This is a genomic window from Janthinobacterium svalbardense, from assembly GCF_002327145.1.
Taxonomy (GTDB): Bacteria; Pseudomonadota; Gammaproteobacteria; order Burkholderiales; family Burkholderiaceae_D; genus Janthinobacterium; species Janthinobacterium tructae.
In genome coordinates, this window is the sequence record NZ_CP023422.1 from 2,857,930 (window position 1) to 3,780,675 (window position 922,746).

794 protein-coding genes, 3 tRNA genes, 12 pseudogenes and 2 riboswitches (2 of these 811 cut by a window edge) are annotated in these 922,746 nt (G+C 62.9%); of the genes and pseudogenes, 472 read left to right on the plus strand and 337 right to left on the minus strand.

Features of this window, described 5'->3' with window-relative positions; genetic code table 11:
• The 15 genes from CNX70_RS12850 to CNX70_RS12920 all read left to right on the plus strand — a co-directional run.
• A protein-coding gene (locus CNX70_RS12850; protein ID WP_096234997.1) for an ABC transporter permease crosses the window boundary here: on the plus strand, positions 1-1,120 show its 3' portion. It extends 2 nt beyond the left edge of the window; 1,120 of the gene's 1,122 nt are visible here — the last part of the coding sequence; the start codon is cut by the window's left edge — 1 of its three bases falls inside, at position 1; it ends in the stop codon at positions 1,118-1,120.
• A 3-nt stretch (positions 1,121-1,123) separates the two neighbouring features.
• Positions 1,124-1,909: an ATP-binding cassette domain-containing protein gene (locus tag CNX70_RS12855; RefSeq protein WP_071077878.1), complete on the plus strand. Its 786-nt coding sequence runs from the start codon at positions 1,124-1,126 to the stop codon at positions 1,907-1,909.
• A gap of 8 nt (positions 1,910-1,917) precedes the next feature.
• Entirely contained in the window at positions 1,918-3,864 is a 1,947-nt protein-coding gene (locus CNX70_RS12860; RefSeq protein WP_096234998.1) for a bifunctional 5-dehydro-2-deoxygluconokinase/5-dehydro-2-deoxyphosphogluconate aldolase, read from the plus strand.
• Positions 3,861-5,690: a 3D-(3,5/4)-trihydroxycyclohexane-1,2-dione acylhydrolase (decyclizing) gene (iolD, locus tag CNX70_RS12865; protein ID WP_096234999.1), complete on the plus strand. Its 1,830-nt coding sequence runs from the start codon at positions 3,861-3,863 to the stop codon at positions 5,688-5,690. Before CNX70_RS12860 ends, iolD begins: the two co-directional genes overlap by 4 nt.
• Position 5,691: 1 nt before the next feature.
• Positions 5,692-6,606 carry a myo-inosose-2 dehydratase gene (gene iolE, locus CNX70_RS12870; protein ID WP_096235000.1) on the plus strand — a complete coding sequence of 305 codons (915 nt, stop codon included), beginning with the start codon at positions 5,692-5,694 and terminating at the stop codon, positions 6,604-6,606.
• Positions 6,603-7,400 (plus strand): 5-deoxy-glucuronate isomerase, encoded by a 798-nt coding sequence (gene iolB, locus CNX70_RS12875; protein WP_096235001.1) that lies wholly within the window; start codon positions 6,603-6,605, stop codon positions 7,398-7,400. Before iolE ends, iolB begins: the two co-directional genes overlap by 4 nt.
• A gap of 10 nt (positions 7,401-7,410) precedes the next feature.
• The gene (locus CNX70_RS12880; protein ID WP_096235002.1) at positions 7,411-8,910 is read left to right on the plus strand and encodes a CoA-acylating methylmalonate-semialdehyde dehydrogenase; all 1,500 of its coding nucleotides are present in this window, start codon (positions 7,411-7,413) and stop codon (positions 8,908-8,910) included.
• 70 nt (positions 8,911-8,980) lie between these two features.
• Entirely contained in the window at positions 8,981-9,619 is a 639-nt protein-coding gene (locus tag CNX70_RS12885) for an ANTAR domain-containing response regulator (protein WP_096235003.1), read from the plus strand.
• Positions 9,620-9,776: 157 nt separating this feature from the next.
• A complete protein-coding gene (locus CNX70_RS12890) occupies positions 9,777-10,955 on the plus strand; it encodes a CmpA/NrtA family ABC transporter substrate-binding protein (RefSeq protein WP_096235004.1) in 1,179 nt (392 codons plus the stop codon).
• Between the two features lie 26 nt (positions 10,956-10,981).
• Positions 10,982-11,743, plus strand: a complete 762-nt coding sequence (cobA, locus tag CNX70_RS12895; RefSeq protein WP_096235005.1) for a uroporphyrinogen-III C-methyltransferase — start codon at positions 10,982-10,984, stop codon at positions 11,741-11,743.
• A gap of 203 nt (positions 11,744-11,946) precedes the next feature.
• Entirely contained in the window at positions 11,947-14,925 is a 2,979-nt protein-coding gene (locus CNX70_RS12900) for a CHASE domain-containing hybrid sensor histidine kinase/response regulator family protein (protein ID WP_244199135.1), read from the plus strand.
• 75 nt (positions 14,926-15,000) lie between these two features.
• Entirely contained in the window at positions 15,001-18,420 is a 3,420-nt protein-coding gene (gene recC / locus CNX70_RS12905) for an exodeoxyribonuclease V subunit gamma (RefSeq protein WP_096235007.1), read from the plus strand.
• Entirely contained in the window at positions 18,417-22,091 is a 3,675-nt protein-coding gene (gene recB / locus CNX70_RS12910) for an exodeoxyribonuclease V subunit beta (RefSeq protein WP_096235008.1), read from the plus strand. The genes recC and recB overlap by 4 nt, the downstream gene beginning before the upstream one ends.
• The gene (recD, locus tag CNX70_RS12915; protein WP_096235009.1) at positions 22,081-24,039 is read left to right on the plus strand and encodes an exodeoxyribonuclease V subunit alpha; all 1,959 of its coding nucleotides are present in this window, start codon (positions 22,081-22,083) and stop codon (positions 24,037-24,039) included. Before recB ends, recD begins: the two co-directional genes overlap by 11 nt.
• A gap of 172 nt (positions 24,040-24,211) precedes the next feature.
• On the plus strand, positions 24,212-26,161 hold the full coding sequence (locus CNX70_RS12920) for a methyl-accepting chemotaxis protein (protein ID WP_096235010.1): 1,950 nt from the start codon (positions 24,212-24,214) through the stop codon (positions 26,159-26,161).
• Here the strand turns inward: CNX70_RS12920 and CNX70_RS12925 are convergent.
• Positions 26,158-27,057 carry a LysR family transcriptional regulator gene (locus CNX70_RS12925; RefSeq protein WP_096235011.1) on the minus strand — a complete coding sequence of 300 codons (900 nt, stop codon included), beginning with the start codon at positions 27,055-27,057 and terminating at the stop codon, positions 26,158-26,160. The two genes, CNX70_RS12920 and CNX70_RS12925, sit on opposite strands and share 4 nt — an antisense overlap.
• A 109-nt stretch (positions 27,058-27,166) precedes the next feature.
• On the opposite strand from CNX70_RS12925, the gene CNX70_RS12930 reads away from it, so the two are divergent.
• Positions 27,167-28,099: a DMT family transporter gene (locus tag CNX70_RS12930; RefSeq protein WP_096235012.1), complete on the plus strand. Its 933-nt coding sequence runs from the start codon at positions 27,167-27,169 to the stop codon at positions 28,097-28,099.
• On the opposite strand, the gene CNX70_RS12935 is transcribed toward CNX70_RS12930, so the two are convergent.
• On the minus strand, positions 28,100-28,978 hold the full coding sequence (locus CNX70_RS12935) for a serine hydrolase (protein WP_096235013.1): 879 nt from the start codon (positions 28,976-28,978) through the stop codon (positions 28,100-28,102).
• Between the two features lie 417 nt (positions 28,979-29,395).
• Between CNX70_RS12935 and CNX70_RS12940 the strand changes: the two genes are divergently transcribed.
• Both CNX70_RS12940 and CNX70_RS12945 read left to right on the plus strand, forming a co-directional pair.
• On the plus strand, positions 29,396-30,655 hold the full coding sequence (locus tag CNX70_RS12940; protein ID WP_096235014.1) for a sensor histidine kinase: 1,260 nt from the start codon (positions 29,396-29,398) through the stop codon (positions 30,653-30,655).
• Positions 30,652-31,401 carry a LytR/AlgR family response regulator transcription factor gene (locus CNX70_RS12945; RefSeq protein ID WP_096235015.1) on the plus strand — a complete coding sequence of 250 codons (750 nt, stop codon included), beginning with the start codon at positions 30,652-30,654 and terminating at the stop codon, positions 31,399-31,401. The genes CNX70_RS12940 and CNX70_RS12945 overlap by 4 nt, the downstream gene beginning before the upstream one ends.
• Positions 31,402-31,467: 66 nt before the next feature.
• Here CNX70_RS12945 and CNX70_RS12950 read toward each other — a convergent pair whose 3' ends face one another.
• Both CNX70_RS12950 and CNX70_RS12955 read right to left on the minus strand, forming a co-directional pair.
• Positions 31,468-31,686 carry a TOBE domain-containing protein gene (locus tag CNX70_RS12950; protein WP_034757699.1) on the minus strand — a complete coding sequence of 73 codons (219 nt, stop codon included), beginning with the start codon at positions 31,684-31,686 and terminating at the stop codon, positions 31,468-31,470.
• Between the two features lie 163 nt (positions 31,687-31,849).
• Positions 31,850-32,905: a sulfate ABC transporter substrate-binding protein gene (locus CNX70_RS12955; protein WP_096235016.1), complete on the minus strand. Its 1,056-nt coding sequence runs from the start codon at positions 32,903-32,905 to the stop codon at positions 31,850-31,852.
• A 302-nt stretch (positions 32,906-33,207) separates the two neighbouring features.
• Between CNX70_RS12955 and CNX70_RS12960 the strand changes: the two genes are divergently transcribed.
• Positions 33,208-33,738: a GNAT family N-acetyltransferase gene (locus CNX70_RS12960; RefSeq protein WP_096235017.1), complete on the plus strand. Its 531-nt coding sequence runs from the start codon at positions 33,208-33,210 to the stop codon at positions 33,736-33,738.
• Between the two features lie 65 nt (positions 33,739-33,803).
• On the opposite strand, the gene CNX70_RS12965 is transcribed toward CNX70_RS12960, so the two are convergent.
• Positions 33,804-34,616, minus strand: coding sequence for a class II glutamine amidotransferase (locus CNX70_RS12965; RefSeq protein ID WP_096235018.1), 813 nt, complete (start codon positions 34,614-34,616; stop codon positions 33,804-33,806).
• Positions 34,617-34,848: 232 nt separating this feature from the next.
• Between CNX70_RS12965 and CNX70_RS12970 the strand changes: the two genes are divergently transcribed.
• The 3 genes from CNX70_RS12970 (at position 34,849) to CNX70_RS12980 (ending at position 37,472) form a co-directional block, all read left to right on the plus strand.
• The gene (locus CNX70_RS12970) at positions 34,849-35,700 is read left to right on the plus strand and encodes an EAL domain-containing protein (RefSeq protein ID WP_096235019.1); all 852 of its coding nucleotides are present in this window, start codon (positions 34,849-34,851) and stop codon (positions 35,698-35,700) included.
• Positions 35,701-35,784: 84 nt separating this feature from the next.
• Positions 35,785-36,534: a YcbK family protein gene (locus CNX70_RS12975; protein WP_425269240.1), complete on the plus strand. Its 750-nt coding sequence runs from the start codon at positions 35,785-35,787 to the stop codon at positions 36,532-36,534.
• A gap of 56 nt (positions 36,535-36,590) precedes the next feature.
• Positions 36,591-37,472 (plus strand): LysR family transcriptional regulator, encoded by an 882-nt coding sequence (locus tag CNX70_RS12980; protein WP_096235021.1) that lies wholly within the window; start codon positions 36,591-36,593, stop codon positions 37,470-37,472.
• Here the strand turns inward: CNX70_RS12980 and CNX70_RS12985 are convergent.
• The gene (locus CNX70_RS12985; protein ID WP_071077852.1) at positions 37,448-37,915 is read right to left on the minus strand and encodes a PACE efflux transporter; all 468 of its coding nucleotides are present in this window, start codon (positions 37,913-37,915) and stop codon (positions 37,448-37,450) included. The two genes, CNX70_RS12980 and CNX70_RS12985, sit on opposite strands and share 25 nt — an antisense overlap.
• Before the next feature lie 194 nt (positions 37,916-38,109).
• Between CNX70_RS12985 and CNX70_RS29205 the strand changes: the two genes are divergently transcribed.
• From CNX70_RS29205 to CNX70_RS12995, 3 genes are all read left to right on the plus strand, one after another.
• Entirely contained in the window at positions 38,110-38,370 is a 261-nt protein-coding gene (locus CNX70_RS29205; RefSeq protein WP_341865567.1) for a hypothetical protein, read from the plus strand.
• Positions 38,331-38,567, plus strand: a complete 237-nt coding sequence (locus tag CNX70_RS29210) for a hypothetical protein (RefSeq protein ID WP_341865568.1) — start codon at positions 38,331-38,333, stop codon at positions 38,565-38,567. The genes CNX70_RS29205 and CNX70_RS29210 overlap by 40 nt, the downstream gene beginning before the upstream one ends.
• A 117-nt stretch (positions 38,568-38,684) precedes the next feature.
• Entirely contained in the window at positions 38,685-40,856 is a 2,172-nt protein-coding gene (locus CNX70_RS12995; RefSeq protein ID WP_244199136.1) for a putative bifunctional diguanylate cyclase/phosphodiesterase, read from the plus strand.
• On the opposite strand, the gene CNX70_RS13000 is transcribed toward CNX70_RS12995, so the two are convergent.
• From CNX70_RS13000 to flgB, 13 genes are all read right to left on the minus strand, one after another.
• Positions 40,841-41,941 carry a glycosyltransferase family 9 protein gene (locus CNX70_RS13000; RefSeq protein WP_157751001.1) on the minus strand — a complete coding sequence of 367 codons (1,101 nt, stop codon included), beginning with the start codon at positions 41,939-41,941 and terminating at the stop codon, positions 40,841-40,843. The genes CNX70_RS12995 and CNX70_RS13000 overlap by 16 nt on opposite strands.
• A gap of 148 nt (positions 41,942-42,089) precedes the next feature.
• Complete coding sequence (locus CNX70_RS13005) at positions 42,090-43,136, minus strand: hypothetical protein (RefSeq protein WP_244199137.1); 1,047 nt, start codon at positions 43,134-43,136, stop codon at positions 42,090-42,092.
• Between the two features lie 5 nt (positions 43,137-43,141).
• On the minus strand, positions 43,142-44,053 hold the full coding sequence (flgL, locus tag CNX70_RS13010; RefSeq protein WP_096235023.1) for a flagellar hook-associated protein FlgL: 912 nt from the start codon (positions 44,051-44,053) through the stop codon (positions 43,142-43,144).
• Positions 44,054-44,063: 10 nt separating this feature from the next.
• On the minus strand, positions 44,064-45,434 hold the full coding sequence (gene flgK / locus CNX70_RS13015) for a flagellar hook-associated protein FlgK (protein ID WP_096235024.1): 1,371 nt from the start codon (positions 45,432-45,434) through the stop codon (positions 44,064-44,066).
• Between the two features lie 81 nt (positions 45,435-45,515).
• The gene (locus CNX70_RS13020) at positions 45,516-45,908 is read right to left on the minus strand and encodes a rod-binding protein (protein WP_096235025.1); all 393 of its coding nucleotides are present in this window, start codon (positions 45,906-45,908) and stop codon (positions 45,516-45,518) included.
• Complete coding sequence (locus tag CNX70_RS13025; RefSeq protein ID WP_096235026.1) at positions 45,908-47,020, minus strand: flagellar basal body P-ring protein FlgI; 1,113 nt, start codon at positions 47,018-47,020, stop codon at positions 45,908-45,910. The genes CNX70_RS13020 and CNX70_RS13025 overlap by 1 nt, the downstream gene beginning before the upstream one ends.
• Positions 47,021-47,029: 9 nt before the next feature.
• Entirely contained in the window at positions 47,030-47,704 is a 675-nt protein-coding gene (flgH, locus tag CNX70_RS13030; RefSeq protein WP_244199138.1) for a flagellar basal body L-ring protein FlgH, read from the minus strand.
• The gene (gene flgG / locus CNX70_RS13035) at positions 47,704-48,492 is read right to left on the minus strand and encodes a flagellar basal-body rod protein FlgG (RefSeq protein ID WP_167389655.1); all 789 of its coding nucleotides are present in this window, start codon (positions 48,490-48,492) and stop codon (positions 47,704-47,706) included. Before flgG ends, flgH begins: the two co-directional genes overlap by 1 nt.
• Positions 48,493-48,524: 32 nt before the next feature.
• On the minus strand, positions 48,525-49,253 hold the full coding sequence (locus CNX70_RS13040; protein ID WP_096235027.1) for a flagellar basal body rod protein FlgF: 729 nt from the start codon (positions 49,251-49,253) through the stop codon (positions 48,525-48,527).
• 26 nt (positions 49,254-49,279) lie between these two features.
• Entirely contained in the window at positions 49,280-50,458 is a 1,179-nt protein-coding gene (locus tag CNX70_RS13045) for a flagellar hook protein FlgE (RefSeq protein ID WP_096235028.1), read from the minus strand.
• 58 nt (positions 50,459-50,516) lie between these two features.
• Entirely contained in the window at positions 50,517-51,170 is a 654-nt protein-coding gene (locus CNX70_RS13050; protein ID WP_096235029.1) for a flagellar hook capping FlgD N-terminal domain-containing protein, read from the minus strand.
• A 3-nt stretch (positions 51,171-51,173) separates the two neighbouring features.
• A complete protein-coding gene (gene flgC / locus CNX70_RS13055; protein WP_071077840.1) occupies positions 51,174-51,590 on the minus strand; it encodes a flagellar basal body rod protein FlgC in 417 nt (138 codons plus the stop codon).
• A gap of 8 nt (positions 51,591-51,598) precedes the next feature.
• Positions 51,599-51,961: a flagellar basal body rod protein FlgB gene (gene flgB, locus CNX70_RS13060; RefSeq protein WP_034758109.1), complete on the minus strand. Its 363-nt coding sequence runs from the start codon at positions 51,959-51,961 to the stop codon at positions 51,599-51,601.
• A 305-nt stretch (positions 51,962-52,266) separates the two neighbouring features.
• On the opposite strand from flgB, the gene flgA reads away from it, so the two are divergent.
• Entirely contained in the window at positions 52,267-52,863 is a 597-nt protein-coding gene (gene flgA / locus CNX70_RS13065) for a flagellar basal body P-ring formation chaperone FlgA (RefSeq protein ID WP_244199139.1), read from the plus strand.
• A 6-nt stretch (positions 52,864-52,869) separates the two neighbouring features.
• On the opposite strand, the gene CNX70_RS13070 is transcribed toward flgA, so the two are convergent.
• The 17 genes from CNX70_RS13070 to fliE all read right to left on the minus strand — a co-directional run bounded on the left by CNX70_RS13070 (position 52,870) and on the right by fliE (position 66,589).
• Complete coding sequence (locus CNX70_RS13070; RefSeq protein ID WP_096235031.1) at positions 52,870-53,622, minus strand: glycoside hydrolase family 73 protein; 753 nt, start codon at positions 53,620-53,622, stop codon at positions 52,870-52,872.
• On the minus strand, positions 53,609-54,049 hold the full coding sequence (gene flgN, locus CNX70_RS13075; protein WP_096235032.1) for a flagellar export chaperone FlgN: 441 nt from the start codon (positions 54,047-54,049) through the stop codon (positions 53,609-53,611). Before flgN ends, CNX70_RS13070 begins: the two co-directional genes overlap by 14 nt.
• Positions 54,046-54,336, minus strand: coding sequence for a flagellar biosynthesis anti-sigma factor FlgM (gene flgM, locus CNX70_RS13080; RefSeq protein WP_071077837.1), 291 nt, complete (start codon positions 54,334-54,336; stop codon positions 54,046-54,048). The genes flgN and flgM overlap by 4 nt, the downstream gene beginning before the upstream one ends.
• A 16-nt stretch (positions 54,337-54,352) precedes the next feature.
• Positions 54,353-55,357, minus strand: a complete 1,005-nt coding sequence (locus tag CNX70_RS13085; RefSeq protein WP_242428449.1) for a flagellar motor protein MotB — start codon at positions 55,355-55,357, stop codon at positions 54,353-54,355.
• Entirely contained in the window at positions 55,341-56,255 is a 915-nt protein-coding gene (gene motA / locus CNX70_RS13090) for a flagellar motor stator protein MotA (RefSeq protein WP_096235033.1), read from the minus strand. Before motA ends, CNX70_RS13085 begins: the two co-directional genes overlap by 17 nt.
• A gap of 69 nt (positions 56,256-56,324) precedes the next feature.
• Positions 56,325-57,068 (minus strand): FliA/WhiG family RNA polymerase sigma factor, encoded by a 744-nt coding sequence (locus CNX70_RS13095; protein ID WP_096235034.1) that lies wholly within the window; start codon positions 57,066-57,068, stop codon positions 56,325-56,327.
• A 33-nt stretch (positions 57,069-57,101) separates the two neighbouring features.
• Entirely contained in the window at positions 57,102-57,578 is a 477-nt protein-coding gene (locus tag CNX70_RS13100) for a flagellar basal body-associated FliL family protein (protein ID WP_096235035.1), read from the minus strand.
• Positions 57,578-58,741 carry a flagellar hook-length control protein FliK gene (locus tag CNX70_RS13105; RefSeq protein WP_096235036.1) on the minus strand — a complete coding sequence of 388 codons (1,164 nt, stop codon included), beginning with the start codon at positions 58,739-58,741 and terminating at the stop codon, positions 57,578-57,580. Before CNX70_RS13105 ends, CNX70_RS13100 begins: the two co-directional genes overlap by 1 nt.
• Positions 58,738-59,046, minus strand: a complete 309-nt coding sequence (locus tag CNX70_RS13110; protein WP_096235037.1) for a hypothetical protein — start codon at positions 59,044-59,046, stop codon at positions 58,738-58,740. The genes CNX70_RS13105 and CNX70_RS13110 overlap by 4 nt, the downstream gene beginning before the upstream one ends.
• A complete protein-coding gene (gene fliS / locus CNX70_RS13115) occupies positions 59,039-59,425 on the minus strand; it encodes a flagellar export chaperone FliS (RefSeq protein WP_425269241.1) in 387 nt (128 codons plus the stop codon). Before fliS ends, CNX70_RS13110 begins: the two co-directional genes overlap by 8 nt.
• 72 nt (positions 59,426-59,497) lie before the next feature.
• Entirely contained in the window at positions 59,498-60,913 is a 1,416-nt protein-coding gene (gene fliD, locus CNX70_RS13120) for a flagellar filament capping protein FliD (RefSeq protein ID WP_096235039.1), read from the minus strand.
• An 86-nt stretch (positions 60,914-60,999) separates the two neighbouring features.
• A complete protein-coding gene (gene fliJ, locus CNX70_RS13125) occupies positions 61,000-61,437 on the minus strand; it encodes a flagellar export protein FliJ (protein ID WP_096235040.1) in 438 nt (145 codons plus the stop codon).
• Between the two features lie 8 nt (positions 61,438-61,445).
• The gene (gene fliI / locus CNX70_RS13130; RefSeq protein ID WP_096235041.1) at positions 61,446-62,756 is read right to left on the minus strand and encodes a flagellar protein export ATPase FliI; all 1,311 of its coding nucleotides are present in this window, start codon (positions 62,754-62,756) and stop codon (positions 61,446-61,448) included.
• Positions 62,753-63,442: a flagellar assembly protein FliH gene (fliH, locus tag CNX70_RS13135; RefSeq protein WP_034787861.1), complete on the minus strand. Its 690-nt coding sequence runs from the start codon at positions 63,440-63,442 to the stop codon at positions 62,753-62,755. The genes fliI and fliH overlap by 4 nt, the downstream gene beginning before the upstream one ends.
• Positions 63,439-64,479 (minus strand): flagellar motor switch protein FliG, encoded by a 1,041-nt coding sequence (locus CNX70_RS13140; protein WP_096235042.1) that lies wholly within the window; start codon positions 64,477-64,479, stop codon positions 63,439-63,441. Before CNX70_RS13140 ends, fliH begins: the two co-directional genes overlap by 4 nt.
• Positions 64,457-66,190 carry a flagellar basal-body MS-ring/collar protein FliF gene (gene fliF, locus CNX70_RS13145; RefSeq protein WP_096235043.1) on the minus strand — a complete coding sequence of 578 codons (1,734 nt, stop codon included), beginning with the start codon at positions 66,188-66,190 and terminating at the stop codon, positions 64,457-64,459. The genes CNX70_RS13140 and fliF overlap by 23 nt, the downstream gene beginning before the upstream one ends.
• A gap of 60 nt (positions 66,191-66,250) precedes the next feature.
• The gene (gene fliE, locus CNX70_RS13150; RefSeq protein ID WP_096235044.1) at positions 66,251-66,589 is read right to left on the minus strand and encodes a flagellar hook-basal body complex protein FliE; all 339 of its coding nucleotides are present in this window, start codon (positions 66,587-66,589) and stop codon (positions 66,251-66,253) included.
• A gap of 551 nt (positions 66,590-67,140) precedes the next feature.
• Here fliE and CNX70_RS13160 point away from each other — a divergent pair.
• Genes CNX70_RS13160 through CNX70_RS13190 form a run of 7 tightly spaced genes read left to right on the plus strand, consistent with a single transcriptional unit; the run spans position 67,141 to position 73,480 of the window.
• Positions 67,141-68,016: a FliM/FliN family flagellar motor switch protein gene (locus CNX70_RS13160; RefSeq protein WP_244199140.1), complete on the plus strand. Its 876-nt coding sequence runs from the start codon at positions 67,141-67,143 to the stop codon at positions 68,014-68,016.
• A 1-nt stretch (position 68,017) separates the two neighbouring features.
• Complete coding sequence (locus tag CNX70_RS13165) at positions 68,018-68,383, plus strand: FliM/FliN family flagellar motor switch protein (RefSeq protein WP_071077826.1); 366 nt, start codon at positions 68,018-68,020, stop codon at positions 68,381-68,383.
• A complete protein-coding gene (gene fliP / locus CNX70_RS13170; RefSeq protein WP_096235047.1) occupies positions 68,380-69,150 on the plus strand; it encodes a flagellar type III secretion system pore protein FliP in 771 nt (256 codons plus the stop codon). The genes CNX70_RS13165 and fliP overlap by 4 nt, the downstream gene beginning before the upstream one ends.
• A gap of 3 nt (positions 69,151-69,153) precedes the next feature.
• Positions 69,154-69,426, plus strand: a complete 273-nt coding sequence (locus tag CNX70_RS13175; protein WP_034757874.1) for a flagellar biosynthetic protein FliQ — start codon at positions 69,154-69,156, stop codon at positions 69,424-69,426.
• Positions 69,427-69,438: 12 nt separating this feature from the next.
• Entirely contained in the window at positions 69,439-70,236 is a 798-nt protein-coding gene (locus CNX70_RS13180; protein ID WP_096235048.1) for a flagellar biosynthetic protein FliR, read from the plus strand.
• Positions 70,237-70,256: 20 nt separating this feature from the next.
• On the plus strand, positions 70,257-71,396 hold the full coding sequence (locus CNX70_RS13185; protein WP_096235049.1) for an EscU/YscU/HrcU family type III secretion system export apparatus switch protein: 1,140 nt from the start codon (positions 70,257-70,259) through the stop codon (positions 71,394-71,396).
• Entirely contained in the window at positions 71,393-73,480 is a 2,088-nt protein-coding gene (locus CNX70_RS13190; RefSeq protein WP_096235050.1) for a flagellar biosynthesis protein FlhA, read from the plus strand. Before CNX70_RS13185 ends, CNX70_RS13190 begins: the two co-directional genes overlap by 4 nt.
• 67 nt (positions 73,481-73,547) lie before the next feature.
• Here CNX70_RS13190 and CNX70_RS13195 read toward each other — a convergent pair whose 3' ends face one another.
• From CNX70_RS13195 to CNX70_RS13265, 14 genes are all read right to left on the minus strand, one after another.
• On the minus strand, positions 73,548-74,648 hold the full coding sequence (locus CNX70_RS13195) for a hypothetical protein (RefSeq protein WP_208624535.1): 1,101 nt from the start codon (positions 74,646-74,648) through the stop codon (positions 73,548-73,550).
• Between the two features lie 97 nt (positions 74,649-74,745).
• On the minus strand, positions 74,746-75,912 hold the full coding sequence (locus tag CNX70_RS13200) for a flagellin N-terminal helical domain-containing protein (protein ID WP_096235051.1): 1,167 nt from the start codon (positions 75,910-75,912) through the stop codon (positions 74,746-74,748).
• A gap of 117 nt (positions 75,913-76,029) precedes the next feature.
• Positions 76,030-78,945, minus strand: coding sequence for a tetratricopeptide repeat protein (locus CNX70_RS13205; protein WP_096235052.1), 2,916 nt, complete (start codon positions 78,943-78,945; stop codon positions 76,030-76,032).
• 415 nt (positions 78,946-79,360) lie between these two features.
• Positions 79,361-80,461: a class I SAM-dependent methyltransferase gene (locus CNX70_RS13215; RefSeq protein ID WP_096235053.1), complete on the minus strand. Its 1,101-nt coding sequence runs from the start codon at positions 80,459-80,461 to the stop codon at positions 79,361-79,363.
• Positions 80,462-80,489: 28 nt separating this feature from the next.
• Positions 80,490-81,509: a fatty acid desaturase gene (locus CNX70_RS13220; RefSeq protein WP_157751002.1), complete on the minus strand. Its 1,020-nt coding sequence runs from the start codon at positions 81,507-81,509 to the stop codon at positions 80,490-80,492.
• Between the two features lies 1 nt (position 81,510).
• Positions 81,511-82,254 carry a class I SAM-dependent methyltransferase gene (locus tag CNX70_RS13225; protein ID WP_157751003.1) on the minus strand — a complete coding sequence of 248 codons (744 nt, stop codon included), beginning with the start codon at positions 82,252-82,254 and terminating at the stop codon, positions 81,511-81,513.
• Positions 82,255-82,271: 17 nt separating this feature from the next.
• A complete protein-coding gene (locus CNX70_RS13230) occupies positions 82,272-83,393 on the minus strand; it encodes an FkbM family methyltransferase (RefSeq protein WP_096235056.1) in 1,122 nt (373 codons plus the stop codon).
• Between the two features lie 39 nt (positions 83,394-83,432).
• A complete protein-coding gene (locus CNX70_RS13235) occupies positions 83,433-83,675 on the minus strand; it encodes an acyl carrier protein (protein WP_096235057.1) in 243 nt (80 codons plus the stop codon).
• 21 nt (positions 83,676-83,696) lie between these two features.
• Positions 83,697-84,848, minus strand: coding sequence for a Gfo/Idh/MocA family protein (locus CNX70_RS13240; protein WP_096235058.1), 1,152 nt, complete (start codon positions 84,846-84,848; stop codon positions 83,697-83,699).
• A gap of 3 nt (positions 84,849-84,851) precedes the next feature.
• Complete coding sequence (locus CNX70_RS13245; protein WP_096235059.1) at positions 84,852-86,405, minus strand: class I adenylate-forming enzyme family protein; 1,554 nt, start codon at positions 86,403-86,405, stop codon at positions 84,852-84,854.
• Positions 86,402-87,082, minus strand: coding sequence for an acetyltransferase (locus CNX70_RS13250; protein ID WP_096235060.1), 681 nt, complete (start codon positions 87,080-87,082; stop codon positions 86,402-86,404). The genes CNX70_RS13245 and CNX70_RS13250 overlap by 4 nt, the downstream gene beginning before the upstream one ends.
• Entirely contained in the window at positions 87,079-88,221 is a 1,143-nt protein-coding gene (locus CNX70_RS13255) for a DegT/DnrJ/EryC1/StrS family aminotransferase (protein WP_096235061.1), read from the minus strand. The genes CNX70_RS13250 and CNX70_RS13255 overlap by 4 nt, the downstream gene beginning before the upstream one ends.
• Positions 88,218-90,821, minus strand: coding sequence for a tetratricopeptide repeat protein (locus tag CNX70_RS13260; RefSeq protein ID WP_167389656.1), 2,604 nt, complete (start codon positions 90,819-90,821; stop codon positions 88,218-88,220). The genes CNX70_RS13255 and CNX70_RS13260 overlap by 4 nt, the downstream gene beginning before the upstream one ends.
• 230 nt (positions 90,822-91,051) lie before the next feature.
• Positions 91,052-92,728, minus strand: coding sequence for an electron transfer flavoprotein-ubiquinone oxidoreductase (locus CNX70_RS13265; protein WP_208624536.1), 1,677 nt, complete (start codon positions 92,726-92,728; stop codon positions 91,052-91,054).
• Positions 92,729-92,979: 251 nt separating this feature from the next.
• Here CNX70_RS13265 and CNX70_RS13270 point away from each other — a divergent pair, with 251 nt between their 5' ends.
• On the plus strand, positions 92,980-93,756 hold the full coding sequence (locus CNX70_RS13270; protein WP_034752351.1) for an SDR family oxidoreductase: 777 nt from the start codon (positions 92,980-92,982) through the stop codon (positions 93,754-93,756).
• On the opposite strand, the gene CNX70_RS13275 is transcribed toward CNX70_RS13270, so the two are convergent.
• Entirely contained in the window at positions 93,753-94,319 is a 567-nt protein-coding gene (locus tag CNX70_RS13275; protein ID WP_096235064.1) for a LuxR C-terminal-related transcriptional regulator, read from the minus strand. The two genes, CNX70_RS13270 and CNX70_RS13275, sit on opposite strands and share 4 nt — an antisense overlap.
• Before the next feature lie 147 nt (positions 94,320-94,466).
• Here CNX70_RS13275 and CNX70_RS13280 point away from each other — a divergent pair, with 147 nt between their 5' ends.
• Positions 94,467-95,168, plus strand: a complete 702-nt coding sequence (locus CNX70_RS13280) for a CoA transferase subunit A (protein ID WP_096235065.1) — start codon at positions 94,467-94,469, stop codon at positions 95,166-95,168.
• A gap of 20 nt (positions 95,169-95,188) precedes the next feature.
• Positions 95,189-95,839 carry a CoA transferase subunit B gene (locus tag CNX70_RS13285; RefSeq protein ID WP_071077802.1) on the plus strand — a complete coding sequence of 217 codons (651 nt, stop codon included), beginning with the start codon at positions 95,189-95,191 and terminating at the stop codon, positions 95,837-95,839.
• A gap of 51 nt (positions 95,840-95,890) precedes the next feature.
• Here the strand turns inward: CNX70_RS13285 and CNX70_RS13290 are convergent, their stop codons facing one another.
• On the minus strand, positions 95,891-96,301 hold the full coding sequence (locus CNX70_RS13290) for a DoxX family protein (protein WP_096238437.1): 411 nt from the start codon (positions 96,299-96,301) through the stop codon (positions 95,891-95,893).
• A gap of 236 nt (positions 96,302-96,537) precedes the next feature.
• Positions 96,538-97,875 (minus strand): dicarboxylate/amino acid:cation symporter, encoded by a 1,338-nt coding sequence (locus CNX70_RS13295; protein ID WP_244199141.1) that lies wholly within the window; start codon positions 97,873-97,875, stop codon positions 96,538-96,540.
• 338 nt (positions 97,876-98,213) lie between these two features.
• Between CNX70_RS13295 and CNX70_RS13300 the strand changes: the two genes are divergently transcribed.
• From CNX70_RS13300 to CNX70_RS13310, 3 genes are read left to right on the plus strand one after another with little or no spacing between them, the layout of a single operon-like run.
• The gene (locus CNX70_RS13300; protein ID WP_096235067.1) at positions 98,214-99,095 is read left to right on the plus strand and encodes an alpha/beta fold hydrolase; all 882 of its coding nucleotides are present in this window, start codon (positions 98,214-98,216) and stop codon (positions 99,093-99,095) included.
• Positions 99,096-99,149: 54 nt separating this feature from the next.
• Positions 99,150-99,500, plus strand: a complete 351-nt coding sequence (locus tag CNX70_RS13305; protein WP_096235068.1) for a RidA family protein — start codon at positions 99,150-99,152, stop codon at positions 99,498-99,500.
• Positions 99,501-99,538: 38 nt separating this feature from the next.
• The gene (locus CNX70_RS13310) at positions 99,539-101,791 is read left to right on the plus strand and encodes a RelA/SpoT family protein (protein WP_096235069.1); all 2,253 of its coding nucleotides are present in this window, start codon (positions 99,539-99,541) and stop codon (positions 101,789-101,791) included.
• A gap of 80 nt (positions 101,792-101,871) precedes the next feature.
• Here the strand turns inward: CNX70_RS13310 and CNX70_RS13315 are convergent, their stop codons facing one another.
• From CNX70_RS13315 to CNX70_RS13325, 3 genes are all read right to left on the minus strand, one after another.
• Positions 101,872-102,822 (minus strand): cation diffusion facilitator family transporter, encoded by a 951-nt coding sequence (locus tag CNX70_RS13315; protein WP_096235070.1) that lies wholly within the window; start codon positions 102,820-102,822, stop codon positions 101,872-101,874.
• A gap of 117 nt (positions 102,823-102,939) precedes the next feature.
• On the minus strand, positions 102,940-103,815 hold the full coding sequence (locus CNX70_RS13320; RefSeq protein WP_096235071.1) for a pirin family protein: 876 nt from the start codon (positions 103,813-103,815) through the stop codon (positions 102,940-102,942).
• 57 nt (positions 103,816-103,872) lie between these two features.
• Positions 103,873-104,472, minus strand: coding sequence for an FMN-dependent NADH-azoreductase (locus CNX70_RS13325; protein WP_096235072.1), 600 nt, complete (start codon positions 104,470-104,472; stop codon positions 103,873-103,875).
• A 113-nt stretch (positions 104,473-104,585) separates the two neighbouring features.
• Here CNX70_RS13325 and CNX70_RS13330 point away from each other — a divergent pair, with 113 nt between their 5' ends.
• On the plus strand, positions 104,586-105,491 hold the full coding sequence (locus tag CNX70_RS13330) for a LysR family transcriptional regulator (protein WP_096235073.1): 906 nt from the start codon (positions 104,586-104,588) through the stop codon (positions 105,489-105,491).
• Between the two features lie 21 nt (positions 105,492-105,512).
• Here the strand turns inward: CNX70_RS13330 and asd are convergent, their stop codons facing one another.
• Entirely contained in the window at positions 105,513-106,361 is an 849-nt protein-coding gene (gene asd / locus CNX70_RS13335) for an archaetidylserine decarboxylase (protein ID WP_096235074.1), read from the minus strand.
• A gap of 374 nt (positions 106,362-106,735) precedes the next feature.
• Between asd and CNX70_RS13340 the strand changes: the two genes are divergently transcribed.
• From CNX70_RS13340 to CNX70_RS13360, 5 genes are all read left to right on the plus strand, one after another.
• Positions 106,736-108,823 (plus strand): TonB-dependent receptor plug domain-containing protein, encoded by a 2,088-nt coding sequence (locus CNX70_RS13340; protein ID WP_244199142.1) that lies wholly within the window; start codon positions 106,736-106,738, stop codon positions 108,821-108,823.
• A 117-nt stretch (positions 108,824-108,940) separates the two neighbouring features.
• Positions 108,941-110,179, plus strand: coding sequence for a DEAD/DEAH box helicase (locus tag CNX70_RS13345; RefSeq protein ID WP_096235076.1), 1,239 nt, complete (start codon positions 108,941-108,943; stop codon positions 110,177-110,179).
• 53 nt (positions 110,180-110,232) lie between these two features.
• Entirely contained in the window at positions 110,233-110,850 is a 618-nt protein-coding gene (locus CNX70_RS13350; RefSeq protein ID WP_096235077.1) for an LON peptidase substrate-binding domain-containing protein, read from the plus strand.
• A 142-nt stretch (positions 110,851-110,992) separates the two neighbouring features.
• On the plus strand, positions 110,993-111,736 hold the full coding sequence (locus tag CNX70_RS13355; protein ID WP_096235078.1) for a DNA-binding protein: 744 nt from the start codon (positions 110,993-110,995) through the stop codon (positions 111,734-111,736).
• A 216-nt stretch (positions 111,737-111,952) separates the two neighbouring features.
• Positions 111,953-112,900, plus strand: coding sequence for a cupin-like domain-containing protein (locus CNX70_RS13360; protein WP_096235079.1), 948 nt, complete (start codon positions 111,953-111,955; stop codon positions 112,898-112,900).
• Here the strand turns inward: CNX70_RS13360 and CNX70_RS13365 are convergent.
• Positions 112,897-113,703, minus strand: a complete 807-nt coding sequence (locus CNX70_RS13365; protein WP_482793347.1) for a DMT family transporter — start codon at positions 113,701-113,703, stop codon at positions 112,897-112,899. The genes CNX70_RS13360 and CNX70_RS13365 overlap by 4 nt on opposite strands.
• A 155-nt stretch (positions 113,704-113,858) precedes the next feature.
• Between CNX70_RS13365 and CNX70_RS13370 the strand changes: the two genes are divergently transcribed.
• Together CNX70_RS13370 and CNX70_RS13375 are read left to right on the plus strand one after the other, a co-directional pair.
• Entirely contained in the window at positions 113,859-114,416 is a 558-nt protein-coding gene (locus CNX70_RS13370) for a helix-turn-helix domain-containing protein (protein ID WP_208624537.1), read from the plus strand.
• Between the two features lie 15 nt (positions 114,417-114,431).
• Positions 114,432-115,346 carry an ADP-ribosylglycohydrolase family protein gene (locus CNX70_RS13375; RefSeq protein WP_096235080.1) on the plus strand — a complete coding sequence of 305 codons (915 nt, stop codon included), beginning with the start codon at positions 114,432-114,434 and terminating at the stop codon, positions 115,344-115,346.
• 24 nt (positions 115,347-115,370) lie between these two features.
• Here the strand turns inward: CNX70_RS13375 and CNX70_RS13380 are convergent, their stop codons facing one another.
• From CNX70_RS13380 to trpS, 3 genes are all read right to left on the minus strand, one after another.
• Complete coding sequence (locus CNX70_RS13380; protein ID WP_096235081.1) at positions 115,371-116,612, minus strand: voltage-gated chloride channel family protein; 1,242 nt, start codon at positions 116,610-116,612, stop codon at positions 115,371-115,373.
• A 33-nt stretch (positions 116,613-116,645) separates the two neighbouring features.
• Positions 116,646-118,235, minus strand: a complete 1,590-nt coding sequence (locus CNX70_RS13385; protein WP_096235082.1) for a pyridoxal-dependent decarboxylase — start codon at positions 118,233-118,235, stop codon at positions 116,646-116,648.
• Positions 118,236-118,397: 162 nt separating this feature from the next.
• Positions 118,398-119,474 carry a tryptophan--tRNA ligase gene (trpS, locus tag CNX70_RS13390; RefSeq protein ID WP_244199143.1) on the minus strand — a complete coding sequence of 359 codons (1,077 nt, stop codon included), beginning with the start codon at positions 119,472-119,474 and terminating at the stop codon, positions 118,398-118,400.
• 297 nt (positions 119,475-119,771) lie between these two features.
• On the opposite strand from trpS, the gene CNX70_RS13400 reads away from it, so the two are divergent.
• On the plus strand, positions 119,772-121,718 hold the full coding sequence (locus CNX70_RS13400) for a CocE/NonD family hydrolase (protein ID WP_096235084.1): 1,947 nt from the start codon (positions 119,772-119,774) through the stop codon (positions 121,716-121,718).
• A gap of 121 nt (positions 121,719-121,839) precedes the next feature.
• Here CNX70_RS13400 and CNX70_RS13405 read toward each other — a convergent pair whose 3' ends face one another.
• From CNX70_RS13405 to CNX70_RS13425, 6 genes are all read right to left on the minus strand, one after another.
• Positions 121,840-123,498, minus strand: coding sequence for a hypothetical protein (locus CNX70_RS13405; RefSeq protein ID WP_157751004.1), 1,659 nt, complete (start codon positions 123,496-123,498; stop codon positions 121,840-121,842).
• 128 nt (positions 123,499-123,626) lie between these two features.
• Complete coding sequence (locus CNX70_RS13410; protein WP_096235086.1) at positions 123,627-124,484, minus strand: EamA family transporter; 858 nt, start codon at positions 124,482-124,484, stop codon at positions 123,627-123,629.
• Positions 124,485-124,491: 7 nt separating this feature from the next.
• Positions 124,492-124,929, minus strand: a complete 438-nt coding sequence (locus CNX70_RS28880; protein WP_244199144.1) for a hypothetical protein — start codon at positions 124,927-124,929, stop codon at positions 124,492-124,494.
• Positions 124,930-124,964: 35 nt separating this feature from the next.
• Positions 124,965-125,312, minus strand: a complete 348-nt coding sequence (locus tag CNX70_RS28885) for a transporter substrate-binding domain-containing protein (RefSeq protein ID WP_244199145.1) — start codon at positions 125,310-125,312, stop codon at positions 124,965-124,967.
• Positions 125,313-125,412: 100 nt separating this feature from the next.
• Positions 125,413-126,681 (minus strand): TCR/Tet family MFS transporter, encoded by a 1,269-nt coding sequence (locus tag CNX70_RS13420; RefSeq protein WP_096238441.1) that lies wholly within the window; start codon positions 126,679-126,681, stop codon positions 125,413-125,415.
• 119 nt (positions 126,682-126,800) lie between these two features.
• Positions 126,801-127,451: an HD domain-containing protein gene (locus CNX70_RS13425; protein ID WP_096235087.1), complete on the minus strand. Its 651-nt coding sequence runs from the start codon at positions 127,449-127,451 to the stop codon at positions 126,801-126,803.
• Between the two features lie 331 nt (positions 127,452-127,782).
• Between CNX70_RS13425 and CNX70_RS13430 the strand changes: the two genes are divergently transcribed.
• The 3 genes from CNX70_RS13430 (at position 127,783) to CNX70_RS13440 (ending at position 131,810) form a co-directional block, all read left to right on the plus strand.
• Positions 127,783-128,274: a chemotaxis protein CheW gene (locus CNX70_RS13430; protein WP_035818113.1), complete on the plus strand. Its 492-nt coding sequence runs from the start codon at positions 127,783-127,785 to the stop codon at positions 128,272-128,274.
• A 217-nt stretch (positions 128,275-128,491) separates the two neighbouring features.
• A complete protein-coding gene (locus tag CNX70_RS13435; protein WP_096235088.1) occupies positions 128,492-130,099 on the plus strand; it encodes a methyl-accepting chemotaxis protein in 1,608 nt (535 codons plus the stop codon).
• Between the two features lie 73 nt (positions 130,100-130,172).
• The gene (locus tag CNX70_RS13440; protein ID WP_096235089.1) at positions 130,173-131,810 is read left to right on the plus strand and encodes a methyl-accepting chemotaxis protein; all 1,638 of its coding nucleotides are present in this window, start codon (positions 130,173-130,175) and stop codon (positions 131,808-131,810) included.
• A gap of 53 nt (positions 131,811-131,863) precedes the next feature.
• On the opposite strand, the gene CNX70_RS13445 is transcribed toward CNX70_RS13440, so the two are convergent.
• From CNX70_RS13445 to CNX70_RS13470, 6 genes are all read right to left on the minus strand, one after another.
• Positions 131,864-132,385, minus strand: coding sequence for a ribonuclease HI family protein (locus CNX70_RS13445; protein ID WP_096235090.1), 522 nt, complete (start codon positions 132,383-132,385; stop codon positions 131,864-131,866).
• Entirely contained in the window at positions 132,382-132,723 is a 342-nt protein-coding gene (locus tag CNX70_RS13450; protein WP_096235091.1) for a hypothetical protein, read from the minus strand. The genes CNX70_RS13445 and CNX70_RS13450 overlap by 4 nt, the downstream gene beginning before the upstream one ends.
• Positions 132,724-132,759: 36 nt before the next feature.
• Positions 132,760-135,444 (minus strand): magnesium-translocating P-type ATPase, encoded by a 2,685-nt coding sequence (mgtA, locus tag CNX70_RS13455; RefSeq protein ID WP_096235092.1) that lies wholly within the window; start codon positions 135,442-135,444, stop codon positions 132,760-132,762.
• Between the two features lie 383 nt (positions 135,445-135,827).
• The gene (locus CNX70_RS13460; RefSeq protein WP_096235093.1) at positions 135,828-136,487 is read right to left on the minus strand and encodes an Asp/Glu/hydantoin racemase; all 660 of its coding nucleotides are present in this window, start codon (positions 136,485-136,487) and stop codon (positions 135,828-135,830) included.
• Positions 136,488-136,493: 6 nt separating this feature from the next.
• Positions 136,494-137,099 carry a TetR/AcrR family transcriptional regulator gene (locus CNX70_RS13465; protein ID WP_096235094.1) on the minus strand — a complete coding sequence of 202 codons (606 nt, stop codon included), beginning with the start codon at positions 137,097-137,099 and terminating at the stop codon, positions 136,494-136,496.
• Positions 137,100-137,135: 36 nt separating this feature from the next.
• The gene (locus tag CNX70_RS13470) at positions 137,136-138,353 is read right to left on the minus strand and encodes a Bcr/CflA family efflux MFS transporter (RefSeq protein ID WP_096235095.1); all 1,218 of its coding nucleotides are present in this window, start codon (positions 138,351-138,353) and stop codon (positions 137,136-137,138) included.
• 146 nt (positions 138,354-138,499) lie between these two features.
• On the opposite strand from CNX70_RS13470, the gene CNX70_RS28185 reads away from it, so the two are divergent.
• On the plus strand, positions 138,500-138,658 hold the full coding sequence (locus tag CNX70_RS28185; RefSeq protein WP_157751005.1) for a hypothetical protein: 159 nt from the start codon (positions 138,500-138,502) through the stop codon (positions 138,656-138,658).
• Between the two features lie 185 nt (positions 138,659-138,843).
• Here the strand turns inward: CNX70_RS28185 and gcvP are convergent, their stop codons facing one another.
• The 3 genes from gcvP to gcvT all read right to left on the minus strand — a co-directional run bounded on the left by gcvP (position 138,844) and on the right by gcvT (position 143,439).
• Entirely contained in the window at positions 138,844-141,744 is a 2,901-nt protein-coding gene (gene gcvP / locus CNX70_RS13475; protein WP_096235096.1) for an aminomethyl-transferring glycine dehydrogenase, read from the minus strand.
• A gap of 112 nt (positions 141,745-141,856) precedes the next feature.
• Positions 141,857-142,237 (minus strand): glycine cleavage system protein GcvH, encoded by a 381-nt coding sequence (gene gcvH, locus CNX70_RS13480; protein ID WP_096235097.1) that lies wholly within the window; start codon positions 142,235-142,237, stop codon positions 141,857-141,859.
• 80 nt (positions 142,238-142,317) lie between these two features.
• On the minus strand, positions 142,318-143,439 hold the full coding sequence (gene gcvT, locus CNX70_RS13485; protein WP_096235098.1) for a glycine cleavage system aminomethyltransferase GcvT: 1,122 nt from the start codon (positions 143,437-143,439) through the stop codon (positions 142,318-142,320).
• Positions 143,440-143,518: 79 nt separating this feature from the next.
• Positions 143,519-143,624, minus strand: a riboswitch (glycine riboswitch).
• A gap of 27 nt (positions 143,625-143,651) precedes the next feature.
• A riboswitch (glycine riboswitch) is annotated at positions 143,652-143,738 on the minus strand.
• A 169-nt stretch (positions 143,739-143,907) separates the two neighbouring features.
• Between gcvT and CNX70_RS13490 the strand changes: the two genes are divergently transcribed.
• From CNX70_RS13490 to def, 7 genes are all read left to right on the plus strand, one after another.
• Positions 143,908-144,492 carry an ATP-dependent Clp protease proteolytic subunit gene (locus CNX70_RS13490; protein WP_244199146.1) on the plus strand — a complete coding sequence of 195 codons (585 nt, stop codon included), beginning with the start codon at positions 143,908-143,910 and terminating at the stop codon, positions 144,490-144,492.
• Positions 144,493-144,640: 148 nt separating this feature from the next.
• Positions 144,641-145,276 carry a phosphatase PAP2 family protein gene (locus CNX70_RS13495; RefSeq protein ID WP_244199147.1) on the plus strand — a complete coding sequence of 212 codons (636 nt, stop codon included), beginning with the start codon at positions 144,641-144,643 and terminating at the stop codon, positions 145,274-145,276.
• Between the two features lie 182 nt (positions 145,277-145,458).
• Complete coding sequence (smc, locus tag CNX70_RS13500) at positions 145,459-148,986, plus strand: chromosome segregation protein SMC (protein ID WP_096235101.1); 3,528 nt, start codon at positions 145,459-145,461, stop codon at positions 148,984-148,986.
• A complete protein-coding gene (locus CNX70_RS13505; protein ID WP_096235102.1) occupies positions 148,983-150,149 on the plus strand; it encodes a cell division protein ZipA C-terminal FtsZ-binding domain-containing protein in 1,167 nt (388 codons plus the stop codon). Before smc ends, CNX70_RS13505 begins: the two co-directional genes overlap by 4 nt.
• A gap of 14 nt (positions 150,150-150,163) precedes the next feature.
• Entirely contained in the window at positions 150,164-152,515 is a 2,352-nt protein-coding gene (ligA, locus tag CNX70_RS13510) for an NAD-dependent DNA ligase LigA (RefSeq protein ID WP_096235103.1), read from the plus strand.
• A 24-nt stretch (positions 152,516-152,539) separates the two neighbouring features.
• Positions 152,540-153,433: a UTP--glucose-1-phosphate uridylyltransferase GalU gene (galU, locus tag CNX70_RS13515; protein ID WP_096235104.1), complete on the plus strand. Its 894-nt coding sequence runs from the start codon at positions 152,540-152,542 to the stop codon at positions 153,431-153,433.
• Positions 153,430-153,966, plus strand: a complete 537-nt coding sequence (gene def, locus CNX70_RS13520; RefSeq protein ID WP_096235105.1) for a peptide deformylase — start codon at positions 153,430-153,432, stop codon at positions 153,964-153,966. The genes galU and def overlap by 4 nt, the downstream gene beginning before the upstream one ends.
• Positions 153,967-154,103: 137 nt before the next feature.
• Here def and CNX70_RS13525 read toward each other — a convergent pair whose 3' ends face one another.
• The 4 genes from CNX70_RS13525 to map form a co-directional block, all read right to left on the minus strand.
• On the minus strand, positions 154,104-154,868 hold the full coding sequence (locus CNX70_RS13525) for a flagellar brake protein (protein WP_096235106.1): 765 nt from the start codon (positions 154,866-154,868) through the stop codon (positions 154,104-154,106).
• 128 nt (positions 154,869-154,996) lie between these two features.
• Positions 154,997-155,746: a pseudouridine synthase gene (locus CNX70_RS13530; protein WP_096235107.1), complete on the minus strand. Its 750-nt coding sequence runs from the start codon at positions 155,744-155,746 to the stop codon at positions 154,997-154,999.
• A gap of 41 nt (positions 155,747-155,787) precedes the next feature.
• Positions 155,788-158,355, minus strand: coding sequence for a [protein-PII] uridylyltransferase (locus tag CNX70_RS13535; protein ID WP_096235108.1), 2,568 nt, complete (start codon positions 158,353-158,355; stop codon positions 155,788-155,790).
• Positions 158,356-158,391: 36 nt separating this feature from the next.
• A complete protein-coding gene (gene map / locus CNX70_RS13540) occupies positions 158,392-159,204 on the minus strand; it encodes a type I methionyl aminopeptidase (protein ID WP_096238442.1) in 813 nt (270 codons plus the stop codon).
• A 389-nt stretch (positions 159,205-159,593) separates the two neighbouring features.
• Here map and rpsB point away from each other — a divergent pair, with 389 nt between their 5' ends.
• The 17 genes from rpsB (at position 159,594) to CNX70_RS13625 (ending at position 176,479) form a co-directional block, all read left to right on the plus strand.
• The gene (gene rpsB / locus CNX70_RS13545) at positions 159,594-160,346 is read left to right on the plus strand and encodes a 30S ribosomal protein S2 (RefSeq protein ID WP_096235109.1); all 753 of its coding nucleotides are present in this window, start codon (positions 159,594-159,596) and stop codon (positions 160,344-160,346) included.
• A gap of 158 nt (positions 160,347-160,504) precedes the next feature.
• Positions 160,505-161,416, plus strand: a complete 912-nt coding sequence (gene tsf, locus CNX70_RS13550) for a translation elongation factor Ts (protein ID WP_010397617.1) — start codon at positions 160,505-160,507, stop codon at positions 161,414-161,416.
• A 147-nt stretch (positions 161,417-161,563) separates the two neighbouring features.
• Complete coding sequence (gene pyrH / locus CNX70_RS13555) at positions 161,564-162,280, plus strand: UMP kinase (protein WP_096235110.1); 717 nt, start codon at positions 161,564-161,566, stop codon at positions 162,278-162,280.
• 185 nt (positions 162,281-162,465) lie between these two features.
• Positions 162,466-163,026, plus strand: a complete 561-nt coding sequence (gene frr, locus CNX70_RS13560) for a ribosome recycling factor (protein WP_071077757.1) — start codon at positions 162,466-162,468, stop codon at positions 163,024-163,026.
• 99 nt (positions 163,027-163,125) lie between these two features.
• Positions 163,126-163,893, plus strand: a complete 768-nt coding sequence (gene uppS / locus CNX70_RS13565; protein WP_096235111.1) for a polyprenyl diphosphate synthase — start codon at positions 163,126-163,128, stop codon at positions 163,891-163,893.
• Positions 163,893-164,726: a phosphatidate cytidylyltransferase gene (locus CNX70_RS13570; RefSeq protein ID WP_096235112.1), complete on the plus strand. Its 834-nt coding sequence runs from the start codon at positions 163,893-163,895 to the stop codon at positions 164,724-164,726. Before uppS ends, CNX70_RS13570 begins: the two co-directional genes overlap by 1 nt.
• An 8-nt stretch (positions 164,727-164,734) precedes the next feature.
• Positions 164,735-165,919, plus strand: coding sequence for a 1-deoxy-D-xylulose-5-phosphate reductoisomerase (ispC, locus tag CNX70_RS13575; protein ID WP_096235113.1), 1,185 nt, complete (start codon positions 164,735-164,737; stop codon positions 165,917-165,919).
• Positions 165,916-167,277, plus strand: coding sequence for an RIP metalloprotease RseP (rseP, locus tag CNX70_RS13580; RefSeq protein ID WP_096235114.1), 1,362 nt, complete (start codon positions 165,916-165,918; stop codon positions 167,275-167,277). Before ispC ends, rseP begins: the two co-directional genes overlap by 4 nt.
• 83 nt (positions 167,278-167,360) lie before the next feature.
• Positions 167,361-169,697, plus strand: coding sequence for an outer membrane protein assembly factor BamA (bamA, locus tag CNX70_RS13585; protein ID WP_096235115.1), 2,337 nt, complete (start codon positions 167,361-167,363; stop codon positions 169,695-169,697).
• 51 nt (positions 169,698-169,748) lie between these two features.
• On the plus strand, positions 169,749-170,267 hold the full coding sequence (locus CNX70_RS13590) for an OmpH/Skp family outer membrane protein (RefSeq protein WP_071077751.1): 519 nt from the start codon (positions 169,749-169,751) through the stop codon (positions 170,265-170,267).
• A gap of 25 nt (positions 170,268-170,292) precedes the next feature.
• Positions 170,293-171,348: a UDP-3-O-(3-hydroxymyristoyl)glucosamine N-acyltransferase gene (gene lpxD, locus CNX70_RS13595; RefSeq protein WP_096235116.1), complete on the plus strand. Its 1,056-nt coding sequence runs from the start codon at positions 170,293-170,295 to the stop codon at positions 171,346-171,348.
• Positions 171,345-171,839 (plus strand): 3-hydroxyacyl-ACP dehydratase FabZ, encoded by a 495-nt coding sequence (gene fabZ / locus CNX70_RS13600; RefSeq protein ID WP_071077748.1) that lies wholly within the window; start codon positions 171,345-171,347, stop codon positions 171,837-171,839. Before lpxD ends, fabZ begins: the two co-directional genes overlap by 4 nt.
• Before the next feature lies 1 nt (position 171,840).
• Complete coding sequence (gene lpxA / locus CNX70_RS13605; protein WP_096235117.1) at positions 171,841-172,632, plus strand: acyl-ACP--UDP-N-acetylglucosamine O-acyltransferase; 792 nt, start codon at positions 171,841-171,843, stop codon at positions 172,630-172,632.
• On the plus strand, positions 172,616-173,800 hold the full coding sequence (lpxB, locus tag CNX70_RS13610; RefSeq protein WP_096238443.1) for a lipid-A-disaccharide synthase: 1,185 nt from the start codon (positions 172,616-172,618) through the stop codon (positions 173,798-173,800). Before lpxA ends, lpxB begins: the two co-directional genes overlap by 17 nt.
• A gap of 44 nt (positions 173,801-173,844) precedes the next feature.
• On the plus strand, positions 173,845-174,483 hold the full coding sequence (gene rnhB, locus CNX70_RS13615; protein ID WP_096235118.1) for a ribonuclease HII: 639 nt from the start codon (positions 173,845-173,847) through the stop codon (positions 174,481-174,483).
• Complete coding sequence (locus CNX70_RS13620) at positions 174,480-175,265, plus strand: TrmH family RNA methyltransferase (protein WP_096235119.1); 786 nt, start codon at positions 174,480-174,482, stop codon at positions 175,263-175,265. The genes rnhB and CNX70_RS13620 overlap by 4 nt, the downstream gene beginning before the upstream one ends.
• An 11-nt stretch (positions 175,266-175,276) precedes the next feature.
• Positions 175,277-176,479, plus strand: a complete 1,203-nt coding sequence (locus tag CNX70_RS13625) for an aminotransferase class V-fold PLP-dependent enzyme (RefSeq protein ID WP_096235120.1) — start codon at positions 175,277-175,279, stop codon at positions 176,477-176,479.
• Positions 176,480-176,591: 112 nt separating this feature from the next.
• Here the strand turns inward: CNX70_RS13625 and ppsR are convergent, their stop codons facing one another.
• The gene (gene ppsR / locus CNX70_RS13630) at positions 176,592-177,440 is read right to left on the minus strand and encodes a posphoenolpyruvate synthetase regulatory kinase/phosphorylase PpsR (RefSeq protein WP_096235121.1); all 849 of its coding nucleotides are present in this window, start codon (positions 177,438-177,440) and stop codon (positions 176,592-176,594) included.
• Positions 177,441-177,592: 152 nt separating this feature from the next.
• Between ppsR and ppsA the strand changes: the two genes are divergently transcribed.
• The 5 genes from ppsA to CNX70_RS13655 all read left to right on the plus strand — a co-directional run bounded on the left by ppsA (position 177,593) and on the right by CNX70_RS13655 (position 183,136).
• Positions 177,593-180,025: a phosphoenolpyruvate synthase gene (ppsA, locus tag CNX70_RS13635; protein WP_096238444.1), complete on the plus strand. Its 2,433-nt coding sequence runs from the start codon at positions 177,593-177,595 to the stop codon at positions 180,023-180,025.
• A 139-nt stretch (positions 180,026-180,164) separates the two neighbouring features.
• Complete coding sequence (locus tag CNX70_RS13640; protein WP_071077742.1) at positions 180,165-180,662, plus strand: Dps family protein; 498 nt, start codon at positions 180,165-180,167, stop codon at positions 180,660-180,662.
• A gap of 175 nt (positions 180,663-180,837) precedes the next feature.
• Positions 180,838-181,254, plus strand: a complete 417-nt coding sequence (locus CNX70_RS13645) for an NfeD family protein (RefSeq protein ID WP_096235122.1) — start codon at positions 180,838-180,840, stop codon at positions 181,252-181,254.
• A 15-nt stretch (positions 181,255-181,269) separates the two neighbouring features.
• Entirely contained in the window at positions 181,270-182,214 is a 945-nt protein-coding gene (locus tag CNX70_RS13650) for an SPFH domain-containing protein (protein WP_096235123.1), read from the plus strand.
• Between the two features lie 613 nt (positions 182,215-182,827).
• Positions 182,828-183,136: an H-NS histone family protein gene (locus CNX70_RS13655; protein ID WP_071077739.1), complete on the plus strand. Its 309-nt coding sequence runs from the start codon at positions 182,828-182,830 to the stop codon at positions 183,134-183,136.
• 320 nt (positions 183,137-183,456) lie between these two features.
• On the opposite strand, the gene smpB is transcribed toward CNX70_RS13655, so the two are convergent.
• A complete protein-coding gene (gene smpB, locus CNX70_RS13660; RefSeq protein ID WP_034752217.1) occupies positions 183,457-183,906 on the minus strand; it encodes an SsrA-binding protein SmpB in 450 nt (149 codons plus the stop codon).
• 93 nt (positions 183,907-183,999) lie between these two features.
• On the opposite strand from smpB, the gene CNX70_RS13665 reads away from it, so the two are divergent.
• From CNX70_RS13665 to CNX70_RS13685, 5 genes and pseudogenes are all read left to right on the plus strand, one after another.
• Positions 184,000-184,431 (plus strand): type II toxin-antitoxin system RatA family toxin, encoded by a 432-nt coding sequence (locus tag CNX70_RS13665; RefSeq protein WP_071077738.1) that lies wholly within the window; start codon positions 184,000-184,002, stop codon positions 184,429-184,431.
• Positions 184,424-184,720, plus strand: a complete 297-nt coding sequence (locus CNX70_RS13670; protein ID WP_096235124.1) for an RnfH family protein — start codon at positions 184,424-184,426, stop codon at positions 184,718-184,720. Before CNX70_RS13665 ends, CNX70_RS13670 begins: the two co-directional genes overlap by 8 nt.
• A 132-nt stretch (positions 184,721-184,852) precedes the next feature.
• Positions 184,853-186,313, plus strand: coding sequence for an IMP dehydrogenase (guaB, locus tag CNX70_RS13675; protein WP_071077665.1), 1,461 nt, complete (start codon positions 184,853-184,855; stop codon positions 186,311-186,313).
• 66 nt (positions 186,314-186,379) lie between these two features.
• Positions 186,380-187,990, plus strand: coding sequence for a glutamine-hydrolyzing GMP synthase (guaA, locus tag CNX70_RS13680; protein WP_071077664.1), 1,611 nt, complete (start codon positions 186,380-186,382; stop codon positions 187,988-187,990).
• Between the two features lie 133 nt (positions 187,991-188,123).
• A pseudogene (locus CNX70_RS13685) lies at positions 188,124-188,993 on the plus strand (IS256 family transposase); the annotation flags it as partial.
• 132 nt (positions 188,994-189,125) lie between these two features.
• Here CNX70_RS13685 and CNX70_RS13690 read toward each other — a convergent pair.
• The 5 genes from CNX70_RS13690 to CNX70_RS28540 form a co-directional block, all read right to left on the minus strand.
• Positions 189,126-189,563, minus strand: coding sequence for a hypothetical protein (locus tag CNX70_RS13690; protein ID WP_096235125.1), 438 nt, complete (start codon positions 189,561-189,563; stop codon positions 189,126-189,128).
• A 50-nt stretch (positions 189,564-189,613) separates the two neighbouring features.
• On the minus strand, positions 189,614-193,420 hold the full coding sequence (locus tag CNX70_RS13695; RefSeq protein ID WP_096235126.1) for a type VI secretion system Vgr family protein: 3,807 nt from the start codon (positions 193,418-193,420) through the stop codon (positions 189,614-189,616).
• Positions 193,420-194,199, minus strand: a complete 780-nt coding sequence (icmH, locus tag CNX70_RS13700) for a type IVB secretion system protein IcmH/DotU (RefSeq protein WP_096235127.1) — start codon at positions 194,197-194,199, stop codon at positions 193,420-193,422. The genes CNX70_RS13695 and icmH overlap by 1 nt, the downstream gene beginning before the upstream one ends.
• 9 nt (positions 194,200-194,208) lie before the next feature.
• On the minus strand, positions 194,209-195,555 hold the full coding sequence (gene tssK / locus CNX70_RS13705; RefSeq protein ID WP_096235128.1) for a type VI secretion system baseplate subunit TssK: 1,347 nt from the start codon (positions 195,553-195,555) through the stop codon (positions 194,209-194,211).
• A 350-nt stretch (positions 195,556-195,905) separates the two neighbouring features.
• Positions 195,906-196,082 carry a hypothetical protein gene (locus CNX70_RS28540; RefSeq protein ID WP_167389585.1) on the minus strand — a complete coding sequence of 59 codons (177 nt, stop codon included), beginning with the start codon at positions 196,080-196,082 and terminating at the stop codon, positions 195,906-195,908.
• Between the two features lie 58 nt (positions 196,083-196,140).
• Between CNX70_RS28540 and CNX70_RS13710 the strand changes: the two genes are divergently transcribed.
• The 24 genes and pseudogenes from CNX70_RS13710 to CNX70_RS13815 all read left to right on the plus strand — a co-directional run bounded on the left by CNX70_RS13710 (position 196,141) and on the right by CNX70_RS13815 (position 222,888).
• Complete coding sequence (locus tag CNX70_RS13710; protein ID WP_244199148.1) at positions 196,141-196,497, plus strand: hypothetical protein; 357 nt, start codon at positions 196,141-196,143, stop codon at positions 196,495-196,497.
• 69 nt (positions 196,498-196,566) lie between these two features.
• The gene (tssB, locus tag CNX70_RS13715) at positions 196,567-197,076 is read left to right on the plus strand and encodes a type VI secretion system contractile sheath small subunit (protein ID WP_096235129.1); all 510 of its coding nucleotides are present in this window, start codon (positions 196,567-196,569) and stop codon (positions 197,074-197,076) included.
• A gap of 4 nt (positions 197,077-197,080) precedes the next feature.
• Positions 197,081-198,565 (plus strand): type VI secretion system contractile sheath large subunit, encoded by a 1,485-nt coding sequence (gene tssC / locus CNX70_RS13720; RefSeq protein WP_096235130.1) that lies wholly within the window; start codon positions 197,081-197,083, stop codon positions 198,563-198,565.
• Between the two features lie 29 nt (positions 198,566-198,594).
• The gene (locus CNX70_RS13725; protein ID WP_034752191.1) at positions 198,595-199,086 is read left to right on the plus strand and encodes an Hcp family type VI secretion system effector; all 492 of its coding nucleotides are present in this window, start codon (positions 198,595-198,597) and stop codon (positions 199,084-199,086) included.
• A gap of 146 nt (positions 199,087-199,232) precedes the next feature.
• Positions 199,233-199,721, plus strand: a complete 489-nt coding sequence (gene tssE, locus CNX70_RS13730; RefSeq protein WP_096235131.1) for a type VI secretion system baseplate subunit TssE — start codon at positions 199,233-199,235, stop codon at positions 199,719-199,721.
• A 2-nt stretch (positions 199,722-199,723) separates the two neighbouring features.
• Complete coding sequence (gene tssF / locus CNX70_RS13735; RefSeq protein ID WP_096235132.1) at positions 199,724-201,568, plus strand: type VI secretion system baseplate subunit TssF; 1,845 nt, start codon at positions 199,724-199,726, stop codon at positions 201,566-201,568.
• Entirely contained in the window at positions 201,532-202,626 is a 1,095-nt protein-coding gene (tssG, locus tag CNX70_RS13740; protein WP_096238446.1) for a type VI secretion system baseplate subunit TssG, read from the plus strand. The genes tssF and tssG overlap by 37 nt, the downstream gene beginning before the upstream one ends.
• Positions 202,627-202,672: 46 nt before the next feature.
• Complete coding sequence (tssH, locus tag CNX70_RS13745) at positions 202,673-205,360, plus strand: type VI secretion system ATPase TssH (protein ID WP_096235133.1); 2,688 nt, start codon at positions 202,673-202,675, stop codon at positions 205,358-205,360.
• A 72-nt stretch (positions 205,361-205,432) separates the two neighbouring features.
• Positions 205,433-207,970 carry a type VI secretion system Vgr family protein gene (locus CNX70_RS13750; RefSeq protein ID WP_096235134.1) on the plus strand — a complete coding sequence of 846 codons (2,538 nt, stop codon included), beginning with the start codon at positions 205,433-205,435 and terminating at the stop codon, positions 207,968-207,970.
• Positions 207,971-208,007: 37 nt separating this feature from the next.
• Positions 208,008-208,256 carry a hypothetical protein gene (locus tag CNX70_RS28190; RefSeq protein ID WP_157751006.1) on the plus strand — a complete coding sequence of 83 codons (249 nt, stop codon included), beginning with the start codon at positions 208,008-208,010 and terminating at the stop codon, positions 208,254-208,256.
• Entirely contained in the window at positions 208,253-209,167 is a 915-nt protein-coding gene (locus CNX70_RS13755; protein ID WP_157751007.1) for a DUF4123 domain-containing protein, read from the plus strand. The genes CNX70_RS28190 and CNX70_RS13755 overlap by 4 nt, the downstream gene beginning before the upstream one ends.
• Positions 209,164-209,640, plus strand: coding sequence for a hypothetical protein (locus CNX70_RS13760; protein WP_096235136.1), 477 nt, complete (start codon positions 209,164-209,166; stop codon positions 209,638-209,640). Before CNX70_RS13755 ends, CNX70_RS13760 begins: the two co-directional genes overlap by 4 nt.
• A gap of 308 nt (positions 209,641-209,948) precedes the next feature.
• A complete protein-coding gene (locus tag CNX70_RS28195; RefSeq protein ID WP_157751008.1) occupies positions 209,949-210,455 on the plus strand; it encodes a hypothetical protein in 507 nt (168 codons plus the stop codon).
• 1 nt (position 210,456) lies between these two features.
• Positions 210,457-212,574 carry a phospholipase effector Tle1 domain-containing protein gene (locus CNX70_RS13765; RefSeq protein ID WP_167389657.1) on the plus strand — a complete coding sequence of 706 codons (2,118 nt, stop codon included), beginning with the start codon at positions 210,457-210,459 and terminating at the stop codon, positions 212,572-212,574.
• A 1-nt stretch (position 212,575) separates the two neighbouring features.
• On the plus strand, positions 212,576-212,842 hold the full coding sequence (locus tag CNX70_RS13770) for a PAAR domain-containing protein (RefSeq protein ID WP_096235138.1): 267 nt from the start codon (positions 212,576-212,578) through the stop codon (positions 212,840-212,842).
• 289 nt (positions 212,843-213,131) lie between these two features.
• Complete coding sequence (locus CNX70_RS13775) at positions 213,132-214,190, plus strand: hypothetical protein (protein WP_157751009.1); 1,059 nt, start codon at positions 213,132-213,134, stop codon at positions 214,188-214,190.
• 109 nt (positions 214,191-214,299) lie between these two features.
• The gene (locus tag CNX70_RS13780) at positions 214,300-217,101 is read left to right on the plus strand and encodes a type VI secretion system Vgr family protein (protein WP_096235140.1); all 2,802 of its coding nucleotides are present in this window, start codon (positions 214,300-214,302) and stop codon (positions 217,099-217,101) included.
• Positions 217,102-217,121: 20 nt separating this feature from the next.
• Entirely contained in the window at positions 217,122-218,021 is a 900-nt protein-coding gene (locus CNX70_RS13785; RefSeq protein WP_244199149.1) for a DUF4123 domain-containing protein, read from the plus strand.
• Positions 218,022-218,058: 37 nt separating this feature from the next.
• Positions 218,059-218,478 carry a hypothetical protein gene (locus CNX70_RS13790; RefSeq protein ID WP_157751010.1) on the plus strand — a complete coding sequence of 140 codons (420 nt, stop codon included), beginning with the start codon at positions 218,059-218,061 and terminating at the stop codon, positions 218,476-218,478.
• A gap of 70 nt (positions 218,479-218,548) precedes the next feature.
• On the plus strand, positions 218,549-219,049 hold the full coding sequence (locus CNX70_RS13795) for a DUF3304 domain-containing protein (protein WP_096235143.1): 501 nt from the start codon (positions 218,549-218,551) through the stop codon (positions 219,047-219,049).
• Between the two features lie 244 nt (positions 219,050-219,293).
• Positions 219,294-219,599: pseudogene (locus CNX70_RS13800) on the plus strand (DUF3304 domain-containing protein); the annotation flags it as partial.
• 56 nt (positions 219,600-219,655) lie between these two features.
• A complete protein-coding gene (locus CNX70_RS13805; protein WP_096235145.1) occupies positions 219,656-220,150 on the plus strand; it encodes a DUF3304 domain-containing protein in 495 nt (164 codons plus the stop codon).
• Positions 220,151-220,204: 54 nt separating this feature from the next.
• On the plus strand, positions 220,205-220,702 hold the full coding sequence (locus CNX70_RS13810) for a DUF3304 domain-containing protein (RefSeq protein WP_096235146.1): 498 nt from the start codon (positions 220,205-220,207) through the stop codon (positions 220,700-220,702).
• Positions 220,703-220,737: 35 nt separating this feature from the next.
• A complete protein-coding gene (locus CNX70_RS13815; RefSeq protein ID WP_096235147.1) occupies positions 220,738-222,888 on the plus strand; it encodes a T6SS phospholipase effector Tle1-like catalytic domain-containing protein in 2,151 nt (716 codons plus the stop codon).
• A gap of 65 nt (positions 222,889-222,953) precedes the next feature.
• On the opposite strand, the gene tssA is transcribed toward CNX70_RS13815, so the two are convergent.
• The 7 genes from tssA to CNX70_RS13850 are packed head-to-tail and all read right to left on the minus strand — an operon-like array spanning position 222,954 to position 232,371.
• On the minus strand, positions 222,954-224,000 hold the full coding sequence (gene tssA / locus CNX70_RS13820; protein WP_096235148.1) for a type VI secretion system protein TssA: 1,047 nt from the start codon (positions 223,998-224,000) through the stop codon (positions 222,954-222,956).
• A gap of 19 nt (positions 224,001-224,019) precedes the next feature.
• Positions 224,020-224,814: an OmpA family protein gene (locus CNX70_RS13825; protein WP_096235149.1), complete on the minus strand. Its 795-nt coding sequence runs from the start codon at positions 224,812-224,814 to the stop codon at positions 224,020-224,022.
• A 2-nt stretch (positions 224,815-224,816) separates the two neighbouring features.
• Complete coding sequence (gene tagF / locus CNX70_RS13830; protein WP_096235150.1) at positions 224,817-225,803, minus strand: type VI secretion system-associated protein TagF; 987 nt, start codon at positions 225,801-225,803, stop codon at positions 224,817-224,819.
• Entirely contained in the window at positions 225,800-229,705 is a 3,906-nt protein-coding gene (gene tssM, locus CNX70_RS13835) for a type VI secretion system membrane subunit TssM (RefSeq protein ID WP_096238447.1), read from the minus strand. The genes tagF and tssM overlap by 4 nt, the downstream gene beginning before the upstream one ends.
• Positions 229,706-229,751: 46 nt before the next feature.
• A complete protein-coding gene (locus tag CNX70_RS13840; protein ID WP_096235151.1) occupies positions 229,752-231,209 on the minus strand; it encodes a hypothetical protein in 1,458 nt (485 codons plus the stop codon).
• A gap of 31 nt (positions 231,210-231,240) precedes the next feature.
• Positions 231,241-231,510 (minus strand): PAAR domain-containing protein, encoded by a 270-nt coding sequence (locus CNX70_RS13845; RefSeq protein ID WP_096235152.1) that lies wholly within the window; start codon positions 231,508-231,510, stop codon positions 231,241-231,243.
• 15 nt (positions 231,511-231,525) lie between these two features.
• The gene (locus CNX70_RS13850) at positions 231,526-232,371 is read right to left on the minus strand and encodes a M15 family metallopeptidase (RefSeq protein WP_244199150.1); all 846 of its coding nucleotides are present in this window, start codon (positions 232,369-232,371) and stop codon (positions 231,526-231,528) included.
• A 372-nt stretch (positions 232,372-232,743) separates the two neighbouring features.
• Between CNX70_RS13850 and CNX70_RS13855 the strand changes: the two genes are divergently transcribed.
• From CNX70_RS13855 to CNX70_RS13915, 15 genes and pseudogenes are all read left to right on the plus strand, one after another.
• Complete coding sequence (locus tag CNX70_RS13855; RefSeq protein WP_157751011.1) at positions 232,744-233,373, plus strand: hypothetical protein; 630 nt, start codon at positions 232,744-232,746, stop codon at positions 233,371-233,373.
• Positions 233,370-236,183 (plus strand): type VI secretion system Vgr family protein, encoded by a 2,814-nt coding sequence (locus CNX70_RS13860; RefSeq protein WP_096238449.1) that lies wholly within the window; start codon positions 233,370-233,372, stop codon positions 236,181-236,183. Before CNX70_RS13855 ends, CNX70_RS13860 begins: the two co-directional genes overlap by 4 nt.
• 4 nt (positions 236,184-236,187) lie before the next feature.
• Positions 236,188-237,027 carry a DUF4123 domain-containing protein gene (locus CNX70_RS13865; RefSeq protein WP_096235154.1) on the plus strand — a complete coding sequence of 280 codons (840 nt, stop codon included), beginning with the start codon at positions 236,188-236,190 and terminating at the stop codon, positions 237,025-237,027.
• 82 nt (positions 237,028-237,109) lie between these two features.
• Entirely contained in the window at positions 237,110-237,796 is a 687-nt protein-coding gene (locus tag CNX70_RS13870) for a DUF3304 domain-containing protein (protein WP_157751012.1), read from the plus strand.
• Positions 237,797-237,863: 67 nt separating this feature from the next.
• A complete protein-coding gene (locus tag CNX70_RS28200; RefSeq protein WP_157751013.1) occupies positions 237,864-238,238 on the plus strand; it encodes a hypothetical protein in 375 nt (124 codons plus the stop codon).
• Entirely contained in the window at positions 238,235-238,963 is a 729-nt protein-coding gene (locus CNX70_RS13875) for a DUF3304 domain-containing protein (protein ID WP_096235156.1), read from the plus strand. The genes CNX70_RS28200 and CNX70_RS13875 overlap by 4 nt, the downstream gene beginning before the upstream one ends.
• Positions 238,960-239,334, plus strand: coding sequence for a hypothetical protein (locus CNX70_RS13880; RefSeq protein WP_096235157.1), 375 nt, complete (start codon positions 238,960-238,962; stop codon positions 239,332-239,334). The genes CNX70_RS13875 and CNX70_RS13880 overlap by 4 nt, the downstream gene beginning before the upstream one ends.
• Positions 239,331-240,059, plus strand: a complete 729-nt coding sequence (locus tag CNX70_RS13885; protein WP_096235158.1) for a DUF3304 domain-containing protein — start codon at positions 239,331-239,333, stop codon at positions 240,057-240,059. The genes CNX70_RS13880 and CNX70_RS13885 overlap by 4 nt, the downstream gene beginning before the upstream one ends.
• Positions 240,056-242,200, plus strand: coding sequence for a T6SS phospholipase effector Tle1-like catalytic domain-containing protein (locus CNX70_RS13890; protein WP_096235159.1), 2,145 nt, complete (start codon positions 240,056-240,058; stop codon positions 242,198-242,200). Before CNX70_RS13885 ends, CNX70_RS13890 begins: the two co-directional genes overlap by 4 nt.
• A gap of 181 nt (positions 242,201-242,381) precedes the next feature.
• A pseudogene (locus tag CNX70_RS29335) lies at positions 242,382-243,122 on the plus strand (type VI secretion system Vgr family protein); the annotation flags it as partial.
• 71 nt (positions 243,123-243,193) lie between these two features.
• Positions 243,194-245,191: a type VI secretion system Vgr family protein gene (locus CNX70_RS29340; RefSeq protein ID WP_482793348.1), complete on the plus strand. Its 1,998-nt coding sequence runs from the start codon at positions 243,194-243,196 to the stop codon at positions 245,189-245,191.
• Positions 245,178-246,113 carry a DUF4123 domain-containing protein gene (locus tag CNX70_RS13900; RefSeq protein WP_157751014.1) on the plus strand — a complete coding sequence of 312 codons (936 nt, stop codon included), beginning with the start codon at positions 245,178-245,180 and terminating at the stop codon, positions 246,111-246,113. The genes CNX70_RS29340 and CNX70_RS13900 overlap by 14 nt, the downstream gene beginning before the upstream one ends.
• Positions 246,114-246,158: 45 nt before the next feature.
• Positions 246,159-249,053 (plus strand): T6SS effector BTH_I2691 family protein, encoded by a 2,895-nt coding sequence (locus tag CNX70_RS13905; RefSeq protein WP_096235161.1) that lies wholly within the window; start codon positions 246,159-246,161, stop codon positions 249,051-249,053.
• Entirely contained in the window at positions 249,050-249,850 is an 801-nt protein-coding gene (locus CNX70_RS13910) for a hypothetical protein (protein ID WP_096235162.1), read from the plus strand. The genes CNX70_RS13905 and CNX70_RS13910 overlap by 4 nt, the downstream gene beginning before the upstream one ends.
• A gap of 93 nt (positions 249,851-249,943) precedes the next feature.
• Positions 249,944-250,639, plus strand: coding sequence for a putative type VI secretion system effector (locus CNX70_RS13915; RefSeq protein WP_096235163.1), 696 nt, complete (start codon positions 249,944-249,946; stop codon positions 250,637-250,639).
• 263 nt (positions 250,640-250,902) lie between these two features.
• On the opposite strand, the gene CNX70_RS13920 is transcribed toward CNX70_RS13915, so the two are convergent.
• Both CNX70_RS13920 and CNX70_RS13925 read right to left on the minus strand, forming a co-directional pair.
• Positions 250,903-251,436: an ankyrin repeat domain-containing protein gene (locus CNX70_RS13920; protein WP_096235164.1), complete on the minus strand. Its 534-nt coding sequence runs from the start codon at positions 251,434-251,436 to the stop codon at positions 250,903-250,905.
• Between the two features lie 39 nt (positions 251,437-251,475).
• Entirely contained in the window at positions 251,476-252,675 is a 1,200-nt protein-coding gene (locus CNX70_RS13925) for a YbfB/YjiJ family MFS transporter (protein WP_096238450.1), read from the minus strand.
• A gap of 315 nt (positions 252,676-252,990) precedes the next feature.
• On the opposite strand from CNX70_RS13925, the gene CNX70_RS13930 reads away from it, so the two are divergent.
• The 6 genes from CNX70_RS13930 (at position 252,991) to CNX70_RS13955 (ending at position 257,444) form a co-directional block, all read left to right on the plus strand.
• The gene (locus CNX70_RS13930) at positions 252,991-253,665 is read left to right on the plus strand and encodes a CsgG/HfaB family protein (RefSeq protein WP_096235165.1); all 675 of its coding nucleotides are present in this window, start codon (positions 252,991-252,993) and stop codon (positions 253,663-253,665) included.
• Positions 253,666-253,673: 8 nt separating this feature from the next.
• Positions 253,674-254,042, plus strand: a complete 369-nt coding sequence (locus tag CNX70_RS13935) for a DUF4810 domain-containing protein (protein WP_425269243.1) — start codon at positions 253,674-253,676, stop codon at positions 254,040-254,042.
• On the plus strand, positions 254,039-254,701 hold the full coding sequence (locus CNX70_RS13940) for a DUF799 domain-containing protein (protein WP_046684982.1): 663 nt from the start codon (positions 254,039-254,041) through the stop codon (positions 254,699-254,701). Before CNX70_RS13935 ends, CNX70_RS13940 begins: the two co-directional genes overlap by 4 nt.
• A gap of 173 nt (positions 254,702-254,874) precedes the next feature.
• A complete protein-coding gene (locus CNX70_RS13945; protein ID WP_096235166.1) occupies positions 254,875-255,291 on the plus strand; it encodes a hypothetical protein in 417 nt (138 codons plus the stop codon).
• A gap of 183 nt (positions 255,292-255,474) precedes the next feature.
• Positions 255,475-256,137, plus strand: coding sequence for a response regulator (locus tag CNX70_RS13950; protein WP_167389658.1), 663 nt, complete (start codon positions 255,475-255,477; stop codon positions 256,135-256,137).
• The gene (locus CNX70_RS13955) at positions 256,137-257,444 is read left to right on the plus strand and encodes an ATP-binding protein (RefSeq protein ID WP_096235167.1); all 1,308 of its coding nucleotides are present in this window, start codon (positions 256,137-256,139) and stop codon (positions 257,442-257,444) included. The genes CNX70_RS13950 and CNX70_RS13955 overlap by 1 nt, the downstream gene beginning before the upstream one ends.
• A 56-nt stretch (positions 257,445-257,500) precedes the next feature.
• On the opposite strand, the gene CNX70_RS13960 is transcribed toward CNX70_RS13955, so the two are convergent.
• Both CNX70_RS13960 and CNX70_RS13965 read right to left on the minus strand, forming a co-directional pair.
• Positions 257,501-258,139 (minus strand): NAD(P)H-dependent oxidoreductase, encoded by a 639-nt coding sequence (locus CNX70_RS13960; protein WP_096238452.1) that lies wholly within the window; start codon positions 258,137-258,139, stop codon positions 257,501-257,503.
• Positions 258,140-258,246: 107 nt separating this feature from the next.
• On the minus strand, positions 258,247-258,681 hold the full coding sequence (locus CNX70_RS13965) for an aldo/keto reductase (protein WP_244199151.1): 435 nt from the start codon (positions 258,679-258,681) through the stop codon (positions 258,247-258,249).
• Here CNX70_RS13965 and CNX70_RS28890 point away from each other — a divergent pair.
• Positions 258,680-259,351 (plus strand): annotated as a pseudogene (locus tag CNX70_RS28890) (LysR substrate-binding domain-containing protein). The gene CNX70_RS13965 and the pseudogene CNX70_RS28890 overlap by 2 nt on opposite strands.
• Here CNX70_RS28890 and CNX70_RS13980 read toward each other — a convergent pair.
• Both CNX70_RS13980 and CNX70_RS13985 read right to left on the minus strand, forming a co-directional pair.
• Positions 259,352-260,437, minus strand: coding sequence for an ATP-binding protein (locus CNX70_RS13980; RefSeq protein ID WP_096235170.1), 1,086 nt, complete (start codon positions 260,435-260,437; stop codon positions 259,352-259,354).
• Positions 260,437-261,183, minus strand: coding sequence for a response regulator (locus CNX70_RS13985; protein ID WP_096235171.1), 747 nt, complete (start codon positions 261,181-261,183; stop codon positions 260,437-260,439). The genes CNX70_RS13980 and CNX70_RS13985 overlap by 1 nt, the downstream gene beginning before the upstream one ends.
• 163 nt (positions 261,184-261,346) lie before the next feature.
• Here CNX70_RS13985 and CNX70_RS13990 point away from each other — a divergent pair, with 163 nt between their 5' ends.
• The 8 genes from CNX70_RS13990 (at position 261,347) to CNX70_RS14025 (ending at position 273,836) form a co-directional block, all read left to right on the plus strand.
• Positions 261,347-262,474: an efflux RND transporter periplasmic adaptor subunit gene (locus CNX70_RS13990; protein WP_244199152.1), complete on the plus strand. Its 1,128-nt coding sequence runs from the start codon at positions 261,347-261,349 to the stop codon at positions 262,472-262,474.
• Between the two features lie 33 nt (positions 262,475-262,507).
• Positions 262,508-265,654: a multidrug efflux RND transporter permease subunit gene (locus CNX70_RS13995; protein ID WP_096235173.1), complete on the plus strand. Its 3,147-nt coding sequence runs from the start codon at positions 262,508-262,510 to the stop codon at positions 265,652-265,654.
• Positions 265,654-267,021 carry an efflux transporter outer membrane subunit gene (locus CNX70_RS14000; RefSeq protein ID WP_096235174.1) on the plus strand — a complete coding sequence of 456 codons (1,368 nt, stop codon included), beginning with the start codon at positions 265,654-265,656 and terminating at the stop codon, positions 267,019-267,021. The genes CNX70_RS13995 and CNX70_RS14000 overlap by 1 nt, the downstream gene beginning before the upstream one ends.
• Before the next feature lie 163 nt (positions 267,022-267,184).
• Positions 267,185-269,947, plus strand: a complete 2,763-nt coding sequence (locus CNX70_RS14005; protein ID WP_167389659.1) for a heparinase II/III domain-containing protein — start codon at positions 267,185-267,187, stop codon at positions 269,945-269,947.
• A 133-nt stretch (positions 269,948-270,080) separates the two neighbouring features.
• The gene (locus CNX70_RS14010) at positions 270,081-271,361 is read left to right on the plus strand and encodes an arsenic transporter (protein ID WP_096238454.1); all 1,281 of its coding nucleotides are present in this window, start codon (positions 270,081-270,083) and stop codon (positions 271,359-271,361) included.
• A gap of 45 nt (positions 271,362-271,406) precedes the next feature.
• Positions 271,407-272,036, plus strand: a complete 630-nt coding sequence (locus CNX70_RS14015) for a Rossmann-fold NAD(P)-binding domain-containing protein (protein ID WP_096238455.1) — start codon at positions 271,407-271,409, stop codon at positions 272,034-272,036.
• Between the two features lie 47 nt (positions 272,037-272,083).
• The gene (locus CNX70_RS14020; RefSeq protein WP_096235176.1) at positions 272,084-272,383 is read left to right on the plus strand and encodes a hypothetical protein; all 300 of its coding nucleotides are present in this window, start codon (positions 272,084-272,086) and stop codon (positions 272,381-272,383) included.
• Between the two features lie 163 nt (positions 272,384-272,546).
• Positions 272,547-273,836, plus strand: a complete 1,290-nt coding sequence (locus CNX70_RS14025; RefSeq protein WP_167389660.1) for a glycosyltransferase — start codon at positions 272,547-272,549, stop codon at positions 273,834-273,836.
• On the opposite strand, the pseudogene CNX70_RS14030 reads toward CNX70_RS14025, so the two are convergent.
• From CNX70_RS14030 to CNX70_RS14045, 4 genes and pseudogenes are all read right to left on the minus strand, one after another.
• Positions 273,833-274,776 (minus strand): annotated as a pseudogene (locus tag CNX70_RS14030) (DUF2145 domain-containing protein). The gene CNX70_RS14025 and the pseudogene CNX70_RS14030 sit on opposite strands and share 4 nt — an antisense overlap.
• Positions 274,776-275,207 carry a hypothetical protein gene (locus tag CNX70_RS14035; RefSeq protein WP_096235178.1) on the minus strand — a complete coding sequence of 144 codons (432 nt, stop codon included), beginning with the start codon at positions 275,205-275,207 and terminating at the stop codon, positions 274,776-274,778. Before CNX70_RS14035 ends, CNX70_RS14030 begins: the two are co-directional and overlap by 1 nt.
• A gap of 92 nt (positions 275,208-275,299) precedes the next feature.
• Positions 275,300-276,133 (minus strand): HDOD domain-containing protein, encoded by an 834-nt coding sequence (locus CNX70_RS14040; protein ID WP_244199153.1) that lies wholly within the window; start codon positions 276,131-276,133, stop codon positions 275,300-275,302.
• 373 nt (positions 276,134-276,506) lie between these two features.
• On the minus strand, positions 276,507-277,613 hold the full coding sequence (locus CNX70_RS14045; RefSeq protein ID WP_096235179.1) for an acyl-CoA dehydrogenase family protein: 1,107 nt from the start codon (positions 277,611-277,613) through the stop codon (positions 276,507-276,509).
• Between the two features lie 61 nt (positions 277,614-277,674).
• Between CNX70_RS14045 and CNX70_RS14050 the strand changes: the two genes are divergently transcribed.
• A complete protein-coding gene (locus tag CNX70_RS14050) occupies positions 277,675-277,998 on the plus strand; it encodes a PaaI family thioesterase (RefSeq protein WP_425269244.1) in 324 nt (107 codons plus the stop codon).
• 22 nt (positions 277,999-278,020) lie between these two features.
• On the opposite strand, the gene gstA is transcribed toward CNX70_RS14050, so the two are convergent.
• Together gstA and CNX70_RS14060 are read right to left on the minus strand one after the other, a co-directional pair.
• The gene (gstA, locus tag CNX70_RS14055) at positions 278,021-278,635 is read right to left on the minus strand and encodes a glutathione transferase GstA (protein ID WP_096235180.1); all 615 of its coding nucleotides are present in this window, start codon (positions 278,633-278,635) and stop codon (positions 278,021-278,023) included.
• A gap of 99 nt (positions 278,636-278,734) precedes the next feature.
• Entirely contained in the window at positions 278,735-279,595 is an 861-nt protein-coding gene (locus CNX70_RS14060) for a LysR substrate-binding domain-containing protein (RefSeq protein ID WP_096238458.1), read from the minus strand.
• A 141-nt stretch (positions 279,596-279,736) separates the two neighbouring features.
• On the opposite strand from CNX70_RS14060, the gene CNX70_RS14065 reads away from it, so the two are divergent.
• The 7 genes from CNX70_RS14065 (at position 279,737) to CNX70_RS28545 (ending at position 285,044) form a co-directional block, all read left to right on the plus strand.
• Positions 279,737-281,248 carry an MFS transporter gene (locus CNX70_RS14065; RefSeq protein WP_096238459.1) on the plus strand — a complete coding sequence of 504 codons (1,512 nt, stop codon included), beginning with the start codon at positions 279,737-279,739 and terminating at the stop codon, positions 281,246-281,248.
• Positions 281,249-281,295: 47 nt separating this feature from the next.
• Entirely contained in the window at positions 281,296-282,090 is a 795-nt protein-coding gene (locus CNX70_RS14070) for a TOTE conflict system archaeo-eukaryotic primase domain-containing protein (RefSeq protein ID WP_096235181.1), read from the plus strand.
• A gap of 178 nt (positions 282,091-282,268) precedes the next feature.
• Positions 282,269-282,787 (plus strand): DUF1579 domain-containing protein, encoded by a 519-nt coding sequence (locus tag CNX70_RS14075; protein ID WP_096235182.1) that lies wholly within the window; start codon positions 282,269-282,271, stop codon positions 282,785-282,787.
• A gap of 469 nt (positions 282,788-283,256) precedes the next feature.
• Positions 283,257-283,556 carry an Imm32 family immunity protein gene (locus tag CNX70_RS29265; RefSeq protein ID WP_157751017.1) on the plus strand — a complete coding sequence of 100 codons (300 nt, stop codon included), beginning with the start codon at positions 283,257-283,259 and terminating at the stop codon, positions 283,554-283,556.
• 135 nt (positions 283,557-283,691) lie between these two features.
• On the plus strand, positions 283,692-284,216 hold the full coding sequence (locus CNX70_RS29270; protein WP_096235184.1) for a cold shock domain-containing protein: 525 nt from the start codon (positions 283,692-283,694) through the stop codon (positions 284,214-284,216).
• Positions 284,217-284,418: 202 nt separating this feature from the next.
• Positions 284,419-284,700: a hypothetical protein gene (locus CNX70_RS28205; protein ID WP_157751018.1), complete on the plus strand. Its 282-nt coding sequence runs from the start codon at positions 284,419-284,421 to the stop codon at positions 284,698-284,700.
• A 113-nt stretch (positions 284,701-284,813) separates the two neighbouring features.
• Positions 284,814-285,044: a hypothetical protein gene (locus tag CNX70_RS28545; protein WP_167389661.1), complete on the plus strand. Its 231-nt coding sequence runs from the start codon at positions 284,814-284,816 to the stop codon at positions 285,042-285,044.
• Positions 285,045-285,175: 131 nt separating this feature from the next.
• Here CNX70_RS28545 and CNX70_RS14095 read toward each other — a convergent pair whose 3' ends face one another.
• A complete protein-coding gene (locus tag CNX70_RS14095) occupies positions 285,176-286,237 on the minus strand; it encodes an NAD(P)H-dependent flavin oxidoreductase (protein ID WP_096235186.1) in 1,062 nt (353 codons plus the stop codon).
• An 87-nt stretch (positions 286,238-286,324) separates the two neighbouring features.
• Here CNX70_RS14095 and CNX70_RS14100 point away from each other — a divergent pair, with 87 nt between their 5' ends.
• Both CNX70_RS14100 and CNX70_RS14105 read left to right on the plus strand, forming a co-directional pair.
• Positions 286,325-287,200 (plus strand): LysR family transcriptional regulator, encoded by an 876-nt coding sequence (locus CNX70_RS14100; RefSeq protein ID WP_096238460.1) that lies wholly within the window; start codon positions 286,325-286,327, stop codon positions 287,198-287,200.
• Positions 287,197-288,327 carry a YbfB/YjiJ family MFS transporter gene (locus tag CNX70_RS14105; protein WP_244198792.1) on the plus strand — a complete coding sequence of 377 codons (1,131 nt, stop codon included), beginning with the start codon at positions 287,197-287,199 and terminating at the stop codon, positions 288,325-288,327. Before CNX70_RS14100 ends, CNX70_RS14105 begins: the two co-directional genes overlap by 4 nt.
• 3 nt (positions 288,328-288,330) lie before the next feature.
• Here CNX70_RS14105 and CNX70_RS14110 read toward each other — a convergent pair whose 3' ends face one another.
• The 3 genes from CNX70_RS14110 to CNX70_RS14120 are packed head-to-tail and all read right to left on the minus strand — an operon-like array spanning position 288,331 to position 291,181.
• Positions 288,331-289,374, minus strand: a complete 1,044-nt coding sequence (locus CNX70_RS14110; protein ID WP_096235187.1) for a serine hydrolase domain-containing protein — start codon at positions 289,372-289,374, stop codon at positions 288,331-288,333.
• Entirely contained in the window at positions 289,365-290,168 is an 804-nt protein-coding gene (locus tag CNX70_RS14115; protein ID WP_096235188.1) for an alpha/beta fold hydrolase, read from the minus strand. Before CNX70_RS14115 ends, CNX70_RS14110 begins: the two co-directional genes overlap by 10 nt.
• Positions 290,165-291,181: a M14 family zinc carboxypeptidase gene (locus tag CNX70_RS14120; protein WP_096235189.1), complete on the minus strand. Its 1,017-nt coding sequence runs from the start codon at positions 291,179-291,181 to the stop codon at positions 290,165-290,167. The genes CNX70_RS14115 and CNX70_RS14120 overlap by 4 nt, the downstream gene beginning before the upstream one ends.
• Before the next feature lie 209 nt (positions 291,182-291,390).
• Between CNX70_RS14120 and CNX70_RS14125 the strand changes: the two genes are divergently transcribed.
• From CNX70_RS14125 to CNX70_RS14180, 12 genes are all read left to right on the plus strand, one after another.
• A complete protein-coding gene (locus CNX70_RS14125) occupies positions 291,391-292,131 on the plus strand; it encodes a hypothetical protein (RefSeq protein WP_096235190.1) in 741 nt (246 codons plus the stop codon).
• A complete protein-coding gene (locus CNX70_RS14130; RefSeq protein ID WP_096235191.1) occupies positions 292,128-292,703 on the plus strand; it encodes an RNA polymerase sigma factor in 576 nt (191 codons plus the stop codon). Before CNX70_RS14125 ends, CNX70_RS14130 begins: the two co-directional genes overlap by 4 nt.
• Before the next feature lie 8 nt (positions 292,704-292,711).
• Positions 292,712-293,692 carry a FecR family protein gene (locus CNX70_RS14135; protein WP_096235192.1) on the plus strand — a complete coding sequence of 327 codons (981 nt, stop codon included), beginning with the start codon at positions 292,712-292,714 and terminating at the stop codon, positions 293,690-293,692.
• Between the two features lie 144 nt (positions 293,693-293,836).
• Positions 293,837-306,463 (plus strand): filamentous hemagglutinin family protein, encoded by a 12,627-nt coding sequence (locus tag CNX70_RS14140; protein ID WP_096235193.1) that lies wholly within the window; start codon positions 293,837-293,839, stop codon positions 306,461-306,463.
• Positions 306,460-307,173 (plus strand): RNA polymerase sigma factor, encoded by a 714-nt coding sequence (locus CNX70_RS14145; RefSeq protein WP_096235194.1) that lies wholly within the window; start codon positions 306,460-306,462, stop codon positions 307,171-307,173. Before CNX70_RS14140 ends, CNX70_RS14145 begins: the two co-directional genes overlap by 4 nt.
• Before the next feature lie 76 nt (positions 307,174-307,249).
• Complete coding sequence (paoA, locus tag CNX70_RS14150; RefSeq protein WP_096235195.1) at positions 307,250-307,909, plus strand: aldehyde dehydrogenase iron-sulfur subunit PaoA; 660 nt, start codon at positions 307,250-307,252, stop codon at positions 307,907-307,909.
• Positions 307,906-308,865: an FAD binding domain-containing protein gene (locus CNX70_RS14155; RefSeq protein ID WP_096235196.1), complete on the plus strand. Its 960-nt coding sequence runs from the start codon at positions 307,906-307,908 to the stop codon at positions 308,863-308,865. Before paoA ends, CNX70_RS14155 begins: the two co-directional genes overlap by 4 nt.
• 4 nt (positions 308,866-308,869) lie before the next feature.
• Positions 308,870-311,068 carry an aldehyde oxidoreductase molybdenum-binding subunit PaoC gene (gene paoC / locus CNX70_RS14160; RefSeq protein ID WP_096235197.1) on the plus strand — a complete coding sequence of 733 codons (2,199 nt, stop codon included), beginning with the start codon at positions 308,870-308,872 and terminating at the stop codon, positions 311,066-311,068.
• 112 nt (positions 311,069-311,180) lie between these two features.
• A complete protein-coding gene (locus CNX70_RS14165) occupies positions 311,181-312,818 on the plus strand; it encodes a response regulator (RefSeq protein WP_244198793.1) in 1,638 nt (545 codons plus the stop codon).
• Entirely contained in the window at positions 312,815-313,843 is a 1,029-nt protein-coding gene (locus tag CNX70_RS14170; RefSeq protein ID WP_096235199.1) for an ABC transporter substrate-binding protein, read from the plus strand. The genes CNX70_RS14165 and CNX70_RS14170 overlap by 4 nt, the downstream gene beginning before the upstream one ends.
• 10 nt (positions 313,844-313,853) lie before the next feature.
• Positions 313,854-316,367 (plus strand): ATP-binding protein, encoded by a 2,514-nt coding sequence (locus CNX70_RS14175; protein ID WP_096235200.1) that lies wholly within the window; start codon positions 313,854-313,856, stop codon positions 316,365-316,367.
• 151 nt (positions 316,368-316,518) lie between these two features.
• On the plus strand, positions 316,519-317,505 hold the full coding sequence (locus CNX70_RS14180) for a magnesium and cobalt transport protein CorA (RefSeq protein WP_096235201.1): 987 nt from the start codon (positions 316,519-316,521) through the stop codon (positions 317,503-317,505).
• 3 nt (positions 317,506-317,508) lie between these two features.
• Here the strand turns inward: CNX70_RS14180 and CNX70_RS28895 are convergent.
• Positions 317,509-317,724 (minus strand): annotated as a pseudogene (locus tag CNX70_RS28895) (lipase family protein); the annotation flags it as partial.
• Between the two features lie 254 nt (positions 317,725-317,978).
• On the opposite strand from CNX70_RS28895, the gene CNX70_RS14190 reads away from it, so the two are divergent.
• The gene (locus tag CNX70_RS14190; protein ID WP_096235202.1) at positions 317,979-318,290 is read left to right on the plus strand and encodes a hypothetical protein; all 312 of its coding nucleotides are present in this window, start codon (positions 317,979-317,981) and stop codon (positions 318,288-318,290) included.
• An 8-nt stretch (positions 318,291-318,298) separates the two neighbouring features.
• On the opposite strand, the gene CNX70_RS14195 is transcribed toward CNX70_RS14190, so the two are convergent.
• The 6 genes from CNX70_RS14195 to CNX70_RS14220 are packed head-to-tail and all read right to left on the minus strand — an operon-like array spanning position 318,299 to position 325,227.
• Positions 318,299-318,805, minus strand: a complete 507-nt coding sequence (locus tag CNX70_RS14195; RefSeq protein WP_157751019.1) for a hypothetical protein — start codon at positions 318,803-318,805, stop codon at positions 318,299-318,301.
• Positions 318,806-318,822: 17 nt separating this feature from the next.
• A complete protein-coding gene (locus tag CNX70_RS14200; RefSeq protein ID WP_096235204.1) occupies positions 318,823-319,365 on the minus strand; it encodes a cytochrome b in 543 nt (180 codons plus the stop codon).
• 49 nt (positions 319,366-319,414) lie between these two features.
• Complete coding sequence (locus tag CNX70_RS14205; RefSeq protein WP_096235205.1) at positions 319,415-320,641, minus strand: TolC family protein; 1,227 nt, start codon at positions 320,639-320,641, stop codon at positions 319,415-319,417.
• Positions 320,638-320,964, minus strand: coding sequence for a DUF3240 family protein (locus CNX70_RS14210; RefSeq protein ID WP_096235206.1), 327 nt, complete (start codon positions 320,962-320,964; stop codon positions 320,638-320,640). Before CNX70_RS14210 ends, CNX70_RS14205 begins: the two co-directional genes overlap by 4 nt.
• Positions 320,951-324,055, minus strand: a complete 3,105-nt coding sequence (locus CNX70_RS14215) for an efflux RND transporter permease subunit (protein ID WP_096235207.1) — start codon at positions 324,053-324,055, stop codon at positions 320,951-320,953. Before CNX70_RS14215 ends, CNX70_RS14210 begins: the two co-directional genes overlap by 14 nt.
• Positions 324,055-325,227, minus strand: a complete 1,173-nt coding sequence (locus tag CNX70_RS14220; RefSeq protein WP_244198794.1) for an efflux RND transporter periplasmic adaptor subunit — start codon at positions 325,225-325,227, stop codon at positions 324,055-324,057. The genes CNX70_RS14215 and CNX70_RS14220 overlap by 1 nt, the downstream gene beginning before the upstream one ends.
• 125 nt (positions 325,228-325,352) lie before the next feature.
• On the opposite strand from CNX70_RS14220, the gene CNX70_RS14225 reads away from it, so the two are divergent.
• The 3 genes from CNX70_RS14225 to CNX70_RS14235 are packed head-to-tail and all read left to right on the plus strand — an operon-like array spanning position 325,353 to position 328,151.
• Positions 325,353-326,048 (plus strand): response regulator, encoded by a 696-nt coding sequence (locus CNX70_RS14225; RefSeq protein ID WP_096235208.1) that lies wholly within the window; start codon positions 325,353-325,355, stop codon positions 326,046-326,048.
• A complete protein-coding gene (locus CNX70_RS14230) occupies positions 326,048-327,442 on the plus strand; it encodes an ATP-binding protein (protein WP_244199181.1) in 1,395 nt (464 codons plus the stop codon). The genes CNX70_RS14225 and CNX70_RS14230 overlap by 1 nt, the downstream gene beginning before the upstream one ends.
• Before the next feature lie 10 nt (positions 327,443-327,452).
• Complete coding sequence (locus CNX70_RS14235; RefSeq protein ID WP_071077573.1) at positions 327,453-328,151, plus strand: VIT1/CCC1 transporter family protein; 699 nt, start codon at positions 327,453-327,455, stop codon at positions 328,149-328,151.
• Between the two features lie 5 nt (positions 328,152-328,156).
• Here CNX70_RS14235 and CNX70_RS14240 read toward each other — a convergent pair whose 3' ends face one another.
• From CNX70_RS14240 to CNX70_RS14270, 8 genes are all read right to left on the minus strand, one after another.
• Positions 328,157-329,002, minus strand: coding sequence for a universal stress protein (locus CNX70_RS14240; RefSeq protein ID WP_096235210.1), 846 nt, complete (start codon positions 329,000-329,002; stop codon positions 328,157-328,159).
• A 31-nt stretch (positions 329,003-329,033) separates the two neighbouring features.
• Positions 329,034-330,851: a PHA/PHB synthase family protein gene (locus tag CNX70_RS14245; protein WP_208624415.1), complete on the minus strand. Its 1,818-nt coding sequence runs from the start codon at positions 330,849-330,851 to the stop codon at positions 329,034-329,036.
• Between the two features lie 62 nt (positions 330,852-330,913).
• Positions 330,914-334,462 (minus strand): response regulator, encoded by a 3,549-nt coding sequence (locus CNX70_RS14250; protein ID WP_096235211.1) that lies wholly within the window; start codon positions 334,460-334,462, stop codon positions 330,914-330,916.
• Complete coding sequence (locus tag CNX70_RS14255; protein WP_096235212.1) at positions 334,459-335,604, minus strand: FIST signal transduction protein; 1,146 nt, start codon at positions 335,602-335,604, stop codon at positions 334,459-334,461. The genes CNX70_RS14250 and CNX70_RS14255 overlap by 4 nt, the downstream gene beginning before the upstream one ends.
• Complete coding sequence (locus CNX70_RS29225) at positions 335,586-336,155, minus strand: HD-GYP domain-containing protein (RefSeq protein ID WP_341865507.1); 570 nt, start codon at positions 336,153-336,155, stop codon at positions 335,586-335,588. Before CNX70_RS29225 ends, CNX70_RS14255 begins: the two co-directional genes overlap by 19 nt.
• A complete protein-coding gene (locus CNX70_RS29230) occupies positions 336,134-336,676 on the minus strand; it encodes a response regulator (RefSeq protein WP_341865508.1) in 543 nt (180 codons plus the stop codon). The genes CNX70_RS29225 and CNX70_RS29230 overlap by 22 nt, the downstream gene beginning before the upstream one ends.
• 181 nt (positions 336,677-336,857) lie before the next feature.
• Positions 336,858-337,229, minus strand: coding sequence for a chemotaxis protein CheW (locus CNX70_RS14265; RefSeq protein ID WP_341865509.1), 372 nt, complete (start codon positions 337,227-337,229; stop codon positions 336,858-336,860).
• Positions 337,230-337,289: 60 nt separating this feature from the next.
• Entirely contained in the window at positions 337,290-338,192 is a 903-nt protein-coding gene (locus CNX70_RS14270) for a GGDEF domain-containing protein (protein WP_167389662.1), read from the minus strand.
• On the opposite strand from CNX70_RS14270, the gene CNX70_RS28550 reads away from it, so the two are divergent.
• Together CNX70_RS28550 and CNX70_RS14275 are read left to right on the plus strand one after the other, a co-directional pair.
• A complete protein-coding gene (locus tag CNX70_RS28550; protein ID WP_167389663.1) occupies positions 338,193-338,546 on the plus strand; it encodes a hypothetical protein in 354 nt (117 codons plus the stop codon).
• Positions 338,547-338,583: 37 nt separating this feature from the next.
• A complete protein-coding gene (locus CNX70_RS14275; protein ID WP_157751020.1) occupies positions 338,584-338,847 on the plus strand; it encodes a hypothetical protein in 264 nt (87 codons plus the stop codon).
• On the opposite strand, the gene gcvA is transcribed toward CNX70_RS14275, so the two are convergent.
• Positions 338,844-339,755, minus strand: coding sequence for a transcriptional regulator GcvA (gene gcvA, locus CNX70_RS14280; protein ID WP_096235215.1), 912 nt, complete (start codon positions 339,753-339,755; stop codon positions 338,844-338,846). The two genes, CNX70_RS14275 and gcvA, sit on opposite strands and share 4 nt — an antisense overlap.
• Positions 339,756-339,878: 123 nt before the next feature.
• On the opposite strand from gcvA, the gene CNX70_RS14285 reads away from it, so the two are divergent.
• Both CNX70_RS14285 and CNX70_RS14290 read left to right on the plus strand, forming a co-directional pair.
• The gene (locus CNX70_RS14285; RefSeq protein WP_096235216.1) at positions 339,879-341,282 is read left to right on the plus strand and encodes an MFS transporter; all 1,404 of its coding nucleotides are present in this window, start codon (positions 339,879-339,881) and stop codon (positions 341,280-341,282) included.
• Positions 341,279-341,902, plus strand: a complete 624-nt coding sequence (locus tag CNX70_RS14290) for a glutathione S-transferase family protein (RefSeq protein WP_096235217.1) — start codon at positions 341,279-341,281, stop codon at positions 341,900-341,902. The genes CNX70_RS14285 and CNX70_RS14290 overlap by 4 nt, the downstream gene beginning before the upstream one ends.
• On the opposite strand, the gene CNX70_RS14295 is transcribed toward CNX70_RS14290, so the two are convergent.
• The 8 genes from CNX70_RS14295 to CNX70_RS14330 all read right to left on the minus strand — a co-directional run bounded on the left by CNX70_RS14295 (position 341,899) and on the right by CNX70_RS14330 (position 352,040).
• Positions 341,899-343,185, minus strand: coding sequence for a DUF445 domain-containing protein (locus CNX70_RS14295; protein WP_096235218.1), 1,287 nt, complete (start codon positions 343,183-343,185; stop codon positions 341,899-341,901). The genes CNX70_RS14290 and CNX70_RS14295 overlap by 4 nt on opposite strands.
• Before the next feature lie 76 nt (positions 343,186-343,261).
• On the minus strand, positions 343,262-344,659 hold the full coding sequence (bcaP, locus tag CNX70_RS14300) for a branched-chain amino acid transporter BcaP (RefSeq protein WP_096235219.1): 1,398 nt from the start codon (positions 344,657-344,659) through the stop codon (positions 343,262-343,264).
• Between the two features lie 211 nt (positions 344,660-344,870).
• Positions 344,871-346,658: an MFS transporter gene (locus CNX70_RS14305; RefSeq protein ID WP_096235220.1), complete on the minus strand. Its 1,788-nt coding sequence runs from the start codon at positions 346,656-346,658 to the stop codon at positions 344,871-344,873.
• 50 nt (positions 346,659-346,708) lie between these two features.
• Complete coding sequence (locus CNX70_RS14310; RefSeq protein ID WP_071077562.1) at positions 346,709-347,803, minus strand: N-acetylglucosamine-6-phosphate deacetylase; 1,095 nt, start codon at positions 347,801-347,803, stop codon at positions 346,709-346,711.
• A gap of 3 nt (positions 347,804-347,806) precedes the next feature.
• Positions 347,807-348,574: a DeoR family transcriptional regulator gene (locus CNX70_RS14315; RefSeq protein ID WP_096235221.1), complete on the minus strand. Its 768-nt coding sequence runs from the start codon at positions 348,572-348,574 to the stop codon at positions 347,807-347,809.
• A gap of 34 nt (positions 348,575-348,608) precedes the next feature.
• On the minus strand, positions 348,609-349,952 hold the full coding sequence (locus CNX70_RS14320; RefSeq protein ID WP_208624562.1) for a D-tagatose-bisphosphate aldolase, class II, non-catalytic subunit: 1,344 nt from the start codon (positions 349,950-349,952) through the stop codon (positions 348,609-348,611).
• A complete protein-coding gene (locus tag CNX70_RS14325) occupies positions 349,952-350,905 on the minus strand; it encodes an ROK family protein (RefSeq protein WP_096238465.1) in 954 nt (317 codons plus the stop codon). The genes CNX70_RS14320 and CNX70_RS14325 overlap by 1 nt, the downstream gene beginning before the upstream one ends.
• Positions 350,892-352,040 (minus strand): AgaS family sugar isomerase, encoded by a 1,149-nt coding sequence (locus CNX70_RS14330; protein ID WP_096235222.1) that lies wholly within the window; start codon positions 352,038-352,040, stop codon positions 350,892-350,894. The genes CNX70_RS14325 and CNX70_RS14330 overlap by 14 nt, the downstream gene beginning before the upstream one ends.
• A 347-nt stretch (positions 352,041-352,387) precedes the next feature.
• On the opposite strand from CNX70_RS14330, the gene CNX70_RS14335 reads away from it, so the two are divergent.
• From CNX70_RS14335 to CNX70_RS14355, 5 genes are all read left to right on the plus strand, one after another.
• Positions 352,388-355,738 (plus strand): TIM-barrel domain-containing protein, encoded by a 3,351-nt coding sequence (locus CNX70_RS14335; RefSeq protein WP_096235223.1) that lies wholly within the window; start codon positions 352,388-352,390, stop codon positions 355,736-355,738.
• Between the two features lie 108 nt (positions 355,739-355,846).
• A complete protein-coding gene (locus CNX70_RS14340) occupies positions 355,847-358,792 on the plus strand; it encodes a TonB-dependent receptor plug domain-containing protein (RefSeq protein ID WP_096235224.1) in 2,946 nt (981 codons plus the stop codon).
• 493 nt (positions 358,793-359,285) lie between these two features.
• On the plus strand, positions 359,286-362,330 hold the full coding sequence (locus CNX70_RS14345) for a TonB-dependent receptor (protein WP_096235225.1): 3,045 nt from the start codon (positions 359,286-359,288) through the stop codon (positions 362,328-362,330).
• Positions 362,331-362,396: 66 nt separating this feature from the next.
• Positions 362,397-363,788: a Gfo/Idh/MocA family protein gene (locus tag CNX70_RS14350; protein ID WP_208624416.1), complete on the plus strand. Its 1,392-nt coding sequence runs from the start codon at positions 362,397-362,399 to the stop codon at positions 363,786-363,788.
• A 63-nt stretch (positions 363,789-363,851) separates the two neighbouring features.
• Complete coding sequence (locus tag CNX70_RS14355) at positions 363,852-365,126, plus strand: DUF3472 domain-containing protein (RefSeq protein WP_096235226.1); 1,275 nt, start codon at positions 363,852-363,854, stop codon at positions 365,124-365,126.
• 10 nt (positions 365,127-365,136) lie between these two features.
• Here CNX70_RS14355 and CNX70_RS14360 read toward each other — a convergent pair whose 3' ends face one another.
• Entirely contained in the window at positions 365,137-365,649 is a 513-nt protein-coding gene (locus CNX70_RS14360; RefSeq protein WP_096235227.1) for a hypothetical protein, read from the minus strand.
• Positions 365,650-365,919: 270 nt separating this feature from the next.
• On the opposite strand from CNX70_RS14360, the gene CNX70_RS14365 reads away from it, so the two are divergent.
• Positions 365,920-366,561, plus strand: a complete 642-nt coding sequence (locus CNX70_RS14365; protein ID WP_157751021.1) for a hypothetical protein — start codon at positions 365,920-365,922, stop codon at positions 366,559-366,561.
• A 59-nt stretch (positions 366,562-366,620) separates the two neighbouring features.
• Here CNX70_RS14365 and CNX70_RS14370 read toward each other — a convergent pair whose 3' ends face one another.
• Positions 366,621-366,998: a SirB2 family protein gene (locus CNX70_RS14370; RefSeq protein ID WP_096235229.1), complete on the minus strand. Its 378-nt coding sequence runs from the start codon at positions 366,996-366,998 to the stop codon at positions 366,621-366,623.
• An 87-nt stretch (positions 366,999-367,085) separates the two neighbouring features.
• Positions 367,086-367,532, minus strand: a complete 447-nt coding sequence (locus CNX70_RS14375; protein ID WP_096235230.1) for a GNAT family N-acetyltransferase — start codon at positions 367,530-367,532, stop codon at positions 367,086-367,088.
• Between the two features lie 283 nt (positions 367,533-367,815).
• On the opposite strand from CNX70_RS14375, the gene CNX70_RS14380 reads away from it, so the two are divergent.
• From CNX70_RS14380 to CNX70_RS14390, 3 genes are read left to right on the plus strand one after another with little or no spacing between them, the layout of a single operon-like run.
• On the plus strand, positions 367,816-369,060 hold the full coding sequence (locus CNX70_RS14380; protein WP_096235231.1) for an MFS transporter: 1,245 nt from the start codon (positions 367,816-367,818) through the stop codon (positions 369,058-369,060).
• The gene (locus tag CNX70_RS14385) at positions 369,057-370,454 is read left to right on the plus strand and encodes a NarK family nitrate/nitrite MFS transporter (RefSeq protein WP_208624417.1); all 1,398 of its coding nucleotides are present in this window, start codon (positions 369,057-369,059) and stop codon (positions 370,452-370,454) included. Before CNX70_RS14380 ends, CNX70_RS14385 begins: the two co-directional genes overlap by 4 nt.
• Positions 370,455-370,510: 56 nt before the next feature.
• Entirely contained in the window at positions 370,511-371,206 is a 696-nt protein-coding gene (locus CNX70_RS14390; protein WP_096235233.1) for a carbonic anhydrase, read from the plus strand.
• Here CNX70_RS14390 and CNX70_RS14395 read toward each other — a convergent pair.
• Entirely contained in the window at positions 371,192-371,563 is a 372-nt protein-coding gene (locus CNX70_RS14395) for a ribonucleotide reductase subunit alpha (protein ID WP_096235234.1), read from the minus strand. The genes CNX70_RS14390 and CNX70_RS14395 overlap by 15 nt on opposite strands.
• Before the next feature lie 251 nt (positions 371,564-371,814).
• Between CNX70_RS14395 and CNX70_RS14400 the strand changes: the two genes are divergently transcribed.
• The 9 genes from CNX70_RS14400 to CNX70_RS14440 all read left to right on the plus strand — a co-directional run bounded on the left by CNX70_RS14400 (position 371,815) and on the right by CNX70_RS14440 (position 384,299).
• Positions 371,815-375,513, plus strand: coding sequence for a nitrate reductase subunit alpha (locus tag CNX70_RS14400; protein ID WP_096235235.1), 3,699 nt, complete (start codon positions 371,815-371,817; stop codon positions 375,511-375,513).
• Position 375,514: 1 nt separating this feature from the next.
• Positions 375,515-377,065: a nitrate reductase subunit beta gene (narH, locus tag CNX70_RS14405; protein ID WP_096235236.1), complete on the plus strand. Its 1,551-nt coding sequence runs from the start codon at positions 375,515-375,517 to the stop codon at positions 377,063-377,065.
• A 9-nt stretch (positions 377,066-377,074) separates the two neighbouring features.
• Entirely contained in the window at positions 377,075-377,743 is a 669-nt protein-coding gene (gene narJ, locus CNX70_RS14410; RefSeq protein ID WP_244198795.1) for a nitrate reductase molybdenum cofactor assembly chaperone, read from the plus strand.
• A 34-nt stretch (positions 377,744-377,777) separates the two neighbouring features.
• Positions 377,778-378,464: a respiratory nitrate reductase subunit gamma gene (gene narI / locus CNX70_RS14415; protein ID WP_096235238.1), complete on the plus strand. Its 687-nt coding sequence runs from the start codon at positions 377,778-377,780 to the stop codon at positions 378,462-378,464.
• Between the two features lie 25 nt (positions 378,465-378,489).
• Entirely contained in the window at positions 378,490-379,251 is a 762-nt protein-coding gene (locus tag CNX70_RS14420; RefSeq protein WP_096235239.1) for a peptidylprolyl isomerase, read from the plus strand.
• A gap of 102 nt (positions 379,252-379,353) precedes the next feature.
• Entirely contained in the window at positions 379,354-380,340 is a 987-nt protein-coding gene (moaA, locus tag CNX70_RS14425) for a GTP 3',8-cyclase MoaA (protein WP_096235240.1), read from the plus strand.
• Positions 380,341-380,384: 44 nt separating this feature from the next.
• Positions 380,385-382,271 (plus strand): type IV pili methyl-accepting chemotaxis transducer N-terminal domain-containing protein, encoded by a 1,887-nt coding sequence (locus CNX70_RS14430; protein ID WP_341865510.1) that lies wholly within the window; start codon positions 380,385-380,387, stop codon positions 382,269-382,271.
• A gap of 24 nt (positions 382,272-382,295) precedes the next feature.
• A complete protein-coding gene (locus CNX70_RS14435) occupies positions 382,296-382,958 on the plus strand; it encodes a response regulator (RefSeq protein ID WP_096235242.1) in 663 nt (220 codons plus the stop codon).
• A gap of 129 nt (positions 382,959-383,087) precedes the next feature.
• Positions 383,088-384,299, plus strand: coding sequence for an NnrS family protein (locus CNX70_RS14440; RefSeq protein WP_096235243.1), 1,212 nt, complete (start codon positions 383,088-383,090; stop codon positions 384,297-384,299).
• A gap of 260 nt (positions 384,300-384,559) precedes the next feature.
• On the opposite strand, the gene CNX70_RS28210 is transcribed toward CNX70_RS14440, so the two are convergent.
• The 9 genes from CNX70_RS28210 to CNX70_RS14480 all read right to left on the minus strand — a co-directional run bounded on the left by CNX70_RS28210 (position 384,560) and on the right by CNX70_RS14480 (position 396,359).
• Positions 384,560-384,715 (minus strand): hypothetical protein, encoded by a 156-nt coding sequence (locus CNX70_RS28210; protein WP_157751022.1) that lies wholly within the window; start codon positions 384,713-384,715, stop codon positions 384,560-384,562.
• A gap of 25 nt (positions 384,716-384,740) precedes the next feature.
• On the minus strand, positions 384,741-387,770 hold the full coding sequence (locus CNX70_RS14445) for an ATP-binding protein (RefSeq protein WP_096235244.1): 3,030 nt from the start codon (positions 387,768-387,770) through the stop codon (positions 384,741-384,743).
• 48 nt (positions 387,771-387,818) lie between these two features.
• Positions 387,819-389,528, minus strand: a complete 1,710-nt coding sequence (locus tag CNX70_RS14450) for a sensor histidine kinase (protein WP_244198796.1) — start codon at positions 389,526-389,528, stop codon at positions 387,819-387,821.
• A gap of 160 nt (positions 389,529-389,688) precedes the next feature.
• Positions 389,689-391,914, minus strand: a complete 2,226-nt coding sequence (locus tag CNX70_RS14455) for a hybrid sensor histidine kinase/response regulator (protein ID WP_096235246.1) — start codon at positions 391,912-391,914, stop codon at positions 389,689-389,691.
• Positions 391,911-392,273 (minus strand): Hpt domain-containing protein, encoded by a 363-nt coding sequence (locus CNX70_RS14460; RefSeq protein ID WP_096235247.1) that lies wholly within the window; start codon positions 392,271-392,273, stop codon positions 391,911-391,913. The genes CNX70_RS14455 and CNX70_RS14460 overlap by 4 nt, the downstream gene beginning before the upstream one ends.
• Positions 392,274-392,308: 35 nt before the next feature.
• Positions 392,309-392,935, minus strand: coding sequence for a response regulator (locus CNX70_RS14465; RefSeq protein ID WP_071077537.1), 627 nt, complete (start codon positions 392,933-392,935; stop codon positions 392,309-392,311).
• A 74-nt stretch (positions 392,936-393,009) separates the two neighbouring features.
• Positions 393,010-393,924, minus strand: coding sequence for an HDOD domain-containing protein (locus tag CNX70_RS14470; RefSeq protein ID WP_096235248.1), 915 nt, complete (start codon positions 393,922-393,924; stop codon positions 393,010-393,012).
• Positions 393,921-394,562 (minus strand): hypothetical protein, encoded by a 642-nt coding sequence (locus tag CNX70_RS14475; RefSeq protein WP_096235249.1) that lies wholly within the window; start codon positions 394,560-394,562, stop codon positions 393,921-393,923. Before CNX70_RS14475 ends, CNX70_RS14470 begins: the two co-directional genes overlap by 4 nt.
• A gap of 93 nt (positions 394,563-394,655) precedes the next feature.
• Positions 394,656-396,359, minus strand: a complete 1,704-nt coding sequence (locus tag CNX70_RS14480) for a methyl-accepting chemotaxis protein (RefSeq protein WP_096235250.1) — start codon at positions 396,357-396,359, stop codon at positions 394,656-394,658.
• Positions 396,360-396,696: 337 nt separating this feature from the next.
• On the opposite strand from CNX70_RS14480, the gene CNX70_RS14485 reads away from it, so the two are divergent.
• Positions 396,697-399,111 (plus strand): membrane-bound PQQ-dependent dehydrogenase, glucose/quinate/shikimate family, encoded by a 2,415-nt coding sequence (locus CNX70_RS14485; RefSeq protein ID WP_341865511.1) that lies wholly within the window; start codon positions 396,697-396,699, stop codon positions 399,109-399,111.
• Positions 399,112-399,180: 69 nt separating this feature from the next.
• Here CNX70_RS14485 and CNX70_RS14490 read toward each other — a convergent pair whose 3' ends face one another.
• Positions 399,181-402,645, minus strand: a complete 3,465-nt coding sequence (locus CNX70_RS14490) for a DUF748 domain-containing protein (RefSeq protein ID WP_244198797.1) — start codon at positions 402,643-402,645, stop codon at positions 399,181-399,183.
• Between the two features lie 243 nt (positions 402,646-402,888).
• On the opposite strand from CNX70_RS14490, the gene CNX70_RS14495 reads away from it, so the two are divergent.
• From CNX70_RS14495 to CNX70_RS14505, 3 genes are all read left to right on the plus strand, one after another.
• A complete protein-coding gene (locus CNX70_RS14495; RefSeq protein ID WP_208624418.1) occupies positions 402,889-405,033 on the plus strand; it encodes a TonB-dependent siderophore receptor in 2,145 nt (714 codons plus the stop codon).
• A gap of 55 nt (positions 405,034-405,088) precedes the next feature.
• Positions 405,089-405,484 (plus strand): DUF2946 domain-containing protein, encoded by a 396-nt coding sequence (locus CNX70_RS14500; protein WP_096235253.1) that lies wholly within the window; start codon positions 405,089-405,091, stop codon positions 405,482-405,484.
• 98 nt (positions 405,485-405,582) lie between these two features.
• Entirely contained in the window at positions 405,583-407,667 is a 2,085-nt protein-coding gene (locus CNX70_RS14505; RefSeq protein WP_096235254.1) for a TonB-dependent receptor, read from the plus strand.
• A gap of 297 nt (positions 407,668-407,964) precedes the next feature.
• Here the strand turns inward: CNX70_RS14505 and CNX70_RS14510 are convergent, their stop codons facing one another.
• Positions 407,965-408,189, minus strand: a complete 225-nt coding sequence (locus tag CNX70_RS14510; RefSeq protein ID WP_096235255.1) for a hypothetical protein — start codon at positions 408,187-408,189, stop codon at positions 407,965-407,967.
• Between the two features lie 272 nt (positions 408,190-408,461).
• Between CNX70_RS14510 and CNX70_RS14515 the strand changes: the two genes are divergently transcribed.
• The 4 genes from CNX70_RS14515 to CNX70_RS14530 all read left to right on the plus strand — a co-directional run bounded on the left by CNX70_RS14515 (position 408,462) and on the right by CNX70_RS14530 (position 412,414).
• A complete protein-coding gene (locus CNX70_RS14515) occupies positions 408,462-409,199 on the plus strand; it encodes an NYN domain-containing protein (protein ID WP_096235256.1) in 738 nt (245 codons plus the stop codon).
• Between the two features lie 119 nt (positions 409,200-409,318).
• Positions 409,319-410,638 (plus strand): D-serine ammonia-lyase, encoded by a 1,320-nt coding sequence (locus CNX70_RS14520; RefSeq protein WP_096235257.1) that lies wholly within the window; start codon positions 409,319-409,321, stop codon positions 410,636-410,638.
• Complete coding sequence (dsdC, locus tag CNX70_RS14525; RefSeq protein ID WP_096235258.1) at positions 410,638-411,558, plus strand: DNA-binding transcriptional regulator DsdC; 921 nt, start codon at positions 410,638-410,640, stop codon at positions 411,556-411,558. Before CNX70_RS14520 ends, dsdC begins: the two co-directional genes overlap by 1 nt.
• A gap of 43 nt (positions 411,559-411,601) precedes the next feature.
• The gene (locus tag CNX70_RS14530; RefSeq protein ID WP_096235259.1) at positions 411,602-412,414 is read left to right on the plus strand and encodes a ferritin-like domain-containing protein; all 813 of its coding nucleotides are present in this window, start codon (positions 411,602-411,604) and stop codon (positions 412,412-412,414) included.
• Positions 412,415-412,878: 464 nt separating this feature from the next.
• On the opposite strand, the gene CNX70_RS28215 is transcribed toward CNX70_RS14530, so the two are convergent.
• Both CNX70_RS28215 and CNX70_RS14535 read right to left on the minus strand, forming a co-directional pair.
• Complete coding sequence (locus CNX70_RS28215; protein WP_157751023.1) at positions 412,879-413,541, minus strand: hypothetical protein; 663 nt, start codon at positions 413,539-413,541, stop codon at positions 412,879-412,881.
• Between the two features lie 415 nt (positions 413,542-413,956).
• Positions 413,957-417,343 carry a hypothetical protein gene (locus CNX70_RS14535; protein ID WP_096235260.1) on the minus strand — a complete coding sequence of 1,129 codons (3,387 nt, stop codon included), beginning with the start codon at positions 417,341-417,343 and terminating at the stop codon, positions 413,957-413,959.
• Positions 417,344-417,571: 228 nt separating this feature from the next.
• On the opposite strand from CNX70_RS14535, the gene CNX70_RS14540 reads away from it, so the two are divergent.
• Entirely contained in the window at positions 417,572-417,832 is a 261-nt protein-coding gene (locus CNX70_RS14540) for a hypothetical protein (protein ID WP_167389664.1), read from the plus strand.
• Positions 417,833-417,988: 156 nt separating this feature from the next.
• Complete coding sequence (locus CNX70_RS14545) at positions 417,989-418,372, plus strand: YkvA family protein (RefSeq protein WP_096238468.1); 384 nt, start codon at positions 417,989-417,991, stop codon at positions 418,370-418,372.
• Here CNX70_RS14545 and CNX70_RS14550 read toward each other — a convergent pair.
• The 3 genes from CNX70_RS14550 to CNX70_RS14560 form a co-directional block, all read right to left on the minus strand.
• Positions 418,369-419,565: a serine hydrolase domain-containing protein gene (locus CNX70_RS14550; RefSeq protein WP_096235262.1), complete on the minus strand. Its 1,197-nt coding sequence runs from the start codon at positions 419,563-419,565 to the stop codon at positions 418,369-418,371. The two genes, CNX70_RS14545 and CNX70_RS14550, sit on opposite strands and share 4 nt — an antisense overlap.
• Before the next feature lie 122 nt (positions 419,566-419,687).
• Positions 419,688-420,983, minus strand: a complete 1,296-nt coding sequence (locus CNX70_RS14555) for a cation:proton antiporter (RefSeq protein ID WP_096235263.1) — start codon at positions 420,981-420,983, stop codon at positions 419,688-419,690.
• 51 nt (positions 420,984-421,034) lie between these two features.
• Complete coding sequence (locus tag CNX70_RS14560; RefSeq protein ID WP_096235264.1) at positions 421,035-422,150, minus strand: mechanosensitive ion channel family protein; 1,116 nt, start codon at positions 422,148-422,150, stop codon at positions 421,035-421,037.
• A gap of 240 nt (positions 422,151-422,390) precedes the next feature.
• On the opposite strand from CNX70_RS14560, the gene CNX70_RS14565 reads away from it, so the two are divergent.
• The 5 genes from CNX70_RS14565 (at position 422,391) to CNX70_RS14585 (ending at position 429,053) form a co-directional block, all read left to right on the plus strand.
• Positions 422,391-424,679 carry an alpha,alpha-trehalose-phosphate synthase (UDP-forming) gene (locus CNX70_RS14565; protein ID WP_167389665.1) on the plus strand — a complete coding sequence of 763 codons (2,289 nt, stop codon included), beginning with the start codon at positions 422,391-422,393 and terminating at the stop codon, positions 424,677-424,679.
• Positions 424,679-425,470, plus strand: coding sequence for a trehalose-phosphatase (gene otsB / locus CNX70_RS14570; protein WP_096235266.1), 792 nt, complete (start codon positions 424,679-424,681; stop codon positions 425,468-425,470). The genes CNX70_RS14565 and otsB overlap by 1 nt, the downstream gene beginning before the upstream one ends.
• Positions 425,442-427,328, plus strand: a complete 1,887-nt coding sequence (locus CNX70_RS14575; protein ID WP_096235267.1) for a glycoside hydrolase family 15 protein — start codon at positions 425,442-425,444, stop codon at positions 427,326-427,328. The genes otsB and CNX70_RS14575 overlap by 29 nt, the downstream gene beginning before the upstream one ends.
• Before the next feature lie 200 nt (positions 427,329-427,528).
• Entirely contained in the window at positions 427,529-428,785 is a 1,257-nt protein-coding gene (locus CNX70_RS14580) for an IS4 family transposase (protein WP_096235268.1), read from the plus strand.
• Positions 428,786-428,795: 10 nt separating this feature from the next.
• Positions 428,796-429,053: a S41 family peptidase gene (locus CNX70_RS14585; RefSeq protein WP_157751025.1), complete on the plus strand. Its 258-nt coding sequence runs from the start codon at positions 428,796-428,798 to the stop codon at positions 429,051-429,053.
• A 15-nt stretch (positions 429,054-429,068) separates the two neighbouring features.
• On the opposite strand, the gene CNX70_RS14590 is transcribed toward CNX70_RS14585, so the two are convergent.
• A complete protein-coding gene (locus tag CNX70_RS14590; protein WP_096238469.1) occupies positions 429,069-430,337 on the minus strand; it encodes a PepSY-associated TM helix domain-containing protein in 1,269 nt (422 codons plus the stop codon).
• 791 nt (positions 430,338-431,128) lie between these two features.
• On the opposite strand from CNX70_RS14590, the gene CNX70_RS14595 reads away from it, so the two are divergent.
• The 3 genes from CNX70_RS14595 to CNX70_RS14605 all read left to right on the plus strand — a co-directional run bounded on the left by CNX70_RS14595 (position 431,129) and on the right by CNX70_RS14605 (position 433,033).
• Positions 431,129-431,527, plus strand: a complete 399-nt coding sequence (locus tag CNX70_RS14595; RefSeq protein WP_096235270.1) for a DUF8788 domain-containing protein — start codon at positions 431,129-431,131, stop codon at positions 431,525-431,527.
• A 368-nt stretch (positions 431,528-431,895) separates the two neighbouring features.
• A complete protein-coding gene (locus CNX70_RS14600) occupies positions 431,896-432,405 on the plus strand; it encodes a hypothetical protein (RefSeq protein ID WP_096235271.1) in 510 nt (169 codons plus the stop codon).
• A gap of 223 nt (positions 432,406-432,628) precedes the next feature.
• On the plus strand, positions 432,629-433,033 hold the full coding sequence (locus CNX70_RS14605) for a hypothetical protein (RefSeq protein ID WP_096235272.1): 405 nt from the start codon (positions 432,629-432,631) through the stop codon (positions 433,031-433,033).
• 60 nt (positions 433,034-433,093) lie between these two features.
• Here the strand turns inward: CNX70_RS14605 and CNX70_RS14610 are convergent, their stop codons facing one another.
• Complete coding sequence (locus tag CNX70_RS14610; RefSeq protein ID WP_096235273.1) at positions 433,094-434,311, minus strand: MFS transporter; 1,218 nt, start codon at positions 434,309-434,311, stop codon at positions 433,094-433,096.
• A 285-nt stretch (positions 434,312-434,596) separates the two neighbouring features.
• Positions 434,597-435,070 carry a DUF6328 family protein gene (locus CNX70_RS14615; protein ID WP_096235274.1) on the minus strand — a complete coding sequence of 158 codons (474 nt, stop codon included), beginning with the start codon at positions 435,068-435,070 and terminating at the stop codon, positions 434,597-434,599.
• A gap of 373 nt (positions 435,071-435,443) precedes the next feature.
• Between CNX70_RS14615 and CNX70_RS14620 the strand changes: the two genes are divergently transcribed.
• The gene (locus tag CNX70_RS14620; RefSeq protein ID WP_096235275.1) at positions 435,444-435,863 is read left to right on the plus strand and encodes a YidB family protein; all 420 of its coding nucleotides are present in this window, start codon (positions 435,444-435,446) and stop codon (positions 435,861-435,863) included.
• Between the two features lie 53 nt (positions 435,864-435,916).
• On the opposite strand, the gene CNX70_RS14625 is transcribed toward CNX70_RS14620, so the two are convergent.
• Both CNX70_RS14625 and CNX70_RS14630 read right to left on the minus strand, forming a co-directional pair.
• On the minus strand, positions 435,917-437,014 hold the full coding sequence (locus CNX70_RS14625) for a LacI family DNA-binding transcriptional regulator (protein ID WP_096235276.1): 1,098 nt from the start codon (positions 437,012-437,014) through the stop codon (positions 435,917-435,919).
• Positions 437,015-437,180: 166 nt separating this feature from the next.
• The gene (locus CNX70_RS14630; protein WP_096235277.1) at positions 437,181-439,115 is read right to left on the minus strand and encodes an Ig-like domain-containing protein; all 1,935 of its coding nucleotides are present in this window, start codon (positions 439,113-439,115) and stop codon (positions 437,181-437,183) included.
• Positions 439,116-439,299: 184 nt separating this feature from the next.
• On the opposite strand from CNX70_RS14630, the gene CNX70_RS14635 reads away from it, so the two are divergent.
• From CNX70_RS14635 to CNX70_RS14655, 5 genes are all read left to right on the plus strand, one after another.
• Positions 439,300-440,550: an Hsp70 family protein gene (locus CNX70_RS14635; protein ID WP_096235278.1), complete on the plus strand. Its 1,251-nt coding sequence runs from the start codon at positions 439,300-439,302 to the stop codon at positions 440,548-440,550.
• Positions 440,551-440,588: 38 nt separating this feature from the next.
• Complete coding sequence (locus CNX70_RS14640; RefSeq protein ID WP_170846245.1) at positions 440,589-441,218, plus strand: 3'-5' exonuclease; 630 nt, start codon at positions 440,589-440,591, stop codon at positions 441,216-441,218.
• Positions 441,219-441,396: 178 nt separating this feature from the next.
• Positions 441,397-442,785 (plus strand): tetratricopeptide repeat protein, encoded by a 1,389-nt coding sequence (locus tag CNX70_RS29125; RefSeq protein WP_096235279.1) that lies wholly within the window; start codon positions 441,397-441,399, stop codon positions 442,783-442,785.
• A 95-nt stretch (positions 442,786-442,880) separates the two neighbouring features.
• Positions 442,881-443,360 carry a DUF4262 domain-containing protein gene (locus tag CNX70_RS14650; protein ID WP_096235280.1) on the plus strand — a complete coding sequence of 160 codons (480 nt, stop codon included), beginning with the start codon at positions 442,881-442,883 and terminating at the stop codon, positions 443,358-443,360.
• Positions 443,357-443,800, plus strand: a complete 444-nt coding sequence (locus CNX70_RS14655; protein ID WP_096235281.1) for a DUF6386 family protein — start codon at positions 443,357-443,359, stop codon at positions 443,798-443,800. The genes CNX70_RS14650 and CNX70_RS14655 overlap by 4 nt, the downstream gene beginning before the upstream one ends.
• Before the next feature lie 45 nt (positions 443,801-443,845).
• On the opposite strand, the gene CNX70_RS14660 is transcribed toward CNX70_RS14655, so the two are convergent.
• Positions 443,846-445,633: a GGDEF domain-containing protein gene (locus CNX70_RS14660; protein ID WP_096235282.1), complete on the minus strand. Its 1,788-nt coding sequence runs from the start codon at positions 445,631-445,633 to the stop codon at positions 443,846-443,848.
• A gap of 415 nt (positions 445,634-446,048) precedes the next feature.
• On the opposite strand from CNX70_RS14660, the gene CNX70_RS14670 reads away from it, so the two are divergent.
• Positions 446,049-448,244: a prolyl oligopeptidase family serine peptidase gene (locus CNX70_RS14670; RefSeq protein WP_096235284.1), complete on the plus strand. Its 2,196-nt coding sequence runs from the start codon at positions 446,049-446,051 to the stop codon at positions 448,242-448,244.
• A gap of 15 nt (positions 448,245-448,259) precedes the next feature.
• Here the strand turns inward: CNX70_RS14670 and CNX70_RS14675 are convergent, their stop codons facing one another.
• From CNX70_RS14675 to CNX70_RS14700, 6 genes are all read right to left on the minus strand, one after another.
• Positions 448,260-449,180, minus strand: coding sequence for an STM4011 family radical SAM protein (locus tag CNX70_RS14675; RefSeq protein ID WP_096235285.1), 921 nt, complete (start codon positions 449,178-449,180; stop codon positions 448,260-448,262).
• Complete coding sequence (locus CNX70_RS14680) at positions 449,174-450,553, minus strand: STM4012 family radical SAM protein (RefSeq protein ID WP_208624420.1); 1,380 nt, start codon at positions 450,551-450,553, stop codon at positions 449,174-449,176. Before CNX70_RS14680 ends, CNX70_RS14675 begins: the two co-directional genes overlap by 7 nt.
• A complete protein-coding gene (locus CNX70_RS14685; protein WP_096235286.1) occupies positions 450,550-451,398 on the minus strand; it encodes an STM4013/SEN3800 family hydrolase in 849 nt (282 codons plus the stop codon). Before CNX70_RS14685 ends, CNX70_RS14680 begins: the two co-directional genes overlap by 4 nt.
• Positions 451,391-452,467, minus strand: a complete 1,077-nt coding sequence (locus CNX70_RS14690) for an STM4014 family protein (protein ID WP_096235287.1) — start codon at positions 452,465-452,467, stop codon at positions 451,391-451,393. The genes CNX70_RS14685 and CNX70_RS14690 overlap by 8 nt, the downstream gene beginning before the upstream one ends.
• Before the next feature lie 6 nt (positions 452,468-452,473).
• Entirely contained in the window at positions 452,474-453,400 is a 927-nt protein-coding gene (locus CNX70_RS14695; protein WP_096235288.1) for an STM4015 family protein, read from the minus strand.
• 91 nt (positions 453,401-453,491) lie between these two features.
• Positions 453,492-454,067, minus strand: coding sequence for a helix-turn-helix domain-containing protein (locus tag CNX70_RS14700; protein WP_034751403.1), 576 nt, complete (start codon positions 454,065-454,067; stop codon positions 453,492-453,494).
• Between the two features lie 200 nt (positions 454,068-454,267).
• On the opposite strand from CNX70_RS14700, the gene kbl reads away from it, so the two are divergent.
• The 3 genes from kbl to CNX70_RS14715 are packed head-to-tail and all read left to right on the plus strand — an operon-like array spanning position 454,268 to position 457,926.
• Positions 454,268-455,491, plus strand: a complete 1,224-nt coding sequence (kbl, locus tag CNX70_RS14705) for a glycine C-acetyltransferase (RefSeq protein WP_096235289.1) — start codon at positions 454,268-454,270, stop codon at positions 455,489-455,491.
• A gap of 20 nt (positions 455,492-455,511) precedes the next feature.
• A complete protein-coding gene (locus CNX70_RS14710; protein ID WP_096235290.1) occupies positions 455,512-456,477 on the plus strand; it encodes an NAD-dependent epimerase/dehydratase family protein in 966 nt (321 codons plus the stop codon).
• A gap of 48 nt (positions 456,478-456,525) precedes the next feature.
• On the plus strand, positions 456,526-457,926 hold the full coding sequence (locus tag CNX70_RS14715; protein WP_096235291.1) for an L-serine ammonia-lyase: 1,401 nt from the start codon (positions 456,526-456,528) through the stop codon (positions 457,924-457,926).
• A 219-nt stretch (positions 457,927-458,145) separates the two neighbouring features.
• Here CNX70_RS14715 and CNX70_RS14720 read toward each other — a convergent pair whose 3' ends face one another.
• Positions 458,146-458,886 carry an AAA family ATPase gene (locus CNX70_RS14720; RefSeq protein WP_167389666.1) on the minus strand — a complete coding sequence of 247 codons (741 nt, stop codon included), beginning with the start codon at positions 458,884-458,886 and terminating at the stop codon, positions 458,146-458,148.
• Between the two features lie 288 nt (positions 458,887-459,174).
• Here CNX70_RS14720 and thrC point away from each other — a divergent pair, with 288 nt between their 5' ends.
• Genes thrC through moaD form a run of 3 tightly spaced genes read left to right on the plus strand, consistent with a single transcriptional unit; the run spans position 459,175 to position 462,147 of the window.
• On the plus strand, positions 459,175-460,656 hold the full coding sequence (gene thrC, locus CNX70_RS14725; protein ID WP_096235293.1) for a threonine synthase: 1,482 nt from the start codon (positions 459,175-459,177) through the stop codon (positions 460,654-460,656).
• Positions 460,656-461,882 carry a molybdopterin molybdotransferase MoeA gene (locus CNX70_RS14730; RefSeq protein ID WP_096235294.1) on the plus strand — a complete coding sequence of 409 codons (1,227 nt, stop codon included), beginning with the start codon at positions 460,656-460,658 and terminating at the stop codon, positions 461,880-461,882. Before thrC ends, CNX70_RS14730 begins: the two co-directional genes overlap by 1 nt.
• A 10-nt stretch (positions 461,883-461,892) precedes the next feature.
• Positions 461,893-462,147, plus strand: a complete 255-nt coding sequence (gene moaD, locus CNX70_RS14735) for a molybdopterin converting factor subunit 1 (RefSeq protein WP_096235295.1) — start codon at positions 461,893-461,895, stop codon at positions 462,145-462,147.
• 46 nt (positions 462,148-462,193) lie between these two features.
• Here moaD and CNX70_RS14740 read toward each other — a convergent pair whose 3' ends face one another.
• Positions 462,194-462,436: a hypothetical protein gene (locus CNX70_RS14740; protein ID WP_096235296.1), complete on the minus strand. Its 243-nt coding sequence runs from the start codon at positions 462,434-462,436 to the stop codon at positions 462,194-462,196.
• A 155-nt stretch (positions 462,437-462,591) separates the two neighbouring features.
• Here CNX70_RS14740 and CNX70_RS14745 point away from each other — a divergent pair, with 155 nt between their 5' ends.
• Entirely contained in the window at positions 462,592-463,833 is a 1,242-nt protein-coding gene (locus CNX70_RS14745) for a TIGR03862 family flavoprotein (protein ID WP_096235297.1), read from the plus strand.
• Positions 463,834-463,864: 31 nt separating this feature from the next.
• Here CNX70_RS14745 and CNX70_RS14750 read toward each other — a convergent pair whose 3' ends face one another.
• From CNX70_RS14750 to hpnC, 6 genes are all read right to left on the minus strand, one after another.
• Positions 463,865-464,671: a head GIN domain-containing protein gene (locus CNX70_RS14750; RefSeq protein ID WP_096235298.1), complete on the minus strand. Its 807-nt coding sequence runs from the start codon at positions 464,669-464,671 to the stop codon at positions 463,865-463,867.
• A gap of 10 nt (positions 464,672-464,681) precedes the next feature.
• A complete protein-coding gene (locus CNX70_RS14755) occupies positions 464,682-465,473 on the minus strand; it encodes a DUF1700 domain-containing protein (RefSeq protein WP_244198798.1) in 792 nt (263 codons plus the stop codon).
• A 24-nt stretch (positions 465,474-465,497) separates the two neighbouring features.
• On the minus strand, positions 465,498-465,653 hold the full coding sequence (locus CNX70_RS28220; RefSeq protein ID WP_157751026.1) for a hypothetical protein: 156 nt from the start codon (positions 465,651-465,653) through the stop codon (positions 465,498-465,500).
• Positions 465,654-465,783: 130 nt separating this feature from the next.
• The gene (gene hpnE, locus CNX70_RS14760; protein WP_341865512.1) at positions 465,784-467,148 is read right to left on the minus strand and encodes a hydroxysqualene dehydroxylase HpnE; all 1,365 of its coding nucleotides are present in this window, start codon (positions 467,146-467,148) and stop codon (positions 465,784-465,786) included.
• Between the two features lie 7 nt (positions 467,149-467,155).
• Positions 467,156-467,989 (minus strand): presqualene diphosphate synthase HpnD, encoded by an 834-nt coding sequence (hpnD, locus tag CNX70_RS14765; RefSeq protein ID WP_096235300.1) that lies wholly within the window; start codon positions 467,987-467,989, stop codon positions 467,156-467,158.
• Positions 467,990-468,035: 46 nt separating this feature from the next.
• Positions 468,036-468,917 (minus strand): squalene synthase HpnC, encoded by an 882-nt coding sequence (gene hpnC, locus CNX70_RS14770; protein ID WP_096235301.1) that lies wholly within the window; start codon positions 468,915-468,917, stop codon positions 468,036-468,038.
• Between the two features lie 289 nt (positions 468,918-469,206).
• Here hpnC and CNX70_RS14775 point away from each other — a divergent pair, with 289 nt between their 5' ends.
• The 3 genes from CNX70_RS14775 (at position 469,207) to CNX70_RS14785 (ending at position 473,723) form a co-directional block, all read left to right on the plus strand.
• Entirely contained in the window at positions 469,207-470,370 is a 1,164-nt protein-coding gene (locus CNX70_RS14775; protein ID WP_096235302.1) for an efflux RND transporter periplasmic adaptor subunit, read from the plus strand.
• Positions 470,367-473,465, plus strand: coding sequence for an efflux RND transporter permease subunit (locus CNX70_RS14780; protein WP_096235303.1), 3,099 nt, complete (start codon positions 470,367-470,369; stop codon positions 473,463-473,465). The genes CNX70_RS14775 and CNX70_RS14780 overlap by 4 nt, the downstream gene beginning before the upstream one ends.
• Positions 473,466-473,640: 175 nt before the next feature.
• Positions 473,641-473,723, plus strand: a tRNA-Leu gene (locus tag CNX70_RS14785).
• A gap of 46 nt (positions 473,724-473,769) precedes the next feature.
• Here the strand turns inward: CNX70_RS14785 and CNX70_RS28225 are convergent.
• Positions 473,770-474,201 (minus strand): hypothetical protein, encoded by a 432-nt coding sequence (locus CNX70_RS28225; RefSeq protein ID WP_157751027.1) that lies wholly within the window; start codon positions 474,199-474,201, stop codon positions 473,770-473,772.
• 247 nt (positions 474,202-474,448) lie between these two features.
• On the opposite strand from CNX70_RS28225, the gene tig reads away from it, so the two are divergent.
• From tig to CNX70_RS14825, 8 genes are all read left to right on the plus strand, one after another.
• Positions 474,449-475,789, plus strand: coding sequence for a trigger factor (gene tig, locus CNX70_RS14790; RefSeq protein WP_096238472.1), 1,341 nt, complete (start codon positions 474,449-474,451; stop codon positions 475,787-475,789).
• Positions 475,790-475,874: 85 nt separating this feature from the next.
• Entirely contained in the window at positions 475,875-476,492 is a 618-nt protein-coding gene (gene clpP, locus CNX70_RS14795) for an ATP-dependent Clp endopeptidase proteolytic subunit ClpP (protein WP_373629889.1), read from the plus strand.
• A 200-nt stretch (positions 476,493-476,692) separates the two neighbouring features.
• Complete coding sequence (gene clpX, locus CNX70_RS14800; protein WP_010398446.1) at positions 476,693-477,961, plus strand: ATP-dependent Clp protease ATP-binding subunit ClpX; 1,269 nt, start codon at positions 476,693-476,695, stop codon at positions 477,959-477,961.
• A 273-nt stretch (positions 477,962-478,234) separates the two neighbouring features.
• Complete coding sequence (gene lon / locus CNX70_RS14805; RefSeq protein WP_096235304.1) at positions 478,235-480,646, plus strand: endopeptidase La; 2,412 nt, start codon at positions 478,235-478,237, stop codon at positions 480,644-480,646.
• A gap of 204 nt (positions 480,647-480,850) precedes the next feature.
• Complete coding sequence (locus CNX70_RS14810) at positions 480,851-481,123, plus strand: non-specific DNA-binding protein Hbs (RefSeq protein WP_010398442.1); 273 nt, start codon at positions 480,851-480,853, stop codon at positions 481,121-481,123.
• 125 nt (positions 481,124-481,248) lie between these two features.
• A tRNA-Asp gene (locus tag CNX70_RS14815) sits at positions 481,249-481,325 on the plus strand.
• 17 nt (positions 481,326-481,342) lie between these two features.
• Positions 481,343-481,419 (plus strand) — tRNA-Asp (locus CNX70_RS14820).
• Between the two features lie 422 nt (positions 481,420-481,841).
• A complete protein-coding gene (locus CNX70_RS14825; RefSeq protein ID WP_167389667.1) occupies positions 481,842-483,764 on the plus strand; it encodes a SurA N-terminal domain-containing protein in 1,923 nt (640 codons plus the stop codon).
• Between the two features lie 69 nt (positions 483,765-483,833).
• Here CNX70_RS14825 and CNX70_RS14830 read toward each other — a convergent pair whose 3' ends face one another.
• The gene (locus tag CNX70_RS14830; RefSeq protein ID WP_096235306.1) at positions 483,834-484,523 is read right to left on the minus strand and encodes an arylesterase; all 690 of its coding nucleotides are present in this window, start codon (positions 484,521-484,523) and stop codon (positions 483,834-483,836) included.
• Between CNX70_RS14830 and CNX70_RS14835 the strand changes: the two genes are divergently transcribed.
• On the plus strand, positions 484,522-485,274 hold the full coding sequence (locus CNX70_RS14835) for an ABC transporter ATP-binding protein (RefSeq protein WP_425269187.1): 753 nt from the start codon (positions 484,522-484,524) through the stop codon (positions 485,272-485,274). The two genes, CNX70_RS14830 and CNX70_RS14835, sit on opposite strands and share 2 nt — an antisense overlap.
• 8 nt (positions 485,275-485,282) lie before the next feature.
• On the opposite strand, the gene CNX70_RS14840 is transcribed toward CNX70_RS14835, so the two are convergent.
• Positions 485,283-486,833, minus strand: coding sequence for an NAD(P)H-hydrate dehydratase (locus tag CNX70_RS14840; protein WP_096235307.1), 1,551 nt, complete (start codon positions 486,831-486,833; stop codon positions 485,283-485,285).
• A gap of 130 nt (positions 486,834-486,963) precedes the next feature.
• Between CNX70_RS14840 and CNX70_RS14845 the strand changes: the two genes are divergently transcribed.
• Complete coding sequence (locus CNX70_RS14845; RefSeq protein ID WP_096238474.1) at positions 486,964-490,536, plus strand: hydantoinase B/oxoprolinase family protein; 3,573 nt, start codon at positions 486,964-486,966, stop codon at positions 490,534-490,536.
• On the opposite strand, the gene CNX70_RS14850 is transcribed toward CNX70_RS14845, so the two are convergent.
• Positions 490,518-491,543: an AraC family transcriptional regulator gene (locus CNX70_RS14850; protein WP_244198799.1), complete on the minus strand. Its 1,026-nt coding sequence runs from the start codon at positions 491,541-491,543 to the stop codon at positions 490,518-490,520. The genes CNX70_RS14845 and CNX70_RS14850 overlap by 19 nt on opposite strands.
• Positions 491,544-491,653: 110 nt before the next feature.
• On the opposite strand from CNX70_RS14850, the gene CNX70_RS14855 reads away from it, so the two are divergent.
• Entirely contained in the window at positions 491,654-492,706 is a 1,053-nt protein-coding gene (locus tag CNX70_RS14855) for an NAD(P)-dependent alcohol dehydrogenase (protein WP_096235308.1), read from the plus strand.
• Between the two features lie 164 nt (positions 492,707-492,870).
• Here CNX70_RS14855 and CNX70_RS14860 read toward each other — a convergent pair whose 3' ends face one another.
• From CNX70_RS14860 to CNX70_RS14880, 5 genes are all read right to left on the minus strand, one after another.
• Complete coding sequence (locus CNX70_RS14860) at positions 492,871-493,434, minus strand: metal-dependent hydrolase (protein ID WP_096235309.1); 564 nt, start codon at positions 493,432-493,434, stop codon at positions 492,871-492,873.
• Between the two features lie 200 nt (positions 493,435-493,634).
• The gene (locus CNX70_RS14865; protein ID WP_096235310.1) at positions 493,635-494,459 is read right to left on the minus strand and encodes a hypothetical protein; all 825 of its coding nucleotides are present in this window, start codon (positions 494,457-494,459) and stop codon (positions 493,635-493,637) included.
• Between the two features lie 155 nt (positions 494,460-494,614).
• Entirely contained in the window at positions 494,615-494,974 is a 360-nt protein-coding gene (locus CNX70_RS28910) for a DUF6434 domain-containing protein (RefSeq protein ID WP_341865573.1), read from the minus strand.
• A 195-nt stretch (positions 494,975-495,169) separates the two neighbouring features.
• Positions 495,170-496,831 carry a PAS domain-containing hybrid sensor histidine kinase/response regulator gene (locus CNX70_RS14875; protein WP_096235311.1) on the minus strand — a complete coding sequence of 554 codons (1,662 nt, stop codon included), beginning with the start codon at positions 496,829-496,831 and terminating at the stop codon, positions 495,170-495,172.
• Between the two features lie 334 nt (positions 496,832-497,165).
• Positions 497,166-498,791: a response regulator gene (locus tag CNX70_RS14880; protein WP_096235312.1), complete on the minus strand. Its 1,626-nt coding sequence runs from the start codon at positions 498,789-498,791 to the stop codon at positions 497,166-497,168.
• A 351-nt stretch (positions 498,792-499,142) separates the two neighbouring features.
• Here CNX70_RS14880 and CNX70_RS14885 point away from each other — a divergent pair, with 351 nt between their 5' ends.
• Together CNX70_RS14885 and purL are read left to right on the plus strand one after the other, a co-directional pair.
• Positions 499,143-500,210, plus strand: coding sequence for a GGDEF domain-containing protein (locus tag CNX70_RS14885; protein ID WP_157751028.1), 1,068 nt, complete (start codon positions 499,143-499,145; stop codon positions 500,208-500,210).
• Positions 500,211-500,400: 190 nt separating this feature from the next.
• A complete protein-coding gene (gene purL / locus CNX70_RS14890) occupies positions 500,401-504,438 on the plus strand; it encodes a phosphoribosylformylglycinamidine synthase (protein ID WP_096235314.1) in 4,038 nt (1,345 codons plus the stop codon).
• A 103-nt stretch (positions 504,439-504,541) separates the two neighbouring features.
• Here purL and CNX70_RS28700 read toward each other — a convergent pair whose 3' ends face one another.
• The gene (locus CNX70_RS28700) at positions 504,542-506,233 is read right to left on the minus strand and encodes a cytidine/deoxycytidylate deaminase family protein (protein ID WP_208624422.1); all 1,692 of its coding nucleotides are present in this window, start codon (positions 506,231-506,233) and stop codon (positions 504,542-504,544) included.
• Positions 506,234-506,267: 34 nt separating this feature from the next.
• Entirely contained in the window at positions 506,268-507,074 is an 807-nt protein-coding gene (locus CNX70_RS14900) for a lipid II flippase Amj family protein (RefSeq protein ID WP_096235316.1), read from the minus strand.
• A gap of 315 nt (positions 507,075-507,389) precedes the next feature.
• On the opposite strand from CNX70_RS14900, the gene CNX70_RS14905 reads away from it, so the two are divergent.
• Positions 507,390-507,845, plus strand: coding sequence for a tellurite resistance TerB family protein (locus CNX70_RS14905; protein ID WP_096235317.1), 456 nt, complete (start codon positions 507,390-507,392; stop codon positions 507,843-507,845).
• A gap of 34 nt (positions 507,846-507,879) precedes the next feature.
• Here CNX70_RS14905 and CNX70_RS14910 read toward each other — a convergent pair whose 3' ends face one another.
• From CNX70_RS14910 to CNX70_RS14925, 4 genes are all read right to left on the minus strand, one after another.
• Complete coding sequence (locus tag CNX70_RS14910) at positions 507,880-508,377, minus strand: hypothetical protein (protein ID WP_096235318.1); 498 nt, start codon at positions 508,375-508,377, stop codon at positions 507,880-507,882.
• 90 nt (positions 508,378-508,467) lie between these two features.
• Positions 508,468-508,860 (minus strand): hypothetical protein, encoded by a 393-nt coding sequence (locus CNX70_RS14915; RefSeq protein ID WP_157751029.1) that lies wholly within the window; start codon positions 508,858-508,860, stop codon positions 508,468-508,470.
• Positions 508,861-508,892: 32 nt separating this feature from the next.
• Positions 508,893-509,342 (minus strand): hypothetical protein, encoded by a 450-nt coding sequence (locus CNX70_RS14920; RefSeq protein ID WP_157751030.1) that lies wholly within the window; start codon positions 509,340-509,342, stop codon positions 508,893-508,895.
• A 185-nt stretch (positions 509,343-509,527) separates the two neighbouring features.
• On the minus strand, positions 509,528-510,247 hold the full coding sequence (locus CNX70_RS14925) for a helix-turn-helix transcriptional regulator (protein WP_157751031.1): 720 nt from the start codon (positions 510,245-510,247) through the stop codon (positions 509,528-509,530).
• Between the two features lie 281 nt (positions 510,248-510,528).
• On the opposite strand from CNX70_RS14925, the gene CNX70_RS14930 reads away from it, so the two are divergent.
• The 7 genes from CNX70_RS14930 to CNX70_RS14960 are packed head-to-tail and all read left to right on the plus strand — an operon-like array spanning position 510,529 to position 517,016.
• On the plus strand, positions 510,529-511,212 hold the full coding sequence (locus CNX70_RS14930; protein WP_096235322.1) for a vWA domain-containing protein: 684 nt from the start codon (positions 510,529-510,531) through the stop codon (positions 511,210-511,212).
• A 3-nt stretch (positions 511,213-511,215) separates the two neighbouring features.
• Entirely contained in the window at positions 511,216-511,974 is a 759-nt protein-coding gene (locus tag CNX70_RS14935; protein WP_096235323.1) for a PP2C family serine/threonine-protein phosphatase, read from the plus strand.
• The gene (locus CNX70_RS14940) at positions 511,971-513,968 is read left to right on the plus strand and encodes a hypothetical protein (protein ID WP_096235324.1); all 1,998 of its coding nucleotides are present in this window, start codon (positions 511,971-511,973) and stop codon (positions 513,966-513,968) included. The genes CNX70_RS14935 and CNX70_RS14940 overlap by 4 nt, the downstream gene beginning before the upstream one ends.
• Positions 513,968-514,315 (plus strand): energy transducer TonB, encoded by a 348-nt coding sequence (locus CNX70_RS14945; RefSeq protein ID WP_096235325.1) that lies wholly within the window; start codon positions 513,968-513,970, stop codon positions 514,313-514,315. Before CNX70_RS14940 ends, CNX70_RS14945 begins: the two co-directional genes overlap by 1 nt.
• A 9-nt stretch (positions 514,316-514,324) precedes the next feature.
• Positions 514,325-514,954: a hypothetical protein gene (locus CNX70_RS14950; protein ID WP_096235326.1), complete on the plus strand. Its 630-nt coding sequence runs from the start codon at positions 514,325-514,327 to the stop codon at positions 514,952-514,954.
• Positions 514,951-515,670, plus strand: coding sequence for a toxin-antitoxin system YwqK family antitoxin (locus tag CNX70_RS14955; protein WP_167389668.1), 720 nt, complete (start codon positions 514,951-514,953; stop codon positions 515,668-515,670). The genes CNX70_RS14950 and CNX70_RS14955 overlap by 4 nt, the downstream gene beginning before the upstream one ends.
• On the plus strand, positions 515,655-517,016 hold the full coding sequence (locus CNX70_RS14960) for a toxin-antitoxin system YwqK family antitoxin (protein ID WP_096235328.1): 1,362 nt from the start codon (positions 515,655-515,657) through the stop codon (positions 517,014-517,016). Before CNX70_RS14955 ends, CNX70_RS14960 begins: the two co-directional genes overlap by 16 nt.
• Positions 517,017-517,276: 260 nt before the next feature.
• Here CNX70_RS14960 and CNX70_RS14965 read toward each other — a convergent pair whose 3' ends face one another.
• From CNX70_RS14965 to nadB, 5 genes are all read right to left on the minus strand, one after another.
• Positions 517,277-517,579 carry a hypothetical protein gene (locus CNX70_RS14965; protein ID WP_096235329.1) on the minus strand — a complete coding sequence of 101 codons (303 nt, stop codon included), beginning with the start codon at positions 517,577-517,579 and terminating at the stop codon, positions 517,277-517,279.
• 60 nt (positions 517,580-517,639) lie between these two features.
• Positions 517,640-518,164 carry a hypothetical protein gene (locus tag CNX70_RS14970; protein WP_096235330.1) on the minus strand — a complete coding sequence of 175 codons (525 nt, stop codon included), beginning with the start codon at positions 518,162-518,164 and terminating at the stop codon, positions 517,640-517,642.
• A 120-nt stretch (positions 518,165-518,284) separates the two neighbouring features.
• The gene (locus CNX70_RS14975; RefSeq protein WP_096235331.1) at positions 518,285-518,695 is read right to left on the minus strand and encodes a GNAT family N-acetyltransferase; all 411 of its coding nucleotides are present in this window, start codon (positions 518,693-518,695) and stop codon (positions 518,285-518,287) included.
• A 292-nt stretch (positions 518,696-518,987) separates the two neighbouring features.
• Entirely contained in the window at positions 518,988-520,067 is a 1,080-nt protein-coding gene (locus tag CNX70_RS14980) for a hypothetical protein (protein WP_096235332.1), read from the minus strand.
• A 431-nt stretch (positions 520,068-520,498) separates the two neighbouring features.
• The gene (nadB, locus tag CNX70_RS14985; RefSeq protein WP_096235333.1) at positions 520,499-522,112 is read right to left on the minus strand and encodes an L-aspartate oxidase; all 1,614 of its coding nucleotides are present in this window, start codon (positions 522,110-522,112) and stop codon (positions 520,499-520,501) included.
• A 167-nt stretch (positions 522,113-522,279) separates the two neighbouring features.
• On the opposite strand from nadB, the gene CNX70_RS14990 reads away from it, so the two are divergent.
• From CNX70_RS14990 to CNX70_RS15020, 7 genes are all read left to right on the plus strand, one after another.
• Entirely contained in the window at positions 522,280-523,668 is a 1,389-nt protein-coding gene (locus CNX70_RS14990) for a TIGR03013 family XrtA/PEP-CTERM system glycosyltransferase (protein ID WP_096235334.1), read from the plus strand.
• Positions 523,665-525,716, plus strand: a complete 2,052-nt coding sequence (gene prsK, locus CNX70_RS14995) for an XrtA/PEP-CTERM system histidine kinase PrsK (protein WP_096235335.1) — start codon at positions 523,665-523,667, stop codon at positions 525,714-525,716. The genes CNX70_RS14990 and prsK overlap by 4 nt, the downstream gene beginning before the upstream one ends.
• Positions 525,717-525,728: 12 nt before the next feature.
• Positions 525,729-527,084: a PEP-CTERM-box response regulator transcription factor gene (gene prsR / locus CNX70_RS15000; protein ID WP_096235336.1), complete on the plus strand. Its 1,356-nt coding sequence runs from the start codon at positions 525,729-525,731 to the stop codon at positions 527,082-527,084.
• 118 nt (positions 527,085-527,202) lie between these two features.
• A complete protein-coding gene (locus CNX70_RS15005; protein ID WP_096235337.1) occupies positions 527,203-528,102 on the plus strand; it encodes a hypothetical protein in 900 nt (299 codons plus the stop codon).
• 206 nt (positions 528,103-528,308) lie between these two features.
• Positions 528,309-528,878 carry a DUF1439 domain-containing protein gene (locus CNX70_RS15010; protein WP_096235338.1) on the plus strand — a complete coding sequence of 190 codons (570 nt, stop codon included), beginning with the start codon at positions 528,309-528,311 and terminating at the stop codon, positions 528,876-528,878.
• Between the two features lie 108 nt (positions 528,879-528,986).
• Entirely contained in the window at positions 528,987-529,757 is a 771-nt protein-coding gene (locus CNX70_RS15015; RefSeq protein WP_096235339.1) for a hypothetical protein, read from the plus strand.
• A gap of 119 nt (positions 529,758-529,876) precedes the next feature.
• Positions 529,877-531,922 (plus strand): M13 family metallopeptidase, encoded by a 2,046-nt coding sequence (locus CNX70_RS15020; protein ID WP_096235340.1) that lies wholly within the window; start codon positions 529,877-529,879, stop codon positions 531,920-531,922.
• A gap of 42 nt (positions 531,923-531,964) precedes the next feature.
• Here CNX70_RS15020 and fdx read toward each other — a convergent pair whose 3' ends face one another.
• The 5 genes from fdx to lpxO all read right to left on the minus strand — a co-directional run bounded on the left by fdx (position 531,965) and on the right by lpxO (position 536,933).
• Positions 531,965-532,297 (minus strand): ISC system 2Fe-2S type ferredoxin, encoded by a 333-nt coding sequence (gene fdx / locus CNX70_RS15025; RefSeq protein ID WP_096235341.1) that lies wholly within the window; start codon positions 532,295-532,297, stop codon positions 531,965-531,967.
• 60 nt (positions 532,298-532,357) lie between these two features.
• Complete coding sequence (locus CNX70_RS15030) at positions 532,358-532,756, minus strand: DUF6331 family protein (RefSeq protein WP_096235342.1); 399 nt, start codon at positions 532,754-532,756, stop codon at positions 532,358-532,360.
• Between the two features lie 85 nt (positions 532,757-532,841).
• Positions 532,842-535,181, minus strand: a complete 2,340-nt coding sequence (locus tag CNX70_RS15035; protein WP_208624566.1) for a glucose/quinate/shikimate family membrane-bound PQQ-dependent dehydrogenase — start codon at positions 535,179-535,181, stop codon at positions 532,842-532,844.
• A gap of 255 nt (positions 535,182-535,436) precedes the next feature.
• Positions 535,437-535,892, minus strand: coding sequence for a MarR family winged helix-turn-helix transcriptional regulator (locus tag CNX70_RS15040; protein ID WP_096235343.1), 456 nt, complete (start codon positions 535,890-535,892; stop codon positions 535,437-535,439).
• A 141-nt stretch (positions 535,893-536,033) separates the two neighbouring features.
• Positions 536,034-536,933, minus strand: a complete 900-nt coding sequence (gene lpxO, locus CNX70_RS15045; protein WP_096235344.1) for a lipid A hydroxylase LpxO — start codon at positions 536,931-536,933, stop codon at positions 536,034-536,036.
• A 145-nt stretch (positions 536,934-537,078) separates the two neighbouring features.
• Here lpxO and CNX70_RS15050 point away from each other — a divergent pair, with 145 nt between their 5' ends.
• The 3 genes from CNX70_RS15050 to CNX70_RS15060 all read left to right on the plus strand — a co-directional run bounded on the left by CNX70_RS15050 (position 537,079) and on the right by CNX70_RS15060 (position 539,954).
• The gene (locus tag CNX70_RS15050) at positions 537,079-537,504 is read left to right on the plus strand and encodes a hotdog fold thioesterase (RefSeq protein WP_096235345.1); all 426 of its coding nucleotides are present in this window, start codon (positions 537,079-537,081) and stop codon (positions 537,502-537,504) included.
• Positions 537,505-537,756: 252 nt separating this feature from the next.
• On the plus strand, positions 537,757-539,337 hold the full coding sequence (locus tag CNX70_RS15055; RefSeq protein ID WP_096235346.1) for a methyl-accepting chemotaxis protein: 1,581 nt from the start codon (positions 537,757-537,759) through the stop codon (positions 539,335-539,337).
• An 80-nt stretch (positions 539,338-539,417) separates the two neighbouring features.
• Complete coding sequence (locus CNX70_RS15060; protein ID WP_096235347.1) at positions 539,418-539,954, plus strand: CPBP family glutamic-type intramembrane protease; 537 nt, start codon at positions 539,418-539,420, stop codon at positions 539,952-539,954.
• A 100-nt stretch (positions 539,955-540,054) separates the two neighbouring features.
• Here the strand turns inward: CNX70_RS15060 and CNX70_RS15065 are convergent, their stop codons facing one another.
• Positions 540,055-541,554 carry an MFS transporter gene (locus tag CNX70_RS15065; RefSeq protein WP_096235348.1) on the minus strand — a complete coding sequence of 500 codons (1,500 nt, stop codon included), beginning with the start codon at positions 541,552-541,554 and terminating at the stop codon, positions 540,055-540,057.
• A 109-nt stretch (positions 541,555-541,663) separates the two neighbouring features.
• Between CNX70_RS15065 and CNX70_RS15070 the strand changes: the two genes are divergently transcribed.
• The 5 genes from CNX70_RS15070 to CNX70_RS15090 all read left to right on the plus strand — a co-directional run bounded on the left by CNX70_RS15070 (position 541,664) and on the right by CNX70_RS15090 (position 545,689).
• A complete protein-coding gene (locus tag CNX70_RS15070; RefSeq protein ID WP_096235349.1) occupies positions 541,664-542,551 on the plus strand; it encodes a LysR family transcriptional regulator in 888 nt (295 codons plus the stop codon).
• Positions 542,552-542,659: 108 nt separating this feature from the next.
• Positions 542,660-543,157: a VOC family protein gene (locus CNX70_RS15075; RefSeq protein WP_096235350.1), complete on the plus strand. Its 498-nt coding sequence runs from the start codon at positions 542,660-542,662 to the stop codon at positions 543,155-543,157.
• 111 nt (positions 543,158-543,268) lie between these two features.
• Positions 543,269-544,504, plus strand: coding sequence for a formate-dependent phosphoribosylglycinamide formyltransferase (purT, locus tag CNX70_RS15080; RefSeq protein WP_096235351.1), 1,236 nt, complete (start codon positions 543,269-543,271; stop codon positions 544,502-544,504).
• Positions 544,504-544,935 carry a DUF6678 family protein gene (locus tag CNX70_RS15085; protein ID WP_096235352.1) on the plus strand — a complete coding sequence of 144 codons (432 nt, stop codon included), beginning with the start codon at positions 544,504-544,506 and terminating at the stop codon, positions 544,933-544,935. The genes purT and CNX70_RS15085 overlap by 1 nt, the downstream gene beginning before the upstream one ends.
• Positions 544,936-544,951: 16 nt before the next feature.
• Complete coding sequence (locus tag CNX70_RS15090; protein ID WP_096235353.1) at positions 544,952-545,689, plus strand: hypothetical protein; 738 nt, start codon at positions 544,952-544,954, stop codon at positions 545,687-545,689.
• Here the strand turns inward: CNX70_RS15090 and CNX70_RS15095 are convergent.
• From CNX70_RS15095 to CNX70_RS15120, 6 genes are read right to left on the minus strand one after another with little or no spacing between them, the layout of a single operon-like run.
• Positions 545,676-546,383: an ABC transporter permease gene (locus CNX70_RS15095; RefSeq protein ID WP_208624423.1), complete on the minus strand. Its 708-nt coding sequence runs from the start codon at positions 546,381-546,383 to the stop codon at positions 545,676-545,678. The two genes, CNX70_RS15090 and CNX70_RS15095, sit on opposite strands and share 14 nt — an antisense overlap.
• Positions 546,380-547,681: a glycosyltransferase gene (locus tag CNX70_RS15100; protein WP_244198800.1), complete on the minus strand. Its 1,302-nt coding sequence runs from the start codon at positions 547,679-547,681 to the stop codon at positions 546,380-546,382. Before CNX70_RS15100 ends, CNX70_RS15095 begins: the two co-directional genes overlap by 4 nt.
• Complete coding sequence (locus CNX70_RS15105) at positions 547,675-548,562, minus strand: hydrolase 1, exosortase A system-associated (RefSeq protein WP_096235355.1); 888 nt, start codon at positions 548,560-548,562, stop codon at positions 547,675-547,677. Before CNX70_RS15105 ends, CNX70_RS15100 begins: the two co-directional genes overlap by 7 nt.
• Positions 548,559-549,428 carry a hydrolase 2, exosortase A system-associated gene (locus CNX70_RS15110; RefSeq protein ID WP_244198801.1) on the minus strand — a complete coding sequence of 290 codons (870 nt, stop codon included), beginning with the start codon at positions 549,426-549,428 and terminating at the stop codon, positions 548,559-548,561. Before CNX70_RS15110 ends, CNX70_RS15105 begins: the two co-directional genes overlap by 4 nt.
• Positions 549,425-549,667: an acyl carrier protein gene (locus tag CNX70_RS15115; protein WP_096235356.1), complete on the minus strand. Its 243-nt coding sequence runs from the start codon at positions 549,665-549,667 to the stop codon at positions 549,425-549,427. Before CNX70_RS15115 ends, CNX70_RS15110 begins: the two co-directional genes overlap by 4 nt.
• Positions 549,646-550,377 (minus strand): GNAT family N-acetyltransferase, encoded by a 732-nt coding sequence (locus tag CNX70_RS15120; RefSeq protein ID WP_244198802.1) that lies wholly within the window; start codon positions 550,375-550,377, stop codon positions 549,646-549,648. The genes CNX70_RS15115 and CNX70_RS15120 overlap by 22 nt, the downstream gene beginning before the upstream one ends.
• A gap of 210 nt (positions 550,378-550,587) precedes the next feature.
• Between CNX70_RS15120 and CNX70_RS15125 the strand changes: the two genes are divergently transcribed.
• From CNX70_RS15125 to CNX70_RS15135, 3 genes are read left to right on the plus strand one after another with little or no spacing between them, the layout of a single operon-like run.
• On the plus strand, positions 550,588-552,186 hold the full coding sequence (locus CNX70_RS15125) for an acyl-CoA ligase (AMP-forming), exosortase A system-associated (RefSeq protein WP_096235357.1): 1,599 nt from the start codon (positions 550,588-550,590) through the stop codon (positions 552,184-552,186).
• Positions 552,183-553,442: a pyridoxal-dependent decarboxylase, exosortase A system-associated gene (locus CNX70_RS15130; RefSeq protein ID WP_096235358.1), complete on the plus strand. Its 1,260-nt coding sequence runs from the start codon at positions 552,183-552,185 to the stop codon at positions 553,440-553,442. The genes CNX70_RS15125 and CNX70_RS15130 overlap by 4 nt, the downstream gene beginning before the upstream one ends.
• Positions 553,439-555,370 carry an asparagine synthetase B family protein gene (locus CNX70_RS15135; protein WP_096235359.1) on the plus strand — a complete coding sequence of 644 codons (1,932 nt, stop codon included), beginning with the start codon at positions 553,439-553,441 and terminating at the stop codon, positions 555,368-555,370. The genes CNX70_RS15130 and CNX70_RS15135 overlap by 4 nt, the downstream gene beginning before the upstream one ends.
• Here CNX70_RS15135 and CNX70_RS15140 read toward each other — a convergent pair.
• Both CNX70_RS15140 and CNX70_RS15145 read right to left on the minus strand, forming a co-directional pair.
• Positions 555,279-556,214 carry a polysaccharide deacetylase family protein gene (locus tag CNX70_RS15140; RefSeq protein WP_096235360.1) on the minus strand — a complete coding sequence of 312 codons (936 nt, stop codon included), beginning with the start codon at positions 556,212-556,214 and terminating at the stop codon, positions 555,279-555,281. The genes CNX70_RS15135 and CNX70_RS15140 overlap by 92 nt on opposite strands.
• Positions 556,211-557,515, minus strand: a complete 1,305-nt coding sequence (locus tag CNX70_RS15145; protein ID WP_096235361.1) for a putative O-glycosylation ligase, exosortase A system-associated — start codon at positions 557,513-557,515, stop codon at positions 556,211-556,213. Before CNX70_RS15145 ends, CNX70_RS15140 begins: the two co-directional genes overlap by 4 nt.
• 112 nt (positions 557,516-557,627) lie before the next feature.
• Between CNX70_RS15145 and CNX70_RS15150 the strand changes: the two genes are divergently transcribed.
• The 7 genes from CNX70_RS15150 to CNX70_RS15180 all read left to right on the plus strand — a co-directional run bounded on the left by CNX70_RS15150 (position 557,628) and on the right by CNX70_RS15180 (position 567,639).
• Entirely contained in the window at positions 557,628-559,736 is a 2,109-nt protein-coding gene (locus CNX70_RS15150; RefSeq protein WP_244198803.1) for a glycosyltransferase, read from the plus strand.
• Positions 559,737-559,751: 15 nt separating this feature from the next.
• On the plus strand, positions 559,752-561,224 hold the full coding sequence (locus CNX70_RS15155) for a lipopolysaccharide biosynthesis protein (protein WP_096235362.1): 1,473 nt from the start codon (positions 559,752-559,754) through the stop codon (positions 561,222-561,224).
• Positions 561,225-561,226: 2 nt separating this feature from the next.
• Positions 561,227-562,300: a glycosyltransferase family 4 protein gene (locus CNX70_RS15160; protein ID WP_244198804.1), complete on the plus strand. Its 1,074-nt coding sequence runs from the start codon at positions 561,227-561,229 to the stop codon at positions 562,298-562,300.
• A complete protein-coding gene (locus CNX70_RS15165) occupies positions 562,290-563,831 on the plus strand; it encodes an MBOAT family O-acyltransferase (RefSeq protein WP_096235364.1) in 1,542 nt (513 codons plus the stop codon). The genes CNX70_RS15160 and CNX70_RS15165 overlap by 11 nt, the downstream gene beginning before the upstream one ends.
• A gap of 2 nt (positions 563,832-563,833) precedes the next feature.
• A complete protein-coding gene (locus tag CNX70_RS15170; protein WP_096235365.1) occupies positions 563,834-565,024 on the plus strand; it encodes a hypothetical protein in 1,191 nt (396 codons plus the stop codon).
• Positions 565,025-565,353: 329 nt separating this feature from the next.
• Complete coding sequence (locus CNX70_RS15175; RefSeq protein ID WP_096238479.1) at positions 565,354-566,547, plus strand: hypothetical protein; 1,194 nt, start codon at positions 565,354-565,356, stop codon at positions 566,545-566,547.
• Positions 566,548-566,634: 87 nt separating this feature from the next.
• Entirely contained in the window at positions 566,635-567,639 is a 1,005-nt protein-coding gene (locus tag CNX70_RS15180) for a 2-hydroxyacid dehydrogenase (protein ID WP_096235366.1), read from the plus strand.
• Here the strand turns inward: CNX70_RS15180 and CNX70_RS15185 are convergent.
• Positions 567,628-567,990 (minus strand): TfoX/Sxy family protein, encoded by a 363-nt coding sequence (locus CNX70_RS15185; RefSeq protein ID WP_096235367.1) that lies wholly within the window; start codon positions 567,988-567,990, stop codon positions 567,628-567,630. The two genes, CNX70_RS15180 and CNX70_RS15185, sit on opposite strands and share 12 nt — an antisense overlap.
• Positions 567,991-568,073: 83 nt before the next feature.
• Between CNX70_RS15185 and CNX70_RS15190 the strand changes: the two genes are divergently transcribed.
• The 5 genes from CNX70_RS15190 to CNX70_RS29130 are packed head-to-tail and all read left to right on the plus strand — an operon-like array spanning position 568,074 to position 572,250.
• Positions 568,074-568,322 (plus strand): hypothetical protein, encoded by a 249-nt coding sequence (locus tag CNX70_RS15190; protein WP_244198805.1) that lies wholly within the window; start codon positions 568,074-568,076, stop codon positions 568,320-568,322.
• The gene (locus tag CNX70_RS15195) at positions 568,319-568,777 is read left to right on the plus strand and encodes a MepB family protein (RefSeq protein ID WP_096235369.1); all 459 of its coding nucleotides are present in this window, start codon (positions 568,319-568,321) and stop codon (positions 568,775-568,777) included. The genes CNX70_RS15190 and CNX70_RS15195 overlap by 4 nt, the downstream gene beginning before the upstream one ends.
• A 17-nt stretch (positions 568,778-568,794) precedes the next feature.
• Positions 568,795-569,652 (plus strand): L,D-transpeptidase, encoded by an 858-nt coding sequence (locus CNX70_RS15200; RefSeq protein ID WP_157751035.1) that lies wholly within the window; start codon positions 568,795-568,797, stop codon positions 569,650-569,652.
• Between the two features lie 46 nt (positions 569,653-569,698).
• The gene (locus CNX70_RS15205; RefSeq protein ID WP_279629314.1) at positions 569,699-571,984 is read left to right on the plus strand and encodes a cation-translocating P-type ATPase; all 2,286 of its coding nucleotides are present in this window, start codon (positions 569,699-569,701) and stop codon (positions 571,982-571,984) included.
• Complete coding sequence (locus tag CNX70_RS29130) at positions 571,882-572,250, plus strand: cation transporting ATPase C-terminal domain-containing protein (protein ID WP_279629315.1); 369 nt, start codon at positions 571,882-571,884, stop codon at positions 572,248-572,250. Before CNX70_RS15205 ends, CNX70_RS29130 begins: the two co-directional genes overlap by 103 nt.
• 6 nt (positions 572,251-572,256) lie before the next feature.
• On the opposite strand, the gene CNX70_RS15210 is transcribed toward CNX70_RS29130, so the two are convergent.
• The 5 genes from CNX70_RS15210 to CNX70_RS15230 all read right to left on the minus strand — a co-directional run bounded on the left by CNX70_RS15210 (position 572,257) and on the right by CNX70_RS15230 (position 577,360).
• Complete coding sequence (locus tag CNX70_RS15210; RefSeq protein WP_244198806.1) at positions 572,257-573,213, minus strand: FAD:protein FMN transferase; 957 nt, start codon at positions 573,211-573,213, stop codon at positions 572,257-572,259.
• Positions 573,197-575,416 (minus strand): PepSY domain-containing protein, encoded by a 2,220-nt coding sequence (locus CNX70_RS15215; protein ID WP_096235372.1) that lies wholly within the window; start codon positions 575,414-575,416, stop codon positions 573,197-573,199. The genes CNX70_RS15210 and CNX70_RS15215 overlap by 17 nt, the downstream gene beginning before the upstream one ends.
• 10 nt (positions 575,417-575,426) lie before the next feature.
• Positions 575,427-575,897: a DUF2271 domain-containing protein gene (locus CNX70_RS15220; protein WP_096235373.1), complete on the minus strand. Its 471-nt coding sequence runs from the start codon at positions 575,895-575,897 to the stop codon at positions 575,427-575,429.
• Positions 575,894-576,235, minus strand: coding sequence for a PepSY domain-containing protein (locus CNX70_RS15225; protein WP_244198807.1), 342 nt, complete (start codon positions 576,233-576,235; stop codon positions 575,894-575,896). The genes CNX70_RS15220 and CNX70_RS15225 overlap by 4 nt, the downstream gene beginning before the upstream one ends.
• A 243-nt stretch (positions 576,236-576,478) precedes the next feature.
• On the minus strand, positions 576,479-577,360 hold the full coding sequence (locus CNX70_RS15230) for an MBL fold metallo-hydrolase (RefSeq protein ID WP_096235375.1): 882 nt from the start codon (positions 577,358-577,360) through the stop codon (positions 576,479-576,481).
• 229 nt (positions 577,361-577,589) lie between these two features.
• Here CNX70_RS15230 and CNX70_RS15235 point away from each other — a divergent pair, with 229 nt between their 5' ends.
• The 7 genes from CNX70_RS15235 (at position 577,590) to CNX70_RS15265 (ending at position 584,518) form a co-directional block, all read left to right on the plus strand.
• Positions 577,590-578,915, plus strand: coding sequence for a sigma-54 interaction domain-containing protein (locus CNX70_RS15235; RefSeq protein WP_096235376.1), 1,326 nt, complete (start codon positions 577,590-577,592; stop codon positions 578,913-578,915).
• A gap of 229 nt (positions 578,916-579,144) precedes the next feature.
• Positions 579,145-579,336: a YgaP family membrane protein gene (locus tag CNX70_RS15240; protein ID WP_096235377.1), complete on the plus strand. Its 192-nt coding sequence runs from the start codon at positions 579,145-579,147 to the stop codon at positions 579,334-579,336.
• 22 nt (positions 579,337-579,358) lie between these two features.
• Entirely contained in the window at positions 579,359-579,715 is a 357-nt protein-coding gene (locus tag CNX70_RS15245) for a carboxymuconolactone decarboxylase family protein (protein WP_096235378.1), read from the plus strand.
• A 52-nt stretch (positions 579,716-579,767) separates the two neighbouring features.
• Positions 579,768-579,965: a YeeE/YedE family protein gene (locus CNX70_RS15250; RefSeq protein WP_341865513.1), complete on the plus strand. Its 198-nt coding sequence runs from the start codon at positions 579,768-579,770 to the stop codon at positions 579,963-579,965.
• A gap of 10 nt (positions 579,966-579,975) precedes the next feature.
• A complete protein-coding gene (locus CNX70_RS15255; RefSeq protein WP_096238480.1) occupies positions 579,976-580,395 on the plus strand; it encodes a YeeE/YedE family protein in 420 nt (139 codons plus the stop codon).
• Positions 580,396-581,383: 988 nt separating this feature from the next.
• Positions 581,384-582,943, plus strand: coding sequence for a M28 family metallopeptidase (locus CNX70_RS15260; protein WP_096235379.1), 1,560 nt, complete (start codon positions 581,384-581,386; stop codon positions 582,941-582,943).
• 261 nt (positions 582,944-583,204) lie between these two features.
• The gene (locus CNX70_RS15265; protein WP_244198808.1) at positions 583,205-584,518 is read left to right on the plus strand and encodes a chitinase; all 1,314 of its coding nucleotides are present in this window, start codon (positions 583,205-583,207) and stop codon (positions 584,516-584,518) included.
• 36 nt (positions 584,519-584,554) lie between these two features.
• Here CNX70_RS15265 and CNX70_RS15270 read toward each other — a convergent pair whose 3' ends face one another.
• Positions 584,555-585,139, minus strand: a complete 585-nt coding sequence (locus CNX70_RS15270) for a TetR/AcrR family transcriptional regulator (RefSeq protein ID WP_096235380.1) — start codon at positions 585,137-585,139, stop codon at positions 584,555-584,557.
• Between the two features lie 92 nt (positions 585,140-585,231).
• On the opposite strand from CNX70_RS15270, the gene CNX70_RS15275 reads away from it, so the two are divergent.
• The 5 genes from CNX70_RS15275 to CNX70_RS15295 all read left to right on the plus strand — a co-directional run bounded on the left by CNX70_RS15275 (position 585,232) and on the right by CNX70_RS15295 (position 589,129).
• Positions 585,232-585,633 carry a nuclear transport factor 2 family protein gene (locus tag CNX70_RS15275; protein WP_096235381.1) on the plus strand — a complete coding sequence of 134 codons (402 nt, stop codon included), beginning with the start codon at positions 585,232-585,234 and terminating at the stop codon, positions 585,631-585,633.
• Between the two features lie 196 nt (positions 585,634-585,829).
• A complete protein-coding gene (locus tag CNX70_RS15280; RefSeq protein WP_157751036.1) occupies positions 585,830-586,864 on the plus strand; it encodes a sensor histidine kinase in 1,035 nt (344 codons plus the stop codon).
• Positions 586,865-586,874: 10 nt separating this feature from the next.
• Positions 586,875-587,672 (plus strand): LytR/AlgR family response regulator transcription factor, encoded by a 798-nt coding sequence (locus tag CNX70_RS15285; RefSeq protein WP_096235383.1) that lies wholly within the window; start codon positions 586,875-586,877, stop codon positions 587,670-587,672.
• A 166-nt stretch (positions 587,673-587,838) separates the two neighbouring features.
• Positions 587,839-588,561: a DUF4386 family protein gene (locus CNX70_RS15290; RefSeq protein WP_096235384.1), complete on the plus strand. Its 723-nt coding sequence runs from the start codon at positions 587,839-587,841 to the stop codon at positions 588,559-588,561.
• A 145-nt stretch (positions 588,562-588,706) separates the two neighbouring features.
• On the plus strand, positions 588,707-589,129 hold the full coding sequence (locus CNX70_RS15295; protein WP_096235385.1) for a DUF2061 domain-containing protein: 423 nt from the start codon (positions 588,707-588,709) through the stop codon (positions 589,127-589,129).
• A gap of 14 nt (positions 589,130-589,143) precedes the next feature.
• Here CNX70_RS15295 and CNX70_RS15300 read toward each other — a convergent pair whose 3' ends face one another.
• Complete coding sequence (locus CNX70_RS15300; protein WP_096235386.1) at positions 589,144-590,580, minus strand: amidase; 1,437 nt, start codon at positions 590,578-590,580, stop codon at positions 589,144-589,146.
• Positions 590,581-590,681: 101 nt separating this feature from the next.
• Here CNX70_RS15300 and CNX70_RS15305 point away from each other — a divergent pair, with 101 nt between their 5' ends.
• The 3 genes from CNX70_RS15305 to CNX70_RS15310 all read left to right on the plus strand — a co-directional run bounded on the left by CNX70_RS15305 (position 590,682) and on the right by CNX70_RS15310 (position 593,207).
• The gene (locus CNX70_RS15305) at positions 590,682-591,605 is read left to right on the plus strand and encodes a LysR family transcriptional regulator (RefSeq protein WP_096235387.1); all 924 of its coding nucleotides are present in this window, start codon (positions 590,682-590,684) and stop codon (positions 591,603-591,605) included.
• Between the two features lie 96 nt (positions 591,606-591,701).
• Positions 591,702-591,923, plus strand: coding sequence for a hypothetical protein (locus tag CNX70_RS28235; RefSeq protein WP_157751037.1), 222 nt, complete (start codon positions 591,702-591,704; stop codon positions 591,921-591,923).
• Between the two features lie 3 nt (positions 591,924-591,926).
• Positions 591,927-593,207, plus strand: coding sequence for an NRAMP family divalent metal transporter (locus CNX70_RS15310; protein ID WP_096235388.1), 1,281 nt, complete (start codon positions 591,927-591,929; stop codon positions 593,205-593,207).
• 3 nt (positions 593,208-593,210) lie between these two features.
• Here the strand turns inward: CNX70_RS15310 and CNX70_RS15315 are convergent, their stop codons facing one another.
• Positions 593,211-594,005, minus strand: coding sequence for an SDR family NAD(P)-dependent oxidoreductase (locus CNX70_RS15315; RefSeq protein ID WP_096235389.1), 795 nt, complete (start codon positions 594,003-594,005; stop codon positions 593,211-593,213).
• 71 nt (positions 594,006-594,076) lie between these two features.
• Between CNX70_RS15315 and CNX70_RS15320 the strand changes: the two genes are divergently transcribed.
• The 6 genes from CNX70_RS15320 to CNX70_RS15345 all read left to right on the plus strand — a co-directional run bounded on the left by CNX70_RS15320 (position 594,077) and on the right by CNX70_RS15345 (position 598,371).
• Entirely contained in the window at positions 594,077-594,469 is a 393-nt protein-coding gene (locus CNX70_RS15320; protein ID WP_096235390.1) for a MerR family transcriptional regulator, read from the plus strand.
• Between the two features lie 3 nt (positions 594,470-594,472).
• Positions 594,473-595,123, plus strand: coding sequence for an SMI1/KNR4 family protein (locus CNX70_RS15325; RefSeq protein ID WP_096235391.1), 651 nt, complete (start codon positions 594,473-594,475; stop codon positions 595,121-595,123).
• A 76-nt stretch (positions 595,124-595,199) separates the two neighbouring features.
• The gene (locus CNX70_RS15330) at positions 595,200-595,331 is read left to right on the plus strand and encodes a DUF4142 domain-containing protein (protein ID WP_096235392.1); all 132 of its coding nucleotides are present in this window, start codon (positions 595,200-595,202) and stop codon (positions 595,329-595,331) included.
• A 102-nt stretch (positions 595,332-595,433) separates the two neighbouring features.
• Entirely contained in the window at positions 595,434-595,814 is a 381-nt protein-coding gene (locus CNX70_RS15335; RefSeq protein WP_096235393.1) for a hypothetical protein, read from the plus strand.
• 442 nt (positions 595,815-596,256) lie between these two features.
• Positions 596,257-596,724 carry a cache domain-containing protein gene (locus tag CNX70_RS15340; RefSeq protein ID WP_096235394.1) on the plus strand — a complete coding sequence of 156 codons (468 nt, stop codon included), beginning with the start codon at positions 596,257-596,259 and terminating at the stop codon, positions 596,722-596,724.
• A 96-nt stretch (positions 596,725-596,820) separates the two neighbouring features.
• On the plus strand, positions 596,821-598,371 hold the full coding sequence (locus tag CNX70_RS15345) for a methyl-accepting chemotaxis protein (RefSeq protein ID WP_244198809.1): 1,551 nt from the start codon (positions 596,821-596,823) through the stop codon (positions 598,369-598,371).
• Here the strand turns inward: CNX70_RS15345 and CNX70_RS15350 are convergent.
• Both CNX70_RS15350 and cadR read right to left on the minus strand, forming a co-directional pair.
• A complete protein-coding gene (locus tag CNX70_RS15350; RefSeq protein ID WP_096235395.1) occupies positions 598,368-599,411 on the minus strand; it encodes a hypothetical protein in 1,044 nt (347 codons plus the stop codon). The two genes, CNX70_RS15345 and CNX70_RS15350, sit on opposite strands and share 4 nt — an antisense overlap.
• 12 nt (positions 599,412-599,423) lie before the next feature.
• Positions 599,424-599,855, minus strand: coding sequence for a Cd(II)/Pb(II)-responsive transcriptional regulator (gene cadR, locus CNX70_RS15355; protein WP_034787498.1), 432 nt, complete (start codon positions 599,853-599,855; stop codon positions 599,424-599,426).
• Between the two features lie 98 nt (positions 599,856-599,953).
• On the opposite strand from cadR, the gene CNX70_RS15360 reads away from it, so the two are divergent.
• The 3 genes from CNX70_RS15360 to CNX70_RS15370 all read left to right on the plus strand — a co-directional run bounded on the left by CNX70_RS15360 (position 599,954) and on the right by CNX70_RS15370 (position 604,843).
• Entirely contained in the window at positions 599,954-602,212 is a 2,259-nt protein-coding gene (locus CNX70_RS15360) for a heavy metal translocating P-type ATPase (RefSeq protein WP_096235396.1), read from the plus strand.
• Positions 602,213-602,297: 85 nt separating this feature from the next.
• The gene (locus tag CNX70_RS15365) at positions 602,298-603,761 is read left to right on the plus strand and encodes an alpha/beta fold hydrolase (protein ID WP_096235397.1); all 1,464 of its coding nucleotides are present in this window, start codon (positions 602,298-602,300) and stop codon (positions 603,759-603,761) included.
• 29 nt (positions 603,762-603,790) lie between these two features.
• Entirely contained in the window at positions 603,791-604,843 is a 1,053-nt protein-coding gene (locus CNX70_RS15370; protein WP_096235398.1) for an alpha/beta fold hydrolase, read from the plus strand.
• A gap of 4 nt (positions 604,844-604,847) precedes the next feature.
• On the opposite strand, the gene CNX70_RS15375 is transcribed toward CNX70_RS15370, so the two are convergent.
• Together CNX70_RS15375 and CNX70_RS15380 are read right to left on the minus strand one after the other, a co-directional pair.
• Positions 604,848-606,332 (minus strand): MFS transporter, encoded by a 1,485-nt coding sequence (locus CNX70_RS15375; protein ID WP_279629356.1) that lies wholly within the window; start codon positions 606,330-606,332, stop codon positions 604,848-604,850.
• 125 nt (positions 606,333-606,457) lie between these two features.
• Entirely contained in the window at positions 606,458-607,048 is a 591-nt protein-coding gene (locus CNX70_RS15380) for a GNAT family N-acetyltransferase (protein ID WP_157751038.1), read from the minus strand.
• Between the two features lie 97 nt (positions 607,049-607,145).
• On the opposite strand from CNX70_RS15380, the gene CNX70_RS15385 reads away from it, so the two are divergent.
• From CNX70_RS15385 to CNX70_RS15395, 3 genes are all read left to right on the plus strand, one after another.
• Positions 607,146-608,027, plus strand: a complete 882-nt coding sequence (locus tag CNX70_RS15385) for a LysR family transcriptional regulator (RefSeq protein ID WP_167389669.1) — start codon at positions 607,146-607,148, stop codon at positions 608,025-608,027.
• Between the two features lie 73 nt (positions 608,028-608,100).
• Positions 608,101-608,322 (plus strand): DUF6434 domain-containing protein, encoded by a 222-nt coding sequence (locus CNX70_RS15390; protein WP_096238483.1) that lies wholly within the window; start codon positions 608,101-608,103, stop codon positions 608,320-608,322.
• 31 nt (positions 608,323-608,353) lie between these two features.
• Entirely contained in the window at positions 608,354-608,812 is a 459-nt protein-coding gene (locus CNX70_RS15395; protein WP_096235402.1) for a hypothetical protein, read from the plus strand.
• Between the two features lie 17 nt (positions 608,813-608,829).
• Here CNX70_RS15395 and CNX70_RS15400 read toward each other — a convergent pair whose 3' ends face one another.
• Positions 608,830-610,389 (minus strand): FAD-dependent oxidoreductase, encoded by a 1,560-nt coding sequence (locus tag CNX70_RS15400; protein WP_096235403.1) that lies wholly within the window; start codon positions 610,387-610,389, stop codon positions 608,830-608,832.
• Positions 610,390-610,489: 100 nt separating this feature from the next.
• Between CNX70_RS15400 and CNX70_RS15405 the strand changes: the two genes are divergently transcribed.
• The 6 genes and pseudogenes from CNX70_RS15405 to CNX70_RS15430 all read left to right on the plus strand — a co-directional run.
• Positions 610,490-611,662, plus strand: a complete 1,173-nt coding sequence (locus tag CNX70_RS15405) for a citrate synthase (RefSeq protein WP_244198810.1) — start codon at positions 610,490-610,492, stop codon at positions 611,660-611,662.
• 45 nt (positions 611,663-611,707) lie between these two features.
• Positions 611,708-612,232, plus strand: coding sequence for a MarR family winged helix-turn-helix transcriptional regulator (locus CNX70_RS15410; protein WP_096235405.1), 525 nt, complete (start codon positions 611,708-611,710; stop codon positions 612,230-612,232).
• 72 nt (positions 612,233-612,304) lie between these two features.
• Positions 612,305-612,757, plus strand: a complete 453-nt coding sequence (locus tag CNX70_RS15415) for a PaaI family thioesterase (RefSeq protein ID WP_046685238.1) — start codon at positions 612,305-612,307, stop codon at positions 612,755-612,757.
• A 218-nt stretch (positions 612,758-612,975) separates the two neighbouring features.
• The gene (locus CNX70_RS15420; protein WP_096235406.1) at positions 612,976-613,560 is read left to right on the plus strand and encodes a LysE family translocator; all 585 of its coding nucleotides are present in this window, start codon (positions 612,976-612,978) and stop codon (positions 613,558-613,560) included.
• Between the two features lie 10 nt (positions 613,561-613,570).
• Positions 613,571-615,037, plus strand: a complete 1,467-nt coding sequence (locus CNX70_RS15425) for an aminotransferase-like domain-containing protein (protein ID WP_096235407.1) — start codon at positions 613,571-613,573, stop codon at positions 615,035-615,037.
• 347 nt (positions 615,038-615,384) lie between these two features.
• Positions 615,385-616,237: pseudogene (locus tag CNX70_RS15430) on the plus strand (IS3 family transposase); the annotation flags it as partial.
• Between the two features lie 7 nt (positions 616,238-616,244).
• Here CNX70_RS15430 and CNX70_RS29275 read toward each other — a convergent pair.
• The 3 genes and pseudogenes from CNX70_RS29275 to CNX70_RS15450 form a co-directional block, all read right to left on the minus strand.
• Positions 616,245-616,400, minus strand: a pseudogene (locus CNX70_RS29275) (IS30 family transposase); the annotation flags it as partial.
• Positions 616,400-617,114 (minus strand): annotated as a pseudogene (locus CNX70_RS28915) (IS5 family transposase). The pseudogenes CNX70_RS28915 and CNX70_RS29275, both read right to left, overlap by 1 nt.
• 165 nt (positions 617,115-617,279) lie before the next feature.
• Complete coding sequence (locus tag CNX70_RS15450; protein WP_096235411.1) at positions 617,280-618,299, minus strand: tyrosine-type recombinase/integrase; 1,020 nt, start codon at positions 618,297-618,299, stop codon at positions 617,280-617,282.
• A 221-nt stretch (positions 618,300-618,520) separates the two neighbouring features.
• Here CNX70_RS15450 and CNX70_RS15455 point away from each other — a divergent pair, with 221 nt between their 5' ends.
• On the plus strand, positions 618,521-619,543 hold the full coding sequence (locus CNX70_RS15455) for a DNA-binding protein (protein WP_244198811.1): 1,023 nt from the start codon (positions 618,521-618,523) through the stop codon (positions 619,541-619,543).
• Positions 619,544-619,588: 45 nt separating this feature from the next.
• Here CNX70_RS15455 and CNX70_RS15460 read toward each other — a convergent pair whose 3' ends face one another.
• On the minus strand, positions 619,589-620,098 hold the full coding sequence (locus tag CNX70_RS15460; protein ID WP_157751040.1) for a hypothetical protein: 510 nt from the start codon (positions 620,096-620,098) through the stop codon (positions 619,589-619,591).
• Positions 620,099-620,272: 174 nt separating this feature from the next.
• Positions 620,273-620,881 (minus strand): hypothetical protein, encoded by a 609-nt coding sequence (locus CNX70_RS15465; RefSeq protein WP_096235414.1) that lies wholly within the window; start codon positions 620,879-620,881, stop codon positions 620,273-620,275.
• A 188-nt stretch (positions 620,882-621,069) separates the two neighbouring features.
• Between CNX70_RS15465 and CNX70_RS15470 the strand changes: the two genes are divergently transcribed.
• The 3 genes from CNX70_RS15470 (at position 621,070) to CNX70_RS15480 (ending at position 624,918) form a co-directional block, all read left to right on the plus strand.
• Positions 621,070-622,056, plus strand: a complete 987-nt coding sequence (locus tag CNX70_RS15470; protein WP_157751042.1) for a VirK/YbjX family protein — start codon at positions 621,070-621,072, stop codon at positions 622,054-622,056.
• Between the two features lie 11 nt (positions 622,057-622,067).
• The gene (locus CNX70_RS15475; RefSeq protein ID WP_096235416.1) at positions 622,068-623,441 is read left to right on the plus strand and encodes a serine hydrolase; all 1,374 of its coding nucleotides are present in this window, start codon (positions 622,068-622,070) and stop codon (positions 623,439-623,441) included.
• Between the two features lie 124 nt (positions 623,442-623,565).
• The gene (locus tag CNX70_RS15480; protein WP_096235417.1) at positions 623,566-624,918 is read left to right on the plus strand and encodes a serine hydrolase; all 1,353 of its coding nucleotides are present in this window, start codon (positions 623,566-623,568) and stop codon (positions 624,916-624,918) included.
• 3 nt (positions 624,919-624,921) lie between these two features.
• Here CNX70_RS15480 and CNX70_RS15485 read toward each other — a convergent pair whose 3' ends face one another.
• The 3 genes from CNX70_RS15485 to CNX70_RS15495 form a co-directional block, all read right to left on the minus strand.
• A complete protein-coding gene (locus tag CNX70_RS15485) occupies positions 624,922-625,275 on the minus strand; it encodes a hypothetical protein (RefSeq protein WP_096235418.1) in 354 nt (117 codons plus the stop codon).
• Complete coding sequence (locus tag CNX70_RS15490) at positions 625,272-626,825, minus strand: EAL domain-containing protein (RefSeq protein ID WP_096235419.1); 1,554 nt, start codon at positions 626,823-626,825, stop codon at positions 625,272-625,274. Before CNX70_RS15490 ends, CNX70_RS15485 begins: the two co-directional genes overlap by 4 nt.
• A 92-nt stretch (positions 626,826-626,917) precedes the next feature.
• Positions 626,918-628,423 (minus strand): MFS transporter, encoded by a 1,506-nt coding sequence (locus CNX70_RS15495; RefSeq protein ID WP_096235420.1) that lies wholly within the window; start codon positions 628,421-628,423, stop codon positions 626,918-626,920.
• A 63-nt stretch (positions 628,424-628,486) separates the two neighbouring features.
• Between CNX70_RS15495 and CNX70_RS15500 the strand changes: the two genes are divergently transcribed.
• On the plus strand, positions 628,487-629,383 hold the full coding sequence (locus tag CNX70_RS15500; RefSeq protein WP_244198812.1) for a LysR family transcriptional regulator: 897 nt from the start codon (positions 628,487-628,489) through the stop codon (positions 629,381-629,383).
• Between the two features lie 2 nt (positions 629,384-629,385).
• Here CNX70_RS15500 and CNX70_RS15505 read toward each other — a convergent pair whose 3' ends face one another.
• A complete protein-coding gene (locus CNX70_RS15505) occupies positions 629,386-629,952 on the minus strand; it encodes a helix-turn-helix domain-containing protein (protein ID WP_096235421.1) in 567 nt (188 codons plus the stop codon).
• Between the two features lie 91 nt (positions 629,953-630,043).
• On the opposite strand from CNX70_RS15505, the gene CNX70_RS15510 reads away from it, so the two are divergent.
• Positions 630,044-630,574, plus strand: a complete 531-nt coding sequence (locus CNX70_RS15510) for a GNAT family N-acetyltransferase (protein ID WP_096235422.1) — start codon at positions 630,044-630,046, stop codon at positions 630,572-630,574.
• Positions 630,575-630,587: 13 nt separating this feature from the next.
• On the opposite strand, the gene CNX70_RS15515 is transcribed toward CNX70_RS15510, so the two are convergent.
• Positions 630,588-631,778, minus strand: coding sequence for a low temperature requirement protein A (locus CNX70_RS15515; RefSeq protein ID WP_071077348.1), 1,191 nt, complete (start codon positions 631,776-631,778; stop codon positions 630,588-630,590).
• Between the two features lie 168 nt (positions 631,779-631,946).
• Between CNX70_RS15515 and CNX70_RS15520 the strand changes: the two genes are divergently transcribed.
• The 5 genes from CNX70_RS15520 (at position 631,947) to CNX70_RS15540 (ending at position 649,208) form a co-directional block, all read left to right on the plus strand.
• A complete protein-coding gene (locus tag CNX70_RS15520) occupies positions 631,947-632,405 on the plus strand; it encodes a hypothetical protein (RefSeq protein ID WP_157751044.1) in 459 nt (152 codons plus the stop codon).
• 460 nt (positions 632,406-632,865) lie between these two features.
• Positions 632,866-633,243: a hypothetical protein gene (locus CNX70_RS15525; RefSeq protein ID WP_096235424.1), complete on the plus strand. Its 378-nt coding sequence runs from the start codon at positions 632,866-632,868 to the stop codon at positions 633,241-633,243.
• A 180-nt stretch (positions 633,244-633,423) separates the two neighbouring features.
• Entirely contained in the window at positions 633,424-637,098 is a 3,675-nt protein-coding gene (locus tag CNX70_RS15530) for a hypothetical protein (RefSeq protein WP_096235425.1), read from the plus strand.
• Positions 637,095-638,594: an endonuclease/exonuclease/phosphatase family protein gene (locus CNX70_RS15535; protein ID WP_096235426.1), complete on the plus strand. Its 1,500-nt coding sequence runs from the start codon at positions 637,095-637,097 to the stop codon at positions 638,592-638,594. Before CNX70_RS15530 ends, CNX70_RS15535 begins: the two co-directional genes overlap by 4 nt.
• A 66-nt stretch (positions 638,595-638,660) precedes the next feature.
• Complete coding sequence (locus CNX70_RS15540; protein WP_208624424.1) at positions 638,661-649,208, plus strand: LysM peptidoglycan-binding domain-containing protein; 10,548 nt, start codon at positions 638,661-638,663, stop codon at positions 649,206-649,208.
• Positions 649,209-649,223: 15 nt separating this feature from the next.
• Here the strand turns inward: CNX70_RS15540 and CNX70_RS15545 are convergent, their stop codons facing one another.
• Positions 649,224-650,174, minus strand: a complete 951-nt coding sequence (locus tag CNX70_RS15545; RefSeq protein WP_096235427.1) for a 2-hydroxyacid dehydrogenase — start codon at positions 650,172-650,174, stop codon at positions 649,224-649,226.
• 113 nt (positions 650,175-650,287) lie between these two features.
• On the minus strand, positions 650,288-650,953 hold the full coding sequence (locus CNX70_RS15550; protein WP_157751046.1) for a hypothetical protein: 666 nt from the start codon (positions 650,951-650,953) through the stop codon (positions 650,288-650,290).
• Positions 650,954-651,186: 233 nt separating this feature from the next.
• On the opposite strand from CNX70_RS15550, the gene CNX70_RS15555 reads away from it, so the two are divergent.
• From CNX70_RS15555 to CNX70_RS15595, 9 genes are all read left to right on the plus strand, one after another.
• Entirely contained in the window at positions 651,187-653,397 is a 2,211-nt protein-coding gene (locus tag CNX70_RS15555) for a TonB-dependent receptor (protein WP_096235429.1), read from the plus strand.
• Positions 653,398-653,499: 102 nt separating this feature from the next.
• Positions 653,500-654,375 (plus strand): hypothetical protein, encoded by an 876-nt coding sequence (locus CNX70_RS15560; protein WP_157751048.1) that lies wholly within the window; start codon positions 653,500-653,502, stop codon positions 654,373-654,375.
• A 68-nt stretch (positions 654,376-654,443) separates the two neighbouring features.
• On the plus strand, positions 654,444-655,601 hold the full coding sequence (locus tag CNX70_RS15565; RefSeq protein ID WP_096235431.1) for a sensor histidine kinase: 1,158 nt from the start codon (positions 654,444-654,446) through the stop codon (positions 655,599-655,601).
• 128 nt (positions 655,602-655,729) lie between these two features.
• Entirely contained in the window at positions 655,730-657,184 is a 1,455-nt protein-coding gene (locus tag CNX70_RS15570) for a circularly permuted type 2 ATP-grasp protein (protein ID WP_096235432.1), read from the plus strand.
• Positions 657,178-658,122, plus strand: a complete 945-nt coding sequence (locus CNX70_RS15575; RefSeq protein ID WP_096235433.1) for an alpha-E domain-containing protein — start codon at positions 657,178-657,180, stop codon at positions 658,120-658,122. The genes CNX70_RS15570 and CNX70_RS15575 overlap by 7 nt, the downstream gene beginning before the upstream one ends.
• Positions 658,122-658,931, plus strand: a complete 810-nt coding sequence (locus CNX70_RS15580; protein ID WP_096235434.1) for a transglutaminase family protein — start codon at positions 658,122-658,124, stop codon at positions 658,929-658,931. Before CNX70_RS15575 ends, CNX70_RS15580 begins: the two co-directional genes overlap by 1 nt.
• Before the next feature lie 89 nt (positions 658,932-659,020).
• On the plus strand, positions 659,021-659,899 hold the full coding sequence (locus CNX70_RS15585) for a proteasome-type protease (RefSeq protein WP_096235435.1): 879 nt from the start codon (positions 659,021-659,023) through the stop codon (positions 659,897-659,899).
• A gap of 106 nt (positions 659,900-660,005) precedes the next feature.
• Positions 660,006-661,346, plus strand: a complete 1,341-nt coding sequence (locus CNX70_RS15590; protein ID WP_096235436.1) for an alpha/beta hydrolase — start codon at positions 660,006-660,008, stop codon at positions 661,344-661,346.
• A 103-nt stretch (positions 661,347-661,449) separates the two neighbouring features.
• On the plus strand, positions 661,450-661,875 hold the full coding sequence (locus tag CNX70_RS15595) for a Fur family transcriptional regulator (protein ID WP_096235437.1): 426 nt from the start codon (positions 661,450-661,452) through the stop codon (positions 661,873-661,875).
• 13 nt (positions 661,876-661,888) lie between these two features.
• Here the strand turns inward: CNX70_RS15595 and CNX70_RS15600 are convergent, their stop codons facing one another.
• Genes CNX70_RS15600 through zigA form a run of 4 tightly spaced genes read right to left on the minus strand, consistent with a single transcriptional unit; the run spans position 661,889 to position 665,478 of the window.
• Positions 661,889-662,404 carry a GNAT family N-acetyltransferase gene (locus CNX70_RS15600; protein WP_096235438.1) on the minus strand — a complete coding sequence of 172 codons (516 nt, stop codon included), beginning with the start codon at positions 662,402-662,404 and terminating at the stop codon, positions 661,889-661,891.
• A 44-nt stretch (positions 662,405-662,448) separates the two neighbouring features.
• On the minus strand, positions 662,449-663,237 hold the full coding sequence (locus CNX70_RS15605; RefSeq protein WP_096235439.1) for a HoxN/HupN/NixA family nickel/cobalt transporter: 789 nt from the start codon (positions 663,235-663,237) through the stop codon (positions 662,449-662,451).
• On the minus strand, positions 663,234-664,232 hold the full coding sequence (locus CNX70_RS15610; protein WP_096235440.1) for a CobW family GTP-binding protein: 999 nt from the start codon (positions 664,230-664,232) through the stop codon (positions 663,234-663,236). The genes CNX70_RS15605 and CNX70_RS15610 overlap by 4 nt, the downstream gene beginning before the upstream one ends.
• Before the next feature lie 13 nt (positions 664,233-664,245).
• Positions 664,246-665,478, minus strand: coding sequence for a zinc metallochaperone GTPase ZigA (gene zigA, locus CNX70_RS15615; RefSeq protein ID WP_096235441.1), 1,233 nt, complete (start codon positions 665,476-665,478; stop codon positions 664,246-664,248).
• Between the two features lie 263 nt (positions 665,479-665,741).
• Here zigA and CNX70_RS15620 point away from each other — a divergent pair, with 263 nt between their 5' ends.
• The 4 genes from CNX70_RS15620 to CNX70_RS15635 all read left to right on the plus strand — a co-directional run bounded on the left by CNX70_RS15620 (position 665,742) and on the right by CNX70_RS15635 (position 671,454).
• A complete protein-coding gene (locus tag CNX70_RS15620) occupies positions 665,742-666,788 on the plus strand; it encodes a hypothetical protein (protein WP_096235442.1) in 1,047 nt (348 codons plus the stop codon).
• A 114-nt stretch (positions 666,789-666,902) separates the two neighbouring features.
• Entirely contained in the window at positions 666,903-669,002 is a 2,100-nt protein-coding gene (locus CNX70_RS15625; protein WP_096235443.1) for a bifunctional 2',3'-cyclic-nucleotide 2'-phosphodiesterase/3'-nucleotidase, read from the plus strand.
• 56 nt (positions 669,003-669,058) lie between these two features.
• Positions 669,059-669,751: a tetratricopeptide repeat protein gene (locus CNX70_RS15630; RefSeq protein ID WP_096235444.1), complete on the plus strand. Its 693-nt coding sequence runs from the start codon at positions 669,059-669,061 to the stop codon at positions 669,749-669,751.
• Between the two features lie 266 nt (positions 669,752-670,017).
• A complete protein-coding gene (locus CNX70_RS15635; RefSeq protein ID WP_096235445.1) occupies positions 670,018-671,454 on the plus strand; it encodes a catalase in 1,437 nt (478 codons plus the stop codon).
• Positions 671,455-671,524: 70 nt separating this feature from the next.
• Here CNX70_RS15635 and CNX70_RS15640 read toward each other — a convergent pair whose 3' ends face one another.
• On the minus strand, positions 671,525-671,860 hold the full coding sequence (locus CNX70_RS15640; protein WP_096235446.1) for a hypothetical protein: 336 nt from the start codon (positions 671,858-671,860) through the stop codon (positions 671,525-671,527).
• Positions 671,861-672,030: 170 nt separating this feature from the next.
• Positions 672,031-673,212, minus strand: coding sequence for a chymotrypsin family serine protease (locus CNX70_RS15645; RefSeq protein WP_243136423.1), 1,182 nt, complete (start codon positions 673,210-673,212; stop codon positions 672,031-672,033).
• 276 nt (positions 673,213-673,488) lie between these two features.
• Here CNX70_RS15645 and CNX70_RS15650 point away from each other — a divergent pair, with 276 nt between their 5' ends.
• The 3 genes from CNX70_RS15650 to CNX70_RS15660 are packed head-to-tail and all read left to right on the plus strand — an operon-like array spanning position 673,489 to position 678,181.
• Positions 673,489-675,468, plus strand: a complete 1,980-nt coding sequence (locus CNX70_RS15650; protein ID WP_096238486.1) for a serine protein kinase — start codon at positions 673,489-673,491, stop codon at positions 675,466-675,468.
• Positions 675,469-675,470: 2 nt separating this feature from the next.
• The gene (locus CNX70_RS15655) at positions 675,471-676,655 is read left to right on the plus strand and encodes a DUF444 family protein (RefSeq protein ID WP_096235448.1); all 1,185 of its coding nucleotides are present in this window, start codon (positions 675,471-675,473) and stop codon (positions 676,653-676,655) included.
• The gene (locus tag CNX70_RS15660) at positions 676,652-678,181 is read left to right on the plus strand and encodes a SpoVR family protein (RefSeq protein WP_244198813.1); all 1,530 of its coding nucleotides are present in this window, start codon (positions 676,652-676,654) and stop codon (positions 678,179-678,181) included. Before CNX70_RS15655 ends, CNX70_RS15660 begins: the two co-directional genes overlap by 4 nt.
• Before the next feature lie 105 nt (positions 678,182-678,286).
• Here CNX70_RS15660 and CNX70_RS15665 read toward each other — a convergent pair whose 3' ends face one another.
• Both CNX70_RS15665 and CNX70_RS15670 read right to left on the minus strand, forming a co-directional pair.
• Positions 678,287-679,486, minus strand: coding sequence for an SDR family oxidoreductase (locus CNX70_RS15665; protein ID WP_096235449.1), 1,200 nt, complete (start codon positions 679,484-679,486; stop codon positions 678,287-678,289).
• Positions 679,486-680,790, minus strand: a complete 1,305-nt coding sequence (locus CNX70_RS15670) for a nucleotide sugar dehydrogenase (protein WP_096235450.1) — start codon at positions 680,788-680,790, stop codon at positions 679,486-679,488. The genes CNX70_RS15665 and CNX70_RS15670 overlap by 1 nt, the downstream gene beginning before the upstream one ends.
• A 219-nt stretch (positions 680,791-681,009) precedes the next feature.
• Here CNX70_RS15670 and prsT point away from each other — a divergent pair, with 219 nt between their 5' ends.
• The 3 genes from prsT to CNX70_RS15685 are packed head-to-tail and all read left to right on the plus strand — an operon-like array spanning position 681,010 to position 687,095.
• Positions 681,010-683,793 (plus strand): XrtA/PEP-CTERM system TPR-repeat protein PrsT, encoded by a 2,784-nt coding sequence (gene prsT / locus CNX70_RS15675; RefSeq protein WP_096235451.1) that lies wholly within the window; start codon positions 681,010-681,012, stop codon positions 683,791-683,793.
• Between the two features lie 3 nt (positions 683,794-683,796).
• Positions 683,797-686,316, plus strand: a complete 2,520-nt coding sequence (locus tag CNX70_RS15680) for a hypothetical protein (RefSeq protein WP_096235452.1) — start codon at positions 683,797-683,799, stop codon at positions 686,314-686,316.
• Positions 686,313-687,095, plus strand: coding sequence for a S1 family peptidase (locus CNX70_RS15685; protein ID WP_096235453.1), 783 nt, complete (start codon positions 686,313-686,315; stop codon positions 687,093-687,095). The genes CNX70_RS15680 and CNX70_RS15685 overlap by 4 nt, the downstream gene beginning before the upstream one ends.
• A 1-nt stretch (position 687,096) precedes the next feature.
• Here the strand turns inward: CNX70_RS15685 and CNX70_RS15690 are convergent, their stop codons facing one another.
• Together CNX70_RS15690 and CNX70_RS15695 are read right to left on the minus strand one after the other, a co-directional pair.
• Entirely contained in the window at positions 687,097-687,843 is a 747-nt protein-coding gene (locus tag CNX70_RS15690) for an N-acyl amino acid synthase FeeM domain-containing protein (RefSeq protein WP_096235454.1), read from the minus strand.
• 200 nt (positions 687,844-688,043) lie between these two features.
• On the minus strand, positions 688,044-688,667 hold the full coding sequence (locus CNX70_RS15695; protein ID WP_096235455.1) for an XrtA/PEP-CTERM system exopolysaccharide export protein: 624 nt from the start codon (positions 688,665-688,667) through the stop codon (positions 688,044-688,046).
• 252 nt (positions 688,668-688,919) lie between these two features.
• On the opposite strand from CNX70_RS15695, the gene CNX70_RS15700 reads away from it, so the two are divergent.
• From CNX70_RS15700 to CNX70_RS15770, 16 genes are all read left to right on the plus strand, one after another.
• Positions 688,920-690,449 (plus strand): XrtA system polysaccharide chain length determinant, encoded by a 1,530-nt coding sequence (locus CNX70_RS15700; protein ID WP_096235456.1) that lies wholly within the window; start codon positions 688,920-688,922, stop codon positions 690,447-690,449.
• A 19-nt stretch (positions 690,450-690,468) separates the two neighbouring features.
• Entirely contained in the window at positions 690,469-691,311 is an 843-nt protein-coding gene (locus CNX70_RS15705; RefSeq protein WP_096235457.1) for an XrtA-associated tyrosine autokinase, read from the plus strand.
• Complete coding sequence (locus CNX70_RS15710) at positions 691,295-692,839, plus strand: TIGR03016 family PEP-CTERM system-associated outer membrane protein (protein ID WP_096235458.1); 1,545 nt, start codon at positions 691,295-691,297, stop codon at positions 692,837-692,839. The genes CNX70_RS15705 and CNX70_RS15710 overlap by 17 nt, the downstream gene beginning before the upstream one ends.
• A 10-nt stretch (positions 692,840-692,849) precedes the next feature.
• Entirely contained in the window at positions 692,850-693,986 is a 1,137-nt protein-coding gene (wecB, locus tag CNX70_RS15715) for a non-hydrolyzing UDP-N-acetylglucosamine 2-epimerase (protein WP_208624425.1), read from the plus strand.
• Positions 693,983-694,834, plus strand: coding sequence for an XrtA system polysaccharide deacetylase (locus tag CNX70_RS15720; protein ID WP_096235460.1), 852 nt, complete (start codon positions 693,983-693,985; stop codon positions 694,832-694,834). Before wecB ends, CNX70_RS15720 begins: the two co-directional genes overlap by 4 nt.
• Positions 694,834-695,913, plus strand: a complete 1,080-nt coding sequence (locus CNX70_RS15725; RefSeq protein WP_096238488.1) for a FemAB family XrtA/PEP-CTERM system-associated protein — start codon at positions 694,834-694,836, stop codon at positions 695,911-695,913. The genes CNX70_RS15720 and CNX70_RS15725 overlap by 1 nt, the downstream gene beginning before the upstream one ends.
• A gap of 15 nt (positions 695,914-695,928) precedes the next feature.
• Entirely contained in the window at positions 695,929-697,230 is a 1,302-nt protein-coding gene (locus CNX70_RS15730) for a TIGR03087 family PEP-CTERM/XrtA system glycosyltransferase (RefSeq protein ID WP_096235461.1), read from the plus strand.
• On the plus strand, positions 697,227-698,813 hold the full coding sequence (xrtA, locus tag CNX70_RS15735; RefSeq protein ID WP_096235462.1) for an exosortase A: 1,587 nt from the start codon (positions 697,227-697,229) through the stop codon (positions 698,811-698,813). Before CNX70_RS15730 ends, xrtA begins: the two co-directional genes overlap by 4 nt.
• Positions 698,803-700,017: a TIGR03088 family PEP-CTERM/XrtA system glycosyltransferase gene (locus CNX70_RS15740; RefSeq protein ID WP_096235463.1), complete on the plus strand. Its 1,215-nt coding sequence runs from the start codon at positions 698,803-698,805 to the stop codon at positions 700,015-700,017. Before xrtA ends, CNX70_RS15740 begins: the two co-directional genes overlap by 11 nt.
• Positions 700,018-700,027: 10 nt before the next feature.
• Positions 700,028-701,980, plus strand: coding sequence for an XrtA/PEP-CTERM system amidotransferase (locus tag CNX70_RS15745; RefSeq protein WP_096235464.1), 1,953 nt, complete (start codon positions 700,028-700,030; stop codon positions 701,978-701,980).
• Positions 701,981-701,984: 4 nt separating this feature from the next.
• On the plus strand, positions 701,985-703,214 hold the full coding sequence (locus CNX70_RS15750) for a TIGR04063 family PEP-CTERM/XrtA system glycosyltransferase (protein WP_096235465.1): 1,230 nt from the start codon (positions 701,985-701,987) through the stop codon (positions 703,212-703,214).
• Positions 703,211-705,646 (plus strand): glycosyltransferase, encoded by a 2,436-nt coding sequence (locus tag CNX70_RS15755; RefSeq protein WP_096235466.1) that lies wholly within the window; start codon positions 703,211-703,213, stop codon positions 705,644-705,646. The genes CNX70_RS15750 and CNX70_RS15755 overlap by 4 nt, the downstream gene beginning before the upstream one ends.
• 114 nt (positions 705,647-705,760) lie before the next feature.
• Positions 705,761-705,970, plus strand: coding sequence for a hypothetical protein (locus CNX70_RS28560; protein ID WP_167389670.1), 210 nt, complete (start codon positions 705,761-705,763; stop codon positions 705,968-705,970).
• Positions 705,971-705,978: 8 nt separating this feature from the next.
• Positions 705,979-707,016 (plus strand): zinc-dependent alcohol dehydrogenase, encoded by a 1,038-nt coding sequence (locus CNX70_RS15760; RefSeq protein ID WP_244198814.1) that lies wholly within the window; start codon positions 705,979-705,981, stop codon positions 707,014-707,016.
• Positions 707,017-707,110: 94 nt separating this feature from the next.
• On the plus strand, positions 707,111-707,815 hold the full coding sequence (locus CNX70_RS15765; protein ID WP_096235468.1) for a hypothetical protein: 705 nt from the start codon (positions 707,111-707,113) through the stop codon (positions 707,813-707,815).
• Between the two features lie 114 nt (positions 707,816-707,929).
• A complete protein-coding gene (locus CNX70_RS15770) occupies positions 707,930-709,873 on the plus strand; it encodes a cytochrome c/FTR1 family iron permease (RefSeq protein WP_208624426.1) in 1,944 nt (647 codons plus the stop codon).
• A gap of 40 nt (positions 709,874-709,913) precedes the next feature.
• Here CNX70_RS15770 and CNX70_RS15775 read toward each other — a convergent pair whose 3' ends face one another.
• Positions 709,914-711,302, minus strand: a complete 1,389-nt coding sequence (locus CNX70_RS15775) for an amidohydrolase family protein (RefSeq protein WP_096235470.1) — start codon at positions 711,300-711,302, stop codon at positions 709,914-709,916.
• Positions 711,303-711,450: 148 nt separating this feature from the next.
• On the opposite strand from CNX70_RS15775, the gene CNX70_RS15780 reads away from it, so the two are divergent.
• The 7 genes from CNX70_RS15780 (at position 711,451) to CNX70_RS15810 (ending at position 722,417) form a co-directional block, all read left to right on the plus strand.
• Positions 711,451-712,335 (plus strand): LysR family transcriptional regulator, encoded by an 885-nt coding sequence (locus CNX70_RS15780; protein WP_096235471.1) that lies wholly within the window; start codon positions 711,451-711,453, stop codon positions 712,333-712,335.
• 43 nt (positions 712,336-712,378) lie between these two features.
• Entirely contained in the window at positions 712,379-712,984 is a 606-nt protein-coding gene (locus tag CNX70_RS15785) for a TetR/AcrR family transcriptional regulator (RefSeq protein WP_425269188.1), read from the plus strand.
• Between the two features lie 96 nt (positions 712,985-713,080).
• Positions 713,081-713,890: an oxidoreductase gene (locus tag CNX70_RS15790; protein WP_096235472.1), complete on the plus strand. Its 810-nt coding sequence runs from the start codon at positions 713,081-713,083 to the stop codon at positions 713,888-713,890.
• A 34-nt stretch (positions 713,891-713,924) separates the two neighbouring features.
• On the plus strand, positions 713,925-714,932 hold the full coding sequence (locus CNX70_RS15795) for an NADP-dependent oxidoreductase (protein ID WP_096235473.1): 1,008 nt from the start codon (positions 713,925-713,927) through the stop codon (positions 714,930-714,932).
• Between the two features lie 109 nt (positions 714,933-715,041).
• Entirely contained in the window at positions 715,042-716,199 is a 1,158-nt protein-coding gene (locus CNX70_RS15800; protein WP_244198815.1) for an ABC transporter substrate-binding protein, read from the plus strand.
• Positions 716,200-716,226: 27 nt separating this feature from the next.
• Positions 716,227-719,880: a response regulator gene (locus tag CNX70_RS15805; protein ID WP_096235474.1), complete on the plus strand. Its 3,654-nt coding sequence runs from the start codon at positions 716,227-716,229 to the stop codon at positions 719,878-719,880.
• Entirely contained in the window at positions 719,877-722,417 is a 2,541-nt protein-coding gene (locus CNX70_RS15810; RefSeq protein ID WP_096235475.1) for an EAL domain-containing protein, read from the plus strand. Before CNX70_RS15805 ends, CNX70_RS15810 begins: the two co-directional genes overlap by 4 nt.
• A 13-nt stretch (positions 722,418-722,430) precedes the next feature.
• On the opposite strand, the gene CNX70_RS15815 is transcribed toward CNX70_RS15810, so the two are convergent.
• Positions 722,431-723,936 (minus strand): anion permease, encoded by a 1,506-nt coding sequence (locus CNX70_RS15815; RefSeq protein ID WP_096235476.1) that lies wholly within the window; start codon positions 723,934-723,936, stop codon positions 722,431-722,433.
• Between the two features lie 288 nt (positions 723,937-724,224).
• On the opposite strand from CNX70_RS15815, the gene lodA reads away from it, so the two are divergent.
• The 3 genes from lodA to CNX70_RS15830 all read left to right on the plus strand — a co-directional run bounded on the left by lodA (position 724,225) and on the right by CNX70_RS15830 (position 728,566).
• Complete coding sequence (gene lodA / locus CNX70_RS15820) at positions 724,225-726,435, plus strand: CTQ-dependent lysine 6-oxidase LodA (protein ID WP_096235477.1); 2,211 nt, start codon at positions 724,225-724,227, stop codon at positions 726,433-726,435.
• 14 nt (positions 726,436-726,449) lie between these two features.
• Complete coding sequence (locus CNX70_RS15825; RefSeq protein WP_096235478.1) at positions 726,450-727,547, plus strand: FAD-dependent oxidoreductase; 1,098 nt, start codon at positions 726,450-726,452, stop codon at positions 727,545-727,547.
• A 245-nt stretch (positions 727,548-727,792) separates the two neighbouring features.
• Entirely contained in the window at positions 727,793-728,566 is a 774-nt protein-coding gene (locus CNX70_RS15830; protein WP_096235479.1) for a ferredoxin--NADP reductase, read from the plus strand.
• 69 nt (positions 728,567-728,635) lie between these two features.
• On the opposite strand, the gene CNX70_RS15835 is transcribed toward CNX70_RS15830, so the two are convergent.
• Complete coding sequence (locus CNX70_RS15835) at positions 728,636-730,285, minus strand: phosphoethanolamine transferase (protein WP_096235480.1); 1,650 nt, start codon at positions 730,283-730,285, stop codon at positions 728,636-728,638.
• Between the two features lie 199 nt (positions 730,286-730,484).
• Here CNX70_RS15835 and CNX70_RS15840 point away from each other — a divergent pair, with 199 nt between their 5' ends.
• Together CNX70_RS15840 and CNX70_RS15845 are read left to right on the plus strand one after the other, a co-directional pair.
• The gene (locus CNX70_RS15840; RefSeq protein WP_096235481.1) at positions 730,485-731,063 is read left to right on the plus strand and encodes a type 1 glutamine amidotransferase family protein; all 579 of its coding nucleotides are present in this window, start codon (positions 730,485-730,487) and stop codon (positions 731,061-731,063) included.
• 106 nt (positions 731,064-731,169) lie between these two features.
• On the plus strand, positions 731,170-732,519 hold the full coding sequence (locus CNX70_RS15845; protein ID WP_096235482.1) for a S41 family peptidase: 1,350 nt from the start codon (positions 731,170-731,172) through the stop codon (positions 732,517-732,519).
• Here the strand turns inward: CNX70_RS15845 and CNX70_RS15850 are convergent.
• From CNX70_RS15850 to CNX70_RS15860, 3 genes are all read right to left on the minus strand, one after another.
• Positions 732,516-733,919 (minus strand): serine hydrolase domain-containing protein, encoded by a 1,404-nt coding sequence (locus tag CNX70_RS15850; RefSeq protein WP_208624427.1) that lies wholly within the window; start codon positions 733,917-733,919, stop codon positions 732,516-732,518. The genes CNX70_RS15845 and CNX70_RS15850 overlap by 4 nt on opposite strands.
• 148 nt (positions 733,920-734,067) lie before the next feature.
• The gene (locus CNX70_RS15855) at positions 734,068-734,397 is read right to left on the minus strand and encodes an immunity protein Imm33 domain-containing protein (protein WP_096235484.1); all 330 of its coding nucleotides are present in this window, start codon (positions 734,395-734,397) and stop codon (positions 734,068-734,070) included.
• A gap of 7 nt (positions 734,398-734,404) precedes the next feature.
• Entirely contained in the window at positions 734,405-734,797 is a 393-nt protein-coding gene (locus CNX70_RS15860; RefSeq protein ID WP_096235485.1) for a hypothetical protein, read from the minus strand.
• 330 nt (positions 734,798-735,127) lie between these two features.
• Here CNX70_RS15860 and CNX70_RS15865 point away from each other — a divergent pair, with 330 nt between their 5' ends.
• The 10 genes from CNX70_RS15865 to CNX70_RS15910 all read left to right on the plus strand — a co-directional run bounded on the left by CNX70_RS15865 (position 735,128) and on the right by CNX70_RS15910 (position 741,727).
• A complete protein-coding gene (locus CNX70_RS15865; RefSeq protein WP_096235486.1) occupies positions 735,128-735,313 on the plus strand; it encodes a hypothetical protein in 186 nt (61 codons plus the stop codon).
• 238 nt (positions 735,314-735,551) lie between these two features.
• On the plus strand, positions 735,552-735,740 hold the full coding sequence (locus CNX70_RS15870; RefSeq protein WP_096235487.1) for a hypothetical protein: 189 nt from the start codon (positions 735,552-735,554) through the stop codon (positions 735,738-735,740).
• A 225-nt stretch (positions 735,741-735,965) separates the two neighbouring features.
• The gene (locus tag CNX70_RS15875; RefSeq protein WP_096235488.1) at positions 735,966-736,160 is read left to right on the plus strand and encodes a hypothetical protein; all 195 of its coding nucleotides are present in this window, start codon (positions 735,966-735,968) and stop codon (positions 736,158-736,160) included.
• A gap of 66 nt (positions 736,161-736,226) precedes the next feature.
• Entirely contained in the window at positions 736,227-737,240 is a 1,014-nt protein-coding gene (locus CNX70_RS15880; RefSeq protein ID WP_096235489.1) for an ATP-grasp domain-containing protein, read from the plus strand.
• Positions 737,222-738,100 carry an SDH family Clp fold serine proteinase gene (locus CNX70_RS15885; protein WP_096235490.1) on the plus strand — a complete coding sequence of 293 codons (879 nt, stop codon included), beginning with the start codon at positions 737,222-737,224 and terminating at the stop codon, positions 738,098-738,100. The genes CNX70_RS15880 and CNX70_RS15885 overlap by 19 nt, the downstream gene beginning before the upstream one ends.
• On the plus strand, positions 738,070-738,630 hold the full coding sequence (locus CNX70_RS15890) for a MauE/DoxX family redox-associated membrane protein (protein WP_157751052.1): 561 nt from the start codon (positions 738,070-738,072) through the stop codon (positions 738,628-738,630). Before CNX70_RS15885 ends, CNX70_RS15890 begins: the two co-directional genes overlap by 31 nt.
• The gene (locus tag CNX70_RS15895; protein ID WP_096235492.1) at positions 738,630-739,184 is read left to right on the plus strand and encodes a TlpA family protein disulfide reductase; all 555 of its coding nucleotides are present in this window, start codon (positions 738,630-738,632) and stop codon (positions 739,182-739,184) included. Before CNX70_RS15890 ends, CNX70_RS15895 begins: the two co-directional genes overlap by 1 nt.
• The gene (locus tag CNX70_RS15900; RefSeq protein WP_096235493.1) at positions 739,181-740,953 is read left to right on the plus strand and encodes an ABC transporter ATP-binding protein; all 1,773 of its coding nucleotides are present in this window, start codon (positions 739,181-739,183) and stop codon (positions 740,951-740,953) included. Before CNX70_RS15895 ends, CNX70_RS15900 begins: the two co-directional genes overlap by 4 nt.
• Before the next feature lie 11 nt (positions 740,954-740,964).
• Positions 740,965-741,366 carry a GFA family protein gene (locus CNX70_RS15905; RefSeq protein WP_096235494.1) on the plus strand — a complete coding sequence of 134 codons (402 nt, stop codon included), beginning with the start codon at positions 740,965-740,967 and terminating at the stop codon, positions 741,364-741,366.
• A 112-nt stretch (positions 741,367-741,478) separates the two neighbouring features.
• On the plus strand, positions 741,479-741,727 hold the full coding sequence (locus CNX70_RS15910; protein ID WP_010398340.1) for a DUF3297 family protein: 249 nt from the start codon (positions 741,479-741,481) through the stop codon (positions 741,725-741,727).
• Positions 741,728-741,791: 64 nt separating this feature from the next.
• Here the strand turns inward: CNX70_RS15910 and CNX70_RS15915 are convergent, their stop codons facing one another.
• From CNX70_RS15915 to CNX70_RS15935, 6 genes and pseudogenes are all read right to left on the minus strand, one after another.
• Entirely contained in the window at positions 741,792-742,454 is a 663-nt protein-coding gene (locus CNX70_RS15915) for a hypothetical protein (RefSeq protein WP_096235495.1), read from the minus strand.
• Complete coding sequence (locus tag CNX70_RS15920) at positions 742,451-743,317, minus strand: hypothetical protein (RefSeq protein WP_096235496.1); 867 nt, start codon at positions 743,315-743,317, stop codon at positions 742,451-742,453. The genes CNX70_RS15915 and CNX70_RS15920 overlap by 4 nt, the downstream gene beginning before the upstream one ends.
• Positions 743,318-743,398: 81 nt before the next feature.
• The gene (locus CNX70_RS15925) at positions 743,399-744,211 is read right to left on the minus strand and encodes a glutaminyl-peptide cyclotransferase (protein WP_096235497.1); all 813 of its coding nucleotides are present in this window, start codon (positions 744,209-744,211) and stop codon (positions 743,399-743,401) included.
• 26 nt (positions 744,212-744,237) lie between these two features.
• Complete coding sequence (locus CNX70_RS15930; protein ID WP_244198816.1) at positions 744,238-744,597, minus strand: LysR substrate-binding domain-containing protein; 360 nt, start codon at positions 744,595-744,597, stop codon at positions 744,238-744,240.
• Positions 744,579-744,716: pseudogene (locus CNX70_RS29280) on the minus strand (transposase); the annotation flags it as partial. The gene CNX70_RS15930 and the pseudogene CNX70_RS29280, both read right to left, overlap by 19 nt.
• A 28-nt stretch (positions 744,717-744,744) precedes the next feature.
• A complete protein-coding gene (locus tag CNX70_RS15935; RefSeq protein WP_244198817.1) occupies positions 744,745-745,119 on the minus strand; it encodes a LysR family transcriptional regulator in 375 nt (124 codons plus the stop codon).
• 103 nt (positions 745,120-745,222) lie between these two features.
• Between CNX70_RS15935 and CNX70_RS15940 the strand changes: the two genes are divergently transcribed.
• From CNX70_RS15940 to CNX70_RS15995, 12 genes are all read left to right on the plus strand, one after another.
• Positions 745,223-745,681 carry a CidA/LrgA family protein gene (locus tag CNX70_RS15940; protein ID WP_096235498.1) on the plus strand — a complete coding sequence of 153 codons (459 nt, stop codon included), beginning with the start codon at positions 745,223-745,225 and terminating at the stop codon, positions 745,679-745,681.
• Positions 745,678-746,367, plus strand: a complete 690-nt coding sequence (locus CNX70_RS15945; protein ID WP_096235499.1) for an LrgB family protein — start codon at positions 745,678-745,680, stop codon at positions 746,365-746,367. The genes CNX70_RS15940 and CNX70_RS15945 overlap by 4 nt, the downstream gene beginning before the upstream one ends.
• Before the next feature lie 66 nt (positions 746,368-746,433).
• On the plus strand, positions 746,434-747,513 hold the full coding sequence (gene mnmH / locus CNX70_RS15950) for a tRNA 2-selenouridine(34) synthase MnmH (RefSeq protein ID WP_096235500.1): 1,080 nt from the start codon (positions 746,434-746,436) through the stop codon (positions 747,511-747,513).
• Between the two features lie 104 nt (positions 747,514-747,617).
• On the plus strand, positions 747,618-748,682 hold the full coding sequence (gene selD / locus CNX70_RS15955) for a selenide, water dikinase SelD (protein WP_096235501.1): 1,065 nt from the start codon (positions 747,618-747,620) through the stop codon (positions 748,680-748,682).
• Between the two features lie 25 nt (positions 748,683-748,707).
• A complete protein-coding gene (locus CNX70_RS15960) occupies positions 748,708-749,574 on the plus strand; it encodes a putative selenate ABC transporter substrate-binding protein (RefSeq protein WP_071077281.1) in 867 nt (288 codons plus the stop codon).
• A 124-nt stretch (positions 749,575-749,698) separates the two neighbouring features.
• Positions 749,699-750,511 carry a phosphonate ABC transporter ATP-binding protein gene (locus tag CNX70_RS15965; RefSeq protein WP_096235502.1) on the plus strand — a complete coding sequence of 271 codons (813 nt, stop codon included), beginning with the start codon at positions 749,699-749,701 and terminating at the stop codon, positions 750,509-750,511.
• Positions 750,505-751,341, plus strand: coding sequence for a PhnE/PtxC family ABC transporter permease (locus CNX70_RS15970; RefSeq protein ID WP_096235503.1), 837 nt, complete (start codon positions 750,505-750,507; stop codon positions 751,339-751,341). The genes CNX70_RS15965 and CNX70_RS15970 overlap by 7 nt, the downstream gene beginning before the upstream one ends.
• Entirely contained in the window at positions 751,338-752,141 is an 804-nt protein-coding gene (gene phnE, locus CNX70_RS15975; protein WP_096235504.1) for a phosphonate ABC transporter, permease protein PhnE, read from the plus strand. The genes CNX70_RS15970 and phnE overlap by 4 nt, the downstream gene beginning before the upstream one ends.
• 27 nt (positions 752,142-752,168) lie before the next feature.
• Positions 752,169-752,534, plus strand: coding sequence for a hypothetical protein (locus tag CNX70_RS15980; RefSeq protein ID WP_157751056.1), 366 nt, complete (start codon positions 752,169-752,171; stop codon positions 752,532-752,534).
• 837 nt (positions 752,535-753,371) lie between these two features.
• Entirely contained in the window at positions 753,372-753,869 is a 498-nt protein-coding gene (locus CNX70_RS15985; RefSeq protein ID WP_244198818.1) for a GNAT family N-acetyltransferase, read from the plus strand.
• 36 nt (positions 753,870-753,905) lie between these two features.
• The gene (locus CNX70_RS15990; RefSeq protein WP_208624428.1) at positions 753,906-754,133 is read left to right on the plus strand and encodes a hypothetical protein; all 228 of its coding nucleotides are present in this window, start codon (positions 753,906-753,908) and stop codon (positions 754,131-754,133) included.
• Positions 754,134-754,270: 137 nt separating this feature from the next.
• Entirely contained in the window at positions 754,271-755,023 is a 753-nt protein-coding gene (locus CNX70_RS15995; protein ID WP_157751058.1) for a hypothetical protein, read from the plus strand.
• Here the strand turns inward: CNX70_RS15995 and CNX70_RS16000 are convergent, their stop codons facing one another.
• From CNX70_RS16000 to cyoA, 7 genes are all read right to left on the minus strand, one after another.
• Positions 755,024-755,560, minus strand: coding sequence for a response regulator transcription factor (locus CNX70_RS16000; RefSeq protein ID WP_096235507.1), 537 nt, complete (start codon positions 755,558-755,560; stop codon positions 755,024-755,026).
• Positions 755,550-756,899 carry an ATP-binding protein gene (locus CNX70_RS16005; RefSeq protein ID WP_096235508.1) on the minus strand — a complete coding sequence of 450 codons (1,350 nt, stop codon included), beginning with the start codon at positions 756,897-756,899 and terminating at the stop codon, positions 755,550-755,552. Before CNX70_RS16005 ends, CNX70_RS16000 begins: the two co-directional genes overlap by 11 nt.
• Positions 756,883-757,707 (minus strand): SURF1 family protein, encoded by an 825-nt coding sequence (locus CNX70_RS16010; protein WP_096235509.1) that lies wholly within the window; start codon positions 757,705-757,707, stop codon positions 756,883-756,885. Before CNX70_RS16010 ends, CNX70_RS16005 begins: the two co-directional genes overlap by 17 nt.
• On the minus strand, positions 757,704-758,090 hold the full coding sequence (gene cyoD / locus CNX70_RS16015; protein WP_071077270.1) for a cytochrome o ubiquinol oxidase subunit IV: 387 nt from the start codon (positions 758,088-758,090) through the stop codon (positions 757,704-757,706). Before cyoD ends, CNX70_RS16010 begins: the two co-directional genes overlap by 4 nt.
• Positions 758,087-758,725: a cytochrome o ubiquinol oxidase subunit III gene (cyoC, locus tag CNX70_RS16020; RefSeq protein WP_096235510.1), complete on the minus strand. Its 639-nt coding sequence runs from the start codon at positions 758,723-758,725 to the stop codon at positions 758,087-758,089. Before cyoC ends, cyoD begins: the two co-directional genes overlap by 4 nt.
• Positions 758,718-760,721: a cytochrome o ubiquinol oxidase subunit I gene (cyoB, locus tag CNX70_RS16025; RefSeq protein ID WP_096235511.1), complete on the minus strand. Its 2,004-nt coding sequence runs from the start codon at positions 760,719-760,721 to the stop codon at positions 758,718-758,720. The genes cyoC and cyoB overlap by 8 nt, the downstream gene beginning before the upstream one ends.
• 92 nt (positions 760,722-760,813) lie before the next feature.
• Positions 760,814-761,797, minus strand: a complete 984-nt coding sequence (gene cyoA / locus CNX70_RS16030; protein WP_244198820.1) for a ubiquinol oxidase subunit II — start codon at positions 761,795-761,797, stop codon at positions 760,814-760,816.
• Positions 761,798-762,014: 217 nt separating this feature from the next.
• On the opposite strand from cyoA, the gene CNX70_RS16035 reads away from it, so the two are divergent.
• The 5 genes from CNX70_RS16035 to CNX70_RS16055 all read left to right on the plus strand — a co-directional run bounded on the left by CNX70_RS16035 (position 762,015) and on the right by CNX70_RS16055 (position 772,026).
• Complete coding sequence (locus CNX70_RS16035; protein ID WP_096238493.1) at positions 762,015-763,361, plus strand: MFS transporter; 1,347 nt, start codon at positions 762,015-762,017, stop codon at positions 763,359-763,361.
• Between the two features lie 231 nt (positions 763,362-763,592).
• Positions 763,593-767,072 carry a response regulator gene (locus tag CNX70_RS16040; RefSeq protein WP_096238494.1) on the plus strand — a complete coding sequence of 1,160 codons (3,480 nt, stop codon included), beginning with the start codon at positions 763,593-763,595 and terminating at the stop codon, positions 767,070-767,072.
• The gene (locus CNX70_RS16045) at positions 767,072-767,950 is read left to right on the plus strand and encodes a CheR family methyltransferase (protein WP_096235513.1); all 879 of its coding nucleotides are present in this window, start codon (positions 767,072-767,074) and stop codon (positions 767,948-767,950) included. The genes CNX70_RS16040 and CNX70_RS16045 overlap by 1 nt, the downstream gene beginning before the upstream one ends.
• Positions 767,947-769,137, plus strand: a complete 1,191-nt coding sequence (locus CNX70_RS16050; RefSeq protein ID WP_096235514.1) for a hybrid sensor histidine kinase/response regulator — start codon at positions 767,947-767,949, stop codon at positions 769,135-769,137. The genes CNX70_RS16045 and CNX70_RS16050 overlap by 4 nt, the downstream gene beginning before the upstream one ends.
• A 51-nt stretch (positions 769,138-769,188) precedes the next feature.
• The gene (locus CNX70_RS16055) at positions 769,189-772,026 is read left to right on the plus strand and encodes a response regulator (protein ID WP_096235515.1); all 2,838 of its coding nucleotides are present in this window, start codon (positions 769,189-769,191) and stop codon (positions 772,024-772,026) included.
• A 3-nt stretch (positions 772,027-772,029) separates the two neighbouring features.
• Here the strand turns inward: CNX70_RS16055 and CNX70_RS16060 are convergent, their stop codons facing one another.
• Positions 772,030-775,230 carry a PAS domain-containing protein gene (locus CNX70_RS16060; protein ID WP_244198821.1) on the minus strand — a complete coding sequence of 1,067 codons (3,201 nt, stop codon included), beginning with the start codon at positions 775,228-775,230 and terminating at the stop codon, positions 772,030-772,032.
• A 140-nt stretch (positions 775,231-775,370) separates the two neighbouring features.
• Between CNX70_RS16060 and CNX70_RS16065 the strand changes: the two genes are divergently transcribed.
• The 6 genes from CNX70_RS16065 to CNX70_RS16080 all read left to right on the plus strand — a co-directional run bounded on the left by CNX70_RS16065 (position 775,371) and on the right by CNX70_RS16080 (position 779,725).
• Positions 775,371-776,276, plus strand: a complete 906-nt coding sequence (locus tag CNX70_RS16065; RefSeq protein ID WP_096235517.1) for an alpha/beta hydrolase — start codon at positions 775,371-775,373, stop codon at positions 776,274-776,276.
• Entirely contained in the window at positions 776,273-776,782 is a 510-nt protein-coding gene (locus CNX70_RS16070; RefSeq protein ID WP_096235518.1) for a hypothetical protein, read from the plus strand. The genes CNX70_RS16065 and CNX70_RS16070 overlap by 4 nt, the downstream gene beginning before the upstream one ends.
• A 206-nt stretch (positions 776,783-776,988) precedes the next feature.
• Positions 776,989-777,159 carry a hypothetical protein gene (locus tag CNX70_RS28245; RefSeq protein WP_157751060.1) on the plus strand — a complete coding sequence of 57 codons (171 nt, stop codon included), beginning with the start codon at positions 776,989-776,991 and terminating at the stop codon, positions 777,157-777,159.
• 146 nt (positions 777,160-777,305) lie between these two features.
• Positions 777,306-778,547: a hypothetical protein gene (locus tag CNX70_RS16075; RefSeq protein ID WP_096235519.1), complete on the plus strand. Its 1,242-nt coding sequence runs from the start codon at positions 777,306-777,308 to the stop codon at positions 778,545-778,547.
• Between the two features lie 395 nt (positions 778,548-778,942).
• The gene (locus tag CNX70_RS28565) at positions 778,943-779,170 is read left to right on the plus strand and encodes a hypothetical protein (protein WP_167389671.1); all 228 of its coding nucleotides are present in this window, start codon (positions 778,943-778,945) and stop codon (positions 779,168-779,170) included.
• A gap of 3 nt (positions 779,171-779,173) precedes the next feature.
• Positions 779,174-779,725 carry a hypothetical protein gene (locus CNX70_RS16080; RefSeq protein WP_096235520.1) on the plus strand — a complete coding sequence of 184 codons (552 nt, stop codon included), beginning with the start codon at positions 779,174-779,176 and terminating at the stop codon, positions 779,723-779,725.
• Between the two features lie 160 nt (positions 779,726-779,885).
• Here the strand turns inward: CNX70_RS16080 and CNX70_RS16085 are convergent, their stop codons facing one another.
• Entirely contained in the window at positions 779,886-780,416 is a 531-nt protein-coding gene (locus CNX70_RS16085; protein ID WP_096235521.1) for an SRPBCC family protein, read from the minus strand.
• A 189-nt stretch (positions 780,417-780,605) separates the two neighbouring features.
• Entirely contained in the window at positions 780,606-782,714 is a 2,109-nt protein-coding gene (gene fusA / locus CNX70_RS16090) for an elongation factor G (protein WP_096238495.1), read from the minus strand.
• Between the two features lie 287 nt (positions 782,715-783,001).
• Between fusA and CNX70_RS16095 the strand changes: the two genes are divergently transcribed.
• Positions 783,002-784,120 carry a phospholipase A gene (locus tag CNX70_RS16095; RefSeq protein ID WP_244198822.1) on the plus strand — a complete coding sequence of 373 codons (1,119 nt, stop codon included), beginning with the start codon at positions 783,002-783,004 and terminating at the stop codon, positions 784,118-784,120.
• A 65-nt stretch (positions 784,121-784,185) separates the two neighbouring features.
• Here CNX70_RS16095 and CNX70_RS16100 read toward each other — a convergent pair whose 3' ends face one another.
• The 7 genes from CNX70_RS16100 to CNX70_RS16130 form a co-directional block, all read right to left on the minus strand.
• Positions 784,186-784,383: a hypothetical protein gene (locus tag CNX70_RS16100; protein ID WP_096235523.1), complete on the minus strand. Its 198-nt coding sequence runs from the start codon at positions 784,381-784,383 to the stop codon at positions 784,186-784,188.
• 163 nt (positions 784,384-784,546) lie between these two features.
• A complete protein-coding gene (locus CNX70_RS16105; protein WP_096235524.1) occupies positions 784,547-784,795 on the minus strand; it encodes a hypothetical protein in 249 nt (82 codons plus the stop codon).
• 100 nt (positions 784,796-784,895) lie between these two features.
• Positions 784,896-785,819, minus strand: a complete 924-nt coding sequence (locus tag CNX70_RS16110; RefSeq protein ID WP_096235525.1) for a class I SAM-dependent methyltransferase — start codon at positions 785,817-785,819, stop codon at positions 784,896-784,898.
• Between the two features lie 267 nt (positions 785,820-786,086).
• Positions 786,087-786,737, minus strand: coding sequence for an ankyrin repeat domain-containing protein (locus CNX70_RS16115; RefSeq protein WP_096235526.1), 651 nt, complete (start codon positions 786,735-786,737; stop codon positions 786,087-786,089).
• A gap of 16 nt (positions 786,738-786,753) precedes the next feature.
• Positions 786,754-787,533 (minus strand): TatD family hydrolase, encoded by a 780-nt coding sequence (locus tag CNX70_RS16120; protein ID WP_096235527.1) that lies wholly within the window; start codon positions 787,531-787,533, stop codon positions 786,754-786,756.
• A 78-nt stretch (positions 787,534-787,611) separates the two neighbouring features.
• The gene (locus tag CNX70_RS16125; protein WP_096235528.1) at positions 787,612-788,244 is read right to left on the minus strand and encodes a carbonic anhydrase; all 633 of its coding nucleotides are present in this window, start codon (positions 788,242-788,244) and stop codon (positions 787,612-787,614) included.
• Positions 788,245-788,301: 57 nt separating this feature from the next.
• On the minus strand, positions 788,302-788,688 hold the full coding sequence (locus tag CNX70_RS16130; RefSeq protein ID WP_096235529.1) for a VOC family protein: 387 nt from the start codon (positions 788,686-788,688) through the stop codon (positions 788,302-788,304).
• Positions 788,689-788,842: 154 nt separating this feature from the next.
• Between CNX70_RS16130 and CNX70_RS16135 the strand changes: the two genes are divergently transcribed.
• Complete coding sequence (locus tag CNX70_RS16135; RefSeq protein WP_096235530.1) at positions 788,843-789,202, plus strand: hypothetical protein; 360 nt, start codon at positions 788,843-788,845, stop codon at positions 789,200-789,202.
• Between the two features lie 70 nt (positions 789,203-789,272).
• On the opposite strand, the gene CNX70_RS16140 is transcribed toward CNX70_RS16135, so the two are convergent.
• From CNX70_RS16140 to mltG, 3 genes are all read right to left on the minus strand, one after another.
• Complete coding sequence (locus tag CNX70_RS16140; protein WP_096235531.1) at positions 789,273-790,301, minus strand: DNA polymerase III subunit delta'; 1,029 nt, start codon at positions 790,299-790,301, stop codon at positions 789,273-789,275.
• 12 nt (positions 790,302-790,313) lie between these two features.
• Complete coding sequence (tmk, locus tag CNX70_RS16145; protein WP_096235532.1) at positions 790,314-790,955, minus strand: dTMP kinase; 642 nt, start codon at positions 790,953-790,955, stop codon at positions 790,314-790,316.
• Positions 790,956-791,020: 65 nt separating this feature from the next.
• Entirely contained in the window at positions 791,021-792,007 is a 987-nt protein-coding gene (mltG, locus tag CNX70_RS16150; RefSeq protein ID WP_096235533.1) for an endolytic transglycosylase MltG, read from the minus strand.
• A 176-nt stretch (positions 792,008-792,183) separates the two neighbouring features.
• On the opposite strand from mltG, the gene ygfZ reads away from it, so the two are divergent.
• The 9 genes from ygfZ to CNX70_RS16195 all read left to right on the plus strand — a co-directional run bounded on the left by ygfZ (position 792,184) and on the right by CNX70_RS16195 (position 801,688).
• Positions 792,184-793,290 carry a CAF17-like 4Fe-4S cluster assembly/insertion protein YgfZ gene (gene ygfZ, locus CNX70_RS16155; protein WP_096235534.1) on the plus strand — a complete coding sequence of 369 codons (1,107 nt, stop codon included), beginning with the start codon at positions 792,184-792,186 and terminating at the stop codon, positions 793,288-793,290.
• 7 nt (positions 793,291-793,297) lie between these two features.
• Positions 793,298-793,588: a DUF4936 family protein gene (locus CNX70_RS16160; protein WP_096235535.1), complete on the plus strand. Its 291-nt coding sequence runs from the start codon at positions 793,298-793,300 to the stop codon at positions 793,586-793,588.
• Complete coding sequence (locus CNX70_RS16165; protein ID WP_096235536.1) at positions 793,579-794,316, plus strand: NRDE family protein; 738 nt, start codon at positions 793,579-793,581, stop codon at positions 794,314-794,316. Before CNX70_RS16160 ends, CNX70_RS16165 begins: the two co-directional genes overlap by 10 nt.
• 296 nt (positions 794,317-794,612) lie before the next feature.
• Entirely contained in the window at positions 794,613-795,620 is a 1,008-nt protein-coding gene (locus CNX70_RS16170) for a LacI family DNA-binding transcriptional regulator (protein ID WP_096235537.1), read from the plus strand.
• A 30-nt stretch (positions 795,621-795,650) separates the two neighbouring features.
• On the plus strand, positions 795,651-797,135 hold the full coding sequence (gene xylB, locus CNX70_RS16175; RefSeq protein WP_208624571.1) for a xylulokinase: 1,485 nt from the start codon (positions 795,651-795,653) through the stop codon (positions 797,133-797,135).
• A gap of 2 nt (positions 797,136-797,137) precedes the next feature.
• Positions 797,138-798,088: a transaldolase gene (gene tal / locus CNX70_RS16180; protein ID WP_096235539.1), complete on the plus strand. Its 951-nt coding sequence runs from the start codon at positions 797,138-797,140 to the stop codon at positions 798,086-798,088.
• Positions 798,089-798,141: 53 nt separating this feature from the next.
• Complete coding sequence (locus CNX70_RS16185; protein ID WP_096235540.1) at positions 798,142-799,077, plus strand: ABC transporter substrate-binding protein; 936 nt, start codon at positions 798,142-798,144, stop codon at positions 799,075-799,077.
• Between the two features lie 77 nt (positions 799,078-799,154).
• Positions 799,155-800,654, plus strand: a complete 1,500-nt coding sequence (locus CNX70_RS16190) for a sugar ABC transporter ATP-binding protein (RefSeq protein ID WP_096235541.1) — start codon at positions 799,155-799,157, stop codon at positions 800,652-800,654.
• 26 nt (positions 800,655-800,680) lie between these two features.
• The gene (locus tag CNX70_RS16195) at positions 800,681-801,688 is read left to right on the plus strand and encodes an ABC transporter permease subunit (RefSeq protein WP_096235542.1); all 1,008 of its coding nucleotides are present in this window, start codon (positions 800,681-800,683) and stop codon (positions 801,686-801,688) included.
• A 70-nt stretch (positions 801,689-801,758) separates the two neighbouring features.
• On the opposite strand, the gene CNX70_RS16200 is transcribed toward CNX70_RS16195, so the two are convergent.
• The 4 genes from CNX70_RS16200 to CNX70_RS16215 form a co-directional block, all read right to left on the minus strand.
• A complete protein-coding gene (locus tag CNX70_RS16200) occupies positions 801,759-802,184 on the minus strand; it encodes a GNAT family N-acetyltransferase (protein WP_096235543.1) in 426 nt (141 codons plus the stop codon).
• Between the two features lie 60 nt (positions 802,185-802,244).
• Entirely contained in the window at positions 802,245-803,240 is a 996-nt protein-coding gene (locus CNX70_RS16205) for an NADP-dependent oxidoreductase (RefSeq protein ID WP_096235544.1), read from the minus strand.
• 99 nt (positions 803,241-803,339) lie between these two features.
• On the minus strand, positions 803,340-803,642 hold the full coding sequence (locus tag CNX70_RS16210) for a Dabb family protein (RefSeq protein ID WP_096235545.1): 303 nt from the start codon (positions 803,640-803,642) through the stop codon (positions 803,340-803,342).
• A gap of 74 nt (positions 803,643-803,716) precedes the next feature.
• Positions 803,717-804,895: an acetyl-CoA C-acyltransferase gene (locus tag CNX70_RS16215; protein ID WP_096235546.1), complete on the minus strand. Its 1,179-nt coding sequence runs from the start codon at positions 804,893-804,895 to the stop codon at positions 803,717-803,719.
• A gap of 227 nt (positions 804,896-805,122) precedes the next feature.
• Between CNX70_RS16215 and CNX70_RS16220 the strand changes: the two genes are divergently transcribed.
• A complete protein-coding gene (locus tag CNX70_RS16220) occupies positions 805,123-806,823 on the plus strand; it encodes an MFS transporter (protein WP_096235547.1) in 1,701 nt (566 codons plus the stop codon).
• 97 nt (positions 806,824-806,920) lie between these two features.
• Here CNX70_RS16220 and CNX70_RS16225 read toward each other — a convergent pair whose 3' ends face one another.
• Positions 806,921-807,124 (minus strand): hypothetical protein, encoded by a 204-nt coding sequence (locus CNX70_RS16225; protein ID WP_096235548.1) that lies wholly within the window; start codon positions 807,122-807,124, stop codon positions 806,921-806,923.
• Between the two features lie 191 nt (positions 807,125-807,315).
• Between CNX70_RS16225 and CNX70_RS16230 the strand changes: the two genes are divergently transcribed.
• Positions 807,316-808,065, plus strand: coding sequence for a nucleotidyltransferase domain-containing protein (locus CNX70_RS16230; protein ID WP_208624429.1), 750 nt, complete (start codon positions 807,316-807,318; stop codon positions 808,063-808,065).
• Here CNX70_RS16230 and CNX70_RS16235 read toward each other — a convergent pair.
• Complete coding sequence (locus tag CNX70_RS16235) at positions 808,062-808,967, minus strand: LysR family transcriptional regulator (protein WP_096235550.1); 906 nt, start codon at positions 808,965-808,967, stop codon at positions 808,062-808,064. The genes CNX70_RS16230 and CNX70_RS16235 overlap by 4 nt on opposite strands.
• Positions 808,968-809,078: 111 nt before the next feature.
• Here CNX70_RS16235 and CNX70_RS16240 point away from each other — a divergent pair, with 111 nt between their 5' ends.
• From CNX70_RS16240 to CNX70_RS16265, 6 genes are all read left to right on the plus strand, one after another.
• The gene (locus CNX70_RS16240) at positions 809,079-809,318 is read left to right on the plus strand and encodes a DUF2798 domain-containing protein (protein ID WP_096235551.1); all 240 of its coding nucleotides are present in this window, start codon (positions 809,079-809,081) and stop codon (positions 809,316-809,318) included.
• 101 nt (positions 809,319-809,419) lie between these two features.
• On the plus strand, positions 809,420-809,818 hold the full coding sequence (locus tag CNX70_RS16245) for a VOC family protein (protein ID WP_096235552.1): 399 nt from the start codon (positions 809,420-809,422) through the stop codon (positions 809,816-809,818).
• Between the two features lie 107 nt (positions 809,819-809,925).
• Entirely contained in the window at positions 809,926-810,774 is an 849-nt protein-coding gene (locus CNX70_RS16250; RefSeq protein WP_157751062.1) for an alpha/beta fold hydrolase, read from the plus strand.
• A 12-nt stretch (positions 810,775-810,786) separates the two neighbouring features.
• A complete protein-coding gene (locus CNX70_RS16255; RefSeq protein ID WP_279629357.1) occupies positions 810,787-811,377 on the plus strand; it encodes a DDE-type integrase/transposase/recombinase in 591 nt (196 codons plus the stop codon).
• A gap of 76 nt (positions 811,378-811,453) precedes the next feature.
• Positions 811,454-811,801, plus strand: a complete 348-nt coding sequence (locus CNX70_RS16260) for a FlxA-like family protein (RefSeq protein ID WP_096235554.1) — start codon at positions 811,454-811,456, stop codon at positions 811,799-811,801.
• 86 nt (positions 811,802-811,887) lie between these two features.
• Positions 811,888-812,688: an IS5 family transposase gene (locus tag CNX70_RS16265; RefSeq protein ID WP_096235555.1), complete on the plus strand. Its 801-nt coding sequence runs from the start codon at positions 811,888-811,890 to the stop codon at positions 812,686-812,688.
• 80 nt (positions 812,689-812,768) lie between these two features.
• On the opposite strand, the gene CNX70_RS16270 is transcribed toward CNX70_RS16265, so the two are convergent.
• Complete coding sequence (locus CNX70_RS16270) at positions 812,769-814,856, minus strand: 3-hydroxyacyl-CoA dehydrogenase NAD-binding domain-containing protein (RefSeq protein WP_096235556.1); 2,088 nt, start codon at positions 814,854-814,856, stop codon at positions 812,769-812,771.
• A gap of 552 nt (positions 814,857-815,408) precedes the next feature.
• Between CNX70_RS16270 and CNX70_RS16275 the strand changes: the two genes are divergently transcribed.
• The 5 genes from CNX70_RS16275 to CNX70_RS16290 are packed head-to-tail and all read left to right on the plus strand — an operon-like array spanning position 815,409 to position 820,342.
• Positions 815,409-817,472: a methyl-accepting chemotaxis protein gene (locus CNX70_RS16275; protein WP_096235557.1), complete on the plus strand. Its 2,064-nt coding sequence runs from the start codon at positions 815,409-815,411 to the stop codon at positions 817,470-817,472.
• Between the two features lie 3 nt (positions 817,473-817,475).
• Positions 817,476-818,300: a CheR family methyltransferase gene (locus CNX70_RS16280; protein WP_096235558.1), complete on the plus strand. Its 825-nt coding sequence runs from the start codon at positions 817,476-817,478 to the stop codon at positions 818,298-818,300.
• The gene (locus tag CNX70_RS28920) at positions 818,297-818,512 is read left to right on the plus strand and encodes a hypothetical protein (RefSeq protein ID WP_244198823.1); all 216 of its coding nucleotides are present in this window, start codon (positions 818,297-818,299) and stop codon (positions 818,510-818,512) included. The genes CNX70_RS16280 and CNX70_RS28920 overlap by 4 nt, the downstream gene beginning before the upstream one ends.
• Positions 818,509-818,832, plus strand: a complete 324-nt coding sequence (locus tag CNX70_RS28925) for a hypothetical protein (protein WP_244198824.1) — start codon at positions 818,509-818,511, stop codon at positions 818,830-818,832. Before CNX70_RS28920 ends, CNX70_RS28925 begins: the two co-directional genes overlap by 4 nt.
• A complete protein-coding gene (locus tag CNX70_RS16290) occupies positions 818,819-820,342 on the plus strand; it encodes a chemotaxis protein CheW (RefSeq protein WP_244198825.1) in 1,524 nt (507 codons plus the stop codon). The genes CNX70_RS28925 and CNX70_RS16290 overlap by 14 nt, the downstream gene beginning before the upstream one ends.
• A gap of 568 nt (positions 820,343-820,910) precedes the next feature.
• Here the strand turns inward: CNX70_RS16290 and CNX70_RS16295 are convergent.
• Together CNX70_RS16295 and CNX70_RS16300 are read right to left on the minus strand one after the other, a co-directional pair.
• Positions 820,911-821,843, minus strand: coding sequence for an IS5 family transposase (locus CNX70_RS16295; RefSeq protein ID WP_096235559.1), 933 nt, complete (start codon positions 821,841-821,843; stop codon positions 820,911-820,913).
• 450 nt (positions 821,844-822,293) lie between these two features.
• A complete protein-coding gene (locus CNX70_RS16300; RefSeq protein ID WP_096235560.1) occupies positions 822,294-823,946 on the minus strand; it encodes a 3-(methylthio)propionyl-CoA ligase in 1,653 nt (550 codons plus the stop codon).
• Between the two features lie 297 nt (positions 823,947-824,243).
• Between CNX70_RS16300 and CNX70_RS16305 the strand changes: the two genes are divergently transcribed.
• The 7 genes from CNX70_RS16305 (at position 824,244) to CNX70_RS16335 (ending at position 829,551) form a co-directional block, all read left to right on the plus strand.
• A complete protein-coding gene (locus tag CNX70_RS16305; RefSeq protein ID WP_244198826.1) occupies positions 824,244-825,638 on the plus strand; it encodes a protein adenylyltransferase SelO in 1,395 nt (464 codons plus the stop codon).
• Positions 825,639-825,647: 9 nt separating this feature from the next.
• Positions 825,648-826,049, plus strand: coding sequence for a peptide-methionine (R)-S-oxide reductase MsrB (gene msrB / locus CNX70_RS16310; RefSeq protein WP_096235562.1), 402 nt, complete (start codon positions 825,648-825,650; stop codon positions 826,047-826,049).
• An 84-nt stretch (positions 826,050-826,133) separates the two neighbouring features.
• Positions 826,134-826,763: a septation protein A gene (locus tag CNX70_RS16315; RefSeq protein ID WP_046682773.1), complete on the plus strand. Its 630-nt coding sequence runs from the start codon at positions 826,134-826,136 to the stop codon at positions 826,761-826,763.
• Complete coding sequence (locus CNX70_RS16320; RefSeq protein WP_096235563.1) at positions 826,760-827,047, plus strand: BolA family protein; 288 nt, start codon at positions 826,760-826,762, stop codon at positions 827,045-827,047. Before CNX70_RS16315 ends, CNX70_RS16320 begins: the two co-directional genes overlap by 4 nt.
• 84 nt (positions 827,048-827,131) lie before the next feature.
• Positions 827,132-827,911 (plus strand): peptidylprolyl isomerase, encoded by a 780-nt coding sequence (locus CNX70_RS16325; protein ID WP_096235564.1) that lies wholly within the window; start codon positions 827,132-827,134, stop codon positions 827,909-827,911.
• A gap of 116 nt (positions 827,912-828,027) precedes the next feature.
• On the plus strand, positions 828,028-828,804 hold the full coding sequence (locus tag CNX70_RS16330; protein WP_096235565.1) for a peptidylprolyl isomerase: 777 nt from the start codon (positions 828,028-828,030) through the stop codon (positions 828,802-828,804).
• Between the two features lie 66 nt (positions 828,805-828,870).
• Entirely contained in the window at positions 828,871-829,551 is a 681-nt protein-coding gene (locus CNX70_RS16335; protein WP_096235566.1) for a DNA alkylation repair protein, read from the plus strand.
• Here the strand turns inward: CNX70_RS16335 and CNX70_RS16340 are convergent.
• Complete coding sequence (locus CNX70_RS16340; protein WP_096235567.1) at positions 829,514-830,188, minus strand: TetR/AcrR family transcriptional regulator; 675 nt, start codon at positions 830,186-830,188, stop codon at positions 829,514-829,516. The two genes, CNX70_RS16335 and CNX70_RS16340, sit on opposite strands and share 38 nt — an antisense overlap.
• Before the next feature lie 107 nt (positions 830,189-830,295).
• Between CNX70_RS16340 and CNX70_RS16345 the strand changes: the two genes are divergently transcribed.
• Entirely contained in the window at positions 830,296-830,994 is a 699-nt protein-coding gene (locus CNX70_RS16345; protein WP_096235568.1) for a DAPG hydrolase family protein, read from the plus strand.
• A 6-nt stretch (positions 830,995-831,000) separates the two neighbouring features.
• Here CNX70_RS16345 and CNX70_RS28930 read toward each other — a convergent pair whose 3' ends face one another.
• Positions 831,001-831,894, minus strand: a complete 894-nt coding sequence (locus CNX70_RS28930) for a GNAT family N-acetyltransferase (RefSeq protein WP_096235569.1) — start codon at positions 831,892-831,894, stop codon at positions 831,001-831,003.
• A gap of 154 nt (positions 831,895-832,048) precedes the next feature.
• Here CNX70_RS28930 and ypfJ point away from each other — a divergent pair, with 154 nt between their 5' ends.
• Entirely contained in the window at positions 832,049-832,954 is a 906-nt protein-coding gene (gene ypfJ, locus CNX70_RS16355; RefSeq protein ID WP_096235570.1) for a KPN_02809 family neutral zinc metallopeptidase, read from the plus strand.
• Positions 832,955-832,996: 42 nt separating this feature from the next.
• On the opposite strand, the gene CNX70_RS16360 is transcribed toward ypfJ, so the two are convergent.
• From CNX70_RS16360 to CNX70_RS16375, 4 genes are all read right to left on the minus strand, one after another.
• A complete protein-coding gene (locus CNX70_RS16360) occupies positions 832,997-833,761 on the minus strand; it encodes a substrate-binding periplasmic protein (protein WP_096235571.1) in 765 nt (254 codons plus the stop codon).
• Complete coding sequence (gene nadC, locus CNX70_RS16365; protein ID WP_096235572.1) at positions 833,761-834,627, minus strand: carboxylating nicotinate-nucleotide diphosphorylase; 867 nt, start codon at positions 834,625-834,627, stop codon at positions 833,761-833,763. Before nadC ends, CNX70_RS16360 begins: the two co-directional genes overlap by 1 nt.
• Entirely contained in the window at positions 834,624-835,757 is a 1,134-nt protein-coding gene (gene nadA, locus CNX70_RS16370) for a quinolinate synthase NadA (RefSeq protein ID WP_070218383.1), read from the minus strand. Before nadA ends, nadC begins: the two co-directional genes overlap by 4 nt.
• 111 nt (positions 835,758-835,868) lie before the next feature.
• Entirely contained in the window at positions 835,869-837,467 is a 1,599-nt protein-coding gene (locus CNX70_RS16375; RefSeq protein WP_096235573.1) for an ABC-F family ATPase, read from the minus strand.
• A 216-nt stretch (positions 837,468-837,683) separates the two neighbouring features.
• Here CNX70_RS16375 and CNX70_RS16380 point away from each other — a divergent pair, with 216 nt between their 5' ends.
• Together CNX70_RS16380 and CNX70_RS16385 are read left to right on the plus strand one after the other, a co-directional pair.
• Positions 837,684-838,232, plus strand: a complete 549-nt coding sequence (locus tag CNX70_RS16380) for a DUF2939 domain-containing protein (protein ID WP_157751064.1) — start codon at positions 837,684-837,686, stop codon at positions 838,230-838,232.
• A gap of 70 nt (positions 838,233-838,302) precedes the next feature.
• Entirely contained in the window at positions 838,303-838,956 is a 654-nt protein-coding gene (locus CNX70_RS16385; protein ID WP_096235575.1) for a hypothetical protein, read from the plus strand.
• 109 nt (positions 838,957-839,065) lie between these two features.
• Here CNX70_RS16385 and CNX70_RS16390 read toward each other — a convergent pair whose 3' ends face one another.
• Both CNX70_RS16390 and CNX70_RS16395 read right to left on the minus strand, forming a co-directional pair.
• Positions 839,066-839,758, minus strand: coding sequence for a DUF3334 family protein (locus CNX70_RS16390; RefSeq protein WP_071077212.1), 693 nt, complete (start codon positions 839,756-839,758; stop codon positions 839,066-839,068).
• A gap of 301 nt (positions 839,759-840,059) precedes the next feature.
• A complete protein-coding gene (locus CNX70_RS16395; protein WP_096235576.1) occupies positions 840,060-841,697 on the minus strand; it encodes a methyl-accepting chemotaxis protein in 1,638 nt (545 codons plus the stop codon).
• 136 nt (positions 841,698-841,833) lie between these two features.
• Between CNX70_RS16395 and CNX70_RS16400 the strand changes: the two genes are divergently transcribed.
• The gene (locus tag CNX70_RS16400) at positions 841,834-842,652 is read left to right on the plus strand and encodes an AraC family transcriptional regulator (RefSeq protein WP_096235577.1); all 819 of its coding nucleotides are present in this window, start codon (positions 841,834-841,836) and stop codon (positions 842,650-842,652) included.
• On the opposite strand, the gene CNX70_RS16405 is transcribed toward CNX70_RS16400, so the two are convergent.
• Entirely contained in the window at positions 842,649-842,906 is a 258-nt protein-coding gene (locus tag CNX70_RS16405; protein ID WP_096235578.1) for a DUF1488 family protein, read from the minus strand. The two genes, CNX70_RS16400 and CNX70_RS16405, sit on opposite strands and share 4 nt — an antisense overlap.
• Before the next feature lie 336 nt (positions 842,907-843,242).
• Here CNX70_RS16405 and CNX70_RS16415 point away from each other — a divergent pair, with 336 nt between their 5' ends.
• The 11 genes from CNX70_RS16415 (at position 843,243) to CNX70_RS16465 (ending at position 850,876) form a co-directional block, all read left to right on the plus strand.
• Positions 843,243-843,560, plus strand: coding sequence for a hypothetical protein (locus CNX70_RS16415; RefSeq protein ID WP_096235580.1), 318 nt, complete (start codon positions 843,243-843,245; stop codon positions 843,558-843,560).
• A 112-nt stretch (positions 843,561-843,672) separates the two neighbouring features.
• Positions 843,673-845,343 carry a DUF6138 family protein gene (locus CNX70_RS16420; RefSeq protein WP_096235581.1) on the plus strand — a complete coding sequence of 557 codons (1,671 nt, stop codon included), beginning with the start codon at positions 843,673-843,675 and terminating at the stop codon, positions 845,341-845,343.
• Between the two features lie 97 nt (positions 845,344-845,440).
• Positions 845,441-846,121, plus strand: a complete 681-nt coding sequence (locus tag CNX70_RS16425; RefSeq protein WP_096235582.1) for a hypothetical protein — start codon at positions 845,441-845,443, stop codon at positions 846,119-846,121.
• Positions 846,122-846,146: 25 nt separating this feature from the next.
• The gene (locus CNX70_RS16430; RefSeq protein ID WP_096235583.1) at positions 846,147-846,467 is read left to right on the plus strand and encodes a hypothetical protein; all 321 of its coding nucleotides are present in this window, start codon (positions 846,147-846,149) and stop codon (positions 846,465-846,467) included.
• An 84-nt stretch (positions 846,468-846,551) separates the two neighbouring features.
• The gene (locus tag CNX70_RS16435; protein WP_096235584.1) at positions 846,552-847,193 is read left to right on the plus strand and encodes a hypothetical protein; all 642 of its coding nucleotides are present in this window, start codon (positions 846,552-846,554) and stop codon (positions 847,191-847,193) included.
• An 86-nt stretch (positions 847,194-847,279) separates the two neighbouring features.
• Positions 847,280-848,146 carry an alpha/beta hydrolase gene (locus tag CNX70_RS16440; RefSeq protein WP_096235585.1) on the plus strand — a complete coding sequence of 289 codons (867 nt, stop codon included), beginning with the start codon at positions 847,280-847,282 and terminating at the stop codon, positions 848,144-848,146.
• Between the two features lie 94 nt (positions 848,147-848,240).
• Complete coding sequence (locus CNX70_RS16445) at positions 848,241-849,095, plus strand: undecaprenyl-diphosphate phosphatase (RefSeq protein WP_096235586.1); 855 nt, start codon at positions 848,241-848,243, stop codon at positions 849,093-849,095.
• A 58-nt stretch (positions 849,096-849,153) separates the two neighbouring features.
• Positions 849,154-849,723 (plus strand): manganese efflux pump MntP, encoded by a 570-nt coding sequence (gene mntP / locus CNX70_RS16450; RefSeq protein WP_096235587.1) that lies wholly within the window; start codon positions 849,154-849,156, stop codon positions 849,721-849,723.
• Between the two features lie 106 nt (positions 849,724-849,829).
• Positions 849,830-850,036: a hypothetical protein gene (locus CNX70_RS16455; protein ID WP_096235588.1), complete on the plus strand. Its 207-nt coding sequence runs from the start codon at positions 849,830-849,832 to the stop codon at positions 850,034-850,036.
• Between the two features lie 236 nt (positions 850,037-850,272).
• Positions 850,273-850,566 carry a hypothetical protein gene (locus CNX70_RS16460; protein WP_096235589.1) on the plus strand — a complete coding sequence of 98 codons (294 nt, stop codon included), beginning with the start codon at positions 850,273-850,275 and terminating at the stop codon, positions 850,564-850,566.
• A gap of 64 nt (positions 850,567-850,630) precedes the next feature.
• Positions 850,631-850,876: a hypothetical protein gene (locus CNX70_RS16465; protein WP_096235590.1), complete on the plus strand. Its 246-nt coding sequence runs from the start codon at positions 850,631-850,633 to the stop codon at positions 850,874-850,876.
• A 19-nt stretch (positions 850,877-850,895) separates the two neighbouring features.
• Here the strand turns inward: CNX70_RS16465 and CNX70_RS16470 are convergent, their stop codons facing one another.
• On the minus strand, positions 850,896-851,117 hold the full coding sequence (locus CNX70_RS16470) for a hypothetical protein (protein ID WP_096235591.1): 222 nt from the start codon (positions 851,115-851,117) through the stop codon (positions 850,896-850,898).
• A 140-nt stretch (positions 851,118-851,257) separates the two neighbouring features.
• Here CNX70_RS16470 and CNX70_RS16475 point away from each other — a divergent pair, with 140 nt between their 5' ends.
• Entirely contained in the window at positions 851,258-851,974 is a 717-nt protein-coding gene (locus CNX70_RS16475) for an SOS response-associated peptidase (protein WP_096238497.1), read from the plus strand.
• Here the strand turns inward: CNX70_RS16475 and CNX70_RS16480 are convergent.
• The 8 genes from CNX70_RS16480 to queE all read right to left on the minus strand — a co-directional run bounded on the left by CNX70_RS16480 (position 851,971) and on the right by queE (position 860,726).
• Positions 851,971-853,149 (minus strand): DUF418 domain-containing protein, encoded by a 1,179-nt coding sequence (locus CNX70_RS16480; RefSeq protein ID WP_096235592.1) that lies wholly within the window; start codon positions 853,147-853,149, stop codon positions 851,971-851,973. The two genes, CNX70_RS16475 and CNX70_RS16480, sit on opposite strands and share 4 nt — an antisense overlap.
• A gap of 14 nt (positions 853,150-853,163) precedes the next feature.
• Positions 853,164-854,081 (minus strand): muramoyltetrapeptide carboxypeptidase, encoded by a 918-nt coding sequence (gene ldcA, locus CNX70_RS16485; RefSeq protein WP_096235593.1) that lies wholly within the window; start codon positions 854,079-854,081, stop codon positions 853,164-853,166.
• A 41-nt stretch (positions 854,082-854,122) separates the two neighbouring features.
• Positions 854,123-855,040: an alpha/beta fold hydrolase gene (locus CNX70_RS16490; RefSeq protein ID WP_096235594.1), complete on the minus strand. Its 918-nt coding sequence runs from the start codon at positions 855,038-855,040 to the stop codon at positions 854,123-854,125.
• Between the two features lie 270 nt (positions 855,041-855,310).
• Positions 855,311-856,468, minus strand: a complete 1,158-nt coding sequence (locus tag CNX70_RS16495) for a hemin-degrading factor (protein ID WP_096235595.1) — start codon at positions 856,466-856,468, stop codon at positions 855,311-855,313.
• Between the two features lie 61 nt (positions 856,469-856,529).
• The gene (locus tag CNX70_RS16500; protein WP_096235596.1) at positions 856,530-858,893 is read right to left on the minus strand and encodes a TonB-dependent hemoglobin/transferrin/lactoferrin family receptor; all 2,364 of its coding nucleotides are present in this window, start codon (positions 858,891-858,893) and stop codon (positions 856,530-856,532) included.
• A gap of 239 nt (positions 858,894-859,132) precedes the next feature.
• On the minus strand, positions 859,133-859,642 hold the full coding sequence (gene tadA, locus CNX70_RS16505; protein WP_096235597.1) for a tRNA adenosine(34) deaminase TadA: 510 nt from the start codon (positions 859,640-859,642) through the stop codon (positions 859,133-859,135).
• Positions 859,635-860,081, minus strand: a complete 447-nt coding sequence (gene queD, locus CNX70_RS16510) for a 6-carboxytetrahydropterin synthase QueD (protein WP_035819191.1) — start codon at positions 860,079-860,081, stop codon at positions 859,635-859,637. The genes tadA and queD overlap by 8 nt, the downstream gene beginning before the upstream one ends.
• Positions 860,082-860,090: 9 nt before the next feature.
• Positions 860,091-860,726 (minus strand): 7-carboxy-7-deazaguanine synthase, encoded by a 636-nt coding sequence (queE, locus tag CNX70_RS16515; protein WP_096235598.1) that lies wholly within the window; start codon positions 860,724-860,726, stop codon positions 860,091-860,093.
• A gap of 289 nt (positions 860,727-861,015) precedes the next feature.
• Between queE and CNX70_RS16520 the strand changes: the two genes are divergently transcribed.
• The 6 genes from CNX70_RS16520 (at position 861,016) to CNX70_RS16545 (ending at position 869,165) form a co-directional block, all read left to right on the plus strand.
• Positions 861,016-861,906, plus strand: coding sequence for a sensor histidine kinase (locus tag CNX70_RS16520; RefSeq protein WP_096235599.1), 891 nt, complete (start codon positions 861,016-861,018; stop codon positions 861,904-861,906).
• A gap of 92 nt (positions 861,907-861,998) precedes the next feature.
• Entirely contained in the window at positions 861,999-862,985 is a 987-nt protein-coding gene (locus CNX70_RS16525) for a sensor domain-containing diguanylate cyclase (RefSeq protein ID WP_244198827.1), read from the plus strand.
• Between the two features lie 72 nt (positions 862,986-863,057).
• A complete protein-coding gene (locus CNX70_RS16530) occupies positions 863,058-863,345 on the plus strand; it encodes a type II toxin-antitoxin system Phd/YefM family antitoxin (RefSeq protein WP_096235600.1) in 288 nt (95 codons plus the stop codon).
• Position 863,346: 1 nt separating this feature from the next.
• Complete coding sequence (locus CNX70_RS16535; RefSeq protein WP_096235601.1) at positions 863,347-863,679, plus strand: type II toxin-antitoxin system RelE/ParE family toxin; 333 nt, start codon at positions 863,347-863,349, stop codon at positions 863,677-863,679.
• An 81-nt stretch (positions 863,680-863,760) separates the two neighbouring features.
• Positions 863,761-866,637 carry a M16 family metallopeptidase gene (locus CNX70_RS16540; RefSeq protein WP_096235602.1) on the plus strand — a complete coding sequence of 959 codons (2,877 nt, stop codon included), beginning with the start codon at positions 863,761-863,763 and terminating at the stop codon, positions 866,635-866,637.
• A 185-nt stretch (positions 866,638-866,822) separates the two neighbouring features.
• The gene (locus CNX70_RS16545) at positions 866,823-869,165 is read left to right on the plus strand and encodes a M28 family metallopeptidase (RefSeq protein ID WP_157751066.1); all 2,343 of its coding nucleotides are present in this window, start codon (positions 866,823-866,825) and stop codon (positions 869,163-869,165) included.
• A 15-nt stretch (positions 869,166-869,180) separates the two neighbouring features.
• Here the strand turns inward: CNX70_RS16545 and CNX70_RS16550 are convergent, their stop codons facing one another.
• Positions 869,181-869,435 (minus strand): nucleotidyltransferase family protein, encoded by a 255-nt coding sequence (locus CNX70_RS16550; protein ID WP_096235604.1) that lies wholly within the window; start codon positions 869,433-869,435, stop codon positions 869,181-869,183.
• Between the two features lie 11 nt (positions 869,436-869,446).
• Positions 869,447-870,235 carry a DNA/RNA non-specific endonuclease gene (locus CNX70_RS16555; RefSeq protein ID WP_096235605.1) on the minus strand — a complete coding sequence of 263 codons (789 nt, stop codon included), beginning with the start codon at positions 870,233-870,235 and terminating at the stop codon, positions 869,447-869,449.
• Positions 870,236-870,462: 227 nt separating this feature from the next.
• Between CNX70_RS16555 and CNX70_RS16560 the strand changes: the two genes are divergently transcribed.
• Positions 870,463-870,990 carry an SRPBCC family protein gene (locus tag CNX70_RS16560; RefSeq protein ID WP_071077181.1) on the plus strand — a complete coding sequence of 176 codons (528 nt, stop codon included), beginning with the start codon at positions 870,463-870,465 and terminating at the stop codon, positions 870,988-870,990.
• Positions 870,991-871,065: 75 nt separating this feature from the next.
• On the opposite strand, the gene CNX70_RS16565 is transcribed toward CNX70_RS16560, so the two are convergent.
• The 6 genes from CNX70_RS16565 to CNX70_RS16590 all read right to left on the minus strand — a co-directional run bounded on the left by CNX70_RS16565 (position 871,066) and on the right by CNX70_RS16590 (position 878,063).
• Positions 871,066-872,079 carry a response regulator gene (locus tag CNX70_RS16565; protein WP_096235606.1) on the minus strand — a complete coding sequence of 338 codons (1,014 nt, stop codon included), beginning with the start codon at positions 872,077-872,079 and terminating at the stop codon, positions 871,066-871,068.
• Positions 872,072-873,169: a hybrid sensor histidine kinase/response regulator gene (locus tag CNX70_RS16570; protein ID WP_096235607.1), complete on the minus strand. Its 1,098-nt coding sequence runs from the start codon at positions 873,167-873,169 to the stop codon at positions 872,072-872,074. Before CNX70_RS16570 ends, CNX70_RS16565 begins: the two co-directional genes overlap by 8 nt.
• Positions 873,169-874,512, minus strand: a complete 1,344-nt coding sequence (locus CNX70_RS16575) for a sensor histidine kinase (protein WP_096235608.1) — start codon at positions 874,510-874,512, stop codon at positions 873,169-873,171. Before CNX70_RS16575 ends, CNX70_RS16570 begins: the two co-directional genes overlap by 1 nt.
• Entirely contained in the window at positions 874,512-875,906 is a 1,395-nt protein-coding gene (locus CNX70_RS16580) for a class I SAM-dependent methyltransferase (protein WP_096235609.1), read from the minus strand. Before CNX70_RS16580 ends, CNX70_RS16575 begins: the two co-directional genes overlap by 1 nt.
• Before the next feature lie 229 nt (positions 875,907-876,135).
• Positions 876,136-877,161 carry an AraC family transcriptional regulator gene (locus CNX70_RS16585; RefSeq protein ID WP_096235610.1) on the minus strand — a complete coding sequence of 342 codons (1,026 nt, stop codon included), beginning with the start codon at positions 877,159-877,161 and terminating at the stop codon, positions 876,136-876,138.
• Positions 877,161-878,063: a GGDEF domain-containing protein gene (locus tag CNX70_RS16590; RefSeq protein WP_096235611.1), complete on the minus strand. Its 903-nt coding sequence runs from the start codon at positions 878,061-878,063 to the stop codon at positions 877,161-877,163. The genes CNX70_RS16585 and CNX70_RS16590 overlap by 1 nt, the downstream gene beginning before the upstream one ends.
• Positions 878,064-878,369: 306 nt before the next feature.
• On the opposite strand from CNX70_RS16590, the gene CNX70_RS16595 reads away from it, so the two are divergent.
• Both CNX70_RS16595 and CNX70_RS16600 read left to right on the plus strand, forming a co-directional pair.
• Positions 878,370-880,907, plus strand: coding sequence for a TonB-dependent receptor (locus CNX70_RS16595; RefSeq protein WP_096235612.1), 2,538 nt, complete (start codon positions 878,370-878,372; stop codon positions 880,905-880,907).
• A 17-nt stretch (positions 880,908-880,924) separates the two neighbouring features.
• Positions 880,925-882,778, plus strand: a complete 1,854-nt coding sequence (locus tag CNX70_RS16600) for a phytase (RefSeq protein WP_096238499.1) — start codon at positions 880,925-880,927, stop codon at positions 882,776-882,778.
• A gap of 43 nt (positions 882,779-882,821) precedes the next feature.
• Here the strand turns inward: CNX70_RS16600 and CNX70_RS16605 are convergent, their stop codons facing one another.
• Complete coding sequence (locus CNX70_RS16605; RefSeq protein WP_096235613.1) at positions 882,822-883,106, minus strand: hypothetical protein; 285 nt, start codon at positions 883,104-883,106, stop codon at positions 882,822-882,824.
• A gap of 87 nt (positions 883,107-883,193) precedes the next feature.
• Here CNX70_RS16605 and CNX70_RS16610 point away from each other — a divergent pair.
• Positions 883,194-884,445: pseudogene (locus CNX70_RS16610) on the plus strand (IS3 family transposase).
• A gap of 163 nt (positions 884,446-884,608) precedes the next feature.
• Here CNX70_RS16610 and CNX70_RS28570 read toward each other — a convergent pair.
• From CNX70_RS28570 to CNX70_RS16620, 3 genes are all read right to left on the minus strand, one after another.
• Positions 884,609-884,785, minus strand: coding sequence for a hypothetical protein (locus CNX70_RS28570; protein ID WP_167389672.1), 177 nt, complete (start codon positions 884,783-884,785; stop codon positions 884,609-884,611).
• A 193-nt stretch (positions 884,786-884,978) separates the two neighbouring features.
• Positions 884,979-887,003 (minus strand): DNA recombination protein RmuC, encoded by a 2,025-nt coding sequence (locus tag CNX70_RS16615; protein WP_208624431.1) that lies wholly within the window; start codon positions 887,001-887,003, stop codon positions 884,979-884,981.
• A gap of 75 nt (positions 887,004-887,078) precedes the next feature.
• A complete protein-coding gene (locus CNX70_RS16620) occupies positions 887,079-887,279 on the minus strand; it encodes a KTSC domain-containing protein (RefSeq protein WP_096235614.1) in 201 nt (66 codons plus the stop codon).
• A gap of 226 nt (positions 887,280-887,505) precedes the next feature.
• On the opposite strand from CNX70_RS16620, the gene CNX70_RS16625 reads away from it, so the two are divergent.
• Both CNX70_RS16625 and CNX70_RS16630 read left to right on the plus strand, forming a co-directional pair.
• Positions 887,506-888,384, plus strand: a complete 879-nt coding sequence (locus CNX70_RS16625) for an EamA family transporter (protein ID WP_167389673.1) — start codon at positions 887,506-887,508, stop codon at positions 888,382-888,384.
• 139 nt (positions 888,385-888,523) lie between these two features.
• Entirely contained in the window at positions 888,524-888,928 is a 405-nt protein-coding gene (locus CNX70_RS16630; RefSeq protein WP_208624432.1) for a c-type cytochrome, read from the plus strand.
• A 195-nt stretch (positions 888,929-889,123) separates the two neighbouring features.
• On the opposite strand, the gene CNX70_RS16635 is transcribed toward CNX70_RS16630, so the two are convergent.
• Entirely contained in the window at positions 889,124-889,387 is a 264-nt protein-coding gene (locus CNX70_RS16635) for a DUF378 domain-containing protein (protein ID WP_205704572.1), read from the minus strand.
• A 321-nt stretch (positions 889,388-889,708) separates the two neighbouring features.
• Here CNX70_RS16635 and CNX70_RS16640 point away from each other — a divergent pair, with 321 nt between their 5' ends.
• A complete protein-coding gene (locus tag CNX70_RS16640) occupies positions 889,709-891,106 on the plus strand; it encodes a methyl-accepting chemotaxis protein (protein ID WP_096235616.1) in 1,398 nt (465 codons plus the stop codon).
• A gap of 21 nt (positions 891,107-891,127) precedes the next feature.
• On the opposite strand, the gene CNX70_RS16645 is transcribed toward CNX70_RS16640, so the two are convergent.
• Genes CNX70_RS16645 through CNX70_RS16655 form a run of 3 tightly spaced genes read right to left on the minus strand, consistent with a single transcriptional unit; the run spans position 891,128 to position 893,164 of the window.
• Positions 891,128-891,652, minus strand: a complete 525-nt coding sequence (locus CNX70_RS16645) for a GNAT family N-acetyltransferase (RefSeq protein WP_096235617.1) — start codon at positions 891,650-891,652, stop codon at positions 891,128-891,130.
• 7 nt (positions 891,653-891,659) lie between these two features.
• Positions 891,660-892,232 carry a helix-turn-helix domain-containing protein gene (locus tag CNX70_RS16650; protein WP_096238503.1) on the minus strand — a complete coding sequence of 191 codons (573 nt, stop codon included), beginning with the start codon at positions 892,230-892,232 and terminating at the stop codon, positions 891,660-891,662.
• 32 nt (positions 892,233-892,264) lie between these two features.
• A complete protein-coding gene (locus CNX70_RS16655) occupies positions 892,265-893,164 on the minus strand; it encodes a LysR family transcriptional regulator (RefSeq protein WP_096235618.1) in 900 nt (299 codons plus the stop codon).
• A gap of 105 nt (positions 893,165-893,269) precedes the next feature.
• Here CNX70_RS16655 and CNX70_RS16660 point away from each other — a divergent pair, with 105 nt between their 5' ends.
• Both CNX70_RS16660 and CNX70_RS16665 read left to right on the plus strand, forming a co-directional pair.
• Complete coding sequence (locus CNX70_RS16660; RefSeq protein ID WP_244198828.1) at positions 893,270-894,352, plus strand: YeiH family protein; 1,083 nt, start codon at positions 893,270-893,272, stop codon at positions 894,350-894,352.
• Between the two features lie 106 nt (positions 894,353-894,458).
• The gene (locus CNX70_RS16665) at positions 894,459-895,100 is read left to right on the plus strand and encodes a LysE family translocator (protein ID WP_096235620.1); all 642 of its coding nucleotides are present in this window, start codon (positions 894,459-894,461) and stop codon (positions 895,098-895,100) included.
• Between the two features lie 2 nt (positions 895,101-895,102).
• On the opposite strand, the gene CNX70_RS16670 is transcribed toward CNX70_RS16665, so the two are convergent.
• Positions 895,103-895,867 (minus strand): alpha/beta fold hydrolase, encoded by a 765-nt coding sequence (locus tag CNX70_RS16670; protein WP_096235621.1) that lies wholly within the window; start codon positions 895,865-895,867, stop codon positions 895,103-895,105.
• Between the two features lie 85 nt (positions 895,868-895,952).
• On the opposite strand from CNX70_RS16670, the gene CNX70_RS16675 reads away from it, so the two are divergent.
• The gene (locus tag CNX70_RS16675) at positions 895,953-896,714 is read left to right on the plus strand and encodes an AraC family transcriptional regulator (RefSeq protein WP_096235622.1); all 762 of its coding nucleotides are present in this window, start codon (positions 895,953-895,955) and stop codon (positions 896,712-896,714) included.
• On the opposite strand, the gene CNX70_RS16680 is transcribed toward CNX70_RS16675, so the two are convergent.
• The 4 genes and pseudogenes from CNX70_RS16680 to CNX70_RS16695 all read right to left on the minus strand — a co-directional run bounded on the left by CNX70_RS16680 (position 896,711) and on the right by CNX70_RS16695 (position 900,919).
• Positions 896,711-897,352, minus strand: a complete 642-nt coding sequence (locus tag CNX70_RS16680; RefSeq protein WP_096238504.1) for a CatA-like O-acetyltransferase — start codon at positions 897,350-897,352, stop codon at positions 896,711-896,713. The genes CNX70_RS16675 and CNX70_RS16680 overlap by 4 nt on opposite strands.
• 144 nt (positions 897,353-897,496) lie before the next feature.
• Positions 897,497-898,369: a hypothetical protein gene (locus CNX70_RS16685; protein ID WP_244198829.1), complete on the minus strand. Its 873-nt coding sequence runs from the start codon at positions 898,367-898,369 to the stop codon at positions 897,497-897,499.
• Between the two features lie 228 nt (positions 898,370-898,597).
• Positions 898,598-899,817: pseudogene (locus tag CNX70_RS16690) on the minus strand (MFS transporter).
• A gap of 76 nt (positions 899,818-899,893) precedes the next feature.
• Entirely contained in the window at positions 899,894-900,919 is a 1,026-nt protein-coding gene (locus CNX70_RS16695) for an ice-binding family protein (protein ID WP_157751068.1), read from the minus strand.
• 485 nt (positions 900,920-901,404) lie between these two features.
• On the opposite strand from CNX70_RS16695, the gene CNX70_RS29235 reads away from it, so the two are divergent.
• Both CNX70_RS29235 and CNX70_RS29240 read left to right on the plus strand, forming a co-directional pair.
• Positions 901,405-901,803, plus strand: coding sequence for a hypothetical protein (locus CNX70_RS29235; protein WP_341865518.1), 399 nt, complete (start codon positions 901,405-901,407; stop codon positions 901,801-901,803).
• On the plus strand, positions 901,749-902,183 hold the full coding sequence (locus tag CNX70_RS29240) for an EAL domain-containing protein (protein WP_341865519.1): 435 nt from the start codon (positions 901,749-901,751) through the stop codon (positions 902,181-902,183). Before CNX70_RS29235 ends, CNX70_RS29240 begins: the two co-directional genes overlap by 55 nt.
• 33 nt (positions 902,184-902,216) lie before the next feature.
• On the opposite strand, the gene CNX70_RS16705 is transcribed toward CNX70_RS29240, so the two are convergent.
• The 4 genes from CNX70_RS16705 to CNX70_RS16720 form a co-directional block, all read right to left on the minus strand.
• Complete coding sequence (locus CNX70_RS16705; RefSeq protein ID WP_096235623.1) at positions 902,217-902,513, minus strand: pentapeptide MXKDX repeat protein; 297 nt, start codon at positions 902,511-902,513, stop codon at positions 902,217-902,219.
• Positions 902,514-902,603: 90 nt separating this feature from the next.
• Positions 902,604-903,335, minus strand: coding sequence for a molybdopterin-dependent oxidoreductase (locus CNX70_RS16710; RefSeq protein WP_425269255.1), 732 nt, complete (start codon positions 903,333-903,335; stop codon positions 902,604-902,606).
• A 50-nt stretch (positions 903,336-903,385) separates the two neighbouring features.
• Complete coding sequence (locus tag CNX70_RS16715) at positions 903,386-903,991, minus strand: cytochrome b/b6 domain-containing protein (protein WP_096235625.1); 606 nt, start codon at positions 903,989-903,991, stop codon at positions 903,386-903,388.
• The gene (locus tag CNX70_RS16720; protein WP_096235626.1) at positions 903,991-904,797 is read right to left on the minus strand and encodes a DUF1223 domain-containing protein; all 807 of its coding nucleotides are present in this window, start codon (positions 904,795-904,797) and stop codon (positions 903,991-903,993) included. Before CNX70_RS16720 ends, CNX70_RS16715 begins: the two co-directional genes overlap by 1 nt.
• Positions 904,798-904,925: 128 nt before the next feature.
• Here CNX70_RS16720 and CNX70_RS16725 point away from each other — a divergent pair, with 128 nt between their 5' ends.
• From CNX70_RS16725 to CNX70_RS16750, 6 genes are all read left to right on the plus strand, one after another.
• On the plus strand, positions 904,926-905,525 hold the full coding sequence (locus CNX70_RS16725; RefSeq protein ID WP_096235627.1) for a sigma-70 family RNA polymerase sigma factor: 600 nt from the start codon (positions 904,926-904,928) through the stop codon (positions 905,523-905,525).
• On the plus strand, positions 905,512-906,159 hold the full coding sequence (locus CNX70_RS16730; protein WP_096235628.1) for an NrsF family protein: 648 nt from the start codon (positions 905,512-905,514) through the stop codon (positions 906,157-906,159). The genes CNX70_RS16725 and CNX70_RS16730 overlap by 14 nt, the downstream gene beginning before the upstream one ends.
• Before the next feature lie 119 nt (positions 906,160-906,278).
• Positions 906,279-907,775, plus strand: coding sequence for a DUF4331 domain-containing protein (locus tag CNX70_RS16735; protein WP_096235629.1), 1,497 nt, complete (start codon positions 906,279-906,281; stop codon positions 907,773-907,775).
• A 13-nt stretch (positions 907,776-907,788) separates the two neighbouring features.
• Complete coding sequence (locus CNX70_RS16740) at positions 907,789-908,031, plus strand: hypothetical protein (RefSeq protein ID WP_096235630.1); 243 nt, start codon at positions 907,789-907,791, stop codon at positions 908,029-908,031.
• 67 nt (positions 908,032-908,098) lie between these two features.
• Positions 908,099-909,310, plus strand: a complete 1,212-nt coding sequence (locus tag CNX70_RS16745) for a tetratricopeptide repeat protein (RefSeq protein WP_244198833.1) — start codon at positions 908,099-908,101, stop codon at positions 909,308-909,310.
• On the plus strand, positions 909,307-910,428 hold the full coding sequence (locus tag CNX70_RS16750) for a HupE/UreJ family protein (protein ID WP_096235631.1): 1,122 nt from the start codon (positions 909,307-909,309) through the stop codon (positions 910,426-910,428). The genes CNX70_RS16745 and CNX70_RS16750 overlap by 4 nt, the downstream gene beginning before the upstream one ends.
• 12 nt (positions 910,429-910,440) lie before the next feature.
• Here the strand turns inward: CNX70_RS16750 and CNX70_RS16755 are convergent, their stop codons facing one another.
• A complete protein-coding gene (locus CNX70_RS16755) occupies positions 910,441-910,986 on the minus strand; it encodes an RNA 2'-phosphotransferase (RefSeq protein ID WP_096235632.1) in 546 nt (181 codons plus the stop codon).
• Between the two features lie 17 nt (positions 910,987-911,003).
• On the minus strand, positions 911,004-913,076 hold the full coding sequence (locus tag CNX70_RS16760) for a TonB-dependent receptor (protein WP_096235633.1): 2,073 nt from the start codon (positions 913,074-913,076) through the stop codon (positions 911,004-911,006).
• A 95-nt stretch (positions 913,077-913,171) separates the two neighbouring features.
• Between CNX70_RS16760 and CNX70_RS16765 the strand changes: the two genes are divergently transcribed.
• Complete coding sequence (locus tag CNX70_RS16765) at positions 913,172-914,386, plus strand: response regulator (protein ID WP_096235634.1); 1,215 nt, start codon at positions 913,172-913,174, stop codon at positions 914,384-914,386.
• Here CNX70_RS16765 and CNX70_RS16770 read toward each other — a convergent pair.
• On the minus strand, positions 914,371-914,751 hold the full coding sequence (locus tag CNX70_RS16770; RefSeq protein ID WP_157751070.1) for an immunity 22 family protein: 381 nt from the start codon (positions 914,749-914,751) through the stop codon (positions 914,371-914,373). The two genes, CNX70_RS16765 and CNX70_RS16770, sit on opposite strands and share 16 nt — an antisense overlap.
• A gap of 2 nt (positions 914,752-914,753) precedes the next feature.
• A complete protein-coding gene (locus tag CNX70_RS16775) occupies positions 914,754-917,447 on the minus strand; it encodes a polysaccharide deacetylase family protein (protein ID WP_096235636.1) in 2,694 nt (897 codons plus the stop codon).
• 161 nt (positions 917,448-917,608) lie between these two features.
• Here CNX70_RS16775 and CNX70_RS29135 point away from each other — a divergent pair, with 161 nt between their 5' ends.
• Positions 917,609-917,731, plus strand: a complete 123-nt coding sequence (locus tag CNX70_RS29135; protein WP_255206395.1) for a hypothetical protein — start codon at positions 917,609-917,611, stop codon at positions 917,729-917,731.
• A 22-nt stretch (positions 917,732-917,753) separates the two neighbouring features.
• Here the strand turns inward: CNX70_RS29135 and CNX70_RS16780 are convergent, their stop codons facing one another.
• The 5 genes in view from CNX70_RS16780 to CNX70_RS16800 are tightly spaced (at most 48 nt apart) and all read right to left on the minus strand, a layout consistent with a single transcriptional unit that may run on beyond the window.
• Complete coding sequence (locus tag CNX70_RS16780) at positions 917,754-918,806, minus strand: ABC transporter substrate-binding protein (protein ID WP_157751072.1); 1,053 nt, start codon at positions 918,804-918,806, stop codon at positions 917,754-917,756.
• Positions 918,807-918,854: 48 nt separating this feature from the next.
• Complete coding sequence (locus tag CNX70_RS16785; RefSeq protein WP_096235638.1) at positions 918,855-919,916, minus strand: ABC transporter substrate-binding protein; 1,062 nt, start codon at positions 919,914-919,916, stop codon at positions 918,855-918,857.
• 39 nt (positions 919,917-919,955) lie between these two features.
• Positions 919,956-920,837, minus strand: a complete 882-nt coding sequence (locus CNX70_RS16790; RefSeq protein WP_096235639.1) for an ABC transporter ATP-binding protein — start codon at positions 920,835-920,837, stop codon at positions 919,956-919,958.
• A complete protein-coding gene (locus CNX70_RS16795) occupies positions 920,834-922,087 on the minus strand; it encodes an MFS transporter (RefSeq protein ID WP_096235640.1) in 1,254 nt (417 codons plus the stop codon). The genes CNX70_RS16790 and CNX70_RS16795 overlap by 4 nt, the downstream gene beginning before the upstream one ends.
• Positions 922,088-922,091: 4 nt before the next feature.
• On the minus strand, positions 922,092-922,746 hold the 3' portion of the coding sequence (locus CNX70_RS16800) for an ABC transporter permease (protein ID WP_096235641.1). The gene runs 110 nt beyond the window's last position; 655 of the gene's 765 nt are visible here — the last part of the coding sequence; its start codon lies beyond the right edge, outside the window; its stop codon occupies positions 922,092-922,094.

The window sequence follows — 922,746 nt, forward strand, 5'->3', positions numbered from 1 at the left end:
GGCCGCCTCGGGCACGCCGCCGCAAAAGCAGGGCTTTGACGAGCGCGTGGGGCAGGTCAGCTGGCTCAAGCGGCTGTTCAGCCGTCCGGAATTCGCCTCGATCTCGGGCGCCATCCTGGTGTTCGCCTTCTTCATCCTGACGGCCGGCGACTCTGGCATGTTCAACCTCGACGGCGTGATCAACTGGGCGCAAGTGGCCGCCTACCTGGGCATCATCGCCATCGGCGCCTGCGTATTGATGATCGCCGGTGAATTCGACCTGTCGATCGGCTCCATGATCGGCTTTTCCGGCATGATGATCGCCATCCCTTCCGTGTATTTCCACTGGCCCGTGTGGGCCGCCATCCTGTTCGCCTTTGCCGGCTCGATGGCGCTGGGCTGGCTCAACGGCTACCTGGTCATCAAGACGCGCTTGCCGTCGTTTATCGTCACCCTGGCCTTTTTGTTCATCTTGCGCGGCCTGACCCTGGCCCTGTCCATCATGTTTGCCAACCGCACCATCGTCAGCGGCATCGGCGCGCTGGCTGCCGACGACTGGCTGGCCACGACCCTGTTCCATGGCGAAGTGGGCACCTCGCTGTTCGCCTGGATGGCCAAGGCGGGCTGGATCACGGCGCTCGACAATGGCGCGCCGCTGGTCAAGGGCATCCCCAAGGTCATCGTCTGGTGGGCCGGCCTGGCGCTGGTGTCCGGCTTTGTCCTGGCCCGCACCCGCATCGGCAACTGGATCTTCGCCGTCGGCGGCGATGCCAATGCGGCCAAGAACGTGGGTGTGCCCGTGAAAACCATCAAGGTATCGCTGTTTGTCTTCACCGCCTTCTGTGCCTGCCTGTTTGCCACGCTGCAAGTATTTGACGTGGGATCGGCTGCCGCCGACCGCGGCATGCAAAAGGAATTCGAAGCCATCATCGCGGCCGTCATCGGCGGCGCCTTGCTGACGGGCGGCTACGGTTCCGTCGTCGGCGCCTGCTTCGGCGCGCTGATCTTCGGCGTGGTGCAGATCGGCATTACTTATACCAATATCAATTCGGACTGGTTCCGCGTCTTCCTCGGCGTCATGCTGCTGATCGCGGTACTGTTCAACAACTTTGTCCGTGCACGTGTCACGGAAGCGAGATAAGCCATGAGCGAATACATCCTTGCGCTGGAAAATATCAGCAAACGTTTCGGCTCCGTCATCGCCCTGCAAAACGTCACCCTGCGCTTGAAACCGGGCGAAGTGCATTGCCTGCTGGGCGACAATGGCGCCGGCAAGTCGACCCTGATCAAGACCCTGGCCGGCGTGCACCGGCCTACCAGCGGGCAATACCTGGTCGATGGCCAGAGCGTCAGCTTCAATTCGCCGAAAGAGGCGCTCGACCTGGGCGTGGCCACCGTCTACCAGGACCTGGCGCTGGTGCCCTTGCTGTCCGTGGCGCGCAATTTCTTCATGGGCCGCGAACCGATCAAAAAAATGTTCGGCGTGCTGCCCGTGATGGATATGGAGTATGCGGCCACCACGGCGCGCGACAAGCTGGCCGAAATGGGCATCATGGTGCGCGACCCGCACCAAGCTGTGGGCACCATGTCGGGCGGCGAGCGGCAATGCCTGGCGATTGCCCGTGCCATCCACTTCGGCGCGCGCGTGCTGATCCTCGACGAGCCGACGGCCGCGCTGGGCGTGAAACAGTCGTTCAATGTGCTGAAACTGATCTACAAGGCGCGCGAGCGGGGCTTGTCCGTGATCTTTATTACCCATAATGTGCACCACGCCTACCCCGTGGGGGACTCGTTCACCCTCTTGAACCGGGGCAAGTCACTGGGCACTTACACCAAGGAAACCGTTTCCAAGGATGAAGTACTCGACATGATGGCGGGCGGTGCGGAAATGCAAACGCTGATGGCTGAACTCGACGGTGTCACGATTTAAGGATAACCATGAATAACCCGACACAATTTGCCCAGGGCCGCGCGCTCGACGTGATTTGCCTGGGCCGCCTGGCGGTGGACCTGTATGCGCAGCAGATCGGCAGCCCGCTGGAAGACGCGAGCAGTTTCGCCAAATACCTGGGCGGCTCGTCGGCGAACATCGCCTTCGGCACGGCCCGCCTGGGCCTCAAATCGGCCATGCTGTCGAAAGTGGGCGACGACCACATGGGACGTTTCCTCACCGACACTTTGTCGAAGGAAGGCTGCGACGTCAGCCACGTGGGCATCGACCGCGACCGCCTCACCGCCCTCGTCATGCTGGGCATCAAGGATAAAAACACCTTCCCCCTGATTTTTTACAGGGAAAATTGCGCCGACATGGCCATCGACCTGGCGTCGGTGGATGCGGCCTTCATTTCCTCCAGCAAAGCGCTCCTGATCACTGGCACGCATTTTTCTACCAGTGCCATGCACGCCGTCAGCACGCAAGCATTGAAACTGGCCCGTGCCAACAACGTGCGCACTGTGCTCGACATCGATTACCGGCCCGTGCTGTGGGGCTTGTCGGGCAAGGCGGACGGCGAAACGCGCTTCGTTTCGAACGAAGGCGTGACCCGCCATTTGCAGGCGATCCTGCCGCAATTCGACCTGATCGTCGGCACGGAAGAGGAATTCATGATCGCCGGCGGCGGCGCGGACATCATGGCGTCCCTGCGCGCCGTGCGGGCCGCCACCCTGGCCACCCTGGTCGTCAAGCGGGGCCCGCTGGGCAGCGCCGTCATCGACAGCGTGATACCGGCCAGCTTGGATGATGCGTATAACTACCGTGGCGTGCGCGTGGAAGTGCTGAACGTGCTGGGCGCGGGCGATGCGTTTCTGTCCGGCTTCCTGAAAGGCTGGCTGCGCGGCGAGGATTACGAAGCGTGCTGCCGCTACGCGAATGGCTGCGGCGCCCTGGTCGTATCGCGCCACGGCTGCGCACCGGCCATGCCGTCGCCCGTCGAACTCGATTATTTCCTCGCCAATGCGGCAAAACTGACGCAGCCGGACCAGGACGCCACCTTGTCCCGCTTGCACCGCACGACGGTAGCGCGCCAGCAATGGGATGAATTATGCGTGTTTGCCTTCGACCACCGCACGCAGTTCTTTGAGCTGGCGCAACAGACGGGCGCAGCCGAATCGCGTATCTTAGCCCTGAAGCAACTGATGGTGCAAGCCGTGGCGCAGACGGAAACGGCCTTGCAGCTGGCCGGCAAGACGGGCGTGCTGATCGATGGCCGCTATGGCGTCGACGCGCTCAACGATGCGACGGGGCGGGGCTGGTGGATAGGCCGTCCCGTGGAATTGCCTGGCTCGAACCCGCTGCAATTCGACTGGGGCCGCTCCATTGGCTCGCATCTGCTCAGCTGGCCAAAGGAACACGTGATCAAGTGCCTGGTGCAGCTGCACCCGGACGACGCCGTGGAAAACCGGCTGGAACAGGAAGCGCAGATCAAGGCTCTGTACGACGCGGCGCAAGTGAGCGGTCACGAACTGCTGTTGGAGGTGATCCCGTCGGAATCCCTGCCGCACAGTGACGATACCGTCTTGCGCGCCGTCAAGCGCCTGTACAACCTGGGCATTTACCCCGAATGGTGGAAGCTGGAAAGCATGTCGGCCAAGCAATGGCAAGCCATCGATGCCCTGGTGCACGAGCGCGATCCATATTGCCGTGGCGTTGTCTTGCTGGGCTTGAATGCCCCGATCGAAAAACTGGCCGCCAGTTTTGAGCAAGCCAGTGCCAGCACCACGTGCCGCGGCTTCATGGTGGGCCGCACCATCTTCCAGGAACCGAGCCGCCGCTGGCTGGCCGGAGATCTTGACGATGCGGGCCTGATCGCCGCCGTGCGCGCCAACTTCGAACAACTCATCAGCTTGTGGCAACGCACGCGCAATCGGCTGGAGCGTGCGGCATGAGCGCCACCATCCGTTTGACCATGGCCCAGGCCTTGGTGCGCTATCTGTCGGTATTGCGTACCGATGACGGCCAGCCCCTGTTCGGCGGCGCCTTCGCCATCTTTGGCCACGGCAACGTGGCTGGCCTGGGCGAAGCGCTGTACCAGTATCGCGATACTTTTCCCACCTATCGCGCACACAACGAGCAGGCGATGGCGCACTCGGCGATTGCCTACGCGAAGGCGCACATGCGCCGGCGCATGATGGCCGTCACCAGTTCCATCGGCCCGGGCGCGACGAATTTGCTGACGGCCGCCGCGCTGGCGCACGTGAACCGCTTGCCCGTGCTCTTGCTGCCGGGCGACGTATTCGTCTCGCGGGCGCCGGACCCGGTGTTGCAGCAGCTGGAAGATGGCAGCGACGGCAGCGTCTCGGTCAACGATGCGTTCAAGCCACTGTCGCGTTACTTTGACCGCATTATCTATCCGGAACAGTTGCTGACGGCCTTGCCACGCGCCATTGCCGCCTTGACGGACCCGGCCGCCTGTGGTCCCGTCACCTTGTCCCTGCCGCAAGACGTGCAAACGATGGCGTATGACTATCCGGCCGACTTTTTCGAGCCGCGCATCGTGCGTTTCCGCGCCTTGCCCGCCATCGAGCAGGAACTGGAAGAAGCGGTGGAATTGCTGAAAAACGCCAGACAGCCGCTGATCGTGGCCGGTGGTGGCGTGCTGTACGGCAAGGCCAGCGCCGCCCTGCAGGCGTTTGCCGAGCGGCATGGCATTCCCGTGGCGGAAACCCAGGCCGGCAAGAGCGCCTTGCCGTGGAACCACCCTTTGCAACTGGGCGCCATCGGCGTGACGGGCTCGCCTGCGGCGAACGCGCTGGCGTTTGATGCGGACGTGGTGCTGGCCGTCGGCACGCGCCTGCAGGATTTCACCACGGGCTCGAATTCCCTGTTTGCGCAAGCGCAACTGGTGAGCCTGAACGTCAACAGTTTTGATGCCTTGAAACGCCGGGGCCTGGGGCTGCAGGCGGATGCGACGCTTGGCTTGCAGGGCCTGTCGCGGCTGCTGGGCAGCTGGAACAGCGCGGGCCACTGGCTGGACCGGGCGCAGCAGGCGGGCCATGCCTGGCGCGCGACAGTCGCAGACATCACCGGCCAGCGGGAAGTCGCCGGCTTGCCGTATGACGGCGAAGTCATCGGCGCGGTGCAGCGTTCATCCAGGGACTCCACCACCCGCGACATCGTCGTCTGTGCGGCAGGCACCTTGCCGGCCGAACTGCACAAGCTGTGGCGAACGGAAACACCGGGCGGCTACCACATGGAATACGGCTACTCATGCATGGGTTACGAGATTGCCGGCGGCCTCGGCGTCAAGATGGCGAAACCGGATGCCGAGGTGATCGTCATGGTGGGCGACGGCAGCTACCTGATGATGAATTCGGAAATCGCCACTTCCGTCATGCTCGACAAAAAACTCATCATCGTCGTGCTCGATAATCGCGGTTACGGCTGCATCAACCGATTGCAGCAGGCGTGCGGCAATGCCTCGTTCAACAATATGTTGCCCGATAGCGCCCCCGTGATCGACTTTGCCCTGCATGCGCAGTCGCTGGGCGCGCTCTCCGAACACGTTGGCAATATCTCCGAACTGGAACAGGCCATGCTGCGCGCCCGCGCCGCACCGCGTACGTATCTGATCTGCATCAATACGGACGACACGCGCACGACAGAAGAGGGTGGTTGCTGGTGGGAAGTGGCCGTGCCCGAAGTCTCCACCCAGCCCGGCGTGCAAGCTGCGCGTGCCCGTTATGAACTTGACCGTCTGAAACAAAGGAATTGAGATGACTACCTGGAATGTCAAGATCGGCATCAACCCGATCTCGTGGATGAACGACGATTTGCCCAGCCTGGGCGGCGAGACGCCCCTGGAGACAGCGCTGAAAGAGGGCGCCGAGATCGGCTACGTGGGTTTCGAGCTGGGCAACAAGTTTCCAAAGGATGCGCCGGCCCTGAACGCCGTGCTGGGAAAATATAATCTTGCCTGTGTTTCCGGCTGGTATTCGGGCCGCCTGGCGCACCGCTCCGTCGAGGAAGAGATCGCCTCCGTGGCATCTCACTTGCGCCTGCTTGCCGACAGCGGCGCGACCGTCATGGTGTACGGCGAAGTGGCCGACGCCATCCAGGGCGAAGCGCGCCCCCTGTACAAACGCCCGCGTTTCCAGACGCAGCAGCAATGGCAGGCCTATGCCGACAAATTGACGGCCTTCGCCAGGCACTTGCTCGACAATGGCGTGCGCCTGGCGTATCACCACCACATGGGTGCGTATGTGGAAACCCCGGCCGACGTGGATCAGCTGATGGCCTTGACCGGGCCGGAAGTGGGCTTGCTGTTTGATACGGGGCATATCACGTTTGCCGGCGGCGATGCGCTGGCGGTGCTGAATAAACATATCGACAGGATTTGCCACGTGCATTGCAAGGATGTGCGCCCGAATGTGGTGAAACTGGCCCGCAACGGCCACTGGAGTTTCCTGCAAGCCGTCATCAATGGCGCCTTCAGCGTGCCTGGCGACGGCTGCATCGACTTCCCGGCCATACTCACGCGTTTGTATCTGCATGGTTACGAGGGCTGGCTGGTGGTGGAAGCGGAGCAAGACCCGGCCGTGGCGCCCAGTTACCAGTATGCAAAGATGGGCCACGATTACCTGGCGCATCTCGTCGAGGCCATTCCCCGGCTGGGCAGGGAAGCGGCATGAGCCCGCTGCTGGTGAAAGCAGGGCAGGGACAGACCATCGTCGAAGTCACGCCCGAGTCGGCCGGCTGGACGCATGTGGGCTTTGCCGCGCACCGTCTGGCTGCCGGCGAGCACATCAGCCTGGAGACGAACAGCCGCGAACTGTGCCTCGTCGTGCTGACGGGCACGGTCACCGTGCAGGCGGGCGAGCAGCGCTGGGAAGCCATCGGCAATCGCGCCAGCGTCTTCGAGGACGTCTCGCCCTACGCCGTGTATGTGCCGCTCGATACCCGGGTCAGCATTACGGCCGTGAGCGCTGCCGAAGTGGCCCTGTGCAGCGCGCCGGCCACCACGCACCGTCCGGCGCGCCTGATCGAACCGGCCAGCATGACGCGTTCCGTGCGCGGCAAGGGCGCTAACACGCGCTATGTGTGCGACATCCTGCCGCAGACAGCCGAGGCCGATGGCTTGCTGGTAGTCGAGGTAGTCACGCCGTCCGGCCACTCGTCCAGTTATCCGCCGCATAAACACGATAGCGACAATGTGCCGCTGGAAAGTTCGTTGGAAGAAACGTATTACCACCGCCTCAATCCGGAGCAGGGCTTTGCCTACCAACGAGTCTACACGGATGACCGTTCCATCGACGAAGCCATGGCCGTGGAAAACCACGACGTGGTGATGGTGCCCAGGGGTTACCACCCCGTCACCGTGCCGTATGGCTATGACGGCTACTACCTGAACGTGATGGCCGGCCCGAAACGCGTGTGGCATTTTAAAAACGACCCGGCCCATGAGTGGCTGATGCATACCAAATAGAGGATTCAAGATGACAACGCAACAGATCGGCCACTTTATTGGTGGCAACCCCATGGCTTCGCGCTCCGAGCGCACGAGCGACGTCTTCAATCCCGCCACGGGCGCCGTCACGGCCAAGGTGTCGCTGGCGACTGCCGCCGAGCTGAACGCGGCCGTGGCCGCCGCCCACGCGGCGTTTCCTGCCTGGTCGCAAACCTCGCCCCTGCGCCGCGCCCGCGTCATGTTCAAGTTCAAGGAATTGCTGGAAGAACATGCGGATCAATTGGCCGCCCTGATCACGGCCGAACACGGCAAGGTGTTTACCGATGCGAAAGGGGAAGTGACGCGCGGCATCGAGGTGGTGGAGTTTGCCTGCGGTATCCCGCAGATGATGAAGGGCGAATACAGCGAGCAAGTGGCCGGCGGCATCGACGCCTGGTCGATCCGCCAGGCGCTCGGTGTCTGCGTCGGCATCACGCCGTTCAATTTCCCCGTGATGGTGCCGATGTGGATGTTCCCGATGGCGATTGCCTGCGGCAATACGTTCGTACTCAAACCATCGGAGCGCGACCCGTCCGCCAGCCTGCTGCTGGCGCAGCTGTTGACGGACGCGGGCTTGCCCGACGGCGTCTTTAATGTGCTGCAGGGAGATAAAGAGGCCGTCGACGGCTTGCTGCACCATCCGGACGTGCGCGCCGTCAGCTTTGTCGGCTCCACGCCGATCGCCGAATACATCTACGCCACCGGCTGCGCGCAGGGCAAGCGCGTGCAAGCGCTGGGTGGCGCGAAAAACCACATGGTCGTCATGCCGGACGCAGATATTCCCCAGACGGTGGACGCCCTGATGGGCGCCGCCTTCGGTTCGGCGGGCGAGCGCTGCATGGCCATTTCTGTCGTCGTGGCGGTGGGCAATGTGGCGGACCAGCTGGTCGAAGCCTTGGTGCCGCGCATCGCCGCCTTGAAAATTACGCAAGGCATGGATTTGTCGGCCGAGATGGGGCCTGTCGTCACGCAAGTGCACAAGGAGAAGATCGCCGGCTACATCGCCACCGGTGTCAAGGAAGGCGCCAAGCTGGTCAGTGATGGACGCGGTTTCGTGCTGCCCGGCCATGAAAACGGCTTTTTCCTCGGTGGCAGCCTGTTCGATCACGTCACGCCTGAGATGACCATCTATAAAGAGGAAATCTTCGGCCCTGTCCTGTGTATCGTGCGCGTGCCCGATTTTACGACGGCGCTGGACCTGGTCAACGCCCACGAATATGGCAACGGCACGGCCATCTACACGCGCGACGGCAACACGGCGCGCGAATACACGCACCGGGTGCAGGTGGGGATGGTGGGGGTCAACGTGCCGATCCCCGTGCCGATGGCTTTCCACAGCTTCGGCGGCTGGAAGCGCAGCCTGTTTGGCGACCACCACGCGCATGGCCCGGAATCGGTGCGCTTTTACACGAAACAGAAGGCTGTGACGCAGCGCTGGCCAGCCTCGACGGCTGCCGGCGCGGAGTTTGCCATGCCGACCCTCAAGTAAATGTAAAATCAGCTGGTTCGCTTCTTGCTTACTGCAATGGTTAATCGTTTAGCCATTGCAGATCGCTCCCATGACGTCCAGCCGTACCCAGCCTTTGCGCATCGTTGTCGTCAACACCATTGTCGAGCACGGCGTGCACGCGGACGCGGCCTTGGCGGCCCAAGTGCTGCGCGGCAATGCCTTGCGCATCGGCTTGCTGGAATCGGGTTTCGACATCATCGCCTCGCTGCCAGCCGACCTCTACCTTCCCGAGCGCATCGCGCAACTGCAGCCTGACCTCATCATCATCGATGCCGAATCGGACGCGCGCGACGTGCTCGAACACATCGTCATCGCCACGCGCGACGAGCGCCGCCCCATCGTATTATTTACCGAAGACGGCGCCACGGCCAGCATCGACGCGGCCATGGCGGCCGGCGTGTCCGCCTACATCGTCGCCGGCCTGCAGGCCGAGCGCATTCAACCCGTGCTGAACGTGGCCTTGGCGCGCTTTCGCCAGGAAGAAAAACTCCGCGCCGAATTGCTCGACACGCGGCACAAGCTGCTGGAACGCAAGGTGATCGAACGGGCCAAGGGCCTGTTGATGACGCATCAGGGCTTGACGGAAGAGCAGGCTTACCAGCGGCTGCGCAGCATGGCGATGAATAAAAAGCTGAAGTTGGCGGAAATTGCCCAGCGCATCCTCGACGTGGAGGACTTGCTGGGATGAAGCGCCCATTTTCTGACACATGCTGGTGCAGCGCACCATCGCGGTGCGTTTCCAGCCTCCATGAACCGGACATGCACGGGCACGTTCCTTGCTGCCGGACGGGGAGAGCCTTGCCCACGGTGGCGCGGAATAACAGTACTTATCAGCAAGGAATGGTATGACACAGCAAGCGGGCGCCAATGCCCAGGCGATGCGCTCCATGCATCCGGAAAAACAGACGATACGCATCGGCTACCTGCCGCTGGCCGATTGCGCCTCGCTGGTGATGGCCTCAAAGCTGGGCCTGGATGAAAAATACGGCATCAAGATCGAACTGAGCCGGGAGATGTCGTGGGCCGGCGTGCGCGACAAATTGCATAATGGCGAACTTGATGCGGCCCACGTGTTGTACGGTCTCGTGTATGGCGTGCAGATGGGCATCGGCGGTCAGCAGCGCGACATGGCAGTCTTGATGAACCTGAATCACAGCGGCCAGGCCGTCACCCTGTCGGCGGCGCTGGCGCGCGAGGGTGCCCACGATGGTCCCACACTGGCGCGGCATATGCGCGGCGCGGCGCGGCCCTTTGCGTTTGCGCATACTTTCCCGACCGGCAACCACGCGATGCTGCTGCAATACTGGCTGGCCGCGCATGGCATCAATCCGCTGCGCGACGCGCGCGTGATGACGGTGCCGCCGTCGCAGATGGTGGCGGCCTTGCGCGCGGGCCAGATGGATGGCTTTTGCGCGGGTGAACCGTGGGGCTACAAGGCCATCGTCGATGGCGTGGGCGTGACGGCCGCCAGCAGCGGCGCCATCTGGCCCGATCATCCGGGCAAGGTGCTGGGCACCAGCGCCGCGTTTGCGCGCCAGCATCCGAACAGCTGCCGCGCCCTGATCGCCGCCGTGCTCGAGGCGGGCCGCTGGATCGACGCCAGCGATACCAACCGGCTGGCCATGGCGGCTACCCTGGCCGAGCCCGCTTACTTGAATACACCGCAGGAAATGCTGGCGCCGCGCATCCTCGGCCATTATCAGGATGGCCTGGGCAAGACCTGGGACGAGGCCCACGGTTTGAAGTTCTACCGGGACGGCGCCGTGAATTTCCCCTACCTGTCCGACGGCATGTGGTTCATGACCCAGCACCGGCGCTGGGGCTTGTTGCGCGACGAACCCGATTACCTGGCGGTGGCACGGCAAGTCAACCGCATCGACCTGTACCGCCAGGCGGCGGAGATGACGGCTACGCCAGTACCAAAGGCCGCCATGCGCAGCTCGACCCTGTGCGACGGCGTGGTGTGGGACGGCAGCGCGCCGGAAGCGTACGCGGCATCGTTTGCCATCGGCCATTGTTTTTGACTCAATTTCTGACTGGAGACTGCATCATGGCGCAACTTGGAAGCGTGACCCTGGTCGGCGCCGGTCCCGGCGATCCGGACTTGCTGACGATCAAGGCAGCAAAGGCCATCGCGCGGGCCAACGTGGTGCTGATCGACGACCTCGTCAACCCGGCCATCCTCGCGCATGCGGCGCCCGGCGTGCGCGTGGTCGAGGTGGGCAAGCGGGGCGGCTGTGCTTCCACGCCGCAAGCCTTCATCGAGCGCCTGATGCTGGCCGAAGCGCGCGCCGGCCTGCACGTGGTGCGCCTGAAAGGGGGCGACCCTTACCTGTTCGGACGCGGCGGCGAAGAGCGCGCCTACCTGCGCAGCCACGGCGTGGCCGTCGAGGTCATACCCGGCATCAGCAGCGGCCTGGCCGCGCCGGCCAGCATCGGCGTGCCGCTGACGCACCGTAGCTGGAGCCAGGGCGCTATCTTCGTTACGGGCCACGGCAAGGATAGCGCCTCCGAGCCGAACTGGGCGGCCTTGGCGCAAAGCAAGCTCACCCTCGTCATCTATATGGGCGTGGCGCGGGTGGCAGCCATCCAGGCGGGCTTGCTGGCCGGCGGCATGGCGCCCGGCACGCCCGTGGCCGTGGTGCAATCGGCCAGCTTGCCCGCCCAGCGCGAGTTGCTGAGCACTTTGCACGCTTTGCCCGCCGACTTGCTGGCCAGCGGCCTGGGCAGCCCCTGCATCATCGTCGTGGGCGAGGTGGTGCGCTGCGCCGATGCCTGGGATGACCATGGTGCCAGCGCCTTGCTGGCTTAAGCACCAGGCGTTTTCCAGTGCAACCATCATGCGCGCTTTTTTTCTTGCACAAGCGCGTCGGGCGTGAGCTTTGATAGTATCCTCGTGCTTGCTGGGTGGCAGGAGTGCCGCACATTCGAGGAAACCGGAATAAGCGATCGACAATGCACACTTTGAGCAAGGGCGGGGCGGGATCAGGCATCAGAATTTGGGCAGGCGGCCTGTTGCTGGCCTTGGCGGTGGGCGGCGCCTTGTATGCGGGCGCGGTGCGCACGGTCGATGACGACGCCGAACAGCGTTTCGACAACCTCACGCACGCTGCCCAGCATAGCCTGGCCACGCGCGTAAAAAGCTATTCCGACCTGCTGCGCGGCCTCGAAGCGCTGTTTCGCACCAGCGAGCAGCTGACGCGTCGCCAGTTCCACGATTACGTGGCCGGCCTCGATATCGCGCGCCAGTTCCCCGCCATCGAATCGGTCAATTATGCGGTGGCGCTGACGCAGGCGCAGCGCGCGGCCTATGTCGCCGATGTGCGCAGTGACACCAGCCTGGCGCCGCGCGGCTATCCCGCTTTCACCATCCGCCCGCCCGGCGAGCGGCCAGAATACACAGTGCTCACTTACCTCGAGCCCGATTCGCTGCTGGCCGAACGCATGGGCGTCGATATCGGCGCCAACCCGCTGGTGGCGCAGGCCCTGGCGCAGTCGCGCGACAGCGGCGAAGTCAGCGCGTCGGGGCAGGTGATCATGATCAAGGGACCGCCCGCGCATGTGGGCCTGGGCATGCGCCTGCCCGTGTACCGTAATGGCATGCCGCAAGGCAGCGTGGCCGAGCGCCGTGCCGCCTACCAGGGGTCCGTGGGCATCGGCTTTGGCGTGGCGCAGCTGGTGCACAGCGCGCTCGAACGCAGCGCCCTGGAGCCGCTGCACCTGACTCTGTACAGCGCGGTCGAGCCTCTGCCGGCCCAAGGCGTCCTGCGCATCACGCCGCAGGACCGTCTGCTGTTCAACGATGGCGGCGACCTGGCGGTGGCGCCGCCGCAACCGGGCAGCGATGCCGCATATTTCGACCAAGTGCTGCCCATCGTGTATCAGGGGGGCGTGTGGAAAGCCCATTTCCGCGTGCGCAAGGCGGAGCTGTACAGCCCCTTTGACCGCTATTTCCCGTGGCTGGCGCTGGCCGTCGGCGTGGCCGGCACCCTGCTCGGTTATGGCTATATCTTTACCCTGTACCGTTCGCGCCGCAACGCGGTGGCGCAGCGCACACTGCTCGATACGGTGCTCGACAGCGTCGATGCCTACGTCTACATGAAGGATGCCGATCTGCGCTACCGCTACGTGAATGCGCGCACGGCGAAGATACTGGGCCGCTCGGCGCAGCAGTTGATCGGCCGCCAGGATGGCGAGTTGATGCTCGGCGATGCGGCCGCCGCCGCGCAGCTGACCGAACGCCAGGTGTTCGACAGCGGCACCAAGTTCGTCGGCGAAGAGCGCTTCGTCGATGCGCAGGGTCAGGTGCATCACCTGTGGAGTGTGAAGGTGCCGCTGGGCTTGCCCGGTCCCGTCACGGGCCTGATCTGCCTGTCCACCGACGTGACGGAACTGCACCGCCTGAAGGAGCAGGCCGACGCGGCCAGCCAGGCCAAGAGCGACTTCCTGTCGAACATGAGCCATGAAATCCGCACGCCGATGAACAGCATCATCGGCATGGCGCACCTGGCGCTGAAATCGGTGGCCGATGCGCGCCAGCGCGATTATCTGCAAAAAATCTTCCATTCGGGCCAGCATTTGCTGGGCCTGATCAACGACATCCTCGATTTCTCCAAGATCGAGGCGGGCAAGCTGGAACTGGAAGTGCTGGACTTCCGTCTCGACACCCTGCTGGCGAACATCGCCAGCCAGCTCGGCGATGCGGCCGCCGTCAAGGGCCTGGCGCTGCAGTTCGATATCGCGTCCGAGCTGTCGCAGCGCTGGCGCGGCGACCCGCTGCGTCTGGAGCAGGTCTTGCTGAACCTGACCAGCAACGCCATCAAGTTTTCCGACAATGGCAGCATCTTCGTGCGCGTGCGCCAGTCGGAGGAGCGCGGCAGCCACGCCATGCTGCGCTTCGAGGTGCAGGACAGGGGCATCGGCATGAAGCAGGAAGAAGTGGCGCAGCTGTTCCGCTCCTTTCACCAGGCCGACCCCTCAACCACGCGCAAGTATGGCGGCAGCGGCCTGGGGCTGGTGATCAGCAAGCAGCTGGTTGAACTCATGGGCGGCAAGGTGGGCGTGTACAGCCAGCCGGGCCAGGGCAGCACCTTCTGGTTCACGGCGCGCCTGGAGAAAAGCGCGCAAGCGGGCGATGAGCGCATCGCCGAAGTGGAGCCCGACGTCTTGGGCGTGATCCGTGGCGCATCCATCCTGCTGGTGGAAGATAACATCTTCAGCCAGCAGGTGGGCTGCGAATTGCTGGAAGACGCAGGCGCCACCGTCTGCGTCGCCTGCAATGGCCGCGAAGCGCTGGAATTGCTGGCCCACCAGCGCTACGACTGCGTGCTGATGGACGTGCAGATGCCGGAAATGGACGGCTTCGAGGCGACGCGCCGCATCCGCGCCGACCCAAAGCTCAGCGGTCTGCTGGTGATCGCCATGACGGCCAATGCGGGCAGCGAAGACCGCGCCCGCTGCCTGGCGGCAGGCATGGATGAATTCGTGACCAAGCCGATCGCCCCGAATCTGCTGTTTCACCTGCTGGCGAAATGGTTCCGTCTGCGCGGCGGTATCGGCAGCCTTGGCCATGCGCGCGTGGGCGACAGGCTGGCGGCGCTGCCGAAAGCGCCGCCGTCAAACGCCGCGCCGGAGTTGCGCGACATGGCCATCCTCGATCTGGCCACCCTGGCGCTCACGTTCAGCAATGACGCCGTGAAGATGCGCAAATACACCCAGCTGTTTCTCGATACGGCGCGTGACGGCATCGCCGAAATGGAGCAGGCCATGGCGCTGGAAGATCTGGGGCGCCTGGCCGACCTGGGGCACCGCAGCAAATCGTCGGCGCTGGCCGTGGGTGCGCATGCCTTCGCCAGCCTGTGCACCTCGATCGAAGGCTTGCGCCTGGGTGGCGACCTGCAGCAGGCGCGCGCCTTGCTGGCTGCGCTGGAGCCGGCGCTGGCGCAGGTGGCAGAACAAATTTCGCTGGAATTTGTCTCCAGCGACGCCCCCTGACGCAGGCAGCGGCGATAATATGCCTTTGACGTCTCTGGCCACCAGGCCGGAGGCGCGGCAACCCATCGGATCAGCATGCATACTCCCGTCACGCCCGGCCTTCTCATCCTGCATGGCAACCAGCTGGAACAGCTGCGCGCCGCCGTCTTTCAGTGGCTGCGCCAGCATCCGCTGGCGCCGCTGGAAACGGATATCTTCCTGGTGCAGTCGAACGGCGTGGCCGAATGGCTGAAGATCGCCCTGGCCGAGGAGATGGGCGTGTGCGCCGCCACGCGCATCGCGCTGCCGGCGCGCCTGCTGTGGGAAAGCTACCGGGGCATGCTGGGGCGCGAGCGGGTGCCGCGCGTGTCGCCATTTGATAAATCGCCGCTGACCTGGCGTTTGATGCGTCTTTTACCCTCCTTGCTGGCCGACCCGGTGTTTGCGCCGCTGCGCTACTTCCTTGCCGATGGCGATTGCGAACGCCGGCTGCAACTGGCCGAGCGCCTGGCCGATTTGTTCGACCAGTACCAGGTCTACCGCGCCGACTGGCTGGCTGACTGGGCTGCCGGGCGCGACCAGTTGCGCACGGCGCGCGGCGAAGCTATGGTCTTGAAGGAAGACCAGCGCTGGCAGGCGCAGTTGTGGCGCGCCGTGGCTGCCGACGTGGAACCGTTTGAACGCGACACGGGCCGCGCCGACATCCACGACGCTTTCCTGGCGGCGATCGCCGCCGGCGAGCAGCCTGCCGGCAAGCTGCCGCGCAGAGTGGTGCTGTTTGGCGTGTCGGCCCTGCCGTACCAGACCTTGCAGGCGCTGGCCGCGCTGGCGCGCCACACGCAGGTGGTGCTGGCCGTGCCCAATCCATGCCAGTTCTACTGGGGCGACATCATCGACGGGCGCGACTTGCTGCGCGCGGAAAACAAGCGCCAGCGGCAGCGCAATGGCACCGACCTGGCGCACATTCCGCTCGAAGCACTGCATGCGCACAGCCATCCGCTGCTGGCCAGCTGGGGCAGGCAAGGGCGCGATTTCATCCGCATGCTCGACGAGTTCGACGAACACGCGCAAGCCGAAGGACGCGACGACAGCCTGCGCATCGACCTGTTTGGCGAGGAAACGGGCGAAACCCTGCTGCAGCAGGTGCAGGTGGCCATCCGTGAACTGCGTCCGCTGGCCGAACACGCACAAACGCCGCCCGAGGCCGGCGACCGCTCGATCGAATTTCACGTGGCGCACAGCGTGCAGCGCGAAGTGGAAGTGCTGCACGACCAGCTGCTGGCCATGTTCGCGCATAGCGCCGAAACGCTCTTGCGTCCACGCGACGTGGTGGTGATGGTGCCCGACATCGACACCTTTACGGCCGCCATCCACGCCGTCTTCGGCCAGTACCGGCGCAATGACGAGCGTTTCATCCCGTTCGAGATCGGCGACGTGAAGGACCGCAGCGTCAATCCGCTGCTCGTCGCGCTCGAGTGGCTGCTGCAGCTGCCGCAGCAGCGCTGCCGCCAGAGCGAAGTGCGCGACCTGCTCGACGTGCCGGCGCTGGCGGCACGCTTCGGCCTGCAGCCGGACGACCTGGCCACCCTGGGCGCCTGGATCGAAGGGGCGGGCGTGCGCTGGGGCCTGGACCAGGCGCACCGCGCCGGCCTGGGGCTGGGCGCGGCCGGGGAACAGAATGCGTGGATTTTCGGCGTGCGGCGCATGCTGCTCGGCTATGCCAGCGGCAGTGGCGCCAGCTTTGGCGGCATCGAGCCGTATGCGGAAGTGGGCGGCCTCGATGCGGCGCTGGCGGGCTCGCTGGCGCAGCTGGTCGAGGCGCTGCTGCACTGGCGCAGCGTGCTGGCCAACGCACACACGCCAGCCGAATGGGGCGTGCAGGCGCGTGCGCTGCTGGCCGCCTTCTTTGATGCCGACGACGAGGGCGACCGCCTGACCCTGGCGCAGCTGGAAGGCGCCTTGCAGGGCTGGCTGGAAACCTGCGAGCATGCGGGCTTTGTCGAGCAGGTGCCGCTGTCCGTGCTGCGCGTGGCGTGGCTGGGCGCGCTGGACGAGCCGACCCTGAACCATCAATTCGTCTCCGGCGGCGTCACCTTCTGCACGCTGATGCCGATGCGCGCCGTGCCGTTTCGCGTGGTGTGCCTGCTGGGCATGAACGATGGCGACTTCCCGCGCCGCGCGCAAAAAGCCGATTTCGACTTGCTGGCGCTGCCCGGCATGGCGCGCCCGGGCGACCGCTCGCGCCGCGACGATGACCGCTACCTGATGCTCGAAGCCTTGCTGGCCGCGCGCGACAAACTGTACGTGAGCTGGGTGGGGCGCAATGTGCGCGACAATTCCGAGCAGCCGCCGTCCGTGCTGGTGTCGCAGCTGCGCGATTACCTGGCCGCCGGCTGGTCGCTGGACCGGCATTTGGCAAGCCTGACGACCGAGCACGCGCTGCAGCCGTTCAGCCGCCGCTATTTCGAGGCCGATGGCTTGCTGACCTACGCGCGCGAATGGCGCGTCGCGCATGCGGATGCGCAGGCGCAGGCCGCCGTGCTGCCGCTGGGCCCCTACGAGCTCGATCCCGGCACGCGTTTGAAACTGGGCGAGCTGGCCAGCTTTTTGCGCCAGCCCGTCAAATACTTTTTCCGCCGCCGCCTGAGCGTGTATTTTGCCGACGCGGCCATGCTGGGCGAGGATGAAGAGCCGTTCGGCCTGAATGCGCTCGAACGCTATCTGCTGGAAGACACCATGCTGGACGATGGCGGCGCCGTCGAAGCGCTGGACGACGTGCGCGCCAGCCTGCAAGCGCGCGCGCAGAAGCTGGCGCGCGAAGGCGTGCTGCCCATCGGCCTGATCGGCCAGCAGGTGCAGGCGCAGCTGGTCGAGGCGCTGGTGCCCGTGCGCAGCGCGTGGCTGTCGCTGCGCGCCTCGTTCCCGCTGGCGGCCGACAAGCGCGCCATCAATTTGCCGTTCGGCGAGTTGCAGATCGACGACTGGCTCGACAAATTGTGCAGCAACGGGCAGGAGACGGCCTGGCTGATGCAGATTTCCTCGAAGGTGACGGACAAGAGCGGCCTGGCGCGCGGCGACAAGCTGATGCTGATGTGGCTGCGCCAGCTGGCCGCCGCCGCCCTCGGCTTTCGCGTCACCGGCTATCTGGTGGCGCGCGACGCCATCGTCAGCATGGCGCCGCTCGATTCCGCCACGTCGCGCGATGCGCTGGCCACCTTGCTGGCGCTATGGCGCGAAGGCATGAATCATCCGCTGCCCACGGCGTGCAAGACGGGCCTGGCGCTGGTGCAGCAGGGCGACCCGCGCGCCGTCTACGATGGCGGTTTTGAACTGTCTGGCGAGCGCGATGAACTGTGCCTGGCGCGCCTGTGGCCCGAGTTTTCCGCACTGGCGGCCGAGGAAGCGTGGCAGGACTGCACGCGCGAGCTGTATGGCCCGCTGGCCGAGTGGCTACAACAACATATCACGATCGACCCGATCAGCGCGCCCGATGACGGCGCGGGAGAAGAACAATGACGAGCCATCTGCTCAACCCCCTGGCGTTCCCGCTGCACGGCTCGCGCCTGATCGAAGCCTCGGCCGGCACGGGTAAAACCTGGACCATTGCCGCGCTGTACGTGCGTCTCGTGCTGGGGCACGGCGACGACGACAGCCGCTTTACGCGCCCGCTGCTGCCGGCCGACATCCTCGTGATGACGTTTACCCGCGCCGCCACGCGCGAATTGTCGAACCGCGTGCGCGAGCGCCTGATCGAGGCGGCCGCCTATTTCCGCCACGAGTCCGGCATTGAATCCGGCGGCCGCGATCCGTTTCTCGACGCCTTGCTGGTATCCTATCCGGACGAAAGCGAGCGGCAAAAGGCCGCGCACCGGCTGATGCTGGCCGCCGAGACGATGGATGAAGCGGCGATTTTCACCATCGACGCCTGGTGCCAGCGCATGCTGCGCGAGCACGCGTTCGACAGCGGCAGCCTGTTCGATGAAGAACTGGTTAGCGACGAGCAAGCCCTGTTCGAGGATGCGGCCCACGATTACTGGCGCCAGCAAGTCTATCCCCTGGCGCCGCAGGCGCTCGACGTGCTGCTGGCCTGCTGGCCCGACGTGGGGGCGCTGAAGAAAGGCGCGCGCGAGCTGGCGCGCCGTGCGGACATCATGGGCATGGCGCACGAGGAACCGTTGTCCGCGCTGATCGCGCGCGAACAGCGGGCGCTGGCCGCGCAGCTGGCCAGCCTGAAGGCGGGCTGGGTCGAACGCACGGACCAGATGGCTACCTGGATCAACGACCACCGCGCCGCCAATCCCAAGTGTTTTAACGGCGTCAAGATGAAGCCGGAGAACCTGGCGAAGTGGTTCGACGGCTTGCGCCGCTGGGCGCAGGACCCGCTGTTGCTGCTGCCCGCCATCACGGCCAAGGCGTGGGAACGTTTGACGCCGTTCGGCATCGAGGATGCGTTTGCCAAGAGTTTCGCGGCCCCGGTGCCCGAGTGCTTCGAGCATACCGAGGCGCTGGGGATCGCCCTGGCGGGAATTACGCCGCTGGGGCACAAGCTGCACCTGCATGCGGCGGCGGCCATCGCGCGGCGCATGGATCAGTTAAAACGCCAGTCGCGCCAGTTCGGCTTTGCCGACATGCTGCAGCGCCTGCACGACGCGCTGGCGGGCGAGAATGGCGCGGCCCTGCGCCAGCGCATCGTCGATCAATACCCGCTGGCGATGGTCGACGAATTCCAGGATACGGCGCCGGCCCAGTACCAGATCTTCAATCTGCTGTACCGCATCGCCGACAACGACCCGGCGCAAGGCCTGTTTCTGATCGGCGACCCGAAGCAGTCGATCTACGGCTTTCGCGGCGCGGACATCCAGAGCTACCTGGCGGCGCGGCGCGCCACGGCAGGACGCCACTACCAGCTGGGCACCAACTACCGCTCGACGGCGCCGCTGGTGGCGGCCGTCAACCAGCTGTTCCTGCATGCCGAGCGCGCCGAAGTGCCGGCTGGCGCCTTTCGCTACCGTAAAGGGGGCGAGAATCCGCTGCCGTTCGATGCGGTCGACGCCAAGGGCCGCGATGAATGGCTGGTGAACGCAGGCGGTCCGCTGCCGGCACTGCTGGCCGCCTGCGCCAGCGATGAAGGGCTGCGCGGCGACAGCTACCGCGAGTACTTTGCGCAGCATTGCGCCGAGCATATCGTCGCCATGCTGGGCGATGCGCAAGCCGGTTTTGCCGGCCCCGACGGTTTCACGCGCCTGGAGCCGGCCGATATCGCCATCCTCGTGCGCGACCGCAAGGAAGCGGCGGCCATCCGCCGTGCGCTGGCGCGCCGCCGGGTCGCCAGCGTCTACCTGTCCGACAAGGATTCCGTCGTCGACAGCGAGGAGGCGCAAGACGTGCTGCGCTGGCTGGCGGCTTTGGCCAACCCGCTTGACGGGGGGCTGGCGCGCGCCGCGTTTGCCACGCGCACCATCGGCCTGTCGCTGGGCGAGCTGGCGCGTCTGTCCAGCGATGAACTGGAATGGGAGCGCCGCGTCGAGCAACTCAAGGCCCTGCATTTGATCTGGCAGCGCCAGGGCGTGCTGGCCATGCTGCGCCGCTTCATCCACGAATTGCAGCTGCCGGCCATGCTGCTGCAGCAGACGGGCGGCGAGCGGCGCTTGACGAATCTGCTGCACCTGGCCGAACTGCTGCAATCGGCCAGCCGCCAGCTCGATGGCGAGCAAGCGCTGATACGCTGGCTGGCCGAGCAGATTGCCGGTGAAGGCGAGGGCGGCGACGAGCGCGTGCTGCGCCTGGAAAGCGATGCGGAACTGGTGAAGGTCATCACCGTGCACAAATCCAAGGGACTCGAATATCCGCTCGTGTATCTGCCGTTCGCCGTCACGGCGCGCAAGGTGGATAAACGCAACCGCAGCTTCTTCGACTATGCGGGGGGCAATGGCGAACGCCGCCTCGACCTGTCGCTGTCCGACGAGGCCATGGCCGCGGTCGAAGAGGCGCGCATCGAGGAAGACTTGCGCCTGCTGTACGTGGCACTGACGCGCGCGCGCCACTTTTTGTGGCTGGGCGTGGCCGCCCAGGCGGCGCGCAAGGCGGGCGAGAATACCCTGCACGAATCGGCGCTCGGCTATCTGCTGACGGGCGGCGACAAGCTGCCGGCGGAGCAGTTGCTGCTGCGCTGGCAGCAGGTGGCGGGCGATTGCGAGGCCATTTACGTGAGCTCTTTGGCGCAGCCCGATGCCTGCACGGTGCTGGACCGCATCGAGCGGCGCCCGGAGTTGCGTCCGGCCCCCGTTTTTACTGGAGAGTTCGAGCGCGACTGGTCGGTGGGTAGTTTTACCTCGCTGACGCGGCAGATCGGTGCCGTGGCGGCCGCGCACGTGCCGCAGCGGGCGCTGGAAGAGACCTTGCTGGAAGACGGCAGCGGCGTGCCAGCCGCGTCGCCGCTGCAGACGGGCGACGCGCCGTGGCACCGTTTCCCGCGCGGCTCCGTGCCCGGCAATTTCCTGCACGAGCAGCTCGAGTGGATGGGCGGCGAAGGTTTTGACAGCGTCCACGAAGCGCACTTTGACACGCGCCTGGCGGCGCGCTGCGAGCGTGCGGGCTGGGGCCACCGCCAGGACGACGCCATCGCCTGGCTCAGGGAAATCGCCATCACGCCGCTGCCGCTGCTCGATGCCTCGCTGTCGCAGTTGGACAGCACGCTATCCGAGATGGAGTTCTGGTTCCCCAGCGAGCATTTGTCCACCGCAGCGCTCGACCAGTTGTGCACGCGCTTGCTGTTGGGCGGCGCGCCGCGTCCCGCGCTGCCGCGGCGCCAGCTGCACGGCATGCTGAAAGGCTTTGCCGACCTGGTCATCGAACGCGATGGCCGCTATTGGGTGCTCGACTACAAGTCGAATGCGCTGGGCGCCAGCGACGCCGCCTACCATACGCAGGCGCTGGCGGCCGGCATGGCGCAGCACCGCTACGATATCCAGGGTGCCATCTACATGCTGGCCCTGCACCGGCTGCTGAAAAGCCGGCTTGGCGACGCGTACGATCCGGCCGAGCACCTGGGCGGCGCCATCTTCCTGTTCCTGCGCGGCATAGCGAATGCAGATACGCACGGCTGCTACTGGCTGGCGCCGCAACTGGAACTGCTCGATGGACTTGATCAACTGTTATCTGAGGAAGCGGAACATCATGCAGCATAGTGAGCAAATGAATGCCTTGTTCAGCCACGTCGACGGCGTTGCCGGGGATGGCCATCTGCGCCGCCTGAGCGCCGCCTTTGCCCGCTTCATCGCCAGCCTGGACGAGCAGGCGCCGGATGCCGCCGCCGTGGCCGTGGCCTGCGTGGTGCTGTCCGAGCTGGAAGGGCGGGGGCACAGCTGTCTGATGCTGGCGGATCTGGCCGACGAGCCGTCGCAGCTGCTGGGCTGGAGCGAGGAGCTGTGGCATGCCGTGCTGGCCGTTTCCGGCCCGCTGCCCGCATCGCTTGACGGCTGGCGCGCGCTGCTGGCCGGCGCGCCGCAGGTGTGGCAGGTGGGTGCGCCCGATGTGCGCCAGCCGCTGGTGCTCGATGGCGATCGTCTGTACCTGCGCCGCTACTGGCGCGACGAGACCCTGGTCGGTGAAAAGATCGCCGTGCGGGCGCAGGATTTGAGCACGCCGCCGCTGGTACAGGTGCGGCAATGGCTCGACATCCTGTTCGACCAGCCCACGCAGGATGGTGGCCCGGACTGGCAAAAGGTGGCGTGCGCCATCGCCCTGCGCGGCAAGGTGGCCATCATCACGGGCGGTCCCGGCACGGGCAAGACGTACACGGTGGCGAGCCTGTTGACCCTGCTGTTTGCCGTCTCGCCACAACCGGAGCAGTTGCGCATCGCGCTGGCCGCGCCGACGGGCAAGGCGGCCGCGCGATTAAAACAGTCGATCGACAAGGCTTTGAGCGGCCTGGCGGAAAAGGTTGGGGAAGCCTTGCCACTGCTGGAACTGGCGCGGCGCATGGGCGCGGCGCGCACCCTGCACAGTTTGCTGGGCGCGCGGCCCGATACGCGCGCCTTTGCCCACCACGCGGGCAATCCGCTCGACGTCGATGTGCTGATCGTCGATGAAGCGTCGATGGTGCACCTGGAGATGATGGCCTCGGTGCTCGACGCCTTGCCGCCCACGGCGATATTGATACTGCTGGGCGACAAGGACCAGCTGGCGTCGGTGGAAGCGGGCGCCGTGCTGGGCGACTTGTGCCACGATGCGCAGGCGGGCGGCTACACGGAGGCCACCATCGCGTATGCGCAGGCGGCCAGCGGCGTGGCCATTCCGCCTGACTTTGCAGGTAGCGCCGGCGCGCTGGCGCAGCAGACGGTGATGCTGCGCCACAGCCACCGTTTCAGCGGCCCGATTGGCGAGCTGGCGTTGGCCGTGAATGGCGGCAGGCCCGATCTGGTCAATGCGTGTTTTGCCAGCGATAGCGGCGGCCAGCTGGCGTGGAGCGTGCCGGCGCAGCAGGAAGAGGTGCTGCGCCTGGCCTTGCGCGGACGTGCGGATGCACCGGGCGGTTATCAGCCCTATCTGGAACTGGTGCATGCCGGTGAAGCAGCGTATGGGCAGCATGGCGACTGGGTGCGCGCCGTGCTGCACGCTTTTGAAGCATTCCGCATCCTGTGCGCCGTGCGCGAAGGCGAGTGGGGCGTGGCGGGCCTGAACACGGCCATCGAACTGCGACTGGAAAAGGAAGGCTGGATACGCCGCAGCGAATGGTATGTGGGGCGCCCCGTGATGGTCACGCGTAACGACTACGGCACGGGCGTGTTCAATGGCGACATCGGCCTGACCTTGCGCGACCCTGCGCGGCCCGGCTCCCTGCGCGTGTACTTTTTGGAAGGCGAGAACGTGCGCAGCGTGCTGGCCACGCGCTTGCGTCACGTGGAAACGGCGTTCGCCATGACGGTGCACAAGTCGCAGGGCTCGGAATTTCGCCACACGGTGCTGGTGCTGCCGCAGGAGGGCGGCGCCATGCTGGCGCGCGAACTGGTCTACACGGGCATCACGCGCGCGCGCGACTTCTTTACCCTCGTCTCGCCCACGCAGGCCGTGCTGTTCGATGCGATTCTGCGCCGCACGCAGCGCGCCAGCGGCTTGAGGGGGCTGATCGGCTGACGGTTTGACCGGTCTCTGCAGGTTTCCATATAGAAATATATGTGTTGTATTCCGAATATTGATGATAATTGTTCCGATTTTTGTGTGAGAATACTTTCGTAGAGAAAGTGGTGCAAAAGCACTGTTTTTTGCCACTATTTCTCGCCACTAAAATCGAAACGAGGAGTCCATCATGTTGTCTTCCCTTCGCACGCGGCTGGTGCTTATTTGCGTTTCCATCGTTGTGCTGTCCATGCTGGCCTTGTCGGTCGCCAATTACATCACGACGCGCAGCAGCATGCTGGCCTCGGCTGACCAGCAGATGCAGCAACTGCTGCACAGCCAGTCGGCCGTGCTGGCGCAATGGGTCGATGGCAAGAAAAAAGTCATGGCGTCCGTCGTCATGTCGGCCGAGACGCCCGATCCGCTGCGCGCTTTCCAGATCGCGGAAAAGGCCGGCGATTTTGCCGAAGTGTTCATCGGTTATGCGGACAAGCGCTCCGTGTTTACCCATCCAGGGCGCCCGGCCGATTTCGATCCCACCGTGCGCGCCTGGTACACGGACACTGTCAAGGCGGGCGTGCCCATGCTGACGCCGCCGTACGTGGACGCGGCCAGCCACAAGCTGGTGGTGTCGTTTACGGCGCCCGTCGGCCCGAAAGAGGCATTGGTCGGCGTGGCGGGGGCGGACGTGCTGCTCGATACGGTGATCGCCAATGTGGTGGCGATCAAGCCCACGCCGCACAGTTTTGCCTTTCTGGTCGACCAGGCCGGCACCATCATCGCCCATGCGGACAAGGACCTGAGCCTGCAGCCGCTGGCCAAAATCGATGCGGCGCTGTCGGCCGCGCAGGTGAACCGGCTGGAAAGCACGCGCACGAGCGATGCCGTGCGCCTGAACGACCGCGATGGCATGCTGTACGTCACGCGTGTGGCCGGGACAAGCTGGCTGCTGGCCGTGGTGCTGGACCAGCAGGAAGCCATGCAAGCCTTGCAGACGATGCTGACGACGGCCACCATCACGGCCGTGCTGCTGGCCGGCGCGGCGGCGGTGCTGCTGTCGCTGCTGGTCTTTAAAATGCTCAAGCGCCTGGAATTGGTGCGCGACGCGCTCGATGATATCGCCTCGGGCGAAGGCGACCTGACGCGCCGCCTCGACGCTTCCGGCGTGGATGAACTGGCGCAGATAGCGGACGCCTTCAACCGCTTCATCGACAAGATCGCCGCCGTGCTGGTGAAAATCCGCACGGCCAGCGAATCGGTCAAGGTGTCATCAATGGAAATCGCCGCCGGCAACCAGGACCTGTCGTCGCGCACGGAACAGCAAGCGAGCTCGCTGGAAGAAACGGCCGCCTCGATGGAGGAGCTGACTTCCACCGTGAAACAGAACGCGGACAATGCGCGCCAGGCCAACCAGATGGCGCAATCGGCGTCCGGCGTGGCCAGCAAGGGCGGGCAAGTGGTGGCGCAGGTGGTCGAGACCATGGCCTCGATCAACGATTCGTCGAAGAAGATCGTCGACATCATCAGCGTCATCGATGGCATCGCCTTCCAGACGAATATCCTGGCCCTGAATGCGGCCGTGGAAGCGGCGCGCGCGGGCGAGCAGGGACGCGGCTTTGCCGTGGTGGCGACGGAAGTGCGTAATCTGGCTCAACGATCCGCTGGCGCAGCGAAGGAAATCAAGCTGCTGATCGACGATTCGGTGGGCAAGGTCGATTCGGGCGCGCGCCTGGTCGACGAGGCCGGCACGACGATGCAGGAAATCGTCGACAGCGTGCGCCGCGTGACCGACATCATGGGCGAGATCACGGCCGCCAGCGTCGAGCAGAGTTCCGGCATCGAGCAGGTGAACCAGGCGATTGCGCAAATGGACCAGGTGACGCAGCAGAATGCGGCCCTGGTGGAAGAGGCTGCGGCTGCGGCGGAAAGCCTGCAAGACCAGGCCAGCACCCTGGCGCAGGTGGTGGGCGTGTTCAAGCTCGATGAAGGGCAAGCAGCGCAGCAGCAGCAGAAGCCGCAGCCGCAGCCGCAGCCAGTCCGGCCCGTGGCGCGGGCAGCCATCGCGCCGCGCCTCGCCAGCCGTCCGGCAAAGGCGGCCGCCGCCAAGCCGGAACGCAGCGAGGAGTGGGAGTCGTTCTAGGCGCGCCGGGGCGCCAGGGTCGGCGCCATCTGCTTCGCCACCGCAAAAAAAGCGTTGGTGGCCGGCGTGTTCTGGCGCCGGTCACGCACGGCCAGGCCCACCTTGCGGCTGACGGGCGGATGTAACGGCAAGGCGACCAGCTCCGGATACTGCTCGCGCAGGCGCTGCGGCAGGGCCAGTTCGGCGACGATGGACAGGCCGTCGCCGCGGCTGACCATGTCGAGGATGGTGATCACCTGGCTGATACGGTAGGGGACATTTGGCTGCAAGCCCGCGTTGGCGAACAGCGGTTCGATCAGGCAGGCGCAGCCCGCCTCGGACATGATGAACGGCCCTTCGCACAGCTGCGCCAGGGTGATGGCCGTTTCGCTGGCCAGCGGGTGGCTGCGCGGCACCAGCGCCATCATCTGGTCTTCCACCAGCGGCGCCGTATCGAAGCGCTCGTCGGGCAGTACGACGAAGCCGACGTCGACGCGGCGTTCGCGTATCCACTGCACCACCTCGTGGTCGGCGCCTTCGTCGATGCGCAGGGTGATGCCCGGATAGCGCAGACGGAACTGCGCCGTGATGGCCGGCAGCAGATTCAACGACGAGGTGGGGCCGAAGGAGCCGATGCGCAGGCTGCCCTGGCGCTGGCCCAGCACGTCGGCCGCTTCCTGGCGCATGGCTTCGGATAGTCCCAGGATTTCACGTGCGCGCAGCAGCAGCTGGCGGCCCACGTCAGTCAGCTCGGCCGACGCCTGGTGGCGCACGATCAGGTCCACGCCCATTTCCTTTTCCAGCGCTTTTAACGCATGCGAGACGGCCGACTGGCTGATGCCCAGCTGCGCCGCAGCGGCGGAAAAGCCGTGCAGTTCGGCCACCAGGGTAAAGATTTCCAGTTGCGTGAAGGTCATGCTGTGGTTTTCCTGACTTATGAGTATTTACTCATTATTTCATGAGTTGATATTAGCTTTAATATATACGTTCAGCGTCCGCTGCACAAGTGACATCATAGGACTTTCCATGCGTACTACCGCCATACCCTCAGCCGCCTTGCCTGCCGTGCAATCGCCGCTCGTCTACCTGAAACTGATCTTCGTCGCCCTGTTCTGGGGCGGTACCTTCATCGCCGGGCGCGTGCTGGCGCAGCAGATGCCGCCGATGACGGCCGCCAGCGGGCGCTTTGGCGTGGCCGTGCTGCTGCTCGTCGTGCTGGCGTGGAAACTCGAAGGGGGCTTGCCGCGCCTGGACCGCAAGCAGCTGATGACGACGGCGGCGCTGGGCCTGACGGGCATCTTCTTGTACAACCTGTGCTTCCTGGCAGCGCTGTCGCGCATGCCGGCCGGGCGCACGGCGCTGTTCGTGGCGCTGAACCCCATCGTCACGGCGCTGGCCTCGGCCATGCTGTTCCGCGAACGGCTCGGTTCCTTCAAGTGGCTGGGTATCATGCTGGCGTTTTGCGGCACGGCCATCGTCATCACGCGCGGCGATCTCTCCGGCGTGCTGCACGGCACGGGCGGCGGCATCGGCATGGGCGAAGTATTCATGTTTTGCGGCATTTCCAGCTGGGCCGCCTATACCCTGATCGGCCGGGTCGCGCTGAAGGGCTTGAGCCCGATCGCCGCCACCACGTATGCGTCGATGTGGGGCCTGGCCTTTTTGCTGGTGGGGGCGGTGGTGGAGTTCCCGACGGTGCCGTGGCGCAGCTTCGGCTGGCAAGTGTGGGCCGCCATCGGCTACCTGGGCGTGTTCGGCACGGTGATCGGCTTTGTCTGGTATTACGAGGGCGTCAAAGCGCTGGGCCCGTCGCGCACGGCCGTGTTCAACAACCTCGTGCCCGTGTTCGGCATCGTGCTGGCGGCGGTGCTGCTGGGCGAGCCCGTGCTTGCCTCGATGCTGGTGGGCGGCGCGGTGACGATTGCCGGCGTGGTCATGACCAACCGGCAAGCGAAATAATTATTTGGCGCGGCGGCGCTTCGATGGCTTCGCCGGCGCTTTTTTATGCCGGCTGACGGAAGCGCGCATCACTTTCGGCTCTTCGATGCCGTTCTCGGCCGCCAGCATGCGGCGGATGTTGACGGCGTCCATGGCGCGCACGGAATTGGCGCGCGCATTGAGCAGGATCATGGTGGCGAACTTGCCGGCCGACTTGATGCGCATGATCAGGCAACGCCCCGCTTCATTCGTGTAGCCCGTCTTCGACAGGCCGATGTCCCAGCCCTTGGCGCCCACCAGGCGGTTCGTGTTGTGGTATTCCACGTCGCGCCCCTTGATCTGGATCACGTCCTTCGAATCGGTGGTGATGCGGCTGATTTCCGGGTAGCGCGAGGCGGCCACGGCCATTTTGACCAGGTCCGCCGCCGTCGACTGGTTGTTCGGCGACAAGCCCGTCGGCTCTTCGATCACGGTCTGGCGCATGCCCAGAGCCTTGATCTTGGCGTTCACGGCCACGGCGAACGCCGTGGGGCCGCCGGGGAAGGTGCGCGCCAGCGAGGCGGCGGCGCGGTTGTCGGACGACATCAGCGCCAGTTGCAGCACGTCGTGGCGGCTCAGGGTCGTGCCCACGGGCACGCGCGAGGTGCTGTGTTTCAAGGTGTCGACATCCTCGCGGTCGATGCTGATCTCTTCCTGCATATTCGCCTTGGAGTCGAGCACGACCATGGCCGTCATGAGCTTGGTCAGCGAGGCGATGGGCACCACCACGTTGGAATTTTTTTCAAGCAAGATTTTGCCTGTGCCGTCTTCGACTACCAGGATCGACTGGGAACCGAAGGGCACGGCGATGGCCGCTGTCGAAAGCGTCATCAGCACCGCGGCGAACATTTTTTTGAGCATGGGATTTGTATGTGGGAAAGCAGTTTTGGGGCGCCATCAAGGGCGCTGCGCGCAAATCCGGAACGGGGCCGCGCGGGGACGCGGCGTGTATCTCGGAGGCAATATTTGCCAAGCTTAAACAATACCATTAAAGATCAAGCGATGTCTACGGTACAAGCCCGCAACAGGCGGCGTTGCGGCCAATTTGGCAAATAAATGGGGCTATTCTTGCCGTAGTGAAAATTGTTGTGCGATTATTGATTTCGTCCTGGAAACTTCGTATTATTTCAGCAATATTGGCAGCGAGGGTTTTGCAGGCGCCGCGCGCTTCGTCGTTGATGCCTGCCCCTTCGTGCTTCGTCGCCCCGCGCTATGCCCTGCAACGGGGGCGCCGTAGACTGCGTTCATGCCTGAATCACAGACTACGGAGAACACATTGTGTTAAAAAAATATACAGACTGGTACCGCAGCATCGACGAAGAATCGCTGCGGGTGCTGCAACATCCCGAGCTGGCGGAGCAAGTCCAGGGAAAGGTGCGCCGCTACGTCGCCATGAAGCTGGTCAAGCTGACGCCGATCGAGCGCCAGCAGTTGCACGCTTTCCTGCTCAAGTATCGTGGTGCCGGTTTTTACATTGCCGCGTTCAAGCTGATGCTGCTGTTCAGCGCCATCGGCGTCGTCCTGCACCTGCTGCTGCCGGTCCGGTTCGAATTGCTCAAGGCCCTGGTCTTCAGCAACGGCCTGGGTTTTGCGCTGGCGTGGGGCCTGGTGGGCGTCTGGTTCAATTACCGCAGTTCCGTGCGTAACAAGTTCAAGAAACTCTTGCTGATCATCTCGACCTGCGCGGCAGGGGTCGCGGCCGGCGTGCTGCTGGCCGGCTTCAGCGAGTCCGGTTCCATGGAGATGGCCTTCGAGCGCTTGCTGCGCGTGGGTGGCATGGCCTTGCTGGTGGCCGGTTTGTTTTACATGGTGCCGCTGGCGATCGTCACCAGCTGGCGCAACCGCCAGTACGAAGCGCTGACCCTGCAGCTGCAGCAGGATGCCGAGCGCGACCGACTGGCGCGCGAACTGAGCGAATCGCAACTGCGCCTGCTGCGCGCGCAGATCGAGCCGCATTTCCTGTTCAATACCCTGGGCGCCGTGCAGCAACTGGCCGAGCAGGGAGCGCAAGGCGCGGGCAGGGCCGCGGCATTGACGGCCGACCTGATCGCGTTTTTGCGCGCCAGCCTGGCCGAGATGCGCAGCGAGCAAGTGCCGCTGCAAAGCGAGTTCGACATGGTTGCCGCCTATTTGCGCGTGATGCAGGCGCGTATGGGCTCGCGCCTGCGCTATGTGCTGGACTTGCCGGCCGAGTTTGCGCACGCGACGATACCCAGCATGATCTTGCTGACCCTGGCGGAAAATGCCATCAAGCACGGTATTGAACCATCGTTGCGCGGCGGCGAGATCCGCCTGTCGGCGCTGCGGGTGGACGGCATGCTGCGCCTGCGCGTGCAGGACACGGGCATGGGCTTGCCGGCCAGCGGCGCGGGCAGTGTGCCTGAAAGCGGCCTGGGCCTGGAAAACGTGCGCAGCCGGCTGTTGCTATCCGATCCGTCTGCCAGCTTGAGCCTGCGCGACGGCGAAGAGGGCGGCGTGATCGCTGAAATAGTGTTGCCCATTAATATTGTATCCAGCCTGAAAGAACCTGCCGCATGAACACCACCATCCTGATCGCCGAAGACGAACCCTTGATGCGCGAGCGCCTGCAAATGCTGCTGGCGCAAGCCTGGCCCGAAGCAGAGGTCGTGCTGGTGGCGGAAAACGGCAACGACGCCTGGGACGGTTTCCTTGAGCACGAGCCGGACGTAGTTTTCCTCGACATCCGCATGCCTGGCCTGTCGGGCCTGGAAGTGGCCGAGCGCATCGGCAAGCGCGCCCACGTGGTGTTCGTCACGGCCTACGACCAGTACGCCGTCGATGCGTTTGACGCGGGCGCCGTCGATTATCTGTTGAAACCCGTGCAGGCCGAGCGGCTGCAGCGGGCGCTGGCCCGCCTGCGCGAGAAGCTCGGTGCGCAACCGGCCGACATGGCCAATTTATTGCAGTCGCTGCGCGCCGCCTTGCCGGCGCCGCCGCGCGAAAAACTGAAATGGATCAAGGCCAGCGTGGGCAAGCAGATCCGTCTGATCAATATTGACGACGTGCTGTTCTTCCAGGCCGACACCAAGTACACGCGCGTGGTGCTGGCCGGCTCGGAAGCGCTGGTGCGCACGCCGCTGAAGGATTTGCTGGGCGGGCTTGATCCGGACCAGTTCTGGCAAATCCACCGTGGCACCATGGTCAACGTGAAAGCCATCGAGGCGGCCGAGCGCATCGATGCCGAGCGCATGCAGGTACTGGTGCGCGGTAGCACGGAAAAGCTGCCCGTCAGCCGCACGTTTACGTATCTGTTTCGCGATTAGCCTGCAATGCAAACGCCGCGCCGCTGCCGGATGGCAAGGGGCGCGGCGTCAGTGGCTGGGCGACGCTTACTGGATCTTGGCGATCGACACTTCCGTCGATTTGACCAGCGCGATGACTTCGCTGCCCACTTTCAAGTCCAGGTCCTTGATCGAGCGCGAGGTGATCACCGACGTGACAATGCCGTGCGGCGTTTCCACGTCGACTTCCGAGACAACGGGGCCAAAGATGATTTCCTTGATCTTGCCGCGAAACTGGTTGCGTACATTCACTTCCGAGATAGCCATGATGTTTCCTTTGTGCCTGTAATACGCCATGCGGCGCGACAAGGCCAGAGTACGGCGCGCGCGCGCTTTTGACCACGAATCGATGCGCATATCGATATGCGCAAACAGGCGCGGACATGAAAAAACCGGGACAAGTCCCGGTTTTTGTTGATATGGCGCAAACTTACTTCTGATAAATCTTATCGAACTCACCGCCATCGTCAAAATGTTTCTTTTGCGCCTGTTTCCAGCCGCCAAACACGTCATCGATGGTAAACAGGCTGATCGGCTTGAAGCTGGCCGCATACTTCTTCGCGACTGCGGCCGAACGGGGACGCAGGTAGTGCTTGGCGACCAGTTCCTGGCCCGGCTCCGAATACAGGTATTGCAGGTAGGCCGTGGCTTCCTTGCGCACGCCGCGGCGGTCGACCACCTTGTCGACGACGGCCACGGGCGACTCGGCCAGGATGGAGATGCTTGGATATACCACTTCGAAGTTGTCGCCGAATTCGGCGCGCACCAGTTGCACTTCATTTTCAAACGTCACCAGCACGTCGCCGATTTCACGCTGGGTAAACGTGGTGGTGGCGCCGCGGCCGCCGCCGTCAAGCACGGGCACGTTCTTGAACAGCTTGGTGACGAGGTCGCGCGCCTGCGCTTCGCTGCCGCCTTTTTTCACGGCATAGCCCCAGGCTGCCAGATACGTGTAGCGGCCGTTGCCCGAGGTTTTCGGGTTCGGCACGATGACCTTGATGCCGGGCTTGGCCAGGTCGTCCCAATCCTTGATGTGTTTCGGGTTGCCTTTGCGCACCAGATACACCATGGTGGAATAGAACGGCGCCGCATTGTTCGGGAATTTCTTGGCCCAGTCGGCCACGACCAGGCCGCGGTCGACGAGGATATCGATGTCATTCGCCTGGTTCATGGTCACGACGGACGCTTCCAGGCCATCGGCAACGGAGCGCGCCTGCTTGCTGGAACCGCCGTGCGATTGCTTGATGGTAATGGTTTCGCCCGTTTTGGCTTTCCAATCAGCAATAAACGCGGGATTCACATCCTTGAACAGTTCGCGCATCACGTCGTACGAGGCGTTCAGCAAGACCACCGGTTCGGCGGCGCTGGCGGCCATCGGCAGGCTCATGGCGGCAGCGGAAGCGGCCAGGGCGCTGGCCAGGAACCAGCGGCGCGAGCGTTGGGTGAGCGTCGCTGCGGTGGTCGATACGGCGTTGGAATGGGTCATGTTGAACTCTTGTTGTGAGAATAGACAGTCATAGTCTAAAATTCCGGCCGGAAAAGAAACGAATTTTTCGTAATATGCTTAGATCCGATTCCCGTTTGCGCTAAAAAACAGATATCGATTTCTGGAAACATTCGTGGGCAAGATGCGCATCAGCACTTAGTCTGCAGGCATTGCGTCATAGGCAAAACCGTCCTGTGGCGTGGCGCGAAAAAACCCGATCGCGCTGCTTGGTGTATAGTCGAATCGCGCGATACAGGGGTGAAACCGTCTGCATCGGCAACTGGAATATTTTGTGAGCGTACATGAGTCTTGAAATTCGTATTGCAACATCGACCGACGCTTTCGAGGCGTGCAACGTATTACGACGCTCCATCGTCGAATGCTGCAGCCTCGATCATCGGGACGATCCAGCCATCCTGGAAGCCTGGCTGGGCAATAAAACACCGCAGATGGTGGCGTGCTGGTTTGCGTCGCCTACCAATTTTTCGCTGGTCGCAGTCGAGCAGGGCGCCGTTGTCGGCGTCGGCTTGCTGACGCGCGCCGGCAAGCTGGCCCTGTGCTACCTGCTGCCCGAGGTGCAAGGCCAGGGGGGCGGCAAGGCCCTGGTGGAACAGCTGGAAGCGCAGGCGCGCGAGTGGGGCATCAAGGCCCTGCAACTGCACAGCACGGCCAGCAGCCAGGCCTTTTTCGTCAGGCAGGGGTATCTCGAGGCGGGCAATGTGCGTTCGCCGTATGGGGTGGAAACGATTTTTTGCTGGAAACAGATTGACCCCGCAGGCATCTCCAGCGGCGACCCCAAGCGCAAGCGTTTTTGCAACTGCAATTCGGCCTGACGGCTATACCGCACTTCAGCCCGCCCATCCGGCGGCGGGCCATCTCCTCCTGTTGAATAATTCCCTCAGTAACTGATCTGGATATACACACCTTGCGGCGCGGCTTCGTCTGCCAGCAGCAAGGTGCCGCCCGTAAACAGTTTCAGTTCGCCGGGCGCGAACGCGAGCCAGTCTTCGTTTTGCGTCAGGGGATGCGTGGCGATGACGGCGATGCGGTCGTCCAGGTGGTTGTGCTGGCGAAAGTCGATGCTGCGCTCGCAGTCGATCAGTTGCGCCACGGAAAACGGGTATTCGCGTATCACATAGTGCAAATGCGTGGAACAGTGGGCAAACAGCAGTTCGCCGTCCGACAGGATGAAATTGAAGCTGCCGTGCGCGGCAATCTCGCGCGCCACGTCGCCGATGGCGGCGCGCAATGCGGTGCGCGCGGGTTCACCTGCGGGAAACTGCGTGCGCAAGCGGGCCAGCAGGTGGCAGAAGGCCTGTTCGCTGTCCGTGTCGCCGCTGGCGCGGTAGCAGGCATTGGCGGGCGCGCGCCACGTCTTCAAGTCGCCATTGTGGGCGAAGGACCAGGTCTTGCCCCACAGTTCGCGGGCGAACGGGTGGGTGTTTTCCGGCGCGATGCGGCCCTGCGTGGCCTTGCGGATGTGCGCGACGATGTTTTTCGCCTTCACGGGATGCTGCTGCACGGTGGCGGCCAGCGGCGAATCGATGGCCGCCAGGTGGTCCGTCAGCAGCGTGCAGCCACTACTGGAATGATAGGCGATGCCCCAGCCGTCGCGGTGCTCGTCCGTGCGTCCGCCCCGTTCGACAAAACCGGCAAAGGAAAATCCCAGCGCGGCCGGCTTGCTGCTGTTCATTGCGAGTAACTGGCACATGGCGGCCCTTCCTGATGGTATCGGTACACGCCCACAGTAAAGGCCGGGGCAGGGTGCTGGAACGAATGTTTCCGACTATCGTTATGCGCTGGCCGTCGTATCCCTTATGTGCTGGGTGCATATCAAATGGCGAAACCATTCGTTCTCCTTTGCCTGGCGCTGCCTTACTCTGCACACTTTGGCGCCGTCTTCCCCATGAGGGCAGCCGGCGCAGCCCGATGAAGGAGCACGTATGCCATTTCCCGTCCTGAAAAATTACCTGGCCCGCCTGTCGCACCAAACCCAGGCCGGCACCAGCGTCTGGCTCGACGGGGAGGGCAGGGCGCTGGGGCGCTTTTTCAATTGCACCATGACCAGCGCCTTCCAGCCGTTGCGCGAACTGGACAGCGGCAAGCTGGTGGCGTTCGAGGGGCTGGCGCGCAGCGTGTCGAAGGCGGACGAGGGCTTATCGCTGTGGCGTTTGCTCGATCACGCGGCCAGCGACGACGAATCCGTGGAGCTGGACCGGCTGTGCCGCATGCTGCACGCCATCAATTTCTTTCGCCAGGGCGAAGCGGAGCAGTCCGACCTGTACCTGAACGTGCATGACCGCCTGCTGAGCGCCGTCAGCAGCAATCACGGCCACGCCTTCCAGCGCATCCTCGACGCGCTGGGCTTGCCCATCGAGCGCATCGTGCTGCAATTGCCGACGGTGACGCCGAACCAGGGCTGGCTGCTCAACTACGTGGCCGACAATTACCGGCGCAACGGTTTCCGCCTGGCCATCAACGTGGCCAGCGTGCAAGAGGCCACAGGCATGCTGGAGCGTTTGCACCCGCATGCGTTCAAGCTCGACGCGGGCAACCTCAGCGACGAGCAAGCCGTCGCCAGCTTCGTCACCGTGTGCCATGCGGCGAAAATTCGCGTCATCTTCAAGCGCCTCGACACGCCGGCCGCGCTGGCCGCGCTGCAGCGCGTCGCCGCCACCACGGTTTTGCCCATCGTCGCCCAGGGCTATTTATTGGATAAACCGTTGACGGCGCTGGCGCAGGCAAATCAGGGCATCCCGTCCAGCGCGGCCGCCGCCCAGGGTGTCCAATGCTGAAATGAGGGCGACACGATAGGCATTGAGGGTTTTTCTTCGCAGCACAATACGCTATAGTATTCCCATCGTTAAATTGGACTGACTATGGCATCGCGCAGAAACTTTCTACACCACGGTATGGGCCTGGCCGCGCTGGGCCTGGTAGCCACCCCGCTCATCGGCTGCGCCTCGCGCACGGCCGCTCCCGCCGTAGCTTCGGCCAGCGCCAAGCCGCGCGCGCCGCGCACGGGCGTGCCGCCCCAGCCGACGCAACTGGCCAGCGTCGACCGTTCGATCACGTCGCAATCGCGCCAGATCATCACGGAGATGGAACCGCCTCCCGACATCTTCGATGCGCAGGCGCTGGACCTGGAATTCTGGCTCAAGCCGCGCACCCTGGAAGTGGTGCGCCCGGCCAGCAATGAAAAGGCCAGGCTGCTGTACTGGAAAGATGGCGAAGTCATCGATTCGGCTTACCAGGAACTGTGCCACTTGCTGCGCGACGTGAACGGCAAGAAGACGGCCCCCATCGACCCGAAACTGCTGGAAACCCTGTGGGGCACGCAAGCGTTCGTGGCCCGCTACGGCATCGAGCAGCCGCTGGAGATCCTGTCTGGCTACCGCACGGCCGAGTCGAACAGCCGCCTGCGCGAAGCGGGCGTGCCGGCCGCGCGCCAGTCGCTGCACATTTCGGGCCGCGCCGCCGACATCCGCGTGGCCAATCTGAACGCGGAAGTGCTCGGTTCGCTGGTGCGCAGCTTCAAGCAGGGTGGCGTGGGCTTTTATTACCGCTCCGGCCCGCGTGGCGGCTGGATTCATGCGGATACGGGCTTGCAGCGCGTCTGGAAAGGCTAAGGCAGTCGTAGTGAGTCAGCGACGCGCGCAAACGTGCCGCTTTGATCGTCCACCCCATGAAACTGTCCAGTCATAACATCGAACTGTTCCTGGCCGTCGTCGACGGCGGTTCGTTCTCGGCCGCCGCGCGCGCCTTGCGCCGGGCGCCGTCAGCCGTCAGCATGGCGATGGCCAACATCGAGGCGGAACTGGGCATCGCCCTGTTCGACCGGGGCGCGCGCGAAGCCGTGCCCACGCCGGCCGCACTGGCGCTGCTGCCCCACGCGCGCCTGATTGCCGAACAGCTGAAGCAGTTGCACCTGCACGTACAGGAATTGTCGCAGGGTCTGGAAAGCCGCATTTCGCTGGGCATCGCGGCCGAGCTCGACCATGCACCTTTCCTGGCCGCCGTGCGCGCGCTGTCGCAGCGCCATCCGCTGCTCGACATCGAGGTGCTGACGGCGCCGCAGGACGATGTGCTCGACATGCTGCACCGGGGCCGCATCAGTGCCTGCATGGCCTTCGCAGGCGGGCGCATCAATCACGAGGAACAGTTCCAGCTGGTGGGCAGCGATGCCTTGCTGGCGATTATTTCCACCCAGCATCCGCCCGACGTGGCGGGGCGGCCCCTGTATATCGAGGAATTGGTGAATTTGCGTCAGATCATCGTCGCCAGCCGCGAACTCGACCTGGCCGATGCGCGCCCCGTGGTGGGCTTGTCTTACTGGCGCACGGACAGCTTGCCGATGGCGCTGTCCATGGTGGAGGCGGGACTGGGGTGGGGCAACTTTGCCGCCTCGGCTATCGCTCATTCACTGGCGGCGGGGCGGGTGCGCCGCGTGGCGTTCAAGAATACGGGCAATGGCCTGGTCGTGCCCATCCACCTGGTGTGGATGAAGGACCGGCCGCTGGGCATGGCGGCGCGGTCCTTTCTTCAGTTGCTCAACGACGCTGCCTGAACGTTGCTGGGCTCTTCCTTCGGCTGCTGCGCCGACAGCGGCACGCCGAACAGGCCGTCGAAGAAGTAATTGAAGATGAAGCTGTAGCACGGGATGATCAGCATCAGGGCGAAGTCCAGCACGAAGGCTTGCCACAGGCTGATATCGAGCCACCAGGCGATCAGCGGGATCAGGTAGATCACCAGCGTGATCTGGAAGCCGATCGCGTGCAGGATGCGGCGCCAGACGGTGCGCGTGCGCGACACTTGCCGGATTTCCCAGTATTCGAAGGCCGTGTTGTAGAGCAGGTTCCAGATCACGGCGATGGTCGTGATCATGAGCGCCAGCGGGCCCGTACTGGTGGGCGACTCGCCGGAAAGCAGGGTCAGCCAGGCCGTGGAAATGGCCATGCCGATGATTTCAAAGGCGGTGACGTAGACGATTTTGCGTTTGATGCCTTGCATGTAAAGCCTGTAAAGAAGAGATGGCGCGTATTTTAAGTCAGGTATGCTGATGTTAAAAGTTGATAGCTGTCAGTTTTTCTGATGAATGTGCGTCAGCAATACCCGGCTGGCCATGAACGGTGGATAATGGCGGCTGGCGGGCAACCGGTCCCGTGCATCACCGCAGAACATCACCGCAGAAAAGGTCAACGAGCATGCAAGGCGCAGCAGACAGCAACATCCCCGACATTCCCGACACGGCGGCCAGCCCGGATGAACGTCCCCGTTTTCGCCCCGTTCCGTGGCAGCACCTGGAAACGCCGTACGATGTGGAAGTATGGATCGAGGAACATAACCGCAGCATGCAAGACAATATCCGCGCCACGGAAACGGGCGTGGGCATCTGCTTTACCCTCGCCGAAGGGGGGATATTTATATGCAGACCAGCGCCGACGGCGCCGTCGTGCTCGACGTGACGCCGGACGCGGCCTGGGTCGCGCCCCTCATCAGTGCTGCGACGGGTTGCGAGGCGCCGGACTCGTCGTTGTGGATCTTGCCTGACGACAAGCTGATCCAGCTGATCGTGGGTCTGTCCAGCCTGGTGGCCAGCACCTTGCTGGTGGTGGGCCATGATTTCGGCTTGCGCCGGCGCAGTATGCGGCAGGGCCGCTGATCGGCCTTGTGGCAGAAACGTTATCTGTGGCAGGCATCGCTCGACACTGCGCGTGGTGCGTGCTAGTCTCGTTACTGCACCCACCTGGTAGCCAGGGCGGCCGTGCAAAGGACAGCCATGGATACACCACCGCAAGCGGTACCTGCTCCGGATTGCTCCCCGCCCTGCCACGACGGCGTGCCGCAGCATGCCGCGCCCCTGCTTGACGATGGCGTTTTCAGCCCGGAACGGGTGAAAGCGGAACGCGAACAAGCGTATTTCAACGATTTATACCTGCTGGCCCCCGTCGCCTATTTCGTGCTCGGTCTCGATGGCGTCATCGTGCAGATGAACCTGGTGGCGGCCGAATTGTTCGGCCTGCCGCGGGAACGACCGGGCCACGTGCTGTTCCGTTTCTATATCCACGAGGCCTTTCGTCACGATTACGAGCAGTTCGTGCAGCGCGTGCTCAATAGCAGCGAGCCCGAGCGCATACAGCTGCAGGTGCAGTTGCCGTCCCGTCCCGGCGCGCGCGAGGCCGGCTTGCCCGTCAGCCTGCTGGGCAGCGCCGATCCGAACGGCCAGGCGCTGCGCCTGGTGCTGGAGCAGGCCGAGGGCAAGCTGGCGGCGCTTGAACGCAGCGAAGAGCGCTTCCGGCGCATCGTGCACAGTGCCGAGGAGGGGATCTGGGAAATCGATGCGCAGGCGCTGACCAGCTTTGTCAATCCGAAGATGGCGCAGATGCTGGGCTACCAGATCGAGGAGATGCTGGGCCAGCCGCTGGCGGCCTTCATGGATGACGAGGGACGCGCCATCCTGGAGCGCAACATTGCGCGGCGCCAGGATGGCATTACCGAACGCCATGAATTCAAGTTCCTGCGGCGTGACGGCAGCACCTTGTGGGCCACCCTGGCCACCAACCCCATCTTTGACTCCGGCGGCACCTACCTGGGTGCGCTGGCGCTGGTCAGTGACATCACGGCGCAGCGCGCAGCGTCCGAACGCATCTGGCGGCAAGCCAATTACGATCAGCTGACGGGCTTGCCGAACCGCCACATGTTTCTCGACCGGCTGCAGCACGAGGCGCACCACGCCAGGCGCGAAGGCGCTTGCCTGGCCCTGCTGTTCATCGACCTCGATCATTTCAAGCAGGTAAATGACCGCCTGGGCCACGAGAAGGGCGACATGCTGCTGCGCCAGGCGGCGCGGCGCATCAGCGAACGCGTGCGCGCCACCGATACGGTAGCGCGCCTGGGCGGCGACGAGTTCACCGTCATCCTGGCCGGCGTGGGGCAGCTGGGCGGCATCGAGCGCGTGCTGCAGGAACTGACGGCGGCGCTGGCCCTGCCTTTCTTGCTCGACGGCGATACCGCGCAAGTGTCCGCCAGCGTGGGCGTGGCGCTGTATCCGGCTGACGGCGAGGCGCCGGACAGCTTGCTGCGGCATGCCGATCAGGCCATGTATGCGGCCAAGAGCGCGGGACGCAACGGTTACAGCTATTTCACGCCGGCGGTGCAGCAGGCGGCCGAATTGCGCCGCAACACGGTGCGCGAGATGCGCCTGGCGCTGGCACAGGACCAGTTCGAAGTGCATTACCAGCCCATCATCCGCCTGTGCGATGGCGTCGTCGAGCGGGCCGAGGCGCTGCTGCGCTGGCGCCATCCGCTGCGTGGCCTGCTGCTGCCCGCCGATTTCATCGCCTTTGCCGAGGCGAACGGTCTGATCATCGATATCGGCGAGTGGGTGTTTCGCCAGGTGGTGCGCCAGGCACGGCAGTGGCAAGACGAGCATGGCAGCGCGTTCCAGATCAGCATCAACAAGTCGGCCGTGGAATTTCGTTGCGACGCCGCGCTGTACCAGGACTGGGGCGGGCATCTGGCGCGCCAGGGCCTGGCGCCGGGCGCCATCGTCATCGAAACAACAGAAGCGGTGCTGCTCGACGAGGCCCGCCAGGTGGTCGACCGGCTGCGCCAGTTCCGCGCCATGGGCCTGGTGCTGGCGCTCGGCGATTTCGGTAGCGGCCAGGTATCGCTCGCGTGCCTGAAAACAGCCGATATCGACATTCTCAAGATTGACCGTTCGCTGGTGGGCGAACTGGGACGCGATGATGCCGGGCCGGGCCTGTGCGAGGCGCTCATTGCGCTGGCGCAGCGGCTGGGGGTGAAAGTCGTGGCCGAAGGCGTGGAGACGGCGTCGCAGCGCGACCTGCTGCGCGCCGCTGGCTGCGATTATGCGCAGGGGTATTTCTTTTCCCGCGCGTTGCCGGCAGGGCAGATGGACCGCCTGCTGGCGGCTCAGCCGGCTGCCTGAACGGTCGCCTGCGCCTGCCCGCCGCCTTGCATCAGCTGTTGCACGGCAGCCAGGGTCTCGGCGGCGCTGACCTTGGCCAAGGTCAGGCCCGGTGCCAGGATCACGCGATAATGGCGGCTGGCCGGATAAAACCACCGGTAGTTATCGGTACGGATGTAGTAGCCGACGATTTTCTTGTCATACGCCGAGGCGATGTGGATCACCGAGGTGTCGGGCGAGAGTACCAGTTCGCAGCGGCGTATCAGGGCCGCCAGCGCCAGGATGTGGCCGGTGGGTGGCGCGGCCATCACGTTGGCATGGCCGGCACCGTCCACGATCTCGGCGGCGCGCGCCTCGGTGCCCGGTGCGGCGATCACCAGCAGTGCATGGCGTGGATAGCGGGCCGCCAGGGCGGCGCAGCAGCGCTGGGCGTCGGCCACGCTGACCGTGCGTTGCGCATTGCTGCCCTGGAAATTGAGGCAGAACAAGCCTTCATAGGTACGCAGCAGAGTGTCGCAGGCGGGGTCGACCTGTGCCGCGTGCGCATCCACGCCGAACAGTTCATAGCGCAGGTCGATGTCGCGCAAGCCAAAGGCCTCGAATGTGGCAAAAAAGCTGTGCAGGATGTGGCGGCTGCGATCGCAGGGTACGGTATGGTCGAACATGCCCAGATTGGCTGTCGAAGTGCCATATTTGGGAATGGCAAAGCCCGTCAAATAGCGCGCGCCCAGCCATTTTATGCGCAGCAGCAAGGGAATCGAAAAGCGGTTGTAGGGGTTGAAAATGACGTCGTAGCGGCGCCGGCGCAGCTCGGCGATGCTGGTGCGCAAGTCGCGCAGCAGCGGCTGCTTGTCCCAGATGAGGATGTCGCTTACATGCGGATTATCGGCGATGATGTCGCGGTTGGCGCTGCTGGCTGCCACGTCGATCTGCCAGTGCGGATAGTTCTTTTTCAGCTCGCGCAGCAGGGCCGAGGTGACGATCATGTCGCCGATTTTGTCGTTGCGCAAAATCAATACCTTGCGCACGCGGGAGATATCGAGCGGCTGTTTGTCGGATTTGCCCAGCAGGGCGTAACTGATCAGCCGGGCGGCAGTTTTTATCAAGGGAGCTCCGGAAGTGGATGACGGGATGCACTGGCATACTGGCGAATCAGCAAGCGACAGCAGCATCTTACGGATTTCCACCGTCCTGAGCCAGGGGGCGTGCCGCATGATTGCTGCGCGCGCCAAGGCAGCGCACGCGGGGGAGAGCTTACTTCAGGCCCAGCAGGGCGACGACGCGCTCGCGGCTGATGCCGACCAGCGCCGAGCTGATGGCCAGCAGCGATTCATAGCCGGGCTGGCTGGCCTTTTGCGTGAAGTTTTCCGCCAGGGTATCCATGCTGACGCTCTCTTGCACCGGCTGCGCCTTGGCCACCCGTCCCGTCGCTTGCGCCAGGGCCAGGCTGACAGAACTGCGCGCCGCCTGCAACTGCGCCAGCGCCTGGACCACTTGCTGCAAGGTGGCGCGCAAGGCTTCCACGTCGCCGGTATGCCAGTCTTCCGGGGCGATGGCGGCCGGTTCCGCATCCGTGCGCACGCGGCTCATCTGGCCGGTCGGATAGCGGATGCCGTTGCCGCGCACGGACAGGCTGTCGCGCACGTTGGCCCAGGCCGCTTCTGACGTGCTGAACACCAGCTCGCCATTCTCGCCCAGCTTGACGCCTATGCCTGACGGCATGAGTGCGCGGTCGAAGCGGGACACGATTTCGCTCTCGCTCAGGCCAGGTTCGATATTCACCGAGCGCAAGGCCTGGTTCGCGCCGCCGACGGAAAACGCCAGCACTTCCTGCGGACCTTCCTGCAGGCTGGCCATGGTCAGGCCGCGGATGCTGAACTGCTGCTGTGCCGACTGCGGGCTGGTATAGCCGAGCTGCGCGTCGAGCGAGCCAGCCGAGGCGCTGGCGCGCTGGCGCCAGGTATTGCTGAACTGGCGCACGCGCGCCTCCACTTGCCCCTCGCGGCCCTGGCGCGCGGCCAGCTTGGCCGCCAGCTCGCTTTTCAGCGCTTGCAGCTGGCTGCTGCTGCGTTCCAGGTAATCGAGCGTTTGCTGCGCGTTAGAAATTTCTCCCTGTAGCTGGTGATCCCAGTTGTTCAGGCCGCGCTTCAGGCTTACCGTCGAACTCCTCGCCGCCGCCGGCGCCTCGCTGCGCGTGCTGGCGCTGCCATTGATGGTCGCGGACGCGTCATCAACGACGCGGGCTGTGCCGGCGCCTTTGGCATTGACGCCGGAAGAGGAAGAGGTCTGAACGATTTGCATGATGGTCAGAGAAGATCGAACAGGGAAATGGTACCCACCTTGGCATAGGCCTTGTACGTGGCCTGCAGCGCCGTCTGGTAGCCGTTCAGGTCAATGGCGGCCGCGCCCATGTCGGTCTTCTTCAGATCTGACAAGGCCATGTCGTTCGACAGCGAGACGTTGCTCAGATTGCCGGACAGCGTGGAAAGGATGTTTTGCGCGCCGCCGAAGATGGCAATCTTGCCTGAAAGCAATTCCATGCCATCATCGGTGCCATCAAGCGCGGCGACGACCACGCCGCGTACGGCCGGATCGCTGGGGTTGAGGCCGGGCTTGCCCAGCGTGTCGATGGCCTGGTCGATCTTGTTTAGCCATACTTGCAGCTTGTCCACATCGACGTTGGCCGTTTGCGTCACGCCATTGCCCACCACCACGGTCTGCGTGTCGGTATTGCCGATGTAGGTGTAGCGCGAACCGGCAGTTGCCAGCGGATCGAATTTGATTGCGGGCTGGTCGGTAGCGGTGCCGGAAAACATGTAGCGGCCTTCCTGGTCCTTCAGGTTGGCCGTGTACAGTACGCTGTCGCGCATGGCGATCAGCGATTGCGTCATCGCCTTCAGGTCGTCCGGCGCATTGCTGCCGTCCGCGGCCCATACCAGCAGGTCGCGCGCCTGGCCCATGTCGGTGACCATGCTCGACAGGTAGTTTTCGTTTTTCAGCAGGCGCACTTTCACCGTCGCGATATTGTCCTGGTACTGAGCCACCATGGCTTGCTCGCGCGTCAGGCGCGAAATGCGCACATTGCCGATAGGATCGTCCGATGGCAGCTGAATGCGCAAGCCCGAGGACATCTGCTGGGTCAGGTAATTGATGCGTTCCTGATTTTGCTGAAGAGAAATATTAATCAGCGTTTGGTACTGGCTGCTGGCGACACGCATGCTCTTCTCCTTAACCCATCATTTGCAAAGTGGCATCAAACAAGGTATTCGCCACGGAAATGACTTTCATGTTTGCCTGGTACATATTCTGGAATTCGACCAGGTTCATCGCTTCTTCGTCCTTGTTCACGCCGCTGGTGGATTTCCAGTCGTCGACGGCTTGCGCACGCACGGTGTTGGAAGTCTTCAGCAGGGCCTGGTTCTGCTGGCTGTAGATGCCCAGTTTGCCGACCAGCTGCGTGTCCGCATCGCTCATCAGGACATCACCCACCCAGCTGACGCTGATCGGCTGATTCTTGATGTCGATCAATTTCTGCAAGTTACCGCTGTCGCCAGCGGCGCCCGTCAGCGACAGGGCCAGGTCCTTCGCGTTGAAGCCGGGAGTAATGCCCAGCTTGCCATTTGCGTAGACCAGCAGGGGGGTGCCGTTATTGCCAGGAGGCGGGGCCATGGTCGTGCCCAGGGCCAGCTGCGTGTTGACCTTGCTGGTTAACTGGGTGGCCATGTCTTGCAGCGACTGCTGCAGCGGTTTCAGGGTATTTTGTTCGAAGTCGCCCAGGCCACCCATCTGGCCGCCGATGGCGACCGGATCGAGGGTGTACGACGATTTGGCGAAATCGAGGGTCAGGGTTTGGTCGCCCGTGTTCGTCATGTTGCTGCTGAGGGTAGCGGCCAGGCTGCCGATGACCAGCGGCTGGCCCGATTTCAGTGCGATATTGCGCGAGCCGTCCGGCTGGTCAAGCACGTCGATGCCCATTTGCGCGGCCAGGCCATCGATCAGCTGGTCGCGCGCATCCATCAGCGACGACACATTCGTGCCCGAGGCCGCGGAGGTGCTGATGCGCTGGTTCAGCACGGCGATGTTGGCCAGGGCGGTATTGGCTTGCGGCACGATCGCCGACCGTTGCTGCTGCACCGACAGCAGCTGGTTGCCCATGACGGTGCTGATGCTGTTGAAGCGTTGCGCCATGGCGTCGGCCGAGGTGACGATCTGCTGGCGCAGCGGCGTCGACGTCGGGTCGACGGCGGCCGCGTTCAGGGACTTGAAGAAACCGTCGATGCCGTTGCTGATGCTGGAGGCGTCGTCACCCATCACGCGCTCGAGCTGCGTCAGGTAAGGCTGGGTCTGCGCACGGGCGCCCTGGTCGGACGCGGCGCGCCACATTTGCTGGCTTTTATACGCATCGGCAAAGCGCAGCAGGGCCGACACTTCCACGCCATTGCCGGCCGAGCGCACGCCTGCGCCGGCGCCAAGCGAGGACAACAGCACGCCCTGGCGGGTATAGCCCGCAGTTTGCAGGTTGGCGATGTTCTGGCTGGCCGCATTCAGTGCGGCCTGGGCGGCGATGCTGCCTGACAATGCATTGCTGATGATGCTCATTGGGCAATTTTCTTTCGTGAAGAGTGTGGCGCGTGCGGGTGGGCAGGCAGTGAATCGTTGTTACCTGGTACAGGCGACGTTTCAGGCAGGTTTATTAAGCGGCGCCGCAATATTGTCGGTCTGAACAGTACTTTTGGCCGAAACGGGCGCGCTGGCCGCCGGCAGCAGCTGGCGCAGGATGGCGTCGGCGATGCCGAAGGCGCGCTGGCCGGCCATCTTGTCGGCCACCAGGTTGTCGGCCATTTCCAGCATGTCGCTGTTGATGGGGTCCTTGAAGACACTGTCTTCACCCGCCATCTCGCGCGTGCCCGAACGCATCTGGCGCAGCATGTGCGAGATGAAGAAGGCTTCGAACTTGACGGCCGCCTCGGTGGCCTTGGCCGCATAGCGGGGATCGGCCGGCGTGGCCGCGGCGGGGGTCTTGTCATCGAGCGCCGAGGGCAGGGCGCTGCTGCTGTCGTTGATATTAAGCATCAGATTACCACCAGTTCGCCTTCGATGGCTCCCGCCTGGTCGAGGGCTTGCAAAATTGCCATGATGTCATCGGGCGAAGCACCCAGGCTGTTGACCACGTCGATGATGGACTGCAGCTTGGCGCCGGCCGGCCATTTGAACATATTGCCATTGCCCTGGTCGACGGATACTTTTGATTGCGGCGTGACGGTGGTCTGGCCGCGGCCGAACGGCGCCGGCTGGCTGACCGCCGAGCTTTCGGAAATGACCACCTTGAGCGAGCCGTGCGTGACGGCGGCCGCCTTCACGCGCAAGCCTTCGGCGATGACCACGGTGCCGGTGCGCGAATTGAAGACCACTTTCGGCGTGTCGACGCCCACATCGACGGTCAGCGCTTCCAGCTTGGCCATGAAAGCCACGCGCTGGGTCGGGTTTTCCGGCGCCAGCACGTCCACGCTGGTGGCGTCGCGCGTGGTGGCGACGGCGCCGAAGCGGCGGTTCACGGCTTCGACGATATTGATGGCGGTCTCGAAATGCGGGTGGCGCAAGTTCAGGGTGACGGAAGGCTTGGTGGAAAAGTCGCTGAGAATCTCGCGCTCGATGTTGGCGCCGTTGGGAATGCGGCCCGAGGTGGGCGTGTTGACGGTGACGGACGAGCCGCTCTTGCCGGTGGCGTTCAAGCCGCCGACGACCACGTTGCCTTGCGCCAGCGCATACGTTTCATTATCGGCCGCGCGCAGTTGCGTCAGCAGCAAGGTGCCGCCGCGCAAGCTTTTCGCATCGCCCAGGGACGAGACGGTGACGTCGATGGCCTGGCCACGGCGGTATCCTGGTGGAAATACGGCGCTGACCATGACGGTGGCGACGTTCTTGCTTTTCGCTTCGGCGCCGTCCGGCATCTTCACGCCGAACTGCTTGAGCATGTTGACCACGGACTGGCTGGAAAACTTCACCTGGGTGGTGTCGCCGCTGCCGTTCAGGCCGACGACGAGGCCGTAGCCGATCAGCGGGTTGTCGCGCACGCCCTCGATGCTGACCAGGTTGCGCAGCACTTGCGCAGCGCTGGCGGGCAGGGCAAGGCCGGAGAGCACGGCCAGCATGGCTGCCAGGGGCAGGGCGGAACGAAATTTCATGAGGTCACCTTAAAACGGCATCCATGGGCCGACGAAGAAACGCGTCAGCCAGCCCGGTGTATTGGCTTCGGCCAGGGTGCCCTGGCCGGAATAGGCGATCTGTGCATTGGCGATGCGCAAGGAAGATACCTGGTTGTTGGAATCGATGTCGGCCGCGCGCAGATAGCCGCGCAGGCGCACGAATTCCTCGCCCTGGTTCAGGGTCAGCGTTTTCTCGCCCTGCACGCGCAGCAGGCCGTTCGGCAGCACTTCCTGCACGATCACGGTGATGGCGCCGGACAAGGCATTTTGCTGCGTGCTGGTCGAGTCGCCGGCGAAGTTGCGGTCGGCCGACAGGTCGATGCCCGTCTTGGGGAAGGTCTTGCCGAGGATGTTGGCCGCATTCACGCCGACGGACGAGCCCTTGTTGAACGAGGTGCCCGCCTTCTTGCTGGCCTGCGTGGTCTCCTGCAGGGCTACCGTGACGACGTCGCCCACGCGGAAGGCGCGGCTGTCCGAGATCAGGTCCAGGCCCGCATCGGGATTGAACACGCCGCCGCCCACGCCGCCGCGCGCCGCGCTGCGCGGCGCCACGGGCAACGGCGTGTCGGAAAAGCTGGGCGCCACCGGTGCGGCCGGCTGGCTGGCGCAACCGGCCATCAACACCAGCAGCAGGGCCGCCGTGGCTTTCATGGCGACTGTCATCAGCGTGCCGCTTGCGCCAGGTATTGCAGCATATTGTCGGCGGCCGACAGCACCTTGGTGTTCATTTCATAGGTGCGCTGGGCCGCGATCATGTCGACCATCTCTTCGACCACCTGCACGTTCGAGCCTTCCAGCGCGAACTGCTTCAGCTTGCCCAGTGCGCCTTCGCCGGGACGGCCTTCCGTCGGCGTGCCGCTCGATGCCGTTTCCTGGAACAGGTTTTCACCGAGTGCCAGCAAGCCCGTCGGGTTGATGAAGCTGGACAGGTTCAGCTGGCCCAGCTGGGTGCCGTTGACATTGCCCGGCACGGTGGCCGTGACCATGCCGTTTTCGCCGATGGTGATCGCCGTGGCATTGTTCGGTACGGTGATCTGCGGCACCAGCGGCAAGCCCTGGGCGTTGACCATCACGCCGTTTTCATTGATGCCCAGCTGGCCGGCGCGCGTGTAGGCCGCTTCGCCGTTCGGGCGCAGTACTTGCAAAAAGCCGTTGCCGGTGATGGCGACGTCAAATTCGCGGCTGGTCGTTTGCAGGCTGCCGGTGGTAAACACCTTTTGCGTGCCCACCATGTGGGTACCGTTACCCAGCTGTACGCCCGATGGCGAAAGGGTATTGTCGGCGCGCTGCGTGCCCGGCTGCTGCTCGACCTGGTAAAACAGGTCTTCGAAGACGACGCGGTCGCGCTTGAAACCGACGGTGTTGACGTTGGCCAGGTTATTTGCGATGGCTTGCAGTTTGGCATCTTGTGCCTGCACGCCGGTCTTGCTGATCCACATTGCTGGATTCATGTGTTGCTCCTAGTAATAGATTGGCGTTGGGCTTAGGCGCCCAGCAGGCGGTTGCCCGATTCCGTCATGGAATCGCTGGCCTTGAATACTTTCATTTGCATCTCGAAACTGCGGTTCAGGCTCATGGTGGCGACCATTTCCTCGACCGCCGAGACGTTGCTGCCTTCCAGGTGGCGGTCGCGCAGGCGCACCGTGGGATCAGCCTGCAAGTCTTCGCCGCTGCGCGCCACGATCAGGCCCGCCTCGTTCTTGGTCAGCTCGCCGCCTTCGGCGTTGACCAGCTTGAGCTTGTCGACGGTCTGCATCTGCGCGGTGCCTGGCACCTGGATGGAAATCGTGCCATCGGCGCCGATCGACAGGCTGGTGTGCTCGGGAATCGTGATGGGGCCGCCTTCGCCCAGCACGGGCCGGCCGTTGATGGTCAGCGCGCCCGTTTCATCGAGGTCCATGGCGCCGGCGCGCGTGTAGGCTTCGCCGTTTTGCCATTGCACCGCGAGAAAGCCGGGTCCCGTGACGGCAACGTCGAGCTCGCGTCCCGTTTCCTTGATGGCGCCCGTGCGCGTGCCGATGGCGCTCGACTGCGTCTGCGTCATGTGGCGGTCGTCGTAGCCATAGCCGTTTTGCAACGGCTGGGCAGTGGACACTTCCAGGTTGGCGCGGAAGCCGCCCGTTTCGATGTTGGCCAGGTTGTTGGCGTGTACCTGCTGTGCCCGCAGGGCACGGTCGGCCCCGCTCATGGCGGTATAAATCAGCGCATCCATTGCTCTTTACCTTTGCGTCTCGTGGATTACAGCGCTTGCATCAGCGATTGCAGCATGGCGTTCTCGGTCGAGATAACCTTCGAGTTCGCCTGGTAATTGCGCTGCGACGTCATCAGACCCACCAGTTCGGAGGTGATGTCGACGTTCGACTGTTCCAGCGAGCTCGTCACCAGTTTGCCGGCCATGCCGACGCCCGGACGGTCATACATGGCGGTGCCGGACGTGGTCGAGGCGACCCAGCTGGTATCGTTGACGGCCGTCAAGGCGCCTTCGTCGGGGAAGGTGGCCAGGGCGATCACGCCGATGCTTTGCTTCTGGCCGTTCGTGTATTTCGCCACGACGGAGCCGTCAGTGGCCAGTTCCACGCCCGTGTAGGTGCCCGAGGCATAGCCGTCGGCGCGGTCGGTCGAGGTCGTCGATTCGCCGGCGAACTGGGTGGTGCCCGTGTAGTCGATGGCGACCGACATCGGTGCTGCGCCAGGCGGCGTCGGCAGGACCGGCGTGGCAGACGTGCCCGTCACCAGCTTGCCGTTCGTGTCGAAGGTCATGTTCGTCACCGGCGTCACATCGACGTTATCGAAGGTGTAATGCACGTCCACGCCCGCCGCCGTCTTGACGAAGTACTGGCCCAGCGAGTGCTTGGCGCCCAGGGAATCGTAGAGGATCGAGGACTTGCCGCTGTTGTAGCTCAGTTCGTTGGTCTTGTCGAAGGTCACGGCCTTGATGGGCCATTCGGACGACATGTTGGCGGCATACGCCAGCTTGGTCGACGCCACGGCGGGAATCTGGCCGGTTGGAATCAGCATGTCGCCCATGGTGCCCAGCGCGGTGCTGCCCTTGACGGACGCATAGCCCTGTACCAGGCGGCCGTTCGCATCGATCAGCTTGCCTTCATTGCTGGCCGAAAAGATGCCGACGCGGCTGTAGCTCATGGTGTTTTGCGCGTCGCGCGAGACGAAGTAGCCGCGGCCGTCAATGGCGGCGTCGAGCGCGCGGCCGGTGTTCAGCACGCCGCCGTTGAGCGACATGCTTTGCGTCAGCGAACCGATTTCCGTACCCGTGGCGCGCGAACCGGCGTACATGGCCGAAAAGTTGGCGCGGCTGCTCTTGAAACCGTAGGTGCCGGCGTTGGCGATATTGTTACTGGTGCTGTTCAACTGTTGGTTGATGGACTGGATACCGGACAGGGCGATGTCGAAACTCATGTTGACTTCCTTTAGTGAAGGACGAGATTAGTGTTCAGGAAACGAAGGGGCGAGCGGATCAGACCGTCTTACCGTTGAAGCCGGTGATCGCGCCAGGGTTGACTTCGCCCAGGTTCGACACGCTCAGAATCATGCTGCCGCCGGACGACAGGCGCACGCTGTTGAGCTTGCCTGCGATGTCGACCGATGGCTTTTCGGTGCCGTTGGTGGTGACTGCCATGCTATACGTGCCAGCAGGCAAGCCCAGCGCAACGGGGTCGATGGTGAAGGGAACGGTACCGGCCGACTTGGCGCCCAGTTCGATCTTGTATTCCTTGTCGTCAAGGCCTTTCAGGGTCACGGTGGTCTTGGTGGTGCCGGCGGCCAGCGCAATGCTGCCGCTGACCTTGCTTTTGTCGAGCTGCACCGTTTCGCTGTTGACCATCACTTCGGAGCCCACTTGCGCACCCAAGGCCAGCACTTGCATCGATTGCAGCACGCTGGCATTGGCGCTGGTCAGCGCCGACAGGTTCTGCATCGCTTCCGTTTGCGCCTGCTGCGTCAATTGATTGACGAACTGGCTCGGATCGGTGGGCGCGAGGGGATCCTGGTTCTTGATCTGCGCGACCAGCAATTTGGTGAACATATCCTGGGTGGCACTGCCTTGCGACTTGACGGCATTGCTGCCGCTATTGTTGCTGCTGGTGTTGTTTGTAAAGAGATTGGTTTCCATGGATTATGCTTCACCTAATTTGAGGAGCGATTGCTGCATCGACTTGATGCGGCCCAGAACTTCGACATTGGTTTCAAACGCGCGCGAAGCCGACATCATGTCGGTCATCTCGGCAACCTGATTGACGTTGGGGTAGAACACCATGCCATCGGCATTGGCCATCGGGTGGCCCGGTTCATACACCTTGCGCAGCGGCTCATCGCTTTCCACCACGTCGAGCACTTGAACGCGTCCGCCTGCGCCGCTGGCACCGGAACCATCCATCACGGCCGCAAACACGGGCTTGCGTGCGCGGTAGGTTTCGCCTTCGGAACCGGCAACGGAATCGGCATTGGCCAGATTGCTGGCGATGGTATTGAGGCGCACGGTCTGCGCCGCCATCGCCGAACCGGCGATCTTGGAAATATCCTGGAAGCTCATGCTGATCCTTATTGTCCGGAAATGGCCTTGGACAGACCCTTCAGTTTCATGTTGACGAAAGTCAGGCTGGTCTGGAAGTCGGTGGCATTCTGCGAGAACGCCGCCTGCTCGACGCCGATTTCGACGGTATTGCCGTCGCGGCTGGGGTGGTAAGGCACGCGGTACAGGGCGCTGGCATCGTCATCGGTCGACAGCAGGCCCGCTTCGTTATCCTGCAACTGCTGCAGGGCGCTGCCGAAATCCATGTCCATGGCCTGGAAGCCGGGCGTATTTTCATTGGCGATATTGGCCGCCAGCACGCGGGTACGGTCGGCGCGTAGCGCGAGTGCATCGGCATGCACGCCCAGCGCATCCTTGAAATTAATCCCCATGGTCATCCTTTGTATTGAATTCGATCGTGCTTTTTGCGGTTCGGGCTAGAAAATAGGTGGTGCAGAGGTAAAATCCCAGCCTGGTCATGTTGACGCATGGTAAGGTCATGCCGCTTCAGTGTCTTTGATTAAGGTTAGCAATGATTCATTTCAACAACATTACGATGATCCGAAACAAGGTGCCACGTCCTCATATACTGCTTCCTGGCCTATTTTTACTGACCAGCCTATATAGTAGTGCAGGTCGCGCAGAATTGCCAGCCGACAATATATTTTCGCGTGTGGAACAGCTGGCGCGAGAGCAATTGGCGCAGCAGGCAGCCACGGCAGGATTGCTGGAACCGCAGTTCCAGGTGGCCGTGGTGAAAAGCACGCGCCCCGTGCCCGCTTGCGCGGCGCCTGTCACGCTGGAGACGGCGGACAGCCGTTCGGCGCAGCGCATGCGCTTTGTGGCAGTGTGTCCTGGAAGCAACGGTTGGCGTTATGAAATGTTGGCGCGCGGTAGCATCACTGCCCAGGTGGCCGTCACCAGCGCACCCGTCACGGCCAATACGCCGTTGCAGGCGGCCGACGTGACGCTGGCACGGCGCGATGTGACGATGGTGCCGGATAGTATTTCCTCCTTGCCCGGCGCCGTCGGCCTGTCGAGCCGGCGCAGCTTGCGTGCCGGTGAAGTGCTGCGCCAGGGGCAGCTGGCCGCACCCATGCTGATCAAGCGGGGCAGTGCGGTGAATATCGTGGCGCGCAAGGAGCAGGTGGAAGTGAGCATGGCCGGCGAAGCGCTGGACCCGGGCGCGCTGGGGGCGGTGATCCGCGTGCGCAACGCCACCAGCGGCACGGTGATACGTGCCAGGGTGGTCGATGCGGGCGTGGTGGAACCAGCCGATATTGCCGGCCGTTAAGGAAGGTCAGTCTGCGGCGGCCGTGCGCTGCAAGCGTGTCGCCAGCTGCGTCAGCTTGGTAGCGTAGTTGGGGTCGGTGGCATAGCCGCCGCGCGCCAGGCCTTGTGCAAAGGCGCCCGCGTCGGCGCCCGTGTTCAGGGCGGCGCGGTAGCGTGGATTGTCGAGCAACACTTGCGCATAGTCGCGGAAGGCGCTGGCCTGGTCCGGATAGCTGCGGAAACGCTCGGTTTTCTTCAGCGCCGCGCCGCTGCCGGCCTCGTACTCGGTGGTGACATTGCTGGCCACGTCGCCTTGCCATTTGCCGCCGGCCTTGATGCCGAACAAGTTATTCGTGTCCGTACCCGTGCCCTGGCGCAACGGACGCTGGCCCCAGCCCGATTCCAGCGCGGCGTGGGCGGCGACAATTTCCGGCGCCACGCCCAGGCGCGCGCCCGTTTCTTCCGTCCACGGCTTGATCGAGGCAAGAAATTGCTGCTGCACTTCACCGATCTCGCCGCCCTGGTTGATGCTGCCCAGCACATTCACGGGCTGGCTCTGCTCCAGGTAGGCGCGTCCTTGCGGGCTCAGGCTGGTGGCGTTGCCGCCGCCCTGTTCGATGAAACGGGCCACTTCGCCCTGCACCTGTCGGAACACGCTGCTGAAGTTGCCGCCGGCGCCGGTGGCGTCGGTGGCGCGCATATTGCTCTGCACGGCCGATGTGGCCGCCGTCGATGGCGTCGCCGCCATGGCGCGGGGTGTGGCGAAATCAGCCTGGCGCATACGTATCTTCCTCGCCATGCAGCACGCGCTGCATGATGCTGTACTGCTCTGTTAATAAATCGCTGTTGCGGGCATTCAGGCGCTTGCATTCCAGCACCATCTGCTCCAGCGCGACCCAGTCGCGTTCGGCGGTGGCGCGCGCGTCTTCTTGCAACAACGCAAACAATTGCGGCATATCGCCTTGCGGGCCCAGCAGGGCAGTGACCAGGCTGACGCGCTGGCGGCGGCGTGCATCGAGGGGCTCGACGGCGGCGATGACCTGGTCGGCCAGTGCCGTCAGCCGGGTGCTCTGGTGCTGCAAGATGGCCTGGAATTGCTCTTCCAGCAAAGTTTTCAAGGCGGCGTAGCCGACGCTGTCGTCCGTCATGCCTTGCAGCACGCGGCGCACGGCTTCCTGGCGCGTGATCCCCTTGCGCGCTGCGGTCACGATTCACCGCCGTGGAAACGCTGGATCAGGCCTGCCAGTTTTGCTGGATCGAATGGCAATTCGCCCTTGGCCAGCGCATCGCGCAGCATGGCCACGCGCTCATGGTCGATCTCGGGCATGGCGCGCAGGGCGGCCATGGCCGGTTGCAGCACCGCCGATTGCAGTTCCGCCCCGGCCGACGAGCCACCCATGGCGCCGGCGGCGCCCGCGTTCTCGGCGATCGCCTCGGCCGGTGCGATGGCGCTGCTGCGTACGGCAGCGCCGGTATTGCCGGAGGAGATTTTCATACGTTGTCCCTTGCCCTTAATTTGCATGCTCATCGCGCTCCTTCTTTGCGGGCAGGCCCAGTTTGTCGCGCAGGCGCTGCAAGGTTCCCGAGTCCGGTTCACCCACTTGCAGCTCTTCGCCTTGCGCCTTTTGCCCGGCCATGCCGAACATGGCGGCGATGCTGTCGGCCTGGCCACGCGTCAATATTAACAGTTCGATGCGCCGGTTGATGCCGGCGCTGGCATTTTTCACGTCCAGCGGCGCGCGGTCGGCCATGCCCACCACTTGCAGCACGCTGTCCGGACTCATGCTGCCGATCAACAATTGCGCGCGCGCCGACATGGCGCGGTTGGCCGACAGGGTCCAGTTCGAATAGCCTTCATAGCCGTTATTGGCGTATTGCAGCGAGTCGGTGTGGCCGACGATCAGCATCTGGTTGTCCATCTGCGCGAAGACGGGTCCCATCTGGCGCAGCAGCTTGCGGAAACGGTCGGTCGGCACGGCGCTGCCACGCACGAACATGCCTTGTTTGTCCGTATCGTGCAGCATGACGCGCAAGCCATACGGCGTAATCACCGATTGCAGATTGCTCTTCAATCCCGCTTCGTCGCTGAGCTTGTCGAGCGCGCGCGACAGCGACAGCAGGTCTTCCGGCGACTGGTAGCTGACCTTGGTCTGGTTTTGCGGCGCCGCGCCGGCCTTGCCGTCCTGCGTCTGCTTGCCTTCCGTGCGCGTGTCGCCCGAGCCTTTGCGGGGCATGGGGAAGCGCTCGATCAGGCTGCCGCGCGGACCGCCACTCTGTTCCGGCATGACGCCCTGGCCTTCACCCTGGCGGCTGCTGGCCGATGCGTCCATCATGATTTCCTTCATCGCCTGCTGCTCGCGTGCGGCCATCAGCCACAGCACGAGGAAGAGCGACAGCAGGGCCAGGCAAAAGTCGGCGAACGCTACTTTCCAGGCGCCGCCATGGGCATCGTCGTCATGCTTGCGACCGGCACGCTTGATGATGGCCTGTTCATGTTTCTCATGCGGCTTTAGCACGGCGGCCTCCCCGGCCTTGGCCCTGCTCTTGTTCGGCGCCGCCACCTTCGAGCGCATTGATCCAGCTTTCCAGCTGGGCGAAGCTCGGCTTGATGTTCAGTTGTACCAGGCGGCGGCCAGCATCGATGGCCAGCAGGGGCGGCTTGCCCGCCACGTGCGTGACCAGCACGACCTTCACGCATTCCATGGTCGAGCCTTCCTCGCCCACCAGCTGTTTCATCATGTTGCACATCGGATCGAGCACGCCGTAGCAAAAGAAGATGCCGATGAAGGTGCCGACCATGGCGGCGCCCACTTTTTCCGAAATTTCCGCTGCATCGGCGCCGTCGGCCACGGAATTCATGGCCATCACGATACCCAGAACGGCCGCCAGGATACCGAAACCGGGCATGGCTTCGGCGATCTTGTGCAGGGACTTCGACGGTTGCAGCAGCTCGTCGTGGATGGCTTCGAGTTCCTGTTCCAGCACGCCTTCGAGCTCATGCGCGTTGATCTTGCCCATCGCCATCAAACGGAAGTTGTCGACGATGAAGGCCAGCAGCTTCGGCTCTTCCAGCACCAGCGGATAGCGCTGGAACAGGGCGCTTTCACGCGGCGCCTCGACGTGCGCGTCGAGCGCCTTCAGGCCGCCGGCGGCCGTTTGCAGCAGTTCATACATCAGCAGCAGCAACTGGCGCTGGAATTCCGAACCTTGCTTTTTGTGCGTGACGATCTTGCGCATCTGGTGCAGCATTTCCCCGAGGACATGCTTCGGGTTGCCCAGCACCAGGGCGCCGACGGCGGCGCCGATGATGATGATCAACTCGACCGGTTGCCAGATCGCGTGGACGGTGCCGCCCATCAGGGCGAAGCCTCCGAATACACACCCCATCACGATTAAGATACCGATAATTACCATGTCAACTGCCTTTCTGCGTCATTGTGCTACATCAATTTGATGGGTCTTGCTGAAACTACTGCTTCACTTTTATGTGTCTTGCAGCATGGCTTTCATCTTGCCCAGTGCCGTCTTGTTCAGCTGGCAGACGCGGGCGTCGCTCAGGTCCAGCACGGCGGCAATTTCTTTATAGCTCAGTTCGAATTCGTAATACATCTGGATCACGCGCTGCTCGCGTTCGTCGAGTGCACGCAGCGCCTGTTCCAGGCTGCGCCGCACCATCAATTGCTCTTCCGGGCTCGGTGCGCTGTCGGCCTGCCCCAGGCTTTCCTGCAGCACTTCGTCGAAGCTGACGATCAGCTCGGCGTTTTCCGCCAGCTGGTATTCCTGGAAGGCTTCCGGCGTCAGCTTCAGGGCGGCCATGATTTCCGCTTCCAGCGGCTCGCGCCCCAGGCGCCGGGTCAGGGCGCGCACGCTGTCGCGCAAGCGATGGCTTTCCTGGCGCACGGCGCGCGGGCGCCAGTCCTGGCGCCGCAGCTCATCGAGGATGGCGCCACGGATGCGCAGGCTGGCATAGCTGCCGAAAGACTGGTCCGGCACGCCGTAGCGGCGCAGCGCCTCCAGCAAACCCATCAGGCCGATCTGTTCCATGTCGTCGCGGTCGATGGCGCCCGACACCTGCGAGTTGAGCTGGCGCACGATGCGTTTCACCAAAGGGGCGTACGCCACCAGATGTTGTTGCTCTTCAGTAACGCTGAGCACGGCCGCGCAAGCGCTGGCGGCGGCGTATTCGCCGGCGCCATACGCTTCCTGGTATTGCTCTGCATAGGCCACGGGGTCTCCCACTAGGTCGGCTGGCGTGTTGGCTTATTCAATGATCAACTTGCCGACCATGACTTCGGTGTAGGGTTTTTCCATCTGCTCGCGTTCATAGCTGACATTGAAGGCCTTGTTGATCTGTTCGGCAAATTGCTCCACCGTCATCGTCTGTGCCTTGTCCATCGGAAAGCTCGACAAGGTACTCACGGCGATCGAGCGCATCAGTGGCAAGTGATCCTTGGTCAGCTTTTCCTTTTCCTCGGTGGTGGCAATCACCAGGTCGGCCGACAGGTAATGCGTATCGCTGTCGCCGGGGCTGCGGCGCAGCATCACGATGACCTTGTCCAGGGTGATGAACTTGCGCGCCTTCTTGCCCGTGGCGGGCGGTGGCGGGGCTTTTGCGTCGGCAACCTCGGCATGGCCGGCGACCGGCTTGGCCAGGTACCACATGGCGCCGCCAGCCGCACCGGCGGCCAGCACGGCCACGGCGACAAAGCCACCGATCAGTTTCATTTTCATATTCATCAGGCGTTTTCTCGCTCGTGCATGGCGTAAGTGGTGCTGGAAGAAGTGCCGGACGGCGTGCCGTCGGACAGGGCGCGCCCCGGCTCGGCGTCGTCGTTCTGGCGGCCGGGCTGACGCTGGCCACGTGCATCGCCTTCGGCAAACGCCTGGGCGGCAGGGCTGCGCGGGGTGGCGCTGATATTCACGGCCACGTCGGTGTACTGGCGCTGTGCCAGGTCGCTGCGCATGTTTTCGCCGATGCCTTGCAACTGGCGCAACACTTCCGAGTTCGACGCCGTGACGTTCACTTGCAGCGCGCCGCCCGTGTGGCGGATGGAAATTTCAATGCGGCCCAGCATGGGCGGATCGAGGCGGATCGTCGCGTGTTCGCTGTTGCGGCCGATCTGTGTCTGCAGGCGTTCGCCCAGCGCTTCGCGCAACGGTTCCTGCCATTGCTGGGCAGGGCCGTTGAGTTTGATCGTCTCGGCGCCAGGTGCTGTAGCGACGCCATTATTCACGCCGGCGGCTGGGCCCGGGCTGACGGGCGTGGCCGCAACGAGGCCGCGCTCGCCATCTTGCTTTGTCGCGGCGGCAGGCGTGGCCATTGCCGGCACCGCATCGAAACTGGCGGCTGGCAGCGCGGTTTTGCTGCCGGCCGAAGAGGCTGGCGTTGGCTGGGCTGCCGCGACCGGCTCGCCCAGATCGCGTGCTGGCGCCATCCTGGCGGTCTGCACATTGAAAGCAAGGGCATCGGGATGCAGGCGGCTGTTCAGGTCCAGGGTCTGCTGTGCATTGCCTTGCTGCGTAGCCGCTACGCCATCGTTCGCCTTGGCTGCTGCAGCGGCAGCGTCGGCTTGAGGCGAGACGGGCAGCATGGGCGCCATCAGCGGCGGCGTCATGGCGGGCAGGCCCGCGTCCTGCGTTGTCGCAGCCTGAGTGATGTCGGCGGGCAAGTCGGTGCCGGTGGCGGGGGTGCCATCCTCCGTCAGGTCTGCGGCAAGGTCTTGTGCCAGGGCGGCATCGCTGGCGACCGTTCCCTGCGCTGGCGCGGGCAGTGAGAACAGCATGTTGCGCGGGGTGCCACTCTCGGGCGCGCCCTTGCTCACGGACGCATTAACGCCCGCATCGGCGTTCCTCGGTGGCGTGGTCGCACTGCTCGGTGTTGTGTTGATGCTCATTTTCATGCTGGATTCTCATCTTGATACATGGCATTTTCAATCGCATACGCGACCCAGCCTTCTTGTTTCGAATGGATTTCGCCCAACTGCATGCCCAGGCGATGTTTTTCGTCGGAACACGCCTGGTATGCCTGCGCATGCGCCTTGCGCAAAGCGAGCAGGGCGGCTTTTTCACGTTCGCTCAATATGCCCAGGCTGGCAAGGTGCTGCGCCAGCTTTCTGTCGAGTAACTCCAGCGCGTCCCAGTTCTGGCTGGCGGTGGCCGCCAGCACTTCGCGCGTCAGCTGGAGCGACAAGGGGCTGCTATCCATTCTTGGCCTGGACGCCGAGCCAGCCTTGTTTGATCGTCGTCAACAGCGTGCTCACCTCGTCGATCAGGGTCGGATCGAGCGTGATGCCGGCCGAATACAGGCGGCCGGTGCAGTACTCGTACAGACGGCCCAGATTGGCGACGACTTCGCCGCCGTTCTCGAAATCGAGCGAGCTCGACAGTCCATTGATGATTTCCGTACATTTGTTCAGGCTGATGGCCTTTTGTTCATAGCGCTTGCCGACGATATGTCCGCGCGCGCGCGCCAGTTCTTCCAGCAAGCCGTCGGTGAGCAGCAAGACCAGTTCGACCGGGGTGGCGCGCGACGTCTGCGCATCCAGGTTGACGGCGTGGTAATTACTGTATGCATCGTGATTCATTATTTTTTCTCACTGTAAAAGCTTGGTGCGGCTGGAAGGCCGGCGCCGCCGTCATGCAGACGGCGCCGGCCTCTATTTAGTCTTGTCGCTGCTGAACAGGGCATCGAACATATCGGTCGTTTGCGCCATGCGTGCCTGCAAGGCTTGCAGTTGTGTAAATTGCGCCTTGTAGCGGTTGTACATCGCCGTGTAGTCAGCCTCGAACTTGGTCTGGCGTTCACCCAGCGATTTTTGCAGCTTGGCCACCGATGTCTCGCGCTGTGACAGCTGGCCATTGGTCGAGGTCCAGGTTTCGATGAATTTATCGAGCTTGCCGGCGATGCCGCTGGGCGCGCTGGCGGAATTGTTGCCGATTGCCTTGTCCAGGCCGCCCGGATTCGTCTTCAGCGCTGCCGCCAGCTTGGTGGCATCGAGGGCCAGCGTGCCGTTGCGCTGAGCGGTGATGCCGAAATTGGCGAGGGCGCCCGTCGCCGTTTCGCGCAGGGTGCGCACCAGCTGGTCACGCAGCACGCGCACGCCGCTGTCGGTGGAAAATACGCCGGCAGCCTTGGCCGATGCGGGATCGCCCGGGTCGGTCAAGCCGTCCAGCACGGCCTTGAGTTTGTTGTAGGCAGTAACAAAGCTTTGCGCATTGGTCGTCGTGGCGGACGAATCGAGGGCCACGGTCAGGGTCATGGGCGCGTCGCCGCTGGCCTGTGCCTTGGTGAAGGTCATCTTCACGCCATCGATATTGCTGAAGGTATTTGACGATTGCTTGACGCGGTTGCTGGTGTCGAGCGGATCGGCTGGCTTGCCGCCGACCCAGATGACGGCATCCTGGGCAGCGACCAGTTGCTTGGGCGCGACATCGAGCGCATCTTTCAGCGCGCCCGGGTCCATCGCGCTCGTATCGAGCGACAGCGCGCCTTCCTCGCCGCTGACATTCGACGTCAGCACCAGTTGGGCGATACCGCCGATGGTGATGACGGACGCCGTCACGCGCGAGTTGTTTTTCGGTTCCGCATTGATGGCGGCGGCGATATCCTTGGCTGACAGGGTGGCGCTGTCGGCATCCGTATTGGCCTTGCTCAAGTCCACCGTGAAATCGGTATTGTTGGCCAGCTTGATTTTCAGCGTGCCTTTGTCGGCAGCCGGCATGGCCATGTTGCCCAGCCCGCCCAGCGAAACCTGGTTGTTTGTGGCAACCTTTTCCACGAATAGCGAATACGTGCCGGCGGCAGCCGATTCCGACGCCGTGGCGCTACCCAGCGCCGTATTGCTGAAGGTGGCACCTTGCACCAGCATGGACTTGCCACTCGTCAGGCTCAGCAAGCTGGAGCTGAAGGAGGTCAAGGCCATTTTCAGGTTCACCAAACCACCCGAAGTGGCCGTGGCGGCCTTGGTCTGGGCAGTGATGCGCGCCTGCAGATCGGCCGTGTATTTGTCGGTCAATGCCTGGGCCGACGCCGTCGGGTCGTAGGTATTCGAAGCGGAAGTGGAAAAGGCCATGTCAAACTCCTAAAATTAGCATGCAGGATATACCCAATGACAAGGCGACCAAATATTCACTTTTCTGAAATTATTTCTGTAAAACATCATTTTACCTGCCCGCGGAACCAGAACTGCGTCGCCAGCTCATCTTGTCGCTTGGCGTCAACGCGCTGTTGCTCGTTTGCAACATGTTTCTGCTTTTGCGTCAGCACCTGGTCGAGTACCTCGCGTTTGGCCCAGGCCGTATTCAGGGCGCGCTGCGAGACGGCCATGTTGGCTTCGTGCAGGTGCAAATCGGTACGGTGCTGGTCGGCCATCTGCATGACGGCCTGCTTGAAGTTGCCGCAATTGACGGACAGGGCCAGGGGCAGGGCGCCGCTGGGGCCGCTATCCGTGTACAGGCCCGTCAGGCGCTCCAGGTTTTTCTGGTAGCGTTCGCGCACGGCCGTCTGCGCCGCCATGTCACTTTGCAGGCGTTCCACTTCCGTGCTGCGCAGGCCGACCAGGGTGGTCAGGTTGCGGATGGTATGCGCGTCGCTCACATATGCTCCTAGGCCATGATCTGTTCAAGTTGGGTGATGCACGGCCCCATCGGCGCTTCTTCCTTGGTGCCCTGGCACAGGAAGGCTTCGATGGGGGCGTGCAGTTGTACCGCGCGGTCGGTGATCGGATCGGCGCCGGGCACATAGGCGCCCAGCGGGATCAGGTCGCGCACGCGCGCATGGCGCGCCATCGACGCTTTCAGCGCGCGCGCCGCCTGCATGTGCTCGGGCGTGATCACCTGCGCCATGCAGCGGCTGATCGAGGCGGCGATGTCGATGGCGGGGTAGTGGCCCCGCTCGGCCAGTTCGCGCGTGAGCACGATGTGGCCGTCGAGAATCGCGCGCGCCGTGTCGACCACCGGGTCTTGCTGGTCGTCGCCTTCGGCCAGCACCGTGTAGATGGCGCTCATGCTGCCGTCAGGGTGGGCGCCGTTGCCGGCGCTCTCCACCAGTTGCGGCAGGTTCGAAAAGACGGAGGGCGGATAGCCGCGCGTGGCGGGCGGCTCGCCCAGGGCCAGCGCCACTTCGCGCAAGGCCATGGCATAGCGCGTCAGCGAGTCGACCAGCAGCAGCACGTGCTTGCCCTGGTCGCGGTAATGCGCGGCAATCGAGTGGCACAGCTCGGTGGCCATGATGCGCATCAACGGCGATTCGTCGGCCGGCGCGATCACCAGCACGGCTTTCTTCAAGCCTTCGGCGCCCAGCGATTTTTCCACGAATTCGCGCACTTCGCGGCCCCGTTCGCCGATCAGGCCGACGACGACCACATCGGCCACCGTCTGGCGCGTGATCAGGCCCAGCAGCACGCTCTTGCCCACGCCGGAACCGGCCATCAGGCCCACGCGCTGTCCCTTGCCCAGGGTCAGCATGCTGTTAATCGCCCGCACGCCCACGTCCAGCGGTTCGATGACGGGCTGTTTCTTCAGGGGGTTGATTTTCGGCGGCGTCACTTCCAGTATGTGTTCGCCGCCGAGGCGGCCCAGGTCGTCGATCGGTTCGCCCAGGCCATTCACCATGCGGCCCAGCCACGAGGGGCCGATCTGCAGGCTGGCCTTGTCGGGCAGGGGCAGTACGCGCGCGCCCGTGGTCAGGCCGGTGGCTTTCTTGAAGGGCATCAGGTAGGAGAGTTTTTCGCGGAAACCGACGACTTGCGCATCGAGCCACTCGCCGCTTACAGTTTCAATTTGACAACGCTGCCCCGTGTGCAGGCGGCAACCGGCGCTTTCCAGCAGCAGGCCGGAGGCGCCGACCAGGCGGCCGGTGGGTGTCGCAACCGGGATATCGCCGATCTCGAAGCTGCGCAGCGTGTCGGCGATCATGCAGGCGCGCCCTGGTCTGCATGTTCGGCGGCCAGCGCCAGATGGCTGCTGACCTGTTCCATGCAGGCCGACAGGCGCTGATGACAGCCCGCGTCGACTTCATTGTCGCCCGCCTTGATGCGGCATTCGCCCGCGTCGAGGCGCGCGTCGGCGATCAGGTTCCAGCGCTTGGCGCGCTTCGGATCGAGTTCGCTGATGCGTTTGAGTTCTTCCGGATTGAGGAAGACGTCGATTTCTTCGCGCGTGGGCGGCATCGAGGCCAGGGTCTCGTCGACCAGTGCCAGCAATTGCACCGGCTGCAGCGCCAGTTCGGCGCGGATCACCTGGCGCGCCACCTTGGCCACCAGGTCGACCACTTCCTTGCGCTGTGCTTCGCGGTAATCGGCGCGTACTTTTTTCAGGTCGCGCAAGATGGCGTCGACGGGACGCGCCAGGCGGTCCAGCGCCACCAGGGTTTCATTGCGGCCTTCTTCGCGGCCCTGCGCCATGCCATCGTTGCGTCCGGTGTCGTAGCCGTCCTGCTGGCCTTGCACCAGGCCCACTTCGTAGCCATCGCGCTGGCCCTGCTCGAAACCTTCCGAGACGGACGCCTGCCACTGGCCATCCGTATCCTCGTTGGAGGCACGCTGGCCGGCGGCGATGAATTGCGACAGGGGCGGGAAACGATACGAGCGGAAGTGTTTCATTCGATCACCGCTTCGGCAAACAGCTGCACTTCGATCTCGCCCGCATCGGCGAGGCCCTTGACGGTGGCCATGATTTCCTGGCGCGTCTGTTCGATACGGGACAGTGGCACGGGGCCGGAACGGCGCATCATGTCTTCGAAGCTCTGTGCCTGGCGGCGCGGCATGGTTTTCAGCACGGCGTCGCGGATCGATGGTTCCGCGCCCTTCAGGGCGATGGCCCATTGTTCCATCGGCACGTCTTCCAGGATGCGCGTGAGCGTGACATCGCTCTGCGTGGCCAGGATCAGGAAGTCGTACATGCTCAGTTCGATTTCCGACACCACGTCCGGATCGTGCGCGCGCAGCAGTTCGACCAGCGCGGCGCGGTTGCCCGGCATGCGGTTGAGGATTTCGGCGGCCTGGCGGATGCCTTCCACGCTGGTGCTTTGCGTGTCGAGCGTGCCCAGGCAACGGCCCACCAGTTCATCGAGCTCGACCAGCAGGTCGCGGTCAATCTCGTCCAGGCGCGCCAGGTTCAGCAAGACCAGGTCGCGGCCTTCGACGGGCAGGGCGTCGAGGATCTGGCCCGCCAGCGCGGGCGGCAAAAAGGCCAGGAACACGGCTTGCATCTGCACGTGCTCGTTGACGATGTATTCGGCCAGCCATTTCGGCGAGGCCCACTGCAGGCGTGCCATTTTCGGACGGATGGCGTCGCCATAAATGTTGTTCAGCACGCTATTTGCGATATCGCTGCCCAGCGCCATGTCCAGCGAGCGCTTCAGGTAGCTGCGCGAGGCGCCGTGCACGCCGCTTTGCTGGCGGTAGTCGTCGAAGAAGGTCTGCATGGCCGTTTTCACGGATTCGACCTTGATGCCGCTCATGCGCGACATCACTTGCGTGACTTCCAGCAATTCTTCGCGCGACAGGCAGCGCAGTACGTTGGCTGCCTGTTCTTCGCCTATGCTCAGCAGTACGATGGCGGCCTGCTCCACGGGATTCAGGCTGACGCTTTCGTACTCGGCGCCGTCGGAGGGATTACTGTTGTTGAGTTCGGCCATTTTTCTGCATCCATTGTTTGACGACTTCGGCGACACGCTCGGGTTCTTTTTCAGCCAGCACTTTCAGGTGATCGACCATCACGTCGACCGCCGAGCCTGGTGGCGGTAAATTATAGTTTTCCAGCAGCGGCACGACCGGCATGCTGCCAGTGCCGGTCGCTTCACCTTCGAGCGCCAGCGGGCTGCCATTCACGCCTAGGGCAGGCGCGCCGTCGGCGGCCGCGCCATTCGCGCTGGCGGCGCTGCTGCCGCCCAGTGCAAGGGCAGGATCGAGCTGTTTCAGTGCCGGCGGCGCCAGGCGCGTGGTCAGCAAACGCATCAGCGGACGCAGGATCAGGAAGTAGCCGAGCACGGCGCCCAGGGCGTACAGCAGCCAACTGCTGAAATCGACGACGGTATCGCGCTCTTCCCACCATTGCGCCACGGGCGGCTTGGCAGGGAAGGCCAGTGCAGTCAGGCTCAGGCTGTCGCCGCGCTGGGCGTTGATGCCCAGGCCGCTGTTGAGCATTTTTTCAATATTGCCCAGTTCGGCAGGGGTCCAGCCGGTTTTCGGATTCGGCGCGGCGGCGCTGTTGAGCACGACGGCAACGCTGAGTTTTTCCAGGCGGCCACGGCTGCGCTTGATCTGCGTGATGCTGCGGTCATACGCGTACTGGCGCGTGGTGGCGTTCTTGCGCGCAGTGCCGTCGTCGGCCGCTCTCGGTGCGCCATTGGCCGGTGCGGCACCTGCGGCGTCGGCCGGTGCCGGCACGGCCGCCGCCGGTGGGCGGTTCGACAGACTGCCGGGGATGCCGGCCACGGTGCGGTTGCGTTCCTGCTCTTCGCGCATCGCTTCGCTCGTCACTTTGGGGGCTTCGCCGTATTTTTCCAGCGTTTCGTCGACACGGTCGTTGTTCACGGCGGCCGTCACGCTGAGCTTGAAGTTGTCTTCGCCGATGACGGGGCCAAGCAGGCCTGTGACGTTGCGGCGGATTTCATCTTGAAAACGTTTCGCGCCTTCATTGCCAGCGGCCGAGGCGTCGAAGCCGTCCGTCAGGTCGATGTGCGAGGACAGCAGGTTGCCGCCCTGGTCGACCAGGCTCACGCGCGTAGGCGCCAGGCTGGCGACGCTGCCGGCCACCATGTTGATGACGGCGGCGATCTGTTCCGGCGCCAGGGTGCGGCCCGGTTTCAGTGCCACCACCACGGAGGCGGACGATTTGTCGCCGTCGCTGGCGACAAACGAGGTCGACTTGGCAATCGACAGATGGACGCGTGCCGAAGCGATCGCATCCATCGTCATGATACTTTGCGCCAACTCGCCTTCCAGGCCGCGGCGGAAGCGCACGTCCTGCACGAATTGCGATACGCCCAGCGGGTCATTCTTGTCCATCAGTTCCAGGCCGGCCGGCAGCTGCGCCGTCACGCCCTTCGAGGCCAGCAGCATGCGCACCTTGCCCAGCATGGCGTCGGGCACCAGCACCTGGCCGCTGTCCGGATGCAAGCGGTAGGGGATGTGCTCGGCGTCCAGGGTGGCCATCATGTCCGTCACGGCCACTTTTTCGCGCGCGCCAAACACCGGCTTGTAGTTGGCCTGGTCGCGCCAGGCATACATGGTCAGCATGGCGGTGATGCCGATGGCCAGCACGACGATGGGAACCAGGTTTTTCAGCAGGGCGGGCGGGATGGCGGGCTGGGCACCAAGGCGCCAGCGCGCAAATGCGGACTTCATGGGGGTAATCACTTGGGGTAACTTTCGCTGGGAGGCTGGGCGTGGATCAGGGCGTGAAGATTACAGAGGCAGCTTGATAAGCTCATCGACGGCGCCCATGACCTTGTTGCGCACTTGCATCAACATGGAGAAGGACAGGCTGGCTTCCTGGCTGGCCAGCATGGCGCCGACCATATCATCACTCTTGCCACTGTCGACGTCGCTCATTTTCTGCGCTGCCATGCGGTCGTCGCCATTCACCTTGCCGATGGCGTCTTTCATGCTTTGCGCGAAGGAAAAGCCGGATTGTTCCGGCGCGCCGAACTGTGCGGCGGGCGCGATGCTGGCGCCCAGGGCGTGCGCGTCATTGCTCAGTGCTGCCAGATCGGCCTTGATCAGACCTGCGAGTTCGTTGCTCATCTTGCCCTCTACTTTCAATATACGGTGGCGTATCAATCAGAATTACTGGTGTTGCCAATCCGGCAGTAGTGCATGTAAGTGCCATCCAGCCCGGCCCGATCCGCAGGGCCCATCAGTTTTATCAGTTGCCACACCATCCGCTCAAGCAGACTCAAACAAACTCAGTAAACCCACGCCGATATGATTTACATGACCATGACAACTAATGTTTATCTGATAAAAGTTTCTGCTGGTGGCAATAAGAAGGACTGAAAACTGCCATAAAAACCGGAATCAGGTAAGCGGAATGGCGCACTGCAAATCACTATTTTGTCACTATAAGCTTACCTCGCGGCAACTATAAAGTAAAGAGAGGATTGGCTCAAGAAATATTGATACATGGCAATATTTAGCTTTTTCATGTATTGTTCAGCACCGTAATCATCTAGCATGCGATACGATGCGCAATCGTTTGCTTGCACACCTGTCGGCAAAGCCAAGATGATGCTGTATTTAATTTCGGGCGATCCGTATAATTTGTTCTGCCACCGCAATACCGACATGACCACTACATGACAATCATTACCAAGACAGATCAAACTGTGCGCCATCAAGTCCTCGATTCCTGTCTGCTCGGACGTCCTGTCCATTTGCTGCATGTATTCGGCGCCCAGCTGCGCGACGACCTGGCCGCGGCCCTGCGCCAGCCGATGAGCCGTCGCTACTGGGGTAATTTCCAGATTGACGCCGTGACGTTGTCGCGCACGGAAAACGAGGACAGCGTGAATCGCTGGCTGAGTTTTTCTACGCCGGCCGGCCAGACGGGCTTTACGCTCGAACGGCAGATACTCTTGAGCGTGCTGAACTATCGTTACGGTAGTGCCGGCGCCAAAGGCGTGCTGCCCGATCCGGCGCAGGTGCGCGTGACGGCCACGGAAGAGCGCCTCGCTGTGGTGCTGGGACAACAGTTGGTGAACAGTTTGTTCGCCCGCATCCACAAAAACCTGCAAAGCGTGGGCAAAAGCAGCGATATCGACACCAGTGCCGAGGTTGCCGTGCAGTCGGGCGTGCAGCCGTCGCGCGGCAGCTGGATCGTCAGCGTGGCGCTCAGCGATGTCGGGGCGGGGCAGAGCGGCCACTTCTGGTTTTCGCTGGACAAGCGCCTGATGGCCGACGTGCTGCGCGGCTTGCTGCCCGAGCGCGCGCAGGCAAAAAAGGCGCTGCGCAGCGTGCGCCCGCTCGCTTCGCGCCTGCAAGTGACCCTGGAAGGCCGGCTCGTCAGCAAACAGGTGCAGCTGGGCGCCTTGTTCGACTTGCGCGTGGGCGACGTGATTCCCGTCAGCCTGAGCCGCACCGACGTCATGCTCGACGATTCCCGTTTATTTACAGCGGCTGTTTCCGAACACAAGGGCAAGCTCTGTTTAACCTCATTTGAAGATGTCGAATAATATGAATATCACCGATACCAACCAGAGCGAAACCCTGCTGGAAGACCTGGGCGATGACATGATCATCGACCAGGGCGACATGTCCGACGTGGCCAGCACCCGCGCGCGGCGCGACATTCCTCAGATGATGCGCAAGATTCCCGTTACCCTGACGCTGGAAGTGGGCTCGGCCCGCATTTCGCTGGAAGAATTGATGGCCATCGGCCCGGAAAGCGTGATTGAACTCGACATGCTGGCCGGCGAACCGCTGGTGATCAAGGTCAACGGCACGCCGATCGGCCGTGCCGAAGTGGTGGTGGCCGGCGAGAACTATGGCCTGAAAGTCATCGACCTCGACGGCCTCAATCTCGACCTGATGACAGCATGAAGCTGGCGGTACCCGGTTTGAGCCAGCGCCGCGGCGCGCTGGCTGCCGCGCTGGCTGTTCCCGTTCTGATGCTGTGCTGCAGCGCCGCCGGGGCGCAGGATTTGTTGTCCGGCGTGGTGCCGGGCGCGAAGACCGACCTGTCGGTGAAGATGCAGATCCTCGTCGTCATGACCCTGTTCGGGCTGTTGCCCGTGATGGTCATGATGATGACCAGCTTTACCCGCTTCGTCATCGTGCTGTCCCTGCTGCGCCAGGCCTTGGGCCTGCAGCAGGGGTTGCCCAACCGTATCGTCACGGGCATCGCCCTGATTCTCACCTTGCTGGTCATGCGCCCCATCGGCGACCAGGTGTGGAAGGACGCGTTCGTCCCCTACGACCGCGACCAGATCGGCATGCAGGAAGCGCTGAAGATCGCCGAAGTGCCGATTTCGCGCTTCATGCTGGCGCAGACCAGCAAGGCTGCGCTGGCGCAGATCGCACACCTGGCCGGCGAGCCGTCGACGATGCGCCCGCAAGACCATAGTTTCACGGTCAAGCTGGCGGCGTTTGTGTTGTCCGAACTCAAGACGGCGTTCCAGATCGGCTGCATGCTGTTCATCCCGTTCCTCATCATCGACTTGGTGGTGGCGTCCGTGCTGATGGCGATGGGCATGATGATGCTCTCGCCGCTGGTCATTTCGCTGCCTTTCAAGCTGCTGCTGTTCGTGCTGGTCGACGGCTGGACCCTGACCGTCAACACCCTCGTTACCAGCATACAGGGCTATTGAGCGATGTTTACCCCTGAAGTCGCCGTCGACCTGATCATCGAAGCGTTGCATGTCGTCATGCTGCTGGTGGTGATCCTGGTCGTGCCAGGTTTGCTCATGGGCCTGCTGGTCGCGCTGGTGCAGGCGGCCACCTCGATCAATGAACAGACCATGAGTTTCCTGCCGCGCCTGCTGGTCACCCTGTTGGCGCTGATCCTGGCCGGACGCTGGATGGCCGGTTACCTGATGGATTATTGCGTGTCCATTTTTCAGCGCGCGGCCACCCTGGTCGGATAGCGCCGCGCGCCCATGGATCAGATTTTCAATCAGGTGCTGCCGTTTCTGCTGGCCGTGTGGTGGCCGTTCTGCCGCATCCTGGCCATGCTCAGCGCCTCGCCCGTGATCGGCGACGGTGTCGTGCCCGTCACCGTGCGCATCCTGCTGTCGCTGGTGTTGGCGATCCTGATGCTGCCCGTGATGCAGGCCTCGGGCATCTCGCAGGACTTGTTGAAAATCGATCCGTTTTCCCTGTACGCCATCGTCGCCACCCTGGAGCAGGCCGTCATCGGTTTTGTCCTCGGCCTGGCCTTCCACTTCGCCATGTCGGTGATGTCGGTGCTCGGCTACCTGGTGTCGAGCCAGGTGGGCTTTTCCATGGCCGTCATGAACGATCCGCTCAACGGCACCTCGTCGGACGTGATCACGGGTCTGCTCACCATCATGTGCATGATCGTCTTTTTTGCCATCGATGGCCATCTGGTGCTGACGGGCGTGATCGGCGCCAGTTTCAAGGCCTGGCCCGTGGGGCAGGGCTATGCCCCGCTGCTGCTGCAGACGGTGGCGTATAACGTGGCGTGGATCTTCGCCGCCGCCATGCTGCTGGCCTTGCCCATCGTTTTTTCCACCATGGTGGTGCAGCTGGGCTTCGGCTTCCTGAACCGCGTGGCGCCGTCGCTGAACCTGTTTTCGCTGGGTTTTTCCATGATCACCGTGTTCGGCCTGCTGATGCTGGCGCAGATCGTGCGCTTTATTCCCGAACACTACATCGGCATGACGAATCGCGTGCTCGACATGATCGCCGAACAGATGCGGATGGCCCATGGATAGCGTGCGGAAAGGGGTGGCGCATGGCGGATAACAGCAGCGGCGACAAGACCGAAAAGGCGTCACAGCAAAAGCTGAAGAAGTCGCGCCAGGAAGGGCAGGTGGTGCGTTCGCGCGACCTGTCGACGGCGCTGGGCATCCTGATCAGCATGAAGCTGTTCGTGTTTCTGCTGCCTTCTTATCTGGATACCTTCCGCGGACTGTTCGCCATGGCGTTCATGCCGCTCGACAGCAAGGGCGCGCTCGACAATGCCATGTCGATGGCGTTTACCACCTCGGTGGGCTTGCTGATCAAGATGATCGTGCCGCTGTTTTGCGTGCCCCTGTTTGTCGTGCTCGGCTCCTTGATTCCCGGCGGCTGGGTCATCAGCGGCAAGAACTGGATGCCGAAGATGGAGCGCCTGAGCCCGGCCAAGAATCTGGGCCGCCTGGTGTCGCCCAAGCATGGCTTTGAATTCGGCTTGTCCATCGCCAAGGCCGCCGTGCTGGGCATGGTGATCGTGCATGTCTGCCGTTCCAGCCTGGTGCAGTACGTGGACTTGCAACACCGGCCGCTGCAGCAAGCCATGCTCGATGGCTCGGCGCTGATGCTCGACGGCTTGATGGCCCTCATTTCCGTCTTCGTGCTGTTTGCCATCATCGACGTGCCGGCGCAGGCCTTCTTTTTTGCCCGCGACCAGCGCATGAGCAAGCAGGACGTCAAGGAAGAGCATAAAAGCAGCGAAGGCCGGCCCGAAGTGCGCCAGCGCATTCGCCAGTTGCAGCAGCAGATCGGCCGGCGCAGCGTGCGCAAGACCGTGCCCGACGCCGACGTGGTGATCGTCAACCCCGAGCATTACGCCGTTGCATTGAAGTATGACCAGGACCGCGCCGAGGCGCCGTTTGTCGTTGCCAAGGGCGTCGACGAGATGGCGCTGTATATCCGGCAAGTGGCGAAGGAGCACCATATTGAGACGCTGGAGTTGCCGCCGCTGGCGCGCGCCATCTACAACACCAGCCAGGTACAGCAGCAGATTCCCGTGCAGTTGTACCAGGCCGTGTCGCAGGTGCTCAACTACATACTGCAACTGAAAGCATTCCGGTCCGGGCAGCGTGCTGCCCAGCCCGTATTACCCACCGAGATGGCCGTGCCATCTCATTTGAGCGAGGTAGTCCCTTCATGAATTTCCTGAACCGAGTGGTTGCCGAAATGCGCCGCCACAAGTTCGCCACGCCGCTGTTCCTGCTGGTGATCCTGGCGATGATCATCCTGCCGCTGCCGCCTGTGCTGCTCGATATCTTGTTCACTTTCAATATCGTGCTGGCCCTGATCGTCATCCTGGTCAGCGTGTCGGCCAAGCGACCGCTCGATTTCTCCGTCTTCCCGACGGTGATCCTGGCCACCACCATGCTCAGGCTGACGTTGAACGTGGCGTCGACGCGCGTGGTGTTGCTGCACGGCCATACGGGCGCGGACGCGGCCGGTAAGGTGATCGAGGCCTTCGGTAACGTGGTGATCGGTGGTAACTTCGTCGTCGGTATCGTGGTCTTCGTGATCTTGATGATCATCAACTTCGCCGTCGTCACCAAGGGTGCCGAGCGCATCTCGGAAGTGTCCGCGCGCTTTACCCTCGATGCCTTGCCGGGCAAGCAGATGGCCATCGACGCCGACCTGAACGCCGGCCTGATCAACCAGGAAAAAGCCCAGCTGCGCCGCAAGGACGTGGCCGCTGAAGCCGATTTCTATGGCGCCATGGACGGCGCGTCGAAGTTCGTGCGCGGCGATGCCGTCGCCAGTATCCTGATCCTGATCATCAACATGGTCGGCGGCGTGGCCATCGGCTCGCTGATGCACGACCTGTCGTTCGGCGATGCTTTCCGTCAATACGCACTGCTGACCATCGGTGATGGCCTGGTGGCGCAGATCCCGGCGCTGCTGCTGTCGGCCGCAGCCGCCATCCTGGTGACCCGTATCAGCGATTCGGGCGACTTTGAACAGCAAGTGGCGGGTCAGGTGCTGACTTCGCCAACGGTGATCTTCAGCGCGTCCGGCATGATGGTGGCGCTGGCCTTGATCCCGGGCATGCCGTGGTTCATGTTCATGTCCTTTGCCGGCGTGCTGGCCTTCGTCGCCTGGCGCCTGACCAAGCGCGTGACGGGGCCCGATACGGCCGGCATGGCGGCCATCGAGGCGGCCTTGCGCGACGACAAGCCTGCCGAGATGGAGTGGCAGCAACTGCCTGCCGTGCAACCGCTGATGGTGATGCTCGGCTATAAACTGGTGGGCATGGTGGACAAGACACAAGGCGAACCCTTGACCAAGCGCGTCAAGGGCGTGCGCCAGAGCCTGTCCGAATCGATGGGCTTGCTGCTGCCGAACATCGGCGTACGCGACGACCTGGCCCTGAAGCCGTCGCAGTACGCCATTGTGCTGTCGGGCACCGTGGTGGCGCAGGCGGAAGTGCAGGCCGACCGCCTGATGGCGATCCCGTCGCCGAACGTGTATGGCCAGCTCGATGGCATTCCCGGCATCGAACCGGCCTACGGCATGCCCGTCACCTGGATACAACCCGGTGAAAAGGCGCATGCGCTGGGCCTGGGCTACCAGGTCATCGAGGCGCCCAGCGTGATCGCCACGCACTTGTCGAAGATGGTGCGCGAATATTTGCCGGAACTGTTCCGCCACGAAGACGTCTCGAACATGATGGAGCGCTTGACGGCCCTGTCGCCCAAGCTGGCCGGCGCGCTGGACAAGGCCCTCACGCACACGCAGCTGCTGCGCGTGTTCCGCGTCTTGCTGGCAGAAAACGTGTCACTGAAGGATATCGTGCCCATCGCCACCACCTTGCTCGACAGTTCGGAAACCACCAAGGATCCGATCCTGCTGGCGGCCGAGGTGCGCTGTGCGCTGCGGCGCCAGATCGTCAGCGGCCTGTTTGGGCAGAAGATGGAAATGCAGGCGTTTAACCTCGGCGGCGAGCTGGAAAACATGCTGCTCGGTTCGCTGAACCAGGCGCGCCAGTCGGGCAAGGTGACCCTGGATAATTACCCGATCGACCCGCACCTGCTGTCGCAACTGCAGGTGAACATGCCGGTGGCGCGCGAGCAGATGAAGCAGCAAGCCACGCCGCCGCTGCTGCTGGTGCTGCCGCAGATCCGTCCGCTGCTGGCCCGCTATGCGCGCCTGTTTGCGCCGGGCCTGCATGTGCTGTCGTATAACGAAATCCCGGAAAACCGCGAAGTGAGCATTATCGGCACGGTGGGGTAAATTGCAGGAACGATAAAAAAACGGCGCTGCGGGCGCCGTTTTTTTATGTTGTATCAATTATGTTGTATCAATCCTGCTCGTCGATGGGCGGCAGCAGCTCGTGCTCCTGGCCGTCGGCCAGCAACAGCACGGTGCGGCCTTGCGCCGTTTCTTCCTCATCGCCATAGTCGTAACCGAGCGGCGCCGCCACTTCCTTCGAGACGATGATGGGCTCCTCTTCGGCAACGGCTGCGTGTGTTGCGGGCGCTTCGGGATCGGCCGCCACTTCCGCTTCCGGCTGCGTGAGCAACAGCGCCACTTCGGCCATGGCGCGGAACAGGGACAGCGACAGCGAGGCGGCGCCCGCTTGCATCGGGTAATTGCCATGCACGCGCTGTGCGTGCAGCTGGCGGTTCAGGCGGCAGCGCAGCACGCGCAAGCCCGCGCGCCGCACGGCGGCGGCAATCTCGGGCAGGGCCAGGCGCAAGTGGCGCAGCGCGGCTTCCTCGTCGGCCGCCAGTTCCAGCAGCACGCCGTCGCCGGACGGTTCCATCTGGATCACCACCCGGCCGATGCCGGCAATCAGCAGTTCGACGCGCAGCGCCACCTTGCCGCGCCGCCTGGGCGTTGTCTCTTCGTCTTCGTCGCTGGCAAGTACGCGCAGCAGCAGGCGTTGGCCGCCCCAGCCATACACGGCAAAGCGCCACGCTTCGCTGTCGACCGTCAACGGTGGACGGGCACCTTCGCGCAGCAGGGCCGGTTGCTGCTCGGCCATGAACAGATTGCCCGGTACATGCTGGCCGCGCGCCTGTTCCTGCAGGGCGGCATATTGCTCGCCATACGTCTTGACCATCACGCGCCACGAAGCGGCCAGCTGCGCCGCGTCGGGCGGTTGCCAGACCAGCTGGCGCGTGAAGAACAGTTGATTGACCTGCATGGCACTGCTGTCGCGCGGCATGGCGCCGCCCGTGCCATCGGCATTCGGTTTGATCAGGGATGCCAGGCTGTCCTGGCCTTTTTGCGCCAGTTGCGCGGGTAGGGTGCCGGCGTCGGGCGCGGGCGCCATGTAGGGCCCGATGGGCACCAGCGGCTGCACCACGCCGGGTGTCATCGGCGTAGCAGGGCTGACGTCGAAGCGCTGGGTAATCAGGGGCAGGGGATTGCCTGCGGACACACGCTCTATCGCCATTGCTGCTCCTCCCGCATGGGATGAATAAAAAAAGCCAACTGCTTGCGCAGTTGGCTCTGGTCGGCCTGACCTGAGCCAGGTCAGGACGCGCTTACTATTATTGCAGCAGGGACATGACCATCGAGGACATGCTGTTGCTTTGTTTCAGCATCGCGGTACCAGCTTGCAGCAGCATTTGCGAAGCGGTCATGTTCGAGCTTTCGGTCGCGAAGTCGGTATCCATGATGCGGCCCGATGCAGCTTGCGTGTTGGTGCTGACGTTGGCCAGGTTGGTAGCGACGTGGTCCAGGCGGTTACCTGCTGCACCCAGTGCCGAGCGGGTCGTGCCCACAGCGTCGATTGCCGTTTGCAGTTTGTCGATCGTGGTCGAGGCTGTGCCAGCGGTGGTCAGTTCAGCACCTTTCAGGTTGGCGGCCAAGCCGAAGGCATTGTACTCACCGGTCGCGGAGCGGATTGCAGTGTGCATCGAGCTCAGTTCTGTCGACAGATCCAGGCCCATTTTTTCAGTGGTCGAAGCGCCGATCTGGAAGTCCAGCGCAGCGTTGAATTTGCCACCAGTATCGCTGCTGGCAACCGAAGTGGTCACAGCAGTCGAGAATGCAGCTGCAACGTCGGATACTTTGGCTGCATCGTCCATGGCAATTTTGCCGACGCGCATGTTTTCTGCCGTGGTTGCCACAGCGTTCAGTTGTGCCGCGGTGCCGCCGGTGTTAGCAGCAACAGCATCATTGTAGGCCTTGACCATGCCGGTGGAGGCATCGCCGTAAGCGGTAGTCTTGGTCGTTTTGTCAAGCAGAGCAGCTGTGTAAGCGGTACCGGCGGCAGTCGCGTCGGTCGCGGTTGCTTTGCTCGTCAGCAGCTTTGCGCCACCGAAAGAGGTATTGCCAACCACGTTGGTCAATTCGGCGGTCAGGGTGTCGAATTCCGCTTGCATTGCTTTTTTATCATCTGTGGTGGCCGATGCGTCAGCAGCTTGCGTCGCCAGGTCTTTCATGCGCACCAGGATGTTGACGGTTTCACCCAAGGCGCCGTCGGCGGTCTGGATCATCGAGGTAGCGTTTTGGGTGTTGCGCATGGCCATGGCCATACCGCTGGTTTGTGCTTTCAGGCGGGTTGCAATTTGCAGGCCGGCGGCGTCGTCCATTGCCGAGTTGATGCGGAAGCCGGTGGACAGGCGGGTCATCGAAGTCGACAGCGATTGTTGGGTTTTCGAGATCGAATTTTGTGCAGACAAGGCTGCGGAATTGGTGTGAAGGCTCAGCATGAAAGATACTCCAGTTAGTTGGTTGCGTTTCGGAGCAGCATTTTTGCGCTCTCCCAAGTACAAGACGACCATTCCCTCAGGAAAATTAAATTCTTATGAGAAATTTTTTAAATATATTTAGCAGTCAGGATTCGGATGGCCTTGCGCCAGCGCTTGCGCACGCGAAAAACTGGCATGCGCTTCTTCAATGCAGCCCATTGCCTGCAGTACCTGGCCCAGGTCGTGATGTAATTGTGGGTCGTCGGGAACCAATGCGAGTGCCTGCTGATAATGCGTGACCGCGCTATCGAAGTCGTTCATGGCTGCCAGTATGTTGCCGAGATTGGCATGCGCCAGCGCATCATCAGGGTCGAGCAGCACGGCTTGGCGGAAGCTGTCAACTGCGCCGACAGTATCTCCCATAGCGTATTGGGCGCTGCCCATATTGGCCGATGCTTCGGCCAACGTTGGCTCAAGCTCCAACGCGCGCCGATAACATTCAATGGCGGCGCGGTAATCTCCGGCATCCTGGCATGCATTGCCCAGGTTGCCATGCGCCTGGGCGTCTGCGGGACTGAGTTGTACCGCGCGTTGCAGCACCGCCAAGGCGTCCTTGCCCTGCGCTTGCAGAGCGGTGCCGAGGGCGCTCCAGGCGAAGCCTGAGTCCGGGTAGCGGCCGATCAGCAAGCGTACCGCGTCTTCCATATCGACCAGATGCCCAGTCTGATACAGTCGGACGATATGCTCCGTTTCCAGTTGCGTAGGCGCAGGCGACTCGTCTGCCGCTGCCTGCCTTGCCTTGGACAGGATAGGCTGTAAAGCGGCGCCCTTGATACCTCTGGCAATAGCTTGCGTAATCACATCGACGGCGGTGTCGGCCTGTCCGGCGTGCAGCAGCGCTTGCGCATACGAGAGAACGAACTGCATTTCATCGGGACGGGCCAAGGTTGCCGCCCGCAGGTGGGGCAGCGATTTGTCATGGTAGCCGAGCTGTGTCGCGAGCAGACCCATATTATGGTGGGCGATGGCATGCTGGGGCTGACGATGAATGATGGCCAGATACAGTGTTTCGGCTTCGGCAAATCGACTGGCCTGGTGATGTTCGATGGCCAACAACAAGGCGGCATCGACATTGACGCTGTACAGCGCCTGCAGGCTCGCAGCGCGTTTTGCAAGGGAGCTTTGTGACGGATCGGCTTCGAATGGCACCGCAGGCAGGCCGGCGCACCAACGCTGCCAGGCGGTGCGCAGGGCACTGTCCAGGCCTGCTGCAATCAGCGCCGGTTGTCCGGCAGCGGAGTTGGCCAGTCGGGTGCGCATGCTCATGCGCAATTTGACCAAAGCATCGAGGTCGTTGGCAAGCTCCTGGCCTTTTTGTATGAGATCGGACAAGTCCTGCGCAATGAACTGCGTCAGTCCCAAGTGCCCCAAGATGGTAGCGCCTACACGGCTTTGCAATGTCTTGCCGGCCATTGTCAGGGTAGGTACCCCCATCCATAGTGCATGCAAGGTCGTCGTGCCGCCGTTGTAGGGCCAGGTGTCGAGGCAGACGTCAACCAGCCGGTGCAAAGCCAGATAATCAGATGTACTGGTGATGTCGTGAAAATTCAGGCGTTCGGCCGTGATGCCTTCTTCTGCAAACCACCCCATCAGCACGTTGCGGAACTGTTCACTGGGCATGGCTGCTACGACCATTCGGGCTTGCGGTATGGCACGTAGCAGCGCAGACCAGCCAGCGATTACTTCGCGGCTGAGCTTGTTGGCGCGATTGAAGCTGCCAAAGGTGAGGTGGCCGTGCGCCAACGCTGGTGCCGGGGCGATCTCTGGTGCCTCGGGGGATGGCACATACGGCGCACAGGCCGGCAAGGCCAGTAGTTTTTCCGTGAATTGCTCGTCCAGCAAGCCCGGCGGCGAGAAATAGCGGTCGGTCAGATAGTAATCCATGGCCTGCAGGCCCGTCGTCATCGGATAGCCCATCCAGGTCATTTGTATTGGCGCCGGCTTGCGTGCAAACGCCAGCAAACGATTCGAACCCGTGTGACCGGACAGGTCAATCAGGATATCGATGCCGTCCTTGGTGATTTGCTCGGCTAACTGTTGGTCGGACAGCGCCTGAATCGCCTGCCATTGGCGAACTACCCCTTTCAGGTAGGCAGTGGTGCGGTCGTCGACCCGGTTGTTACAGTACACATATATTTCCAGGCGCGTTGCATGCATGAGATGTTCCAGCACGGGCGTGATGAAATTGGCCATCGCATGATTGTTCAAATCCGCCGAGACAAAGCCCACCCGCAGCACGCGGTCCGGATCCCGCTTGTTTGCGTGCTGCGGCCACGCCGATTGCAACGGCGCTTCGAACTGCCGGCCGAAATGCAGATGTTCTTCGAGGAGTCTGGCCGGAGTGATTGCTGCATTATGCGTGAGCGAGAACAGCAGATTGCTGTGCATCTCGTTCCATTGCGGATTGATGGCAAGCGCATGCCGGCAAGCCTCTGTTGCCTCATCGATACGACCGGCCCTGCTCAGCGTGGTGGTGAGATTGTTGTGGGCCAGATAGAAATTGGGATCACATCGAATGGCGGCGGAAAAATGCACCAGCGATTCATCGACTTTTTCCAACAACAGCTTGCAAGTCCCCAGGTTGAAATGGGCGGCCGCGAAATCGGGCGCGATAGCCAGTGCCACCTGGTATCGTTGCATTGCCAGATCGATTCCTCCTTGCGCCTGAAGTACTGACCCGATATTGCTTTCAGCAAGCGCATTCTGGGGTGAGAGCAGCAGCATGTGCCTGTAAGCGTCGAGCGCCTCATCAAGACGGCCGGCTTTTTGCAAGGCATTGCCAAGATCGTTATGAATCGATGGCTCGTCAGCTTGCAGCAGCAAAGCGGCATTGTAGGCAAGGATGGCTTCTTCGTGGCGGTCCGCAGCGCTCAGCCGTTCTGCCAGTTTGCACTGCGCTACGGCATCTTGAGGCAGCGCACTTTGCGCCTGCTGGTTCTTGTCGACAGCAGATTCTGAGCGGCGGCCGATAGGTGACGAATTGTTTGCGCGCATAGGGATGGACTGTTATAGGAGGAAGGGTAGAACCACCGGATTGTACGTTATTAACATGCCACGGAGAAACTTTTCGCCAGTGAGCGCCCGGCAAATCATCGTGGTCGAACGCTCGCTGGCGAAGTGGCGTGCCCAAGCCGACTTTTGCTCAGGCAGCCGACTTTTCTGTCACCAACGCTGGTGCTGACGACTCACACAACAAAAAAATGCTGGAGCACAAATCAGGGTACTGCTGCCCCAGCTGATAGCAACCTTCCAGGTAAGCAGGCGAAATGATATCGGTCTGCAGCAATCGGTCCCATTGAAAATTGGCCAGTGCCTTGAAAAATATGCTGGCGCAATGGGACATGCGCATTCGGACGGGCGAGAGGCAGGCGTTCACACAGCCTGGCGTGCCGGATGCGCTTCAAGCGGTTCAGCGCAGTTGCAGGAACAAGGCCGTGCCCATCACAAATGCCGAGCTGATCCGTTGTTGCTGTTGCGCCAGGAACTCGTCGCCGGCCCGCTGCGGCCCGTCGCCATACGGCCAGACATAATCGTCAATGATGATCCAGCCGCCGGCCACCACATGCTTCTCCCAGGCGGCGATATCGGCCTGGGCTGCCTCGTAGGCATGGTTGCCGTCAATGTGTAGCAGTGCAATACTGCCGGCATAGTTGGTGGTGCCGAAGGACGGGCTATACACGGCTGCCGCTTGGCGGTACTGCTGTTCCGCCGCGACCGAGGGCAGGCGCAGATAGTTGATATCGTTGGCGCTGTAAGGCAGCAGGTTCATCTCGAATACGCGCAGCGCTTCATCGTAATCGTAATGGTGGATGCAGTTGTCGACCAGGCCGCCAGTGTCGTTTTGCACCACGTACTCACTTTGCCAGGGGTCGATGCACAAAGTGTGGCCGATGTCATGCAGGCGCGCCAGGCGAGCCAGCACAAACGCCGACTTGCCCCATGCGCTGCCGATCTCGACCACGTCGCCGCGCACGCTGTGGCGGGCAATTTCGTAGAGGGCGCTGATTTTCTCGTCATCGCACATGCCTGGCATCACATTGGCATGGCGGAAAAGGGTGGCCAGCTGCAGTTCCGGCAAAGCCGGCTTTGTGTCGACCACCGAAGCGATCGGCAGCGGCGTCGCCAGTGTCTTGCGTGCATGCGCCATGGCCGAACGGTAGCCGCTCATTTCATCATGTACCGGTGAAGCGTTGATCAGGGGAATTGCGGGTTGCAGGTTCTTGAGTACTTCATTCAGATAGCTCCAGACGACGGGATTGGGGGTATAAATGCTGGCAATGCCGCGCTGCGTGATCAGCAGTTGCAAGGCCTCCAGGAAGCCCGGATCGTTTACATACGGCAAGAAGGCCCATTCCGGATAGGCAGGCTTGCTGACATCGTAGGCGAGCGACGAGGCGCCGATCACGGTTTGTCCATCGCGCTTGCAGCGCTCCAGATAGTCGAGCGAGCGAGGCATACCTGCGGGAAAAATCAAGATCGGTTTGTTGAGTGCCGTGGGCGAGGCATGCATGGAGATTCCTTGTTGGGTAAGTCGGACGTTACTGAAGGGCGCTGTCAGCCTGGTTGCGCGGTGGCATGGCCGAGTCGCGCTCCTGTTGCCGCTTGATGGCGGCGATGTCGTGCAGCAGGGCGCGCATGCCGCGCGATGCCGGCGGCAGGTCGTGCTCGATCTGGCCGCGCAGCGCTTTCAGCTGGTAGAACGGTACCGCCGGGTACATATGATGTTCGATGTGGAAATTCATCTGCCAATACAAAAAAGCCAGGAAAGGGTGCAGCAGGACCGTGCGGCTGTTCAGGCGGAAATCGTCGACATCGGGCTGCATGCCGAAGTGCTGCGCCAGCGCCAGTGTCTTGTTGAGCCAGTCCGCGATAAAGGTGGCGAATGTGACGAGCAATAATAGCGGCCAGTGGCCACTGGCAACAAAGGCGGCGGCCATGGCAAGATGGCCGAACAGGATGATGCGGGCAAACCGGATGACGGCCCGGCGCGATGCCTGGTCCGGGAACAGCTGGGCACCCCACTGGCCGCGAATGATGCCCAGGCTGTTTTCCACCACGATCTTGATGGCCCGGTAGCAGGCCGGCAAGTCGAACGACAGCGCCCAGAACCATTCCCTGTAGCGCAGCGTCTGCGGCAAGCGGACTTCTCCGTCCTGGCCGCTGAGCACGGTTTTCTGGTGATGGCGCATATGGCTGGCCCGGAAATACACATAGTTATTCCAGGTCAGGAACGCGAACAAGGCCAGGAAGACATCGTTGTACACACGCGTCTTGAAGACAGTGCGGTGTACCAGTTCATGCCCTGCCCCAGCCCAGCCCAGGAAGGAAAAAAAGCTGCCATGAAGGAGGAGTGCTGCCAGGGCCAAGCCATGATGGCCGTTCAGGAAGGCACAGTACGCCAGCGTTCCGGTGCCGCAGAGCAGCAGCAGATGGCTTGCGACATGTAATGCCCCCTGCATGTCGCTGCGCCGCATCAAGGCCGACAGTTCGGTGCCTGTCAGCTTGCTGCGGTACCAATTGACCCGGGTTGGTGGCTTTGCACCGATTTTTTCTGTCATGTTATCGTGCGAGCAGGTGCTTGAAGTTGCCATTCAGTATAAAGGCCAGCATGGTATTTTCAATATGGATCACGGCACGGTCGCCACTGAAATCATCGACAAAGCGGGTCACGTCGCCATGGATCTTCGAGCGGTAGTCGTGCCACAGGATAACGGAGTCAGGCTTGGCCATGGCCAGTGCGTTGGCGGTATCGATCGCCACCGTCTCGTAGTCATGGCCGCCATCGATGAAGATGAAATCGAATTGACCGCTCAATTGCTGCGCTTGCGGATTGAGCTTGCGGCTGTCCAGGTGCAGACGGGTAATTGCGGACTGGACGTCGGCTGGCGCGCGGTCGATGTAGAACGCGCCTTTTTCCGCAAACTGGCGGCGCAGGAAATTGTCGTTTTCCGTGTCATTTTGCAGGATCAGGGCGGCCGTGTCGCCGCTGGCGGCGGTCAGGTCGATCTCGGCAGGCGGCAGGTCCAGCGTGGTGACATGGGCGCCGGGCGGCGCGTTGCTCGCCAGTAAAACCGAGGTGGCGCCCATGTAGGTGCCGAATTCAAAAAATGTCTGCGCCCCGGTCAGCTTCGCAAGGCTGACCAGGATCGAGCTTTCCAGCAGCGTCATGCCGCCGATGGCGCTGCTGGGGATGCTGACGCTGAACATGATGTTTGCGTCGGGAAAGGTCGTTTCAACCTTCTGGAAAAGAACCTTGGGGCGTATCGCGCTGACCTGGGGGGCGCTGGTGGTGGTCGTAGGCATGATGGGTCCTGTCATTGTTAAGCTGCTGATTCCGCCGGGGATTGAGCGGTATTGCGACGTGGCACGAAGTACATGATCGTTTCCGACCAGCCTTGCGTGTAATGGCGCAAATACAGGTCGTAGTCCTGGCGGATGCTGGCTATATAGTCGGGAATGCGATGGAAATCGGCGGCGTTATGGTAGACGGAAATGGCCAGCTTGGGATGCTCGTCGCGGATATGGCGCTGCGAGCCGGCCAGGGCCTGCATTTCCCAGCCCTCCAGATCCATCTTGATGAAACTGACGGCCTGCGTGACGGCCAGGTCGAGGGTGGTTACCTCTATACTGCTCGAACCGGCCGCACTGACTGCGCTGGCCGAACCTGCATCGGGATTGAACCACAAGGTACCGGCCTGGTCGGAAATGCCTTGTTCGATAAAGTTGATACCGTGCCGCTGCGCCAGGCGCGTTTTTGCGTCCTGCATGTTCTTCGCTGACGGTTCGAACAGGAACACGGCCCGGTAGTCGGGATAGCGTTCGCAGAACAGCTCGGTCGTATCGCCGTCGAATCCGCCGGCGTCGACAAACACTTCGCCCGACAAGCACAGGAAGTCCTCGAAATACTGCTCCGAGAATCGCACCTCGTAGCTTGCCATGTGGCGGGGGTCGGCAGTGAGCCGGTATTGCACCACATGGTCGAAGACCGCCCTTGACTCCTCATCGGCAAATTGGGCGCGCAAGTGATCCCAGCGGGGGCGGTTGGCGGCGACATCGGCACGCATTTGCGCGACGAAGGCGGGTACCGGCACCAGGTCGGGGCGCGCTGCCAGCAGGTCAGCATAGCTGAGCCTAGCCTTCACTGGCTGCTGCGCCAGCTTGCGGGCGGCCGCAACCGGTGCAATCGACATGGCGCAATTGACGACCATGGCATCGGGCGGGAGTTGCTGCATGGCGATGACCGGCTTGCCATGCCATTGCGTGCCACTGGCGCCGTCGTCGACGATGCCGTCAATCGGGGTGTCCAGCGTCGACAGCAGCGCCAGTGCATGTTCATTGCGTCCCAGCAGGAAGCGCGGCGCGCTCACCGAGGCCGATAGAAACGCCTGCGCCTGTTCGTCCGCGACGGCGTGCCGCGTGATCGGTATTGCTTTAGCTGACATGGTTAGTCTCCGTGCATGGGATGCGCGATGCGCATCTCTTCAGGCGGTTTTGTTGTCGATCAGGGCAAGCAAGCCCCGTACCGAGCGGAATTGGTCCGACTCGATATCATCGTCGTCCAGGGTGATATCGAAGCGCGCTTCCAGTTCCAGGATAAATTTGATGATGGCCATCGAGTCGATGATGCCGGCGGCAAGGAAGTCGTCGTCGTCAGTGAAATCCGCAGGCAACGGTGATTTCCTGGCCAGCAGGGTGAGGATGAATGCACGGATATCGTCTTGCATGGTGTTGCTTTCTTGGTGGGTTCAGGCCTGGATGGTTTCCCAGCGGCGGCTTTGCGAGGATGCGACCATGGCTTCGAGGAAATGCATGCCTTCCAGTGCCAGTTCCGCACTGTAGACGGCGCCGCCCTGCCATGGTAGGCCTTGTTGAAATTGTCTTATTCCAACGGCTATATCGCCGTACAAATTGGCGAAGGCTTCGATGAACCCCGCCGGGTGGCCGGCCTTGAAGCGGTTGTAGCGCAGGGCGTTGGTGACTTCGACCTGGCCTGCCCGGTCGATGATCTCGCGCCGTCCGTCAACATGCGACAGGGTCAGTTCCTCAGGCTGTGCCTGATACCACTCGGCAGCGGCCAAGTCGCCATAGATACGGATGCGCAAGCCGTTGCGATGGCCAAGCGCCGACTTGCTGAACCAGAACTGGCCTTGAATGTTGCCGCTGTACTGGCACAGGCAGCCCGCGTTGTCGACCACCCCGGCAAACCAACCATAGTGATTCTGGTCCGATACCAGTTCCAGCGGCTTTTCGCCTGTCAGGTAGGCTACCATCTGGTGCAGGTGGACGCCGAGATCCAGATGCAAGGTCGGGATGGCGCCATCGGCCAGTCGCCACGCCTGCGGTGTCGGCTTGTTGCCCCTGGCGTCGACGCGGACAAAGCCTTCCTGCGGCATTTCGGCCTGGAAGTGCAGGATCTTGCCCAGTTTTCCATCGCGGATCTTGCGCTCGAGTTCGCGCAACATCGGATAGCCCGCATAGTTATACGTCACTGCCAGGAAGGCCTGGTGTTCGTCGCGTACGGCGATGATCTGGCGCGCCTGCTCACTGCTGACGGCAAGCGATTTTTCGCAGATGACGGCGATGCCGGCACGCATGCAGGCCAGTACGCTGTCGACATGTGACGGAGTCGGGGTCAGGATCACGACAGCATCGATGTTGCCCTGTTCGCTGGCCAGCAACGCTTGCCAGGTGTCGTAGATGCGTTCCGGATGGACGCCGTACACCTGTCCGCTTTCCTGGTTGGACTCGGCATGACGGCTGAAGCAGCCAGCCACCAGCGTCCACAGCCCATCCATGGCGCTCGACACAAAATGAGAATAGCCAACGGCGGAACTGCGCGAGCCGCCGATAAACGCCAGCCGCAGCGGTGCAGGGGGCGCGGTGTGTGTATTTTCCATGTTCTATTCCCGCTCCGGGGAGCTTGCGTATGCCTGGACAAGCTGAAATTTCATCAGCTTGCCCATGCTGTTTTTCGGTAGCTGCTCAACAACAAAAAAGCGCCGCGGTTGCTGGAAGTCCGCCAGCGCATGGGCGCAGTGAAAGCGCAGCTGGCGCAGGTCGAAGCTGGCGGGATCCCTGGCGACCAGGGCCACGGCCACCACTTCGCCCAGCCTGGCGTCGGGAAAGGCAAAGGCGGCGCTTTCCGTGACGGAACCGTGCGAGCCGATCGCTGCCTCGATGTCCGCAGGATAAATATTGATGCCGCCGCTAATGATGACGTCTTTTTTTCGTCCCAGAAAATACAGATAGCCGTCTTCGTCCAGCTTGCCGATATCGCCGGTACGGAAATATTCGCCACACATCGCCGCGCGGGTCAATTCGGGCAGTTGAAAGTAGCCGCCAAACAACATGGTGGTCTTGCAGACGATTTCGCCGGCCTGGCCAGACGGCAATTCCACATCGTTTTCGCCCAGGATGCGCAGTTCGACCCCGGGCGCAGGGCGGCCCACCGATTGCAGTTTGGTGCGCGCCGCATTGCCATCGAGATTGGTGGCGATGGCGATTTCCGAGGTGCCATAGCATTCATGGAAATCGCAGGCAAAGCGCGCCAGCAGATCGACTTTCACGGCGTTTTCCAGCAGCGCCGAGGATGACACCAGGCAGCGCAGGCTGCTCACGTCGTGTTCTTCCTGCGCCATGTGGGCGGCAATCTGCTTGAGTTGCGAGGACACCGCAATCGTGAAACTGACCTGTTGCGCCTGCACGCAGCGCAACCAGGCCTGGGCCGAGAAATGGGCCATCAGCACGGCGCTGCCGCCGGTCAGCAGCGGCAGCAGTACCAGCCGCTCGGCCAGGGAATGGTACAGCGGCGTGGCGGCCAGGGTGCGATCCTGCGCCGTGATGCCATACAGCTGGACCGCCGCGCGTACGCGGTTGAGTTTGGTGCGCTGGGTCAGCACGATGGGCTTGGGGCTGCCGGTCGAGCCGGAGGTCATGGTCAGGATCAGGGCGTCATCGGCCTGGCCCGCATGCAAGGGCCGGGCATCGACCGGCGCCGCCTGCAGCAGCTGCTCCAGCGTGCTGGCGCCGGCGCCAGCGGCATCGATGCTGAGCCAGCAGCCAGGCACGGCGGCGCTGCCCGGCTGCGCGCGCAGCACCGCCAGTTGGGTCGAGGTCGACACCAGGTGTTGCGCCTTCGCCGCCTGCAACGCGTGCAGGGCGACCGCCGGCGGCAAGGCCGGACTGAGCGGTACCAGCCCGGCGCCCAAGTCGGCGGCCACCAGTATCAGGGCAACAAATTCCACATTGTTGGGCAAGATGACGCCGATCTGGTCGCCGCGTCGCACGCCGTTGGCCGCCAGCGCGTTCGACCAGCGCGCCACCAGTTGCGCCAGCGCCGCGTAACTGATTTCCCGGCCTTCGCAGGCAATCGCGATTTTTTCCGGCGTGGCCGCGGCGTGGGCAAAGAAAATACCGCTGATGCTCTCCGGCGCTGACTGTCGAGGCTGCATCATTCCTGTCTCGCCATGCCGGAAAATTTAAGGAAGGAACTGCTTTTCAGGCGGAACAACTGGCCTGCTTCGGACAGGTAGACCTGGTCGTCGAGGGTGTCCCGGTTGATCAAGGTATTGGCGGCAATGAAATTGCGCGCACCCAGCCGCAAGCCGTGCGCGGTCGAGGAGTTGACGCCGAAAAAGCAGGCGTCACCAATGTTGCAGCCACCTGCGATAGCGATGCCGGCGTTGATCCAGTTGTAGGCGCCGATCACGCAATCGTGGCCGAGATTGACGTTGCTCGAAATAAAAGTGCCACGTCCGATGCGGCAGCCGGGATGGATAGCCACATGGTCCAGGATGATGCAGCCCTCCTCGATCAGCACGTCGTCGTGACGCAGCACGGAGGCGTGCACGAAACTGGCAAGGCGGTAGCCTTTTTCCTCGGCTTCGCGGTGCTTGCGCGCCCGTAAGGCGTTCATTTCCAGGAATCCCACCGCGATCAGCATGTCGTGCTCATCGGGCGGCAGCTGCAGCGCAACCTGGCTGAACGGCAGCAATGGCAATCCCAGGAAACTGGTCGTGGCGTCGTCGATACAGGCGTCGTCGACGGTGAAGGCGACGATGTCCATGCTGTGGCGTGCGTAGGAATATAACAGTCTGGCGATGGCGCCATTGCCGTAAATAATGGTTTTCATGATGGCTTGAGAATGGAACTGGCCAGGCGGATGACATCGACCACGCGATCTTGCTGCTCCGCCTGCAGCTCGGGATAGATCGGCAGGCAGATGACCTGGTTGGACATGTCACCGGCCAGCGGCAAATTCGCGCGGGCCGCCGAGGGCATGTTGCGGTACATCGGAAAATCGCTGATCAGGGGGTAAAAGTAACGGCGTGCGATGATGCCGGCCTGGCGCAAGGCGTCGAACAGCGCATCGCGCGACAGCGCGTAGCCTGGCTGCACCAGGATCGGGAAGTACGAGTGGTTGGCGCTCGTCTCGGGCGCATCGGGTGGGCAATAGATGCCGGCGATCCCTGCCAGCTGTTCGCGATAGCGGTGCGCAACCTTGGTGCGCTCGCGCAGCGCGGCGTCGATGTTTTTCAATTGCAGCAGCCCGAACGCGGCGCTGACTTCGTTCATCTTGCCGTTGATGCCGGCCGCGACCACCGTCACTTCATCGATAAAGCCGAAGTTTTTCAGGTGGTCGATATGGCGCTTCATCTTGGCGTCGCTGCAGACGATGGCGCCACCTTCGAAGGTGTTGAATACTTTGGTTGCGTGAAAACTCAATACCGACAGGTCGCCATGTGTGAGCAGGCTGTTGCCCTGGTAGTTGACGCCGAATGCATGGGCCGCGTCATAGATGACTTTCAAGCCGTAATTGGAGGCAATTTCATCGATCGCGGCGACGTCGCATGGCCTGCCATAGCAGTGCACGGGCATGATGGCGGTGGTCTGCGGCGTGATCGCCGCCTCGATTTTCCTGGGGTCGATATTGAAGGTACCCGGTTCAATATCGACAAAGACGGGCTTGATGCCATTCCATAGCAGGGAATGCGCAGTGGCGACGAAAGAGTAGGGCGAGGTGATCACTTCGCCCGTGATCCGTAGCGACTGCAAGGCGGTCATCAGCGCCAAGGTACCGTTGGAAAACAGCGAAATGTATTTCACACCCAGATAATCGGCTAGCGCCTGCTCCAGCTGGCGATGGAAAGGCCCGCCGTTGGTGAGAATCTTGTTATTCCAGATCTGCTCCAGGTAAGGAATGAATTCCTCCAGGGGCGGCAGCGTGGGCTGTGTGATGTAGACAGGCGTATTTTTTTCTTCTTGCGTCATGGTTGCGCTTCCTTTTGCGGTTCCCCTACAATACCGCTACTTGTCGCTTCAAAACTAGCCGGCATCTCTCCCGCACACCAGCGTTGCCACATATGACGCAGGGCCACTTCCAGGCCCTGGGCAATCTCGTCCGGCCGCCCGCTGGCCGCGTTGCGCATTCGTTCGCGCATTTCCTTGCGCATGCCGGCAAGCCGGCCGGGATCGCTGGCGTGCGCCACTCCTTTGGCGAGGAAATCTTCTTCTCCGTAGGCGATGAAATCCTGTAATCCCGCATGGGACAGGATGGCGGCACTGACGTAGCCTGGCAAGGTGGAACCCACCATGGTCAGGGTAGGCACGCCCATCCACAAGGCGTGAAAGCCGGTGGTGCCGCTGGTGTACGGGTAGGTGTCGAGGCAGAGGTCGACCTGACTGTGCAATGCCAGGTAGTCGTGCATATTGGTGTAGCCATGAAACGTCAGCCGCCCGGCGTCGATGCCCTCGCGGGCAAACCACGAACGCAGCTTGTCGCTGGCCTGCTTGTTGGGCATCGCTGCGAGCAGCATTTTTGCCTCTGGCACCATGCGCAACAATGCGGACCAGCGGGCGATGACTTCGCGGCTCAATTTGCCCGCCCGGTTGAAACTGCCAAAAGTGATGTAGCCATTTTCGATCGCCGCTGCCGGGCTGATCGCAGGCGCTTCGGGAGATGGCAGAAAAGGCGCGGTAGCGGGCAAGCGCAGCAGCTTCTCGGTGAACTGGTCGTCAAGTTCACCGGGAGGTGAAAAATAGCGATCCGTCAGAAGATAATCCATCGCCTGCAAGCCCGTCGTCCCTGGGTAACCGATCCAGGTAAGCTGCAACGGTGCCGGCTTGCGCGCAAAAGTGGGCAGGCGATTGAAGCCGGTATGGCCCGACAGGTCGATCAGGATGTCGATCGCGTCGCTGGTGATGACCTGGGCCAGCTCCGGGTGGGTCAGCTTTTCGACCTGGCGCCAGATGCTGGCCAGGCCGTGCAGGTGCCGGCTGACATGGTCATCGTGGAAGCTATTGGCGTAAATCACAAGCTCCAGGCGCGGCGACAGCGCCAGGTGTTCCAGAATAGGGGTGATGAAATGCGCGACCGCATGGTTGTACAGATCGGCTGACACGAAGCCGATACGCAGGCGCCGCTCCGGGTCGCGCGTGTTGCCATGCTGCGGCCAGGAGGCGCGCAACGGCGCCTCGAAATGCTCGGCATAGCGCACATGCTCCGCAAACAGGGCTGCGGCATCGATATCCTGACTATGCGTCAGGTAGAACAGCAGGTTGCTGTGCAATTCATCCCAGTCCGGGTTGATCTTCAGTGCTTTGCGGCAATGCATGATGGCTTGGTCGATGCGGCCCAGGCGGGTCAATGCGGCACTGATATTGACATACGCCCGACGGTGATGCGGATCGAGTTTGACCACGGTTTCAAAACTGTTGACGGCTTCGCTCAGGCGGCCCATCTCCATCAGGCAAGTGCCCAGGTTGACATGCGCGGCGGTCGATTTTGGCCCCAGTTTCACGGCGCGCCGGCAGCTTTCCAGCGCGGCTTCGCGCTGTCCCATATCGTTCAGGGCGGCGGCGATATTGCTGTGGGTGACAGGATTGTCCGGTGCCAGCAGGGCCACTTGCCGGAAGGACGCCAGCGCCGCCTCCAGTTGGCCGTCTTCCTGCAAGGCCATACCGAGGTTGTTGAGGGCGTCGATATTATTGGGTTCCAACAGTAGCACCGCCTGGTAGATGGCGATGGCCGGCTCCTTGCGCCGGGTTTCACGCAACAGGTCGGCGTAATGCAGCATGGGTGCGGCGAGCGAGGCGTCGAGTGCGATCGATTGCCGGTACGCGCTCTCGGCGTCGGCCGTTGCGCCGAGCGCATGCAAGCTGCGCCCCAAGCCATGGTAGTGTGCCGCGTTTGCCGTCGGCAGCGCGGTGGCGCTGCGATAGCTGGCCGCCGCCTGCGCATTGCGATCCAGCCGGAACAGCACATTACCCATGCCGCCATGCGCCATGGCGTTTTCAGGATCCATTTCCAGCGCTGCCGCATAGCTTTGCAGTGCCGCATCGGGCCGGTTCAGGGCGACGTGCACGTCACCCAGCTTGCGATGAATGTCGGCTGCGCCCGGTTCCAGTGTCAGCGCCTGGCGATAGCTCGACTGCGCCGACTGAAATTGTTGCTGTGCCACCAATACATCGCCCTTGCCACGATGCGCCATGGCCAGCGCGGGATCGATGTCCAACGCGCCGCCATAGCATTCCCCGGCTTCCTTCGGGTGACCTTGCGCTTGCAGCACGTCGCCCAGGCGGCTGAGCGCTTCGGCAAAGGTTGGCGCCAGTTCCAGGGCGCGCATGAAATATGGCATGGCCAGGTCGGGATGGCCGCCATCCATATGGGCATTGCCCAGGTGCAGATGGGCTTCGGCGTCGTCGGGTGCCAGTTCCACCGTCTTCTGCAGGGCCGGCAAGGCGTCCTTGCCCTGCAGCCGCAAGGCCATGCCCAGCACGCTCCAGGCCAGCGCCGACATGGGGTAGGCGTCCACCATGGCGCGTGTCGCCTCCTCCATCTGGACTTGCTCACCGCTTTCATACAGGCGCACGATGTGATCGATTTCCTGTTGACTCGGCTGTTGAACGTCGCTCGGCGGCGATGTTGCGGGATCGGTAGCGTGCATGAGAGGAGGGGAGAGTGTATGCCACCTTCAATTGTAACGGTTGGCAGTGCTTTATAGAAACATCTTCTTCAGAAAGTTCAGTTTCAAAAAAAATGGCATGGACATCTTGCGACATCCACGCCATTCTGCATACCAGCTTGCCAGGAATCAGCAGTTTACATATTCGGATAATTCGGTCCGCCGCCGCCTTCCGGCGTCACCCACACGATGTTCTGCGTCGGGTCCTTGATGTCGCAGGTCTTGCAGTGCACGCAGTTTTGCGCATTGATCTGCAGGCGTTCAGCGCCGTCGTCGTTCTTCACGAACTCGTACACGCCAGCGGGACAGTAACGCGCTTCCGGACCCGCATACATGGCCAGGTTGACATCGACGGGCACGCTGGCGTTCTTCAACGTCAGGTGGATCGGCTGGTCTTCCGCGTGGTTGGTGTTCGAGATGAAGACGGACGACATCTTGTCGAAAGTCAGCTTGCCATCGGGTTTCGGATACACGATCTTTTTCGACTGGGCTGCCGGCTTCAGACATTCGTGGTCGCCATGCGTGTGATGCAGCGTCCATGGCGCCTTGCCACGGAAGAGGAGCTGGTCGACGGCCGTCATCACGCTGCCCAGGTACAGGCCTTTCGACAGCCACGGCTTGACGTTGCGCGCCACGTGCAGCTCTTCATGCAGCCAGGATTGTTCAAACGCGACAGGGTAGCTGGACAGTTCGTCGTGCTGGCGCTGTTCGCCCAGCGCGCCGAAGGCCGCGTCCGCTGCCAGCATGCCGCTCTTGATGGCCGCGTGGCTGCCCTTGATGCGGCTCATGTTCAAAAAGCCCGCATCGCAGCCGATCAGCGCGCCGCCGGCAAACACCAGTTTCGGCAACGATTGCAGGCCGCCGGCCGTGATCGCGCGCGCGCCGTACGAGATGCGCTTGCCGCCTTCGAAGAACTTGCGGATTTCCGGATGCGTTTTATAGCGCTGGAATTCCTCGTAGGGCGACAGGTACGGGTTTTCGTAGTTCAGGCCGACCACATAACCGACCATGACTTGGTTGTTTTCCAGGTGGTACAGGAAGGAGCCGCCATAGGTCTTCGCGTCCAGCGGCCAGCCCGTCGAGTGGATCACCAGGCCCGGCTGGTGCAGGGCGGGGTCGATTTCCCACAATTCCTTGATGCCGATGCCGTACGATTGCGGGTCCTTGCCGGCGTTGAGGTCGTATTTGGCCATCAATTGCTTGCCCAGGTGGCCGCGCGCGCCTTCGGCGAACAGGGTGTACTTGGCGTGCAATTCCATGCCCAGCTGGAAGTCGGGACCCGGTTCGCCGTCGCGCTTGACGCCCATATTGCCGGTCGCCACGCCTTTCACGGAGCCGTCGTCGTTGTAGAGGATTTCCGCGGCAGGGAAACCGGGGAAGATTTCCACGCCCAGGTTTTCCGCCTGCTGGCCCATCCAGCGCACCACATTGCCCAGCGAGACGATGTAGTTGCCGTGGTTTTCAAAGCAGGCCGGCACGGCGAAGTTCGGCGTTTTATACGCTTTGGTTTCCGTCAAGAACAGGATGCGGTCTTCCGTCACTGCCGTGTTCAGGGGCGCGCCCAGTTCTTTCCAGTTCGGAATCAGTTCGCTCAACGCTTTCGGGTCCATGATGGCGCCGGACAGGATATGCGCGCCCAGTTCGCCGCCTTTTTCCAGCACGCAGACGGACACTTCCTGGCTTTTTTCAGCGGCCAGCTGCTTCAGGCGGATGGCCGCCGCCAAGCCTGCGGGGCCACCGCCGACGATCACCACGTCATACTCCATGGTCTCGCGCGGTCCGTACTGTTCAACTAAGTTATTAGGCTGTGTCATGGTCTCAATTATGTGTTCACGAGTGGGTGGGTGAGGAATCTTCGAATACATTTAAGCACGAGTGTGCTTGTTTTTGGCGAGGATTGCAACTTTGGCGCCATTTTGCGTGACATTGCCCCTCGCCGCAATCTAAATCCAGCCATTTTGTGTAATGATGGCGTTTACCTTTGCTCAAGTGTGACGCAGGGTATTTTGCCCCTGTGCCAGTGGCACGGTGTAAAGTGTTATCTAAAACAAAACAGGAGTAGCTCGTGGGCATAGAAGTCAATTTCGAGGGCAAGATTGCCCTGATTACCGGCGCATCGAGCGGCCTCGGCGCGCGCTTTGCGAAAGTACTGGCCCAGGCGGGCGCGCAGGTCGTGCTAGCGTCGCGCCGCACCGAACGCCTGAAGGAATTGCGCGCCGAAATCGAAGCCGATGGCGGCGCCGCGCACGTGGTGTCGCTCGACGTGACCGATTTCGCCAGCATCAAGTCGGCCATCGCGCATGCGGAAACGGAAGCGGGCCCCATCGATATCCTCGTCAACAATTCCGGTGTCTCCACCACGCAACGCCTGGTCGACGTCACGCCCGAAGATTACTCGTTCGTGATGGATACCAATCTGCGCGGCTCGTTCTTCGTGGCCCAGCAGACGGCCAAGCGCATGATCGCGCGCGCCAAGGGCGACCCGAAGAAACAGCACCGCATCATCAATATCGCCTCGATGGCGGGCTTGCAGGTGCTGCCGCAGATCGGCGTGTATTGCATGAGCAAGGCGGGCATGGTGCACATGACGCGCGCCATGGCCGTGGAGTGGGGCAAGTATGGCATCAACACCAACGCCATCTGCCCCGGCTACATCTCCACCGAGATCAATGAAGATTACTTTGCCACAGAGCAGGGCAAGAAGCTGATCGAGATGCTGCCGAACAAGCGCCCGGGCAAGCCGGAAGACCTGGACGGCCTGCTGCTGTTGCTGGCGGGCGAGGATTCGCATTTTATCAACGGCGCGATCATTTCCGCAGACGGTGGAATGAGTACCTTCTAACCCTGCAGCTGCAGCCCCACCAGCTTGTGCACCAGCTCGGATGAGGTCGCGGCGGCGAATTTGCGCATCAGCTTGGCGCGGTGCATTTCCACCGTGCGGGGGCTGAGGTCGATCTGGCGGGCGATGACCTTGCTGGTCTTGCCTTCCACCAGCAGGGCGGCGATTTCGCGCTCGCGCGGGGTCAACTGGGCCGTCACGGGGCGTTTCTCGCTGACATCCTCGAACGTCCAGATGCCCGCTCCCAGTGGCTGGCCCGGCAGCATGGCGTGGCCCGTCACATGGCACCAGAACAATTCACCATTACTGCGGCGCATGATGCGCTCGTCCGAATAGCGGCCCTTGGCGTTCATGATGGGGATGATGCGGTCACCTGTGCGCAGGAATTCGTCGTGCGTGGGGTAGAGTACTTCGAACGACTGATCGTCCATCTGGGCGCGCGCATAGCCGAACATGGATGCCAGCGCCTCGTTGCAGCTGCGCATGATGCGGTTTTCCGACATGCACATGCCCACGGGCGCGTGCAGGAAGATGCTTTCATAATCGATGGCTGACGCGGCGTTCATCTGATACGTATCACTCTCACAGGGGGATTGCTGGCACGGCGCCGGTAGTTCTACGGTATTGTACTTTCCACTCGCGTATTTTATGCTGAGTCGCTGCCTGAGTCATGGACTCAAGACCAAAGCTTAACAAAAGATAGAGGGACACTCATGAATAAAGTTTATCCTGACGCCGCCTCGGCGCTGGCCGGTATCGTCCAAGATGGCCAGACCATCGCCGTTGGCGGCTTCGGCCTGTGCGGCATTCCCGAAGCCCTGATCGCTGCCTTGCGCGATTCGGGCGTGACGGGCCTGACGGCCATTTCCAACAACGCCGGCGTGGACGGCTTCGGCCTGGGCCAGCTGCTGACCACGCGGCAGATCAAGAAAATGATCGCCTCCTATGTGGGCGAAAACAAGGAGTTCGCGCGCCAGTACCTGGCCGGCGAACTGGAACTGGAATTCACGCCGCAAGGTACCCTGGCCGAGAAACTGCGCGCCGGCGGCGCCGGTATTCCCGCCTTCTTCACCAAGACGGGCGTGGGCACCATCGTTGCCGACGGCAAGGAACTGCGCGAGTTCGACGGCGAACAATACGTGATGGAACGCAGCCTGGTGGCCGATGTGTCGCTGGTAAAAGCCTACATGGCCGACCGCGCCGGCAATTTGGTTTACCGCAAGACGGCGCGCAATTTCAATCCGAACGTGGCCATGGCCGGCAAGATCACCATCGTCGAAGTGGAAAAACTGGTCGAAGTGGGCGAGATCGACCCGGACCAGGTGCATACGCCAAGCATTTTCGTGCACCGCATCGTGGTCAACGCGAACCCGGAAAAACGCATCGAGCAGCGCACCGTGCGCACTGACGCATAAAAAAGAATACGGAGATTATTATGGCTTGGACACGTGACGAAATGGCCGCGCGCGCGGCAAAGGAATTGCAGGATGGCTTTTATGTGAACCTGGGCATCGGCTTGCCGACCCTGGTGGCGAACTATGTGCCGGACAATATGGAAGTGTTTTTGCAGTCGGAAAATGGCTTGCTGGGCATCGGCCCGTTCCCCACCGACGCGGAAGTCGATGCCGACCTGATCAACGCCGGCAAGCAGACGGTGACGGCCTTGCCCGGCGCTGCTTACTTCAGCTCGGCTGACTCGTTCGGCATGATTCGTGGCGGCAAGATCAACCTGGCCATCCTGGGCGCCATGCAAGTGTCGGAAAAGGGTGACCTGGCGAACTGGATGATTCCAGGCAAGATGGTCAAGGGCATGGGCGGCGCCATGGACCTGGTCGCCGGCGTCAAGCGCGTCGTCGTGCTGATGGAGCACGTGGCCACGGCCAAGGATGGCACGACGTCGCATAAATTGCTGAAACAGTGCGACCTGCCACTGACGGGCGTGGGCGTGGTGGACGTCATCATCAGCGACCTGGGCGTGATCGACGTGACGGAAAATGGCTTGAAGCTGGTGGAACTGGCGCCGGGCGTCACCAAGGAGCAGGTGCAGGCGGCCACGGGCGCTGAGCTGGACGTTTCGGCCGTATAAATGGCTTGTTGTATGGAATGAAAGGGCGGACAGCGATGTCCGCCCTTTTTTTTACGCGCTGGCCTTGCCGCGCAAGCCGTCCAGGCTGTAGGCGCCGGCGCCCGCAGCGGCGAAGTACAGGAAGGTGAAGCAGTACATCACGGCCATTTCGCCGCCGTTCAGGATAGGCAGGAAGCCGTTTGGCGCATGCGCCATGAAGTAGGCGGCCGCCATCTGGCCCGACAGGATGAAGGCGACGGGGCGTGTGAACAGGCCCACCAGCAGCAAGCTGCCGCCGACCAGTTCGATGACGCCAGCCGCACCCATCACGGACAACAGTTGCAAGCCATCGAACATGGCCACGTGCGGCGCGCCGAACAGCTTGGCGGTGCCGTGTTGCAGGAAGAGGAAGCCGAGGATGATGCGCAGCAGGCCCAGCAAGCGTGGAGACCAGGTGGCGTAGAGGGCGGGCGAGAGGGACATGACGTACTCCATTCAAAAAGGTGGATGGTTCGGTGTCAGGCTTGCATTAACGCAATGTCATTATGCGCGAGCCTGGCGGCGAACAGGTGACAGCACTGTAATGCTTTTTTATTCATTGATCATCATGATAAATATTGATGCATGATTTACTATTGGTTGATGATGCGATCAAACTTGCGCGCAACGAAAAAAGCCCCGTGGATCGCTCCGCGGGGCTTTTCCAGTGAATGAGGCGCTTACTTGACGATATTCACGGCCGGTGCGACGTAGGCGTCGTCGGTCGGGTGGGTGGGATGGGCCAGCTCGCTGTGCAGCTTGTCCATGTCCAGTTCTTTTTCCCATTTCGACACGACGATGGTGGCTACGCCGTTGCCGATGAAGTTGGTCAGCGCGCGGCATTCGCTCATGAAGCGGTCGATGCCCAGGATCAGCGCCATGCCGGCCACGGGAATCGTCGGCACCACGGCCAGGGTGGCGGCCAGGGTGATGAAGCCGGCGCCCGTGATGCCGGACGCACCTTTCGAGGTCAGCATCGCCACGCCCAGGATGGTCAGTTCCTGCCAGATGGTCAGTTCCGTGTTGGTCGCTTGTGCCACGAACAGGGCCGCCATGGTCATGTAGATATTGGTGCCGTCCAGGTTGAACGAGTAGCCGGTAGGCACGACCAGGCCGACCACCGGTTTCGAGCAGCCCAGGCGCTCGAGTTTTTTCATCAGGGCCGGCAGGGCCGATTCCGACGAGCTCGTGCCCAGCACGATCAGCAGTTCTTCCTTGATGTACAGCAAGAAGCGGCCGATGGAGAAGCCCGTGTACTTGGCGATGGCGCCCAGCACGACGAAGATGAACAGGAAGCAGGTCAGGTAGAACGAACCCATCAGTTTAGCCAGCGGGATCAGCGATGCCAGGCCGTATTTGCCGATGGTGAAGGCCATCGCACCGAACGCGCCGACGGGAGCGACTTTCATGATGATGTTGACCATGCCGAAGATGGCATGCGACAGCTCGTCGATCAGCTTGGTGACCGGACGGCCGCGCTCGCCCAGCAGGGACAGCGAGAAGCCGAACAGGATGGCGATCAGCAGCACTTGCAGGATGTCGCCCTTGGCGAAGGCGTCGACGAAGGTCTTCGGGATGATGTTCATCAGGAAGTCCACCGTCGTCAAGCCTTCGGCGTGCGTGTATTGCGCGATCGACTTGGCATCCAGGTGGGCCGGATCGGCGTTGAAGCCGGCGCCCGGTTTGAGGATATTGGCAACCAGCAAGCCGATGGCCAGCGCGAAGGTGGAGACCACTTCGAAGTACAGCAGCGCTTTGCCGCCTACACGGCCGATCTTCTTGACGTCCTGCATGCCGGCGATGCCGGAGACCACGGTACAGAAGATCACCGGGGCGATGATCATCTTGATCAGTTTGATAAAGCCGTCGCCCAGCGGTTTCATGTCGACGGCGTTCGATGGGTAGAACACCCCCAGCAGCACGCCTGCCACGATGGCGAACAGCACCTGTACATACAGGATTTTATAGAATGGTTTTTTCACGAGTGGTCTCCTCTTGCGGGTTGATGCTGCGATCATCCGCCCATTGCCGGGCCGCCTCAATTGTGGATAACCGCAGATATGCAGTTTCGCTATATCGGGTATTGCGCCATGACTGGCGTGTTGCGGCGCAGCATTTCAGGTGTGCGCTTGGAGCATTGCCCGCGCTGCGCTACACTGCCGTAGCGTCGCGCGCGAGGCAGCCGGCAAATCGCCGGTTTCTTTGTTTTTTACTACCAAATAACGACGCCGGACAAAACCGTAGCGAGCGGAAGGGAGTTGTGGCCGAGAAGCGCAACCGTACTGAAGTACGGTGAGCATCGCAGGCCGCAACCACCGACGCGCAGTAGGTTTTCTCCGGTGTTATAAGGAATGGCATGATCGAAGCGAGCATCAAATCCGTCCAGTGCATCTCCCCCGCAGGCTTGCATACCATGTCGTACAAGGAGTGGGGTGCGCCCGACAATCCGAACGTGCTTGTCTGCGCCCATGGCGTGACGCGCGTGGCGGACGACTTCGACAACCTGGCGCGCGCCATGGCCAGCGATTACCGCGTCATCTGCCCCGATGTGGTGGGACGCGGGCGTTCGGGCTGGCTGGCCAATCCCCAGTTTTACCGCGTACCGCAATATGTGAGCGACATGGTGACCCTGCTGGCGCGCGTGCTGGCCAACGGCGAGCGCCAGACGGTGGACTGGTTCGGCACCTCGATGGGCGGCTTGATCGGCCTGGGCCTGGCATCGTTGCCGGACAGCCCGATCAGCAAACTGGTGCTGAACGATATCGGCCCGACCCTGGCGCCGGAAGCCTTGCAGCGCATCGGCGACTACATCGGCCAGGACTTGCGTTTCGAAACCTTCGAGCAGGGCGCCAGGTTTGTGCGTGACGTGTCCGCCAGCTTCGGCCCGCACACGGACGCGGAATGGCATAAACTGGCGGTGGATGTGTTGCGCCAGGATAAGGATGGCCATTGGCGCCGCCACTATGATATGGGACTGGCCATGCCGTTCCGTTCGGCCACGCCGGAATCGGCGGCCAGCGACGAAGCCATGCTGTGGGCCGCGTATGATGCCGTGCGCTGCCCCACCTTGCTGGTGCGCGGGTCGGAATCCGATTTGCTGTCGCATGAAACTGCCACGCTCATGCTGGGCCGCGGCCCGAAGGCGCAGTTGGTGGAAATCGCCGGCGTGGGCCATGCGCCCACCTTCGTGCACGACGATCAGATCGCCATCGCGCGCACGTTTTTGCTGGGCAAGTAACCAGGCAACAAGCAACACCGCTGTACAGATTTTGAAACAACCGAAAGAAGAAGCATGGAAATTACACGACTGCACGTAGGCAAACGCCTCTCCGAAGTAGCCATACACAACAACACCATCTACCTGGCTGGCCAGATCGCCGAAGACACGACGCAAGATATCGTCGGCCAGACGCGCGAAGTGCTCGGCCATGTCGACCGTTTGCTGGCGGAAGCGGGCAGCGACAAGACCTGCATCCTGTCGTGCCAGATATACATCGCCGACATGAAAGACTTCGATGGCATGAATGAAGTATGGGATGACTGGGTCGCGTCAAGCCACACCCCGCCGCGCGCCACCGTAGAGGCGAAGCTGGCCAATCCGGCATGCCTGGTTGAAATCGTCGTCATCGCTGCAGAGCGCTAGGTTCCAGTTATTTAGTTTTTTAGTTTATAAGGCAATACATGGTTTCCATCTCGGCCCCGAATAGCGTCACCTCGGAACAACTGGTAGAGGGCTTGAGTGCGCCGGACAGCGCGCGCGTGCTGGACGCGTTCGCGTATGCCACCGAAGCGTATGGCGACAAGCAGACCTTTGCCGGCCGTTCTGCGCTGGAATTCGCCATCGGCGTGGCCACCACCCTGGCTTTCCTGCGCAGCGATGCGGAAACGCGCATTGCCGGCCTGATGTTCGAGCTGACCCTGCTGGAGCCGGATACGGCGGCCGATATCGAGCCGCGCTTCGGCAAGCAGGTGTGCGACCTGGCAACAGGCGTGCGCCAGCTGATCCGTTTGCGCGCGCTGACCCAGGCGCAGCACGGCAGCGTTGCCGGTCGCGGCAAGAATGCGGCGCAGCAAGCCGTGGCCCAGGTGGAAACCTTGCGCAAGATGCTGCTGGCGATGGCGTCCGACATGCGTGTCGTGCTGGTGCGCCTGGCCGCTTGCGTGACGACCTTGCGTTACTTTGCCGAACTAAAACTGTTCAACGAAATGACGCGCGAATACGGCAAGGAAACGCTGGATTTGTACGCGCCGCTGGCCAACCGCCTCGGCATCTGGCAGCTGAAGTGGGAACTGGAAGACTTGTCGTTCCGCTTCATCGAACCGGAAGCGTATAAACGCATCGCCAAGATGCTGGAAGAAAAGCGCATGATGCGCGAGGGCTTTGTGTCCTCGGCGATCCTGCGCCTGCAGACGGAACTGGCTTCGGCCGGTATCGAGGCGGAAGTATTTGGCCGCCCGAAACACATTTACAGCATCTGGAACAAGATGCGCGGCAAGGAACTCGATTTCACGGCCCTGTACGATGTGCGCGCCTTCCGCGTCATCGTTTCCGATGTGAAAACTTGCTACACGGTGCTGGGCGTGGTCCACAATATCTGGACCCCCATCCCGAAAGAATTCGACGATTACATTTCGCGGCCGAAACCCAACGGCTATCAGTCGCTGCACACGGTGGTGACGGCCGAGGATGGCCGCCCGCTGGAAGTGCAAATCCGCACGAATGAAATGCACAGCTTTGCCGAATACGGCGTGGCTGCGCACTGGCGCTACAAGGAAGAGGGCGGCTCGAACTTTGCAGGCCAGAAATACGACGAAAAGATCGCCTGGCTGCGCCAGTTGCTGGCGTGGAAGACGGAAGTGGCCGACGCCGTCGTGGGCCAGGAAGAACTCCAGCGCGAATGGGTGGAAAAGCTCAAATCGGCCACGCTGGACGACCGCATCTTCGTCATGACGCCGCAGGCGCGGGTGCTGGAATTGCCCGTGGGCGCCACGCCCGTCGATTTTGCCTATCACCTGCACACGGACGTGGGTCACCGCTGCCGCGGCGCCAAGGTCGACGGCATCATGGTGCCCCTGAATACGCAATTAAAAAACGGCCAGACCTGCGAAATCATCACGGCCAAGGGCGCGCCGGGCACGGCCGGTCCATCGCGCGACTGGCTGGGCGCCGGCTACGCCGTCAGCACGCGCACGCGTTCCAAAATTCGTGCCTGGTTCCACGCCATCGACATGCAGGAAACCCTGGCCCACGGCCGCGCACTGGTAGAGAAATCGCTGCAGCGCGAAGGCAAGACGGCCGTCAATCTGGAGGCGCTGGCGCAAAAGCTGGGCTTTGCGAAAGTCGACGAGCTGTTCCTGTCGGTGGGCAAGGATGAATTCAGCCTGCGCCACGTGGAGCAGGCGCTGCACGACAATGGCGAAGTGGTGGTGCCGGAAGACGCCGTGCTGGTGGGGAAAAGCCGCGCGTCCAGCGTGGAGCAGGGCGCCAAGTCCGGCGTGCTGGTGGTGGGAACCGAGGGTTTGATGACGGTGCTGGCCAAGTGCTGCAAACCGGCGCCGCCTGACAGCATCGTCGGTTTCGTCACGCGCGGCAAGGGCGTGTCGATTCACCGCGCCACCTGCAAGAATTTCGAGGAAATGCGCGCCAAGGCGCCCGAACGCGTGATCTTCACGGAATGGGGCAGCACGGGCGGGCACGACACGGTATATCCGGTCGACGTCTTCATTCTCGCCGGCGACCGCCAGGGCTTGTTGCGCGACATCTCCGAAATCTTTTCGCGAGAGAAAATCAACGTCATCGGCGTCAACACCCAAAGCGCCAAGGGCCAAGCCCGCATGACCTTTACGGCCGAGATCAGCTCGACGGCGCAGTTATTAAAAGCGCTGAATGTGATCAAGGATGTGAGTGGCGTGTTAGAGGCGCGCAGAAGTTAGCGTATCTTGGGGTCAGACCCCCAAGCCTGCTAACGCAGAGCTCTGCGCTAACGTCACGGGGGGTCTGACCCCAGCCCTTGCTAGTGGGTTTTGTCACCCGCATGCAGTCCCGCCATCGTGGCGGTTTCAGGCTGCAGAGTAATATGATCGATGCCATGCTTGGCCAACAGCATCTTCTTGATCGCGCGCAAGACCTTCGGCCAATGGTCGAGGTGTTCGATTTCCACGTGGCCGATCAGGGCCGGCTGGCCTGGCGACATGTCCCACACATGCAGATCGTGCACGGCAATCACGCCGTCCACTTGCTCCACGTCGGTGCCCACGGCGATGTAGTCGATGTGCATGGGCACGCCTTCCATCAGGAAGTGATACGACTCGCGCAGCACGCCGAAGGTGGATTTCAGAATCAGCAGCGACACCAGCACGGACAGCAGCGGGTCGATCTGCATCCAGCCCGTGAAGTAAATCACGGCGCCGGCGATGATGGCGGCAACCGAGCCGAGCAAATCGCCCATCACGTGCACGAGGGCGGCGCGCGTGTTGACGCTTTGCTTGTCTTTCGACAATACCCATGCCACCACCACGTTGATCGCCAGGCCGATGAAGGCGACGATGAAGACCATGCCGCCCTTCACAGGTTGCGGGGCGGAAAAGCGCAGCGCGGCTTCATAGCAGATCCAGCCCACCACGCACAGCATGGCCAGGCCGTTGACGAAGGCGGCCAGCGCCTCGGCACGGCCGAAACCGAACGAGTGGCGCGGCGACGGCGGGCGGCGCGCGATGATCTGCGCCAGCAGGGCCAGGCCCAGCGCGGCCGCGTCCGTGACCATGTGGCCCGCGTCGGAAATCAGGGCCAGCGAATTGGACAGGAAGCCGGCGATGACCTCGATGCCGGCAAACGACAGCGTCAGCCCCAGCGCCCACGCGAGGATGCTCTGGCTGCGCCCCTCGAACGAGTGGGTGTGCTGGGCGTCGCCCTTCAGGTGGGCGTGCAAATGGGTGGCGTCGTGTTCGGTGTGCGTCGGCTGCATGGAATGCTTTGTGGAATGAGGTTGCCGTCAGTGTAATTGAAAAGCAACAACATAGTCGGCACGTCAAAAAACCTGCAGGCCCGGAGGCGCTGCAGGTTTTTCCTGAAGCAGACTATGTTACTGCGCTGCCGTCTCGCCAAACTTGCCTTCGCGGAAGTCCTGCACTGCCTGGAACACTTCCGCCTGGGTATTCATGACAAACGGGCCATACTGCGCGATGGGCTCGTTCAAGGGCTGGCCGGCGACGAGGATCACGCGGCCGCCTTGCGGTGCTTCGATGCGCACGCCATCGCTGCCCGGCGTGTTGGCGAAGATTGCCATGCGCAGGGCGGGCACGGCCTTGCCGTCCACCTGCACTTCGCCACGGAAAGTGTAGATGAAAGCGTTATGGCCTGGCGGCAATGGCTGCTCGAAGCTGCTGCCGGCCGGCAAGTCGATGTCGAGATACAGCGGTTCTGTCAGCTCACGCTGCACGGCGCCCGTCACGCCATGGCTGCTGCCGGCGATCACTTGCACGGCCACGCCGTCGTGCGTCGTGTAGCGGGGGATGTCGGCGCTGGTGAAATCGCGGTACCACGGCGTGCGCATCTTGTCGCGCGCGGGCAGGTTCAGCCACAGCTGAAAGCCTTCCATCACGCCTTCTTCCTGTTCCGGCATTTCCGAGTGGATTACGCCGCTGCCGGCCGTCATCCATTGCACGCCGCCCGAGGTCAGCAAGCCTTCGTGGCCTGCGCTGTCCTTGTGGCGCATGCGCCCAGTGATCATGTACGACACCGTTTCGAAACCCCGGTGCGGATGCTCGGGAAAGCCGGCGATATAGTCGTTTGGCTTGTCGCTGGCAAAATTGTCGAGCATCAAAAACGGGTCGAGGCGGCGCTGCAGCTGCTGCGTCAGCACGCGGTTGATCTTCACGCCGGCCCCATCCATGACGGCCTGGCCGGCGATCACGCGCTCGACGGCGCGTGGCTTGTTGACGCTGGTGATGTCGCTCATTGTTCTCTCCTCTAGGCCAGGACGGCGCCAGTGCGCCGCCCCTTTCACTGCTGGGAATTACACCAGAATCGCGTTGATCTCGGCGTCCGCTTGGGCTTGCGCCTTGGCCACGGCTTCCGGGCCCATGCCCATGCCTTCCGAATACACGTATTGCACGTCCGTCAGGCCCAGGAAACCGAACATGGTGTTCAGGTAAGGCACCTGGCTATCGTTGGCGCTGTCGCGGTGCAAGCCGCCGCGGGACAGGCCCACGTAGACTTTCTTGCCGGTCAAGAGGCCCACGGGGCCGTTTTCCGTGTACTTGAAGGTGACGTTGGCGCGGGCAATCGCGTCGAACCAGCTTTTCAGTTGCACGGTGATGCCGAAGTTGTACATGGGCGCGCCGATGACGATCACGTCCGCTGCTTGCACTTGCGCAATCAGCGCATCGTCCAGGGCGATGCGGGCCGCCTGTTCCGGCGTGCGCTTGTCGGCTGGCGTGAACAGCGCTTGCAGGGTCGGCTCGTCGAGCACGGGGTGCGGTGCGGCAGCCAGGTCGCGGCGCGCCAGGGTGGCGCCGGCGTTGGCGGCTTGCACGCGGGCAACGATGGCGTCAGCCAAACGGGTCGAGGCGGAACCGGTGCTGCGGGCGCTGGAATTGATTTGCAGGATGTTCATCTTGTTTTCTCCGTGTGAGGTGTCTTGCGATGGATGAACTATAGCAATTCCAAAATCGATGCGGAAGGCGTTAAAATGGATAACATTAATCCACTCATGGAACAATAAAAACTATGGATATCGATCCCGGAGATTTGCTGCTGTTCGCGCGCGTCGTCGAGTGCGGCAGTTTTTCGCGTGCCGCCCAGCGCGTGGACTTGCCCAAGTCGACCCTGTCGCGCCGCATCTCGCTGCTGGAGGCGAAATTGGGCGAGCGGCTGCTGCTGCGCACCACGCGCAAGCTGGCGCTGACGGAGTTCGGCGCCAGCCTGCTTGAACATGCGCGCAAGGTGGTCGAGGAAACGGAGGCGGCCGGCGCGCTGGCGCAGCACCGCCAGGCGGGCCCCAGCGGCTTGCTGCGCATATCCATGCCGGCCGATTTCGGCGATGCTCTGATGCGCCAGGTGCTGGCCGAGTTCGTGCGACGCTATCCGGCCATTTCGCTGGAACTGGACTTGTCGGCGCGCCGCGTGGATTTGCTGGAAGAAAATTTTGACCTGGCCATCCGCATGGGCAACTTGCCCGACGATGCCAGCCTGGCCGCGCGACGCGTGGCCTTCAGCACGCTGTCCCTGTATGCCTCGCCGCAATACACGAGCGTGCACGGCTTGCCCGAGCATCCCGACGATTTATATGGCCATGATCTGCTCAGCTTGCCGCGCGCCGTGCATGGCCTCGTGCATTGGACTTTGATACGCGGCAAGACGACGTGGGAGCGCGATTTACCCGTGCGCCTGCTGGCCAATTCGCCGGAATTGCTGGTGCGCATGGCCTGCACGGGCGTCGGCATCGCAGCCAGCACGGACCGCTTTGCCAAGACCTATGTGGAGACGGGGGAACTGGTGCGCGTGCTGCCGGAGTGGAGTTTTCCGCTGGTCACGGGCTGGGCCGTGTTTCCCGGCCGGCGCTTGATGCCGGCCAAGACGCGCGCATTCCTGGACTTGATGGAGGAAATGTACCAAACAGACGCGCCCGTGTAGGTGCGCATTCCGCTGGCTTACTTACTTGGGCAGGTTGCCCATGACTTCGCCCAGTTGCACGGGGCCGGCCGGTTGCCAGCTGGCATTGAAATTGATTGTGCCTTGCGGGAACAGCATGACGACGGTGGAGCCGAGCAGGAAGCGGCCCAGCTCTTCGCCCTGTTTCAGTACGACATTGTCGTTGGCATAGCTCCAGTCGCGCACCTGGCCCGTGCGGGGCGGGTTGACAACGCCGTGCCAGACGGTGGCCATGCTGCCGACGATGGTGGCGCCGACCAGGGTCATGACGAAGGGGCCGTTGGCCGTGTCGAACACGCAGACGACGCGCTCGTTGCGGGCGAACAGGCCGGGAATGCCGCGCGCCGTCGTCGGGTTGACGGAGAACAATTCGCCAGGAACATAAATCATGCGCGTCAAACGGCCGTCGCACGGCATGTGGATGCGGTGGTAGTCGCGCGGGCTCAGGTACAGATTGGCGAAGCTGCCATGCTCGAACTGCGCCGCCAGAGCCGCATCGCCGCCCACCAGGGCCGTGGTGCTGAAGTTGTGGCCCTTGGCCTGGAAGATCTGGTCCTTGTCGATGCTGCCGAACTGGCTGATGCGGCCATCGACGGGGCAGACGTAGTCGGCCTGGGCCAGCGGACGGGCATCGGGGCGCAGCGCGCGCGTGAAAAAGTCGTTGAAGCTGGCGTAGTGCGTGATGTCCGGGTCCAATGCCTCATCCATGTTGACGTTGTAGCGGCCGACGAACCAGCGGATCAAACGCGTGGTCATGGCGCCGCCCTTGGCGCCGGCGATGCGGCCGGCAAAGTTGGTCAACGCCCCCTTGGGCAGCAGATATTGAGGCAAAACGGCAAGACGGTCAGACACGATGGGAAGCCTTTGACGGAGGTGTTGGAACAATGATGAAAACGCATTATAGCGGCGATGTGGCGCGCAATGATATGCGCCGTATGCAAGGGTGCGTATCACAGTCTGCCGCCGAATTTAATTTGCCATAGTAAATATTTTCTGGAAACTGTGCCACTCGGAAAAAATTGCAGCACAATACAGCGGCCTGTTTTTTAGCTTTTAGCCATTTTTATTCAGCCAACTTTTTCAGCCAGGTCATGATGCCACGCCGTTGCCTTCGCCTAACCGTCCTTTGTTGTGCCGTTTTACTTGCCTGGAATGCCCAGGCCCAGCAATCCGAAACGCCCGCTACTGAAGCTGCTGCCGCCGCGCCGCTGAAGGCCGAAAAACCCATGCAAACCGTGGAAGTGAAGGGCAGCGGCTATGATCCGCGCCGCGACGATACGGCCAGCAAGATGGTCGTGGGCAGCGAGGAAATCCTCAAGTATGGCGACACGAATGTCACCGACGTGCTCAAGCGCTTGCCCGGCATTACCGTGTCCGGCGCGGCCGGGCGCTCGGGTGGCGAAATCCGCATGCGCGGCCTGGGTAGCGGCTACACGCAGATTTTGCTCAACGGCGAACGGGCGCCGGCCGGTTTTTCGCTCGATACCCTGTCGCCCGACGTCATCGAGCGCATCGAAATTTTGCATGCGGCCAGTGCCGAGTACAGCACCCAGTCGATCGCCGGCACCATCAACGTGGTGCTGAAAAAGGCCGTGAAAACGGCCCAGCGCGACGTCAAGCTGGGCGTGGGCGGTGGCCGCGATGCCTTTTCCAGCAACGGTAACTTGCAACTGTCGGACAAGGACGGCATTTTCTCGTACTCGCTGGCCGCGTCGTTCTACCGCTACGATTACCACTACGAGAATCCGAAGGACAGGCCGGCGCTGGACCTGGGCTATCTGCCCGATGGCCAGCAAAATCTGCTGCGGCGTATCACCGGCACGGGCGATGGCCGTTCGGAGGGCATCAACCTGTCGCCCCGGCTGAACTGGGCGTTCGCGGACGGCGATAACCTGACGGCGCAATTTTTTCTCAATGGCGGACGCAGCGATAACCGCAGCCATAGCCGGACCGACACGCTGCTGGGCGCGCGTCCTGACTACGACACGAATGACGGTACTTCCGGCAACCATTACGTTTTCGGCCGCACGGACCTGACGTGGGTGCGCAAGCTCGACGGTGGCGCCAAGCTGGAACTGGGCCTGCGCGCCAGCGCCACCAGCAATACGGCCGATAGCCATCCGCTCGGCTATATCGATGGCGTGGGGCTGGTGCTGGACCGCAACGTGCGTGTCGAGGCGAGCTATAGCAGCTTGTCGTCCACCGGCAAGTATTCCACGCCCTGGATGCCGGGCCATGCGCTGTCCATGGGCTGGGATGGCACCCTCAGCCGACGCGAGGAAGAGCGCCTCCAGCGTGAACAGGCCTTGCCGGGCGGCCGTCCGCCCGTCGATAGCGATGAGCATTTCGATGCCGATATCAAGCTCCTGGCCTTGTATGCACAGGATGAATGGGATATCACACCGCGCTGGTCCATGTATGCGGGCGTGCGCTGGGAAGGCATCGACACGCGCAGCGCCGGCGATACCTTTGAGGCCGTGCAGCAGCGCAGCAGCGTGTGGAGCCCGCTGCTGCAAACCCTGTGGAAACTGCCCGACACCAAGGGTGACCAGGTCCGTCTGGCCCTGACGCGCACCTACAAGTCGCCTTCCACGTCGAACCTGATTCCGCGCCGCAGTATTGCGACAAATAATAGCCAGACCGAGCCTGACCGTGTAGGCAATCCGAATTTGAAGCCGGAGCTGGCGCTGGGCATCGATGCCTCGTACGAACATTACTGGGCCGACAGCGCCTTGCTCAGTGCGCGCGCCTCGGCCCGCCGCATCGACGGCTATACGCGCCAGGGACTGCTGTTCATCGATGATCGCTGGGTGTCCACGCCCATCAATGATGGCCGCGCGAATACTCAGACACTGGAACTGGAAGCGAAGTTCCCCTTGCGCGCCGTGCTGGCCGCGCCCGTGCCCGCGCTCGACGTGCGCGCCAGCATCAGCCGCAACTGGTCGCAGGTGGAGCGGGTGCCGGGACCAGACAACCGGCTCGACCAGCAAACGCCCCTCAGCGGCAATTTTGGCCTCGACTACAAGACGCCCGATGGCGTCTTGAGCACGGGAGGCAGCTTCAATTTCCGCACGGGTGGTCCCGTGCGCATCACCGAGCGCCAGAGCGCGTACACGTCGCCGCGGCGCGACCTTGACCTGTATGCCGTATGGAAGTTCGATGCGAAGAACCAGCTGCGCGTGGTCGTGTCGAACCTGCTGGCGCAAGATTTCGAAAGCAACACCAGCTACACGGACGCCAGCGGCACCGTCGCCCGCAATGGCATTTCCACCAGTTCGCCGCAGGCGCGCGCGACGATGGAAATGAAGTTCTGATGGCGATGTTTTCATGCTGAAAACTGCGGCCGGCATGCCCGCTGGCCTATAATCTCGGCAATCGCGCACACGGCTGGTCCGTGCGCCACCTTTTCATTTGCCAAGATTGCTTTCCCCATGACGTTTTCCTCCCTCGGCCTGATCGATCCCCTGGTCCGCAAACTCGATGAGCTCGGCTATGCCAAGCCCACGCCCGTGCAGGCGCAAGCGATTCCTGCCGTGCTGGCAGGCCGTGACCTGATGGCCGCCGCCCAGACGGGCACGGGCAAGACGGCCGGCTTTGCCGTGCCGCTGCTGCAGCGCCTTGCTCTGGAAGGCGTGGTGGCGCCCCAGTGCGTGCGCGTGCTGGTGCTGGTGCCCACGCGCGAACTGGCCGAGCAAGTGTATGCCAGTTTCCGCAGCTATGGCGGCAACCTGCCGCTGCGCAGCTTTGTCGCGTATGGCGGCGTACCCATCGAGCCGCAGATCAGCAAACTGCGCAAGGGCCTGGACGTGCTGGTGGCCACGCCGGGCCGCTTGCTGGACTTGCAGACGCAGGGCGCCGTCAAGTTCGAGCAGGTGCAAACCCTGGTGCTGGACGAGGCGGACCGCATGCTGGACCTGGGCTTCGAGCGCGAGCTCGATATATTGCTGATGACGATGCCCAAGCAGCGCCAGACCCTGCTGTTCTCGGCCACGTTCTCGGACGCCATCCGCGCCATGGCGAAAACCATGCTGAAAGACCCCGTCTCGGTGGAAGTGAGCGCGCGCAACAGCACGGTCAAGGCCGTGAAGCAATCGGTCATCGTGTGCGACAAGAAACGCAAGCCGGAACTGTTTTTGCACTTGCTGAGGAAAAAGCGCTGGGGCCAGGTATTGGTCTTCGTCAAGACGCGCAAGGGCGTCGAGCTATTGGTGAATACCTTGCTGGAGCAGGGCGTGCGCGCCGATTCGATTCATGGCGACAAGACGCAGCCGAACCGTCTGCGCGCGCTGGCCCGTTTCAAATCTGCCGAGGTGCAGGTGCTGGTGGCCACCGACGTGGCGGCACGCGGCCTGGACATCGATCAATTGCCCGTCGTCGTCAATTTCGACTTGCCGACGGTCGCCGAAGACTATATCCACCGCATCGGCCGCACGGGCCGCGCGGGCGCTTCGGGCGAGGCCATTTCCCTCGTCTGCGCCGACGAGGTGGAATTGCTGTCGGCCGTGGAAGCGCTGACGCGGCAAACCCTCAAGCGCAACGAGGAGCCCGGTTTCGAAGCGGAACATCGCGTGCCGGGCACGTCCGCCGGCGGCACCATCCAGAAAAAGGCCGTCAAGGTGCTGGCGCCGAAGGCGGCCGAGCGGGCCAAGAAAAGGCGCTTTTACAAATAATCGGGGACGCAAGGCGCGCTGCACGGATATGCCATTCGTGCCATCATGCGCCTATGACCTCGATACCTTTGTTTCCGCTCAATACGGTGCTGTATCCCGATGGCTATCTGCCCCTGCAGATCTTCGAGGTACGCTACCTGGACATGATACGTAAATGCATCATGGGCGAGCAGCCGTTTGGCGTGGTGCAGTTGCTGGACGGCGCGGAAGTACGCAAGCCGGGCCAGCAGGAAGCCCTGGCGCCCGTGGGCACCCTGGCGCGCGTCATCGACTGGGCCGCGCCCCTGTCGGGTTTGCTGCAAATCAAATGCATGGGCATGCAGCGCTTTCATATCGTCTCCAGCGAGCAGCTCAAGCACGGCTTGTGGATGGCGCAGATCGACACCTTGCCGCCTGATAAAACCATTCTTATTCCGCAAGAGCAGCAAAACGTGGCCGACGCGCTCGGCGCCCTGATCCGCACCTTGCAGGAGCAAAAGATCCCGCCTGAACAAATGCCCTTGCAACCGCCATACCGCCTCGATGAGTGCGGTTGGGTGGCGAACCGCTGGTGCGAGCTGCTGTCCCTGAGTCCCATGCAAAAGCAATTGCTGCTAAGCCAGGATAATCCCGTGCTGCGGCTGGAACTGGTGCAAGATATGCTGACGGAAAATGGCCTGCTCGAAGAGTAAATCCGCTGAAGCCGCATGTTTTCTCACGCTTGCGTTGTGCAATTGCAATTTCTATTGAGAAATACTTTACGCTTTGCCGCCGCTGGCATAAGATAGTGCCCCTGGGCAAGATTGCCTTGGGCAACATTCAAGAGCACACGACATGGCAAAAGTAAGCGCGGAACAGATCAATGCGGCAATGGACGCGATGGCGGGCGAAGGCCAGGCCATCACGGTGCGCGCCTTGCGCGAACGACTGGGCAACGGCGCCTGTCTGGGCACCATCAGCAAGCTCTTGCTGCGCCGCAAGGCGGGTGCGCAGCGCCAGATCGCTGCCGCCGCCGAACTGTCGCCTGTGCTGCAGCAAGCCATCCTCGATTATGTAGGACAGGAATTAAGCGCCAGCCACAGCGCGCATGAAGCCGAGATGAACGACAATCAGCAGGAATTGATGGACCTGGCCAGCGAGAACGAGCGCCAGCAAGAGTTGCTCGACTTGCAGGCGGGTGAGCTGGAAACCTTGCGCGATGAACTCGAACGCGAGCGGCAAGTGGCGAACCAGGCGCGCACGGACCTGGCCAAGGCGCAGCTGCGCCTGGAAGGTTTGCCGCGCCTGGAAGAGGCGGCCGAGCAGGCGCGCATGGACCTGGCCAAGGCGCAATTCAAGCTCGAGGGCATTCCACGCCTGGAAGAGGCTGCCGAAGCGGCGCGCGCCGAATTGATCCAGGCTCAGTTGAAGCTGGAAAGCCTGACGCGCGTGGAAACGGAACTGGCGGCCGCGCGCCTGGAACTGGAAGCGGAACGCGAAGAGCTGGGCGAAACGCGCGCCGAACTGGACGAAGAGCGCACCCTGCGCATCAAGGCGCAGCAGTTCATCGTCGATCCCATCTTCAAGACGCCTGTCTGAGGACACCTGACCAAACCTGCTGCGCGTCGCGCTTTGCGGCCTGCGATGCTCACCGTACTGAAGTACGGTTGCGCTTCTTAGCCACAAATCACTGCCGCTCGCGACGGTTTTGTCAGGTGTCGATGCGTGGGGGGAATAGGTCATGCTGGCCTTGCTGGCTTAAAATGGCGCACTGTCGCGCCATGCCGCGCGACGCCCTGATCGCAAAGAAGGTTTATGTCTGTAGAAAAAGAAGTGCCGCTCGAGCTTGCGGCCACCCCCATATCGCCGCGCGCCTTGCCGCCCAGGCCGCCAGCAGAATGCAGTTCGCCCGAAGCGGCACTCGCGCGCAAGCAGTCGCGCGAAGACAAGGATGCGCAAGTGCGCGGCGTCATTTCCATCGACGCCATGCGCGCAGCCATCAAGCAGGCGGCGCGTAATTTGCCGGCCATCAGCGAGGTGCCGCGCCTGTCCATGCTGGACGCTGCCGCCTTCCGCGCGCGCGCCGCGCTGGGCCTGCCTTTCCTGATGCGCGGGCTGGTGCAGCGCTGGCCCTTGTCCACCCTGGCTCCCGACGTCTTGCGCCAGCAGTTCAGCCACGTGCCTGTGCGCGCGCGGGTGGGCGACTACATCAACACGGCGTTTGCGCCCGACCGCGCCATGCAGGATATGTCGATGGGGCAATACCTGGACCTGGTGGCAGAGGGCAAGTACGCGCTGCCGCCGTATCTGGGCAACCTGGAGTTGCGCGAATTGAACCGCCTGTGCCACTGGCCCACGTATTTCGACAAGATGGGCCCGCCACGTTTCTGGGTGGGGCCGGCCGGCACGGTGACACCGTTGCATTGCGATTACGACGACAATATCTTCGCGCAAGTGTGGGGCCGCAAGCGCATCTTTTTATCGCCGCCGCACCATGATGTTTTCCTGTACCCCAGCGAGGCGAACGCCATCCTGTTCGGCTCGCCCTTCGACCCGGAAGCGCCCGATTTCCAGCGTTTCCCCCTGGCGCGCCAGGCGGCCATGATCGAATGCATCGTCGAGCCGGGCGACATGCTGTACGTGCCCGCCGGCTGGTACCACCAGGTGCGCGCGCTGACGTTTTCGCTATCTTCGAACCGCTGGGCCAGGGCCGTGCCGCTGGCACTGCATGGGGATGCGGCGCTGCGGCGGACCGGGGCTTAATCTGCTGGTGCGATGGCCTTGCCATCGGCACGCAGGCGCTTCGGCCGCCACTCGCTGAGGATGCCAGCAGCGATGATCAATATCCCCCCAACGATGGCCAGCGCGGGCAGGCGTTCGCCAGCGATGCGCCCGATGACGCCCGCCCAGACCGGCTCGCCTGCATAGATCAAGGTGGCCTTGGTGGCGGAAATGCGCTTTTGCGCCCAGTTCATCACATATTGGATCAGTGCGCTGGCGCAGCCCAGGGCCAGCACGCTGAGGATGAACGTCTGGCTCAGGGCTGGCGGCGCTTCGCCCATGACGGGCATCAGCAGCAGGGCGATCAGGGATGCGGTCGCCAGTTGAACGATGGTCACGCGCAGGATGTTCAGTTGCGGCGAGACGCGGCTGATCAAAATAATTTCCAACGCGATCGCGATGGCGCCCACGGCCGTCATCAGCTCGCCTTTGCCCAAGCCCATGCTCAAGCCATCCGTTCCCGTGAGCAACAGCAAGCCCACGAAAGCCAGCACCACGGCCGCCCAGACGGCGGCACGGGGCCGCTGCTTGAAGACCAGCCATTGCACCAGCGGCACGATGGGCACATAGAAGGCCGTGATGAAGGCCGATTTACTACTCGTGATATGCATCAAGCCATAGGTTTGCAGCGCATAGCCGCCAAAGATGCTCACGCCGATGGCCATTCCTGTCAGCAATTCGGCCTTCGTCAACTGGCGCAGCTGGCCCCGGCAAACGAGGGCGCCGATGCTGGCGGCCACGGCAAAGCGGGCAGCGACAAAGGCCAGCGGACCGCTAACCGTCACGGCATGCTGCACGATAAGAAAAGTGCCGCCCCAGATGAAGGTGATGGCGATCAGGGCCAGTTCGGGCAGGCCGAGGGCGGGCGGGGACTTGCATGTGTTTTCATGGGGAGCTATGCTATGAGCAAAATATTTCCCATCATCATAGGAGCAATATATTGCGCAGTCAAGCCGAGGCCGGTGGCGTGCTGGCACACCTGGCCGCAAATCTGCGGCGCTTGCGCGTCGCTGCCGGCCTCAGCCAGGAAGAGCTGGCGCGCCTGTCGGGACTCAGCCGGCGCATGGTCAATGGCGTCGAGGCGGGCAGCATCAACATCAGCCTGGCCAACCTCGACCATGTGGCTGCCGCCTTGAAAGTAGCCTTTGTCGACCTGGTGCAGCCGCCGCAGCAGCCGCACGGCAGCCTGCGCGTGCTGATGTGGCAAAGTGCATCGCAAGCGAGCCAGGCCGTGCTGCTGGGCGCGGCGCCCGCCAGCCGCCAGGTGGAACTGTGGTCGTGGACCCTGGCGCCAGGCGAGCGCTACGATGCGCAAGCCGACCCGGCCGGCTTCAGCGAAATGCTCTATGTGCTGGAGGGGGAATTACAGCTGGTGCTGGCGGCCGGGACGAGAACGCTGGTTACCGGCGATTTTTTTGTGTTCAGCAGCGCGCAAGCGTATGCCTATGTCAATGCGGGTGCATCCACTTTGCGCTTTACGCGCAATGTGGCCAGCTAAGAGTCAATGGAAACCATGAATACGTCAACTACTTTGCACAACCGTTATCTGGGCGCCATGCTGGCGCTGGCCTGTGGCGATGCCGTCGGCACGACCGTGGAGTTTTCTCCGCGCGGCAGCTTCGCGCCCGTGACGGACATGACTGGCGGTGGGCCATTCGGCTTGCAGCCGGGACAATGGACGGACGATACTTCAATGGCGCTGTGCCTGGCCGAAAGCCTGGTCCAGAAAGGGGCGTTCGATCCGGCCGACCAGATGGTACGGTATCTGAACTGGTGGCAATGGGGCTACCTGAGTTCCACCGGCACCTGCTTCGATATCGGTGGCACGGTAAGAAGCGCGCTGGCCAGTTTCCAGGAGACGGGCAATCCCTGGAGTGGCTCCGCCGCGCCTGACACTGCTGGCAATGGTTCGCTCATGCGCCTGGTCCCGGTCGTGCTGTTTGCTTTTCCTGATGTCGAAGCGGCCGTGGCCTATGCCGCCGATAGTTCCCGCACCACCCATGCGGCACCCGAGGCGGTCGAAAGCTGCCAGTTGTTCGCCGCCTTGCTGTGCAGCGCGCTGGCGGGCACGCCGAAAGAAGAGCTGATCGCGAGTATTGCGTACCGGCCTGCCGAACCCAGGCTGGTGGAGCTGGCTAGCGGTAACTTCATCGCCAAAACGGAGCAGCAGATACGCGGCACCGGTTATTGCGTGGAGTCGCTGGAAGCGGCGCTCTGGTGTTTCTTTAATACCGGCTCACTGGAAGAGGCCGTGTTACGCGCCGTCAACCTGGGCGAAGATGCCGATACGACCGGCGCCATCGTCGGCCAGCTTGCCGGTGCGTATTATGGTGCGCAGGCAATTCCGCCTGCGTGGCTGGAAGCGCTGGCCATGCGCGCTGACATTGAAGAGTTTGCCTGCCAGCTATTTGAACGGATCCGGGGCTAGCGCAGGTCGCCAGCCTATACCGCGTCAAGGGGGCAGATCCTTGCCCCCGTGGCGTTTGGCATGCCCGCCCCGTTGCGCCCGGTAAATGCCTGCGTGGCCGGAAAACAGGTAGGCCACGACGCAGGCGATGGCCGCGTACACGCCGATTTCGGCGCCGAACAGTTCCATCGCCATCAGGGTCGAAGCGATTGGCGTATTGGCCGCGCCCGCAAACACGGCGACGAAGCCGATGGCGGCCAGCAAGGCGACGGGCTGGTGCAGCAGCGGCCCCAGCGCATTGCCCAGAGTCGCGCCGATGAAGAACAATGGCGTGACTTCACCGCCCTTGAAGCCCGTGCCCAGCGAGACGATGGTAAACGCCATCTTGCCGAGGAAATCCCAGGCGGGCAGCGGTTCCTTCAGCGCGTCGACGATGGTGGGAATGCCCAAGCCGATGTAGCGATCCGTGCCCAGCAGCCACACGGCCAGCGCGACGACGAGGCCGCCTATCAGCGGGCGCAGCGGAGCATAGCTGATGCAGCGTTTCATCAAGGCACTTAAACCGTGCGTGGTTTGCGCAAATATTTTACCGGTCACGCCGAACAGCACGCCCGCGATCACCATGGCGGATAAAGTCCAGGCGGAAAGGGCGGGGATCAAAGGCACTGCGTAATGCGTGTGCTGGACGCCCCATAGCAGGCCCACCTGGTCGGCGATGACGGCGGCAGCCAGGCAGGGCAGCATGGCTTCATAGCGCAGGCGGCCGATGGCCAGCACTTCCAGGCCGAAGAGGGCGCCTGCCAGCGGCGTGCCGAAGACGGAGGCAAAGCCGGCGCTGATGCCGGCCATCAGGATGATGCGCCGGTCGTCATTGTTCAACCGAAACATGCGGGTCAGCTGGTCCGCCAGCGCGCCGCCCATTTGCACGGCAGTGCCTTCGCGCCCGACCGAGGCGCCGAACAAATGCGAGAGGACGGTGCCGCCCAGCACCAGCGGCGCCATGCGCAAGGGAATGATTTTTTTCGGGTCGTGGATTTCATCGATGAGCAGATTCGCGCCACCCTCGACACTGCTGCCATAGCGCAAGTACAGCCAGCCAACGGCAAAGCCCGCCACGGGCAGCAGCCAGATCAGCCAGGCGTGCGCCAGGCGCGTGCGCGTGGCCCAGTCGAGGGCGTACAGGAAACCGGCCGAGGCCGACCCTGCCAGTGCGGCCACGATGGCCGCGAGCAGCAGCCATTTCAACAGATGCTGTAACAGGTCGGTGAGGGCGCTCAGGCGGTGCATCGGGCATCCAGTCAGGGCTGATGGGTGGGTGTTTTACAGGCCCAGTTCCGCCACCAGCGCCTGGCCGATGGCGCGCTGTTCTGCCAGGATGGCGCGCAAGTGGTGGGGGCGTGTCTTGACATTCGTCATGACTACGCGCAGGACGTTGGTCGGGCCGGGGTAGCGCGTCGATTCCAGTACCGTGCGCGAGACAAAGCTGTGGCCTTGCGCCTTTTGCCGGTTTTGCAGCTTGGCGGTCAAGGTGTTCAGCTGCTGGTTCAGTTCCGTCGCCACCTCCACCTGGCCGTCGGTCAGCAAGGCCTCCATGCGCTGGCGCAAGTGCGCGGGCACGTAGCGGTAGGTCAGAATAAAGGTGTCGGAGCGCGTGACGAGTTCGAAATCCTGCTGCGCGGCCAGTAACTCCTGCAACTGGCCGGACAGGGTGGCCGCCTGCTGCAGCAAGGTCGTGTAGCCGGACACGCCCAGCACCTTGAACGACGTCCACAGTTTCAAGGCGTCGAAGCGGCGCGAGCCTTCCAGCGAGGTCTGGCCCAGGTCGCCCGAGTTGTCGCGCAAGATGTAATTGGCGTTGTGCTTCAGCAAATTCAGGCTGGCGCTGTCCTTGAACAGCACCATGCTTTGCGCCATCGGCACCCACAGCAGCTTATGCCCGTCGATGACGACGGAGTCGGCCAGGGCGATGCCGTCGTACAGCGCGCGGTATTGTTCGGCGATCAGCAGGGCGCCGCCCCAGGCCGCGTCCACATGGAACCAGATGCTTTCTCGCGTGGCAATCGCCGCCATGGCCGCCAGCGGGTCGATGGCGCCCGTTTCCGTCGTGCCGGCGATGCCGATCATGGCGACGACCTTGATCTTGCGTAATTTCAAGTCGGCAATGGTCGCTTCCAGCGCGGCGACGTCGATGCGGTTGTCGCGGTCGACGGCCACCAGCTGCAGGGCGTTTTCACCGAGGCCGAGGGTCGCCAGCGCCTTTTTCACGGAATAATGGCTGCGGGCCGAACCGATGACGGCCAGCCCCGCATGGCCAGATTCCTGCATGGCGGCAAACAGGCCACGCTTGCGCGTGCCGGGCAATTGTTTTTCGAGCGCCACGGCCAGCGCCGTCAAGTTGCCCATGGTGCCGCCATTGACGACATTGCCCAGCGCGCCGCTGGTGGCGGCCATCGCCTGCGTGTAGACGGCGTCCGGCTGCTGGTACACCTGGCGGTGCAGCCAGCCCAGGATCTGCTTTTCGATCAGGGTCGAGACATACGCCGTCTCGATCTTCACCTGGTTCTGGTTCAGGGTGGCCGTAAACGCTTCGGCCAGCACGCTGATCCAGGGCAAGGCCTGCGTCATGTGGCCGATATATTGGGGGTGGTTCAGCTGGGCCGTATTGGCCAGCACGGTGGTGTCGAGCTCCCGCAGGAATTGCGCCACGGGCATGCCGTGCGCGGGCAGGCAGGTGTCGGACAGTTGCGTCAGCAGTTCCGCGTACGGCGTGTGCGGATAGGCCGTGTCGCGTTCGGCGGCCAGCCAGCCGCCCAGCATGCGCAGGGCCTGCTGCAGGGGAGCGGGCTCCTGTTGCAGCGCATCGATGGAAAAATGCTGCTGCAGCAGCTGTTCGACAGGGGTATCGGTCATTAGCTATGTTTCAATATATGGTGACCCTAAGACAAGTGCCGGGGTCGGACCCTCAGGGTCCGACCCCAGACTCTGGTGTTGGGTTAGGCAAAAAAATGGCCCGGCGAAAGCGGGATTTTACCCGACTCCGCCTAGGCGCATCAGTTTGCTCGCTGCCGGTGGTCAGAAATAGTTCAGACCCAGCGCCGACTTGACTTCATCGGCCGTGCGGGCCGCCACTTCGCGCGCCTTGAAGGTGCCTTCCTTGAGCATCTGGATGACTTGGCCCTTGTCCTTGGCGAACTCTTCGCGGCGGGCGCGGATCGGCGCCAGCATTTCCTGCAAGACCAGGTCCAGGCGCTTCTTGACGATGCTGTCGCCCAGGCCGCCGCGCACATAATGGGCTTTCATTTCGGCCAGCGCCGTTTTTTCCGGGTCGAAGGCGTCGAGGTACGTGAAGGCGATGTTGCCTTCCAGGTGGCCCGGGTCTTCCACGCGCAGGTGCAGCGGGTCCGTGTAGACTTTTTTCACGGCGGCCGTGATTTCAGCCGAGGTCGCGCCCAGGTTGATGGTGTTGCCCAGCGACTTGCTCATCTTGGCCTTGCCGTCGATGCCGGGCAGGCGGCCGATATCGGGCACCAGCGCCTTGCATTCCATCAGCACTTCGCGGTTGTACATGCGGTTGAAGCGGCGCACGATTTCATTCGTTTGCTCGATCATCGGGATCTGGTCTTCGCCCACGGGCACCACGCCTGCCTTGAAGGCCGTGATGTCGGCCGCCTGGCTGGCCGGGTAGGTCAAAAAGCCCGCTGGAATGTCGCGCTCGAAGCCGCGCAAGCGGATTTCTTCCTTGACGGTGGGGTTGCGCTCGAGGCGCGCCACGGTGACGATGTTCAGGTAGTAGAACGTCAGCTCGGCCAGTTCCGGGATTTGCGACTGGATGAAGACCGTGGTTTTCGTCGGATCGATGCCGACGGCCAGGTAATCGAGCGCCACTTCGACGACATTGCGGTGCACCTTGTCGATGTCATCCATATTGTCCGTCAGCGCCTGCGCGTCGGCCAGCATGATGAACTGCTTGTAGCTGTTCTGGTAGCGCACGCGGTCGCGCAGGCTGCCCACATAGTGGCCCAGGTGCAAGGGACCGGTCGGACGGTCGCCCGTCAGGATCACGGATTGCGAAGCGATGGCGGCAGCCGACAGCGGTGCTGCCGGTGCGTCGTTTTGGTCTTGGGTATCTGGGGTGTTAGGCAAGCTCATCAAGTTTCCTTTTGAGCCGCCTGCATCGGGGATGATCCAGGCTGGAGCCTGTTACGCCACCGATCGAGGCGGCGTGGATCAAATTCACATCACTATGCAGTGGCCGCGCGAAAGTGAGCGGGACCACCAATTCAAGCAGGCGTGTTGTGAAGGGATAAATTTCATGGCGTTATGGTTGCAGTTCGTGCGCGTTCTGTCAAGTTGCGCCCCGATTTATCTGCCGTGCGCCGTGTGTGTGATGTATGTCAATCTTGCTTTCCGGGTACTATTGCCGATATGAATTTTTCGGAGAAGCGTATGCCTGTCGTAGCCCCCCTTCGCCTGAGCAGCCTGGCCTTGCTGTTCAGCACCTTGTTCAGCGCCCCCGCGCTGGCGCAAACGCCGCCGATGACGCCCGATATCGGCGCCAGGCTGGTGATGCCCGATGTCAATGATTACGTCAAGCGCGTGGTGATGATCCCCATGCGCGACGGCGTCAAGCTGTACACGGTGATCGTCGTGCCGAAGGGCGCGCAGCGCGCTCCCATCATGCTCACGCGCACGCCCTACAATGCGGCCCGCCGCGCCCAGCGCGCGGCCAGTCCCAGCATGCTGGCCACTTTGCCGCAGGGCGACGATACCCTGGTGGAAAATGGCTACATCCGCGTCTTCCAGGACGTGCGCGGCAAGCATGGCTCCGAAGGCGATTACGTGATGACGCGCCCCGTGCGCGGCCCGCTGAACCATACCAAGGTCGATAACGTCACGGATGCGTGGGATACCATCGATTGGCTGTCGAAGAATATTCCGGAAAGCAATGGCAAGGTGGGCATGCTGGGTTCCTCGTACGAGGGCCATACGGTGCTGATGGCTCTGGTTGACCCGCATCCGGCGCTGAAGGTGGCCATACCCATGAGCGCCATGGTCGATGGCTGGCGCGGCGACGACTGGTTCCATAACGGCGCCTTCCGCATGCCGAGCCTGTCTTACCTGGCGTGGCAGACGAGCGTGCGCGGCAGCGGCGAGGCGCCCGTGCTGGGCGTCTACGATGACTACGATGCGTATCTGCGCATCGGCTCGGCCAGCGATTACGCGAAGAAATTTGGCATCGACAAGCTGACGTACACGAAAAAGCTGTTCGAACACCCGGCCTACGACAGTTATTGGCAGGAACAGGCGCTCGATAAAATCCTGGCCAAGCGCCCTTTGACCGTGCCGACCATGCACGTGGTGGGGCAGTGGGACCAGGAAGATATCTATGGCCCCTACGCCAGCTACACGGCGATGGAAGGGCGCGACAAGCGCAACAACCTCAATTACCTGGCCATCGGCCCGTGGCGCCACAGCGGTGTCAACTATGACGGTTCCAGTCTGGGCGCCCTGAAGTTTGACGGCGATACGGCGCGCCAGTTCCGCGAAAAAGTCATGCAGCCATTCCTCAATCAATACCTGAAGGATGGCGCGCCGGACGCGAACACGGCGCCCGTGGTGTCGTACCAGAGCGGCACGAACCAATGGCAGCGCCTGCAACAGTGGCCGCTGGCCTGCGAAACGTGCGATACCAAGCTGACGCCGATCTACCTGCAGGATGGCAACACGCTGGGCTTTGCGGAGCCATCGGGCGCTGCTGGGGATGCGGCTGAAGGCGCCTTCGACGAATACGTGGCCGATCCGGCCAAGCCCGTGCCTTTCGTGCCCCGTCCCGTACGCCTGAACGATGGCGACGTGTGGAAGCCATGGCTGGTCAGCGACCAGCGCGGCTATGCGGACCGCACGGACGTGCTCAGCTACGTTTCCGCACCGTTGAAGGAAGCAGTGCGCATCGCCGGCGCGCCGATGGTCAACCTGTTTGCCGCTACCAGCGGCACGGATGCCGACTGGGTCGTGAAATTGATCGACGTGTATCCGGACGAAGTGCCGTCGCAGCCGGCCATGGGCGGGTATCAATTGGGCGTGGCGATGGACATCTTCCGCGGGCGTTACCGCGACAGCTTCGAGCACCCGACGCCGATACCGGCGGGCAAAGTGGAACGCTACCGTTTCGCCTTGCCAAACGCGAACCACGTCTTCCTGCCCGGCCACCGCATCGCCGTGCAAGTACAGTCGAGCTGGTTCCCCCTGTACGACCGCAATCCGCAAACCTTCGTGCCGAACATCTTCCTGGCCCAGCCAGGCGATTATAAAAAGGCGACGCAGCGCGTGTACCACGCGGCAGGGGCGGCCAGTGCGATCGAGTTGCCGATCGCGCCGAACGACGCCCGTTAAGCAAGTGCGCAGACAGGCGCCGATATGGGCGTCCATCAATGCTGCCGATTCCGGGCTTCCGGAAGCGGCGCACTGCTGTGTTGCCCGGCGCTGGCTCAGGAAGGCCGTCAGCGCGCCAGGCCTAGGGAATCAGTAGTTCGGCCTCGATGGGGCGCGTCAGCAGGGCGGTTGTGTTGACGGCAGGCACGCGCAATGCCAGTCCTTTCAGTGTACATACTTCGCCGGCGGGCAGCGCGGTGGCGGCGGCGGGCCTGAGCGTGAGCCGGATGCGTCCGCCCGTATCCACGCTGATGTTTTCCACCAGCGCATGGTTCTTTTCCTTGCAGGCCAGCACCGGCTGGCCGATGCTGTGCACCTGCTGCAGGCGATTGCTGTCGATGGCCCGTTCCGTATCGAAAAAATCAAGCTGGTAAGTCCAGTTGATGGCGCCCGAGCCGAATTTGGCGCCTTCGACGGGCACGGCGGGCGGCCGATAGGCCGGATGATCCGACGCCTGCACGCGCAGGCGTCCCGGCAGTAAAAGCTGTACGCTGCCTTTTTTCTCTTGCAGGCTTTTCCTGCTGGCGATCTGATAGTCGAGCACGATGCTTTCCGGCGCCCTGGAGCCGGCCGGGGCGTCGCCGGCGATGGTGAAGCGGCAAACGCCATTTTCCGTCTGGCCAACCCTGTAGTTGCTGTTTGCCAGATTCGTGGCGCCGGCCGGAGACAGCACGTCCCAGGAGTTAATGTTGCACATGTCCTTGGGGATAGCGTCGATATCGGCCCAGAACTCGAACGGTTTGTCGGTGAACATGTAGGCGCCGTTGGCGCTGCCGGTATGGATACTGGCCAGGGCAAAGGCCGCTTGCACCTGGCTCGGTGCCGGCGCTGGCGCAAACAGGCTGGCCATCGGCGTATTGGCATAGACGTAGGTCAGGTATTGGCTGACCAGCAGGTTGTTGCTGTTCGTAATCTCTGCCGACGATGACAGCGATGCGCTGAGCATGGGAAGATCGACATTGCTTTTCGCGCCGACATTGAAACGCATGCTGCGGTCGGTAGACTTTACCCGCATGCTCAGCACACCTGAAAATCCTTTGATGATGCGTAGCTTGTCGGTGTAGCCGACACCTTGCGCATAGGCCTTCCAAAAGCGTAGCAAGGTGGGTAAATCCTGTGCACTGGCGCGCAGATACAGGGGATTTTCGAAGGTGCCCTTGATCAAGACCAGGTTGGCCGTTTCCTTTGACTCCGTTTTCAGGGCGGCGCTGACGCTGGCCATCGGAATCGAGGAACCTGCATCGAGCGCCGCCGCGAGGTAGGAGCTGCAGGTGTGCCTGTAGCCGAGGGTGTCGGAGCCGACGCGCGGCGCGGCGAGGGCGCTTAAATCGAGGTTGTCGGTGAGTACATAATTGTTGTTGTCGATACGCCGGCTCTGGTCGCCATTGAGATCGTCGCTGGAGAATAGAAAACTCATCAGGCGGTTGGCGGAATCGAAGGGCACGGCATTCACTTGTTCACTTAATCCCAGCAGATTGGCCTCTTTTTTGAGCGGTGCGGGAATTTGCGAGATATTATTCTTGAGCTTGCCTTTCGGCCAGATTGCGCAATCGGTGGACAGCTGGCCGAACACCGTTTCCAGCTGTTCTTCCAATGAACCCTTGGCTGCCGTGATCTTCGGCCAACCGCTGTCCCACCATGTCCAGTCTGCGGCAGTGCTGGCCGGTGGTGCTATGCCGCCTAGCAGAAACAGGGCGCTCAGCGCGCTGGCGTGGCGCTTTCCGGAACCGAATGCTCGCATGATGCCTCCTGGCTGGTTTTTGATACCAAATAGTAAAATGAAATTATCAAAAGATGAATTCATTTCGCGACGTCGCAGAATGTGTAGTTTTGCCGCAATAAGATGCGCGCCACCCTGCGGCCTGGCGCCTAGCCCGCCCGCATCAGCATGGCCCCGGCCGCTATCAGCGCGATAGCCAGATAGCGGCGGGGGCTGATTTTTTCGCGCAGGAACAGCGCGGCAATGGCGATGGCGAACAGAATCGACGTCTCGCGCAGGGCCGCGACGGCGGCCACGCTTGCCTGCGTCATGGCCCACAGGGCCAGGCCATACGAAGCGAGGGTGCCGAAACCCCCAAACGCGGCCAGATGCCATTGCGTTTGCGCATACGCCAGCAGGCCGGCGCGGCGGTGCATCAGCGTCCACAGCAGCAGTCCGGCGCCGTTTAGCACAAAAATCCACATCGTGTAGGCGGCCGGCGCGCCGGACAGGCGCACGCCGATGCCGTCGATCAGGGTATAGCTGGCGATGACGCAGGCGTTGCCCAGCGCAAAGGCGGTGGCGCGTCCCGTGCTTTTCGCGATGCCGGCCGTGGCGGGCAGGCGCGCCGCAAAATACAGGCCGAAGATGCCTGCGCAGATGCAGGCGACGGCACCCATCTGCATGCCAGACAGGCGTTCGCCGATCAGCGGCCAGCTGGCCAGCGCCACGAGCAGCGGTGCGCTGCCGCGCATCAAGGGGTAGGCATGGCTCATGTCGCCCGCCTTGTAGGCGGCCGCCAGCAGAGAGTAGTAGGCCAGCTGCGCCACGGCAGAGGCTGCCATGTAGGGCCAGCTGGCGGGGGCGGGCGCGTGAACAAAGGGCAAGACGGCCAGCGAAATCAGGGCCGCGCCGACGGACACCAGCACGGTCGTGAGGAAAGTATCCTTGCCCGACTTGACGATGGCATTCCAGCTGGCGTGTAGCAGGGCGGCAAACAGGACGACGGCGACGACCAGACCGGACATGCGGGCCTTAGCGCGGGCGTATGCTGAGCGAGAGCAGTTCCTGGCGGTGATGACGCTGGAAGGCCTCCATCACGGTGCCCGAGCGGCCTGCCTTGTCCAGCAATTCGCGCAGGGTGGCCTGGTCTTCCGCCGTCAGGGACTTGCGTGACAGGTAGACGCCGCTCATGCCCCACGGCAGCTCCGGCAGCGCTTCCAGGCGCAGGCGGTCTGCCAGGCCGTACACGCGCGCATCGTTTTGCGCCACGCCGGCGAGGATGGTGGGCGCCATGATGGTGGCATCGATGAAGCCGCTTTGCATCAAACGCGCCACGGACAGCGCATCGACTTCATAGAACAGGCGTCCCTGGCTGCTCAGCTCCTTCGCCAGCGCCTGGTACGGTGCGCCATAGTCGTAGCCGCGCACCAGCGCCACGCGCAATTCGCGCCGCTCGATGAGTTCCTGCATGGTGTTGATAGGCGTGCGCGCGCCTTGCAGCGAGATCAGCAGGGGCGGCTGCCCAGCATGGGGATGAACAAGCCATGCTGGTCGCGCCGCAGCGTGCTGCTGGCCGGGATCAGCAAGTCTGCCTTGCCTGCCTCGAACATCGCTTCCAGGCGCGCGCGGGGCACGGCCGTGAAGATGAAATTGCAGCCCAGCTTGGCGCCCATGCTGCGCAGCAAGTCGGGATAGATGCCGCTGATGCTGGCGCCATTCACCACCACGCTGGCGCCGATGGCCGAGACGGGTACCTGGATGTCGCGCGAGCATTGCGCGCCTGCCAGCGATGGCAGCGCCAGCGCCAGCAGGGCTACGGTTCGGCGCCAGGCGCTGGAATAAAAGTCAGTCATACCCATCCTTGCTTGCCATCGAATCGCGGGCGTCGGCAACGCCTGCTTGATTATCTCATTCTCGCCTATTTATTTCTCAAGTGCAATATTATCTTGCCGACTACTTTGTGGTGGAAACCGCAAGTCTGGCCTGGCGTTGCGCCTTGAAGTAGCGCCAGGCCACCAGGATGCCCAGGGTTTGCATGATGGCGCACAGATAGAAGGTGCTGCCGATGCGCCAGTCTTGCGGCGGCAAGTGGCTCACTTCGCCGAGGATCATGCTGCCGAGCAAAGGCATGATGATGATGCCCAGGCTGCTGATCGACTGTAGAGAGCCCATCAGTTCTCCCTGTTCGCTGGCGGCCGATGCCTTCGAGATGATGCCTTGCAGGGCCGGGCCGGCGGCAAAGGCCAGCAGGTTGCACAGGATCAGCGCATACATCATCCAGCCTTGCGTGGCCAGGCCGTACAGCAAATAGGTGAGGGCGCCCGAGGCCATGCCCAGCAAGGACAGGCGCACTTCGCCGTAGCGCTTGATGAGTATGCCCAGCAAGCCGGCCTGCACCACGGCCGCGCACAGGCCCACGCAGAACAGGGCGATGCCGTTCTGGCGCGGCGTCCAGTCAAAGCGGAAATGGGTATATAGCACCCAGGTGGTGTTGAGCATCATTTGCGCAAACGTCATCAGGCCGAAGGCCAGCACCAGGCCGCGGATGTCCACGCGGCGCACCAGTTTCAGCAGGGCGGCAAACGGATTGATGCGCGCCCAGGTAAATGGCGCGCGGGGGCCCGGCTGCAGCGATTCGGGCACACAGAAATAGCCGTAGACGAAATTGGCCGCCGACAGGCCCGCCGCCACGTAAAACGGCAGGTGCAGATTGATCTCGCCCAGCAGGCCGCCCAGCATGGGGCCGCAAATGAAGCCCAGGCCAAAGGCGGCGCCGATCTTGCCGAAGCTCTTGGCGCGGTTGTCGTGCGTGGAAATGTCGGAAGCGTAGGCGGACGCGACCGACATGCTGGCCGACGAGACGCCGCCGATGATGCGGCCGATGAACAGGCAGGCCAGGTTGGGCGCCCAGCCTGTGGCGAGAAAATTGATGCCCATGCCGGCCATCGAGTACAGCAGCACGGGACGGCGTCCCACGCGGTCACTGATGGCGCCCAGCATGGGCATGAAGATGAACTGCAGCAAGCCGAAGACGGCCGCCATGATGCCGTACCAGAACGCCTGCGCTTCCTTGCCGTTGACAAAGTCGCCGATCAGAATGGGCAGCACGGGCACCACCAGGCCAATGCCCAGCATGTCGATGAAGACGCAGACGAGGATGAAATTGAGGTTGCCGGCGCGCGCGGGCGCGGAATGGCTGTCGTGGCTGGTTTTATCGGACATGCATGCTTTCGGCGCGTTGGCAAAGCGCCGGCGCGTGACAGATTTTTGGCGACGCGCGGCGCGATAGCTGAGGCTTGCATTATAGACAGCATGGGCCATGCTGGCTATCGCCACCAATGTTATGCGCTCATTCCCCATTCGTCGGCAAAGGCGGCGCGAAAATCCGTCAGCACGGCGAGGCGCTGCTCGGCCAGCGCGCGGCCCGCCGCCGTCTGCATCTTGCCGGGCAGCTTGTCGAGCTTGGTGACGATATGGTCGAGCGCGTACGCCTTGTCGTCGAGTACGCGATGCTGCGCCAGCGGGTCCGCGCCATGCGCCAGCGCGCTATCCATGCGCGCCGCCGTATAGAACAGGCGCGCCAGTCCCACGGCACCGAGCGCGTCGATGCGGTCGGCATCCTGCACGATTTGCGCTTCGATGGTGTGCGGCGGCAGATTGGCGGAAAAGCTGTGCGTCTCGATGGCGTGGGCCACGCCGGCCAGTTTTTCTGCAGGGAAATCCAGCTCCGCCAGCTGGCGGCAAGCCAGCGCGGCTGCCTGGCGCGAGGCCAGGTGACGCTCGGGGTGGTTTTTCGGCAAGTTGACCAGGTCGTGCAGATAACAGGCGGCCATCACGGTGAGGGCGTCGGCCTGCGCATGGTCTTGCAGCAGGACGGTGGCATTGCGCCAGACGCGCTGCAGGTGGTTGATGTCGTGGGCGCTGTCGTCGCCCAGGCCGGCCGTGGCCATTGCCCGCAGGCGTGGTTGCCATTGAGAAAGCAAAGAATGCATGGTTCAAGGTGGTAAAAAGCAGGGGTCGCCAGTGTGGCATAAAACGCCGCTACAGGTGGCCGTGGCGTGGCGCACCGGCGTGCCGCATTTGCCACATAAGTGTGTTTTGGAAAAGCATCGGCCCGGCGATCGCTCTTTTTTAGTGCATGTAAAATTTACATGAGGTAACATTGCCGCACGGAAATTAGAAACATAAGCTAATTGCTAGAAAGTATTTGCAAAAACATACAAGTGGCAGCCATTGCATTGCATTGTGGATGGCTCGTCACGTCCAGGCTCGCGTACAGCGTGTTCTGGCCTGCGCCCCAGGCGAGTTAACGAAAGGATTATCATGAACACCATTTCCAGCGACACTGGCGCAACCGTTGCCAAGGCTGCCGAATACCTGGCCTTTACCCTGGGCCAGGAAGAGTATGGCATCGACATCCAGAAAGTCAGCGAAATCCGCAGCTATGAAACGCCGACCCGCATCGCCAACGCGCCCGAGTTCGTCAAGGGCGTGGTCAACTTGCGCGGCATCATCGTGCCGATCGTCGACATGCGCATCAAGTTCAACCTGGGCACCCCCAGCTATGACCAGTTCACCGTCGTCATCATCCTCAATATCGGCAACCGCGTGGTCGGCATGGTCGTCGACCGCGTCTCCGACGTCACCACCCTGATGCCGGAACAGATCAAACCGGCGCCGGACATGGGCCGCTCGATCAATACGGAATATGTGATCGGCCTGGGCACCATCGACGAGCGCATGCTGATCCTGGTCGATATCGACCAGCTGATGTCCAGCGCCGACATGGGCTTGATCGAGAAACTGGCGGCGTAATGCCGCAGTGAAGAGAATTTCCCTGCATATTGTCAAAAACTATTGACAATAAGTATTGCATATCGTTTCCGCGGGGAGCACGCTAGCGCATTTTCATGGCGCACGGTTCAACCGAACCGTGCGCCAGATTTACATGGCGGGACAGATTTGGCGGCGTCCGCCATGCTGTTCCAGGCGCTGGCTGCAGGGCCTCTCTTCAGGATATTAGGATAGTCACATGAATTTGTTAAGAAACGTCAGCATCGGGGTCCGTCTGGGATTGGGCTTTGCCGTCATTTTGCTGTTTTCCATGATCATTACGGGCATCAGCGTCTGGCGCTTGCACGACGTGGCCAGCGCCACGCGCGTCATGATGGAGCAGCCATTGGCCAAGGAACGCTATATTTCCGACTGGTATGGCCGTATCGACAGCGCCGTGCGCCGCACCATCGCCATTGCCCGCAGCAGCGACACTTCGCTGAGCGGCTATTTCGCCGAAGAATCGAAAGTCTCGTCGTCCAGTTCGGCCGAGCTGCAAAAGAAGATTGAGGCACTGATCGACTTGCCCGCCGAAAAAGCCATGTTCGCGGGCTTGCTGGAACAGCGCAAGGTGTACATCAGTTCGCGCGATCAGGTCTACAAGCTGAAGGGTGAATCGCAGGTCGATGCCGCCAATGAGGTGTTTGAAAAGACCTTTGTGCCGGCTGCCGCCAAGTACCAGAAGATGGTGCTGGACTTGCTGGAACACCAGCGCGCCAGCATCGACACGACAGCGCGCGAGATCGACGCCGTCGCCAATACCAGCCGCAACCTGCTGCTGGCGCTGGCTGCGCTGGCGCTGGCCTTTGGCGTCGTCTGCGCCTGGGTCTTGACGATGGGCATCGTGCGCCCCCTGCGCACGGCCGTGGACATCGCCCGCAAGGTAGCCGATGGCGACTTGACGGCGCAGATCGATGCCAGCGCCAAGGATGAAACCGGGCAACTGCTGCAAGCGTTAAAGGATATGAACACCAGCCTGCTCAATATCGTGGGCGAAGTGCGCAGCGGCACGGACAGCATCGCCACCTCGTCGACGCAGATTGCCGCCGGCAACCAGGATCTGTCTTCCCGTACGGAAGAGCAAGCCGGTTCGCTGGAAGAAACGGCGTCCTCGATGGAAGAGCTGACCTCGACCGTGAAACAGAATGCGGACAATGCGCGCCAGGCGAATCAATTGGCGGCGTCGGCCGCGCAAGTGGCCGTCAAGGGCGGCGAAGTGGTGGCGCAAGTGGTGGGCACGATGCAATCGATCAACGCGTCGTCGAACAAGATCGTCGACATCATTTCTGTCATCGATGGCATCGCCTTTCAGACGAACATTTTAGCCCTGAACGCGGCCGTGGAAGCGGCGCGCGCGGGCGAGCAGGGTCGCGGCTTTGCCGTCGTGGCCTCGGAAGTGCGTAACCTGGCGCAGCGTTCGGCCAGCGCCGCGAAAGAGATCAAGACCTTGATCGGCGCGTCCGTGGAGCAAGTCAATGCGGGCAGCATGCTGGTGGCGCAAGCCGGTTCGACCATGAACGATATCGTCGACAGCGTGCAGCGCGTGAGCGACATCATCACGGAAATCACGGCGGCCAGCAGCGAGCAAAGCGTGGGCATCGACGAGATCAACCGCGCCATCGGCCAGATGGACGCCGTAACGCAACAAAATGCGGCGCTGGTGGAAGAATCGGCGGCCGCCGCCGAATCGATGCAGCACCAGGCGCATAACCTGGCGCAAGTGGTCAGCGTGTTCAAGCTCAATGGCCAGCAGGCGCTGAAACGCCCGGCAGCGCCGCAAACCACCTTGCGCATCGGCACACGCTGATGCTGTCGCGGCTGCCACGTGCAGCCGCAACCCCTTTTTATATAGTCTGGTTGCGCTTTTTCAGGATATTCACATGAATTTGTTAAGAAACGTCAGTATTGGTGTGCGTCTCGGCCTGGGTTTTGCTGTCATTTTGCTGTTTTCCATGGTCATTACCGGCATCAGCGTGTGGCGGCTGCACGATGTGGCCGTATCCACGCGCAACATGATGGAACTGCCGCTGGCGAAGGAACGCTATATTTCCGACTGGTATGCAAAGATCGACAGCGGCGTGCGTCGCACGACGGCCATCGCGCGCAGCAGCGACACCTCACTGGGCGCGTATTTTGCGGAAGAAGCCAAGCAATCGTCCGTCGTCTCGGGCGAATTGCAAAAGAAAATCGAAGCCTTGATTTCCAGCCCGGAAGAAAAGGAACTGTTCCGCCTGGTGAGCGAACAGCGCAAGGTCTACCTCGATTCGCGCGCGCAAGTGTCGAAGCTGAAGGCGGATGGACAGGAAGCGGAAGCGGAGCAAGCGTTCCAGGGCATCTTCGTGCCCGGCTCGACGAAATACCTGAAAGTGGTCAACGACATGCTGCAGCACCAGCGCGCCAGCATCGACGCCACCGCGCGCGAAATAGACGAGGTCGCCAAGACCAGCCGCAACTTGCTGCTGACCCTGGCCGCGCTGGCGCTGGGCTTTGGCGTCGTCTGCGCCTGGGTCTTGACGATGGGCATCGTGCGTCCGCTGCGCACGGCCGTGGACATCGCCCGCAAGGTAGCCGACGGCGACTTGACGGCGCAGATCGACGCCAGCGCCCAGGATGAAACCGGGCAACTGCTGCAAGCGTTGAAGGACATGAACACCAGCCTGCTCAATATCGTCGGCGAAGTGCGCAGCGGTACGGACAGCATCGCCACCTCGTCGACGCAGATTGCCGCCGGCAACCAGGACCTGTCTTCCCGCACGGAAGAGCAAGCCGGTTCGCTGGAAGAAACCGCGTCCTCGATGGAAGAGCTGACGTCGACCGTGAAGCAGAATGCGGACAATGCGCGCCAGGCGAATCAATTGGCGGCGTCGGCGGCGCAAGTGGCCGTCAAGGGCGGCGAAGTGGTGGCGCAAGTGGTGGGTACCATGGAATCGATCAATGCCTCGTCGAACAAGATCGTCGACATCATTTCCGTCATCGATGGCATCGCCTTCCAGACCAACATTTTGGCCCTGAATGCGGCCGTGGAAGCGGCGCGCGCAGGCGAACAGGGCCGTGGGTTTGCCGTCGTGGCCTCGGAAGTGCGTAACCTGGCGCAGCGTTCGGCTTCGGCTGCAAAAGAGATCAAGACCCTGATCGGCGCGTCCGTGGAGCAAGTCAATGCGGGCAGCATGCTGGTGGCGCAGGCCGGTTCGACCATGAACGATATCGTCGACAGCGTGCAGCGCGTGAGCGACATCATCACGGAAATCACGGCGGCCAGCAGCGAGCAAAGCGTGGGCATCGACGAGATCAACCGCGCCATCGGCCAGATGGACGCCGTGACGCAACAAAATGCGGCCCTGGTGGAGGAGTCGGCGGCGGCCGCCGAATCCATGCAGCACCAGGCGCACAACCTGGCGCAAGTCGTCAGCGTGTTTAAATTGAATGGACAGCAGGCCAGTGTCAGCGGTTTGAAGGGTGTAAAACGTCCGGCGGCCAAAACGCCGCAAGATGCCTTGCGGATCGGCCGCGCCGCTTAAGTTGCTTACCCCGTAACGGCTGGGGTCGTACCCTGAGGGTACGACCCCGGTATTTAAGCCTCTGGGGTGAAGCCGGCAATCGCCAGCTGCGACAGCCGGTCCGCCTCGCCATTCCTGTGGCGCGGCAGCCAGCGCAAGCTCACATCAGTGAATTGTTCCAGCAGGGCCACTACGGTGGCCCTGTGCATTTCCAGCCCCTTGGCGCCGACCGGCGTCGTTCCCAGCACATCATTGATCACCACCTGGCTGTCGCCGAACAGCAGCAATTGCACGGGCGGCGGGCGCACGGCCTGCGCCGCCTGCAGCACGGCGATCAGGGCCGCATATTCCGCGTCGCTGCTGCTGCCATGGCCGGCCGCCTGGCTCACTTCGATGCGCTCGCCATGCGGCCCCAGCAGCAGGGCGCCTATGCCCAGCTTGCCCGGGTTCGGATGGGCGGAACCGTCGAACCAGCCGCGCCAGGCCAGCGGGCCGCCGTGGTCCTGGCGGCTGAGCGCCAGCTGCGCGCGGCGCGCCTGCATCTTTGCTTCCTTGCGTTTTTTGCGTTCATTGCGCGCCTGCGCTTCCGCCGTCATGGCTTGAGGAGCCAGGTATCGATCAGGCTGCCTATCCAGCACGCCACCAGCACGCTCACGGCCACGGTCATGGCGGGACCGTCATTGGCGGACAGCGCATCGACTTTTTCCACGATCAGCTGTACGTCGAGGGGCAGGGCGCCACTGTCGATCTGTGCCATAACTTGGTCCAAACGTGCCATGATCTGGCGCAACACCATCACCAGGGCGACCAGGGCCGGCACAAGGAAGAGGCAGCCGCGCGCCTTGCGGTGCAAGACAAAATGCCCGCTGCCGGGAAAGACGAGGGCCGACAGCAGCAAGGCGAGATTACGTTTCGAAAGGGAGGAGCCGCTCATGCGTGCCTTTGTAAGGAGAAAGAGCGGCTCATCATACTATTGCCAGCCGAATTTGCGCAGGTACACGCGTTTCATGAACGTCGTCAGCACGGTGTAGCAGACGAGGATGCCCAGCAGCCAGGGAAAATAGCCCAACGGCAGGGCTTGCAGCTTGAAGTAGGTCGCCAGCGGTCCCATCGGCAGGAACACGCCCACGGCCATGATGGCAGTGGTGGCCACCAGCAGGGGGACGGAGGCGATGCTGTCGATGAAGGGCAGCTTGGGCGTGCGGATCAGGTGCACGATCAGGGTTTGCGTCAGCAAGCCCACGACGAACCAGCCGGACTGGAACAGGGTCTGCTGTTCTGGTGTATTCGCGCCAAACACATGCCACATCAAGATAAAGGTGCTGATGTCGAAGATCGAGCTGATGGGGCCGAAGAACACCATGAAGCGGCCGATGTCGCGCGGATTCCAGCTCAGGGGCTTCTGGATCAGTTCGGCGTCGACATTGTCGAACGGGATGGCGATCTGCGACACGTCATACAGCAGGTTTTGCACCAGCAAGTGCAGCGGCAGCATCGGTAAAAACGGCAGGAAGGCGCTGGCTACCAGCACGGAAAACACATTGCCGAAGTTCGAGCTGGCCGTCATGCGGATGTATTTGAGCATGTTGCTGAAGGTGCGCCGGCCTTCCAGCACGCCTTCTTCCAGCACCATCAGGCTCTTTTCCAGCAGGATGATGTCGGCCGCCTCCTTGGCGATATCCACGGCCGAATCGACGGAAATGCCGATGTCGGCTGCGCGCAGGGCGGGCGCGTCGTTGATGCCGTCGCCCATGAAGCCGACGATATGTCCATTGCCGCGCAGGGCGCGCACCAGGCGCTCCTTGTGCAGAGGGCTGAGCTTGGCAAACACGGTATTGTCTTCGGCCGCGCGGGCCAAAGTGGCGTCGTCCATCTCGTCCAGTTGCGGGCCTTGCAGCACGCCATGCACGGCCAGGCCCACTTCGCGGCAAATCTTCGCCGTCACCAGGTGGTTATCTCCCGTCAAGACTTTCACGGTGACGCCGTGTTCCGCCAGCGCGCGCAGGGCGGGCGCCGTCGATTCCTTCGGCGGATCGAGAAACGCCACGTAGCCGATCAGGGTCAGCGCCGTTTCATCGGCCACGCCGTACACGGTTTTATGCGGTGGCACTTCCTTGACGGCCACGGCCACCACTCTTAGCCCTTCCGCATTCAGGCCGTGCGTGGTATCGAGCACCTTGGCCAGCAGGGAGGCGTCGAGCGCTACGTCCACGCCATTCAGGCGCAAATGGCTGCAGGCGGCGAGGATTTCCTCGACGGCGCCCTTGCAGATCAGCTCATGGTGGTCATTCTTTTCGGAAACGACGACGGACATGCGGCGGCGCACGAAATCGAAGGGGATTTCATCGACTTTCACGTAATCGCGCGCCAGCTGCATTTCCGTCTGCAATTCCACATGGTCGAGCACTGCGCGGTCCAGCAGGTTTTTCAAGCCCGTCTGGTAGTGGCTGTTCAGGTAGGCAAATTGCAGCACTTCATCGGAGGGCTGGCCGAACACGTCCGTATGGCGTTCGAGCACGATCTTGTCCTGCGTCAAGGTGCCGGTTTTGTCCGTGCAGAGCACATCCATGGCGCCGAAGTTCTGGATGGCATCCAGGCGTTTTACGACGACTTTCTTTTTAGACAGTTTCACGGCGCCTTTGGCCAGGGTGCTGGTGACGATCATGGGCAGCATTTCCGGCGTCAGGCCCACGGCCACGGACAGGGCAAACAGGAATGCTTCCATCCAGTCGCCCTTGGTCCAGCCGTTGATCAGGAACACCAGCGGCGCCATCACGAGGGCGAAGCGGATCAGCAGCCAGCTGACGCTGTTCACGCCCGCTTCAAACGCCGTCGGCGTGCGCTCGGTGGCCGTCACGCGCGTGGCGATGGTGCCGAAATAGGTGCGGTTGCCGGTCGCCAGGACCAGCGCGGTGGCCGCGCCCGAGATCACGTTCGTGCCCATGAACAGCAAATTGGCCAGCTCCATCGGGTCTTTGCCATGGGCATCGGCCAGTTCCGCCATCTTTTCCACGGGCAAGGATTCGCCCGTCATGGCGGCCTGGCTGACGAACAGGTCTTTCGCGGAAAGCAAACGGCAATCGGCGGGGATCATGTCGCCGGCCGACAGCACGATGATGTCGCCCTGCACCAGCTGGCGGATGGGCAGCTCGATCTGCTGGCCATTGCGCAGCACGGTGGCCGTATTGCTGACCATGGCTTTCAGGCGCTCGGCGGCCCGGTTCGAGCGGCCTTCCTGCACGAAGCGCAGCAGAGTCGATAAAATCACCATGGTGCCGATGACGATGGTGGCCTTCGGGTCTTCCGTCAGGTAGGAAACAATCGCCAGCACGGTGAGCAGCAGGTTGAACGGATTCTTGTAGCACAGCCACAGATGCTGGTACCAGGCCAGCGGTTTTTCATGCTCGACTTCATTCGGACCCGTTTGCGCGCCGATGACTTGCGCCTCGGCATCGCGCAAGCCTTCCAGGCGCGCATGCAGGCGGTTCAGGGCGCTGTCCAGGTCTTCGTGGGCGGCGGCCAGCAGCTGGCGCGCCAGGTGATCGGGCACGGGGCGGGCCGTGCTGTTTTCCAGCGGCATGGCGCGGCGGCGGAAATGGCCGGCCGTATGGCGTTTGCGCAGGAATGATTCGAATAAGCGGGTGAAGAGATTCATGGCTCTTCCTTTCACGGCGAGGTGTTGACGGGCGGCGCAGCCGCAGGCAAGACTTGCGTGCCGCCAAGACACAATAGTGCTGGCGGGCAATCCGGGTCAGTAGCCGGTCGCGATCGGAAAGAGGGGGGAGAGGCGCGCAGCCAGACTGGCTGCGAGAGACACCGCACCTTGCTCAGCAAGGCACGGAGGAAAGAGAGTTCCGCGTTGCTTGCTGTTTAGCTGCCGAGGCAATCACCGATACAAGATCGGCTACTGTCACTAGAACAAGTACCCACGTGGGACTCCGTAAATGAATAATGAGGGCATCTTATGGATGGGCCGCAAGAGTGTCAACTGAAGAAATCTTAGGTTTCCAAAGTGTAATGTGACTGATTCGCACGACGCTAGCGTGCCTGCAACTGCGCCAGAGCACGCGCCACGCCCAGCGAGGGACTTGACAGCACCGGCACACCCAGTGCCTGCAGCGCCTGGGCAGCCGGCGCCATCGACGCTTGCGCCAGCACGATCACGTCGGCGGTTGGCGTAGCGGCCGTCACGCTGCTGGCGATGGCGTTGATGTAGGCCGCATGATCGCCATGCTGGAAGTGCGTCCACGCCGCTTCGGCCAGCAGCGACTGCAACTGTAGCGGTCGTCCCAGTGCGGCGGCCGATTCCCGCAGCAGGCGTGTGGTCGGCGCCAGCGTGCTGGCGAGGGCGGCCACCATCAGGATGCGCGGGCCTGCCAGCACGGCTGCATCGGCCATGGCGCGGTCGACGCGCATGGCGGTGAAGCGTCCGCCGGTCGGCGTGCGCTCGGCGGCGGCCCCGATGGTGGAGCAGGTGCAGACGACCACGGCCGCGCCGCTGGCTGCGGCAGCCGTCATGGCTTCGTTGACGCGCCTGTCCAGCACGGCTTCGTCGGCACCGGCTTGCTGCGCCGCCGCCAGCAAGGCTTCATCCACATGGTGTTCGGCGACCTTGCCTGGCGCCTGCGCGTCCAGAAGGCGTGCGAAGCTGGCGACATGTACAGGCGAGGTGTGCAGGAAGGAGATGAATGGCGGCATGGGTGACTAGGCCTTTTGCGCCATCGCCAGCGAATCGGAGAGGATATGCCACAAGGCCGCGTGGCGCTGCTGCAGGGCGGCGCCGCCCGCGTAGATCAGTTCCACGTGCAGGCTGTCGACGATGCCCAGGTAGGCTTGCGCGTACAGGGCGACGCGCTGGGGAGGCAGCGCAGGCGCGAATCGGCCCAGGCTGGCCACGTAGTGCTGCTGCAACTTTGCCAGCAAGGATTCGTAGCCTGTGCCGACTTCGATGCGCAGGGTGGCGGGCGGCAGGTAGGCCGTGCGCAGCAAAAAGCGCAGATGGGCCGAATCGCCGTAGCGCTGGGCCATGCGGTCGCAGTACAGGGCGCCAGCTTGCTGGCCGCCGGGCGCCGCCAGCGCCGCTTCATCGGCGAAGCTGGCGTCCATGAAGGCTTGCTCTTCGGCCAGCGCGTCGGCAAACACGTCGAGGAAGAGGGCGTCTTTGCCGGCGAAGTGCGAGTACAGCGAAGCTTTGCGCATGCCCGCCTGCGCGGCGATATCGCTGAGGGACGAGGCGTCGTAGCCATGTTCGGAAAAGTGCACGACGGCGACGGCGCAGATGTTATCGGCCGAGGCCGAGCGTTTCTTCATAGGAGGTAGTGGTGCAGGTAGTGGTGAGCTAAGGGGTCAGTGCGCGCCCGGGCTGCTGGCGTGTGCCGGATGGACGCGCGTAGTGGCCAGGGTCAGCCATGATACCAGCAGGCCGGCCACGGTCAAGAACAGCAGCCAGGGCAATGGCCCCCATTCGGACAGGCTGGCCGCCAGCGGTGTGGCCAGCGATGACAAGGTCATCTGTATGGCGCCCAGCAATGCCGCCGTGGAACCGAGCGCACGCTGTTGCGAACCCATGGCCATGGCCATCAGCGCCGCTTCCGCGATACCCAGGCCAAACAGGGCCACGAACATGCCGGGCACGACGGCGGCGATGCCGAAGCCCGCCCAGGCACCCAGCAGGGCCAGCACGGCGCCGCCCAGCATGGCGGCGCTGCCCGCCACGCAGAGGCGCACCACGCCGTACCTTTCCACCAGGCGGCCGCTGGCCATCGCGCCCAGCAGCACGGCCACGCCCGTGGCGCCAAACACCAGGCCGAAACTGCCGGCGGACAAGCCGAAATCGCGCTGATACACGAGCGACGCCCCGCCAATATACGCAAACAGGAAAAAGAAAGTGGCGGACAGGGCCAGCGCGGGCAGCAGGAAGGCGCGGTCCAGCGCGATGCGCGCATACGTGCGGTGCAGGCCGCGCGGCGAGACGCGGCGGGCGTGTGGTAGCGTTTCCGGCAAGAACAGCGCGCTATTGAGCAGGGTCAAGGCGCCCAGCGCGGCCAGGGCCAGCATCACGGCGCGCCAGCCGTAGTGCGCATCGAGCAAGCCGCCCACGGCGGGCGCCAGCACGGGCGCCAGGCCCACGATGGTCATCAACAGGGCAAACAGCTGCGCCGCTTTGACCCCATCTGCCACGTCGCGCACCATGCTCATCACCACCACCAGGGTCAGCGCCGCGCCCAGGCCCTGCAGCAAACGCGCTAGCAGCAGGGTGGCCAATTGATCTGCCTGCGCCGCCCACATGGCCGCCACGATGTAGACGGCGATGCCGGCCAAGAGCGGACGGCGCCGGCCCAGCATGTCCGTCAGGGGCCCGCACAGCAGTTGCCCTGCGCCCAGGGCCAGCAGGAAGACGGTCAGGCTCAGCTGCACATTCGCATACGAGGTGTGCAGCTCGCGCGCCATGGCGGGCATCGAGGCCAGGTACATGTCGATGCCGGCCGGACCGAGCACGGCCACCAGGGCCAGGGAGGCCGCGAGCCCAAGACTGGCGGCGGGGAGGGTGGTTTGCTGCTGCATTGCGATTCCTTCATGTCATCAAAAAAATGGGGCATGGACGCCGCCGTGTTTTTTATTGTACACTTACTGCCTACCGGTAGGTAGCTTGTTCAATCAATGAAAAGGATGAGGGCAATGAAGAAAGAAACAATGACGGGAGAGACGGCATGACGGAAGTGGGAATTTCGCTCAGCGGCGTGGCCGTCGCGCTGCTGTTCGCCGCCTGGAGCTCGCACCGCACCCGCTGCGAGCGGCGCGATGTCATGTTGCTGACGATACTGGGCACTGTGTTGGGGCTGCCCGGTGCCGTCTTGCTGGCCTTATAACGCGGCGCAAAAAAAAACGGCAGACCTTGCGGCCTGCCGTTCTGTGACTTCCTGAATGTAGAGTTTCGACGCCTGACAAAACCGTAGCGAGCGTCAGTGATTTGTGGCCGAGAAGCGCAACCGTACTTTAGTACGGTGAGCATCGCCGGCCGCAAAGCGCGACGCGCAGTAGGTTTGGTCTGGCGTTATTCCTCTTCGTACGAGCTGATCGGGGCGCAGCCGCAGAACAGGTTGCGGTCGCCGTACACGTTGTCGGCGCGGCCGACCGGTGGCCAGTATTTGCGCTGGCGCAGGGAAGCGACGGGGTAGGCCGCGATTTCACGGCTGTACTTGCGTTCCCAGTTGTCCGACATCAACACCTGCGCCGTGTGCGGCGCATGCTTCAACGGGTTGTCGTCGTGGTCGAACTCACCGCTGGCGACTTTGGCGATTTCCGCGCGGATGGCGATCATGGCATCGATGAAGCGGTCGATTTCCACTTTCGATTCGCTTTCCGTCGGCTCGATCATCAGCGTGCCCGGCACGGGGAAGCTCATGGTCGGCGCATGGAAACCGAAGTCCATCAAACGCTTGGCCACGTCTTCGTTGCTGATGCCGGTGGCGTCCGTGATCGGGCGCAGGTCGAGGATGCACTCGTGCGCGACCAGGCCGTCGTGGCCCGAGTACAGCACGGGGTAGTGCGGCGCCAGCCGGCGCGCGATGTAGTTCGCTGCCAGAATCGCCGTCTCGGTCGCTGCCGTCAAGCCTTCCGCGCCCATCATGGCGATATACATCCACGAAATCGGCAAGATGCTGGCCGAGCCGAAAGGCGCGGCGCTGACGGCACCGATGCCGGCAGCATCGCGCTGATAGCCCGACGAACGCTGGTTCGGCAGGAATTTCGCCAGGTGGGCACCCACGCCGATCGGGCCGACGCCTGGTCCGCCGCCGCCGTGCGGGATGCAGAAGGTCTTGTGCAGGTTCAGGTGCGACACGTCGCCGCCAAACGAGCCGGGAGCGGCCACGCCGACCAGCGCGTTCATGTTGGCGCCATCGATGTAGACCTGGCCGCCGTGCGAGTGGATGATCTCGCACAGTTCCTGGATGCCTTCTTCAAACACGCCGTGGGTGGACGGGTAGGTGACCATCACGCAAGCCAGGTTGGCGCTGTGCTTTTCCGCTTTCGCTTTCAGGTCGGCCAGGTCCACGTTGCCGTTGGCGTCGCAGCTGGTGACGACCACCTGCATGCCGACCATGTTGGCCGATGCGGGGTTGGTGCCGTGCGCCGACGAAGGGATCAGGCAGATGTTGCGGTGGCCTTCGCCGCGCGATGCGTGATACGCCTTGATCACCAGCAGACCCGCGTATTCGCCCTGCGAACCGGCGTTCGGCTGCAGCGAGACGGCGGCGTAGCCGGTCAGTGCGCACAGCATCTCTTCCAGTTGCGCGATCATTTCGCGGTAGCCCACCGTTTGCGCGTCCGGCGCGAACGGGTGGATGTTCGAGAATTCCGGCCAGGTGACGGGAATCATTTCGCTCGTCGCGTTCAGCTTCATGGTGCACGAACCGAGCGGGATCATGGTGCGGTCCAGCGCCAGGTCCTTGTCGGCCAGGCTGCGCAGATAGCGCAGCATTTCGTGTTCCGAGTGGTAGCTGTTGAAGACGGGGTGGGTCAGGTAAGCGCTCTCGCGTGCCAGATTAGCGGGCAGCGCGCTGGTGACAGCCGCTTCAACGGCGTCCAGATCCGGCGCGGCAGGCGCGTTGGCCAGGCCGTGCGCGAACACTTTCCACAGCAGCGCGATATCGTCGCGCGTGGTGGTTTCGTCCAAGGACACGCCGACATGGGTGCTGTCGATCTTGCGCAGGTTGACGCCGTGGTGCATGGCCGTTGCGTGCAGTTGCGCCGCATCGGCGACATTGATGGTCAGGGTGTCGAAGTAGCTCGCGTTGACGACGCCATAGCCGAGGGTTTTCAGGTTGGCGGCCAGCACGCCCGTAAAACGGTGCACGCGCTGGGCGATCTGCAGCAGGCCGGCGGGGCCGTGGTAGACGGCGTACATCGAGGCCATCACGGCCAGCAGCACTTGCGCCGTGCAGATGTTCGAGGTGGCTTTTTCGCGGCGGATATGCTGTTCGCGCGTTTGCAGGGCCAAACGATACGCCTTGTTGCCTTGCGCATCGACGGTCACGCCCACCAGGCGGCCCGACATATTGCGTTTGAATTCATCGCGCGTGGACAGGTAGCCCGCGTGCGGTCCGCCGAAACCGAGCGGCACGCCGAAGCGCTGGCTGTTGCCGACGACGACGTCGGCGCCCCATTCGCCAGGAGGCGTCAGCATGGTCAGGGCCAGCAGGTCGGCCGCGACGATGACCATGGCGCCATTCGCATGCAGTTTTTCCACGCCAGCGCGGTAGTCGCGCACGACACCGTTCACGCCAGGGTATTGCAGCAGCACGCCGAAGCAGGCGTCCAGCGACTCGATTTCCGCCGGATCGAAGGTGCGCACCTCGATACCGATCGGCTGGGCGCGCGTCTGCACCACTTCCAGCGTTTGCGGCAGCACGTCATTGGCCACATACAGCACGTTCGATTTGGACTTGCCCACGCGCTGGATCAGGGTCATCGCTTCGGCGGCGGCCGTGCCTTCGTCCAGCATCGAGGCGTTCGAGATGCCCATGCCGGTCAAATCCGTGATCACTTGCTGGAAGTTCAAAATCGCTTCCAGGCGGCCTTGCGAAATCTCTGGCTGGTAAGGCGTGTACGCCGTGTACCAGGCCGGGTTTTCAAAGATATTGCGCAGCACGACGCCAGGCGTAAACGTGTTGTAGTAGCCCTGGCCGATCAGCGATTTTAAAACCTGGTTCTTGCCGGCGATGGCTTTCAGGCGCGACAGGGCTTCCTGTTCCGGCATCGGCTGCGAGTAGGCGCCCAAGGGCAGGGCGCCCTTGTTGCGGATGTTGCTTGGCACCAGGGCATCGATCAGCGCGGCGCGCGATGGGTAGCCGAGGGTCGCCAGCATGGCTTGCTGTTCGGTGGCGGAAGGGCCGATGTGGCGGGCGATGAAGGCATCGCGTGCTTCGAGTTGGGTCAGGCTGGTGCGGGTCATGATATAGAGGCCAAAAAAGACTGAAAAACCGGGAGGCGGCGCGCGGGCGCTGCTGTAATTTATTGCAACCAAAGCAAACGGGCCGCAAACGCGGCCCGTGAGTCAAACGCGATCAGGCGCTGGTGGTGGCGCCATAGGCGGCAGCGTCGAGCAAGCCGTCCAGGGCCGACACGTCGGCTGGCTTGATCTTGAACAGCCAGTTGGCGTAGGCATCGGCGTTGATCGACTCAGGCGAGTTGACCACGTCGTCGTTGACGGCCACGACTTCACCGGCGATCGGCGCGTAGATGTCGCTCGCGGCCTTGACCGATTCCACCACGGCGGCATCGTCGCCGGCGCCATATGTGGTGCCCACGCTTGGCAGTTCGACGAAGACGATGTCGCCCAGGGCGTCCTGCGCATACTCGGTGATGCCGACGGTGACGGTGCCGTCGCCTTCAAGGCGTACCCATTCGTGGGAGGCGGTGTACTTCAGGTCTGCAGGAATGTTCATGTGTGGCTCCAGATGGTAAGTGTTCGTTATTGATGATGTTTATTCGGTCTTGCGGGCGGTGGCTCTCTATCGCTAATCGCTTACGCAACCAGGATTTTACCGTTACGCACGAAAGGCAGCTTGACGACGGAGGCGGCCAGTTGCTTGCCGCGGATTTCCACGTGCACGCTGTCGCCCACGTTCACGCCGTTGGGCACGCGCGCCAGGGCGATCGCTTCCTGCATGGTCGGGCTGAAGGTGCCGCTGGTGATTTCGCCCGTGGCTTCGCTGCCTGCGATGATGACTTTTTGATGGGCGCGCAGCACGCCGCCTTTTTCGCGCAGGATCAGACCGACGAATTGCGCGTTCTGGCCTTTGGCCAGCAGGGCGGCCTTGCCGATGAAATCACGCTCGCTGACCAGGTCGATGGTCCATGCCAGGCCCGCGTCGAGCGGGTTGACGCTTTCGTCCATGTCCTGGCCGTACAGGTTCATGCCTGCTTCCAGACGCAGGGTGTCGCGCGCTCCCAGGCCGGCCGGTTTGACGCCGGCAGCGATCAGGGCGTTCCACAGGACTTCCACCTGGGTCGCTGCCACGCCGATTTCAAAACCGTCTTCGCCCGTGTAGCCGGTGCGCGCCAGCATGACTTCGCCGAATGCCGTGTCCTTGACGATGACGACATTGAACGGCTTGATGGCTTCGGACGCGGCTTGCGTCTGCGGCAGCACTTGCCACACCTTGGCGCGTGCGTTCGGGCCTTGCACGGCCACCAGGGCCATCGGCTCGTTGGCATTGCGGCGCTCGGTAATCGTCAGGCCGCTGTTGGTGGCTGTATTTTGCTGCTGCATCCAGGCCACGTCTTTTTCCGCCGTGCCCGCGTTGACGACGAGGCGGAACCAGTTTTCGTTGAAGAAGTAGACGATCAGGTCATCGATGACGGTACCTTCGGCATTCAGCATGCACGAGTACAGCGCCTTGCCCGACACTTGCAGCTTGTCGACGTTATTGGCCAGCAAGCCGCGCAAAAAGGTGCGCACGTTCGGGCCTTCGATATCGACCACGCACATATGCGACACGTCGAACATGCCGGCGTCGCCGCGCACGGCGTTGTGTTCTTCGATTTGCGAGCCGTAGTTGACGGGCATGTCCCAGCCGCCGAAATCGACCATGCGGGCGCCGAGGGCACGGTGGGCGTTGTTGAGTGGGGTCGCTTTGAGCGTCATGGATTCCTCGGGACGAAGGTAAAGGGGGAAGTTAACAGAACACAGAATATCGAGAGCCAAAACGGCACTCCATCGTGATCACTGACCCCCTGTCCTTTGTACCTGAGAGATTACGGGGGCTTGCCCCGTGCGCCCCTTCGGTGGGCCGCCGGCAATAGCCGCGGCCGCTCTCCAGAGTTGAGCTAAAGATGTCGTCAAAGCAACAGCTTCAGTCCGCCTGATCGGTCCTTTTGCCTGAGAGTTTTTGGGTAGTGCCCCTTCGGCGGCAACGCTGGGTTGCCCTCTCCCGATCAAGTGTGAGGAATATATGTCAGCAGGGGTATTCTGTCAATCTGTAAAGACGTTGCCGAATTGCCGAAAAACCCCCGATTTGCGGGGCTGGGCAGGGGCCTGATTCAATGCAAAAGGGCGCCCGGCCGCGTGGGAATGGACTATGATGAAGTCCTGGCTTTCTTGCGGGTGGCTGCCATGAACACGACACAGAGCGGGACACAACACGAGACACAAAACAACACCGAGCAGCACGGTTACTTTACCCTCTCGGGCGACGTCAACAGTGACATGGTGCGGCGCGTCTTCAACGCCGTGGCCGACATCACGGAAGACAAGCTCACCGCCGCGCATATCCTGATCCAGTCCAACGGCGGCTATGTCAGCGATGGCATTTGTCTGTACAACTTTCTCAGCAAGTTGCCGTTTGACATCATTACCTACAACGCAGGCGCCGTGGCGTCCATCGCCGTCACCCTGTTTCTGTCGGGGCGGCATCGCCATGCCAGCGACACGGCCCGCTTCATGGTGCACAAGTCGCATGCGACCGCCTCGCCCGGTTCGCGCCCTGATGCGCTCAGCATCATCGTCGAGGGCCTGCGCGCCGACGACATGCGTACCGAGCGCATCCTGCGCGGCCAGGTCAACCTGACGGACGAGCAATGGCAGGTGCATGCGTATTCCGACCTGCACCTGACGGCCGACCAGGCGCTGGAAGTGGGCATGATCGAAGCTATCCGCGACTTTGCGCCGCCCAGGGGCAAGCGCCTGACGAATATCTGACGCGTGCCTGGTACTTGCCAAGTGGATAGTTTTGGCAGGGGAATTTTGTAATGGAATGTAATTCTTTGCTGCAGTACAGCAAAAGCCGCGCGGAACAGGGCCGAGTCGTGGCATAGTGCACGCTGATCATGAAATAAGCGCAGGCACGATGACTTGGTGGAATGGAATTTCTTTTGCGGCCGACATGTCCGTCATGGGGCCGGCTGGAGTGGCGATTGCCCTGTGGCTGCTCGTCTCGCGCCAGTGGCGCCTGGTGCTCAGCTGGAGCCTGTGGTACGGCGGTGGACTGGCCCTCGTGGTGCTGTCGAAGCTGGCCTTCATGAGCTGGGGTGTGGGCAGTAGCGCGCTCGATTTTACGGGCTTCAGCGGCCACGCCATGCGCGCCGGCGCCGTGTTTCCCGTGCTGATGTATGTGCTGCTGCAGCGGGCCGAACCGCGCTGGCGCCATGCCGGCGTCCTGATCGGTGTGGCGTTTGCCGTGCTGGTGGCCATTTCGCGTATCGTCGTGCATGCGCACAGCGTGTCGGAAGCCGTCAGCGGCTGCGTGCTGGGCCTGGCGCTGGCGCTGGGCTTCATGTGGAAGGCCCGTGGCGCCGTCAATTTCGCCGTCAGCCATGCGCTGGCGCTGGCCAGCCTGGTGCTGATGGTGGCGCTGAGCTTCAAGGCCGAGCCCATGCCGACCGAGCAGTGGCTGCAAAAACTGGCCATGGTGCTGTCCGGCCATGAACGCGTTTTCTCCCGTGAAGACTGGAAACTGGCGCAGGATGGACGCCCAGCCCCTTGAGCTGGTGCCGGCCGGCACTTGATGCCGCTGTTTTTTGGCCAGAAAAGCATCAGGAACTGGTATGATGAACCACTTTTTTTGCGGTGTGCGGCCAGACTGCCGTCGCCATGGTGCATCTGAACTGAATATGAACCGGGTTCGCCGATCTCAACCGCCAGCATAGGCCAGGAACTCTAAAACACGTGCGTCTCTCTTCCATCAAGTTGTCGGGATTTAAGTCTTTCGTCGATCCCACCAATTTCCAGGTGCCAGGCCAGCTCGTGGGCGTGGTTGGGCCCAATGGCTGCGGCAAGTCGAATATCATCGATGCCGTGCGCTGGGTGCTGGGCGAATCGAAAGCGTCGGAATTGCGCGGCGAATCGATGCAGGACGTCATTTTCAACGGCTCCACGCACCGCAAGCCAGCCGGGCGCGCTTCCGTGGAACTGGTGTTCGACAACAACGATGGCAAGGCCTCTGGCCAGTGGGGCCAGTACGCCGAGATCGCCGTCAAGCGCACCTTGACGCGCGATGGCACGTCCACCTATTACATCAATGGCCAGCCCGTGCGCCGGCGCGACATCCAGGATATTTTCCTTGGTACCGGCCTCGGTCCGCGCGCCTACGCCATCATCGGCCAGGGCATGATTTCGCGCATCATCGAATCGCGCCCCGAGGAATTGCGCGTCTTCCTGGAAGAAGCGGCGGGCGTGTCGAAATACAAGGAACGCCGCCGCGAGACGGAAAACCGCTTGCAGGACACGCGCGAGAACTTGCTGCGCGTGGAAGATATCTTGCGTGAACTCAATGCCAACCTGGAAAAGCTGGAAGCGCAGGCGGCCGTGGCCACGCGTTTCCACGCCTTGCAGGCGGACCAGGAAGAAAAGCAGAAACTGTTGTGGCTGCTGCGCAAGAACGAGGCGCACAACGAGCAGACGCGCTATTTCCGCGAAGTGGAACAGGCGCAGACGGACCTGGAAGAACAGACGGCCAAGCTGCGCAACGTCGAGCTGACCCTGGAGCAGATGCGCCAGGCGCACTTTGCCGTGGGCGACCGCCTGCATACGGCGCAAGGCCATCTGTACCAGACGAATGCGGAAATCGGCAGCCTGGAAGCGCAGATCAAGTTCGTCATCGAATCGCGCGCCCGCCTGCAGGCCCAGCTGGCGACCCTGACGGCCCAGCGCGACCAGTGGAGCAGCCAGGGCAGCGAATACCAGGAACAGATCGAAGAGGCGGAGTTCCACCTCGAGGAGCTGGCTGCCAAGGTGGAGCAATCGCAAATGATGGCCGAACAAAAGGGCGAGCAATTGCCCGAACTGGACGCCGCCTGGCGCGCCGCGCAAAACAAGAGCACGGAATCGCGCGCGCGCATCATGCAGGCGCAGCAGCAGCTGGAACTGGAATCTGCGCACCAGCGCAACGCCTCCAACATCCTGGCCAGCCTGTTGACGCGCCGCGAGCGCCTGCAACAGGAAAAGAACAGCCTCAGTTTGCCCGACAGCAGCCACCTGGAAAACCTGAAACTGCAGCTGGAAGAAAAGCAGCAGACGCTGGAAGAGCAGGGTTTCTACCTGGAAGAGGCGCTGGAGCAGCAACCCAAGCTGGAGCAGGAACGCGCTGAAGCCCAGGCGCAAGTGAATGCTGAGACGGCCGCGAATGCCCAGCTGGAAGCGCGTCTTTCCGCTTTGAAACAATTGCAGGAACGGGTGCAGACGCAGGGCAAGGTCCAGCCGTGGCTGAAAAAGCACGAGCTCGACACCTTGCCGCGCCTGTGGCAAAAGCTGCAGATCGAGGCGGGCTGGGAAGCGGCCATGGAATCGATCTTGCGCGAGCGCACGTCGGCCCTGCAACTGTCGAATATCGACTGGGCCAAGGCATTCTTTGCCGATGCGCCACCGGCCAAGCTGGCCCTGTACGCGCCATCCACGGTGGCGCCGCTGCCGCTGCCGGACGTGCCAGGCCTGAAACCGTTCCTGAACTTGCTGAAACTGAATGATCCGGGCTTGCGCGGCTTGCTGCAGGACTGGCTGTACAACGCCTACGCAGTGGAAGACGCGGCCGAAGCGCTGGCCGAGCGGGCGAAATTGCCGCCGGGCGGCTACTTCGTCACGCGGCTTGGTCACGTGGTCACGGCGTCCAGCGTGCGCTTCTATGCGGCCGATTCGGAGCAGGAAGGCATGCTGGGGCGCCAGCAGGAAATCGAGAATATCGGCAAACAATTGCGCGCCCAGCAATTGCTGGCCGAAGAGGCGCGCGCCCGTTCCGTGCGGGCCGACGCGGCCGTCGCCACCCTGACGCGCAACCTGTCCGAGTTGCGCCTGCGCATACAGCAACTGACGTCGTCCGTGCATACTTTGCAACTCGACGTGGTCAAATTGTCGGAAGTGGAAGCGCGTTTCAACCAGCGCAGCACGCAGATCGGTGCGGATCTGGCGGAAATTGCCGCGCAGGAAGCGGAGCAGATGCAGACCAAGCTGGAATCGGAAGAGAAATTCGAACAGTTGGACATGGAACTGGGCAACTTGCAGGAAGCGCACGAAGACGGCCATACGGACTTTTTGCAGAAGGAACAGCTTTTGTCCGAGGCGCGCGAAGCCTTGCGCGACCTGGAGCGGGCTGCCAAGGATACGGAATACGCGGAAAAAGCCCAGCGCGCGAAGATCGAGGAATTGCGCCGCAATATCGCCACGGCCAGCACGCAGGCGCAGCAAGTGACGGCCAGCCTGCAGGCGGGCGAACTCGAACTGGCGAATCTGGAAAGCGGTGCGGCGGCTGACGGCTTGCAGGACTTGCTCGAGCGCCGCACCACGCAGGAGCGGGCGCTGGCGGATGCGCGCCATGAACTGGACCAGATCACGCAGCAGCTGCGCCTGTCCGAAGATGCGCGCACGCAATCGGAACGCAGCCTGCAACCGCAGCGCGACAAGATCATGGAAATGCAGCTCAAGGAACAGGCCGCGCGCCTGAATCAGGAGCAATTCGCCCAGCAATTGCTGGAATCGGGTGCCGACGAGGCCGCCTTGACGGAAAAGTTGCACCCGGACATGCGTCCCTCGTATCTGCAGGGCGAAGTCACGCGCCTGACGAACGCCATCACGTCCCTGGGCGCCGTCAACCTGGCCGCGCTGGACGAGCTGGCGCAGGCATCCGAGCGCAAGAATTTCCTCGACGCCCAGAATGCCGACCTGACGGAAGCGATCAACACGCTGCAAGATGCGATCCACAAGATCGACAAGGAAACGCGCGACCTGTTGCAAGACACGTTCGACAAGGTCAACCACCACTTTTCCGAGCTGTTCCCCATCCTGTTTGGCGGGGGGCAGGCCAGGCTGACCATGACGGGCGACGAGATTCTCGATTCCGGTGTACAAGTCATGGCGCAGCCTCCCGGCAAGAAAAATGCCACCATCCACCTGTTATCGGGTGGAGAGAAGGCGCTGACCGCGACCGCATTGGTGTTTTCCATGTTCCGCCTGAATCCGGCGCCGTTCTGCCTGCTCGACGAAGTCGATGCACCGCTGGACGATTCGAACACGGAACGCTTCTGCCGCATGGTCAAGCGCATGTCCGACCAGACCCAATTCCTTTTCATTTCGCATAACAAGATTGCGATGGAAATGGCCCATCAATTGATCGGTGTGACGATGCAGGAGCAGGGCGTATCGCGCATCGTGGCGGTGGACATGGAGTCCGCCGCAAATTTTGCAACCGAGGCACAAGCAGCATGACAGACTTACAAATTACCTTGTTCGGCGCCGGCGGCGTCTTTATCGTCGGTGTTTTCTCGTACAACAAATGGCAGGAATACAAGGCCAAGAAAAGCGTGGAACGGGCCTTTTCCACCGACCACGACGATGTGCTGATGCGCGAGGGCGACGCCCCCGTGGCGGATGCCCAGGAACCCGTCCTGCGCCAGGAACCGCGCTTTGACGCCGCGCCAGCCGCCAAGGCCGAACCGTCGTTCGGCGCGCCGCCAGCCGCGCCCGTGTCCGATGCCCCCGTGCATGCGGAACCGTCGCTGGGGGATGCGCCTGCCGAGCCAGTCCCTGCACCAGCCGCCGCGCCCGTGCAAGAAGTCAGCGCCGCCAGCGAACAGGCGACCAGCCTGGTCGACCCGCTGATCGATTGCCTGCTGCCTTTGTCGCTGGAAGCGCCCGTGCGCGGCGACAAGATCCTGCCCGTGCTGCAAACCCTGCGCCTGGTGGGCAACAAGCCCGTGCATTTCATCGGCTTGCACGTGAATGGCGACTGGGAACCGATCACGCATGGCGGTGTCTATACCAAGATGCAGGGCGGCGTGCAGCTGGCCAGCCGCAGCACCGCCTTGAATGAACTGGAATACTCGGAACTGGTCACGCGCCTGCGCGGCGTGGCCGACGAGATCGGTGCCGAGCCGGAAGTGCCCGACATGATGGAAGTGATGGCCGAAGCGCGCAATCTGCACCGCTTCGTCGCCGGACACGACGCGCAACTGGGCGTCAACCTGCACACGAACGGCGCGCCGTGGGCAATTTCCACCCTGCTGTTTGCGCTGGAAAAGCAGGGCTTCGACGTGCGTCCGGACGGCCGCTTCGTCATGCCCGATGGCGACGGCAGCCATCTGTTCTCGCTGTCGACGAATGTCACCCTGGCCGAGGAAACCACGTCCCGATTGACCCTGTTGCTGGACGTGCCCTGCGTGGCGCCCGCGCGCGACGGTTTTGGCGCCATGGTCGCTTGCGCCAAGGCACTGGTGGGCCGCCTCGACGCCACCATCGTCGATGATTACAACCAGGCCTTGTCGGACGCGGCGCTGGCCGAGATCGCCGGCCAGGTGCAAGAGTTTTACCAGGAAATGGACGCGGCCGACATTCCGGCAGGTTCCACCCGCGCCCTGCGTTTATTTAGCTGAAGAATCCCGCAATAATGACTGATCCGATCAACCAGGACGCCACTGCCCGCGTCCTGGCACTCACTGCCGAGCTCAATCGGCATCTGCACGCCTACCACGTGCTCGACAATCCCACCATTCCCGACGCCGAGTACGACAAGCTGTTTGTCGAACTGCAGGCGCTGGAAGCGGCCCATCCCGAACTCCGAGCAGCGGATTCGCCCACCTTGCGCGTGGGCGCGGCGCCGCTGCCGCAATTCGAGCAAGTCACGCACACGGTGCCGATGTTGTCGCTGAACAATGGTTTCACCGATGACGATATCGTCAACTTCGACCGCCGCGTGCGCGAAGGCCTGGATCTTGACGCTGCGCAAGTCGACTATGCGGCCGAAGTGAAATTCGACGGCCTGGCCATCAACCTGCGCTATGAAAATGGCCTGTTCGTGCAGGCGGCCACGCGCGGCGATGGCGCCACGGGCGAAGACGTGACGGCAAATATCCGCACCATTTCCGGCATTCCGCTGCGCCTGCATGGCGAGAATGTACCGGCGCTGCTGGACGTGCGTGGCGAAGTCATGATGTTCAAGGCCGATTTTGCCCGTTTGAACCAGCGTCAGCGTGATGCTGGTCAGAAAGAATTTGCCAATCCCCGCAATGCCGCGGCCGGCAGCCTGCGCCAGCTCGATTCGCGCATCACGGCGCAGCGCAAGCTGCGTTTCTATGCGTATGGCATCGGCGCCCTCGATGGCGCCGCCATGCCTGTGTCGCATTCGGCCCTGCTGGACTGGTACGAGACCCTGGGCATACCCGTGTCGAAGGAGCGCAGTGTGGTGCAGGGCGCGCAGGGCTTGCTGGCCTACTACGCCGATATCGGCGCGCGCCGCCCCGCCTTGCCGTATGAAATCGACGGCGTGGTCTACAAGGTGAACGCGACGGAAAGCCAGCAGGAGCTGGGCTTTGTCTCGCGCGCGCCGCGTTTTGCCTTGGCGCACAAGTTCCCCGCCGAAGAGGCGCTGACGGTGGTGCTGGGCATCGATATCCAGGTGGGCCGCACGGGCGCCATGACGCCCGTGGCGCGCCTGGCGCCCGTGTCCGTGGGCGGCGTGACGGTGACGAATGCCACCTTGCACAATGAAGACGAGGTGCTGCGCAAGGATGTGCGCGTGGGCGATACCGTCGTCGTGCGCCGCGCCGGCGATGTGATCCCGGAAGTGCTGTCCGTGGTGCTGGAGAAGCGCCCCGAACCGGCGCCGCTGCCGTTCAAGATGCTGGAGCGTTGTCCTGTCTGCGATTCCCACGTGGTACGCGAAGAGGGCGAGGCCATCGCCCGCTGCTCGGGCGGCCTGTTCTGTTCGGCCCAGCGCAAGGAAGCGTTCCGACACTTTGCCGGGCGGCGCATGATGGATATCGAGGGGTTGGGGGAACGTTATATCGATACCCTGGTCGAACTGGAATACGTGCATGGCCTGGCCGACCTGTACAGCCTGACCCTGGATAAATTGCTGGAAATGAAAGTGCGCGCCGACGAGCGCGATGGCTCGACGCCAGAAACAGTGCAACAAGGCAAGATTCCCACCAAATGGGCGGAAAATCTGCTGGCCGGCATAGAAGCAAGCAAGCGGCCGCCGCTCGAACGTTTCCTGTTCGCGCTGGGCATACGCCACGTGGGCGAATCAACGGCCAAGACCCTGGCCGAGTGGCTGGGCAGCCTGGCGTATGTGCGCAAAGCGCCCGCAGCCTTGCTGCGCGTGCTGCCCGACATCGGCAGCACCGTGGCCGTGTCCATCGCCGATTTCTTTGCCGAAGAAAAGAACCAGCAGGCGCTGCAGGCATTGCTGGACGCTGGCGTCACGCCGCAGGGTGAACACGCGCCCAGCGCCAAGCTGCGCACGCAGTTGGAACAAACGACATTGCTGGCGGCCATCGGCATCCCCAAGCTGACGGAACCGCGCAGCAAGCAACTGGTGGAGCGGGGCGTGACCCTGGCCAGCCTGGCCGCGCAAGGCGCCAGCTTCCACGCGGGCTTGCCCGCCGCCGTGGCAGAAGCGCTGGCGCAATGGCTGGCCGATGAGAGCAATGTCAAGCTGCTCGGTCAACTGGACGCCCTGCGCAATGAATTACTGTCACAATTACCTGAAATGTCAGCCGCTGGCGGCAAGCTGGACGGCAAGACTTTCGTCCTGACGGGTACCTTGCCCAATATGAGCCGCGACGAGGCGGCGGAGCTGATCGAGGCGGCAGGTGGCAAGGTCAGCGGTTCCGTGTCGAAGAAGACAGGCTATGTCGTGGCCGGTTCTGACGCCGGCAGCAAGCTGGCCAAGGCGCAGGAACTGGGTGTGGCCATACTCGACGAGGCCGCTCTGCTGGCCTTGCTCGCGCAAGACTAATCATTCACATATTACAGAAGACCCATGAAAAAAATCAGAAAAGCAGTTTTCCCAGTTGCCGGCCTGGGCAGTCGTTTCTTGCCTGCAACCAAGGCGCAACCGAAGGAAATGTTACCGATCGTCGACAAGCCATTGATCCAGTACGCAGTGGAAGAAGCGGTGGCGGCGGGCATCACGGAAATGATCTTCATCACGGGCCGCAATAAACGCGCCATCGAAGACCATTTCGATACGGCCTATGAGCTCGAGTCGGAACTGGAAGCGGCCGGCAAGCGCCTGTTGCTCGACATGGTGCAAAACGTCATTCCCAAGCACATCAATTGCATTTACATCCGCCAGTCGGCGCCGCTGGGCCTGGGGCATGCCGTGCTGTGCGCCCGTCCCGTGATCGGCGACGAACCGTTTGCCGTCTTGCTGGCCGACGATTTCATGGACGTGGAAGAGGGCGTGCGCCCCGTGCTGGCGCAGATGACCGATGTCTTCCAGTATGAAAATTGCTCGCTGCTGGCGGTGCAGGATGTGCCGCGCGCGGAAACCAGGCAGTACGGTATCGTGTCGGCAAAGAATTATCAGCCCGACCTGGAACTGGTGTCGGCCATCGTGGAAAAGCCTGCGCCCGAAGAGGCGCCATCGACCCTGGCCGTGGTGGGCCGTTATGTGCTGACCAGCCGTATCTTTAATCACCTGGAAAATATCGGCACGGGCGCCGGCGGCGAAATCCAGTTGACGGACGGCATCGCCGCCCTGATGCGCGAAGAGCGCGTGCTGGCTTACCGCTATCAGGGGCAGCGTTATGATTGCGGCTCCAAGCTCGGTTATTTGAAGGCAACGACGGCGATGGGCATGAAGCATCCGGAAACGGGCGCCGCCTTCCGCACTTACCTGCAACAACTGCAATCGACAATGGAAGCAAAATGACGGTACGTGAAATTCTGAAGATGGGCGATCCGCGCCTGCTGCGCATGGCCGAGCCCGTGCGTGAATTCGATACGCCCGAATTGCATGCGCTGATCACCGACATGTTCGACACCATGCATGCGGCCAATGGCGCGGGCCTGGCGGCGCCGCAGATCGGCGTCAACCTGCAGTTGGTGATCTACGGCTTCAAGCAGAATCTGCGCTATCCCGATGCGCCGCAAGTGCCGGAAACCGTGCTGCTCAACCCTGTGCTGACGCCGCTGTCGGAGCGCAAGGAAGAGGGCTTCGAAGGCTGCCTGTCGGTGCCTGGTTTGCGCGGCAGCGTGCCGCGCTGGAGCGAGTTGCACTATGAAGGCGTGGACCAGTTCGGCCAGCCCATTAGCCGTGACTGCGATGGTTTCCATGCGCGCGTGGTACAGCATGAAGTGGACCACTTGCATGGCATTTTGTATCCGATGCGTATCGTGGATTTTACGCAATTCGGCTATACCGAGGTGATGTTCCCCGACCAGGATCCGAACGACGACGATTGATCGGCGCCTGAGAAAGCGTCCATGGCGGCGTTGCATTGCCCTGAACGTTTTTCAGGTGCCTCGCGACTTTGACTGTCAAACAAAAAAATGGCCGCGCAGCATGAGCTGGGCGGCCATTTTTTATACGTAAAGCAAACCTAGCGCACCTTGCGGCTGCTGCCCAGGTTGTCGAGCAAGGCTTTCAATTCATCCTGCATGGTATCGGTCAGGTTCAGGAAGCGGCAGCCGATCTGCACTTGCTCGCCCAGCAGGAAGGAGCGGAAGGTGCGCGAGAGGCGGATTTCCAGGTCGGCGATCATGACCTTGTCCGGCCCCAGTTCCAGGCGTACGCGCGACAGCTTGCGGCCCACATACAGGCCGACCGTATCGCGCGGGTGGGCACGCATGCCGATGCCGCCGGCCGAGAAATCATACAGCTGCAATTCATACGGCCGGCCTTCCAGCACAAAGGCGGCCAGGTAGTACACGCCCAGCGGCGTTTCCAGGCGCGCCGATTCGCGCCGTTCCAGCACCAGGCAATGGCTGGGGAAGTTCGTCAGGTAGACGTTCGGCCGCTCGGGATACGCCTGCCATTCGCCATTGATGGTAAATTGCAGCTTGGCGCTTTGCACCCACGATACAAACGTGGCGCCGCCTTCGGGCAGGGTCGACCCCTCATTGAGTTCCAGCACGAATTGCGGCAAGTCGTCGTCGACGGACAATATGCGCGCCATGATGACGTCTTCGCCGCCTGTCGGGTAGATGGAAATGGCGTCGCCGTTATCAGCCAGGCTGCACAGGGTTTCGCCGATATCCCACGGATCGCTCATATGGTGCGGCTTGGTGCCTGGCTCCATCGGCTCGGCCACATCGGCCAGGCTGGGCGCGCCTTTGCGCAGGGGATTAGGAATGGGATCGTTCACGACAGCGTATCTCTTTTGTTCTAATGGGGAATAGTGTATAGGTTCAAGGCAATATTTGCTAACTAAATCACAATTATTGCCTTTATTTCACTATTCTTGTTGCCTGCTGGATATAGATCCCGGCACGCTTAAAATTGCTCGTCCGCGCTCAGATAACGCCATTGGCCCGTCGGCAAGTCGCCCAGCTTGACCTTGCCGATGCGCACGCGTTTCAGGCCCAGCACTTTCAGTCCCACGGCTTCGCACATGCGGCGGATCTGGCGTTTCTTGCCTTCGCGCAGGGTAAAGCTCAGCTGGTCTTCATTTTGCCAGCGCACCTTGGCCGGCAGCAACGGCTTGCCGTCGAGCCACAGGCCGTGGTTGAGCTTTTTCAGCTCGCTGTCGGGCAGGACGTCGCCCTTGGTGTAGCTGACGCGCACCAGGTATTCCTTGTCAATATCGGTATCGTGGCCGATCAGCTGCTTGGCCACGCGCCCATCCTGCGTCAGGACCAGCAAGCCGACGGAATCGATGTCCAGGCGCCCGGCGGCCACCAGGCTGCGCAGCTGGGTCGGGTGGAACTGTTCCGGACTGCGGTCTTCCGCCCAGCGGTTCTCGGCCTTGATCAGGGCCACGGCGGGCGTGTAGCCATCTTCGGCCTGGCCGCTGACGTAACCCATCGGCTTGTTGATCAGCACGGTCACGCGCTTGGACTGTTCGGCCGCCGCCTGGCGTTCCACGGTGACTTTCTGGCTGGGATAGACCTTGCTGCCCAGTTCGGATACCACCTTGCCATCTACGCGGACCCAGCCGCGCGCTATCCATTCATCGGCTTCGCGGCGGGAGGACAGGCCCAGTTCGGACATGCGTTTGGACAAGCGTAATAATTCTTCGGTCATGTTGTTTCAGTTTCAGTAAGGGTAGGCGCTGCGCGCAAGGTTTACACCTTCAGCGCATCGAGTAAATCGGTTTCCAGCAATATCTGGTTGCGGGCATTGTTGAGCGCGGGGCCGTCGACGAGGAAGACGTCTTCGACCCGCTCGCCCAGGGTCATGATCTTGGCCGTGTGCAGGTTGATGCGGTACTTGGTCAGCACATTGGCGATTGCATACAGCAGGCCCGTGCGGTCGTTGGCGGCAACCGACAGCAGGTAGTACTGGCCCTTTTCATCGGGCCGCAAGTCCACCGTCGGCTGGAAGGGGAAAGTGCGCGACAGGCGCGACAGCCGTCCCTTGCCCGGCGGCGGCAGCGGCGTTTGCGACTGCAGCAGTTCGCCCAGCTCATGCTCGATCAGGCTGATGATGTCGCGGTAGCTCTTGGCAAAGTTCTGCTCGGTGACGAGGAAGGTGTCGAGTGCGTAGCCATTCCTCGTCGTGTGGATCTTCGCGTCGAGGATGCTGAAATTCTTGCGGTCGAAATAGCTGCAGATGCGTGCGAACAGGTCCGGCTGGTCGGGAATGTACACGGCCACCTGCAAGCCTTCGCCGATGGGTGCCAGCCGGCATTTTACCACTGGCAACTTGCTGTCGAGTTTGTCATACAGCGAGCGCGTCTGCCAGGCGATGTCGGAGGCGTCGTGGCGCAGGAAATACGCCACATCGAGCTGCTGCCACAGTTTCAGGTGGGCATCGGGTGGCAAGCCGTACAGGCGCAGGGTGGCCAGCGCTTCCTGCTGGCGGTTCTTCAGTTCGCGGTCGGCCGTGTGCGGCTCGCCGCCCAGCACGCGCAGGGTGATCTTGTACAGGTCTTCCAGCAGCTTGCCCTTCCACGCGTTCCACACTTTCGGGCTGGTGCCGCGGATGTCGGCCACCGTCAGCAGGTACAGGCCCGTCAGGTGGCGCTCGTCCTTGACCACTTTTGCAAACGCGGCGATGACGTCGGGGTCGGACAGGTCTTGCTTTTGCGCCACTTGCGACATGGTCAGGTGATTTTCCACCAAGAAAGCGACCAGTTCCGTGTCATCAAACGACATGCCGTGCTCCTGGCAGAACTGGGTGGCATCGGCCACGCCCAGCTTCGAATGGTCGCCGCCGCGGCCCTTGGCGATGTCGTGGAACAGGGCCGCCACGTACAGCAGCCACGATTGCGAGAAATCGGCCATCAGCTGGCTGCAGAACGGGTATTCGTGTGCATGTTCGCTCATCGTGAAGCGGCGCATGTTGCGCACCACCATCAAAATGTGCTGGTCGACCGTGTACACGTGGAACAGGTCATGCTGCATCTGGCCTACGATGCGGCGGAAATTCGGCAGGTAACGCCCCAGGATGCTCATCTCGTTCATGCGCCGCAGCGCATGGATGATGCCGACCGGGGCGCGCATGATGCGCAGGAACAGGGCGCGATTGATGGGGTCCTGGCGGAACGCGGCGTCGATCTTGAAGCGCGCGTGCCACAGCGCCCGCGTGGCGCGTGAGGTCATGCCTTTCAGGGCCGGGCGCTCCGTCATCAGCACGAAGATTTCCAGCATGGCCGACGGGTATTGTTCGAACGTATCGTCGGCGCTGATGTCGATCAGGCTGTTGACTTCATTGAAGCGCTCGTTGATGGGCACGGCCACATCGTCTTGCGGAAACAGCCGTGCCTCGATGTTTTGCAGCAAAATCGTGTTGAGCTGGGTCACCGTCTTGGCGGCCCAGTAATAGCGCTGCATCAGGTATTCGCTGGCGCGGCGCATGTGCGGCCCGCTGCCCGTGGCTTGCAAGCCCAGCGATTCGGCAATCGCCGTCTGCACGTCGAACACCAGGCGGTCTTCGCGCCGTCCCGCATGCAGGTGCAGGCGCACGCGGATATCCTTGAAGGCGCGCTCCTTTTCCATCAGCTGGCGCGCTTCCGTCAGGGTGATCAGGCCGCCCGTGGCCAGGGTGCGCCAGGAATTGGCCAGCCCGGCCGCCTTGGCCACCCACAAAATCACCTGCAAGTCGCGCAAGCCGCCTGGACTTTCCTTGCAATTCGGTTCCAGGCTGAAAGCCGTGTCTTCGTATTTGGCATGGCGCTGGCGCATTTCCGCCGTTTTCGCCTGAAAAAACGCCTGCGGGTCCATGGCTGCCTCGTAGCGCTGCTGCAGTTGCGCGAACAGGTCCGCGTTGCCGCACACGAGGCGCGCTTCGAGCAAGCTTGTTTGCACGGTGATGTCGGCCTTCGATTCGACCATGCATTCCTCGACCGTGCGGATGCTGTGGCCGATTTCCAGGCCCAGGTCCCACAGCAGCTGCACCAGTTCCTCAAGCTTTTCCTGCGTTTGCGCGTCCGGCGCCTGTTGCAGCAGGATCAGCAGGTCGACGTCGGAATACGGAAACAGTTCTCCGCGGCCGTAGCCGCCCACGCCCACCAGGGCCGTGCCGGGCGGCAAACCCGCTTCCTGCCAGGCGCGCGCCAGCACGCCATCGACGCTGTGGCGCAGGCTGCGCAGCAGTTTTTCAGGCTTGCCGTCGGCCTGGAAGGCCGCAATGACGACCTGGCGGTCGGCTTTCAGTTGCTGTTTCAGCTGTTCCCGAATCTGCTTTTTCATCTGGGCCCTGGGGTGGCGGTGCGTGGGATGGAAGAATCAGGCTTTGTTCAGGATCAAGGCGGGCGGTGGCGGCATGCCGGGCGAGACGGTCAGCACTTCATAGCCCGTTTCCGTCACCAGCACCGTGTGTTCCCATTGCGCCGACAGGCTGCGGTCCTTGGTTTTGATGGTCCAGCCATCGTTCATTTCGCGGATCTCGCGGCGGCCCGAGTTGATCATCGGTTCGACGGTGAAGATCATGCCCGCTTCCAGGCGTTCCAGGGTGCCTGGTTTGCCGTAGTGCAGCACTTGCGGTTCTTCATGGAAGACCTTGCCGATGCCGTGGCCGCAGAATTCGCGCACCACGCTGTAGCCGGCTTTTTCCGCATGTTGCTGGATGGCGTGGCCGATATCGCCCAGGTGGGCGCCCGGCTTGATCTGGTCGATTCCCAGCCACATGCATTCATAGGTGATTTCCGACAGGCGCTTGGCCAGGATGGTGGGCGTGCCGACCAGGAACATGCGGCTGTTGTCGCCGTGGTAGCCATCCTTGATGACGGTGATGTCGAGGTTGACGGAGTCGCCGCTCTTGAGGACCTTGTCGCCGGGAATGCCGTGGCAGATGACGTCGTTGACGGAGGTGCAGATGGCCTTCGGGTAAGGCGTGTAGCCTGGCGGGCAATAGTTCAGCGGGGCAGGGATGGTGCCTTGCACGTTGACCATGTATTCATGGCACAGGCGGTCCAGTTCGCCGGTCGTGACGCCGACCTTGACGAAGGGCGTGATGTAATCGAGTACTTCAGCGCCGAGCTTGCCGGCAACGCGCATGCCTTCGATGTCGGCAGCGCTATTGATACGGATGGTGGACATGGTGTGTTTCGCAATCTGCAAGAATTCAGGTGAAAAGCACAGACGAATCTCAGCGTAGGAGAAAAAGTCTGCAAATATGTCGAAATTATAAACGAGGCGCCCCGCATCCGCCGCCTCCATCCTATGGCAGGCAGGCGATTTTTGCGGGAAAGGCCATGGCGGATACGCCTTGCACCAGTGTGGTGCAAGGCTTGCCGTCGCTGCGCGCGCGATTTGCGCCGTGGACTTGATGGAATGGGCATTTCGGTGTAGAATCCCGGGTTGCTTGAATTCTCTTTTGGGCAATGCAGTAAAACAGTGTCTTTAATTTATATAAACACGCGAATCCGGTCGACAAGGGTGCCTGTATGGTGACTGATCGGATTCCAGACCCAACCCTGGAGTTAATAATGTCCGTAACAATGCGCGAAATGCTGGAAGCCGGTGTCCACTTTGGTCACCAAACCCGTTTTTGGAATCCAAAAATGGCACCGTTCATCTTCGGCCATCGCAACAAGATCCACATCATCAACCTGGAAAAAACCATGGCGATGTACCAGGACGCAATGAAGCACGTGCGTCAACTGGCTGCAAACCGTGGCACCATCCTGATGGTTGGCACCAAGCGTCAAGCTCGCGAAATCATCGCTGCTGAAGCACAACGCGCTGGCGTGCCTTTCGTTGATCAACGTTGGTTGGGCGGCATGCTGACCAACTTCAAAACGATCAAAACCTCGATCAAGCGTCTGAAAGACATGGAAGTCATGGTTGAAGACGGTTCGATCGAGAAGCTGTCGAAAAAAGAAGCGCTGATGTTCTCCCGCGAAATGATCAAGCTGCAAAAATCGATCGGCGGCATCAAGGACATGGGCGGCATTCCTGACGCAATCTTCGTCGTCGACGTCGGCTACCACAAAGGTGCGATCACCGAAGCAGCTAAACTGGGTATCCCGGTCATCGGCGTTGTCGATACCAACCACTCCCCAGAAGGCGTGAACTTCGTGATCCCAGGTAACGATGACTCCTCGAAAGCCATCATGTTGTACGCTCGCGGTGTTGCTGATGCAATCATCGAAGGCCGTGCAGCTGCCGGTAACGAAATTGTTGAAATGGTTAAAGCAGCCGCTGGCGACGAATTCGTCGAAGTAAACGAACAGGCTTAATGGCCAGGCTATCGCAAGATAGCCGTTTGTAAGCACAGCAGTAAGGGAAAAGGGGTGGCAGCAGCTCCCCCTTTTTTTTAACAAAAAAACGATAGTGACCGCTGGCGAGGCATATCTGCCCGGCCGCGACTGTCGACTCACCGAATCAGGAGAAACACATGGCAGCGATTACAGCAGCGATGGTAGGCGAATTGCGCGGCAAAACCGACGCACCAATGATGGAATGCAAAAAAGCACTGACCGAAGCCGAAGGCGACATGGCGCGTGCGGAAGAAATCCTGCGCGTCAAACTGGGCGGCAAGGCATCGAAAGCATCGGCACGCATCACCGCTGAAGGCGTCGTGGCAACCTACATCGCCAATGGCGTAGGCGCCCTGGTCGAAGTGAACTCGGAAACCGACTTCGTTGCGAAAAACGACGATTTCCTGGCACTGGCCAACAACGCTGCCCGTCTGGTAGCAGAACACAACCCGGCTGACGTCGCTGCCCTGCTGGCCCTGCCACTCGATGGCAAGACCCTGGACGAAGTGCGCGCTGCCCTGATCGGCAAAATCGGCGAGAACATGACCATCCGCCGCTTCCAGCGTTTCGAAACCAGCAACAAGCTGGCGTCGTACCTGCACGGTGCGCGCATTGGCGTGATCGTCGAATTCGACGGCGCCGATGAGCAAGTCGGCAAAGACGTGGCCATGCACATCGCTGCCATGAAGCCAGTGTCGCTGTCGTCGAACGAAGTGCCTGCGGAACTGATCGAAAAAGAGCGTTCGGTTGCCCAACTGAAAGCCGAAGAAGACGCAGTCAAAGCGGCCGCCGAAGGCAAGCCAGCGCAATCGCCGGAAATCCTGGCCAAGCGCCTGGAAGGTTCCGTACAGAAGTTCCTGAAAGAAGTGTCGCTGCTGAACCAGGCTTTCGTGAAAAACGACAAGCTGTCGGTTGAGCAAATGCTGAAGGCGGCTAACACCAGCGTCAAAGGTTTTGCCATGTACGTGGTAGGCGAAGGCATCGAGAAGAAGCAAGACGACTTCGCAGCAGAAGTCGCAGCACAGATGGCTGCCTCCCAGGGAGCGTAAGTAAAGCGGGCCGAGAGGCCCGTTTTTTTGGCCCGCCCGCACCTGTCGTGCCGGGCGGCGGCATGGGCAGCCCCGCGCGCCTATCCGGCGCTGCAAGGCGCTGCGCCATGTCATACTCGAATAACCTCATTTATGGAGCCCCAGCTCATGTCAAAACCAGCCTACAAGCGCGTCCTCCTCAAGTTGTCCGGCGAAGCCCTGATGGGCGATGATCCCTACGGCATCAACCGCGCCACGATCGAGCGCATGGTGGCCGATGTGGCCGAGGTGGCGAAATTGGGTGTGGAACTGGCAATCGTGATTGGTGGCGGCAATATCTTCCGTGGCGTCGCGCCTGGCGCGCAAGGCATGGACCGTGCCACCGCCGACTACATGGGCATGCTTGCCACCGTGATGAATGCACTGGCTCTGGCCGATGCCATGCGCCACGTTGGCATCGTCGCACGCGTCATGTCGGCCATCGGCATCGAGCAAGTTGTCGAGCCGTACGTCCGTCCGAAAGCCCTGCAATACCTGGAAGAAGGCAAAGTGGTGGTCTTCGCCGCCGGTACCGGCAATCCGTTCTTCACCACCGACACGGCAGCCGCCCTGCGCGGTGCCGAGATGAGCGCCGAGATCGTCCTGAAGGCCACCAAGGTCGACGGCGTCTACTCGGCCGATCCACAGAAGGATCCGAACGCCACCCTGTACCATACGATATCGTTCGACGACGCCATCGCCAAGCACCTGCAAGTGATGGATGCCACCGCATTCGCCCTGTGCCGTGACCAGAAACTGCCAATCAAGGTGTTTTCGATCACCAAGCCAGGCGCCCTCATGCGTGTCATCATGGGCGAAGATGAAGGTACGCTGGTCCACGTATAGAAATAAGGAGCACCGAGAAACCGTCCATGGCTGCGTTGCAGCGCCTGATCCACGTTATGTACATTCGTAGCGTCTTCGGCGCTGCGCCTTGCCCTGAACGGTTTTCGGCACTCCCGACTGCGCGAACATTTACACTGCAGTGAATAATTGTAATACCCATTTATTATCAAGATATAGGAGGGCGTATGTCCTTAGCTGACGTTAAAAAGAACACCCAGGAACGCATGACGAAATCGCTGGAAACACTGCGGGCCGACCTGGCCAAAGTGCGTACCGGCCGCGCCCATACGGGTATCCTGGACCACGTGATGGTCGATTACTACGGTTCGCCGACGGCGCTGACCCAGGTCGCCAACGTGACGCTGATCGACGCGCGCACCATCGGTGTGCAGCCGTACGAAAAGAAGATGGCCTCGACCGTTGAAAAAGCCATCCGCGACGCCGACCTGGGCTTGAACCCATCGGCACAGGGCGACATGATCCGCGTCCCGACGCCGCCGCTGACGGAAGAGCGCCGCAAGGAAATGGTCAAGCTGGTCAAGACCGAAGCGGAAGACGCAAAGATTGCCGTGCGTAACATTCGCCGCGATGCGAACGAGTCGCTGAAGAAACTGGTCAAGGAAAAAGCCTGCTCCGAGGACGATGAGCGCCGCTCGTCGGAAGAAGTGCAGAAACTGACAGACAAGTTTATTGCCGACATCGACAAGATGGTGGTCGACAAAGAAAAAGAAGTGCTGACGGTCTAGTTTTCAGTCCTTTTGACGCTGCCCGGGAAAGCATGGCTTTTCCGGGCAGTGCTATTTGGCGCATAATAGTTATCTTTTATTTTTGGTATTCGTGTTTTCATGATCTATTCGAGTTCGACAACGGCAGTACCTGAGGTGGGCACTGTGCCGCGCCATGTGGCAATCATTATGGATGGCAATGGCCGCTGGGCAACCAAACGCTTCCTGCCGCGCGTGGCTGGCCACGTCAAGGGCGCTGACGCCGTGCGCGGTGTCGTCGAGACCTGCCTCGAACGGGGCGTCGAATATCTGACCCTGTTTGCCTTCAGTTCGGAAAACTGGCGCCGCCCGGAAGAAGAGGTGTCGATGCTGATGCGCCTGTTCGTCACCATGCTGGAACGCGAAGTGGTCAAGATGCATGCCAACGACATCCGCCTGAAAGTGGTGGGCGACCTGTCGCGCTTCAACGAGCAGCTGCAAACCCTGATCGCCAATGCCGAGCGCAAGACGGCGCGCAACACGCGCCTGACGGTGACGATCTGTGCCAATTATGGCGGGCGCTGGGACATCATGCAGGCAGTTAACAAAATGACGGCCGAGGCCACCACCAACGGCCAGCCTGCCGGGCAGGCTTACACGGAAGAACAACTGGCGCCGCACTTGGCCATGGCCTATGCGCCCGAACCTGACCTGTTCATCCGCACGGGCGGCGAGCAGCGCATTTCCAATTTCCTGCTGTGGCAACTGGCGTACACTGAGCTGTTTTTTACCGAGACTTTCTGGCCCGACTTCAATGACGAGTGCCTCGACGCGGCAATCGCGTCTTACCAGCAGCGCGAACGGCGCTTTGGCCGTACCAGCGCGCAATTAACTGAAAAGACAAACTGATGCTGAAAACACGGATAATCACCGCCCTGGTCCTCTTGGCGGTCTTGCTGCCGGTTCTGTATCTGAATTATTTCCCTGCCTTCGCCGTGATCGCCACGGCGTTCTTCGGCGCCGCCGTCTGGGAAAGCTTCCGCATTTTCAAAAATCGCCAGGCGCTCCTGATCGCTGCCGTCTGGACTGCCGCCTTCGCGTATACGTTTTTTGTCGCTAACGGCATGGCGCAGCTCAATTTCTGGTTCGCCCTGTGCGTGGCCATCTGGCTGATCCGCTTCGTGCCCTCGCTGGCGACGGGCTTGCCGCCCACCGAAGGCCTGGGCAATACCTTGCTCAGCCTGGTGTACCCGGTGACCATCGTCGGCTGCTTCGTCGCCATCATCGCCTTGTTCCTGCATAGCCCCTTGTACTTGCTGTCCGTCATGGCCCTGGTGTGGATTGCCGATATCGGCGCGTATTTTTCGGGCAAGGCGTTCGGCAAGCGCAAGCTGGCACCCAGCATTTCCCCAGGAAAATCATGGGAAGGCGCCATCGGCGGCGGCATCGCCGTGCTGGTCATTGCCGCCATCACCATCGTCGCCGCGCCATCGCTGCCGGTGCTGCAAGACACCTTCGCCGTGCAACTGCAATTGCGCCGCGGCTGGCTGGTGGCCTTGCTGGTGCTGCTGCTGGTCGTCGCGGCCAGCATCGTCGGCGACCTGTTCGAATCCCAATTGAAGCGCCGCGCCGGCATCAAGGACAGCAGCAACCTGCTGCCTGGCCATGGCGGCGTACTCGACCGTATCGACGCGCTGATCCCGGTCCTGCCATTTGCCGCCCTCGTGGCCAGCTGGCTTTAAGGAAACTCATGCAATACATCACCATCCTTGGCGCGACCGGCTCGATCGGCGTGTCCACCCTGGACGTGCTCGCGCGTCATCCCGAGCAATACAGCGTGTATGCGCTGAGCGCGCATAGCCGCGTAGCCGAACTGGCCGCGCAGTGCCTGCAGTTCCGTCCGCTGCGCGCCGTCGTCGGCACGGCAGATGCCGCCCTTGAACTGACGCGTTTGCTGCGCGGGCAGGGCGTCGCTACGCAGGTCGAGTACGGTGTGGAAGCCCTGTGCGCCATCGCCAGCGCGCCGCAGGTGACGGGCGTGATGGCGGCCATCGTCGGCGCGGCCGGCCTGGCGCCCACCTTGGCGGCGGCACGCGCCGGCAAGAAAGTATTGTTGGCCAATAAAGAAGCGCTGGTCATGTCCGGCCAGCTGTTCATCGATGCCGTGCACGATAACGGCGCCGTGCTGCTGCCCATCGACAGCGAGCATAACGCCATCTTCCAATGCCTGCCGCACGCGCATGGCCGCGCGCCTGCTGCCTCCGGCGTGGCGAAAATCGTGCTGACAGCTTCCGGCGGCCCCTTCCTCACGCGCGACGTCGAGACGCTCGACACGGTCACGCCGGACCAGGCGTGCAAGCATCCGACCTGGGCCATGGGGCGCAAGATTTCCGTCGATTCGGCCACCATGATGAACAAGGGCCTGGAAGTGATCGAGGCGCACTGGCTGTTCGGCGCACCGGCCGAGCAGATCGAGGTGCTGATCCATCCGCAAAGCGTGATCCATTCGATGGTGTCATATGTTGACGGTTCCGTGCTGGCCCAGCTGGGCAACCCGGACATGCGCACGCCGATCGCGCATGCGCTGGCCTATCCGCAGCGTATCAACTCTGGCGTGGCGCAGCTGGACCTGGCGCAAGTGGCCACCCTGCAGTTCGAACGTCCCGATTTCCGCCGTTTCCCCTGCCTGGCGCTGGCGTTCGATGCCTTGCGCGCAGGCGGCACGGCGCCGGCCCTGCTCAACGCGGCCAATGAAGTGGCCGTGCAAGCTTTCCTCGACGAGCAGATCGGCTTCCGCCAGATCGACAGAGTCATCGCGCACGTGATCGAGACGGTACCGCATGGCGCCGCCTCGAGCATCGAGGCCGTGATGGAGCAGGATCGCCTGGCCAGAGCGGCCGCGCACGCGTATATCGCCCAAAGGCTGGCTGCATGACGCTCATTACCACCTTGCTGGCCTTTATCGTCGCGCTCGGTTCACTGATTACCTTGCACGAGCTGGGCCACTATCTGGTGGCGCGCTGGTGCGGCGTGAAAGTGCTGCGCTTCTCGATCGGCATGGGAAAAGTGGTGTATTCGCGCAAGTTTGGCAAGGACCAGACGGAATGGGCGATTTCCGCGCTGCCGCTGGGCGGCTATGTGAGCATGCTCGACAGCCGCGCGCAAGACCTCAGCGACTTGCCGGAAAGCGAATTGCGCCGCGAATTCACGCGCCAGAGCGTGTGGCGCCGCATCGCCATCGTGGCCGCCGGCCCGCTCGCCAATTTCCTCGTCGCCATCGTGCTGTACGCGGGCCTGTTCATGCATGGCATCGAAGAGCCGTCGAGCAAGCTCGGTCCCGTGGCCGAGCAGACGGCCGCCTATGCGGCCGGCTTGCGCAGCGGCGATATGGTTGAAACGGTGAATGGCAAGGCCGTGGCCAGCTGGTCCGAGCTGCGCTGGGAACTGATCCAGGCCACGCTCGACAAGCAGCCGGCGCACATCGAAGTGCAGCGTCCCGACCGTGGCCAGCAGGAAGCGACCTTGCCAACAGCCAGCCTGACGGAGACGGACCTGGAAGGCGACGTGCTGGGCAAGCTGGGCCTGACCCTGGCCCGTTCCGCGCCGACCCTGATGGAAATCATGCCCGGTGGCGCCGCCGCGCGCGCCGGCCTGCAGAAAAACGACCAGATCCTGGCCATCGACGAGCAGCCCGTGCACGACGTGGCGGCCGTCATCGCCACCCTGAGCCAGGCGCCGGGCCGGACCTTGCAATTGCAACTCCTGCGCCAGGGCCAGGACCTGAGCTTGCCCATTACGCCGGAGGCCGTGCCGGGTGCGGGGGCAGAGGGAGCTGTAACAGTTGGTAAGATCCAGGCAAAGCTGGGGCAGGTGCCGGATATGATCAGCGTGGCCTCCGGACCGTTCTCTGCTGTGGGCAAGGCATCCACCAAGGTCTGGGACACCAGTGTCATGAGCCTGAAAATGCTGGGTAAAATGATTACCGGCCAGGTCTCGCTGAAGAATGTGACGGGGCCCATTACCATCGCCGATTACGCGGGCCAGACGGCGCGCACCGGCCTGGTAAGCTACCTGAGCTTCATTGCCTTCATCAGTATCAGTCTGGGCGTGATGAATTTGCTACCCATTCCTGTTCTGGATGGCGGGCATTTGCTGTATTATTCGCTGGAAGTTTTGACCGGACGCCCCTTGCCGGAGCGCGTAGGCGAGATTGCCCAGCGCCTGGGGATCGGTTTGTTGCTGACCTTGATGGTGCTTGCCGTCTTTAATGACGTGTTGCGATTGCTGAATTAGGGCGGTGGTTGATGCCATTGCGTGAGTCGCACAAGCAATCTTTTGTGTATGTTGTCCATTGATTTACCCATTGAATAACCCCAATGAAATTACATTCTGCTCGTTTTGCCTTGCCTTCCTTTCGTCGCAGCCTGATCGGCGCCGCCGTCATGGCCTTCTGTGCCGGCCATGCGCTGGCCGTCCAGCCATTTACTGTCAAGGACATCCGGGTCGAAGGGATCCAGCGTACTGAAGCGGGTACTGTTTTCAGCTACCTGCCGGTGCGCGTCGGCGAAACGTTCTCCGACGAGAAGAGTATCGCCGCCATCAAAGCCCTGTACGCGACGGGTTTTTTCAAGGACGTGCGCCTGGAAGTCGATGGCGACGTGCTGGTGGTGCTGGTCGAGGAGCGCCCGGCCATCGCTGCCGTGGAATTCACGGGCACCAAGGAATTTGAAAAAGATGTGCTGGTCAAGGCCTTGAAGGAAATCGGCGTCGGCGAAGCGAAAATTTTCGACAAGGCATCCGTCGACCGCGCGGAGCAGGAGCTCAAGCGCCAGTATCTGTCGCATGGCCTGTATGGCGTGAAGATCACCACCACCGTCACGCCGATCGAGCGCAACCGCGTCAACGTGGTGTTCGCCGTCGACGAGGGCGACGTGGCCCGCATCAAGCAGATCAACATCGTCGGTAACAAGGCTTTCACGGACAAGGAACTGCGCGAACAGCTGGCCCTGAACACGGGTGGCTGGTTCAGCTGGTACACCAAGGCCGACCAGTATTCGAAGACCAAGCTGACGGGCGACATCGAGTCGCTGAAGTCCTACTACCTGGACCGTGGCTATATCGAGATGCAGGTCGACTCCACGCAAGTGTCGATCACGCCCGATAAAAAAGACATTTACCTGACGATCAATATCACCGAAGGTGAAAAGTACAAGATCGCCGGCACCAAGTTCGAAGGCGAGATGTTCGGCCGCGAAGAAGAGCTGAAAGCCCTGAACCTGATGCGCGAAGGCGAGATTTACTCGGGCGCGCGCCTGACGGCCACGAATAAACGCATCCAGGACCGCCTGGCCACGTTCGGCTATGCCTTTGCCAACGTCAATGCCAATCCGGAAATCAACCGCGACAAGCATGAAGTGGGTTTTACTTTCTTCATCGATCCGGGCAAGCGCGTGTACGTGCGCCACATGAATATCGCCGGCAACACCACCACGCGCGATGAAGTCATCCGCCGCGAATTCCGCCAGTTCGAATCGTCCTGGTACGACAGCAACAAGATCAAGCTGTCGCGCGACCGGGTCGACCGCCTCGGCTACTTCAAGGACGTGACCATCGACACGCCGGAAGCGCAGGGCACGACCGACCAGGTCGACGTCAACGTGACTGTGGTGGAAAAACCAACGGGTAACTTCCTGATCGGCGGCGCCTTCTCGCAATCGGAGAAGTTCACCCTGTCGGCATCGATTTCGCAGGCCAACTTCGCCGGTAGCGGCAACACGGTCGGCATTGAACTCAATACCAGCCATTACAGCCGCACGATTGCGTTTTCGCAAACCAATCCGTATTTTACGGACGATGGCATATCGCGCAGCTTTGAAGTTTACCTGCGCACGACGGAACCGCCGGCGCTGAACATCGGCAGCTACAAGATCAAGCAAACCGGTGGCCGCGTCAGTTTCGGCGTGCCGTTCTCGGAAGTCGACACCGTCTTCTTCGGCATCGGCGCCGAGCGCTCGCGCATCGAAACCGACATCACCAGCCCGGTCCGCTTCAAGCAGTACGTGATCGACAATGGCGGCCCGTCCGACGGTATCGGTTCGGCTACTACCAATTCCATTCCGCTGACGGCGGCATGGCAGCGCGACAGCCGCGACAGCGCACTGACACCATCGATCGGCCGCTACCAGCGCGTCAACCTGGAGGCTGACCTGATCGGCGACCAGAAGTACTTCCGTGCCATCTATGAGCACCAGTATTTCCGTCCGCTGTTCAGCAAGGTCACCCTGGCGCTGAAAGGCGAGCTCGATTACGGCCACGGCATCGGCAATCACGTGTACCCGGTCTTCAAGAACTTCTACGGTGGCGGCATCGGTTCGGTGCGCGGCTACCTGAGTTCCTCGCTGGGCGCGGTCGAACCGAGCACCAACGATGCACTGGGCGGCGCTTCGCGCCTGATCGGTAACGCCGAGCTGCAGATGCCATTCCCCGGTTCGGGCAATGACCGCAGCTTGCGCTGGTTCGGTTTCCTTGACGGCGGCCAAGTCTACCAGGAAGGCGAAAAAATGCGGATCTCGCAATTGCGCTATTCTGCTGGCCTGGGCATCAGCTGGATTTCCCCGGTGGGCCCGCTCAAGCTGAGCTATGCCAAACCGCTGAATGCCAAGCCGACGGACCGCCTGGAGCGCTTCCAGTTCCAGATGGGCACCGGTTTTTAACCCGCCATCTGAACCGGGGCGACAGCTTTTACCTTTTGACCATGGAGTATCATGAACACCGCATCCGCTACCCTGCCCAAGTCCCTTGCCGTGATCGCATTGTGCTGGAGTTCGCTGTTGCCGGTGCAGGCGCAGGCTCAGGAGTCGAAGATCGCCTGGATCAGCAGCGAACGTATTTATAACGAATCGAGGCTGGCCAAGGCGGCCAGCGCCAAGCTGGCCGAAGAGTTCCGCTCGCGCGAAAAAGCCGTGCAGGAACTGGGCAGCCGCTTCAAGGTGGCTAACGAAGCCCTGGAAAAGGACATGCCCACCCTGAGCGAGGCCGAGCGCGCCAAGCGCCAGCGCGAGTTCTTCGAGCTGGACAAGGAGCTGCAACGCCGCCAGCGCGAATTTCGCGAAGACCTGAGCCAGCGCACGAACGAAGAGCGCAGCGCCATCGCGGAAAAAGCCAACACCATCATCCAGCAGATGGCGCATATCGAAGGATATGACATCGTGCTGCAGGAAGCCCTGTGGGCCAGCCCGCGCATCGACATTACCGACAAGGTCTTGAAGGCGCTGGACAAGTAACAGTAATTTTTTAAGGGTCTTATCGATGGGCACTCGACTAGGAGACTTGGTCGAACGCTTCGGTGGTCAATTGGCGGGCGATCCCAACCTGGAAGTCACAGGGATCGCGCCGCTGGCCGACGCCGGCGCTTCGCACATCAGCTTTCTCAGCAATAGCAAATTTCGCGCGCAGGCTTCCCAGAGCGGCGCTGCGGCGCTGATACTCACGCCGGCCGACGCTGCGCTGATCGGTGCCGGGTACGCCGGCGCGCGCATCGTCACACCGAATCCCTATGTGTATTTCGCGCGCGCGGCGCAGTATTTCGCCGCCCTGCACGAGATCAAGGCGCCAGTCGGCATCCATCCGGCTGCCTTTGTCGATGCCAGCGCGCAGGTCGATGCCAGCGCCTCTGTCGGCGTGCACGCGGTGATCGAGGCCGGCGCCATCGTCGGTGCCGGCTGCGTCATCGGCCCCGGCTGCGTGGTGGGGCGCGACGCCGTCATCGGCGCGGGCACGCAATTGCTCGCCAACGTTACCTTCCACGCGCGCTGCGTGATCGGCCAGCGCAGCATCATCCATTCCGGTGCCGTGATCGGCACCGACGGATTCGGCTTCGCCAACGAAGGCGGCGTGTACATCAAGATTCCGCAGACGGGCAGGGTGGTGATCGGTGACGATGTCGATATCGGCGCCAATACCACCATCGACCGTGGCGCACTGGCCGACACCATCATCGAAGATGGCGTCAAGCTCGACAACCAGATCCAGATCGGCCACAACTGCCATATCGGCGCGCACACGGCCATGGCCGGCTGCGTCGGCGTGGCCGGCAGCGCCGTCATCGGCAAGTACTGCACCTTTGGCGGCGCCGCCATGGTGCTCGGTCATTTGACGATCGCCGACCGCGTCCACGTGGGCTCGGGCAGCATGGTTTCGCGCTCGATCGCGGAAGCGGGCCAGTACACGGGTTTTTATCCGCTGGCCAAGAATGCCGACTGGGAAAAGAGCGCCGCCATCGTGCGCAACCTGTCAAGCATGCGCGAGAAGATCCGCACGCTTGAAAAAACAATTAAAACACTGACCACGCAAGACGAAAAATGACTACTGAAAAAAAGACCCTCGACATCCTGGCCATCAAATCGCTGCTGCCGCACCGCTATCCGCTGCTGCTGGTTGACCGCGTGCTGGACTGGGAAGCGAACAAAACCATCACCGCCATCAAGAACGTGACGGTCAACGAAGAGTTCTTCCAGGGCCATTTCCCGCACAAGCCGGTTATGCCTGGCGTGCTGATGATCGAAGCGCTGGCGCAAACGGCGGCCTTGCTGTCGTTCCTGTCGATGGGCGTGAAACCGGATGAAAATTCGGTGGTGTACTTTGTCGGCATCGACAATGCGCGCTTCAAACGTCCTGTCGAACCTGGCGACCAGCTGAAGATGGATGTGGAAATCCTGCGCGTCTCGCGCGGCATCTGGAAATACAAGGCAGTCGGCTCGGTCGACGGCAAGGTCGCGCTGGAAGCGGAATTGATGTGCACCATCCGTAGCGCGCAGGATGCGAGCCAGTCTGCGAGCCAGCCAGCGGGGCAGTGATATGGCGGCCATCCACTCTACGGCAGTCATCGATCCGAAGGCTGAGCTCGACAGCTCGGTCGAGGTGGGTCCGTACACCATCATCGGTCCGCACGTGCGCATCGGTGCTGGCACCAAAGTTGGCCCGCACGTGGTCATCGACGGCCACACGACGATCGGCAGCGACAACCATCTGTTCCAGTTTTCTTCCATCGGCGCGCAGCCGCAGGATAAAAAATGGGCGGGCGAGGCGACGCGCCTGGAAATCGGCGACCGCAACACCATCCGCGAGTTCTGCACATTTAATACCGGCACCGTGCAAGGTGGCGGCGTGACGCGCCTGGGCAATGACAACTGGATCTCGGCGTATGTGCACCTGGCGCACGACTGCCTGGTGGGCAACAACACGATTTTCTCGAACAATGCCCAACTGGCGGGCCACGTGGAGATCGGCGACTGGGTCATCATGAGCGGTTTCGCCAATGTGCACCAGTTCTGCAAGATCGGCGCGCACGCCTTTGTCGGCATGAGCACCAGTCTGACGCAGGACGTGCCGCCGTTTGTCCTGTTGAATGGCAATCCGGCACAGGCGCATGGCGTGAATATCGAGGGCTTGAAACGCCGCGGCTTTACGCGCGAGCAGATCAACGGCATCCGCGCCGCGTATAAACTCATCTACCGTTCCGGACTGACTCTGGAAGAATCCAAGGCAGCCCTGTTCGAAGAAGAGCAGGCCTCGTCGCCCGAGGTGGCGCAGCACATTCGCGCCATGCGCGAATTCCTTGGCGTGGCGTCGCGTGGCATCGTCCGCTGACCATTCCAGCGGCCTGCCGGTCGCCAATGTCGCCATCGTCGCCGGCGAGGTGTCGGGCGACTTGCTGGCCAGCCGGCTGCTGTCCGGCCTGGTGCCGCAGCTGCCCGGCGCGCGCTTCCACGGCATCGGCGGCGAGCACATGGCCAAGCAGGGTTTTGTGTCCGACTGGCCGCTCGACAAGCTGACCGTGCGCGGCCTGTTCGAGATCATCCCCCGCTACCGTGAAATCAAGGGCATCCAGAACGCGCTGCGCGATCAGCTGCTGGCGGAGCGTCCCGCCGTCTTCATCGGCGCCGACTATCCCGGCTTCAACCTGGGACTGGAACAGCAGCTGAAGGAAGGCGGCATCCCCACCGTGCACTACATCGGGCCGCAGATCTGGGCCTGGCGCGGTGGACGCATCAAGAAAATCATCAAGGCTGTCTCGCACATGCTGGTGATCTTCCCCTTCGAGGAAGAGATCTATCGCAAGGCGGGCGTGCCCGTCACCTATGTCGGCCATCCGCTGGCCGAGATGATTCCCCTGCAGCCCGACGAAGCGGCCGCGCGCCGCGTCCTGGGCTTGCCGGATGACGCGAATGTGGTGACGCTGATGCCGGGCAGCCGCATGGGCGAACTCAAATACAATGCGGTGGCGTTCGTGGCCGCCTGCAAGCTGCTGCTGGCGCGCGACCGCTCCTTGCGTTTCGTCGCACCCATGGCCGGCGAGAAGCAGCGCCAGTACTTCCTGCAGCTGGTACGTGAAGCTGGCCTGCAGGACGTCGAGATACTGCTCACCGATGGCGGCTCGCACACGGCCATCTGCGCCGCCGATGCGGTATTGGTGGCATCTGGCACGGCATCGCTGGAAGTGGCGCTGTACAAGAAGCCCATGGTCATCGCCTACAAGATGATGCGCGCCTCGTGGGAAATCATGCGCCACATGGGCTACCAGCCGTGGATTGGGCTGCCAAACATCCTGGCGCGCGACTACCTGGTGCCCGAGCTGCTGCAAAACGCGGCCAGCCCCGAGGCCTTGGCCGAGGCCATGTGGCAGCAGTTGAGCGACGTGCCGGGCCGTTTGCGCCTGGTGCAGCGCTTCACGGACATGCACCACAGCCTGCTGCGCGACAGCGCGCGCGCGAGCGCCAACGCCGTCATGCAAGTCATCGCCGCCAACCGCAAGTAACTCCCGCTCACCGCTTCAAGCGCATTACCAACCAAAGATTCAACGTGAAAAATATCTATCCCGGCCTGTTTGACGACTTGCCATTCTCGCTCGATGAAATCATCTGCGGCGTCGACGAGGCAGGCCGCGGTCCGCTGGCCGGCCCCGTGTTCGCCGCCGCCGTGATCCTCGACCCGAACCAGCCGATCGACGGCTTGCGCGACTCGAAAAAGCTCACTGAAGCCAAACGCGACTTGCTGGCGCCGCAAATCAAGGCCAAGGCCCTGGCCTGGGCCATCGCCGAAGCGTCGGAAGAGGAGATCGACCGCCTGAACATTTTGCAGGCGTCGATGCTGGCCATGCGCCGCGCCGTCGAGGCCTTGAGTACCGTGCCGACCCTGGCCCTGATCGACGGCAACCGCTGCCCCGTGATGCCGATACGCGGCATGGCCATCATCGGTGGCGATGACAAGGTCGATTCGATTTCCGCCGCCTCGATCCTGGCCAAGACGGCGCGCGACGCGGCCCTGGTGCACTTGCATGCGGCCTATCCCGAGTACTGCTTCGACCAGCACAAGGGCTATGGCACCAAGCTGCACCTGGAGCGCTTGCACCTGCACGGCGCCTCGCCCGTGCACCGCCGTTCGTTCGCGCCCGTGCGCAACGTGATCGCCCTGTTTGGCGCGCAGGAGGTGGTGGCATGAAGACGATTACCTCGCGCGACAATGCGCAATACAAGGAGCTGCTGAAACTGGCGGGCAGTTCGCAGGCGCGCCGCAAGTCCGGCCGCACCTTGCTCGACGGCGTGCACCTGTGCCAGTCGTACCTGCAGCTGCGCGGCATGCCGGAGCAGTGCATCGTCAGCGAAAGCGCCTTGCGCAATCCGGAAGTGATGGAGATCGTCGGCCAGCTGGAAAGCCAGCGCGCGCACGTACTGGGCTTGCCCGATGCGCTGTATCACGCTGTCAGTCAGGTCGAACACGGCGTGGGCGTGATGTTCCTCATCGAGACGCCGGAACGTGCTGTCACGCAGCCTCTGAGCGTGTCGGCCGTGCTGCTCGATAACCTGCAGGACCCGGGCAATGTGGGTTCCATCCTGCGCAGCGCGGCCGCTGCTGGCATCACGCAGGTGTACTGCAGCGCCGGCACGGCCTTCTGCTGGTCGCCAAAGGTGCTGCGCGCGGCGATGGGCGCGCACTTCGTGCTCGACGTCTTTGAAAATGTCGATCTGGCGGCGCTCGTTGCTGGCGCGAAGGTGGCGACGCTCGCTACCAGCGGCTACGCCACCCAGCGATTGTACGACGTCGACCTGCGCCAGCCTGTCGCCTGGCTGTTCGGCCATGAAGGGCAGGGCGTGGCCGACGACCTGCTGTCGATGGCGACGCACCAGGTGGTCATTCCCCACCTGGGCCAGATCGAATCGCTGAACGTGGCCGCCTGCGCCGCCGTCTGCTTCTTCGAGCAGCTGCGCCAGGGCCAGGCCTGAACAGGGTCGCCATGTCTTTCCCTGTGCTTGCTGACGGTGCCGCACGTGACGAGGCCTGGTGGCGCCAGGTCGCCGCGTTGTATCCCGCGCCGCCGGACGCCATCGTCAATCTTGAACACGGCTATTTTGGCGCCATGGCGGCGCCCGTGCAAGCGGCCTTCGAGCAGGCCGTGCGCTACACGAATGAACAGCTGAGTCCATTCGTGCGCGGCGAGTTTACGCGCACGCATGTGGATATTCTGCGCCAGCGCGTCGCCGCCCTGATCCACGCCGAGCCGCACGAAATCCTGCTGACGCGCAGCGGCACCGAGTCCATGCAGGTGCTGATCACGCAATACCATGGCCTGGCGCCCGGCGATACGGTGTTGTGGAGTAATCTCGATTATCCGGCCACGCGCACGGCCATGCGCTGGCTGGCGCAGCGCCGTGGCGTCACCAGTACCCAAGTCACATTGCGCTTGCCCATCAGCGATGACGAGATCATCGCCCGTTACGCGCAAGCCATGCGCCAGGCCGTCAGGCCGAAACTGCTGCTGCTGTCGCAGGTGACGCCGGCGAATGGCCAGCAGTTGCCGCTGCGCGCCTTGATTGCGCTGGCGCGCGAACACGGTATCGATGTCGTGCTCGATAGTGCGCATGCCCTGGGGCAGGTGCCGCTCGATGTGCGGGCGATGGATGTCGATTTTGCCGGTTTTAATTTACATAAATGGCTGGGTGCTCCGCCGGGGCTGGGCTTTGTGTATATCCGCGCCGCGCAGCTGCACAAGATCGAGCCGCATTTCGGCGACGACGATTATCCGCTGGACGATATCCGCTGTCGTCTGCACATGGGCATGCCGCCGATCGGCGCCATCCTGGCCGCGCCCGCCGCGCTCGATTTCCATGAACGCCTGGGCGGCACGCCAGCCAAGACGGCACGCCTGGCCTGGCTGAGGGATTACTGGGTCAGCCGCGCCGCGCAACTGCCTGGCGTACGCCTGCTGTCGCCGCTCGATGCAAAGCGCGGCACGGCGCTGGTGGCGTTTGCCGTCGATGGCATGGACGCACGCGCGCTGCAGCAAGCCTTGCTGCAGCGTTTTGGCGTATTTACCGTGCAGCGCAATATCGGCGACATGGACGTCGTGCGCGCCACGGTGGCCGTCACCACCACCACCGCTGAACTGGATCAACTGGTCGCCGCGCTGACGGTGCTGTCCAGCGAGGCGAACACCTGACAAAACCGTCGCGAGCGGAAGGGAGAGGTGGCCGAGAAGCGCAACCGTACTTCTAGTACGGTGAGCATCGCAAGCCGCCTATACCGACGCGCAGCAGGTTTGGTCAGGTGTTCTAGTACTCGCGGCGGTTCGGCTTGATCTCTTGCAGGATCGTGGTGGAGATCTCTTCGATCGACTTGGTGGTCGAGGAGAGCCAGCGGATGCCTTCGCGTTTCATCATTTTTTCCGCTTCGTTGACCTCGTAACGGCAATTTTCGATGGCCGCATACTTGCTTCCAGCGCGTCTTTCGTTGCGTATTTCCGACAAACGTTCGGGCGTAATGCTTAATCCGAAAATTTTATTCTTAAATTCCAGCAGGGCGGAAGGCAGCTTGTCGCGCTCGAAATCGTCGGGAATCAGCGGATAATTGGCCGCCTTGATACCGTATTGCATGGCCAGGTACAGGCTGGTCGGGGTCTTGCCAGAGCGCGAAACACCCACCAGAATGACATCGGCCGAGGACAGGTTCTTGTGCGACTGACCATCGTCGTGCGCCAGCGAATAGTTGATCGCCTCGATGCGATTTTTGTATTCTTCGCTGTCGACGATATTGTGCGAGCGCCCGATGGTGTGGGTCGACATCACGCCCAGTTCCTGCTCCAGCGGGGCGACAAAGGTCTGGATCAGGTCCATGTGCATGCCGCTGGACTTGCGGATCACGGCCGACAGGTCGTTTTTCACCAGGGTGGAGAAAATGATCGGGCGCTGGCCATCGCTGACGAAGGCTTCGTTGATCTTGCGCGCCGCCTCGTAGGCCTTGTCCATGGTATCGATGAAGGGCAGGCGGATCTGGCGGAAACGCAGATCGAACTGCGTCAGCACCGAGTGGCCGAAGGTCTCGGCGGTGATGCCGGTACCGTCGGAAACGAAGAAGACGGTGCGGGCTGCGGAGGGCAGGGGGGGGCGTGGATCTTGTGTCATGGGTTTTCGATCAAGATTGTGCGTCGTCAATTTGCGCCGCACAAGGTAAAATGGCTGCAACGGTAATGATTGTGCTGCACGACGCCAAGAATAACAAGAAGACTGTCCGTGCACCGCGCGTAAAGATTTCTATCATCAGTAAGGGTGTCATTATGACCAACGCAGTATCGCAACAGCAGGAAGACAAGGACGCGGTGTATGTTGCCTCGTTCGAGCATTTGCGCATGACGGATGTCGAATCCGTCGGCGGCAAGAACGCCTCCCTGGGCGAAATGATCAGCCAGCTGGCGGAAGCCGGCGTGCGCGTGCCCGGTGGCTTTGCCACCACGGCGCAGGCATTCCGCGATTTCCTGTCGTATAGCGCCAACGGCGGCTTGCCGCTGGCCGAACGCATCGCCCAGCGCCTCGAAGGGCTGAACATCGATGACGTGCGCTCGCTGGCGCAAGCCGGTGCCGAGATCCGTCAATGGATCGTGGAAACGCCATTCCAGCCTCGCCTGGCCTTGGAGATCGACCAGTTCTACGCCAAGCTGGTAGCCGATTCCGACACGGAAATGTCGTTTGCCGTGCGTTCCTCGGCCACGGCGGAAGACTTGCCGGACGCGTCTTTTGCTGGTCAGCAAGAAACCTTCCTGAACGTGGTCGGCATCGACAACGTGCTCGACGCCATGAAACAGGTGTTCGCCTCGCTGTACAACGACCGCGCCATCTCGTATCGCGTGCACAAGGGCTTTACGCACGCGGAAGTGGCCTTGTCGGCCGGCGTGCAGCGCATGGTGCGTTCCGATCTGGGCGCGGCTGGCGTGATGTTCACCATCGACACGGAATCGGGCTTCAAGGACGTGGTCTTCGTCACCTCCAGCTATGGCCTGGGCGAAACCGTGGTGCAGGGCGCCGTCAATCCCGACGAATTCTATGTGCACAAACCGATGCTGGAAAAAGGCAAGTCGCCTGTGATCCGCCGCAATATCGGCTCGAAACTGCTGAAAATGGAATTTACGAACGAAGCGAAAGCTGGCCGTTCCGTGAAAACCGTCGACGTGCCCGTCGAAATGCGCAACCGCTACTCGCTGAACGACAGCGAAGTGGTGGAGCTGGCAAAGTACGCCGTCATCATCGAGAACCACTACGGCCGTCCGATGGACATCGAGTGGGGCAAGGATGGCCGCGACGGCAAGCTGTACATCCTGCAAGCGCGTCCTGAAACCGTCAAGTCGCAGCAAAAGGCAACCGACGTGCAGGAACGCTTCAAGCTGAAAAGCACCGGCACCGTGCTGACGTCGGGCCGCGCCATCGGCCAGAAGATCGGCGCCGGCCCTGTGCGCGTGATTCACGACCCGGCCGACATGGAACGCGTGCAGCCAGGCGACGTCCTCGTTGCCGACATGACGGACCCGAACTGGGAACCGGTCATGAAGCGTGCAGCGGCCATCGTCACCAACCGTGGCGGCCGTACTTGCCACGCAGCAATTATTGCGCGTGAACTCGGTGTGCCTGCCGTCGTCGGCTGCGGTAACGCCACCGACGTGCTGAAAGACGGCACCTTTGTCACCGTGGTGTGCTCCGAAGGCGACGAAGGCAAGATCTACGATGGCTTGCTGGAAACGGAAGTGTCGGAAGTGTCGCGCGGCGAATTGCCGAAGCTCGACACCAAGATCATGCTCAACGTGGGCAATCCGCAGCTGGCGTTCGACTTCCAGTCCGTGCCGAATGCCGGCGTGGGCCTGGCGCGCCTGGAATTCATCATCAATAACAATATTGGTGTGCATCCGCGCGCGATCCTGGAATATCCGAACATCGATGCCGACCTGAAAAAGGCCGTGGAATCGGTGGCGCGTGGCCACGCTTCGCCGAAAGCGTTTTACATCGACAAGCTGGCCGAAGGCATCGCCACCATCGCCGCCGCGTTCTGGCCGAAAAAAGTCATCGTGCGCCTGTCCGACTTCAAGTCGAACGAGTACAAGAAGCTGATCGGCGGTTCGCGCTACGAGCCGGACGAGGAAAACCCGATGCTGGGCTTCCGCGGCGCGGCGCGCTACCTGTCGGCCGACTTCTCCGAAGCGTTCAACATGGAATGCGAAGCGATGAAGCGCGTGCGCAATGACATGGGCCTGACGAACGTGGAAATCATGGTGCCATTCGTGCGCACCCTGGGCCAGGCCGAGAAAGTCATCGACCTGCTGGCGAAAAATGGCTTGAAGCGCGGCGAGAACGACTTGCGCGTCATCATGATGTGCGAAGTGCCATCGAACGCCATTCTGGCCGACCAGTTCCTCGACCATTTCGACGGCTTCTCGATCGGTTCGAACGACCTGACCCAGCTGACCCTGGGCCTGGACCGCGATTCCGGCATGGAATTGCTGGCCGCCGACTTCGACGAACGCGATCCAGCCGTCAAAGCACTGCTGTCGCTGGCCATCAAGGCTTGCCTGGCGCGCGGCAAGTACATCGGCATCTGCGGCCAGGGTCCTTCGGATCACCCTGACTTCGCCGTCTGGCTGATGGAGCAGGGCATCGAATCGATGTCCCTGAATCCCGACTCGGTGATCGACACCTGGCAAAAGCTCGCTGCGCTGAAAGCGTAAGCGTCTGCCCTCTGAAAACCCGCTGCCTCACCCGGCAGCGGGTTTTTTTACGTCTGCCATGCGGCGCACGGCAGTATTCGATGGGCTTGCGCCAGATCAGCTAAAATGATTCCACCAATACATTGAAACGGGAGTTCTCATGGCAAGCAAGAAACCGAGCAAAGTTGCAAAGATCGACATCGGCATTTCCGAGGCGGACCGCGCGAAGATCGCGGAAGGCCTGTCCGGCCTGCTGGCCGACAGCTATACCCTGTACCTGATGACGCACAATTTCCACTGGAACGTCAAGGGACCGATGTTCAACACCCTGCACCAGATGTTCATGACGCAATACACGGAGCAGTGGGGCGCGCTGGACCTGATCGCCGAGCGCATCCGCGCCCTCGGCTATCCGGCGCCGGGTACCTACAAGGAATTCGTCAAGCTGGCCTCGATCAAGGAAATCGACGGCGTACCGCCGGCGCTGGACATGGTCAGCCACCTGGTGGCGGCACAGGAAGCGACCGCGCGCACGGCGCGCCGCTTGTTCCCGCTGCTGGAAAAAGCCAATGACCAGCCGACGGCCGACCTGATCACGCAACGCCTCGATTTGCATGAAAAGACGGCGTGGATGCTGCGCAGCCTGCTCGAGGAATAAAGGCCGGGCCGGCGGCTAATTCGCCCTCGGCTATTGACGCCATCAGGAATTGCGTTAGACTGTTTGCATATAGGTGTTTGGCAAGAAGAATATCAGGCAGCACAGCGCATTAAACCCCGTCGCTTATATAGGCTACGGGGTTTTTTATTTTTGGAATCACAAGAGTGGAGGCATCATGGCTGAATGGGTAGGCTGGTTCGTGGCAGCTGGCGCGGTATTGATCCTGGAACTGTTTACGGGCACGTTTTATTTGCTGATGATCGCCATCGGTATCGGTGCTGGAGGACTGGTGGCGCTGGCGGGCGGCAATGGCAGCTGGCAGGCCATGACAGCCGCCATAGTCGGCGTGGCGGCCACGCTGTTATTGCGGCGCAGCCGTTTTGGCAGGGCGGGGCGGCGCGATGCGGCACAGGATCCGAATGTGAACCTGGATATCGGCCAAAGCGTGGCGGTCGCGCATTGGGTCGATGGCGCGGCGCGCGTCATGTATCGCGGCGCCTTGTGGGATGTGGAACTGATTCCCGGCAGCGATACGCAGGCCGGTCATTACACCATACGTGCCGTGCGTGGCAGCCGTTTGATTGTTGGATAACCTGGAGAGTAGATTATGGAAGTAAGCATCGGAAGCATGTCGCTGATCTTGTTATTGCTGGCATTGGTATTTGTCTTCAAGACGGTCAATGTGGTGCCGCAGCAGCATGCCTGGGTGGTGGAGCGCCTGGGCAAGTTCCACGCAGTATTGGGTCCTGGCTTGAATATCGTGGTGCCTTTCGTCGACCGTATCGCTTACAAGCACGTGCTCAAGGAAATTCCACTCGACGTGCCGCCGCAGGTATGTATTACGCGTGACAATACGCAATTGCAGGTCGATGGTATTCTGTATTTTCAGATTACCGACGCCATGCGTGCTTCGTATGGCTCGTCGAACTATATTGCCGCCATTACGCAGTTGGCGCAAACGACCTTGCGTTCGGTGATCGGTAAAATGGAGCTCGACAAGACATTTGAAGAGCGCGACCATATTAATACGGCCATCGTGAATGCGATCGATGAATCGGCGGCGAATTGGGGTGTCAAGGTATTGCGTTATGAAATCAAGGATTTGACGCCGCCCAAGGAGATTCTGCATGCGATGCAGGCGCAGATTACAGCCGAGCGCGAAAAGCGCGCACTGATTGCCGCCTCGGAAGGACGCAAGCAGGAGCAGATCAATATTGCCAGCGGTGAGCGCGAAGCGAACATCGCCCGCTCGGAAGGCGAGAAGCAGGCATCGATCAACCGCGCCGAAGGCCAGGCTACGGCCATCGTCGCGCTGGCGCAAGCCAGTGCCGAAGCGCTGCGCCAGGTGGGCGCCGCCATCCGCGAGCCGGGCGGTGAAGACGCCGTCAACCTGAAAGTCGCCGAACAGTATGTGGGCGCGTTCGCGCAATTGGCGAAAACGAATAACTCGATTATCGTGCCGGCCAATCTGGGTGATATCAGTGGCTTGATCGCCACGGCGATGCAGGTGGTGAAAACGCAGAAGCCGAAAGGCAGCGTGACTATGCCCTGATTACCTGATTACCTGACTTGCTGGGTGAGTAGCAAGCTTGTAGCAAGGTTTTTTCAATACTGCCCGCTGTCTAGCGGGCAGTTTGCATTTGTATCGCCTGTAATATGTGGCGGCAGGGCTGGAGTATCGGCGGCTGAATGAATTACGTTGAAAATATTTTCTTCATGCTATGCTGTGCGCACTTTCAGGATTATGTGTTGTCATGCGGCGTTTATTTCTTTGGTTGGCGTAATCTCTGCCACGGCAGGATGCCGGGTAGCGGTTGCAGGCGATGCACGATTGGCGATAGTATTGGGTCCGTGTATATTTTGAATTGCAATTTATAAGTACTATAAATTGCAATGAAACAGAAAGTACTGCAAAATAAATACAGCCGATGGCGCTGTATTGAATCGCAGCCGCACAAGGCAATGGCGCTTGCGCAGACAGTCCATGCGCGATGCCCGCTCCCCGTGATTGGAGGCTTGCAGTGCTTGAAAGCCAGGGAAGTAGGGGTTTTGGTAAAAGAATTGTAAAAAACCACCAAATCTCAAGAAAAAACACCTCAGTCACGTTACAATTGGATAGAATTTAACTGTTCAGTTATATTTTTCAACTCACACAAGGAAATATCATGGATCTGTCGAACTTATCCCTGTCCGAGCTGCGCACCTTGCAGGACGACATCAAGAAGCAAATGAAGAAACGCGAACAGGATGATCTGTCCAAAGCGCGCGAGCAAATCCTGGCGATTGCTCAGAGCGTCGGCGTTTCCGTAAAAGACCTGGTTGGTACAGGGATTCGCGCTAAAACGGGCACGGTTGCTGTTCGCTATCGCAATCCGGATGATGCGACGCAGCAATGGACTGGCCGTGGCCGTCAACCGAAATGGGTCAAAGAGTGGACCGATTCGGGTAAGTCGCGCGATCTGCTGAAGGTGTAATTCTGAAGGTTTAAAAAACCGTTCATTCGGATGCTTGTCCTGTGAAATGGTACAGGTGTAGTACAAGGCAGCATGCAAGCATCCGGAACTTTGTTGATTCTCTCTCGTTGGCCAGCTCGGTCAAGCTGATTTACCTCGGCTTATCTCCATGGTATTTTTATCAATGCCAGTCTTTTTTCCCGCCTTATCTGATTCCCTCCCTGTTTTAATCCTGCCACGCCGCGATTTTTTTTCCATTTGTTGTAGATAGTGGCAAAATAAAACCCGGCATATAGCCGGGCTTGTTGATACGCTCGCAGCACGCTGCGCGCAGTGCCGGATCAGCGGCGGTGCGACTTCATCGCCGCCTGCACTTCACGCGCGCCGTCGCGGTCGCGCTCGGCTGCCCGCTTGTCGTGCTGCTTCTTGCCCTTGGCTAGGCCGATTTCGCATTTCACGCGGCCACCCTTGTAATGCAGGTTGAGCGGCACCAGCGTATAGCCGGAGCGTTCCACCTTGCCGATCAGTTTATCCATTTCCGTACGGTGCAGCAGCAGCTTGCGCGTGCGTACGGCTTCCGGGTGGATATGGGTGGAGGCGGTCGGCAGGGCGCTGATATGCGCGCCGAACAGGAACAGCTCATCGCCGCGGACGACGACGTAGGCTTCCTTGATTTGTACGCGGGCGTCGCGGATGGCTTTGACTTCCCAGCCTTCCAGTACGATGCCGGCTTCGTAGCGATCCTCGATAAAGTAGTCGTGGAAGGCTTTTCTGTTGTCTGCTATGGTCATGAGATGGTAAATGTGCGCGGGTCGGTTAAACTACTGTCTCGCGCAAGCGCGATCAAATCAAATGTATCCAACATCATAGCAAATGGTTCTTCAATGGCAGTAGTACATAAATCAGTTTTTCTCGGCTATAGCGCCGAACAAATGTTCGCGCTGGTGGCGGCGGTGGAGGATTATCCCAAATTCCTGCCCTGGTGCGGTGCAGTCGAGGTTCGCGAGCGGGGCGAGAACACGGTTGTCGCCAGCGTGGGCATACATTACCACGGCGTGCGCCAAAGCTTCACCACGTCCAACGAGAACGTGCCGCCGACCTCCATCAAGATGAAGCTGGTGGACGGTCCTTTCAAGACCCTCGATGGCGTGTGGACCTTCAAGGCCCTGCGTGAAGATGCCTGCAAAATCGAACTGGACCTGCACTACGAGTTTTCCAGCCGCGTGCTCGAACAGATCATCGGCCCCGTCTTCGGCATGATCGCCAACAGCATGGTCGACTCCTTCTGCAAGCGCGCGGAGACCGTATATGGCTGAGGCCACCATCGAGGTGCAAGTTTGCTACGCCTTGCCCGATAGCAGCTTCCTGCGTTCCCTGAACGTGCCTGCAGGCACCACCATCGAGCAGGCGCTGGCGCAGAGCGGCTTGCTGCAGGCTGTCCCTGGCATCGACCTGGCCATTAATATGGTGGGTATCCATGGCAAGAGAAAGCCGCTCGATGCCGTCTTGCACCAGCATGACCGGGTGGAGGTGTACCGCCCCTTGCAGGCCGACCCGAAAGAGGCGCGCCGACGCCGTGCCAGCGGCAAGCCTGCGACGGGTTGAGCGGGTAGGGCGGCGGCGTGACCGCCGTCTGGCGAGCGCGATCTTTTGCTATGTTCAAATATCTTTTCTATGCTGCAAGGACGGAGGGCGCTTTTTTCTGTATAATCTGCTTTTGCGCCAATAGGAAATGCTATGCGTCTACTTCAAAAAGCACTCACATTCGATGACGTGCTGCTCGTCCCAGCCTACTCCAACGTTCTGCCCGCCGATACGTCCCTCAAAACTCGCCTGACCCGCAATATCACCCTGAATATTCCCTTGCTGTCCGCAGCCATGGATACGGTGACGGAAGCCCGTCTGGCGATCGCGATGGCCCAGGAAGGCGGCATCGGTATCATCCACAAGAATTTGAATCCGAAGGACCAGGCACGTGAAGTGGCCCGTGTAAAACGTTTCGAAGCTGGCGTGCTGCGCGATCCGATCACGATTCCGCCGGACATGAAAATCCGCGACGTGATCGCGCTGACGGAACAATACGGCATCAGCGGTTTCCCTGTCGTCAAGGGCAAGGAAGTGGTCGGTATCATTACCAACCGCGATTTGCGCTTTGAAAAGGAACTCGACGCGGAAGCCTCCGCCAAGATGACCCCGCGCGAAAAACTCGTCGTCGTCAATGAAGATGCTGACACGGCCGAAGCCAAGCGCCTGATGAACAAGCACCGCCTCGAGCGCGTGCTGGTGGTTAACGACGCGTTTGAGCTGCGCGGCCTGATCACCGTCAAGGATATCCAGAAATCGACTTCCCACCCGTTCGCGTCGAAAGACAGCCAGGGCAAGCTGCTGGTCGGCGCTGCCGTCGGCGTCGGTGCCAAGGATGAAGAGCGCATCGACCTGCTGGTCGCTGCTGGCGTCGACGTGCTGGTGGTCGACACGGCCCATGGCCACTCGCAGGGCATCCTGGACCGCGTACGCTGGATCAAGACCAAGTATCCGCAAGTGGAAGTAATTGGTGGCAACATCGCTACCGCCGCCGCCGCCAAGGCGCTGGTGGAATACGGCGCCGATGCGGTCAAGGTCGGCATCGGTCCTGGCTCGATCTGCACCACGCGTATCGTCGCCGGTGTGGGCGTGCCGCAAATCACGGCCATCTCGAACGTCGCCGAAGCACTCGAAGGCACGGGCGTGCCATGTATCGCCGACGGCGGCATCCGCTTCTCGGGCGACATCTCGAAAGCGCTGGCCGCTGGCGCGTCGACCGTCATGATGGGTTCCATGTTTGCCGGTACGGAAGAAGCGCCAGGCGAAGTGATCCTGTATCAGGGCCGCAGCTACAAGTCGTACCGCGGCATGGGCTCGCTGGGCGCGATGTCCGATGGTTCGGCTGACCGTTATTTCCAGGACGCCACCATGAAGGCCGACAAGTTCGTGCCGGAAGGTATCGAAGGCCGCGTGGCCTACAAAGGCAGCGTGCTGGCGATCATCTTCCAGCTGGTGGGCGGCGTGCGTCAATCGATGGGTTACTGCGGTTGCGCCACCATCGACGAACTGCGCGAAAAAGCGGAATTCGTGGAAATCACCTCGGCCGGCATGCGCGAGTCGCATGTCCATGATGTGCAGATCACGAAAGAAGCACCTAACTACCGTTCAGAGTAATTAGCGACAGACCAGACCGGCGCCTAGTGCGCCGGTTTTGTAATGACCTCAGATAAAGTCCCCATCATGCATTCTAAAATCCTCATTCTCGATTTCGGTTCCCAAGTCACCCAGTTGATCGCCCGCCGCGTGCGCGATTCCGGCGTGTTTTCCGAAGTCTTCCCGTATGACGTCAGCGACGAATTCGTGCGCAACTATGGCGCCGCCGGCGTGATCCTGTCGGGCAGCCACAATTCCACGCTGGACGGCGATTCGCCGCGCGCGCCGCAAGCCGTGTTCGAGCTGGGCGTGCCCGTGCTGGGCATCTGCTATGGCATGCAAACCATGGCGGCCCAACTGGGCGGCAAGGTGGAAAACGGCCTGGTACGCGAATTCGGCTACGCCGAAGTGCGCGCCCGCAGCCACACCAAGTTGCTCAACGGTATTGCCGACTTCGTCACCGACGAAGGCCACGGCATGCTGAAAGTGTGGATGAGCCACGGCGACAAAGTGCTGGAAATGCCGCCAGGTTTCAAGCTGATGGGCAACACCCCGAGCTGCCCGATCGCCGCCATGGCTGACGAAGAGCGCCAGTTCTACGGTGTGCAATTCCACCCGGAAGTGACGCACACGGTACAGGGCAAGGCCATGATCGGCCGCTTCGTGCATGAAATCTGCGGCTGTAAATCGGACTGGAACATGCCCGACTACATCAGCGAAGCGGTGGAAAAAATCCGCGCGCAAGTCGGTACCGACGACGTCATCCTGGGCCTGTCCGGCGGCGTCGATTCCTCCGTGGCCGCTGCCCTGATCCACCGTGCCATCGGCGACCAGCTGACCTGCGTCTTCGTCGACCACGGCCTGCTGCGCCTGGACGAAGGCAAGATGGTGATGGACATGTTCGCCAAGAACCTGGGCGTGAAAGTCATCCGCGTCGATGCGGAAGAGCAGTTCATGGGCCACCTGGCCGGTGTCACCGACCCCGAGCAAAAGCGCAAGATCATCGGCCGCGAATTCGTCGAAGTCTTCCAGGTCGAATCGGGCAAGCTGGTCAACGCCAAATGGCTGGCGCAAGGCACGATTTACCCGGACGTCATCGAATCGGCCGGCAAGGGCAAGAAAGGCCAGACCATCAAGAGCCACCACAACGTGGGCGGCTTGCCGGACACCATGAAGCTCAAGTTGCTGGAACCCTTGCGCGAACTGTTCAAGGACGAAGTGCGCAAACTGGGCGTGGCCCTGGGTTTGCCGCATGACATGGTGTACCGACATCCGTTCCCTGGCCCGGGCCTGGGCGTGCGCATCCTCGGCGAAGTCAAGAAAGACTACGCCGACCTGCTGCGCCGCGCCGACGCCATCTTCATCGAAGAACTGCGCAACACGCCGTACGAGCCGGTAGTGGTTCCTGGCTTCGATCAGGACAGCGTGCCGACCAACTGGTACGAAGCAACCAGCCAGGCATTCGCCGTCTTCCTGCCCGTCAAATCGGTGGGCGTGATGGGCGATGGCCGCACCTACGAATACGTGGTGGCCCTGCGTGCCGTGCAGACGCAAGACTTCATGACGGCCCACTGGGCGCACCTGCCGCACAGCCTGCTGGGCAAGGTATCGAACCGCATCATCAATGAAGTGCGCGGCATCAACCGCGTCGTCTACGATATCTCGGGCAAGCCGCCGGCGACCATCGAGTGGGAATAATCTCCCGTCCGGCGGCCTCTGGCACAGCCGGATAGATGAATGAGACCAAGCCCCTGATTTATCAGGGGCTTTTTCTTTTGTGCGCCCAGCATGGGCGCACTCTTGCGGGTGAAAGTCCCGCCGCGAGCTGACCACAGTGAGCGAAGTGAAGCGCAACTGCATGACCGAGCTGTACGGGCTGGAGGTGTCGCCCGATCTCATTTCCACTATCACTGGCGAGGTGATGGACGAGGTCATCGAATGGCAGAACCGGCCGCTCGAACCCATGTATCCACTGGTCTTCTTTGACGCGCTGCGGGTCAAGATACGCGACGAGGGCACCGTCAAGAACAAGGCGGTGTATCTGGCGCTGGGCGTGCGCGCCGACGGCACCAAGGAGATTTTGGGCATCTGGATCGAGCAGACCGAGGGTGCCAAGTTCTGGCTGCGCGTCATGACCGAATTGAAAAACCGTGGCGTCGAGGATGTGCTGATCGCCGTGGTTGACGGCCTGAAAGGCTTCCCGCAGGCCATCAACGCTGTTTTCCCGCAGGCGCAGGTCCAGACCTGCATCGTGCACCTGATCCGCAACAGCCTGGAATTCGTCGGCTGGAAAGAGCGCAAACTGGTCGCCGCCGAACTGAAAAACATCTACCGCGCCACCACCGAGGACGAGGCGCAGCGGGCCCTTGAGGCGTTCGCCAGCGGCCCCTGGGGGCTGAAGTACCCGACCATCACCGCGATCTGGCGGCGCCAGTGGCAAGAGGTGATTCCCTTCTTCGCGTATCCGATGGAAGTGCGCCGGATTATGTACACAACCAACGCCATCGAAAGCCTCAATATGCAAGTGCGTAAGGTCATCAAGAATCGTGGCCACTTTCCTAACGACGAGGCGGCGACAAAACTGATCTGGCTAGCCTTGCGCAACATCGCGAAAAATTGGAAAATGCCAGCCATCACTTGGCGTGCCGCGAAAAACCAATTCGCCATTCTGTTCGCCGAGCGCTTTACGGCGCACCTGTGACCAAGCATTGAAATTAGCTAAATGACTCCGGACACACAAAAATCCTGACACTCCCAACAACGCGTCCGTGAATTGACCCGCCGCACTTGCGGTGGGGCCACGCCGATCAGCACCATCCGCGCCAGCACAGTCTTACTCATCTTTTTCAAAGATGCGGATCTTCGCGCCGCCTTGGTAGTCCTGCAGTTCCGCTTCGCCATCGATGCGTATGTTGCCCTTCAATATCACCTCCACGCTGATATCGACTTTTTCGATGCGAAACGTTTCAATGTCGGTTGGATGCACATCGATTTCCATGGAAATCGAGGCGCCTGGCGCAATCGTGGTGAATTGCGTTTTCAGCGCCGGATTGGCCAGGCCACGGCGGGCGTAGGTGACGGCGCCGGTATCGGTATCGATGAACTTGACGATCGGGCCCGACTTGCGCAGGTAGTCGAGCGGAAAACCGATATCGCGGCTGCCATCGTTGCGGATGGTGACCAGCACGTCGATCGGCTTGCGCTGATAGACGCAGCCAGCGTTGCCCAGGCATTGCAGGGAGATGGAGAGGGGCGCGTGGGTGCTCGTCATGTTGTTTGCCTTCAATGGTAGTGCCATCAGCATGGCATAGATAAGCAGGGTCAGACAATATCGCATCGTATTTTCCTGCCGATTTTTTTGCTCAGCAATTCCTGCGCTTCAATCGCGATATTCCAGCCGTGGCGTTTCAGGATCCGCGCGCCTTCTGCATACGACATGATCGATTGCGTCAGGTCTTCCGGCGAGGTGCCGTTGACGTGGCAAACGATGGGCTCGTCGAGCGTGCCGTCCGGCTTGAAATAGCGTACCGTTTCTTCGAACTCCGTGTACGAGTATTCGTCGGGCATGCCCACGCAATGCCCGAATTCATGCGCATACGTGGTCAGTGCCGTTGCCAGCGACACGTTCATCACGTCGCCGGTAACGTTTTCGCGGTCATAGCGCTTGTGGATCTGCAGCGTGTAATGCTGATTCTCGTCGACCCAGAGGACGCGGAAAATCACGGGCAACACTTTTTGTCCGCATTGCGGATCATTGATTTCAAGCCGGAACTTGTTGTTCCAGTTGCCTTCGATGCCGGCCGTCGCGTTTTTCTTCGCCAGCGCCACCACGTTGGCGCGCTGCTTGACGCGCAGCGCCGCCGATTCCGTGCCCTTGTCGCTCTCTTCCAGCGCCTGTCCTGCGGCGTCGAGTACCGTGATGGCCTTGAAACGCACTTCCACCACCACCGGACCGTCCGATTTTGATGGCACATATAGCTTGAACCAGATCTTGTCCTTGTATTTGTGCGGCGTGCCGTCGTGCTGGTAAGGCTGCGCATAGCGGCCATACGAGGGACAGGCGATTTCCTTTTCGTAGTCCTCGATCCAGCAGGCCGGCAGCTTGACCAGCACTTCCTTGCGGCGCTTGTTGTCCACCGGCGTAGTGCTGGAGTCGCCTGCCGGCTTGTATTTCGGTTCCGGCGGGGTGCTGGCCCGGGCTGCCGGCTGCCCTGGCGAACCTGGCACCGGCGTCGGCGCTGAAGAGGGGGCGGATGCCGGTGCCGATGCCGAACCCTGGCCGACTACAGTTTTCAGCAGCTCGATCACCAGCGCCTCGGCGGCGGCTGCTGCAATCACATGCGTCAAGCCCTTTTCGTCGGTCATGCCGCTCTCATAGCTGCCATCTTCGCGCTTGATGCGGTAAGGCTGGCGCGGCATCGGTTCGCCGGTATCGCGGTCGCGCAGCACGAAGCCTTCGTCGAACAGCTTGATACGCGTGTCCGGCAGCGCCGGCAACGCGCCCGCCGCGCTGGCGCCGCCGTTGAACATATGCTGGCCGCCCTTGACCGTGAAATTGCCGGGACACGTAAACGTGATATTGCCGCCTTCAAGCGTGATCGACGATTGCCCGGCCTGCAGCATGATCTTCTGATTGGCCTTGATATCGATGCTGTCGTTGACGGAGATCACGGTAATGGCCTTGTCGGCCAGGATTTCCAGTTGCCCCGTATGCGCCTGCAGCGATACGGGACCGTTGGCGGCAATCGCCTGGATGCCGCCGGCGTGGGTAAACAGCCCCTGTGCGCTGGCCGACACGGACGAATAGGTGTGGCCGGCCGTCATGTGCAAGTCCGATTGCGTCGTCCATTGCAGCTGTTGGGCGGCAAATAGTACGGTCGAGCCTGGCGTGGCCCAGTTGATGCTGGCAGGCGCTTCCATCAGTACCAGCGGCTGGCCGAATTTTTCCACCGGCTGGTCGGCGGCCAGCTTGCGCTCGCCTGCGCTGGCCTTCAGCGCCTCCTGCCCGCCCACGCTGGCCCGGTATTTGCCATCCTGCTGGGGATCGATCTGCTTGATCAGGTCCAGCTGGGCCTGTTTGGTATCCTGGCTGAACAGGGCGCTTTGTTGCTGCGCGGCCTCGGCCAACGACTTGTTCAGTTCGGCCGCGCCTTTCAGCTGGCCCAACGCTTCCGTGGTGTCGAGCTGGGTGGATGCAACGCTTGCGCCAGTCTGCGCGCGGGCGGTGGTCGAGATGAGCACGCCTTCGCCGCCGCGCAGCACGGTCCAGGCATCGGTGCGCAGCTCGAAGCCGCTGCCGCGATAACTGCCGCGCTGGGCCGTGTTGGCGCCTTGCTGTACCAGGTAACCGAGGTTCAGCTGCGTCGCCGCGCTGCTCGTCGCCAGGCGGGTGCGCAACTGGCCCGGCGTATCGTCGATGACCCACTGGTTATAGCCGCCGCCATCGAAATTGTGGCTGTGGATGCCGGATATGACGCCGGCGTGATTGACGTCGGAACCTACGCCGGCCGTATAGGGTGGCGTGTCGCTGCCGGTATAGAGCTGGGCCACTACCAGCGGACGGTCCATGTCGCCTTCGATGAAGTCGAGCAGCACTTCGGTGCCGATGCGTGGCGTAAATTGCGAACCCCAGTTCGGGCCGGCCAATGCTTCGGCCACACGCACCCAGGTGCCTGACGCTTCATTGCCGGGCGCGTTGCCCTGTTGATCCGTGTTGTGCGCCATGCCGCCCGGATTGGCGGCGCCGCCGCGTTGCCAGGCGAACTGGATGCGTACCTGATGATCGCGCACGGTGGTCGCCACGCTGTCGGGCAGGCCGACCACCAGCGCCGTTTGCGGCCCCAGCGCGCTGTTGGCCTGGCGCCCGGCGGTGGCGGGCGGCACGATGGCCACGCTGGTCCGCGCGCAGGCAAAGGTATTGCGGTAGGTGCCGGCCTCGAGCTGGCCATCGAGCAGGCTGGCGACGTCGCTCAGGCTGGCCACTGTCGACAGTTTCGACAGTAGCGTCGTCAGTGTGCCGCCGGCCGGTCCCAGGTTGTTGCGTGCCTCGTGCTCGACCCATAGCACGGTAAACTGGTTGGCGCCATCGGCATAGTGTTCGTGCTGCAGCAGGTTAAAGGCGTGGCCGGCCGCCATGCGCCGCACCGCGCCACCGCCCGTGAATTGCTTGTTCTCCAGTTCCAGCGCCTGCAGCATGCGCAGGCCGTGCGGATCGGCCGCCGTGCTGTCGGCATAGCGCCGTTCGCCGGAGCCATCGTACAGAGGCAAGGGCGGCAGCTCGCCCGCCTGCAGGCTCGAGCTGTGTTCGGCGGCCGGCGCCGCCAGTTGCTGCGGGTCCCAACTGCTGATGCCGACCGCGTTGGGCCGCACCTGGCGCCGCGCGCTGAAGCTGTCGATGGCGTCATCGGTATCGCTGGCGCGCACGCCGTGAAAGCGCAGGCCAGCCATGCCTGGCGTCGGCGGGGCGACTGCCTTGCTGTCGAAAATCACCAGCTTGTGCTTGGCCTGCTGTGCGTTCTGTTGTTCTCCTTCTTGCGTCGCGCCATCCTCCTGCTCGTGCTCGAAGCGCCAGCTCAGGCCTTCGAAGGCGAGTACGCGGGTCAGGAAGGCCAGGTCGCTTTCGCGGTATTGGGTCCAGACGGGGCGAGGCGCCAGTTCCTGGCTGACATCGAATTCGAAACGGACCTGCGGATAGTCACCGAGCAGCTCCGTGATGAGGTCGCGCGCGTTCTTGTCCTGGAAGATATAGCTGTCGCGGCGCAAGCCCAGCAAGGCCAGGGCGGGTTCGAGGCGCAAGCGGTAGCGCGTCACGCCGCCATCGGCGCCGGCAAAGGCGCAGTCGGTGCACAGTCCGTGCCAAGCGCGCCAACTGCCGTCGGGCTGCAGCAGCTTGAGCGTGATTTCTTCCCCGAGAAAGCTGGCAAGGTCCAGGCCCGCCGCCGTGCTCAAGGCATCGACCTCGAAACGGAACAGCTCGTTGACCGCCTCGCGGCCCGTCATCCGCTCGGCCATCAGCGATTCGGGCAGGTTCGATGCCTGCGCCGTGGCCAGCGTGATCAGCCGCGCATGCTGCGACAGGCCGGTGCCGAACACCCCCAAGGCAGCTTCTGTCGTTGCCAGGCCGCTCATTACGGCAACGTGATGGTCAGGTTGGCCGTGCGCGGCGCCAGCTTGACGATATCGCTGTAGGCGTTCATCTGCTTTTCGGTGTTTTTGGCCAGCATGGTGCGCAGGCCCAGGTAACCCAGTGCGCAGATCAACGCGAATACCGAGCACAGCACCCACAGCGGCACGTCGTTGCGCAACTTGTGCGCAATCTGATCGGGGCGTTCCGCATGTGGCGCAAAGCCGGCTTTCTTGCCCTTCATCTGGGCGATCTCGTCACCCAGGCGGGCCGTCAGATAGGCCAGTTTCTCCGAGCCTTCGAGGATGTACCGACCCTGGAAGCCGAGCAGCAGGCACATGTGGAACACTTCCAGCGCCTGCAGGTGGGCGCTGCCGCGCGCGCGCAGCGCTTCGAGACGGATGAAGAAGTTCTCGCCGGCCAGCTGGTCGCCGAACAGCACCAGTTGCAGCGGGCGGCGCGCCCAGTCGTCGCGGATGGCGTACGGCGAGCGCAGGATGATTTCGTCGACAGCCGCGCAAAATGCATACTTGGCGGCATCGATATCATCGGCCGAAGCCGCATGTTTTTTTGCCGCGTGCCCAAACTCGTCGAGAAACTGCGTCATCTTTCTGATGAAGTCGGCATTGTCTTGCGGGCCGCTGCCGTTCTTCAGCATGAACAGCGCATAGAAACCGTCGTACATCAGATCCGTCAGCGTGTGTTCGGTGCCCGGGCCGGCCGGTACGCTCGATGCGTAAGCGGCGGAGCCGCCGGACATCAGGGAGGGGGCGTTTGCATTCATCGTTTATCTTCAGGAAGTGATGGCGACAAGTTCAAGTTTCAGATCCCGCATGCCGGATGGGACGTAGATCGAGATCGACTGGGCCTGCAGCATGCGATCGTACATCTGGCCCTTCGCTTCGATGGTGAAGTAATACGTATCGGGCCGCACCGGCACGGCGGCCGGCACTTGCGGCGTGTGCTGCAGGCGCACGCCGGGCAGGGCTGACAGCACGAATTTTTCCACATCGTCGGGCGCGCCGATCTTGAAGCGCAGCGGCACCACGTCCACCAGTTCCACGCCCGGCAGGTCGGCCGAGACGCCCAGGTAAAACGCGGTCTTGTCGTCGATCTTGCCCGAATCGAGCTTGCCGTGATGGTAAGACGGCTTGACTTCGGTCAACGCGATGGCGAAATATTTTGAAGAGATCACCGTGTCGAGCAGTTCGCGGATGATCGCGTGCAAGCGCGCGAACGATGGTCCCGGATCGGTGTGCTGGTAGGCCGGCAGGTCGGCCAGCGCATGGGTTTTCGAAAACGTCATCAGCGCGCCGGCCAGGGCCAGCAGCGCTTCGTACAGGCGCTCCGGGTGCAGCGCCGGATGATGGAAATAATGACTGAGCGAGGCGAAGGCCGAACTGGCCGTGTGCAGCAGCCAGAACGAGGACATGTCGCCGGAGCGAAATTCGATCACATTCTTGCTCGGCTCGCGGTGGTGGCCGTACAGGGCGTTTACCTTTGCCTGCAGCGCATCGATCAGGCGGCGCAGTTGCAGAAACAGCAGCGGGGCGCTGCGGATCGACAGGCTCGGCGGCACGAACGACGGGTCCGGCTCGAAGCCGCCGGTCGACAGGCGCCGCAGGCGCAGCAAGGGAAAATTCACGTAGGAATCGCGCGGTTCCGATTCGGCCACCAGGCGCAGCGATTTTTGCAGATAGGCCAGTTCGGCCTGCGCTGCATGGGTGTACAGGTCGGGCGTTTCCAGGTTGGACTGACCGTAGCGCGCTGCGCTGTTGGGCTGGTCGGGCGCGGCAAAGTTGCCGCCGAAATGCTTGAATGCGGGCAGGGCGGCATAAAACGTGACGGTTTGCTGTGATTGCAGCAGCTTGCTCAGGTCCAGGGCCTCGGGCAATTCATCGGCGCCGGGAGCGTTGTAGATTTCGCCGTCCTGGAACACCAGCGACAGTTCCAGCAGCCGCAGGGTGTTATTGCTCAGCGCATCGCGGTCGAGCTGCAGGTGGTTGACACCCCACGCGTAGGGATGCAGCGCCTTGATGCTTTCGTGCAGGCGATGTTCATGGTACTGGTCTTGCTGCTGGAAGTGCTGGGGGCGCAGAAACAGGCCTTCACCCCATAACAATTTGCTTGTAATGCTCATCGATTGCCCTTTTTCCCGAGGAAGTAAAAGCGCGGAGAACGCTGCCGCTCCCGGGCTCTTTTGCAGCGCGATCGGCAACTTGCCGGAGCGGCCGATCATTCAATCTTTGCAATAAGAAATTATGTGCTTTTTTCGCAACTGCAACAACATTAACATTATCTGGAAGAAAGGTGCGTACGGTACGTTTCCCGCATGGCGACTGGCTTTGCGGACGATTGAAAAGTGAGTTTTCGCGTATTTTCTATTGAACGGAGTCAATATTAAATCCGTGTTAATCTCGAAAAAATAAGAATTTGGCAACTATAAATTGCAAGTTTTTTAATGACCGCGTCATCTTTTTTTGAGGGAAATCAGACCATGTCTCGCCAATTCACATTCCATTTTTTTGCCGCGGTTGCCTGCGCATTGACGCTCAGTGCCTGTAGCACCGCACCTGCGGTCAAGCCGCCGCCGCCGCCGCCCTCGCTCGACGAGCTGATGGCAAAGGCGACCCAGGCAACAAGTTCGGGCAACAACGAAGCGGCCATGGGTTTGTGGAAACAAGCCGCTGTCGAATTTCCAGCCGATAAGAATCCATGGGCTCGCATGGCGCAAACCCGCTATGAGGCGGGCCAGTACGGCGACGCCATCATCAATGCCCAGGAAGTGCTGGTGCGCGACCCCGCCGACAAGCTGGCCAACAGCGTCATTGCGATCAGCGGATTGCGCCTGTCGACACGTGCATTGGCCGACCTGAGCCGCCAGAACAATCTGTCCGGCCCGCTGCGCACCGAATCGCAGGATCTGGCCAAGCTGTTACGCGAAAGCCTGGGCGAAACCGTACTGGTACCAACGCCGGCCGCAGCGCAGGCGCGCGGCGACAAGCCGCCAGTGCGTTCGCAGCGCAAGGGACAGAGCAAGACTGCCGACAGCAGTGCCAATCCCTTCGATGGCTTGAAGTGAAACTGAGGCAGTAAGGCGATCTACCAGGGGCATCGCGGATGCCGCCCATTACTCGTGAAGGGATGTGTCATGTCAAAAAAAGAAAGTGTTCAAAAACGCCTGCAAAAGGTCCGGCCGCCACGCGTGCAGATGACGTATGACGTGGAAATCGGCGATGCGATTGAAAACAAGGAACTGCCCTTCGTGATGGGCGTCGTGGGCGACTTCGGCGGCAATTCCGAAGTCGAGCAAAAACGGCTGAAGGACCGTAAGTTCATCGGCATTGACCGCGACAATTTCGACGAGGTGCTCAAGGGTGTCGAGCCGCGCGCCGCGTTTGGCGTAGCCAACGAGCTCAGCAATGAAGGCGGCCAGATGCGCGTCGACCTGCGCTTCAAGTCGCTCAATGACTTCCGCCCCGAGGCGGTGGTGGAACAGGTGGCGCCGCTGCGCCGTCTGCTCGACGCGCGCACCAAGTTGGCCGACCTGCGCAACAAGCTGGCCGGCAACGACAAACTGGAAGATATCCTCAACGATGTGCTCAACAGCACGGAAAAGCTGGCCCAGCTGGAACAGCAATCCACCGCCAAGAAAGACTGATCCCATGTCCGCTCAACTGACCCCCGCGTCCGGCGCCGCCGCGACCACCGATATCGGCTTGCTCGACCAAATCGTCGAACAAAGCAAGGTTGCCAAATCCAGCGTCGAGCATGCACGCGCCAAGGACCTGATTTCAGAACTGGTCAGCCAGGTAATGGAAGGCACCGTGGTGGTGTCGGACAACCTGGCGGCCACTATCGATGCGCGCGTTGCCGAGCTGGACAGGCTCATTTCGCGCCAGCTCAGCGTCATCATGCATGCGCCCGAATTCCAGAAGCTGGAAAGCAGCTGGACCGGTCTGCATCACCTGGTTGACAACACGCCCACCGGCACCAACCTGAAGATCAAGCTGCTCAACGCCACCAAGCGCGAGCTGGTGCGCGATTTCCAGAGCGCGCTGGAGTTCGACCAGTCGACCATGTTCAAGAAAGTGTATGAAGAAGAGTTCGGCACTTTCGGCGGCGCTCCATTCGGCGCGCTGCTGGGCGATTTCGAATTTACGCGCCAGCCCGAAGACATGTATTTCCTCGAACAGATGTCGCATGTGGCCGCTGCAGCCCACGCGCCCTTCATTTCGGCCGCATCGCCCGAGCTGTTCGGCCTCGAAAGCTATGCCGACCTCGGCAAGCCGCGCGACCTGGCCAAGGTGTTCGACACGGTCGAATACGCGAAGTGGAAGTCGTTCCGCGAATCGGAAGATGCGCGCTACGTCGGCCTCACGCTGCCGCGCTACCTGGGGCGGCTGCCGTTCAACCCGGCCGACGGCGCCACCGTCGACGGCTTCAACTTCGTCGAGGATGTCGATGGCACCGACCACCAGAAATACCTGTGGTGCAATGCCGCCTATGCCTTCGGCGCCAGGCTGACGGCGGCCTTCGACGACTACGGCTGGTGCGCGGCGATTCGCGGCGTGGAAGGCGGCGGCCTGGTCGAAGATTTGCCGACCCATACATTCAAGACCGACGAAGGCGAAGTGGCGCTGAAATGCCCGACCGAGATTGCGATTACCGACCGGCGCGAAAAAGAGCTGAGCGACCTCGGCTTCATTTCGCTGGTGCATTGCAAAAACACCGATTACGCGGCGTTCTTCGGCGCCCAGTCGGCGCAGAAGGCCAAGAAGTACAACACCGATTCCGCGAATGCGAATGCGGTGCTGTCGTCGCAGCTGCAATACATCTTTGCCGTTTCGCGCATCGCCCATTACATGAAGGCGATGATGCGCGACAAGATCGGCAGCTTTGCCGCCGCGTCCAACGTCGAAGATTTCCTCAACCGCTGGCTTATGCAATACGTGCTGCTCGACGATAACGCCAGCCAGGAGCAAAAGGCCCAGTTTCCACTGCGCGAAGCATCGGTGCAGGTGTCGGAAGTGCCTGGCCGTCCGGGCGTCTACCGCGCCATTTCCTTCCTGCGTCCCCATTTCCAGCTCGATGAGCTGTCCGTTTCACTCCGTTTGGTCGCGGAGCTGCCGCAATCGACCAAATCCTGATTTTTTCATAAACAACCGAAAGGAATGACATGGCAATCGACGTTTACTTGCAAATTGATGGTATCAAAGGCGAATCCACCGACACCTCCCACAAAGATTGGATCGAATGCAAGTCGGTTCAGTGGGAAGTGCTGCAGCCGAAGTCCGCCACCGCCTCGACCGGCGGCGGCCATACGGCTGAACGTACCGAGCACAAGGATATCGTGGTCGCCAAGCTGGCCGACCTCGCCACGCCGCTGCTGCTGCAAAATTGCTCATCCGGTAAAACGATCCCGAAAGCCAAGTTCGAATTCCTGCGCGCTGACGGCCAGGGCGAGCGCATCAAGTACTTCGAGATCGAGCTGGAAAACGTGCTGATCAGCAGCGTGGCGCCGTCCGTCGCGGCTGGCGACATCCTCGGCGAAAACGTGTCGATCAAGTATTCCAAGGTCAAGTGGAAATACACGCAGCAAAAAGTCGGTGGCGGCTCCGGCGGCAATACCTCTGGCGGTTGGGATCTGTCGGCCAACAAGACGATTTGATCGACAACGGCCCTTGCCGGATGAGGCCGTTCCGGCTAGCCGCCGACGGTGACTCCGGCTTGTGCCTGCGTGACTGATTCTGCTGAGTCAAAGGGCCGCCGCAGGCCGCCCTTTTGTTCCTTCCTACTGCCAACGACAGGATACCGATGAAGGGTTTTACGCCGGGATTGTTCGACCGCCTGATGGACACGCCTGTCCAGGGCGCTTCCACTAGCACCGTCTCGCGCTTGTCGCTGGAAGATTTGAAAGACACCGTGGCGCGCGACTTGGAGGCGCTGCTCAACACGCGCACCGTGATACCGGAAGCGCTGCTGAAAAAATTTCCCGAATGCGGCCGCTCGATTGTCACCTACGGCCTCAATGATTTCGCCGGCCTGAGCTTGTCGAGTTCCGACGACCGCGCGTATATCTGCCAGTGCCTGGAAAAAGCCATCGCGCGCCATGAGCCGCGCCTGCGCAGCGTGCGCGCTTCGCTGGAAATCCAGGAAGGCTCGATCAACCGTCTCAATTTCGCCATCACGGCGCTATTGGTGGTGCACTCGGCCCAGGAACCCGTCAACTTCGACGCCATCCTGCAGCCGTCAAGCTTGCATTACACGATCAGCAAGGCGCGCCGTACGGCGCAAGGAGCCTGAACTTGGAAGACTTATTGCCGTATTACGAACGTGAACTGGGTTTCCTGCGCCGCTATTCGCGCGAGTTTTCCGAACGCTACCCCAAGATTGCGGGACGACTGCTGATCGGCGGCGAAGTCTGCGAAGACCCGCATATCGAGCGCATGATCCAGTCCTTCGCGCTGCTCAATTCGCGCATTTCGAAACGCCTCGATGACGATTACCCGGAATTCACCGAAGCGCTGTTCGAGGTACTGTATCCGCATTACCTGCGGCCGTTTCCTTCGTGCTCGATCGCGCGCCTCGACTACAGCGGCGCGGCGGCGCAGCTGACGGCCGCCACCGAGATTGCGCGCGGCACCGAACTGGCGACACGCCCCGTGAAGGGTGTCGCGTGCACCTTCCGCACCGCGTATCCGGTCACCGTGGCGCCGCTGGCGCTGACGCATGCGGCGTTTGCCGCCATCATCGACGCGCCCGAGCAGGTGCAACTGCCGCCAAACGCCACCTCCAGCGTCAGCATCGTCATCGAAGCGACCGCCGATCAGATCAGTCTGGCGCAACTGGGTGTCCAAAAGCTGCGCGTGTTCATCGACGGCGAGCCTTCGTTTTGCGCTGCGCTGCGCGACGCGCTGTTCATGCGCACTCTCAAGGCCTATGTGGAAGCGGACGACAGCGGACGCTGGAGCGCGCTGGCGCAGATCCCTGTCAGCACCGCCGGCTATGCCGAGGACGATGCGCTGATCCCGTTTTCGGCCCGGTCGCATCCGGCCTACCGGCTGCTGACCGAATACTTCTGCTTTCCCGAAAAATTCAATTTTTTCGACATCGACTTGGCCGCGCTGTGTGCGCCGCTGCCGTCCGGTTGCCGGCGCATCACCTTGCACCTGGCCCTGGCCGGGCTGCGCACCGATTCGAATACGGCGCGCATGCTGGGCACCATGTCGACGAATAACCTGCTGCTGGGCTGCACGCCGGTGGTCAACCTGTTCCGCCTGCGCGGCGAGCCGATCCGGCTGACGCACACGGCCGCCAGCTATCCGGTGCTCGCCGATGCGCGCCGCGCCTACGCCTTCGAGGTGCAGGCCATCGAGTCGGTCAAGCTGGTGCGCCAGACGCCGCAAGGGGAGTCGATCACCGAATTTCGCCCGTTCTATTCGCTGCGCCACGGCCAGATGCCCGCCAAGGATGGCCATTACTGGGTGATGCGGCGCGATGATGCCATCAGCGAAAAAAGTCCCGGCTACGAGACCGAGATTTCCATCGTCGACATCGATTTCGATCCTGCCGCGATTGAAACCGATACCCTGAGCCTGGAACTGAGTTGTACCAACCGCGACCTGCCAGCGCAGCTTACCTATGGCCTGCGCGGCGGCGACCTGTTCCTGGAAGGCGGATCGAGCGTGCGCAGCATCAACTTCCTGCGCAAGCCGACCGAATCGCACCGCTTCGAGCGGGGTCGCGGCGCGCACTGGCGCCTGATCTCGCACCTGTCGCTGAACCATCTGTCGCTGTCGGGCAGCGGGCTGGAAGCATTCCAGGAAATGCTGACCCTGTATGACTTGCCCCGATCGGCGACCTCGCAACGGCAGATCAGCGGCATTGCGGCGATCGACCACAAGGCGGCCAACGCCTGGCTGCCCGGCAATCCATTCGCCTGCCTGGTGCGCGGCCTCGAAGTGCGGCTGACGCTCGATGAGGAAGCCTTTGTCGGCAGCGGCATCCATGCGTTTGCCCATATCGTCGAGTGTTTTCTCGGCCTGTACGTGCATGCCAACAGTTTCACGCAACTGGTGGTGCTGTCGAAAAAATCGGGAGAGGAGTTGTTGCGATGCAAACCACGCAGCGGCGATTTGAGCCTAGTGTAATCGAGCGCCTGTTCGCCGAGCCTTATCGCTTCCAGTACTTCCAGGCGGTGCGCATGCTTGAACTCTGGCTGGCCCGCAACGGTATGGCGCGCGAGGGCGCGGTGGCCAACTACCTGCGCTTTCAAAATTCGGTGTCGCTCAATTTCGCGCCCAGCCAGCTTGAAGCGGTGCAGGCGGAACCGCGCGAGCTGGGCGCCCTGGCGGCCGACATGCGCGCGCTGGGTGAGGCCGTGCGGTGCGGCGAACTGAAATACGTCCGCATCACGCCTGCCTTCATGGGCTTTCTCGGCGTGGCCGGCGCGCTGCCGGCCCATTACACCGAACGCATCGCCGCGCACCAGCTGTACGAAAAGGACGAAGGACCGCGCGCCTTTCTCGACACTTTTTCCAGCCGCGCGCTGGCGCTGTTCTACGAAGCGTGGCGCAAGTACCGCCTGGAACTCAAATACCAGCTCGATGGCAGGGACAAGTTCCTGCCGCTGCTGCTGTCGCTGGCGGGCCTGGGCCATACGTCGCTGCGCCAGCGCCTGTACGACGATGGCGATGGCGTCCTCGACGAGTCGGTGGGTTTTTTTGCGGCCGCCATGCGGCACCGGCCGCCATCGGCGGTGGCGATCGGCCAGGTATTATCCGCGTATTTCGGCCAGCCCATCAAGGTGACCCAGTTTGTCGGCTGCTGGTACGACGTGCCGCGCGACCAGCAAAGCAGCCTGGGCGGCATGAATGCCATGCTGGGTTCGACCGCGCTGGTCGGCGCGCGCGTCTGGCAGCGCGACTTGCGCATGCGGCTGGTGGTCGGCCCGCTGGCGCGCATCCATTTTGACGCCTTTCTGCCGGGCGGCGCGGCGGCGCGCGCGCTGGAAAAAATGCTCACCATGTTTACTGGCCTGTGCCTCGAATACGAAGTGCAGCTGGTGTTGCGCGCCGACGATGTCCATGGCGTCACGCTGGAGCAGCCGCGCAGCGGCGGGCGGCTGGGCTGGGACAGTTTCCTGATCACAGCCGGCGCCGCGCAGGACCGTGGCGACGTGCGCTATGAACTGCATACGCTGGCATGAATCTTCTTCTCTTTTTTATCCGTTTCCACACAAGGAACTTTGCCCCATGAGCATCAACCTCAAGACGCTGATCAGCAAGCTCAATGACACCAGCCGCACCGCCGCCACCCGCGCCGCCGGCATCTGCGTCGGCCTCGGACAATACGAGGTCGACCTGGAACACCTGTTTCTGGCCCTGCTGGAACAGCCGGCCAGCGATTTTGCGCTGATCGCCCGCCACAGCGGTATCAGCGCCAGCATGCTCGAAGCGGACCTGCAGGCCGAAGTGGCACGCCTGCAGACCGGCAATGCGCGCACCCCCGTGTTTTCGCCCAGGCTGCCGAAGTTGTTTGAAAACGCCTGGCTGATCGCCTCGCTCGATGTGCAGGACGGCCGCCAGTCCAGCATCCGCAGCGCCCATCTGCTGCAGGCGCTGCTGACCGACCCGGAGCTGGTGCAGCTGGCCTACCGCGGCTCGAAGCTGTTCAACAAGTTCAAGCTGGACGACCTGAAGCACAATCTCGACAAGATCACGCAAGGCTCGCAGGAGGCAGCAGGCGCCCCGGCTTCCGATGGCGAGGCCGGGGAGGGCGGCGAGGGAGGCGGAGACCCCGTCGGCGAACTCGAAGGGCGCGCGGCCGCATCGAAAACCCCGGCGCTGGACCAGTTCACCACCAACCTGACGGCGCGCGCGCGCGACGGCAAGGTCGACCCGGTGATCGGCCGAGATGCCGAGATACGCCAGGCGATCGATATCCTGATGCGCCGGCGCCAGAATAATCCCATCCTGACTGGCGAGGCGGGCGTGGGCAAGACGGCCGTGGTCGAAGGGCTGGCGCTGCGCATCGCGCAGGACGACGTGCCCGATGTGTTGAAGGGCGTCGAGATCCATACGCTGGACATGGGCCTGCTGCAGGCCGGCGCCAGCGTCAAGGGCGAGTTCGAGAACCGCCTGAAAAACGTCATCGACGAAGTCAAGAAAAGCCCGCACGCCATCATCCTGTTCATCGACGAAGCGCACACCATGATCGGTGCCGGCGGCACGGCCGGCCAGAACGATGCAGCCAACCTGCTCAAACCGGCCTTGGCGCGCGGCGAGCTGCGCACGATCGCCGCCACCACCTGGGGCGAGTACAAGAAATATTTTGAAAAGGACGCCGCGCTGGCGCGCCGCTTCCAGGTCGTCAAGATCGAGGAGCCGAGCGAGGAACTGGCCTGCGCCATGTTGCGCGGCATGGCGCCGCTGATGGAAAAGCATTTCAATGTGCGCATCTACGACGAAGCCATCACCGAAGCGGTACGGCTGTCGCATCGTTACATCATGGGCCGCCAGCTGCCCGACAAGGCCATCAGCGTGCTCGATACCGCCTGCGCCAAGGTGGCGCTGGGCCAGAACGCGACGCCGGCCCTGCTGGAAAACCTGGTCAAAAAGCTCGACCGCATCGACGCCGAAGTCGCGACGCTCGAGCGCGAGGAAAAGAGCGGCGGGAACCACCCGGTGCGCCTGAAGGACTTGCGTGCGCAGCGCAGCACCGCCGCCAGCGAGCATGCGGCGCTGGCCGCGCGCTGGGAAAACGAAAAGACACTGACCGGGAAGGTCAGGGCGGCGCGCCAGGAGCTGGAAAGCGCCGACGCAGGCCAGGCAGGCACGAAAGCGGACGCCAGCCAGGTCGGCGACCTGCAGGCCTTGCTGAAGGACTTGCGCGCGCTGCAGGGCGAAACGCCGATGGTGCCGGTGCAGGTGGACGGCCACGTGGTGGCGGAAATCGTCGCTGGCTGGACCGGCATCCCGCTGGGCAAAATGGTCAAGGATGAAATCCGCACAGTGCTCAAACTGAAGGACATGCTGGAAGAGCGCGTGCTGGGCCAGTCGCATGCGATCGAGGCGGTGGCGCAGCGCGTGCGCACCTCGCGCGCCAACCTGGACGACCCGAACAAGCCGAAGGGCGTGTTCCTGTTCGTCGGCCCGTCCGGCGTAGGCAAAACGGAAACGGCGCTGGCGCTGGCCGACGTGCTGTATGGCGGCGAACGCAAGCTGATCACCATCAACATGAGCGAATACCAGGAAGCGCACAGCGTGTCGGGCCTGAAAGGCTCGCCGCCAGGCTATGTCGGCTACGGCGAAGGCGGGGTGCTGACCGAGGCGGTGCGGCGCAATCCGTACAGCGTGGTGCTGCTCGACGAAGTGGAAAAAGCCCACCCGGACGTGCTCGAACTGTTCTTCCAGGTCTTCGACAAGGGCGTGATGGAAGATGCGGAAGGGCGCGAGATCGACTTTAAAAATACCATCATCATCCTGACCTCGAACGTCGGTTCGAGCATCCTGATGCAGGCCTGCCTGAATGTGGCGGCGCCAGACCTGCCGACGCCGGAACAGCTGGAGGAAAAGATCCGCCCGCAACTGGTGAAGACCTTCAAGCCGGCCTTCCTGGGGCGCTTGAAAGTGATCCCGTTCTATCCGATCTCGGACGATGTGCTGGTCAATATCATCGGCCTGAAACTGGGCAAGATCGCCCAGCGCATCGCGGCCAATCACAAGGCCGAATTCAGCCACGACGAGGCGCTGGTCGAGGCCGTGCTGGCGCGCTGCACCGAAGTCGATTCGGGCGCGCGCAATGTTGACAATATCCTCAACGGCACCGTGCTGCCCGAGATCGCCGAGTCGGTACTGGCCAAAATGGCCGAAGGCGCCGCGATCACGAAAATCAAGGTCAGCGCCAGCAAGCAGGGGCAGTTCAAGTACACGATCAAGTAAGCATGCGCACTCGAAGCAACATGGCTGCGTCGGCAGGAGCAGCGTCACTCAAGGGAATTGAAATGGACATGCATGGCTAATCCGGAGCAGGGAACAGACAATCTGTTTGCAGGGATCGGACAGCACGCCCGGCTGCTCAAGCTGGACACGCCGCTGGGCGCCGACGCCTTGCTGGCGCAGCGCGTCCATGCGGTCGACCGCGTGAGCCAGGGATACGACTATGTCGTCGATCTGCTGTCGCTCGACGATGCGCTGGAACTCAAGCAGCTGATCGCTCAGGAAGTGACCTTGTGGGTATTGCAGGCCGACGCCAGCTACAGCCCCATTCACGGTTATGTGCATACGGCCAGGAAGCTGGGCAGCGATGGGCAACTGTCGGCCTACCAGATCGCTTTTGCCAGCTGCCTGCATTTCCTCAAGTTCCGCAAGGATGCGCGCATCTGGCAGAACAAGGGCGCCGACGACATTATCGCCGACGTGCTGGGCGCACATCCGCAATGCCAAGGCAAGTTCAGGTTCGACCTGAACCAGGCGGTGCGCCAGCGCTCGTATTGCACGCAGTACGAGACGGACTGGCAATTCGTCATGCGCATGCTGGAAAGCGAAGGCTGGTACGGCTATGTCGAACAGGCGGGCGATGGCAGCGGTCACCAGTGGATCATTACCGATTCGGTGCAATCGCTCAAGCCGCTGCAGCCCGAGCAGATTGCCTTTCACCGCGCCGATACCACCGATGAACTGAACAAGATCGTCCAGTGGGGGGGCGCCCGCACGCTGTCGAACAGCCAGCTGGCGACCCGCACCTACGACTACAAAGCGCCGCGCAGCAATCACCAGAGCGCCGTGCAGATATTGCCCGGGCACGGCAGTATTCCGTCGCAGCTCGAGGTCTACGAATATACGGGCGCCTACAGCAGCGCCGACACCGAGCACGGCGCGGAACAAGCGCGCATCCGGGTGCAGGAGTGGGAATCGCGCATCAAGCGGTTTTTTGGCTCCTCGGGCGTGCGCAGGCTGCCGGTGGGGTGCTGGTTTACGCTGCTCGACCATCCGGCCCACGCCGAAGAGGCGGCCGAAGAGCGCCAGTTCATCGTGCTGGGCGTGGAATGGGCGATCGAAAACAACCTGCCGCTCTCAAGCATGCAACAGGATTTTTCGGGCAGCCTGAAAGGCCGGCTGCTGCAGTTCAAGGAAGAGGCGGGCTTGAACCGCGCCGACCTCACCCCGCCCGGCGTTGGCGATGAGCGCACCGGCCACTGCTTCAACCGCTTCGAAGTGCAGCGCCGCAGCGTGGAATACCGCAGTGCCTTCGTGCACGCCAAGCCGGCCATGCATCCGCAAACGGCCACCGTGGTCGGCCCGGCCGGCGAGGAAATCCATACCGATACGCTGAACCGCGTGAAGGTGCGCTTTCACTGGGACCGCCTCAATCCCGGCGATGAAAAGGCCTCGTGCTGGGTGCGCGTCAGCTATCCGAATGCCGGCGAGGGATATGGCGCCGTGCATGTGCCGCGCGTCGGTCAGGAAGTGATCATCACCTTCCTCGACGGCGACGTTGACCGGCCCATCATCACAGGCCGCATTTACAACGGCGAGCAAGCGCCGCAGTGGCATACCGATGGGCGCGTGTCGGGCTACAAATCGAAAGAATACAAGGGCGCCGGCTTCAATCAGCTGGTGATGGACGATAACACCGAGCAGAACCGGGTGCAGCTGTACAGCAGCAATACCCATGCGCAGCTCAACCTGGGCTATCTGGTGGGGCAGCAGGGCAATCAGCGCGACGGCTTTTTCGGTTCCGGCTTCGCCCTCAATTCGGATGCGTATGGCGCCATCACCACGCAAAAGGGACTGTACATCAGCACTTATGGCCGGCCCGGCGGGCGCGGCTCCCAGCTCGACGTGCGCGAGGCATACGATCAGCTGACGCAGGCGCACGAGCTGGCGCAAAACCTGTCGGACGTGGCGGAAAAGTCCAGCGCCGAGGCGCTGCCGGGCCAGCAGGCGTTCCAGCAATTCATTGACGCGACCCAGGCGCAATACGACGGCGCCGGCCAGCAGGGCGCCAACCGCTTCGCCGAGCCGGTGCTGCTGGCGGCGTCGCCGGCAGGCATAGGCCTCGCCACGCCGAAGAGCACGCACCTGCACAGCGGCGAGCAGGTCACCATGTCTTCGGGCGAGGATACCAACCTTGCCGTCGGCAAGAGCCTGATCGCCAGCGTCAAGGAGAAGATCAGCCTGTTTGCCTACAACGCGGGCATCAAGCTGTTCGCCGCGAAAGGAAAGGTGGAGATCCAGGCCCACGGCGGCGACATCGACATCATCGCCGAAAAAGTATTGCGCCTGCTGTCAGCGACCGACCGCATCGAAATTTTCGCCAAGAAGGAGATCATTATCGGCGCCGATGGCTCGGCCATCAGGATCAACGGCGCGGGCATTACGGACATGACGAGCGGTCAGCGCATCAGCCATAACGCCGACTTCTCCATGCCCGGGCCCAAGACCATGCCGTATGCGCTGCCGGTGCTGCCCAAGGAAGTCTGCCTGGAATGCCTGAAAAAACGCGCAAAACAGCGTACCGCCTTCGTCAACAAAGGATCGCAACGATGACATTTTCATTGCTGGAATACATAAAGGATAGAACATCATGAGGCACGACAAACGAGATCTGCCCGGCAAGTCATTACAGCCACTGCTGTCAGGCCGGCGCAGTGTGCTGGGCTTGATAGGCCTGGGTTTGATGATGCCGCTTGCGGCTTTCGGACAAAAAAATAAGACCACGAAAAAGGCGGCCGCAGCGAGTGGGGCAATACGGCAGCAGGAAGTCTGCAAGGAATGCCTGCAAAAGCGCGCAAAACAGCGCTCCGCCTTCGTCAACACAGGACCTCAACGATGAAATTTTTACCTCTGGATAAGGCTACCTTCGAAGCAAACCTGGCAAGTGCGCTCGACAATCGTGAACTGAGCTGTTATGCCATAGTCGACCAGGCGCAGGACGGCACGCTGCTGGCGCGCTTTGAAAAGGAGCAGATCAGCATGCGCAGCAAGTGCCTGCTGCCAGCGGCGCTCGGGTCCGACACGGAAGCGTACGCGCCCCATCTGGTGGCGTTGTCGCCACTGGCTGCCGATATCGAAGCGTGGCCGGATATCGCACAAGGCGCCGCCAGCCATCCCGCCAGCCTTACGCTGCTGGCAAGTACTGATGATTTCGACACGCTGTGGGAAAGCCTGGCGGCGTTTACCGAGATACTGCTGCCGGACGGCACCGACATGATTTTAGCTTTCTGGGACCCGGCCATCCTGGGCACCCTGATGGGACAGAAAAGCGACCTGACTTTGCACGTAGGCGTGCCGGCGCTGACCGTTTCCCAGCGCGAGCGCCTGCTGCAGGGCATACAGGCATGGTGGTACTGGGACCGCGAAGGCCATCCCCAGCAGGTGCTGCCAGGCGAAAATGACAACGGCCTGCCGCCCCACCTTGTGACCTTGCCGCTCAAGCTGGCCCAAGTACAGGTCGACATGCTGGTCGAAGCGGGCATGCCGGACCATCTTTTGTCGATGCTGCAGGAAAACCAGCCGCAGCTGTTGATGGATATTCCACCCGCGCAGCACTACCGCCTCGTGCAAAAACACCTGTTGGCCGCGCGCAAACTGAAGCTGTTCGGCATGCGCGACATTATTAACTATATCTGCGCCGCGCTGATCTACGGCGATAAGCTCCAGACCAACCCGGCCATTGCGTCACTGCTGGCGCAGGTGAAGGCTGGTGATATCAGTTTTGAGGCTGCCATGGACCAGTTTCCATGAGTATCTGGAAGCAGGGGCGAACGAAGGAAGGTCGGCGGCTGGCGCTCGGATTGATGGCGTGTGGTTTGCTGCTGCCGCTGGCGGCGTGCAGGCAAGCGGTAAGGAAAGAGATATGGCTGAATGTGGAAGTTATCTCTTATATTGATCATGTCATTACCAACATTTTTTTTAACGGTACGCCTCTGGGTGTGATGAATTGGTATGGTGCTACGGGAACTATTGCTGGTGTCCAGATCCCGTTCGGCGTTCAGACATTGCATTGGGAGTTGGATGGGCCAGAGGGTACTCCGCGCATTGGCGAGGTGGTGACCGCTAAGGGGCCGTTGGTGATTTCTCCGGAACAGATACCGCCAGGAACGCGCTATCTTGGCATACATCTTTACCCCGACGATACGGTCGAGTTCACGTTTGTTGAGGGCCTGCCAAAACAAACAGCCAGAGGCCAAAAAATTCGTTCTGACAGGACGAAATAGTATGGGTGCAGGATGCAGGAACGCGGCAACTCAAAAATTGGCACCTTCACCGCGAAGCAGGCGTCACGTCACCAGGGTGATTGCACTGGGCTGGCAATCTCGCTGGTGGACTGCGGTCATGTCTTGCGGAAAGAAATTGGCTGACGTGGAGATGTTCTCTTACCTAGGCAAGCTGATACATGAAACAGGGCGGTAGGTATCCACGCCTGCAGCCGTGATATCGCTGTGGTGAAAAACGGCACGGGACCGCGTTGAAGTGATAGCTAGCAGCACACTTGGTCACACACACAGAATAAAGGAGAAACATCATGAGAGGCAGCGAACGAGATTTGGCTATTCATAGGTCACGACTATTGCTATCAAGTCGGCGGAGTGCCATCGGCTTGATAGGTTTGGGTTTGATGATGCCGCTTGCGGCTTGTGGACAAGGAAAGAAAAAAATGCAAAAAGAAACAGCGCTGCATGTAGAAGTGTTTTCTTATATTGATCGAATCATTATTGACATTTCTTTTAACAGCACCGGCTTGGGCGTGATGAATAGGTACGGGCGCACGGGCACTATTACCGATGTTTACATTCCATTTGGACTTCAAACATTGCGATGGAGATTGGATGGACCAGAGGGTACTCCGCGCAATGGCGAGGTGGTGACGCCAAAGAACCAACTCGTTATTTCGCCGGAGCAGATATCGCCGGGAACGCGTTATCTCGGTATACATCTTTATCCCGATGATACGGTCGAGCTCACCTTTGCGGATTCCATACCAGAACAAACAGCCAGAGGTCAAAAAATTCTTGCTAACAGGAAGAAATAATATGGCCGAAGGAGATAAAGTGCTTGCAGCTCGGGCATGCAACCGTGATGTGGCCGGCTTAGAACCCAGTGCGAAACAGAATTGCTCGGATACTGTAAATATCAGTATCTACTTTGATGGAACTGGGAATAATAGAGACGCGGATAAAGACCTCCGGCGTTGGTCGAATCCGGCGCGGCTGTGGCAGTCGGCTCAATTTCTTCTGGGCGGTAATTTTCCGAATTACGCTATTTATATCGCTGGGGTTGGGACGCGTTTTAATGGTACAGCGACAGACTGGATGGACGAGAAGCTGAGGAGGGTGGAAGATTCGGAAGCGGCTGGACGTGGGCTTGGTGCTGGCGGAACACGCCGAACCGAATTCGGACAAACGAACGTTGATGAGGGTTTACGCCTCGTCCTTATGCAAAACGCTGCCAAGCTGAACATCCCATTAAAGGCCTATAGAGAAAAGGGGAAGCCGGCCAATATCAATGGTCTCGCTGCCGCGATCGAGGCACATGGTCTGATTACCATCATTAATCTTTCTATCTTTGGTTTTTCACGCGGCGCAGCATTGGCCAGGGCCTTCAGCAACGACATGCTGAAGGCATGCACTACTGGAAAAGATGGCCAGCTGCGTTACAAGGGAGTACCGATACGCTTCAACTTTATGGGATTGTTCGATACGGTTGCCTCGTTTGGCTTGCCAGCGTTGAACGTCGATACGCCCTTTAGTGAAAAGAATCTGGTCGTACCGCATGCCGTCGAGCGTTGCGTACACTATGTGGCGGCGCATGAGTTGCGTTTTTCGTTTCCCGTCGATCTGATCCGGAAGAATGGGGCGCTCAAGTCTGGTTGGACTGAAACAGTGTATCCGGGAGCCCATTCCGATGTTGGGGGAGGGTACGAACCGAAAAACCAGAATATTTTGAATAGCTATGCGCGTATTCCGATGCGCGACATGATGCGCGAGGCAGTAAAGAGCGGTGTACGGTTGGTCGATTATGACGATATCCATAAGTCTAGTAAGGTAATTTTTGAAGAACGTTTTGAGTTTAAGCCTGAGGTTGAAGCGTCTTACAAGCAATACATGGCAGCAATTGGTGCTCCCGCCACCGTGGAACAAGCTGTCACGGCTCACATGAAAGCCCTGTATTCTACTTGGGGAACGATGACCAAGCGAAAAATCAAGACGCCTGACTTGATCGAAGCGGAAGGCAGGAAGGGCGACAGCAAAAAAGGTCATCCCGGCATTGCGCGGGAAGCCGAATTGTTGCTGGACATCGGCAAGGTGAAAGAATTTGCCTTATCGCAATTCCCGCCAAGAGTTTCCTCAGAAACACTGCAGGTAATTGGCAGGACGTACAGTATGGTCATAAGCCCGGAAAAGTGGCGGCTCGATGCCTGGCAAGCGACGGCTTCCGATTCCGTACTCAATTTCATCAAATCCGCGGTGCATGATTCCAAGGCCGGCTTCATGGGCGGCATCGAACCATTCAGCTATTTCCGTCCGCGCGGCATGACAGAATCATCGCGCAATGTGCTGGCGCAAGGCTTGGACTGGCTGGACGATACCGTCACCGCCATCAAGAAGGGCGTGATCAAGGTGTACCACCGGGCCGAGGGCGTGGTAGTGGAAACTTGGGAAGGCGGCAAGCGGGTGGCCACGCATACGTACAAGGTGGGTGAGAAATTTGTCGTCGAGACCGTGCGTGCTGGCGTCACCTATACGGTGGAGGTGTATCAGAGCGGCAAGCAGGTCGTCATCGCTGCCGCAAAGCGCGGCCAGCAGATGGTCATTACGTCGATTGATGTCGTCAAGAAAGAAGTCAGCGACGCCGCCACGGCCGTGCAGAAAAAGGCCGGCGAGGTGGTGGACGCAACCCAGGAGCTGGCGACGCAGGCCGGACGCAAGGTGCAAAGTGGTGTCAACCAGGCCAAGGACATGGCCGTCGAAGCCGGGCGCAAAGTGCAGAGTGGTGCCAGCCAGGCCCAGGACATGGCCACGGAGGCCGCACGCAAGGTACAGAGCGGCGCCAGCAAGGCGGCCAAGGCGATCAGCGACGGCGTCGATGCGCAGGCAAAAGCGATCGAAGATGGCTGGAGTGCCTTCCGGCGCAATCAGCTGGGATTCTGACATGGCACTCGCAATCATCCGGCTCGGCGACAAGACGACCCACGGCGGCGTCGTGGCAAGCGCCTCTCCCGTGCATACCATCCGCGGCATCGGCATCGCCAGGGTGGGCGACATGGTCGCCTGCCCGTTGCCTGGCCATGGCAGCAATCCCATCGTCGAAGGCAGCGCCTTCTTCAGTATCGGCGGGCGCAAGGTGGCGCTGCATGGGCATAAAAGCGCTTGCGGCTGCACACTGATCGCCAGCCTGCCCGTGGCCACGATAGGGTAGGCGCATTATGAGCGATATTTCTTTGCCACAAGCACCGCCGGTACACCGTCCGCGCCGCCGGCTGGTGTTCAGGATCGTTTTGTGGATACTTGTGCTGGCAATTGTCGGCCTTGCCTGGATTGTTCTGCTGGCAAGCGTGGCGCCATCGCGCCTGGATTTGTCAGGCGGACGCGCGATATTGATGCTCTGCGCGCCGCCCGTGCTGCTGGCCTTTTTGGGCTGGACAGGCATGCAATTTCTTGCTGCCCCAGGATCGGTGCCGTCTTTGCCTAAAAGCGCGCCTGCCTCCATGCCAACGCCAGAGGTCGCGCCGGCGCCGCCCATTCCCGTCGTGAGGCTGCGGATCGGCGCCTGGAGTGCGTTGACGCCGCATGGCGCCGTGACCGAAACGGCCGAAGGCAGCAAGGCGCGCAAGCAGGTCTTCAAGCCCGACAAGGCCATCCTGCACCCGTCCGGCTACCCGGCCCATGCGGGTATCGTCGATCCCCTCGATCTCGCTGCGACGGGACATGTCGCCGGCACGCGCCTGCGTGCGCCGCGCGTCATGACCCTGCTCGCCGCCATCCTTGACGACCTGCATGCGCAGCAAGGTAGCCTGGTTCGCCGCGAAGATGGCCCGGTGAGCGTGTACTGGCTGGCGCCCGATGCGATATCCGGCGACGCGGCGCAGGGCGCCATCTTTGCACGGGCATGGCAGCATTCGGCGTGGCGTGACATGCCCTATGTCTTGCAGGCGATGGCTGGCGGCGAGGCCCAACTTTTCACCGTGCTGTCGGCCTTGCAGAACGGCATTGGCCAGCCTGACGTTGCCTGCGCCATCATCGTCGGCGCCGACAGCTTGCTGGACACCGAGGAACTCGCGCCTGCGCTGGCGCTGGGGCAAGTGTTTTCCAGCAGCGCGCCGCAGGGCTTCATTCCCGCCGAAGGCGCGGGCGGCATCGTGCTGTGGAATCCGGACAAGGCGCCGGAGCAGATGTGGGCGAATGCCGCAATACTGGGACCGGTCAGCACCATGCCGGGTGCCGCGACGCACGCCACCATGCGCAGCGTGATGTCCGCCGCGCTCGTGGCGTCGGGCATGGACGCCGCCGATATCGCCCATGTCGTCAGCGACGCCGATCACCGCCCCCAGGCAAGCATGGCAGTGGTGGCCGCCATGCTGGAGGTGCTGGCCGGTCTTGACCCGCTGGAACAGCGGCTGAGTCCCATGGAATCGGCAGGCAGTTTCGGCGCCGCAGCGGATCTGGTCCATCTTGCGCTGGCGGTAGAACTGGCCAGTGAAAAACCGGCGCTGGCGCTCGGCACTACAGGCGGACAGTGCGCTGGCGTCGTGGTAATGCCAGCCTGAGTGGCAAGGGTGCACATGCAATGGTTTCAATCGCGCTCCTGCGATAGACATTCCTCGCTACAATAATTATCAAATAAGTAAAACTTGGCAAACGACTGACGGGAACCGCATGTCATCCACTTCAACCGACAAGATTGCTGATGCGCTGGCCGCTTTCACGAGCGCCACGCGGCTGTACGAACTGACCATCGGCGAGGGCGCGGACAGCAGCTTGCTGGTCGAAGCCTTTGCCGCCGACGAGCAATTGCAGGCGATCGGCGCGCGCGACATCATCGCCCTGTCGACCAGCGCGCATGTGCCGCTGGCCTCCTTGCTGGGCCAGCCGGCCAGCCTGCATATCAGTCTGGCGGATGGCACGCGCACCCAGTTTTCCGGCTATATCAGCGCCGCCGCCATGCTGGGCAGCAATGGCGGCCTGGCGCGCTACCGGCTGCGCATTACGCCTTGGCTGTGGCTGCTGACGCAGACGCGCAACAGCCGCGTCTGGCAAGACAAAACCGTGACGGCCATCGTCGACGCGGTATTTTCGGCCTACGCGCCGCACGCACTGTGGCGCTGGAGCGACGAGGTGGCGTCGTTCATGCAGGACGCGGGCGAACGCAGCTATTGTTGCCAGTACCGCGAATCGGATTTCGATTTCGTGCGCCGCCTGCTGACCGAAGAGGGGCTGGCCTGGCGGTTTGACGGTCAGACCATGATCGTCTTTGCCGACAGCAGCCAGGCTTGCGCCACGCCAGAGGACGCCAGCAGCACGCAGGGCGGCGGCTTGCGCTTCCATGGCGCGCGCGTCGGCGAGCCGGGCGACAGCGTGCAAGCGCTGTACGCGCGGCGCAGCCTGCATGTCGGGCTGAGTAGCGTGCTCAGCTACGATTACAAGGCCAAGAAGGCGGTCGCGGCCAGCATGCCGACGAATATTGTGATCGGGGGCAAGAATGCGCCGCTGCTGGAAAGCTACGATACGCCGGGCCAGTACTGGTATGCGAATGGCGCGCAGGCAACACGCTACGCCCGGTTGCAGATGCAGTCGCATGAGGCGCGCGCCCAGCTGTGGCAAGCGCGCTCGACTGTGCGTACCCTGCGCGCCGGCACGCGGTTTACCCTCACGCAGGGACCGTTGCAGCCAGCTGACGGTGCCGCGCCTGAGTATGTCGTGCTGCGCGTGGCCAGCATCGGCGTCAACAACCTGCCGCTGCCGGCGCTGGAAGGACTGGCGGAACTGTTCGGGCCGATAGCGGAATTGCTGGAAGAAACCGTGCAAGAGTGGGGCGCAGGGTTTCCCGATTTCGCCGCCGCGATTGCCCAGGCGCAAGCCAGCGGTTACGCCAACTGCATCGACATGATCAGTGCGGCGATTCCGTGGCGTCCGGTACACGATGACAACGATGCGCGCCAGCATGCAACGCCGACAGCCCTGGGCAGCCAGAGCGCCATCGTCGTCGGCGCCGATGGCAATGACGTGGCCAGCGGCGCCGATGAAATCTATTGCGACAAGCTGGGCCGGGTGCGCATCCGTTTCCACTGGCAACAGGAGCAGCACGCCGGCTGCTGGGTGAGGGTGGCGCAGCGCGCCGCTGGCGGCGGCATGGGCAGCCAGTTTTTGCCGCGCATCGGTCAGGAAGTGCTGGTGCAGTTTTTGGAAAACGATATCGACCGGCCCGTCATCGTCGGCGCCCTGTACAACGGCCAGGGCGAGGGTGGTACCAAACCAACTCCGGGCGGCATGGCGCGGGACCAACACGATGCTGGCATGTTCCAGCCTGCGCATGACCACGCCATCGCGGGCCAGGGCAATGTGGCGGGCGGCAACAGTCCGCTGTGGCATGGCGCCGCAGGCGCCAGCACGGCACACCGTAATGGAGCAGCGCAATGGGGCATCCGCAGCAAGGAGTTCGGCAAGGCAGGCAGCGCGGCCGGCTACAACCAGCTGCTGTTCGACGATACCGACCAGCAGGGGCGCATCCAGCTGAAAAGCAGCCATGCGGCCAGCGAGCTGAACCTGGGCCACTTGATCCACGGCGCCGATAATTACCGGGGCAGCCTGCGCGGCGCCGGCGCCGAGCTGCGCACCGATGCGTATGGCGTGGTGCGCGCCAAGGCCGGTTTGCTGGTGAGCAGCTATGTGCTCAGGCACGACGCCGCGCAACGCGAGCCGGCCGGCGACAACGCCGGTGGCATGGCATTGTTGAAACAGGCTGTACTGCTGGGCGACACCTTCAGCCAGGCCGCCAAGACGCACCAGACAGTAGCCTACGCCAGCCAGATCGGCACCAGCGCACCCAATGCCAGCGAACTCGACGAGCAGGCGGCGCCCCTGAAAGCCATGCAGGCCAGCGTGGCGGGCATGCATGAGCAGTTACCGCACACAAAAGACGCCATCATCGCGATTGCCGGCAGGGCCGGACTGGGCGTTGTCGCAGGGCAGGACATGCAACTGGCCAATGGCGAAAGCGTCATCCTGATGAGCGGGCAGGACACGCAATGGAGCAGCGGCGGTAAATGGCGCCTGCACACGGGCCAGGCCATCGGAGTGCTGGGCGGCGCCGTCAAGGCCGGGGAGGGCGATGCCGGGGTGCAACTGATTGCTGCCCAGGGCACCATCGACGTGCAGGCGCAGGCCGACGTGCTCAAGGTGCAGGCGCGCGAAGAGGTGAATGTCATCAGTGCCAACGCGCATGTGGACTGGGCGGCGGCAAAAAGCATTCGCTTGTCGACGGCAGGCGGCGCCAACATCACCATCGAGGGTGGCAATATCACCATCCAGTGCCCGGGCAAGATTACCGTATTTGCGGGCAAGAAAAGTTTTATCGGGCCCACGCGCGCACCGTATGTGATGCCGCCATTGCCGTCGAGCACCTGCAAAAACTGCATTTTGAGCGCCATGCAACAGGGCGCAGCGGGAGTACTGCGTTGAGGCCCGACAGCGTTTCGGCATTGCACGGCTGGGTTCGGGCCAGTCTTGAACGGCAACGCCTGCCTTATCTGCTGCTCGACAGCGCGCAAGCCGAAAACAGCCACCTGACGCTGCAGCGCTGGAAAGTGCCGTATGCGTCGCTGTTCGAGGAAACCCACGAAGCGAGCCTGCCGGAGATCGCGCCCCTGCTGATACGGCTGTCCGGTCTTGCGCCGGCCATGTTGGAAAAAGTCTGCGACTGGGCCGAAAAGCTCGGTTATGGCGCGCCTTGCCTGAGCTGGATGGAAAGTCCATGGCCCTTGCTCGAACTGGCGCGGCATTTGCGCCAGTTTCACGCCGTCGGCCTGAGTGACCAGCAGCAGATGATGCTGCGCTGGTATGACACGCGCATCCTGCCGTTCTGGCTGGCCTGCCTGGAGCCGCTACAGCGCGAGCAGTTCGTGGCTGGACTGTTGAGCTTGCAGTACATCAACCGTTTTGGCGACGTTGCCGTCCTGCTGGAGGTCGACACTGCCGGCGCTGCGCCGGACACTGCGCTCATGGACTCGCCGCTCATTCACCTGGACGATGCGCAATACGGCATGCTGGTCGATGCCGGCGACGCCGATACGCTGATCAGCCATTTGCGGCGCGTGATCACGGACGAAACCAACGATACCCCACCCCGGCTGCTGTACGAATTCGTCGCCCGCTACCAGCAGCGCGCGCTGGCCGCCGGCATCGACGACCTGGACCGCCAGACGCAATACCTGCTGCTGGCCCTGTATACCTCCGGCGCCGGCATTGAACACCCCGATTTCATCGCCCTGATGCAAGACCCACCCACCTCTATCGAAAGTTTTTATGAAGCCATGCAAGCCTTGCACGACGACGTATGGGAAGCCGGCCCACCCTTATGGGGTGTACAGGTTGAAGCTTGACCAGTTCCCGGCACTGGCACTGTGCCTGAGCTTGGCCTTGGCATTTGCCAGCGGCAACGTCGCGGCGCAGACAGCGGCCAAGGCCGCACCGCAGGGGTCAAGCGCGGTGAAGCACGCCAAGCTGAAACCGGCCGACACCGCCAACCTGGTCAGCCATTTGCGGCGCGTGATCACCGATGAAACCAATGACACGCCGCCGCGTGTGCTGAACGCCTTTGTCGCAAAATACCAGCAGCGCGCGCTCGATGCCGGGATCGATGACCTCGACCGGCAAACGCAGTACGTCTTGCTGGCGCTCTATACCTCGGGAAAGGCCATGGAACAGCCCTTGTTTATTGCATTCATGAAAAACCCACCCGCATCGCTCGATGCTTTTTACGACGCGCTGCAAGCCTTGCCGAAAACCGTTTGGGAAGCGGGGCCGCCGCTGTGGGAGGCGTATGAGCCAAAGGGATAATTATTTCGAAATTGATTTCATGTAATTTTAATCTCAAGATTTATTTGGCCGGCGCATTTCAGGAGATCATATGATAAAAAGACTATTGCCGAAAAATTTACTAAATATTTTTCTATGTACTTTCATGGTATTTTCAAATACGGCATGTGGTAAGGAAAAAATGGAATTGACAGTCAATTTGAGCGCCTACAATCATACCGAAAATGGAGTCGGTGGATATGTCGTGACGCTATCAAATGGATCAAGGATGGAAGCCGGTTTTCTTTCCCCTGGAAAAGGTGGTGGAGGGATGACTTGTTGCCTTTCCATTCCGGCAATATGGCATCCGGGAATGACGGCAAATATCATCATGAGTTCAATAGAGAATGGAAAAGAAATTCATGTGGAAAAAAATGTGCCGGTGCCAAAGTACACCGCTAGCGATGCTGGGATGTTTATTGTACATTTTCTGCATAATGGAAGTTACAAGGTATTCGTGACTAAGTATGTGTTGGGGCATAGGAAATATCCACTTTCTGGAAAAGAGGCTGAATTGCAACTAGGCGTGCCGCTTGAAATAATATGGAAGTAATTTTCCTGATATGAGTGTTCTTTGTGATAAGTTATTTTCAATTCCTGGAAGACTATGATGGATTTATTGGAGAAACGATTTGCTTGCATTTTTTATGTGGCTTTCTTTTGTTTTCAAATATAGCTTGTAGTAAGGAATCAATGAAAACTAGCGTGAGTTTGACTGCATATAACCATACTGAGAACGGCGTCGGAAGCTATATTGTGACACTGGCAGATGGAAATTCAGTAGAGGCTGGTTATCTGGCTCCTGGCGAAGGGGGGGAGGGGAAACTTGCTGCCTTTCAATTCCTTCAGTATGGAAGCCTGGCATGAAAGCGACGATATCTATGCATATATTAAAGAATGGTAAGCCGATTCGAGTGGAGAAGATTGTCTCTGTACCTCGTTACAATTCGTCCGATGTCGGCAGGTTTGTCGTTCATTTTCTTCACGATGGAAGTTTAAAGGTTTTTGTAACTAAATACTCGTTGGGACATCGGAAATATCCGCTTTCTGGCAAGGAGGCTGAGCTGGAGCCGGGAGTGCCACTGGAAATAATATGGGAGTAAATTTTTTATTTGAATGTTATTTATGATAATTTATTTTAAATTTATGAAGGACTATAATGAATTTATTGGGAAGGCGATTTGCATACGTCTTTTTATGTATTTTTCTATTGTTTTCAAATATGGCTTGTAGCAAGGAATCAATGAAAATAACCCTGAATATGACGGCGTATAATCATACCGAACACGGTGTTGGAAGCTATATCGTGACACTCGATGACGGATCTTCAGCCGAAGCTGGCTATTTGGGACCAGGGGAAGGTGGGGGCGGGAAAACTTGCTGTCTCTCAATACCATCAGTATGGAAGCCGGGCATGAAGGCAACAATAGTCATGAATACGATAAAAAATGGGAAGGCTATCCGCGTAGAAAAAACGGTGCCAGTACCGCAGTATTCTCGTGCCGATGCCAGCATGTTTGTCGTGCATTTTCTTCACGATGGAAGCTACAAGGTTTTTGTAACCAAATACTCGTTGGGACATCGGAAATATCCGCTTTCTGGCAAGGAGGCTGAGCTGGAGCCGGGTGTTCCACTGGAAATAATATGGGAGTAAATTTTTTTATGTGAATATTCTTTGTGATAGCATATTTTTAATTCCTGAAAGACTATGATGAATTTATTTGGAAAGAAATTGGGTTGTGTTTTTTTATGTGGTTTTCTTTTGTTTTCAAATATGGCTTGTAGCAAGGAAAAGATGATGTTGCCAGTCAATGTAAGTGGATACAATCATACCGAGCACGGGATCGGGGGTTATTTAGTGACCTTGTCGACGGGGGCGGAAGTGGAAGTAGGCTATCTCGATGCGGGTGCTGGTGGCGGGGGATACACTTGTTGCCTTTCAATTCCGGTCGTATGGCAAGCGGGGATGACGGCGACAATTCGCATGAGCACCATAAAAAATGGAAAAGAAATTAGTGTGGAAAAAACCGTTCCAGTGCCTAAATATGTATCAAGCGATGCCGGAATGTTTATAGTACATTTTTTGCATAATGGAAATTACAAAGTATTTGTGACTAAATATATATTGGGACATCGAAAATATCCGCTCTCGGGCAAGGAGGCGGAGCTTAAGCCAGGTGTTCCAGTGGAAATTATATGGGAGTAACTCTATTTTAAAAATTATTTATGGAGCTTCTATAAATGTCTATTATTTATACTGGTCGTAAGGCGCCCTTGGATGGACGACGCATACTTACTCCCAAAGAATCGTCGCAGCGCGCAAAAGCCATGGCATGTGTCAGATCACCTCATAAAACTGAATGTCAAGGACAGATTTACATCGGACTGTTTTATGATGGTAGCGGAAATAATGCTGCGTGGAGGCAGGCTGATTCGGTTGTTAACCCGAAAAATCTTACACAACGGGAACGGAACAAGCACAGCAACGTTGCCAAGTTGTGGGATGCGCATCTGGAGGAACCTGAAAATGGTTTTTTCCGTGTTTATGTGCCAGGTGTAGGTACACCATTTTCTGCTATTGGCGACACTATTCCAACGCTTACCGATAATGCTGGTGGCGGATTTGGTTATATGGGGGCCGATAGAATAAATTGGGGTATCACCTCGCTGTTCAATGCAGTGCATATCTACTTGACAGGATCAAAATTAATTGATAACGACGCACAGCGGGTGTTGGTCAATTTGATGAGTTCACAAATGCTGCTCGGGTTGGAAGGTGTGCAGCGGTGGACAATGCTGACGTCGCTTGAAGAAAAACTGGCGCGTGTTGTCAAAACTCATCAGCGCAAGCTCAAGCAAATCAATGTGTCCATTTTCGGTTTTTCCCGTGGCGCGGCCGAAGCGCGCGCCAGTGCGCACTGGCTACATCAGGTGTTCGAACGGCAAACGGGTGCATTTGAGCTGGCAGGCGTACCCATACGCATAGGCTTCCTGGGAATTTTCGATACCGTTGCCGCCGTTGGCGTCGGTGACGTAACGCCGGTCACCTTCGGGCATATGGCCTGGGGAAATGGAACACAGAGCATCCACCCTGTAGTAGAAGAGTGCACGCATTTCATCGCTTTGCATGAACAGCGCGCCAGCTTTCCGCTGGAATCGGCTACCGGACGGGGCAATGTCGGCTACCCGGGCATGCACTCCGACGTGGGGGGAGGATACTACCCTGGCGAGCAGGGCCGTTCTATGCCAGGCTGGGGACCTTCCCCACATCTGTCGCAGATTCCATTGATCGACATGCATTTCGCCGCCCTGAAAGCAGGTGTGCCGTTATTCACGTTGAAAGAGATGAAAGTGGTAAAGCGCGAGGCGATGCTGGCATCCTTTGCCACCGACCCAAGACTGATCGCCTCCTACAACAACTGGCTGACGCATAACGGTATCAAGGGCGCCGACGTGAAGACCTTTACCGAGGCGCATACAAAACAATATCTGCGCTGGCGCGGCATGTTGCACGCGCAGGGAAAAGCGCAGTTGAAGAACAAGCGCTTTTTCAGGGAGTCTGATAAGCCGGGCCAGAAAGACTTGCTGGAGGCCGATTCCGATCTGGGTATATATCTGCGCTCGTGGCGCGAACGAAAGAAGGCCAACGCGACCACGATGGGGTGGCTCAATGAACGTGCCAAGACTGTCTTGCATCGCGTCAGCCCGGCTGGCATGCTGTTTGTCGAAGAAGGGAAAGACCCCTTAAGCGACTGGGAAGAGCGGTTTTTGAAAATCATGACGGAAGGCGCGCAGCCGCCGGCTGGCTGCGTCACGCTGTTTGAAGATTATGTGCACGATTCCCGCGCCGGCTTTCGCATCCTGGGCAAGCACGAGCCGGTATGGCTGACGGGCGGCTACGGCCGCTTCCGCCACGTGTTCGTGCAAAGCGATGATTATTCGAACATGTCGAATATCGCCAACGAATCACTGAAGGCGGTCAAGGCAGGGGCCGATGCGGCCGTGACCTACTTCCAGAAGTTGTATGGCTATACCGTCAGTACCTACCGAGTGGCGCGCAGAAAGATTGCCGCGACCGCGCGGGCGGTGTCCGAGGCCGAAAAGCGGCTGGAACGGCAGGCGGTGGAGACGTACAAGGAAACGAGCAAGATGATCGTCGATGGCGCCACCCGCGTCGGTCACGGCGTGCACGATGCCGGGGTGGAGGCGGAAAAGAAATTGGAAAGCGCAGTCAAGACCGCGAAAAACTCCATGCAGCAAGCCAGCCAGGAAGCCCGGCTTTATTATCAGGCAGAAAAGAAAGTCATTATGAAATATGCCAATGCAGAGGCTGAATGGATGGCGCAGCTGGAAAAGCGCTGGCGCGAGGAAGACCGGGAAAAAGCGAAGTAAGATTGATCCAGGTATAACCATGAACACCCTGGCGGCAGATACGCCGCCAGGGGAGAGTACCGGTTTCAGCCATTCTCGGGCGGCTGCACGCCCAGCAGCTCCTCGATATGCGCCAGCGAACCGGCGTCCTTGACCACCGAGCGCAGCCAGCTGTGCAAGTCCTGGTCGGCGGCATTGGCGGCCTTGTCGGCAAAATAGGAGACGGGGCTGTGCGGCTCGCTGCGGCGGAAGAACTGCGCCACGGCGCGCAATTGCTCGATCGCTTGCGCTCGCGTGGCGATGGCGCCGGGCGGGCCGGCCGAGAGCGCCGGCATCGCTGGCGCCGTCGCGCATGCTGCAATGGCCACACCGCCCGTCGCCACGGCAGGCACGGCTGGCGCCACGCCGGCACTGGCGGGCATCACGCGCAGCATCGCTTCGACGGCTTCGCGCGCCGTGGAGAAGGCCGGGCTGTCATTGCCCAGCCGGGCGTCGACGACTCTTTCAAGCTTGCGCAGCGCTTCCAGGCAATCTTGTGCGTCGACGGCGAAGCTGGCGCAAAAGGCGGCCGAGTTGTTGCGCCGCGCCGCTTCCATGTCGGACAACTTGACGCCCTCATGCTGCCTGGCGGAATCCCCCGAGCCGGCCTGGCGCCGCGCCATTTCGAAATCGATGCTGGAAAAAGCGCCGCCAGGGCCGCCCGTGACGGGCACCTCGCGCAGCAGCGCGGGGATGCGCGAGAGTATCCAGCTGAGGTTGCCGATGCGCTGCTCCTGGTCGCCATCCTCGGCTTCCGGGAACAGGCCCCGCTCCCAGAATTTTTCGCACAGCCCGGCCAGCACCAGCAAGCCTTCGGCCATGCCGCGCAGATGGTGGCGCTTGGTGCCCGCTTCGGTCAGCCAGACGGCCAGGCGTAGATCCTTGCTGCTGCCGGCAAGCAGGCCGGCGCAGCTGCGCACGACGAAGTCCCAGTCGGCCTCCTTGAGGTCGGCGACCCATTCGCCCTGGTCGAGCGTGGGGTCGTCGAACTTGCGCGCCAGGGTAATAGCGTCGAGTTCGGGCGAAAACGCCAGATCCACGCCTGCCGGTTGTTCATTGCTGATTGGAAGTAATAACTGTTCGGCTAAAAACATGTAGTCCCCTGAAAGATGGTTATTGCGCCATGCGAAATTCAATGCGCCGGTTGCGGGCGCGCCCGTCCGCCGTGTCATTGCTGGCGATCGGCCGGTCGGAGCCCTGGCCAGACGCCGTCAGCAGGTCGTCGTGGATGCCTTTCGATGCCAGGTAGAATTTGACGGCCCCGGCCCGCGCCTGGCTCAGGCTCTGGTTACTGGCGCGCAAGCCCTGGTTGTCGGTATGGCCGATGATTTCCACTTTGCGGCCGGTCAGCTTTTGCATGGCGGCCGCCATTTCATCGAGGATGGCGCGGCCCGATGGCGTCAGCGCGGCCTTGCCGCTTTCAAACTCGATGGTGCGGTTGGCCAGGGTGGTGTCGAGCACGCCTTGCTCGCTGGCCGATACGCGCAGGCCATTGTTGACGGTGTAGGTGGGATTGAGGCTGGTGGCGATATCGCTGGCGATTTTTTGCCGCTGCGCCTCGTTGGCCACCTCGCCGCGCACGCTGACGACGCTGCCGTCGATTTTCAGCTGGCCGCGGCTGATCTGCTTGAGGTTGGGCGACAGCAGCTTTTGCACATAGGCGTTCCAGTTGGCAGGCAGCACCACCTGGCCGACGGCGATCTGGTCGACCACCTTGTCGGCGCCGTACAGTTCGCGCAGGCGCGCCAGCACGGCGGCCTTGCTCGCTTCGTCGGGCACGGTGCCAGCGGCCAGCACCTGGCCCGGCTGCGGCGTGGCGGCCGTGGGTATCGACATGGGCGCTTGCGCTGAAGCGGACATGGCGGCCAGCGCCATGCCGAGGAGGAGAACGATCCGGGATACGCGCATGGTCAGGTTCCGATAAAGGCGGCGCGCAGGGAATCGTGCGCCGATTTGAGCGAGAGGTTGGCTTGCGCCAGATAGGTCGACACTTTCTTGATCGCATAGTCGCTGCCGACCTGTTCCTCGACCCAGTCCAGGTCGTCGAACGCGATATGGTGATCCAGTGCCGCTTGCGGGTTCATCAGTACATGTAGGGTCTGTGCCGACGCGCCGGAAAATCCCAGCACCAGCGTCTGGCGACCGCGCAGCCGCGTGATGAACAGCGCCAGCTCGAAGTCGGCACGCGCCAGGAACGGCGTGATCAGGTGCATCCAGAACGCCGCCACCATGTTGCGGTACAGCGGGTCGGCCGGCAGCGGCAATTCGAGACTTTTTTCCAGCCGGCTGGAACTGCTGGCCATCACCGGCTGCAGCAGCAGGCCCAGCGCCAGCAGCACCTGCCGCACCGTGCCCGTGAAACCGGTGGGCGCCAGCAGCGCGTCGAGTTCGCCTACGGTCTGCATGTCGAGGAAATCGTTGAAGGCGGCTTCATAGGCGGCGGCGCGCAGGTCGAGGTCGATGCTGGCATGGCTGGCCGCATGCAGCGCGTTGCCCGCATCGGGACCGCGCATGTCGTTGCTGAGTGCCTCGCAACGGTTCCACAGGCGCGACAGCACCAGCGGACTGTTGGCGACAAACGCGGCCGGCTGGTCTACTTCCATGGTGCTCATCATCAGGAAGGGAAAACGGCGCGACGAGGCATCGCTGCTGGCGGCGATATGGCCGGCGATGGCGCGCCCCCGGCGCGGGCCTATAAAGGCGAAGTGCATGGGCGGCAGCGCGTCGTAGGTCAGCTTCCAGCGCGCGTCGGCGCTGAGCAGGTCCATCGCCTGCGCCAGCCAGTCGTCGAGGATCTTCAGCAGGGCCGGGTTGCCGCTGGCCTTGACGAAGTCGCCGCGGCTGGGCAGCTTGCCGAAATAGCCGATCGGGGTGGTGGTGGTGGTGGTGCGGTTCATGGCGCGACAGCGGCGCTGGCCGCATTGCCGGTGGCGGTGGGGGCGGCGCCAGGCGCATTCACGGCCGGCACGCTCTGGGCCACGATTTCCGGCAGCTTCAGTCCGCGGAAGCCCGCGGCGCCCGAGGCGGTGCTTGGCGCGGCGGCCGGCGCCGGCGTGGCGACGATCTTCAGGTTGGCTGCCACGCTCACGCCGCTGTTTTCCCAGCTCAGTTCGAATACGCCGCCATCCTTGCGCTTGCGCTTGGCCGAATCGATCATTTTCTTCAGGCCGAAATGGCCAGGTTCGTTGAGCAACATGACCGTGCGGCCTTCCGGCGTGATGGCGCTGATGCGCGCGCCTGGCGTGCCTTGCGGATTCGGCCAGACCATATGGATCCATGGCTGCGGCTGGCCGCGCCAGCGCAGGGCCTGGCCGTCGATCTCGATCGTGTACTCGGTGGCGCCGGTGGCGGCCAGCGCCTGCAGGTCGAAACGGGTTTGCGCTTCGCCGGAACCGGCCGCCGTGGCCACGCCGTTGGCGCTGAGCGGAGCGATCCAGCCGGGGAAGCTGGCCACCACCGACGGCGCCAGGCCGATGCCCATGTTGGCCCAGGTCTTGGCGCTGAGTGAATCGCCACGGCGCACCACCAGCGGGCCGATGGTGGTATTGAAGAACTTGGCGATGCTGCCTTCCGGTCCGAACACCTGGCCGATGTCAGCATTGCTGGCCTCGCTACCCGAGGCGGGCGCAAACGGATACTTGGGCGCCAGGGTTTTCTGGAACGGTTCGAGCACCTGCGCCAGCCAGACCTTGTTGATTTCCGTCTCGGTCGGCTTGATGATGACGGCGAACGTCTGCATCAGCGGGCGCACCAGCAGCGGCCGGATAGCCTGCTTTTGCGCATCGGTCATGCCGGTCAGCATCTGTTCATCCACATATTTGAGCGCATCGGCCAGTTCCGAACCGGTGCCGTCCAGCGTCTGCTGCATGAACTGCTTGGCGCCGGGGCCGGTATCGCCCTGGTTCTTGATCTGGTTGAAGCGGGCGCGCAGCTTCGATAGCGCTTCCATGTAGCCGCGCATCAGCGAAGCGTCCTTGTCCTTGGTAACCACCAGGCGGGCCACGCCGGAAAACTCGCGGCCGACCGGCCCCATTGGCAAGGCGCCGGCGGCGGGCGCGCCGCTGCCGACGTTGATGTTGATGCCGGAAGGTTTCTGGCGCAGGATGGTTTCCTTGAACCATCCCATCACGCCGCGCTGGGCGCGCTGCAAGCCCTGGCCCAGCAGCGACGGGTTGTCCCACGAGGTTTCCTTGTACACCGTTTCGATCAGCTTGTTGATCGGCGAGGTTTGCGGGTCGCCGAGCCGGTTCATGGCCGCCGCCGCATTGTCGAAGCCGTTCAACTCGCGGATGCTGACACCCTGGATGAATTTCTGCCATTCCTTGGCGTAGTCCGTTTTATACAGTTCGACCAGCGCTTTCTGGATCTGTTCCGGGCTGCCTTCGAGCGTCAGGTCATCCTTGGACGCCGTTTTCAGCACCCAGTCGGCGCTTTGCAGTTCGCGGTTGGCCGCTTCCTGGAAGGCTTGCTGGATGAATTGTTCCCATGCGTCGCGCGTGAAGGTGCCGGGAATGGCGTAGCTGCCCAGCACCAGTTCCTTGTCCTGCTCGCCGACGATGCGCGCCACCGTCATCGAGGCGAAGCGCGTGGCGGCGCGCGCCTTGACGTCGGCGTACACGCGCTCGCGCGCCGGCATGCCCCGCACCACGCGGCGCAGGCTGTCGCGCGACTGGTCGACCAGCGCCAGCTTGCTGTCGATCTGCGGCCAGGACGGGTCGTTGATCTGGGTGAGGTAAAACGAAATCATGCGTTCGGCGCTGCGTATCATCTGTTCGCGCGGCATGCTGCCGCGGTTGCTGTCGAGCCAGACTCTCCAGAAGCGGGTCAGCTGGTCATTCAAGTGGCTCGCTTCGGCGCGCGACTTGTCGCTCAGCATCAGATAGGTTTTCAGGGCGTTATAGGCGTCTTCCACATTGGCCGGCGAGGCATCCTTGAACTGCTGCGCGCCGAGGTTGACGGCGGCGGCCGTGGCCGGCGGTGCGGCGGCAGGGGCGCTGGCCAGGGCCGCCGTCGGCGTGGCGGAGACCGGTGCGGCCAGGGTGCCGGCCGGCGCGGGCAGGGTGGCGGCCGCGCTGGCCGACACCGCGCCGGACTGCGGTGTGCTGGCCATCGGCTGCAAGCGGCTGGCGCCGGCATTGACCTCGGCCAGGAAGGCTTCCAGCGATTGCGCGACCGGGGCCAGCATCACTTCACGCACGCCCGAAAAATACTCTTCGCGCAGTTTGCGCTCCAGCAGGTCCCCCTGGTACAGGCCCAGGCCCAGCGAGATGGGCCGGCTGTTGCGGTAGGAATCGAGCTGCTCGATCCGGTCCTGCATGATTTCCAGCGCCTCGAAACGCGATTGCAGGTCGAGCCGCTTGTCCTGCACCTTGATCGCCTGGTCCAGATCGGCCTGTACGTTGGCAACCAGCTGGCGGTTGGCCATGTAGGACCAGCTCCAGCCGGCCAGGGCCAGGCCCACCAGCGCGGTGGCGGCAAAGAAGGTGGCGTAGCGCAAGCGGGTCTTGGCTGGACTGGCGTACTGGGCGACCAGTTCCTTGTCGGCGAAGATCACCTTGCGGAACAGATTGAGCAGGAAGTAGCCGTGCTGGTCCTGCACCGCGTTGTGTTGCTGCGGCTGCAATTTCAAATCGAAGCGCTGCGCCACGCGTTCCGACGAGGCCGATACCGACATACCTTCCTGCAACGCACTGGTGAAATAGAAGCCGCGCATGACGGGCTTGAACTGGAACGGGTTTTCCTCGAACAGGGTGGCGATGAAGGCGCGCAGCGAACCCTTGATCGCACTGAACTCGAGCGGGAAGGTAAACACGCCCGGCGGCATGCGTTCGTTCTGCTGCAGCGCCATGCTGGCCAGGCTCAGCTCTTTCAGGCCGTCATACAGTTCATCGAAACGCTGGTCGAACTGCTCCAGCACGTCCTGCCTGGAACTGGTCTGGCTGTAGGGCAGGGTGGCGCCCCATACCCGGTCGCGTTCGCCCCGTTCGGTGTCCTGGAAAAATTCGTTGAAACCGGTAATCAGGTCGGCCTTGGTGAACACCACGTAGACGGGCGCGTGGACTTCCAGTTTTTCCGTCAGTTCCTGCACCCGCTGGCGCAGGTTCTTGGCCAGGTTGATGGCGAATTCGGGCCGGCTGCCGGTCAGTTCGGCAATGCTGACGGCGATGATGATGCCGTTGATCGGCGCGCGCTTGCGGTGTTTTTTCAGCAGCGCCAGAAAGCCGAACCATTCGGCGCGGTCTTCGTCGTTGACGGAATAGCGGCCCGCCGTGTCGAGCAGGATGCCGTCGGTGGTGAAGAACCAGTCGCAATTGCGGGTGCCGCCGATGCCTTGCACGATCTTGCTGTCGGCAAAAGGAAACTGCAGGCCGGAATTGGCGATCGCCGTGCTCTTGCCGGCCGCCGGATTGCCGATGACCATATACCAGGGTAACTCGTACAGGGCCGCGTCGCCCGACAGCTGGCCCAGCTTGGACGTCTTGATGGTGCCGATCGCTTCGAGCATGCGTTTGCGGATGGCTTCGGTTTCCTCGCGCTGCGTGGGTCCCGCCTTGGGTACTGCGCCGGCCGTCTGCTGTTCCAGCATGCCGCCGAAGCTGGCGACGTCGCGCTGGCGGCGCCTGCGCTGCAACCACCATACCGCGCTGGCGACCAGCAGGACCAGCGCCAGCGGCGGCACGATCCATACCAGCGGCCATTCAAAGATGACGGCGCAACTGACCAGCAGCGCGGCCAGCGCCACGAAGCCGATGGCGAACAGGCTGAAACGGGTAGTAATGGAATGCCAGAATCGTTGCATCATCATATGAGGGGCGTGAGGTTGACAGGCATGGTGGAGGGAGGGGTCATGTCGCGGCGAGGGATTCAGGGGCAAGGGCTTCTGGGCCCACCACCACGGCGGCCCGGTGGAAGGCATCGAGGTTGCTCAGGCATAGCACCTGGCTGGCATTCTCGGCCGCTTCGTGCCGCGCCAGCACCAGCGCCGCGAGGGTGGCCACCTGGCCACTTTGGCCGCAGGCCGCCGCCACGCTCAGTACGTCGTTGCTGAGATCGATATCGGGCAGCAGCGTGCCGGCATTGTTCATCAGTTCGATCATGCGGCTGGAGCGCTGGTCGGCATCGGCGTATAGCCGCATGATTGCGGCCGGGGCGACAGACGCCGCCGACATCGCCTTGCCGCCCAGCTCGGCCAGCAAGGTGGCATCGCCATGGCCGCGGCTGTCCGCCGACTGGCCACGCACGGCCATGCTGGCATGGTGCAGCAGTACCGGCGTGTCCACCAGCAGCGCCGCAGCCTGGGCCGCGTCGGCCAGCAACAGGCCGGCCGCGCCTTCACCGGGAATCTGCCCGCCCGGCTGGCCGGCATTGAACAGCAGGCCGCGCGTGGCCCAGTCATGCACGGTCAGCTCGCCGATATGCGAACCGCAGGCCAGTACGATGGCCAGGCAAGGCAGCTCTTGCAAGACAGCCTGCGCGGCCAGCTGTTCGATCAGCGCCAGCGGCCCGCTGTCGCCGGCCAGGTGCACGCTGAGCTTGTCGGACGGCCAGCCTTGCTGTTCCGCCTGCGCGTGCAGCCAGGCGGCGCCCGTGTCGCGCTGCGGCTGGTCCCAATCGGGCGGCAACAGCAGATGCAGTTGCAGGGTCGGCAGCGGCAGCGCGGCGCGCGATCCCGGTTGCGCCGCCTTGTAGTCGTCGAGCCCCGTGTGCATCGCCGCTTCCTGCATCAGTTCGTTCAATACGCCGGCGCCCAGCGCCAGTGCGCGCAAGTGTTCGGCATCGAAATGCGGTGCCTGTGGTGTCGCATCCTGCGCCGCATCGGCAGGACGGGTCCGCAGCCAGTCGTCCAGCAGTGCCTTCTGCTCATGTTCATCGAGCTCCGCCACGCGGGCGCTCATCACCGGGTAGCCTTGCGCGTCGGTCAGCTCCGGATCGAGTTCGGGGCGCTGCTGCTTGTCCAGCAGTGCGGCAGCCAGTTCCGGGGCCGAGGCGCCGCCGGGCATGCGCAGCACCGCGGCGGCCAGGTGCAGCGGCGCGCGCGGCGCAGGGTCACTGCCGGGCGCCTTGGCGTCGCCGTCGGCGGCGTCAAACAGCGCGGGCGCTGCAGCCGGCGCGGCCAGCCTGGCCAGCAGTTTCTTGCCCAGCCACCAGCTGGTGAGCAGCGCCAGCGGCAACGCCAGCATGCTGCCGGCCAGGTCGCCCGTCGAAGGCATGCGCGTGCTGCTGCGCCAGTACCAGATCGCGCCGCCCCAGCACAAGGCGAAGACGGCCAGTATCAGCAGGCTGCGCCGCAGCCACGGGCGCATCAGCGCGCTCCCTTGCAGTGGCGGCCGGATGTCATAGCTGATCCGTGGTGGCTTGCTGGCTGGCGATCAGCACCGCGCCACAACTGGTCTTGTCGCCGTGGCGGGCCACCGGTTTGCCATCGACGATCCAGCTGGCGTCGCCGCTGACGATGGGACAGCTGCCATGGCCTGGCAGCGGGCACGACACCTTGTCGCCCACGCGCGCGATACCGATGCCGCCGCTGTCCGTCATCGCCGAGGCCTCCAGCACGCTGCCGCCATGCGATGTTTTATCGCCCAATCTGATTACGGGACCAGCCATATGTGCTCCTTCCAGTCATCGTTGTTTTTTCATCACACCAGGCACGCGCAGTTCGGTGTGACCGAAATCCATCATTTTCCAGCGGCCGCCCCAAGTCATGCCGACCGATTCGGCCACTTCGCCATACAACTGATAGCCGCGCATGGCCCAGGGATCTTTTTCCGAGATCACCAGCTTGCCGTCGCGCAAAAAGGCGCAATCGGCGGCCAGGCCATACTGATGCCAGCTCTGGAACGCGGCCGCATTGGTGACATTGCTGCCCATGCCGGCCAGCATGTTTTGCCGTTCCGGACTGCGGTAACCTTCCAGAATGGCCATGTCGTAGCCATGTTTTTCCTTCATGATCTTGAACACCAGCAGCAGCCTTTGTGCGTATTCGGCATTGAGCAGCGTCCAGTTGCGGCTGGCCGATACCAGCATGGGCCGCACTTGCTGCACTTCTTCGGTGGCGAATACCAGCGGCGGCAAGTCCACCGGCGGCACCAGCTGTTCGCCTTGCAGCAGGGCCGACACTTGCGTATTCATTTCGCGCGTCGAAACCTCGTAGCCGCCCAGCATGCTCTTGCTGCCTGCTAACAAGGCGATCACCGGTGGCAGACACATCACCGCCGCACCGCCCAGGAACAGCAGGTAGTGGCGACGCACGAACGCTGCGCTGCCGAGCAGGGTGCTGGCGCCGCCACGGCGCAGCGTGTCCAGGCCGGCGTTCCTGCGCCGAGCCAGCTGGGCCAGCCGCGCCCCGATACCTTGTTCGGCCGTCGCCAGCACCCGCATCAGCAGTTCGCGGCCGGATGGAAACAGCACGAGCCAGCTGATCAGGCATGCCAGTAAAAAATAGAGTGCCACCGCCAGTAAAAACACGCCCACTCCGTTCGAAAAAAGGCGCCATGCATGGGCCGTTGAATGCCGCTGTGCCAGCGTTCGCGCTAATATTGCCTCTGAGTATATCTTACTAACTTGCTAATTACGGGAGCTTAGTTTCAATTGTGCGCTGGGTGCGCACTGTTGATTTCCTAACATGCGTCACGCTTTTTTTTATTGTCGTAAGGTATTGCAAATATTGACAGGAGTTAAGATTTTGCCAAGCAATGACGACAGCCCACGGCCATCGACACGGCCCAGCTTATTGACGCCCGCACAACAGGCCGAGGCGGACCGCAGCCGTATCCTCAACCATCTCGAAGGTGGCAGGCGGCCTGCGCCCGTGCCGCATGAAGGCAGGCGCGCCAGCCGGTGGCCGGTCTGGGGGGCATGCTGGCTGGCGCCTTGCTGTTGCTGGCCACCGGCGCCTGGTTGGGGCAGCGCGAGACTGCGGTGGTGGCCGAACCGGTGGTGGCCGAACCGGTGTTGGCCAGCACGGCGCCAGTGCCGGAAACACCGCCTGTGGCCACCGCGCCCGTCACTGCGGCGGCCAGCATACACGAGGAGGAGCCGGAGGCCTTGCCGCGGCAGAGCTTGAGCGAAATGCTGGGCGCCGACTTGCCAGCTCCGGCCCCGGCGCCCGTGTCTGGTCCCAGGGATCTGCTGAGTAAGGCACTGGAAAGCCCGCAGAAGAGCGCGCCCAAACCGGCGCGCGCGCCACAGAAAAAACCGCCAGCCAAACCGCTCAAGCCCGTTGATAGTGCCAAGCCCGCCGCCACGCCGGAACAGGAAAACGACGTGGCCCTGCTGGCCGCCTTGGTATCGCATGCCCAGGCTGGCACGCCACCCAAAAAAGCGCCGCCCAGCCTGCAAGCCCAGTTACAGCAATGCGGTAAATTGAAACCGGCGGCGGCCGATAGCTGCCGGCAGCGCACCTGTGCCGGCCGCACCGGCAAGCCGCAATGCAAGGCGGCCAGGGCGGCGGCGAAAGGCGCGCGATGAGCGCAGCGCTGCTGGACCAGGTGGGTGCCGCGTTGGCAGCATTCTCCAGCATCACCCGCTTGTACGAGCTCAAGCTTGAAGGCGACAGCGCGCAGGACGCGGACCTGTTGCTGGTGGAAGCGTTCGCCGGCGACGAGCAATTGCAGACGCCAGGCGCGCGCGATGTCATCGCCTTGTCCACCAGCGCCCATGTTGCACTGGCGTCCCTGCTGGGCCAGCCGGCCAGCCTGCATATCAGTCTGGCGGATGGCACGCGCACCCAGTTTTCCGGCTATATCAGCGCCGCCGCCATGCTGGGCAGCAATGGCGGCCTGGCGCGCTACCGGCTGCGCATTACGCCTTGGCTGTGGCTGCTGACGCAGACGCGCAACAGCCGCGTCTGGCAAGACAAAACCGTGACGGCCATCGTCGACGCGGTATTTTCGGCCTACGCGCCGCACGCACTGTGGCGCTGGAGCGACGAGGTGGCGTCGTTCATGCAGGACGCGGGCGAACGCAGCTATTGTTGCCAGTACCGCGAATCGGATTTCGATTTCGTGCGCCGCCTGCTGACGGAAGAAGGGCTGGCCTGGCGGTTTGACGGTCAGACCTTGCTCGTCTTTGCCGACAGCAGCCAGGCTTGCGCCACGCCTGAAGACGCCAGCAGCGCGCAAGGTGGCGGCATCCGCTTCCATGGCGCGCGCGTCGGCGAGCCGGGCGACAGCGTGCAAGCCTTGAGCGCGCGGCGCAGCCTGCATGTCGGGCTGAGCAGCGTGCTCAGCTACGATTACAAGGCCAAGAAGGCGGTCGCGGCCAGCGTGCCGACGAATATGGTGATCGGCGGCAAGAACGCGCCGCTGCTGGAAAGCTACGATACGCCGGGCCAGTACTGGTATGCGAATGGCGCGCAGGCGCAGCGTTACGCGCAACTGCAGATGCAGTCGCACGAAGCGCGCGCCCAGTTGTGTCAGGCGCGCTCGACCGTGCGCACCCTGCGCGCCGGCACGCGCTTTACCCTGACGCAAGGACCGTTGCAGGCGGCCGATGGGGCCGCGCCCGAGTATGTCGTGCTGCGCGTGGCCAGCATCGGCGTCAACAACCTGCCGCTGCCGGCGCTGGAAGGACTGGCGGAACTGTTCGGGCCGATACCGGAATTGCTGGAAGAAACGGTGCAAGAGTGGGGCGCAGGGTTTCCCGATTTCGCCGCCGCGATTGCCCAGGCGCAAGCCAGCGGTTACGCCAACTGCATCGATATGCTTGCCGCGGCAACGCCGTGGCGTCCGGAGCACGATGACAACGATGCGCGCCAGCACGCCACGCCGACCGCCCTGGGCAGCCAGAGCGCCATCGTGGTGGGCGCCGACGGCAATGACGTAGCCAGCGGCGCCGATGAAATCTATTGCGACAAGCTGGGCCGGGTGCGCATCCGCTTTCACTGGCAGCAGGAAACGGGCGCGACTTGCTGGGTGCGGGTGGCGCAGCGCGCCGCTGGCGGCGGCATGGGCAGCCAGTTCCTGCCGCGCATCGGCCAGGAAGTGCTGGTGCAATTCCTGGAAAACGATATTGACCGGCCCGTCATCGTCGGTGCCCTGTACAACGGCCAGGGCGAGGGCGGTACCAAACCGACGCCGGGCGGCATGGCGCGGGACCAACACGATGCTGGCGTGTTCCAGCCTGCGCATGACCACGCCATCGCGGGCCAGGGCAATGTGGCGGGCGGCAACAGTCCGCTGTGGCATGGCGCCGCAGGCACCAGCGCGGCGCACCGCAATGGAGCAGCGCAATGGGGCATCCGCAGCAAGGAGTTCGGCAAGGCAGGCAGCGCGGCCGGCTACAACCAGCTGCTATTCGACGACACCGACAGCCAGGGTCGGGTGCAACTGAAAAGCAGCCATGCGGCCAGCGAGCTGAACCTGGGGCACCTGATCCACGCGGCCGACAATTACCGGGGCAGCCTGCGCGGCGCCGGTGCCGAATTGCGCACCGACGCGTATGGCGTGGTGCGCGCCAAGGCCGGCCTGCTGGTGAGCAGCTATGTGCTCAGGCACAACGCCGCGCAACGCGATCCGGCCGGCGACAATGCGGGCGGCATGGCATTGTTGAAACAGGCTGTGCTGCTGGGCGACACCTTCAGCCAGGCTGCCAAGACGCACCAGACGGTGGCTTACGCCAGCCACATCGGTGTCACCGCAGCAAACGCCAGCGCGCTCGACGACAAGGCCGCGCCGCTCAAGGCGATGCTGGCCAGCGTCGCCGGCATGCACGAACAGTTACCGCACACAAAGGACGCCATCATCGCGATTGCCGCCAGGGCCGGACTGGGCGTTGTCGCGGGGCAAGACATGCAACTGGCCAGCGGCGAAACCGTCACCATGATGAGCGGCCAGGATACCCAGTTCATCGGTGGCGGCCAGTTGCGCGTGCACACGGGCCAGACCATCGGCGTATTGGGCGGCGTGGTCAAGGCGGGCGAGAACAACATCGGCCTGCAGATGATCGCCGCTAAACAGGCCATCGACGTGCAGGCCCAGGCCGATGTGCTCAACGTGCAGGCGCGCGAAGAGGTCAACGTCATCAGCACCAACGCGCATATCGACTGGGCGGCGGCAAAAAGTATTCGACTGTCGACGGCGGGCGGGGCCAACATCACCATCGAAGGCGGCAACATCACCATTCAGTGCCCGGGCAAGATCACGGTGCATGCCGGCAGGAAGAGTTTTCTGGGGCCAGACCGGCTGGCCTATCCTTTCCCTGGTTTGCCCAATGCCATCTGCGTGGAGTGCTTGAAAAAATCCATCGCCGCCGGCCTGGCCTTTACATCAGTCGAGTAAGCGCATGTTTATTGAAACCTTTTCTACGCATTGGCAGCATCGCCTGGACGAACAGCATGGCTGCCTGGACAGCAACACACAGCTTTATCTCTTGCTCGATGGAGTCTTTGTGCCTGATATATATCGGGCCGTTCAGCTTGCCTTGGGAGGAAGGAGTGTGAGCTTGCTATTTGAACGGCTTCCTTCTTGTTCCGATGCTACCCGCGCCGTTTCTCCCTTCCTGTTGCCCTATCGGCCAGCATCGGCCCAGCTGGCGCGCGTGCTGTCCCGGTGCAGCGGCTGGCCCATGGTCAGTGCCATCGAGACCGGCGAGAGTATCGAGGATTTGACTGCGCGCCTTGCTGCCTGGTGCATCGTTGAAAACGATGGACAACGCTTCAATTTCCGCTATCCCGACACCCGTCGTTTGCCTGGCCTGTGGGCGGCATTGACGCCATTACAGCGCGGCACGCTTGCCGGCCCCGCAAGTAATTGGTGCTATATGGACCGCGATGGGACTTGGCAAGCATTGACGCTGCCGCCAGATCCTCATCCAATTGCGGATCGACCGCAATTGGATGAGCAACAGTTTGCCATCATGGTGGCCGATAGCGAAGCGGATGAAATCCTTGCCTTGCTGCAAAGCCGGCGTCGCTTGCCCGACATAAAACCCTCCCAACAGCACGCTCTCGTGCATAACGCCCTGCGCCTTGCCAGCAGAGATCAGCTTGGTATCGAGTCCTATCCGGAGTGGTGTGATTTCTTTTTGCAAAAAGGCCTGCGTATGGACGATAGCGAGGGAGCCGTCATGCTTGGGGCATGGATGGCGGCAGAAACGGCTGCTCTGAATGCCTTTGATATTTGAGTAGCTGTGAAATTTGGAGCAAGACGACAAGCCCTTTTGTACCAGGAAGCGACACCAGGAATAAACAAAAAAAGGTTAATCATTGAATATTGTAGGCAATATTTTGAATGGTCTGAAGCGTGTTGCGTTAGCCGGCACTCTGGTGTTACCGATGCTCGCGTCCTGCAATGACAGCAATGATGTACCAGTCAATGTCCACGGCATCAATTACAGCGACCAGGAATTCACCTATGTGTTGCAAGACCCGCTGCGGCCATCGAATCAGGCAGGAGGAGAAACCATCGGTCGCTACGGGGCTGGCGGCACCATGTGCTGCTTCACTTTGCCTGGGAAATGGCGGCCCGGAATAGAAATAAATATTCAGTACACCTATTATTTGCCAAAAAAACCAGATGGCAGCTTGCCTGAAATCCGGAAGTCGACGGTAGTCGAGCTGCCTCATTATGACGAGCCGCAAGAATTGTGGGTGTTGCGCAACGCCGACGGCAGCATGGGCATCGTATCGAGCATTTACCAGCCTGATCATCCGAAATGGCCAGGCAAGATCAAGGGTTGGCCGGTACCTTCGCTGGAGTATCGGAGGGAACGCTGGGGTTTGCATATGGAACATGAAATGAGCGGCGTGATACTTTATGAAAATTTACTGACTGATCTTAAAGAAGACCCTTTAAAAAGAGCAAAAGAGTCTTGGGATTATAAAATAAGAAGTGACCCTAGCTTCGCATTGAAATTTAAGGGGCAGAAGATCCAGCTTACCAGGATTTTTTAAAGAATAGCTATCAAGATTCACTTGCTAGAAGTCGAGGTCTTGTAAAGTCATTGGAAGAGTCAAAGCCGTGAATGTGAAACTTTGCCCACTTGTTTCAGAAGTATATTTGAATGCATCAAATTTTAATATTTTTTTTGGGAAGGATGAAAGAGATGATATAAGGATGAAATTTGAGGTTCGTGAAAAACCACAAATCGGCTGTGGCCCCAATGGATGTAAAACAAACTTGTTCTTTGGATTTTTCTTTGATGGCACAAGGAATGATTATATTATTGCTGAGAAGGAAATTTCTGCCAAAGGAGTCGTTGTCTCAAGTCGCGTGAAAATTTTTCAGGTTTTATTAAAATTTAAACGGCGGTTAGGCCCTGGGAACAGGGTGACATCGATCCTCATCGCGAGTATATCTATTGCAATCATTTTTAAGTACATAAAATTTAAATGAAAAAATTTATTCTCCTCTGCTTTCTGATAATGCCGGTGTTTGCAGCATGTAATAACACCAGTGAGACTTCGGTCAGTGTCCATGGCGTCAACTATAGCGACCAGGAATTTATCTATGTGTTGCAAGACCCGCTGCGGCCATCGAATCAGGCAGGAGGAGAAACCATCGGTCGTTACGGCGCTGGCGGCACCATGTGCTGCTTCACTTTGCCTGAGAAATGGCGGCCCGGACTAAAAATCAATATCCAGTACACCTATTATTTACCAAAAAACCCGGATGGCAGTTTGCCTGAGATCCGGAAGTCGACGGTAGTCGAGCTGCCTCATTATGATGAGCCGCAAGAATTGTGGGTATTGCGTAATGCGGATGGCAGCATGGGCATCGTATCGAGCATCTACCAGCCTGACCATCCGAAATGGCCAGGCAAGATCAAGGGTTGGCCAGTACCTTCGCTGGAGTATCGAAGGGAACGCTGGGGTTTGTATATGAAACATGAGTTGGATGCTTTGGAAAACAGCGAGACCATGCTGAATAATTTATTGTCTGACCCAAAAAAAGAAACGAAGGAAGCTTGGGATTTTGAAGTTGGAAGAGATTTGGAATTAAAATCAAAATTTTCAGGATTCAATGATCCAAAATATTTATCCTACTTAGAAAAAAGTTATAAAGAGTCATTGGAGAATGATAAGAAGGCGGTGGAGGAAATGAAAGGGCGTAAACCATGAGTTCCAGAATTTGTGGTCCCTTAGGAAGCGAATTCTTAAATGCAAATGATTTCGAGAAATTTTTCACGATTAGGGAATCTAAATATATTAATAAAAATTTTGAGGTTCGTGAAAAACAAAAAATCGGCTGTGGCTCCAATGGATGTAAAACAAACTTGTTCTTTGGATTTTTCTTTGATGGCACAAGGAATGATTATATTATTGCTGAGAAGGAAATTTCTGCCAAAGGAGTCGTTGTCTCAAGTCGCGTGAAAATTTTTCAGGTTTTATTAAAATTTAAACGGCGGTTAGTCCCTGGGAACAGGGGGACGTTAATCCTCATCGCGAGTATACCTATTGCAATCATTTTTAAGTACATAAAATTCAAATGAAAAAAATTATTCTCCTCTGCTTTCTGATAATGCCGGTGTTTGCAGCATGCAATAACATCAGTGAGACTTCGGTCAGTGTCCATGGCGTCAACTATAGTGACCAGGAATTTACCTATGTGTTGCAAGACCCGCTGCGGCCATCGAATCAGGCAGGAGGAGAAACCATCGGTCGTTACGGGGCTGGCGGCACCATGTGCTGCTTCACTTTGCCTGAGAAATGGCGGCCGGGAATAAAAGTCAATATCCAGTACACCTACTATTTGCCCAAAAAACCGGATGGCAGCTTGCCTGAGATCCGGAAGTCGACGGTAGTCGAACTGCCCCATTATGACGAGCCGCAAGAATTGTGGGTATTGCGCAATGTCGACGGCAGCATGAGCATCGTATCGAGCATGTACCAGCCTGATCATCCAAAGTGGCCAGGCAAAATCAAGGGTTGGCCGGTACCTTCGCTGGAGTATCGAAGGGAACGCTGGGGTTTGTATATGGAACATCAATTAGTTTTCTTGAGAAGTAGTGAACGTTTATTGGAGGAGCTTAAAAAATATCCAGAAATAAGGACTAGTAAATCTTGGGATACGGAAAAACAAATTAATCCAGAAGTAGTATTAAAATTTAAAGGGCCAAAAGATCCGAATTATATATTGTATCTAAAAAATAGTTATGAAGAATCAATAGATGAAATTAAAAAAGAAATCAAAAATTTAAATGATAGTAAGCCATGAGTGTAAAACTTTGTTTGCCTGCGGATGAAAAATTTTCTATTGCTTTTGATCAAAATAAATTCTTTTCAGATGATAATTTAAAAATTATTCGCAATAAAGAAAAGCGTGAAAAACCAAAAATCGGCTGTGGCCCAGATGGATGTAAAACAAACCTGTTCTTTGGATTTTTCTTTGATGGCACCAGGAATAACTATATTCTCGCTGAGAGGGAAAAAACCCATTCTAATGTTGCGAGGCTGTATGATTGCTATCCAGGTCTGAGCGTTCCGGGAGTATTGCCGGTAACAAGCGACTGGGAAAATGATAAATCCAATTATACGCATTTTTTCAAGGCCTATATTCCTGGTGTTGGAACAGAATTCAAGCAGGTTAACGATAGTGGCGATGGTTTTGACGAAACGGCCGGCGCTGCGGCTGGCTATAAGGGAGAGGAACGTATCCTGTGGGCTTTGCTTCAAGCCATTAACAACGTGCATCGTTATTTCATGAAAACACCCCTGCTTTCCGATAAAGATATCAAGTCAATTATATTGAAAATAGACTTGAACAAGCAGGCGCGGAGTAAAATAGTGCCTCCCGAGTGGTACGAGCGTTCGATGCCAAATGAGAAACAAGCAAAAAAAACCAGAATTGAGTTTGAAATTATTTTGCGAGAATTGCATGCGGCGGTGTCGCAACATTGGCCGGACAAGAAAACAGGAAAGCCAAAAAAAGTCGATCCTGGTATTGTGCAAAAAATATACATTTCCATTTTTGGATTTTCGCGCGGCGCCACACAAGCGCGCGCGTTTACCAACTGGCTGATGTCGCTGTGCAGGCTGGACGCTCATTTATGCGGGAAAGAAAGTGGCAGCATGACGCTGGGCGGTTTTGAGGTCGCTTTTGATTTCCTGGGCTTGTTTGATACGGTGGCCTCGATTGGTGCAGGTAACACCTTGGGTAACAGCTTTCTGGGCAAGATATTTGACGGGCATGGCAGTTGGGCCGACGCGGAAGACAGCTTGCGCATACCGACCAATATCACTTGCCTGCATCTGGTTTCCGCGCATGAATTGCGCCGCAGTTTTCCGCTCGACTCGGTTTCCGTCAAAGGGGTGGTCACGCCAAATTGCATGGAAATTGTTTTTCCAGGCGTGCATTCGGATCTGGGTGGTGGCTACGCGCCGCGTGAACAGGGGCGTGGCGTCGATCCGAATGGCGACGATATGCTGACGCGCATCCCCTTGCTGACCATGTATCGGGCAGCCAGGCTGGCTGGTGTGCCCCTGAAACTTGAACTCGCGAGCGCGGTCGTGCAACAACGTTTTAAAGTTGCACCCTCGACCATTACCGACTTTAATGCCTACCTTGCTGCGTGTACCACCAAGACGGGCACGCTGACAGCAATCATGCGAGAGCAGGCGCAATACCAGATGCAGTGGCGGCTTGCGCGCCGCGCAGGTAGCAAGATGCCTTTGGAAGCGACTGCAAGCTTTTCAAGAGCAAGTACTTTCGATCAAAACGACTTGCACAGCGCAAACTGTGAATTTGAACAAGAGATCGCAGCCTTTAAAAAATGGCTGTCCGAAAAGGGCAAGGGATTCAAACCGGCGACGCAGGAGCCTGGTTTCGATAACGACCACAAAGACGAGTGGGAGGAAATTGCCCGATGGTGGAATAACGTGCCGCAACTGGCACCGGCGATGATGCGTTTTTTTGATGAATACGTCCATGATTCGCGTGCCTGGTTCAAGCTTATTCCGGGCAATGCTGACAATGAGCCGCAACTGGTTGAGGACCTGAAAGCTTGGGAGGCAAAGCGCAAGGCATTTGAGCAGTTCAATGCCCGTAGGTCAAAAGAAGTTGCGGAGCAACGGCACTGGCTGCCGCCGGAAGCCAGGGTAATGCCATCGACGCCATACAAACCGGTCGAAGACGGCTTGAGCCCTCACCAGCGCAATGCTGCCATCGAATATGCGCGTACCGGCAAACTACCACGCATGATTACGGAAGGGCGTGAGCCCTACGAGGCGAGCAAGAACACATACTACATGTGGGCCAGGGCAGGATATCTGCGATTTCGAAAGATTTATAGCGGCTGGGATAGTGTGCTTATCTCCCAAAATGAGACGACTGCTTCCCAGGAAGAAAGCGTTAGCTAATGAAAACAGTACGCATCATGCCTGTTGCCGCAGCTGGCCGTAGTTGCTGATATTGCCTGCCTTGGCCATTTCAATCGAAACACTCTTGCTATAACGAAATTTCTAGGGTGTAATGGCTTTGATAAAAATGCTTATTTACTAATTATATGCGGGAAGCCGCGTGATGGAGTTCCGGATGTCCATGTCCTTGCCCGCCAGTTTCACGCAAGCTAGCAGATTGTTGCAACTGACCACGCCCCTCGGCGCCGACCGCCTGCTGGCCGAATGCGTGCGCGGCGAGGAAGGCTTGAGCACGGGCTTCGTGTTCCAGATCGCGGCCCTGTCGACGGACGCCGCCATTTCCTTGCGTACCCTGATAGGCCAGCCGGCCCTGCTGCAATTGTTGACCGCTACCAGCGCCGACGCGCTGCGCCCGTTCCACGGCCATATCACCGCCGTCGAGCTGGTCGGTGCGAACGGCGGCATGGCGCGCTATCACCTGACGCTGGAGCCCTGGAGCGCGTTTCTCGCCCATGGCCGTGACAGTCGCGTCTTCCAGGACATGACGGTCTTCGACATCCTCGACGCGCTGTTTGCCACTTACCAGGCACAAGGCAAGCTAGCGCCGGCCTGGCGTTTCGATATTCTCGACCGCGCGACATACCCGAAGCGCAGCCTGAGCACCCAGTACCAGGAAAGCGACTGGGCCTATGCGCAGCGCCTGATGCATGAGGAAGGCCTGTTTTATTACTATGAACACAGCGGCGATCCGGGCAGCCCCAGTCTGGGCAGCCACTGCCTGGTGATCGCGGACCATAACGGCGCGTTCAAGCCGAATGCCCAGAGCAGCATCAATTTCACGCAGCCGGGCGCCGTCATGAAGGTCGACAGCATCGACCGCTGGCGCACTGAATTGCGCCAGCAGACCAATGCCATCGCAATGGGCAGCTGGGATTACCGCTCGCTCGACCAGCGCGTTGCCAGCGCGGCGGCAGGGGGGGCGGGGCGCAGGGCGTGGAGCTGCTCAGCCGCGACGCGCCCGGGGCCTATGCCTACGCCTCGCACGAGCAGGGCCAGCAAATCGCGCGCAAGCAGTTTCAGGCGCTCGAAGCGGGCAAGGAAGTCCACGTGGCGGCCGGGACCGTGCGTACCATGTCACCGGGCACCACCTTTGTCCTGCAGGGACAGCCGGTGTCCGACCAGGCCGGTAGCGACGACGAACGCAGCTTCCTCATCGTGCGCACGGTGCATTTGATGCACAACAACCTGAGTGCGGATCTGCAGTCGTCCATTGTGCAAACCCTCAAGACGGGTCTGCTCGATGCGGCCATCCGCAAGGAGCAAGCGGGCAGCCTGCACCGCATGCCCGCGCTGCTGGGCGCGATTGCCGAGCGGCCCCTGTACCGCAACCGCATCGACGCCATCCGCAGCAATATTGCTTATCGCGCCAGCGGCAAGGACCAGCATGGCCAGCTGCTGCATCCACGCCCGACCGTGCATGGCCAGCAGACGGCCGTCGTGGTGGGCCCGGCTGGCGCCGTGATTCACACCGACCGCGACCACCGCATCAAGGTGCAGTTTCACTGGCAGCGCGGGGTCATGAGCCACAGCCGCCTCGACCATCCGCAAGGCGGCAAGCATACCGGCGCGCCAGGCGACGACAGCGCTGGTACTTGGGTGCGCGTGGCCTCCACCATGGCGCCGGTGGCCGGTGCCAACTGGGGTGGCCATGCATTGCCGCGCATAGGCCAGGAAGTCTTGATCGATTTTCTGGAAGGCAATATCGACCGACCGGTCGTGATCGGCGCCGTCTACAACGGCCAGGGTACGGCCGATGCCCAGAATAACCGCGTGGCGCATGGCGCCGGGCCGGCCACCGGCAATGCACCAGCCTGGTTTCCCGGCGAAGCAGGCGCGCATGCCCACCCGGCCGCGCTGTCCGGCATCAAGAGTCAGGCCATGCAGGCCAGCCAGCAGGGCGGCGCGGCATACAGCCAGTTGGTGTTCGACGACAGTCCGGGCCAGCCGCGTGTGGCCCTGCAGCGCCATGCCGGCGCACACCAGGGCACTGCCGAGCTGAACCTGGGACACGTACGCCATCAGACGGACAACCAGCGGCTGGACGCCGCCGGCTTCGGCGCTGAACTGAAAACCGAGCACAGCGCCGCGCTGCGTGCGGGGCAGGGGCTGCTGTTGTCGACCGACGGGCGTAGCAACGCCAGCGGCACGCAGATGGATACCAAGGAAGCCACTGTCCAGATCGAACAGAGCCTGGCCCTGCTGACCTCGCTTGCCGAGACGGCGCAAAAGCACAAGGCTGTGTTAGGCGGTGGGCAAGGCCAGGCCGAGGCGGCGCCCGATACGCTGCCGGCGCTGAAACAATTGGCGAACAGCATAGAAATGCTCAAGGGTACGGCGGGCACAGGCGACAGCCAGGCGACGGCCTATGGCGCGCCCCAGTTGCAATTGTCCAGTCCGGCCGGCATCGCCGCGACCACGCCGCTCAACGCACTTTTCGCCGCCGGCAATACCAGCAGCATTGCGGCAGGGCAGGACATCAATTTCGGCGCGCAAGGCAACCATTTTCATGCGATCAGTTCCGGCATCAGCCTGTTTACCTACGGCAAGGCCAGCAAGGCCGACAAACCCAACCAGGAAACCGGCATCCGCCTGCACGCGGCCAGTGGCAAGGTCAGCAGCCAGAGCCAGTCCGATGAAACAAAATTAACCGCAGACAAGGCCGTGACGGTGGCCAGTGTCAGCAAAAGCGTCAATATCAGCGGCAAGCAGCATGTGCTGCTGACGGTGCAGGGCGCCTATATCAAGCTCGAAGGCAGCAATATCGAGATTCATGGGCCCGGCAAGATGGAATTCAAGGCCGGCATGAAGGAGCTCACGGGGCCGGCCAGCGCCAGTCCTGCACCTTTGGCCTTGCCTACAGGACAATTGAAAGGCTGCGCACTGAAACTCCTCGATGCCACGCAGGCGGGAGCGGCCAGTGTCAAACGATAAAGTGTCATCGCCTGCACTGTCTTCGGCGGGGGTATCGACGGCGCGCGCCGATGAAGTGCTCTACAACGTGGCCCGCGGTTATGACAGGACCGTCGTCCTGATCGACCAGTTCATCGACAATCCCCTGCGCGAGGTGATCGAGGCTCTGTCGCCGCCCGCAGCCAGCGTGCTGCTCGATGATCCGATCTTCGAGGATGACTTGCAGCGCGCACCGATGCTGCTCGCATTGTCAAACAAGCTGCCCGAGCACTATGCGCTGGTCGAATATAGTTTGAAGCTGGCGCAAGAGCAGCATGCCGAACCGGGCGCGGTGCCCCGGATCTGTGCCTGGCTGTTTAGCCACGCGACGTTGGAACGTCTGCGCAGCGCCATGCTGGCGCGCCTGAATGTGCGCTATCCGTCCGGCGACGCCGTCTACCTGCGCTATTTTGACCCTCGCGTCTTGCCGCATCTGGCAAGACTGTTGCCGCCATCTACTGCAGGCGTGCCGGGGCGCAGCAGTTTTGCCGATCTGCTAGGTCCTGTCGAGAGATGGTGCCAGCTCGACCGCGATGGGCAACTGATCCAGCATGGCAATGCGCAGCCGGTACCTGCAGTACAAGATGTTTCCCTGCGCATCGATGAGCGAACCAGGCAGGCGATGGGCCGCATCGAGCAGATCAATCTGGTGGTGCGCATCCTGCACGCACGGCAAACGACAATCGGGCCCGGCGTCGATGCGCAAATCGACCACCATCTTGTCCACAGCGCAAGTGCGGGCCTGGAGCAGCCTGACGACCAGATCGCCTATGCCTGGCGTGCCGTCGAACACGGCCAGGCCTTCACCTTGCACCCCGCCCTCGGGGAACTGATGCGGATGGCCGCCACGCAAGGCCTGCCGCTGGACATAGTATTAAACGCCCGTCTTCATTCCCTGGCTTGATGCCCAGCAGGATGACCGCGTGCCGCCCACTCAACAGGAAGAGCGATGAAAGACTGTAAATTTTGCGATAAAAACGGCTTGTTCATTTTGCCCTTGCGTTATGCGGCAGTGGTGGGCGAGGGTGCGGCCGGCAGCGTGCCCGCGCTGCCCGGCAAGCTGGGCGACAAGGTCAAGCACATCACGCTGGAAAACGCCAGCTATGCGCCGCGCCTGCTACGCTCCGGTTTCCTGTACGTGCTGATCAAGCGGTCGGGATTGCTGTATTGGGAAGGCTATTTTTCCGACGACGACGCCTTCCTGTCCAAATTTTCCGTCGATTCGCCGCCATCGGCGGTCGTGAATTTTTCTTGCGACCGCAGCACCTGCGGCATCAACGCCAGCATGATCGCCATCGACAAGATCGAGTTTGTCGAAAAAATTTATCTGTTGTTCACGCCGACTGCCATGACGAGAGAGCGGCTGGACGCGTATGCGGCTAATGCCGAGGCCAGCGTTAAAAAAGGACAAATGCAGGTTTTTCTGCCAAAGGAATGGGCGGCGGGCAGTACCGAACAGCCGCACAGCCTGAAGCCTGAAGAGCTTGGCAAATACGTCCCAGAGGCCGTGCTCGCCCGGCAGTATCAGAATGCCTGCAAGAGCCCTTTGGGGAAAATTCTCATGCAGCAGCTCTACATGGCAAGTTGCGATGCTTATGAAGGCATAGCCAATCTTCCACTGGCGACGCCGGGCGGCAGGATCGGAAAGCTGGAAGAGAAAATGGTAGCGACCAAGGCCGCAGCGTTTGCTGTGTTTGACCCCATCGGCATCACGCAGGAATTGAACGATTTTCGTAATGCTGCACTGCAACCGCTTGAGAATTTTCTTGAGCAGGTGGACAAGGAAAAAGTCAGCAATCGGCGGAAGATGGACGTCATGGTTGGCATAGACGATATCAAGGACTGTGTCATTAAATATGGTGTGGAAATCAGAAAGAAAAATCTCGATGACATGGATTCGAGGGCGCTTCCGGATATTAATAAAAATAACGCAGAGATGCTCAGGAAATTAAATCGTGTAAAAGAAGCTGAGATAATCGAAGAGAGAGTAAGGAAAACTTCTGAGGCGAGAGAGAAAAGGCGCGAGCAGATTCTTGCGGGCAGTGAACAGGATGCGCGCGAAAAATTTGAGAAGAAATATGAGTCGCTCATCTCTGTTTCTGAAATTGATTTTCTCCGGAAAGCGCTGGATAAACTGTCGAAAGAAGCTGAGGCAACCTCGAGAAAGAGAACTGCCGATCACGTCAAGTGGGTAATATCCACGGAACTGGTTGACGCATTTGATAGTTATGACGAGGAAAATATCAGTAGCGGATTTTGCTTTACTTTTGAATTTTCCCGGTGTGTGTTTGGCATGTTCGCAGCTAAGGAAAATGCACCTGTCCTTAAAAATTGGATGGATGTAAATTCTATTGAAAGAAAAAATTTGTACATGCGGTCAAATTTTTACAACCATAAATCTTTATACGATGCTGCGGAAAAAGCTTTCAAGGACGCTAAAGATCAGGTCGAGGCTGCAGGAGATATTTCAAAAGTACAGGCGGCACCATGGTTAAAAGCCGGTAAGGGCCTGATTGATTCTTTTAAGAAAATTGATTCCGCATGGGATGAATGGTTGCGCGATGGCGGAGTTCTTAAAATTCACAACAAGGATCCAGAGGCTAGCACGAAAAAGGCAATAGTGAATTTGTCAAAATACCATCGAACTGCGGAGGGGATGGCATTTGCAAAAATCTCGGAGTGGACTCAAGCAATGTTCACTAAAAGCGGGAAGCTGGACAAGGCAATTTCCAGCATCGTTGGTATATTGCTGTATTCTAAATTGACGGATCTTGCTGAAAAAATAAGGTTTGATGAATTGATGCTTCCTCTGAAACAAAAAAATATTGAGGAATTAAGAGAAAAATCAAAGAAGTACGCTGAAACGCTGAAGACGGAAAATAAAAAAAATAAATTAGAGCAAAGCATAGAAAATAAAGCTGAGCGGATGGCGCGAGCAGAAGCCACAAAAATTGCTCAGGCAGATGCGGCAAAAGTGGAAGGGAGCATAGGAAAACTGATAGAGGATGAGCAGGCAAAGGTAAAAAACAAGGTAAAGATTGCACTGGACGAACTGGACGTGGGTAAAAGGCCCGAGACCAATAATTTTCGCCATGCTCGCATCGGTGTTCTTTTAATGTCAATTGAAAGCCTTTCCCTGGCAACCAAATTGCCTCATTTTAAGGATTCTCCCAGGCTAAAGGCTGAGGTGATAGCCTCAATACTTTCACTGAGCAGTATATCTCTTGATCTGGTTTATGCTGTGACAAAATCTATAAGGGAAATTTATCCTTATAGTAAAATTAGCGGGATAAATAAGGCGGCGGATATTATTCGCGGTGGATTCAAAATGGCTGCCGGGTTACTTGGGGCTATTTCTGGTTTCATGATAGTTTGCTTGGATATTGATTCGGCTTATGATGAAATCAAGAAGGAGCGATCTGATGGAATTTTAGTGGGGATTTATGCTAGTCGAGCTGTTTTTGGTGCCATTAACATGGGTTTAGGCTTGGCAGCTGCCTTGTCCTACGCTGCTCCTTTATTGGCACGATTGGCAGGATCTCAACTGGCGAAAAATTTCAGTTTTTCTTTAAAGGCAATAAATTATTTTGGTGGATTGGCAACAAGCTTGGCAGGTGGCAGAACTATTTTATTGATAAGATTGGCTCGGTTTAATCTGATCGGCCTAGGGATAACTGTTGTCGAAGTTGGATATCGGGTATGGATTATGGATGATGAATTGGAGAATTGGTTTCAAGCGTGTAGCTTTAGGAAAAGTAAAGGATGGTTTTCTGAAAAACCATTTACTACTGTTGAGCAGGAGCTAATGGAGTTGCAGAAATCTTTGAAGGCAATTCAATCATGAATTTCGAGGTGAATGTGGCAGAGGAAAAAAATGCAGACATGTTTTCCAATGAGATTTTTTTTACATTGGAAGGAAAAATCACAGAGGTTCAGATTGCTGCATCAACTATAAATTTACTCAGGAAAATAGAAAAAAATATTGAGGAAAAAAACCTTGCAGGTGGCGTAGCAGCGGCCATCAATGGCATGCCTGGGACATTGGCAACTTCAGCCATGCTAAGTTTGTACGATGGCGAAGATATGCATAATTTTGCTGGACTGGTCAATGGCGAAGTAGTATGTGGTGTTTTTGCCGATGCGGACAAGATCAAGGATGGCGATTTCGTCAGATTAGTGGTGGCAAGGAGAGGTGATGTCCTGCACGTGCACAGTTTGCTTCGCATTGAGGATAGCCTGTTATTGATGCCCCTGAATGCGTATTGCGGAGAACGGGCCTTTTTCTGGAGTTGCATGAGATTTGCAAGAAATATGACGTTGTTTGTTTGGATTGTTTTATTTTCCGGATTTTTTTTATTTATTGATGTATCGCAGGAGAGAAAAGAGGATTTAATTACCGCATGTGGTGCAATATTATTGATGCCTCCGCTTTTCTGTTTCCCTTTTGAATACTGGACATATAAAACCATGCGCGACTATTCAATATATGCTGAGAAAATATTTGTCGCTTATGGTTTTCCAAGACCAGATGTTTTTGATGCAAGAGGCGGAAGTACTTTTTTTGAAAATAATGGCAATGGTTTTTTTTCAACCAATTGTGAGCTGGCGCTGAAAAAGCACAAGTCGAAATACAAAATTTAATCTGCCTGATAATTTGGTGTTCTCAGCCACTTCCTGCATGAAATTGATGGCATTGCTGGGGAGATATTGGAAACACAGTAATCGAGAAAATATATGCATGAATTATCTTATAAGTTGGTCAACGGTGCAGTTGAGGATTTGAGAACCTCCGACATGCATGTGAATTATTTGAAGAGTGCTGAACAATTCAAAAAAACATCTGGTTTGGCGGCGATCGTTCAAGTTGCTGCAGGTGAGCCTGGCGCTGTTCACAGCATGCAGGCAGCGACAAGTGACGGAGATCCTGTCACAGGCTTCAACATGAGCGTGGGCGGCAAGTGGGTTACTGGTAGTTTTTGGGAAGTTGATTTTAAGAATGGGGACGAGGTTAAAGTTATAGGCTATCAAAAAGGCAATGAATTCATCGCTGTCGCAGTGGTTGATGTAAAGGAAAACAAGATATGGATACAGCCACATTCTGAACGTGGAACAATTGCAAAAAAGTATCACTTATTAAGATGTTGTGGTTATGCTTTTATTGGATTATATATTTTAGCAATTTTGGCGGCATTTTTTGGTGGCATGCCAGTCTGGTTTATGTTGATTTGCGCTACCTTTAGCACTCCAATTATTCTATTTGTAACTGTTGGTTTGAGTTGGAAAGACTTTATGGAATTTTCAAAGGAGATGAATAGAGTGGGGAAGGCACTAGGGATCGCTGAGCCAGAGAAGATTGATCTTTTTAAAAGTACGAGAAAATCGAGGAAATCAGGAAAGCCCGCTTTGCCGATGGGCGTGTACTATCTTTAAATTAGATAAGTAAAATGGAAGATACTGAGGGGTTTTCTGATGAACTGCTTTTCATGCTGGAAGGAGAAATGACGCATCTTCATTTCTCTATAATAACGGCAGATCTGCTGCATGACATTGAGAAAATCTTGCTGCAAAACTCTTGCAGGTGCGTAACCATCGCCATCAATGAATTGAGCTCGGCGCTCTGGCGGTCGGAATCGCGCGTCACCCCCCGCGATTCGGCAGCGCGACTACTGGCAGACAATCACAGTGCCTCTGTTTTATTCCGCTTGCCCCAGGCTGACCAGGCGAGCCAGCGTCTCCTGTGCATTCATGGCCTTGGCCAGTGAAACGGCAGTCATGCCGCGGCTGTCCACGGCATCGATGCGTGCGCCGTGCTGCAGCAGCAGGTCGAAGATGGCCAGGCGGTTGAACATGGCGGCCATCATCAACGGTGTCTTGCCGTCCGGGCTGGCGCCTTCCACGCTGGCGCCGTGCCGCAGCAGCAGTTCGGCGATCTCCAGATAGCCCTTGTAGGCCACGCCGGCCAGCGGCGTCTGGCCCTGGTCGTTGGGCACGTTGGCGTCGGCGCCCGCTTCGAGCAGCAGGCGCGACGTTTCCAGGTGGCCGAGGTAGCTGGCCAGCATGATCAGGCTGTCGCCTTTTTCGTTGCGGAAGTTGACGGGTACGCCTTGCGCGAGCATGGCACCCAGTTGCTGCGTGTCGCCTTCGCGCACCAGGGCAAACAGGCCCTGGATGAATTCCAGTGTTTCGGCATCCATCGTTGCCGGGATTTTTCGTGCATCGGTGTTCATCGTGATCTTTCCGCGAAGGTGGGCTATGCCAGCAGTCTACTATGCGGCCGGCGCCAGCGCCTTTTGCCGCGCGGCCAATGCGGCGCCGATGAAGAGGGCGATGGCCGAGGCGATCAAGCCCCGCTCCAGTCCTGCCGGCCCGTCGGCGATCCAGCCGACCGCGATGGGGCCGACGATCTGCCCCAGGGCGAACACCGTCGTGTAGGCCGTGATGCCGGCCGTCCACGATTGCTGCGGCAGATTATGCCGCACCAGGGCCGTCGTCGAGGCCACCACCGACAGGAACACGGCGCCGAAGACCAGGCCGGAGAGGAACACGACGGGCACAAAGCTGGTCAGTGCGGGCAGGATGCTCACCACGCCCAGCACGGCGTTCAGGATCGCCAGCGATTCGCCGCCCTTGTAGCGGTCGAGCATGCGCGCCCAGATGCGCGACGACGCCACCACCGCCAGGCCCAGCAGGGTGTAGAACACGGTGATGCGCGCGGGGGGCATGCCTTGCTGCTTGAGCAGGGCGATGACGAAGGTCATGTAGCCGATGTAGCCGACGCCAAACATGAAGTAGCCGGCCAGGCTGGGGGCGAAATCACGCCAGGCAAAGCGCCGTGGCGTGTCGAGGGCGCGCGGCGCTTCGCCGATGGCTTTCGCCGGCAGGGCCATGATGGCGGTGGCGAGCAGGCAGGCGATGCCCAGTGCCAGCCAGGGCCATTGCCAGGCATGCGCGGCGCCATGCTCCTGTGCGGCGGCCAGCGCCGCCGGCACCAGCAGGGCCGACAGCGCAATGCCGAAGCCCGTGCCGCCGTAGTACAGGCCGATGTAGAAGCCGGCGCGCTGGCTGTGCATGGAACCGAGCCGCGCTGCCAGCACGCCGCCGGCGATGAAAATGAAGGCGCTGGCCACGCCCGCGCACACGCGCTGCAGGAACAGGGTGGTCGTGTCGCTGACGAGGCCCGACATCAGCATGAAGATGCTGGCCAGCACGCAGCCGGTCATCAGCAGTCGCCACACGCCCAGGCGGCGCATCAGGGCCGGCGTGGCCAGGGCACCCAGGAAATAGCCGAGCGCATTGAAGGTGTTCATGGCCCCTGCCAGCAGGTAAGACCAGCCCAGGTCGGCGCGCATGGGCGGCAGCAGCAAGCCATACGAAAAGCGCGACAGGCCCAGCGCAATGGCGGCGCCCAGCGAGAGCGCCAGCGCCGTGGCCAGCGGATGGGCCGGGGAATGATCGTGTGTCGGCATGGCCTGGTGACCCATCTATGTGAAAACGTGCAGTGGAGTTGGCGCCGGGGCGGGGCCGGCCGGCGGGCGAGGTCTGTGAGGGACAGTGGCATAGGGCGCTGACGACACGCTTTTTTACTACTAAGTTAATGAATCTGAACTGGGAAGTCAAGCAGGGCCACACCTGTGCATGGCGGGCAATAGTGCAATCCTTGCCATCGTTACTTTTGGAGAGAATTATAAGACATGCAATCCCATATAATTGCAATTGGGAAATTAACTTGCCTAAATTCAATTTTGCAGGTTACTCCTGTTCCTCCATATCTTAAGGGCACTATGAACAAGAATAAACCCGGCGCGTTGTTGATTGCAACGCTGATTGGCGCGGCCTTGGCTGGCTGCGCTTCCGAATCCTCGCAAGCCCTGGCTGTCCCCACGGTTGCCAGCGCAGCCCGTCCCTACGTTGGTCCACGCACGCTGATCGCTGTCGGCAAATTCGACAACCGCTCGAACTTCATGCGCGGCATCTTTTCCGATGGCGTCGACCGCCTGGGCAGCCAGTCGAAAACGATCCTGATTGCGCACCTGCAGACGTCCAACCGTTTCAACGTGCTCGACCGCGACAACATGGCCGAGCTCAAGCAGGAAGCCGAGTTCAAGAAGCAGGGCCAGAACATCAAGGGCGCGGACTTCGTCGTGACCGGCGATGTGACCGAATTCGGCCGCAAGGAAGTGGGCGACAAGCAATTGTTCGGCATCATGGGCCGTGGCAAGACGCAAGTGGCGTATGCCAAGGTCACCTTGAACGTCGTCAACATCGCCACCTCGGAAGTCGTGTACTCGGCTGGCGGCGCCGGCGAATACAGCTTGTCGAACCGTGAAGTGCTGGGCTTTGGCGGCACCGCCAGTTATGACGCCACCCTGAACGGCAAGGTGCTGGACCTGGCCATGCGTGAAGCGGTCGAGCGCCTGGTCGCCGGCGTCGAAGCGGGCGCATTGCGCAAACAATAAGGTATCCCATGAAAACAATGATGAACAAGGGCGCAGCCCTGCTGGCCATGCTCGCCTGTGCCGCCCTGACCGGTTGCGCCACGCAGTCGAAAACCCTGTACCAATGGGAAGGCTACCAGCCGCAAGTGTATGAGTACCTGAAAGGCGAAAGTCCGGAGCAGCAGATCGCCGCCATGGAAAAAGACCTGCAAGTGATCGCTGCGAAGGGCAACCATGCGCCGCCGGGCTACCACGCCCACCTGGGCATGCTGTACTCGATCGCGGGCAAGCCGGAGCAGGTCGCCGCGCAATTCGAAGACGAGAAAAAACTCTTCCCCGAATCGACGCCGTACATGGACTTCCTGTTGGGTAAATTGAAAAAAGGCGAGAAATTATGATGTCGCGCATGTTGAAAATGGCCTTGTGCCTGGGGCCCGCTATCTTCATGGTCGGTTGCGCCACCAAGCAGGCCGCGTATGACTATACGGCCTTCAAGGCGGCCAAGCCCCGTTCCATCGTGGTCTTGCCGCCGTTGAACAACTCGCCCGAAGTCAATGCCGGCAACAGCGTCTACGCGCAAGTGACTTATCCGCTGGCCGAAGCGGGCTACTACGTGCTGCCGGTGGCCGTGGTCGGTGAAACCTTCAAGCAGAACGGCTTGACGAATGCCGCCGATATCCACGGTGTCGATGCGAAAAAGCTCAACGAGATCTTTGGCGCCGATGCGGGCCTGTACGTGACGATTTCCAAGTACGGCACCACGTATGCCGTGATCGACAGCGTGACCGTGGTGTCGGTCGATGCCAAGCTGGTCGACCTGAAGACGGGCGCCTTGCTGTGGCAGGGCGCGGCCAGCGCGTCGAGCAACGAAGGCAATAACAGCGGTGGTGGCGGCCTGATCGGCGCCCTGGTGACGGCGGCGGTCAAGCAGATCATCAACACCAGCACCGATGCCAGCCATCCTATCGCCGGCACGGCGAATGCGCGCTTGCTGTCGGCCGGCGTGCCGAACGGCTTGCTGTACGGCCCCCGTTCGGAACGCTACCTGGCGCAGTAATCTTGCAGTAAGCTGCCGCGCAGGCCCTGCATCCGCCAGGGCCTGTTGCGGGCTGTGCCAGGCGAGCGCCGCCGCATCGTTTGCAGTGATGACCAGCGCCAGAGGAAATCGCGGACTCGTCGTCCGGCGCTGTTTTTCTTGAGTCCGGGCAGAGCCAGAGCAGGGAGAAAACGATGGTTACGCAAATTAACATCAGCAACAACGTGGAATCGGACGAAATGCGAGGCAAGACCGCGCTGGTGTTCCTGAAACCGCAGAACCCGCAGAGCAATTACCAGATTCCTGCCTGGCAAGTATTGACGGGTGTGCCTGGCCCCATCGAATCATTCGTCTACAACCATCAAATCCCGCTCGACATGTACAGCCATGGCGCCGGCGATAACATGAAGATGACGCCGGAGCGCCAGTCACGGCAACCACAGGCCAGTCTGACGCAGCAGCAGGACGGCGCGATCACCAAGACCAATCCCTACATCCAGTTCGACAGCGACTGGTACGTCAACGCCAGGCCCGTCGTGACCATGCAGCCTGCCGATGCGCACTCGGCCACCGAAGGGGACGTGAGCTTGAACCGCAACCAGAATCTGTAAGACGTCGACTGCGGCACCAGCTTTGGCTGACGTCAATCATCCGGAGGAGGCTGTTTAGGCGTACAGGAACATTGGCAACCCTTGCCACCTGGCGCGGATGGCCGCGGTAGCGCAGCCAGCGCCAAGCCGGCTTGCGCCAGCCAAGGTAAGATGTCGCTAATTTGTGCGATTGTGAGGGCTAGGGTGCGCGTGTTGCTGGTGGAAGACGATCCGATGATCGGGGAAAGCCTGGTCGAGGGCTTGCGCGGCGAATGCTATGCCGTGGACTGGGTGCGCGACGGCCACGATGCGGAGCTGGCGCTGGCCGGTTTTGCCTATGACCTGATGCTGCTGGACCTGGGTTTGCCAGGCAAGGAGGGCATGGACGTGCTGCGCGCCACGCGCGCGCGGGGCGCCGAGTTGCCCGTGCTGATCATCACGGCGCGCGACGGCACGCGGGCCCGCGTCGAAGGGCTCGACGGCGGCGCCGACGATTACCTGGTGAAACCGTTTGACCTCGATGAATTGCTGGCGCGCATACGCGCGCTGCTGCGGCGCCGGGTCAGCCGTTCGCGCTCCGTCATCGAGCATGGCGCGCTGACCCTGGACCTGGCCAGCCACGACGTCACGTTCGAGGGGGAGCTGATCAAGGTGCCGCCACGCGAGTTTTCCGTGCTGCGCGCCTTGCTTGACCATCCGGGCAAGGTGGTGTCGAAACGGCAACTTGGCGAAAAGCTGTACGGCTGGGATAGCGAAGTGGAAAGCAATACCGTCGACGTGTACGTGTACCAGCTGCGCAAGAAGTTCGGCGCTGACTGCATCCAGACCGTGCGCGGCGTGGGCTACAAGATGCGGGTGGCAACTTGATGACCATCCGCCGCCAGTTGCTGCTCGGCTTGCTGGCTGCCACCTTGCTGTGCGTGCTCGGCGCCGGCATTTCGCTGTTCCGCTCGCTGCTGGAAGAAGCCAATGAGCTGGCCGATTTGCAGCTGCGCCAGCTGGCCTTGGCCTTGCCCGACGAGTTCGAGCCGCAATCGGGCTCGCCGGTCGCGCAAGAGCCGGAAGAAGCGTTCGTGCTGCAGGCGTGGGACGAGGATGGGCAGCCCTTGCCCGTCTTGCCGGACCAGCCGGTACTGCCGCGCTATGCACTGGCCGGCTTTGCCGATGTCACGTTGCGCGGTGAAGACTGGCGCCTGTACGGCGAGACGCGGCGCGGCCGCTACGTGCAGGTGGCGCAGGCGCAGGCTGTGCGCGACCAGCTGGCCTGGAAAATGACCATGCGCGCCGGCGCGCCCCTGCTGGTGTTCGCGCTGATCCTGGCGCTGCTGATCGTCGCCGTCGTGGGTCGCGCGCTGGCACCGCTGCACCGGCTCGCCGAATCCGTGGCGGGCCGTTCGCCGGACGCCCTGACGCCGCTGGAGGCGCAGCAGATGCCGCCCGAACTGCGGCCCGTGGCGCTGGCGCTGAATGGCTTGATGCGGCAGTTCGAGGCGGCGCTGACGGCGCAGCGCACCTTTGTCGCCGATGCCGCACATGAATTGCGCTCGCCGCTGACGGCACTGAAACTGCAGCTGCAGGTGGCCGAACGGGCCGGCAGCGAGGAAGAACGCCGCGTGGCGCTGGCGCGGCTGCACGAAAGGCTGGACCGCAGCACGCACCTGGTGCGGCAATTGCTCAGCCTGGCGCGCCATGAAACGGCGCTGACGGCCAGCCAGCTGCAAACGGTGGATCTGGGACAGTTGCTGGAAGCGGCCGTGGCCGACCACAGCGCGCTGGCCGACAGCCGCGCCATCGACCTGGGCGTGGTGGAAACCCTGCCGGCCCCGGTGCTGGTGCAGGCCGATCCCGATGGCTTGCAAGTGTTGCTGAATAACCTGATCGATAACGCCTTGCGCTACACGCAGCAGGGCGGCAGGGTCGACTTGCAGGCGGCGCTGGAAGATGGCCGGCCCCTGCTGCGCGTGTCCGACAATGGCCCCGGCGTGCCGCAGCAGCACCATGCGCGCCTGTTCGACCGCTTCTTCCGCCCCGACGGCAACGACGCCTGGGGCTGCGGCCTGGGCCTGTCCATCGTGCGCCATATCGCCGAGCACCACCGGGCCGATATCGCGCTCGCCGATGGGGCGGCGGGACGGGGACTGCAGGTGACGGTGCGCTTTCCGCAGCCCGCCTGAATGCAAAAAAGCGGCTGCCGTCGCCGGCATCCGCTTTTCAGTCACGCTCGGGGCGCTTACGCCAGCTCGGTGATGAACTGCTCGCGCGCAGGGCGCACTTTTTTCAGGTCCACCAGCCAGTCGCCTTCGTCGGCGCGGTAGCCGAGCGGCAACATGACGACGGAACGCAAGCCTTTTTCGCGCAGGTTCAGGATTTCATCGACCTTGGCCGGGTCAAAGCCTTCCATCGGCGTCGAATCGACTTTTTCCTGCGCTGCGGCGATCAGGGCCGTGCCCACGCCGATATACGCCTGGCGCGCCGCGTGCTGGTAGTTGGTTTCCGCGTCGCGCTGCGGATACGTGGCCAGGATCTGCTGGCGGTACGCTTCCCAGCCTTCATTCTTGAAGCCGCGCACGGCGTTGACCAGGTCAAAGCGGGCGTTGATGCGTTCCACCGTGTAATTGTCCCAGGCGGCAAACACCAGCAGATGCGAGGCATCCGTTACCTGAGACTGGTTCCATGCGTGCGGCTTGATCTGCTCGCGCAGGGCCGGATTCGTCACGACGAAGACTTCGTAAGGATGCAGTCCGCTGGAGCTGGCCGTCAGGCGCACGGCTTCCAGGATGCGCTCGACCTTGTCTTGCGGCACCGTTTTCGTCGGGTCCATCTTCTTGGTGGCGTAGCGCCATTGCAGTGTTTCGAGCAGTGCGGACATGTCAATTTCTTTCATAATGAATAGTTCAGATTGGAAATGATAGCGGATTCAGGCATTTCAAGTGCAAGGGGGCAAAGAATTGGTATAAAGCACCCAAGCATTCTTGTCTACAGGCCAAGCATGGCAAGCTCATGCTGCGGGTAGCGCGCGCCGTGCACGCTGGCGGCTGCGAAGGCGGCGCCGATGGCGGCCAGCTCGGCGTCGCTCAATTCGATCTGCGCGGCGGCCACGTTCTCTTCCAGGTTCGCCACGCTGCGGGCGCCGGGTATCGGCACGATGTTAGTGCCTTGCGCCAACAGCCAGGCCAGGGCCAGCTGGGCCGCCGTGGCGCCGCGCGCCGCCGCCAGGCGCTGCAGTTCGGCCACCATGTTCGCGTTTGCCGCCATCGCCTGCGGCTGAAAGCGGGGCAGGCTGTGGCGGTAGTCGTCGGGCGCCAGTGCGGCGCCGGAGGTGAGCTGGCCCGTCAGGAAACCCCGGCCCAGCGGGCTGTAGGGTACGAAACCGATACCGAGGGCATGGCAGGCGGGCAGCACGCCGGCCATGCGCGAAATCGATGATGCCTTGCTGGACCTGAGCGCCTTGCAGGATGTGCCTGCAGGCAAGCTGCGCCTGAACGTGCCCCGTCCGGCCGCGCGGCTGCTGCTGGCGCCCATGCTGGCCGGTTTTGTCGCCCGTTATCCGCGCGTGCAGGTGGACGTGGTCACCGATGACGGCATGATCGATATCGTGCGCGATGGTTTTGATGCGGGCATCCGCTTTGGCGAGCAGGTGGCGGCCGACATGATTGCCGTGCCCGTGGGTGCGCCGCAACCGTTCGTGGTGGTGGCGTCGCCCGCTTACCTGGCGGCGCATGGCGCACCAAATACGCCGCGCGACTTGCTGGCGCATGCCTGCATAGTCCGGCGTTTCCCCAGCGGGCGCCAGTATGCGTGGGAGTTCGAGCATGAGGGGGAAGCCGTCAGCATCGCCGTGGGCGGCTCGCTGGTGTTCGACGACGATGCACTGATGCTGCACGCGGCGCGCGATGGCGCGGGACTGGCGTAGGTGTACGCGGCCGATGCGCGTGCCGATATCGCGGCGGGGCGTCTGGCGTGCGTGCTGCAGCGCTGCTTGCCGCCGCCGTCCCGTTACTTCCTGTACTACCCGAGCCGGCGGCAGATGCCGCCCGTGCTGCGCGCCTTTGTCGACATGCTGCGCGCGCCAGCGATATAGTCAACCGGCGGCCGGCGGCGCGCCGTGCTCGACCGGCCACTTGACGGTAAACACGCTGCCGCCCGCCTTGCCACGCGTGCAGGCGGCGCTGCCGCCGTGGGCGCGCGCGATGGCTTCGACCACGGCCAGGCCCAGGCCGCTGCCCGCATGCAGGTCGCCGCCGTCGCTGTCGCCGCGGCGAAACGCCTCGAACACGTGCTGCGCCAGTTCCTCGGCAATGCCAGGGCCCGCATCCTCGACGCTGAGGTAGTACTGGCCGGCCAGCACGCGGGTGCGCACGCGCAGCAGGCCCGGATGCGCATAGCGGCGCGCGTTGTCGAGCAGGGCCAGCACGATTTGCCGGATGCGCGCCGCGTCGCAGCAGACGGGATGGTCGGACAGGTGCAATTGCAGGCTAAAACCCGCCGCTTCCATCTCTTGCGCCAGCAACCGGCCCACTTCCTCGATTTCCAGGGTCAGGTCCGTCCACGCCATGCGCAGCTGCATGTGGCCGCTGTCGGCCAGGCTCAGGGTGCGCAAGTCCTCGACCAGGCGGCCCAGGTCCTCGACTTGCGCCAGCAGGCTGGAAAACGGCACTTCCTCGGGCTTGAATACGCCATCGACGACGCCCTGCAAGGTGCCGCGCAGGATCGTCACGGGCGTGCGCAATTCGTGCGCGATGGCCGCATTCCACGTTTCGCTTTCCTTGGCCGCCCGCTGCAGGCGCTCGGCCATGCTGTTGAAATCATCGACCAGCATGGCCGTCTCGCCCAGGCTGCGGTCACCGGCGAAGGCACGCGCGGACAGGTCGCCATGCGCGACGCGGCGCACGCTGTCCATCACGGAATTGATCGGTTTCAAGATGCGCGCCGCCAGCTTGATGGCGAAGAACGCGGCCAGCAGCAAGCCGAAGATGGTGATGGCGAAGATCCACAGCCACTCGACGGTGCTGGGTGACCAGTCGTCCGGTTCGGACAGCATCTCGGGATCGATCTTGAAGGCGATGGCGAAGAAGGTCCAGGAACCGATCCAGATGATCAGGATGCTGCATACCATCAGCACGGACATCGACAGGATGATCTGCCGGTTCAGGCCCGTGAAGCGCATCAGTCGCTTTCCAGACGGTAGCCCACGCCGCGCAGGCTGGCCGGCATGTGCATCACGCCCGCTTCTTCCAGCTTCTTGCGCAGCTTGCTGACGTGGCTGTCCACCGTGCGTTCCATCGAGTTACTCTCGGGCATGCACGACTCCAGCAATTCCAGGCGGCTGCAGACGCGGCGTGGCGTGCGCGCCAGATGCGCCAGCAGGCGGAACTCCGTCAAGGTCAGGCTCAAGGGCACGGGCGCGCCGCCGCGCAGCACGCTGGCCACATACGTTTCCTGGTCGATCTCGATGGGGCCGCAGCGCAGGCGCTGGCCGCCCACCGGGTGGTGGCGCACGCGCGAGCGGCGCAGCACGGCCGCCACGCGCGCCACCACTTCGGCTGGATTGAAGGGCTTGATGATGTAGTCGTCGGCGCCCACGCGCAGGGCGGCCAGTTTATCGGCATCCTGGTCGCGCGCCGTCAGCATGATGACGGGCGTTTCGCCGCGCCGCCGCACTTCCGCCAGCACGCCCCAGCCATCGACACGCGGCATTTGCACGTCGAGCAGCAGCAGGTCCGGCGCCAGCGCCAGGTGCTGCTGCAGCGCTTCCTGGCCATCGAGGGCGAAAGCCGTGCGGTAGCCGTCGCGCTCGAGGTAACCGGCGAGGATGCGGGCGATTTGCGGTTCATCTTCGGCAATCAGGACGAGGGCGGAAGGCGGTGTGGTGGCAAGGAAGGAGGGCTGGCTGGCGCTGTGATGATAGTTCATCCAAATAGTCTAGCATTCTTCTTTATCTCCATCGAATCTCCACATTTCTTTGACGGAATATCCACGCAAGGCTTTTATGCTGCGCCTATCTGTCGACCGGACCGCCGGTTGGGATCAGTCATAGAGAAAAGTCATGCCAGTAAAGTACCTCACCAGGAAAAACATGTTGATCGCCGCGGCACTGCTCAGCCTTGCCGCCTGTTCCAAACCCGCGCCGCAAGAAGGCGCGGCGCCGCCCGCCGCTGTCACGGTGCTCAAGCTGCAAGCGGCGCCCGTGGTCCTCAGCGACGAATTGCCGGGCAGGGTGGCGGCCTTCCGCACGGCCGACATCCGCCCGCAGGTAGGCGGCATTGTGCTGCGCCGCCAGTTCGAACAGGGCGCCGAGGTGCAGGCGGGGCAGAAGCTGTTCCAGCTCAATCCCGCGCCATTCCAGGCGGACGTCGATTCGGCCGCCGCCGCGCTGCAGCACGCGGTGGCGACGGCGAAGCGCGCCAGCAGCCAGGCCGACAGGTTAACACCGCTGGTGGAGGCGGACGCCATCAGCCGCCAGGCGTATGACGATGCCGTGGCCCAGCGCGAGCAAGCCGTGGCCACCGTGGCGCAGGCGCGCGCCAGCCTGGCGCGGCGCCGCCTGGACCTGGCCTTTGCCAGCATCGAGGCGCCGATTGCCGGGCGCATCGGCTCCGAGCTGGTGACGGAAGGCGCGCTGGTGGGCCTGGCCGATGCCACGCCGATGGCGCGCATCCAGCAGATCGACAAGGTGTATGTCGACGTGCGCCAGCCGGCCGCCGCGCTGGCCGCGCTGCAAGCCTCCGGTAACGGAGGCGCGGACAAGCTGCCCGTGACAATCCTGGGCGCCGACGGCCAGCCGCATCCCGTCATGGGGCGCATCCTGTTCTCCGGCATCAGTGTCGATGCGGGCACGGGCGACGCCGTCATCCGCGTGCTGGTCGACAATCCGCAGCGCCAGCTCTTGCCCGGCATGTTCGTGCGCGCCCGCATCGCCCGCGCCGTGCAAGCCAATGGCGTGCTCGTGCCGCAGCAGGCCGTCTTGCGCAGCAGCGATGGCCAGGCCCAGGCGTGGGTGCTCGATGGTGCGCACAAAGCCAGCCTGAAAACCATTACCGTGGGCGACGTGGTCGAGCACCAGTACGTGGTCAACGGCGGCCTGAAGGCGGGCGATACCGTCGTCATCGAAGGCCAGGAACGCTTGCAGCCGGGCGCCACCGCCGCGCCGCAGGCGTGGAAGCCGGCTGTCGTGGCAACGGCGGCTGCCGCCAAGGCCCGTTGATGCCCACTTTGAATACAATGAAAGCCTAACGACATGCCTCAATTTTTCATCAACCGCCCCGTCTTTGCGTGGGTGGTGGCGGTCTTCATCGTCCTGTTCGGACTGATCGCCATACCACAATTGCCGATTGCGCGCTTCCCATCCGTGGCGCCGCCCAGCGTCAGCATCATCGCCAATTATCCCGGCGCCACGCCGCAAACCATGAACGATTCCGTGGTGGGCCTGATCGAACGCGAACTGTCGGGCGTCAAGCACCTGCTGTATTTCGAGTCGTCCACCGATACCTCGGGTTCGGCCTCGATCACTGTCACCTTCCAGCCCGGTACGAATCCGGAAATGGCGCAGGTGGACGTGCAAAACCGCCTGAAAGCCATCGAGCCGCGCCTGCCGCAAGCCGTGCGGCAAAATGGCCTGACGGTGGAATCGGCGTCGTCCGGCTTTTTGATGATCGTCAGTTTGATTTCCGAGCATGGCCAGCATGATGAAGTGGCGCTGGGCGACTACCTGGCGCGCAACGTGACGGAAGAACTGCGCCGCATTCCCGGCGTGGGCAAGGTGCAGCTGTTCGGCTCCGAGCGGGCCATGCGCATCTGGGTCGACCCGGCCAAGCTGGTGTCGTACAACATCGCCATGGGCGAGTTGACGGCCGCCATTGCGCAGCAAAATGCGCAGATCGCGCCGGGTCGCCTGGGCGATTCGCCGGCCGTCGAAGGCCAGCGCGTGACCATTCCGCTGACGGTGCAGGGCCAGCTGCAAACGCCGGCCGAATTTGCCGCCATCGTGCTGCGCGCGAATGCGGATGGTTCGAAAGTGACCATCGGCGACGTGGCGAAGGTCTCGCTGGGGGCGCAAAGCTTCAACTTCAGCATCCGCGAAAACGGGCAAGCCGCGTCGGGCGCCGCCATCATGCTGTCGCCGGGCGCCAACGCCGTGCAGACGGCGGCCGCCGTGCGTGCGCGCATGGCCGAACTGGCGCACACCATGCCGGCCGGGATCAAGTATTCGGTGCCGTTCGATACAGCGCCGTTCGTCAAAATTTCGATCGAAAAGGTCATCGTCACGCTGTTGGAGGCGATGGTGCTGGTGTTCCTCGTCATGTATCTGTTCCTGCAAAAGATACGCTACACCTTGATTCCCGCCATCGTCGCGCCGATTGCCCTGATGGGCACTTTTACCGTGATGCTGCTGGCCGGCTATTCCATCAACGTGCTGACCATGTTCGGCATGGTGCTGGCCATCGGCATCATCGTCGATGACGCCATCGTGGTGGTCGAAGCCGTCGAGCGCCTGATGGCGACGGAAGGATTGTCGCCGAAGGAAGCGACGTCAAAAGCCATGCGCGAAATCACCGGTGCGGTCGTGGGCATCACCCTGGTGCTGACGGCCGTGTTCATCCCGATGGCGCTGGCCAGCGGTTCCGTGGGCGCCATTTACCGCCAGTTCACGCTGGCCATGGCCGTGTCGATTTTGTTCTCGGCGTTTTTGGCCCTGACCCTGACGCCGGCCCTGTGCGCCACCATGTTGAAACCGATTGGTCCGGACGATCATGAAAAGAAGGGCTTTTTCCTGTGGTTCGACCGCCAGTTTGACCGCATGACGGCGCGCTATGAAAAGGGCGTGGTGGCGATGCTGAAACGCGCGGGCCGCTCGATGGTGGTGTATGGCGCCATCGTCGCGGCGCTGGGCGTGGTCTTCATGCAGCTGCCGTCGGCCTTTTTGCCGGAAGAAGACCAGGGCTACTTCATCACCTCGATCCAGCTGCCGTCCGACGCCACCATGGAGCGCACGCTCGATGTCGTCAAACTGTACGAGCAGCACGTGGCCACGCGGCCCGGCATCGAGGTGAACCAGTCGATCCTCGGCTTCAGTTTTTCCGGCGCGGGGCCGAACGCGGGCCTGGCGTTCACCATGCTGAAGGACTGGAAACAGCGCAATGGCGCCACGGCGCAGGAAGAAGTGGCGCTGGCGCAGGAAGCCATGGCGCAGGCGAAGGAGGGCGTGATCATGAGCCTGATGCCGCCCGCTATCGATGAACTGGGCAATTCGTCCGGCTTCTCCCTGCGCCTGCAAGACCGCGCCAGCCAGGGCATCGCAGCGTTGCAGGCGGCGCAGAACCAGTTGCTGGGCCTGGCTGCGCAAAGCGCCAAGGTGGCGGGCGTGTATCCGGACGGCTTGCCGCCCGGCGCCAGCGTGCGCCTCGATATCGACCGCACCAAGGCCGAGGCGCTGGGCGTGTCGTTTACGGCCATTGCCGACATGCTGACAGCGGCCATGGGCTCGACCTATGTCAACGATTTTCCGAACGCCGGCCGCATGCAGCAGGTGATCATCCAGGCCGATGCGCCGTCGCGCATGCAGTTGAACGACGTGCTGGCCTTGCGCATTCGCAATAACGCGGGCGGCATGGTGGCCCTGGGCGAATTGGTGCGCCCCGTGTGGAGCGAGTCGCCGCTGCAACTGGTGCGTTACCAGGGCTATCCGGCGGCGCGCATTTCGGGCAGCGCGGCACCGGGCGTGTCGAGCGGCGACGCCATGCTGGAAATGGAACGGCTGGTGAAACAGCTGCCACCGGGCTTCGCGCTGGCGTGGACGGGCCAGTCGCTGCAAGAGAAGGAATCGGCCTCGCAAGCACCGATGCTGATGGCGCTGTCGATGCTGGTGGTCTTCCTCGTGCTGGCGGCCCTGTATGAAAGCTGGTCGATTCCCGTCTCCGTGATGCTGGTGGTGCCGCTGGGGCTATTGGGCGCCGTGCTGGCCGTGATGTTGCGCGGCATGCCGAACGACGTGTTCTTCAAGGTGGGCATGATCACGATTATTGGCCTGTCGGCGAAGAACGCGATTCTGATCGTCGAATATGCGCGCCAGTTGCAGGCGCAAGGGCGTGGGCTGGTCGAGGCGACGGTGGAAGCGGCCCGCTTGCGTTTGCGTCCTATCCTGATGACGTCCTTGGCCTTCGCGCTGGGCGTGGTGCCGCTGATGCTGGCCACGGGCGCCAGCGCCGAGACGCAGCATGCGATCGGCACGGGCGTATTCGGCGGCATGATCACCGCCACCGTGCTGGCCGTGTTTTTCGTGCCCGTGTTCTTTGTCGTGGTGCTGGGCGCCGTCGACAAGATGGGCACGTACTTCAACAAACGCAGTAATCGCACCGCCATCGAGGCGGTGGAAGGAGAGTTGTAATGCGTTTGATTTTTATCACGCCCCTGGCCGCGCTGGCCTTGTCGGCCTGTTCATTGACGCCGCCGCTGGTCAAGCCGGCGGCGCCCATCCCCGCCAGTTATGGCGAGGTTTCCGCGCCAAGCAGTGCCGCCGACCTGGGCTGGCGCCAGATGCTGCTCGATGCGCGCCTGCAGCGTCTGGTCGGTATCGCGCTGGAAAACAACCGCGACTTGCGCGTGGCGTCCCTCAACGTGGAAGCCGTGCGGGCCCAGTACCAGATTCAGGATGCGGGCCGCTACCCGGCCATCGGCGCGAATGCGGGCGGCGTGCGCCAGCGCGGCGCCGATGCCAAGGTGCAAAACACGTTCACGGCCGGCATCGCCATGAGCGCGTTCGAGATCGACCTGTTCGGCCGCCTGCGCTCGCTGTCGGACGCCGCGTTTGCACGCTACCTGGCGACTGAACAGGGCCAGCGCGCCGCGCACATGGCCTTGATCGGGGCCGTCGCCGATGCGTATCTGGAACAGCGGCTGGCCGAGGAACAGCTGGCGCTGGCGCGGCAAACCCTGCTTGACTGGCGCCAGGCCTTGCTGCTGACGCAGCGCCTGCACGGCGCGCAGCAGGGCAGCGGCCTGGACGTGGCGCAAGCGCAAGGGCAGGCGGCCACGGCGGAAGCGGACGTGCAGGCGCGCGAGCGGGCCAGCTTATTGGCGCGCAACAACCTGGAATTGCTGCTGGGTGCGCCGTTGCCGGCCGATTTGCCCGCTGGCCGGCCGCTCGACGGCCAGCCCGTGCTGACGCAGCTGCCACCGGGCCTGCCGTCGGACTTGCTGGCGCGCCGGCCCGACATCTTGCAGGCCGAATACGCGCTGGTGGCGGCGAATGCGGAAATCGGCGCCGCCCGCGCCGCCTTCTTCCCCCGTCTGTCGCTGACGGCGCAGCTGGGCCTGGCCAGTCCGGAACTCGGTGACTTGTTCCGCGGCAGCGCGCGCAGCTGGTCGTTTGCGCCGCAAGTGACGCAACCGCTGTTCCAGGGCGGCCAGTTGCGCGCGGAGCTGCAATTGTCGCGCCTGCGCAAGGACGTGGCCGTGCTGCAATATGAGCAGGCGATCCAGACGGCCTTGCGCGAAGTGCGCGACGGCCTGGCCGGCAGCGCCACGTATGCGCAGCAGATCGATGCGCAAGAACGCGTGGTGGTGGCGGCGCGCCAGCGCCAGCGCCTGTCGCAGCTGCGCTACGACGCGGGGCAGGACAGCCGGCTGGAATTGCTCGACGCGCAGCGCCAGTCGTATGCGGCGCAGCAAGCCCTGCTCGACGCGCGGCGCGACCAGTTCAAGTCGGCCGTGGCCCTGTACAAGGCGCTGGGGGAGGGTTGGAGGAGTAGGTGAATTCGTCATGGCAATGCATCGGGGCACGTGTATGGAGCATGGAATGATTTCAAAATAACAAGTGTATTGCCGCTTTGATGTTATTATTGAAATAACATCGCTATTCCTCTGTATTCGATGCGGGATGGTGTGTTTCCTGGTCCACCATTCAAAAGGAGTCTGCATGCGTCAGCCCCATGTCGCGCTATTGTTATCTGTTTGCATAGGCGCAGCGCACGCTGCGCCCACGATCCTGGCATTCGATGCCGATCATCTGAAGGTGGTGGAAGGCCAGCCTGTGCGCCTGCACTGGGAGGTGAGCGGGGCCGCCACGGTCATGCTGAATGGCGTGCCGGTCAGCGGCAACAGCCAGATCGTCAGGTATGCCGCTGGCGATGCTTCCACGCTGCGCCATACCCTGACGGCCAGCACTCCCGGCGAGCCGGAAACGGCCACGCGCAGCATCGAACTGTCTGCCGGGGTGGTGCTGGACAAGGACTATATTTCTGAATCGTACGCGGCCGGCTGCAAACCCGTGCAGGAAGCCGATTTTGTCGTGGAGCATGAGTATGCCCGCATCGAGCCGCGCGACTGTACGTCCGTGAAAGTGCGCAATCCCGTGTTTGTCTGGCCTGATGTTTATGACGTCGCAGAGATGGTCTTGACGGTCAATTTTCCCAGTGGAAAGAGTCCATTGCGCATTACCACGACGCGCACGTCGCTGATTCTTCCCGAGCTGTTGAACGAAACGGGGCTGTACACGTGGCAGGTGGAGTATCGCCTGCCGGGCGGCCAAAGCAGGTCCGGCGAGGTCCGGCGTTTTCATTTCGACGGCAATGCTGTCGACAACCTGCCCGACCTGCCCACCGCTGCCGAAGTCATGGCCAGGATCGGACAGCGTTTGCATCCACGTCTGATTCCGCTGTCGGGGAATGGCCAAGTCATGCAAATGTCGGCCATCCACGCCGCCGTGCAGGCAAGTCCCCTGGCAGCATCCTACGAAACGTATCTGGCCGAGGCGGAGCAGGTATTGGCCAATGAACAATACGTCATGCCTGCAGAGCCCACCGCCGGGCAGGGGGAAAGCACTATCGAGGACGCATCGTTCAGGGCGGCGCAGGGAATAGAGCGGCTGGCCGTGGCGGCGCTGGTCAAGGGCGACCAGCGCTATCACGCGCAGGCCATTGCCCGCCTGCTGCAACTGGCCAGCTGGGCGCCGGACGGCGTGACCGGCGAATGCCAGCAGGATCAGGCCAACATGCAGATCATGGTCGCCCTGGCGCAAGGCTTGGACATGCTTTACTACAATATGACCGGGGCGGACCGCTATGTGCTCATCAATGCGATCAACGCACGGCTCAATCCCTTGATGTACAAGATGGAGGCAGGTTTGCGTAGCAATCCGTATGACTCCCATGTGCTGGCCTCCGCCTACTATGCGGTGCAAACCCTGATGCTGTCGGCTGGCGCCGTCGGGCAGGGACCGCTCGGCGATGTCACGTTTGAACAGGGCGCGCAATATGACAAGTCCTGCGATGCCAACAACAAGCCGCTGGCGCCGTTTGACCGTTTCTCCGCAGCCTGGGAAACGCTGATCACGAGTTCCGGCACGTGGGGCGGCGGCACGGACAGCGCGTTTGGCAACAGCGTCAGTTATGCGTGGTATGCGCTCAACTCCTATGCGCCGGCCATGGCCTCGTATCTGTTGATGGCCAACGTGGATATCAGCCGTATCCCCGCGCTGCGGCAGTTTGGTGACAATTTCCATGCGCACACGGTGCGGGACCGCTCGAGCAAGGTGCGCAGCGCATTCGGCGACGGCAGCAACCACACGGGACATTATGAATCCTATGCCTGGAACTCCTACCGCCTGTTCGCCCAGGTATCGCAAAACCCTGTCGACGAATGGTATTACCGTGACAATATTGAGCAGACCCAGTCGCTGGCCTTGCCCTTCCAGCATTATTTCCTGACAGCACTCAGGCCGCCCGTTGAACCCGCCGTGCTTCCCGCATTGAAACGAACGTATCTGTTCGAGGATGCGGGTGTGGTTGCCATGCACTCCGATACGGCCGATCCGCAGCGCTCGAGCCTGTTTTTCCGTTCCAGCCGTCTTGGCGCGATCAACCACAGCCATGCGGACAACAATGCTTTTACCTTTGTGTCAAAAGGCAAGAGTATTTTCATTTCCGGCGGCATCTATGAAAATTATGGTCTTGTGCAGGAGCAGCGGATAAGGCGCGCCACGCGCTACAAGAATGCGCTGACGTTCGATGCGGGGGCAGGGCATAACGACGCCGGCATAGGCCAGGCCGAGCCGGCGGCAAGCCCTGTTGCGCCGGGCGCGCCGCTGTTTTACAGGCAGCCACATGGCAGGCTGATCAATTTTTATGCGGCCGAGACGAGCGACTGGTCGGTTGCCACCGGGGACGCCACAGCCGCCTACCGCAGCCGCGACATAAATACGTCGGTGTGGAATCCCTTGCTGCAAGGGGCGGTGCGTACTGTCGCCTATAACGCCAAGGCAGGCGTGGCCCTGATTTACGATTGGGCGCAGAGTGCGACCAAGCGCCGCTGGCAGATGAATTACCAGACGCTGGTGGCGCCGGTGGACATCGGGGCGCGTGAATTCAAGGTCAATGCGGGCGATGGCGTCAGCGTCTGCGTCAACTATCACGGATATGACGGAAAGTATGCGGTACCGGAAAAGATGTCCAAGGTGGCAAAGAATGCGCAACTGACATGGCCGGCAGGCGAACCTGAGCAATACCACACCGCGTACAAGACCAATATACGCAGCAATTCCCTGGCCAGCCTGATCGTCTTGAAGGAAGACTGCAATGCCGTTTCCGTGACGGCCGAGTATTTGTCGCCGACCAAGCTGCTCGTCAAGGTCGATACCAGCTGGTTCATCTTCGATAAAAAGGCGGTGCAGCTATCCGAGTAACTGCAGCGACTGCCTGGCAGGTGAATCATTGCTTTGATTCTATTTGATATTTCCAGTATTATGGAATCATTGCATCCATTCACCGGCCCAGGCGCTATTGCGCGCCTTGCCGCCTTATCCGGAACCTCGCCGCATGCTGACCGCTTTCCTGATCTTTCTCGCCACATTAACCCTGGTCATCTGGCAGCCGCGCGGCCTGGGCATCGGCTGGAGCGCCGTCATCGGCGCTGGTGTCGCCTTGCTGGCCGGCGTCATCCACTGGGGCGACATCCCCGTCGTCTGGCATATCGTGTGGAACGCCACCGGTACCTTCATCGCCGTGATCATCATCAGCCTGCTGCTCGACGCGGCCGGCTTTTTCGAATGGGCCGCGCTGCACGTGGCCCGCTGGGGCGGCGGCAGCGGCAGAAAACTGTTCGTGCTGCTGGTCTTGCTGGGCGCGCTGGTGTCCGCCGTGTTCGCCAATGACGGCGCCGCGCTGATCCTGACACCCATCGTCATCGCCATGCTGCGGGCGCTGAAGTTTTCCGCCAGGGCCACCCTGGCCTACGTGATGGCGGCCGGTTTTATTGCGGACACGGCCAGCCTGCCGCTGGTGGTGTCGAACCTGGTGAATATCGTCTCGGCCGATTTCTTCAAGATCGGCTTTGCCGAGTACGCTTCCGTGATGGTGCCCGTCAACGTCGTCGCCGTGGCCGCCACCTTGGGCGTCTTGCTGCTCTTTTTCCGCCAGGATATCCCGCGCGATTACGATGCCTCGCAACTGAAGCGCCCGGACGCCGCCATCCGCGACTTGTCCACCTTCCGCGCCGGCTGGCTGGTGCTGGCGCTGCTGCTGGTGGGCTTTTTCTCGCAGGAACACCTGGGTGTGCCCATCAGCCTGATCGCCGCCGTGGGCGCCGCGCTGCTGCTGGGCGTGGCGGGCAAGGGCCACGTGATTTCCACGCGCCACGTGATCCGTCATGCGCCGTGGCATATCGTCGTCTTTTCGCTGGGCATGTATTTGGTCGTGTACGGCTTGCGCAATGCGGGCTTGACGGCGTACCTGACGGGCATGCTGAACCACTTTGCCCAGTATGGCGTGTGGGGCGCGGCCATGGGCACGGGCGTGCTGACGGCCTTGCTGTCGTCCGTGATGAACAACCTGCCGACGGTGCTGGTGGGCGCGCTGGCCATCGACCCGACGACGGCGCAGGGCGCCGTGCGCGAAGCGATGATCTACGCCAACGTCATCGGCAGCGACCTGGGACCGAAGATCACGCCCATCGGCAGCCTGGCCACCTTGCTGTGGCTGCATGTACTCGACAGCAAGAACATTCACATTTCCTGGGGCTACTATTTCCGTGTCGGCATCGTGCTGACCGTGCCCGTGCTGCTGCTGACCCTGGCGGCGCTGGCGCTGCGCTTGTCCTGAGTTCCGTGTATGGTGGTGGCTGACAGCAACTTTAACTGGAAAGCCATGAAATTACTGCTTGTGGGCGCCACCGGTCTGGTGGGCCGCGAAGTGCTGCGCCTGGCGCTTGCCGACACCCGCGTCGCGGCCATCGTGGCGCCCGTGCGCAAGGCCTTGCCGCCCCATGCGAAACTGCACGCGCCCCTCGTTGATTTCGATCAATTGCCGCCCGATGCACCGTGGTGGCAGGCGGATGCCGTCATCTGCACCCTGGGCACGACCATGAAGGTGGCCGGCACGCGGCAGGCCTTCTTGCGCGTGGACCACGACTATCCGCTGGCCGTGGCGCGCCTGGCGCTGGCGGCCGGCACGCGCACGTATGCGCTCAATTCGGCCGCCGGCGCCAGCGCCGCTTCGCGCATCTTCTACAACCGCGTCAAGGGCGAGCTGGAACGCGACCTGGAGCAGCTGGGTTTTGCCTCGCTCACGCACGTGCGGCCGGGCCTGATCGGCGGCGAGCGCGACGTGGCGCGCGCGGGCGAGGGCGCCGCCTTGCGCCTGCTGCGCGTGCTGGGGCCCGTGCTGCCGGCGCGCTGGCGCATCAATCCCGCGCCGCGCATCGCGCAAGCCCTGCTGGAAGCGGCGCTGGCCGGCGCACCGGGCGTGCATGTCGTCAGCCCGGAACAGCTGGCATGAATGCGCATCGCCTGTCATCGGCGTTCATGTTCTTTTGAGTACGGAAAATGCAAACAGTACGTCCTTACGCGGCCAGCGACCGCGACGCCTGCCTGGCCCTCTTCGACGGCAACACGCCGCGCTTTTTCGACCCGTCCGAGCGCGCCGGCTTTGCCGCCTGGCTGGAAGCATCGACGCAGCCGTATCTGCTCATCGAACGCGACGGTAACATCGTCGCCTGCGGCGGCCATACGCAGGTGGCCAGGCTCACCATGAATACCAGCGAGCATACGCAGCAGTTTTATGCACGCTTCGGCTTCGGGCCCGGCATCGACCAGTGGGACATGCTGTTGCAACTGCCTGCGTAGCGACCGCAGGCAGGCATGGCGTCAAGCGGCGGTCAAATACTGATTGAAATGCTAACCTTCATCGCTTACCATCGGTGGGTGTTTCAACCAGGAAAGATGCCCATGTACCCTACGTTCTTGTCTGATGTTGCACTGCACACCTGCACCAGGCACGGAGGGCGGCATGCCTGATGGCCATCTGACGCCTGCGCCGCTCGTCATCGTCGCCAGCAGCGGCACCGGCGGCGACATACAACCGTTTATCGCGCTGGCGCAGGGCTTGCAGCAACGGGGGCGGCGCGTGCTGCTGCTGGTGCCAGGCTGGCAGGAAGCGGCGGCGCTGGCCTCAGGGCTGGCGTATCGCACCTTCGGCACGCAGGAAGAGGGGCAGGCCATGCTGGCCGATCCGGGCCTGTGGGATGAGCGCAAGGGCTGGGGCGTGGTGTGGCGCGGCCTCGTGCCGTACCTGGGCGCCCTGCGCGACGTGGTACAAGGCTTGCCGGACGGTGAAGAGTGCGTGGTGCTGTGCCACCCCTTCCTCGTGCCGATGGCCGCCCTGGCACGCTCCGTGCGCCCGGACCTGCGCATCGTCGCGGCGTATCTGGCGCCATCGAACCTGTGCAGCAGCCATGATTTCCTGGCGGCCGGCTCGCTGCGCATTCCCGCCTGGGTGCCGCTGGCCTGGCGCCAGGCCCTGTGGCGGCTGCTCCACCGCAGCATGGTCGACCCGGTGCTGCTGCCCGGCCTGAACGGGGCGCGCGCGCAGTACGGGCTGAAGCCCGAAGCGCATTTTTTTGCGCACATGCTGGCCGCGCCGCATGCCTCGCTGGGGCTGTTTCCCGCCTGGTTCGCCGCCCCGCAGGCGGACTGGCCAGCGCATTTCGTGCAAACCGGTTTCCCCGGCGCCGCCCCGCATGGCGCTGCGGCGCTGCCGCCGGAGCTGGAACGCTTTCTGGGCGAGGGCGAGCCGCCCATCGTGTTTACGCCCGGTACCGGGCACCAGCACGCGCAGCGCTATTTCAGCATCGCCCTGGAAGTGTTGCGGCGGCTGGGACGGCGCGGCCTGTTCCTCACGCCCCATGCGGCGCAAGTGCCGCAGCATTTGCCCCCGAACATCATGTGGCAGGCGCACGTGCCGTTTGCGGCGCTGTTGCCGCGCGTGGCGGCCGTGGTGCACCACGGCGGCATCGGCACCAGCGCAGACGCTTTCCGCGCGGGCATCCCGCAGTTGATCGTGCCGTTCGCCTACGACCAGTTCGACAATGGCTGGAGGATCAAACGGCTCGGGATAGGCGATGTCTTGCTGGCCAGGCGTTTGTCGGCCGGGCGCATGCAACGGCAGCTGGCGCGCCTGCTGGCCGCGCCCGAGGTCCAACTGGCGTGCGGCGAGGTGGCCCGCCGGATGGGGCAGGGATTGGAGCCAGCACACTTGCTCGATCAGGTCGAAGCGGCGCTCGCCACCCAGACTGCTTAGGGAATGTTGTGCGGCGTATCGTCGAGGGCGATGACCCGGTCGTTCGGGCCGGGCACGCAGCCGTCGGCGATGGGTTCCCAGCCCCGGTGCACCACCACCTGCCTGCCGTCGTGGCAGATTTCCACGCGCTCGCTGGCGGGCAGGCGCTGGCGCGCGAACGCTTCCAGGCTGGCCGGCAGGCTCACTGCCAGCTGCATCGTGCCAATGGCTGCCGGCGGGTGGTCGTCCATGTGCACCAGGGGCACGAAGATCGACCCCAGCATCAGCCAGCGCGCACCCACGTCGACGGCAGGGGGTTGTAAGGCGCGGCGCGCAGCCAGTCCTGGGCGCGCGCGCGCAAGTCTCCGCCCTCGGCCAGCTCGCCCCAGGCCGAGGCCAGCAATTCCACCACCCACTGATTGCAATTCTGGTATTTCAGGCTGAAGGCGTAGGCGTTGGCGCTGTAGCGGCCCGCCAGCAATTGCTGCACGCGCACGGGGTCGAGCAGGGCGCGGCGCAGGGGCGGTACGCTTTCCGCCGGCAGTTTCACCAGCGAGATATAGCCAAGAGATGGGTTTGCCGTTCCCATGGCGAAACCGGCCGTGCCCTGGTCGAAGATGCGCGGGCGGCCTTCGTCGCAGGCGTAGTACAACTGGCGTGCGGACCAGCCATTGTCATTGTCGTGGCGCCAGGCCAGCGCCGCGTGCGAATAGCGGATGCCGAAGCGCGCCAGGTCCAGGCCGGAGCGGCTGATCAGGGCCACGCTGCCTTCGCTGGCGGCCAGTTCCTCGCGCACGACGGCGGCAAAGCGCAACAGCCGATCCTGCTCGGTTGCCGTAAGCTCCTGCGCGCGGTCGCAAAAGCGCGACGAGGCGAGCGAGGTGCCTGCCTGGGCGGCGCCTGCGTTGAAGATGGCGAAAACGCCCAGCAGCAGTGCCGGGCGGCGCGGGAGAAAACGAATCAAAGGCTGACGGGACGCGTGGCCATTTCGCCGTACCAGTCGTCGGCCAGCACCAGGAAGAAGGCGGCGCGCGTGTCGTTGCGCGAGAATTCGATGCCATAGGCGCGGTTTTGCGCATGCACCACGTCGCCCTGCGCCAGTTGCTGCTTGTCGAGCGCCGCTTGCGGCAAGTCCAGCACCAGCGGCGATGCCGTGGCGTCGGCTTGCATGGTCAAACGCGTCATGCCGTCGCGGCCCGGCAGGGCGGCCACGTCGATGATGCGGTAAGGGCCATTGGCTACCTTGTTGTCGCGCGAGGAGCTGTTGCTCGAACCGTTGAGCGAATCGGAAATGCTGCCGCTCGACTGGGAGCCTGCGCTGGAGGCCGAGGAAACGAAGCTGTCGGCGTTGGCGTTGCACGCCACGGTCAGAGCTGCGGCCAGGCCGAGCATGCGTAGGGAGATAGTCAAGGCAGTTTTCCAGTGCACATCAATGAAAGCGGGCCGGGTCCATCCCGGCCTGCGCCATGATAGCAGATCGGCTATCAGCTGAGCAGTACCTCGATCAGGCCCTTCGCTTCGGCCGACGGCTGCGTGCGCAGCACCTGCAGCACGGGATCGTGCTCCAGGTAGGCTTGCAGCGGCGCGCTGACGGTGACGCTGGCCTGCGGCAGCGGCGAAGGGACGGGCGCCAGCGCCTTGGCCAGCAGAAGGGTGTCGCGCAAGCCTTCGGGCGGCAGCATGATGGTCGAACCGGGCAAGGCGTTGACGGCATCGGCCACGGGCAGCGGCACGCCCAGTTGGCGCATCAGCGCGCGGCCGATCACTTCCAGCGTGGACGCCATCTGCGTTTCCAGCTGGGCGTACAGGCCAGGGGTCTTGTCGGCCTGGGCCAGCATGTAAAAGCCGGCCACTTCATGCACGATGCCGGCGAACAGGGCCGTATCGGCATCCGTGTGCGTGACGGCGCCGGCCAGCGCATGCGCCAGCGCCGCCACGTGCACGGTGTGCGCCCACAGCTGGGTGGCGCGGGCGCGCAAGGCTTCGTCGCGGATGCCCGCGTTCAGCTGGCGGATGACGGCCGCCGTCGCCAGTGCATACAGGTTGCGGTGGCCCAGCCGCTCGACGGCGGCGCGCACGCTGGTGATGGCGGGCGTCTGGCCGGACGCGAACATGGCCGAATTGGCCAGCGCCACGGCGCGCGCCGACAAGGTCGGTTCGCACAGCAGCAGGCGGCTGATATCGGACGAGTGGCAATCGGGATTGGCCAGTTCCTTTTGCAGCAGCAGGGCCGTATTGATGCTGGTGGGAAAGGCCAGGGTTTCCGTTTCGGCGCTGGCCAATAGTTGTGCCAGGCTGCTGAGGGTGTTGACGTGCATGGAGTGGGTAGCGAGAAGTAGCAATGCCCCCATATTATCAGTAATGCCGTTCAGTTAAGCTGTCCGACGTATTGAAAGGCAAAGGTGTCGGGCGTAAAAACGTAAAAATGGCGGGCCGGAGACGCGAGCCCGAGAAAATGCCGATGGCGGCGTTGCAGCTCCTCGCCGTACATGCGTACTGTCTTCGTCGCTGCGCCTTGCCTTCGACATTTTTCAGGCTCGCTTGGCCCGGTACACCTGTGCGGGCGACTGGGGCTTTAATCCGTTTTGCAGCTCTACTGGTCGCGTAGGGGCGCTATCTGAACGGCATTACCCATATTATCAGGCAATCCGGCCCGCATGGTGCATGGCTGCCTTTTCAGCCATGCACCTGTCAGGGCAGCAGCAATGCATGCTGGCTGGCCGTATGAAAATCGCGCCAGACGCGGTTGATGGTGCTGTCTTCGCGGGCCGCGTACAGGCCGCAATATGGATACAGACCATCGACGGCGGCGCGGCATGCGGCCACCAGGGCCAGCGAAGCGGCCTGCACGGCCTGCATGGCGTTGTCGTCCAGCACCGCGCCGCCTGCCACCTGCGCCCAGCTGGCGTCCAGCACGGCGTAAAAACGCACGCGAGCGGCGGCGCAGCTGTCTTTTTTGTCTTGCAGCATGCCGGCCACGTCCGGCACGTCCAGCAGGGGCAGGCCGGCGCGCGCATGGCGGCGGTGGCGCATGCATTCCTCGGCCAGTTGCATGAAATGCGCGGCCATGCCGGCCAGGTTGGCGGCCAGGGTCACGTAGGCCAGTGAATAGAAGGGGTAGCGGTACAGGGGGCCGTCGGCCGTCGCGGTGCTCGCATCGATGGTGAAACCATGTTCCTTGGCAAGCCATTCTGCGTCGATGCGGTAGCTGTACGAGGCGCTGGCGCGCATGCCGAGGCTGTTCCACGAGGGCACCAGCTGCACCAGGGCGGCGGGCACCAGGAAGGCGCGGATGCGCGGCTGGCCTTGCACATCGAGCAGGGGCTGGCCATCGCGCTGCAGCCGGGCGTTCAGGGTGAAGTGGGTCGCCATGGGCGCGCCGCTGGCGTAGTCCCAGCTACCGGTGATGCGGTAGCCGTCGCCTTCTTCCTCGGCAAAACCGGTGGCCGCGCCGCTGCCACCCAGGCAAACGCGCGGCGTGCCGATGATGGCGCGCGCCATGTCGGGCGCCAGAAATCCCGCGAACCAGCCCGCGCCCGCGCACAGGGTCAGCACCCAGCCCATGCTGCCATCGATGGCGGCCACGGCTTCTTCCAGGCGCACCACTTGCGGCAAGGGCAGCTCGGCGCCGCCCGCGCTGCGCGGCGCCAGCATGGTCAGCCAGCCGCGCCGGTGCAGCAAGGCCTGCTGGGCCGGATGCAAACAGCGGGCGGCGTCGGCCGCCGGCGCATGGCGCGCGATGCGCCGCGCGTCGCGCTCGGAAAGGGGGGCAAGGGGGGCGAGGGCAGCGTGCGGCATGGGAAAAGTCCGGCAATGGCGAAGGCGGGCATTTTCGCACAGCGGGGCGTGTACCGGGCACTTGCCGCACTGGAGCGGCATCGAGCAGCAGCACGGTTTCGTGCACGGCGGCGTGGTCGGCATGATCGCGGACTCTGCCGCCGGCTACGCGGCCATGACCATGGTGCCGGACGGCGCATCCGTGCTGACAGTGGAATACAAGATGAATTTGCTGGCGCCTGCCGATGGCGAGAAACTGATCGCGCGTGGCAAGGTGGTGCGCCCGGGCCGCACCCTGATCGTCACGCAGGCCGAAGTGTTCGCCGTGCGCGATGGCCGGGAAACACTGTGTGCGCTGATGCAGCAAACCATCATGGTGATGCACGGCAAGTCGGAAAAAGCCTGAGCCGTGCAGCGGGCAACGGCGCTCAAGCTGCCTTGGCCAGTCCTTCCGCTTCCCAGGCAGCCTTGACGCTGTCGCGCTGGGCCATTCTTGCCAGGAAGGCCTGCACGTTGGCCAGGCCCGACAAATCCACGCCCACGCGCGGCGCCCAGCCCGTGATGACGAACAGATAGGCGTCGGCCACGGTGAAGGTGTCGCCCGTCAGGTAGGCCTGGCCTTGCAGGCGGCTGTCCACCCATGTGAATTTCTTGCCCAGTTGCTCGATGAACAAGGCTTTGGTGGCGGCGTCGTAGCGGGGATCGAACAGGGGACTGAACGATTTGTGCAGCTCGGAGGTGATGTAATTCTGCCATTCCAGCACCTTGTAGCGGGCAAAGCTGCCCACGGGAGGCAGCAAATCCTGCCTGCCCGCCTGTTCGGCGATGTACTGGGCGATGACGGGGCCTTCGCTCAAGGTGCTGCCATCGTCGAGGGCCAGCAGCGGCACCTGGCCTTTTGGATTGAGTGCGTAGTAATTGCCGCCTTCCTGCGTCTTGTGCTGGCCCAGGTCGACCTTCACCAGGGTGAACGGCGTGCCCGTTTCGCGCAGGATGATGTGCGGTGCCTGCGAGCAGGCGCCCGGCGAGTAAAAGAGTTTCATGGCGATCCTTGAACAGGTGGGAAAGCAGCCACTATAGTCCTGCGCCGCCGCACGGTAAACACGTGTTCGCGTGGTGACTATTTCTGCCTGCTGGGGCTGTCAGGCCGCCGCCCCGGCTGACCACTCGCGCAGCAATTGGCCGAACGCTTCGGCCGCCGCCGTCGTGCTGGCGGCGCGCCAGAGCAGCTGGAACTGGGCGGCGGGCAGGGCTGGCAAGCCATGCTGGCCATCGACGACGACCATTCCCGCTTCCAGGTCGCCCTGCGGCAAGGCCGTGATCGCCAGCCCGGCCAGCACGGCGGCGCGCAAGCCTTGCTGGCTGGGCGAGGTGAACGCCACGCGCCAGTCGAGGCCGGCGCCGTCGAGGGCAGTGACGCCCACTTGCCGGTGCATGCACGGTGCCGGTGAAAACGCCAGCGGCAGCGGCAGCGCGCCGTCGTGGCGGAAATCCTGCGCGGCCGCCCAGACGAAGCGCGTGCGGCGCAGTATGGCCGCGTCATCCTGGCCACCGGCCAGGGCCATGACGACGGCCAGGTCCAGCGCATCGGCGGCGACCAGTTTCTGCAAGTCAAGATAGGTGCCCACCGTGACATCCAGGCGCACGGCGGGAAACAGGTGCGCGAACTGCGCCAGCAGGGCCGGCAGGCGCGCACCCATGAAATTTTCCGGCACGCCAAAGCGCACGGCGCCCGCAATCGAGGAACGCTGGAAGCGCCGCGACAGGGCATCCTGGGCCGCCAGGATCTGCCGCGCGTGGCGCAGGAAATCCTCGCCATCTTCCGTCAGGCGCAGGCTGCGCGTGGTGCGCAGCAGCAGCGCGGCGCCGGCCTGTTCTTCCAGACGGCGGATTTGGTGGCTGATGGCGGACTGGCTCAGGTGCAGCCGTTCGGCGGCGCGCGTAAAGCCGCCCGTGTCCGCTACGGCGACCAAGGCGCGCAGCAGGGCGGTATCGAAGTCCATGAGGTTCCCGTGATTCATGATGAAAATGAATGAATTGTACAAAATTTTATCATTTCCCTCATGAGTCGAGGCTTTCTAGAATGCTGGCTCGCAGTGCGCCGTCTCCACGCGCGCTCCATGACTACCGACATCAAGGCTTCGATGCACCTGACTACTACGCAACAAAACGCACTGACCCTGGCCGCCGTGTGCCTGGCCTCGCTCATGTTCGGCCTGGAAATTTCCAGCGTGCCCGTCATCCTGCCCACCCTGGAAACGGTGCTGCATGGCGACTTCAAGGACTTGCAATGGATCATGAACGCCTACACCCTGGCTTGCACCACCGTGCTGATGGCGACAGGTACCCTGGCCGACCGCTATGGCCGCAAGCGCCTGCTGCTCGCCAGCTTGGCGCTGTTCGGCCTCAGTTCGCTCGCATGCGGCTGGGCCGGCAGCACCGGCGTGCTGATCGCTGCGCGTGCGCTGCAGGGCGCGGCCGGCGGTGCTATGCTGATTTGCCAGGTGGCCGTGCTGTCGCAGCAGTTTCCGGCCGGCGCCGCGCGGGGCCGGGCGTTCGGCGCCTGGGGCATCGTGTTTGGCCTGGGCCTGGGCTTCGGCCCCATCATCGGCGCGGCCATCGTCGCGCTGTCAAACTGGCAATGGGTATTTCTCGTGCACGGGCCGCTGGCGCTGGCGGCCCTGCTGCTGGTGGCGCTGGGCGTGAGCGAATCGCGCGATCCGCAGCGGCGCAAGCTGGACGTGGCCGGCATCGCCACCCTGTCGCTGGCCGTGTTCAGCCTGGCGTGGTGCATCACGCAGGGGCCTGCCCTGGGTGTCGCCGACCCGCGCAGCGTGGCCAGCCTGGCCGTGGCGCTGGCCGGTTTTGCCGCGTTTGCCGTCATCGAACGGCGCCAGCCTGAACCGATGATCGATTTCAGTGTATTTCGCATCCGCCGTTTCTCGGGTGCGCTGCTCGGTTCGGCGGGCATGAACTGCAGTTTCTGGCCGCTCATGATTTATCTGCCCCTATACGTGCAGCATGGTCTCGGTTACAGCAGCCTGGGCACGGGCCTGACCCTGCTGGCCTACACCTTGCCGACCTTGCTCATGCCGCCGCTGGCCGAGCGGCTGGCACTGCGCTACCGGGCCGATGCGGTCATTCCCGCCGGCTTGCTGGCCATCGGCGCAGGTTTTTTGCTGATGTTATGGGGCAGCCATGCGGACGCTGCCAGCTGGCTGACGATCTTGCCCGGCTGCCTGCTGGCCGGCACGGGCCTCGGGCTGACCAACACGCCCGTCACCAACACGACGACGGCCGCCGTGCCCGGCGAGAGGGCCGGCATGGCGTCGAGCATCGACATCAGCGCGCGCATGATCAGCCTGTCGGTGAATATCGCGCTGATGGGCTTTATCCTCGTCGAAGCCATCCAGTCCGCCTTGCGCCAGCATGTGCCTGCCGGGATTGATGCGGCGGTACTGCGCGCCATGGCGGAGGATTTATCGGCAGGCAAGGGCGCCGGCGCGCTGCCGGCCGGCGTGGCGAAGCTGGCGCTGGCACAGGGATTTGGCGCCGTAATGCTGTACGGCGGCGTGGCCGCCTGCCTGTTCGCCGTGGCCAGCTGGCTGGTATTTGGCGCCGGGCGGGAGGGTGCGCTTAGGGCAGGGAGGCTATAATCTGAGCACGTTGGCAAGTGTTGCTCAACGTCATTACGAGGCCGCTCATGCATAAACTGATTTCCGAACTCACCCGCCTGTACCTGTTCGAGGAACAGCAGCACTACGTCGATGCGCAGGGTGGCGCGCAGCCTTTGATGCCGGCCGTGCTGGCGCGCCATCTGTCGGGCGAGCAGACGGTGGGCGTGGAACTCGTGACCAGTAGCGGCCTGACGCGCGCGCTGGTGCTGGAGTTTGGCGGCAAGGGCGGCGGCGAAGCGCACTGGAGCGCGCTGTGCACGATCGCCAATGCCGTGCAGCACGAGCTGGACTTGCCGGCGCCTGCCGTCAGCATCTCGGGCACGGCGTTCCAGTTGTGGCTGTCGCTGGCCACGCCCGTGCCCGTCGCCCAGGCGCGCCAGTTCGTGCAGCTGCTGCGCTCGACCTTTTTGCCCGCTTCGGCCGACATCCTCGCCGCCGCGCCGCCAGACTACGTGGAACAGGTGGCGCTGCCGCCGTGCTTGCACTCATCGGGCAAGTGGGCCGCCTTCATTCACCCCAGCATGGGCGCCGCCTTCGTCGACGAGCCGGGCCTGGACATGCCGCCGCCGCCAGCCGGCCAGCTGGGCTTCCTGGAAAGCTTGCGCAGCATCAACCCGGCCCAGTTCGCGCAGGCGCTGGCGAAATTGCAGGGACATGCGGGGCTGGCTGTCGCCGTGCCCGCTCCCGTCGCCACCGCATTGCCAGTGGCAACGTCCGCCACTGCGCCAGGCCTGCTGCTGCAGGACGCCACCCTGGAAGACATCGTGCGCTGGCTGCATGCGCGTAATATCGAGCCGACCTTGCGGCATATGTTGCCGTAGCGGGGGGGCGCTCGCAGGTGCTGGAAGCAGGCGGCCCGCAGTGGATATTTTCACTGATGTGACAATGTATGTATTTTTCTTGCCGGCAATTTGCTATTCTCCACGGCCGCTCTCGGCTCATGTTAGCAATGAACAGCCAGGACAAGCATCGTGTTCAATTAAATCCAGGAAACCGTCAATGCACTTGCCAGCTGAGAAAAACGCTCCCCGGGACTTTGATTTCATCATCGGAGATTGGCTGGTCAAACATCGACGGCTCAACTCCAGATTCACGCATTGCAAGGAGTGGACGGAGTTTGACGGGCTCTCTTCGACTGTCAAAACACTGGGTGGCTTTGGCAACCTGGAGGACAACGTTCTCTACTTCCCCGAAGGTAGCTTCCGCGCCCTTGCACTGCGCTCGTTTTGTATAACATCCGAAACCTGGTCGATCTGGTGGCTCGATGCACGCAAGCCGACAACGCTAGATGTCCCTGTCGTTGGAAAATTCTCCAATCACATCGGCGTATTTTTTGCAGATGACATACTCGATGGCCAAGCAATAAAAGTGCGCTTTACCTGGACTGCCACACCTGGGGAAAATCCTCGTTGGGAGCAGGCTTTTTCCAAGGACCAGGGAAGAATATGGGAAACGAACTGGACTATGGATTTTGTGCGCGTCGGACAGGAAATGGCACCCATTAGCCTTCAAAGCTGAGATTGTCAACGGCGGCAGGCGGCCAAGAGCCGCCACTCAGAAATAAGGTAAGTATTAATGGTTCGACTCGATTGTTCTGGCGTTTCCTTCGGCTCTCAACTTGACGAGCGGCATTTATTCGAGTGGGCTATGCAAATTCCGGGCATCGTCCGATGGGAGCAAGATACACTTGTGGTGAAATCATTGAACTTGAGTCAAGCGTCTCTAAGAGACTTGGTGGCGCTCTTTTCTCGATACCAGATTCCCATGAATCAGCTTGCCCAATTTAGAAACGCCAGGAACGAAGCATGGTTTGCATCTACGCAGATGTACTGGCACACAAGAGTTTTTGGATAGGCTGTAACCGGCCACAAGCGGTCATTCGCGGCAGCGTGACAATTTGTGAGTTTTTCTGCTTAGCAATCCGCTATGCTCTGGTGCCGCTACCGGCCAGAAGCGGACATCATTACTGACTTGCTGAGGTGTTGGAATGACAGAGATCGAACCACCAAATTATCTACTGAGTGTTACCTCGGCAGGTAGTGGCGATACAGTGACAGTTCACGCCGACAAAGAGGGACTGCTGGCACTCCGTGCTCGGTTAGACGTCCTGCTTGCCAAGCTCGACCGGGACACCTCGGATCACGAGCACCTCCGATCGCCTGAGTGGGCCGGTTTTGAGCTAAGCACATCTATGCTTGCCTCCGAGCGCGCACATGGGCACCAGACGGTGCACCACGTCGAGATTTACGCCTGGAGCCCGGAGTGGAAGAAACACCACCACCTTTAGTCCGAATCAACCACATCTCGCGTTAGCGGAAGCAAGGTCTGCTTTGGGGCGTAACCGAGCAACGTCGGCAACCGGCCAACAGCGGACGTCCCCCGTTTTCAAACGCGAGCCGCTACAGTTAGGACTCATAGAAACATGCGACTTCAAGGAAAAGTCATCGAGTGGAACGATGAACGTGGTTTTGGTTTCATAGTGCAAAACGGGGCGAGTTCTCGGACGTTCGTGCACGTATCTGCATTTCGCAAGAATCGAGGTCGGCCACTTTTGGGGAGCTTGGTAACTTATGAAATTCGACGAGACGACAAAGGCCGACTACAGGCCGTAGCTGCTGATCTCATTGGCAGTACGCCATCCAAGCAAAGTTTTACAGGTGCATTCTCATTTGTATTAGGCGGCTTGGCGCTTCTGCTTATGTTTGGTTATGTTGGCTATGTTCGGTTCTCAAACCCGAACAGCACAATCTCTGCAAGCGTATACAAAATCGTTTCAGCTAGAGATGCGCTTAGGTCGCATCCAGAATTTCAGTGCGGATCAGGGAAGAATTCGTGTTCGAAGATGACATCTTGCGCTGAGGCGCTGTTTCACCAAGAACGATGCAAAGTTCCCAACATGGATGGTGATCGCGATGGAATTCCGTGCGAGCAGCAATTGTGCAACTAAGACTCAAACGGCAACGTCAATTTCAACCGTTTATCTCTAGTACGTCCTCGCTGGGGCGACAACGGCGTGTCGGGGTAGACCATGATGTTTTCGTAACAGCAACATGCTATGCTGGCGCGACCGGCCGAGAACGGCCATGAACCGCCTCTGAACAAGGCAAACTTTGAGTAATAATGTCGTCTTTGGAAATTTGGAGAAATGAATGTACATTGCTTTCTCGCTGCTTGCTGCGTTATCGCTCGTTGGTTGCGCTACTTCCAGCACAGGTTCTATGGCAGCTGGCAACGATACTTTTGTGGTGTCTCGTCAAGCTGGGGCATTTCCCAGCGGTCGTGAACCGCTTTTGGCAGAAGCGATTGCTGAGGCGAATACAAAGTGTGCAAGTCTGAACAAAACACTGAAGTTAGTATCGACAACAGAGAATCCGGGGCCGTACATTTTAGGGAACTATCCAAAGGCCACCGTTGTTTTCTCCTGCACCTAATCGCGGCCGCATCCGGCCAAGAGCAGACCTTGCGGCAGCTATGCTTTTATGAACCCAAAACCGAGGATGACATGGTGTACCTAGCACTAACCCCGCGAGGTTTGCGAGAAATCTTGGATTCATCAGAGGCAACCAAGACTCCTGTATGGTGCAGCGCGGATGTATTGTCAGAAGCAGAATTTGAGAAGCTTGAGCGCGGCAATGTCACTCGTTTCAATTACTCCCTCACGGATGCCGAACACGCGACAATTCAGGGTGCACTGGCGACTATCGAGGAGCATCACCCGGGCGAGCGAGTTTGGATTGAAAGCACGGTGTTTGGAGAGCCTGAACACCCCCTTTGACAGTCCGCTTCGGGGCGAAAGCGGACACTCCACTGCAGTCGCAGCGTCAAGCCACCTCTCTATCTTTCGATGGCATACGGCCTGTAACATAGGTGTTCATGGCGGCGTCCCATGTCAGCGGCATCCAGACATCAAGCAGCCATTTCCCTGGCCAAGGTCAACACCAATTCCTCCGCGCCCATTTCCCGCGCCAGCGGCGCCCCTTGACCGGCCCATTGCGCGGCAAATTCGCTGTCGCCGTGCTGGCTAGCTGCCGCGTTCAATTGTTTTGCGGCATCGTAGGCGACGGGGTAGTCGGCCGGCGGCGGGCTGCCCGGCGCTTCGCCATGCTCGATCAAACGGTTTACCATGCCGCGCGCCAGGCGGCCCGAGAGCACGCTCGTCAGGCGGGTGGTGGCCGCCCGTTCGCTTTTCAGGTTGGCGCGGTAGCTGGCATTGGCCGACGATTCCGGGCATAGCACGAACGCCGTGCCCAACTGGGCCGCTGCGGCGCCCAGGTCCAGCGCGGCGCGGATGCCTGCTCCATCCATGATGCCGCCGGCGGCGATCAGGGGTAGCGTTGTGCGGCCCGCCAGCAGGCGCAGCAGTACTGACGTGCTGTGGCGCTCGTCCGGCGCTTGCGGGTCGAAGACGCCGCGATGCCCGCCCGCTTCCACGCCCTGCGCCACGATGGCGTCGACCCCCGCCTGTTCGATCAGCATCGCCTCGCGCAGATTGGTGGCCGTGGCCATGGTGTAGATGCCGGCCTGGCGCAGGGCGGCGATCTGTTGCACCGTTGGCAAACCGAAATGAAAGCTGACGACGGCAGGGCGCTGTTCCAGCAGCAGGGCAAACGCTTCCTCATCACCGAGAAACGTTTGGTAAATCTCATCGAGCTGTACTGGCACGGCCGCGCCCAGCTGCGCAAACAGGGGCGCCAGATGCGCCAGCCAAGCCGCCTCGCGCCGCGCATCCCTCACTGCCGGCGCATGGCAGAACACATTGATATTGAAGGGCTTGTCCGTCAGCGCGCGCGTGTCGGCGATCATCTGGCGCGCCTGCGCCACGCTGCCGGCGCCGATGCCCAGCGAACCCAGGCCGCCCGCATGCGATACGGCGGCGGCCAAGCGCGGCGTGGAGACGCCCGCCATCGGTGCCTGGATGATGGGCAATTGTAAGCCGAGGCGGTCGAGGAAGCGCTGGATTGAAGTCATGATGTTTCCTTCATCAAGTTGAGGAGGCTGCATTAAATTCTTATTTTGAGAATATACTAGCACAATCATTCCAAAAGAAAGAACATGATGGAGATGCAGTCCTTGACGATTTTTTGTGCCGTGGCCAGTGAGCTGAGCGTCACGCAGGCCGCAGCGCGGCTGGGCCGCGCGCCGTCCAGCGTCACCACGCGCATCCAGCAACTGGAAGCCGATATCGGCGCTGAATTGTTCGTGCGCACGAATAAACGCATGGCCCTGACGGCGGCGGGCGAGCGCTTTCTCGAGTATGCGCAGCGCTTGCTGGCGCTGGCGGAAGAAGCCCGCCACGTCGTCACGGGCGGGCGCGAGGGCGGCACCCTGCGCGTCGGCAGCATGGAAAGCACGGCGGCCAGCCGCTTGCCGGCGCTGCTGGCCGCGTATCACGCCCGCTATCCGGCGACGCGGCTGGCGCTGAGCACGGGGCCGTCGCGCCCCCTGATCGAGCAGGTGCGCACGGGTTTACTCGACTGTGCTTTCGTGGCCTTGCCGCCAGCCTTCGGCGGCGCCGCCGCGCTGGAGGAACTTGGCCTGGCATCGACCGCCGTATGGCGCGAAGAACTGTGTTTGCTGCTGCCGGCCAGCGAAGGGCCGGTGCGCCGCGCCGCAGACGTGCGCACGCGCTCGCTGGCGGCCTTCCCGCAGGGCTGCACCTACCGCGCTATCGCCGAAGAGGTGCTGGGCGTGGCCGGCAGCACGCAGTGGCGGGTGCAGGAAATGACTTCGTATCACACCATGATCGCCTGCGTGGCGGCCGGCGCCTGCGTGACCTTGTTGCCGGCCAGTGTGCTGGCGCTGTCGGACGCGCCGGCCACCCTGAAAACACTGTCGGTTGGGCAAGCCGACACCTTGCTGGTGTGGCGCACCGGATTCGACGTGCCTGCGTTCCAGCATTTGCTGGCGCAACTGGGCCAGGTGGCGCCGTGAGCGCGGCCGGCAGGCTGCGCGCGGCCATGGCTGCGGCGGCCATCCTCGCCATCGGCATGGGCTTCGGCCGCTTCGCCTTCACGGCCATCTACCCGCACATGGTCAAGGAAGGCGTGCTGACTCTGCACGACGGCAGCCTGACCGCCTCGGCCAACTATGCCGGTTATTTGCTGGGCGCCATCCTGGCCATGCGCGCACGAGCCCACAGCGCGCACCGGCTGTGCCTGTGGTCGGTGGCCGGTACGGCGCTGTGCCTGGGCGTGCTGGCCTTGACTATGCCCGTCTGGCTCATCGTGACGGTGCGGGGCGTGGCGGGCGTATTCAGCGCGCTGGCCATGGTGGCTGCCTCGCTGTGGCTGCTGGAACAGCGCCGGCATGCGCGCGGCGCGCCGCTGCTGTACGCGGGCGTGGGCGCAGGCATTGCCGTGTCGGCCGAATTGCTGGTGCTGGCGGCCTGGCTGGGCTGGCACAGCGCTGGCATGTGGCTGCTGCTGGCCGGCGTCACCGTACTGCTGGGGCTGGCGGCCGCGCCTGCCATTGCCGCCAGTGGCCAGGAAACCCTGGCTGCACCGGCGCACGCCGCTGCATCGACCTTGGCACCCGTGGCGCCCTGGCCGCTGGTGCTGATCTATGGACTGGCAGGGCTGGGCTACATCGTCACGGCAACTTACTTGCCCGTGCTGGTGGGCACGGCCTTGCCCGGGCTCAATTCTGCCCACGTGTGGGCCGTGTTCGGCCTGGGCGCGGCGCCGTCGTGCTTTCTGTGGCACCGGCTGCACGAGCGCCTGGGCACGCGCCGGACACTGCGGTTAAATTTGCTGCTGCAGGCGCTGGGCGTGGCCTTGCCCGTGCTGGCGCCCTCGGCCGCCGGTTACTTGCTCAGCGCCATCCTCGTCGGCGGTACCTTTGTCGGCACCGTGACCATCGCCATGCCGGCCGCGCAACGGGCCACCGTCAAGGCAGGGACCAACATGATGGCTATCATGACGGTGGTGTATGGCGTGGGCCAGATCATCGGCCCCGTGCTGGCCGGCAGCCTGTATGCGCAGTCGCACAGTTTTAATAGCGCGCTATTGGCGGCGGCCGGCGCGCTGCTGCTGGCCATCGTTATTAGCTTGCGGCTGTAAGACTCAGAGACCGAAGGCGCAGCGCATGAAGTCGCCCCGCAGCGCGTTGATCCTGGTGAAATCGCGCGTGTAGTACAGCTTGTTCGTCAGCAGCACCGCATAGCGGCCGCGCCGGGGGCTGAGCCACATGGCCGTGCCGGTGAAGCCCAGGTGACACCAGACGTCATCTTGCGGCCCGGTACCTGCCGCCGGGTGCCAGAACAGGCCGCGCGATGGCGTCAGCATGCCCGTCTGCAGCGTCAGCGAGGCGCGCACCCAGTCGGCGTCCAGCACATCGCCGTGCAGGCCTGGCGCCAGCATTTCATGCAGGAAGCGTTGCAGATCGGGCACATTGGAAAACAGCCCGGAAATGCCGCACACGCCGCCCAGCAGCCGGGTCGAGAAATCATGCGTCACGCCAGCAAGGTGGGCGCCCGCCTGCTCGCAGTATTCGGTTGGTGCGACCAGTTGGTCGTGCCGTGGCGCCAGCGGGCCGTAGCGCGTGGCGGCCATGCCCAGTGGTCGCAAAATGTGTTCTTCAAGCACATGGTCCAGGGGCATTCCCAGCAGCCGCTCGATGACCAGGCCGAGTATCAGGGCCGCGCGGTCCGTGTAGTCGACAGCCTGGCCCGGTATGCCTTCCAGCGGCTCGCGCAGCACGCCGCGCACGATATCGTCGTACACCTCGCCATAGCTGGCGCGCAGGCGGGCGCGCAGCGGCAAGCCGGCCGTGTGCGTCAGCAGCTGGAAAATCGTGACGGGTGCCAGCGCATAGCCCTGGGTGCCGGGCAGCACGTCGGCCAGGCGGCTGTCCAGGTGCAGGCGATTGCGGCGCACCAGCCAGCCCGTCAGTGACCAGACGCTGATGATCTTGGTCAACGAAGCGATGTCGAACAAGGTGTCGACCTGCATCGCCGCACTGCCAGGCTCGGGCGTGAGCCGCCCGGCCGCGCCCGCCACGCCGTGGCCGATGCTGCCCACGGCCCAGGCCGCGCCTGGAAAAATGTGTTGGTGCACGCCGGCCTCTACCAGCGCTGTCAGTTGGTCTGTATGGTTGCTTATTTGCATGATGATTGTGCTGTGTCTGTCCTGTCACGGTCTGTAACTTCTGCCCCCAGCCAGCGCGCCACCGACTGCGCCACCCATTCCCCCTCGTCCAGCGGCAAGTCATGGCCCGCGTCGCGGTGGATCAGGCAGTCCGCTTGCCAGGCGCGCGCCAGTTGCTGCGAGCAGCGGTGCTCGACCAGTTGGTCTTGCGCGCCGGCCATCACCAGCACGGGCATGGCGGGGCGGCTGTCAGGCGCGCGATAGCGGGCGGCCGACAGCAGCTGGCGCAGCGCGTTGCGCCGGCTGACCGGGTATTGCTGCTGGTAGCTGAGCCAGTCGGCCAGCAGGGCCGGGTTGCCGCCAGCATGCCGCTGGCTGGTCAGACGCAGGATCAGACTTTCCTGGCTGCGCGGGTCGCCAAAGATCAATTGTCGCAGCAGGGCGCCGTAGTTTTGCCAGCGCAGGCGCCGGTAAAACGGATTGAACGGCCGCATGCTGGTGTTGATCAGTACGCAGCGGGCGATTTCCTGCGGGTAGCGACTGGCCCATTCGACGGCCACCATGCCGCCCAAGGACAGGGCCAGCAGGTGGTACGGTGCTGCGATGCCGCGCGCCAGCAAGTCTGCGCGACAGTCTTCCACCATGGCGGCCACGCGGGTGGCGCTGTCCTGCGCGTGGCGCGTGCCATTGCCGGGCAAGTCGGGCGTGACGACATGGGCGCCGGGCAGGGCGCGCGCCAGGGTGGCGGGAAAGGTGCCCCAATGGCGCTGTTCGCGCATCAGGCCGCGCAATAAAATCCAGGTGGGCGGCGTCATGATTCGTACCATTGCGCCAGGGCGCGCCGGCGCTGCGCCTTGCGCAGCAAGCCTTCCGGCATCCAGCGGCCGTGGCTGCTGGCGGCGCGCATGAGGAAATCGAACCACACCAGGTGCCGCCGCAGCACGCGCTGCAAGCGGTGCGCGGCCGTGGGATTGAAGATGCTGACCCGGTTGAACAGCTGGCGCGGGTTTTTCTTGACCCACAGCCACGAGCCCATCTCCAGGGTCAGCGGCAGGAACACGCGCCCGCTGTAGCTGGTGCCGTTCAGGTACAGATAGTCCCACAGGTCGCCATGCGTGCGGTATTGCCGGCTTTGCGGCTCGAACACATAGTTGTGGTTGGGGTAGCTCTGGCTGAACAGCTCTTCCAGCGCGCCGATCTCGGCCAGGTGTTCGATCGGCACCTTGGTATGCGCATGGGGAAACCAGATGCGGTCGCGCAAGCCGAAACCGGAATGGCAATCGAGGGCGATGCTGAACTGGCGCGACAGCAGTTCGTGCTCGACGAGGTCGCACACGGCCTGGCTTTCCAGCTCCATCGGCGCGTCTGACGCGCCCCGGTACCAGGGTAGGCGGGCGCTGTAGCGCTGTCCGCCCAGCATGAACGGTACTTTTTCACGCGCGCTCAGCGGCGCGTTGCGCATCAGGTCCACGCCCTGCGGATTGCAGCGCGAGGCTTGCCACATGCCGCCCGGATTAACCAGCGGCATGAACACCAGGCGCATGCTTTCCAGCTGCTGGTGCAGGGTGGCGTCCCAGCGCAGGCGCGCGATCAGGCTTTCCAAAAAGGAGAGCAGCACTTGCGTGCCGATGCGTTCGAGGCCGTGGATGCCGCCGAAAAAGCCCAGCACGGGCACGTCGGGACTCGGATTGCCCATGGCAATCGTGTACACGGGAAATTCGCGCCCATCCATGGCGATGCTGCAGGGCGCGGCCACTTCCAGGTGGCTGCCGCCCTCGTCGATGAGGCGCTTCAGCATGACCAGCTCGGGCAGATTCTTTTCGATCATCAGGCGTCTGAAAGGGAAAGTGACAGCCAGTGTAGCCGAAATAGCTGCCACAGCAGACGTCCCGCCTGGCGAAATATATGCATGGCAAGCATGTCACGAAGCCGTCATGTTTGCTGTGTAGGCTATTGCAGTTGACGCAAGAATTGTTACTTGGCAATGCCCCGATTTCACGCAGTTCCACCCTCACACGATAGCGACACGATAGCGATATGACAGGCAGCCCGGCATCCGTGCATGTGCTTGCGCTGGCGGGATACCTGGTACTGCTGGGTTTCCTGACTGCGCTGGGACCCGTGCGGGCGCAACCGGCCGAGGGCCCCGTGCTGCAGTTCGATATCGCCGCGCAAAACCTCGGCGATGCGCTCGACCTGTACAGCCGCCGCACGGGCATCGCCGTACTGATGGACCAGCGCTACACGCAGCGCCAGTCGGCTGCCGTGCGCGGCGCGTATGCGGCCGGCGCGGCCCTGCAAGCCTTGCTGGAGGGCACTGGGCTGCAATCGCGCCTGTCCGACGCGCAAGCCGTCATCGTGTACGCCCCGGCGAACGCCTCAGCGACTGCAGCGGACCTGCCGCCGGCCGCCGTGGTGGCCGCCGCCGACATTCCCGGCGCCAGGCAGGGCGGCGGCGACCATGCGGCCTATGTGAGCCGCCTGCAGCATGTGCTGCTGGGGCTGTTGTGCCGCGCGGCGCAGACGCGTCCCGGCGGCTACCGCCTGGCGCTGCAGCTGACTCTGGACCGCGCCGGCGTGGTGGACCGCGTGCACCTGCTCGACAGCACGGGACTGCGCGCGCGCGACACGGCCATCGCGCGCCTGGTGCTGGGCATGCGAGTGGGCGCGGGGCCCTCGCCGTCGATGCCGCAGCCCGTCTCCATCCTGCTGCTGCCGCAAGGGCCGGGCAGCGAAGCCGATTGCGCCCCCGGCGCGCCGGGTAGAAACGCGCCATGAGCCTGCCCGACCTGCGCACCAAGCTGAAACGCCACCTCAGTTCGCGCTACGCCGTGTTGCGCTGGCGCCTCGAAAGGGTGGTCGGCTGCAAGCACAATGCGGCCGATGCGCTGCAGGAAACCTGGCTGCGCCTCGAAGCGATGGTGGCGCCTGGCCCCGCCGCCGCGCCCGTCCACAATCCCGACGCCTATCTGCTGCGCATGGCGGCCAATATCGCCACCGATGCCTACCGCCGCGACCGCATCATCGTCACCGAACGCGAACGCGAAGAGCTGATGCACATGGCCGACGAGGCCGGCGACGACATCAGCGACCCGGCGCGCATCGTCGCGGCGCGGCTCGATGTGCAGGCGCTCGACGTGGCGCTGGCGGGCCTGTCGCCGCGCCGCCGCGCCATCCTGACGGCGGCGCGCATCGACGGCATGCTCAACGCGGACATTGCCGAACGCTTCGGCATTTCCGTGGCGATGGTGAAGAAAGAATTGCAGGCCGCCATGCAACACTGTAAAACGTGCATGGCCGACGCCGATGCCGCCCAGCGCAGCGATGTGTCGGGCCGCCGTAAATATTGATGAATCTGATGACTGCTCCTGACCGCGATCCACGCGCCCCTTTTACTAGTGCCGACAGCGATACTGCCATCGGCCAGCAAGCCGCTGCCTGGTGGGTGCGCCTGCGTTCCGACGATTTCACGCAGGCCGACGCCAACGCCTTGCGCGCCTGGTGCGCGCGCAGCCCCGAGCATGCGCGCGCCTGGCGCGAACTGCAACAGCTGTGGCAGGCGCTCGATCCCGCCTTGACCCGCGCCGCCGCCGCGCCGCAGCGGGCGAACGTGCTGGCGTTTCCCCTCAGGCCGGGACGGCGTGCCTTTCTCGGCGGCGCGCTGGCGGCCGGCCTGGCCGTGCTGGCCCTGCGTCCGCCGCTGGGCGCCTGGCCGTCGCTGCAGGAGCTGAGCGCCGACTTCCGCACTGGCACGGGCGAGCAGCGGCAAGTGGCCCTGTCGCAGCAGATGTCGGTGCAAATGAATACGCAGACGCGCATCAATGTGCGCGCCCCCGAGTCGATCGAACTGCTGGGCGGCGAGGCGGAAATCCTCGCCAGCGGCGCGCGCCAGCCCGTGTCGGTGCTGGCGGGGGCGGGGCGCTTGCTGGCGCAGTCGGCCCGCTTCAATGTGCGCCACACGGACGACGCCGTTTGCGTCACCTGCCTGGCGGGCGCCGTGGAAGTCGTCTGGCAGCAGCGGCGCCAGACCCTCGATGCCGGGCAGCAACTGGTGTACGACGAGCGGGGCGTGCAGGCGGCCACGGCCGCGCAGGCGGGCGAGGCCAGCGCCTGGCGCACGGGCGCGCTGTCGTTTGTCGGCAAGCCGCTGGCCGAGGTGGTCGATGAAATCAACCGCTACCGTCCCGGCCGGGTGCTGCTGCGCAATGCCGAGCTGGGCCGTCGCCTGGTGCGCATGCGCTTTTCCATCAGCCAGATGGATGGCGCGCTGGCGATGATACGCGACCTGACGGGGGCACAAATGACCAGCCTGCCTGGCGGCATTGTGCTGCTCAGTTGATGCTGCGTCGGCTTCCACGCAACTTTTTCATATTATTTCTTCAAAAGTATTATCCCTTCCGCCGCCCAGCTACGTCATGGAGGCATGGACGCCTGCGCTACCGCCAGGCTCCGTTCCCTACTCTCTAGCCAGGAAACCATTGCCATGACCAAGCTTCACACTGCCCAGCGCCCAGTCCCAAACATTGACACGGGCGCGCAGCGGTCCTCCACGCTGGGCAGCCGCTTGCGGCTCACGCCGCTCGCTTACGCACTGACCACGATGCTGATGGCAGGCGCTTTCACCACGCCGGCGCGCGCGCAGCAGGCGTTCAGCGGCGGCTGGTTCGCGGCCAAGGGCGCGGCGCAGAACACGGCGGCCAGCTCGGGCCGCCTGCCGAATGGCCAGCCGCTGCCGCTGGGCAGCCGGCCCGAGGGTCAGCAACAGCAGGCGAACCAGCAGTTGCAGCGCTCGCTCAACAACCTGAACCTGGCCGCGCGCGCCATCGCCGCGCAGCAAGCGGCGCAGGCGCAGGCGCGCCAGGCGGCCGCTGGCGGCGCCAGTGTGCCAGATGGCCTGGCGCAAGGCGGCTTGCAGGTCGACACCAACAGCCTGACGGCCGGCTGGCTCAATGCCCAGGCGCCCGTGCAGACCGTGGCGAACGGCAAGACGGCCGTGGTGGTGCAGCAGACAGCGGACAAGGCCATCCTGAACTGGGAAACGTTTAACGTGGGCAAGGACACGACCCTGACCTTCCAGCAGCAGAAGGATTGGGCCGTGCTGAACCGGGTCAACGATCCGCAAGCGCGTCCCAGCCAGATCCAGGGCCAGATCAAGGCCGACGGTACGCTGCTGCTGGTCAACCGCAACGGCATCGTGTTTACCGGCACCAGCCAGGTCGACACGCGCAGCCTGGTGGCGGCCGCGGCCCGCATCGGTGACGCGCAATTCCAGAAGGATGGCATCTACAGCCCCGGCACGGCCGGCGCCACGACGTTGACCGATGCGGCCGGCAAGGTGCAGGTGCAGGCAGGCGCGCGCATCGCCAGCAATGCGCCCAAGGGCAGCACGGAAGGCGGCGGTTACGTGATGCTGTTGGGCAAGGAAGTCCACAATGCGGGCGAGATCAGCACGCCCAAGGGCCAGGCCCTGCTGGCCGCCGGCGACAGCTTTACCATTAAAAAAGGCGTGGGCACGGATGGCAATCCGCTGTCGAGCACGCGCGGCAGCGAAGTCACGCCGCAGTTCGCGGCCGGCAGCACGGCGGGCAAGGTCGTCAACACGGGCCTGATCCAGGCGCGCGAAGGCGATATCACCCTGGCCGGTCGCACGGTGCAGCAGGACGGCGTGCTGCTCGCTTCCACCACGACGGCCACGCGTGGCACGATCCACCTGAATGCGCTCGGCAGCGACGCGGCCGTCACCGTGGGAAGCGGCGCCACCTCGGCCATCCTGGTCGAGGACGACGGCAAGACCACGGCGCTCGACAGCCAGCGCGACGCCATGCGCAGCCCGGTCGTGACGTCCACGGAAAACATCCTCGCCGTGAACGACCGCCGCGATCAGTCGCGCATCGAGATCGGCAGCGCCGGCACGGTGGAATTTCTCGGCGATTCGCTGACCCTGGCCACGGGCGGCCAGATCGCCGTCAACGCGGCCAGCCGCAGCCTCGTGCGCGACGGCGCCCAGCTTGACGTCTCCGGCGCCGTGGGCGTGAAGGTGGCCATGGCGGCGAACAATGTCGACATCAATGTGCAGGGCAACGAGCAGCGCGATGCGCCCGTCAACCGCGATGGCAAGGCCTTGATCAACAACAATATCTGGGTGGACCGCCGCAAGCTGGTGCTGGTGCCGAAGGGCACGAACGGCTACGACAGCGACCGCTGGTACACGGCCGGCGGCTTGCTGGAAGTGGCCGGTTACCTGGGCACGCAGGGCCATTCCGTCAGCGAATGGATGGCGCAGGGCGGCACGGTCAGCTTCGGCGGCAAGGATGTCGTCACGCAGCTTGGCTCCAGCATCAACCTGTCGGGCGGCACGCTGGACGTGCAGACGGGCGCGCTGCGCCAGACCTGGCTGAAGGGCGCGGACGGCAAGCTGTATGAGGCGGGCAGCGCGCCCGCCGACCTGGCGTATGCGGGCGTGTACAAGGGTTACGAGGAAGAACACGCGCGCTGGGGCAAGGATGCCAGCGCGTTTTACGCCAATCCCTTGATCGCCGCGCAACAGCGCCTGGAAAACGGCTACACGGTGGGCCGCGACGCGGGCAAGCTGGTCATCGCCACGGGGTCGGCCGTACTGGAGGGGGGCATCGCGGGCGAGGTCTTCCAGGGCGAGCGCCAGACGCAGGCGCCACAGGCCCTGCTCGACGGCTACCAGCAGTCGCAGCTGGCGGCCGCGCAGCGGGGCCAGCTGATCGTCGGGCAGTATCAGCCCATGTTCGACAAGCGCACGGGTGTGCTGCAGCATGCGCTGTCGGCCGTCATGGACGAAGTGCGCCTGACGCGCGTGCAGGACGGCATCGCCGCCGGCCTCGACGTGACAGGCGCGCTGGCATCAGAGCGCCAGGGCAAGCTGCTGCTCGACACCACCTTGCTGAACGAACAACAGCTGGGTGCCATCCGCCTCGCGGCGAAAGGATCGATCACGGTCGACAGCGCGCTGCAGGTGGCCGACGGCGGCAGTATCACCCTGTTTGGCAAGGACGTGGCCATCAATAGCAGCCTGCGCAGCCATGGCGGCAGCATCATGGCTGGCAACGTGCTGAACCAGATCGGCGCGCTGGGGATGAACGACACCTTGGTCAATCCGGGCGGACCCGCAGGCAAGCTGCTGCTGGCCGATGGCGTGAGCCTGGACACTAGCGGCTTGCTGGCCAATGTGCTGCGCGACCCGCTGGCCGCCGCCGGCCTGCCATATATCAATGGCGGCAGCGTGTCCCTGCGCGCGTTTGGCGACGTGCGCATCGGCAATGGCAGCCTGATCGACGTCAGTTCGGGCGCAGCCATCCTGTCGCAGGCAAAACAGCAGGGCGGCAAGGGCGGCAACGTGACCCTGGCCAGCTATGGCGATCAGGCCGATCTGCTGCTGGGCGAAGGTGCGCAAGTGCGCGGCCACGGCGTGGCCGGCGGCGGCAAGCTGGAATTGCAGGCGAACAAGATCGCGATTGGCAACATTGAAAAACCCGGGTCAGGCACCCTGCAGCTGGGTGCTGACTTCTTCGACAAGGGTTTTTCCAGCTACGGCTTGCTCGGCAAGCAGGGCTTGACGGTAGCGGACGGCACGCAGGTCGACGTGCGCATGCCCGTGCTGCGCGTGGTGGACAATGAAAAACTGGCGCTGTGGACGCCAGAGCAATACACGGAAAACGCATTGAAGGGCACCTTGACGCAGCGCAAGGGTGCCAGCCTGGCTTTGCAGGTGGGCGATGTCCAGTCCGGTGCGGCCGACATGGCCACTGCCGAGCTATTGATCGGCAAGGGTGCCGTGGTGAGTGTTGATCCCGGCCAGGCCATCAAACTGTCCAGCGTGGGCCAGCTGACGGTGGAAGGGCGCCTGAACGCCTGGGGCGGCAAGATCAGCCTGGGCGGCGTGGGTGTCGACGTGAATGTTTCCGAGGCCGCGGAAGCGGCCGGCCATGGCCGTTCCATCTGGATCGGTGAGAATGCCGTGCTGGACGTGGCGTCGCGCGCCGTCACGGCCACCGACGTGCAGGGCCGGCGCTACGGCAAGGTGGTCGATGGCGGCAGCATCGTCGTCGGCGGCGAGATCAACCATGCGCAGGGCAGTACTTCGGCGGCCAGCCTGTTCGTCGTCGTGCGCGATGGTGCCGTGCTCGACGCTTCCGGCGCGCACGCCGTGCTGGACGTGAACGGTGTGAACGGCGCGGCGGTCGACGTGGCCAGCGCGGGCGGCAGCATCGCGCTGGCGTCGAACAATGGCTTGTACCTCGATGGCCAGCTGCTGGCCAGGGCGGGCGGCGCGGGCGCGGCGGGCGGCAGCCTGTCCGTGGCTACGGGCTCGCCCGAATACAAGAAAACCCTGGCCACGGCCAGGGTGCTGCAGGGACGCCAGCTGAGGTTGACGCAGCAGCAGGTCGCCAGCGACCTGGCCGCCGATGTGACTGCGCAAGATGGGGAGAAAGTGCTGCAGTATGGCCATGGCCGCCTCTCCGTTGAGCAGGTGGACGCGGGCGGTTTCGCCAATCTGGCCCTGCTCGGCGCCGCCTCCTTCGAGGGCGACGTGTCGCTGAAGATGCAGCAGAGCTTCCAGCTGTACGGTGCGCCTATGCTGTCGCCCGGCAGTTCGCCCGACGCGCGGGTCAGCGTGGCGGCGCCGTATGTGCGCCTGGCCAGCATCAAGCCTGCCGGGCGCGATTTCTATGTCACGCCAGGCAGTGCGGGAGCATCGCCGGTCGCCAGCCAGATCAGCATGGCGGGCGACCTGATCGACGTGCGCGGCCTGGTCAATATCGTCGCCGACGACGTGCGCCTGAGCAGCCGAGGCGACCTGCGCTTCCTGCTGTCCCCGCTGGGCTGGGATGGCAACCAGCCCACGACAGTACTCTCTTCGCCGGGCGACATGACCCTCAGTGCGGCCCAGCTGTATCCTGAAACGGGCGCTGGCGCCGCCGTGCGCGCCGGTTATGGCTTGATCGACGGTAAGTTTGGCTACGATCCCGCGCACCGCCTGACCATTGCACGCACGACCGACAGCGTGCCGGCCATGCCGTATTCCGCCTTCGGCTCACTGGAGCTGGGCGCTGCGCATATCGAGCAGGGTGGCGTGGTGCGCGCGCCGCTTGGCCGCCTGTCGATCGGCGTGGCCGGCTATGACAATGACAAGAGCCTGAGCGTCAATCTGCTGGCCAACAGTATCACCTCCGTCAGCGGCGCCGGCCTGGTCATGCCGTATGGCGGCACCGTCGATGGACAGGCCTGGAATGTAGATGGCAAGCCGGCCGCCCTCCTGGGCGTGGGCGGTTTCAGTGGGCAGGGCGGCCTGCTGCGCATCGGCGTGCAAATGGCCGGCGTGGCCGTGGACGTACAGCCGGGCGCGCTGCTCGACCTGTCCGGCGGCGGTGAACTGACGGGTGCCGGTTTCATCGCCGGCCGCGGCGGCTCCACCGACGCGCGCTACCATCCTTTGGCGCAGGTGGGCGCGAACGGTGGTTTTGTCTTGCCGGGCCTGGCGACCAACCCTGTGTACGCCATCGTGCCGGGCGTGCAGGCGCCGCAATCGCCTTCGGGCGGCGACAAGGCGGCATCCGATGCGGCCGTGGGCCGGCAGGTGACGATAGGCAATGGCGTGCCGGGCTTGCCCGCCGGCACCTACACCTTGATGCCCTCGACCTATGCCTTGCTGCCGGGCGCCTTTCGCGTGGAACTGAACGGCCTGGCGGGCCAGGGCAGCGCAGACACCCTGGCGCAGCAGCTGCGCAACGGTTCCTGGGCCGCGCCCGGCACCCTGTCGATTGCCGGCACGGACATCCGCGCACCGCTGGCCAGCCAGCTGATACTCACGCCGGCCAAGGTCTTGCGCACCTATTCCCAGTACAACGAAACAGGCTATGCCGCCTTCGCCCTGGCCGATGCGCAAACGCGCGGCATTCCCCGTGCCATGCTGCCGTCCGATGCGAAAACGCTCAAGCTGACCCTGGCGCAAGATGGCGGCCTGGACACATTCCAGTTCCGGGGCACCGGCAAGTTCGCCGCAGCCGAAGGCGGCTACGGCGGCACCGTGATGCTGGGGTCGAGCAATAGCTCCAACGGCGAGATTGAAATCCTCGCCGATGCTGCGCCGGCCAGCAGCGGCACCGGGCTGGTCAGCGTGCGCGCATCGAGCCTGAACAGTATCGGCGCGGCCCGCATCGTGGTCGGCAACACGCCCACGGTGACATACGGCCAGGGCGGCAACTACGTGAACTTTGACGTCAACTCGGCGCGTGCCATCTACCTGCGCGCCGGGGCCATCCTGTCGGCGCCCGAGGTGTTCCTGGTGGCCCAGGACCCTAGCAATTATAATTTTGGCGATGGCTTGATCGATATCGCGCCTGGCGCTGGCATCAGCACCCTGGGCCGCGGCAAGGCCGCGTATGACGCCAACGACGGCTTCATCTACAAGACCCGCCCGGACATGCACGTGCTGGCCGCCTCGAACGGCTTGATGAATGTGGCGCCGGTCGGCGGTTCGGCGCGTGGCGGCATCCGCATCGGCGCGTGCGACAACGCTTGCGCCGGTACAGGCACGGGTACAGCGAGCCTGTACTCGGAAGGCACCTTGCTGCTGTCGACCAATGGCAGGTTTGAACTGGACGACACGGCGCGCTACGGCACGCGCAACCTGAGCCTGTCCGTGGGCGCCATCAACATGGGCAGCAGCGAAGCGCTGGCGGCGGCCCAGGCCAGCGGCACGCGTTCCAGCGGCCTGGCCCTGAACCAGGGCGTGCTGGACCGCCTGCTGCGTGGCGATACCAGCACGGGCGCACCGGCGCTGCGGGCGCTGATGCTGAGTGCGGCAGACGGCGTCAATTTCTATGGCGACGTGGTGCTCGACACCTACGACAAGACCAGCGGCAAATCGACGCTGGAACGCCTGGTGCTGACCACGCCCGCCATGTATGGCCAGGGCGAGGCCGGCACGGTGGCCACCATCCGCACGGCCAACCTGATCTGGGGCGGCGCGCTGTCGCCAGCCGGCAATATCATTGCGCATGGCGCCGGCACGGGCAGCGGCACCCTGAATCTGGAAGCGGAACGCATCGATTTCGGCTTCGGCCCGTTCACGCAGCCGGCCGGCGTCGCGTCGTTCGACCGCCTGGCGCTGGGTTTTGCCAACGTCAACCTGAAAGCGTCGGGCCAGGTCACGGCCAACCACAAGGGCAGCCTGTCCGTCTACCAGGCACAGGGCGCCTATGAAACGGGCAAGGGCTACCAGGTCAGCGGCGGCAACCTCACTATCAGCACGCCGCTGCTGACGGGCGACGCCGGTTCCGCGCACAGCTACACGGCGGGTGGCGCGCTGAAGGTAGCGGCGCCGGCCGGCGCGGCGCCAGCGGCTGCCGTCAAAAAGAACGATGGGCTGGGTGCCCAGCTGACGTTGAACGGCGACAGCGTGACTGTGGCGACGGCCGTGGTGTTGCCAAGCGGCAAGCTGACGATCGGCGCGCAGCACGACATCAGCCTGGCTGACGGCGCGCGCATCGACATGGCGGGCCGCAAGAGCACCTTCTTTGACGTGGATAAATACAGCTGGGGCGGCGATGTGACCCTGGACAGCCGCGCCGGCGATATCCGCGCAGCTAGCGGCAGCGTGATCGACCTGTCGGCCGAGAACAACCGCGCCGGCAGCCTGAAGGCCGTGGCGCTCGATGGCGCGGCCGGCATGGTGGACTTGCAGGGCAAGATCCTCGGCGGCGCCAGCGGCAGCTACGACGCGGGCGGTACCGTGGTGCCGTACAAGAAGGGCAGCGTGGACGTGCGCGCGCAAACCCTGGGCGCGGGCGGCTCCCTGGATAGCCAGTTCGCTGCGCTGAACACGCGCCTGACGCAAGGCGGCGTGACGGGCGGGCGCAGTTTCCAGCTGAAACAGGGCGACTTGACGATAGGCAATGAACTCAAGGCGGGCGAAGTACAGGTGTCCGTCGACAACGGCCGCCTGGCCGTCGCTGGCGTGATCGATGCCAGCGGCGAGCGCGTGGGCAGCATCCGCCTGGCCGGCAAGCATGGCCTCACTTTGGCCGGCAACGCCGTGCTCGACGCGCATGGCACGCTCTTGCGCGTCGACAGCTATGGCAAGATCATCGACAGCCCGAACCGCGCCATGGTGGAACTGAATTCGGGCGAGGGCACCTTGGATCTGGCCGGCGGTGCGCAGATCGACCTGCGCCACGGCACGGCGGCCGTGGCCGGCAAGGGCAAGGGCGAACACGACGGCGCCGCGCGCGGCACGCTGGAACTGAGCGCGCCGCGCCTGGGCAGCGGCGGCGCCCGCACGGACGCAGACGCAGCCACCTTTGGCGATATTGCCATCGCGGCCGGTGGCGGCTTGACGATACGCGGCGCGAAATCGATCGCCGTCAACGCCATGCAGCGCTACGACGACGCGGCCTATGCCACGGACCTGTCGGCCAGCGGCCGGCCGTACCAGGTGATCAACCAGGCCTATCTTGACAGCAAGCATGCGGACAGCACGGCCTTCATCGATGCGGCGCTGGCCAACACGAACTTGCGCAACGGCAAGCTGGCGGGCTTGGCCACGGCCGCGTATGCCGATGCGCTGCACCTGCGTCCCGGCGTCGATATCGTCAGCAAGACGCCAGACGGCGACCTGGTGGTGCAGGGCGACCTGGACCTCTCAAACATGCGCTATGCGAGCCTGAATCCGCGCTTTCAAGCGACAAATGTGCGCGGTTCGGGCGAGGTGGGCAGCCTGCTGCTGCGCGCCGGCGGCGACCTGAGTATCTACGGCAGCATCAATGACGGCTTCGCGCCGCCACCGGCCACCAAGGATGACAAAGGCTGGATCTTGCTGCCGGGACGCGATATCAATGGCAGCGACATCATCGTGCCGGGCAAGGGCGTGACTGTTGCCGATGGCACGCTGTTCCCGGGCGGTATCGCGCTCAATTACGATTTGCCCCTCAAGGGCTTCAATCTGCTCGCCAATACGCGCCTGCCCGTGGCCGTGACCCTGGACCAGGCCACGACATTGCCGGCCAGCACGGTGCTGGCGGCCGCCGTGCGTGACAGCGCCGGCCATATCGTCCACGCGGCCGGTAGCCTGCTGGCCACGGCGCAAACCTTGGACGCCGGCATGCGCCTTGACGCAGGCAGCGTGCTCAAGCAAACGGTGAAAGTGAGCGCCATGACCTGGCCCAAGGGCGTGCCCTTGCCTGGCGTGGCGGGCGAACGCTCGGTATTCGCGCTGAACGGCAACCTGGCGCTGGCCGTGGGCTCATTGATCCCGTCCGGAACCGACGTCAAGCTGATGGCCAATGTGGCGGCTATCGAACTGCGTCCGGAAGTGGCGGGCAGCCAGGGCAAGCTGTGGGCCATCGCGCCCATGCTGGCCGAGGGCTCGCAAGCGTGGGGCATGCGCCTGGTGGCCGGCGCCGACCTCGATGCAGCCGACACGCGCAGCGTGCAGGCGCATCCCGAGCATGGCACCCTGCGTCTGGCCGACAGCCATTACGGCATGTATGGCTTGCTGGTGCCGCCGAAGGGCGTGCAATACTGGAGTCAGGCGGCTGCGGATCTGGGCATCGACGGCATTGTGGCGGGTGAAATCATCACCGACGAGTTCCTCAGCAACTTCGGTACCAATATCGTGGACTTTTGTGCTGGCGATCCGACCATGTGCGTGCTGAAGGTGGCCTATGTGTGGACCAAGGTCGGCGCGGAAGAGTTTGCCGACCCCGGCGTGAAGGCGGGCGACCTGCTCGACCCCGTGGCCATAGGCTGGCCAACGTTGTGCGAAGAGTATCCCACCTGGTGCGGCACCTCCAGTCCCACGTTTGACTACAAGGCGTCCAGCTTGCGCTACAGCGTGCTGCGCACGGGCACGGGCGATTTGGACCTGGTCAGCGGCGGCGACTTGCGCATGGACAGCCTGTATGGCGTGTACACGGCCGGCATGTCGTCCACGGCGACATTGCCAGGCGACCCGTTCAACCAGGCACGGGCGCGCAATGCCGACGGCAAGGTTTTGAACAATCCGGACGGCGAGCATGAACACCTGGTCGATGGCGGCGCCGGCAGCATCTACCGCGCCTGGTACCCCGACCAGGGCGGCAACCTGCTGCTGAAGGTCGACGGTGATCTGAGCGGTTCGCTATTGGCCCGCAGTGCCGCGACCAATTTGCGTCCCGTCACTGCGGACGCGGGCTACGACAGCACGGCCGTGGGCAACTGGCTGTGGCGCCAGGGCAGCGGTGGTCTCGCCGTCGGTGGCCTGGCACAGCCGGTGGCCTGGTGGGTCAATTTCGGCACCTATGTGGGCCGCAGCACCCTGGCCGACGACGTCCTGGGCTTTACGGGTTTCGGTACCCTGGGTGGCGGCAATCTGCGCGCCGACGTGGCGGGCGACGCCGGTGCGCTGGCGTTGGCGCAGGGCAGCAGTTATGACGGCAATATCAATACCCGTTCGCAGGGCTTGCTGCTGGCCGTGGGCAGTACGGGCCGCGTGCATGCCGATGGCAGCATGCTGTTGACGGGTGGCGGCGACCTGGACCTGCGCGTGGGCGGCGCCATCAACCCGGCAGGCATGCCGTATGCTGGCCACATGAATGGCGCTCTGGTCGACTTGCGCGGCCATGCCGAAACGTCGGCCGCACAGCTGGGCAGCCTGAAGCTGCAATATGGCACACAAAGTACCGATCACGCGCCCAAAGAAACACGCGCCTACGATGCCTTTACGGCCACGCGCGCCACGCCGCAGGGCGGCATGACCCTGGTGCCTGGCGATGCCACGTTCAGCGTAGCGACTCTGGGCGACCAGGTGCTGCAAGATGTGGCCGACCCCGGCCGCGTACTGATGGTCAACCCGACCTCGGCGCTTGCGCCATCTGGCGAACTGGCTATCGGCAACAGCTGGTTCAGCCTGTGGACGCCGCACACGGCGCTCGACTTATTCTCCGCCGGCGGTAATCTGACGCCATTGACGGCGTCGGTCGGCACGGAAACCGACTTCGCCACCATCTACCCATCCATCGTGCGTGTTGCCGCAGCGCATGGTAGCCTGTACTACGGCAAGACGATTGTGGACAGCAATGCTGCCAACAGCTATGCGGCACCATTGCTGCTGGCGCCTTCGCCGAATGCTCAACTGCAGTGGCTGGCCGGTGATTCCATCTATGCTGGCGGTTTTACGATCGGCCAATCCGGCGCGGCAGCGGACAGCATGGCGACGCCGTTCAAGCCCGCCTATCTCGCCCTCACCCCGAATTCTTGGTTGACAGGTCCCCTGGCCAGCAATCTGTCCAGCACGGGGGCGCCGGCGAGGGAAGGCGTATACCCGCTGTTCGCCTTCGGTCCCGATTCGGCCGCCGGCCCTGGCAACAGCGGCACGCAGGCGGCCCGTATCTATGCCGTCAAGGGCGATTTGCTCGGTGTCAACGTCGGTCGCATCGTCGAATTCTACGACGCCAAGCATGCAGGCATCACCTGGTATGAGGGTGCGCAACCGGTCTGGATGAAGGCGGGGCGCGACATCGTCAGCAGCGGCACGGCGCAGCTGGAGGGCGTGGGTGGCAGCGAGGGCGACATGATGTTCAACAACAGCAGCACTCTGTTCGTGCATAACAATGCGTATGACGTATCGGTGGTCTCGGCCGGGCGCGATATCCTGAACAGCTCCTTCAACGTGGCCGGCCCCGGCACGCTCGACATCAGCGCCGGGCGCAATATCCTGATGCAGGACAAGGGCAGCGTCGTCAGCCTCGGCCCCGTCGTGGCGGGTGACAAGCGTGCGGGCGCCGGCATTGCCATGCAGGCGGGCGTGGGCGCGGCCGGCCTCGATTACCTGCGCTTCGTCAAGCCCTACCTGGACTCGTCCAACGTGGCGCAGACGGGCGTGCCACTGGCCGACCAGGCTGGCAAGGTGGTGAAATCGTACGAGAGCGAGCTGGCCAGCTGGCTAGTCGAACGCTACGGCTTCAAGGGCACGCCCACCGAGGCGCTGGCCTTTTATCTCGCCTTGGCCGAGCCGCAGCAGCGCGTGTTTGCCCGTAAGGTGTATTTTGCCGAACTGAAGGCGGGCGGGCGCGAGTACAACGACTGGGACAGTTCGCGCTATGGCAGCTTCCTGCGCAGCCGCAACGCCATCGCGCGCCTGGCGCCGGCCACCGACGCCAGCGCCAAGGCCATCAATTATGCGGGCGACATCATCATGTACCGCGGCACGTTTGGTCTTTACAACCCGAGCTCGGGACGAGACGACCGCATCGTGCCCCGCAGCGGCTACGTACATACCAACTTCGGCGGCGATATCGCGCTGCTGACGCCGGGCGGCAAGCAGGTATTCGGCATCGAGGGCGAGGCGCCGCCGTCGACTTCGGGCGTCATCACCAAGGGCGGCGGGAATATCAACCTGTTCTCGCACGGCAGCATCCTGCTGGGCCAGAGCCGCGTCATGACCACGTTTGGCGGCGATATCCTGGGCTGGTCGTCGCAAGGCGACATCAACGCGGGCCGTGGTTCGAAGTCGACCATCGTCTACACGCCGCCCAAGCGCGTGTATGACAACTGGGGCAACGTGACACTGGCGTCCGACGTGCCGAGCACGGGCGCCGGCATCGCCACCCTGGCGCCGATTGCGGAAGTACCGGCCGGCGACGTGGACTTGCTGGCGCCGCTGGGCACCATCGACGCGGGCGAGGCGGGCATTCGCGTCTCAGGCAACGTCAACCTGGCTGCGCTGACCGTGATGAACGCGGCGAATATCCAGGTCAAGGGCGAAGCGAAGGGCATGCCGACGGTGGCGTCCGTCAACGTGGCTGCCATGACCAACGCCAGCGCGGCCGCCACGCAGGCCACGACAGCGGCGCAGGAGGTGGTGCAGCGCGAACGCGCCGCCACCCGTTCGGCGCAGCCATCGGTGTTTACGGTGCGCGTGCTGGGTTTTGGCAGCGACGCGCCGCCCGACAGCGCGCAAGCGATGCCGCAGGACGGCGCACGCATCGAGGCGGCCGACTATAACCCGCGCAGCGCCGTGCGCGTGCTGGGCCTGGGCCCGCTGCCGGAATCGGCCACGCGCCAGTTGACGGCGCAAGAGCGCAGCAGGTTGTCGCCATGATGGCCCGCTTGGCGAGTACGGTTGATCCCTTGCGCATCGTGGGCATGCAGTGGTACCGGCCCGCCATCCGGCCCCGTTTGCAGGCGGCCAATGACGTGGCGCCCTTGTCCGCTGCAGCGCCAGGGCAGGGCGCCCAGCTGCAATCGGTGTTGGAAAGTAATTATGCGAGCTTGCACCGGCGCCTGACGCGCCACCTGGGTTGCGCCGAACTGGCCAGCGACAGCCTGCACGACGCCTGGCTGCGCCTGGGCGCGTGGACGGCATGGGGCGGCGCGGCGCTGGCGCACAGCCCCGTCGCCTATGTGTTCCGCGTGGCCTGCAATGCGGCCATGGACAGCCTGCGCCGCAAGCGCGCCTGGCTGTATGCGGACGAAGGCGATGGGGACGGCGCCGGCCTGGTCGATTTCCTGGCCGATACGGCGGCGGGGCCGGAGCGCCTGGCCGAGCTGAAGGCGGACGTGCGCCGCCTGGCGCAAGCCGTCGACTTGCTGCCGCGGCGCCACCAGCAAGTGCTTGAAGCACTGCGCGTGGACGAACTGACCCGCCAGGAGGTGGCCGAGCGGCATGACATGTCGCTGCGCAATGTCGATACGGCCTTGCGCCAGGCGCTCGACCACTGCGCGCGCCACACGGGCCACGCGGCGATGGGCGGCGCCGGCACGACCCGGCGTAGTCTGAGGCTGAAGGTACGTTCGCGTACAGACGCGTAACATTCCTGTCGCCAGACTGGCACTTCGGGCCTGCATGCGCCCACCCAGCCAGTCCACAGCCAGGAGGAAGCGCGAGATGACAGAGTGTAATCACATCAATGCCGGCCGGCGCGGCTTGCTGATCGCCGGCGCGCTGTCGGCCACGGCCGTGGCCGTGCCCGGCGTTGCGGGAGCGGCGGAAGCGGTGAATACGGCCACCCAGGCCAGTGTTTCTCCGCCGCCAGTGCTGATGAACGTCAGCTTCGACGTCAACGGCCAGCACCGCAGCCTGGAACTCGACACGCGCACCACCTTGCTCGACGCCTTGCGCGAACAGCTGCAACTGACGGGCACGAAAAAAGGCTGCGACCACGGCCAGTGCGGCGCCTGCACCGTCATGCTCGACGGCCAGCGCATCAATGCCTGCCTGACCCTGGCCGTGATGCATGACGGCGCCAAGGTGACCACCATCGAGGGACTGGGCACGCCCGAGAAACTGCACCCGATGCAGGCCGCCTTCATCGCGCATGACGGCTTTCAATGCGGCTACTGCACGCCGGGGCAAATCTGCTCGGCCGTCGCCGCACTGGGCGAAATCCGCCAGGGCATCCCCAGCCACGTCAGCGCGGACTTGAATGCGGCCCCGCAGGCCACACCGGAAGAACTGCGCGAACGCATGAGCGGCAACATCTGCCGTTGCGGCGCGTATTCGAACATAATCGAGGCGATTTCCGAAGTGGCGGGGAGGCCGGCATGAGAGTCTTCAGCTACCAGAAGGCGGCTACGCCGGCCGAAGCGGCGGCAGCCGCCTTGCACACGCCGGGCGCGCGCTTCATCGCCGGCGGCACGAATCTGCTCGATCTGATGAAACTGGAAATCGAAACGCCCGCGGATCTGATCGACGTGAATGGCCTCGCGCTGGATAAAGTGGAGACGACGGCAGACGGCGGCTTGCGCATCGGCGCCCTGGTGCGCAACACGGCGCTGGCCGCGCACGCCACGGTGCGCCGCGATTACGGCGTATTGTCGCGCGCCTTGCTGGCGGGGGCTTCCGCGCAATTGCGCAACAAGGCGACGACGGCCGGCAACTTGCTGCAGCGCACGCGCTGTCCGTATTTCTATGACACCAATCAAGCCTGCAACAAGCGCGTGCCGGGCAGCGGCTGCTCGGCCATCGCCGGTTTCAGCCGGCCGCTGGCGATTGTGGGCGGCAGCGAGGCCTGCATCGCCACGCACCCCAGCGACATGGCCGTGGCCATGCGCGTGCTCGACGCCGGCATCGACACGGTGCGGGCCGACGGCGCCGTGCGCAGCATCCCCATCGCCGATTTTTACCGTTTGCCGGGCAACACGCCGCAGCTGGAAACCGTGCTGCAGCCGGGTGAACTGATCACCAGCGTGACCTTGCCCCCGCCCGTTGGCGGTACGCACGTCTACCGCAAGGTGCGCGACCGCGCTTCGTATGCGTTTGCGCTGGTGTCCGTGGCGGCGATCATCTTGCCCAACGGCACTGGCCGGCTGGCCCTGGGCGGCGTCGCGCCGCAACCGTGGAGAATTTCTAGCGCCGAGCAGGCGATGCCGAATGGCGCTGCCGCCGTGAGCGAGCGCCTGCTGGACGGTGCCCATCCCACTGCCGACAACGGCTTCAAGTTGATCCTGGCGCAGCGCACGATAGCTGCCGTGATGGCCGCAGCACCCGACCAGAAAGGCTAGGGCCATGAAATTCACGACACCTGCGACCACCAACCCCATCGACCAGCTGAAAGTCGTGGGCCGTCCCACGGACCGCATCGACGGCCCCCTGAAAACCACGGGCACGGCGCCGTATGCGTATGAACAGAACAAGGCCGCGCCGCACGCCGCCTACGGTTACGTCGTCGGCGCGGCGATTGCCAGGGGCCGCATCGTATCGCTCGATACCAGCGCCGCGCGGCGCGCACCGGGGGTGCTGGCCGTGGTGACGGCCGATTCGGCAGGCAAGCTGGGTAAAGGCAAGATGAACACGGCAAACCTGCTTGGCGGCCCGGAGATCGAGCATTACCACCAGGCCATCGCGCTGGTGGTGGCGGAAACCTTCGAGCAGGCGCGCTCGGCAGCACAGTTGCTCGACGTCAAGTATGTCGAGCAGCAGGGTGTGTTCGACCTGGCCAAGGCAAAAAATACGGCGACCAAGCCGAAGGATGGCAAGCCCGACAGCAAGACGGGCAATTTCGCGAGCGCCTATGCTGCTGCCCCCGTGCGCCTGGACGCCAGCTACACGACGCCCGACCAGTCGCACGCCATGCTGGAGCCGCATGCCTCGATTGCCGCCTGGGAGGGCGATACATTGACGCTGTGGACGGCGAACCAGATGGTGGACTGGGGCCGGGGCGACCTGGCCCGCACCCTTGGCATTGCGAAAGAGCAGGTGCGCATCGTCTCGCCGTATATCGGCGGCGGTTTCGGCGGCAAGCTGTTCGTGCGCGCCGAAGCCTTGCTGGCGGCCCTGGGCGCGCGCGCGGCGCAACGGCCTGTGAAGGTCGCCCTGACGCGGCCCCTGATGTTCAACAACACGACGCACCGGCCAGCCACCATCCAGCGCCTGCGCATCGGCGCCACGCGCGACGGCAAGATCACGGCCATCGGCCATGAGTCGTGGTCGGGCGACCTCAAAGGCGGGCAGCCGGAAACGGCCGTGATGCAGACGCGCTTGCTGTACGCGGGAGTAAACCGCATGACGGCCATGCGCCTGGCCGTGCTCGATTTGCCGGAAGGCAACGCCATGCGCGCGCCGGGCGAGGCACCGGGGCTGATGGCGCTGGAAATCGCCATGGACGAGCTGGCGGAAAAGCTGAACCTGGACCCCATCGTCTTGCGCATCCTGAACGACACGAAAGTGGACCCGGAAAAACCGGGCAGACCGTTTTCCCAGCGCCGCCTGATCGACTGCCTGCGCACGGGCGCCGTGGAATTTGGCTGGAAAGAGCGGCAAGCACAGCCCGGTACGCGGCGCGACGGCCGCTGGCTGGTGGGCATGGGCGTGGCGGCTGCCTTGCGCAACAACCTCGTCATGCAGTCCGCCGCCCGCGTGCGCCTCGATGGCAACGGCATCGTCACCGTAGAAACGGACATGACGGACATCGGCACGGGCAGCTACACCATCATCGCCCAGACGGCGGCGGAAATGCTGGGCGTGACCTTGAAGCGTGTCGTCGTGCGCCTGGGCGACTCGGATTTTCCCGTCTCGGCCGGTTCGGGTGGGCAGTGGGGTGGCAACAGCTCGACGGCCGGCGTGTATGCGGCCTGCGTGCGCCTGCGCCAGGCCGTGGCCGGCAAGCTGGGTTTTGATGCGCAGGAGGCGCGCTTTTCCGATGGGCAAGTCAGTCAGGGCGAGCGCAGCGTGCCTTTGGCGCAGGCGGCGGCGAACGGCGACATCGTCGCCGAAGACCATATGGAATACGGCGAGCTCGACAAAAAATTCCAGCAATCCACGTTTGGCGCGCATTTCGTGGAGGTGGGCGTGGACGGCGACACGGGTGAAGTGCGCGTGCGCCGCATGCTGGCCGTCTGCGCGGCGGGCCGCATCCTGAACCCCAAGGCGGCGCGCAGCCAGGTGATCGGCGCCATGACCATGGGCGTGGGCGCGGCCCTGATGGAAGAACTCGTGGTCGACAAGCGCGCCGGTTTCTTCGTCAACCATGACCTGGCCGGCTATGAAGTGCCGGTGCATGCAGACATCCCGCACCAGCACGTCATTTTTCTCGACGAAACAGACCCCATGTCCTCGCCCATGAAAGCCAAGGGCGTGGGCGAACTGGGCATCTGCGGCGTGGCGGCCGCGATCGCCAACGCCGTCTACAACGCCACGGGCATACGCGTGCGCGACTATCCGCTGACCCTGGACAAGCTGCTGCGGGGGCTGCCCACGGTCGCCTAGCCCCCTTGCGCGTGACAATGCGTGTATTTTTGGTAATTTTCAGGTGCTATGCTCGGAACGCATGTTGCGGGGCAAGTTCCCGGCCCGCAAGGTCATGTCGCCAGGAGAATGCATGAACAGCTCATCAATGCCGCCGCGTATCCTCATCGTCGATGACGAGCTGGCGCACATGCGCGCGCTGTGCGACACCTTGCGGGGTCAGGCCTACGACACGACGGGGCTCGTCTCTGGCGAGGCGGCGCTAGCCCTGCTGGCCGTCGAATCGTTCGACCTGCTGCTGGTCGACCTGATGATGCCGGGCATGAACGGCATTGCCGTGGTGGAAGCGGCGCGGCAGATCGATCCGGACCTGGCCTGCATCATCATGACGGGCGAAGGCACGATCGCCTCGGCCGTGCAGGCCATGCAGGCGGGTGCGCTCGACTATGTCGTCAAGCCGTTCAAGGTGTCGGGCATCTTGCTGATACTGGCGCGCGCGCTGGAGACGCGCCAGTTGCGCATCGCCAATGCGCGCCTGGAACTGCTGCTGCGCCAGCATACGGACGAACTCGACGCCATGAACAAGGATTTGCAGCTGGCGCGCGAAGTGGCCGAGCGGGCGAACCAGGAAAAGACCAATTTCCTGTCCAGCATGAGCCACGAGCTGCGCACGCCGCTCAACGCCATCCTGGGCTTTTCGCAGATGCTGATGTCCGATTCCATCCCCTCGACGGCGCAGGAAAAGAAAATCTTTGCCTCGCACATCTTCGGCGCGGGCCGGCACCTGTTGACTTTGATCAACGATATCCTCGATATCGCCAAGATCGAGTCGGGCAATATGTCGCTGTCGATGGAACCCGTCGACCTGGCCGGCATCTACCACGAATGCTGGCAAATGATGGAACCGCTGGCGCGCAAGCGCGGCATCACCTTGACGTTCGTGGAAGCGGTCGGCCTGCATGTGCTGGCCGACCGTACGCGCCTCAAGCAGGTACTGCTCAACTTGCTGTCGAACGCCGTCAAGTACAACCGGGAACAGGGCGAAATCCACGTCGATTGCCAGCCCGTCGATGCACGGCAGCTGCGCCTGTCCGTGCGCGACACGGGCGGCGGGCTGAGCGCCGCGCAGCTCGAAGCGCTGTTCCAGCCCTTCAACCGCCTGGGACGCGATGCGCGCGACGAGGAGGGCACAGGCCTGGGGCTGGTGGTCAGCAAGCGCCTGGCCGAAGCCATGCAGGCCAGGCTGGGCGTGGCCAGCACGCCCGGGCGCGGCAGCACCTTCTGGCTCGATATCGCCAGTTGCCCGGCGCACCAGGCGCAGCAGGAAAGTGCGCGCCTGTCCGCCATTGCCCGGCCCGCAGAAACGGTACGGCTGCCGGACCGCAAGACGCTGCTGTATGTGGAAGACAATCCCCTGAACCTGGCCCTGGTGGCGGGCCTGATCCATTTTCGCCCCGACCTCGACCTGCTGTCGGCCGGCGACGGGCAAACGGGCCTGGACCTGGCGCGCCGCCACCTGCCGCAGCTGATACTGATGGACAGCGACTTGCCCGACATCAGCGGCACGCAAGTCATGCAGCTGCTGCGCGCCGATGCCCGCACCGCGCATATTCCCGTCATCGCTCTGACGGCCGTGGCCGGGCCGGGCGATATCCGCCAGGGGCTGGCGGCGGGCTTCTACCGCTACCTCACCAAGCCGATTGACGTCGCGGCGTTTTCCGAGGCCATCAATAGCGCGCTGGAGTCGGCCACGGCGCAGCGCAGCGCATGAACGGCGCGGCGCCTGTGCGGCGGGCCGTCTGGCTGGCGGCCATTGCGCTGTTGCTGGCGCTGGCCGCCGCAGCCATCTGGCGCTTGAATGCCCGTCCCGCTGCGCCGCCCGGCCCGGTGGAAGTGCTGCGCCTGGCCGTGAATGCGGCATACGTGGGCAGCTGCCCCGTGCTGGCCGCGCACACACACGGTTATTTCGCGCGCGAGGGCATCGATGCGCGGCTGCAGGCGTATTCGTCGGGCAAGGCGTCGCTGGAAGCCGTGCTGCAGGGCAGGGCCGAGCTGGGCACCGTGTCCGATATTCCCGTGGTGCTGGCCAGCCTGAAAAACCAGTCCGTCGTCATCATCGCCAGCATCTTCGAGGCCGAGCGCGACCACGGCATTGTGGGGCGCCTGGACCGCGGCGTGTCGACGCCCGCCAGCCTGAAAGGCAAGCGCATCGGCGTGACCCTGGGCACCTCCGGCCATTTCACGCTGGACGCTTTCCTGAACCGCCAGAAGCTGCTGCCCGCTGAGGTCACCTTGCGCAACTACGCGCCGGACCAGCTGGCCGCTGCGCTGGCGCGCGGCGAGGTCGACGCGGCGGCCGGCTGGGAACCGTTCCTGACGGACATGACGCAGGCCATCGCGGGCAAGGCGGCCATCTTCTATGGCGAGGACGTGTATGCGGGCCTGTTCAATGTGGCCGGCACGGGCGACTTTGTGCGCAGCCACCCGGCGACGGTGCGCAAGGTGCTGCGCGCGCTGCTGGCTGGCGCGCGCTTTTGCCGCGACGAGCCCGACGCCGCGCGCGCCCTGTTTACCACGGCGTCGGCCAGCGAGGCGGCGCGCCTGCAGGCAGCCTGGCACGGTTATCAGTTTGGCATCGTGCTCGACCAGGGCTTGCTGCTGGCGCTGGAAGACGAGGCGCGCTGGGCCATCAAGAACCGCCTGGCCGAGCGCAGCGACATGCCGAACTTCCTCGATGCCGTGTACCTGGACGGCCTGGAAGCCGTGGCACCATCGGCCGTGACGGTCATTCATTGAGAAAGCCACCGTGAAAATCGTTACGCGTTTCAAGCTGGCCGAACTGTTTTGCGTGCTGCTGGTGGCCATCATCGTCGCCGTGCTGTTCTCCACCACCATGGCGATGCAGCGCGAACTGGCGAAGAACAAGGCCGCAGGCGATATCCTGCAAGCGGTCACGTCACTGCGCTACCTGTCGATCGAATATGCGCTGCACCATGGCGCGCGCACGCGGGCCCAGTGGCAGCTGCGCAGCGAATCGCTGGGCACGGGCCTGCTGGCCACGCCTGCCTTCAGCAGCGGCGAGGAGCGCGCGCTGCTGCGCGAATTGCAGGGCGACCTGGCCGGCGTGGGCGCTCTGTTCGAGCTGTTTGTGGCGAATCACCGGGAACTGGGACAAGACCCGCAGCGGCGCGAGGTGCTGGGCGAACTGGAGTCGCGCCTGTCCGGCCAGATCATGGGCAAGGTGCAGGGCATGATCTCGGACGCGATGCGGCTGTCCGAATTGAGCCGGCAAGGCGTGCTCGATGCGCAGCAGCGGGCCAACGTCGCCGTGATGCTGTTTGGCGGCATGATCATCGCCCTGGTGGCTGGCCTGATCTACTTCACCATCACCAGCGTCACGGGGCCGCTGGAAAAGCTGCGCCAGGGGACCCTGATCGTCGGCGCCGGCAAGCTCGATTTTGCACTCGGCCTGCACACGAAGAATGAGATCGGCGAGCTGGCGCGTGCCTTCGACGGCATGACGGAAAAGCTGCGCCGTACCACCGTCTCGCGCGACGAGCTGGCGCACACGAATGCCGCCCTGGAAACGCAGATCGCCGAGCGCCAGCTGGCCGAGCGCAAGGTGCATGAGCAGCTTGAACGCCTGAACCTGCTGCAGCAGATCACGCGCTCGATCGGCGAGCGGCAGGACTTGCGCAGCATCTTCCAGGTGGTGGTGCGCAGCCTGGAAGACCAGCTGCCCATCGATTTCAGCTGCATCTGCCTGTACGAGCCGTCGCAGCACGCGCTGCAGGTGACGTGCGTGGGCGTGCGCAGCGAGGCGCTGGCGCAGTCGTTCATGATGGGCGAGCAGGCGCACATCCCCATCGACGAGAATGGCCTGTCGAGCTGCGTGCGCGGCAAGCTCGTGTATGAAGCCGACATCGCCGAGGTGGCGTTTCCGTTTCCGCAGCGCCTCGCGCAAGGGGGGCTGCGCGCCCTCGTCATGGCGCCGCTGCTGGCGGAAAACACGGTTTTCGGCATCCTGATCGTGGCGCGCCGCGCCGCGCACAGCTTCACCAGCGGCGAATGCGAATTCCTCAGCCAGCTGAGCGAGCATGTGGCGCTGGCCGCCAACCAGGCGCAGCTCTACGGCGCGCTGCAGTGCGCGTATGACGACTTACGCCAGACGCAGCAGTCGGTGATGCAGCAGGAGCGCCTGCGCGCGCTGGGGCAGATGGCCAGCGGCATCGCGCACGACATCAACAACGCCATTTCCCCCGTGGCCCTGTACACCGAGTCCTTGCTGGAGACGGAAACCAATCTCAGTCCGCAGGGCCGGCATTATCTGGAAGTCATCGAGCGCGCCATCGACGACGTGGCCGCGACCGTGGCGCGCATGCGCGAATTCTACCGCCAGCGCGAACCGCAGCTGGCGCTGTCGCCCATCGACGCCAACCTGGTGGTGCAGCAGGTGCTGGACCTGACGCGCGCGCGCTGGAGCGACATGCCGCAGCAGCGCGGCATCGTCATCGTCCTGCGCACGCAGCTGGCGGAGGCTCTGCCCATGCTGCCCGGCAGCGTGGGCGAAATCCGCGAAGCGCTGACCAACCTGGTCTTCAACGCCGTCGACGCCATGCCGGACGGCGGCACCCTGAGCGTGCGTACCAGCTGCACCGGCGCAGCGGGAGAGGCGCGGCAGGTGCGCATCGAGGTGGGCGACACGGGCATCGGCATGGACGAGAATACGCGCCGCCGCTGCCTGGAACCGTTTTTCACCACCAAGGGCGAGCGGGGCACGGGCCTGGGGCTGGCCATGGTGTACGGCATGATGGAGCGCCACGGCGCCAGCATCGACATCGTCACGGCGCCGGGGCAGGGTACGGCGGTGCGCCTGGATTTCCCCGCCTGCGCCGCGGACGAAAGGGAGGATGCGCCCGACGCGGCCCACGCCGCGCCGCCGCGCCTGCGCATCCTGGTGGTGGATGACGACCCGATGGTGCTCAAGTCGCTGCGCGACATCCTGGAAATCGATGGCCACGACGTGGTGTCCGCCGATGGCGGCCAGGCCGGCATCGACTGCTTCCAGGCCGCATACGAGCGGCACGAACACTTTGCGGTGGTCATCACGGACCTGGGCATGCCCCACGTGGACGGGCGCAAGGTGGCCAGCGCGGTGCGCCAGTGCTCTCCGGCCACGCCCATCATCATGCTCACGGGCTGGGGCCAGCGCCTGGCGGCCGACAGCGACTATCCCGAACACGTCGACTGCGTGCTGGGCAAGCCGCCCCGGCTGAAGGAATTGCGGCGCGCCTTGAATGCGGTCATGTCGACGGGCTAGGCCGCCGAGGTCGTTCAATCCCGATTATCCTTGCTGCAAATTTCTGTTTATTGGCGCACCCGCATGTCAATCCGCTCGCTCAGTTGGCATGTTTATCATGGTCTCCGCTATACTGGCCCCCCAATATTGCCGCCATTAGCAGAAAATCACCATGGACCTGAGTACCCACGCCGCCGTCGTCAACTGCGAAGCGTATCGCGATGGCAGGAAGATCGCCCATTTCGACATCGACAAGGTGGGCGACTTCCTCGGCGACCCCGATTGTTTCGTGTGGATAGGCCTGGCCGGACCCGACAGCATCGCCATGCAGGCGCTGCAATCGGCGTTTGGCTTGCACGAACTGGCCGTCGAGGATGCGCAGGGAGCGCACGAGCGACCCAAGCTGGAAGAGTATGGCGACACTCTGTTCATGGTGATGCACACGGCTACCCTGGACGGCGGCGCCATCGTCTACGGCGAAACCCACGTCTTTCTCGGCCCCCGCTTCATCATCACGGTGCGCCATGGCGCCTCGGCCGGTTATGCAAAGTTGCGTGAGCGCAAGGAAAGCATGCCCGAGAAACTCGCCAGTGGCCCTGGCTACGTGCTGTATTCCATCATCGACTTCATCGTCGACCAGTACCAGCCCTGCATCGACCATTTGCAGTCGCGCTTCCAGCACTATGAGCTGCAACTGTTCCAGCCCAGTCTCTCCGAAGACAAGCTGCAGGATTTCTACCAGCTCAAGACGGAACTGCTCAAGCTCGACGCGGCCGTCAACCCGCTGCACGACATCTGCACCCAGCTGATCCGTTTCCATGGCGACATCGTGCCCAAGGAAAACCGCATCTATTACCGCGACATTCTCGACCACGTCAAACGGGTCACGCACACGGCGGGGCAGATGCGCGAACTGGTCAATTCGGCCATGCAGGTGGCGCTGGGGCAAATTTCGATCCGCCAGAACGAGGTGGTCAAGCGCCTGGCCGCCTGGGCCGCCATCCTGGCCGTGCCCACCATGGTCTTCAGCCTGTACGGCATGAATTTCGAATTCATGCCGGAACTGAAGTGGCGCGGCAGCTATCCGGCCGTGATCGTCGTCATCATCGCCGGCTGCTACTGGCTGCACCGGCGCCTGAAGCGCGAGGGCTGGCTGTAGCCAGCCGCCGTAGGAGTGTCCCACCAGCAATACCGTGCCATGGACTTGCGCCACCATCTTGCGCGTGCGTTCGGCGTCGTCGGCCAGCGACGTCAATGGCAGTTCGACGGCGCGGATGGCCGTGTGGCCCTGGCGCCGCAGTTCCAGGATGACGCGGCTTCAGTGGGCGGCGCCGCCGCAGAAACCGTGGACGAGGACGATGGTGGTCTGATTGTTCATGCCGATATTCCTTGTGGCGGGGGCTGACCTTGCATGCCATACCGCCTGTCAGCAGGCTGCGGCGCGGCTGCAATCATTCGAGAGATTTGGCGCGCAATTAGCTGCTACCATGGATTCGTCATACCGTTTGCGAGTTAGCTTATGCGGAAATGCCCGCGGCGGCGGCTCGTCCCTTGCCGAGTCGCGGCGCGGTCTCGCACAAGCGCTGATGCAAGCCGTGGGCCGGTTCATGGTTTACCTGTCGAGGAGCAGCAATGAAACGTCATTTCCTGAGCGCCCTGTTGGTATCGATGTCCTTCCTTGTGCTGGCGCAGGCGCCGGCCCTGGCCCAGGACAAGCCGGCGAAACCGGCCAGCGGCGAGACGGCCAAGCCCGAGGCCCCGGTCGCCGGGCCCAACGCGGCATGCGATGTCAACGCCACGGTACAGCAGTGCTGCTCGGCGGCCAAGTGTGGCGGCGATGTGCTGAGCAATCGCGATGCGCATAACTGCAAGGTGAAAAGCTCGGGCAAGAGCTGGCATCCGGCTGCGCGAAACGGCCAGCCGGCCGCCTGCCAGCGCATGTAGTCAGGCGCTCAGGCACGGGACAGGGCGGCGATGGCGTTGACCACTGCCGCCTCGTACCCGACGCGTACTCGATGAAGAAGTCGCCGTGCTTGCCATTGTCGATGGCCGGGCGCCTGCAGGCCCATTTTCCAGCGGCGAATGCCGCCATCATCCAGCTGCCTGCCAGCGATACTCCGGCCACGCCGCCACTCCCACCAGAACGCGTTCCCATCGCCCTGGACGCCATCGATGCCGTGCATGCGGACGGTGCTGATTATGGCGCTTATGTCAGCGGCGTGCAGGCGCAATTGCTGCGCGTCCTGTGCTGCTCGGCCCTGACGCGCCACTACGCGGACGGCGCCGAAGCGGTGCCGGAACAGGTGGCAGATGGCGCGGCGGGACCGGCCACGCTGGCCGAAGTGCGCTCCGAGCTGGCCGCGCGCCACGGCATCTCGCTGCGCCGCGCCGGGCTTTGCGCACGGCGCGGACTGGTTTCCAGCCGGGACCGTCATCGTTTTTTGTTGCCACGTAAGCATCCTGGCACGCCAGCCGCCTATAGCATGCGCTGGAAGACGCCGTCCTTGTCCCGCAGCAGATGTTTGAGGCCGGCAAGGGCGTGCAGGGCGATCAGGGCGGCCAGGGTCCAGGCGCCCAGTTCGTGCAGCTCGAAGCATTGTTCGGCCAGCGCGTGGTCGGGCGCGAACCAGCGCGGCAGGGCCAGGCCGAAGAAGGCCACGCCGCTCTTGCTCAGCAGCGCACCGGCCAGGCCCGCGGCCGGCACCAGCAGCATGCCCGCGTACAGCAAGCCGTGCCCCAGGCGCGACAGGCGCGCTTGCCACGGCGCCACGGACGGCGGCAGGCTAGCCGGCGCGTGGCCCAGGCGCCAGGCGGCGCGCGCGGCGAGCAGCAGCAATAGCAGCAAGCCCAGCGATTTATGCAGATTGAAGTACACCTCGCTGCCGGGCTCGTCCTCGACCTCCATCATATACCAGCCCAGGGCCAGCATGGCGGGGATCAGCACGGCCATCAGCCAGTGCAGCAGGCGCGCCGGGGCCGCATAGCGCCATCCTTGTGTCGTCAATTTTTCGGTGTGCATGCTGTTTCCTTCTCGGTGAATCGGGTGGATGAATCGTGTTGGTGCCGCATCAGTCGATGGACCAGATGGCGTGCGCATCGAGCTGCAGGCGCGCCTGGGCCGCCAGCGACTCGATCTGGGCCGTCTGCGCCGTCAGCGCCGCGTCGAGCGCCTGCCGCCTGCCGGCCAGCGCTACGGCCAGCGTGCATTCGCCCGCCTGGTAGGCGCGCTGCATCAGTTCCGCCTGGTGGATGGTTTGTTGTTGTACCTCCTGCAATGTAGTCCATATGGCGTGGCTATGCACGCTGTCGCTGGCGGCACGCCGGGCCGCCAGGGCGACGCGCAGCTGCGTCTGCGCCACCCGTTCGCGCGCCATCGAAGCCTTGATGGCCGCCGCCGACCTGTCCGCCGCACGTCCGGCGCCGGGCAGGGGAAACGACAGGCTGACGCCGAATACCCGCTCCTGGCCGTCGCGCTCGCGCGCGGCGCGCAGTGCCAGCGTCGGGTCAGGCATGGCGTCGCTGGCCAGCCGGCTGGCGCGCATGGCGTACAGGTCCGCTTCCGCCTGGGCCAGCTGCAGTTCGTGGTTGTCATGCACGATGCGCTCGGCCCAGCTGCTTGCGTCCTCGCTGCCGGCTTGCGGCAGTGGCAGCGAGTCGGCCTGCGGACGCGGCAAGCCGGGGTAGCTGATGGCCAGCAGCGTGAGCGACTGTTCGCTGCGCTGGCGTGCCTGTTGCAGCAGGGCCAGCACGCGCCGCTGTTCCGTCTCGGTTTGCAGCAAATCGAGGGCGGCGCCGTCGCCCGCCTGCACGCGGCGCGCGGCAATCGATTGCAAGCGCTGCGTCACGGCCAGCTGCTCTTCCAGCCGCGCTACGCCGGCCAGGTCGCGCAGCGCGTCGAACCAGTCGCGCAGCAGGGCGCGTCCCGCCTCGTGCCAGGCGTCGCCATGCAGCGCACGCGCCACGGCCAGGCCTTGCTCGCCCAGCGCCTGGTCCAGGCCGGCCTTGCCGAACCAGCGCAGGGGCCGCTCCAGCGCCACTTCCTGTTCCAGGTAGCGTTCTGCGCCGGGGGCGGTGCGCCGGCTGGCGCCCGCGCGCACCGTCCATTCATAGGGGCCGGCGGCCAGCTTGTCGCGTTCCGCGCCGGCCAGTTGCGTATTGAGCACCCCCTGGCGCAGCGCCGGCAGGCTGGCCAGCACGCGCCGCACCTCGGCTTCGGGCGGCAGCGCGGAAGGGGCGCCAGGCGCCGCCTGCGCTCCCGCCGCAAGGAACAGCAGCACCAGGGCGCGCGCCTTCATGCCAGCCTCCCGTGGCACAGCACGGGGCTGATCCAGTAGGCGATGTCGGGCTTGGGCAGCTGTGCCGCCAGCGCCTGCACCAGCAGGCGCAAGTCGGTGTCGGCGCCGGCGACCAGGACCAGCTTGCGCCGCCCGCGTCCCCGCACCTGTTCCAGGCTGGAGGGGTAGGCGGCGCCCGGTCCCATGCCTTGCGCATCGAGCACGGAAAAACCGGCAGCCCAGGCCGGGTGCAGCAGCAGGAAATCGAGGACGTCCTCTTCAAGGGCTACGGGCATGGCCAGCGTCAGCATGGCGTCGCAGGGGGAACGGTCAGGGTGCTGCATGGTGGGCTCCAGTGAGGGCAATGGTAGGGACAGATGGCTGCGCCACGCCGTAGCGGCGGAACAGCAGGGGCAGCAGTACGAGGGTCAGCACGGTGGCGCTGAGCAGGCCGCCGATGACGACGATGGCCAGCGGCTTCTGGATTTCCGAGCCGGGTCCGGTGGCCAGCAGCAGCGGCACCAGGCCCAGGCCCGTGATGCAGGCCGTCATCATGACGGGGCGGAAGCGCCGCACGGCGCCTTGCAGCACCAGTTCGCCGATGGCCGCGCCGCGCGCATGCAGGTCGTTGAAACAGGTGATCATCACCAGGCCATTGAGCACGGCAATGCCCATCAGCGCGATGAAGCCCACCGAGGCGGGCACGGACAGGTACTCGCCCGTCAGGGCCAGCGCATACACGCCGCCCGTCAGCGCGAACGGGATGTTGACCAGCACCAGCAGGGTTTGGCGGATACTGCGCAAGGTCGTATACAGCAGCAGGAAGATCAGTGCCAGCGCGATGGGCACGACCAGCGCCAGGCGGGCGGCGGCGCGCTGCTGGTTTTCGAACTGGCCGCCCCAGGCGACGCGGTAGCCGGGCGGCAGCGGCACCTGGCGCGCCACCAGGGCCTTCGCCTCGTCGACAAAGCCGACCAGGTCGCGCCCGCGCACATTGGCGCGCACCACCACCAGGCGCGCGGCGTTTTCGCGCTCCACCTTGACGGGGCCGTCGACCGTGCGCAGGCTGGCCACCTGGCTCAGGGCGATGGCGGGGCCATCGGCCATGGGCAGGCGCAGCTGGCCGAACAGATCGGCCGACAGCTGCAGTTGTTCGCCGCCGCGCAGCAGCAGGGGCAGCCGCTTGCCGCCTTCGATGACGATGCCAGCCTGGCGCCCTTCGACGAGGGTGCGCAAATCGCCCTGGATCTGTTCCACAGACAGGCCCAGGCGGGCGGCCGCCACGCGGTCGATATCGACTTGCAGGTATTGCACGCCCGAGTTTTGCGTCGTCAGCACATCCTCGCTGCCGGCCAGCGTTCGCAGCTGGGCCACGATGCGCGCGGCCAGCGCGCCCAGCGTCTTGCTGTCAGGGCCGTAGATTTTGACGGCCACGTCGCCGCGCACGCCGGACAGCATCTCCGAGGTACGCATCTCGATGGGCTGGGTAAAGCTGATGTTGACGCCTGGAAAGCTCGCCGTGGCCGCGCGCAGGGAATCGATCAGCGTTTCCTTGTTTGCGCTGTGCCACTGCGCGCGCGGCTTGAGCACCAGGAAGGAGTCCGTTTCGTTCAGGCCCATGGGATCGAGTCCCAGTTCATCGGAGCCCAGGCGCGCCACGATGCGGCGCACGTCGGGCACTTGTTCCAGGATGCGGCGCTGGATGGCCATGTCCAGGCGCGCCGACTCTTGCAGGTTGACGGACGGCAGTTTTTCGATCTGCATGATGATGTCGCCTTCGTCCAGCGTGGGCATGAACGATTTGCCCACCTGCAGAAAGACGCCAGCGGCCAGCAGCAGGGCCGCCACTGCCACGCCGCCGATCAGGCGCTCGCGGCCCAGGGCGCGCCCGAGCAGGGCCAGGTAGGCCGCTTCCATTTTTTGCACAAGGCGCGGCGTGCCGGCGTGGCTTTCGGGCAGCAGCAGCGAGGCGAGCACGGGAATGACGGTCAGCGACAGCAGCAGCGAGGCGGCCAGCGCGAAGAGGATGGTCAGCGCCACAGGGGCGAACAGCTTGCCTTCCAGGCCCTGCAGGGTCAGCAGGGGCAGGAAGACGATCATGATCACCAGCATGCCGGCGCTGACGGGCAGGGCAACCTCGCGCACGGCCCGGTAGATGCGGTGCAGGCGCGGCACGCCCGGTTGCGCGTGGGCGCCATGGGCTTCGATGTTTTCCACCACCACCACGGCCGCATCGACCAGCATGCCGATGGCGATGGCCAGGCCGCCCAGCGACATCAGGTTGGCGCTCAGGCCATACGCCTGCATCAGCAGGAAGGTGCCCAGCGCCGCCAGCGGCAGGATGCAGGCGACCACCAGCGCCGAGCGCAGATTGCCCAGAAAGACGTACAGCAGCACGATCACCAGCACGGTCGCTTCGGCCAGCGCGCCCGTGACGCTGGCCACGGCCCGCTCCACCAGCTTGCCGCGGTCGTAGAAGGTGCTGATGGTGGTGCCCTTGGGCAGGCTGGGGCCCAGCGCGTCGAGCCGCGCGCGCACCTGCTGCACCACTTGCTGCGCATTCGCGCCGCGCATGGCCAGCACCAGCGCCTGCACGGCTTCGCCGCGCCCGTCCTGGGTGACGGCGCCATAGCGCGTCAGCTGGCCGATGCGCACCGTGGCCACCTGGCCCACGTTCACCGCCATGCCGCCGCGCCGGTCGATGCCGATGGCGCGCACGTCGTCCAGCGTGCGGATGCCCGCGTCGCTGCGGATCAGCAGCGCCTCCTCGCCGCTGCCCAGGCGGCCCGCGCCGTCGCTGCGGTTGTTCGCTTCCAGCGCCTGCTGCAGCTGGGCCAGCGACAGGCCGCGCGCGGCCAGGGCGGCCAGGTCGGGCACCACTTCGAAGCTGCGCACCATGCCGCCGAGCGAATTGACGTCGGCCACGCCGGCGATGTTGCGCAGCTGGGGGCGGATGGTCCATTCGAGCAATGTGCGTTTTTCCATCAGGCTCAAGGGCCCTTCAATGGTGAACATGAAGATTTCACCCAGCGGCGTGGTGATCGGCGCCAGGCCGCCGCTGACGGAGGCGGGCAAGTCCTTCAGCACGCTGGCCAGCCGTTCGCTCACCTGTTGGCGCGCCCAGAAGACGTCCGTGCCTTCCTGGAAGTCCAGCGTGATGTCGGCGATCGCATATTTGGACTGCGAGCGCAGCACCGCCTGGCGCGGGATGCCCAGCAATTCCTGCTCGATGGGGGCGACGATGCGCGCCTCGACTTCTTCCGGCGTCATGCCGGGCGCCTTCAGGATCAGCTTGACCTGGGTACCGGAGACATCGGGAAAGGCGTCGATGGGCAGCGCGCGGAAGGCTTGCACGCCGGCCGCCGCCATCAGCGCGGCCAGCACCAGCACCAGCAGGCGCTGCGACAGCGACAGGGCGATCAAACGGGCCAGCATCACTGGCCTCCCTGGACGGGTGCATCCGAGGCGGGCCCCAGGCCGCTCCAACTGCCTTTCAGCGCCGCCAGGCCGCGCACGGCCACCGCGTCGCCTGGCACCACAGCGCCGCGCACCCAGGCCATGCCGCCGCCGGCCGGCGTCGCCTGCACGGGGGTGGCCACGAAGCCTCTGGCATTGGCGACAAAGACGTACTCCTGGCGCGCCTCGCCCATGCGCCGCACCAGCGACGCCGCCGGCACGGCCACGCCGCCCGGCGTTTGCGCCGGGCGCAGCAGGCGCGCTTCGACAAAAGCGTTCACCTTCAGGCATGGCTCCTGGCCCACTTGCTGTGCGCGCAGCTGCGCGCTTTGCGTGGCGGCGTCGACGACGGGAGAGATGGCCGTCACGCGCAGCCTGGCGCAGCCGTCCACCTGCAGCAGGTCGCCCACGTGCAGCAGCGGCAGTTGCGCCCGGCTCGCCTGCAACTGCACCCACAGGGGCCCGCTGGCGGCCATGCGGGCCAGCAGCGCGCCCGCTTCGACGTGCTGCCCCGCCTCGACCGGCAAGGCCAGCACGCTGCCGGCGCGGCTGGCGCGCACCGTCAGCAGGGGCGACAGCGTGCGTTGTTCGCGCAGGCGCCGCAGCGCCACGCCATCGAGGCCGGCGCTGCGCAGTGCCTGTTCGCGTTCGCTGGCCGCCAGCGTGGCCAGCTGAGCCGCATCGCGGCTTTCATCGAGACGGGCACGGGCGATGATGCCGTCGCCATACAGTCCTTCGTCGCGCGCCAGTCTGGCTTGGGCCAGGCGCGCCGCGCTGGCCTTTTCCAGGTAGGCGCGCTGCCACTCCAGCCAGCCCTGGCTGTACAGGGTCAGCAGCGGCATGCCGGCGCGCACCTGCTGCAGCGGCGTCACGTGCACCTGCTGTACCACGCCGTCGAGTACGGCGCTGGCCACGGCGCCCGAGCTGGGCGGCGCCACCACGGTGCCCGACAGGACCAGGTCGTTGCCCGCCGGTGTCCCTTCGCCGGCCAGTGTGGCGAGCGCCGGCGTGGTGACGATGCCGGCACGGCTGATTTGTTGCGAACTGAGCAGCAGTTGCTGCGGCGCGGCGGCCGACAGCAGCGGCCAGCCAAGCAGAGCCAGTATTGGCCAGCAAGACTGGCAGCGGTTAAGATGGGGGGAAGCGGGCATGGGAGGCAGCCGGAAGTGGACGATGGATGGATGGTCGCCAGCAGATGTTAAGAAGTTCTTAATGTCCGGCGCCTACGCTGCCAGCATGAAATCCCGGACACGACAGCCACACAGGACAGGCCACGATGCGCATATTGCTGACAGAAGACGACCCCCAGCTGGGGCGCGCCACGCAGATGGGGCTGGAGCAGGCCGGCTATGCGGTCGACTGGGTGCAGTCGGCCGAAAGCGCGCATATGGCCGTGCGCCTGCACCGCTATGGCTGTTTGTTGCTCGACCTGGCCCTGCCGGGCGAGGATGGCATGCAGGCGCTGGCGACCTTGCGCCGCGGCGGCTATGACGGAGCGATCCTGATCGTCACGGCGCGCGATCAGATCGTCGACCGCGTGACGGGCCTGGATGCGGGCGCGGATGACTTCATCGTCAAGCCCTTCGACCTCGATGAGCTGGCGGCACGCATGCGCAGCGCCTGCCGCCGCGCGGCCGGGCGCACGCACGAGGAACTCGTGCACGGCGATATCGTCATCGACATCGCCGCGCGCCAGGTGCGCCAGGGCGGCGTGGAGGTGCCCGTGACGGGCAAGGAATTCAGCATCCTGCTGATGCTGGTCGAGCAGCGCGGGCGCATCCTGAGCCGCGTGCAGCTGGAAGAGGGCGTCTACAGCTGGGGCGAGGAAATCGACAGCAACGCGCTGCAGGTGCATATCCACCATTTGCGGCGCAAACTGGGCAAAGCGCTGATCCGCACCGTGCATGCCATCGGCTACAGCATCGACAAGCCCGCTACGCCCGATACGCCCGATGTGCAGGCGTGTCCGTGATGCCCGCCATCCCGGGCAACGCGGGCGCATGGTCGCTGCGGCGCACCTTGCTGGCCGTGTTGCTGGGACTGACGTTCATCTTGTGGGGCTTCAGCGCCGCCATCGTGTACCTGGAAGCGGGCCGCGAAAGCCAGGAGCTGTTCGACCAATCGCTGGCCGAGACGGGCCATTTGCTGCTCTCCCTGGCCGAGCACGAGGTGCAGGAGCATGGCGCGAGCACATCGCTGGTGATGCCGGTGGCGCAGAACCGCAACCACCGCCAGTATCTGCTGTTCCAGGTGTGGGATGCGCAGCAGCGCCTGCGGTACAAGAACGCCGGCGCGCCGGACCGGGCGTTTGCCGCGCCGGCCGATGTCGGCTACAGCTGGCACGACAACGATGGCCGCCTGTGGCGCATCTACACGAGCTGGAATCACAACGCGCAGCTGCAGATCCAGGTGGCGGAACCGGCCAGCCACCGCCAGGAAATCAGCAGCCGCTTCGCCCTGAAGCTGCTGGCCATCGGTTTGCCGATGGCGGCCCTGGCGGCGCTGGCCATCTGGTGGAGCATCAACCGCGTGTTTCGCGCCCTGCGCCGTAGCGCCGATGAAGTGGCGCTGCGCACGCCCGACGATCTTGCCAGTGTCAGCGTGACGGGCGCGCCGCTGGAAGTGCAGCCGCTGCTGCAGGCCATCAACCGCCTGTTCCTGCGCGTGCGCCAGACGCGCGAGCAGGAGCAGCGCTTCACGGCCGATGCCGCGCATGAACTGCGCACGCCGCTGGCGGCCATCAAGACCAACCTGCAGGTGCTGCAGCGCGCGCGCAGCGATGCCGAGCGCAAGGAATCCGTGATGGGCCTGGGGCTGAGCGTGGACCGCGCCACGCGCCTGGTGGGGCAGTTGCTGACCCTGTCCCGGCTCGACCCGCAGTCGCAGCCGCCGCCCGACCTGCCCGTGCTGGACCTGGCCGCCGTGCTGGCCGAACAGCTGCCCGCCTGGATGGCGCAGGCGCAGCGCCAGGATTTGCTGCTGCGGGCCGACCTGGCCACGGCGCCGTGCCGTCTGCAGCTGGATCACGTCCTGATCCTGGCGCGCAATCTGATGGACAACGCCATGCGCTACACCCCGGCTGGCGGTACGCTGGTACTGGCCTGCCGTACCGAGGCCGACGGCGTGCTGCTGCGCGTGAGCGATACGGGGCCCGGCATCGCCGAGCAGTTGCGCGAGCGCGTGTTCGAACGCTTTTTCCGCGCCGCTGGCGCGCACCAGCCGGGCAGCGGCCTGGGCTTGTCTATCGTGCGGCGCATCGCCGAAACGCATGGCGCCAGCGTGCAGCTGGCCGCCGGCCCCGATGGCGCGGGCCTGGTGGTGACGGTGTGCTTTCCCGTGCCCGCCGACGTACCCATGCACACATAAAGGAGCGAATATGCCATTGCGACACCGCGAGTTTCACCGGATGGACAACGTGGGCTGGCTGCGCGCCGCCGTACTGGGCGCCAATGACGGCATCGTCTCGACGGCCAGCCTGGTGCTGGGCGTGGTGGCGGCGCACGCCACGCACGACAGCATTCTGGTGGCCGGCGTGGCCGGCCTGGTGGCGGGTGCCATGTCGATGGCCACGGGCGAATATGTCTCGGTGCAGTCGCAGGCCGATACGGAACAGGCGGCGCTGGAGCGCGAGGGCGGCGAGCTGCTCGACGATCCCAAGGGGGAGCTGCACGAATTGACGCACATTTATGTGGCGCGCGGCCTGGAACCGGCGCTGGCCGCGCAGGTGGCCAGGGCGCTGACGGCGCACGATGCGATCGGCGCGCATGCGCGCGATGAACTGGGCATCACCGAGAGCATGCGCGCGCGCCCGCTGCAGGCGGCGCTCGCTTCGGCGCTCAGCTTTGCCGTCGGCGCGGCGTTGCCGCTGCTGGTGGTGCTGCTGGCGCCGCTGTCGATGCTGGCGCCGGCCATCGTCGTGGCGTCGCTGCTATCGCTGGCCTTGCTGGGCGGCCTGGCCGCCAGGGCCGGCGGCGCGCGCGTGGGCCGGGGCGTGCTGCGCGTGGTGTTCTGGAGCGCGCTGTCGATGGCGGCGGCATCGGGCATCGGGGCGCTGTTCGGCGCCCCGGCAGCCTGACGCTGTCAGTGCGACACCAGCACCGGCAAGGTCATGTCCTGCAACACCGTGCGCGTGACGCCGCCCAGCAGCGCTTCGCGCAGGCGCATGTGGCCGTAGCAGCCCATCACGATCAGGTCGCACTGGCGCTGCGTCGCCATGGCCAGCAGGGCCGCGCCCACGTCCTGGCCGTGCGGCGTGTCGTGCTGCAGCACTTCGACGTTGACGCCGTGGCGCGCCAGGTACAGGGCCAGGTCGGCACCCGGCTGCTCGCCGTGCGCGGCCGGCTGGGCGTGCGAATTGACGACGGCCAGGGTCACTTGCCGCGCGCGTTGCAGCAGCGGCAGCGCATCGGTGATGGCGCGCAGCGCTTCGGCGCTGCCGTTCCAGGCCAGCAGCGGATGCTGCGCGGTATCCGATAGCGCGGCGGACGGCGCGTGCGGCACCATCAGCACGGGCCGGCCGCAATGCAGCATCAGGTATTCGGGCGTGCCGGCGATGACGCGCGAGGGCGTATCCTGCGCGTCCGTCTGGCCGAGGATCAGCAAGTCGCAATAGCGCGCCTGCAGCAGCAGCGCCCCTTGCGCATCGTCGTCGACGAAGCGCGTTTCGTAGGTACCCAGGCCTTCTTCGCGGGCGATGCGCTCGAATTCATGCAAGGCCTCGCTGGCCTGGCTGCGCAGCGCCTGCATCTGCGCCGGCGCAAACTGCAGCGCGTTGACGCCGCCGCCATACGCATAGCGCGAGAGGCCGCTCATGGCCGAACCGATCAGGTGGGCGCCTTCGGCAATGGCCAGGCGCACGGCCAGGCGGATGCGCTGGGCGCAGTGGCGGGAATTGTCTACGTGGACCAGCAGGGTAGTGTAGGGCATGGCGTTTTCCTCGGTTGTCTGAAGTCGGTTATCAAGTTTGCAGCACGTAGTTGCCTGGCGCGTCGCCCAGGTCGGGCCCCATGGCCGGCGGCGCCGTCTGCGCGCCCGAGCGCTCTGCCAGCCAGGCTTGCCAGGCGGGCCACCACGAACCGTCGTGGTGCGGCACGTCGCGCTGCCAGCTGTCCGCGTCGATGTAGGGCGCGTCGTGGGGGTGCGTGGCCAGCTGGTAGCTGCGGCGCGCCTGGCCCGGCGGCGAGACCACGCCCGCATTGTGGCCGCCCGAGGTGAGCAGAAAGGTGACGTCGGTGTCGGTCAATAGCTGCAGTTTATACACGGAGCGCCATGGCGCCACGTGGTCCGTCAGGGTGCCGACGGCAAAGATGGGGGCATCGATGTCGGGCAGGGCGATGTGCCGCCCTGCCGTGCGGTAGCGGCCTTCGGCCAGGTCGTTGTGCAGGAACAAACGGCGCAGGTATTCCGCATGCATGCGGCAGGGCATGCGCGTGGCGTCCGCATTCCAGGCCATCAGGTCGCTGTCCTGCTCATCTAGGCCGAGCAGGTAATGGCGCAGCCGGCGCGACCAGATCAGGTCGTTCGAACGCAGCAGCTGGAAGGCGCCCGCCATCTGTTTCGTGTCGAGATAGCCCTGCTTCCACATGGCCGCTTCCAGGAAGCTCACCTGGCTCTCGTCGATGAACAGCGACAGTTCGCCCGGTTCCTTGAAGTCCACCTGCGAGGCCAGCATGCTGAGGCTGGCCAGGCGCGTATCGCCGTCGCGCGCCATGCTGGCGGCGGCAATCGCCAGCAGGGTGCCGCCCAGGCAGTAGCCGGCCGCGTGCACCTGTGGCGCGCCTGTGATGCGGGCAACGGCGTCGAGCGCGTCCATCACGCCAAGCTGGCGGTAGTCTTCCAGCGACAGCTCGCGGTCTTCTTCGAGGGGATTTTTCCAGGAAATCATGAACACCGTGTGGCCCTGCTGCACCAGGTAGCGCACCAGCGAATTGTGCGGCGACAGGTCGAGTATGTAGTATTTCATGATCCACGCCGGCACGAACAGCAGCGGCGTGGCATGCACGGTCGCTGTCGCTGGTGCGTACTGCAGCAGCTCGATCAGGTCATTGCGGTAGACCACCTTGCCGGGCGTGACAGCCACATTCTCGCCCGCCTTGTAGCTGCGCTGGTCGGGCGCATGCGCGCCCATGGCGGCGCGGCGCCAGTCTTCGGCCAGGTGCTGCGCGCCGTTCGCCAGGTTGGCGCCAGCGCTCGCCAGGGTTGTTTGCTGCACCACGGGATTGGTCAGCATGAAGTTCGACGGCGCCAGCATGTCGAGCCACTGGCGCACGGTGAACGTGACGACATCTTCGTGGTGCGGCGAGACGCCGCGTACGCCCGTGGTGGCGCGGTGCCACCACTGCTGCTGCAGCAAGAAGCCCTGGTAGGCCAGGTTGTACGGCCAGCGCTGCCACGCGGGGTCCTCGAAGCGCCGGTCCTGCGGCAGCGGCGCGATGCACGGCGGCGCACCGGCGCTGCCGCTCTGCGCCGACTGCAGCGCAGATTGCAGCGCGTACTGCTGCCAGCGAGCGATCTTCTTCCACGCTTCCTGCAGCAGGGTCAGCTGCTTCGATGGTGCCAGCGCCAGGTGGCTGAGCCAGTCGGCATAGGCATTGCCCAGCGCGGCCGGCGAAATGCCGCCCGTAAACTTGCCCAGCCAGGCGTTCAGCAGCAGATCCAGGGTGGCGCCTTCCGGCGCGCTCTCCGGATAGTCGGGCACCGGCACGCCTTGCCAGGCGCTGCCCTGGCGCTCATGTTCAAGGTTTTGCTGCGCATTGCTCGCCTGCGTCTTGCTCATTCAGGACTCCTGTCATTTTTTTACAGGATAGCAAGAGCTCGTTTAAAAAATTATGATCTACATCAAATTTGCCCGGATGCGTGCAGCGTCTGGCTTGTCGCCTGGATGGCTGCGCCCGTTTCCTGCAGGAACAGGCGCAACTGTTCCTCCAGCGCAGCGAGCCGCGCCAGCAAAGCCGCCTGCGGGGCCTGTGCCGCTTCGCGCTCGATGGCTGCGGCGATGGCGACGGCGGGGATGGCATGGAAGTTGGCCAGCAAGCCGGCCAGGGTATGTGCGTGCCGGCTCGCGGTGGGCCGGTCGCCCGCCTGCAGGGCTGCGCGCAAGGCGGCCAGCTGCTCCGGCAAGCCGGCCAGAAAGGAGGCGCCGATGATGCCGATGACGTCGGCGTCGGCATTGGCCAGCGCGGCGGCGTAGTCGAAGCGTGGCGCGCTGCCGGTGGCCAGCGCTGCCACTTGCGGCGCCATGTCAGGCGGCAGCGGCAGCTTGCCAATTTGCGACACATGCTGCTCGATCAGGCTCTGGAAGGCGGCGGTGCGGAAAGGCTTGGACAGGTAGTCGTCCATGCCGCCGGCGATGCAGCGTTCGCGGTCGCCTTCGAAGGCGCTGGCCGTCATGGCGATGATGACGCTTTTCAGCATGCCTTGCGCTTCGCGCTGGCGTATCTGCGCGGTGGCTTCGAAACCACCCATTTCCGGCATCTGCAAGTCCATCAGGATCAGGTCGAAATGGCCGGCGGCATGACGGTCGAGCGCCTCGTGGCCGTTCGCCGCATGCGTGACCCGATGGCCCGCATTCGACAGCAGCACGGTGGCCAGTTCGCGGTTCATGGCGTTGTCCTCGACCAGCAGGACGTCCAGGCCAGGCATGCTTTCCCGCACGGCATGGCGCGTGATCACAGGGGTGGCGCCGGGCATGCCGCGGCAAGTGCCCAGCACGCTCATGGTGATGGCCAGCAATTCCTCGGGGCTGGCCGGCTTGAGCAGATAGCCGTCGATGCCCAGTTCGCGGCAGCGCGCCGCGTCCCCCAGGCTGCCGCTGGACGAGAGCATGACGATGGGCACCTGGCTCCAGTGGGGCAGGGCGGCCAGCGCCGATGCCGTGTCGAAGCCATTCATGCCCGGCATGGCAAAGTCCATGATGATGCAGTCGGCCGGCAGGGCGCTGCGGCAGTGTTGCAGCGCCGCCTCGCCCGACTCGCAGGCGGTGACGCTGGCACCGCTGTGCTCGAAGATCTTGCGCAAAATGGTCAGGCTGCTGGCATTGTCGTCGACCAGCAGGATCGTCCGCGCCGCCAGCGAGGCGCCCGGCGGCGGCAGGCAAGGCTGATGCTCGCCGATGGGCAGGGCCAGGTCGACGCTGAAGCGGCTTCCCTTGCCCAGTTCGCTCGACAGGCCGATGTTGCCGCCCATCATGCTGACCAGGCGGCGCGTGATCGACAGGCCCAGTCCCGTGCCGCCGAAGCGCCGCGTGGTCGAACCGTCTTCCTGCTGGAAGGCGTCGAAGACGGCCTCCTGCATGTCGGCGGCGATGCCGATGCCGGTGTCGCGCACGCACAGCTGCAGCTGGGCCATGCCATCGCCGCTGGCGCGCAGCCGGGCACTGACAGTGACTTCGCCGCGCGGCGTGAACTTGATGGCGTTGCCCGCCAGGTTGGTCAGCACCTGGCGCAGGCGGCCAGGGTCGCCGAGCAAGGTGTGCGGCAGCGCGGGATCGATGTCGAGCACCAGTTCCAGGCCGCTGGCCTGGGCCCGCATGGCTAGTGCGCGCATGGTTTCCTGCATCAACTGACGCAAGTCGAAAGGGATGCTTTCCAGGGTCAGCATGCCCGCATCGATCTTCGAGAAATCGAGGATGTCGTTGATGATGCACAGCAGGGCGTCGGCCGAAGCCTTGACGATTTCCAGGTATTGGCGCTGGTGGACGTCGAGTTCGGAGTCGAGCACCAGGTCCGTCATGCCCAGGATGCCGTTCATCGGCGTGCGGATCTCGTGGCTCATGTTGGCCAGGAATTCGCTCTTCGAGCGGCTGGCCGATTCGGCCACATCCTTGGCCAGCAGCAGCGCCCGCTCAGCCGCCTTTTGGCTGGAAATGTCGACGATGGTGCCGACCAGGCCGTGCAGGCTGCCATCGGACTTCAGCAGGGCAGCCTTGCTGAACAGCACATCGACTTGCCGCGTGCCGACGCTCAGCCGGTCTTCATACGTCTGCTTGCCCTGGTCCTGCAGCAGTTCCAGGTCGCGCCGCAGCACTTGCTGCGCCTCTTGCGGCGGCAGGATGTCGGCGACCGTCTTGCCCAGGATGTCCGCCTGTGTGCGTTGGAAGAAGGCGCAATAGGCGCGGTTGGCGCGCAGATAGCGGCCCTGCACATCCTTCAGGTAAAGGGGGATCGGGATGGTCTCGATCAGCGCGTCGACGAAGTTGAGGTTGTGCTGCAGCTCGCGCGCCGCCAGGCGCCGCTCGGTGATGTCGGTCAGGCTGCCGGTGATGCCGGCCAGCCGATCCTGTCCATCGCGTTCGGCGCGCGCGCACACATCGATCCAGCGCACCTTGCCGTCGCGGGTGACGTAGCGCGCTTCATGGCGCATGCTGTCCACCTGGCCACTCAGCAGCTGGGACAGGCCGGCGGCGGCGCGCTCCCGGTCGCGCGCATCGACGAATTGCAGCACACTCTGGCCAAGGCTGTCGGCGGCGCCGAAACCGGTGATGGTGTGCCAGGCCGGGTTCAGGAAGGTCCAGGCACCGTTCAAGTCGGTGCGGAAGACCACTTCATTGAGGCTGTTGACGACGTTGCGGTATTCGCGCTCGCTTTTCGCGATGGTGTCTGCCATGCGTTTGCTGTCGCTGATTTCCGTGCGGATGGCGATGTACTGATAGGGTTTGCCGGCGGCGTCGAGGAAGGGCACGATGGTGGCGTCGACCCAGTATTGTCCGCCATTCTTGGCGTGGTTGCAGATTTCCCCGTGCCAGACCTGGCCCGTGGTGATGGTTTGCCACATCTGCGCAAAGTAGGCGTCAGGATGCGTGTGCGAATTGATCAGGCGGTGCGTCTGACCGATCAGCTCTTCGCGCGCGAAGCCGCTGATGGCGCAGAACTTGTCGTTGACGTAAACGATGACGCCGGCCGTGTCGGTGATGCTGATAATGGCATGCTGGTCCATCGCAAAGCGCTGGTTCTGCAGTTCGATGCGGCGCAATTCCTGCTGCGATATCAGCTCGGCCAGCAGCGCCGAGAGGCCCTCGATATCGCCTTCCTGCGGCAGGTGCAGGCCGGAATCGTCGTTACCCTGCAGGCGCACGGCCGCCACGCGCAGCGATTGCAGGACGCGGTTGCGGCTGGCCAGTTCCGTACGCAGCAGGTCATTCGTCATGCTCAGTTCTGTCGAACTCAGTTCCAGGCTGCGCGAGCGCAAGTCCAGGTCGCGTTCGGCCTGTTCGTAGGCGCTGTCGATGCGCAGCAGCAGGGCTGGCAGGCCTGCCAGGAAGGTGGCCAGTTCGGGCGGCGTGCCCGCTTGCGCCGCCAATGCCTGGGCCTGTTCCAGCAAGGCGATGCAGGCGCTTTCCGAGTCGATATCGCAGACGCGGCTCAATTGGCGTGCCAGGGTGCGGTTCATGTTTCGCTCAGCACAGTCACGGTCATGCTCTGGTTATGCAGCTGGCATGCGCCATGCGGCTGCGTGATGCCGATTTCGCCGTTTGAGTAAAAGCCGGCGATGCAGGTGGCGCCGCTGCCCAGCACCTCGGCTACCGCTTCGACCTCTTCCTCGACCCGGTCGCCCATGACCAGCTTGCGCCCGACGCAGCTGACCAGCAGGGCCAGCTGGTCGCCCAGCGTATCGGCGTGGGCTTGGACACCGCGCGCGGCCATTTCGGCCCCGTCGATCAGCCGGTTGGTACTGGAATGCATCAATTTCAGGTAGCCGTCGGCGAGGATGTCACCGGCCAGCGTCAGCGAACCCTGTTCTTCATCGACGGCGATGATGGTGCGAAACACATTGCTTTTTTCATGCGCCGCCGAGAGCATTTCAAACGGGAACAGCAGCCCTGAGCCGGGCAGGTCGCGCGCATGGTCGCCCAGGTACAGTTTGTAGATGTCCAGCGCCCGCGCGCCGTCCAGGCCATACAGCACGTTGCCGACGCAGCGCGTCACCTTGCGCGCGGGGCCGAACGCTTCCCAGCCCGCATGGCTGCCGTAGCCGAGGCGGATATGCTCGCCGTACAGGCCGACGGCGACGATGGTATTGTCGGCCGCGCCGCGCGGACCGAGGGTCCAGGTCTGGCGGAAGGCGCCGCCGTCGGCGGCCAGCCCGCCCGAGATGGTGACGCCCGGCGGCAGATGCGCCTGCAGGCCGGCAATCAGGGCACTGCCGTTGATGGCCACGCCCGTGCCCAGCATGAAGACCGCCGCCAGGCCGTCCTGCGGCAGCGCCTGCGCCAGGCGCTGGCCCGCCTCGTGCGAATCCGCCATGTCGCAGATGATGGCGTCGGCAATCGCCACCGTGGTGTGGGCAAAGCCGATGGCGGTGATGACGCAGCTGTCGTCGTAGACGCGCTTGCCGGCGATCTCGCCGGCCGTGGAACAGCCGGCGATGACGGCGCCGGGCAGTTGGCGGCGCAGCGCCGCGCTCAAGCCGGGGGTGGCAAAATAGGCGCAGGCACCAAAGACCAGCACCAGGTCGGGCGCCATGGCGGCCAGGGGTGCCAGTGCGGCATCGATGTCGGCACGGTTTTTCAGGATCAGTTGTTGCACGCGCATGGCGGGGTCCTCGCTGACAGTGGGTGGGGGTGCTGCCGGACGGGGTCGGGCAGGCTGTTGCGGATATCGAGCACCTCGTCCCAGGCGCCCAGGAAGGCGTCGATACAATCCGGGCAGAAATGGCTGCCTTTGTTCTGTTGCAGGAACAGGCGCGCCTGTTCCACTGGCCAGGCAGGCTTGTACGGGCGTTCCGACGTGAGCGCGTCGAAGACATCGGCCACGGCGACGATGCGCGCCGACAGTGGTATCTGGTCGCCCGCCAGGCCGCGCGGATAGCCGCTGCCATCGTATTTTTCGTGGTGGCCGCGGGCGATTTCCTCGGCCAGCTGGATCAGGGGGGCATCGCTGCCGGCGAGGATCTTGCCGCCGATGTCCGCATGCTGGCGCATGATGGCCATTTCGTCGGGGTCCAGCCGGCCCGGCTTGAGCAGGATATGGTCGGGCGTGGCCAGCTTGCCCACGTCGTGCATGGGCGCCGCCTTGAGCAGCAGTTCCTGCCATTGCGCATCCAGGCCCAGCTTCCTGGCGATCAGCGCCGAATAGCGCGCCATGCGCATGATGTGGGCGCCCGTTTGGGGTCGCGGAATTCGGCCGCCCGCGCCAGGCGCGTGACCAGTTCCATCTCGCGCGCCGTGACGTTGGCGATGGCCAGGCTCACTTCATGCTCGAGCAGCTTGGCGCGGTCGGCCAGCATGGTCTGCGCCGTACGCAGCGATAGCAGATTGCGCACGCGCAGGCTGAACTCGATGGTGTCGACGGGTTTGCTGAGAAACTCCGTGACGCCGAGCGAAAAGGCCTGCTTGCGCACGGCGCGGTCGTTCTCGGTGGTGACCATGATGATGGGGATGTCGGCCATGCCCTGCATCTTGCGGAAAATGCCGAGAAACTCATTGCCCGACAGGCTGGGCATCCGGTAGTCGAGCAGGACCAGGTCCGGCACATGCGACTCGCACCAGGTCAACGCATCGATGGGGTCGTTCATGCAGACGGGTTCGATGCTGCTGGCCTTGCGCGCCAGCGTCGATAGCAGGCTCAGGTTAGTGTCGTTGTCATCGACGATCAGGATGCTCATGGTGTCTCCGGGGGCGGTCAGGTGGCGGGGCGGAATGGCGGCGGCTGCCTCAGGCCGCCAGTTTGCCCGTGGCTTGCACGCCCAGGCCTGACAGCAGGCTGTTCATGTCGAGCACGATCAGCATGCGTTCGTCCAGGCTGCCGATGGCGGTTACGTGGCCGGCCATCGCCGAGCCATGCAGCTACGGCGGGGGCTTGATCTGTGCCGGTGCCAGCGGCACCACATCGGCCACGCGGTCGACCACGATGCCGGTGGCGCCATGCGCGAAGATGAGGATGATCACCACGGTCGAGGCGTCATACGCGGGCTCGGCCTGGCCCAGCGCGATGCGCAGGTCGATCAGCGGCACGATGCTGCCGCGCAGGTGGATGAAACCCTTGAGGAAGGCGGGCGCGTTGGCCATACGGGTCACGGCGCCGTAGCCGCGGATTTCCTGCACCAGGCCGATGTCGATGGCGTATTCCTCATTGCCCAGGCCAAAGACCAGCAATTCCCGGCCGCCCGCTTGTGCCATCTGGCTCGCTGCTGCGGCATGTGTCGTAGTAGTTTCCATGTGCTTGCTCCTGTCAGGTGATGCGTGATGCATGAAACTGCGAGGGTTACCGGCTGGTGCTCAAATCTGCTCGGTGCGGTTACGGCCATTGCTCTTGGCCTGGTACAGCGCGGCGTCGGCTTGCATGAAACAGGCTTTCCAGTCGCCGTTGTTGGGCAGCGGCGCCAGGCCGATGCTGATCGTCGCCGTGATGGACGCGTGCTCGAAGTCGACGCACGTTGCGGCCACGGCAAGGCGGATGCGTTCGGCCACCTTGTACGCCATCGTCATGTCCGTATGCGGGAACAGCAAGCCGAATTCCTCGCCGCCCACGCGGGCGACGACATCGGATGCCCGTGCCTGGGACTGCAGCGCGGCCGCGATGGCTTGCAGCACGGCGTCGCCGGCGGCGTGGCCATGCTGGTCATTGACCTTCTTGAAGAAATCGATGTCGGCGATGCCGATGGTCATCGCACTGCCCGCGCGACTGGCCCGCGCGGCCGAACGCACGGCTTCGATCTCGAAGGCGCGGCGGTTCGGCAGATGGGTCAGGGGGTCGCTCAGGGCGATGCGCTGCAACTGCTGCCAGCGGGCCGCATTCTGCTGTTCGATGGCGCGTTCGTGGCGCTGGTCGATGAAAAAGGCGCCCAGATAGTTTTCGTCGTCCAGCTTGCCCAGGTCCATGGCCTTGAGCACGATGGGCAGCATCGTCCCATCGTGGTGACGGATGGCGAAATGGCGCTTGTGCCCGAGTACCGTGGACTTCCTGTCGCCTGCCAGATAGGCGCCGACCTGCGCGCCATGCTGTTCGCGCACGGCGTCCGGCAGCAGCGTTTCGAGCTGCTGACCCGTCAGGCTGTCCGGAGCATAGCCGCTCAGCGCATACATGGCGTCGTTCGCATAGCGGATGCGTGAACCCGCATCGATGATGATGGCGCCGTCATCGGCGGCGTCGAGCAGGCGCAAGGCCAGGATTTTGTTCATGTGCTTATCCCCTACAAAGAAGGCAGAGATGTCGGGCGATCGAAGCAAGGAGCGCTGCTGCATCGCCTTGATATTTCCTTAAGAGCTATCATACATCAAATAAAAATGATTTCAACAAATATTATGATTTTTATGATTTATTTGGTTTTTTCGCACAAAGAAATTCAAGTCTTGACGGATGTGGCAGCGTGTTGTAGGCATTTTTACTGTCTGTCAGGGCAAGTTTTCCGTCGTGTCGCGTGTATATTGATGGAAAAATTATTTTCTTTGCGGATTTATTTATTGTATTTGGTAAATTTATGCGGCAAAATGGAATGCATGCAGATCGGCACGCGTGTGGCGCGCCCGGCCTGACATGCCAGGCTGGTCACTGTGGATGGAGGAGACGGACATGCTTACGAAAATACCGGCAAGGGACAGCGAAGCGGAGTACAAGGACCAGCCGCCGTCCGCCAGCGCGCGCCATCCGCAAGGGCTGGGCGCGGACGTGTTCCGCTCACCCGCGCGGCGCCTGAAGGCGATTGCCTGCCTGGCCCTGTTATTGGCTGTGATACCGGCCGTGACCTGCATCGCCACGGGGCGCGCCGGCATGCCGATGTTGTTCAGTACCGTGTGCGGCGTGGTGTCGTGCGCGGCTGCGGATGGGGCGCTTTAGCCGCTTGCGCCGGTGGCCTGCGCCTCTTCGCTGATCCATGCCATGAATGCCTGCACTGCGGGGCGTGTGGCCGCATCGGGCCGCGCCACCAGGTAATACGCAAAGCGCGCGGGCCAGGGCAAGTCCAGCACTTGCACCAGGCGCCCGGCGGCGATTTCCTCTTGCGCGTACAGCTGCGGCACCAGGGCCAGGCCCTGGCCCGCCTCGGCTGCGCGGATCAACAGAAAATCATCTTCGAAGGCGGAGCCGCGCAGCGCCCGCGCCGCATCGGCACTGCCGTCTTGGGCGCCATGCGCTGCCAGCCACAATGGCCAGTCGGCGCGGTCCGTATCGTGCAGCAGCGGGTAGCGCAGGCAATCGGCCGGCGTGGCGATGGGCGGCTGGCCCGCCATCAGGGCGGGGCTGGCGACGGGTACCAGCACGGGCGCCATCAGGCGCGTCACCTGCAGGCCCGGATAGTCGCCCAGGCCGTGGCGCAGCGCCACGTCGACCCGGTCGCGGCGCAGGTCCACCAGTGCGGATGTCGCTTCCACGCGCACCTCGATATGCGGATGGCGCTGGTTGAAGCGGCCCAGCCGTGGCACCAGCCAGGCGGCGGCAAAAGTGGCCACCGTGCTGACGGTGAGCGTCTGGCGCCCACCCATGTCTTCCAGTGCCTGGCTGGCGCTGGCGATCTGCGCGAATGCGCCCAGTAGGGCGGGGTGGACCATGGCACCCGCTTCGGTCAGGCGCAAGCCCTGGCGTTCGCGGGTAAACAGGGGCATGCCGACCCGCTCTTCCAACAGGCGGATTTGCTGGCTGACGGCGCCCGACGTCACGTGCAGCGCCTCGGCGGCCGCCTTGATGCTGCCGCGCTGGCCCACTTCGACAAAGGCGCGCAGGGCCTGGAGTGGTAAAGGATGCTTCATCGATATAGTTTTTCTATAGTTGCGAGCGAAAAATCATCATTTCAGTTTCCCTCTTAAAAAACGCATTATAGGGGCATGCGGCGTTGTTTTGACGTCGAGTAAAACTATATCGATAGGATCTCCATGTTACTTTCACATAGGCAACTTTGCCTGGTTTTGCTGTGCACCACGCAATTCGTCGCCTTGCTCGATTTTTCCATCACCATGATTCCCTTGCCACAAATCCAGCACAGTCTGGGCTTTACGCCCGGCGGCCTGCAATGGGTGATCAATGCGTATGGCGTGGCCATCGCCGGCTTCCTGCTGCTGGGCGGGCGTGCGGCCGACATGTTCGGCCGCCGCCGCGTCTTTCTCATGGGCGTGGTCCTGTTTACGGCGGCGTCCCTGCTGGGTGGCTTTGCGCACAGCCCGGCCATGCTGGTGGCCACGCGCGCGCTGCAGGGCTTTGGCGCGGCCATGTTTTCGCCGGCCGCGTTCTCCCTGCTGCTGGCCGTGTTTCCCGAACCGTCACAGCGCAACCGGGCGCTGGGTGCCTGGACGGCCGTGGCGGCCAGCGGCTTTGTCGCGGGCCTGATCCTCGGTGGCTTCATCACGGACCTGCTGGGCTGGCGCTGGGTGCTGTGGATCAACGTGCCCGTCGGCTTGCTGGTGCTGGCCCTGTCGCCAGCCTTGCCCCTGGGCCGGCCCGATGCCGATACCGCTGCGGCTGGCGGCACCCTCGACGTGTGGGGCGCGCTGCTGGTGGCGTCGGGCGCGGCGACGCTGGTGTTTGCCTTTGCCAATAGCGAGCATGTGGGACTGGCGCATCCGCTCACCTTTGCCCTGGTCGCGCTGGCGCTGGCCTTGCTGGCGCTGTTCGTGTGGGTGGAGGGACGCGTTGCCGCGCCGCTGATGCCGCTGGCCGTGTTCCGCCGCCGCTCGACGGGCGGCGCGAATATCGTGTCCCTGCTGGCCAATACGGCCCTGGGCCCCACCTTTGTCGTGGTGGCGCTGGCCATGCAGGAAGTCCTGGCGTTTTCCGCCACGCGCACGGGACTGGGCTTGCTGCCGATGGCCGTCGCCTTTACCCTGGCCAGCGCCTGGGCCGGACCGGCGCTGATCGCCCGCTGCGGCACCAAGCCCGTCATCGTCGGCGGCATGCTGCTGTTCATCGGCGGGCTGGCCCTGCTGGGCGTGTCGCTGGCCATGCTCGCCACGTGGGGTGTATCCATCCTGCCTGGCAGCGTGCTGGCCGGCATCGGCTATGGCCTGGCGTTTCCCGCCTGGACCGTGGCCGGCATCGATGGTGTGCCGGAAGCGGACCATGGCCTGGCGGGCGGCATGCTGACCACCACCCAGGAAGTCGGATCGGCCGTTGGCCTGGCCGTGGGTGTGGCTGTCAGCATCGCCGTGCTGGCCGGCGGCGGAACGGCGGCACAAGGCTACAGCAGCGCCATCCTCGTTTCCGCCTGCCTGGTGGCAGCGGGCCTGGCGTGCGCCATCGCCATCCTGCCCGGCAAGGTCGCGCGCCAGGAGGCGGCAGCATGATGGAACTCTACACCGACAGCTCGCCGAACGGTTTCAAAGCCACGATAGCGCTGGCCGAACTGGGCTTGCCATACCGGCTGCGCCATGTGCGCATCGAACAGGGCGAACACCGGCTGCCCGCCTTCCTGGCCCTCAATCCGCACGGGCGCATTCCCGTGCTGGTCGACCACGACACGGGCATCAGCGTGTTCGAATCGGCCGCCATCCTGCTGTACCTGGCCGAGAAAACGGGGCGCTTGCTGCCCGCGCAGCCGCAGCAGCGCTGGGCTGCCATCACCTGGCTGCAATTTCACGCGGCCAGCATGGGGCCGATGCTGGGCCAGCGCGTGCATTTCGAGATTGCGGAAGGGGGCGCAAATGCGGCCGCCATGGCACATTTTCGCCAATTGAGCGAGGCCGCGCTGACCACCATGGATGGCCGCCTGGCGGACAACGCCTATCTGGCTGGCGACGAATATTCCATCGCCGACATCGCCAGCTTTGGCTGGCTGCATATTGCGCAGCTGGTCGGCTTTGATTTTTCCGCCTGGCCGCACGTGGGCGCCTGGTACGCCCGCGTGGAGGCCCGTCCGGCCGTACAGCTGGGCATCACGCTTCCTGCGCCTGCCACCGGAGCTTAAAACGCCTGGCTGACTGAATAAATCAGCAAGCCGGCCAGGCCGCCGACGATGGTGCCGTTGATGCGGATGAATTGCAGGTCGCGCCCGATAGCCAGTTCGATGCGCTCGCTCATTTCATCCTTGCTCCACAAGTCCAGGCGGGCGGCGATGAAGGCGCCCACTTCGCCCCGGTAGCGGCGCACCAGCGAGCCGCTGCCGGCGACGATGGCGTCGTTCAGCCAGTCCCGCGCGCTCCTGTCTTCGGCCAGCACCTGGCCCGTGTTGCGCGCCAGGCTGGCGATGGCTTGCGCCAGCACGGGTGCGTCCGCATGCAGGTCGGCCAGCAGGCGCATGCTGATGTTGCTCCAGACGTCGCCCAGCATGGCTTGCACGGTATCGCTGGCGACCAGTTGCAACTGGTAGCGGCGTACGCTGTCTTGCCAGTGCGGATCGGCCTTCAGGTGCAAGGCGCTGTCGGCGATCCAGCCGGCGATGCGCTGGCGCAGCGGGTGCTGCGCATCGACACGCACGGCGACGGCAAACTTTTGCAGCGAGGCGATCATGCGCGGCTCGTACGCTTTCACGGCTTTTTTCACCAGCGCGTTCTCGATCTGGAAGGCGCCCAGCACGAAGTCGCCGATGGCCGCGTGGTGTGTCTCGTCATCGAGGTAGGCGGCGCTGCGGTCGAGCATAAAGTCCAGCAGTTCCTGCGGCTTGCCATCGGCGATCAGCGCGTCGAGGCAGTCGGCCGCCACCTCCGACAAATTCATTTGACTCAGGTAGTTGCTGGCCTGTTCTCGCAGCAGGCGGCCCAGCGTGTCGTGGTCGGCCATCGCCAGCAGCTGTTTCGCCACGCCGGCGCTGGCCATGCCCAGTCGCTGCGCGTGGAGCTCGTCACTGAGCCAGGCTCCCAGGCGCGCGGCGGGGTCGGCTTGCACGATGCGCTCGGCGATGCCTTGCTCGGTAATGAAATGGTTTTCCACGAAGGCGCCCAGGCTGCGGCCGATGTCCGCTTTGCTGTTCGGGATGATGGCCGTATGCCACAAGGGAATGCCCAGCGGGTGGCGGAACAGGGCGACGACGGCGAACCAGTCGGCAATCGCGCCCACCATCGCCGCTTCGGCGAATGCTTCCACATAGCCCCAGGCGGGATGGCCGCCGCGCTGCGAGCGGGCCACGGCAAACACCAGCGCGGCGAGCAGCAGCAGGCCGACGGCCAGCCACTGCATGTGGCGCAGGCGCGCGCGCTTGAGCTGGTCCGTGCTCTGGTCCAGCTGTGCGATGAGGTCGGGGGAAGGTTGCATGGATGGCGGCCTGCGTTGGTTGCGAGACCGCCATCTTAACTGCGGCAGCGACAGGATATGTCGCTGCGGGGACTTTTTACTGCGGTGGGTGCAGCAGCGAACGGCGGCGCGCGTAGCCGAAGTAGATGACCAGGCCGATCACCAGCCAGATGCTGAAGGCCATCCAGGTGACCCAGCTGAGGAAAGTCATCAGGCCCACGCACAGGATCACGGCCAGCGCCGGCACATACGGCACGCCGGGGCAGCGGAAGGCGCGCGGCAGGTCAGGGCGCTTCTTGCGCAGCACCACCACGGCAATCGACACCATGGTGAAGGCGGCCAGGGTACCGATGTTGATCAGCTCGGCGAGGATGTTGAGCGGGATCACGGCGGCGATCAGGCCAAACACGATGCCCACCAGCCAGGTGGCGAAGAATGGCGTGTGGAAGCGCGGATGCACGGTCGACAGGCGCTTGGGCAGCAAGCCGTCGCGCGACATGGCGAAGATGATGCGCGTCTGGCCGAAGGCCATCACCAGGATCACGGTGGTCATGCCGAGGATGGCGCCCAGGTCGACGAAGCCGGCGATCCAGTTTTCACCCGCATATTGCAGGGCCAGCGAGACGGGATGGTCGACGCCGAGGAATTTTTGATACGGCACGATGCCCGTCATGATGGCTGAGACCACCACGTACAGCACGGCGCACACGGCCAGCGAGCCGATGATCCCGATCGGCAAGTCGCGCGACGGTTTCTTGACTTCCTCGGCGGCCGAGGTGACGGCGTCAAAGCCGATGAAGGCGAAGAAGACGAGGGCGGCGGCGGAGAGCATGCCATGGTAGCCGAACGGCATGTAAGGCTGCCAGTTGGCCGGCTGCACGTGGCGCGCGCCGAAGATGATGAACAGCAGCACCACGCCCACCTTGATGGCCACCATGATGTTGTTCAGGCGCGCCGATTCGCGCACGCCCCAGCCCAGCATGGCCGTCAGCAGCAGCATGATGACCAGGGCCGGCAGGTTGATGAAGGTGGTCACGCCGGGCAGGGCACCCGGCGCGGCCGTCAGGGCGGCGGGCAGGGCGATGCCAAAGCCCGCCAGCAGCGACTGGAAGTAGCCGGACCAGCCGACGGAGACGGCGGCTGCGGCCAGGCCGTACTCGAGCAGCAAGTCCCAGCCTATCATCCAGGCGGCCAGTTCGCCCAGAGTCGCATAGCTGTAGGTGTAGATGGAGCCGGCCACGGGCACGGTGGAAGCAAATTCCGCATAGCACAGGGCGGCGAAGCAGCAGGCAACGGCGGCCACGACGAATGACAGCGACAGGGCGGGGCCGGCCGTCAGCGCGCCCGTGCCGGTGAGCACGAAAATGCCCGTGCCGACGATGGCGCCTATGCCCATGAGGACAAGGTCGAACGGTCCCAGCACCTTGGCCAGTCCTCCCGGCTTCTTGCTGTGGGCGATCATGTCATCCAAATTCTTGGTTCTAAATAAGCTCACTGTGTCTCCTGGTGGTTTTTGTCATGGCGCCATTGCCGCCTCGTGAGTAGCACGACGCAGCCAGATTCTAGCCCACGCGCCCGTGATTCCAGAAGGAAAACTGTGCCGTGCCGTGCGCGCCAGCCCCGTAAACTTGTTCGGCAGGCAAAAAAACAGCCCCGGATGGTGGTCCGGAGCTGAAAAGGAGATTGCTACAAATGGTTACTTTGGTCTACTTTGAAAAGTGCGCTTCAATCTCTTCCAGCGTCTTGCCCTTGGTTTCGGGGAGCAAAAATGCTGCCGCCAGGAAATACAGCACCGTGCAGCCGGCGCCGAAGAAGAACAAGGTCGAATAGCCGTGCAAGCCCACGGTCGGCAGGAAGATGGCGGCGATCACCGTCGAGACGAACTGGTTCACCAGCAGCGCGACGCTCATGCCGTTCGAGCGGATACGCGTCGGCATCAGTTCGGACAGGGCCAGCCACACGCACACGCCCGGTCCCACGGCAAAGCTGGAAACAAACACGCAGATGGCGATCGCCACCAGCCAGCCGTGCGAGGACGAGGGCACGGGGCCCAGGCTGGCCTTCTCGATGCGCAGCGGCGCCTCGCGTCCGGCGGCCGGGTCGGCGAACGGGTTCAGGTGCAGCTTGCGGAAGAACGCGCCGATTACGCTGTCGGCCTGCACGGCGTCCGCGCGCGCGATGGATACCTGGCGCAGCACGGGGTCATCGCTGCGCAGGCTTTTCACGTTGGTGAAGGGGCCGTAGGCGTAGGCGATGGTCAGCTGCTGCGGCGTGCCGTCGGCCGCCGCGCCCAGCGCCGTCAAGGTGGGCGCATCGAGGTGCAGGGTCAGGCCATCGGCTTGTACCTGGGCAGCGATGGCGGGGCGCACATCGGCCAGGTGCGCTTCGGCGCTGCGGAACAGCAGCCCGGCCGCCAGCAGCGAGACGACGATGCCGCCCGTGCCTAGCATCAGCAGGAATTTGCGGCCCTTGCGGTCGACCAGCAGCACGGCCACCACCGTCATCACGGCATTCAGTACTTTCAATAACACATCCGCCATGTTGGCCGAGGCGCCCGACAGGCCAGCCTGGTTCAAAATATTGACGACATACGCGAGGATGGAATTGATGCCCGTCGCCTGCGTGCAGGCGAGGATCAGGCAAGCGAGCAGGAAGGGCAGCACGTAGCGGCGGCTCAGCAGCGGATCCCTGGCCTTGCCGCTGATCTTGGCCGCGTTTTCCGGGGTGTCTTGCATCTCGCGCAGTTCGATGTCGGCGGCGGCGGGCAGGCGCGTGCGCAGCAGCGACTGGCGCGCCTGCTCGATGCGGCCCCGTTGCGCCAGCCAGCGCGGCGACTCGGCCAGCAGCAGGGCGCCGATGGTAAACACCAGGCCCGGCGTCAGGCAGACCCAGAAGATGCTGCGCCAGGCGTGGTCCTTGGCCGTGAAGATGGCGGCGATGCGGCCCGCTTCCGGCAACGCTTGCGCCGCCTGCGTGGCCGTTTCCACCGTCTGCGCTTGCTGCAGGCCGATCAGGGCGGCGGCCACCAGGCCGATGGTCAGCAGCAGCTGGAACAGGGCCGCACCGCGTCCGCGCTGTTGCGCGGGCAGGCATTCGGCCAGGTACAGGGGCACGACGACGCCGATCAAGCCGCCGCTGATGCCTTGCAGCAGGCGGCCCAGCAGCAGCGGCGTGTAGCCGTCGGCCAGGGCGATCAGCGGGATGCTGGCGCTGAACAGGGCGCCGGCCAGGAACATCACCCAGCGCCGGCCGAGGATATCGGCCAGGGCGCCGGCGAACAGCGAAGAAAGGACGGAACCCAATAGCACGGCGGCGACGATAAAGCTCAGCTGTTGCGCCGTCAGTTTCCAGGCCACCGAGGCCGTCGATTCCAGGTAGGGCAAGGCGCCGGCGATGATGCCGATGTCTATGCCGTACAGCAATCCCCCCATGCCGGCAATAAATAGCAGGTAGCGCATGGCCCACACGGGGGCCTTGTGTGACGTGTCGTGCATGAAAACTCCGGGACGGGGTTGAGGTTGGGGGCTGGGTCTAGAGACTGAATCTAGCGGGTGGAAAGATCGATGGCCGCGCCTTCGACGAAGACGGACACTGGCTGTAACTGTGAATCGAGGACGACGATATCGGCCCAGGCGCCAGGCGCCAGGCGGCCCCGTGCGGATTCGCCCAGGTAATCGGCCGGATACAGCGACAAACGGTTCGAGGCGTCGGCCAGGTCCAGGCCCAGCTCGACGAAATTGCGCAGCGCCTGGTCCATGGTCAGCACGCTGCCGGCCAAGGATCCCGTGGCCAGGCGCACGCAGCCCAGGCATTTGTAGACGCGCTGCGTGCCCAGGCCGTATTCGCCATCGGGCATGCCGGTGGCCGAGGTGGCGTCCGTCACGCCATACAGGCGCGGGATGGCGCGCAGGGCCGCGCGCAGGGCGCCCTTGGCCACGTGCTGCAGGTCGGGGATGATTTCCGCGTATTCGGCATGCGCCAGCGCCGCGCCCACCATGCCTGGGTCGTAATGCGTCATGCCCGTCATGCCGTTGTACAGGTGGGTAAAACCGGAGACGCCGGCTTTCAGGGCCGCCACGCCTTCGTCATACGTGCCGGCGCTGTGGCCGATCTGCACGCGGATGCCCATCGCCGCCAGTTGCGGGATCAGTTCCAGGTGGCCGGGGATTTCCGGCGCCATGGTGAGTACCTTGATGGGCGCGATGGCGTGGAAGCGCTGCACCAGCGCCAGGCTCGCTTGCACCACGTCGGGCGGCTGCGCACCCAGGCGGTGCAGGTTCAAAAACGGGCCTTCCAGGTGCACGCCCAGCATGCGCGCGCCGTTGGCCGGGCGCTCGGCGATGACGCCGGCCAGGCCTTGCAGGGCGCGCAGGATCGACGGTTCCTTCGCCGTCAGGGTGGTGCCCAGGAGGGCCGTGGTGCCGTGGCGCGCGTGCACCTGCGCCACGCTGGCGCCCGCGTTGCCGCCTTCCATGATGTCGACGCCGGCCGCGCCGTGCACGTGCAGGTCGATGAAGCCGGGCAAAATGGTCAGCGCGCTGTCGGCGGCAGGGTCTTCTTGTATCTGGACGATGCGCTGGTCAAAAGTGATGGTGCCCGTGATCCAGCCAGATGGGGTAAGGATTCTGCCGCTCAGCATGTGTTATTCCGCTATAAAAAGTTCGATACCCAGCTTTTGCAGCCCTTCGCGGTACTCCTGGCTGATGCTGGCATCGGTGATGACGGTATCGACCCGGTCCAGCTGCACGATGCGGTGCAGGCTGACGCGGCCGAACTTGGAGGCGTCCGTGAGGACGATGATTTTCTTGGCCCGTTCCACCATCTTGTGGTTCAGGCTTGCTTCCGCTTCGTGGTGGGTGGTGACGCCAAATTGCAGGTCGAAGCCGTCCACGCCCAAAAACAGCTTGTCGAAGCTGTAGGCTTGCAAACAGGTTTCCGCCTGGCTGCCCTGGATCGACAGCGACTGCTTGCGCAGCAAGCCGCCCGTCAGGATCAGGTCCACGCCGGGCGCGTCCGCCAGTTCCCAAGCGATGTTGAGGCCATTCGTGGCCACCGTCACGCCGGTCGCATCGCGCAGATGGCGCGCCAGCGAGATGGTCGTGGTGCCCGAGTCGATGATGATGTTATCGCCCGGTTCCACCAGCCGCGCCGCATAGGCGCCGATACGCTCCTTTTGCTCGTGGTTGATGGCATCCTTCTGGCGTATCGTGTGTTCAAGCGGCGGCGTGCGCGTCAGGGTCGCGCCGCCGTGGCTGCGCGTGGCCATGCCTTGCGCTTCCAGCGCATTCAAGTCGCTGCGGATGGTGACCGCGGACACGCCGAGCTTTTCCACCAGATCGGTCACTTGCACCGAGCCCTGCTGGGTAAGCATGTGGAGGATGGATTCACGGCGTTGGCTGGTATTTCGCATGGTGGCGGGCTCAGTAAAAATGAAAATATCGAGCTTAACAGATTGCCGCTTCGGCAACGACGGGGACGGCCGTATTGCGGTTGCAGGCGCGCGCATATTGCGCCAGCAAGCTGCCGATCTTGTGCTCGATCAGGGCCGGCGCCTCGGCTGCCAGGCTGCCCTGCACCACGGCGGCGTACTGTTCCGGCAAATGCTGGCTCAGCAGCGGCAGCGGAATCGTCAGGGCGTCCAGGTTGGCCAGCAGCTTGTCGACGGTGGCCGCCACTTCCGGCTCGCCCCAGTAATAGCGGCAACGGTCGCTCAAACCGTAGCGGCGCATCAAACGCTGTTCTTGCGGCGTGCCCAGGTAATGCTTGATCCAGTGCTTCGGCTTGGCCAGCATCACATCGTCGAGCACCTGAATCAGTTGCGAAGTGGCGTGCGCTGGCAGCAGTTCCTGCTCGATCTGGCACAGCGCGTACAGCGCCTCGCGCAGGGCAAAGGTGGCGGCCGGCCCCACTTTCAGGATGGCGAAATGGTCGCGCACCATGGCGTGCAGCGCCGATTCGCGCTGGTAGTCGGTGGAATGGGCTTCGAACACGAGGCCAGGCTGCTCGGCGACGAAGGCCGACAGTTCGGTGGCGGCATCCGCATCGTAATGCTGGATGCTGCTCTGGTCGAAATCGACGCCAGGCTGCACCACCATGGCGATGACCCGGCGCCAGGCGCCATGCAGGTCGTTGTCCAGGAAGGCGCGGCGGTGCACGTCCAGCGTGCGGCGCGCGGCCTGCGGGCTGGTGACGGCGCCAGCTTGCGCCAACGATGCTTCACCGCCGGGTATCGGCACTTCCGTGCCGATCACGTAGACGGGCGGCGCGAAGCCGGCTGCGGCGGCGGCCGTTTCGGCGACGAGGCACAGGCGCGCCGAGCGGGCCGCCACGGTTTCATCGTCGAGCTGCAAAGGGTCATCCACGCAGCGCATGCTGCAATCGAGGTGGATTTTATGAAAGCCGGCCGACGCATACGCGGCGATCAGGGTCTCGGCGTGGGCCATCGCGGTGGCCGCATCGAGGTGCTGCCAGGCGTTCGGGCCAAGATGGTCGCCGCCCAGCACCAGGCGCTCGGTCGGGAAATCCTGTTCCCGCGCCAGTGCCAGCATGGTGTCGCGGAAAACGTTTGGTGTCATGCCCGTGTAGCCGCCGAACTGGTCGACCTGGTTCGAGGTCGCTTCGACCAGCAGCACGGTGTCGTACTCGCTGGCCACGCGCATGGCGGCGCGCAGCACGCTCGGGTGGCTGCAGCACACGGCGTACAGTCCCACGCGTTCGCCGCGGCGGTGCGCCTTGATCACTTGCTGGATCGGGGACAGGGTAAAGGTCGGGTTTTCCACTTGCTTCATCATGTTGACGCCTTGGTATGTTGTCGTATCAAAAGGGCCGCGCCGCGCGCGCCGCCGGCGTCGCCAAAACGGGGCGGCAAAATGGGCGGCACGTGGACGCCGGGGAACAGGTGGCGCTTGACGGCGGCCGGCAGCTTGTCGTACAGGTGCGGCAGCTTGGACAGGCCGCCGCCGAGCACGATGACGTGCGGGTCGTAGGCCAGCACCAGGCCGGCCAGCGCGTGGCCCAGCACGTCGAGGTGCACGGCGACCGTGCGCTGGGCCACGGCGTCGCCCATGTTGGCCCTTGCCACGATGGCCAACGGTTCGGTGCCTTCGCCGCCAAAATGCGCATATAACTTGCTCATGGCGGGGCCGGAGACATAGCGTTCCAGGCAGCCCGTCTTGCCGCACGGGCAGGGGTACTCGGCCAGGCCGTGCTGCGCCAGCAGGGTGGCGGGCAGGCTCCAGTGGCCCCATTCGCCGGCCACGCCATTCAAGCCGCGCAGCAGCTGGCCGCCGACGCAATAGCCGCCTCCGGCGCCCGTGCCGAGAATGGCGCCGAACATGCTGGCGGCATTCTCGGCCGCGCCGCCTTGCGCTTCGGACAGGGCGAAACACTGGCAATCGTTGCCGATGGCGACGGGGCGCTGCAAGGCTTGCTGCAGCGTTTGCGCCACCAGGCGGCCGTTCAGGGCCGGCACGTTGGAACTCAGTTGCCGGCCGCTGGCGCTGTCGATCACGCCGGGTAAACCGATGCCGACGGGCGCCGTCGTGCCCAGTGCCAGGTCGCCGCGCGCCACCAGGCCGACGATCGCTTGCACGAAGGCGGCAAAATCGTCGCCGGGCGTGGCCACCCTTTCGCGGAATACTTCTTCCAGCGCGCCATCGCGGTCGGCAAAGGCGACCAGCTCCATCTTGCTGCCGCCGATGTCGATGCCGTGGTAGCCGGCGGTATGATTAGAATTGGTCATGGCCATAGATGGTTACGCCCTGCACGACACGGTTGACGATGCCGCCGGCGAATGGATTGTCGGGGCGCAGTTGCAGCAGCGCGGACTGGTGCAGCGCATATTGCTGCGCCATCAGCAGCCACAGCGGGGCCAGCCAGGCATCGGGCCAGGCCGGCGCGTCGGCTGCTAAGTTGGCAGATAAGTCGCCGCCGATGCCCACAGTCAGGCACGTCTGCGCCACGCTGTCGCGCTGCAGTTCTTTCAACAGGTCGTCTTCGTACTGGCGCGCCAAGGGCTTGCTGCTGCGCAACAGGATCACCAGCGACTCCGTGGTGACGGCCGATTTCGGGCCGTGGCGGAAACCCAGCGGGGTATTTGCCATCGCCATCACGCGGCCACCCGTCAATTCCAGGATTTTCAGGGCTGCTTCCTTGGCCAGCGCTTCCAGCGGGCCGCTGCCCAGGTAGACCACGCGCTGTACGGGTGTCGAGCCCAGCTCCGCCACGGCGGCAGACCAGTCGCGCAAGGCGTGTTCGCCCAGCTGCGCCAGGGTCTCCAGGCGCGCCAAATCCGTGTCCTGGCCCAGTACCGACAGGGCCGCCAGCAGCATGCTGGAAAAGCTGCTGGTCATGGCGAAGCCGCGGTCGCAGCTGCCTTCCGGCATCAGGAGGTTATACGTATTGCTGTCATTGGCGCCCTGGCGCGCCAGCTTGCCGTCGGCGTTGCAGGTGATGTTCAAAAAGCGCGCGCCGGGCACGACCTGGCGCAGCAGTTCCACGGCCGCCAGGCTTTCCGGGCTGTCGCCGCTGCGGGCAAACGAGACGAGCAGGGTAGGGGCATGCGCTTCCAGGTACAGCTCGTGGTGCGTCAGCAAAGTCGTGGTGGCGATGGCGCGGATTTGCGCGGGCCAGGCCGCATTCAAGGTGTCGACGACGATTTCGCCCACATAGGCAGAGCTGCCGGCGCCCGTCAGGATGACGCGTTGCGCAGGATTGGACAGCGCGTCGCCCAGGAAGGCGGCCAGGCCGGCTTGTTCCTTGCGCAAAATGCCGGCCAGCGCGCGCCAGATGGCCGGCTGGTGGGCGATTTCCTCGGCCGTGTGCAGGCCTCCGATGTCGCGCCAGGTTTGAATGTCACGCTGAAGAAGGGTAGTCATGGAGTGTCAGTAAAGTGTTTGTTGGAGAAAGCATAAATACTAAATTTCGAAAAGTCAAATACGAAAGTAAAACGAAAGTAAATAGTTGCATGGCTTGCGAAATAATGTCGTTTTATCCCCATCCAATCGTGTTGCAGTGCCGCATGAAACCCTGTGGCGCTGCCGCCTGTCGCTGAAATGCGACGATAACGAAAGTATGTTTTGTGACTTTTTGGTGAAACGTAAGAAAAATGCGCCAATACTGGGCAATTTATTAATAAATTGCCGCTTTAACTTTCTTTTGATTGACGATATATATTTTTCTTCTTAAAGTATTTCCATCACTTCGATTTTCTGAAAGCCGCCAGATGAAACCTCTCCCGCTTCCCCGCCGCGCCCTTGCCGCCTGTGTCCTCGCCGCCCTCGCCACATTGGCAGTGCCGGGCCTGCAGGCCGCGCCTATCGGCAACCTGACAAGTTTGAGTGCCGTGCATGCGGCCGATGTGGCCAAGGGCGAGGCACTGGGCTGGGATGTGCGCAGCGACACGGGCGTGCAGCTGCGTATCAGCCTGCCGCAGGCGGACGTGCTGCGCATTCAGGCGGGCGGCAAGGGGGGCTTGACGGGGCCGGGCGACAAGGCCGCGCCCATCGTCGTGGGCCAGCCTGCCGCGCAGGTGGCGTACCAGATCAATGAACAGCCCGACCATATCCTGATCAGCACCGAAGCCCTGAGCCTGCGCATCGACCGCAAGCCCTTGCGCTTTACCTTGTACCGCAAGGGCGACCTGGTGCCGCTGTGGCGCGAAGTGCAGCCGCTGTCGCTCGACGACAAGCAGGGCGTGCAGGTGCTATCGAGCTTGCCGGGCGAGCGTTACTTCGGCGGCGGCCAGCAAAATGGCCGCTTCGAATTCAAGGGCAAGCAGGTGCCCGTGTCGTATTCGGGCGGCTGGGAAGAGGGCGACCGGCCGAATCCCGCGCCATTTTTGATGAGTTCACGCGGATGGGGCATGCTGCGCAATACCTGGTCCGACGGCAATTACGATTTGCGCGACAAGGAGCAGATCTCGCTGCAGCACGCGGAAGGCCGCTTCGACGCGTATTTCTTTGTAGGCAAGGACCTGCGCAACGTCGTCGCCCGCTACACGGACTTGACGGGCCGCGCGCGCATGCTGCCCCGCTGGGCGCTGGAATACGGCGACGCCGATTGCTATAACGATGGCGATAATGTCAAAAAGCCCGGTTCCGTGCCGAAGGGCTGGACGGATGGCCCGACGGGCAAGACGCCGGACGTGGTGGCGACGGTGGCGCGCCAGTACCGCGAACACGACATGCCGGGCGGCTGGATTTTACCCAACGACGGCTATGGCTGCGGCTACACGAATTTGCCGGAAACCGTGAAGGGCCTGGCCGGCTATGGCTTCCGCACGGGCCTGTGGACGGAAAACGGCGTCGACAAGATCGCCTGGGAAGTGGGCCAGGCGGGCAGCCGCGTGCAAAAGCTGGACGTGGCGTGGACGGGCAAGGGCTATCAGTTCGCCATGGACGCGAACAAGTCGGCCTATGACGGCATCCTGAACAACTCCGACAGCCGGCCATTTTTGTGGACGGTAATGGGCTGGGCCGGCATCCAGCGCTACGCCGTGGCGTGGACAGGCGACCAGAGCGCCAGCTGGGATTACATCCGCTGGCATATCCCGACCCTGATCGGCTCGGGCCTGTCCGGCCAGGCATATGCGTCCGGCGACGTGGATGCGATCTTCGGCGGCAGCCCGGAAACCTATCTGCGCGACTTGCAGTGGAAAAGCTTTACGCCAGTTTTGATGGGCATGTCCGGCTGGGCTGCGGCCGAGCGCAAGCATCCGTGGTGGTTCGAGCAACCGTACCGTGACATCAACCGCCGCTATCTGAAGCTCAAGATGCGCCTCACGCCGTATATGTATACGCTGGTGCGCGAAGCGGAGCAATCGGGCGCGCCGCTGGTGCGGGGGCTGATGTGGGATTACCCGCAAGACCCGGCCGCCTACACGGAAGCGTACAAATACCAATTCCTGCTGGGGCGCGACGTGCTGGTGGCGCCCGTCTACCGCAGCCAGGCCGTCAGCGGCGGCTGGCGCAAGGGCATCCACCTGCCACAGGGTACCTGGTACGACTACTGGGATGGCCGCCAGGCCACGGCCAACGCGAAGGGGCGCGACCTCGATATGCAGGTGACGCTCGACAAGCTGCCCGTGTTCGTGCGCGCCGGCGCCATCCTGCCCATGTATCCGGAAATGCTGTACGACGGGCAGAAGCCGAAGGATCAACTCACGCTCGACATCTACCCGCACGGCGAGTCCGACTACACCCTGTATGAAGACGACGGCAACACGCGCCAGTACCAGGGCGGCGCCTTCAGCCAGCAAGTCATCCGCATGCGCCAGTCGGGCGCCGATGTGCAGATCGACATCGGCGCCGTCGATGGCAAGTACCAGGGCCAGGAAGCGCGCCGCGGCTATGCGCTGCGCATGCTGGCGGGCCAGGCCCCCGCCGCCGTGCGCGCTGGCGAACGGCTGATCGCGGCAGCGGGCGAGCGCGCCGGCTACGACAAGGCGGTCGAAGGCTGGTATTTCGACGCGGCCGACCGGCAAGGCACCCTGCACGTGAAAGTGGCGGCGCAGGACATCCGCCAGCCCTTGACTTTGCAGGTTGCCGGTGCGCTGGCCGTGGCGAGAATCGACGCCGACTTCCCCGCCGCCCCCGTGCCTGGCCGCGCCTTGCCGGCCGACGCGATGCAGGTGGTGGCGCGTCCTGCGGAGGAAAGCGGCTATCCGCTGGAAAACGCCTTCGACGGCAAGCCCGAGACGTGGTTCCGCACCGTGCGCAGCCCGTCCGTGAAAAGCGGTCCGCACGAATGGGTGATCGGCTTTACGGAACGGCGCCTGGTGGACGGCATCGAACTGGCGCCGCGCAACGACCAGCACTGGAAACATGGCCAGGTGCGCGACTATGAAATCTACATCGGCGACAACAACGGCGAATGGGGCGCGGCCCTTGCGCGCGGCACCCTGAAGCTGGAGGAAGGCAGGCAGACGATCAATTTCCCCGCCACGGCCGGACGCTTGCTGCGCTTCCGCGTCATGAGCACGCAAAATCCGGAAGGCGATGGCGCGGCGTCCACCGACCCGATGGTGACGGCGGCGCAAACGGGGCCGGTGGCGCGCGCGTTTGATGCGGCGCTGGCCAGCGACGTGGCGCCCGTCACCCTGTCCGAATTCCGCGTGCTCGAGCACCGCGTGGCCGAAGGCGAGGAGGTGCAGCGCTATCTGTCGGACCTGGTGCTGCCGAAGCCTATCGCGAAAGACCGGCCAGCCAGCAAGGCGGCCGAGATGCGCATGAACGGGCTGTGGTTCCGCAAGGGCCTCGGCGTGGGACCGGCCAGCCGCATCGACTTGCAGCTGGCCGGCAACTGGAATCTGCTGCGCGCCGACCTGGGCGTGGACGATAGTTGCCGCAGCGCGGGCGGCTTGCAATTCAAGGTCTGGAGCGGTGAGCGGCTGCTGTATGACAGCGGCCTGGTCACGGCTCCCGGGGTGGTCAAACCCGAAATCGACGTGCGCGGCCTGAGCCAGCTCAGTTTGCGCACCCTGGGTGCGCGCGGCGCCCACCCGGCCCAGGTCTGCGGTAACTGGGCCAACGCCGTGCTGACCGGCACGGAAGGCGCGACAGTCAAGCCGCGCTAAGCAATCAATCATTTCACTAAAAAAGAGCCCCTCTTCGGACCGGGGAGGGGCTCTTGCAAGCCGACGAAAACAAATCACTGATAACCACTGATAATAAGGGAGATGGGAATGCACTTGAAAAAACTGATGGCCGCCATGGTGGCGGTAGGCTTGGCGTCGACAGCGCTGGCAGCGGAGGAGGAAAAACTGCAGCGTGTCGAAGTGACGGGTTCCAGCCTGAAGCGGATCAACGCGGAAACGGCGTCGCCGGTACAGGTGATCAACGCCAAGCAGATCGAAAACATGGGCGCGCTCACCTTGCTGCAAGTGCTCGACAACCTGCCCGCCGCGCGCCCGGCGCAGCAGGACTTCCGCTCGATGTTCACGGGTTCCGATGGCGGTTCGCAAGCGAACTTGCGCGGCCTGGGGGCGCAGGGCACCCTGGTGCTCTTGAATGGCCGCCGCCTGTCCTTCTACGGTGCGCCGGCCGGTTTCCAGACCATGTTCGTCAATATCGATGCGATTCCCGCCGCCGCCATCGAACGCATGGAAATCCTGACGGACGGCGCCTCTGCCGTGTATGGTTCCGATGCCGTGGCCGGCGTCATCAACGTGATCACCAAAAAATCGTATCAAGGACTGGAAGCGCGCGCCAACGGCGAGTTTTCGCCCAGCGTGAAAGCCTATGGCGAGCGCCAGGCCAGCGTGCTGTATGGCCTGGGCGACCTGGCCAACGACGGCTACAACATCTATGGTTCCGTGAACGTCTACCAGCGCGACCGCATCGCCCTGGCCGACACCTGGCAAAAGCGCCCCGCGTATTTTTATGCGAACAATCCCAATTTCATCCCGAACATGCGTGTGGGCGTCGGCAGCGAGCCGGGCGTGATGAACCCGGGGACCTTCTTTGTCTTCGACAAGGCGAAGAACAATGCGCGCACCCAGCGCGCCGCGCCCGGCTGCAACACCAGCATCACCGAGGCGTCGGGCACGCGCTGCGTATGGAATGCGCTGCCCAACCAGCTCGACACGGGGCCTACCTCGGAGCGCGCCACGGCTTACCTGAGCGGCCGGCTGAAACTCGGCGGTGACATGGAAGCGTTCGCGGAAGGCGCTTTCACCCACATCAAGATGCGCGGCGAGAATGGCCCGTCCAGTTTCAACAGCGGCAGCACGAACAACTGGTTCGCGCGTAACACGGGCAATGCCCTGAACACCTTCGCCACGCCTTTTCTGAGCCCGAGCAACGTCTACCTGAAGGGCAAGCTCGATGCCGATATGCTGGCCAAGATGGGCGGCGCGGCCGGCTTGAACTATCTGCTGCAGGATGCGACGGGCCACTTCGGCCAGAAGAATGTCGATGAAAACTACCGCGCGCTCGTTGGTCTGCGTGGCAGCATCGGCGGTGGCTGGGATTTTGAAACGGCGCTCAGCGTGGCTGGCAGCCATTCGACCCTGTTCCAGACGGCGAATATCAACATCAAGGGTTTTGAACAGGCGTTTGGCCCGTTCACCAAGGATCCCGTCAGCGGCCGTACGTATATCTCGGACAATCCCGCCTACAAGTTCGGCGAAATCAGTGACGCCAACGCGGCGCTCCTGCGCGCCGCCTACCCGACCTTCGCCATCGAATCCTGGACCAAGCTGATGACCTGGGACGCGAAGGTCGAAGGCACCCTGTTCAAGCTGGGCGAGCGCGAAGTGCGCGCCGCCGTGGGCACCAACATCATGCGCGAGAGCTTTCTCACGCCCGGCAACGCGGATGCGGCGAATGGCCTGATCACGCAGCAGGGCGGTTCCTGGTTCGATGGCAAGCGCACCATCGCCGCCGTGTTTGGCGAAGTGGTGGTGCCGCTCAGCGACACCCTGGAAGTCAATGCGGCCGCGCGCCTGGACAAATATCCGCACTTCGCCGCCAACCTGGCGCCCAAGCTGGGCGTGATCTGGCGCGCGCGGCCCGACCTGATGCTGCGCGGGACGTATTCCGAAGGCTTCCGCGCGCCCAACCTGGCCGAATCGGGCACAGGCGGCGTCTTTGCGCAGGTGGGCGGCATCCGCGACACGGTGCGCTGTGACGAAACGAATGCCATGGCGCGTGCGCTGATGAAGTCCAGGGTGGCAACGGATGCGGACCTGGGCAAGAGCCTGCTCAATTCGAACTGCTCCACGACGGTGGGCGGCCTGACGCCGCCGAACCAGAACCTGCGTCCGGAAAAGGCCAAGATTTCCACCGTGGGCCTGGTGCTGCAGCCGGCCAAGGACGTGAGCATTTCCATCGATTACTGGTTCATCAACCGCCGCGATGAAATCGTGCGCCAGGACTTCAACGAGCTGTTTACGGAACTGGTGGGCAAGTACGGTCCGACCCTGGCCGGCACGCCTAACGCCATCCGCAACGACCTGACCGATACGGACCGGGGCAACGTGGCGGCAGTGGCGGCCATGTGCGCCAATCCCGCCAACGCTGGCGTGTGCGCGGGCGGCGTGCCGGGCTACTCGGTGGGCAACCTGGGCGGCTTGATCAACTCGTATTCGAACCGCGGCCGCACCCTGATGGACGGCGTGGACATTGACGCGCGCACGCGCTTTGCGCTCGGTGACTGGGGCAAGCTGAGTACCGGCATCGCCGCCACCATCCGCAAGCGCGATACCCATGACAGCGAAGACGGCAGCGACATCAAGGGCAATACCGTCGGCTACTACGATTCGCCGCGCTACCGCGCCACCGTGAATGCTGACTGGAGCTACCGCAACTTCGTCAGCAGCGTGTTCGTCAACTACTCGGGCAAGACACGCTGGGCGTATGGTCCCTGGGACAAGGACAACACGCCGGAGAACTGCACCGCCGCCTCGGTGTCGCTGCCGGCCGGCCAGTGCAAGGGTGCGCCGTCGTACACCACGGTGAACCTGGCCTTCAGCTGGAAGCCCATTAAGCACCTGGACATCGGCCTGAACGTGAAAAACGCGTTCAACAAGCAGCCGTACTACGACCCGAATGGCTGGGAAGGCTACAACCATAGCCAGGACCTGTTCGGCCGCCAGTTTGCGCTCTCGGCCAGCTACAAGTTCTTTTAAGCCGTGACCTAGCCCCGGCCCGCCTGTGCGGGCCGGGGTATTGCCATGAAAAAGAAAAGACAATACTCTGAAATATGTAATACGAAAGATAAACGTAAGTGAAAGCAGTCCGTCAGGGCTGCTTTCGTGTTTTTCTCTCCGGATTTTTGGGGCGTTTCACCATTCTCGCTCACCTCCCTGCCTACGTGTGTATCTGTCACACCACGATAACGAAAGTTATTTTCCGTGCTAGTCATTGAGTCGAAAGATAAATCACGTTTATTTGCCAGCTTGAGCGATAAATTTGCGTTATAACTTTCTTTTTGTTGACGATACTTATTTTTCTTTTTAAAGTAATCCCAAGAAAACGAAAATCAGCCGATACGGACTGATTTCCCGGAAGGTGTGGCTGTCTGGCGCTACCTTCCGACGAACACCATAAAAATTGCATCCCCCGACTCCGCCCTGGAGCGGGGAGGACGCGCATAACCCTCGATATAGACGGAGAGACAGCATGCATACCACCCGACTCAAATTGCGCGACATCAGCCGCGCCGCCGCGATCGTGATCGCACTGGCGGCCGGCGTGCCAGGCCAGGCCTGGGCACAGTCGAATGCCACCAGTACCATTTTCGGCGAAGTGAGCGCACCGGCCGGCGCCACCGTGGTGCTGGAAAACCTGGCGACGGGCGTGCGGCGCAGCCTGACGCCGGATACGTCGGGCCGCTATGTGGCCAATTCCATGCCGCCAGGCCGCTATGCGGTGCGCGTGCTGCGTGCCGGTTCGGTGGAAGCGTCGCAGGAAGTCGAAGCCCTGATCGGCGCCGGTGCGGAAGCGAACTTCGGTCCGGCCAGCGTGGCCGGTTCCGTGGGCCAGGAGCAAACCGTCGTGGTGAAAGCGTCGCGCAACACGATCGACGTGTCGAACACGAACAATGGCGTGATCTTCACGGCCAAGGAATTGAAAGCGCTGCCGGTCGGGAATGATGTGGCTTCCATCGTGCAGCTGACGCCGGGCGTGGCGCGCGGCACCAACAGCGTGTATGGCAATGCGCCGTCGATCGGCGGCTCGGGCCAGTCGGAAAACGCCTTCTACGTCAACGGCTTCCCGATCACGAATATCCTCACCCAGGTGGGCGCGTCGGAGCTGCCGTTTGGCGCGATTTCCAACCTGCAGGTGCTGTCGGGCGGCTACGGCTCGGAGTTTGGCCGCTCCACCGGCGGCGTGATCAACATCACCACCAAGAGCGGCGGCAACAAGGTCGAATTCGGCGGCAAGGTCTCCATCATCCCCCGTTCGCTGAAGGGCACAACGGAAAACCGGTACTACCCGAACACGGGCGCCAATCCGGACACGGATGGCACCTTGAAGTACTGGAATCGCGATAACGGCAGCACCAGCAAGGTCGTCGGCTTGTACGGCAGCGGGCCGCTGATCCAGAACAAGCTGTTCGCCTTCGTGGCGCTGGAACAGACGCGCACGGACGGCGGCGCCGTCGCCGGTGCGCGCGACGACTCGGACAAGGTGCTGCCGAACGGCTGGCGCGAAAGCAAGAGCAAGGTTGACCGCATGATGGCCAAGCTGGACTACAACCTGACGGACGACCATCACTTTGAATATACCAAGCTGTATGACCGCACCACAACGGATAGCCAGAGCTATGGCTTCGACTATGCCACCTTGAAACGCAACAACGTGCCTGGCGGCGGCAGCGAGACCACCATCAACTGCTGCGGATCGTCGGCTGCGCCAGGCGCGAATGTCGACATCTTCAAGTACACGGGCTACCTGACGGACAACCTGACCGTGACGGCCATGATGGGGCAGTCGCGCACTGCGCACCGCCGTACCCCGGACGGCTACAATCCGCTGCTGGCGCAAACGTCGTCGAATGCATCGACCCAGGTGCCCGGCCTGGCGTACGCGAATCCGCAAACGGTGACGGGGACCCTGGTCGATCCGTCGTCGGACGACCGCCAGAAAGCCAAGCGCCTGGATCTCGAATACAAGCTGGGCAAGCACTCGCTGCGCGGCGGCATCGACCGCATCGACGTGGAATCGCAAGTGGGCCTGAGCCTGGCCGGCGGCTACCGCTGGAGCTACCAGCGCGCGACCGATCCGAACCGCGCCATCAACGGCGCCTTTGAAACGCCGTACCAGGGCGACGGCTATGGCAAGCAGGGCTATTACGTCAGCAAGGACTTGAACGCCAACCTGGCGCGTCCGACCAGCGTGCAATCGGCGCAGTACATCCAGGATCACTATCAGGTCACGGAGCGGGTACTGCTGGACCTGGGCCTGCGCCGCGAACAGTTCACCAATTACAGCAGCGATGGCGTGGCCTTCATTTCGCAGCGCAACATGATCGCCCCGCGCCTGGGCGCCACCTGGGATTATCTGGGCGACGGCAGCCTGAAATTCTTCGCCAACGGCGGCCGCTACCACCTGCCGGTGCCATCGAATTTGTCGAGCAACATGGCCAGCCCCTTCCTGGCCACCAGCGAGATGTTTACCTACACGGGCGTCGATCCCGTCACGGGCGCGCCGACGGGCCTGCATGCGATCAGCAAGCCGTATTCGGCCAACAACGCGTATGGCCAGAGCCGCGATGCGCGCGAAGTGACGGCCGTTGGCCTCAAGCCGCTGTCGCAGGATGAATTCTCGCTGGGCTTCGAACGCGCCCTGAGCAAGAAGCTGGTGGTGGGTGCGAGTGTGTTGTACCGCAAGCTGAACGACACCAACGACGACAGCTGCGATGAACGTCCGCTGCAAGCCTGGGCCACGCGCAACAGCGTCGATACGGCTAACTGGAGCGGCTTCCAGTGCGCCATCATCAATCCGGGCCGCGACAACAGCCTGATGGTGGACTTTGACGATGGCAAGGGCCTGCGCCGCGTGGATATATCGGCGGCAGAGTGGGGCAACCCGCTGCCATCGCGCACCTACCGCGCCTTGAACATGTTCGTCGAGCACCCGTACACGAACGGCTGGTACGGCAAGCTGACCTACACCTTGTCCGGCCTGAAGGGCAATATGGAAGGCCAGACGGACAGCATCGGCGGCGGCGACGTGGGCCTGACGGTCAGCGACGACCACAAGGAACTGATGTACAACGCGTATGGCTATCTGCCGGGCGACCACCGCCACGCCTTCAAGGCCTACGGCTTCATGCAGGTCATCCCGGACGTGATGGTGGGCGCCAACCTGTCGCTGATCTCGGGTGCGCCGCGCAACTGCATCGGCGCGTTGCCCGATAATCTGAAGTTCGAGGGCAATTACGGCGATTCCTACTTCTATTGCAACGGCAAGCCGGCGCCGCGCGGCAGCCAGGGCCGCCTGCCATGGCAAGCCCAGCTGGACATGAATGTGGCCTATACTCCCAGCGCCGTCAAAGGCCTGAGCCTGAAAGTGGACGTGTTCAACGTCTTCAACAGCCAGACCGTCACCCGCTATACCGAAACGCGCGAAGACCATGGCGCCATCTCCCGCAATTACCTGCAGGTGGATGGACGCACGGCGCCGCGTTCCGTGCGCTTCACTGCGGAATACACCTATTAACCTGCAACCGGCCTGCCGTGCGGCGGGCCGGTGACGATCATTACCAACGGAAGCGAGAAGAGACCAATGACGACACAAATCAATCGACGCAATTTCCTGTCCGCCAGCGCAGCGCTGGCCGGTGGCGCCATGGCCGGCAGCGCCTTGCTGCCTGGCGCGGCCAACGCCGCAACCGCCACCGGCCGCGACAAGGTTCGCCTGGGCCTGATCGGCACGGGCATGCGCGGCCAGGTGCTGCTGGCCGAACTGGTGCGCCGCGATGACGTGGAAGTGGTTGCCCTGTGCGATATCGAACCGATCATGCTGAAACACGCGCTGGGCCAGGTGGCCAAAGCCGGCAAGCCGCGTCCGCGCACCTATGGCGAAGACCGCGACCAGAAAGCCTACCAGCGCATGCTGGACGCGGGCGGCCTCGATGGCGTGATCATCGCCACGCCGTGGGAATTCCACGCGCCCATGGCGATCGCCGCGATGCAGGCGAAGATACCCGTCGGTTGCGAAGTGGTGGCCGGCATTACCCTGCAAGACCACTGGGATGTGCTCAATACCCAGCTGAAAACGGGCACACCCTACATGTTGCTGGAAAATGTGTGCTACCGCCGCGACGTGATGGCTGCGCTGCAGATGGTGCGCGCAGGCCTGTTCGGCGAACTGCTGCACCTGCAGGGCGGCTACCAGCATGACCTGCGCGCCGTCAAATTCAACAGCGGCAATCCGGCCAAGCCGTATGGCGGCGGCGTGGAATTCGGCGAGAAGGGCTGGTCGGAAGCCCATTGGCGCACGCAGCACTCGGTCGAGCGCAATGGCGAACTGTATCCAAGCCACGGCATCGGCCCGTGCGCCATGTACACGAAAATCAACCGCGGCAACCGTTTTACGCGCATCAACGCCTTCGCCACCAAGGCGCGCGGCTTGCACGACTACATCGTCAAGCAGCCGGGCGGCGCGCAGCATGCGAACGCCAAGGTGAAATTCAAGCTGGGCGACGTGGTCACCACCACGCTGGCGTGCGAGAACGGTGAAACCATCATCCTGCAGCACGATACGAGCCTGCCGCGCCCGTATTCGCTGGGCTTCCGCGTGCAAGGCACGGACGGCCTGTGGATGGACTTGAATAATTCGATTCATATCGAAGGCGTCAGCAAGCCGCACCAGTGGGATGACTTCAAGGCTTACCAGGACAAGTATGAGCACCCGGTCTGGCGCAAATACGCGGCGCAAGCGGAAGGCGCGGGCCACGGCGGCATGGACTTCTTCGTCATCCACGCCTTTGTCGAAGCCCTGAAGGCCAATGCGCCGATGCCGATCGATATCTACGATGCCGTGACGTGGAGCGCCATCACGCCGTTGTCCGAGCAATCGATCGCCGCCAACTTCCAGACCCTGGACTTCCCCGACTTCACGGGCGGCCAGTGGAAAGCGCGCAAGCCGATCTTCGCCCTCGACGGCAAGTACTAAGGCTTTACAACCCGCTACCGCGCCTGCCGCCGTAGCGGGTTTTTTCCATTTCAGGAGACGTTGATGAAACACACAAGTTCATTGCTCTGCGCAGTCCTTCCCGCCATGCCCTTACTGGCCGCCTGCGTGGCAGCCTGCGTGGCCGCGCCCATGGCGTGCGCGACGCCCGCCAGTGTGGAACTGGCCGGCAATGCCTTCATCACCAGCGCAGACAAGGGCGCCGTCATCGGCGAGCATGGCCTGACCGGCTGGAGCAATCCTTCTGCCGTCGCCAGCACGTATTTCCGCGTGGCTGAAGCAGGTCCCGTGCAGGTGGCGCTCGACGCCAGCCTGGCCGATGGCGGCGACAGTACCATCCGCGTGAAGATCAACGGCACGCCGTTCGACGTCAGGCTGGCCGGCAAGGCGCGCAAGACCTACGCCGTCGGTACGGTCAATGTGCCGGCGGCCGGCTATGTGAAGGTGGACTTGCAGGGATTGACGCGCGCCAAGGCCACGTTCGGCGACGTCGCCGCGCTGAAGGTGACGGCCGGTGCCACACTGAACTATGCCAACGACCCGGCCAATTACTACTGGTCGCGGCGCGGGCCGTCCGTGCACATGGGCTATACGGTGCCGGCCAATACCGAGTATTTTTATAACGAGATGACGATCCCCAAGGGCCAGGACGTCATCGGCTCCTACTTCATGGCCAACGGCTTCGGCCAGGGTTACATGGGCATCCAGGTGAAGTCGCCCGGCGAGCGCTGGATCCTGTTTTCCGTGTGGGACGCCGAGGATGGCGCCAAGACCACCCTGGTCAGCAAGGGCGCCGGCGTGGTTGACAACGCATTTGGCGGAGAGGGCACGGGTGGGCAAACCTACCTTTCATATAATTGGGCGGCTGGCACCACGTACCGCTTCATCACGCGCGCGCGGCCCGACGGCAAGGGCGGCAGCGATTATTCGGCCTGGTTCTTTGCGCCGGAAACGGGCAAGTGGCGCTACATCGCCACCTGGAAGCGGCCGGCGATTTCCACGTATTTGACGCGCGTGCATTCCTTTCTCGAGAACTTCATCGATACCCTGGGCTACACGCAGCGCCGCGTCCAGTTCGGCAACCAGTGGGCAAGGAACGTTTCCGGCGCCTGGTCGGAAGTGACGTCAGGGCGCTACACGGGCGACGCCACGGCCACCAACGCGCAGCGCATGGATTACGCGGGCGGCCTGGAAAACGGCAAGTTCTACCTGCGTAACGGCGGCTTTTTTGCCGAGCACGTAAAAACCGGCCAGAGCTTCACGCGCCCGGCCACGGGCCAGACGCCCGCCGTCGATGTGAGTGCCTTGCCGATGCAATAGGCGCGGGGTCTCAGAACGGCCGCTTGCCCACCATCGCTTCGATGCCGCGATAGTAGGTGAGCGGCCGGCGTATCGTCACGCCCATCAATGCCGCCGCCTGGATGATGTCGTCCGTGTCGCGCCGGTACACCACCAGCGCATCCATTTCGTCGGAACCGTTGCCGTCGATCTGGATCAACTCATAGCCGCCGTCTTCGATGGCGCGCTGCGCCAGTTCCGTGTCCAGCCACTCGAAATAGGGCAGCGCGCTACCGCCGCTGTCCTCGAGCATTTCGTAGGGGAAGTCGGGGAATTCGTCGAACATGTCCTGTATCTGTTCGTGCAGTTCATCGAGCTTGTCGCTCGACGCCATATGGCAGGCCAGGTGCAAGAGGATCGCCACCGTGCAGGCCTGCGCATCGCTGTCGATCCACTCGTCGCGGGGAGCGGACGGCGCAGCGGTGATGGCGGTGACGGCTTCGTCGAGTTCCTCTCCTTCCAGGTCACCGCAGGTCAGCTTGGTCAGCAGTTCAGATAGCAGCATGTTTGCCTTTCAATGGGGGCGGCATGGCCAGGGTGGCCGGCTTGTCGATGATGTTGCCAATACTATCATTGCCGCGGATCCGGGCGCGCTCTGCAGAAATCGTACTGCGCTCTTCGACTACTTATCAACTAGACATTTTCCCGCCAAGCGGATACACTAAAAATATTCCCATGCGGAAACATTTTTCGATGCCCAGGCAGGCACAGGTGCGCTTGTCGCTCTTTGCCCACTACTTGTTATCCATTTTCTTCATTTCATCCAGGATCATTCATGTTTGTCCGAACCACCATGCTGCGCGCGCTGGCGTGCGCCGTCTTGCTGCCTGCGCTGTTGTCCGGCTGCGTCACCGGCCGCAATAGCGCGCCTGCGTTTACCTACACGACCCCCGACCCTGCCAAGGGCGTTGTCGTCGGCACCGTGTTCGAGCGCGCCGTCTTCGAGGCGCATGGCGCCAGATTCGGCATTGTCAGCAGCGACCTTGCCACTAACAAGGACAAAGATTTGTGGTTATCCAGCCATGCTCCCGCCGGCCAGGTCTCCTTGCAGAATGTCGCGCCAAAAGTTCCTACGGGCAAGGGCAGTACTTTTGCGCTGCAGCTGACGCCGGGACGCTACCGCATCCTCATCTGGCTGCTTGACTATGGAAGCAGGTCCAAGTACTCCGAATCGTCGCCGAAGGCGATCGAGTTTGACGTCGTGGCTGGCAAGGTCATCTACCTGGGACGTCTGGATGCCAACCGTTTCCTGGAAGTGGCGTCGATACACGACAATTTCGAGGAAGATATCGTCTACCTGAAGAAAAATCCCTTGCTGGCCAATGCCAGCATCGAGAACAAGGCGCTCGAGGTGCGTGAATGGTGGCTAAAGGACGCCACCGGCAAGAAACTTCTGGAAAGAAGCCGCGCCAACTAAGCACATGCAGGGCGCGCCAGCGGCCGCCAGCTCGCTTGCGCTGCTGCATATCTGAGGCATCACAGTGGCCAGGCCTGTTTGGTGACGGCCACGGCGACGATGTAGGCGAATACCAGCACGGCGAGCGCGAAGGCGCCGCCGCGCACGGCCGGCGTCTTGCCCCGTTTGAGTGCGATGGTGCCCAGCACGATGTAGGCCAGCAGCGCGCACAGCTTGGCGGCCAGCCAGGGCTGGCTGCCCGGCGACTGGCCGCTCCACACGGCCAGGGCGATGGCGCCGGCCAGCAAGGCCGTGTCGACCAGATGCGGCAGCACCTTCACCCAGCGCTGTTGCAGCAGCGGCGAGGCGCGTAGCATCCAGGCGCCGCGCAAGAGGAAAAGACAGCCGCTGGCGGCGGCGCAGCCCATGTGGAAATGCTTGAGGCTCAGATAATCCATGCGTGATGTGGTGGGCGTTGATTGGCGGTGGCGCCAGCATAACCGCCTTTGGCGCGCCGCGCCATACGCCGTCGGGAGGACGCGCCATCAGCGGCACCATTTCATGTACACCAGCTCCGGATCGCCTTCATCGAGATGCTCGATCCGGCCGCTGCGCACGAAGCCTGCGCTGGCGAACAGCTGTTGCGCGGCGCCGTTGGACTGGTTCGTCGAGGTGAATAGCTTCTCTGTCTGGCATGCGTCTGCGGCGGCGGCCAGCAGGCGCAGTCCCACGCCGCGCCGCTGCTGGCCGGGAGCGACCACCACCAGCGAAACAAAACCGTGGCCGAAGAAGTCGTCGTGCGTGAGCACATAGCCGGCCACCTGGCCGGCGCGGATGGCGACCATGCATAGATCCCTGTCGACGGCGCCGCGCACGGCATCGCCACGCTCCGGGTGCGCCTGCGCATACGCGTCGCATGCCAGCATGGCTGCCACATCGCCATGCCCGGCCATGCGGGTGACGATTTCATTTGCTTCCGTTCTGTTCTCCATGCCGCTCCCTGTTGTGCCGGTGCCGAGTGTGCCAAAAATACCTGCGTTTGTAAAACGCCCGCCATCCAGGCTAGGTCCACACTGCGCCATCTAGTCACTTTTGCCGATACGGCTATCCAGATTGCCTTTCCAGAATCACCCTGTGGCCGATAGTGCCTTTCGCCTCTGCCACGTAAGCTGGTCGGGACGGCTGGCCAGACGGCCAGTGCATTCATGGAGAAACATCGTGGCTACCCTAGATGGCACTAAGAACAACAGTAGTAACAAGGCAGTCGAACCCGGCATGCGGCGCAAGCAGGCGTCCGTGCTGATCAGCAGTACCTTCGCGTTTACCATCTGCTTTGCAGTCTGGATGATGTTTGCCGTACTGGGCATCCCCATCAAGACCAGCCTGGGCTTGACTGAAACACAATTCGGCCTGCTGGCCGCCATGCCCGTGCTGACGGGCTCCCTCGTGCGCGTGCCCTTGGGCATCTGGACCGACAAATACGGCGGACGCCGCGTCTTCTTTTGGCTGATGCTGGCCAGCGTGGTGCCGATCTGGCTGATTTCCTACGCCACCGCCTACTGGCACTTCCTCGTGCTGGGCATGTTCGTGGGCCTGGCGGGCGGCTCGTTTTCCGTCGGCACGCCGTATGTGGCGCGCTGGTATGAAAAGGAGCGCCGCGGCCTGGCGATGGGCATCTTCGGCGCTGGTAACTCCGGTTCCGCGCTGACCAAGTTCGTCGCGCCGGGCATCGTCGCCGCCTTCGGCTGGCAAATGCTGCCGAAGGTGTATGCGGTCGCCATGCTGGCCACGGCCATCATCTTCTGGCTGTTTTCGTACACGGACAAATCGCACCTGGCGCCATCGGGCGAAAGTTTTTCGGCGCAGATGAAGGTGCTGAAGGACCCGCGTGTGTGGCGCTATTGCCAGTACTACTCGGTGGTGTTTGGCGGCTATGTGGCGCTGGCGCTGTGGATGACCAAGTATTACGTGGCCGAATACGGTTTTGATTTGAAGCACGCGGCGCTGCTGGCCGCTTGCTTCTCGCTGCCGGGCGGCGTGCTGCGCGCGTTTGGCGGCTGGATCTCGGACAAATACGGTGCGGCCAAGGTGACCTGGGCCGTGATGTGGGTGTGCTGGGTGTGTTTCTTCCTGCTGTCATATCCGCAAACGCAGATGGTGATCGAGACCGTCACGGGGCCGCTGGCCATCCATATCGGCCTGTCGCCGCTGTGGTTCACCGCGCTGCTGTTCATCGTCGGCATTGCCATGGCCGTGGGCAAGGCGTCCGTCTTCAAGTTCATCGGCGATGATTTTTCCGACAACATCGGCGCCGTCTCTGGCGTGGTGGGCCTGGCCGGCGGTCTCGGTGGCTTCATCCTGCCCGTGATGTTCGGCGCCCTGGTGGACTTCACCGGCGTGCGTTCGAGCGCCTTCATGCTGCTGTACGGCACCGTCTGCGTTTCCCTCGTCTGGATGTATTTCTCGTTCAAGCCGCTGCGTGCGGCACCAACCAATCAACCTGCAGGAGCAACGTTATGAGTAACCCCGTGAGCCGCTACATGATCAATACCTGGGAGCCGGAAAGCCCCAGCTTCTGGCAAAACACGGGCAAGTCCACGGCCGCGCGCAATCTGTGGATCTCGATTCCCGCGCTGCTGCTGGCGTTCGCCGTGTGGATGGTGTGGAGCGTGGTGGTGGTCAACCTGCCCAACATCGGTTTCACCTACAGTAACAACCAGCTGTTCTGGCTGACGGCCTTGCCTGGCTTGTCCGGCGCCACCTTGCGCATCTTTTATTCGTTCATGGTGCCGATTTTCGGCGGACGCCGCTGGACGGCCATTTCCACGGGCTCGCTGCTGATTCCCGCCATCGGCATCGGCCTGGCCGTGCAGGATGTGAACACGGGCTATCCGACCATGCTGATCCTGGCGCTGCTGTGCGGCTTCGGCGGCGGCAATTTCGCCTCGTCGATGGCCAACATCAGCTTTTTCTATCCGAAGGCGAGCAAGGGTTTCGCGCTGGGCATGAATGCGGGCCTGGGCAACCTGGGCGTGTCGGTGGTGCAGTTCGTCGTGCCGCTGGTAATCACCTTCGCCGTGTTCGGCGCCTGGGGCGGCGATTCGCTGACCTGGGTCAAGAATGGCGTGAGCAAGGACATGTGGCTGCAAAACGCGGGCTTCATCTGGGTGCCATTCATCGCGCTGTCGACCTTGCTGGCCTGGTTCGGCATGAATGACCTGGCCTCGGCCAAGGCTTCGTTTTCCGAGCAGGCCGTGATCTTCAAGCGCAAGCACAACTGGCTCATGTGCTGGCTGTACACGGGCACCTTCGGTTCCTTCATCGGTTATTCGGCCGCGTTTCCGCTGCTGATCAAGATCCAGTTCCCCGATGTCAACCCGCTCGATTACGCCTTCCTGGGCCCTCTGGTCGGTGCGCTGGCGCGCGTGGCCGGCGGCGTGATTTCCGATAAACTGGGCGGCGCCAGAGTCACCCTGTGGTCCTTCCTGCTGATGATAGGCGCCGTGCTGGGCGTGCTGTACTTCATGCCGCAAGCCGGTGCAGGCGGTAGTTTCAAAGGCTTCTTCTGGATGTTCATGCTGCTGTTCGCCGGTACGGGCATCGGCAATGCATCGACCTTCCGCATGATCCCCGTGATCTTCTTGACGGAGCACCAGCGCGCGGCCGCCGGCAAGGGCAAGGCGGCGCAAGAGCAAGCCATCGTCGACGCCAACAAGGAAGGCGCGGCAGTCCTGGGCTTCACGTCGGCCGTGGCGGCCTACGGCGCCTTCTTCATCCCGAAAAGCTATGGCACCTCGATTTCGCTGACGGGCAGCCCCGACGCGGCCCTGTGGTGCTTCATCGGCTTTTATGTCAGCTGCATCGCGATCACCTGGTGGTGCTATGCGCGCAAGAATGCGCCTATGCCTTGCTAAAGTTGGAATGTCTGGCAAGTCGTTCTTGCCAGATGTTGAAGAAATGAGAGTATGTGATGGAAGAACTGGAAAAATTCGTCAACGGCTTCAGCCTGTTTCAGCAGCAGTACTTCAGCGAGCCGCAGACCTTGTACGACAGCTTGCGCGACGGGCAGCGGCCCACGACCTTGCTGATCGGCTGCTGCGATTCGCGCGTCGACCCCATGCTGCTGACGGGCAGCGACCCGGGTGACATGTTCGTGGTGCGCAATATCGGCAACCTGGTGCCGCCGTGCACGCCCGACGCGCCGCCCGGCGTCAGCTCGGCCATCGAGTTTGCCGTCTGCAAGCTCGAAGTGGCCAGGGTCATCGTGCTGGGGCACGCGCGCTGCGGCGGCATTCGCGCGCTGCTGGAACCGCAGCCGCGCGCGGAAGGTCAGGAAACGGACTTCGTGGGACAGTGGATGCGCATCGCCGAACCGGTGGCGCAGCGCGTGCGGCGCGAGCTGGCGCACCGCTCGTCGGAAGAACAGCACCATGCGTGCGAGCTGGCCAGCATATTGCAGTCGCTGGACAACCTGCTGACCTACCCATGGCTGAAGCGCCGGGTGGAGCAGGGGGTGTTGAAACTGCATGGCTGGTATTTCGACATCGACAGCGGCGCCCTGATGGCGTATTCGGCGCGCCAGCAGCAGTTTTTGCCGCTGGTCTGTCCGATCGAACGGGCGCGCCATCTGCATGAGCGCCCTTGGCCGGACTCAGCTAAAACGTAACAAATCCCCGCTGCGGTCAAACGCCAGCAGGCCGTCGATGCGGCCTTGCTCGATGGCCGTCACCATGCCGCGCAGGGGCGCCTCGCATTCCTGCGCGGCGGGCGGCTGGCCGTCCTGGCCCGCCAGTCCCGCCACGAAGACCACGTCCCAGTGCGTCTGCATCTGTTTCGACTCCTCCATCAATGTCTCGAAGCTGCCCAGTTCATCGGGCAGCTTGTCGGCGCACATCACGGGCGTGAGGGACTTGCCCTGGCCGCCTGGCTGGGCCTGCGCCTGGGTAAAGGTGAACAGCAGGCGTTGCGGCTGTTCCTGGTCGCGGGCGCTGCGCAGCAGGCTGGCGTAATCGGTAATCGGCATGGTTTTCTCCTGGTTGAATGATGATGACAGCGATGTTGACAGATATACCGCAGCACGCTCGCGGCGCCCATAGGCAATAGTGACTATCCGGGTGACTACGCATCTATGCATTCCTGGTGCGCGAAACCGACTTCTTGCCAATACCGCCGCGCAGGGCACATCGATAGACTGTTTGTATCGACGCTTGAGCCATCCTGCTTGCAGCGTTTTTATGACCTGGCGCCGCTCCTGCGGCGCAATGTGGAGGTAGCATGAGTCACTTTCTGGACCGTCTTAAATTTTTTAGCAAGCCTGCCGAGCCGTTCTCGAACGGCCATGGCACCGTGGTCGATGAAGACCGTACCTGGGAAAACGCCTATCGCCAGCGCTGGCAGCACGACAAGATCGTGCGCTCCACGCATGGCGTGAACTGTACCGGCTCGTGCAGCTGGAAGGTGTATGTCAAGAATGGCCTGATCACCTGGGAAACCCAGCAAACCGATTACCCGCGCACGCGGCCCGACCTGCCCAACCACGAGCCGCGCGGCTGCCCGCGCGGCGCCAGTTATTCCTGGTACGTGTATTCGGCGCAGCGCGTGAAGTATCCGATGGTGCGCGGCCGCCTGATGGAAATGTGGCGCGAAGCGCGCAAGACCATGGACCCCGTCACCGCCTGGGACTGGATCAGCCAGGACCCCGTGCGCTCGCAGCAGTACAAATCCATCCGCGGCCTGGGCGGTTTCGTGCGCGCCACGTGGGAAGAATCGAATGAAATCATCGCCGCCGCGAATGCGCTGACGATCAAGAAATACGGCCCGGACCGCATCGTCGGCTTCTCGCCGATTCCCGCCATGTCCATGGTCAGCTATGCCTCCGGCACGCGCTACCTGTCGCTGATCGGCGGCGTGGCCCTGAGCTTCTATGACTGGTACTGCGACTTGCCGCCGGCCAGTCCGCAAGTGTGGGGCGAACAGACGGACGTGCCGGAATCGGCCGACTGGTACAACTCGACCTATCTGATGGTGTGGGGCTCGAACGTGCCGATGACGCGCACGCCGGACGCCCACTTCTACACGGAAGTGCGCTACAAGGGCACGAAAACCGTGGCCATCTCGCCCGATTACGGCGAAATGGTGAAGTTCGGCGACATCTGGCTGGCGCCGAAGCAGGGCACGGACGCGGCGCTGGCGCTGGCCATGGGTCACGTCATCCTGAAGGAATTCCACTCGGAAGGCCAGTCCGACTACTTCCGCGAATATGCGCGCCAGTACACGGACTTCCCCATGCTGGTGCTGCTCAAGGAGCATAACGGCACCCTGGTGCCCGACTACTTCCTGCGCGCTTCGCACCTGGACAACAACCTCGACGAAACGAATAACCCGGAATGGAAAACCCTGGTCATCGACGAAACCACGGGTGCGATTACCGCGCCGGCCGGCTCCATCGGCTTCCGCTGGGGTGAGTCGGGCAAGTGGAACCTGGAACAGAAGGCCGGCGGCAGCGGCGTACCCATCGTGCCGATGCTCTCCATGATCAACGACAGCGACGCCGTCACGGAAGTGGGTTTCGCTTACTTCGGCGGCAAGGACGCGTCCGACATGCTGCTGCGCAAGGTACCGGTGAAAACCATCCGCCTGGCCGACGGCACGACCGCCCTGGTCACCACCGTGTTCGACCTGACGCTGGCCAACTACGGCATCGACCGTGGCCTCGGCGGCGAGAACGTGGCGGAAAGTTATGACGACGACGTGCCGTACACCCCCGCGTGGCAGGAAAAGCACACGGGCGTGAAACGCGCCGACGTCATCACCGTGGCGCGCCAGTTCGCGCAAAACGCGGACCAGACGCGCGGCAAGAGCATGGTCATCGTGGGCGCCGGCCTGAATCACTGGTACCACATGGACATGACCTATCGCGGCATCATCAATATGCTGATGATGTGCGGCTGTATCGGCCAGTCCGGCGGCGGCTGGGCGCATTACGTGGGCCAGGAAAAGCTGCGTCCGCAAACGGGCTGGACGCCTTTGGCCTTCGCCCAGGACTGGGTGCGGCCGATGCGGCAGATGAACGGCACCTCGTTCTTCTATGCCCATACGAGCCAATGGCGCCACGAAAAGCTGGAAACGGGCGACATCGCCTCGCCATCGGCTGCCGGTGGCACGGGCGACCTGACCCTGCTCGACTACAACGCCAAGGCTGAACGCATGGGCTGGCTGCCATCGGCGCCGCAGCTGCAAACCAATCCGCTGGAAGTGGCCAAGGCCGCCAAGGCGGCGGGGCAGGCACCGGCCGCGTATGCGCTCGACCAGATCAAGGCGGGCCAGCTGCAGTTTTCGTGCGATGACCCGGACAATCCGGCCAACTTCCCGCGCAATATGTTTGTCTGGCGCTCGAACATCCTGGGCAGCTCGGGCAAGGGCCACGAATACTTCCTGAAATACCTGCTGGGCACGCAGAATGGCTTGCTCAGCGACGAAGACGACTGCATCACGCCGAAACAGGTGAAAGTGCGTCCGGCCGCCGAAGGCAAGCTCGATCTGCTGGTGGTGCTGGACTTCCGCATGTCGACTACGTGTCTGTATGGCGACGTGGTGCTGCCGACGGCCACCTGGTATGAAAAAGACGACTTGAACACCTCGGACATGCACCCGTTCATCCACCCGCTGTCGGAAGCCGTGCAGCCGCTGTGGCAATCGAAGTCGGACTGGGAAATCTACAAGGGCATCGCCGAGAAATTCTCGGAAATCGGTGGCGAACTGCTGGGTACCCAGCAAGACATCATCCTCACGCCGCTGATGCACGACACCCCTGGTGAACTGGGTCAGCCTTTCGATCCCAAGGATTGGCGCGCTGGCGAATGCGACGCCATCCCGGGCAAGACCATGCCGAACATGACGGTGGTCGAGCGCAATTACCGCGACGTCTACAAGAAGTTCACCTCGATCGGGCCGCTGCTGGAATCGATCGGCAATGGCGGCAAGGGCATTTCCTGGAAAACGGGCCATGAAGTCGAAGTACTGCGCGGCATCAACCGCACGGTGCTCGATGAAGGCGTGTCGAAGGGCCAGCCGCGCCTGGATACGGCCATCGATGCGGCCGAGATGATCCTGACGCTGGCGCCGGAAACGAATGGCCACGTGGCCGTCAAGGCCTGGGCCGCGCTCTCAAACATCACGGGACGCGAGCACACGCATCTGGCCAAGCCGCGCGAGCATGACAGCATCCGCTTCCGCGACGTGCAGGCGCAGCCGCGCAAGATCATTTCCTCGCCCACCTGGTCGGGTCTGGAAAGCGAAGAAGTCAGCTACACGGCCGGTTATACGAATGTGCATGAAATGATCCCTTGGCGCACCTTGACGGGCCGCCAGCAGTTTTACCAGGATCACCTGTGGATGCGCGATTTCGGCGAAGGCCTGTGCGTGTACAAGCCGGCCATTAACACCAAGACGACGGAAGCGCTGCTGGGCACCAGGCCGAACGGCAACAAGGAACTGGCGCTGAACTTCCTGACACCGCACCAGAAGTGGGGCATCCACTCCACGTATTCGGACAACCTGCGCATGCTGACCCTGTCGCGTGGCGGACCGCACGTGTGGCTGTCGGAAACCGACGCGAAGACGGCCGGCATCGTCGACAACGACTGGATTGAAGTGTTCAACGTGAACGGCAGCCTGACGGCGCGCGCCGTCGTCAGCCAGCGCATCCCGGCCGGCATGACGATGATGTACCACGCGCAGGAAAAGATCATCAACGTGCCCGGCGCGGAGATGACGGGCAAGCGGGGCGGCATCCATAACTCGGTGACGCGCGCCGTGCCCAAGCCGACGCACATGATCGGCGGCTACGCCCAGCTGGCGTACGGCTTCAATTACTACGGCACGGTGGGCTCCAACCGCGATGAATTCGTATTGGTGCGCAAGATGAACAAGGTTGACTGGCTCGAAGGCCCGTTGCAGGAAGAAGGAGCATAGTATGAAAATCAGAGCGCAAATCGGCATGGTGCTGAACCTGGACAAGTGCATTGGCTGCCACACCTGTTCCGTCACCTGCAAGAACGTGTGGACCAGCCGCGATGGCGTCGAGTACGCATGGTTCAACAACGTGGAAACCAAACCGGGCATCGGCTATCCGAAGCAGTGGGAAAACCAGGACAAGTGGAATGGCGGCTGGCGCCGTACGGACGCTGGCAAGATCGAGCCGCGCCAGGGCAGCCGTTTGAAAATCCTGGCCAATATCTTCGCCAACCCGAACCTGCCCGCGATTGACGAGTACTACGAGCCGTTCACCTACGACTACGAACACCTGCAAAGCGCGCCGCTGTCGCAGACGCCGCCGACGGCCCGTCCGATCTCCGTGCTGACGGGGAAGAAGATGGAAAAAATCGAGTGGGGTCCGAACTGGGAAGATGACCTGGGCGGCGAATTTGCCCAGCGCAGCAAGGATAAACTGTTCGACAACATGCAGAAGGAGATGTACGGCACGTTCGAAAACACCTTCATGATGTATCTGCCGCGCCTGTGCGAGCATTGCCTCAACCCGACATGCGTGGCGTCGTGCCCATCTGGCTCCGTGTACAAGCGCGAAGACGACGGCATCGTGCTGATCGACCAGGACAAGTGCCGCGGCTGGCGCATGTGCATCTCCGGTTGCCCGTACAAGAAGATTTACTACAATTGGTCGTCCGGCAAGGCCGAGAAGTGCACCTTCTGCTTCCCCCGCATCGAGGCTGGCCAGCCTACCGTGTGCTCGGAAACGTGCGTGGGCCGCATTCGCTACCTGGGCGTGCTGCTGTATGACGCGGACAAGATCGAGGCAGCCGCCTCCGTGCCGCAAGAGCAGGACCTGTACCAGGCGCAGCTCGATCTGTTCCTCGATCCGCACGACCCGGCCATCATCGCCGAGGCGCGCCGCCAGGGCATTCCTGATCTTTGGCTCGAAGCGGCCGTCAAGTCGCCCGTCTACAAGATGGCCGTCGAGTGGAAAGTGGCGTTCCCGCTGCATCCCGAATACCGCACCTTGCCGATGGTGTGGTACGTGCCTCCGCTGTCGCCGATCCAGGCGGCGGCCGAATCGGGCAAGCTGGGCGTGAACGGCATGCTGCCGGACACGCAAAGCCTGCGCATTCCCGTGCAGTACCTGGCCAATTTGCTGACGGCCGGCGACCAGCCGCCCATCGTCACGGCGCTGGACCGCATGCTGGCCATGCGTGCCTATATGCGCAGCAAGACGGTCGAGAAGGTGGAGAACCTCACGGTCCTGAAACAGGTGGGCCTGACCAAGGCGCAGGTGGAGGACATGTACCACATCATGGCGATTGCCAATTACGAAGACCGCTTCGTCATCCCCAGCAGCCACAAGGAAATGGCCGAGGACAGCTTCAACGAGAAGGGTTCGTGCGGCTTCAGCTTCGGCAATGACTGCTCGGACGGCACCAGCGAAGCTACCTTGTTCGGCAAGAAAAAACACGGTTCGGCCATTTTCATGCAGATGCCGAAGTCGCGCAAAACGGCGCCAGGCGCTTAAGGAACCGATATGACACACGCTATGAATCAGTATCAAATCCTCTCGCGCCTGCTGCTGTATCCCGAGCCCGAGCTGATCGCGCATCTGCCCGAGCTCGATGCGGCGCTGGCGGCCATGCCGGAGCAGCACGCGCTGTTGCTACCCTTGCTGGCGCATCTGGAAAGCAGCAGCCTGATCGACCTGCAGCAGCAGTACGTGGCCACGTTTGACCGCAACCCGTCGCATTCGCTGCACCTGTTCGAGCATATCCACGGCGAATCGCGCGACCGGGGCCAGGCCATGGTCGACCTGATGGAGGAATACAAGCGCCATGGCTTGCAGATGACGGGCGACGATTTGCCCGACTTCGTGCCGCTGTTCCTGGAATTTTTGGCGCAGCTCGACGAGGCGGCATCGGCGCCGCTGCTGGGCGACGCCGTCCACGTGCTGGCGCATATCGGCCGCAAGCTGACGGCCAACGGCAGTCCATATGCGCCCGTCTTCACGCTGCTCGAACGCCTGAGCCCCGTGGCGGCCGAAATGCTGGCCGAACCGCCGATCCGCGACATGGATGAAGCGCTGGAAACCTTCGGTCCCGGTGCGGATGGCGTCGAGCCCTTGCTGCGTCCAGGTTTGGGCCAGGCCCCGGGCGGCGTCCATCCCGTGCATTTTCACCCGCAGCCGCGGCGCGCCGCTTAATGGGCCGCCTGCGCCCGCATGAGGAGAGTACATCATGAGTAATTACTTGCATCAATTTGTGTATGGCATTTATCCATACATCGCGCTGGCGATCTTTTTCCTCGGCAGCCTGATCCGTTTCGACCGCGAGCAATACACGTGGAAGTCCGATTCCAGCCAGCTGCTGCACCGTGGCAGCCTGCGCCTGGGCAATATCCTGTTCCACATCGGCATCATCGGCCTGCTGTTCGGCCATGCGGCCGGCTTGCTCACTCCTGTCTGGGTGTGGGATACGCTGGGCGTGACGCACAGTCTGAAACAGGGCGTGGCCATGGCCGCTGGCGGCATCATGGGCGGCCTGTGCCTGGCCGGCCTGCTGATCCTGCTGGTGCGCCGCTTTTCCAATGACCGCCTGCGCGCCGTCACCACGGCCGGCGACAAGCTGGTGATGCTGTGGATTTTGCTGACCTTGCTGTTGGGCCTGTCGTCGATCTTTGTCTCGGCTTCGCACATGGATGGGCACATGATGGTCTTGCTGATGAATTGGGCGCAGCACATCGTCACCTTCCGCGGCGACGCCGCCAGCTTCATCGTCGATGCGCCGCTGGTGTTCAAGCTGCACCTGTTCATGGGCATGTCGCTGTTCGTCATCTTCCCGTTCACCCGCCTGGTGCACGTGTGGAGCGGCTTTGGCGCGGTCGCTTATCTGGGCCGCGCTTACCAACTCGTGCGCCGCCGCTAAGGCGGTCATTGAAAGGAGAATCATCATGGGAATTTCCGTCAACGGCATCGATATCGACGATGCCGACATCGCGCAGGAACTGCCGCACCACCAGCAGGCGGGCAATCCGCTGAAGCAGGCCGTGCATGAACTGGTGCTGCGCCGCCTGCTGCTGGACGAGGCTCAGCGCCTGGGCTTGCAAGCAGATAGCGACGATGGCCTGGTCGAAGCGCTGTTCGAGCAGGAAGTGCGCGTACCACCGGCCGACGATGCGGCTTGCCGCACCTTTTATGCGCAGCGCCCGCAGCTGTTTCGCAGCGGCGCGCTGGTCGAGGCGCGCCACATCCTGTTCCAGGTGACGCTTGACGCGCCCCTGGAGCTGCTGCGCACGACGGCGCAAGCCGTGCTCGACGCCCTCAAACTGGCGCCCGAGCGCTTCGCCGAACTGGCGGCGCAGTATTCGAACTGCCCGTCGGGCGCGCTGGGCGGCAACCTGGGCCAGCTGTCGCAGGGCCAGAGCGTGCCGGAATTTGACGCGCTGCTGTTCCGCCTCGAGGCGGGCGCGCTGGCCGGCCACTTGCTGGAAACGCGCTTCGGCTACCACATCGTGCAAGTGCTGCGCCGGGTCGAAGGCCAGGCCATCGCCTACGAGGCGGTGCAGGCGCAGATCGCCGACCGCCTGGCGCGCGCCGCGTGGCAGCGCGCCGTGCACCAGTATCTGCACTTGCTGGTGGGGCGCGCCGACATCGCGGGTATCGAGCTGGAAGGTGCCAGCGGCGATGGCACAGCCAGTCCGCTGGTTCAGTAAGTAGAAATGCGTAGCTAAAAAGGCGTAGGCCGCTAGGCCTTCTGGGGCACAGCCAGATCGTGCCCCAGCCTTTACAATCACGGAAGAATCAGGAGTAGCGTCATGGGTAGCGTCAAGTTGCAGGACCGTTTTGGCCGTTCGATCGATTATGTGCGGCTGTCCGTCACCGACCGCTGCGATTTGCGCTGCAGTTATTGCATGCCCAAGGGCTTTCGCGGCTTCGAGGAGCCGAAGGACTGGCTGACGTTCGACGAGATCGAACGCCTGATGGGCATCTTCGTTCGCCTCGGCACGCGCCGCGTGCGCCTGACGGGCGGCGAGCCGCTGTTGCGGCGCAACCTGCCCGAGCTGGCGCAGCGGCTGACCGCATTGCCTGGCCTGCAGGACCTGTCGCTGTCGACGAATGCCACCCAATTGGGCAAGCACGCCGTGGCCCTGCGCGCGGCGGGCGTGGACCGCATCAATGTCAGCCTGGACTCGCTGGACCGCGCCTGCATGCAGCAGATCACGGGACGCGACAGCCTGCAGCCTATTTTGGACGGCCTGATGGCGGGCAAGGCAGCCGGTTTCGACCCGATCAAGATCAATATGGTGGCCATGCGCGGCGTCAACGACGGCCAGATCGAGGCCATGGCGGCTTTCTGTATCGAGCAGCAGTTCATCCTGCGCCTGATCGAAGCCATGCCGATGGGGAGTACGGGCCGCAATGCCAGCTACATGCCGCTGGGCCCCGTGCGCGAGCGCCTGGCGGCCCGCTTTGGCCTGGTGCCGCAGGCGCAAGAACTGGGTGGCGGGCCGGCACGCTATATGGCGACAGCGGATGGCCGCTCGAGCATCGGCTTCATCACGCCCATGTCGCAGCATTTTTGCGCCACGTGCAACAGAGTGCGCCTGTCCGTCGATGGTACCCTGTACCTGTGCCTGGGCCAGGAAGAGAAATTCGCCCTTGGCCCCATGCTGCGCGGCGGGGCCACGGATGCGGAGATTGAAGCGGCGATCCGCGCCGCCATCGAACTCAAGCCGCAGCAGCACGATTTCAATACGCAGCCCGATAAAATTATCAGGTTCATGGCGCAGACGGGCGGTTGAGGCAGTTTGTATTTACATTCAAGGGCGGTATGAAATTCAAGGCGATGTTTTCCTCCTGGCAGAAGCTGTCGACCAAGATCGTCGGCGCGCTGCTGCTCATGCTGGTGCTGGCCCTGAGCGCCATCGGCTGCACCCTGTTCCTGTCGTGGCAGCTCGAAGGCAGTTCGGCCGCCATCAATGAAACGGGGCGATTGCGCATGCAGACCTACCGCCTGACCCTGCTGCTGGCCAGCGACGCCGGCGAGCAGGCGCGCCAGCAGGTGCTGCTGATCGACGAGACCCTGGCCAAGATCGGCCACGGCGACCCGCAGCGCCCCTTGTTCCTGCCCCCCAGCACTGCCATCAAGTCCGAATTCGAGCGCATCGGCGCCGCCTGGCGCGGCGCCTTGCGTCCGGCCGCGCTGGCTGCCGATTCCACCACGCGGGCGCGCCAGTTCGAGCATGACGCCGATACCTTCGTCGGCCAGGTCGACCAGCTGGTGCGCCTGATCGAGCACGATAGCGAGCAGCGCACCTTCTGGCTGCGTGCCTCGCAGCTGATTCTGGTCGGCATGGCCGTCATCGGCACGGTCAGCATGATTTACCTGATGTTCATGCTCATCATCGAACCCGTCACGCGGCTGCGCCTGGGCATGCAGCGCATGAAGGAGCGCGATTTCAGCGTGCGCCTGGCCGTCGAAAGCAATGACGAATTCGGCCAGCTGGCCAGTGGCTTCAACCAGATGGCCGACCGCCTGCAGGCCCTGTACGGCAACCTGGAAGAGGGCGTGCGCAGCAAGACGGCCACCCTCGAGTACCGCAACCGCGAACTGGCGCTGCTGTACGAAAGCGCCGCTTTCCTGCAGCGCCCGCAGCCCCTGGAAGACATCTGCGGCGGCTTCATGCAGCGCATCGTCGACTATTTCGAGGCCGACGGCTCCACCGTGCGCGTGCTCGATGCCGAGCGGGGCAACCTGCACATGGTGGTGCATACGGGCCTGTCCGAGGAACTGGTGGCGTCGGAACACTGCCTGAAAGTGGGCGACTGCCTGTGCGGCACGGCCGTCGAGATGAAAGTGGCGAAGGTGCACGACATGCGCCGCATCGACAAGGCGCACGAGCTGCGCTGCCACCGCGAGGGCTTTGCCACCGTCTCCGTCTTCCACATCCATGCGCACGAACAGCACCTGGGGTTTTTCAACCTGCACTTCCGCCATGCGCGCGTGTTTTCCGCGCGCGAGCTGGCGCTGCTGGAAACCCTGGGCCAGCTGCTGGGCATCGCGCTGGAAAACCTGCGTCTGGCCGCGCGCGAGCGCGAAATGGCCATTTCCGAGGAGCGCAACCTGGTGGCGCAGGGCCTGCACGACAGCATCGCGCAAAGCCTCAATTTCCTCAACCTGCAGGTGCAGATGCTCGACGACTCCGTGCGCAATGCCCGTTTCGACGAAGTGGCGGGCATCGTGCCGGCCCTGCATGCGGGTGTGAAGGAAAGCTACGAGGACGTGCGCGAACTGCTGGCCAACTTCCGCAGCCGCCTGATGGAGGACGACCTGATCGGCTCCCTGCGCGCGGCAATCGAGAAATTCCGCCGCCAGACGGGCATCGAGGCCGAGCTGCTGGCCGATGTCGATGGCGCGCCATTCCCCCGGGAACAGCAATTGCAGTTACTATTCATCGTGCAGGAAGCGCTGTCGAACATCCGCAAGCACGCCCAGGCCAGCCATGTCGAGGTGCGCCTCGCCGATCACCAAGACTTTACGCTGACGATCAGCGACAATGGCGTCGGCTTCGATGCTGCCGCCGTGCTGGAAAAGGGCGACAGCCATGTCGGCATCCATATCATGCGCGAGCGCGCGCAGCGCATCGACGCCACGTTCGACGTGCACGCCTGTCCCGGTGGCGGCACGACCGTCGAACTGCACCTGTCGCGCGAACAGCGCCGCGCCGCCTAAGTAACTATCTGAAAGTACAAAAAAATGGAGACTCCCGATACACCGATCACCGTCATGCTGGTGGACGACCACGCGCTGTTCCGCAGCGGCATACGCTCGCTGCTGCAGCGGCATGCGGATTTTTCCGTGGTGGGCGAAGCGGCCGATGGCGTCGAAGGCATCAAGCGCGCCATCCAGCTGCAGCCCGACGTGGTGCTGCTGGACCTGAACATGGCCGGCATGTCGGGCGTGGAAGCGCTGCAGCTGATGCAGCACGACTGTCCCGACACGGCCATCGTCATGCTCACCGTGTCGGAAGACGCGGAGGACCTGGCGACGGCCCTGCGTGCGGGCGCCTGCGGCTACCTGATCAAGAATATCGACGCCGACTATCTGGTGCGCGCCATCCGCCGCGCGGCCGCCGGCGAAGTCGTCATCGCCGAAGCCATGACGGGCAAGCTGGTGGCGCAGCTGCAGGCGGGCACGCGGCGCGAGGAACCCGTGTCGGAACTCGACAAGCTCACGCCGCGCGAAAAGGAAATCATCGACTGCCTGTCGCGCGGCGAGAGCAACAAGGGCATCGCGCGCACCCTCGACCTGGCCGAAAGCACGGTCAAGATCCACGTGCAGAACGTGCTGAAAAAACTCAACCTCACCAGCCGCGTGCAGGCGGCCGTGTATGCGGTCGAGCACCGCCAGGGCAAGTAGCCCGGTAGTTGGGGTCTGACCCGCCGGTCAGACCCCATGGCTATTATCTCTCTCTAGTCCTTTTTGCCGATGGCCGTCCTTGCGCTTTTAAAGTAGTATATTGAATATATCTTTAAAAGCGAGCCCATCATGGCCATTACCCCGATCAGCGAACCTTCTCCACCTTCCACGACAGCCGGCGCCGCTCCCTGGCATGCCCGCCATGCCGTCTGGCAGCTGGGTTTTCGCCCGTTTTATCTGCTGGCGGCCGTGTTTGCGGCCATCAGCATTCCCCTGTGGCTGGCCAGTTATGCCGGCTTGCTGACGGGCGGCCTGCAGGTGGGGCTGGGATGGCATATGCATGAAATGGTGTTCGGCTTCGCGCTGGCCGTCGTCGTGGGGTTTTTGTATACGGCGGGGCGCAACTGGACGGGCTTGCCCACGCCGCACGGTGCCCCGCTGATGGCGCTGGCGGCGCTGTGGCTGGCGGGGCGCATCGCCATTCTGTGCGGCCCCGGGCTGGTGCCGGCGCTGGTCGAGTGGCTGTTCCTGCCGCTGGCCGCCTGGCCCCTGTACCAGGTGCTGCGCCGTTCGGGCAATACGCGCAACCTGTTCCTCGTCGGCTTGCTGGCCTTGCTGGCGCTGGCCAATGGCCTGTTCCACGCGGCCGTGCTGGGCTGGCTGACGTTATCCGTATTCGTGCCCGTGCAGGCGGCCATCTTCGTCATCGTGCTGATCGAATCGGTGATCGGCGCGCGCGTCATTCCCATGTTTACGCGCAATGGCGCAAAGGGCAGCACGCCGGTGGCCAGCCCGCAGCGCGCGCTGGTCGCCGTGGCCTGCATGGCGGCCGCCGCCATCGCGTGGCTGGCCGGCGCGCCGGCCTGGCTGACGGCGCCGCTGGCTTTCTGTGCCGCCGGCGTGTCGCTGGCCAATCTGCTGGCCTGGCAGCCACAGCGTACCTTGCGCGTGCCCTTGCTGTGGATTTTGCACCTGTCGTATGCGTGGATAGGCGTCGGTTTTGCGCTGCTGGCGGCTGCCAGCCTGGGGCTGCTGCCGGCCAGCGCCGCGTTTCACGCGCTGACGGTGGGCTCGATGGCGGGATTGATCATCGGCATGATGACGCGCACCACCCTGGGCCATACGGGCCGTCCGCTGAAGGGAGGCCGGGCGGAAACGGCGATGTACTGGCTGATCCAGCTGGGCGCGCTGGCGCGCCTGCTGGCCGCCGTCGGTCCCGCAGCGCTGGCCATGCCGCTGCTGCTGGCTGCCGGCGCCTGCTGGTCGCTGGCCTTTGGCTTGTATGCGTGCGTGTATGCGCCCTATCTGTGGCGTGTCAGGGTGGATGGGCGCGAAGGGTAGGTGGTTGTCAGAAAGGGCGCCAGGCCTAATGCCGTTCAGTTAAGCTGTCCGACGCATTTAAAGGCAAAGGTGTAAGGCGTAAAAACGTAAAAATGGCGGGCCGGAGACGCGAGCCCGAGAAAATGCCGATGGCGGCGTTGCAGCTCCTAGCCGTACATGCGTACTGTCTTCGTCGCTGCGCCTTGCCCTCGACATTTTTCAGGCTCGCTCGGCCCGGTACACCTGTGCGGGCGACTGGGACTTTAATCCGTTTTGCAGGTCTACTGGTCGCGTAGGGGCGCTATCTGAACGGCATTAGGACGCCAGGCCAGCAGTTTTTTGATTTCCGGCGTCCAGTAGGACAGCGATTCGCCCACGACGAATAGCAGCAGGGCCAGCATCAAGGCCCTCAGCAGCAAATCCCTGCACCAGATCATGGCATCCCCCGAGTTTTCATATTGATCATTTTGTCATTGGCATGGCCGGCTGGCCAGGCGGCGTCTGTGCCGTGAATGCGGCGGCGGCCTCGATGGCGCGTGCCAGGGCTTGTTCCAGCGTGTCGAGGGCGGCGGCCGCATCGTCGCCGGCATGCAACAGCTGCTCCGCATGCCGGGCCGCTTGCAGGGTGGCGGGCAGTGCCAGGCTGCCAGCCTCGCCGGCCAGCTTGTGCGCCAGTGCGGCGGCATCGTCGCGCGCATTGGCTGCCAGCAGCGCGCGCATGGCGCCCACCGTATTGCGGTAGTTGCGGCCAAAACGCGACAGATGCTGGCGGTAGGGCGCCTCATCGAGCCACTGCGCCATGCCTTGCGCCAGGTCGATCACGGCTGCCGCGCCGCACGGCGGCACGCGCATCGCCGTTTCGGTCGCGACCGGCGGCAGGGCTGGCAGACCTTGCGCATGGCGCCGATGCGCGCGCGCGATCAGGGCGATGGTCTGCGGCACGTCGAACGGTTTGCTGATGAAATGGTTCACGCCCGCTTCCAGCGCCGCCGTGCGCTGTGTCTGGAACGCCCCGGCCGTCAGCGCCACGACGGGCAAGTCCTGAAACTGCGGCAGCTGGCGCAACGCGCGCGTCGCCTGCAAGCCGTCCATGACAGGCATCTGCACATCCATCAAGACGATATCGACGTCGGCGGGGTGGGCCAGCAGCCAGTCCAGCGCCTGCCTGCCATCGCAGGCGAATGACGGCACTGCCCCCTGGTCGCACAGGATATGCTTGACCACATCGCGGTTGATTTCGCTGTCATCAACCACCAGCACGCGCACGCCGGCCAGCACGTGTTCTTCCTGCGTACCCGGGTCCTGCGCCACGGCGGCAACGGCCAGCAAGGCTTGCATGTCGGGCGAGGGCAGGGCGCTGGCGGGCAGCAGTTGCAGCGGCACCGTGAAGCTGAATTCGCTGCCCAGGCCCAGGCGGCTTTGCAGGCGCAGTGAGCCGCCCATCAGTCTGGCCAGCTGGCGGCAGATGGTCAGGCCCAGGCCCGTGCCGCCGAAGCGGCGCGTGGTGGACGTGTCGGCCTGGGCGAAGGCGGAAAAGATTGTTTCCTGCACCTCGGACGCGATGCCGATGCCGGTGTCGCGCACGCTGAAACGCAGCATCGCGGCGTCGCCATCGCGGCTTTCCAGTGAGGTCAACAGCTCGACCGTGCCCTGCGCCGTGAATTTGATGGCATTGCTGGTCAGGTTGACCAGCACCTGCTCCAGCCGCAGCGCGTCGCCCAGCACCAGGTCCACGCCATCGGGCAGCGGCCCGATCCGAACCTCAATCGGCTTGTCATGCGCGGCCACGCCCATGCTGGCGGCGATCTTCTCGATCACCTCGGCCAGGCGGAACGGCGCCTGTTCGATGCTCATGTGGCCCGCCTCGATTTTCGATACGTCGAGCACGTCGTTGATGATGCCCAGCAAGGACTGGCCTGCGGCGCGGATCTTGCGCGTCATCTCGAGTCCTTCCCCGTCCAGGTTGCCCCGTTCCAGCAGCCATGCCATGCCGAGGATGGCGTTCAGCGGCGAGCGGATTTCATGGCTCATGTTGGCGAGGAATTCCGCCTTGCTGCGGTTGGCCGCCTCGGCTGCATCGCGCGCCAGCAGCATGGCCTCTTCGGCCTGCTTTTGCGCGGAAATATCCTGCGCAAAGATCAAGGTGGCCGGTCCATCCTTGAGCATCACGCGCGTGGTGGTCTTGAAGACGGGCACGGGAAGGCCCTGCTTGTCCAGAGCGATGGCTTCGAACAGCTGCTCGCTGGGCGAGTCCGCCTCAATCAGCGCTTCGTTGGTGGCCAGTGCCGCTTGCGATTGTGCGGAAAGCATGGCGGACCAGGGCAGACCGTTCAGATCGTCTTCGAACGCGTAGCCATGCAGCCTGCGGTAGCGGGGATTCGAGTAGATGAAGCGGCCGTGGCGCAGGATGGCGATGGCCACGGGCGCATCTTCGATCAAGGTGCGAAAGCGCGTTTCGCTGTCGGACACGGCTTGCATGGCCTGGCGCTCCGTTTCCTGTTGCGCCTGCCACGCGGCCTGCTGCCGGCGCCGCCGCTGGCTCCAGAACAGCAAGCTGGCCCCGGCCAGTGCCAGCATGCCAAAGCAGACGACGTAGGCCAGCGCCTGGCGCCGCAACGGGGCGGCGATGGCCGCTTCTTCACGGCTCAGGCCGATGATGATGGCACGGTCCATGTGCAGCGCGGGCGGCGCGATGGTCGCCATGGCCATGATGCGGGGTGCGGCGGCGCCGGCAATTTCGACGCCGCTCAGGACGCCAGCCTGATAGCCGCTGTCGTGAAAGCGCCGCAGGAAGCTGCCGGGCGCGTCCACATTGCCGCCATTCGCAACCCTGGCGGGATAGTTCAGGAATTGCCGGCCGTCGCCATGCAGCACCACGGCCCAGACGTCGGGGGCATACATGGCGGTGCGGAACTTTCCCGTGAAGTATTCGGGATCGAGGGTGGCCAGCACCACGCCGGCAAAGCGGCCCTGCTGGTCCTGCACCATGCGCGAGGCCGTGATGACCAGGTCGCCCTTGAAGGAATGGAACGGCGCCGAGATGTACAGCATGCGCGCATCAGGGGCGTCGCGCGCCGTCTGGAAGTAGCCGCGGCGCGAAAAATCCTGGTCGGCCAGTTCCGCGATATTGGTGGCGATCGGCTTGCCCTTCGCGTCGATGACCAGCATGGTGCGCACGCCCGGAATGGCGTCGACCAGCGCGGCCAGGCGCCGGGGCAGGGCTCGCCCGGAGTCCGCCGCAGCACCGGCGCCAAGATAGTCGCGGATCACGCCGTCGAGCACCAGGTTGGTCGCTGCCAGGTCGACTTCGATATTTTTTGCCAGCAGTGCCGTCAGCACGCCGAGCCGTTCACGCTCGGCCGCGTCGTGCCGCGCGGCTTCGGCCAGATGCGCGTAGGCCAGGGCGGCAGCCACGAGGAGCAAGCCGAGGAGTAAAAACAGCCATTCGATCCATTGTCTGCGTACCGCCGCCGCATCTGTGTGATAGCTCATGGGGCGATGCTATACCCGATACGGATGGATAACAACTTTAGCGTACGACTATGCATGCGAAAGTGTGGTCAATTTGCCGTCTGCCGCTATCGCGCGGGCCGTGCCGCCCAGCGGCAGCCGCAGGCGGAAGGCGGCGCCGTGGCCCGGCGCCGATGCCACGGCTATGCTGCCGCCCATCAAGGTGACGAGCTGGCGCGCGATGGCCAGGCCCATGCCGGCGCCACCATGGGCGCGGCTCGGCGAGTCGTCCGCCTGCGAGAATTTGTCGAAGATGTCGGCTTGCTGCGCCTGCGCGATGCCGATGCCCGTATCGCGCACCTCGATCTGCAGGTCCGCGCCACTCAGCATGACGTGCACATCGACCTGTCCTGCGGACGTGTAGCGGATGGCATTGTCGAGCAGGATGTCGAGCACGCGCACCAGACGCACGCGGTCGCAATCGATGCTGAGCGGCGTTGCCGGCGCGACGTGCGCGGCCAGCAGCAGGCCCTTGTGCGCCGCGCGCTGCCGGTGCGGCGCCAGCGCCAGCGCCAGCAGCTGGTCCAGCGGCACGGCGGCAGACTCCAGCCGCACCTGGTCGTTTTCGAGCGCGCTCAGTTCCATCGCCGCCTCGACCATGGCCAGCAACTGGCGGCCGCTGTCCTGTATCGTTTGCGCGTAGGCGGCCTGTTCCGGCTCGCGCAGCTGCTCCAGCAGCAGCTCGGAGAAACCCAGGATGCCATTCAGGGGCGTGCGCAATTCATGCGACATGTTCGACAGGAAGCGCGACTTGGCCTCGCTGGCGGCGATGGCCCTGGCACGGCTGTCGACCAGGCGCCCGATCAGCAGTACCAGCGCAGCCCACGACAGCACGATCAGCGCGCTCGTGACGGCGGCCATCAGCAAGGCCTGGTTGCGGCGCGAGACGTAGTCGGCCAATACCGTGTCGCGGTCCAGTCCGACCAGCATGTAGAGCGGGTAGTTGGCCAGTTGTTCGAAGGCGTAAATGCGCAGGGTGCCGTCGACGGGACTGCGCTCGGTGAAGCTGCCCCGCGTTTTACCTTGCATCAAGGAAAATACCTTGCTGCCGCCGACATCCTGGCCGATGGTGTTGACGGCGCCGACCCGGCGCGCGCGCACCACGCCGTCACTGCCGACGAGCGTGATGGAGCTGTTGTCGCCCAGGTCGACTTCGTCGTACAGGCGGGTAAAGTAATACGGGTCCATCGAGACCACCACCACGCCCTTGAAGCGGCCATCGGCATGGTTGATGCGGCGCGTCATCTGGATCGACCATTTTTTCGACACGCGCCCCAGCACCGGCTTGCTGATAAACAGTTCGCCGCTGTCGCGCTGCATGTGTACCCGGATGTGTTCGCGGTCGGCCAGGTTGGTCGGTTTGAAGGGGTGGCTCGACAGTACTGTGTCGCCCCGTTCGTCGACGATGGTAAACAGGTTGTACAGGGGGCCGGGTTTGAGGCCTTGCTGCAGGTCCGCCACGATGTCGAGGCGCTTGCCCAGCGCCTGGTAGCGGCCGCGCAGGTAGGTGACCGCCTGGTCCGCCGCCTCGATCGTGCGGATCGCGTGTTCGTCGAAGACGCGCGCCATGCTGTGCGCATCGCGCACGGCATCGGTGATGGCGGCGTCGTGCGCGCGCTGCAATTGCAGCATGGTGATGCCCCACAGCCCCGCCAGCAGGACCGCCATGAAGAGCGACAGCAGGGTGCGCGTATCGCAGCACTCCCAAGCCATGGCCTTCCAGTATCTGTACTCCCGCATGCTGCCTCCGCAAGGTCTGCCAGGTTGTCCATTCCGCGCGGATGTCCGGCATCACTGGCACGTCGATTTGTCAATTATAGCGAATAGAATTGATTTCATCGAATAAAATGATTTTTATGCGGAAGTGTTGTATTCAGCGCCGGCCCGGGTTACTTAGCGCTTAGCGCGTCAGCCAGCGCTCTACCATTGCGCGCAGCTGGGCGGCCGTAAAGGGCTTGGACAGATAGTCGTCCATGCCGGCCGCCATGCAGCGCTGCCGGTCGTCCTCGGTCACGCCGGCCGTCAGGGCGATGACGGGCAGGCGCGGCGCACCGCTGGCCGCTTCGCGGGCACGCAGGGCCTGGCATGCCTGGTAGCCATCCATGACGGGCATCATGCAGTCCATCAGGACCAGGTCGTACGGCTGCCCGGCCAGGGCCTGCAGACCCAGTGCGCCGTTCTCCGCCGTGTCGATGTGGTAGCCGCGGGCGGCCAGCTGCAGGCACACCAGCTGGCGGTTCAGCGCCGTATCCTCGACCAGCAGGATGCGCGCGCCCGGCCCTGATGCGGGCGCTGGCAGGGGCGAGGGTGCTGGAGCGGGCGCCGGTTCCGCTTCCGCTCCCGGTTCTGGCGTGGCGGCGCTTGGCGCCTGGGCCACCTGGCAGGGAATGCGCACGGTGAAGCGGGAGCCGGCGCCCGGTTCGCTGCTGCAGAAAATCTCGCCGCCCAGCAGCGCCAGCAGGTGCTTGCAGATGCTCAGGCCCAGTCCCGTGCCGCCATACGCGCCGCTGATGCTGTCGTCGGCCTGGCAAAACGGTTCGAAGATGCGGCTCAGCTGCTGCTGGCTCATGCCGATGCCCTGGTCGTTGACGCTGGCGACGAGGCAGGCGCTGGCGCCGTCCGGCGTGGCCGCTTCCAGGTGCAGGCGCACGGTCACGCTGCCGGAGGGCGTAAACTTGATGGCATTGCTGAGCAGGTTGCCAAGGATTTGCGCGATGCGCGTGCGGTCCGAGCACACCCGCTGCGGCACGCTGTTGCCGATCTCGCTGGCAAGGTGCAGCTTTTTCCGGTCGGCCTGCGGGCGGTGCAGCGCCAGCACGTCGTCGAGCAGCAGGCGCGGGTCGAAGTCGCGCAGTTCGATGTTCATCTGGCCGGCCTCAACCTTGGACAGGTCGAGGATGTCGTTCAGGATGCGCATCAGGTGCTGCACGCCATCGCCGATGCGGTGCGCATATTGCTGCTGTGACGCATCGAGTTCGGTTTCCTGCAGCAGTTCGGCCATGCCGGCGATACCGGCCATGGGCGTGCGGATCTCGTGGCTCATGATGGCCAGGAAGCGCGACTTGGCGGCATTCGCCGCTTCCGCGCGCGCTTGCAGCGCCAGCGCCATGGCCGCGTCGCGCTCCTGGCGCCGCAGCAGGGCCATGATCAGCGCGATGGCTCCGGCCAGCACGAGCAGGCTGATGACCGCCGCGCCACCCATGGTGCGCAGCATGCGCCGCCAGGCCGCCAGGTAGACCTCGTCGGTAATGGTCACGTTGATGGCCAGCGGATAGTCGCGCACCAGCCGTACGCCGGCCAGGCGGTCGACCCTGCGCCCCTGCTCGGCCGCGCGCGGCGAGTCCACCTGCAGCACGCCATGCGTCTTGCCCTGTTCCAGCAGGCGGTAGGTGCTGCCCGTCAGGTTGCGCTGGCCCATCATGGCGGGCACGGCCGGCCAGCGTGCCAGCAGCGTGTAGTCGCTGCGGTACAGGGAAAAGGCCGTGTGTTCGCCGATGCTGGTGTTCTGGAAGAATTTGCTGAAGAAGTCGCACGACAGGCCCACCAGCACCACGCCCAGGAAGCGGCCGTCCGGGCTGTTGATGCGCCGGCTGATATAGAAGGTCCAGGCGCCATTGCCCTTGTTTTGCACGGGCGCGCTGACATGCATGCCGCCGTCCGGGTGGCGCCGGTGATACTCGAAGTAATCGCGCTCGCCGAGGCGGATGGGCGGCGCGGGATAGGTGCGGCTGAAGACCAGCACGCTGGCATCGCTGCCGACAATGGACACCACGTCCACTTGCGGCACGCCGCCGATCTTGTGCTGCAGCATCTGGTGCATGGCCGGGGTGCCGACGGTGGCGGCCAGCGCGCGCGCGTCTGCGGGGGCGGCGACCTGAATGTCGTGGCTGACACTGTCGAGCACCAGGCGGGCGGCCGTCATGCTTTGCGCCGTATTTTCCGCCAGCAGCAGCGACAGGTTGGACAGGTCCTGTTGCCAGTCATCGACGGCTTCGCGGTACAGCAGCACGCCGGAAACGACGATACGCAGCGCCAGCAGGCACACCAGCACCAGGCCCACCACGGCTGCCGTGGTGCGCGGGCGATAGCGGTGCGCCAGGCGCAAGACGGCCTGGCGGACGTTCATGCCTGCGCGCCCGTGTAGTCAAGCATGCTGCGGCATACCTCCTGCTCGACTGCGCCGAGCAGCGCTGCCGTTTCCGCCAGCCAGTCCGGTGCCGCCACGCCCTGATGACGCACCAGCTGCTCCAGCTCCGCCAGGCGCGCCACCAGGGCGCTGGCGCCCAGCAGGGCCACGGTGCCGCGCAAGGTATGGCAGCCATGTACGATGGCCTGCGTGGCACCGCTGTGCACGGCCTGCTCCACGCGCGCAAACATGGCCGGCGCCGTGTCGAGATAGGTCTGCGACAGGGCGCGGAACATCTCCAGGTCGTGGCCGGTGGCCTGGAACAGCACGGCTGGATCGATGTGGCGATAGGCTTGCACGGGGGGCTCCGGGACGAAGGGGGAGCGGTGGCGGGCTAGGCGGCCAGGCTGTTGCGCCGCGCATGGCCGGCGCAGCAGGCGCGCAGATAGCCACGCAGCTCGTCGTAATTGACGGGCTTGGCAAAGAACACCACGCCGGGCGGCACGCCACCGCGTTCTTCCAGTTCCTCCGGCGTCAGGCTCGACAGCATGGCGATATGCATGTCCGCCAGCAGCGGGTCGGCCAGGATGGTGCGGATCACTTCGTAGCCGTCGATGCCTTCCATGATGATGTCGGCCAGCAGGATGTCGGGCTGGTCGCGGGCGATTTCCATCAGGGCCTGGTAGCCGTTCTCGCAAAAGCGCAAGCTTGCCTGCAAGCCCCATGAGCCGATCTGCTTTTCATACAGCGCCCGTTCGATCGGATTGTCTTCGATCACCAGGATGGACGGCGGGCGGCCCGATGCTGCGGGGCGGCTGGCGCGTGCCGCGCGCTGATCCTGGCCTGGCTGGCCGGGATTGCCCTTGTAGGCCTCGACGGCCGCGAGGGGAATGCGCCGGTGGCCGCCCTTGGTCTTCCAGGCTTCGATAACGCCGGCCTCGACCAATTGCTGCACCGATGTGACCGAGATGCCGAGGATTTCGGCAGCCTTTTGGGTAGTGCATACGTCTGCAGTGTGCATGATCGGCTTTATGCTCGAGGATGAAGTTAAATGGAATGATACGCAATTACGTTCAAAAAATCAATTTCAACAAATTAGATGAATTCACTAAAAACCTGCCGCGCGGCGGGCCGGATTCTGCTGCGCGTGCGGCCAAGGGCAATATGCGCGTGCGGTTCCAGGATTGCGCGCCATTCGCTCCACTCCGCGTTGCTGTGGCGCAGCAGGGTTTCCATGTGCTCCACGTCCAGACCCAGTACCCGCGCGGCGGCCGTGGCCGGCCCGCGCGGCCCTACGCCATTGCGCAGTATCAGGTCGGCGAAACTGCTGGCCAGTTGCAGCAGCCAGGCCAGCTCTGTCATGCGTCCAGCCTGCCCGCAGCCGGGCGGCGCGGCATGGCAGCGCACGGCGTCGCACAGGATGTCCGGCATGCCCCAGCCCCGCATGAGGCTGGCTGACAGCGCCAGTTGATGGTGGCCGAAGCGCCACGCTTCCTCGCACAGCAGCAGCGCCCTGGCAGCGCTGCCGTGCTGGCCCAGCAGTTCTCCATACGCTTGCGGATGCAGCATGGCGATGGCCAGTTGGCCGATGTTGGCCAGCAAGCCGCAAGTGTACAGCTCTTTGGCCGGTGCCAGTTGCAGCGCTTCGCCCGCCACGCGGGCGGCGCAAGCCATGGCCTGCGAGTGCGACCAGAATCGCTGTTCGTCGAAGTGCGCACACGTGGCCGTTGGCCGGGCCGGGATGGCGAACGCCTGGCGCAGGGCGGGCAGGCCGATGGCGGCCAGCATCGCGGCGTCGATTGCCGCATGCTTGCGCTCGCCCGGTGGCACGGCCGCATTCGCCAGGCCGATGACCTTGCCGGTCAGGGCCGGGTCGCAGCCCAGTTGTTCGGCCAGCTCGTCGAACGGCACCTGTTGCTGGAACAAGGTCGCCAGCCAGTGGCGCCGCCAGGCGGGCGAGGGCAGGATGGCGCCGCCGAGCAGGCTCGCCAGATCGAGGTGCGCATTCATGGCCGGCTCCCCATGCCGCTGCAGTCATCCACCTGCGCGGCACCCGTTTGCAGGGCCGTGACCGCTTGCGACAGCACGTCGAGCGCCATCAGCAGGTCCGCATGCAGGCGGCGCAGCGCGCCGATATCGTTGGAAAAGCCCGCATGCACGGCCTGGCGCGCCAGTGCGTGCAAGGGAAGCAGGCCCATGGCGTAGCTGCTGTCGACAATTTCCTGTGCCAGCATGCGTGCCGGGGCTGGGCGTTCGCAGCGCAGCGCATGGGCGATGCCGGCCAGCCGGTCGCGCGTCTCGGCCACGAAGAGGGCCAGAATCTCGCCTTGCAAGCGCCGGTCGTAGCCGAACATGGCGTCCAGGCGGGCCAGCTCGAACGGCGGCGTGTCCAGCGCCTCGGGCTGTGGCGGCGGTGCCGTGTCTGCCGTGTCTGCTGTCTTGGCCGTCTGGGTGGCCTTGCGCAGTTGCAGCTGCTGATGCAGATCGGCAGCTGTCGCGCTGGCGGTCACCTTGCTCTGGCGCCAGCGGAGGCGGCGCCAGAGCAGGGCGGCCAGCAGCAACAGCAGGCCTGCCATGGCCAGCGCCGGCCGCATCAGCGAGACATCGTCGCAACGCAAGTAAGGATGGACGGCGAGGATGGAGTTCATGGCTATGCCTGCATGCAGTGAGAATGGTTGACAACGGATGTCATGGCGATGCTCCAGGATGACCGATGCAGGTGAGCCTGCATGGCGACGGGTTCAGAATTCTTCCCAGTCGCCGCCGGCACCGGCACTGGCCGTGCTGCGGGCAGGAGCGGGGTCGCGCTGGGTGACCAGCTTGAGCGGCGCCGCCTTGCGCGCTGCAGGTGGCTTGGCGGCTGGGGCTGGGGCTGGGCGCACCGGCGTGCTGTGTTGCGCCGCGTTGGCCTGGCCGTGCGCCAGCTTGAAGGCGCCGACCACGCTGGACAGCTTGCTTGCCTGCTCCTGCAGCGATTGCGATGCCGCCGCCGCTTCTTCGACCAGGGCCGCATTCTGTTGCGTGACTTCATCCATTTGCGTGATGGCGCGGTTGATTTCGTCGATGCCAGTGCTTTGCTCGGCGCTGGCGGCCGAAATCTCGCTGACGATGTCGGTAACGCTGCGTACCGTATCGACCACTTCCGTCATGGCCGCGCCGGCTTGCTGGACCAGCTTGCCACCTTGTTCCACCTGCTCCACGGAGTCGCTGATGAGTGCCTTGATTTCCTTGGCAGCCGCCGCCGAACGATGCGCCAGGTTGCGCACTTCGGTTGCCACGACGGCGAAACCGCGTCCTTGCTCCCCCGCCCGCGCCGCTTCCACGGCCGCATTCAGGGCCAGGATGTTGGTCTGGAAGGCGATGCCATCGATGACGCTGATGATGTCGGCGATCTTGTTGGACGCGCTGTCGATCGCTTGCATGGTGCGTATCACGTCGCCCATCACCTCGCCGCCCCGCACCGCCTTGTCCGAGGCGCTGACGGCCATTTGCTTGGCCTGGCGGGCATTGTCCGAGTTTTGCCGCACGGTGGCCGTCAGTTCTTCCATGGCCGAGGCGGTTTCTTCCAGCGAGCCGGCCTGCTGCTCCGTGCGTGCCGACAGGTCGAGGTTGCCGGCCGCGATCTCGCTCGAGGCCGTGCTGATGGTCTCCGTGCCGGAGCGCACTTCGGCGACGATGCGCACCAGGCTCTCGCTCATCTCGGCCATGGCTGTCATCAGTTGTCCCACTTCATCCTTGGAGGTGGCGCTGATTTGCACGCTGAGGTCGCCGCCTGCGATGGTGTGAGCCACGTCGATGGCATTCTTGAGCGAAGCGGCGATGCGCCGCGCCAGCAGCAAGCCCATGCTAGCCACCAGTACCATTACGGCCAGGGCCAGGCCGCTGGAAATCCAGCGCGCGCTGGCGGCGGTGGCGGCGCCTTCGGCCGCACCCGTGTTGGCCAGCTTTTCGTTGTAGCCGTGGTGGGCGGCAAAGGCGTCGACCAATTCCTTGATGATGGGCTGGTTGGCCATCAGCAAGTCACGCGCCGCGTCGAGCTCGCCCGCCTTCGACAGCGCCAGGACCTTGTCGCGCACGCCATCGTAGCGCAGCAGTACGGCACGGTCGGCGGCCAGTAGCGCGCGGTCCTGTGCATCAGTGATAGCTTCTTTTTCGTACAGGTCGAGTGCCTTGCCGATGGCCATACGTGCCTCGACGATGTCCGCTTCCAGTTTGTCGCGCGCGGCGGCGTCCTTGCTGCTCAGATGCTGCCAGACAGCCGCACGTACTTGTGAAAAAGGCACGAGTGCATCGTTGAGCGTCAGCAGGCTGGGAACGGTGTTGACGCTGGCATAGCTGGCCGCCGTATACACGCGGTCCATTTCATAGATGCTGAAACCCGCCAGCGCGGCCAGTCCCAGGACGACGGAGAGTATCAATGCATACAGGCGTTTGGCGATGGTCATGATGAGTGCCGCTCCACGAGAAGGTTGAAAATCAGGAAATTCGGTTGTCAGGGTTTATAATTTTCATTTTACGATATAAATTTGATTTATTCGAGAAATTTGTTATTTATTTGATTTATTTTGTGTTTTTTTAAAACCACAAGAGGAAGGGCTGGCTGGCGGGGGGCTGTGACGAAAAGCAACACCGCGCGGATAGCGCGTTCTGGCGTGTGCCACGCTTGGCCAAATAGTGAAAAAATGGCACTCCTTGATCGCCATCAACTACGGTGTGCAATCGCCTGCCGCCGACTGACTCTTGTAAAGGAGCATCATGACTGCCTCTGCCCGGCCTGGACCCTTGCTTATCATCACTGCAGTCATCTTCATCTTGCTGGGCCTGGCGCTCCTTGGGGGCGGTGCCTGGCTCGCCAGCCTTGGCGGCTCCTGGTATTACGTCGTGGCCGGTATTGGCATGCTCATCGCGGGCACGCTGGTGTGGAAGGGGCGGCGCAGCGCCCAGCTTTTCCTGGCCTTGCTGCTGTTCGCCACCCTGATCTGGTCCGTCATCGAAGTGAAGTTCGACTGGTGGCAATTGCTGCCGCGCCTCGATATCTGGTTCGCCGCCGCCGTCTGGCTGCTGCTGCCGTTCGTCGACCGCCGCCTCGCTCCGCCGTTGAGCGCCGGGGCAAAACCGCGCGACGCAGGCAAGAGTGCGCTGGCCGCCGCCGTGGTGGCCACGGCCGCCGTGGGCGTGTTTTCGCTGTTCCAGGATTACCACACCTTGCACGGCGAAGTGCCGGCCGAGAACATGGCGGCCGCGCCGCAAGGCGATATCGCACCGGGCGTGGCGCCCAACGACTGGGCCGCGTATGGCCGCTCCGGCTATGGCGACCGCTACGCGCCGGCCGCGCAGATCACGCCGGCCAACGCCGCGCAGCTGAAACAGGCGTGGGTGTACCACACGGGAGACTTCAAGGGGCCGAACGACCCGGGCGAGATCGCCAATGAAGTCACGCCGCTGAAAGTGAACGGCATGCTGTATCTGTGCACGCCGCACAACATCGTCATCGCGCTGGACACGGACACGGGCAAGGAAATCTGGCGCCACGATCCGAAGATCAACCGCGACGCGTCCAGCTACCAGCACATGATTTGCCGTGGCGTGGCTTACTGGGACGTCAACGCGGGCCGCGCCAAGGACGATCCTGCACCCGAGGCGGCCGGGATGGAATGCCCGCGCCGCATCTTCGCGCCCACCATGGATGCGACCCTGATCGCCGTGAATGCCGATACGGGTGCAGCGTGCAAAAGCTTTGGTGAAAATGGCGTGATCGGCCTGTACCACGGCATGGGCATGAAGAAGCGGGGCTTTCTGATGCCGACGTCGCCACCGGCCGTGGCGCAGAATGTGGTGGTGATGGCCGCCAGCGTGACCGATAATTTTTCCACGGAAGAACCCTCTGGCGTGATCCGCGGCTACGATCCCGTCACTGGCAAGCTGATGTGGAACTGGGATGCCTCGAACCCGGACGACACGGCGCCGATTGCCGAGGGAAAAACCTACACCAACAATTCGCCCAATTCCTGGGGCGTCTCCAGCGTGGATGAAAAGCTGGGCATGGTGTACATCCCGATGGGCAATGAAACGCCGGACACATGGGGCGGCAACCGCAATCCGAACGGCGAGAAATACAATAGCGCCATCGTCGCGCTGGATCTTGTCACCGGGAAAGTACGCTGGGTCTACCAGACCGTACACCACGATATCTGGGACATGGATATCGGCGGCCAGCCCACCCTGGTCGATATCGACACGCCAAAAGGCAAAGTGCCGTCCGTGGTCGCCACAACCAAGCGCGGCGACATCTATGTGATCGACCGGCGCGACGGCAGCCTGGTCGTGCCGGCGCCGGAAAAACCCGTACCGACGGCCAACGCCGCGCCTGGCGACAAGCTGTCGCCCACGCAGCCGTTTTCGGCCCTCACTTTCCTGCCTGAGAAACATATCAGCGAAACGGATATGTGGGGCACGACGCCGTTCGACCAGTTGGCGTGCCGCATCATCTTCCGCCAGCACCGCTACGAGGGGCCGTTCACGCCGCAAACGGTGGCCGAAGGCAAGATCAAGGGCGCCATTATCTCGCCGGGCCCCTTGGGCATCTTCGAATGGGGCGGGGCGGCCGTCGATCCCGTGCGTCAGTTGCTGCTGGTGAACCCCGACTACATGGGCTTCCTGGAACGCCTGGTGCCGCGCGCGCAAGCCAATGCGCCGGGCGGTACGGGATCGGAAATGGGCTTGCAGCCGCAGACGGGCGTACCGTTTGCCGTGGAAATCAAGCCCTTTTTGTCGCCGCTGGGCTTCCCATGCCAGGCGCCGCCCTGGGGCTATATCGCCGCCGTCGACTTGCGTACCATGAAAAAAGTGTGGATGCACAAGAACGGCACCACGCGCGACAGCGCCCCCGTACCCATCGCCTTGCCGCTGGGCGTGCCCAGCCTGGGCGGCATGAGCACGACGGGCGGCGGCGTGGCTTTCCTCAGCAGCACGCTCGACTACACCATCCGCGGCTACGACGTGCGTAACGGCAAGACTGTATGGAAAGCCCGCCTGCCGGCCGGCGGCCAGGCCACGCCGATGAGTTATATCTCCGACAAGACGGGCAAGCAGTATGTGGTGGTGATGGCCGGCGGCCACGGTTCGCTGGGCACGAAGATGGGCGATAGCCTGGTGGCGTTTGCCTTGCCGGACGAGGTGGTGGAAAAGAAAAAGTAGGAAGGTGAGGGCGCCGCAAAGTGCAGGGATCGGACCCTGATGGGGTGATCCCGGCACTTTGCTTTTGGCTTATTGCGCCGCCAATCCCAGCTTCAAGCCCACCAGCTTGCCAGGCGCGGCCTCGGTTTTTTCCGGCGCTCCCGCGCTGACCCTGGCCGCTGGCGTGCCGTCCTGCTGCAAGGCGGCCAGAATCGCCGCGCTGCGCTGGGTGCCCAGCTTGCTCAAGGCATCGGCAGGCAGAGCTTGCTTGGCTTCCAGCTGCTCGCGCAAGCCGTTGTAGAAGGTGCCCGTGTCGGCCACTTGCGGCTCGCCCTCGATCAGCTTGCCCAGGCGTTGCAGAACGGGGATTTTGGCCGTCGCCGGAGCGGAGGCGCTGGCGGATGCCGCCGCTGCTGCCGCCGTGGCTGGTACGGCCGACTCCGCCGCCTTCTTCTGCTTGTCCAGCTCGGCCTTGCCGAAGCGTTCGCCGTACAGGTCGCGCAGGGCGCCGCGTATCTTGCGTTCGCCCAGGTTCAATGGTCCCGGTTCTTCGCCCGCTTCGAGCTTGATGCCGGCCTTGGCGGCGACGGCGCGGCGCACGGCCTGGGCGCGCAGGGCGGCCCCGTCCGTGTCGCTGTACTGGCCCGGCACGGCCAGCTTCAGCTGTTCGCGCTTGGCGAGGATTTGCGCCACCTGCTTGAGCTTTTCCCGTTCGGGTGGCAGCAGCACGGCGCTGCCCGCATCGAAGTCGATGGATTCGAGCTTGTCGGCGCTGATGCCCAGCAAGTTGCCCAGCGCGCGGAACGGCGCCGTGACGATTTTCGTCAGCACATTGCCCACCGCTTTCCAGATCAGGGCGCCATAGCTGAATTGCGGGTCGTTCATGTCGCCCGATACGGGCAAACCCAGGTCGATGCGCCCGTCGCTATCCTTGAGGATGGCCAGCGCCAGTTCCAAAGGCAGTTTCAGGGCGTCCGGACTGTCGATGCGCTCGCCCAGGGTCAGCTTGTCGAGCACGACCTGATTGGTGCCGTCGAGCTGGCGGTTGCGCACCTTGTATTGCAAGTCCAGCGAAATCTTGCCTTCCGCCACTTTGTAGCCGGCGAACTTCATCGTGTACGGCGAGGCGGAGACCATGTCGACGTTCTTGAAAACCACGTTCAAGTCCGTGTTGTCGGTCGGCGCGAACGGATTTAATTGACCACGCACGCGGGCCAGGCCGAATTCGTCGATGCGGCCGTCCAGTTCGATCTGGCTGCGCGCATCGCGCTTGGTCGACAGGCCCGTCACGACGCCATTGAGTTCATAAATCTTGGCGGCGAACTGGGGCCGCAAGCTCAGGTCGGCAAAGTCCAGCTTGGCGTTTTGCAGGCGCACGCGGCGCACGCGCACGGGGAAGGTGGCGTCGGCAACGGGAGCCACAGCGGGCGCGGTGACTGGCTCCGGTGCCTTCACCAGCAAGCGCTGTGCGTTCAGGCTGCGGTCGTTTTCGATGATCAGCTGGGCGTTCGGTTCGATCACGCGCAGCTCGGGGATGTCGACAAAATCGGGACCCACGCTGGCCGTCAGCTTGTCGGCGCGCACGCTTTTCCATGAAGCAAAACGCTTGCCATCCGTTTCATTGAGCACCAGGCCGGCGATATCCACGCCGCCCTCATAACGGACCTTGGGCGCTTTCGGCGCGCCGCCGCCCGTCGTCAGGCGGCCACTGCCGGAGAGGGTGCCGCCCGCCAGCTTCAGTTTTACATGCTGCGCCAGCAACGGTTGCACGGGCGCCAGGGCCAGTTGTTGCAGATTCAGCTGCGCATCGACGGCGCCCGTGCCCGGCACGAACTTGCCCTTGGCCGTCAGCAAGCCGCCTTCGTGCAGGCCCACGCCTAGCTCGAACGGCAGCGCTTGCTTCATATCGTTGCTGACGTTGTGCAGCGACAGGCTGGCGTCCTGCAGCGTGCCCTTGATGCCAGTGCCCGCATCGTCGAAAAGGGCGCCGAACTTGCTCAGTTCCACCTGGTCTACCTTGGTAGACCAGGGCGCGGACGGGGTTTCCTTGGCCGTATCAGCTTTGCCGGAGGCAAACATGGGCAGCTGTTGCGCAATCGCAAATTCTCCCTGGCGGTTGCGCGCCAGGTCGATCTGCGCACCGCTGGCCGTCACGGCGCCCAGGTGCACGGTATGCGCGGCCAGGTCGATCTTGCCATCCGTAAAACCCAATTGGGCCAGCTTGAACGGCGTTTGCGTGCCCCGTTGCATGGCGAGGTCGGCCAGGCTGAAATTCGCGCCGTCGATCACGGTGGACATGCCCGCTGGACCTTGTTGCAAGCCCAGTTGCAGCTGTAGTTGCAACTGTTTCGCGCTCAATTGCAGGGCCGGTGAGACGGTTTCATCGATGGCGGATACGTCCACGTTGGCCAGGGCCACTTGCTTCAAGTCCACTTTCCACTTGCCCGGCTTGGCTGGCGCGGCGGAGGCTGCCGGTGCCGGGTTGCCGGGCAGCATCAGGTTCGCCACGTCGATCTCGCCCTTGGCATTGCGGTGCACTGCCACCTTGCCGCCGTACAGATTGATTTTGTCCACCGTGACGCTTTGGCGTGCCAGGTCGGCGTTGACGCCGGCGATGCCAAGGGTATCGAGCGACGTGAATGGCGCGCCCGTGCCATTTTGCGCAAGTGAAAGGTCGCGCAAGGCCAGGCCGGCACCTTTGACTGTCGCTTGCAGCGTGCCGTCGGCATAGGAAAAGGCGTAGGGCAGGCGCGCCGACAACTTGCCGCTCGTCACCGTGGCGCGGGTATAGGCTTTCAAATACGCGGCCAGGCCGGGCAGGGAAGCATCGTTCACTATCAGTTCGCCTTCGCCACGGATGGGGCTGAGCGAGGCCGTGCCGCGCCAGTGCAGCTCGCCGCCGCGCGCCGCGTCGGCGCTGAGGCTGTAGCTGCCGTTGGCGTCGGGCAGGGTGGAGATATTGTCGAGCGTAAAGTTGATCGGCGTGAAGTTGTCCGCATAGCCCGCCTTCTGGTCTTGCCAGTCCACTTTGCCTTGTTCCAGCGCAAAGTGGGCGATGACGAGGCGCGGCATGCCGCCGTCGCTTTTTTCAGGATGGTTGCGTTGCCAGGTGGCCAGCACTTCCGCCAGATTGAACTTGCCGTCCGGCGTGATGGTCAAATGAGTCTGCGGCGCCGTGATGCGGATTTCCGCCAGGCTCCAGGCGCGGCGCACGATGGATTTCCATTCCAGCTGCACGGCCAGGGCGCCGATGGACAGCAGCGGCGCACCGCTCGTGCCGCCCTTGCCATCCGCGCTGGCCGCTTCGGTAAAGGCGATCTGCTCCGCTTCCAGGCGCAGGGTAAACGGGTTGAAGCGCACGGAGGCGATGCTGGCCTGGCGCGCGAGTTCTTTCTCGGCAAATTTGGGTAGCTGGTTTTTGATGACGTAGGGCACCAGCCAGAAGCCGGCCGCGCTGTAGGCGGCCAGGGCGCAGCCTGTGCCAAGAGCCCAGCGCTGCCAGCGTTTCCAGCGAAATGTCTTCGTCTGCACGCTTTTGTTGTCGATTGTGTTCACGAACTTACCTTTTGATCTTGTTAGGCGGCACATCTTGCACGCCGTGACTGTCAGTATGCCTCTTTGCGGCCTCGTCTGCAAAATCCAAACGTGTTCATATGATAACAGGCGCCATGGTGGCCTTGTTTCTTCTATAAAACTCACACAAACTCACCCTCACTTGATAATGATTCTCATTATCGGTATCATGGCCGCTAACCGTAAGTTTCCATTTGTACCTATTTTCATTGAAAGCCCGATGTCATGCCTGCCGTCTCTCCTCGTACCCGCTTGCTTCCAGTCGCCGCCGCCCTGTCGCTGGCCTTCGCTTCCCATACGGCCGGCGCCGTCAATGGGGCCAGCGGCCAGGACGACTTGACGGCTGGCGATGAGAAAGTCATGCAAGCCGTGCAGGTGACGGGCGCCCGCGCCCAAGGCCTGGTACCGCTCACCACGGAGGCGGGCAGTTTCCGTGGTGCCAGCATCATGGATGTGCCCTCGACCGTCAACGTGATCACGCGCGCATTGCTGGAACAGCAAGCCGTCTCCGGGCTGTACGACGCCGTGCGCAATACGGCTGGCGTGACGCGCCAGCAAAACGGCGGCGAAACGTGGGATCAGTTGGTGATACGCGGCATCGCCGTGGAAAACCGCACGAATTACCGCCTCAACGGTTCCATGCCCATCATGAACTTCTCGCAAGTGCCCATGGAAAACAAGGAAAGGGTGGAAGTGCTGAAGGGCGCCTCGGCCCTGTACTACGGCTTTACGTCGCCGGCCGGCGTGGTCAACTTCGTCACCAAGCGGGCCGGCAGCCAGCCCGTCACCAGCATGGGCCTGGTTCTGGACGACCGTGGCAGTGCCGTGGCAAACATCGACGTGGGCCGCCGCTTCGGCGCGCAGCAGGAATTCGGCGTGCGCATCAATGCGGCCGGTGGCACCCTGGGTTCCTGGCTGGACAATGTCGGCAACGGCAACCGCCGCTTCATTTCCACGGCACTCGACTGGCGCGTGAGCAATAAACTGCTGCTGAAGGCGGACCTGGAATACGAGCGCCGCAAGGTGACGGAGCAGGCGGGCGTGGCCTTGCCTGCCGCCGTGAAAGGCGTGATCAGCTTGCCGCGCGCCGTCGATCCGCGCCAGCTGATCGGCCCCGACTGGTCGGCTTTCGAGGCGCAAACGAAGAATGCGCAATTGCGCGCCGATTACGCCATCACGGACGGCTGGGCCTTGACGGTGGAGGCGGGCCACTCGGAAACGGCGCGCGACCGTCGCCTGGCCATCTTTCGCCTGAATAACGCGGCCGCACTGGCCACGGGGGCGGGGCGCATCACGGGCAATATCCAGCACAGCGTGACGGCGTCGGACTTGCTGCGCGCGGAACTCGCCGGCAATTTCCATACGGGTTTTATTGCCCACGAGCTGACCCTGGGCGCCTCGCGCACGGACAAGTCGCAAGATCCGATTTATCAGAGCAATTACACGATTGCGTCGCAAAACCTGTACAACCCCGTGCCCGTGACGAATGTCGTGTTCGGTCCCAAGCCGGTTTCGCCGACGACGGCCGCGCTCGACACGCGTGACACGGGCTTGTACGCGCTTGACCGCATGGTCTTCAGCCCGCAATGGCAAAGCGTCATCGGCGTGCGCCGCAGCAGTTACCAGAGCGACCAGGGCGCCAGCCATTACGACGTCAACAAGACCACGCCGATGGCGGCATTGATCTACAAGGCCACGCCCCAGCTGTCGTTTTACGCCTCCACGGCGCGCGGGCTGGAAGAGGGCGAGACGGGCCCGACGGGCACGGCCAACCAGGGCGTCAAGATGGCGCCCGGCGTGAGCCAACAGAAAGAGCTGGGCGCGCGCTGGCTGACTCCAAGCGGCACCTTGCTCTCCGCCGCGCTGTTCGACATCACGCGCCCCGGCTATTACACGAATGCCAGCAATGTGTTCACGTCGGATGGCGAACAGCGCTACCGTGGTCTGGAGGTCTCGACGCAAGGCAAGCTGACGCGCCAGCTGTCGTGGCAGACATCGGCGCAGTTGCTCGACCCCAAGTTTGCCAACATCAACGCCGACTACAACGGCAAGGTGCCGGAAAACGCGTCGAAGCGCACGGCCAGCGCCTTCCTCGCCTATGCCTTCGATGGCGTGCCGGGCCTGTCCGTTAATGGCGGCGCGTATTACTACAGCGCTCGTCCAGTGAACGACCTGAACCAGGCTTTCCTCGGTGGCGTGACACTTTTCAGCGCGGGCGCCCGCTACGCCAGCACGGTAATGAACAAGTCTGTCGTGTGGCAGCTCAACGTGGAAAATGCGGCCGACAAGCGCTACTGGGCCGGCGCCGGCACGCGTTTGGCATCCGGTGCGCCGCGCGCCATCAAGCTGTCGATGAAGGTGGATTTGTAAGGAGGGTTTGACTTGTGCCCTGTGCACAGGGTGCTTGCGCTGATACAATATTGCCATGTTCATCAGCAAAGGCAAGGCCAGCATCGTCCTGTGGATCGCGTGTATCGCCATCTTCCTGGCCACGCTCGCCCCTACGGTGTCGCGCGCGCTGACGGTCGCCAGCGGCATGGCCGTGCCCAGCCTGGAAATCTGCTCGGTGGCGGGCGGCATGAATATGTCTCCCGCAACATTGTCCAACGACGCGCCCGATAGTTCCAAGAGTGGCATGCGCATGGCCGACTGTCCGTGCTGCAGCATGCATGCTGACACCTTGTCGCTTCCACCTACCTCCCTCGTGCTCGCTTCCGGTGAACTGATCACGGGCTTGCTGCCCGAGCTGTTCTACCAATCCGCCACGCCGCTGTTCGCCTGGACGCCCGTCCAGCCCCGTGGCCCGCCCGCCGCTTTCTGATCTGTCCCTTTCCCTGAACTGCCTTGCGCCGCGCGGCTATGTGCTGTGCTGCGCTTGCGCTTGTTCGTTTTACCTATACAGAATCTGAAAGCAGCACCATGAAACATTTACCGTTATTGATTTCCCTCGCCATCGCCATGCCTGCCGTGGCGCAGTCGCGCGCCGAAGATGTTTTGCCCGAGATGAAAGTCATCGTCACGGGCCTGAAGGAAGGCTATCGTCCCGCCGCCGACACGGCCCTGATGCTCAGCAGCACGCCTGGCTACAGCGTGGCGGCAGGCGGCGGCGTGTCCGGCTTGCCAGTGGTCAATGGCTTTGCGGATGACCGCATCAAGATTCGCATCGACGGCATGGAACTGACGTCGGCTTGCGCCAATCATATGAATGCACCGCTGTCCTACATCGATCCGCAGCAAGTGCAGCGCATCCGGCTGATCGCGGGCGTCACGCCCGTCAGCGCGGGCGGCGACAGCATCGCCGGCACCATCGAGGTGCAATCGAACGCGCCCGTGTTCGCCCAGCCTGGCGCAGGGCTGCTGACGCAAGGCAGTTTTGCCGTCTCGGGGCGCAGCGTCAACAACAGCGTGGCGACCAGCGTGCATGCCTCGGCCGCCAGCGATATTCTCAGCATCGGCTACAGCGGCGCTTACACGCGCGGCCACAGCTATGACGATGGCCACGGCAACAAGGTGCTGGGCAGCATGTTCGAGAGCATCAACCAGGCCATCGTGCTGGCGGCGAAAGGCCAGGGCCAGCAGCTGACCCTGCGCGCCGGCGTGCAGCATATCCCGTACCAGGGTTTTCCGAACCAGTACATGGACATGACGGACAACCACGGCCAGTTCGCCAATCTCGCTTACCAGGGCACATTTTCCTGGGGCGTGTTTGACGCGCGCGCCTATTGGCAACAGACGGACCATGAAATGGGCTTTTTCTCTTCCGAGCGCACGGGCACGATGCCGATGCTCACGCACGGGCGCAACACGGGCTATGCGCTGATGGCCAGCTTGCCGATGGCTGCGGGCGAGTTGCGCCTGGGCCAGGAGTGGCACGGTTTCCGCCTCGACGACTATTGGCCTGCCGTGCCCGGTTCCATGATGATGGGCCCGCGTACCTATTTGAACATCAACGACGGCAAGCGCGAGCGCACCGTGCTGTTTGGCGAGCTGGAAACGCGGCACGGCCAGGATGGGCGCTGGATGAGCGTGCTGGGCTTGCGCGGAGAATCCGTGCGCATGGATGCGGGCGACGTGCAATCGTACGGCACCAACATGATGAACATGCCGGACCTGATGGCCGCCAGGGCCTTCAATGCGCGCAGCCGCAGCCAGCGCGACACGAATATCGATGCCTCGGCGCAAGCCACCTTCACGCCGGACACGGCCAGCAGCTACGAATTCGCGCTGGCGCGCAAGGTGCGCTCGCCCAACCTGTACGAGCGCTACTCGTGGGGCCGCGGCTCGATGGCCATGACCATGACCAACTGGTTTGGCGACGGTAATGGCTATGTGGGCGACATCGACCTGAAACCCGAGACGGCTTACACGGCCGCGTTCACGGCCGACTGGCATGGCGGCGGCGAGGAGGGCTGGTTCCTGCGCGTCAATCCCTACTACAGCAAGGTCGACAATTACATCGACGTCGACGTGCTGGCATCCTTCCACCCGTACATGAAGATGGGCGCCAATGGCAACCTGCTGCGTTTTGCCAACCACGACGCCAAGCTGTATGGCGCGAATCTGGCGTGGCAGTTGCCGCTGGCCAGCAGCGCGCGCTGGGGCCGCTTCATGGCGACGGGCAATGCCGCGTACACGCGGGGCAAGCGCAGCGATGGCGGCGACCTGTACCGCATGATGCCGTTCAACGCCTTGCTGGCCGTCGAGCACAAGCTGGGCGCCTGGAGCAGCCGCATCGAAACGAAGATCGTGGCCCGCAAGGACAAGGTCGATGCGCGCCGCTTCGAAGCGGAAACGGGCGGCTATGCGCTCGTCAACCTGCGCAGCAGCGTGGTATTGAGCAAGATGGCCAGCCTGAGCGCCGGCGTGACCAACCTGTTCAACCGCGCGTATGCGGACCCGCTCGGTGGCGTGTATTTGTCGGGCTTGAAGGCGAACGGCGGGGCGCTGCAAGCCTTGCCGGCCGAGGGCCGGTCGATTGATCTGGGGTTGCAGCTGAAGTTTTAAGGTCGATAATGCGCACTAGCGCCTTCCTGCTACCGGGGGAAGGCGTCTGCGGGAGTCACTGTATCGATGCGAGTCAGGTGCTTGTGACAATGTGCGCATGTTTCTTTTCGGTCATTTGGTATTATCGACGGTATCCTGGCTCCGGGATTTTCCGCACAGGCCTACGTCGGGTAGCCCTCTTTCCGATGCCATCGACAGATCGCTGGTATTGGCAAATGAATGGCTGGAAAATCTGGAGCGCGGGTGTGCCCGGCGTCGACTATCCTGCGCCTCCCCAGGTAATCCGGCACAAAGCCATCAATTTCCGCCTCCGCTCTTTTTTCGCCGTGACCCCGTCAGGACGCGCAGCGCGGTGGCAATCGGCACCTTGTTCTTGGCAAGGTAGGCGGCGGCCGTGGCGGTATCGAGCATTTCCTGGAAGATAATGCCGACCTCGACCTTTTGGGCCGTCAAATCGTCCTGCCTTGCGCAGTCGAGGATGTCCATATTCGTAGCGGTGGCTTTGTCATTCTTGGAGCGCATTTTTGCCTCAGTAGAAAAGAGAAAAATGTCTCCTTTTTTTTGCCTTTAAAATAACTTATTTTTATGCCTTTGTGGAAATTTTTCTTTAATCGATAGTGCATTCAAGAATCAAATTTAGCTATCGGCAGGGATCAGCTGCAGGTTTGGATATTGCTTACCGGAACATTTGACTGCATAGTCGGGACTGCACACACACTGCGGATACCTGATTGGCCCGTGTGCATTGGCATTGAGCCACGCTCGGAATCTCAACTTTTTGAAGCCCAAAAACTATGACAAGTAATGCCAAGCTGGCAGTCTTGATCGATGCGGATAATGCCCAGGCGTCGATTATCAAGGAATTGCTGACGGAGGTATCGACCTTTGGTACCGCATCGGTGAAGCGTGCCTATGGAGACTGGACCACGCCCAATTTGAAAGGCTGGAAAGAAATCCTGCATTTGATGGCCATTCAGCCGATCCAGCAATTCAGCTATACGACAGGGAAAAATTCAACCGATTCATCGTTGATCATCGACGCCATGGATTTGCTGCACTCTGAAAAACTGGACGGCTTTTGCCTGGTATCGTCTGACAGTGATTTCACGCGCCTTGCAACACGGATTCGCGAATCAGGGCTCGCCGTGTACGGCTTTGGTGAAAGAAAGACGCCGCCGGCCTTCGTTGCCGCCTGCGACAAGTTTGTCTATACAGAGATTTTGCGGCCGGTAACACCGCCTCCATTGGCGGAGAAACAACAAAAAACGTTACATGCGCTGGCACCGGTCTCCCTCGACGTGGATACGCAGGAAGTGCTGCGCAAGGCCATTATCGCCGCTGCGCGTGATGATGGTTTTGCCTCCTTGAGTGGAGTCGGCAGTCTGATCTTGAAGAATAATCCGGCCTTCGACCCGCGCCACTATGGCTGCCAGAAATTGAGTGAACTGGTGCGTCGCCTTCCTTTCGTTGAAGTCAAAGAAGTTCAAAGCGAAAAAAATCCCGCCATGCATCTGTACATCAAATTGAAATAGGGGAAGCAGCCGGGCCGTCATGACACATGATCTTCCGTCACCCATTGCCTGATCAACCATCCTTTGCCAGCGGCGCCCGGATGCGGTCTAATCATGGCTTGTTCCTTGACGAGGTTGCCATGCTGCCCACTCCCGCCATCGCCGCGCTGTGCGAAAAATTTCCCTTGATTACAGAATTGATGGCCTTGCAGCCCTTGAGCTGGTTCAATACCGCCATCGCGCCGGCGGCCGAGGCCTTGAACGACGTGGGCTTGACGGCCGATGACGTGGCCGACGCCAGCGCGCGCCTGGCGCGCTTTGCGCCCTATCTGGCCAAGGCGTTTCCGGATACGCAGGCCAGTGGCGGCATCATCGAGTCGCCCATCGTGCCGCTGCCGGCCATGCAGGCAACGTTGGGCATGACGAGCGGTCAGCTGTGGCTCAAGCAGGATAGCCATTTGCCCATTTCCGGCTCGATCAAGGCGCGCGGCGGCATCTATGAAGTACTGAAACATGCGGAAATGCTGGCGCTGGACGCCGGCTTGCTGAAGCAGGGCGACGATTACGGCCTGCTGGCCAGCGACGCCGTGCGGGCGTTTTTCGGCCAGTATGCGATCGCCGTCGGCTCCACGGGCAATCTGGGATTGTCGATCGGCATCATGAGTGCGCGCCTGGGCTTTCGCGCCACCGTGCACATGTCGGCTGATGCGCGGCAATGGAAGAAGGATAAATTGCGCAGCCACGGCGTCACGGTGGTCGAATACGCCACCGACTACAGCGTGGCCGTGGAAGCGGGGCGCAGGCAGGCGGAGAATGATCCGACTTGCCACTTCGTCGACGATGAAAACTCGCACGATCTGTTTCTCGGCTACGCGGTGGCCGGCCAGCGCCTGCGAGCCCAGTTCGCCGCAAGCGGCGTGACCGTCGATGCGCAGCACCCGCTGTTCGTGTACCTGCCGTGCGGCGTGGGCGGCGGCCCCGGCGGGGTTGCCTTCGGCTTGAAACTGGCCTTTGGCGATGCCGTCCACTGCGTGTTCGTCGAGCCGACGCATTCGCCGTGCATGCTGCTGGGCGTGCACACTGGCTTGCATGAAGGCATCAGCGTGCAGGAGATCGGCATCGACAACCTCACGGCCGCCGATGGCCTGGCCGTGGGCCGCCCGTCCGGCTTTGTCGGGCGCGCCATGCAGCGGCTGATCGACGGCTACGCCACCGTCACGGATGAAGAACTGTACCGCTTGCTGGCGCTGCTTGAGCAAACGCAAGGCCTGCGCCTGGAACCGTCCGCCGTGGCCGGTTTCGCGGGCATCCAGCACGTGCTGGATGCGCCGCAATACCAGCAGCACCTCGATACCGCCACGCACTTGGTTTGGGGCACGGGCGGCAGCATGGTGCCGCAGCAAGAAATGGCCGCCTACGTGGCGCGTGGCCGCGCGCTGCTGAAGGCCGGAGCCGCTTGATGCCGCCCGGCGTGGCGCTCAAAGGTACGCTGACGGCCAGCCAGTTCGCCAACCTGCACACGTTTCTCGTGGCGGCGCGCCATGCCAGCTTTGCGTTGGCCGCGCAGGAACTGGCGCTCACGCCCAGCGCCGTCAGCCACCGCATCGCACGGCTGGAGGCGAGCCTGGACCTGCGCCTGTTCGAACGATTGACGCGGCAAGTCAAGCTGACGGCGGATGGCGAGCGCATCTTCGCCGCGCTGCAAATTGGCTGGGACGGCTTGCAGGCGGCGCTGGCCGGCGGCGATGCGCTCACTGGCAGCATCACCGTGCATGCGCGTCCCTCGGTGGCCCAGTGCTGGCTGGTGCCGCGCCTGGCAGGGTTTGCTGCGCAATATCCGGAGGTGTCGCTTGACTTACGCGTGGGTAATGAAAGCGTGGACTTTCGCGCCGGCCAGGTGGACCTGGCCTTGCACTATGGCGACGGCCACTTTCCCGGCCTGGCCTCGCGCAAGCTGATGGATGAACGGCTGGCGCCCGTCTGCAGTCCCGCGTATGCACGCGAGCACGGCTTGCAAGATGCGCCGCAACACCTGGCCAGCGCGACGCTGTTGCACGACACCCTGGCCTGGCCTGCCTGCGCGCCCGATGCCGAATGGCGCTTGTGGCTGGACGGGCAGGTGCCCGAGGTGAACTTGCCCACGCGCAGCCTGCGCTTCGACCGCGCCGACCTGTGCGCACAGGCGGCCATCCACCACGCGGGCGTGGCCATGGGCCGGCGCCAGCTGGTGCAGCCGTGGGTCGACAGCGGCCAGCTGGTCTTGCCTTTCGGCGGATTTGCCTTGGCCAGCCCGCAGGCGTATTACCTCGTGCATGCCGCGCGGCCACTGCCGGCGCGCGTGCAGGCGTTGCTGGACTGGCTGCTGGGGCAGGCTATTTGATACACTGCGCCCCTTGTTCAAGAACGCGCACCAAGGAAGCACCATGCACGCAACATCCCCACTGACCTTCACCGCGCCGCAGGAATTGCGCACGACTGCGCTCGCCTGCCTGCTCGAACCGGACCCGGCCACCAAGGTGGCGATGGTGGCGGCCATGGCCGAGGCGCAACTTTCGCTCGATGCGCAATCGCCTTTGGCGCCCACCGGCCCCGTGCCGGGCCGGCCCGAGCGCCCGGAACTGGTGCCGCCGCGCCTGGTGGGGCGGCGTTCGATGATCACGCCGGAAGGGCGCGCCATGCTGGTGCATGCGCTCGCGCATATCGAGTTCAATGCCATGAACCTGGCGCTGGACGCCCTGTGGCGCTTCCCGGACTTGCCCTTTGACTACTACACGGACTGGCTGCGCGTGGCGAAAGAGGAAGCGACGCACTTCGCCATGCTGCAGGCGCACTTGCAAGTGCTGGGCCACACGTATGGCGACTTTCCCGGCCACGACAGTCTGTGGGAAATGGTCGACAAGACGCGCGGCGACGTGCTGGCGCGCATGGCGCTGGTGCCGCGCACCCTGGAAGCGCGGGGCCTGGACGCGATTCCGCCGCTGCGCGCCAAGCTGGCGCAGGCGGGAGATTTGGCCGCCGCCGCCATCCTCGACATCATCTTGAACGACGAAGTAGGGCATGTCGAGATTGGCAATCGCTGGTACAACTATTTGTGTCAGCGGCGTGGACTAGAACCGGGTCCGACTTACGACGAACTGGCACTGCGTTACGAAGCGCCAGTGCTCAAGGGACCATTCAATCTAGCTGCGCGTAGGCTGGCAGGCTTCACGGATGCGGAATTGACGCGCTTCAGTTAAGGAGGAGCGCCGTGCGTCGGAATTGACAGAGCATGACCTATCTCGGTCCTCTCTAACAAGACTGTCAACGCCTCGTGCTTTGTGTCGTCAAAGTATGCCAACCATCTAAGGCCTCAATCACAGCTGGGAAAGTCGAAATGAATGTGGCAAAAAAACTGGGAACTATCTTTGTTGAAATAAGTTGCGCCGGATGCGGGCTTGCCGCGCACTTTCATCATCCGCACAGTTTAAACACCTCGCGTCACCTGCAGCCGATCATCTACCTTGACTCTCGTCATACGTTCGATCTTTGACTGTCCGACTGAATCGAGAAATTTTTTACGCGGATCTTGCGATGATCTCCTTGGATGACCGCCTGGCGCGGGCAGTGAAATGTGAAATGCCGGCTCCGGCACTGAAAGTTGCGGGTGGTCTTTGGCGTTCGTGGTGGTTGGTTGTGGCTAGGAACACTTAAAAGAACTCAGCTATTTTTTTGAAAAACCGCCGGCTACTCTGATTGTTCCATCAATTGACCGCCAAGTATTTGGTATGAAAGTCGCGTCATTTAAAACGTCCATTTCCTTCCGAAAGCTTGTTTTTCCGTTTGAAATAACGGAAACATATCCTGCAGGAAGTTTTGTAAATGGTGATTCATTATTGTGCCCGTGGAGTAGGGCCAAACCAAAATCATCTTTAGCGATAGAGTCCAATATATCCTGCTTTTCTTTTAGTAACTCTAAGGAAGATTTGTAGTCAAGCGGCGGGGCATTTGTTAACTGATCGTGCTTGTGCCATGCGCCCTTGTTCGGATGGCCTTTACAGTTCTTAGTTGGGTTACCGTGGCTTTCGCAATGCCCCGTGCAACTATTATGACCACCCCTGCACTGCGAAGGTTTATTCGAAATATTTCCCATCCAGCCAACGACTAAACTATCGTCTGTTCGCGCATCAGAAATATTTTTTATGGTTACTTTCAAATTATTTTCAGATTGACTAAAACCTTCTGCAAGTGGCTTTACCATCTCGCCATCAACATAGGAAGGAATGTATAACCCAAAATCGCTTCCGTCTAAGGCATTGATGTAGGCATTCATCTTTCCAGAATTAATTTTTTCTAGTTGTTTTTTAATACGATCGTCGACGTCCATAATGTAACCCCTCTTTAGGTTGATTGATTGGCGCACGCCAATAATGACTTATATTTTTTTACGATATATCCTTGTTACTTTAGCAGATGCTCTTCGGCGTATCAGTTCAATACAGAACATTTTTGATATATCTCAGTACAGTAATCGTATAGGTCCATCAATAATTTTATAGGTCAAGGATTTTTCAGCTGCGTTTTCTCTTTTCTGCGCAAGTCGTCGCTTGCACCCTTCTATCAGACTACTCTCGTTCGATTTCTTAAGAAATGCAATCGCCTCAAACCAAGTTACCTCTAGTACAGTTTAAAGCTCTTTGCACCTGGAAATGCGGCGCTGGGCCGGGTTTCGGAGCTGGAATTACCCGATCTGCCTGCCTGAACCGCCGCATGCCCGCCGCCGTGCCGATGGCCCGTGTTTTTCACGGGTGGGCCGTGATGCTGATATGCCAGTGGCTCAGGTGTCCCGCTTCGATATGCACCTTGACCGGCTTGATCCAGGTGCCCGCGCCTGGGATCTTGTCGGCCGGCGCGGCAGAAAAACGCCCGTCGACGAGGGCCAGTTTGACGAAGCTGGGGCCGATGTAGATGATGCGCGTGCTGGCCGGCGCCGCTTCCTGGGCCAGCATGGCGCGGTTCGCCGCGATCCACGCCTGCAGGGCCGCCAGTTTCGGCTTTTGCGCGGGGTTGGCCGCCACTTCCGCCTTCGCGTCGAGGATCAACTGCTGAATGGCCGCGCCATTGTTCTGCCCGCCCAGCGCATCCGAGTAGCCGCCCGCGCCGTCCGCGTAGCGCAAGTCGATCTGCTGGCCGTCGCTGTGGCCGCGGTGGCCGAGGATGGAATCGCCCGCCGCCGTCTGCGTCACGTGCTGGCCGCTGATGTCGTCGAAGCGGTAGGCCTTGCCCGCCAGCCAGGCGATGGCCAGACGCGTGCCCCACGAATCGCCGCCCGCATCGCGCGTGCCGTAGCGCCGCGCCGCCAGCGCTGCCTCGTTGTTGGCCAGGTACAGGGGGATGTAGGCCGTGTCGCCCTTGAATTCCACTTGCCCCCCTTCGGCCGGATCGGAGCTGGCGTCGACATTGTCGACGCGGCCCTTGAGGCGCAAGGTGACGACGGCCTTCTTGTCGAGTTTTGCGCCGGCAAAGGCGGGCAGCACCAGGCTGGGGAAGGTTACCTTGCCCGCGCTCCTGGTATTGGCCTGGGACAATAAATTCTCCGTGCTGAAGGCAGGATCGCCGCCGCCCGACGAAATACCGATATTGACTTCCGTAATCGTCGCCGCCGCCGGCGTGTAGTGCAATTCCAGCGGCAAGGTGTGGGTGGCCGTGGCTGCGCCTTGCGAGACGGATACATACGGCCCCGGCAGATTGCCAGTCAGCTTGATCGGCTGCAGCACGGGACGGGCGGCCTTGTTCGGCGAGCTGAACTTCGCCTGTGTCACCTTCAAACCCTTGCACACTAGACTCAGTTCCACCGTCGTGACGGTGGCCAGGGCGCTGTCGCCGATATTCGTGGCGCTGACATTGCCGCCCAGGCTCAACGCCCAATCCTTGGTTTGCTGGCTGACATCGACGCATTCCGTCCTGACGATGCTGCCCTGCGTGTAATGCGTCTGGTTGACGGCGCCCGTAGCGGCCAGGTTGACGCCGGGCAGCCCCGTCACGGCGTACGACCAGGTATCGTTGTACTGGCTTTGCGCCGTCGTGTAGACGGGGTATTCGGCCGTGCTGACGGTGATTTTCACGCCCACGTTTTTCGTGCCCTTGGGCACCGTGAAGGCGACGGGCGAGGTGATGGTCTGGTTTTGCGCGGCCGCTGTGGCCGTAAACGTCTTGCTGCCCTCGTCATCCTGCGGCGTGACGTCGCCCGTGGCACGGGGGCTGGCGGGCACCGCGCGCGCGGGTGGCGCGGCGCCATCCTGCGTGACCGTGCCCGCCACATAGCTCTGCGCCGTGGCGGTGCGCTGGGCCAGGCCGGGCGCGTATGGATACACGATGCTGACGCTGACGCTGCTGCTGTTGTCGAAGACGACGGCGCTGACGCTGACCACGTTCGGATGGACTAGGTCGTTCAAGGTCAGCTGGTAAGTGTCGGGCAGCACGCCGTCGAAGTGGAAGGCGCCCGTGGCGTCAACCACGGCCACCTGGCGCTGGTGGTTATTGTAGCCAGCCAATAACATCTTCTTGCCGGCCAGCCCATTGGCATTGCCGCCTGCGGGCGTGCGCAGCTGTCCTTGCAGCACGATGCCGGACTTGATGACGATCAAGGCGTAGCTGGCCGTGAATTCGCCATCCTGCGAGACGAAATTGAGGTTCAGGTCATAGCTGCCGTTGGGCAAGGAGGCCAGCAATTGCTGCATCGCCGTGGCGCTGATGCTGAAGCTGCCGCTGGCCGCATCGAAGACCCAATACTGCTTGAGACTGATGGCCACGCCGTTCGGCCTGGACAGCAAGCCGTCGCTGTCGTGCTGCAGGGCCAGCGGCGGCGCGCCCACCAGGCGGAACGCCAGTGTCCCCGGCTGCAGGCGGTTGTTCGGCCCCAGTCCCGCGATGGCCAGCACGGGCGCGGTGGCCGGCAGGTTGCCGTCGTCGTCCGGCTCCACATAGGTTTCCACGGCCGTGGGCAGTTCCGTCTGGATCAGCAGGTTCAGGGTGGTGACGCTGTTGCCCTTGCTGAGGGAAAATTGCGCATGCTGGTCGACGCCCGTGTCGCCGGGCGTGGAAAAGCGCAGGCTGCCGTCCTGCAGCAGCACGTCCGTGACGGCGCCGCTGACCTTGACGCTGTCGGCGCCGTCCGTCAAACCCAGCTCGGCCAGCGACAGCGTCACCACTTGCGCGGGCCGCACGGGATCGAGGACGATGCTGGCGTTGGCGCTGAAAGTCCACGCCAGGGCCGTGCTCTGGAAGGCGATGTTGCGCTCGATGCGCACGGTGATGGTGTCGTCGGGTGTGACGCTGGCGCCCGCGGCTATGCTGCCGGCCAGCACCTCGCCATCGATGATGGTGCTGCCTTCGGGCGCGCTGGCCAGCACGGCTTGCACATTGCTGGCCGCCGCGCGGCTGTTGTTGCGGATGTGCACGCGGTAAGTGTAGTCCCAGACCGTGCGGCTGACGCGCTGCTCGCCCACTTTTTCCAGCTGTGTCACTTCGAAGTCCCCGGCGGCCTGGACGGTGGTGCTGGTAGCCGCTGCGGCGGCCAGCATGACTTGCGGCGCGGGCGGCTGGGTGGCATCGTTCGGCCCGCCGCAGGCGCACAGGCCCAGCGCCAGAGCCGTGGCCAGCGCGCTTGCGGCCAACTGGCGCCTGCGCCGGCAGGCGATGGCCAGCACGCCCGCCAGCAGCAGCCACGGCGTAGATGGCAGGGCGACGGCGGCCGGCTGCGTGAGGCCCGCCTCAAGTTCGATGAAGGAGACGGGGTCGAGGATGGAAAACGGCTGCGCGCCGGGGCTGCCCGCGCCCAGATAATCGAAGGTGATGGAAAAGCCCGTGGCCGTCGCGCCCGGATTGATACCGCCGGCCAGCGCCAGCGCATCGAAGTAGCCGCTGGCGGGAATGGCGGGATCGGGCTGCACCAGCAGCACGTCCCAGCCCGGTGCCGTGGAAACGTTGAGCAGATTGGCGTACTGGCCCACGCTGAAGAACAGGGTGAATTCCTCGATGAACACGGCCAGGGTGGTATTGCTGACCGTATAGTCGTAGCGCCACTGCGTGCCGCCCAGCGCTGTTGCCGTGTAGCCGATGCTGGTGGCGTGCGCGGCGGACATTGCGCATAGCAGCAGCGCCAGCAGCGCCTGCTTGATGAAGCTCATGACCGTTCCCCTGTTGACTGGCGCCAAGCGTGCCCAGGCAAGCGGTCAAGCAGGAAGCGTTCCCGTACACATTGTGCTGTAAAAACAAGGGCTTGGCTGGAGGTGGGCGGCTTCGGTGTCAAATCTGCCGACACTGGTCCATACGGCTGAGCTTGTCAGCGCTGTCCTACCCATCTTGTCGAAACTGTCTGATTGTATGCCTTGCGGAAACACGCGATGATCGTGTCCATGCTGCAACAACCAACCAGTCTGATGGAGTATGCGATGCAAAAGCCAGACCAGTCCATTCACGTGAACAAGCCGTTCCTGCTGATTTGCCTGTTTACCTTGGCGATCCTGTCGGCCACGCTGTTCACCACGGACGATGCGTCGGCGGGCGATGCCGCGCCGGCGCCCGTGGCGCGCGATGTGGGGCATGGCGTCTTGCCCGTCTGCGGCAGCGACGCCCTCACCCTGTCGGCACACTGCCAGCCGGGGCGCCAGGCTTGATCGCCGGCTTGCCGCCCGGTTGTTTGCCATCGATACGAGCACAGGCACGAGGTTTTCCGGGTTTGCGCATTGAAACAGGCCTGTTCGAACGCCCCGGCGCGCCGTTATGCTAAGGTGCGCATTCGTAACGCCGTGCGCGGCAGACAGGAGCAGCAGATGTTTGGCAGAAAAAAGAATCTGGAACAAGACCACGCCCCCCAGGCCGACAAGGAGTATGAAAAGAAGTACACGGAAGACAGCTTCTGGGACAAGGTCGTCAAGTTCGCCAAGACGGCGGGACGCGAAGTCATCGAGAAAGCCCTGTGGCTTTACTACGCGGCGCAGCAGCCGAACACCCCGCTGTGGGCCAAGACGGCCATCTATGGCGCGCTCGGCTATTTCATTTCGCCCATCGATGCGATCCCCGACATCACGCCCGTGATCGGCTATGCGGACGACCTGGCCGTGCTGGCGGCGGCCGTCGCGACGGTCGCCACCTACATCACGGCCGAGGTCAAGGAACGCGCCGCCGAGAAATTGCGCGGCTGGTTCGGCGCCTAGGTCTTCTTGACAGCGGGTGCACCGCTGCCACCATGCGCGAGCAGGCGCAGCACGACTTCTTTCTGGAATGAACGAAACTCCTTGTCGGCGCTGACGTTGGCGAAGGCCAGCACGGCCGTCCTGCTGGCCCGGTCGACGCAGACGACGGACGCGGCGCCCGGGTCGCCGCCGCTGTGCGTGGCCAGCGGCTTGCCGTCGACATCGCGCAGCAGCCACACCAAAGCTTGCCGCACGGACGAATCGGCGGGCACGACGGGGGCCACTTGCGGGGCAAAAAACAATTGCAGGGTGGCGTCTTGCAGGTAGCGGTGGCCATCGACCCGGCCGCCATTGCTGAAGATGGCCAGGAAACGGGCAAAGTCATGCGCCGAGCTGCGCAGCAAGCCGGCCGGCCAGTCCGGGTAGCCGACGGGCGGCAGCACCTGCAAGCCCGGGCCCGGCTCCTTGTGCGCATACGGCTGGGCGACGACGGCGCGCCGCGGCAAGCTGGCCAGGTTCCAGGCCGTGCTGTCCATGCCCAGCGGTTCGAACAGGTGCTCCTGCGCATACGCGTCGAGGCCGTCAGGGTTCAGCCGACCCACCAGATAGCCGAGCAGGGCGATACCCACATTGCTGTAGCGCCATTCCGTGCCGGGCCGGGCGGCAAACGACACGTCCGCGTCGTACCAGGCGCCGCCGCGCGACAGATAGCCCTTGAGGAAGTCGCGCAGCGGTAATCGCGGGTCGCCCTGCACGGCAAACGCCGTCGTCTTTTCGTACACGGCATCGGAAATGCCCGAGGTGTGGCTGAGCAAATGGCGAAAGGTGATGGGCACGTCGGGAAACTTCGGATGCATGAGCGGGAAGTCCAGATACGCCGCCACCTTGTCGTCGAGCTGGAAGGCGCCTTGCTCCAGCAGCATCATGATGGCCGTGGCCGTGACGAGCTTGCTGACTGAGGCGACATGGAACACCGTGTTGGCATCGGCTTTCTTGCCGGCCTGGATGTCTGCCCAGCCATAGCCGCGCGCGAAGATGGTTTGCTCGCCCCGCACCACGGCCACGCTCATGCCTGGCGTTTCCGTGCGGGCCAGGCCATCGCGCATGAAGCCGTCAAATTCCGTTTCCCACGCCAGCCTGGCCGGATCGGTGGCGCAGCCCGTTTGCAGCAGGGCCAGTGAGACGCCGAGTCCCAGCACGCTTCTTCGTTTCATTGATACTCTCTTTAGCCATTTTTAATTATCTTAACAATATTTTCGCCCGCCATAGGGGCAATTGACAAAACATTGCTTTGTAGCAATGGCAAAGGGGGCCGGCCGGTGCTTATTTGCCCCCGTCATTTTCGCCAGTAGCGTTCCAACAAGGGTTTGACGGTCAGGCCGTGCGCGACGATGGAGACGATGACGACGACCACGGTGATGTCGGCCAGTTCGCGCGCCAGGGGGCGTGGCAAGCCGTGCGCGATGGCATAGCTGAGGTAATACAGCGAGCCGATGCCGCGCACCCCGAACCACGCGGCCAGGCCCCGCAGACGCACGCTGGTGCCCGACGCCAATAAACCGAGCATCACGCTGGCCGGGCGCGCCACCAGCAGCAGGAACAGCGCCACGCTCCACGCCTGCCAACTCCAGGCGGCCGCCGTGACGGTGCCGCCCAGCAACAGCACCAGGGTCAGTTCGGACAGGCGTTCCAGGTGCTCCTTGAAGACGAGCGATTCGCCGCTGACGGTCAGCGGCATTTCGCTGGCGTGCGGTTTGGCGGCGGACACGGCATGGGTTTCCTCCGCCTGCAGCAAGCCTTGCCGGTCTTTGGGCGCGCCGGCGAGCCGCAGTTCCGTCTGGCGCAAGGCCACGCCGGCAAAAAAGACGGCCAAAAAACCCCACGCGTGCAGCCAGGTGGCCACGCCATACACGAGGGCGATCAGGCCCAGCGCCGCCAGGTCGTCCAGCATCGCGTGTTTCGGCTCCTTGGCGCGCACCTGCCAGCCCAGCCAGGCCAGCAGTGCGCCGCCGGCCGCGCCCAGGGCGATGGCGGCCCCGCTGGCCCAGACCAAATCGCGCCACAGCCAGGTGGCGCCATGCGGCCCCAGTTCATGCAGGCCCAGCAGGCCCAGTCCCAGCATGACGAAAGGAAAGCCGCTGCCATCGTTCATGCCCGCTTCGCTGGTCAGCATGAAACGCAATTGCTCGCTGTCGCCCGCATGGCGCAACTGCACGTCGGTGGCCAGCACGGGGTCGGTGGGCGCGAGGATGGCGCCCAGCAGCACGCCCGCGCCCAGCGGCAAGCCCAGCACCAGGTACGCAAAGGCTGCCACCAGGGCCACGGAAATGGCCATCGACAGCCAGGCCAGGCGCAGCGAGGGCAGCCAGCGCGCCAGGCTGAAGGGCACGGGCATTTTGACGCCAGCGGAAAACAGGGAGATCAGGACGGCGATTTCCGTCAGGGTTTCCAGCAGGGGCGCCTGCTGCAGCAGGTCGAACGCAAACAGGCCGAGGAACATGGGCCCCAGCAGCAGGCCCACGCCCAGGTAAGCCATGGCCGAAGTCAAGGGCAGGCGCGCGATGCGGTCGGCGCCCAGGCCGCGCGCCAGCATCAGGCAGCCGATCAGGATGAACCAGGCGGTGGTGCTCATGCGCCTTATTTTAGCGGCGCATGGGCGAGGGCAGCGCGCCGCAGGGTTTTGTTACGCCTTGTAGAGCGACACGCTGTCGTTCTGCGCCTGCATGCCATGCACCTCGATGGGGTCGTGCGTGGAGCGCAAGCGGGGCAGGCTGTGCGGATAATGGCTCGTGATAAAGGCCAGCATCTGCTCGCGCACGAGGCAGCGCAATTCAAACGCCGTGCCCGAATCTTTCGCACTGATCAGAAAGCGCACGCGCACGGCCCGCTCGTTTGAATCCGTCGCCTGCACCGTGCAGACCCGTCCATCCCATTGCTTGGCCCCTTCGCAGATGCGCGTCAGTTCCGCGCGCAGCGGTTCGATCGGCACGCTGAAATCGAGCCACAGGAACACCGTGCCCAGGATGTCCGAAGAGGTATGCGTCCAGTTCTCGAACGGATTTTCGATGAACCACTGCAGCGGCACGATCAAACGCCGTTCATCCCACACGCGCACGACCACATACGTGCCCTTGATTTCCTCGACCGTGCCCCATTCGCCATTGACGATCAGCACGTCGTCGATGCGGATGGGTTGAGAAAACGCAATTTGCAGCCCTGCAATGAAATTGCCCAGTACGGGGCGGGCGGCGATACCGGCCACCAGGCCCGCCACGCCGGCCGAAGCGAGCAGGCTGGCGCCGATCTGCCGCGCGCCGGGCAAGGTCAGCAGCACGAAGGACAGGCCCAGCAGGACCACGATGGCGTGCGCGCTGCGCGTCAGCACGCGGGCCTGGGTGATCCGGCGCCGCGCGCGCAGGTTGTCGGCCGCGTCGACGGGATTGATCTGGGAAATCGTGATGGAAAGCGACTCGATGCATTGCATGGCCAGCCAGGTCAGCGCGATGATCAGCGCCACGCTGGTGACATGCGACATGGCGACCAGGCCCGGCGTGTCGTCGGGCGCGCTGGCCAGCACCATGCGCAGGCCGAAGACGATCAGGCACAGCTGGCTGGCGCGGAAGGCCACGCGCGCGACGTTGCTGGACAGCGCGTGGCCATTCGCGAGTTTTTTCAGCAAACCGATGCCGGCCCGGTGCACGACGATGGCGACCAGGGTGACGAGCAGGGCGGAAACGAGCACGGTCAGCGCCGAGCGCAGCGGGCCTCCCATCAGCGAGTGAAACGTGCTGAGATCCATAGGCGAAAACTCCTTCGTTATTGGTGAAATGGATGTCGGAAGCGGCTATTTTACGGGCAGATGACGTCGCGGGGGCGTGCGTTGCCGAACGGATAAGACTTGCGTCAAGGTGGATACTGGCAGAAATTGCTGCGCTGCGCCATGCCACGTTGACGTTTCAATACGCAAAGCAAACGCGCGCCGCCCTATTGGAAATATAGCCATACTTGCAATGGTTGTTTATGTCTGCAAAGGAAAACGATGATAGTACGATCACTCCGAATGTCCTTGCGCTTCATCCTGCCGCTGGCCCTGGTGCTGGGATTGTTTGCTTATATTGTGGTACCCCTGCTCGATAATATTACCTTGCGCTGGTATGTGCGCGACCTCGACAGCCGGGCCGAATTGCTCGCTGGAACCCTGCGGCCCTCGCTCACCGAATACCTGCCCGCGCAAGACGCCACCCGCATCGGCGAACTGTTCCAGGGCGCCACGCGCGACGAACGCCTGATCGCCATCGGCTTTTGCGATAATGCGGGCCACTTGCTGTACCAATCCGCGCAATACCCGGCATCCATCGGCTGCTGGAGCACGCCTCCCACGGGCGGCCTGTACAAATCCCTGGCGCAATTGCCGCAAGGGCAAGTCCACCTCAGCGAAACGCCCGTCATGCAGGATGCGTCCCAGCTGGGGCGCCTGGTGCTGGTGCAAGACATGAGCTTTGTCGAGCGCCGCAATACCGATACCAAGCGTTTTATTTTTGCCTTCCTGGCCGTGCTGGCTGTGCTGATTTCCCTGATGACCGTGTTCGTCGCCCACCTGAGCTGGCGTGGCTGGCTGTCGGCCGTGAAAGATATATTGCGGGGCGAGTTGATGCCGCGCAGCGTCACGGCCGTCCAGGCTGCCGATGCGCCCGCCGCCGCACCCGCGCCGCCGCCGGAAATGCAGCCACTGATCGGCGACTTGCGCGAATTGCTGCAGGAATACCATCTGGAACGCCAAGGCGACAACGGCTGGACCTCGGAGTGGACGCCGGAAAAACTGCGCGGCTTGCTGGAAGCAGACCTGGCGGGAGATCAAGTGCTGGTGGTATCGAACCGCGAACCGTATATCCACACCAAAACGGAAGATGGGATAGCGGTGCAGCGTCCTGCCAGCGGCCTGGTAACGGCCGTGGAAGCCGTGATGCGCGCGTGCTCCGGCACCTGGATCGCGCATGGCGCCGGTTCCGCCGACCGCGAGACGGTGGATAAATTCGACCATGTGGCCGTGCCGCCCGATAATCCCAGCTATACCTTGCGCCGCGTGTGGCTGACGCAAGAGGAAGAGCAGGGCTATTATTATGGTTTTGCCAATGAAGGCATGTGGCCGCTGTGCCATATCGCCCACGTGCGCCCCGTGTTCCGCTCGTCCGACTGGGAGCAGTATGTGAAGGTCAACCGCCGCTTCGCCGACGCCGTGATTGCCGAAGCGAAGACGGACAACCCCGTCGTGCTGGTGCAGGATTATCACTTTGCCTTGCTGCCGCGCATGGTGCGCGAAGCCTTGCCGAAGGCGACCATTATCACTTTCTGGCATATCCCTTGGCCGAACTCGGAATCGTTCGGCATTTGCCCTTGGCGCGAGGAAATCCTCGACGGCTTGCTGGGCAGCACGATCCTCGGTTTCCACACGCCGTTCCACCGCAAGAATTTCCTCGAAACGGTGGACCGCTACCTGGAAACCCGCATCGAACCGGAGGCTTCCACGATTTCGTATGGCGGCGAGATGACGCAGGTCGAGGATTACCCGATCTCCATCGCCTGGCCCGAGGATAATCCCGAACAGCCCGACGTGGCTACCTGCCGCGCGCAAATCCGCGCCGAACTGGGCGTGGCGCCCGACCACTTGCTGGGTATCGGCGTCGATCGCCTCGACTACACGAAAGGCATCGTCGAGCGCTTCCAGGCCGTCGAGCGCATGCTGGAACAGCAGCCCGGCATGGTCGGCAATTTCACTTTCGTGCAAATTGCCGCCCCCAGCCGCGCCTCGCTCGATGAATATCAAAGCTTCGACGCCCGCGTGCGCAAGATGGTCGAGCGCATCAACCGCCGCTTCGGCAGCGGCAGCTATGTACCCATCCTGCTGAAAGCGGAACACCATGGCCAGGGCGACTTGCAGCGCTATTTCCGCGCTTCGGAGGTGTGCATGGTGACGAGCTTGCATGACGGCATGAATTTGGTGGCCAAGGAATTCATCGCCGCGCGCGACGATGAGCTGGGCGTGCTGGTGCTGTCGCAATTCACGGGCGCGGCGCGCGAACTGCATGAAGCGCTGATCATCAACCCGTATCACATCGAGCAGGGCGCCGATGCCCTGTACCGTGGCCTCGTGATGCCGCCCGTGGAGCAGCGCGAGCGCATGAAAAGCATGCGGGCACGTGTGAAACATTTCAATGTCTACCGCTGGGCCGGGCGCATGCTGCTGGACGCGGCCCGCTTGCGCCAGCGCGACAAGGTCATGACCAAGATCGACGCCCACAGCCGCATCAAGCGGCGCAAGGGGCTCTGATGGCCGATATCCCTGACGATAGCGCGGCCCTGCTGCAGCTGCTGAGTACTCCCGGCAGCGCCGTTTTTCTCGACTTTGACGGCACCCTGGTCGATCTGGCGCCCACGCCCGACGGCGTGCGCCTGGAGCCGGGCGTGGTGGAAGCGCTGGCGCTGCTGGTCGAGCGCCATGGCGGCGCGCTGGCGCTTATTTCCGGGCGTCCCGTGGCGCAGATCGATGCCATGCTGGCGCCCCTGGTCTTGCCGGTGGCCGGCGTGCATGGTGTGGAGCGGCGCGGCGCCGATGGCGTGTTGCACGTGGCGGCCACGCCCGACGTCTCTCCCGTGCTGGCGCGCGCGCAGGCGCTGGCCGCTGTCCACCCCGGCTTGCTGGTGGAACAGAAGCGCGGCGCTGTGGCCCTGCATTACCGCCTGGCGCCCGAACTCGAACATTTGTGCTCGCAGGAAATGACGGCCGCCGTGCAAGCGTGCCCGGGGGTGTTGCTGTTGCATGGCAAAATGGTCCTGGAAGCCAAGCCGGCCGCCACCGACAAGGGCGGCGCCATCGCCGCCTTCCTGCGCGAAACCCCGTTTGCCGGCCGCCGGCCCGTGTTCGCGGGCGACGACACCACCGATGAGGCAGGCTTTGCCTTTGTACAACAAGTTGGCGGGCAGGGCGTGAAAGTGGGCCTCGGCCCCAGCGCCGCCACCCTGCGCCTGGCCAGTCCGGGCGCCTTGCGCGCCGCGCTGCTGGCCGCCTGCGTATCCCCAGAAGGAGTAGATGATGACGAGTTCCCAAGAACCACCGTATGACACGCCCAGCGGCGCCGCCGCTTTGCAGGCCGCTTCCGCCACTGCGGCGGCCAGCGCGGCTGCGCCCGCCACGCCCATCCAGGCTAGCCTGAACTGCGGCGTGGTGGGCAATTGCGCCTTCAACGCCCTGATCGACCAGGCAGGGCAGGTCGTCTGGTCCTGCCTGCCCCGCTTCGATGGCGATCCCGTCTTCAACCGCTTGCTGGACGACACGGAAAACGGCAGCGTGTGGGCCATCGACATTGAAAACTATGCGCGCAGCGAGCAATTTTACGAGCCGAACACGGCCGTTTTGCGCACGCGCCTGTACGACACCGAAGGGCGCGGCGTGGAAATCACGGATTTCGCGCCCCGATTCCTCAGCCGCGACCGCATGTTCCGCCCGCTGATGCTGATCCGCCGCGTGCGCCCGCTCGACCACGCCGTGCGCATCCGCGTGCGCCTGCGGCCCCGCTACGACTGGGGCAAGCTGGCGCCGCAGATCACACAGGGCAGCCACCACATCCGCTATGTGGGACCGGAACAGACTTTGCGCCTGAACACGGATGTATCGCTCAACTATGTACTGAGTGAAACGTATTTCGTTCTGGGGGGCACGGCCAACTTCTTGCTGGGGCCCGATGAAACGCTGGCTGGCGGCATCGACGAGACGGCGCGCATCTTCGAAAAGGAAACCATCAATTACTGGCGCACCTACACGCGCCGCCTGGCCGTGCCGCTGGAATGGCAGGACGTGGTCATTCGCGCGGCCATCACTCTGAAACTGTCGCTGTATGAAGACACGGGCGCCATCATCGCCGCCATGACCACCAGCATCCCGGAAGCGCCCGGTAGCAGCCGCAATTGGGATTACCGCTATTGCTGGCTGCGCGACGCCTTCTTCGTCGTGCGCGCGTTGAACAGCCTGTCGGAAGTGGGCACGATGGAAGAGTATTTGCGCTGGCTGACGAATATCGTCGCCCGCTCGAAGGGCGGCCACATCCAGCCCCTGTACGGCATCGGCCTGGAAGAGCAATTGCCGGAATCCACGCTCGACCACTTGCCCGGCTACCGGGGCAATGGCCCCGTGCGCGTGGGCAACCAGGCGCAGGAACACTTCCAGCACGATGTCTACGGCAATATTGTATTGGGCGCGGCGCAGGCCTTCCTTGACCACCGGCTGTTCCACCGGGCCGGCAAGGCCGAGTTTGCCGCACTGGAAGCCGTGGGCGACCAGGCTTTCAGGCTGCATGCGGAGCCGGACGCGGGCATGTGGGAGCTGCGCACGCGGGCCCGGGTCCACACCTCGTCCATGCTGATGAGCTGGGCCGCCTGCGACCGTCTGGCGAAAGTGGCCCATAAACTGGGCTTGCCGGACCGGGCCGACCACTGGAACAGCCGCGCCGTGCTGATCCGCGAAAGATTACTGCGCGAAGCGTGGAGCGAGGAGCGCCAGGCCTTCGCGGAAAGCCTGGGCGGGCGCGACCTCGACGCCTCCGTCTTGCTGATGGCGGAAGTCAACTTCATCGACCCCATGGACCCGCGTTTCATCGCGACCGTCGACGCGCTGGAAGCATCGCTGTGCGACGGCCCCTACATGCGCCGCTACGAAGCGCCCGACGACTTCGGTAAACCGGAAACAGCCTTCAACATCTGCACCTTCTGGCGCATCGACGCCCTGGCGCGCATCGGCAGGAAAGACGAAGCGCGCAAAATCTTCGAGACGATGCTAATGGCGCGCAACCACCTGGGCTTGCTGTCGGAAGACACGCACCCGGTGACGGGCGAAATGTGGGGGAACTTTCCGCAGACGTATTCGATGGTGGGCTTGATCAATTGCGCCGTGAGGTTGTCGGCGCCTTGGGATAGTGCGGTTTAAGTTTATCCCCAAAGCAAAGTCCGGGGTCGGACCCCAATCCACCCAAGTTAAGGAGCAAGCCCGCGCAATTGCTGGCAATTCAATGAAATAGTGCTTGACGTGGCACTGGCTTTGCGCGGCCGCCGCCTTGCTGACCTCTCTTTTTTCGACAGCGGCAAGGCGGCGGCCAATGAAGGTCTTTTGATCTTCATTGGCCTTTCATGTCGCTCGCTTCCTTGCTGTCCGATTTCTCCGAGCATCTTCAATCCGACCAGTTTCGGCTTAGCGCCCGCCATCCTGATCATCCGACGGCGTTTCAACGTCGCCGCAAACTGCCGCTGCCATCCTTGGTGGCGCTCATGCTCACCGGCATGCGCAAGAGCGTGCAAACCGAACTTGATGAATTCTTTGGCCATCTGCAACAGCAGGCGCAACTGACGCACCAGGTGAGCGCCCAAGCTTTCGCTCAGGCACGCTCAAAACTTGCTACCACGGCCATCCCAGAGCTTAACGACTGGCTCATTGCACAAGCACAGCAGCATGGCTACCTGCCGCGCTGGCACGGTTTCAGGCTGGTCGCCGCTGACGCCTCGACCGTTCGCTTTGGCTTGCGCGCCAGCCATGTCAAACGCGCCGCCGTGGCCGATCAACTGGTGTTTGGCTTGTTTCTGCCCGGTGCCGAATTGATGCTCTCGGCCTCGCTATACAGTACCGACGTCGGCGAACGCCAGATGCTGTTCGAACAGCTCGACCAGCTTGGCAAGGAAGATCTGCTGTTGCTGGACCGAGGCTATCCATGTTACTGGATGCCCGCCGTGTTGAACCAGCGCCGCATTGCCTTCTGCATGCGTGTCGAGCAGGCCCGCGGCGGAGGCTTTCCCTGCGTCAATCAGTTTCTGAAGTCGGGGCTGCAGGAGCAGATCGTCACGCTGCGGGCGCCGGATCGGCGCGATGCGCTTGACTATGAATGTCCCGCTGAACCGCAGACCGTGCGCCTGATACGCCACGTTGCCTCGACCGGCAAGGTGCGTGTTCTGATGACCAATTTACTGGACGTTGAACAATTCCCTGCCGCATTGTTCGGAGACCTCTACCACCAACGCTGGCGCATTGAGGAAGCCTTCAAGCGCATCAAACACCGCCTTCATCTGGAGCACGTGACGGGACTGTCACAGCAGGCCCTGATGCAGGATCTGGCCGCCAAGGTAATATGCGATAACCTGCAGGCGTTGGCGAGCTGTGCCGCCGGCCAGCAAGATGCATTGCCGACGGACAGACGCATCAACCGCGCCTATGTCCATTCGGTACTCAAGCCGCTCTTGCCATCGTTGCTGCTTGGGCTGGCGGCAGCACACTTGCTTGCCGACGCGCTGGCTCTGATCGCCAAGCGAACGTTTCTACATCGCCCAGGACAATCAAGGTCACGGCAAACCAACGCCTACAAGCCCCATAAATACATGGCCTACAAGGCTGCTTGATGGCAGCCTGTTGCTTAACTTGGGTGGATTGGGCGCCAATCCCGGCCGCATGCGTGAGCTGGGTCCGCATTTCGCCGCCTTCATCCCGAACGGGCGCGCCATCAATCCGATCACCAAGAGCAACTGGGAAGGCATCGGCGTGACGCCCGATATCGGCGTGCCGGCCAGCCAAGCGCTGGAAAAGGCACATCAACTGGCGCTGGAGCGGCTGGCGGTGGCGAGCGCCGCTGCGCGGCAGGGGCCACAGCCGGGCGAATTGAAGCCGTAGTGTGACGTCTTGACGCTATAAACGGGTTTCCACCGCCTTCAATTTATGCGCCTGCAGCCGGCGCGCGCGGCGCTTTCTTTCCCAGATGACGATGCCCGTCACCGACAGCATGGCGACCATGATGCCCATGCAGGACATCAAGATGCGTCCCGGCAAGCCGAGGATGCGGCCCGAGTGCAGGGGGAATTGCAGTTGCACGAAGACGTCGGCGGCCGTGCCTTCCCAGGGCTTGTGCTGGCCGATGATGCTGCCGTCCATGCCGTCGACGTACAGGTTCGACAGGCCCATGCCGGCCGCGCCGAATTCGTCGGCGGGGTCGAAGAACGAGACGTTGTAGAACGAATAATTGCCGCCATAATAAATGCCGCCGATGGGCGCCGTGATGCCGCGCTGCACGGCTTGTTTTTTGGCAATGTCCACGGCCTGTTCGAAGCCGATCACGGGCGTGATATACGTGCCGTAGGGCGCCGGCGTCTGCGTTTCGTACGGCCCCGGCGTGGTGGTGGAAACGAGCGACATGACGGGATAAAACACTTCGCGGTACAGGTTCAGCGAGAACGAGGTGAACGCGACGACGATGATGATGGCCCACACCCACAGGCCGCCCGCGCGGTGCAAATCGAAATTGAGCTTGTAGCCGCCCGCCGCCCAGCGCACCACCCACGACGGTTTCCAGCGCTGCCACCAGCTGGCGGCGTCGCGGTGGCGCGGCGCCTCGTCCTGCGCGCGTGGGCGCAAACGGCGTGGCGTGGTCAGGTACAACGCCACCATGCTGTCGAGCAGCCAGATCAGGGCGACGCTCCCCATCAGCCAGTAGCCCCAGCGGTCCGTGCCCCAGAAGGCGGGCACGTGCAGGCTGTAGTGCAGGTGGCGCAGGAACGGCATCAGGCTGCGGCGCGACAGGGAAATGGCCGTCGAATCGCGCGTGCCCGTGATGTGCGCCGTGACGGGGTCGATGTACACGGTGTTGTAGTCGAGCACGAACGGCTTGTTGGTCGCCGGATCGGTCAGGGGGCGCACCATGAAGGCGGCTGCATGGCCTGCTTCCAGGCCCAGGGTCATGTAGTTGACTGCCACGCGCGGGTCGGCGGCTGCGACCTTTTGCGCCAGCGCAAATGGTTGCTGCAGGGGGCCGCGGCCCGGCGTGTCCATGATGTCGGCGTTGAGCCATTCGTCCAGTTCATGGTCCCACGAGGTGACGGCGCCCGTGAGGCCTGCAACGATGAGGAAGAGGGCGATGGTGAGACCGGCCCAGCGGTGTATGACAGTCCAGAAAGCGCGCATGCGGTACAAACCTTCAACATGAAACCGGCTTGTTGCCGCCAGCATTCGCCACCGGGGCTCACAGGGAAAAGCCAGGCACGGCCCTAGTATTTTGATAATGGGAATCGTTCTCATTATCAGCCATAACGTAGAATTTGTCCAGCGACGCTGCTGTTGCCCCAGGGTAATCGCGCGGTGCGTCACAGGCGCTGTGCTATATCGACGATGATCGACGATGCGGCGGCAGGCTACCGGGGCGGCTTCAGCCGTGCCGATCCGTGGATTTTTATGAGCTCGATACGGTGCTGCAAAAGAGGCTGCAAACCACCTGAGTTGCCGCAGGGCCGTGCAGCTCGCCTGCGGCACCTATTGCCTGTGCCTGTCTTCTCTCTTCCCATCATCGTGCCCGTCGGTATGCCGCTATTGTTTGCGGTAAATCAAACACGGAATGCCAATATTCAATCTATAAGAAATTTCATTTGGAAATGAAATGTTATTAATGGATAGATTTTGAATATTATTAAAAATAATTTGACTTGAAAAAATAATTAAAATATCCTCTCATCGTGGTTGAGGTAATGGAGATCAAGAAAGTATTATTGATCATCGGGTGCGTGATGTTATTGATAGATTTTGTGATTTATTGATATATTCTGTGTATTTTTAATTGATACATTTTGCGTATTTTTATGCGCCAGTGAAGGAATGCGATTGCGCCGAAAGCGCTGCCGGAAACCTGGCTGGGCCTTCATTATTTCATCGCACAAAGGATAGTTGTAATGTTTAATTCCATTCCAAAGAGGGGTAAAACCATGGCAACAATTAATGTACTGGTAGCGGTCAATGTCGGTCAGGCAGTGGCGCAAAGCAATCTGAGCAAGTATGTCTTCATGGTCGATACGACTGGCTACTCGGGCAACGGCAACGAGGGCGGCAATGAACTGGTGACGACTTGCCAGAACGGCGACACCATCGTCTGGAACGTCGAATCGCTGGACCCGGCCGAGCAGGTTTCCATCCACAGCTTCGGCGGCACTGCCATCAGTAACGGCATGGTCAATCCGGCGCCTTACCCGCAATACAACAACACCGTATGGGGCGGCCGCGTCAATGCAAAAGGCAGCAATGTGCAATATACGATGACCTTGTTGCTGGCGGGTAATACGCTGCTGACCTTCGATCCCTTCATCGTGGCGTCGAATCCGCAATAATCGGGCAAGGGCCATGTTCGGCATGCCGCGCGCATGGCCTGTTTTGATGTTTCTTTAAAAGAATTCTTTCCTGATTCGCCAGGAATTCTATGTTTCTATTTTATTCATTGTTTTCCTTGTTCTGATTAAATGCCGCGCTGCGCGGCAATATAATTAATTGTTTCCCTCTCTTCCATATCGAAGCGTGCTCCCAGTCTTCTCGGACCTTATCCCATGCGCGGGCTTTTCGCTGCCTGTCGTATAATATGCCCGCAACAATCATCGTGCCGCGTACCGTACGCCGTTTATGGCAGCTAGCCGGGCGCGTATCCGGGCCGTGGCTGAATTATTGCGTTCATTTACGTCCATGACGCGCACAAAGAATAACAATGGAACAATTGACAGAACTTGAGCTGGAATGCTTCCAGCTGCGCCATGGCGATGGCCGGGCGGACCGCTGCGTGGACTGGGCCGTGGAACGCTTGCGCCTGGACCAGGAGGGCGACGATCTCGATATCGTGCTGCTGGCCAGCGCCCGGGGTGACGACGAGGTGCTGCCGCTGGCCGAGGCCATCATCGGGCGCTACCGTGGCGACGCGCGCCTGGAGGAACAATTCCTCGCTGGCAAATACATCGTCGAACTGCGCGCCGCCTACCTGGCAGGCCGGGAAAGCGTGCAATCGCTCGACGCCAGGCTGACGCGCTTGTATCCAGCCCTCGGCTATCCCGACTGGCTGGTCATGCTGAGCCGCAATTGCGAGTACGCGATCGATGTGCCTGATTTTCAGCAGCCGTTCGAGCTGGAGTTCGACTACATTGCCAGCTTGTGGGCAGAAGCTGCCGATGTTGACGCTTTTGAGCGGCGGTATGACCGCGAGAGGTCAAACCGGCAGGGCTAGCCTTGCGCTTGAGCGCCGCTGGCGGCCAGTTGCAGCTTGCTGCCGATGTCACACAGGAAGGGGAGCCGCCTTGTTGCCGGTACCCCAAGGGGGAGTTGACGGCTGAACGAAGCAGCGCATGCACTGGCGGATTTGCGTGTGATTGTGCTGGAGGCGGAAAACGTCCATGCGCAACTGCTTGGACTCATCAACAAGCAACTGTACTGATGCATGAATTGAATACATGAAGAAGATCGATATTTTTGTCTGTTCCGACGCCGAGATGCGCGCATGTGCCAGCTGGGAAGATGCCTTCGATGCGTTTCCCGTCTCAGGCATCACCTTGCCAGGGGAACTGGACTTGGCGTCGCTGGGGCAATTGCTGACCCAGTCGGCAGAACATGCGCTGCGGCCCCTGCGGATCGAGGGGCGCGATATTCACGTGTTCAATGATGCGATTGCGCAAGCGATCGGCCGGATGGCGGATGACGACCTGCTGGAGCTTGCCGTGGCATGGTCCAGAACGGCGCCATGGGCGGGTATGGAAGCCCAGCCATTCGACCTGGCCGGATTTCTCATGGAATTGAAAGCAAACTGGCATCGATCTGCCACGCCGGACAAGGCGCTGTTTGCGTGGGTGGATGCCTAAGGTCGCTGTGTGATGAGGCGCCGGGCGGCCGTCTGATCCGGCAGCCGCCCGCTTACTCCATCAAGCCGGCTGCGCCCCGCCCACATTGCGGCTGCGGTTTTCCACCAGCACGGAAATACCGAGCACGACGATGCCGCCGCAGGCCAGCATGGCGCCCACCCAGCCGGTCGAGCGCAAGCCCATGCCCATGGCAATGGCGATGCCGCCGGCCCAGGCGCCCAGCGCGTTGGCGATGTTGAAGGCGGAATGGTTGAGGGCGGCGGCCACGGTTTGCGCGTCGCCGGCCACGTCCATCAGGCGCGTCTGTACGGCGGGAGCGACGGCGATGCCGGCGCCGATGGCAAACAGGTTGATCGCCGTCAGCCAGACATTGCTGCTGGTATAAGTAAATGCGGCCAGCGCGGCCACGTTCCACAGCAGCACGCCGAAGATGGTCCACAGGCGCGAGCGGTCGGCCAGCCAGCCGCCGATCAGATTGCCCAGGGTCATGCCGACACCGATGATGGCCAGCAAGATGGAAATGACCAGGGGCGACACTTTCGTGATTTCCAGCAAGGTGGGCGTGATGAAGGTGTAGACGGCGAACATGCCGCCGAAGCCGATCGCCACCATCAGCAGGGTCAGCCACACTTGCAGGCGGCGGAATACGCCCAGTTCGCGGCGCGGGCTGGAATCGCCGGCGGCCACCATGGGCACGAAGATGCGCACCATCAGCATGGTCAGCAAGCCCAGCGCGGCGACCAGCAAAAAGGCCGGGCGCCAGCCCAGGGTCTGGCCGATATACGTGGCCAGCGGCACGCCGAAGATATTTGCGACAGTCAAGCCCATCAGGACGCGGGCCACGGCTTGTCCCCGTTTGTCCGGTTCGGCCAGGGCAGCGGCCACCAGCGCTGCCACGCCAAAGTAGGCGCCATGCGGGATGCCGGCCACGAAACGGGCCACCACCAGCAAGCCGTAGTTCGGAGCGATGGCGCTGAGCAAGTTGCCGCCAGCGAACATCAGCATCAGGCAGATCAGCATCAGCCGGCGCGGCATGCGCGCCAGGAAGATGGTGATTAAGGGCGCGCCGACGACCACGCCCAGCGCGTAGGCGCTGATCATGTGGCTCATCTGCGGCAAGGTCGTGCCCAGGTCGTCGGCCACCACGGGCAGGATGCTCATGGAGGCGAATTCGCCCGTGCCGATGGCCAGGCCACCGAGGGCCAGGGCCAGGTCGGCATAGCCAGCGCCAAAAGGCGCAGTGACGCGCGGAATCAGGGGATCTACGGAGGCGTGCATGTTCTTGTTAGTTGGGTAAAGGTGTGACAGGGTGGAGAGGCGCGCTGTGGCCCGGCCGGAAGTGGCAATGCGCCACCAGAGTCGACTGCTGGCCGGTATTTTCGGGCTGTAACAACTGCCCAAGGACAACATTGTAAAAGATTCGGGCAAGCTCTGCTGGGCGAGGGCTAAAATCTGCTGCACTGCACACACCAGCGATTGCTCTTGTTGTTAACGATAACACGGAATGCATCCGTTGTTGGGGATCTTCCTCGTGACCTTGCTGAAGCAGGCGGGCCTCGCCGTCTAGATTTTTCTGGCGTGCTTCAAGTGCAGGGGCAGCCACCACCACATGCAAATGATGAGCGCACCCATCAGTACGCAGGCGACGATGCCGGCGATGTGGCCGAACACTTCCGACATCACCAGATTGGTGCCGAGGATGAACGCCAACGCCAGCGAAAAGGCGCCGCACATCATGATGCGGTCGGCCACGCGCTTGAAGCGCTCGCGGTCTTGCAGGGGGCGCATCACGCGGTGCTGGATGGCTGGCGCGCTGAGCAGCACCAGGCTGGTCATGGAGAGGAAAAACGTCAGCAGGAAGACGACTTTTTCCGCCTGCACGATCTTCGCGAAGCCGCCGTTGAAAGGCAGGATGATGAGGAAGGCCGTCAGCATCTGCGCGCCCGGCAGCAGGATGCGCAATTCGCTGAGCAGGTCGGACAAGTCGCCTTCGTCGCCGGGCTGGCCATCTTCATCCTGGTGTTGCGCGTGTGGCATGGGCCGTCCTCGTGGTGGTGATGGGGCCAGTCTACGCACAAGTGACCAGGCCGACTGTGGGCAGGCGCACCTTCAGGAGCATTGTGTGATGTCAGCCGCTAAGCACCCGGAAATTGATACTCCTCCGTAAGCAGGCAAATTTATGTTACATGTTTCTGCGATCCGTCAATTTACGCTTGCATGTTGTGCCGAACTAAATATGATGGAGGTGGGCGCAGCTACGGCAGAGCCTGTTTTTGAGTTGCTCGCTAAATTGTCAATATGGCATTCATATTATATATAGTATAATTGTTGTGTGTGTCGGCGACTATGTCGCCGACCTTACCGGACGCCGCTATGCGCGGCATTGATTGACAGCGTTCAGGAGAATACGATGAGTTTGCTAGATCAACTTGCAGGACAGGCGATGAGCGCTTTGGGCAACAAGGGCGCGGATGGGGAGGCGTCATCGGGGCTGATGGCCAGCGTGATGGAGCTGGTCAACCAGCATGGCGGCTTGCCTGGCCTGCTGCAGAAATTCCAGGAAAGCGGCCTGGGCGACCAGGTGGCCAGCTGGATCGGCACCGGCGCCAATGCGCCCGTTTCCGGCGAACAGATCAAGGATGCGCTGGGTGCCGACACCATTACCCAAATCGCTGAAAAAGCGGGCGTCGCACCGGACGCGGCCTCGGGCGGCCTGGCAGCCTTGCTGCCCCAGCTGATCGACAAGCTGACGCCGAACGGTCAAGTGCCAGAAGGCAATGACCTCGTCAGCCAGGGCTTGAGTATGCTCAAGGGCAAGATCTTCGGTTGATATTCATTGCAGCAGAACGCTAAAACCTCGCAGCGATGCGAGGTTTTTTGCTTTTAAGCAGCGGCCATCATGCCGAAACGCTGAGGTTCGCTGGTCAGCCTGGCCGTGCTCCCTTCCACCAGATAGGAACAATAGCGGCGCCGTTCGGCGTTGCCGCCGCGCCGTTCCATTAATTCTCCCAGCATGGCGACGGCGTCGGTGGCCATCTTTTGCACGGGCTGGCGCAGGGTGGTGATGTCGTAGCTGAGCCAGCCCGACGCTTCCAGCGCGTCGAAGCCGGCCACGGACATTTGCAGCGGCACCTGGATGCCCATCTGGTGGCGCGCCGTGTCCAGGCAGCCGATGGCCATGATGTCGTTGCCGCAAATGACGGCGTCCGGCACGCGGCCCAGGCGGTCGATGACCTTGCGTAAGCCCCGTCCGCCGCTGGCGTAATCGTAGTTGCCGCTGACGACGATGGGCGCGGGCAAGCCCAGCGTGAACAGCCTGTCCAGCACGCCGGCCTTGCGTTCCTGCGCCACGGCCGAGTCGCCGGGGCCGTCGATCACGGCGAACTGGCGGTGACCCGCCTCGGCCAGGCGCGACACGAGCAGGCGCGCCGCTTCCCCCTGGTCGCACAGCACGGCATGCACGGCGTGCTCGCGGGGGCTGCGGTTGAACAGCACCAGCGGCACGTCGCGCCGGCCAAACTCAAGCATTTGCTCGTCCGACAGGCCGGCGGCCACGACGGCGCCATCGACCTGGTATTGCCATACGTCGCTCAAGACTTTGCCGATATCGGCTTCGCGCTCCAGGGTAAACAATAATAAACGCTTGCCCTGGCGGGCGATTTGCTGGCTCAGGTCGGACAGCACTTGCGGATAGTACAGGTTGGCCAGGTTGGAAATGATGACGGCCACCAGGTTCGAGCGCCGCGTGATCAGGCTGCGCGCGGCCGCGTTGGGGATGTAGTCGAGACTGAGGGCCGCCTGCATGACCTTGGCCTGGGTGGCGGGCGAGATGCTGGCGCCCGGCTTGAAGCAGCGCGACACGGCCGATTGCGACACGCCGGCCAGCAGGGCCACGTCATACGAGGTCACGCGCCGTCCGGCGCCGGGTACGGGGCGGACGGTGGTGCCGGGTGTCCAGGCTACAGTATTCTTTTTTCGCATATTGGTCTGGCAAGCAATCTGTCTCAAAGTATTCCTGCAGGCCCGGCCGCTTGTGGCGGCTTGGGCGGGAAAAATGAGCATAGCGAAAATATTTCCATGTGGCAAGACTGTTTTCTTGTCCATGTTGCAAATAATTTGATTGAAAGGCAAGTGGTATGCTTGCCCCTCAGTCGGGGCTGTCGCAGGGGCCGCTGCCATAGGGGCTGATGCGTCCTGGCGGGTCCACGCGGCGCGCGCTGAAATCGCTGGCCAGCGTGGGTAATGGAAAATCCGCCGTGGCGCTCGCTTCCGTGCCGCTGACCGTGCCGCGCACCGTCAGGGCGACGTGCACCCAGGAACCATGGTTGCGCGGATAACTGAGGGTGACGGTGGCCATGCCCAGCGCGTCGCTCAGGCCGCTGGCGCTGATGGTCAGGGGGATGCCCGGATCGAGCACGCCATTGCCGTTGCGGTCATAGGCGGCGTCAAAAATGCCGTTGCGCAAGACATCTTCATTGGCGCAGCTGTAGCGGGGCAGGGTCAGGCGCCAGACGCCCGTGTCGGGGAACTCGGGCTTGTCTGCCTCCCACACATAATATCCCTTGGCATAGCGGCTGGGCCAGGCGGCAGCCGTGATGGCGACGCCGGACACGGCGTTGCCTGCGCTGTCGGAAACGAACACGGTAAGGTCCTTTTGCAGCACGCTGGTCGAATACTCGCGCAGCAGGCTGCCCGTGCCCAGCTTGATCGACAGCGCTTGCCGCGCCACCGTCAGGCGCACGAGGGCGGTGGCCGCCGCTTGCGCTGCGCCTTCGATGCGGGCCTGGATCAGCACGCCGTCGCGCCCGCTATCGGCCGGCCCCGCCACATACACGGCGCGCGCCAGGCCGTCGCTGCCCGTCAGCACCCGGCCCGCCTGTCGCAGGTAGCCACCGCTGGGGTCGCTCAAGATGGTAAACACGACGGGCGCATTCTTGACCAGGTTGTTCGCCGCGCCATCGCGCACCACGGCGCTGATTGTGCTGATACTTGTGCTGATACTGCTGCTGGCGTTGTCGGCCGAGGCCGCCGAAGTGCTCGTATTCGCGCGCAGCACGGCCGGCTCCGCCTGCACGGCCAGCTTGCTGGCGCCGCTCAGGGGCGCGACGAATTCCAGCCGCGTTTGCGCCGTTGGCCCGCCCGCCACGGCCGCCGTGATGCTGGCCACGCCCGCGTTGGCCGACTGCACATAGCTGCGTGGCAAGTTGCCATTGTTAAAGATCAAGCTGGCAGGCAAGGCCTGGCTGCAGGCGCTGTCCGCAAACAGGCTGCCGCGCGAGGTGGACAGGCTGGCGCTGCCCGTCTGCGCAGCGCCCGCCTTGTCATAGCGCACGTCGATGGCCTGGCAGGCCAGGATCGCCACTTCCGGCAGCACGTCCGCACCGCTGGCGTCCTGGCCCACGGCCGGACTCAGGCGCAAGTCGCTGCCGGCCACGGCATACGCTTGCGCGGCGGCGGCGCCCAGCGCGCTGACGGACACGGCATCCTTGCCCAGGCTGCCTGCCGTCAGGCGCAGCACCAGCTGGCCCTGCGCATTGCTGAGCGCTGCGCCGCCATCCTTGACGCGCACGCCGTTGCCGGCGCCCGTGCTGTAGGCGATGGCGATGGCGGCGCCGGCCACGGGCCGCTTTGCCGAGTCACGCACGGTGACGGTGAGGTCGGCGCCCTGGCCCAGCATCAAGGCGGCCGGCCCCAGCAACTCTACGCTGCTGCCCGTGACCGCCACCGTGCCCTTGCCGCTGCGCGTGCCCACGTTTGCCGTCACTGTGATGCTGCGGTTGCTGTTGGCGCCTCCGGTACCCAGCAGGGCGCGCGCCTGGCCGTTCTTGTCCGTCACGGCGTCGACGCTGCCAAGGATGCCGGAATCGGCGGAAAAGGAAATTGTTGCGTTTGGCAAGGCCAGGTTGGCGCCATCCTTGACGAGGGCCGTGACGGCCACTTCACTGCCGGCCTGGCCCGCCGAAGCCAGTTCCGTGCTGGAAAAGACCAGGTTGACGGCGCTGGCCAGGCTGGCCGGCCAGGGAAGCGAGGAGGGCAGCCAGCAAAGCTGCGGGCAGGTGGCGCAGGCGGTGCAGGGGGGCATGGGGCCCGATGGGTCTCCGGGAGCTTGCCGAGTTGCTCGGCGTCAATCCCAAGAGTAGCTTGCGCACGCCGTCGCTACTTGATGCAAAGCAAGCTTGTTGTCTTGGCCGTGCCGGAAGTATTTTTCTGGTGCAATGGCGTGCATTCTGATAAGATAACGCCCCTTTATTCAGGGAAGGGTCGACATGGCCAATGCTTGCGGCGTCGATTTCGGCACGTCAAATTCCACGGTAGGTTGGGCACGTCCCGGGCAGAGCACCATGCTCGGCCTGGAAGATGGCAAGACGACCTTACCGTCCGTCGTCTTCTTCAATGCGGAAGACGAGGAAGTCAGTTTTGGCCGCGCGGCGCTGGCCGGTTATCTGGCCGGTTACGAAGGCCGTTTGATGCGCTCGCTGAAAAGCTTGCTGGGTACCAGTCTCATCGATGGCCAGACGGAAGTGGGCGGCCGCGCCTTGCCATTCCGCATGTTGCTGGCGCAATTCATCGGCGAAGTGAAACGCCGCGCGGAGCAATCGGCCGGCCGCGAATTCTCGTCGGCCGTGTTCGGCCGTCCCGTTTTCTTTATCGACGACAATGCGCAAGCCGACCAGCTGGCGCAAGACACCCTGGCCGACGTGGCCCGTTCCGTCGGTTTCAAGGACGTCGCCTTCCAGTTCGAGCCGATTGCCGCTGCGTTCGACTACGAGTCGCAGATCGAACGCGAAGAGCTGGTGCTGATCGCCGACATCGGCGGCGGTACCTCCGACTTTTCGCTGGTGCGCCTGTCGCCCGAGCGGGCCAAAAAAACCGAGCGGCGCGACGACATCCTCGCCACGGGCGGCGTGCACATCGGTGGCACGGACTTCGATAAATATCTGAGCCTGTCTTCCGTCATGCCTTTGCTCGGCTATGGCAGCCGGCTGCATAACAATAGCGAAGTGCCGTCCAGCTATTATTTCAACCTGGCGACCTGGCACACCATCAACCTGGCGTACACCAAGAAGATCTGGGTGCAGCTGGCTGACGTGTGCCGCGATGCGCGTGAGCAAGACAAGATGGGGCGCTTGCAAAAGCTGATCGACGAGCGCGCCGGCCACTGGCTGGCCATGAAGGTGGAAGAGGGCAAGATCGCCCTGTCCGACGCGGCCGAAGTGCAGCTGGAGCTGGAGCGTTTGTCGCCCGCGCAAAGCCTGTTGCTGAAACGCACGCAATTCAACGACGCCATCGGCCATTTGTGCGGTTCCGTGGAAGACACCGTGCTGCGGCTGCTGCGCGACGCGGGCGTGGCGCCGGACGCCGTCGACACCGTGTTCTTCACGGGCGGCTCTTCCGGCGTGCGCCTGTTACGCGAAAAGATCGCCGCCCTGGTGCCGGCCGCGCGCAAGGTCGAAGGCGACCTGTTCGGCAGTATCGGTGCGGGCTTGGCGCTGGACGCCGTGCGCAAGTTCGGCTAAGCTGGCCCATCGCAGCATCGCAGAAAGAGCCTGACTTCATGAATGTGTTTGACAAACCGATCGTCATGATCGACTTCGAGACGACCGGACTGTCGCCCGACATGGGCGACCGCATCACGGAAGTGGCGGCGCTGCGCATCGAGGGCGGGCGGATCACGGACCGCTATGTGACCCTGATCAACTGCAATGCGCGCATTCCCTCGTTCATCACGGGCTTGACGGGCATCACGCAGGCGATGGTGGACAAGGCGCCGCCCGTGGCCGAGGTGGTGCCGCAGTTACTCGATTTCATCGGCAGCGATGCCTTGTCGGCGCACAATGCCAGCTTCGATGAAAAATTCCTGCGCGCGGAAAGCGCCAGGCTGAACCTGACACCAGCGCACCAGTCGCTCGTGTGTTCCTTGAAACTGTCGCGCCGCGTGTTTCCCGGCATGGCCAGCTACAAGCTGGGCTTGCTGTCGAGCCAGCTGGGCATCGCCTTCAAGAGCGCCGCCCACAGGGCCGAGTCCGATGCGGAGGTGGCGGCGCAAGTGCTGATCCATATCGGCCGCCATTTGCGCAGCAGCTACGGCATCGCCGATGTCGACGCCGACCTGCTGGTGTCGCTGAACAAGCTGGCGGCCGCGAAAGTGCCGCAATTCCTGCAAAAGCATCCATCACGCCGCTGATCTTCGCATCGCCTCTAAGCGGGCTCATCAAAGCGATATAATTTTGTTATTTCGTTTGAGCCTGCTCAAGTCCTTCCCCCACATCGAATTTAAAATTTAGGCAACACACACGATTTCGCCGCCCTGGGCCGCCGTTTTGCGCGTGCTGCCGGCAAGCGCAATGTGGATGGGGGCGCACATGGACAAGCACCATACTGCCAGAGATAGCCACCAGGCGTATATCTGGTTCCGCACGGCTGCCGAACAGGGCAATGCTTATGCCCAGTTCAACCTGGGATTGATGTACAAGAAGGGTGAAGGCGTGGCGCAGGACGATGCGCGCGCCTTTGTCTGGCTGCGCCTGGCCGCGCTGCAAGGGCTGGCGTTCGCGCAGAACCACCTGGGTGCCCTGTATTATCACGGCCGCGGCGTGGCGCAGAGCGACGCAGACGCCGTGCTGTGGTTTCGCCGCGCCGCCGCCCAGGGCGATGCCTCGGCCCAGCAAAACCTGGGGCAGATGTACCGCAAGGGACGGGGCGTGCTGCAGAGCGACGAGCTGGCCCTGGCGTGGTTTTACCGCGCCTCCGAACAGGGCGTGGCCAGCGCGCAATCCATGTTGGGTGTAGCGTATGCCCAGGGATTGGGCGCGAAAAAGAACGATGCGCTGGCCCTGGCCTGGTTCCGCAAGGCAGCCTTGCAGGGCGATGCGCAGGCGCAGCTGAACCTGGGACTCGTCTACAAGCGGGGGCAGGGGGTGGCGCAAAGCGATGCGCAGGCGCTGGCTTGGTTCCGCCAGGCGGCCGCTCAGGGCTTGGCGCTGGCGCAGCGGCAACTCGGCGTGGCGTATGCGGAAGGCCTGGGCGTGGCGCCCGACCAGCTGCGCGCCTATGCCTGGCTGCAGCGGGCGGCCGAGCAGGACGATGCCGACGCCCAGTTCAACTTGGGCCTGATGCTGGCGCGCGGCCAGGGCGTGGACCGGGACGAGGCGCGCGCCGTGGCCTGGTACCGGCGCGCCGCCCTGCAGGGCCATTGCATGGCGCAATACAATCTGGGCGGCATGTATGCTGGTGGGCGCGGCATCGCCCGCGACTTGCGTCAGGCGCTGGACTGGTATGCCAGGGCGGCGGCCCAGGGCGCGTCGAATGCGCAGTTCAACCTGGGCGTAATGTATGCCAATGGCCAGGGGGTGGAACGCGACGATGTCTGCGCCGTGCGCTGGTACCGCACGGCCGCCGAGCAGGGCGATGCCAGCGCGCAAAACAATTTGGGCGTCATGTATGCGAACGGTCATGGCGTGCCGCAAGACCACGGCCTGGCCGTGCAATGGTATGCGCGTGCGGCCGGCCAGGGCCATGCGCTGGCCCAGTACAACCTGGGCGGCATGTATAACAGCGGGCGCGGCGTGGAGAAGGATGTGCTGTGCGGCTACATGTGGCTGGCGCTGGCGGCCGAGGGCGGCGATGGCGGGGCGGCCAGGGCCAGGGAAGCGGCGGCCGCCAGGCTGGAGCCGGCACAGTTGCAAGAGGCGCGGCAGCGCATGCGGCAATGGCACCAGATGCGCTCCCCGCCGTTGCTGCCGCCCGACTGAAGCGCTGGCAGCGTGCGCACACGGACGCGCACTGCATGCGATAATTGCCGAAGAGCATGTCGCGAAGGCGGCGCGGGTTTTTGGCACAGTGAAAGGTGGAACATGGTAAGGCAGGCGAGGATGCATCCGAGCAAAAAGTCATCGACGACATCGCCACGCATGGCTGGCATGGCGTGCATATCAGTGCTGATGAAGTCGGTCCCGGCTATGCCTTCACGATAGGCGCTTGCCACAGTTTCGGCCAGCCTGAATTTCTCATCATGGGCTTGCCGCGCGCCATGGCCCACCAGATACTCGACGTGGCGCTGGACGCCGCGCGCAGCGGCGCCATCACGGATTTCACGGCCACCACGGACGCCTTGCTGGAACGCCATCCGTGCGCCTTCGTGCGCGTGCCCGTCGAGCAATACCGCAACTATGTCGGCTATGCGCGCTGGTATTACCAGGGCGATGATTTTACGCTGTACCAGATCGTCTGGCCGTCGCGCGATGGCCACTTCCCATGGCAGGCGCAAGCCAGTGCGCAGTACGTGGAGAGCCAGCCCCTGCTGGGTCCGGCGCCGCTGGCGGCATGACGGCAGGCAAGCTCGTCACCATTGTGACCGGCACAGCCACCGTGTGCGTGTTCGACCCGGCGCAGGCGCGCCACAAACTGGACGATGACTGCGACTGGTGGAGCATTCCCGGCGCGGAGCTGGCGGCCGTGAATGCGGGGCAAGTGGCGTTTTTCAACGTGGGTGGCGACGGCGCATATGACATCGCGTTGTACGCGGAACTTGCCGAGCCGCACGCGAGCGTGCATCTGGCCGTCGTCTCAGGCCGCGTCTTTATCGGCGCCGGGGAAGATGTCACGGGCGGCGGCCTGGAGCCGGATACGGCCTGTGGCGGCCTGTTCGTGGACGTGCCCGCGGGCCGCTACCGCGTGCAGGCGCGTCGCGATGGCGCGCGCATCAGCCTGGCATTTGTGCCCGATGCGCGCAGCAGCAATGCGTTTGGCGACCTCGTGCGTATTTGATCGTGCGTATGCTATCCCCGTCCGACTTCTGACTATTGCCCGTGGCTACGCATCCATGCGCACCACGCCTGTGCCTTGCCGCCGGTCCAGGAATAGGCTGTTGCCGTGGATTTTCTTCGCCTGCTTCTTCGCTTCGGCCGCCTGCGTGGCAATCTGATGGTGCGTGTAGTACTGGTGCGCCTCGACCTTGATGACGCCCAGCGATAGGCTGATCAAGGAATAAAACACTTTCTTGCCTTGCCGGTCTTCGCTGATGTAGCCGCCCCGTTCGCAGTCGCCCGTGCTGTAATAGGCGAGGATGGCGGCGGCAAAGCGCTCCAGTATGGCCTGGCAGCGCGTTTCCCAGTCTTCGCTCTGGAACAGGATCATGAAATCGTCGCCGCCGATGTGGCCGATGAAGTCGCGGTTCGGGTCGCAATGGCCGCTGAGGATTTCTCCCGTCAGCTGGATCACGTCGTCTCCCTTGCGATAGCCGTACACGTCATTGAAGGGCTTGAAGTGGTCGAGGTCGCAATAGCAGACCCAGAAGCGGCTGCCGCTGTGCAATAAACGGTCGATATGCTCGTTGATGGGCACGTTGCCAGGCAGTTGCGTCAGCGGGTTGGCGTAGCGGGCCGCATTGATCTGCATCTGCGTGATTTCGCGCATCAGGTCGTGGCCCGTGCCCATGCCCAGGTAGCGGCCGTGCTCGGTGATGATGAAACCGTTGAATAGGTGGTGGGCGTCGGACTGCACCATGGTGTAGCTGAGTTCCTGCAAGCTCGTCTCGTGGTCGGCGATCAGGGGCGTGGCATCCATGAACAGGCTGCACGATTTCTTGCCATACAGTTCGCGCTGGTAGGGGCGGGCGAAGTGGTCGATCATCTCGAAGCGGCTGATCAGTCCCAGCGGCACGCCGTCATCGACGACGGGGATGATCATCAGCTTCGGTTCCTTCAGGAAGATGTCGTACACCTCGTTATTATTGAGTTGCGGCGAGACGGCTGCCACGCGGTGCAGCAGCTTGCGGATGCTGGCGCCGTTCTTTTCCAAGCTGCTGCGCTGCGGATACACGGCCACGCCGTTGCGTCCCAGCGCCTGCACCACTTCGGCCGGCAGCGCGCGCGCCGGCACGGCATTGGGCCGGCCCAGGTGATAGCCTTGTCCAAACGCCACGCCCAGGTCGCGCAAGACCAGCAATTCCGTTTGCGCCTCGATGCCTTCGGCGATCACCAGCGTGCCCGATTTTTCCGCGATTTCCTGGATCGAGCGCACGAATTGCAGTTTCACGGGGTCATGATTGATGCCCTGGATGAAATGCATGTCGATCTTCACGTATTCCGGGCGCAATTCCGACCACAGGCGCAGGCTGGAAAAGCCTTCGCCCAGATCGTCGATGGCGATCTGGAAACCCATGTTGCGGTAATGCAGCACCGCTTCGCGCATCAGCTCGTAATCGTAGGTGGGCTGGTTTTCCGTCAGTTCGATGATGACACGGTCCGGATTGATGCCGATGTGCTCGATGTATTCCAGGGTTTCGCCATGGCGCGCATTGCGCAGCAACAAACACTCGGGGCTGACGTTGAGAAACAGTTTTCCTGGCAGCTGCAGTTCGGCAAAGCGTTCCAGCACCACTTGCCGGCACAGGTGTTCCACTTCCAGGGTCAGGTCATGCGCGCGTGCCACCTTGAACAGATTCATCGGTGCGTGCAGGGGGCTGTCGGACGGCCCCCGTATCAAGCCTTCGTAGCCGATGATGTCGCCGCTGTGCATGTGGATGATGGGCTGGAACAGGGCGCTGAGCTTGCGGCCTGCCAGGATCTCGTGCAAGGCATCCGTTCCTTCGATGTTCATGGGGGCAGATGGCGGCTTCAGGTACGCCACATTCGATGGCATCGCGCCGGGCGGCGCGGCGGTGGTGGAAGGGAGGGCGAGAGTGTGCATAGGCGGATGTGGCGGCACGGCCTCTGGACGGGCCATGAACATATTGCCTATAGTAAAGAAGATTTATGACGGCTTGATGAAACGTATTAACTTTTGATAATGTTTCTTGCCTGCCCTTCAGTTTGCCGATTCTCGCCAAAAACGCGATTTACCACGGTGATTCATGCAAATTGCCCAAACAAAAAACGGCAAATCCATCAGATAACTGTGCTTTAAAAGTGGCAATCCGCGCTATGATTTCTCTTGGCGAAAGTCAACATGGGCAGCCGCAGCGTGAGTGTGAACGGCCTGCTTTCTTCGACATCCAACAATGAGACAACAACCCATGCAATTACGTAGTGCAACCCTCATATTCAGCTTGCTGGCCGCTTTCGGTGGCAATGCCTTGGCGCAAAGTGCCGCGATGCCATCGTGCCCGGCCGGCGATGGCGCCTCCGTGACGTATCCGGTCAGCAAAAAAGTTGACCAGCAAGACAGCTATTTCGGCACCACCATTGCTGACCCGTACCGCTGGCTGGAAGACGCCAACAGCGCCGAGACGGGCGAATGGGTCACGGCGCAAAACAAGCTGACGCAGTCGTACCTGGGCACCATTCCCGAGCGCGCCGCGATCAAGCAGCGCCTGACCAAGCTGTGGAATTATGAGCGTTTCTCTACGCCAACGAAGCAGGGCGGCCGCTACTTCTACAGCCGCAACGACGGCTTGCAGAACCAGGCCGTGCTGTACACGGTGAAAAAACTGACGGACGAACCGCGTCTGCTGCTCGACCCGAACACCCTGTCCACGGATGGCACGGTGGCGCTGGCCGGCACTTCGATCAGCCCGAACGGCAAGTACCTGGCGTATGCCACCTCCGCCTCCGGTTCCGACTGGAACGAGTGGAAAGTACGCGACATCGAATCGGGCAAGGATTTGACGGACCACATCAAGTGGGCCAAGTTCTCGGGCGCCTCATGGACCAAGGACAACAAGGGATTCTTCTACAGCCGCTATGACGCGCCGAATGAAGCGACCAAGCTGGCCGATATCAATTACTTCCAGAAATTGTATTTCCACAAGATCGGCACGCCGCAAAGCGACGACGTGCTGGTCTTCGACCGTCCCGACCAGAAGGAATGGGCGTTCGGCGGCAGCACCGTCAGCGATGATGGCAATTATTTGATCATCACGGCTACGCAGGGCACGGAACGCAAGAACCGCGTCTTCTACAAGGATTTGCGCCAGAAGAACGCCAAGGTCGTGGGCTTGCTGGAAGCGTTCGACGCTTCCTACTCGTTCATCGACAATGACGGCCCCGTGTTCTTCTTCAAGACGGACAAGCAGGCGCCAAAATCGCGCGTGATCGCCATCGATACGCGCAAACCGGCGCCCGCCGACTGGAAAGAGATCGTGCCACAAAGCGCGGAAACTCTGGTCGCCGTCAATCTGATCAACAACCAGCTGGTGCTCGATTACCTCAAAGATGCGCAAACGCAAATCAAGATCGTCGACCTGAACGGCAAGCTGGTGCGTGAAGTAGCCTTGCCGGGCATCGGTTCGGCCGGTGGTTTTGCCGGTAAACGTGGCGACACGGAAACGTTCTACTCGTTTACCAGTTTCACGACGCCAGCGACCATCTACCGCTACGATATGAAATCGGGCAAGAGCACGGTGTACCGCCAGCCGAAGGTCGATTTTGACCCGAATGCTTTTGAAACGCGCCAGCAATTCTTTACCAGCCGCGACGGTACCAAGGTGCCGATGTTCATCGTCTCGAAAAAAGGCATGAAGCTCGACGGTAGTAATCCAACTTATCTGTATGGCTATGGCGGCTTCAATATTTCCCTCACGCCGAGCTTCTCCGTGGCCAATCTTGCCTGGGTGGAAATGGGCGGCGTCTACGTGATGGCCAACCTGCGCGGCGGCGGCGAATACGGCGAAGCCTGGCACCAGGCTGGCACCAAGCTGAACAAGCAAAACGTGTTCGACGATTTCATCGGCGCGGCGCAATGGCTGGTGGACAACAAGGTCACCTCGCCATCGAAACTGGCGATCGGCGGCGGCAGCAATGGCGGCCTGCTGGTGGGCGCGGCCATGACGCAGCGTCCGGACCTGTTCGCGGCGGCCATCCCGCAAGTAGGCGTGCTCGACATGTTGCGTTTCCACAAGTTCACCGTGGGCTGGGGCTGGGTGCCTGACTACGGTTCGTCGGACGACGCCGAGCAGTTCAAGGCGCTGGTGAAATACTCGCCGCTGCACAACCTGAAGGTGGGCGGCTGCTATCCGGCCACCATGATCACCACGGCCGACCATGACGACCGCGTCGTGCCCGCCCACAGCTTCAAGTTCGCCGCCGCTGCCCAGGCAGCGCAAGGCGGCCCGGCACCCGTGCTGATCCGCATCGACAGCAAGGCGGGCCATGGCGCCGGCAAGCCGACGACCAAGCAGATCGAAGAAGTGGCCGATCGCTGGGGCTTCCTCAGCCGTTCGCTGAAGATGACGCCAGTAGTGGCGGAGCCTGCCAAGGTGGCGGCGCAGTAATCTCGCTGTAACCTTTTAACCCGAAGCAGAAACTGGGGTCGTACCCTCAGGGTACGACCCCGGTATTTGCATTGGGGTTATCCTCGCCAGCACCCCCTCCCCAAACACCGTTTGAAACGGCAAATCCTTGCGCTGCGCATAGCCGATATAGCAGTCGCACTTGAAGCGCGGGCAGGCGCGTTCCTGCAGCATGTCCGCGAGCTCGTCCGTGTACAGATTCCCCAGCCGCTCGGGCACGAAATGGCAGCGCGCCAGTTCGCCATCGCCATCGACGGACAGCGACGCTTCGCCCGCCAGGCACGGTTTTCCGCGCGAGGGAGACGGGCGGCGGTTTTGCGCGAACCACGGGTCGGCGGCGTCCAGCCAGGCCAGGTCTTGTTCGCTGTAGTAGCCGGGGCCGCGCCGGTCATACGCGTTTAGCCACAGGTACACGTGCTCCGGCAGGGCCGCGCGCAGGGCGCGGATGGCGTCCAGGTGTTCAGTCATCGCCACGACGCCGACGGAATAGCGCACGCCCATGGCATCCAGACGCGCGCAGCGTGCGAGAAAGCGGGCCAGGGTGGTCTGGTCCGGGTGGTAGGTACACCACAGGCCGATCTTTTCCAGCCCGTCCATGCTCTCCAGCCAGCCCAAGGGGCCGGACAGATTCGTCTGCAGCGCCACCTGGCGCACGTGCGGCAAGGCAGCCAGCGTCTGCATGGCCGTGCGGTAGTGGCGCCGCACCAGCGCTTCGCCCCAGGGCGTAAACAGGACACTGATGTTCCGGTCTTGCGCCGCCACCCAATCCGTAAAACGCGCCACTTCGCGCGCGTCGCGGGCCAGCGCGGTACGGCTGTCGCGTTTCTTGGCGAATGGGCAGTAGCCGCAGGCGTAGTTGCAACTGGCCAGGGTGCCGCGGTACAGCAGGGACAGCGTTTGCGCTTGCGCTGTCAGCACGCCTGGCCGCCTTCGGCCATCAGCGCGCGCACCGTATCGGAGGCCAGCCAGGGGCCGATGGTGTCGGCGTAGCTGTAGCCCCGGTCGTTCAGGCGCAGCAGCGGACCATTTTCTTCCACCAATTCCAGCGCGTGCAGCTCGGCCAGCTGCGGCAAGTCTGCTTCGCAGCGGCTGCCGAAGCGTGCCGTGTAGGCGTCGCGGTCCAGGCCCGGTTCGGTCAGCAGCGACTGGATCACGTAGCGGCGGCGCTGTTCTTCGTCATCGAGCTGGTAACCGTGTTCGGCCTGCGCGAAGCGCGCCTCGTCCAGCGCCAGGTAGTTGTCGATGATGTTGATGGTGTCCGTGCGCGCCACGGCGTACTCGCTGGAGTAGTGCAGGCGCGAAGTGTAGGAGCGGGCGCCCGCACCCAGGCCCAGCATGCCGTCATTCTGGCAGCAATACGAGGGACCGTTCTGTTCCGGCGCATGCGGGGCGCGGAACATGCGCATCGAGACCTGCTCATAGCCTTGCGCGCGCAAATGGTCGCGCGCAGCCGCGTACAGGGCCAGACGGCTGTCGCCGTCCTGCGCCAGCATGATGGGGTTGAGCGATTGCGCACCCTGGCGGCGCGCCACCTTGCCCAGGCCTGTTTGTTCTCGCACGTACAGCGGATACAGATAGATCTCCTCGGGCGCAAACGTCAGTGCGCTGTCGATGGAGGCGAGCAGGCTGGCGACGGTTTGCCCCGCGATGCCGTAGATCAGGTCCAGGTTCAGCGTAGGGAAGCCGGCAGCGCGTATCAGGCCGATGGCGTGATGCACGGTGGCGTTTTGCTGGGGGCGTGCCAGCGCGCGCATCTCGCCGGCGGCAAAGCTCTGGATGCCCAGGCTGACCCGGTCGATGCCGTGCGCGCGGCAGACGGCAAGGCGTTCTGCCGTGATGGTTTCGGGCGACGCCTCGATGCCGGCCGGCGTGGTTTGCAAGTCGATGCCGAGGATGTCGCGCGCGCCGCACAGCAGGGTGTCCAACTGCGCCGGCGACAAATAGGTGGGCGTGCCGCCGCCCAGTGCGAAGCGGGCGAAGCGCCGTTCGCCCAGCGCGCCGGCCAGGGCGCGCATCTGCACCAGCACTTGCTGCACGTAGCGCTCGACCATGTCGGTACTTGGGCGCGCCATGGCGAACAGGTTGCAAAAGCCGCAGCGCATCTCGCAAAACGGAATATGGATATACGCGAACAGGGCGGAGCGGTCTTGCTGCGCCCACAGGGGCGCCAGCGGCGCCGCTAGCGGCAAGGCGCGGTAAGCCGCCTTGTGCGGATACGAATAGGAATACGCCTGGTAGGGCGTGTGGCGCATGCGCTGCGCCAGGGTGCCAGGCTGTTCGGATGGGTTCACGGTGGGGATTCCTTGGGAGGTGTATCGGTATCGGGGGCGATGAAAAAGTGCGCGTACGGCACGTTCCACACGCTGTCATGGGCCACTCTATGGCCCCGGTAGCCGTCTTCGCCATACGCGCTGCCGTGATCCGAGCAGACGATGGCAAACGTGGGTGCGCGCGCGGCGCAGGCGGCAAACAGTGGCGCCAGCGCGCTGTCCACATAGCGCAGGGCCGCCGCATGGCTGTCCAGGTTATCGGCGCGGCAGCCGGGCAGATAGGCGCGGTTTGGCGTATGCAAGGCGGCCACGTTGATGAACAAAAAGGTGCGCTGCGCGCCGTCCGCCAGGCGGGCTATGGCCAGCGCCACCTGTTTTTGCGTCGAGTGGCGGCTGGCCACGCCCATGCCCGCGCTCCAGTGGCTTTCCTGGAACAGCGACGGCAGCACCGTGCCCAGCGCCGTTTGTTTGTTAAAGAAACCCACGCCGCCGATGCAGATGGTGCGGTAGCCGCGCGCGGCCAGCGCGGCGGGCAGGTCGGCTTCCTCGAAGGCAAACGTGTGCGGCGAGGTTGTTTCGCTGCCCGCAAAAGCGCTGGCGAACAGGCGCGGATGGCGTCCCGGCGAGGCCGGCGTGGGCAAGAAGCCCGCGAAGAAGGCCTGGTGCGCCGCATAGGTGAACGTGGCGGGCGAGTGGCGCCGTTCCCAGCCGCCCGGTGATAAAAAACGTCCCAGCACGGGCAGTTCGCCCGCCTCGTACAGCGCTTGCGCCACGTCGTAGCGCAGGGTGTCGAGCGTGATGAAGACGATGTCGTGGCTGCCGACGATGGCGTGCATGTCGGGGATGGGCGGTGTTTCTTTATGCATGGGCCAGTTGCGCCGTGTAGGTATCGTTGCCTTGCCACAGAAGGCCGGGCAGCAGGTCGCCGAAGGCATTCGCCTCCAGCACATGGGCCTGGCCCTGGCGTACCACCAGGTCGTAGCCCGTGACGTGGCTGTGGGGGAAGGCGCGCGCGGCCTGGGCGCTGGCCGCTTCCAGCGCCGCCAGGTCGGCTGCGTTCAAAAGGCCGGCCGCGTCGCCGCGCCGGTTGTCGAGGTGCAGATTCGTCATCATCTGCTTGCCGATGCGCGCCACCCGGTGCGCAGGCTTGCCCGCCACGGTCACGACGCGCAGGTCGTAGTGGCTGTCGCCGCAGCGCGGCTTGTTCAGCCACGCTTCCGCATACAGCTGTTGCGTGGCCAGCGCGTCGACGAGGGCGGCGATGTCGTGTTCGGATTCGTAGCGCGCCATGCGTTTGCTGTTCATCAGGCGCGTTATGCCCTCCGTGCGGTGCAAGGCGGCCGAGGTGGTGGCTTGCTGCTGGCCGGCCTTGTTCCTTCGGAAGGCGACGACGCCGGACGCGGATGAGCCGTAGCGCGGTTTCAGATACACGCGGTCAATGTCATGCGCATGCAGCAGCGATTGCAGATGCTCGTAGCTCTCCACGGCTCCCAGCAAGGCAGGTATGGGCACGCCGTGCGCGGCCAGATGGCGCTGGCAAGCCAGTTTGTCCGTCATGAGGCTGATCTCGGCCGGCGCATTGAAGACGCGCGATTGCGGCAGCTCGGCCAGCTGCGTCGCCAGGGTGGTCATGGCAGCGGTAAAACCGGCAAACCAGGCATCCATGGACAGCAGCTCGCCATGCGCGGGCGCGGCGACCAGTGGACGCTCCAGCAGCCGGCAGCCCGCCTGCAGTAACAGCAGGTGGGCGGCGGGATCGTCGCCGGGGGGCTCGATCTTCAACAGGCTGGGATGGCGCAAGGATGCGGGCAGCAGATCCGGCTGCGCCAGCCAGTCGCGCCACTCCAGCACCTGCGCGGGCGGCAGGCGCAGTTGCGCGCGGGCCGCCTGCATCAGGCGCACGCGCTTGCTGCCAGCGGTGGCCAGCAAAAGCATCAGGATTTATTCGCCGACGGCGACATAACGGTAGCTTTCGCCGTCGTCTTCATCGGCTTCCTGCGGGTCGTCCAGCACCACCTCGAAGGGCAGCGCCTTCAGCTTGGCCTGGTTTTCTTCCGAGATGTAATGATGCGACAGGTCCAGGCGCTTCAACTTGCCCAGCTGCGTGTGATTGAGCACGGCCACGGCGCCCAGGTCGCCGATGGTGCCCAGCGACAGGTCGAGGGTGTCGAGCTGCGCCACCAGCGGTTCTTGCGCCAGCCAGACGGCCAGGTCGTCGGCGATTTCCGCGTCGCGCAAGCCGAGATATTTCAGGGTCGGCACGGTCAGCTGCGCCAGCACCTTGCGGTACAGGTCCACGTCGCCCGAGAAGCCATAATCGTCCGTGCCCAGCCACAGTTCCAGGTGTTCCAGCTGCGGCATGCTCGATTGCGCCAGCGCCTCGGCGATTTTTTGATCGAGACCGCCCGCTTCGATGGTGAAGCGACGCAGGTGCTGGTGGGCGAACGGTTCGATGATGAGCTCATTGCCGCCGCGGATGCGCAGTTCTTCCAGCAGCGGGAAGGCGTCCAGCAGCGGCTTGTAGCTGCCTTGCACGATCCACGAGATTTCGCATTCCTCGTACGTCATGTCGCCGATGAACAGGGCACGCAAGTTGGGCAGCTGCGGTGCCTGGGCGATCAGTGCAGCCATCACTTCGTCGGCGCCCGATTCGTATGGGTCGCCCCACATGCCGATGATCAGCGCTTCAAGCGCATTCTTGTCGGTTTTTTCCAGGAAGCCGGCGATCAGGTCCGGCATCTTGCGCTTGTCGTCATACTCGAGCGAGAGGCGGTAGACGATATCCTGCCCGGATTGCAGCGCAATATCAGGGTCGTACTGGACGACCTTTTTTTGGTGGAAGAGGGTGGTACTGTCGGAAATCGTCATTGCTAAGGCTCCATGAAAGACAGTGAAAATCTTGTCTAATCCAAAATCTTAGCATGGGTGAAAGAGCTTATTGCACACCGCTGAAAAGCAACTATCTATGGATTACCACCAATAAGGCCTTGCCCTCGGTCTTGCCCAGGTTGCGTATCGTATGCGGCTGGTCCGCCGGGTAGCGCGCCGTGCCGCCATTCTTGACCTTTTTCTTCGCTGTCCCCACTTCCAGCTCCAGGTTGCCGTGGATCACCGTCAAATGTTCGGTGGTGCCCGGATCGTGGGGCTGCGAGGCCAGTTCGCCGCCCGGCGCCAGCGTCACTTCATACCATTCGTATTTGCCGGCCAGTTCCATCGGTCCCAGGATGCGCAGCACGTAGCCCGCGTGGTCGCCGGGCAGGGTGGGGGTTTCGTGGGCATCCGTGATGCGGATGGTTTCCACGGCCTTTTCCGCGCTGGACAGCAATTCGCCGATCTGCACGCCCAGGGCGTTAGCCAGGCGCCACGTGATGGCGATGGTGGGATTGGCTTTTTCGCGCTCGATTTGCGACAGCATGGACTTCGAGACGCCCGCGATGCGCGACAAATCCTCGAGTGTCAGGCCGCGCGCCAGGCGTAGCCGTTGCAGGGTGGCACCCACTTCAGGGGGAGAATTGGTCGAAACGCTGGTTTTCATCGGCAGGTGGCTTGCAAAGTTCAATAGGCTTGGGTAATATCCACTATATTGAATTTCAGTTCGACATAGTGGATTTTGAGGAGAAACACGGAAACGTGCAGACTTCAAACAGCGCTTCACGGTACAGCATATGGCGCGCGCCGGTCAAGCGGCGGCCCATACAGCCAACAGGCATACAACAGGGACACACAAGGATCATCATGAGCGAGCAAGCGAAGAACACCTTTTTCAGCGGTCTGCAACAGAATCTCGATCAATTGCGCCAGCAGGGCTTGTACAAGTCCGAGCGCGTGATCGCCTCGCGCCAGGGCGCCGAAGTGGTGTGCGACGATGGCCGTACCCTGATCAATATGTGTGCGAACAATTACCTGGGCCTGTCCGGCGACCTGCAGACGCAGGAAGCGTCGATTGCCGCCACGCAAAAATACGGCTACGGCCTGTCGTCCGTGCGCTTCATTTGCGGCACGCAAACCGTACATAAAGAACTGGAGCAGGCGATTTCCGCGTTCCTGGGTACCGAGGACACGATTTTGTATGCGGCCGCATTCGACGCCAACGGCGGCGTGTTCGAGCCCCTGTTCGATGAAAACGACGCCATCATTTCCGACGCGCTGAACCACGCCTCCATCATCGACGGCATCCGTCTGTGCAAGGCTGGCCGTTACCGCTACCTGCATAACGACATGGCCGACCTGGAAGTGCAGCTGCAAGCGGCCGTCGCCGCCGGCAAGCGCCACAAGGTCATCGTCACGGATGGCGTGTTCTCGATGGATGGCACGATTGCGCAACTCGACAAGATCTGCGACCTGGCCGACCAATACGGCGCGCTGGTGATGATCGACGAATGCCACGCTTCCGGCTTCATGGGCGCGACGGGCCGCGGCACGCACGAACATCACAATGTGATGGGCCGCATCGACATCATCACGGGCACGCTGGGCAAGGCCCTGGGCGGCGCCATGGGCGGCTTTACCTCGGCACGCAAGGAAGTCATCGACACGCTGCGCCAGAAATCGCGTCCTTATCTGTTCTCCAACACCCTGGCGCCATCGATTGCCGGCGCTTCGCTGTCGGTTTTGGCCCGCCTGGCCAAGTCGACGGAACTGCGCGACCGCCTGCATGAAAACACGGCCTTCTTCCGCAGCGAAATCGAGCGCATCGGCTTTACCATCAAGCCGGGCACCCATCCGGTGGTGCCCGTGATGCTGTTCGACGCCCCCGTGGCGCAGAAATTTGCCGCCCGCCTGTATGAACTGGGCGTGCTGGTGACGGGCTTCTTCTACCCGGTCGTGCCGATGGGCCAGGCGCGCGTGCGCGTGCAGCTGTCTGCCGCCCACACCCGCGAACAGCTGGTGCAAGTGCTGGCCGCCTTCGAACAGGCCGGCAAGGAACTCGGTCTGCTGACCACGAACACTACCAACTAACAAGAATTCAGGAAAAAAGCATGGAACGCATCTTAGTCATTGGCGCAAACGGCCAAATCGGTAGTGAGTTGGTGGGCGCACTGGCGCAGCAGCACGGCGCGGAAAACGTCATCGCCAGCGACATCGGCACGAATAACCTGTACCACGCCAAACGCTATGCGCAATTGAATGTGCTGGACAAGGACGGCCTGGCGAAGCTCATCGCCGATGAAAACATCACCCAGGTGTACCAGCTGGCGGCCATGCTGTCGGCCACGGGCGAAGCGGCGCCATTGAAGGCGTGGAGCCTGAACATGGATGGTTTGCTGAATATCCTGGAACTGGCGCGCGAGCGGGGTGTAGCGGGCAAACCGCTGCGCATCTTCTGGCCGTCGTCGATTGCCGCTTTCGGCCCGAATACGCCGCAAGTAAACACCCCGCAAATGACGGTGATGGACCCGACCTCGATGTACGGCATCAGCAAGCTGGCCGGCGAGCGCCTGTGCGAGTACTACTTCAACAAATATGGCGTGGACGTGCGCAGCATCCGCTACCCGGGCATCATCAGCTACAAATCGCCTCCGGGCGGCGGCACCACCGATTACGCGATTGCCATCTTCCACGCGGCCTTGCGCGGCGAGCGCTATGACTGCTTCCTCGATGCGACGACCACCTTGCCGATGATTTACATGCCCGACGCCATCCGCGCCACCATCGAACTGATGGATGCTCCTGTGTCGCAGGTCAAGATCCGTTCGTCCTACAATGTGGCCGGCGTGTCGTTCAACCCCGAGCAACTGGCGAAAGCCATCGTGCACATGGTGCCGGACTTCAAGATCAGCTACAAACCGGACAGCCGCCAGGCCATCGCCGACAGCTGGCCGCAAAGCCTGGACGACAGCAAGGCCAGCGCGGACTGGGGCTGGAAGGCGCAGATCGGCGTCGAGCAGATGGTCACCGACATGCTGGCCAATGTCGACGTTGGCCAGGCTGCGCAGGCTGCCTGAAGCACGAACCCGCTTTCATAAAAACATACTAATATAAAGAGACACTACATGGATATGAGCGTATTTGACCTGTTCAAGATCGGCATCGGGCCGTCGAGTTCCCATACCGTGGGGCCGATGGCGGCGGCGCGGCGTTTTCTGGTCGAATACGGTCCGCTGGACCAGGTAGTGGGCGTCGAGGTGGCCCTGTATGGCTCGCTGGCGCTGACGGGCGTGGGCCATGCCACGGACAAGGCCGTCATTCTGGGCTTGATGGGCGAAACGCCGCAGGACGTGGCGCCCGATGCGGTCGACAGCAAGCTGGCCGCCATCGAGGCGGCCGGCGAAATCGCGCTCCTGGGCGCACACGTGGTGCCGTTTACGGCGGCCACGGGCCTGATCTGGCACAAGAGCGAATCCCTGCCCGAGCATCCGAACGGCATGCGCTTCACCCTGAAACTGCTTGATGGCAGCCGGGTCGACAAGGTGTATTACTCGATCGGCGGCGGTTTTATCCGCGAGGCAGGCGAAGCGCAGGCGGAAGCAGCGGTGGAGTCGGCCGCCAGCGCCCGCGTCGTCTTTCCGTTCGACACCATGCAGCAGTTGCTGGCGCATGGCGTGGAAAGCGGCCTGTCGATCCCGGAAATGCTGCGCGCCAACGAATGCGTCAAGCGCAGCGATAGCGAACTCAATGAAGGATTGGACCGCATCTGGCAGGTCATGCGCGACTGCATCGCGCATGGCCTGGAAACGACGGGCAACCTGCCGGGCGGCTTGAACGTGAAGCGCCGCGCCGCCAAATTATGGCGTTTGGCGCAGGAGGCGAAGGCGTCGGACAACCGCGCCAACGACTTGCCGCACGACGCCGTGCACCTGGTCAGCCTGTATGCGATGGCCGTCAACGAAGAAAACGCGGCGGGCGGCCGCGTGGTCACTGCCCCGACCAACGGCGCCGCCGGCATCATCCCGGCCGTGCTGCGCTACTATGCGCAGGATTGCCGCCCCAGCGACCCCGTGGGCGGCGTGCGCCGCTTCATGCTGACGGCAGCGGCGATCGGCATGCTGTGCAAGCGCAATGCCTCGATCTCGGGCGCCGAGGTGGGTTGCCAGGGCGAAGTGGGCGTGGCCTGCGCCATGGCGGCGGCCGGCCTGGTGGCGGCCCTGGGTGGCACGAATGAACAGATCGAGAACGCGGCCGAAATCGGCATCGAGCACCACCTGGGCATGACGTGCGACCCCATCGGCGGGCTGGTGCAGATTCCCTGCATCGAGCGCAATGGCATGGGCGCCGTGAAAGCGATTACGGCCGCCTCGCTGGCGCTGAAGGGCGACGGCACGCACTTCGTCAGCCTCGACGAAGTCATCGAAACCATGCGCCAGACGGGTGCGGACATGCAGGACAAGTACAAGGAAACGTCGCTGGGCGGGTTGGCCGTGCATGTGATTACCGTCAATCACGCCGCTTGTTGAGGGCGACGCGATAAACCTACTGCGCAGCCCACTCTCGCGTCGGCGTTGCTCGCCGTACCTTCGTACGGCTGCGCTACTCAACGCGATATCGGACTTGCTCGCTACGGTTTCTCGCGCCGCCGCACCGTCCCGTGCGATTCCTTAAAATCGTGTCGTCGGCGTAGGTCGGCTTGGCCCGCAGGGCGTAAGCCGACATCACCAAAGCAGCAAGCCACCATCTCACTCCTCCTCAAATAGCTGCTCCAGCCTTCTCGGGTAGTGATTCAAAAAATCGCGCGTCACGGCATAGTGCTCCGTGTCTTCATATGCCACTTCATGGATGCCGCCGCCCGTAAAACTGAGGATTTTCGCGTTCGGGTAGGCCAGCAGGATGGGCGAATGCGTGGCGATGATTAGCTGCGAGTCGTCCTGCACCAGCTGGTGGATCACCGATAATGCCGCCATCTGGCGGCTGGGCGACAGGGCCGCCTCGGGCTCGTCCAGCAGATACAGTCCCTTGCCCCGCAGCTTGTTGATCAGGGTCGCCATGAACGCTTCGCCGTGCGATTGCGCGTGCAGCGACTTGCCGCCGTAGCTGCCCAGGTACTCGGGCATGTCGTCCATGTAGGTGGCGACATTGAAAAAGCTCTCGGCGCGCAGGAAATAGCTGTCGTCGGGTTTCTTGTAGCTCTTGCTCAGGCGCAGATGCGCATGCAAACCCGATTCCTCGTCCGACGGCAGGGCGATACGCACATTGCGCGTGCCGCCATCCTTGCCGAAACCCAGTCCCACCGCCAGCGCTTCGAGCATGGTCGATTTGCCGCTGCCATTTTCGCCCACGAAAAACGTCACATCGCGGTGGAAGTCCATGTGCACGAAGTCGCGGATGGCGGGGATGGTGAACGGATAGTGGTCGAGGTCGACGACGGCGTCGTGGCGCAGCGCGGCGCTTTGCAGATACGGTTTTTTACTCAGCGACATGGCCGGTTCCATGAATGGCCCGGAAGCGGGCCGACAAGCACGAGTGTGGCGCAAATCAGGCGCATGCGCCAGTACGTGGCCTCATCTTTATACGGGGCGTTGATCTCGCCATAAGAAATTTCCAAAATACAATGCTTTTGCCTCTGCCGGGCGCTGCTGTTTGACAACAGGGGCAGGGGCCAGGACGGCTGCGTGCGCATGCGATTCGCCTTGGGCGGCGGCTGGCACTATAATATCCGCTGCCATTCATGATCAACCGCACTCAGCTCAACTGGACTCTTCAAATTTATGCACTACGTGTCTACCCGCGCTGATACAGCGCCATCGAATCTGCAGCAATTCTCCGACATCCTCCTGGGCGGCCTGGCCCCCGATGGCGGACTGTATCTCCCAGAACACTACCCGCAAGTCACTGGTGCCGAGCTCAACGCCTGGCGCACATTGTCGTATGCCGACCTGGCATTCGAAATCCTGAAGAAGTTTGCCACCGATATCCCGGCCGCGGACCTGAAGGCATTGACGGCGAAAACCTATACCAAGGCAGTCTACAAGAATGCCCGCGCCGGCGAAAATGCGGCCGACATCACGCCGCTGCGCGTGCTCGAAGAAAACGTCGTCAAGGGCGGATCGACCACCCTGATGCTGCAGGCGCTGTCGAACGGCCCGACCCTGGCCTTCAAGGACATGGCCATGCAGCTGCTGGGCAACCTGTTCGAATACACCTTGGCCAAGACGGGCGCCGAACTCAATATCTTCGGCGCCACCTCGGGCGACACGGGCAGCGCGGCCGAATACGCGATGCGCGGCAAGAAGGGTATCCGCGTCTTCATGCTGTCGCCGCACAAAAAAATGAGCGCCTTCCAGACGGCGCAGATGTTCAGCCTGCAAGACCCGAACATTATTAACATCGCCGTCGAAGGCGTGTTCGACGATTGCCAGGATATGGTGAAGGCCGTGTCGAACGACTTGCCGTTCAAGGCGAAACAGAAGATCGGCACCGTCAATTCCATCAACTGGGCGCGTGTCGTGGCGCAAGTCGTGTACTACTTCCGCGGCTACCTGGCGGCGACCACCAGCAATGAGCAAAAAGTGTCGTTCACGGTGCCGTCTGGCAACTTTGGCAATATCTGTGCCGGCCATATCGCCCGCATGATGGGCTTGCCGATCTCGAAACTGGTGGCCGCCACGAATGAAAATGACGTGCTCGACGAATTCTTCCGCACGGGCGTCTACCGCGTGCGCAAGTCGGCCGAGACCTACCATACGAGCAGCCCGTCGATGGATATTTCGAAAGCGTCGAACTTCGAGCGCTTCGTGTATGACCTAGTGGGCCGCGACAGCGAGCGCGTGCGCGCACTGTTCACGAAAGTGGAAACGCATGGCGGCTTTGATTTGTCCGGCAAGCCTGGCAGCGATGGCGACGAATTCAAGCTGGTGGCCAAATACGGCTTCAAGTCGGGCAAGTCCACGCACCAGGACCGCCTCGACACCATCCGCGACGTGGCCGATGACTACGGCATCACCATCGACACGCATACGGCCGACGGCATCAAGGTGGCGCGCGAACACCTGGAACCGAACGTGCCGATGATCGTGCTGGAAACGGCGCTGGCGGCCAAGTTCAACGAAACCATCCTGGAAGCGCTGGGCGTGGACGCCGAGCGCCCGGCCGGCTTCGAGAACATCGAAGACTTGCCGCAAAAGTTCGTCGTGATGGATGCCGACGTGGAAAAGATGAAGGCGTACATCGCCGCCAATACGGGCTTGTGATGACAGACGCCAGCACTGTACGCAAACCGATGCTGTCGGTGGCCGAAGCGCAAGCCTTCATGCTGGGCGCGGCGCGCCCGGTGGCCGAAGTCGAGCTGGTCGATACCATGCGCGCCAACGGCCGCGTGCTGGCGACGGCGCAGACGTCGACCCTGAACGTGCCCGAGCGCGACAACACGCAGATGGATGGCTATTGCGTGCGCGCGATTGACTGCGCCAGCGGCGCGGCCAGCTTGCCCGTGTCGCAGCGCATCGCGGCCGGCCACGTGGGCCAGCCATTGCAGCCGGGGACGGCGGCGCGCATCTTTACTGGCGCGCTGCTGCCGGACGGCGCCGATTGCGTGGTGATGCAGGAGCAGTGCACCTTGCTTGACGGCGTGGTGACGGTGAACCATGTGCCGCACGCGGGCGAGTGGGTGCGCCGCCAGGGCGAGGATATCCGCGCCGGCGGCGTCATCCTCGGTGCGGGCCGGCGTTTGCGCAGCCAGGAAATGGGCCTGGCCGCCTCCGTGGGCCTGGCGCAAGTCCCCGTGCTGCGCAAGCTGCGCGTGGCCGTGTTTTTCACGGGCGACGAGCTGGCCATGCCGGGGCAGCCACTGGCGCCGGGCGCCGTCTACAACTCGAACCGGTTTACCCTGCGGGGACTGCTGGAAAATTTGGGTTGCGACATCACGGACCTGGGCATCGTGCCCGACAGCCTGGACGCCACGCGCGCCGTGCTGCGCCAGGCGGCACAGGGCAATGACCTGATCATCACCTCGGGTGGCGTGTCCGTGGGCGAGGAAGACCATATCAAGCCGGCCGTGGAAGCGGAAGGGCGCTTGAACATGTGGCAGATCGCCGTCAAGCCGGGCAAACCGCTGGCGTTCGGCGAAGTGCAGGAGGCCTTCTTTATCGGCTTGCCCGGCAATCCCGTGTCCAGCTTCGTTACCTTCCTGCTGTTCGTGCGCCCGTTCATTTTGCGCCTGCAAGGCGTGGCGGGAAATCTGGCGCCGCGCAGCTACCAGCTGCCGGCCGCGTTTGAACGCCTGAAGGCGGACAAGCGCAACGAGTTCTTGCGCGCCAAGGTCAATGACGACGGCGAGCTGGAACTGTTCGCCAACCAGAGTTCGGGCGTGCTGACGTCCACCGTGTGGGGCGACGGCTTGATCGATTGCCCGCCGGGGCTGTCGATTGCGCGCGGCGACATGCTGCGCTTTATCCCGTTTAACGAATTGCTGTACTAAGGAAGTATCGATGAAGATCAATCTGCGTTTTTTTGCCAGCGTGCGCGAGCTGGTGGGCACGGGCCAGGAAGTACTGGAAGTGGCCGCGCCGCTGACGGTGGGCGAGGTGAGAACCCTGCTGATCGCCCGCGGCGGCAACTGGGAATATGCGCTGGCGCAGGGCCGCGCGCTGCGCATGGCGCATAACCAGGTGATGTGCGATGCCGATACCGTGATTGCGGAAGGCGACGAGGTGGCATTCTTCCCACCCGTGACGGGCGGCTGATCCCGCTTCCCAGTGAGACGGCCACTTCATCGAAGTGGCCGTTTTTTCATGACGATTTGGTTTTTTGTTTGCTGGCCGTGGTATCGCTGCACGTGGCGCAGGCGATGGCTTTCTTGTAGCGCCAGTATTTCGAGCCGATGAAGATGGCCGACGCCACCAGCGACCAGGCCAGCGCGCTGAGGATGTCGGCGTTGCTGGTGGTGCCCTTGCTGTACTCGACCACCGTCAGGATGATGAATAAAATCGAACTGGCCAGCAAATAACGGGAAATCCAGAATCCTGCACCCATGTGTTTCTCCTCTTGTCGTCTGGTTGTCTGGTGAAGTCAAAGTACTGATCGCTGCAGCATGTCCGCGCAGTATGCATCATTTTTCGGCATTCTTGCCATCCCCGGCCCTTATCTCGACTAAAATGCCGGGGTTTTCACCGTCTTTCCAGCTTGCCATGACCCATTCCAGTTCCCCTCCGTTTCACATCGCCGTCATCGGCGGCGGCCCCGCCGGCCTGATGGCCGCCCAGGCGGCCGCCGACCAGGGGGCACAGGTGGAATTGTTCGACGCCATGCCGTCTGTCGGCCGCAAATTCCTGCTGGCCGGGCGCGGCGGCATGAACATCACGCACGCGGAAGGCTACCACGCCTTCGTCTCGCGCTACGCCAGGCAAGCGCACCGGGTGAAACCGGCGCTGGACCAGTTCGGCCCGCAAAAGGTGCGCGACTGGGTGCACGGCCTGGGCGTCGATACCTTCGTCGGTTCCTCGAACCGCGTTTTCCCGACCGATATGAAGGCCGCGCCTTTGCTGCGCGCCTGGCTGCATCGCTTGCGCGAAGCGGGCGTGCAATTTCACATGCGCCACCGCTGGACGGGCTGGCACGACGGCCAGCTGGCCTTCGCCACGCCGGATGGCGAACGCCGTTTCACCTTTGACGCCGTGATCCTGGCGCTCGGTGGCGGCAGCTGGGCGCGCCTGGGTTCCGACGGCGCCTGGGTGCCGCTGCTGCAAGGGCAGGGCGTGGCCGTGGCGCCTTTGGCGCCGGCCAATTGCGGCTTCGATGTGGACTGGAGCGAGCATTTCAGCAGCCGTTACGCGGGCGAGCACCTGGCCACGCTGGCCATCACGGCGCATGACCTCGATGGCTTGACGGTCAAGCGCCAGGGGCAGTGCGTCATCACGGCGGGCGGCATCGAAGGCGGCCTGATTTATGCGCTGTCGGCCGCGCTGCGCGAGCAGATCGCGCGTGACGGCAGTACCACCATCTGGCTGGACCTGGCGCCCGACCACAGTCATGCGCGCGTGTTCGAGGAAGTCACCCGCCCGCGTGGCGCCCGTTCCATGTCCAGCCATTTGCAAAGCCGGCTGGGCATCAAGGGCGTGAAATCGGGCTTGCTGCGCGAATGCCTGGGCGCGGCGGACTTTGCCGACGAAGCCAGACTGGCTGCCGCCATCAAGCTGCTGCCCATCACCTTGCAGCGTCCGCGCCCCATCGATGAAGCCATCAGCAGCGCCGGCGGCGTGACCTTCGACGGTGTCAAAGGCAGCATGCTGCGCGCCATGCCGGGCGTGTTTGTCGCCGGTGAAATGCTGGACTGGGAAGCGCCCACGGGTGGCTACCTGCTGACGGCCTGCCTAGCGCAAGGCAAGGCGGCCGGCGAGCAGGCGGTCAGTTGGCTGGAAGGGAAGTCTTGAAATTACAACAGCATTTGATCGTAGCGCATCATTAATGCCAGATAATATCGCCTGAACCGCTTTTCTGCGCATCGCGCTGGCGCGGGTTGCCGTGGACGTGGATGTCGCCGCTGCCGCGCAAGGTGAGGTTGGTGGCGTCGCGCACGAAGACGGTGCTCGTGCCCGAGCCTTGCAGGCTGACGCTGGCCTTGTCGGCCGCCAGGTGCTCGGCATCGATATCGCCTGAGCCGCTCAGGTCGGCACGCAGGAATTTCGTGTTGCCGCTGGCGGCGATGCGCCCGGAACCCACCATTTCCAGCACCACGCTGTCGCTGTTGCCGGCATTGATGTCGAGGTCGCCGCTGCCGTTGACGGTGGCTTGTACTTGCTTGTAGCGTCCCGTGAAGCTGACGTCGCCCGAACCCGTCAATTCCAGGATGAAACTATCGCCGGAAAATCCAGTGATCTTGCTGTCGCCATTGCCGTGCACTTCCACGCGCACCAGCGATGGCAGCACCAGTTCCACCTGCAGCGGCTGGCGATGGTGGAACAGCATGCCTTTCGGGCCGATATGCAGGGTCGTGCCGTCAGCGCTGGTCGCGACGTTCGACAGCAAGCGTTGCTCGCCGCTCACCTTCATCGATGGCGTACTGCCGCGGCGCAACACCAGATCGATGGGACCGGCCAGGTCGATGCTGTTGATGTTGGCGGAAATCGGGCGCGTTTCGCTGCGCACGGCGCGGCCGGCAGCGCTGCTGGGGTTGCTGATTCCTTTGGCGCGCAGCGCCGCATACGACATGGCGATCAGGACCATTGCCAGCAAGAGCATGGACAGGCCAACTTTGAGCAAACGTTTCATGGCAGCCTTTCTAGTGACCTTTGAGCAGGGAGACATTCATGGCGATGTAGCGCTTGATGCCGATCAAGGTATAGCGCGTGACCACCAGACTGAGCAGGAAGATGGCGATACCGCCGAGCAGCATGCCCACGCCGAAGACGGTTTGCGTGGTGCGCGCATCGCGGTCCATGTCGGTGGAGATGCGGATGCCGCCGCCGGCCAGCGCTTCGGCCCGCTCCATCATGCGCGACGAAACGCCCGGCCCCTGGGGTTCGGCCGGGTCACTCTGCAAGGGACCGGGCACGTGGTCGATTTCGATGCCCGTGTCGCCGATGGTGATGCGTGTTTCGCGCCGCTCGCCGCCTTCGCCGCCGTCATCGTCATGGATGAAGACGTGGCGCAAGGGGCCGTCGAGCACCAGTTCGTTGGCGCCGGACAAGCCGCTTGCCGTGATGGCGATGCCGGCCAGGTAAAAGCTCAGGCCGACGGCATACAGGCTGGCCAGCAGGGCCGCGTAGACGGCGGCAGGCACGACCATGAACAGGTTGAAGATGGCCAGGCCCACCAGCGAGACGAGCAGGCGCAACAGGTTGACGGGGGTTTTCTTTTGCTCGAAAGCCTGGCGGTGGGTGCTGTTGCGCAAGGTGAGGGCGATTTTTTTCGGCTCGCCCAGATCGTCGGCGATCTCGTGCTCGCTGCGACCGGCCGCCGCGCCTTCGATGAAGGTCTGTTCGTAATAATCGAGAGTCTTGGCCACCAGGTCCGGTGGCAAGCCTGCCAGCGCGCGCCGCAGCGCGTCCAGATAATCTTGCTTGTTCATCATATTCTTCCTGTTCCTGCGCGCCGCTTAGCCCAGCGCCGGCAGCAGCATGCTTGCCTGGCTCAGCAGTAATGGCGCTTGTGGCGCTTGCTGTACCTGAATGACGATCAGGGTGGCCAGCGCCACACAAGCGAGCAGCGCCAGGGCTTTCAAGCTGTTTTTCAAGTGCAAGGTGGTGTGCATGGTATTCCCCGTGGCATGGCCGTTGTCGATGATCAGACTGTACCCAAGCGCGGCCTAGCGCACCAGCGCGGTGCGACAGAATGCAATTTCGCGGGGGCGAGCGACACCAGGGGAGGATGCACCGTCAAGTCTACTTTGCCACCTTGCCCGTGGTGACGGCCTTTGCCGCTGCCACGCCGCTGCGCACGGCCGCCTCGATGGTGGCCGGATAGTCTTGCGTCCGGTCAGCATTGGCCGTGTAGTCGCCGGCCAGCAGCAAGCCCGGCACGCCGCTGGCGTTGCCGGGACGCAATAAATCCGGCGTACAGGCAAAGGTGGCGCGCTTTTCCGTGATCAGCTGGGTCCAGACGGGCTGCGCCAGCTCCGGACGCTGTAGCACCTGCGCCAGCTGCGCCGCGATGGCTTGCGCCAGCGGCCCGTGGCCTTGCTCGGCGGCAGGGCCGGAAGCGCTGATGACGACGGCCAGCAAGCCCGCCTGGCTGGCGTCGAGCTGGCCCCGGTCGAAGACGAACTGGCCCCAGTGTTGCCGCTCCGGTGCATCGACGAGCGCGTACAACGGCAAGTCCAGGCGCACGCTGGCGTCGTATTGCAGGTAGCAGGTGCTGATGGCTTCCGGCGTGAACGCCTGCATGCGATTGATGACGTCGTCGAGTCGTGCGTCGTGCAAGCCTTGCAGCAGGCTGGCCGCTTGCACGGACGAGGTGGCGACGATCACGCCGTCATAGTGCTCGCCGTCATCGACGCCGTCATCAAGCTGCCAGCGGCCATCGGGCAAGGCGTGCAAGGCGGTAACCTTGGCGCCCGTGCGTACTGCGCCGCCATGCTGTTCCACATAGCGGGCAGCCGCCTCGGGCAACAGGGCACTCAGGTTCGCTTTCGGGATCAGCATGTCGGAGGCGCGCCGGCGGCTCGCCCCCAGGCTGTCGCGCAGCACGTTGAGGAAGACGCGCGCCGAGGCCCGCTCGGGCGGGGTATTCAGCGCTGCCAGACACAGCGGATGCCACATCAGCCGGTTCAAGCGGTCCGTCTGGTCGAAGCGCTGCAGCAATTCGGTCACCGTGCAATCGTTGTACAACTGCCATCCCATCGTCCGCATGGCGGTGGAAAAGCGCATCAGGGCCAGCTTGTCGGCGCGCTGCAAACCCTGGGCGCGCAGCAGGGCCCAGGCCAGGTGCAGCGGTGCGGGCAGGTGCGGCGCTAGAAAATCCATGCCATCGGAGTTCGCCGGATAGCGCATCTGCAAGGGCAGGGTGAGGATCAGCTCTGCCGGGTCTTGGCCCGCGAGCTTGATCAGGCGCAAGGTTTCCGTGTAGGCGCCCAGCAAGATGTGCTGGCCGTTGTCGAGCACGGTCTTTTCCCGTTCGACGCGGCGCGCGCGGCCGCCCAGGGTGCGCGCCGCCTCGAACACGCTCACCGAGTAGCCGGCGCGCGCCAGCTCCATGGCCGCCGCGCAACCAGCCCAGCCGGCGCCGATGACGGCGTAGCGTTGCTTCACGCTACTCTCAGCCACGAACCCAGGTCTTCCAGGCCAGCCACAGTTTGCGGATCGGCGTGAGCGAGATGCGCTGTTTCAGCACGTGGTAGCCGTCGCGCTCGACTTCATTGAGCACCGTGCGATAGATGGCGGCCATGATCAGGCCAGGGCGCTGGGCGCGGCGGTCTTCCGCCGGCAAGAGCGCGAAGGCTTCGTCGTACGCCTTTTGCGCGCGCGCCACCTGGAAACGCATGAGGTTTTCGAAATTTTCGCTGTGGCGCGCGTTCAGCAGGTCGGCCGCCGTCACATTGAATTGCTGCAATTCGCTGATCGGCAGGTAAATGCGCCCCTTGCGCGCATCTTCGCCCACGTCGCGGATGATGTTGGTCAGCTGGAAGGCATGGCCCAGCTTTTCCGCGTACAGCAGCGTTTCCGGGCGGGTCGCGCCGAAGATGCTGGCCGACAAGATGCCCACCACGCTGGCCACGTGCCAGCAATAGCGGCTCATGGCCTGGTAATCGAGGTAGCGGGTCTGGTTCAAGTCCATTTCCATGCCGTCGATGATGGCTTGCAAATGCTTTTCTTCCAGTTGATATACGGCCAGATGCGGCTGCAGCGCGCGCATCACGGGATGCGTGGGATTGCCCTCATACATGGCCTTGACTTCCTTGCGCCACCAGACCAGCTTGGTGCGTGCCACGGCTTCGTCCGTGCAGTCATCGACCGTGTCATCGACTTCGCGGCAGAAGGCGTACAGGGCCGTGATGGCTTTGCGGCGTTCGGCCGGCAGGAACAGGAAGCTGTAGTAGAAGCTGGAGCCGCTCTGGGCGGCCTTTTGTTGGCAGTATTCGTCGGGAGACATAGGCAAAAGAGCAAGGGTTGCAGATCGAAGCCGCTATTCTATCGTCTTACAGAGTGGGCGACGGGGGAAAAGCCGTTTTTACTTGTGTCTCTTGATGCAGGCTTTTGCGCGACATGCGCAGGGCGCGCCAGAAAATGATCAGCCAGTCGCGCTTTTCCAGTTTCGGGCGGCGCCGGAACACGTCGTAATTGACGGCTTCGATGGCTTCGAGGATGCGCAAGCCCCCTTGCACCACCAGGCGCAGTTCCCAGCCGATGCGCCCGCGCAAGCGCAGGGCCAGCGGCGCGCCGGACAGCATCAGCGCGCGCGTGCGGGCCACTTCGAAGCGCATCAGGGCGCTCCACTTGCCGTGCGCCTCGGGCCGCTCGAAGGCGGCGGCGGAGACGGCAAAGCGGCTCAGGTCGTCCATCGGCAGGTAGATGCGCTCTTTTTGCTGGTCGATGGCGACGTCTTGCAGGAAATTAATTAGTTGCAAAGCTGAACATATGGCATCGGAATCGCGTACATTCTGTTCATCGGCCGCGCCGTACAGGTGCAGCATCAGCAGCCCCACGGGGTTGGCGGAACGGGCGCAGTAATCGAGCACCTCGTCGTAGCTGGCGTAGCGCGTCGTTTGCACATCCTGCTTGAAGGCGGACAATAAATCGTGGAATGGCTTCAGCGGCAGCTGGTGCTTGGCGATGACGGCGGCCAGGCGTTCGAACATGGCGGCGTTCTCGCCAGCATGGCCTTCTTCGCGGGCGATGCGGCCCAGCGCCTCTTCGTAGGCGTGCAGTGCGGCCAGGCGTTCTGCCGGCGTGGCGTCGCCCTCATCGGCCAGGTCATCGGCGCTGCGGGCGAAGGCATAGATGGCTTCGACGGCAGGCACCAGGCGGCGCGGCAGTAAAAATGATGCAACAGGAAAATTTTCGTAATGGTCTACAGGCATGAACACGCTTCTCTAGTCTTGCGTTTGTCCGGCACCCCTCAAACGCTGGAATGTGGCCGGACGTTGTACGTCTCAAGATTAATGACGCAAAAGTCACTAAAAACTTTTACGCCCGATTATAATTAATAACCAGAAAGTCATTAGGGAAATTCGCTCCCCGCCATGACCAAGCTGATATTGTCACAAATTTAAGGATGTTGCGTGCGAAAAAATTTGGCTTATCTCAATCGGCAAGCAAAAAGTTTCTCCGCATAAAAATATTACAGCCCGCATAGTAAAGGAAAATACCTTGTTTGCCCTGAAAACCCTGCGCCGCGAGACCGGCGCACCCGCACTGCCCGCCCTGCGGCTGATTGCCGCCGCCGCCCTGGCGCTGACCTTGGCGGCCTGTTCCAAGCCTGCCGTCAAAGTGGAAGACGTGCGCCCCGTGCGCGCGATGGTCTTATCTAGCAGTAATGTTGATGTGAGTGCCGAGCTGGCGGGCGAGGTCGTGCCCCGCGTCGTGTCGCAGCTGGGTTTCCGCGTGGGCGGCAAGATCGTCGCGCGCAAGGTCGATGTGGGCGCCAGCGTGAAAAAGGGGCAAGTGCTGATGCAGCTCGACCCCGTCGACTTGCAGCTGTCGCAGGCGCAGGCCAAGGCCTCGCTGGTCAGCGCGGAAACGAGCCGCGACCTGGCGCGCGCGGAACTGAAGCGCTACCAGGATTTACGCGAGAAAAATTTCGTCAGCCAGGCCGTGCTCGATGGCAAGGATGCCACTTACAAGGCGGCGCAGGCGAACGTGGAAGCGGCGCAAGCTCTGTACCGTGGCCAGGCGAACCAGTCCGGGTATGCCAGCTTGCTGGCCGACGTCGATGGCGTCGTCACGCGCATCGAGGCCGAAGTGGGGCAGGTGGTGGCGCCCGGCGCGCCCGTGGTGCAGGTGGCGAAAAGTGGCGAGAAGGAAGTCGTGATCGGCATTCCCGAAGACAAGGTCGACACCTTGCGCGGCGTCAAGGATGTGGTGGTGCGCCTGTGGGCCGACCCGAAGCAGGCGCTGCCGGGCAAGATCCGCGAAGTGTCGCCCGTGGCCGATGCCGCCACGCGCACCTACCTGGCCAAGGTCAGCATCCCGGACGCGCCGCAGGCACGCCTGGGCATGACTGCCGTGGTGCAGTTCGCCTCGCAGACGGCCACGCCGCAGATCAAGGTGCCGCTGACGGCCCTGTTCAATGAAAAGTCGCAAAGCTCCGTGTGGGTGGTGGAAAACGGCGCCGTGAAGCTGGTGCCGGTGACGGTGGGCGGCGTAGCGGGCAATGAATTGCTGCTGACCTCGGGCGTGAAAGCGGGCCAGACGGTGGTCACGGCCGGCGTCAACCTGCTCAAGCCTGGGCAGAAAGTCTCGATTCTGGGCGCCGAACTGGCGAGTAAACCGGATGTCGCCGCGGCCCCCGTCAGCGTGGGTGCGGCCAAATGAAGGGCGGCTTCAATCTGTCGCGCTGGGCCCTCGAACACATCCCGCTGACGCGCTACCTGATGGCCGTGCTGCTGATCGGCGGCATGCTCAGCTATGCCAGCCTGGGCCAGGATGAAGACCCCCCGTTTACCTTCCGCGCCATGGTGCTGCAAGCCTACTGGCCGGGCGCCACGGCGCTGCAGATGGCCGAACAGGTAACGGACAAGCTGGAAAAGAAGCTGCAGGAAACGCCGTACATCAATGAAATCACCAGTTATTCGAAGCCTGGCGAAACCTTGATTTTGCTGGAGCTGCGCGAATCGGCGCCGCCCAAGGAAACGGCGGCCGCCTGGTATCAGGTGCGCAAGAAGATCGGCGACATCAAGGGCACCTTGCCGGCCGGCGTCGTGGGCCCGTTCTTCAATGACGAGTTCGGCGACACGTATGGTTCCATCTTCGCCCTGTCCGGCGACGGTTTTACCTACGCGGAAATGAAGGATTACGCGGACAAGGTACGCCAGGAACTGCTGGCCGTGGGGCAGGTATCGAAGGTGGAACTGTTCGGCGTGCAGGATGAAAAGATCAATATCATCTTTTCGCACAAGAAATTTGCCCAGCTGGGCATTCCTTTTGACGCCATCGTGCAGCAATTGTCCGAGCAAAACAGCATCAACGCCACGGGCGTGCTGGTGACGCCCACGGATAATCTGCAAGTGCGCGTGACGGGCGCCATGCTTACCGTCAAGGACCTGGAAAACCTGGAACTGCGCGCCAACGGCACCACCTTCCGCCTCGGCGACTTTGCCACCGTCAAACGCGAATTCATCGATCCGCCGAAGGACAAGATGCGTTTCAATGGCAAGGAAGTGATCGGCCTGGGCGTGTCGATGGAAAAGGGCGGCAACATCATCGATATGGGCACGGCCTTGCAGGCAACGGTGACGCGCATGAAGAGCGAGTTGCCGGTCGGTATAGAGTTGCAGCGCGTGTCGAACCAGCCGGAAGCCGTGTCCGCCTCCGTGGGCGAGTTCGTACATACCCTGATCGAAGCCATTCTGATCGTGCTGGCCGTCAGCTTTGTCGCGCTGGGCTTGCACACGAAACCGCTGCGTATCGACGTGCGCCCGGGCCTGGTGGTGGCGCTCACCATCCCGCTGGTGCTGGCCGTGACGTTCCTGTTCATGCGCTTGCTCGACATCGACTTGCACAAGATTTCCCTGGGCGCCCTGATCATCGCGCTGGGCTTGCTGGTCGATGACGCCATCATTGCCGTCGAAATGATGGTGCGCAAGATGGAAGAGGGCATGTCGCGTTTCGATGCGGCCACCTTCGCCTACACCTCGACGGCCATGCCCATGCTGACGGGGACCCTGATCACGGTGGCGGGCTTCTTGCCCATCGGCCTGGCCAAGTCGGCCGCCGGCGAATACACGTTTTCGCTGTTCTCCGTGAATGCGCTGGCCCTGATCATTTCCTGGGTGGTGGCCGTCGTCTTCACGCCTTACATCGGCTACGTCTTGCTGAAAGTGAAGCCGCACGCGCATAACGACCATGAATTGTTCGATACGCCCAATTTCCGCCGCTTCCGCCGCGCCGTCACCTGGTGCGTGGAATGGCGCAAGACAACCATTGCCGCCACGCTGGCCATCTTTGCGCTGGGCATCTTTGGTTTCAGTTTTATCGAAAAGCAATTCTTTCCCGATTCCAGCCGCCCGGAACTGATGGTGGAGCTGTGGTCGCCCGAAGGCACGACCTTTGCTGCAAATGAAAAGCAGGTGAAGAAATTCGAGGCTTTTGTGGGCAAGCTCGACGGTGTGGACAGCGTCACCAGCTATGTGGGCACGGGCAGCCCCCGTTTCTACTTGCCGCTGGACCAGATCTTCCCGCAGACCAATGTGTCGCAAGTGGTGATTCTGCCGAAGAGCCTGGCGGATCGCGAGCAGCTGCGCCAGAAGATCATCGATGTCTTCAAGAAGGATTTCCCGGAAGTGCGGGGCAGGGTGAAACTGTTGCCGAACGGACCACCGGTGCCGTATCCCGTGCAATTCCGTGTCACGGGGCCGGAAGTGGCGGGCGTGCGTGCCATCGCCGACCAGGTCAAGGACATCATGCGCGCCAATCCGAACACCCTGGGCGTCAACGATAACTGGAATGAGTCGGTGAAAGTGCTGCGCCTGGACCTGGACCAGGACAAGATGCGCGCGCTGGGCGTCACCTCGAAAACGGTGATGCAGGCGGCCAATACGATACTCTCGGGCACCGTCATCGGCCAGTTCCGCGAAGACAACAAGCTGATCGATATCCAGGTGCGCCAGCCGCTGGAAGAACGGGCGACGATTTCCGTGCTGAATGACACGAATATCCCGACGGCAACAGGCAAGTCCGTGCCCATCTCGCAGCTGGCCCGCGTGCATTTCGTGTGGGAGCCGGGCGTGGTCTGGCGCGACAAGCGCGAATGGGCCATTACCGTGCAGTCGGACGTGGTCGACGGCATCCAGGGCGCGACGGTCTCGACGCAGCTGGCGCCGCAGCTCGACGCCTTGCGGGCCAAGATGCCGGACGGCTACCGCATCACCGTGAAAGGCGTGGCGGCCGACAGCGGCGAGGCGGAAGCGTCGATTGCGACCAATCTGCCGCTGGCCATCTTCATCATCTTCACCTTGCTGATGCTGCAGCTGCACAGTTTCTCGCGTTCCCTCCTGGTGTTCCTGACGGGGCCGCTGGGTGTGGCGGGCGCTGCCTTTGCCTTGCTGGCGCTGGGCCGGCCACTTGGGTTTGTGGCCAACCTGGGCATCATCGCGCTGTTCGGCATGATCATCCGCAACTCGGTGATCCTGGTCGACCAGATCGAGCAAGACATCAAGGATGGTTCGGCGCCGTGGGATGCCATCATCGACTCGGCCGTGCGCCGCTGCCGCCCCATCGTGCTGACGGCCGCCGCCGCCGCGCTGGCCATGATTCCCTTGTCGCGCTCCGTCTTCTGGGGGCCCATGGCCGTGGCCATCATGGGCGGCTTGATCCTGGCGACGGCCTTGACTTTACTGTTCCTGCCGGCGCTGTATGCGGCTTGGTTCCGGGTCAGGAAGCCGGTGGCGCTGGACAAGGAAGGGACGTGAGAATCAGCGCTAGCAAGCTGATATAAAAAAGGCGGCATTCCTCTGGGAAATCCAGTAGAATGCCGCCTTTGCTTTGCCGAGGGCTTGCTCTATCAGTCCACGGTAGCCAGATCGTTCCCGAGTTGTTAAAATCAGGGGAGCAAGCTGTGGCAAATAGCAAAAAGTAGTACCAAATGCGGATGTGGTGGAATTGGTAGACACGCTGGTCTTAGAAGCCAGTGCTTCGGCTTGGGAGTTCGAGTCTCCCCATCCGCACCAATCCGGGTTGTTCCAGCCCGGAGGTGCAGCACCATCAAGTTGTTCTTCAGCCTCCTTGCAGGCGTCTTTCTTGTTTTTCCTGTTGCCATTGCTGTATTTGCGTCATTCGTGATGCCTTTGTTCGCGCTATTTTTCGCCAGAGATCGGGCGGCAGGGCAGGGGCCGGGCAGAGATTTTGCTGAAAAATGGCCAAATTGAGGTAAATCAAAGGTTTTTTGACTGAAATCTTCGTCAAGAGCGCATTTCTTTGTTTCGGACGGAGCGACAGTTCGCATATACTAATGAACGAAGCAGGCTGGAAAGCCTGTCTCTGGCGAAATAAGGAATGCTGGGGCAAGAGTAAAGACAGGGCAACCCAGGCTGTGGCGATTCGTTTGCCGCCGCTGGCATCCTCTGTGGCCGGGCTGCAAAGCCAGCCACTTTCCCGAAGTCCTTTGTTATAATGCCACGCTTTACCGAATGATGGCTGGCCTTGCATTTACTTGGAAGCAAGGCTGGACGCTCGGAGCCCTGTCGCAGTACTGGAAGCGGCGGATTGTTTGGTGCCTGGTGCGGGTTTTTCCCTCAGCCGGGTAGACCAGGTCCATCGTCCTGTTTTCAGTACTTTTACAGATGAATATGCGAGCGAGTGAAGCTGGACCCATGTCTTGCCGCCAGTGATGGCGCAAGGGGTCGGGTCTTCTTTTCTCGCACCAACAGTGTTTATTTTTTGGACGATTTTTTACATGGCAACTGCAGTCGAAACCTTGGGCAAACTCGAACGTCGTATCACGATCTCCTTCCCGCTGACTGACGTCCGCACGGAAGTTGAGAAGCGCCTGAAAGTGCAAGCCCGTACGGCTAAGGCACCGGGCTTCCGTCCGGGCAAAGTGCCGTTGAAAATGGTCGCAGCACAATACGGCTACCAAATTGAATCCGAAGTGCTGAATGACAAAGTCGGCCGCGCGTTCAACGACGCCGCCAACGAAAACAATCTGCGCGTGGCCGGTTTCCCGAACATCGTGCCAAAAGAAGAAGCAGCCGAAGGCCAGCTGGCTTTCGACGCAACCTTCGAAGTGTATCCGGAAGTCGCCATCGGCGACCTGACGGCTGTTGAAATCGAAACCGTGCAAGCCGAAGTGTCGGAAGCCGAAATCGACAAGACCATCGATATCCTGCGCAAGCAGCGCGTGCACTTCCACACCAAGGGCGAAGCTGGCGAACACGGCGACGGCGGTGAGGCTATCGCTGCCAACGGCGACCGCGTGACCGTCGACTTCGTCGGTGCTATCGACGGCGTTGAATTCCCAGGCGGCAAAGCTGAAGGCTACGCTTTCGTGCTGGGCGAAGGCCGCATGCTGCCAGAATTCGAAGCAGCGACCCTGGGCCTGAAAGTGGGCGAGTCCAAGACTTTCCCACTGTCGTTCCCTGAGGACTACCATGGCAAGGACGTGGCTGGCAAAACCGCTTCGTTCACCATCACGCTGCAAAAGCTGGAATGGGCGCACCTGCCGGAAGTCGATGCCGAATTCGCCAAATCGCTGGGCGTTGCCGATGGCGACCTGGCCAAAATGCGCGAAGACATCAAAGTCAACCTGCAACGCGAAGTCGCTGGCCGTGTAAAAGCACGCAACAAGGAAGCCGTCATGGACGCGCTGATCAAAGTTGCCGAGCTGGACGTGCCAAAAACCCTGATCGCGCAAGATTCCGAGCGCCTGGCCGAAATGACCCGTCAAGACATGGCGCAGCGCGGCATGAACGTCAAGGACGTGCCTTTCCCAGCAGAACTGTTCGCAGAAAAAGCCGAGCGTCGCGTACGCCTGGGCCTGATCCTGTCGCAACTGGTGGGCGACAACAACCTGCAGGCAACGCCTGAGCAAGTCAAGGCGCAAATCGAAGATTTCGCCCAAAGCTACGAAGATCCACGCGAAGTGCTGAAGTACTACTACAGCGACCGTCGTCGTCTGGGTGAGATCGAAGCCCTTGTATTGGAAGAAAACGTCGTCACTTACGTGTTGGGCCTGTCGAAAGTCACGACGAAAGCAGTTGCTTTCGACGAACTGATGGGAAGCAACGCACAAGCGTAAACCAGTTGGTATCCGGACGCCGCTCCCGGCCGCAAGGCCGAGGCGGCGCCCTCTAACTGCTTCACAAGGAAATGAAATGACAGGTATGAACCGTAACCCAGCGCTGGACACAGAGATGCTCGGCCTGGTGCCGATGGTGGTGGAACAAAGCGGTCGCGGCGAGCGCTCGTATGATATTTACTCGCGCCTGCTGAAGGAACGCTTGATTTTCATGGTCGGCCCGGTCAATGATCAGATGGCCAACCTGGTTGTCGCCCAGCTGCTGTTCCTGGAAAGCGAAAATCCGGAAAAGGAAATCTCGCTCTACATCAACTCGCCAGGTGGTTCGGTCTCGGCCGGCATGGCCATCTACGACACCATGCAGTTCATCAAGCCGGACGTCTCGACCCTGTGCACGGGTATGGCTGCTTCGATGGGCGCTTTCCTGCTGGCCGCTGGCGCCAAGGGCAAGCGTTTCTCGCTGCCGAACTCGCGCATCATGATTCACCAGCCGTCCGGTGGTTCGCAAGGCATGGCGTCCGACATCGAGATTCAGGCAAGGGAAATCCTTTACCTGCGCACCCGCTTGAACGGCATCATGGCCGAGCGCACGGGCCAGTCGATCGAACAGATCGCCAAGGACACCGACCGCGACCGTTTCATGTCCGCCGACGAGGCCGTTGAGTATGGTTTGATCGACAAAGTGTTGACCAGCCGCGCTTGATGAGCCCCTACCGGTATTGCTAAGTACGTAAGTAAACGCCCGGGCGATCAAACGTTCGGGCGTTTCGCTTTTATTTCGGGTAGCATGGAGCTTGTGCAGGTTGTTGACTTGCGCCATGGGTGGCTGCCTTTGCGGGCAACTACCGCACTCCGGCTTGCGATTTTGCAATATTGTTAATGCAGTTCCAACCAAAATGCCTTATGTCAGACAAAAAATCCTCTAGCGGCGAAAAATTACTGTATTGCTCGTTCTGCGGCAAAAGCCAGCACGAGGTGAAGAAACTCATCGCCGGCCCGTCCGTGTTCATTTGCGACGAGTGCATCGACCTGTGCAACGACATCATCCGTGATGAAACGTCGAGCATCGAGACGGTGACCGGTACCAAATCCGACCTGCCGACGCCGCAAGAAATTGCCGCCTTGCTCGATCAGTACGTGATCGGCCAGCAGACTGCCAAGCGCATCTTGTCGGTGGCGGTGTACAACCATTACAAGCGCCTCAAGCACCTGGGCAAGAAAGACGACATCGAACTGGCCAAGAGCAACATCTTGCTGGTCGGTCCTACCGGCTCGGGCAAGACCCTGCTGGCACAGACCCTGGCGCGCATGCTCAACGTGCCGTTCGTGATCGCCGATGCCACCACCCTGACCGAAGCCGGTTACGTGGGTGAAGACGTGGAAAACATCATCCAGAAGCTGCTGCAAAGCTGCAACTATGACGTCGAGAAAGCCCAGCGCGGCATCGTCTACATCGATGAAATCGACAAGATTTCGCGCAAGTCCGACAATCCGTCCATCACGCGCGACGTGTCGGGCGAGGGCGTGCAGCAAGCCTTGTTGAAACTCATCGAAGGCACGATGGCTTCCGTGCCGCCACAAGGCGGCCGCAAGCATCCGAACCAGGATTTCGTGCAGATCGACACGACCAACATCATGTTCATCTGCGGTGGTGCCTTTGACGGCCTGTCGAAAGTGATCGCCAACCGTTCCGAAAAGAGCGGCATCGGCTTCTCGGCCACGGTGCGCAGCAAGTCGCAAAGCTCGGCCAGCGAACTGATGCTGCAAGCGGAACCGGAAGATCTGGTCAAGTTCGGCCTGATCCCGGAACTGGTCGGCCGTCTGCCCGTTATCGCCACCCTGGCGGAATTGACGGAAGAGGCGCTGATCCAGATCCTGGTCGAGCCGAAGAATGCGCTGATCAAGCAGTATTCGAAACTGCTCGAGATGGAAGGCGCGGAACTGGAGATTCGTCCGGCCGCCCTGCATGCGATCGCCAAGAAGGCGCTGGCGCGCAAGACCGGTGCCCGTGGCCTGCGTTCCATCCTGGAACATGCTTTGCTGGACGTCATGTACGAACTGCCGAGCGAACAAAATGTGGTGAAGGTCGTCATCGACGAGAATACCATCACCAGTGGCGCCAAACCTTTGTTGATTTATCAAGAGACTGCCAAGGCCTCCGGAGAAAATTGATTACTGCCGAGACAAATGCGTAAAAAGGGTTTTGATTCCTTAATGCATGGCAGTACAATTTAAATCAATGAGTGCAGGCTTCAATCGTAAAGCCACTCGCGGCGCTTAGCTGCGTGTGGCTTTTTTACTGTGAAAACTGCATTTGTTACAGTCATGCGGGTGTGTTTTGCGAAATAGACTCTATGTTTGTTTCACAGAATTATTTATTCTCGCCGGTCTTGTGTTTTGGCAGCGAGCGCCAACATCGTAAACACGCTTTCTATAAGGTACGCCATGACAACTTCCAAATTAACTGAGCAAACTCAACTGCCGTTATTGCCGCTGCGGGATGTCGTCGTTTTCCCGCATATGGTGATACCGCTGTTCGTTGGCCGTCCAAAGTCGATCAAGGCGCTGGAAGCTGCGATGGAGAACGGCAAGAGCATCATGCTTGCCGCTCAAAAAGCAGCCGCGAAGGACGAGCCGTCCCCTTCGGATATCTATGAAATTGGCTGTGTCGCCAATATTCTGCAAATGCTGAAGCTGCCCGATGGCACCGTCAAGGTGCTGGTCGAAGGCGCGCAGCGTGCCCGTATCAACCACATCAGCGATGCACCGACGCACTTCATCGCCGACCTGACGCCGCTCGAGTCCGAGCCGGGCGACGAGTCGGAAGTCGAAGCCATGCGCCGCGCGATCGTGCAGCAGTTCGACCAGTACGTCAAACTGAACAAAAAGATCCCACCGGAAATCCTCGCGTCCCTGTCGGGCATCGACGACGCCGGCCGCTTGGCCGACACGGTGGCCGCGCATCTGCCCCTGAAGCTGGAGCAAAAACAAGTCATCCTGGAAATTTTCAGCGTGGCCAAGCGCCTCGAACACCTGCTGGGTCAGCTCGAAGGCGAGCTCGACATCCTGCAAGTGGAAAAACGCATCCGTGGCCGCGTCAAGCGCCAGATGGAAAAATCGCAGCGTGAGTACTACCTGAACGAGCAAGTCAAGGCGATTCAGAAAGAGCTGGGCGAGGGCGAAGATGGTGCCGACCTCGACGAGCTGGAGAAAAAAGTCGCTTCGGCCAAAATGCCGAAGGAAGCGCTCGACAAGGCTACCAACGAGTTGAAAAAGCTCAAGCTGATGTCGCCGATGTCGGCCGAAGCCACCGTCGTGCGCAACTACATCGACACCCTGGTCAACTTGCCTTGGAAAAAGAAATCCAAGGTCAATAACGACCTGGCGAATGCGGAAAAAGTGCTCGAAGGCGACCACTACGGCCTCGACAAGGTCAAGGAACGCATCCTGGAATACCTCGCGGTGCAACAGCGCGTCGACAAGCTGAAAGCGCCTATCCTGTGCTTCGTCGGTCCTCCGGGCGTCGGCAAAACCTCGCTGGGCCAGTCCATCGCCCGCGCCACGAACCGCAAGTTCGTGCGCATGGCCCTGGGCGGCGTGCGCGACGAAGCCGAGATCCGCGGCCACCGCCGCACCTACATCGGCTCGATGCCGGGCAAGATCTTGCAATCGCTGTCGAAAGTCGGCGTGCGCAATCCTCTGTTCCTGCTCGATGAAGTCGACAAGATGGGCGCCGATTTCCGTGGCGATCCTTCGTCGGCCCTGCTGGAAGTGCTCGATCCGGAACAGAACCACACGTTCTCAGACCATTACATCGAAGTCGATTTCGACTTGTCGGACGTGATGTTCGTGGCCACGTCGAACTCGTACAATATTCCGCCAGCCTTGCTTGACCGCATGGAAGTGATCCGTCTGTCCGGTTACACGGAAGATGAAAAGACCAGCATCGCGCAGCGTTATCTGCTGCCGAAGCAGATCAAGAACAATGGCTTGAAGGAAGAGGAAATCTCGGTGGCCGAGTCGGCCCTGCGCGACATCATCCGCTACTACACGCGGGAAGCCGGTGTGCGTTCGCTCGAGCGTGAAGTGTCGAAGATCTGCCGCAAGGTGGTGAAGATGCTGCTGCTGAAGAAATCCGACAAGAAAGTCATCGTCAACTCGAAGAACCTGGATAAATTCCTCGGTGTGCGCCGCTATGATTTCGGCGTCGCAGAGAAAGAAAACCAGGTGGGCCAGGTGGTCGGTCTGGCATGGACGGAAGTGGGCGGCGATCTGCTGACCATCGAAGCCGTGTCGATGCCGGGCAAGGGTGGCATCATCCGCACGGGTACCCTGGGCGACGTCATGAAAGAGTCGATCGAGGCAGCCCGCACGGTGGTGCGCAGCCGGGCGCAGCGCCTGGGCATCAAGGCGGACGTGTTCGAGAAGAGCGACATCCACATCCACGTGCCGGAAGGCGCGACACCGAAGGACGGTCCTTCGGCTGGCGCGGCCATGACGGTGGCGATGGTGTCGGTCTACACGGGCATCCCCGTGCGCGCCGACGTGGCGATGACGGGCGAGATCACCTTGCGCGGCGAAGTGTTGCCGATCGGCGGCCTGAAAGAAAAGCTGCTGGCGGCCCATCGCGGCGGCATCAAGACGGTCCTGATTCCAGAGCAGAATGTGAAAGACCTTGCCGAAATTCCGGACAACGTCAAGAACAAGCTGGAGATCGTGCCCGTGCGCTGGATCGATAAAGTGCTGGAAATCGCCCTCGAACGCATGCCGGAACCCTTGGTGGAAGTCGCTGCAGTGGAGGCCGTTGCGGCTGCCGCAGCCAAGCCTGACGCGGCTGGCGAGGTGGTAAAACACTAACGTTTTACCCCTGTTTTTCCCAAACAAGCGCTTTTAGAGCGCTTGTTTTATATTGAAACGTGAATTGCGCCCCCAAAGCGCTTGACACATATACAGTGTGGCTTGTTTAATACGCCTGCACATTTTTTTCGCCGGACAGCTGTGGTGCCAAAAGTGCCGCAACGATACGGTAATCGTTTTATACCTTTGTAATTGGGGATGCTAGTGAACAAGACTGAATTGATCGACCACATTGCTGAAAAAGCTGACATTTCCAAAGCCGCCGCTGCGCGCGCACTCGACGCTGTTATCGGCGGCGTGACGGAAACTTTGAAAAACAACGACAGCGTGACGCTGGTTGGTTTTGGCACTTTCTCGGTCAGCGAACGCGCTGAGCGTACCGGCCGCAATCCGCGTACGAAAGAAGCGATCACGATCGAAGCAGCAAAAGTTCCAAAATTTAAAGCTGGTAAAGCTTTGAAGGATGCTGTAAACTAACGGACTTCGGTGAGGTGACAATCACCGGAAACATTTGGCGGCGCCCTCGGGTGCTGCGATTTCAGGGTTGAAGTTCTACGAATCGCAACCCTGGATACAAATGCCAGCAGTACTGTGTATTTTTCGGAGTGGTAGTTCAGTTGGTTAGAATGCCGGCCTGTCACGTCGGAGGTCGCGGGTTCGAGTCCCGTCCGCTCCGCCAAAAAAATACGCTCTTAAGGAGTGGTAGTTCAGTTGGTTAGAATACCGGCCTGTCACGTCGGGGGTCGCGGGTTCGAGTCCCGTCCGCTCCGCCAGAATATAGAAACCCGCGCTGCTGAATAAGTAGCGCGGGTTTTTCTTTTATGCGCCCGATTATCTTGACGCTCCTGCATTTTCAATTCTCCGTCTGCCATTTTTAAATGGCCGACGCGGGTATTTAAATCCGCTTTAAGCTTTGTCGTGCTTAATGGCCAGGCTATGCCCTGGCTGGCACCTTGCCCGCCAGGCGGCGCCGGGGCAGGGCGCGCGCCCTGATTTACTCTTGCTATAGCGCTATGGGCATTGTAGAATCAGGAGATAATGGCTTGGGCGTCAGAATCCTGCTTTAGTTCCAGCGCCAAGTTGTTGAATCTAAAGGGGAAGTGGACATCTGTCCCGTCCATTCCGCCGAAGAAATCAAGGCGAACGCATGTTCGCCTTTTTTTATAGTGATCCACTCATCCCGAATTGGCTGACCATGTTTGAATTTATTCGTACCCATCGACGCTTGATGCAGTTTCTCTTGATGCTGGTCATCGTCCCGTCTTTTGCACTGGTCGGTATCAGCGGCTACCAAAGCTTCGGCGATGAAGCGAACACCATCGCCAAGGTCGGCGACCAGGTCGTTACGCAGCAGCAATATGAAGAAGCGCAACGCCAGCAGATCGACCGCTACCGCCAGATGATGGGCGAGCAGTTCGACCAGAAAATGTTCGACACGCCGGAAGCGCGCCAGAGCATCCTCGACAACTTGATCGCCGAGCGCGCCGTGGCTGCCGAAGTGGGCCGCAGCCACCTGGTCATCAGCGATGCCGTACTGCAAAAGGAAGTGCTGGAAATCCCAGGCCTGACCTTGCCGGACGGTAAATTCGACCTGGAACGCTACAAGGCCATGCTGGCCGCGCAAGGCATGTCCCCACAGCAATACGATGCGCGCCGCCGCAGCGATATGGCCCTGCAGCAACTGGCCGGCGCCGTGCAAGGCACCGCCTTCGCGCCGAGCACCGTCTCCAAGCGCCTGTCCGATATCACCTCGGAAGAGCGTGAAGTGCAGGAACTGCTGTTGCCGATCGCCCAGTACGTGTCGGAAGTCAAAGTGACGGACGCCATGATCAAGGCTTTCTATGACAAGAACAGCAAGTTCTTCGAAATCCCGGAACAAGCGAAGATCGAATACGTCGTGCTGGACGACAGCGCTGCCGGCGAGCAAGTCGACGTCACCGAGGCCGACGTCACCGGCTACTACGCGAAGAACCAGAAAGCCTACACGACGCCAGAAGCGCGCCAGGCCAGCCACATCCTCGTAGCCGTCAAGAAAGACGCCTCGGCCGCCGACAAGGCAGCCGCCAAGGCCAAGGCTGAAGCCATCCTGGCTGACGTGCGCAAAACGCCTGCCAGCTTTGCCGCTGTAGCGAAAGCCAAGTCGGAAGACCCGGCCTCCGCGGAACAAGGCGGCGACCTGGGCGTGATTGGCAAGGATGGCTTGCCAGCACCACTGCTGAGCGCGGTAAGCAAGCTCAAGCAAGGCGAAATCAGCGATGTCGTCGCTTCCGATTTCGGCTACCACATCCTGACCGTCACCTCGCTCAAGCCACAGCACGTCAAGGCACTCGATGAAGTACGCGGCGAAATCACGGCTGACCTGCGCAAGCAGTTTGCTGCCAAGAAATACTCGGAAATGGCAGAAACGTTCACCAACACGGTCTACGAGCAATCGGACAGCCTGAAACCGGTGGCCGACAAGCTGAAACTGAAAGTGGAAAGTGTCGCCAACCTGTCGCGCACGCCGTCGCCAGCACTGGGCAAGGCACCGTTCAACAACGCCAAGTTCCTGACCGCCATCTTCTCGAACGACTCGCTGAAAGACAAGCGCAACACGGAAGCCGTTACCGTTGCACCGAACGTGCTGATCGCTGGCCGCGTGGTGGAATTCAAGCCAGCAAGCAAGCGTCCACTGGCCGAAGTCGAAGCGATGATCCGTCAGCGCGTGACGATGGAAGAAGCGGAAAAGCTGGCGAAGAAAGCCGGCGAAGCCAAGCTGGCCGCCTTGAAAGCTTCCGGCGATGCGACCGGTTTTGGCGCCGCACAATGGGTGTCGCGCAGCAAGCTCGACGGCATCAACCGCGCCGCCATCGCGCAAGTCATGAAAGCCGACACGAGCAAGCTGCCAGCCTATGTGGGCGTGGACCTGCCAGCCCTGGGCTACGGCATCTACCGCATCGCCAAGGTGCAGCAGCCGGCGCAAGTGGATGCAGCGCGCCGCCAGCAAGAGAAAGACCAGATCAGCGGCATCCTGGCGCAACAGGAAATGTACGACTATGTCGAATACCTGAAAGCCAAGGCCAAGGTGAAGATCGTCAAGCCGGTCACCGCGCCAGCCGCCGCAGCGCCAGCACCGTAAGATTTAGTTTCCACGCATAAAAATAGCCGCTCTCGAGCGGCTATTTTTTTGTCTGCTAAATTGGCTAACTTACTTGGCTTTCAACAACGGCGCCAGTTGCGGCCAGATATTTTTCAAAATCGTCGGATGCGCCTGGGCATTCGGGTGCATGCGGTCGGCCTGGAACAGCTGCGGCTGGTCAGCGATGCCTTCGAACATGAAGGGCACCAGCGGCGCCTTCCATTCCTTGGCCAGCTTGCCATACACGCCATAAAACTGCTCGCCATACGCGCGGCCATAGTTCGGTGGCATGCGCATGCCCACCAGTACCACCTGCGCGCCCGATTTTTTGGCCGCTTCACCCATGGCGCGCAGATTCGCTTCGGCGGCCGCCACGGGCAAGCCGCGCAAGCCGTCGTTGGCGCCCAGCTCGATCAGCACGATGTCGGGCTGGTGTTTGGCCAGCAGCGCGGGCAGGCGCGCGCGGCCGCCGCTGGTGGTCTCGCCGCTGATGCTGGCGTTGACGATGCGCGTGTCGTTCTTTTGCGCGGCCAGACGCTGTTCCAGCAGCGCCACCCAGCCCGTGCCCCGCGCCAGGCCATATTCGGCCGAGAGACTATCGCCGAGCACCAGCAGCGTTTTTGGTGCAGAATAGGCGTTCGTCATGCCTGACACCAGCAGCAGGGCTGCCGCAGGAAGCAGGGACAGCGTGCGCCGCCGCATGCGGCTGCTGGCCTTGACACCCATTTGTTCACGAATTTTTTTAAGATAGATCAGCATGCCCGAATTCCCTAAAGCGACTTCCACCAGTTTTCTCCCGTCAGAAGCAGCGGTCCAGCGGCCCGCCGCACCCAACAGCCAAAATGCCCGGCCGGCCATCGAAGTGGTCCAGCTGGCCAAGCGCGTACCCGATGCCGATGGTGAGCTGACCATCCTGCATCAAGTCGATTTTACCGTGCAAACGGCGGAGACGCTGGCCATCGTCGGCGCCTCCGGTTCCGGCAAGTCGACTTTGTTAGGCCTGCTGGCCGGCCTGGACACGCCCAGCGAGGGCAAGGTCATCCTCGATGGCACGGATATCTTCGCCCTCGACGAAGATGGCCGCGCCGGTTTCCGCAAGGAAAAGCTGGGTTTCGTGTTCCAGTCCTTCCAGTTGCTGGCGCACCTGACGGCGCTGGAAAACGTCATGCTGCCGTTGGAATTGCGCGGCGACCCCGATGCGAAAGAGAAGGCGCAAGCCATGCTGGGCAGAGTCAACCTGGGCAGCCGTTTGAAGCACTATCCCAAATACCTGTCCGGCGGCGAGCAGCAGCGCGTAGCCCTGGCGCGCGCCTTTGTGACGCAGCCGCCGCTGCTGTTCGCCGACGAGCCGACGGGCAGCCTGGACGCCGCCACGGGCGAAGCCGTGATCCAGCTGATGTTCGAGCTGAACCGCGAACGGGGCTCGACCCTGGTGCTCGTCACGCACGACAGTTCGATCGCGGCCCGCTGCGGGCGGACCATCACGATCTCAGCAGGCCGCTTGGTCTAGCGTTTTAACTATGCCGACAATGCATTGATCAGCTTGCGTATCGCCGGGATCAATTCCCCCGCCGTCAGGCCGATGGGGCCGCTGCCTGCCGCCACCAGCGCATCGGCGGCTGCCCCATGCAGCCAGACGGCGCCGAGCGCCGCTTCCCATTCGGGCCAGCCCTGCGCCAGCAGGCTGCCGCACAGGCCGGACAACACGTCGCCCGTGCCGGCCGTCGCCAGCGCGGGGCCGCCCGTGTTGTTGACCACCACGCTGCCATCCTGCGCGGCGATCACCGTGCCCGACCCTTTCAATACGACGATGACGCCCAGCTGCGCCGCCAGCTGGCGCGCCGCGCCCAGGCGGTCGGCTTGCACCTCTGCCACCGTCAGGTCGAGCAGGCGTGCCGCTTCCAGCGGATGCGGCGTCAATATCGTCGCGCCCGCGCCCGTGCGCACGGCCAGCGCCGATTGCAGTTCCGGTTCGGCCGCCATCAGATTCAGCGCATCGGCGTCCAGCAGCAGCGGGCTGTCGCTCTCGAACGTGCGCTGCAGCAGCTCCACCGTATCGGCGTCGTCGCCCAGGCCCGGTCCCGCCACCAGGGCGGCAAAGTGCAGGCCCGAGAAATCCACGTCCTGGGCGCGGCGGCACATCAGCTCCGGCTGGCCGCTGTCAAACGCGGGCGGCGTGTCGGGAAAGGCGACATACACTCGTCCCGCGCCCGCATGCAGGGCCGTGCGCGCCGCCAGGATGGGCGCACCGGCCATGCCGTGCGCGCCGCCGATGATGGCCACGCTGCCGTAGCTGCCCTTGTGCGTGTTTTGCTGGCGCGGCTGCAGCTGGCGGGCGAACAGGTGCAAGCCGCCCAGCTGGGCTTTGGCGGGCGGCAGCAGGGCAGGGTCGATGGCCAGGCTGGCCACCTCCACCTCACCCGCATAGTCACGGCCGTTTGCCGTGTGCAGGCCAGGCTTGTCGCCGATGAAGGTGAGCGTATGCGTGGCGCGGATGGCCACGCCGTCGATGGCGCCCGTGTCCGCGTGCAGGCCGCTGGGCACGTCGAGCGCCAGCACGGGGCAATCGAAATTGTTGACCAGCTGCGCCATGTCGCGGCATTCGCCGTCCAGGGGGCGCGACGCGCCGATGCCGAACAGGCCGTCAATGACCAGGTGCCAGGGCGCGGTGCCCACCGCAGCCGACGCCGTGGACGTTGCCGCTTCCATCAGGCGCGCGGCGCTGTTGCGCGCGCGGCTCAGCGCCTGTTCGCGCTCGGGCGACGTGGCTTGTGCCTCGGGCGCCAGCCAGACGAGCACTTCGAGGCCGCTGCTGGCCAGGTGGGCGGCCGCTTCCAGCGCATCGCCGCCGTTGTCGCCGGGGCCGGCCAGCACCAGTACGCGCCGGTGGCCCGCGTCGCCGTCTTGCGTGGCGTGCAGCAGCTTCAGGGCGGCGCTGGCGGCGGCCTGGCCCGCGCGCTGCATCAGCAGCCCTTGCGGCAGGTCGCGCATGGCGGCTTGTTCGATGGCGCGCAGTTCGGCGATGGAATACAGGGGAAGGGCGGTGCTGGCAAAGTCGGTCGGTGTCATGGGGCGTTCCATTTATTGGTATGCCATCAACATACGGCCGATCCACGCGGAAGGCAAGGCGCGCACGCCTGAAACGCGCGCCTGTTTGGCCGCTACAATAGCCATCTCACTTAAGGCTGGGGGCAAGACGATGGACTGGCAATTCTGGATCGACCGGGGCGGCACCTTTACGGACATCGTGGCGCGCCGTCCTGACGGCAGCCTGGCCACGCACAAGCTGCTGTCGGAGAACCCGGGCCAGTACCGCGACGCGGCGCTGGCCGGCATGCGCCGGTTGATGGGCCTTGCCTCCGATGCGCCCCTGCCCGTGGAACAGATAGGTGCCATCAAGATGGGCACGACGGTGGCGACCAATGCGCTGCTCGAACGCAAGGGCGAGCCCACCGTGCTGGCCATCACGCGCGGTTTTCGCGACGCCTTGCGCATCGCCTACCAGAACCGCCCGCAGCTGTTTGCGCGCCAGATCGTCTTGCCGGAACTGCTGTATGGCGACGTGATTGAAATCGATGAAAGGATGGGTGCCCACGGCGAGGTGGTCACGCCGCTCGATGAAGTAGCCGCATGCGCCGCGCTGGAACAGGCTTATGCGCGCGGCGTGCGCGCCATCGCCGTCGTGCTGATGCACGGCTACCGCTACCACGCGCACGAGGCGCGGGTGGCGCAGCTGGCGCGCCAGGCCGGTTTTACGCAGGTGTCCGTGTCGCACGAGGTCAGCCCCATGATGAAGCTGGTGGCGCGCGGCGACACGACGGTGGTCGACGCCTATCTGTCACCGATTCTGCGCCGCTATGTTGACCAGCTGGCGATGGAGCTGCCCGGCGTGCACCTGCAATTCATGCAGTCGAACGGCGGCTTGACGGATGCGCGCGCCTTCCAGGGCAAGGACAGCATTTTGTCCGGCCCCGCGGGCGGCATCGTCGGCATGGTGCGCGCCAGCGCGCTGGCCGGCTTCGATAAAGTCATCGGCTTCGACATGGGCGGCACGTCCACCGACGTGTCGCATTACGCGGGCGAATTCGAACGCGTGTTCGAGACGCAGATCGCCGGCGTGCGCATGCGTGCACCCATGATGAGCATCCACACGGTGGCGGCAGGCGGCGGCTCCATCCTGCATTTCGACAGCGCCCGCTACAAGGTGGGGCCGGACAGCGCGGGCGCCAATCCCGGCCCCGCCAGCTACCGGCGTGGCGGCCCGCTGGCCGTCACCGACTGCAACGTCATGCTGGGCAAGCTGCAGCCGGCCTTCTTTCCCCGCGTCTTCGGCCCCGACGCCGACGAAGCGCTGGATGCGGCCACCGTGCGCGCCCAGTTCGAAGCGCTGGCCCGCACGGTGAACTCGACGCCGGAACAGGTGGCCGAAGGCTATGTCGCCATCGCCGTGGGGAACATGGCCAACGCCATCAAGCAGATCTCCGTGCAGCGCGGTCATGATGTCACCGAATATACGCTTACCAGCTTTGGCGGCGCGGGCGGCCAGCACGCTTGCCTGGTGGCCGATGCGCTGGGCATGCGCACCGTGTTCATCCACAGCCTGGCGGGCGTGATGTCGGCCTACGGCATGGGACTGGCCGACCAGAGCGCCATGCGCGAACAGGCCATCGAAGCGGCATTGGGCGTGGACCTGGCAAGCGATCTCGCGGCGCTGGGCGAGCTGGCGCGCGGCGACTTGCTGCGCCAGGGCGTGGAGATTGACCGCATCGCGCTGGTGTCGCGCGTGCACCTGCGCTACGAAGGTACGGATACGGCCCTCGTCGTGCTGTTCGATACGGTGGCTGGCATGCAGGCGCAGTTTGAAGCGGCGTATAAAAAACGCTTTTCCTTTTTGATGCCGGCGCGCGCCTTGATCGTCGAAGCCATTTCCGTGGAAGCCATCGGCGCGTCCGATGCGCCGTCAGTGGCCACGCCGGCCCATGCGGTGCGCGCGGGCACGATGGCGCCCCTGCAGACGGTGGGCATGTACTGCGCCGGCGCGTGGCGCGACAGCGGCCTGTATGGGGCGGATAGCCTGCGTCCCGGCGATGCCATCGATGGCCCGGCCATCGTCAGCGACGCCAACGCCACCACCGTCATCGAACCTGGCTGGCGCGCGGAAGTGACGGCGCACGGCCATTTGATCTTGCGCAGGATCGCCGCCTTGCCCGAGCGGCGCGCCATCGGGACGGATGCAGACCCCGTGATGCTGGAAATTTTCAATAATCTGTTCATGTCGATCGCCGAGCAGATGGGACTTCGCCTGCAGAATACGGCCCATTCCGTCAACATCAAGGAGCGGCTCGATTTCAGCTGCGCCATCTTCGATGCGCAAGGCCAGTTGATCGCGAATGCGCCGCACATGCCCGTGCACCTGGGTTCCATGGGCGAGAGCATCCGCACCGTCATGACGCGCAATGCGGGCGCCATGCGGCCCGGCGACGTCTTCATGCTGAACGACCCGTACCACGGCGGCACGCACTTGCCCGATGTGACAGTGATCTCGCCTGTGTTTGACGAAGCGGGCGACGCCATCCTGTTCTATGTCGGTTCGCGCGGCCACCATGCGGACATTGGCGGCACCACGCCCGGTTCCATGCCGCCCGACTCCATGCGCATCGAGGAAGAGGGCGTGTTGATCGACAATTTCAAGCTGGTCGACGGCGCCACGGGCGTGATGCGCGAAGACGCCACCCTGGCCCTGCTGGCGGGCGCCAGCTGGCCGGCGCGTAAGCCGCAGCAGAATTTGGCCGACCTGCGCGCCCAGGTGGCGGCCAATCAGAAGGGGGCCGAAGAACTGCACAAGATGGTCGCGCATTTCGGTTTGCCGGTCGTGCAAGCCTACATGGGCCACGTGCAGGACAATGCCGAGGAAGCCGTGCGCAGGGTCATCACGACCCTGAAGGATGGCAGCTATGCGCTGGATCTCGACAACGGCGCGCGCATCCAGGTGGCGATCCGGGTTGACGTGGCGCAGCGCAGTGCCGTCATCGACTTTACGGGGACCTCAAGCCAGCTGCCGAACAATTTCAACGCGCCGTCCGCCGTCTGCATGGCGGCCGTGCTGTACGTGTTCCGCACCCTGGTCGACGACGATATTCCCCTGAACGCGGGCTGCCTGAAGCCGTTGACCGTGATCATCCCGCCCGGCTCCATGCTCAATCCGCAGTATCCGGCCTCCGTCGTCTCGGGCAACGTGGAAACCTCGACCTGCATCACGAACGCCCTGTATGGCGCGCTGGGGGCGATGGCCGCGTCGCAGGGGACGATGAACAATTTCACGTTCGGCAGCGAAAAGTACCAGTATTACGAGACGATATCGGGCGGCTCGGGCGCCGGTCCCGGCTTCGACGGCACCGACGTGGTGCAGACGAACATGACCAATTCGCGCCTGACGGACCCGGAAATTCTGGAGTGGCGCTTCCCCGTGCGGCTGGACAGCTACAGCATCCGCGCCGGCTCGGGTGGCGTGGGGCGCTGGCGCGGCGGCAATGGTGGCGTGCGCCGGGTGCGCTTTCTCGAGCCGATGACGGCGGCGATTTTATCGAACAACCGCATTGTTCCGCCGTTCGGCATGGATGGCGGTGCGCCGGGCGCGCTGGGACGCAACTATGTGGAGCGAGCCGACGGCACGGTGGAGCACCTGGCGCACATCGGCAAGACCGGCATGCTGGCGGGCGACGTGTTCGTCATCGAGACGCCGGGCGGCGGCGGTTACGGCAAGGTGGAATAGGCCCTGTCAGCATTGGCACTGGCACCGCTGAGCTGCGCGCGCACCTGGCCCACGTCGCGCATGGGCGCGCGGCCAAACTGGCGGCTGTATTCGCGGCTGAACTGCGATTCGCTGGCGTAGCCGACGCGGTAGCCGGCCGTGCCCGCGTCGATTTGCTCGACCAGCATCAAGCGCCGCGCTTCCTGCAGGCGCAGCAGCTTCTGGTACTGCATCGGCGTCATGGCCGTAATCGCCTTGAAGTGGTGGTGCAGCGACGACATGCTCATGTTTGCCATGCCGGCCAGGTGCTCGATGCGCAGCGGCTCACAATAATTGTGCTTGATCCAGTCGATGGCTTGCCCCACCTGGTGCGACTGGCTGCTGGCCAGCGCCATGTGGCGCAGGCGCGCGCCGACGGGGCCGTTAAGCAGGCGGTAGGTCAGCTCGCGGCGGATCAAGGGCGCCAGCGCGGCGATTTCCCCCGGTTTGTCGAGCAGGCGCACGAGGCGCAGCATGGCGTCGAGCAGCTCGGGCGAGACGTCGCTGACGGATATGCCGCGCGTGGCGGGCAGGATTTTCTGCTGCGCGCTGCCAGCTGCGCCGCTGGTGCTTTCACTGTCGAGCAGCGCCGCCACATCGGCGATGTCGATGCCCAGCACCACGCATAAATGCGGCTGTTCTTCGCTCGCTTGCGCCACGCGCACCTGCACCGGCAGGTCGACGGAGGTCAGCAGATACTGCATGCGGCTGTAGTGGAAGGTTTCGCTTCCTAATGTGACATCCTTTGCCCCCTGCGCGATGATGGCCACGCTGGGGCGCGCCGCATGGAACAGCGACTCGGTGACGGACGACTGGCGGTGAAACGTCAGGTTGCCGATGGCCGTGGCGTAGTCGCCGTTGCGCGGCGCGTGGCGGCTGATCAGGGCGGCGATTTCATCTTGCGGGGGATCTGTGTGGACATGGGGCGAGTAGGCATCAGGCGAGGAGGGGCAGGGCTTGATCTTACGCAGATTTGGAGGATCGTGCAAAGGTCTTGCAGGATCGCGGTAACGGCGGGCCGGTATCTCGGGCACACTTGTGCAATCGCATGCAAGGCACGCGTCCCCTTCGCCACACACATATAGATACAGGAGTTTTCATGACTACCATCGCCAAAGGCTACGCCGCACTGGGCCCGACTTCCGCACTGCAACCGTTCACGTTCGAGCGCCGCGCCCCGCGCGAAGACGACGTGGCCATCTCGATCAAATACTGTGGCGTATGCCATTCCGACATCCACCAGGCGCGCGACGAATGGGGCGGCGCCGCCTTCCCGATGGTGCCCGGCCATGAAATCGCCGGCGTCGTCACGGCCGTTGGCGCCAACGTCAGCAAGTTCAAGGTGGGCGACCACGTGGGCGTGGGCTGCTTCGTCGACTCGTGCACCACCTGCAAGACGCGCAACGTGGACCTGGAACAGTACATGCCAGGCCTGATCCAGACCTACAATGGCGTCGAAGCCGATGGCAAGACGGCCACGCAGGGCGGCTACTCGGACAGCATCGTCGTCAAGGAAGGCTATGTGCTGTCGATTCCCGACAACCTGCCGCTGGACGCCGCCGCGCCGCTGCTGTGCGCCGGCATCACCCTGTATTCGCCGCTGAACCACTGGAAAGCCGGCCCTGGCAAGCAAGTGGCCATTCTGGGCATGGGTGGCCTGGGCCACATGGGCGTCAAGATTGCCCACGCCATGGGCGCCGAAGTGACGGTGCTGAGCCAGACCCTGTCGAAGCGCGAAGACGGCCTGCGCCTGGGCGCCGACCACTACTACGCCACCAACGACGCGGAAACGTTTACAAAGCTGGCCGGCACGTTTGATTTGATCATCTGCACTGTGGGCGCATCCATCGACTGGAACCAGTACATCAACCTGCTGAAAGTCGATGGCAGCATGGTTATCGTCGGCATCCCCGACGGCGCCGTGCCGCCGATCAGCGCCTTCGGCCTGGTGGGCGCGCGCCGCAGCCTGTCCGGCTCCATGATTGGCTCGATCAAGGAAACCCAGGAAATGCTGGACTTCTGCGGCAAGCACAATATTGTGTCGGACATCGAAATCATCCGCATCCAGGATATCAATGAGGCGTTTGAACGCGTGGTCAAAAGCGATGTACGCTACCGCTTCGTCATCGACATGGCTTCGCTCTCAGTGTAAAAAACGAACACCCGAGAAAACGCGCAGGGCGTTGTTAGCCGTATCTCATCCCGCTATTTATCGTTCATTAATGGATGCATAAATCTGATTTCGATAAAGGTTCGCTAGCCAAAGCCTGTTTGCGATACGTCCGTTCGTGGCAGTCAGGCGACATGGCGCATAGCTCATGAGACCGGGCCCTGTGGCGTTTTAAATTTTGACGAATAATAAATCCGCCTCCAGATAACAATACTGACGGCGGCGATTGTCGACGGTATCCAGACCCACTGAAGCTCGGACAGAAGAACCCGGACTCCGGTGGAACTGAAAAAGCGTCGAATACTCAGAGGACTTACTTCTATTACGCGTAGCGGGAAAAATAATCGTTCATCTGAAATCGGCCAAATTAAGGCGACACCGAGTCCACCGTTTGTCAGCATATCAAGTAACGCGTGCGAAGCGGTGGCAAAAAACATAAACGAAAATGCGTGCTTCTGCGATGAAGCCAGTTGCTTGGCAAAAATCCAGGCAAGCATGGCGAGTAGAAGCGCAAATACCAGGGAATGCGTCATGCCCCGGTGTCCCAACTGGTGGGCATAGGGAACGCCGAAGTGAAATGCGAGGACGTCTGCGTCAGGAAGCATCGCTGCAGTAATGCCGATCACAAGCAGGCGCCACGGAATCGCTTTGCGGCCCAAGGCAAGGCCAACTGCGAGTGGGACGACAGCATGCGAAATTATTGATGGCATAAAACTTCCATAGCCTGAACAGGCAAGATGACACCCTGCCTTCTCTTCCGGTCGCTACCAGTCGGCTGCTTTTGGCCGGTTGCCGTCGTTGCCAGGTTCCGCCCCATTGCGGACATTCAGATAATGACTACATGAAGCTGAGGAAATTTATCCTGGCTCTAGTGGTTCTATTGAACCGAATTGGCAGCTTAAGCTGTAAGTTATGAGTATTCGTCGGGGTGGCCTGCAGCTTTTTGCAAGATTGCCTGTAACATCTTTTGCGATGACTGCGAATTATCAAATATCGGTGAAATGGATTTATTTCCGTGATTTTGATTGGAATCTTCAGCAGGAGCCATTTTGCCCCACAGTCCTATCTGTTCTTTATAAAGACCATCAATGCTATCCCGGAATCCGTTTTGATAAGCTGATTTCTCAATAACAGGCAGGCCATCGAAATAGTCTAAGATACCCTTGAAAACTTCCCGATTATCGCCTCCATTTGTTATTTTCGAGAATAATTTTGAAAAATATGCCTCATCCTGTTTGCTAAGTTCTGCATAAGCTGCATAGCGCTCCGCCTCAGTGTAGTTTCCAGAACCCTCATACACTATAGCGCTAAGGTCATTGCGTGCAAATCCTTCATATGGATTAGGTAAAACTTTAGGCGGAAGCTTGGACAGCCCAATAGCGAAATCCAGAGACTTCTGACCTGATAGCAAACGATCAGGGTCATCCGAGTTCGGCAGCAAATTTTCTTTGCTGTAATTTCCATTGGCAAGAAGCTGACCGAATTTGTAAACATCGCTCTGTCCTTTTTCATACGTCGCTCTCAGTTCGTTTTCGGACAGAGGTGCAGCTCGCTCTCTATCTTCATCGAGTTTGTAAAGTGCCCGCGCAGAACTGGATATAGTAACGTTTACGGAAAAATTTGAATGGACGTCCGGCGAAGCAGATTGAAGAGGACTGCTCGGGAGAGAGTTTTTTTGTTCAGTCAATATTTCAGGAGCAGGACTGGATAGATAAGACTTTATTGCCAAGTTCATATGACGCTCCGGAATTTAATGTGCGATTAGCATATTCATTGAAAAATTCGTCAAATTTAATTTCATTCACTTATAAATGTTTTATTTGTTATTTGCAACTGATAAAAAACAAGAATTAATGCGCTTCATTTATTACGACATTTTTTTTAAATTCTTTAGCTGCCACAAAAATAAATGCCATATGAGCTGATTCGCACGGGCGCCGTGCGTTGCGTTAAGGTAAAAAATATTGGCTTTTGACATTTTCCGGCATTATGCGAGCGACTGCTTTTGGCCGGTTCCCGACTGTCACTGCGCCGCTTCCATTCATCCACCACATCGCCCATATTGTTAGCGACACCTTTACGTACCCAAGCCATCAGTTCGCGGTCGAACTTGAAGTATGGCCCGCATTGACTTGACAGAGACCGACGAACATTTTTGCGTGCTTTTGTACCCGTAATCGATTTCAGTTGCGAGCGATATCGTCCCGCCTGACCAGCTTGTTGACGTTGGGCGCTGATGGCGCGATGAATTACCTACCGGCTACAAAATCGCGAAGTCCTGAGCCGAGCCCAATGGATGACCATGCAGGTCCGGGCGTACTATTTTCCCGGCTCCACTCTACGTCCAATTTTCGGCGCCGAGGATCAATTCGGCCTCGGCACCACTGGCAGCCGCCCTTAAATCAAAGAGATGGCAGTGCTAAGAAATGGAAGATATTGCCTTACCTACAGTTGCTCGTCTGCATAATCGAGCGCCATGTTGAGTGACTCCATGAACTCGTCGATCTTGATCGGCTTGGTCAGGTAGCGGAAGAAACCGGCTTTCATGCCGAGTTCTATATCATGCGGAACCGCGTTGGCCGTCAGAGCCATGACCGGGATGTGCGCCGTCAGTGGATTGGCACGCAAGATTTTCAAGGCCTCGATGCCGCTGATGCCGGGCAGGTTGATATCCATCAGTATCACGTCGGGCAGTTGCTTGCACGCCACATCCACACCGGCGAGGCCGTTGACGGCGACCAGCAAATTCAGGTCGTCGCGCCGCTCGATTAACTGTTCAACCAGGTTGACGTTGGCCTCATTGTCTTCGACATACAGCAGCGTGCGCTGCTCCGCTGCTGCCTCGCTGCGCCGCGAACGGGCCGACGTCGCTGCGCTGGCACCGGCTGCTGTCAGCGGTGGCGCACTGGAAGCGTCGAGTTCAAACCAGAAGGTGCTGCCGGCGCCGGCATTGCTTTCCACGCCGATGCGTCCGCCCATCAATTCGACCAGTTGCTTGGTCACCACCAGACCGATGCCGGTGCCCTCGGTGTTGCCAGCCTCCTGACCAAGGCGGTTGAACGGCTGGAACAGTTGCGCCTGCTGCTGCTTCGACAGTCCGATGCCGGTGTCCGACACGCTGACACGGACCCGACCCGCGCTGGCCGCGCACGTCACGCTGACGCTGCCGCCTGGGCGATTGTATTTGATCGCGTTCGACAGCAGATTGATCATCACTTGCTTGATGCGGGTGCGGTCGGCATCGATATACATTGGCATTCCGGCTGGCGGGAAAAGCAACTCGATGCCATGCGTCTGTGCCTGCGGGGCGATCATTAGCTGGCAGTCGGCAAGCACTTCGTTCAGTGCCATCGCTTCCAGAGACATCATCAGCTTGCCCGATTCGATCGTCGCCAGGTCGAGAATCTCATTGATCAGGCGTAGCAGATACCAGCCACCTTTTAAAATCTGTTCAATCGACATTTTTTGTGCCGGTGTCGGCAACGGAGTGGCGGTTTCCATCAATTGTGCAAAACCGAGCACGGCGTTAAGAGGCGTGCGCAGTTCGTGGCTCATGCTCGATAGGAATTCCGACTTCGCCAAATTAGCTTTTTCGGCCGCCGCCTTGGCTTTTTCAAGTTCAATAGTCTTATTGTGGAGCACTTGCTCGATCTGCTGTCGCGCCGTGTTATCTGTGCCGATGAGCAAGTAGCCGATAATGGCGTCGTATTCGTCGCGCAACGCCGTGACCGAAACGATCGCCGGGAAACGGCTACCGTCCTTGCGAATATAGGTCAGTTCGACAATATCCTCGATGCCGCGCGAAGCTTTGAAAATCAGCGTTTCGAGGCCCGGCGTGACCGGTTGGCCCGATTCTTCGGACAAAGCATGAGCGCGGGCAATGATCTCCTGCGGGTCGGCCAGGCTATCCGGTGTTAGTTTGTTGAGCACATCGGCCGCGCTGTAGCCGAGCAGGTGTTCTGCGCCCACGTTGAATATCTGGATGATACCCAGCGCATCGGTAGCGATATACGAAAAGTTGACGCTGTCGAAGATCGCTTTTTGCAGAGCTTCGGTTTTCAGTACCGGCGTTTGTCCGTCAGGGATAATTGCTGCGAGTTGATTCATCGGGTGCCTGAGTGACGAGGTGATAGGGGATGTAACACCCAAAAAAATATAGGCGGCAGCATATCACAGACTATATTTTTGGTCTGGCGGAGGGTGGCAGCGGGCCGCAGATCTTTTCATCAGAAAGCGTCCAAGTAAAGTTTCCACGTTATGCACGCTTATTCGGCCTCTGGCGCGGTGCGTGAACTGCAAGTGCCGACCGGCTGCTTTGGGCCGACGTCAGCCTGCACCGTCTGCAATGACCAGCTTACTTGGCGGAATGACTACCTGGGCAGAATGCGACAGAGCCTCGCGCTGCATGCCCCGCCAGCCAAGTGGGAGCGGCAGGCAGGAGTCAGCTGGCAATACCATATTTGTGCTGCGTGGCCGCGTATTGCTGCTTGAGTGACTCCAGCTGCGGATGCCTGGGGTCGATCTTGCGGATCATCTGCATCTGGTGCTGCGCCTGTTCGGCCAGCGGCGCTTCCCAGCCCAGCATGTTGAGCTGGCGCAGGATGGCGTCGACGGAGGCGAACAGCACGGGCAGGTTGCCCGGCGTCTTGCGCAGGGCCTGGCGCAGCACGAAGACGGCGCCCTTGAGCTCGCCGCTTTCCGACTTGCTGGCCGCATCCTGCATCAATTCCTGCACCTGGTGCGTGATCTGCTGGCCCATGCCTTGCGCCAGGTCATGGCGGCCCGCTTTTTCAAATACGTCGACGGCCGCTTCCATCGTCACGTCGCTGTCGGCTTCGTTGACGAGTTTCATCATGACCTCGGAGGCGGCCTGCTCCAGGTTGTTTTTCAGGCAGCTCTGCACCAGGCCCACCTTCAGCTGCGTCGACAGGCCGCGCGCCGTGTCCAGCGCGGCGGCGGCCAGTTGCAGTTCGCTGGCGGCGGCGACGTCGTTGCCCGACAATTCATGCAGCATGGCGGCCGAGATGGCGCGGCAGGCTTCCACGTTGGCGCTGCCCCGCAGCGAGCGCTCCATGTCGCGCAGCACGCCGCTCGCTTGCGGCGCATCGCCTTTCTTGACCAGCGTTTTGACCAGGTTGACGTGGTCTTCCGGGTCGCGGAATTCCGAGTACTTCGCTTTGGTGACTACCTGCTTGTAGGCCCGTTCGGCCGCGCCGATATCGCCCGTGTCAAACGCGATGCCGCCCAGGTGGCGCAGGCGGCGCACCATGTGCGGCGAGATGGCCACCGCGTCTTCGAGGACTTTCTTGGCCTGTATCTGCTGGCCCATGGCTTCATGGTTTTGCGCCAGCAAATCGTAGGCGGCCATGAAGCGGGGATAGGTTTCCACCAGTTCCATCAGCGCCTCCTGCGCATCTTCATGGCGCTGCTGTTCGAACAGGGTGCGCGCCAGGCCCAGATGGGCCCAGGCCATGGGCCGCGTGGCCAGCATGTCGGCGTACAGCTGTTCCGCTTCCTTCCATTCATCGAGGGCGATGTGCAGTTCGGCGCGCAGGCGGGTGAAATCGGCCGCCAGGCGCGGGTGCTGCAGTTCGGCCGCGCGGCAGCTTTTCACGGCTTCGCGCAAGTCGCCCTTGTCGATCAGCTGATAGGTGGGCAGGAAAATGGCGCGCCGTTCGATGGCGCGCGCGATGCGTCCGCTCAGCACATCGACGGTAAACGGTTTCAATATGTAGTCGGACGGGGTCAGTTCGGCCGCGCTGATCACCTTGCTGTGGATGGCTTCGGAGGTCAGCATGATGAAGATCGTCCACAGGCCGATCAGCTTGTGGTGGCGCAAGTCTTCCAGCAATTGCTGGCCATCCTGGCCGTCCGTGCCACTACCGAGATCGTATTCGCACAGGATGATGTCGAACGGTTTCTTCATCAGCAAGCGGATGGCCGTGCCGGAATTGACGGCATATTCCACCTTGGTGATGGCCGCCTGGTTCAGCATATTGTGCAGATTGCCCCGCATGCTGGGATTCGGGTCGACGATCAGGACAGATAAGTCGCTAGTGTCTGGCATGGTTCAGCTCTCGTTCATCTGTTCGGTCATTTGCGGGAACTCTTCTTATAGGTATCTGCCTGGCAGTATTACTTTGTATCAGCATACTGCAAAGCCGGCCGACACTGCCAGCAAAATGCATGCAATCGGGCGCGTCGCGCGAGGGCAGGGACGCCCGGCGCCGTCCGGCGTTGTATTTCATGACGCGGGGGCGCTTGTGGCGGCGGCGGTGCCTGTTTTCCCGTCCATTCCTTGACTGGCGTGATAGTATTCTGAAAAATGCAACACTTGTTGCATGCCGCGCCATGCCGCGGCCAGGCATGCGCAAGGCTTTACCGGGCGCTTTATCTCTCTCTGGTGTCGATACCCGTCATGCGCGTTCCTGATCTGTCTACCCTGCGGCGCGTTGCCGTTCCCCTTGCATTTGGCGGCAACAGCGAACAGCAGCATACCTATTTTGCGGAATTGCACCGGGTCGGCCTGGTCACGCAAGTGATGGGCATCGTCGCCTACAGCATGAGCTGGCTGATGATGCCTGCCCCCTATCATCCGAACCTGCTGCACGCCGTGCTGGCGCTGCTGGGCATGCTGGTCAGCCTGGTGGCGCGCTATCGTTGCACCACCTTGCCCATGCTGACCGTTTCCGGCGCCTGCGCCGTGCTGGCCCTGACTTTCGGCCTGCGCACGATGGCAGACGCCGTCGATCACGCCAGCTTCTGGGTCTTGCCCGTGGGCGTCTTCCTGACCCTGGCCATCGCCTCCATCTTCAATGGCGGCCTCAGCTACCTTGCCGTGGTGGCCGGCATCTGGTGGAACGTGGGCCACGGCCTGTATCCCGTGAATGCGGGCTTGCCCGACCAATCCTGGGTGTCATTGATGATCGCCGTCAGCGTGCTGTTTGGCCTGGCGCTGAATGTCAGCTTCAGTTTATTGCGTTTGCGCAACTACCACTCCAGGGTGGAATTGACACGCCTGGCCTTCCAGGACAGCCTGACGGGCCTGAACAACCGCCGTATGTTCACGCAGTGCGCCCAGCAGATGCATGCCGCAGCCCATGGCGGCATGCTGCATTTCCTGATGATCGATATCGACGATTTCAAGATCATTAACGATCAGCAGGGGCACGATGCGGGCGACGAGGTGCTGGTGCGCACGGCCGCCATCATCGCCGACAAGGCGCAAGGCCATCTGTGCGGGCGCCTGGGCGGCGAGGAATTCGGCATCGTGTATGCGGGCAGCCGCGAAGACGCGCGCGCCTTTGCCGGCGCTCTGGTCGAGGCCGTCAGCGAGGCTTTCCATGCGACACAGTTCGTGTCGATCAGCGTGGGCGTGGCCGAGCTGGACCGGGGCAAGGAACTGGGCCACAGCTACCGGCTGGCCGACGAGGCGCTGTACCTGGCCAAGCGCCAGGGCAAGAACCGCTATGTGATCGCGGGATGATTGCCTGAGGGTGTTGTTGCCGTGTCAAAAATGGCCGCTGTGCGGGGCAAAAGGGGGGCAAAACCGCAAGTTCCGGTCATGAGGCAGGGGCAAAACGGGTATAATGCGCGCAAAGGAAATTTGCCGTACGAAAGATATTGTCATACCTACCTTTAACCCGCAGCCACGCTGCATCAACCACCTTCCAATCATGTTGATACTGCCGGGTTCCAATGCCCTGTCCCATTTCCGTAGCCACCGTCTGTTAAGCCAACTGCAAGTCGTCTCGCCTGCGATTGTTGCTGTACAAGCACGCTATGTCCATTTCATCGATGCCAGCGCGCCTCTCACCGACGACGACAGCACGCGCCTTGGCGCATTGCTGACGTACGGCGAGCCGGCCCAGGCTGACAATACGGAAGGCGCTGCCGAAGCATTCTTCGTCATCCCCCGTTTCGGCACGATCTCGCCGTGGGCCTCGAAAGCCACCGACATCGCGCACAACTGCGGCATGGCGCACATCAAGCGCGTCGAACGCGGCATCGCTTTCCGCATCAACCTGAAATCGGGCATCCTGGGCAGCGCCATTGGCGCCGGCAAATTGACTGAGGCGCAGTTGAACGCTGTGGCCGACCTGCTGCACGACCGCATGACCGAATCCGTGCTGCGCAGCGCCGACGACGCCAAGGACTTGTTCCGCACCCTGGAAGCGCGCCCGCTCGAATCGATCGCCTTGCTGGAACAGGGCAAGGCCGCGCTGGAAACGGCAAACATCGAGCTGGGCCTGGCGATGTCGGACGACGAAATCGACTACCTGGACGCCGCCTTTACCAAGGCCGGCCGCAATCCGACAGACGTGGAACTGATGATGTTCGCACAGGCGAACAGCGAACATTGCCGCCACAAGATCTTCAACGCCGACTGGACCATCGACGGCGTGGCACAGCCAAAATCACTGTTCGGCATGATCAAGAACACGCACGAACTGCAGCCGAAGGGCACCGTCGTCGCCTACAGCGACAACTCGTCCATCATGGAAGGCGCCACCGTCTCGCGTTTCTACCCGCGCGGTGAAAACCACGAATACGCGGCGTCGACGGAACTGACGCACACCCTGATGAAGGTGGAAACGCATAACCACCCGACGGCGATTTCTCCGTTCCCCGGCGCCTCCACGGGCGCGGGCGGCGAGATCCGCGACGAAGGCGCAACGGGTCGCGGCGCCAAGCCTAAGGCCGGTTTGACGGGTTTCACCGTCTCGAACCTGTCGTTGCCGGATGCCGTGCGTAGCTGGGAAACGGCCGCTTCCGTGACGGCGCCGCTGGCAGGCCGTAAGGATGCAGAGCAATACGGCAAACCGGAGCGCATCGCTTCGCCGCTGCAAATCATGATCGAAGGTCCATTGGGCGGCGCCGCATTCTCGAACGAATTTGGCCGTCCTGTATTGGGCGGCTACTTCCGCACGTATGAACAGAACGTCGGCGTCGACAGCGATGCCGTATTCGGCTACCACAAGCCGATCATGATCGCGGGCGGCATCGGCAATATCTCGGCGCAGCACACGCACAAGAACGACATCCCCGTCGGCAGCCTGCTGGTGCAGCTCGGTGGCCCGGGCATGCGCATCGGCATGGGCGGCAGCGCCGCCTCGTCGATGACCACCGGCAGCAACACGGCCGACCTGGACTTCGATTCCGTTCAGCGCGGCAATCCGGAAATGGAACGCCGCGCCCAGGAAGTCATTAACGCCTGCTGGCAAATGGGCGCTGACAACCCGATCATCTCGATCCACGACGTGGGTGCGGGCGGCTTGTCGAACGCTTTCCCGGAAATCACCAACGACGCCAAGCGCGGCGCGATTTTCGACCTGCGCAAAGTGCCGCTGGAAGAATCGGGCATGGCGCCGAAGGAAATCTGGAGCAATGAATCGCAGGAACGCTACGTGCTCGCCATCGCGCCGGAAAGCCTGCCCCTGTTCAAAGCCATGTGCGAACGCGAACGCTGCCTGTTCGCCGCCGTGGGCGTGGCGACCGAAGAGCGTCAACTGAAACTGATCGACCCGGAACTGGGCAACGAGCCGGTCGACATGCCGATGGACGTCTTGCTGGGCAAGCCGCCAAAAATGCAGCGCGACGTGGTCCACGTGGCCAACGCTTTCCCTGCCATCGACCTGACGGGAATGGACTTGAAGGATGTGGCGCAAAAAGTGCTGCTGCTGCCGACCGTGGCCGACAAATCCTTCCTGATCACCATCGGCGACCGCAGCGTGGGCGGCATGACCGTGCGCGACCAGATGGTGGGACCTTGGCAAGTGCCGGTGGCCGATTGCGCCGTCACCACCATGAGCTTTGAAGGTTACCTGGGTGAAGCGATGGCCATGGGCGAACGCACGCCGCTGGCCGTCATCGACGCCGCCGCCTCGGGCCGCATGGCCGTGGGCGAAGCCGTCACCAACATCGCCGCCGCCGCGATTGCCGACATTTCCGACATCAAGCTGTCCGCCAACTGGATGGCCGCCTGCGGCCAGCCTGGCCAGGATGCAGCCCTGTACGACACGGTGAAAGCCATCGGCATGGACCTGTGCCCGGCGCTGGGCATCAGCATCCCCGTCGGCAAGGATTCGCTGTCGATGCGCACGACGTGGACAGACGAGAGCACGGGCGCGGCGAAATCCGTCACGTCGCCGGTGTCGCTGATCGTGTCCTCGTTCGCACCCGTTCTTGATGTGCGCAAGTCGCTCACGCCGCAGCTGAAAACGGACAAGGGCGACACGTCCTTGATCTTGATCGACCTGGGCCGCGGCAAAAACCGCCTGGGTGCCTCGGCGCTGGCACAAGTCATGGGGCAGCTGGGCAATGAAACGCCGGACGTCGACAGCGCGGAAGACCTGAAAGGCTTCTTCGCCGCCATTCAAAAGCTCAATAGCGACGACAAGCTGCTGGCCTACCATGACCGTTCGGACGGCGGCCTGTACGCCACGTTGACGGAAATGGCCTTTGCCGGCCACACGGGCATGTCCGTCAACCTGGACATGCTGACCATGGAAGGCGAGCATTCGAGCGACTGGGGCGACGCCAAGAACTGGACGGGCCAGGTAGCGGAACGCCGCAACGAACTGACCCTGCGTGCCTTGTTCAGCGAAGAACTGGGCGCCGTGATCCAGGTGCGCGCGGAAGAAAAGTCGCTCGTCATGGACGTGCTGCGCACTTTTAACTTGGGCGCCTGCAGCCATATCATCGGCAAATTGAACGACCGCGACGTGATCGAATTCACGCGCGACGCCAAGCTGATTTACACCCAGCCGCGTGCTGATCTGCACCGCCTGTGGAGCGAAACGAGCTGGCGCATCGCCCGCCTGCGCGACAATCCAGCGTGCGCCGACGCCGAATACGACCGCCTGCTGGACGTGCAAGATCCGGGCATGTCGCCTATCGTCACGTTCGATCAGAACGACAACATCGCCGCGCCATTCATCGCCACCGGCGTGCGTCCGCGTGTCGCCATCCTGCGCGAGCAGGGCGTCAACTCGCACATCGAGACGGCGTACGTGATGCACCAGGCAGGCTTTACGGCTGTCGACGTGCACATGAGCGACCTGATTGCGGGCCGCGTCAAGCTGGACGACTTCCAGGGCGTCATCGCCGTGGGCGGTTTCTCGTACGGCGACGTGCTGGGCGCGGGCGAAGGCTGGGCGAAAACGATTCTGTTCAACGCCAGCCTGGCGGAACAGTTCGCGCGCTTCTTCAACCGAACGGACAGCTTCGGCCTCGGTATCTGCAACGGCTGCCAGATGATGAGCAATTTGAAATCGATCATCCCCGGCGCCCACGCCTGGCCCAAGTTCACGCGCAACAAGTCGGAGAAATTCGAAGGCCGCTTTGCCATGGTCGAAGTGATGGACTCCCCATCGATCTTCTTCAACGGCATGACGGGCACGCAAGCCGGCATCGCCATCGCCCACGGCGAAGGCTACGCCGACTTCTCGCAAACGGGCGATATCACGCAAGTGGTCAAAGCCATGCGCTTCGTCGACAACAAGGGCGCCGCTACCGAAGCCTACCCATACAACCCGAACGGCTCGCCGGAAGGCATCACCTCCGTCACCACGCCAGACGGCCGCTTCACGGTGCTGATGCCGCATGCTGAACGTGTATTCCGCAGCGTCCAGCAGTCCTACCACCCTGAAGCATGGGGTGAGGATTCGCCGTGGATGCGCATGTTCAGGAATGCACGGAAGTTTGTGGGGTAATTAGCTCGCTTGCAGGGCAGCGCTGGAGTTCAAGGCGCTGCTGGTGGTGTAGGAATGAGAAAGCCGCTGTCGGGAGACCGCGGCTTTTTTCTTTTTACTATTATCAAGCAGGGATGCCTTTTGGGACTATTTCTGGTGCGAGCGCATTCAACTCATCTTTGTAGGCCATAATTGGTGAGTAAAGTTTATGGAACGATCTTCCAATGGCGCCTGAGAATAGCTCCATATATGGATTTGATTCCCCGCCTTCTATTATGTGTGCAATTGAAATTCCGGGGTAAGGATCAATATAAAATATTTTTCTGATTCCTAGTTGATAGGCTTTTTTTGCGCATAATTCACAAGGGCTTGCCGTCGTGAATAGAAAGCCGCCATAAATTCCCTGTCCGCCATATTTCGATATTTGCAAAAAAGCATTTTCTTCCGCGTGTAGCGATCGTGTATGAACTTGATTATTGGTTTTATATATCGAATTAAATTCTGACTTGAAACAGTACGATACATTTCGTCCGGTCGCTGCGATTTTTATGTATCTTTTGTTTCTTTCTTTGAAGTTATTTATATATGTTTCATCGTTTTTCTCATAATTGCTGAAGGCAATTTTATCCAATCCGCTTAAGAGATCATCTCTATTTCTAAGATTGCATGGGACATGTCCGTGTGGCGTGTCGTTCCAACCTATTGCTTTCACGGAAAAATTATTGTCTGTAATTAATGCGCCAACTTGACGAGATATGCAGCCGGAGTTTAATTTTGCAGTGTAGGCAATTTGCATACAACGCTCTAGTGCTGTTGGTGTAATAATTCCTGGGCGCTTCATTAACGAGATTAGACGTGTAATTTGATTTGTGAGATTGGTCAGTTTTCCTACTCTGCTATCTCCATCCGGGTTGCTTAAATAAATATCCGCACGTTGAAGACATCCTTGAATATCTTGCATGGAATATGTGCTTTCAACCTCAATATCGCGATTGGCATACTCTGTCGAATCTATGGATTTTATTTCTTTTGCAGAAAAGTTCTGTAAGGCGAGTCTTATGAGCCTCTGCTCATCAGGGCAAGAAACTGCAACTAAATGAAAATTTGTTATTCTGTCTTGTAGAAAAATTGCTTCTAGAGGGTTACGTAAGGCATCAACAGCAATCAGGGATTTTCGCCCTAAAGTCTGATTGCATATCATTAGTTCACTTATGACGTCGTGAACATGTTTCACTAGAGAGAAAAATGCTCCTTCTTTTACCTTGCTATCAAAAGGAGAGCCAGAAAAGCGAATATTTGATCCAAATACTTGATATAGTGGAACAATAACAGTTTCACCTAGCCTTGTTTTTAATTCGTCACTTTTTTTGGGTAAATATTCCGTGTAAAATTCGACAATTTGTTTTGGGTCTTTTCTTTCATATATTTCTTTGCAGTGAAATTCTAACTCTAATAGTATTTCTCTTGCTGCTGAATGTACATCTTCTTTTCCTGGTGTTGTTGATTTTATAAATTCAACTGCTTTTTTTACGCCATTCTTAATTAGTAATAAGGTTATTATTGATCTTACTTGAATTATTTGAAATGGGTGCCATGTTTTTGTTAAGTGGCGATATACTATTTTCTGTTTCCTTTCATCGTTGCTGCTTGGATTGTCCCCTTTATATAGGCTGTGATGTAATTCACTAAGATCTGATCTTAATATTGATGCCACTGTTGAACATCCACTTCCGGTTCTTCCGGTGAGGCCAATAACTATATGATCATTGTCACCTTCGTAGATGTTATTTATTGCTGACTTAATATATTGGCCCATGACTTTCCTTTGTTTTTAATTATTGAAAGCTTACCTATAACCCCTTCGCCACCGCCACAATCACCACCGCCGACGGCACCAGCAAAAACTGCGCAATCAGCGTCCCCGCCAATCTGCTCCCGACCAGCCACACCACCGCGCGGCGAAACTGCGATTCTTCGATCTTGCCTTCGATGACGTCATCCGTCATGCCCGACATGTGCGGGTCGATGAAGACGGCCATCATGATGGTGGCGCCGCCGTTGATGATGGAGGACAGGGTGCTGGAGGTGACGCGTACGCTGGGGTCCAGCACGCCTGCGTATAGCGCCGCGAAGACGCCCACCGTCCACAGGGCCGTGGCGATGACGTTCATGGCTGTCATGGAGATGGATACGCCGGATTTCTGGCGCAGGCCTGTGACGTTGGCGGGCTTGGGCAGGCTGGCGGAGGTCTTGAGGTAGGACAAGCCGCCCTTGAAGACGGCATGCAGCAGCAGTTTGGGCACCGACCTGTGCACCTGGAAGTGCTCGACGGCGCGGCAGAAGGCGCGCTGAAAGGTGGGGATGAGTATGGCGCCCAGTATCGTTGCCAGGCTGGCGGAGAACAGCAGCCAGCGGAAGTCTACCAATAGCGTGCTGGCGGCAACATGCTGGTCTATGCCTGTTTCCACACGCTTGGCGAGAAATGGTCCCAGGAAAGAGTTCGAAGTCCGCGACAGCAGCATCAGAATGCTGAACAGGGCCAGCGACACGGCGATGCGCCGCGTGCGGATGCCGGCGATGCGCACTGAGTAGGCGAGGGTGCCGATGATGTGGATGATAAATGTCAGTGCGCAAATCAACAGCAATTGCTTGTCCATCACAACCTTGCAGTAAAGAAAATGTCATTCCATGCTGCCATGAAGTTACTTATTTTTCAACTGCAAAGAAGATAATTTTATGTGATTGGGGTTATGTGCTGGTTTGTGTGGAGTTGACTGAATTTCACCCCAAGGCAGAAACTGGGGTCAGACCCGACGGGTCTGACCCCGGATTTTGCCTGTGGGTGAGATAAATGCCGCCAGTGAGCGTATGGCGTGGTTTCATTGCTTGTATTTCAAGCTTACACCCTCAACTACCTTGGGTAGCGGCACGACTTGCCGCTCGACATGAACCAACAACCCCGGAGGTACACCATGAGTTTCGATTCCTTTCTGTCCAAACTGAAGACCAAAGCCAGTGAACTGAAAACGGAAGCCCTGAAGTACAAGAACAAGGATTTCCTGAACGCCGCCATGGCGGGCTCGGCCCTGATCGCCATGGCCGACGGCAGCGTCAGTGCGGAAGAGAAGCAGAAGATGGTGAAGTTTATTGAAAGCAATGACGCGCTGTCGGTGTTTACCACCACGGACGTGATCAAGGCTTTCCAGGACTATGTGGGCCAGCTGGAGTTCGACAAGGATATCGGTGAAGCCAAGGCGTATCAGGCGCTGGGCAAGATGAAGTCGAATGTGGAGGCGTCGCGCCTGCTGGTGCGCATGATTATCGCCGTCGCTTCGTCGGACGGCAATTTCGACGCCAACGAGCAGCGCGTGGCCAGCAAGATCGCGCGCGAGCTGGGCTTGACGCCTGCGGAGTTCGAGCTGCAGTAAAGCCAGGCCAGCCGGCCCCGGCTGGCTGGCTAGCTTAGCTCTTGTCCCACCACGGTGGCGCGCTCTCCGAATAGGTACAATCCTTCTTCACTTCGCTGATCCTGTAGCGTATCTCGATCACCTGGCCGGGGGTGAACGGACCGCGTATCCAGTCGCCGGAATTAAAAACATAGGCCTTGCCATTGATGCAGCGATCGGTCGGTAGGTCGCCGATGGGGCCGGTCGAACGCAGGGTGACGCGCGCTTCGCCGTTTTCATCGAGCGGTTTGTCGCTGCTTGCATACAGTATCTCCATGCCGATATCGCAGACACTGGTGCTGCCCACCTTGCTGCAGCGCTTGATATACGTTTGCTGGCGCGCCATGACCATGTGATCCTCATGCCGCATCGGCTTGCCGTTGTCATAGGTAAAGCGCAGGATGACTTGCGTCGGGGCGCTGGAAGGATGGCGCTCGGTGCTGGTGCAGGCGGCACTGATCAGGGCCAGCAAGGGCCAGGCCAGCAGGCGCAGGCTGCGGCGCAGTATTGACAAGGATTTCCTGCCGGATGGATGCTGCATGTGGCGTTGCCATTTGTCTCATGAACGGGGCGCCGATGATAGCATGCGTGCGCAGCCGTTCCGTCAGGACGCGCCGTGATTCAGTTCCTGCAGCACCTTCTTGCACAGCACGCCATAGCCCACGCCTGTGCCATGCCTGTGCGCGGCCCGCAGATAGGCTGCGCTGATGTCCTGCCACTGCACGCTGCCGGGCAAAGGATGTAGATCCTCGTCCAGCTCCATTTCAAAATGAATGAAGTGGCCATCGGCGCTCAGCAGCTTGCCGCACACGGCGGGCATGCCGGGCCAGGCCAGCCGCAGGTCGAGCATGAGGGCCGCGCCCAGCGCCACGCCATGGCTGGCGGCGCACTGGCGCAAGGCGTCGGGCAAGGGGCGCGCGCGCCACCAGGCAGCAGTCTGTCTGATGGCGGCCAGGGTCTGCGCGTTTTGCTGCTGGACAGAGTATTGCTTGCTCATGGCGTCACCCATGCGGCATGCCGCTTGCCGCCTCAACGTGATGCCAGGCCCATGTTTTGCACGTGGGCGGGCATGATCTCGCCGCTGGCCAGTTTCTCGGCCGGCACCAGCATCAGCACTTCGCCACCCACGCTGCCGTCGTCGCGCAAGTCGATGCGCATGGCCAGTTGCCGGTCGAGCGCCACGAAGCTGTTGCGGCCGCTGGCGATGATGCGGTGTTCGTCCTGGTCATCGATGCGTGCATACATGATGGCGCCGACGCTGCTCGCATTGCGCAGGTAGAGCACCTGGCCATTCGACAGCTCATAGCCGCCGCGGAACGGGGAAAACTCTTGCGCATTCATAAAGTGTTTGTGGGCCGGCAGTTCGATCGTCTGCAGGCGTCCGCCTGGAATGACGACGGTCTGGCTATCGGGGAGCGATTGCGCATTTGCCAGCAGGGCGCAGACGCCCATTGTGCCGGCCAGGAGCCATGTTTTCATTTTTTTACCCATCCTTGAACTGTGGTGCCGTCCGCTGCCGGCGCGGCGATGTTGATGTGGGTGCCAGGGAAATCGAACCGGCTGGTGCGCAGACACTGCTGTCTTACTGGCAAGGCGCGGCCAGCCGGTCTTGCCAGTGTAGGCAGGCAAGTTGCCCTGCGCATCATCCGATTGGATGACGGGCTTCATGCATCGAGTATGGCCAGGTGCGCCGTGGCGCCGTGGATCAGGGCGATCAGCTCGCCCTGGCGGCGCGTATCCGTCTTCAGATAAGTGTGGTGCAGATGCGTCTTGACAGTATTGACGCTGATGCCGCCGCGCGCGGCGATTTCTTCGATGGTGGCCCCTTGCGCCAGCGCCTTGCCCACTTGCGCTTCGGCTTGCGTCAGGTCGAACAGTTGGCGCAAGGCAGGAACAGACGTGCTCGCTTGTGTGGGGTCGCGCGCGATCAGCAGCGCGCATGGGGGCTGGCAAGCGCCAAGCGCGGTGACAGTCAGGGCCAGCGGCGCTTGCTGCTGGCGCGCCAGGCGCAGCGACTGGCATTGCGCGGCACAGCCGGCGCTGGCGATCACCAGGCGCACGGCGCGCACCAGGGCGGGCGGGGCGGCGTGTGCCAGTTGCGCCGCATGCAGGGCGTGGCCGGCGGGGGTGGCGAAGCGCAGCCCGAGGTTGGCGTCGAGCACCAGCACGGCAGCGCCCATGGCGTCGAGCGCTGCCAGCGCGCAGTGGCTGGCCAGTTGCGCCTCGCGCAGGCGCTGCTGCAGGAACAGCGCGCGTTGCAGATGCGGCAGGAGCTCCTGCCATTGCTGGCCGCTCAAGCCAGCGCTGTCGAGCTGCGGCCAGTCGCCTGCGCCGCAGGCAGAGTCGTACAGGGCGCCGATCAGTTTGCTTACATCTGTTGCCATACCCATGCTGGCCCCCAATCCTGATGACATCAGTGTGCCGCAGGCGTGCAGGTGCGGAACTGGGTAAGGGCGGTGTTGCGCAGCGATTCGCCCACCTTTATGAGGAAGGTCTGGTCGCTGCCATCTAGCCTGGGCAACTTTCAAGATAGTACAAAGATAGTGCTGCTGCAATGGCGCGCGCAAATCTGCCTGGATAGTGTTCTGTAGGAAACTCGCGCGGCGAAAACACGTTCATGATGTAAGATTCCCACTATGTCCGATTTCACATTTACCGATTGCCCATGAGTTCAATAATGATTCCCGATGTCGCCCTGGTCGACAATACCGAACAACGCACGCCGCTGGTGCTGGTGCTGGACTGTTCCGGCAGCATGGATGGCGAACCCGTCGCGCTGCTTAACGAAGGCCTGGCCTTGCTGGAGCAGGAACTCAAGTCCGATGTGATCGCCGCCAAGCGCGTGCGCATCCTGGTGATTCAATATGGCGCCCACGATGAAGCGGTGGTGGCCAGCAACTGGTGCGACGCCATGGATTTCACGGCGCCCCGCCTTGAGGCGAACGGCACCACGCCGACCGGCGCGGCTGTGGAACTGGCGCTGGCGGAAATCGAGCAGGAAAAGCAGCGTTTCCGCACCGCTGGCGTGGCGTACACGCGGCCATGGCTGTTTTTGATGTCGGACGGCGAGCCGACGGATCGCTGGCAGCAGGGCGCCGAACAGGCGCGCGCGGCCGAGCAGGCGAATAAAGTGGCGATCTTCCCCATCGCCGTGGGCGACCATGCGAATATCGATACCCTGGGCGAATTTTCCAGCCGGGGCGAGCGGGGCGTGAAGCAGCTGAAGGGCTTGCAGTTCCGCGAACTGTTCCTGTGGCTGAGCGCCAGCATGCAAGTGGTGTCGCAATCGCGTCCCGGTGCGCAGGCGCAACTGGCCTCGACGGACGGCTGGTCCGTCGTCAGCACCTGATCCATGACCGCAGTACAGAATACTTGGCGCGTGTTCGGCGCGTCCGTCACGGGCAAGGCGCACCTGGATAAAGCCATCCCTTGCCAGGATGCGCACGCGCACGCCGTCGTCAGCGGCGTGCTGGTAGCCATCGTTTGCGATGGCGCCGGTTCGGCCCGCCTCAGCGAACAGGGCGCGCAGTTTGTTGCCGCACAAACCGTGCAGGCGCTGGCCGCACGCCTGGAGCAGGGCGCCACCGTGCAGGATTTGCATGACGGCGCGCTGGCGGGTACCCTGGCGCAAATCCGCGCCGCACTGGACGACATCGCCCGCGCCGCCAACGCCACGCTGGACGACTATGCTTCCACGGTCGTCGGCGTGGTCATGGGCGCCGACACGGGCTTCTTTTTCCACCTGGGCGATGGCCTGGGCGTCGCCCAGCTGCTTGACGGCGGCGAACTCATCTCGCTGCCGGCCAACGGCGAATACGCCAACGAAACCTATTTTATCAGCGGCGAGCGCTGGCGCGAACAGCTGCGCCTGCTACCGATTCCACCGTCCGTGCGCGGCGTGGTGCTGATGTCGGACGGCTGCATGCCCTTTGCCATGAGCAAGAACAATGCAGCCTTGTACGCGCCCTTCATGGATGCCGTGCAAGGCTATTTGCGCACGGTCGAGAGTGTCGAACTCGGCAATGCGGCGCTGGCGTCCACCCTGGCCGACCCGCGCACGCACCAGATCACGGGCGATGACAAGACCCTGCTGCTGGCCTTGCGCGCATGAGCAAGAAGCAAGGCGTGACACCGGGCCTGAGTCCGGGTGGCAAGATCTGGCTGGATAAAGTCCGTACGCTGGTGCTGGGCAAACTGATTAAAAGCGGCGGCGCGGGCAGCGTGTATCTGTTGCCCGGTGCGCCTGCGCAGGTTGCCAAGCTGTACCACCCGCACCTGGACCGGGCCGCCAACCGGCGCAAGCTCGAAGCGATGCTGGAACTGTCGCCCGAGTTGCCCGATCAAGTGGAAAACGGCAAGCGCTATGTGCAGATCGCCTGGCCGCAAGCGGCCGTGTTTGACGGCCAGGGCGGCTTTGCCGGTTTCGTCATGCCCTTGCTGGACATGGCGCAAACGGCCGAGCTGGAACAGATCATGCAGGAGCGGCAAGCGCGCGCGGCCGGCTTGCCCACGGGACTCGGTCCCAAGCTGACCCTGGCCGCCAACCTGGCCGCCGTCATCGATGCGCTGCACCAGCAGCAGCATTACGTGGTCGATTTAAAGCCCGTGAATCTGCGCTTTTACCGCGATTCGCTGTACATCGCCATGCTCGACTGCGATGGCTTCAGCATCCAGGGCCATGCGGAGCGTTTTCCTGCCGAGCAATTCACAGCCGACTACCTGGCGCCGGAATTCCAGCGCAAGGGCATGCCGGCGGGCACGGAAATGGCACAAGACCGCTTCGCCCTGGCCGTTGTCATCTTCCAGTTGCTGAACTTTGGCATCCACCCGTACAGCGGGCGGCCCGGCAATGCGCAAGTGGCAACCGATATTCCCGGGCGCATCCGCGACGGCTGCTATGCGTATGGCGTGAAGCGCCACAAGCAGCTGGCGCCGAACGCCACCAGCGGCCACGCGCTGATGCCGCCCGAACTGCGCGCCATGTTCGACCGCGCCTTTTCCCCTGCACCGAAGTCGCAGCGGCCGTCGGCGGCGGACTGGGCGCAGTTGCTGCGCGGCTATGCACAGCGCAGCGGCGGCAAGCTGGTCGTGTGCAAGGTGAATGCCGAGCACCAGCATTTTGCGGGCCAGGGCTGCGCGGCCTGCGCGCGCGACAAGGTCATCGTCGCGGCCGGGCAAGCCTCCGCGCAGGCGCAGCAGATGCAACTGCAACAGCAATCGTTGCCGCAGCAGCGCAGTACGCGCGGTGCGCACCATACGGCGCCGGGGCAGGCGCCCGTCACCATCCCCATAGCGGGCAACACTGGCGGTGGTATCACCGGCAAGGGCTGGGCCGTGGTGGTGCTGCTGATCGTGCTGTTCCTGATCGGCTTTACAGCCTGGACCTCGTCGCCCGATGAAACCAAGGCCAAGGCCAGCTTGCAGGCGCAAGCCGAGCAAGTGGCTGGCCGCGAACGCTTGTCCTGGCGGCCGCGCAAGAACGCCAGCTTCCAGCCGTCGGACGCGCGCAAGACCGTGCGCAGCCTGTCGCAAGCGATGACCAAGGGCGACGATGGGGCCGTCACGCGCGGCTTGCAATTGCTGTACCGGGCCGGCGAGGACAAATCGTCCGCTTATGGCGGCGACAAGGTGCGCGCCCAGCTGCGTACCACTTTGATGGAAGGCCTGGGTGCCATGCCGGGTTATGCCCCCGCCTTGGTCGATACCTATCTCGACCAATTGCAAGCCGATCCGCGCGACCACTTGGCGGCGGCGGCCATGGGCCGCATGCACCTGAGCCTGAACGAGCCGCAGGCGGCGCGCCAGTATTTCGAGCAAGCCGTGTGGGCGCGGCCCACCGATGGCGTGGCGTGGTTGGGTATGGCGGCCACGGCGCTGCTGCGCGGCGGCGATGAGCAGGACGCCGTGAATCTGGTGGCGCTGGCGCAACTGACGGCTTTCCGCTACGCGGTGCAGAACGCCATGCCGACGGAACCGGGCGAACCAGCCGACAATGGCGTCGAGCGCACGGCGACACGCATGACGCGGGCCGCCCAGGTGCTGCGCCTGGCTCAGGGGGGGCCTACCAGAAGCGCTGGGACAAGGCGCTGGCCGACGGCGCGCTGATGGCGACCAGGCTCAAGTCCTTGCCACCGTTGCCGGACCAAGACGCCAGCGTGCAGCGCGATACGATGGCCACCGCTACCTATGGCGTGCTCGATGAAAGAAATTCAACAGGCGAATACCGCATGACCCTGAGCATCGCTGCAGACGGCAGCTTGACGCAGGTGGTGGCAGAACTGCCGCAGGAAGCGATGCACAACAAGGCCGTATTGGAGAGTGTCAAGCGCTGGACCTACGAGCCTGCCGTGAAGCATGGTCAATTGAAGGACGCCAAGATAGATGTGATGGTGCGCTACCGCGACGGCAGGGTGAGCTTCGTGCCGGACCCCGTGGCGCGCGCCGAGAACTAAAGGAAAAGCATGAAAACCCGATTCACAGGCGCGCTGCTGGGCGCCGCCTTGCTTTACCCGGCGATGGCCCAGGCCGAGATCGTGCAGCGTCAGGTGCTCACGGCTATGGCGGCCGAACGCGATAGCGAGGGCGGCGATGTGTTCAGTATTGCGGGCACGACGGCCTGCGGCGGAAAGCAGATACGCATGGATGCCCGTTCGGTCAGGCTGGACGAGGCGCCGTACGAGGCGCTGAAAGCCGAGCTGGCCCGGCACATCCGCAACAGGACGCCCATGCTCGTCAGCCTGGACAAGTGTCCGGTGGATGGAACCGTGCCCATCGTGCGCCAGATCGCCGTCTGCACGCCAGCCACCTGCGCCGATGGCCGGGCGCGGCTGTACCTGAACGAAAATTTCTTCCCCATCGAGCAGAAAAAGGCGCCGAATATGCTGCTGTTGCCTCTGCCAAAAGGCAAGCAGCCTGGCACGTGGAAGGTGGCGATTGTCAGCGTGGCCGGCCACAAGCTGCAGCTGTCCGGCCAGGTCAAGCGCGCCGATTATGAGTGGAGCGAATTGGTGGGGGGTATGTCACATATTACCCGAATGGCAAGATCGAAAAACAGGTGGCGCAGGATGGGCGGGGCAGCGAGGATGGCTTGAGCAGCAGCTATTATCCCGATGGCACGCTGAAATCACGTGGCGACTGGCGCCATGGCTTGCCCGAAGGCGAACACCAGTTCTATCACGCCACGGGCAAGCTGCGCGAGGCGACGGTCTACCGCGACGGCAAGCAAGTCGACGGCGCCGTGCAGACCTTCGACAAGAATGGCAAGCTCAGCACTAGCTATACCTTGCGCGACGAGAGTATCGAAGACGAGCTGCTCACCTATTTCCCTAATGGAAAGGTTTCCAGTCGCTCGGAAACGAAGCGGGGCAAGTCGAATGGCTTGACGACCAATTACTACCCCAATGGCGCCGTGCGCAGCACCATGACGGAGGTCAACAATTTACCCACGGGCGAGGCGCTGGAGTTCTATCCTGACGGTAAGGTGCAAACGCGCCAGCAGTATGGCGACAAGGGCGGGCTGCTCAGCGTGCAGCGCTACAGCCCCAAGGGCGTGCTGGTGCTGGAACGACGCTGGGATGCGAAATTGCGCGAGCAGGGCACGTCGCGCTCGTGGTACGAAAGCGGCAAGCCCGAGCATTCCATCGACTATGTGAATGACGAGCGCGACGGCTGGCGCCGCAGCTGGCGCGAGGATGGCAGTTTGCAAAGCGAATGCCGGTATGTGGCCGGCAAGGCCCAGGGCGACTGCGGCGAAGCGCCGCCAGCGCGGGAATTGTTGCGCAAGGAGCAGGCATGGCGCGCACTTTGAAACATTTGTTTGGCGCCATGCTGCTGTTGCCGGCGCTGGCCCACGCCGAAATCGTGCAGCGCCAGGTGATCAAGGCAATCCAGGCCGCGCCCGGCAGCGGCGATGTGCTGACGGTTGCCGACGACACGGGCTGCGGCGGCAGGCAGCTGCGCATGGATGCTGCATCGCTAGGATTGAGCGAGGAGCAGTATGGTGTCATGAAGGCCGAGCTGGCCAACATGATACGCGACAGGAACCCCTTGCTCGTGCGCCTGCGTGCCTGCCCGGCGCCAGACCATGCCGGCGCCGATGCCATCCCCGTCATCCACATGCTGCGCGGCTGCGATGAGCACTGTGCCGACGGCAAGGCCCGTTTATATCTGAACCACAACCTGTCGCGCGGCGAGGTCATGGAGCAGGCGCGCTACGCGCTGGTCCTGCCGCTGCCGCCCGGCAAGACGCCGGGCACCTGGCAAGTCGAGATCTATCATGTGCGCGAAGGCGAACCGAAGCGGCTGATTGGCCAGGTTAACGATCCCGATTACCTGAGGGGCAAGCTGGTGGGCAACTACAGCATGTATTACCCGCACGGACAGGTCGAGATGCAGGTGGAGCGCGATGGGCGCAGCGTGCAGCAGGGTATGCAGACCCTGTATTACCCGGACGGCAAGGTTTCCATGCGCAACACGTGGCGCAATGGCGTGCAGGAGGGCGAGGAGCAGTCTTATCAGCAAAGTGGCAAGCCCATCGAGTCGCGCACCTACCGCAACGGCGCCCGCGCCGACAGCCTGGTCGAAACTTTCGCTGAAAATGGCAAGCTGCGCACGCGCATGACCCAGGTCAAGGGCCAGACGGAGGGCGAGCTGCTGCTGTTCTATCCGGATGGCACCGTGGAAAGCCGCAGCCTGTATGTGAACGGCATCCAGACGGGGCCGAGCACCAGCTATTTCCCGGATGGCAAGGTGCAGCGCACCGCCACCTACGTTGACGGCAAGCCCGCTGGCGAGAGCGTCGAATATTATCCGGACGGTAAAGTGGCCAGCAAGCGCACGCATAGCGACCATTATGTGTTGCGCAGCGAACAGCGCTTCAGCCGGGCCGGCGTCTTGCTCGTGCACAAGCAGTGGAACGCGGGCGGGCGCGAGGAGGGCGCCTTGCGTTCATGGTACGCCGATGGCAAGCCTCGGCAACTGATCGAATACGTGGATAGCGAACGCCAGGGCTGGACGCGGCATTGGCGTGCAGATGGCGGCCTGGAGAGCGAATGCCGCTATGTGGCGGACGAGCCCCAGGGCGCATGCACTGGCGACTCGGCCAAGATCTCATACACGGAAGATGGGATCGAGTTTGACATGCCGGAACCGTGAACAGGGAAAGTCATTGCCGTTCGATCACTGATGCGTGGCTAGCCTTTTTGCGAGGCATGTACCGGTACTGGAGCGACACTGGATGGCGTCCAGAGCTCGTCCGGTTCCAGCACCGTGCCCGTGGCGTCATTTCGAATATAAATATCGTTGTCGGCCCGGACTGGACCTTGGCGCATGGCTGTTTACTCCGAGCACGGCCTTTTGTGGTTTACAGCTTTCGCCTGCGGATTCAATCGGTGGTCGCAACACTCTAACCTAGGTCAGGCTTCCAGAGGCTTGCCGTCGATGAGTACGCGAAATCGCTCACCTGAAAACCCCGCCCGGTGGCTACCGTAAATGGCCTTTCCGATAGACTCATACCATTTGGAATCGGTGGCCTCGACAGAAACGGTCATGTCCGAGTTTTCGGCGCAGATTTTCTCAAGAGCTTCCGCGACCTCACTTGTTGAGCGTAGTGTGACACCATTCAAGTCTACGCCGTCATTGTCGGAAATTCGCAATACAACTAGATTTTCCAAATCGATGCTCCAAAAATAAAAGAGGTGATGCTTCAGTTCTTGCATTGGCGAACTGCGGCAGATGGGCCGCTATCGGACGCTCGTCAAGCTTTCAATATAGCTGATCTAACCCATAAACGTATAAACAACAATCCCGGATGTTGGCACAACAAGTACCGTCCCATTTTTATACCGTCTATAGAAAGCCCCCTTTTTACGAAGAGCAGCGTAAATGACGTTATGCAACTCAGCTCTTATCCAAGTGCATCCAAGGGATGCAGCCCAGTCACTTTCTGGAATTAAGTCAGCGGTATAGGGTGTTTCCTGCCAAACACCGAATCTACCACTTGTGTCCACACTTAGAACGTCGTCAACACCATCATTCAACGCCGTTATACCCGCTACGCTGAGCTTTTCTTTCGCCTTGACCGTCAGCTCAAATATCGCCGCTCCACAACCACTACGCACATTCCACGTGCTCCCCGAGTCGATCAGGCTCGCCACCTCCACTTCAGGCGGTATATGTTGCCGGTATGAGTCGTTTCTCCAGCAGATATAGGAGTCGAAGAGCAAATAAGTAGGCAACAAGATTGCCGCAACCGCCACTAAATAAATGAGCGGCTTCCGAATTGGGTTTTCGATGCCATCCAAATTCCTTTTTCCTAGTCTAAGGTCAGCTACTTGCTGGTTGCCGTTGCTGGCAGGTGCCGCCCCACAAGAGACATACGATTTTCTCCGCAACTGACGTTCAGCGATGGCTTGAACGACTGGTCAGGTGGCTGCATTGAATTGCATGCCAGGCGAATCTTCCGGTCGTGAGGAAAATCCAAGTTTTTCGTAGAATATTGCCTTGCCTTTGGCGCTGAAAAGCTGGACATCTGAAATGCCAGCGTCGCGACAATCGTCAAGAATTGAACTGAGCAAAGCTGTTCCGATTCCTTGATGTTGAAATTCGGGGTGAACAATCATCTCGGTGACAAACGCATGCAAGCGACCATCCGAAATGACACGCACAAAACCAACAAGTTGGCCGCCAAAATAGGCTGATCGCGAACACCAAGAGCCGTTAAGTGAATCTTGATAGAACGCAGTCCCGCGTGAAATTGGCCCCCAGCCAGTCGTGTCGTACAGTGCCTTAAACGTCTCGGCGCATGGCTGATCGGATGTGTAGTTAATATTCATAGGCTAGATTGCACAATACGGTTCCGCTGGATGTTGCCACTGCTTCATTGAATTTCGCTTGTGCCCGACTGACCATCCTCTCCCGGCGCACTTCGTTCAGTGCAGTATATGAGAAAGCGTGAATAGGTCTGTTTCTGGCCGCCAGCGACCCACCAGCATAACGAATTATCAAGCGAGAAAAGTCACGCATTGTCACGTCAACGTGACTGGCTGCTTCTGGCCGGTTGCATCGTTGCCAAGTACCGCCTAAAGCAGACATCGCCCCGGAGTCTGCAACTCGCTGGCACATGGGTCAGATTAGCACCTTCAGTGGTGTTGCATTAGCCGAGACCACAGCAGCTTTCCCCATTTGGAAATGCAGATGAAGTTCCCTTAACCGCGCAGAAATCATTTCCTGCACAAGTTTTCTCGTTGGCCTTGACGGAGTTTCTGCCGCAGCCTGTACGACGTCGATTGCGAGGCTTAGCGTTCGCGCAGCGAACATCGCATGCTTCAAAACGGTCTCGTGCTTAGTTGCTGCCACCATTGAAAACGCTTTGTCAAGTGGTAGCAGATCCTGGCCGCTGCGCCATTTGCGCAGACGGCCATCTGGAATCGAGCCATGTGCGGTCGGGTCTGCGTCAAGCCCTACCGTCAGCTCCCAGTCGTGCTTTAGGCCTTGGGACAGTTTTACCAATTCCATCCAGTTGCCGATCGGGTGGAGCTCCGGCGATGCAAGCTTTAATAGCGAAGCTGTGTCGAAATGATCGGATGCATTTAAGCGGCAGAGCACTTCCGATAGCAATACTGCCCCCAGCATTGCTTGCAATAGGCGGTCAACGAAGCTATATGCATCTTGGGAGAGTACGACCGCTTGAGCAGTCCACCACACGTGGGCGTCGTCGAGTACATCACTTCCGCAGCAAGGACACCTAACTGTTCCGACTGTCGCTGCTTGATAGGCGCGGAGAAAAACACCCTCCAGAACTTGGAACAGGCCGACGTATGCTGGCAGTAAAGGACCATCCGGCACCCCATGGGCAAACGAGCGCAGTGTCGCCTCGTCGGTCTGCGAGACAAGTAGGAGTAGCGCCACCGTCGTCGCTGTTGGCTCATGGGTGCCGCGCAAAAAATGTTCGAGATTCTTGAATTGGTTTCCGAACGCCTTGCGCAGCTGCTCTTGGTGGCTGCCGCCCTCCAGAAGATGTACGAGAAAATCGGGATCAGGAGGCTTCGCGATATCGGGTCGCAGACCTAGGGCGGTAGCGAAATGACTGAGCGGGCGCAATAGTTTAAGCGGCGCGAACGCTACCTGCAGCGAGTCAACAAGCGGCAGCTCCGTCAGTCGACTCGATACTGTGGTCGACTCCTTGATGTTGGACAGCTTTTCCATGTAGCGGTACGCAGACCTGTCTTGAAACGTTCAGAATAGTGTCACGCCTTCCATCCAGGGCGGCTCATCTGATAGCTATATCTCAACTAAAAGGATTTTTGAAATGACAGCTAGCAAATCATCTGGTCGTGGTCCTGTCACCAACGGCCCAAGTCAAACGGGCGAAATTTCTGGGAAGAATCGCGGCAATCATCCGCCGAAAACGCCGCCGGTCGCACCAAAGCCCAAGTCAAAATAAGTTACTAACCGGGCGCTGTCTGCATACTCAGAGCTGCCAGCGCTGTCCATCGCCCAAAGCGATCTCGCAATTTATGGCGCGAAGCCAAGTCCCTAGCTGCGAACGTCTGTTTTTGGCCCGATAGCGGAACACCGTAATGACTCATCGCACGATGTGCCTGCTTTCAGTATCAGCAGGCGGTCGTGTTTGTTGTCTACCTGTGCGGCGGCGTCAGCACGCTGGCGATGGCCTTCGGCAACGTTTCCGGATAGTCTCGGCTGAAGTGCAAGCCGCGGCTTTCGCGGCGGGACAGGGCGCTGTTGACGATCATCGAGGCCACGTCGACCAGATTGCGCAATTCCAGCAAGTCGTGCGTGATGCGGAAGTTGCGGTAGTACTCGTCGATTTCCTCTTTCAACAGGGCGATGCGGTGCTGGGCGCGCTCCAGGCGCTTCGTCGTGCGCACGATGCCCACGTAATTCCACATGAAGCGGCGCAGCTCGTCCCAATTGTGGGAAATCACCACTTCCTCGTCCGCATCGGTGACGCGGCTTTCATCCCAGTCGGGCAGATATGGGGTGCCAAGTTTTTCCTTGCTTTCGATGTCTTGCGCGCAGGCGCGGCCGATGACGATGCATTCGAGCAAGGAATTGCTGGCCAGGCGGTTCGCGCCATGCAGACCCGTGCACGCCGTCTCGCCCACCGCATACAGGCCCGGCAAGTCGGCGCGGCCCGCCAGATCCGTCACCACGCCGCCGCACGTGTAGTGGGCGGCGGGCACGATGGGGATAGGCTGCTTGGTGATGTCGATGCCCAGTTCCAGGCAGCGCGCGTAGATGGTGGGAAAGTGCTCGATGAGGAATGCGGCCGGCTTGTGGCTGATGTCCAGGTGCACGTAGTCGAGGCCGCGCTTCTTGATCTCGAAGTCGATGGCGCGCGCCACCACGTCGCGAGGCGCCAGTTCGGCCCGCTCATCGTGGGCCAGCATGAAGCGCGTGCCCGCTGCCGCGCCCGCTTCGGGCGGCAGTTTCAGCAAGCCCCCTTCACCACGGATGGCTTCGGTGATCAGGAAAGACTTGGCATACGGGTGGTACAGGCAAGTCGGGTGGAACTGGATGAATTCCATGTTCGACACGCGGCAGCCGGCGCGCCAGGCCATGGCGATGCCGTCGCCGCTGGCCGTGTCGGGATTCGTTGTATATAAATACACTTTGCCGGCGCCGCCCGTGGCCAGCACGGTATGCTCGGCGGCAAAGGTGTGCACCTTGCCCGTTTGCTCATCCTGCACGTACAGGCCGTGGCAATGCGGTTGCGCGTTGCGCTGGGTCGGCTTCATGCCCAGCTTGTCCGAGGTGATCAGGTCGATGGCGCAATGGTGTTCGAACAGGCTGATGTTCGGATGGGCGCGCACCTTTTCTTCCAGGGTCACTTGCACGGCGTGCCCGGTGGCGTCGGCCGCGTGGATGATGCGGCGCTGGCTGTGTCCACCTTCGCGGGTCAAATGAAAACCCAGCTCGGCCGAGGCATCGCGCGTAAATGGCACGCCTTGCTCGATCAGCCATTCGATGGCTTCGCGGCCGTGCTCGACGATGTAGCGCGTGGCGCTCTCGTCGCACAGGCCGCCGCCCGCGATCAGGGTGTCTTCGATGTGCTGCTGGTGGCTGTCGCCCGAGTCCAGCACGGCCGCGATCCCGCCCTGCGCCCAGTTGCTGGCGCCATCGAGCAGCGCGCGTTTGGAAATGATCGCGACAGTGCGCGTCTCAGCTAAATGCAGTGCAACCGATAAACCCGCCAGGCCACTGCCGACAATCGCTACATCAAATTTCATGACATTCATCTCTTTTAGGGGAAGCATACTATATGCCATTTCCCCTCATTCGGTAATGTGTTGAGATAAATTATGCCAGCGAAAGATAGCTGGGGCCGTAGCTTGTGGCGCATCAATGTCTTCGCGGAACAGTCCGCCATCATGGCAAGACAGCCGCAGGAGGAACCATGATCCGCATCTTCAGCCATTATGTCTCGAAAACAGCATTTATTCTGCTGTTGCTGGAAATCCTGATCCTGCTGCTGTCGGCCACCCTGACCTCAATGCTGTGGCTGGCGGACGGCAGCCGCGTGCTGCGCGTGGGCGAGATTTACCTGTCGTCCACCATCTTTGCGCTGGTCATCGTGCTGAGCATGAGCGCGCTGGGCATGTACCAGCACCGCTCGCGCGAAGACATCCGCAACACGCTATTGCGCATCCTGCCGTCGTTCGCGCTGGGCTTTGCCGTGCTCAGCGTCTTGATCCGCTTCGTCCCGTCCTTGCATTTCGGGCGCGGCAGCGTGCTGATCTTCGGCCTGGGTGCCATCGGCGTGCTGCTGGCGCGCCTGGTGGTGTTCAAATCCTCGCAATCGGCGCTGATGGAAGGCCGGCTGATCCTGGTGGGCGGCGGGGCGCTGGCGCGCGAGTGCATGGACTTGGCAGCGAGCAAGATCGGTTTCCACCAGTTTACGGTCGTCGGCTGCATTGATGTGGCGGGAGAGCAATGCTGCGTACCGGCCTCTGCCTTGTTGCCGGCCGAACCGTCGCTGCTGGCCATGGCCCAGCGCCATGCGGCGCATGAGATCGTCGTGTCCGTCAGCGACCGGCGCAATGGTGCGTTTCCTGCCAAGCAACTATTGGAATGCGCGCTGGGCGGCGTCAGGGTGATCGACGCGGCCACGTTTTTCGAGCGCGAAGCGTGCCAGATCCGCATCGATTCCTTGCAACCGAGCTATCTGATCTATGGCGGCGGCTTCGACCAGAGTTTTTTTCGCGCCGCCTCGAAGCGTTTGTTCGACCTGGCGGCCAGCAGCATCATCTGCCTGGCCGCGCTGCCCGTGATGCTGGCGACGGCCATGTGCATCCGCCTGGAAGACGGCGGGCCCGTGTTTTACCAGCAAGAGCGGGTGGGGCGCGACGGCTTGCCCTTCAATGTGCTGAAATTTCGCAGCATGCGCTGCGATGCCGAGCGCGACGGCAAGCCCATCTGGGCGCAGACCAACGATGCGCGCATCACGCGCGTGGGTAATGTCATTCGCAAGCTGCGCATCGACGAGCTGCCGCAGATGCTCAATGTGTTTCGCGGCGAAATGAGTTTTGTGGGGCCGCGCCCCGAGCGCGCCTATTTTGTCGAGCAACTCAAGCAGCAGGTGCCGTACTACAACATCCGTCACAGCATCAAGCCGGGCATCACGGGCCTGGCGCAAGTGCGCTACCAGTATGGCGCCTCCGTCGACGATGCCGTCAAGAAGCTGCAATACGATTTGTATTATGTGAAAAATAACAGCCTGTTCCTCGACTTGCTGATCCTGCTCGACACGGTGCAGGTGGTGCTGTTTGGCAAGGGCAGCCGATGATGCGGGAACAGTCGGCCTGGCTGGCGGCGGCCGACGCGGCGGCGCTCAGCCATGGCTTGGCGTCGCTGGCCTTCTTCGTGCTGGCGCTGCTGCTCATCAGCAACTGGCGTGCGCGGCAAAATGTGCGCGCCTTGCTGGTGGCGTGCCTGGCGACGGGCGGCTGGGCCACGGGCACAGTGGTGCTGGTGCTGCTGGGGCAGCGCATCGCGCTGGCCGGCGATGCGCTGGAACTGCTGCGCACACTGGCCTGGCTGATCTTCTTGCTGCTGCTGCTCGAACCGTCGCGGCCCCGCTTGCGCCTGCTGCTGGCCGGCATCGTCCTCACGGCGCTGGCGCCCGCGTTGTCAGCACTGGCCTCGTCGTGGCTGGCGCTGCCTTTGCCAGCGCGCATCATCGCCAGCGTCAGCCGTTTGCTGCTGGCCGTGCTGGGCATGCTGCTGGTGGAACAGTGGTACCGCAATACGCCGCCCCTGAAACGCTGGGGCATCAAGTTCGCCTGCCTGGGCGTGGGCGGCTTGTTCGCCTACGATTTTTATCTGTACAGCGATGCCTTGCTGTTTCGCGCGATCAACGACGACATCTGGGCCGCGCGCGGCATCGTCGACGCCCTGTGCGCGCCGCTGCTGGCCGTTTCGGCGGCGCGCAATCCGGGCTGGGCGCTGGGCCTGTCCGTCTCGCGCCAGATGCTGTACCGCTCGGCCGCCTTGCTGGGCTCGGCGATCTATCTGCTGGCCATGGCGGCCAGCGCTTATTATTTGCGCTATTTCGGCGGCACCTGGGGTTCCTTGATGCAGATGGCTTACCTGGGCGGGGCGGCCTTGCTGCTGGCGGGCGTGCTGTTTTCCGGCAGCTTGCGCGCCAAGCTCAAGGTCAGCATCAATAAACATTTTTACAATGCCATCTTCGATTACCGTGAAGAATGGCTGCGTTTTACGCGGGCCTTGTCAGAAGATGGCCCGGCTCTGGGCGAACGCACGATACAGGCCATGGCGCAGCTGGTGGAAAGCCGCGCCGGCGCGCTGTGGATCTTGCGCGAGCAGGGGCAGTTTGTCCCGGCCGCCAGCTGGAACTGGCCACCGAGTACATGGAGCGAGCCCGCGTCCGGGCCCCTGTGCCAATTCCTGGAGGCAAGACTATGGGTGATCGACGTGCCCGACTGCCAGCACAACCCGCTCCAGTACGGCGGCTTGCAGTTGCCGCCCGCGCTGCTGGCGCTGCCCGACGTGTGGCTGCTGGTGCCGCTGATGCTGCATGGCCAGTTGTTCGCCTTTGTCGCGCTGGCGCGGCCCCGCACGCGTATCGGCCTGAACTGGGAAATCCGCGATGTGCTGAAAATTGCCGGCAGCCAGGCCGCCAGCTACCTGGCGCACCGCGAATCGCTCGACACCCTGACGGTGGCGCGCCAGTTCGATTCGTTCAACCGCATGTCCACTTTTATCGTGCATGACCTCAAAAACCTGGTGTTTCAATTATCCCTTTTATTGAGCAATGCGGAAAAGCACCGCGCCAATCCCGCGTTCCAGGAAGACATGCTGGGTACGTTAGAGCATTCCGTGCAGAAAATGAAGACCTTGCTGCAAAAGCTCGCGCGCGGCGAGGCGCCGGAAGCGCCGGCGCCGCTGCAGCTCGACGGCTTGCTGCGCCAGGCCGTGGCCGCCAAGGCCAGCCTGGCGCCCGCGCCCCGGCTGGAAATCGTCGATGGCGAGCTGACGGTACTGGCCAACCGCGCACGCCTGGAAAGAGTGCTCGGTCATTTGATCCAGAACGCCATCGAGGCGACGGCCAGCGACGGCACGGTGGACGTGCGGCTGCGGCGCGTACAGCATACGGCCGTGGTCGAACTCGACGATACGGGGCAGGGCATGAGCGAGCAATTCATCCGCGAGCGCCTGTTCAAGCCGTTCGACACGACCAAGACGGCGGGCATGGGCATCGGCGTGTTCGAAAGCCGCGAATACCTGCGCGAAGTGGGCGGCAGCCTGGAAGTGCGCAGCGAGCCGCAAGTGGGCACGACGTTTCGCGTGATCCTGCCGCTGCATGCGGCATAGCAAGGGAGTGCCATGGGCAAACAAAAACTGCTGGTCATCGAAGACGATCCCGGCCTGCAAAAGCAGCTGCACTGGAGTTTTGACGGCTATGACGTCTTGCTGGCGGGCGAGCGCGAAACGGCGCTGGCGCTGGTGCGGCGCCACCAGCCGGCCGTGGTGACGATGGACCTGGGCTTGCCGCCCGACCCGGACGGTGCCACGGAAGGGCTGGCCACCCTGCAGCAGATCCTCGCGCTGGCGCCGGACACGAAAGTCATCATTCTATCGGGCAACCAGGAGCGCGCGCATGCCTTGAAAGCGATTGCCCTGGGCGCCTACGATTTCCACCAGAAGCCGTTCGAGGCCGACATGCTGGGCCTGGTCATCGCCCGCGCGTTTTATTTGCACGCGATGCAGCAGGAAAACCGCCGCATGCTGCAGACGCAGGCGGACTCGCCCTTGGCGGGCATCGTCAGCCGCGACCCCGGCATGCTGAAACTGTGCCGCAGCGTGGAAAAAGTGGCGCCCTCGTCGGCCAGCGTGATGCTGCTGGGCGACTCGGGCAGCGGCAAGGAGCTGATTGCGCGGGGCTTGCATGCGCTGTCGAGCCGTCAAGCACAGCGATTCGTCGCCATCAATTGCGCGGCGATTCCCGAAAACCTGCTGGAAAGCGAGCTCTTCGGCTATGAGCGGGGGGCATTTACGGGCGCGGCGCGGCAAACCCTGGGCAAGATCGAACTGGCCCACGGCGGCACTTTCTTTCTCGACGAGGTCGGCGACATGCCGATGGCCTTGCAGGCAAAACTGCTTCGCTTCCTGCAGGAAAGAGTCATCGAAAGGGTGGGCGGGCGCACCGAGATCGCCGTCGACGTGCGCATCGTCTGCGCCACGCACCAGGACTTGAAGATGCTGGCGGAGCAGGGACGTTTCCGCGAAGACCTGTTTTACCGCCTCAGCGAAATCGTCTTGCGCATTCCGCCCCTGCGCGAGCGGGCCGGGGATGCGGCTTTGCTGGCCCACCATTTCAAGAACAAGTTCTGCGCCAGCGAAGGACGCAGCAACCTGCATTTCAGCGCCGGCGCGCTGCAGCTGATCGAAAGCTATGGCTGGCCCGGTAATGTGCGCGAGGTGGAAAACTGCATCAGGCGCGCTGTCATCATGAGCGACGGGCCGCAGATCGCCGCCGACGACCTGGGTTTGCCCGCCAGCGCCCAGGCGGCGCCCGTGGACGAGGCCATCAACCTGCGCCAGGCCCGCGAAGCGGCCGAATACAAGGTGATGGTGCGCGCGCTGGCGCGGGCCGACGGCAATATCGCCAAGGCAGCTGAACTGCTGGGCGTGAGCCGGCCCACCCTGTACGACCTGATGGGGCATCACGGCATCAAGTAGGCAGGTAAATAAGTAGGTGTATTAAAAACCAAGATTGTGTATGGCGTCGCACATACGCGGCGGCGCCGGCGCGGCATGCTTCTCTCAGCAACTTAATCAAGTCAACAGGGAGAATTTCATGCAAGCTACACAACTGTCCGCGTCGGACCTGAACAATCCGGGCGTGTCCTGGGGCGCCGTGCTGGCGGGTGCCGCCGCGGCGGCCGCCTTGTCCTTTATCCTGCTGATCCTCGGCGTGGGCCTGGGCCTGTCGTCCGTGTCGCCGTGGTCGTTCAATGCCACGGCCATCGGCGTGTCGACCATCGCCTGGCTGGCCTTCATGCAGCTGGCCGCGTCCGGCATCGGCGGCTACCTGGCGGGCCGTCTGCGCGTGAAATGGAGTTCCATCCACACGGATGAGGTGCATTTCCGCGATACGGCGCACGGCTTGCTGGCCTGGGCCGTGGCCACCCTGGTCACCGTGGCCGTGCTGGCCGGCGGCACGCGCGCCGTGCTCAGCGGCGCCATCGATGCGGGCAGCGGCGTGGCGGCGGCAGTGTCCCCGGCCGCAGCGGCGGGGGCCGGTGCGGCGGGTGCGAAGGCGGGCGAGGGCAGCGCCAATCCGCTCGATTATTTCTCGGACATGCTGCTGCGCGCTGCACCAGCGCCCGAGGCGGGTGGCACGCTCGCCGACCAGCGCGTGGAAATCGGCAAGATCTTCGCAACAAGCCTGTCCACGGGCAGCCTGGCAGCCGATGACCGCGCCTACCTGGGCCAGGTCGTGGCCAGCCGCACGGGCTTGACGCAGGCTGAAGCGGAAGCGCGGGTCGACGCCGTCTACGCCCGCGCCGCCAAGGCCGCCGCCGATGCGAAGGCGAAAGCACAACAAGCGGCCGACACGGCTCGCAAAGCCGGCGCCCACACGGCCCTGTGGATGTTCGTCGCCTTGCTGCTCGGTGCGTTCGTCGCCAGCCTGGCGGCAACGTTCGGCGGCCGCCAGCGCGACCATGAACGCGTGCTGCGCCACGTGACCATTTAAATCATCCATTTCAATTTAGGAGACTGCCATGCGTTCCATCCTCTTGCTGCTGCTGGGCATCCCATTGCCCATCGTCATACTGATCGCCCTGTTCGTGCATTAATAAGACGTTGACGTAAAAAACGGCGCCCGCCGCAAGCCGGGCGCCGTTTGTGTTGAAGCAGGCGCATGTGTAAGATGGCGCCATCTTTCCACCGAGACTATCCATGAATGTGACCGCCATCCGTCCCTTGCTGAAAACCGCCGCCATCGCCGCTTTTGCGTGCACCATGCTGGCCTCGTGTTCCACCCTGATCGGTCCGCGCGACGTGAATGTGTCGCTGAGCAAGATGCAGCAAGGCCTGGAGCGCCGCTTTCCCATCGACAAGCGTGTGCTGTCCGTGCTGGACGTCAAGCTGACGCATCCGCAGTTGTCGCTGCAGCCCGAGCGCGAAAGAGTCGCCCTCAGCGTGGACGCCAGCGTCTTGCCACCGTTCATACGCCAGAGCTGGCGCGGTAGCCTGGCGATGTCAGGCCGCCTGGTGCTCGACGCCCAGCGCAATGCCGTCTACCTGAGCGAAGCGAGCGTGGACAAGGTCAGCATCGAGGGCATGGACGAGTCGCAGCAACGCCAGTTCGCCAAGGTGGCCAGCCTGGTGGCCGACCAGCTCATGCATGAAACGCCGATCTACACCTTCAAGCCCGACGAATTGCGCTATGCGGGCGTGCAATTCGTGCCGACGCAGATCAGGACGACGGGCAACGGGCTGACGGTGACGTTCGAGCCGGTGAAGTGACGGCATAGCCGAGGCGGATCCCCTGGCATTGCCTTGGTCAAGTACGGTCACTTATAGTGCTATAGTAATATTTACTTAAATAGTAATATTTGACTGTATGGGACGGTGATGATGAACATCAGCACGGCAGGTATACGATCTGGGGCACTGTCTGCCGCGGAAGGGAGCAAGACGTCAGCGGACAAGGTTGCCGCCCAGCAGGCGCCGGCCGGCGCTGGCGCCGTGGCCGACGAGGTCGTGATCTCGACCCTGGCCGGGCGTCTGTCGGCGGCCTCGACGGCCACCAGCGCCACCATCCGGGGCTACGACCACGCCACGCTGGGCGCGTGGGTGAATGACAATACCACTGACATCCTGTATCCGCTGGACGCCGAACACAAGGCAGCGGCCGCCAAACAGGTGCCGCAACCAAATGACGCGGCCGCGGCAAAGTCGGCCGCCGCCGCGACGGCGTTTGTCGACAGGAAGGGCCCCAATCCGTTTGCGGGCTTGTCGCGCGAGCAATTGTCCACCATTTCGAACGATGACAGCGGCACATTCACCATCAACGAGCGGCGCGCCGCCTTTACGCAGGCGTATCAGGAAGAAGAGGCCTGGCGCACCCAGGTCGTGGCGCAAGCCATGCAGGAATACAATACCACCGGCAAGATGACCAGTTTCTTCAAGTCGGTGCTGGCGCATTTCAATACATTGCCGCAGCTGGAACAGTCGCAATATCCGGCCAATTATGCGAGCGACCTGGAAGACAAGATCAAGCTCGATTTTAATTATTTCAATCACGCGGCCGGCGATGGCGGGCCAACGCCGGGTTCGCTTGCAGACCTGCTGAAAAATCAGGATAAAAAAGGCCTGGATCTGTTTGATCTGCTGATCCGCTGATCTCCGGGATTGTTCAACTGTCATTGTTGCGCGGCAGGCTGGCGGACTATAATCCGGCCTCGCATGCCTGGACACAGCATGTTCCCCAACATGAAGTTAAAACAATTAAAGGAATCTTCGTGAAACGTTCACTCATCAGCGCCGCCTGCTGCGCCTTGCTCGCCTTGTCTTCGCCGTCGCTGTACGCCCAAGCTACCAATGCTACCGCGCCCGTCTCCGGCATCGACCTGAAAACCCTGGATCCGGCAGTGAGCCCCCGGGATGATTTCTACGGCTACGTCAACGGCGTCTGGACCCGCAATACGGATATCCCGGCCGACAAATCCGTCTGGGGCACGTATATCGAATTGCGCGAAATCGCCCAGGGCCAGTTGCGCGGCCTGATCGATGCTACCGTCAAGAACCCCGGCAAGCCCGGCAGCGAAGCGCACAAGATCGCCGACCTGTACACGAGTTTCATGAATGACAAGGCGCGCAATGCGGCCGGCTTCAAGCCCCTGCGCGCCGAACTGGCCCGCGTCGCCGCCGTCAAGGACAAGAAGGACTTGCCGGCGCTGTTCGCCTACCTGCAGGGCAATGGCGTTGCGACGCCGTTTTCCGCCTATGTGGCGCCCGATGCGCAAGACCCGGAGCGCTACACGGTCAACATCAGCCAGTCCGGCCTGGGCTTGCCTGACCGCGATTATTACCTGAAGGAGGACGACGCCAAGCTGCAAGCCGTGCGCGCCAAGTACCTCAAGCATATCGAAACCATGCTGGCCATGAGCGGTGACAAGGCCGCTGCCGAGCACGCGGCGCAAATTCTCGACATCGAAACGCGTTTGGCGGCAGTGCAGTGGACGCGCGTGCAGATGCGCGACCCCGTCAAATCGTACAACCGCGTCGATTTCGACAAATTCAGCGCACTGGCGCCGGCCTTCGACTGGAACGCCTACTTTGCCGCCGCTGGCCTGGCGAAAAAGGAAACCTCGGCCGTGGTGCGCCAGCCCAGCTTCATGACAGGGTTTTCCGAGACCGTGGCCGCCGTGCCGCTGGCATCGTGGAAGAGCTATCTGAACTGGCGCATCATCGAAAGCTATGCTTCCTACCTGGACGGCGCTACCGTCAAGGAGCGCTTCGCCTTCGACGGCACGGTGCTGCGCGGCGTGCCGCAAAGCGAACCGCAGTGGCAACTGGCGCTGCGCTTCACGGATAACGCCATCAGCGACGCCGTCGGCAAGCGCTACGTGGACATGTATCTGCCGCCGGAAACAAAGCCGCGCGTGATGGCCATGTTCGACAATTTCGTCGCCTCGTTCAAGGATGGCATCGAGCAGCTCGACTGGATGGGCCCGGAAACCAAGAAGGAAGCCCAGCTCAAGCTGGCAGCCTTGAAGCCGAAGATCGCCTACCCGGATACCTGGCGCGACTACAGCAGCATGCAGACGCGGCCGAATGACCTGATCGCCAACGTGCGCGCCGCGCGCGCCTGGAGTCGCCAGCAAAACCTGGGCAAGCTGGGCAAACCGGTCGACCGCGACGAATGGTCGATGACGCCGCAAACCGTCAACGCCAGCTACAGTCCGGCCCTGAATGCCATCACGATCCCGGCCGCCATCTTGCAGCCGCCATTCTTCAACGTGAAAGCGGAAGATGCCGTCAATTATGGCTTGCTGGGCATCACCTTCGGTCATGAAATCAGCCATGCCTTCGACGATTCCGGCAGCCAATATGATGCCAAGGGCCGTCTGCGCAACTGGTGGACGGCAGAGGACCGCACGGCCTTCAAGGCGCTGGCCGCCGGGCTGGTCAAACAATATGGCGCCTACAGCCCAGTACCTGGCTATCACATCAATGGCGAACTGACCCTGGGTGAAAACATCGGCGACAATTCCGGCCTGTCGATCACTTACAAGGCGTACCAGCGTTCCTTGCACGGCAAGCCATCGCCCGTCATCGATGGCTTGACGGGTGAACAGCGCCTGTACATCGGCTTTGCGCAGAAGTGGCGCGCCAAACTGCGTCCCGAGGCGGCCATCGCGCAGATCAAGAGCGACCCGCATTCGCCGGGCGAATTTCGCGCCAAGGGCACGGTCAAAAACCAGCCCGGCTTCTATGAAGCGTTCGGCATCAAGCCGGGCGACCCGATGTATCTGCCGCCCGAGCAGCGCGTGATCATGTGGTAAGCATGGTCAGGTAAGCAGGCCGCCAGGCAAGCACGCCGGGGACTATTCCTTGGCGTGGTTGATGGTGTACTTGGGCAGCTCCACCGTCAGGTCTTCCTGCGCAAGGCGTGCCTGGCACGACAGGCGCGAGTGGGGCTGCAAACCCCAAGCCTGGTCGAGCATGTCTTCTTCATTGTCGCCCAGCTCGTTGAGCGAGTCGAAACCCTGCAGCACGACCACGTGGCAGGTGGAACAGGCGCCCACCTGGCCGCAGGCATGTTCTATATCTATTTTGTTGTGCTGCAATGCATCGCAAATGCTCATGTTCTCCGGCGCGTCGAACACGGCGCCGTCGGGAGCCAGCTCGGGATGGGGCAGGACGGTGATTTTTGGCATGCGGGATTCTCCTTGAGTTCCTTGAATACCGTTACCTTGGACCTTCCCGCCTTGGCAAGGTCAAGCCCCTGCGCGATCCGCTGCGACGATGCACTCGTCCAGATGCCCGAGCAATTGCAGGAACACGCGTTTATCGGCAAAGTGATTCATCGAGGCGCTCGTCAATACATCGCTGGCCACCGCCGCTACGGCAGCCTTGGCCGCGACGCAAGCGGCATGCATGTGCGCGCGATCCAGTTCCCGCAGCGCCGTAGCGACACCTTCGCGCGTGAAATCGTAGGCATCCATGCCACAGCAGCCGGCCACGCAATGCGTTTCCAGGCGGCAGATCAGCGGCCATAGCCCATCGAGCAAGGCATCGATGTCGGTGGCCTGGTCGTAGCGGCCTGCGATGTCGATGTATTCGATCCAGGCGTCGTCGGCGATCTGGATATCGTACTGGCGGTCGCGTTGGGTCATCTTTCAACTTTTTTTCTGGTGAGTGGCATCGCATTATAAAAAAAACCGCCCGAAGGCGGTTTTCTACAGGTGATGGCGCTGGCGCTTATTTCTTGTCGGGCAGGGCGTAAGCAAGCACGTAGTCGCCGCGGTCCGGCGACTGGCGCGCACCGCCGGCGCTGACGACGATGTATTGCTTGCCCGTTTTCGGCGAGATATACGTCATCGGGCCGGACTGGCTGCCCACGGGCAGGCGCTGCTTCCAGATTTCCTTGCCGGTGGCGCTGTCAAAGGCGCGCAGGTAGAAGTCTTGCGTGCCGGCGAAGAACAGCAGGCCCGATTGCGTCGACATCGACGCACCCAGGGTCGGCATGCCGATGGGAATCGGCATTTTCATGCGGATGCCCATCGGACCCGTATCCTGCACTGTGCCGACCGGTACTTGCCATACCAGCTTGCGGGTTTTCAGGTCGATGGCCGACATGGTGCCGAACGGCGGTTTCTGGCACGGAATGCCCGCTTTCGACAGGAAACGTTCGCGCATGGCGCCGAACGGCGTGCCTTCCTGCGGCACGACGCCCATTTCGATGCCGCTGGCACCCTTGGGAATAGCAGCGCGCGGGATCATGTAGTTGGCCAGGCCCAAACGCATGTCGTTGACAAACATGTAGTTGGTGGTCGGGTCGACGGAGACGCTGCCCCAGTTCATGCCGCCCAGCGAACCCGGGAACTGCAGCGAACGGTCCAGGCCTGGCGGCGTGTAGACGCCTTCGTGGCGCATGCCCTTGAATTCGATGCGGCACAGCAATTGGTCAAACACCGTGCCGCCCCACATGTCGGACTCGTGCAAGGTGGCGTTGCCGATCGACGGCATGCCGACCGAGAACGGCTGCGTGGGTGAATAGCGCTCGCCGGGCACGTTGCCTTGCGGTACGGGACGTTCTTCCACGGGGGCGATGGGCTGGCCCGTCACGCGGTTGATGAGGAAGATTTCGCCTTGTTTCGTCACTTGCGCCAGCGCGGGCAGGGTGCCGCCTTTGCCGTCAGGAATGTCATACAGCAGGGGCTGGGCCGGCAAGTCGAAATCCCACAGGTCGTGGTGGGTGGTCTGGAAGGTCCAGCGCACCTGGCCCGTTTTGGCGTTGACGGCGACGATGGACGAGCTGTATTTGTCGTCCAGGGCCGTGCGCGTGCCGCCGAAGAAGTCGGGCGTCGCATTACCGGTCGGCAGGTAGATGGTGTCCAGCTGGGCGTCATACGACATGGCCGACCACACGTTGGGCGTGCCGCGCGTGTAAGTCTGGCCTTGTGGTGGCAGTTTTGTGATGGCGGCGTTGCCCGGATCCCAGGCCCACACCAGTTCGCCGCTGCGCACGTTAAACGCGCGCACCACGCCCGGCGGCTCGCCGGTGGAGAAATTATCGGCCACGCGGCCGCCGACGACGACCAGGTCGCCCGCGATCAGTGGCGTCGAAGTCTGTTGGTAGTAGCCGGGCTTGACTTCGCCCATGCCCACTTTCAGGTCGACGATGCCACGCTCGCCAAAATCGGCGCAAGGCTCACCCGTTGCCGTGTCGAGCGCGATCAGGCGCGCATCGATGGTCGGCAGCAAGATGCGCTTGCTGCAGGCAGCCGGGGCGGCGTCGCTGGCGGCGTTGGCCGACAGCGATTGCGCGGCGGACGCATCATGGTAGCCCAGGCCGCGGCAGCGTTGCCAGTTTGGCGCTGAGCCTTTCGGATCGTATTTCCAGCGCTGGGCGCCCGTATCGGCGTCCAGCGCCACGACCTTGCCGTAGGCCGTACAGACGTACAGGGTATCGCCCACTTGCAATGGCGTGTTCTGGTCTTCCGCGCCGGAACCAGTGCTTTGCGGGATGTCGCCCGTGTGCGCCGTCCAGGCCAGCTTCAGCTGGCTGACGTTGCCCTTGTTGATCTGGTCCAGGGCGGCGAAGCGGTTGCCTGCCGTGGTATTACCCCAGTGCAGCCAGTTTTTTTGTTCCGCGCCCGGGGCGACGGGTATGACGCCCGCCACAACATCGGCTTCGATGACGGACTTGGGCAAGAAGAAATTGACGCCCGTGATGGCCAGGCAGATGGCGATCAGTCCCGCCAGAGCGAAGGCGGCTTTGCCAGCCGGCACACCGGTGGCACGGCGCAGGCCAGGATAGGCGAGGGCGACAAGCAGGGCCAGCACGCCGAAGACAAACAGGCGCGACACCAGAGGCCAGAAGTTCCAGCCCGCGTCGATGGGGGCCCAGATCAGGGCAACGATAAAGGCGGCGCCGAACAGCAGGGCGCCGGCCGGCTTGCTACGCCAGACGAGTACGCCAGAGGCGAACGTGGCGATGCCCATCGGCAGGTAAAACCAACTGCCGCCCAGGTACGCGAGATACGCTCCGCCGATGGCGAGGAAGAGGCCGGACAAAACCAGCAGCACGGCTGGCAGGTAGCGTAGCGGCGACGCAGTTTGACTCGGCGTTGCAGGTGTGGATGAACTGGTAGGGTTCACAGGAATTCCTTTTTATTGTAGGCCGGGCGGCCAGGCGCCGTCCGGTGATGCTGAATAACCAAGTCTCGGCGTTCTTGCCGGACAAGCGCGAGAGCGTGCAGGCAGGCAGGGCGGGCGTGGAATGGCTGTGCCGGCAAGATACGAACCTGCTGCGATCGACGCCATCCCCGCGCACGCCCGCTGGCGGGACGCTCAGCCCGAGTTTGGCGTCGTGGTCTTGCTGTCGAGATTGGCGATGATGCGGCTGAGCATGGCCAGCAAGGCGCGTTCTTCCTCGGCGCTGAAACCGGCAAGGGCTTCGCGGTTGCCGGCATGGATCGCTTCCTTGATCAGGGGCGACTGCTGCAATGCGGCCGGGGTAAGGCCGAACAGGCTGCTGCGTCCATCGCTGGGATCGGGTTGGCGGCTGACCAGGCCGTCACGTTCCATGCGTGCCAGGGTGGCTGCCATGGTTGGCTGCTCGACGGCAGCGGCGATCGTCAATGCTTTCTGTGTCAGCTGCGCGCCATTCGCCAGTTCGTAAAACACGGGCAACTGGCCCGGTGCCATGCCGATCAGCTTGAGCTTGCGCTCGATAACCCTGGCAAACAGGCGCGCAGCCCGGCTGGTCATATGGCCGGCGGACTGCTTTTTCTGAAAGTCGATCATGGGACTCTCCCGGTTGAAACAATATAGCATGCTATCATAATTTCGATAAGCATAGCAGGCTATGCATTTTTTCCAGATACCAGAAACGCAAAAAACCGCCCGAAGGCGGTTTTATTCCGTGGCAATGCACGCGGCAGGCGTCTAGATAAAATAGATCAGCGCAATGATGCCGACCACCAACGCCACGCGGGTGAGCTGGTAGGCCGTCTTGTTCCACGCCTTGAAGCGGCGGCGGTACTGGCCCATGGTCCAGGAAATCTGGAACAGTTTACTCACGCCGCCCACCTGGTCGCCCAGTTCGTTGGGCGAGGCGGCGGCCGTCATCAGGGTGCGGCCCAGCCAGCGGTTCAAGCCTTGCGCCCAGCGGTAGCGCATCGGGCGCTCGATGTCGCAGAACAGGATGATGCGGTCGCTGTCGGCATCGTTGCGGGCCCAGTGGATATACGTTTCATCGAACATCACGGCCTGGCCGTCGCGCCAGCTGTGGCGTTCGCCATCGACGTCGATGAAGCAGCGGTCGTCGTTCGGCGTCTGCAAGCCCAGGTGGTAGCGCAGGGAACCGGCGAACGGGTCACGGTGCGGGTTGAGTTTGCCGCCTTGCGGCAGTTCCGCGAACATGGCCGCCTTGATCGACGGAATCGATTGCAGCAGCGCATAGGTTTGCGGGCACATCTGCTGCGCCGACGGGTGATTCGCGTCATACCATTTCAGGTAGAAACGCTTCCAGCCATATTTGAAGAAGGAGTTGAAACCCACGTCATTGTTCTTTTCCGCTGCCTTGATCTTTTTCATTTCCTGCATGCGCAGCGCTTCATCGCGGATGATATGCCAGTTCTGCTGCAGCGGCGCCAGTTCCGGAAATTGATCGACGGAAAGATATGGCGTGGCCGGCACCTTGGAAAAGGTGTGCATGAACAGGTTCAGCGGCGCCATGAACGAGGAGTGATCGAAGATCTGGCGGCGAAACGGCAGGCGTACCTTGCCACGGAAATGAATATGTAAAACAGAAAACACAAAAATGCCCAGCAAGGCCCACTTCATACACAACCTCGTTTTTTTAAGAATGGGGCAATTATAACCAGTTAATGTCCGTGCCACCCCGTGCCACGGTGAAGGAACGATGAAGCAGCGCGTGCGCGCCGGCTGCCCTACAATGGTTTTTTCTCTACACATATCCGAGGTCATCATGGAAATCTGGCACGCACCGCTCGACCTGGCCACGCTCAACGCCGCCAGCGAGGGCACGGCCATGCGCCACCTGGGCATCGTCTTCACGGCCTTCGGCCCCGACTGGATCGAGGCGACCATGCCCGTCGACCACCGCACCATGCAGCCGTTCAAGCTGCTGCATGGCGGCGCTTCCGTTTTGCTGGCCGAAACCCTGGGCAGCATGGCTGCGAATGCCTGCCTGGATCATCGCCGCCATGTCAGTGTGGGGCAGGAAATCAACGCCAACCACGTGCGCGGCGTGCGCGGCGGCCACGTGACGGGGCGCGCCACGCCGATCCACCGGGGCCGCAGCAGCCAGGTCTGGGAAATCCGCATCGTCGACGAGGACGGCAAACTGTGCTGCATTTCGCGCATCACCATGGCCGTCATCGACGCTCCTTGACTTGCATCAAAGCATTAAAAGTGAGCGCGTGGAATCATCCATAACGCTGTTCGCTTATAATTCAGTGTGCTGTTGTATGGCGTGGGGTGTCTTCCACACGCCTGCATTGCCCGACATTAGAAGCTGACTGCCCAAAAAACGCCAGTTAGAAACCCATCCTGCTCCATGCAGGAAAGGCAACACGACGGCGAGCAGATCGCCGGCTCTAGCGGAGCCGGCAACAATCAACTTTATTACAGGGCAATAACAACAATGATGTCATTCAATCGTTTGACGATAGGCGCGCGCCTGAGCGCAGGCTTCGGACTGCTGGTGGTACTCATGCTGGTGCTGGCAGCCTTCGCGCTGCTGCGCATAGCCGCCATCTCCGGCGCCATGGAGGCGCAAGAAAAAGTCCAACTGGAAAAACTCGACCCCCTGTACGTGGCGCGCGAAGCGCTCGACCAAACGGGCATGGCCGCCCGCAACGCCTATATCTTCCAGGACCAGGCCGCCGCTGAAAAAGAGCTGGCCATCCTCGACAGCCAGAAGGCGCTGTACCTGGAGGCGCTGGCCCGGCTGGCGCCAAAGTTTGCCGGCGATGCGCAATTCGAGAAAATCAGCACAGGCCTGAAAACCATGGCGCAGGAATTGCAACGTCCGCGCCAGTTCCGCGCCACGGGACAGATGGAGCAGTACGGCACCTTCCTCGTCGAGGAATGCAGCCCGTTGCGGCGCCAGATCGTCGCCGACATCGATGCGGTCCTGAAAAACGTGCAGCGCGAATCGGAGCAGGCCAGCGTGGCCGCGCGCGCCATCTACGGGCAGTCGCTGCGCTGGATCGGCGTGCTGGCCGCGCTCAGCGTGCTCATTTGCATTGCGGTCGCCACCATCATCACGCGGGGATTGCTGCGCCAGCTGGGCGGCGAACCCGCGTATGCGGCCTCGATCGCCGGGCGCATCGCGCTGGGCGAACTGGCCATCGACGTGCACACGCGCGATGGCGACGACAGCAGCCTGCTGTATGCCATCAAGACCATGCGCGATAACCTCGCCGCCATCGTCGGCAAGGTGCGCCACGGTACGGAAAGCATCGCCACGGCCTCGACCGAGATCGCTTCGGGCAATCGCGATTTGTCTCAGCGCACGGAGCAGCAGGCCGGTTCGCTGGAAGAAGTGGCCTCGTCGATGGAAGAGCTGATTTCCACCGTGCGCCAGAATGCGGACAACGCGCAGCAGGCGAACCATTTGGCGCGCGAAGCGTCGAAGGTGTCGGAGCAGGGCGGCAAGGCGGTGGCCGAAGTGGTGCACACCATGGGCCTGATCAATGCCTCGTCGAACAAGATCGTCGACATCATCGGCGTGATCGACAGCATCGCCTTCCAGACCAACATCCTGGCCTTGAACGCGGCCGTGGAGGCGGCGCGCGCCGGTGAGCAGGGGCGCGGCTTCGCCGTGGTCGCCACCGAGGTGCGCAGCCTGGCACAGCGTTCCGCCGCCGCCGCGCGCGAAATCAAGACCCTGATCGACGATTCCGTCAGCAAGGTGGGCACGGGCACGGTGCTCGTCGAGCAGGCGGGCGCCACCATGCATGAGGTGGTGGCCGGCATCGGCAGGGTGACGGGTATCATGGCCGAGATCAGCCATGCCACGCAGGAGCAGGGCGCCGGTATCGAGCAAGTCAACCGCGCCATCGTCGACATGGACCGCGTCACCCAGCAAAACGCGGCCCTGGTGGAGCAGGCGGCGGCCGCCGCGCACGAACTGCAGCAGCAGGCGGCGCAGCTGGAACAGGAAGTGGGGATTTTCAAACTGGCCCAGCCGGCCAACGCTCCCCTGCGCCTGGCGGCCTGAGGCCGATAGGGCAGCAGCGCGGCGCGCCATGCGCCATATTACGCGCTACAATGAGAGCTGGATCACCGCCAGGACTTCTCATGCAAGTGCGCAGCAGCCACGATCTATCCAGCCCGGACGACGACCCAGCGGCGCCGCCCGTGCTGCAGCTGGCCCTTGCCGGCCTCGGTTGGGGCTTGCTCACCTGTATGCTGTGCTTTGCCATCCTATTCCTCACCAAATGGTTGTTGCCGCCCGCGTACTGGGGCGCGCACACGGGCCTGGCCAAGTTCAAGCACGAAATGTCGCTGCCCCTGCTGGTGTTCTGGGTCGTCATCTATTCTCCCATCCTGGAAACCTTCCTCGGCCAGCTGCTGCCGCTGGAAATCCTCAAGCGCCTGGGCGCCAGCCGCCAGCTGAGCATTTTCATCGGCGCCATCCTGTGGGCCATCGTGCATTTCATCAGCGGCGGCTTGCTGCACGCCATCGTCGCACTGGGTTCGGGCGCCATGTTCAGCTTTGTCTACCTGCGCTACCGTGCTCCCGGCGTGGCTGTTGCCTATGCGACAACGACATTTTCCCGCGCCTGCAATAACATCGCCGTCCTCGTAGCCGTTTTTTACGGCCTGGACGCCTAAAGCACCTTCCAAAACCTACTGCGCGTCGGTATAGGCGGCCTGCGATGCTCACCGTACTCTAGTACGGTTGCGCTTCTCGACCACCTCTACCTTCCGCTCGCTACGGTTTTGTTAGGCGCTTTTCTTCCCTCCTGAGCAAATACGGCACCAGCGCCGCCAGCGCCACGGCCAGCCCCGCCAAGCCATTCAGCAGCAGGCGGAAGGCGGCGTCATAACTGGCGCGCAGCAGCGCTTCGTGGCCGCCCAGAAGCTGTGTTGCTTGCTGGATATCACCGAGCGCGGCGCGGCTGGCAGCCGCCAGCACGGGCAGACCGGCGGGCAGCTGGCGCGCCAGGGCTGCACCGATCAGGCCGGCCAGCACGGCGCCCGCCAGGGCCAGCGCCACCCCATCGGCGCTGATGCGCACCGTATTGAAGATGCCCGTCGCCATGCCGGCCCGCTCTGTTTCCACCACGTTCAGGGCCATGCCGTCCATCAAGCCCCAAGGCAAGCCGATGCCCGCGCCGATCAGCAGCAGCGGTCCGGCCAGAGATGCGGCGGTGCCATGGCCCAGCACCTGCGCCAGCCAGGCCAGGCCCACCGCTGCCAGCAGCAGACCCGCCGCGCACACGGTGCCGGCCTTGACCCAGCGCAACAGCAGCGCCGCCAGCATGGGCACGAGCAGCAGCGGCGCGGCCAGGGCGATCATCAAACGGCCCGCCGCCAGCGCGGACATATTGTCGATACCGATGAAGCGCCCCGGCAGCATGACGATCAGCACGATGAACAGGAAAGCGGGCGAGGCGGCCAGCACTTGCACCGCGATAAAGCGGCGCTGGCGGAACAGCGATAAATCCAGCAGGGGCTGCGCCGTCCTGCGTTCGACCGCGATAAAAAGCCAAAACAGCAGCACGGACGCGGCGACGGGCAGCAGCACGGCCCCGCTGCGCCAGCCGTGTTCGGGCACCAGCAGCATGCCCAAGGTCAACAGGGCCAGCGCGGCGCTGAAGCTGAGGGCACCAGGCCAGTCCAGCCGGCCCTTGCCGCGCGGCGGATCGGCCGGCACGCTGCCCCAGACCAGCAGTATGCCGATGGCGCCCAGCGCGGCCGTGGCGTAAAAGATGGCGGGCCAGCGGGCCAGCGCCAGCATGGCGCCGGCCGCCAGCGGGCCGAAGGCCAGGCCCAGGCCAAAGGTGGTGCCGAGCACGCTCATCACGCGGTTGCGCGCCGCGCCGTGGAACAGGGGCGCCAGCGAGGACATGGCGGCGGCGAACGCGGCCGCGCCACCGAGGCCCTGCACGAAGCGCAGCGCGGCGATCCACGCCACCGAGGGCGCGATGGCGATGGCCAGGGTCGCCACGCAAAATAGCGCCAGCCCCGCCAGCCAGACGCGGCGCCGTCCCAGCACGTCCGTCAGGCTGCCCGCCACCATCATGGCGCTGCCATAGCTGAGGATATACGCATTGATGACCCAGTTCAGGGCGGCGGCGCTGCCGTGCAATTCGGCGCCGAGGGCGGGCAGTGCCACGGCCGGGCCCGTGAAGCAAAGGGGAATCAGCAAGCCCGTCAGGCAGGCGGCCAGCACTTGCAGGGGGAGTGAACGAGGTGAGGATAAGGACATGGGATCGGCTCGGAAAGAAGGAGCGGCGAGTATGGCGCGCCCATCATTGAAGAAAAATGGGCTAAACTGACGAACATATCGGACACAAATGTCTTCAATGGGAAATTGCATGGATAGCTTGGGTGGCATCGCCATGTTCGTGCAGGTGGCCGACAGCGGCAGTTTCTCGGCCACGGGCCGGCTGCTGGGATTGTCGTCGTCGGCCGTGGGCAAGAGCGTGGCGCGCATGGAAGCGCGGCTGGGCGCGCGCCTGTTCCAGCGCAGCACGCGGCACCTGGCGCTGACGGCGGAAGGGGAAAAATTCCTGCAGCGCTGCAAGCGCATCCTCGCGGAGGTGGCAGCGGCCGAGCGGGAATTGAGCGAGGCCAGCAGCGGGCCCAGCGGCCGCCTGCGCATCAGCCTGCCACGCTACAGCGGCCTGTTCGAGCCGGCCATCGGCGCCTTCATGCAAGCCTATCCCGCCATCGAACTCGACCTCGATTTCTCCGACGCCATGGTCAATATCGTCAGCGATGGCTTTGACGCGGCCGTGCGCACGGGTGACTTGGCCGATTCAAGCTTGATGCGGCGCAAACTATGCACATTCCGCCGCCTGCTGGTGGCGTCGCCCGCCTATCTGGCGCGCCATGGCCGGCCCGCCGATGGCGCCGCGCTGCTGCGGCACCGGCGCCTGGACTACCGTTTTCCCGCTACGGGCCGCCTGGAACAGTGGCCGTTGCTGGACGAGGCAGCCCAGCCGGCGCCCGGCATGGTCTGCAACAGCGTGGAAATGCGCGTCTTCCTGGCCGTGCAGGGGCAGGGCATCGCCTACCTGCCTGCTTTTGCCGTGCAGCGCGAGTTGGCGGCCGGGCAACTGGTCTCGCTGCTGGACGAGCATACGCAGGCGCATACTGCCTTCTGGCTGCTGTGGCCGGCCAGCCGCCACCTGCCGCCGCGCTTGCGCGTGTTTATTGATTTCATGGTGGAACAGTTACAGGATCATAATTTTGGCGGCTGATGCCCGCGCCTTGGCCGCATTGCGCGCCAGGGCGGTGCAATAGTGACTATATTGGAGGCTGTCCTTCCCCAGCGGGAAGGCGTTCCTGTTTCGGACTAGGGAGACATCATGCACAGCGTACAAAAGATTACCCCATGTTTATGGTTCAACGGCAACGCCGAGGCGGCGGCCCGGTTTTATACGGAAATATTTCCCAATTCAAAGGTCGGCCAGATCCTGCGCTATGGCGAGGAAGGCAGGGAAATCCACGGCCAGGAGCCCGGCAGCGTACTGACGGTGGCCTTCGAACTCGATGGCCAGACGTTTACGGGCTTGAATGGCGGCCCCCTGTTCCAGTTTTCCGAGGCCATCTCGTTCCAGGTCAATTGCGAAACCCAGGACGAGGTCGACCACTACTGGAAGCAGCTGTCTCAGGGCGGGCCGCCGGAAGCGCAGCAATGCGGCTGGCTCAAGGACCAGTTCGGCGTGTCCTGGCAAATCGTGCCCACCCTCATGATCCGCCTGTTGACCGACCCCGACCCCGTCAAGGCCGGGCGGGTGATGAAAGCCATGATGGGCATGAAAAAGATCGACATCGACGAGATCAAGCGGTCGTACGCTGGTTAGTGCGGCCCGCTGGGCGGAGAGGGGCGGCCGCACGCCAGCGGCGCGCCCTGTCCAAGATGGCCGGCATTTGTTATAGTCCCAGCCATCTTTCCTTCCGCCACAGACCCTGCCATGACCACTAGCACCATCACCAGCAGCACCATCGCGCCCCGCACCTTCGGCACACCGCTGTCTTCCACCGCCATCAAGGTCATGCTGCTGGGCTCGGGCGAACTGGGCAAGGAAGTGATCATTTCGCTGCAGCGCCTGGGCGTGGAAGTGATCGCCGTCGACCGCTATCCGAACGCACCGGGCCACCCCGTGGCGCACCGCTCGCACGTGATCGACATGAGCGATGGCGTGGCGCTGGCCGCGCTGATCGACCTGGAAAAGCCGGATCTGATCGTGCCGGAAATCGAAGCCATCGCCACGGAGACCCTGGCGGCGCTGGAAGCGGCCGGGCAAATCACCTGCATCCCGAACGCGCGCGCGGCCGTGCTGACGATGAACCGCGAAGGCATCCGCACCTTGGCCGCCGAAACGCTGGGCGTGGCCACGTCGCCGTACCGCTTCGCCAGCAGCCTGCAAGAGTTGCAGCTGGCGTGCCAGGAAATCGGCTTCCCGTGCGTGGTAAAGCCTGTGATGTCCTCGTCGGGCAAGGGCCAGTCCAAGCTCGATAGCGGTGCCGATGTGGAAACGGCGTGGGCGTATGCGGCTAGCGGCGGCCGGGTCGACACGGGGCGCGTGATCGTCGAAGGCTTCATCGACTTCGATTATGAAATCACCCTGCTGACGGTGCGTGCTGTGGGCGCGTCGGGACAGATCGAGACGCAGTTTTGCGAACCGATTGGCCACTTGCAGGTGCAGGGCGATTACGTGGAATCGTGGCAGCCGGCCCGCATGGCGCCGCTGGCCCTGGAGCGTTCGCGCGAGATCGCCCGCAAGGTGACGGATAACTTGGGCGGCCTGGGCCTGTTCGGCGTGGAACTGTTCGTCAAGGGCGACATGGTGTGGTTCTCGGAAGTGAGCCCCCGTCCGCACGACACGGGCATGGTCACCATGGCCAGCCAGGTGCAGAGCGAATTCGAGCTGCACGCGAAAGCCATCCTGGGCCTGCCCGTCAACGTGGCGCTGCGTTCGCCCGGCGCCTCGGCCGTCATCTACGGCCAGCTGGAAGCGAAAGGCATCGCCTTCGAAGGCGTGGCCGACGCCTTGAGCGTGCCGGGCGCCGACTTGCGCCTGTTCGGCAAGCCCGAATCGTTCGCCCGCCGCCGCATGGGTGTGGCCCTGGCCACGGCCGACGATATCGACACGGCCCGCGCGCGCGCCGTGCTGGCCGCGTCGAAAGTCAAGCCGGTGGCGAGGTAATGGCTGGCCTGCCGCTGGCCGACGCCGGCGGCGACGACATCAAGCGCAAGCTGCGCGGCCACATCGCGCGGCGCAACCTGGCGGGGGCCGCCAACGACTGCAAGTGGAACGAGCTGCTGGCCTTCATGCGCGGGCGGACCGACTGGGTGCCGTCGTACCGCTATGGTTCCGTGTCCGGCTACGTCTCGCGCTGGGATACGGAATGGGATTACCACCCGCCTTTTCCCTTCATGGGCGTGGAATGGTTCGACATCGGCCTGACCTCGGAAGAACACGTGGCCATGCTGCTGCCAAAGAAAATCATCGACCATGGCGTGTGGATCGTGCCGGAACTGCAACGCATCGGCTTCGATTTCGATGTGCGGGACCAGGTCGCGCGCATCTGGGGCTATCTGCCACGCAACTATCACGACTTCCCTCCCGCTGACTAATTCAAAGAGTACTCACATGCCTGATAACGACATTCCCCAAGTACCGCAACCGGACGACGCCGTCGTCGGCAAGGAAGCAGGCGCGCAGATGCTGGCCACGGCCTGCGCCGCGCGCGACGCCTTTTATGCCACCCTGGGCGCCATGGACGCCGACGTGCTGGCGCCGCTGCTCAATCCCGCCTTCATGGGAGGCCCGCGCTGGCCATCGCTGCGCCAGGCCTGGAGGGTGATTCGCCGTGCCGATTCGATTCTCATCGCCAGCGACGGCTTGAGCGATCCGTTCGAAGATGACGACGACGTCTTCGTGCCGCGCGGCCACTTGCTGGAAGTGTGCATCGAAGCGCCGCTGGCTGCCTTCGACGGCGCTCCCGTGCAGGCATCGTGGCTCTTCGACGTGATTTATCAGGTCAGCCAAAATGTGGCCGACCACGGCTCCATCGACTTGCTGCTGCAGCGCCACGGCAGCGTCTCGATGGCGCTGGACGTGCAGCATGCGCCCAAAGGGCTGGAAGACGAGAATGAACAGGTGGGTGTGCTGCTGGCCCAGGGCGCGGCCACGCTTCCCCCATCTTTCGACACGCCATATGGCGAAGTGATGCTGCTGGCCGTCACCGTGCTGCAGCCGGCCGAACTGGCGCACATCAGCGAAGCCGAAGACAAGGCGCAGTCGCGGCGCGACCTGGCCGCCGCGCTGGCTGCGTCGCCGACGGGGCATTGGAGCGTGGCCGGGCGGCCGGCCGTCATTCCCCGCTAGGCGGTTCTGCCGGCGGTATCGCCGGTTTTTCCGGTTCGGCGGCCGACGCGTCAACAGCGACGGAGGGCGCGGGCGGCGGTTCTTTCCACTTGCCCGCCGCCTTCAGCTTGTTCTTCAGCCCCGGCAGGGGAAAGCCCAGCGCATAGGCTTTTTGCGCGTGCGCGCTGGCCTTCTCGTATTCCTTCTTTTTCACATACATCAGGCCCAGGTTGTACTGGATGGTTGCCTGCTCGGGCGCCAGGCGGCTGGCTGCGTCCAGCTGCTCCAGCGCCATGGCATCCTGGCCCGTGGACAGCAGGTAGCTGCCATATACCATGCGCGCCGTCACGTCGTGCGGCGCGAAGGCGATTGCCCGTTCGAAGTAGCAGCTGACCGTGTAGCGGGCGCCATGTGGCTGCGCGCTTTTCAGGCGCAAGCCCAGCTTTGCCATCGAAGCCAGCGCCCGGTGGTGGTTCGGAAAGTGTTCGAGCGTGTAGCTGATGTCGCCGCCCAGGCTGCCCGTCATGCCTTGCGTGAGCGTTTCCACGGCGCGCGAAAAATGGAATTGTTCGACCACGGACAGGCCCTTGCGGTCGTCCGCGTTCGTGTAGTCGCCGCCCGTGGTGCCCTTGACGTAGGGCGGGCAGGCAGCGGCGCCGGCGCTGGCGCTGGCGCAGCAGGTGGCCAGGGCGCAGGCGAGTATCAGGTGTTTCATGCTGTTCTCCTGTGGCTGACCTGGTCCAGCAAGTCGGCCAGGGTGTTGCTGCGGGCTTGCCGCGATTGCAGGGCGATGGCGGTGGGACTGGCCAGCGGCGCGCGGCCCTGGCGCGCCAGTTCCAGGAAGCGCAGCAGCGCGCGTGCGCAGTCGGCGCTGGACGCGAGCTGGCCGATGGTGTCGATGCCGCAGTGGCGCAGCTTGGCCGCGCTGTCGCCTGCCAGGTCGGTCAGCGCTAGGATGGGGCGGCGGCAGCGCAGGTATTCATACAGCTTGGCCGGAATCTGCGCATTGCAATTGGCCGCCTGCAGCAGCAGCAAGCCGTCGGCCGCCAGCATTTCCTGCAGCGCCGCGCCGTGCGGCTGCAACGGTTCCAGGCGCACCAGGTCCAGGATGCCGTATTTCACCAGCAGGCTGGCCAGCCACGCATCGTGGCCCGTGGCGCGCAACACCAGCTGGAAATTGCGCGCATGCAGCACGCCGTCGTGGCGCAGCTTGGCCAGGGCTTCGAACAGCGCTTGCGGATCGCGCTCGGACGGGTAGATCACGCCGCTGTGCAGCAGCAGGAAGCGGCTGCGGTGGCCCGCCCGCGCATGGCCGCCGTCATGGCCGTCTTCGTCGTAGCCGTTCTCGATCAGGTGGAAGCGCTCGCGCCCCACCTGTGCCAGGCGATGCCGGTGCGCGTCGATGGCGCCCGGCGTGGTGCAGACGATGGCCGCGCTGCGTGCCGCGATGCGCTGTTCTATCCAAGCATGCATGCGGTGCAAACGCGCCTCGGACGGATACGGCGCCAGCGGGTCGCTGTCATCGAGCATGGGGTCGCGCTGGTCGGCGATCCACGGCAGGCCGCTGAGTTTTTGCAGGGTCAGCGCAATCAGGTGCGCCGTGGCGATCGGGTACGTCGACCAGATGGCGTCGGGACGGTATTCGCGGATCATGCGCAGGCCGACCGGCACGGCGCTCAGCCACCAGGAACTCCAGCGGTCGGGCAGCGCCAGGCAGCGCGGATAGCGCCCGGCGATGGCCAGGTGGCGCGCCGCGTCCAGCGCCAGGGTGCGCCGCACGGTGGCTTGCGCGCCGATTTGCGCCAGTTGCGCATCGCCGCGCTGCGCATACGCGAGCGGCGCGGGACTGAGCACCAGCGGCTGCCAGCCACAGTCGGGCAAATGGCGTGCGAAACCCAGGGTGCGCAGGATGCCGCTGCCGCCAGCGAGCGGCGGAAAATGGTAGGCGACCATCAGCACCCGTTTTGGTCGGGCCGCGTTTGGTCGGGCCGCGTTCGGCGTGAGCGCTACCATGACTGCAGCCAGCGTACGCACAGCCGTTCGACTTCGCCGCGCCAGGCGGCGCTGGCAAACGTGTGGTTGGCGCCAGCGACCTGCGCCTGTGTCCATTGCGCGCGGGCGGCGACAGAGCGCCAGGCCCCGTCGCCACGGAGCAGGGTTTGCCACTCGCGCGCGCCTAGGTCGTCGCCGCTGAGGATCAGCAGCACCTTGCCCTGGAATTGCGTCAAGGCCCGCAGCAGGGCCGGCGCGGGCGCGTCGTTGTCTGGCGCTGCCACCTGCCGCGTGGCGGCCGCCACCTGACGCAGCGACGCCAGGCTGGCGCCCGGCTGCAGTCCGCCGCTGGCCAGCTTGCGCCAGAACGCGCCTTGCAGCAGGCGCGGCAAATAATAATGGCGCAAGGTGGCGCGCGCCAGGCCAGCGCTGCTGCGTACCCACGGATTGAGCAGGATCAGGGCGGCTATGCGCGTATCGCGTGGTGCATGGCAGGCGGCCGCCGTGGCTCCGTCGCACAAGCCCCACAGCGCCACTTCGCGCAAGGTCGGCACGGCATCGAAGAATTGCGCCAGCGCGCCAGCGATGTCGGGGCCGGCGGCGCGGTAGTCGCGCGCGCTACCCTCGCTGTCGCCCATGCCGCGCAGGTCGAAACGCAGCACGGGCCAGCCTTGCGCGGCCAGGGAGCGGGCCAGCAAGACGAACTGGCGGTGGCTGCCGACCCGGTATTGCGGCCCGCCCGTGACGATCAATATGCCGCGCGGCCCTGGTGTGGCGGGCAGGCTAAGGATGCCGACCATGCGCGCCTGCGCTTCACCGTCTTCGGCCGCGCTGCGAAAGCGCAGGGGCAGCTCGCGCACGCTGTGCCCTGCGAGGTGCTGCTGACTGCTGTCGCGCTTCATGGCGGCGTCCTTTCTTCATCGAGCCAGTCGCGGCACAGGGTGCGCGTGGCGGCCAGCAATTGTGGACACGCCAGCAGCTCGCCGCTGTGCCAGAACGGGCCGTCGCCGAAGCTGGCCACGTGCACGGCTGCGCCCTGTTCGCGCCAGTGGCGCACCAGCGGCGGCAATGGCGCGGCCGCTTGTTCCGGCGCCTGGTAATCGAGCCAATAGACAGGTACTGCGGGCACCGAGGGCGGCAGCGCCGCTGCGCTGACGCCGTCGATGGCCAGCGCCAGCTCGGGCGCCAGCAGGTAGCCGGCCACTTCCACAGATTCACCCTGCGCCAGTGCGGCGCGCGCCTGGCCGGGCGCTTCCTGCGTGCCGCCGGCCAGCATGCTGGCCGCCAGGCGCAGGCGCAGGAAGCGGTCGATGCTGCGCCGTCCATCGGTTTCCGGCTGCCATAGCAGCAAACGCGCCAGCGGCAGCGGCGCGCGGCTGGCGAAATCGAGGGCCAGCAGGGCGCCCAGGCGCAAGCCCCACATGCTCAAGGGGCCGTCGACGCGTTGCGCCAGCCACGCGCAAGCCAGGTGCAGGTCGTTGTGCCAGATGTCCCAGCGCGCCTCGTTAAAATCGCCGCTGCTGTCGCCGCAGCCAAACAGGTCGATCTGCAGCACGCTGTAACCCAAGGCGGCAAAGGCGCGCGCCTGCGCGGCGGCCACCTGGCGGCTTTTATTCAGTTCTTCCGCGAACGGATGCACGTAGAGAATGCCGCCGCGCGCGCTGCGGCCCGGCGGTGGCAAGTGCAGCAGGCAGTAGCGCTGGCCGCCGCTGGCGGGCAGGAAAAAGGGCAGCAGCGGCAGCGCGTCGAAGGCGGCGCGGTTCATCATCGCAGCTGTGCAAACACGAAGTCGTGCAGGGAGCCTACGGTGGCGAAGTGGCGCGCGTGGATGTCGTCGTCGGCGACAATGATGCCGAAATGGTCTTCCAGCGCGGCGATCACGCCGATCACGGCCATCGAGTCGAGTTCCGGCACGCTGCCCAAGAGCGGCGTGTGCTCTTCCAGCGCACGCCCGTTCAAGCCCAGGGTGGTGTCGAGGATGCGTTTTACTGCTTCAAGATGCGGCATGTCAGCTCCAGGGAATGGTAGTGCGGCAGGGACGACGTATCGAAGGCCAGGCAGGGGATGTCGTCCGGGTGGCGCGACAGGTGGACATACGGCGGCAGGCTGGCGGCCATCCATTGCCAGCGCCCGCAGCGGAGAAAGGTGGCCGTGCCCAGCGCGTGCGTGCCCAGGCGCGCATGGGCGCCCAGCGAGGCGCGGTTGAAACGCGAGATGCGGCTGCACGACCAGCGCACGCCCTGCGCGTACAGCGCGGCGTTGGCTTCTTCCCACAGGCGGGCGAAGACCAGGCCGCCGCGCTGTGCGGGATGCACCCACACGTCCAGGTCCCAGGACGACTGCTGCGAGGCCAGCGCATAGCGGGCGCGCACCTCGTCTTCCTGGCAGCCGTGGCGCAGCAGCCAGATCCAGCCGGCCATGCCTGACTTGTCACGCGCTACCAGGCATTGTGCGCCCTGGCGGTAGCGTGCGCCCAGTACGCCGTGGCGGCGCTCGGGACCGGGCGGCAAGTCCGCCTCCGCCAGGCAGGGCGTGACGGCAATCGACTGGCCGCGGCCGCGGCACAGCGAACCGGGCGCCACTGCTTGCGCGACGAACTGGTAGCGGTATAGCGCGCAGCGCCCGCCCGGTACTCTTTCCAGCAAGCGCGCCACGGCCAGCCAGGCGCTGTCGCGCCAGCCCAGCTGATTGAGGCTGGCGCTCAGCCGTTGCAGCATTAGAAATTGTGGGAACAGGGCCATGGCGGTCAGGGATGAGGCGGCTATGCAGCCAACGCTGTCCATTAGAGCGCAGCGGCCAACGGCGGTCTTGCGCCGGCTCAAGCTGTGTTGCTGAAACTGTTAATTGATCAAAATCAAGACCGCTGTGGCCGTTTGTCTGAATCATAGGGGAATGCATGGCAATCATGGCAACCCGGGGGCGACACGATGGCGACACTGATACATGATCTGATTTTCGAGACGGCGCAGCGCGCCCCCCACGCGCCGGCCCTGTCCTGGCAGGGCGAAGAAATCAGCTATGCCGTGTTGGCGCAATCCGTGCGCGAAGTGGCTGGCACCTTGCTGACCCTGGGCTTGCAGCGTGGCGCGCGCGTGGCCGTGTACCTGGAAAAACGCCCGGAAAACGTCAGCGCCATGTTTGGTGCGGCGGCGGCAGGCGGCGTGTTCGTGCCCGTCAATCCGCTGCTCAAACCGGACCAGGTGGCGTATATCCTGGCCGATTGCAACGTGGCCATCCTCGTCACCTCGCGCGAACGCCTGGCGCAGCTGGGCCCCGCACTGGCCGCCTGCCCGGACTTGCAGACGGTGCTGCTGACGGGCGAAGGGGAGACAGCATCGCACCTGGGCAAGATACGGCTGCTGCCGTGGTGTGGCCTGTCCGCCGCGCCCGCACTCCCACTGCTGTGGCATACGGTGATCGACATGGACATGGCCGCCATTTTATATACCTCGGGCAGCACGGGGCGGCCGAAAGGCGTGGTGCTGTCGCACCGCAACATGCTGGCCGGCGCGCTCAGCGTGTCCAGTTATCTACGCAACACGCCGCAGGACCGCATCCTGTGCGTCTTGCCGCTCAGTTTTGATTACGGCCTGAGCCAGCTGACGACGGCGTTTGCCAGCGGCGCCTGCGCCGTGCTGATGAATTATCTGCTGCTGCGCGACATCGTCGAAGCCGTGGAGCAGGAAGCCATCACGGGACTGGCCGCCGTGCCGCCCCTGTGGGTGCAGCTGTCGCAGCTGAGCTGGCCCCTGTCCACGCCTTTGCGCTACATTACCAATTCGGGCGGCGTGATGCAGCGCTCCACCTTGGACAAGCTGCGCGAATCGCTGCCGCGCACGCAGATCTACCTGATGTATGGCTTGACGGAAGCGTTCCGTTCCACCTATCTGGCGCCGGAGCAGCTGGAGCGGCGCCCCGGTTCCATCGGGCAAGCGATCCCGAATGCGGAAGTGCTGGTGCTGCGCCCCGACGGCAGCGTGTGCGACGCCGATGAGCCGGGCGAACTCGTGCACCGTGGCGCGCTGGTGGCGCTGGGCTACTGGAACGATGCGGCGCGCACGGCCGAGCGCTTCAAGCCGCTGCCGCCGCAGGCCAGCGGCCTGGTGCTGCCGGAACTGGCCGTCTGGTCGGGCGACACCGTGCGCCGCGATGCGGATGGCTATCTGTACTTCGTGGGGCGCAGCGATGACATGATCAAGACCTCCGGCTACCGGGTCAGCCCGGCCGAGATCGAGGAAGTCGCGTATGCAAGCGGGCTGGTGGGCGAGGCGGTGGCGCTGGGCCTGCCCCATGCCGTGCTGGGCCAGGCCATCGCCTTGCTCGTCACGCCCGCGCCGGGCCTGCAATTGTTGCGCGATAGCGTGCTGGCGGCTTGCCGCGCGCGCCTGCCCAGCTATATGGTGCCGCTGTGGGTAGAGATCCGCGACGGCGTGCTGCCGCGCAATCCGAATGGCAAGATCGACCGTCCCTTGCTGGCCAGGGAACTGGCGCGTGCGTATGCGGTCCAATCAGGAGAGGTGGCATGAAGGATTTGATACGCTCGAATAGCACGCAATTGCCGTTGCACTCGTCCCTGGGCCAGCAGTTCGCCGTGGACAACGACATGCTGCAGGTCGGCGGCGTAGCGTTGCAGCGGCTGGCCCAGCGGGTGGGCAGCACGCCGTTTTATGCCTATGAACGCGCGCACATTACGCGCCGCGTGGCCGAACTGCGCGCCGCCTTGCCCGCTGGCGTGCACGTGCATTACGCCATGAAGGCCAATCCCATGCCGGCCGTGGTGCAGTGGCTCGCCGGCCTGGTCGATGGCATCGATGTGGCCTCGGGCGGTGAACTGGCCACCGCACTCGATACGCCCATGCCGGCCGAACGCATCAGTTTTGCGGGGCCGGGCAAGAGTGATGGCGAGCTGGCGCGGGCCGTGGCGGCGGGCGTCTTGATCAACGTGGAATCGGGCGCCCAGCTGGAAAGGACGGCGCTGGCCAGTGAACGGCTGGGCGTGACGGCCCGGGTGGCCGTGCGCGTGAATCCCGATTTCGCCTTGCGCCGCACGGGCATGCGCATGGGCGGCGGCGCGCAGCCGTTTGGTGTCGATGCGGCCCTGGTGCCGGCGCTGCTGGGCCGCATCGGCCAGCTGGGCCTGGATTTCCACGGCTTTCACCTGTATGCGGGTTCGCAAAGCCTGTCGGCGGCGGCCCTGGTGGAAGCGCAAGCCCTGAGCGTGCAACTGGCCCTGCAGCTGGCCGACAGCGCGCCATCACCCTTGCGCACCCTGAATATCGGCGGCGGCTTCGGCGTGCCGTATTTTCCCGGCGACCAGGGCCTGGATCTGGCGCCCGTGGCGGACGGCTTGCAGCGGCAGCTCGATCTCCTGGCCCAGGCGGCGCCCGGCGCGCGCCTGAACCTGGAACTGGGCCGTTATCTGGTGGCCGAGGCCGGTATCTATGTATGCAAGGTAATTGAGCGCAAGCTATCGCATGGGCAGGTATTTCTCGTCACGGATGGCGGCTTGCACCACCACCTGGCCGCTTCCGGCAATTTTGGCCAGCTGATCCGCAAGAATTACCCGGTCGCCATCGGCAACCGCCTGCAGGGCGGGGTGCGCGAAGTGGCCTCCGTCGTTGGACCGCTGTGCACGCCGCTGGACTTGCTGGCCGACCAGATGCAGATGGCGCGCGCCGAGGAGGGCGACCTGGTGGTGGTGTTCCAGTCGGGCGCGTATGGCTTGACGGCCAGCCCGACGGCCTTTCTCGGCCATCCTTTGCCGGCTGAGGTGCTCGTATGAGCGGCCTGTGCGGTTGGCTGGCGGCGGCGGAGAGTGTTGCGCCAGCCGATGGCGCGGCGTTAGCCGTGCTGGCGGGCATGGCCGCGCCCCTGTCGCGCTTCGATGGCGCGCCCCTGGCCGCCAGCCTGAGCGAAGTGGGCGGTGTGGCCGTGGCCGCCATCGACGGCAGTCGCCATGTATATCAGCAAGATGGCTTGCAAGTGGCCATCTGGGGCCGGCCCGTGCTCGATGGTTCGGCCGATGACGTGGCGAGCCGCCTCGCGTCCCTGTGGCTGAGCCGGGGCGTGGCCGCCTGCGCCAGCCTGTCCGGGCATTTCTGTTTGGCCATCCTCGACGCTTTTTCCGGCTCGGCCCTGCTGGCCGTGGACCGTGCCGGCATCCACCCCCTCAGCTATGCGAGCAATGCGCAAGGCCTGTTTTTTGCCTCCTCGATGGATGCCTTGCTGGCGCATCCGTCCGTGCGGGGCGCGCTCGATCCGCAAGCGCTGTATCACTACCTGTATTTCCACATGGTGCCCGGCCCGGCCACGGCCTATTTGGGCCAGCAGCGCTTGCTGCCCGGTGAATACCTGCATGTGCGCGGCGGCAGGCAATGCAAGGGCAGCTACTGGCAGTTGGCTTTCCAGGAGCCAGGCGCGGCACGCCCGCGAGCCAGCTTTGCCGCCAACAAGCAGGAATTCCTGCGCCTGCTGCGCCAGGCCGTGGAAAGCAGCCTGGGCAACGATAGCGCCAGCACGGGCGCGTTCCTCAGCGGCGGCACCGACAGTTCCACCCTGGCTGCCATCATGGGCCAGGTGACGGGCCGCCCCGCACGCACGTATTCCATCGGTTTCGATGCGCCTGGCTATGACGAAATGGCGTATGCGCGTCTGGCCGCCAGCCACGCGGGCAGCATCCACCACGAGCGCTACGTGACACCAGACGACGTGCTGGCCGCGATCCCCGCCATGGCGGCCATCTTCGACCAGCCTTTCGGCAATGCCTCGGCTATTCCCGCCTATTATTGCGCGCAGATGGCGCGCGACGATGGCGTGACGCGGCTGCTGGGCGGCGACGGCGGCGATGAATTGTTTGGAGGCAATGAGCGCTATGCGCACCAAGCCTTGTTGTCGCAATATGAACGCTTGCCCGTCATGCTGCGCCAGGCCATCATCGAGCCGCTGCTCTTTCGCCAACAAAGGGGCAAGCCGTGGCGCTTGGGCGACAAGGCGCGCCGCTACATCGAGCAAGCCAGCCTGCCGCTGCCGGCCCGCCTCGACGGCTACAACCTGCTGCTGCGCCATGGCCATCGCACGGTGCTGGAAGCGGGTTTTATCGATACCATCGACCCGGGCATGGCGCCCGGCTGCGTGAATGGCGCGTATTGGGAGCGGCAAGGCCAGGGCTTGAGCCAGATCAATGAGTTGCTGGCGCTGGACATGCGCTTTACCCTGGCCGACAACGACCTGTTCAAGGTGCGCAAGGCGTGCGAGCTGGCGGGCGTGGAAGCGGCCTTTCCTTTCCTGCACGATGCGATGGTGGCGTTTGCGTCGCGCCTGACGCCGCGCGACAAGCTCGACGGCAGGCAACTGCGGCCCTTCTTCAAGCGGGCGCTGGCGGAGATCTTGCCGCCGGCCATCGTGCGCAAGAAAAAGCACGGCTTCGGCTTGCCTTTTGGCCAGTGGCTGCACAGCCATGCGCCGCTGCGCGAGTTTGCGTTCGATAACCTGACGCAGCTACGCGCGCGCGGCATCGTGCGGCCCGCCTTCATCGACGATTTACAAGGGCGCTTGCTGGCGGAACACCCGGCCTATCACGGCACCATGGTGTGGCTGCTGCTGATGCTGGAACAGTGGCTCAGCCAGCATCCGGGCGCGCTGGGTGCGCTTGCCGACGGTTTTGCCGCAAGCGCCACAGAAACGCCAGTCGTCCTCGATCCCACGGCGTAAAGCGGGGCAGCTGCAGCAAGTCCAGCCCCGCACCGGGGCGCGCCACGCCCCAGTCCGTTGCCACGGCCGCCTTGAAACCCAGGCTGTGGACCATCGCCACGTGGGATGCGCCGTAATCGCGCCCGGCCTTGCCGTTCGGATACGCAAACAGGGTGACGTGCGCCTGGATCAAACTTTCCAGCTGATGCTTGCCGTTGGCGATGTCCAGCCGCGCGGCGTGGTCCGGCAAGGTGGACAATATCGGGTGGCTCAGCGTGTGCGCACCCAGCTCCATGCCGGCCGCCTGTAATTGACGCAGCTGCGCCGTGCTGAGCATGGCTGGCGCTCCGGCCGTGGCGCCGGCCTGGCGGTGGATGAGCATGGCCAGCTGCTGGCGCCGGGCGAATGGCTGGTACTTGAGCTGGCCCAGCAAGGTGGCGATGGCCGCTTGCTGCTGCGCCAGATCGGCGACGGGCAGGCAGTCCAGCCCGAGTTCGCGCAAGTCGAGTACGGGAGCTGGCGCCTGGCGCACGGCCTCGATCACCGTGTCGTTCCACATTTGTCCGCCGTCCAGGTAGCCCGTGGCGATAAAAAACGTGGCGTGCAAACCGTGGCGCTGCAGCAGCGGCAGGGCCACTTGCGCGTTGTCCGCATAACCGTCGTCGAAGGTGATGCAAGCGGCGCGCGCGGGCAGGCTGCCATCTTGCAGCCGCTGCACGGCCACGGTGAGCGGCAGCGGCGCATAAAAGCGTTTTAACAGGCGCAACTGGCGCTCGAACAGGGCCGCATCGACTTCGCCGGGGAACAGCGGGTCGGGCCGCGCCAGCACGCGGTGGTAGATCAGAATCGACAAGGTGGCGCTCATGGCTGCTCCGCGATGGCTGCCCGGGCCTCGGCCTTGGCCCTGGCCTGGCGCGATGTCGGGGCTGGTGCCTGCCGCTCGACGATGACGCGCGTGGCGATCAGGACGGCCATCAGGTAATACGGCATGTCGAAATACAGCAGGCTGAGGAAGGCGCCGCCCACGGCAAAGCCGATCAGGCTGGCCTGGCTCATGGTGGCCAGGCCGTGTGCCCAGCGCAGTTCCGCCTGGCCCCGCGTGCGGCGGATGATGGCGCCCGCCGTGCGCCAGGTAGCGACGCCCAGCGCCAGGTAAATGATCAAGCCGACGAAGCCGTGTTCGCCCAGCGCCTGGAAGTAGATGCTGTGCGCCGCGTGCACATCCATGGGGTTGGGCGCGTAGCGGGCAAAGATGCCGGCGTCGGACACGTCGAAGCCGCCGCCAGGAAAACGGTCGCGCGCCAGGTTCCAGGCCATGCGCCAGGCATTCAGGCGGCCCATGGCGGACACGTCATCCTGATAGGTGTTGATGGTGTCCATGCGTTCGGCCCAGCGCTCGGGCATGAAGGCCAGCAGCAGCGGCGCGACGGCACCGAGCAGCGCGCCCAGCACCAGCTTGCGCTCGCTTTTCAGCCACATGAACAGGCCCATGGCGGCGATGGCCAGCAGGCCACCGCGCGAATACGAGCCCAGCGCGGCCAGCGCCGACAGCAGCATCGCCGCCGTCAAGCCATGGCGCAGCCAGCGCCGATGTTTCTGCGTGTTTTGCTGCAGGTAATACATGAGGGGGATGGTGATGATCAGGGCCAGGGCCAGCGCATTGTTGTCACCAATGAACGTATCTTCCGGCCCCCAGACCCGTTCCGTGCCGCCGCTGCGGATGGTGAAGATGCCACCCTTCACGCCGTAATAGCCGATCGAGCCCACCAGCACCCAGACAAGGCGCACGATGTCGCGCCGCGTGCGTATCACCATCATGATCACAAAGCTCATCAGCATGATCTTCATGACCTTGTTCCACTGCACCCACGACGCTTCGGGCAGCAGGGCGAACGGCGCCGTGACATTCATCCACCCGACGAACAGCAGCAGCAGCACGCTGACGGGCGTCAGCGGCAAGCTTTTCGGCTCGCGCGTCATCACCAGGCTGAGCATGGTGGCGATGGCGATGATGAAGGCGAACGGCAAGTGGGTGGCAAAGCCCCAGGCTTGCGTGTGTGGATTCATCACGCTGACCCAGACCCACATCAGGCCGCCGATGGCCGGTGACTTCAGGATGAAGGGCAGCGAACCGAGGATGATGATGGTAATCAGTATGTCGCGCATGAAGGGGGACGCTCCTGGTTTTGCCCGGCTTGGCAAGGTCTTGATGCCTGTCAACGGGCTGGCGGGCAGGCTCAGTACACTGGATCAATACTGCTTGATGCATAGTTTTGTCATGGTAAGACCAAGGAGGCATGTCCTTGTTGACCGTTCTCATGGCGACCTACAATGGCGCCGGCACTTTGCCCCAGGTATTGCGCGCCTACATGGCGCTGCGTTCGCCCGTGGGGGCTGGCGCCTGGTCATCGCCGACAATGGCAGCACGGACGCCACGGCCCAGGTGATCGCCGCCTTCCGCGGCCGCTTGCCTTTGAGCTATCTCTACGTGGCGCGGCGCGGCCGCAGTCCCGCCCTGAACGGCGCCGTCGAAAACGCCTTGCGCTCAAACGGCGATGGCAGCGAGTTGTTCGTCTTTGGCGACGACGACGCCATGCCCGCGCCCGACTGGCTGTGCCGGCTGCAGGACTGCGCGCGCGCCCACCCCGGCTACGCGCTGTTCGGCGGTGCCATCGTGCCCGCCTGGCGGGAAAAGCCGGCCGACTGGCTGCTGCGCCTGACACCGGTCGGCTTGACGTGGGGCATTACCAGTCCCGACCTGCGCGACGCCCCCATCTATCCAGGCCTGGTGTGGGGCGCCAACATGGCGATACGCCGCCGCATCTTCGAGGCGGGCGCCCGCTATGACGAAAGCATCGGCCCGCAGGGAGCCAATTACGCCATGGGCAGCGAAACCCGCCTCAACCTGGAAATGCATGCGGCCGGCAATCCTTCCTGGTTCTGTCCGCAGGCCAGGGTGGCGCATATCATCCGCGTCCCGCAAGTGCAGCGCGCCTGGATACTGCGCCGCGCCATGCTGTTCGGCCGGGGCCAATGCCGGCTGGCGACATTCGCGCCCAGCGTGGAATGGCTGGGTGTGCCGCGCTGGATGCTGGGCCGATACGTGCGCGAGTCGCTCGGCGCCGTGCGGGCCTGGCTGCGGCGCGACCGGGCCGAGCTGTTCCTGCGCCAGTGGGAACGCGCCTGGCTGCGCGGCTTCTTCCATGAAGCGTGGCGCGGACGTAGAAAACGCCAGCCGCGCATCGTCATCAGCAGTTATTCGGGCGAGCTGGGTGGCATGGAGCTGCGCATGGCGCAAGAGGCGACGATGCTGGGCGCGAGCGGCTATGACAGCGTGCTGGCGCTGCGGCGCTTTCCCGGTTTTACTGCCTGGGCGCAAGACTTGCGCGCAAGGCAGATGCACGTGCGCGTGTACGAGCCGCCCTTGTTTCTCGAACACTGGGCCTGGCGCCGCTGGAATTGGCTGCGCGCCAGGGTCACGGGCGCCTGGCGGCTGCGGCGGCTGCGGCCCGATCTGGTCCACGTGGCGTTTTGCTGGACGGCATATGGCGCTTCCATCCTGTGGCTGGCGCGGCAATGCCGCTTGCCGGCCGTGATCAGCGTGCACAACGCGTTTCCCCTGGAAACCTTCAGCGACTGGCAGCGGCCCCGGCTGGAAGAGGCGTTCCGCAGCGTCAAAGGCGTGTATGCCGTGTCGGACTCGGCCATGCGGCATTTCCTCGACCTGTACCGCGACATGCTGGCGCCGCAGACGCGGCTGGCCGTGATTCCCAACGGCGTCGATACGGACACTTTTACTGTTTCGCCCGAACGGAGAATACAGGCGCGCAAGCAGCTCGGGCTGCCGCCGGACGCCCTGGTGCTCGGCTGCGTGGCGCGACTCTCCGCGCAAAAACGTCCGCAAGCGCTGCTGGCCCTGTTCGCCAGGCTGGCGCCGCAGTTTCCCAGCCTGTATTTAGTGCTGGTGGGCACGGGGCCGCTGGAAGCCATGCTGCGGCTGCAGGCGCAGCAATCGGGTTTGCAGGACAGAGTCGTGTTTGCCGGCTTCCGGCAGCGCGTCGAGTTGCTGATGCCGGCCTTCGACCTGCACGTGCTGCTGAGTAAAAACGAGGGTTTCGGCATCGCCACCATCGAGGCCATGGCCTGCGGCGTGCCGGCCGTGGGGACGGATGTGCCGGGCACCCGCGATATCCTGCACGATAGCGCCGGGGGAATGCTGCTGCCGCTCGACGACGAGCACGCCGCCTGCGCGGCCGTGGCCAAGTTGCTGGTCGATGCGCCCCGGCGCGCCCGCATGGGACGGCTGGCGCGCGAGGAAACCGTGCAGCGCTATTCGATGCTGCGCCTGGAACGCCAGTTGCGGCAGTTCTATGCGGGCCTCGTGTAGGCGCGGGCGGCCCGCATGAGCACCACGCGCCATTCGTTTCTGTTTTCGTTTGCCGAAAAATACACGGTGCTGCTGCTGGGCATCATCGCCACCATGGTGCTGTCGCGCCTGCTAACGCCGGCCGAGGTGGGCGTATATTCGCTGGGCGCCGTGCTGGTGGCGCTGGCGCAAGTGGTGCGCGATTTTGGCGTGGGGCAATACCTGATCCAGGAAAAGCAGCTCGATGCCGTGAAGCTGCGGGCCGCGCTGGCCACCAGCCTGCTTGTCGCCTGGCTGCTGGCCGGCCTGGTGCTGCTGGCCAGTGCGCCGCTCGCGCATTTCTATGGCGAACCCCGGCTGACCCTCGTGCTGCGTTTGCTGTCGATTAACTTCCTGCTGATCCCGTTCAGCGCCTTGACACTCCCCATGTTGCGCCGGCAACTGCGCTTTCGCGCCATTTACGCCATCAACGGGGCCAATAGCGTGGTCAACCTGCTGGTGGCCGTGCTGCTGGCGCTGCAGGGCTACAGTTATATGAGCATGGTATGGGCGGCGCTGGCCGGTTCCTGCGCCTCGCTGGCAGTCAGTCTGCTGGTGCGGCCGCGCGAACTGCCGTGGCTGCCGGGACGGCGCGGCATGGGCGATATCGCCCGTTTTGGCGCGTATGCGACGGGTGGCGGCCTGGTCGACGAGGCGGGCGTGGCGTCGCCGGATCTGATCATCGGCAAGCTGATCGGCATTGAAAGCCTGGCCCTGTTCGGCAAGGCGCAAAGCGTGCTGAATATCTTCAACCAGGCCATCACCAGCGCGATTTCTCCCGTGGTGTTTCCCCTGTTCGCGGCGCGCGCGCGGGAAGGGGACGGCCAGGGCGGGGCGGAGCTCGTGTATCTGCGCACGATCAGCTACATGACGGCGCTGGCCTGGCCGTTTTTTTTCTTCCTCGCCTGCATGGCTTTGCCCCTGGTCAAGGTGTTGTATGGCACGCAATGGCTAGGATGTGTGCCCTTGATCCGCATCATGTGCCTATCCTCGGCCGTGTATAGCATGTTCAGCATGGCCCGCTACCTGTTCGTGGCGACGGGCCAGCTGCACGCGCAGGTGCGGCTCGATGCCTGCGCTGGCGCCATCAAAGTGGCGCTGCTGCTGGCCGCGGCGCCATTCGGCCTGGTGGCCGTGGCGTGGGCCGTGGTGCTCAGCAACGTGCTGCGCAGCTGGCTGGTGTATGGCTGCCTGCGGCGCTTGAGCGCACTCGACTGGCGCACCCTGGCGCGGGCCGTGCGCAAAAGCCTGCTGCTGTGCGGTCTCAGCGGCATGGCGCCCCTCGCTTCGCTGCTGTGCCTGCCTGTTGATACGCCAGCGCTGCTGGCGCTGACGGGCACGGCGCTGGCTACCTTGCTGTGCTGGCTGGCCGGTCTGTTCCTGTTGAAACATGAACTGGCCGGCGAATTCTTGTTGTTACAACGCAAGCTGGCCGGCCGCTGGCTGGCAGTCAAATGCACGAAAGGATGACCATGCGTGTCGGTATCTTGTCCTACCCGATGCTGTTCCAGCGCGACGGCGGCTTGCAGATCCAGGTACGCGAAACCATTGCCGCGCTGAACCGGCTGCCCCAGCTACCGGCGCGGCACCTGGAAGTGCAACTGGTCGACGCCAACCATCAGCGGCTGGCCGATTTCGACGTGCTGCACGTGTTTTCGGCCAGCAATGGCACTTACCGCATCATGGAAATGGCCAGCGAGCAAGGCGTGCCCGTGGTGCTGTCGCCGCTGCTGTCGCCGGGCTGGGGCCGCGCCAGCGCCTGGCGCGCGCGGCTGGCCGACCGGCTGGCAGGGCGCCTGACGCAGTGGATGGTGCAAACGAGCTATGCGCAAACGCGGCGCGCCCTGCAACTGGCCGACGTGGTGATCGCCCTGGGCGAGGCTGAGCGCGATGCCATCGTGCAAGGTTTCGGCATGCAGGCCGACGCCATCCGCGTCTTGCCGAACGGGATCAATCCGTATTTCTTCACGGCCAATGGCGACCTGTTCCTGCGCGAAACGGGCATCGCCGGGCCGTTCGTGCTGATGACGGGCAGCATTTCGCCGTATAAAAACCAGCTGGGCCTCGCGCTGGCGCTGGCGGGGGCCGGCTTGCCCCTGGTGCTGATCGGCGCCGCGCCGCGCGAACAGCAGGCGTATCTGCAGCAGTTGCTGGACTTGCCGCACGTCAGCTGGATCGGCGCGCTCGACCACGCCGACCCGCTGCTGGCCAGCGCCTACCATGCGGCGGCCGTGGCGGCCCTGCCCAGCCAGGGCGAAGTGTTTCCCTTGAGCGTGCTCGAAGCGCTGGCGGCCGGCACGCCCGTCGTCATGACGGCGCAAAGCGCGCTGGACTTGCCCGATTCCGCGTTCGCGCTGCGCAAGGTGGCCTGGGACGATGGCCCCGCGCAGCGCCAGGCCATCCTCGACTTGCTGGCGCTGCCGCCCGAGCGCGCCCGCGTGCAAGCGCTGGTGGAACGTTTTACGTGGGAGCGGGTGGCGGCCCAGATTGCCGATTGTTACTACCAGCTGCAGTCCTTGCCTGCCAGGAGGCAACATGCTGTTTAATTCCTTCGCCTTCCTGTTCGGCTATTTGCCCATCGTGCTGGCTGGCTATTTTCTTCTGGACCGATTGACGTCCTGCGCCAGCTGGCGCCTGGCGCCAGCCGTGTGGCTGGCGCTCGCCTCGCTGTTCTTCTATGCCTGGTGGGACGTGCGCTACCTGCCGCTGCTGCTGGCGTCGATCTGCGTCAATTACGGCGCCGGCCGTGTGCTGGGGGCCAGCACGGGCGCGGCCCGCAAGCGCGTGCTGCTGGCTGCCCTGACCTTGAATCTGGGGCTGCTTGCCTACTATAAATATGCGAATTTCTTCATCGACAGCGTGAATGCCGTGGCCGCCGGAGCTGGCGCTGGCAGCCTGCCGTGGTCCGGCCTCGACATCATCCTGCCGATCGGCATCTCGTTTTTCACCTTCACGCAGATCGCCTTCCTCGTCGATTGCTACCGGGGCGAGGTGCGCGAATACCGTTTCATCCATTACGTGCTGTTCGTCAGCTATTTTCCCCATTTGATCGCCGGCCCCGTGCTGCATCACCGCGACATGATGCCGCAGTTCGCAGACCCGGCCAATGCCCACCCGCGCGCCGCCAATTTCGCCATCGGCCTGTCGATCTTTACCATCGGGCTGGCAAAGAAGGTGCTGATCGCCGACAACCTGTCGCCGCTGGCCATGCCCGTCTTCGCGGCCGGGGCCACGCCCACCCTGATCGAGGCCTGGATTGGCGTGCTGGCCTACACCTTCCAGCTGTACTTCGACTTTTCCGGCTATTCGGACATGGCCATTGGCCTGTCGCGCCTGTTCGGCGTGAAATTGCCGCTGAACTTCAATTCGCCATACAAGGCCGCCAATATCGCCGACTTCTGGCGCCGCTGGCACATGACCTTGTCGCGTTTCCTGCGCGATTACTTATATATTCCCCTAGGCGGCAGCCGCCAAGGCGAAGCCATGCGCTACCGCAACCTGATGCTGACCATGCTGCTGGGCGGCTTGTGGCATGGCGCCGGCTGGACGTTTGTCATCTGGGGCGGCTTGCACGGCCTGTACCTGGTGCTGCAGCAGGCGTGGCAGCGCGCGTTCGGCGCGGCGCGGGCGCGCTGGTGGCCCACCTTGCTGACCTTTCTTGCCGTGATGCTGGCCTGGATTTTCTTCCGCGCGCCCGACGTGGCCACGGCCTGGGACATCAGCGGCGCGCTGGTGGGGGAGAATGGCGTGAGCTTGCCGCGCGGCCTGGCCAGCCATGCGGCCGGTCTGGCGCAGTGGGGCTTGCATCCCGCGTTTGACGGCATCCGCTGGATCGAACTGGCGGGGCCGGGCTTGCCCGTGCTGCTGGGTGCCATGTTGCTGGCTTTCAAGGCGCCAAACACGCAAGAAATATTCTTTCTCTACGAGCCTGCCATTGAAAGAATATTTCAACCTGCAGGGCGCTGGGCCTTCAGCTGGCGCCCCACGCGCCGCTGGAGCGTGGGGTTTGCCGCGCTGTTCGTCGCCTGCATCTTCGGCATGAACCGGGTCACCGAATTTCTCTACTTCCAGTTCTGAGCATGGACACTTCCCCCCGCCGCTATCTTGTCTGTTTCCTCGCCTGCGTCGGCCTGGTGCTCGGCGCCGTCTCGTTCATGAATTACCAGGTCGACCCCTACCTGCTGCACCAGTGGGACAGTCCCTTGCTGCAGCGCCCGCGCCAGCTGAACGAAAAGCTTGGCGCCTGGGCCAAGACCTATGCCGTGGCGCGCTACCGGCCAGCCATCATCTACATCGGCAATTCGCGCACGGAAATGGGCTTGCCGACCGGCGTGCGCGCCTTGTTCGACGGCAAGCGCGTGTTTAACAGCGCGGTGTCCGGCGCCTCGATCGGCGACGCCATCCGCCTGGCCGAGCATGCGGCCAGGGTCAGCCGCGTCGAGACCATGGTGTGGGGCATCGACGCGCCCACTTTTTCCCTCGACATGGGCGCGGCGCGCGTGGAAGACAGCCTGACGGGCGCCCGCCACGGCTTTTTTGCCCGGCGCGCCCTGGTCAACCTGAAGCGCGGCCTGACCCTGGACATGACGCAGGACAGCTTACGCATCCTGACAGGCCATGCCGGCGATACCTGCCGCTCCAACCTGGCCGTGTATGGGCAGCGCGACGAGACGTGCACCCTCAAGGGCATCCAGCACTGGCTCGGTACCAAGGATGCCATTCCCGTGCGGCTGCAGGAATTCGGCGATGGCCTGGGGCCGACACCGCCCTCGACACCAGCGCTCGACGCCAGTATCGGCAAGCTGTGCCGGCCAGGCATGCGCCTGCGCCTGTACATCAACCCCACGCACGCGCTGACCTTGTACGCGCTGCACTTGCGCGGCAAGTGGGATGCCATGCAGGCCTGGCAACGCGGCCTGGTACAGGTCGTCGAGCGCCACCGGGGGCAGGGCTGCGATGTGCGCCTGCTTGATTTTTCCGGCTTTAACAGCATCACGAGCGAAGCGACCCCGCTCGTCAGCGGCAAGCCCGACATGCATTATTACTGGGAAGTGTCGCATTACCGGGACAATGTTGGCCGCTTGATACTGGCGCGTTTGTTCGGCGGCGACACGCCGGCGCCGGCCGATTTCGGCGTGGAGCTGACGCAGGCCAACATCGACGCCCACCAGGCGGCCACGCGCGCCGCGCGCGAGCGCTATCGCCTGGAGCACGCGCGCGAGGCGGCCTATGCGCAGCGGGTGCTGGACGGGCCTTTGACCCGGCGTTGATGCAAAGCTCCACAAATACGTAATGCCGTTCAGATAGCGCCCCTACGCGACCAGTAGACCTGCAAAACGGATTAAAGCCCCAGTCGCCCGCACAGGTGTACCGGGCCAAGCGAGCCTGAAAAATGTTGAGGGCAAGGCGCAGCGACGAAGACAGTACGCATGTACGGCGAGGAGCTGCAACGCCGCCATCGGCATTTTCTCGGGCGCGCGTCGCCGGCCCGCCATTTTTACGTTTTTACGCCTTACACCTTTGCCTTTAAATGCGTCGGACAGCTTAACTGAACGGCATTACCCACAAATACGCCATTTTTCACCTTCCAATGCTGACCATGGATACCACCGCCCGCCGCTACCTCGCCATCTTCCTTGCCTGCGTGCTGGCCGCGCTGGCCCTCGTTTCGGCCGTGAATTATCACGTCGATCCGTATCTGCTGCACCAGTGGGACAGCCCGCTGCTGCAGCGATTGCGCCCGACGACCGAAAAACTCAGCGTGTGGAGCAAGACGTATGCCGTGGCGCGCTACCGGCCCTCCGTCGTGTATATTGGCAACTCGCGCACGGAAATGGGTTTGCCGGCGAACAGTGCGCGCACTTTGTTCGAAGGCAAGAGTGTCTTCAATAGCGCCGTCTCAGGTGCATCCATCGGCGAGGCCATGCGCCTGGCCGAGCACGCGGCCAGGGTCAGCCACGTCGACACCATGGTGTGGGGCATCGACGCGCCCTCGTTCTCGCTGGAGCTGGGCTCGGCCGGCGTGGAACCGGGCTTGACGGATGGCGGCCCCGCGTTCTTCGCGCGGCGCGCCTTGCTCAACATCAAGCGTGGCCTGACGGTGGACATGACGCGCGACACTTGGCGCATCCTCAGTGGTACCTATGACGGCGTGTGCCTGTCCAGCCTGGCCTTGCACGGCCAGCGCGACGAGTCCTGCCTCACCAGCCGCAACCGTACTTGGACCGGCACGGCACGCGCCTTCACGCCGCGCCTGCAGGAATTCGGCGATGGCCTGGGGCCGACCGAACCTGCGCTGCGCGCCTTCGATGCGAGCGTCGGCAAACTGTGCCGAGGCGGCACGCGCTTGCGCCTGTACATCAACCCCACGCACGCGCTCACGCTCGACGCCCTGTACTGGCGCGGCAAGTGGGACGCCATGGAAACATGGCAGCGCGAGCTGGCGCGGATGGCCGGGCGCTACCAGCGCCAGGGTTGCGACGTGCGCCTGCTTGATTTTTCCGGCTTCAACAGCATCACCAGCGAAGCTATCCCGCAGGTGACGGGCGCGCGCGACATGCGCTATTACTGGGAAGCTTCACACTACCGCGACAATGTGGGCCGCTTCATCCTGGCGCGCCTGTTCGGCGGCCCTGAGCCGGTGCCGGCGGACTTCGGCGTCGAGCTGACGGAAACGGGCATCGCGGCCCACCAGGCGGCCACGCGCGCCGCGCGCGAGCGCTACCACCTGCAGCACGCCGAAGAAACAGCGTATCTGCGCCACGTGCTGACCTTGCCGCGCGAAGCCAAATAGGCGATCAACGGTGCCAGGCGTACAGCGTGGGGCAGGGCGCTTGCGCTATGATGCTGTTTTGCCATTCAGCAAGTTCCAGAACTCACCATGAAAATCGCCTTCTTTGCCAGCCAGCCCTACGACCGCCGTTTCTTCGATGAAGCCTTGCCATCCCAACCCGAACCGAACGGCATCGAACTGGTCTACCACAGCGCCTTGCTGAGCCAGGAAACCGCGATCCTGGCGCAAGGAGCCGAGGCTGTCTGCGTGTTCGTCAACGACGTGCTCGACACGCCCGTGCTGGAAGCCCTGCACGGCTATGGCGTGCGCGCCATCCTGCTGCGCTGCGCCGGCTACAACAACCTCGACCTGGAAGCGGCCAGGCGCCTTGGCTTTTTTGTCGCCCGCGTGCCTGCCTACTCTCCGGAAGCCGTGGCCGAATACACGCTGGCCCTGGTACAAACCCTGAACCGCCACACGCACCGCGCGTATGCCCGCGTGCGTGAAGGCAATTTTTCGCTCGATGGCTTGCTGGGCTCCACCTTGCATGGCAAGACGGTGGGCATCGTCGGCACGGGCAAGATCGGCCTGGCCACGGCGCGCATTTTTAAAGGTTTCGGCTGCACGGTGCTGGGCCACGACCCGTATCCTGCGCCCGCGTTCGCGCAGCTGGGCACGATGGTGGAGCTGCCGCAGCTGCTGGCCGAGTCCGACATCGTCTCGCTGCATTGCCCCCTGATGGACAGCACGCGCCACATGATCAGTGAAGCCACCTTGCCGCTGATGAAGAAGGGCGCCATGCTGGTGAACACTTCGCGTGGCGGCCTGATCGACACGGGCGCCGTCATCGAAGCGCTCAAATCGCGCCAGCTGGGTTCCCTGGCCATCGACGTGTACGAGCAGGAAAGCAATCTGTTCTTCCAGGACCGCTCGTCCGACATCATCGACGACGATATCTTCCAGCGCCTGATGACCTTCCCGAACGTGCTCGTGACGGGCCACCAGGGCTTTTTCACCATCGAAGCACTGCGCGAGATCGCGGCTATCACCTATCACAACCTGCAATGCTTCCTGCAGGGCAAGGCGTGCGAAAACAGCGTATTAGCTGCTTGAAGCCAGTTTTTTGGGCTTGGGCGGCGGCTTGGGTTTCGGTAGCGGCAAGGCGTCCGCCGTGCGCCGCGCCAGCTGACTGAGCCACTCACGCTCGTCCCACAGGCCGCCATCGATGAGGAAATACGGTTTGGCTTGCGGATAGGGCGGCGCTTCCTGCAGCGTGCCTTGCGCGCTGATCCAGGCGCGACCCGCGTCCGTCGGCTTGATGAACAGCTGGTCGTCGGCGACGATGGCGAACATCTTGCCGTCGCAATACAGGCCATATTCGCCAAACATTTTTTTCGCGTTGACGCTGCCCGCGCCCGCCAGTTGATCGAGCAAAAAATCCACCGTGCCTTGCTGTGATGCCATGTTGTCCTCCGTTTGAAACAGCAGTGTAGCGCACTGGTCAGGAGTCGCCGGCAAGGCTACACTACATCTATTGATTTTTTCGCATGACGTATTTTCTTATGACACCCGAGCAGATTATTCACCGCGGCATCAGCATCGCCACCCTGGCCGCCGGCCAGTCCATCGAAACCCATTGTGCGCCGGGCCAGACCGCCATCCGCGAGCAGGCCGATGGCTGGTGGCTGTACTTTGTCGACGAAGACGGCAAGGTCGACGGCTATGACAGCCCGTTCGCCAGCCACGCCGAGGCGCTGTGGGCGGCCAAGGCCGCGGCCGAGTTCAGCGCGCAATGAGGGCCGGTCCATGGGCCTTCCTGGGCTTGCCACAAGCGCCCGTGCCGGAAGAGGAAAGCGCGGACTACGGCGCCTGCCGCGCCGAACTGCACGGCAAGCGGCTGGTCTTGCGCGTGGCCAAAACCACGCCGACGAAAACCGGCCAGTTCGTCACCGTCTGGAAGCGTCCCCATCCTGATGCCGAGATCGCCCCGCTCGATGAAGCGGACCCCGTCGATATCGTCATCATCGCCGTGGACGACGGCGCACAGCACGGCTTTTTCATTTTTCCGCGCAGCGTGCTGCTCGAACGCGGCGTGATGTCGCGCGCGGGCAGCGGCGGCAAGCGCGCGCTGCGCGTGTATCCGCCCTGGTGCGCGCCAGAATCTGCCCAGGCCCAGCGCACGCAGCGCTGGCAGGTGCGGTGGTTTGTGGCGGCGGGGGATCAGCAAGGGCTGGATAGATTGTTTTATTAAGGAAACAAATGATTTGTATGAAAATTGACAAGCCTGTGTTCTTTCCCTATGCCCGAGCGTCTTGCGCATGGACGCGAGCAGTGCGGGAAGTGCGAATGATGTTGTGTCTGGGCGTAGCGCTCTGGCCGCTGGCGGTGGCCGCGGCGCCGCCGGATCCGGGCGCCGACGCGTGGCGCGCGCAATTCGCACGCGAAGTCGATCATCGGCTGGAGGTGCCAACGGCTGACCAGGCGCGCTATGTGGCGCTGTTGAAACAAGCGCTGGCCGATGCCAATGTCACCGATACGTCAGCACAGACTTTGCTGCTGGTGGACCGCAGCCCGCAAGTACAGGCCGCCTTTGTGATCTTGCATACAGAGCAAGATGCATGGTCGTTCATCGGCGCCACGGCCGTCTCGACCGGAAAGGTGGGAAGCTATAATCATTTCTTGACGCCGTTGGGGGTGTTTCCACATACCTTGGAAAATCCCGACTTTCGCTCCGAAGGCACGCTCAACGACAATCACATCCGTGGCTATGGACGGCGCGGCATGCGCGTGTTCGATTTCGGTTGGCAACAGGCACAGCGTGGCTGGGGCACTGGCGCGATCAGCCAGATGCGCTTGCAAATGCACGCCACCGATCCGGATGTGCTGGAAGCTCGCTTGGGCAATGTTGCTTCCGAGGGCTGCATCCGCATTCCAGCCACATTGAATGTGTTTCTCGATTCACACGGTTTGCTCGATGTAGTCTATGAACAAGCCGTCAACGACGGCCGCCATTTGTGGGTGCTCAAAACGGATCGCGATATCATTGAATGGCCGGGGCAGTATATGGTCATCGTCGATTCGCTGACGCAAGAGCGGCCTGTCTGGTCGCCCGCGCCAAAACCCTGATGCCGCGATCACGACAAACCACTACAAGTTGCCTCTCAGGAAAAGGATGAATGCCATGTCGGAGCCGCAGGGTAGTGAAGGGCTGACAGCCGCGCAGGCCGCGCAGCGCTTGCTGGAAAACGGGCCGAATGCCTTGCCCGCCTCGCGCCCCTTGAGTGCCGGGCGCCTGCTGCTCGATGTCGTTTCCGAACCGATGTTTTTGCTGCTGGTCGCCTGCGGCGTCATCTATCTGCTGCTGGGCGACCGCAATGAAGCGTTGATGCTGCTGGGCTTTGTTTGCATCGTCATGGGCATCACTTTTTTTCAGCGCAGGCGCACGGAACGCTCGCTGAACGCCTTAAGCGACCTCTCCTGTCCACGCGCCCTGGTGATACGCGACGGGAAACAGCAGCGCATCGCTGGCAGGGATCTGGTGCCAGGCGACCTGGTGCTGCTGGCCGAGGGCGACCGCGTGCCCGCCGATATGGAACTGCTCAGCGCATCGAATTTGACGGCCGACGAGTCCATGCTTACGGGCGAGTCCGTGCCGGTCATCAAGCATGGCTGCCCCGAGACTGGCGGCAGTCCGGACTGCCTGGTGTATTCCGGCACCCTGATCACGCAAGGCACTGCCAGCGGCCTGGTGGTCGCGACCGGCCCGCACAGCGCGCTCGGCCGCATCGGCGCCTCGCTGGCCACCATGGGGAGCGAGCTGACGCCGATTCAATCGGAAACGCGGCGTGTCGTCAGGCATGTCGCCATCGGCGGCTTGTGTCTCGCCGCCGGCCTGGCATTGGCGTATTGGTGGTTGCGCGGCGACGCCCTGCAAGGCTTGCTGGCCGGACTGACGCTGGCCATGGCGGTGCTGCCTGAAGAGTTGCCGGTGATATTGACGCTTTTCCTGGGCTTGGGCGCCTGGCGCCTGGGGCGCGAAAGCATCCTGGCGCGCAGCATACCCGCAATCGAATTGCTGGGTGCAACGACGGTGCTGTGCGTCGACAAGACGGGTACGCTGACGGCCAACCGCATGGACGTGGCCCGGCTCTGCTCGGAAACTTGCACCCATGATTGTCAGGGCAATCCTGCCGCTGCCTTGCAGGAAGAGCTGCACGGCTTGCTCGAATATGCCGTCCTGGCCAGCCATCGTCGGGCGTTTGATCCGATGGAGTCGGCCATCGGCCAGACCGGCGCCCGCTTGCTGGCCAATACGGAGCACCTGCATGCCGACTGGCAACTGATCGACGATTATCCGCTGTCGCGGCACATGCTGGCCATGTCCCGGGTGTGGCAATCGCCGGACCGTTCCGAGTTCCTGGTGGCGGCCAAGGGTGCGCCCGAGGCCATCATCGATCTGTGCCATCTGGCACCAAAGCGCGCCGCCGCCATCGCGGCCCAGGTGCTGGCCATGGCGAACGACGGTTTGCGCGTGATCGGCGTCGCCCGCGCCACGTTTGCCGCGCCGCCCCTGCCTGACAACCAGCATGTCTTTGAGTTTGAATTCCTGGGCTTGCTTGGCTTGCACGACCCGGTGCGCCCGGAAGTGCCCGATGCGGTGGCGCAATGTCACGCGGCGGGGATACGCGTGGTGATGATCACGGGCGACCATCCCGCCACGGCACTGGCGATTGCGCGGCAGGCCGGTATCGCCGGCGTGGCCAGCGGTGTGATGTCCGGCATGGACCTGGCCGCGCTGGACGACGCGGCACTGCGCGCGCGCCTGGCCGATACCGACGTCTTTTGCCGCATCGCGCCGGAACAGAAGTTGCGCCTGGTGCAAGCTTTTCGCAGCCGTGGCGATATCGTCGCCATGACCGGCGACGGCGTCAACGACGCGCCCGCATTGAAAGCGGCCAACATCGGCGTGGCCATGGGCGCCCGTGGCACCGACGTCGCGCGCGAGGCGGCAGCGCTGGTATTACTCAAGGATGATTTTTCTTCGCTGCTGCTTGCGGTGCAGCATGGCCGCCGCCTGTTTGCCAATCTGCGCAAGGCCATCGTCTTCATCGTCGCGGTGCATGTGCCCATCGTGGGCCTGTCCATCCTGCCCGTTCTGCTGGGCTGGCCCATGCTCCTGATGCCCGTGCACATACTGTTTTTGCAAATGGTGATCGACCCCGCCTGCTCGATCGTGTTCGAGGCCGAGCCGATCGAAGCCGATGCCATGACGAGCAAACCCAGGAGGTCGGAGATGCATTTGTTCGACCGTGAAATATTGCTGCGCGGCTTGCTGCAGGGGCAGGGCTGTTGGCCATGCTGGTCGGCTTCCACGTGCTGGTGCGCTGGGCCGGTCATTCCGACGAAGTGGCGCGCACGACGACCTTCCTCAGCCTGGTGCTGTCAAACCTGGGACTGATCTATGTCAACCGCCAATGGACCCAGCCGTCATGGCGGAGGGGGATCAAGTCGAACCGGGCGTTCGCCTGGATCAGCATGGCGGCCTCGCTGTTGCTGTTGCTGGTGCTGGGCGTGGCGCCTGTCCGCGAGTTGTTTGCCTTCGCGCTGCCGGACATGGCGCTGCTGCTGCAGTGCGCATTCGTCGCCGTGCTTGGCATCATCTGGTTCGAGTGCGTCAAGTGGCGGCTATCGACATGGCGATGGCCGCGCAGTGATGCACGGTAATGCAGATCAGACCGTCTTGCCGTCGATGAGCAGAATTTCTTCTAGCATGGCGCCGTGACGCAGGACGAACAGCACGTCCATGCCGCGTTTCCTGGCCAGCGCGACACCGTCCGCCTCGCCCAGGACCATGAACGCCGTGGCCCAGGCGTCGGCCAGCATGCAGCTGGGGGCCAGCACGCTCACGGCGGCGAGACGGTTCGCTACCGGTTGATGCAAGGCCGGATGCATGGTGTGCGCATGGCGCGTGCCGTCGATCTCGACCCAGCGGCGATAGTCGCCCGAGGTGGCGATGGCCACGTCGTGCAGTTCCATCACGCCACCGATTTCACGCATGCCATGGGTCGGCTTTTCTATCGCCACGCTCCAGGCCTGGCCATCGGGTCTGGTCGAGCGCGCGCGCATTTCACCGTCGATGCCGACCAGGTAGCTGGCGATGGACCAGCCATCGAGGCAATGCGCCAGCTGGTCGACGCCAAAACCCTTGGCGATGCCCGACAGGTCGAGCGTCAGCGGCGCGCGCTTGCGCACCTGCAGAGCATCCAGATCCACGTCCAATGCCTCGGTAGCGGGGCAGTACGTTTTGCCATGCCGGGCCGCGATCAGCGGCGATGGCGCGCATTGCGACGGCCCGAATCCCCAGTCCTCCACCAGCTGGCCAACCGCCATATCGAAGGCGCCGCCCGATTCGCGGCTGACCAGCAGCCCCGCAGCGAGCACCTGCGCAAGTTCCTGCGGCACAGGAATCCAGGTATTTTCCGGCGCCGCGTTCAGGCGGCACAGGTCCGAGGCGACATTCCAGGTCGACATCTGCCGGTCGACCCTGTCGACGGCGGCAAACAGGCTGGCGCCGATGGCGGCCAGGTCCGCTTGTCCGCCCGCATAGAATACGGCCGTGTAGCGGCTGCCCATGGTTTCGCCATTCAGGCTGTAGCGCCGCAGCGCGGGCTCAGAAGACGTCTTCACGATACCTTCCTTTTTCCCGCAGCGCCGCCACATCCAGCTTGAGTGGTGCGAGTATCTGGTCCATGGCCTGCCTGACGCTGGCGGCCATGGCGCGGCTGCCGCAGACGAGCACCTGGCCATCGTCGGCGATCAGGCGGCGCATATTGTCGGCATCCTCCATCAGCCGGATCTGCACGTGGACGCCATGCGTGACTCGTGAGAAGGCCGTGTGCAGCTGCGTCAGCCGGCGGTCGGCCAGATAGTTGCGCAGTTCGGGCTCATACAGAAAATCGGAGTCGGGATGGCGCCCGCCCCAGTACAAGTACATCGGATGCTTGCCCGTATTGTTGCGGATGAAACCGGCCAGTGGCCCGATCCCGGTACCGGCACCGATCAGGATGACGGGCGCCTTGCCCAGGGCCGGACGAAATTGCGGATTGGGCTGGATAAAGGCCTCGATGCGGTCCCCCGGCAGCAAGTGGTGCAGGTAGCTCGAACACACGCCCCCAGGCTGCTTGCGCACGCAAATTTCCAGCACGCCGTCACCCGATCCGCTCGCCAGCGAATAGAAGCGCGGCATGGAACTGCCGGGCGCCATGACACCAGCGAGGTCGCCGGCCTCGAAGCGGGGCAGCCGGTGGGCGGCAAGCCGGCTTTTCAGCCAACCGGCGCTGGCCGGCGGCGGGGCGGCGATAAAGCGCAGCACCACGGTGGGATCGTGCTCCTCCTCGCCGTAGGCGATGCGCTCGCGCAACTGCAGCGCATGCGTATGCGGATGTGCCGGCGCATAGTCGAGCACGAGCTCGTGGCCCAGCAGAGCGCCGACCTGGCTCCCCCAGCGCGCGAATTCCTGCGGCGACTGGCGGTCGATCAGGGCCAGTTCCAGCGACCGGCGCCATCCGCGCGCCGCCATCGCCGCATCGACCTCGTGTGCGAACTGGCAGAACGTGGGGAACTGGCGGTCGCCGAAACCGAGTACCGCGTAACTTGCCGCCTGGTTGGGGGCAACATCGGCCAACTTGGCCAGAAAGTGCGTGGCGCAGGCGGGGGCGTCGCCATCGCCATACGTCGCCGTCAGGATGAACAGCTGGCGCGCGGCGCCGTGGCGCGACGAGAACTGGTTCATCGGCGCCGTGTGCACGCTTTGTCCGGCCTGTCGCAAGGCATCGTGCAGCGCTCGGGCAAAGCCCCAGGTACTGTTGTTTTCGCTCCCCACCAGGATCACGCTGTCGGCCGAAGCCGGAGCCGAGTTGTTGGCGATGCGCGGTTTGGCCCGCTGCCGCTGCCACCATACGGCGATGCCCGTCACCGCCAGCCAGGGCGCGCCGAGCGCACAGAGGCCAAGTGCCAGGCCCAGCCACCACAGGCCTTCGCCCGTATGCAACTGGTAGATCAGTTCAAAGGCTTCCCGGACATTGCTGTGCGCGCGGAAGGCCAGCAGCGCGCCGCTGGACTGGTCGACATAGGCGTCGCCTTGCCGCGTGCGCAAGGTGTAGACGGCGCTGCTGTCACCGGCAAGCGGAAAGGAAAGCTCGCGCAGATCGACCAGCCTGGTGGCCAGCAAGGCTGGCAAGCGGGCCGCAGGCAGCGGGGTTCCACCGGACGTGGTGGCGGGGATATCGGGTTCGTCCTGGCTGCCATCGGAAATGAAGCTGAAGGTCGCCGCCGACATGTAGCTGCCCGTCAGCGCGGACAACAGCAGGCCGGCAACAGCAAAACGGGCCACCGCGGCGTGCCAGCGCTGGCTGCGGTTGCCATGCAGTGGACGTGCCAGCTGGCGCCAACCGCCCACCCGCTTGAGCAGCAGGATGGTGCCCGAGACCGACAGCAGCAGCATCAGCAGGGCGGTGATGCCGACCGCGGCGCTGCCTGGCGTGTCGAGGAATAATGACCTGTGCAACTCCTTGAACCAGCGCGCGTAGGCCGGCGGCGCATACGGCGCGATCGCCTTGCCGCTGGACGGGTCGACCCGGTCGACGCCCGAGATGTCGCCGGCGCTGTAGTAAACGATGATGGTTCCGGAGGCCGTGCGCTGGATTTGCTCGGCGCCCGGATAGTGGCGCGCCACCCGGCCCGCCAGTTCGGCAACGCTGACGCCCGCCGGCACGCTGGTCGCCAGCCGCTCGAGCGCGGGGTTGATCGACAGCACGGCGCCCGTCAAACCGATGAGCATGACCAGCAGTGCGCCGATCAGGCCAGCGAGCGAATGTATCTGTCGTAACATGCGGCGGTGGCTACATGTCGTAAATGAAGGACTTGACGTAGCCGCGTCCACCGACGGGTTTGCCTGCGCCCTGTTTGCTCAGTGGCGTGCGCACGTCGGCCGGATTGTCGCGCCCGTCCTCTGCCGCGCTGTCCACCCGGATCTCGTAGCCTGCATCAATCAGGGTGTCGGCCAGTTCGACCGTCACCTTGAGGGTTTTTCCGCTGCCGACGCTCGCTCCGCTGATCCCGTCAAATTCGCGCGCGTTCATGCCGCTGCCACGCGCCCAGTCGCTCAGGTGCTTGTAATACTTGGTCTTCTTTCCAGCGACCCACAACGTTTTCTTGTACTTGCCGGCGGCATCCGTGACATATACCGCCAGGTACGCGCCGTTGCCGGCGTAGTTCTTCAGTTGCGCGGTGAGTGTGACCGGGCGTGCCTGGACGAGACCGGGCAGCGCCAATGCACCTGCAAGGCAGGCGCAGGCTGTGATGTTTTTCATTTCTTTTCCCCTTGGGATGTCGGACCTGCAGGCCGCCTGACGGGAGCCTGTGGTACAGGACCGAGGTAGTCTGCGGCGTCGCCGTTGTTGCCGAAGTCCACCGCCAGGCTGCGCATGCGCAGCGATGCCGGGGAGTATTTGGCCTTGACTTTGTTGCCATTGCGATCAATGCCTCTGAGCTCGTAGCAGCCATCATCGATCTTGATGCGCTGGACAGTCCAGCCGCGCTGTTCGGCTTCCCGCTGCAATTGCTCGCGAGGTTTCCAGTCGGCAATCGGATCCGTGCAGTGGACATCCGCATGGACCGCATTGCTGAAAACCAGGGCAGACAGCGCCATGCATGTACGCGCTAAGAACATCGCTTGCTCTCCTTGATAACCACCTGAGCATGGCAGTTCATGCTGACATCATACTTACCCGAACGGCATCGCGCGATGAAAAATCCGGGTATTTGCGGCTCAACCATCGTGAGATCAATTATTTGCAGAAACATGCGGCAGAATGCGCCGCCGTGCTTGTTTCCTGGCTATAGCGGGCCTATTGTTTGGTGCGCAAGGGGCCGTGGATGAGTTTGCATGTTGTCAGACCGCGTTGAGCGGTATTTTCAGATAGCGTATGCCGTTTGCCTCAGGCTCGGGAAAGTGCCCGGCGCGCATATTGACTTGCACCGCTGGCAGAATCAGGATCGGCATTTCCAGCGACGCATCGCGCCTGGTGCGCATGGCAACAAATTCTTCTTCGCTGATGCCATTGCGCACATGGATATTGCCGGTGCGCTCTTCGCCGACGGTGCTGACATAGCGCACTTCGCGCCCGCCCGGCTGGTAGTCGTGACACATGTAGAGCAGGGTATCCTCCGGCAAGCTCAGCACCTTGTTGATGGAGTGGAACAAGGTGCGCGCATCGCCGCCGGGAAAGTCGCAGCGGGCCGTGCCATAGTCGGGCATGAACAGCGTGTCGCCGACAAAGGCGGCGCCGCGGGTAGCGTCACTGACGACGTAGCTCATGCAGGCGGGGGTGTGGCCGGGCGTGTGCAGGGCGCGGCATTGCAGCGCGCCGATGGAAAACAGCTCGCCATCGGCAAACAGATGGTCGAACTGGCTGCCGTCGCGCGCCACTTCGTCGCCAGTGTTGAACAGCTTGCCGAATACCTGCTGCACGGTGGCGATATGCTGGCCGATGCCGATTTTGCCGCCCAGTTTTTCCTTCAGATAGGGCGCGGCGGTCAAATGATCCGCATGCACATGGGTTTCCAGTATCCATTCGACCCTGGCGTCCAGGGCCGCGACGCGCGCCAGCAGGTGGTCGGCCGAGGCGGTGCTGGTGCGGCCCGACTTCGGATCATAGTCGAGTACGCTGTCGATCAAGGCGCAGCGGCGCGTGGCCGGATCGAGCACCAGATAGCTGACGGTGCTGGTGGCGGGGTCGAAGAAACCTTCTATTTGCGCTGATGTGTTGGCCATGATGCGTCTATCTCCTGGGTGTGCAAGCCTGGCGTGCATGAGGTCTAACGGGTAACGCAAGACCTGTGCCAGTACGAGCTTGGGCTAGCTATCTCTCCCTAATGCCTGATTCCATGCGTTTTCCTGCCAGAGGTAACCATGCGCTACCTCTGTTTTGCGCTGCCACTGGCAGTGCCACTTGACGCATTGGCAGTCCTGCGACAGTATGGCTGCACAATAAGGAGCCAGCATGCCAACGCCAGCGGTCACCCGCATCGAGCCATCCCCCAGCGCGCCCATGGTGCAGTCCTTGATCTCGTTTCTCGAACACGAGGTCCAGCCGATGATCGTGCTCGATCCCGATTACACGATCCTGGCCGCGAACGTCGCCTACCAGCGGCAATTTGGCAGTCCCGGCCAGCCTGTGACCGGTCACAAGTGCTACCGCATCTCGCATCATTACGATGCCCCTTGCGACCAGGCCGGTGAACATTGCCCCATGAAGAAGGCGCAGGAACTGCGCGGACCCGACCGCGTGCTGCACATCCACCATACGCCGCGGGGGCCCGAGCACGTCGCCGTCGAACTGCGTCCCATTTTCGATGCCGACGGCAGCATTACCGCGTATGTCGAGCGGCTGGAAGTGGTGCGCAGCGCTTCGGCCAGGCCCAGCGAGGAGGGACTGGTGGGCCGTTCCGCCCCATTTACCCGGGTGCTGGCGGCATTGCAGCGGGTAGCGCCGTCGATGCTGCCGGTGCTGCTGCTGGGCGAGTCAGGCACGGGCAAGGAACTGTTTGCGCGTGCCGTACACGAGAACAGCACGCGGGCCACAGGACCGTTCGTGGTGGTCGATTGCTCCGGACTGACCGAGACGCTATTCGAAAGCGAATTGTTCGGACACGAAAAGGGCGCTTTCACGGGCGCGACCTCGCGCAAGCCTGGGCTGGTCGATACGGCGCAAGACGGCACCTTGTTTCTCGACGAAATAGGCGACGTGCCCCTTTCCATGCAAGTCAAGCTGCTGCGCCTGATCGAGTCGGGCACTTACCGGCGCGTGGGCAGTGTCGAGACCCAGCACGCCAATTTCCGCCTGGTCGCCGCGACCCACAAATCGCTGGAACACATGATGGCGCAGGGCGAGTTCCGGCAGGACTTGTATTACCGCATCAGTGCCTTTCCCATCGCCTTGCCGCCGCTGCGCGCGCGGCCCGATGACATCGCGTTGCTGGTGCAGTCATTCCTGCGCCGCGCGGGCGCGGGCAAACGCATGCTGACGATAGACGCCGAAGCCATGGCGCAGCTGCAGCAACGCCCATGGCCGGGCAATATCCGCGAACTGCGCAATGTGCTGGACAGGGCCTGCCTGTTCGCCGATGACGGCGTGATCCGTGTCGAACAGCTGCTGGCGGCGCCGGTGGAGCAGGGCGCCGCGCCAGCCACGCCTGTGCGCGGCGACAGCATCCCGCTGGCCGAACTGCACGCCACCTTCGGCGGCACTCGCAAGGAACTGGCGGCGCACCTGGGCCTCAGCGAGCGCACCCTGTACCGCCGCCTGAAAGCGCTGAGCATCGCCTAGGCCTTGTAGCACTGCCATGCTGCCAATATGGCAGTGTCATCAGTTGACTGGCAGCGCGCTGCTGCCTGCCGCAGCGCCCTAAGTCCCTGTTTTCTATCCAATCCTCACATCGTGTAACGCTGGCATGAAATATGCTTCGATAGAAGCATGACGCGTACCTGAAACTTGGGCGTGTGTCTCGTGTTGTCATCGCAACGCTTAAGCAGATTAACCATTGAGGAGCAAGACCATGAACGTGAACGTCGGCAATATTGATCGTGCCATCCGGATACTGCTGGGGCTGGGCCTGATCGTGGCCACCCTGGCCGGTGCCATCGGCGCCTGGGGCTGGCTGGGGGTGATTCCCCTGGCGACAGGCATTTTCCGCTTCTGTCCCGCGTATCTGCCGTTTGGCATCCGTACCTGTGCGGTGAAAAAATGAAGCAGGGAAGGGAGGTGGAAACATGAGCACGCAATCTGGCGGCTACCGCGCCTTGACGCAATCGGTATCGCAACAACTGGCGACCCTGCGCGCGGATATTCCCGACGTGATGAAAGGCTTTGGCGATCTGGCGCGCGCGGCAACGCGCGATGGTGCGCTGGACAAGAAAACCAAGGAGTTCATCGCACTGGCCCTGGGCATCGCAGCCCATTGCGATGCCTGCATCGGCTTTCATGTCCAGGCCCTCGTCAAGCTGGGCGCCACCCGGGCCGAATTTGAAGAGACCCTGGGCATGGCCATCTACATGGGCGGCGGGCCGTCGGCGATGTATTGCGCCAATGCACTGGCGGCATTCGAGGAATTCTCGAACCCGGCGTGAGGTGCGTCGAGTTGGCACAGGATGAATAGCACATCAGCATTGGAGAAGTCGCGTGCAGATAGACTGGAATAATTTTACGCCATGGGCCTCGTTGGTAGGAGGGATGCTGATCGGCTTGTCGGCTGCGGTGTTCGTCCTGTTTAATGGCCGTATTGCCGGCATCAGCGGCATCCTGGGAGGCCTGCTGGAATGGCCGAAAGGCGATGCCGGCTTCGCCACTGTTTTTGTCGTCCGCCACCTCATCGCTTAAGGTACTCGTCATGAAAAATATACTGGCGGGACTTGTGGGTCTGGTCTTTGGCATCGGACTGATCGTATCGGGCATGACGGATCCATCGAAAGTGCTTGGTTTCCTCGACGTGGCGGGGCATTGGAATCCGTCGCTGGGCCTTGTCATGTGCGGCGCGATAGGCGTCGGCATAGTGGCATTCCGTTTTGCATCGCGCAGGGAGCGCAGCCTGTTGGGCGATGCGATGCACTTGCCGACATCGAGGCAAATCGACCGGCGCCTGGTCCTCGGCGGCCTGGCATTTGGTGCCGGCTGGGGGCTGGCTGGTTATTGCCCCGGTCCGGCCCTGGCGTCGCTGGCGTCAGGAGGGGCCAAGCCGTTCGTCTTCTTCGTCGCCATGCTCGCTGGGATGGGGATTTTCGAGGTTGCAGAGCGTTTGCATTCTCGATAGACAAGACGAAATTCTCGGCACTTGGCTGGACGCCGTATTCTGGTGACAAAGAACAGCGCCTGGATCAGGCTGGCGCCGCTCAACATTTGTTCGGTCGCAACAGCACTGTGGCGACCAGGCCGCCTTCGGGGGCGTTGTAAAGGTGAGCGTGCCGCCTTGTCTCTCATCGGGGCGAACAGTTTTACAAGGCTAAGAAGTGGTAGAGGTACTAAAAGTACTCTCAACCTCTTTCCGTAATTTGACATAATATAAATTATGCGAAGTTATGGATGAATTCGTCAAATGCCCCTTTTTGCAACTTGTACAATCGCAAATGCGATTTTAGCCCCTTGCGCGCCGCCTGGCACCCTGACTTTTTCGTCATGGGCTTGTGCAGTCCCTTTGCGCTTCGATACGCTGGCCAGCTCCAGGCTGGCGCGCAGGATTCCCAGCGGTTGCTGCCGCGCGCTGCGCTGCGCGCCTGTCTCCCGGTGTAATGCTGGCGGTTCTGCGTGCCTGCTGGCCTGCCACGCCGCAGCACTGGTGTGCGCCGTGCCTGGCCGCAGATCTGGCGCGTCCGTGCGGCTGCTCGTTTGGCCGCGCAACTTCGGTCGCGATCTGCCACGGCTACTGTGCACCGGCGTATTTGGCTGGCGCCGTGGGCCAAATGTCCATGCGGACCATTTCTATGGACTTGACCGGGCATTGGCGGCCAGGCATGGCTCAACGGACGCGGCGCGTTGATGGCACAGCGGCTGCGCCGCCAATCGCTTTCCGGACGGCTTGCGTCATGTTTGCGCCGTGGCCGCAAGGCAGCGCGCCGCGTTGCGGCTTGCCGCCGCCATCGTCCACATTGCGCACGATTACATTGCAAATCTATAATAATGTGTGTGCCGGGACGTGCTCGTGTAAGATTGCCCGCCTTATCTCTTTTGCCGGGCATGCCTTGACTTCCTCGACGTTTTTTTCGGTGAAATACAAATATGAAATCAAGGGTTTACAGGCAATTATGAAGGTAAAGTATCAAGATATTTCGCGCTATCTGCTGCGCGCGGGCGCCGCGCTGGCCCTCGCGACCGCCTTGTCCGCCTGTGCCAGCAAGCCCGGCCCATGGCCTGCGCGCGCCCTGCCTGCAAACGCTGCCGTGACGGTCGACGCCACGCAGTTTTTGTCCAGGAAGCAGCTGGTCGACTGGCAACTCGACCTGGACCAGCGCCACCTGCGCGCCACGGGATCACCCCGGCATGAAGCGTATATCGACGTCCTGCGTGAACGCTTGGTGCGCGCTGGTGTCAAACAGATGCGCTTCGAGCCTGTCAGCTTCCGGCAATGGTCGGTGGAACCGGGACACTGGAATCTGGAAGTGATCGATGGCGAACGGCCTGGCATACTCGCTGCGGCCGGTTACATTCCGTACTCGGGCGTCACGCCGCCGTCCGGCCTCGTCGCGCCCCTGGTGTACCTGGCGCCCGGCAGCGAGCCCGATGCCAGCCTGGCGGGCAAACTGGTGCTTGTCGAGATGCCGAAAGTGGCGTGGGCGGGCCGGGTATTCCACGACAGAGCTGTGCACGTGCACGATCCCGACCACGCCATGGCGCCAGAGACGCCATATGCGCGCCCGTTCCAGATGCTGGGGCCGTTTATCGCCTTGCTGGACAGCCTGCAGGCGGCCGGTGCGGCGGGCGTGATCGTCATTCTTGACGCACCGGCATCCACGGCGTATGGCCTGTATGCGCCCTACGAAGGCCAGGTGCGCCAGCTGCCTGGCGTGTTTGTCGACCGCGACCGGGGCCAGCGCCTGCGCGACCGCGTGCAGGCGGGCACGGCGCCAGCCTTGAGGCTGACCATGGATGCCACCGTGCGGCAGGTGCAGACGCGCAATCTGGTGGGCATTATTCCCGGTAAATCCGAGGAATTGATGGTGCTTCACAGCCACACGGATGGCCCGAACGCGCTGGCAGATAATGGGCCGAACGCCATCGTCGACATGGCCCAGTACCTGGCGCGCCTGCCGCGGGACAGCCTGCCACGCAGCATCATGCTGTTGCTGTCGAGTGGCCATCTCGCGGGCGACGTGGGCATCGAGCAGTTTATTGACCACCACAACGACGATGGATTAACGCAGCGCATCGGTGCGATGCTGACCATCGAGCACCTGGGTGCGCTGGAATGGCTGCCAGACAGCAACGGTTATTTAGGCCCTACGGGCAGATTTGAGCCTGCCGCCCTGTTTGCGCCGCGCACGCCGGCCCTGACGGCTGCCGCGTATGCGATGCTGAAGCACGCCGATGCGGCGCCCGCGTTTGTGCTGTCGCCCAGCAATCTTTGGCATGACGGCAGGCCGAAGATTGCCGCCTTGCCGGGTGCAGGCGCGCATTTCCCCGATGCGCAGCGCATCCCCACGCTTCACTACTTCTCGGCCCCAGCCTATCTGCTCAACTATGGCGTCAGCACCGTGACCCGCCTGGACTACCAGCTGATGCAGCGCGAAACGGTGGCCTTGACGCAGATGCTGCTGGATCTGTCGCGCGTACCGTATGCCGATTTGCGCAAGGAAACAGCGCCGTAGCCGTCGCGAGAGTACTCCGCCCTTCCCCGCCCTGCTCCCGGCGCTCTTCCGTACACCATACCAGCGCACTGGAAAACAGCCACTGGTATGGCCCGCATCGCCCATCCTCTGGGACAAGGCTGCGACTGGTATTGTGATCTTGCGCAAAGAATAAAACCAGTTGACTACCACCTGCAATGCTTGCACTCTGAAAAATCGGACGGTGTCCAGCCGCCCGGCCAAGATAAAAACACACAAGGAGATGCGATGCACCGGACAGTCATGAATAGCCTCATCATTACCCTCTTCGGCGGGACCCTGGCCGCCTGCGGCGGCGGCAGCGACGGAGCCAACGCCAGCACAAGCCAGCTGCTGGCCGGTGCGACCACAGCGGTGGCCTGCTACACGCCGTGGAGCAGTGGCACCGCCTACAACGGCGGCGGCCAGGCCAGCTACAACAACGTCAATTACACGGCTAATTGGTGGACACAAGGTAATAATCCAGCGACCAGCAGCGGCGGTGCCGGCAGCGGCCAGCCCTGGACGGTGGTGGGAGACTGTGGCACGCCGACACCCACGCCTACCCCAACTCCTACGCCGACTCCCACCCCGACGCCGACACCCACTCCTACCCCGACCCCGACCCCGACCGGCCTGGCGAAGCACGCGCTGATCGGCTACTGGCACAACTTCACCAATCCCAGCGGCGCCACGTATCCGATCAGCCAGGTCAGCGACGACTGGGATGTGATCGTCGTCTCGTTCGGCGACAACGCGGGCGGCGGCAATGTCAGCCTGACCATCGATCCGGGCGCGGGCACGGAAGCGCAGTTCATCGCCGATGTGGCCGCCAAGCGGGCCAAGGGCAAGAAAGTCATCCTGTCGCTGGGCGGGCAAAACGGTTCCGTGTCCGTCGGCAACACGGCCGAAGCAACAAATTTCACGAACAGCCTGTACGCCATCATCACCAAATATGGCTTCGACGGCATCGACCTCGACCTGGAAAACGGCGTGGCGCAAGGCGCGGCCATTCAGACCTATCTGCCGATCGCCGTGAAAAACCTGAAAACCAAGGTCGGCAGCAGCTTTTATCTGTCGATGGCGCCGGAATGGGTGTACGTGGAGGGGGGATACACGAGCTACGGCAGCATCTGGGGCGCCTACATTCCCATCATCAATGCCTTGCGTTCCGAGCTGACGGTGCTGCACCCGCAGTACTACAACAACGGCGACATCTACACGCCGTATGCCACGGGCGCTATCAAGGCGGGTTCGGCCGACCAGCTGGTGGCCACGGCGCGCATGCTGATCGAGGGATTTAACTATGGCGGCAATACCTTTGCCGGCCTGCGTCCGGACCAGGTGGGCTTCGGCGTGCCATCGGGCCGCAGCTCGGCCGGCTCGGGTTTTACGACGAATGCCGACGTCAGCAACGCCCTGAATTGCCTGACGCGCCTGCTCAATTGCGGCAGCATCAAGCCGCTGCAGGCGTATCCGGACTTCCGCGGCGTGATGACGTGGTCGATCAACTGGGACCGCCACGACAACTATAATTTCTCCGTGCCGACCAAGAATGTGCTGAAGACCTTGCCGTAGCCGCCTTGGTCCGACTGCGCATGGGAGCCGCGATGCTCACATGCGCAGCAGCGCCGCGCCCAGCACGCGCATCTGCAGCGCTATGCCCTGGCGCAACGCCTCCCCTCCCCCTTGCGTGTGCTTGATGCCATCCATGCTGGCCACCAGCAGGGCGGCCACTTGCGCGGCAGTCGCGTCCACCCGCCGCAGCGCGATATCGCCCGCCGCTTCGGCCTGTTCCAGCGCGCCGGCCAATGACGCCACCAAGCTTGCCCGCGCGCTCAAGGTGATGTCGGCGGCCAGGGTCATGTTGGCGTCGAACAACTCCTGCCCGTGGGCGCTGGCTGAAATTTCCGCCATCAAGCCTTGCTGGAAGGCCAGCAGCGCCGTTTCGATGCGCGTGAAGACGGGGCCGGGTTCGGCCAGCGCCGCCGCCACTTGCGCCATCACGCTGGCATGCGCCCGTTCGGAGCCGGCGCGAAACACGTCTTCCTTGTTCTTGAAGTGCAGGTACAGCGCGGCGCGCGACATATCGGCCGCCTGCGCGATGTCGAGCATGGAGGTCTTGCGGTAGCCGTAACGGCAAAACACGGCCAGCGCCGCATCGAGTATCCGTTGGGTTTTCAGGGTGTGGAGTGACATGCTGGCATGTTGACACTATGGATATATAGTGTCAACATGACTTTTGGACAAAAAACGTCAAAGTGTCAATAACTTACTCAAACAGGACCGCCATGACCGATTTCAATGCTGCACTGACTGAAGAACAGCAGATGGACCTGCTGCGCCACACGGAACGCAGCCGTTTGCGCGCCCTCGTGGCCGCCGATACACAGGCAGCGCGCGCCCTGCACGCCGACGACTTCCAGCTGATCACGCCCATCGGCAGCATGCTGTCGCGGGAAGAATACCTGGGCGCCATCGCCTCCGGCCACATGCGCTATGTGAGCTGGGAGCCGGAAGCGATCAGCGTGCGCCTGTACGGCACGGCCGCCATCCTGCGTTACTCGGCGCAGCTGGAAATCGTCTTTGGTGGCCACGCCGTGCCGCGCGCCCGCTACTGGCATATGGATAGTTACGAATGGCGCGATGGGTGCTGGCAAGCCGTCTGGTCGCAGGCAACGGCAATCCGCTGACCTGTGCAAATGCGGCATCATCCAGCCGCTCCGGGCCTGCCCGGACTTGCGCGGCGCTCGTGGCGCCATCGCGGCCCGGCCCCGCAGGGCGTCGCTGGTGCCAGGGAAAGCGTGCTTCATGCCTGCCGCTATTGCGGGTCGCGTGGCTTTGCCCTATTCTGCTGCTCTTATGGCAATTCCTGGGGCCGTCACATTCATGTTCACACTGCGCTCCGCTATCGATGGCCTGCGAACCTGCCTGTCCGCGCGACGCTTGTGCGTGGCCGGGCTGGCTGCGCTATTCGAATTCGCCCTGTTTACCCTTTCATGGGAAGACCCGTTAGGGTACCTGGCCATGGCGGTCTTCCTGCCAGCGCTGGCAGCGCTGCTGGCGTATGGCCTGTTCGAGCGCTGGCCGCGCCGCTTGCCCGGCAGGCTGCCCCGCTGGGTGTTGCAGGTGGTGGGCGTGGCGCTGGCGATCATGCTGACCCTAGCCAGCCTGTATCTGTTCAATACCAAGCCCGGTGCACCGCCGTTCTGGCAGGTGCCGGAGCGGTTGCAGAGCTATGTATCTCTCGCTTTCCTGGGACTGTTGCTCGGCCCATGGACGGCGATGGCCGCGCTGCTGCGCCAGCGCGACGCCCGCGTGCGCGAAGCCGAGCGCAGGCGCGGTGAGCTGGAACGCCAGGCCCGCGATGCGCGCGTGTGGCTGTTGCAGGCCCAGGTCCAGCCGCATTTCCTGTTCAATACGCTGGCCAGCCTGCAAGCCCTGCTCGATGCGGGGTCCAGCCATGCGGCGCCCGTCCTGGCGCATCTGGTCACGTATCTGCGGGCCGCCGTGCCGCGCCTGAGCGAAGCGGCCACCCGCCTGGAACAGGAACTGGAAATGGTGCGCGCCTATCTGGTGCTGATGCAGATGCGCATGCCTGACCGCCTGCAGTTCGGCATAGACGTCGCGCCCGGCTGCGAAAGACTGCAGTGCCCGCCCATGACCCTGATGACCCTGGTCGAGAACGCGGTGCGCCATGGCATCGATCCCTGCATGGATGGCGGGCGCATCGATGTGCTCATTACCGAGGCGAATGGCCGCTGCCATATCGAGGTCAGCGATACCGGAGCTGGCCTGCAAGCGGGCAGCCCCGGCCTGGGCACGGGACTTGGCAGCCTGCGCGAGCGCCTGGCGCTGATGTTTGGCGGCGAAGCGGCCTTGCGCATCAGCGAACTGGCCCCCACGGTTTCCGTGTTTCCATAGAATGCCCCGCATGGCCATGATACTGACCGCCCTGATTGCCGACGATGAACCCTTGCTGCGCGCCAGCCTGCGGCGCCAGCTGGCCGAGTGCTGGCCGGAGCTGCTGGTCGTGGCCGAAGCGCGCAACGGACCGGAGGCGCTCGCGCTGTTCGAGCTGCACCAGCCGGCGGTCTGCTTCCTCGACGTGCACATGCCGGGCCTGTCCGGCGTCGACGTGGCCAGCCAGATCGGCCGCCGCGCCCACCTGGTCTTTGTCACCGCCTACGACCAGTACGCGGTGCGGGCCTTCGAACAGGGCGCGCTCGACTACCTGGTCAAGCCGGTGCAATTGGCCCGCCTGGCCAGTACCGTGACGCGCTTGCGCGAACGCCTTGCGGCCATCCAGCCCGGCGCGGCCAGCGAGACGCTGTTGCGGCAACTGGCGGCGTACCTGCAGGCCACGCCGACACCTGCGCCGCAACCAGCGCCAGCTGCGCTGCGCTGGCTGCGCGCCAGCGTGGGCCCGGCCGTGCGGCTGATACCGGTCGATGATGTCGATTACCTGAAGTCCGACGACAAGTACACGCTGGTTGCCTGGCGCGACGGCGGCAAGCCCGCCGAAGCGCTGCTGCGCAATTCCCTCAAGGAATTGCTGGTGCAGCTCGATCCACAGCAGTTCCAGCAAATCCACCGGGCCGTGGTGGTCAACCTGCATGCCATTCGCCAGGTCGTGCGCGGCGCGCACGAGACAGCCGAAGTGACCTTGAAGCACCGGCCGGAAGTGCTGCCGGTCAGCCGCTCCTTCCTCCACCTGTTCAAGGCGGAATAGTCCCCGGGCGCGACAGGGCCGCGTCACTCATCGTGCATGGGCGCAGTTTGGCCCCCTGGGCGCGTGACGCGTCGGATCGGCCTTGCCGCGGCGCGCCCGTGTGCCGACACTGCGCTGGCTGGTCCTGCCTCGGCAGGCTTGATCCCACTCCGACAAAGGTGTATCGATGAACCAAACAATCTCCGCCGCCACGCGGCAAGCCGCTCCCCTGTTCACCTCGCCGCTGCAGCATGGCGCCGCCGTCCCGCTGGGGCGGTGGCTGGGACTGGGCTTGCTGTGCATTTTCGGCCTGGGCATCTGGTCGAATTTCTGGCTGCAGGAGCAAGTATTTGCCGCGCCGGGCTTCCTCTTGCGGGCGGCCGGCATGCCGCTACAGGTGGGGCTGATCGTCATGCTCGGGCTGCTCACGGCCCTGCTCGGGCTGGCCATCGCGGCAGCCTTGCGTGGCCTGTATGGCGAGCAACACCCCCTGCTGAGCCGTTGCTACGTGGCGCTGGTGGCGGCGGCGCTGGCAACGAGCCTGTTCGAAGGCACGCTGCTGCTGGCCATGCGCAGCCTGAGCGTCGCCTTCCTCGCTTCCGGCGCCGACGGCAATGCCTATGAGCCGGCGCGTGCCCTGCTGGCGGGGCTGCGCAACGGCGTGCACTTTCCGGACAAACTGCTGGGCGGTCTCGGCGTGACCCTGATGTATCTGCTGCTGTACCGCGCCCGGGCGATCCCGCGCCTGCTGGCCCTGGCTGGCATGCTGGCCGGCGTGCTGCAGTGGATTGCCGTCGCGCGCGAACTGTTTGGCCTGGACGTGATGCACGCCTTGCTGATTCCGCTGGGCCTGGTGTACCCGCTGACCGGCCTGTGGCTCTTGCTGCGGGGCCTGCCGGCGGCTGATTAACCGTCATCGCGGCAGAAGCAATGAGATGCAGGCTATTAATAGTCTGCATCTATTGATTCAGTTGAAATATTTTACTTCCTTTTGTAAATGAGAATCGTTACTATCTAAATCAAGGATAAGCGAATTCAACAGAAAGGAGCCTCCCTTGTTCACCGCCATCAAAACATTCAGCCAGGTCTGCACGCACATGTCGATTGCCTTCGGCCTCGCCTATTTGCTGACGGGGTCGCTCGCGCTCGGCGGCTTGGCCGCCATCATCGAACCGATCATCAATGTGGGCTTGCTGCCATGGCATGAAAAAGCCTGGCACGCGATCCGCCGCCGCTACGCCGCCAGCCGCGTGGGCTTTGCCGCCCTGGCCGGCGAAAAGCTGAGCCAGACGGCCTTGCACATGGGCGTGGCGTTCAGTGTCATGTACTGGGCCACGGGTTCCATGGCCTTCGGTGGCTTGCTGGCCGTGGTGGAGCCGATCTGCAACGTGATCGTCCTGCCCTTCCACGACCGACTGTGGGAAAAATTCCGATTTCGCCTGGAAAACCGGGGCGCGGCCCGCCTCGCCGCGCTGTAGTCCTCCTCCTCTTCTTAATTACCTGCCCACACGGGCGGCCGCCTTGGAAGCCATGGCGCCGCCCGCTCCAGCTGGCCCGCCAGGCGCAGCAGCACGCCATCCTGAGCATAGCCCGCCATGAACTGCATGCCGATCGGCAACCCTTCATTCGACATGGCCAACGGTACGGACATGGCCGGCAAGCCCGCCACGTTGGCCAGCGGCGTGTACGGCGAGTGCTCGAACAGGCGCGCCGTCCAGCCCAGCCCATCAAGCTGTGCCTCGTCTTTTCCATAGCGCCCCAGTTGCCATGGTACATCCGGCATGGTGGGCGTCAGCAAGACGTCGTACTGCCCAAACAAGGCGGCGGCGTGGCGCGTGACCGTATTGCGCACGTCGAGGGCGGCGACGAAATCGACGGCCGACACCGTCTGCCCGTACTGGTAGCAGGCCAGGGTGGCCGGTTCCAGGGTGTCGAGCGACACGGCGCGCCCGCTTTCCTGCGCCAGGGCAGCTATCCACGGCACCAGGTTGGCGCACCAGATGCGGGCATTCGCGTGCACGAACGCGTTCCACGACACGCCCAGCGCGGGTGCTACTTCTTCCACGTGGTGGCCCAGGCTTTCCAGCAGGCGCACGGTATCTTGCAGGGCGATATCGACCGCAGGCACGGGATGGGCCCCATTGGAAGCCATGCGTTGCACGCCGATACGCAGCTTGCCCGGCGCCACGTCCACCTGCGACAGCCAGGTGGACGTGGGCGCCTGCGTCACATACGGTTCACCTGCCATCACGCCCTGCACGCAGTCGAGCAAGGCGGCGCTGTCGCGCACCGTGCGGCTCAGGCCCAGTTGTACGCCCAGGCCGCTGAAGATTTCGTCCATGGGGGGGCCATTCGAGACCCGGCCCCGGCTCGGTTTCAAGCCGAACAGGCCCGTCGAGGCGGCTGGCACGCGGATGGAACCGGCCGCGTCCGTCGCATGCGCCAGGGGTACGATGCCGGCCGCCACGGCCGCCGCCGCGCCGCCGCTGGAGCCGCCCGCGCTCAAGCTGACGTTCCACGGGTTGCGCGTGGCGCCATATAAAACGGGTTCCGTGGTGGTGGCAAAGGCCATTTCCGGCGTGCTGGTGCGGCCGACGCTTGTCAGCCCGGCGGCGCGGAACTGTGTCATCAGGTGGGAATCGAGCGTAGCGACATGGCCGGCGCCCAGGCGGCTGCCCGCTTCGCTGCGCTGGCCCGCCATGGTGACGGCCACGTCCTTGATCAAAAACGGTACGCCGGCAAACGGCGCCGTATGGTCCAGGGTGGAAAAATCGGCCGGCCACAGCTCGACCACGGCATTGATCTGCGGGTTGACGGCGGCGCAGGCGCGCAAGGCGGCGTCATGCAATTCGGCGGCGGAAACGGCGCCAGTGCGCAGCAGCTGGGCCAGTCCCAAGCCATCAAAGCTTGTATATTCATGGAGTTGCATCAGTTAGCTCCTGTAAAAGATGAAGAGTGAGGATCACAGGAACAACTGTAGGGCTTGCGCTATCATAGTAGAAATGAATAGTTGATATACGAGGTATAGCCATGAACAATTTGCACAAGCTGGACTTGAACCTGCTGCTGACCCTGAACGCGCTGTTGATTGAACGCAACGTCACGCGGGCGGCGGCGCGGCTGCACCTGAGCCAGCCTTCCGTCAGCGTGCAATTGGGCAAGCTGCGCACGGCCTTCGACGATCCGCTGCTCTTGCCCGGTCCGCGCGGCATGCTGCCCACGGCGCGCGCGTTGGCGCTGTTTGCACCCTTGCAAGCCGTGCTGGCCCAGCTGGAGCAAGTCTTGCAGCCGGAATCGGCCTTCGATCCGGCCACGGCCGAAGTGCGCTGGAACCTGGCAGCGGCCGATGCCACCGAGTATGCGATCTTGCTACCTATGCTGCCTGACTTGCGCGTGCAGGCGCCCCTGTCGCGCATGGCCGTGTTCGAAGCCGTGCCGGCGCGCATGGCGCACGAGCTGGAAAGCGGCCAGGTCGACCTGGGCTTTTTGGCGCAGGAAGAAGCGCCGCCTGGCTTGCGCCACCGCACCCTGTTCACCGAGCACTACGTGCTGGCGGGCCGGCGCGACCACCCGCTGCTGCAGGCACAGCCAGACCTCGACCAGTTCTGTGCGCTGGAATTCATCGTCGTCTCGCCGAACGGCGGCGGTTTCCGCAGCAACGTCGATACGGCGCTGCAGCAGCTGGGGCGCACCCGCAAGGTGGTGCTGTCCGTACCGCATTTCCTCATCGTCCCGCCCTTGCTCGCCGCATCCGACATGGTGGCCCTGCTGCCGTCGCGCCTGCTGAAGAATGCGCTGGGCGCGCTGCGCACATGGGAGCCGCCCGTCACCTTGCCCGACTACGAAATGGCCATGGTCTGGCACGAACGCATGCACCTGGACGCGGCGCACCGCTGGCTGCGCGAGCGCATCATGGCCAGCTTGCAGGCTGGCTTACACGATTTTTCAGTGTAAAACACTAGGGAAGATTACCTAGTTTCTCGAAAGAAACTCCAAATTTTCGCCGTGGTGACGAAGGCGTAAGCTTGGCCCCAATAATAAAGGGTCACCATGAACGCCATTTCCATTCTGCATCGCGGTTCGCGCCGCCCTCCTGCTTCGTCCCCCTCGATGTTTAGCCGGCTTGCCGCTATGCTGCTCGGTATGCTGGCCTTCTGTACCAGCGCCTGGGCCGCGCCCGCCAACATGCCCACGGCGTCGGCCGAACTGATCAAACGCGGCAAATATGTCGCACGCCTGTGCTACGCTGCTCGCTCCACCACACAGGAGTGACGCATGCATGTTGACAGCGGCCGCGCGGACCCATCCGATACCTGGCTGGGCAAGCTGGGGCCGGGCCTGATCACGGGCGCGGCCGACGACGACCCCAGCGGCATCGCCACGTATTCGCAGGCGGGCGCCCAGTTCGGCTTCGGCATGCTGTGGACCGTCTGCCTGACGTTTCCCCTGATGCTGGGCATCCAGGTCATCAGCGCCAAGATTGGCAGGGTCAGCGGCCATGGGCTGGCGACGAATATCCGCCGCCACTACCCCCGTTCCTTGCTGTATGCCATCGTCGGCTTGCTGCTGCTGGCCAATGTCATCAATATTGCCGCCGACGTGGCCGCCATGGGCGATGCCTTGACCCTCATCATCGGCGGTCCCACCCATGTGTACGCCGTGGGCTTCGGTCTGCTGTCCCTGCTGCTGCAAGTCTTCATACCGTATCAACAGTACGTGCGCATCCTGAAATGGCTGACCCTGGGCTTGCTGGCCTATGTCGCCACCGTGCTGACCGTGCACATTCCGTGGGGCGAAGTGGCGCTGCGCACCGTCTGGCCCCAGTTCGCCTGGTCGGCCGCCTCGGTGACCATGATCGTGGCCGTGTTTGGCACCACCATCAGCCCGTATTTATTTTTCTGGCAAGCATCGCAGGAAGTGGAAGACTTGCAGGCCGATTCCAATGCGCAAGCCTTGCGTCGCACGCCCGAGCAGGCGCCCCGGCAATTCCAGCGCATCAAGATGGACACGGCCATCGGCATGGGCTTTTCCAACCTGGTGGCCTTCTTCATCATGCTGACCACGGCCGTGACCCTGGGCGCGCAAGGCATCACGCATATCGACACGTCCGCCCAGGCCGCGTCCGCCTTGCGTCCCATCGCGGGCGAGTTCGCCTTTGCCCTGTTCAGCCTGGGCATCATCGGCACGGGCTTGCTGGCCATTCCTGTGCTGGCCGGCTCGGCTGCCTACGCCATGGCTGGCGCCTTCCACTGGAAAAACAGCCTGGAACTGGCACCCAAGGCCGCCAAGAAGTTCTACGGCATCATTGTCACGGCCACCGTGATCGGCGCCGCCCTGTGCTTTTCGCCGCTCGACCCCATCAAGGCCCTGTACTGGAGCGCCGTCATCAATGGCGTCATTTCCGTGCCCATCATGGCCCTGATGATGCTGATGGCGTCGCGTCCCGCCATCATGGGCAGCTTGACCATTTCGCGCCGCCTGCGGGCGCTGGGCTGGCTGTCGACCCTCGTCATGGGGACGGCCGTGCTGGCCATGTTTGCCAGCATGGCGTTCTGATGCCTACGCCGCCTTCGGCTTGAGCATGCCTTCCACGATGCCCAGCACGGTCTGGCGCGGCAACAAGCGCGGCAGCCAGGCCAGCAGGCGGTTCGGCCGGCCCGCCACGTGGCTGCTGCGGCCCCGGTCCAGCGCCAGCAGCGCTTCATCCACAACCACTTGCGGCGCCATGCGCTTGCCCACGGCCGCTTCGGGCGCGGCCACCACGTCAAAAAAGGCTGTTTCCGTGGCACCCGGGCACAGGGCCAGCACGCGCACGCCACGGCTGCGGTTTTCCGCCCACAGCGCTTCGGAGAACGACAGCACGAAAGCTTTGCTGGCGCCGTAAATCGCCATGTAGGGATCGGGCTGCAGGGCCGCCGTGGACGCCACGTTGATGATGGCGCCCCGCCCTTGGGCCAGCATGTGCGGCAAGGCGCAGTGCGTCAGCTCCATCAAGGCCGTGCAATTGACGGTCACTTCGGCCGCCTGGCGCGCGAGCGGGATGGTCTCGAACCTGCCATGTGTGGCGAACCCTGCGTTATTGATCAGCACATCTGGCGGCATGCCCAGCGCGCAGGCCTGTGCATGGGCTTGTGCAGCGGCTGCGGGCAGGCTGAGGTCGGCGACCAGCGCGTGCGCGCGGATGCCGTGGCGCTGGGAAAGTTCCCTGGCCAGGCTGTCGAGCACGGCGCCGGAACGAGCCAGCAGCAGCAAATGCGCGCCGCGCGCGGCCAGGGTTTCCGCAAAGACGCGGCCGATGCCGGACGAGGCGCCCGTGATCAGCACGGTTTGATTGGTATAGTTGAAGGCGGTCATGGCAATTGAATCGTAGTGAAGAGAAATTCACTGTAAACTGTGGTCTTTAGTCCACGGTCAATAGAAAAAATATGCGCATCGGAGAAATCACCCGTCTGACGGGCGTCAGCAAAGACACGGTGCGTTTCTACGAGCGCCAGGGGCTGCTGGACGAAGCGCCGAAGCCGGGCATGACGAACAACTATAAAGAGTACTCGGCACAAGCCTTGCGCCGGATCGAGCTGATCAGCCATGCCAAGGCGCTGGGCTTTACCTTGAAGGAAATCGCCGAAGTCATTGCTGTCTGGCAGGAAAACGCGCTCGATGCGGCCACCAAGCGGGTCATGCTGGAAACGAAAATCGCCCAGATCGACGACAAGGCCCGCTCGATGGCGGTACTCCGGGCCGGTCTGGTCGACGCGCTGGCGAAGGTGGAGACGGGCTGCGAGGATGGCGTCGCGGTCGCAAGAAATTTACAAGGATAATCAATGACTTATTACACGCAATACCGCCATCTGGCGCTTGAGGGCGCCAAGCCTGCCCCCACTGCGCAGCAAATCGCCGCCATCGAAACCTTGCTGGAAGCACCGTTGCCGCCCGCCTTCCTGGCTTTCCTGCAAGTGGCCAACGGCGCCTGGTTCGACTACACCACGGATGTGCCGGACGGTAATGGCGGCGTGGAAAAAATGGGTTTCAACACCTTCTTCAGCGCCGACGAGGGCGATTTCTGCGATGAAACCCTGGTCGGCGAGATCCGCGCCGCGCGCAAGCATACGGACATGCCGGCGCGCATCCTGCCGTTCGCCCGCGATGGCGGAAATTCCATGGTCTATCTGGACATGACGGAAGACGGCGGCGGCCGCGTGCTCGCCTATGTACAGGAGTTGCCGGAGTGGACGGGCAAGCGCGCCCACGGTTTCATCGAACTGGCGCCCTCCTTCGATGCCTGGCTGGACAGCCTGTATATCGACCGCGACACGGTGCTCGACGAACTCGAACACAGCGTCTCGGAACCCTCGCACCTGGACGCGATGGAAGAATGGCTCGATATCGGCATGCCCGCCTGGCGCCGCGATGCGGGCATCGCCGCCCTATTTGCGCTGAAACAAGTCGAACTGTGCGCTAACGAACAGGACTAGTCCTACGGGAATCATCGTGCCTGTCCTATGGGTGTGCGCAGGCTGGGGGCTTAATATTACCATCAGCTAGGAGGCCGTGAAACTGTTTACGGACGCCAGCCAGAAAGCCAGCGATCCCGACATCAAGGCTTTTGCCACGAAAACCTTGCCAGCGTTGCAACATCATCTGGACATGGCGAACGCGCTGCAAGCGGCATTGGCGAAATAGACCACCATACGCGGGGAAATGCTTGCTGTACGTGCCGTACGGCAAGCATTTCCGCTCTTGACATACAATGCGGCAACTTCGTTTCGGCCATGCCATGACCTCATGCAGCTACTCAAGAAAACCGGCCTGATCGCCGCCGCCCTCCTGTTCCTCATCCTGCTGGCAGGCTGGCTCTTCATCAAGGTGGCGGCCGCCCGCAACGCCACCGTGTACGCGCAGCAATGGAACGACCAGCGCACGTGCGTGATCAAGACCTATGTGCCGCACTACGGCAACGGCGTGCCGCACAATATCGTGCGCGCCCTCAGCACTTCCAGCTTCTTCCGCGTGTACCACAAGGATGGCTCCTTGCTGGAAAGCACGGAATGGGTGCTGGACATGCATGAAGACGGCATCCTCGACCATGCCCGCTGGGGCAAGAACCGCGCCATCTACCCGACCGACATGGGCTACGAAGGCTGGACCTTGTCCGAATGCGCGTGATCCGCGAGTCGTGATGCCGAAACCTGCGCCATCAAGCCTGCGCAGCCCCTGGGGCGATATGCGATATGACCCCGACAGGAGCGATGCGCTGCCCCTCAGGTGCGATGAAATGGCCGACCCGCGCGCCTTCTTTGCCGATATCTACCAGCTGACGCAGCAGGATTGGGCCGCCGACCTGGCGCGCGCGGCTGCGGAAGACCCATCCGGCTGGTAACGCAGTGTGGATGCCAGACTATCGTTTCGATAGTTATTAGCACCGTCTCCTCTTTGAAGACTGCATTTTTGCAATTTGCACGCGGCGTTGCAAAAACGCCCGTTTTAAAAAAATATTTGTTGCACCAGTGCATGTGTGCTGGCATCGCGCTACTATGAATCAACAGCACTTCCCCCACCGTACCGGTTCTCTGCCGGCTTTCCCTGCCGCAATGTGAAGGAGATTTTCATGTCCAAGTTCGCCCCTGCCATTTGCCTGTCGCTCATGCTTGCCGCCGCCACCCTGCCATCCATCGCCAGCGCGGCCGAAGGCGGCGCCACGCGCCCCGATGCCGAAGCCATGGTCAAGAAAGGCGTGTCCTATATCAAGAGCGCCGGCGATGCCAAGGCGTATGGCGAGATCACGGCCAAGTCGCCGCAATTCATCCTGCATGACCTGTACCTGGTCGTCTACAAGCTCGACGGCACGGTGGTCGCGCATGGCGCCAACCCGAAAATGGTGGGCAAGAACTTGATCGAATTGAAGGATATCGACGGCAAGGCCTTCGTCAAGGAGCGCGTCGATCTGGCCAAGAGCAAGGGCACGTTCTGGCAGGAATACAAATTCACGAATCCGGAAACCAAGAAGATCGAGCCGAAGGTAATGTATTGCGAAAAGCTGGCCGAGACCGTCGTCTGCGGCGGCATCTACCTGTAGCCAGTCGCCGCGCCGCCAGCGCCGGGATGGCACACAGATCTCTCAACGAATCTCTCAACGAACTTCTCAACGAATTTCTCAATGACATGGGCTCCAATGAAAATCGCACAGAAGATGTTGATCGTCCCGGTGGTCGCGCTGGCTTGCCTGCTGGCCATGGGGGCCATGTCCTACTTCGCCATGCAGCAGAACGAGCAGCGCATGCGCGAGCTGAAAGATGTCACCCTGACAGCCGAGCGGCTTGCTAGCCAGCAAGCTATTGCCCTGGGCCAGGTGCATGCCGACGTGTATGCGAAGATTGCCATCGCCGCCAGCCTGACGGACGAGCAGTTCAAGCAATTCGGCGCGCAAACGGATGGCCAGCTGAACGCCATCGCACAAGGGTTGACGGAACTCAAGAAATTCTCGGGTGCCGCCACGGAAGCGGCCCAGGCCCTGCCCGGCGTCGAACGCTACCGGGCCAGCGTGGCGCAGGCGCTGGACCTGGCCTCGATGGACCCAAATACGGGCGTGGCGGCGATGCAAAATGCCGCCGGACACTACCAGCAAGTGCGCGGGCAGCTGCGCCAGGTACTGCTCAACCTCGACAATCGCACCGCTGACGCGTTGCAGGAAACAAAAAATGCGGGCCAGCGCGCCGGCTGGCTGTCGCTGGGCACCATGGCCATCGGTTTTGCCTTGCTGGCCCTGATCGCCACCTGGGTGGCCCGTTCCGTGGTGGGGCCCATCGACGAAGCGTGCCGCGCCGCCGAAAGCCTGGCCGCCGGCGACCTGACCATGCGCATCGATGCCCGTGGCGACGACGAGGTGGGCAAGCTGTCGCGGGCGCTGGCCACCGTGGTGAAAAACTGGAATACTTTATTGGGCGAGATACGCCAGGCCGGCTCCACCATCACGGTGGAAGCGAGTGAAATTGCGCTCGGCAATGCGGACTTGTCGGCCCGCACGGAGTCGCAAGCCCATTCCTTGCAGGAAACGGCAACGTCCATGCATGCCTTGACCGATACCGTGCGCGAAAACGCCAGCCATGCGCACCAGGCCAACCAGATGGTGCTGTCGACCTCGAACGTGGCGCTGGAAGGCGGCCGCGTGGTGGGCCAGGTGGTCGAAACGATGGGCTCGATCAAGGCCAGTTCCGGGCGCATCGTCGATATCATCGCCGTTATCGACGGCATTGCCTTCCAGACCAATATTCTTGCCTTGAACGCGGCTGTGGAAGCGGCACGCGCGGGCGAACAGGGACGCGGCTTTGCCGTCGTCGCCACCGAAGTGCGGGGCCTGGCACAGCGCTCGGCCACGGCGGCGCGCGAAATCAAGCAGCTGATCGAGGATTCCGTGGCCCGGATAGAAACGGGCAGCGAGCTGGCCGACAGCGCTGGGCGCACCATGGGCGATATTGTCGCCTCCGTCAAGCAAGTGACGGAAATCATGAACGACATCACGGCGGCCAGCCAGCGCCAGAGCAAGGGCATCGAGGAAGTCAACAATGCCATCACGGAAATGGACGAATTGACCCAGCGCAATGCCGCCCTGGTCGAGCAATCGGCCGCCGCCGCGCAAAGCATGCAAGACCAGGCGCATGATTTATTGCGTGTGGTCGACGCCTTCCGCCTGGGCGACGGCGGCCCGCCGCTGTTGCCGCGCTAGCGCGGTGCCTGCATGGCCGCTGCCGCGCAGTCGAGCATGCGCTTGCCTGCCGCCACCAGTGCCGGATCGTCCTCATCCTGCAGCAGCGTCCCCACGACGCTCTGGTCGATAGCGCTTCCCTGCATGGCGGCCAGGCGTGCCACCCGGTCTTGCGTGGCGCCATCGCCGATGGTACGGGCGCTGAAAAAGCTGTACAGGCCGGCAATTTCACGCTGCTGCAGCCATTGCATCAATTGCACCAGGCGCGCCTGCTCCACATAGCTCAGTTCGCTCACCTTGCGCTCCGCCAGCGCGTAATACACTTCCAGGCGCGCCATCCAGTTGCCCTGCGCGGCAGCGGCAAGCAGCTGGTCCCAGACGGCACCGGCGTGCAGCACGGGCTGCGGCTGCAACTGATAGGCCAGCACGGCTTGCTGCTGCGGCAATGCGCCGTAGGCCGTGGGCGCCTTGCAGACAAACTGGCGCGCATCGGGGCCGCCTTGCCGCAAGCCGCTGGCGATATGCCGCTCGATCTTGTCGCCGATGGACAGCAGGCGCCTGGCGTGTTCCTGCATGGACCACTGCGGCGGCAATTTGCCCAGCCAGGCCAGCGCATCGTCGTTGGCCCGGACCGCCAGCTCGTAGGCTACCGCCTGAGCCTGCTGATCTTTCTCTCTGGCCAGTTTTTCCGCATCCTGTCGGATATCGTATTGGCTGGTGCTTTGCTTGAGTTTCAGGCATGACTGGAAGGCGGCAGGCGCTTCTTGCCAGCAGCGAGCCGGTACCGAGAACGTCCAGCGCATGCTGATCGTTTCCAGGACATACGTATCGACGCCCTCTTCTGCCTTGAGATAAGCGCGGCCGTCCGCCTTGGTCACGCCCTTGGTCAGTTGCTTGCCGCCAGCCGTGCTCCATGTGTAGGGGTCATCGTCTTGCGGCACGCCGGGTACGGCGTACAGGGTCAGGTAGTGGCCGGCGGTGGCAGGCGCATCGGCCGCATGGCCCAGCGGCGACAGCAGGGATAAAGTCAGTAAAGTTTTTTTAGGCAACAGTTTCAGCATGTAGCAATCGGTTCAATGAAGTTCGGTATGGCAGGCGCAGTCGTGGCCGCTGGCCGCCTCGGACAGGTTTTGCAAAATCGCGCAGTCTTGCGACGGCTGCGGCTGGTCACACTGGTGGCGCAGGGTCACCAGTTGCTGCTGCAAGGTTTGCAAGTTTGCCATTTGCTCGGCGATGCGCAAGATATGGTGGTCGAGCAACTCATTGACGCTTTGGCAGCCTTCGGCCGGGTTGTTCTTAAATTCCAGCAAGGCGCGGATATCGGTCAAGCCGATCTGCAGCGAGCGGCAATGGCGGATGAATTGCAGCCGTTCCTGGTGTTCTTCGCGGTATTCGCGGTAGCCAGCGCTGTTGCGGCCCGGTTCCTGCAGCAAGCCCGCCTTTTCATAGTAACGCACGGTTTCCACATCACAATCTGTCCGTTTAGCCAGTTCTCCGATACGCATGGCATCCCCTTTTCATTCTTTCGTGCAAATTCCGCTTGACCCTGTAGCGGCTACAGGGTTTCTAATGGAAGCATACACCAATCCAGAAGGATGATGCGATGCCACACGATAGCCATAACCACGCGCATGACCATGCACAAGACGCCAAGCCCAGTCACGGCGGCTGCTGTTCACACAGCCACGCCACCCCTGCTGGCGATACCGCGCCAGCCCTGCCCAGCGCCCCCATAGCCGGCGCGAGCACGGCCAAATACCGCATCGCCAACATGGATTGCCCCACGGAAGAACGCCTGATCCGCAACAAGCTGGCCAATATGGCGGGTGTGGTGGGCCTCGATTTCAACCTGATGAACCGCGTGCTCGACGTGCATCACACCCTGCCGACACTGGCCACGGTGGAAGCGGCCCTGCACGGCATCGGCATGCAGGCGATTCCCATGCAGGCGGACGCGGTCGTCGCGCGCGATCCGAACGAAGGCAGTCTGAGCAGCCTGCAAAAAGGCTTGCTGGTGGTGTCCGGCCTGGCCGCTGCAGGCGCCGAGGCGCTGGCGTGGACCACACACGAAGACAGTTCGCCCCTCGTCATCGCCCTGGCCCTGCTGTCGATCGCCACGGGCGGCTGGCCGACCCTGAAAAAGGGCTGGATCGCCCTGAAAACGTTCACCTTGAACATCAACTTCCTGATGAGCCTGGCGGTTTTCGGCGCCATCGCCATCGGCCAGTGGCCGGAAGCGGCCATGGTCATCTTCCTGTTCGCCATTGCCGAGCTGATCGAAGGCTTGTCGCTGAACCGGGCGCGCAACGCCGTGCACAGCCTGATGCAGCTGGCGCCCGACACGGCGACGGTCGCCGATGCCAGCGGCGCCTGGCAGCCAGTACCCGTCGCCACGGTGGCCATCGGCACGCTGATGCGCGTGAAACCGGGCGAGCGCATCGCGCTCGACGGCATCGTGCAAAGCGGCGCATCGTCCGTCAACCAGGCGCCGATCACGGGCGAAAGCATGCCGGTGGACAAGGCCGTGGGCGACGTCGTGTATGCGGGCACCATCAATGAACGGGGCTTGCTCGACGTCACCGTGACGGCCAACAGCGGCAACAGCACGCTGGCAAAAATCGTCAAGGTGATCGAGGAAACCCAGGGCAAGCAGGCGCCCACGCAGCGCTTTGTCGACAATTTTGCCCGCTACTACACGCCCGCCGTGGTGGTGTTTGCCATCCTGGTGGCCGTGCTGCCGCCTTTGCTGCTGGGCCAGCCCTTCATGGCCTGGGTCTACAAGGCGCTGGTGATGCTGGTGATCGCCTGCCCCTGCGCGCTGGTCATTTCCACGCCGGTGACGGTGGTCAGCGGCCTGACGGCGGCCGCGCGGCGCGGCATCCTGGTCAAAGGCGGGCAATTCCTGGAAACGGGCTACCGCATCAAGGCCATCGCCGTCGACAAGACGGGGACCCTGACCATGGGAAAACCGGCCGTCACGGACGTGGTGGCCTTGGCAGGCAGCGACCGCGACGCCATCCTGCTGCTGGCCGCCAGCCTGGACGCGAACTCCGCCCACCCGCTGGCTGCCGCCATCGTCAAGGCGGGTCCACCCGCCGGCAGCCACCTGCCCGTGACCCAGTTTGCCGCCCTGCATGGACGCGGCGTGCAAGGCGATATGGCCGGCCAGACGTATTACCTGGGCAATGCGCGTCTGATGACGGAATTGAAGCTCTTGACGCCGGAGCTGCAAGCCATCCTGGCGCGGCTGGAACAGCAAGCGTACACGGCCATGGTGCTGGCCACCCCGGCCGGCGCGCTGGGCGTGATCGCCGTGGCCGACGTGCTGCGCCCCACGGCAGCGGCGGCCATCGCCAGATTGAATGCGCTGGGCGTGACCACCGTGATGTTGACGGGAGACAATTTGCTGACGGCGCAGCGCATCGCGGCCGAGGTGGGCGTCAGCCTGGTCAAGGCGGAATTGCTGCCGGAAAACAAGCTCGATGAAATCAAGGCCTTGCAGCAGCAGTTCGGCGTGGTGGCCATGCTGGGTGACGGCGTCAACGACGCCCCGGCCCTGGCGCAGGCGGACATCGGCTTTGCCATGGGCGCGGCCGGCAGCGACACGGCCATCGAAACGGCGGACGTGGCCTTGATGGATGATGAGTTGGGCAAGTTGCCCGAATTCATCAGTTTGAGCCAGCGCACGCGCAGCATCCTCGTGCAAAACATCAGCTTTGCCATCGGCATCAAGGCCGTCTTCTTCGGCCTGGCCCTGGCCGGCACGGCGACTCTGTGGATGGCCGTGTTCGCCGACGTGGGCGCCAGCTTGCTGGTGGTGGCCAACGGGCTGCGCTTGTTGCGCAATAACAAGCAAGCATAGTCCCGCGCAGAAATATTTCCATCTGGACAATTGCTGTAAAAAACGCTACTTTGGCGGCTGATCCCCACCGCCGCCAAAGTAGCCGATGACCTTCCTGCCCCGCCTGACCCTGCTGGCCACCGTGCTTGCTCCCCTTATGGCTGGCACCTCCCTGCACGCCGAACCGATGTTTTTCACGCCCTGCTCCGATACGGCCGCTCCCGGCAGCCTGTGCTCGGGCTTGAACGTGCCCGGCAGCTACGATGCCCAGGGCCGCGCCATCAGCGACGCGGATGCCATGCACGTCTTCGTGCGCAAGTTTGCCGCCGATGTGCCTGCAGGCAAGCCCGCCAAGGGTACCCTGTGGCTGGTGGCGGGCGGTCCCGGCGAATCGGGCGCCTCGTTCTACAGCCTGCTGCCCACCTTGCGCCGCAGCTTTCCCGGCTTTGAATTCCTCATCCCCGACCATCGCGGTACGGGCCATTCGTCGCGTCTGTGCAAGGTGGAGGAATCCGAACAAAGCCCGGGCGGCCGCGCGCTGGCCGGCGCCGAATGGGCCAGCTGCTTGACGGGCATCAATCTGATGCCGGAATACGTGGCGCAGTTTTCCATCACGATGGCCGCGCACGACTTGAAAGCCTTGATCGAAGGCGAACGGAGCACGGGGCACAAGCACACCAAGCCGCCAGTGTATGTATACAGTGTGTCGTACGGCACGCAGCTGGTCTTGCGCACCTTGCAGCTGGGGCCGCTGCCCGTCAAGAGCGTCATCCTCGACTCGCTGGTGCCGCCGCAAACGGATGCGCGCTGGGACTTGAGCCAGCGCTCGCAGGTGGTCAACCAGGTCGGCATGCAGGTGCTGGCCAACTGCGATGCGGACCCGGCTTGCCACGCGGCACTGGGCGAGCCAGCCGAAACGCTGTACCGGCGCGTGCTGGAGAAAATGCAAGCGGATCCCGCCCTGCTGGCGAAGATTCCGGGCAAGAACCTGAAAAACTTCCTCGGTGGCATGCTCGACGTGCCGGCCGCGCGCGCCCGCATCGCGTATCTGCTGCAGGAGCTGGACCAGGGCAAGGATGGCGAGCTGGCGGCCGTGCGCGCCACCTTGACGCAGGCGGAGGCCAGCCTGGGCAGTTATCCCCAGTCGCCGCTGTCGATACCGCTGGTCAGCATCATCAGCAATTCGGAAAACAATCTGCAGCCATCCTTGCGCCCTGGCTGGACCGCCTTTGATCTCGACCGCGAAGAGGCGGACTTGCTGTTTACCAGTCCCCTGCCCCGCATCCTGCTGGGCGGCGGCTTGCCCACCTACGCGCGCGACGTCTATTTCGGTGCTTTGCCGGCGAAAGTGCCGCCGATGCTGGTGCTGCAGGGAACCCTGGACGCGAAGACGCCGTACGCAGGCGCGCAGGCGCAAGTGCAGGCTTTGACGCAGAGCAAGGCCGGCAAGGTGGCCCTGTCGACCGTACACAACGCCCCGCATTTCATTTTATGGACGGCGCCCGCCTGCTTTGAACAGGCCAGCGCCCGCTTTATTGCCGGCAAGGCGGCGCAGGATTGTACGCTGTAGTTTCCACCCACTAGTTACAAGAGGACGATATGCGCATCACAAGCCTGGCATTGCTGCTGTTATCTTGTTTCGGCGTGGCGCAGGCGGCGCCGCCCGACGTCCCTTCCATCTGCGCCTCGCCCGCGCAGCCGGTGCGCGAACAAGGTTACGTGCCCATCAACGGCATCGGACAATGGATCACGCTCACTGGCGCGGCCTGCGGCAATCCCGTGATCCTGTTCATCCATGGCGGTCCGGGCAATGCCTTGAGTCCGTATGCGGAAGCCATCTATGCCGGCTGGGAACGCCACTATACGTTGGTGCAATGGGACCAGCGCGGCGCGGGCATGACGTATGCAAAACAGCGTCCGACGGACGATGTGCCCTTGACGGTGGAACAGATGCGCGACGACGGCATCGCCGTGGCCCGCTATATCGAGCAGCATCTGGGCCAGCAAAAAGTCATTTTGATGGGCAGTTCCTGGGGATCGATTCTGGGCGTGCACATGGCCAAGGCGCGCCCCGACCTGTTCCACGCGTATGTCGGTACGGCGCAGGTGGTCAATGCGCGGGACAATGAGAGCGGCATGTACCGGGAGGTGATGGCGCTGGCGCAGGCGGCCGGCGATACCAGTACGGTGGACAAGCTGACGGCGCTCGGTGCGCCGCCGTGGACGGACCCGCGCAACTTCGGCATTTTGCGCCGTTTCGACCGCAAATATGAGGGATTGGCAACGGATGCGCCGCCCAGGCACTGGTGGCAGCCGGCGCCGTTCTACGCCACGCCGCAAGCGCTGGCCGATGCCGAGGCAGCCGATGACTATTCGTACATCCAGTTCATCGGCTTGCGCGGCGACGGCATGTTCGCCAAGGTCGACCTGCCCGCGCTGGGCACGCGCTTTGCCTTGCCCGTGTTTTTCATCATGGGCGAAGCGGACTTGCTGACCTCGCCCGTCATCGCGCGCAGGTATTTCGACAGCATCTCGGCGCCGTACAAGAGTTTTACCTTGGTGAAACGCGCCGGACACGACCCCAACCAGGCCGTGCACGACGCCCAATGGACGGTCTTGCGCGACAAGGTGGCGCCGCAGCTGTTGCGCTGATCCATTAAACCGAGATCGCCCTGCGCGCCCGCAGGTGCAAGTGGCGAATCGCCATGGCCGAGACCATCAAAATGCCCGACGCTGTGGCCAGCACGACAATAAACGCCTTGTCGAAGGCCGAACGGGCCAGTTCCGACACTTGCAAGCCCAGTTCGACCGGCAATTGCTCGGCGGCCAGTAGCGCCGCATCGAGCGTGTCATGGGCATTCGGCAACAGGCCCGCGCTTTCCGGGATCACCAGGGTGGCGCTGTAGACCGCCGACATGATGGTGCCCAGCACCGTGACGCCGATGACGGCGCCCAGCTCGTACGACACTTCCTCGATCGAGGCAGCCATGCCGGCTTGCTGCGGCGCCACGTTGAGCATCACGGCGCTCGACGCAGCCGTCATGACGGCGCCCAGGCCCAGGCCCAGGATCACCAGGCTGGCCACTTGGGCCGAAACGGCGGCGTCATGCAGCACCAAGTACGATGCCATGCCGATACCGGACAGCAGTAGCGAACCCCACAATACCTTGGCCTTGTCGGCGCGCGGCAGCATGAAACCCGTCAACGGACCCGCAAACACGGACGCCAGGGGCAGCGGCAGCAGCAGCAAGCCCGCCTCCAGCGGCGACAATTCCCGCACCAGCTGCATGTGCTGGCTCAGTGCCAGTTCCATGCCGATCAAAGCGGCCGAGGCCACCATGGCGGCAGCCACGGCGCTGGAAAACGGCAGTTCGCGGAACAGGGCGAAGTCGATCAGCGGTTTGGCTTGGCGCTTCTGGCGGCGCACGAATTTGAGCATGAAGAAGGCGCCCACGGCGAACGAAGCGGCCGCCAGTGCATACGAGGGCTGCGACTTGCCCAGTTCCTTGATCGCATACACGCCACCAAGCAGACCCATCATGATTTGCAGGGAACCCTTCAAGTCCCACGGTTTGTCGCGGTTACCGGCCCGTTTCGGCAGGACGACGGCGGCCAGCACCAGGGTCAGCAACACGATGGGCACGTTGATCAGGAAGACGGAACCCCACCAGTAATGTTCCAACAGGAAACCACCGAGCACAGGGCCAAACGCGGCGCCGCCCGAGGCAATCGCCGCCCACACACCGATGGCGAACGAGCGCTCGCGGTTATCGGTAAACGTCAGGCGGATGATGGACAAGGTGGCCGGCATCATCAAGGCGGCGCCGATGGCCAGCAGGATGCGGGCAAAGATCAGCCATTCCGGCGCGGGCGAAAACGCGGCGCACAGCGAGGCGATGCCGAACACGGCCAGGCCGGCAAGGAAAACGGGTTTATGGCTCAAGCGGTCACCAAGGGTGCCGAGGCCGGGCAGCAAGCCGGAGACGACCAGCGCGTAGACGTTGATGATCCACAGTTTTTGTGAAGAGGATGCCTGCAAGTCGCGCGTCAGCGCGGGCAAGGCGGTGTAGAGCACGGTCATGTCGACCACGATCAGGAATAAGGCGCTGGAGACGATGGCCAGCGTCAGCCATTTTTTCATTGGATGCATAAACAACTCATGGATTTTAGTGTAGCTTTTAACAACTATCGGTGTGGATAAAGCGGGTGCTGCGCAAATATTTACGTTCCAGGCTGCCACGCGCCTGGCTGGGTCGGCGGCGGGCGTCAGCCACGCTTGCCATCCTTGTCATCCACTGCGGCGCTTGCTGGGGCTGCGACTACGTCAAGTTCGCGCAGCATGACGACGGACACTTGCTTGAAACCGCGCCCCTGGAAGAATTGTTGCGCCGTCAAGTTGTGCGCGCCGCATTCGAGGAACAATCGGGCGATGCCGTGGCTGCGCAGCTCGTCGGCTACCCACTCCACCAACTGGCTGCCGATGCCGCTGCCGCGCACGGAAGGCAGCAAGACCAGGTCGTCCAGCGCGGCGAACGATTTCGAGGCGCGCTGGCGCGTGTCGATGGACACCAAGGCCATGCCAACGATGGCGTCACCGTCGGTGGCAACTGCCAGCAGGGTCGAATCGCCATGCGCCCAGTCATGCGACAGGGCGGCGCGGATTTCGCCGCGTATCACCTCAGGCAAGTCCGCGCGCCAGTTGCCGGGCGCATCGGCGCGTTCGCCCTGCAGCTCCGAATGGGAGATATAGTCGGCGCTGACGTTATCAAGATATAACTTGCACAGCGCATCTTCGGCGCTGGCGTCGTGACACCAGCCAAAGCTGATGGCAGGGGGAGTGGCTTGGGCGTTTTGCATGGCGGATCTCATGTTATTGAATTAATAAACGCATTTTATGTCGCCCCAGAATGGCATTCAAGTTAAAATCCATCTGTAAAACAGATAGGTGGATGCCATGCAATGGACTTTGGAACAAATGCGCTACTTTGAGGCGGCCGTCGCGGCCGGTTCTTTCTCGGGCGCGGCGCGCCGGCTGGGCCGCGCCCAATCGGTGGTCAGCACCTCGATCGGTCTGCTGGAAGCGGAATTTGGCGTGGAACTGTTCGACCGCTCACGCCGCAGCGCCGTGCTGACGGAAGCGGGCAAGGTGATGCACCTGGAAGCGTGCGAACTGCTGCGCCAGGCCGAGCGCTTGCAACTGCGCGCCCAACTGCTGAGCGAAGCGCCCGAAGCGCAACTGACTCTGGCGCTGGACGAAGCCCTGCCCTATCTGGCCATCAGCAAGCTGGTCAAGGAGTTGGCGGCGCGCTACCCGGCGCTGGAACTGGTCATGCTCAACGCCACGGCCTCGGAAGTGGCGCAATACGTGGAGCAGCAGCAAGCCGATGTGGCCTTCCACTTCGACCGTGGCCCCATCTCGCCCGTACTGGAACAGCAGCACATCGGCAGCGTGGCGCAAGGCGTGTTCGTGGCCAAAGGCCACGCTATGGCGCACGGCCAGGAAGTGAGCCGCAACGAGCTGACCCGCTACCGCCAGCTGATCATGGATTCCGACCTGAACCGCGAACACGCGTTCAGCCCCGCCGTCTGGTTTTCCGACAGTTTTTACAGCATCGCGGAAATGGTGGCCGACGAGCTGGGCTGGGCCATTTTGCCGCTGAATATCGCCAATTACGATAACTACAAAGGGTATCTGCAGGAAGTGCCCTGCCCTGCGCTGGCTTTGTCGCGCTTGCCGGTGCGGCGGCTGTCGATCCATGGGAAGAAACTGAGCGAGACGAGTTTGTGGCTGACGACCAGGCTGGCGGAGTTGTTGTTGGATGGGCCGCGGGGGTGAGGCAGCTGGACAGTCGCCGAGCTGGCGCCCATGATCTAAAATGGCACGCTCTGGACATTCAATGGAGTACAGCATGGATTTCGATTGGCACGGCGGCGTCATTACCCGGCACACGGTCGTTGATGCCAACTACAGGAGCACGCAAAACGTCAGGCGCTTCCTGTTGCATCAGTGCGGCTCCGAATTCAAGCTTGACCGCGATTTCATGGCCTGGATACGCGATGGCGCGGTTAAAACCATGGGCGATGTTGCGGATGAATGGACGCGTCGGCATAACCAAGCCGGTGATGCGTAAATAAATAATTAATAGGTATTGAAAGCTTTACATGATTCACTCAACAGTCATCAACAACTGGCTCGCCATGGCAAAAGACGATGCCGTGGAGATCGATCCCGACGATATCAATCACGAAGCCCGAACCAATATGTGGAGCTTTTCGCCCACGGACGAGGAAACGCCGCAGATCCATGCGGCAGAGATCGTCGAGTTCATCGGTGAGGTGATAGCAGCGCGGCGCAGCGCGCTCGCTGGCGAGGCTATGCTGTTGTATTGCTGGCACGATGCGCAATGCCGCCAGTTGCGCTTCAGCCTGGTGTCGCGCTCGCATGGGCGGCTGCCGTTTCGCTGCGCGCTGCGCGAAACGCAGGATTTATCTCTGATCGCCGACCGCGTGGTGAACGGGGACTGGCGCAACGAGCATTGTATGCAGGCCCCGTCGGAGCAAGGCGATGAGCAGGAGGTCGCGCCGTTCGTCCTGCCCGTGTTTGTCGTGCCTGTTCCCTAGGAATCAGCACACCACAATCAGGCCTGGAAGCGCGCGGGCCGGCAAGCCGCCAGAGCGGACGCTGGCTCGCCATCGACGATTTCCCCGCTGGCAAGCTTGCCCAAAATGGCGGCCAGCACCACGCCCGGATGCATGGCGCACACATACACGCCTTCCACCTGCGGCAGATAGCCGATGACGGGCACGCCGTCAAAGGGCATGGGACGCAGGCCGATGCAGGCGAATGCCGGCGCGATGGCCTCGGTGCCCTTAAGTTCATTGCGGATGGTGCCGGCCGTGCGCTGCGCCATGGCGGCGGGCTGGTTTTCCGGCGCGTCGTCCACGTAGTCTTCCGCCGCCAGCATGGTCCCATCCTCGGCTTGGCGCACTTCCATGGCATGGCTGGAAATAATGCCGCGCACCAGGCCCGGTGGCGCCTGGAAGCGCAGGAAGATGGCGGGCGAGGCGTGAATCGGCAGATTTGCGCCCAGTTGCGCGGCCAGTGCAGCGGTACCCGTGCCTGCCGCCAATACGATCACGTCCGCCTCGATGACGCCAGCGGCCGTTTTCACGCCCGCCACCCGCCCGTCCTGAACGACAAAACCCAGCACCGGCGTGTGCGTACGGATCGTCGCACTGAGCGCCCGGGCCGCTGCCAGCAAGGCATGCGTGGCGGCAACGGCGTCGAGGGCGCCCTGCTCAGGTTCATAGACGGCCTGTTGCGGCGGCTGCCGCAGCTGCGGTTCAAGCTGGGCGATGCGCGCGCGGTCAATCAAGATGGATTCGGGCGACATGCGCCCATCCTGCGTGCCATACGACAAGGCGCCATGCCAGCGCAGCGTCAATCCGGGCACTTGCGTTTCCAGCTGGCGCCAGGCCGCGATGGCGCCGCCGCGCAGGGCCGCAATCGGGTCCGGTCCGGCACAGGACGTGTTAATCCAGGCAAACGAAGTGCCCGTCACGCCGGACGCGATGCCGCCCGCCTCGACCACGGTGACTTGCGCTCCCTTGCCGGCCAGGTGGTAGGCCAGCGACGCGCCGACGATGCCGGCGCCGATGACGATGATACGTTGGGGGGCTGCCCGCAGCTCCAGTGCATACGCATGGCCATCGACAACGTTACCTGCCACCATGGCAATATCGGGCACGGCCACTCCCTGCACGAAACCGCAGCGCTCCAGCACACGGATCGACGCCGCATTGTCATCGATGGCGCAGGCGCACAGGCGTTGCAGCCGCCATTCGTCTTGCGCCAGCGCAATCAGGTGGTGCAGCGCGGCCGTGGCCAGGCCCTTGCCCGCCTGCTGTTGCCCGATGCGGTAGCCGACTTCGGCCACGCCTTGCTGCCGGTCAATGTCCTTCAGGTTGGCGCGCCCGATCAATTCTCCGTGCGCGTTGACGATGACGCAGGGGTGCATGCGGCCCTGTGCGTGCTCGTCCAGGAATTGCGCGACGTGCGCGTGGATGCCGTCAATGCTGTAAAAATCGTCGGGGCGCCCGTCGATATGGCGCTCGAACCAGGCCCGGTTGGCTTGCTCGAAGGCCAGCAAGGGTGCTGCGTCGTCGGGGCGCAGGGTGCGAATGGTGTGTGTGCTCATGCAGGCTCCTGGAAAGGCATGAGTCTAGTGACACGCCACCCGGCCCGTCAATCTTGATTCCATCAATCAATATAAAGTGACAAACGCTACAATGGCCGCCATGAACAACGATTTATCCGCTGCCGAAGCTGCGCGTCTCTTGAACATCAGTCTGCCCACGCTGTATTCGTATGTGAGCCGGGGCTTGCTCGCTTCCGTCAGCAACGGAGCATCGCGCCGCAAGCGCTATCCGCAGGAAGAGGTGCTGCGCCTGGCCGCCCGCAAGAACGACGCCAGGCGCGGTGGCCAGACGGCCGTGGCCGCCATGCACTGGGGCTTGCCCGTGCTGGAGACGCAGCTTTCGCATATTGCTGACGGACGATTGCTGTACCGGGGCTGCGATGCGGCGACATTGGCCGCGTCCGCGACGCTGGAGACGGCCGCCAGCCTGCTGTGGGACGATGGAGAGAATGACTATTTCCGGCAGGACGCACCGGCCCTGCCGCAGGGGTTGTCCAGCGCGCCGGATGCGCCGCCCTTGATGCGCGCCATGCTGGCCATGGCCATGCTGACGCCAGCGGACATTGCGCACTCGCTGCAGTCCGGCCCCGCCTTGATGCGTATCCTGGCCGCCGCCCTGCTGCAGACGGCGCCTTCCGCCTTGCCGCTGCACCGGCAACTGGCCCAGGCGTGGCAAGCCGATGCGCAGCAAACTGAATTGCTGCGCGCGGCACTGGTGTTGCTGGCCGACCATGAATTGAATGCATCGACCTTTGCCGTGCGTTGCGTCGCCTCGACGGGCGCCAGCCTGCCCGCCGCATTGGGCGCGGGGCTGGCAGCCTTGTCCGGAGACAAGCACGGCGGCGGCAGTGCGGCCGCCAAGTGCATGTTGACGCAGGCGCTGGCCGCGCCAGACGCCAGGGATGCCATCGGCGCCTTTTACCAGATGTTCGCGCCGGAATTTGCCGGCTTTGGCCATCCGCTGTATCCGCTGGGCGACCCACGCGCCGCGTATCTGCTGGAAATCTTGTCGACGCTGGCGCACGAGAACCCGCAACTGGCCGCCATCCTGGCCGTTTGCGTGGCGGCGGGCGAGTTGCTCGAAGCCCGTCCGAATGCCGACCTGGCGCTGGCGGCGATGGAACTGGCGTTTGATTGGCCCGAGGGCGCAGCACTGAGCGTGTTTGCGCTGGCCCGCTCGGCCGGCTGGATCGCGCATGCGGCCGAGCAAGCCGCCAGCGCGGCGCTGATCCGTCCGCGCGCCCGCTACATCGGACGCCACCAGCGCGACTGAAAATAGTCGCTTGATTTATTACGCATACGTAGTAGTATACTCCGCATGCGTACCAATATCTCCTCCCAATCCGACCTCCCCGATGCCGCCGCCTGCCCGCTGGGCGAGCGCTCGCCGCGCCTGTTCAATCTGCTCAACCTGGCGCGCCAGAACCTGTTCCGTTCGGCCGATGCCGTGTTTACCAGCGAACTGGGGTTTTCCGGCACGCAAGTCGTCGCCCTGTTTGCCCTGAAGGGCGAAGAAGGCTGCCAATTGAAGGATCTGGGGAGATTGTTGCAACTGAAAAACTCGGCCGTCACGGGCCTGGTGGCGCGCATGGAAGAAAACGGCCTGATCGTGCGCGGCCAGTCGGTGCTCGATGCGCGCGCCGGCACCCTGCACATGTCGCCCAGGGGCGGCGAGGTGCTGGCCGCCGCCCTGCCCCTGCTCGACAGCCTGAATGCACAACTGAAGCAAGGTTTCAGCGAAGAAGAACTGGCCGTCGTCGCCCGCTTCCTGCTGCACGCCTCGCGCCTGCGTTTTGCGCAAGATCAAGCCAACCCACAGACAAAAGCTGGGGTCAGACCCTGAGGGTCTGACCCCGGTCATTGCCGTTGGGTTAAGCATTTTCATACCTTTTTTCTAACCCACAGGAGTTACCCCATGCACCCGAAAGACATGACCGGCTTGCAACTGATGCAAGCTTTCGCGCAAGGCCTGTTCCCCCGGCCCGGCATTTCCAAAACCATGCCCATGGACGCGCACACGGTGGAGCATGGCAGAGTCATCTTCACAGCCACGGCGAATGAAACGCACACCAATCCCATGGGAGGCGTGCACGGCGGTTTCGCCGCCACCGTGCTCGACACGGTCACGGGCTGCGCCACGCACACGGTCTTGCCGGCCGGCGAAAGCTATGGCACGACGGACCTGAACATCAAGATGTGCCGCCCCCTGCCCTTCAACGTGACGGTCTACGCGGAAGGCAAGGTCATCAATGCAGGGCGCAACCTGGTCATTTCGGAAGGCACGATCCGCGACGAAGCGGGTAAAGTGTACGCACACGCGACAGCCACCTGCATGATCATCCGCCCCCGGGAGCAAGCGGCCGCCTGATACGGTCCGGCACCTCGACCTGATCCGGGGCGGGGACGTTGACGCGCTGTATGCCGCCGCCCTGTGAGATGCTGCACGCGGCTGGGCGAGGTGGCGAGCATCCCCCTGTAGCAGTCGTCCGACTGATACAGCATGTGCCTGTACGGGGCGCCTTGTGCCTTGTCGCTGCCGCGCCGCGCTACTAGACTGGGGCCTTCTCCACGCTGCGACTGCCTGCCATGACCGACCTCTTGCCCCTGATGAGCTATTGCTTTGTGATGTCCGCCACGCCCGGGCCGAATAACGTCATGCTGGCCACCACCGGCGCCAATTTCGGCTATCGCGGCGCGCTGCCGGTGATCCTCGGCATCCAGGCCGGCATCTTCGTGCAGACCATGCTCATGTGCGTGGGGCTGGGCAGCGTGTTCGTCGCGTACCCGATGGCGCAGCAGGTACTGCGCATCGCGGGTGCGCTGTACCTGATGTTTTTGGCCTGGAAGCTGGCCGGCGCCTCGGTGGCGGGAAGCGGCGCACAGAAGGCCGTGTCGTTTGCGCAGGCGGCGCTGTTTCAGGCGCTGAACCCCAAGAGCTGGCTCAAGGCGATCACCATGGCGTCCGTCTTCATGCCTGCGCACAGCAACATGCTCGCCAGCGCGCTGCTGGTGTCCGTGATTGGCACCGTGGTGGGCATGCCGTGCAACGCCATGTGGGCGCTGTTCGGCATCTCGATCCGCAGCGTGCTGAAAGCGCCCCGCAACCAGCGCATCTTCAATCTGGTGATGGGCGCCATCCTGCTGGTCCTCGCCGTGACGTTTTTACGCTAGACTGCCACCCATGTTCGCCATCGACCGCTCCTCTCCCATCGCCCTGTTCAAGCAGATTGAGGACGCGTTGCGCCTGCAGATCGCGCAACGGGTCCTGCCTGGCGGGACCAGGCTGCCGTCGATCCGCCAGCTCGCCACGCAGCTCGCGGTCAGCACCAACACCGTGGTGGTGGCGTATGACAGGCTGGTGGCCGCCGGCGTCATCGACACGCACGGCACGACAGGCTTCTTCGTCTGCGCGCCAATTGACGCCAGCCGCGCCATTCCCGACGAGGTGGCGCTGGAAGCGGGCCAGGAGCAGGAGCCGGTTTGGCTGAGCCAGCAAGTGAACGACCAGCGGCCGGGCGTGCTGCTGGCCAGCAGCGGCGCGCTGCCGCCCACCTGGCTGCACGATGCGCTGCCGGCGGCGGCCGTGCAACGTGGACTGGCGCGCAGCGCGGCCGGCATGGCCTCTCGCTGTCCGCCGCAAGGGCTGGCCGAACTGCGCGAGCAGATCGCGCTGCTGTTGCGCGGCATCGGCATCGCTGCGGACGCCAGCCACATCCTCACCACGTTCGGCGGCACCCATGCCATCGATCTGATCTGCCGCACCTTCCTGCAGCCCGGCGATACGGTGCTGGTGGAAGACCCCGGATACTTCCTGATGTTCGGCCGGCTGCGCCAGGACGGCGTGCGCCTGGTGCCCATCCGGCGCCGCCCCGATGGCCTCGACCTGGACGAACTGGAAGCGGCTTGCCGCGTGCACCGTCCGCGCCTGCTGTTCATGCAGACGGCCTTGCACAATCCCACCGGGTGGAGCAGCAGCGCCGCCAACCTGCACAAGGTGCTGATCATGGCGCAGCAGTATGGCTTCCTGATCGCCGAAGACGACGTGCATGGCCATTTCCAGCCGGGCCACAGCACGCGGCTGGCGTCGCTGTCCGGACTGGACGGCGTGATCTATTATTCGAGCCTGTGCAAGGCGCTGAGCCCGGCCCTGCGCATGGGCTACCTGGCCGCGGCACCCGCCTTGCTCAAGCTGCTGATGCGCACCAAGATCCATTCCATCATGACGTTGCCGGCGCTGAACGAATACGTTCTGCTGGAAGTGCTCAAGGCCGGCAACCTGCGCAAGCACATGGAGCGGCTGCAACGCAAGATCATGGTGGCGCGCAACGCCAGCACGCGGCAACTGAGCGCGGCCGGCGTGCTGTTCGAGCAGCCCGGCGACGCAGGCATTTTCCTGTGGGGCAGCATGCCCGAAGGGCTGGACGTGGACTTGCTGGTGCAGGACGCCTACCGCAACAAGATCCTGCTGATGCGCGGCGCCGCGTTCTCGGCCAACGACACGCCCGACCAGCACATCCGCTTCAACGTCGCCTTCAGCCAGCATCCCCGCGTGAGCGCCTACCTGGAAGAACGCCTGCGCGCGGTGGCCGGCGCGCGCTCAAGCCTGGCCCGCGCCAGCGCCGCCAGCATCGAGCGCAAGGATGCTTAAAAGGATTGCTTTTAACGCCTTGCAAAGCCACTCGCCTGCCTTCCTCTTGCCAAAGAGGCAACAACGCCATACACTGAAGCATTCAGGACGTCCGTCATCGGCTGCGGATTCAATCGGTGGTCGTTCCGCAAAGGCTGCCGGCTGAGTTCGGCCAGTAACGGACGGTCGTGCAAACATGCGAGATGTAGCGCATTACAGTCATTCATCAGCTGAGTAGGGTTAGCAATGCAAGAAGAATCAAAAGAAGAAGTTCGCCGGATCTTGCAGGGAGCCTTTGGCAGCCTATAGTGGATCCACGATTTGAGACAGCAGTTTAAGCTATGGTCCTCAATGGAGGATGGCAGGGAATGACGGAAGCAAAGAAGCGGAAAGTGCATAGCGCGGAGTTCAAGGCGAAGGTCGGCTTGGAGGCAGTGCGCGGGGTCAAGACGGTCAACGAGATCGCGCAATTGCACGGCGTTCAACCGGTGATGGTGAGCCAGTGGAAGAAGGAGATTCTGGCCAACGCTGGCACCCTGTTCGAGGGCAAGCGCGGCCCCAAGGTTGAGCTGGAGCACGAGAGCGAGGACCATCATTACGGCGAGATCGGGCGCCTGAAGATGGAGTTGGACTGGCTTAAAAAAAGTCAGGCCTATAAGCAGCTCGGTACGGCTGGAATGGATCGAGCGAGAGAGCAAGCTGTCGCTGCTGCGCAAGTGCGAACTGGCCGGTGTGTCGCGGGCGACGGCGTATCGGCAGTGTGTCGTCGCGCCACCTGATGAGGACGACCTGGTGCTGTGCGCTTTGATTGATGAGGAGTACACCCAGCATCCGTTCTATGGCAGTCGGCGAATGGTGGTAATCCTGTTGCGGCAGGGATGGCTGGTGAACCGCAAGCGGGTACAACGTCTGATGCGCATGATGGGCCTGGCGCCCGGCCCGAGCACGACGGTGCGCGATCCGGGGCACAAGGTGTACCTATACTTGTTGCGTGGGGTGGCAGTGGTCCGACCGAACCACGTCTGGAGTACCGACATCACCTACATCCGTTTGGCACGCGGCTTTGCATATCTGGTGGCGGTCATCGACTGGTATTCGCGGCGCGTGCTGTCCTGGCGCATCAGCAACTGCATGGACGCCTCGTTTTGCGTGGACTGCCTGGAAGAGGCGCTGATTGGCCACGGAAAACCGGATATCTTCAACGCCGACCAGGGCGTCCAGAGCGGATTCAACCGGTCCTCGCAACACTAGATTGTTGAACAAATTTTAGGTATTCGTCCAGCACTTCTGCCTGCGACTTCCAACCAAGCGCTTTCCGGGGTCTGGAATTCAGCGCATTAGCAACGGCTTGGATCTCTTTAGGGAAGCACTGATTTAGAGCGCCTAACAAAACCGCTGAATATATCTCCAGCAGATGAGTGTGCGTTCGACCACCCAGCGCCATTTTCCCAGCCGTTCGCGCGACTCGATACCGTAGCGGACTATGCGTGGAGCGATGCCACGGCTACGCAACCAGGCCCGATGGGCACGCGAAGCATAGGCCTTGTCGGCATGCAGTTTGGCAGGACGTTTGCGTGGCCGGCCCGCAAGCCCTGCTACTGAAGGGACGGCTTCAAGCAGTGGAATCAGCATACGGGAATCATATACCTGAGCCCCCGATATGCTCGCCACCAGAGCCAGTCCGCGTTGATCGACGAGCAGATGGTGCTTGCAACCGAGCTTACCGCGGTCGGTGGGATTGGGGCCGGTATGCTGTCCGCCGAGGGGGGGATGGCACGCTGGCCGAGTCGACACTAGCGCGTTCCCACTGAATCTGGTCGTATTCCCGCAAGTGCTGCAGCATGGCGTCATGGATGCGTTGCCAGCTACCCGCCTGTTGCCAGGCATGTAGGCGCCGCCAGCAACTCATGCCGCTGCCGCAGCCCAGTTCACGGGGAAGGTATTCCCAAGGCAAACCGGTCTTGAGGACGAACAGGATGCCGGTCAAGGCGGCGCGGTCGTCAATGCGAGGACGCCCGCCTTTGGGAGAAGGACGATGTGCTGGTAGCAAAGGCTGAATCAGCGCCCACAGGTCGTCAGGAAGAAGTGATTTAGCCATGGCGCGGCCCCCCCCCGAAATGATGTCAGGTGGGTTGGACCAGCTTCGGGGCCGTTTGTTTCTCTGGACGACGTTTTGTTAGGCGTTCTAAGCCATAGTGCGAGCGTTAGGACTGGCCGTCCTGTTCGCTGCCAGACCGATGCCGGCAAGGCGCTGTCGGGCCTCTCAGCCCGCCGTCTTTTTCTTCGCCTTCAATAAACTCCCCGCCGCATTTTCTTCAAAACGCCCCGCCTCCTCTATATAGCCATGCACGGTGCCGTCGTGGCGCCAGCCGCCCTGGCGCTTGATGGCCTGGAAATCGGCGCCGGCCCGGTGTGCGCTGGTGGCCATGCCGCGCCGCAGGCTGTGGCTCGACAGTTCTGGCACGTAATCAAGCGCCGCCAGCCTGGCGCAGCTTGCCAGGATCGTGTTGATGCTGCTGGCGTGCAATTCCTTCGCTCCCACATGGCCCCACTGATTGACGGTACGCAAGAGCGGCCCCGTGCGGATATGCGCCACGCCCAGCCAGGCGCGCAGGGCTGTTGCCGGACAGCAGACGCCGTCGCCGAACGGAATCGCCTTGACGATGCCCTCCCCCAGTTGATCCGTTTTCGAGCGGGGCAAGGTGATCACCATGCCCTGCGGCTCCCAGCTCACGTCTTCCAGCATCAATCCCGCCAGCTCGCTGCGGCGGAAACCGCCAAAAAATCCCAGTTGCAGCAAGGCACTGTCGCGCAGGGCCTTGACGCTGCCCAAGGCCGCCAGTTTGGCAACGATCACTTCCAGGTCTTCCAGAGGCAGGGCCTTGGCCTTCTTTTTCGGCTTGCCGTGCAGGCGGGCGATGCCGGCCAGGGTCTTGCGCACGGTGGGCGTGGACGCGGGGTCGTCAAAGCCCTGGTACACATGCCATTGCGACAGGGCCGTCAGGCGCAGGGCCAGGGTGCGCGCGTTCAGGCTGTCCGCGTAGGCCATCAGGTAACGGATGACGCTCGACTCATCGGTGGGCAGTGCCCCACCCCAGGCCTGGAAGTGGCGGATGGCGGAACGGTAGGTGCGGCGTGTGTTGTCCGAGGTGGCGGCGGCGAGAAACGCCTGGTGGCGCGCGGCAAGTTCGGCATCGATCAGGGCGCCGTGTACCGGTGCGGGAGCGATGGCGGCGTTTTTCAAAGGGGCGGCACGGCGTTTCGGGAGGGGAAAATCGGGCATGGCGGTGGCGAAATCGCGGTTTTGTACTGGGAGACACGCAGAATAGCATGCGAAACACCCCCATAACACACGATAAGCGATCTTATCGTGACTTATATTTCTCAAGAATCATCAAAATTTATATCGTAATATTATTCAATATTACGTATCATGTAATACGTTACTAAATTTCGTTCATAGGTGGTTTCATGGCCCGCACTGGCATTTTGTACTCTGATGTTATGAAAGCAGCCCAAATCGTCGCTGCCGATGGGCGCAATCCCACGGTCGACAGCGTGCGCGAAGCGCTGGGCAGCACGGGTAGCAAGAGCACCATCGCTCCCCTGTTAAAACGCTGGAAGGAAGAATGTCAGGGTGCGGGCGCCGTGAAAACGGAGTCCGGCTTGCCGGCCGAGCTGATGGAAGCGATGCGCGGCGTGTATGACAAGCAGCAGCGCGACGTGGCGCAGCAGCTGGAAACGGGCATGCAGCAGAATCGCGCCGAACGCGATGCGGCGCTGGACAAGCTGAAGAAGACGGAAACGGATCGGCTAAAACTGACGGAGGCGCGCGCCGCCCTCACCCAGGAATTGCGCGCCACCCAGCACGCGCTGGCACAACTGAAGGAAGAACATCATTTTCGCGCCGTCACCCTGGCCACCTTGCACAGTGACAACGCGGGCCTGACGCAGCGCCTGGCTGACCGGGGCGAGGAAATCGCCGCCCTGAACCGCCAGCTGGCGCAGGTGCGTTCGCAGTTCGACCATTACCAGGAGGCGGCGGCCACGCAGCGCAGCGAGGAACGGGCGCAGGGGCAGCAACGGATCAGCCGGCTGGAACAGGACAACGTCCAGTTGCAGCAGCGCCTGCAAGGCCAGCAAGCGACTCTGGTACAGCAAGACATGCGCCTGGCGCAACTGCAGGCGGAGCAAACACGCTTATCCAGCGAAGCGGCCGCCGACCGCGACGCGCTGGCCACCGTGCGCCCCGAGCGCGACCAGTTCGAATTTCAGTATCTGCAGGCGGCGGCGTCCGCCGACGCCTTGCTGGCCAAGCTCGATACGGCCCTGCTGGCGCTGAACGACGCCAAGGTAGCGCTGGCCGCGCAAGACCGCCAGCTCGACATGCTGGCGGAACATGGGCAAATAGCGCAGCAGAAAATGGACGCATTGGCGCAGGAGCGCGATGGCTTGTTGCGCGACCATGCCGGCATGGCGGCCAGGCTGGCCCTGCTCATGGATAGCCAGGAGAAACGCGATGTTTGAACCCGTCTACATGCTCCGGGATTGATATGATGGCCTGAGGACGGGCTACAGGCGGCGATTCAGCACGCTGTCGATGTCGTGGGTGGCCAGTTCAAGCTCGACCATGCCGTCTTGCAGCCAGTAGCCTTCACCTCCCCGTTGTAGCGTATCCATGTCGAGCGTGCCCAGCGCTGGCGGGATAGCGCCGGCGAGCAAGGCCGCCACGTCGTCCCAGGCCGCATACAACAGCTTCAGATACCAGCCGTCGTCGTGGGCAAAGGCGAGAAAGCGGCCACGCAAGGCCGGCAGCGGCGCGAGCGCTCCATGGTGGCCGAGCAGCGCGGCCACGTCCGCATCGATGGCAAGCGGCGGTGCGCCCTGCCAGTCGGCCCAGGCATGGCTGCCGCAGGCGTACAGGTCTTCCTTGGCCAGGGCCGCCAGTTGCTGCCGCGCCAAGGTCTGATAGCTGCCAGGCTTGCTGGCCGTGCCGGCGCTGCCCTTGCGCAGCACAATGCCGTCCGCGTCCTGGAGCGCGGGGATCACATCCTTGAATTCGATGCCGGAAGCGACAATCATGCGCGTCACCGGGTCGTGCCAGATATACAAATAATATCTCAAGTGTTCGTCCGCTTTGGTTTCGGTGCTGTATTTGCAGTCACGGCGGCGCGGATCAGCGCCTTGCATGCCGCGGTATCGAGAGTGCCCGGTACAGCTTTTTCATCGCAAATATCTCCGTTCCTGCCGCCTGCCTTACTGCGCTGGATCAGCCATGCAATTGAGCAGCGCGGCAAGGAACTGGTCGCGCAAGGCCTGGTACTGCGCATCCGTCGTGAATTCCCGCTTGTCCGGCGGCTGATTGAGCAGGTAGGCGGTGGCGACCGTCCCGCTGGCGGCATGCAGCAAGGTGTATAGACTGATCACGCCGGACGATCGCGTACTATTCGGGTTGTTCAATGCTAGCACTTCCACGCCCTGGCGCGTCTCCCTCTCCAGCGGCACCAACTGGGGCGGCTTGCTGTTGGCGGACATCTGCTGCATTTGTGCCAGGATGGTGTCGTGGTCGGCGGCAAACCGGCCGTCGGCGCTGCGTTCGATTTTTAGATTCACGAACGGCAAGCTGCCCTTGTGGAACAACATCAGCCGATAGCCGTCGGCCACCGATACCTGGCCGTCGCCCGTCGCCAGCTTGACGCTGCGCGTCGTCACGTGCGCGGGCAAGCGGTCTTGCTGGCGGAACTGGAATTCGCTGTGGTTGATGCATTGCGCCAAGGGCGCCAAAGGATCGCCCGTACGGTCTTGCGCCTGGGCGACGAGTGCGGCGAGCAGTGCGGGGATGGCAAGCAAACAGCGGTGCTTCATGGACGATACCGGTATCGAGTCAAGGTGCTGCGAGCATAACCGTCCACATTGCTAGAAGGCAAATGTTTAGTTGTCATCCTCTAAATACCAATGGGGCTAGTTTCTTAATATGAAATTCACCTTGCCTGCGTAGCATTCAAATTGGCAAGGCTCTCATTGTGCAGCGCCTGCCATTTTCCGGCAGAACCATGAATGACATCGCTTTGACCTTGCACCACGGCGCCGCCGTGCCACCCGTTGTGCCACCCGCCGTGCCACCCCCTCCCGCCAGCGGCCACCGCCTGAAAGCGGCGCTGGGCGCCCTCTTCTTTCCCCGCCAGCGCACGCGCTGGCATGCTTTCCTGGGCAGCATGCCCGGCTTGCATTCCCTGGCGCAGCTGCATCCCTGCCTGCGCTTCAAGATTTATCGCCCGTACGCTTCGCGCCAGCTCGGTTGCGCGGATCGCCTGGCCTTGCTGGAAGGACACTACCGCTTCCTGTGGCAGGCGGGCGCGCGCACGCTGGTCGAGCGCGCCGCGCGCCAGCCCGTGGTGCTGGCCGCGTTCGAAGGCAAGGATGGGGCGCTGTACCGTTTGCAGTTGACGGCCATCCACGACAGCTACCGCGAAGGCGAATTGTGCCTGCGCTTGACGCGCGACGGCCAGCCCCTGTACCTGGCCAGTTTTTTGTTCCTGCCGCGCGCCGATGGCGTGTCCCTGCAGCTGGGCGCGCTGCAAGGCTTGCGTTCGGAAGCGGGCGCGCAAGCCGTGAAAGCGGCCACGCGGGCGCTGCACGGTTGCCGTCCGAAAAACCTGATGGTGACGGCCTTGCGCGACTTCGGTGATTTTTTTGCCTGCAATAACCTGTTTTTGATCAGCAATGACAACCGCATTGCCCTGAATGCGCGCAGGCGCCGCCATATCGCCGCCGACTACGACCTGGCGTGGCAGGAATTGCACGCCCTGCGCATGCGCGACGGTAATTATCACTTGCCTTGCGCGCCCTACCGGGTGCCGGATCTGGCCGAGGTGCCGTCCAAGAAACGTGCCGATGCGCGCCGGCGCGGGGAATTGCTGCAATGCATGTCCGCCGACATGCGCGCGCAGCTGGCGGCCATGATCACCGCACCATCTTGCCAAAACGGCCATCTTGTCAATGAAACTGTTATGCTGTATTCCCATCAATCACTTACCTGACGGAATCGACGATGCTCCCACGCTTGCGCACCCTGCTGCTACCCATGCTGTACCTGTCCAGCGCCGCCGCGCTGGCCGCCCCCGCCCTCGATGCCACCGTGCGTGAACGGGCAGAAACATTGGTGCGTGACGGCAAGCATGCGAGCCTGGTCATCGCCGTGATCGATGGCAAGGACAGTGCCGTGTACGGCTTCGGCCGCGCGCGGCCCGGCGACCCGGGCGTGCCCGATGCCGACACCGTATATGAAATCGGCTCCGTGACGAAAACCATGACGGGCCTGCTGCTGGCCGACGCCGTCGTGGCGGGCAAGGCCAGGCTGGAACAGCCGGTGGCCGCGCTGCTGCCCGCCTACGCCATGCCCGCGCTGGCTGGCCAGAACATCACCTTGGCACAGCTGGCCACGCACTTTTCCGGCTTGCCCCGCCTGCCCGCCAATCTGGCGCCGGCGGACATGCGCAATCCCTACGCCGACTATGCCGAAGGCCAGTTGCGCACCATCCTGGCCGGCCATGCGCTGGCGCGCGCGCCCGGCGCCGCGTATGAATACTCGAATCTGGCGTATGGCTTGCTGGGCACGGCCTTGGCCACGCAGGCAAACATGTCCTACGAGGAACTGCTGCAAGCGCGTATTTTCCGGCCGCTGGGCATGAGCTCGACGTCCACGGCAGCCACGCCCGCGCTGCGCGCGCGCCTGGCGCCGGGCCACTTGGCCGATGGCAAGCCGGCCGCGAATTGGGATTTCCAGGCCATCGCGGGGGCCGGCGCCGTGCGTTCCAGCGCGCGCGACATGATTGCCTACATGCAATCGTACATGCGCGGCACCAGTCCCGCGCAGCAACTGGCCGTGCAGCCGCGCCAGGTGCTGGCCGGCGAAGGCGATGGCGACGGCGTGAAAAAGATCGGCCTGGCGTGGATGCTCGACCAGGTCAAGGGCCAGCCCTTTGCCTGGCATAACGGGCAGACGGGCGGCTATGCCAGCTTTGCCGGCTACACCCTGGACGGCAAGCGGGGTGTGGTGGTGCTGAGCAGCACGGCGCGCGACGTCGACGCCCTGGGCGTGGGCGTGCTGCTGCCCGGCAGCCTGCCGCCGCCGAATGCCCCGGCGCCGAAGGAAATCGCCATCGCCCCGGCCGAACTGGCCCAATATGCGGGCCAGTATGCGCTGGCGCCCACGTTTGTCCTCAGCGTGCGCCAGGGGCCCGACGGCTTGCTGGTGGGCGCCACGGGCCAGGGCGAAGCGCCCGTGTACGCCAGCGCGAAAGACACCTTCTTTTACAAGGTGGTCGAAGCGCAACTGGTATTCCAGCGCGACGCCCAAGGCGCCATCACGGGCGTCGTCCTGCACCAGAATGGCCAGGCGATGCCGGGCAAGCGCAAACCTTAGCATACTGGCAAGCGTGCCATAAAACTCAGGAAGCCTTCATGTTGGCGCCGTATCCTTGACCAGGCACGCCAGCCACCTTATCCAGGCGCTGGCGTGTATTCGGCCCACCCTGGACAAGGTTCCCATGACACCCACTTTCGCCCTCCTCCCCCTTTGCCTGCTCGGTAGCGCCGCCCTGGCCGCGCCCGTCCTCGACGACGCCGTGCGCCAGCGCGCCGAGGAACTCACGCGCACGGGCATGCACCCGAGCATCGTCATTGCCGTACTCGATGGCAAGCACAGCGCCGTCTACGGCTTTGGCAGCGTACATGCCGGCAAGAACATCAAACCGGGCGCCGATACCGTCTACCAGATCGGTTCCGTCACCAAGACCATGACGGCTTTGCTGCTGGCCGACGCCGTCGCCGAGAACAAGGTCAAAATCGACGAACCTGTGGCGGCATTATTGCCAGGCTATACGCTGCCCGCCTTCGGCGGCAAGACGATCAGCCTGCTCGACCTGGCCACGCATTATTCTGCGCTGCCGCGCCTGCCCGACAACTTCGCGCCGAAAGACCCGGCCAATCCGTATGCCGACTATACGCAAGCGAAACAGCGGCAGTTTCTCGCGGCCTACCACCTGCCCCGTGCGCCCGGCAGCGCCTTCGACTATTCGAACATCGGCTATGCCGTGCTGGGCACGGCGCTGGCGGCGCAGGCCGGCAGCAGCTATGAAGCGCTGCTGCAAAAGCGCATCGCCGTGCCGCTGGGCATGCGCTCGACCTCGAACACGCCCAGCCACGGCATGCTGGCGCGCCTGGCGCCCGGCCATTTGCTGTCGGGCGAGCCGACACCCGCCTGGGAGCTGAATGTAGTGGCGCCGGCAGGCGGCGTGTATTCGAGCGCGCGCGACATGGTTGCCTACCTGCAAGCGTACATGTTCAAGCCGCTGCGCCCGTATGCGCTGGCGATCCAGCCGCAGCGTCCGCTGGCGCCGGATAGTGCAACGAAAATCGGCCTGGCCTGGCTGCTGGAGCAACAACAGGGACAAAGCTACGCCTGGCATAGCGGCCAGACGGGCGGCTATACCAGCTATGCGGCCTTTACCACGGATGGCAAGCGGGGTGTGGTGGTGCTGACGAACACGGCGCGCACCGTCGATGCGCTGGGTTTGTCCGCCTTGCTGCCTGGCACGCCCTTGCCGCCGCTGAAAAAGCCGCAGGCCGCCATTGAGCTGCCGCGCGCCGCGCTGATCGAGTATGTGGGCGTGTATCCGCTGGGCGAGGAATTCACCTTGACGGTCTCATTGGGCAAGCATGGCCTGGAAGCGGCCGGCACCGGTGTCGGTTCGGCGCCCCTGTTTGCCAGCGCGAAAGACCAGTTTTTCTTCCGTGCCATCGAGGCGGAACTGGTTTTTACGCGCGATGCGGCGGGAAAAATAGTCAGCGCCGTGCTCAGGCAAGGCGGGCAGGATGTGGTCTTGCCGCGCAAGCCGTAAGACCTAGGCGGCAGGGTCTTGCATGAATTGTTCGACCCGCTCGACAAACGCCGCCTTGCTGCGCGTGCGAAATTCGCCCAGGAAAGCGTCGCTGCCCTGAATGATCTTGCCGTGCCGGTCATATTCCACCTTGCCCATCTCCAGCACGAATTCGCCGGAGGGATCGTCTTCCGGCTCGAAGTGCGAGTTGAAGCAGTAGCCCGTGTCGCGGCAATGGCCCCACAGCAGCAGCGCGCTGCTGAACCATTGCATGCTGTCCGGGCCCGGTTCCACCTCGAACAGGGTGTTGACGGTGAGGTGCCAGCCACCTGGTACGCGCAGCGGCTGCAAGGGATAGGGAAAGCGCGCCGGCTTCATGCTGTGGAGGGCGCGCGGCGGGTTTCGTAGAAGGCGAGAAATTCGCCGGCCGGCAGCGCTTTCGCAAACAGCCAGCCCTGGCCGAACTCCACTTTGCGTTCGCGCAAGTAATCGGCTTGCTGCTGCGTTTCGATGCCTTCGGCCACGATCAGCATGTTCAGGGTGCGCGCCATGGCGATGATGTGCGGCGTGACGCTGCTGGTGGCGGCGTCCGTGCCGATGGTGTCGACGAAGGATTTGTCGATTTTGAGGGCGTCGAGCGGCAGGTTTTGCAGGCTCGACAGGCTGGAATAGCCCGTGCCGAAGTCGTCGATGGCCACCGCGTGGCCACGGGCACGGGCTTTTTCGATGGTGGCGCGCGCCGCTTCCACGTTGATGAAACCGCGCTCCGTCGCTTCCAGCCAAATCTGCTGCGCCTCGATGCCGGTGCCGGCCAGCGCACGTTCCAGCACGTCGAGCACCCTGCCCGTTTCGATGTCGCTGGCGCACAGGTTGATGGCGATGTGCAGTTCGCGGTCGGCCAGCAGCGCGGCGCGCATGTCGGCGATGACGCAATCGATCACCTGGTCGGTGATGGGTAAAATCAGCTCGCTTTCCTCGGCCATGGGGATGAACAGGTCGGGCCGTATCATGCTGCCATCGGGGCGGCGCCAGCGTAGCAGCGCCTCGGCGCCCACGCACACGCCCGTATCGAGCGCGATGATGGGTTGATAATGGACAAAAAATTCGCGCCGGTCGATGGCGATCTTCAGTTCGCCCATCAGCGACAGGCGGCGGCGCGACAGCCACACGACGATGCCGACGATGAAGGCGGCCATCAGCAGGCCCAGCGGCAAGAGCAGCAATTGCTCGCGCCGCAGCCTGTCGTTCAGCTTGCTGCGCGGTTCGATCATCACGGCCGTCAAGCCATCGCGATACAGCAGCGCATGGATGCTGCCGTCCGCCGTTGGCTGGCCGGCGAGCAGGGCTTGCACCAGCGCCGGGTCGGGATGGTGCAAGGTGTCGAGCACGCCGCCCTTGCCGATGGCCACGGCCATCTGGATATCGCTGTCGATGATGACGTCAGAAAAGCGCACGGGATCGATCAGCACTTTGTAGGCGCGGTAAGTCAGCCCTACCATGCGCTTGCCGCCGCTGACGACGGGGCGCAAGTTGAAATCGAGTCCCATGCCATTGGCCAGGGTCAAATCGGCGGGCGTGATGGCGATGCGCCCTGCCTCGATACCTGTCGACGTGCATTTGAGCAAGCCGTTTTCGACATAGCCGATATCGTCGATGCTGCGCGTGGTGATGGCGATGCGGCGCAGCTGCTGGATATGCGCTTCCGAGCACGGCGCCAGGTCCAGCGCATCGGCGCTGCGCAGGGCGACGCTGGCCGAGGCGATGGAACGGTGGGCGCGCTCGAGCGCGTAGCCGGCCAGCAGGCGCAGGCGTTCCTGCTCGCCCTGCTCGGCGCGCACGGACGACAGGTAAAAGGCCAGACTCAGGGGAGCTGCCACGCCGATGACGGCGACCAGCACACTCGTGACGATGATGCGTTTTCTGCGCATATGATTACCTGCGGTAGTTATATGAATGCCATGTATTTCTCGATGGCATCATATTACAAGCAGAGGCGGCGCACGCGGAACTTGCTGAACAGTTACACTTTTTCCGCTTTTTGCACGGGCCTGGCCAGCACGAACACCAGCGCCGCTACCACGGCCGCCAAGCCGCCAGCCAGGTACGGCACGCTGGCAAAGCCGTCAATGAAGGCGTGGCGCGCCGCTTCCTGCGCCACGGCCTGCATGGCGGGCGGCAGCTGGCCGAAGGCGTCGGCCGCGTTGCCGGCGACGATGCGCCCGATCATCTCGGGCGAGGCCTTCAAACCATGCAGCCACGCCAGCTTGTCGAATGAGTCCGCCGTGCGCATGGCCAGCACGGCGCCCAGCGCGCCGACGGCCAGCACGATGCCGACAAAGCGCGTGGTGGTGCTAATGCCGGAGCCCATGCCCGTGCGCTCGCGGGGAATGCAGGCGAGGATGGCCTTTTGCGTTGTGCCGTTGAGCAAGCCCGCGCCCGCGCCCGTAACGAGCATGCCGGCCGCCACCCAGCCATATTGCAGGCTGGCGGCGGCCAGCGCCGTGGCGAAGTTGCCCACGGCGACGATCAGCAAGCCCGTCACGAGGATGCCGCGGTCATCCAGAACCCGCATGGCGCGCGGCGCCAGCCGGGAAAATACCACCATGGCGACGGCAAACGGCAGCATGGCGCAGCCGGCGAGCACGGCGGAAAAGCCGAAGGCGTTCTGCAGGTACAGCGGCAAAAAGGTCATCATTACCTGCGCGGCGATGGCGTAGCCGAACATGCCCAGCACGGCGCCGACGAATACGCGCCGGCCAAACAGGGACAGATCGACCATCGGTGCGCGCTGGCGCCGCTCCACCAGCACGAAGACCAGCAGCAGCGCCGCGCCGGCCGCAAAGCGCAGCACGGTGGCATGGCTGGACCAACCCGCCACGCTGGCGTCGATCAAGCCCCAGATGATGCAGAACAGGCCGGCGGAAAACAGCAGCGCGCCCGCCGGGTCGAAACTGGCGTTGGAGGCATCCTTCGATTCATCCACATGCTTGCGTACCAGCCACATCAAGATGGCGACGACAGGCAGGTTGAGGTAGAAAATCCAGCGCCAGTTGATGGCGCTCGTGACCAGGCCACCCAGCAGCGGCGCTACCGTCATGGCCACGCCCATGGCCGCGCCCCACACGGACCAGGCGCGTGCCCTCTCCTTTTCCGCGTGAAACGTGTGGCCGATGACGGCCAGCGCGGACGTCAGCAGCAGCGCCGCACCGAGGCCCTTGATGGCGCGCGCGACGTTGAGCACGAACGGCGTCCACGCCAGGCCGCACAGCAGGGACGCCAGCGCGAACACGGCCAGGCCATACAGCATGACCCTGCGCCGTCCCAGGCGGTCGGCGATGCTGCCGGCGGGCAAAAGGAACGAGGCGAACGCCAGCATGTAGGCGCTGACCACCCATTCCACGTCGACGAAACTGGCGTTGAGCGAGCGGGCGATCGAGGGCAGCGAGACGGCCACCACGTTGGTGTCGAGCATGATCAGCGCGCACACGCCCGAGCACGTATATAAAGTCCAGTTGGTATTTTTCATGCCTGTATTTTAAGCAGGCTTGTATTATTTTCTGTTATAAGACAAGCGCCTTATAATTCACCCATGGTGAATACAGACAAAGAGATGGAATTGCGGCATTTCCGCTGCGTGCTGGCCGTGGCGCACAGCCTGCATTTTTCGCGGGCGGCAGCGGAACTGGGCATTTCGCCGCCCGCGCTGACCAAGCAGGTGCAGGAAACGGAACAGTTGCTGGGCACGCGGCTGTTCCAGCGCAGCAAGCGCGCCGTGTCCCTGACGGCGGCCGGAGAATTGTTCGTCATTGAGGCCACGCGCGCGCTGGGGCAACTGGCGCAGGCGCAGGACGTGGCGCGACGCGCGGGTCGGGGCGAACTGGGACGGCTGGAAATCGGCTACGTGGCTTCGGCCGCATACTCAGGCGTGCTGCAGGACCAGTTTTCCCGCTTTCGCGCCAGCCACCCCGGTATCCATATCAGTGCGCGCGAATACGCGATGGATGCCCTGCCCGGCTTGCTGGACCAGGGCCGCGTCGACCTGGCCTTTGTGCGCCCGCCCCTGCACTTGCCGGACGGACTGGACAGCGTGGTGTTGCTGCGCGACCGCTTCGTGCTGGCCGTGCAGGCCGACAGTCCGCTGGCACGCCTCGGCGTCATCGGGCCGGCCGCGCTGGCGCAGCAAGCGTTCATCGTGCCGGAACAGGAATTGGGGACGCTGGAAGTGAGCCGGCGCGGCGGCTTTGCGGCGCAGGTGGTGTCGCGCCCCGGCAGCCTGGTGGCCGTGCTGACGGAAGTGTCGCTGGGCGTGGGTTGCGCCATCGTGCCCCATTCCGTGATGGCCAGCGTGCAATTGCCCGGCGTGGTATTTCGCGAGCTGGCCGCGCCGCAGATCAGCTCGGAAATCGCCGTAGCCTTCCGCCGCCATGAGCAGGCGCCCGCCGCGCGCGCCTTCATCGCCCAGCTGCGCGCTGTAGCGCTGGCTTAGCCTCAGTTCTTCAATACGGCCACGGCGTAGGTGCAAGCGGTCGCCGTTTCATTCTTGAACACGCAGTCGGCCGGCGGCCCCAGTTCCAGACAATCGCCCGCGTCCAGCACGTGGCGGGTCTCTCCTTCGATGAAGACGAGGCTGCCGCTGAGCGACCAGATCAGCTGGCGCCGCGCCACATAGGCGGCGGCCGGCATGGCCACCACCGCGCCGGGCGGCAAGCTGATATGCACGAGGTCGAGCGGCATGTCGGACGCAGGCGACACGTGGCGCCGCACATAGCCGCTCTGCGGATCGACCCACACGGGCTGCTCGGCCTGGCGCAGCAAGCGCCCTGCGCGCATTTCCGCACGGACGATCAGTTCGGACATGCTCAAGCCGAAGGCGCCCGACAGCCGCGCCAGCAAGGTGGCCGTGGGGCTGCAATCGCCCCGTTCCACCTTGTGCACCATCGCGCGCGACACGCCCGAGCGGGCCGCCAGCTGCGTCAGCGACCAGCCCAGGTTTTCCCGCTCAAGGCGCACCCGGGCGCCGATGCGCTGGTTCAATTCGTCTGGTTTAGTGGACATTTATGAGCTTCCATTCGAATTTTATTGGACAAGGCGTGGGCGGGAATCTATTATTTGTCTATTATAGTAGACGACTAGCAAGGAGATCAACGTGCAGATACGCGATGCCCACGTGGGCGACATCGAGGCCATCACGGCCATCTACAACGATGCCGTCAGCAATACCCTGGCCATCTGGAATGAACGGACGGTCGATGCGGCCAACCGCACCGCCTGGCTGGCCGACCGCCAGCGGGCCGGCTATCCGGTGCTGGTCGCCATCGATGCGGAAGGAGCTGTCGCCGGCTACGCCTCGTTTGGCGACTGGCGCCCGTTCGAGGGTTTCCGCCATACGGTCGAGCATTCCGTGTATGTGCGCGCCGATCGCCGTGGCGCCGGTGTCGGCAAGGCCTTGATGGGGGAATTGATAGAGCGGGCGCGCGGCCTGGGCAAGCACGTGATGGTGGCGGGCATCGAAGCGGGGAATGCCGGCTCGATCGCCCTGCACAAGCAGCTGGGCTTTGCGGAAGTGGGCTTGATGCGGCAAGTCGGCACCAAGTTCGGCGCCTGGCTGGACCTGGCGTTTTTGCAGCTGCAGCTCGATACGCGCAGCGATCCGGACGGCATTGCGCCGCCCGGCTGAGGTCAGGCAAGCGTCAAGGATCGATCTCCGGTGGTGGCCTGCGCAGCGCCATATGTTCCCACACGGCCACCAGAACCAGCACGCAGCTGGTGATGCAGGCCAGGGTCAACGGCGAATACAGGCGGCCGTAGGCCATCGGGATCAGCGCCAGGATGATCAGGATGCCCAGCAGATGCGACAGCGGCGGCGTGGCGCGGTCGTTGCTGACCCATTTGAATAGCGCATTGCCCAGCAGATACAGGATCGGGCCGCCCAGCAAGGCGCTGATGCCGGCAAAACTTGCTTCATCCGGATGCACCAGGGCCAGCTCGTCGGCCACGGCGCTGACGATCACGCCACCCACGATCAGCACGTGGATATACGTGTAGGCCTTGCGGGCGATGCGGCCCGGGTCCTTCGAGTGGGCGATGCGGTGGTGGCCCGCCTCGGCGCCCGTGTCGAAATAAATCCACCACATGGCGATGCTGCCGGCCAGGGCCGACAAGAAGCCCAGCCAGTTGCCGGGCGTCCATTCCAGGCCCGCAAAGGTGGCGCCCGTCACCAGCAGGGATTCACCGAGGGCGATGATGACGAACAGGCCGCAGCGCTCAGCCATGTGACCGCCATCGACATCCCAGTCGGCCGTCGAAGAACGGCCCAGGCCGGGCAGGCCGAACTGCATCCATGGTCCCGCCAAATCGATCAGCAGGGCCGCGCCCCACCAGAAGATGCGCTGCTCAGGCGACGCCACGCCGCCGGCGATCCAGAAAATGCCGGATAGCACGGCCCACAGCGTGATGCGCTGGAAATTGCGGCGGCGCGCGAGTTCTTCATGGCGCACGGCCCACCAGGCGAACAGGGGCCGCCCCACTTGCATGGCGACATACGCGCCCGCAAAGCCCAGGCCGCGCGTACCGAACGCTTCGGGTATCGAGGCCGACATGATGAGGCCGCCCAGCATCAGCGCAAACAGGCTGATGCGCACGGGAATGCGCTCGGGATCGAGCCAGTTGGTGATCCACGACGTAAAGATCCACACCCACCAGACGGCCATCAGCAGCAAACCCGTCTGCAGCCAGCCCATGGCGCTCAGGTGCGCCAGCAAGCCATGCGACAGTTGCGTGACGGCGAACACGAACACCAGGTCGAAGAACAGCTCGATCATGCCTACCTTGCCACTGTCCTGCGCGCCGCGCTGACGCAGCAGGGAAATGCGATTATTCATTTTTTTCCTTGCATAAATATCGGACCGGCGCCCGCGGCGGCGGCCAAAACGGCACGATGATAGCAGATGGGGATGGCGGCCATGGCGGCGCGCCGCGGTCGGCAGGCGTTTGCTCTTCCGGCCGAATTTCGCTACGATGGGCCGCATGCGCGGGTCACCACCTCTACCATGTATCAGCTGAATTGGCGCGGCCCCTGGCTGGCTGCCGTGCTGCTGCTATCGCTCGGTGGCGACGCCCCGGCGCTGGCGCGCCAGCTGGCCGAACCGGCCCCCGCGTGCCGGGCGCCGCAAACCATGGCGCTGACGGTCAACAGCGACGCCATCGCCACGGCCAGCAACGATATCAATGACAACACCCTGGTGGCGCTGCGCGCCAACGGCACCGCGTACTGGACGGTTTTATTGTCGACAGCGAATATCCTGCTGCAGCTGGGCGCCGACCGCGGCGATACCATCGTGACGTTCCAGAAAGGACTGACCCTGCGTTTCCAGGCCCTCGGTCCGCAGCAATATCAAATCCTCATCGATGGTCCCATTCTCGATGACGGCACGCAGTACACGCTGACTGGCAAAGTGATAGCCGTTTTTGAACGCTGTCCGGTCCCGCCCGCACCGGCCGCGCAATAAAGCCACGCATGCCATCTATTTAAGTCAATAAACCGTTTATATTCAATTGCATTGCCTGTCGGGATTGCCTGCCGCCGCGAAAAATGGCCGGCGGTGTTTTCGCGCGCCGCGCCCGGATGGCGCACCATTACTGCCTTTGCGACAATTCGAGAGAATCGCGCAAAAAAATAGGCATAGAATCGCTACTCGTGATGTGCAAGAACCGGCATGGTTATATTTCGAATCGCCGGAAACTATTTTTCGAATAAGCAAATAAACAAATATATTAATCAATTGCGGATTGATTAATATCAAATGGTTTGTCTTTATTTGAAATTGCGTATTGTACCGCCATATTTTTATGGCATGGTCGCAAAGCCGTTGCAATACCGTTTCCACCGACTTACCCAACTGCCCCGGACCTGTCGGCCACGGGGCGCCCACCGCAAGTGCAGGCCGATATCACCTCATGGAGATTGTCATGTCTAACTTACCTCGCGTCGAAGTCACCAACCATACGCTGGCCTCCGGCCAAAGCGTCACCACCAACACCACGCCGAACAGCATCGCGCTGTCCATCGCCAGCAGCGACAGCAACAACCAGACCGGCATCGCCTTCCAGTTCCAGGGCCGCACCACGTACTGGAATCCCAGCGTCAGCACCGGTTTCACGACGGCCAAGCTGGCAAGCGACACGGGCAATGGCGTCGTCACGTGGAAAGCCGGCCTGACGGTCACCTACTCGCCGCAGAGCACGGGGCTGTATAACGTGCTGCTCTCCGGCGACATCGTCGACAGCGGCACCCTGTATAACTACACGGGCTTCGTGCTGGCTACCTTTACCTCCAACTCGCAGTAAGCGGCGGTTCCGCGCCCGCCTGCGGGCGGGCGCCCTGGATGGCCGCCCGCCACCGCATCCAGGCAAGCAGCCTGGCCATCCGACGCCCTTCCGGGCCCACCCGTTGTAAACGATTGCGATGCCGCGCGGCCGCCATGCCGCCGCATCGCAGCCCGAGTCGCGTCTTGAGTGGAGGTAGTCATGGGTTTCAGCTTCGTCGCCACCGATCCCGCCAGCAAGGTCAGCCTATATGAATCGCCGCAGCAGGCGGACCATGCCTGGGCCGGCTACCTGCTGCCGCCCGTCGTGCCGCCGGCCACGCCGCCGGACAACATCAGCTATGCCGACAGCCTGTCGCCGCAGCGCATGGGCGGCTACGTGTTTGCCAGCGCCCGTCCGGCGGCGCTGGACGCGGCGCCCGGCCCCTTCATCGCCGCCCTCGCCGCGTATATCGACCAGCAGTCGCCGGCGCCGGGACTGAACCTGAACGCGCTGCTGTGGCTGCGCGACGCCGATGCAGTGCCGGCCGATTCCTTCAAAAACTACGGCTGCAGCTACAGCTATAACCCGCTGACCAAGGGCTTTGCCACCAGCAGCAATGTCAATTTCCGGCTGGGACAGGACCTGCTGTTCAACGTGCTGTCCGGCGTCGGCCTGTCCATCGACGCCGCCAGCGGCAGTCTGCGGCTGGCCGCGCCGCTGGCTACGCCGCCGGCGCTGGCCTTTCAGCGCAACGCCAGCGATATCGGCATACGCGTCACGGGCAGCGGCAACACGATTCGCACGTTCGTGCCGCTGGCGGGCCCGAATGCGGGCTGCCTGACATTTACGGCCAGCGTCAACCCTGCCGTCACCTTCGGCCCCGGCGGCCTGGCCGTCGGCTTCCCCCTGAGCGCGCGCGACACGGCCAGCGGCCAGCTGCAGCAGCTGTTCTACCCGGCGCTGAGCGCGCCCGCCGCGCTGCCGGCCAACCTGGCCTGGGTCGGCACGGTCGACCCGCTCGATCCCTACAATCAGAAGCTGTCCGCCAAGGCCAGGCTGGAAGGCGTATTGCGCTGCGGCTTGCTGCCGGCTGGCCAGCCAGCCTTGCCGTCCACCTACCGCACGGCGCTGGGCCATGCGACGGCCTTGCTGCCGCTGGGCGCCACCAGCGGGCAGCCGCCCGTGGTCGGCCTGCAGTCGGGCGCCCTGGCGTTTGGCTGCGCCGCGCAGTCACCCTCTCAGCCCGCTACCAGCAAGGCCCTGCTGACGCCGGCCGGACGCTTCGGCCTGAGCGCCAGCGGCCAGGCTGCCGGGACGCAGACAAACTTGTTATGCGGCATCTTCGGCTCGGAACAGCTGAGCATGACAACGTATGATGGCGCCGCGCCGGAGAATGACAGCCTGCTGTTCGTGCCCGCCTCGCCCGCCTACGCGTCCGTCTTCCCGTTCCAGGCCGCGACGCTGGATTTGCCCGATTCTGGTAACGTGGCCACGCCGCTGACGGCCGTTTACCTCAGTTCCTGGGCCAGCGTGCTCAAGGGCGGCGCGGCCATGCCGCAATACCATGCGGAGCCGGCGGGCAGCCCCATGTACGGCCTGCCGCCTGCCGCCCGGTCGGCCGCTTTGCTGCACGCCGTGGCCGCCGATACCGTGCTCGCCTCGACCCCGCCCGCGCTGCCCATGCCGCAGGGCGCCGCGCATGCCTTTCCCCTGCTGCCGTATGGCGGCGCCGTCAGTGGTGGCCCGCTGCAGATCAGCGCCGCCCTGCTGTCGAGCTTTGAAAGCAGCATCGTGGCCGCCACGCGCAAGGCCGTCATTTCCAGCGGCGCCGGCGCCACCTGGCAGGCGCGCGCGGCGGCCAGCCACCGCGTGCGCGGGCTGGCCGCCGGCGAGGCGGTGGCGGAAGCGCCGCACTACCGCACCACGCCGCAGGGAGCTGTCGCCACCGTGTCGAGCCAGGAGCAGGACCAGGACGCCTTCCTGTCGGTGACCCTGGGCCAGACCCTGGGCGACGGCAGCCAGGTCTTGCCGTTCGGCTTCCGCTTCCCGGACGCTACCTTGCAGGATGCCTTGCAGACCAACCAGCTGTTCCTGGTGGCCGTCAACGCGGCCCACCTGTCGGACGGCGGCGCGCGTTTCGACAGCACCGTGGGCATCGCGGGCTGGACCATGCAAGCGCAGGTGGGCCTGGGCGTGACGCCGACGTCCTACCGCAACGTGATGCTGCTCAAGTATTGCAGCGGCAGTGTCAGGGAACGCGTCGCCAATCCGAACGCCTGGTCGGGCGCGCCCGATTTTTCGCTGGCCGCCGACGCCGGCCCCGGCGTCCAGGGCATCGCCTACACGGGGCTGTCACAGTGGTTGCAGGATGTCATCGAAGCGGCCGAGGTGCTAGCGGCGGACAAGCCCGAATCGCCGTACCGGCATTTCCTGGAACTGGTCAGCGATCCCGCCTGGACGGGCGTGCTGGTGCTGCAGGCGGACCTGGATCCGTCCAGTCTGCCGGCTGGCCTGCAGGGCATCGCGGCCGGCCTCGACCTGACGCGCTTCGTCGCCCACCATTTCGGCTTCACGGCCAGCCGCGTGACGGTGCATGGCGACGGCAGCATCACCCTCGACGGCAATTCCAGCACCTTCGGCCTGGTCGACTACCAGGACCCGGCCTTCGCCGCAGGCCAGCGCAACGGCTTGCCGCCCGATACACCCATCGCCCTGCCCGACACCGACAACTATGCGTTCCGCGTGCTGCAATTGCAGGTGCTGTTCGACAATGCCGTCATCAAGACCTTCAAGAGCTACGTGCAGCTGGCCGTCAACGGCCTGCTCGGCTCGCGCGTGACGGCCACCACCTTCGGCGGCAATGCGATGCCGAACAACGGCGTGGTACTCGACGGCAGCTATATCGACCAGAATGGCACCGGCATCTACATCTTCGAGCAAGCCACGCCATCGATATTCAGCCTCGACAGCAACCTGCTGCGCCACGTGGCTTTCCAGCGCATCCAGTTCAACTGCCTGGGCACCATCGACGCGGGCGCGACCGTGCTGAACCGTTTTTCCGTGTGGGGCACGCTGGACTTCGCCAGCCTGGACGACCGCACGGGCGCGGTGCTGGACCTGCTGTCGTTCGGCGCGCTGGCGCCGGACCTGCCGCCGGACGGCGCAGGCCTGGCCTTCTCCAACCTGGTGATCGACATGCGCTATCCGCAGACGACGCCGTCGGCCGTGCGCTTCGACGAGGTGACGGCCAACCTGGCCTACGACCTCGACGCTAGCCAGGCCAGGCCGGACAGCCTGTTCAAGGGCTTCGGCCTGGAACTGGCGGGCTTTATCGCCGCCGCCGACGGGCAAAAGCCGGCCGATTTCGGCTTCCTGCCCGTCAGCACGGCGCTGAACCTGGGCACGCTCGACGGACCCTGGCACGGCGTCGTGTACGACGTCACCATGGGCGGGCCGGGCGCGCTCGTCTCGGCCGCCGGCTTCCATTCGACCCTGCTGCTGGCCTGGTCGCCCGCCAGCACCGCCGGCGACGACGAGCAAGCCGTCTTCGTCGGTCTCTCGCTGCCCGGCGCGGCGCCCGGCGCCAGGCTGATCAGCCTGCAAGGCATCTTCAAGCTGGCCATCGACAATATCGGGCTGATGCGGCAAAAAGTGCCCGACGGCGACTCCTACTATTATTGCCTGCGGCTCGACAATATCGCCATCAAGTTCCTCGGCATTGCCAAGCTGCCGCCCGACGCGAACATCCAGTTCTTCCTGTTTGGCGACCCGAAGAATACGGGCAGCCTGGGCTGGTATGCCGCGTACATCGCCGATGCGGCCGCCCGGCAGGAGCCGAAGCAGGAGCAGGCCGTGCTGCCATTGCCTGCCATTTCATTGGGGAGCGCAGCATGACCAACGTCGTGTACTGGAATATCGAGAACTTCGGCATCAACAAGGTCAACAATCCCAGCCGCAAGCGGCCCCGCTATGGCGAAGGCGGCCGCTGCGGCGGCAACCTGCCGGCCGTGGCCGCACTGCAGCGCCGCAACCATATCCTGACCATCCTGCGTGCAACGCAGCCCGATATTTTCGTCCTGATCGAGGTGTCGGCCAGCGCGACCGGCGCCGGCGACCTGGCGCCCGACACGGGCGGCCTGCAGGGCGCGATCTTCCTGCTGCAACAGCTGCGCAACGACCCCACCGACCCCAACCGCGATGCCTGGCGCATGGTGCCGCCGCTGAAAGTGGGCACGGGCGGGCGCACGGAATCGGTCGCCGTGCTGTACCGCGGCATATCGGGCACGGCTGGCACGCCCACGGAAGTACGGCGCTATTTCACGGGGCCGAACGTGTGGACGGGCGGCGGCGTGTCGGCTGTGGCGGCCGGCGCCGTGCCCGCCGCCTACCCCGCCGGGGGCGCCGGCGCGCCCAATATTCAGGATTTGCTCAACCCGCAAGGGCAGCCGGCGCGCACCATCCCGGCCGGCGCGCAGTACAACGGCGGCCTGGCAGAGGGCATGGCGGCGGCGCGCATCGCCTTCGCGCCCGCGCCGGCGCCAGCCGTGCCGCCCGTCGTTGGCGGTCTGGTCAATTTCAACGGCTTGCGCCAGCCCTTCATGGTCAGTTTCGTGGAAACCAACCAGGCCAACGTCATCACGCGCAACCTGACCCTGTTTGCCGTGCATGCGCCGCCCAACCACGGCGGCGCCACCAATTTCATCAATATTCTGCTGCGCGGCGTGCTCGACGTGGCGGCGGCGCCTGCCGGCGCGCCGCACAATGAAATCAAGCTGATCTGCGGCGACTTCAACCTGAACGCCATCTACGCTCAGCCGCCCGGGGCGGGCGGGCGAACCACGGCCTACGACCAGTTGCGCACGATCAACTACGTGCCGCTGCTGAACCCGCCGCCTGCCATGCCGGTGGCACCGAACCTGACGCTCGACGCGTATCAGGGCTACCTGGCCACGCATATCCGCCCCAAGCGCACCAAGCAGCAGTTGACGCAGCAATCGCGCTTCCTGTGGTCCGACAATACGGCCGGCGGCGCGCTGCTGGCGGCGCCGTATCCGGGCTATAACTATATCGGCAGCGATATGGTGAGCAACTTTTTCTCGATCGACAATATGCTCGTCAACCCGCTGGTGCTGGCGAATAACTACCAGTTCACGGTGATGAATCCCGTGTCGGGCACGCCGTTCACGGCGGCGGGCGCCATGCCCCCGGACGTGCCCATCGGCACGCGCCCGCTGCCCGCGCAATTTACGAACTTGCCTGCCGGCATGGCCTGGCCGCAATCGCCGGCGGCCGTGTATGCCGTAGGCCAGGCGCGCACGCTGAACGGCTGGGCCAATTACGGCTATCTGCGCAGCACCAGCGACCACCTGGCGCTGTTTGCCGTGCTGTAGACAGAGCGTCGGGCGGGTGCAAGCGTCCGCCCTGGACATCATGACTGATTCAAGGAGCAAGTTCGTATGGCCACCACCGATACCGCGCTGGAAAACCTGCAGCAAGCCATCGTCGACGCCGCCAGAAGCGGCCCGTTCGCCCTCGATGCCGCCTTCCTGGAAGCGGGCCTGGCCGACCCGGACGTCGCGCCGCCCGAAAAATTCGACGCCATCATCGGTCAGGCATTCCAGATCGACGCGGCGCAGTTCCTGATCAGCTGCGCCGCAGCCGATGTGGGCGCCGTGAGCGACGGCGTCTTTACGGTCAGCAAGGCGAGCCTGCCCTTCATCGGCGGCCTGCTGCACACCCCGGCCACGCTGGTGTTTTCCACGCAGCCGGCCGCCGCGCGCACGCCGGGCGACAACGGGGACGACGACGGGGATGACGCGGCCGTGCTGGTGGTGCAGGTGGCCGCCAGTCCCGCCGACTGGAACTGGGATAGCAGCTTTCCCTTCATGGGCGGATGGCCATTCAGCGAGTTGCCGCTGGCGGACGCGCTGCTGGTGTTTTCCAGCGCCGACGGCGTCTATCCATGGGGTGGCGACGACGGGCTGTCCGTCACGGGCGGCGCCAAGCAGAACCTCAGCGCCAGTGTGGCCCTGCCCGCCTTCGTGACGCCATTTCTGGAACTGTTTTCCGACCTGGCGGCGCCGCCGGGCAAGCTGCAGATCGGCGGCTACCTGGACATGGCGCTGTACGACGGCAAGACGTTCGAACTGGGCGGCCTGATGCCCAGCGGCGTGCTGTCGGCCACGCTCAGCGAGCTCGACTGCACTTTCGCCGGCTACCTGCGCGTCGCTGCGCCCAGCCTGACCGTGACCATCCCGCCGCCCGTCGATGCGCCGCCGCCCGACGCCCTGCTGCTTGACGGCGGCATGCAGCTGCTGCTGCGCGGCGACGGCGAACCGGCCGACGAGGAAGCGGCCGACGGCGACCAGACCGCCACGCTGGCCCTGACGGCCACGCTCAGCGTGGAAGGCGCAGGCGCCACCGACTACACGCTGTCGCTGCTGCTGCAGCCATCGAACGCCGACGGCGACGGCAACTACGCGGTCAGCCTGGAAGCGGGCAGCGACGGGCCGCCCCTCAGTCCCGGCGCCGCCATCAGCCTGATCGGCGGGGGCGCCAGCTATTTCCGCGCCACCCCGGCCGTGCTGCAGGAGTTCCTGACGTCGTTCGGCCTCGGCGGCATGACCATCAGCGGCAGCATCCCGCCCAAGGCGCCGCCCACGGTGGACCAGGTCACGCTGCAGCTGCGCACCGTGCGCGGTCTGAGCTGGCAGCCTATCCCGGCGCCCACGCCCGCGCTGAGCTTTACCGTCACCTCGTTCTTCCTCGACTGGACGGCTTACCAGCCGCTGGCGAGCAAGGCCAGCGGAAAGTCGCGCTATGAATACCTGTTTGGCACCACCTTCACCCTGTTGCCCACGGTATTTCGCAACCTCGACGGCACGCCGGGCGGCGAATTCGACGTGCAGTTCAACTCGGCGCAGCTGTTCCAGGCCAGCTTTCCCGGCAAGGCCACGCTGTCGGACTTCCTGTCCGTTGTCTCGAACGGCCTCGTCAGCCTTCCCGACAGCATCCAGGCCGAGGTGTCGAATATCGTGCTGAGCATAGACGGCGCGGCCCAGTCCTTCGCGTTTTCCAGCGACTACGCCATCAGCCTGTCCTTCCTGACGGTGGGCGGCGCGCCCATCCTGAGCATTTCGGACGGCCAGATCAGCCTGTCGGGCATCAGCGCCACGGTGGCCGCGGACAAGCAGGAAGACGCGCTGGCCCTTGTCGAGGCCGGCAACGCGGGCGCCGGCACGGCCTGGGCCGGTTCCATTTCCGGCTTGCTGGGCGTGGGCGCCAGCCTGCAGGCGGCCGTCAGCGTGGCCTACAGCAGCCAGGAAACGCCGCCCCGCTGGACCCTCTCCGCCTCCCTCGCGCAAGAACTCGACGTGGGCGAGATGATCAAGCAATTCTTTGCCGCCGGCGGCATCTATGATTTCCCCCTCTTCTTGCCGGGCAACCTGAAGATTTCCGCGTTCGCCATCGAAGCGGTCATTCCCAGCGGCAAGCCCAGCACGGACCTGGCCACCAGCTACACGGTCGACACCACCTTTACCTGGCTGTTCATGCTTGGCCAGCAACAGATCGGCTTGGAGAAAGCCACGCTCTCGGTGCAGTATGACGGCGCCAAGCCGGCCGCGCAGCAATTCTCGGGCAAGGCCGATGCCGTATGGATCTATACCGCCATCAATCTGAAACTGGGCTTCGGCTATGCGTTCCAGCCGACGGACAAGGGACCGAACCACACGCTGTACGTGAGCTGGGAAGGTTTCACGGCAACCTATACCAGCGGCAACGAAATGCTCAGCTTCACCCTGGCGGGCTGGTCTCTGGGCAGCCTGATCCAGGCGCTCGTGCGCACGCTGGGCGATCCGTATTTCGTGCTGCCGTCGCCGTGGGACTTGCTGAACCAGGTCACGCTGGACGGCCTGTCCATCAACGTGTCGCTGAAAACCGGCGAAAAGAACCGCCTCAGCGCCACCTACACGCTGAGTTCCCCCCTCAACCTCGGATTCATCGTCATCCGCAGCATCGTCTTCAAGCGCAATACGGATGGCAAGGTGACCCTGGCGCTGGACGCCAGCGTGCCTCCATTGCTTAAAGGCAGCATGGGCGACTTGCTGGACCCGGACAAGGGACAGGACGTGGAAGAGATGCCCAGCGTGCCGGGCGCCGGTTCCAGCTATTTCAAGGTCTTCCTGCTGATGCTGGGCCAGCGCGTGGCCATCAACGGCGCGTCCGACTTCAGCTCGACCAAGGCCGTCATCGACGCGCTGGCCGGCGTGCCGCCCACCACGGGCAAGAACAATCCCGTCAACCCGGGCAGCGGCGTGCAGGGCCAGCCGTATTACCAGCCGGACAGCAACTGGCTGATCGCCGCGCATTTCGGCGTGCTGCAGACAGCCGGCGTGTGGGCCATCGACGTACAGATCGTCTTCAACGATCCCAACCTGTACGGCTTGCGCCTGACCCTGGGCAGCCCCAAGATGGGCGGCCTGGCCGGCCTGGTGGTCGATATCCTGTACAAGAAGATCAGCGACGACGTGGGCCTGTTCCAGATCGACTTCACCTTCCCCGACAGCATACGCAACCTGAACTTCGGCGCCGTCAGCGTGGTGCTGCCGATGATAGGCATCAAGATCTACACGAATGGCGATTTCCTGATCGACATCGGTTTTCCCTACAATATGGACTTTACGCGCTCGTTCAGCTTTAGCGCCATCGTCTACGGCGTGCCAGTGATGGGCTCGGGCGGCGTGTATTTCGGCAAGCTGTCGAGCGCGACGGCGACACAGGTGCCGAAAACCGATCTCGGGTATTTCAATCCCGTCATCGTTTTCGGCCTGGGCCTGCAGCTGGGCCTGGGCTACAACTTCGTCAAGGGGCCGCTGAAAGCCGGCTTCGCGCTGACCGTGTTCGGCATCATCGAAGGCGTGATCGCCACCTACCATCCGTACGACCGCAGCAACGCCGTCGCGCTGGCCAACGCCGGCGCGTCCGGCAGCGTACAGGAAAGCAGCTACTTCAAGCTGACGGGCACGTTCGGCGTGATCGGCATGCTGTACGGCGAAGTGGACTTGAAGATCATCAGCGCTTCGCTGCTCGTCAATATCACCGTGTCGGTACAGATCGGCTACGAATCCTACCGCGCCATCCCCCTGTCCGTGACGGCCTCGGTGCGCATCAGCCTGCGCGTCAAGATCGACCTGGGCATCTTCAGCTTCACCATTTCCGTGGGCTTTTCCGCCACCGTCAGCGCGCAATTCCGCATCGGCAGCGACAGCCGCGCGCCGTGGGATGGCGGCGGCGCGCTGCGCCTGGACAGCCTGGCGCGCGGCCGCGCGCGCACCTTGCCGATGGAACTGCAGGCCGCCATGCTGCACGCCGGGCCGCGCCGCCAGCCGCGCCGCGTGCTGCGCAGCGATACCAAGCCGCTGCTGCAACTGGTGACGGCGCCACAATTCACGGTGCTGGCGCCGCAGGGCGCCATCGCCAGCAGCGCGCAGCAAGGCGCGTTCGTCTGCCTGTTCGCCATGGATGCGCCTGACCCGGCCGCCGGCGGCGCGGGGACAGGCACGACCTCGTTCGACCTGCTGTGCAAGGCGTATTTCCCGTGGCTGCTCGACGCCTTGCAGCCGGCGACGCGGGCCGACGGCGCGGCGCTGGACCTGGCCGCCGCCGCGACCGCCAGCGTCACTTTGACGCAGCTGGTGGCGGGCATCCAGGTGCTGGCCGACCCCGCCATGCAACCATTCGGCATGGGCGACCTGCTGCAATTCCTTGCCGACAGCTTCATCGTGAACATCAGCGCGCCGGGCGCCAGTATGGACGGCGCCACGCTATTCCCGCTGTTCGACGGACTGCGGCTGGACGTGCCCGACCCGCAAGGCGGCGCCGGCACGCAAGCGATCGACCTCGAGACCTACGCGACGGCGACGGAACAGTACCGCAGCACGGTGGCCGGCGTGCTGCGCCAGGTGGCCGCCAAGGTGGGCAAGGCGCCCGCCAGGCCCGCGCTGCTGGCGCAGGACGACGCTGGCGCCGAATCGATGGCGGCCTTCATCTTCGTCGACGTCTTCAGCCTGATCGGCCGCGCGCTGCTGCAATCGGCCATCGATGCCTTCGACAATTACAGCTATGCGCTGCAGCCAGGCGACAGCATCGCCAGCATCGTCGCCGCCTTCAACCGGGCCGGTAACGCCATCGACGCGGACGACGTGTCGCTGCCGAATGCCACGTATGGACTGAACGGCGCGCTGCCGCTACAGGTCGGCGGCCTGTCCGCCGTGATCCAGGCCGGCGATACGCTGGCGGCCATCGCCGCCCGCTACACGGATCCGGCCGGCGCTGGCGGGCGCTGGCAAACCACTGCGGCCCAGCTGATCGGCGCGAATGCGGCGCCGCGCGCGCTGCGCACGGGCGTGATGCTGGTCTTCGACTTCGGCGCCGGCGCCGTCAGCCACGTCACCGCTCCCGGTGACAGCTTCGGCGCCATCGCCGCCGCGCTGGGCGTGCCGCTGGCCGCCCTGGCGCAGCAGGCATCGCTGTATGCGCGCGCCGACCTGCTGTTGCCGACGGCCCTCCTCGCCGTGCCGCCGCTGGCCTATGCATCGGTTGCCGGCGATACACTGGCCAGCATCGCCAGCCACTTCGCCACCACGGCCGCCGCGCTGGGGCGCGACAATGCCGGCGTCGCCGATCTGTTCGCCGCGGCCCCGGGCCGGCTGGCCATCGCCCGCCTCGATGCCTTGCCGCTGGAGCAGCTGTGGTGCGGCGTGCAGGCCAGCGGCGCCGTGGCCCAGGCGGCCGGCCAGGTCGCGCGCTTCATCACCTATGGCTTGCGCCTGCCGGTGGCGGCGGGCCTGAGCCTGTCGCCATCCTTCCTGTATAGCAAGACACAGACCGACTACGCGCTGTACCAGCTGACGGGGCAGCAATTCCCCACGCCCGCCAGCGCCGCCGGCGGCTACCGCATCGGCCTGGGACGCAATGCCATTTCGCATGGCGTCGCCCTCGATTTCATCACCTTCGCCGGCGCGCCCGGCACCAGCCTGCCCATCGATCTGGACGCCGCCTACGGCTTGCTGTCGGGCGTGCTGGCGTATGCGCAGGCGGGCAGCTTCGTGCCGTCGCCTGCGCTGCATATCCTGCCGCTGGCTTCCTTGCAGCCGCGGCAGTTCCCTGCGGCAGGCTACGCCGCCTGGATCACCGCCGACCTGGCGCGCCTGATGGGCGTGACGTCCGGCGCCGCTTCAGCGGCGCGCGCCGCCAGCCAGGCCACGCCCGCGCCGTATCTGTGGCAATTGCCCGACGCCATGCTGGCCAGCATCACCCAGCGCCAGGATACGCTGCAGGCGCTGTACACACAGGCGCAGTACGCGGACATGCTGGCCCTGATGCCCGCCTATCGTCCCCGCATCGGCAACACGCCGCCCAACAGCAGCAGCACGGTGTTCCAGGACTTGAGCGGCTATGCCTACGCCACGCGCGTGGACTTCCAGATCACGCGCATGCCGGCCGCCACCGTGGCCACCAACGACGCCAGCGGCACCGCGCTGGCCAGCGCCGCCACCCTGGCCCACGTCTACGAGCTGGTGGGACCGTCGGCCGCCGATGCCCAGCGCCTGCAATACCTGCTGAGCGGCATGGCCGCCGTGGGCGAAACCCTGGTGGCCGGCCTGTTCCTGCTGTATAGCGAAGGCGGCAGCGACCAGGTGGCGCTGACGGGCCAGGCCGATGCCGATTACCTGTGCTTCCTGACGCAAACCAATCTGTCCACGGAAAGCCATCCACCGGCCAGCCGCATGCTGCTGGACGCGGCGGGGACGGCCTTGCCGCGCGGCATAGCCAACAGTCCCTCGCAATTCATCAAGCTGCTGTGGGAGCAATCGGTGGTGCGCGGCGGCGGCTACTATCTGTATTTCGAGGACATGGTGTCGGGCGCCGGCCTGCCCCCATCCGTCTTCGACGCCACGGGCACGGCCACGCTGACGCTGGTGGTTCCGCTGGCGCGCCCGGCGGCGGGCGCCGCCGACACCGTGCCGAACTTCGTCAACGCCCTGCTGACTACGCAGGCGATCGATCCGCAGCAGGACGTGCTGGTGTTCGAATCGCTGAGCAAGCCGGCCAAGACCCAGCCTTTGGCCCACGCCGCCACGAGCACCCTGACCGCCCTGGCCGCCACGTATGGCATGGGCGTGGGACAGCTGGCGCGGCAAAACGCCGTGCGGCCGCTGCGCGCCGGCGCCAGCGTGCCCGTGACCGGCATCCTGCACCAGCTGAACCAGCAAGACATGGCCGCGCCCGCGCAAGCGCTGGAGCAGCTGGCCGCGTATTACTCGGCCGGCGCCACCCCGCTGAGCGCGGCGCAGATCGCCGCCTACAATCCCGGCGTGACGGTGGCGCTGGGCGCGACCATGCGCATTCCGCCGCTCGTCTATCGCGTGCCAGCCACGTCTGACGCTCCCGGCAATACCTTCACCGCCCTGGCCGCCTACTATGGCTTGTCGGTGGACGCCTTGGCCCTGGGCGCGGCCGACACCGCGGGCCTGTACCCCGATGGTGCCGTGCTCGACGTCGACAGCCTGGCCCTCGATGCGCAAGCGACCTTGGCGCCGGGCAACCTGTCGTTCCAGCTCAAGCGAAGCAACGACGGCGTGCCCGTGCTGCCGCCCGATCCCACGCCGCAGCAACAGCAGCAATATGCGCAAGCGACCCTGTCTGCGCTGTACAACACGCTGTCGGCAGGCCTGGGCCACAACCCGTATTTCCTGCCCAGTCCCTACAGCCTGCCCTTCGGACCGCAGGACCATGCGAACGACAGCGATGGCGGCAACGATGGCGACGATGGCGAAGCGCACCGCCGGCGCTATGCGGCCGCGGCCCTGGCCGATTACGACTATCGCCAGGCGCTGGGCTACCTGGGCAACAACAGCGACGGACGGCCGTTCGCCACGCTCAATGCGGCGCCGGCCAATCCGCCGGCCGGCCTGCCGCCCGCCGCCGACAATCCCTACCTGGGCGTGGGCGGTCATGCGTCGCTGGCCCTGCGCTGGCAAGACCTGTTCGGCAACACCACCGTCACGCCGTTCGAGGCGCCGCCGGCCGGTTACACGGGAGCGCTGGACCAGGCCCCCGCCGCGCTGCGCTACACGGATCGCCTGCTGGGCCTGTCCGCCTGGCCGAAAGTCCAGGCCAGCTACCTGTACGACACGGATGCGGGCGGCGCACCCGCGCTGCTGCTGACCTTGCGCATGGATGGCCTGGCCTACGCCACGCCAGCCGATGCGATGCAAGACTTGCCCACCTACCAGCGCCTGTACTTTCAGCTGCACCAGGACTATACGGGCCTGGGCGTACCCGGACTGAGTGGCAATGCGGTGAGCATCTCCCTCAGCAACTCCCTGCTGGCCACGCCGCTGCAGCCGCTGGGCGAGGCCCAGTCGCGGCAGGTGCGCGACTTCGTCGCCGCCTGCGCCATCTACTTGCAGGCGCTGGCCGGCGGCGGCAGCGCCACGGCGCCCGCCGCCACGCTGTCGGTGCCGGTACCGCTGGCGCAACTGGCCAGCGCCAACCGCATCGCGCTCGACGTGGCACTGGTGCTGACGCGCCAGGCCATCCTGCTCGACCCCGTGCTGGCGGCCCTGCCGGACGGCGCCAGCGTGGTCAGCGCCGTGCTGCCGCAGGCCGACACGAATGGCGGCGCCTCCAGCTACACCACGTTTGCCAAGGCGCTCGAAGCGTGCCTGAAGACGCCGCAATGGTCGATGCGCGCTGGCGCGGGGCTGACGCGCGTGGGCAGCGCAGGCCAGCAGACGCAGCAGTTGTTCGCCGTGCGTTTCAGCGACACGCCCGGCCAGGGCATCCATTTCCGCCTGGGCCAGCAGGCCAGCTACTACGCGCCGCTGCCCGTTGCCAATTCGCTGGAAAGCCGCATGGTCAGCATCGACGCCTATCCGACCAATACGCCGCATGCGCTGACGCTCAATAGCGTCGACCTGAACCTGTGGCTGCAAAGCTGTCTCGACGCCATCGACAAGTTCCTCTCGGCCACCTATGCGCCGCCCGCCTACATCCTCGATCGCCTCAACGGCATCGCCGATCCGCTGCAGAGCGGCCAGCTGGGCCTCGTACTCAAGGCGAAACAGACGCTGGCCGACGCCATCAGCGCCACGGTCAGCCCCGTGCTCAGCAGCAGCGCGGCGGACGAAGCCACGCGCTTCAGCGCGGCCGCCACCATGCGACAGCAGCTGCTGACCACCCTGGGACCGGCCTTTGCCGCCGGCGCCGTGGTGGTGTACGGCGTAGACCAGATCACGGGCGTGGACGGCATCTACGCGGCCGGGCCGCCCGCGCTGTACGGCCAGCCCGCCGGCGCGGGCACAGCCGGCGGCACTGCGGACGGCGCGGCCGGCGACGGCAACCAGAACTACACCTTGTTCCCGACCCGGCTGCCGCTACAAGGCACGGCCGCGCCAGAGCAGAGCCGGCTGTCATTCAACTTCATCTCGAAGAATGTCGAAGGCCAGGCCTATGTGCCGCTGGACTTGCGCTATCAGATCACGCACATGGAATTCGACCAGCAATTCGTGCCCGGCATCGAAAACTACGCACAAAGCCAGTGGCTGCTGTTCATCACCGGTCCGTTCGAGGTAGCGCTGGGCAATGGCACGCAATATATCCCCGTGCTGAACCGCGCCCTGCCCGTGCCGCCCACCGTCAACCGGCAGACCGCCACCGCGTCCGCCGCGCCGCAGGCCGGCCGCATGCGCCTGGCCGCCAACAGCTTGCAACCGGCCCAGCTGGCCCAGTGGGATTACAGCTTCAGCTATACCTATCGCCAGGCGGCGCAGGATGCCGTGCATGTCAGCGTCGTGCTCAACGTGCCGCCGCAGGCGGCCAGACTGTCCGCAGCGGCCGGTCCCGACCTGTTTACGGCGCTGGCCGCCTTCGTCAGCAACTATCCGCTCATCTCGGCTGACCTCGACGCGTTCCTCGCGCCCCTCGATGGCAAGCAGGATACGGCCGATAGTATCGCCAAGGCAACACTAGCCACCACCGCCTTCCAGCAACTGGTGACCCAGGTGGCAGCCAGCTATGGCGGGCATTTCGGCGCGGCGCGGCTGGCGGCGGCGCAAGGCGAAGCCAGCGTGGCCGTGGAATTCGACGCGCGCCTGGAAGACCATGGCGGCGACGCCTGGTATGCGCTGCTCAATGTCACCGTTGGCGGCGCGCCCGCCACCTACGACCCGCTGGCCGGGACCCTGAGCAACGGCGCCGTCAGCGTGCCCGTGCCCGTGCTCGACATCGATGCGCAGCGGTACCGGGCCACGCCGACCACGCCCACGCCGCCCGATGCGCTGCTGGCCTACCGCTACGCGGCCATCGCCGCCGACGCGCCCGACCTGTCGTTTGCCGCCGCACTGGCCAATACCGGCCGCGAGGTGCGCATGCCAGGGCTGAACGTGATGGTGTACAAGAACGCCCAGGCCGCGCTGTACGTGCAGCGCAACCGCTATCTGTGCCCGCCCAGCCAGACGCAGGTGTCGACCATGCCCGCCTTCCTGTACCAGACGCCGGTCGTCAAGTTCAGCGACCCCATCCTGCCGCGCCTGAGCTGGCAAGGCTATGATTTGCGGCAAGTCGCACCGGTGGGCGGCAGCGACGTGGCGGCCTACATGAGAGGCTTCTTCAACGCCCTCTTCACGGGCGCCTCGGGCAGCGTGCGCATCGCCATGGATGGCAGCTATTCCTACAGCGTGATGCCGGCCGTGGCGGGCTTTCCCCGCACCTCGCTGCCGGTCAGCCTGCTGCCGGCCGTGCTCGCGCCCATCGATGCGGCCCAGCCTCCCGCCGCGCCCATGGCGCTGGTGGCCCAGGTGCAGCAATGGTATGACACGCAGCAGCCGACCACGGGTGGCGGCGCCGCCATGGATTTCCGCCTGAACTTCTTTACGGACGGTGCGCCAGAGCAACTGCTGCTGTCGCTCGAAGATGTGCGCTGGGTGGTGCGGCCCTGACGCGGCGGTGCAGCGTCAGGGCACAGGGGTGCGCAGCGGCAGGCCGGCAAAGTGCGCGGCCAGGTTATCGACCACCAGTTGCCCCATCGCATGGCGTGTTTCCACGGTCAGGCTGCCCACGTGGGGCGTCAGCACCACGTTTGGCAAGGCGCGCAAGGCGGGCGGCACGCGCGGCTCGTCGGCGAATACGTCGAGAGCGGCCGCGCCCAGGTGGCCATCCTGCAAGGCGGCGATCAGGGCATCTTCGTCGATCAGCGCGCCACGGGCAATATTGATCAAGGTGCCTTGCGGGCCGAGCGCGTCGAGCACGCTGCGGTCGATGCTCTGGCGCGTGGCCGGCGTGCCCGGCGCGCAAACAAAGAGGTAATCGCTGTCCTGCGCCAGGGCCAGCAAGGATTGCGCACGCGGCACGTCTGTGCCCGTGATGGCGCGCGGCTGGAAGTAGCGGACGTGGACACCGAAGGCGGCCAGGCGCAGCGCGATGGCCTGGCCGATCTGGCCGAAGCCGAAGATGCCGGCCGTCTTGCCACGCAGGCTGGAGGCTGGCGCGATCGCTTCGCGGCGTTCCCAGCCGCCGTCGCGCAGGTAACGGTCGAGCGCCACGATGTGCCGCGCGCTGGCCAGCAGCAAGGCCAGTGCCAGGTCGGCCACGTCATCGGTCAGCACGTTCGGCGTGGTGGTGACGGCGATGCCCCGTTCACGCGCCTGGTCGAGCGCCACGCCGTCGAGGCCGACGCCGTTGACGGCGATGATTTCCAGATGCGGCAGCAAGGCCATGTCGCTGGCATTCAAGCCCAGCGCGCCCGTCGTGACGACGGCGCGGATGGCCGGCGCCCGCTCGGCCAGCCAGGCGTGGCGCTCGTCCGCCGGCACTTGCCAGGCGTGATGGCAGGTGTATTGCTGCTCCAGCTGCGCGTTGACGGCAGCCGAGGGACTGGGGGCGAGAATGAGGAGTTCGGGTGGCATGGGCGTCCTGGGTCGTGTCACATGAATTGCAGACGCAACTTAGCATATTTGACGCCCAGGCGGGGATAACATCCCCCGTTAACACCCTTAAAACCCTGCCCTGCGCGCGGTCTTTAGCCCGGGCAAGGCACGCGTTTGACCTTGCCGCCCGTCTTGAACGGATCGGCGCCCGCGCCCGGGTTCGCATCCAGGCCATAGCACGTGGCGCCGACGGCGCTGACGACGCGTGTGGCGGGCCGGCCATCGGCCGTCAGGTATTCCTCCACGCGGAGGATCGGGCCGCCGCGCCAGGCGGAGGCGACCAGTTTCTGGAAGCTGCTTTCGCTCTTCAGGTCGGCTGCGGCCAGCCAAGGCTTGTCTTGTTTCAGTTCGCCACGCAGGGCCTTGTCGGCGGCCCCCGCCGCCAGCCGGGCGCGCGTGCGCAGGTCCGCTGTGGATGGCGCCGTGGCGGGCGCGCTGGGGAAATCCTCGGCGGGAGCCGTGATGGCTTCCGCAGCCACGGCCGGTGGCGCAAGGATGACAGGCGGCACACTGGCCCGCGCGCGCGGCAAGGGAGGCGGCATGGGCAACGGCAAGGCCATCGGCGGCGTCTGCGGCGGCCGGGACGGCAGCAGGGTCATGAAGGCCACTTCCGTGTATTGCTTGAGCTGCCGCGCTGGCAGCAAGAGGAAGTACAGGCCCAGCGCGTGCATGGCCAGGATCAGCGCGACGGCCGCGCTTCTCAAGCTCAAGCCCCCCTGCAGGCGCATGGAGGCGGGTAGATGGCGGAGCAATGGCATGCAGTTTCCTGTGGGCGCCGGGCGCGACGGCCCATTCTAGCGAAATGGTCCGACAAGCATTGATAAATCCACAAGGTATCGTCTGACGCGCCTTTTTTCGGCAGATTCCAGTGCCCTGGCTCGCCGCGTGTTGTACGAATGGCGACTTTTTTTCAACATTCTCACACTTTCCCACGCACCGCGCCGCGCTGGAATATAATGATAATCATTCTCATTAATATCCGGATAACTCCATGCGCACCTTCCGCCTCGTCCCTACCCCGTTCGCCCTGGCCGCCTTCCTGCTGGCCAGCAGCGCCGCCCATGCCCAGACCACGCCGGCAGACAGCGCCGCGCAAACCATGCCCACGGTGCTCGTGCATGCCTCGGCCGATGCGTCGGCAGAAGGCTTGTCGAAAGCGTATGCGGGTGGCCAGGTGGCGCGCGGCGGACGCATGGGCATACTCGGTGCCGTGGACATGATGGACTCGCCATTCGGCAGCACCAGTTACACGCAGCAATTTATTGCCGACCAACAAGCGCGCAGCGTGGGCGACTTGCTGCAGAGCGATCCGGCCGTGCGCATGTCGCGTGGCTATGGCAATTTCCAGGAAGTGTATGTGATCCGCGGCTTCGCTCTCGATTCCGATGATGTGGCGTACAACGGCCTGTACGGCGTCTTGCCACGCCAATACGTATCGCCGGAACTGCTCGAGCGCGTGGAAGTGTTCCGTGGCGCCAGCGCCTTCCTCAACGGTGCGGCGCCGGGCGGCAGCGGCATCGGTGGCGCCATCAACCTGATGCCCAAGCGCGCCGGCAATGCGCCGTTGACGGAATTGACGCTGGGCGTGGAATCGGGCGGCCACGCCTATGCGGCCATCGACGTGGCGCGCCGCTTCGGCGACAAGCAGGAATTTGGCGTGCGCGTCAACGTCGCCAAGCGCCAGGGTGAGACCGGCATCCAGCGCGAAGACCACGACGTGGGTATGTTCTCCGTCGGTCTCGACTACCGCGGCCGCAGCTATCGCCTGTCGGCCGACGCCGGCTACCAGAATTTCGATCTGACGGCGCCGCGCCCTTCCGTCAATACCGGCAGCTTGACCGCCTTGCCTGGCGCGCCCGATGCGGCTAAGAACTTTGCCCAGCCGTGGAGCTATTCGAAGGAGCACGATGTGTTCGGCACGGCGCGCACCGAATTGGACCTTGCCAAAGATATAGTGGCCTGGGCCGCGTTTGGCAGCCGTTCGACGAAGGAATCGAACAGCCTGGCCCAACCAACGTTGAGCTCGCTCAATGGCGATGCCAGCGTGTACCGATTCGACAATGCGCGCAAGCAGGAAATCCGCACGGGCGAGGTGGGCATTCGCGGCAAGCTCACTACGGGTGCCGTCCGGCACACGCTGGTGGCCAGCTGGTCCGGCCATTGGAATGAGGCGAAGAATGCGTATGCGATCAGCGATTACGCGGGCCTGCCGACGAATATCTACCGTCCACTGGACGTGACCATGCCACCCACCCTGCCCGCGAACTCGGGCGGCGTGATGAGCGATCCACGCCTGACGCAAAAAACCGTTCTCAACAGCTACGCCGTGGCCGATACCATGGCCTTCCTCGACGACCAGTTGCTGTTGACCGTGGGCCTGCGCCGCCAGCAGATCCGCGACGCGGCGTATGCCTATGGCACGGCCGTGCAGTATTCGAGCTATGACAAGAGCGCCACCACGCCAGTGGCCGGCATCGTCTACAAGGCCAGCAAAAACGTGTCGCTGTACGCCAACTACATCGAGGCGCTGGTCAAGGGCCCCGTTGCCAGCGGTACCTACTTTGATGGCCAGAACGACGTGCCACTGAGCAACAAGGGCGAGGTATTCTCGCCATACAAGTCGAAGCAGAAGGAAATCGGCGTCAAGTACGACGGTGGCAGGCTGGGCATGAGCGCCGCCCTGTTTTCGACGGCCAAGCCCTTGCCGGCCGTCGTAGGCTCGCGCGCTACCCTGTCGGGCGAACAGCGCAACCAGGGCCTGGAATTGTCCGTCTTCGGCACGCCGATGGCGGGCGTGCGCCTGCTGGGCGGCCTGACCTGGCTCGATACGGAGCAGCGCAAGACGGACAAGCCGGCCAACAATGGCAAGGACGCCATCGGTGCGCCAAAAACGCAGCTCAGCGTGGGCGGCGAATGGGACGTGCCCGGCGCGCCTGGCCTGAGCCTGAACGCCCGCAGCATCTACACCTCGACGCAATATGCGGACCTGGCCAACAGCAAGCAACTGCCATCGTGGACGCGCCTCGACATCGGCGCGCGCTACCTGACGCAGGTGGCCGGCCATGACGTGACCTTGCGCGCGCGCATCGACAACGTGGCCGACCGCAGCTACTGGGCCTCGGCCGTCTCGTCGTTCGACGCCGGCAGCCTGGTGCTGGCCGCGCCGCGCACCGTTGTCGTGTCGGGCAGCGTGGCTTTCTAACTCAGCCTCCGCCAGCCTGTGCCAAAGCTGTCCCATGAACGGGGCAGCTTTTTTTTTCGCGTGCGCGCCTGCCGGCACGCCCGATTCGGCGACAATGCCCGCATGAAACGACTACCTGCCCTGCTGCTCTTGCTGTTCCTATCCCTGCCGGTCGCGGCCCAAAAGCAAACCGCCTGCCCGTATGCCGCCTGGAAGAGCGGCTTCAAGGGCGATGCGCGGGCGCAAGCCACGTGTTTGCTGCGCCCGGTGAAACTGTATGCGCGCCTGGGCGACAGCGCGCCGCTACCAGATTTTCTTGCCGAGCACATCGGCCAGCGCACGGGCATCGCCCCGGCCCGCCTGCGCGCCTGGCTGGCCGGGCAAGGCATAGCCGAGGCGGACGTGGGCGGCGCCGTCGATGCGCCCCTGTCGCGCGCCGTGGGCCGGCTGGCGGCGCCCATGGCCCGCTTTTTCGTCATCCACGACACCAGCTACCCGAATTTCCTGGCGGAATCCATTCCCGACCACATCAATGACGCCAGCTGGGACTTCAACGACTTCAACTTGCGCAATCCGGCGCTGGGCGGCGGGCCGAAAGGCCATGTCTACGTGAACCGACTCGGCGATTCCTTGGCCGTGCGCGACTTTGGCACGCCCGGCTATGCCAGCAAGCTGGAAAAGGACAAACCATCTTTGACGGGTCTGTTCCTGCACGTGGAGCTGGTGCAGCCGCGCCACTCCGTACCCGCTGGCGGCAAGGGCAACGACGGGCTGGCACCCGATCCGGGCTTTACGCCCGCGCAATACGACCGGCTGGCCCTGCTTTACATCGCTGCCAGCGTGCGCAAGGGCACGTGGCTGATCCCCGCCTTCCACGCCGTGCTCGATACCGGCTTTGCGAACGGTCATGACGACCCCCAGAACTTTTCGCTGGCCGACTGGTCAGCCTCGCTTTCCCGCCTGCAGGCGGCCCTGCGCCAGGCCGATACTCGACAATAAGGCGTTTCCCTGGCGGCGGATTAGGCGCATACTATTCCAAGCATAGCCATTCCTGTCATGGAGTTCAGGTGAAAATTGCCACGGATCAGCAGGCGGATAGCCAGGCCAGCGCGCGCCACCCACTGCAGCGCGCGCAGCGCCTCTGCGCCATGCGCGACGCCGTCCTCAGCGCCTGGGAACAGCGCGTGCGCGCCAGCGTGCGCGGCGCCGACCAGCTGCTCACGCCCATACTCATCAATACCTTGCCCGCCTTTTTCGACAACCTGGCCGAAGCCCTCACGCCGGGCCATCCGCGCGAAAACGCCGCCAGCAACAGCAACGTGCCCGCCGTGCATGGCAATGAACGGGCGCGCATGACCAATTACGGGCCGGAACAGGTGATCCAGGAATACCAGATCTTCCGTGACTGCTTCGCCGCCGTCGCGCAGGAGTCCGGCATCAGCTTGCGCGGCAAGGACTGGCAGGTGCTCAATGCCTCGATCGACGTGGGCATCCGCGAATCGATACGCGAATTTACCAGCATGCACGAAGGCTTCCGGCGCCGCATCGCGGCCGGCCTGTCGCACGACATGCGCAATCCCCTGGCCGTGATCAGCACCAGCGCCCAGTTGCTGCTGCGGCAGGCGGACCCGGAACGGGTGGTCTTGCTGGCGCACAAGATTGCCGAGCACAGCAAACGGCTCGACAGCATGATCGAGGAATTGCTCGATAGCCTCAGCTACCACCGGGGCCAGCAGCTGCCGCTGGCGCTGAGCCAGTTCGACGTGCTGCCGCTGGTGCACGCTGTGGCCGGCCAGGTCAACCTGCAGCGGCCCGGCAAATGCCAGGTCAGCGGGCAAGCCGTCACCGGCTGGTGGTGCGAGAACTCGCTGCGGCGCGCGTTGGAAAACCTGCTGAGCAATGCCCTCAAGTACGGCGACGACGCGCCCGTCAAGGTGCACGTGGAAGCCGTGCACGAACGCCTGATCCTCACCGTGCACAATGGCGGCCACGCCATCGCGCCGGAACAGGCCGAGCGCATCTTCGACTACCTGCGCCGCGAGAACGACAGCGCCGCGCCGGGCTGGGGCATCGGCCTTCCCTTCGTGCAAAATGTGGCCGAAAGCCACGGCGGCAGCATCGCCGTCGACAGCGCACCCGAAACGGGCACCAGCTTCATCTTCGACGTGCCCGTCGATTGCCGTCCGTTCGTCCCGCCCGCCGGCGCTCCCAAGAGTGACAGCTAGCGCACCAAAGCGGTGCGAAGGATGGTGCGACGCCACAAAAATGGTCATATTCACACCTTCCTGCGGCCGCCCCGCTGGCACGCTTCCTGCTGAGCTATACATAGACACGGCTCAAGGGAAATCACAACATGGCAAATTTTTTCAATGAAATGACTGCGGATGACGTGGGAGCGGACAGCAAGGTACGTGAACACTATCGTGAATTTGACAACTGGCTGGCGCAGCAATCACCCGAGACCATCGCCCGCAAGCGGGCCGAAGCCGACCTGACGTTCCGCCGCGTCGGCATCACCTTCGCCGTGTATGGCGACGATGCCGGTACGGAGCGCCTGATACCGTTCGACACCATCCCGCGCATCATCCCCGCTGCCGAGTGGGCGCAGATGCAGACGGGCCTGGTGCAGCGCGTGCAAGCCTTGAACATGTTCCTCCATGATATTTATCATGAGCAAAACATCATCAAGGCGGGCATCATTCCCGCCGAGCAAATCTACAAGAATGCCCAGTACCGCCCGGAAATGCAGGGCATTTCCGTCGCCTCCGATATTTACGCCCACATCGCTGGCGTTGATATCGTGCGCGCGGGAAAGGGCGAGTTCTATGTGCTGGAAGATAACTTAAGGGTGCCGTCCGGCGTGTCCTACATGCTGGAAGACCGCAAGATGATGATGCGGCTGTTCCCGGAACTGTTTGCCCGCAACCGCATCGCCCCCGTCGACCATTACCCGGACATGCTGCTCGACAACCTGCGCTCCGTCGCGCCCATGGGCGTGGATGACCCGACGGTCGTCGTCATGACGCCGGGCATGTACAACTCCGCCTACTTCGAGCACGCGTTTCTGGCCCAGCAAATGGGCGTGGAACTGGTCGAAGGCAAGGATCTGTTTGTCAACGACAACTCCGTCTACATGCGCACCACGCGTGGGCCAAAGCGCGTCGACGTGATTTATCGCCGCGTCGACGACGATTTCCTCGATCCGCTGGCCTTCCGCTCGGACTCCTCGCTGGGCGTGCCTGGCCTGCTGTCCGTGTACCGCGCCGGCAGGGTCACCCTGGCGAACGCCATCGGTACGGGCGTGGCCGACGACAAGTCGATTTACCCCTTCGTGCCCGACATGATCAAATTCTACCTGTCGCAAGAGCCGATCCTCAACAACGTGCCCACCTACCAGTGCCGCAAGAGTGCCGATTTGTCCTACGTGCTGGCGAACCTGGCAAAACTCGTCGTCAAGGAAGTGCATGGCGCGGGCGGCTACGGCATGCTGGTGGGGCCGGCCTCCAGCGCCGCGCAGATCGAGGACTTCCGCCAGCGCCTGCTGGCCAATCCGGGCGGCTACATCGCCCAGCCGACCCTCGCCCTGTCCGCCTGCCCCACGTATGTGGATGCCGGCATCGCGCCGCGCCACATCGATCTGCGCCCGTTCGTGCTGTCCGGCAAGACGATTTCCATGGTGCCGGGCGGCCTGACCCGCGTGGCGCTCGGGGAAGGCTCGCTGGTGGTCAACTCCTCGCAAGGGGGCGGCACCAAGGATACCTGGGTACTGGAAGAGACATCCGCTTTTGCAGGAGAGAAAACATGCTGAGCCGCACCGCCGATCATTTGTTCTGGATGGCCCGCTACACGGAGCGGGCGGAAAACACGGCGCGCATGCTCGACGTCAACATGCAAACGTCGATGCTTCCCCAGTCCGAGCAGGATGCGGAACAGGGCTGGCGCGCCACCCTGGGCATTTCCGAGCTGCAAAGCGCATATGACCATCAATATGGCCGCTTCCACACGCGCGACGTGCTCGATTTCATGGTGCGCGACCCGAACAACCCGTCCTCCATCCTCGCCTGCCTGACGGGGGCGCGCGAAAACGCCCGCGCCGTGCGGGGCACCCTGACGACGGAAGTGTGGGAAATCCAGAACGCCACCTGGCTCGACATGCAGAAGCGCCTGAACAGCAATCTGCTGGAAACGGACCCCAGCGCCTTCTTCGAATGGGTCAAATACCGCTCGCATCTGTCGCGTGGCGTCACTTTGGGCACCATGCTCAAGGACGAAGCGATCCACTTCATTCGCCTGGGCACCTTCCTGGAGCGGGCCGACAACACGGCGCGCATCCTCGACGTGAAGTTCCACGGCGCGCGCGACACCTCGAAAGACATCACCCAGCGCGACTTTTACTACTGGGCGGCCCTGCTGCGCTCGGTGTCCGGCTTTGAAATCTACCGCAAGGTGTATCGCGACGTCATCACGCCAGCACGCGTGGCGGAACTGCTGATGCTGCGCGGCGACATGCCCAGATCCTTGCTGGCCTGCATGGATGACGTGGTGGAAAATCTGAAGCATATCCGCAACGATGTATCGGCCGATACGGAGCGCTTCGCAGGCAAGCTGCACGCGGAGCTGAAATTCGGCCATATCGACGACATCATGAAGGCTGGCTTGCACCATACATTGACGCAATTTCTGGAAAACATCTATGAACTGGGCAACCGGGTCAGCCGCGACTTCCTCGTTCCCCTGGCGGCCTGATGCAGCTCACTATCCGCCACGAAACCCATTACGCCTACAGTGCGCCGCTGGCCTACACCATCCAGCAGCTGCACCTGACGCCGCGTATCGAGCCGCAGCAGCGCGCCCTTTCCTGGCAAATCACCACGCCGGGCCAGTGCCACGCCTATACGGATGTCTACGGCAATCTGTCGCACATGCTGACCATCAATGGCAGCCATCATTCGCTGAGCCTGGTCGCGCACGGCGTGGTGGACACCATCTACCCGTACAAGGGACGCCTGAACCTGATCGATACCTTGTCGCCGCTGTTGTTTACCATGCCGACGGCCCTGACGCAGGCCAACCCCGCTATTCTGGAACTGGCGGCCGCCAGCCTGCCCGACCAGCGCGTCACGGCAGGCACCGGCCATTTGCTGCGCCTGGCCGAGCACATCGTCGGCAAGGTGGCATATGAAAGCGGCGCCACCATGGTCACCACCACGGCCGGCGACGCGCTGGCCCTGGGGCGCGGCGTGTGCCAGGACCATGCCCATCTGTTCCTGGCCTGTTGCCACGCCTGGGGCATCCCGGCGCGCTATGTCTCCGGCTATATCGATCCGGGCACGACGGGCCATGCGGCCAGCCATGCCTGGGTCGATGCCTGGACGGAAGACGCGGATTTCGCGGGCTGGGTCAGCATCGATGTGACCCACGCGCGGCTGATGACGGACGCGTATTGCCGCCTGGCCATCGGGCGCGACTACGATTCGGCGGCGCCCGTGCGCGGCGTGCGCCAGGGTGGCGGCACGGAAACCTTACGAGTCGATGTGCAGATCGTGCCCGTGTAGTGGCAAGAATGAGGCTGGCCGGGCCTTGCCAGCAGGTGGCATGGCCCGGCTGGTGTAGAATGCTTCCCCCTTTGACTTGATTTACGACGATGACTTATTGCATAGGCATGCGCCTCAACGAAGGGCTGGTCTTCCTGTCCGACTCCCGCACCAACGCCGGCGTGGACCAGGTGGGCACCTTCCGCAAGATGAGCGTGTTCGAAAACCCGGGTGACCGCATGCTGGTGCTGATGACGGCCGGCAACCTGTCGATCTCGCAAGCTATCCGCCAGATCGTCTCGGAACACGTGGATGCGGATGGCCGCAGCATCTGGAACGTGGCCAGCATGTACGATGCGGCGCGTATCGTGGGTGACGCCGTGCGCACCGTGCACCTGCGCGAAGCGAAGGCCCTAGCCGATTGCGGCATCGATTTCAATGTCAGCTTCATTTTAGGTGGGCAGATAGGCGCCGAGCGCTGCCGCTTGTTCCAGGTGTATTCAGCCGGTAACTTCATCGAATCGCACGATGAAAACACGTATTTCCAGATCGGTGAAGCCAAATATGGCAAGCCCATCATCGACAGGGTCATCAACCCGGGCACGCGCCTGGACGAAGCGGCCAAGTGCGCGCTCATTTCCATGGATTCGACCTTGCGCTCGAACATTTCCGTCGGCTTGCCGCTCGACTTGCTCGTCTACGAGACGGGCAGCCTGGCCGTCACGCGCTTCGTCACCATCGATGAAAAGAACCAGTATTTCCGCATGATCCGCGACACCTGGGGCGAGCAATTGAAACATGTGTTCGAAGGCATCGTCGATCCCGTATGGAATGCGGCGCCGGAGACCACCACGAACGTGCTGTCGTCCGCCAACATGCACAGCAAGCCCGTGCGCGTGGCCATCCCCGAGCACGTGAGCCGTGGCGGCCTGACCGTGGCGCCCCTGCAATCGCTGGCGCAGCAGTTCAGCGACGACAAGCAGCATTGACCGGTGACGCCACCGCTGCGCAAGGCGCTGGACAAATCGCCTTGCGCGTGCTTTTATGGCGATGGGTTGACATTCAATCCAGATTGACCTGAAAGGCAGGTGGCACATGGACTTGATCACTTCCGCTGTGGTGGCGGCCATCGGGCAAGGCGCGCCCGGCCACGCGCCCGAAACCGTCGCCAGCCACTATCAAAGGCTCAAGCAGGCCATCGCCAAGTTCGACAGTGCGTCAGACATCCTGGCCGCCATCGCCGCGCTGGAAGCGGCGCCTGACGATGCCCGGCTGCAACTGGCCCTGTCGGCCGCCCTGGCCACGGCAAACGTGCCGAATGACATGGCAACCCTGTTTGCCGCGCAATGCTTGCTCGATGCACTGCAGCGGCCATTTATCCAGGCGCCCGACGTGGAAGCCATGCCCGCGCCAGCCGACAAGAGCGCCGTCGTCTCCAATTATGCGGTGGTCAAAGTGTATTTCGCCACGGACCGCCAGCGCGACGTGGGCAAGCCGCCCGCCCGGCGCTTCAGCGGCGAACGCAACAGCATGGGCGGTAATGGCCCGCTCAGCTATGGCAGCTGCGACATCAGTATTCCCCGCGACCACCGCATGGGCCAGCTGGAGTCGCCGTCGCTGTGGCGCCTGGAATTTCGCGACGACCCGGCCAAGCACGTGGTGCTGCTGGACGCCACGGTGCAAGACCGCGACAACTTCTTTGCCGCATTAAAGACGCAGATCCGCGCCTCGGCTGGCAAGAGCGCGTTTGTCTTCGTGCATGGCTATAACGTGAGTTTCGAGGATGCGGCGCGGCGCACTGGGCAAATGGCCTACGATCTGGGCTTTGACGGCGCGCCCGTGTTCTACAGCTGGCCGTCGCGCGGCGACCTGGCCGGCTACACCATCGATGAAAACAATATCGAATGGAGCACGCCCCACATCACGGCATTTCTGGCCGACTTTCTCGCCAGCACGCAGGCGGCGCAAGTGTATCTGGTCGGACACAGCATGGGCAGCCGCGGCCTGGCGCGGGCCGTGGCCGACTTGCTGGCCGCGCAGCCGCAGCTGGCGCAAAAGATCACGGAGCTCATCCTGTCCGCGCCCGATATCGACGCTGCCATCTTCAAGCACGATATCGCGCCCAAACTGGCGGGCGCCCGCAACCCCGTCACCTTGTATGCTTCGTCGCAAGACCTGGCCCTGGCCGCCTCGAAAGCCGTGCACGGCTACCCGCGCGCGGGCGACAGCGGCGCCGGCATGCTGATCGTGGCGGGCGTGGAAACCATCGACGCCACCGGGGTCGACACCAGCTTCATGAAGCACGCCTACTTTGCGGAAAAGCGCTCGGCCCTGTCCGACATGTTTTACTTGATACGCAAGCAGGCACGCGCCGACCAGCGCTTTCTCGACCCCGTCGATACGCCGGCCGGCCGCTATTGGACGTTCAAAGCATGACACTGTTTCATCCGGTGCGGCACGCATGCTAAGATACGGCCCATAGGGTGGCAACGGGCACGGCGATGACGCCGCCAGCCGATCCCCCGCAAGCAGGCCTATCATGTTGACATCATCTTCTACACCGCACGCCGAATCGCTGATCCGTAACACCAACGCCCGCGTCACCAAGACGCGCGTGAAGGTGCTCGACTTTTTAATGGCGCAGAGCCGTTCGCTGACCCACCATGAAATCCAGCAAGCGCTATCGCAGGACAGCGATATCGATTCCGTCACCCTGTACCGGGTGCTGGAATGGCTGACGGAAAATGAACTCGTGCACCGCATCGCGGGCGCCGACCAGGTGTGGCGCTTCAGCGCGGGCGCCGGCCACCAGGCGCACGAACACGCGCATTTCCAGTGCACCAAGTGCGCGAACGTCACCTGCTTCAATGAAGTCAAGCTGCCTCCGCCCGTGCGCTTGCCGGAAGGTTTCAGCGGCGGCGAAGTCGATTATCTGATCAAAGGCCTGTGCCCGCGCTGTAAATAATTCCCCCGAAACATCACTTGAGCAGCAAGGCCAGGTGGTGTTCGTCATAAAACAAGTCGCCGACGCGCATCGAGCGCGGTTCCGTGCCATACGCGATAAATCCCAGCGATTCATACAGTTGGCGTGCGGCATTGTTTTCCGCATTCACGCTCAAATGCACTTGCATGATGGCCGGGTCCGTCTCGGCCTGTTCGATGCAGGCGTTGACGAGACGCCGCGCCACCCCTTTCCCCCGCTGCGCTGCATCGACGAAGACGCCCCACAGCAAGGCCTTGTGCCACAGCTGGCGCAACGGGTCGCGCCGCAAGCCGGCAAAGCCCACGAGACGTGCGCCATCGAAGGCGCCAAAGCCGCGCTGCATGGGGCCGGCGATGCGCTGCGCGTGTTCTTCCGGTGTGCGCGCCAGTTCATCCTCGCGCGAGGAGGCAAACGCGCTGGGCGAGTCAAGGATGGCGCGCAAGCGCAGCGCGCAAAAGGCGGCGGTGTCGGCTGGCGTCAGCAGGCGGATGACGATATCGGGTGCGGGCATGGAGGGACTCGGGAGTTTTTTTCCATTATACCCACGCCACCGTCTCAGGCACGCACGCGCCGCAAGCCATGCAACGTCCAGCCGTACAGGGCCGCCATCAGCAATACCATGGCCCCACCCAGTGCCGCCATCCAGCTTTCCGGCAGCGACCAGGCGGCGTCCAGCTTGCCGGCGGCCATGCAGGCGGCCATGGCCACGCAGATGGCGACGATGGGCCAGCCCAGGCGGCGCCGGAAGGCCCGCACGATGTCAATCTTGCCGGTGCGCATGACTTTCGCCGTGACCCAGCCATCGAAGGTATCCGTCACGCCCATGCCGACGGCAAACACCGTACCCGTGAGCAAGGCCGGCCCCAGGCCGCCCAGGGCCACGGCAGCATAGCCCCAGGCCGCCGCCTGCAGGGCCGTGTCGAACACCAGCGCGAACAGCATGCCGACGAGGATGGCGCCCAGCGGCCCGGAAGCGCCCCGCAGCCAGCGAGGCAGCAGCCGGCTGCGCACCTCGGCCAGTTGCGCGCCAGCCAGCAAGCTGCGCGCATTCATGGCGGCAATCATCAACAGCAAGGCGATGGGCAGCCACTCCAGCCAGCCGAACAGATTTGGCGAGGGCGTAAATTGCTGCGATGCGATGGCGGCAACGGCCACGATGGCCAGCACGCAGACGCCATGCCCCAGTGCAAACAGCGCGCCCATCCACGGTGCCCAGCGCGCATGGGCGGCCTGGCTGCGCAAAGTGAGACCGTCGACGGCGGCCAGGTGGTCCGGTTCCAGGCCATGCCGCATGCCGAGCAGGAAAATCAGCGCCAGGGCGGGCACGCCCGCTTCCACGCTCATGCCGCCACCTTGGCCGGACTGTCCACGACGCAGCGGTCCAGGCCGCGGATCAGCATTTCCTGCGGCAAGTCGCGGCCGATGAAGATGATCTTGCTGGCGCGCGTTTCATCATCACGCCACGCCGCGCCAAGTTCCGAGCCCATCAGCATGTGCACGCCCTGGAAGACGGCGCGGCATGGCAGCTCGGCAACGTACAAAATGCCCTTGTAGCGCATCAGCTGGCTGCCGAACAGCTGCACCACGGCATCGAGGAAGTTTTCCACCTGCAGCAGATCGAGGGCCTGGGCCTGGTGATACACGAACGATTGCACGCCGTCCCCATGGCGGTGGCCCAGTTCTCCGAGGAAATCGGGCTCCAGCTCGACGATGGCGTTCAAATTGAAACTGCGTATGTTCAGGATGTCACGCAGCGGCACATTGCCGAAGCTTACTTTCTGTATGCTGGCGCGGCCATTCATGGCGACCAGGCGCTGGCGCAGCGCGGCCAGCGCGTCCTTGCTGACCAGGTCCGTCTTCGACAGCAGGATGCGGTCGGCAAAGCCCACCTGCTCCTGCGCTTCCCTGTGCGCCGTCAATTGCTGCTGCGCGTGGCGCGCATCGACCACGGTTAATATCGCGTCGAGCATGTAAAACTCGCTGATTGACGGCTCCGCAAAAAAGGTTTGTGCCACGGGGCCAGGTGCGGCCAGGCCCGTCGTTTCGATGATCACGTGGTCGAAGGCGATCGTGCCCGCTGCGCGTTTCGCGTGCAGCTCGCCCAAGATGCGGATCAGGTCGCCCCGCACGCTGCAGCAGATGCAGCCATTGTTCATTTCCACGATCTGCTCGTCGCTATCCTGCACCAGCAAGCCATGGTCGATGCTTTCGGCGGCGAATTCATTTTCAATCACGGCGATGCGCACGCCGTGGTCGCCCTGCAATATGCGCTTGAGCAAGGTGGTTTTCCCGCTGCCGAGAAAACCCGTGATGATGGTGACGGGGATCAGTTCTGTCATATTGTATTCCTGTTTAATGTTGATCTTCGAGTTCTTCCATGCGTTGCCATTGCGGAAACGGATCGGGCAACTTGCGCCAGGCGGTCATGCCCTGGCGCGTTTCCGTGGTGTTGAGTTGACATTTTTTCAAGTCCGCCACGATGGCGGCCTGGTCCATGTCCTGGCCAATGAAGACGAGCTCCTGGTAGCGGTCGCCATATGGCTCGCTCCAGCCCGCCCTCACGTCCGCCAGCGAGGCGGCATCCGTGGGCCAGCGTTCCTTCGGCACGGAGGCCCACCACAGGCCCACGGGTTCGATATTCATCAGCTTGCCCGCGCCAGACAGGCTGGCCACCCATTCGGGGCGGCTGGCCAGCCAAAAGTAGCCCTTGCTGCGCACCACGCCCGGAATCGGCTGCGAAATATAGTCATGCAGGCGCTGCGCGTGGAACGGCTCTTTCGCCCGGTAGACGAAGCTGCTGATGCCATACGTTTCCGTCTCCGGCGTGTGCACGCCAGCCAGCTCCCGGGCCCAGCCCGGCATGCTGGCCGCCTGCTCCAGGTCGAACAAGTTCGTGCCCAGGATGGCGTCGAGCGGCACGATGGACTGGTTGGTTTCGATGATGCGCGCGCCGGGATTGAGGGCTTTTACAATGGCCAGCACGCGCAGGCGCTCGGCCGCCGCCACCATGTCGACCTTGTTGAGGACGATGACATTGGCGAATTCGATCTGTTCCGTGAGCAAGTTGGCCAGCTGCCGGTCGTCACCCTCGCCCGCCGTTTCTCCCCGCTGCTCCAGGCTGTCTTCGCTATGAAAGTCCATCAGCAGGTTGGCGCAGTCGACGACGGTGACCATGCAGTCGATGCGCGCCACGTCGTTCAGGCTGTCACCGTGCTCGTCCTCGAAGTCGAAGGTGGCGGCCACGGGCATCGGCTCGCCCACGCCCGTCGATTCGATCAGCAGATAATCGAAGCGGTCCTCAAGGGCCAGGCGCCGCACTTCCAGCAGCAAATCGTCGCGCAAGGTGCAGCAGATGCAGCCGTTCGACATTTCCACGAGTTTTTCTTCCGTGCGCGACAGGGCCGCGCCAGCCGCTGCGGCACTGTCCTTGACGAGCGAGGCGTCGATATTGACTTCGCTCATGTCGTTGACGATGACGGCCACGCGCTTGCCTTCGCGGTTGCGCAGTATGTGGTTGAGCAAGGTGGTCTTGCCGGCGCCGAGAAAGCCGGACAGGACGGTGACGGGGAGTTTGCGCTGTGGCATGGGGATTCCTTAGGCTGGCTGAGTTGCTGGGTTGGCGATGGTCGCACTAATGCAAATGAATTGCGTTTCAGGATTATAATGCAACCAACTTGCATTTGTGCAGTGATCGTTGCCTGCCAGCTTGAAAAGAGAGCCGTGCCCCACCTCGCTGCCATGCCAGGCCATGACGCCCCGGCGTGCTACAGTGGAACGTTGCCCGTCATGCCATCGACACAAGCCCATGGCGGCTGGACGTTTACATTTTCACACTCACCAAGGAAACGATGTTCTTACGCAGCTCCACAACGCTTCTTGCCTTACTTGTTTTGATGATGGGCAGTGCCATTGCGGCAGACATAAAAAAGCCGATCAAGCACTATCTTTACTTCAATCACCGCGAACTGAACGGGGAAAACATCACCTCGGATAAAGCGTTAAGCGATCCCCGCTTCAGCGGCGCGCAAATCGTGTACACATGGCGCAGCCTGGAGCCGGAACAGGACCGTTATGATTTTTCGGCGATCCGCCACGACATCGCCTATCTCGATTCAATCGGGAAAAAACTGTGGATACAACTGCAGGAAAAATCCTTCACGCCACGCCATAATGTGCCGGCCTATTTGCTCAGCGATCCTCGCTACCAGGGCGGCATCATCAAGCAAAGCATGCTTTCGGCGCCGGAACGCGACCCGAACAAAGCGGTGACGGATGATGAATACGGCTGGTCGCCAAAGATGTGGGAAGTACCGGTACGCGAGCGTTATCAACGCTTGATACGAGCGCTGGGCAAGGAATTTGACGGGAAAATCGAGGGCATTAATTTCAGCGAAAGCTCGATCGACATCGGCGTCGAGGATAGCAAGGGAAATACGATTTTCCCCGATGATTTCAAGCCGCAACAGTATGTCGATGCCATCAAGGAAAACATGCGGGTGCTGGCCGGCGCCTTTCCCCATACCACCACCATGGTGTATTTGAACTTTTTGCCGGGCGAATGGCTGCCGTGGACCGACAAGGGCTATATGCGTAGCCTGTTTGCGCAAGCGCAAACGCTGCAGATGGGCGTGGGCGGTCCCGACCTGATGCCGTATCGGAAAAGCCATATGGGTCAGAGTTACGGCTTTATCAAGAACTACCCTGCGAACCTGGTGAAGGGCATGGCAGTACAAGATGGCAACCTGCGCCAGATCAATCCCCGTACCAAGAAAAAAAATTCAGTCGAAGATTTGCTCGATTTTGCCCGCGATTACCTGGACCTGGACTATATTTTCTGGGTAGAAGACGAGCCTTACTTTAGTAATGAAGTGCTGAAAAAACTGCCCGTGCATTGACAGGCAGTCGCGCCATCGCGTGGCAGCGTGCATCCATGCGCCCTGCACGGCTGTCATCGCCGCGTCATATGGCGGCGTTACAGTCGCGTCCTTTGAATCTTTCCGAGGGCGGCAATGAAAACAAATTGGATCATGCTGGCGGCGCTGGCAAGTACAGGTTTAATAACTGGCTGCAACGGCGGCTCGACGACGGCGCAGGTGATTCCAGAAGGCACGACGGTCAGCGTGGCCTTGCTGGAAACCACCGATATCCACTCGAACGTCCTGAGTTACAACTATTACGCGCTGGCGGAAGACACCAGCCTGGGCCTGGAGCGCACCTCCACACTGATCCAGGCGGCGCGCGCGGAAAACCCGAACAACGTCTTGCTCGACGATGGCGACGTCATCCAGGGCACCCTGCTGGCCGATTTACAAGCCGTAGCCGCGCCCGTGCCCTGCTCCGGCACGCTGGCCGTACACAAGGCCATGAACGCACTGAAATATGATGCGGGCGGCATGGGCAACCACGAATTCAACTATGGCTTGCCTTACCTGAGTCAGATCACCAACACGGATTTCGGCATACCGGGCGTGACCAAGCCGACGGGTACGTGCGGCGCGCCCGCCTTCCCTTCCGTGCTGAGCAATGTCGTCGGCGTGTCCAGCGGCAAGCCCATCTTCCAGCCCTACACCCTGCTGCCCCGCGATTTCACCGCCACGGCACCCGATGGCAGCAAGCTGAGCGTGAAGATCAATGTGGGCGTGCTGAGCTTTGTGCCGCCGCAAATCCTCGAATGGGATCAGAAAGTGCTCGCTGGCAAGGTCAGCGTGACAGGCGTGCAGGAAGCAGCCAAGCAATATGTGCCGGAATTGCGCAACAAGGGCGCCGACCTCGTCGTGGCCTTGTCGCATGGCGGCCTGGACACGAGCGCCTACAGCCCGAAGATGGAAAACGGCAGCTATCACTTGACCAGCACGGGCATCGACGCGCTGATGATCGGCCACTCGCACTTGATCTTCCCGAAAGGCAAGGAAGAAGGCGCGGCCGCGCTGGACGCCTCGTTTGCCGCCTTCCCGGCCAGCGCGAAGATCGACGCCGTCAACGGTTTTGTCAACGGCGTGCCGACCGTCATGGCCCAAAGCTGGGGCCGGCGCCTGGGCATCATCAAGCTGACGATGGTGTATCAGGCCGGAAAATGGGTAGTGCAGCCGGCCAAGACCACGGTGGAATCGCGCGGCTTCAAGTACACGGATGGCAAGACCCTGGTGAAAGCCGACCCGGCCATCGCGCCACTGGTGGCCACCGAGCACGCGGCCACCATCGCTTACGCCAAGCAGCCGCTGGGCATCAGCACGGATTTCGAAATGTCCGCCTACTTCGCGCTGGTAGGCGACGTCAGCGCCATCCAGCTGGTGAACCAGGCGCAGCTCGACTACGTGAAGAATTTCATCGCCACCAGCACGGATGCCACCTTGTCCAGCTACAAGAGTATCCCCGTCATCTCGTGCAGCGCGCCATTCAAGGCAGGCCGCAACGGGCCATCGGACTTCACGGACGTGGCCGCAGGTGCGACGCCGGCCGCGCCAATCGGCTTGCAGGTGCGCAATCCGGGCGACCTGTACTTATATAGCAACAACAACCTGCAAGCCGTGAAGATCAAGGGCGCGGACTTGAAGGCCTGGCTGGAAACGTCGGCCAAGCAATTTGGCCAGATCGACCCAAGCGCCACGGCCGAACAGGACCTGGTGCCGTCGTATGGCACGATTTATAACTACGACGTGTTCTATGCGGAAAACAATGCGCTCACGTACCAGATCGATGTGACGAAAAAGCCGGGCAGCCGCATCGTCAACCTCACGTACAAGGGCGCACCCGTGGCCGATGGCGATGATTTCATCGTTGCCACCAACGACTACCGCGCCGGCGGCGGCGGCGCCGTGCCTGGCATCGATGGCAGCAAGACCATCATCAAATCGCCCGATGCGAACCAGGCCGTGGTCAGCAACTACCTGGCGTCGCTGAGTACCAAGGGCGGCAAGGTGACCCTGGCGGCGAATGGCAGCGCGCGCAGCTGGAGCTTCGTCAAGACGGCCACGGCCGGTCCCGTGATCCTGCGCTCGGCACCCGGTCACCTGGCGCTGGCGCAAGGTAGCGGCATCGCCAACGTGGCGGCCGAAGGCGGCCTCGACGCCAGCGGTTTCGCCAAGTACCGCATCGATCTGAGCAAATAAGGTCCATGGGCCGGAACTGCTGCAGTTCCGGCCCCTCATTCTGCAAGGTGATCCAGATGAAACACGCACTTTCCCTCCCCGCCGTCGTGCTGGCCGCCGTCCTGGCCGCCTGCCAGGCATCGCCACCGCCTACGTCAGCGGAAATCGAAGCCGTCGCCATGCACGCGCGCCAGGCGGGCGACCACCAGGCCGAGCGCAAGGTCCGCAGCTGGGCCGGCAAAGACATGCCCGTCGCCGAGCGCGAACTGGCGCTGATTTACCAGACCCGGCCGGAGCGCCGCGCCGAGGCGCTGAGTCTGTTTGAACAGGCGGCCCGCGCCGGCGATACGGAAGCGGCCTTCGAACTGGGACAAATGCTGCGCGCGGCCACGCCCGGCCAGGCTTGGCTGTGGTACCGGCAAGCAGCGCTGCAAGGGCATGCCAAGGCGGCATTGATGCTGGGCCTGCTGGCAGCCAACGGCGAAGGCGTGACGCAAGATCCCGTCATAGCGGCACGCTGGCTGGACAAGTCGAGCGAACTGGGCAATCCACATGCCATGTTCCTGCTGTACAACGCCTACCGCGAAGGCCGCGGCGTGCCGCGCGACCTGGCCAAGGGCCATGCACTGCTGGAAGAAGCGGCCCATCACGAATACCCGCCCGCCATCCAGGAACTGGCCATGACGGTGCAGGCGGACGACGCCCTGCGTGCGGGTCACCTGATGAAGGAAGCGACGGAACACCGGCACAATAACTGGAACAAGTTTTAAGCCCATTCGCTGGCGCGCCAGAAAATAACGCTGCGCTTTGCGCCAAATCAATCGTGTTGGACTAGACATTGCTGAGGGGCTATGATGGCCTGGCTGCTTCCGTGGAGGCGGCGGGGTTCTCGCCAGCCTCGAAATCGCATGCTGAATTTGCTTTTTAGAAATTTGTTACTCTGGACCAGCCAAGGTGAGCGTCGTATACGCTTAGCCCAGCCAGTGTTTGGGCAGGCCCTGGCTCGTCCGTTGACCTCCCTATAAGAAAGAGTCCAATGAAAAAGCTGACCACCGCCTTTGGCGCGCCTGTCGTCGACAACCAGAACATCCAGACGGCCGGCCCCCGTGGCCCTGCCCTGCTGCAAGATGTGTGGTTCCTGGAAAAGCTGGCCCACTTTGACCGCGAAGTCATCCCCGAGCGCCGCATGCATGCCAAGGGTTCCGGCGCGCATGGCACGTTTACCGTCACGCACGACATCACGCGCTACACGCGGGCGAAAATCTTTGGCGCCGTGGGCAAGCAAACGCCGATGTTCGCGCGCTTTTCCACGGTGGCCGGCGAACGGGGCGCGGCGGACGCGGAACGCGACATCCGTGGCTTCGCCCTGAAGTTCTACACGGAAGAAGGCAACTGGGACCTGGTCGGCAACAACACGCCCGTGTTCTTCATGCGCGACCCGCTGAAATTCCCCGATTTGAACCATGCCATCAAGCGCGACCCGCGTACGGGCTTGCGCAGCGCCAACAGCAACTGGGACTTCTGGACCTCGCTGCCGGAAGCGCTGCACCAGGTGACGGTGGTGATGAGCGACCGGGGCTTGCCGCGCAGCTTCCGCCACATGCACGGCTTCGGCAGCCATACCTTCAGCTTCCTGAATGCGCAAAACGAGCGTTTCTGGGTCAAGTTCACCTTTAAAACCCAGCAAGGGATTGAAAACCTGACGGACGCCGAAGCCGAGGCGCTGGTGGGCAAGGACCGTGAAAGCTCGCACCGCGACCTGTACGAAAGCATCGAAAACAAGGATTTCCCCCGCTGGACGCTGTACGTGCAGATCATGCCGGAAAAAGAGGCAGGCACGTATCATCTGAACCCCTTCGATCTGTCGAAAGTGTGGCCGCACGGCGATTATCCGCTGATCGAGGTGGGCGTACTGGAACTGAACCGCAATGCCGACAACTACTTTGCAGAAGTGGAACAGGCAGCTTTCAACCCGGCCAACGTAGTGCCGGGCATCAGTTTTTCTCCGGACAAGATGCTGCAAGGCCGCTTGTTCTCGTATGGCGACGCGCAGCGCTACCGCCTCGGTGTCAACCACAGCCATATCCCCGTCAACGCGCCGAAATGCCCGTTCCACAGCTATCACCGCGACGGCCAGATGCGCGTCGACGGCAACCAGGGCGGCACCCTGGGCTACGAACCGAACAGCGAGCAGGAATGGGCCGAGCAGCCCGACTTCCGCGAACCGCCGCTGAGTATCGAAGGCGCGGCCGATCACTGGAACCACAGGGTCGACGAGGATTACTATTCGCAGCCGCGGGCCCTGTTCCGCCTGATGACTGCGGCGCAGCAGCAAGCCTTGTTCGACAATACGGCGCGCGCCATCTCGGGTGCCTCGGAGCAAGTCAAGCAACGCCACATCGGCAACTGCACCCTGTGCGATCCCGCGTATGGCGCGGGCGTGGCCGAAGCGATAGCCCGCCTGAGCAAATAGGGTAAGTGCAAGCATGGCAAGCAAGGCCCGTACGCGGGCTTTTCTTGCATGCCATCTACGTCACTAAGCCCTACCAGCGCTGGATATCGATCTGGCCCGTGATGCTCGTTTCCACCGGATAACCGTCGACCTGCGCCGGCACGCGCCGCTTGACGGACGCATCGCGCAAATACACGACGAGGGCTTCGCCGCCGATGGCAGTCTGCCCCAGGCTGACGCCTTCGACGCCATCGATCGCCATCAGGGCCCGCTCGTTGCGCCGCTTTGCCGCTTCCAGCCGGCCGGGCGGCGGTGCGGCATGCGCGAGGCCCGCCACCGCGTGGCTACTCGCCTCGTCCGGCACATACGGCATGGCCGCATCCTCAAAGACGGCGTATGGCGCTTGTACGAATTTACTGTTTGACATGACACATCCTCCTGATGCTGCCCATGGCACGCGTGGAACAAGGAGGCACGGCAGCGCCTCTTGCCCGCCAGGCCATGCATGGCAGCCACACCTGACCCTATCATCATCGTGCAAAAGGTGGCGCAGTGCAAGGAAGCATCACGCCGCCGCGCCGTTTTCTGTGACCATGCTCAAGTATATAAATTGATGTCGAGCGCCACCACCACGCGTCGCATCTGGTTGGCAAACGTGATATTGCCGCCGCCGGCAAACAGCAGACCGACGGGATTGCGCTGCTGGTTCCAGGTCCAGATGGACGAGCCGGAGTCGCCGCCCGCGCTGAATGCTCCGCTGACGCCCGTAATGGCGATCTGGTCCTGGAACAGCGCGATCCTGCCGCCGCCATAATTGACGTTGATGGTGGCGCCCAGGCCCGTGATGCGGCCCTGCGTCAATTGCGTCGTGCGTCCGGATTTGCCGACCAGCATGCCCAGCGCGGGCGCTGCCAGCGCATTGCTGATGCGGAAATAGGCCGGCACGCCACCGCTCAGGTAGACCAGTTCACGACGCACGCGGTCTGGCCAGGCCCAGCCGGTGGCGCAATCGACAAAATTGACGCCGCCACTAAAATTGATGGGCACGAAGCGTTCGAGCACGGCCACCTGGTCTTGCGGGCAGCGCCCGCCATCGATGGGACCCGGCTGCACGATGCAGTCGTTGAACGCGCCGCCGTTGGAATTGGCCAGCACGTGATTATTGCTCAGAATCATCAAACGGCTGTTGCGCGGCGCGCTGCGCCCCACGGCCAGGCAGCCGATGGTGCCAGCGGTGATGCGGAAATGCCCGACCGAGACGCCGCCCGGCGCCGGACGCAAGCGGAAACGGTGCGGTTGCGCGTCGATCACGCCCGTGACGACGATATTCACGGGCACCCTGTCGCTGGCCACGGCGCGCACGCCCATGGCCCCCACGATGGCCGCCTTGGCGCGGTCGACGGACGTCGGTTCGGCCACGTACAGGGTCAGGGCCGGCAAGCCCGGTTCGCCGGACGAGCTGTCGCTGGCGCCCTCGCCCAAGCCGATGGACACGCCCTGGATATTGCCGCCATCGCTGAAGGCGTCGGCGGCACGCACGCCGCCCGCCTGGGAAATGGACTGGCGCATGCCGTCTTCGATACTGCGCTTGATTTCCAGCAATTCCATGCTGACGCCGCTCAGGGCGTCGGGCACGTCCGAGACGGACGCGCTCTCGATCGTATTGTCGTCCTCGCCGGGGGTGGAAAATTGGCCGATGGCCTCTTCATCGTCTGCGCTTTGCCCCTGGCCGCTGCTGCCGGGTGGGGCGCTGAAACCGTTATCATTGCCGATCATCATGTTCTCCTCGTGGTTTGCTCTGGATATCCAGTGTGGACGGGCCGCGCCGGCCGGTATTGATCTGGATTGAATTGCGCAGGCGCGTGGCCGCCCTGCGCCAACGGGGCCAAGCGGGCAAAAATAGTTCCCTCGTCAAGGTTGAGCGAGATCAGGCGTGCGGGCAGAGGCGCCGCCGTATACTTGGCCGACAGGCTGGAACCGGGCCTGCTCCACGGCAGCAAGGTTAGCTACAACAGCAAGGTTAGCAACACCGGCAACGGTATGGATGGGGAAACAATGACGAGCCCTGGTACGACACGCCACGACGATGCGCCTGCGGGCGAGCAAGCAGGCCAGCATGCCGGTTTTGTGCAAGGCATGGCGGCCTGGGCGGAAAACCACCGCATCAGCCCCTGGCGCGGCAGTTTTGCCGACTTCATCGAGCAAATCCTGCCCGGCCGCGCGGCCCTGCTGACGCGCAGCGCGCACCACTACTTGTGGGACATGATGCGCTGGAACGGCCAGACCGATGAGAGCGGGCGCTTCCGCTGCCGCCTGTTCGACGACGAACTGTTCGGCATCGACGAGGCGATCGACCGCGTGGCCGCCTACTTCAAGGCGGCTGCCGCCGGTTCCGAAGTGGGCCGCCGCATGCTGCTGCTGCTGGGCCCGCCGTCGGGCGGCAAGTCGACCCTGGTGATCCTGCTCAAACGGGGGCTGGAAGAATACAGCCACAGCAGCGAAGGCGCGCTGTACGGCATCGCCGGCTGCCCCGTGCACGAATCACCGCTGCATCTGGTGCCGCACAGCATGCGCGCCGACTTTCGCGCCAGCTATGATGCCGAGCTGCATGGCGAACTGTGTCCCCATTGCCGCGCCCGCCTGGAAGAACAGTACGCGGGCGACTTCCTGCGCATGCCCGTCGAACGCATCCACCTGTCCGAGGCGGGCCGCTGCGGCATCGGCACGTATGCGCCGCACGACCCTACCACGGCCGACCTGGCCGACCTGGTCGGTTCCGTCGACCTGTCGAAAGTGGCGCAGTACGGCGACGAAGGCGATCCGCGCGCCTGGTCGTGGTCCGGCGCCGTGTATGCGGCCAGCCGCGGCATGCTGGAAATGATCGAAATCCTCAAAGTCAAGCGGGAATTCCTCTATTTACTACTCACCCTGACGCAGGAAAAGAATGTCAAGGTATCGCGCTTTCCCCTGATTTACCTCGACGAAACCATTCTCGCGCACACGAACCTGGCCGAATTTCGCAAATTCCTGCAAGAAAGCGAAAACGAGGCGCTGCTCGACCGCATGGTCATCGTGCAAGTGCCGTATACGCTCAATTACCGCGAAGAAGCACGCATTTACCGCAAGCTGATCTTAGCGGCCGCGCCCGCCTTCCGCGACGTGCACCTCGATCCGCACGTGCTGCATGCGGCGGCGGTGTTCGCCATCCTCAGCCGCCTGCCCGAAGGCGAGGACAAGGAAACCGAACGGGTCAAGAAGCTGCGCGTGTATGCGGACGAAGATGTCGACGACTTGCAGCATGCCGACATCCGCCGCTTGCGCGCGCGCGACAAGGCGCCCGACGAGGGCTTGTCGGGCGTGTCGCCCCGTTTCGTCATCAATGCCCTGTCGCACGCCATCATTTCCGCTCAGCGCAACAGCCTCTCCACCATGGATGTGCTGCTGGCCCTGAAGGATGGCATCGAAAGCGATGCGCGCATCGAACCGCGGCGCAAGCGCCAGTGGGTCGATTACCTGGTGCTCACGCGCAAGGATTTCTATAACCGCTGGGTCAAGGCCGACGTGCACAAGGCCCTGTTCGTGTCGTTCGAGCAAGAAGCACAGGACTTGCTGAGCAAGTATCTCGATGAAGTCGAAGCCATGCTCGACAACCGCCAGATCCGCGACCCCATGACCAGCGAAGAGCGCCGCCCCGACGAGCGCTTCCTGCGCGCCGTGGAAGAAAAAATTCATATCAGCGACGCGGGCAAGCAGTCGTTCCGACAAGAAGTGGTGCGCAAGGCCATGGGCGCCTTCAAGCGGGGCGAGCCCTTTGGCCTGGGCAGCCACGCGCAACTGCACGATGCCATTCAGCAATATCTGTTCGAGCAGCGGCGCGACGTGCTGCGCCTGGTCGGTTCGGCCAAGCGCCCCGACGATGACGTGCGGGCCAGGATCTCTGCCGTCGAGCAGCGCCTGGTGGACGAATACGGCTATGACGCCCATAGCGCGCGCGAAGCGCTCAACTACGTGACCACCTTGCTGGCGCAGGAATAGCCATGTCCGCCACGACTTCGCCAGCTTCCACCGCCCCTGCCCAGGCCCAGCCCTGGTACGGCTTGTTCTCGCGCGGCGCGCGCGACTGGCTGCGCCACAACCAGAAAGTACGCGAAGCCGTGCAGGCGCACTTGCCCGAGCTGATCGCCACGCCTGACTTGATCGACGGACCGCAGCAGCGCACGGTGCAAGTGCCCATGCGCCTGCTCGAACATGCGCATTTTCGCCTTGCGCCCGCGCGCAACAGCGTGGGTGCAGGCCAGGGTGACGGCCAGCCCGGCGATCTCCTGCGCGCGGCGCGCCCTGCCGCCACGGGCGAGGCCGGTGCGCCAGGCGGCGATGGCGAGGGGGCGGTGCGCCTGCTGCTGGAGTTTCCCATCGACGATATCCTCGACTGGCTATGGGACGCCTTCGCCTTGCCGCACCTGAAACCGCGCCACCTGGGCGCGATCGACGACGTGCGGCTGGTACGCAGCGGCCTGGACCGGCATGGCGCCCGCTCGCGCCTGGACCGGCGCCGCACCGTCAAGGAAGCGATCAAGCGGCGCGCCTTGCAAGCGCAGCCCGTGCCCTTTACCAATGATGACTTGCGCTACCGCCAGGTGCTGGCACAGCCCCGGCCCAGCACGAATGCCGTCGTGTTTTTCGTGCTGGACGTGTCGGCCAGCATGGCGCAAGCCGAGCGCAAGTTGGCCAAATCCTTCTTTTTCTTTGCCTTGCAGGGCTTGCGGCGCAGGTATGCGCGCGTGGAAACGCGCTTCATCGCCCATACGACGCGGGCCTGGGAATTTTCCGAAGCCGAATTCTTCCAGGTCAATGGCATGGGCGGCACCATGGCCTCCACCGCCTTTCGCCTGAGCCGCGAACTGCTGCAGGAACACTACGCGCCGGGGCGCTATAACGCCTATCTGTTCTATGCCTCCGATGGCGAAAATTTCAGCGAAGACCGGGCGGCCGCCAGCCTGGCCTTGGGCGACCTGGCCGCCTTGCTCAGCTATATGGGCTATGTGGAAACCTTGCCCGGCGTGCCGCGCAGCCTGGAAACGGAAATGCACAGCCTGTGCGCCGAGCAGGAACGGCAGGGCTTGCCTTTGCACAGCAGCATCCTCAGCAAGCCTGACGATGTTTGGGCGGCCATCCGCACCTTTTTCCAGCACGAGGCGGCCGACACGGAAGAAGCGTCATGACACGGCCTGACGCCCAGAACCACGGCGACGCGGCAGACAAAGCCGACAAGGCCGACAAGCCAGTTACCATGGGCCTGGACCGCTACGCGGCGCGCATTGAAGCACTGGCGCGCGAGATGGGCCTGGCATTTGCGCCCGTCGAGTTCGAGCTGGTGCCGGACAGTTTCATGGCCGAGATCGCCATCTATGGCTTGCCCGTGCGCATGCGTCACTGGTCGTTCGGCGTGCGCTACATCCATCAGCTCGTGCATCAGAAGATGGGCAATTCGCACATTTTCGAAGTCATGTTTCCCGGCGACCCTTGCCATGCCTACATGGCGGAACACAATTCCGTGGCCGAAAACACCCTCGTCACAGCGCATGTGCTGGGTCACGCCGATTTTGCCAGCCGCAATGCCCTGTTCCTGCGCTTCGGCGCCATGGCGGGCCAGCACATCTTGCAACAAAGCGCGGCGCGGGCGCAGCGTCTGGAAATAGCGCTACAACGGCACGGGCAGGAGCAGGTGGAAGCCGTGCTCGACGCCGCACTGGCGCTGGAACAACATGTGGACGTCCACGCCGAGCTGCACCGCCCGCCCTATGCCGCAGCATGGGGGCCAGCCGGCGTCGCGGGCAAGCAAGCCGCCGCAGACGATCCCTTTACACAACGCTACCGGCGCTTGCCCGGTGAAGCAGCCGCGCTGGCGGCGCGCGAGGCGGCCAGGGCGCGCCTGGCGCAGCGCCCGCTCGTGCCGCCGCAAGCCGAGTACGACTTGCTGTGGTTCATCGCACAACACGGGCCGGAGCTGGCCGACTGGGAACGCGACATTTTTTTGGCCGTGCGCGAAGAGTCGTTTTACTACTACCCCGTGTACGCCTGCCAGATCATGAATGAAGGCTGGGCCTCGTACTGGCATGCGCGGCTGCTGCGCGAAGCCGACTTCCTGCCCCCGGCACTGTATCTGTCCGCCATCAAGTCGCATTCTGACGTGGTGCGCCCTTACGCGGGCGAGCACCAGCAGGCGCTGGCCGTCAATCCCTATCACCTGGGCTTTTGCATGTGGGAACACATCATCGAGCGCGAAGGACTGGCGCGGGCGCGCCAGATTTGCCGCGACGACGATGACTGCAGTTTCATCCGCAACTACCTGGACGGGGAACTGGCTGACCGCCTGGGCCTGTTCGTGCATGAAAGCCGCCGCGACGGGGAAACGCGCCTGGCCAGCCGCGACTTGCGGGCCATCCGCGAAGCCATCCTGGCGCCCAAATACAATTATGGCGTGCCGTGCATCGCCGTCACCCTGCTCAACGATGACGGCAGCCTGGTGCTGCGCCACGATCACCAACGCGATGGGCGCGGCCTCGACCTGGAGCGGGCGGAACAGGTGCTGGCGTACATCGCCCGCATCTGGCGCCGCCCCGTCACCCTGCATACGGCCGATTTCCGCGGCACGCCCCGTGTCCTGCACAGCAAGAGCGACGGCGTGCCCGAACCGCCCAAGCCACCAACACCGGCAGCACCGGCAGCTACGCCCGTGCAACACTAGGGGGCTGGCAATCGCGCGGGTGTGGCAGGGTATTGGACGTATAGTAAGCGGGCCATATTATGCGGGCCGCCAGCGCGCACACGTCAGGTGCGGCCAGCTCGTACCTCATGCCAGGCCCGCCTGCTCCACATACCAGGCGATGGTGTACCGCAAGCCTTGCGCCAGATCGTGCGTGGGCACGTAGCCGAGCAAGCGGGTCGCCTTGGCGATGTCCGCCTGCGAATGGCGTACGTCGCCGGCGCGAAATTCGCCATATTCGGGTGCCAGCGGCACGTGCTGCGGGAGGGTGGCCAGCAACATCTGCTGCATGCTGGCGTGCAGCTGCGTCAGACTGGTGCGGGCATTGACGGCCACGTTGTAGACCTGGTTGACGGCTGCCGGGTCGGTGCCGATGGCTGCCAGGATATTGGCTTGCACGGCATTGTGCACAAAGCAGAAATCGCGGCTGGTGGCGCCGTCGCCATGGATGTGCACGACCTGGCCGTCCAGCATGGCGGCGATCCAGCGGGGAATGACGGCCGCGTAGGCGCCCAGCGGGTCTTGCCTGGGGCCGAAGACATTGAAATAGCGCAGCCCCACCGTCTGCATGGCGTAGCAGCGCGCGTACACCTGCGCGTACAGTTCATTGACATATTTACTCAAGGCATACGGCGACAGGGGCGCGCCGATGTGCTCTTCCACTTTCGGCAAGGCCGGATGGTCGCCATAGGTGGCGCTGGACGCGGCATACACGAAGCGCTGCACGCCCGCGTCGCGCGCGGCGGCCAGCATGTTCAGGAAACCGCTGACATTGACCGCATGGCACAACAGCGGGTCTTCCAGCGAACGCGAGACGGAACCGAGCGCCGCCTGGTGCAGCACAAAATCGACGGCGACGGGGCCGCCTGGATCGGCACGGCCGTGCTCGCTCAAGCTGCTGCCGCCATCTGCCGTACCGTCGCCACTGCCGGCGGCCGGCGCCGGCGCGCCGCATGCGCGCGCGCACGCCTGCGGGTCGCGGATATCGCCTTCGATGAAGGTGAAGCGCCGCCACGCCGCTTCGCCCACGCTGGCGCGCACCTGCTCCAGGTTATGCCGGTGGCCCGTCATGAAGTTGTCCAGGCCGCGCACTTCCTGGCCCAGCTGCAGCAAGGTTTCCAGCAGGTGCGAGCCGATGAAGCCGGCCACGCCCGTCACCAGCCAGCGGCGCGGTTCGCTGGCCAGTAGCGCACACGCTTGCGCGTAGGCGCCGGCAGCCAGGCCTGACACGCCACCGGCGGAGTCCTGCGCCGTGGCTGCTGCGGCATCGAAAGCGTCGGGCGCCATCACAGCCGCCACACGTGCAGGCCGCCGTCCGCCAGCGGACGGGGGTCGAAATGCGACTTGATGTCGATGAAGCAGCCGTTTTCCAGCACCTTGGCCTGGAAGTCGGCCAGCGGACGGGCCAGCAAGGCCTGGTGCGAGACGGCGCTGATGATGGCCTCGGCCCGTGGCAGCTGTTCCCAGCGTTCCAGGGTCAAACCGTACTCTTCCAGCGCTTCGCGGCCATCGGCGACGGGGTCGTGCACATGCACCTGCACGCCGTACGATTGCAGTTCGTGGATCATGTCGACCACTTTCGAGTTGCGCAAGTCCGGACAATTTTCCTTGAAGGTCAGGCCCAGCACGTTGACGTGCGAACCTTTCAATTTGAAACCGGCGCGCACCATTTCCTTGATGGTCTTTTCTGCCACGAATTTGGCCATGCCGTCGTTGATGCGGCGCCCGGCCAGGATCACATGCGGATGGTAGCCCAGCATTTCCGCCTTGTGCGTCAAATAATACGGGTCGACGCCGATGCAATGGCCGCCCACCAGGCCGGGACGGAACGGCAGGAAATTCCATTTCGTGCCCGCCGCCTGCAGCACTTCCAGGGTATCGATGCCGATACGGTCGAAGATGATGGCCAGTTCGTTCATCAGCGCGATGTTCAGGTCGCGCTGCGTGTTTTCGATCACCTTGGCCGCTTCAGCCACGCGGATGCTCGACGCCCGGTGCACGCCGGCCGCGACCACGCCTTCGTACAGGGCGGCCACCTTGTCCAGCGTGGCGTCGTCGTCGCCCGAAACCACCTTGCGGATGCTGTGCAGGGTGTGGTCCTTGTCGCCGGGGTTGATGCGCTCGGGCGAAAAGCCCACATGAAAATCTTCCTTCCAGCGCAGGCCCGAATGCCGCTCGAGGATGGGGATGCAGATTTCCTCGGTGGCGCCCGGATACACGGTGGACTCGTAGATGACGGTGGCGCCGCGCCGCATATGGCGGCCGACGGCCGCGCTGGCGCCGGCCAGGGCGGAGAAATCGGGATTGTGCGCGCTGTCGACGGGCGTGGGCACGGCCACGACGATGAAATCGGCCAGCTGCAGCTCGGCCGGATCGCAACCCACGCTCAGCCACTGCGCCGCGCGCAGCTGTTCCGTGCTCACTTCGCCCGTGGGGTCGACATGCTTGCGGTAACTTTCTACCTTGCGTGCCGACAAATCAAAGCCGATGGTGCGCTGGCGCATGCCGAACGCCACGGCCAGCTGCAAGCCGACATAACCGAGCCCCACCACAGCCACCACGTCCGCCGTGCCATCCACCTTGCTGTCCATATGCATGTGCTCCCAATGATTGCGGCCTGAGCATCGCCGTCCGGGAAATTCTACGGTCGCCTGCCCGGCCATTCTTGAGCAGGAACAAGGAATACGGAGCGGCGGCAGGCAGGCGCGCGGAGAATCGGCGGCTTCTTGAGCGCAATCAAGGAGAGCGGCGCCCATCTTTTTAAGCTAGGCCATGCCCATCCTTCACGCACGCCGCTAACGGAGACTTCCATGGCTCGTTCCCTGCCCCGCCCTTTCCCCGGCTTGCCGGCCGCCGCGCTGTGCTGCACCCTGCTGCTGCTCTTGCTGACGGGGTGCCACGGCGCGCAGAGCAGCGCATCGCTGCTGGCCGAGGCGCAGCAGTACCGCCAGAAGGGCGAGGCGCGCGCCGCCATCATCCAGTTGAAGAACCTGCTGCAAAAGGAGCCGGACAATGCAGCGGCGCGCTTACTGCTGGGCAGCATCTATATCGACACGGGCGAAGCGCTGTCGGCCGAGAAAGAATTGCGCAAGGCAAAGTCGCTGGGCCTGGCGGCGCAGCAAGTGATGCCATTGCTGGGCAAGGCGTGGCTGATGCTGGGCCAGTTCGACAAGGTACTAGCCGAGATCACCGACGATGCGGTGCAGCCGCCAGCCGTGCTGGCCCTGCGCGGCGATGCTTTGCTGGCCGTGGGCCGCCAGGACGAGGCGCGCGCCGTGTTTGCGCGCCTGCTCGAAGCCCATCCCGGCCAGGTCGAGGCCTTGCTGGGCCTGGCACGGCTGGCGGCGCTGGAGCAGCAGGTGCCGGCCGCCGAGCTGCTGCTGGCCCAGGCGCTGAAAAGCGCACCCGCCAACCTCGACGCCTTGCGGCTGCAGGGCGACCTGCAGCGCCTGCAAGGCAAGAACGGCGCGGCGCGCCTCGCCTACATGCAGATCCTCAAGCTCAAGCCGGACAATACCCAGGCCCATATCGACCTGGCCAACCTCGATCTCCTGGAAAACCGCTACCTGGAAGCGGCGGCCCAGCTGGCCACGGCGCGCAAGACGGCGCCCAACAGCCTGGGCTTGCTGCAGGCCCAGGCGCTGCTCGATTTCCGCCAGGGCAAGAACAAGGCGGCCCTGCAATCGTTGCAACTGGTGCTCAAGGTGGCGCCCGAGCACATGCCGTCCATCCTGCTGGCCGGCGCCGTGCAGCTGAAGCTGGGCTCGCCGCAACTGGCGGAAAGCTATCTGCAGCGCTTCCTGGCCGTGTATCCCAAACATGTGTACGCGCTCAAGATGATGGCGTCGATCGAACTGATGCGCGGCAAGACGGACGCGGCCCTCGACCTGCTGCTGCCCGTGCTGTCCACCTTTCCCGACGACGTGGAACTGCTGTCGCTGGCGGGCGAGGCGCATTTGCGCGCGCGCCGCTACGACAAGGCCGCAGCGTATTTCGAAAAGGCCAACACCCTGGCGCCGGACACGGCCAGGCTGCATGCGGCGCTGGGCATCACCCGCCTGGGCATGGGCGAGAACAGCCGTGCCATCGACGAACTGGAACGCGCCAGCATACTCGACAAGAGCACGCCGCAGGTGGGCACCATGCTGGTGCTGACCTTGCTGCGCAACAAACAGAACGACAAGGCCCTGGCCACCGTCAAGATGCTGGAACAGCAGCAGAAAGGCACGAATCCCCTGCTGCTGAACCTGAAAGGCGGCGTCTATATGGCCTTGCGCGACGTACCCGCCGCGCGCGCCAGTTTCGAGCAGGCGCTGCGGATGGACCCTGTCTATCTCCCCGCCCTGAATAACCTGGCGCAACTCGACCTGGCCGGGAAAAAGCCGGAACAAGCGAAACAGCGCTTCGAGCGTGCGCTGGCGAAAGCGCCAAAAAATGCCGACCTGTGCGCGGCGCTGGCCAAGCTGGCCGCCTCGCAAGGCAAGACGGACGAGGCGCGGCGCTGGCTGGAGCGGGCCCACCGCGACAATCCCGACGCCGTCGCACCGGCCCTGCTGCTGAGTAACTTTTACCTGCAGACGGGCGCGCCCGACAAGGCGCTGGAACTGGCACGCACTCTGCAGTCGGGCCACCCGGGTGACGCCGATGCGTTGGCCCTGCGGGCGCAGGTCGAGTACGGCGCCGGCCAGACGCAGGCGGCGCTCGACAGCTACAGCAAGCTGGCCAGCATACAGACGACGTCGGCACCGCTGCAGATGCGCATCGCCAGCTTGCACCTGGCGCTGGGCGACCGCCAGAATGCGCTGCAAGCGGCCAAGCGGGCGCAATTGCTCGATCCCACCCTGCTCGAAGCACGCGTGGTCGAAGTGTCGCTGCTGCTGGGCCTGAACCGCCAGCACGACGCGCTGGCTGTGGCGCGCCAGGTGCAGCAACAGCAGCCGAAGCTGGCGGCCGGCTACAAGCTCGAAGGCGACGTGCTGTTGGCGCAGAAAATGCCGCAGGAAGCCGTCAAGCTGTACCAACACGCCCTGCAGATCAGCAATATTGGCCCCATGCAGGTACAACTGCACCGCGCCATGCTGGCCGCGGGCCAGGTGCGCGAGGCCGATACGCGCATGGCGGCCTGGCTGAAGGACAAGCCCGATGACCTGGGTGTGCGCAGCTACCTGGCCGGGGCCAAGCTGGCGGCAAAGCAATACGGCGCGGCCATCGAACAGCTGCAGTACATCGTGGTCAAGGACACGGCCAATGTGGCGGCGCTGAACGACCTGGCGTGGGCGTACCAGCAGGAAAAAGATCCGCGCGCGCTGGCGACGGCCGAGCAGGCGCTCAAGCTGGTGCCGGACAACCCCATCGTGCTCGACACTCTGGGCTGGATCGTGCTGGAACAGGGCGACGTCAAGCGCGCGACCACCCTGCTGCGCAAGGCGGCCGGCCTGGCGCCGAAGTCGCCCGAAATCCAGTACCACCTGGGCGCGGCGCTGGCGAAATCGGGCGACAAGCCGGGGGCGCGCAAGCAACTGGAACAGCTGCTTGCCGCCAACAAGGAGTTCCCGCAGCGGGCCGAGGCGCAGGCCTTGCTGACCCAGCTCTAGGCCATGGCGGCGCACGCGGCCTTGCCTGGCCTGGCAGCACGGCTGCTGGCCTTGCTGGCGGGCGCGGCCTGCATGCTGGCCCTGCGCCATTATCCGCTGGGCCACGGCTGGCCCGGCCTGCTGTTTGCCGCCCTGCTGCCCGCCTATTTCCTGCTGCTGTGCTGGCGGCCCGCCTGCTGGCTGTTCTGCGTGCCCGCCCTGCTGCCCGTGCTCGACCTGGCGCCGTGGACGGGCTGGTTCTTCCTCGAAGAAATCGACGTGCTGCTGTTGCTGACGGTAGCCTGCGGCTATTGGCGCCTGGGCGGACCGTCCCGGAGCGCCGTGGCGCGGCTCTCGCCCGCCGCCCGCGCCTGCCTGCTGCTGTGCAGCCTGGCCTGGCTGGCGGCGCTGCTGCGCGGCGTCCTGCCGCTGCCGCCCATCGACGTGTATGCCTGGGATAATTACCTGAGCCCCTACAACAGCTTGCGACTAGGCAAGGCCTGGGCCTGGAGCATACTGCTGCTGCCGCTGCTGCTGCGCGACGGGGATCCGTCCGCCCTGCGCCGCTACGCGCTGCCGGGCATGCTGGCCGGGCTGGCCATGGTGTCCTTGTTCGCGCTGTGGGAACGGGCCGTGTTTCCCGGTTTGACGAACCTGTCCAGCGACTACCGCATCACGGCGCCGTTTTCCGCCATGCACACGGGCGGCGCCGCGCTGGATGGCTATCTGGCCCTGAGCCTGCCATTTGCGGGACTGTGGCTGGCGCGCGCGCGCAGCCGCTGGCAGGCGGCGCTGGCCTTGCTGCTGCTGGCACTGGCCCTGCACGCGGCATGTACCACCTTTTCACGGGGCCTGTACGCGGCCCTGGCGGCGGCCGTGCTGCTGGCCGTGCTGCTGGCCATGTGGCAGACCTTGCGGCAGACCTTGCGCACAGCCCCCGGCGCGGCGCAGCGTCCGACGGGCCGGCGAACCATGCGCAAACCCTTGCTGATGCTACTGCTGGCCGGCCTGGGCACCGTCCTGCTCGTGACCATGTTCAGCGCGGCCGGCTACCGGGGCTTGCTCGCCGCCGTCATCCTGCTCACGGCCAGCTTCGTGCTGGCCGCGCGGCCCTTGCCGTGGCGCCTGGCGCCGGCCAGCCTGCTGTGCGCGCTGTGCCTGCAGGGGCTGCTTGCCAGCTGGTGGCCGGAATGGGCCGGCCAGCAGGCTGCCGGCTGGCTGAAAGGCCCGTATTTCCTGTTCCTGCTGGCCGCCGTGCTGCTGGCGGGCGCACTGCTGCCCGGCACCCTGTGGCCGGGCGGCGCTGCCGGCAAAGGCCCGGCCAGGCTGGTTCTGGCGATGATGGCCTGGACCATGCTGACGTGCAATCTGGTCTGGATAGGCTGGCACTGGGCCGGTGCTCCCGCCCTGGCGCCGGCCGGTCTGGTCGTGTTGCTGGCCATGCTGATGCTGTGCAATGGACGCTTGCGCGCGCCGCTATGGCGGCTGGACCGGGCCAGCCTGAGCATCGCGGGCGCGGCCGGCATCCTGCTGCTGCTGGCCATCCCCGTCTCGGCCAGCTATTACGCCACCGAACGTTTCGCCACCACGGCCTTCGACCTGCAAGGCCGCTTGCGCCATTGGCGGCAAGTGCTGGCCATGCAGCCGTCCGACTGGGGCGATCAGCTGTTCGGCATGGGCATGGGCAGCTTTCCTGCCACATACTACTGGCACAATCCGGGGCGCGAAGTGCCGGCCAGCATCGCCTATGCGGAGGAAGGCGGCGAACCTGGCAATTCCGGCAACACCTATGTGCACCTGGCCAGTCCCGGCTACAGCGCCGGCTATGGCGAACTGCTGCGGCTGCTGCAACGCCTGCCGCTGCAGCCAGCCACGCACTACACCCTGGCGCTGGACGTGCGCCGAAGCGGCCCCATGCCCGTGCTGCTGGTGCGCCTGTGCCAGAGACAATTGCTGTACGCACAAGGTTGCGTGCCTATCCCCCTGCGCCTGCAGGCGCCCCCGCCAGGCAGTCCCGTGCCGGCCTGGCAGCACTATGAAGTGCCGTTCGACAGCAAATGGCTGGGCGCGGGCGCCTGGCTGCTGCGCCCGCCCGTGCAGCTGGAACTGGCGGCCAGCGGCACGGCCACCTCGTCCGTGATCGACGTCGACAATCTGAGCCTGCGCGCGCCCGGTGGCGAGGAATTGATCGTCAACGGACGCTTTACGCAGGCCAACAATTACTGGTTTTTCGGCAGCGACCACCATCACTTGCCGTGGCATATCAAGAGCCTGGCGCTGCATGTGCTGGTGGAAATGGGCTGGTGTGGCGCACTGACGCTGCTGGCTCTGCTCTCCCTGGCCAGCCTGCGCCTGCTGCGCCAGGCCACGGGAGGCAACCAGTGCGCGCTGGCCTGCGCCGCCGCCCTGCTGGGTTTTCTCGTCGTCGGGCTGTTCGACAGCCTGCTCGACGTGCCGCGTATCGCCCTGCTGTGCTATCTGATGCTGCTGTGCGCATTGCTGCAGCCCCCGCAACCGCCTCCCTCTGAAAGTGCGCCGCCATGAAAGCCCTGCCGTTGACATTCTCCTCTGCCCTGCTGTCCTGCCTGGTCCTGGCTGTGGCCAGCGCGCCCTGCCGTGCCGACCAAGCCCTGGCGCAAGTCATTGCGCGCGTGAAGCCGTCCATCGTCGGCGTCGGTAGCCTGCAAGCGACGCGCACGCCGCCCATGAATTTCCTCGGCACGGGTTTCGTGGCGGGCGACGGCTTGAGTGTGCTGACCTGCGCCCATGTGATTCAAAAACTGCTCGATGCCAATCCCACCGAAGTGATTGGCATACTCACAGGCCAGGGCGAGGCGGCGCAATTTCGCCCCGCCAAAATCCAGGCGCTGGACACGGAGCACGACCTGGCCTTGCTGCGCCTGGCTGGCGCGCCCCTGCCGGCCCTGGCGCTGGGCGACGCGGGCACGGTGCGCGAAGGCCAGGCCATGGCGTTTACCGGCTTCCCGCTGGGTACCTTGCTGGGTCTGCACCACGTGACGCACCGCGCCACCGTATCGTCGCTGACGCCGGTGGTCAGGCCCAGCGCAACGGCGCAGCGCCTCGACACCCGGCGCCTGGCGCAACTGCAAAAAGCGCCGTACACGGTATTCCAGCTGGACGCGACGGCGTATCCAGGCAGCAGCGGCAGCCCCCTGTTCGATCCCGAGACCGGTCTCGTCTATGGCATCGTCAACATGGTGTATGTCAAGGGCCTGAAAGAGGCGGCCATTACCGCTCCCAGCGGCATCACCTACGCGATTCCGGGCAGCCACATGCAGGCGATCTTGCTGAAAAATAAATGAGTCAGTTGCGCCCCTGCCGCAGCCGGTCGGTGATGCCTGGTTCATCCCATGTCGGAAAAAAAAAGGGGTAAAACGATCGTTCACCCCCATGCTGTTCCATCATGCCGCCGTATTTGCGGATCTGGGCCCCCATGTAGTCGAGGTCCAGGCGCAGCAGTACGGCCGGCGCGCCCACGCGCGTACACTCTCGCTCGCCGCCAAAATCCTTGAAACCCAGCATGCGCTTGTAAAACACCACATGGCGCGGATTGACTTCAATCACGTAATCCGTAAAGCCGTGAATATTGTGGGCATAGATATAAGAAATATGAATCAGTGCCGCAAACACGCGCTTGCTCACGCCCTTGTCAATGGCCAGGCGCGACGGTTCGCACAGGCGCCGGCCCTCCTCGCGCAGCACGTCGAGCTTGTCGCGAAAGTTTTCATCGGCGGGCAAGCCCGTCTCGTCATTGTCCAGGCACAGGGTCATGGTGCCGACGGTGGAGCCTGCCGTTTCCGCAAACAGGGTGATTTTATTCAGTGCATGCGCGATGCCGGGATCGACGGCATAGCCGCGCCAGCCGTACATCTTGCGGATCAGCAAACTGGCCGCCTCGCGCCGGCCACGCGAATTGGCCATGCGGATATGAAAGCGCTGCAGGTCGAGCTCGTGCTCCATCGCCGGGTCGATCTGGCCCTCGCCCACCACCAGGTCACTGAAAGTACCGGGCGTGTCGAAGGAAATAATAGGTTCATCTTGAAAGCTCATCTTGTCCTCACGTTCATCGGCAGCCGTCGAGACGGACTGAAGCCAATGCCTTGTGACAAGATAAAAAGCAGAGAAGTTCCCGCGTCAGGCAAAAAAAACAGAAGAATTATGCTATTCAGTAGCAAAATTGCACGCTGAAATTTGCTGGAAAGTACAAAAAGACAAATATAAGTGCTGTTTTGATATTGCCGAGCCCGCTACTAAAAAAAGCTCTCCGGTATCAACAGCACGTCGCCCGGCCGCATCATGACATTCGCGGAAATATCGCCGCTCTTGAGCAGGTCGTCCAGGCGCACGCCCAGCTGCTGCTGGCTGCCGTCGCGCATGCGGATGATGCTGGCCTTGTTGCCGGCGGCAAAGTCAGTGATGCCGCCCACGGCGATGAGCACGTCCATCAGCGACATGCCCAGGCGGTACGGCAGCGCCTGCGGCTTGGCCGCCTCGCCGATGACCCGGATCTGCTCGCCATACGGGCCCGAGAAATTGGTGACGATGACCGTCACCACCGGTTGCTGGATAAACTTGCCCAAGGCTTGCTCGATATCGCGCGCCAGCTGGGTCGAGGTCTTGCCGCTGGCGGCCAGATCCTCCACCAGCGGCGTGGTGATCTTGCCATCGGGCCGCACGGCCACCGTCAGCGACACTTCCGGATTGCGCCAGACGATGATGTTGACGGAGTCGCCCGGGCCGATCAGATAGTCGTGCATGGGGGCGCTGTCGTCGGCGGGTGCCAGCGGATAGCGTGTGCGGCAGCCCCCCAGCAAGCTGGCAGTACACGCCAGGAGCAGCGTGTGGGTTACAAATGCACGGCGAAACGGATTCATGCGGGGCCTCTTCGAGTCGATGGCGCGTCCGTGGCAGGCCCCGCAGAACCAGCCTGGGCCGCGAACTTCCTATGATTATTAAAACCCGGCAAGTGAACCTTGAGGCGTATCAAGAAGCAATCATCTTGGGAAATCTTGCTCCACAGGCGCCCTATACTTTGCTTACTCAACAGGCAAGCATTTCTTGCAAGACGCCGTTGTCCGCGCCGCCCAGCCATCGACCGTGCAGCACCGTCACCTGAAGGAAGCGACATGGAGGAATTGATACAGCAACTGCTTTCCAGCCTGAAAGGCATCTGGAAGTACCGCTGGCATGCGCTGCTGGTAGCGTGGCTGGTGGCGATCGGTGGCTTCATCAAGGTCATTACGCTACCCGACGACTTCCAGACGTCGGCGCGCGTGTTTGTCGATACGCAAACCATCCTCAAGCCGCTGTTGGCCGGCATGACCAGCGTGCCGAACACGGAACAGCAGGTGGCCATCATGAGCCGCACACTGCTCAGCCGCCCGAACGTGGAGCGCGTCATGCGCATGGTCGACCTCGACCTGAATTCGAAGACCGTGCGCGAACACGAAGGCCGGCTCGATGAGCTGATGAGCCGCATCAAGATCAGCGGCACCAGCGCCTACGACATCTACACCATCAGCTACAGCGGGCGCGACCCGAAGCTGGTGCGCGACGTGGTGCAAAGCCTGCTGACCATCTTTGTCGAAGGCAGTTTCCAGGGGAAAAAGGGCGATTCGCAGAAGGCCGTGCAATTCATCGACGAGCAGATCAAGAATTACGAGGACAAGCTGAGCGCGGCGGAAAACCTGGTGAAGGAATTCAAGATCCGCAACAACCTGCTGCTGCCGCGCCTGGGCATCGACTATGGCAGCCAGCTGCTGATGTCGTCCGATAGCCTGAACAATGCCAAGCTGGAACTGGTCGAGGCGGAACAGGCGCGCAAGGCCATCCTGAGCCAGATCGAAGGCGACGAACCGGTGCTCGACCTGGAGCCAAACGCGGCGGCCATCACGAACCCGGAACTCGATGAGCGCATCGCCTCGCTCAACAAGAATCTGGACAGCCTGCGCATGCAATTTACAGAATTGCATCCCGACATCATCGCCTCGAAGCGCCTCATTGCGCAGCTGGAAGAGCGCAAGATCGAGGAAAGCAAGCTGAAAACGGCATCCGGCGACCCGGGCAAGAACTACAGCCCCATGCTGCAGCAACTGAAGGTGGCGCTGACGGACGCGGACGCCAAGGTGGCCGCCATCCGCGCCCGCGTGCAGGAATACAACGCGCGCAATGAGCGCCTGCTGGCACAAAGCAATGCCGTACCCGAGGTGGAATCGCAGCTGGCGCAACTGAACCGCGACTACATCATCAACAAGGAAAACTATGAAAAGCTGATCGGCCGGCGCGAAGCGGCCAAGCTGTCGGGCGAACTCAGTTCCACCACCGAGATGATGGCCTTCAAGATCATCGACCCGCCCACGGTGCAATATGCGCCCGTCGGCCCGAACCGTCCGCTGCTGTTTTCTGCGGCGCTGGGCGCGGCCCTGGTGGCCGGCATCGCCACGGCCCTCTTGATCAGCCAGGTGCGCCCCACCTTCCTCAGCCCCGCCGAACTGCGCGATGCCACGGGCTTGAATGTGCTGGGCACGGTATCGATGAACTGGACGCCGTTGCAGCAGGTGCGCCGCCGCCGCGCCCGCTACGCCTTTGCCGGCTGCCTGGGCAGCCTGTTCCTGCTGTACGGCGGGGTCATGACGGCCGCGCTGCTGAAATTCTAGAGCCACCAAGGGAGCGACGATGAGCAGCAAGGACAGCGGCAAGCAGGAATCCACGATCCTGGGCGTGGCCGAGACCAGCGTGGCTTATGGTCCAGATGTTGCGGACAGCGCGGACACCCTGGCGGCGGCCAGCAACCCCCAGTACCGCACCCTGAACCTGGCCCGGCTGGCGGAGCAAGGCATGCTCACGCAGGAAGGCGGGCGCAGTTCGGTGGCCGAAGATTTTCGCATCATCAAGCGCCCGCTGCTACGCCAGGCGCGCGCCAGCGGCGCCGAGGCCATCCGCCACGGCAACCTGATCGTCGTCACCAGCGCCATGCCCGGCGAAGGCAAGACGTATTGCGCCGTCAACCTGGCCATGAGCATCGCCATGGAAATGGATATCACGGTGCTGCTGGTCGATGCCGACGTGGCGCGACCGTCCGTGCTGAAAGTGCTGGGCCTGCCGCCCGAGCCTGGGCTGATGGACGTGCTGCTCGACCCGCAGCTGGCCATGGCGGACGTGATCCTGAAAACCAACGTGGCCAACCTGCGCATCCTGCCCGCCGGGCGCAGCAACAAGCACGCGACGGAATTGCTGGCCAGCCGGGCCATGAGCCGCCTGCTGGCCGAAATCGCCAGCCGCTATAGCGACCGCATCGTCGTCTTCGATTCGCCGCCCCTGCTCATTACCAGCGAAGCGCACGCGCTGGTGGGGCAGATGGGCCAAGTGGTGATGGTGGTCGAGGCGGAAACGACGACCCAGCACGCCGTCAAGGAGGCGCTGCGCCAGATCGAAGCGTGCGAACACATACATTTGATCTACAACAAGACCAAATCGTTCCCCGGCAACGATTACTACGGCTATGGCTATTACGACTAGCCGCCGGGTTTCGCTACCGCTGGCGCTGCCGCCGTTGCTGCCGTTGCTCTCTTTGCTGCTACCCCTGCCGGCCTTGGCTGTCGACTGGCTGGTGAAACCGTCGCTGCGCCTGCGCGAAAGCTATACGGACAATGCGCTGCGCGCGCCGCCCGGCCAGGCACAAGCGGACTTCATCACGGAAATCGCGCCCGCCATCGCCCTCATCGGCACGGGCCCGCGCCTGCGCGTGAACCTCGATTACAGCTGGCACAAATACCTCTCGGGGCAGCGCGGCAATAGCGACAACCACGACTTGCACGCCGCAGCCGACGCCGAGATGGTGCAGGACTGGTTCTTCATCGATGCCAACGCCAGCGTGAGCCGGCGCAACATCTCGCCGTTCGGCCCGCAACTGATAGACGAGCTGCCCGACACGGACAATACCAGCACGGTACGCACCACCGGCATCAGCCCCTACCTGCGCCACCGCTTCCGTGGCCTGGCCACGGCCGAGCTGCGCTACACGCGCAATACGGTAGCCAGCGGCGGCGATCTGCTGTCCGTGCATAGCGATGAAATGGAATTGCTGCTCAGCGGCGAACCGCGCGGCCAGGGCTGGTCCTGGAACGCCAGCCACGATGTGCGCCGCACGCAGGACGGCAAGCTGGCGCCCGTGCGCATGCAGCGCAGCAGCGTGGGCCTGCGCTATCCGTTCAGCAGAAAATGGGCGGCCACGGCCAGCGGCGGCATGGAAAAGGAAGGCTATATATCGAGCAACGGCAAGGCGCCGGAAGGCCGCTTCTGGTCGCTGGGCGGCGTGTGGACGCCGTCGCCGCGCACCAGCGTGGCTTTCAGCACGGGCAAGCGCTTTTTTGGCACCACCTACAGCCTCGATGCCAACTTCCTGCAGCGCCATACCAACTGGCAACTGAGCTACAGCGAAGACATCACCACCATGCCCACGCAGTTTGCGCGCCTGGGCGACAGCGACGCGGGCCAGCTGCTCGATCAATTATGGCGCGGCATCTTTCCCAACGCGCGCGACAGGCGCTTGCGCATCAATGCCTTCCTGCGCTACGCCAACAGCCTGGGGCCGGAACGGGGCGCCATCAATTACTTCAGCCACCGCTATTTCCTGCAAAAGCAGCTGAAGCTGACGATGGCGCGCGCCACGGCCAAGAGCACGCTGGTCGCCGGCGTCACGGCCGTCGACCGCACGGCGCAAACGGCCAGCGGCATCGACAGCGCCCTGCTGCCCGGCATGGAGTTCGGCAGCGAAGACCGCACGCGCCAGATCGGCGCCAACGTGGGCTGGAACTGGCAAGCCAGTTCGCGCACCAGCGTGAATGTCAATGCCGGCTACGCCAGCGTGCGCTCGCTGAGCGTGCCCCGGCGCGACAACAACATTACCGTGACGGCCGGCTACAGCCGCGTCCTGCAGCCGAACATGACGGCCAGCATCGATGTGCGGCACATGCGGCACGCCAGCAACCGGGGCGGCAACTACCGCGAAAACGGCGTCAGCGCCACGCTCACCATGCAATTCTAAGGAGCCCGCAATGTCCGACCCCTCTCTTCTGTGCGTGGTGGCCGCGCGCCCCAACCTGATGAAAATGGCGCCCATCCTGGCCGCCCTGGCGCGCCAGGCGCCCGCCGTGCGCGTGACGCTATTGCATACCGGCCAGCACTACGACACGGCCATGAACGGCCAGCTGTTTACGGATCTGGACCTGCGCGCGCCCGACATCAGCCTCGACGTCGGCTCCGGCAACCACGCGCAGCAGACGGCCGAGATCATGCGCCGCTTCGATGCCGTGCTCGACACGCATCCGCCGCTGGCGCCCGATTGCGTGCTGGTGGTGGGCGACGTCAACTCCACCCTGGCGTGCGCGCTGGTGGCGGCCAAGCGGAACATTCCCGTGATCCACGTCGAGGCGGGCCTGCGCAGCGGCGACCGGCGCATGCCCGAGGAAATCAACCGCGTGCTGACGGATCAATTATCCAGCCTGCTGCTGACCAGCGAAGAGAGCGCGCGCGCCAACCTGCTGCGCGAAGGCATCGCCCCCGAACGCATCCACTTCACGGGCAACGTCATGATCGACAGCCTGCGGCAGCAACTGCCGCGCGCAGTCCAGCCCGAGACCACCCTGCGCGCCCACGGCCACGCCTGTCCGCCCGCGTATGGCCTGTTGACACTGCACCGGCCGTCGAACGTGGATGATGCGGCGCAGCTGCAAGCGCTGCTGCAGGCGCTCGGGCAATTGTCATGCCAGCTGCCGCTGCTGTTTCCCATCCACCCGCGCACCCTGGCCGGCCTGCGTCTAGCGGGCCTGGAAGCATTGCTGGCGCGCCAGGCCATCGTCTGCCTGCCGCCGCTGGGCTACCTGGAAATGCTGGGCCTGATGCAGGGCGCGCGCCTGGTGCTGACCGATTCCGGCGGCATCCAGGAAGAAAGCACGGCCCTGGGCGTGCCTTGCCTGACCCTGCGCGACAATACGGAGCGCCCCGTCACCGTCAGTGCCGGCACGAATACCCTGGCCGGCACGCAACCGGCCACCATTCTGGCGCTGGCGCGCGCCATCCTCGAGACGGGCGGCAAGCGCGGCCGCATTCCGCCCCTGTGGGATGGCCACGCAGCCGAGCGTATCGCCGCCGTCATCGCGCCCTGGCTGGCGGCGCGCCGGGGCACGCCATGACGCCGCCGGCAATACTGCGCAACGCCTTGACCATCGACGTGGAAGACTATTTCCAGGTGTCCGCCTTCGCGCCGCACATCGCGCGCGCCGACTGGCCCCGCCTGGAATGCCGGGTCGAGGCGAACATCGAGCGCATCCTGCTGCTGCTGGAAAGCCGGCGCATCCACGCCACCTTTTTTACATTGGGCTGGATTGCCGAGCGCTATCCGGCCATGCTGCGCCGCGTGACCGGCGCGGGGCACGAGGTGGCCAGCCACGGCTATGCGCACCTGCGCGCCTGCGACCAGTCGGCCGCCCAGTTCGCCGACGATGTGCGCCGCAGCAAGACCATCCTGGAGCAATTGACGGGGCTGCCCGTGCACGGCTACCGGGCGCCCAGTTTTTCCATCGGCGCGGCCAATCTGTGGGCCTTCGAGGTGTTGCAGGAAGCGGGCTATCGCTACAGTTCCAGCATCTACCCGATCCGCCACGACCATTACGGCATGCCCGATGCTCCCCGCTTCGCCTGGCGTCCGCAGGGCCCCCACGGTGTGCTGGAGCTGCCCATCAGCACCGTGCGCCTGCGCGGGCGCAACTTGCCGGCCGGCGGCGGCGGCTATTTTCGCCTGATGCCGTATGCACTGTCGCGCTGGCTTTTGCGACGCATCAATTCGCGCGACGGGCAAGCTGGCATATTCTATTTTCATCCTTGGGAACTCGATCCCGGTCAGCCGCGCCCGCCGGGCCTGAGCGCGAAAACGCGCTTTCGCCACTACTTGAACCTGGGGCGCATGGAAGCGCGGCTGGCGCGCCTGACGGCCGACTTCACCTGGGACCGCATGGACCGTATTTTTCTGGAAAGCACATGATGCACGAGGCCAGCCTTCCTGCCGACCCGGCGCCGACCAGCGCCGCCATTGCCGTGCGGTCCCTGCAGGCGCACGAACATGCACGCTGGGATGCCTTTGTCGAGGCCTGTCCCGAAGCCACCTTCTTTCACCGCGCCGGCTGGCACACCATCCTGCAGCAAGGTTTTCACCACGACAGCCATTTCCTGTACGCGGAACAGGACGGGCGCATCGCCGCCGTGCTGCCGCTGGCGCATGTGCGCAGCCGTTTGTTCGGCTCGTCCCTCGTCTCGCTGCCGTTTTGCGTGTACGGCGGCATCGCCGGCGGCAGCCCGGCCGTGCGACTGGCCCTCGACGAAGCGGCGCTGGCGCTGGCGCGGCGCCTCGGCGTGGGGCACCTGGAATACCGCTGGCGCGAGGTGGACGAAAATGCGCACGCTGCCTGGCTGCACAAACCACTGTACGCGACCTTCCGCCGCGCCCTGCTCCCGGATGCCGAACAGAACCTGCTGGCCATTCCCCGCAAGCAGCGCGCCGTCGTGCGCAAGGCCATGGCGGCGGGCCTGCACAGCGCCATCGATTATGACCTCAGCCACTTCTACCCGATCTACGCGGCCAGCGTGCACCGGCTGGGCACGCCCGTCTTCGCGCGCCGCCATTTTGCCCTGCTGCGCGCGGTGTTTGGCGACGATTGCGAGATCCTCACCGTGTATCACGGCCAGCAGGCGCAGGCCAGCGTGCTGCTGTTCTATTTCCGCGATGAAGTGCTGCCGTATTACGGCGGCGGCACGCCGCTGGCGCGCAGCACGGGCGCCAACGACTTCATGTACTGGGAAACGATGCGCCGCGCCTGCGAACGCGGCTACCGCCTGTTCGATTTCGGCCGCAGCAAGCTCGGGACTGGGGCCTGGGACTTCAAGAAAAACTGGGGTTTTACGCCGCAGCCGCTGCCATATGCCTACCAGCTCGTGCGCGCCAAGGCCTTGCCGGAAGTCAACCCACTCAATCCCAAATACGCGCTGTTCATCCGCGCCTGGCGCCGCCTGCCGCTGCCGCTGGCCAACCTGCTGGGGCCGCACATCGTGCGGCAACTGGGCTAAGCAAGGGGACACGCCATGCGCGAACTGCTCTTCCTCACCCACCGCCTGCCGTATCCGCCCAACAAGGGCGACAAGATACGCTCGTGGCACATGCTGCAGTACCTGAGCCGGCATTTCCGCGTGCACCTGGGCTGTTTCATCGACGATGACGACGACTGGCAGCATACGAAAACCGTGGCCGCCCTGTGTGCCAGCACGCGCTTCATTGAACTGCGGCGCGGCACGGCCCGCTGGCGCGCCCTGCAGGCGCTGCTGTCGCGGCAAGCCATGAGCGTGCAGTACTACCGCGATGCGCGCCTGCTGCAATGGGTCGATGGCTTATTATCTAGCGGCAAGGTGCGCCATGCGCTGGCCTTTTCCGGGCCCATGGCGCAATACATCGACGGCAGCGCGGGCCGCGCCGTGCACCGCGTGATCGATTTCGTCGACGTCGATTCCGACAAATGGCGCCAGTACGGCGACAGCAAACCGTGGCCCATGTCGCTGCTGTACCGGCGCGAAGCGCAGCTGCTGCTGCAGTACGAGCGCCATATCGCCCAGCAGTTCACGGCCGCCAGCTTCGTCTCGCCGGCCGAAGCGGCCCTGTTCCGCCAGTGCGCGCCGATGGCGCGGCGCAAGACGGGGCATGTCAACAACGGCGTCGACACGGCGTATTTCACGCCCATGCCGGCCCAGAGCGCAATCTATCCGCCCGGCGTGCAGGCGCTGGTATTTACGGGCGCCATGGATTATTGGCCGAACATCGATGCCGTGCAATGGTTCGTGCGCCACGTCTGGCCCGCGCTGCGGCGCCAGTTTCCCCAGTTGCAGTTTTATATCGTCGGCAGCGCCCCCGTGCCCGCCGTGACCGCACTGGCCAGGGTTGCCGGCGTGGTGGTGACGGGCAAGGTGCCCGACATCCGGCCCTATCTGGCTGGCGCGGCGCTGGCCGTGGCGCCCCTGCGCATTGCCCGCGGCGTGCAAAACAAGGTGCTCGAAGCGATGGCGATGGGCAAGATCGTGCTGGCCACGCCGCAAGCGCTGCAAGGCATCGCCGCCCAGCCGGGCCTGGAACTGCTGCTGGCGCGCGACGACGCCGAATTCATCCACCATGCGGCGCGCGTGCTGCGCAACGCCTGCGGCGGGGCAGCCGAAGGCAGCGGCGCGGCCATCGGTGCGGCGGCGCGCCAGCTGGTGTTGCAGGATTACGACTGGGAACGCAACCTGCGGGGCCTGGGCGCCATGCTGGGCCTGCCTGCCGAGGCCGGTACCGTGGCCGATGCGGGAGCCAGCACTGCCGGCATGCCGACGCTGCCCGTGCGGGAGCCCTCCACATGAGCTTGCAGCTCGACCAGGTCGCCCGCTTGCCCGACGCGGCCGTCCTGCCGCATGAGCATCATGGCCAAGGCCGGCGCCAGGCCGCCCTGGCGGCCCTGCTGCTGGCGCTGGCCGCCATCGTGCTGCTGTACCACGCCACCTTCTGGTCGATGCTGGAATTGTGGTCGCGCTCGCAAACCTTCGCGCACGGCTTCCTGATCGTGCCCATCAGCTGCTGGCTGGCCTGGCGCCAGCGCACCCGCCTGGCCGCGCTGGCGCCCCAGCCGTCGTGGCAAGGCTTGCTACTGCTGGGCGCGCTGGGCCTGGCCTGGCTGCTGGCTGACGCCGCCAACGTACACGTGGTGGAACAATATGCGGCCACGGCCATGCTGCCCGCCTGCGTGCTGGCCATCCTTGGCTGGCCAGCCGTGCGCCTGCTGGCCTTTCCCCTCGCGTATCTGTTCCTGGCCGTGCCGTTTGGCGAAGTCTTCCTCGATCCCCTGATCGACTTCACGGCTGCCTTCACGGTGACCGCGCTGCAATGGACGGGCGTACCTGTGTTTCGCGATGGCAACAATTTTTCGCTGCCTACCGGTAACTGGTCGGTGGTGGAGGCGTGCAGCGGTTTGCGCTACCTGATCGCCGCGCTGGCCCTGGGCGCCCTGTTCGCCCATGTGAATTTCCACAGCACGCGGCGGCGCCTGGCCGTCATGGCCGCCGCCCTGATCGTGCCCATCCTCGCCAATGGCGTGCGCGCCTACCTGATTGTGATGCTGGGCCACGTGAGCAACATGCGCCTGGCCGTGGGCGTCGACCACCTGATCTATGGCTGGCTGTTCTTCGGCCTGGTGGTACTGCTGCTGTTCTGGCTGGCCGCGCGCTGGCGTGAATTGCCGCTGGCGCCGATCTTGCCACCCACTGTGCCATGCGCGGCCAGGCCAGGCGCCAGCCCGCACGCCGTCGTGCGCGCCAGCCTGGCTTGCCTGCTGCTGGCGGCGCTATGGCCGGCGCTGGCGCTGGCCAGCCACCGCGACGACGGCGCCGCGATGCCGGCGACCGTGCTGGCCTTGCCTGATCCGCCCGCCTGGCAGCGCCTGCACGATGCGGCCCCCGCGTGGCAGGCGCCGTATGCGGGCACGCCCGCGCGGTTTGCCGCCACGTATGCGCGCGGCGACGGCGACGGCGCGCCGGTGGGCTTGCAACTGCACTGGTATGCGCGCCAGGCGCGCGATGCCGAACTGCTGACGCACCAGTCCTCGCCATACGGCGCGCGCTGGATGGCGCTGGCGCAGCGCGTGCAAGACATCACCCTGGCCAGCGGCGCCCTGGCCGTGCGCGAAAGCGTGCTGGGGCACGGTGGCGAACGCCTGCTGGTGTGGCGCGTCTACCGCCAGGGCGGCATCATCACGGCCCGCCCCGTGCTGGTAAAACTGCTGCTGGCGCAAGCCAAGCTGCTGGGCAGGCGCCAGGATGGCGCCGACATCCTCGTCTTTGCCGCCTACGACGAGCTGGCGCCGCCGCCGCGCGCGCGCCTGCACGCCTTCCTGCAGGCGGCGCTGCCCGTCATCGAACAACGTCTGCAGGAGCTGCCGCATGGCCCTTGACACCGATGCTGGCCACACACGCGAGGCTGCTGTAGCGGCCAATGCCGCCCCGCTGATCGTGCACGTGATCCACCAGCTCGACGTGGGCGGGCTGGAAAACGGCTTGGTCAACCTGATCAACCATCTGCCGCCCGAACGCTACCGGCACGCCATCGTCTGCCTGAAGAACGCCACCGCGTTTCGCCAGCGCCTGACCACGCCCGGTGTCGCTGTGATCAGCCTGGACAAGCGTGAAGGCAAGGACTGGCGCCACTACCTGCGCCTGTACCGCGTGCTGAAACAGCTGCGTCCGGCAGTGGTGCACACGCGCAACCTGGGCTGCCTCGAAGCGCAACTGCTGGCCTGCCTGGCCGGCGTGCGCCTGCGCGTGCATGGCGAACACGGGCGCGACATGAGCGACTTGCACGGCACCCGCCGCAAATACCGGCTGCTGCGCAAATGCATGCTGCCGCTGGTGCAGCACTTCATCGCCGTCAGCGCCGACCTGGGACACTGGCTGGTGGACGTCATCGGCGCGGCACCCGCACAGGTATCGCACATCGGCAATGGCGTCGACAGCGTGCAATTCCATCCGCGCCTGGGGCCGCCGGCCGCCGTCGGCCCGCCCGGCTTCCTGTGCAACGGCGCCTTCGTCGTCGGCAGCGTGGGCCGCATGGCCGCCGTCAAGGATCACGCCTCGCTCGTGCAGGCGTTTCTGCTGTTGCTGGCGCAGCCGGGTGCCCGCGCGCGCCTGCGCCTGCTCATCGTGGGTGACGGGCCGTGCCGCCAGGCTTGCCTGGAGCTGCTGCAGCAGGCCGGCGTGGCCCATCTTGCCTGGCTGCCCGGCGCGCGCGACGACGTGGCACAGCTGCTGCGCGCCATGGACCTGTTCGTGCTGCCCTCGCTGGCCGAAGGCAGTTCGAACACCATTCTCGAAGCGATGGCGACGGGGCTGCCCATCGTCGCCACGCAGGTGGGCGGCAATGCGGAACTGGTGCAGTCGGGCTGGAGCGGCACCCTGGTGCCCCCTGGTTCTGCCGAGATGCTGGCCGGCGCCATGCTCGACTACTACAGCATGCCCGAACTGGGCCCGCGCCACGGCGCGCGCGGGCGGCGCCAGGTGCTGGCCGAGCACAGCCTGCCCGCCATGGCCGGCGCCTACCTGGCCGTGTACGACCGCCTGACGGGCGCGCGCCAGCCCTCTCCCCTGTCCACTTATCCCTGAAAGGCCTCCCATGTGCGGCATCAGCGGCATCTTTGATTTGCAGGGCCAGCGCGACATCGACGTGCAGCTGCTGGCGCGCATGAACAACAGTCTGCGCCATCGGGGACCGGACGAAGGGGGACTGCACCGCGAGCCGGGACTGGGCCTGGCGCACCGGCGCCTGTCCGTGATCGACCTGGCCAGCGGCCAGCAGCCGCTGTTCAACGCCGACCGCAGCATCGCCATCGTCTTCAATGGCGAAATCTACAATTACCGCAGTCTGATGGCCGAACTGCGCCAGTTCGGCCATCGCTTCCGCACCAGCAGCGACACGGAAGTCATCGTCCACGCCTGGGAACAATGGGGCGAGCAATGCGTGCAGCGCCTGCGCGGCATGTTCGCCTTCGCCCTGTGGGACCGCCGCCGCCATCTGCTGTTCCTGGCGCGCGACCGCCTGGGCGTGAAACCCCTGTACTACGGCGAGGCGCAGGATGGCACCCTGCTGTTCGGCTCCGAACTCAAAGCCCTGCTCGCGCATCCGGCCATGCCGCGCGTGCTCGACCCGCTGGCCGTGGAAGAGTATTTCGCCTACGGCTACGTGCCCGAGCCGCGCAGCATCTTCCAGCACGCGCGCAAGCTGCCACCCGGGCATACCCTGTCGATTCGCGCCGGCCAGCCGCTGCCCGCGCCGCAAGCGTACTGGGATATTCCATTCACGCCGAATCCACCCGCCAGCGAAGCGCAGGCGGCCGACGAACTGCTGGCGCGCCTGCGCGAAGCGGTGCGCATCCGCATGGTGGCCGAAGTGCCGCTCGGTGCCTTCCTCTCCGGCGGCGTCGATTCGAGCGCCGTCGTGGCGCTGATGGCCGGCGCCAGCGCCACGCCCGTCAACACCTGCTCCATCTCGTTCGGCGACCCCGCGTACAACGAAGCGCGCTACGCCGACCTGGTGGCGCGCCGCTACGCCACGGCGCACCACGCGCGCCAGGTGGAGCAAGACGACTTCGAGCTGATCGACCTGCTGGCGAACCTGTACGACGAACCGTTCGCCGACAGTTCCGCCATGCCCACGTACAGAGTCTGCCAGCTGGCGCGCCAGCGCGTCACGGTGGCCCTGTCGGGCGACGGCGGCGATGAAAGCCTGGCCGGCTACCGGCGCTACCGCCTGCACACGCGCGAAGAAAGAGTGCGCAAGGCGATGGACCCCTTGCTGCCGGCCGGCTTGCGCCAGTCGCTGTTCGGCACCCTGGGGCGGCTGTACCCGAAGGCCGACTGGGCGCCCCGCTTCCTGCGCGCCAAGACCACCTTCGAGGGCCTGGCGCGCGACACGACGGATGCATATTTTCACGGCGTCAGCCTGCTGGGCGACGCCATGCGCGCGCGCCTGTTCAGCCCCGAGCTGCGGCGCAGCCTGCATGGCTACCGCGCCGTCGAAGTGCTGCGCCGCCACGCGCTGGCCAGCCCCGCGCAAGATCCGCTGGCGCAGGTGCAGTACCTGGACCTGAAAACCTACCTGCCCGGCGACATCCTCACGAAAGTCGACCGGGCCAGCATGGCGCATGCGCTGGAAGTGCGCTCGCCCCTGCTCGACCATGAACTGGTGGCGTGGATGTCCGGCCTGCCGCCGCAATTCAAGCTGCGGCGTGGCGAAGGCAAATACCTGCTGAAAAAAGCCCTGCGTCCGCTGCTGCCCGACACCCTGCTGTACCGCCAGAAGATGGGCTTTTCGGTGCCGCTGGCCGACTGGCTGCGCGGCCCGCTGCGCCAGCGCCTGCAACAGCGCCTGCTGGGCCCCACCCTGGCGCAATGCGGCCTGTTCGACATGGACTACGTGCGCCTGCTGCTCGATCAGCACGCCAGCGGGCGACGCGACTACAGCGCGCCCTTGTGGGCGCTGCTGATGTTTGAAGCGTTCCTGCGCCAGGTGCTGCCCGTCGACGGCCGCCTGGCGCCGGTGCCCGCACCAGCCATGGCGGTGGAGTGACGCCATGCGCATCCTGCACATCCTCGACCACTCGCTGCCCCTGCACAGCGGCTACACGTTTCGCACCTTGGCCATCCTGCGGCAGCAACGCGCGCTGGGCTGGCACACGACGCAACTCACGAGTGCCAAGCAGGGGCCGTCCGACAGCGCGCAGCAGCTGGTCGACGGCTGGCATTTCTACCGCACGGCGCCGAATGCACGCTGGTGGGCGCGCCTGCCCGTGCTGCGGCAAGTGGCCGTCATCATCGGCCTGGCCGTGCGCCTGCGCCAGCTGGCGCGGCAAGCCAGGCCGGACATCCTGCATGCGCATTCGCCCGCCCTGAACGCCATCGCCGCCCTCAACGCGGGCCGCGCGCTGGGCATTCCCGTCGTGTATGAAGTGCGCGCCTTCTGGGAAGACGCGGCCGCCGACCATGGCAGCAGCCGGCCCGGCGGTCTGCGCTACCGGCTCACGCGGGCGCTGGAAACCTATGCGCTGCGCCGCGCCGACGCCGTCACCACCATCTGCGACGGTTTGTGGCGCGAACTGTGCGCGCGCGGCGTGCCCGCGCATAAAATCACGGTCATCCCGAACGCCGTCGATGCGCTCGCCTTCAGCACCACCGCGCCCGCAGACCACTGGCTGGCGCATAAACTGGGCCTGCATGGCCACCGGGTTATCGGCTTCATCGGCTCGTTCTATGCCTACGAAGGTCTGGCCCTGCTGCTGCGCGCCATGCCGCGCCTGCTGGCGGCGCAGCCGGCATTGCGGCTGCTGCTGGCCGGCGGCGGGCCGCAGGAAACGGCGCTGCGCGCGCTGGCGGCGCAGCTGGGCCTGGAGCACGCCGTGGTCTTCGCGGGCAGAGTGCCGCATGCGCAGGTGGCCGCGTATTATCAGCTGGTCGACATCTGCGTGTATCCGCGCCTACCGATGCGCCTGACGGAACTGGTGACGCCATTGAAACCGTTAGAGGCGATGGCGCAGGGCCGCCTCGTGGTGGCGTCCGACGTGGGTGGCCACCGCGAACTGGTCGAACATGGCAAGACGGGCATGCTGTTTCGCGCCGGCGATGCCGAAGCGCTGGCGCAGGCGGTATTGCACCTGCTGCTGGCGCCCGCCAGCTGGCCGGCGCTGCGGCGCCAGGCGCGCACCTTCGTCGAGACGGAGCGCAGCTGGAGCGCCAGCGTGGGCCGCTATGCGCCCGTGTATGCGCGCCTGGCCGCGGCGCGCAGGGTGGCGGGAGTGGCGCCATGATCTTCTCGGGCCTGCGCATCGCGCTGGTCGGCCCGCTGCCGCCGCCGGCCGGCGGCATGGCGAACCAGACAGCGCAACTGGCGCGCAAGCTGCGCGACGACGGCGCGCAAGTCCAGCTGCTGGCCGTCAACGGCCCCGTGCTGCCGCCCTGGCTGGCGCGCATCCGCTACCTGCGCGCTGCGCTGCGCCTGCCCGTGCACTTGTGGCGCCTGTGGCGCACGGCCAATACGGTGGACCTGTTCCACATCATGGCCAATTCCGGCTGGTCCTGGCACCTGCACGCGGCGCCGGCATTGTGGATCGCCAGCCTGAAAGGCAAGCCGGCCCTGCTCAATTACCGGGGCGGCGAAGCGGCCGCCTTTTTCGCCCGTTCGCCGCGCCTGGTCTCACTGAGCCTGCGCCGCGCCAGCGCCATCGTCGTACCCTCGGCCTACCTGGCCGGCATCTTCGAGCAATATGGCCATACCGCCCACATCGTGCCAAACGTGGTGGACTTGCAGCGCTTTGCACCGGCCGTACCGCGTGTGCCAGCCGCAGATGGCCCGTGCATCCTCGTGGCGCGCCACCTGGAAAACCTGTACGACAATGCCAGCGCCGTGCGCGCCTTTGCCCTCGTGCGAGCAAGCTATCCCGCGGCGCGCCTGGTGCTGGCCGGCGGCGGACCGCAGCGCCCGGCGCTGGCGCGCCTGGCCAGGTCGCTCGGCGTTCTTGCCTCCGTGCGCTTCGCCGGCCCCGTCGACAATGCCGCCATGCCGGCCCTGTACCAGGCCAGCGACATCGTCCTCAACCCTAGCCTGGCCGACAACATGCCCATTTCCGTGCTCGAAGCGCTGGCCTGCGGCGTGCCCGTCGTCAGCACCAACGTGGGCGGCATCCCCGCCCTGCTGCAAGATGGCGTGACGGCGCTGCTGGTGCCGCCCGGCGATCCGGCCGCCATGGCGCAGGCCATTCTGGCGCTGCTGCGCGACCCGACCCGCGCGCAAACGCTGGCAGACGCGGGCCTGGCGCACGCCGCCACTTTCGGCTGGTCCGGCATCGCCCCCAGGCTGGCCGCGCATTACCGCCGCATCCGCGCCGCGCCGCGCCCCGGCGCCTACACGCGCTGCGTGGCACGCTGGCTGTTTCCCCTGCATGAATGGCTCAAGGGCCACCACAGCGCGCGCCTGCTGCGCCGCCTGGAACGTTCGCAGTGGTGGAGCGCGCAGCAGTTGCAGCAGTGGCAGCTGGCGCGCCTGCGTGCGCTGCTGCGCCACGCAGGCGCGCACGTGCCCTACTACCGCGCACTGTTTTCCAGCAGCGGCTTCGACCCGGAACAGCTGCGGCAGCTGGCCGATTTAGCGCGCCTGCCGCTGCTGCGCAAGGCTGACATTGCGAGTGCGCGCGACAGCTTCAAGTCCGCCCGCGCCGTGGGCTTGCGCCCGTTCGCCACGGGCGGCTCCAGCGGCGAGCCGCTGCAGTTTTTCCTGGGACGACGGCGCGTCAGCCACGACATCGCCGCCAAGTGGCGCGCCACGCGCTGGTGGGGCGTCGATATCGGCGACCGCGAAGCCGTCTTGTGGGGTTCGCCCATCGAGCTGCAGGCGCAAGACCGCCTGCGCCGCCTGCGCGATGCGCTGCTGCGCACCACCCTGCTGCCCGCGTTTGCCATGTCGCCCACGCGCCTCGATGGCTACGTGGCGCAGCTGCGCCGCTGGCGTCCGCGCATGCTGTTCGGCTACCCGTCGGCCCTGTGCCGCATCGCCAGCCATGCCAGCGCGCGCGACTTGCCGCTCGACGGCCTGGGCGTGAAAGTGGCGTTCGTCACGGCCGAGCGCCTGTACGACGAGCAGCGCGCGCAGATCGCCGCCGCCTTCGGCTGCCCCGTGGCCAACGGCTACGGCGGGCGCGACGCGGGTTTCATCGCCCACGAATGCCCGGAAGGCGGCATGCACATCACGGCCGAGGACATCATCGTGGAAATCCTCGATGGCCATGGCCAGCCGCTGCCGCCAGGGGCCACGGGCGAAATCGTCGTCACCCACCTGGCCACGCGGGACTATCCGTTCATCCGCTACGCCACGGGCGACGTGGGTGCGCTGGGCACGCAGCCCTGCGCCTGCGGCCGCGGTTTGCCCCTGCTGCACAAGATCGAAGGGCGCAGCACGGATTTCCTCACGGCGGTCGATGGCACCGTCATGCACGGCCTGGCCCTCGTCTACATCGTGCGCGAACTGCCGCAAGTGCGCAGTTTTAAAATCATCCAGGAAAGCCTGCTGCGCACGCGCGTGCTGCTGGTCTGCGTGGTGCGCCTGGACGACGCCACCCGCAGCGCCATCGTGACCGGGTTCCAGGACAGGCTGGGCGCGCAGGTGGACATCGCCATCGAGGAAGTCGACGAGATCGCGGCGGAAGCCTCGGGCAAGTACCGCTATGTAGTGAGCAAGCTGGCGTAGGAGGGCAGCCTGTAGCTCGATGACATGGCAGATGTCCATGCTCGTCCATGTATCTTGCCATATTATCTTGCCATATTATCTTGCCATATCGCCTGCGAAGCCATAGCCGAATGCATGCACGCCACGGATCGGGATATCAACACCGCTCCGGCTGGCGATTTTCGCACGCAAGTCACCGCTCTTGAAGTATTAGGCACCGTGCGCTCACACATTGATGTAGATCAATCAATTTTCGCTCCGCATGCAGCAGAATATGATCATTCGCAAGTGTCTGTTGACCAGCCCATGGCAGGACGCGTGACTGACGCCACTCCAACTTCATAAGGAATAACATGCTCCCCACTACCATGAAAGCCGCCGTTGTCGAACAACTGGGCCAGCCCCTGGTGCTGCGCGACGTCCCCGTGCCGGTGCCCGGTCCCGGCCAGATCCTGGTCAAGACGGAAGCTTGCGGCGTGTGCCACACGGACTTGCATGCGGCGCGCGGCGACTGGCCCGTCAAGCCTGCACCGCCGTTCATTCCCGGCCACGAAGGCATCGGCCTGGTGGTCGCCATGGGCACGGGCGTGACCGAAGTACAACTGGGCGACCGGGTCGGCGTGCCCTGGCTCTACTCGGCTTGCGGCCATTGCGAACATTGCCTGGCAGCCTGGGAAACCGTGTGCGCCGAGGCGCAGTTCGGCGGCTACACCAAAAATGGCGGCTTTGCCGAATACATCCTGGCCGACCCGCGCTACGTCGCGCATATTCCGACGGGTCTTTCCGCCGTGCAGGCAGCACCCATCATCTGCGCCGGCGTGACCAGCTACAAGGGCATCAAGGAAACGGGCGCGCGGCCGGGCCAGTGGCTGGCCGTGTCCGGCATCGGCGGCCTGGGCCACCTGGCCATCGAATATGCGGTGGCCATGGGCTTGCGCGTGGCTGCCGTCGACATCGATGAAGGCAAGCTCGAACACGCGCGTGCCCTCGGCGCCGAAGTGACCATCAACGCGCGCCAGGGCGACCCCGTGGCGGCACTGCGCGAAGCGACAGGTGGCGGTGCGCACGGCGTGCTGATCACGGCGCCGTCGATCGATGCCTTCCAACAAGGCGTGGCGATGACGCGCAAGCGCGGCACCTGCGTGCTGGTGGGCTTGCCGCCAGGCGACTTCCCGACGCCGCTGTTCGACGTCGTCGCCAATTGCGTGACGATACGCGGCTCTTTTGTGGGCACGCGCCAGGACATGGCCGAGGCGCTGGCCTTTGCCGCCAACGGCAAGGTCAAGGCCGGCATCGAATTGCAGCCCCTGTCGGCCATCAATGAGATCTTCAGCCGCCTGGAGCATGGCAAGGTGGCCTCGCGCGTGGTGCTCGATTTCAGCGGCAATTGAGTTACGGCTGAGCAGCGCGCCAACTGCGCCGGTGTGTCGTGCGACGGCAATTCCATTTTTGTTGCCATAATTGCATATTATAAAGGACACACCGATGAAAATTTCTCTTGCTTGCTGGCTGGCCTGCGCCGCCCTCGCCTGCTCCGCTCCCGCCAGCGCGGCCGAGCCCGCCGGGTCCGCCTTGCCCGGGCACTATTACCTGCAAGGCGTCATGGAAACGGGCTCCGAACTGCTGCTGAAAAAGGATGGCACGTTCGAATGGATGCTCAGCTATGGCAATACCGACGAGCAAGCCAGCGGCGAGTGGCGCGTTGCCGGCGACACGGTGACCCTGGTGGCGGGCAACGGCGGCAAGGAGCCGCAGTTTCGTGTGTTTGAGGAAGCGGAAATGCGCATCCAGAAACCCGCCGAAGCGGGACTGTGGGTGGCCATAGTCGGCTTCCCCCAAGTGGGGCCGATGGCCGGCGTGGAGGTAAAATTCGAAGCGCACAGCGGCAAGACGGCCACGGCCGTCAGCGTGGCGAATGGCGACGCCATCGTGCGCATGCCGGCGTCGGAACGCTGGGTGCGCGCCGGCTTGCGCCGCCAGGGCTCGAAAGCCGACTATCAATGGCTGGCCGTGCCGCCCGAGCGCGCGCAGCAACGCATCGCCGCCTTCGCCGTCACCGACCCGCAATGGCTGAGAGGCCAGGCATTCCAGAAGCTGGCCTTGCGCGTCGTCAAAGGCGGCCTGAAAGTCGACGCTGCGGACAGCAGCCTGGCCAGGGGTTTGTACGCCAAACCGGCATCGAAGCAGTAGCCTTCAATCCATCTCGTTCCATTTCACAAACGGCACCGCGCAGCCGTGCGCCGTTGACACCCCGCACGGTCTGTCCTATAGTCGCCGGGTTAATAAGAAATGAGAATGAGAATCATGTTCATTAAAGTGAAAAAGTGGCTCGTCTGCTATCCGCTGGTAGCAGCAACCCTGCTGCTGGCCGGTGGCGCGCAGGCGCAAGTGGCCGATCCTGGCGCCGGTGCCAAGCAATTGTGGCAATTGATTGATTATGTGGCCGTCGATTACAGTGGCGCCATCGAGCACGGCAAGGTGGTCAGCGAAGCGGAATATGCGGAAATGCTCGACTTTACCGACAACGCGACGACGCAGATCGCCGCCCTGCCCGCCCACGCTTCGCAGGCGGCCATTGCCGCCGCCATTGCCGACTTGCGCAAAGCCGTCGTCGCCAAGGCCGACGGCGTGGAAGTCAAGCGCCTGGCGCACCACGCGAACGGCTTGCTGATCGCCGCGTATCCGATCCCCGTGGCGCCGAAAGTGCTGCCCAACCTGGCGCGCGGTGCGGCCCTGTATGCGGCCCAGTGCGCTTCTTGCCACGGCGTGGCCGGTGGCGGCGACGGTCCGCTGGCGGCCAGCCTGGAACCGAAACCGATCGCCTTCACGGATGGCGAACGGGCCCAGTCGCGCAGCCTGATGGCGCTGTACCAGGTCATTTCACAAGGCGTGGCGGGCACCTCGATGGCCAGTTTCGGCCAGCTGTCCGAAAACGAGCGCTGGGACCTGGCCTTTTTTGTCGGCGGCATGTCGCACGATGCGGCGGCACGCGCGCACGGCGAAAAGCTGTGGCAGGACGATCCGCGCAGTAAAAAGCTGTACGCGGACCTGGCCGCCGTGACGACCCTGACGCAGGAAGCGGCCGCCGCCAAGCTGGGCGCGGACGAGGCGCATGCGCTGACGGCGTACCTGCGCAGCCATCCCGACAAGGCCGAGGCGCACAAGCCCACGGGCCTGGCCCTGTCGCGCCTGCGCCTGGAAGAAAGCCTGGCCGCCGTGCACGCGGGCGACCGCGCGGGCGCCACGCGCCTGGGCCTGTCGGCCTACCTGGACGGTTTCGAGCCGATCGAGCCGATGGTCGGCGCGCGCAACAAATCGCTGCTGCTGGCCGTGGAAAACGCCATGCTGGCCTACCGTTCCGCCGTTGCCAAGGGCACGGTGGCCGACGCCGAAGCGGCGGGCGAGAAGCTGCAGCAACTATTTACCCACGTGGAAGCGGAGCTGGGCGACGCCAAGGCCGAGCCGATGACGACCTTTATCGGCGCCCTGACGATCTTGCTGCGCGAAGGCGTGGAAGCGCTGCTGATCGTGATCGGCATCATCGCCTTCTTGCGCAAGGCCAAGCGCAACGATGTCATGCCCTACGTGCATGGCGGCTGGATCAGCGCGCTGGTGGCGGGCGGCCTGACATGGGTGGCGGCCACGTATCTGGTGACCATCAGCGGCGCCAGCCGGGAAGTGAGCGAGGGTCTTGGTTCCGTGTTCGCGGCCCTGGTCCTGCTCAGCGTGGGCTTGTGGATGCACCAGAAGAGCAGCGCCGGGCGCTGGCAGGAATACCTGCACGAAAAACTCACGGCGGCGATGAGCAGGCGCTCGGCCTGGGGCCTGTTCGCCCTGGCCTTCATCGCCGTCTACCGCGAAGTCTTTGAAACCGTGCTGTTCTATTCCGCCCTGGCGGCGGATGGCAATGGCGGCGCGCTGCTGGGCGGCTTCCTGGTGGCCATCGTGCTGCTGGTCGTGATCGCCTGGGCCTTGCTGCGCACCAGTGCCCGCATGCCTATCGGCAAGTTCTTCTCGTGGACGTCCGCCTTCGTGGCCGTGCTGGCCGTGATTTTGATGGGCAAAGGCGTGGCCGCGCTGCAAGAAGCGGGCTGGGTCGGCGTCACCCCCGTCGACTTCATGCGCATCGACCTGCTGGGCATTCTGCCCACGGCGGAAACATTGCTGGCGCAGGCCGCCATCCTGGCCATCATCGTCGCCGGCTATGGCTGGAACCGTTACTCGGCAGGCAAGTACAAGCCGGCCTGAGACTGAAACACCGGCATAGGCAGAGCTCACATGGCGCTGCCTACGCCTGGTGGATCGGTGCGAACGACTGGGCAAACAGATCGGGCTCGTAAGCGGCGGCACTGAACAGGTGGCCACAGGATTCGTCGATCGCGGCGCGCAGCCTTGCCTGATCCACGCCCAGCACGACGCTACCGCGTTTGCGCACGCGCCCGCCAATGATGACGGTATCGATATTGCTGCGCTCAGCCGCATGCACGACGGTACCGATGGCGTTATTGACAGGATACAAATTGAGGTCGCCGGTGCGTATCAGCACCAGGTCGGCCTGCTTGCCTGGCCTCAAACTCCCGATACGCTGTTCCAGTCCTGCCACTGCGGCGCCGTCTATCGTGGCGGCCTCGAGCAAGCGGAAGGCATCGGTGGGCGCCGCCGCATGGTGATGTCCATTCAGGCGCTGGCGATGCCCCATGACCCGCTGCAGGTAGAACGCCACGCGCATCTCCATGAACATATCGCCGCTATACGATGTCTCGTTGTCGACACTGAGACCAGGGCGTATGCCGTGCTGGTGCGCCGCCTGCCAGGCGTTCAAGCCATCCTCGATACCGTAGTGGGCATCCGAACGCGGGCATACATTGACGCGCACGCCTGCCTCGCGCAAGATGCGCCAACCCGATTCTGGCAGGCAGGTGCAGTGGTTGAAGATGTTGTCGCTGCCGAGCAGCCCCTGCCGGTGCAGTCCAGCCAGCTCGGCCGCCATGCCAGCGCCAAAAAACTCGGTCACGATGGGAATACCCAGTTTACGGGCGACGACCCACTGCTCCGGTTCCAGCTGCGCCATCATGGCCAGCGTCACCAGGCTGTCGGGATTCGTAAAATACTTGGCCTGCAGGCGCGCCAGGCTGGCTGGCCAATGCGCCTTGTCCCACTCGCCCGACACGGGTGCGCCCGAAGCGTGCACGGCGCGGATGCCCGCATCGAGCAGCGCTTCGACCGCCGCGTCGGAGTGCGCCCCCGTGCGGCTATTGTGCGAGTTGTCGATCACGGTCGTGATGCCGGCATCGATGGCGCCCAGGGCCGTAAGCAGGTTGCCCACGTAGATGTCGCGGGGCCGGTAGTATTTGGCAAACGAGAAATGCGTGGCGTTGCAATAATCCTCGAGCGTTGCCGCATTCGGGTTGATGCGGCGCAGCTGGCCTTCCCAGGCATGGCGGTGAGTATCGACCATGCCGGGAATGGCGATCATCCCTGCGGCATCGATCACTTCGGCGCCGTCGGCTGGCAGATTCTGGCCGATGGCGGCGATGACGCCATCGGCTATCAGGATGTCGCCCTTGGGCAAATTTCCAACCTTGCCATCCATGCTGATGAGTGTGGCGCCTTTGATCAGCATCTTGTGCGGGGCTGGTGCCAGCGGAGCCAGCAATTGAGGAGCTTGTTCATGCATGCTTGATTCCTGCTATAGGTAATGAGTTGCACACAGTCTAGTGCAGGCAAACCTGCGGAAAAAGTAGCGCCGTGTGTTTTCACCATGCAGAAAATCCGAATAATATTGGGTTATAGTGCCGTCTCCCCTACAGCTACGAAGACAAGACATGGACCGCGTACAAGCAATGCAGGTATTCCTTCGCGTGGTCGAGAGCAGGAGTTTCGTGCGCGCGGCGGAGACCCTGGGTTTGCCTGCATCGTCGGTGACCGCCATCATCAAGCGGCTGGAAAAGCATTTGCAGACGCGCCTGCTGAACCGCTCCACCAGAAACCTCAGCCTGACACCGGAAGGCGAGCGTTACTTCCACCGCTGCCGCGAGATCCTCGAGCTGATCGCCGACACCGAAGCGAGCCTGCAAGGTTCCAGCGAGCGTCCGCAAGGACGCTTGCGCGTGGATATGCCTGGCGGCATTGCCCATGCCGTGATCCTGCCGCAGCTGGCGCAATTCCAGCAGCGCTATCCCGATATCTACCTGATGATCGGCGTCAATGACCGCCAGGTGGACTTGATACAGGAAGGCGTCGATTGCGTGATCCGCACCGGCAGCCTGGAAGACTCGACCCTGGTCGCGCGCCGCCTGGGCGAGCTGCGCTGGATCACTTGCGCAGCGCCGTCCTACCTGGCCGAACACGGTGTTCCCGCAACCCTGGAGGATTTGCCGGGACACCGTGCCGTCCACTACTTTTCCACCACCATGCGGCGTGGCAGCGACCTGCATTTCATCGAAGACGGCACCAGCATCGCCGTTCCCCTTCCCGGCACGGTCGCCGTCAACGAGACGGGGCTGTACATCGAGCTGGGCCTGGCCGGCCATGGCTTGATGCAGCTGGCCGAGATCCTGGTGAGCGACCAGTTGCGGACGGGGGCATTCGTCGAGGTGCTGGCAGACAGGCGGCCGGCGCCCGTGCCGGTATCGCTGCTCTACCCGCATCAGCGCTTTCTCTCCCCGGCGATGCGGGCATTTACCGACTGGACGGCAGGGCTGTTCTGAGCTGCCCTGAGCGCCTCGCGTGCACGCTTTTGAAAACCGATATATGATGATCATCATGAAAAATTCACCAAAAAAACCATCGGCGCAAAGCCGCAAGGAAGCCACCCACGAACGCATCGTCGAGGTGGCCACGCGCGCCATCCGCCGCAGCGGCTATGCGGGCACGGGCGTGGCCGACATCATGAAGGAAGCGGGCCTGACGCACGGCGGCTTCTACGCGCACTTCGCCTCGCGCGACGCGCTGCTGGCCGAAGCGGGCGACCGCGCGGGCGCCGAATCGGTGGCGCTGGCGGCCGGGGTGGCCGCCGCCGCCCCGCCGGGCCAGGCGCTGCAGGCCATGCTGGCGGCCTACCTGTCGCCCGAACACATCGCCGCCATCGAGGTGGGCTGCCCTGTCTCGGCGCTGGGTTCGGAAATGCCGCGCCAGGCGCCCGAGGTGCGGCGCGCCGCCACCATTCACATCAAGGAAATGATCGACTTGTTCGCGCGCCAGATGCCCAACTGGGGCCAGCCCGAAGCGCACGCGCAAGCCATGGCGACGGTGTGCGCCATGGTCGGCGCCACCATCCTGGCGCGCGCCGTCGACGAGCCGGCCCTGTCGGACGCCCTGTGCGCGGCCACCCTGGCGCAGTTTCAAGACGCAAACTAACCGCAGCGCCCGAGACCTAGAATCGTCGCGGTTTTTTTTTCAAACAACAATATGACGACCGTCATATTTTGTACTATCAACCACTGAAGGATTGCCATGAAGAACAACAAAATTGCCCTGGTTACCGGCGCCTCGTCCGGCATCGGCGCGGCCACGGCCCAGCGCCTGGCGCAAGCGGGCTACACGGTGTACGGCACCAGCCGCCGCGGTAGCCAGGCGGGCGCACCCGCTTATGCGATGCTGGCCCTCGACGTCACCAGCGATGCGTCTGTCGCTGCGGCCGTGGCCGAGGTGATGCAGCGCGAAGGCCGCATCGACCTGCTGGTGAACAACGCCGGTTTCGGCGTGGCGCCGGCGGGCGCCGAGGAAAGCAGCATGGCGCAGGCGCGCGCCATCTTCGACACGAACTTTTATGGCGTGTTGCGCATGACCCTGGCAGTGCTGCCGCACATGCGGGCCCAGGGCGGCGGACGCATCCTCAATATCGGTTCCGTCGTCGGCTTTTTGCCCATGCCTTATGGCGCGCTGTACTCCGCCACCAAGCACGCCATCGAGGGCTATACGGAATCGCTCGACCATGAAGTGCGCGGCTGGGGCATCCGCGCCAGCGTCATCGAGCCGGCCTATACGAAAACCACGTTCGAAGCCAACCTGCTGGCGCCCGATGCGCCGCTGTCCGCCTACCGGCAAGTGAGCGCGGCCGTCACAAGCCGGCTGCAAGCGCTGATGGCGGGCGCCGATGACCCGGCCATCGTGGCCGACACGGTATTGGCGGCAGCGCAGGCGCGCCAGCCGAAATTGCGCTACACGGCCGGGCCGCTGGCGGCACGCTTGCGCCTGATGCGCCGTTTCATGCCCGCCGCACTGCTGGACGCCGGCTTGCGCAAGGACCTGCGCCTGGCCTGAACGCCAGCATTTCACAGCATCCAGAGAGAACATCATGCAAGCATTGCAACTCAAACAATATGGCGGCCTCGATCATGTGGCGTTTGCCGAACTGCCCCGCCCGACGCCCGGCCCCGGTGAACTGCTGGTGCGGGTGCACGCCGTGGGCCTGAACCCCATCGACAACCTGATTCCCAGGGGCGACTTCAAGCCGATATTGAAACTGCGCTTGCCTGCCACCCTGGGCAGCGACTTGGCCGGCGTGGTGGTGGAAGTCGGCAGCGCCGTCACGCGCTTTCAAGTGGGCGACGCCGTGTATGCGAGTATTTTCGACACGCCATACGGCAGCCTGGCCGAGTTTGCCATCGTGCCCGAGCAGGCAGCCGCGCTGAAACCGGCGAACCTCGATTTCGTGCAGGCGGCGTCGCTACCCATGGTGGGCTTGACGGCGTGGCAAGCCATGCACGAGCGCATGCAGCTGCAGCCGGGCCAGAAAGTGTTCATTCCGGCCGGTTCCGGCGGCATCGGCACGTTTGCCATCCAGCTGGCCAGGCACCTGGGCGCCCGCGTGGGCACGACCACCAGCACGGCGAATGTGGCACTGGTGCGCAGTCTGGGCGCCGACGAGGTGGTCGACTACAAGCGGCAGCCGTTAGAGCAGGTGCTGCGCGATTACGACGCCGTGCTGGGCACGCTGCGCGGCGACGGCCTGGAAAAGGCCTTGCGCATCGTCAAGCCCGGCAGCCGCGTCGTCTCGCTGATCGGCCCGCCGGACGCCGCTTTCGCCCGCGCGCGCGGCATGAACGTGGTGCTGAAGCTGGTATTTGCCCTGCTCAGCCGCAAGATCATCGGCCTGGCGCGGCGGCGCGGCGCCAGTTATGCCTTCCACTTCGTGCGTCCCGACGGCAGCCAGCTGGCGCAGATCGCCGCGCTGCTCGAGGCGGGCAGCATCCGCCCCGTCATCGACCGGGTGTTTCCTTTTCTTGAGGCGAAACAGGCGCTGGCCTACCTGGCGCAAGGGCGCGCGCGCGGCAAGGTGGTGGTGCAGCTGTCCGTTCCCTGAGTCGCCTTTGGAACTGTGACTATGTGTGAGTTTTGCGTTGGCAATTTCCTCCATACTCGTTGTCAAGCCCGTACCTGTTGATACCGGTCAACCTTCATAAAGGTAGCTCATGCGCTTTTTCCCGCAATGCTGCTGGTACGCTATCACCCTCGCGGCCAGCATGGTCCATGCCGCCGAACCGGGCGTGACCGATACGCACATCCGGCTCGGCATGGTCAATGCCCAGACCGGGGCAGCCTCCGGGCTGGGACGGGCCATGCTCGATGGCGCGACGGCCGTTTTCCAGGAAGCAAACCAGCGCGGCGGCATCCACGGCCGCAGCATCGAGCTGGTGGTCGCCGACGATGGCTACGATCCGGACCGGGCCATCAGCGAAACGCTCAGGCTGGTCGAGGAAAAACAGGTATTCGCCCTGTTCGGCAACGTGGGTACCCCCACGACCAACGCCGTCATACCGATCGTTCAGGAAATGAAGGTGCCGCTGGTGGGCGCGTTTACGGGCGCCATGACCTTGCGCCGCCCCGTGGTGCATGAAATCATCAACTTTCGTGCCAGTTATGACGATGAGTCCGATGCCCTGGTGCAGTATTTCGTCAGCCGGGGCATCAAGCGCTTCGGTGTCCTGTACCAGGACGACGGCTTCGGCAATGCCGTGCTCGACGGCACCGTGCGCGCCCTGCAGCGGCGCGGCATGCAACTCGTCGCCAAGGGTGCCTTCCAGCGCGGCACCACGGCTGTCAAGGCGGGACTGGCGGCCCTGATCGGCCACGACTTGCAGGTGGTCATCATGGCCGGCCCCTACACCCCGGTGGCTGCGTTCGTGCGCGAGGCAAGCCAGGCCAAGCTGAAGGCGGCCCTGGCCACGGTGTCCTTTGTCGGCACGGACAGCCTGCTGCAGCTGCTGGGCACGGAGGGCAACAACATCCTGATCTCGCAGGTGGTGCCCCTGCCCGAGGAGCGCACGCTGCCCATCGCCGCCGAATGCGCCGACCTGCTGGCCCGGCATGTGCCAGCGGCCAGGCTGTCGTTTGTGAGTTTCGAGGGCTGCATCTCGGCCACCCTGATGGTGGCGGCGCTGCGCCGCACGGGCGCGGACCTCACGCGCGAACGCCTGATCCTGAGTTTCGAAACCTTCGACCGGCTCGATCTCGGCGGCTTGCAGGTGACGCTGCGACCAGGCGACCACCAGGCATCGACGGCCGTTTTCCTGACCCGCATCGCCGATGGCAGGATCGTCCCGGCCGACCTGGCGCCTGGCGCGAAGTGATGCGCCCCCCCTCCCCTGGAGCATGGCGTGAAAATCAAGACCAAGCTGATCGTCAGTAGCACCGTCCTGCTGGCGGGTGTGGCAGCCATGGCGGCGACCGGCCTGCTGCTGGTGAAGGGCATCGAAACCCATGTGCACGGCTTGACCGACGAGACGGTACCGCTATACACGGACGTGTTGCGCCTGCGCTACACCGTGCAGGATATGGCCTCGGACTTTTTCGAGCTGGGCAAGGCGCAAGACCTGGCGCAGCTGGAGCAGGTGTCGAACAAGATCGTCGCCAATATCCGGACCACCGAGAGCATCAGCGACGATTTGCGGCGCCATGGCCAATTGCAGGCGCCCCGCTACCACGCGGCCTTCGAACGGGAATTCCAGCGCATGCGCGTCGCCGTGCGCACACGCCTGGAAAACGAGGCGTATTACAAGGCGCAGGCAACGGAGATGCGCCAGCTGCTGGCGCAGATCAAGGCGGCCGCCAAGGGTGCGCGCGGCAATATCCGCCTGGTCGACAGCCAGGCCCAGGCCACGGCCGCCGAGGTGCAGCTGCAAAGCCAGCGCCTGAACCAGAACGCCCGCTACCTGACGGATTTGCGCCAGAGCATCTACGACATGCAGATTGCGCTGGCCGAAACGGAGGCCGTGAAGAGCCGTTTCCGCATCGCCCCCTTGCGCGAGCGCCTGGCCGCAGCCGTGGCGCGCCTGGCGGGCACCAGCGAGCGCGACATCAGCCCGTCGCAGCTGACCCTGCGGGCGAAACTGCTGGCCACGGCGCGCCAGCTGCTCGACCCTGGCGCCGGCTTGCTGGCCTCGCGCGCGGGGCTGCTGGCCGAGGGCGGCGCCAGCGCGGCGCAGCAGGCTGCCTATCTTGCTCTCAAGGAGCAAATCAGCACGGCCCTGGCCACCGCCCACCTGCGCCTGGCCGAGGAACTCGATCCCATCGAATTGCACCTGGCGATAGGGCGCGACCGGCTGGCGCAGGCCAGCCGCTACATGCACACCTCGGCCCGCATCGAGGATGCCAGCGGCGAAATCAACCTGGCCGTCGACGCCATCAGCATCGACGTGGGCGAAGTCATGCTCGCCACTGCCGCCGGCGACGTCACGCACCTGGGCCACGATATCGCCCAGCGCATCAGCGCCCTGCACCGCGACATGGCCACCATGCAGACCTTGCTGCAAAGCATAGGCCAGCTGGGCTTGCTGGCCGAAACGCGGACCGTCAACACCTACCTGGACGCGGTGGAACGCTCGGGACAGCGGCTGGTGCAAGCCAAGGGCAGCGTGCTCGACAGCCAGGCGGCGCTCGACGAGGTGATCGATCATGTACGCGCCTTCGAACGCGAACAGGCCGCCTATTCCGCGCAGCAAGTGGCGCGCATCACGGGCCAGCAGCAGGAGGCGGTGGCCAAGGTGCGCGATGGCGTGCGGCGTGCCTTCGTGCTGATCCTCGGCATCGCGCTGGTGCTGCTGCTGGCCTGCGTGGCCATCACAGGCCTGATCAGCGCGTCCATCGCCAGGCCGCTGGCGCGCCTGTCCTACGCCATCGCGCATATCCGCGACGGCAAGGCGCTATCGGTGCGCGTGGCGCAGCACGGCAGCGATGAGCTGGGGCAGCTGATCACGGGCTTCAACGGCATGCTCGAACACGTGGAACAGCGCGACCTGGCGCTCACGCAGGCCAAGGCCGAGGCCGACGCCGCCAACCGCGCCAAATCGGAATTCCTGGCCAAGATGAGCCATGAAATCCGCACGCCGATGAATGGCGTGCTGGGCATGACGGAATTGCTGCAACGCACTGAACTGAGTCCCAAGCAGCAGCGTTTCGTGCACACGGTGCACCGCTCGGGCGAAAGCTTGCTGAGCATCATCGACGACATCCTCGACTTTTCCAAGATCGAGGCGGGCAAGCTGGTGCTCGAACACATCCCCTTCGACCTGCGCCAGATGCTCGACGACGTGGTGGCACTGTTTGCCAACGGCATCCAGCGCAAGGCCATCGAATTTACCTGCCGCATCGCCGCCGACGTGCCGCAGCATGTGCGCGGCGACCCCGTGCGCCTGCGCCAGATCCTCACCAACCTGCTCAATAACGCCACCAAATTCACCGAACGGGGCGAAATTTCCGTCGATGTCAGCTGTCCCGCTGCCGGCCAGCTACGCCTGGAAGTGAGCGACACGGGCATCGGCATGGCGCCGGACGCGGCGGCGGCCGTCTTCCAGCCATTCCGCCAGGCCGACAGCACCACTTCGCGCAAATACGGCGGCACGGGACTGGGCCTGGCCATCATCAAGCAGCTGGTCGAAATGATGGGCGGCAACATCGTGCTCCACTCCGTGGCGGGCCAGGGCTCCAGCTTCGCCGTGAGCGTCGTCGTGGGCAAGGTGGCGCCCGAGGACGCGCCGCTGCTGCCGGCGCCGCGCGTGGCGCTCGATGCCTTGCACGTGCTGATCGTGGACGACAATGCCACCAACCGCAAGATCCTGCTGCAGCACGCCATCGAGTGGCAGATGGCCGCATCCAGCGCCGCCGACGGGGCCGAGGCGCTGGGCCTGCTGCAAGGCGCGCTGCGCGGCGGGCGTCCGTTCGACCTGGCCATCATCGACATGCGCATGCCCGTCATGGATGGCGCCGAACTGGTGCGGGCGATCAAGTCCGACGCCGGCATGGCGGCGCTGAAGATCATCATGCTCAGCTCGCTGGACGCCTCGGCCGAGCTGCGCCAGGTAACGGCGCTGGGCGTGGAATACTGCCTGACCAAGCCCGTGCGGGCGCTGGAATTGCGCCACTGCATCGAAGCCATCGGCGACTGCGGCACGCCGCTGGCACCGCTGGCGCCTGCCCTGCCCGCTCCGCCTGACACCGGGGCCGCAGGCCAGGCGCCGCTGCGCATGCTGCTGGTGGAAGACAATGCGATCAACCAGGAAATCGCCCTGGCGATGCTGGAAGATAGCGGCTACGACCCCACGCCGGCCGACAACGGGCGGCGTGCGCTGGCCCTGTGGGAGCGCTACCCGTTCGATGTGATCCTGATGGATTGCCAGATGCCGGAAATGGACGGCTTCGAAGCGACGCGGCGCTTGCGCCGCATGGAAGCCCAGCAAGGCCGTGACCGCACGCCCATCATCGCCCTGACGGCCAATGCCATCCTGGGCGACCGCGAACTGTGCCTGGACGCGGGCATGGACGACTACCTCGCCAAACCGTATACGCGCGCCGCCCTGCTGGCCGTGCTGGCACGCTGGCGCCCGGCGTCCGCCGCACCAAAGGCAGCGCAGACGCCGGCAGTGACGCCGCAGGCTGTCCAGGAGGCGCCGGCCGAAGCGGCTGCCATCCTCGACGCGGCCGCCCTGCAAAACCTGCGCGCCATGCGCCGTCCCGGCCGCCCCGATGTGCTGGGCCGCATCATCGACCTGTTCTACAGCGACGCCCCGCGCCTGCTGGGCCAGCTGGAAGTGGCGGCCGGGGCCAGCGACGCTGCGGCCCTGCAACTGGCCGCGCATACGCTCAAGTCCAGCTGCGCCAACGTGGGCGCGCTGGGCTTGTCGGCCACGTGCCATGAAATCGAACAATACGCGCGCAGCAATGACGTCGGCAGCACGCTCAGCCATATCCGCGGCATCCAGCAAGAACTCGACCGTGTTCTCGCCGCCCTGGCCATTGAAAAGGAAGCCATATGAATACCGCACTGCCCCCGCAAGCACTGGTCCTGGTGGTCGATGACGACACCATGACGCGCATCCTGGTAACGGAAGCGCTGGAGCCGGAAGGCTTCCGCATCGAGGAAGCGGCCAGCGGCCTGGAAGCGCTGGCCGCTTTCCAGCGTGGCGTGCCCGACCTGATCCTGCTCGACGTCGCCATGCCCGGCATGAGCGGCTTCGAATGCTGCGCACAGCTGCGCCTTCTGCCCGGCGGTGCGCACGTGCCCATCGTCGTTCTTACCGGCAACGATGACGATGACTCCATCAAGCAGGCGCTGGAAGCGGGCGCCAGCGATTTCATCTCGAAACCGATGCAATGGCGTTTGCTGGCGCACCGGCTGCGCTACCTGCTGCGCGCCAGCAGCGCACTGACCGAGCTGAACCGTATCCAGGAAAGCCTCAGCCACGCGCAGGCGCTGGCCCGCCTCGGCAACTGGGAATACCGGCTTGCCGATGGCGACGGCTACTGGTCGCCGGAACTGCTGCGCATCCTGGGCCTCGATGCCGATTCCGGCCCCACCAGCTTCGAACGCCTGCTGCAGTGCCTGCCCGAAGACCAGCGGCCCTTGCTGCTAGAGGCCTTCATGGAACTGCATGCCAGCGGCACCGGCTACAGCCTGGAACACCGGGTGCAGCAGCAGGATGGCGGCGAGCGTATCGTCTTCCACCAGGCCGAGGCCGTGCGCGAAGGCCGCCAGGTACTGCTGATGCGCGGTACGATGCAGGACATCACGGAACGCAAGCGGCAGGAATTGCGCATCGAGTACCTGGCCAACCACGATGCGCTGACGGATCTGCCCAACCGCCAGTTGCTGAACGACCGCATCGGCCAGGCCATCGTCCACGCCCGCCGCAGCGGCCTGTACCTGGCCACCCTGATGCTGGACCTCGACCGTTTCAAGTTCGTCAACGACAGCTACGGCCACCCGGTCGGCGATGCGCTGCTGCAGGAAGTGGCGCGGCGGCTGCAGCACGCGGTGCGCGAAGGCGACACCGTGGCCCGCCAGGGCGGCGACGAATTCGTCATCCTGCTGACGGACTTGCCCGATAGCGACACGGCCGAGGACATCGCCAAAAAGGTGCTGGCGGTGTTCGCCGAGCCCTTTTCGCTGGGCGAGCATACCTTGCATGTCAGCACCAGTATCGGCGCCAGCGTGTTTCCCGCCGATGGCGACAGCGGCGACACGCTGCTCAAGACGGCCGATGCGGCCCTTTACAGCGCCAAGGACAAGGGCCGCAACGCTTACCAGTTCTACAACCACAAGATGGGCGTGCTGGTGGAAGAGCGGGCCGAGATCGAGCACGCCTTGCACCAGGCGCTGGCGCAGGGCGAGCTGGAATTGCACTACCAGCCCAAGGTCAACCTTGTCAGTGGAAAAATCTATGGCATGGAAGCGCTGCTGCGCTGGCGCCGGCCCGGCATCGGCCTGGTGCCACCGGACCGCTTCATTCCCCTGGCAGAGGAAACGGGCATGATCATTGCCATCGGCGAATGGGTGCTGCGCACGGCCTGCGCGCAGCTGGGTGTCTGGCATGCCTACGGCTTTGCGCACCTGACGATGGCCGTCAACGTCTCGGCGCGCCAGTTCCGCCAGGTCGACATGCCGCAGCTGGTGCGCGCAGTGCTGGCCGACTGCGGCGTGCCGGCCCACTGCCTGGAACTGGAGCTGACGGAGAGCGTGCTGATGCAAAACCGCGACCTGGTGGTGCGGGCGCTGGAACAGTTGAAGGAAATCGGCGTCACCCTGGCGCTGGACGACTTCGGCACCGGCTATTCCAGCTTGTCCTATCTCAAGCAATTCCCCATCGACGTGGTGAAGATCGATCAATCGTTCATCCACGACGTGACCGACAGCGTGGACGGCGCTTCGCTGACCCGCTCCATCATCGCCATGGCCAAGTCGCTGCACCTGGCCACGGTGGCCGAGGGCGTGGAAACAGAGGGACAATTGGGGTTTCTCAATACCAATCACTGCGACGCCATGCAAGGCTATTACTTCAGCCGCCCCCTGCCCGGCGCCGAGATGGATCTGATGTTGTATGCCGGCACCCGTTTGCCGCCCGAGAGCTGCCATGCCGTGGCGCCACAGCGCGTGCTGCTGCTGGTAGACGACGAGGAGCATATCCTCTCTGCCCTGCGCCGTTCGCTGCGCAAGGAGGGTTACCAGATACTCAGCACCACCAATGCGCAGGAAGCGCTGGAACTGGTAGCCTCCCACGCGGTGGGCGTGATCCTCACGGATGCGCGCATGCCGGGCATGTCCGGCAACGAACTATTGCGCCGCATCAAGGGCATCTATCCCGAGATCGTGCGCGTGATGCTGTCCGGCTATCCTGAGCTGCATTCGGTCACGGCGGCCATCAACGAAGGCTCGGTGTACAAGTTCATCACCAAGCCGTGGGACGAAACCCTGCTGAAAGACCACTTGCTGGAAGCCTTCCTGCGTTTCGAATCGGGCGTGCAACGGCCGCCACGAGGTCCCCATGGGATCGAGATCAGCAACCGTGCGGCCTAGCCGGCCTTGCCACTTACCAGTAACCAAGCACCTTCCACCACGTCGTGCCGACGACGGCAAAGATCAGCAGTTCCACCACGCACATGATGAAGCCGACCCGCCACCAGTTACCCATCGTCACGAAACCGCTGCCGAAGATGATGGGTGAAGTGCCCGTGGCGTAGTGGGTCAGGGTCATCATGATGGCCGAGCCAGCCGTCATCATCAGCATGAACGGCACGTGGTACTCGGCGGGAATCAGGTGCAGGCCCACCGTCAGGAAGGCCAGCAGCATGGCGCTGATGTGGGCCGTCGTGCTGGCAAAGAAGTAATGCGAGAAGACAAACACCAGCACCAGCACGCCGGCGATTGGCAGCCAGTCCATGCCGCTGGCGACGATGGCCGCCTTCATGCCGGCCGAGAACCAGGCGATCACGCCCGTCTTGTTCAACTGCTCGGCCATCATGACCAGCGCGCCGAACCACACCAGAGTATCCCAGGCGCTCTTTTCCGACAGCACGTCGTCCCAGTCGATGGTGCCGGTAATGATCAGCACGAACAAGCCGACGAAGGCAACCACCGTCGCATCGAGCGAAAACGCGGGGCCGAACAGCATGGCGGGCACATTGGCCCACAGCAACAGCAGCAGGGCGAAGGTGCCCAGCATGACTTTTTCCGACGGCGACAGCGGACCCATGCTTTTCAATTCCGCCTTGGCGTAGGTGACGGCGTCCGGCGTGGCTTTCAGTTCCGGCGGCGACAGCCAGTAGATAATCAGGGGCATCACCAGCAGGCAGACCAGGCCCGGCAGCAGCATGCACAGGGCCCAGGTGGTCCACGTCAGGTGGAAACTCTGGCCGCTGGCCTTGGCGACGAAATCGACCACCAGCGGATTGGGCGCCGTGGCCGTGAGGAACATGGCCGACGTAATCGGGTTGGCGTGGTAGTTGACGAGGGCCAGATACGTGCCCACTTTACCTTCCGTGCCCTTGGCAGGGTCCGAATCGAAGGCGTTGGCAATCGATTTCATGACGGGGTGGACGATGCCGCCGCCGCGCGCGGTGTTACTCGGCGTAAATGGCGCCAGCACCAGTTCGCAAATCGCCAGGCCATAGCCGATGCCCATGGTGCGCTTGCCCAGCAGGGAGATGAACAGCAGGCCGATGCGGCTGCCCAGCCCCGTCTTTTTCAGGCCGCGCGATATCAAAATCGCCACGACGATCAGCCAGATCAGGGGATTCGAAAAACTGCTGAGCGCATCCGTGATGGCGCCCTTGGACGAGGTCGACGTCACTTGCGACAAGGACACGATGACGATGGCCATCATGGCCATCACGCCGATCGGCATGACTTTTAATATGATCGCCAAAATCGTGGTGAGGAAGATCGCCACCAGGCCCCAGGCCTTCGGCGTCAAGCCGTCGGGCGCCGGCAGCAATAGCATGCTCACCAGCAAGGCCGTGCAAATCAGGGCGGGGACGAGGCGGAATGGGACGGCTTCCTTGAAATGCAGGAACATGTCGCGCACTGTTTTATACATAGGTTTTCCTTTACTGGACAGGCATCCTGGCGGGCAGTGGCGCCCGCGTGGATTGGGGATAGTTCTTTTTAGCAACATCATACAACCTCATACGCCTGTGCCCTGCTCCATTACGCCAGCGCGGGCCGGTCAATTCCCGAATCGTTGACCTGCGCGGCATCACATGGCCGGAATATATTCGCAGCAAGTGACAATAGGTGACTTTTTTGTTAATTTTTCTCTGTATCTTTCCCGGTAGCTGCCGCCAGATATGCCACCAGGATTGCCAACCTTTTAGGGGAAAACTTGATGAATAGCACGGAACAGTACTCGATACACCCATCGATCGGCATTGCCCGCGTGGGCAACAGCCATGATTCGTTCTACCTGGCGCCGGAAGCGATCGGCGGGCTGCCGACGGAAGCGGACGGCAACAACGATCCGCAACTGGTCGATGGCAAGCCGGTCCCCGTGACCCAATTCAAGGATGCGGCCGGCCGCGTGCGGCGCCAGGCCGCCAGCTTCCGCATTTACAAGTCGGTGGCTGGCCGTCCCGGCGAAAAAGTCCTGGTCGACCTGCAAGACCCGAGCATTGCCAAGATCGAGTGGACAGTGCACGTGGCGAACAAGAAGGCAGCGTGGTGGAACTTCATTCCCCTGCTGGGCGACCTGATGTTTGGCCCGTACAACAGCTATGAAACCTGGGAAAACACCCCGCCAGCCTGGAATCTGACGCCCACGTCCTGGACCAATCTGCGCAATGGCGATGTGACGGGCGAGGCGGCCCGGCAAAAACTGATCGTCGACCCGGGACCGCGCACGCTGGACGCGCCGCTGGGCAAGGCCCATTTCGACAAGGATGGCGCCGGTTCCTATGCACACGTGTCCTTCCCCGATCCGCAGGCCATCACGCAAGGCTATCCCGTGCGTACCCTCGGTGAAATGCGCACGGATTCGCGCGGCAACCTGCTGGTGATCGGCGCCTATGGCCGCGCCGGCGGTGCCGAAAGCATCACGGGCTTTGGCGGTGGCGACACGTGGAATGACGACGTCGCCGATGGCCCCATCAGCGCCACCATCCATTTCAAGGATGGCAGCCCGTCCGTGGAACTGACAGCGTGGGTCGTCATCGGCTCGCCGAAGTTCGCGCCCGAGCTGGTGAACATTTCCACCTGGGATGACGTCGTGGCTGACATGGCCATCAAATACAAGAACGCGCTGCCCGAGGCCTACGACACGGCCCGCTGGAGCGGCAGCGATGGCTGGAACCCCGACTATGTCGTCAATTACGCGCAAGACATCCAGCCATTCCTTGCCCGGATAGGTGATTACCAGTGGGTGGCGACGGTGCCCTCGATGACGGCCTTCATCCGCCCCAACTTCGACGTGGCCGATGCATCGGAAGCGAACCGGCCGCAGCGCGAAAAATTCTTCAGTTACTTCAGGAAGCCGTCGGCCATCCGCCCCGGCACGCAGGAACAGGTGCCGGGATTCACGGGCGGCCAGGGCGGCCAATTGTTCAGTGAAGCCAGCACGGAGAACCCCGGCGCGGGCATACCGCTGGTGCCCCTGAATTCGGGCAGCAATTCCGTGCGCAACAACGTCATCAGCAAGTTTTCCGTGCTGACGGATACGCAATATTTTGCTTTGCAGCAATGGGCTGCCGGCAAATTCGCCGCCGATGCGCCGGGCCTGGCCTTGCCGGGCATCGACCCGCTCGATCAGGCGGCCATCGGCAATTGCGTGGGCGAACCCATGTGCCCGGGCATCGAAGTGACGTGGAGCGTGCGCAATCCCATCATCTACGAGAAAGCGTACGCCATCCTGCACCGCGTGGATGCCGACTACGCAAAAAACGGCCTGTCGGCGGGCCGCGACGAGTGCGAACCGCTGGACTGGAACGACCCGACCGTCGGCACCGGCTGCGAACCGGGCGACCTGACCAAGCGCATGGCCATCCCGTGGCAGGCCGACTTCTATGACTGCTCCGTGCAGATGATCAACTTCGATAATCCGGACCTGGTCAAGAATCCCGACACGCTCATCCCCGTGCCGCCCACCTACTACGCCTACTGGTGGCCGCCGCAAAGCCCGTGGAACGTGATCAATGGCGCCACCACCAAGGAAGAACAGGCGCTCGCGGGCGTGCCGGCCGGCATGCAGGTGATGTACAGCCGCGGCATGAACAGTTTTTCGCAGATGATCAGCTCCTGGCACTACCTGGGTTTCATCGTGAACCAGAACCAGGATGCCGAGTCAGGCCGCCAGTACCCGTATTTTGTCGAGAAAGAGCGCAATCACGCCAAGTTCGTGGCCGCCAGTGTCGGTGTCGGCAATGCCAGCAGTTTCATCACGGGCGACGATTCGAACTACCTGCCCGCGTGGTTCCTCAAGGACGAGGATCCGCAGACGGCGCCCGAGAAGGCATCGCAGCTGTTTGCCACCGGCGGCGCGCAAGTGGCCGTGCATGACACGCCGAAGAAAATCCAGCCGGCCAACCGGCGCCGGTTTTCCCATTGAGTGTCGCGCCAGGCATGTCGTCATCGCGCGACTACGACGTCGTCATTGTCGGCGGTGGTGCCGCCGGCACTGCCGCCGCCCTGACCCTGGCCCGCTACACGGGCTTGCGCGTCGCCTTGCTGGAAAAACAGCTGTTCGACGATTACCGGGCTGGCGAAACGGTATCGTCGTCCCTCTTTTCGATGCTCGATTTTCTGGGCGTTGGGCGCGACCTGCTGGACGGCGCCCAGCTGCCCGCGTTTTCCCACGCGGCCGCGTGGGGCAGCGCCGAGCTGATGTCGCGCGACGCCGTCTTCAGCAGCCACGGCCACGGCTTGCACCTGGACCGCAGGCGGTATGACGCCATCCTGCTTGAGCAGGCGCGGCTGGCGGGCGTGGCACTGCTGCGTCCCGCGCAACTGGTGCAGCTCGAACACGGCGACCCGTGGCGTCTGCGCGTGGCGAGTGAGGGGCAGGAAACGGACCTGACGGCCCGCTACCTGATCGATTGCAGCGGCAAGCAGGCGGCCATCGTGCGCCAGCGCAAACGCCCGATCCACACGGAAGACTCGCTGGTGGCGCTGTACGCCTATTATCAGCTGGCAGAGCCGCAATTCCTGCCGCACCGCACACTGGTGGAAACGACGCGGCACGGCTGGTATTACGCGGCGCCCCTGCCGGGCGAGCGCGTGGCGCTGGCCTTCATCACGGATGCCGACATCCTCAAGCGCCTGCGGTTGAAGGAGCCGGCGCCCTGGCGCGAGGCCGCCGCGGACACCTCGCACGTGCGCGATATCGTGGCGCGCCTGCCAGCGCCAAGCGCCCTGCGCCACTACGCCATCCACAGCCGGGTGGCGTCGCTGCCGGCCGATGAAAACTGGACGGCGGCGGGCGACGCGGCCGCCTGCTTCGACCCGATCTCCTCGCTGGGCATCGGCCAGGCCATGGCGTCAGGCATCCATGCGGCGCGCGTGGCGGAGGCGTTCTTGGCCGGCGAGCGGGACATGGCCGCAGGCTACCGGCGCAGTGTCTTCGCCGCGTTTGAAACCTATCTGCAGATGCGGCGCGGCTTCTACGGCGCCGAGCAGCGCTGGCGCGATGCTCCGTTCTGGCAGCGCCGGGCCACGTCCTGACGCCGCCGGCAAAAAACTGAGCCAGGTCAAGAGTCCGCATGCCCACAGCCCGTTTCCGGGCGAATTTCAGCCCCGCCTTGCCATTCGCACTATAATGTCGGCACCGCATGCGGCAGCAATGGCGGCGATAGACGGTAACAATTTCGTGTGGACGCCAGTACAATAGCGTCTGGGCCTACACAGGGTTTCACTTTTGCCAGCAGTTGCCAGCAACTAACCATTTTTTTGACCAGCCAACAAATACTATGAGTTCGATGAATGAAGAGCGCGTTTTAAGCGTGCACCACTGGACGGATACCCTGTTCTCCTTTACCACCACGCGCGACCCGTCGCTGCGTTTCTCGAATGGCCATTTCACCATGATCGGCCTGCGCGTCGATGGCAAGCCATTGCTGCGCGCCTACAGTATCGCCAGCGCGAATTACGAAGAGCACCTGGAATTTTTCAGCATCAAGGTGCCGGGCGGTCCATTGACGTCGCGTTTGCAACACTTGCAAGTGGGCGACACCGTCATCGTCGGCCGCAAGCCGACGGGCACCCTGGTGTCCGACTACCTGCTGCCAGGCAAGCGCCTGTACATGCTGTCGACGGGCACGGGCCTGGCGCCATTCCTCAGCATCGTGCGCGATCCGGACATCTACGAGCGCTTCGACCAGCTGATCCTCGTGCACGGCGTGCGCCAGGTCGACGAACTGGCCTACCGCGAGCTGCTGGAAGAGCACCTGCCGAAGCATGAATTCCTGGGCGAAATGGTCAGCGACAAGCTGCGCTACTACCCGACCGTCACGCGCGAAGATTTCCGCAACATGGGTCGCATCACGGCACTGATCGAGAACGGCAAACTGGCCGCAGACCTGGGCTTGCCAGAGCTGAACCCGGCCGAAGACCGCGTCATGATCTGCGGCAGCTCGGACATGCTGCGCGACCTGAAGGAAATGCTGGAAGCGCGTGGCTTCAAGGAAGGCAATACCTCGACGCCTGGCGACTTCGTCGTCGAGCGCGCGTTCGCCGAGAAGTAATCCACCGTGTTCTCCAGGGCCCGGTCCCGCCGCAGCTTGCGGCGGGACCGGGCCTTTTTCGTTGGCGGCTCAGCGCACCAGCGCCGGCGTGCCGCGCTGGTATTGCAATCCATTCATGAAGCGCTGCACGGGCTGAAAGGCGCCGCTGAGGATATCGTCATGCGCCGCGTAATAGCGCGTCTCGATCTTCAGCAAGCCCAGCACGGTCGCATCGAGCTTGTCCGTCTGGTACGGGCGGCTTTCCAGCGCCGCGCGCGCGGCCCCCGATTGCGGCGCTTGCTGGTTGTTCCAGATCAACATGGGAATTTCATAGCCGCTCTTGTCGGAGGCGGAATGGCCCGCGTGATTGCGGCTGTAGCCCACTTCCTGGCCATGGTCGGAGACAAACAGCAGCGAGGCGGCGCGCCCGGCCTTGGCTGTGTCGGCCATGCCGATCAGGGTACCCAGCACATAATCGCCATAGCGGATGGCGTTATCGTACTCATCGCGCTGGTGGCGTATCCAGCTGGACCTGCCCTGGCTGGCCATCTGCGCACTAACGGCGTCCTGCGCCTGGTCGAAATGCGCAAAACGGCTGGGATAGCGCATGTCATAGCTGGGATGGGCGCCCAGCAAATGCACGACGATGAGTTTTTTCGGCGCGCTATCGGCCAGCGCGTGGGCGAACGGCTGGAACAGGTTGCCGTCGAAATTGTTTTCGCCGCGGCCAGTACCGTAGTTGATGAAGTCGCTTTCATCGGCCTGGCCCGCCAGCAAGCCGATCCAGCCGTCGTTGCGCGTCTGGTTCGAGACCCAGAACGTCTTGTAGCCGGCCGCCTCGGCCAGCATCAGCAAATTCGGCTTGGACATCCACGCATCAGGGTTGCCGATATCGGCCGGCGTGAGCATCGTCATCATCGATTCCACCGTGCTGGACGCGGGCGAAATCACATCATTGAACACCAGCAGTTTTGCACGCATGGCATCGAGCCGGGGCGTGGTGGCGCGCGGGTAGCCATACAGCGACATCGAGGCGCGATTGGTGCTCTCGCCGATCACCAGGATGACGGTGCGCGCATCCTCGCCCGCATAGCGCACATGCCAGTCGCCCGGCGCGGCCATGGCCGCCGTCAGCGCCTGCTGCATGGATTTCATCGCTTCCAGCTGCGCGCTGTACTGCTGGTAGCGCAGCGGCCAGAACAGGGCCGGATTTTCGCGCCGCATGGTGTTGTTGACGTGCAGCAGCACAAGAAAGACGGCCATGCTGACGGCAAAGCATTTTTGCGCCAGGCCCGGCTCGCTGTTGGCGCGCGCCGCTTGCCGGCGCAACAGCTGGCGGTCGGCCAGCAGCACGGCCGCCGTCACGAGGACAAACCAGCCCGCCGATTGCACCAGCGCGACGCCGTTGTGCAGGAAAAATTCTCCCGTTTCTGCTTGATCTGTCGCAAACATGGCCTGTAAAACGGCATTCGGATTCGGCCGCATGCCAAAATAGCCACGCAAGAAGCCCTTGATGGCGGCGTCGAGGTAAAACACGGGCAGCACGATGCGCAGCAGCACGGTGACCGCGCTGGCGCTGGAACTACCACGCCACGCATGCAGCATGCCGCCCACGCCCAGCAGGAAGGCCGCCAGCAAGACGCACAATTTCAGGCATTCGTTCGCGCTTAACTGATCGAAGAGGAAGAACAGCAGCAGGCCAGCAATGCTGAACAGGACACGGCAAAACAGAATCAGCATGGAGGCGACACAAAGTAAGCATTGAACAGGGGCAAGCCCGCGCGAACGGGCCAGCGATTGTAGCGTAGTCCCTTGCTGTTTGTACCATCATTTCACGCGTGCTCCTGACAGAAATTGTCAGTACTTTTTATTATACTTTCGGCACCAGCAGGCTAGCCAGCCTGTAACATTGATATATCCACCTGCGACAGGACTTTTCATGACACGTGCCATCACCATACTGACCGAGAACTTTGCCGATTGGGAAACCGCCCTGATCAATTCCACGGCGCGCCTGTATTACGGCTTTTACACGCAGTTCGCCACGCCGGGCGGCCTGCCAGTCACCTCGTCCGGTGGCATGCTGGTCACGCCGCAACTGGCGCTGGAAGAGATTGTGCTCGATGAACTCGATTTGCTGATGGTGTGTGGCGGCAGCCACTGGCAAAGCGGCAAGGCACCCGACCTGGGCCCCTTGCTGCGCGCCGCCCGCGACAACAATATTGTGCTGGCCGGCATTTGCGATGGCACCCGCGTGCTGGCGCAGGCAGGCGTGCTCGACAACGTGCGTCACACCTCCAATTCCGCCGCCAATCTGATGGACACCGGCTATGCGGGCGCCGCCCTGTACCAGGACGTACCGTGGGCCGTGGCCGACCAGCGCGTCGTTACGGCACCGGGCACGGCGCCCGTCAGTTTTACGCGGGAAGTGCTGCGCAGCCTGGGCATTCACGACGACAACCTGACGGCCTACCTGACCATGCACGGGGCCGAGCACGGCAAACCTCCCGTCGCCTGATCTCGCTCCTTGGCACGCAAGTTCTGCCGCCCGTCGCAAAGGGGTGGCAGAATCCGCTCAACTTGATTAAAGTGCATCCCTTATCTGGCCCCCCCGGAAGGATGCGATGCGACGCCTGAAATACCTGCCAGCCTGCCTGGTCCTGTTGTGCTGGACGCCCCTTGCGCTGGCCCAGCCCTCACCCCTGTTGACACCGGAGCAGTTGCGCGCCGACTTGCGCTTCATCCAGCAGTCGATCGCCGCCACGCACCCGCAGCCGAGCTTTTCCGCCGATCCCGCCGCCGTGCGGCAAGCCTACAAGTACATTGCAGAGCAAATGCAGGCACCGCTGTCGCCGGACCAGGCCTGGCGCCTGCTTGCCATGCTTAATCCCCTCTACGCCGACGGCCACCTGGCCCTCACGCCGGCCGGGCCGCTGGTGCAAAGCCAGGCTTTCCTCGACGCGGGCGGCAGTTTCTTTCCCTATGAAGTGAGCCTGGATGCCAGCGGCGCCCTGCGCATCCGCGCGCAGCTGGGCGGTGCGCCGTCGCCGCTGCAAGGCATGCGCATCACCAGCATCAATGGCGTGCCGGCTGAGCAGATCGTTGCCGACTTGCTGATCCGCTGCCACGGTGACACGGCCGCGTTCCGCGCCAGCCTGCTGTCGCTGCGCTGGCCTTTCCTGTACTGGAAAGTACTGGGCGCGCCGGACAACTATGCCTTACAGTTTGACAAAGGCCAGCAATTGACCGTACCAGGATCCAGCGCCCTGCCCGCCTATCTGGCCGGCAATGGTAGTTTCGCACAGCAATTCCGTTTCGAATTGCTGCCCCGCAAGGCTGCATTGCTGACCATCAATACCTTTGCCTGGCCGGACAAGCCCCAATTCACGGCGTTTACGGCCGATGCCTTCCGCCAGATGCGCGAGGCAGGCGTGCAAACCCTGCTGATCGACGTGCGCGCGAATGGCGGCGGCAACGACGACATGTGGATCGATGGCCTGCTGCGTTATATCGCCGACAAACCTTACCGCTGGGCCTCGACCTACCGCAAGAAAGTCATCAAGGGACGCGAGAGCGCGAGTGAAAAGCTGGGCGACGTCATCGATGGCGAGATCACTTCCTGGCAGCAGCCCCAACTGGACAATCCGCTGCACTTCTCGGGCGCCACCTATTTGCTGGTGGGCGGCCGCACGTATTCTTCCTCTGTACTTCTGAGCAATGTCATGCAGGACTTTGGCTTTGGCAAGGTGGTGGGAGCGGCGGGCCAGGCACGCACGCGCCAGAGTGGCGGCACGCAGCGTTTCGTGCTGCCCAACACCGGCCTGGAACTGGGCGTGCCGCGCCTGCTCTTCCAGCGCCCGTCGGGCACGGGCGGCCCCGCCCTCCTGCAGCCGGATATCGTGCTGCCGGACAGCCCCTACAATGAACGCGAACTGATCGAAGCCCTGCTGGCGTTGCCGGCCCCGCCGGCCTAATCGGCACCCAGCACGCGCAGGCGTTCCACGGCGTGCGTGTTGCCCGGATTCAGCTCCAGCGAACGGCGGTAATGCGTGATGGCCAGCGCCGTGGCGCCATCGGCCTCGTACGCTTCGGCCAGGCTATCGTGGCCGTTCGCCCCTTGCGGGTACAGTTGCACGCCCAGCTGGAAGACGGCGAGCGCCTGTTTCGGCTGCTGCCGGCGCAACAGGCGGTAGCCCCAGGCATTCAAGTCGTCTTCGGTGGGCGCAGACAGCCCGTGCTGGCGCCGGATGGCCGCCAGTTTCTTGTCCAGCCCGTCGAAACCAGCGCTGGCCGCCTGCTGGCGCAGCAGGTGCGCCGCATACGCGCCGCCGCGCTGCTGGCGCAGGGCGGGAATATAGAAGCCGGCGACGGTATCGATCAGCTGTTCTGGCTGGCCACCGGCCAGGTTGCTGAGGATAATGACGGCCAGCCCATCGTCCGGATACACATAAAAGGCAGAGCGCGCGCCGCCGATGCCGGCCACGGCGCGATGGCCAGCGCGGCCGATGCTGGGCCAGCCCAGCGCCCACGGCGCCGGCTTGCCGTCATTCAAGCTGGTCGGCTGCCACAGCCGCGCCACGCTGGCGGGCGCCAGCAAGCGCCCCGACTGCAGCGCGATGAGCCAGTTCGCCAGTTCACCCGCATTGCTGTTGATGCCGGCGCCCGCGCGCATGAACACGGGAAAGTCTTCGATCACGTTGCGGTAACCGTTGCCGCCCCGGTCCAGCACGTAGGAACTGGCCTTATTGGCGACCACGTCCTTCGCGTCGCCAAAGCCGCTGTGCGGCATGCCGGCCACGTCAAACTGCCGGCGCTGGATGAAGGAAACAAAGGGCTGACTACTTTGCCGTTCGATCAATTGCGCCAGCAACACGTAATTGGTCTGGTTGTAGCGGAAGCGTTCACCTGGTTTTGCCTCCACCGGCAGCGCCTGCACGGCTTGCCAGGCTGCATCGGTGTCGTCCGGCTGCGGCCCCACCAGCTTGCCGCTGCGCTGGTCCAGCACATCGGGCAAGCCCGAAGTATGGTTGAGCAATTGCGTCACCGTCACGGCTTGCCAGGCTGAAGGCAAGCCCGTCAGATATTGGCCGATGGGCGCCGCCAGGTCGATCTTGCCCTCCTGCACCAATTGCATCACGGCCACGCCGGCAAATGCTTTCGTTGCCGAATTAATGGAAAACAGGCTGGCGTCGGTCACCCGTACGCCGTACTGCAGGCTGGCCAGACCGAAATTGCGCTTCAGCACGACCTTGCCCCCTTGGATCACCGCCAGTTGTAGCCCGGGAATCTGGCGCTCCTGCATTTCACTGCGCACAAAGGCGGCAATCTCCTGTGCCGCGCGCGAGGCCTGGGATGGGATGGCAGTGGTGGCCATGACACCAGCGGGGATGGCAGCTAGCGCCATGACGAGCAGGACGGAAGGAAGGCGTGGATACACTATGCGGCTTTCGGCAGTTGAAAACGGAATCGCAGCATCCCATACCTGTTTATCAACGTCAACGACAATCTTGCCGGTTAGAAAGTTACTCTTCCAGCCACACGTCTTCATAGCCTTCGCGGTCGAGAATGAATTTGGCGCCGCTGGGCAAGGCCAGGTAATCGACCACTTGCGGCAGCATGTCATGCAGGTGTTCCGCATGCAGGGGCTGGTAAAAGCCGCTGGCGTCGTCGTGTTCGCCGCAGTGGATGAACCAGCTGATGGTGCCGTTTTCTGGCAGCACGATGCGCGTGCCGTAGATGGGCGATTGGTCCAGGCTGCCGATGGCCAGAGCCACCATGGGCTCGGGCGCCTGCGCCGGCAAGCCGAATTTGTCGCAGATGCGCTGCTGTGTTTTGCTGATCGGTACGGTCATGCTGCCCTCAGGATCCGATGTATTGATAATGGAGGTGCAGCGCGCCATCGTGGCCGGACATTGCCAGGTGCAAGATCGCTTCGCCCGGTTTGCCATCGGCCAGCAACAGGCATTCCAGACCCAGCGGCCCGCAATCGGTGCCATACACATCGATGGCGGGACGGCCACCCTTGCCCGGCACAAAGGCCTCGGCCAGCGGCGCCAGAGACAGCGCCTGGTTCGCCGCAAAATAGCTGTCGAGCATCTCGATGATCTCGTCAGCCGCCGCCGGCGACAGACGCCAGTCGCGTTGCAGTGCAACAGGATCGCGCCGGTCCAGCGTCTGCACGAAGGCGGCGGCTTGCGCGTATGCCAGTTGCCGCAGGTTGTCTGTAATGTCCATGTCCATGTCCATGTCCATGCTGCGACTCCTCTCTCTTAAGCAGGCGCCATTATAGTGCAGCACCCCGCAAAAGCCCCATCCATTCCCCTCAAAATCTTCCGCATGCACCGCGATAGTGCGGCGCAATAATATTCCCGTCATCCTGATATTTTAATACTGCAATCATAATTTATCGATTGATAATAACATCGGCGCATTGCGTGATATTTGGTGATTATTATAAAAACATAATCTCGCGCACAATTCAATTTCACGTTGACGCCTAAATGTTGTGGCGCTAATATCGTAAAGCCATTCACCGTGGCCGACAGCTCAAGCCGTACTTAACCATCACAAGAGGATAGTACAATGCAAAACCAACCAAAATTGTTCGCTTTCAAGCTTGCTGAGAAAGAGATATCAACCCTGCCTACGCCGCCCACCGAATGGAAAGTACGCACCGGTGTCGCCGTCGCCGGTTGCAGCGAAGTCGACCGCTTCCAATACCGCTACTCTTCCACCATCAATTCCCGCGATACCGGCCAGTTCTGCTGAGCGCCGCACCAGCATCCATTCAACTCATGGAGGGAATGTCATTTAATTCCCGATGCAAACACGTTCGCACCATTTGCGACGCAGTTTTCCCGTGCGCGCCATTCATATCGATTGAAATCTATTTTTGAAATTTTCAATTTATTGGTTGACGCGGCATTTTTTAAAAATTAGCATTTAAAAGCCAAATCAACTGGCACGCAAAACAGGTCGTACTTAACCACCACAAGAGGATAGTACAATGCAAAACCAAACCAAATTGTTCGCATTCAAACTGGCTGAGAAAAAGGTACAAAAACAGGCGGTGGCCGCCACCGCCTGGAAGGTGCGCGACGGCGTCGCCGTGGCCGGCTGCACCGCAGTGGGCACCAATGATCAGTATCGCGACTCTTCGCGCCTCAAACCGAACGACAGCGGTCAGTATTGCTGATCTTAGCAGCGCCCTGGCACCTCGCCCCTGGCGGGGTCTATTTCATCTCGACTTTAATGCATCAACGCCAATTGCGGCGCAGTGCTTCCCTGCGCGCAGCATTCATTGAAATATTGATCTTGAGCGTTTATCGATTCACGCATCGTTAATTGAAAATTAATATGCAAAAGCCTGCACCATTGGCGATCCATACAAGCGGCACTTAACCACGACAAGAGGATGACTATGCAAAAACAGAATCAAACCAAGCTGTTTGCTTTCAAACTGGCCGAAAAGGAAGTGAGCAAGGAAGTCAAACAACCATGGCAGGTGCGCGATGGCGTAGCTGTGGCCGGCTGCACGTATTACGGCGATCCGGAAGATTACAATCTGCGCGACAGCTCCCGCTTTGCGCCCAACGATACGGGCGTGTACTGCTAATACCTTAGCCAGCTGAAAGCCTTGCCACGGCAAGGCTTTTTATTTTCCTTCGCCGCAGGACCCTGAATGCATAAAAAGGTATTGATTATCAGCCATAGCGGCGATTTGCATGCCGACCTGGTCACCCCGATCCTGGCCGCGCGCGGCCATGCTCCCTTCCGTATCAACCTCGACGCCTTTCCCCGCGACTACCAGTTGTGCCAGCGCCTGCAGGACGGCCGCGCCAGCGCGCGCCTGCGCCGCTTGCCCGATGGCGACTGGCTGGACTTGCAGCAAGTGGGCGCCGTCTGGCTGCGCAAGCCGGCCGAGTACGCCTATGCCAGCGCCGACCTGGCGCCGCAGGAACGCGCCTACGCGCAACTGGAAACGGAGCAAGCCATCTTCAGCGTACTGTATGCACTCGATTGCTACTGGCTCAGCCATCCGCTGGCGCTGCGCGGCGCACAGTGGAAAGGCGAACAGCTCGCGCGGGCCGCGCGCATGGGCTTTCGCGTGCCCGCCACCTTGATTACCAACGTGCCGGACGACGTGCGCGCTTTCCGCGCAGCCGTCGGCGGCCCCATCATTTTCAAGAGCATGTCCACGCCCAGCTTGGCCGCCGAAGCGGTCGGCGACGTTGACAGGGTCAGCGCCGGGATCGGCACCACCATCGTTGACGACGCCATGCTCGATAGCCTGGACGCCGTCAGCGAACTGAGCTGCCAGTTCCAGCAATATATCGCCAAGCAATACGAATTGCGGATCACCGTGATCGGCAAGCAACTGTTTGCCGCGCGTTTGTATTCCCAGGATGATGCGCGCACAGCCATTGATTCGCGCGACATGTCGGCCCCCATCCGCTATGAAGCAGCGACCTTGCCGGATGACATACGGCAACGCTGTCTCGATTTCGTGCACAGCTATGGCCTCGAGTATGGCGCGATGGACCTCATCGTCACGCCCGACGACGAGTATGTTTTCCTGGAAAACAATCCTGTTGGTCAATTTTTGTATGTGCAACAACTGGTGCCCGCCTTGCCCCTGCTGGAAAGCGTGGCCGATACCCTGATCAAAGGAGCCGTATGCCGCAGCCAGACCTGAGCCAGATTCCTCTTCATCTGCGCGAACTGGAGCAGGTGCGCGACAGCCGGGCCATCGTCCTGGCCGCCTCGCACCTGGACATGGAACTGCTGCCCGCCCTGTATGCGCTGTGCCAGGCTATCGGCCCCGTGGCGCGCCTCGACGTGGTGCTGCACGGGCGCGGCGGCATCGTCAACGCGGCGCGCCGCATCGCCATTGTGCTGCGCCAGCATGCGCGCCACCTGAGCTTTATCGTGCCCTTCCACTGCCAGTCAGCCGCCACCTTGCTGGCTTTGGGCGCCGATGAAATCATCGCCGGCGACCTGGCCCTGTTCTCGCCCATCGACCCGCAGCTCGATGGCGTCGACGGCGGCGCTTTTTCCAGCCTCGACATCAAGGTTTTCGGCGACATGGCGCAGCAGTGGTTCGGCGTCGATGCCAGCGAAGCGCGCCAGCAATCGCTATCGCTGCTATGCGGCAGCATCTTCCCTCCTTCCCTGACGGCCTTTTACCGCACCACCCTGGAACTGGCGCAGATCGGCGAGGAGTTGCTGGCGTGGCAATTGCCCGATGCCACGCCCGAGGCGCGGCGCGCCATCGTCGCGCAGCTGGTGACGGGGTATCACTCGCACAACTATGCCTTGACACGCGAGGAATTGGCCCAGCTGGGCTTGACCATGGCGCGCGATGCCCACGCCGAACGTCTGGGCTGGGCCATCTCGACGCAATTGCAGGCGAACGTGGGCGGCGCCCTGCGCAGCGCCCCTGACGAAACGTGGAACGATGCCCTGCTGGCCTCACGCGACGGCGTGCAGCTGCGGCGCCAGCGTCCGGGCGGCTTCGCGCCCCTGTGGACCACGCAAGCGCGGGCCGCATGCTGACGCCGCTGCTGGCCGCGCTCGTCACCGACGCGGCTCGCTGCTTCATCGCCTTCCTGCTGCTGGCGGCAGGCGTGGGCAAGCTGCGCAGCTACGGCGCCTTCCGTGGCAACCTGGCCACCTCGTTCGGCGTACCGCCCATCCTCGCCAGATGGGCGGCACCGGCCCTGATAATGGCCGAATTATCGCTCTCATGCTGGCTGCTGGCGAGCACGCTCCTGACGGACGGCACGCACCTGCCCATGCTGCTGTCGCTATTGCTACTGAGCACGCTCACCGCCGTCTTGGCCTACCGCTACTTCACGCACAGCGTGGTGCGCTGTAGCTGCTTTGGCGAAGCGGCGCGGCCCGTCTCGCCCTACGACCTGCTGCGCAACGTGCTGGTGGTCGGCATCAACGGCGCCTACTTTGCGCTGGCGCAGGAAACGCCATTGCCCGTGACCACCAGCGTGCTGGCCGCCGGCCTGGCGGCCATCGCATGCGTGGCCATTATTTCCCTGCACGACATCGCCACTTTGGCAAAGGCAGACTGATGGATTCCACGACCTTGCAACTGGTGCTGGCGGCGCTGGCGTTCGCCGTCGCCGGCAATATCTGGCTCAGCCTGGCCGTGCTGCGCGCCAGCCGCCGCGAACGCATCGCGCCCACGGCGCTGGTGCCAGGCGAGCCCCTGCCTGCCGTGCAAGCCCGTCCGCTGACTGGCGGTGTGCGCTTCCAACCGGGCGCCAGCGGCCAGGCGACCGTGCTGTTGTTCCTGGCCAGCCGCTGTCCGAAATGCGTAGCCAAGCTGGCCGGTGTCGAACAGCTGCTGCCGTTGGCACGGGAGGCGGGCCTGACCCTGTGGCTGATCAGCGAAGAGCCGGCCCGCCGGCTGCGCGCTTTTTTGCCCGGCAACAGCCTGCGTGCAGCCACGGCGCAGCTCGCGCTGCGCGACTACCGGCGCCTGAATCCGCTGATGAGTTCGCCCTCCTATGTATTCGTCAATCACCAGGGCAACGTGGAAGCGGCCGGCCTGATCGGCGACGAAGACTGGCTGGCCCTCGTCGGGCAACTGAACGCCGAACCCTCGCAGGAGCGCGCCGCATGAACCATCTGCACTTCGGCCCCCATTTTGAACGCCTGCGCCTGCTGCATCCCGTGCGCTGGCGTATTGCCGCCGGCCTGCTGTGCATGGCCCTCACCGTGGGCGCGCAGCTGGCCTTTCCGCAAGCCATCGCGTATTTCATCGACAACGTGGCCGCCCTCACCCGGCGCGGCGTCACGCCAGGCATGGTGGCTGCCATGCTGGCCTTCAGCCTGCTGTATGCGCTGGCTTCGGCCGCGCGCTTCTATCTGCTGCAATCGAGCGGCCACATGATCGTCATGGGCGTGCGCCGGCGTCTGTTCGACGTGGTGATCAACCAGCCCATCGCCTTTTTCGACAAGCACCATGGTGGCGAGCTGAACAGCCGGCTCACGTCCGACGTATCGGCCTTGCATGAAAGCCTGACCATCGGCGCGGCCAATGCCCTGCGCTCGCTGTGCGTCTTTGCGGGCGGCATCGCCATGCTGCTGCATTTGTCACCGATGCTGAGCCTGCCGCTGGCCCTGTTCATTCCCATCAGCCTGTATCTCGGCAAATTATCAGGCAGCAATTACCGGCAGCGCGCGCGGGCCATTTCAGCCAGCCTGGCCGCCAGCGGCAAGGTGGCGCAGGAGTATTTTGCCCATGCGCGCCTGGTGCAGGCCTTCAACCAGCAGGGCGGCGCCATGGCCCGCTACGCGCAAGCCATGCGGCAACTGCTGGACGTATCCCTGGCCGGCACGCGGCTGCTGGCCGTGTTCCAGGGCGCGCAAGGCTTGCTCGCCTTCGTGGCCCTGCTGACCACGCTGTGCTTCGGCGCCCACCTGATTGGCCAGGGCCGCCTGAGCGTGGGCGAGCTGACGGCCTTTGTCATCTATGCCAGCATGGTGACGGACACGGCCGGCGCCATCAGCGAATTCTGGAACACCTGGATGCGCACCATGGGTTCGACCGATCGCATCTTCGACATCCTGCGCAGCCACCGTCCCGTACCCGACGCGGCACCGCAGCCGCCGCTGGCGGGCCACATCGCGCTGCGTGAAGTACGCTTTGCCTACCCCGAGCGGACGCAAGCCACGGCCCTCGACGGCGTCAGCCTCTCCATACGCGCGGGCGAAAAAATCGCCCTCGTAGGGGCGTCCGGCGCCGGCAAGTCCACCATCGCCAGCCTGGTACTGGGCCACTACCAGCCCGTTACGGGCAGCCTGCACTTCGACGGCATTGATGCGCGCGTGCTGGGCGTGGCGCAGCTGCGCCGCCAGATGGCCGTGGTGGAGCAGGAACCGGCCCTGTTTTCCGGCAGTATCGCGGACAATATCACCTTTGCCGTGCCGGACCGCCAGGTGACGCGCGAAGAGATGCTGGCGGCGGCGCGCCTGGCGCACGCGCACGACTTCATTGCGGCCTTTCCGGATGGCTACGAGACCCTGGTGGGCGAACGGGGCGTGCAGTTATCCGGCGGACAGAAACAGCGTATCGCCATCGCCCGCGCCATCCTGCGCGCGCCGAAAATCCTCATCCTGGACGAAGCCACCAGCGCACTCGACGCCGCCAGCGAACAGCAGGTGCAGCGCGCCCTCGATACCCTGATGCAAGGACGCACCACCATCATCATCGCCCACCGCTTTTCCACCATCGTCAAGGCGGACCGCATCATCGTCATGGAGGACGGCAGGATATGCCAGCAAGGCACGCACGCCGAGTTGCTGCGCGCGGGCGGCCAGTATGCCAGGCTGATCCAGCAGCAGCTGTCACAATTCCAGCAGTTGCATGACAGTACGGCAACCCTGTAAAGTGGGCGACGATGAAAAAAACCTACCATGGCAGTTGCCACTGCGGCGACGTGCGTTTCGCGGCCGAGATCGACCTGGCGGCCCCCAGCCTGCGCTGCAATTGTTCCTATTGCCTGAAAATCCGCTGCTGGGCCAGCCTGGTGCCGCCCACGGCTTTCCGTCTGCTGGCCGGTGAAACGGACTTGAGCGAGTACCGTTTCGGCGCCGGCCGCGAGCGCCATTATTTTTGCCGTCATTGCGGCGTGCGCCCCTTTGGCCGCAGCGATTCTGTGCGCAGCGGCCCGTTTGTCGGCATCAGCGTGAACTGCCTCGACGATGCTGCGGTGGCCGAGCTGGCCCAGGTGCCCGTCACCTTTGTCGATGGCTGGCATGACGAGTGGGACACGCCGCCGCAGGAAACGCGGCATCTGTAAGGCAAGAAGGACTGCAGGGAAAGGAGATACGGGGGGCGCCATGTCGCGGGCGGCCAAGATAAGCATGCGCTCCCCGTTGTCTGGATCGGCATTCTGGGCGATAATTACGCCCATGAACGATACCACCACCTTACCCCCATTGCCCGATCGCCTGTCGATCGACCCTAGCAGCCCTTACCACGTTGCAGCCGTGTTCGAGAACGACGTCGGCATCCGCTTCAACGACAAGGAACGTCTTGACGTGGAAGAATATTGCATCAGCGAACGCTGGATCAAGGTCGCTTCCACCAAGTCGCTGGACCGCCGCGGCCGTCCGCTGCAGATCAAGCTGAAGGGCAAAGTCGAAGCATTTTACCGCTAAGCAACGCCTACAGCTGTCATCGAGGCCGATTTCCATCGGCCTTTTTTACGTCTGCAGGTATTGCTCAGCCTGCCGATCCAGCGGCCGGCGGCGGCTGGTAGGCGCAAAAACCGGGCCACTGGTCGCGGCTGTCGCACACTTTCAGGCAGCCCTTGTTATCCTTGAAGGTGGCGACGACCTTGATGGGGAAGCCATATTTGGGCGTGCTGGCCAGGAAGGCGGACGGGCAGCTTTGCTCGTTGCTGAAGCGGAAAGTGATCTCTTCGCGGCGGCCCTTGCGCTCAAAGCTCAGCATGAAGGTTTCATTGCTGTTCCATTGCGCCTTGCCCGGCACGCGGAAGCGGTAGCGCGGGCTGCCCGGCTGCTGGCCTTCAAGTTTCTGGCCGAAGACGCGGCTGCTGGCCGTGGCCGTCTCAACCTTGGCAACGGGATACACCACGGCAAACATGTAGGTGCCGGCAAAACCCTGGTCGAAACCGAGGCCCTTCTGGTAGAACGGCACGACGATGTGCGGCGCGCCCGCGTATTCCACGGTATTGCGTGCCGTCACGCGCGACGTCAGCTTGTCATCGGGCACTTGCCCGAAGACCACATCCAGTTCCAGCAACGCTTGTTGCTTGTCGATATCTTGTGCCAGATAATCCTTGGGGAACATTTCGCCGTGCACGCAGCCGGCCAGCAGAGACGCGGCAAGGCAGGCGCCGATGATGTTGTAGTGTTGTTTCATGGCTGTTTTCCCTCCGGCGGCGCGGAGCTGAGCCCAAGGCCCGTCACTTGCCAGCCATTCTTGCCTTGTTTCCATTGAAATTGCTGGCCGAACCAGGCCAGTTCCAGTTCGCGCCGGATGCGGTTTGAATCCATGCGGCCCTGGCGCGCCTTGATGGCGGCGCCCGCCTGCTCGGAAGCGAGCTTCGAGAGTGGTTCCAGCCACCGATTGTACGTGTCAGGCGGCAAGGCCAGCACGCCGGCCACGCCGTCGTCGCGCGTGGCAACGAGCACTTGCAATGTAGTCAGCTTCCTGGCGAGATAGGCGCCGCGCCGCCCGTCTGGCGAAACGGAGACCAGCATGGCGGGCGCGTAATCGCCCGTAACGCCGCCCGGCACGTCAAACCACAGCAGTTCGCCCGTGCCCGTATCGAGCGCGCGGCCGTCGCGGGGAAACAGCAGTACCTCGCTGCGGCCCGGCTGCGGCACGCCCCATTCGGGGTCGCGCTCCGTGCGCACCATGCTGTCGCGCTGCATGGGACTGATGGGGCGCATCAGCGGTTCGCCATTCTGCACGCCGATGAGGATGGTGCCCTGGCCCGTATAGCCCTTGGTAAACGCCAGCAGCATGGGCTGGCCCTCGCGCGTGGCTTTGAGGGGCCGCACTTCCACCACTTCGCGCGCGCCGCCGGGGTAATAGCCCTGCTTGCGGAAAGACAAGGTGACGAGCGAGTCGAAGCGGTCGTTGGTGACGACGAAGTCGCCGTACTGTCTGGTCACCGGCACGTAGGGCGTTGGCGTTTGCGCTTGGGCGCCGGGCACGAAGGCGGCAGCCAGGCTGGCGGCAGCCGCCAGGCGGCGCAGGGGGAAAGAAAGGGACAGCATGGCATCCTGTAAAGGTCGCAAGGTGCGAAGGAGGCATATCATAGACGATTCCCCGCCAGCAACACTGTCCGATAGCCAACATCAATGGCGCTGGATTTCGATCAGCTCGATTTCGAACAGCTTCGGCCACAGTTTGCCCGTGACAAACAAGCGCTTGCCGCGTGCATCCCAGGCGATGCCGTTGAGCACGGCGTCGGGATTGGCCGTGCCCCGCTGCCCGGGCGGCAGCAAGCCCGTCAGGTCGATCCAGCCCACCACCTTGCCGCTGGCCGGGTCGATACGGGCGATCACATCCGCGCCCCACACATTGGCAAACAGTTCGCCGTCGACCATTTCCAGTTCATTCAGGCGGTCGATGGGGCGGCCTTCCGCCTTCACTTCGAAGCGGCGCACTTCCTTCAGGGTTTGCGGATTGAGCATGCGGATGGCGGACGTACCATCGCTCATGTAGACAAATTTGCCATCGCTGGCCAGGCCCCAGCCTTCACCCTGGTAACTGAAGGTACGCTTGAGTTTGAAGGTTTTCTGGTCGAATACATAACCGGTCTGCGCCATCCACGTCAGGCCCAGGATGTCATCGCCTACGTTCGTGATGCCTTCGCCGAACACTTTTTTGTCGAGCATGCTTTTCTGCAGCACTTTGCCCGTCGTCAATTCCACCTTGCGCAAGGACGACTGGCCATGCTGGCCCGTGCTTTCATACAGGTGGCCATCCTTGAACAGCAAGCCCTGGGTAAAAGCCTGGGGGTCGTGCGGGTAAGTGTTCTTGACGAAATAGCCATACACGGGAATGGCGGCCTGGGCATAGCCCATTTCGCTCATCAGGCCCACGGTGCATAACAATCCCAGCAGCAGCGAGCCGGCGGTGCGTTTGATTTTGGCGTTGAGGTTCATCTGGTCTGGCGGAAGTTGGGAGTCGCCTATTGTAAACGTGCCGCGTCCGCCATGCGCGCCCTGACGAGGTCCAGCCAGGCACGTGCCGCGAACGACAGCCGCCCGCCACGGCGCCAGGCCAGCATCAGATTCCACTCCACGGGCGGGCCATCCAGGGGAATCACGGCAAATTGCGCGGCATCAAGCGTGTCGCAATACATCTTCGGCAGCAGGCACACACCCACGCCCAGGCGCACCAGCGAGGCGATGAAATCCCATTGGCCGCTGCGGCCCGTGATGCGCGGCGCGAAACCGGCCCGCTGGCAGGCGTCCTGCACGATGTCGTTCAGGGCAAACGCGGCGCCATAGAAGATGAAGGGACTGTCGGCCAGCTCGGCCAGGGCCACGGAAGCGCGCCGAATTCCTGCGCGATCTCCGTCACCGTCTTGACGCCCCGAACGGCCTCCAGACCGACCTTCGCCTTGAACTCGGCCGTGTGTACCCGACGTTTTTTACCTTCACTCATTTGCTGTCATCCTTTCACGGACCACAGCTTAAACCATCGTCTCAGATTCGGGATCCACTATACCACTATATTCGGCCAGCCACGGCGCCAGCGTGGAATGCGTCTGCGGCGACACGCCGACGCGCAGCTCTCCCCGCTCAAGGTGTTGCAGGTCGCGTAATTCCACCTTCAGTTCCGCGTGCAGGGCCAGCAGCTCATGCGCGCGCGACAGCACCACCTTGCCCGCGTCCGTCAGCGTAAAACGCTTGCCGGCGCGGTCCAGCAAGGCCAGGTCCAGCGACTGTTCCAATTGCTGGATCATCTTGCTGACGGTGGGCTGCGTCACGTGCAGCCTGGCGGCCGCGCGCGTAAAGCTGGCTTGCTCGACCACTTCGACGAAGTAGCGCAGGGAGCGGATATCCATGATGCATTCCAATATCGAATGATAATCATGAGTTTAAGTCATTTTATATTTTGATGTGGGGTCACTACAATGAAACCTTCCCCCAGCCGTTTGAAAGCCTGCCGTGAAAGCCTTGCACTGTTCCACCGCCGCCCTGCCCTCCATCCCTGCCTGGCGCCAGCCCGCGCAGACCGCATGGCAAGTGGGCGTGCTGATTGCCGCCTGGTGGCTGGCCGACGAGGCCGCTTCCGCCTTGCACTTGCCGTTTTCCGGCGGCGTCGTGGGCCTGTTCGTGCTGGTGGCCCTGCTGCTGTCGGGCTGGATGCGTCCCGCCGCCATCGAATTGGGCGCGAACTGGCTGCTGGCCAACATGCTGCTGTTTTTTATACCGCTGGTGGTGTCCGTGGTGCAATTTACGCAACTATTGAAATCGCAAGGTCTGATGCTGTTCGTGAATATCGGCCTCGGCTTTGCCAGCGTGATGCTGGCCACGGCGTTGACGGTGGAATGGGTGTGCCGTTATGAACGCAAGTTACGTCTGAATAAGCTGCTGCGCCAGCGCGCAGCCAGGGAGCAAGCATGAGCACCCTGGTCCTGTCGTTGCTGTTTTTGCTGCTGACCCTGGTGCTGTTCTATGCCAACCAGGCGCTGCATCGCCGCCATCCACATTTCTTGCTGACGCCCGCCATCTGCACCTCGGCGATATTGATCATCATCGTGCAAGCCACGTCGACGCCGTTCGCCACGTATTTCGGCGAGACGCGCTGGCTGCCGTGGCTGCTGGGTCCCGCCACCATCGCGTTTGCGCTGCCCATCTTCCAGGAGCGCAAGCTGATACGCAAGCATTGGCTGGCCTTGTCGCTGGGCAGCTGCGCCGGCATCGTCGCCTCCGTGGCCGCTACCCTGCTGCTGGACCGGGTATTTGGCGTGCATGGCGACATGGCGCGCAGCCTGCTGGCGCGGTCCGTCTCGACGCCGTTCGCGCTGGAAGCGTCGCGCCACATGGGCGGCTCGGCCCAGCTGACGGGCATCTTCGTGGTGATGACGGGCTTGTTCGGCTTGATGCTGGGCAAACCGCTGCTGAAACTGCTGCCCTTGCGCATGCGCATCGCCCGTGGCGCCCCGTATGGCGCGGCCGCGCACGGCTTTGGCTTGTCCGTGGCGCGCCGGGTGGGCACGGAAGAAGGCGCCGTGGCCAGCCTGACGATGATCTTTTCGGGCATCGTGACGGTACTGCTGGCGCCGCTGCTGGGTCATCTGCTGGGCTAAACCGCCACACCGGCGGCGTATATCGGGGATAATACGTCTTTCCCCATTCCAAGCAGCCGCGCCACGATGAAATACCCTGCAGTCCTGCCTTTCAGCGACATCCTGCCCCGCTTGCATGAATTCGACGCCATCATCGACGTGCGCAGCCCGTCCGAGTTTGCGGAAGACCATTTGCCGGGCGCCATCAACCTGCCCGTGCTGGACGACGAGCAGCGCGTGCGCGTCGGTACGCTGTACAAGCAGACCAGCGCCTTCGAAGCCAAGAAACTGGGCGCGGCACTGGTGGCGAAAAATATCGCGCGGCATATCGAAGAGGGTTTCCTCGCTCATCCGCACGACTGGAAACCCCTCGTTTACTGCTGGCGCGGCGGCAACCGCAGCGGCGCCATGGTGCACATCCTGGCGCGCATCGGCTGGCCTGTAGTGCAGCTCGACGGCGGCTACAAGGAATACCGGCGCCACGTGAATGCCGAGCTGGCCACCCTGCCCGAACGCTTCGACTTCATCAACGTGCTGTGCGGCCCCACGGGCAGCGGCAAGAGCCGCCTGTTGCAAGTGCTGGACCGCCAAGGCGCGCAAGTGATCGACCTGGAAAACCTGGCGGCCCACCGCGGCTCCGTGCTGGGCGGCTTGCCGGACGCGCACCAGCCCTCGCAAAAGGCGTTTGAAAGCGCGCTGTGGCAGCAGTTGCGCCATTTCGACCCGGCCCTGCCCGTGTTCATCGAGTCCGAAAGCAAAAAAGTGGGTCGCCTGCGCGTGCCCGACGCGCTGATGGAAAAGATGCGCGCTGCCGATTGCACGGACGTGCGGCTGGACATTGGTGAGCGCGTGCAATTGCTGATGCAAGACTATGTGCATTTCGTCGGCGACCCCGCGCGCCTGAACGTGCAGCTGGCCCTGTTGACGCAGCTGCATGGCAAGGAGAAAATTGCCCACTGGCAGCAACTGGCCACGGCGGGCCGCATGGCCGAGCTGGTGGAAGAGCTGCTGGTGCAGCATTACGACCCCGTTTACCGGCAATCGATCGCCCGCAACTTCAGCCGCTACGCCCAGGCGACGCCGCTGGTCTTGCCCGACATTTCAGAACATGCCTTTGAGCAAGCCGCGCGCGCATTATGTGCTATCGTCGGAGACGGAAAGCAATGAACCCAAAGACAGAATACCGGGGTCGGACCCTGAGGGTCCGACCCCAGATTTTGCGTCTGGGGTAAAAATGATCATAGCAGTACACAACATCAGCAGGAACTCCCATGTCAGATAGCGCAGTAACACCAAATACCCCCATCCGATTGACCGAATTTGCCCATGGCGGCGGCTGCGGCTGCAAAATTGCGCCCGGCGTGCTGGCCGACATTTTAAAGGGCAGCGGCGGATTTCCCCTGCCGAAGGAATTGCTGGTCGGCATAGAAACCTCGGATGATGCGGCCGTGTACCTGCTCAACGACGAGCAGGCGCTGATCGCCACGACCGATTTCTTCATGCCCATCGTCGACGACCCTTTCGACTTTGGCCGCATCGCCGCCACCAACGCCATTTCCGACGTGTACGCCATGGGCGGCACGCCCATCATGGCGCTGGCCCTGGTCGGCATGCCGATCAACAAGCTGCCGGTGGAAACCATCGGCCTCATATTAAAAGGCGGCGAAACCATCTGCGCCCAGGCCGGCATCCCCATCGCGGGCGGCCATACCATCGATTCCGTCGAACCGATCTACGGCCTGGTCGTGCTGGGCCTGGTGCACCCATCGCAAGTGAAACGCAACGCGGGCGCGCGCGCCGGCGACAAACTGGTATTGGGCAAGCCGATCGGCGTGGGCATCCTGTCGGCCGCGCTGAAAAAGAATGCACTGGACGCGGATGGCTACGCGTCCTTGATCGATAACACCACCAAATTGAATACCCCGGGCAAGAAACTGGCCCTGCTCGATGGCGTGCATGCTCTGACGGACGTGACGGGCTTCGGCTTGCTGGGCCACACCCTGGAACTGGCGCGCGGCGCCAAGTTGCAGGCGCGCATCAATATGGCTGACGTGCCGCTGCTGCCGCAGGTGCAGCAACTGGCGCAAAACGGCAACATCACGGGTGCATCAAGCCGCAACTGGCAGGGATATGGCGCGCAAGTGGCACTGGCCGACAGCCTGAGTGCCATCGACAAGGCGATTTTGACGGACCCGCAAACGGCCGGCCCCCTGCTGGTGGCCTGCGCGCCGGAAGCCGTCGAGCAGGTAATGGCGATTTTCCGCGCCGAAGGCTTTGGCGACGCCGTCGTCATCGGCGAGATGCAGGAAGGCAGTACCGGGATTTCCGTATTTTAATGAATCAAACACAAGAGGTAATAGCATGAGTACATTCGCGAAATTCCCCGCCATCCTGGCTACAGTCGCCGCCACCCTGGCCATCCACAGCGGCCTGGCGCAGGCACAGCAAGTGTTGCGCGTGTCCGCCATCCCCGACGAAGCGCCGACGGAATTGCAGCGCAAATTCAAGCCGCTGGGCAGCTACCTGGAGAAAAAGCTGGGCATGAAGGTGGAATTTACGCCCGTGACCGACTACGCGGCGTCCGTGGAAGGCTTGATCAATAACAAGCTCGACATGGTCTGGTTCGGCGGTTTTACTTTCGTGCAAGCCAATGTGCGCAGCGGCGGCAAGATCGTGCCGCTGGTGCAGCGCGAGGAAGACACGAAATTCCGCTCCGTGTTCGTCACCACCAGCAAGGACATCAATCAATTGTCCGACCTGAAAGGCAAGAATTTCACGTTCGGTTCGGAATCGTCGACCTCCGGCCACTTGATGCCACGCTATTACTTGCTGGCCGCCAAGATCAACCCGGACACGGACATGAAACGCATCGCGTTTTCCGGCGCACATGACGCCACCGTGGCAGCCGTGGCCGGCGGCAAGGTCGATGCGGGCACCCTGAACATTTCCGTGTGGGAAAAGCTGGTGGAAGCGAAAAAGGTCGATCCAAGCAAGGTGCGCGTGTTCTACACGACGCCCGGCTACTATGATTACAACTGGAGCGTGCGCGCCGACATGAATCCCGTCGTGCGCAAGAAGCTGACGGACGCCTTCCTGGCGCTGGACCCATCCACGCCGGAAGGCAAGGAAATCCTCGACCTGCAGCGCGCCACGAAGTTCATCCCGACCAAGGCCGAGAACTACAAGGATATCGAAGCGGCTGCGCGCGATGCGAAGCTGTTGAAGTAAATAATAGCGACTTATTGGTCAGTAATTTTCTTCAACCCAAGGGCGAACAGCTGGGGTCGGACCCTGAGGGTCCGACCCCAGCCCTTGCTCCTGGGTTAACAATAGTCCCACACCGAAACATCGCATGACATTCCAACTTCACAAGGTCTGCGTCCACCACGCGGGCGCCGCCGGCAATGCGCTGGCCCTGCGCGAGCTGGACCTGGACGTGGCGCAAGGTGAACAGATCGCCCTGATCGGCCCTTCCGGCGCCGGCAAGACCAGCTTGCTGCATACGCTGGCCTGCGCGCTGCGCCCGGAATCGGGCACATTCAGCGTCCTCGGCAGTTCTCCCTGGCAGCTCGGCAGCGCCGAACGCCACGCCTTGCGCGCGCGCCTGTTCCTGGCGCCGCAAACGCCGCCGCTGCCGCCGCGCCAGCGCGTCGTCAACGCCGTGCTGGCGGGCCGTTTGCCGCAATGGAGCTTGTGGACGGCGATGCGTTCCCTGCTGGCGCCCGTCGACCCGCGCGCCGCGTGGGAAGCCCTGGGTAAATTCAATCTGCAGGACAAACTGTATGCGCGGGTCGACCGCCTGTCCGGCGGCGAACGCCAGCGCTGCGGCATGGCGCGCGCACTGGTATCGAATGCGCAAGCGTTCCTCGTCGACGAACCGCTGTCCGCGCTCGACCCCACCCTGGCCCTGCAAACCATTGCCGTGTTGCAGGCCGAAGCGACAGCGCGCAACGCCACCCTGATCTGCAGCCTGCACCAGGTGGACATCGCGCGCGCCTGTTTTACGCGCATCGTCGCCTTGCGCGATGGCAAGATCGTCTTCGACTTGCCTGCTAGCGAGGTCAGCGACGCCATGATAGAGCAGCTGTACCGCAACAAGGCCGATCCCGCGCCCCTGATCGAGGTGCTGGAAACGAACCTGGACGCCGCGAGGCCGCTTTGCTGAAGAGCGCCAACGCCGCCCTGCCGCGCGACCCCGCCTGGCGCGGCCGCCTGACCGGGGCTGCCATCGTGCTGCTGGTGCTGTGGCCGATGCTGGTGCAGGCCGAATTCAAGCCGTGGATACTGTTCGATGCGCAAAGCCTGGCCGCCACCTGGCAATTCCTTGCCAGCTTCGTGCCGCCCGCCCACTCGCTGGAATTCTTGCAGCTGGTGGCCATTTCCAGCTGGGAAACCATTGCCATGGCCACGGCCGGCATGGCGCTGGCCATGCTGGGGGCCATACCGCTGACTCTATTGGTGACGGAGCGCTTGTCTATTTCGCGCATCGGCAGCGGCAAGGTTTCTCCGTTGGCGGCCACCGTGCGCCATTGCGTGCGCGCGCTGCTGGTGCTGCTGCGCAGCGTGCCGGAACTGGTGTGGGCCTTGTTATTGGTGCGCATCGTTGGCCTGGGGCCGACGGCCGGCGTGATCGCCATTGCCCTGACCTATTGCGGCATGCTGGGCAAGGTGTATGCGGAAATCCTCGAATCGTCGGATGCGTCCGCCTGCAACGCCCTGCTGCACAACGGCAGCGGCAGATTGAAGGCTTTGCTGTACGGCGCCTTGCCGGAATCGGCTGCCGAGCTGGTGTCATATACGATTTACCGCTGGGAATGCGCGATCCGCGGCTCCGTCGTCATGGGCTTTGTCGGTGCGGGTGGCCTGGGCCAGCGCATGGATGAGTCGATGAAGATGATGGCGGGCAATGAACTGGCCACCATGCTGATGGTGTTCGTGCTGCTGGTAGCGGGCGCCGACGCCGTATCCGCCATGCTGCGCCGGAGGCTGGCATGAAGCATCAGCCTTTCACCACGATGCCCGCCCCTGCTCCCGTGCGCTGGTCCACCTGGGCCTTGCTGGCCGGCTTGTTGCTGCTGGTCATCGCCAGCTTTGCCACCCTGCCCTTGAAATGGGGCGAGTTCTTCAGTGCCGACGCCGTGCGCACGAGCGCCGACTTCCTGCACGGCTTCGCCCCGCCAGAGCTGGCCGGCCCCTTCCTGATGAAAGTCGGCGTGGCCACGTTCGAGACGCTGGCCATGTCGGCCATCGGCACGGTGATTGCGGCCGTCTTGGGCGCGCTGCTGGCCCTGCCCGCCAGCGGGCGTTTCGGCAAGCTGGCGCGCAACGCCACGCGCGCGGTGCTCAACGTGCTGCGCTCGATCCCCGAACTGGTGTGGGCCTCGATTTTGCTGATCGCCGCCGGCCTGGGCCCGTTCGCGGGCACCCTGGCGCTGGCGCTGCATACGGTGGGCGTGCTGGGCCGTCTGTTTGCCGACGCCTTTGAAAATTGCCCGCCCCTGCCCGCCGCCACCTTGCGCATGAATGGCGCGCGCCCTGCCGAGGCCTTTTTGTACGCCACCTTGCCGCAATGCGGGCCGCAGATGATGTCGTATACGCTGTACCGCTGGGAAAATAATATCCGCGCCGCCGCCATCCTCGGCGTCGTCGGTGCGGGCGGCCTGGGACAGATGCTGAAATACCATCTGTCGCTGTTCCAGATGCAGAATGCCGCGACCGTCATCGTCGCCATGCTGCTGATGGTGGCCGCCGTCGATGGCCTCAGCTATGTGCTGCGCCGCGCCATGACCCGCTGATTTTTTCACTTTTCACAAGGAATACCCATGTCAGGCTGGTGGACCATTATCTCGACAGAAACACCGGAACAAATGGCCGACCTGGCCAAAGTCTATAAAGACGCCATCCTGGCCACCTGGGATGCGGGCTTGGGCGGCCTGGGCTGGATCACACAACTGTGTGAACAAGGCAAGGCGACCCAGCTGAGCTGCAACGGCTTTCCGAACCGCTACACGGCCTCGGCGGACGTTATCGCTCCCCTGCTGCTGGCGGGCATCGCCGAGGCGCACGATGGCGAATTTCCACAGGACCAGCTGACGGGCTGGCCTGGCGGCATCACTGTGCATCGGGAGCGCATCGCCGCCTGCGCGCCTGGACAGCTGCTGACGATTGAAGTGTGGGACCAGTCATGACGCAACAAGCATTAATTATCTGCAGGGGAAACGTCGGCGGGCATCAGCGCCATCGACCAGCTCACGCGCGACGCATTTCTTCACGGGACTTTGTGTAGCTGGCTATAACTAATAATGTGGACGTGTCTATAAATACCAGCAGCTCCCAAAAGCTCCAACATATAGCTCTTCTTAACGCTTTCGCTTGAGATACAGAAATGGGTTCGACTCAACTGGAAAGCGCCGTGCTAAAGGAAACGGAAAGCTGGACTCCCGCCATTTATTTTTCAAAATAACAACAAGCGATAATATAAACTCTTAAAATCCATCAATTAATTGCAAATTTCTTAACCTGAATGCAAAATAGTTTCTTTTTTTACTTCAGATTATGAAAAAACTTACAGCAGTACTAATGGTGGCAGCTTTACTATCCGGTTGCGCAACAGCACCCAGTAACTATGGCAATGTTGAGCGCGGCACCACCAGTGAGCGCTCGACAAATGGGCAATACGATTCAACATCATCCACTGGAGAACGCTCGTCAACGTCCGCATCCCCGTTTTCATCCGAAAAACCATTCTGGACAGGAACCACTATTTTTTGGACGATAGTTGGTATTGCTTTGGTAGGGGTCGCCGCAAAAAAATCAAGTGACAAAACGTGCCATACCGGGTCGCGCGGCGGAACTTATACTGTGACGGCAAATGGCAACAAGAATTATTCCGGCTGCTAATGTGATAATATCTTTGCGTTAAATTATTTGTCATTTTCTGCCACTATTGAAAAACAGGCTCATTTGTCTAATGTAGCGGAGAATATTATTTTCTCTGCGCCCCAAACAACTGATCGGAGCAATGATTGCACTCCACCATTTCAATTCGTTCAACCACCGCCAGGGATTGGCCCGCCCTGAAAGCCACGCGCCTGGCCGCCCTGCTGGACGCGCCCACCGCCTTCGGCGCCAGCCACGCCAGCGCGGCCGCCCATACCGATGCAGATTGGCAGCAACGCGCCGTCAGTACGGCGCAGCGCGCCTTCCTCCTGGCATTTGACGGCGACCAACCCATCGGCATCGCCGCCCATGTCGTCAGCAGCGCGGGGGAATCGAACCTGATCGCCATGTGGGTGCATCCCGCATACCGGGGCATGGCGGTGGCGGCGGGATTGGTCCGCGCGGTGAAACAACACGCCGTGGCCGGCGGCCATGCGCGGCTGGTCCTCGACGTGGCGTCCGAGAATGCGCGCGCGGCCGCCTTTTACCAGAAGCAGGGTTTTGTATTCCTGCCGGAATGGGACGCGCTGGAAAGCCATCCGCATATCCAGGTGCAGAAGATGGAGTGGCTTGCGGCGGCATGAACTCAATCAGTACACATATCGCCCCCAGGATGAACTGTGCTTGACTGGATTTTCGACGCTATCGTCTGGATGGTTCGCCTGCTGATGTATGGTCTGTTAGGAACAGTCATTGAAAAGCTGTTCTATTGGCCGGGCTGGGCAATGCTGCGACTATTCACGCTGGGCCACTACCCTCCAGCGAGAGGCCTTCCTCACAATCGCTTTGCCGTCGCGCTATTTGCTGCTGTAGTCATTGCTTCCGGCTTGCTGATGGCATTGACGTAAATACAGATGCGCATAGTGTAGAAAAACAGCGCTTTCCAGCATTCCATTCATCCCAATTGACATTCCGTCTTAAAGACCTGCTCCCACGTCTGTTTTTTTCTACACTCACGTTTTCATTCATGAATAGAAGGATGGGTATGCGTGCACTCAAAAAAGCTGGTCTTCTGCTGTGTTTGTGCGGCGCTGCGGTACAGGCCCATGCTGATACTGATCAAGCCGTGGAGCCATCCGGGCAGGAGGCGGCCGTGTCCGTCAATGTCAAAGGCATTCGGGACCCGGACTGGAAGCCCTACAGCGCCATGCTCAAGGGCGTCAAACGCTTCGAGGAAAAACATGCACTGGCGCCAGACGCCGAATTGCGCTTCATCCTGGAACCGCGCCGTGCCGATGTCGACATGCACGCCATCGCGCTCCGGCTGGAAAGCGACGAGACGGGCATGGCGATACCGCTGGGGGAGCGCAATATCTTCAGCTTGCCCGTCGGGCTGGGTGCTCTGTATGAAAAAGCCGAGCTGACGGTGAACCGCAAGGCTGGGTCGGTCAGATGGATGCCCTACGTCCGCAGTGCGGCGAGCAGCGACACCATCCGCCGTCTGGGCGACCTGCGGCTGGCCTGCGAAGTCCATTGGGCAATCGACAAGGAAACCTTGCATTTCGCCATGCGCACGGCGATGAGCGCGATGGGAGGGCCGTGCAATTTCGTGTCGCAAAAGGGTACCTACAGCTTTTCCGCACCGCGGCACATCGCCAATGCAACAATCAGCTTCAACGGCAAAAGCGCGCCCGTGCCCTTCAGCGGCGCGTCGTTCACGCCGCCGTTACGGGAGCAGGACTGGAGCGACGACAGCGTGCTCGAACTCACGTTCGACAATGAGCAGGCTGCGAATTGATTATTTCACCCGCTGCTTTTCCAGCTTCCTCGCCAGCGTGCGCCGGTGCATGCCCAGCCGTCTCGCCGTTTCCGAGATATTAAAATCCGTCTCGGCCAGCATTTCGTGGATGCGTTCCCATTCCAGGGTCTTGATGTTGGTGGCGCGGTTGCTCAGTTCGATGTCGGCGCTGCCGGCCACGTGGCCGAAGGCCGCTTCGATGTCATCGGTGTTGGACGGTTTCGCCAGGTACTGGCAAGCGCCCAGCTTGATCGCCTCGACGGCCGTGCCGATGCTGGCGTAGCCCGTCAGCACAACGATCAGCATCTCCGGGTCGTGCTGGTGCAGCATCTGCACACAGGCCAGGCCCGAAGTATTGCCATTGAGCTTCAGGTCGACGACGGCGTAGTCGGGGCAATGCTGTTCCAGCAAGGCGCTCGCTTCATCAAAATTGGTGGCCAGGATGACCTGGTAGCCGCGCCGCTCGAACGAGCGGCCCAGGGTGCGGGCAAACGCGGCGTCGTCTTCGATGATCAGTAACAGACGGTCATCCTGCATGGTGGTCGCTTTCTCTTTCCAGTTTGATGGCCGCCAGCGGCAGGGCCAGGTGCACCACCGCCCCGCCCTGCACCCGGTTGCGCGCCGTCACCGTACCACCTAAAGTACGCGCGACATTCACCACCAGGAACAGACCCAGGCCGCCGCCGGGCTTACCCTTGCTGCTTTGATACGGTTTGCCCAGGTGCGTCAGCATCGACGGCTCGAAACCGGGCCCGGCATCGGTAATCACCAGGTGCAAGGCGTCCGCTTCGCGCGTGGCTTCGAAGCGCAGCCAGTCGGGCGACGCTTCCAGCGCATTGTCGAGCACATTGCAAATGGTTTGTTTCAGGGTCGAATCGAAGACGACGGGCACGTCGTGCTCGATGCGGTTATCGTACTCGAAACTCTGGATCGGGCGGCTGCTGCGCCACTCGTCCACCAGGTCGTTGAGGAAGGTGTTGATCGTCGTCTTCACGGACGATTCGCCACGCGCCTCGCCCGCCGACAACAAAATGCCGCTGACGATGCTCTTGCAGCGCCGCAACTGCGCCTGCATTTCCGTGATTTCTTCCAGCAATTCGCTATTCTTGCTCAATTCCGGCATGCGGCGCCAGTCACCGAGGATGACGGACAGCGTCGCCAGCGGCGTGCCTAGCTCGTGCGCGGCGCCCGAGGCCAGCAAGCCCATGCGGATGATGTGCTCTTCTTCCGCCGCGCGCTGGCGCAAGTCCGCCACCTTGGCGTCGCCGGCGCGCTGGTTGCGGTTGATGCGCGTGATGAATACCACCAGCAAGGCGGCGTTCAGGATAAAACAGATCAGCAAGCCTTGCACGTACAGGCTGGCAAAGCCCCGCTCGGGGTCGATCGGCAAGGTCAAAGGGCCGGGCAGCAAGGCCAGGCCCGCCAGGCACAGGCTGGTGATGGCCACCATGATCCAGGTCGACCACACTTCCAGCAGCACGGCGCTGAGGATGACTTGCAATAAGTACAGGAAGGCAAACGGGTTGCTGATGCCGCCGCTCAGGTAGAGCTGGGCCGTCAACACGGTGACGTCGACCAGCAGAGCAAGAAACAGGGCCGTGTTGGAGACGGGCTGGCGTTCGTGCCAGCGCAAGAGGCTGGCCAAGTTGAAAGCGATGAGGCAGGACAGCACTTCGAGCATGTAGGGCACGGGCAAGGCGATGCCCAGTCCCACGCCCACGCCGAAGATGGTGCTGACTTGGCCGATCACGGCCAGCCAGCGCAGCTGGATCAGCAGCTTCATGTTCTGGTGGCCGGCCGGATGTTCCATCTCGGCCGCCACCGCACCGCGCTCTAGTACTTCGCGGTTGGGCAGGATCTCAATCCTGCCCGGCATGGTCGCTTTCCTGGCGCTGGGCGCCACGGGCGCGGCGGCGCTTGTCTTCGCGCACGATCCACCAGCTGATGCCGGCCACCATCAGGGCCAGCGCAAACCACGTCAAGGCGTACACCAGGTGGTTGTTGGGGAACGAGATCACGGTCAGGCCGCCGACGGGCGCATCAACGGCCGTTTCCGATTTGGCCTGCGCATCGACAAAGTATGGCGCCACATTGGTCAGCATGTGCGAGGCGCCGATGGCGGCCACGTCGCGCGAATACCAGTGCTGGGTGGCAGGACTGTTTTCGCGCAGGAATCCGCCGCCCGTCTCGCTGATGCGCAGCAAGCCGTCGACATTGACGATGCCGGCCGGCGTGCTGGCGGCGATGCTGGCGCGCTTCGGCACGAAGCCGCGGTTGATCAGCACGGTGCTGCCATCGGCCAGGCGCAAGGGCGTCACCAGCCAGTAACCGCTGCCCAGTGCCGTCGTTGCCTGCACCAGGGTATTGAAAATGGGGAGATACGTACCGGAGAGTCGCACATGGCGGTATTCATCCGTTTGTGGCGTAATGCTGGCCCAGGCTGCGGGTCCAGGTGCGTCCGTTGCGGGCGCATGTACGCGTTGTTCGACGCGCTCGATCAGGTCAAGCTTCCAGAACAGGCGCTTGACTTGCCAGGTGCCCAGGGCACAGAAACCGGCAAACAAGATCCCCGCCAGCACGGCCAATGCATATCGCACGACCATGCCGCGTGGGCCTGGCGCAGCATCTTGCGATGCGGCGCCAGGGGCGCGCCCGGTGTTGCTAGGGCGCGTATTACTCATCATGGAGCCGTTTTCGTATGCATGTACTCAGGCATCAGATCCGGCATCATGTTGTGGTTCATGTGGTACATGACCCACAGGGAACCGGCCATGGCAATGCCCACGATCATGATCGTGAAGATCAGTGCCATCATGTTCCAGCCGCCTTCGGACTTGGTGTTCATGTGCAGGAAGTACACCATGTGCACCACTACTTGAACCGCCGCGAACGCCAGCAGGACCAGGCCCATGGTGCCCGAATTGGTGATGACTTTCGCCATCACCAGCCAGAAAGGAATGGCCGTCAGGATCACCGACAGGATGAATCCGATCGTGTAGCTTTTCAGGCTGCCATGATCGTGCTGGTCATGGTGGTGGCTATCGCCGTGTGTGTGGTGGTCGCTCATGGCAGCACTCCCATCAGGTAGACAAAGGTGAAGACGCCGATCCAGATGACGTCCAGGAAGTGCCAGAACAGCGACAAACACATCATGCGACGGCCGTTTTCCGGGGTCAGGCCATGTTTGTTCAACTGGAACATCAGGGTCACGAGCCAGATCACGCCGAACGTCACGTGCAAGCCGTGGGTACCGACCAGGGCGAAGAACGACGACAGGAACGCGCTGCGCTGCGGACCGGCGCCTTCGTGGATCAGATGAATGAATTCATACATTTCCAGCGACAGGAAGGCCAGGCCGAACAGGCCCGTGATGCCCAGCCAGGCCAGGGTGCTGCGCAATTGCTTGCGCTGCATGGCCAGCATGGCGAAGCCGTAGGTGATCGACGACAGCAGCAGCATGGCCGTGTTGACGGCCACCAGCGGCAGATCGAACAACGCGGCGCCCGTCGGGCCGTCCGCGTAGTTGCGGCCGACCACGGCGTACGTGGCGAACAGACAGGCGAAGATCAGGCAATCGCTCATCAGGTAGAGCCAGAAACCCAGCAAGCTGCCGTTTTCCGGGTGGTGCTCGCGCACAAAGTAGCTGCGCGTGCTTGGTGCGGCGCCAGCGGCGCCGGTGTTATGGGCGATGGTATCAGACATGGCTGCTCAGCAATTTAGTGTAAGCGTCTTCGGTACGGACCACTTCTTCCACAGGAATGTAGTAGTCGCGCTTGTAGTTAAAGGTATGGACGATGATCGCAATCATCATGATCACGAAGCCGATGCTGGCGACGAGCCACATTTGCCAGATCAGGCCAAAACCGACCAGTGCGGACAGTGCGGCGATCACGAAACCAGCCCAGGTGTTCTTCGGCATGTGGATTTTCGTGAAACCGGACGTCGGACGCTGGTAACCGTGTTTCTTCATGTCAGTCCATGCATCGAGTTCGTGCACTTGTGGCGTGAAGGCGAAATTATAGTCTGGCGGAGGCGACGACGTCGACCATTCCAGCGTACGGCCACCCCATGGGTCACCGGTCACGTCGCGCAGGGCGTGACGGTTGCGGTAGCTGACGACGAACTGGATCAGCATGGAAGCGATACCGAGCGCGATCGAGACGGCGCCAAACCAGGCGATGATGGTCCAGATTTGCAAGGATGGATCTTCAAAGTGGTTGACACGGCGGGTCACGCCCATCAGGCCCAGCACGTACAGCGGCATGAAGGCCAGGTAGAAGCCGACGAACCAGAACCAGAACGAGCACTTGCCCCAGAACGCGTCGAGCTTGTAGCCGAAGGCTTTCGGGTACCAGTAGTTGATTGCAGCAAACACACCGAAGACCACGCCGCCGATAATCACGTTATGGAAGTGGGCAATCAGGAACAGGCTGTTATGCAATACAAAGTCAGCTGGTGGTACGGCCAGCAGCACGCCGGTCATGCCGCCGATGGTGAAGGTGACCATGAAGCCGATCGTCCACAGCATGGGCAGTTCAAAACGGATACGCCCGCGGTACATGGTAAACAGCCAGTTGAAGATCTTCGCGCCCGTCGGGATCGAAATGATCATCGTCGTGATGCCGAAGAAGGAGTTGACGCTGGCGCCCGAACCCATGGTGAAGAAGTGATGCAGCCATACCAGGTACGACAGGATCATGATGACGCAGGTGGCGTAGACCATCGAGGCGTAGCCGAACAGGCGCTTGCTGCTGAACGTGGCGACGACTTCCGAGAACACGCCGAACAGTGGCAGAATCAGAATGTAGACCTCTGGGTGACCCCAGATCCAGATCAGGTTGACGTACATCATGGCGTTGCCGCCCAGTTCCGTCGTGAAGAAGTTAAAGCCTGCAACGCGGTCCAGCGACAGCATGGCCAACACAGCCGTCAGTACCGGGAAGGCGGCGACGATCAGGATGTTGGTGCACAGTGCGGTCCAGGTAAAGACGGGCATTTTCATCCAGGTCATGCCTGGCGCGCGCATCTTGACGATGGTGGCGATCAGGTTGACACCGGACAAGAGCGTCCCGACCCCGGCAATCTGCAAGGACCAGATGTAATAGTCTACCCCCACGTCCGGACTGCCGACGATGCCCGACAGCGGTGGATACGCCAGCCAGCCCGTGCGGGCGAATTCGCCGACGAACAGCGAAGCCATGACCAGGGCGGCGCCCATGGTGGTCATCCAGAAGCTGAAGTTGTTGAGGAAAGGGAAAGCCACGTCGCGCGCGCCGATTTGCAGCGGCACCACGTAGTTCATCAGACCCGTCACGAAAGGCATCGCGACGAAGAAGATCATGATCACGCCGTGGGCGGTAAAGATCTGGTCGTAGTGATGCGGTGGCAGGAAGCCGGCATTGTCGCCAAAGGCGATCGCCTGCTGGGTACGCATCATCAGCGCGTCGGCAAAGCCGCGCAGCAGCATGACCAGGCCCAGGATCATGTACATGATACCGATTTTTTTATGGTCGATACTGGTGATCCAGTCGCGCCACAGGGGACCCCAGAGGCGGAAATACGTCAGTGCCGCAACGAGTGCGATACCGCCCAGGGCAACCATCGCAAAGGTCGCCAGCAGGATAGGTTCGTGAAATGGAATTGCATCCCAAGTCAGACGGCCGAAGATAAGCTTCGTCAGATCAATATGGTCTAGCATTGTTACTCTCAGAGAAAAAAGGGAGGCGCCAGGCAAGCGGCGCCAGTATCTGCAGCAATACGTACATATGCGCTGCGGGATTCATGCAGTTGTTACTTGGCTTGAACGCCCTTTTCAACCACGGCACCGCCAGCGACTACTGGCGTGACAAACGCTACCGGGCTATTTTCCATCGTCAATTTGTATGGCTCGACCGGCGTCACGCACAGCGCGTCGGAAACGATGGTGCGGTTCAGAATTGCCTTGTACAGATCGGTCGGCACATTGCTGTAGCGGCGCACCGGATCGCGTTCGCTCGGCTGGGCCAGCGACAGGTAGTCGTCGCGGTTCAGCGCGCCGCCACCGGCACGTGCCGATTCCACCCATTTGTCAAAGTCCGCATCATTCACACCGTGGAACTTGAAGCGCATGCCCGAGAAACCGGCACCGCTGTAGTTCGCGGAGAAGCCCTTGTAGACACCAGGCTTGTTGATGACGGCATTCAACTGCGTTTCCATGCCCGGCATGGCGTAGATCTGACCTGCCAGTGCGGGGATGAAGAACGAGTTCATGACGGACGAGGCGGTGATCTTGAAGCGGATCGGACGATCGACGGGCGCGACCAGTTCATTCACCGAAGCGATGCCTTGCTCCGGGTAGATGAACAGCCATTTCCAGTCCAGCGCCACGACTTCGACGATCATCGGCTTGTGGCTGGCAGGAATCGGGCGGTTGGCGTCGATACGGCTCAATGGGCGGTATGGATCGAGGGTGTGGGTGCTGATCCAGGTCAGCAGGCCCAGCACGATGATGATCAGCAGGGGCGCGCCCCAGATAATCAGCTCGAGGCGAGTCGAGTGGTCCCAGTCCGGCTCGTATTTGGCCGCGGTATTGTTTTTTCTATAGCGCCATGCAAACAGCAGGGTCAGGGCGATTACCGGAACGATAATCAACAGCATCAGCAATGTCGAGATGACAATCAGATTGCCTTGCTGAACTGCGATGTCACCAGACGCATTCAGTACAACCGTATTGCAACCAGCCAACAATGCGAGAGGTAAGAGTAGCAGTCCGCGACGAACTTTTAATGAAAACATACAGGAAAGTCCAGTACAGGGGATGAAGATATGGTACTGTATTCTCACTGGAGCGCGTTGGCAATTGGACGTTTTGTCCTACCCCTTGCTCGGACTTTCACTGCGTAGGCGCGGAGTTTTCCTACGACTACCTGATGAATAGTCCTACTCAGGGCGTGAGACACCCGGAGTATGTTACGCGTTGGCCGAACTCGAAACTATATTGGAGACGATCATCATGTCCAGCACGCGCACACACAGCGGGGATGTACCCGCCGACTTTTCCCCCCACTCCCTGCGCGACGCAAGCGGGGCCGGCACGGTCGAATCGCATATCGACCCCGGTGAGATCGCCGTCGGCGTGATCATCGGCCGCGCTTCCGAATACTTTGACTTCTTTGTCTACGCCATCGCCTCGGTGCTGGTGTTTCCGCGCGTCTTCTTCCCGTTCGAAGAACGCCTGGAGGGCACATTGTATGCCTTCCTGATTTTCTCGTTTGCCTTCATCGCCCGCCCGTTCGGTACCGTGCTCTTCATGGAGATCCAGCGCCGCATGGGGCGCAGCGCCAAGCTGACGATCGCCCTCTTCCTGCTGGGTGTGTCGACGGCCGGCATCGCCTTCCTGCCGACCTACGCGCACCTGGGCTTTGCCGCCATCATCTGGCTGTCCGTGCTGCGCATCGGCCAGGGCGTGGCGCTGGGCGGTTCGTGGGATGGCTTGCCATCGCTGCTGGCCCTGAACGCGCCGCAAAACAAGCGCGGCTGGTACGCCATGCTGGGCCAACTGGGCGCGCCCTTCGGCTTCCTGCTTGCCGCCGGCCTGTTCTGGTACATGCTGACCAGCCTGACGGATGAAGAGTTCCTCGACTGGGGCTGGCGCTATCCTTTCTATGTCGCCTTCGCCATCAACGTGGTGGCCCTGTTTGCCCGCTTGCGCCTGGTGTCGACGAATGAATATGCGCGCCTGCTGGACGAACGCGAGCTGCAACCGGTCAGCGTATTTGAAATGGGCCGCGGCCAGGGTCGCAACGTGCTGATCGGCGCCCTCGCCGCGCTGGCCAGCTACGCTCTGTTCCACCTGGTCACCGTGTTCCCGCTGTCCTGGATTTCCGTCTACCAGACGCGTTCCGCTTCGGACTTCCTGCAAGTGCAGATGCTGGGCGCCGTGCTGGCTGCCGTCGGCGTGGTGATTTCCGGCTTGCTGGCCGATAAAGTGGGCCGCCGCACCACCCTGGGCGTGCTGGCCGTGCTGATCGCCATCTTCAGCGCCTTCGTGCCGACCCTGATGGGCGGCGGCAATGCGGGCCAGGACGTGTTCATCCTCGTGGGCTTCAGCCTGCTGGGCCTGTCCTACGGCCAGGCAGCCGGTGCGGTGACGGCCAACTTCCCTGCCCGCTTCCGCTACACGGGCGCGGCCCTGACGTCCGACCTGGCCTGGCTGGTGGGCGCCGGCTTCGCTCCGCTGGTGGCGCTGGGCCTGTCGGCCAACTTCGGCCTCGCCTATGTCAGCTTCTACCTGCTGTCGGGCGCTGTCGCCTCGCTGGCCGCCCTGAGCCTGAACCGGGCGCTGGAAATCCGCGACTGACATATACATAGGCAGCGCGCAAGCAACTGAAAAACGCCGGCACCGTCCGGCGTTTTTTTATGCCTCGCAGCCATTTCACGCCACCTCTTCTGTGCGATATCGCGCATTGCATGACCTTGCGCGTCGGCAATCTATCGCAAGGCTGTTATGCTAGCGCACGCTTTGCTTGAGCTCCAGAAAACTTGCATTTCAATTAAAATTGTTTTTTCGCGACAGCCCACCACGGACATGATGAATACCAAGACCCCGATCGATTCCTTCAGCTTTCGCCGCATCCTCGCCCGCAACGTGACCTTGCCGCTGGTCATCGGGGTCGCTACCGCCCTCGTGTTTGTCGGCCTGATCGCCTACCTGCTCTCGGCCCTGCGCTCGGTCGAGCATTCGGAACGGGTGATCGGCAATGCGAATGAAGTCATGAAGCTGTCGGTCGACCTGGAAACGGGCATGCGCGGCTACTTGCTGACGGGCGACGAGACGTTTTTGGCGCCGTATAAATCGGGCAAGGCCAAGATCGCCGTGGAAATGACGACCCTGCTGGACCTCGTGTCCGACAGCCCCATCCAGACGGACCGCCTGCGCCGCATCCGCGCGCTGCAAAACCAGTGGATGGAGTATGCGGAAGGCGTGATCGCCCAGCGCCGTAGCAACCAGGAATTCCTCGCGCGCGTGCGCCAGGGCGAAGGCAAGCTGGAATTCGATGAAATCCGCCGCGAATTCCTCGCCTTCCTGTCGATGGAACAACGGCTGCGCCAGGAACGGGCCGACACGGCTGAGAGCCGTACCATACTGGCCGTGGTGGTGTTCCTGATCCTCAGCCTGGGCATGTCCGGCTTGCTGGCCTACCTTGGCCGGCGCGAACTGCTGCGCCTGTCTGATATCTACAACGATGCGCTCGCGCAGCGCGGCAAGGATAACGAGGTGCTGCAGGAGCAAGCCTGGCTGCGCACGGGGCAGACTGAGCTGGCGGCCCATACCAGCGGCCAGCTGGGCCTGCCCCAACTGGGACGCCACGTGCTGGACTTCCTCGCCCATCGCCTCGACGTGGCCGTGGCCACCCTGTACGTCGTCGACGAGGATGGCAGCCTGCGCCGCACGGCCGTGTACGGCTTCAATGAACAGGGCGTGAAGGAAAAACAGGTCTTCAAGCTGGGCGAAGGCCTGGTGGGCGAGACCGCACGCGAAAAACGCCTCAAGCATGTGCAGCAAGTACCCGACAATTATCTGACCGTGACCTCGAGCCTGGGCAGCGGCGCGCCGCTGGAACTGGTCCTGGCGCCCGTCAACAATGAAGGCGTCGTCAACGGCGTCATCGAACTGGGCTTTACGCATCCCGTCAGCGCCCGCACCAAGGAATGGCTGAACTTGATTGCGGCGAATGTCGGCACGTCGCTGGAAGCGGCCCTGTACCGCCAGCGCCTGCAAAATGTGCTGGAAGAAACCCAGCAATTGAATGAAGAGCTGGAAGTGCAGCAGGAAGAATTGCGCACGGCCAATGAAGAGCTGGGCGAACAGTCGCGCGTGCTGGAACAGTCGCAGGCGCACCTGGAAGAGCAAAAGGCGGCGCTGGAACAGTCGAATGAGCAACTGGCCGTGCAGGCGCTGTCGCTGGACCAGAAGAACGTGGCGATCAGCCAGGCGCACGCCCAGCTGGAAGCGCGCGCGGAAGAGCTGCAGCGGGCCAGCCGCTACAAGTCCGAGTTCCTGGCGAATATGTCGCACGAGCTGCGCACGCCGTTGAACAGCTCGCTGATCCTGTCCAAGCTGCTGTCGGACAATAGCAGCGGCAACTTGACGCCGGAGCAAGTGACGTTTGCGCAAACCATTTATTCGGCCGGCAACGACTTATTGACCCTCATCAACGATATCCTCGACATTTCCAAGGTCGAGGCGGGCAAGCTGGAATTGACGCCGGAAGCCGTGCCCTTTGATGAACTGCTCAGCGGCATGAAGATGCTGTTCAGCGCCCAGGCGCAGCAAAAGAAACTGGTGTTTGACGTGAAGGTGGCGCCGGACGCGCCGCCGTCGCTCGTCAGCGACCGCCAGCGCCTGGAGCAAATCCTGAAAAACCTGCTGTCGAACGCCATCAAATTCACCGATACGGGCACGGTGTCCTTGCACGTGAGCGCCGATGCGGCGGGCCAGGTGCGCTTCCAGGTGCAAGATACCGGCATCGGCATCGCCGACGAGCAGCAACAGAAGGTGTTCGACGCCTTCCACCAGGCCGACGGCACCACCAGCCGCCGCTATGGCGGCACGGGCCTGGGCCTGTCGATTTCGCGCGATCTGGCCGCCTTGCTGGGCGGTAGCATCGAGCTGGCCAGCACGCCAGGCCAGGGCAGCACGTTTACATTGGTGCTGCCGGCTGTTATGCCGGAACGCGCCGTGGAAGCGGCGACAGTGCCGGCAGCGGCGCCACAAGCGCCTGCAAAAATCGCCATCGCGCCCAAGGCGGCGCCCGTCGCCAAGCCCGTGCCGCTGCCCACCTTCCAGGATGACCGGAACAGCGCGCACCCAGGCAAGACGGGCCAGCGTTCCGTGCTGGTGATCGAGGATGAGCCGTCGTTTGCCGGCATCCTGTTCGACCTCGCGCATGAAATGCAATACCGCTGCCTGGTAGCGCACGGCGCCGACGAAGGCTTGCGCCTGGCGCAAGAGTTCCTGCCCGACGCCATCCTGCTCGACATGGGCTTGCCGGACCGCCCAGGCTTGCTGGTCTTGCAGCAATTGAAGGAAAACCCGCTGACGCGCCACATTCCCGTGCACATCGTCTCCGGCAATGACCAGATGCAGGAAGCCATGCAGCTGGGCGCCATCGGCTATGCCACCAAGCCGCGCACGCGCGAGCAGCTGAAGGAAGTGTTCCGCAAGCTCGAATCGAAATTCACGCAAAAGATGAAGCGCATCCTGCTGGTTGAAGATGACGAACGCCAGCGCGAAAGCGTGGTGCACCTGATCAGTGACGACGACGTGGAAATCACGGCCGTGGCGCTGGGCGAGCAGGCGCTGGAATTGCTGAAGACGCAGATTTTCGACTGCATGATCATCGACTTGAAGCTGCCCGATATCCAGGGCAACGAATTGCTCGAACGCATGGAACATGAAGAACTGTGCTCGTTCCCGCCCGTCATCGTCTACACGGGTCGCAACCTGAGCCGCGAGGAAGAAGCGGACCTCATGAAATACTCGCGCTCCATCATCATCAAGGGCGCCCGCTCGCCCGAACGCCTGCTCGACGAAGTGACCTTGTTCCTGCACAAGGTGGAGTCGGAACTGTCGAGCGAGCGCCAGGGCATGCTGCAGCAGGTGCGCAGCCGCGAACGCGTGTTTGAAGGCCGCAAGATTTTGCTGGTGGACGACGACGTGCGCAATATCTTTGCGCTGACGAATGCGCTGGAACAGAAAGGCGTGGTGGTGGAAATCGGCCGCAACGGCTTCGAAGCCATCAGCAAGCTCAACAGCGTGGAGGATATCGACCTGGTCTTGATGGACGTCATGATGCCGGGCATGGATGGCCTGGAAGCGACGCGCTTGATTCGCGCCGATGGCCGCTACAACAAGCTGCCCATCATCGCCATTACCGCCAAGGCCATGAAAAATGACCAGGAAGAATGCCTGCAGGCGGGCGCGTCCGATTACCTGGCCAAGCCGATCGACCTGGACCGTTTGTATTCGCTGTTGCGCGTGTGGATGCCGAAGATGGAACGCATGTGATGTCCCTGCGCACCACGGACGCGCAGCTGCATGCGCTGATGGAGGCGATCTGTCAGCGCTACAGCTATGATTTTCGCGACTATTCCCTGCCCTCGCAGCGCCGCCGCCTGCATCAGGCGCTCGAGCGCTTGCATTGCGCCGACTTGCCCGCCTTGCAGCAACTGGTGCTGGACGACGCGGCCGCCTTTGGCAAGCTGCTGCAGATTTTGACCGTACCCGTCACGCAAATGTTCCGCGACCCGGCGTTTTTCCGCGCCTTGCGCGAACACGTGGTGCCCGTGCTGAAAACCTATCCGTCGCCGACGATCTGGGTCGCCGGCTGCTGCACGGGCGAGGAAGCGCTGTCGCTGGCCATCGTGCTGCACGAGGAAGGCTTGCTCGAACGCAGCACGATTTACGCCACCGACATCAACCCGCAAGCGCTGGCCACGGCCGCGCGCGGCGTATATCCGCTGCACCGCATGGCCGACTACGGCGACAACTACCTGGCCGCAGGCGGCCTGGGCCAGCTGGCCGAGTACTACACGGTCGAACATGCCACCGCGCATTTCCAGCAGCGCCTGCTCGACAGAATCAACTTTGCCGATCACAGCCTGTCCACGGACAGCGTCTTTATTGAAACGCAATTGATCTTGTGCCGTAACGTACTGATTTACTTCAACAAAACCTTGCAGGAACGGGCCCTGGGCCTGTTCCACGACTCGCTGTGCCACCGGGGCTTCCTGGGCCTGGGCAGCAAGGAAAGCACACATTTCACCCGCTTTGCCGCCGACTTCGAGCCATTGCCGGGTGCCGAAAAGCTCTACCGCAAGCGTGCGCCGTCGCACGCCGCTTCCCACTACGCTGGACGGCATGGTCATGCCAGGAATGAAACATGATGAATGAAACAAGCACCAAACTGCTGATCGTCGACGATTTGCCGGAAAACTTGCGCGCGCTCAATGCACTGATCCGCGAGAGCGACCGCAGCGTCTATCAAGCCTCCTCGGGCGAAGAAGCGCTGGCCTTACTGCTGGAACACGATTTCGCGCTGGCCATCCTCGACGTGCAAATGCCGGAAATGGATGGTTTTGAGCTGGCGCAATTGATGCGTGGCACGGAAAAGACGCGCCACATCCCCATCGTCTTCGTCACGGCGGCCGGCAAGGAAATGAATTTCGCCTTCCAGGGCTATGAAAGCGGCGCCGTCGACTTCCTGCACAAGCCGCTCGATATCAATGCCGTGCAAAGCAAGGTCAACGTCTTCGTCGCCCTGCACCAGCAGCGCAGCGAGACGCGGCGCCAGGTGCAGGCGCTGGAACACAGCCGCCAGCAGCAGGAAGCGTTATTGAAAGAATTACGTGCCACACAGGCGGAGCTGCAGCGCTCGCTGCGCCTGCGCGACGAATTCATGTCCATGGTGGCGCACGAACTGCGCACGCCCTTGAACACGCTGTTCCTGGAAACGCAGATGCGCACCGTCAACCTGGAGCGGGGCAACCTGGCCGCCTTCGAGCCCGACAAGCTGAACAAGATGGTGGCGCGCGACGGGCGGCAAATCCGCAGCATGGTGCGCCTGATCGACGACATGCTCGATGTGTCGCGCATCACCAGCGGCAAGCTGTCGATCCGCCGTGTAGCCGTCGACCTGACCAGCCTGGTGCGCCGGGTGGCGGACGACCTGGCACCGTATGCGGCCACGACGGGCAGCGTGCTGGAAGTGATGGCCTTCGAGCCGATCCAGGGGTTCTGGGATGCCTTCCGCGTCGAGCAGATCGTTGTCAACCTGATCAGCAACGCCGTGCGCTACGGCCAGGGCCAGCCCGTGGAAATCAGCCTGGCGCACACGCAGAACAGCGCCGTCATCGAAGTGCGCGACCATGGCATCGGCATCAATGCGCGCGATCAGGAACGCATCTTCGACGCTTTCGAGCGCGTTATCCACCAGGACCGCACAGGCGGGCTGGGCCTGGGCCTGTTCATCACCAAGCAACTGGTCGATGCGCATGGTGGCGCCATCACCCTGCAAAGCCAGCCCGGCAATGGCTCCCTGTTCAGCGTCACCCTGCCCCTGGCCGGCAGCTGAGGCCGGCATGAGCAGCACACCGCCCCCCGCAGCCAGGCCGGCGCCAGCGGCGTGGCCTTTTTGCTGCAACTGGAACGCCGGCTGCGCCTGCTGCAAGACACGGGCGAGATCCTTTCCCTGTCGGCGCAGCTGCTGGGCCAGCGCCTGGGTGCCCAGCAAGTGGCCTGTTTCGATATCGACCAGACCCTGCAATGCCCCACCCTGCAGCATGCGTGGAGCGATGGCCTGGCGCCCGGTGCCGCCGGCGAATATTTTCTCGGCGATTATGCCGCTCGCCTGGCCGATGCGCTGGCCGCGGGCCAGGCGCTGGCCGTCAGCGATGTGGCCAGCGACCCGCGCACGGCCACGCCGGCCGCGCTGGCCACGTTTGCGCGCCTGGGCATTCGCGCCTTCCTGAACATTCCCATCGCCAAGGAGGGCCGATTGGCGGCCCTGTTCGTCGTGCACAGCGGCACGGCGCGCCTGTGGCATGCGGACGAGATCGAACTGGCGGTGCAGGTGTCGGAACGGGTCTGGTCGACCATCTTGCGGGCGCAGGCGGAATCGCGCTTGCGCGCCCTCAGTGCCAGCATGGAAACGCAGGTGGCCGAGCGCACGCGCGAATTTGGCCGCACCTGGAACGTCAGCCCCGATTTGCTGGGCGTGCTCAACCTCGATGGCTATTTCGAGCACTCGAACCCCGCCTGGCAAGCCACGCTGGGCTGGTCCAGGGAGGAAATCCGCACGACGCGCTTCCTGGAACTGGTCCACCCGGACGACTTGCAGCGCACGTACGCGGCCTGGGACGCCGCCAACCAGGGCCAGCCGGCGCTGCGCTTCGAAAACCGCTACCGCCACAAGCTGGGCGGCTGGCACTGGCTGTCGTGGGTGGCCGTGCCCGAGGGCGAGAAGGTGTATTGCAGCGCGCGTGACATCACCGTGGAAAAGAAGCTGGAAGCGGACCTGGCCGCGCGCAACAGCGAGCGCGAGCGGCTGTGGCGCAGCGCGCAAGACTTGATGGTGGCCATCGATGCCGAGGGCTGCTTTGTCGCCGTCAACCCGGCCTCGTCCGCCATCCTGGGCTGGCTGCCCGAGGAAATGCTGGGCCGCAGCCTGTTTGACTTCGTGCTGCCCGAGGATGCCGCCGCCACGCGCCTGGCGCTGGCGCACGTGACGCAAGAAGCCATGCCCAGCTTTGAAAACCGCTACCGGCACCGCGAGGGTGGCCACCGCTGGCTGTCGTGGGTAGCCGCGCCGGAAGGCGACCTGGTGTTTGCCACCGGACGCCATGTCACGCTGGAAAAGGAAGCGCAAAGCACCTTGCGCAGCATGCAGGAATCGTTGCGCCACAGCGAGATGGCACTGTTGCAATCGCAAAAACTCGAAGCGCTGGGCAAGCTGACCGGGGGCGTGGCCCATGATTTCAACAACGTGCTGCAAATTATCTCGGGCAATCTGCAACTGCTGCAAATGACCCTGGACGACGACCCGCTGGCCGCCAAGCGCATCGCCAGCGCCGCGGCCGCCGTGGAACGGGGCGCCAAGCTATCGGCGCAGCTGCTGGCTTTTGCGCGGCGTCAACCATTGAAACCGCTGGTGACGGATCTGGCGCAACTGCTGCGTTCGACGGAAGAACTGCTGCGGCGCGCCACGGGCGAAAGCATCGAAACGCGTTTGCTGCTGGCCGACGATTGCTGGCGCGCCCTGGTCGACCCGCACCAGCTGGAAAACGTCATCCTCAACCTGGCCATCAACGCGCGCGACGCGATGGATGGCCAGGGCCAGCTGACCATTGAACTGGGCAACAGTGTGCTGGACAGCGACTATGCGGCGCGCCATGCGGACGTGGCGCCCGGCGACTACGTGCAGCTGACCGTCTCGGATACAGGCACGGGCATTCCCGCCGACTTGCTGGACAAGATTTTCGAACCATTCTTCACGACGAAGAAGGAAGGCGAAGGCACGGGCCTGGGCCTGTCCATGGCGTACGGCTTTCTGCGCCAGAGCGGCGGCCACCTGACGGTGGACAGCGTGCCCGGCCATGGCAGCACCTTCCGCATCTATCTGCCGCGCTCGCTCGAAGCGGAAACGGAATTGCCGCTGCAATTGAGCGGCCCCGTGCTGGGTGGCAAGGAAACCATCCTCGTCGTGGAAGACGACGTGCAGGTGCAAACGACAGTGGTCGACATGTTGCGCGGCCTCGGCTATGGCGTGCTGCGCGCCAGCGATGGCGAAAGCGCGCTGGCCATCGTCGGCAGCGGCGTCCCCATCGACCTGCTGTTTACGGATGTGGTGATGCCGGGCAAGGTCGCCAGCACGGAACTGGCGCGCCAGGCCCGGCTGCTGCTGCCGCATCTGGCCGTACTATTTACCTCGGGCTACACGCAGGACGCCATCATGCAGGGCGGCCGCCTGGAGCCGGGCGTCGAGTTGTTGAGCAAGCCCTACCGGCGCGCAGACCTGGCGCGGCGCATCCGCCACTTGCTGGCCAACGGCCGCCACGTGACGGCCCTGCAGCAGTACCGCGCGCAGCTGGCGCCGCAGCCTGCGCCGGCACTGCCTGCAGGACGCCATATCCTGCTGGTGGAAGACAATGCGGATGCGCGCGCCATGACGAGCGAACTGCTGGCCATGCTGGGACACACGGTGCAGGCCGTGGGCACGGCCGAGGCAGCCTTGCCCCTGCTGGGCACACCGGGACTGGAACTGTTGCTGACCGATATCAGCCTGCCGCAGATGTCAGGCGTCGAGCTGGCCGAACTGGTGGCGCGCGAGCGGCCGCAACTGGAAGTGGTATTTTCCACCGGCCATGCGCCGGCCAATTCCGGCGTGCTGGACCCGGCCGCACGCTTCCTCGTCAAACCATTTACCGTCGAGCAATTGCAGCACGCCTTGCTGCCGCCGGCTTAGAGCCTAGTAAACGTCGAGCCGGCGCGCCTTCAGTGCGCCGGCCAGTTCTTCCAGGCCAAACGGTTTGCGCAGGAAACGCGCGCTGGTGTCCTGCATCAGGCTGGCGCCCCAGTCATGTCCGGAAGCAAACACCACCTCCAGCTGCGGCCAGTGTGCGCGCGCATGGCGCGCCAGTTCCAGGCCGGACATGGTGGGCAGGCTGATGTCCGTCACCAGCACTTCCAGGCCCGGCATGGCCAGCAAGGGCAAGGCTGCCTCGGCGCTGGCCACACCATGCACGGTATGCCCCAGCATATTGAGCATCTCGGTCGTCATTTCGCGCGCATCGTCATTGTCTTCCACCAGCAGAATGCGCCGCCCGGACGGGTCGGGCGCGCCCACCAGGCGGCGGTCGGCCAGCACATGGCGGATGCGCCGCGCCAGGTCTTCGCGCTGGTAGGGTTTACTCAACAGCTCCACGCCCGGGTCCAGGCGCCCGCCCTGCATGATGGCATTGTGCGTGTAGCCCGAGGTAAACAGCACGGCCAGCTCCGGCAGCAGCAGCCGCGCTTGCTGCGCCAGCTCCTTGCTGCTGACGGGACCGGGCATGACCACGTCCGTAAACAGCAGGTCGATGGCCACGCCCGTGCCCATCAGGGCCAGCGCCGAGGCGCCGTCGTCCGCATGCAGCACGTCGTAGCCCAGGCCGCGCAGCATGTCGACCACCGTGTGCTGCACGGGCGCATCATCTTCCACCACGAGGATGGTCTCGCCGCCGCCCAGCACGGGGCCCGTCAGGCCCGCTGGCGGTTCGGCCAGCTTTTCCAGCGAACGGGGCAGGTAAATTTTAAACGTCGTGCCGGCACCGGGCGCGCTGTGCACCTTGATGTGGCCCGCGCTCTGGCGGATGAAGCCGTAGGCCATGGACAGGCCCAGGCCCGTACCCTCGCCTTCGCGCTTGGTGGTGAAGAACGGTTCGAAAATCTGGTCGATCACGTCGCGCTCCATGCCATGGCCCGTGTCGGTGATGGTCAGCAACACATATTGTCCCTCCAGCACGTCGGCATGCAGGCTGGCGTAGGCCGCATCGAGCGTGACATTGCTCAAGGTGAACGTCAGGCGACCGCCCTTGTCCATCGCGTCGCGTGCATTGATGGCCATGTTCAGCAGCACATTTTCCATCTGGTTCGGGTCGACCAGGGTATGCCACAAGCCGTCGCTGATGAAGGTTTCCTCGGTGACCGCCTCGCCCAGGGCACGGCGGATCAGCTCATGCATGCGGCGCAGCAGGCGGCCCAGGTCCGTCACCAGCGGCTTCAACGGTTGACGCCGCGCAAAGGCCAGCAGTTGCGACGACAGCTTGGCGCCCCGCTCGACGGCCGAGGCAGCCGAATCGAGGCGTCTGGCCGCCTGCGGATTATCGGCCACCGTCAGTTTCAGCAACTGCAAGTTGCCGGAAATGATTTGCAGCACATTATTGAAATCGTGGGCCACGCCGCCCGTCAGCTTGCCGATCGATTCCAGCTTTTGCGCCTGCAACAACGCTTGCTCGCTGCGCACCAGCGCCAGCCGCGCCTCTTTTTCATCGGTGACGTCGCGGCCGATGGCGTGGATCAGCTTTTGCGCCGGTACGGCCGTCCAGGAAATCCAGCGGTAGCCGCCATCGCGGCGCCGGTAACGGTTTTCCATGCGCAAGGTGGGCGCGCCATGGGCCAGGCGCGACAAATCCTGCAAGGCCGCCATGCGGTCGTCCGGATGCACGAGGCTAATGAAATCCATGCCCAGCGATTCGATTTCCGGCCGCTCCAGGATCTTGCTCCAGGCGGGATTGACGGCGATGATCATGCCGGCCAGGTCCGCCACCAGCATGATGTCGGTCGACAGCCGCCACATGCGGTCGCGGTCGGCCGTGCGGTTGGCCATTTCCACTTCCAGCGAGGAATTCAGGTAGGCCATCTTTTCCAGCACGTTTTTATGTTCCTGCACGTCCGTATTCGTGCCCACCCAGCGCAGCACCGTGCCCGCCTCGTCGAACAGGGGCAAGGCGCGCGCCAGGAACCAGCGGTAAGCGCCGTCGCTGGCGCGGCGCATGCGGAACTCGTGTTCGTAGGCGCTGGCCGTGGCGACGGCCCGCTCCCAGCTATTCTGCGTGGCCTGCACGTCGTCCGGATGCACGCAGTGGCGAAAGCCGCTGGTGACCAGCGATTTCAGCGATTGCCCCGTGTACTCGCACACCTGCTCATTGACCCAGTAGGTAGCGCCGCTGCCATGCGCCAGCCAGGCCTGGTTGGGCATGGTCGAGGCGAGCGAACGGAATTGTGCCTCGCTGTCGAGCAAGGCATTGCGCGCCTGCCAGTGCTCGTCGATGTCTTCGCACGAGCCATACCATTTCACGGGCTGGCCCCGCTCGTCGAGCCGGCAATACGCGCGCGAGTGCACCCAGCGGTAGCGGCCGTCCTGGCGGCGCACCCGCATCTCCTGGTCCAGCGGCTGGCCGCTGCCCAGCGCTTCGCTCCAGGCCGCCAGGGAATGGGGCACATCGTCGGGGTGGATGGCTTCCTGCCAGCTGTTACCGAGGCCGCTGCCGCCCGTCCATTCGCGCCAGCGCTGCCCAACATAGTCGAGCTTGCCATCGACGTCGGCCGTCCACAGCGCTTGCGTGTTCAGTTCGATGGCGTAATGAAAGTGTTCGCGGCTGTCGTGCAGCGCTCTTTCCAGCTGGCCCCGCTCGATGACATGCGCGGCTACGCGCGCGGCCAGCGCCAGCAGTTCGATTTCGGGTTGCGTGGGATGGCATGACGCGGGGAAGAACAGGCCCAGCACGCCCAAGATATGCCCCTTGGCACCGAACACGGGGGCGACCCAGCAGGCGCGGTAGCCGTGCAGCATGGCTTCCTTGCGGCCCGCGCTCCAGTGCACATCGCGCGTGATGTCGCCGCAATACACGGGCGCGCCGGAAAAGGCCGCCATGCCGAACGGCGAAGGCTGTTCGCCGCCGTGGCGCAGGGCCAGACACAGGTCTTGTGGCAGGCTGGGCGCGGCCAAGCCGCAAAAGCAGTCGGCCTCGTCGATGAGCAGCAGGCAGGCATGCGCGCCGCCATCGGCCAGGTCTTGCAACGCCAGCAACAAATGCTCCAACGCATGGGCCAGGTCGGCGCCTGCCGCGATACTGCCCAGCGCACTATGCTCGGCGTCCAGCAAGGAAAGAATGTTGTTTGCGTGCACCGTGTCGATATGGGGAAAACTGATGCCCGAAATATACCATGGTGCAACCCTCTTGCAGGAGGAAAACAGCGTGCCGCTTGATCCCGGCGTCCACGCGGCCCTATGCTAAAGTGTTGCTCTCTTCTCAAGCGAAACCAACGATGCCCACGTCCCTGCCATCCTCCCTGATCGCCACCGCCCTGCTCGCCTGTGTCCACGGCGCCGTCGCTGCCCCCATGAGCCTGGACGACTACCTGGCCCTGAACGGCCCCGCCCCCACAGCGCAGATCGCGTATGGCTCCGCGCCGTCGCAATACGCGCAGCTGTTCCGGCCCGAAGGCAGCGGACCGTTTCCCGTCGTCGTGCTGGTGCATGGCGGCTGCTGGACGGTGGCCTTCGGCGGCATCAAGCAGATGCGCAACGTGGCCGGCGCCCTCGTGGCGCAAGGGATTGCCGTGTGGAATGTCGAGTATCGCCGCGTCGACGAGCCGGGTGGCGGCTATCCAGGCACGTATGAAGACATGCACGCGGCGCTGGACAGCCTGCGGCAGCACGCGCCCCAGTACCAGCTGGACGTGAAGCGCATCGTCGCCATGGGCCATTCGGCAGGCGGCCAGCTGGTGCAATGGATCGCCGGCAGGGAAAAGCTGCCGAAGGCCAGCCCCCTGTACCGCGACACCTTCCTGCCAATCAAGAATATCCTCAGCTTGGGCGGCCTGGCCGATCTGCGCCACGAACAGGAGTTGATCAAGAGCAGCTGCGAGCGCGATATCGCGCAACTGGCAGGCAGCGCCAGCAATGAGCGCCCCGACATCTACAGCGACACCAACGCGGCCGACCTGATGCCCAACGGCAGCCGCACCGTGTTGGCCACGGGCGAGCTCGACACCATCTCCCCTCCCCGCGTCGCGCACGACTATGCGGCCAAGGCCGAGCTGGCCGGCGACCATGCGGAAGTGCTGATCTTGCCCGGCGCCAGCCACTATGACGAGATTGCCTCCACATCGAATGCATGGCAGATGATCTTGCCGGTAATCAAACAGATGCTGGCAATGGAGGCGAAATGAAGCGCGCCATCGCCTTCACCCTGCTTGCCGCCTGCTCCGCCATGGCGTTCGCCGCCGACACCGCGTCACTCGAAAGCGGCTTGCTGCATGCCATGCAGCTCAAAAAGGGCACGACCGAACGGACGGGCACGTCCGGCCGGGCCATCCGCGCCTACCAGCACGCCGGCCTGGTCAGCAAGACGCCCCGCCAGCGCTTCGACTACACCGACTACTACCTGCTGGGCAAGCCAGTGCCCTTCATGGGCCACGAACTGGTGCTGATCGAGGAAGAATACCGCAGCAAATACATAGGCTGCTGCGCCAGCCCCGGCGTCGGGGTCACGCTGAAAGTCCATGGCAGCATCAATAATCTGCAACAGTTCGCCCGCGCCAGCCGCTGCACCCTGACCGATCATATTGATTTTGCACATAAGCTGCGCGAAGTGGCGATCAAGAACAAGGTTCCCAAGGCGCACTATGCGTCCCTGAGCTGCCGCGAGCGCGATGCCGAGCGCGATGAGTCGTGACGCCAGTAGCGGCCAGTCACGTTGACGTGACAATGCGTGACTTTTCTCGCTCACTAATTCGTTATGCTCATTGCCGCAGTCGGCCAAACGAGGTCGTTGCCAAATTCTTGCGCTTGGAGTGGTAAATCTGCGGTCTCCTTTAAGAAAGAGATGCGGCAGTGCTTATTGAAATAGTGGCGATTCAGATCGCATCATTGAGGGTACATATGAAAAAAATATTTCCACAGTTCGTCAGTGTTGGTTTGGGCGTTGCTACTGGAACCTTGCTTTACACTCGCTTCCTTGGGGAAGCTCATGAGTTCGATTGGGGGCGTGCTGCCTTTGTCGGTATATTTTGCGCAACAATAGCTTTTATCTGGCCATCAAAAAAGAATTAAGTTCAAACCTCACTTCGCTCGATAGCGAATCAATACGCGTCAGGGCGGAACCAGCCAGGGACGGCAACCGCCCGGAAGCCGACGTTCCTGGCGACAGTTTAAACCGTCGACTCATTCACTGACCGCCCTGATCGGCCCACACTACTATGTTCTTCCGTCTCGCCTTCCTTGCCGCCACCCTGACGCTCGGCTTCGCCGATTCGGCCGTCGCCGATACCGCCGTCCTTGAAAAACTCACCGCTGGCCGGCTCGCTATCACCGTTGACAAAGGCACGTTATCGGGACCCGGTGCGGCACTGCTGCTGCAAGCTTCGCGCCAGGCGCAGTACGTCCTCCTCGGCGAGGATCACGGTGTTGCCGAGATTGCCCAGTTTTCATCCGCCTACTTCAATGCCTTGCCCCCTGCCGGCTTCACGACGTTGGTCACTGAAAATGGCCCAGCCGTGACGAGCGCGCTCGAAGCGATGCTCAAGGGCGCCGACGCGATTGCGGCCATCGCCAGATTCGACGCCACCTATCCGGACTCCATTGCTTTCTACACCATGCGCCAGGAAGCAGAGATGCTCGCCGGCTTTGCCCGGGCCGCAGGACCGCGCTTCGAGCACTGGGGCATCGATCAGGAATTCATCGGGGCGGCCAAATACCTGATCACCCTGATGCTGGCCCAGCCGGTGAATCCGGCCGCCCGCGCGAAGCTGGAAGCGTTGCGTCAAATGGAAGCTGTCGCGTCTCAAAAGGCGGCAGCCACCGGCAATCCCCTCGAGTACTTTATACTGTCTGCCTCAACCGAGGAACTGACCTCGTTGCGCCCGCTACTTGCCGGCCCCAAAGAGCAAACCGCGCTAGGCCTGCTCGATGCATTGCTGGCCACCCGCGCCATCTATCAGAAAAGCGCCTCGAAAGTGCCCGGCGATCGCGCCCTATCGAACCGCTTGCGTTTGACGCTGTTAAAGCGAACCCTGGAAACCCGGCTCGGCATGCAAGAGCAAAAGCTGGTGGTCAAGGTCGGCGCCAATCACGCATACAAGGGTATTAATCCACTCAACAATCGTGACATTGGCAACTTTCTGGCTGAACGCGCCGAAGGCCAGGGCCATACCTCGCTGCACCTGATCGTGCTGGCGGCGAAGGGGACGCAACTGAGATTCGCGGGAGCGGGCAAGCCATATCAGCCGGCACAAATCGAACTTGACAGCCCGGCCTTCAAACTGCTGGCCAGTGCAGGCGCCACCGACGCCAGTTGGTCTCTGTTTGATCTGCGGTCACTGCGGCCAGACTCGCGCAAACTGGCGGGGGGCGACATTGAAATGTTCAACCTGATCAACGGCTACGACTTCGCCCTGCTTATCCCCGAAGGCAGCGCTTCTGCGCAGCTCGCGACACCGTAGAAGGCGTGAAGGGTATTTCAATAGTTGCCATTTTACAATTAAACCGATTCCCCGCTGCGAAACGGCCACGCGTGCATGGAAATGCGGCCATTTCGCTCCAGGGCGGCGCCAGCCTGGAGTGAGAATTAGTGCGTTTTACAGTTAGGCGAACCGCCGTCCTGCACGCCATCGGCCGGGTTCGGCCAGAAGCAGTCGTTCGTGCAAACTCCAATAAGGAACGCGAATGCTCTGGTTCAGGTTGCCGGAGGGTTTCAATGGTTCGACCTTCTCGGCGCCGTCTGGCGGCATGGGCAACCTTCATGTGACTCTCTCGACCGTCCCTGGGAATGGGCGTATAATCTGAGATTGTTTCTTTGATGTAAAATTATGGTTAATTTGAGAACGAGGAGAACGGCATGGCGAAAGTAGCTTTCTCTCGTAGTGACGTTATGGCTATCAATGGCCGAATGTCTAGCAAGTCGGCCGTCCAGAAACAGGCTAACTATGGCCTAGCTTCTACTACTTTGTCTCGGGCGCCGTCCTCGCCAGTTGCGGCGAAAGTTATGCGGGAAATAGGAGTTTCAAGCAAAAAAATATCAGAAGCCTATCGCTTTGCAAAAACAACCGCTAATAAACCAAAGTGACCTGTGGCGTACAACACTATCTACGGAAAACTGACTGCTGATCCCAATGACTTGGTAGGGGCATTAGCTTACATTATCTACAAGCAACAAAAGGTCGAGTTCTGCAGGACAACTTCTGGCGGTAACCCGAGTCGAGAGGAAATTGAACGTTTTCACGCTATCGCTTCCCTTGACGCATCAATAGCAGCCTATCGTTCACAAGCTGAGGCGATGGCCCAGGCTTTTCTAAATGAGGGTCTTGACGACTTGGTTCAACGGACTGAGGCAGAAACTCGACAGGACGTTCTGTACACATATATTGGAACCATAAATACCAGCTTGCAGACACAGCTAACTACCGTCAATGGGGCTTTAGCAGCTAAACGTACTTGGGTGGGTTGGTTGCGCGACGTTGGGGGCAACCTTATCGTTAACGTTGTGACAATTCTAGTCATCGGCGCTTTAGTACTCGGCTATAAATTTATCGGTGAGCTTCAACAAAGCACTGAAACGAAGGCAGGACTTGGTTCGGCAAGTGCTCCAGTTAGCCCGGCGACGGATGCCACAAAGAACTGACATAATCCACTGTAGTTCAATATCTGCTTGCGGGCGCCAGCAGACGTCCCTCAACCGCGAACTGGCAACGACATCAAGAACACGCCCGCGCCTCAAACCAAGGCTCCCGGCTCTGGCCCGCCTTTCTTAAATAGCCAGCTCCACCAACTCCTCCGAAAACCTACTGAACACGCGCCAGATACTGGGCCAGCTGGCCAAACGTCGCCTTGAAGCCCTGCTTCATCGACTCAAACCCCTGCTTGAACGTCTCATGCTGCTCATCCGTCGCCTTGTGCGGCGTCGACCTTAACGTCATCGTCGTCTTGCCGTTTTCCTCGGTGAGTGTCATGGTATTGAACGATTCCAGCGGCCAGGTGGCGCTGACGGGGTGCTGCACGGGGTTACCCTGCTTGTCGGCGAACGACAGGATGGAAACGATCCTTTCCGGCGCTTCGATCTGCTGGTAGGTGAACTTGCCCCACATCTCGTAGCCATTCTCGGCGCGCATGCCGTAGTGGAAAACGCCGCCCGGCTGCAATTCCAGCGCCAGCACGCTCAATTCAAAGCCGACGGGGCCCCACCATTGGGCCAGGCGCTCCGGCTCCACCCACGACTGGAATACCAATTCGCGCGGCGCGTCGAAGGTTTGCGTGATGACAAAGTCGCTGCTGTCGCGGTGTAGTCCTTCCTGCTTCTGTTCTGCGGTGGCCATGCTCTCTCCTGTGTTGGTGGACTGGCAGTGAATGTAACAGTGGCACCGAAAATGGGAAAGCCCTGTACGCCAGCCCATTGAGCGTAGGTCGGGTTAGCGCGCAGCGCGTAAGCCGACAACATTGTTGGCACGGCCGTTGGTGGTGTCGGATTACGCGCTTGCGCGCCTCGGCGGCCCCGCTAATCCGACCTACCTCGCTTTGCCAGCCGCGGCCACCTGGTCGAGGATATGCTTGGGCACGGCCGCATAATGCTTGAATTCCATCGTGTAGGTGGCGCGGCCCTGGGTCAGCGAACGCAGCGTTGTCGAGTAACCGAACATTTCGGCCAACGGCACCAGGGCCTTGACGATACGCCCCGCGCCGCCGGGGATGTCGTCGACGCCCTGCACCATGCCGCGCCGGGCCGTCAAATCGCCCATGACGTTGCCCATGAACTCTTCCGGCGTTTCCGCCTCCACCTGCATCATCGGCTCCAGCAACACAGGGTGGGCTTTGCGCATGCCGTCCTTGAAGGCGATGGAGCCGGCCATGCGAAACGCGTTTTCATTCGAATCGACGTCGTGGTAGGAACCGAACGTCAACGTGGCCTTGACGTCCACCACGGGATAGCCGGCCAGCACGCCGGCCTTTAACGTTTCAGCGATGCCCTTGTCGACGGCGGGAATGAATTCGCGCGGCACCACGCCGCCCTTGATGGCGTCGACGAACTGGTAGCCTGTACCCGGCGGCAAGGGTTCGAGTTTCAGCACCACGTGGCCGTACTGGCCCCGTCCGCCTGACTGCTTGACGAACTTGCCCTCGATATCGTCCACCGTGCGCGTGATGGTTTCGCGGTAAGCCACCTGCGGCTTGCCGACATTGGCTTCCACGCCGAATTCACGCCGCATGCGGTCGACCAGAATTTCCAGGTGCAATTCGCCCATGCCCGACATGATGGTCTGGCCCGATTCCTCGTCCGTGTGCACCTTGAAAGACGGATCTTCCTGCGCCAGGCGGTTCAGGGCGATGCCCATCTTTTCCTGGTCAGGCTTGGTCTTTGGTTCGACCGCCTGGGAAATCACGGGTTCCGGGAAAATCATCTTTTCCAGCACGATGATGTGGTCGATGGCGCACAGAGTGTCGCCCGTGGTCACCGCTTTCAGGCCCACGGCGGCGGCGATGTCGCCCGCATACACTTCCTTGATTTCCTTGCGCTCGTTCGCATGCATCTGCAGGATGCGCCCCAGCCGTTCGCGCGCGCTCTTGGTGGGGTTGTAGACCATGTCGCCCGAGTTCACCACGCCCGAATACACGCGGAAGAAGGTCAGCTGCCCCACGAACGGGTCCGTCATGATCTTGAAGGCCAGCGCGGCGAAGTGCTCCTCGTCCGTCGGATGGCGCTCCACCTCGTTGTCGTGCTCGTCGTGTCCCATGATGGGTGGCACTTCCATCGGCGACGGCAGGTATTCGATGACGGCGTCCAGCATCGCCTGCACGCCCTTGTTCTTGAAGGCACTGCCGCACAACATGGGCACGATCTCGTTGCGGATGGTGCGCGCGCGCAAGGCTTGCTTGAGTTCCGCTTCCGTGAACGTGTCGCCATTCAGGTAGCGTTCCGTCATGTCGAGGCTGGCTTCGGCCGCGTGCTCGACCATGTGCTCGTGCCATTCCTGCGCCTGTTGCCGCAGTTCGGCGGGAATCTCGCCATAGCTGAACTGCACGCCCTGGCTGGCGTCGTCCCAGGTGATGGCGCGCATTTTCAACAGGTCGATCACGCCCGTGAAATGCTCTTCGGCACCGATGGGCAGCTGGATGGGCACGGCCACGCCTTTCAGGCGCGCGCCGATCTGCTTGCGCACGCGCAAGAAATCCGCGCCCACCCGGTCCATCTTGTTAATGAAGGCGATGCGCGGCACGTGGTATTTATTCGCTTGCCGCCACACAGTTTCCGATTGCGGCTGCACGCCGCCGACGGCATCGTAGACCATCACGGCGCCGTCGAGCACGCGCATCGAGCGCTCCACTTCAATCGTGAAATCTACATGACCGGGCGTGTCGATGATGTTGATGCGGTGTTCGGGGAAGTTGCCGGCCATGCCTTTCCAGAACGCCGTGGTGGCGGCCGAGGTGATGGTGATGCCCCGTTCCTGCTCCTGTTCCATCCAGTCCATGGTGGCGGCGCCATTGTGCACTTCGCCAATCTTGTGATTCACCCCGGTGTAGAAAAGGATGCGCTCGGTGGTGGTGGTCTTGCCGGCGTCGATGTGGGCGCTGATGCCGATGTTGCGGTAGCGCTCGATAGGTGTTTTGCGGGTCATCACAATCTCCATGGCTAGCCCCGGCACGACTGGCTTTGCGTCGGTTTTTCAGTGTAGCAGACATCGATTTGGAGGGCGTCCAGTGACCCGTTTTTACCGTTCGCGCAACACTCACACTAAGGCGCACGCGCGTTGCACAGGACAAACAAGAGTTTCGGCTATACTTTCAACTTTATTAATCCAACAAAGATTAATCAAAATCAACACGCACCGTAAATTGTCGTGCAAGGCGAGACCGCCGGCATGCCAGACCAGGTGCGCACCGAATGACATGCCCCACTCAGCCTATGACTACCCGACTAAGAAAAATAATCCTCTCTTCCCTGCTGGCGTCGCCAGCGCTGGCTATGGCCGGCGAACTGGAACAGCAAATGCAGCGTTGCGCCGTGCTCGGTGACGCCAGCGCCCGCCTGGGCTGCTTCGACACCCTGGCCAAGGCGGCGGAAAAAGCCACCATCGCCGCCGGTGGCGATCCCGCCGCTGCTGCAGTGACCCTGGCAGCGGCCGCCGAGGTCGCCCCCCTCACGCCAGTCAGCCCGCCTGGCGTGGCCACGCCGGACGCCGTCAACGCCGCCATTCCCGCTATCGCCCAGGCTGGTGCAGCGCCGCCGGAAGCGCCGATTTCGCGCACGCAGCAATCGTGGGAACTCAACGATGCCTCGAAGCGCGGCCTGTTCAACTTCCGCCCGCACCGCGACACCTATCTGCTGCTGGCCAATTACAGCGACGCCTCGAACGACGAGCCGTTCCAGGATTTCACGCCAGGCGGCGTCAAGAGCCAGCATGTGGAATTGACCTTCCAGCTGAGCTTCAAGATGAAGCTGCTGGAAGACATCGCCGGCACGCCCATCGACATGTGGTTCGGCTACACGCAGCAAAGTTTCTGGCAGGCATATAACCGCAAGGCTTCGAGCCCGTTCCGCGAGACCAACTATCAGCCGGAATTGATGCTGGTCTTGCCGATCAACAAGAATTTCGCGGGCGTAGAATTCAATTACCTGAATTTCGGCCTGGTGCACCAGTCGAATGGCCAGACCTCGACCCTGTCGCGCAGCTGGAACCGCGTGTATGCCGAGCTGGGCGTGGAAAAAGACAACCTGGCCGTCACGACGCGCGTCTGGCACCGCCTCGACAATGGCAAGTCCGACAATGACAATATCGACATCACCGATTACATGGGACATGGCGACTTGCGCGTGAGCTACCGTAACAAGGGGCACGAGTATGCCGTGACGGCACGCCGCAATTTCAGCAAGAAACATGGCTCCATGCAGGCCAGCTGGGCTTTCCCATTGAAAGCCAACCTGAAAGGCTATCTGCAACTGTTCTCCGGCTATGGCCAGAGCTTGATCGACTACAACTATTCGCAGAAATCGATCGGCGCCGGTTTCATGGTCGACCTGTAAGCAGCACAGTGACAGAAATGAAAATGGCGCCAAGGGCGCCATTTTTTATTGTTGGGAAGTAAATTTCAACGCCGGCCGCCGCCCAGCACGCGGGCCGGCAGCATGACGATGGCACGCAGCAGTTCGAACACGCCTTCCACGCCGATGCCGATCAGGCGCAATGGCAGCAACAGCAGCCAGGCCAGCGGATACAGCACGAGCGCCAGCAAGGCCAGGGGCCAGCACACCAGCAAGAGCAGCAACCACAGCACAAATCCCAGCATCGCGTTCCCCTCGAATAAAATGTGCGGAGCAAGCCGTGCTTGCCCCGCTACCGTGACAGCACTATAGTAAAGCGCCGCCACGGCGGCAACGGCCATGCGATGAACTGCACCATGCGGGGATGGACTGGATAAAAACGGGGATGAGCGGTAGTTGGCGCGCAGCTTACTGGCCGACGCAAATCACTTTCGTGATGTATTCATGCGCATTCGGCTTCTTGCTGCCGGCCCATTTGATGGCCTGGTTGGCCTCTTCGATGGTCAGGATGCTGGCCTTTTCCTTCGACTTGATGAAGGACACGCCTTCAAACACGCCTTCCTTGCTGCGCATTACCTTGGCAAACACGGGCGGCTTGGTCTCGCCATCGCTGATTTTGTTCTGTTGCACGAGGTAACGCTGATCGATCTGTTCCATGATAATAAAGCTGTCCAGTGGGTAAAAGACGAAATATACCCTGAATGGACAAACGCCGCAGGACGAAATGCCCGCAGCGTTGCCTTTACATGAATGATACTTACGCGTAGACGGCGTTTTGTACTACCGGTTGCAAGTTGACATCGTAAATTACCTGGGCGCGGATCGACGCTTCCAGCGAGGGGATCGAGCCGCCCGCACGGTACTGGAAACTCACTTGCAGCACGTCACCCGCCTTCACGGCCACCGGCGCGGCCAGCGGCAGACACATGTAGTGGTTCAGCCAGTCGATGGTGGTCGAACGTTCGGGCACGACGGCCAGGATGTTCTTGGTAACGAAACGCAAGGCGTTCAGGGTGCCGCTGCGCTCGATGACAAACTTGCCGTCGAAACCGAATATGCTGTCCGTCGGCTGGCTGAAGTCGATGATGCTGTACACGGCCGGCGGCGCCAGTTCATGCACGCCCGGGTGGATGGCCGCAGTTTCCTGGAATTGCACGATGGGCGCGTAAAAACCCTCGAAGTCGTACTCCTGCTGCATCGGCTGCACGGCCATGATGACGGCTTCGGGCAGGAAGATGGGCAGCGGGCCGCCGAAACGGGCCAGGTAGCGGCGCTTGAACGATTCGATCACTTCCACCTGCTTTTCGCGCAGCATGCCCACATGGATCATTTCGCAAATGACCACATCGACGGGCTCGGGCGGCAGGAATTCAAAGGCATCCGCGTGCACGACTTCGACTTTTTCCCCGTTGGGATTGAGCGCCAGCATCTTGCGCGCTTCCTTGACCATGTCCGGATTGAATTCCACGCACCAGACCTTGTCGGCGCGCGCGGCCGCAAACCACGACAGCACGCCCGTGCCGCCGCCCAGCTCCACCACCTTCATGCCGGGTTTTACCGCGTAATCGATCGCCGACTTGAAGCCGTGCATGCGGTTCTGGTCCATCAACATATTGTGATGGTAATGGACGGGTATAAATTGCCCCAGGTAACAACTCTCGATTTCTCGTTCATTCAGCATGTCTGTCCTCTTGGAGTCTGGCTCCGATGGCCGATCGGTTTTGTCATTCCAGAAAGCAGTGATATCGCACGGGCTGCGCGCGGGGCGGCGACAAACCAGCCGGCGCCTGACGTTGATGTGATGGCCCATGCGACGATCTCCTGATTAATGCGACACGCTCATTATCGTTAATCGGCAGGGAGAACAAAGGGCTGAGGTGAGAGGCAATTCCATGCCAGTTTCAGCGCTGGCATGGAAAATATTGCTGGAAAGATTACTTACATGTACTTATTTACGTTCAGCGCGCGCCTTCTGTGCCGCTTCGATGATGGCCACCACGCCGGGCTTGTCGCCCGCCTGCGCGAACTGCACGGCCGTCCAGCCGTGATCGCTTTTCAGGCTGGCGTCCGCGCCCCAGGACAGCAGCAGCTTGACGGCGCCCTCCTGCCCTTCGCGGGCGGCGAACATCAGCGGCGTGACGTTGGCAGGTGCGCGCGCATCGACCACGGCGTCGCGCTCCAGAAAAATCTTCATGATGGGCAAGTCGCCAGCCGAGGCCGCATAGTGCAGCGCCGTCCAGCCGCTCTGGTTGACCTTCGCGCCCTTGGCCAGCAAGGCGTTGACCGCGTCCTGCTTGTGTTTATATGCGGCCATCATCAGCGCCGTGTTGCCATTCGCCGAGCGCGCTTCGAGGTCGATGCCCGGCGTGTCGAGCAGCAGCTTGAACACTTTATCCGCATCGTCGCGCAGGGCCAGCACGAGGGGAATGTCGCCCCGCTGCGTATCAGCCTGGTTCGGATTCATGCCGTCCGCCAGCATGCTGCGCACGCCGCTGGCGTTGTTGACGGACACGGCGCGGAAGAAGCTGTCCGGATCCGGCGCCGCGTAACTGCTGCCAGCGCAGCACAGCAGCATCGCCAGCGCGAGTTTTTTCATCATAGTTAACCTTAAGAAGTTATGGCAACTGATTGAATAGCTTGAAGAAATTATCCGTCGTCTGCTGCGCCACCTGGGCCAGCGGGATGCCTTTCAAGGCCGACAGGTATTCGGCCACGTGGGCAACATAGCCCGGTTCGTTCATGCGGCCGCGGAACGGCACGGGCGCCAGATACGGCGAATCCGTCTCGATCAGGATGCGCTCGAGCGGTACGGCCAAAGCCACAGCTTGCAAATCCTTGGCGCTTTTGAACGTGACGATGCCGGAAAAGGAAATATAGAAACCCATCTCGATGGCGGCGCGCGCCACTTCCAGGGATTCGGTAAAGCAATGCATGACGCCGGCCACGCCGCCGTCGGATACGCCCGCACCCTCTTCGCGCATGATGCGGATGGTGTCTTCGCTGGCCGCTCTGGTGTGAATAATCAAGGGCTTGCGCGTGATTCTTGAAGCCTTGATGTGCGTGCGAAAACGCTCGCGCTGCCATTCAAGGTCGCCCGTCAGGCGGAAATAGTCGAGACCCGTCTCGCCGATGGCGATGATCTTCGGATGGTCGGCCAGGCGCACCAGGTCTTCCACGGACGGTTCAGGCGTGTCCTCGTAATCGGGATGCACGCCGACGGAAGCGAAAATGTGCGGATACTGCTCGGCCAGGGCCAGCACCTGCGGGAAGTCCGGCAAGTCGACGGACACGCACAGCGCGTGCGTCACCTTGTTCTCGGCCATCTTGGCGAGGATCTCGGGCATGCGAGCAGCCAGCTCGGGGAAATTGATATGGCAATGGGAATCGATATACATAAGGCGGGATTGTACCGGAGGGAGCAAAAACTGGCAGGGGAACAGCGCCGCCGTCCCCTGCCGCGGCAGTGCGGAGGCTTAGAGTTGCGAGGCCGGGTGTTCCGCCAGCGGAACGAAGTTGCCGGTCGACTCATCGAGCGCATCGAGGGAACCGTTCTCGATGTCATACACCCAGCCGTGCAGGGTCAGCCGGTTTTGCGCCATGGCCAGCGCCACCGAGGGATGGGTACGCAGGTTATTCAGTTGCGCCACCACGTTGGCGCGCACCATGCCGTCGATGCGCGACTGTTCCGTCGGATGCTCGATCGACTCGTTGATCATGCGCGCCGCGTCTGCATGGTGCAGCCAGCTGCGCACGGCCGGCATGTGGTCGAGGCAGGCGCAGGTGGCGATCGCCTTCATCGCACCGCAATCGGAATGGCCGCAAATGACGATATCGCTCACGTTCAGGGCCGACACGGCAAATTCCACCGTGGCGCTGACGCCGCCCGGTTCCGGGCCGTACGAGGGCACGATGTTGCCCGCATTGCGGATCACGAAGAGTTCGCCTGGCTCGCGCTGCGTCACCAGCTCCGGCACCATGCGGCTGTCCGAGCAGGAAATGAACAGGGCCTTCGGGGTTTGTCCCGTGGCCAGGGTCTTGAATAACTCGCGGCGCGCGGGAAAAACCTCTTTTTGGAAGCGTAGAAATCCAGCAATAATGTCGCGCATAAATAAATAGAATGGTTGGCAGAGCCGATATTATCGCTGATCTGGCGCCTGGCTGGCCTATTGACCCTCGGGCGGCTGCCACAGCTCCACCTTGTTGCCCTCGGGATCGATGACCCAGCCGAACTGGCCATATTCCGAATCGGGCGCCTTCTCCAGCACCGTGCAGCCTTCGTCGCGCAAGGCTTGCAGCAGCGCGTCGAGGTCGTCGACCCGGTAATTGACCATGAAGGCCGCCTTGCCGGGCGCGAACTGCTCGCTGTCCGCTGATGCCACGGACCAGATGGTGGTGCCGCCCGTGGGCTGGCCATCGGCATCCGTCCAGCTGAAGGCGGCCCCGCCCCAGGGCTGCACGTCCAGGCCCAGGTGGCGCTGGTACCAGGCGCGCAGCGCGGCCGGGTCTTGCGCTTGGAAAAAGATGCCGCCGATGCCAGTGACCCGTTTCATGCCCGCCTCCGTTGCTGTCCAGTGCCTTGACTGTAACACCGGGTTTCGGGCGTGGCAAACGGACATGGCGCCCTGGTCAAAAAAGTTATCAAGATGTATAGTGAGCGGCCGGTGCGCAGCCATGGGGTTGCGCGCGGATACGTGGAGAGTGTTCATGCTGAAAGTTGCCGGCCCTTTGATACTGCTGGCCTGCCTGGCCCTGACAGCGCCTGCGCATGCACAAGACAAGCGCGACGCGCCGAAGGCCATCCCCGAGGCAGGCTTGTGCGCACCCGTGTGCGCATCTGCACGCCAGGATTGCCGCGCGCAAGTGCAAGGTTCTACGGAAAACGACACCAGCCCCATCTTGTCGATGAAACCCAGCAGCAATCCCTACGTCGTGGCCGGCAGGAATGTCGACGCGCAAGCGGAGCAGCTGCGCCCGACCGAAGCCCAGGCCTTCCGCGCCCGGCGCGCCGAACGCCAGCAAGCGTGCGAAGTGCGCTACCGCAGTTGCACGCGCGCCTGCGGCTGAGTCACTCCAATCGCCAAGCGCGCCAAGCACGAAATAATCTGGATGAACTTGGCAATGCAACTGCTTGATTCTATTGGCAACTTGATGCGTAGTCGAGCAGCATATCTTCCAGAAACAGCTTGGGCGACAAAGGATGCTCGGCGATCGCCCGGCGATCGTTGGCGGCCTTGATGGCGGCCATCAAACGGCTGACGTTGATGCGTCCGGCCAGCGCTTCCAGCTCGCGCCGGTGGCGCGGGTAGTAGCGGATGGTGCCCGACAATTTGACGGAAAACACGTCGTACAGCCAGCGCTGCAAGGATGCCACCAGCGGCGCCAGCGGGGCCTTCTGCAATTTATCCGCCGCTTTCAACGCCGCTTCCACGCCGGGATTGGCCAGCACTTGCAGCAACTGTTCCGTTTCTTCGCGGCCCCCCGATTCGGACTGGGCCAGCGCGGCCAGCGGCGCGCCGCCCTGCTCGCGCAGCCAGCTGTCCGCATCGTTCAAGCCCTGGCCCTTGAGCCAGGTCAAGGCCTGCTCGTGGCTGGGCATGGGCAGTGCAAACTTGCGGCAGCGCGACAAGATCGTCGGCAGCAAGCGGTCCAGGCTGTTCGATGCCAGCAGGAACACGGTACCCGGCGGCGGTTCTTCCAGGGTTTTCAGCAAGGCGTTCGAGGCGGGCGTGTTGAGCGCCTCGGCCGGGTACAGCACCACCACGCGCAAGCCCTGGCGGTGCGTGGAAATGTTCATGAAGTCGGCCAGGTTGCGGATCTGCTCGATCTTGATGTCTTTCGACGGCGTCTTGGTCTTGGCGCTTTTCTTCGCGCCATCGCCGTCTTCGCCATCGTCGGCCACTTCGTCTTCCAGCGCTTCCGGACGAACCCTGCGGTAATCAGGATGGTTGCCCTGGCTAAACCAGCCGCACGAGGCGCAGGCGCCGCAGGCGTGGCCGTCGGCGCGCACGTCTTCGCACAGCAAGGCTTGCGCGAAATGCTCGATGAAGTCGGCCTTGCCGATGCCTTGCGCGCCATGGAACAAAATGGCGTGCGGCATGCGCGGGCGCAAGGCTTGCAATTGCTGCCAGGCGTCCTGCTGCCAGGAATAGAGAGAACTGATCATTTTTCTATAGAATCATAAGGTTGCAACACTTTGCTCAAGCAAAATATCAAGTAGTTGCGCAAGCTGCACTTGAATATCGGCAATGCTTTGCGTGGCATCGATGATGCGGAAGCGTTCCGGGAACTGGGCCGCGCGGCGCAGGTACTCGTTGCGCGTGGCGGCAAAGAAGTCCGATCGCTCCTGCTCGAACTTGTCGAGCGCGCGCGTGGCGTCCAGGCGGGCTCTGGCCACGGCCAGCGGCACGTCGAACAAAAACGTCAGGTCTGGCTGCAGATGCGGGTGCACCCACGCTTCCAGCGCTTCCATCTTGCGCAAGTCCATGCCCCGCCCGCCGCCCTGGTAGGCGAAGCTGGCATCGGTGAAACGGTCGGAAATGACCCACTCGCCCCGCGCCAAAGCGGGCGCGATGACTTGCGCAATGTGTTCGCGGCGGCTGGCGAACATCAGCAAGGCTTCCGTTTCCAGGTGCATTTTTTCATGCAGCAGCAGTTCGCGCAGCTTCTCGCCCAGGCTGGTGCCGCCCGGTTCGCGCGACGACACGAGGCGCACGCCCCGCTGCTGCAGGTAGTCGGCGACAAAGCCGATATGCGTCGACTTGCCCGCGCCATCGATGCCTTCGAAGGTGATGAAGCGGGGTTGATGGTGTTGTGTCATGAAACTTCTTACTTAATCAGGTGAAATTAGCAGGTGAAATTAGCAGGTGAAATTAGCCGGTGAAATTACCGCTGGTACTGGTTCACGGCGCGGTTATGGTCGGGCAAGTTGGCCGAGAACTGGCTGGTGCCGTCGCCGCGCGCGACGAAATACAGCGCTTGCGTGCGGGCCGGCGCCAGCGCCGCCGTCAGCGATTGCGCGCCAGCGAGGGCGATCGGCGTGGGCGGCAAGCCGCCGCGCGTGTAGGTATTGTACGGGGTGTCCGCCTCCAGGTCGCGTTTGCGGATCTTGCCCTGGTAGTTGTCGCCCATGCCATAGATCACGGTCGGGTCCGTCTGCAGCAGCATGCCGGTCTTGAGGCGGTTGACGAAGACGCCGGCGATCATGGCCCGTTCGGACTTTTGCCCCGTTTCCTTTTCCACGATGGACGCCATGATCAGCGCCTCGTACGGATTCTTATATGGCAGGGCCGGATCGCGCTTGTCCCACGCTTCAGACAGGCGGCCTATCATGGCCGTGTGCGCCTGCTTGAAAATCTGCATTTCGCTGGCGCCCTTGGCGAACAGATACGTATCCGGGAAGAACAGGCCTTCCGGCAGCACAAACTCGGGGCTGATTTTCGCCATCAGCTCCTTGTCGGACAAGCCCACGGTATCGTGCTTGAGGCCCGGATGGCTGGCCATGGCCATGCGCATCTGCTTGAAAGTCCAGCCTTCGATGATGGTCAGCGACTCTTGCGCGAACTCGCCGCGTGCCAGCTGCGTGATCAGGCGCTGCGGCGTCGTGCCCGGTTTCAGCTCGTAGGAACCGGCCTTGATCTTCGACGTCTTGCCTTCGACGCGCGCCAGCAGGTTGAACAGGATGGGCACGATGGGCACGCCCGCGTCCGCGATCTGCTGGCCGGCCGCATGCGCGCCGCTGCCCGGCGTGATCGTAAACGGTATCGCGTCGCCTTCCGTGGTGATGGGTTGCTGCGCCCAGTACACAAAAGTACCACCGACGCCGATGGCGGCGATGACCGAACTGACTACAAGTTTTTTAAAGAAAGCCATTGTTCCGATTCTTGTGATGCGCTCGCTGGCGAGCAGCGCGCGCTTGTTATGATCGTTCATTTGTGAAGCAAGTGCGTGCAAAGCGGCGCCAACACTGGCAATTTTGCCGCTGCCGACGCGATCTGCGCGACATCACTATAATGAACCCGTAATGATAATGCTTAATCGCTGATCTAATGGAAATTATGAATAACTGGAATCAATTTTTAACCGTACAAGGCGCCCGCCCCGCTGCCATCGATGGCGCGCCTGACAGCAGCGCGAACTCTCCTATAGCCGATTTTGGCCAGTCTCTGACAGTGTCCCAACTGCAAGATGGTTTTGTCGCGGCCATCACGGACCAGGGCTTGATCGGTTTGAACGGCGACGAGGCAGCCAGTTTCCTGCACGGCCAGCTGACCAACGACGTGGAACACCTGGACCAGGAGCAAGTGCGCCTGGCCGGCTACTGCACGCCGAAAGGCCGCCTGCTGGCCAGTTTCCTGATGTGGCGCAATGCCACCACCATTTATCTGCAATTGCCGCGCGCCATACAGCCAGCCATCCAGAAGCGCTTGCAGATGTTCGTGCTGCGCGCCAAGGCCAAGCTGCACGATGCCTCCGGTGATGAGGCCAATCAAGTCATCCTGGGCCTCGGCGGCAAGCAAGCCAGCGCCGCTCTGGCCGCCTGGTTCCCCATCCTGCCCGCCACGCCGTTCAGCAAGGTCGAACATGCGCTGGGCACGCTGCTGCGCGTAGCCGATGCCTTTGGCAGCGCCCGCTATGAATGGCTGACCTCAGCCGCCACGGCGCGCGACGTGTGGCCGCCATTGACGCAACAGCTGGCCAAGGGCGGAACGGATGCCTGGCAGTTGTCCGAGATCCATGCGGGCATCCCGCAGATCACGGCCGCCACGCAAGAGCAATTCGTGCCGCAAATGATCAACTTCGAGCTGCTGGGCGGCGTCAATTTCAAGAAAGGCTGCTATCCGGGCCAGGAAATCGTCGCGCGCAGCCAGTATCTGGGCAAGCTCAAGCGCCGCACCACCCTCGTCAGCATCGCTGACGCAGCGGCAGTGGCCGGTGGCGAACTGTTCGCCGTCAGCGACCCCGAGCAACCTTGCGGCATGCTCGTCAACGCCGCGCCGAACGGCAGCGGTGGCATCGACGCCCTCGTCGAAATGAAACTGGGGGCGATAGCCGAAGGTTCAAGCGCCGCCGGCGCCGTGCGCTACGGCTCGGCCCAGGGCGCCGCCGTGCAATTCCTGCCCATGCCTTACGTGCTCGACGCACTCGATTTGTGAGAATGCCATGAAAGATTTGTACATTTACTATCAGGTAAAGGAAGAGCACGCCCAGGCGCTGGAAGCCAGGGTCCGTGCCTTGCAAGCGAAACTGGCGGCCGCCTCTGGCGTGGCGCCGCAGCTGAAGCGCCGCCCGGAAGTCAAGGATGGCTTGCAGACGTGGATGGAAATCTATCCCGTCGTCGGCGAAGGTTTTGCCGAACTGCTGGCCAGCGCGTCCGACGAGGCGGGCTTGCTGTCATTGACGGCCGGCGCGCGGCATACGGAAGTGTTCATGGATTTGCCTCCATGTGCCTGATCGTTTTTGCCTGGAAAGTCAATCCGCACATCCCGCTGATTGCCGCCGCCAACCGCGACGAATTCTATGAACGCGCCAGCGCCCCCGCTGGCGCCTGGCCCGAGCACCCGCAAGTGTACGCGGGCCGCGACCTGCAGGCAGGCGGCAGCTGGATGGGCATCACCCAAGCCGGCAGCGGCAGCTCGCGCTTTGCCGCCATCACGAATATCCGCAGCCCGCAAGACCGCAACCCGGACGCCCCCTCGCGCGGCGCCCTGGTGGCCGACTATCTGGCCGGCAATATGTCGCCGCAAGACTACATCGCGCAAATCCGTCCCGGATGCAAAGCCTACAACGGTTTTAATCTGGTGCTGGGCGACGCCACTACCCTGATCTGGTTTTCCAACCGGGGCGATGGCGACGCGCGCAATGGCCAGCCATTGGAACCGGGCATCTACGGCTTGTCGAACGCGCTGCTGGACGCGCCGTGGCCGAAAGTCTTGAAGACCAAGGCCCAGTTCGCCAGCCTGCTGTGCCAGGGCGCGCCCGACGACGCGTATTTCGACATGCTGGCCGACACCACGCGCGCACCCGACTTCCGCTTGCCGGACACGGGCGTGCCGCTCGACCTCGAGCGCGTGCTGTCCGCCGTCTGCATCGAAACGCCGGGCTACGGCACGCGCACTTCCACCGTCGTCAAATTGTTCGCGGACTCGCCCGGCGAACTGCATGAGCTGGTGATTCAGTAGGTCGGGTTAGCGCGCAAGCGCGTAACCCGACAACACCAGCGCCCTCAACCGGCATCACCGCCCCCTACAACCAACATCACCACCGTCCCCAACGTCGGATTACGCGCGCCTGCGGCGCGCTAATCCGACCTACGCACGCTTCCCCTCTCTTCATCGAAAAGCCACTCGGCAGGCGTCCGCACAAAAAAGAAAGCGCTTGCGCAAGCGCTTTCTTTTGTTTACGATAGATTCAAACGCGGCGACACAGCCGCACACTATCGCAGCACACAATAATAAAAAAACCATCAGGAGACACCATGGCCACCATGGAAGATGTAGCGCGGGCGGCGGACGTATCGCTGTCGACCGTTTCGCACGTACTCAACGGCACCCGCAAGGTCAGCCCGAAAACCGTCGCCGCAGTCAACGCGGCCATGCAGCAGATCGGCTATGTGCCGAACATGCTGGCGCGCGCCCTGGCCGGCTCGTCCTCGGGCACCATCGGCGTGGCCATTTCCGCCTTCACCAATCATTATTTCAGCGAAACCGTGCGCGCCATCGAGGCGGCCTGCACGCGCCACGGCTTGATGATGCTGTTTTCCGATACGCACGACGACCCTGCACAGGAACTCAAGGTGGTGCAAAACTTGCACCAGCGCCGCGTTGACGGCATCGTGCTGGCGCCCTCGGGCGATCCGCACAACCGCGCCCTCGCCTATTTAAACAGCAACAAGATCGCTTCCGTGCTGGTCGACCGCATGTCGCCGCAACCGTTCGACCAGGTGGGCGTGGAAAACACCGAGGCGACGGCCGAACTGGTCAGCCACTTGATCGCTGCTCACGGCCACCGCCGCATCGGCTTTATCGCGGGCGCGCCCGGCCTGTCCACGACGCACGAGCGTATCGACGGCTACCGCCTGGCCTTGCAGCGCGCCGACATCGTCTTTGATCCCGCACTGCTGCGCTCGGGCGACTCGAACCTGGAGCGCAGCGGCGCGGCCACGCGCGAACTGCTGGCCCTGCCACCTGGGCAGCGTCCGACCGCCATCGTGGCCGGCAATAACCTGATGACCATCGGCACCATGCATGCCTTGCGCGACGCGCACATTGCTGTACCGCAAGACGTCGCGCTGGCTGGCTTCGATGATTTCGACTGGGCCGATTACTTCAGCCCCCGCCTGACCGTGATGGCCCAGCCGCTCGAAGAACTGGGCGCCATGGCCGTCGACCTCTTGATCGACCGTATCGCCAATCCGGGCCGCGCCCAGCATGTGCAGCGCTTGTCGCCGACCTTGCGCGTGCGCAACTCCTGCGGCTGCCCCTGACTTTTTACTCTAAACAATATGCATCCAGCGATTTCCCTCGGTATCGACCTCGGTACCTCCGAACTGAAAACCGTGCTGATGGACAGCACCGGCGCCGTGCGCGGCCAGGCTTCCGTACGCCTGGACGTTAGCCGCCCGCAGCCGGGCTGGTCCGAACAGTCGCCGCAGGACTGGTGGGCCGCCTGCGTCACGGCCCTGGCGCAGCTGCGCGCCGCCTGGCCGCAAGACTATGCCAGGATCGCCTGCATCGGCCTGTCGGGCCAGATGCATGGCGCCGTGCTGCTCGATAGTAACGACAACGTGATCCGTCCCGCCATCCTGTGGAACGATGCGCGCGCCGAAGCGGAAGCGGCCGCACTGGCGCGCGACTATCGCGCGTATGCGGACGTGACGGGTAGCCTGCCCATGGCGGGCCTGACGGCGCCGAAACTGCTGTGGCTGCAAGCCCACGAGCCGGATGCCTTTGCCGCCATCGCCTGCCTGCTGTCGCCGAAAGACTATCTGCGACTGCAGTTGACGGGGATTAAACTGACGGACATGTCCGACGCGGCCGGCACCCTGTGGCTGGACGAGGCCAAACGCGCCTGGTTCGCCCCCATGCTGGCCACCTGCGGCTTGACGCTGGAACAAATGCCGGCGCTGGCCGAAGGCGATGCGGCCACGGGTACCGTGCTGGCCGCCATCGCCGACCATCTGGGCTTGCCCGCGAACGTGGTGGTGGCCGGTGGCGGCGGCGATAACCCCGTCTCGGCCGTGGGCATCGGCGCCGTCAATGGCGGCGACAGTTTTATTTCGCTGGGCACCAGCGCCGCCATCGTTTCCGTCACCGAGTCGCCTTTGGGCAACCCGGCCGGCGGCGTGCACAGCTTTTGCCACGCCCTGCCTGGCCGCTGGTATGCGATGGGCGCGATTTTATCCGGCGCCAGCTGTCTGCGCTGGGCCACGGGCGTGCTGGGGCAGCCCGACGAGGCGGCCCTGTTGGCGCTGGTGGAAAGCGCCCTGCCGCTCGACGCGCCCATCGCGCCATCCGCGCCGCTGTTCCTGCCCTACCTGTCGGGCGAGCGCACGCCGCATAACGACCCGCAAGTACGCGGCGCCTTCTTGCAGCTGGGCCACGACAGCACGCCGGCGCAGCTGGGCTACGCCGTACTCGAAGGCGTGGCCTTTGCCTTGCGCGACGCCATGGCGGCAGTCACCTCGACGGGTGCCGTGGTTCCCCACTGCATGCTGGTGGGCGGCGGCGCGCGCAGCCAGTACTGGGCGCAGCTGCTGGCCAATGTGCTGGGGCGCGACATGCGCACCCTGCACAACAGCGAACTGTCGGCCAGTCTGGGCGCGGCCAAGCTGGGCTTTGCCGCCATCGGCGACAGCAGCCTGCTAACGCAGGGTTTGCCCATCAAAAACACTTTCCTGCCCGATGCCGCGCACAGCGCAGCCTTGAGCATCCGTTACGGCCGCTACCGTAGCCTGTTTCCCGCCGTGCAAGCCTTGCACCAACTCAGTGATAAGGAATAGTAATGAATCAGTTGCAACAATTAAAACAGCACAGCACCGTCGTCGCCGACACGGGCGACTTCTTGCAACTGGCGCGTTTCGCGCCGCAAGACGCCACCACCAACCCGTCATTGATCCTGAAAGCCGTGCTGCAGCCCGATTACGCACCCTTGCTGGAAAGCACAGTTGCCGCGCATAAAGCCGCCTCGCTGGACGACATCGTCGACCAGGTGCTCGTGCGCTTCGGCCTGGAGATATTAAAAGTCGTGCCGGGCCGCGTGTCGACGGAAGTCGATGCCCGTTTGAGCTTTGACCGCGCCGCCACCGTGGCGCGTGCGCGCCGGCTGATCGCCTTGTACGAGCAGGCTGGCGTAAACCGCGAGCGCGTGCTGATCAAGATCGCCGCCACCTGGGAAGGCATCCAGGCGGCGCGCGAACTGGAGCAAGACGGCATCTTTTGCAACCTGACCCTGCTGTTCGCATTTTGCCAGGCCGTCGCCTGCGCCGATGCCAAAGTACGGCTGATTTCGCCATTCGTGGGCCGCATCTACGACTGGCATAAAAAATCGCTGGGCGCGGCATGGGACGAAGCGGCGCGCAGCTTGTCCAACGATCCAGGCGTGCAATCGGTCACGCGCATCTTTAATTACTACAAGCAACATGGCATCGCCACGCAAGTGATGGGCGCCAGCTTCCGCAACGTGGGCCAGATCACGGCCTTGTCCGGCTGCGACTTGCTGACCATCAGCCCGGACTTGCTGGCCAAGCTGGAAGCGTCAAGCGAACCGTTCGAGCGCGCGCTGGGCGGCGACCTGGGCGCGGCACAGCCGGCCATCACATATGACGAAGCGGCCTTCCGCTACGCCTTGAACGACGATGCGATGGCCACCGAAAAGCTGGCCGAAGGCATCCGCGGCTTTGCCGTCGATGCGGGCAAGCTGGACGCCATGATCGAGAAGTTGCGTACTAACTAAGTTTTCACCCGTAGCACCGTTTGTTTTTACAATAAAAACCCTTGGAGATCCTCATGAAAAAAGTCATTACCGCCACCCTGCTGCTGTCCGCCGCCTGCGGCGCCTTTGCCGCCGACAAGCCATTGAAATCAATCGGCGTGAGCGTGGGCGACCTGGCCAATCCGTTCTTCGTGGCGATTGGCCGCGGCGCGGAAGAAAGCGCGAAAAAGCTCGGTGGCCCTGGCGTGAAAGTCACCACAGTGTCGAGCAAGTATGACCTGAACACCCAGGTGGACCAGATCGAAAACTTTATCGCCAATAAAACCGACATCATCATCCTGAACGCCGTCGATTCCAAGGGTATCGCACCGGCCATCAAGAAAGCGCGCAACGCGGGCGTGGTCGTGATAGCCGTCGACGTGGGTGCCGTGGGCGCTTCGGCCACGGTGATGTCTGACAACACCATGGCCGGCGACGTGTCGTGCGCTTACCTGGCCAAGCAAATCGGCGGCAAGGGCAATGTAGTGATCCTCAACGGCCCACCGGTCACGTCCGTGATCGACCGCGTCAACGGCTGCAAGAAAACCCTGGCCGCGTTCAAGGATATCAAGATCCTGTCCGACAACCAGAACGCGGGCGGCAGCCGCGACGGCGGCATGACCGTGATGTCGAATTTGCTGACGGCCTATCCGAAGATCGACGCCGTATTCGCCATCAATGACCCGACGGGCATCGGCGCCGAACTGGCGATCAAGCAATCGAAACGCACGGACGTCAAACTGATCACGGCCGTCGATGGCGCGCCGGATGGCCAGAACGCCCTGAAAAACAAGGCCGGCCTGTTTGCCGCCACCTCGGCGCAAAACCCGTACCGCATGGCCACCGACGCCGTACAAATGGGCTACGACATCATGAACGGCCGCACGCCGAAACAGACCATGGTGCTGTTGCCGACGCCGGCCATCACCAAGGAAAACGTCGCCACCTACACGGGCTGGGTAAAGAACTGATCTGCCTGACCTGAACCACGTGGCGCCGCCGGCCAGTTGGCAGGCGGCGCCAGTTTCACCAGCAAGGAAGGACAGTCATGAGCGACGATATTATTTTTGAAATGCGCGGCATCGAGAAGCGCTTTGGCGCCACGCGCGCGCTGCGCGGCGTGCACCTGACGGTGCGCAGCGGCGAAATCCATGCCGTGATGGGCGAGAACGGCGCCGGCAAGAGCACCCTGATGAAAATCCTCTCGGGCGTGTACACGCCCGATGCGGGCGAAATCATCCTCGACGGCAAGCCGATCAGGATCCGCAACCCGGGCGAGGCGCGCGCGCTGGGCATCAACCTGATCTACCAGGAACTCAGCGTGGCCAAGAACATGACGGTGGCGCAGAACGTCTTCATGGGCAGCGAACCGCAAGGACCATTCTGGACCGTCAAGGGCGGCGAAATGCGCGCGCGCACGAATGCCATCCTGGCCGACCTCGGGTCCCGCTTCGACGCGGACACCATGGTGTCCAGCCTGTCGATCGCCGAGCAGCAGCAGGTGGAAATCGCCCGCGCCCTCGTGCACGAAAGCCGCATCCTGATCATGGACGAGCCCACAGCGGCCCTGTCCGACCGGGAAACCGAACAATTGTTCCGCATCATCGAAGAACAACGCGACAAGGGCCTGGCCGTGCTCTACATCAGCCACCGCATGGCCGAGGTGGAGCGCCTGGCGCGCCGCATCACGGTGTTGCGCGACGGCGCCTATGTGGGCGAACTGGGCAAGGATGAGCTGGATCAAAAGAAAGTCGTGCAAATGATGGTGGGCCGCCCTGCCGACGACTTTTATGCGCACCAGCGGCGCACCACGCGGGGCGCCGAGCGCCTGCGCGTGGAAAACGTGGGCGGCGGCAAGGTCAAGCCTGCCTCGTTCGCCCTGCATGCGGGCGAAGTGACGGGACTTGCCGGCCTGGTCGGCGCGGGCCGCACGGAACTGGCGCGGCTGATCTTTGGCGCGGACAAGAAGCAATCGGGGCAAGTGTGGCTCGACGGCCAGGAAGTGCATATCCACCGGCCGCTGGCGGCGATACGCCACGGCATCGGCTATTTGCCGGAAGACCGCAAGAGCCTGGGCCTGTTCATGCAATTATCGGCCATGGAAAACATGTCGATGAACATCCTGTCCAAGCATTCTACGGCGGGCGTGGTCAACCGTGGCGCCCTGACGCAGCTCACGCGCGAGGCGATTGCCAACCTCAACGTGAAAGTATCTGGCCCGGAAGGCATCGTGGGTGGATTGTCTGGCGGCAACCAGCAGAAAGTCTTGCTGGCGCGCTGGCTGGCCATTGCACCGAAAGTGCTGATCCTCGACGAACCGACGCGCGGCGTGGACGTGGGCGCGAAGAGCGAAATCTATAAAATCATCCACCAGCTGGCGGATGCGGGCACGGCCGTGCTGTGCATTTCCAGCGAACTGGCCGAGCTGGTCGGCATCTGCGACCGCGTGATGGTGATGTGCGAAGGACGCCTGACGGGCGAAGTGACGGGCGACGACATCACGCAGGAAAACATCCTCGCTTACGCTACGCAGCTGGAAGCGGCATAAGAATAATCAACAGGAGATAGCAAATCATGACAACTACCACCCGCAGCGCCGCGCGCGCCGGCGAACCCTTCAATGCTTCGAACCTGATGCGCCGCCTGGGCATGCTGCCCGTGCTGGTCGTGCTATACCTGGCCATGTACGGTCTGACCGTGTATTTCTCGGCAGATGGCACGTCCACCTTCATGACCAGCAATAACACCATGAACATCTTCCGCCAGGTCTCGATCAACATCGTGCTGGCTTCCGGCATGACCTTCGTCATTCTGACCAGCGGCATCGATTTATCGGTCGGCTCCGTGCTGGCCGTCTCGGCCGTGGCAGGCATGCTGATGTCCTTGTCGGCCCAGTTCGCCGGCTTTTCGATCCCCACGTTTTTGATCGTCGGCCTGCTGCTGGGTGCGCTCAATGGCGTGCTGGTGGCCCTCGTCGGCCTCAATCCATTCGTCGTCACCCTGGGCACCATGACGGCCCTGCGCGGCGCCGCCTACCTGTTCGCCGACGGCACCAGCGTGCTGAACACGGAAATCCCCAGCTTCGAATGGATGGGCAACGGCAGCTTTTTGGCCATTCCCTGGCTGATCTGGCTGGCGGCGGCCGTCGTCGTGCTGACGTGGTTTATTTTGCGCAAGACGACCTTGGGCCTGCATATCTACGCCGTCGGCGGCAATATCCAGGCGGCACGTTTGACGGGCATCAAGGTCGGCCTCGTGCTGATGTTTGTCTACACCATCAGCGGCCTGTTTGCCGGCCTGGGCGGCGCCATGTCGGCCAGCCGTTTGTATGCGGCCAACGGCAACTGGGGCACGGGCTATGAGCTGGACGCCATCGCGGCCGTCGTGCTGGGTGGCACGAGCCTGATGGGCGGCGTGGGTTCCGTCTGGGGCACCGTCATCGGCGCCCTGATCATCGGCGTGATGAACAATGGCTTGACGATTCTGGGACTGTCGTCGTTCTGGCAGTATGTAGCGAAGGGTGTCGTGATCGTGCTGGCGGTGATCCTGGATAAATGGCGCCAGTCGCACGCGCAGAACTAAGAGTAGCCCGGTAAGTGCCGGGGTCGTACCCTGCAGGGTACGACCCCAGTCCTTGCTCCAGGGTTAACGCTTAAAATTCCAGCCGCATCTCCACATGCGCAATCCCCGCCTCTTCGAATACATCCCCGGCTTGCACAAAACCGTGGCGCGCATAGAATGGCGCGGCCACGGTTTGCGCGTTCAGCACCACGGCGGCATCGCCGCGTGCGCGCGCCTTGTCCATCAGCAAGGTCAAAATGGCACCGCCCACGCCGGTGCCGCGGCCCGGCTGGCGCACGGCCATGCGGCCGATATGGCCATCGGGCAATAGCCGGCCCGTGCCGATGGCCTTGCCGGCTTCGTCATAGGCGACGGCGTGCAGGCAGACGGCGTCCATGTCGTCGAGTTCGATCTCGGCCGGCACTTTCTGTTCATCGACGAACACTTCAAAACGGATGGCGGTAGCGTCGGAGCCCAGGGTGGCCCAGTCGCCGAGGTGGATGGTGTGCTTGGTCATGGTGTAATGTAGAAAGAGACAGGCCGTAATTGTCGCACGCCCTGCCTTTCCACAGAGAGATCAGCTGAGCTTGACCAGCTGCTTGCCGAAGTTACGGCCTTTTAATAGGCCGATGAACGCTTCCGGTGCGCTGGCCAGGCCGTCGGCCACGGATTCGCGAAATTTCAGTTTGCCCGTCGCCACCAGGGTACCCAGCTCCGCCAGGCCTTGCGGCCAGAATTCCGGCTGCTCCGAGACGATGAAGCCGCGCACGGTGAGGCGGTTGGTAAGGATGAAGCGGGCATTGTCGAGCGGCGTCGGTTCGCCGTTGTAGCCGGCAATCCAGCCGCACACGGCCACGCGGCCAAACGCGTTGGTGCGCGCCAGCGCTGCATCGAAGATGGCGCCGCCCACGTTTTCAAAGATGGCGTCGATGCCCTCCGGCGTAGCCGCCGCCAGGTCGGCCTCCAGATTGCCCGCCTTGTAGTCGACGCAGGCATCGAAACCCAGTTCTTCGACGACATAGCGGCATTTTTCCGCGCCGCCGGCGATGCCAACCACGCGACAACCTTTCAGTTTCGCCAGCTGGCCCACGACGCTGCCCACGGCGCCGCTGGCGGCCGACACCACCACGGTTTCGCCCGCTTTCGGCGCCATGATCTGGTTCAAGCCATACCAGGCCGTCATGCCGGGCATGCCGACGGCACCCAGGTAGGCCGAGGCGGGAATATGCGTCGTGTCGACCTTGCGCAGCATGGTGCCGTCCGATACGGCCACTTCCGTCCAGCCCAAGGTCCCCACGACGGTGTCGCCCACGGCGAACTTCGGATGCTTCGATTCGAGCACCACGCCCACCGTGCCGCCGATCATGGTTTCATCGAGCGCTTGCGGCGCCGCATAGCTTTTATTCGCACTCATGCGCCCGCGCATGTAGGGATCGAGCGACAGGTACTGGTTACGCACCAATAACTGGCCATCCGTGATGGCGGGAATGTCTTTCGTTTCCAGGCGGAAGTTATCTGCTTGCACTTCGGCCGTAGGGCGCGAGGCGAGGACGATGCGTTGGTAGGTGGTCATGAATGCTCCTGTTATTAATCAAATGAAACCCAGAGGCAACAACTGGGGTCGAACCCTGAGGGTTCGACCCCAGCCCTTCGCTTTGGGGTTAACGGGTTTTCAAATCTCATAGTCCATACATTGTCTGGCTTCCCGCACGGCCCCAAAAAACGGCTTGATTTTCACATGCTCGGGGTGGTTCTGGTAAGCGTCGAGCGCTGCGCGGCTGGCGAACTCGCTGTACAGGACGATGTCGTAAGTCGCTTCCAGACCCGGCTGGGCCACGGCGGCTTCGAATGTCAAAATGCCGGGGACCAGGTCCGAACAGGAATCGAGCAAGGCTTTCAGCTTCAAGGCATTCGTGGCGCGGTCGGCGCCTTCGGCGTGGTCTAACAGTTTCCAGAAAACGATGTGCTTGATCATGGCGGATGCGAGGGAGAGTAGGCAAAGAGAGCCGATACTGTAACCGCTATCGGCTCACTCTGCAGCACGCCCGACTAGACGACTTCGAACAGGCCAGCTGCACCCTGCCCGCCGCCGATGCACATGGTCACCACCACATATTTGACACCACGGCGCTTGCCTTCGATCAAGGCGTGGCCCGTCAGGCGCGCGCCCGACACGCCGTACGGATGGCCCACGGCAATCGCGCCGCCGTTCACATTCAGGCGCTCCATGGGGATGCCCAGGGTGTCGGCGCAATACAGCACTTGCACGGCAAATGCTTCGTTGAGTTCCCACAGGCCGATGTCAGCCACCGTCAAGCCCGCCTTTTTCAGCAGTTTCGGAATGGCAAACACGGGGCCGATGCCCATTTCATCGGGTTCGCAGCCGGCCACGGCAAAGCCACGGAAAATGCCCAGCGGCTGCAAGCCTTTCGCTTCGGCCACTTTCGCATTCATGACGATGGCCATCGAAGCGCCGTCGGAAAACTGGCTGGCATTGCCGGCGCTGATGACGCCACCGGGCATGGCGGAACGGATCTTGGCTACGCCTTCGTAGGTGGTATCAAAGCGGATGCCTTCGTCGCTTGAGATCGTCACTTCGCGCGACACCAGCATGCCGCTGGCCTTGTCGGCCACGCCCATGATGGTGGTCATCGGCACGATTTCCGCGTCGAACAGGCCGGCCGCCTGGGCGCTTGCTGCGCGCTGCTGGCTTTGCGCGCCATACACATCCTGGCGCTCGCGCGAAATCTGGTAGCGCTTGGCCACGGTTTCAGCCGTCTGCAGCATGGGCCAGTACACTTCCGGCTTGTGCTGCTGCAGCCAGACATCGCGGTACATATGCGTATTCATTTCATTTTGCACGCAGGAAATCGATTCCACGCCGCCCGCCGCATAGATATCGCCTTCGCCCGCGATGATGCGCTGCGCCGCCAGGGCGATGGCCTGCAAGCCCGAGGAACAAAAGCGGTTGACGGTCATGCCGGCCGTCGTGACGGGGCAGCCACCGCGCAAGGCCACCTGGCGCGCGATGTTGCCGCCCGTGGCGCCTTCGGGAAAGGCGCAGCCGACCAGCACGTCTTCCACTTCTTCTGCCTCAATGCGCGCACGCTCGATGGCGGCGGCCAGCACATGGCCGCCCAGGGTGGCGCCGTGCGTCATGTTGAACGCGCCCTTCCAGGACTTGGCCAGGCCCGTGCGGGCGGTCGATACGATGACGGCTTCATTCATGCTGTGTCTCCTTGTGGGAAATATTATAGGTGGGGTATCTGGGGAATCAGAATAGCACATTTAAGTACGGTCGTTCGCAAAGTTCTGGCGCGCACCACTAGTAAGCTCCGTGTAAGTTTCAAGCAAGCATGACGTAAGGTTCGGAGAACACACTCGGCTCCAGCTGTTGCAAGAATGGTCAAAAAGACCTCGGCAATGGTTCACTATAAAACATAGGGAGACAAACCATGGCAACACCATCCGGCTCGGCCGACGTACGGAAATTTTCCACCAAGGGAACGCCGATCACGCCCGAGGAACGCAAGGTCATCTTTGCATCCTCGCTCGGCACCGTCTTTGAATGGTACGATTTTTATCTGTACGGTTCGCTCGCTTCCATCATCGCCAAGCAATTTTTCATCGGCGACCCCACCACCACCTTCATCTTCGCGCTGCTGGCCTTTGCCGCCGGCTTCATCGTGCGTCCGTTCGGCGCGCTGGTCTTCGGCCGCCTCGGTGACATGATCGGCCGCAAGTACACTTTCCTGATCACGATTTTGATCATGGGCGGCTCCACCTTCATCGTCGGCTTGCTGCCGGGCCATGCCTCCATCGGCATCGCCGCGCCGATCATCCTCGTCATCCTGCGCATCCTGCAAGGCCTGGCACTGGGCGGCGAATACGGCGGCGCAGCCACCTATGTGGCCGAGCACGCGCCTGAAGGCAAGCGCGGCGCATTCACGGCGTGGATACAGACGACGGCAACCCTGGGCTTCTTCCTGTCGCTGATGGTCATCCTGGGCACCCGCCTGGCGACCGGCGAGAAGGATTTCGAGGCCTGGGGCTGGCGCATTCCCTTCCTGGTCTCCGTCATCCTGCTGGGTATTTCCGTGTGGATCCGCCTGGCCATGAATGAATCGCCCGCGTTTTCCAAGATGAAAGCCGAGGGCAAGACCTCGAAAGCGCCACTGACGGAAGCGTTCGGCAAGTGGAAAAACCTGAAGATCGTCATCCTGGCCCTGATCGGCCTGACCGCCGGCCAGGCCGTCGTCTGGTACACGGGCCAGTTCTACGCCCTGTTCTTCATGATCCAGACCCTGAAAGTGGATCTGGCAACGGCCAACGTGCTGGTCGCCGTCGCGCTGCTGCTGGCTACGCCGTTCTTCCTGTTCTTCGGCAGCCTGTCCGACCGCATCGGCCGCAAGTACATCATCCTCGGCGGCTGCCTGATCGCCGCCCTGACCTACTTCCCGATCTTCAGCGGCCTGACCCACTTCGCCAATCCGCAGCTGGAAGCGGCACTGAAGAACTCGCCAGTGGTGGTGGTGGCCGATCCGGCTTCCTGCCACTTCCAGTTCAACATGACCGGCACCAAGAAGTTCCCATCGTCGTGCGACATCGCCACGGGCTTCCTGTCGAACAGCTCGGTGAACTACACGAAGGAAGACGCGCCGGCCGGCTCAATCGCCAAAGTACGCATCGGTACGAAGGAATTTTCCTCGTTTAACGCCGTCATGACAGCCGATGGCCTGAACTTCGATGCCGAAAGCAAGGCCCGCGAAGCGGCGCTGAAGAAAGAACTGGGCGCCGGCATCAAAGAAGCGGGCTACCCTGCGAAAGCCGATCCGGACCAGATCAACAAGCCGATGGTGGTCTTGCTGCTGTTCATCCTGGTGCTGTATGTGACCATGGTGTATGGCCCGATCGCCGCCATGCTGGTGGAAATGTTCCCGACGCGCATACGTTACACCTCGATGTCCCTGCCCTACCACATCGGTAACGGCTGGTTCGGCGGCTTGCTGCCGACCACGGCCTTCGCGCTGGTGGCCTTCAAGGGCGACATCTATTATGGGCTGTGGTATCCGATCATCGTCGCCCTGGCGACTGTCGTGATCGGCACCCTGTTCGTCAAGGAAACCAGGGACAACAATATCTACGCCGACGATTAATCTGAGGCTAACCCCGGCCGCAAGGCCGGGGGCTGCAAAGCAAAACGCCGCTGACTGGTCAGCGGCGTTTGTTTTTTATACGGCGTAGGCGGCGACCTTACTTGTCGCTCTTGCCCTGTTTCACCTGGTCGCGCTGCTGCACGTATTCCTGGTAGCTGGTCTGGTTGCGCTTGCGGCAGGCATTGCGGTCGTCAAAATTATTGAGGCTGTTGCAATACTCACCGATCTTGTCCCGGTTCGCGTCATACAAGACTTCACAGCCAGTCATGGCCAGCAAGAAGGGAACGATCAGATATTTCATTGCTACTCTCATGGATAGGGACGAAATTGCGCGAAAAAACACCAGATTGCCCACTGGATAAGCGAGCAAGCTTTATCTTAACGCGATCCTGACGGAAAGTACAAGCGCTCGGTATTACTGAATGGAAAGGATTTCCGGCACGCCGCATGCATGCTATGGTGGAAGTTTCCTCCACCGGACTCGCGCCAGGCATGCCGACCATTGCTCCCGCCCCCTGCGGCCCATTGCAGCAGCATTTCGACGCCTTGCTGCAAGACGTCTGCGCCAGCCTGACCACGCACGCCAGTCACTTGCTGGACGGCATTTACTTGTACGGCAGCATCGCCCGCGGCGATGCCACGCCCGGCGTATCCGACCTCGACCTGACCCTGGTGCTGCGCCATCCTCCCACGCAGCAGCAGGCCGACGCGCTGGAAGCGCTGCGCCTGGCCTTGCAGGCGCGCCACCCGGAAGTACTGAAAATCGATTTCGATACCGGCCACCGGACCCAGGTGCTGGCGCCGGAGCACCTGTACAGCTGGGGTTACTGGCTCAAGCACCAGTGCCGCTGCCTGTGGGGCGATGACCTGGCGTCGCACTTTGCGCCGTTCGCGCCTTCGCGCGCCATCGCCTTGGCCGTAAATGGCGACTTTGTCCGCGTGCTGGACGATTATGCGCAGCGCCTTGATGACGAGCGAGCCCCTGTCGCCATCGTGCGCCTGCAGCGCGAAGCATCGCGCAAGCTGATCCGTTCCTGCAACATTCTGCGCCAGGACGGCGATCCTGGCTGGCCCGCCAGTCTGGACGAGCATGCAGCGCAATTGCTGCGGCACTATCCCGCCATGCAGGCGCACATGACGTATTTCCTGGCCCAGGCCAGGGCCGGCGCGGCGCCAGCCAGCGGTTTTACGCCAGCGCTGCGCCAGTTCACGCATTGGCTGGCGCAGCAACAGGCGAGCTAAACGCCCGGCTCCTCGTTCAACAGCGGATTGCCGGCCGCAAACGCGGCCAGGTGCTCGAGCAGCACGCGCACGCGGGCCGGCAGGTAGCGCCGCTGCGTCCAGACGGCATACACATGGCGCGGCTGCGGCATCCAGTCGGGCAGGACGCGCACGAGGCTGCCGCGCGCCACTTCGTCGCGGCATTGCAAGAGCGGACACAGCAGGATGCCGATGCCCGCGTCCGCCATCTCCACGGCCAGGCGCATTTCATTGACGCGCAGGCGCGCCTGCGGTTCGATCACCATTTCGGCGCCGTCGCCGGGCCGCCGCAAGCGCCAGCTGCGCAGCGGTTCGGCCACGATCAGCTCGTGCCTTTCCAATTCCTGCAAGTCGCGCGGCACGCCGGCGCGCGCCAGGTAAGCGGGCGCCGCCACCATCACCAGGGCGGCGCTGCCCAGCCGGCGCTGCATCAGCGAGGAATCGTCGAGCGCGCCCACGCGGATGGCCAGGTCGGCGCCGCTGCCCACCAGGTCTTGCAGCAGGTTCGACAGTTCCAGCTCCAGGCGGATGTCCGGGTACTGCTGCATGAAGCTGACCCAGGCGGGCGTCAGCAAGCCGCTGGCGAAATTCACGGGCGCCAGCACGCGGATACTGCCCGAGACGGCCGACAGGCTGGCGTCGAGCTGCTGCGTCGCTTGCCGCAAGGCGTGTACCAGGGGACGGCACTGCTCGTAGTATTGCCAGCCTTCCGCCGTCGGCTGCAAGCGGCGCGCGCTGCGGTTGAGCAAGCGGTAGCCCAGCTGGCTTTCCAGCTTTTGCAGCCGGCGCGTGACGGTGGCGGCGGGCAAGTCTTCCTTGACGGCCGCCGCATGCAGGCTGCCCGCCTCGACAATGGCGACAAACAGGGCTAGGTCATCGAGCATGATTCGTCAAGCATGATTGCATTTTCGGAATTTGAAATTAAAAATATGGCTCTAGTATAGATTGCTGCAAGTCGTTACGCTGGCATCTTTCCACTATGTTGAAAGCACGCCATGTCCGATGCCCTGCGCCTGCGCTGCACGTTCGCCTTCCTGATGTCGCTGGTGATGACCCTGCTGATGAGCGCCTGGGTCACCTGGCTCAATATCGGCCTGCAGGCGGACTTCCTGCCCCGCTGGCGCCATGCCTTCTTTGCCGCCTGGCCCGTGGCCTTCTGCGCCGTGATGCTGTTCGCGCCCCGCGTGCAGCTGATGAGCCGCAGTATCGTGGCGCGGCTCGCTGGCCGCCCTTAACCGGCAGTCGGCCGGCGGCAGTATCACTCGGTCACTCCCGCCCACGGCCGCCCTGATCCGGGCTATGCTATGGCCGTCCTTGTTTTTACAGCGGAGTGCCAATGCTTGATCACGTTTCCCTCACCGTCAGCGACCTGGAACGCGCCGAACGCTTCTATGACGCCATCTTCGCCGCGCTGGGCGTGCCCAAGGTGGGCAGCGAGCATGCTGACGCCTGGATCGGCTATGGCGAGCGCAGCGATGCCGAGCACCCTGAACGCAGCTATTTTTCCGTGCGCCTGGGCCCGCAGCCCGACGACGCGCCGCGCCGCCATTGCTGCTTCAAGGCGCCCTCGCGCGCGGCCGTGGAAGCGTTCTGGCATGCGGGCCTGGCGCACGGCGGCATCGACCTGGGCGCGCCCGGCCTGCGCCACTATCACGCCAGCTATTACGCGGCCTTCCTGTTCGATCCGGACGGCAACCGCATCGAAGCAGTCTGCCATCGCACCGACGCCGGTTAACAGAACGGAGAACCCCGTTCTGTTCAGCATTTTCACTTTCCCATGATTTGCCTATAATGGCTGGCACGCCATACCGGTCCCCGGTCTCTGCCCCAAGAAGGAAATTCATGCATCATCTATTCGTCGGCCGCCCCGCGCGCACCATGCTCCTCTCCAGCGCCGGCTTGCTGCTGGCAGGCTGTTTTTCCGGCTGCTCCCTGTTGCCATCGACCCCGGCCACGCCCGGCGTGCCCGCCACGGCCGCCCTGCCCGACGCCAGCATCGCCTATGCCTTGAGTGGCCAGGGCGGCTTGCCCGTGGTGTTCCAGTCAGCCATGGGCGACGGCAAGGATGTGTGGGCCAAGGTGGTGCCCGAAGTGGCCAAGCAGCACCGCGTGCTCGTCTACGACCGTCCCGGCTACGGCGACAGCCGCAAAACCACCACGCCGCGCGACCCGTGCACCATCGCCGCCCAGCAGCGCGCCCTGCTGGCGCAAGCGGGCCTGAAACCGCCGTATGTGCTGGTGGGCCATGGTTTGGGCGGACTGTACCAATATGTGTATGCCAGGCTGTACCCACAGGACGTGGCCGGCCTGATTCTGCTCGATCCCACGCACCCGCAGCAATGGAGCCGGATGCAAACGGACGCGTCCACCTACGCCATGCTCGTGAAGACGCGGCGCAAACTCATGTTCAACAGTACGGAATCGGCCGAATTCGATGCCCAGACGCAGTGCCTGCAGCACGTCGACATGGCCAGCCCCCTGCGCGTGCCCGCCATGCTGCTGGTGCGCGACAAATTCGGCATCGAGGAAATGGGCTCGTTTGAAAACGTGGTGCGGGCCCAGGAAAAGGATTGGCAGCGCCTGTCCGGCGCGCCGGCCATCGAGCGCATCACGGGCGCCGGCTACTACATCCAGAAAGACAACCCCGTCATCGTCAACGAGGCAATCAAGATGGTGGCGAAGAAGAAGTAGTAGTGGCGTCGGATTACGCGGCGTACCGCCGCTAATCCGACCTACGCTGACTTAGAACGCCTAACAAAACATCTCTACGCACCTCCAACAGATGAGCGTGCAGTCGATCAGAACGGTCATGTGATCGATATCCTGATGCAGAGCCGGCGCAACCAGCAGGCAGCAAGTAGCTTTTTCCGCAAGCTCCTCAAGGGCTTGCGTTATACACCAGGGGTGCTGATCACTGACAAGCTAAAGAGCTATGCCGCGGCAAAAACGCAAATCATGCTGGGTGTCGAGCATCGCCAGCACAAGGGTCTGAATAACCGGGCCGAACTCTCGCATCAACCGACGCGGCAACGAGGACGACAGATGCGCCGCTTCGAGTCATCTGGCCAAGCTCAGCGTTTTTTGTCGGCGCATGGCCCGATCAACAACACTTTCCGGTGCCAGCGCAACCGCTTGACAGCGGATCGGTACCGGCACGTCCGTATGCAGGCATTTTTTTCATGGAATGAGGTCACAGACGTAGCAAAAAACGCCGAATCCGTGACACCGTGTTACCCCATCAACGGCAATTTCGCTTGGAATTCTACAACTCGTCGCCCCGGTTCATCAAGTTGACATTACCCGTGTGCCTGTTTATCTATGGGAAATTTTGCGATAATGACGATATTGACACAGAGGAAAGAAAATCATCATGGTATCGGCAATTGGTTCGGGTAGCGCGGTGAGCACGGCCCCCAGCAGCGGCGGATCCACTAGCGCCAAGCAGATCGCCGCACTGCAAGAGCAGATCAAGGGGGCGCAAGAGCAGTTGAAGGAGTCGCAGAAGGGCGAACAGACGGACGCGTCGAAAAAGCTGCAGAAGCAACTGGCGCAGCAGATACAGTTGCTGCAGGCGCTGATCGCGCAATTGCAAGCGCAAGCGGCTCAACAGGCGCAGCAGAAACAGGACAGCCAGCCAGCCAGCGGCACCGATACCGGCAACAGCGCAGCGCGCTCGCCCACCTCGACCTTGGGCAACACTATCGACACCGAGGCTTAAGAACGCCTAACAAAACGTCGTCCAGAGAAACAAACGGCCCCGAAGCTGGTCCAACCCACCTGACATCATTTTCGGGGGGCCGCGCCATGGCTAAATCACTTCTTCCTGACGACCTGTGGGCGCTGATTCAGCCTTTGCTACCAGCACATCGTCCTTCTCCCAAAGGCGGGCGTCCTCGCATTGACGACCGCGCCGCCTTGACCGGCATCCTGTTCGTCCTCAAGACCGGTTTGCCTTGGGCATACCTTCCCCGTGAACTGGGTTGCGGCAGCGGCATGAGTTGCTGGCGGCGTCTACATGCCTGGCAACAGGCAGGTAGCTGGCAACGCATCCATGACGCCATGCTGCAGCACTTGCGGGAATACGACCAGATTCAGTGGGAACGCGCTAGTGTCGACTCGGCCAGCGTGCCCCCCCTCGGCGGACAGCATACCGGCCCCAATCCCACCGACCGCGGCAAGCTCGGTTGTAAGCACCATCTGCTCGTCGATCAACGCGGACTGCCTCTGGTGGCGAGCATATCGGGGGCTCAGGTACATGATTCCCGCATGCTGATTCCACTGCTTGAAGCCGTCCCTTCAGTAGCAGGGCTTGCGGGCCGGCCACGCAAACGTTCTGCCAAACTGCATGCCGACAAGGCCTATGCTTCGCGTGCCCATCGGGCCTGGTTGCGTAGCCGTGGCATCGCTCCACGCATAGCCCGCTACGGTATCGAGTCGCGCGAACGGCTGGGAAAATGGCGCTGGGTGGTCGAACGCACACTGGGCTGGCTTCACCGTTTCCGCCGCCTGCGTATCCGCTACGAGCGCCGAGCTGATATCCATCAGGCATTCCTGTCACTTGCCTGCATACTCATCTCCTGGAGATATATTCAGCGGTTTTGTTAGGCGCTCTTACTCAGTAGGCGGATTAGCGGGGCGACGCCGCGCGTAATCCGACAACATCGGGCGTCAACGGTAGCGCCGGATTAGCTATTAAAACCCTTGCCCTCGCCCGCCAGCTTCACCAGCAGGGGCGCCGGCGTCCACGCCTCGCCGTGGCGGCCTTTCGCGTAAGCGGCAATCGTATCGAGCACGTTCGGCAAGCCCACCGTGTCCGCATAGAACATGGGGCCGCCACGGAACAGGGGGAAGCCGTAACCTGTCAGATACACCATGTCGATATCCGATGCGCGCAGGGCGATGCCCTCTTCGAGGATGCGCGCGCCTTCGTTGACCAGCGCATACACGAGCCGTTCGACGATTTCCTGGTCGCTGATCTTGCGCCGCGCCACGCCGATGTCGGCGGAGTGCTGGATAATCATGGCGTTCACCTGCTCGGACGGATACGCCTTGCGGTCGCCCGCCTTGTAGTCATACCAGCCGGCGCCCGTCTTCTGGCCGTAGCGACCCAATTCGCACAGCAAATCGGCCGTCTTCGAATACGTCACTTCCGGTTTTTCCACGTAGCGGCGCTTGCGGATGGCCCAGCCGATGTCGTTGCCGGCCAGGTCGCCCATGCGGAACGGGCCCATGGCGAAGCCGAATTTCTCCACCGCCTTGTCGACTTGCTCCGGCAAGCAGCCTTCTTCCAGCAAGAAACCGGCTTGCCGGCTGTACTGCTCGATCATGCGGTTGCCGATGAAACCGTCGCACACGCCCGAGACGACGCCCGTCTTTTTCAGTTTTTTCGACAGCGCCAGCGCCGTGGCCAGCACATCCTTGCCCGTTTCCTTGCCACGGACGATTTCCAGCAGCTTCATGACGTTGGCGGGGCTGAAGAAATGCGTGCCGATCACGTCTTGCGGGCGCTGGGTGAACGCGGCGATCTTGTCCAGATCCAGGGTCGAGGTGTTGGAGGCGAGGATGGCGCCCGGCTTCATGACGGCGTCGAGCTGCTTGAAGACCGTTTCCTTGACGCCCAGCTCTTCGAAGACGGCTTCGATGACGATGTCGGCCTGCGCGATGTCGGCATACGCCAACGTGCCGGAAACGAGCGCGATGCGCTGCTCGGCCTTCTCTTGCGTGAGCTTGCCCTTTTTCACCGTGTTCTCGTAATTCTTGCGGATGGTGGCCAGGCCCTTGTCCAGCGCTTCCTGTTTTGTTTCCAGCAGCATCACGGGAATGCCCGCGTTGGCGAAATTCATGGCGATGCCGCCGCCCATGGTGCCGGCGCCCACGATGGCCGCACTGGCGATCGTGCGCACGGGCGTATCGGACGGCACGTCCGGCACCTTGCTGGCGACGCGTTCGGCAAAGAAGGCGTGGCGCAAGGCTTTCGATTCAGGCGACTGCACCAGTTGCATGAACAGTTCGCGCTCGTACTTCAAGCCCTCGTCGAATTTCATCGTCACGGCAGCCGCCACGGCATCGACGCATTTCAGCGGTGCAGGGAACGGGCCGGACATGGCTTTGACGGTATTGCGCGAAAACTGCAAAAAGGCCTCATGGTTCGGGTAATCGACCTTGCGCTCGCGCACCTTCGGCAGCGGGCGTACATCGGCTACTTTCGTGGCGAAGGCCACGGCAGCTTGCAACAAATCGGCGCCGGGGGCGATGACTTCGTCGAACAGGGCCGTGCCGGCCAGTTTCTCGGAAGCCACGGGCGTGCCCGAGACGATCATATTGAGGGCCATTTCCAGGCCCAGCACGCGCGGCAGGCGCTGCGTGCCGCCCGCGCCCGGCAAGATGCCGAGTTTAACTTCCGGCAAGGCCATCTGCGCGCCCGGCGCGGCCACGCGGTAGTTGCAGCCCAGAGCCAGCTCCAGGCCGCCGCCCATGCAGACGCTGTGGATGGCTGCCACCACCGGCTTGGTGGATTGCTCGACGACGTTGATCAGGGTGTGCAGGGTCGGTTCCGTGAGCGCCTTGGGCGAATTGAATTCCTTGATGTCGGCGCCGCCCGAAAAGGCCTTGCCGGCGCCCGTGATGACGATGGCTTTGACGGCCTCGTCCGCCAGCGCCTGGCGGATGCCGGCCACGGCGGCCGTGCGCGTAGCCAGGCCCAGGCCATTCACGGGCGGATTGGCGAGGGTAATGACGGCAACGGCGCCGTTCACTTGATATTCAGCACTCATGTCTCTTCCTTATTGGTTTTTGCTTGGCGATGAGGTGGTTGCAATGGATGAAGCTTCACTATACCGCATAAAAGAACGCTCGTATTATTTTTGTCGCGGCGCGCGGGGCGCCGATGCCGGCCATCATGGTGCAACATCGCCCGCGCCGGCCGGCGGCCCCCTCGAAAAAAAGGGCCAGCAACTATCGATAACATATTCATTTAAATAAATAAAACACAACAAATAAAACACCATTTTGTAATCTTCTGAATATGCCTTTCTATCCATGCGCAGGCCACGGGCGACACTTTCAGCATTATTTATTCAAGCCCCTTGTCTTTCTCGTGGCGCTGAGGAATAATAAAATTATTGATTCAAATCAATACTCTGCAACTGATTTAATATTATGTACCAATGCCGCCGGATAACGCCATGTTCGATTTTGTTATATCGTGCAGATTCTCACCAATTATCACATCCGCCCTTTCCGGGTAATTGTGCAAGCGTTTTATATCGTCATTAGCTGTCAGTATTATCGCCACCCCTTTCTCTTCTCACACTGAAGGAAATACTATGGACGCAGCCAGCCATGTCAGCCACTCCCAGGATCTGGACTTACAAGCGATAAATACTGCATTGAACCGTGTCCAGGCCGTCATCGAATTCGAACTCGACGGCACCATCCTGCATGCGAATGACAATTTCCTGCGCGTCGTCGGGTATACCCTGGCCGAGGTGCAAGGCAAGCACCATGCCATCTTCTGCGACCCCGAGTATGTGAAAACGGCCGAATATGCCGACTTCTGGGCCAAGCTGGGCCGCGGCGAATTCGACCAGGGCGAATACAAGCGCCGCACCAGGGATGGGCGCGAAGTGTGGATCAACGCTTCCTACAACCCCATCCTCGATGCCGATGGCAAGCCGTACAAAGTCATCAAGTTTGCCACCGACATCACGGCCAGCAAGCGCCGCAATGCCGATTACGAAGGCAAGATCGACGCCATCAGCAAGGCCCAGGCCGTGATCGAGTTCCGGCTCGACGGCACCATCATCCGCGCCAACGACAATTTCCTTACCTCCGTCGGCTACACGCTGGCAGAGATCGAAGGCAAGCACCACCGCATGTTTTGCGCGCCCGATTACGCCAACAGCGAGGAATACGCGCAATTCTGGCAAAAACTGGGCAAGGGCGAGTTCGACGCGGGCGAATACAAGCGCGTCACCAAGGACGGCCGCGAAATCTGGCTCAACGCCACCTACAATCCCATCTTCGACACTGAAGGCCGTCCCTTCAAGGTGGTCAAGTTCGCCAGCGACATCACGGCCCTGAAGAAACGCAACGCCGAGTACGAAGGCAAGGTCAGCGCCATCGGCAAGGCGCAGGCCGTGATCGAATTCGACATGCAGGGCAATGTGCTGGACGCGAACGAGAATTTCCTCGCCGTCATGGACTATGACTTGAGCGATATCATGGGCGAGCACCACCGCACCTTCTGCGAGCCCGAGTATGCCAGCAGCGCCGAGTACAAGAAATTCTGGCAAAAACTGAACCGGGGCGAATTCGACGCGGGCCGCTACAAGCGCCTGGGCAACCATGGCAAGGTGGTGTGGATACAAGCCACCTACAACCCCATCCTCGACCTGAACGGCAAGCCCTATAAAGTGGTCAAGTTCGCCATCGACATCAGCGAACAGGTGAACCTGGAAAACAGCATCCAGGCCAGTGCCGCCAACGACAGCCGCAAGGTCAATGCCTTGCTCGACTCCGTGGCGCGCGCGGCGCAAGGCGACCTGACCTGCAATATCGTGCCCGAAGGCGACGAGCCGATCGATTTGCTGGCCGGTGGCATCAGCAAGATGATCGTCGACTTGCGCGGCGTGATCGGCAACGTGGTCTCGGCGGCCAACGGCTTTGCCGACGCCTCGCACGCCATCGCCGAGCGGGCAACGGGCGTGGCCGTGGGCACGCAGGCGCTGGGCGCCACGGTGGAAGAAATGAACGCTTCCATCGATGGCCTGACGTTTTCCATCAATTCCATCGCGGAAAACACCTCGAATGCCGATTTCCTGGCCAAAGCCACGCAGCAGGAAGCGGAAGCGGGCGCGCGCGCCGTCGCCAAATCGATCGAGGCGATGGACTTGATCAACCGCTCGTCGGAAGACATCGGCGAAATCGTCAAGGTCATCAGCGAGATCGCCAACCAGACGAATATGCTGGCGTTCAATGCGGCCATCGAGGCGGCGCGCGCGGGCGAGCACGGCCTGGGCTTTTCCGTCGTCGCCGACGAAGTGCGCAAGCTGGCCGAACGTTCCTCGCAGGCAACCAAAGAGATTTCCAAGCTGATCAACGAATCCGTCAAGCGCGTCTCCACCGGCAGCGAGATTTCGCGCCAGGCCAGCGATGCCTTCGACAAGATCGTCTCGGGCGTGGCGAAGACCACCCTGGCCATCTCGGATATCTCGAAGGCGGCCAACGAACAGCTGCTGACGGCGCGCGAAGTATCGACGGCGATCCAGTACATCGCCGAGGAAACGGAAAAGTCGGCGGCCAACTGCGACAGCATCGCCCGCTCCACGGATGGGCTGAACGAGCGCGCGGGCAGCCTGAACCAGACTGTCTCCGGCTTCGTGGTGTAAGCCATGAGCCACGCGGCCACCTTGACGCCCGAGGTGCTGACGAGCCTGATCGCGCTGGTGCGCGAGCATACGGGCATCGCCATGACGGCGCGCAAGAGCGTGCTGCTGGAGCGGCGCTTGCAGCCACGGCTGCAGGCGCTGTCCCTGCCCAGCTACCAGGCTTACCTGGAGCGCGTCAGCAGCGACCGCGACGAGGTGGCCCATTTCATCGACCTGGTGACCACCAACGACACGCTGTTTTTCCGCACGCCATCGATCTGGGATTACTTCCGCGACCGCTACCTGCCCGCCTGGGCCCGCGCGCATCCGGGTGGCTGCCTGGAAGTCTGGTCGGCGGCGGCCGCCAGTGGCGAAGAGCTGTATTCGATCGCCATGCTGTGCGAGCAATTCAGGCTGCAAACGCCCGCTTTCCGCTACCAGATCCTGGCCAGCGACATTTCGCAGCACATCCTCGCCGCGGCCAAGGTGGGCCAGTACAGCGGGCGCTCCGTCGAGCGCATCCGCTTGTCGCACCCGGACTTGCTGCGCAAATATTTCACGCCTTCGCCGTATGGCCTCAAGGTCAACGAGGAACTGCGGCAACACGCCAGCTTTGCGCAGCACAATTTGCTGGAAGCGCTGCGCCCGGCCCGCCAGTTCGACCTGGTGTTCCTGCGTAATGTGCTGATTTACTTCGATGCCGGGCACCAGGAAACGGTGCTGCGCCAGGCGCGCTTGAGCCTCAAGGATGAAGGCAGGCTGATCCTGGGCGAGTCGGAAACCATCGCCCGCCTCGGCACCGGCTATCAATTCGAGTTTCCCATGATTTATAAGGCGGGGGCGGCATGATCCACACGCACACTCTGGCGGACGCGCCGCCGCTGCACCTGGTTGGCATGGGGCAACTTAGCGTGGGCACGCACGGCGAACAGCTGCAGGCGCTGCTGGGCTCCTGCATCGGCATCGGTTTCATCTGGAAGAACGGCCCCTGCTGCGGCCTTGCCCATTGTTTGCTGCCGGAAGCGCCGGGCGCCGACAGCAGCCTGGGGCACGCTATGTGAGCCAAGCTGTGCCCTCGCTGCTGCGCCTGATGGGCGTGCGCGAGGCCGATTACGCCGATATCGACGTGGTGCTGGCGGGCGGCGCCAGCATGTTCGGCCCCGATAACGGCCATGGCCGCCTGCAGGTGGGGCGGCAAAACGCGGCAGCGGCGCAAAAATACCTGGACCAGTGCGGCTTGCACGTCAGTTTTTGCGCGCTGGGCGGACGCCACGGGCGCCAGTTGCTGATCGATTGCGCCCACCACAGCTACGCCGTCACCGATGTGGTGACGCAACCCGGCTTGACTCCACGCAAGGAAGGCGCATATGGATATGCATGAAGGGCACAAGGGTGAGCGCGAGGGCGCCACCGAACTGTTCGGTTCCTTCCATCTGGGCGACGATGAATTCGCCCTGCCCGCCAGTTGCATCCGCGAAGTGGTGAACTACCCCGCGAAAGTCACCGCCCTGCCCCTGTCGCCCGCGTATCTGGAAGGCATGTTCACCTTGCGCGGCAGTGTCATTCCGGTGGTCAACCTGGGCCGTTTGTTCCACGCCGATGCGCCGCGCGCCGTGGCCACCGACAAGATCGCCATCCTCGACTTTCAGCAAGTGCTGATCGGCATCGTCTTCCAGGATACGGGGGAGATCCTGCGCGTGCCCGCCAGCGCGCGCAGCGCCCTGCAGTATGCGGCCGGCGACGCGCACGCCGTCATCGCCGGCACGATCTTGCTCGATGGCGGCGCGCGCCTGCTGCAAATCCTCGACCCGCACGCCCTGCTGCGCATCGAAAACGTGCCCCATGTGCTGGCCCTGCAGGCGACGGGCGCCAAACTGAGCACGGCCCGCTACCACGCGCAAAGCGAACGCCGGCAGTGCGTCAGCTTTCACGCGGCCGGCGCCACGTTTGCCTTCGAAATGCTGGCCATCCAGGAAATCATCCGGGTGCCGGAACTGCACAGCTCCCTGCTGAATAGCGAACTGTGCCTTGGCCGCATGCATTTTCGTGGCAGCCAGGTGGCCGTCGTCGATTTCGGCACCCTGCTGCAAGCGGCCGGGGCCGGCAACGGGGCCAAGGCGGCGACCAGTGAGCAGCGCATCATCGTCGTGCGCCTGGCTGACACGAGCATCGGTTTTCTCGTCGATTCCGTCGACAGCATCGTGCATTTCTTTGGCGACGACGTGCTGCCGATTCCCTTGCTGAGCAAGGCGCGCGCGGCCATGTTCGCCGGCTGCATCACGAAAGAGGGCCTGGGCGACATCATTTTCCTCGACCACAAGGGCATCCTGTCGCAGGCGGAGATCGTCGAGATGCGTGACGGCCACAAGCGCCTGTATCCAAACGACGCGGAAACGGCCACCGCCGCCACGCGCAAGGCGCAGCGCCGCGTCTACATCACGTTTACCGTGGAAACCCGCTTCGCCGTGGAAATCGGGCAGGTGCGCGAAATCATCGATTTCAGCGGCGCCATCACCACGCCACCAGGCATGCCGGCCTGCATGCGCGGCATGCTCAACTTGCGCCAGCAAATGATCAGCATCATCGACTTGCGCCAGCTGTACGCCATGCCGGCCCTACCTGACGCGAGCGCCGGCAAGATCCTCATCGTGGAAAGGGGTAGCGAGCGCTACGGCTTTCTTGTCGACCATGTCGACAACATCATGACCATTTCCGACAGCCAGCGCTTTGCGGCGCCGCAAATCATCCGCACGGGCACGCACGACGACTTGCGCAGCGAAATGGATGAAATGATCGATGTCGGCACGGATGCGCAGCGCCAGACCCTGTCGGTCTTCCAGTGCGATCATTTGCTGGAAAAGCTGGGGGCGGCGCTGCCGCAGGCGGCCTGAAATAGCGATCTGCTATTCAGCTTGGAGTTGGATCATTCAAAACACGTACTACACTTTTTTAATGCATTACCGACAATTAGTGCTCCATCTGAACAGCACGTTGACAATTTTGATAACATAAGTTTGTTGACGAAGAGTTCGATGGTGCTGCTTCGGCCAAATTTTTATTGTTGTTTGCGAAATAAACATCCATCTATTAGACAACCTACATTCCGTACAGCCACAACGAGATAAATAATCAAAAATGACTAAAAAATAATTTCCTTAACAAATCGAATTTATAGAAAATGAAGGGAATTATAAATTCGTCCTATAGTAAAAATCCACTTAACCAGAAACGAAAATCGATGGAGAAATTGCTAATCCAGAAGTTCATTATTTGATTTCTTCTCCACATACTCTGCAAATTTCAAGTGCCCTTGGATTTTTTTGCATCGCCAGCTTCAATCATGCTTTTACTAAATAGATGCTTATATGCCCTTATTTTATTTCTATAACCTTTTGTCAATCTAATGGACTTTGTTGCACAAATAAGCTAAGCGCGTAAAACCCCAAACCCCAGACGGATTTATGGTATGGCCACCGTTGTAGGCGTGCCCAATCGGGTGAAGCGATTTAGGATGGCGGCACGAACCTGCAGCTCGGCTACCTGTCGGTCGAAGTCGCGGGCCATCACCCGCTCGCCGAGTAGCTTGAAGCAACGCATTTTGGTTTCAACCAGACTGCGTCGATGATAGCCGGTCCACTTCTTCCATATTTTGCGACCGAGTCGGCGAGTAGCGGCGAGAATGAAGTTGCGCGCTTCTGCACCTGGACGTCGGTCTTTCCATGGCTTAGCGTTTTTGCGGGTCGGGATAATTGCTTCTGCGCCACGCCGGGCAATAGCTTCATGACAGAGTTTGGTGTCGTAGGCCCCGTCACCGCTAACGCTGGCGATGCTTTCATCTTGAGCAATTTGGTTGAGCAAGCACGGTAACATTGGCGCGTCGCCGGTGGCGTTGTCAGTCACCTCGATGGCTCGGATTTCCAGCGTGCTCGCGTCGATGCCCAAGTGGACCTTGCGCCACTGTCGGCGGTAGTCGGCCCCATGCTTCTTGGTTTTCCACTCACCTTCGCCGAGCATTTTGATGCCCGTGCTGTCGACCAAAAGGTGCAATCCTGTCGTCGTCGGCCGCGCCTCAATTGTCACTGCAAGATGCTTCTGGCGGCGGCTGACGGTACTAAAATCAGGTACTTCCCAGTCCAGGCCAGCAAGCTTGAGCAGGCTCTGCGCCATTCCCATCGCCTGGCGTAACGCCAAGTTGAAAAGGCCCTTGATGGTCAGACAAAATTGAATCGCCGCCTCACTGTACTTGGGACTGCGGCCGCGCTTGCCGCTAGCATTGCCATGCCAGCACATGTCCTTGTCCAGCCAGATGAGCAACGAGCCACTCGTCTTCAATGCTGCGTTGTACGCTTTCCAGTTGGTCGTTCGATACTTAAGTTTTGCAGGTGCACTCATGCCGTCAGTTTACGCGAGACGCGCTTCGGAGGCCGTTGTGAACGATTTTTGCAACAAAGCCGCACTACGACCAAAAATGTCTTTTTCCTCGACATCCCGTCGTCTAGTAGCCTCATCTCGCAAATGACTAGCAACTATTTTCATTAAAAATAAATTCCATCAATAATCAACAAAAACAACACGAGGCCGAAAAAAAGGCTATAGAGTCATATAATAATTAACTTGATTTTATATCGCAAAGCAATATAAATCGCAAACAATTAGCCGCGGACACTTTAATATGATTGAACTGTTTATTCCATGCGATTGCCGTCATTAATAAAAACATAAAACAAAGTAGATTTACAGGCGGACTCTTGAACTTTGTACCAGCCGGGCAAGCATAACAGGTGCCACTCGATAGGAGGCGATTCACTAAACCCGCCCGCTTCATCGATCTCGCACAAACTGCTACATCCCCGGCAGCTTGTGCCCCTTGAACTGCTCGCGCAGCTTGTTCTTCTGGATCTTGCCCGTGGCGCCCATGGGCAAGGCGTCGATGAACAGCACGTCGTCCGGCGTCCACCACTTGGCGATCTTGCCCTCGAAGAACTGCAACAAAACCTCGCGCGTGACCGTCATGCCGGGACGCAACACCACCACCAGCACGGGCCGCTCATCCCATTTCGGGTGGAAGACGCCGATGCAGGCCGCTTGCAGCACGGCCGGATGGGCCATGGCCAGGTTTTCCAAGTCGATGGTGCCGATCCACTCGCCGCCCGACTTGATCACATCCTTGCTGCGGTCGGTGATCTGCATGTAGCCATCCGCATCGATGGTGGCCACGTCGCCCGTGGGGAACCAGCCATCCTGCAGCACGTCGCCGCCCTCGTTCTTGTAGTACGACGAGATGATCCACGGCCCTTTCACCAGCAAATGGCCGTAGGCAACGCCATCCCACGGCAACTCCTTGCCGTCGTCATCGACGATCTTCATGTCCACGCCGTAGATCGCATGGCCCTGCTTTTGCAGGATCTTGCGCTGTTCGTCCTTCGGCAAATCCAGATGCTTGGTCTGCAGGCCGCCCGCCGTGCCCAGCGGCGACATTTCCGTCATGCCCCAGGCGTGGATGACCTCGACGTCGAACTTGTCGATCAGGGTATCCATCATGGCTGGCGGGCACGCGGCGCCGCCGATCACCGTGCGGCGGAAGGTGGAAAACTTCAGGTTATTCTGCAGCGCATGGTTCAACAAGCCCAGCCAGACGGTGGGCACGCCGGCCGAGAAGGTCACTTTTTCCGCCTCGAACAATTCATACAGCGACTTGCCATCGAGCGCCGCGCCGGGAAAGACCATGCGCGCGCCGGACAGGGGCACGGAATACGGCAAGCCCCATGCGTTCACGTGGAACATCGGCACCACGGGCAGCACCGTGTCGGAGGCGCGCACGTTCAGGCCGCTGGGCATGGCCGAGGCATACGCGTGCAGCACGGTCGAGCGGTGCGAATACAGGGCGCCCTTCGGATTGCCCGTCGTGCCGGACGTATAGCACAGGGTAGCGGCCGCATTTTCATCGAACAGGGGCCAGGTGTAATCGTCGGAATGCGTGGCGATCAAGTCTTCATAGCACAGCAGGTCGGGGATGCTGCTGCTGGCAGGCATGCGCTCGCGGTCGCACATCAGGACAAAATGACGCACAAAAGTGCAGTCGGCGGCGATTTTCTCCACCACGGGCAAAAAGGTCAGATCGAACAGCAGAACCTGGTCTTCCGCGTGATTCGAGATGTAGGCGATCTGGTCGGGAAACAGGCGCGGATTGATGGTGTGCAGCACGGCACCCGAGCCGGACACGGCATAGTAGGCTTCCAGGTGGCGGTAGCCATTCCAGGCCAGCGTGGCAACCCGGTCGCCCATGCCGACGCCGAGGCCATGCAGTGCATTGGCCAGGCGGCGCGCGCGCTGGTGGCAATCGCGGTAGGTGTAGCGGTGCATATCGCCCTCCACCCGCCGCGAAATGATTTCGCTGCCTGCATAATGACGCGCTGCAAACTCGATAATGCTGGAAATCAGCAGGGGCTGATTCATCATCTGGCCCATCACTGGACTCAAGGGAAATGCCGACATCGTGTCTCCTGGGGTGGCTACTCGGTTATTGTAGGAATTAAAAGATTTTCCCTAGTTTCGTACGGTCGTGCGGAAATCGTCAACGCATTTCGATATTGCAATGCAGCATGGAATTTTTGATTCCGTTTTTTGCACTGCCGGCGTCCGGTACGCACCTTCGCGCCGTGCGGTAAAATCGGGTTCCAGCCTGGCGCACCTTGCCGGCGCATCTACTTGAATGGAATCGCCATCACCGCTCATACCTTACCACTGGACAATGCCTTTGCGACATTGCCACCCGCGTTCTATACGCGGCTGATGCCCACGCCCCTGCCCGCACCCTACTTTGTCGCCGCCAGCGCGCCGGCAGCAAGCCTGATCGGCCTCGATGCCGCGCGCCTGGCGCAAGCCGATTATGTGGAGCTGCTGATCGGCAATACCGTGGCCGAGCGCTCGCTGCCCCTGTCGGCCGTGTATTCGGGCCACCAGTTCGGCGTCTGGGCCGGCCAGCTGGGCGATGGCCGCGCCATCTTGCTGGGCGATATCGCCACCGAACACGGCCCGATGGAGCTGCAGCTGAAAGGCGCCGGCGCCACGCCGTATTCACGCATGGGCGACGGACGCGCCGTGCTGCGCTCATCCATCCGCGAATTCCTGTGCTCGGAAGCCATGGCGGCGCTGGGCATTCCCACCTCGCGCGCGCTGTCCATCATGGGTTCGCAGCAAGGCATCATGCGCGAAACGGTCGAGACGGCGGCTGTCGTCACGCGCATGGCGCCCACTTTCGTGCGCTTCGGCTCGTTCGAGCACTGGTTTTACCGCAAGAAACCGGACGAGCTGAAAATCCTCGCCGATTACGTCATCGATGGCTTTTATCCCCATTTGCGCGCTGCGGCAAATCCGTATCAAGCCTTGCTGGCCGAAGTGTGCGTGCGCACGGCGCACATGATCGCGCAATGGCAAGCCGTGGGCTTCATGCATGGCGTGATGAATACGGACAATATGTCGATCCTGGGCCTGACGCTCGATTACGGCCCGTTCGGCTTCATGGAAGCGTTTGACGCAGAACACATCTGCAACCATACGGACCAGCAGGGCCGCTATTCCTACGCCAACCAGCCGCAGGTGGGCCACTGGAATTGCTATGCGCTGGGCCAGGCCCTGCTGCCGCTGATCGGCGAAGTGGAACTGGCGCAGGCGGCGCTGGACAGCTACCAACCTGCCTTTGCGGAGAAGATGAATGCCTTGCTGCGCGCCAAGCTGGGCTTGCAGACGAGCCAGGACGACGATACGGCGCTGTTCGACAGCATGTTTGCGCTGATGCAAGCCAATCACGTGGATTTCACCAACTTCTTCCGCGCCCTGGCGACACTGCAGGTGGCGGAGCCCGCGCACGACACGGCGCTGCGCGACCTGTTCATCGACCGCCCCGCCTTCGATGCGTGGGCGGCACGATACCGCGCGCGCCTGTTGCTGGAGCACAGCGTCGATGCTGAGCGGCAAGCGGCCATGAACGGCGTCAACCCGAAATACGTGCTGCGCAACTACTTGGCGCAAGTGGCCATCGAAAAAGCCCAGCAGCAAGACACCACGGAAGTGGCGAAATTGCTGGAAATATTGCAAAAGCCATTTGACGAACAGCCAGAACACCAGCACTATGCGGCCCTGCCGCCCGACTGGGCCAGCCACCTTGAAGTCAGCTGCTCATCCTAAGGAGTCATTATGACCACCAATAAAGTCAAGAAAACCGATGCCGAATGGCGCGCCATGCTCGATTCCATGCAGTACGAAGTCACGCGCCACGCGGCCACGGAACGGGCCTTCACGGGCAAGTTCTGGGACCACCATGCACACGGCATCTACACCTGCGTCTGCTGCAACACGCCCCTGTTCGCGTCGGACACGAAATTCGATTCCGGCTGCGGCTGGCCCAGCTATTTCCAGGCCCTGGACCCGGCCAACGTGACGGAGATTGTCGACCGTACCCACGGCATGCTGCGCACGGAAATCGTCTGCGCCGTCTGCGACGCCCACCTGGGCCACGTCTTCCCGGACGGCCCGCCGCCGACCGGCTTGCGCTATTGCATCAATTCGGCTTCCTTGCGCTTCGATCCGCAGCCTTGAGACACCGGTATAGCCTGGGAGCGCCACGGTTGCTCCTAAGCCATTCCTAAGATGATTTTAATAAGACCAGTGTAAAGTCTCGCCATGAAATTTCTATTCGACCTATTCCCCCTGATCGCCTTCTTCGCCGCTTTTAAACTGGGCGGCATGTATGAAGCGGCTACGCACGATTTCGTGCAGCAATATTTGTCCGGCTTCGTGTCTGGCGGCCTGATCAAGGCTGACCAGGCGCCATGGATACTCGCCACCCTGGTCGGCATCGTCGCCACCGCCTGCCAGGTCAGCTATCTGCTGCTGCGCGGGCGCAAGGTGGACGGCATGCTGTGGCTGTCGCTGTTCATCTTTGTCGTGTTCGGCGGCGCCAGCATTTACCTGCATGACGATTTTTTCCTGAAGTGGAAGCCGACCCTGATCTACTGGCTGTCCGGTCTGGCCCTGCTGATCGCCCACGTGGGTTTCAAGAAAAACCTGATCCGCAAGACCATGGAAGCGCAAGTGCAATTGCCTGATGCCGTCTGGAACCAGTTGCTGGCGGCATGGATCATTTTCTTTGGCGCCATCGGCGCGCTCAATTTGTTCGTCGCCTTCGTGCTGTACAAGGGCGACATGGCCGCCTGGGTCAGTTTTAAAGCGTTTGGCGCGACGGGCATCTTCTTTGCCTTCATCGTGGCGCAAACCCTGTTCCTGGCCAAACATATCAAGGAAGACGCATGATGACGAACGACACGACAACGCGCATGCAGCGCATCCGTACCCGCCTGGAAACGGCACTTTCCCCTCTGGAATGCGTGCTGGAAGACGACTCGGCGCGCCACCAGGGCCATGCGGGCGCCGCCTCCGGCGGAGGCCATTACAATCTACGCATTATTTCTAGTCAATTTGAGGGGCTCAGGCTCGTCATGCGCCATCGACTGGTGTATGATTCCGTGCACGATATGATGCATAATGAGATACATGCATTGGCGATTGTGGCCCTGGCGCCGTCCGAAGTAGTGTAAGGACGGTGTTTTGGCGTACCCGAGCCATGTTATCAATTTCTTTCCATGCGTTTTTTACGAAACTTTCCCTAACAGGATTTAATAATGACTTTTAAGCCAGCCCGCTTGCTGATCGCACTACTCGCCGTTGTCGCGGTACCTGTTTTTGCGCAAAATATTGCCGTTGTTAATGGCAAGCCTATCCCATCGTCGCGCGTTGATGCAGTCGTCAAGCAAGTCGTCGCCCAAGGCCAGCAACCGGATTCGCCGCAACTGCGCGAAATGATCAAGAAGGACTTGATCGGCCGTGAAGTGCTGATGCAAGAAGCGGAAAACAAAGGTTTCGGTAAAGATGCAGCCGTCAAGCAGCAAATCGAGAACGCACGCCAGGCCATCGTCATCAACGCCCTGGTCGGCGACTACCTGAAAAAGAACCCCGTCAACGACGCTGAAATCAAGGCGGAATACGACAAGTTCGTAGCCCAGACGGGCGACAAGGAATACCACGTGCGCCACATCCTGGTGGCCACCGAAGCGGAAGCGAAAGACATCATCGCCAAGCTGAAAGGCGGCGCCAAGTTTGAAGACCTGGCCAAGCAATCGAAAGATGCCGGCTCGGCCGACAATGGCGGCGACCTGGACTGGGCAGCCCCATCGTCGTTCCCGAAAGTGTTCTCCGACGCCTTCGTGAAGCTGCAAAAAGGGCAAGTCACCGACACCCCGGTGCAAACGCCTAACGGCTTCCACGTGATCAAGCTGGACGATACCCGCGCGGCCAAGCTGCCGACCCTGGAAGAAGTCAAGCCACAGATCGCCGAAGCGCTGCAGCAAAAGAAACTGCAAGCGTATCAGGAAGAAATGATCAAAAAAGCAAAAGTTCAGTAAGAACTGACCTCCCCGGCGCCCTTTTCGGCGCCGGTCGTGTATTCTGCGCCTGAATGCGCACTACACGGCAGTCGCGATCTTTTGTACCGTTTTTTGTATACTTATTAGGAATGAACATGATTTTGAAGCCAGCCCGCCTGATCTTAGCCCTGGTCGCCGTCGTCGCGATCCCTGCGTTCGCGCAAAACGTCGCCACCGTGAATGGCAAGGCCATCCCATCGTCGCGCGTCGACCAGGTCGTCAAGCAAGTCGTCGCCCAAGGCAAGCAAGCCGATTCGCCGCAATTGCGCGAAGCCATCAAGAAAGACCTGATCGGCCGCGAAGTGCTGATCCAGGAAGCCGACAAGCAAGGCTACGGCACGCGTGCGGAAATCAAGTCGCAGATCGACAATGCCCGTCAAAGCATCATCATCAATGCCCTGCTGGCCGACTACGTCAAGAAGAACCCTGTCAAGGACGCTGAAATCAAGGCCGAGTACGACAAGTTCAAGGCACAGGCCGGCGACAAGGAATACCATGCACGCCACATCCTGGTGGCCACCGAAGCGGAAGCGAAAGACATCATCGCCAAGCTGAAAGGCGGCGCCAAGTTCGAAGAACTGGCGAAAGTATCGAAAGACGGTTCCGCAGCCAATGGCGGCGACCTGGACTGGGCTAGCCCAGCTTCGTACGTGAAGCCATTCTCCGACGCCATGGTGGCCCTGAAACCAGGCCAGGTCACGCAAACGCCCGTGCAATCGCAATTCGGCTTCCACGTGATCAAGCTGGAAGAAACCCGTCCGACGAAGCTGCCGGCACTGGAAGAAGTCAAGGGTCAAGTGGCTGAATCGCTGCAACAGAAGAAACTCGCCGCTTACCGCGATGAGTTGATGAAGAAGGCAAAAATCCAGTAATATCGGATGAAGATGAAAAGGCGCTCCACGGAGCGCCTTTTTTACGCCTGAACATGGGGAAACAGCATGGACTTGCACGCGGGTTTAAAAATTGCACTCGAAGCGGCTGCCGAACCGGGCCGCGCGGCGCCTATGCAGGCCTACATGCGCGACCAGTTCGTGTTCCTGGGTGTGGCGGCACCGCAGCGGCGGCTGGCCGCCAGGGACTTGCTGGCGGGCTTGAAAGGCCTCGATGCCGATACGCTGCTGGAACATGCGCAGCGGCTGTGGCAGCAGCCGCAGCGCGAATACCAGCACGTGGCGCTCGACATGCTGGCCCTGCACTGGCGCCAGCTGAGCATCGGTCACCTCCCCGCCCTGCTCGGCCTGGCGCGCCAGCGCGCCTGGTGGGACAGCGTCGACGGCATGGCAGGCATCGTCGGCGACGTGCTGCAGGCGGAACTGCGGCGCGGCGGCGATGTCCATGCGCATATGGTCCCGGCCTTGCAGCACGAAGACTTCTGGCTGCGCCGCATCGCCATGCTGCACCAGCTGGGCTGGCGCGGCGACACGGATGCCGCCTGGCTATTTGACGCGGCCCTGGCGCTGGCGCATGAAGACGCGTTTTTCATCCGCAAGGCCATCGGCTGGGCCCTGCGCGATTACGCGCGCCACGCGCCCGAAGCGGTGACGGCGTTTGCCAACGCGCACCGCCAGCAACTATCGCCGCTCAGCTACCGCGAAGCGCTGAAGCACCAGCCACCTTGAACGACTGGCCGCCGAGCAATCGCAGCGCCGCATCGATACGGGAAGCAGCATCCCAGGCGGGCACGGGCGCCAGCAAGCCCAGCGCCATCTGCCGCAGCGGCTCGGCAATCACCATGGCCAGCAGCAAGCCGGCCAGTTCGGATGCGTCGCCGAGCACCACGTGGCCGCGCGCTGCCTGGCGCTGCAACCACTCGGCCAGCAGGGCCGTGCCCCGCTCGATGCCGTTGCGCTGATACACGGCCAGCAAATCCGCGCGGGCGGGAAACTCCGTGCACAGCAAGCGAAACAGCCCGACGGCGTCCGCCGTCAGCACGCGCGCCGCCATCGCCTGCAAGATCTCTTTCAACAAGGGTAGCACTTCGCCGGGCGCGGCCGCATCGTGCGCCATGGCCGGCAGGAAGGCATCCGTCCAGCCGCGCACCACCAGGGCGACCAGTTCCTCACGGTTGGCCGCATATTGATACAGCGACTTTTTTGCCATGCCCGCGTGGCGCGCCACCGCTTCCATGGTCGTGGCCGCATAGCCTTCGTGCAGCAGCAGCCAGGTGGCCGCCTGCACGGCCGCCTCGCGCGCTTCCTCGGGCGGACGGGCCGGACGGCCCCGCCCACGCAAGGCCTTGCTTTCTTCATCCTGCATGCCGGCTCCAGTCTTGATCGATGGGCAATTCTACACTGAAACACATTTAGGAAACGTTATATGTTTCTTTAATATATAATTGTCGCACCCTAACAAAGGAGAACGACATGACGCAGCATATTGAATTCCCATGGAGCATCACCAACACGGGCGACTTGCTCGACCCGTTTCCCCTGCACCTGGAAACGGGCATCACGCGCCTGGAAGACGGTTGCCTGCTGGTGGCGGCGCGCACGGAACTGCATGGCTGCAGTGGGCGCATGCTGGACTGGTGGTTTACGTTTTTCGAGACGACGCAGCACATCAAGTGGTGGCATCCGCACGACCACGTGGCCCATCACGGCTGGAACAGCGCGTGGAAAAAGGGAAAGAGTTATTACGGCGCTTCGATCGAAGCGGTGGAGTCCTTGGGCGACATTGCGCCCGTGAAAGCCAAGCTGAAGTTCCATGATCCGAAGGAAGTATTTGACCCGGCGCAACTGCAACTGGCCAAGAACAGCGGCGCCCTGTCGGCCGCCATCTGCGCGCGCATCGGCTTTGGCGAGCACGTGCAACTGGACCCGCAGGGTGATCCGCTCGACGGCGAAATGCTGCATTTGACACGCGACACGCCCACGGGCTGCGTGCTGCGCAGCCGCTTCCTGCTGGGACGCAACAGCCTCGATCCCGTGCGCGACGTGCCCGACGTACTGGGCCTCAATTTGCTGCGCCATTGCTACAGCGAATTTACCTATCTGTCGCGCTTTTTACCATCGCTGTATTACGGCGAGCACGCCAACGGCGAAAAGGCCCCGCTGCCCTGGTAAGCAGCCTTACAGCCGCTTGTGCATGCGCGCCAGCGGCAGTTTGATGTCATCGGGCAAGTCGAGGTGAAAATCTTCCGTGACGGCAAAACCGCTGGCCCGGTACAGCGGCACGCCGGGCAAGGTGGCGGCCAGTTCCAGTGCCGTAAAACCGGCGGCCAGCGCCTGGCGTTCGCAATGGCGCATCAGCATGCTGCCCAGGCCCTGACGGGCGGCGCTTGGCTCGACAAAGAAGGCGCGGATGCGGCCCGGCTGGCTGGCCGGGTCGAGCAGCGGGTCCGGCCCGCTCTTCGCGCGGTCAGCGCCATACAGGGTGGCGCGCTGGCTCCAGCCACCGCAGGCCAGCATGGCGCCATCGCGTTCGATCACGAAATACGTCCGGTCGGCCACCAGCTGCGTATCGACGCCAAACACATGGCGTGTCACGGCCTGGGCCTGTTCCTGCGTATAAAAGCCCGCGCTCAATGCCACGCCGGAACGGGCGATCAGTGCATTCATGGCGGCCACATCGGCCGACAGCGCCACGCGCAGGCGCGTCAGGGCGCCAAAGCTGAACCAGGCACGGCTGATGCGGCCTTGCTCTACCTCATAGGTCGCCACCAGTTCCTGCGCGGAAACACCGTCCGGCGTGTCGCCATGCACGATCTCATGGTCGATCACCAGCTTGCCGCAAGCGATGCGGTTGAGCAACTGCGCCTGCGGCCGGCTGGCGGCGAAACGGGCCGTGAAACGGGGGCCGATCTGCGCGCTGCCTGTGGCCAGCAAGGTAGCGGGATGCTGGAATTGCTGCGCATCATCGGCGTAGATAGCCAGCAAGGCCGGCACGTCGTGTGCGTTGTAGGCGTCCAGTTGTGCCTGGACCACCGCCGTGGGCGAAATGCGTGTATCGTTGGCAAGCGCCATGCGTGCACCTGTTGTGATGTGGTTGGAAAGTTGCAAAGCGTAACATTGTCGCCCCTGTCGCGGCGCGGTTTACTGCGATAATAACAAGATTCGTCTCAAGCAGCATGTTGAGACGTCACCAATCAATCGCACCATCGCAGCAGGAGTAAAGATCATGAAATGGGAAGGCAATCGCGAAAGCGACAATGTGGAAGACCACCGTGGCGAAGGAGGCAGTGGTGGTGGCGGCGGTGGCGGCGGTGGCGGCGGCTTCGGTTTTGGCGGGCGCTCGATCGGCATCGGCACCATCGTCATCGCCCTCGTCGGCTCGTATGTGCTGGGCGTCAATCCCCTGACCTTGCTGAATCTGCTCAGCGGCGGTGGCGGCCAGGTCAGCACCCAGCAAAGCCAGTCGCCGGCGCGCCAGCCGCCCGAATCGGACGACATGGCCCGCTTCGTGAAAACCGTGCTGGCCGATACGGAAGACACGTGGGGCGCCCTGTTCAAGGCCGAAGGCGGCACCTATGTGCGCCCCAAGCTGGCGCTGTTTTCGGGCAGCATCCCCACCGCCTGCGGCACGGGCCAGAGCGCCAGCGGGCCCTTCTATTGTCCCGGCGACCAGAAAGTCTACCTGGACCTCGATTTCTTCAAGCTGATGCAGCAGCGCTTCAAGGTCTCGGGCGAATTTGCCGAAGCTTATGTGATCGCGCATGAAGTGGGCCACCACGTGCAAAACCTGCTGGGCTTGTCCGAGAAGGTCGACAAGGCGCGCCGCACGCAATCGGAGCGCCAGGCCAACGCCATGTCCGTGCGCCTGGAATTGCAGGCCGACTGTTTTGCCGGCGTATGGGCGTATCACGCCAATCAGGATCGCAAGATCCTCGAACAAGGCGACGTGGAAGCGGCCCTGAAAGCGGCCACGGCCATCGGCGACGATGCGCTGCAGCGCCAGTCGCAAGGCCATGTCGTGCCCGACTCGTTTACGCACGGCACTTCGGAACAGCGCGTGCGCTGGTTCAGCAAGGGCATCGAAAGCGGTCAGATTTCCCAGTGCAATACGTTTGAGGCGCGCCAGCTGTAATGCAGGCAAAGCCAGCATGCCGCCTGGTCTGGCGGCATGCGCTCAGGGCACGCCGACGTCGTACCGCTTGCCCAGCCGCTTCAGTTCGCCCGTCTCGATCAGCTTATTCAATTCCTGGTCGAACTGCAGGCGCAGCTTGTCGAAAGTCGGCGAGCGGGGGAAGGCGAAATAGCCGTTTTGTACTTCGATGACTTTGGGCAAAGGCTTCACCTGGCGAGCATAGCCCAGGCGGGCGATCACGGGGTCGGTATTGCGGCGGTTGCTGACAAACACATCGACGTGATTGTGGACCAGCATCTTCAAGCCATTTTCCACATTGTTGGCCACGCTGACCTGCAAGCCGGGCCGCACGCGCTCCCAGTCCGCGCCATACGCCCAGCCGTTGAGCACCACCACCCTGCGGCTCTTCAGCACGCTATAGTCGCCATCCCAGCCAAAGCTGGCGTCCTGGCGCGTATAAAAGAGCATCTGGTCCTGATAAAAAGGCTTGTCGGAAAACCCCATGCTGGCGATGCGCTCGGGCGTCTTGTAGGGGCCGATCAGGATATCGGCCTGGCCCTGCACCAGCATGGCTTGCGCGCGCGCCCACGGCACCATGCGAAAACGCACGGTGTTACCCGTGCGTGCCGCCATCAGCCGCAGCAGTTCGGCGCCCAGTCCGCCATACTCACCACCGTCCTGGTATTCAAACACGTGCTCGAACTGCGCGCCCACAGCCAGCAGTTCCCGAGCTGGCGCCTGCGATGGCACAAGCAGCGCCGGCCACAGCAGCGCCAGGGCCAGCAGGCGCTGCCCGGCTTTTCGCATCAGCCGACGATGCGCAAGGAGTAATCGGTGGCCCGCACATCCTTGGTCAGGCTGCCGATGGAGATGCGGTCCACGCCCGTTTCGGCAATCGCCCGCACGGTATCGAAATTGATGCCGCCCGACGCTTCCAGCAAGGCGCGGCCATTCGTCAGTGCCACGGCTTCACGCATCATGTCGTTGCTGAAGTTATCGAGCAAGACGGAGACGGCGCCCGCGTCCAGCGCTTCCTGCAATTGCGCCAGGGTTTCCACCTCGATCTGCACGGGCACGCCCGCGTCGAGGTTGCGCGCGTTTTCCAGGGCCTGGCTGACTCCGCCCGCCGCCGCGATATGGTTTTCCTTGATCAGGATGCCATCGTACAGGGCCAGGCGCTGGTTCTTGCCGCCGCCGACGCGTACCGCATACTTTTGCGCCAGGCGCAGACCCGGCAAGGTCTTGCGCGTATCTAAAATGGAAGCCTTGGTGCCGGCCACCACATCGACATACTGGCGCGTGGCCGTGGCGACCGCAGACAGCAGTTGCAGGAAATTGAGGGCGCTGCGCTCGGCCGTCAGCAAGGCCCGCGCCGGCGCCTGGATCGTGCAGACGACGCTGTCGGCCGTCATCATGTCGCCTTCGGCGTAATGCCAAACGATGTCGATGCTGCGGTCCAGGCTTTTCATGATGCCTTCGAACCACGGCGCGCCGCACAGCACGGCTGCTTCACGCACGATGACACGGGCCGTGACGATGTGGTCGGGCGGCACCAGTTCGCCCGTCAGGTCGCACTGGCCCACGTCTTCCAGCAAGGCGGCCAGCAGATTGCCTTCGAACGCGCGCGCCAGGGCCGCATCGAAAGGAGCGAAAGAATTAACGAGGGTACTCATGCTGGACCGATTCCTTGGAACAATGTGGTTTCTTTTGCCAGGTCCGCCCCCGGCTTGAGGCCCGCCTTCTTGGCGGCGGCGAAGTCGAGCATGCGATTGATCGAACGCACGGCCAGCTGGCCGACGGCAGGATCGACGTGGATTTCGTTATGCATGTTTTCCAGCGTTTGCGCCAGGTTCAGCAAGCCGTTCATGGCCATCCATGGGCAGTGCGCGCAGCTTTTGCACGTGGCGCTGTTGCCGGCCGTGGGCGCTTCGATGAAGCGCTTGCCCGGTGCGGCCGCGCGCATCTTGTGCAGGATGCCATTGTCGGTGGCGACGATGAAGGTATCGGTATCCATGGTTTGCGCTGCCGCAATCATTTGCGACGTGGAGCCGACCATGTCGGCCAAGGCCACCACGTTGGCGGGCGACTCCGGATGCACGAGCACCTTGGCTTGCGGATACTCTTCCTTGAGCAAATCGAGTTCGATGCCCTTGAATTCGTCGTGCACGAGGCAGCTACCCTGCCACAGCAGCATATCGGCGCCCGTTTCCTTCTGGATATACGAACCCAGGTGTTTATCGGGTGCCCAGAGGATTTTCTTGCCCTGCGCATGCAGGTGAGCAACGATGTCCAGGCCGATCGACGACGTCACCATCCAGTCCGCACGCGCCTTGACGGCCGCGCTGGTGTTGGCGTACACCACCACCGTGCGGTCCGGATGGGCGTCGCAGAAGGCCGTGAATTCGTCCACCGGGCAGCCGAGGTCGAGCGAACAGGTCGCGTCGAGGTCAGGCATTAATACCGTTTTCTCGGGACTGAGGATTTTCGCCGTTTCACCCATGAAGCGCACGCCGGCCACGACGAGGGTCTTGGCCGGATGGTCGCGCCCGAAGCGGGCCATTTCCAGGGAATCGGAGACGCAGCCGCCCGTGGCTTCGGCCAGGTCTTGCAGGTCGGCATCAACGTAGTAGTGGGCAACGAGCACGGCTTCGCGCTCGATCAGCAGGCGCTTGATGCGCGTGATCAGTTCGGCTTTTTCAGCCGGGGAAGGCGTCGCTGGCGTGCGTGCCCAGGCGTGGGCAGTGCAGCTGGCTCCGTCTTGTGGATGTTCATACTCGACGGATTTGATGGCTAGAGTTTGCATGGTGTAGGGTAGCTGGGTGAAAATACACGATGGCATATCGGCAGGCCGATTACCCAGCCTGCGACACTGCATGCCGGAAGCGCTGCATGCGCCATCCGGCAACCCATCGAATTAATCGATGCCTTGGCTCTTCAAGTAATCTTCGTAATTGCCGCTGTAATCGACAATGCCGTCTTCCTTGATCTCGATGATGCGGTTGGCCAGCGAAGACACGAATTCGCGGTCATGCGAGACGAAGATCAGGGTGCCCGCGTATTTTTCCAGCGCGATGTTCAAGGATTCGATCGATTCCATGTCCATGTGGTTGGTCGGTTCATCGAGCATCAGCACGTTGTGGCGGCCCAGCATCAGCTTGCCGTACATCATGCGGCCTTTTTCACCACCGGAGAGTACCTTGACGGCCTTTTTCACATCGTCGCCGCCAAACAGCAGGCGGCCCAGGATGGAGCGCACGGCCTGGTCATCGTCGCCCTCTTTCGTCCACTGGCCGATCCAGTCGGTCAGGTTTGTATCCTTGGCGAAATCTTCCGTCGGATCTTGCGGCATGTAGCCCACGTTGGCGTTTTCCGCCCACTTCACGCGGCCCTGGTCTGGCTGCAGGCCGGCGATGTCGCCTGCGATGCAACGCAGCATGGTGGTCTTGCCGGCGCCGTTGGCGCCGATGATGGCGATTCGCTCGCCCGCTTCGACCATGATGCTGAAATTCTTGAACAGCTGGCGGTCAAAACCTTTCGAGATATTCTCGACTTCCACGGCCAGGCGGTGCAATTTCTTTTCGCCGTCGAAACGCACGAAGGGATAGGCGCGCGACGATGGCTTGATGTCGTCGACCTTGATTTTTTCGATCTGCTTGGCGCGTGATGTCGCCTGGCGCGCCTTGGATTTATTCGCGGCGAAGCGGCGCACGAATTCCTGCAGCTCGGCAACCTTGTCTTTCGCTTTCGCGTTGTTGGCCAGCTGCTGGTTGCGCGCCTGGGTCGAGGCGAACATGTATTCGTCGTAGTTACCCGGGTAAATCTTCAGGGTGCCGTAGTCCATGTCGGCCACGTGGGTGCAGACCTGGTTCAGGAAGTGGCGATCATGGGAAATGATGATCATGGTGGAGTTGCGCTCGTTGAGCACGTCTTCCAGCCAGCGAATCGTGTTGATATCCAGGTTATTCGTCGGCTCGTCGAGCAGCAGGATGTCCGGATTTGAGAACAGCGCCTGGGCCAGCAGCACGCGCAGCTTCCAGCCTGGCGAGACATTGCTCATCGGGCCTTGATGCAGATCAATGGCAACACCGGCGCCCAGCAGCAGTTCGCCCGCGCGCGATTCGGCCGTGTAGCCGTCGTATTCGGATACTTTGCCTTCCAGATCGGCTGCCTGCATGTAGTCGTCGTCGGTCGCTTCCGGGTTCGCGTAGATCGCGTCGCGTTGCTGGATGGCGGCCCACATTTCCGTGTGGCCCATCATGACCACGTCGAGCACGCGCATGTCTTCAAACGCAAACTGGTCCTGGCGCAGCTTGCCCAGGCGCTCGTTGGTATCGAGCATGACATTGCCGCCCGATGGGTCCAGGTCGCCGCCCAGGATTTTCATGAACGTCGACTTGCCGCAGCCGTTGGCGCCGATCAAGCCATAGCGGTTGCCGTCGCCGAACTTGACGGAGATATTCTCAAACAATGGCTTGGCGCCAAACTGCATCGTAATATTTGCGGTTGATAGCATGTGATATTGGGTCTTTATTCAGTTAAAACAGCTAGTTAAGTACTTTTCTCCCATTATACAGCACCCACCCTCATCACTCTATAGTGGTCCGCCAAGGGCGCTCCCGAGTGCATGCAGAGAAATAATGGCAAGAAAATATGATTGCCGTATCTCCATTTAGCGACTACGCTGCGTGCCATCCGTTTTCTACCCTCCATATCACAGCACAGGCCTCACTTGAAAAAAATCACCATTGCCGCCGCCGTGGCCGTCATTGCCCTTGCCGCCACCGCCTATGCTTCGCCGTATTACGCCTTGCACCAGATCAAGGCTGCCCTGGCCGAGCGCAACGCCGAAACCCTGGCCGAACACGTGGACTTCCCCGCCCTGCGCGCCAGCGTCAAGGCGCAGCTGGAGGCCAGCATGGCGCGCAGCATCGAGGCGACCGCCGGCAGCGGCAACCCGCTGGCCGCCCTCGGCCAGTCGATCGCCAGCGCCATGCTGGGCAAGATGGTCGACACCATGGTCTCGCCCGCCGGCGTCGTCGCGCTGGTCAACAAGAGCGCCGTCAGCCCGCAGGCGGGAGCCGATGCAAGTGCGGATGCCCCAGCCGATGGCGCGCAGAAAAAGGCAGGCTATTCGGCAAGCTATGCCGGCGTGAACACCTTCGTCGTGCGCGCCAAGGATGGCAATGCGCAGGAAGGTGCACTGGTCCTGCTGCGCCATGGCGTGTGGGGCTGGAAACTGAGTTCGATTGAAATTGCGTCGGCAATGGCTGCACGCTAGCAAAGTGCGCGCATGCGCAAGCAATCTGGGACACAATGCCTGTCACTGGTAGCCAATTGCAGGAGATTTCATGCTGAAGCACACGGCCTTATCGCTGGCCATGGCCCTTGCCAGCGCCACGTCATTCGCCCACGCCCTCGATGGCACAGCCGGGAGCAGCCACTCTGTCGCCGCGCGCATGCAGGCGGAAACGTCCAGCGCCGCCGATCCCGACGCCCCCGCGCCGCTGCCCGTGTCCAGTGACATTTCACTGGCCGAACTGGAGCGCCGCTGGGCGCTGGGACAGGCACAAGCCGCCGAAAAAAACTTCAGCAGCGCGCTCAACCCGGCCGCGCTGACGGCCCTGGCGCAGCAGATGCAATGCATGGATATCGTCGGCGTGCAAGCGTATGGCTTTCCGCTGGATCGGGCGCAGCCCACCGTGCTGAGCGGTGCGCAGCTGCTAGCGCGCTGCCCGGACAGGGCCTATGTGACGATCACGGCGATGTCGATGGCGGGCAAGACTGGCAACCGCGTCACGATTTCGCCGCAGTCATTCAAGCAGACCGTGGATGGCAAGCCCGCGCGGCGCCTGTATTACAAGGCGCCCAACGGACGCCAGAAGGAAACGCTGACCATCGTCGACGGCAGTTATGTGTATGCGCTCGAATACTGGTCGCTCGATGACGGCCAGCAGCGGGACATGGTCGGCATGCGCCGCATGGAAGCATTGACGCTTCCATAATAACAAGGGAAGTTATCTTGCAGGGACGAGCCCGGAGCAATGCCTTGTCGGCTGTAAACGGCAGCGGCCGGCGGCAAACCTGCCGCCGGCCACGTTCAGACACAGTTACCTACATGCCCAGCGACTTGAGCAGGTCGGCGTTGTCGTCGTCTTCCGGTTCCACTACCGGTGCCGGGGCGGCGCCACGTTCGCGGTTCGCGTATTCCGTATCCATCAGCGAGTCGGCATCGACTTCGCGCGAATCGAAATCGTGCAACTTGATGAACTCGGTACGGTCGATCGCCAGTTCCAGATAGAAAATGTTGTTCTTTTCCGTGTAGAAGGTGACGCGGCGCATTTCCGGGCGGTCCAGCGGCGTGTCAACGCTGAGCATCACCTGCTTGTTCAGCACCAGCATCTTCGGCTGGCTCTGGGTGATGTTCGTTTGCAGTTCGCGCCGCACCTTGCCCGTGAAGTCGCCCACGATCTGGTTCATCAGCTCGCCCATGATGTTCGACACTTCGTCCGACGTGTAGAAATTGGCCAGTTCCGACTTCGGCATACCCATGTGCAACATGTAGCGCTCGTAGATTTCCATTGCCGTATCGGCGGCAAAATTGAGCACCACCAGGCCCGTGAAACCACCGTCGAACATCACGAAGCAACCGATGTCCGGCTTCAGGCCGGTCTTCGTGATGCGCTGCACCATGCCTGAATAATTGACTCTGCTTTGCGTTGCAACGTTGAGCACCCGAACCACCGAGTTACACAAACTCATCAACAAATCTTCTGTACCGTACACAACATCCTTTTCTGCATCCATGAGCAACCTCTCCTACTATTTTAAAGATGACAGCACTGTTTCCCTGCCCGTCGCGAGCCGAAACACGACAGTTTCGCTCAGCAAGCGGACGACTTCACCTTTGCATGCCTGACCTTGCCTGGCAGTGCGCACCGCGTTGCCGCCAGCACGAACCACCCTCTTACTTTTTTCTGTATAGAAATAAGTATCAGATGCGCAGAATACCCAGATGTAACATTTCCGTCCAGCCATACCTGCATTTACTTGACGATCTGTGCAGAAATGCCATACCCCGCCGTGCGCGCGGCCACAATACCGGCGGCTAGCCGCGCATGCTCAAGGCCAGTGGCCGAGGCTTGGCTGGCCGCGCCGCGCCGGCCTGCGTGGCCGGTGGCGCGTCCTTCAGGCGAAACACTTGCACGGCGTGCGACAGCTGCGCCGCCTGATCCTGCATGGCATTGGCCGCGGCAGCCGCTTCCTCGACCAGGGCTGCATTTTGCTGCGTCACCTGGTCCATCTGGCTGATGGCTTCATTCACCTGCTCGATGCCGAGGCGCTGCTCTTCGCTCGCATCCGTGATCTCGCCGATGATGGCGCTCAGGCGCTGAACGCTATCAACCACCTCCTGCATGGTGGCACCGGCCTGGTCGACCAGCTTGCTGCCCGCGCCCACCTTGTCCACCGAATCATCGATCAAGCCCTTGATTTCCTTCGCGGCGCTGGCCGAACGCTGGGCCAGGTTGCGCACTTCCGTGGCCACCACGGCAAAACCGCGTCCCTGTTCTCCGGCGCGAGCAGCCTCCACGGCGGCATTCAGGGCCAGGATATTCGTCTGGAAGGCGATGCCGTCGATCACGCCGATGATATCGGCAATCTTGCGCGAGGAATCATTGATCGAACCCATGGTCTGCACCACTTCGGATACCACCGCGCCGCCCTTCACAGCCACGCTGGACGCCGCCGACGCCAGCGAGCGCGCTGCTAGCGCATTGTCTGCATTCTGCTTGACGGCGGCAGTCAGCTCTTCCATCGACGATGCCGTTTCTTCCAGCGAACTGGCCTGCTGTTCCGTGCGCGATGACAAGTCCATGTTCCCGACGGCGATCTGCGCAGAAGCAGTAGCAATGGTATCGGTGCCGCCGCGCACTTCGCCCACGATGCCGACCAGCGCCGTGTTCATGTCGCGCAGAGCGGCCATCAGCTGGCCCGTTTCATCTTGCGAACGCACAACGATATCGCTGCTCAGGTCGCCCTGCGCCACGCGCTGGGCCAACGCCACGGCTTCGGCCAGCGGCACGGTGATATTCCGCGTCAACAAGATGGCCAAGACCGCCGCCAGCACGACGGCGAAGGCACCTCCGCCCAATAGCACCACCGTGGTGCGCGTCTTCAAGGCAGCCGCCTCGTCGGCACGCTGCGCCAGCAACATACTTTCCGTCTTGCCGATATCGGCTAACAAGGCGCGCATCGTATCCATGGCCGCCTTACCCTTGCCCGCCTGCTCGGCCGCCACGACCGCATCGAGGTTGCCCTCGGCGGCCGCCGCGCGGCGCAGAGCGATCACGGGCTCGATGGCGCTTGCCTGCCACTGATGCTGGGTACGTTCCAGCACCGCCAAGCGCTCCTGCTGCGTTGGGTTGTCCGCCGTCAGGGCGCGGATTTTCTGCAAATGCTCGCCAAAACTGCGCTGGCCCAAGGCCATCGGCTCAAGCGAACCATCCTTGCCGGTGAGGGCAAAGCCGCGCTGGCCCGTTTCGATATTGATCAGGCTTTCCAGCAGACCGCTTGCCTCGGCCAATACCTCGTAGGTATGGATGTTCAAGCCATTCGCCTCGCCCAGCCGCGACAAATTCGCTTGTGCGGACGCGACCAGGATCGCCAGCAAGGCGAGGACGACGCCAAAGGCCAGATACAGGCGGGTACCGATCTTTAAGTTAGACAATGCGTTGGACAATGCCATGGTGAGTCTCCATTCAGGTGGCGCAGCAAGAAAATGTTGTCCAGGACAAACATCGGAGCATCATCATAGCGATAAAAATGGAAAGATTAGTTGCTTTTAGTCTACAATTTATACCTTTCCGTCTCTTTGTTGCCCTATGGATCGCCTGTCTGCCTTGCTGATGCGCCTAGATTTTTCTGCCGACACCTTCTTCGAGGGAGCGTTTTGCGGCAGCAGCCACTTCCCGGCCCAGCCCGGAATTGGCCACCTGCACCTGGTGCGGCGGGGACCGGCGACCTTCACCCATGACGATGGCACGCGGCTGCGGGTCGACCAGCCAGCGCTGGTTTTCTACCCGCGCCCGCTGGCGCATGGACTGGACACGGGCGCTGGCACGGCGCGGCTGCTGTGCGCCAGCGTCCGCCTGGCCGGCGGCGGCGATGCCGTGATCGACAGCCTCCCGCCCTGCCTGCACATCCCGCTGGCGCAACTACCGGCCATGGCCGGCGTGCTCGAGCTGCTGTTCGACGAGGCGCAGCATGGCGGACTGGGGCAGAAACTGGTGCTCAACCGCCTGTGCGACGTGCTGATCGTCCAGTTGCTGCGCCATGCACTGGCCAGCAAGCTGATATCGGCCTCGCGCCTGTTCGGCCTGTCCGACGCCGCCCTCGCCAAGGCCCTGGCGGCCATGCACGACCATCCCGGGCGCCACTGGACGGTGGCATCGCTGGCGACGCTGTGCGGCATGTCGCGCAGCCGCTTCGCGCACCAGTTCCACGCCGCCATCGGATGCCCGCCGGCCCAATACCTGATGGGCCAGCGCATGCTGCGCGCTCAGGCGCTGCTCCAGCAAGGCCGGCTGGTGCAGGATGTGGCGTTGGAAGTGGGCTATGGCAGCCAGCCGGCTTTCACCCGTGCCTTCCGCGCCAGCACCAGGCTGTCGCCGCGCGACTGGCTGGCACAGGGTGGCAACTAGAAGTCGAGCGCCCGCAAGACCACGCTGCTGACCAGCAGATCGCGGCTCAGATAAGCGAAGGCGCGCTGGCCGATGCGCAGGCGGTGGGTGTCGAAGATGACCAGCCAGTCGCCGCCCTGGCCCTGGTCCAGGCTGCGCAATGCCGTCACGCTGATACGGCAAGTCTTTTCCTCGCCGAAAACGGCCAGATGAAAGCGGATGGCGTCGCCCGCCGGTTCGAGGGCGATGCTGTCGCGCAGGATGTCATAGGGCATGGCCGCCGCCCCCGTTCATGTGGCGAACGTGGCCAGACACGCTTGCCACGCTCAGCGCACTGCCGTCGGCGGGGCCGGACTGTATTGCAGTCGAAAAACGCCAGGGCCGCCTGGCGACCTTGTCACGGCAACGGCGCTCCAGTTCGGCGCGATTTTTCGCTAGGAAGAAATGCATCATGGCGTTTTTGGCAATCTCAATAATTAGGAACAAGCCAGCCTAGCTTGGTGACCTGTCAAACACCGTCTGCTACCGTACACACGCACTTACTTGCGCGCACGCATCGGCCACCCCCCTGTGCTATTGTCACCCGATACATAACCAAGCAGGTGCCCAAGATGCAAAACATCGTTACCAGCGTTTCGTTCCGCTACATCGATCCGCGCCACAAAGAGCCGGGTCCGAGCAGGGAATTCGTCAACCAGAACATCCTGCTGCCGTCGGGTGCCCATCTGCCACGCATGGGCGAAGCCATCGAACTGATGCACTGGGACTTGAACCGCGACATGAAATCAGGCGTGTATTCCGTCCTGTTCATCCACACGCGCATCGCCTTGTTTAACGGCAACGACAAGCCGTCCGGCTGGCACACCACGATTACCGTGGGGCCGCAATCCGACGAAATCGACGCGCGCTTCCTCACTGCCCCCTCCTGACGCCCGTGCGGCCCTTGTTGCGGCCAGGCCCGAACACCTAAAATACTGCTTCAGATTAAACATGACCATGACGGCAGCCGGTGGCGCTGCCGCGCGCAATGCAAGGAAGTCAATGAGCACACTTTTAGAGCAGGCAACACAAGAAATGACGGCGGCCATCCACGCTTGGTTCGATGAGCGCCTAAAGCGCACCGACCTGGAAGAAGCCGTGAACCGCACCACCTTGCAAGCGGGCGTCTTCAGCGACTTCATACTCGATTACAAACCGGGCCGCACCACCGCCGACGAGTTCGACCTGGGTTTGGACGACAACGTGCATCCCCGGACGCCGGCGCGCCTCGATGATGCACAAGTGCGCGACTTGATCGCGCCGCAGCTGACGGAGCTGGTGCAAGCCCTTCTGGCGCCGCTGGTGGACACGCCGATGATCGACTACCGCTTCACCTTGCGCGGCAAATTCCAGACGGCGCAGGGCAAGCTGCACCTGACCTTGCTGGAATACGTCAACGACGGCAAGCGCCAGGGCTTGCTGGAAAACATACACGCATATATCGGGCAAAAACTCGAGCGCGGCAGCAGGCCGACGAAAAAGCTGGAAACGTTTTTCCTGGCCCGCCACCTGCTCGATCCCCACCTATTTCCGCAGCCCGATATCGCCTGGACGATCGCGCAATTCGAGCGCATCGAGCAGCTCAACAAGTCACGCCCGCAAGCGCTGGCAGAACATCGCAGCGATATCATTCGGGCCGTGTCGGCCTGGGCGGAAAAGCAGTTCCTGCCGCAGTTCTATGACGTGCAGAAATCGAGCTACCGCGCCACCGACTACACACTGAAAGCGGGCGCGGCGCTTGACAAGCAGGCGCTGCAGCCGATCGACCTGCTGCTGTATGGCGCCGTGATGATACTGCGGCACGAACCGAGCTACGCCAAATCGACAGGCCTCAAATTCCTGGAAATCGCGCGCGAACTGGGCAGCGAACGGGCCGTGCGCATGCTCAAGGAAGGCAGTGGCACCTTCCCCGATGCCGACATCCACCTGAAAAATGCGCTGCTGGAATGCCGCGCCAACGATGTGTTTGCCACGATCAGCATCACGATTGTCCGGGAAGAGGCAGACGCGTATGCGCAGGCGCTGGCGTTCGTCACGCATTTACTGCAAAACGGTTTTCCGAAAAGCTACCAGATCAAGCTCAAGGCCAAGACCAAGGAATATCTGCCCATCAAGGGACTGGCGAAATCCGACACGCACCGTTTCTTTGCCAACGCCCTTGCCCATGCGTCCCTGCAGCCGCAACTGGAAGCATATGCGCGCGCCGCCATTGAAGAATTCGAATTCTATGCCGACACGGAAGGCGAAAAGAATTGCATGCCCGGCAGCTATGCCACGTTCGGCCTGGGCTTACTCGATGCGCGCTATTTCCCCCTGGTGCAGCACTACATGGCCAACGTCGACGAGGAACACCAGTGCGTGCAGGACCAGTTCACGGCCGCCTTTGCTGAAAAGCATGGCGTGACGCGCGATTCCGCTCCCGTGCTGGCGGCGTGCCTGCGCGCCTGCACGGATAACGCCAAAGTGAAAATCCAGGCGGAACTGGAAGAGGTGGAGAAGCTCGAACTGTTCTGCCAGCAACTGCAAGGGCTGGAAGGCTATCTGATCGAGCACATGCTGTATCCGGTCTGGGGCAAACTGGAAAAACTGGCCGCCCTGGCGCGCAAGGCGGACGGACGGCGCAAGGAACTGCTACTGGCCTTGCTGGAAGCGGCGAGCAAGACCGACGCCTGAAGTGCGCAACGTTATGACTTTCACCATATATAATGCGCGCGCCAGAGTTGCTATAAAGCATCTTTTGGCGCCTGACATTAAATCGTGGAGAAAATACATGCACAAGCAATTCCCTGCCGCCAGATTGCTGGCCGCCACCGTCGCCGCCGCGCTGCTGCAGCCAGTCATGGCTGCTGAACCCACCGCCGTGGAACTGGCGCCGCTAGCCGTCGCCAACCTGTACATCCAGACCATCATCAACCAGGATGAAGCCAGCGTCGCCAAGCTCAACGCCTATTTGCGCCCCACCCGCCTGGCGGGCCAGCAGAGCGCCGAATACGCGTCGTACAGCGCCTTGAAGGAAGCGGACGCCAAGTTTCCGACGGAAACGGGCAAGCTGATTGCCGACCTGTTCCCCGTCCCCATGCGCGCGGCCGTGACGCCGGCCGCCGAACTGCTGGCCGCCAATGTCATCGCCGCCAAGAATGGCGCCGCGTGCCAGGCCATCAAGGCGGACCCGGTGACGGTGGACAACGGCATGCAGACGGCTGCCGTCAGCTTCGAATGCCAGCTCGTCAAGGTGCCCGTGGCCTGGGCGGCGGCTGCCCAGCAACTGGCGAAGAGCGGCTGCAAAGTCGAGCAATGCAAGGCTGGCCTGCAAAAGATCGCCGCCACCTATACCAGCTCGCCGAAGCAGACCTGGCGCGCCGTGTTTGCCGTCAGCCGCGAAAAGGACTCGGAAGCCTGGCGCAACGATTTCGCACGCGAGACTTTTGATGAAATCTGGGACTACCTGTAATCCTCGCGTCGTTTAGAATGGCCGGATGGATACCCTGATACCGCAGCCTGCCGGCCTGGCCTTGCTGCGCCTGCTCGACCCCGACCATGTGGAAGGCGCGGTGGTCGCGCAAGCGCTGGCGCAAGACTTGCCTGCCCTGCACGGCAGGCAATTGCTGGCGCTGCTGCGCCGGCTGCGCGCCGCCCAGTCCAACCAGCAGCACTATGCGGGCGCCAGCGTCAAACAGGCCGAACAACTGTTTGGCGCCGCCATCGCCGCCGTCAAGGCGGAGCTGGCCACGCGCCCGCACCTGCCCAACAAGCAGGAAGCGAAGGCCCTGCGCCAGGCGGCGGCAAAGAAGCGCTGAACGGGTCTGCGGTGCGCGGGCGGGCACGGCCCTCCTTCTATAATCGGTGACGATACATTGTTTCCCGCATTGAAAGGATTCCCCATGCCCACACGCTTTTCCCGCCACGTAGCCGGCTGCGCCGTACTTGCTGTCTCCGCTCTGGCCACCATGCAGGCGGCCCATGCCATCGAGACAGGCCGCATCGACGCGCGCGCCGTGTGGCAGGAACGCTCGCTGTCGGCCTGCCGCAGCGAACAATCCCAAACTGCGCCCGACGTCTGCCTGCTGCGCACCATGCAGCGCTCGGGCGCGCGCCCGCAAGCCATCGCCGCCGCCAGGATGCTGGTCAAGGCGAACAAGGCGGGCTTCATCTCCGCCTGGCGCCCGCTGGGCAAGGCGGCCCTGGCCACCGTCACCTATCCGTTTCGCGCCAACACGAATGAAGGCAGCTTGCTGATCGGCAGCGATGGCGCCGCCATCGACGTCGACGAGGACGCGGTGCGCGAGGAAGACCGCGCCACTGCGGCCTGGCGCGCGTTTGCCGCCGCCCATCCGGACGCCGTGCCGTTTGCTCCCGCCGATTTCGTCGGTAACACGGCCACGGCCGATGGCGGCCAGCGCCTGCTGTTTTCCACGCCCCTGAAGAGCTGCCATGCCTGCGCCGACGATGGCGCGCTACTGGTTGCCTATACGCTCGACAAGGCGGGCGTCGTGCGCGAACGGCAACTATTGACGATCAAGTAAAGCTGCATCAAAGATAAGATAGAATTGTTTGATGGCATGTCTTTACACGTACATGCCATCAATCCAACTACTTATCATGGAAAAACATGCGCCGCTCCTGCCTTGCCCTGCACCTCACCGCCACACTGCTGCTGTCCAGTCCCTTCTACCTCGCCCATGCCACGCCCGCCGCTACGGCTACTTCCAGCGCGGCCACCCCGCTGGTCATCGGTGAAAGCTTTGTCATCGATTCGCAAGCGCTGCAGGAACAGCGCCCTATCAATGTGTACCTGGCGCGTGCCTGGGATACGCCGCCCGATGCGCCGCTGCCCGTGCTGTACATGCCCGACGGCGGCGTGGCGGAAGACTTTTTGCACGTGGCGGGCTTGCTGCAAGTGTCGGTGGCGAATGGCACGATGCGCCCCTTCATGCTGGTCGGCATGCAAAACACGCAGCGCCGGCGCGACTTGACGGGCCCGACGGACAATGCCGAAGACCGCAAGATCGCCCCCGTGGTGGGTGGCGCGCCAGCCTACCGGGCCTTCATCCGCGATGAACTGATGCCGGAAGTCAAACGGCGCTACCGCACGACGGGCGAAACGGCCATCGTTGGCGAATCGCTGGCGGGCCTGTTCGTGGTGGAAACGTACTTGCTGGAACCGCAACTGTTCGACCATTACCTGGCCTTCGACCCCAGCCTGTGGTGGAACCATGGCGCCCTGCCGCGCCAGGCGGCGGCCCTGCTGGCCAAGGGCAAGCCGGGCAAACACAGCCTGTACCTGGCGTCCAGCAGCGAGGCGGGCATCGCCGTCGAAGTGCAGCGTCTGGCCCAGGTGCTGGAAAAACAGGCGCCGCCGGGCTTGCAATGGCACCAGGAAAAGATGCCGGAAGAAACCCATGGCACGATCTACCATCCGGCCGCCTTGAAGGCGTTCCGCGCCGTGTTCAAGCCGCAGTTGCCGGTCAGCCAATAAAACATGGACAAACTGTAATCTGGCGCGGGGCGTGCCCGCCGCCACTGGCGGGTAAAATCGGCGGCCCATCCTCCCCCGCCCGAGTCACGTTACCATGAGTTTTCTGCAATTATTTATTCTTTCCATCGTCCAGGGCTTCGCCGAACTGCTGCCCGTGTCCAGCTCCGCCCACATCATCATGGCGGAAAAATGGATGGGCCTGGACCCCACGTCGCCCGAACTGACCATGCTGCTGGTGATGCTGCACACCGGCACCATGTTCGCCGTCATCGTGTATTTCTGGGCATCCTGGCGCGCCACGTATTTCAGTTCGGCCAGCGCCTTGCGCAGCAATGTGCTGCTGCTCGCGGCCGCCACCGCACTGACGGGCATCGTCGGCTTCGGCTTGCTGAAGGGCATTACGCACATCATGAGCAAGGATGCGCCCGGCTTTGAAATCGAGCACCTGTTCGGCAACGCCAGACTGATGGCCGCCGCGCTGGCCGCCGCCGGCGTGCTGATCATCGTCTCGTCGCGCCTGCAAGCGCGCCAGCATGGCACCTTGTCCATCGGCAAAGCCATGCTGATCGGCGCCATGCAAGGCCTGTGCCTGCCCTTCCGGGGCTTTTCCCGCTCGGGCGCCACCATTTCGGCCGGCATCGCCATGGGCGTGCCGCAACGCCGCGCGGAAGAATTCAGCTTTGCCCTGGCCGTCGTGCTGACGCCGGCCGTGCTGGTCAAGGAAGGCTGGCGCTTTTACCAGGCCGTGACAAATGGCAGCCTGGACCATCTGGAACACGGCAACAGCCTGCTGCACCTGCTGGGACCCAGCCTGCTGGGCATGCTGCTGTCGTTCCTGGCCGGCTTGCTGGCGCTGCGCTGGCTGTCACGCTGGCTGGAACAGGGCCGCTGGCATTTCTTTGGCGCGTATTGCCTGGCCGCTTCCATGGTGGTGCTGTACCTGGGGTAAAATCGCCGGGTTTCCAGTTTATACACACATCCCAGCCAGGTTTTACAGAAAGCCAACGATGAATTTCGCCGCCACCGCCGCCCTCTCCCTTGCCATGTCCACCGATGCCTTCGCGGCCGCCGTGGGCAAGGGCGCCGCCCTGCACAAGCCGCAATGGCGCGAGGCGCTGCGCACGGGCCTGATCTTTGGCGTCATCGAAGCCATCACGCCCATCATCGGCTGGGCTCTGGGCAGCGTGGCCGCGCCCTACGTGGAAGCGTGGGACCACTGGATCGCCTTCAGCCTGCTGAGCATCATCGGCCTGTTGATGATACGCAATGCCCTGTCCGACGCCGACGAGGACGAAGCGCCGGCCCAGTCGCACTCGTTCTGGGTGCTGGCCGTCACCGGCCTGGCCACCAGCATCGACGCCATGGTGGTGGGCGCGGGCCTGGCCTTGCTGGGCGCCAACATCGTCGTCACGGCCGCCGCCATCGGCTTTTCCACCTTCGTCATGGTGACGCTGGGCGTGATGCTGGGCCGCGTGCTGGGCACGGTGGCAGGCCGGCGCGCCGAACTGGTGGGCGGCCTGGTGCTGATCATCATCGGCTGTGTGATCTTGTACGAGCATATCGGCCATCCGGCCTGAGGATCGGCCGACCAACGGGCGCACACGCCACAGGTACCGGCGTGGCCGGCGGCGCGCTTTGTGCTACATTCATTCCTCTGCATTCCTTTGTCGCAAGGTGAACACCATGGAAACTCTGGAGCTGCTTTTTGCCGCGCTGGTGCGCGAAACGGCCGTGTCGATACGCGACCACCATGTCCCCTTTGCCATCAAGCACGACGAACGCGCGTATTTCGAGTGGATGGACGGACACCCTATCAATGGTTATGTCCAGGAAGCGTATCGGGAGATCGAAGAAACGGCCCAGCAGATCCGCGCCATTCGCGCGGGGTGATGACGCTTGCCGCAAGCTACTGCGCGGGGCGCTTTGCGGCCTGCGATGCTCACCGTACCAATGTACGGTTGCGCTTCTCGGCCACAAATCACCGCCGCTCGCTTCGATTTTGCCAGCCGTCGTGACGTTCGTTGGATAGTGGTAAAAATTTTGGTATTGATTTAGATCAAACACTCAGCTGTTCCAATCGAATTGATGGTCCAAAGCCACGACAATCAGGTCTGGAGGCGGGAGACATGGATCAGCAACAAAAACACCAGATCAGGGGTTATGAATTTCATGTGGCGGGGGCGCTGGAGAAGGATGGCCGCTATCGGGGCATGATTTTGATCAGCAAGCGCGGCGATACGCAGCAGGTATATGCCAAGCCCGTACTGATAGAAACGCCCAGCAGCTTCAAGTCCGCGCATGCGGCCTTGATCAAGGCATCGGCGTACGCCCAGGAACTTATCTATAACGGCGCCATCAAGGCGCTGCTGCCGGCCGGCAGCAAGCAGGCGCCACAGCCGCCTGACCTGGTCGGCAATTAACTGGGCAAGGAGGGGCATGGAAGGGCGCGTATAATCGCGTTCCCCTTGCTAAGAGTGCGTCATCATGGAATTTGTGAATCTACCGCTGGTCTTCCTGATCGGCTGCGCGCTGATTGCCTTGCTAGCCAAGAAGAATGGCTATTCGTGGTACCTGTTTTTCTTTGCCATCGCCGTGCCGGCGCCCTTGTTACTGCTAGCCTTGCCGCATGTGCTGGACGCACAGGCCGCGTCGCTGACCTCCGTACGTCTGGGCACGGCCCTGCTGTTCCCGTGCGCAGGCCTGCTGCTGGCCTTGCGGCGCCAACGCTGACGCTGACGCTGCGCGCAGCTTAACGTGCCTGCATGCCATCGGCTAGGCGCCAGCCGACGGACAGCGCCAGTTGCTGCGCCTCTTTTTCATTGCTGCAATCGTCGTAGTCGCAGGTATCCGCATACGCGCCGCGCGCCTGGTTCTGGCTGACATACGAGCCGACCCACCGGCCGTCGCGGCGCTGGCAAGCCGTGGCGCTGATGGTAAAACCTTTGTGGATGGTGGGATTTTCAAACGACATAATTCCTCCGATGAAAGATGCGTCAGCCACCTGACTGGCTTCCACTGTGCGCCTTGCGCCCGCCCAAGTCTGTACGCTGGCCCACACCCACGCCTGCGTGCCAGTTCGCGCGCGCCATGGCGATCAGGTATGATTTCGCCATGTGTGGACGATTCGATCAAAATGACACGGCGCGCGTGCTGGCGTCGTCTTTCGGCTGGACCGACGCGGTGTTCGACAGCGAGGCCGAAGCGCACCTGAACGTCTCGCCCGGCACCTACCGGCCCGTGTTGCATATCCAGGATGGCGTGCGGCGGGTCGACGATGTGTTCTGGGGCTACCGTCCCGCCTGGGCCGCACAGGCCGTGCCCGCGCCCGGCAAGAAAAAAATCCCCATCGCCATCAATGCGCGCCTGGAAAAACTCGCTGGCGCCTACTGGAAACCCTTGCTGCGCGCGGGGCGCGGCATCGTCTGCGTGTCCGGCTGGTATGAATGGACGGGTGAAAAAGGCACGAAGCAGCCGTGGCACATCCACCGCCGCGACCGCGCACCCCTGTTCCTGCTGGCGCTGGCCCAGTTCGGGCCCTACAAGCACAACCGCGAGGAAGCGGGCTTCGTGCTGGTGACGGCCGACAGCCTCGGTGGCATGGTCGACATCCACGACCGCCGCCCCGTGGCCGTCAGCCTGGAAGACGCGCAGCGCTGGCTGGACCCCGCGTTATTGCCCGAGGAAGCGCTGCACCTGGCGCGCAGCTGCATGCTGGACGTGGACTTGTTCGAATGGCATGCGGTCGACAATCCCCTCGTGCCCACGGCCAGAGCCAAGGCGCCGCCGCCGGCATCGCCGCAAGGCGCGTTTGACTGGGGAACGGATTAAGGCAGCCGCGCCATCCGGCGCCACAGTGCTTCCATGGGACCCTGCCTGAAATGGCGCAGCCAGTAGCGGCTGAGCAGCACCTGCCCCGCCATGATCGCTACCGCCAGGCCCAGCATCTCGGCCGGACGCAAACGAGCACCCCAGCCCAGGCCCGGCCCCTGCAGCAGCCAGGTGCCGATCAGCGATTGCAGTAGATAATTACTCAGCGCCATGCGTCCCACGGGCGCCAGCCATGACCCCAGCCAGCGCAGCATGAACGGACCAGCCAGCATCAGCGCGGCCACATAGCCGGCCGCCAGCACGGGGCCGCCGGCGAACAGGCCCACTTCGAACAGGGCCGTGTCGAACACGGTTTGATAGGGGTCAGCCACTTGCCACGCGACGGCCCCCGCCGCCAGCAGGTTGAACGGCAAGCCCAGGCCCAGCCCCACACCGCACACGCGCCGCCACAGCTGGCGGTGACGCTGCGGCTGCGTCAGCCAGCCGCAGCGTACGGACAAGATACCCAGCAGGAACAGCACGATGATATGCGGCAGCATGACGGCGGCGTACAGCAAGGAGACGAGAAAATCGTTGGCGCGCAGCCTGGCCACGGCCCACGCACTGCCTTGCGTGTAAATCGCGTAGCGCTCCGCAAAGCCTTGCAGGTCGCGCGCGATGTCCGGCGCGCCGCCCTGCTGGCCCACGGGAATCAACAAGCACATGAATAGGAGAAAACCGGCCGCCACCAGCCAGGCGCGATTGCGCACACGGCTGAGCCTGGCGGACGCCAGCGGCAGGATCAGCATGCCGGCCACCGCATACGAGGTTAGCACGTCGCCGCTCCAGATGCAAAAACCGTGCAGCAGACCAAACGCCAGCAGCCAGCGCAAACGGCGCTTATAAGCCGCTTGCGCCGCTTCCCAGCTGCCCAGCTGGCGTTGCAAGGAACGTGTCTGCAGGGCAAAGCCAGCCCCAAACAGAAAGGCGAAGATTGGATAGAACTTGAATTGCGCCAGCGCCGCGACCAAAAAAATGACAAGCTGGTCCAGCACGGGCGGCTGCGCGGGCAAGGTGCCGTAACGCAAGGAAAGCGTGCCCCAGGCAAAGCCCCAGATATTCACCAGCAAGATGCCGAACACGGCGATGCCGCGCAGCACATCGAGCTGCAGTAGCCTGCCAGGTTTGACGTGCATGGCGTTGAGGGAGTTCAGGGCCGCGCCAGGGTCGGGTAATCGCTCACCTGCAGGCTGAAGCCGGACGCATCCGATTGCAGGCGCGCCTGGCCGCCGAACGGCAAGGTGACACGGCGGCGGATGTGGCCGAACTCCAGCCCCGTCAGCACGGGCACGGGCAGGCGCTGGCGCACGTAGGCCAGCATGGCATCGAAATCGTAGCCCTTGTCCATGGGACTCAGTTTATAGCCGGAAAAATCACCGAGCACGATCGCGTTCTGGCGCTGGAGCACACCCGCGTGCAGCAATTGCAGCAGCATGCGCTCGACGCGGTACGGGTGTTCGTTGACGTCTTCCAGGAACAAAATGCCGCCGTCGACCTGCGGGAAATATGGCGTGCCCAGCAGATGCACCAGCATGGCCAGGTTGCCGCCCCACAAGGTGCCCGTCAGCTCGACCTGCGGATTGCCCGCCGCCCAGCCCTCTACCTGATGCGTGGGGCCGGCCAGGCATGACCACAGCTGGTCGAGCGTAAACTGCTCGGGCTCGTCGCGCGTGAAATCGTCGCAGATCATGGGGCCGGCAAAGCTGGCACGGCCCGTTTTCGCCAGCAAGCCCATGTGGAAGGCCGTGAAGTCGCTGTAGCCGACAAACAGTTTGCGGCTGTCGGCCATGGCGGTAAAGTCGATGTCGGGCAGGATGCGGCTGAGGCCGTAGCTGCCGCGCAAGGCGAGCACCACCTGCACGTCCGGGTCGCTTGCCGCCGCGTTCAGCTGCGCCAAACGGCCCGCATCCGTGCCGCCGAAGCGCTGGAAGGTGTGCTCAGGGTCGTAGTAATTGTGGACGGTGGCGCCTTGCGCCTGCAAGCGGGCGATGCCGCACGCCACGGCCGCGTCATCGGGCGCGCAACCGCCCGGCGCCACGATGGCGATGCCAATCTCAGGTGTCTTCAAAATATGCCTGACTAGTCAAGTGGTGGGCGCGCCCAAGCCGCCTAGGCTGGCTGAGAGCGCATCTGGGGCGCCATCTTACCTTGCAGATGCACATCGATCAAGGCGAGCAGGCGCTCGATCAGCTGGGGCGGCATGTCGTGTCCCATGCCTTCGATCACTTCCAGCCGGGCGCCCGGAATCAGCGCCGCCGTATCGATGCCGCAGGCGACGGGTATCAAGGGGTCGGCCGCGCCATGGATCACCAATGCCGGGCAACTGATGCTCGGCAGCAAGGCCGTGCGTTCGCCCGAGGCGGCAATCGCCACCATTTGCCGCGCCACGCCTTCCGGGCAACTGCCCCGCTGCAGCGCCGCGTCGATGCGCTGGTACAGCAGTTTCTCCGAGACGGGATAGGCGGGACTGCCGATGACGCGCACGGTGGCGGCCATGTGCGCCATCAGTTCGGCGCGGCTGGCATTGCGTTTCGGACGTTGCAACAAGGCGTTGCGCGCCGCACGCGTGGGGCCGGGCAAGCCGCGCCGGCCGCTGCTCGACATGATGGAAGTCAGGCTGAGCACCTGCTGCGGCGCGCGCGCCGCCATCACTTGCGCGATCATGCCGCCCATCGACACACCGATCACGTGCGCCTGGACAATACGCAGGGCCGTCAGCAAGCCCAGCGCATCGTCCGCCATGTCATCGAGGGTGTAGGAAGTTTTCAGGGGCCAGCCGATGAGGTTTTTCACGTAGGCCAGCGGCAGATACGGCTTACCCGCCAGCGCCATCTTGCTCGACAGGCCGCTGTCGCGGTTGTCGAAACGCACAACCCGAAAACCTTGCTCGACGATGCCTTCGACGAAGTCCGCCGGCCAGGCGATCAGTTGCATGCCCAGGCCCATGACCAGCAGCACGCACGGATCGTTGGGGTCGCCGTGGCTTTCATAAGCTATGTTGAGGCCGTTCGCCATGATGGTTGCCATGATTGCCTCTCTTCAGGAACCAGCACGCAGGCACGATCGCTGCGGCCTTGGACTCAGCATACCACTATTGTGCTTCAGACATGAGACCGGCACGCGGCACTCTATCTGAAGTGTTGCTCTGCTCGCACATGACATAACCTACTGCGCGTCGCGACTTGCGGCCTGCGATGCTCACCGTACCTAAAGTACGGTTGCGCTTCTCGACCACAATTCGCTTCCGCTCGCTACGGTTCTGTCATGTGCTGATACTCATCAACTTGCAAAAAAACGTTATTTTGCCTTTGGCAGGCTGTCAGCCAGATCCACCCACGCTTGCGGCTGCGGCTTGCCTCGCTCGCGCACGCCGAAGAAGGAGACTACTTGCGTGCCGTCGTTATCGAAGAACTCGACCGAGGTGACGCCGCCGCGCTTGACGACCCAGCCGCTGCGCAGGGCCGTGTCGCGGATGTGCAGGTTGAAGTCCGGGTCCAGCACGTTGAAGAAGCCGCCGGCGGCCATGGTTTTTTCGATCTTGCCGCTGTAGATCTGCGTCAAGCCTTCATTGCCCAGGAACACCATGATGGCAACCTTGTCCTTCGCCGCGTTTTCCAGCAGGGTGCGCAGCGCTGCTGGCGTCACGCGCTCGACCACGCCGGCTGGCGCCAGGCGCAGCGCCTGTTCGCGCGTCAGATGGAATTCGCGCATGATTTGCGCAAACTGGTGTACGTCCGTCATGTCTTTCCAGGCCAGCTGGAATTCCTTGACGTCGATCTCGGCATCGGGCTTTTCCGCCGCTTTCGGCGCCACGGCCAGCACGTTCAATTCCGCGCTTTGCTGGGGCATGCGGAAGTTTGCCACCAGCTTGTCGTAGACGGCCACGCCCGGCTCGTTGCGCAGGTAGATTTTGTGCACGGCCGTGCCGTTGGCATCAAAAAATTGCAGGCTGCGCGTGGGCTTGCCGTCGCGGCCCGCTTGCTCCACAGCAAATGCATATTTCCAGTTTTCAAAGTGGAAACGCAGGTCGATCTGGCCGCCCAGGTAGCCGCCAGCGATATTGCGCTGGCGCGCTTGCGTTTCCGGGTCCTGCATGGCATCGGCCTGTTCCGACTTGTCGCCCGCCTGCTTGAACTTGCTGGCGACGCCCGTCGTCTCGATAACGCCGTTTTCATTGCGCGTGATCGCTTGCACCAGGCCCAGGTCCAGCGCGGCGCGCATGATTTCGCGCGGCTGGTTGCCATCGGCCTGCAGGCGCGTGACGCCCTTGCCGAGGTTAGTTGCCAGCAATTGCGCTTCGGACACACCCAGCGCGCGCGCCGCGTCGCGGATCTGCAGCTTGGGCTGCTCGGTGCGCAAGGTGGACCAGCGTTCCGCCAAGGTGGCTGGGGCCGCAGATGCGTTTGCAATCAGCAGGCTGCCTAGCAGGGATAGAACGAGTTTGGATAACTTCATAGAGAGACCATTCAATCAAACATGGAAAATAAGAGGGGCAAGCACCCCTCCCCGGTAAAAATCAGAAATTGACGCTGAGGTTGGCGGCGACGTTGCGGCCCGGCTTGGCGTAGCGCTCGATCTCCGCGCGATTGGCGGCCGTGGTGCCGGCGGACAGGCTGCGCGCAGCGGCGTAATCCCAATACTTGCGATCCGTCAAGTTGTACACGCCGACGACGATCTTCGCGTTCTTGTGCACGTTCCAGTAGGTCGACAGGTCGAAGATGGTGTATGACGGCACCGTGAAACGCGGCGCGGTCGTGCCCGTCAGCAAGTCATTCGGCGCCTGTTTGTCGCCCGCATGCACGGCCGTCAGGGCCAGGCCGAACAGCTCGTTCGCATGGTCGTAGCCGAAGGTCAAGGCCGACTTGGCCGGTGCCACCGAGGCCAGGCCGCCGCTGTCGCCCGTCAGGGTATTGAAGGAGCGGCCCTTGGCCACGCCCGTTGCCAGGTCGACGTGGTAACCCTGCATGGCTGGCGACCAGGCGCCCAGCTCCGCGCGCAGGCTCAGCTCGGCGCCCCAGGTGCGCGCATTGCCGATGTTTTCCGGGCGGAACAGACCCTGGGTGATGGTGGGATAGTTGACCGGGTCATCGTCCTGCATCACATACTCGATCATGTTTTTGTATTCCGTCTGGTAGACGGAGGCGTGCATGCTCAAGCCCTTGACGACGTCGCCTTTCAAGCCCAGTTCATAGGCCTGGCTGGTTTCCTTGCGCAAATTCGCATTGCCCAGCACGGCATAGCCCTGCCCCGTGCCCGTATAGCTGATGGAATCATAGGTACCCGTGCGTTCGGCCGCCGTCGGCAGGCGCGTGCCGCGCGTCACGGTGGCGTAGGCGTTCATTTGCGGCAAGACTTCCACGGACAGGCTCAGACTGGGCGTGAAATACGTGTCGCTCTGCTTGCGCATTTCCTTGGCCGCGCCCGGCACGCCGATGGCATAGCTTTGCAGGTTTTTCGGCGCGTCCTTGCGGTAATCGGCACGCAAGCCCGGTGTCAGCACGGCTTTCTTGCCAGCAAGATTAAAGCTGAGGTCGTCGCGCACGTACAGGGCCAGCTTGCTCGTGTCCATGTCGGCCATGCGGTTCTTGTTGGTGATCTGATGCTGGCCCGTGGCGACGACGGTGCGGTCTTCACGCCACGGACGGCGCGTTTTCAGCTGTTCCAGCTGCACGCCGTACAGCAGCGCGTTGTCCGCATTGAGCTGCTTGAACGCTTCCGACGTGACGCCGACGCTGTCATTCTTGAAACTGGTTTCGATGGAGCGCAAATAGTTGCCGCGGTACGTGTAGCGTCCGTTGGTCTTGTCTTGCGTTTTCGCGTTCTGGACATAGACTTTCGAGGTCAGGCGGTCGAACAGGGCGAAATCCTTGAGCACCACGTCATGGCCCAGGCTGATGCGGGTGCGGCTGGTAGTCGAATCCTGCTGCACGCCGTCCGGGTACAGGGTGTTGGTTTTATTATTGAGCTCGCGCTTGTTCTTGCGTTCGAACATATCGACCGTCAAGTCGAGCTTTTGTTCGCCAGGCAAGGCCCACACGAGCTTCGACAGCAAGGCGTTCGAATGCCAGTCGTCCGGGTTGACGGGCGTGCTGCCGCGGCTGTCCATCTGCTCGCCGTCGCGGCGCACATACACGGCCAGGCCCTGCAGATTGGCGCCGAGCTTGGCGGCGCCCGTCAGGGTGTGCGCATTGCTGCGGTCAGCCGTGGCGCGGCCGTATTTATAGGCGACATAGTGATCCCGCCCCTCGCCCAAGTAATCCTCGGGCGACTTGGTGATGAAGGCCACGCCGCCGCCCAGGCCGGGATTGGCGCCGCTGGCAGCCGTCGTGCCCGAATCGATGCGCACTTCACGGAACGTTTCCGGGTCAAAATAATCACGGCCCGTGGCGAAGGCGTTGAGGGTGTTGCCGTCCGGCTTGGGCGCCGCGTCCGGCAGCGAGATGCCATCGAGCTCCAGGCTGACCCGGTTGCCTTCCAGGCCGCGGATGTTGTAACCGGTATTACCCGAACCATCCCACACGCTGCCGCTGCCCGAGGCCGCCGCTGGCGCGGTAATCAAAGGCAGGTAGCGCACGATGCCGCCCATTTCCGTGACATTGCGGCGCTCCAGGTCATCCGCCGTGACGACCGTCCTGGTGCCGGCGCGGCGCTCGTAATCCTGCTTGGCATTGACAACGATTTCCGGGAAGACGGGCAGCTTGGCCGGCTCCTGCGCCGCCGTGCCCGCGTTGATGGCGGTATTTTGCGCGCAAACCGGCAGCAGCGGCGCGGCGAACAGGCCCAGCAAGGCTGCGCGCAGCACCAGGTTGTGGCGGCGGGCGGGCAGATGAGCTGGGGATACGACGGGTGCAGCGGAGCGCTGCAGAAGCACTGTAGTCATGATGATCCGGTTTAAGAGTGGAGGCTGGCTCTTGAACCCGGATCGATAACGATGCGCAAGGAAAGGTTGCTGGCGAAAACAATACTGTAACACGAATCATTCTCATTTGAGAATGGCAAAGTAGTCTAGACAGATGTTATTTCGCAACAGTTGCAAAAATGCCAGCCGGGATGGCTGGCAAGGCAGGGCTCATTACCGGCAAGGCCATGGCGGCACTGCCCTGCCCTGTCAGGGCATGGTCAGACCTGCGGATGGGCCAGTTTGCGCGCTTGCGCCTGCGCGCGGCGGCGCTCGACAAAGAAACGCTTGAGGAAGGCGCCGCACTCGTCGGCCAGCACGCCGCCAATGATGGCCGTCTGGTGATTCAGCGCCGGCTGCTCGAACAGATTCAGCACGGAACCGCAGGCGCCCGTCTTCGGGTCGCCCGCGCCGTACACCACGCGCGCCAGGCGCGCATGCAGCATGGCGCCCGAGCACATCACGCACGGTTCCAGGGTCACGTACAGCTCGCAGCCGGGCAAGCGGTAGTTGCCCAGCTTTTCGGCGGCCGCGCGCAAGGCCATCACTTCCGCGTGCGCCGTGGGGTCGTGACGGCCGATGGGCTGGTTGTAGCCCACGGCGATGACTTCGCCATCCTTGACGACGACGGCGCCGACGGGCACTTCGCCCAGGTCCCACGCGTGCTGGGCCTGTTCCAGGGCCAGCTGCATGTAGCGCGCGTCCTGCGCGCTAGCGTGCTTTTCAGTCATCGGTCACTTCTGCCCAGCAATTCGGCGTTTCATGCAACACCAGTTTATGCAGGTGCAAGCCGGTGCCAAAATGGTCGGTGAATGCGGCCTTGAGGATCTCGAAGGCGATGCGCGCCAGGTTTTCCACGGTCGGGATGCGGTCGATGACGACGGTTTTATGGTCGGGCAGGCTGGCCAGGAAGTCGCGCACGGCCGTGTCTTTTTCATACACGAGGAAGGCGTGATCCCACACATCGACCAGGTGCTGCTTGGCCAGGGTTTTCACGTCGGAAAAGTCCATGATCATGCCATTGTCGGAATTGCCTTCCGCTTCGATGACCTTGCCGACCAGCGTGATTTCCACCGTGTAGCGGTGGCCGTGCAAGTTGCGGCACTGGCTTTTATGGTCGGGAATGCGGTGGCCCGCGTCGAATTCGAGCTTGCGTGTGATAGTCAGCATATTGTTTTGTTAAGGTATTTGCAGGAGTTTATGGGTTTGCAGGCTCAGCTTCCACTTCGGGTTGCTTTTGCACGTCTCGATGGCCAGCTGCATGTTGCGCGCGGCCAGGGGACCGTCCATCGCCTGCACGAAGAAGTTCTCGAAGTCCAGTTGTTCGTAGGCGGCCAGGTCTTGCTGGAACTGGGGAATGACCACCTTGATTTCATTACCTTTGTGTACGACCAGTGTCGAACCCATCTTCGGGCTGACGCAGATCCAGTCCACGCCGGCTGGCACGGGCAAGGTGCCGTTGGTTTCGATGGCAATGGTAAAGCCGACCGCGTGCATGGCGGCTATCAGGGCCGTGTCCAGTTGCAGCAGCGGCTCGCCGCCCGTAAACACCACGTATTTGCTGGGCGCGTAGCTGACCGGCCACAGGCTGTCGATCAGCGCGGCCAGTTCCTCGGGCGTCTTGAACTTGCCGCCCAGTTCGCCATCGGTGCCGACGAAATCCGTGTCGCAGAACTGGCACACGGCCGTGGCGCGGTCGCTTTCGCGGCCCGTCCACAAATTGCAGCCGGAAAAGCGGCAAAACACGGCCGGACGGCCCGCGTGCGCACCTTCGCCCTGCAGGGTATAAAAAATCTCTTTGATGCTATAAGTCACTGTATTTCCTAAGAGCTGGCTGGCGTCCTCGTGCAAGGCGACCGCAGCGATGCCCGCGCACAGCGCCGGAACCGCAAATGCCGATTGACAACCCTCTATTATATGTCGCCGGGACACTTCCCGTGCAAATGCCGTGGCCGCCACCTGGCGCTGCGGTGTCAACGGGCAAGAAAGCCACAGGGGCAGGCGTAACTGCGTAGCTTTTGCGTTTAGACAATATAAATAACCCAAAGATAATATATTTTCTGTAAGAACATTGCCTTCTGGAAAATATTTAGGGAGCAAGGACATGCTGCAACGCTGGATACGCCTGCCGTACCGCCTGAGCATTCTGGCCTGCCTGACGGCCGCCGCACTCGCGTCCCTGTATGCCGGGCCACTGGCGCAAGCCAGCCTGCCCTGGTCCCTGATGGCGGCCTGCGCCCTCCCGCCAGGCGCGCTGGCGCTGCTGCTGTGGCGCCAGCACCGGCTGTTCCAGCGCCAGCGGACGCTGGAACAGCTGCGCGCCGACGCCGAGCAGACGCGCCTGGCCAGCGGACAGCGCAAGGCGCGCGAACAGGAACGCCTGCGCATCGGACGCGATATCCACGACGACCTGGGCCAGCATTTGCTGACCCTGAAAATCGACCTGTCCATGCTGCAGGCCAGCACGCATGGCGCGACGCCCCAGCTGGCGCAGCAACTGGCCGTGATGGCGCACAATGTCGACCTCAGCATCGCGGCGCTGCGCCGCGTCATCCACGACCTGCGCCCGCCCGCCCTCGATGCCGGCCTGCAAGCGGCGTGCGACGGCTTGCTGGCGGACTTCCAGCGCAGCACGGGCATCGATTGCAGCTGCGATTACCGGCTCGACGCCGCCGCCGGCAGCGCGCACGGGGCCCTGCTGTACCACGCGCTGCAGGAAGCGCTGGCCAATATCGCCCGCCATGCGCGCGCCACGCATGTCCAGCTGTGCCTGCAACAAACGGGCGCCACCCTGGCCTGCCGCATCAGCGACGACGGTGTCGGGCTGTCGGGTTCGCCGCCGCGCCTCGGTTGCGGCCTGTCCGGCATGCACGAGCGCGTGGCTGCCGCCGGCGGCAGCCTGCACATCGACAGCCACAGCGGCGCCGGCACCACCTTGCACCTGTCGCTGCCCCTGCCGAGCTGCCACCACGATGAAGCGATGGTGCATCGCTGAAATATTGCTCCGTATCAACACCATCGCTACTCCACGCTGCATCATGGCCAAGGAGCCAGCTCCCCCCATTCACGCCCAGGAAGGATGCATTCATGCCGGATAGTCACGCACATGCCAGCGCATCGCCGTATGGCGAAGCCCAGGGTTTCGCCGTCAAGATGATGGAATTGCTGGTGGTGCCCACCTTTGTCCTCGATGTGCATGGGCGGGTGATGATCTGGAACCGCGCCTGCGAGCAGCTGACGGGCGTGCCGGCAGCCGAAGTACTGGGCACGCGCGAGCCGGGCCGCTGCTTTTACAACGACGAGCGCCCCACCCTGGCCGACCTGCTGCTGGCCGGACGCGGCGGCGACATGCGCGCGCTGCACGCCCAGCAGCAATACCGCAGCAGCACGGGCAGCAACCTGTGCGCGGAAAACTGGTGCGACATGCCGCGCACGGGGCGGCGGCGCTACCTGGCCGTCGATGCCAGCCCCATCTACGGCAATGGCGACGAACTGATCGCCGTGGTGGAAACCCTGCGCGACATGACCGATGAAAAGCGCGCGCAGGTGGAACTGCAACGCCTGGCCACGCGCGATGGCTTGACGGGGCTGGCAAACCGGCGCTGCTTCGACGACACCATTCTGGCCGAATGGCAACGCGCCCAGCGGCAGGGCCAGCCCCTGTCGCTGCTGATGGTCGATGTCGACAATTTCAAGCAATACAACGACAGCCACGGCCACCAGGGCGGCGACCTGTGCCTGCGCAAGGTGGCCGGCGCCGTGGCCAGCGAAATGCGCGCGAACGACATGGTGGCCCGCTATGGCGGCGAGGAATTTGCCGTCATCCTGCCGAACCAGTCGCTCAAGGGCGCGGCCATCGTGGCCGAACGCATCCGCCAGCGCGTGGAACGGCTGCAACTGCCGCGCAAGCGCCCCGACGGCGCCTGCGTCACCGTCAGCATCGGCGCCGCCACGGCCCTGCCCGGCCCCGGCACGCAACCGGGACAATTGATCCACACGGCCGATTGCGCCCTGTACCGCGCCAAGCACCTGGGCCGCAACCGCATCAGCCTGCCGGAAACGACACTCACGTAAGCGACAAGGAAGCAAGACCAAATTTGGTGTATATTTGGTCCTGTCGCAGTTTTTTTCGCATTTGGAGCCGCCATGAACCTCAAGGAACGCATCAAGCCGATTTCCTACCTCAAGGCCAACACGACCGAGATCGTCAACAGCTTTGACGCGGGCCAGGACGAGCCCATCATCATCACGCAAAATGGCGAAGCGAAGATGGTCGTGCTATCGATGCACGCCTACCAGGAAGGCAAGCGGCAGGCGCAGCAGATGCAGGAACAGCATGCGTTCATGAAGCTGATCGCCATGGGCAACCAGGACATCGCGCGCGGCGACGTGGTGTCCGAAGAAGACTTCCTGGCCAGCCTCGACCAGGCTTGAGATGGCGCGCCTCGTCGTGCTGAAAAGCGCCGCAGCCGATTTCAGGGCATTGCGCAGCGACTTCCAGGCGCGCCATGTGGCAGCGGCCTGCGAGCAGTTCACCTCGGACTTTCGGCAACTCTTTGCCGATCTGAAGACCTACCCCGACAGCGGCGCGCCCATCGAAGCGGCCCGCGACCTCGGCCTGGACGTGCGGCAGCGCCTGTGCCATGACATCCGCGTCGTCTACCACCATGATCGTACGCACGGCATCGTGTACATCCGCATGTTCCTGCCGACCCGGCGCGATTTTCTCAGCCATCTGACGGCACGCATCCTGCGGCCCGACTTTTAATCTCGCCCCTATGCACGGCGGCCTGAATATTCTATGCTGCGGCGTTGCACTTTCATAACATCCAAAAAAGAAGGAGCCCCCGTGTCAAGAATCATGCCCGCTTTATTACCCGCTTTCGCCCTGGCGCTGTCGGCCATGGCCTCGTCGAACCTGGGCGCCGCGCCCGTCAAACCGGCCGCTGCCCACAGCGCCCCTGCCAGCAAGGCAGATTTGCTGCCATTCAAGGCCACCGAAAAGACCCTGGCCAATGGGCTAAAAATCATCATCGTGCCGACCGGTTTTCCGAACCTGGTCTCGCTGCAGATTCCCGTGCAGACGGGCTCGCGCAATGAAGTCGAGCCGGGCAAGTCCGGTTTCGCGCATTTCTTTGAGCACATGATGTTCCGCGGCACCAAGGCCTATCCGCCCGAGAAATACCAGGAAGTCATCACCCGCGCCGGCGCGCGCCAGAATGCGTATACCAGCGACGACCTGACCAATTACCACACGACGTTTGCCAAACAAGACCTGGAAACCGTGCTGAAGGTGGAGGCGGACCGCTTCCAGCACCTCGATTACGCGGAAGACGCGTTCAAGACGGAATCGCGGGCCGTGCTGGGCGAATACAACAAGAACAGCGCCAATCCCGTCTCGAAACTGTTCGAAGTGATGCGCGACAGCGCCTACACCACGCATACCTACAAGCACACGACGATGGGTTTTATCCAGGACATCGAAGACATGCCGAACCAGTACGCGTATTCGAAGATCTTCTTCGACCGCTGGTACCGTCCCGAGCGCACCACCATCATCATCGCCGGCGACGTGGAGCCGCAGCAAGCCATCGCGCTGGTGGAAAAATACTGGAGTCAGTGGCAGCGCGGCAAGCAGCAGGCGGCCGTGCCCGTGGAACCCGCGCCGCGCGGCCCCGTCTACAAACACGTGGCCTGGCCCACGCCGACCCTGCCATGGGTGGCCGTGGGCTTCCACGCACCCGCGTTTTCCGTGAAGGACAAGGACCAGGCGGCGCTGGCAACGTTGCTGTCGCTGTCGTTCGGCCGCACCTCGCCGCTGTATAAACGCCTGGTGCAGAACGAGCAAAAGGTCGACCAATTGTTCGAGATGACGCCGGACCGCGTCGACCCGACCCTGGCCGTGCTGGGCGCGCGCGTGAAAAACATCGACGACGCCATCTATGTGCGCGATGCGATATTGACCACCGTGGCGCAGCTGCGCGATACGCCAGTGAGCGAAAAAGACCTGGCGGACGCCAAGTCGGCCGAAAAATACGGCTTGATCCGCTCGCTCGACAACACGGAGCAAATTGCCGGCACCCTGGCTTCCTTCGTGCATTTCGACCGTTCCTACGCCACCATCAACCAGTACTACCGCCTGATCGACACGCTCACGCCGGCCGACCTGCAGGCGGCCGCGCGCAAATACCTGACGGACGACGGCCTGGTGGTGACCACCCTGTCAAACCAGCCGATGGCCGACGCCATCGCCACCACGCCGAAGCTGGCCAGCCTGCTGCCGCCCTCCTCGAACGCGAAATTTGACGTCCTGGTGCAAAAGTCCGCGCTGCCGCAAATCCGCTACAAGCTGCTGTTTACGGCCGGTTCCGCGCAAGACCCCAAAGGCAAGGAAGGCCTGGCCGCGCTGACGGCCGCCATGGTGGCGTCCGGCGGCTCGTCCGAACGCAAGATCGACGAAGTCAACCAGGCCCTGTTCCCGCTGGCCGGCAGTTTCAGCCAGCAGACGGACAAGGAAATGACGACGTTTACGGGCTCCATCCACCGGGATAACTGGACGCAGTTCAACGCCATCGCCCTGCCCCTGCTGCTCTCGCCGGGTTTCCGCGAAGACGACTTCCGCCGCCTGAAGGATGCGCAAAAGAACGCGCTGCTGCTGGACCTGAAGGACAATAACGAAGAGGAATTCGCCAAGGAACGCTTGCAAACGAATGTGTATGCAGGCACGCCATATGGCCACCCGGTGCTGGGCACGCTCGCCGGCATCGACGCCATCACCCTCGACGACGTCAAACAGTTCTGGAAGAGCGCGTATGCGCAAGGCGCCGTCAAGGTGGGCATTTCCGGCGATGTGTCCGACGCCATGACGGCCTCGCTGACACAGGCACTCGGCAAACTGCCGGCCGGTCCCGGCTTGCCGGCCACCGTCAAACCCGCGGGCCGCAAGACGAATGGCCTGGAAGTGGAAATCATCGAGAAAAACACGCGCGCCACGGCCATTTCCTTCGGCCTGCCTTTGGAAGTGACGCGCACGCACCCGGACTTCCCCGCCCTGTGGCTGGCGAAAACCTGGCTGGGCGAGCACCGCGCCTCGAATTCCTATCTGTACCAGCGCATCCGTGAAATTCGCGGCATGAACTATGGCGATTACGCGTACATCGAAGCCTTCCCGCGCGGGATGTACCAGTTCTTCCCGAATCCGAACCTGGGCCGCAAGGCGCAGCTGTTCGAAATCTGGATCCGCCCCGTGGCGCCGGACAACGCCCACTTCGCGCTGCGCGTAGCCCTGACGGAATTGGGCAAGCTCATCGACAACGGCCTGACGCAGGACGATTTTGCCACCACGCGCGATTACCTGATGAAGAACGTCTTCGTCATGACCTCGACGCAAGACCAGCAACTGGGTTATGCGCTAGATTCGCAATGGTATGGCACGCCGGAATTTACCAAGCTGATGCGTGATGGCCTGTCGAAACTGACGGTGCTTGACGTCAACCGCGCCATCAAACAGCATTTGTCGGCAAAGAACCTGTCGGTGGTGATCGTCGCCAAGGATGCGGCCGGCTTGAAGGATAAGCTCGTCAGCGACGCGTTTTCGCCCATCAAGTACGACGGCAACAAGCCGCAAGCGCTGCTCGATGAAGACAAGGTCATCGGCGCGATGAAACTGGGCATCAAGCCGGAAGCCGTCACCGTGACGCCAGCGGCGCAGGCGTTCGCCAAGTAACTTTGTGCCAGACCAACCTCATCCGACGCAGCTTGCCGGATGAGCTTGATCTGTTCTTCGGCGCGGCCAAACGCGCCTTCAAGCCGCAAATCCCGGTCTTGGTCGGAAAGTAGCATCTTGGCAATCTGGTTATCTGCATACTGTTTTTCGACTCTTCCCGAGTGAAAACCATGACAAGGATAACCATGCAGCTGTTCCCTCCCCACCTTTACGCCACGTGCGTCCTCGCCGCCGCTACCCTGCCTGGCGCCCTGTACGCGCAAGTGCCGGCCCTCGCCGGACAGTGGCAATTCCAGACGGCGACGGGCACGACCACGGCGAATGGCGTCGAAGTCGACCTGATCGACACGGGCATACTCGACATCACCGAAGACCAGGGCAGCTTGCGCGCGACGATATCCTGGCTCGACGAACGGGGCCAGCTCACGCCGCCGCGCACGGTGCATGGCATAGCCAGCCCGGCCGGCACCGTCTTCCGGCACGGCGGCAAGCGCGTCAGCACGGGGAGAAGCGGCAAGGAAGTGAGTACCGACGTGACGATCCGCTGGACCTTGCAAGCAAAAGGCAACGTGCTGAGCGGCGAACGCCTGGTCGAAACCGATGAGAACGAACCCAAGCCGGTGACGGGAACGCGGCTCAGGGAGCGCTATGTGCCGCCGGTGATGCAGGCCGCGCTGCCGGGAACTGCGGCAAGCGCCACCGCGCGCGGCCCGTCTACCCCGGCCGAACGCGCGCGCGTGGTGCAGATGGCGCAAGCGGCGCAGCACGATCCTCTGGCGCTGCAGCAGCGCGATGGCGCCTGGCTCAGCGCATGGATCGATGCCATTCCCGACCTCACGTTTGGCGCCAGCATGCCCGATGACTGGCTGAGCACCGCCCCCACGCCGGCCACGCGCGAGGCGCTGCGCTTCCAGTACCTGGCCAGCGTGATGGCCTTCCAGATCGACCACCCGGAACAGGCCCTGCAGCAAGGGGACCGCGACCTGGCGGGCATGCAGGGCGTGCTGCGCGCCTATGAAACATTGCTGCGCCAGGATAAGCTGAACCGTTCCGCCAAGCTGGACGCGGCGCTGGCGGCGCGCCAGCAAGACAGGCTGCTCGCCTTCCTGGCGACGCTGTCCGGCAGGGATGCCAGCATCGAGGCCACGCCATCACCATCTGGCGACGCCACGGCGCGCCGGATCGTGGCGCTAGGCACGAGCGAGCCGCGCGCAATGGACTGGCTCGACATCCTGAGCAACCGCTTCGGTGGCCGCATGGCAGGCAGCGACGCCTACACGCATGCGGCGCAATGGGCGCGCATGCAACTGCGGCAATGGGGCGTGCAGGCCGAATTGGAAGAAGCCGGTGACATGCCCGTCGGCTTCAACCGGGGCCCCTGGTCGGGCAAGATGCTGGCGCCCCAGGAACAGCCCCTGCGCATGGCGACGCCCGCCTACACGGCCGGCACGCGTGGCGTGCAGCAGGGCCGGGCAATTATGGGGCCGGCCACCCTGGAAGAGGCGCAACAGCGCGCTGCGCAATTCAAGGGAAAATGGGTGCTGACGAGTGGTGAAAGCGGCGGTGGCGGGCGCGATGGCAAGACCATCCACAAGCCCGGGGCCATCACCCGGCTGTTGATGCAGGCCGGCGCCCTCGGCACCATCCAGTCTGGCGAAGAACCCTTGTATGCCGCCAGCGCGGCGCCCGCTACCTGGGCGACCCTGCCGACCTTGCCCGACATCAAGCTGGCCGCGCCACACTACGCCGACATCCGCCAGCGCCTGGCGCGCGGTGAAGCGGTCACCCTGGAGTTTGACATCCGCAACTGGTTCTATCCGGGCCCGGTGACGTATCACAACGTCGTCGCCCGCATTCCCGGCTCGGAAAAGCCGGAAGAAGTCGTGCTGATCGGCGCCCACCTCGACAGCTACGATGGCGGCACGGGCGCGGCCGACAATGGCGGCGGCGTGGCCACTATGCTGGAAGCGATGCGCCTGCTGGCCAAGTCCAATGCCAGGCCGCGCCGCAGCATCATGCTGGTGGCCTTCGGCGCGGAAGAAATCGGCCGCAAGGGTTCGTTCGCGTTCGCCGAGCGGCATGCAGGTGAATTGAAGAATATCGTCATGATGCTCAACCGCGACGGCCGGCCCGGCGCCATCGACGGCATCGCGATTCCCACGGCCTGGAAGAGCGTGTTTGGCCGCGTCGAACTGGCCCTGCAAGACATCCACCCCATGTTCGGCTTCGCCGCGAGCGTCAACGACGTGCCGCGCGATGCCAGCAAGGCGATGAATGCGCGGGCAGGCAGCGATGACGCCGTCTTCAGCCTGCATGGCGTGCCGACGCCGAAATTTACCGTGCTCGGTGATTTCGACTATGCGCGCGTGCATCACACGGTACTGGACACGTATGACAACGTGCTGCCTTTCAGCGCGGCGCAGCAGTACTCTGCCATCGCCATCGCCCTGACCGCGTATGAAGTTGCGAATGCGCCGGAAGAGATCAGCCGTAAGGGCTACTATCGCGCCGCCAGCCCGGCAAAATAGGTGCTGGTCCCAACGTCACTCGAAGGGATTGGCCACCGACGTCACCTCGGGCGGTGGCAACTGGTCGGGCAGTTCCTGCTTTTCCAGCTGCGCCACCATGTCGCCCAGCAGTTTTTGCAGCTGTTTCGCCAGCGCCAGGCCCGGCTTGTCCAGGGTCAGGTCGATATCGCCGCTGATGCTGATGCGGTCGATGCGGTTTTCGATGCTCAGATTGCCGATCTCCAGCACATCGCTTTCATTGGCATACGGGACGAATTTCTTTGCGCACATGGGATTTCCTTTCAACGGTTTTTGGACTTGCTATTGATCTTGGGCAAACTCAGCATGCGCAGCTTTTGCTGGCGCGTCAGCGACGGTAACAGATCGATGCCTATCCTGTCTTCCAGTTGCGCAATGCTTAACATTTCATACGCCTTGGTATCGGCGTTTTCGATAAAGTAGGCGGCGCCGGCGCGCTGGCGCGGGCTGTACACGGCCTTGTACAGGTGGCTGGGCACGATCACGCGCCCCACCTTGCGCAAGTTGCCGCCAATGAACGCCGGCCCCGTGATCACGTACAAATCGCCCTCCTTCTTCGCCATCTTGCGCACGGCGCCTTCGATGCCGGCCCACACATAGCGGTTGTTGCGCGCATCCTGCGGCACCATATTGGCCAGGGTAAAGCTGTCGCGCTGGCTCTGGCGGTCCGGCATGTCACCGTTCGGTGCCATGTGGCCACGGTCGAAGCCGCTGCGCGCATAATCGGCCAGTTCCGCGCGCTGGGCGGCAGGCAGCTTGCGTTCGGCATGGAAGGAGTTTTCGCGCGACAAGTCCTGCGCCGCTTCCAGGTTGTTCGCCGTCAAGTGCTCGGCCGACCACAGGGGCGTGCGGGTGATCCCCGAGTGCATCACGCCAAACACGTTGTAGCACAACTCCTTGGTCGCCACATCCAGCTTGGGGTTGGTGATTTCCGGCTTGCGGCCATCGACATAATGGGCGGGACAGGCATCGGCATGCGCCAGGTTCGCGGCAAAGGCGGACGCCAGCAAGCCGCACGCCAGGGTCAGCCTGGCGATCGATCGTTGAATCATATTTCCCTAAGTGAAATCGTTGCAGGCCAGCATTCTAGCGGACGCCGGCCCTCACCACAAACCTGCACACACCTGGCGTGCGCGGGTGCGTGCGGCGGCGAACGAGCGTGCAGGCGGTCCTGCGCAGAGCTGGCGCAAATAAAGGCCAAGCGGCTGCGCACAGCCATTCATATCTGCTAAGATTGCCTTGATTCGTTCGCATCGACCATTCAAGATCTGGAGAGCATATGATCAAAAAAACCCTGCTGCTGATCGTCGTCGTCGTCGCCGCCATCCTCGGCTATGCCACCACCAAGCCCGACACCTTCAGTGTCCAGCGCGAAATCACCATCAAGGCCCCGCCCGAGAAAATCGCCGGCCTGATCACGGACTTCCATTACTGGGCCGCCTGGTCGCCGTGGGAAAAGCTCGATCCAGCCATGCGCCGCACCTTTGCGGGCCCGGCCAATGGCTTGGGCGCGCAATATGCGTGGCAAGGCAATGACAAGGTGGGCGCCGGCCGCATGGAAATCACGGAAGCGGCCCAGCCCGAGCGCACCGTCATCAAGCTGGACTTCCTGAAACCGTTCGAAAGCCATAACACCACCACGTTTACCATGACACCCGAGGGCGACGGCACCAAGGTGAACTGGACCATGACGGGTCCCAGCCCTTACGTCAGCAAGGTCATGACGGTGTTTGTCAGCATGGACAGGATGATCGGCAAGGATTTTGAAAAAGGCTTGAACAACCTGAAAGCGGCGTCAGAGCGTTAAACTCTGCTCGCAGCAAGCAGACACAGGGCCCGCGCGGCCCTGTTTTAGTTAGCACCGCCCTTGCGGGCCGCCCCGTCAGAACTGCTCGATCCAGGCGGCCAGATGGTCCGGCGTGAGCGCCGGTTCAGCCTGTACTACCTTGCCCTGCAAGCCCAGTTCCGTCTTACTCAGCTGCAAGGACCAGCCGCGCCGCGCCAGCCACAGCAAGCTGGCAAGCCAGAACGAATGGATGGACGAGACGGCCGTGGTGGTCGGTGTTTCCAGGAATTCCGTCAGCAGGCGTCCATCGAGGAACAGGGCCGTGCCGCCCTGGTTTTGCAGCGCCGCACCAAACACGGGCAGCAGCATGTCGATCGCTTGCTCCACGCCGCGCCCCGGGTGCTCCCGCTCGAGCGTGTCGAGCTGCTGGCGCACGGCGGCGGCAAAGGCGGTGCCGCGGAAGGCTTCCGAACTGACCAGGTCGGCATAATCCATCAGCAGCCAGTCCGGCTCGGGCGGCGTGACGCCAGCCGTCAGGGCCGCCGACAGATACGCTTCCACGGGCAGCTGCTGTTCCGGACCGGCCAGGCTGGCGCACAAGGCGTACAGGGTGCCGATGCGGTTGGCGACGGCTTGCCGCTGGCGCACCATCAGTTTTTCGCGCAGCAGCTGGGCGTGTTCATTGCGCAGCCGTGCCAGTTCCAAAGCCTGCTTGAGTTCCATGCGCAGCGCCGCGATATCCCACGGCTTCTGGATGTAGCGGTGGATCTGCCCTTGGTTGACGGCTTCCACCGTGTGCTCCAGCTCGGAATACGCGGTGGTCAAAATGCGCACGATGTGCGGATAGCGGTCCCAGGCATAGGACAGCAATTCGTTGCCATAGGCACCCGGCATGCGCTGGTCCGACACCAGCACGGCGATGCGCTCGGCCTGCGCGTCGAGGATGCGCTTGCCCTCCTCGACCGAGGTGGCCGTCAGCACGTTGGCCAGCGGCGCGATGGCGCGCTGGAAATATTTGAGGGCGTTGGCCTCATCATCGACATAGAGTATCGTCGGCAAGCCTTGCGCCGGCTCACGCTGAGCCGGCAAACGCAGATTGGCGTCAATCATGCTCGTTCCTTATATGTACTGGAAAATTCAGGGTTACCGTGGTGGCACTGCCAAATTCGGTAGCGATATCGAGGTTGCCGCCGAACGATTGCATCATGCGGTGGCAAAACACCATGCCCCAGCCCTTGCCTTCGTCACCGCTGGCGCCGACGGGATCAAGCAACAGCTGCGCAACAATCTCGGGGGCGATGCCGGCGCCATTGTCGCGCACCGTGATGCGGCCCGCATCGATGCGGATGCCGATCGCAGGATGGTCTTGCTCGCCGGCCGAACGCAGGGCATTCGCCAGCACGGACGATAAAATCAGCGCGACGCAATTGGGCGACTCGGCAATGGCAAAGTCCTCGCCCTGCTCCACCGTGATGGAAGCGCGCTGGGCCGTGCTCAAGGGATAGCTGTCGAGCAAGGCAGCCAGCAGCTGGCGCGCGCTGCCGGCGCTGCGTCCGCCCTGCATGCCCGGCCCGGCGCTGGCCAGACGCACCGTGTCGACAAAGCTGGCCAGCACGGACAAACAATAGCGTGCATTGTCGTGCATCAAGGCGGCCGCTTCGCCGATCTCGGCCTGTGCTGCAGCGTCCGCCTGCGCGCGCCGCGCGATGCCGCGCGCAAAATTGGCGATGGCCGCCAGCGGCGTGTTCAATTCGTGCGCCAGGAAGGCCAGCGATTCCTCCATCGCCACCAGGCCCTGGCGGCGCGCGGCGCGCTCGCGTCCTGTCTGCACCGCCAGCTGCAGCGCCGCGTGCATGGCGGGCAAGTCGAGCGGCTTTTCCAGCAGGCGGAACAGCGAGCCGCCATTGATCAGTTCCAGCAGCACGTCCTTGTCCGCATACGCCGTCACCAGCATGCAGACGATGTGCGGGTAGCGCTGCGCCACTTCCTGCAGCAGCTCGCTGCCCAGGCGATCCGGCATGCGGTAATCGGTAACGAGCACATCGATGTTGGCGGCCTCATCTTTCAGCATGGCCAGCGCCGCATCGACGCTGTGCGCCGTCAGCACGCGGTAGCGCGCACCGATGGCGCGCGCGAAGTACTTGCAGGCGAGCGCTTCGTCGTCCACATACAGCACGCTGGCGCGGCTATCGTTGTCCATTAACGCCCCTCCCAGTCGGAGCGCTGCAAGTCGAAATTCATGCTGGCCCACTCACCCAGTTCGCTTTCGGCGGAGAGGGTGCCGCCGTGGCGCTCGATCACGCCATAGCTGATGCTCAGGCCCAAGCCCAGCCCCTGCCCCACTTCGCGCGTGGTGAAGAACGGTTCGAACACGCGCGCCAGGTTTTCCGGGGCGATGCCGGGGCCGTTGTCGCGCACGCTGATGCGCAGGCGGTTCTCGTCCCAGCGAGCCGTGATGCGGATCTCGAACGGCGGCGCATTGCCCTTGCGCATGGACAGCACGGCATTGCCCAGCAAATTGATCAGCACGCCCACGATGGCCGCCTCGTCGCCGCGCACCAGGGTGTCGACCGGCAAGTCGTGGCTGATGCTGACATTCTTCGTTTCATGCCCCACCAGGCGGATGGCCGCATCGAGCGCGCTGCGGAACTGGAAGTGTCCCGTTTCCAGCTGGTTGCCGCTCTTGCGGTAGGCAAAGGTCTTCAAGTCGGACACGATGTGCTGCACGCGCAACATGCCCTCCTTGGCGTCGGCCAGACATTCGCTCACCAGCGCGCTTTGCTTGGCGGCCGGGTCTTCGATGGCCACCTCGATGGCCATCATGCAGAAATTCACGGGGTTGTTGACTTCATGCAGCATGCCGGCGGCCAGGGTGCCGATGGCGGCCATTTTCTCCTGTTGCAGCATCTGCCCCTTGATATCGGCCAGGCTTTTGTTGGTTTCTTCCAGCTGCGTGTTCTTTTGCGCCACTTCCGCCTTCAGCTGGAACAGCATGAAGCGGGCGCGCTCATTGAAATAGGTAAACACCGCGCTGATGCTGGCCGACATGATGAGGAACAGGCAGTTGACGACAAACGTGGCCGGCAAGTCGAAGCCGCCCGCATGCCAGGTGCAAGCGGCCACGTACAGCAGGCAGGAGATGGCGCCGAAGAACATGTTTTGCCACAGGCCGAAGGCTAGCACGATGCCCGAGGAATAGATGGCCAGGGTCATGCCCACATAATAGATCGAGGTGGCGCCTTCCGTGACGGCGATCATCCAGGCGATCATGATTTGCGGCAGGATCAGCCAGACGAAGGTCAGCCCCTGGATGCGGTCTTGCGCCCAGCGCGTGCGCATGGCCAGCACGACGCAAAAGATCAGCACGGACACGAGAATGCGCGCACTGGTGAAAGCCGACTGCTTGTCCGGATACAGGGCCGAATCGAGGCCCATGCCCAGCAGGATCAGCACGATGCCCGTGTAAGCCCCGCCGCGGCTGAATTCCAGGCGAAAGTCGCGCAAAACGGCCGTGTAGCCGGCGTGCAGGCCTGGAGTATCCATCAAGGAATGCTCACTTCCGCAAACACATTCACGCCCGTGGCGTCGACATAGATTTTCGGCTCCGTGGCATGTTCAGGCAGCAAGGCCGACAGGCCCGCTTCATTACGATAGATCAGATGCCACTCCAGCAAATGCTCCATGCCGAACTTGCCCGGATTGTTCGCGTGCACATTGGTGACGAGCAAACGGCCGCCCGGCCGCACGCGCGAGGCGAAATGCAGCAGCAGGCGCGCGCAGACCTTGTCGGATAGGTAGTCGAACAGGCCGGCGCAATACACGGCGTCGAAACTGCCAGGCAAGCCCGTGATACCCGAGCCATGGCGGCGCTTGAGCAGGTTGTGCACGGAGTCGTGCACGTAATCGATTTCCGCCACTCTTCCCGTACGCTGCATGATGGTGGTCAGGCGCGCGCGCGTCCAGTCCAGGGTCTCGCTGCTGAAGTCGACCAGCTCGAACGCCAGCCACTGCGCATCCGGGCACGTTTCCAGGAAACGCTGCACCTCGATGGCCGGGCCGCAGCCCACATTCAGCACCTTGTAGACGTGCCCGGCAACACGCGCCTCGGCCGCCTTGTGCGCCAAAAACTCCGTCAGGATATCGATGCGGTTGCGGTGCGCCGTGGCGACAGCCGCCTGCAAGAAGGCTGCATTGACGATCTGGAAGTAGGTACTCGGACCCTGGCGCGGATCGTCGAGCAGCTGATTGACCATCTGGTAATCGCCCGCATAGCCGAGCGGTTTGGTAAACGTGCGGAAGACGAACGGCGCGCGCAGGATCAGCGGGTGCAGCGCCGTCTGGGCAAAGGCCCGGTGGGCCGGCGCCCGTTCTTCCTCGACCAGCGAGGCTTCCACCTCGAGCTGGCGCAAATAGAGCTGGGTTTGCTCCATCAGCGGCAAGGCCAGCTCGTCGAAGATGTCGGCACGCAAGCGGCCGTTTTCCTTCGGCAGCGAGTCCGACAAGTCGACCTGCTCGACCCAGCGCGCCACCTCCGACAAAAAGGCGCGCATTTCGTTGACGACGATCTGGTAGTCGCGGCGGATGCGGAAGCGCTCGCCCCAGCCGGCGACAAAGGCGCTGGACTCTTTCGCCACGGCACCCTTGACCACCACCACGTCGCTCAGCTCGCGCCACTCGTCGATCAGGGTGACGGAAACGATGGCGGTCAGGCCCGTGTTGACGCTGCTGATGACGACGGCCTTGCCCACATAGGCGTTCTTCGCCCCCATACGCACCGTCAGGTCATTGAGCACCTCGCTGACCTGCACAATCGAGTAGGGATTGTAGATTTCCATGACCAGCGAATTGCGCTGCAAGTTGAAAATCGTGCCGCGCACCGCCTCACCCTGGGTGTTACGGAAACTGACGACTGGATCGATCTGCGATTGTGAATACACGATTAAGCATTATCAAGTTGCCCGGCTTCCGGCGCACCACGTTGGGCGCGCCAGTTTCCAGGCTGGGTTAAGGCACGGCACACCGGTCGCCGCCGCCGTACCGGAGCGCCTCAAAGCGCGTCTGTTCGCTCTCTGGTCGAGTGTACTATGGATGTAGCAGAACGGGCAATTGTTCCCTCTGGAACGACACGCCATGGCGCTGGCGCGCAACGCCGCGTGCGGAACGTCTTTATCCAGCAACAAACAGGGCCAGCGCGTGACGCAACAGCTGCGGCGTTTGCCCCGTCCAGCGCTTGAACGAGCGGCGAAAGTTGGTGGCATCATGAAAGCCGAGGTAGGCGGCCACGGCATCGTTGTCGTAGCCATGCGCCTGGAACAGGTAGATGGCCTTGTGCGCACGCACCTGGTCCAGCTCGGCCTGGAAATGCGTGCCATGGCGCGCCAGGTGGCGTTTCAGGGTGGCGGGACTGACGCCGAAGTCCTGTGCCGTGCGTTCCAGCATGGGTGCGCAGCGGATATTGTCCAGCAGGTAGTCGTACAGCGCGCCCAGCAGACTCGCCGCCGGCACGGGCGCCAGGGCCGCCGCGCGCAAGGCCAGCGCGGCCGCCGTGGCATTGCCGCGCGGCCAGGGTTTATCCAGCCAGCTGGAATCGATGAGCATGGCATCGACCTGGCAATCGAAACGCAGCGCCTGGCCCAGGTGCACTTCATGCTGCTCCACATGACGGGGCCGCGCGCGGTTGAAGCAGAAGCGCCACGGCAACGCCTCGCCGGCCAGCCAGCGGCACATGGCCGCCAGCGCCGTCATATGCATTTCCACCAAAAAAGGCAGCTGGCTGGGCGCGCCGAACGCATCGACCCAGTACAGCACGTGCAGCTCGCCCGCCTCGCGCAAACGCGGTTGCAGCAGCGGACACAGCAAGGTATGCAAGCCGCACAGGATGCTCAAGGCCTGGCGCAGATTCTGCGCTTGCAGCAAGGCATGGCTGGCCGCGCCGTAATGGCCGGGCAGCATTTGCTGGCCCAGCATGAAGCTGGTGTCTGCACTGTCGAGGCCGCGCGCCACATTGGCCAGCAATTGCAGGTACTGCGCGGCGCTGACCTGGCTTTCCGCACACGGCAGCGCACCGCCGTCGAGGCCCGTGCCCTTCAGCAGCGGCGCCACAGCCAGCTCGCGGCTGCGCGCGTAGTCGAGCACCAGCGCCGGCTGGTGATGGGCTGCGATGCTGGGGTCGGCTTGCTGGTTCAGCAGCATCAGGCAGGCGCGGCGGAACTGATCCCGGCAGCGGAGCGCGGCATTTCCACGGCACGGCTCAACTCGGCCAGCACCACTTCCGGCACGCCATCGGTAAGCGAGCAGGCATGCCGCAAGCTCAAACGGATTTCGCGGTTGTCGTTGGCATGGTGCCGCATCTGCCCCACCATGGCGCACAGGTGGCGCGCCTTCACGGCCGCATCCTCGCGCGACACGCCCGGCATCAGCACGGCGAAGCGGTCGCCCGCATAGCGGCACAGCAAATCGTCATTGCGCAAGTTCAACAGCAGCATGTGGCCCACGGCTTGCAGCACGCGGTCGCCTTCGCGGTGGCCGTATTCGCGGTTAATCAGGTGAAAACTGTCGATGTCGAGCAAGACCAGCGCGCAATCGAGGCCGGGGCGGCGCTCCTGCTCCAGGCGCATCTGCGTGCGCAGATAGCTGGCGTCGGCCAGCTGCGTGATGCGGTCGAAGGCGCGGTGGTCGCGGAACAGGCGTTCGCGCTTTTGCAGGTGTTCGTTCAGGCGGAACTGTTCCTGGCGCCAGTAATACATGCCGATGGTCAGCACCAGCATGCCAAACGGAATCAAGGCTTCCAGCCAGTTGTCCCACACGGCGCTCTTGTCGACGGCAAAGAATTCGTCGAGGCAATCGGCCCAGGACCCCAGCATGATGGCGCACAGGCCGCCGGCGATCAGGCTCGTCACCCGTCCCCGTGGACGGCTGCTGAGGGTAAACAGGAACCAGATGCCCGCCATGACGGCCGTGCCGCCTTCGCAGACGATATCCATCCACTTCCAGATGGCAAACGGTTTAACGTGGCCTAGTGTGGCGTACAGGAAAAAGAACAGGGGCAATGCCAGCGCGGCGGCAATCAGACTGTTACGGTGCAACGGCAGCATGTGGGGAACCTTTAAAAGTGGTGCTGCCGCCACGATAGCGCCCGCCCATGACGGCACGATGACATACGCTGCGCCCGTGCGGCAGGTGCAAACGGCTCAACATGCGCAACGCAACTGATGCAAATCCGGCAAGCCGCTTCCCATGCGCCCTGCGCTGGCAGGTCATTTCAGCTCACCACGTTTCATTTTCGGCCGGAAAGCATCCATCTGCCCTTGTTTTCAAGGTGGCAAGCCAGACCCTGTCACGCAACCGTCATATTTGCTGCCTAGAATCCGCCCGGTTCCCTACCCCTAACTGAGCTCTTCATGAAAACCATGCACACTTCCTTCCCCTCCCCGCTGCGCCTGACGGCCCTGTCTCTGGCCATCATGGCCGTCTTCAGCGGTGCTAGCCATGCGCAAGCGCAAGATGTGGATGGCTTGCCGGCCGCCACCGTCGTCGTCAGCGGCCAGCGCGCCAGCCTGCGCAACGCCATCGCCGCGCAAGAGAAAGCCGACAACATCATCAGCGTCATCAGCAGCGACGATATCGGCGGCTTGCCCGATAAAAACGCGGCCGAGGCGCTGGCCCGCTTGCCGGGCGTATCGGTACAGCGCGACCAGGGCGAAGGCCGCTACATCACGGTGCGCGGCCTGGGGCCGGACTTGAATGCGGTGACCATCAACGGCGCGCTGGTGCCGTCGCCGGAAGCGGGCCGCCGCGCCGTGGCGCTCGACATCCTGCCTGCCGGCCTGATCCGCACTCTGGAAGTCTCGAAGACTTTATTACCGGAAATGGACGCCAATTCGCTGGGCGCCACCATCGAAGTCAAATCGCTGTCCGCCTTCGACTTGCCGGGCAAGCTGCTGTCGGCCAACGTGGGCGCCAGCCATGATGAAAAGACGGGCAAGACCAGCCCCAGCGGCGGCGCCCTGTGGGCCCAGCGCTTCCTCGACGGCAAGCTGGGCGTGGCTGCCGGCCTGAGCGCGGAAAAGCGCTCGTTCGGTTCCGATGATGTGGAAACGGGCGGCGCCTGGAGCAAGGGTAAATTGTCTGGCCTGGAATTGCGCGACTACCTGCCCGTGCGCAAGCGCGGCGCCCTGGCCGTCAACCTCGATTACCGCCCGGAAGCGGGCAACAGCTGGTTTTTGCGCTCTTTTGTGAGCGAATTTTCCGACGATGAAGTGCGCGACCGCCTGACCATCAGCAATATCGCGGGCGGCAGCCTGGCCGAAGGCCAGACGGCCGGCGCGCGCGCCGAGCGCCGTATCCGCCAGCGCAAGTACACGCAGCAAGTACGCTCGCTGGTCCTGGGCACGCAGCAGAAATTGGGCGACTGGACCCTGGACGTGAAAGGCGGCATGAGCCGCGCCACGGAAGATACGCCCGAGTCCTTGAACGACGGCCGTTTCCGCGGCACCAGCAATTTTGCCGGCATCAGCTTTAAGGATACGCAGGAACCGAAACTGAGCGGTCCCGCCTCGCTGTACGACCCGGCCAGCTATGCGCTCAACGCCATCACCCTGCAAAAGCGCTACTCGAAGGACAACGAACACCACGCGCGCATCGACCTGGCGCGCAAGTTCGACATCGCCACCCTGAAATTCGGCGCCAAGCTCAGCCGCCGCGAAAAAACCAATGACACGGATCAATGGGCGTATAACAGCAGCAAGGCCAGCAGCGGGAATTACTGGGGCGCCGGCTCCACGTCGATGAGCAACTTCGTGCAGGGCCACACGCTCGACTACGACCTGGGCAACATCGGCGTGGCGCTGGACCCGCTTCTCATCCGCGCCCGCGTGGCGGGACTGGACCGCGACAAGGCGCGCCTGGCCACCGAGTCCATCATCAACGATTACCGCATGCATGAAGACATCAACGCCATGTATGTGCAAAACAGCGTCGACTTCGACGCCTGGCACATCCTCGGCGGCGTGCGCGCCGAGCGCACCAGCTTTGAAGCGGCCGGCTCGCAAGTGGACAGCGCCGGGTTGGCCACGGCATTGACGCGCGAACGCTCGTACACCAACTGGCTGCCGAACCTGCAAGCCCGTTATGACGTCGATCAAAAGACCAGCGTGCGGGCCGCCTGGACGCAAGCCGTCGTGCGCGCCAACTTCAGCCAGCTGGCGCCGGGCATCAGCCTGGCCAGCAACACGGAAGCCGTGATCGGCAACCCGGACTTGAAACCGCTGAAAGCCAACAACCTGGACCTCGGTATCGAGCGCGTGCTGGGCAATGACGGCGTGATATCCGCCTATGGTTTCTACAAGGACATCAAGAATTTTACCTACACGACGAACCTGGCCGGCACGGCTCAGTGGGCCAATTACACCTCGGCCACCTCGTATGCGAACGGTGACGCGGCCAAGGTCAAAGGCATCGAACTGGCCTACATGCAGCCGCTGCGCATGCTGCCGGCGCCGTTCAACAAGTTCCTCGTCGGCGTGAATGGCACCCTGAGCACCTCAAGCGCGCAAATCGGCCGCTACGACAAGGCCAGCAAGCAGCAGATGAAGCGCGACATCCGCCTGCCGGGCCAGTCGAACCAGGTCATGAACTTGATGCTGGGCTATGAAACGGGGCCGGTGAGCGCCCGCCTGGCCCTTAACTACAAGTCGCCGTATCTGCTGGAAATGGGCGGCGACATCCTCGATCAAAGCCAGGACCACATCGTCGACAGCCAGAAGCAACTCGATTTCTCGCTGTCCTACCAGATCAACAAGCAGTTCCAGGTGGTCTTTGAAGCGGCGAACCTGAACAACGAGAAATACTATGTCTACCAGGGCACGAAGCAATACAACGTGCAGAACGAACAATACGGCCGCACCTTTAAAGTGAGCCTGAAAGCCAGCGCCTTCTGATGATGATTTTACCTACCATGAAAAAAACCGTACTCTGCAGCGCTTTGCTGGCTTGCCTCAGCGGCATCGTGCAGGCCGCCCCCGCCAACGTTTTACCTTCCTTCACGCAGGAAGCGGAAGAACTGGCCCGCCTGCCCGGCGGCGGCTGGCTGACGTTGGACAAGCACGGCTTGCGTCTGTTCAATGCGGCCGGCCAGGAACAGGACCGCATCGCCGTGCGCGCCAAGCAGCTCGACACGCGCCTTGACGGCAATCAAATGCTGGCCGTGTTCCTGGAAGCGGACACGCAGCGCCCGCTGCCCGTGACGGTCGATGTGCAGGGCGGCAAGCTGGTGAAGCTGGCGCCGTTTCCCGTGCCCACCTTTTCCGTGGAAGCATCGTGTTTGTACCGCGACGCGCAGCAGCTCGATCATCTGTTCTTGATCGGCAAGGATGGGCAAGCAGAACAGTGGGTGATGCAGGGCGAACAGCGCAGCCTGGTGCGCAAACTCGCTTTGCCACCGCACGCGAAACATTGCCGTGTCGACGATGGCGCGCAGCGCCTGCTGGTGAGCGAGGCTAACATGGGTGTGTGGGCGTATGACGCCGAGTCCGAAGGCATGGGCAAGCGAGAAGTGGTGGCGCTGCGCAAGCCGTATGGTCAGCTGGACGGCGGTGCCGGGGCGCTGGCCGTGCTGCCCGGTGGCGTGGCCGTGCTCGATGGCAAGGCGGACAAGCTGCACCTGTTCGCCCATCAAGGCGGACAGTGGACCGCGCAGCCAGCCCAAGCCGTGGCCTTGAACGTGCGCAAGGGCGACAGCCAGTTGGCGCGGGACGGGAATTCGCTACTGCTGCGCGGCAAGAATGGCTGGCAAGCGCGCCCGTTGAAATGGGCTGGCCAAGCGGAGACACAGCCTGCGGTAGCCATCATCGCCCCGCAAGCGCAGACGGCGCCGATGGCGCGCCAGGGCGACGCGGCCGACGATCCGGCCATCTGGCTGGCCAGCGATCCTGCCAATGCGCGCATCCTCGGCACCAACAAGAAGCAGGGACTGCTCGTCTACGACCTGCAAGGCAAGCAGACGCAGTTGCTGGAAGTGGGCCGTTTGAACAACGTCGACGTGCGCCAGAACATCCAGTTGGGCGGCAGCAAGGTCGACCTGGCCGTGGCTACCCAACGCGACGACAACAGCATGATGCTGTTTACCATCAATGCCAGCGGCGAAGTGGCGGAAGCGGGCCGTTTCCCTACCGGCCTGAAAAGCATCTACGGCATGTGCTTGTACCAGCCGGCCAGCGGCGGCGTGCAAGCATTCATCAACGACAAGGATGGCACTTTCCAGCAATACAGCATCGGCCTGGAAGGCAACAAGTTCAGCGCCACCCTCTTGCGCAGCTTCAAGGTTGCCACGCAACCGGAAGGCTGCGTGGCCGACGATGCCAACGCCAGATTGTTCCTGGGCGAGGAAACGCGCGGCATCTGGACCACCTCGGCCGACGCCGCCAAGCCCGATGCCCTGACCATGGTCCTGCCGGTGGGAGCGAACCTGACGGCCGACGTGGAAGGCATGGCCATCTACCGCAAGTCGAACGGCAAGGCTGACACTGGCTACCTGATCGTCTCCAGCCAGGGCGACAGCAGCTACGTGGTGCTCGACGCGCAAGCACCGTATAAAGTACGCGGCCGCTTCAAGGTGGGATTCAACTTGCCCGCCGGCATAGACGGCACCTCGGAAACGGATGGCCTCGACGTCACCGCCGCCAACCTGGGCGGCGCATATGCGCAAGGCATGCTGGTAATCCAGGACGGCTACAAGCGCCTGCCCGATGGACCGCAGAATTTCAAATATGTGGCGTGGCGGGATGTGGCGAAGGCGTTGGGGCTGGATTAAGTTAGAACAGCAGGGGCCGGTCCCTTTGGGAGCGGCCCCGCCACTATGTGCGCGGCATATCGATATGAAATGGCAGCCGCTTACCGCATAAGTCCACCATGCCCGACACAAGCAGGCGCCGTGCCGACAATTCGAGAATGTTGACAGCCGATACGTCGCCGTACTCCATCATGTAGATACCCGATTCCTCTGCATCGGGATGCAAATCAAGCTGGCCAATAGGAAATTCCCCTTGCGGCCATCCCGGTATGCGCAAGCCGTGCAGAAAAAACGCAGGCGGATACAGCGCCCACGACCATTCCGCGTCATCGGGCTCGGTCAAGCGCATAAACACATCGTCGTCCCCATGGATTATAGTGGATCCCGAATCTGAGACGATGGTTTAAGCTGTGGTCCGCGAAAGGGATGACAGCAAATGAGTGAAGGAAAAAAACGTCGGGTACACACGGCTGAGTTCAAGGCCAAGGTCGGTCTGGAGGCCGTTCGCGGTGTCAAGACGGTGACGGAGATCGCGCAAGAGTTCGGCGTGCATCCGGTGCTGGTGGGACAGTGGAAAAAGGAAATCCTGGAGAACGCGGGGGTGCTGTTCGACACCAAGCGCGGCCCCAAGCCGATCGATGAAAGCAGCCCGAGGATAAGCTGTACGGTGAGATCGGTCGGCTGAAGATGGAAGTGGATTGGCTTAAAAAAAAGCTGGGGCCGTGAGCCGGGAGGAGCGCTTGGGCTGGATCGAAACCGGGCACGAGAAGCTGCCCGTGACGCGCCAATGCGAGCTGGCAAGCGTGCCGCGCGCGACGGTGTACCGGCAGATCGACGCTGCATCCAGGCAGGCATGTGAAGACGAGAGCGACCTGCAGCTGCGCACGCTGATCGACGAGGAATACACCAGCCGGCCTTTTTATGGCAGCAGGCGGATGGTTGTGTCCTTGCGTGTGGCCGGCTACGTGGTCAACCGCAAGCGCGTGCAGCGCCTGATGCGCGGCATGGGCTTGGCGGGTATGGCGCCGGGGCCTAACACGAGCCGTGCGCATCCTCTGCACAAGGTTTATCCGTACCTGTTGCGCGGCGTGCCGGTGACGCGGCCGAACCAGGTGTGGTCGACAGATATCACTTACATTCGATTGGCGCGGGGCTTCGCGTATCTGGTGGCAATCATCGACTGGTACAGCCGCAAGGTGCTGTCTTGGCGCATCAGCAACAGCATGGACGCGTCGTTCTGCGTGGACTGCCTGGACGATGCCGTGCGCCGCCATGGAAGGCCTGAGGTGTTCAACAGCGATCAAGGTTCGCAGTTCACCAGCACGGCTTTCACCGATGTGCTCAAGCGCGAAGGCGTCGCCATCAGCATGGACGGGCGTGGACGAGCGCTGGACAACATCTTCGTCGAGCGGCTGTGGCGCAACGTGAAGTACGAGGATGTGTACCTGAAGGGGTACGCCAATATGGCGGAATTGATGGTGGGCCTGGCGCAGTATTTCGCGTTCTATAACGCCGAGCGACCGCACCAGTCGCTCAGCTACCAGACGCCCGACCAAGTCTACCGCGACGGCGTCGGCGGCGGTGCGCTGATCGTCGACCGGTTCGGTGACGACGATAAAAAGTCACAGGAAAAGAGCAATACGGGTCAGCGCCGGGCAGCTGAAGCAGTGGAAACGGGCACAGCTTAAATTAGTCGGCAAAGTGTCTTGACTGATGGATCCACTTTAGATATCGATGTTCAGTTCCACCATGCCAGTGCCATCTTCTTCCAGGCTGATGCTTGATTTCGCGAAATCCACGTCAAAATTGGTGTCGCCGATACTAAAAACAGTCATTCAATACTACTCCAAGTTATAGGTCAATATGCGGCGCGACAGGCAGCAAGGACTGCAGGGCAACCTCATCGATCAGCAAACCAGAAGGATAGAGCCGGCAATTACGGCGATCGTTCCAATGCTCAATTTTTATCCTTTTGACCATGTTCGTGCCATCATTGTCAACGCGCGCCGAAATGGCGTCAACGTTCATCGCCTTTAAAATAGTGCCGGTGAACGCAAGAAAAGGCCGCTTACTCCGCAAAACAGGCAAAACCTGTAACGTCCGCTTCCGCCCCAAAGCCGACGATTATCTTGTGGCAGAAGATAGGCGATTCGTTTTTCAATTTTTACCGATATGGACATTTATCTTACTTAGTATGAAACCCAAAGTACTGCAATTCACTCTAATGTGGAGTAATCATATTCACGATAGCCGAGGGCAATTGATCGAGTTCGAGTGCTGCTTTGGCAACCAGATGATCTGGAATCGCCGCACTTTGCACAGAGACGCCTAAGCGTTGAAAATCGTTGGCTTGCTGGATAAGGTTTCCTTTGCCGCTAACCAATTGCCCCATCGCTTTACCATATGAGTCCTTAGCACTGTCCAGTTGCCTGCCTAGCGCTTCCATGCTACCAAGGAAAGACACTAGTTTTTTGTAAACTTTAGCTGCACGATCTGCTAGCTCGGCTGTATGCGCATTTTGTTCCTCAAAGCGCCATAGTTGACGCACGATGTTCAGACTGGTCAACAAAGTCGTAGGTGTCGCGACCAAGATATTATTTTGTACCGCTTCTAGAAACAGGCCGTCATCGGCACGCAGTGCTTCAACAAATGCGGATTCGATCGGAATGAACATGAACACCATCTCTGGCGTGTTCAGACCAGGCAGATTGAAATAATTTCGATCAGACAGTTCCTTGATTCGGGAGGAAATCGCCTTGACATGCTCCTTTAATGCGTCGGCGCGAGTAATGTCGTCTTCTGCGTTTATGTAGCGAGTATAGGCATTCAGTGATACCTTTGCATCGATCACAAGATGCTTTTTCTGAGGGAGCGACACGACAACGTCAGGCCGCCTCTTTCCTTCCTCGGTATTAAAGCTGACTTCACGCCGGTAATCCTTGCCTTCACACAGTCCTGCCCGGTCTAGCACGTTGCCAAGCACGAGTTCTCCCCAGTTTCCCTGTACCTTGGCCTGGCCTTTGAGTGCGGTTGCAAGGCCGTGTGCCTCTTCTGTGATTTGGCGATTTAGATCCTTCAACTGCGATAGCTCAGTTCTCAATATCGCCTGCTGTTCAATGTCCTTAGCATGGATTTCTTCGACTTTTGACTTGAACTCGGTCATCCGCTCCCTCAATGGATTTAAAAGCTGACCCATGTTGGTTTGGTTGTGTTCGGAAAAGCTCTTGCTCTTTTCTTCCAAAATGTCGTTGGCCAAAATCTTAAACTGCAGCGACAGCTGCTCACGGGCCTCGTTGAGCAGGGCGATCTTCTCTCCGTTTTGCGTGCGTTCGGCGGCTAATTGCATATTGACTTCGGCAAGTTCTGTCGTCAAGCGATTCAAGGTCGTGTTCGACGTCTCACAATTCGCCTTCTCGGAGCCCAACTCAAGCCGCGCAGCGGTCAATGCCGACCGTTCAGCGGCGAGCTCAGCCTCGACCCGACCGATAGTGGCGCCCTGTACTGCGGACTGCTCGCGCACGACGAGAATATCCCGATTTGATTCCGCCATCTGATGCTGCAAAGCGAGGTTACGTGTGCCCGTCGCGTTTATAGTGTCCTCCGCAGCTTTCAGCTCGGCCTGCAGGCGCCCCAAATCTTCCTTCAGAATCGCAAGTTCTCGATTGATGTTTGCGAGATCTGCTTCCCGTTGCCCGATGTTTGCTTCTAGTAGTGGGATACGAGAGGCTTTGGCGTCTAGGGCAGCGTAGCGTCCATTGATGTCGCTGAAGGCGGATGTGGAGATATCAAGCAGACGCTTTGTTTCAATCTGCTCCCGCTCGACTTCCGCGAGGCGGCTCTCAGTCGATTGCAACAACCGCGTTTTTTCCGCTTCGCTCTTTGACAGCTTGAGAATGTCAGCTTGCGAGACACGATCAGTCGCAGATGCACTCGCCAGATCAGCTTCGAGCTTAGGGAGCCAACTAACACGCTCGATCAACTGAGTTTTTTCAGTATTAGCGAGTTCAGCTGCATCGCGCCATTCATTCACTTGCTGTTTCAGATTGTCGTGCTCGGCCTGAAATAGCCGGCGCTCTTCCTCCATCAACCGCAGTCTTTCCCTGCCTGTCGCCAGTTCGACCAGGACATCCGCCTTGCCTCGTTCGAGCGCTGCACCGATTTGGCCACGCAAAATAAGCCAGATGGCGATACTCCCTATAAGGATACCGATCACGGCTGAAAGCAGTTGGGGCAGTTGATTCTCCATTGGATTCCTTGGTTATCTATCAAAATTCAACGGCTGCTTCTGGCCGATTGCCGACTCTTTTAGACCAAATTCCGATTAGCATTGGTAGCGGTCTTTGATGTGCTCATTGTAGTAAGTCCCCTTGGAGTTGGCACGCATGAATGCAGCATGCACATTCGGAGGTACTCGGCAGAAATCATAACTATGTCCTTGCTGGAATTGGATACGCATACGAGTTGTTTGCTCGTCGTAAGCAATCGCAACAATGGCGCTGGAATTTACTCGAACCATTTGCATGGCAGCTCCCGAAAGTGCTAAGAATCAAAAGGGTAAATTCTATTCGATTAGGAACGGCTACTTCTAGCCACTAGTAAACAATTCCATAACTGTAGCGTATTTTGCAACATGATGTCAAAAAAGTAGCCGCGATGCACCAGTCCTGCCAGCAACTGCCCAGTTAAATCTCCCCAGCTTACCAATCTGCCAGAGACTGCCAGCCTCAAGCATATTAAAATACTGTCCCATGACCTCCCCCGCCTCGACCTCCCCTCTCCCTGACAGCATCCTGCTCCCGTCCCTGGCCGTCTTGGGAGGACAGATTTCCGTCAATCTGGGGGCGGCGATTGCGAAGAATCTGTTTCCTGTCATCGGGGTCGAGGGGATTACAGCGTACCGGGTGGGGTTTTCGGCGCTGATCCTGCTGGCCATCTTCCGCCCCTGGCGTTTCCGCCTGACGCGCAAGGATGTGCTGAACCTGCTGGTCTACGGTTCCGTGCTGGGATTGATGAACTTGCTGATTTACCGCGCATTTGCGCTGATACCGATCGGCATTGCCGTCGCCATCGAGGTGACGGGGCCGCTGGCGGTGGCCATGCTGTCATCGCGGCGGCCGCGCGATTTGCTGGCCGTGGCGTGCGCCGTATTCGGCTTGTATTTGCTGCTGCCGCTGCAAGGCAGTCCGGGCAGCCTGGACCCGGTCGGCGTGGCCTATGCGCTGGGGGCGGCACTGTGCTGGGCGCTGTATATCATCTTCGGCAAGCGCGCCTCGACCTTGCAGGGCGGGCAAGCCGTGGCCTGGGGCATGACGGTGGCGGCCATGGTGACGGTGCCCATCGGCGTCGCGTACTCGGGCACGGCCCTGCTGGCGCCATCGATTGCGCTGATGGGCGTGGCAATCGCCATGCTGTCCAGCGCCCTGCCGTATTCGCTGGAAATCTTTGCCTTGCGGCGTTTGCCGCAAGGCGTGTTCGGCATGTTCAGCAGCGCGGCACCGGCCGTCAGCGCGCTGGCCGCCATGGCCGTGCTGGGAGAACTGCTGAGCCTGACCCAGTGGCTGGCCATCGCCTGCATCGTGTGCGCGTCGGCCATGGCGGCCTTGGGTGCCCAAGGCGGCAAGCGCTAGCGGCATTCCCCCTCCTGGACCGCTGCCTGCACCGCTTCCTCGCATGCATGTCCGTGCTGGCGGGCAGGTTTTGATGTGCGCCTGTAAAATGCGTCATCGCTTGCCACCCATTGCCACACATCGCATGCCCGCCTCTCCGATGACATCCACCTTTCGCTCTCTCTTCTGTCTTGCCTGCGCAGGTCTGCTGCTGACGCACGCCGCCATCACGCTGGCCGCCACCGCGCCTGCACCGCTCATGGGCAATGCTGAAGCGGGCAAGGCGGCGTTTCGCAAGTGTGCCTCTTGCCACCAGGTGGGGCCATCGGCGCGTGGCGGCTTCGGTCCCAAGCTGACGGGCGTGATTGGCCGCAAAGCTGGTGCCACCACCGATTACAAGTATTCGGCGGCCATGAAAAACGCAAACATCGTCTGGACCGAGCAGAACCTGGCCGGCTTCCTCAAGTCACCCAGCGATTTCATTCCCGGCAATAACATGCGCTTCTGGGGCATCGGCAATGCGCAGCAAGTGGCCGATCTGCTGGCCTACCTGCGCACGCAGTAAGCACCTGCAATTTACACAGGCAGCAAAGCAGGCACTACCGACGCATGCACCGATGCTTGCGCCGTCCGGCAAGGCGACCACGCACAGGCCTGCCCGCCCCCACCTGCACGTACATACAAGCAGGCACCGCCCCATCAAAACCCTGACAACTGCCAGCGATGGGCAAGTCTGGCGCTGACGCGCCAGGGGCTTCCCCTAGGACTTGGCTGGCAGCTTGCGCACGCACAGGTAAATGGAATACAGCGCCGCCAACCCCACCAACACATACACGCCGCGCGACGCCGTCGTCATGGCGCCGAGGATGCGGGCCACGATGTCGATGTCGAACAAGCCCACCAGCGCCCAGTTCAAGCCGCCCACGATCAGCAGGATCATGGAGATCCAGTCGACCACGTTCAAGCGCTTTGCCGTCATTTCCTCGTTTGCCGCACCGTCCGATCCTGCCTGAATATTCGCCATCTCAGCCTCCTGTGTATAAGAAGAAGACCCGCCGCCGGGTCCGTGCAAGGAACAGTGTAGGCGCGGCAGCGGCATGCGCCAGTCGGACGATGCCGTGGATCGAGGTAGGACGAGTCTGGAATACGACGGGTGATTTTATCTGGCAAGAAGCTATGCCGCTGTTGCCAAACAAGCAGTGACTAATTCCAATATAGAAATATTTATAGATTACTTAGTATTGCGCTGCTACACTCATTTCACCCCGGCAACTTCAGGGGGACAAGCGCCACGCCGTACCGCCCGCATGGGGAGCGGCCACCATGGGACAACAGCTGAGGGGACATGAAACTTTCAAACATACGCATCGGTGTACGCCTGACAACAGGTTTCTTGCTGGCATCGCTGTTGCTGGCCGTGGTCGTCGGCATCAGCACGTGGCAACTGGCCACGGTAAGCGGGGAAATCGACAGCAGCGTGAACCAGCGCTATGCACGCATAGCGCAATTGCAGGCCACGCGCAACCGCACGCAAGAGCAGCCTGCCCTGCGCGACATCGACCAGCAGATCGCCACGCAATCGGCGCAGATGCGCGCGGCGGCCGAGACGGCCATGGCCCGTGCGCACGATACCAGCGTGCTGATCATCGCGCTTGGCCTGATCGGCGGCGTGCTGAGCCTGGTCACGGCCTGGTTCATCAGCAGCGGCATCGTGCGGCCCCTGCGGCACGCCGTCAAGGTAGCGCGCAAGGTGGCTGGCGGCGACCTGAGCGGCAATATCCGCGTCGAATCCGGCGATGAGGTGGGCCAGTTGCTGCAGGCGCTGAAAGACATGAATGCCAGCTTGATCACTATCGTAGGCGACGTGCGCGGCGGCACGCAAGACATCGCGGGCGCGTCAGGCGAGATTGCCGCCGGCAACCTGGACTTGTCGCAGCGCACGCAAGCGCAAGCCAGTTCGCTGGAGCAGACGGCTGCCTCGATGGAAGAGCTGACTGGCACCGTCAAGCAAAATGCGGACAATGCGCGGCAAGCCAACCAGCTGGCGCAATCTGCCGCCGATGTGGCCGGCAAAGGGGGCAAGGTGGTGGCAGAAGTGGTCGATACCATGAGCTCGATCAATGCTTCGTCGAAAAAGATCGTCGATATCATCGGCGTCATTGACGCCATCGCCTTCCAGACGAATATCCTGGCCCTGAATGCAGCCGTGGAAGCGGCGCGCGCAGGCGAACAGGGACGCGGCTTTGCCGTCGTGGCCGCCGAAGTGCGCACCCTGGCCCAGCGTTCGGCCGGCGCGGCGCGGGAAATCAAGCAGCTGATCGGCGACTCCGTCGAGCGGATCGACGCGGGCGCGCGCCTGGTCGATACGGCGGGCGCCACCATGCGCGAAATCGTGGCCAGCGTGCACCGCGTGACGGACATCATGGGCGAAATCAGCATGGCCAGCGGCGAACAGTTGTCAGGCATCGAGCAAGTCAATGCCGCCATCGTGCAGATGGAGCATGTGACGCAAGAAAACGCCGCGCTGGTGGAACAGGCGTCAACGGCGGCGGCCAGCATGCAGCAGCGCGCCCAGCAGCTATCTGGCACGGTGGGCATCTTCACCTTGGGCAATGAGGTGGCGCCCCCGCACGCGGCGCTGGCCATCAGCCTTGTCACGACGCAAGTCACGACGCATGATACGGCGGCACCCGCCCTGGCACGCTCACGCGCCCCTGCCGTTAGAGCGCGCCTGAAAGCCTGAGTTCCCCGCCTGCGTTGCCCGCTATAACTGCTTGTACATGATGGTGGTGGCGTCCAGCCGGTCTCCGGCCGGCGCCAGCGCATAGGCGGGGATGCTGCCCGCCACCACGTAACCGAGCGACAAATACAGCGGTTCGGCATGGTCGCCGCTGCGCGTGTCCAGGGTCAGCAGGCTGCGCGGCAAGAGGCGCGCCTGCTCTTCCAGCGCCAGCATCAGCTGGCGCGCGAGGCCGAGGCGGCGGTAAGCGGGCGCGACCAGCAGCTTGCGCACTTCGGCCCGGTGCGCCTGGTTGGGATTGGTGTCCCAGTCCAGCTGCACGGCGCCCGCCACCTTCCCTTCCACCTCGGCCACCAGCAGCAGGCGCACGCCGCGCGTCACGGCGGGCAGCACATTGTCCGTCCAGAACGCCTGGCTGGCCGCCACGTCAAACGGCAAGATGAAACCGATGCTGGCGCCGTCGTGCACGCAGTCTTGCTGCAAGGCGCCCAGTTCCGGCAGGCGTTCGAGAATATCGGCGGAACTGAAACTACGCAGCGATGCGGGCATGATGACCTCAGACGAGAAAGAGAAAATAGCGGGCGCCGCTGTCTGGCGGCGTCGCAAACGCGCTGGCGCCCTGCAACTGGTAGCGCAGGCAATCGCCGGGCATTAAATCGTGCGAGCGGCCGTCGACGGTCACGTTCAGCTGGCCTTCCTGCAACAACAGATGGTGTTCCATGCCGGGCCGGGGCGAGGCCGCGTAGGTGATCGTCACCCCCGCGCCCAGCTCGCATTCGAGCGCTTCGCCGGCCAGGGCGCGCGACGGGGGCGAGACGGAACGGCGGATAAAACCGCTGTCCGGGTCCGTCCACACGCTTTGCTCGGCCCGCCGCAGCAGGGGCGGAAAATCGTCTTCCACCATGCGCAGCAGGCGCGACATGGCCAGGCCATACGCGGCGCACAACTTGCCCAGCACGACCGTCGTCGGGCTGACCTCGCCATTTTCCAGGCGAGATAATGTCGCGCGGCTGACCTGGCTCATGTTCGCCAGCTGGTCCAGCGACCAGCCCCGCTCCACGCGCAACTGTTTCAGGCGCGCGGCCAGACGCTGTTCCGTATCGTTCTCTGTGCTTAGCAAATTTTCCATATATGGGAAGTTATCCCATATATGGAAAAACATCAAGCCATGCGAGAAGCGTGGCGGCACAGTTCCAGGAAACCGCTTAAACGGGGCGAGAGGATCTTCTTGGACTGGCGGATCAGATAAAAGTTGCGCTCCAGGGGCGGCAGCATGGTCTCCAGTTCCACCAGTTGCCCACTGGCCAGCAGGTCGGCCACCACCACCCGCGACAGGCAGGCGATGCCGAGCCCCGCCGCCGCGCCATATTTGATCGCTTCCGAATTGCTGAATTCGCCCGCGGGGCGCAGATAGTGCAGATACGGTACCAGTGCCTGCTCCACCGCTTCGCGCGTGCCCGAGCCCGCTTCGCGCAGCAGCCAGCCCGCCTGGTTCAGCTCCGCAAAGCTGAGCAGATGGCGCAGCTGCGCCAGCGGATGCGTGGGCGCGGCCACAATCAGCATCTGGTCCGTCAGCCACGGCTCCACCAGCAAGCCCGCTTCATGGCACGGCCCTTCGATCAGGCCGATATCGACACGGAACTCCGCCACGGCGGCGGCGATGTCGGCCGTGTTGGCAATCGTCACCTGCGGAATGCTGCGCCCGTACTGCTGCGCTGCCTGCGCCAGGATCTGCGGCAGCAGATAGATGCCTATCGTCGTACTGGCGCCGATTTGCAGGCTGACGGGCACGGACGGGTCGGCGCCCGCGAACTGGCGCTCGATGCTGGCGGCCCCGTCGCGCATCTGCCGCGCCTGCGGCAACAGCAAACGGCCATTGTCATTGAGCAGCAATCGCTTGCCCACCCGGTCGAACAGTTGCGCGCCCAGCAAGGTTTCCAGCTCATTCAGCGCCGCGCTGGTGGCCGATTGCGACAACGCAATCTGTTCGCCGGCCGCGCTGGTGCTGCCCGTGTCCGCCACGGCGAGGAAAATCTGCAGTTGCCGCAAGGTTAATGCCATCAAATCTACCTATTTAATTGGTTAAACATACAAAAACAATCCGTTTTACCATTTAATCGACGAACTGTACAGTCATGCCATACGCATAAAAACATGGAGTACAGCATGTCTTCCTTATCCACCACAACGACAACAAGTTTCAGCGACCGCTACGGCCGCTTGCTGCCCGGCCTGATGCTGAGCGGCGCCATCGCCTGGGGCGCCATCGCGCTGGGCAAGCTGGAATGGATGCAAAGCCACGGCATGAGCGCGCTGACCCTGGCCATCATGCTGGGCATTGCGCTGGGCAACAGCGTGTATGGCCGCCTGGCGCCCGCCTGCGGCGCAGGCGTGACCTTTTCCAAGCAGACCTTATTGCGTCTTGGCATCATCCTGTACGGCTTCCGTCTGACTTTCCAGGATATCGGCCAGGTGGGCCTGGCCGGCATCGCCATCGACGCGCTGGTGCTGGCGTCCACGTTTGGCCTGGCCATGTTCCTCGGTACCAAGGTGTTCAAGCTGGAACTCAACAGCGCCATTCTGATCGGCGCGGGCAGCTCGATCTGTGGCGCGGCGGCCGTGATGGCGACGGAACCCGTCGTCAAGGGCCGCAGCGAAGACGTTACCGTAGCGGTCTCCACTGTCGTCGTGTTCGGCACCATCGCCATCTTTTTGTACCCCTTGCTGTACCAGCTGAACTTGGGCTGGCAGGTGCTGGGCGCCACGCCCGCGGCGTTCGGCGTGTATATCGGTTCGACCGTGCACGAAGTGGCGCAAGTGGTGGCGGCCGGCAAGTCGATCGGGCAGGAAGCGGCGAATGCGGCCGTGATCGCCAAGATGGTGCGCGTGATGATGCTGGCGCCGTTTCTCGTCATCCTGTCGGCGGTGCTGGCGCGCGGCAAGGCCCAAGGTGCTAACGGCAGCCACGACAAGGCCAGCAAACTGGCCATTCCCTGGTTCGCCTTCATTTTTATTGCCGTGGTGGCATTCAATTCGCTGGGCCTGTTGCCAGCGGGCACGGTCGCCACCATCACCGAACTCGACACGGTCTTGCTGGCCATGGCCATGGCGGCCCTGGGCTTGACGACACATATGTCGGCCATCCGCCGCGCCGGCATCAAGCCCCTGCTGCTGGCTGGCGTGCTGTTCTGCTGGCTGATCGCCGGTGGCGCCGCCATCAACCACGTGGTCGCCAGCCTGTTTGCCTGAAGCTGAGGCTGATTCAGGCGGGGGCCGCTGACGCGGACGTCGAAAACTTCGTACAATAAGCGTGTTTTGACTCTCAATCCGGCTTCGGCCCCACCCAGGAACACCCATGCATCTCTCGAACTGGCTGCTTTTTTGCAGCGTCGCCCTGCTCGTCACGTTTTCTCCCGGTCCGGCCGTCTTGCTGGCCATCTCGAATGCCATCGCCGTCGGCCCGCGCCGCGCGATGATCAGCAGCATGGGCAATGGTTTTGGTTTGTTCATCATTTCCGGCGTGGCCATGGCCGGCATGGGCGTCGTGCTGGCCACCTCGGCCACCGCTTTCATGCTGCTGAAACTGGCTGGCGCCCTGTATCTGGTGTACCTGGGCATCAAGCAATGGCGCAGCAAGACCAGCATCGTGGCCGATGCGCCCGTGGCGCTTGGCGCGGCGAATCCAAATTCCTTTTGGAAACTCTTCCGCCAGGGCTTGACGGTGGCGCTGACCAATCCCAAGGCCATCCTGTTCTTTTCGGCCCTGTTCCCGCAATTCATCACGCCGGGCGAACCGGTGGCCATCCAGTTCACCGTGCTGACGACCTCGTTTGTCGCCTGCGCCATGCTGGCCCACTTGTTCTACGCCAACCTGGCGCGCCTGCTGAAAACCCAGTTGGCCACGCCAGGGCGCGCCAAGTTGTTCAACCGCATTTCGGGCGGTGCCTTCGTGCTGCTGGGCCTGAGCCTGCTGCGCTTGCGCGCCAAGACGGCGTAAAGTCACTGCGCCGATAAAAACGCCTCAATGCTGGCCGCCAGGGCCAGCGGCGTTTCATTCATCGGATAGTGTCCCGCATTACCCAGCACCTCCAGCCGGGCTTGCGGGTACCACGCCAGATACGTGCGGCGCATCAGGGCCGCATCGAAACGGGGGTCGTGCTCGCCCACCAGCGCCAGCAAGGGCAGTTTCAGCGCCGCCCGCATCACCTCGCCGCTGAAATCCGTGTCGCTCCACGCGAGGAAGTAGCGTGCGAACGCGGCCGGATCCGCACTTTCCCACGAGTATTGCGCCTTCCAGTCCAGCCAGGTGGCAGGCAAGCGCCCGCCCGTGCTGCGATCGATGATGGCGCGCCGCGCTTGCTTGTTGCCTCTGGCGTCGAGAAACAACGCGCGCGCCGCCGCATCCATGCTTACGCCGCAGCTGGGCACGGGCGCCACGGCCACCAGTTTGCGCACGCGCAAGGGGGCCAGCAAGGCCAGCCGTTCCAGCGCCATGCCGCCCATCGAATGGCCAACCACGCTGAAGGTGGCAAAGCCCAGCGCATCGGCCAGTGCTAGCGCGTCGCGGGCGACCTCTTCCATCGAATACGCGCCCGCCGCGCCGCGCATGCCGCCATAGCCGCGATTGTCCATGAAAACATAGCTGAAAGCGGCGCCATCGAGGGCCACTTCCATCGGTGCAAATGCGTGCGCGTCGCCAAACCAGCCGTGCAGGACGATGACGGCGTGGGGACCATGGCCCACGCGATGATAGCTATTGTGCATACACACTCCTGAAAAAGAGTGCATGGTAGGCGTCCAGCAAGCGGCCCGCCTTCGCTAAAAGGTCAAATACTGTAGAGTATGGGCCATGGATGATTTTTATACGGAAGTGCCGCGTCCCTTGATCGCCACGGCGCGCGACTATGCCCCCGGCGCCATTTTCCCCAGCCACAGCCATGCGCGCGGGCAATTCGCCTATGCGGCGCGCGGCGTCATCAGCGTGCACACGCCGCAAGGCAACTGGCTGGTGCCGCCGCAGCGCGCCTGCTGGGTCCCGGCCCGGCTACCCCACGGCATGCGCATGCATGGCGCCGTAAACATGCACAATGTCTTCATTGACGAGGCCGCCATCTTCAAGATGGGCTTGCCACCCGATTGCCAGGTGCTGGACGCTTCGCCGCTGCTGCGCCAGCTGCTGGCCGAAGCCGTGAGCGTGGAAGCCTTGTATGCGGAAGAATCGCGCGCCGGGCGATTGATGGCCTTGCTGCTCGATGAAATCGCTGCCATGGCGCCCCTGCCCCTGAGCGCACCCCTGCCCCAGGACGCCAGGCTGGCGCGCCTGTGCACGCAACTCTTGCAGCAACCCAGCCTGGACCACAGCCTGGACGCGATGGCGGCACAGGCGGGCATGAGCCGGCGCACCTTTACGCGCCAGTTCCGCACCCAGACGGGCCTGGCCTTTGCCCAATGGCGCCAGCAAGCATGTCTGCTGGCGGCCATCACGCGCCTGGCCGAAGGGCAAGCCGTCACCCGGGTTGCGCTCGACCTCGGTTATGCCAGCCCCAGCGCCTTCACGGCCGCCTTCCGCCGCGTGCTGGGACAGGCGCCCAGCGACTATCTGTCGAACTAGGCAATGATGGCGGCGATGCGCTGGCCCAACGCCTGCGCCAGTTTCTGCACATGGTAGCCGTCGACAAAGCCATGGTGCGCCTGCGCGGAAAACGGCACCCGCATGCGGCCATCCGGCTGCGCGGGACCGAATTTACCCCAGGTAAAGGTCGGGATATCGGCATCGCGGTGGCGGTAAATCGGGTGCTCGATGGCCGCCAGCTCCAGCCATGGCAGACAGGTGATGAAGATATTGTTGCGCTGCTCGCGCTCGCTCTCTCCCTCGCCCGTGTTGATCAGCGCGGAACTGGCTTCGGCGAGGCGTTTCGCTTCCAGGCTGCGTTCGATGAACAGGTCAAGCTGGTCCGTCATCGTGAAACGCGTGTAGTTGAGGTTATCGTCGCCGTTGATGACGGTGTAGGAAGCGGGAAAATCATCGATCCTGATCACCTCGCCCTGGCAGATGCGGTACATGAAATTGTCGATGCCCTTGACCGTATTGAGCAGGCAAAACAGGAAAAAGTGGAACACGGGGATGTTCCGTTGCTTGCACCAGGGACGGAAGTCCGGCACGTCGAGCTGGAAATTGATGTTGACGAGAGGATTGTCAAACGCGCGGAACAAGTCATAGCGGTCGCGCCGCTTTGCAAAATTTTTCATGCGGCGAGTGTAGACGATGGGAGTGCTGGCGGGCAAGTCATGCCACAGTCAATGTGTTTTCATTTTTTATCTGAAGTTGACTGCCGACCGGGATAGCCCGGTCGCAAGCCTCCCTGTATCGGGAGGCATATTTTCGCCGGATTTTTACGCGGCCTGATTAATCTCGTCGTCCAGCATATTGGCGAACAGATCGAAACTCAGGATACCCGTGCCGATGCACGAAAACACCGTGGCGCCCGCCGCATCCTTGATCGTCACTTTCTCGGTCCAGTCACTCAGATTCATGCACTTCAGGCTGGCGCCAGGAAAGGTGACGCCATCCACATGCAAGCCCTGGGCAGACAATGCCACTACTTGTGTCTTGAAATTCAGGAAATTTCCGAGCAAACGTTTCTTGTACACGTTGCCGCTACTGATGTAATGGAAGTTCACGCGCTCACCGTCTGCAAGCTTCTGCTTTAATACGGGCATGCGGTGCAAGACATAGCGGGAACGAAACTCGTCCATGAACTCGTCAAAACGCTTGAGTTCTGCGGTAGCCAGTATCCAGGGCTGGTCGGCGCCCGTGCGGTAGGCAAAGTTATTGATCAAGCCTGACATGGCGGTGGAGCCGGCGGCGAACAGATACAGGTCCTCGATATCGGCAAAGGCAGCGTAGCTGCGGATGCCGCCCGATTCATGCACCACGCCATCTTCATGCAATTCAAAACGGCTCTTTTGCCGCTTGAGCATTACTGCACGCATGACCAGTACCAGCAGTGCGAGCAGCAATAAAAAAGCCGCCGTGCCATAAAGAATCGTCAGATTGCTGTGCGTGCCCAGTTTGGCGCCGTTACGCAGCGTCATGGCCTGCGCATCGGTCAGTGTCTTCTGCGGCAAGGTCGTGCTCAGGTACAGCACCAAACCCGCCACTGCCGCCAGGATCGCCGCAAATACCGCAAAGAGCATGGGTACTGTCTTGCCATGAAAATACACGGCGAGTGCTTTATTGGTTTGCGGGATACTAAAATTGCCCATGTAATCTTCCTGTTAAATGATAAGAGGTTTTCAAAACCCGGATGCCGACATATAGTCGGACCGGATTGTCTCCTATCTATTGCAGGAATGGCCACACGCAAGCGCACTCTAATGTTCGTCAATCATGAAGCTGATTATTGGCCGAGCACTTTATGATCTGGCATTGCAGGATTTCCCGGGCCACGTCGGCCACGTCGTCCTCCAGCTCGGCGATTATGCCCGGCCGAGTCATGTGGAAGCAGCGTGCGCCAGGCCCCGCTGCACCTTCCACGCCAACGGCAAGGTCAGCAGCAATACGGCCGCCAGCGCCAGCAAGGCTATGTTCACGCTGGTATGGTCGCCCAGCGCGCCGAACAGCACGGGCGACAGCGCCCCGCCGCCGATGCTGCCCGTGTAGAACAGGGCAAACGCGTGCTCGCGCTTGCCGGGGGCGGCCAGTTCCGGCACCGCGCCATACAGCACGGACGAAGTGCCGTTCAGCGCCAGCCCCAGCAGGGGCAACATGGCCATGACACCGGCCAGCGGCAGCCACAGGGCCGCGACAATCAGCACGGACGTCATCGATTCCGTCAGCCACACGGTTTTCATCATGCCGATGCGCGCCCCAGGTAGCCGCACAGCAGCTTGCCGAAGGCGCCGCCCACGAACAGCAGAGACAGGGCCACGCCGATGCCGGCTGTGCCCGCACCCTTACTTTTCAGCAAGAATGGCAAGAAGGTGAGAAAACCCATGCGCACGGCGCTGTCCAGCGTGCCCGTCGCCAGCAAGGCACGAAAGCTTGCTTTGGAGCCGCTGCCAGTGATGGGTTTGGCCGCTGTCTTCTGGCTGGCCTGGATGTCTCCCGGTTTCGGCAGCAGCCACCACAGCAAGCCGGCCGCCGCCAGGCCCAGCAGTCCCAGCAGCGAGACGCTGGCTTGCCAGCTGCACACCAGCAACAGCAAGCCCACCAGCGCGGGTATCAGGGTCTTGCCGATATCGCCGGCAAAGTTGTAGTGCGACAGCGCTTCCTTCACGCCGCCGCCTGCCTCGTGCGTGTCGGTAACGATGGACGAGGCCAGCGGATGCTGGGTACTGGCGCCCAGGCCGCCTAGCAGCAAGGCCACCAGCAGCACGGCCAAGCCGCCCGCCTGCCCGGCGATCAGGTAGGCGATGCCAGCCAGGGCCGTGCCGCCCACCAGCATGCGTTCGCGTCCCCAGCGCCTGGCCATGCGGCTGGCCAGCAGCTGGAAACCGGCCATCATGCCCGAGTAGGAACCGCGCAGCAGGCCCACCATGGCGTAACTGATGGCAAACTGCGCCTGCCAGATGGGTAGCAGCACATAAATCACGTCCGTCAAGCCGTCATGCACGGCATGCGCGCTGCAGGCGGCGAACAGCGAGCGGCGGCGCAGGGATTTGTCGGAATCAGGGGAAACGGCAGGAAGCGCGGCGACGGAAGGTTCGGTCATGACTGTGCATGCAATAAATCAGGAGGTGACCAGCTTACTACAAATTGCGTTGGCATCTCGGTCGCCTTGTTTCCCCTTACAGGCGCGCCAGCTTGCGCTGCCGCATCAGGCCAAGCAGGGCAAGACCGGCCACCAGCATGGCGTAGCTGGATGGTTCTGGCACTGCCGGTATGTCGATGCTGCGAACAGCGGTACCGTCCACGATATCGAAACCGCTGCCTATGCCGCTGCAGCCCTTGCCGCCGATGCGCGCGCCGTCGCCCGTCGACACATACGATGTGGCGGAAAAGAGCCCGCCGCAGGCGCTACCCACGCCCATCACGCTGGTGCCCGCGCCCACGCTGACGTAATCCTTTGCCAGGATGGTGCCGATGAACTCCCCGCTGGCACCCAGGCTCGTGTAGCCGCCACTATTCCAGATGACACTGTTGCTGGCATCGGCATTGATCAAGACAATTTTCATGGCCGCGCCCGTGACCAGGTAATCGTCGATATTGAACACCCAGGATTGATTGGAGCGGTTCTGTCCGTCCAGGGTCAGCGTGATGCCGGCAGTGGTCGACAAATTGGCCGCCGAAAACACGCCCGGATACAGCGTGGTGTCGAGCGTCATGGTCGTGCCCAGGGCGGTCCCCTGTCCCATGTTCTTCAATGCGGCCTGCGCGGCGCCGACCTGCTGCGCATGGCTCTGCACGTTCGCCGGCAGCGCGGAAAGCGTGCCTGCACCATGGGTGGTGCTGCTGGCGGACAATGTGACCGCGCCCAGCGCCGCCACCTTGCCGGCCACGCTGGCATTGGCGCCGACGGTGGCGGCGCCGCCACTGAGCATATTGCCGCTCACGCTGGCATTGGCGCCGATGGTGGACGCGCCCACGGACAACAGATTGCCGCTGAGCAGCGACGCGGCGCCCATGGTGGCGACATCGCCCGAGACGATATCGCCCGTGACGGTCGAGTTGGCGCCGGTGGTCGCATAGGTGAGCGCAAACACGGAAGAACCGGCTAGCGACTGGCCAAACAGGGGCACGCCTTCGGCATGGACTTGCGCAGCAGTGCATGCCAGCGTGACGAGCAGCGCCAGTGTCGATGGAGGCAATTTCATGGGTTTCTTTTTGCGCAGCTTGCGCATGAATGGAGTAACGTGCATATCCGTGCATATCCCGGGCCATCGTGGCCAACTCGAGAATGCACGGTCGTTTCGCGACAAGCGGCAGGCAGCAGAGGTGAAACACCTGAAACGATATCGTCAAATGCAGCAAGCCGGTACGACTGCATGTCAAGGCCGGTAGGCGGGGACGTGCCGCAGGGGGATGGGCGGCGGGCGGTCAGCTGTTCCGATGGGCGGGTCACGCTGACAACGTGACGCAGCGGAACTGGTAAATTCCTTAGTGAAAATAGTACAGCGCCAGTCGGCGAATAGCCAATCAATTATTACTATGAGGAAATTTGTATTGTTTTCTGTCTCATTTCTTCCCTGGCACAACCTTCCCCCTGTTTTGGCGCGCCATAAATATCGCGCCACTGGCGCAGGGCCGTGGTATAACTGCCACGTACACCTTGTACCTTTTATCAGAGGCCAGCGCGACCATGACGTCCTCCAGCGACACCCCGGGCCAGGCCGGGAAAAAAGCAGGCTGCAGCCAGTGCCGGGACGCCGCGCCACTGGGCTTCGATTTCACCTTTGCCTATCAACCGATCGTCGACCTGTCCACGCGCTCGATCTTTGGCCATGAAGCACTGGTGCGCGGCCCCAACGGCGAATCGGCTTACTCGGTCTTGTCGCAGGTGAATGACGAAAACCGCTATGTGTTCGACCAGGCCTGCCGCGTGCGCGCCATCGAGGGCGCGGCCCGGCTGGGCATCGAGGAATATCTGTCCATCAATTTCCTGCCGAATGCCGTGTACCGCCCGAGGCTTGCATCCAGGCCACCTTGGCGGCGGCGCGCGAATACAATTTCCCCATCCGCCGCATCATCTTCGAAGTGACCGAGGGCGAAGAAGTGCGCGACCGGCCCCACCTCGTCAACATTTTTCATGAGTATCGCCGCTTCGGCTTTCAGACGGCCATCGACGATTTCGGCGCCGGCTACGCGGGACTGAGCCTGCTGGCGGAATATCAGCCGCACATCATCAAGATCGACATGGAACTGGTGCGCGGCATCGAGGCCAGCGCGCCCAAGAAGGCGATCGTCAGGGGCATCATCGCCATTTGCAAGGAACTCAACATTAAAGTCCTTGCCGAGGGCATCGAAACGCCTGCCGAACGCGATTGTTTGAAGGAAATGGGTATCGATTTGATGCAGGGATATCTATTTTGCAAGCCGGCATTGATGGCGATAGGCGTGATCAATCCGGCAGCGTGGTGACCGGCAGTCACCACGCCCCGATCTGCGCTAGCCTTACTTGCCCATCGCATCCTTCTTCATGTCATCCTTTTTCATCTCATCCTTCTTCATGCCGTCTTTCGCCATGGCATCTTTTGCCATGCCATCCTTGGCCATGTGATCCTTTTTCATGTGTTTCTTGGCCATCGGCTTCTTCATGCCGTCCTTGTCCATCGCATCCTTGTGCATGGCGTCGGCCGAAGCGTCCTTGGCCATCGGGTCTTTCTTCATGGCATCTTGGGCAAACGCGGCGCCCGACATGAGGATGGCGGAAGCGATGATGGCGGCGAAGGTGGTGATCGTGGTTTTCATGATAAGTCCTTGTCTCTGGGTTAAATGGGCAAGTGCCCGACACTGCAAAATACTGCTACTTGGGTTTGCTACGGGTGCTGCTAAAAGTGTTCAAGAGCCGCCAAACCAGTTGTAGCCCTGATTCTCCCAATACCCTCCCGGATACGTATTCGTGACGAAAATGGCCTGGATGTGCTTGGGATTCTTGTAGCCCAGCTTGGTCGGCATGCGCAATTTCATCGGATAGCCGTATTTCGGCGGCAATTCCTCGCCGTCATACGTCAAGGCCATGATGGTTTGCGGATGCAGGGCCGTGGCCATATCGATGCTCGTAAAATAATCGTCGGCGCACTGGAAGCCGATGTATTTCGCCGTCGTGTCGGCGCCCACGCGCTTGAGGAAGTGGGAAAACGGCACGCCGCCCCACCGACCGATGGCGCTCCAGCCTTCCACGCAGATGTGGCGCGTGATTTGGGTTTCCTGTGGCAGGGCGCGCAGTTGCGGCAAGCTCCACGGCTTCTTGTCGGCAATCAAGCCGCTCAGCTCCAGGCGCCAGGCGTCGCCGTCGACCTCTTCCACTTCATCCTCGCCGTAATACGCGTTGAAGGGAAACGGCCGGGTGATCATGGAATCCGGGTAAGTCGGCGCCAGTTTGGTCGGATCAAAGAGCCAGCCCTGCACCGTGTCGTTGAAGCGCGACACCGCCGTCAGCGCCGTCTCGATGCTGGACGGGTCGCTGACGTTGCAGCCCGTCAGCAAGGACAGGCCGCCCAGGCTCAGGCTGCGCTGCAAGAACAGGCGCCGCGATGGTTGTTTGATCTGGCGCAAGGCGTCAGCCAGCATGGCCTGGCCCTGCGCTTGCACAATGATGGTCTTTTTCATGATCATATCCTTTAGCGGCCGCGCAGCATGGCGACCAGGGTGCGCGGTACCAGCGCCACCATCAGCAAGTGCACGCCGACAAAGCCCACCAGCAGCGCCATGGCGATGAAATGCACGCGGCGCGCACTCTCGTAGCCGCCCAGCAACTCGCGCAACAGGGGAAACTGCACGGATTTCCACAACACCAGGCCGGACAGCACCAGCACGATGCAATCTACCATCACGAACAGATAGGCGGCGCGCTGCACCATGTTGTAGCGGCGCGGGTCCGCATGGGCCAGCTTGCCCTTCAGCGCGGCCATGAAATCGGCCAGCAGCAGGCGCGGCGACAGGGGAAAGAACTGGCGCCGCAGCCGTCCCGAGGCAATGTTAATCGTCAGATACAGCAAGCCATTGACCACCAGCAACCACATGGCGGCGAAATGCCATTGCAGGGCGCCGCCCAGCCAGCCGCCCAGGGTCAGGACGCGCGGCAGCTCGAAGGGGAAAAACGGCGCCGCATTGTAGATGCGCCAGCCGCTGGTGGCCAGCACCACCACGGCCACGGCATTGAGCCAGTGCGTCAGGCGCAGCCAGGCGGGGTGGATCACAGCGTTGGAATCAATATGCGTATGCATCACAATACTCCCTTGGCGCATGGCGCCGTGCTGACGGCTTGCAAGATGGCGCTGCTGTCGGCCCGCTGCACGAAAGCCACCACTTGCAGGTACTCGGGGCGCCAGCTGGCGGGCAGATTGACTTCGCGGCGCAGCCGGGCGCGACCTTGCGCCAGCGCAACCGGCCCCAGCCACAGGCGCACGGCCGCATCGTGATGCAGGGTGGCGCCCCGGTTTTCGCCCCGCAGCACGGTCGAGACGATGCCGCTTTCGCTGATGGCGACATATAACTGGCCGCCCGTCTGCGCGTCCGGTGCGCTGGCATTGGCTTCAAGCAATAGTTTTCCACCCTGCCCCGGCGTGGCGGACAGGCTGATGTTGACGGGCGCGGCGGTTGCATTGATGCGGCGGATGGCGGCCGGCAGCTGCGTATCCCAGCTGCGCAATTCCGTGCCGCCCACGAAGAACTGGGGCGTGTAGGCCACATGGCGCGGCTGGTGGCGCAGCAGTTCGGCCTGGCGCGCATCGAATTGCGCCTGCGCCAGCGGGTCCGTCCAGCCGATCTGGTCCCAATACGTGACGTGCAGGGCCAGCGGCACGACCAGGCTGGCCGCCCCCGCTTCCTTGCGCAAGGCGTTCAGGCGCTGGTCGGCGGGCGGGCAGCTGGAGCAGCCTTCGCTGCTGTACAGTTCCACCAGCGCCGCCGTCTGCGGCCCGCTTTGCACGGCGCAGCGCTGGCCCGCTGCCAGCTGCGCGTACGCGGGTGCCGTCGCGGCCCACAGGCAGAGCGGAACGAGGCTGGCGGCAAGGCGGTGCTTGATATGCATGATGACTACCCGTTATAGTGAATGAAGAAGCGTGCTTGCCTGTCAATTCGCCATACGATGCGGATAGGTTACAGCCGCCAGCAAATAATTCCAGTTATTTTTTTCAACGCCTGTCACCAAAGGTCTGCATGCAACGAATACCTGTAAGCGAACACCTGCATGGCACGGAATTGCGGCTGCACGGCTTGATGCTGCGCGGGCTCGATGGCGATGCGGGCGCCTACCGCAATTTCTTGCAGGCAAGTAGCGCCCATTTGCGCGCGTTTTTCCGGCGCCGTCTGCAGCGCTGGCCGGACGAGGTGGAAGACTTGGTGCAGGAATGTTTGCTGGCCATCCACAACCAGCGCTTGACGTATGACACAGGGGTACCGCTGACGTCGTGGATTCATGCGATCGCGCGCTACAAATTGATCGACTGGCTGCGCCGGCATGGGCGGCGCGAGGCGCAGCACCAGCCGTATGACGAAGAGGATGACACGCAGCAACTGTTTTCCAGCGCCGATGCCGAGGCGGCCGAGGCCAGCCGCGACCTGGGCAAGCTGCTGGCCACCTTGCCGGCGCAACAGCGCGACGCCATCGTGCATACCAAACTCGAAGGCTGGTCCGTACGCGACACGGCCGCCGCCATGGACATTTCGGAAGCCAGCGTCAAGGTGGCCGTGCATCGCGGCTTGAAGGCACTGGCGGCCAATTTAAGGATAGAGGAAACGCACCATGAAAACCGATGACTTGATCGCCATGCTGGCCAGCGGCCCGGACGTGGCCGCCGCAGCGCCGCCCGGCACGCACTGGCGCGCCGCAGGCACTGTGGGCGCCGGCCTGCTGGCCAGCGTGGCCCTGATGGCCATGCTGCTGGGCGTGCGCCCCAACCTGGAACAACTGGCCCTGCTACCCGATTTCTGGATCAAGGTTGGCTTTGTCGCGTGCGTCTGCCTGGCGGCCTGGCACGTCAGCCGCCGCCTGTGCGTGCCGGGCGCCAGCACGCGCGCCCTGCCCCTGCTGCTCGCTCTGCCCGTGCTGCTGATGTGGGCGCTGGGCGCCATCATCCTGAACGAAGCACCGCCCGAACAGCGCGCCGAACTGTTCTGGGGCGCCACCTGGCGCAGCTGCCCCTTGCTGATCGCCACCCTCTCCTTGCCCATCCTGGCCGCCGTGCTGCGCCTGATGCGCCAGCTGGCGCCCACGCGGCTGCGGCTAGCGGGCGCGGCTGCCGGCTTTGCCGCCGGCGCCATGGCCGCGCTCGTGTACTGCCTGCATTGCCCCGAACTGGCGGCCAGCTTCATCGGTTTCTGGTACGTGCTGGGCATGCTGGTGCCGACCGCCATCGGCGCGACCCTTGGCCCCAAGGTGCTGGCCTGGTAAGTCCCGGGCGGTCCTTGTCAAGGAACTGAATCCGTTTTCTCCCGTCGTGCGTATAAGTCAGGCAGCCTGCAGTTTTTTGGACTTGCCTGTCAACGCCAACAAAAATCGGGAGAATCAAAATGTCTTTGTCAATATCGAAAACCGCGCTGGGCGCGGCCATCCTAGGCAACTTTCTGGCGGCGGCCATTGCCCCGCCCGCTTTTGCCTCCAGCCACCGCGAAGCGCCGTTTATCACGCAAAACCCCAAGGTCGACGCCACCGACTTTTATATGTTCCGCAGCTATGAAACGGGCCGCGGCGCCTACACCACCCTGGTGGCCGACTACATCCCCCTGCAAGACGCCTACGGCGGACCCAACTACTTTGCCATGGACCCGAACGCCCTGTACGAAATTCATATCGACAACAATGGCGACGGCAAGGAAGACCTCACTTTCCAGTTCCGCTTCAGCAACACCATCAAGGATGGCCAGTTCACCGTGGGTGGCAAGAAAGTCTCGATTCCGCTGGTCATCAACGGCGGCGCCATCGATTCCGTCAACCCGGCCGGCCTGAATGTGCGCGAAACCTATAGCGTGACGGTGGTGCGGGGCGACCGGCGCACGGGCACGCGCAGCAGCGTGACCAACGCCACGGGCGGCGGCACGACCTTCGACAAGCCCGTTGACAACATCGGCACCAAGTCCATCCCCAACTACGCCGCGTATGCCGCGCAGCACGTGTATGCCGTCAACATTCCCGGCTGCGCCACGCCGGCGCGCCTGTTCGTCGGCCAGCGCAAGGACCCGTTCGTGGTGAACCTGGGCGAAACGTTCGATTTGATTAACATCAAGGCGCCCGCCACGGAGTTTGCCGCAAATGCGGAGTCGGCCGCCAAGGATGACCTGGCACGCAAAAACGTCACGGCCATCGAGATGGAAGTGCCGACCGCCTGCCTGACGGCGGGCCTGGAGCCCGTCATCGGCGGCTGGACCACGGCCAGCCTGCGCCAGGGACGCCTGCTGAATCCGGCGCCGGGTAGCACTGCGGCATCGAAGGAAGGCGGCGCGTGGGTGCAGGTGTCGCGTTTGGGCATGCCGCTGGTGAATGAACTGGTCATCGGCCTGAAGGACAAGGACCGCTTCAACGCCAGCAAGCCGTCGGGCGACGCACAATTTGCCGACTACGTCACTAACCCAACGGCGCCAGCGCTGGTGGAAGTGCTGTTCGGCTCGGCAGGTGCCAAGGCGCCCACCAACTTCCCCCGCAACGACCTGGTGGCCACCTTCTTGACGGGCATCAAGGGCGTGAACCAGCCAGTCACCGTGACAGCCTCGGAAATGCTGCGTCTGAATACCTCCATCGCGCCCACCGCAGTTGGATCGCAAAAGCGCCTGGGCGTGATTGATGGCGACAACGCAGGCTTCCCGAACGGCCGCCGCCCTGGCGACGACGTGGTCGACGTGGTGCTGCGCGTGGCCATGGGCAAGCTGTGCACCTTGAACATCGGCTGCGCCCCGGCCGACGCCCCCGCCGGCGCCCTGCACTTCACGGATGGCGCTTTCCTGGATGAAACCTTCTTCACGGCGGGTTTCCCTTACCTGAAAACGCCCGTGGCCGGTTCGCCGCAGCTGTAACGAGGAGAACGCGATGAAAAAGCTCCATTTACTCAGCGCCCTGGCGCTCACGGCCTTGCTGGCCGGCTGCGGCGGCGGCAGCAGCAGCCACGGCGACGATAACGGCGGCACCACGCCGCCGCCTGTGGTCTTGCTCGATGCGTTTTATGTAGCCGTCAGCAACGTCATTTTGACCACCAGCGATGACAAGGATGGCGTGGGCATCGACGCCATCATGGCGACGTCGCCGGAAGACACGGAACCGGTGCCGCTGTAAGGCCCTTGCGGGCGCCTGGGAGTCAGCTCTCGGGCGCCCGTATCAATGACTGTTGATGGCATCCATGATGAAAACACCGCTCCCCCTGCTGTGCGCCTGCCTGCCCCTGCTGGCATGTGCCGCGCCCTACACGCCGAAAGACGGCAGCGCCGTCATCGAACAGCTGCCGCGCCGTGCCGACGCCACGCAGCTCGCCTTGCGCGGCCTGCGCCAGCAACTCAACGCCACGCCGGACGACCTGGCCATGGCCACCGGCCTGGCGCAGCGCTACATCGCCCTGGCGCGCAGCGAAACGGACCCGCGCTACCTGGGCTACGCGCAAGCGGCGCTGGCGCCCTGGTGGCGGCAAACGGCGCCGCCCTTGCCCGTGCGTTTGCTGCGTGCCACCATCCTGCAAAGCACCCACCAGTTCGGCCCCGCCCTGCAAGACCTCGACGCCGTCATCGCGCAGCAGCCGCAACACGCCCAGGCCTGGCTGACGCGCGCCACCGTCCTCACCGTGCAGGGCGACTACACCCAAGCGACAGCGGCCTGCGCGCGCCTGTCGGCCTTGACCACACAACTGGTCACCGTCACCTGCCTTGCCAATATCGCCAGCGTCACGGGCCGCGCCGCCAGCAGCGAGCGTTTGCTGGACCTGACCCTGCGGCGCAGCGCCGGCACGGCGCCCGAACTCGATAGCTGGGCCCTGACCCTGCTGGCGGAAATGGCCACGCGGCGCGGAGAGTTGGCGCTGGCCGAGGCGCGCTACCAGCAAGCGCTGGCGCAGCAGCCGCGCGACAGCTATCTGCTGGGCGCCTACGGGGATTTCCTGCTCGACCGGCAACGCCCGCAGGACGTCGTCAAGTTATTGAAAGACCAGCAGCGCATCGACGCCCTGCTGCTGCGTTACGCGCTGGCCCTGCAAGCGCTGCCCGGCAAGCAAACGGCATTCCTGGCGGCCAAAGCGGAACTGGCGGCCCGCTTCAACGCCGCCATGCAACGGGGAGACACCGTACACCAGCGCGAACAAGCGCGTTTCACCCTGTTCTTGCAACAGGATGCGCCCGCAGCCCTGCAACTGGCGCAGCAGAACTGGGCCATCCAGAAGGAAGTTCCCGACATGCGCATCTTGCTGGAAGCGGCCCTGGCCGCGCGCAATGACGAGGCCGCGCAACCCGTGCTGGCCTGGATCGAGGCCAACGGCGTGGAAGACACGGCCCTGCAGCGGCTCGTCAGGCAGCTGGGGCCGCAGGATGGGCAGAAAGTCAGTTTTGTCAAAAAAGCGGGGGTACTATGAAGCGCTGCCTTTTCATCCTGCTGCTGTGCGCCTGGCTGGCTCCTGCGCAAGCCCACAAGCCCAGCGACAGTTATCTGAGCCTGGCGGTGCACGACCGGCAGATCGAAGGACAATGGGATATCGCCCTGCGCGACCTCGATTTCGCCATCGGCCTCGATGGCAATGGCGACGGCGCCCTGACCTGGGATGAAATCCGCGCGCGCCACGCGGCGATTGCCGCCTACGCGCTGCAGCGCCTGCAAGTGACCAGCGACCAGGGCGCGTGCCCGTTGACAGCCGTCGAGCAGTTGATCGACCACCACACGGACGGCGCCTACAGCGTGCTGCGCTTTCGCGCCGACTGTCCCGGCGGCGCTGCGCCTGCCAGTATGACCATCGGCTACACCCTGTTCGCCGACCTCGACCCGCAGCACAAGGGCCTAGTAAAAATCAATAGCGGCGGCACGACGCAAACAGCCATCTTCGACCCGGACAGCCCCCGCCAGACGATTTCGCTGGCCGCGCCGGACCGCCTGGCGCAATTCGGCGCCTACGTGAAACACGGCATCTGGCATATCTGGATCGGCTACGACCATATTTTGTTTTTGCTGTCTTTGCTGCTGCCGGCCGTGCTGCTGCCCGGCTTGCGCGAGCAGCAGCACGGCTTGAAGGCGGCGTTTGTCGACGTGCTGAAAGTCGTCACCGCGTTCACGCTCGCCCATTCCCTCACCCTGAGCCTGGCCAGCCTGTCCGTGGTGTCCCTGCCCTCGCGCTGGGTGGAATCGGCCATCGCCGCGTCCGTGATCCTGGCCGCGCTGAACAACCTGCTGCCCCTGTTCCGCGGCAAGCGCCCTGTGGCCGCCTTCGTATTCGGCCTGATCCACGGTTTCGGCTTTGCCAGCGTGCTGCGCGACCTGGGCTTGCCGCAGGGTTCCTTGCTGGCCAGCTTGCTGGGCTTCAACCTCGGCGTTGAAATCGGCCAGTTGGCCATCGTCGCCGCCTTTTTACCCGTCGCCTGGCTGCTGCGCAAGACCTGGCTGTACCGGCAAGTGCTGACCGTGGGATCGGTGGCGATTGCCGTGGTGGCGTGCGTGTGGCTGGTCGAACGGATAGCCGACATCAAGCTCATCAGCGCATGAGCGCATGCCGATTCAAGGAAAGCCGATAAATCCTGCCGGCACGGCCTGCGTCAGCCACACGCCATTGTCGGACACATAAAACACGTGGCCCTGCGCCTGCATGGCAGCCGCATCCACCGTCAGCACGACGGGCTTGCCATGGCGCTCCCCGACGGCCACGGCCGTTGCGTGGTTGGCAGACAGGTGCACATGGTTGCGCGATCCCGACAGCAGGCCGGCAACGCGGATCGCTTCCACGAAGCGGCTGGCCGTGCCGTGGAACAGCATGGCCGGCGGCGTGGCGGCCGGCAGAGCGATATCGACGGCGGCCAAGGAATGCCCCTGGTTGGCGCGGATGCGCAGGCCGTCGTCGCTGATGGCATAGCGCGTCTTGCTGTCGCGCGCCACCACGTCATCCAAGTGTTCACGGGAAATAGGACGGCCATGGCTGGCCGATTGCGTCAGCAGCTGGCCGATGTCGGCCCAGCCCTGGGGATCGAGCGCGAGGCCGATTTTTTCTGGCGCGTGGCGCAGTATGAGGGAAAGAAATTTACTGGTACTTACTAGGTCATCTGTCATGCCCCAGTTTACCGTTATCAGAACGCATATGACAAGCTCAGGCGTGCGGAACGGGGCTCCACCGGATGGAAATGCCGGTCGTTCACGCCGTCCGCCGCCTCGCCGGGCAGGCGCGACGCATAGTAATAATCGATGTCGCTGGCGCGCCTGTTGAACAGGTTGAACACGTCGAGCGCGATGCGCGTCTTGCGGTTGAGCTGATACGCGAGACGCGCATACGCCAGGGTCGTCGAGGCGGAGCGCACGCTATTGTCCTCGATCAAGGGACGGGGACCGAAATAGCGCAGCTGCAAGGCACCCGACCACGGCCCCCGGTCCGTCACCGTAACGCCAAACGAGGCCACCTTGTCAATTGAGCCGGGAATGAAGTTGCCGGCCGGATCATTTTGCGTATAGCGCGAGCGCGAAGCGGCCAGGTCCAGGTCGAATTGCAGCCAGGGTGCGGCAACATAATGGTTGTTCCACTCGATGCCATGGCGGCGGCTGGCGCGGCTGGGCTGTGTTTCGCCCGCGTCGCCCACGAACAGCAGTTCGGACGCGACGTCGAGGCGCCACAGGGCCAGCGAGCTTTGCAGGCCCGGCAGCCATTGCGTGCGCGCGCCCAGTTCCATGCCCCTGGTCGGCACCAGGGGCGTGACGGGAGCCGATGACGTGCCATCGGGCAAGCGCGTCTGCGTCGTACCCCGCGCATCGTTGCTATGGAAACCCTTGCCGTAGTTCACGAAAAACTCCGTCTGACTCCACGGACCGAGGATCAATGACAGCTTCGGCGACACCACATGGTCCTGGGCCGCGCCGCTGTTGCCCTCCACGCTGCTATCGACCTTGAAACGGTAGGCGTCATAGCGCAAGCCCGCCACCGAACGCAGCCAGGGCAGCCATTGCACGGTATTTTCACCATACACGCCGATGCTGGCCTCGCGCACTCGGTCTTCGCGCACGGTGGCTTGCCGCACCCGCGCCAGCGTGCTGTACAGGCCCACGGGCGACAGCCGGTCGACACGTGCCTGCACGCCGAGCTTGTTGCGCAGGGGAAGACCGAACAGCTGCGTGGTCCAGCTTTCGCTGGCGTTCACGCCCGCCACCGTGCGCCGCTCGCTTTGCTGGAACTGGTCGCCCTGCCCCGGATTGGCCAGGAAATACGTGAAATCGCTGTTGAGTTCCAGCTGCGAGCGGATCAGGTACGCGTCAAACTCGAACAAGCGGTTTTGCGTGCGCTGGCGCAAGGCGTAGGACAGGCTGGTGCGCGACGTATCTCCGCCGTCGCTGGGTGCCAGCGAACCAAAACGGCCGATCTGGCCGGATTCCACGGCGCGCAGCGGTACCTGGTCGGTGGCGTTCCAACTGTTCTTGTAGGCCATGGCCGTCACGCTGAATCCATTGTCTGCCGTGCCCTGGCTGTAGCGCAGCACGCCGCTGTATTTACGGACGTTTTCCGGCACGTCCCAGGGACCGTTGTTACGGTTCACTTCCAGGCCATACAGCAGGGTGCCCTGCCCCGCAGCGGCCGAATCGGCCACGACGCCACGCAGATAGCCATGCTGGCCGACGGACACGCTGGCCTGCCCTTGCGGCAATCTGTCAGCCAGGCGGATGCGGGCTGCCCCTGCCGAGGAAAAATCGCCTTCGCTGGCGAAATACGGCCCCTTCCTGTAGTCGATGCGCTGCACCAGTTCGGGAATGAGGAAATTAAGGTCGGAATAGCCTTGCCCGTGCGCATGCGTGCGCATATTCACGGGCATGCCGTCGACATAAGTGGCGAAATCCGTGCCGTGGTCGAGGTTAAAGCCGCGCAAGAAATACTGGTTGGCCTTGCCGTCGCCGCTGTGCTGGGTGACGATCAGCCCCGGCACGAATTCCAGCAACTCGCCCGTGCGCAAGGCGGGCCGGTTGACGATCAATTCGCTGTTGATGACGCCCTGGCTGGCCGCGTCCGAGGTGCCGACGGCATTGTCGTAGTGACCCGTCACGCGCACGGTGCGCGACTCATCGGTGGACGGTGCGGCCTGCGGCGTGGCCCCCGCCCTGGGCGCCACGGACAGCAGCGCCAGCGCACAAGCTGCCAGCTGTTTGCGTTTTATCAATGGCATGGCGTCTCCTCTTTTTATGATGTCAGTACAGGCTCCTGTGGGATATATACGCGGCAGGCCGGCTGCCTGGATTCAGAAATTTTCAAGGAGCGAGCGTGGACCTGAGCGACAGCACCGGCAAGGCGAGCAAAACCGCCACGGCGGCCGTGCGCAAGCGCGACGTGCTGCCGTATATCCTGCTGTTCATCTTGCTGGCGGGTCTGCTGGCCGTGCTGGCAGGCGCCCTGCTGCCGCCGTACTACCACGCCGTGCCTGCCATGCTGTGGAGCCTGGGCTTTTGCGTCAGCGGCATGCTGCTGGGCTTTTTGTTCGGCATCCCGCGCAGCCTGCCATCGGGCACCGTCAACGCCGCGCCGGCCGACGAGCGGGCCAATGGCAAGGGCCGCCCCACGGACGAGCCACCAGCTGCGGGGGCCGATACGGTAGCCAGCAATACCCTGTTTTTGGGCACACCCACGCCCATGGAAATCAATTCCAACCTGGTGGAAGTGTCGGACTGGCTGACGAAAATCATCGTGGGCGTGGGTTTGATCGAGCTCAAAAGCCTGCCCGGCAGCGCGCGCAACATGGCCGCCTTCATCGCGCCCAGCCTGGCCACGGACGCGCCCACGGCCATGGCGGTGGTGGGCGGCATCATGCTGTTCTTTTCCGTGCATGGTTTCCTGATCGGCTACCTGCTCACGCGCATTTACCTGTCCATCATGATCAAGCGCGCTGACAGCCTCGTCAAAAATGAATCCGTGCGCCTGGAAAGCGGCAAGGAAATCGAAGTGACGGAGCTCAGCCGTTTGCAGCAAAAGTCGCTCGACGACATGCAGGAAGCCATCACGCAGCTGTTGCTGGCCCATCCGCCCGATGGCGGCGCCGCCGTCACGGCCCTGGCCGGCGTGCCGACGGCGCAAAAGCCGTCCAGCCTGGTGCTCTGGCTGGACGACCATCCGCGCAACAATACCTTGCTGGTGGAGCAGCTGGAACGGGAAAACATCAAGGTCGACCAGGCCGTGTCGACCAGGCAGGCGCTGGCCATGCTGCAACAGAAGCACTATGCGCTGTTCATCACGGACATGGCCAGGGTGGAAAACGGCCGCCGCATCAAGGATGCGGGCGTGCGCACGGTACGCGAGGTGGGGCAAGTGCAGCCGGAGCTGCCCATCATCGTGTATTGCAGCAAGGATACGGTCGCCAGCTACGGCACGGAAGCGGAGGCGGCCGGCGCCCGTTTCATCACCACCTCGGGCACCAGCCTGCTGGCGGCAATCAACAAGCTATTGCACGAGGGACGGGGGGATGGCGCTCAGCCACCGGCGTAGGCATAGCTGCCCACGTAATACAGCGAACTGCGCTGCGGGTGCGCCAGTTGATTTGGCGCAAACACGCACACGCAAGTATCGGCCAGCACGCCCTGCGCCGCCGCGTCCGCGCAGGCCTGCGCCAGCCAGCTGTCGCCATACGACACGCCGTCGAGCAACTGCGCCAGCGGCGCGGGCGACGCCAGCATGGCGCTTTCAAAACAGGCTGGCTCGTAACACGTGAGACCCGTTTCCAGGAAGAATGGCGACGGTACTTCATCGCCATCTTCCGTGTACGTGGGCGCCAGATAGGCTTGCAGCGCTTCCCGGCTGGCGAAGCGGCCGCTGCAGACAAATACGTGGACGATGGGCACGCTGTCGGACACGCTTACAGCTTCTCCATCTTTTGCCGCACGGCCGGCGCCGTCGACGCCGTAGGCGCCAATTCCAGATAGGTTTTGTACGCGGCCTTGGCCTTGGCCGCATCGCCAGCCTTGGCATACGCGTCGCCCAGGTTCAAATAGGCGATGGCGCGCGACGGGTCCATCCTGACCGTGTTTTCAAACCAGCGCGCCGCTTCGCGGTATTTTTCCTGCTTGTAGAAGACAAAGCCCAGGTTGTTGGCCGCCAGCGCAAAGTCGGGACGCAATTTCAGCGCTTCCGTAAATTGCGCTTCCGCCGCCGCATACTGCTTCTCCTTGTACAGCTGCAAGCCACGGTCGTTGGCCCGCTGCGCCAACTGGCGCGTGGAGGTCGGCACGGCGCCCGGCGTGACGATCTTCTGTTCCCCGCCCTGCAAATCCTTCACCGTGACGCTGGCCGCTTGCGGCTTGGCATCGAGCTTGCTGTTCAGGGCGATGGCTTCCGTCGACAGCTGCGTCGTGTTCGGGCTGAGGAATTCTGTTTCGCCCGGCAATTCAAAGACGAAATCGCCCCCTTCCGAGCCGGGCAAGCTGCCAAACGCGGGCGTCTGGTTCGACACGCTGGAGACGGCCGGCGCCACATACGCCGCCAGTTCCGTCGCCGTGATCAAGCCGTCGCCGTTCAGGTCGCCCTTGCCCGCCAGGCCTTGCAGCAGGGTCCACGTGAACACGGAGTGGCCGTTCGGCCCGCCGTCGGCCACCAGCTGGTCGCCGCCGCCGGCCGTCAGCATTTGCCGGCCGATGCGCCTGGCATTGTCGCGCAGGAAAGAGCTGGAACCGGCGCCACGGGTAAGGCCCAGGCCGCTGTAGCAGGCATCCATGACGAAGAATGCATGCTTGGCCGTCAGACTTTCCGCGATATTCTGGATTTCCGTCATCGGAATCGCGTCTGTGGCGAATTGTGCCGGGTCGGAATCGACGGGCACGATATAGCCGAGGTCACGCCCGGAACTGAGCTTGCGCGTGGCGCCGTGGCCAGCAAAGAACACGAAGATGCGGTCATTCTTTTGCACGCCGCCATGCGCCAGCTTGTCGTGGAAGGCGGCCAGGATGTTGTTGCGCGTCGCTTCGCCATTCTTCAGGGTCACGACGCGTTCGGGCGCAAACGCGAATTTCTCGATCAGGGTTTCGCGGATGCCTTGCGCATCGCGCACCGCATATTGCAGTTTTGGCCATTTCGCATAATCGTCGATGCCGATCACCACGGCCCAGGAATTGGCGTAACCCGTGGTCACGGGCACTTTCTCGGGCGCGGGCGCCGTGCTTTTTGCCACCTGGAAGCTGGTGCCATCCCAGCCCGCGAATTGATAGCCTTCGGCGATCAGCTTGTCTAGCACGGCCGGCAAGGCTTTCACCGTGCGCTCGTGGATGTCGTGGAACAGGACGATGCCGCGTCCCGCCTTGTCGACGGAGGCCAGCACGCGATTCGTGATGGAGCTGGGCACGGGGTCGGCCCAGTCCAGCGAATCGATATTCCACATCACGGATTTCAGATGGGCATCAGCCAGCGCGGCCATGCCTTCGCTATTGCGCGCGCCATACGGAAAGCGGAACAGCGCGGCCCGCTCGGGGCTGATGGCTTTCAACAAGGTGTCGGTGCCGAGGATTTCCCCTTTCAGCTTGTCGCCCGTCTGCTTCGACAATTGTGCGTGGCTGAAACTGTGGTTGCCTACGGCATAACCCTCTTGCATCAGCTTGCGGCTCACTTCCGCGCCCGCACCCAGCTTGGCGTGACCTTCCGCGTCGAGCGAACCCAGGTTGCGCCCCACGTTGAAGAACACGGCCGGTACGCCATACTGCTTCAGGATGGCGCTGATTTCTTCCGTGTAACGGCGGTGCGGGCCGTCGTCGAAGGTCAGCACGATGGTTTTCTTCGGCAAGCCCAGGCCAAAGATTTCCGCCTCATCCTTCTTTGGCGCCGGCTTGGCTTCCGGGACGGAACCTGCTGGCGGTACCGCATATGGCACGACGATGCCGTTTTCCTTCAAAATCTGTTCGCGGCTGTAGAGCTTTTTCAGCTGCGCCACGTAATCGTCCCAGCGCTCGCGCTTGAGTTCAATGGAACGCTGGCCCAGGTTGCCGAAAATTTGCCGGATTTCCTTTTCGTAATTGCGTTCGATCTCGCCCAGCGCATCGAGGTCTTCCGAAATGCGCTTGTGCAACTTGATCGCCGGCAAGGAGGAATCCTTGGCCACGTCGGCTAGCATGCTTTGCAACAATTCGCGGAAAGCCAGGCGGTCCGCGTCGTACAGGCTGGGGTCCGATTCGATATACGTCAGCAGACTGTCGAGCGCTTCGAAGCGGCCGGGATTCGTGGGCGCCGTCAATTGATCCAGCGCAAGATCGAGCTTGGCGATGCGTTCCTGGTTTTCATGGAACAGCGCCTGCCCCACTTTACGGGCTTCGTCGCGCGCGCCTTCCGGCAAGCTTTGCTCGTCGGCCAGCAGCACGATGATCTTGCGAAAATTGGCCAGCAAGTCGCGGAACTGGCTGGCCACGGCGGCCGTATCGACGGCGGACTGCGGCGCGGCGACCGGGCTGCCCGAGGCGGGAGCGCCCGGCGTGGCGGTGGCGGCGGGACGGGTATAGGTATAAATGCAGGCCCCAGCGGCGAGGGCCACGACGACGGTGGCGGCGATCTTGATCGGTTTGGAAGTCACAGGCTTGTCATTCCCTTCACATACTATGCATAACATTCAGATGGCGCGGATGCGCACGATGCATAATTGTAAAGCACGCTCAGCACAAGCTCAGCCCGCACGCTGAATTTCGGCAATAATATTGCTGCACACATTCATAGATAGTGAAAACGGAAAAGACGATGCACAAGAAACTCTGCGCGGCGGCGCTGATGCTGGGCGTGGCCCTGATGCTGCTGCAATTGCGCGCGCATGCGGGCGACGACGTGATCAATGTGGCTGGACGCGTATGCCTGCCGCACTGAACCACGCGCCCGTGCTCCAGAGCTACACCTTGGCCGGTTCCCAGTAATTGGACAGGCCCAGCTTTTTCAGGCCGGCCGCCACGAAACGCGGCTCCAGCAATTCCTCCGCCGTCAACGGTAGTCGGATCAGCTTTTGTTCCTGCGCAAACGCCAGTACCCTGCGGTAATGCCGGTACACGGCGTCGTCGTACAGGGGCGACCAGCGCTCCTTCCACTGCAAGCCAGGATCGTCGTAGCTGCGCCGCACCACGCTGTCGGGCGTGCCATTGCGCGTGCCATCCTTGATGACGGCTTCGCGGTTGGCGTCCAGTGCCGCCCAATGCTGGGCCCGCAGCCAGGCCGTGGCCACCAGTTCCGCGATCTCGGGATGGGCTTGCGTAAAGTCGCGCCGCGCCCACAGTTCCGCGCGCATTTTACGCTCCGGCAAGCCCTTGCTGGACCAGATGATGCGGCCAATGCCCTTGTCTTCCAAGGGATAGCCATTGATCATGAACAAGGCGTCGACGGCGCCCGTGGCCAGCGCTGCCGTGCCCGGTTTGAGGTCCATATTGATCAGGCGAAAATCCGTGGGCGACATGCGCTGGTCGGCGATCAACTGGCGCAGCCCCAGTTCCCATGGCCGGCCCCGGTGCACGCTGATGCGCTTGCCCTTCAAGTCGGCCAATGACGTGGCGCGCGAACTGGTGGGCACCAGCAGGAACTGGTCCGTGCCCCGCCCCGCCGGCACGATCACCTGCGTGCGCACGCCGCCCGCGTTGAGGATGACGGAAGGCAAGTCGCCATACGCGGCCATGTCGATGCGCCCGCTGGCGAACGCCTCGTTCATGGTCGCGCCCGTGTCGCCCGTGACGGGCAGCCATTCCAGACGCACGCCGCGCTGCTTGAGCTCGCGCGCCAGCCAGCCTTCCTGCTGCACCCGGTAAGCGATGCCGCCCAGTTCCGCCCTGCCATTTTCCGCAAAGCCCGTCGAGGCGATACGCAGGGCCGCCGGTGGCGCCCCCACTTTCACCGCCGACACCGCCTGTCCCGCCAGGGGCAGCAGCGCCAGCCCGCCCATCACCGTGCGTCGCCGCATCGCATTCTCCTCATCATCATGCATGGCCACTGTTGACGTGCTTCCCGCTCAAGCCGCCCGGCGCGTCTGCGCCAGCGCCGCTTCGAAGGGACGCGGGTCGATCCAGGCGCGCACGTCGACCTTGCTGGGCAGGAAGTTCCAGCGGAACAAAAAGTCGCTGAAATCCTGCAAGCCCGCGATCGACGTTTCCGCCAGGTCCGTGTCCAGGCGCAGATGGGCATCCTTGCCGTAAGCCACTTGCACCCAATGCTCGCTGGCATTCGATTCGCGCGCGAGGAAACGCCGCGTCTCGTCCGCATGGCCACGCGCCCACGCTTCGGCCCGCAACACCTGCTCGACCAGGGTGACGGCGGAGCTGAAATGGTTGTCGAGCAGGTGTGCATCCACGCTCAAGGTGCGCGGCGTGCCGTTGTTGGCGCGGATCAGGGGTTCCGGATGGTTGCCCGTGTCGATCACCGTGTGCAAGCCGAACTGCTGCGCCAGCTGAGCGGCCGAAGCGCCTTTCAGGAAAATGGCATCCACCTCGCCCCGCAGCAGTCCCAGCAGCTCCGGACTCTGTCCGCCGCGCCGCGCGCCGCTGAACAGATTCGTTGCCGCGCCCTGCTCCGGCGGCGATTCGCTCTGGCCCGCCGCGATCACATAATCAACCAGTTCCACGTCGGCAACAACCAGCCCTTCCAGGCTCAGCGCATTTTCCAGTCCCCGCAAGGATTGCGCGCGCGCAAAGTCAATCTGCGCCTTGGCCCACAATGGCAGGCCGAAGCGCCGTCCCTTCAAGTCGCGCACCGTCAGGATACCGCTACCGGGCAGAGTCAGGATCAGCTGCGTCTCGTCCGACCACGACAGGCCGATCACGCGCGTCTCGCGCCCCGCCGCGCGCGCCCACAGGGCCGGGATGTTGCCGCCGTGGCGCACGGAGTTCTGCAGGGTATGGTCGAAATGCGATTCGCGTATGGCTTCCTGGTCGGACTCGCGCAGCGAGCGCAAGCTGGTGCCATCGGCGCGCAAGGCCGCTTCCAGCCAGCCTTGCTGCAAAGCTATCCCCAGGCCCGTCGGGACGGGGCAGCGCGTGTACCACAAGGTGTCGAGTGCTTGGTTTTCATTACTCATCTTTTTTCTCCAGGGTGGGTGGACCGTTCAAAAAGGAAACTACAGCGCCATCCTGCGCGCCCATTCATTGCCATCCCATAAGCTGCTGGGATGTATATCCTGCGCCACGGGCGCTTGCGACTCGTCGAGGTCGCTGAAATCCGCATGCAAGCCGTCACGGATGGCGACAAAGCCCGGCGAACCGCGCTGGCGCGGGTGGGCCAGCGGCACGTCCTGCACGCGGCGCACCTTGCCCGGGCGCGCATCGAGCACGACGATGCGGTCGGCCAGGTAGACGGCTTCATCGATGTCATGCGTGACCATCACCATAGTGATGCCCTCGTCTTGCCACAGGCGGCGCAGTTCCTGCTGCAGGCGCAAGCGGGTCAGCGCGTCGAGCGCGCCCAGCGGTTCGTCCAGCAGCAGCACATCGGGCCGCCCCACGAGGGCGCGGGCGATCGCCGCCCGCTGCGACATGCCGCCCGACAACTGATGCGGATACGCATCCGCATAGCCATCGAGGCCCACGCGCGCAATTTCCGCCGCCACGCGGGCGGTGCGCTCGGCCAGCGGCACACGGGTATTGCTGAAAGCCACGGCGACGTTCTGCTGCACCGTCAGCCACGGAAACAAGCGGTGGTCCTGGAACACCAGGCCGCGGTGCAAATCCGTGCCACGAATCGGCACGCCGTCGTGCAGCAGCAAGCCCGTGTAATCCGTATCGAGGCCCGCCAGCAGGCGCAGCAGGGTGGACTTGCCGCAGCCGGACGCGCCCACGATGGCGACGAATTCGCCTGGCGCAATGGTCAGAGAAATGTCGTCGAGCACCAGCAGCGGCGCGCCTTTCAGCGAAAACGACTTGCTCACGTGCTGCACTTGCAAGCCGCCGCTCAGGTGCTGCCGCTGCGGCAGCAAGGTCGAAGGGGAAACGAAATCATTCATGGCGTACTCTCTGCAGTGGGGGCGAGGGAAGAAACGGCGGCTGGCGGCGCCCGGCGCAGCCAGCGGCTGCCGTGGAACGCCAGCCAGGCGGCCAGCCATGGAGCCAGCCAGATCAGGAACACATTGCGCAGACCCGTCAGGTCGGCCAGGCGGCCCGCCGCCAGCGCGCCAGCCGTGCCGCCCACCATGCCAAACAGCGTCAGATGGGCCGAGACGCGTGCCTTGTCGACGGGCGCGCGGGCGATATTGTCCGTATTGACGAGGTTATTCACGCCCAGGCCCAGGCCCAGCAGCACTGACGCGCCCAGGTAAGCGATGCTGGAGGGCCACAGGCCCAGGATCAGCAAGGCGGCCATGATGGCCAGGTGGGCGCCGCCATACAGTTGCTCGCGGTACGGGCTGGCCAGCACAAGGCGCCCCAGGAACAGGAGCACCAGCACGCAGCTCAAGCCCTGCACGGCCATCAGCCAGACGGAGTGATGCGCAGGCCAGTGCAGCACGCGGATGGCCAGCAAGATGGAAAACACGCCCACGCTGGACGCCGTGAAGCTGGCCAGGATTTCGAACAGATACGTGCTGCGCACGACGGGCAGGCGCAGCAGCTCGCGCAGGCTGGCCGCGCCGGGTACGGCAGCATGTCCCCCCAGCTTGCGCGGCGCCGTATTGCTGGGCAACACTTGCCAGCCCAGTACGGCCAACATGGCGAACATCAGGGCGGAGATCAAAAAGCCTGTCTTCAGCCCCAGTTGAGCGATCAGGTAATTGCCGCACAAAGGCCCGAGGAACTGCATGCCGAGTATCAACGTCCCCTTGTACCAGCCCGCCTTGCCCTGCCCCAATTCCGGCAGGCGCACGAGAAACACCGTGCTCATGGCAACGATGCGCAGCGAGATGCACAGGCCGACGAGGAACATCAGCAGGGCCACCCATTGCCAGCCGGGCAGCCACGGCAGCACGCAAAAGGCCAGCGCCAGGCTCAGGCTGACACCCGCATACAGATGCTTCGGGTTGCCACGCGAAAGAATATAGCCGGCCGGAATAGTGCCCAGCGCCATGGCCAGGGTTTCCGCGCTGCTGATCGCGGCCAGCTGGAAATTGCTCACGTGCAAATGTAAACCCAGCAAGGTGGCCAGCACCTTGTTCATGCCGATGGTCACGCCCGACAGCAAGGTCAGGCCGATGAAGCGCAGCAAGAAGGCGCGCAGCTCGCCGTCGCGGGCGCTGACGGCCGCATCCGCTTGTAAAGGCATCGAGTCACTCACTGCTGCGCCCCTTCACCAGCAGGCGTGCCAGCCGCGCAAACGCCACGTTCATCGCTTGCGCCAGCAGCGCGATCACGAGCACGGCCAGCAAGACGACATCCATGCGGCCTGACACTTCACCGTTCAGCAACAATGACCCCATGCCGGGCCCAGCTGCAAACAGCAGTTCGCCGCCCAGGCAAGCCAGCCAGGCGAAGGCCAGCGCATGCGTGACGCCCGTGACGATGGCCGGCATGGCGCCCGGCAGCAAAATCTGGCGCAAGGTCTGGGTGCGCGTCAGGGTCAGCACCTGCCCCACTTCGCGCAATCTTCCCTCCACCTGGCGCATGCCCGCCTGCGTGTTGAGCACGGTAGGATAAAAGGCGGCGATGGCGATCACCAACAGCTTGGCGCCATCGCCATTACCCACCCACAGGCCCAGCAAAGGGATCAGGCCCAGCAAGGGAACTTGCCGGATGCTGTGGAACAGCGGGCCAATCAATCGGTCAGCCAGCGGCGACTGCGCCATCAGCGCACCCGTGACGATGCCGGCGCTGCCGCCAAGCAGCAAGCCGGCCAACGTGCGGCCCAGGCTGGCGCGCAAATGGACCCACAGTTCGCCCGTGACGAGCAGGTCGCGCAGGCTGTGCGCCAGGTCACCCAGCGAG

Excerpts from the sequence above, each read along its gene's own strand:
- CNX70_RS13690 (WP_096235125.1), bottom strand. The coding sequence starts at position 189,563 with ATGACGAGCACCCACGCGCCCCTCTCCATCTCCCTGCAATGCCTGGGC.
- CNX70_RS15225 (WP_244198807.1), bottom strand. The coding sequence starts at position 576,235 with ATGGCGCTGTCTGCCCTGGTTTTCAGCAATGCGGTCCATGCGGATGTC.
- CNX70_RS14015 (WP_096238455.1), top strand. The coding sequence starts at position 271,407 with ATGAAATTACTGCTTGTGGGCGCCACCGGTCTGGTGGGCCGCGAAGTG.
- CNX70_RS29230 (WP_341865508.1), bottom strand. The coding sequence starts at position 336,676 with ATGAGCATCCTGATCGTCGATGACAACGACACTAACCTGAGCCTGCTA.
- CNX70_RS15005 (WP_096235337.1), top strand. The coding sequence starts at position 527,203 with ATGCAAGCTACACAACTGTCCGCGTCGGACCTGAACAATCCGGGCGTG.
- CNX70_RS15280 (WP_157751036.1), top strand. The coding sequence starts at position 585,830 with ATGTTCACACTGCGCTCCGCTATCGATGGCCTGCGAACCTGCCTGTCC.
- CNX70_RS28920 (WP_244198823.1), top strand. The coding sequence starts at position 818,297 with ATGATCCACACGCACACTCTGGCGGACGCGCCGCCGCTGCACCTGGTT.
- CNX70_RS14930 (WP_096235322.1), top strand. The coding sequence starts at position 510,529 with ATGAGTTCAATAATGATTCCCGATGTCGCCCTGGTCGACAATACCGAA.
- cyoC (WP_096235510.1), bottom strand. The coding sequence starts at position 758,725 with ATGTCTGATACCATCGCCCATAACACCGGCGCCGCTGGCGCCGCACCA.
- CNX70_RS14350 (WP_208624416.1), top strand. The coding sequence starts at position 362,397 with ATGACGACACAAATCAATCGACGCAATTTCCTGTCCGCCAGCGCAGCG.
- CNX70_RS15660 (WP_244198813.1), top strand. The coding sequence starts at position 676,652 with ATGACACGGCCTGACGCCCAGAACCACGGCGACGCGGCAGACAAAGCC.
- CNX70_RS15205 (WP_279629314.1), top strand. The coding sequence starts at position 569,699 with ATGAATGCCATGTCGGAGCCGCAGGGTAGTGAAGGGCTGACAGCCGCG.
- CNX70_RS16460 (WP_096235589.1), top strand. The coding sequence starts at position 850,273 with ATGGATCAGCAACAAAAACACCAGATCAGGGGTTATGAATTTCATGTG.
- CNX70_RS16665 (WP_096235620.1), top strand. The coding sequence starts at position 894,459 with ATGCATCTCTCGAACTGGCTGCTTTTTTGCAGCGTCGCCCTGCTCGTC.
- CNX70_RS14235 (WP_071077573.1), top strand. The coding sequence starts at position 327,453 with ATGCCATTGCGACACCGCGAGTTTCACCGGATGGACAACGTGGGCTGG.
- uppS (WP_096235111.1), top strand. The coding sequence starts at position 163,126 with ATGATCTATTCGAGTTCGACAACGGCAGTACCTGAGGTGGGCACTGTG.
- tig (WP_096238472.1), top strand. The coding sequence starts at position 474,449 with ATGGCAACTGCAGTCGAAACCTTGGGCAAACTCGAACGTCGTATCACG.
- CNX70_RS15140 (WP_096235360.1), bottom strand. The coding sequence starts at position 556,214 with ATGAGCGCCACCTTGTCGATTCTGATCTACCACCGCGTGCTGGCGCGG.
- CNX70_RS15290 (WP_096235384.1), top strand. The coding sequence starts at position 587,839 with ATGAACCAAACAATCTCCGCCGCCACGCGGCAAGCCGCTCCCCTGTTC.
- CNX70_RS16435 (WP_096235584.1), top strand. The coding sequence starts at position 846,552 with ATGCCCACACGCTTTTCCCGCCACGTAGCCGGCTGCGCCGTACTTGCT.
- tssB (WP_096235129.1), top strand. The coding sequence starts at position 196,567 with ATGTCAAAAAAAGAAAGTGTTCAAAAACGCCTGCAAAAGGTCCGGCCG.
- CNX70_RS15260 (WP_096235379.1), top strand. The coding sequence starts at position 581,384 with ATGAAGGTAAAGTATCAAGATATTTCGCGCTATCTGCTGCGCGCGGGC.
- CNX70_RS14510 (WP_096235255.1), bottom strand. The coding sequence starts at position 408,189 with ATGCGCTCCAAGAATGACAAAGCCACCGCTACGAATATGGACATCCTC.
- CNX70_RS13670 (WP_096235124.1), top strand. The coding sequence starts at position 184,424 with ATGGCTGAGGCCACCATCGAGGTGCAAGTTTGCTACGCCTTGCCCGAT.
- CNX70_RS14265 (WP_341865509.1), bottom strand. The coding sequence starts at position 337,229 with ATGGAAACTACTACGACACATGCCGCAGCAGCGAGCCAGATGGCACAA.
- CNX70_RS15845 (WP_096235482.1), top strand. The coding sequence starts at position 731,170 with ATGCGACGCCTGAAATACCTGCCAGCCTGCCTGGTCCTGTTGTGCTGG.
- CNX70_RS13350 (WP_096235077.1), top strand. The coding sequence starts at position 110,233 with ATGACCTCGATACCTTTGTTTCCGCTCAATACGGTGCTGTATCCCGAT.
- CNX70_RS14000 (WP_096235174.1), top strand. The coding sequence starts at position 265,654 with ATGCGTTTGATTTTTATCACGCCCCTGGCCGCGCTGGCCTTGTCGGCC.
- CNX70_RS16605 (WP_096235613.1), bottom strand. The coding sequence starts at position 883,106 with ATGCGCTTGACCGAGCCCGATGACGCGGAATGGTCGTGGGCGCTGTAT.
- CNX70_RS15125 (WP_096235357.1), top strand. The coding sequence starts at position 550,588 with ATGGCGACACTGATACATGATCTGATTTTCGAGACGGCGCAGCGCGCC.
- CNX70_RS15460 (WP_157751040.1), bottom strand. The coding sequence starts at position 620,098 with ATGATTGTCGCTTCCGGCATCGAATTCAAGGATGTGATCCCCGCGCTC.
- CNX70_RS16620 (WP_096235614.1), bottom strand. The coding sequence starts at position 887,279 with ATGCAAATGGTTCGAGTAAATTCCAGCGCCATTGTTGCGATTGCTTAC.
- CNX70_RS29125 (WP_096235279.1), top strand. The coding sequence starts at position 441,397 with ATGGACAAGCACCATACTGCCAGAGATAGCCACCAGGCGTATATCTGG.
- CNX70_RS15150 (WP_244198803.1), top strand. The coding sequence starts at position 557,628 with ATGGTAAGACCAAGGAGGCATGTCCTTGTTGACCGTTCTCATGGCGAC.
- CNX70_RS12995 (WP_244199136.1), top strand. The coding sequence starts at position 38,685 with ATGGATACACCACCGCAAGCGGTACCTGCTCCGGATTGCTCCCCGCCC.
- CNX70_RS13200 (WP_096235051.1), bottom strand. The coding sequence starts at position 75,912 with ATGCTGAGCCTTCACACCAATTCCGCAGCCTTGTCTGCACAAAATTCG.
- CNX70_RS16200 (WP_096235543.1), bottom strand. The coding sequence starts at position 802,184 with ATGACCAAGCACACCATCCACCTCGGCGACTGGGCCACCCTGGGCTCC.
- moaA (WP_096235240.1), top strand. The coding sequence starts at position 379,354 with ATGGGTAGCGTCAAGTTGCAGGACCGTTTTGGCCGTTCGATCGATTAT.
- tagF (WP_096235150.1), bottom strand. The coding sequence starts at position 225,803 with ATGAACCGCACCACCACCACCACCACCCCGATCGGCTATTTCGGCAAG.
- tssM (WP_096238447.1), bottom strand. The coding sequence starts at position 229,705 with ATGCAACGATTCTGGCATTCCATTACTACCCGTTTCAGCCTGTTCGCC.
- CNX70_RS13890 (WP_096235159.1), top strand. The coding sequence starts at position 240,056 with ATGAGTGTAAAACTTTGTTTGCCTGCGGATGAAAAATTTTCTATTGCT.
- prsT (WP_096235451.1), top strand. The coding sequence starts at position 681,010 with ATGGCTCGTTCCCTGCCCCGCCCTTTCCCCGGCTTGCCGGCCGCCGCG.
- CNX70_RS15925 (WP_096235497.1), bottom strand. The coding sequence starts at position 744,211 with ATGAACCTCAACGCCAAAATCAAACGCACCGCCGGCTCGCTGCTGCTG.
- CNX70_RS15360 (WP_096235396.1), top strand. The coding sequence starts at position 599,954 with ATGCCACACGATAGCCATAACCACGCGCATGACCATGCACAAGACGCC.
- CNX70_RS15700 (WP_096235456.1), top strand. The coding sequence starts at position 688,920 with ATGGAGGAATTGATACAGCAACTGCTTTCCAGCCTGAAAGGCATCTGG.
- CNX70_RS15480 (WP_096235417.1), top strand. The coding sequence starts at position 623,566 with ATGACACCCACTTTCGCCCTCCTCCCCCTTTGCCTGCTCGGTAGCGCC.
- CNX70_RS15095 (WP_208624423.1), bottom strand. The coding sequence starts at position 546,383 with ATGAAACACCTGATACTCGCCTGCGCCCTGGCCACCTGCTGCGCCAGC.
- CNX70_RS16715 (WP_096235625.1), bottom strand. The coding sequence starts at position 903,991 with ATGCATACGCATATTGATTCCAACGCTGTGATCCACCCCGCCTGGCTG.
- CNX70_RS14860 (WP_096235309.1), bottom strand. The coding sequence starts at position 493,434 with ATGCCATCAATAATTTCGCATGCTGTCGTCCCACTCGCAGTTGGCCTT.
- CNX70_RS16565 (WP_096235606.1), bottom strand. The coding sequence starts at position 872,079 with ATGATTGACGCCAATCTGCGTTTGCCGGCTCAGCGTGAGCCGGCGCAA.
- CNX70_RS14255 (WP_096235212.1), bottom strand. The coding sequence starts at position 335,604 with ATGCGCGTGCAACAACTGATCCTGAAAAACCGTGCCGACATCGATGCC.
- CNX70_RS16420 (WP_096235581.1), top strand. The coding sequence starts at position 843,673 with ATGAGCACACTTTTAGAGCAGGCAACACAAGAAATGACGGCGGCCATC.
- CNX70_RS14095 (WP_096235186.1), bottom strand. The coding sequence starts at position 286,237 with ATGACTTCAATCCAGCGCTTCCTCGACCGCCTCGGCTTACAATTGCCC.
- flgH (WP_244199138.1), bottom strand. The coding sequence starts at position 47,704 with ATGACAGTCGCCATGAAAGCCACGGCGGCCCTGCTGCTGGTGTTGATG.
- CNX70_RS15960 (WP_071077281.1), top strand. The coding sequence starts at position 748,708 with ATGAGTACATTCGCGAAATTCCCCGCCATCCTGGCTACAGTCGCCGCC.
- fliP (WP_096235047.1), top strand. The coding sequence starts at position 68,380 with ATGAAGCTGGCGGTACCCGGTTTGAGCCAGCGCCGCGGCGCGCTGGCT.
- CNX70_RS13440 (WP_096235089.1), top strand. The coding sequence starts at position 130,173 with ATGAATTTGTTAAGAAACGTCAGTATTGGTGTGCGTCTCGGCCTGGGT.
- CNX70_RS15530 (WP_096235425.1), top strand. The coding sequence starts at position 633,424 with ATGGGTTTCAGCTTCGTCGCCACCGATCCCGCCAGCAAGGTCAGCCTA.
- CNX70_RS15810 (WP_096235475.1), top strand. The coding sequence starts at position 719,877 with ATGAATACCGCACTGCCCCCGCAAGCACTGGTCCTGGTGGTCGATGAC.
- CNX70_RS13945 (WP_096235166.1), top strand. The coding sequence starts at position 254,875 with ATGGTTACGCAAATTAACATCAGCAACAACGTGGAATCGGACGAAATG.
- CNX70_RS13815 (WP_096235147.1), top strand. The coding sequence starts at position 220,738 with ATGTCTATTATTTATACTGGTCGTAAGGCGCCCTTGGATGGACGACGC.
- CNX70_RS16555 (WP_096235605.1), bottom strand. The coding sequence starts at position 870,235 with ATGATTCAACGATCGATCGCCAGGCTGACCCTGGCGTGCGGCTTGCTG.
- CNX70_RS15560 (WP_157751048.1), top strand. The coding sequence starts at position 653,500 with ATGAAACGACTACCTGCCCTGCTGCTCTTGCTGTTCCTATCCCTGCCG.
- hpnC (WP_096235301.1), bottom strand. The coding sequence starts at position 468,917 with ATGCCTGTAGACCATTACGAAAATTTTCCTGTTGCATCATTTTTACTG.
- CNX70_RS16265 (WP_096235555.1), top strand. The coding sequence starts at position 811,888 with ATGGCTAAATCACTTCTTCCTGACGACCTGTGGGCGCTGATTCAGCCT.
- CNX70_RS12930 (WP_096235012.1), top strand. The coding sequence starts at position 27,167 with ATGCGTACTACCGCCATACCCTCAGCCGCCTTGCCTGCCGTGCAATCG.
- rseP (WP_096235114.1), top strand. The coding sequence starts at position 165,916 with ATGACGCTCATTACCACCTTGCTGGCCTTTATCGTCGCGCTCGGTTCA.
- CNX70_RS14700 (WP_034751403.1), bottom strand. The coding sequence starts at position 454,067 with ATGAAAACCAGCGTTTCGACCAATTCTCCCCCTGAAGTGGGTGCCACC.
- clpX (WP_010398446.1), top strand. The coding sequence starts at position 476,693 with ATGTCAGACAAAAAATCCTCTAGCGGCGAAAAATTACTGTATTGCTCG.
- fabZ (WP_071077748.1), top strand. The coding sequence starts at position 171,345 with ATGACTACTGAAAAAAAGACCCTCGACATCCTGGCCATCAAATCGCTG.
- CNX70_RS14960 (WP_096235328.1), top strand. The coding sequence starts at position 515,655 with ATGGCGCGCACTTTGAAACATTTGTTTGGCGCCATGCTGCTGTTGCCG.
- CNX70_RS14560 (WP_096235264.1), bottom strand. The coding sequence starts at position 422,150 with ATGGATCTCAGCACGTTTCACTCGCTGATGGGAGGCCCGCTGCGCTCG.
- CNX70_RS13355 (WP_096235078.1), top strand. The coding sequence starts at position 110,993 with ATGGCAAAAGTAAGCGCGGAACAGATCAATGCGGCAATGGACGCGATG.
- cadR (WP_034787498.1), bottom strand. The coding sequence starts at position 599,855 with ATGCGTATCGGAGAACTGGCTAAACGGACAGATTGTGATGTGGAAACC.
- CNX70_RS15620 (WP_096235442.1), top strand. The coding sequence starts at position 665,742 with ATGTTCTTACGCAGCTCCACAACGCTTCTTGCCTTACTTGTTTTGATG.
- CNX70_RS16740 (WP_096235630.1), top strand. The coding sequence starts at position 907,789 with ATGAAAAAGCTCCATTTACTCAGCGCCCTGGCGCTCACGGCCTTGCTG.
- CNX70_RS14710 (WP_096235290.1), top strand. The coding sequence starts at position 455,512 with ATGGAACGCATCTTAGTCATTGGCGCAAACGGCCAAATCGGTAGTGAG.
- CNX70_RS14445 (WP_096235244.1), bottom strand. The coding sequence starts at position 387,770 with ATGAGCTATCACACAGATGCGGCGGCGGTACGCAGACAATGGATCGAA.
- CNX70_RS16635 (WP_205704572.1), bottom strand. The coding sequence starts at position 889,387 with ATGGCGAATATTCAGGCAGGATCGGACGGTGCGGCAAACGAGGAAATG.
- CNX70_RS16245 (WP_096235552.1), top strand. The coding sequence starts at position 809,420 with ATGCTTGATCACGTTTCCCTCACCGTCAGCGACCTGGAACGCGCCGAA.
- hpnD (WP_096235300.1), bottom strand. The coding sequence starts at position 467,989 with ATGTCTCCCGACGAATACTGCCAACAAAAGGCCGCCCAGAGCGGCTCC.
- CNX70_RS15285 (WP_096235383.1), top strand. The coding sequence starts at position 586,875 with ATGGCCATGATACTGACCGCCCTGATTGCCGACGATGAACCCTTGCTG.
- thrC (WP_096235293.1), top strand. The coding sequence starts at position 459,175 with ATGCACTACGTGTCTACCCGCGCTGATACAGCGCCATCGAATCTGCAG.
- CNX70_RS12985 (WP_071077852.1), bottom strand. The coding sequence starts at position 37,915 with ATGCAAGGCATCAAACGCAAAATCGTCTACGTCACCGCCTTTGAAATC.
- CNX70_RS14325 (WP_096238465.1), bottom strand. The coding sequence starts at position 350,905 with ATGACCAATTCTAATCATACCGCCGGCTACCACGGCATCGACATCGGC.
- CNX70_RS13985 (WP_096235171.1), bottom strand. The coding sequence starts at position 261,183 with ATGAACTATCATCACAGCGCCAGCCAGCCCTCCTTCCTTGCCACCACA.
- wecB (WP_208624425.1), top strand. The coding sequence starts at position 692,850 with ATGTCCGACCCCTCTCTTCTGTGCGTGGTGGCCGCGCGCCCCAACCTG.
- CNX70_RS14450 (WP_244198796.1), bottom strand. The coding sequence starts at position 389,528 with ATGCGGGAGTACAGATACTGGAAGGCCATGGCTTGGGAGTGCTGCGAT.
- CNX70_RS16475 (WP_096238497.1), top strand. The coding sequence starts at position 851,258 with ATGTGTGGACGATTCGATCAAAATGACACGGCGCGCGTGCTGGCGTCG.
- CNX70_RS14005 (WP_167389659.1), top strand. The coding sequence starts at position 267,185 with ATGCGTCAGCCCCATGTCGCGCTATTGTTATCTGTTTGCATAGGCGCA.
- CNX70_RS15635 (WP_096235445.1), top strand. The coding sequence starts at position 670,018 with ATGAAAAAGCTGACCACCGCCTTTGGCGCGCCTGTCGTCGACAACCAG.
- CNX70_RS13195 (WP_208624535.1), bottom strand. The coding sequence starts at position 74,648 with ATGGCGATAGAGCGTGTGTCCGCAGGCAATCCCCTGCCCCTGATTACC.
- lpxO (WP_096235344.1), bottom strand. The coding sequence starts at position 536,933 with ATGAAGTGGGCCTTGCTGGGCATTTTTGTGTTTTCTGTTTTACATATT.
- CNX70_RS13885 (WP_096235158.1), top strand. The coding sequence starts at position 239,331 with ATGAAAAAAATTATTCTCCTCTGCTTTCTGATAATGCCGGTGTTTGCA.
- CNX70_RS13620 (WP_096235119.1), top strand. The coding sequence starts at position 174,480 with ATGAAGACGATTACCTCGCGCGACAATGCGCAATACAAGGAGCTGCTG.
- CNX70_RS13255 (WP_096235061.1), bottom strand. The coding sequence starts at position 88,221 with ATGACGCAAGAAGAAAAAAATACGCCTGTCTACATCACACAGCCCACG.
- iolE (WP_096235000.1), top strand. The coding sequence starts at position 5,692 with ATGACTACCTGGAATGTCAAGATCGGCATCAACCCGATCTCGTGGATG.
- CNX70_RS16315 (WP_046682773.1), top strand. The coding sequence starts at position 826,134 with ATGAAATTTCTATTCGACCTATTCCCCCTGATCGCCTTCTTCGCCGCT.
- CNX70_RS14170 (WP_096235199.1), top strand. The coding sequence starts at position 312,815 with ATGAACGGCGCGGCGCCTGTGCGGCGGGCCGTCTGGCTGGCGGCCATT.
- CNX70_RS13570 (WP_096235112.1), top strand. The coding sequence starts at position 163,893 with ATGCTGAAAACACGGATAATCACCGCCCTGGTCCTCTTGGCGGTCTTG.
- CNX70_RS16545 (WP_157751066.1), top strand. The coding sequence starts at position 866,823 with ATGCAGCTGTTCCCTCCCCACCTTTACGCCACGTGCGTCCTCGCCGCC.
- tssK (WP_096235128.1), bottom strand. The coding sequence starts at position 195,555 with ATGAGCATTACAAGCAAATTGTTATGGGGTGAAGGCCTGTTTCTGCGC.
- tal (WP_096235539.1), top strand. The coding sequence starts at position 797,138 with ATGAATCAGTTGCAACAATTAAAACAGCACAGCACCGTCGTCGCCGAC.
- CNX70_RS15550 (WP_157751046.1), bottom strand. The coding sequence starts at position 650,953 with ATGCCATTGCTCCGCCATCTACCCGCCTCCATGCGCCTGCAGGGGGGC.
- lpxD (WP_096235116.1), top strand. The coding sequence starts at position 170,293 with ATGGGCACTCGACTAGGAGACTTGGTCGAACGCTTCGGTGGTCAATTG.
- CNX70_RS13960 (WP_096238452.1), bottom strand. The coding sequence starts at position 258,139 with ATGTCCGCACTGCTCGAAACACTGCAATGGCGCTACGCCACCAAGAAG.
- CNX70_RS14950 (WP_096235326.1), top strand. The coding sequence starts at position 514,325 with ATGAAAACCCGATTCACAGGCGCGCTGCTGGGCGCCGCCTTGCTTTAC.
- CNX70_RS13655 (WP_071077739.1), top strand. The coding sequence starts at position 182,828 with ATGGATCTGTCGAACTTATCCCTGTCCGAGCTGCGCACCTTGCAGGAC.
- CNX70_RS15475 (WP_096235416.1), top strand. The coding sequence starts at position 622,068 with ATGCTCCCACGCTTGCGCACCCTGCTGCTACCCATGCTGTACCTGTCC.
- CNX70_RS14745 (WP_096235297.1), top strand. The coding sequence starts at position 462,592 with ATGACCCATTCCAGTTCCCCTCCGTTTCACATCGCCGTCATCGGCGGC.
- CNX70_RS15865 (WP_096235486.1), top strand. The coding sequence starts at position 735,128 with ATGCAAAACCAACCAAAATTGTTCGCTTTCAAGCTTGCTGAGAAAGAG.
- CNX70_RS13625 (WP_096235120.1), top strand. The coding sequence starts at position 175,277 with ATGTCTTTCCCTGTGCTTGCTGACGGTGCCGCACGTGACGAGGCCTGG.
- CNX70_RS13955 (WP_096235167.1), top strand. The coding sequence starts at position 256,137 with ATGACCATCCGCCGCCAGTTGCTGCTCGGCTTGCTGGCTGCCACCTTG.
- CNX70_RS15505 (WP_096235421.1), bottom strand. The coding sequence starts at position 629,952 with ATGTCCACTAAACCAGACGAATTGAACCAGCGCATCGGCGCCCGGGTG.
- rpsB (WP_096235109.1), top strand. The coding sequence starts at position 159,594 with ATGTCCGTAACAATGCGCGAAATGCTGGAAGCCGGTGTCCACTTTGGT.
- CNX70_RS13220 (WP_157751002.1), bottom strand. The coding sequence starts at position 81,509 with ATGACAGAAAAAATCGGTGCAAAGCCACCAACCCGGGTCAATTGGTAC.
- CNX70_RS29205 (WP_341865567.1), top strand. The coding sequence starts at position 38,110 with ATGCAAGGCGCAGCAGACAGCAACATCCCCGACATTCCCGACACGGCG.
- CNX70_RS16125 (WP_096235528.1), bottom strand. The coding sequence starts at position 788,244 with ATGCGCGACATTATTGCTGGATTTCTACGCTTCCAAAAAGAGGTTTTT.
- CNX70_RS15585 (WP_096235435.1), top strand. The coding sequence starts at position 659,021 with ATGACTTATTGCATAGGCATGCGCCTCAACGAAGGGCTGGTCTTCCTG.
- CNX70_RS16640 (WP_096235616.1), top strand. The coding sequence starts at position 889,709 with ATGAAACTTTCAAACATACGCATCGGTGTACGCCTGACAACAGGTTTC.
- CNX70_RS16470 (WP_096235591.1), bottom strand. The coding sequence starts at position 851,117 with ATGTCGTTTGAAAATCCCACCATCCACAAAGGTTTTACCATCAGCGCC.
- CNX70_RS15625 (WP_096235443.1), top strand. The coding sequence starts at position 666,903 with ATGAAAACAAATTGGATCATGCTGGCGGCGCTGGCAAGTACAGGTTTA.
- CNX70_RS13405 (WP_157751004.1), bottom strand. The coding sequence starts at position 123,498 with ATGCGAGCATTCGGTTCCGGAAAGCGCCACGCCAGCGCGCTGAGCGCC.
- CNX70_RS28220 (WP_157751026.1), bottom strand. The coding sequence starts at position 465,653 with ATGCACACCACCTTGCACTTGAAAAACAGCTTGAAAGCCCTGGCGCTG.
- CNX70_RS15470 (WP_157751042.1), top strand. The coding sequence starts at position 621,070 with ATGAATGACATCGCTTTGACCTTGCACCACGGCGCCGCCGTGCCACCC.
- CNX70_RS16010 (WP_096235509.1), bottom strand. The coding sequence starts at position 757,707 with ATGATGAGTAATACGCGCCCTAGCAACACCGGGCGCGCCCCTGGCGCC.
- CNX70_RS16405 (WP_096235578.1), bottom strand. The coding sequence starts at position 842,906 with ATGCCCTATGACATCCTGCGCGACAGCATCGCCCTCGAACCGGCGGGC.
- CNX70_RS16415 (WP_096235580.1), top strand. The coding sequence starts at position 843,243 with ATGCAAAACATCGTTACCAGCGTTTCGTTCCGCTACATCGATCCGCGC.
- CNX70_RS13285 (WP_071077802.1), top strand. The coding sequence starts at position 95,189 with ATGGCTTGGACACGTGACGAAATGGCCGCGCGCGCGGCAAAGGAATTG.
- CNX70_RS14125 (WP_096235190.1), top strand. The coding sequence starts at position 291,391 with ATGACAGGCAGCCCGGCATCCGTGCATGTGCTTGCGCTGGCGGGATAC.
- CNX70_RS16495 (WP_096235595.1), bottom strand. The coding sequence starts at position 856,468 with ATGAAGTTATCCAAACTCGTTCTATCCCTGCTAGGCAGCCTGCTGATT.
- CNX70_RS15500 (WP_244198812.1), top strand. The coding sequence starts at position 628,487 with ATGGTGAATACAGACAAAGAGATGGAATTGCGGCATTTCCGCTGCGTG.
- CNX70_RS14915 (WP_157751029.1), bottom strand. The coding sequence starts at position 508,860 with ATGAGCAAGCAATACTCTGTCCAGCAGCAAAACGCGCAGACCCTGGCC.
- CNX70_RS14830 (WP_096235306.1), bottom strand. The coding sequence starts at position 484,523 with ATGCTGATCTATCTTAAAAAAATTCGTGAACAAATGGGTGTCAAGGCC.
- CNX70_RS16570 (WP_096235607.1), bottom strand. The coding sequence starts at position 873,169 with ATGGACAACGATAGCCGCGCCAGCGTGCTGTATGTGGACGACGAAGCG.
- flgM (WP_071077837.1), bottom strand. The coding sequence starts at position 54,336 with ATGAAAATCTCCTCCGGCAATACCGGCGCTGCCGTACGCAGCAGCGCC.
- gcvT (WP_096235098.1), bottom strand. The coding sequence starts at position 143,439 with ATGACGCTCAAAGCGACCCCACTCAACAACGCCCACCGTGCCCTCGGC.
- CNX70_RS15010 (WP_096235338.1), top strand. The coding sequence starts at position 528,309 with ATGAATGTGACCGCCATCCGTCCCTTGCTGAAAACCGCCGCCATCGCC.
- CNX70_RS16250 (WP_157751062.1), top strand. The coding sequence starts at position 809,926 with ATGCATCATCTATTCGTCGGCCGCCCCGCGCGCACCATGCTCCTCTCC.
- CNX70_RS13340 (WP_244199142.1), top strand. The coding sequence starts at position 106,736 with ATGCAAACCGTGGAAGTGAAGGGCAGCGGCTATGATCCGCGCCGCGAC.
- CNX70_RS16340 (WP_096235567.1), bottom strand. The coding sequence starts at position 830,188 with ATGCAGGATGAAGAAAGCAAGGCCTTGCGTGGGCGGGGCCGTCCGGCC.
- CNX70_RS16035 (WP_096238493.1), top strand. The coding sequence starts at position 762,015 with ATGTCCAGCACGCGCACACACAGCGGGGATGTACCCGCCGACTTTTCC.
- CNX70_RS14595 (WP_096235270.1), top strand. The coding sequence starts at position 431,129 with ATGGCAACAATTAATGTACTGGTAGCGGTCAATGTCGGTCAGGCAGTG.
- CNX70_RS16585 (WP_096235610.1), bottom strand. The coding sequence starts at position 877,161 with ATGCTGCTGAACCAGCAAGCCGACCCCAGCATCGCAGCCCATCACCAG.
- CNX70_RS16645 (WP_096235617.1), bottom strand. The coding sequence starts at position 891,652 with ATGCCCGCATCGCTGCGTAGTTTCAGTTCCGCCGATATTCTCGAACGC.
- CNX70_RS16190 (WP_096235541.1), top strand. The coding sequence starts at position 799,155 with ATGAGCGACGATATTATTTTTGAAATGCGCGGCATCGAGAAGCGCTTT.
- CNX70_RS13940 (WP_046684982.1), top strand. The coding sequence starts at position 254,039 with ATGATGTCGCGCATGTTGAAAATGGCCTTGTGCCTGGGGCCCGCTATC.
- CNX70_RS16330 (WP_096235565.1), top strand. The coding sequence starts at position 828,028 with ATGATTTTGAAGCCAGCCCGCCTGATCTTAGCCCTGGTCGCCGTCGTC.
- CNX70_RS15540 (WP_208624424.1), top strand. The coding sequence starts at position 638,661 with ATGGCCACCACCGATACCGCGCTGGAAAACCTGCAGCAAGCCATCGTC.
- CNX70_RS16625 (WP_167389673.1), top strand. The coding sequence starts at position 887,506 with ATGACCTCCCCCGCCTCGACCTCCCCTCTCCCTGACAGCATCCTGCTC.
- tssG (WP_096238446.1), top strand. The coding sequence starts at position 201,532 with ATGCAAACCACGCAGCGGCGATTTGAGCCTAGTGTAATCGAGCGCCTG.
- CNX70_RS14825 (WP_167389667.1), top strand. The coding sequence starts at position 481,842 with ATGTTTGAATTTATTCGTACCCATCGACGCTTGATGCAGTTTCTCTTG.
- CNX70_RS14975 (WP_096235331.1), bottom strand. The coding sequence starts at position 518,695 with ATGAATATTAACTACACATCCGATCAGCCATGCGCCGAGACGTTTAAG.
- frr (WP_071077757.1), top strand. The coding sequence starts at position 162,466 with ATGTCCTTAGCTGACGTTAAAAAGAACACCCAGGAACGCATGACGAAA.
- CNX70_RS13280 (WP_096235065.1), top strand. The coding sequence starts at position 94,467 with ATGAATAAAGTTTATCCTGACGCCGCCTCGGCGCTGGCCGGTATCGTC.
- CNX70_RS13375 (WP_096235080.1), top strand. The coding sequence starts at position 114,432 with ATGAATACGTCAACTACTTTGCACAACCGTTATCTGGGCGCCATGCTG.
- CNX70_RS15040 (WP_096235343.1), bottom strand. The coding sequence starts at position 535,892 with ATGATCGACTTTCAGAAAAAGCAGTCCGCCGGCCATATGACCAGCCGG.
- CNX70_RS13780 (WP_096235140.1), top strand. The coding sequence starts at position 214,300 with ATGTCATCCACTTCAACCGACAAGATTGCTGATGCGCTGGCCGCTTTC.
- CNX70_RS15425 (WP_096235407.1), top strand. The coding sequence starts at position 613,571 with ATGTTCGCCATCGACCGCTCCTCTCCCATCGCCCTGTTCAAGCAGATT.
- CNX70_RS15265 (WP_244198808.1), top strand. The coding sequence starts at position 583,205 with ATGAATAGCCTCATCATTACCCTCTTCGGCGGGACCCTGGCCGCCTGC.
- fliH (WP_034787861.1), bottom strand. The coding sequence starts at position 63,442 with ATGAAACACTTCCGCTCGTATCGTTTCCCGCCCCTGTCGCAATTCATC.
- CNX70_RS15380 (WP_157751038.1), bottom strand. The coding sequence starts at position 607,048 with ATGCAAAACGCCCAAGCCACTCCCCCTGCCATCAGCTTTGGCTGGTGT.
- bamA (WP_096235115.1), top strand. The coding sequence starts at position 167,361 with ATGAAATTACATTCTGCTCGTTTTGCCTTGCCTTCCTTTCGTCGCAGC.
- pyrH (WP_096235110.1), top strand. The coding sequence starts at position 161,564 with ATGTCAAAACCAGCCTACAAGCGCGTCCTCCTCAAGTTGTCCGGCGAA.
- CNX70_RS16760 (WP_096235633.1), bottom strand. The coding sequence starts at position 913,076 with ATGCCATTGATAAAACGCAAACAGCTGGCAGCTTGTGCGCTGGCGCTG.
- CNX70_RS13025 (WP_096235026.1), bottom strand. The coding sequence starts at position 47,020 with ATGAAATTTCGTTCCGCCCTGCCCCTGGCAGCCATGCTGGCCGTGCTC.
- CNX70_RS14290 (WP_096235217.1), top strand. The coding sequence starts at position 341,279 with ATGATGGAACTCTACACCGACAGCTCGCCGAACGGTTTCAAAGCCACG.
- CNX70_RS15170 (WP_096235365.1), top strand. The coding sequence starts at position 563,834 with ATGGACACTTCCCCCCGCCGCTATCTTGTCTGTTTCCTCGCCTGCGTC.
- map (WP_096238442.1), bottom strand. The coding sequence starts at position 159,204 with ATGTCCACCATCCGTATCAATAGCGCTGCCGACATCGAAGGCATGCGC.
- CNX70_RS16095 (WP_244198822.1), top strand. The coding sequence starts at position 783,002 with ATGACTACCCGACTAAGAAAAATAATCCTCTCTTCCCTGCTGGCGTCG.
- CNX70_RS15765 (WP_096235468.1), top strand. The coding sequence starts at position 707,111 with ATGAAAATTTCTCTTGCTTGCTGGCTGGCCTGCGCCGCCCTCGCCTGC.
- CNX70_RS15860 (WP_096235485.1), bottom strand. The coding sequence starts at position 734,797 with ATGGACATGGACATGGACATGGACATTACAGACAACCTGCGGCAACTG.
- CNX70_RS14480 (WP_096235250.1), bottom strand. The coding sequence starts at position 396,359 with ATGACCATCGCCAAACGCCTGTATGCATTGATACTCTCCGTCGTCCTG.
- CNX70_RS14530 (WP_096235259.1), top strand. The coding sequence starts at position 411,602 with ATGCACGCAACATCCCCACTGACCTTCACCGCGCCGCAGGAATTGCGC.
- CNX70_RS15745 (WP_096235464.1), top strand. The coding sequence starts at position 700,028 with ATGTGCGGCATCAGCGGCATCTTTGATTTGCAGGGCCAGCGCGACATC.
- CNX70_RS14400 (WP_096235235.1), top strand. The coding sequence starts at position 371,815 with ATGAGTCACTTTCTGGACCGTCTTAAATTTTTTAGCAAGCCTGCCGAG.
- CNX70_RS12920 (WP_096235010.1), top strand. The coding sequence starts at position 24,212 with ATGTTGTCTTCCCTTCGCACGCGGCTGGTGCTTATTTGCGTTTCCATC.
- CNX70_RS15830 (WP_096235479.1), top strand. The coding sequence starts at position 727,793 with ATGAGTTCGATGAATGAAGAGCGCGTTTTAAGCGTGCACCACTGGACG.
- CNX70_RS13965 (WP_244199151.1), bottom strand. The coding sequence starts at position 258,681 with ATGGCCGGCGTGCTGCCCGCCTGCCATGCCCTCGGTATCGGTTTCGTA.
- CNX70_RS16375 (WP_096235573.1), bottom strand. The coding sequence starts at position 837,467 with ATGCTATCAACCGCAAATATTACGATGCAGTTTGGCGCCAAGCCATTG.
- CNX70_RS15450 (WP_096235411.1), bottom strand. The coding sequence starts at position 618,299 with ATGCCCGATTTTCCCCTCCCGAAACGCCGTGCCGCCCCTTTGAAAAAC.
- CNX70_RS15605 (WP_096235439.1), bottom strand. The coding sequence starts at position 663,237 with ATGAGCGTGGAAGCGGGCGTGCCCGCCCTGGCGCTGATTTTCCTGCTC.
- CNX70_RS15795 (WP_096235473.1), top strand. The coding sequence starts at position 713,925 with ATGCAAGCATTGCAACTCAAACAATATGGCGGCCTCGATCATGTGGCG.
- CNX70_RS16785 (WP_096235638.1), bottom strand. The coding sequence starts at position 919,916 with ATGAGTAATGAAAACCAAGCACTCGACACCTTGTGGTACACGCGCTGC.
- recD (WP_096235009.1), top strand. The coding sequence starts at position 22,081 with ATGCAGCATAGTGAGCAAATGAATGCCTTGTTCAGCCACGTCGACGGC.
- CNX70_RS14200 (WP_096235204.1), bottom strand. The coding sequence starts at position 319,365 with ATGCACACCGAAAAATTGACGACACAAGGATGGCGCTATGCGGCCCCG.
- CNX70_RS12935 (WP_096235013.1), bottom strand. The coding sequence starts at position 28,978 with ATGCTCAAAAAAATGTTCGCCGCGGTGCTGATGACGCTTTCGACAGCG.
- iolD (WP_096234999.1), top strand. The coding sequence starts at position 3,861 with ATGAGCGCCACCATCCGTTTGACCATGGCCCAGGCCTTGGTGCGCTAT.
- CNX70_RS13400 (WP_096235084.1), top strand. The coding sequence starts at position 119,772 with ATGCCTGTCGTAGCCCCCCTTCGCCTGAGCAGCCTGGCCTTGCTGTTC.
- CNX70_RS15855 (WP_096235484.1), bottom strand. The coding sequence starts at position 734,397 with ATGACCGTACCGATCAGCAAAACACAGCAGCGCATCTGCGACAAATTC.
- CNX70_RS16235 (WP_096235550.1), bottom strand. The coding sequence starts at position 808,967 with ATGCTCGATGACCTAGCCCTGTTTGTCGCCATTGTCGAGGCGGGCAGC.
- CNX70_RS15180 (WP_096235366.1), top strand. The coding sequence starts at position 566,635 with ATGAAAATCGCCTTCTTTGCCAGCCAGCCCTACGACCGCCGTTTCTTC.
- CNX70_RS13360 (WP_096235079.1), top strand. The coding sequence starts at position 111,953 with ATGTCTGTAGAAAAAGAAGTGCCGCTCGAGCTTGCGGCCACCCCCATA.
- CNX70_RS14380 (WP_096235231.1), top strand. The coding sequence starts at position 367,816 with ATGCGGCGCAAGCAGGCGTCCGTGCTGATCAGCAGTACCTTCGCGTTT.
- CNX70_RS13045 (WP_096235028.1), bottom strand. The coding sequence starts at position 50,458 with ATGAGTTTCGACATCGCCCTGTCCGGTATCCAGTCCATCAACCAACAG.
- CNX70_RS14205 (WP_096235205.1), bottom strand. The coding sequence starts at position 320,641 with ATGAAGGCGCGCGCCCTGGTGCTGCTGTTCCTTGCGGCGGGAGCGCAG.
- CNX70_RS16360 (WP_096235571.1), bottom strand. The coding sequence starts at position 833,761 with ATGCGAAAAGCCGGGCAGCGCCTGCTGGCCCTGGCGCTGCTGTGGCCG.
- CNX70_RS14625 (WP_096235276.1), bottom strand. The coding sequence starts at position 437,014 with ATGCGAAAAAAGAATACTGTAGCCTGGACACCCGGCACCACCGTCCGC.
- CNX70_RS16675 (WP_096235622.1), top strand. The coding sequence starts at position 895,953 with ATGGATGATTTTTATACGGAAGTGCCGCGTCCCTTGATCGCCACGGCG.
- CNX70_RS14375 (WP_096235230.1), bottom strand. The coding sequence starts at position 367,532 with ATGGAGAACAGAACGGAAGCAAATGAAATCGTCACCCGCATGGCCGGG.
- CNX70_RS14555 (WP_096235263.1), bottom strand. The coding sequence starts at position 420,983 with ATGAGCACCACCGCCTGGTTCATCCTGATCGGCTGCCTGATGCTGGCG.
- CNX70_RS14385 (WP_208624417.1), top strand. The coding sequence starts at position 369,057 with ATGAGTAACCCCGTGAGCCGCTACATGATCAATACCTGGGAGCCGGAA.
- CNX70_RS28245 (WP_157751060.1), top strand. The coding sequence starts at position 776,989 with ATGAAAAAAATATTTCCACAGTTCGTCAGTGTTGGTTTGGGCGTTGCT.
- CNX70_RS16660 (WP_244198828.1), top strand. The coding sequence starts at position 893,270 with ATGTCTTCCTTATCCACCACAACGACAACAAGTTTCAGCGACCGCTAC.
- CNX70_RS29225 (WP_341865507.1), bottom strand. The coding sequence starts at position 336,155 with ATGGCGCGCTATTCGGCGCTGATCGCCAGGAAGCTGGGCCTGGATGCG.
- CNX70_RS14275 (WP_157751020.1), top strand. The coding sequence starts at position 338,584 with ATGCTTACGAAAATACCGGCAAGGGACAGCGAAGCGGAGTACAAGGAC.
- CNX70_RS14855 (WP_096235308.1), top strand. The coding sequence starts at position 491,654 with ATGACTACCATCGCCAAAGGCTACGCCGCACTGGGCCCGACTTCCGCA.
- CNX70_RS13420 (WP_096238441.1), bottom strand. The coding sequence starts at position 126,681 with ATGTCCGATAAAACCAGCCACGACAGCCATTCCGCGCCCGCGCGCGCC.
- CNX70_RS15600 (WP_096235438.1), bottom strand. The coding sequence starts at position 662,404 with ATGCCCGCACCCGATATCGTCATCCGCCTGCTGACGCCAGCCGACACC.
- CNX70_RS15395 (WP_096235402.1), top strand. The coding sequence starts at position 608,354 with ATGATTCACTCAACAGTCATCAACAACTGGCTCGCCATGGCAAAAGAC.
- CNX70_RS13345 (WP_096235076.1), top strand. The coding sequence starts at position 108,941 with ATGACGTTTTCCTCCCTCGGCCTGATCGATCCCCTGGTCCGCAAACTC.
- CNX70_RS13225 (WP_157751003.1), bottom strand. The coding sequence starts at position 82,254 with ATGCCTACGACCACCACCAGCGCCCCCCAGGTCAGCGCGATACGCCCC.
- CNX70_RS14515 (WP_096235256.1), top strand. The coding sequence starts at position 408,462 with ATGACAAGTAATGCCAAGCTGGCAGTCTTGATCGATGCGGATAATGCC.
- selD (WP_096235501.1), top strand. The coding sequence starts at position 747,618 with ATGTCAGATAGCGCAGTAACACCAAATACCCCCATCCGATTGACCGAA.
- fliI (WP_096235041.1), bottom strand. The coding sequence starts at position 62,756 with ATGATCGCCGACACGCTGCGCAGCTTCGAGATCGGCGATATCCCGGTT.
- CNX70_RS15275 (WP_096235381.1), top strand. The coding sequence starts at position 585,232 with ATGACCGATTTCAATGCTGCACTGACTGAAGAACAGCAGATGGACCTG.
- CNX70_RS16065 (WP_096235517.1), top strand. The coding sequence starts at position 775,371 with ATGCCCACGTCCCTGCCATCCTCCCTGATCGCCACCGCCCTGCTCGCC.
- CNX70_RS14605 (WP_096235272.1), top strand. The coding sequence starts at position 432,629 with ATGAAGAAGATCGATATTTTTGTCTGTTCCGACGCCGAGATGCGCGCA.
- purT (WP_096235351.1), top strand. The coding sequence starts at position 543,269 with ATGACCACTAGCACCATCACCAGCAGCACCATCGCGCCCCGCACCTTC.
- CNX70_RS15785 (WP_425269188.1), top strand. The coding sequence starts at position 712,379 with ATGATGATCATCATGAAAAATTCACCAAAAAAACCATCGGCGCAAAGC.
- CNX70_RS12950 (WP_034757699.1), bottom strand. The coding sequence starts at position 31,686 with ATGGCTATCTCGGAAGTGAATGTACGCAACCAGTTTCGCGGCAAGATC.
- CNX70_RS15190 (WP_244198805.1), top strand. The coding sequence starts at position 568,074 with ATGACGTATTTTCTTATGACACCCGAGCAGATTATTCACCGCGGCATC.
- CNX70_RS14305 (WP_096235220.1), bottom strand. The coding sequence starts at position 346,658 with ATGCACGACACGTCACACAAGGCCCCCGTGTGGGCCATGCGCTACCTG.
- CNX70_RS15075 (WP_096235350.1), top strand. The coding sequence starts at position 542,660 with ATGCACAGCGTACAAAAGATTACCCCATGTTTATGGTTCAACGGCAAC.
- CNX70_RS14905 (WP_096235317.1), top strand. The coding sequence starts at position 507,390 with ATGAGTTTCGATTCCTTTCTGTCCAAACTGAAGACCAAAGCCAGTGAA.
- fusA (WP_096238495.1), bottom strand. The coding sequence starts at position 782,714 with ATGACCCGCAAAACACCTATCGAGCGCTACCGCAACATCGGCATCAGC.
- CNX70_RS14215 (WP_096235207.1), bottom strand. The coding sequence starts at position 324,055 with ATGCTGGCCCGTTTGATCGCCCTGTCGCTGTCGCAGCGCCTGCTGGTG.
- CNX70_RS15645 (WP_243136423.1), bottom strand. The coding sequence starts at position 673,212 with ATGATGATCGGCAATGATAACGGTTTCAGCGCCCCACCCGGCAGCAGC.
- fliF (WP_096235043.1), bottom strand. The coding sequence starts at position 66,190 with ATGAAGTCCGCATTTGCGCGCTGGCGCCTTGGTGCCCAGCCCGCCATC.
- CNX70_RS13995 (WP_096235173.1), top strand. The coding sequence starts at position 262,508 with ATGCCTCAATTTTTCATCAACCGCCCCGTCTTTGCGTGGGTGGTGGCG.
- CNX70_RS15825 (WP_096235478.1), top strand. The coding sequence starts at position 726,450 with ATGTCGTCATCGCGCGACTACGACGTCGTCATTGTCGGCGGTGGTGCC.
- CNX70_RS16140 (WP_096235531.1), bottom strand. The coding sequence starts at position 790,301 with ATGATCAGTTCTCTCTATTCCTGGCAGCAGGACGCCTGGCAGCAATTG.
- CNX70_RS16490 (WP_096235594.1), bottom strand. The coding sequence starts at position 855,040 with ATGGCAACCATCATGGCGAACGGCCTCAACATAGCTTATGAAAGCCAC.
- cyoD (WP_071077270.1), bottom strand. The coding sequence starts at position 758,090 with ATGAGCGACCACCACACACACGGCGATAGCCACCACCATGACCAGCAC.
- CNX70_RS16210 (WP_096235545.1), bottom strand. The coding sequence starts at position 803,642 with ATGATCAAGCACATCGTTTTCTGGAAACTGTTAGACCACGCCGAAGGC.
- flgC (WP_071077840.1), bottom strand. The coding sequence starts at position 51,590 with ATGAGCTTCCAGGATATTTCCAAGATCGCCGGTTCGGCGATGGCGGCG.
- CNX70_RS29235 (WP_341865518.1), top strand. The coding sequence starts at position 901,405 with ATGACGTCCTCCAGCGACACCCCGGGCCAGGCCGGGAAAAAAGCAGGC.
- CNX70_RS13290 (WP_096238437.1), bottom strand. The coding sequence starts at position 96,301 with ATGTCCCTCTCGCCCGCCCTCTACGCCACCTGGTCTCCACGCTTGCTG.
- CNX70_RS15680 (WP_096235452.1), top strand. The coding sequence starts at position 683,797 with ATGGCGGCGCACGCGGCCTTGCCTGGCCTGGCAGCACGGCTGCTGGCC.
- CNX70_RS13160 (WP_244199140.1), top strand. The coding sequence starts at position 67,141 with ATGACAATCATTACCAAGACAGATCAAACTGTGCGCCATCAAGTCCTC.
- CNX70_RS13530 (WP_096235107.1), bottom strand. The coding sequence starts at position 155,746 with ATGACCGAAGAATTATTACGCTTGTCCAAACGCATGTCCGAACTGGGC.
- CNX70_RS13445 (WP_096235090.1), bottom strand. The coding sequence starts at position 132,385 with ATGACGGCGGAAGCGCAGGCGCGCAATGAACGCAAAAAACGCAAGGAA.
- CNX70_RS14435 (WP_096235242.1), top strand. The coding sequence starts at position 382,296 with ATGGAGACTCCCGATACACCGATCACCGTCATGCTGGTGGACGACCAC.
- fliD (WP_096235039.1), bottom strand. The coding sequence starts at position 60,913 with ATGGCCTTTTCCACTTCCGCTTCGAATACCTACGACCCGACGGCGTCG.
- gcvP (WP_096235096.1), bottom strand. The coding sequence starts at position 141,744 with ATGACCCGCACCAGCCTGACCCAACTCGAAGCACGCGATGCCTTCATC.
- CNX70_RS15835 (WP_096235480.1), bottom strand. The coding sequence starts at position 730,285 with ATGCTGATTCTGTTTTGCCGTGTCCTGTTCAGCATTGCTGGCCTGCTG.
- CNX70_RS28700 (WP_208624422.1), bottom strand. The coding sequence starts at position 506,233 with ATGGGCCAATATATTAAGTCAGCAATAAATAACATCTACGAAGGTGAC.
- otsB (WP_096235266.1), top strand. The coding sequence starts at position 424,679 with ATGGCCGATATCCCTGACGATAGCGCGGCCCTGCTGCAGCTGCTGAGT.
- CNX70_RS14060 (WP_096238458.1), bottom strand. The coding sequence starts at position 279,595 with ATGGACTTCGATACCGCCCTGCTGCGCGCCTTGGTCGCCGTAGCGGAC.
- CNX70_RS16050 (WP_096235514.1), top strand. The coding sequence starts at position 767,947 with ATGATGAATGAAACAAGCACCAAACTGCTGATCGTCGACGATTTGCCG.
- CNX70_RS16710 (WP_425269255.1), bottom strand. The coding sequence starts at position 903,335 with ATGCTGGCTGACGCCTTGCGCCAGATCAAACAACCATCGCGGCGCCTG.
- CNX70_RS16220 (WP_096235547.1), top strand. The coding sequence starts at position 805,123 with ATGGCAACACCATCCGGCTCGGCCGACGTACGGAAATTTTCCACCAAG.
- CNX70_RS14455 (WP_096235246.1), bottom strand. The coding sequence starts at position 391,914 with ATGAACGTCCGCCAGGCCGTCTTGCGCCTGGCGCACCGCTATCGCCCG.
- CNX70_RS13165 (WP_071077826.1), top strand. The coding sequence starts at position 68,018 with ATGAATATCACCGATACCAACCAGAGCGAAACCCTGCTGGAAGACCTG.
- CNX70_RS14345 (WP_096235225.1), top strand. The coding sequence starts at position 359,286 with ATGCATACCACCCGACTCAAATTGCGCGACATCAGCCGCGCCGCCGCG.
- CNX70_RS15345 (WP_244198809.1), top strand. The coding sequence starts at position 596,821 with ATGAAAATCGCACAGAAGATGTTGATCGTCCCGGTGGTCGCGCTGGCT.
- CNX70_RS16290 (WP_244198825.1), top strand. The coding sequence starts at position 818,819 with ATGGATATGCATGAAGGGCACAAGGGTGAGCGCGAGGGCGCCACCGAA.
- CNX70_RS14315 (WP_096235221.1), bottom strand. The coding sequence starts at position 348,574 with ATGCGAAATACCAGCCAACGCCGTGAATCCATCCTCCACATGCTTACC.
- CNX70_RS14495 (WP_208624418.1), top strand. The coding sequence starts at position 402,889 with ATGCCTGCCGTCTCTCCTCGTACCCGCTTGCTTCCAGTCGCCGCCGCC.
- CNX70_RS16560 (WP_071077181.1), top strand. The coding sequence starts at position 870,463 with ATGATCAAAAAAACCCTGCTGCTGATCGTCGTCGTCGTCGCCGCCATC.
- CNX70_RS16075 (WP_096235519.1), top strand. The coding sequence starts at position 777,306 with ATGTTCTTCCGTCTCGCCTTCCTTGCCGCCACCCTGACGCTCGGCTTC.
- fliE (WP_096235044.1), bottom strand. The coding sequence starts at position 66,589 with ATGAGCAACGAACTCGCAGGTCTGATCAAGGCCGATCTGGCAGCACTG.
- CNX70_RS15800 (WP_244198815.1), top strand. The coding sequence starts at position 715,042 with ATGCGCTTTTTCCCGCAATGCTGCTGGTACGCTATCACCCTCGCGGCC.
- CNX70_RS28880 (WP_244199144.1), bottom strand. The coding sequence starts at position 124,929 with ATGCAGGAACTCATCGAGCGGCGCGAATTGCGCGTGGCGCTGGTGCGC.
- CNX70_RS15315 (WP_096235389.1), bottom strand. The coding sequence starts at position 594,005 with ATGACCGCCTTCAACTATACCAATCAAACCGTGCTGATCACGGGCGCC.
- CNX70_RS13795 (WP_096235143.1), top strand. The coding sequence starts at position 218,549 with ATGATAAAAAGACTATTGCCGAAAAATTTACTAAATATTTTTCTATGT.
- CNX70_RS15200 (WP_157751035.1), top strand. The coding sequence starts at position 568,795 with ATGAAAATTGACAAGCCTGTGTTCTTTCCCTATGCCCGAGCGTCTTGC.
- CNX70_RS16225 (WP_096235548.1), bottom strand. The coding sequence starts at position 807,124 with ATGAAATATCTGATCGTTCCCTTCTTGCTGGCCATGACTGGCTGTGAA.
- CNX70_RS15685 (WP_096235453.1), top strand. The coding sequence starts at position 686,313 with ATGAAAGCCCTGCCGTTGACATTCTCCTCTGCCCTGCTGTCCTGCCTG.
- CNX70_RS16780 (WP_157751072.1), bottom strand. The coding sequence starts at position 918,806 with ATGCGGCGACGCACGGTGATGGGCGGGCTGGCGCTGCTGCCCCTGGCG.
- CNX70_RS16630 (WP_208624432.1), top strand. The coding sequence starts at position 888,524 with ATGACATCCACCTTTCGCTCTCTCTTCTGTCTTGCCTGCGCAGGTCTG.
- CNX70_RS15945 (WP_096235499.1), top strand. The coding sequence starts at position 745,678 with ATGAGCACCCTGGTCCTGTCGTTGCTGTTTTTGCTGCTGACCCTGGTG.
- CNX70_RS14470 (WP_096235248.1), bottom strand. The coding sequence starts at position 393,924 with ATGAATGCGCACCTCGATCTGGCGAGCCTGCTCGGCGGCGCCATCCTG.
- CNX70_RS13140 (WP_096235042.1), bottom strand. The coding sequence starts at position 64,479 with ATGGCCGAACTCAACAACAGTAATCCCTCCGACGGCGCCGAGTACGAA.
- CNX70_RS28565 (WP_167389671.1), top strand. The coding sequence starts at position 778,943 with ATGGCGAAAGTAGCTTTCTCTCGTAGTGACGTTATGGCTATCAATGGC.
- CNX70_RS15145 (WP_096235361.1), bottom strand. The coding sequence starts at position 557,515 with ATGCGCGACATACTGATTACCATCATCATCCTCGGTTCGCTGCCCTTC.
- phnE (WP_096235504.1), top strand. The coding sequence starts at position 751,338 with ATGAAGCATCAGCCTTTCACCACGATGCCCGCCCCTGCTCCCGTGCGC.
- CNX70_RS14475 (WP_096235249.1), bottom strand. The coding sequence starts at position 394,562 with ATGAACTCCATCCTCGCCGTCCATCCTTACTTGCGTTGCGACGATGTC.
- CNX70_RS13825 (WP_096235149.1), bottom strand. The coding sequence starts at position 224,814 with ATGCGCGTATCCCGGATCGTTCTCCTCCTCGGCATGGCGCTGGCCGCC.
- paoA (WP_096235195.1), top strand. The coding sequence starts at position 307,250 with ATGACAGAGTGTAATCACATCAATGCCGGCCGGCGCGGCTTGCTGATC.
- CNX70_RS15495 (WP_096235420.1), bottom strand. The coding sequence starts at position 628,423 with ATGAAAAATACCAACTGGACTTTATATACGTGCTCGGGCGTGTGCGCG.
- narH (WP_096235236.1), top strand. The coding sequence starts at position 375,515 with ATGAAAATCAGAGCGCAAATCGGCATGGTGCTGAACCTGGACAAGTGC.
- CNX70_RS14240 (WP_096235210.1), bottom strand. The coding sequence starts at position 329,002 with ATGCCCTACACTACCCTGCTGGTCCACGTAGACAATTCCCGCCACTGC.
- CNX70_RS14120 (WP_096235189.1), bottom strand. The coding sequence starts at position 291,181 with ATGATCGAAAAGAATCTGCCCGAGCTGGTCATGCTGAAGCGCCTCATC.
- CNX70_RS15235 (WP_096235376.1), top strand. The coding sequence starts at position 577,590 with ATGCCAACGCCAGCGGTCACCCGCATCGAGCCATCCCCCAGCGCGCCC.
- CNX70_RS15670 (WP_096235450.1), bottom strand. The coding sequence starts at position 680,790 with ATGGACAGCAAGGTGGATGGCACGGCGGACGTGGTGGCTGTGGTGGGG.
- CNX70_RS16270 (WP_096235556.1), bottom strand. The coding sequence starts at position 814,856 with ATGAGTGCTGAATATCAAGTGAACGGCGCCGTTGCCGTCATTACCCTC.
- CNX70_RS14980 (WP_096235332.1), bottom strand. The coding sequence starts at position 520,067 with ATGGAAAAGCTGTCCAACATCAAGGAGTCGACCACAGTATCGAGTCGA.
- CNX70_RS16615 (WP_208624431.1), bottom strand. The coding sequence starts at position 887,003 with ATGGAGAATCAACTGCCCCAACTGCTTTCAGCCGTGATCGGTATCCTT.
- CNX70_RS16535 (WP_096235601.1), top strand. The coding sequence starts at position 863,347 with ATGGCGCGCCTCGTCGTGCTGAAAAGCGCCGCAGCCGATTTCAGGGCA.
- iolB (WP_096235001.1), top strand. The coding sequence starts at position 6,603 with ATGAGCCCGCTGCTGGTGAAAGCAGGGCAGGGACAGACCATCGTCGAA.
- tssC (WP_096235130.1), top strand. The coding sequence starts at position 197,081 with ATGTCCGCTCAACTGACCCCCGCGTCCGGCGCCGCCGCGACCACCGAT.
- CNX70_RS13295 (WP_244199141.1), bottom strand. The coding sequence starts at position 97,875 with ATGATCGCAGCATCAACCCGCAAGAGGAGACCACTCGTGAAAAAACCA.
- CNX70_RS12855 (WP_071077878.1), top strand. The coding sequence starts at position 1,124 with ATGAGCGAATACATCCTTGCGCTGGAAAATATCAGCAAACGTTTCGGC.
- CNX70_RS14750 (WP_096235298.1), bottom strand. The coding sequence starts at position 464,671 with ATGAAACGTTTGCTCAAAGTTGGCCTGTCCATGCTCTTGCTGGCAATG.
- CNX70_RS13105 (WP_096235036.1), bottom strand. The coding sequence starts at position 58,741 with ATGAAAATGAGCATCAACACAACACCGAGCAGTGCGACCACGCCACCG.
- CNX70_RS14100 (WP_096238460.1), top strand. The coding sequence starts at position 286,325 with ATGGAGATGCAGTCCTTGACGATTTTTTGTGCCGTGGCCAGTGAGCTG.
- narI (WP_096235238.1), top strand. The coding sequence starts at position 377,778 with ATGAGTAATTACTTGCATCAATTTGTGTATGGCATTTATCCATACATC.
- CNX70_RS15415 (WP_046685238.1), top strand. The coding sequence starts at position 612,305 with ATGCACCCGAAAGACATGACCGGCTTGCAACTGATGCAAGCTTTCGCG.
- CNX70_RS12860 (WP_096234998.1), top strand. The coding sequence starts at position 1,918 with ATGAATAACCCGACACAATTTGCCCAGGGCCGCGCGCTCGACGTGATT.
- CNX70_RS14045 (WP_096235179.1), bottom strand. The coding sequence starts at position 277,613 with ATGCCGCACGCTGCCCTCGCCCCCCTTGCCCCCCTTTCCGAGCGCGAC.
- CNX70_RS14035 (WP_096235178.1), bottom strand. The coding sequence starts at position 275,207 with ATGCTCGGCCTGGCCGCAGCTCTGACCGTGGCGTGCAACGCCAACGCC.
- CNX70_RS16165 (WP_096235536.1), top strand. The coding sequence starts at position 793,579 with ATGTGCCTGATCGTTTTTGCCTGGAAAGTCAATCCGCACATCCCGCTG.
- CNX70_RS14900 (WP_096235316.1), bottom strand. The coding sequence starts at position 507,074 with ATGGACAAGCAATTGCTGTTGATTTGCGCACTGACATTTATCATCCAC.
- CNX70_RS16745 (WP_244198833.1), top strand. The coding sequence starts at position 908,099 with ATGAAAACACCGCTCCCCCTGCTGTGCGCCTGCCTGCCCCTGCTGGCA.
- prsK (WP_096235335.1), top strand. The coding sequence starts at position 523,665 with ATGATGCGGGAACAGTCGGCCTGGCTGGCGGCGGCCGACGCGGCGGCG.
- CNX70_RS16525 (WP_244198827.1), top strand. The coding sequence starts at position 861,999 with ATGCCGGATAGTCACGCACATGCCAGCGCATCGCCGTATGGCGAAGCC.
- CNX70_RS13020 (WP_096235025.1), bottom strand. The coding sequence starts at position 45,908 with ATGCTTAATATCAACGACAGCAGCAGCGCCCTGCCCTCGGCGCTCGAT.
- CNX70_RS15770 (WP_208624426.1), top strand. The coding sequence starts at position 707,930 with ATGTTCATTAAAGTGAAAAAGTGGCTCGTCTGCTATCCGCTGGTAGCA.
- CNX70_RS15115 (WP_096235356.1), bottom strand. The coding sequence starts at position 549,667 with ATGCCGCATCTTGAAGCAGTAAAACGCATCCTCGACACCACCCTGGGC.
- CNX70_RS16500 (WP_096235596.1), bottom strand. The coding sequence starts at position 858,893 with ATGACTACAGTGCTTCTGCAGCGCTCCGCTGCACCCGTCGTATCCCCA.
- CNX70_RS16385 (WP_096235575.1), top strand. The coding sequence starts at position 838,303 with ATGCTGAAGCACACGGCCTTATCGCTGGCCATGGCCCTTGCCAGCGCC.
- CNX70_RS13490 (WP_244199146.1), top strand. The coding sequence starts at position 143,908 with ATGAACACGACACAGAGCGGGACACAACACGAGACACAAAACAACACC.
- guaB (WP_071077665.1), top strand. The coding sequence starts at position 184,853 with ATGCGTCTACTTCAAAAAGCACTCACATTCGATGACGTGCTGCTCGTC.
- CNX70_RS15900 (WP_096235493.1), top strand. The coding sequence starts at position 739,181 with ATGAACCATCTGCACTTCGGCCCCCATTTTGAACGCCTGCGCCTGCTG.
- CNX70_RS13175 (WP_034757874.1), top strand. The coding sequence starts at position 69,154 with ATGTTTACCCCTGAAGTCGCCGTCGACCTGATCATCGAAGCGTTGCAT.
- CNX70_RS15350 (WP_096235395.1), bottom strand. The coding sequence starts at position 599,411 with ATGCTGAAACTGTTGCCTAAAAAAACTTTACTGACTTTATCCCTGCTG.
- CNX70_RS28185 (WP_157751005.1), top strand. The coding sequence starts at position 138,500 with ATGACGGAAGTGGGAATTTCGCTCAGCGGCGTGGCCGTCGCGCTGCTG.
- flgL (WP_096235023.1), bottom strand. The coding sequence starts at position 44,053 with ATGCGTGTCGCCAGCAGCCAGTACCAAACGCTGATTAATATTTCTCTT.
- CNX70_RS14630 (WP_096235277.1), bottom strand. The coding sequence starts at position 439,115 with ATGCCCCCCTGCACCGCCTGCGCCACCTGCCCGCAGCTTTGCTGGCTG.
- flgK (WP_096235024.1), bottom strand. The coding sequence starts at position 45,434 with ATGAGCATCATCAGCAATGCATTGTCAGGCAGCATCGCCGCCCAGGCC.
- CNX70_RS16725 (WP_096235627.1), top strand. The coding sequence starts at position 904,926 with ATGCAACGAATACCTGTAAGCGAACACCTGCATGGCACGGAATTGCGG.
- CNX70_RS15760 (WP_244198814.1), top strand. The coding sequence starts at position 705,979 with ATGCTCCCCACTACCATGAAAGCCGCCGTTGTCGAACAACTGGGCCAG.
- CNX70_RS14845 (WP_096238474.1), top strand. The coding sequence starts at position 486,964 with ATGGACTGGCAATTCTGGATCGACCGGGGCGGCACCTTTACGGACATC.
- CNX70_RS15915 (WP_096235495.1), bottom strand. The coding sequence starts at position 742,454 with ATGAAACAACACTACAACATCATCGGCGCCTGCCTTGCCGCGTCTCTG.
- CNX70_RS15630 (WP_096235444.1), top strand. The coding sequence starts at position 669,059 with ATGAAACACGCACTTTCCCTCCCCGCCGTCGTGCTGGCCGCCGTCCTG.
- CNX70_RS15490 (WP_096235419.1), bottom strand. The coding sequence starts at position 626,825 with ATGCGCAGAAAACGCATCATCGTCACGAGTGTGCTGGTCGCCGTCATC.
- CNX70_RS15255 (WP_096238480.1), top strand. The coding sequence starts at position 579,976 with ATGAAAAATATACTGGCGGGACTTGTGGGTCTGGTCTTTGGCATCGGA.
- CNX70_RS16455 (WP_096235588.1), top strand. The coding sequence starts at position 849,830 with ATGGAAACTCTGGAGCTGCTTTTTGCCGCGCTGGTGCGCGAAACGGCC.
- nadB (WP_096235333.1), bottom strand. The coding sequence starts at position 522,112 with ATGAAATTTGATGTAGCGATTGTCGGCAGTGGCCTGGCGGGTTTATCG.
- CNX70_RS16000 (WP_096235507.1), bottom strand. The coding sequence starts at position 755,560 with ATGCAGGATGACCGTCTGTTACTGATCATCGAAGACGACGCCGCGTTT.
- CNX70_RS16695 (WP_157751068.1), bottom strand. The coding sequence starts at position 900,919 with ATGAAATTGCCTCCATCGACACTGGCGCTGCTCGTCACGCTGGCATGC.
- CNX70_RS13845 (WP_096235152.1), bottom strand. The coding sequence starts at position 231,510 with ATGGCTGGTCCCGTAATCAGATTGGGCGATAAAACATCGCATGGCGGC.
- CNX70_RS15840 (WP_096235481.1), top strand. The coding sequence starts at position 730,485 with ATGACACGTGCCATCACCATACTGACCGAGAACTTTGCCGATTGGGAA.
- CNX70_RS14500 (WP_096235253.1), top strand. The coding sequence starts at position 405,089 with ATGTTCATCAGCAAAGGCAAGGCCAGCATCGTCCTGTGGATCGCGTGT.
- fliS (WP_425269241.1), bottom strand. The coding sequence starts at position 59,425 with ATGAATCACGATGCATACAGTAATTACCACGCCGTCAACCTGGATGCG.
- CNX70_RS16205 (WP_096235544.1), bottom strand. The coding sequence starts at position 803,240 with ATGACCACCTACCAACGCATCGTCCTCGCCTCGCGCCCTACGGCCGAA.
- CNX70_RS14010 (WP_096238454.1), top strand. The coding sequence starts at position 270,081 with ATGCTGACCGCTTTCCTGATCTTTCTCGCCACATTAACCCTGGTCATC.
- CNX70_RS14190 (WP_096235202.1), top strand. The coding sequence starts at position 317,979 with ATGAAACGTCATTTCCTGAGCGCCCTGTTGGTATCGATGTCCTTCCTT.
- CNX70_RS13320 (WP_096235071.1), bottom strand. The coding sequence starts at position 103,815 with ATGAGCGACATCACCAGCGTCAACAAGCCACGCGCCGTCGAGCGCGTG.
- CNX70_RS16115 (WP_096235526.1), bottom strand. The coding sequence starts at position 786,737 with ATGATGAAAAAACTCGCGCTGGCGATGCTGCTGTGCTGCGCTGGCAGC.
- CNX70_RS15110 (WP_244198801.1), bottom strand. The coding sequence starts at position 549,428 with ATGATGAACCGCGCCGCCTTCGACGCGCTGCCGCTGCTGCCCTTTTTC.
- tssE (WP_096235131.1), top strand. The coding sequence starts at position 199,233 with ATGAAGGGTTTTACGCCGGGATTGTTCGACCGCCTGATGGACACGCCT.
- CNX70_RS29270 (WP_096235184.1), top strand. The coding sequence starts at position 283,692 with ATGCGACTTCAAGGAAAAGTCATCGAGTGGAACGATGAACGTGGTTTT.
- CNX70_RS29130 (WP_279629315.1), top strand. The coding sequence starts at position 571,882 with ATGCTGGTCGGCTTCCACGTGCTGGTGCGCTGGGCCGGTCATTCCGAC.
- ispC (WP_096235113.1), top strand. The coding sequence starts at position 164,735 with ATGCAATACATCACCATCCTTGGCGCGACCGGCTCGATCGGCGTGTCC.
- CNX70_RS13070 (WP_096235031.1), bottom strand. The coding sequence starts at position 53,622 with ATGCGCCAGGCTGATTTCGCCACACCCCGCGCCATGGCGGCGACGCCA.
- CNX70_RS14070 (WP_096235181.1), top strand. The coding sequence starts at position 281,296 with ATGCATAAACTGATTTCCGAACTCACCCGCCTGTACCTGTTCGAGGAA.
- CNX70_RS15965 (WP_096235502.1), top strand. The coding sequence starts at position 749,699 with ATGACATTCCAACTTCACAAGGTCTGCGTCCACCACGCGGGCGCCGCC.
- CNX70_RS14320 (WP_208624562.1), bottom strand. The coding sequence starts at position 349,952 with ATGAAGCAAGTGGAAAACCCGACCTTTACCCTGTCCCCGATCCAGCAA.
- CNX70_RS15755 (WP_096235466.1), top strand. The coding sequence starts at position 703,211 with ATGATCTTCTCGGGCCTGCGCATCGCGCTGGTCGGCCCGCTGCCGCCG.
- flgG (WP_167389655.1), bottom strand. The coding sequence starts at position 48,492 with ATGAATCCAGCAATGTGGATCAGCAAGACCGGCGTGCAGGCACAAGAT.
- CNX70_RS15215 (WP_096235372.1), bottom strand. The coding sequence starts at position 575,416 with ATGTTACGACAGATACATTCGCTCGCTGGCCTGATCGGCGCACTGCTG.
- CNX70_RS12980 (WP_096235021.1), top strand. The coding sequence starts at position 36,591 with ATGAAACTGTCCAGTCATAACATCGAACTGTTCCTGGCCGTCGTCGAC.
- CNX70_RS15980 (WP_157751056.1), top strand. The coding sequence starts at position 752,169 with ATGTCAGGCTGGTGGACCATTATCTCGACAGAAACACCGGAACAAATG.
- CNX70_RS16345 (WP_096235568.1), top strand. The coding sequence starts at position 830,296 with ATGACGCAGCATATTGAATTCCCATGGAGCATCACCAACACGGGCGAC.
- CNX70_RS16650 (WP_096238503.1), bottom strand. The coding sequence starts at position 892,232 with ATGGAAAATTTGCTAAGCACAGAGAACGATACGGAACAGCGTCTGGCC.
- CNX70_RS15055 (WP_096235346.1), top strand. The coding sequence starts at position 537,757 with ATGATGTCATTCAATCGTTTGACGATAGGCGCGCGCCTGAGCGCAGGC.
- CNX70_RS13190 (WP_096235050.1), top strand. The coding sequence starts at position 71,393 with ATGAATTTCCTGAACCGAGTGGTTGCCGAAATGCGCCGCCACAAGTTC.
- CNX70_RS13315 (WP_096235070.1), bottom strand. The coding sequence starts at position 102,822 with ATGCAGCCGACGCACACCGAACACGACGCCACCCATTTGCACGCCCAC.
- CNX70_RS16240 (WP_096235551.1), top strand. The coding sequence starts at position 809,079 with ATGTCCGATGCCCTGCGCCTGCGCTGCACGTTCGCCTTCCTGATGTCG.
- CNX70_RS14365 (WP_157751021.1), top strand. The coding sequence starts at position 365,920 with ATGTTTGTCCGAACCACCATGCTGCGCGCGCTGGCGTGCGCCGTCTTG.
- CNX70_RS13005 (WP_244199137.1), bottom strand. The coding sequence starts at position 43,136 with ATGCAAATCGTTCAGACCTCTTCCTCTTCCGGCGTCAATGCCAAAGGC.
- CNX70_RS16720 (WP_096235626.1), bottom strand. The coding sequence starts at position 904,797 with ATGCATATCAAGCACCGCCTTGCCGCCAGCCTCGTTCCGCTCTGCCTG.
- CNX70_RS14635 (WP_096235278.1), top strand. The coding sequence starts at position 439,300 with ATGGCCAATGCTTGCGGCGTCGATTTCGGCACGTCAAATTCCACGGTA.
- CNX70_RS14520 (WP_096235257.1), top strand. The coding sequence starts at position 409,319 with ATGCTGCCCACTCCCGCCATCGCCGCGCTGTGCGAAAAATTTCCCTTG.
- CNX70_RS13245 (WP_096235059.1), bottom strand. The coding sequence starts at position 86,405 with ATGATGCAGCCTCGACAGTCAGCGCCGGAGAGCATCAGCGGTATTTTC.
- CNX70_RS14155 (WP_096235196.1), top strand. The coding sequence starts at position 307,906 with ATGAGAGTCTTCAGCTACCAGAAGGCGGCTACGCCGGCCGAAGCGGCG.
- CNX70_RS14925 (WP_157751031.1), bottom strand. The coding sequence starts at position 510,247 with ATGGCAACAGATGTAAGCAAACTGATCGGCGCCCTGTACGACTCTGCC.
- CNX70_RS15385 (WP_167389669.1), top strand. The coding sequence starts at position 607,146 with ATGCAATGGACTTTGGAACAAATGCGCTACTTTGAGGCGGCCGTCGCG.
- CNX70_RS13645 (WP_096235122.1), top strand. The coding sequence starts at position 180,838 with ATGGCTGAATGGGTAGGCTGGTTCGTGGCAGCTGGCGCGGTATTGATC.
- CNX70_RS14580 (WP_096235268.1), top strand. The coding sequence starts at position 427,529 with ATGTCGCTCGCTTCCTTGCTGTCCGATTTCTCCGAGCATCTTCAATCC.
- CNX70_RS15100 (WP_244198800.1), bottom strand. The coding sequence starts at position 547,681 with ATGGTAGCGCTCACGCCGAACGCGGCCCGACCAAACGCGGCCCGACCA.
- CNX70_RS15015 (WP_096235339.1), top strand. The coding sequence starts at position 528,987 with ATGATGAACATCAGCACGGCAGGTATACGATCTGGGGCACTGTCTGCC.
- mgtA (WP_096235092.1), bottom strand. The coding sequence starts at position 135,444 with ATGAATCTCTTCACCCGCTTATTCGAATCATTCCTGCGCAAACGCCAT.
- mltG (WP_096235533.1), bottom strand. The coding sequence starts at position 792,007 with ATGGCTTTCTTTAAAAAACTTGTAGTCAGTTCGGTCATCGCCGCCATC.
- CNX70_RS16110 (WP_096235525.1), bottom strand. The coding sequence starts at position 785,819 with ATGCTGAATGAACGAGAAATCGAGAGTTGTTACCTGGGGCAATTTATA.
- CNX70_RS14670 (WP_096235284.1), top strand. The coding sequence starts at position 446,049 with ATGCAATTACGTAGTGCAACCCTCATATTCAGCTTGCTGGCCGCTTTC.
- CNX70_RS14145 (WP_096235194.1), top strand. The coding sequence starts at position 306,460 with ATGATGGCCCGCTTGGCGAGTACGGTTGATCCCTTGCGCATCGTGGGC.
- CNX70_RS16790 (WP_096235639.1), bottom strand. The coding sequence starts at position 920,837 with ATGAATGATTTCGTTTCCCCTTCGACCTTGCTGCCGCAGCGGCAGCAC.
- CNX70_RS16395 (WP_096235576.1), bottom strand. The coding sequence starts at position 841,697 with ATGGCATTGTCCAACGCATTGTCTAACTTAAAGATCGGTACCCGCCTG.
- CNX70_RS14420 (WP_096235239.1), top strand. The coding sequence starts at position 378,490 with ATGGGAATTTCCGTCAACGGCATCGATATCGACGATGCCGACATCGCG.
- CNX70_RS14715 (WP_096235291.1), top strand. The coding sequence starts at position 456,526 with ATGGATATGAGCGTATTTGACCTGTTCAAGATCGGCATCGGGCCGTCG.
- CNX70_RS16480 (WP_096235592.1), bottom strand. The coding sequence starts at position 853,149 with ATGCACGTCAAACCTGGCAGGCTACTGCAGCTCGATGTGCTGCGCGGC.
- CNX70_RS13305 (WP_096235068.1), top strand. The coding sequence starts at position 99,150 with ATGGAAATTACACGACTGCACGTAGGCAAACGCCTCTCCGAAGTAGCC.
- CNX70_RS14395 (WP_096235234.1), bottom strand. The coding sequence starts at position 371,563 with ATGCCGATTACCGATTACGCCAGCCTGCTGCGCAGCGCCCGCGACCAG.
- CNX70_RS29135 (WP_255206395.1), top strand. The coding sequence starts at position 917,609 with ATGCACAAGAAACTCTGCGCGGCGGCGCTGATGCTGGGCGTGGCCCTG.
- tssH (WP_096235133.1), top strand. The coding sequence starts at position 202,673 with ATGAGCATCAACCTCAAGACGCTGATCAGCAAGCTCAATGACACCAGC.
- CNX70_RS16735 (WP_096235629.1), top strand. The coding sequence starts at position 906,279 with ATGTCTTTGTCAATATCGAAAACCGCGCTGGGCGCGGCCATCCTAGGC.
- CNX70_RS15790 (WP_096235472.1), top strand. The coding sequence starts at position 713,081 with ATGAAGAACAACAAAATTGCCCTGGTTACCGGCGCCTCGTCCGGCATC.
- CNX70_RS13470 (WP_096235095.1), bottom strand. The coding sequence starts at position 138,353 with ATGCAGCAGCAAACCACCCTCCCCGCCGCCAGTCTTGGGCTCGCGGCC.
- CNX70_RS14075 (WP_096235182.1), top strand. The coding sequence starts at position 282,269 with ATGCACTTGCCAGCTGAGAAAAACGCTCCCCGGGACTTTGATTTCATC.
- CNX70_RS16465 (WP_096235590.1), top strand. The coding sequence starts at position 850,631 with ATGGAATTTGTGAATCTACCGCTGGTCTTCCTGATCGGCTGCGCGCTG.
- CNX70_RS16445 (WP_096235586.1), top strand. The coding sequence starts at position 848,241 with ATGAGTTTTCTGCAATTATTTATTCTTTCCATCGTCCAGGGCTTCGCC.
- CNX70_RS14335 (WP_096235223.1), top strand. The coding sequence starts at position 352,388 with ATGAAACCTCTCCCGCTTCCCCGCCGCGCCCTTGCCGCCTGTGTCCTC.
- CNX70_RS16070 (WP_096235518.1), top strand. The coding sequence starts at position 776,273 with ATGAAGCGCGCCATCGCCTTCACCCTGCTTGCCGCCTGCTCCGCCATG.
- CNX70_RS15555 (WP_096235429.1), top strand. The coding sequence starts at position 651,187 with ATGCGCACCTTCCGCCTCGTCCCTACCCCGTTCGCCCTGGCCGCCTTC.
- CNX70_RS28570 (WP_167389672.1), bottom strand. The coding sequence starts at position 884,785 with ATGAACGTTGACGCCATTTCGGCGCGCGTTGACAATGATGGCACGAAC.
- CNX70_RS13805 (WP_096235145.1), top strand. The coding sequence starts at position 219,656 with ATGAATTTATTGGGAAGGCGATTTGCATACGTCTTTTTATGTATTTTT.
- CNX70_RS15590 (WP_096235436.1), top strand. The coding sequence starts at position 660,006 with ATGGACTTGATCACTTCCGCTGTGGTGGCGGCCATCGGGCAAGGCGCG.
- cyoB (WP_096235511.1), bottom strand. The coding sequence starts at position 760,721 with ATGCTAGACCATATTGATCTGACGAAGCTTATCTTCGGCCGTCTGACT.
- CNX70_RS14115 (WP_096235188.1), bottom strand. The coding sequence starts at position 290,168 with ATGACGCCGCCCACCTGGATTTTATTGCGCGGCCTGATGCGCGAACAG.
- msrB (WP_096235562.1), top strand. The coding sequence starts at position 825,648 with ATGACCACCAATAAAGTCAAGAAAACCGATGCCGAATGGCGCGCCATG.
- CNX70_RS14755 (WP_244198798.1), bottom strand. The coding sequence starts at position 465,473 with ATGATGAACAAGCAAGATTATCTGGACGCGCTGCGGCGCGCGCTGGCA.
- icmH (WP_096235127.1), bottom strand. The coding sequence starts at position 194,199 with ATGAATGCAAACGCCCCCTCCCTGATGTCCGGCGGCTCCGCCGCTTAC.
- CNX70_RS14065 (WP_096238459.1), top strand. The coding sequence starts at position 279,737 with ATGCACCTGACTACTACGCAACAAAACGCACTGACCCTGGCCGCCGTG.
- CNX70_RS29210 (WP_341865568.1), top strand. The coding sequence starts at position 38,331 with ATGCAGACCAGCGCCGACGGCGCCGTCGTGCTCGACGTGACGCCGGAC.
- CNX70_RS15705 (WP_096235457.1), top strand. The coding sequence starts at position 690,469 with ATGAGCAGCAAGGACAGCGGCAAGCAGGAATCCACGATCCTGGGCGTG.
- CNX70_RS13880 (WP_096235157.1), top strand. The coding sequence starts at position 238,960 with ATGAGTTCCAGAATTTGTGGTCCCTTAGGAAGCGAATTCTTAAATGCA.
- CNX70_RS28225 (WP_157751027.1), bottom strand. The coding sequence starts at position 474,201 with ATGCAAGGCCAGCCATCATTCGGTAAAGCGTGGCATTATAACAAAGGA.
- CNX70_RS14220 (WP_244198794.1), bottom strand. The coding sequence starts at position 325,227 with ATGCCCGCTTCCCCCCATCTTAACCGCTGCCAGTCTTGCTGGCCAATA.
- CNX70_RS13980 (WP_096235170.1), bottom strand. The coding sequence starts at position 260,437 with ATGCGCTTCACGGGCCTGAACCGGCAGATCATCCTGTCGATGTCCGTG.
- CNX70_RS16295 (WP_096235559.1), bottom strand. The coding sequence starts at position 821,843 with ATGAGTGCACCTGCAAAACTTAAGTATCGAACGACCAACTGGAAAGCG.
- CNX70_RS14295 (WP_096235218.1), bottom strand. The coding sequence starts at position 343,185 with ATGCAACCTTCCCCCGACCTCATCGCACAGCTGGACCAGAGCACGGAC.
- CNX70_RS15400 (WP_096235403.1), bottom strand. The coding sequence starts at position 610,389 with ATGAGCACACACACCATTCGCACCCTGCGCCCCGACGACGCAGCACCC.
- CNX70_RS16040 (WP_096238494.1), top strand. The coding sequence starts at position 763,593 with ATGAATACCAAGACCCCGATCGATTCCTTCAGCTTTCGCCGCATCCTC.
- CNX70_RS13465 (WP_096235094.1), bottom strand. The coding sequence starts at position 137,099 with ATGAAGAAACGCTCGGCCTCGGCCGATAACATCTGCGCCGTCGCCGTC.
- CNX70_RS13325 (WP_096235072.1), bottom strand. The coding sequence starts at position 104,472 with ATGAACATCCTGCAAATCAATTCCAGCGCCCGCAGCACCGGTTCCGCC.
- prsR (WP_096235336.1), top strand. The coding sequence starts at position 525,729 with ATGGGCAAACAAAAACTGCTGGTCATCGAAGACGATCCCGGCCTGCAA.
- CNX70_RS15270 (WP_096235380.1), bottom strand. The coding sequence starts at position 585,139 with ATGTCACTCCACACCCTGAAAACCCAACGGATACTCGATGCGGCGCTG.
- CNX70_RS15370 (WP_096235398.1), top strand. The coding sequence starts at position 603,791 with ATGCGCATCACAAGCCTGGCATTGCTGCTGTTATCTTGTTTCGGCGTG.
- CNX70_RS14110 (WP_096235187.1), bottom strand. The coding sequence starts at position 289,374 with ATGCAAATAAGCAACCATACAGACCAACTGACAGCGCTGGTAGAGGCC.
- CNX70_RS15135 (WP_096235359.1), top strand. The coding sequence starts at position 553,439 with ATGAGCGGCCTGTGCGGTTGGCTGGCGGCGGCGGAGAGTGTTGCGCCA.
- CNX70_RS14695 (WP_096235288.1), bottom strand. The coding sequence starts at position 453,400 with ATGACGATTTCCGACAGTACCACCCTCTTCCACCAAAAAAAGGTCGTC.
- CNX70_RS13275 (WP_096235064.1), bottom strand. The coding sequence starts at position 94,319 with ATGAACGCCGCGTCAGCCATCGATTATGAAAGCATCTTCCTGCACGCG.
- CNX70_RS13460 (WP_096235093.1), bottom strand. The coding sequence starts at position 136,487 with ATGCCGCCATTCATCTCCTTCCTGCACACCTCGCCTGTACATGTCGCC.
- CNX70_RS15535 (WP_096235426.1), top strand. The coding sequence starts at position 637,095 with ATGACCAACGTCGTGTACTGGAATATCGAGAACTTCGGCATCAACAAG.
- CNX70_RS14620 (WP_096235275.1), top strand. The coding sequence starts at position 435,444 with ATGAGTTTGCTAGATCAACTTGCAGGACAGGCGATGAGCGCTTTGGGC.
- nadC (WP_096235572.1), bottom strand. The coding sequence starts at position 834,627 with ATGAGTACCCTCGTTAATTCTTTCGCTCCTTTCGATGCGGCCCTGGCG.
- CNX70_RS16680 (WP_096238504.1), bottom strand. The coding sequence starts at position 897,352 with ATGAAAAATTTTGCAAAGCGGCGCGACCGCTATGACTTGTTCCGCGCG.
- CNX70_RS16750 (WP_096235631.1), top strand. The coding sequence starts at position 909,307 with ATGAAGCGCTGCCTTTTCATCCTGCTGCTGTGCGCCTGGCTGGCTCCT.
- CNX70_RS15320 (WP_096235390.1), top strand. The coding sequence starts at position 594,077 with ATGCGCATCGGAGAAATCACCCGTCTGACGGGCGTCAGCAAAGACACG.
- moaD (WP_096235295.1), top strand. The coding sequence starts at position 461,893 with ATGAAGATCAATCTGCGTTTTTTTGCCAGCGTGCGCGAGCTGGTGGGC.
- CNX70_RS14965 (WP_096235329.1), bottom strand. The coding sequence starts at position 517,579 with ATGCAAGAACTGAAGCATCACCTCTTTTATTTTTGGAGCATCGATTTG.
- CNX70_RS15325 (WP_096235391.1), top strand. The coding sequence starts at position 594,473 with ATGACTTATTACACGCAATACCGCCATCTGGCGCTTGAGGGCGCCAAG.
- CNX70_RS14940 (WP_096235324.1), top strand. The coding sequence starts at position 511,971 with ATGAGCAAGAAGCAAGGCGTGACACCGGGCCTGAGTCCGGGTGGCAAG.
- CNX70_RS15730 (WP_096235461.1), top strand. The coding sequence starts at position 695,929 with ATGCGCGAACTGCTCTTCCTCACCCACCGCCTGCCGTATCCGCCCAAC.
- CNX70_RS14040 (WP_244199153.1), bottom strand. The coding sequence starts at position 276,133 with ATGCACGTCAACACCCTCAGCAGCCTGGCACAACTATTGGCCAGCGCC.
- CNX70_RS14885 (WP_157751028.1), top strand. The coding sequence starts at position 499,143 with ATGCGCGTTCCTGATCTGTCTACCCTGCGGCGCGTTGCCGTTCCCCTT.
- CNX70_RS13310 (WP_096235069.1), top strand. The coding sequence starts at position 99,539 with ATGGTTTCCATCTCGGCCCCGAATAGCGTCACCTCGGAACAACTGGTA.
- CNX70_RS15880 (WP_096235489.1), top strand. The coding sequence starts at position 736,227 with ATGCATAAAAAGGTATTGATTATCAGCCATAGCGGCGATTTGCATGCC.
- CNX70_RS13590 (WP_071077751.1), top strand. The coding sequence starts at position 169,749 with ATGAACACCGCATCCGCTACCCTGCCCAAGTCCCTTGCCGTGATCGCA.
- CNX70_RS28930 (WP_096235569.1), bottom strand. The coding sequence starts at position 831,894 with ATGGCGCTTGCCAACGATACACGCATTTCGCCCACGGCGGTGGTCCAG.
- CNX70_RS14615 (WP_096235274.1), bottom strand. The coding sequence starts at position 435,070 with ATGCCACACGCGCAACACCAGGATGAAGATGGCCAGCCCGGCGACGAA.
- CNX70_RS15545 (WP_096235427.1), bottom strand. The coding sequence starts at position 650,174 with ATGCCACCCGAACTCCTCATTCTCGCCCCCAGTCCCTCGGCTGCCGTC.
- CNX70_RS15850 (WP_208624427.1), bottom strand. The coding sequence starts at position 733,919 with ATGGCCACCACTGCCATCCCATCCCAGGCCTCGCGCGCGGCACAGGAG.
- CNX70_RS13380 (WP_096235081.1), bottom strand. The coding sequence starts at position 116,612 with ATGCACCGCCTGAGCGCCCTCACCGACCTGTTACAGCATCTGTTGAAA.
- CNX70_RS15130 (WP_096235358.1), top strand. The coding sequence starts at position 552,183 with ATGAAGGATTTGATACGCTCGAATAGCACGCAATTGCCGTTGCACTCG.
- CNX70_RS14140 (WP_096235193.1), top strand. The coding sequence starts at position 293,837 with ATGACCAAGCTTCACACTGCCCAGCGCCCAGTCCCAAACATTGACACG.
- gcvA (WP_096235215.1), bottom strand. The coding sequence starts at position 339,755 with ATGAAGCATCCTTTACCACTCCAGGCCCTGCGCGCCTTTGTCGAAGTG.
- CNX70_RS15155 (WP_096235362.1), top strand. The coding sequence starts at position 559,752 with ATGAGCACCACGCGCCATTCGTTTCTGTTTTCGTTTGCCGAAAAATAC.
- CNX70_RS13990 (WP_244199152.1), top strand. The coding sequence starts at position 261,347 with ATGTTGATCGCCGCGGCACTGCTCAGCCTTGCCGCCTGTTCCAAACCC.
- CNX70_RS15405 (WP_244198810.1), top strand. The coding sequence starts at position 610,490 with ATGAACAACGATTTATCCGCTGCCGAAGCTGCGCGTCTCTTGAACATC.
- ligA (WP_096235103.1), top strand. The coding sequence starts at position 150,164 with ATGACTGATCCGATCAACCAGGACGCCACTGCCCGCGTCCTGGCACTC.
- CNX70_RS15390 (WP_096238483.1), top strand. The coding sequence starts at position 608,101 with ATGGATTTCGATTGGCACGGCGGCGTCATTACCCGGCACACGGTCGTT.
- CNX70_RS14355 (WP_096235226.1), top strand. The coding sequence starts at position 363,852 with ATGAAACACACAAGTTCATTGCTCTGCGCAGTCCTTCCCGCCATGCCC.
- CNX70_RS15710 (WP_096235458.1), top strand. The coding sequence starts at position 691,295 with ATGGCTATTACGACTAGCCGCCGGGTTTCGCTACCGCTGGCGCTGCCG.
- CNX70_RS16430 (WP_096235583.1), top strand. The coding sequence starts at position 846,147 with ATGGATACCCTGATACCGCAGCCTGCCGGCCTGGCCTTGCTGCGCCTG.
- CNX70_RS14535 (WP_096235260.1), bottom strand. The coding sequence starts at position 417,343 with ATGAGCTTCATCAAGCAGGCGCTGCTGGCGCTGCTGCTATGCGCAATG.
- paoC (WP_096235197.1), top strand. The coding sequence starts at position 308,870 with ATGAAATTCACGACACCTGCGACCACCAACCCCATCGACCAGCTGAAA.
- CNX70_RS14590 (WP_096238469.1), bottom strand. The coding sequence starts at position 430,337 with ATGCGCGCTTTCTGGACTGTCATACACCGCTGGGCCGGTCTCACCATC.
- gstA (WP_096235180.1), bottom strand. The coding sequence starts at position 278,635 with ATGAAACTCTTTTACTCGCCGGGCGCCTGCTCGCAGGCACCGCACATC.
- CNX70_RS14740 (WP_096235296.1), bottom strand. The coding sequence starts at position 462,436 with ATGGGTGCAGGATTCTGGATTTCCCGTTATTTGCTGGCCAGTTCGATT.
- CNX70_RS13300 (WP_096235067.1), top strand. The coding sequence starts at position 98,214 with ATGATCGAAGCGAGCATCAAATCCGTCCAGTGCATCTCCCCCGCAGGC.
- CNX70_RS16195 (WP_096235542.1), top strand. The coding sequence starts at position 800,681 with ATGACAACTACCACCCGCAGCGCCGCGCGCGCCGGCGAACCCTTCAAT.
- CNX70_RS14610 (WP_096235273.1), bottom strand. The coding sequence starts at position 434,311 with ATGCACGCCTCCGTAGATCCCCTGATTCCGCGCGTCACTGCGCCTTTT.
- CNX70_RS16400 (WP_096235577.1), top strand. The coding sequence starts at position 841,834 with ATGGATCGCCTGTCTGCCTTGCTGATGCGCCTAGATTTTTCTGCCGAC.
- CNX70_RS14020 (WP_096235176.1), top strand. The coding sequence starts at position 272,084 with ATGCAAACAGTACGTCCTTACGCGGCCAGCGACCGCGACGCCTGCCTG.
- CNX70_RS15740 (WP_096235463.1), top strand. The coding sequence starts at position 698,803 with ATGGCCCTTGACACCGATGCTGGCCACACACGCGAGGCTGCTGTAGCG.
- CNX70_RS16160 (WP_096235535.1), top strand. The coding sequence starts at position 793,298 with ATGAAAGATTTGTACATTTACTATCAGGTAAAGGAAGAGCACGCCCAG.
- CNX70_RS14880 (WP_096235312.1), bottom strand. The coding sequence starts at position 498,791 with ATGCCAGACACTAGCGACTTATCTGTCCTGATCGTCGACCCGAATCCC.
- CNX70_RS14370 (WP_096235229.1), bottom strand. The coding sequence starts at position 366,998 with ATGGATTATCTGAGCCTCAAGCATTTCCACATGGGCTGCGCCGCCGCC.
- trpS (WP_244199143.1), bottom strand. The coding sequence starts at position 119,474 with ATGAGCTTGCCTAACACCCCAGATACCCAAGACCAAAACGACGCACCG.
- CNX70_RS13695 (WP_096235126.1), bottom strand. The coding sequence starts at position 193,420 with ATGAGCGGCCTGGCAACGACAGAAGCTGCCTTGGGGGTGTTCGGCACC.
- ppsA (WP_096238444.1), top strand. The coding sequence starts at position 177,593 with ATGACCAACGCAGTATCGCAACAGCAGGAAGACAAGGACGCGGTGTAT.
- narJ (WP_244198795.1), top strand. The coding sequence starts at position 377,075 with ATGACACACGCTATGAATCAGTATCAAATCCTCTCGCGCCTGCTGCTG.
- CNX70_RS15105 (WP_096235355.1), bottom strand. The coding sequence starts at position 548,562 with ATGAAGCGCGACAGCAGTCAGCAGCACCTCGCAGGGCACAGCGTGCGC.
- CNX70_RS14730 (WP_096235294.1), top strand. The coding sequence starts at position 460,656 with ATGACAGACGCCAGCACTGTACGCAAACCGATGCTGTCGGTGGCCGAA.
- CNX70_RS16655 (WP_096235618.1), bottom strand. The coding sequence starts at position 893,164 with ATGGCATTAACCTTGCGGCAACTGCAGATTTTCCTCGCCGTGGCGGAC.
- CNX70_RS13430 (WP_035818113.1), top strand. The coding sequence starts at position 127,783 with ATGAACACCATTTCCAGCGACACTGGCGCAACCGTTGCCAAGGCTGCC.
- CNX70_RS14865 (WP_096235310.1), bottom strand. The coding sequence starts at position 494,459 with ATGAACTTGGCAATAAAGTCTTATCTATCCAGTCCTGCTCCTGAAATA.
- CNX70_RS15595 (WP_096235437.1), top strand. The coding sequence starts at position 661,450 with ATGTTGACATCATCTTCTACACCGCACGCCGAATCGCTGATCCGTAAC.
- CNX70_RS13765 (WP_167389657.1), top strand. The coding sequence starts at position 210,457 with ATGGCCGAAGGAGATAAAGTGCTTGCAGCTCGGGCATGCAACCGTGAT.
- CNX70_RS15455 (WP_244198811.1), top strand. The coding sequence starts at position 618,521 with ATGAAAGCAGCCCAAATCGTCGCTGCCGATGGGCGCAATCCCACGGTC.
- CNX70_RS14565 (WP_167389665.1), top strand. The coding sequence starts at position 422,391 with ATGATAGTACGATCACTCCGAATGTCCTTGCGCTTCATCCTGCCGCTG.
- CNX70_RS16185 (WP_096235540.1), top strand. The coding sequence starts at position 798,142 with ATGAAAAAAGTCATTACCGCCACCCTGCTGCTGTCCGCCGCCTGCGGC.
- CNX70_RS16730 (WP_096235628.1), top strand. The coding sequence starts at position 905,512 with ATGAAAACCGATGACTTGATCGCCATGCTGGCCAGCGGCCCGGACGTG.
- CNX70_RS14935 (WP_096235323.1), top strand. The coding sequence starts at position 511,216 with ATGACCGCAGTACAGAATACTTGGCGCGTGTTCGGCGCGTCCGTCACG.
- CNX70_RS15340 (WP_096235394.1), top strand. The coding sequence starts at position 596,257 with ATGTCCAAGTTCGCCCCTGCCATTTGCCTGTCGCTCATGCTTGCCGCC.
- CNX70_RS13180 (WP_096235048.1), top strand. The coding sequence starts at position 69,439 with ATGGATCAGATTTTCAATCAGGTGCTGCCGTTTCTGCTGGCCGTGTGG.
- CNX70_RS16550 (WP_096235604.1), bottom strand. The coding sequence starts at position 869,435 with ATGTGCGCAAAGAAATTCGTCCCGTATGCCAATGAAAGCGATGTGCTG.
- zigA (WP_096235441.1), bottom strand. The coding sequence starts at position 665,478 with ATGCCACAGCGCAAACTCCCCGTCACCGTCCTGTCCGGCTTTCTCGGC.
- CNX70_RS13235 (WP_096235057.1), bottom strand. The coding sequence starts at position 83,675 with ATGCAAGACGATATCCGTGCATTCATCCTCACCCTGCTGGCCAGGAAA.
- CNX70_RS16280 (WP_096235558.1), top strand. The coding sequence starts at position 817,476 with ATGAGCCACGCGGCCACCTTGACGCCCGAGGTGCTGACGAGCCTGATC.
- CNX70_RS15410 (WP_096235405.1), top strand. The coding sequence starts at position 611,708 with ATGCGTACCAATATCTCCTCCCAATCCGACCTCCCCGATGCCGCCGCC.
- CNX70_RS14920 (WP_157751030.1), bottom strand. The coding sequence starts at position 509,342 with ATGAAAACATGGCTCCTGGCCGGCACAATGGGCGTCTGCGCCCTGCTG.
- CNX70_RS13930 (WP_096235165.1), top strand. The coding sequence starts at position 252,991 with ATGAACAAGAATAAACCCGGCGCGTTGTTGATTGCAACGCTGATTGGC.
- CNX70_RS13100 (WP_096235035.1), bottom strand. The coding sequence starts at position 57,578 with ATGAATATGAAAATGAAACTGATCGGTGGCTTTGTCGCCGTGGCCGTG.
- CNX70_RS13385 (WP_096235082.1), bottom strand. The coding sequence starts at position 118,235 with ATGACCGATACCCCTGTCGAACAGCTGCTGCAGCAGCATTTTTCCATC.
- dsdC (WP_096235258.1), top strand. The coding sequence starts at position 410,638 with ATGCCGCCCGGCGTGGCGCTCAAAGGTACGCTGACGGCCAGCCAGTTC.
- CNX70_RS15365 (WP_096235397.1), top strand. The coding sequence starts at position 602,298 with ATGACCTTCCTGCCCCGCCTGACCCTGCTGGCCACCGTGCTTGCTCCC.
- CNX70_RS14025 (WP_167389660.1), top strand. The coding sequence starts at position 272,547 with ATGCCTGATGGCCATCTGACGCCTGCGCCGCTCGTCATCGTCGCCAGC.
- CNX70_RS14195 (WP_157751019.1), bottom strand. The coding sequence starts at position 318,805 with ATGCTTACGTGGCAACAAAAAACGATGACGGTCCCGGCTGGAAACCAG.
- CNX70_RS16275 (WP_096235557.1), top strand. The coding sequence starts at position 815,409 with ATGGACGCAGCCAGCCATGTCAGCCACTCCCAGGATCTGGACTTACAA.
- CNX70_RS28210 (WP_157751022.1), bottom strand. The coding sequence starts at position 384,715 with ATGATCTGGTGCAGGGATTTGCTGCTGAGGGCCTTGATGCTGGCCCTG.
- CNX70_RS15875 (WP_096235488.1), top strand. The coding sequence starts at position 735,966 with ATGCAAAAACAGAATCAAACCAAGCTGTTTGCTTTCAAACTGGCCGAA.
- CNX70_RS12890 (WP_096235004.1), top strand. The coding sequence starts at position 9,777 with ATGACACAGCAAGCGGGCGCCAATGCCCAGGCGATGCGCTCCATGCAT.
- cyoA (WP_244198820.1), bottom strand. The coding sequence starts at position 761,797 with ATGTTTTCATTAAAAGTTCGTCGCGGACTGCTACTCTTACCTCTCGCA.
- CNX70_RS14245 (WP_208624415.1), bottom strand. The coding sequence starts at position 330,851 with ATGAGCAAGACGCAGGCGAGCAATGCGCAGCAAAACCTTGAACATGAG.
- CNX70_RS16120 (WP_096235527.1), bottom strand. The coding sequence starts at position 787,533 with ATGTATATCGATTCCCATTGCCATATCAATTTCCCCGAGCTGGCTGCT.
- CNX70_RS13215 (WP_096235053.1), bottom strand. The coding sequence starts at position 80,461 with ATGCATGCCTCGCCCACGGCACTCAACAAACCGATCTTGATTTTTCCC.
- fdx (WP_096235341.1), bottom strand. The coding sequence starts at position 532,297 with ATGCCAAAAATCACCGTCCTGCCCCATCCCGAGCTGGCTCCCGACGGC.
- CNX70_RS12945 (WP_096235015.1), top strand. The coding sequence starts at position 30,652 with ATGAACACCACCATCCTGATCGCCGAAGACGAACCCTTGATGCGCGAG.
- CNX70_RS14250 (WP_096235211.1), bottom strand. The coding sequence starts at position 334,462 with ATGAACCGCACCCTGGCACGCCAATTGAGCCGCGTCTGCGATATCGAC.
- CNX70_RS28540 (WP_167389585.1), bottom strand. The coding sequence starts at position 196,082 with ATGGCCGCTTCGTTGTTGCCCGAACTTGTTGCCTGGGTCGCCTTTGCC.
- CNX70_RS13770 (WP_096235138.1), top strand. The coding sequence starts at position 212,576 with ATGGCACTCGCAATCATCCGGCTCGGCGACAAGACGACCCACGGCGGC.
- motA (WP_096235033.1), bottom strand. The coding sequence starts at position 56,255 with ATGGTAATTATCGGTATCTTAATCGTGATGGGGTGTGTATTCGGAGGC.
- CNX70_RS15030 (WP_096235342.1), bottom strand. The coding sequence starts at position 532,756 with ATGACCCAACGCGACCGCCAGTACGATATCCAGATCGCCGACGACGCC.
- gcvH (WP_096235097.1), bottom strand. The coding sequence starts at position 142,237 with ATGAACATTCCTGCAGACCTGAAGTACACCGCCTCCCACGAATGGGTA.
- CNX70_RS15895 (WP_096235492.1), top strand. The coding sequence starts at position 738,630 with ATGGATTCCACGACCTTGCAACTGGTGCTGGCGGCGCTGGCGTTCGCC.
- CNX70_RS14440 (WP_096235243.1), top strand. The coding sequence starts at position 383,088 with ATGGCCATTACCCCGATCAGCGAACCTTCTCCACCTTCCACGACAGCC.
- CNX70_RS15640 (WP_096235446.1), bottom strand. The coding sequence starts at position 671,860 with ATGTCAAACAGTAAATTCGTACAAGCGCCATACGCCGTCTTTGAGGAT.
- CNX70_RS15195 (WP_096235369.1), top strand. The coding sequence starts at position 568,319 with ATGAGGGCCGGTCCATGGGCCTTCCTGGGCTTGCCACAAGCGCCCGTG.
- def (WP_096235105.1), top strand. The coding sequence starts at position 153,430 with ATGACGGTACGTGAAATTCTGAAGATGGGCGATCCGCGCCTGCTGCGC.
- CNX70_RS13265 (WP_208624536.1), bottom strand. The coding sequence starts at position 92,728 with ATGACACAGCCTAATAACTTAGTTGAACAGTACGGACCGCGCGAGACC.
- CNX70_RS14390 (WP_096235233.1), top strand. The coding sequence starts at position 370,511 with ATGGAAGAACTGGAAAAATTCGTCAACGGCTTCAGCCTGTTTCAGCAG.
- CNX70_RS15230 (WP_096235375.1), bottom strand. The coding sequence starts at position 577,360 with ATGGCCAACACATCAGCGCAAATAGAAGGTTTCTTCGACCCCGCCACC.
- CNX70_RS15870 (WP_096235487.1), top strand. The coding sequence starts at position 735,552 with ATGCAAAACCAAACCAAATTGTTCGCATTCAAACTGGCTGAGAAAAAG.
- CNX70_RS14340 (WP_096235224.1), top strand. The coding sequence starts at position 355,847 with ATGCACTTGAAAAAACTGATGGCCGCCATGGTGGCGGTAGGCTTGGCG.
- CNX70_RS15185 (WP_096235367.1), bottom strand. The coding sequence starts at position 567,990 with ATGGCATCACAGCAAGGCACGGTGGATTTTTTGCTCGATCAACTGGCG.
- CNX70_RS15090 (WP_096235353.1), top strand. The coding sequence starts at position 544,952 with ATGCCTGATAACGACATTCCCCAAGTACCGCAACCGGACGACGCCGTC.
- CNX70_RS14690 (WP_096235287.1), bottom strand. The coding sequence starts at position 452,467 with ATGCTTTTGCTGGCCACCGCTGGCAGCAAGCGCGTGCGCCTGATGCAG.
- CNX70_RS15305 (WP_096235387.1), top strand. The coding sequence starts at position 590,682 with ATGAACAATTTGCACAAGCTGGACTTGAACCTGCTGCTGACCCTGAAC.
- CNX70_RS13775 (WP_157751009.1), top strand. The coding sequence starts at position 213,132 with ATGCCAACGCCAGAGGTCGCGCCGGCGCCGCCCATTCCCGTCGTGAGG.
- CNX70_RS15310 (WP_096235388.1), top strand. The coding sequence starts at position 591,927 with ATGCATGTTGACAGCGGCCGCGCGGACCCATCCGATACCTGGCTGGGC.
- CNX70_RS15375 (WP_279629356.1), bottom strand. The coding sequence starts at position 606,332 with ATGAAAAAATGGCTGACGCTGGCCATCGTCTCCAGCGCCTTATTCCTG.
- CNX70_RS13915 (WP_096235163.1), top strand. The coding sequence starts at position 249,944 with ATGCATGAATTATCTTATAAGTTGGTCAACGGTGCAGTTGAGGATTTG.
- CNX70_RS14575 (WP_096235267.1), top strand. The coding sequence starts at position 425,442 with ATGACGAGTTCCCAAGAACCACCGTATGACACGCCCAGCGGCGCCGCC.
- CNX70_RS16260 (WP_096235554.1), top strand. The coding sequence starts at position 811,454 with ATGGTATCGGCAATTGGTTCGGGTAGCGCGGTGAGCACGGCCCCCAGC.
- CNX70_RS12960 (WP_096235017.1), top strand. The coding sequence starts at position 33,208 with ATGAGTCTTGAAATTCGTATTGCAACATCGACCGACGCTTTCGAGGCG.
- CNX70_RS14230 (WP_244199181.1), top strand. The coding sequence starts at position 326,048 with ATGCCCGCCATCCCGGGCAACGCGGGCGCATGGTCGCTGCGGCGCACC.
- CNX70_RS13330 (WP_096235073.1), top strand. The coding sequence starts at position 104,586 with ATGGATATCGATCCCGGAGATTTGCTGCTGTTCGCGCGCGTCGTCGAG.
- CNX70_RS16335 (WP_096235566.1), top strand. The coding sequence starts at position 828,871 with ATGGACTTGCACGCGGGTTTAAAAATTGCACTCGAAGCGGCTGCCGAA.
- CNX70_RS16595 (WP_096235612.1), top strand. The coding sequence starts at position 878,370 with ATGAAAACCATGCACACTTCCTTCCCCTCCCCGCTGCGCCTGACGGCC.
- CNX70_RS16425 (WP_096235582.1), top strand. The coding sequence starts at position 845,441 with ATGCACAAGCAATTCCCTGCCGCCAGATTGCTGGCCGCCACCGTCGCC.
- CNX70_RS13910 (WP_096235162.1), top strand. The coding sequence starts at position 249,050 with ATGAATTTCGAGGTGAATGTGGCAGAGGAAAAAAATGCAGACATGTTT.
- CNX70_RS15570 (WP_096235432.1), top strand. The coding sequence starts at position 655,730 with ATGGCAAATTTTTTCAATGAAATGACTGCGGATGACGTGGGAGCGGAC.
- flgB (WP_034758109.1), bottom strand. The coding sequence starts at position 51,961 with ATGGGGATTAATTTCAAGGATGCGCTGGGCGTGCATGCCGATGCACTC.
- CNX70_RS15575 (WP_096235433.1), top strand. The coding sequence starts at position 657,178 with ATGCTGAGCCGCACCGCCGATCATTTGTTCTGGATGGCCCGCTACACG.
- clpP (WP_373629889.1), top strand. The coding sequence starts at position 475,875 with ATGAACCGTAACCCAGCGCTGGACACAGAGATGCTCGGCCTGGTGCCG.
- CNX70_RS12965 (WP_096235018.1), bottom strand. The coding sequence starts at position 34,616 with ATGTGCCAGTTACTCGCAATGAACAGCAGCAAGCCGGCCGCGCTGGGA.
- CNX70_RS16325 (WP_096235564.1), top strand. The coding sequence starts at position 827,132 with ATGACTTTTAAGCCAGCCCGCTTGCTGATCGCACTACTCGCCGTTGTC.
- CNX70_RS15300 (WP_096235386.1), bottom strand. The coding sequence starts at position 590,580 with ATGCAACTCCATGAATATACAAGCTTTGATGGCTTGGGACTGGCCCAG.
- CNX70_RS15920 (WP_096235496.1), bottom strand. The coding sequence starts at position 743,317 with ATGCTGTCCCTTTCTTTCCCCCTGCGCCGCCTGGCGGCTGCCGCCAGC.
- CNX70_RS28205 (WP_157751018.1), top strand. The coding sequence starts at position 284,419 with ATGTACATTGCTTTCTCGCTGCTTGCTGCGTTATCGCTCGTTGGTTGC.
- CNX70_RS15335 (WP_096235393.1), top strand. The coding sequence starts at position 595,434 with ATGCAGCTACTCAAGAAAACCGGCCTGATCGCCGCCGCCCTCCTGTTC.
- CNX70_RS14550 (WP_096235262.1), bottom strand. The coding sequence starts at position 419,565 with ATGAAACGAAGAAGCGTGCTGGGACTCGGCGTCTCACTGGCCCTGCTG.
- CNX70_RS16135 (WP_096235530.1), top strand. The coding sequence starts at position 788,843 with ATGCTGAAAGTTGCCGGCCCTTTGATACTGCTGGCCTGCCTGGCCCTG.
- CNX70_RS16520 (WP_096235599.1), top strand. The coding sequence starts at position 861,016 with ATGCTGCAACGCTGGATACGCCTGCCGTACCGCCTGAGCATTCTGGCC.
- CNX70_RS29265 (WP_157751017.1), top strand. The coding sequence starts at position 283,257 with ATGACAGAGATCGAACCACCAAATTATCTACTGAGTGTTACCTCGGCA.
- CNX70_RS15120 (WP_244198802.1), bottom strand. The coding sequence starts at position 550,377 with ATGCTGCAACGGCTGAGCGCCAGCCTCAATCAGCTGGGCTGGCGCGAC.
- CNX70_RS16590 (WP_096235611.1), bottom strand. The coding sequence starts at position 878,063 with ATGCTGCCGTTGCACCGTAACAGTCTGATTGCCGCCGCGCTGGCATTG.
- recB (WP_096235008.1), top strand. The coding sequence starts at position 18,417 with ATGACGAGCCATCTGCTCAACCCCCTGGCGTTCCCGCTGCACGGCTCG.
- CNX70_RS13810 (WP_096235146.1), top strand. The coding sequence starts at position 220,205 with ATGATGAATTTATTTGGAAAGAAATTGGGTTGTGTTTTTTTATGTGGT.
- CNX70_RS14210 (WP_096235206.1), bottom strand. The coding sequence starts at position 320,964 with ATGCAGCACCCTGACCGTTCCCCCTGCGACGCCATGCTGACGCTGGCC.
- CNX70_RS12970 (WP_096235019.1), top strand. The coding sequence starts at position 34,849 with ATGCCATTTCCCGTCCTGAAAAATTACCTGGCCCGCCTGTCGCACCAA.
- CNX70_RS15905 (WP_096235494.1), top strand. The coding sequence starts at position 740,965 with ATGAAAAAAACCTACCATGGCAGTTGCCACTGCGGCGACGTGCGTTTC.
- CNX70_RS16600 (WP_096238499.1), top strand. The coding sequence starts at position 880,925 with ATGAAAAAAACCGTACTCTGCAGCGCTTTGCTGGCTTGCCTCAGCGGC.
- CNX70_RS14180 (WP_096235201.1), top strand. The coding sequence starts at position 316,519 with ATGGACCTGAGTACCCACGCCGCCGTCGTCAACTGCGAAGCGTATCGC.
- CNX70_RS28560 (WP_167389670.1), top strand. The coding sequence starts at position 705,761 with ATGCACGCCACGGATCGGGATATCAACACCGCTCCGGCTGGCGATTTT.
- CNX70_RS15160 (WP_244198804.1), top strand. The coding sequence starts at position 561,227 with ATGCGTGTCGGTATCTTGTCCTACCCGATGCTGTTCCAGCGCGACGGC.
- CNX70_RS12880 (WP_096235002.1), top strand. The coding sequence starts at position 7,411 with ATGACAACGCAACAGATCGGCCACTTTATTGGTGGCAACCCCATGGCT.
- CNX70_RS13250 (WP_096235060.1), bottom strand. The coding sequence starts at position 87,082 with ATGAAAACCATTATTTACGGCAATGGCGCCATCGCCAGACTGTTATAT.
- CNX70_RS15515 (WP_071077348.1), bottom strand. The coding sequence starts at position 631,778 with ATGAATAATCGCATTTCCCTGCTGCGTCAGCGCGGCGCGCAGGACAGT.
- CNX70_RS14720 (WP_167389666.1), bottom strand. The coding sequence starts at position 458,886 with ATGTCGCTGAGTAAAAAACCGTATCTGCAAAGCGCCGCGCTGCGCCAC.
- CNX70_RS15935 (WP_244198817.1), bottom strand. The coding sequence starts at position 745,119 with ATGGATATCCGCTCCCTGCGCTACTTCGTCGAAGTGGTCGAGCAAGCC.
- nadA (WP_070218383.1), bottom strand. The coding sequence starts at position 835,757 with ATGCAAACTCTAGCCATCAAATCCGTCGAGTATGAACATCCACAAGAC.
- CNX70_RS28195 (WP_157751008.1), top strand. The coding sequence starts at position 209,949 with ATGAGAGGCAGCGAACGAGATTTGGCTATTCATAGGTCACGACTATTG.
- CNX70_RS16230 (WP_208624429.1), top strand. The coding sequence starts at position 807,316 with ATGCCGACCATTGCTCCCGCCCCCTGCGGCCCATTGCAGCAGCATTTC.
- CNX70_RS16170 (WP_096235537.1), top strand. The coding sequence starts at position 794,613 with ATGGCCACCATGGAAGATGTAGCGCGGGCGGCGGACGTATCGCTGTCG.
- ppsR (WP_096235121.1), bottom strand. The coding sequence starts at position 177,440 with ATGACACAAGATCCACGCCCCCCCCTGCCCTCCGCAGCCCGCACCGTC.
- mnmH (WP_096235500.1), top strand. The coding sequence starts at position 746,434 with ATGAAATACCCTGCAGTCCTGCCTTTCAGCGACATCCTGCCCCGCTTG.
- CNX70_RS14330 (WP_096235222.1), bottom strand. The coding sequence starts at position 352,040 with ATGACTACCCTTCTTCAGCGTGACATTCAAACCTGGCGCGACATCGGA.
- CNX70_RS13205 (WP_096235052.1), bottom strand. The coding sequence starts at position 78,945 with ATGCGCGCAAACAATTCGTCACCTATCGGCCGCCGCTCAGAATCTGCT.
- CNX70_RS13410 (WP_096235086.1), bottom strand. The coding sequence starts at position 124,484 with ATGTCCGGTCTGGTCGTCGCCGTCGTCCTGTTTGCCGCCCTGCTACAC.
- CNX70_RS13505 (WP_096235102.1), top strand. The coding sequence starts at position 148,983 with ATGACAGACTTACAAATTACCTTGTTCGGCGCCGGCGGCGTCTTTATC.
- CNX70_RS16575 (WP_096235608.1), bottom strand. The coding sequence starts at position 874,512 with ATGGATACTCCAGGCCTGCACGCCGGCTACACGGCCGTTTTGCGCGAC.
- CNX70_RS15175 (WP_096238479.1), top strand. The coding sequence starts at position 565,354 with ATGGATACCACCGCCCGCCGCTACCTCGCCATCTTCCTTGCCTGCGTG.
- CNX70_RS13040 (WP_096235027.1), bottom strand. The coding sequence starts at position 49,253 with ATGGATGCGCTGATTTATACCGCCATGAGCGGGGCCGACCGTGCCCTG.
- CNX70_RS16440 (WP_096235585.1), top strand. The coding sequence starts at position 847,280 with ATGCGCCGCTCCTGCCTTGCCCTGCACCTCACCGCCACACTGCTGCTG.
- CNX70_RS15655 (WP_096235448.1), top strand. The coding sequence starts at position 675,471 with ATGTCCGCCACGACTTCGCCAGCTTCCACCGCCCCTGCCCAGGCCCAG.
- CNX70_RS15220 (WP_096235373.1), bottom strand. The coding sequence starts at position 575,897 with ATGAAAAACATCACAGCCTGCGCCTGCCTTGCAGGTGCATTGGCGCTG.
- CNX70_RS14360 (WP_096235227.1), bottom strand. The coding sequence starts at position 365,649 with ATGCTGCTATCTGAACTGCTGACCAAGCTGACCTGCGGTGACCTGGAA.
- CNX70_RS28190 (WP_157751006.1), top strand. The coding sequence starts at position 208,008 with ATGAGGCACGACAAACGAGATCTGCCCGGCAAGTCATTACAGCCACTG.
- CNX70_RS14135 (WP_096235192.1), top strand. The coding sequence starts at position 292,712 with ATGACTGCTCCTGACCGCGATCCACGCGCCCCTTTTACTAGTGCCGAC.
- CNX70_RS14945 (WP_096235325.1), top strand. The coding sequence starts at position 513,968 with ATGGCGACCAGGCTCAAGTCCTTGCCACCGTTGCCGGACCAAGACGCC.
- CNX70_RS14835 (WP_425269187.1), top strand. The coding sequence starts at position 484,522 with ATGCCCGAATTCCCTAAAGCGACTTCCACCAGTTTTCTCCCGTCAGAA.
- CNX70_RS15815 (WP_096235476.1), bottom strand. The coding sequence starts at position 723,936 with ATGTATAAAACAGTGCGCGACATGTTCCTGCATTTCAAGGAAGCCGTC.
- CNX70_RS13110 (WP_096235037.1), bottom strand. The coding sequence starts at position 59,046 with ATGGATAGCAGCCCCTTGTCGCTCCAGCTGACGCGCGAAGTGCTGGCG.
- CNX70_RS15885 (WP_096235490.1), top strand. The coding sequence starts at position 737,222 with ATGCCGCAGCCAGACCTGAGCCAGATTCCTCTTCATCTGCGCGAACTG.
- CNX70_RS14165 (WP_244198793.1), top strand. The coding sequence starts at position 311,181 with ATGAACAGCTCATCAATGCCGCCGCGTATCCTCATCGTCGATGACGAG.
- CNX70_RS14505 (WP_096235254.1), top strand. The coding sequence starts at position 405,583 with ATGAAACATTTACCGTTATTGATTTCCCTCGCCATCGCCATGCCTGCC.
- CNX70_RS16105 (WP_096235524.1), bottom strand. The coding sequence starts at position 784,795 with ATGGAACAGATCGATCAGCGTTACCTCGTGCAACAGAACAAAATCAGC.
- CNX70_RS14840 (WP_096235307.1), bottom strand. The coding sequence starts at position 486,833 with ATGACACCGACCGACTTTGCCAGCACCGCCCTTCCCCTGTATTCCATC.
- CNX70_RS15695 (WP_096235455.1), bottom strand. The coding sequence starts at position 688,667 with ATGAATCCGTTTCGCCGTGCATTTGTAACCCACACGCTGCTCCTGGCG.
- CNX70_RS12925 (WP_096235011.1), bottom strand. The coding sequence starts at position 27,057 with ATGACCTTCACGCAACTGGAAATCTTTACCCTGGTGGCCGAACTGCAC.
- CNX70_RS13725 (WP_034752191.1), top strand. The coding sequence starts at position 198,595 with ATGGCAATCGACGTTTACTTGCAAATTGATGGTATCAAAGGCGAATCC.
- CNX70_RS15650 (WP_096238486.1), top strand. The coding sequence starts at position 673,489 with ATGACGAGCCCTGGTACGACACGCCACGACGATGCGCCTGCGGGCGAG.
- CNX70_RS16305 (WP_244198826.1), top strand. The coding sequence starts at position 824,244 with ATGCCCACGCCCCTGCCCGCACCCTACTTTGTCGCCGCCAGCGCGCCG.
- lpxA (WP_096235117.1), top strand. The coding sequence starts at position 171,841 with ATGGCGGCCATCCACTCTACGGCAGTCATCGATCCGAAGGCTGAGCTC.
- CNX70_RS16755 (WP_096235632.1), bottom strand. The coding sequence starts at position 910,986 with ATGACAGATGACCTAGTAAGTACCAGTAAATTTCTTTCCCTCATACTG.
- CNX70_RS13710 (WP_244199148.1), top strand. The coding sequence starts at position 196,141 with ATGGCGCAAACCCGCTATGAGGCGGGCCAGTACGGCGACGCCATCATC.
- CNX70_RS14545 (WP_096238468.1), top strand. The coding sequence starts at position 417,989 with ATGTTTGGCAGAAAAAAGAATCTGGAACAAGACCACGCCCCCCAGGCC.
- CNX70_RS15245 (WP_096235378.1), top strand. The coding sequence starts at position 579,359 with ATGAGCACGCAATCTGGCGGCTACCGCGCCTTGACGCAATCGGTATCG.
- CNX70_RS14270 (WP_167389662.1), bottom strand. The coding sequence starts at position 338,192 with ATGAACAAAATCCTGGCCTTGCGCCTGCTCGACGCCGCCGATGACGGC.
- lodA (WP_096235477.1), top strand. The coding sequence starts at position 724,225 with ATGAATAGCACGGAACAGTACTCGATACACCCATCGATCGGCATTGCC.
- CNX70_RS15165 (WP_096235364.1), top strand. The coding sequence starts at position 562,290 with ATGCTGTTTAATTCCTTCGCCTTCCTGTTCGGCTATTTGCCCATCGTG.
- smpB (WP_034752217.1), bottom strand. The coding sequence starts at position 183,906 with ATGACCATAGCAGACAACAGAAAAGCCTTCCACGACTACTTTATCGAG.
- CNX70_RS13935 (WP_425269243.1), top strand. The coding sequence starts at position 253,674 with ATGAAAACAATGATGAACAAGGGCGCAGCCCTGCTGGCCATGCTCGCC.
- CNX70_RS15665 (WP_096235449.1), bottom strand. The coding sequence starts at position 679,486 with ATGGCGCCCGACGCTTTCGATGCCGCAGCAGCCACGGCGCAGGACTCC.
- tsf (WP_010397617.1), top strand. The coding sequence starts at position 160,505 with ATGGCAGCGATTACAGCAGCGATGGTAGGCGAATTGCGCGGCAAAACC.
- xrtA (WP_096235462.1), top strand. The coding sequence starts at position 697,227 with ATGAGCTTGCAGCTCGACCAGGTCGCCCGCTTGCCCGACGCGGCCGTC.
- CNX70_RS14780 (WP_096235303.1), top strand. The coding sequence starts at position 470,367 with ATGAAGGGCGGCTTCAATCTGTCGCGCTGGGCCCTCGAACACATCCCG.
- CNX70_RS16130 (WP_096235529.1), bottom strand. The coding sequence starts at position 788,688 with ATGAAACGGGTCACTGGCATCGGCGGCATCTTTTTCCAAGCGCAAGAC.
- CNX70_RS16530 (WP_096235600.1), top strand. The coding sequence starts at position 863,058 with ATGAACCTCAAGGAACGCATCAAGCCGATTTCCTACCTCAAGGCCAAC.
- CNX70_RS14685 (WP_096235286.1), bottom strand. The coding sequence starts at position 451,398 with ATGCATAAAGAAACACCGCCCATCCCCGACATGCACGCCATCGTCGGC.
- CNX70_RS13755 (WP_157751007.1), top strand. The coding sequence starts at position 208,253 with ATGAAATTTTTACCTCTGGATAAGGCTACCTTCGAAGCAAACCTGGCA.
- CNX70_RS14655 (WP_096235281.1), top strand. The coding sequence starts at position 443,357 with ATGACGGCAGGCAAGCTCGTCACCATTGTGACCGGCACAGCCACCGTG.
- CNX70_RS13535 (WP_096235108.1), bottom strand. The coding sequence starts at position 158,355 with ATGAAAAAGCAGATTCGGGAACAGCTGAAACAGCAACTGAAAGCCGAC.
- queD (WP_035819191.1), bottom strand. The coding sequence starts at position 860,081 with ATGCTGACTATCACACGCAAGCTCGAATTCGACGCGGGCCACCGCATT.
- CNX70_RS15065 (WP_096235348.1), bottom strand. The coding sequence starts at position 541,554 with ATGTCCTTATCCTCACCTCGTTCACTCCCCCTGCAAGTGCTGGCCGCC.
- CNX70_RS16300 (WP_096235560.1), bottom strand. The coding sequence starts at position 823,946 with ATGTCGGCATTTCCCTTGAGTCCAGTGATGGGCCAGATGATGAATCAG.
- CNX70_RS14130 (WP_096235191.1), top strand. The coding sequence starts at position 292,128 with ATGAGCCTGCCCGACCTGCGCACCAAGCTGAAACGCCACCTCAGTTCG.
- ypfJ (WP_096235570.1), top strand. The coding sequence starts at position 832,049 with ATGAAATGGGAAGGCAATCGCGAAAGCGACAATGTGGAAGACCACCGT.
- CNX70_RS15995 (WP_157751058.1), top strand. The coding sequence starts at position 754,271 with ATGCGTGCACTCAAAAAAGCTGGTCTTCTGCTGTGTTTGTGCGGCGCT.
- tssA (WP_096235148.1), bottom strand. The coding sequence starts at position 224,000 with ATGTTTTTAGCCGAACAGTTATTACTTCCAATCAGCAATGAACAACCG.
- CNX70_RS14225 (WP_096235208.1), top strand. The coding sequence starts at position 325,353 with ATGCGCATATTGCTGACAGAAGACGACCCCCAGCTGGGGCGCGCCACG.
- CNX70_RS14430 (WP_341865510.1), top strand. The coding sequence starts at position 380,385 with ATGTTTTCCTCCTGGCAGAAGCTGTCGACCAAGATCGTCGGCGCGCTG.
- CNX70_RS28215 (WP_157751023.1), bottom strand. The coding sequence starts at position 413,541 with ATGGACGTCGACGATCGTATTAAAAAACAACTAGAAAAAATTAATTCT.
- CNX70_RS16045 (WP_096235513.1), top strand. The coding sequence starts at position 767,072 with ATGTCCCTGCGCACCACGGACGCGCAGCTGCATGCGCTGATGGAGGCG.
- CNX70_RS15725 (WP_096238488.1), top strand. The coding sequence starts at position 694,834 with ATGCACGAGGCCAGCCTTCCTGCCGACCCGGCGCCGACCAGCGCCGCC.
- CNX70_RS14465 (WP_071077537.1), bottom strand. The coding sequence starts at position 392,935 with ATGCACACTGCAGACGTATGCACTACCCAAAAGGCTGCCGAAATCCTC.
- CNX70_RS14285 (WP_096235216.1), top strand. The coding sequence starts at position 339,879 with ATGTTACTTTCACATAGGCAACTTTGCCTGGTTTTGCTGTGCACCACG.
- CNX70_RS16005 (WP_096235508.1), bottom strand. The coding sequence starts at position 756,899 with ATGCCGGGCAGGATTGAGATCCTGCCCAACCGCGAAGTACTAGAGCGC.
- CNX70_RS15720 (WP_096235460.1), top strand. The coding sequence starts at position 693,983 with ATGACGCCGCCGGCAATACTGCGCAACGCCTTGACCATCGACGTGGAA.
- CNX70_RS15085 (WP_096235352.1), top strand. The coding sequence starts at position 544,504 with ATGGCTGGCCTGCCGCTGGCCGACGCCGGCGGCGACGACATCAAGCGC.
- CNX70_RS14640 (WP_170846245.1), top strand. The coding sequence starts at position 440,589 with ATGAATGTGTTTGACAAACCGATCGTCATGATCGACTTCGAGACGACC.
- CNX70_RS13750 (WP_096235134.1), top strand. The coding sequence starts at position 205,433 with ATGGCTAATCCGGAGCAGGGAACAGACAATCTGTTTGCAGGGATCGGA.
- CNX70_RS13925 (WP_096238450.1), bottom strand. The coding sequence starts at position 252,675 with ATGCCGACACACGATCATTCCCCGGCCCATCCGCTGGCCACGGCGCTG.
- CNX70_RS15240 (WP_096235377.1), top strand. The coding sequence starts at position 579,145 with ATGAACGTGAACGTCGGCAATATTGATCGTGCCATCCGGATACTGCTG.
- CNX70_RS13840 (WP_096235151.1), bottom strand. The coding sequence starts at position 231,209 with ATGCGCCCGTGGCTGCGGCGCAGCCTGCTGATACTGGCCGTCTTCGCC.
- CNX70_RS14310 (WP_071077562.1), bottom strand. The coding sequence starts at position 347,803 with ATGCTGAGCGGCAGAATCCTTACCCCATCTGGCTGGATCACGGGCACC.
- tmk (WP_096235532.1), bottom strand. The coding sequence starts at position 790,955 with ATGACACAACACCATCAACCCCGCTTCATCACCTTCGAAGGCATCGAT.
- CNX70_RS12885 (WP_096235003.1), top strand. The coding sequence starts at position 8,981 with ATGACGTCCAGCCGTACCCAGCCTTTGCGCATCGTTGTCGTCAACACC.
- CNX70_RS15690 (WP_096235454.1), bottom strand. The coding sequence starts at position 687,843 with ATGAGCTTTCAAGATGAACCTATTATTTCCTTCGACACGCCCGGTACT.
- CNX70_RS13230 (WP_096235056.1), bottom strand. The coding sequence starts at position 83,393 with ATGTCAGCTAAAGCAATACCGATCACGCGGCACGCCGTCGCGGACGAA.
- kbl (WP_096235289.1), top strand. The coding sequence starts at position 454,268 with ATGAGCGAGCAAGCGAAGAACACCTTTTTCAGCGGTCTGCAACAGAAT.
- CNX70_RS15070 (WP_096235349.1), top strand. The coding sequence starts at position 541,664 with ATGGATAGCTTGGGTGGCATCGCCATGTTCGTGCAGGTGGCCGACAGC.
- CNX70_RS13450 (WP_096235091.1), bottom strand. The coding sequence starts at position 132,723 with ATGAGCGGCTCCTCCCTTTCGAAACGTAATCTCGCCTTGCTGCTGTCG.
- CNX70_RS14600 (WP_096235271.1), top strand. The coding sequence starts at position 431,896 with ATGGAACAATTGACAGAACTTGAGCTGGAATGCTTCCAGCTGCGCCAT.
- CNX70_RS16685 (WP_244198829.1), bottom strand. The coding sequence starts at position 898,369 with ATGGGCAATTTTAGTATCCCGCAAACCAATAAAGCACTCGCCGTGTAT.
- CNX70_RS13240 (WP_096235058.1), bottom strand. The coding sequence starts at position 84,848 with ATGGAAAATACACACACCGCGCCCCCTGCACCGCTGCGGCTGGCGTTT.
- CNX70_RS15775 (WP_096235470.1), bottom strand. The coding sequence starts at position 711,302 with ATGCATGAACAAGCTCCTCAATTGCTGGCTCCGCTGGCACCAGCCCCG.
- CNX70_RS13860 (WP_096238449.1), top strand. The coding sequence starts at position 233,370 with ATGAGCGCAGCGCTGCTGGACCAGGTGGGTGCCGCGTTGGCAGCATTC.
- CNX70_RS15580 (WP_096235434.1), top strand. The coding sequence starts at position 658,122 with ATGCAGCTCACTATCCGCCACGAAACCCATTACGCCTACAGTGCGCCG.
- CNX70_RS16215 (WP_096235546.1), bottom strand. The coding sequence starts at position 804,895 with ATGAATGAAGCCGTCATCGTATCGACCGCCCGCACGGGCCTGGCCAAG.
- CNX70_RS15910 (WP_010398340.1), top strand. The coding sequence starts at position 741,479 with ATGAACGATACCACCACCTTACCCCCATTGCCCGATCGCCTGTCGATC.
- mntP (WP_096235587.1), top strand. The coding sequence starts at position 849,154 with ATGAATTTCGCCGCCACCGCCGCCCTCTCCCTTGCCATGTCCACCGAT.
- CNX70_RS13495 (WP_244199147.1), top strand. The coding sequence starts at position 144,641 with ATGACTTGGTGGAATGGAATTTCTTTTGCGGCCGACATGTCCGTCATG.
- tadA (WP_096235597.1), bottom strand. The coding sequence starts at position 859,642 with ATGACTGAAAAGCACGCTAGCGCGCAGGACGCGCGCTACATGCAGCTG.
- CNX70_RS16705 (WP_096235623.1), bottom strand. The coding sequence starts at position 902,513 with ATGAAAACCACGATCACCACCTTCGCCGCCATCATCGCTTCCGCCATC.
- CNX70_RS12975 (WP_425269240.1), top strand. The coding sequence starts at position 35,785 with ATGGCATCGCGCAGAAACTTTCTACACCACGGTATGGGCCTGGCCGCG.
- CNX70_RS14660 (WP_096235282.1), bottom strand. The coding sequence starts at position 445,633 with ATGAACATCGAAGGAACGGATGCCTTGCACGAGATCCTGGCAGGCCGC.
- CNX70_RS15780 (WP_096235471.1), top strand. The coding sequence starts at position 711,451 with ATGGACCGCGTACAAGCAATGCAGGTATTCCTTCGCGTGGTCGAGAGC.
- CNX70_RS13185 (WP_096235049.1), top strand. The coding sequence starts at position 70,257 with ATGGCGGATAACAGCAGCGGCGACAAGACCGAAAAGGCGTCACAGCAA.
- CNX70_RS13640 (WP_071077742.1), top strand. The coding sequence starts at position 180,165 with ATGGCAAGCAAGAAACCGAGCAAAGTTGCAAAGATCGACATCGGCATT.
- CNX70_RS13905 (WP_096235161.1), top strand. The coding sequence starts at position 246,159 with ATGAAAGACTGTAAATTTTGCGATAAAAACGGCTTGTTCATTTTGCCC.
- CNX70_RS15465 (WP_096235414.1), bottom strand. The coding sequence starts at position 620,881 with ATGAAGCACCGCTGTTTGCTTGCCATCCCCGCACTGCTCGCCGCACTC.
- CNX70_RS13425 (WP_096235087.1), bottom strand. The coding sequence starts at position 127,451 with ATGCATTCTTTGCTTTCTCAATGGCAACCACGCCTGCGGGCAATGGCC.
- lon (WP_096235304.1), top strand. The coding sequence starts at position 478,235 with ATGACAACTTCCAAATTAACTGAGCAAACTCAACTGCCGTTATTGCCG.
- CNX70_RS15050 (WP_096235345.1), top strand. The coding sequence starts at position 537,079 with ATGGAAATCTGGCACGCACCGCTCGACCTGGCCACGCTCAACGCCGCC.
- CNX70_RS14540 (WP_167389664.1), top strand. The coding sequence starts at position 417,572 with ATGCTGCAACAACCAACCAGTCTGATGGAGTATGCGATGCAAAAGCCA.
- purL (WP_096235314.1), top strand. The coding sequence starts at position 500,401 with ATGTTGATACTGCCGGGTTCCAATGCCCTGTCCCATTTCCGTAGCCAC.
- recC (WP_096235007.1), top strand. The coding sequence starts at position 15,001 with ATGCATACTCCCGTCACGCCCGGCCTTCTCATCCTGCATGGCAACCAG.
- CNX70_RS16670 (WP_096235621.1), bottom strand. The coding sequence starts at position 895,867 with ATGCACAATAGCTATCATCGCGTGGGCCATGGTCCCCACGCCGTCATC.
- CNX70_RS13435 (WP_096235088.1), top strand. The coding sequence starts at position 128,492 with ATGAATTTGTTAAGAAACGTCAGCATCGGGGTCCGTCTGGGATTGGGC.
- galU (WP_096235104.1), top strand. The coding sequence starts at position 152,540 with ATGAAAAAAATCAGAAAAGCAGTTTTCCCAGTTGCCGGCCTGGGCAGT.
- CNX70_RS12955 (WP_096235016.1), bottom strand. The coding sequence starts at position 32,905 with ATGACCCATTCCAACGCCGTATCGACCACCGCAGCGACGCTCACCCAA.
- CNX70_RS28885 (WP_244199145.1), bottom strand. The coding sequence starts at position 125,312 with ATGACTGACTTTTATTCCAGCGCCTGGCGCCGAACCGTAGCCCTGCTG.
- CNX70_RS13760 (WP_096235136.1), top strand. The coding sequence starts at position 209,164 with ATGAGTATCTGGAAGCAGGGGCGAACGAAGGAAGGTCGGCGGCTGGCG.
- guaA (WP_071077664.1), top strand. The coding sequence starts at position 186,380 with ATGCATTCTAAAATCCTCATTCTCGATTTCGGTTCCCAAGTCACCCAG.
- CNX70_RS16390 (WP_071077212.1), bottom strand. The coding sequence starts at position 839,758 with ATGGATGCAGAAAAGGATGTTGTGTACGGTACAGAAGATTTGTTGATG.
- CNX70_RS13050 (WP_096235029.1), bottom strand. The coding sequence starts at position 51,170 with ATGGAAACCAATCTCTTTACAAACAACACCAGCAGCAACAATAGCGGC.
- CNX70_RS15520 (WP_157751044.1), top strand. The coding sequence starts at position 631,947 with ATGTATCAGCTGAATTGGCGCGGCCCCTGGCTGGCTGCCGTGCTGCTG.
- CNX70_RS15420 (WP_096235406.1), top strand. The coding sequence starts at position 612,976 with ATGACCGACCTCTTGCCCCTGATGAGCTATTGCTTTGTGATGTCCGCC.
- CNX70_RS16100 (WP_096235523.1), bottom strand. The coding sequence starts at position 784,383 with ATGCTGGGATTTGTGCTGTGGTTGCTGCTCTTGCTGGTGTGCTGGCCC.
- CNX70_RS15525 (WP_096235424.1), top strand. The coding sequence starts at position 632,866 with ATGTCTAACTTACCTCGCGTCGAAGTCACCAACCATACGCTGGCCTCC.
- CNX70_RS16795 (WP_096235640.1), bottom strand. The coding sequence starts at position 922,087 with ATGCCTTTACAAGCGGATGCGGCCGTCAGCGCCCGCGACGGCGAGCTG.
- CNX70_RS16085 (WP_096235521.1), bottom strand. The coding sequence starts at position 780,416 with ATGGCCACCGCAGAACAGAAGCAGGAAGGACTACACCGCGACAGCAGC.
- CNX70_RS13665 (WP_071077738.1), top strand. The coding sequence starts at position 184,000 with ATGGCAGTAGTACATAAATCAGTTTTTCTCGGCTATAGCGCCGAACAA.
- CNX70_RS15610 (WP_096235440.1), bottom strand. The coding sequence starts at position 664,232 with ATGACAGAACTGATCCCCGTCACCATCATCACGGGTTTTCTCGGCAGC.
- CNX70_RS13920 (WP_096235164.1), bottom strand. The coding sequence starts at position 251,436 with ATGAACACCGATGCACGAAAAATCCCGGCAACGATGGATGCCGAAACA.
- CNX70_RS13650 (WP_096235123.1), top strand. The coding sequence starts at position 181,270 with ATGGAAGTAAGCATCGGAAGCATGTCGCTGATCTTGTTATTGCTGGCA.
- cobA (WP_096235005.1), top strand. The coding sequence starts at position 10,982 with ATGGCGCAACTTGGAAGCGTGACCCTGGTCGGCGCCGGTCCCGGCGAT.
- CNX70_RS28235 (WP_157751037.1), top strand. The coding sequence starts at position 591,702 with ATGAACGCCATTTCCATTCTGCATCGCGGTTCGCGCCGCCCTCCTGCT.
- CNX70_RS14990 (WP_096235334.1), top strand. The coding sequence starts at position 522,280 with ATGATCCGCATCTTCAGCCATTATGTCTCGAAAACAGCATTTATTCTG.
- CNX70_RS15485 (WP_096235418.1), bottom strand. The coding sequence starts at position 625,275 with ATGAAGCCGGCGCGCTTTCCCTATCCCTTGCAGCCGCTGCGCGTACCA.
- CNX70_RS14875 (WP_096235311.1), bottom strand. The coding sequence starts at position 496,831 with ATGAATCAACTCGCAGCAATTATCCCTGACGGACAAACGCCGGTACTG.
- CNX70_RS13865 (WP_096235154.1), top strand. The coding sequence starts at position 236,188 with ATGTTTATTGAAACCTTTTCTACGCATTGGCAGCATCGCCTGGACGAA.
- ygfZ (WP_096235534.1), top strand. The coding sequence starts at position 792,184 with ATGGAAATTATGAATAACTGGAATCAATTTTTAACCGTACAAGGCGCC.
- CNX70_RS13875 (WP_096235156.1), top strand. The coding sequence starts at position 238,235 with ATGAAAAAATTTATTCTCCTCTGCTTTCTGATAATGCCGGTGTTTGCA.
- CNX70_RS15060 (WP_096235347.1), top strand. The coding sequence starts at position 539,418 with ATGCAAGTGCGCAGCAGCCACGATCTATCCAGCCCGGACGACGACCCA.
- CNX70_RS16320 (WP_096235563.1), top strand. The coding sequence starts at position 826,760 with ATGATGACGAACGACACGACAACGCGCATGCAGCGCATCCGTACCCGC.
- CNX70_RS15750 (WP_096235465.1), top strand. The coding sequence starts at position 701,985 with ATGCGCATCCTGCACATCCTCGACCACTCGCTGCCCCTGCACAGCGGC.